General features: G+C 69.7%; 844 protein-coding genes, 10 tRNA genes, 1 other RNA gene, 8 pseudogenes and 1 riboswitch (2 of these 864 cut by a window edge). Of the genes and pseudogenes, 535 read left to right on the top strand and 328 right to left on the bottom strand.

Going from position 1 to position 915,279, the window contains the following annotated elements:
* The 5 genes in view from MUN76_RS10860 to MUN76_RS10840 are tightly spaced (at most 46 nt apart) and all read left to right on the top strand, a layout consistent with a single transcriptional unit that may run on beyond the window.
* Positions 1–840 carry the 3' portion of an amidase gene (locus tag MUN76_RS10860; protein ID WP_244684609.1) on the top strand. It extends 657 nt beyond the left edge of the window, so only the last 840 of its 1,497 coding nucleotides appear in the window; its start codon lies off the left edge, out of view; its stop codon occupies positions 838–840.
* Between the two features lie 33 nt (positions 841–873).
* On the top strand, positions 874–1,479 hold the full coding sequence (locus MUN76_RS10855) for a helix-turn-helix domain-containing protein (protein WP_244684607.1): 606 nt from the start codon (positions 874–876) through the stop codon (positions 1,477–1,479).
* Positions 1,476–2,456, top strand: coding sequence for an EamA family transporter (locus MUN76_RS10850; protein WP_244684606.1), 981 nt, complete (start codon positions 1,476–1,478; stop codon positions 2,454–2,456). The genes MUN76_RS10855 and MUN76_RS10850 overlap by 4 nt, the downstream gene beginning before the upstream one ends.
* Positions 2,457–2,461: 5 nt before the next feature.
* Positions 2,462–3,370: a dihydrodipicolinate synthase family protein gene (locus MUN76_RS10845; protein ID WP_244684604.1), complete on the top strand. Its 909-nt coding sequence runs from the start codon at positions 2,462–2,464 to the stop codon at positions 3,368–3,370.
* A 46-nt stretch (positions 3,371–3,416) separates the two neighbouring features.
* Positions 3,417–4,061, top strand: coding sequence for a dihydrofolate reductase family protein (locus MUN76_RS10840; protein WP_244684603.1), 645 nt, complete (start codon positions 3,417–3,419; stop codon positions 4,059–4,061).
* Here MUN76_RS10840 and MUN76_RS10835 read toward each other — a convergent pair.
* Positions 4,058–4,702, bottom strand: a complete 645-nt coding sequence (locus tag MUN76_RS10835) for an NAD(P)-dependent oxidoreductase (RefSeq protein ID WP_244684602.1) — start codon at positions 4,700–4,702, stop codon at positions 4,058–4,060. The genes MUN76_RS10840 and MUN76_RS10835 overlap by 4 nt on opposite strands.
* A gap of 186 nt (positions 4,703–4,888) precedes the next feature.
* Between MUN76_RS10835 and MUN76_RS10830 the strand changes: the two genes are divergently transcribed.
* Positions 4,889–5,287 (top strand): winged helix-turn-helix transcriptional regulator, encoded by a 399-nt coding sequence (locus MUN76_RS10830; RefSeq protein WP_244684601.1) that lies wholly within the window; start codon positions 4,889–4,891, stop codon positions 5,285–5,287.
* Positions 5,288–5,349: 62 nt separating this feature from the next.
* On the opposite strand, the gene MUN76_RS10825 is transcribed toward MUN76_RS10830, so the two are convergent.
* The 17 genes from MUN76_RS10825 to MUN76_RS10750 all read right to left on the bottom strand — a co-directional run bounded on the left by MUN76_RS10825 (position 5,350) and on the right by MUN76_RS10750 (position 23,980).
* Complete coding sequence (locus MUN76_RS10825) at positions 5,350–6,372, bottom strand: zinc-dependent alcohol dehydrogenase family protein (protein ID WP_244684599.1); 1,023 nt, start codon at positions 6,370–6,372, stop codon at positions 5,350–5,352.
* 270 nt (positions 6,373–6,642) lie between these two features.
* A complete protein-coding gene (locus MUN76_RS10820; protein WP_244684598.1) occupies positions 6,643–8,277 on the bottom strand; it encodes a dipeptide ABC transporter ATP-binding protein in 1,635 nt (544 codons plus the stop codon).
* Positions 8,274–9,224 carry an ABC transporter permease gene (locus tag MUN76_RS10815; protein ID WP_244684597.1) on the bottom strand — a complete coding sequence of 317 codons (951 nt, stop codon included), beginning with the start codon at positions 9,222–9,224 and terminating at the stop codon, positions 8,274–8,276. Before MUN76_RS10815 ends, MUN76_RS10820 begins: the two co-directional genes overlap by 4 nt.
* Positions 9,221–10,039: an ABC transporter permease gene (locus tag MUN76_RS10810; RefSeq protein ID WP_244684596.1), complete on the bottom strand. Its 819-nt coding sequence runs from the start codon at positions 10,037–10,039 to the stop codon at positions 9,221–9,223. The genes MUN76_RS10815 and MUN76_RS10810 overlap by 4 nt, the downstream gene beginning before the upstream one ends.
* Positions 10,040–10,193: 154 nt before the next feature.
* Complete coding sequence (locus MUN76_RS10805; protein ID WP_244684595.1) at positions 10,194–10,916, bottom strand: maleate cis-trans isomerase family protein; 723 nt, start codon at positions 10,914–10,916, stop codon at positions 10,194–10,196.
* 74 nt (positions 10,917–10,990) lie between these two features.
* On the bottom strand, positions 10,991–12,439 hold the full coding sequence (locus tag MUN76_RS10800) for an ABC transporter substrate-binding protein (protein WP_244684594.1): 1,449 nt from the start codon (positions 12,437–12,439) through the stop codon (positions 10,991–10,993).
* 211 nt (positions 12,440–12,650) lie between these two features.
* A complete protein-coding gene (locus tag MUN76_RS10795; RefSeq protein ID WP_256451788.1) occupies positions 12,651–13,712 on the bottom strand; it encodes a LacI family DNA-binding transcriptional regulator in 1,062 nt (353 codons plus the stop codon).
* 21 nt (positions 13,713–13,733) lie between these two features.
* Positions 13,734–14,036: a muconolactone Delta-isomerase gene (locus MUN76_RS10790; protein WP_244684592.1), complete on the bottom strand. Its 303-nt coding sequence runs from the start codon at positions 14,034–14,036 to the stop codon at positions 13,734–13,736.
* Between the two features lie 8 nt (positions 14,037–14,044).
* Positions 14,045–15,634, bottom strand: a complete 1,590-nt coding sequence (locus tag MUN76_RS10785) for a phytoene desaturase family protein (protein WP_244684590.1) — start codon at positions 15,632–15,634, stop codon at positions 14,045–14,047.
* 9 nt (positions 15,635–15,643) lie between these two features.
* The gene (locus tag MUN76_RS10780) at positions 15,644–16,648 is read right to left on the bottom strand and encodes a membrane dipeptidase (protein ID WP_244684588.1); all 1,005 of its coding nucleotides are present in this window, start codon (positions 16,646–16,648) and stop codon (positions 15,644–15,646) included.
* A 12-nt stretch (positions 16,649–16,660) separates the two neighbouring features.
* Positions 16,661–17,056: an aldehyde dehydrogenase family protein gene (locus tag MUN76_RS15520; protein WP_256451787.1), complete on the bottom strand. Its 396-nt coding sequence runs from the start codon at positions 17,054–17,056 to the stop codon at positions 16,661–16,663.
* Entirely contained in the window at positions 17,014–18,177 is a 1,164-nt protein-coding gene (locus tag MUN76_RS10775; protein ID WP_256451786.1) for an aldehyde dehydrogenase family protein, read from the bottom strand. Before MUN76_RS10775 ends, MUN76_RS15520 begins: the two co-directional genes overlap by 43 nt.
* Positions 18,178–18,456: 279 nt before the next feature.
* On the bottom strand, positions 18,457–18,975 hold the full coding sequence (locus tag MUN76_RS10770) for a hypothetical protein (RefSeq protein ID WP_244684586.1): 519 nt from the start codon (positions 18,973–18,975) through the stop codon (positions 18,457–18,459).
* A 281-nt stretch (positions 18,976–19,256) separates the two neighbouring features.
* Positions 19,257–20,288, bottom strand: a complete 1,032-nt coding sequence (locus MUN76_RS10765) for an ABC transporter permease (protein WP_244684585.1) — start codon at positions 20,286–20,288, stop codon at positions 19,257–19,259.
* Positions 20,285–21,301, bottom strand: coding sequence for an ABC transporter permease (locus tag MUN76_RS10760; RefSeq protein ID WP_244684584.1), 1,017 nt, complete (start codon positions 21,299–21,301; stop codon positions 20,285–20,287). The genes MUN76_RS10765 and MUN76_RS10760 overlap by 4 nt, the downstream gene beginning before the upstream one ends.
* Positions 21,298–22,851, bottom strand: coding sequence for a sugar ABC transporter ATP-binding protein (locus tag MUN76_RS10755; protein ID WP_244684583.1), 1,554 nt, complete (start codon positions 22,849–22,851; stop codon positions 21,298–21,300). Before MUN76_RS10755 ends, MUN76_RS10760 begins: the two co-directional genes overlap by 4 nt.
* Before the next feature lie 43 nt (positions 22,852–22,894).
* Positions 22,895–23,980, bottom strand: a complete 1,086-nt coding sequence (locus MUN76_RS10750; protein ID WP_244684582.1) for a substrate-binding domain-containing protein — start codon at positions 23,978–23,980, stop codon at positions 22,895–22,897.
* A gap of 414 nt (positions 23,981–24,394) precedes the next feature.
* On the opposite strand from MUN76_RS10750, the gene MUN76_RS10745 reads away from it, so the two are divergent.
* The 10 genes from MUN76_RS10745 (at position 24,395) to MUN76_RS10700 (ending at position 35,610) form a co-directional block, all read left to right on the top strand.
* Positions 24,395–25,489 (top strand): Gfo/Idh/MocA family protein, encoded by a 1,095-nt coding sequence (locus MUN76_RS10745; protein WP_244684581.1) that lies wholly within the window; start codon positions 24,395–24,397, stop codon positions 25,487–25,489.
* Between the two features lie 100 nt (positions 25,490–25,589).
* Positions 25,590–26,504, top strand: a complete 915-nt coding sequence (locus MUN76_RS10740; protein WP_244684580.1) for a sugar phosphate isomerase/epimerase family protein — start codon at positions 25,590–25,592, stop codon at positions 26,502–26,504.
* A 5-nt stretch (positions 26,505–26,509) separates the two neighbouring features.
* Positions 26,510–27,301: an SDR family NAD(P)-dependent oxidoreductase gene (locus tag MUN76_RS10735; protein ID WP_244684579.1), complete on the top strand. Its 792-nt coding sequence runs from the start codon at positions 26,510–26,512 to the stop codon at positions 27,299–27,301.
* 2 nt (positions 27,302–27,303) lie between these two features.
* Positions 27,304–28,416: an aldose 1-epimerase family protein gene (locus MUN76_RS10730; protein ID WP_244684577.1), complete on the top strand. Its 1,113-nt coding sequence runs from the start codon at positions 27,304–27,306 to the stop codon at positions 28,414–28,416.
* 10 nt (positions 28,417–28,426) lie between these two features.
* On the top strand, positions 28,427–29,641 hold the full coding sequence (locus tag MUN76_RS10725) for a CaiB/BaiF CoA transferase family protein (protein WP_244684576.1): 1,215 nt from the start codon (positions 28,427–28,429) through the stop codon (positions 29,639–29,641).
* A 1-nt stretch (position 29,642) separates the two neighbouring features.
* Positions 29,643–30,896, top strand: a complete 1,254-nt coding sequence (locus MUN76_RS10720; protein WP_244684575.1) for an extracellular solute-binding protein — start codon at positions 29,643–29,645, stop codon at positions 30,894–30,896.
* A complete protein-coding gene (locus MUN76_RS10715) occupies positions 30,893–31,675 on the top strand; it encodes an enoyl-CoA hydratase/isomerase family protein (RefSeq protein WP_244684574.1) in 783 nt (260 codons plus the stop codon). Before MUN76_RS10720 ends, MUN76_RS10715 begins: the two co-directional genes overlap by 4 nt.
* A 94-nt stretch (positions 31,676–31,769) precedes the next feature.
* On the top strand, positions 31,770–32,975 hold the full coding sequence (locus MUN76_RS10710) for a fumarylacetoacetate hydrolase family protein (protein WP_244684573.1): 1,206 nt from the start codon (positions 31,770–31,772) through the stop codon (positions 32,973–32,975).
* Positions 32,976–33,008: 33 nt separating this feature from the next.
* Entirely contained in the window at positions 33,009–34,028 is a 1,020-nt protein-coding gene (locus tag MUN76_RS10705; RefSeq protein ID WP_244684572.1) for a LacI family DNA-binding transcriptional regulator, read from the top strand.
* Between the two features lie 76 nt (positions 34,029–34,104).
* Positions 34,105–35,610, top strand: a complete 1,506-nt coding sequence (locus MUN76_RS10700; RefSeq protein WP_244684571.1) for an aldehyde dehydrogenase (NADP(+)) — start codon at positions 34,105–34,107, stop codon at positions 35,608–35,610.
* A 179-nt stretch (positions 35,611–35,789) separates the two neighbouring features.
* Here the strand turns inward: MUN76_RS10700 and MUN76_RS10695 are convergent, their stop codons facing one another.
* From MUN76_RS10695 to MUN76_RS10680, 4 genes are all read right to left on the bottom strand, one after another.
* The gene (locus MUN76_RS10695; RefSeq protein WP_244684570.1) at positions 35,790–36,698 is read right to left on the bottom strand and encodes an SDR family NAD(P)-dependent oxidoreductase; all 909 of its coding nucleotides are present in this window, start codon (positions 36,696–36,698) and stop codon (positions 35,790–35,792) included.
* A 38-nt stretch (positions 36,699–36,736) separates the two neighbouring features.
* Entirely contained in the window at positions 36,737–37,390 is a 654-nt protein-coding gene (locus tag MUN76_RS10690) for an SOS response-associated peptidase family protein (protein ID WP_244684568.1), read from the bottom strand.
* Positions 37,391–37,654: 264 nt separating this feature from the next.
* The gene (locus tag MUN76_RS10685) at positions 37,655–38,341 is read right to left on the bottom strand and encodes a flavin reductase family protein (protein ID WP_244684566.1); all 687 of its coding nucleotides are present in this window, start codon (positions 38,339–38,341) and stop codon (positions 37,655–37,657) included.
* Positions 38,338–38,895, bottom strand: coding sequence for an NADPH-dependent FMN reductase (locus MUN76_RS10680; protein ID WP_244684564.1), 558 nt, complete (start codon positions 38,893–38,895; stop codon positions 38,338–38,340). Before MUN76_RS10680 ends, MUN76_RS10685 begins: the two co-directional genes overlap by 4 nt.
* A gap of 287 nt (positions 38,896–39,182) precedes the next feature.
* Here MUN76_RS10680 and MUN76_RS10675 point away from each other — a divergent pair, with 287 nt between their 5' ends.
* The 7 genes from MUN76_RS10675 to MUN76_RS15640 all read left to right on the top strand — a co-directional run bounded on the left by MUN76_RS10675 (position 39,183) and on the right by MUN76_RS15640 (position 47,812).
* Positions 39,183–40,547 (top strand): LLM class flavin-dependent oxidoreductase, encoded by a 1,365-nt coding sequence (locus MUN76_RS10675; RefSeq protein ID WP_244684562.1) that lies wholly within the window; start codon positions 39,183–39,185, stop codon positions 40,545–40,547.
* Positions 40,544–41,971 (top strand): NtaA/DmoA family FMN-dependent monooxygenase, encoded by a 1,428-nt coding sequence (locus MUN76_RS10670; protein ID WP_244684560.1) that lies wholly within the window; start codon positions 40,544–40,546, stop codon positions 41,969–41,971. Before MUN76_RS10675 ends, MUN76_RS10670 begins: the two co-directional genes overlap by 4 nt.
* On the top strand, positions 41,968–42,585 hold the full coding sequence (locus MUN76_RS10665) for a GNAT family N-acetyltransferase (RefSeq protein WP_244684558.1): 618 nt from the start codon (positions 41,968–41,970) through the stop codon (positions 42,583–42,585). Before MUN76_RS10670 ends, MUN76_RS10665 begins: the two co-directional genes overlap by 4 nt.
* Entirely contained in the window at positions 42,582–43,622 is a 1,041-nt protein-coding gene (locus MUN76_RS10660; protein ID WP_244684556.1) for an amino acid ABC transporter permease, read from the top strand. Before MUN76_RS10665 ends, MUN76_RS10660 begins: the two co-directional genes overlap by 4 nt.
* Before the next feature lie 10 nt (positions 43,623–43,632).
* Positions 43,633–44,589, top strand: coding sequence for an amino acid ABC transporter ATP-binding protein (locus tag MUN76_RS10655; RefSeq protein WP_283248096.1), 957 nt, complete (start codon positions 43,633–43,635; stop codon positions 44,587–44,589).
* 83 nt (positions 44,590–44,672) lie between these two features.
* Positions 44,673–45,698 (top strand): ABC transporter substrate-binding protein, encoded by a 1,026-nt coding sequence (locus tag MUN76_RS10650; RefSeq protein WP_244684554.1) that lies wholly within the window; start codon positions 44,673–44,675, stop codon positions 45,696–45,698.
* Between the two features lie 71 nt (positions 45,699–45,769).
* Positions 45,770–47,812, top strand: coding sequence for an FAD/NAD(P)-binding protein (locus MUN76_RS15640; protein WP_429953370.1), 2,043 nt, complete (start codon positions 45,770–45,772; stop codon positions 47,810–47,812).
* On the opposite strand, the gene MUN76_RS10645 is transcribed toward MUN76_RS15640, so the two are convergent.
* Positions 47,772–47,843: transfer RNA gene (locus MUN76_RS10645), tRNA-Met, on the bottom strand. The two genes, MUN76_RS15640 and MUN76_RS10645, sit on opposite strands and share 41 nt — an antisense overlap.
* A 220-nt stretch (positions 47,844–48,063) precedes the next feature.
* Here MUN76_RS10645 and phnD point away from each other — a divergent pair.
* From phnD to MUN76_RS10620, 5 genes are read left to right on the top strand one after another with little or no spacing between them, the layout of a single operon-like run.
* Positions 48,064–48,978 (top strand): phosphate/phosphite/phosphonate ABC transporter substrate-binding protein, encoded by a 915-nt coding sequence (phnD, locus tag MUN76_RS10640; RefSeq protein WP_244684553.1) that lies wholly within the window; start codon positions 48,064–48,066, stop codon positions 48,976–48,978.
* Positions 48,975–49,883, top strand: coding sequence for a phosphonate ABC transporter ATP-binding protein (locus MUN76_RS10635; protein ID WP_244684552.1), 909 nt, complete (start codon positions 48,975–48,977; stop codon positions 49,881–49,883). The genes phnD and MUN76_RS10635 overlap by 4 nt, the downstream gene beginning before the upstream one ends.
* Positions 49,880–50,722, top strand: coding sequence for a phosphonate ABC transporter, permease protein PhnE (phnE, locus tag MUN76_RS10630; RefSeq protein ID WP_244684551.1), 843 nt, complete (start codon positions 49,880–49,882; stop codon positions 50,720–50,722). The genes MUN76_RS10635 and phnE overlap by 4 nt, the downstream gene beginning before the upstream one ends.
* The gene (locus MUN76_RS10625; RefSeq protein WP_244684550.1) at positions 50,719–51,495 is read left to right on the top strand and encodes a tyrosine-protein phosphatase; all 777 of its coding nucleotides are present in this window, start codon (positions 50,719–50,721) and stop codon (positions 51,493–51,495) included. The genes phnE and MUN76_RS10625 overlap by 4 nt, the downstream gene beginning before the upstream one ends.
* Positions 51,492–52,256 carry a TetR/AcrR family transcriptional regulator gene (locus MUN76_RS10620; protein ID WP_244684549.1) on the top strand — a complete coding sequence of 255 codons (765 nt, stop codon included), beginning with the start codon at positions 51,492–51,494 and terminating at the stop codon, positions 52,254–52,256. Before MUN76_RS10625 ends, MUN76_RS10620 begins: the two co-directional genes overlap by 4 nt.
* A gap of 98 nt (positions 52,257–52,354) precedes the next feature.
* Here the strand turns inward: MUN76_RS10620 and MUN76_RS10615 are convergent, their stop codons facing one another.
* Together MUN76_RS10615 and MUN76_RS10610 are read right to left on the bottom strand one after the other, a co-directional pair.
* Positions 52,355–53,383: an NADP-dependent oxidoreductase gene (locus tag MUN76_RS10615; RefSeq protein WP_244684548.1), complete on the bottom strand. Its 1,029-nt coding sequence runs from the start codon at positions 53,381–53,383 to the stop codon at positions 52,355–52,357.
* 67 nt (positions 53,384–53,450) lie between these two features.
* Positions 53,451–53,843 carry a DUF1304 domain-containing protein gene (locus tag MUN76_RS10610; RefSeq protein ID WP_244684547.1) on the bottom strand — a complete coding sequence of 131 codons (393 nt, stop codon included), beginning with the start codon at positions 53,841–53,843 and terminating at the stop codon, positions 53,451–53,453.
* 96 nt (positions 53,844–53,939) lie between these two features.
* Here MUN76_RS10610 and MUN76_RS10605 point away from each other — a divergent pair, with 96 nt between their 5' ends.
* On the top strand, positions 53,940–54,512 hold the full coding sequence (locus tag MUN76_RS10605) for a TetR/AcrR family transcriptional regulator (RefSeq protein WP_244684546.1): 573 nt from the start codon (positions 53,940–53,942) through the stop codon (positions 54,510–54,512).
* Between the two features lie 147 nt (positions 54,513–54,659).
* On the opposite strand, the gene aztD is transcribed toward MUN76_RS10605, so the two are convergent.
* The 4 genes from aztD to aztB form a co-directional block, all read right to left on the bottom strand.
* Positions 54,660–55,874, bottom strand: a complete 1,215-nt coding sequence (gene aztD / locus MUN76_RS10600) for a zinc metallochaperone AztD (protein WP_244684545.1) — start codon at positions 55,872–55,874, stop codon at positions 54,660–54,662.
* Positions 55,875–55,965: 91 nt separating this feature from the next.
* The gene (aztC, locus tag MUN76_RS10595; protein ID WP_244688751.1) at positions 55,966–56,919 is read right to left on the bottom strand and encodes a zinc ABC transporter substrate-binding protein AztC; all 954 of its coding nucleotides are present in this window, start codon (positions 56,917–56,919) and stop codon (positions 55,966–55,968) included.
* A 41-nt stretch (positions 56,920–56,960) separates the two neighbouring features.
* Complete coding sequence (locus MUN76_RS10590) at positions 56,961–58,253, bottom strand: ABC transporter (protein ID WP_244684543.1); 1,293 nt, start codon at positions 58,251–58,253, stop codon at positions 56,961–56,963.
* Positions 58,253–59,311 (bottom strand): zinc ABC transporter permease AztB, encoded by a 1,059-nt coding sequence (gene aztB / locus MUN76_RS10585; protein WP_244684541.1) that lies wholly within the window; start codon positions 59,309–59,311, stop codon positions 58,253–58,255. Before aztB ends, MUN76_RS10590 begins: the two co-directional genes overlap by 1 nt.
* A 57-nt stretch (positions 59,312–59,368) precedes the next feature.
* On the opposite strand from aztB, the gene MUN76_RS10580 reads away from it, so the two are divergent.
* Complete coding sequence (locus MUN76_RS10580; RefSeq protein WP_244684540.1) at positions 59,369–60,067, top strand: metal ABC transporter ATP-binding protein; 699 nt, start codon at positions 59,369–59,371, stop codon at positions 60,065–60,067.
* Positions 60,068–60,112: 45 nt separating this feature from the next.
* Here MUN76_RS10580 and MUN76_RS10575 read toward each other — a convergent pair whose 3' ends face one another.
* Complete coding sequence (locus MUN76_RS10575; protein WP_244684539.1) at positions 60,113–60,733, bottom strand: TetR/AcrR family transcriptional regulator; 621 nt, start codon at positions 60,731–60,733, stop codon at positions 60,113–60,115.
* 282 nt (positions 60,734–61,015) lie between these two features.
* Here MUN76_RS10575 and MUN76_RS10570 point away from each other — a divergent pair, with 282 nt between their 5' ends.
* The 3 genes from MUN76_RS10570 (at position 61,016) to MUN76_RS10560 (ending at position 63,150) form a co-directional block, all read left to right on the top strand.
* Entirely contained in the window at positions 61,016–61,597 is a 582-nt protein-coding gene (locus tag MUN76_RS10570) for an ASCH domain-containing protein (protein ID WP_244684538.1), read from the top strand.
* Between the two features lies 1 nt (position 61,598).
* Positions 61,599–62,102 carry a ClbS/DfsB family four-helix bundle protein gene (locus MUN76_RS10565; protein WP_244684537.1) on the top strand — a complete coding sequence of 168 codons (504 nt, stop codon included), beginning with the start codon at positions 61,599–61,601 and terminating at the stop codon, positions 62,100–62,102.
* Between the two features lie 244 nt (positions 62,103–62,346).
* Complete coding sequence (locus tag MUN76_RS10560; protein ID WP_244684536.1) at positions 62,347–63,150, top strand: siderophore-interacting protein; 804 nt, start codon at positions 62,347–62,349, stop codon at positions 63,148–63,150.
* 23 nt (positions 63,151–63,173) lie between these two features.
* Here the strand turns inward: MUN76_RS10560 and MUN76_RS10555 are convergent, their stop codons facing one another.
* Entirely contained in the window at positions 63,174–63,572 is a 399-nt protein-coding gene (locus tag MUN76_RS10555) for a hypothetical protein (protein ID WP_244684535.1), read from the bottom strand.
* A gap of 142 nt (positions 63,573–63,714) precedes the next feature.
* Here MUN76_RS10555 and MUN76_RS10550 point away from each other — a divergent pair, with 142 nt between their 5' ends.
* Entirely contained in the window at positions 63,715–64,926 is a 1,212-nt protein-coding gene (locus MUN76_RS10550; protein ID WP_244684534.1) for an ATP-grasp domain-containing protein, read from the top strand.
* Positions 64,927–65,010: 84 nt separating this feature from the next.
* Here MUN76_RS10550 and MUN76_RS10545 read toward each other — a convergent pair whose 3' ends face one another.
* Both MUN76_RS10545 and MUN76_RS10540 read right to left on the bottom strand, forming a co-directional pair.
* The gene (locus MUN76_RS10545) at positions 65,011–66,201 is read right to left on the bottom strand and encodes an alpha/beta fold hydrolase (protein ID WP_244684533.1); all 1,191 of its coding nucleotides are present in this window, start codon (positions 66,199–66,201) and stop codon (positions 65,011–65,013) included.
* A 117-nt stretch (positions 66,202–66,318) separates the two neighbouring features.
* Positions 66,319–67,023, bottom strand: coding sequence for a hypothetical protein (locus MUN76_RS10540; protein WP_244684532.1), 705 nt, complete (start codon positions 67,021–67,023; stop codon positions 66,319–66,321).
* 140 nt (positions 67,024–67,163) lie between these two features.
* Between MUN76_RS10540 and MUN76_RS10535 the strand changes: the two genes are divergently transcribed.
* Entirely contained in the window at positions 67,164–68,309 is a 1,146-nt protein-coding gene (locus tag MUN76_RS10535; RefSeq protein WP_244684531.1) for an AAA family ATPase, read from the top strand.
* A gap of 77 nt (positions 68,310–68,386) precedes the next feature.
* Here MUN76_RS10535 and MUN76_RS10530 read toward each other — a convergent pair whose 3' ends face one another.
* The 11 genes from MUN76_RS10530 to MUN76_RS10480 form a co-directional block, all read right to left on the bottom strand.
* Entirely contained in the window at positions 68,387–69,319 is a 933-nt protein-coding gene (locus MUN76_RS10530) for a sugar ABC transporter substrate-binding protein (protein WP_244684530.1), read from the bottom strand.
* On the bottom strand, positions 69,316–70,845 hold the full coding sequence (locus tag MUN76_RS10525) for an FGGY family carbohydrate kinase (RefSeq protein WP_244684529.1): 1,530 nt from the start codon (positions 70,843–70,845) through the stop codon (positions 69,316–69,318). The genes MUN76_RS10530 and MUN76_RS10525 overlap by 4 nt, the downstream gene beginning before the upstream one ends.
* 1 nt (position 70,846) lies before the next feature.
* The gene (locus tag MUN76_RS10520; protein ID WP_244684528.1) at positions 70,847–71,830 is read right to left on the bottom strand and encodes an ABC transporter permease; all 984 of its coding nucleotides are present in this window, start codon (positions 71,828–71,830) and stop codon (positions 70,847–70,849) included.
* Positions 71,830–73,335, bottom strand: coding sequence for a sugar ABC transporter ATP-binding protein (locus MUN76_RS10515; RefSeq protein ID WP_244684527.1), 1,506 nt, complete (start codon positions 73,333–73,335; stop codon positions 71,830–71,832). The genes MUN76_RS10520 and MUN76_RS10515 overlap by 1 nt, the downstream gene beginning before the upstream one ends.
* Positions 73,336–73,351: 16 nt before the next feature.
* Entirely contained in the window at positions 73,352–74,194 is an 843-nt protein-coding gene (locus MUN76_RS10510) for a GntR family transcriptional regulator (RefSeq protein ID WP_244684526.1), read from the bottom strand.
* Positions 74,191–75,027 carry a tryptophan synthase subunit alpha gene (locus tag MUN76_RS10505; protein WP_244684524.1) on the bottom strand — a complete coding sequence of 279 codons (837 nt, stop codon included), beginning with the start codon at positions 75,025–75,027 and terminating at the stop codon, positions 74,191–74,193. Before MUN76_RS10505 ends, MUN76_RS10510 begins: the two co-directional genes overlap by 4 nt.
* Positions 75,028–75,134: 107 nt before the next feature.
* Complete coding sequence (locus tag MUN76_RS10500; RefSeq protein WP_244684522.1) at positions 75,135–76,376, bottom strand: flavin monoamine oxidase family protein; 1,242 nt, start codon at positions 76,374–76,376, stop codon at positions 75,135–75,137.
* A gap of 62 nt (positions 76,377–76,438) precedes the next feature.
* On the bottom strand, positions 76,439–77,815 hold the full coding sequence (locus MUN76_RS10495; RefSeq protein WP_244684520.1) for an NAD-dependent succinate-semialdehyde dehydrogenase: 1,377 nt from the start codon (positions 77,813–77,815) through the stop codon (positions 76,439–76,441).
* A gap of 182 nt (positions 77,816–77,997) precedes the next feature.
* Entirely contained in the window at positions 77,998–78,531 is a 534-nt protein-coding gene (locus MUN76_RS10490; protein WP_244684518.1) for a YbhB/YbcL family Raf kinase inhibitor-like protein, read from the bottom strand.
* Between the two features lie 45 nt (positions 78,532–78,576).
* The gene (locus MUN76_RS10485; protein WP_244684517.1) at positions 78,577–79,260 is read right to left on the bottom strand and encodes an SDR family NAD(P)-dependent oxidoreductase; all 684 of its coding nucleotides are present in this window, start codon (positions 79,258–79,260) and stop codon (positions 78,577–78,579) included.
* Positions 79,253–80,680: a sodium:solute symporter family protein gene (locus MUN76_RS10480; protein ID WP_244684515.1), complete on the bottom strand. Its 1,428-nt coding sequence runs from the start codon at positions 80,678–80,680 to the stop codon at positions 79,253–79,255. Before MUN76_RS10480 ends, MUN76_RS10485 begins: the two co-directional genes overlap by 8 nt.
* A gap of 189 nt (positions 80,681–80,869) precedes the next feature.
* Here MUN76_RS10480 and MUN76_RS10475 point away from each other — a divergent pair, with 189 nt between their 5' ends.
* Positions 80,870–81,352 carry an Lrp/AsnC family transcriptional regulator gene (locus MUN76_RS10475; protein WP_244684513.1) on the top strand — a complete coding sequence of 161 codons (483 nt, stop codon included), beginning with the start codon at positions 80,870–80,872 and terminating at the stop codon, positions 81,350–81,352.
* Positions 81,353–81,477: 125 nt separating this feature from the next.
* Positions 81,478–82,548: a histidinol-phosphate transaminase gene (gene hisC, locus MUN76_RS10470; protein ID WP_244684511.1), complete on the top strand. Its 1,071-nt coding sequence runs from the start codon at positions 81,478–81,480 to the stop codon at positions 82,546–82,548.
* Here the strand turns inward: hisC and MUN76_RS10465 are convergent.
* On the bottom strand, positions 82,545–83,015 hold the full coding sequence (locus MUN76_RS10465) for a DoxX family protein (RefSeq protein ID WP_244684509.1): 471 nt from the start codon (positions 83,013–83,015) through the stop codon (positions 82,545–82,547). The two genes, hisC and MUN76_RS10465, sit on opposite strands and share 4 nt — an antisense overlap.
* 141 nt (positions 83,016–83,156) lie before the next feature.
* On the opposite strand from MUN76_RS10465, the gene MUN76_RS10460 reads away from it, so the two are divergent.
* Both MUN76_RS10460 and MUN76_RS10455 read left to right on the top strand, forming a co-directional pair.
* Positions 83,157–84,758 carry an SDR family NAD(P)-dependent oxidoreductase gene (locus MUN76_RS10460; protein WP_244684507.1) on the top strand — a complete coding sequence of 534 codons (1,602 nt, stop codon included), beginning with the start codon at positions 83,157–83,159 and terminating at the stop codon, positions 84,756–84,758.
* 162 nt (positions 84,759–84,920) lie between these two features.
* The gene (locus tag MUN76_RS10455; RefSeq protein WP_244684505.1) at positions 84,921–86,201 is read left to right on the top strand and encodes a glycerate kinase; all 1,281 of its coding nucleotides are present in this window, start codon (positions 84,921–84,923) and stop codon (positions 86,199–86,201) included.
* Between the two features lie 64 nt (positions 86,202–86,265).
* Here the strand turns inward: MUN76_RS10455 and MUN76_RS10450 are convergent, their stop codons facing one another.
* The 6 genes from MUN76_RS10450 to MUN76_RS10425 all read right to left on the bottom strand — a co-directional run bounded on the left by MUN76_RS10450 (position 86,266) and on the right by MUN76_RS10425 (position 93,064).
* Positions 86,266–87,354, bottom strand: coding sequence for a tartrate dehydrogenase (locus MUN76_RS10450; protein ID WP_244684503.1), 1,089 nt, complete (start codon positions 87,352–87,354; stop codon positions 86,266–86,268).
* A 102-nt stretch (positions 87,355–87,456) separates the two neighbouring features.
* Positions 87,457–88,440 carry an ABC transporter ATP-binding protein gene (locus tag MUN76_RS10445; protein ID WP_244684501.1) on the bottom strand — a complete coding sequence of 328 codons (984 nt, stop codon included), beginning with the start codon at positions 88,438–88,440 and terminating at the stop codon, positions 87,457–87,459.
* Positions 88,437–89,453, bottom strand: a complete 1,017-nt coding sequence (locus MUN76_RS10440; RefSeq protein ID WP_244684499.1) for an ABC transporter ATP-binding protein — start codon at positions 89,451–89,453, stop codon at positions 88,437–88,439. The genes MUN76_RS10445 and MUN76_RS10440 overlap by 4 nt, the downstream gene beginning before the upstream one ends.
* Positions 89,454–89,466: 13 nt before the next feature.
* Complete coding sequence (locus tag MUN76_RS10435) at positions 89,467–90,351, bottom strand: ABC transporter permease (protein ID WP_244684497.1); 885 nt, start codon at positions 90,349–90,351, stop codon at positions 89,467–89,469.
* Entirely contained in the window at positions 90,351–91,319 is a 969-nt protein-coding gene (locus tag MUN76_RS10430) for an ABC transporter permease (protein WP_244684495.1), read from the bottom strand. The genes MUN76_RS10435 and MUN76_RS10430 overlap by 1 nt, the downstream gene beginning before the upstream one ends.
* Before the next feature lie 44 nt (positions 91,320–91,363).
* Complete coding sequence (locus tag MUN76_RS10425) at positions 91,364–93,064, bottom strand: peptide ABC transporter substrate-binding protein (RefSeq protein ID WP_244684493.1); 1,701 nt, start codon at positions 93,062–93,064, stop codon at positions 91,364–91,366.
* 208 nt (positions 93,065–93,272) lie between these two features.
* Between MUN76_RS10425 and MUN76_RS10420 the strand changes: the two genes are divergently transcribed.
* Positions 93,273–94,013 (top strand): TetR/AcrR family transcriptional regulator, encoded by a 741-nt coding sequence (locus MUN76_RS10420; protein WP_244684491.1) that lies wholly within the window; start codon positions 93,273–93,275, stop codon positions 94,011–94,013.
* A gap of 77 nt (positions 94,014–94,090) precedes the next feature.
* On the opposite strand, the gene MUN76_RS10415 is transcribed toward MUN76_RS10420, so the two are convergent.
* From MUN76_RS10415 to MUN76_RS10405, 3 genes are read right to left on the bottom strand one after another with little or no spacing between them, the layout of a single operon-like run.
* On the bottom strand, positions 94,091–95,977 hold the full coding sequence (locus tag MUN76_RS10415) for a S9 family peptidase (protein WP_244684489.1): 1,887 nt from the start codon (positions 95,975–95,977) through the stop codon (positions 94,091–94,093).
* Positions 95,974–97,170, bottom strand: coding sequence for a M20 family metallopeptidase (locus MUN76_RS10410; protein WP_244684488.1), 1,197 nt, complete (start codon positions 97,168–97,170; stop codon positions 95,974–95,976). Before MUN76_RS10410 ends, MUN76_RS10415 begins: the two co-directional genes overlap by 4 nt.
* Positions 97,167–98,096, bottom strand: coding sequence for an alpha/beta fold hydrolase (locus MUN76_RS10405; RefSeq protein WP_244684487.1), 930 nt, complete (start codon positions 98,094–98,096; stop codon positions 97,167–97,169). The genes MUN76_RS10410 and MUN76_RS10405 overlap by 4 nt, the downstream gene beginning before the upstream one ends.
* A 235-nt stretch (positions 98,097–98,331) precedes the next feature.
* Here MUN76_RS10405 and MUN76_RS10400 point away from each other — a divergent pair, with 235 nt between their 5' ends.
* Positions 98,332–98,946: a TetR/AcrR family transcriptional regulator gene (locus MUN76_RS10400; protein WP_244684486.1), complete on the top strand. Its 615-nt coding sequence runs from the start codon at positions 98,332–98,334 to the stop codon at positions 98,944–98,946.
* Positions 98,947–98,977: 31 nt separating this feature from the next.
* Here MUN76_RS10400 and MUN76_RS10395 read toward each other — a convergent pair whose 3' ends face one another.
* Both MUN76_RS10395 and MUN76_RS10390 read right to left on the bottom strand, forming a co-directional pair.
* Positions 98,978–99,247 (bottom strand): hypothetical protein, encoded by a 270-nt coding sequence (locus tag MUN76_RS10395; protein ID WP_244684485.1) that lies wholly within the window; start codon positions 99,245–99,247, stop codon positions 98,978–98,980.
* 138 nt (positions 99,248–99,385) lie between these two features.
* Positions 99,386–100,486, bottom strand: a complete 1,101-nt coding sequence (locus MUN76_RS10390) for an ATP-binding protein (protein WP_244684484.1) — start codon at positions 100,484–100,486, stop codon at positions 99,386–99,388.
* A gap of 91 nt (positions 100,487–100,577) precedes the next feature.
* On the opposite strand from MUN76_RS10390, the gene MUN76_RS10385 reads away from it, so the two are divergent.
* The 6 genes from MUN76_RS10385 to MUN76_RS10360 all read left to right on the top strand — a co-directional run bounded on the left by MUN76_RS10385 (position 100,578) and on the right by MUN76_RS10360 (position 106,252).
* A complete protein-coding gene (locus MUN76_RS10385) occupies positions 100,578–101,273 on the top strand; it encodes an IclR family transcriptional regulator (RefSeq protein ID WP_244684483.1) in 696 nt (231 codons plus the stop codon).
* 191 nt (positions 101,274–101,464) lie between these two features.
* On the top strand, positions 101,465–102,694 hold the full coding sequence (locus MUN76_RS10380) for a styrene monooxygenase/indole monooxygenase family protein (RefSeq protein ID WP_244684482.1): 1,230 nt from the start codon (positions 101,465–101,467) through the stop codon (positions 102,692–102,694).
* A gap of 12 nt (positions 102,695–102,706) precedes the next feature.
* Positions 102,707–103,051, top strand: coding sequence for an EthD family reductase (locus tag MUN76_RS10375; protein ID WP_244684480.1), 345 nt, complete (start codon positions 102,707–102,709; stop codon positions 103,049–103,051).
* Positions 103,048–103,548: a flavin reductase gene (locus MUN76_RS10370; RefSeq protein WP_244684479.1), complete on the top strand. Its 501-nt coding sequence runs from the start codon at positions 103,048–103,050 to the stop codon at positions 103,546–103,548. The genes MUN76_RS10375 and MUN76_RS10370 overlap by 4 nt, the downstream gene beginning before the upstream one ends.
* 2 nt (positions 103,549–103,550) lie before the next feature.
* Positions 103,551–104,534 carry an AraC family transcriptional regulator gene (locus MUN76_RS10365; protein WP_244684477.1) on the top strand — a complete coding sequence of 328 codons (984 nt, stop codon included), beginning with the start codon at positions 103,551–103,553 and terminating at the stop codon, positions 104,532–104,534.
* Between the two features lie 92 nt (positions 104,535–104,626).
* Positions 104,627–106,252 (top strand): FAD-binding oxidoreductase, encoded by a 1,626-nt coding sequence (locus tag MUN76_RS10360; RefSeq protein WP_244684475.1) that lies wholly within the window; start codon positions 104,627–104,629, stop codon positions 106,250–106,252.
* A 119-nt stretch (positions 106,253–106,371) separates the two neighbouring features.
* Here MUN76_RS10360 and MUN76_RS10355 read toward each other — a convergent pair whose 3' ends face one another.
* From MUN76_RS10355 to MUN76_RS10335, 5 genes are all read right to left on the bottom strand, one after another.
* Complete coding sequence (locus MUN76_RS10355; RefSeq protein WP_244684474.1) at positions 106,372–107,799, bottom strand: PepSY-associated TM helix domain-containing protein; 1,428 nt, start codon at positions 107,797–107,799, stop codon at positions 106,372–106,374.
* 38 nt (positions 107,800–107,837) lie between these two features.
* Positions 107,838–108,344: a copper chaperone PCu(A)C gene (locus tag MUN76_RS10350; protein WP_244688749.1), complete on the bottom strand. Its 507-nt coding sequence runs from the start codon at positions 108,342–108,344 to the stop codon at positions 107,838–107,840.
* A gap of 135 nt (positions 108,345–108,479) precedes the next feature.
* Positions 108,480–109,136 carry a hypothetical protein gene (locus MUN76_RS10345; protein ID WP_244684472.1) on the bottom strand — a complete coding sequence of 219 codons (657 nt, stop codon included), beginning with the start codon at positions 109,134–109,136 and terminating at the stop codon, positions 108,480–108,482.
* Between the two features lie 101 nt (positions 109,137–109,237).
* Positions 109,238–111,112 carry a VaFE repeat-containing surface-anchored protein gene (locus tag MUN76_RS10340; RefSeq protein ID WP_244684470.1) on the bottom strand — a complete coding sequence of 625 codons (1,875 nt, stop codon included), beginning with the start codon at positions 111,110–111,112 and terminating at the stop codon, positions 109,238–109,240.
* Between the two features lie 148 nt (positions 111,113–111,260).
* The gene (locus MUN76_RS10335) at positions 111,261–113,540 is read right to left on the bottom strand and encodes a sensor histidine kinase (RefSeq protein WP_244684468.1); all 2,280 of its coding nucleotides are present in this window, start codon (positions 113,538–113,540) and stop codon (positions 111,261–111,263) included.
* Between the two features lie 331 nt (positions 113,541–113,871).
* Between MUN76_RS10335 and MUN76_RS10330 the strand changes: the two genes are divergently transcribed.
* On the top strand, positions 113,872–114,585 hold the full coding sequence (locus tag MUN76_RS10330) for a DNA-binding response regulator (RefSeq protein ID WP_244684466.1): 714 nt from the start codon (positions 113,872–113,874) through the stop codon (positions 114,583–114,585).
* 76 nt (positions 114,586–114,661) lie between these two features.
* Here the strand turns inward: MUN76_RS10330 and MUN76_RS10325 are convergent, their stop codons facing one another.
* From MUN76_RS10325 to MUN76_RS10315, 3 genes are all read right to left on the bottom strand, one after another.
* On the bottom strand, positions 114,662–115,825 hold the full coding sequence (locus MUN76_RS10325; protein WP_244684464.1) for a low temperature requirement protein A: 1,164 nt from the start codon (positions 115,823–115,825) through the stop codon (positions 114,662–114,664).
* On the bottom strand, positions 115,822–116,154 hold the full coding sequence (locus tag MUN76_RS10320) for a nuclear transport factor 2 family protein (protein ID WP_244684462.1): 333 nt from the start codon (positions 116,152–116,154) through the stop codon (positions 115,822–115,824). Before MUN76_RS10320 ends, MUN76_RS10325 begins: the two co-directional genes overlap by 4 nt.
* Before the next feature lie 101 nt (positions 116,155–116,255).
* Complete coding sequence (locus tag MUN76_RS10315) at positions 116,256–117,452, bottom strand: metallopeptidase domain-containing protein (protein WP_244684460.1); 1,197 nt, start codon at positions 117,450–117,452, stop codon at positions 116,256–116,258.
* A gap of 257 nt (positions 117,453–117,709) precedes the next feature.
* On the opposite strand from MUN76_RS10315, the gene MUN76_RS10310 reads away from it, so the two are divergent.
* The 4 genes from MUN76_RS10310 (at position 117,710) to MUN76_RS10295 (ending at position 121,955) form a co-directional block, all read left to right on the top strand.
* A complete protein-coding gene (locus tag MUN76_RS10310; RefSeq protein WP_244684458.1) occupies positions 117,710–119,020 on the top strand; it encodes a collagen-like protein in 1,311 nt (436 codons plus the stop codon).
* A gap of 275 nt (positions 119,021–119,295) precedes the next feature.
* Entirely contained in the window at positions 119,296–120,453 is a 1,158-nt protein-coding gene (locus MUN76_RS10305) for an AAA family ATPase (protein ID WP_244684456.1), read from the top strand.
* Positions 120,453–121,028, top strand: coding sequence for a hypothetical protein (locus MUN76_RS10300; RefSeq protein ID WP_244684455.1), 576 nt, complete (start codon positions 120,453–120,455; stop codon positions 121,026–121,028). The genes MUN76_RS10305 and MUN76_RS10300 overlap by 1 nt, the downstream gene beginning before the upstream one ends.
* Before the next feature lie 288 nt (positions 121,029–121,316).
* Complete coding sequence (locus MUN76_RS10295; protein ID WP_244684454.1) at positions 121,317–121,955, top strand: maleylpyruvate isomerase family mycothiol-dependent enzyme; 639 nt, start codon at positions 121,317–121,319, stop codon at positions 121,953–121,955.
* A gap of 22 nt (positions 121,956–121,977) precedes the next feature.
* Here MUN76_RS10295 and MUN76_RS10290 read toward each other — a convergent pair whose 3' ends face one another.
* The 4 genes from MUN76_RS10290 to MUN76_RS10275 all read right to left on the bottom strand — a co-directional run bounded on the left by MUN76_RS10290 (position 121,978) and on the right by MUN76_RS10275 (position 124,953).
* The gene (locus MUN76_RS10290) at positions 121,978–122,976 is read right to left on the bottom strand and encodes a VOC family protein (RefSeq protein ID WP_244684453.1); all 999 of its coding nucleotides are present in this window, start codon (positions 122,974–122,976) and stop codon (positions 121,978–121,980) included.
* 75 nt (positions 122,977–123,051) lie between these two features.
* Positions 123,052–123,717, bottom strand: a complete 666-nt coding sequence (locus MUN76_RS10285; protein WP_244684452.1) for a DUF305 domain-containing protein — start codon at positions 123,715–123,717, stop codon at positions 123,052–123,054.
* Complete coding sequence (locus tag MUN76_RS10280; RefSeq protein WP_244684451.1) at positions 123,707–124,381, bottom strand: thioredoxin-like domain-containing protein; 675 nt, start codon at positions 124,379–124,381, stop codon at positions 123,707–123,709. The genes MUN76_RS10285 and MUN76_RS10280 overlap by 11 nt, the downstream gene beginning before the upstream one ends.
* A gap of 104 nt (positions 124,382–124,485) precedes the next feature.
* Positions 124,486–124,953, bottom strand: a complete 468-nt coding sequence (locus MUN76_RS10275) for a MarR family winged helix-turn-helix transcriptional regulator (protein ID WP_244684450.1) — start codon at positions 124,951–124,953, stop codon at positions 124,486–124,488.
* Between the two features lie 68 nt (positions 124,954–125,021).
* Here MUN76_RS10275 and MUN76_RS10270 point away from each other — a divergent pair, with 68 nt between their 5' ends.
* Positions 125,022–125,198: a hypothetical protein gene (locus tag MUN76_RS10270; RefSeq protein ID WP_244684449.1), complete on the top strand. Its 177-nt coding sequence runs from the start codon at positions 125,022–125,024 to the stop codon at positions 125,196–125,198.
* A 180-nt stretch (positions 125,199–125,378) separates the two neighbouring features.
* On the opposite strand, the gene MUN76_RS10265 is transcribed toward MUN76_RS10270, so the two are convergent.
* The 7 genes from MUN76_RS10265 to MUN76_RS10235 form a co-directional block, all read right to left on the bottom strand.
* Positions 125,379–126,323, bottom strand: coding sequence for an FUSC family protein (locus tag MUN76_RS10265; RefSeq protein WP_244684447.1), 945 nt, complete (start codon positions 126,321–126,323; stop codon positions 125,379–125,381).
* Positions 126,324–126,337: 14 nt separating this feature from the next.
* Entirely contained in the window at positions 126,338–127,306 is a 969-nt protein-coding gene (locus MUN76_RS10260; protein WP_244684445.1) for a multidrug DMT transporter permease, read from the bottom strand.
* Between the two features lie 6 nt (positions 127,307–127,312).
* Positions 127,313–128,392, bottom strand: coding sequence for a linear amide C-N hydrolase (locus tag MUN76_RS10255; protein WP_283248095.1), 1,080 nt, complete (start codon positions 128,390–128,392; stop codon positions 127,313–127,315).
* Positions 128,393–128,409: 17 nt separating this feature from the next.
* The gene (locus tag MUN76_RS10250) at positions 128,410–129,204 is read right to left on the bottom strand and encodes a hypothetical protein (protein WP_244684442.1); all 795 of its coding nucleotides are present in this window, start codon (positions 129,202–129,204) and stop codon (positions 128,410–128,412) included.
* A 110-nt stretch (positions 129,205–129,314) separates the two neighbouring features.
* Complete coding sequence (gad, locus tag MUN76_RS10245) at positions 129,315–130,715, bottom strand: glutamate decarboxylase (protein ID WP_244684441.1); 1,401 nt, start codon at positions 130,713–130,715, stop codon at positions 129,315–129,317.
* A 58-nt stretch (positions 130,716–130,773) separates the two neighbouring features.
* Positions 130,774–132,720, bottom strand: a complete 1,947-nt coding sequence (locus MUN76_RS10240; RefSeq protein ID WP_244684440.1) for a YhgE/Pip domain-containing protein — start codon at positions 132,718–132,720, stop codon at positions 130,774–130,776.
* Positions 132,717–133,658, bottom strand: coding sequence for an ATP-binding cassette domain-containing protein (locus MUN76_RS10235; protein ID WP_244684439.1), 942 nt, complete (start codon positions 133,656–133,658; stop codon positions 132,717–132,719). The genes MUN76_RS10240 and MUN76_RS10235 overlap by 4 nt, the downstream gene beginning before the upstream one ends.
* Before the next feature lie 349 nt (positions 133,659–134,007).
* Here MUN76_RS10235 and MUN76_RS10230 point away from each other — a divergent pair, with 349 nt between their 5' ends.
* A complete protein-coding gene (locus MUN76_RS10230) occupies positions 134,008–135,369 on the top strand; it encodes a threonine/serine exporter family protein (protein WP_244684438.1) in 1,362 nt (453 codons plus the stop codon).
* Here the strand turns inward: MUN76_RS10230 and MUN76_RS10225 are convergent.
* Positions 135,323–135,577, bottom strand: coding sequence for a LapA family protein (locus MUN76_RS10225; RefSeq protein ID WP_244684437.1), 255 nt, complete (start codon positions 135,575–135,577; stop codon positions 135,323–135,325). The genes MUN76_RS10230 and MUN76_RS10225 overlap by 47 nt on opposite strands.
* A gap of 271 nt (positions 135,578–135,848) precedes the next feature.
* Between MUN76_RS10225 and MUN76_RS10220 the strand changes: the two genes are divergently transcribed.
* Positions 135,849–136,061: a hypothetical protein gene (locus tag MUN76_RS10220; protein ID WP_244684436.1), complete on the top strand. Its 213-nt coding sequence runs from the start codon at positions 135,849–135,851 to the stop codon at positions 136,059–136,061.
* A complete protein-coding gene (locus tag MUN76_RS10215; RefSeq protein ID WP_244684435.1) occupies positions 136,058–136,294 on the top strand; it encodes a hypothetical protein in 237 nt (78 codons plus the stop codon). The genes MUN76_RS10220 and MUN76_RS10215 overlap by 4 nt, the downstream gene beginning before the upstream one ends.
* 44 nt (positions 136,295–136,338) lie before the next feature.
* On the opposite strand, the gene MUN76_RS10210 is transcribed toward MUN76_RS10215, so the two are convergent.
* Positions 136,339–136,689: a DUF7882 family protein gene (locus MUN76_RS10210; RefSeq protein WP_244684434.1), complete on the bottom strand. Its 351-nt coding sequence runs from the start codon at positions 136,687–136,689 to the stop codon at positions 136,339–136,341.
* Between the two features lie 349 nt (positions 136,690–137,038).
* Here MUN76_RS10210 and MUN76_RS10205 point away from each other — a divergent pair, with 349 nt between their 5' ends.
* Together MUN76_RS10205 and MUN76_RS10200 are read left to right on the top strand one after the other, a co-directional pair.
* The gene (locus tag MUN76_RS10205; RefSeq protein ID WP_244684433.1) at positions 137,039–137,521 is read left to right on the top strand and encodes a CinA family protein; all 483 of its coding nucleotides are present in this window, start codon (positions 137,039–137,041) and stop codon (positions 137,519–137,521) included.
* Between the two features lie 2 nt (positions 137,522–137,523).
* Positions 137,524–139,020, top strand: coding sequence for an FAD-dependent oxidoreductase (locus tag MUN76_RS10200; protein ID WP_244684432.1), 1,497 nt, complete (start codon positions 137,524–137,526; stop codon positions 139,018–139,020).
* A gap of 45 nt (positions 139,021–139,065) precedes the next feature.
* On the opposite strand, the gene MUN76_RS10195 is transcribed toward MUN76_RS10200, so the two are convergent.
* The 4 genes from MUN76_RS10195 to MUN76_RS10180 are packed head-to-tail and all read right to left on the bottom strand — an operon-like array spanning position 139,066 to position 142,107.
* Positions 139,066–139,884, bottom strand: coding sequence for a nitroreductase family protein (locus MUN76_RS10195; protein WP_244684431.1), 819 nt, complete (start codon positions 139,882–139,884; stop codon positions 139,066–139,068).
* On the bottom strand, positions 139,884–140,219 hold the full coding sequence (locus MUN76_RS10190; RefSeq protein WP_244684430.1) for a hypothetical protein: 336 nt from the start codon (positions 140,217–140,219) through the stop codon (positions 139,884–139,886). Before MUN76_RS10190 ends, MUN76_RS10195 begins: the two co-directional genes overlap by 1 nt.
* Positions 140,216–140,917: a class I SAM-dependent methyltransferase gene (locus MUN76_RS10185; protein ID WP_244684429.1), complete on the bottom strand. Its 702-nt coding sequence runs from the start codon at positions 140,915–140,917 to the stop codon at positions 140,216–140,218. Before MUN76_RS10185 ends, MUN76_RS10190 begins: the two co-directional genes overlap by 4 nt.
* Positions 140,914–142,107 (bottom strand): type III polyketide synthase, encoded by a 1,194-nt coding sequence (locus MUN76_RS10180; RefSeq protein ID WP_256451822.1) that lies wholly within the window; start codon positions 142,105–142,107, stop codon positions 140,914–140,916. Before MUN76_RS10180 ends, MUN76_RS10185 begins: the two co-directional genes overlap by 4 nt.
* A 232-nt stretch (positions 142,108–142,339) precedes the next feature.
* Here MUN76_RS10180 and MUN76_RS10175 point away from each other — a divergent pair, with 232 nt between their 5' ends.
* Complete coding sequence (locus tag MUN76_RS10175) at positions 142,340–143,221, top strand: CPBP family glutamic-type intramembrane protease (RefSeq protein WP_244684426.1); 882 nt, start codon at positions 142,340–142,342, stop codon at positions 143,219–143,221.
* 118 nt (positions 143,222–143,339) lie between these two features.
* On the opposite strand, the gene MUN76_RS10170 is transcribed toward MUN76_RS10175, so the two are convergent.
* On the bottom strand, positions 143,340–143,933 hold the full coding sequence (locus MUN76_RS10170) for a MarR family winged helix-turn-helix transcriptional regulator (RefSeq protein ID WP_244684424.1): 594 nt from the start codon (positions 143,931–143,933) through the stop codon (positions 143,340–143,342).
* Positions 143,934–144,010: 77 nt separating this feature from the next.
* Between MUN76_RS10170 and idi the strand changes: the two genes are divergently transcribed.
* From idi to MUN76_RS10135, 6 genes are read left to right on the top strand one after another with little or no spacing between them, the layout of a single operon-like run.
* Entirely contained in the window at positions 144,011–144,643 is a 633-nt protein-coding gene (gene idi / locus MUN76_RS10165; protein WP_244684422.1) for an isopentenyl-diphosphate Delta-isomerase, read from the top strand.
* Positions 144,640–145,725, top strand: coding sequence for a polyprenyl synthetase family protein (locus MUN76_RS10160; RefSeq protein ID WP_244684420.1), 1,086 nt, complete (start codon positions 144,640–144,642; stop codon positions 145,723–145,725). The genes idi and MUN76_RS10160 overlap by 4 nt, the downstream gene beginning before the upstream one ends.
* Positions 145,722–146,630 (top strand): phytoene/squalene synthase family protein, encoded by a 909-nt coding sequence (locus MUN76_RS10155; protein WP_244684418.1) that lies wholly within the window; start codon positions 145,722–145,724, stop codon positions 146,628–146,630. Before MUN76_RS10160 ends, MUN76_RS10155 begins: the two co-directional genes overlap by 4 nt.
* Positions 146,627–148,267: a phytoene desaturase family protein gene (crtI, locus tag MUN76_RS10150; RefSeq protein WP_244684416.1), complete on the top strand. Its 1,641-nt coding sequence runs from the start codon at positions 146,627–146,629 to the stop codon at positions 148,265–148,267. The genes MUN76_RS10155 and crtI overlap by 4 nt, the downstream gene beginning before the upstream one ends.
* A gap of 16 nt (positions 148,268–148,283) precedes the next feature.
* A complete protein-coding gene (locus tag MUN76_RS10145; RefSeq protein ID WP_244684414.1) occupies positions 148,284–148,676 on the top strand; it encodes a lycopene cyclase domain-containing protein in 393 nt (130 codons plus the stop codon).
* Positions 148,673–149,863 carry a prenyltransferase gene (locus MUN76_RS10135; protein ID WP_283248094.1) on the top strand — a complete coding sequence of 397 codons (1,191 nt, stop codon included), beginning with the start codon at positions 148,673–148,675 and terminating at the stop codon, positions 149,861–149,863. The genes MUN76_RS10145 and MUN76_RS10135 overlap by 4 nt, the downstream gene beginning before the upstream one ends.
* Here the strand turns inward: MUN76_RS10135 and MUN76_RS10130 are convergent.
* From MUN76_RS10130 to MUN76_RS10090, 9 genes are all read right to left on the bottom strand, one after another.
* Complete coding sequence (locus MUN76_RS10130; RefSeq protein WP_244684413.1) at positions 149,823–150,419, bottom strand: DUF2238 domain-containing protein; 597 nt, start codon at positions 150,417–150,419, stop codon at positions 149,823–149,825. The two genes, MUN76_RS10135 and MUN76_RS10130, sit on opposite strands and share 41 nt — an antisense overlap.
* Entirely contained in the window at positions 150,379–151,197 is an 819-nt protein-coding gene (locus tag MUN76_RS10125) for an endonuclease/exonuclease/phosphatase family protein (RefSeq protein ID WP_244684412.1), read from the bottom strand. Before MUN76_RS10125 ends, MUN76_RS10130 begins: the two co-directional genes overlap by 41 nt.
* 41 nt (positions 151,198–151,238) lie before the next feature.
* Complete coding sequence (locus tag MUN76_RS10120) at positions 151,239–152,033, bottom strand: glycosyltransferase family 2 protein (protein WP_244684411.1); 795 nt, start codon at positions 152,031–152,033, stop codon at positions 151,239–151,241.
* A 161-nt stretch (positions 152,034–152,194) separates the two neighbouring features.
* The gene (locus MUN76_RS10115; protein ID WP_244684410.1) at positions 152,195–152,368 is read right to left on the bottom strand and encodes a CsbD family protein; all 174 of its coding nucleotides are present in this window, start codon (positions 152,366–152,368) and stop codon (positions 152,195–152,197) included.
* 117 nt (positions 152,369–152,485) lie between these two features.
* Positions 152,486–153,100: an alkaline shock response membrane anchor protein AmaP gene (locus MUN76_RS10110; RefSeq protein WP_244684409.1), complete on the bottom strand. Its 615-nt coding sequence runs from the start codon at positions 153,098–153,100 to the stop codon at positions 152,486–152,488.
* Positions 153,097–153,681, bottom strand: a complete 585-nt coding sequence (locus tag MUN76_RS10105) for a DNA/RNA endonuclease G (RefSeq protein ID WP_244684408.1) — start codon at positions 153,679–153,681, stop codon at positions 153,097–153,099. The genes MUN76_RS10110 and MUN76_RS10105 overlap by 4 nt, the downstream gene beginning before the upstream one ends.
* Positions 153,678–154,073 carry a hypothetical protein gene (locus tag MUN76_RS10100; protein ID WP_244684407.1) on the bottom strand — a complete coding sequence of 132 codons (396 nt, stop codon included), beginning with the start codon at positions 154,071–154,073 and terminating at the stop codon, positions 153,678–153,680. The genes MUN76_RS10105 and MUN76_RS10100 overlap by 4 nt, the downstream gene beginning before the upstream one ends.
* Entirely contained in the window at positions 154,073–154,261 is a 189-nt protein-coding gene (locus tag MUN76_RS10095; RefSeq protein WP_244684405.1) for a DUF2273 domain-containing protein, read from the bottom strand. The genes MUN76_RS10100 and MUN76_RS10095 overlap by 1 nt, the downstream gene beginning before the upstream one ends.
* Positions 154,258–154,782 (bottom strand): Asp23/Gls24 family envelope stress response protein, encoded by a 525-nt coding sequence (locus tag MUN76_RS10090; RefSeq protein WP_244684403.1) that lies wholly within the window; start codon positions 154,780–154,782, stop codon positions 154,258–154,260. Before MUN76_RS10090 ends, MUN76_RS10095 begins: the two co-directional genes overlap by 4 nt.
* A 142-nt stretch (positions 154,783–154,924) precedes the next feature.
* Here MUN76_RS10090 and MUN76_RS10085 point away from each other — a divergent pair, with 142 nt between their 5' ends.
* Genes MUN76_RS10085 through MUN76_RS10075 form a run of 3 tightly spaced genes read left to right on the top strand, consistent with a single transcriptional unit; the run spans position 154,925 to position 156,403 of the window.
* Complete coding sequence (locus tag MUN76_RS10085) at positions 154,925–155,497, top strand: RNA polymerase sigma factor (protein WP_244684401.1); 573 nt, start codon at positions 154,925–154,927, stop codon at positions 155,495–155,497.
* On the top strand, positions 155,494–156,075 hold the full coding sequence (locus tag MUN76_RS10080) for an Asp23/Gls24 family envelope stress response protein (protein WP_244684399.1): 582 nt from the start codon (positions 155,494–155,496) through the stop codon (positions 156,073–156,075). Before MUN76_RS10085 ends, MUN76_RS10080 begins: the two co-directional genes overlap by 4 nt.
* Positions 156,076–156,085: 10 nt before the next feature.
* Positions 156,086–156,403 (top strand): hypothetical protein, encoded by a 318-nt coding sequence (locus MUN76_RS10075; protein WP_244684398.1) that lies wholly within the window; start codon positions 156,086–156,088, stop codon positions 156,401–156,403.
* Here MUN76_RS10075 and MUN76_RS10070 read toward each other — a convergent pair.
* A complete protein-coding gene (locus tag MUN76_RS10070) occupies positions 156,397–156,909 on the bottom strand; it encodes a DUF3817 domain-containing protein (RefSeq protein ID WP_429952599.1) in 513 nt (170 codons plus the stop codon). The two genes, MUN76_RS10075 and MUN76_RS10070, sit on opposite strands and share 7 nt — an antisense overlap.
* A 13-nt stretch (positions 156,910–156,922) precedes the next feature.
* Positions 156,923–157,390: a MarR family winged helix-turn-helix transcriptional regulator gene (locus MUN76_RS10065; protein WP_244684396.1), complete on the bottom strand. Its 468-nt coding sequence runs from the start codon at positions 157,388–157,390 to the stop codon at positions 156,923–156,925.
* Between the two features lie 69 nt (positions 157,391–157,459).
* On the opposite strand from MUN76_RS10065, the gene MUN76_RS10060 reads away from it, so the two are divergent.
* Complete coding sequence (locus tag MUN76_RS10060; protein ID WP_244684394.1) at positions 157,460–158,281, top strand: alpha/beta hydrolase; 822 nt, start codon at positions 157,460–157,462, stop codon at positions 158,279–158,281.
* Positions 158,282–158,710: 429 nt separating this feature from the next.
* Here the strand turns inward: MUN76_RS10060 and MUN76_RS10055 are convergent, their stop codons facing one another.
* Genes MUN76_RS10055 through MUN76_RS10045 form a run of 3 tightly spaced genes read right to left on the bottom strand, consistent with a single transcriptional unit; the run spans position 158,711 to position 161,342 of the window.
* Positions 158,711–158,959, bottom strand: a complete 249-nt coding sequence (locus MUN76_RS10055; RefSeq protein ID WP_244684383.1) for a hypothetical protein — start codon at positions 158,957–158,959, stop codon at positions 158,711–158,713.
* 35 nt (positions 158,960–158,994) lie between these two features.
* Positions 158,995–160,317, bottom strand: a complete 1,323-nt coding sequence (locus MUN76_RS10050; protein ID WP_244684382.1) for a hypothetical protein — start codon at positions 160,315–160,317, stop codon at positions 158,995–158,997.
* Positions 160,314–161,342 (bottom strand): hypothetical protein, encoded by a 1,029-nt coding sequence (locus MUN76_RS10045; RefSeq protein WP_244684381.1) that lies wholly within the window; start codon positions 161,340–161,342, stop codon positions 160,314–160,316. The genes MUN76_RS10050 and MUN76_RS10045 overlap by 4 nt, the downstream gene beginning before the upstream one ends.
* A 142-nt stretch (positions 161,343–161,484) precedes the next feature.
* Here MUN76_RS10045 and MUN76_RS10040 point away from each other — a divergent pair, with 142 nt between their 5' ends.
* A complete protein-coding gene (locus MUN76_RS10040) occupies positions 161,485–161,946 on the top strand; it encodes a hypothetical protein (RefSeq protein ID WP_244684380.1) in 462 nt (153 codons plus the stop codon).
* Positions 161,947–162,192: 246 nt separating this feature from the next.
* Here MUN76_RS10040 and MUN76_RS10035 read toward each other — a convergent pair.
* A tRNA-Leu gene (locus MUN76_RS10035) sits at positions 162,193–162,275 on the bottom strand.
* A 170-nt stretch (positions 162,276–162,445) separates the two neighbouring features.
* Here MUN76_RS10035 and MUN76_RS10030 point away from each other — a divergent pair.
* The 7 genes from MUN76_RS10030 to pknB are packed head-to-tail and all read left to right on the top strand — an operon-like array spanning position 162,446 to position 171,595.
* Positions 162,446–163,372, top strand: coding sequence for an FHA domain-containing protein (locus MUN76_RS10030; protein ID WP_244684379.1), 927 nt, complete (start codon positions 162,446–162,448; stop codon positions 163,370–163,372).
* A complete protein-coding gene (locus MUN76_RS10025; protein WP_244684378.1) occupies positions 163,369–163,932 on the top strand; it encodes an FHA domain-containing protein FhaB/FipA in 564 nt (187 codons plus the stop codon). Before MUN76_RS10030 ends, MUN76_RS10025 begins: the two co-directional genes overlap by 4 nt.
* A 2-nt stretch (positions 163,933–163,934) precedes the next feature.
* Positions 163,935–165,185: a PP2C family protein-serine/threonine phosphatase gene (locus MUN76_RS10020; protein WP_244684377.1), complete on the top strand. Its 1,251-nt coding sequence runs from the start codon at positions 163,935–163,937 to the stop codon at positions 165,183–165,185.
* Positions 165,178–166,596: an FtsW/RodA/SpoVE family cell cycle protein gene (locus MUN76_RS10015; RefSeq protein ID WP_244684375.1), complete on the top strand. Its 1,419-nt coding sequence runs from the start codon at positions 165,178–165,180 to the stop codon at positions 166,594–166,596. The genes MUN76_RS10020 and MUN76_RS10015 overlap by 8 nt, the downstream gene beginning before the upstream one ends.
* Positions 166,593–168,080, top strand: a complete 1,488-nt coding sequence (locus MUN76_RS10010; RefSeq protein ID WP_244684373.1) for a peptidoglycan D,D-transpeptidase FtsI family protein — start codon at positions 166,593–166,595, stop codon at positions 168,078–168,080. Before MUN76_RS10015 ends, MUN76_RS10010 begins: the two co-directional genes overlap by 4 nt.
* The gene (locus tag MUN76_RS10005) at positions 168,077–169,804 is read left to right on the top strand and encodes a protein kinase domain-containing protein (protein ID WP_244684371.1); all 1,728 of its coding nucleotides are present in this window, start codon (positions 168,077–168,079) and stop codon (positions 169,802–169,804) included. Before MUN76_RS10010 ends, MUN76_RS10005 begins: the two co-directional genes overlap by 4 nt.
* A 60-nt stretch (positions 169,805–169,864) precedes the next feature.
* Positions 169,865–171,595 (top strand): Stk1 family PASTA domain-containing Ser/Thr kinase, encoded by a 1,731-nt coding sequence (gene pknB / locus MUN76_RS10000; RefSeq protein ID WP_244684369.1) that lies wholly within the window; start codon positions 169,865–169,867, stop codon positions 171,593–171,595.
* Here the strand turns inward: pknB and MUN76_RS09995 are convergent.
* Positions 171,580–172,146, bottom strand: coding sequence for a hypothetical protein (locus MUN76_RS09995; RefSeq protein ID WP_244684367.1), 567 nt, complete (start codon positions 172,144–172,146; stop codon positions 171,580–171,582). The genes pknB and MUN76_RS09995 overlap by 16 nt on opposite strands.
* Before the next feature lie 91 nt (positions 172,147–172,237).
* Here MUN76_RS09995 and MUN76_RS09990 point away from each other — a divergent pair, with 91 nt between their 5' ends.
* On the top strand, positions 172,238–173,605 hold the full coding sequence (locus MUN76_RS09990) for a cryptochrome/photolyase family protein (protein ID WP_244684365.1): 1,368 nt from the start codon (positions 172,238–172,240) through the stop codon (positions 173,603–173,605).
* 53 nt (positions 173,606–173,658) lie between these two features.
* On the opposite strand, the gene MUN76_RS09985 is transcribed toward MUN76_RS09990, so the two are convergent.
* The 3 genes from MUN76_RS09985 to MUN76_RS09975 are packed head-to-tail and all read right to left on the bottom strand — an operon-like array spanning position 173,659 to position 175,240.
* Entirely contained in the window at positions 173,659–174,303 is a 645-nt protein-coding gene (locus tag MUN76_RS09985; RefSeq protein ID WP_244684363.1) for an anthranilate synthase component II, read from the bottom strand.
* Positions 174,300–174,458 carry a hypothetical protein gene (locus tag MUN76_RS09980; RefSeq protein ID WP_244684362.1) on the bottom strand — a complete coding sequence of 53 codons (159 nt, stop codon included), beginning with the start codon at positions 174,456–174,458 and terminating at the stop codon, positions 174,300–174,302. The genes MUN76_RS09985 and MUN76_RS09980 overlap by 4 nt, the downstream gene beginning before the upstream one ends.
* Positions 174,458–175,240, bottom strand: coding sequence for a class E sortase (locus tag MUN76_RS09975; protein WP_244684361.1), 783 nt, complete (start codon positions 175,238–175,240; stop codon positions 174,458–174,460). The genes MUN76_RS09980 and MUN76_RS09975 overlap by 1 nt, the downstream gene beginning before the upstream one ends.
* Positions 175,241–175,299: 59 nt before the next feature.
* Here MUN76_RS09975 and MUN76_RS09970 point away from each other — a divergent pair, with 59 nt between their 5' ends.
* Positions 175,300–175,575, top strand: a complete 276-nt coding sequence (locus MUN76_RS09970) for a cell division protein CrgA (RefSeq protein WP_244684360.1) — start codon at positions 175,300–175,302, stop codon at positions 175,573–175,575.
* 98 nt (positions 175,576–175,673) lie between these two features.
* Here MUN76_RS09970 and MUN76_RS09965 read toward each other — a convergent pair whose 3' ends face one another.
* Positions 175,674–176,537 carry a rhomboid family intramembrane serine protease gene (locus tag MUN76_RS09965; RefSeq protein WP_244684359.1) on the bottom strand — a complete coding sequence of 288 codons (864 nt, stop codon included), beginning with the start codon at positions 176,535–176,537 and terminating at the stop codon, positions 175,674–175,676.
* 86 nt (positions 176,538–176,623) lie between these two features.
* A complete protein-coding gene (locus MUN76_RS09960; protein ID WP_244684358.1) occupies positions 176,624–177,133 on the bottom strand; it encodes a peptidylprolyl isomerase in 510 nt (169 codons plus the stop codon).
* A 155-nt stretch (positions 177,134–177,288) separates the two neighbouring features.
* On the opposite strand from MUN76_RS09960, the gene MUN76_RS09955 reads away from it, so the two are divergent.
* Positions 177,289–177,792, top strand: coding sequence for a DUF5324 family protein (locus MUN76_RS09955; RefSeq protein WP_244684357.1), 504 nt, complete (start codon positions 177,289–177,291; stop codon positions 177,790–177,792).
* 47 nt (positions 177,793–177,839) lie between these two features.
* Here the strand turns inward: MUN76_RS09955 and MUN76_RS09950 are convergent, their stop codons facing one another.
* The 6 genes from MUN76_RS09950 to MUN76_RS09925 form a co-directional block, all read right to left on the bottom strand.
* Positions 177,840–178,310, bottom strand: coding sequence for an NUDIX hydrolase (locus MUN76_RS09950; RefSeq protein WP_244684356.1), 471 nt, complete (start codon positions 178,308–178,310; stop codon positions 177,840–177,842).
* A gap of 54 nt (positions 178,311–178,364) precedes the next feature.
* Positions 178,365–179,420 carry an alpha/beta hydrolase gene (locus MUN76_RS09945; RefSeq protein WP_244684354.1) on the bottom strand — a complete coding sequence of 352 codons (1,056 nt, stop codon included), beginning with the start codon at positions 179,418–179,420 and terminating at the stop codon, positions 178,365–178,367.
* 34 nt (positions 179,421–179,454) lie between these two features.
* Positions 179,455–180,297 carry a DUF4097 family beta strand repeat-containing protein gene (locus MUN76_RS09940; RefSeq protein ID WP_244684353.1) on the bottom strand — a complete coding sequence of 281 codons (843 nt, stop codon included), beginning with the start codon at positions 180,295–180,297 and terminating at the stop codon, positions 179,455–179,457.
* A complete protein-coding gene (locus tag MUN76_RS09935; RefSeq protein WP_244684352.1) occupies positions 180,294–180,980 on the bottom strand; it encodes a response regulator in 687 nt (228 codons plus the stop codon). The genes MUN76_RS09940 and MUN76_RS09935 overlap by 4 nt, the downstream gene beginning before the upstream one ends.
* A complete protein-coding gene (locus MUN76_RS09930; RefSeq protein WP_244684351.1) occupies positions 180,968–182,410 on the bottom strand; it encodes a sensor histidine kinase in 1,443 nt (480 codons plus the stop codon). The genes MUN76_RS09935 and MUN76_RS09930 overlap by 13 nt, the downstream gene beginning before the upstream one ends.
* Positions 182,411–182,523: 113 nt before the next feature.
* A complete protein-coding gene (locus tag MUN76_RS09925; protein WP_244684350.1) occupies positions 182,524–183,249 on the bottom strand; it encodes a MarR family winged helix-turn-helix transcriptional regulator in 726 nt (241 codons plus the stop codon).
* 314 nt (positions 183,250–183,563) lie between these two features.
* Here MUN76_RS09925 and MUN76_RS09920 point away from each other — a divergent pair, with 314 nt between their 5' ends.
* Complete coding sequence (locus MUN76_RS09920) at positions 183,564–183,956, top strand: MarR family winged helix-turn-helix transcriptional regulator (protein WP_244684349.1); 393 nt, start codon at positions 183,564–183,566, stop codon at positions 183,954–183,956.
* Positions 183,957–184,072: 116 nt separating this feature from the next.
* On the opposite strand, the gene MUN76_RS09915 is transcribed toward MUN76_RS09920, so the two are convergent.
* From MUN76_RS09915 to dnaA, 11 genes are all read right to left on the bottom strand, one after another.
* Entirely contained in the window at positions 184,073–185,023 is a 951-nt protein-coding gene (locus tag MUN76_RS09915; RefSeq protein ID WP_244684348.1) for an LCP family protein, read from the bottom strand.
* Positions 185,024–185,104: 81 nt separating this feature from the next.
* Positions 185,105–186,076, bottom strand: a complete 972-nt coding sequence (locus MUN76_RS09910; RefSeq protein ID WP_244684347.1) for an LPXTG cell wall anchor domain-containing protein — start codon at positions 186,074–186,076, stop codon at positions 185,105–185,107.
* Between the two features lie 299 nt (positions 186,077–186,375).
* Positions 186,376–186,451, bottom strand: a tRNA-Ala gene (locus tag MUN76_RS09905).
* Positions 186,452–186,507: 56 nt separating this feature from the next.
* Positions 186,508–186,584: transfer RNA gene (locus tag MUN76_RS09900), tRNA-Ile, on the bottom strand.
* Positions 186,585–186,658: 74 nt separating this feature from the next.
* A complete protein-coding gene (locus MUN76_RS09895) occupies positions 186,659–187,066 on the bottom strand; it encodes a DUF3566 domain-containing protein (RefSeq protein WP_244684346.1) in 408 nt (135 codons plus the stop codon).
* On the bottom strand, positions 187,059–189,635 hold the full coding sequence (gene gyrA, locus MUN76_RS09890) for a DNA gyrase subunit A (protein ID WP_244684345.1): 2,577 nt from the start codon (positions 189,633–189,635) through the stop codon (positions 187,059–187,061). Before gyrA ends, MUN76_RS09895 begins: the two co-directional genes overlap by 8 nt.
* On the bottom strand, positions 189,625–191,616 hold the full coding sequence (gyrB, locus tag MUN76_RS09885; protein WP_244684344.1) for a DNA topoisomerase (ATP-hydrolyzing) subunit B: 1,992 nt from the start codon (positions 191,614–191,616) through the stop codon (positions 189,625–189,627). The genes gyrA and gyrB overlap by 11 nt, the downstream gene beginning before the upstream one ends.
* Positions 191,617–191,853: 237 nt before the next feature.
* The gene (locus MUN76_RS15515) at positions 191,854–192,345 is read right to left on the bottom strand and encodes a DciA family protein (RefSeq protein ID WP_256451785.1); all 492 of its coding nucleotides are present in this window, start codon (positions 192,343–192,345) and stop codon (positions 191,854–191,856) included.
* Positions 192,345–193,514: a DNA replication/repair protein RecF gene (recF, locus tag MUN76_RS09875; protein WP_244684342.1), complete on the bottom strand. Its 1,170-nt coding sequence runs from the start codon at positions 193,512–193,514 to the stop codon at positions 192,345–192,347. Before recF ends, MUN76_RS15515 begins: the two co-directional genes overlap by 1 nt.
* Positions 193,515–193,523: 9 nt before the next feature.
* The gene (gene dnaN / locus MUN76_RS09870) at positions 193,524–194,666 is read right to left on the bottom strand and encodes a DNA polymerase III subunit beta (RefSeq protein WP_244684340.1); all 1,143 of its coding nucleotides are present in this window, start codon (positions 194,664–194,666) and stop codon (positions 193,524–193,526) included.
* 389 nt (positions 194,667–195,055) lie between these two features.
* Entirely contained in the window at positions 195,056–196,435 is a 1,380-nt protein-coding gene (dnaA, locus tag MUN76_RS09865; protein WP_244688742.1) for a chromosomal replication initiator protein DnaA, read from the bottom strand.
* A gap of 442 nt (positions 196,436–196,877) precedes the next feature.
* On the opposite strand from dnaA, the gene rpmH reads away from it, so the two are divergent.
* From rpmH to MUN76_RS09820, 9 genes are all read left to right on the top strand, one after another.
* On the top strand, positions 196,878–197,015 hold the full coding sequence (rpmH, locus tag MUN76_RS09860; RefSeq protein ID WP_010155609.1) for a 50S ribosomal protein L34: 138 nt from the start codon (positions 196,878–196,880) through the stop codon (positions 197,013–197,015).
* Between the two features lie 18 nt (positions 197,016–197,033).
* Positions 197,034–197,384, top strand: coding sequence for a ribonuclease P protein component (rnpA, locus tag MUN76_RS09855; RefSeq protein ID WP_244684338.1), 351 nt, complete (start codon positions 197,034–197,036; stop codon positions 197,382–197,384).
* Positions 197,381–197,689, top strand: a complete 309-nt coding sequence (gene yidD / locus MUN76_RS09850; protein WP_256451784.1) for a membrane protein insertion efficiency factor YidD — start codon at positions 197,381–197,383, stop codon at positions 197,687–197,689. The genes rnpA and yidD overlap by 4 nt, the downstream gene beginning before the upstream one ends.
* A 4-nt stretch (positions 197,690–197,693) precedes the next feature.
* Positions 197,694–198,635 (top strand): membrane protein insertase YidC, encoded by a 942-nt coding sequence (yidC, locus tag MUN76_RS09845; protein WP_244684336.1) that lies wholly within the window; start codon positions 197,694–197,696, stop codon positions 198,633–198,635.
* Positions 198,636–198,642: 7 nt separating this feature from the next.
* A complete protein-coding gene (locus MUN76_RS09840) occupies positions 198,643–199,146 on the top strand; it encodes a Jag family protein (protein ID WP_244684334.1) in 504 nt (167 codons plus the stop codon).
* A gap of 95 nt (positions 199,147–199,241) precedes the next feature.
* Complete coding sequence (gene rsmG, locus MUN76_RS09835) at positions 199,242–199,889, top strand: 16S rRNA (guanine(527)-N(7))-methyltransferase RsmG (RefSeq protein ID WP_244684332.1); 648 nt, start codon at positions 199,242–199,244, stop codon at positions 199,887–199,889.
* On the top strand, positions 199,882–200,796 hold the full coding sequence (locus tag MUN76_RS09830) for a ParA family protein (RefSeq protein WP_244684330.1): 915 nt from the start codon (positions 199,882–199,884) through the stop codon (positions 200,794–200,796). The genes rsmG and MUN76_RS09830 overlap by 8 nt, the downstream gene beginning before the upstream one ends.
* Before the next feature lie 3 nt (positions 200,797–200,799).
* Positions 200,800–201,801, top strand: a complete 1,002-nt coding sequence (locus MUN76_RS09825) for a ParB/RepB/Spo0J family partition protein (protein ID WP_244684328.1) — start codon at positions 200,800–200,802, stop codon at positions 201,799–201,801.
* A gap of 39 nt (positions 201,802–201,840) precedes the next feature.
* Positions 201,841–202,299: an SRPBCC family protein gene (locus tag MUN76_RS09820; protein ID WP_244684326.1), complete on the top strand. Its 459-nt coding sequence runs from the start codon at positions 201,841–201,843 to the stop codon at positions 202,297–202,299.
* 157 nt (positions 202,300–202,456) lie between these two features.
* Here the strand turns inward: MUN76_RS09820 and trxA are convergent, their stop codons facing one another.
* The 3 genes from trxA to MUN76_RS09805 form a co-directional block, all read right to left on the bottom strand.
* Positions 202,457–202,780 (bottom strand): thioredoxin, encoded by a 324-nt coding sequence (trxA, locus tag MUN76_RS09815; protein WP_244684324.1) that lies wholly within the window; start codon positions 202,778–202,780, stop codon positions 202,457–202,459.
* Positions 202,781–202,809: 29 nt separating this feature from the next.
* On the bottom strand, positions 202,810–203,766 hold the full coding sequence (gene trxB, locus MUN76_RS09810) for a thioredoxin-disulfide reductase (RefSeq protein WP_244684322.1): 957 nt from the start codon (positions 203,764–203,766) through the stop codon (positions 202,810–202,812).
* Between the two features lie 117 nt (positions 203,767–203,883).
* Positions 203,884–206,055, bottom strand: coding sequence for a DUF6049 family protein (locus tag MUN76_RS09805; RefSeq protein WP_244684320.1), 2,172 nt, complete (start codon positions 206,053–206,055; stop codon positions 203,884–203,886).
* 53 nt (positions 206,056–206,108) lie between these two features.
* Here MUN76_RS09805 and MUN76_RS09800 point away from each other — a divergent pair, with 53 nt between their 5' ends.
* The 9 genes from MUN76_RS09800 to MUN76_RS09760 all read left to right on the top strand — a co-directional run bounded on the left by MUN76_RS09800 (position 206,109) and on the right by MUN76_RS09760 (position 213,108).
* Entirely contained in the window at positions 206,109–207,557 is a 1,449-nt protein-coding gene (locus MUN76_RS09800) for a CCA tRNA nucleotidyltransferase (protein ID WP_244684319.1), read from the top strand.
* Entirely contained in the window at positions 207,550–208,353 is an 804-nt protein-coding gene (locus MUN76_RS09795) for a PIG-L family deacetylase (RefSeq protein ID WP_244684317.1), read from the top strand. Before MUN76_RS09800 ends, MUN76_RS09795 begins: the two co-directional genes overlap by 8 nt.
* 153 nt (positions 208,354–208,506) lie before the next feature.
* The gene (gene rpsF, locus MUN76_RS09790) at positions 208,507–208,869 is read left to right on the top strand and encodes a 30S ribosomal protein S6 (protein ID WP_244684315.1); all 363 of its coding nucleotides are present in this window, start codon (positions 208,507–208,509) and stop codon (positions 208,867–208,869) included.
* Between the two features lie 3 nt (positions 208,870–208,872).
* Positions 208,873–209,415: a single-stranded DNA-binding protein gene (gene ssb / locus MUN76_RS09785; RefSeq protein ID WP_244684313.1), complete on the top strand. Its 543-nt coding sequence runs from the start codon at positions 208,873–208,875 to the stop codon at positions 209,413–209,415.
* A 50-nt stretch (positions 209,416–209,465) separates the two neighbouring features.
* Positions 209,466–209,726 carry a 30S ribosomal protein S18 gene (rpsR, locus tag MUN76_RS09780; protein WP_087015192.1) on the top strand — a complete coding sequence of 87 codons (261 nt, stop codon included), beginning with the start codon at positions 209,466–209,468 and terminating at the stop codon, positions 209,724–209,726.
* Positions 209,727–209,739: 13 nt separating this feature from the next.
* On the top strand, positions 209,740–210,189 hold the full coding sequence (gene rplI / locus MUN76_RS09775; RefSeq protein WP_244684311.1) for a 50S ribosomal protein L9: 450 nt from the start codon (positions 209,740–209,742) through the stop codon (positions 210,187–210,189).
* 463 nt (positions 210,190–210,652) lie between these two features.
* On the top strand, positions 210,653–212,029 hold the full coding sequence (gene dnaB, locus MUN76_RS09770; RefSeq protein ID WP_244684309.1) for a replicative DNA helicase: 1,377 nt from the start codon (positions 210,653–210,655) through the stop codon (positions 212,027–212,029).
* Positions 212,030–212,178: 149 nt separating this feature from the next.
* A complete protein-coding gene (locus MUN76_RS09765; protein WP_244684307.1) occupies positions 212,179–212,763 on the top strand; it encodes a hypothetical protein in 585 nt (194 codons plus the stop codon).
* A gap of 57 nt (positions 212,764–212,820) precedes the next feature.
* Positions 212,821–213,108 carry an ABC transporter ATP-binding protein gene (locus tag MUN76_RS09760; RefSeq protein WP_244684305.1) on the top strand — a complete coding sequence of 96 codons (288 nt, stop codon included), beginning with the start codon at positions 212,821–212,823 and terminating at the stop codon, positions 213,106–213,108.
* A gap of 39 nt (positions 213,109–213,147) precedes the next feature.
* Here MUN76_RS09760 and MUN76_RS09755 read toward each other — a convergent pair whose 3' ends face one another.
* The 5 genes from MUN76_RS09755 to MUN76_RS09735 form a co-directional block, all read right to left on the bottom strand.
* Positions 213,148–213,669 (bottom strand): hypothetical protein, encoded by a 522-nt coding sequence (locus tag MUN76_RS09755; RefSeq protein WP_244684303.1) that lies wholly within the window; start codon positions 213,667–213,669, stop codon positions 213,148–213,150.
* The gene (locus tag MUN76_RS09750; protein ID WP_244684301.1) at positions 213,662–214,585 is read right to left on the bottom strand and encodes an LssY C-terminal domain-containing protein; all 924 of its coding nucleotides are present in this window, start codon (positions 214,583–214,585) and stop codon (positions 213,662–213,664) included. Before MUN76_RS09750 ends, MUN76_RS09755 begins: the two co-directional genes overlap by 8 nt.
* 54 nt (positions 214,586–214,639) lie before the next feature.
* Positions 214,640–220,624, bottom strand: coding sequence for a DUF7927 domain-containing protein (locus tag MUN76_RS09745; protein ID WP_244684300.1), 5,985 nt, complete (start codon positions 220,622–220,624; stop codon positions 214,640–214,642).
* Between the two features lie 255 nt (positions 220,625–220,879).
* Positions 220,880–222,265 carry an adenylosuccinate lyase gene (gene purB, locus MUN76_RS09740; RefSeq protein WP_244684298.1) on the bottom strand — a complete coding sequence of 462 codons (1,386 nt, stop codon included), beginning with the start codon at positions 222,263–222,265 and terminating at the stop codon, positions 220,880–220,882.
* Between the two features lie 120 nt (positions 222,266–222,385).
* A complete protein-coding gene (locus MUN76_RS09735; protein ID WP_244684296.1) occupies positions 222,386–222,799 on the bottom strand; it encodes a phage holin family protein in 414 nt (137 codons plus the stop codon).
* 67 nt (positions 222,800–222,866) lie between these two features.
* On the opposite strand from MUN76_RS09735, the gene MUN76_RS09730 reads away from it, so the two are divergent.
* The 11 genes from MUN76_RS09730 (at position 222,867) to MUN76_RS09680 (ending at position 233,983) form a co-directional block, all read left to right on the top strand.
* Positions 222,867–223,205, top strand: a complete 339-nt coding sequence (locus tag MUN76_RS09730) for a YciI family protein (protein ID WP_244684295.1) — start codon at positions 222,867–222,869, stop codon at positions 223,203–223,205.
* 36 nt (positions 223,206–223,241) lie between these two features.
* Positions 223,242–224,372: a histidinol-phosphate transaminase gene (locus MUN76_RS09725; RefSeq protein ID WP_244684293.1), complete on the top strand. Its 1,131-nt coding sequence runs from the start codon at positions 223,242–223,244 to the stop codon at positions 224,370–224,372.
* Complete coding sequence (locus MUN76_RS09720; protein WP_244684291.1) at positions 224,369–225,553, top strand: thiamine pyrophosphate-dependent enzyme; 1,185 nt, start codon at positions 224,369–224,371, stop codon at positions 225,551–225,553. Before MUN76_RS09725 ends, MUN76_RS09720 begins: the two co-directional genes overlap by 4 nt.
* Positions 225,550–226,551 carry an alpha-ketoacid dehydrogenase subunit beta gene (locus MUN76_RS09715; protein WP_244684289.1) on the top strand — a complete coding sequence of 334 codons (1,002 nt, stop codon included), beginning with the start codon at positions 225,550–225,552 and terminating at the stop codon, positions 226,549–226,551. Before MUN76_RS09720 ends, MUN76_RS09715 begins: the two co-directional genes overlap by 4 nt.
* A 58-nt stretch (positions 226,552–226,609) precedes the next feature.
* The gene (locus MUN76_RS09710) at positions 226,610–227,950 is read left to right on the top strand and encodes a dihydrolipoamide acetyltransferase family protein (RefSeq protein WP_244684287.1); all 1,341 of its coding nucleotides are present in this window, start codon (positions 226,610–226,612) and stop codon (positions 227,948–227,950) included.
* Positions 227,951–227,969: 19 nt separating this feature from the next.
* Entirely contained in the window at positions 227,970–228,359 is a 390-nt protein-coding gene (locus tag MUN76_RS09705; RefSeq protein ID WP_244684285.1) for a hypothetical protein, read from the top strand.
* A gap of 184 nt (positions 228,360–228,543) precedes the next feature.
* Positions 228,544–229,872: a GntP family permease gene (locus tag MUN76_RS09700; RefSeq protein WP_244684283.1), complete on the top strand. Its 1,329-nt coding sequence runs from the start codon at positions 228,544–228,546 to the stop codon at positions 229,870–229,872.
* A gap of 8 nt (positions 229,873–229,880) precedes the next feature.
* Complete coding sequence (locus tag MUN76_RS09695) at positions 229,881–231,194, top strand: four-carbon acid sugar kinase family protein (protein WP_244684281.1); 1,314 nt, start codon at positions 229,881–229,883, stop codon at positions 231,192–231,194.
* Between the two features lie 85 nt (positions 231,195–231,279).
* Positions 231,280–232,323: a 4-hydroxythreonine-4-phosphate dehydrogenase PdxA gene (gene pdxA, locus MUN76_RS09690; protein ID WP_244684279.1), complete on the top strand. Its 1,044-nt coding sequence runs from the start codon at positions 231,280–231,282 to the stop codon at positions 232,321–232,323.
* Between the two features lie 64 nt (positions 232,324–232,387).
* Positions 232,388–233,176, top strand: coding sequence for a DeoR/GlpR family DNA-binding transcription regulator (locus MUN76_RS09685; RefSeq protein WP_244684277.1), 789 nt, complete (start codon positions 232,388–232,390; stop codon positions 233,174–233,176).
* A gap of 48 nt (positions 233,177–233,224) precedes the next feature.
* Complete coding sequence (locus MUN76_RS09680; protein WP_244684275.1) at positions 233,225–233,983, top strand: SDR family NAD(P)-dependent oxidoreductase; 759 nt, start codon at positions 233,225–233,227, stop codon at positions 233,981–233,983.
* 3 nt (positions 233,984–233,986) lie between these two features.
* Here the strand turns inward: MUN76_RS09680 and MUN76_RS09675 are convergent, their stop codons facing one another.
* Both MUN76_RS09675 and MUN76_RS09670 read right to left on the bottom strand, forming a co-directional pair.
* Positions 233,987–234,352, bottom strand: a complete 366-nt coding sequence (locus MUN76_RS09675; RefSeq protein WP_244684274.1) for an ArsR/SmtB family transcription factor — start codon at positions 234,350–234,352, stop codon at positions 233,987–233,989.
* Complete coding sequence (locus tag MUN76_RS09670) at positions 234,336–235,652, bottom strand: MFS transporter (protein WP_244684272.1); 1,317 nt, start codon at positions 235,650–235,652, stop codon at positions 234,336–234,338. The genes MUN76_RS09675 and MUN76_RS09670 overlap by 17 nt, the downstream gene beginning before the upstream one ends.
* Positions 235,653–235,772: 120 nt before the next feature.
* On the opposite strand from MUN76_RS09670, the gene MUN76_RS09665 reads away from it, so the two are divergent.
* Positions 235,773–236,528, top strand: coding sequence for a GntR family transcriptional regulator (locus MUN76_RS09665; protein ID WP_244684271.1), 756 nt, complete (start codon positions 235,773–235,775; stop codon positions 236,526–236,528).
* Between the two features lie 110 nt (positions 236,529–236,638).
* Here MUN76_RS09665 and MUN76_RS09660 read toward each other — a convergent pair whose 3' ends face one another.
* Both MUN76_RS09660 and MUN76_RS09655 read right to left on the bottom strand, forming a co-directional pair.
* Positions 236,639–238,117, bottom strand: a complete 1,479-nt coding sequence (locus tag MUN76_RS09660) for an NAD-dependent succinate-semialdehyde dehydrogenase (RefSeq protein WP_244684269.1) — start codon at positions 238,115–238,117, stop codon at positions 236,639–236,641.
* On the bottom strand, positions 238,114–239,403 hold the full coding sequence (locus MUN76_RS09655; RefSeq protein ID WP_244684267.1) for an aminotransferase family protein: 1,290 nt from the start codon (positions 239,401–239,403) through the stop codon (positions 238,114–238,116). The genes MUN76_RS09660 and MUN76_RS09655 overlap by 4 nt, the downstream gene beginning before the upstream one ends.
* Positions 239,404–239,556: 153 nt before the next feature.
* On the opposite strand from MUN76_RS09655, the gene MUN76_RS09650 reads away from it, so the two are divergent.
* The 10 genes from MUN76_RS09650 to MUN76_RS09605 all read left to right on the top strand — a co-directional run bounded on the left by MUN76_RS09650 (position 239,557) and on the right by MUN76_RS09605 (position 252,179).
* On the top strand, positions 239,557–240,633 hold the full coding sequence (locus MUN76_RS09650; protein ID WP_244684265.1) for an isocitrate/isopropylmalate dehydrogenase family protein: 1,077 nt from the start codon (positions 239,557–239,559) through the stop codon (positions 240,631–240,633).
* Between the two features lie 131 nt (positions 240,634–240,764).
* Positions 240,765–242,402: an ATP-binding cassette domain-containing protein gene (locus tag MUN76_RS09645; protein WP_244684263.1), complete on the top strand. Its 1,638-nt coding sequence runs from the start codon at positions 240,765–240,767 to the stop codon at positions 242,400–242,402.
* Positions 242,403–242,477: 75 nt separating this feature from the next.
* The gene (locus tag MUN76_RS09640) at positions 242,478–244,370 is read left to right on the top strand and encodes an ABC transporter permease subunit (protein WP_244684261.1); all 1,893 of its coding nucleotides are present in this window, start codon (positions 242,478–242,480) and stop codon (positions 244,368–244,370) included.
* 78 nt (positions 244,371–244,448) lie between these two features.
* Entirely contained in the window at positions 244,449–245,963 is a 1,515-nt protein-coding gene (locus tag MUN76_RS09635) for an ABC transporter substrate-binding protein (RefSeq protein ID WP_244684260.1), read from the top strand.
* Positions 245,964–246,064: 101 nt separating this feature from the next.
* Complete coding sequence (locus tag MUN76_RS09630; protein WP_244688738.1) at positions 246,065–247,342, top strand: NAD(P)/FAD-dependent oxidoreductase; 1,278 nt, start codon at positions 246,065–246,067, stop codon at positions 247,340–247,342.
* 19 nt (positions 247,343–247,361) lie between these two features.
* Positions 247,362–248,879 carry an aldehyde dehydrogenase family protein gene (locus tag MUN76_RS09625; RefSeq protein ID WP_244684258.1) on the top strand — a complete coding sequence of 506 codons (1,518 nt, stop codon included), beginning with the start codon at positions 247,362–247,364 and terminating at the stop codon, positions 248,877–248,879.
* A 197-nt stretch (positions 248,880–249,076) separates the two neighbouring features.
* The gene (locus tag MUN76_RS09620; protein ID WP_244684256.1) at positions 249,077–250,180 is read left to right on the top strand and encodes an alanine racemase; all 1,104 of its coding nucleotides are present in this window, start codon (positions 249,077–249,079) and stop codon (positions 250,178–250,180) included.
* Positions 250,181–250,229: 49 nt separating this feature from the next.
* Positions 250,230–250,697 carry a RidA family protein gene (locus tag MUN76_RS09615; RefSeq protein ID WP_244684254.1) on the top strand — a complete coding sequence of 156 codons (468 nt, stop codon included), beginning with the start codon at positions 250,230–250,232 and terminating at the stop codon, positions 250,695–250,697.
* Positions 250,694–251,446, top strand: coding sequence for an SDR family NAD(P)-dependent oxidoreductase (locus tag MUN76_RS09610; protein WP_244684252.1), 753 nt, complete (start codon positions 250,694–250,696; stop codon positions 251,444–251,446). The genes MUN76_RS09615 and MUN76_RS09610 overlap by 4 nt, the downstream gene beginning before the upstream one ends.
* A 55-nt stretch (positions 251,447–251,501) precedes the next feature.
* On the top strand, positions 251,502–252,179 hold the full coding sequence (locus tag MUN76_RS09605) for a haloacid dehalogenase type II (RefSeq protein ID WP_244684250.1): 678 nt from the start codon (positions 251,502–251,504) through the stop codon (positions 252,177–252,179).
* Between the two features lie 67 nt (positions 252,180–252,246).
* Here MUN76_RS09605 and MUN76_RS09600 read toward each other — a convergent pair whose 3' ends face one another.
* Positions 252,247–253,248 (bottom strand): Ldh family oxidoreductase, encoded by a 1,002-nt coding sequence (locus MUN76_RS09600; RefSeq protein ID WP_244684248.1) that lies wholly within the window; start codon positions 253,246–253,248, stop codon positions 252,247–252,249.
* Complete coding sequence (locus MUN76_RS09595; RefSeq protein ID WP_244684246.1) at positions 253,245–254,279, bottom strand: threonine ammonia-lyase; 1,035 nt, start codon at positions 254,277–254,279, stop codon at positions 253,245–253,247. The genes MUN76_RS09600 and MUN76_RS09595 overlap by 4 nt, the downstream gene beginning before the upstream one ends.
* A gap of 173 nt (positions 254,280–254,452) precedes the next feature.
* Between MUN76_RS09595 and solA (MUN76_RS09590) the strand changes: the two genes are divergently transcribed.
* On the top strand, positions 254,453–255,637 hold the full coding sequence (gene solA / locus MUN76_RS09590) for an N-methyl-L-tryptophan oxidase (RefSeq protein WP_244684245.1): 1,185 nt from the start codon (positions 254,453–254,455) through the stop codon (positions 255,635–255,637).
* Positions 255,638–255,791: 154 nt separating this feature from the next.
* On the opposite strand, the gene MUN76_RS09585 is transcribed toward solA (MUN76_RS09590), so the two are convergent.
* The 4 genes from MUN76_RS09585 to MUN76_RS09570 form a co-directional block, all read right to left on the bottom strand.
* A complete protein-coding gene (locus MUN76_RS09585) occupies positions 255,792–256,469 on the bottom strand; it encodes an HAD family hydrolase (RefSeq protein WP_244684243.1) in 678 nt (225 codons plus the stop codon).
* A 120-nt stretch (positions 256,470–256,589) separates the two neighbouring features.
* On the bottom strand, positions 256,590–257,762 hold the full coding sequence (locus MUN76_RS09580; protein WP_244684241.1) for an ROK family transcriptional regulator: 1,173 nt from the start codon (positions 257,760–257,762) through the stop codon (positions 256,590–256,592).
* Positions 257,763–257,830: 68 nt separating this feature from the next.
* Complete coding sequence (locus tag MUN76_RS09575; protein ID WP_244684239.1) at positions 257,831–258,556, bottom strand: GntR family transcriptional regulator; 726 nt, start codon at positions 258,554–258,556, stop codon at positions 257,831–257,833.
* A gap of 143 nt (positions 258,557–258,699) precedes the next feature.
* Entirely contained in the window at positions 258,700–259,749 is a 1,050-nt protein-coding gene (locus MUN76_RS09570) for a cation diffusion facilitator family transporter (RefSeq protein WP_244684237.1), read from the bottom strand.
* Between the two features lie 119 nt (positions 259,750–259,868).
* On the opposite strand from MUN76_RS09570, the gene MUN76_RS09565 reads away from it, so the two are divergent.
* Positions 259,869–260,252 (top strand): cupin domain-containing protein, encoded by a 384-nt coding sequence (locus tag MUN76_RS09565; RefSeq protein ID WP_244684235.1) that lies wholly within the window; start codon positions 259,869–259,871, stop codon positions 260,250–260,252.
* Positions 260,253–260,328: 76 nt separating this feature from the next.
* Here MUN76_RS09565 and MUN76_RS09560 read toward each other — a convergent pair whose 3' ends face one another.
* From MUN76_RS09560 to MUN76_RS09545, 4 genes are all read right to left on the bottom strand, one after another.
* Positions 260,329–260,538, bottom strand: a complete 210-nt coding sequence (locus MUN76_RS09560; RefSeq protein WP_244684233.1) for a YHS domain-containing protein — start codon at positions 260,536–260,538, stop codon at positions 260,329–260,331.
* Positions 260,539–260,614: 76 nt separating this feature from the next.
* A complete protein-coding gene (locus MUN76_RS09555) occupies positions 260,615–262,939 on the bottom strand; it encodes a heavy metal translocating P-type ATPase (protein ID WP_244684231.1) in 2,325 nt (774 codons plus the stop codon).
* A 41-nt stretch (positions 262,940–262,980) separates the two neighbouring features.
* A complete protein-coding gene (locus MUN76_RS09550) occupies positions 262,981–263,994 on the bottom strand; it encodes a heavy-metal-associated domain-containing protein (RefSeq protein WP_244684230.1) in 1,014 nt (337 codons plus the stop codon).
* Between the two features lie 68 nt (positions 263,995–264,062).
* A complete protein-coding gene (locus tag MUN76_RS09545; RefSeq protein ID WP_244684228.1) occupies positions 264,063–264,278 on the bottom strand; it encodes a heavy-metal-associated domain-containing protein in 216 nt (71 codons plus the stop codon).
* A 132-nt stretch (positions 264,279–264,410) separates the two neighbouring features.
* Here MUN76_RS09545 and MUN76_RS09540 point away from each other — a divergent pair, with 132 nt between their 5' ends.
* Positions 264,411–265,640, top strand: a complete 1,230-nt coding sequence (locus MUN76_RS09540; protein WP_244684226.1) for a glycosyltransferase — start codon at positions 264,411–264,413, stop codon at positions 265,638–265,640.
* A gap of 24 nt (positions 265,641–265,664) precedes the next feature.
* Here the strand turns inward: MUN76_RS09540 and MUN76_RS09535 are convergent, their stop codons facing one another.
* Complete coding sequence (locus MUN76_RS09535; protein ID WP_244684225.1) at positions 265,665–266,423, bottom strand: GntR family transcriptional regulator; 759 nt, start codon at positions 266,421–266,423, stop codon at positions 265,665–265,667.
* 163 nt (positions 266,424–266,586) lie between these two features.
* Here MUN76_RS09535 and iolC point away from each other — a divergent pair, with 163 nt between their 5' ends.
* The 8 genes from iolC (at position 266,587) to MUN76_RS09495 (ending at position 276,138) form a co-directional block, all read left to right on the top strand.
* Positions 266,587–267,540 (top strand): 5-dehydro-2-deoxygluconokinase, encoded by a 954-nt coding sequence (gene iolC / locus MUN76_RS09530; protein WP_244684224.1) that lies wholly within the window; start codon positions 266,587–266,589, stop codon positions 267,538–267,540.
* A 1-nt stretch (position 267,541) separates the two neighbouring features.
* Positions 267,542–268,444: a Cgl0159 family (beta/alpha)8-fold protein gene (locus MUN76_RS09525; RefSeq protein ID WP_244684223.1), complete on the top strand. Its 903-nt coding sequence runs from the start codon at positions 267,542–267,544 to the stop codon at positions 268,442–268,444.
* Positions 268,445–268,490: 46 nt separating this feature from the next.
* A complete protein-coding gene (locus tag MUN76_RS09520) occupies positions 268,491–270,005 on the top strand; it encodes a CoA-acylating methylmalonate-semialdehyde dehydrogenase (protein ID WP_244684222.1) in 1,515 nt (504 codons plus the stop codon).
* A 28-nt stretch (positions 270,006–270,033) separates the two neighbouring features.
* Positions 270,034–270,972, top strand: coding sequence for a 5-deoxy-glucuronate isomerase (gene iolB / locus MUN76_RS09515; protein WP_244684221.1), 939 nt, complete (start codon positions 270,034–270,036; stop codon positions 270,970–270,972).
* A complete protein-coding gene (gene iolD / locus MUN76_RS09510; protein ID WP_244684220.1) occupies positions 270,969–272,909 on the top strand; it encodes a 3D-(3,5/4)-trihydroxycyclohexane-1,2-dione acylhydrolase (decyclizing) in 1,941 nt (646 codons plus the stop codon). The genes iolB and iolD (MUN76_RS09510) overlap by 4 nt, the downstream gene beginning before the upstream one ends.
* A 347-nt stretch (positions 272,910–273,256) precedes the next feature.
* Positions 273,257–274,183: a sugar phosphate isomerase/epimerase family protein gene (locus MUN76_RS09505; protein ID WP_244684219.1), complete on the top strand. Its 927-nt coding sequence runs from the start codon at positions 273,257–273,259 to the stop codon at positions 274,181–274,183.
* A 17-nt stretch (positions 274,184–274,200) separates the two neighbouring features.
* Entirely contained in the window at positions 274,201–275,217 is a 1,017-nt protein-coding gene (locus tag MUN76_RS09500) for a Gfo/Idh/MocA family protein (RefSeq protein ID WP_244684218.1), read from the top strand.
* Positions 275,218–275,265: 48 nt separating this feature from the next.
* Positions 275,266–276,138 carry a sugar phosphate isomerase/epimerase family protein gene (locus MUN76_RS09495; protein WP_244684216.1) on the top strand — a complete coding sequence of 291 codons (873 nt, stop codon included), beginning with the start codon at positions 275,266–275,268 and terminating at the stop codon, positions 276,136–276,138.
* Between the two features lie 62 nt (positions 276,139–276,200).
* Here MUN76_RS09495 and MUN76_RS09490 read toward each other — a convergent pair whose 3' ends face one another.
* Positions 276,201–276,965: a sulfite exporter TauE/SafE family protein gene (locus MUN76_RS09490; protein ID WP_244684214.1), complete on the bottom strand. Its 765-nt coding sequence runs from the start codon at positions 276,963–276,965 to the stop codon at positions 276,201–276,203.
* Positions 276,966–277,070: 105 nt separating this feature from the next.
* Between MUN76_RS09490 and MUN76_RS09485 the strand changes: the two genes are divergently transcribed.
* The 4 genes from MUN76_RS09485 (at position 277,071) to dacB (ending at position 282,625) form a co-directional block, all read left to right on the top strand.
* Positions 277,071–278,504 (top strand): sugar porter family MFS transporter, encoded by a 1,434-nt coding sequence (locus tag MUN76_RS09485; protein ID WP_244684213.1) that lies wholly within the window; start codon positions 277,071–277,073, stop codon positions 278,502–278,504.
* 71 nt (positions 278,505–278,575) lie between these two features.
* Positions 278,576–279,619 (top strand): Gfo/Idh/MocA family protein, encoded by a 1,044-nt coding sequence (locus tag MUN76_RS09480; protein WP_244684211.1) that lies wholly within the window; start codon positions 278,576–278,578, stop codon positions 279,617–279,619.
* A 145-nt stretch (positions 279,620–279,764) separates the two neighbouring features.
* Positions 279,765–280,970, top strand: coding sequence for a serine hydrolase domain-containing protein (locus MUN76_RS09475; protein ID WP_244684209.1), 1,206 nt, complete (start codon positions 279,765–279,767; stop codon positions 280,968–280,970).
* Positions 280,967–282,625 (top strand): D-alanyl-D-alanine carboxypeptidase/D-alanyl-D-alanine endopeptidase, encoded by a 1,659-nt coding sequence (gene dacB, locus MUN76_RS09470; protein ID WP_244684207.1) that lies wholly within the window; start codon positions 280,967–280,969, stop codon positions 282,623–282,625. Before MUN76_RS09475 ends, dacB begins: the two co-directional genes overlap by 4 nt.
* On the opposite strand, the gene MUN76_RS09465 is transcribed toward dacB, so the two are convergent.
* From MUN76_RS09465 to MUN76_RS09450, 4 genes are all read right to left on the bottom strand, one after another.
* The gene (locus MUN76_RS09465; protein ID WP_244684206.1) at positions 282,622–283,296 is read right to left on the bottom strand and encodes a response regulator; all 675 of its coding nucleotides are present in this window, start codon (positions 283,294–283,296) and stop codon (positions 282,622–282,624) included. The two genes, dacB and MUN76_RS09465, sit on opposite strands and share 4 nt — an antisense overlap.
* A complete protein-coding gene (locus MUN76_RS09460) occupies positions 283,284–285,143 on the bottom strand; it encodes a histidine kinase (protein WP_244684204.1) in 1,860 nt (619 codons plus the stop codon). The genes MUN76_RS09465 and MUN76_RS09460 overlap by 13 nt, the downstream gene beginning before the upstream one ends.
* A gap of 337 nt (positions 285,144–285,480) precedes the next feature.
* Positions 285,481–286,482 (bottom strand): sugar phosphate isomerase/epimerase family protein, encoded by a 1,002-nt coding sequence (locus tag MUN76_RS09455; RefSeq protein ID WP_244684202.1) that lies wholly within the window; start codon positions 286,480–286,482, stop codon positions 285,481–285,483.
* Positions 286,479–287,732, bottom strand: coding sequence for a Gfo/Idh/MocA family protein (locus MUN76_RS09450; RefSeq protein WP_244684201.1), 1,254 nt, complete (start codon positions 287,730–287,732; stop codon positions 286,479–286,481). The genes MUN76_RS09455 and MUN76_RS09450 overlap by 4 nt, the downstream gene beginning before the upstream one ends.
* A 210-nt stretch (positions 287,733–287,942) precedes the next feature.
* Here MUN76_RS09450 and MUN76_RS09445 point away from each other — a divergent pair, with 210 nt between their 5' ends.
* The 18 genes from MUN76_RS09445 (at position 287,943) to MUN76_RS09360 (ending at position 308,537) form a co-directional block, all read left to right on the top strand.
* Positions 287,943–289,001: a LacI family DNA-binding transcriptional regulator gene (locus MUN76_RS09445; protein ID WP_244684199.1), complete on the top strand. Its 1,059-nt coding sequence runs from the start codon at positions 287,943–287,945 to the stop codon at positions 288,999–289,001.
* Between the two features lie 299 nt (positions 289,002–289,300).
* Positions 289,301–290,362 carry an inositol 2-dehydrogenase gene (gene iolG / locus MUN76_RS09440; RefSeq protein WP_244684197.1) on the top strand — a complete coding sequence of 354 codons (1,062 nt, stop codon included), beginning with the start codon at positions 289,301–289,303 and terminating at the stop codon, positions 290,360–290,362.
* A gap of 2 nt (positions 290,363–290,364) precedes the next feature.
* On the top strand, positions 290,365–291,153 hold the full coding sequence (locus tag MUN76_RS09435) for a TIM barrel protein (protein WP_244684195.1): 789 nt from the start codon (positions 290,365–290,367) through the stop codon (positions 291,151–291,153).
* 97 nt (positions 291,154–291,250) lie between these two features.
* A complete protein-coding gene (locus MUN76_RS09430; RefSeq protein ID WP_244684193.1) occupies positions 291,251–292,309 on the top strand; it encodes a LacI family DNA-binding transcriptional regulator in 1,059 nt (352 codons plus the stop codon).
* 172 nt (positions 292,310–292,481) lie between these two features.
* Positions 292,482–293,960, top strand: coding sequence for an aldehyde dehydrogenase family protein (locus tag MUN76_RS09425; protein WP_244684191.1), 1,479 nt, complete (start codon positions 292,482–292,484; stop codon positions 293,958–293,960).
* Positions 293,961–294,063: 103 nt separating this feature from the next.
* Positions 294,064–296,013, top strand: coding sequence for a 3D-(3,5/4)-trihydroxycyclohexane-1,2-dione acylhydrolase (decyclizing) (gene iolD / locus MUN76_RS09420; RefSeq protein WP_244684189.1), 1,950 nt, complete (start codon positions 294,064–294,066; stop codon positions 296,011–296,013).
* A complete protein-coding gene (locus tag MUN76_RS09415; RefSeq protein WP_244684187.1) occupies positions 296,010–296,840 on the top strand; it encodes an HpcH/HpaI aldolase family protein in 831 nt (276 codons plus the stop codon). The genes iolD (MUN76_RS09420) and MUN76_RS09415 overlap by 4 nt, the downstream gene beginning before the upstream one ends.
* Positions 296,837–297,748, top strand: a complete 912-nt coding sequence (locus MUN76_RS09410; protein WP_244684186.1) for an NAD(P)-dependent oxidoreductase — start codon at positions 296,837–296,839, stop codon at positions 297,746–297,748. Before MUN76_RS09415 ends, MUN76_RS09410 begins: the two co-directional genes overlap by 4 nt.
* Before the next feature lie 79 nt (positions 297,749–297,827).
* Positions 297,828–298,838 carry a substrate-binding domain-containing protein gene (locus MUN76_RS09405; RefSeq protein WP_244684185.1) on the top strand — a complete coding sequence of 337 codons (1,011 nt, stop codon included), beginning with the start codon at positions 297,828–297,830 and terminating at the stop codon, positions 298,836–298,838.
* A 39-nt stretch (positions 298,839–298,877) separates the two neighbouring features.
* Positions 298,878–299,924 (top strand): ABC transporter permease, encoded by a 1,047-nt coding sequence (locus MUN76_RS09400; RefSeq protein WP_244684184.1) that lies wholly within the window; start codon positions 298,878–298,880, stop codon positions 299,922–299,924.
* On the top strand, positions 299,921–300,844 hold the full coding sequence (locus MUN76_RS09395) for an ATP-binding cassette domain-containing protein (RefSeq protein WP_244684183.1): 924 nt from the start codon (positions 299,921–299,923) through the stop codon (positions 300,842–300,844). Before MUN76_RS09400 ends, MUN76_RS09395 begins: the two co-directional genes overlap by 4 nt.
* A 102-nt stretch (positions 300,845–300,946) precedes the next feature.
* On the top strand, positions 300,947–302,146 hold the full coding sequence (locus tag MUN76_RS09390; protein WP_244684182.1) for an MFS transporter: 1,200 nt from the start codon (positions 300,947–300,949) through the stop codon (positions 302,144–302,146).
* Positions 302,147–302,401: 255 nt separating this feature from the next.
* Complete coding sequence (locus MUN76_RS09385; RefSeq protein ID WP_244684181.1) at positions 302,402–303,625, top strand: Gfo/Idh/MocA family protein; 1,224 nt, start codon at positions 302,402–302,404, stop codon at positions 303,623–303,625.
* 71 nt (positions 303,626–303,696) lie between these two features.
* The gene (locus MUN76_RS09380; protein WP_244684180.1) at positions 303,697–304,563 is read left to right on the top strand and encodes a sugar phosphate isomerase/epimerase family protein; all 867 of its coding nucleotides are present in this window, start codon (positions 303,697–303,699) and stop codon (positions 304,561–304,563) included.
* On the top strand, positions 304,563–305,576 hold the full coding sequence (locus tag MUN76_RS09375) for a Gfo/Idh/MocA family protein (protein ID WP_244684178.1): 1,014 nt from the start codon (positions 304,563–304,565) through the stop codon (positions 305,574–305,576). Before MUN76_RS09380 ends, MUN76_RS09375 begins: the two co-directional genes overlap by 1 nt.
* 47 nt (positions 305,577–305,623) lie before the next feature.
* A complete protein-coding gene (locus MUN76_RS09370) occupies positions 305,624–306,412 on the top strand; it encodes an SDR family oxidoreductase (RefSeq protein ID WP_346730381.1) in 789 nt (262 codons plus the stop codon).
* A 50-nt stretch (positions 306,413–306,462) separates the two neighbouring features.
* Positions 306,463–307,461, top strand: coding sequence for a Gfo/Idh/MocA family protein (locus MUN76_RS09365; protein WP_244684174.1), 999 nt, complete (start codon positions 306,463–306,465; stop codon positions 307,459–307,461).
* A complete protein-coding gene (locus MUN76_RS09360) occupies positions 307,458–308,537 on the top strand; it encodes a Gfo/Idh/MocA family protein (protein ID WP_244684172.1) in 1,080 nt (359 codons plus the stop codon). Before MUN76_RS09365 ends, MUN76_RS09360 begins: the two co-directional genes overlap by 4 nt.
* A gap of 35 nt (positions 308,538–308,572) precedes the next feature.
* Here MUN76_RS09360 and MUN76_RS09355 read toward each other — a convergent pair whose 3' ends face one another.
* On the bottom strand, positions 308,573–309,976 hold the full coding sequence (locus MUN76_RS09355; protein ID WP_244684170.1) for an amidase: 1,404 nt from the start codon (positions 309,974–309,976) through the stop codon (positions 308,573–308,575).
* A 170-nt stretch (positions 309,977–310,146) separates the two neighbouring features.
* Between MUN76_RS09355 and MUN76_RS09350 the strand changes: the two genes are divergently transcribed.
* Genes MUN76_RS09350 through MUN76_RS09330 form a run of 5 tightly spaced genes read left to right on the top strand, consistent with a single transcriptional unit; the run spans position 310,147 to position 314,245 of the window.
* Complete coding sequence (locus MUN76_RS09350; RefSeq protein ID WP_244684168.1) at positions 310,147–311,307, top strand: metal ABC transporter substrate-binding protein; 1,161 nt, start codon at positions 310,147–310,149, stop codon at positions 311,305–311,307.
* Positions 311,304–312,086: a metal ABC transporter ATP-binding protein gene (locus MUN76_RS09345; RefSeq protein ID WP_244684167.1), complete on the top strand. Its 783-nt coding sequence runs from the start codon at positions 311,304–311,306 to the stop codon at positions 312,084–312,086. The genes MUN76_RS09350 and MUN76_RS09345 overlap by 4 nt, the downstream gene beginning before the upstream one ends.
* Complete coding sequence (locus MUN76_RS09340) at positions 312,083–312,958, top strand: metal ABC transporter permease (RefSeq protein ID WP_244684165.1); 876 nt, start codon at positions 312,083–312,085, stop codon at positions 312,956–312,958. The genes MUN76_RS09345 and MUN76_RS09340 overlap by 4 nt, the downstream gene beginning before the upstream one ends.
* Positions 312,955–313,842 carry a metal ABC transporter permease gene (locus MUN76_RS09335; RefSeq protein WP_244684164.1) on the top strand — a complete coding sequence of 296 codons (888 nt, stop codon included), beginning with the start codon at positions 312,955–312,957 and terminating at the stop codon, positions 313,840–313,842. The genes MUN76_RS09340 and MUN76_RS09335 overlap by 4 nt, the downstream gene beginning before the upstream one ends.
* The gene (locus tag MUN76_RS09330) at positions 313,823–314,245 is read left to right on the top strand and encodes a Fur family transcriptional regulator (RefSeq protein WP_244684163.1); all 423 of its coding nucleotides are present in this window, start codon (positions 313,823–313,825) and stop codon (positions 314,243–314,245) included. The genes MUN76_RS09335 and MUN76_RS09330 overlap by 20 nt, the downstream gene beginning before the upstream one ends.
* 11 nt (positions 314,246–314,256) lie before the next feature.
* On the opposite strand, the gene MUN76_RS09325 is transcribed toward MUN76_RS09330, so the two are convergent.
* The 3 genes from MUN76_RS09325 to MUN76_RS09315 form a co-directional block, all read right to left on the bottom strand.
* Positions 314,257–314,745 (bottom strand): hypothetical protein, encoded by a 489-nt coding sequence (locus MUN76_RS09325; protein ID WP_244684162.1) that lies wholly within the window; start codon positions 314,743–314,745, stop codon positions 314,257–314,259.
* Between the two features lie 85 nt (positions 314,746–314,830).
* On the bottom strand, positions 314,831–318,487 hold the full coding sequence (locus MUN76_RS09320; RefSeq protein WP_244684161.1) for an efflux RND transporter permease subunit: 3,657 nt from the start codon (positions 318,485–318,487) through the stop codon (positions 314,831–314,833).
* Between the two features lie 134 nt (positions 318,488–318,621).
* On the bottom strand, positions 318,622–319,416 hold the full coding sequence (locus MUN76_RS09315) for an SGNH/GDSL hydrolase family protein (protein ID WP_244684160.1): 795 nt from the start codon (positions 319,414–319,416) through the stop codon (positions 318,622–318,624).
* A gap of 218 nt (positions 319,417–319,634) precedes the next feature.
* On the opposite strand from MUN76_RS09315, the gene rpmB reads away from it, so the two are divergent.
* The 5 genes from rpmB (at position 319,635) to MUN76_RS09290 (ending at position 323,189) form a co-directional block, all read left to right on the top strand.
* The gene (gene rpmB / locus MUN76_RS09310) at positions 319,635–319,871 is read left to right on the top strand and encodes a 50S ribosomal protein L28 (RefSeq protein WP_024356209.1); all 237 of its coding nucleotides are present in this window, start codon (positions 319,635–319,637) and stop codon (positions 319,869–319,871) included.
* Positions 319,871–320,038, top strand: a complete 168-nt coding sequence (rpmG, locus tag MUN76_RS09305; RefSeq protein WP_017884003.1) for a 50S ribosomal protein L33 — start codon at positions 319,871–319,873, stop codon at positions 320,036–320,038. The genes rpmB and rpmG overlap by 1 nt, the downstream gene beginning before the upstream one ends.
* Positions 320,039–320,040: 2 nt before the next feature.
* The gene (gene rpsN / locus MUN76_RS09300) at positions 320,041–320,346 is read left to right on the top strand and encodes a 30S ribosomal protein S14 (protein ID WP_024356208.1); all 306 of its coding nucleotides are present in this window, start codon (positions 320,041–320,043) and stop codon (positions 320,344–320,346) included.
* Between the two features lie 253 nt (positions 320,347–320,599).
* Complete coding sequence (locus MUN76_RS09295) at positions 320,600–320,878, top strand: HU family DNA-binding protein (RefSeq protein WP_244684159.1); 279 nt, start codon at positions 320,600–320,602, stop codon at positions 320,876–320,878.
* Between the two features lie 310 nt (positions 320,879–321,188).
* Positions 321,189–323,189: a bifunctional copper resistance protein CopD/cytochrome c oxidase assembly protein gene (locus tag MUN76_RS09290; RefSeq protein WP_244684158.1), complete on the top strand. Its 2,001-nt coding sequence runs from the start codon at positions 321,189–321,191 to the stop codon at positions 323,187–323,189.
* Between the two features lie 3 nt (positions 323,190–323,192).
* On the opposite strand, the gene dcd is transcribed toward MUN76_RS09290, so the two are convergent.
* The 5 genes from dcd to MUN76_RS09265 are packed head-to-tail and all read right to left on the bottom strand — an operon-like array spanning position 323,193 to position 327,065.
* Positions 323,193–323,795 (bottom strand): dCTP deaminase, encoded by a 603-nt coding sequence (gene dcd, locus MUN76_RS09285; RefSeq protein WP_244684157.1) that lies wholly within the window; start codon positions 323,793–323,795, stop codon positions 323,193–323,195.
* Between the two features lie 51 nt (positions 323,796–323,846).
* Positions 323,847–324,557, bottom strand: coding sequence for a helix-turn-helix domain-containing protein (locus MUN76_RS09280; RefSeq protein ID WP_244684156.1), 711 nt, complete (start codon positions 324,555–324,557; stop codon positions 323,847–323,849).
* A 59-nt stretch (positions 324,558–324,616) separates the two neighbouring features.
* Complete coding sequence (locus MUN76_RS09275) at positions 324,617–325,654, bottom strand: ketopantoate reductase family protein (RefSeq protein ID WP_244684155.1); 1,038 nt, start codon at positions 325,652–325,654, stop codon at positions 324,617–324,619.
* Positions 325,651–325,977, bottom strand: coding sequence for a Dabb family protein (locus MUN76_RS09270; RefSeq protein WP_244684154.1), 327 nt, complete (start codon positions 325,975–325,977; stop codon positions 325,651–325,653). Before MUN76_RS09270 ends, MUN76_RS09275 begins: the two co-directional genes overlap by 4 nt.
* Positions 325,974–327,065 (bottom strand): ketopantoate reductase family protein, encoded by a 1,092-nt coding sequence (locus MUN76_RS09265; protein WP_244684153.1) that lies wholly within the window; start codon positions 327,063–327,065, stop codon positions 325,974–325,976. The genes MUN76_RS09270 and MUN76_RS09265 overlap by 4 nt, the downstream gene beginning before the upstream one ends.
* A gap of 78 nt (positions 327,066–327,143) precedes the next feature.
* On the opposite strand from MUN76_RS09265, the gene MUN76_RS09260 reads away from it, so the two are divergent.
* Positions 327,144–328,253 carry a ketopantoate reductase family protein gene (locus MUN76_RS09260; protein ID WP_244684152.1) on the top strand — a complete coding sequence of 370 codons (1,110 nt, stop codon included), beginning with the start codon at positions 327,144–327,146 and terminating at the stop codon, positions 328,251–328,253.
* A gap of 55 nt (positions 328,254–328,308) precedes the next feature.
* Here the strand turns inward: MUN76_RS09260 and MUN76_RS09255 are convergent, their stop codons facing one another.
* Positions 328,309–329,271 (bottom strand): NAD(P)-dependent oxidoreductase, encoded by a 963-nt coding sequence (locus tag MUN76_RS09255; RefSeq protein WP_256451783.1) that lies wholly within the window; start codon positions 329,269–329,271, stop codon positions 328,309–328,311.
* 47 nt (positions 329,272–329,318) lie between these two features.
* On the opposite strand from MUN76_RS09255, the gene MUN76_RS09250 reads away from it, so the two are divergent.
* From MUN76_RS09250 to MUN76_RS09200, 11 genes are all read left to right on the top strand, one after another.
* Positions 329,319–330,698: a M24 family metallopeptidase gene (locus MUN76_RS09250; protein WP_244684150.1), complete on the top strand. Its 1,380-nt coding sequence runs from the start codon at positions 329,319–329,321 to the stop codon at positions 330,696–330,698.
* Between the two features lie 11 nt (positions 330,699–330,709).
* Positions 330,710–331,765 carry a zinc-dependent alcohol dehydrogenase gene (locus MUN76_RS09245; protein WP_244684149.1) on the top strand — a complete coding sequence of 352 codons (1,056 nt, stop codon included), beginning with the start codon at positions 330,710–330,712 and terminating at the stop codon, positions 331,763–331,765.
* Positions 331,766–332,061: 296 nt separating this feature from the next.
* Complete coding sequence (locus tag MUN76_RS09240) at positions 332,062–332,850, top strand: SDR family NAD(P)-dependent oxidoreductase (RefSeq protein ID WP_244684148.1); 789 nt, start codon at positions 332,062–332,064, stop codon at positions 332,848–332,850.
* Positions 332,851–332,922: 72 nt separating this feature from the next.
* Positions 332,923–333,729 carry an SDR family NAD(P)-dependent oxidoreductase gene (locus tag MUN76_RS09235; RefSeq protein ID WP_244684146.1) on the top strand — a complete coding sequence of 269 codons (807 nt, stop codon included), beginning with the start codon at positions 332,923–332,925 and terminating at the stop codon, positions 333,727–333,729.
* A gap of 20 nt (positions 333,730–333,749) precedes the next feature.
* Positions 333,750–334,175: a cupin domain-containing protein gene (locus MUN76_RS09230; RefSeq protein WP_244684144.1), complete on the top strand. Its 426-nt coding sequence runs from the start codon at positions 333,750–333,752 to the stop codon at positions 334,173–334,175.
* Positions 334,176–334,186: 11 nt separating this feature from the next.
* Positions 334,187–335,077: a sugar phosphate isomerase/epimerase family protein gene (locus MUN76_RS09225; RefSeq protein WP_244684142.1), complete on the top strand. Its 891-nt coding sequence runs from the start codon at positions 334,187–334,189 to the stop codon at positions 335,075–335,077.
* A 147-nt stretch (positions 335,078–335,224) separates the two neighbouring features.
* Positions 335,225–336,472, top strand: a complete 1,248-nt coding sequence (locus tag MUN76_RS09220; protein WP_244684140.1) for a sugar ABC transporter substrate-binding protein — start codon at positions 335,225–335,227, stop codon at positions 336,470–336,472.
* 112 nt (positions 336,473–336,584) lie between these two features.
* On the top strand, positions 336,585–337,562 hold the full coding sequence (locus tag MUN76_RS09215; protein WP_244684138.1) for an ABC transporter permease: 978 nt from the start codon (positions 336,585–336,587) through the stop codon (positions 337,560–337,562).
* A gap of 24 nt (positions 337,563–337,586) precedes the next feature.
* Positions 337,587–339,116: a sugar ABC transporter ATP-binding protein gene (locus MUN76_RS09210; protein WP_244684137.1), complete on the top strand. Its 1,530-nt coding sequence runs from the start codon at positions 337,587–337,589 to the stop codon at positions 339,114–339,116.
* A 23-nt stretch (positions 339,117–339,139) separates the two neighbouring features.
* Positions 339,140–340,099 (top strand): aldo/keto reductase, encoded by a 960-nt coding sequence (locus MUN76_RS09205; RefSeq protein WP_244684135.1) that lies wholly within the window; start codon positions 339,140–339,142, stop codon positions 340,097–340,099.
* Positions 340,100–340,103: 4 nt separating this feature from the next.
* Positions 340,104–341,345: an MFS transporter gene (locus MUN76_RS09200; RefSeq protein WP_256451821.1), complete on the top strand. Its 1,242-nt coding sequence runs from the start codon at positions 340,104–340,106 to the stop codon at positions 341,343–341,345.
* Here MUN76_RS09200 and MUN76_RS09195 read toward each other — a convergent pair.
* On the bottom strand, positions 341,338–341,979 hold the full coding sequence (locus MUN76_RS09195; protein WP_244684132.1) for a TetR/AcrR family transcriptional regulator: 642 nt from the start codon (positions 341,977–341,979) through the stop codon (positions 341,338–341,340). The two genes, MUN76_RS09200 and MUN76_RS09195, sit on opposite strands and share 8 nt — an antisense overlap.
* 365 nt (positions 341,980–342,344) lie before the next feature.
* Between MUN76_RS09195 and MUN76_RS09190 the strand changes: the two genes are divergently transcribed.
* From MUN76_RS09190 to MUN76_RS09145, 10 genes are all read left to right on the top strand, one after another.
* On the top strand, positions 342,345–343,124 hold the full coding sequence (locus MUN76_RS09190; protein ID WP_244684130.1) for an SDR family NAD(P)-dependent oxidoreductase: 780 nt from the start codon (positions 342,345–342,347) through the stop codon (positions 343,122–343,124).
* Complete coding sequence (locus MUN76_RS09185) at positions 343,121–343,903, top strand: SDR family NAD(P)-dependent oxidoreductase (protein ID WP_244684128.1); 783 nt, start codon at positions 343,121–343,123, stop codon at positions 343,901–343,903. The genes MUN76_RS09190 and MUN76_RS09185 overlap by 4 nt, the downstream gene beginning before the upstream one ends.
* A 123-nt stretch (positions 343,904–344,026) precedes the next feature.
* Positions 344,027–346,027 (top strand): alpha-ketoacid dehydrogenase subunit alpha/beta, encoded by a 2,001-nt coding sequence (locus MUN76_RS09180; protein WP_244684126.1) that lies wholly within the window; start codon positions 344,027–344,029, stop codon positions 346,025–346,027.
* 31 nt (positions 346,028–346,058) lie between these two features.
* On the top strand, positions 346,059–347,723 hold the full coding sequence (locus MUN76_RS09175) for an AMP-binding protein (protein WP_244684124.1): 1,665 nt from the start codon (positions 346,059–346,061) through the stop codon (positions 347,721–347,723).
* 49 nt (positions 347,724–347,772) lie between these two features.
* Positions 347,773–348,699 carry an alpha/beta hydrolase gene (locus MUN76_RS09170; RefSeq protein WP_244684123.1) on the top strand — a complete coding sequence of 309 codons (927 nt, stop codon included), beginning with the start codon at positions 347,773–347,775 and terminating at the stop codon, positions 348,697–348,699.
* Between the two features lie 29 nt (positions 348,700–348,728).
* Positions 348,729–349,526, top strand: coding sequence for an SDR family oxidoreductase (locus MUN76_RS09165; RefSeq protein ID WP_244684121.1), 798 nt, complete (start codon positions 348,729–348,731; stop codon positions 349,524–349,526).
* A gap of 16 nt (positions 349,527–349,542) precedes the next feature.
* Positions 349,543–350,790, top strand: coding sequence for an acyl-CoA dehydrogenase family protein (locus MUN76_RS09160; RefSeq protein WP_244684119.1), 1,248 nt, complete (start codon positions 349,543–349,545; stop codon positions 350,788–350,790).
* Positions 350,783–351,826 carry a phosphotransferase family protein gene (locus tag MUN76_RS09155; RefSeq protein ID WP_244684117.1) on the top strand — a complete coding sequence of 348 codons (1,044 nt, stop codon included), beginning with the start codon at positions 350,783–350,785 and terminating at the stop codon, positions 351,824–351,826. Before MUN76_RS09160 ends, MUN76_RS09155 begins: the two co-directional genes overlap by 8 nt.
* A 97-nt stretch (positions 351,827–351,923) precedes the next feature.
* Entirely contained in the window at positions 351,924–352,934 is a 1,011-nt protein-coding gene (locus tag MUN76_RS09150; protein ID WP_244684116.1) for a Gfo/Idh/MocA family protein, read from the top strand.
* 67 nt (positions 352,935–353,001) lie between these two features.
* Positions 353,002–353,775, top strand: a complete 774-nt coding sequence (locus MUN76_RS09145; protein ID WP_244684114.1) for an SDR family NAD(P)-dependent oxidoreductase — start codon at positions 353,002–353,004, stop codon at positions 353,773–353,775.
* 17 nt (positions 353,776–353,792) lie between these two features.
* Here the strand turns inward: MUN76_RS09145 and MUN76_RS09140 are convergent, their stop codons facing one another.
* On the bottom strand, positions 353,793–354,242 hold the full coding sequence (locus tag MUN76_RS09140; RefSeq protein ID WP_244684112.1) for a VOC family protein: 450 nt from the start codon (positions 354,240–354,242) through the stop codon (positions 353,793–353,795).
* Positions 354,243–354,465: 223 nt separating this feature from the next.
* Here MUN76_RS09140 and MUN76_RS09135 point away from each other — a divergent pair, with 223 nt between their 5' ends.
* From MUN76_RS09135 to MUN76_RS09120, 4 genes are all read left to right on the top strand, one after another.
* The gene (locus tag MUN76_RS09135; RefSeq protein WP_244684111.1) at positions 354,466–355,530 is read left to right on the top strand and encodes a 2,3-butanediol dehydrogenase; all 1,065 of its coding nucleotides are present in this window, start codon (positions 354,466–354,468) and stop codon (positions 355,528–355,530) included.
* A gap of 203 nt (positions 355,531–355,733) precedes the next feature.
* Entirely contained in the window at positions 355,734–356,753 is a 1,020-nt protein-coding gene (locus tag MUN76_RS09130) for an ABC transporter permease (protein WP_244684109.1), read from the top strand.
* 51 nt (positions 356,754–356,804) lie between these two features.
* Positions 356,805–357,914: a substrate-binding domain-containing protein gene (locus MUN76_RS09125; RefSeq protein ID WP_244684107.1), complete on the top strand. Its 1,110-nt coding sequence runs from the start codon at positions 356,805–356,807 to the stop codon at positions 357,912–357,914.
* Between the two features lie 77 nt (positions 357,915–357,991).
* Positions 357,992–360,496: an ATP-binding cassette domain-containing protein gene (locus MUN76_RS09120; protein WP_244684105.1), complete on the top strand. Its 2,505-nt coding sequence runs from the start codon at positions 357,992–357,994 to the stop codon at positions 360,494–360,496.
* Between the two features lie 97 nt (positions 360,497–360,593).
* Here the strand turns inward: MUN76_RS09120 and MUN76_RS09115 are convergent, their stop codons facing one another.
* Entirely contained in the window at positions 360,594–361,673 is a 1,080-nt protein-coding gene (locus tag MUN76_RS09115) for an SDR family oxidoreductase (RefSeq protein ID WP_244684103.1), read from the bottom strand.
* A gap of 148 nt (positions 361,674–361,821) precedes the next feature.
* Here MUN76_RS09115 and MUN76_RS09110 point away from each other — a divergent pair, with 148 nt between their 5' ends.
* The 3 genes from MUN76_RS09110 (at position 361,822) to MUN76_RS09100 (ending at position 364,944) form a co-directional block, all read left to right on the top strand.
* Positions 361,822–362,796, top strand: a complete 975-nt coding sequence (locus MUN76_RS09110; protein WP_244684101.1) for a zinc-dependent alcohol dehydrogenase — start codon at positions 361,822–361,824, stop codon at positions 362,794–362,796.
* Between the two features lie 36 nt (positions 362,797–362,832).
* On the top strand, positions 362,833–363,555 hold the full coding sequence (locus MUN76_RS09105) for an SDR family NAD(P)-dependent oxidoreductase (RefSeq protein WP_244684099.1): 723 nt from the start codon (positions 362,833–362,835) through the stop codon (positions 363,553–363,555).
* A gap of 90 nt (positions 363,556–363,645) precedes the next feature.
* Positions 363,646–364,944 carry a M24 family metallopeptidase gene (locus MUN76_RS09100; protein ID WP_244684097.1) on the top strand — a complete coding sequence of 433 codons (1,299 nt, stop codon included), beginning with the start codon at positions 363,646–363,648 and terminating at the stop codon, positions 364,942–364,944.
* Here MUN76_RS09100 and MUN76_RS09095 read toward each other — a convergent pair.
* A complete protein-coding gene (locus MUN76_RS09095; protein WP_244684095.1) occupies positions 364,941–365,627 on the bottom strand; it encodes a GntR family transcriptional regulator in 687 nt (228 codons plus the stop codon). The genes MUN76_RS09100 and MUN76_RS09095 overlap by 4 nt on opposite strands.
* Positions 365,628–365,665: 38 nt before the next feature.
* On the bottom strand, positions 365,666–366,190 hold the full coding sequence (locus tag MUN76_RS09090) for a VOC family protein (protein WP_244684093.1): 525 nt from the start codon (positions 366,188–366,190) through the stop codon (positions 365,666–365,668).
* Positions 366,191–366,342: 152 nt separating this feature from the next.
* Here MUN76_RS09090 and MUN76_RS09085 point away from each other — a divergent pair, with 152 nt between their 5' ends.
* Genes MUN76_RS09085 through MUN76_RS09075 form a run of 3 tightly spaced genes read left to right on the top strand, consistent with a single transcriptional unit; the run spans position 366,343 to position 370,548 of the window.
* Entirely contained in the window at positions 366,343–368,532 is a 2,190-nt protein-coding gene (locus tag MUN76_RS09085) for an alpha-ketoacid dehydrogenase subunit alpha/beta (RefSeq protein WP_244684091.1), read from the top strand.
* Entirely contained in the window at positions 368,532–369,899 is a 1,368-nt protein-coding gene (locus tag MUN76_RS09080) for a 2-oxo acid dehydrogenase subunit E2 (protein ID WP_244684090.1), read from the top strand. The genes MUN76_RS09085 and MUN76_RS09080 overlap by 1 nt, the downstream gene beginning before the upstream one ends.
* A gap of 13 nt (positions 369,900–369,912) precedes the next feature.
* Entirely contained in the window at positions 369,913–370,548 is a 636-nt protein-coding gene (locus MUN76_RS09075; protein ID WP_244684088.1) for an FMN-dependent NADH-azoreductase, read from the top strand.
* 39 nt (positions 370,549–370,587) lie between these two features.
* Here the strand turns inward: MUN76_RS09075 and MUN76_RS09070 are convergent, their stop codons facing one another.
* Positions 370,588–371,319, bottom strand: a complete 732-nt coding sequence (locus MUN76_RS09070) for an alpha/beta fold hydrolase (RefSeq protein ID WP_244684086.1) — start codon at positions 371,317–371,319, stop codon at positions 370,588–370,590.
* Positions 371,320–371,391: 72 nt separating this feature from the next.
* Between MUN76_RS09070 and MUN76_RS09065 the strand changes: the two genes are divergently transcribed.
* Genes MUN76_RS09065 through MUN76_RS09055 form a run of 3 tightly spaced genes read left to right on the top strand, consistent with a single transcriptional unit; the run spans position 371,392 to position 373,173 of the window.
* Positions 371,392–372,081 carry a helix-turn-helix transcriptional regulator gene (locus tag MUN76_RS09065; RefSeq protein WP_244684084.1) on the top strand — a complete coding sequence of 230 codons (690 nt, stop codon included), beginning with the start codon at positions 371,392–371,394 and terminating at the stop codon, positions 372,079–372,081.
* Positions 372,082–372,136: 55 nt separating this feature from the next.
* Positions 372,137–372,496 carry a Cd(II)/Pb(II)-sensing metalloregulatory transcriptional regulator CmtR gene (gene cmtR / locus MUN76_RS09060; protein WP_244684082.1) on the top strand — a complete coding sequence of 120 codons (360 nt, stop codon included), beginning with the start codon at positions 372,137–372,139 and terminating at the stop codon, positions 372,494–372,496.
* Complete coding sequence (locus MUN76_RS09055; RefSeq protein ID WP_244684080.1) at positions 372,493–373,173, top strand: cation efflux transmembrane domain-containing protein; 681 nt, start codon at positions 372,493–372,495, stop codon at positions 373,171–373,173. The genes cmtR and MUN76_RS09055 overlap by 4 nt, the downstream gene beginning before the upstream one ends.
* A gap of 36 nt (positions 373,174–373,209) precedes the next feature.
* On the opposite strand, the gene MUN76_RS09050 is transcribed toward MUN76_RS09055, so the two are convergent.
* Positions 373,210–373,917 carry a TetR/AcrR family transcriptional regulator gene (locus MUN76_RS09050; RefSeq protein ID WP_244684078.1) on the bottom strand — a complete coding sequence of 236 codons (708 nt, stop codon included), beginning with the start codon at positions 373,915–373,917 and terminating at the stop codon, positions 373,210–373,212.
* Positions 373,918–374,179: 262 nt separating this feature from the next.
* Here MUN76_RS09050 and MUN76_RS09045 point away from each other — a divergent pair, with 262 nt between their 5' ends.
* The 12 genes from MUN76_RS09045 (at position 374,180) to MUN76_RS08990 (ending at position 390,294) form a co-directional block, all read left to right on the top strand.
* Positions 374,180–377,038: an MMPL family transporter gene (locus MUN76_RS09045; protein ID WP_244684076.1), complete on the top strand. Its 2,859-nt coding sequence runs from the start codon at positions 374,180–374,182 to the stop codon at positions 377,036–377,038.
* The gene (locus MUN76_RS09040) at positions 377,035–379,086 is read left to right on the top strand and encodes a YhgE/Pip domain-containing protein (protein ID WP_244684075.1); all 2,052 of its coding nucleotides are present in this window, start codon (positions 377,035–377,037) and stop codon (positions 379,084–379,086) included. The genes MUN76_RS09045 and MUN76_RS09040 overlap by 4 nt, the downstream gene beginning before the upstream one ends.
* 648 nt (positions 379,087–379,734) lie before the next feature.
* Entirely contained in the window at positions 379,735–381,327 is a 1,593-nt protein-coding gene (locus MUN76_RS09035; protein ID WP_244684073.1) for an ABC transporter substrate-binding protein, read from the top strand.
* A 6-nt stretch (positions 381,328–381,333) separates the two neighbouring features.
* Positions 381,334–382,416 carry an ABC transporter permease gene (locus tag MUN76_RS09030; protein WP_244684071.1) on the top strand — a complete coding sequence of 361 codons (1,083 nt, stop codon included), beginning with the start codon at positions 381,334–381,336 and terminating at the stop codon, positions 382,414–382,416.
* A complete protein-coding gene (locus MUN76_RS09025) occupies positions 382,413–383,351 on the top strand; it encodes an ABC transporter permease (protein WP_244684069.1) in 939 nt (312 codons plus the stop codon). The genes MUN76_RS09030 and MUN76_RS09025 overlap by 4 nt, the downstream gene beginning before the upstream one ends.
* Positions 383,348–384,316 carry an ABC transporter ATP-binding protein gene (locus MUN76_RS09020; protein ID WP_244684068.1) on the top strand — a complete coding sequence of 323 codons (969 nt, stop codon included), beginning with the start codon at positions 383,348–383,350 and terminating at the stop codon, positions 384,314–384,316. The genes MUN76_RS09025 and MUN76_RS09020 overlap by 4 nt, the downstream gene beginning before the upstream one ends.
* Positions 384,313–385,302, top strand: coding sequence for an ABC transporter ATP-binding protein (locus MUN76_RS09015; RefSeq protein WP_244684066.1), 990 nt, complete (start codon positions 384,313–384,315; stop codon positions 385,300–385,302). Before MUN76_RS09020 ends, MUN76_RS09015 begins: the two co-directional genes overlap by 4 nt.
* Positions 385,303–385,411: 109 nt before the next feature.
* On the top strand, positions 385,412–386,824 hold the full coding sequence (locus MUN76_RS09010) for an aromatic ring-hydroxylating oxygenase subunit alpha (protein WP_244684064.1): 1,413 nt from the start codon (positions 385,412–385,414) through the stop codon (positions 386,822–386,824).
* Positions 386,821–387,348, top strand: coding sequence for an aromatic-ring-hydroxylating dioxygenase subunit beta (locus MUN76_RS09005; protein ID WP_244684062.1), 528 nt, complete (start codon positions 386,821–386,823; stop codon positions 387,346–387,348). Before MUN76_RS09010 ends, MUN76_RS09005 begins: the two co-directional genes overlap by 4 nt.
* Positions 387,349–387,359: 11 nt before the next feature.
* Positions 387,360–387,677, top strand: coding sequence for a 2Fe-2S iron-sulfur cluster-binding protein (locus tag MUN76_RS09000; RefSeq protein ID WP_244684061.1), 318 nt, complete (start codon positions 387,360–387,362; stop codon positions 387,675–387,677).
* Between the two features lie 62 nt (positions 387,678–387,739).
* A complete protein-coding gene (locus MUN76_RS08995; protein WP_244684059.1) occupies positions 387,740–388,699 on the top strand; it encodes a 2-hydroxyacid dehydrogenase in 960 nt (319 codons plus the stop codon).
* A 59-nt stretch (positions 388,700–388,758) separates the two neighbouring features.
* Complete coding sequence (locus MUN76_RS08990; protein WP_244684057.1) at positions 388,759–390,294, top strand: PucR family transcriptional regulator; 1,536 nt, start codon at positions 388,759–388,761, stop codon at positions 390,292–390,294.
* Between the two features lie 10 nt (positions 390,295–390,304).
* On the opposite strand, the gene MUN76_RS08985 is transcribed toward MUN76_RS08990, so the two are convergent.
* A complete protein-coding gene (locus MUN76_RS08985) occupies positions 390,305–391,645 on the bottom strand; it encodes an MFS transporter (RefSeq protein ID WP_346730377.1) in 1,341 nt (446 codons plus the stop codon).
* 165 nt (positions 391,646–391,810) lie between these two features.
* Here MUN76_RS08985 and MUN76_RS08980 point away from each other — a divergent pair, with 165 nt between their 5' ends.
* The 5 genes from MUN76_RS08980 to MUN76_RS08960 all read left to right on the top strand — a co-directional run bounded on the left by MUN76_RS08980 (position 391,811) and on the right by MUN76_RS08960 (position 399,655).
* Positions 391,811–393,271, top strand: a complete 1,461-nt coding sequence (locus MUN76_RS08980; RefSeq protein ID WP_244684053.1) for an NAD-dependent succinate-semialdehyde dehydrogenase — start codon at positions 391,811–391,813, stop codon at positions 393,269–393,271.
* On the top strand, positions 393,268–394,458 hold the full coding sequence (locus MUN76_RS08975; RefSeq protein WP_244684051.1) for an NAD(P)/FAD-dependent oxidoreductase: 1,191 nt from the start codon (positions 393,268–393,270) through the stop codon (positions 394,456–394,458). The genes MUN76_RS08980 and MUN76_RS08975 overlap by 4 nt, the downstream gene beginning before the upstream one ends.
* 2 nt (positions 394,459–394,460) lie before the next feature.
* A complete protein-coding gene (locus MUN76_RS08970; RefSeq protein WP_244684049.1) occupies positions 394,461–396,221 on the top strand; it encodes a dihydroxy-acid dehydratase in 1,761 nt (586 codons plus the stop codon).
* Positions 396,218–398,164, top strand: coding sequence for a UbiX family flavin prenyltransferase/UbiD family decarboxylase (locus tag MUN76_RS08965; RefSeq protein ID WP_244684048.1), 1,947 nt, complete (start codon positions 396,218–396,220; stop codon positions 398,162–398,164). The genes MUN76_RS08970 and MUN76_RS08965 overlap by 4 nt, the downstream gene beginning before the upstream one ends.
* 84 nt (positions 398,165–398,248) lie before the next feature.
* Positions 398,249–399,655: an aldehyde dehydrogenase family protein gene (locus MUN76_RS08960; RefSeq protein ID WP_244684046.1), complete on the top strand. Its 1,407-nt coding sequence runs from the start codon at positions 398,249–398,251 to the stop codon at positions 399,653–399,655.
* Positions 399,656–399,980: 325 nt separating this feature from the next.
* Here MUN76_RS08960 and kduI read toward each other — a convergent pair whose 3' ends face one another.
* The 6 genes from kduI to MUN76_RS08930 all read right to left on the bottom strand — a co-directional run bounded on the left by kduI (position 399,981) and on the right by MUN76_RS08930 (position 406,342).
* Positions 399,981–400,805: a 5-dehydro-4-deoxy-D-glucuronate isomerase gene (kduI, locus tag MUN76_RS08955; RefSeq protein WP_244684044.1), complete on the bottom strand. Its 825-nt coding sequence runs from the start codon at positions 400,803–400,805 to the stop codon at positions 399,981–399,983.
* Positions 400,806–400,840: 35 nt separating this feature from the next.
* Positions 400,841–401,812: a 2-hydroxyacid dehydrogenase gene (locus MUN76_RS08950; protein ID WP_244684042.1), complete on the bottom strand. Its 972-nt coding sequence runs from the start codon at positions 401,810–401,812 to the stop codon at positions 400,841–400,843.
* Between the two features lie 118 nt (positions 401,813–401,930).
* A complete protein-coding gene (locus MUN76_RS08945) occupies positions 401,931–403,034 on the bottom strand; it encodes an extracellular solute-binding protein (RefSeq protein WP_244684040.1) in 1,104 nt (367 codons plus the stop codon).
* 49 nt (positions 403,035–403,083) lie between these two features.
* Entirely contained in the window at positions 403,084–404,193 is a 1,110-nt protein-coding gene (locus tag MUN76_RS08940) for an ABC transporter ATP-binding protein (protein WP_244684038.1), read from the bottom strand.
* Positions 404,194–404,201: 8 nt separating this feature from the next.
* Positions 404,202–405,944, bottom strand: a complete 1,743-nt coding sequence (locus MUN76_RS08935; protein WP_244684037.1) for an ABC transporter permease subunit — start codon at positions 405,942–405,944, stop codon at positions 404,202–404,204.
* A gap of 32 nt (positions 405,945–405,976) precedes the next feature.
* Entirely contained in the window at positions 405,977–406,342 is a 366-nt protein-coding gene (locus MUN76_RS08930) for a cupin domain-containing protein (RefSeq protein WP_244684035.1), read from the bottom strand.
* A 197-nt stretch (positions 406,343–406,539) separates the two neighbouring features.
* Between MUN76_RS08930 and MUN76_RS08925 the strand changes: the two genes are divergently transcribed.
* The 9 genes from MUN76_RS08925 to MUN76_RS08885 all read left to right on the top strand — a co-directional run bounded on the left by MUN76_RS08925 (position 406,540) and on the right by MUN76_RS08885 (position 415,135).
* The gene (locus MUN76_RS08925; protein ID WP_244684034.1) at positions 406,540–407,361 is read left to right on the top strand and encodes an IclR family transcriptional regulator; all 822 of its coding nucleotides are present in this window, start codon (positions 406,540–406,542) and stop codon (positions 407,359–407,361) included.
* A gap of 67 nt (positions 407,362–407,428) precedes the next feature.
* Positions 407,429–408,436 carry a C-terminal binding protein gene (locus MUN76_RS08920; protein WP_244684033.1) on the top strand — a complete coding sequence of 336 codons (1,008 nt, stop codon included), beginning with the start codon at positions 407,429–407,431 and terminating at the stop codon, positions 408,434–408,436.
* Positions 408,426–409,169, top strand: a complete 744-nt coding sequence (locus MUN76_RS08915) for an SDR family oxidoreductase (RefSeq protein ID WP_244684032.1) — start codon at positions 408,426–408,428, stop codon at positions 409,167–409,169. The genes MUN76_RS08920 and MUN76_RS08915 overlap by 11 nt, the downstream gene beginning before the upstream one ends.
* Positions 409,166–409,828, top strand: a complete 663-nt coding sequence (locus MUN76_RS08910; RefSeq protein ID WP_244684031.1) for a bifunctional 4-hydroxy-2-oxoglutarate aldolase/2-dehydro-3-deoxy-phosphogluconate aldolase — start codon at positions 409,166–409,168, stop codon at positions 409,826–409,828. Before MUN76_RS08915 ends, MUN76_RS08910 begins: the two co-directional genes overlap by 4 nt.
* Entirely contained in the window at positions 409,825–410,784 is a 960-nt protein-coding gene (locus tag MUN76_RS08905) for a sugar kinase (protein ID WP_244684030.1), read from the top strand. Before MUN76_RS08910 ends, MUN76_RS08905 begins: the two co-directional genes overlap by 4 nt.
* Before the next feature lie 311 nt (positions 410,785–411,095).
* Positions 411,096–412,412, top strand: a complete 1,317-nt coding sequence (locus tag MUN76_RS08900; protein ID WP_244684029.1) for an ATP-binding protein — start codon at positions 411,096–411,098, stop codon at positions 412,410–412,412.
* Positions 412,409–413,308 carry a tetratricopeptide repeat protein gene (locus MUN76_RS08895; RefSeq protein WP_244684028.1) on the top strand — a complete coding sequence of 300 codons (900 nt, stop codon included), beginning with the start codon at positions 412,409–412,411 and terminating at the stop codon, positions 413,306–413,308. Before MUN76_RS08900 ends, MUN76_RS08895 begins: the two co-directional genes overlap by 4 nt.
* Positions 413,293–413,781: a hypothetical protein gene (locus tag MUN76_RS08890; RefSeq protein ID WP_244684027.1), complete on the top strand. Its 489-nt coding sequence runs from the start codon at positions 413,293–413,295 to the stop codon at positions 413,779–413,781. The genes MUN76_RS08895 and MUN76_RS08890 overlap by 16 nt, the downstream gene beginning before the upstream one ends.
* 16 nt (positions 413,782–413,797) lie before the next feature.
* Positions 413,798–415,135 (top strand): tetratricopeptide repeat protein, encoded by a 1,338-nt coding sequence (locus MUN76_RS08885; protein ID WP_244684025.1) that lies wholly within the window; start codon positions 413,798–413,800, stop codon positions 415,133–415,135.
* 265 nt (positions 415,136–415,400) lie between these two features.
* On the opposite strand, the gene MUN76_RS08880 is transcribed toward MUN76_RS08885, so the two are convergent.
* From MUN76_RS08880 to paaA, 7 genes are all read right to left on the bottom strand, one after another.
* The gene (locus MUN76_RS08880; protein WP_429953366.1) at positions 415,401–415,754 is read right to left on the bottom strand and encodes a hotdog fold thioesterase; all 354 of its coding nucleotides are present in this window, start codon (positions 415,752–415,754) and stop codon (positions 415,401–415,403) included.
* 106 nt (positions 415,755–415,860) lie between these two features.
* Positions 415,861–416,658 (bottom strand): enoyl-CoA hydratase/isomerase family protein, encoded by a 798-nt coding sequence (locus tag MUN76_RS08875; protein WP_244684023.1) that lies wholly within the window; start codon positions 416,656–416,658, stop codon positions 415,861–415,863.
* Between the two features lie 29 nt (positions 416,659–416,687).
* Complete coding sequence (gene paaE, locus MUN76_RS08870) at positions 416,688–417,797, bottom strand: 1,2-phenylacetyl-CoA epoxidase subunit PaaE (protein ID WP_244684022.1); 1,110 nt, start codon at positions 417,795–417,797, stop codon at positions 416,688–416,690.
* A gap of 117 nt (positions 417,798–417,914) precedes the next feature.
* Positions 417,915–418,421 carry a 1,2-phenylacetyl-CoA epoxidase subunit PaaD gene (gene paaD / locus MUN76_RS08865; RefSeq protein WP_429953365.1) on the bottom strand — a complete coding sequence of 169 codons (507 nt, stop codon included), beginning with the start codon at positions 418,419–418,421 and terminating at the stop codon, positions 417,915–417,917.
* The gene (gene paaC / locus MUN76_RS08860; protein ID WP_244684020.1) at positions 418,418–419,278 is read right to left on the bottom strand and encodes a 1,2-phenylacetyl-CoA epoxidase subunit PaaC; all 861 of its coding nucleotides are present in this window, start codon (positions 419,276–419,278) and stop codon (positions 418,418–418,420) included. The genes paaD and paaC overlap by 4 nt, the downstream gene beginning before the upstream one ends.
* Positions 419,275–419,580 (bottom strand): 1,2-phenylacetyl-CoA epoxidase subunit PaaB, encoded by a 306-nt coding sequence (paaB, locus tag MUN76_RS08855; protein ID WP_244684019.1) that lies wholly within the window; start codon positions 419,578–419,580, stop codon positions 419,275–419,277. The genes paaC and paaB overlap by 4 nt, the downstream gene beginning before the upstream one ends.
* A 64-nt stretch (positions 419,581–419,644) precedes the next feature.
* Positions 419,645–420,604 (bottom strand): 1,2-phenylacetyl-CoA epoxidase subunit PaaA, encoded by a 960-nt coding sequence (gene paaA, locus MUN76_RS08850; RefSeq protein ID WP_244684018.1) that lies wholly within the window; start codon positions 420,602–420,604, stop codon positions 419,645–419,647.
* Between the two features lie 193 nt (positions 420,605–420,797).
* On the opposite strand from paaA, the gene paaI reads away from it, so the two are divergent.
* From paaI to MUN76_RS08830, 4 genes are all read left to right on the top strand, one after another.
* Positions 420,798–421,268, top strand: a complete 471-nt coding sequence (gene paaI, locus MUN76_RS08845; protein WP_244684017.1) for a hydroxyphenylacetyl-CoA thioesterase PaaI — start codon at positions 420,798–420,800, stop codon at positions 421,266–421,268.
* 63 nt (positions 421,269–421,331) lie between these two features.
* The gene (paaK, locus tag MUN76_RS08840) at positions 421,332–422,636 is read left to right on the top strand and encodes a phenylacetate--CoA ligase PaaK (protein WP_244684016.1); all 1,305 of its coding nucleotides are present in this window, start codon (positions 421,332–421,334) and stop codon (positions 422,634–422,636) included.
* A gap of 112 nt (positions 422,637–422,748) precedes the next feature.
* Positions 422,749–423,369 (top strand): TetR/AcrR family transcriptional regulator, encoded by a 621-nt coding sequence (locus MUN76_RS08835; RefSeq protein WP_244684014.1) that lies wholly within the window; start codon positions 422,749–422,751, stop codon positions 423,367–423,369.
* A gap of 224 nt (positions 423,370–423,593) precedes the next feature.
* Positions 423,594–423,986: a VOC family protein gene (locus MUN76_RS08830; RefSeq protein WP_244684013.1), complete on the top strand. Its 393-nt coding sequence runs from the start codon at positions 423,594–423,596 to the stop codon at positions 423,984–423,986.
* A gap of 176 nt (positions 423,987–424,162) precedes the next feature.
* On the opposite strand, the gene paaZ is transcribed toward MUN76_RS08830, so the two are convergent.
* From paaZ to MUN76_RS08810, 4 genes are read right to left on the bottom strand one after another with little or no spacing between them, the layout of a single operon-like run.
* A complete protein-coding gene (gene paaZ / locus MUN76_RS08825) occupies positions 424,163–426,205 on the bottom strand; it encodes a phenylacetic acid degradation bifunctional protein PaaZ (RefSeq protein WP_244684012.1) in 2,043 nt (680 codons plus the stop codon).
* Between the two features lie 50 nt (positions 426,206–426,255).
* Positions 426,256–427,134, bottom strand: coding sequence for a 3-hydroxyacyl-CoA dehydrogenase family protein (locus MUN76_RS08820; protein ID WP_244684011.1), 879 nt, complete (start codon positions 427,132–427,134; stop codon positions 426,256–426,258).
* Positions 427,131–427,895: an enoyl-CoA hydratase/isomerase family protein gene (locus MUN76_RS08815; RefSeq protein WP_244684010.1), complete on the bottom strand. Its 765-nt coding sequence runs from the start codon at positions 427,893–427,895 to the stop codon at positions 427,131–427,133. Before MUN76_RS08815 ends, MUN76_RS08820 begins: the two co-directional genes overlap by 4 nt.
* A complete protein-coding gene (locus tag MUN76_RS08810) occupies positions 427,892–429,097 on the bottom strand; it encodes a thiolase family protein (protein ID WP_244684009.1) in 1,206 nt (401 codons plus the stop codon). The genes MUN76_RS08815 and MUN76_RS08810 overlap by 4 nt, the downstream gene beginning before the upstream one ends.
* 271 nt (positions 429,098–429,368) lie before the next feature.
* On the opposite strand from MUN76_RS08810, the gene MUN76_RS08805 reads away from it, so the two are divergent.
* Positions 429,369–430,706 (top strand): MFS transporter, encoded by a 1,338-nt coding sequence (locus MUN76_RS08805; protein ID WP_244684008.1) that lies wholly within the window; start codon positions 429,369–429,371, stop codon positions 430,704–430,706.
* 299 nt (positions 430,707–431,005) lie between these two features.
* On the opposite strand, the gene MUN76_RS08800 is transcribed toward MUN76_RS08805, so the two are convergent.
* Genes MUN76_RS08800 through pdhA form a run of 3 tightly spaced genes read right to left on the bottom strand, consistent with a single transcriptional unit; the run spans position 431,006 to position 434,671 of the window.
* Positions 431,006–432,490, bottom strand: coding sequence for a dihydrolipoamide acetyltransferase family protein (locus tag MUN76_RS08800; RefSeq protein ID WP_244684007.1), 1,485 nt, complete (start codon positions 432,488–432,490; stop codon positions 431,006–431,008).
* A 4-nt stretch (positions 432,491–432,494) separates the two neighbouring features.
* On the bottom strand, positions 432,495–433,565 hold the full coding sequence (locus tag MUN76_RS08795; RefSeq protein ID WP_429953363.1) for an alpha-ketoacid dehydrogenase subunit beta: 1,071 nt from the start codon (positions 433,563–433,565) through the stop codon (positions 432,495–432,497).
* An 11-nt stretch (positions 433,566–433,576) separates the two neighbouring features.
* Positions 433,577–434,671 (bottom strand): pyruvate dehydrogenase (acetyl-transferring) E1 component subunit alpha, encoded by a 1,095-nt coding sequence (gene pdhA / locus MUN76_RS08790; protein ID WP_244684006.1) that lies wholly within the window; start codon positions 434,669–434,671, stop codon positions 433,577–433,579.
* A 176-nt stretch (positions 434,672–434,847) separates the two neighbouring features.
* Here pdhA and MUN76_RS08785 point away from each other — a divergent pair, with 176 nt between their 5' ends.
* Both MUN76_RS08785 and MUN76_RS08780 read left to right on the top strand, forming a co-directional pair.
* A complete protein-coding gene (locus tag MUN76_RS08785; protein WP_244684004.1) occupies positions 434,848–435,303 on the top strand; it encodes an Lrp/AsnC family transcriptional regulator in 456 nt (151 codons plus the stop codon).
* Positions 435,304–435,462: 159 nt separating this feature from the next.
* On the top strand, positions 435,463–436,428 hold the full coding sequence (locus MUN76_RS08780; RefSeq protein WP_244688735.1) for a quinone oxidoreductase family protein: 966 nt from the start codon (positions 435,463–435,465) through the stop codon (positions 436,426–436,428).
* Positions 436,429–436,520: 92 nt separating this feature from the next.
* Here the strand turns inward: MUN76_RS08780 and lplAB are convergent, their stop codons facing one another.
* Both lplAB and MUN76_RS08770 read right to left on the bottom strand, forming a co-directional pair.
* A complete protein-coding gene (lplAB, locus tag MUN76_RS08775; RefSeq protein WP_244688733.1) occupies positions 436,521–437,570 on the bottom strand; it encodes a lipoate-protein ligase LplAB in 1,050 nt (349 codons plus the stop codon).
* Between the two features lie 44 nt (positions 437,571–437,614).
* Complete coding sequence (locus tag MUN76_RS08770; protein ID WP_244684003.1) at positions 437,615–438,247, bottom strand: TetR/AcrR family transcriptional regulator; 633 nt, start codon at positions 438,245–438,247, stop codon at positions 437,615–437,617.
* A gap of 218 nt (positions 438,248–438,465) precedes the next feature.
* Here MUN76_RS08770 and MUN76_RS08765 point away from each other — a divergent pair, with 218 nt between their 5' ends.
* The 3 genes from MUN76_RS08765 to MUN76_RS08755 are packed head-to-tail and all read left to right on the top strand — an operon-like array spanning position 438,466 to position 442,798.
* A complete protein-coding gene (locus MUN76_RS08765) occupies positions 438,466–440,121 on the top strand; it encodes an amidohydrolase (RefSeq protein WP_244684001.1) in 1,656 nt (551 codons plus the stop codon).
* The gene (locus MUN76_RS08760) at positions 440,118–441,617 is read left to right on the top strand and encodes an APC family permease (protein WP_244683999.1); all 1,500 of its coding nucleotides are present in this window, start codon (positions 440,118–440,120) and stop codon (positions 441,615–441,617) included. The genes MUN76_RS08765 and MUN76_RS08760 overlap by 4 nt, the downstream gene beginning before the upstream one ends.
* Positions 441,614–442,798: a M24 family metallopeptidase gene (locus tag MUN76_RS08755; protein WP_244683997.1), complete on the top strand. Its 1,185-nt coding sequence runs from the start codon at positions 441,614–441,616 to the stop codon at positions 442,796–442,798. Before MUN76_RS08760 ends, MUN76_RS08755 begins: the two co-directional genes overlap by 4 nt.
* 50 nt (positions 442,799–442,848) lie before the next feature.
* Here MUN76_RS08755 and MUN76_RS08750 read toward each other — a convergent pair whose 3' ends face one another.
* Genes MUN76_RS08750 through MUN76_RS08740 form a run of 3 tightly spaced genes read right to left on the bottom strand, consistent with a single transcriptional unit; the run spans position 442,849 to position 446,688 of the window.
* Entirely contained in the window at positions 442,849–443,730 is an 882-nt protein-coding gene (locus tag MUN76_RS08750) for an alpha/beta fold hydrolase (RefSeq protein WP_244683995.1), read from the bottom strand.
* Complete coding sequence (locus tag MUN76_RS08745) at positions 443,727–445,388, bottom strand: amidohydrolase (protein WP_244683993.1); 1,662 nt, start codon at positions 445,386–445,388, stop codon at positions 443,727–443,729. Before MUN76_RS08745 ends, MUN76_RS08750 begins: the two co-directional genes overlap by 4 nt.
* Before the next feature lie 37 nt (positions 445,389–445,425).
* On the bottom strand, positions 445,426–446,688 hold the full coding sequence (locus MUN76_RS08740) for an MFS transporter (protein ID WP_244683991.1): 1,263 nt from the start codon (positions 446,686–446,688) through the stop codon (positions 445,426–445,428).
* Between the two features lie 113 nt (positions 446,689–446,801).
* On the opposite strand from MUN76_RS08740, the gene MUN76_RS08735 reads away from it, so the two are divergent.
* The 11 genes from MUN76_RS08735 to MUN76_RS08685 all read left to right on the top strand — a co-directional run bounded on the left by MUN76_RS08735 (position 446,802) and on the right by MUN76_RS08685 (position 456,468).
* Complete coding sequence (locus MUN76_RS08735; RefSeq protein ID WP_244683989.1) at positions 446,802–447,416, top strand: TetR/AcrR family transcriptional regulator; 615 nt, start codon at positions 446,802–446,804, stop codon at positions 447,414–447,416.
* Between the two features lie 179 nt (positions 447,417–447,595).
* Entirely contained in the window at positions 447,596–448,531 is a 936-nt protein-coding gene (locus MUN76_RS08730) for an alpha/beta hydrolase (protein WP_244683988.1), read from the top strand.
* 61 nt (positions 448,532–448,592) lie between these two features.
* A complete protein-coding gene (locus MUN76_RS08725; RefSeq protein ID WP_244683987.1) occupies positions 448,593–449,540 on the top strand; it encodes a 2-hydroxyacid dehydrogenase in 948 nt (315 codons plus the stop codon).
* 97 nt (positions 449,541–449,637) lie between these two features.
* Positions 449,638–451,023: a glycine--tRNA ligase gene (locus MUN76_RS08720; RefSeq protein WP_244683986.1), complete on the top strand. Its 1,386-nt coding sequence runs from the start codon at positions 449,638–449,640 to the stop codon at positions 451,021–451,023.
* A 192-nt stretch (positions 451,024–451,215) separates the two neighbouring features.
* Positions 451,216–452,424 carry a CPBP family intramembrane glutamic endopeptidase gene (locus MUN76_RS08715; RefSeq protein ID WP_244683985.1) on the top strand — a complete coding sequence of 403 codons (1,209 nt, stop codon included), beginning with the start codon at positions 451,216–451,218 and terminating at the stop codon, positions 452,422–452,424.
* Positions 452,421–453,788 carry a hypothetical protein gene (locus MUN76_RS08710; RefSeq protein WP_244683984.1) on the top strand — a complete coding sequence of 456 codons (1,368 nt, stop codon included), beginning with the start codon at positions 452,421–452,423 and terminating at the stop codon, positions 453,786–453,788. Before MUN76_RS08715 ends, MUN76_RS08710 begins: the two co-directional genes overlap by 4 nt.
* A 104-nt stretch (positions 453,789–453,892) precedes the next feature.
* Positions 453,893–454,366, top strand: coding sequence for a YtxH domain-containing protein (locus MUN76_RS08705; RefSeq protein WP_244683983.1), 474 nt, complete (start codon positions 453,893–453,895; stop codon positions 454,364–454,366).
* Positions 454,363–454,827 (top strand): phage holin family protein, encoded by a 465-nt coding sequence (locus MUN76_RS08700; protein WP_244683982.1) that lies wholly within the window; start codon positions 454,363–454,365, stop codon positions 454,825–454,827. Before MUN76_RS08705 ends, MUN76_RS08700 begins: the two co-directional genes overlap by 4 nt.
* A complete protein-coding gene (locus MUN76_RS08695; RefSeq protein WP_244683981.1) occupies positions 454,824–455,084 on the top strand; it encodes a DUF3618 domain-containing protein in 261 nt (86 codons plus the stop codon). Before MUN76_RS08700 ends, MUN76_RS08695 begins: the two co-directional genes overlap by 4 nt.
* Positions 455,085–455,268: 184 nt before the next feature.
* Complete coding sequence (locus tag MUN76_RS08690; protein ID WP_244683980.1) at positions 455,269–456,042, top strand: uroporphyrinogen-III synthase; 774 nt, start codon at positions 455,269–455,271, stop codon at positions 456,040–456,042.
* A gap of 3 nt (positions 456,043–456,045) precedes the next feature.
* Positions 456,046–456,468: a hypothetical protein gene (locus tag MUN76_RS08685; protein WP_244683979.1), complete on the top strand. Its 423-nt coding sequence runs from the start codon at positions 456,046–456,048 to the stop codon at positions 456,466–456,468.
* Positions 456,469–456,636: 168 nt separating this feature from the next.
* Here the strand turns inward: MUN76_RS08685 and MUN76_RS08680 are convergent, their stop codons facing one another.
* From MUN76_RS08680 to MUN76_RS08670, 3 genes are all read right to left on the bottom strand, one after another.
* On the bottom strand, positions 456,637–457,212 hold the full coding sequence (locus MUN76_RS08680) for a nitroreductase family protein (RefSeq protein WP_244683977.1): 576 nt from the start codon (positions 457,210–457,212) through the stop codon (positions 456,637–456,639).
* An 89-nt stretch (positions 457,213–457,301) separates the two neighbouring features.
* Complete coding sequence (locus MUN76_RS08675; RefSeq protein ID WP_244683975.1) at positions 457,302–458,261, bottom strand: AEC family transporter; 960 nt, start codon at positions 458,259–458,261, stop codon at positions 457,302–457,304.
* Entirely contained in the window at positions 458,258–458,986 is a 729-nt protein-coding gene (locus MUN76_RS08670; protein WP_244683974.1) for a TetR/AcrR family transcriptional regulator, read from the bottom strand. The genes MUN76_RS08675 and MUN76_RS08670 overlap by 4 nt, the downstream gene beginning before the upstream one ends.
* A gap of 95 nt (positions 458,987–459,081) precedes the next feature.
* Here MUN76_RS08670 and MUN76_RS08665 point away from each other — a divergent pair, with 95 nt between their 5' ends.
* Positions 459,082–460,713 carry an amidohydrolase gene (locus MUN76_RS08665; protein ID WP_244683972.1) on the top strand — a complete coding sequence of 544 codons (1,632 nt, stop codon included), beginning with the start codon at positions 459,082–459,084 and terminating at the stop codon, positions 460,711–460,713.
* An 87-nt stretch (positions 460,714–460,800) separates the two neighbouring features.
* Positions 460,801–462,177, top strand: coding sequence for a Na+/H+ antiporter NhaC family protein (locus MUN76_RS08660; RefSeq protein WP_244683970.1), 1,377 nt, complete (start codon positions 460,801–460,803; stop codon positions 462,175–462,177).
* A 16-nt stretch (positions 462,178–462,193) separates the two neighbouring features.
* Here the strand turns inward: MUN76_RS08660 and MUN76_RS08655 are convergent, their stop codons facing one another.
* Entirely contained in the window at positions 462,194–463,102 is a 909-nt protein-coding gene (locus MUN76_RS08655; RefSeq protein ID WP_244683968.1) for a LysR family transcriptional regulator ArgP, read from the bottom strand.
* A 91-nt stretch (positions 463,103–463,193) separates the two neighbouring features.
* On the opposite strand from MUN76_RS08655, the gene MUN76_RS08650 reads away from it, so the two are divergent.
* On the top strand, positions 463,194–463,808 hold the full coding sequence (locus MUN76_RS08650; protein WP_244683966.1) for a LysE/ArgO family amino acid transporter: 615 nt from the start codon (positions 463,194–463,196) through the stop codon (positions 463,806–463,808).
* Positions 463,809–463,825: 17 nt separating this feature from the next.
* Here the strand turns inward: MUN76_RS08650 and MUN76_RS08645 are convergent, their stop codons facing one another.
* Positions 463,826–464,779 (bottom strand): NAD(P)-dependent alcohol dehydrogenase, encoded by a 954-nt coding sequence (locus MUN76_RS08645; protein WP_244683964.1) that lies wholly within the window; start codon positions 464,777–464,779, stop codon positions 463,826–463,828.
* A 120-nt stretch (positions 464,780–464,899) separates the two neighbouring features.
* On the opposite strand from MUN76_RS08645, the gene MUN76_RS08640 reads away from it, so the two are divergent.
* Positions 464,900–465,592 carry a TetR/AcrR family transcriptional regulator C-terminal domain-containing protein gene (locus MUN76_RS08640; protein ID WP_244683962.1) on the top strand — a complete coding sequence of 231 codons (693 nt, stop codon included), beginning with the start codon at positions 464,900–464,902 and terminating at the stop codon, positions 465,590–465,592.
* Here the strand turns inward: MUN76_RS08640 and MUN76_RS08635 are convergent.
* Complete coding sequence (locus MUN76_RS08635; protein ID WP_244683961.1) at positions 465,589–466,338, bottom strand: response regulator; 750 nt, start codon at positions 466,336–466,338, stop codon at positions 465,589–465,591. The genes MUN76_RS08640 and MUN76_RS08635 overlap by 4 nt on opposite strands.
* Entirely contained in the window at positions 466,335–467,624 is a 1,290-nt protein-coding gene (locus MUN76_RS08630) for an ATP-binding protein (protein ID WP_244683959.1), read from the bottom strand. Before MUN76_RS08630 ends, MUN76_RS08635 begins: the two co-directional genes overlap by 4 nt.
* A gap of 156 nt (positions 467,625–467,780) precedes the next feature.
* Here MUN76_RS08630 and MUN76_RS08625 point away from each other — a divergent pair, with 156 nt between their 5' ends.
* Genes MUN76_RS08625 through MUN76_RS08615 form a run of 3 tightly spaced genes read left to right on the top strand, consistent with a single transcriptional unit; the run spans position 467,781 to position 471,045 of the window.
* Positions 467,781–468,761 (top strand): Bug family tripartite tricarboxylate transporter substrate binding protein, encoded by a 981-nt coding sequence (locus MUN76_RS08625; protein WP_244683958.1) that lies wholly within the window; start codon positions 467,781–467,783, stop codon positions 468,759–468,761.
* Complete coding sequence (locus MUN76_RS08620; RefSeq protein WP_244683957.1) at positions 468,758–469,501, top strand: tripartite tricarboxylate transporter TctB family protein; 744 nt, start codon at positions 468,758–468,760, stop codon at positions 469,499–469,501. The genes MUN76_RS08625 and MUN76_RS08620 overlap by 4 nt, the downstream gene beginning before the upstream one ends.
* Positions 469,489–471,045, top strand: coding sequence for a tripartite tricarboxylate transporter permease (locus MUN76_RS08615; RefSeq protein WP_244683956.1), 1,557 nt, complete (start codon positions 469,489–469,491; stop codon positions 471,043–471,045). Before MUN76_RS08620 ends, MUN76_RS08615 begins: the two co-directional genes overlap by 13 nt.
* Positions 471,046–471,074: 29 nt before the next feature.
* Here MUN76_RS08615 and MUN76_RS08610 read toward each other — a convergent pair whose 3' ends face one another.
* Together MUN76_RS08610 and MUN76_RS08605 are read right to left on the bottom strand one after the other, a co-directional pair.
* Positions 471,075–472,139 carry a threonine aldolase family protein gene (locus MUN76_RS08610; protein WP_244683955.1) on the bottom strand — a complete coding sequence of 355 codons (1,065 nt, stop codon included), beginning with the start codon at positions 472,137–472,139 and terminating at the stop codon, positions 471,075–471,077.
* The gene (locus tag MUN76_RS08605) at positions 472,136–473,095 is read right to left on the bottom strand and encodes a CPBP family intramembrane glutamic endopeptidase (RefSeq protein WP_244683954.1); all 960 of its coding nucleotides are present in this window, start codon (positions 473,093–473,095) and stop codon (positions 472,136–472,138) included. Before MUN76_RS08605 ends, MUN76_RS08610 begins: the two co-directional genes overlap by 4 nt.
* 162 nt (positions 473,096–473,257) lie before the next feature.
* Here MUN76_RS08605 and MUN76_RS08600 point away from each other — a divergent pair, with 162 nt between their 5' ends.
* The 4 genes from MUN76_RS08600 to MUN76_RS08585 are packed head-to-tail and all read left to right on the top strand — an operon-like array spanning position 473,258 to position 477,170.
* Positions 473,258–474,229, top strand: a complete 972-nt coding sequence (locus MUN76_RS08600) for an ABC transporter ATP-binding protein (RefSeq protein ID WP_244683953.1) — start codon at positions 473,258–473,260, stop codon at positions 474,227–474,229.
* Positions 474,226–475,146 (top strand): ABC transporter permease, encoded by a 921-nt coding sequence (locus tag MUN76_RS08595; RefSeq protein ID WP_244683952.1) that lies wholly within the window; start codon positions 474,226–474,228, stop codon positions 475,144–475,146. Before MUN76_RS08600 ends, MUN76_RS08595 begins: the two co-directional genes overlap by 4 nt.
* A gap of 12 nt (positions 475,147–475,158) precedes the next feature.
* The gene (locus MUN76_RS08590) at positions 475,159–476,496 is read left to right on the top strand and encodes a sensor histidine kinase (protein ID WP_244683951.1); all 1,338 of its coding nucleotides are present in this window, start codon (positions 475,159–475,161) and stop codon (positions 476,494–476,496) included.
* Positions 476,493–477,170 (top strand): response regulator, encoded by a 678-nt coding sequence (locus tag MUN76_RS08585; protein WP_244683950.1) that lies wholly within the window; start codon positions 476,493–476,495, stop codon positions 477,168–477,170. The genes MUN76_RS08590 and MUN76_RS08585 overlap by 4 nt, the downstream gene beginning before the upstream one ends.
* A gap of 43 nt (positions 477,171–477,213) precedes the next feature.
* Here MUN76_RS08585 and MUN76_RS08580 read toward each other — a convergent pair whose 3' ends face one another.
* Complete coding sequence (locus MUN76_RS08580; protein ID WP_244683948.1) at positions 477,214–478,071, bottom strand: siderophore-interacting protein; 858 nt, start codon at positions 478,069–478,071, stop codon at positions 477,214–477,216.
* A gap of 302 nt (positions 478,072–478,373) precedes the next feature.
* Here MUN76_RS08580 and MUN76_RS08575 point away from each other — a divergent pair, with 302 nt between their 5' ends.
* From MUN76_RS08575 to MUN76_RS08565, 3 genes are read left to right on the top strand one after another with little or no spacing between them, the layout of a single operon-like run.
* Positions 478,374–478,613 (top strand): GntR family transcriptional regulator, encoded by a 240-nt coding sequence (locus MUN76_RS08575; RefSeq protein WP_346730374.1) that lies wholly within the window; start codon positions 478,374–478,376, stop codon positions 478,611–478,613.
* Entirely contained in the window at positions 478,610–479,557 is a 948-nt protein-coding gene (locus MUN76_RS08570) for an ABC transporter ATP-binding protein (RefSeq protein WP_244683946.1), read from the top strand. Before MUN76_RS08575 ends, MUN76_RS08570 begins: the two co-directional genes overlap by 4 nt.
* The gene (locus MUN76_RS08565; protein WP_244683945.1) at positions 479,554–480,264 is read left to right on the top strand and encodes a hypothetical protein; all 711 of its coding nucleotides are present in this window, start codon (positions 479,554–479,556) and stop codon (positions 480,262–480,264) included. Before MUN76_RS08570 ends, MUN76_RS08565 begins: the two co-directional genes overlap by 4 nt.
* Before the next feature lie 130 nt (positions 480,265–480,394).
* On the opposite strand, the gene MUN76_RS08560 is transcribed toward MUN76_RS08565, so the two are convergent.
* Together MUN76_RS08560 and MUN76_RS08555 are read right to left on the bottom strand one after the other, a co-directional pair.
* On the bottom strand, positions 480,395–481,744 hold the full coding sequence (locus tag MUN76_RS08560; protein ID WP_244688731.1) for a dicarboxylate/amino acid:cation symporter: 1,350 nt from the start codon (positions 481,742–481,744) through the stop codon (positions 480,395–480,397).
* A gap of 186 nt (positions 481,745–481,930) precedes the next feature.
* Positions 481,931–482,539 (bottom strand): TetR/AcrR family transcriptional regulator, encoded by a 609-nt coding sequence (locus MUN76_RS08555; protein ID WP_244683943.1) that lies wholly within the window; start codon positions 482,537–482,539, stop codon positions 481,931–481,933.
* A gap of 56 nt (positions 482,540–482,595) precedes the next feature.
* Here MUN76_RS08555 and MUN76_RS08550 point away from each other — a divergent pair, with 56 nt between their 5' ends.
* The 7 genes from MUN76_RS08550 to MUN76_RS08520 all read left to right on the top strand — a co-directional run bounded on the left by MUN76_RS08550 (position 482,596) and on the right by MUN76_RS08520 (position 487,908).
* Positions 482,596–483,312 (top strand): CPBP family intramembrane glutamic endopeptidase, encoded by a 717-nt coding sequence (locus MUN76_RS08550; protein WP_244683941.1) that lies wholly within the window; start codon positions 482,596–482,598, stop codon positions 483,310–483,312.
* A gap of 71 nt (positions 483,313–483,383) precedes the next feature.
* Positions 483,384–483,872: a YajQ family cyclic di-GMP-binding protein gene (locus MUN76_RS08545; RefSeq protein ID WP_244683940.1), complete on the top strand. Its 489-nt coding sequence runs from the start codon at positions 483,384–483,386 to the stop codon at positions 483,870–483,872.
* A gap of 64 nt (positions 483,873–483,936) precedes the next feature.
* Positions 483,937–484,641, top strand: coding sequence for a hypothetical protein (locus MUN76_RS08540; RefSeq protein WP_244683938.1), 705 nt, complete (start codon positions 483,937–483,939; stop codon positions 484,639–484,641).
* Between the two features lie 52 nt (positions 484,642–484,693).
* Positions 484,694–485,107: a DUF3151 domain-containing protein gene (locus MUN76_RS08535; RefSeq protein ID WP_244683936.1), complete on the top strand. Its 414-nt coding sequence runs from the start codon at positions 484,694–484,696 to the stop codon at positions 485,105–485,107.
* A gap of 112 nt (positions 485,108–485,219) precedes the next feature.
* Positions 485,220–486,506: an adenylosuccinate synthase gene (locus tag MUN76_RS08530; RefSeq protein ID WP_244683934.1), complete on the top strand. Its 1,287-nt coding sequence runs from the start codon at positions 485,220–485,222 to the stop codon at positions 486,504–486,506.
* 13 nt (positions 486,507–486,519) lie between these two features.
* Entirely contained in the window at positions 486,520–486,822 is a 303-nt protein-coding gene (locus MUN76_RS08525) for a chorismate mutase (protein ID WP_244683933.1), read from the top strand.
* A 45-nt stretch (positions 486,823–486,867) separates the two neighbouring features.
* Complete coding sequence (locus MUN76_RS08520) at positions 486,868–487,908, top strand: Rv2578c family radical SAM protein (RefSeq protein ID WP_244683932.1); 1,041 nt, start codon at positions 486,868–486,870, stop codon at positions 487,906–487,908.
* On the opposite strand, the gene MUN76_RS08515 is transcribed toward MUN76_RS08520, so the two are convergent.
* Positions 487,905–488,819 (bottom strand): 3-methyladenine DNA glycosylase, encoded by a 915-nt coding sequence (locus tag MUN76_RS08515; RefSeq protein ID WP_429952526.1) that lies wholly within the window; start codon positions 488,817–488,819, stop codon positions 487,905–487,907. The two genes, MUN76_RS08520 and MUN76_RS08515, sit on opposite strands and share 4 nt — an antisense overlap.
* 308 nt (positions 488,820–489,127) lie before the next feature.
* On the opposite strand from MUN76_RS08515, the gene MUN76_RS08510 reads away from it, so the two are divergent.
* Positions 489,128–498,202 carry a DUF11 domain-containing protein gene (locus MUN76_RS08510; RefSeq protein ID WP_244688729.1) on the top strand — a complete coding sequence of 3,025 codons (9,075 nt, stop codon included), beginning with the start codon at positions 489,128–489,130 and terminating at the stop codon, positions 498,200–498,202.
* A gap of 69 nt (positions 498,203–498,271) precedes the next feature.
* On the opposite strand, the gene MUN76_RS08505 is transcribed toward MUN76_RS08510, so the two are convergent.
* Complete coding sequence (locus MUN76_RS08505) at positions 498,272–498,658, bottom strand: RNA-binding S4 domain-containing protein (RefSeq protein WP_244683930.1); 387 nt, start codon at positions 498,656–498,658, stop codon at positions 498,272–498,274.
* 50 nt (positions 498,659–498,708) lie between these two features.
* Between MUN76_RS08505 and MUN76_RS08500 the strand changes: the two genes are divergently transcribed.
* The 5 genes from MUN76_RS08500 to MUN76_RS08480 all read left to right on the top strand — a co-directional run bounded on the left by MUN76_RS08500 (position 498,709) and on the right by MUN76_RS08480 (position 503,667).
* Positions 498,709–499,341 (top strand): YigZ family protein, encoded by a 633-nt coding sequence (locus tag MUN76_RS08500; protein ID WP_244683929.1) that lies wholly within the window; start codon positions 498,709–498,711, stop codon positions 499,339–499,341.
* Positions 499,342–499,384: 43 nt separating this feature from the next.
* On the top strand, positions 499,385–500,536 hold the full coding sequence (locus MUN76_RS08495) for a DNA polymerase III subunit delta' (protein ID WP_244683928.1): 1,152 nt from the start codon (positions 499,385–499,387) through the stop codon (positions 500,534–500,536).
* Positions 500,533–502,110: an alpha/beta hydrolase gene (locus MUN76_RS08490; RefSeq protein WP_244683927.1), complete on the top strand. Its 1,578-nt coding sequence runs from the start codon at positions 500,533–500,535 to the stop codon at positions 502,108–502,110. The genes MUN76_RS08495 and MUN76_RS08490 overlap by 4 nt, the downstream gene beginning before the upstream one ends.
* A gap of 121 nt (positions 502,111–502,231) precedes the next feature.
* Positions 502,232–502,303: transfer RNA gene (locus MUN76_RS08485), tRNA-Thr, on the top strand.
* 194 nt (positions 502,304–502,497) lie between these two features.
* Positions 502,498–503,667, top strand: a complete 1,170-nt coding sequence (locus MUN76_RS08480) for an acetyl-CoA C-acyltransferase (protein ID WP_244683926.1) — start codon at positions 502,498–502,500, stop codon at positions 503,665–503,667.
* 70 nt (positions 503,668–503,737) lie between these two features.
* On the opposite strand, the gene MUN76_RS08475 is transcribed toward MUN76_RS08480, so the two are convergent.
* The 4 genes from MUN76_RS08475 to MUN76_RS08460 all read right to left on the bottom strand — a co-directional run bounded on the left by MUN76_RS08475 (position 503,738) and on the right by MUN76_RS08460 (position 507,934).
* Positions 503,738–504,874: an NAD(P)-dependent malic enzyme gene (locus MUN76_RS08475; RefSeq protein WP_429953361.1), complete on the bottom strand. Its 1,137-nt coding sequence runs from the start codon at positions 504,872–504,874 to the stop codon at positions 503,738–503,740.
* A gap of 257 nt (positions 504,875–505,131) precedes the next feature.
* A complete protein-coding gene (hemQ, locus tag MUN76_RS08470) occupies positions 505,132–505,866 on the bottom strand; it encodes a hydrogen peroxide-dependent heme synthase (RefSeq protein ID WP_244683924.1) in 735 nt (244 codons plus the stop codon).
* 48 nt (positions 505,867–505,914) lie between these two features.
* Positions 505,915–507,102, bottom strand: a complete 1,188-nt coding sequence (locus tag MUN76_RS08465) for a 4-hydroxybenzoate 3-monooxygenase (RefSeq protein WP_244683923.1) — start codon at positions 507,100–507,102, stop codon at positions 505,915–505,917.
* A 73-nt stretch (positions 507,103–507,175) separates the two neighbouring features.
* Complete coding sequence (locus MUN76_RS08460; RefSeq protein ID WP_244683921.1) at positions 507,176–507,934, bottom strand: IclR family transcriptional regulator; 759 nt, start codon at positions 507,932–507,934, stop codon at positions 507,176–507,178.
* Positions 507,935–508,029: 95 nt separating this feature from the next.
* Here MUN76_RS08460 and MUN76_RS08455 point away from each other — a divergent pair, with 95 nt between their 5' ends.
* The 7 genes from MUN76_RS08455 to MUN76_RS08425 all read left to right on the top strand — a co-directional run bounded on the left by MUN76_RS08455 (position 508,030) and on the right by MUN76_RS08425 (position 514,071).
* Complete coding sequence (locus MUN76_RS08455; protein ID WP_244688727.1) at positions 508,030–508,782, top strand: IclR family transcriptional regulator; 753 nt, start codon at positions 508,030–508,032, stop codon at positions 508,780–508,782.
* 150 nt (positions 508,783–508,932) lie between these two features.
* Complete coding sequence (gene pcaH, locus MUN76_RS08450) at positions 508,933–509,757, top strand: protocatechuate 3,4-dioxygenase subunit beta (protein ID WP_244683920.1); 825 nt, start codon at positions 508,933–508,935, stop codon at positions 509,755–509,757.
* Positions 509,757–510,335: a protocatechuate 3,4-dioxygenase subunit alpha gene (pcaG, locus tag MUN76_RS08445; protein WP_244683918.1), complete on the top strand. Its 579-nt coding sequence runs from the start codon at positions 509,757–509,759 to the stop codon at positions 510,333–510,335. Before pcaH ends, pcaG begins: the two co-directional genes overlap by 1 nt.
* Positions 510,325–511,779 carry a lyase family protein gene (locus MUN76_RS08440; RefSeq protein WP_244683916.1) on the top strand — a complete coding sequence of 485 codons (1,455 nt, stop codon included), beginning with the start codon at positions 510,325–510,327 and terminating at the stop codon, positions 511,777–511,779. The genes pcaG and MUN76_RS08440 overlap by 11 nt, the downstream gene beginning before the upstream one ends.
* Entirely contained in the window at positions 511,776–512,555 is a 780-nt protein-coding gene (locus MUN76_RS08435; RefSeq protein WP_244683915.1) for an alpha/beta fold hydrolase, read from the top strand. The genes MUN76_RS08440 and MUN76_RS08435 overlap by 4 nt, the downstream gene beginning before the upstream one ends.
* 98 nt (positions 512,556–512,653) lie before the next feature.
* Complete coding sequence (pcaC, locus tag MUN76_RS08430) at positions 512,654–513,010, top strand: 4-carboxymuconolactone decarboxylase (RefSeq protein ID WP_244688725.1); 357 nt, start codon at positions 512,654–512,656, stop codon at positions 513,008–513,010.
* Complete coding sequence (locus tag MUN76_RS08425; protein WP_244683914.1) at positions 513,007–514,071, top strand: FUSC family protein; 1,065 nt, start codon at positions 513,007–513,009, stop codon at positions 514,069–514,071. Before pcaC ends, MUN76_RS08425 begins: the two co-directional genes overlap by 4 nt.
* A 96-nt stretch (positions 514,072–514,167) precedes the next feature.
* Here the strand turns inward: MUN76_RS08425 and MUN76_RS08420 are convergent, their stop codons facing one another.
* Positions 514,168–514,749 (bottom strand): PadR family transcriptional regulator, encoded by a 582-nt coding sequence (locus MUN76_RS08420; RefSeq protein ID WP_244683912.1) that lies wholly within the window; start codon positions 514,747–514,749, stop codon positions 514,168–514,170.
* Positions 514,750–514,971: 222 nt separating this feature from the next.
* Here MUN76_RS08420 and MUN76_RS08415 point away from each other — a divergent pair, with 222 nt between their 5' ends.
* The 11 genes from MUN76_RS08415 (at position 514,972) to MUN76_RS08365 (ending at position 527,836) form a co-directional block, all read left to right on the top strand.
* Entirely contained in the window at positions 514,972–516,213 is a 1,242-nt protein-coding gene (locus MUN76_RS08415) for an aromatic ring-hydroxylating oxygenase subunit alpha (RefSeq protein ID WP_244683911.1), read from the top strand.
* A 4-nt stretch (positions 516,214–516,217) separates the two neighbouring features.
* On the top strand, positions 516,218–517,285 hold the full coding sequence (locus MUN76_RS08410) for a PDR/VanB family oxidoreductase (RefSeq protein ID WP_244683910.1): 1,068 nt from the start codon (positions 516,218–516,220) through the stop codon (positions 517,283–517,285).
* 445 nt (positions 517,286–517,730) lie between these two features.
* Positions 517,731–519,131 carry an MmgE/PrpD family protein gene (locus MUN76_RS08405; protein WP_244683909.1) on the top strand — a complete coding sequence of 467 codons (1,401 nt, stop codon included), beginning with the start codon at positions 517,731–517,733 and terminating at the stop codon, positions 519,129–519,131.
* Positions 519,132–519,176: 45 nt separating this feature from the next.
* Positions 519,177–520,319 (top strand): flavin reductase, encoded by a 1,143-nt coding sequence (locus MUN76_RS08400; protein WP_244683908.1) that lies wholly within the window; start codon positions 519,177–519,179, stop codon positions 520,317–520,319.
* Complete coding sequence (locus MUN76_RS08395) at positions 520,316–521,803, top strand: aldehyde dehydrogenase family protein (RefSeq protein WP_244683907.1); 1,488 nt, start codon at positions 520,316–520,318, stop codon at positions 521,801–521,803. Before MUN76_RS08400 ends, MUN76_RS08395 begins: the two co-directional genes overlap by 4 nt.
* Before the next feature lie 135 nt (positions 521,804–521,938).
* Entirely contained in the window at positions 521,939–522,943 is a 1,005-nt protein-coding gene (locus MUN76_RS08390) for an ABC transporter substrate-binding protein (protein WP_244683906.1), read from the top strand.
* Positions 522,944–522,982: 39 nt separating this feature from the next.
* Positions 522,983–523,795: an ABC transporter permease gene (locus MUN76_RS08385; protein WP_244683905.1), complete on the top strand. Its 813-nt coding sequence runs from the start codon at positions 522,983–522,985 to the stop codon at positions 523,793–523,795.
* A 1-nt stretch (position 523,796) separates the two neighbouring features.
* Positions 523,797–524,564, top strand: coding sequence for an ABC transporter permease (locus tag MUN76_RS08380; protein WP_244683904.1), 768 nt, complete (start codon positions 523,797–523,799; stop codon positions 524,562–524,564).
* Between the two features lie 14 nt (positions 524,565–524,578).
* Positions 524,579–525,373: an ABC transporter ATP-binding protein gene (locus MUN76_RS08375; RefSeq protein ID WP_244683903.1), complete on the top strand. Its 795-nt coding sequence runs from the start codon at positions 524,579–524,581 to the stop codon at positions 525,371–525,373.
* Between the two features lie 33 nt (positions 525,374–525,406).
* Complete coding sequence (locus MUN76_RS08370; RefSeq protein WP_244683902.1) at positions 525,407–526,729, top strand: NtaA/DmoA family FMN-dependent monooxygenase; 1,323 nt, start codon at positions 525,407–525,409, stop codon at positions 526,727–526,729.
* A 12-nt stretch (positions 526,730–526,741) separates the two neighbouring features.
* Positions 526,742–527,836 (top strand): zinc-binding dehydrogenase, encoded by a 1,095-nt coding sequence (locus MUN76_RS08365; RefSeq protein WP_244683900.1) that lies wholly within the window; start codon positions 526,742–526,744, stop codon positions 527,834–527,836.
* Between the two features lie 28 nt (positions 527,837–527,864).
* On the opposite strand, the gene MUN76_RS08360 is transcribed toward MUN76_RS08365, so the two are convergent.
* Positions 527,865–528,830 carry a LysR family transcriptional regulator gene (locus MUN76_RS08360; RefSeq protein ID WP_244683898.1) on the bottom strand — a complete coding sequence of 322 codons (966 nt, stop codon included), beginning with the start codon at positions 528,828–528,830 and terminating at the stop codon, positions 527,865–527,867.
* A 107-nt stretch (positions 528,831–528,937) separates the two neighbouring features.
* On the opposite strand from MUN76_RS08360, the gene MUN76_RS08355 reads away from it, so the two are divergent.
* The 8 genes from MUN76_RS08355 to MUN76_RS08320 all read left to right on the top strand — a co-directional run bounded on the left by MUN76_RS08355 (position 528,938) and on the right by MUN76_RS08320 (position 539,111).
* On the top strand, positions 528,938–530,050 hold the full coding sequence (locus MUN76_RS08355; protein WP_244683897.1) for a zinc-binding dehydrogenase: 1,113 nt from the start codon (positions 528,938–528,940) through the stop codon (positions 530,048–530,050).
* 118 nt (positions 530,051–530,168) lie between these two features.
* A complete protein-coding gene (locus MUN76_RS08350) occupies positions 530,169–531,320 on the top strand; it encodes a M24 family metallopeptidase (RefSeq protein ID WP_244683895.1) in 1,152 nt (383 codons plus the stop codon).
* Positions 531,321–531,755: 435 nt separating this feature from the next.
* A complete protein-coding gene (locus MUN76_RS08345) occupies positions 531,756–532,196 on the top strand; it encodes a DUF3237 family protein (protein WP_244683894.1) in 441 nt (146 codons plus the stop codon).
* Between the two features lie 222 nt (positions 532,197–532,418).
* Entirely contained in the window at positions 532,419–533,978 is a 1,560-nt protein-coding gene (locus tag MUN76_RS08340; RefSeq protein WP_244683892.1) for an ABC transporter substrate-binding protein, read from the top strand.
* Between the two features lie 64 nt (positions 533,979–534,042).
* Positions 534,043–535,467 (top strand): amidase, encoded by a 1,425-nt coding sequence (locus MUN76_RS08335; protein WP_244683891.1) that lies wholly within the window; start codon positions 534,043–534,045, stop codon positions 535,465–535,467.
* Positions 535,464–536,501 carry an ABC transporter permease gene (locus tag MUN76_RS08330; protein WP_244683889.1) on the top strand — a complete coding sequence of 346 codons (1,038 nt, stop codon included), beginning with the start codon at positions 535,464–535,466 and terminating at the stop codon, positions 536,499–536,501. The genes MUN76_RS08335 and MUN76_RS08330 overlap by 4 nt, the downstream gene beginning before the upstream one ends.
* On the top strand, positions 536,494–538,275 hold the full coding sequence (locus MUN76_RS08325) for a dipeptide/oligopeptide/nickel ABC transporter permease/ATP-binding protein (protein ID WP_244683888.1): 1,782 nt from the start codon (positions 536,494–536,496) through the stop codon (positions 538,273–538,275). Before MUN76_RS08330 ends, MUN76_RS08325 begins: the two co-directional genes overlap by 8 nt.
* Positions 538,272–539,111, top strand: a complete 840-nt coding sequence (locus MUN76_RS08320) for an ABC transporter ATP-binding protein (RefSeq protein ID WP_244683886.1) — start codon at positions 538,272–538,274, stop codon at positions 539,109–539,111. The genes MUN76_RS08325 and MUN76_RS08320 overlap by 4 nt, the downstream gene beginning before the upstream one ends.
* A 9-nt stretch (positions 539,112–539,120) precedes the next feature.
* Here MUN76_RS08320 and MUN76_RS08315 read toward each other — a convergent pair whose 3' ends face one another.
* From MUN76_RS08315 to MUN76_RS08290, 6 genes are all read right to left on the bottom strand, one after another.
* Entirely contained in the window at positions 539,121–539,741 is a 621-nt protein-coding gene (locus tag MUN76_RS08315) for a TetR/AcrR family transcriptional regulator C-terminal domain-containing protein (protein ID WP_244683884.1), read from the bottom strand.
* Between the two features lie 103 nt (positions 539,742–539,844).
* Positions 539,845–541,419 carry an acyl-CoA synthetase gene (locus MUN76_RS08310; protein ID WP_244683883.1) on the bottom strand — a complete coding sequence of 525 codons (1,575 nt, stop codon included), beginning with the start codon at positions 541,417–541,419 and terminating at the stop codon, positions 539,845–539,847.
* 140 nt (positions 541,420–541,559) lie between these two features.
* Positions 541,560–542,012 (bottom strand): MaoC family dehydratase, encoded by a 453-nt coding sequence (locus tag MUN76_RS08305; RefSeq protein ID WP_244683882.1) that lies wholly within the window; start codon positions 542,010–542,012, stop codon positions 541,560–541,562.
* Between the two features lie 50 nt (positions 542,013–542,062).
* Entirely contained in the window at positions 542,063–543,277 is a 1,215-nt protein-coding gene (locus tag MUN76_RS08300) for an acyl-CoA dehydrogenase family protein (protein ID WP_244683881.1), read from the bottom strand.
* Entirely contained in the window at positions 543,274–544,164 is an 891-nt protein-coding gene (locus MUN76_RS08295; protein ID WP_244683880.1) for an amidohydrolase family protein, read from the bottom strand. Before MUN76_RS08295 ends, MUN76_RS08300 begins: the two co-directional genes overlap by 4 nt.
* Positions 544,165–544,179: 15 nt before the next feature.
* Complete coding sequence (locus MUN76_RS08290; RefSeq protein WP_244683879.1) at positions 544,180–545,106, bottom strand: SDR family oxidoreductase; 927 nt, start codon at positions 545,104–545,106, stop codon at positions 544,180–544,182.
* A 90-nt stretch (positions 545,107–545,196) separates the two neighbouring features.
* Here MUN76_RS08290 and MUN76_RS08285 point away from each other — a divergent pair, with 90 nt between their 5' ends.
* Positions 545,197–545,676: a MarR family winged helix-turn-helix transcriptional regulator gene (locus MUN76_RS08285; protein WP_244683878.1), complete on the top strand. Its 480-nt coding sequence runs from the start codon at positions 545,197–545,199 to the stop codon at positions 545,674–545,676.
* A gap of 16 nt (positions 545,677–545,692) precedes the next feature.
* Here the strand turns inward: MUN76_RS08285 and MUN76_RS08280 are convergent, their stop codons facing one another.
* Both MUN76_RS08280 and MUN76_RS08275 read right to left on the bottom strand, forming a co-directional pair.
* Positions 545,693–546,478 carry an SDR family NAD(P)-dependent oxidoreductase gene (locus MUN76_RS08280; RefSeq protein ID WP_244683877.1) on the bottom strand — a complete coding sequence of 262 codons (786 nt, stop codon included), beginning with the start codon at positions 546,476–546,478 and terminating at the stop codon, positions 545,693–545,695.
* A 50-nt stretch (positions 546,479–546,528) separates the two neighbouring features.
* Positions 546,529–546,981 (bottom strand): MarR family winged helix-turn-helix transcriptional regulator, encoded by a 453-nt coding sequence (locus MUN76_RS08275; RefSeq protein ID WP_244683876.1) that lies wholly within the window; start codon positions 546,979–546,981, stop codon positions 546,529–546,531.
* 61 nt (positions 546,982–547,042) lie between these two features.
* On the opposite strand from MUN76_RS08275, the gene MUN76_RS08270 reads away from it, so the two are divergent.
* The gene (locus MUN76_RS08270) at positions 547,043–547,411 is read left to right on the top strand and encodes a VOC family protein (RefSeq protein WP_244683875.1); all 369 of its coding nucleotides are present in this window, start codon (positions 547,043–547,045) and stop codon (positions 547,409–547,411) included.
* Between the two features lie 30 nt (positions 547,412–547,441).
* Here MUN76_RS08270 and MUN76_RS08265 read toward each other — a convergent pair whose 3' ends face one another.
* The gene (locus MUN76_RS08265; protein WP_244683873.1) at positions 547,442–548,758 is read right to left on the bottom strand and encodes an MFS transporter; all 1,317 of its coding nucleotides are present in this window, start codon (positions 548,756–548,758) and stop codon (positions 547,442–547,444) included.
* Positions 548,759–548,934: 176 nt separating this feature from the next.
* Between MUN76_RS08265 and MUN76_RS08260 the strand changes: the two genes are divergently transcribed.
* The 12 genes and pseudogenes from MUN76_RS08260 (at position 548,935) to MUN76_RS08210 (ending at position 559,599) form a co-directional block, all read left to right on the top strand.
* Entirely contained in the window at positions 548,935–549,687 is a 753-nt protein-coding gene (locus MUN76_RS08260; protein ID WP_244683872.1) for a 3-oxoacid CoA-transferase subunit A, read from the top strand.
* Entirely contained in the window at positions 549,684–550,328 is a 645-nt protein-coding gene (locus MUN76_RS08255) for a 3-oxoacid CoA-transferase subunit B (protein ID WP_244683871.1), read from the top strand. The genes MUN76_RS08260 and MUN76_RS08255 overlap by 4 nt, the downstream gene beginning before the upstream one ends.
* Before the next feature lie 50 nt (positions 550,329–550,378).
* Positions 550,379–551,547, top strand: a pseudogene (locus MUN76_RS08250) (thiolase family protein).
* A gap of 137 nt (positions 551,548–551,684) precedes the next feature.
* Positions 551,685–552,461, top strand: a complete 777-nt coding sequence (locus MUN76_RS08245) for an IclR family transcriptional regulator domain-containing protein (protein WP_244683870.1) — start codon at positions 551,685–551,687, stop codon at positions 552,459–552,461.
* Between the two features lie 189 nt (positions 552,462–552,650).
* A pseudogene (locus MUN76_RS15635) lies at positions 552,651–553,783 on the top strand (AMP-binding protein); the annotation flags it as partial.
* Between the two features lie 138 nt (positions 553,784–553,921).
* Positions 553,922–554,326 (top strand): AMP-binding enzyme, encoded by a 405-nt coding sequence (locus tag MUN76_RS15630; RefSeq protein ID WP_429953358.1) that lies wholly within the window; start codon positions 553,922–553,924, stop codon positions 554,324–554,326.
* Positions 554,327–554,386: 60 nt separating this feature from the next.
* Complete coding sequence (gene kynA, locus MUN76_RS08235) at positions 554,387–555,253, top strand: tryptophan 2,3-dioxygenase (RefSeq protein ID WP_244683869.1); 867 nt, start codon at positions 554,387–554,389, stop codon at positions 555,251–555,253.
* Entirely contained in the window at positions 555,243–556,145 is a 903-nt protein-coding gene (locus MUN76_RS08230; RefSeq protein WP_244683868.1) for an amidohydrolase family protein, read from the top strand. The genes kynA and MUN76_RS08230 overlap by 11 nt, the downstream gene beginning before the upstream one ends.
* Positions 556,142–557,392 (top strand): kynureninase, encoded by a 1,251-nt coding sequence (locus MUN76_RS08225; protein WP_244683867.1) that lies wholly within the window; start codon positions 556,142–556,144, stop codon positions 557,390–557,392. The genes MUN76_RS08230 and MUN76_RS08225 overlap by 4 nt, the downstream gene beginning before the upstream one ends.
* Before the next feature lie 112 nt (positions 557,393–557,504).
* On the top strand, positions 557,505–557,981 hold the full coding sequence (locus MUN76_RS08220) for a cupin domain-containing protein (protein ID WP_244683866.1): 477 nt from the start codon (positions 557,505–557,507) through the stop codon (positions 557,979–557,981).
* Complete coding sequence (locus MUN76_RS08215; RefSeq protein ID WP_244683865.1) at positions 557,978–558,727, top strand: alpha/beta hydrolase family protein; 750 nt, start codon at positions 557,978–557,980, stop codon at positions 558,725–558,727. The genes MUN76_RS08220 and MUN76_RS08215 overlap by 4 nt, the downstream gene beginning before the upstream one ends.
* 23 nt (positions 558,728–558,750) lie before the next feature.
* Entirely contained in the window at positions 558,751–559,599 is an 849-nt protein-coding gene (locus MUN76_RS08210; RefSeq protein WP_244683863.1) for a PaaX family transcriptional regulator, read from the top strand.
* A gap of 1 nt (position 559,600) precedes the next feature.
* Here the strand turns inward: MUN76_RS08210 and ddaH are convergent, their stop codons facing one another.
* Positions 559,601–560,368, bottom strand: a complete 768-nt coding sequence (gene ddaH, locus MUN76_RS08205; protein ID WP_244683861.1) for a dimethylargininase — start codon at positions 560,366–560,368, stop codon at positions 559,601–559,603.
* Between the two features lie 176 nt (positions 560,369–560,544).
* Between ddaH and MUN76_RS08200 the strand changes: the two genes are divergently transcribed.
* The gene (locus MUN76_RS08200) at positions 560,545–565,323 is read left to right on the top strand and encodes an NAD-glutamate dehydrogenase (protein WP_244683859.1); all 4,779 of its coding nucleotides are present in this window, start codon (positions 560,545–560,547) and stop codon (positions 565,321–565,323) included.
* 67 nt (positions 565,324–565,390) lie between these two features.
* On the opposite strand, the gene MUN76_RS08195 is transcribed toward MUN76_RS08200, so the two are convergent.
* Positions 565,391–566,224 (bottom strand): aldo/keto reductase, encoded by an 834-nt coding sequence (locus MUN76_RS08195; protein WP_244683857.1) that lies wholly within the window; start codon positions 566,222–566,224, stop codon positions 565,391–565,393.
* An 80-nt stretch (positions 566,225–566,304) separates the two neighbouring features.
* Here MUN76_RS08195 and MUN76_RS08190 point away from each other — a divergent pair, with 80 nt between their 5' ends.
* The 5 genes from MUN76_RS08190 (at position 566,305) to MUN76_RS08170 (ending at position 572,305) form a co-directional block, all read left to right on the top strand.
* On the top strand, positions 566,305–566,994 hold the full coding sequence (locus MUN76_RS08190; RefSeq protein ID WP_244683855.1) for a TMEM175 family protein: 690 nt from the start codon (positions 566,305–566,307) through the stop codon (positions 566,992–566,994).
* Positions 566,995–567,146: 152 nt separating this feature from the next.
* A complete protein-coding gene (locus tag MUN76_RS08185) occupies positions 567,147–569,372 on the top strand; it encodes an ATP-dependent Clp protease ATP-binding subunit (RefSeq protein ID WP_244683854.1) in 2,226 nt (741 codons plus the stop codon).
* A 206-nt stretch (positions 569,373–569,578) separates the two neighbouring features.
* A complete protein-coding gene (locus MUN76_RS08180; protein ID WP_244683853.1) occupies positions 569,579–570,457 on the top strand; it encodes a glycerophosphodiester phosphodiesterase in 879 nt (292 codons plus the stop codon).
* 109 nt (positions 570,458–570,566) lie between these two features.
* A complete protein-coding gene (locus MUN76_RS08175) occupies positions 570,567–571,526 on the top strand; it encodes an aldo/keto reductase (protein WP_244683852.1) in 960 nt (319 codons plus the stop codon).
* A gap of 107 nt (positions 571,527–571,633) precedes the next feature.
* Complete coding sequence (locus MUN76_RS08170) at positions 571,634–572,305, top strand: TrmH family RNA methyltransferase (protein ID WP_244688723.1); 672 nt, start codon at positions 571,634–571,636, stop codon at positions 572,303–572,305.
* Positions 572,306–572,316: 11 nt separating this feature from the next.
* On the opposite strand, the gene MUN76_RS08165 is transcribed toward MUN76_RS08170, so the two are convergent.
* Positions 572,317–573,504 (bottom strand): ROK family transcriptional regulator, encoded by a 1,188-nt coding sequence (locus MUN76_RS08165; RefSeq protein WP_244683851.1) that lies wholly within the window; start codon positions 573,502–573,504, stop codon positions 572,317–572,319.
* Positions 573,505–573,644: 140 nt separating this feature from the next.
* Here MUN76_RS08165 and MUN76_RS08160 point away from each other — a divergent pair, with 140 nt between their 5' ends.
* From MUN76_RS08160 to MUN76_RS08130, 7 genes and pseudogenes are all read left to right on the top strand, one after another.
* Positions 573,645–574,700, top strand: a complete 1,056-nt coding sequence (locus MUN76_RS08160) for a Gfo/Idh/MocA family protein (protein WP_256451819.1) — start codon at positions 573,645–573,647, stop codon at positions 574,698–574,700.
* A complete protein-coding gene (locus MUN76_RS08155; protein WP_244683849.1) occupies positions 574,697–576,319 on the top strand; it encodes a sugar ABC transporter ATP-binding protein in 1,623 nt (540 codons plus the stop codon). The genes MUN76_RS08160 and MUN76_RS08155 overlap by 4 nt, the downstream gene beginning before the upstream one ends.
* A complete protein-coding gene (locus MUN76_RS08150; protein ID WP_244683848.1) occupies positions 576,316–577,371 on the top strand; it encodes an ABC transporter permease in 1,056 nt (351 codons plus the stop codon). The genes MUN76_RS08155 and MUN76_RS08150 overlap by 4 nt, the downstream gene beginning before the upstream one ends.
* Positions 577,368–578,561 (top strand): ABC transporter permease, encoded by a 1,194-nt coding sequence (locus tag MUN76_RS08145; protein ID WP_244683847.1) that lies wholly within the window; start codon positions 577,368–577,370, stop codon positions 578,559–578,561. The genes MUN76_RS08150 and MUN76_RS08145 overlap by 4 nt, the downstream gene beginning before the upstream one ends.
* Positions 578,558–579,768 (top strand): annotated as a pseudogene (locus MUN76_RS08140) (substrate-binding domain-containing protein). Before MUN76_RS08145 ends, MUN76_RS08140 begins: the two are co-directional and overlap by 4 nt.
* A gap of 155 nt (positions 579,769–579,923) precedes the next feature.
* Positions 579,924–580,784 carry a sugar phosphate isomerase/epimerase family protein gene (locus MUN76_RS08135; RefSeq protein ID WP_244683845.1) on the top strand — a complete coding sequence of 287 codons (861 nt, stop codon included), beginning with the start codon at positions 579,924–579,926 and terminating at the stop codon, positions 580,782–580,784.
* A 1-nt stretch (position 580,785) separates the two neighbouring features.
* Positions 580,786–581,805 (top strand): sugar phosphate isomerase/epimerase family protein, encoded by a 1,020-nt coding sequence (locus tag MUN76_RS08130; protein ID WP_244683844.1) that lies wholly within the window; start codon positions 580,786–580,788, stop codon positions 581,803–581,805.
* A 60-nt stretch (positions 581,806–581,865) separates the two neighbouring features.
* Here MUN76_RS08130 and MUN76_RS08125 read toward each other — a convergent pair whose 3' ends face one another.
* The 5 genes from MUN76_RS08125 to MUN76_RS08105 form a co-directional block, all read right to left on the bottom strand.
* Positions 581,866–582,699 (bottom strand): ABC transporter permease, encoded by an 834-nt coding sequence (locus tag MUN76_RS08125; RefSeq protein ID WP_244683842.1) that lies wholly within the window; start codon positions 582,697–582,699, stop codon positions 581,866–581,868.
* Complete coding sequence (locus tag MUN76_RS08120) at positions 582,696–583,604, bottom strand: ATP-binding cassette domain-containing protein (RefSeq protein ID WP_244683840.1); 909 nt, start codon at positions 583,602–583,604, stop codon at positions 582,696–582,698. Before MUN76_RS08120 ends, MUN76_RS08125 begins: the two co-directional genes overlap by 4 nt.
* 126 nt (positions 583,605–583,730) lie before the next feature.
* Positions 583,731–584,903 (bottom strand): N-methyl-L-tryptophan oxidase, encoded by a 1,173-nt coding sequence (gene solA, locus MUN76_RS08115; protein ID WP_244683839.1) that lies wholly within the window; start codon positions 584,901–584,903, stop codon positions 583,731–583,733.
* 52 nt (positions 584,904–584,955) lie between these two features.
* Positions 584,956–586,086: an ornithine cyclodeaminase family protein gene (locus tag MUN76_RS08110; protein ID WP_244683837.1), complete on the bottom strand. Its 1,131-nt coding sequence runs from the start codon at positions 586,084–586,086 to the stop codon at positions 584,956–584,958.
* Between the two features lie 93 nt (positions 586,087–586,179).
* On the bottom strand, positions 586,180–586,725 hold the full coding sequence (locus tag MUN76_RS08105) for a TetR/AcrR family transcriptional regulator (RefSeq protein ID WP_244683835.1): 546 nt from the start codon (positions 586,723–586,725) through the stop codon (positions 586,180–586,182).
* A gap of 135 nt (positions 586,726–586,860) precedes the next feature.
* Between MUN76_RS08105 and MUN76_RS08100 the strand changes: the two genes are divergently transcribed.
* A complete protein-coding gene (locus tag MUN76_RS08100; RefSeq protein WP_244683834.1) occupies positions 586,861–588,453 on the top strand; it encodes a DNA-3-methyladenine glycosylase 2 family protein in 1,593 nt (530 codons plus the stop codon).
* The gene (locus tag MUN76_RS08095; RefSeq protein ID WP_244683833.1) at positions 588,450–588,986 is read left to right on the top strand and encodes a methylated-DNA--[protein]-cysteine S-methyltransferase; all 537 of its coding nucleotides are present in this window, start codon (positions 588,450–588,452) and stop codon (positions 588,984–588,986) included. Before MUN76_RS08100 ends, MUN76_RS08095 begins: the two co-directional genes overlap by 4 nt.
* Positions 588,987–589,090: 104 nt before the next feature.
* Here the strand turns inward: MUN76_RS08095 and MUN76_RS08090 are convergent.
* A tRNA-Gly gene (locus tag MUN76_RS08090) sits at positions 589,091–589,161 on the bottom strand.
* Positions 589,162–589,260: 99 nt separating this feature from the next.
* On the bottom strand, positions 589,261–590,463 hold the full coding sequence (locus tag MUN76_RS08085) for a serine hydrolase domain-containing protein (protein ID WP_244683832.1): 1,203 nt from the start codon (positions 590,461–590,463) through the stop codon (positions 589,261–589,263).
* Positions 590,464–590,627: 164 nt separating this feature from the next.
* Here MUN76_RS08085 and MUN76_RS15560 point away from each other — a divergent pair, with 164 nt between their 5' ends.
* Positions 590,628–591,728, top strand: coding sequence for a biliverdin-producing heme oxygenase (locus tag MUN76_RS15560; RefSeq protein ID WP_346730369.1), 1,101 nt, complete (start codon positions 590,628–590,630; stop codon positions 591,726–591,728).
* Here MUN76_RS15560 and MUN76_RS08070 read toward each other — a convergent pair.
* From MUN76_RS08070 to MUN76_RS08060, 3 genes are read right to left on the bottom strand one after another with little or no spacing between them, the layout of a single operon-like run.
* Positions 591,725–593,011 carry an ATP-dependent DNA helicase gene (locus MUN76_RS08070; protein ID WP_244683831.1) on the bottom strand — a complete coding sequence of 429 codons (1,287 nt, stop codon included), beginning with the start codon at positions 593,009–593,011 and terminating at the stop codon, positions 591,725–591,727. The genes MUN76_RS15560 and MUN76_RS08070 overlap by 4 nt on opposite strands.
* A 4-nt stretch (positions 593,012–593,015) precedes the next feature.
* A complete protein-coding gene (locus MUN76_RS08065; protein WP_244683830.1) occupies positions 593,016–594,218 on the bottom strand; it encodes a PQQ-binding-like beta-propeller repeat protein in 1,203 nt (400 codons plus the stop codon).
* Positions 594,219–594,223: 5 nt separating this feature from the next.
* Positions 594,224–595,567, bottom strand: a complete 1,344-nt coding sequence (locus tag MUN76_RS08060) for an MFS transporter (protein ID WP_244683829.1) — start codon at positions 595,565–595,567, stop codon at positions 594,224–594,226.
* Between the two features lie 227 nt (positions 595,568–595,794).
* Between MUN76_RS08060 and dnaK the strand changes: the two genes are divergently transcribed.
* From dnaK to MUN76_RS08035, 5 genes are read left to right on the top strand one after another with little or no spacing between them, the layout of a single operon-like run.
* Complete coding sequence (gene dnaK / locus MUN76_RS08055; protein ID WP_244683828.1) at positions 595,795–597,660, top strand: molecular chaperone DnaK; 1,866 nt, start codon at positions 595,795–595,797, stop codon at positions 597,658–597,660.
* 2 nt (positions 597,661–597,662) lie between these two features.
* Positions 597,663–598,319, top strand: a complete 657-nt coding sequence (locus MUN76_RS08050; protein WP_244683827.1) for a nucleotide exchange factor GrpE — start codon at positions 597,663–597,665, stop codon at positions 598,317–598,319.
* Positions 598,312–599,280 (top strand): DnaJ C-terminal domain-containing protein, encoded by a 969-nt coding sequence (locus MUN76_RS08045; protein ID WP_244683825.1) that lies wholly within the window; start codon positions 598,312–598,314, stop codon positions 599,278–599,280. Before MUN76_RS08050 ends, MUN76_RS08045 begins: the two co-directional genes overlap by 8 nt.
* Before the next feature lie 39 nt (positions 599,281–599,319).
* Entirely contained in the window at positions 599,320–599,727 is a 408-nt protein-coding gene (locus MUN76_RS08040; RefSeq protein WP_244688720.1) for a heat shock protein transcriptional repressor HspR, read from the top strand.
* Positions 599,715–600,929: a class I SAM-dependent methyltransferase gene (locus tag MUN76_RS08035; RefSeq protein ID WP_244683823.1), complete on the top strand. Its 1,215-nt coding sequence runs from the start codon at positions 599,715–599,717 to the stop codon at positions 600,927–600,929. The genes MUN76_RS08040 and MUN76_RS08035 overlap by 13 nt, the downstream gene beginning before the upstream one ends.
* Positions 600,930–601,460: 531 nt before the next feature.
* Here MUN76_RS08035 and MUN76_RS08030 read toward each other — a convergent pair.
* Positions 601,461–601,772, bottom strand: a complete 312-nt coding sequence (locus MUN76_RS08030) for a helix-turn-helix domain-containing protein (RefSeq protein ID WP_244683821.1) — start codon at positions 601,770–601,772, stop codon at positions 601,461–601,463.
* 133 nt (positions 601,773–601,905) lie between these two features.
* Between MUN76_RS08030 and MUN76_RS08025 the strand changes: the two genes are divergently transcribed.
* The 3 genes from MUN76_RS08025 (at position 601,906) to MUN76_RS08015 (ending at position 605,738) form a co-directional block, all read left to right on the top strand.
* The gene (locus MUN76_RS08025; RefSeq protein ID WP_244683820.1) at positions 601,906–603,219 is read left to right on the top strand and encodes an MFS transporter; all 1,314 of its coding nucleotides are present in this window, start codon (positions 601,906–601,908) and stop codon (positions 603,217–603,219) included.
* Positions 603,220–603,336: 117 nt separating this feature from the next.
* Positions 603,337–604,524 (top strand): glycosyltransferase, encoded by a 1,188-nt coding sequence (locus MUN76_RS08020; RefSeq protein WP_244683819.1) that lies wholly within the window; start codon positions 603,337–603,339, stop codon positions 604,522–604,524.
* Between the two features lie 2 nt (positions 604,525–604,526).
* Positions 604,527–605,738: a glycosyltransferase gene (locus MUN76_RS08015; RefSeq protein WP_244683818.1), complete on the top strand. Its 1,212-nt coding sequence runs from the start codon at positions 604,527–604,529 to the stop codon at positions 605,736–605,738.
* 157 nt (positions 605,739–605,895) lie between these two features.
* On the opposite strand, the gene MUN76_RS08010 is transcribed toward MUN76_RS08015, so the two are convergent.
* The 4 genes from MUN76_RS08010 to MUN76_RS07995 form a co-directional block, all read right to left on the bottom strand.
* Complete coding sequence (locus tag MUN76_RS08010) at positions 605,896–606,534, bottom strand: lipase (protein WP_244683817.1); 639 nt, start codon at positions 606,532–606,534, stop codon at positions 605,896–605,898.
* A gap of 174 nt (positions 606,535–606,708) precedes the next feature.
* Positions 606,709–606,796 (bottom strand) — tRNA-Ser (locus tag MUN76_RS08005).
* Between the two features lie 10 nt (positions 606,797–606,806).
* Positions 606,807–608,045 (bottom strand): cation:proton antiporter domain-containing protein, encoded by a 1,239-nt coding sequence (locus MUN76_RS08000; RefSeq protein ID WP_244683816.1) that lies wholly within the window; start codon positions 608,043–608,045, stop codon positions 606,807–606,809.
* A gap of 13 nt (positions 608,046–608,058) precedes the next feature.
* Positions 608,059–609,282 carry a pyridoxal phosphate-dependent aminotransferase gene (locus MUN76_RS07995; protein ID WP_244683815.1) on the bottom strand — a complete coding sequence of 408 codons (1,224 nt, stop codon included), beginning with the start codon at positions 609,280–609,282 and terminating at the stop codon, positions 608,059–608,061.
* Positions 609,283–609,486: 204 nt separating this feature from the next.
* On the opposite strand from MUN76_RS07995, the gene mtnC reads away from it, so the two are divergent.
* The 4 genes from mtnC to MUN76_RS07975 all read left to right on the top strand — a co-directional run bounded on the left by mtnC (position 609,487) and on the right by MUN76_RS07975 (position 611,928).
* Positions 609,487–610,197 (top strand): acireductone synthase, encoded by a 711-nt coding sequence (mtnC, locus tag MUN76_RS07990; RefSeq protein ID WP_244683814.1) that lies wholly within the window; start codon positions 609,487–609,489, stop codon positions 610,195–610,197.
* Positions 610,194–610,853, top strand: a complete 660-nt coding sequence (mtnB, locus tag MUN76_RS07985) for a methylthioribulose 1-phosphate dehydratase (protein WP_244683813.1) — start codon at positions 610,194–610,196, stop codon at positions 610,851–610,853. The genes mtnC and mtnB overlap by 4 nt, the downstream gene beginning before the upstream one ends.
* Positions 610,854–610,931: 78 nt before the next feature.
* Complete coding sequence (locus MUN76_RS07980) at positions 610,932–611,519, top strand: 1,2-dihydroxy-3-keto-5-methylthiopentene dioxygenase (RefSeq protein WP_244683811.1); 588 nt, start codon at positions 610,932–610,934, stop codon at positions 611,517–611,519.
* 43 nt (positions 611,520–611,562) lie between these two features.
* A complete protein-coding gene (locus MUN76_RS07975) occupies positions 611,563–611,928 on the top strand; it encodes a TIGR02611 family protein (protein ID WP_244683809.1) in 366 nt (121 codons plus the stop codon).
* A 61-nt stretch (positions 611,929–611,989) separates the two neighbouring features.
* Here the strand turns inward: MUN76_RS07975 and MUN76_RS07970 are convergent, their stop codons facing one another.
* The 3 genes from MUN76_RS07970 to upp all read right to left on the bottom strand — a co-directional run bounded on the left by MUN76_RS07970 (position 611,990) and on the right by upp (position 614,612).
* The gene (locus tag MUN76_RS07970) at positions 611,990–612,646 is read right to left on the bottom strand and encodes a DUF4870 domain-containing protein (RefSeq protein WP_244683807.1); all 657 of its coding nucleotides are present in this window, start codon (positions 612,644–612,646) and stop codon (positions 611,990–611,992) included.
* Positions 612,647–612,735: 89 nt separating this feature from the next.
* Positions 612,736–613,470, bottom strand: coding sequence for a winged helix-turn-helix domain-containing protein (locus MUN76_RS07965; RefSeq protein WP_244683805.1), 735 nt, complete (start codon positions 613,468–613,470; stop codon positions 612,736–612,738).
* Between the two features lie 506 nt (positions 613,471–613,976).
* On the bottom strand, positions 613,977–614,612 hold the full coding sequence (upp, locus tag MUN76_RS07960) for a uracil phosphoribosyltransferase (RefSeq protein WP_244683803.1): 636 nt from the start codon (positions 614,610–614,612) through the stop codon (positions 613,977–613,979).
* Positions 614,613–614,668: 56 nt separating this feature from the next.
* Between upp and MUN76_RS07955 the strand changes: the two genes are divergently transcribed.
* Positions 614,669–615,103: a nucleoside deaminase gene (locus MUN76_RS07955; RefSeq protein ID WP_244688718.1), complete on the top strand. Its 435-nt coding sequence runs from the start codon at positions 614,669–614,671 to the stop codon at positions 615,101–615,103.
* 43 nt (positions 615,104–615,146) lie between these two features.
* Here MUN76_RS07955 and MUN76_RS07950 read toward each other — a convergent pair whose 3' ends face one another.
* The 5 genes from MUN76_RS07950 to MUN76_RS07930 all read right to left on the bottom strand — a co-directional run bounded on the left by MUN76_RS07950 (position 615,147) and on the right by MUN76_RS07930 (position 620,387).
* Positions 615,147–616,259: an ABC transporter ATP-binding protein gene (locus tag MUN76_RS07950; RefSeq protein ID WP_244683802.1), complete on the bottom strand. Its 1,113-nt coding sequence runs from the start codon at positions 616,257–616,259 to the stop codon at positions 615,147–615,149.
* Entirely contained in the window at positions 616,260–617,096 is an 837-nt protein-coding gene (locus MUN76_RS07945; RefSeq protein WP_244683800.1) for an ABC transporter permease, read from the bottom strand.
* Positions 617,093–617,962 carry an ABC transporter permease gene (locus tag MUN76_RS07940; protein WP_244683798.1) on the bottom strand — a complete coding sequence of 290 codons (870 nt, stop codon included), beginning with the start codon at positions 617,960–617,962 and terminating at the stop codon, positions 617,093–617,095. The genes MUN76_RS07945 and MUN76_RS07940 overlap by 4 nt, the downstream gene beginning before the upstream one ends.
* 69 nt (positions 617,963–618,031) lie before the next feature.
* Complete coding sequence (locus tag MUN76_RS07935; RefSeq protein WP_244683797.1) at positions 618,032–619,171, bottom strand: ABC transporter substrate-binding protein; 1,140 nt, start codon at positions 619,169–619,171, stop codon at positions 618,032–618,034.
* A gap of 253 nt (positions 619,172–619,424) precedes the next feature.
* Entirely contained in the window at positions 619,425–620,387 is a 963-nt protein-coding gene (locus MUN76_RS07930) for a cation diffusion facilitator family transporter (RefSeq protein ID WP_244683795.1), read from the bottom strand.
* 378 nt (positions 620,388–620,765) lie between these two features.
* Here MUN76_RS07930 and proC point away from each other — a divergent pair, with 378 nt between their 5' ends.
* Positions 620,766–621,575 carry a pyrroline-5-carboxylate reductase gene (gene proC / locus MUN76_RS07925; protein WP_244688716.1) on the top strand — a complete coding sequence of 270 codons (810 nt, stop codon included), beginning with the start codon at positions 620,766–620,768 and terminating at the stop codon, positions 621,573–621,575.
* A gap of 76 nt (positions 621,576–621,651) precedes the next feature.
* Here proC and MUN76_RS07920 read toward each other — a convergent pair whose 3' ends face one another.
* Positions 621,652–622,317, bottom strand: coding sequence for a potassium channel family protein (locus tag MUN76_RS07920; protein WP_244683793.1), 666 nt, complete (start codon positions 622,315–622,317; stop codon positions 621,652–621,654).
* A complete protein-coding gene (locus tag MUN76_RS07915) occupies positions 622,310–623,683 on the bottom strand; it encodes a TrkH family potassium uptake protein (RefSeq protein ID WP_244688714.1) in 1,374 nt (457 codons plus the stop codon). The genes MUN76_RS07920 and MUN76_RS07915 overlap by 8 nt, the downstream gene beginning before the upstream one ends.
* Before the next feature lie 148 nt (positions 623,684–623,831).
* On the opposite strand from MUN76_RS07915, the gene MUN76_RS07910 reads away from it, so the two are divergent.
* The 7 genes from MUN76_RS07910 (at position 623,832) to MUN76_RS07880 (ending at position 629,422) form a co-directional block, all read left to right on the top strand.
* Positions 623,832–624,314 (top strand): ArsR/SmtB family transcription factor, encoded by a 483-nt coding sequence (locus MUN76_RS07910; protein WP_244683791.1) that lies wholly within the window; start codon positions 623,832–623,834, stop codon positions 624,312–624,314.
* Between the two features lie 116 nt (positions 624,315–624,430).
* The gene (locus MUN76_RS07905; RefSeq protein WP_005504750.1) at positions 624,431–624,529 is read left to right on the top strand and encodes a 30S ribosomal protein bS22; all 99 of its coding nucleotides are present in this window, start codon (positions 624,431–624,433) and stop codon (positions 624,527–624,529) included.
* A gap of 289 nt (positions 624,530–624,818) precedes the next feature.
* A complete protein-coding gene (locus tag MUN76_RS07900) occupies positions 624,819–625,769 on the top strand; it encodes a DUF2971 domain-containing protein (protein WP_244683790.1) in 951 nt (316 codons plus the stop codon).
* Positions 625,770–625,967: 198 nt separating this feature from the next.
* The gene (locus MUN76_RS07895) at positions 625,968–627,377 is read left to right on the top strand and encodes an SNIPE associated domain-containing protein (protein WP_244683788.1); all 1,410 of its coding nucleotides are present in this window, start codon (positions 625,968–625,970) and stop codon (positions 627,375–627,377) included.
* Positions 627,378–628,222: 845 nt separating this feature from the next.
* A complete protein-coding gene (locus tag MUN76_RS07890) occupies positions 628,223–628,591 on the top strand; it encodes a tyrosine-type recombinase/integrase (protein ID WP_346730368.1) in 369 nt (122 codons plus the stop codon).
* Between the two features lie 232 nt (positions 628,592–628,823).
* On the top strand, positions 628,824–629,120 hold the full coding sequence (locus MUN76_RS07885; protein ID WP_244683786.1) for a glutaredoxin family protein: 297 nt from the start codon (positions 628,824–628,826) through the stop codon (positions 629,118–629,120).
* Complete coding sequence (locus MUN76_RS07880; RefSeq protein WP_244683785.1) at positions 629,117–629,422, top strand: Dabb family protein; 306 nt, start codon at positions 629,117–629,119, stop codon at positions 629,420–629,422. Before MUN76_RS07885 ends, MUN76_RS07880 begins: the two co-directional genes overlap by 4 nt.
* A 34-nt stretch (positions 629,423–629,456) precedes the next feature.
* Here MUN76_RS07880 and MUN76_RS07875 read toward each other — a convergent pair whose 3' ends face one another.
* The gene (locus MUN76_RS07875; RefSeq protein WP_244683783.1) at positions 629,457–630,764 is read right to left on the bottom strand and encodes a flavin-containing monooxygenase; all 1,308 of its coding nucleotides are present in this window, start codon (positions 630,762–630,764) and stop codon (positions 629,457–629,459) included.
* Between the two features lie 162 nt (positions 630,765–630,926).
* Positions 630,927–631,865: a LysR substrate-binding domain-containing protein gene (locus MUN76_RS07870; RefSeq protein ID WP_244683781.1), complete on the bottom strand. Its 939-nt coding sequence runs from the start codon at positions 631,863–631,865 to the stop codon at positions 630,927–630,929.
* A gap of 155 nt (positions 631,866–632,020) precedes the next feature.
* On the opposite strand from MUN76_RS07870, the gene MUN76_RS07865 reads away from it, so the two are divergent.
* The 6 genes from MUN76_RS07865 to MUN76_RS07840 all read left to right on the top strand — a co-directional run bounded on the left by MUN76_RS07865 (position 632,021) and on the right by MUN76_RS07840 (position 638,920).
* On the top strand, positions 632,021–632,452 hold the full coding sequence (locus MUN76_RS07865) for a RidA family protein (RefSeq protein ID WP_244683779.1): 432 nt from the start codon (positions 632,021–632,023) through the stop codon (positions 632,450–632,452).
* Complete coding sequence (locus MUN76_RS07860; RefSeq protein ID WP_244683777.1) at positions 632,449–633,129, top strand: DUF1028 domain-containing protein; 681 nt, start codon at positions 632,449–632,451, stop codon at positions 633,127–633,129. Before MUN76_RS07865 ends, MUN76_RS07860 begins: the two co-directional genes overlap by 4 nt.
* On the top strand, positions 633,122–634,324 hold the full coding sequence (locus MUN76_RS07855) for a M20 family metallopeptidase (RefSeq protein ID WP_244683776.1): 1,203 nt from the start codon (positions 633,122–633,124) through the stop codon (positions 634,322–634,324). Before MUN76_RS07860 ends, MUN76_RS07855 begins: the two co-directional genes overlap by 8 nt.
* Entirely contained in the window at positions 634,321–635,811 is a 1,491-nt protein-coding gene (locus MUN76_RS07850; RefSeq protein WP_244683774.1) for an aldehyde dehydrogenase family protein, read from the top strand. The genes MUN76_RS07855 and MUN76_RS07850 overlap by 4 nt, the downstream gene beginning before the upstream one ends.
* A gap of 141 nt (positions 635,812–635,952) precedes the next feature.
* Positions 635,953–637,389, top strand: coding sequence for an aspartate aminotransferase family protein (locus MUN76_RS07845; protein ID WP_244683772.1), 1,437 nt, complete (start codon positions 635,953–635,955; stop codon positions 637,387–637,389).
* A 106-nt stretch (positions 637,390–637,495) separates the two neighbouring features.
* A complete protein-coding gene (locus tag MUN76_RS07840) occupies positions 637,496–638,920 on the top strand; it encodes a purine-cytosine permease family protein (protein WP_244683770.1) in 1,425 nt (474 codons plus the stop codon).
* A 105-nt stretch (positions 638,921–639,025) separates the two neighbouring features.
* Here MUN76_RS07840 and MUN76_RS07835 read toward each other — a convergent pair whose 3' ends face one another.
* The 3 genes and pseudogenes from MUN76_RS07835 to MUN76_RS15510 form a co-directional block, all read right to left on the bottom strand.
* Positions 639,026–639,721, bottom strand: a complete 696-nt coding sequence (locus MUN76_RS07835) for an SDR family oxidoreductase (RefSeq protein ID WP_244683769.1) — start codon at positions 639,719–639,721, stop codon at positions 639,026–639,028.
* Positions 639,714–641,564: an FAD/NAD(P)-binding protein gene (locus MUN76_RS07830; protein WP_256451782.1), complete on the bottom strand. Its 1,851-nt coding sequence runs from the start codon at positions 641,562–641,564 to the stop codon at positions 639,714–639,716. The genes MUN76_RS07835 and MUN76_RS07830 overlap by 8 nt, the downstream gene beginning before the upstream one ends.
* A gap of 56 nt (positions 641,565–641,620) precedes the next feature.
* Positions 641,621–641,854: pseudogene (locus MUN76_RS15510) on the bottom strand (FAD/NAD(P)-binding protein); the annotation flags it as partial.
* Between the two features lie 203 nt (positions 641,855–642,057).
* On the opposite strand from MUN76_RS15510, the gene MUN76_RS07825 reads away from it, so the two are divergent.
* Genes MUN76_RS07825 through MUN76_RS15555 form a run of 5 tightly spaced genes read left to right on the top strand, consistent with a single transcriptional unit; the run spans position 642,058 to position 648,808 of the window.
* Positions 642,058–643,695 (top strand): TIGR04028 family ABC transporter substrate-binding protein, encoded by a 1,638-nt coding sequence (locus MUN76_RS07825; RefSeq protein WP_244683767.1) that lies wholly within the window; start codon positions 642,058–642,060, stop codon positions 643,693–643,695.
* Between the two features lie 10 nt (positions 643,696–643,705).
* Entirely contained in the window at positions 643,706–644,788 is a 1,083-nt protein-coding gene (locus MUN76_RS07820) for an ABC transporter permease (protein ID WP_244683765.1), read from the top strand.
* Positions 644,785–645,675 (top strand): ABC transporter permease, encoded by an 891-nt coding sequence (locus MUN76_RS07815; protein WP_244683763.1) that lies wholly within the window; start codon positions 644,785–644,787, stop codon positions 645,673–645,675. The genes MUN76_RS07820 and MUN76_RS07815 overlap by 4 nt, the downstream gene beginning before the upstream one ends.
* Positions 645,672–647,432: a dipeptide ABC transporter ATP-binding protein gene (locus MUN76_RS07810; RefSeq protein WP_244683761.1), complete on the top strand. Its 1,761-nt coding sequence runs from the start codon at positions 645,672–645,674 to the stop codon at positions 647,430–647,432. The genes MUN76_RS07815 and MUN76_RS07810 overlap by 4 nt, the downstream gene beginning before the upstream one ends.
* A 50-nt stretch (positions 647,433–647,482) precedes the next feature.
* Entirely contained in the window at positions 647,483–648,808 is a 1,326-nt protein-coding gene (locus MUN76_RS15555; protein ID WP_346730367.1) for an alkylhydroperoxidase domain protein, read from the top strand.
* A 195-nt stretch (positions 648,809–649,003) separates the two neighbouring features.
* On the opposite strand, the gene MUN76_RS07795 is transcribed toward MUN76_RS15555, so the two are convergent.
* Positions 649,004–649,810, bottom strand: coding sequence for a helix-turn-helix domain-containing protein (locus tag MUN76_RS07795; RefSeq protein ID WP_244683759.1), 807 nt, complete (start codon positions 649,808–649,810; stop codon positions 649,004–649,006).
* Between the two features lie 92 nt (positions 649,811–649,902).
* Between MUN76_RS07795 and MUN76_RS07790 the strand changes: the two genes are divergently transcribed.
* A complete protein-coding gene (locus MUN76_RS07790) occupies positions 649,903–650,466 on the top strand; it encodes a VOC family protein (protein ID WP_244683757.1) in 564 nt (187 codons plus the stop codon).
* Between the two features lie 126 nt (positions 650,467–650,592).
* Here MUN76_RS07790 and MUN76_RS07785 read toward each other — a convergent pair whose 3' ends face one another.
* Positions 650,593–651,153, bottom strand: coding sequence for a helix-turn-helix domain-containing protein (locus MUN76_RS07785; RefSeq protein WP_244683755.1), 561 nt, complete (start codon positions 651,151–651,153; stop codon positions 650,593–650,595).
* A gap of 70 nt (positions 651,154–651,223) precedes the next feature.
* On the opposite strand from MUN76_RS07785, the gene MUN76_RS07780 reads away from it, so the two are divergent.
* Positions 651,224–652,828, top strand: coding sequence for an FAD-dependent oxidoreductase (locus tag MUN76_RS07780; protein ID WP_244683753.1), 1,605 nt, complete (start codon positions 651,224–651,226; stop codon positions 652,826–652,828).
* A gap of 75 nt (positions 652,829–652,903) precedes the next feature.
* On the opposite strand, the gene MUN76_RS07775 is transcribed toward MUN76_RS07780, so the two are convergent.
* The 5 genes from MUN76_RS07775 to aspS form a co-directional block, all read right to left on the bottom strand.
* Positions 652,904–654,685: a choice-of-anchor G family protein gene (locus tag MUN76_RS07775; protein WP_244683751.1), complete on the bottom strand. Its 1,782-nt coding sequence runs from the start codon at positions 654,683–654,685 to the stop codon at positions 652,904–652,906.
* 23 nt (positions 654,686–654,708) lie between these two features.
* Positions 654,709–655,422, bottom strand: a complete 714-nt coding sequence (locus tag MUN76_RS07770; protein ID WP_244683750.1) for a hypothetical protein — start codon at positions 655,420–655,422, stop codon at positions 654,709–654,711.
* On the bottom strand, positions 655,422–656,054 hold the full coding sequence (locus MUN76_RS07765) for a signal peptidase I (RefSeq protein WP_244683748.1): 633 nt from the start codon (positions 656,052–656,054) through the stop codon (positions 655,422–655,424). Before MUN76_RS07765 ends, MUN76_RS07770 begins: the two co-directional genes overlap by 1 nt.
* Before the next feature lie 24 nt (positions 656,055–656,078).
* A complete protein-coding gene (locus MUN76_RS07760; protein ID WP_244683746.1) occupies positions 656,079–656,774 on the bottom strand; it encodes a SipW-dependent-type signal peptide-containing protein in 696 nt (231 codons plus the stop codon).
* Positions 656,775–657,028: 254 nt separating this feature from the next.
* Positions 657,029–658,372: an aspartate--tRNA(Asn) ligase gene (gene aspS, locus MUN76_RS07755; RefSeq protein ID WP_244683744.1), complete on the bottom strand. Its 1,344-nt coding sequence runs from the start codon at positions 658,370–658,372 to the stop codon at positions 657,029–657,031.
* Positions 658,373–658,506: 134 nt separating this feature from the next.
* Here aspS and MUN76_RS07750 point away from each other — a divergent pair, with 134 nt between their 5' ends.
* From MUN76_RS07750 to MUN76_RS07715, 8 genes are all read left to right on the top strand, one after another.
* Positions 658,507–659,538: an LLM class flavin-dependent oxidoreductase gene (locus MUN76_RS07750; protein WP_244683742.1), complete on the top strand. Its 1,032-nt coding sequence runs from the start codon at positions 658,507–658,509 to the stop codon at positions 659,536–659,538.
* Positions 659,539–659,591: 53 nt separating this feature from the next.
* Positions 659,592–660,236, top strand: coding sequence for a histidine phosphatase family protein (locus MUN76_RS07745; RefSeq protein WP_244683741.1), 645 nt, complete (start codon positions 659,592–659,594; stop codon positions 660,234–660,236).
* Positions 660,233–660,841 (top strand): TlpA family protein disulfide reductase, encoded by a 609-nt coding sequence (locus tag MUN76_RS07740; RefSeq protein ID WP_244683740.1) that lies wholly within the window; start codon positions 660,233–660,235, stop codon positions 660,839–660,841. Before MUN76_RS07745 ends, MUN76_RS07740 begins: the two co-directional genes overlap by 4 nt.
* A 6-nt stretch (positions 660,842–660,847) precedes the next feature.
* Positions 660,848–661,600, top strand: a complete 753-nt coding sequence (locus MUN76_RS07735) for a cytochrome c biogenesis CcdA family protein (protein WP_244683739.1) — start codon at positions 660,848–660,850, stop codon at positions 661,598–661,600.
* The gene (gene resB / locus MUN76_RS07730) at positions 661,584–663,239 is read left to right on the top strand and encodes a cytochrome c biogenesis protein ResB (RefSeq protein WP_244683738.1); all 1,656 of its coding nucleotides are present in this window, start codon (positions 661,584–661,586) and stop codon (positions 663,237–663,239) included. The genes MUN76_RS07735 and resB overlap by 17 nt, the downstream gene beginning before the upstream one ends.
* 167 nt (positions 663,240–663,406) lie before the next feature.
* Positions 663,407–664,564: a class I SAM-dependent methyltransferase gene (locus MUN76_RS07725; protein WP_244683737.1), complete on the top strand. Its 1,158-nt coding sequence runs from the start codon at positions 663,407–663,409 to the stop codon at positions 664,562–664,564.
* A 41-nt stretch (positions 664,565–664,605) separates the two neighbouring features.
* Entirely contained in the window at positions 664,606–665,619 is a 1,014-nt protein-coding gene (locus MUN76_RS07720; RefSeq protein ID WP_244688709.1) for a polyprenyl synthetase family protein, read from the top strand.
* Between the two features lie 97 nt (positions 665,620–665,716).
* Positions 665,717–667,090 (top strand): FAD-dependent oxidoreductase, encoded by a 1,374-nt coding sequence (locus tag MUN76_RS07715; RefSeq protein ID WP_244683736.1) that lies wholly within the window; start codon positions 665,717–665,719, stop codon positions 667,088–667,090.
* A 24-nt stretch (positions 667,091–667,114) separates the two neighbouring features.
* On the opposite strand, the gene MUN76_RS07710 is transcribed toward MUN76_RS07715, so the two are convergent.
* Entirely contained in the window at positions 667,115–667,990 is an 876-nt protein-coding gene (locus MUN76_RS07710; protein WP_244683735.1) for a Sir2 family NAD-dependent protein deacetylase, read from the bottom strand.
* Positions 667,991–668,428: 438 nt separating this feature from the next.
* On the opposite strand from MUN76_RS07710, the gene MUN76_RS07705 reads away from it, so the two are divergent.
* The 17 genes from MUN76_RS07705 (at position 668,429) to MUN76_RS07625 (ending at position 685,995) form a co-directional block, all read left to right on the top strand.
* Complete coding sequence (locus MUN76_RS07705) at positions 668,429–669,658, top strand: M24 family metallopeptidase (RefSeq protein WP_244683734.1); 1,230 nt, start codon at positions 668,429–668,431, stop codon at positions 669,656–669,658.
* A gap of 29 nt (positions 669,659–669,687) precedes the next feature.
* The gene (locus MUN76_RS07700; protein WP_244683733.1) at positions 669,688–670,767 is read left to right on the top strand and encodes an extracellular solute-binding protein; all 1,080 of its coding nucleotides are present in this window, start codon (positions 669,688–669,690) and stop codon (positions 670,765–670,767) included.
* Between the two features lie 107 nt (positions 670,768–670,874).
* The gene (locus tag MUN76_RS07695; protein ID WP_244683732.1) at positions 670,875–671,672 is read left to right on the top strand and encodes an ABC transporter permease; all 798 of its coding nucleotides are present in this window, start codon (positions 670,875–670,877) and stop codon (positions 671,670–671,672) included.
* Positions 671,669–672,475, top strand: a complete 807-nt coding sequence (locus tag MUN76_RS07690; protein WP_244683731.1) for an ABC transporter permease — start codon at positions 671,669–671,671, stop codon at positions 672,473–672,475. The genes MUN76_RS07695 and MUN76_RS07690 overlap by 4 nt, the downstream gene beginning before the upstream one ends.
* Positions 672,472–673,548 (top strand): ABC transporter ATP-binding protein, encoded by a 1,077-nt coding sequence (locus MUN76_RS07685; RefSeq protein ID WP_244688581.1) that lies wholly within the window; start codon positions 672,472–672,474, stop codon positions 673,546–673,548. Before MUN76_RS07690 ends, MUN76_RS07685 begins: the two co-directional genes overlap by 4 nt.
* Positions 673,549–673,564: 16 nt before the next feature.
* A complete protein-coding gene (locus tag MUN76_RS07680; RefSeq protein WP_244688579.1) occupies positions 673,565–674,797 on the top strand; it encodes a metal-dependent hydrolase family protein in 1,233 nt (410 codons plus the stop codon).
* Positions 674,798–674,882: 85 nt separating this feature from the next.
* Complete coding sequence (locus MUN76_RS07675; protein ID WP_244688577.1) at positions 674,883–675,629, top strand: FadR/GntR family transcriptional regulator; 747 nt, start codon at positions 674,883–674,885, stop codon at positions 675,627–675,629.
* Positions 675,630–675,639: 10 nt separating this feature from the next.
* The gene (pyrE, locus tag MUN76_RS07670; protein ID WP_244688576.1) at positions 675,640–676,194 is read left to right on the top strand and encodes an orotate phosphoribosyltransferase; all 555 of its coding nucleotides are present in this window, start codon (positions 675,640–675,642) and stop codon (positions 676,192–676,194) included.
* Positions 676,195–676,397: 203 nt separating this feature from the next.
* Positions 676,398–677,618: a M24 family metallopeptidase gene (locus MUN76_RS07665; protein ID WP_244688574.1), complete on the top strand. Its 1,221-nt coding sequence runs from the start codon at positions 676,398–676,400 to the stop codon at positions 677,616–677,618.
* Positions 677,618–679,270: an ABC transporter substrate-binding protein gene (locus MUN76_RS07660; protein ID WP_244688572.1), complete on the top strand. Its 1,653-nt coding sequence runs from the start codon at positions 677,618–677,620 to the stop codon at positions 679,268–679,270. The genes MUN76_RS07665 and MUN76_RS07660 overlap by 1 nt, the downstream gene beginning before the upstream one ends.
* A gap of 64 nt (positions 679,271–679,334) precedes the next feature.
* Complete coding sequence (locus MUN76_RS07655; RefSeq protein ID WP_244688571.1) at positions 679,335–680,282, top strand: ABC transporter permease; 948 nt, start codon at positions 679,335–679,337, stop codon at positions 680,280–680,282.
* A 26-nt stretch (positions 680,283–680,308) separates the two neighbouring features.
* Positions 680,309–681,151, top strand: coding sequence for an ABC transporter permease (locus tag MUN76_RS07650; protein WP_244688569.1), 843 nt, complete (start codon positions 680,309–680,311; stop codon positions 681,149–681,151).
* Positions 681,148–681,999, top strand: coding sequence for an ABC transporter ATP-binding protein (locus MUN76_RS07645; protein ID WP_244688567.1), 852 nt, complete (start codon positions 681,148–681,150; stop codon positions 681,997–681,999). The genes MUN76_RS07650 and MUN76_RS07645 overlap by 4 nt, the downstream gene beginning before the upstream one ends.
* Positions 681,986–682,816 (top strand): ABC transporter ATP-binding protein, encoded by an 831-nt coding sequence (locus tag MUN76_RS07640; RefSeq protein ID WP_244688565.1) that lies wholly within the window; start codon positions 681,986–681,988, stop codon positions 682,814–682,816. Before MUN76_RS07645 ends, MUN76_RS07640 begins: the two co-directional genes overlap by 14 nt.
* Before the next feature lie 80 nt (positions 682,817–682,896).
* A complete protein-coding gene (locus tag MUN76_RS07635; RefSeq protein WP_244688564.1) occupies positions 682,897–683,625 on the top strand; it encodes a FadR/GntR family transcriptional regulator in 729 nt (242 codons plus the stop codon).
* Entirely contained in the window at positions 683,622–685,160 is a 1,539-nt protein-coding gene (locus MUN76_RS07630; RefSeq protein ID WP_244688562.1) for a gamma-glutamyltransferase family protein, read from the top strand. Before MUN76_RS07635 ends, MUN76_RS07630 begins: the two co-directional genes overlap by 4 nt.
* A gap of 52 nt (positions 685,161–685,212) precedes the next feature.
* Positions 685,213–685,995, top strand: coding sequence for a sulfite exporter TauE/SafE family protein (locus MUN76_RS07625; RefSeq protein WP_244688560.1), 783 nt, complete (start codon positions 685,213–685,215; stop codon positions 685,993–685,995).
* Positions 685,996–686,043: 48 nt separating this feature from the next.
* Here the strand turns inward: MUN76_RS07625 and MUN76_RS07620 are convergent, their stop codons facing one another.
* Positions 686,044–686,832 carry an HAD-IIA family hydrolase gene (locus MUN76_RS07620; protein ID WP_244688559.1) on the bottom strand — a complete coding sequence of 263 codons (789 nt, stop codon included), beginning with the start codon at positions 686,830–686,832 and terminating at the stop codon, positions 686,044–686,046.
* A gap of 249 nt (positions 686,833–687,081) precedes the next feature.
* Here MUN76_RS07620 and MUN76_RS07615 point away from each other — a divergent pair, with 249 nt between their 5' ends.
* From MUN76_RS07615 to pheA, 10 genes and pseudogenes are all read left to right on the top strand, one after another.
* A complete protein-coding gene (locus MUN76_RS07615; RefSeq protein WP_244688557.1) occupies positions 687,082–689,595 on the top strand; it encodes a hypothetical protein in 2,514 nt (837 codons plus the stop codon).
* Between the two features lie 59 nt (positions 689,596–689,654).
* Positions 689,655–690,641, top strand: coding sequence for a dipeptidase (locus MUN76_RS07610; RefSeq protein WP_244688555.1), 987 nt, complete (start codon positions 689,655–689,657; stop codon positions 690,639–690,641).
* A gap of 5 nt (positions 690,642–690,646) precedes the next feature.
* Positions 690,647–691,450: an amino acid ABC transporter ATP-binding protein gene (locus MUN76_RS07605; RefSeq protein ID WP_429953325.1), complete on the top strand. Its 804-nt coding sequence runs from the start codon at positions 690,647–690,649 to the stop codon at positions 691,448–691,450.
* A gap of 1 nt (position 691,451) precedes the next feature.
* Positions 691,452–692,096 (top strand): amino acid ABC transporter permease, encoded by a 645-nt coding sequence (locus MUN76_RS07600; RefSeq protein WP_244688552.1) that lies wholly within the window; start codon positions 691,452–691,454, stop codon positions 692,094–692,096.
* Positions 692,093–692,830, top strand: a complete 738-nt coding sequence (locus MUN76_RS07595) for an amino acid ABC transporter permease (RefSeq protein ID WP_244688550.1) — start codon at positions 692,093–692,095, stop codon at positions 692,828–692,830. The genes MUN76_RS07600 and MUN76_RS07595 overlap by 4 nt, the downstream gene beginning before the upstream one ends.
* A 42-nt stretch (positions 692,831–692,872) precedes the next feature.
* Positions 692,873–693,739 (top strand): substrate-binding periplasmic protein, encoded by an 867-nt coding sequence (locus tag MUN76_RS07590; protein ID WP_244688548.1) that lies wholly within the window; start codon positions 692,873–692,875, stop codon positions 693,737–693,739.
* 75 nt (positions 693,740–693,814) lie between these two features.
* A complete protein-coding gene (locus MUN76_RS07585; protein ID WP_244688546.1) occupies positions 693,815–694,546 on the top strand; it encodes an IclR family transcriptional regulator in 732 nt (243 codons plus the stop codon).
* Positions 694,547–694,558: 12 nt separating this feature from the next.
* Positions 694,559–694,939 carry a RidA family protein gene (locus MUN76_RS07580; protein WP_244688544.1) on the top strand — a complete coding sequence of 127 codons (381 nt, stop codon included), beginning with the start codon at positions 694,559–694,561 and terminating at the stop codon, positions 694,937–694,939.
* A gap of 54 nt (positions 694,940–694,993) precedes the next feature.
* Positions 694,994–696,645: pseudogene (gene pgm, locus MUN76_RS07575) on the top strand (phosphoglucomutase (alpha-D-glucose-1,6-bisphosphate-dependent)).
* 43 nt (positions 696,646–696,688) lie between these two features.
* Positions 696,689–697,645, top strand: a complete 957-nt coding sequence (pheA, locus tag MUN76_RS07570) for a prephenate dehydratase (RefSeq protein WP_244688543.1) — start codon at positions 696,689–696,691, stop codon at positions 697,643–697,645.
* Between the two features lie 60 nt (positions 697,646–697,705).
* Here pheA and MUN76_RS07565 read toward each other — a convergent pair whose 3' ends face one another.
* Entirely contained in the window at positions 697,706–698,698 is a 993-nt protein-coding gene (locus tag MUN76_RS07565) for a diacylglycerol/lipid kinase family protein (RefSeq protein ID WP_244688541.1), read from the bottom strand.
* A gap of 79 nt (positions 698,699–698,777) precedes the next feature.
* Here MUN76_RS07565 and serS point away from each other — a divergent pair, with 79 nt between their 5' ends.
* The 3 genes from serS (at position 698,778) to MUN76_RS07550 (ending at position 701,099) form a co-directional block, all read left to right on the top strand.
* Positions 698,778–700,052, top strand: coding sequence for a serine--tRNA ligase (gene serS / locus MUN76_RS07560; RefSeq protein ID WP_244688539.1), 1,275 nt, complete (start codon positions 698,778–698,780; stop codon positions 700,050–700,052).
* 3 nt (positions 700,053–700,055) lie between these two features.
* Positions 700,056–700,922: an HAD family hydrolase gene (locus tag MUN76_RS07555; RefSeq protein WP_244688537.1), complete on the top strand. Its 867-nt coding sequence runs from the start codon at positions 700,056–700,058 to the stop codon at positions 700,920–700,922.
* An 89-nt stretch (positions 700,923–701,011) separates the two neighbouring features.
* Positions 701,012–701,099 (top strand) — tRNA-Ser (locus tag MUN76_RS07550).
* A gap of 194 nt (positions 701,100–701,293) precedes the next feature.
* Here MUN76_RS07550 and MUN76_RS07545 read toward each other — a convergent pair.
* Positions 701,294–701,857, bottom strand: a complete 564-nt coding sequence (locus MUN76_RS07545) for a helix-turn-helix domain-containing protein (RefSeq protein WP_429953355.1) — start codon at positions 701,855–701,857, stop codon at positions 701,294–701,296.
* A 308-nt stretch (positions 701,858–702,165) separates the two neighbouring features.
* Between MUN76_RS07545 and MUN76_RS07540 the strand changes: the two genes are divergently transcribed.
* From MUN76_RS07540 to MUN76_RS07485, 12 genes are all read left to right on the top strand, one after another.
* On the top strand, positions 702,166–703,641 hold the full coding sequence (locus tag MUN76_RS07540) for an ABC transporter substrate-binding protein (protein ID WP_244688534.1): 1,476 nt from the start codon (positions 702,166–702,168) through the stop codon (positions 703,639–703,641).
* A gap of 89 nt (positions 703,642–703,730) precedes the next feature.
* Complete coding sequence (locus MUN76_RS07535) at positions 703,731–704,735, top strand: ABC transporter permease (RefSeq protein ID WP_244688532.1); 1,005 nt, start codon at positions 703,731–703,733, stop codon at positions 704,733–704,735.
* A 29-nt stretch (positions 704,736–704,764) separates the two neighbouring features.
* Positions 704,765–705,625 (top strand): ABC transporter permease, encoded by an 861-nt coding sequence (locus MUN76_RS07530; protein ID WP_244688530.1) that lies wholly within the window; start codon positions 704,765–704,767, stop codon positions 705,623–705,625.
* Entirely contained in the window at positions 705,625–706,479 is an 855-nt protein-coding gene (locus MUN76_RS07525; RefSeq protein ID WP_244688528.1) for an ABC transporter ATP-binding protein, read from the top strand. Before MUN76_RS07530 ends, MUN76_RS07525 begins: the two co-directional genes overlap by 1 nt.
* Complete coding sequence (locus MUN76_RS07520) at positions 706,476–707,285, top strand: ABC transporter ATP-binding protein (protein WP_244688527.1); 810 nt, start codon at positions 706,476–706,478, stop codon at positions 707,283–707,285. The genes MUN76_RS07525 and MUN76_RS07520 overlap by 4 nt, the downstream gene beginning before the upstream one ends.
* A gap of 101 nt (positions 707,286–707,386) precedes the next feature.
* Positions 707,387–708,541, top strand: coding sequence for a metal-dependent hydrolase family protein (locus MUN76_RS07515; RefSeq protein WP_244688525.1), 1,155 nt, complete (start codon positions 707,387–707,389; stop codon positions 708,539–708,541).
* Positions 708,538–710,292 (top strand): DUF885 domain-containing protein, encoded by a 1,755-nt coding sequence (locus tag MUN76_RS07510; protein WP_244688523.1) that lies wholly within the window; start codon positions 708,538–708,540, stop codon positions 710,290–710,292. Before MUN76_RS07515 ends, MUN76_RS07510 begins: the two co-directional genes overlap by 4 nt.
* Positions 710,289–710,693 (top strand): YybH family protein, encoded by a 405-nt coding sequence (locus MUN76_RS07505; protein ID WP_244688521.1) that lies wholly within the window; start codon positions 710,289–710,291, stop codon positions 710,691–710,693. The genes MUN76_RS07510 and MUN76_RS07505 overlap by 4 nt, the downstream gene beginning before the upstream one ends.
* 40 nt (positions 710,694–710,733) lie before the next feature.
* Complete coding sequence (locus tag MUN76_RS07500) at positions 710,734–711,666, top strand: dihydrodipicolinate synthase family protein (RefSeq protein WP_244688520.1); 933 nt, start codon at positions 710,734–710,736, stop codon at positions 711,664–711,666.
* Entirely contained in the window at positions 711,663–712,859 is a 1,197-nt protein-coding gene (locus MUN76_RS07495) for an NAD(P)/FAD-dependent oxidoreductase (RefSeq protein WP_244688518.1), read from the top strand. The genes MUN76_RS07500 and MUN76_RS07495 overlap by 4 nt, the downstream gene beginning before the upstream one ends.
* On the top strand, positions 712,856–713,137 hold the full coding sequence (locus MUN76_RS07490; RefSeq protein ID WP_244688516.1) for a (2Fe-2S)-binding protein: 282 nt from the start codon (positions 712,856–712,858) through the stop codon (positions 713,135–713,137). The genes MUN76_RS07495 and MUN76_RS07490 overlap by 4 nt, the downstream gene beginning before the upstream one ends.
* Positions 713,137–714,567 (top strand): FAD-dependent oxidoreductase, encoded by a 1,431-nt coding sequence (locus MUN76_RS07485; RefSeq protein ID WP_244688515.1) that lies wholly within the window; start codon positions 713,137–713,139, stop codon positions 714,565–714,567. The genes MUN76_RS07490 and MUN76_RS07485 overlap by 1 nt, the downstream gene beginning before the upstream one ends.
* A gap of 243 nt (positions 714,568–714,810) precedes the next feature.
* On the opposite strand, the gene MUN76_RS07480 is transcribed toward MUN76_RS07485, so the two are convergent.
* Entirely contained in the window at positions 714,811–715,287 is a 477-nt protein-coding gene (locus MUN76_RS07480) for a hypothetical protein (RefSeq protein ID WP_244688513.1), read from the bottom strand.
* Positions 715,288–715,419: 132 nt separating this feature from the next.
* On the opposite strand from MUN76_RS07480, the gene MUN76_RS07475 reads away from it, so the two are divergent.
* Both MUN76_RS07475 and MUN76_RS07470 read left to right on the top strand, forming a co-directional pair.
* Positions 715,420–715,491, top strand: a tRNA-Thr gene (locus MUN76_RS07475).
* A 33-nt stretch (positions 715,492–715,524) separates the two neighbouring features.
* Positions 715,525–715,598 (top strand) — tRNA-Met (locus tag MUN76_RS07470).
* 66 nt (positions 715,599–715,664) lie between these two features.
* Here MUN76_RS07470 and MUN76_RS07465 read toward each other — a convergent pair.
* Positions 715,665–716,069 (bottom strand): hypothetical protein, encoded by a 405-nt coding sequence (locus tag MUN76_RS07465; RefSeq protein ID WP_244688511.1) that lies wholly within the window; start codon positions 716,067–716,069, stop codon positions 715,665–715,667.
* 47 nt (positions 716,070–716,116) lie between these two features.
* The gene (locus MUN76_RS07460) at positions 716,117–716,695 is read right to left on the bottom strand and encodes an AAA family ATPase (RefSeq protein ID WP_244688509.1); all 579 of its coding nucleotides are present in this window, start codon (positions 716,693–716,695) and stop codon (positions 716,117–716,119) included.
* Positions 716,696–716,899: 204 nt separating this feature from the next.
* On the opposite strand from MUN76_RS07460, the gene MUN76_RS15540 reads away from it, so the two are divergent.
* A complete protein-coding gene (locus MUN76_RS15540) occupies positions 716,900–718,804 on the top strand; it encodes an Ig-like domain-containing protein (RefSeq protein ID WP_283248150.1) in 1,905 nt (634 codons plus the stop codon).
* Here the strand turns inward: MUN76_RS15540 and MUN76_RS07445 are convergent.
* The gene (locus tag MUN76_RS07445; protein ID WP_244688508.1) at positions 718,801–719,202 is read right to left on the bottom strand and encodes a hypothetical protein; all 402 of its coding nucleotides are present in this window, start codon (positions 719,200–719,202) and stop codon (positions 718,801–718,803) included. The two genes, MUN76_RS15540 and MUN76_RS07445, sit on opposite strands and share 4 nt — an antisense overlap.
* A 197-nt stretch (positions 719,203–719,399) precedes the next feature.
* Between MUN76_RS07445 and MUN76_RS07440 the strand changes: the two genes are divergently transcribed.
* The 4 genes and pseudogenes from MUN76_RS07440 to MUN76_RS15620 all read left to right on the top strand — a co-directional run bounded on the left by MUN76_RS07440 (position 719,400) and on the right by MUN76_RS15620 (position 721,861).
* Positions 719,400–720,038 carry a GNAT family N-acetyltransferase gene (locus MUN76_RS07440; RefSeq protein WP_244688506.1) on the top strand — a complete coding sequence of 213 codons (639 nt, stop codon included), beginning with the start codon at positions 719,400–719,402 and terminating at the stop codon, positions 720,036–720,038.
* A gap of 130 nt (positions 720,039–720,168) precedes the next feature.
* On the top strand, positions 720,169–720,621 hold the full coding sequence (locus MUN76_RS07435) for a YciI family protein (RefSeq protein ID WP_244688504.1): 453 nt from the start codon (positions 720,169–720,171) through the stop codon (positions 720,619–720,621).
* 2 nt (positions 720,622–720,623) lie between these two features.
* A pseudogene (locus tag MUN76_RS15625) lies at positions 720,624–721,393 on the top strand (RNA polymerase sigma factor); the annotation flags it as partial.
* Between the two features lie 162 nt (positions 721,394–721,555).
* Positions 721,556–721,861 carry an RNA polymerase sigma factor gene (locus MUN76_RS15620; RefSeq protein ID WP_429953388.1) on the top strand — a complete coding sequence of 102 codons (306 nt, stop codon included), beginning with the start codon at positions 721,556–721,558 and terminating at the stop codon, positions 721,859–721,861.
* A 50-nt stretch (positions 721,862–721,911) separates the two neighbouring features.
* Here MUN76_RS15620 and MUN76_RS07425 read toward each other — a convergent pair whose 3' ends face one another.
* Positions 721,912–722,472: a TetR/AcrR family transcriptional regulator gene (locus tag MUN76_RS07425; RefSeq protein WP_244688502.1), complete on the bottom strand. Its 561-nt coding sequence runs from the start codon at positions 722,470–722,472 to the stop codon at positions 721,912–721,914.
* A 164-nt stretch (positions 722,473–722,636) separates the two neighbouring features.
* On the opposite strand from MUN76_RS07425, the gene MUN76_RS07420 reads away from it, so the two are divergent.
* The gene (locus tag MUN76_RS07420) at positions 722,637–723,641 is read left to right on the top strand and encodes an SDR family NAD(P)-dependent oxidoreductase (protein ID WP_244688500.1); all 1,005 of its coding nucleotides are present in this window, start codon (positions 722,637–722,639) and stop codon (positions 723,639–723,641) included.
* Between the two features lie 69 nt (positions 723,642–723,710).
* Here MUN76_RS07420 and MUN76_RS07415 read toward each other — a convergent pair whose 3' ends face one another.
* Positions 723,711–724,697, bottom strand: coding sequence for an LLM class flavin-dependent oxidoreductase (locus MUN76_RS07415; protein WP_244688498.1), 987 nt, complete (start codon positions 724,695–724,697; stop codon positions 723,711–723,713).
* Positions 724,698–725,019: 322 nt separating this feature from the next.
* On the bottom strand, positions 725,020–726,786 hold the full coding sequence (locus tag MUN76_RS07410; RefSeq protein WP_244688496.1) for an acetyl/propionyl/methylcrotonyl-CoA carboxylase subunit alpha: 1,767 nt from the start codon (positions 726,784–726,786) through the stop codon (positions 725,020–725,022).
* 229 nt (positions 726,787–727,015) lie between these two features.
* Here MUN76_RS07410 and MUN76_RS07405 point away from each other — a divergent pair, with 229 nt between their 5' ends.
* The 7 genes from MUN76_RS07405 to panB are packed head-to-tail and all read left to right on the top strand — an operon-like array spanning position 727,016 to position 732,349.
* Positions 727,016–727,678: a DUF937 domain-containing protein gene (locus MUN76_RS07405; RefSeq protein ID WP_244688495.1), complete on the top strand. Its 663-nt coding sequence runs from the start codon at positions 727,016–727,018 to the stop codon at positions 727,676–727,678.
* A 42-nt stretch (positions 727,679–727,720) separates the two neighbouring features.
* A complete protein-coding gene (locus MUN76_RS07400; protein WP_244688493.1) occupies positions 727,721–728,170 on the top strand; it encodes an FAS1-like dehydratase domain-containing protein in 450 nt (149 codons plus the stop codon).
* Positions 728,167–728,616 (top strand): MaoC/PaaZ C-terminal domain-containing protein, encoded by a 450-nt coding sequence (locus MUN76_RS07395; protein WP_244688491.1) that lies wholly within the window; start codon positions 728,167–728,169, stop codon positions 728,614–728,616. Before MUN76_RS07400 ends, MUN76_RS07395 begins: the two co-directional genes overlap by 4 nt.
* A complete protein-coding gene (locus tag MUN76_RS07390) occupies positions 728,613–729,812 on the top strand; it encodes a UDP-N-acetylmuramate dehydrogenase (protein WP_256451814.1) in 1,200 nt (399 codons plus the stop codon). Before MUN76_RS07395 ends, MUN76_RS07390 begins: the two co-directional genes overlap by 4 nt.
* A 2-nt stretch (positions 729,813–729,814) precedes the next feature.
* A complete protein-coding gene (locus MUN76_RS07385; RefSeq protein ID WP_244688489.1) occupies positions 729,815–730,600 on the top strand; it encodes a Rossmann-like and DUF2520 domain-containing protein in 786 nt (261 codons plus the stop codon).
* Entirely contained in the window at positions 730,597–731,490 is an 894-nt protein-coding gene (gene panC / locus MUN76_RS07380) for a pantoate--beta-alanine ligase (protein ID WP_244688487.1), read from the top strand. Before MUN76_RS07385 ends, panC begins: the two co-directional genes overlap by 4 nt.
* Before the next feature lies 1 nt (position 731,491).
* A complete protein-coding gene (panB, locus tag MUN76_RS07375; RefSeq protein WP_244688485.1) occupies positions 731,492–732,349 on the top strand; it encodes a 3-methyl-2-oxobutanoate hydroxymethyltransferase in 858 nt (285 codons plus the stop codon).
* 226 nt (positions 732,350–732,575) lie between these two features.
* Here the strand turns inward: panB and MUN76_RS07370 are convergent, their stop codons facing one another.
* From MUN76_RS07370 to MUN76_RS07360, 3 genes are all read right to left on the bottom strand, one after another.
* Complete coding sequence (locus MUN76_RS07370) at positions 732,576–733,925, bottom strand: O-acetylhomoserine aminocarboxypropyltransferase/cysteine synthase family protein (protein WP_244688483.1); 1,350 nt, start codon at positions 733,923–733,925, stop codon at positions 732,576–732,578.
* On the bottom strand, positions 733,922–735,190 hold the full coding sequence (locus tag MUN76_RS07365; protein ID WP_244688481.1) for a MalY/PatB family protein: 1,269 nt from the start codon (positions 735,188–735,190) through the stop codon (positions 733,922–733,924). The genes MUN76_RS07370 and MUN76_RS07365 overlap by 4 nt, the downstream gene beginning before the upstream one ends.
* A 150-nt stretch (positions 735,191–735,340) precedes the next feature.
* Positions 735,341–737,494 carry a S1 family peptidase gene (locus MUN76_RS07360; protein WP_244688479.1) on the bottom strand — a complete coding sequence of 718 codons (2,154 nt, stop codon included), beginning with the start codon at positions 737,492–737,494 and terminating at the stop codon, positions 735,341–735,343.
* A 418-nt stretch (positions 737,495–737,912) separates the two neighbouring features.
* Here MUN76_RS07360 and MUN76_RS07355 point away from each other — a divergent pair, with 418 nt between their 5' ends.
* Positions 737,913–738,209, top strand: a complete 297-nt coding sequence (locus MUN76_RS07355) for an META domain-containing protein (protein ID WP_244688478.1) — start codon at positions 737,913–737,915, stop codon at positions 738,207–738,209.
* Between the two features lie 164 nt (positions 738,210–738,373).
* Complete coding sequence (locus MUN76_RS07350; RefSeq protein ID WP_244688476.1) at positions 738,374–739,717, top strand: anaerobic C4-dicarboxylate transporter; 1,344 nt, start codon at positions 738,374–738,376, stop codon at positions 739,715–739,717.
* A 38-nt stretch (positions 739,718–739,755) separates the two neighbouring features.
* Here MUN76_RS07350 and MUN76_RS07345 read toward each other — a convergent pair whose 3' ends face one another.
* Both MUN76_RS07345 and MUN76_RS07340 read right to left on the bottom strand, forming a co-directional pair.
* Positions 739,756–740,853: an N-formylglutamate amidohydrolase gene (locus MUN76_RS07345; RefSeq protein ID WP_244688474.1), complete on the bottom strand. Its 1,098-nt coding sequence runs from the start codon at positions 740,851–740,853 to the stop codon at positions 739,756–739,758.
* 32 nt (positions 740,854–740,885) lie between these two features.
* Entirely contained in the window at positions 740,886–741,368 is a 483-nt protein-coding gene (locus tag MUN76_RS07340) for an ATP-dependent zinc protease family protein (protein ID WP_429953310.1), read from the bottom strand.
* A 25-nt stretch (positions 741,369–741,393) separates the two neighbouring features.
* On the opposite strand from MUN76_RS07340, the gene MUN76_RS07335 reads away from it, so the two are divergent.
* Entirely contained in the window at positions 741,394–742,590 is a 1,197-nt protein-coding gene (locus MUN76_RS07335) for a RimK family alpha-L-glutamate ligase (RefSeq protein ID WP_244688470.1), read from the top strand.
* A 25-nt stretch (positions 742,591–742,615) separates the two neighbouring features.
* Here the strand turns inward: MUN76_RS07335 and MUN76_RS07330 are convergent, their stop codons facing one another.
* The 3 genes from MUN76_RS07330 to MUN76_RS07320 all read right to left on the bottom strand — a co-directional run bounded on the left by MUN76_RS07330 (position 742,616) and on the right by MUN76_RS07320 (position 745,120).
* Entirely contained in the window at positions 742,616–743,326 is a 711-nt protein-coding gene (locus tag MUN76_RS07330) for a YceI family protein (RefSeq protein ID WP_244688468.1), read from the bottom strand.
* A 182-nt stretch (positions 743,327–743,508) separates the two neighbouring features.
* Positions 743,509–744,480: a diacylglycerol/lipid kinase family protein gene (locus MUN76_RS07325; protein ID WP_244688466.1), complete on the bottom strand. Its 972-nt coding sequence runs from the start codon at positions 744,478–744,480 to the stop codon at positions 743,509–743,511.
* Positions 744,481–744,547: 67 nt separating this feature from the next.
* Positions 744,548–745,120, bottom strand: coding sequence for a hypothetical protein (locus MUN76_RS07320; protein WP_244688464.1), 573 nt, complete (start codon positions 745,118–745,120; stop codon positions 744,548–744,550).
* Between the two features lie 107 nt (positions 745,121–745,227).
* Between MUN76_RS07320 and MUN76_RS07315 the strand changes: the two genes are divergently transcribed.
* Positions 745,228–746,832 carry a deoxyguanosinetriphosphate triphosphohydrolase family protein gene (locus MUN76_RS07315; protein ID WP_244688463.1) on the top strand — a complete coding sequence of 535 codons (1,605 nt, stop codon included), beginning with the start codon at positions 745,228–745,230 and terminating at the stop codon, positions 746,830–746,832.
* A complete protein-coding gene (locus MUN76_RS07310) occupies positions 746,832–747,488 on the top strand; it encodes a class II aldolase/adducin family protein (RefSeq protein ID WP_244688461.1) in 657 nt (218 codons plus the stop codon). Before MUN76_RS07315 ends, MUN76_RS07310 begins: the two co-directional genes overlap by 1 nt.
* 123 nt (positions 747,489–747,611) lie before the next feature.
* Here the strand turns inward: MUN76_RS07310 and MUN76_RS07305 are convergent, their stop codons facing one another.
* The 4 genes from MUN76_RS07305 to MUN76_RS07290 form a co-directional block, all read right to left on the bottom strand.
* The gene (locus tag MUN76_RS07305) at positions 747,612–748,604 is read right to left on the bottom strand and encodes a hypothetical protein (RefSeq protein ID WP_244688459.1); all 993 of its coding nucleotides are present in this window, start codon (positions 748,602–748,604) and stop codon (positions 747,612–747,614) included.
* Positions 748,605–748,897: 293 nt separating this feature from the next.
* Complete coding sequence (locus MUN76_RS07300; RefSeq protein ID WP_244688458.1) at positions 748,898–749,590, bottom strand: NUDIX hydrolase; 693 nt, start codon at positions 749,588–749,590, stop codon at positions 748,898–748,900.
* A 98-nt stretch (positions 749,591–749,688) separates the two neighbouring features.
* Entirely contained in the window at positions 749,689–749,985 is a 297-nt protein-coding gene (locus tag MUN76_RS07295) for a hypothetical protein (RefSeq protein WP_244688456.1), read from the bottom strand.
* On the bottom strand, positions 749,982–751,583 hold the full coding sequence (locus MUN76_RS07290) for an acyl-CoA carboxylase subunit beta (RefSeq protein ID WP_244688454.1): 1,602 nt from the start codon (positions 751,581–751,583) through the stop codon (positions 749,982–749,984). The genes MUN76_RS07295 and MUN76_RS07290 overlap by 4 nt, the downstream gene beginning before the upstream one ends.
* A 129-nt stretch (positions 751,584–751,712) precedes the next feature.
* On the opposite strand from MUN76_RS07290, the gene MUN76_RS07285 reads away from it, so the two are divergent.
* Positions 751,713–752,549, top strand: coding sequence for a biotin--[acetyl-CoA-carboxylase] ligase (locus tag MUN76_RS07285; protein WP_244688452.1), 837 nt, complete (start codon positions 751,713–751,715; stop codon positions 752,547–752,549).
* Between the two features lie 144 nt (positions 752,550–752,693).
* Here MUN76_RS07285 and MUN76_RS07280 read toward each other — a convergent pair whose 3' ends face one another.
* The gene (locus MUN76_RS07280) at positions 752,694–754,112 is read right to left on the bottom strand and encodes an APC family permease (RefSeq protein ID WP_244688450.1); all 1,419 of its coding nucleotides are present in this window, start codon (positions 754,110–754,112) and stop codon (positions 752,694–752,696) included.
* Between the two features lie 44 nt (positions 754,113–754,156).
* Complete coding sequence (locus tag MUN76_RS07275; protein WP_244688448.1) at positions 754,157–755,791, bottom strand: amidohydrolase; 1,635 nt, start codon at positions 755,789–755,791, stop codon at positions 754,157–754,159.
* A 174-nt stretch (positions 755,792–755,965) separates the two neighbouring features.
* On the opposite strand from MUN76_RS07275, the gene MUN76_RS07270 reads away from it, so the two are divergent.
* On the top strand, positions 755,966–756,631 hold the full coding sequence (locus tag MUN76_RS07270; RefSeq protein ID WP_244688446.1) for a TetR/AcrR family transcriptional regulator: 666 nt from the start codon (positions 755,966–755,968) through the stop codon (positions 756,629–756,631).
* On the opposite strand, the gene purU is transcribed toward MUN76_RS07270, so the two are convergent.
* On the bottom strand, positions 756,618–757,517 hold the full coding sequence (gene purU / locus MUN76_RS07265; protein WP_429953306.1) for a formyltetrahydrofolate deformylase: 900 nt from the start codon (positions 757,515–757,517) through the stop codon (positions 756,618–756,620). The two genes, MUN76_RS07270 and purU, sit on opposite strands and share 14 nt — an antisense overlap.
* A 49-nt stretch (positions 757,518–757,566) precedes the next feature.
* Positions 757,567–757,649: riboswitch (ZMP/ZTP riboswitch) on the top strand.
* 17 nt (positions 757,650–757,666) lie between these two features.
* On the opposite strand from purU, the gene glyA reads away from it, so the two are divergent.
* From glyA to MUN76_RS07240, 5 genes are all read left to right on the top strand, one after another.
* Entirely contained in the window at positions 757,667–758,950 is a 1,284-nt protein-coding gene (gene glyA, locus MUN76_RS07260) for a serine hydroxymethyltransferase (RefSeq protein WP_283248148.1), read from the top strand.
* Positions 758,947–759,858: a bifunctional methylenetetrahydrofolate dehydrogenase/methenyltetrahydrofolate cyclohydrolase gene (locus tag MUN76_RS07255; protein WP_244688443.1), complete on the top strand. Its 912-nt coding sequence runs from the start codon at positions 758,947–758,949 to the stop codon at positions 759,856–759,858. Before glyA ends, MUN76_RS07255 begins: the two co-directional genes overlap by 4 nt.
* 166 nt (positions 759,859–760,024) lie before the next feature.
* Positions 760,025–760,768: a DedA family protein gene (locus MUN76_RS07250; RefSeq protein ID WP_244688441.1), complete on the top strand. Its 744-nt coding sequence runs from the start codon at positions 760,025–760,027 to the stop codon at positions 760,766–760,768.
* Positions 760,769–760,831: 63 nt separating this feature from the next.
* Positions 760,832–761,182 carry an ArsR/SmtB family transcription factor gene (locus MUN76_RS07245; RefSeq protein WP_244688439.1) on the top strand — a complete coding sequence of 117 codons (351 nt, stop codon included), beginning with the start codon at positions 760,832–760,834 and terminating at the stop codon, positions 761,180–761,182.
* 25 nt (positions 761,183–761,207) lie between these two features.
* The gene (locus tag MUN76_RS07240) at positions 761,208–762,200 is read left to right on the top strand and encodes an SRPBCC family protein (protein WP_244688437.1); all 993 of its coding nucleotides are present in this window, start codon (positions 761,208–761,210) and stop codon (positions 762,198–762,200) included.
* Between the two features lie 144 nt (positions 762,201–762,344).
* Here MUN76_RS07240 and MUN76_RS07235 read toward each other — a convergent pair whose 3' ends face one another.
* Positions 762,345–764,195 (bottom strand): glycerophosphoryl diester phosphodiesterase membrane domain-containing protein, encoded by a 1,851-nt coding sequence (locus MUN76_RS07235; RefSeq protein ID WP_244688435.1) that lies wholly within the window; start codon positions 764,193–764,195, stop codon positions 762,345–762,347.
* 24 nt (positions 764,196–764,219) lie between these two features.
* Positions 764,220–765,158 carry an oxygenase MpaB family protein gene (locus MUN76_RS07230; RefSeq protein ID WP_244688433.1) on the bottom strand — a complete coding sequence of 313 codons (939 nt, stop codon included), beginning with the start codon at positions 765,156–765,158 and terminating at the stop codon, positions 764,220–764,222.
* A 162-nt stretch (positions 765,159–765,320) separates the two neighbouring features.
* On the opposite strand from MUN76_RS07230, the gene MUN76_RS07225 reads away from it, so the two are divergent.
* Together MUN76_RS07225 and ccsB are read left to right on the top strand one after the other, a co-directional pair.
* Positions 765,321–765,710, top strand: a complete 390-nt coding sequence (locus tag MUN76_RS07225; protein WP_244688432.1) for a hypothetical protein — start codon at positions 765,321–765,323, stop codon at positions 765,708–765,710.
* A gap of 127 nt (positions 765,711–765,837) precedes the next feature.
* Positions 765,838–766,701, top strand: a complete 864-nt coding sequence (gene ccsB, locus MUN76_RS07220; protein WP_244688430.1) for a c-type cytochrome biogenesis protein CcsB — start codon at positions 765,838–765,840, stop codon at positions 766,699–766,701.
* A 72-nt stretch (positions 766,702–766,773) separates the two neighbouring features.
* On the opposite strand, the gene ppk2 is transcribed toward ccsB, so the two are convergent.
* The 5 genes from ppk2 to MUN76_RS07195 all read right to left on the bottom strand — a co-directional run bounded on the left by ppk2 (position 766,774) and on the right by MUN76_RS07195 (position 770,591).
* On the bottom strand, positions 766,774–767,733 hold the full coding sequence (ppk2, locus tag MUN76_RS07215) for a polyphosphate kinase 2 (RefSeq protein ID WP_244688428.1): 960 nt from the start codon (positions 767,731–767,733) through the stop codon (positions 766,774–766,776).
* Between the two features lie 117 nt (positions 767,734–767,850).
* A complete protein-coding gene (locus tag MUN76_RS07210) occupies positions 767,851–768,183 on the bottom strand; it encodes a metal-sensitive transcriptional regulator (RefSeq protein WP_244688426.1) in 333 nt (110 codons plus the stop codon).
* Positions 768,184–768,253: 70 nt separating this feature from the next.
* On the bottom strand, positions 768,254–769,177 hold the full coding sequence (gene rarD, locus MUN76_RS07205; RefSeq protein ID WP_244688424.1) for an EamA family transporter RarD: 924 nt from the start codon (positions 769,175–769,177) through the stop codon (positions 768,254–768,256).
* Complete coding sequence (locus tag MUN76_RS07200; protein WP_244688422.1) at positions 769,174–769,632, bottom strand: GNAT family N-acetyltransferase; 459 nt, start codon at positions 769,630–769,632, stop codon at positions 769,174–769,176. The genes rarD and MUN76_RS07200 overlap by 4 nt, the downstream gene beginning before the upstream one ends.
* Before the next feature lie 50 nt (positions 769,633–769,682).
* Positions 769,683–770,591 (bottom strand): ROK family protein, encoded by a 909-nt coding sequence (locus tag MUN76_RS07195; RefSeq protein ID WP_244688420.1) that lies wholly within the window; start codon positions 770,589–770,591, stop codon positions 769,683–769,685.
* Between the two features lie 185 nt (positions 770,592–770,776).
* Here MUN76_RS07195 and MUN76_RS07190 point away from each other — a divergent pair, with 185 nt between their 5' ends.
* Positions 770,777–771,991 carry an NADP-dependent isocitrate dehydrogenase gene (locus MUN76_RS07190; protein WP_244688702.1) on the top strand — a complete coding sequence of 405 codons (1,215 nt, stop codon included), beginning with the start codon at positions 770,777–770,779 and terminating at the stop codon, positions 771,989–771,991.
* A gap of 32 nt (positions 771,992–772,023) precedes the next feature.
* Here MUN76_RS07190 and MUN76_RS07185 read toward each other — a convergent pair whose 3' ends face one another.
* Entirely contained in the window at positions 772,024–772,983 is a 960-nt protein-coding gene (locus tag MUN76_RS07185) for a LysR family transcriptional regulator (RefSeq protein ID WP_244688418.1), read from the bottom strand.
* Positions 772,984–773,064: 81 nt separating this feature from the next.
* On the opposite strand from MUN76_RS07185, the gene MUN76_RS07180 reads away from it, so the two are divergent.
* Positions 773,065–773,991, top strand: coding sequence for a DMT family transporter (locus MUN76_RS07180; RefSeq protein WP_244688416.1), 927 nt, complete (start codon positions 773,065–773,067; stop codon positions 773,989–773,991).
* Between the two features lie 109 nt (positions 773,992–774,100).
* A complete protein-coding gene (locus MUN76_RS07175) occupies positions 774,101–775,348 on the top strand; it encodes an MFS transporter (RefSeq protein WP_244688414.1) in 1,248 nt (415 codons plus the stop codon).
* Between the two features lie 93 nt (positions 775,349–775,441).
* Here MUN76_RS07175 and MUN76_RS07170 read toward each other — a convergent pair whose 3' ends face one another.
* Both MUN76_RS07170 and MUN76_RS07165 read right to left on the bottom strand, forming a co-directional pair.
* Complete coding sequence (locus MUN76_RS07170) at positions 775,442–776,395, bottom strand: helix-turn-helix domain-containing protein (protein WP_244688412.1); 954 nt, start codon at positions 776,393–776,395, stop codon at positions 775,442–775,444.
* A gap of 74 nt (positions 776,396–776,469) precedes the next feature.
* Positions 776,470–777,558, bottom strand: coding sequence for a C45 family autoproteolytic acyltransferase/hydrolase (locus MUN76_RS07165; RefSeq protein WP_244688410.1), 1,089 nt, complete (start codon positions 777,556–777,558; stop codon positions 776,470–776,472).
* A 143-nt stretch (positions 777,559–777,701) separates the two neighbouring features.
* On the opposite strand from MUN76_RS07165, the gene MUN76_RS07160 reads away from it, so the two are divergent.
* The gene (locus tag MUN76_RS07160; RefSeq protein ID WP_244688408.1) at positions 777,702–778,358 is read left to right on the top strand and encodes an FMN-binding negative transcriptional regulator; all 657 of its coding nucleotides are present in this window, start codon (positions 777,702–777,704) and stop codon (positions 778,356–778,358) included.
* A 208-nt stretch (positions 778,359–778,566) separates the two neighbouring features.
* On the opposite strand, the gene MUN76_RS07155 is transcribed toward MUN76_RS07160, so the two are convergent.
* On the bottom strand, positions 778,567–779,589 hold the full coding sequence (locus tag MUN76_RS07155) for a LacI family DNA-binding transcriptional regulator (RefSeq protein WP_244688406.1): 1,023 nt from the start codon (positions 779,587–779,589) through the stop codon (positions 778,567–778,569).
* A gap of 198 nt (positions 779,590–779,787) precedes the next feature.
* Here MUN76_RS07155 and MUN76_RS07150 point away from each other — a divergent pair, with 198 nt between their 5' ends.
* The 7 genes from MUN76_RS07150 (at position 779,788) to MUN76_RS07120 (ending at position 787,182) form a co-directional block, all read left to right on the top strand.
* Positions 779,788–781,428, top strand: a complete 1,641-nt coding sequence (locus MUN76_RS07150) for an ABC transporter substrate-binding protein (RefSeq protein WP_244688404.1) — start codon at positions 779,788–779,790, stop codon at positions 781,426–781,428.
* A 31-nt stretch (positions 781,429–781,459) separates the two neighbouring features.
* Positions 781,460–782,431: an ABC transporter permease gene (locus MUN76_RS07145; protein ID WP_244688402.1), complete on the top strand. Its 972-nt coding sequence runs from the start codon at positions 781,460–781,462 to the stop codon at positions 782,429–782,431.
* Positions 782,428–783,300: an ABC transporter permease gene (locus tag MUN76_RS07140; RefSeq protein WP_244688400.1), complete on the top strand. Its 873-nt coding sequence runs from the start codon at positions 782,428–782,430 to the stop codon at positions 783,298–783,300. Before MUN76_RS07145 ends, MUN76_RS07140 begins: the two co-directional genes overlap by 4 nt.
* Positions 783,297–784,163, top strand: coding sequence for an ABC transporter ATP-binding protein (locus MUN76_RS07135; RefSeq protein WP_244688398.1), 867 nt, complete (start codon positions 783,297–783,299; stop codon positions 784,161–784,163). Before MUN76_RS07140 ends, MUN76_RS07135 begins: the two co-directional genes overlap by 4 nt.
* Positions 784,160–784,933, top strand: a complete 774-nt coding sequence (locus MUN76_RS07130; RefSeq protein WP_244688396.1) for an ABC transporter ATP-binding protein — start codon at positions 784,160–784,162, stop codon at positions 784,931–784,933. Before MUN76_RS07135 ends, MUN76_RS07130 begins: the two co-directional genes overlap by 4 nt.
* Entirely contained in the window at positions 784,930–786,009 is a 1,080-nt protein-coding gene (locus tag MUN76_RS07125) for an endo-type 6-aminohexanoate oligomer hydrolase (protein WP_244688394.1), read from the top strand. The genes MUN76_RS07130 and MUN76_RS07125 overlap by 4 nt, the downstream gene beginning before the upstream one ends.
* Before the next feature lie 72 nt (positions 786,010–786,081).
* Positions 786,082–787,182, top strand: a complete 1,101-nt coding sequence (locus MUN76_RS07120; RefSeq protein WP_244688393.1) for a C45 family autoproteolytic acyltransferase/hydrolase — start codon at positions 786,082–786,084, stop codon at positions 787,180–787,182.
* A gap of 154 nt (positions 787,183–787,336) precedes the next feature.
* Here the strand turns inward: MUN76_RS07120 and MUN76_RS07115 are convergent, their stop codons facing one another.
* Together MUN76_RS07115 and MUN76_RS07110 are read right to left on the bottom strand one after the other, a co-directional pair.
* Entirely contained in the window at positions 787,337–788,434 is a 1,098-nt protein-coding gene (locus MUN76_RS07115; RefSeq protein ID WP_244688391.1) for an LLM class flavin-dependent oxidoreductase, read from the bottom strand.
* Between the two features lie 28 nt (positions 788,435–788,462).
* Entirely contained in the window at positions 788,463–788,840 is a 378-nt protein-coding gene (locus MUN76_RS07110; RefSeq protein ID WP_244688389.1) for a DUF2568 domain-containing protein, read from the bottom strand.
* A 192-nt stretch (positions 788,841–789,032) separates the two neighbouring features.
* Between MUN76_RS07110 and MUN76_RS07105 the strand changes: the two genes are divergently transcribed.
* From MUN76_RS07105 to MUN76_RS07075, 7 genes are all read left to right on the top strand, one after another.
* On the top strand, positions 789,033–790,301 hold the full coding sequence (locus MUN76_RS07105; RefSeq protein ID WP_244688700.1) for an amidohydrolase family protein: 1,269 nt from the start codon (positions 789,033–789,035) through the stop codon (positions 790,299–790,301).
* Complete coding sequence (locus MUN76_RS07100) at positions 790,298–791,887, top strand: ABC transporter substrate-binding protein (protein ID WP_244688387.1); 1,590 nt, start codon at positions 790,298–790,300, stop codon at positions 791,885–791,887. Before MUN76_RS07105 ends, MUN76_RS07100 begins: the two co-directional genes overlap by 4 nt.
* A 136-nt stretch (positions 791,888–792,023) precedes the next feature.
* Positions 792,024–793,067: an ABC transporter permease gene (locus MUN76_RS07095; protein ID WP_244688699.1), complete on the top strand. Its 1,044-nt coding sequence runs from the start codon at positions 792,024–792,026 to the stop codon at positions 793,065–793,067.
* Entirely contained in the window at positions 793,064–795,526 is a 2,463-nt protein-coding gene (locus MUN76_RS07090) for an ABC transporter ATP-binding protein/permease (protein WP_244688385.1), read from the top strand. Before MUN76_RS07095 ends, MUN76_RS07090 begins: the two co-directional genes overlap by 4 nt.
* A 188-nt stretch (positions 795,527–795,714) precedes the next feature.
* A complete protein-coding gene (locus MUN76_RS07085) occupies positions 795,715–796,281 on the top strand; it encodes a hypothetical protein (RefSeq protein WP_244688383.1) in 567 nt (188 codons plus the stop codon).
* Between the two features lie 37 nt (positions 796,282–796,318).
* On the top strand, positions 796,319–797,938 hold the full coding sequence (locus MUN76_RS07080; protein WP_244688381.1) for an SPFH domain-containing protein: 1,620 nt from the start codon (positions 796,319–796,321) through the stop codon (positions 797,936–797,938).
* Positions 797,939–797,942: 4 nt separating this feature from the next.
* A complete protein-coding gene (locus MUN76_RS07075; protein WP_244688379.1) occupies positions 797,943–798,662 on the top strand; it encodes a PH domain-containing protein in 720 nt (239 codons plus the stop codon).
* A 100-nt stretch (positions 798,663–798,762) separates the two neighbouring features.
* Here the strand turns inward: MUN76_RS07075 and MUN76_RS07070 are convergent, their stop codons facing one another.
* Entirely contained in the window at positions 798,763–799,284 is a 522-nt protein-coding gene (locus MUN76_RS07070; RefSeq protein ID WP_244688697.1) for a YqaJ viral recombinase family protein, read from the bottom strand.
* 356 nt (positions 799,285–799,640) lie between these two features.
* Between MUN76_RS07070 and MUN76_RS07065 the strand changes: the two genes are divergently transcribed.
* The 15 genes from MUN76_RS07065 to MUN76_RS06995 all read left to right on the top strand — a co-directional run bounded on the left by MUN76_RS07065 (position 799,641) and on the right by MUN76_RS06995 (position 822,359).
* The gene (locus tag MUN76_RS07065; RefSeq protein WP_244688377.1) at positions 799,641–800,363 is read left to right on the top strand and encodes a response regulator transcription factor; all 723 of its coding nucleotides are present in this window, start codon (positions 799,641–799,643) and stop codon (positions 800,361–800,363) included.
* 2 nt (positions 800,364–800,365) lie between these two features.
* A complete protein-coding gene (locus tag MUN76_RS07060; RefSeq protein ID WP_346730411.1) occupies positions 800,366–802,852 on the top strand; it encodes an HAD-IC family P-type ATPase in 2,487 nt (828 codons plus the stop codon).
* A gap of 225 nt (positions 802,853–803,077) precedes the next feature.
* Positions 803,078–803,587 (top strand): 50S ribosomal protein L10, encoded by a 510-nt coding sequence (gene rplJ / locus MUN76_RS07055; protein WP_244688375.1) that lies wholly within the window; start codon positions 803,078–803,080, stop codon positions 803,585–803,587.
* A gap of 80 nt (positions 803,588–803,667) precedes the next feature.
* On the top strand, positions 803,668–804,048 hold the full coding sequence (rplL, locus tag MUN76_RS07050; protein ID WP_244688373.1) for a 50S ribosomal protein L7/L12: 381 nt from the start codon (positions 803,668–803,670) through the stop codon (positions 804,046–804,048).
* A gap of 268 nt (positions 804,049–804,316) precedes the next feature.
* Positions 804,317–806,053: an ABC transporter ATP-binding protein gene (locus MUN76_RS07045; protein ID WP_244688371.1), complete on the top strand. Its 1,737-nt coding sequence runs from the start codon at positions 804,317–804,319 to the stop codon at positions 806,051–806,053.
* Entirely contained in the window at positions 806,053–808,107 is a 2,055-nt protein-coding gene (locus MUN76_RS07040; RefSeq protein WP_244688370.1) for an ABC transporter ATP-binding protein, read from the top strand. The genes MUN76_RS07045 and MUN76_RS07040 overlap by 1 nt, the downstream gene beginning before the upstream one ends.
* A 187-nt stretch (positions 808,108–808,294) precedes the next feature.
* Positions 808,295–811,075, top strand: a complete 2,781-nt coding sequence (locus MUN76_RS07035; RefSeq protein WP_244688369.1) for a fibronectin type III domain-containing protein — start codon at positions 808,295–808,297, stop codon at positions 811,073–811,075.
* Positions 811,076–811,091: 16 nt separating this feature from the next.
* An RNA gene (gene ffs / locus MUN76_RS07030) (signal recognition particle sRNA small type) lies at positions 811,092–811,182 on the top strand.
* 49 nt (positions 811,183–811,231) lie between these two features.
* Positions 811,232–812,683 (top strand): phytoene desaturase family protein, encoded by a 1,452-nt coding sequence (locus MUN76_RS07025; protein WP_244688368.1) that lies wholly within the window; start codon positions 811,232–811,234, stop codon positions 812,681–812,683.
* Between the two features lie 74 nt (positions 812,684–812,757).
* Positions 812,758–814,920, top strand: coding sequence for a phosphate acetyltransferase (gene pta / locus MUN76_RS07020; protein WP_244688367.1), 2,163 nt, complete (start codon positions 812,758–812,760; stop codon positions 814,918–814,920).
* Positions 814,917–816,104 carry an acetate/propionate family kinase gene (locus MUN76_RS07015; protein ID WP_244688366.1) on the top strand — a complete coding sequence of 396 codons (1,188 nt, stop codon included), beginning with the start codon at positions 814,917–814,919 and terminating at the stop codon, positions 816,102–816,104. The genes pta and MUN76_RS07015 overlap by 4 nt, the downstream gene beginning before the upstream one ends.
* 55 nt (positions 816,105–816,159) lie before the next feature.
* Positions 816,160–819,153: a DNA polymerase III subunit gamma and tau gene (locus MUN76_RS15535; RefSeq protein WP_283248144.1), complete on the top strand. Its 2,994-nt coding sequence runs from the start codon at positions 816,160–816,162 to the stop codon at positions 819,151–819,153.
* A 3-nt stretch (positions 819,154–819,156) separates the two neighbouring features.
* On the top strand, positions 819,157–819,750 hold the full coding sequence (gene recR / locus MUN76_RS07005; protein ID WP_244688365.1) for a recombination mediator RecR: 594 nt from the start codon (positions 819,157–819,159) through the stop codon (positions 819,748–819,750).
* Positions 819,751–820,007: 257 nt separating this feature from the next.
* Complete coding sequence (locus tag MUN76_RS07000) at positions 820,008–821,285, top strand: aspartate kinase (RefSeq protein ID WP_244688364.1); 1,278 nt, start codon at positions 820,008–820,010, stop codon at positions 821,283–821,285.
* Positions 821,286–821,294: 9 nt separating this feature from the next.
* A complete protein-coding gene (locus MUN76_RS06995) occupies positions 821,295–822,359 on the top strand; it encodes an aspartate-semialdehyde dehydrogenase (protein WP_244688363.1) in 1,065 nt (354 codons plus the stop codon).
* Between the two features lie 100 nt (positions 822,360–822,459).
* Here MUN76_RS06995 and MUN76_RS06990 read toward each other — a convergent pair whose 3' ends face one another.
* Positions 822,460–823,419: a metallophosphoesterase gene (locus MUN76_RS06990; RefSeq protein ID WP_244688362.1), complete on the bottom strand. Its 960-nt coding sequence runs from the start codon at positions 823,417–823,419 to the stop codon at positions 822,460–822,462.
* Between the two features lie 8 nt (positions 823,420–823,427).
* Positions 823,428–826,049: a transglycosylase domain-containing protein gene (locus tag MUN76_RS06985; protein ID WP_244688361.1), complete on the bottom strand. Its 2,622-nt coding sequence runs from the start codon at positions 826,047–826,049 to the stop codon at positions 823,428–823,430.
* A 112-nt stretch (positions 826,050–826,161) separates the two neighbouring features.
* On the opposite strand from MUN76_RS06985, the gene sp36 reads away from it, so the two are divergent.
* Both sp36 and MUN76_RS06975 read left to right on the top strand, forming a co-directional pair.
* Positions 826,162–826,329 carry a Sp36 family protein gene (sp36, locus tag MUN76_RS06980; RefSeq protein WP_244688360.1) on the top strand — a complete coding sequence of 56 codons (168 nt, stop codon included), beginning with the start codon at positions 826,162–826,164 and terminating at the stop codon, positions 826,327–826,329.
* A 2-nt stretch (positions 826,330–826,331) separates the two neighbouring features.
* Complete coding sequence (locus MUN76_RS06975; protein ID WP_244688359.1) at positions 826,332–826,805, top strand: RidA family protein; 474 nt, start codon at positions 826,332–826,334, stop codon at positions 826,803–826,805.
* An 84-nt stretch (positions 826,806–826,889) separates the two neighbouring features.
* Here the strand turns inward: MUN76_RS06975 and acs are convergent, their stop codons facing one another.
* Positions 826,890–828,878, bottom strand: a complete 1,989-nt coding sequence (acs, locus tag MUN76_RS06970; RefSeq protein ID WP_244688358.1) for an acetate--CoA ligase — start codon at positions 828,876–828,878, stop codon at positions 826,890–826,892.
* Between the two features lie 211 nt (positions 828,879–829,089).
* Here acs and MUN76_RS06965 point away from each other — a divergent pair, with 211 nt between their 5' ends.
* The 7 genes from MUN76_RS06965 (at position 829,090) to tmk (ending at position 836,365) form a co-directional block, all read left to right on the top strand.
* Entirely contained in the window at positions 829,090–830,190 is a 1,101-nt protein-coding gene (locus MUN76_RS06965) for an ATPase, T2SS/T4P/T4SS family (protein WP_244688357.1), read from the top strand.
* Between the two features lie 101 nt (positions 830,191–830,291).
* Positions 830,292–831,119, top strand: a complete 828-nt coding sequence (locus tag MUN76_RS06960; protein ID WP_244688356.1) for a type II secretion system F family protein — start codon at positions 830,292–830,294, stop codon at positions 831,117–831,119.
* A 144-nt stretch (positions 831,120–831,263) separates the two neighbouring features.
* On the top strand, positions 831,264–831,536 hold the full coding sequence (locus MUN76_RS15505; RefSeq protein WP_346730410.1) for a DUF4244 domain-containing protein: 273 nt from the start codon (positions 831,264–831,266) through the stop codon (positions 831,534–831,536).
* A gap of 2 nt (positions 831,537–831,538) precedes the next feature.
* A complete protein-coding gene (locus MUN76_RS06950; RefSeq protein WP_244688354.1) occupies positions 831,539–831,919 on the top strand; it encodes a pilus assembly protein in 381 nt (126 codons plus the stop codon).
* Positions 831,920–831,953: 34 nt separating this feature from the next.
* The gene (locus MUN76_RS06945; RefSeq protein WP_244688353.1) at positions 831,954–832,748 is read left to right on the top strand and encodes a M23 family metallopeptidase; all 795 of its coding nucleotides are present in this window, start codon (positions 831,954–831,956) and stop codon (positions 832,746–832,748) included.
* Positions 832,749–832,912: 164 nt separating this feature from the next.
* Positions 832,913–835,738: a type I DNA topoisomerase gene (gene topA / locus MUN76_RS06940; RefSeq protein WP_244688352.1), complete on the top strand. Its 2,826-nt coding sequence runs from the start codon at positions 832,913–832,915 to the stop codon at positions 835,736–835,738.
* Positions 835,739–835,744: 6 nt separating this feature from the next.
* Positions 835,745–836,365 (top strand): dTMP kinase, encoded by a 621-nt coding sequence (tmk, locus tag MUN76_RS06935; protein ID WP_244688351.1) that lies wholly within the window; start codon positions 835,745–835,747, stop codon positions 836,363–836,365.
* Between the two features lie 154 nt (positions 836,366–836,519).
* Here tmk and purL read toward each other — a convergent pair whose 3' ends face one another.
* Positions 836,520–838,853 (bottom strand): phosphoribosylformylglycinamidine synthase subunit PurL, encoded by a 2,334-nt coding sequence (purL, locus tag MUN76_RS06930; protein ID WP_244688350.1) that lies wholly within the window; start codon positions 838,851–838,853, stop codon positions 836,520–836,522.
* Positions 838,854–839,080: 227 nt separating this feature from the next.
* On the opposite strand from purL, the gene MUN76_RS06925 reads away from it, so the two are divergent.
* Positions 839,081–840,103 (top strand): hypothetical protein, encoded by a 1,023-nt coding sequence (locus tag MUN76_RS06925; RefSeq protein WP_244688349.1) that lies wholly within the window; start codon positions 839,081–839,083, stop codon positions 840,101–840,103.
* Positions 840,104–840,191: 88 nt separating this feature from the next.
* Positions 840,192–840,701: a GNAT family N-acetyltransferase gene (locus MUN76_RS06920; RefSeq protein WP_244688348.1), complete on the top strand. Its 510-nt coding sequence runs from the start codon at positions 840,192–840,194 to the stop codon at positions 840,699–840,701.
* Here the strand turns inward: MUN76_RS06920 and purQ are convergent.
* From purQ to MUN76_RS06905, 3 genes are all read right to left on the bottom strand, one after another.
* A complete protein-coding gene (gene purQ, locus MUN76_RS06915; RefSeq protein WP_244688347.1) occupies positions 840,698–841,402 on the bottom strand; it encodes a phosphoribosylformylglycinamidine synthase subunit PurQ in 705 nt (234 codons plus the stop codon). The genes MUN76_RS06920 and purQ overlap by 4 nt on opposite strands.
* A complete protein-coding gene (gene purS / locus MUN76_RS06910; protein ID WP_244688346.1) occupies positions 841,402–841,659 on the bottom strand; it encodes a phosphoribosylformylglycinamidine synthase subunit PurS in 258 nt (85 codons plus the stop codon). Before purS ends, purQ begins: the two co-directional genes overlap by 1 nt.
* A gap of 188 nt (positions 841,660–841,847) precedes the next feature.
* Positions 841,848–842,738, bottom strand: a complete 891-nt coding sequence (locus MUN76_RS06905; protein ID WP_244688345.1) for a phosphoribosylaminoimidazolesuccinocarboxamide synthase — start codon at positions 842,736–842,738, stop codon at positions 841,848–841,850.
* Positions 842,739–842,971: 233 nt separating this feature from the next.
* Between MUN76_RS06905 and MUN76_RS06900 the strand changes: the two genes are divergently transcribed.
* The gene (locus MUN76_RS06900; RefSeq protein ID WP_244688343.1) at positions 842,972–843,898 is read left to right on the top strand and encodes an SRPBCC family protein; all 927 of its coding nucleotides are present in this window, start codon (positions 842,972–842,974) and stop codon (positions 843,896–843,898) included.
* A 37-nt stretch (positions 843,899–843,935) separates the two neighbouring features.
* Here MUN76_RS06900 and MUN76_RS06895 read toward each other — a convergent pair whose 3' ends face one another.
* Together MUN76_RS06895 and purD are read right to left on the bottom strand one after the other, a co-directional pair.
* Positions 843,936–845,120: a benzoate/H(+) symporter BenE family transporter gene (locus MUN76_RS06895; RefSeq protein ID WP_244688341.1), complete on the bottom strand. Its 1,185-nt coding sequence runs from the start codon at positions 845,118–845,120 to the stop codon at positions 843,936–843,938.
* 16 nt (positions 845,121–845,136) lie between these two features.
* Positions 845,137–846,390 (bottom strand): phosphoribosylamine--glycine ligase, encoded by a 1,254-nt coding sequence (purD, locus tag MUN76_RS06890; RefSeq protein WP_244688339.1) that lies wholly within the window; start codon positions 846,388–846,390, stop codon positions 845,137–845,139.
* Between the two features lie 69 nt (positions 846,391–846,459).
* Between purD and MUN76_RS06885 the strand changes: the two genes are divergently transcribed.
* The 5 genes from MUN76_RS06885 to MUN76_RS06865 all read left to right on the top strand — a co-directional run bounded on the left by MUN76_RS06885 (position 846,460) and on the right by MUN76_RS06865 (position 848,445).
* Positions 846,460–846,915: a VOC family protein gene (locus MUN76_RS06885; protein ID WP_244688337.1), complete on the top strand. Its 456-nt coding sequence runs from the start codon at positions 846,460–846,462 to the stop codon at positions 846,913–846,915.
* A 105-nt stretch (positions 846,916–847,020) separates the two neighbouring features.
* Entirely contained in the window at positions 847,021–847,386 is a 366-nt protein-coding gene (locus MUN76_RS06880) for a sterol carrier family protein (protein WP_244688335.1), read from the top strand.
* A gap of 43 nt (positions 847,387–847,429) precedes the next feature.
* Positions 847,430–847,789 carry a hypothetical protein gene (locus MUN76_RS06875; RefSeq protein WP_244688333.1) on the top strand — a complete coding sequence of 120 codons (360 nt, stop codon included), beginning with the start codon at positions 847,430–847,432 and terminating at the stop codon, positions 847,787–847,789.
* 32 nt (positions 847,790–847,821) lie between these two features.
* On the top strand, positions 847,822–848,103 hold the full coding sequence (locus MUN76_RS06870; RefSeq protein WP_244688331.1) for a Sec-independent protein translocase subunit TatA/TatB: 282 nt from the start codon (positions 847,822–847,824) through the stop codon (positions 848,101–848,103).
* A gap of 33 nt (positions 848,104–848,136) precedes the next feature.
* Positions 848,137–848,445: a twin-arginine translocase TatA/TatE family subunit gene (locus tag MUN76_RS06865; protein WP_244688329.1), complete on the top strand. Its 309-nt coding sequence runs from the start codon at positions 848,137–848,139 to the stop codon at positions 848,443–848,445.
* Between the two features lie 102 nt (positions 848,446–848,547).
* Here MUN76_RS06865 and purF read toward each other — a convergent pair whose 3' ends face one another.
* The gene (gene purF / locus MUN76_RS06860) at positions 848,548–850,008 is read right to left on the bottom strand and encodes an amidophosphoribosyltransferase (protein WP_244688327.1); all 1,461 of its coding nucleotides are present in this window, start codon (positions 850,006–850,008) and stop codon (positions 848,548–848,550) included.
* 131 nt (positions 850,009–850,139) lie between these two features.
* Between purF and purM the strand changes: the two genes are divergently transcribed.
* Positions 850,140–851,249: a phosphoribosylformylglycinamidine cyclo-ligase gene (gene purM / locus MUN76_RS06855; protein WP_244688325.1), complete on the top strand. Its 1,110-nt coding sequence runs from the start codon at positions 850,140–850,142 to the stop codon at positions 851,247–851,249.
* 212 nt (positions 851,250–851,461) lie between these two features.
* On the opposite strand, the pseudogene ispD reads toward purM, so the two are convergent.
* Together ispD and MUN76_RS06840 are read right to left on the bottom strand one after the other, a co-directional pair.
* A pseudogene (gene ispD / locus MUN76_RS15615) lies at positions 851,462–852,750 on the bottom strand (2-C-methyl-D-erythritol 4-phosphate cytidylyltransferase).
* An 87-nt stretch (positions 852,751–852,837) separates the two neighbouring features.
* Positions 852,838–853,326 carry a CarD family transcriptional regulator gene (locus tag MUN76_RS06840; protein WP_244688320.1) on the bottom strand — a complete coding sequence of 163 codons (489 nt, stop codon included), beginning with the start codon at positions 853,324–853,326 and terminating at the stop codon, positions 852,838–852,840.
* 166 nt (positions 853,327–853,492) lie between these two features.
* Here MUN76_RS06840 and MUN76_RS06835 point away from each other — a divergent pair, with 166 nt between their 5' ends.
* A complete protein-coding gene (locus MUN76_RS06835; protein WP_244688318.1) occupies positions 853,493–854,074 on the top strand; it encodes a DNA modification methylase in 582 nt (193 codons plus the stop codon).
* Between the two features lie 109 nt (positions 854,075–854,183).
* Here MUN76_RS06835 and MUN76_RS06830 read toward each other — a convergent pair whose 3' ends face one another.
* Entirely contained in the window at positions 854,184–854,879 is a 696-nt protein-coding gene (locus MUN76_RS06830; RefSeq protein WP_244688316.1) for a response regulator transcription factor, read from the bottom strand.
* Positions 854,880–854,892: 13 nt separating this feature from the next.
* Positions 854,893–856,122 carry a sensor histidine kinase gene (locus MUN76_RS06825; protein ID WP_244688314.1) on the bottom strand — a complete coding sequence of 410 codons (1,230 nt, stop codon included), beginning with the start codon at positions 856,120–856,122 and terminating at the stop codon, positions 854,893–854,895.
* A gap of 140 nt (positions 856,123–856,262) precedes the next feature.
* Between MUN76_RS06825 and phoU the strand changes: the two genes are divergently transcribed.
* From phoU to rlmB, 3 genes are all read left to right on the top strand, one after another.
* Complete coding sequence (gene phoU, locus MUN76_RS06820) at positions 856,263–856,904, top strand: phosphate signaling complex protein PhoU (RefSeq protein WP_244688313.1); 642 nt, start codon at positions 856,263–856,265, stop codon at positions 856,902–856,904.
* Between the two features lie 84 nt (positions 856,905–856,988).
* Positions 856,989–858,479: a cysteine--tRNA ligase gene (cysS, locus tag MUN76_RS06815; protein ID WP_244688311.1), complete on the top strand. Its 1,491-nt coding sequence runs from the start codon at positions 856,989–856,991 to the stop codon at positions 858,477–858,479.
* The gene (rlmB, locus tag MUN76_RS06810) at positions 858,476–859,474 is read left to right on the top strand and encodes a 23S rRNA (guanosine(2251)-2'-O)-methyltransferase RlmB (protein ID WP_244688309.1); all 999 of its coding nucleotides are present in this window, start codon (positions 858,476–858,478) and stop codon (positions 859,472–859,474) included. Before cysS ends, rlmB begins: the two co-directional genes overlap by 4 nt.
* A 20-nt stretch (positions 859,475–859,494) precedes the next feature.
* On the opposite strand, the gene MUN76_RS06805 is transcribed toward rlmB, so the two are convergent.
* The gene (locus MUN76_RS06805) at positions 859,495–860,118 is read right to left on the bottom strand and encodes an Rv3235 family protein (protein WP_244688307.1); all 624 of its coding nucleotides are present in this window, start codon (positions 860,116–860,118) and stop codon (positions 859,495–859,497) included.
* Positions 860,119–860,461: 343 nt separating this feature from the next.
* On the opposite strand from MUN76_RS06805, the gene MUN76_RS06800 reads away from it, so the two are divergent.
* Positions 860,462–861,973, top strand: a complete 1,512-nt coding sequence (locus MUN76_RS06800) for a sensor histidine kinase (RefSeq protein WP_244688305.1) — start codon at positions 860,462–860,464, stop codon at positions 861,971–861,973.
* 57 nt (positions 861,974–862,030) lie between these two features.
* Here MUN76_RS06800 and MUN76_RS06795 read toward each other — a convergent pair whose 3' ends face one another.
* Together MUN76_RS06795 and MUN76_RS06790 are read right to left on the bottom strand one after the other, a co-directional pair.
* A complete protein-coding gene (locus MUN76_RS06795; protein ID WP_244688303.1) occupies positions 862,031–862,477 on the bottom strand; it encodes a hypothetical protein in 447 nt (148 codons plus the stop codon).
* Positions 862,474–864,276, bottom strand: a complete 1,803-nt coding sequence (locus MUN76_RS06790; RefSeq protein WP_244688301.1) for a PspC domain-containing protein — start codon at positions 864,274–864,276, stop codon at positions 862,474–862,476. The genes MUN76_RS06795 and MUN76_RS06790 overlap by 4 nt, the downstream gene beginning before the upstream one ends.
* Positions 864,277–864,390: 114 nt before the next feature.
* Between MUN76_RS06790 and MUN76_RS06785 the strand changes: the two genes are divergently transcribed.
* Both MUN76_RS06785 and MUN76_RS06780 read left to right on the top strand, forming a co-directional pair.
* Positions 864,391–865,911 carry an ATP-binding protein gene (locus MUN76_RS06785; RefSeq protein ID WP_244688299.1) on the top strand — a complete coding sequence of 507 codons (1,521 nt, stop codon included), beginning with the start codon at positions 864,391–864,393 and terminating at the stop codon, positions 865,909–865,911.
* Positions 865,908–866,621 (top strand): response regulator, encoded by a 714-nt coding sequence (locus MUN76_RS06780; RefSeq protein ID WP_244688298.1) that lies wholly within the window; start codon positions 865,908–865,910, stop codon positions 866,619–866,621. Before MUN76_RS06785 ends, MUN76_RS06780 begins: the two co-directional genes overlap by 4 nt.
* A 27-nt stretch (positions 866,622–866,648) precedes the next feature.
* On the opposite strand, the gene MUN76_RS06775 is transcribed toward MUN76_RS06780, so the two are convergent.
* A complete protein-coding gene (locus tag MUN76_RS06775; RefSeq protein WP_244688297.1) occupies positions 866,649–868,160 on the bottom strand; it encodes a phospholipid carrier-dependent glycosyltransferase in 1,512 nt (503 codons plus the stop codon).
* A 51-nt stretch (positions 868,161–868,211) separates the two neighbouring features.
* Between MUN76_RS06775 and MUN76_RS06770 the strand changes: the two genes are divergently transcribed.
* From MUN76_RS06770 to infB, 10 genes and pseudogenes are all read left to right on the top strand, one after another.
* Positions 868,212–869,978 (top strand): proline--tRNA ligase, encoded by a 1,767-nt coding sequence (locus MUN76_RS06770; protein ID WP_244688295.1) that lies wholly within the window; start codon positions 868,212–868,214, stop codon positions 869,976–869,978.
* Positions 869,979–870,285: 307 nt separating this feature from the next.
* Positions 870,286–870,579, top strand: a complete 294-nt coding sequence (locus MUN76_RS06765) for a WXG100 family type VII secretion target (RefSeq protein WP_244688293.1) — start codon at positions 870,286–870,288, stop codon at positions 870,577–870,579.
* 62 nt (positions 870,580–870,641) lie between these two features.
* On the top strand, positions 870,642–870,941 hold the full coding sequence (locus MUN76_RS06760; protein WP_244688291.1) for a hypothetical protein: 300 nt from the start codon (positions 870,642–870,644) through the stop codon (positions 870,939–870,941).
* 37 nt (positions 870,942–870,978) lie between these two features.
* Positions 870,979–872,937, top strand: a complete 1,959-nt coding sequence (locus tag MUN76_RS06755) for an alpha/beta hydrolase (protein WP_244688289.1) — start codon at positions 870,979–870,981, stop codon at positions 872,935–872,937.
* On the top strand, positions 872,934–873,470 hold the full coding sequence (locus tag MUN76_RS06750) for a hypothetical protein (protein WP_244688287.1): 537 nt from the start codon (positions 872,934–872,936) through the stop codon (positions 873,468–873,470). The genes MUN76_RS06755 and MUN76_RS06750 overlap by 4 nt, the downstream gene beginning before the upstream one ends.
* A 32-nt stretch (positions 873,471–873,502) precedes the next feature.
* Positions 873,503–877,963 (top strand): type VII secretion EssC family protein, encoded by a 4,461-nt coding sequence (locus MUN76_RS06745; protein ID WP_244688285.1) that lies wholly within the window; start codon positions 873,503–873,505, stop codon positions 877,961–877,963.
* 193 nt (positions 877,964–878,156) lie between these two features.
* Positions 878,157–878,648 carry an inner membrane protein YiaA gene (gene yiaA / locus MUN76_RS06740; protein WP_244688283.1) on the top strand — a complete coding sequence of 164 codons (492 nt, stop codon included), beginning with the start codon at positions 878,157–878,159 and terminating at the stop codon, positions 878,646–878,648.
* A 115-nt stretch (positions 878,649–878,763) separates the two neighbouring features.
* Positions 878,764–879,758: pseudogene (gene nusA, locus MUN76_RS06735) on the top strand (transcription termination factor NusA).
* Between the two features lie 101 nt (positions 879,759–879,859).
* Positions 879,860–880,117, top strand: a complete 258-nt coding sequence (locus tag MUN76_RS06730) for a YlxR family protein (protein WP_244688281.1) — start codon at positions 879,860–879,862, stop codon at positions 880,115–880,117.
* Between the two features lie 74 nt (positions 880,118–880,191).
* Positions 880,192–882,936 carry a translation initiation factor IF-2 gene (infB, locus tag MUN76_RS06725; protein ID WP_244688279.1) on the top strand — a complete coding sequence of 915 codons (2,745 nt, stop codon included), beginning with the start codon at positions 880,192–880,194 and terminating at the stop codon, positions 882,934–882,936.
* A 75-nt stretch (positions 882,937–883,011) separates the two neighbouring features.
* On the opposite strand, the gene MUN76_RS06720 is transcribed toward infB, so the two are convergent.
* From MUN76_RS06720 to MUN76_RS06705, 4 genes are all read right to left on the bottom strand, one after another.
* Positions 883,012–883,905: a DUF805 domain-containing protein gene (locus MUN76_RS06720; RefSeq protein WP_244688277.1), complete on the bottom strand. Its 894-nt coding sequence runs from the start codon at positions 883,903–883,905 to the stop codon at positions 883,012–883,014.
* Positions 883,906–884,029: 124 nt separating this feature from the next.
* Positions 884,030–884,440, bottom strand: a complete 411-nt coding sequence (locus MUN76_RS06715) for a VOC family protein (RefSeq protein ID WP_244688275.1) — start codon at positions 884,438–884,440, stop codon at positions 884,030–884,032.
* Between the two features lie 10 nt (positions 884,441–884,450).
* On the bottom strand, positions 884,451–884,894 hold the full coding sequence (locus MUN76_RS06710; RefSeq protein WP_244688273.1) for a helix-turn-helix transcriptional regulator: 444 nt from the start codon (positions 884,892–884,894) through the stop codon (positions 884,451–884,453).
* Positions 884,881–885,522, bottom strand: a complete 642-nt coding sequence (locus MUN76_RS06705) for a DUF805 domain-containing protein (RefSeq protein WP_244688271.1) — start codon at positions 885,520–885,522, stop codon at positions 884,881–884,883. Before MUN76_RS06705 ends, MUN76_RS06710 begins: the two co-directional genes overlap by 14 nt.
* Positions 885,523–885,646: 124 nt before the next feature.
* Between MUN76_RS06705 and rbfA the strand changes: the two genes are divergently transcribed.
* Complete coding sequence (rbfA, locus tag MUN76_RS06700) at positions 885,647–886,129, top strand: 30S ribosome-binding factor RbfA (protein WP_244688269.1); 483 nt, start codon at positions 885,647–885,649, stop codon at positions 886,127–886,129.
* Here the strand turns inward: rbfA and MUN76_RS06695 are convergent.
* The gene (locus MUN76_RS06695; RefSeq protein WP_244688267.1) at positions 886,104–887,054 is read right to left on the bottom strand and encodes an HhH-GPD family protein; all 951 of its coding nucleotides are present in this window, start codon (positions 887,052–887,054) and stop codon (positions 886,104–886,106) included. The two genes, rbfA and MUN76_RS06695, sit on opposite strands and share 26 nt — an antisense overlap.
* 4 nt (positions 887,055–887,058) lie before the next feature.
* Positions 887,059–887,574: a DUF2871 domain-containing protein gene (locus tag MUN76_RS06690; protein ID WP_244688266.1), complete on the bottom strand. Its 516-nt coding sequence runs from the start codon at positions 887,572–887,574 to the stop codon at positions 887,059–887,061.
* 101 nt (positions 887,575–887,675) lie between these two features.
* Here MUN76_RS06690 and MUN76_RS06685 point away from each other — a divergent pair, with 101 nt between their 5' ends.
* The 8 genes from MUN76_RS06685 to MUN76_RS06650 all read left to right on the top strand — a co-directional run bounded on the left by MUN76_RS06685 (position 887,676) and on the right by MUN76_RS06650 (position 895,850).
* Positions 887,676–888,935, top strand: coding sequence for a sensor histidine kinase (locus MUN76_RS06685; protein WP_244688264.1), 1,260 nt, complete (start codon positions 887,676–887,678; stop codon positions 888,933–888,935).
* Complete coding sequence (locus MUN76_RS06680) at positions 888,929–889,555, top strand: response regulator (RefSeq protein ID WP_346730409.1); 627 nt, start codon at positions 888,929–888,931, stop codon at positions 889,553–889,555. The genes MUN76_RS06685 and MUN76_RS06680 overlap by 7 nt, the downstream gene beginning before the upstream one ends.
* Positions 889,556–889,575: 20 nt before the next feature.
* A complete protein-coding gene (gene truB, locus MUN76_RS06675) occupies positions 889,576–890,532 on the top strand; it encodes a tRNA pseudouridine(55) synthase TruB (RefSeq protein ID WP_244688262.1) in 957 nt (318 codons plus the stop codon).
* Entirely contained in the window at positions 890,529–890,885 is a 357-nt protein-coding gene (locus tag MUN76_RS06670; RefSeq protein WP_244688260.1) for a hypothetical protein, read from the top strand. Before truB ends, MUN76_RS06670 begins: the two co-directional genes overlap by 4 nt.
* Positions 890,886–890,922: 37 nt before the next feature.
* Positions 890,923–891,381 (top strand): hypothetical protein, encoded by a 459-nt coding sequence (locus MUN76_RS06665; RefSeq protein WP_244688258.1) that lies wholly within the window; start codon positions 890,923–890,925, stop codon positions 891,379–891,381.
* Positions 891,381–892,334 carry a bifunctional riboflavin kinase/FAD synthetase gene (locus tag MUN76_RS06660; protein WP_244688257.1) on the top strand — a complete coding sequence of 318 codons (954 nt, stop codon included), beginning with the start codon at positions 891,381–891,383 and terminating at the stop codon, positions 892,332–892,334. The genes MUN76_RS06665 and MUN76_RS06660 overlap by 1 nt, the downstream gene beginning before the upstream one ends.
* Before the next feature lie 291 nt (positions 892,335–892,625).
* On the top strand, positions 892,626–894,779 hold the full coding sequence (locus MUN76_RS06655) for a DEAD/DEAH box helicase (RefSeq protein WP_244688255.1): 2,154 nt from the start codon (positions 892,626–892,628) through the stop codon (positions 894,777–894,779).
* A gap of 33 nt (positions 894,780–894,812) precedes the next feature.
* Positions 894,813–895,850 carry a 6-phosphofructokinase gene (locus tag MUN76_RS06650; protein WP_244688253.1) on the top strand — a complete coding sequence of 346 codons (1,038 nt, stop codon included), beginning with the start codon at positions 894,813–894,815 and terminating at the stop codon, positions 895,848–895,850.
* Here MUN76_RS06650 and MUN76_RS06645 read toward each other — a convergent pair.
* Positions 895,847–896,122, bottom strand: a complete 276-nt coding sequence (locus MUN76_RS06645) for a mycoredoxin (protein WP_244688251.1) — start codon at positions 896,120–896,122, stop codon at positions 895,847–895,849. The two genes, MUN76_RS06650 and MUN76_RS06645, sit on opposite strands and share 4 nt — an antisense overlap.
* A 246-nt stretch (positions 896,123–896,368) precedes the next feature.
* Here MUN76_RS06645 and MUN76_RS06640 point away from each other — a divergent pair, with 246 nt between their 5' ends.
* From MUN76_RS06640 to ilvA, 5 genes are all read left to right on the top strand, one after another.
* Positions 896,369–897,733, top strand: a complete 1,365-nt coding sequence (locus MUN76_RS06640) for an inorganic phosphate transporter (protein ID WP_244688249.1) — start codon at positions 896,369–896,371, stop codon at positions 897,731–897,733.
* Positions 897,730–898,032 (top strand): hypothetical protein, encoded by a 303-nt coding sequence (locus MUN76_RS06635; protein WP_244688248.1) that lies wholly within the window; start codon positions 897,730–897,732, stop codon positions 898,030–898,032. The genes MUN76_RS06640 and MUN76_RS06635 overlap by 4 nt, the downstream gene beginning before the upstream one ends.
* Before the next feature lie 199 nt (positions 898,033–898,231).
* The gene (locus MUN76_RS06630) at positions 898,232–899,638 is read left to right on the top strand and encodes an aldehyde dehydrogenase family protein (RefSeq protein WP_244688246.1); all 1,407 of its coding nucleotides are present in this window, start codon (positions 898,232–898,234) and stop codon (positions 899,636–899,638) included.
* A 44-nt stretch (positions 899,639–899,682) separates the two neighbouring features.
* Positions 899,683–900,897, top strand: coding sequence for an AI-2E family transporter (locus tag MUN76_RS06625; RefSeq protein WP_244688244.1), 1,215 nt, complete (start codon positions 899,683–899,685; stop codon positions 900,895–900,897).
* Positions 900,894–902,138 carry a threonine ammonia-lyase gene (gene ilvA, locus MUN76_RS06620; protein WP_244688242.1) on the top strand — a complete coding sequence of 415 codons (1,245 nt, stop codon included), beginning with the start codon at positions 900,894–900,896 and terminating at the stop codon, positions 902,136–902,138. The genes MUN76_RS06625 and ilvA overlap by 4 nt, the downstream gene beginning before the upstream one ends.
* 3 nt (positions 902,139–902,141) lie before the next feature.
* Here ilvA and MUN76_RS06615 read toward each other — a convergent pair whose 3' ends face one another.
* On the bottom strand, positions 902,142–902,759 hold the full coding sequence (locus MUN76_RS06615; RefSeq protein ID WP_244688240.1) for a TetR/AcrR family transcriptional regulator: 618 nt from the start codon (positions 902,757–902,759) through the stop codon (positions 902,142–902,144).
* A gap of 119 nt (positions 902,760–902,878) precedes the next feature.
* Between MUN76_RS06615 and MUN76_RS06610 the strand changes: the two genes are divergently transcribed.
* The 10 genes from MUN76_RS06610 to MUN76_RS06565 all read left to right on the top strand — a co-directional run bounded on the left by MUN76_RS06610 (position 902,879) and on the right by MUN76_RS06565 (position 913,894).
* A complete protein-coding gene (locus MUN76_RS06610; protein WP_244688239.1) occupies positions 902,879–904,597 on the top strand; it encodes an amidohydrolase in 1,719 nt (572 codons plus the stop codon).
* Positions 904,598–904,656: 59 nt separating this feature from the next.
* Positions 904,657–906,069 (top strand): APC family permease, encoded by a 1,413-nt coding sequence (locus MUN76_RS06605; RefSeq protein ID WP_244688237.1) that lies wholly within the window; start codon positions 904,657–904,659, stop codon positions 906,067–906,069.
* A gap of 301 nt (positions 906,070–906,370) precedes the next feature.
* Positions 906,371–907,042 (top strand): response regulator transcription factor, encoded by a 672-nt coding sequence (locus tag MUN76_RS06600; RefSeq protein ID WP_244688235.1) that lies wholly within the window; start codon positions 906,371–906,373, stop codon positions 907,040–907,042.
* A 3-nt stretch (positions 907,043–907,045) separates the two neighbouring features.
* Positions 907,046–908,419, top strand: a complete 1,374-nt coding sequence (locus MUN76_RS06595; RefSeq protein ID WP_244688233.1) for a sensor histidine kinase — start codon at positions 907,046–907,048, stop codon at positions 908,417–908,419.
* Positions 908,416–909,405: a TAXI family TRAP transporter solute-binding subunit gene (locus tag MUN76_RS06590; RefSeq protein WP_244688232.1), complete on the top strand. Its 990-nt coding sequence runs from the start codon at positions 908,416–908,418 to the stop codon at positions 909,403–909,405. The genes MUN76_RS06595 and MUN76_RS06590 overlap by 4 nt, the downstream gene beginning before the upstream one ends.
* Positions 909,406–909,600: 195 nt before the next feature.
* Positions 909,601–910,347, top strand: coding sequence for an amino acid ABC transporter ATP-binding protein (locus tag MUN76_RS06585; RefSeq protein ID WP_244688230.1), 747 nt, complete (start codon positions 909,601–909,603; stop codon positions 910,345–910,347).
* Between the two features lie 68 nt (positions 910,348–910,415).
* Entirely contained in the window at positions 910,416–911,309 is an 894-nt protein-coding gene (locus MUN76_RS06580) for a glutamate ABC transporter substrate-binding protein (RefSeq protein ID WP_244688228.1), read from the top strand.
* Positions 911,310–911,382: 73 nt separating this feature from the next.
* Complete coding sequence (locus MUN76_RS06575) at positions 911,383–912,039, top strand: amino acid ABC transporter permease (protein WP_244688226.1); 657 nt, start codon at positions 911,383–911,385, stop codon at positions 912,037–912,039.
* On the top strand, positions 912,036–912,974 hold the full coding sequence (locus MUN76_RS06570) for an amino acid ABC transporter permease (protein WP_244688225.1): 939 nt from the start codon (positions 912,036–912,038) through the stop codon (positions 912,972–912,974). Before MUN76_RS06575 ends, MUN76_RS06570 begins: the two co-directional genes overlap by 4 nt.
* A gap of 125 nt (positions 912,975–913,099) precedes the next feature.
* Positions 913,100–913,894, top strand: coding sequence for a TSUP family transporter (locus tag MUN76_RS06565; protein ID WP_244688223.1), 795 nt, complete (start codon positions 913,100–913,102; stop codon positions 913,892–913,894).
* A 9-nt stretch (positions 913,895–913,903) separates the two neighbouring features.
* Here the strand turns inward: MUN76_RS06565 and greA are convergent, their stop codons facing one another.
* Together greA and MUN76_RS06555 are read right to left on the bottom strand one after the other, a co-directional pair.
* A complete protein-coding gene (gene greA, locus MUN76_RS06560; protein WP_244688221.1) occupies positions 913,904–914,389 on the bottom strand; it encodes a transcription elongation factor GreA in 486 nt (161 codons plus the stop codon).
* A 157-nt stretch (positions 914,390–914,546) separates the two neighbouring features.
* A complete protein-coding gene (locus MUN76_RS06555; protein ID WP_244688219.1) occupies positions 914,547–915,002 on the bottom strand; it encodes a DUF4307 domain-containing protein in 456 nt (151 codons plus the stop codon).
* Between the two features lie 85 nt (positions 915,003–915,087).
* Here MUN76_RS06555 and mca point away from each other — a divergent pair, with 85 nt between their 5' ends.
* Positions 915,088–915,279 carry the 5' portion of a mycothiol conjugate amidase Mca gene (mca, locus tag MUN76_RS06550; protein ID WP_244688217.1) on the top strand. Its footprint extends 681 nt past the window's final position, so 192 of the gene's 873 nt are visible here — the first part of the coding sequence; its start codon is at positions 915,088–915,090; its stop codon lies beyond the right edge, outside the window.

The raw sequence follows: 915,279 nt of genomic DNA, 5'->3' as shown, positions 1-915,279 counted from the left end.
CCCCCGCTGGCGGCTGACTGGTACCGCGGCGATGGCCCGATGGGTCGCACGGTCGCCGACACCGCTCTCCTCGCGGCCGTCATGAGCGGACGGCACCCGATCGACCACGGCTCCTGGGGCGCGCACGGCGTGCGGCCCGACGCGATCGCGACCTCCGGCCCGGACGCCGTCAGAGGTCTGCGCATCGGACTCGACCTCACCCTCGGCGACTATCCCGTGGCACCGAGCATCCGAGCCAATACCGAGCGGCTCGCCCGTGCACTCGAGGGTGCCGGGGCGGAGATCGTGCCGGTATCGCTGCCGTGGACCACGGAATTGATCACCCGAACGATCTTCGCGCACTTCGGCCACATCCTGGGCCCCGCCATGGCGGCGCTCACGGCTGGAACCGAGGATCGGCTGGCGGCCTACACCCGGCGATTCATCGCGGATGCCGCGGCGGCGGCGCAGACGACGACGCCGCCCGAGTCCCTGGCACTCGACGCCCGGATCCAGCACGATCTCGCTGCAGCGATGTCGGGTCTCGACGCACTGCTGACGCCGACGCAGGCCGTCGAGATGCTCGCGGCGAGCGCCGACTACCTCGACGGTATCGACGTCTTCGACGCGGACGGAGCTCCCCGGCACCTCGGTCACTACTGGGAAGCGCACATGACGAGCCCGTTCAACGTCGCGAATCGATGCCCCGTGCTCTCCGTGCCCAGTGGGATGTCGAGTGTCGGTGTGCCCACCGGGATCCAGGTCGTCGGCCACCCCTTCGACGAGGCGATGGTCTTCCGCGTCGGGTCGGCCATCGAGTCGCTCGTCGAGATGCCGGAGTTCCCCGCACTGCTGACCTAGAAAAGTGCACCACCCGTGCACTATGCTGCACTGATGGACGGAGAAATGGAAGCGCTCGCCCGCAGCATCGGCGAGCGCGTGCGGCAGGAGCGCCAGGATCGGCGCTGGACGCTCGATCAGCTCGCGGAGGCCGCAGGGGTGAGCCGGCGCATGGTCGTGAACGTCGAGCAAGGATCGGTGAACCCGAGCGTCGGCACCCTGCTGCGCCTGAGCGACGCCCTCGGGGTAGGCCTTCCGGCGCTCGTCGAGCCGCCCGTGTCAGCGCAGCCGCGCGTCACGCGGCAGGGCGACGGCGCGGTGCTGTGGTCCGGTGCGCACGGAGGGCGGGGAGTGCTCGTCGCGGGCACCGAATCCCCCGACGTGCTCGAGCTGTGGGACTGGACGCTGCAGCCCGGAGAATCCCACACGAGCGACGCCCACGCCGACGGCACCCGCGAGCTGCTCCAGGTGTCGGCCGGCACCCTGGTCATGACGGTCGACGGGGAATCCGTGACCCTCGGCCCCGGCGACGCCCTCAGCTTCCCGGGGGACGTCGACCACGTCCACACGAATCCGGGCGACGTTCCGACCCGGTTCACGCTCGCGGTGTTCGAGCCCGGGGTCGGCCTCGGCGCGCAGCGATCAGCGACCCACGCATGATCCGCCAGCGCTTCTCAGCGGCCCCGCCCTGGTCCCTCGCCGTCACGGCGATGCTGCTCATCCAGCTCAGCAGCGCGCTGTCCGTCGGCCTGATCGCGGAGCTCGGCGCCCCCGGCACCGCGTGGCTCCGGCTCAGCCTCGGCGCGCTGATCTTCCTCCTCATCGCCCGTCCGCCGCTCCACCTCATCCGCCGCCGCGACATCCCGGCGATCATCGGGCTCGGTGCGGCCACGGGTCTCATGATGATCGCGTTCCTCTCTGCGATCGATCGGATCCCGCTCGGCACCGCCGTCGCCATCGAGTTCCTCGGGCCGCTCACCGTCGCGGCGATCCGGAGCGGCAGTCGCCGCATGCTGATCTGGCCTGCGCTCGCGTTCGTGGGCGTGGTGCTCATGACGGAACCCTGGCACGGCGCCATCGATCTGCTCGGGGTGGGGTTCGCACTGCTCGCCGGGGTCGGTTGGGGCACGTACATGCTGCTGACGCAGCGGGTCGGGGACCGGTTCTCCGGCGTGAGCGCGCTGTCGCTCACGCTGCCGATCGCCGCGATCATCTACGCGTTCGTCGGGGTGCCGCAGCTCGTCGGGCACCTCGACTGGCGGATGCTGCTGGTCGCCGCCGGACTCGCGCTGCTCGCGCCGGTGCTGCCGTTCGGCCTCGAGATGCTCGCGCTCCGGCGCATGACGCACACGGCGTTCGGCACCCTCATGGCGCTCGAACCCGCGTTCGGGGTGCTGCTCGGCCTCGTCGTGCTGCAGCAGGTTCCGACGGCGTTCCAGATCGCGGGGATCGTGTGCGTCGTGCTCGCCGGTGCCGGGGCGCAGCTCGGCGGTCGGCGGGAGCCGCTGCCCGACCCGATCGGCGGCACGGGGTCGGAGCCGGATCCCGGCACGGATCCTGACCCTGGCCTTCCCCCGGATCCTGCTCGCGCACCCGAACCGGATCCCGATCCCCGACGCGACCGACCTCAGGAGTAACTCGCATGTTCACCGGCCTCAGCGCATTCCCCCTGACTCCGCTGCCGCACGACGCACTCGACGAACGCGCGTTCGTGGGGCTCATCGAGCGGCTGGCGGCCTCGGACGTCGACTCCATCACCGCCCTGGGGTCCACCGGGAGCTACGCGTACCTGAGCACGGCGGAGCGCGCCCGCGTCGCGACGCTCGCCGTGGACTACGCGGGCGGCACCCCGGTGTTCGTCGGCGTCGGCGCGCTGCGCACCTCCGACGTCCTGGCCAATGTGCGGAGCGCGGAGGCGGCCGGTGCGCACGGGATCCTGCTTGCGCCGGTCTCCTACCAGCCGCTCACGGGCGACGACGTCTTCGAGCTGTTCCGCTCGGTGACGGAGTCGACCGAACTGCCGGTGATCGTCTACGACAACCCCGCCACGACCCACTTCACCTTCACCGCGGACCTCACCGCCCGCATCGCCGAGCTGCCCGGCATCGCCTCCATCAAGATTCCCGGCGTTCCCGTGGATCCCGATGAGGCGCGGGCGCGGGTGCAGTCGATTCGGGATCGGATCCCACCCCACGTCACCATCGGGGTTGCCGGTGACGGCTTCGCGGCCGCCGGGCTCGCCGCGGGCTGCGACATCTGGTACTCGGTGCTCGGCGGTGCGCTGCCGGATCCGGCGCTCCGGATCACCCGCGCCGCGCTCGCCGGCCGGATCGATGCGGCGCTCGCCGAGTCGGACCGACTCGCCCCGCTCTGGGGGCTGTACGCGGAGTTCGGGGGCAGCCTGCGGGTGGTGGCGGCGCTCGCCGAGCACCTCGGTCTGGTGCCGGAGCGCTCGCTACCGCTGCCGATCCAGGGGCTCACGGTCGAGCAGCGGGCCCGTGTCGCGTCCGTCGCTGACGAACTGGAGCTGGAGGCCGCACTCGGGCACTGACTAGTCTGGAGGCACACCGATCGGCTCGCGCAGGCTGGAGGCCACCATGGGCAAGGTCACCTGGGGATTCACCTCGTCGATCGACGGGTTCATCGCCGGCCCGAACCACGACATGAGCTGGATGTCGGTCGGTGAGCCGCTCGCGGAGGGTCTCACCGAGCAGATGGCGAGTCGAGTCGCCGTCATCATCTCCGGTCGCGCCGGGTACGACGCGGCGCTCGCGCAGCGCGACGAGCGCGACGCGCAGACGAGCGAGGCCTACGGCGGTGCGTGGTCGGGCACGGAGTTCATCCTCACGCACCGCCCGGAGGAGCTCGCCGGTGATCCCGCCGTCATCGCCCTGAACTGCGACGTCGTCGAGGCGATCGAGCGCGCGCGGGCGATCGCCGGTGACCGGGACGTGCAGATCATCAGTGCGGACATCGCCCGCCAGGCGCTGGAGCACGACCTCATCGACGAGCTGCAGGTGTTCACGGCCCCGGTGTTCCTCGGCGACGGGACGAGGATCTTCGACGTCCCCGGGGGCCGCCGCGTCGACTGGGAGCTCGGGGAGACGATCGCGGGAGCGGAGCGGTCCTTCGGGCGGGTGTACCGCCCGAAGGACCGCGGGGTCGTGCGGGGCTCGGCCTCGGACTCGGCCCCGGGCTCGGGCTCGGACTCGGACTCGGCCCCGGGCTCGCCCGTCGCCTAGTACGCGACGGTGAACCGCGCCCGGCGGTGCGCGGGCTGCTCGATCTCGTCCACGAACGCCTGCGCGAAGTCGGCGCCTGAGATCGCGGACTTGCCGTCCTCGTCGGTCAGGATCACGTCGCCGCCCAGGCGGAACGTGCCCGTGTGCTCGCCCTCGACCCACGGGCCGAAGTCGCCGGCCGGGCTCACCATGAACCAGTCGAGCGACTCGTCCGAGGCGCGAAGCTCCCCGAGAATCGTCACCATCGTGCGCGCCTCCGGCTTGTAGTCGTCCGAGAACTCGGGGGTGTCGACGAAGGCCGGTCCCTCGGGTGCGACGAGCAGCGATCCCGCACCGCCCACGATCCCGAACCGCGCACCCGCGACCCGCGCCGCCTCGGCGAGGTCGGCGACGATGGCCTCGAACTTGCCCTCAAGGGGGCCGCGCGGTGCGAGCGCGCCGATGACCACGTCGGCGCCCTCGACGACCCCGGAGAGGGCGGCCGGATCCTGCACGTCGGCGGCGACGTAGGTGACGCCATCGACCTGCTCGGCCGGGACGCTCCGGGAGACGGCGGTCACCTCGTGCCCGCGCGATGCGGCTTCGCGGACGATGTGGCCTCCGGCGTATCCGGTGCCTCCGAAGACGGTGATGCGTGCCATGGGTGTGATCCTCTCAGTCGGGGTTCCGCACTGTGCGGTTGACACTTACTATAGGTAACTAACACCCGGATGGGGAGTAGGCACTTTCGAGTAAGTGACTCCCGGCGCGGTGCCTGACCAGCATTGATGAGCACCCTGGAGGATCGATGAGTACCGAGGACGGTCGATGAGCACGGAGGACGTTCGATGAGCACCGAGGACTGGGATGTCTACGACCGCAATTGCCCGACCCGGCGGCTGCTCGACCGCATCGGCGACCGCTGGACCGTGCTCATCGTCGGCACGCTCGACCGCGGTCCGCTTCGCTTCGGGGAGATCGCGCGCCGGATCGACGGCATCTCCCAGAAGATGCTCACGCAGACGCTCCGCGGCCTCGAGCGCGACGGACTCGTGATCCGGACCCTCTACCCGCAGGTGCCGCCCCGGGTCGAGTACGAGCTCTCCCCCGCCGGTCGCACCCTTCAGGAACCGCTGCGGGCACTGGAGGCCTGGGCCGAGAGCCACATGTCGGATGTGCTCGAGTCACGTGAACTCTACGACCGGTCGGCCTCGGGGGCTTGCGGGCCGGTTCGATCCCGGGCCTGACACCGCGCCTGATCCCGGGTTCGACCCCCGGCCCGATCCGTCGCCGGATCCCGCACCGCCGACTACGGCGTGAGCAGCACCTTCGTCGCGCGGCGCTCGTCCATCGCGCGGTAGCCCTCGGCGGCCTCGTCGAGCGGCAGCGTGAGGTCGAACACGGCGCCGGGATCGATCTGATCGGTCATGATGAGGTCGATGAGCTCCGGCAGGAAGCGCCGCACGGGCGCCGGCCCGCCGTGCAGGTGCACGGAGGAGATGAAGAGCCCGAGGCCGTCGATCGTCACCCCGTGCGAGACGCCCACGAAGCCGACGTGCCCGCCGGGACGGGTGGAGTGGATCGCCTGCATCATCGACTCCTGGGTGCCGACCGCCTCGATGGTCGAGTGCGCGCCGAGTCCGTCCGTGAGCTCCTTGACCTTCGCGACCCCGTCGTCCCCGCGCTCCTCGACGATGTCGGTCGCGCCGAACCGGCGTGCGAGCGCCTGGCGGTCCTCATGGCGCGACATCGCGATGATCCGCTCGGCGCCGAGGTGCTTCGCGGCGAGGATCCCCAGCAGTCCGACCGCCCCGTCGCCGACCACGGCCACGGTCTTGCCCGGTCCGGCCTCGGCGGCCACCGCGGCGAACCAGCCGGTGCCGAGCACGTCGGAGGCGGCGAGCAGGCTCCGGGCCTGCTCGGGGGTCGGGGTGCCGGGCACGCGCACGAGCGTGCCGTCGGCGAGCGGGACCCGGGCGTACTCGGACTGGGTGCCGATCCCACCCATCGAGACCTGGTGCACGCAGCGCGACTGGTACCCGGCTTCACAGATCTCGCAGGTGTTGTCGGAGGCGATGAACGAGCCCACGACCAGGTCGCCGACGGCGATGCTCCGCACGTCAGCCCCGATCTGCTCGACGACACCGACGTACTCGTGGCCCATCGGGGACGGCCCGTTGACCGGTGAAATGCCCCGATACGGCCACAGATCGGACCCGCAGATGCAGCTCGCGGTGACGCGGATGACGGCGTCGGTCGCCTCGACGATGGTCGACGTGGCGACCTCTTCCACGCGGATGTCGCCGGGGGCGTGCAGGATGACGGCTCGCATGTGTGCTCCTTCGGTGCGGTGCGCTCGGGGCATGGCGGTGCCCCGGTGCGGCGGTGGGCTTGGGGTGCCCTGGTGCGGTGGTGCGGTGGTGCGGGATCCGGGTCGGGTCCGCACCTGCACTGTACTCCGCGAGCCTGGTGCTGCCCACACCTGACGCTGCCCACTCCTGACGGAGATCTCACGTATGCAGGACCGATTCGCCGGGAATGCTCCGCTTTTCGTGAGATCTCCGCTGGGAGTGGCGCCGTGGGGGTGTCCTCCGCGCGACCGCTAGCCGACCCCCGCTGCGGTCAGCAACTGCCGGGTGTACTCCTCCTGCGGTGCCTCGAACAGCCGCGCGGTCTCTGCGGCCTCGACGATGGATCCGTCGCGCATCACGTAGACGTAGTCGGCGAACTCACGGACAACGGCCAAGTCATGCGTGATGACCACATAGGTCAACCCTTTCTGCTCCTGCATGTCGCGCAACAGATCGAGCACCTGCTGCTGCACCAGCACATCGAGCGCCGACACGGGCTCGTCGCACACGAGCAGTTCCGGATCCATCGACACGGCGCGCGCGATTGCCACGCGCTGCCGTTGGCCGCCGGAGAGCTGCGCCGGATGCCGTCGACCCATCTCAGCAGACAGCCCGACCTGCTCCAGCAGCTCGTCGGTCTTCCGCTCGCGTTCGTCGCGGGTGCCGATCCGATAGTGGTCCAATCCCTCTCGCACGATCGCCCGGACGGTCATCATCGGATTGAGCGACGAATACGGATCCTGGAAGACCGGCTGCACGCGCTTGCGGAACTCGGCCGTCTTCTGCCGGTCCAGTGTCGCGATCTCGTTCCCCTCGAACAGCATCGAACCGCTGCTCGGAGTCTCGAGTTTCAACATCATGCGGGAGATGGTGGTCTTGCCCGAACCCGACTCACCGACGATCGCGACCGTGCTGCCTCGAGGAACCTTCAGGCTCACCTCACGGTTCGCATGGACCGGCGTGTCCCTCCGCTTGCGTTGATACGTCTTACTCACTCCGCGAACCTCGACGATGCAGTCGGTGGCATCGACGTCCCGATGCCGTATCCGCGACGTCCCGCTCCGCGCCCGAACTCCGGGATCCGCGGCCACGAGTTGCCGAGAATACGGGTGCTCCGGGTGCTCAAGAATCTGCGCCGCCGGTCCCGCCTCCACCACCCGACCGTGCTGCATCACCACCACGCGGTCGGCACGCTCCGCCGCCAGACCGAGATCATGGGTGATCAGCAGTACCGCCATACCTGTCTTCGAGGAGATCTCAGCGATCTGGTCGAGGATGCGCGCGGCAACAGTCACATCCAGCGCACTCGTGGGTTCATCGGCAATGAGGAGCTCGGGGTCGCAGGCGGTGCCGATGGCGATGAGCACACGCTGCCGCAACCCGCCGGAGAGCTGATGCGGGAACTGGCGGAGCCGCGACTCGGGATCCGGAATACCGGCACGCTCCAGCACTCGGCAGCATTCCCGCACCACATTCTGCCGCGTCGCTCGACCATGGCGGAGCAGGACCTCGCCGAGTTGATCCCCGATGCGCATCATGGGGTTCAGGTTCGACATCGGATCTTGGGGCACCAGTCCCACGCGGCTGCCCCGGATCGCCGCACGCTGCTTCGGGGACTGCGTGAGGAGATCAGCGCCGCCGAACCCGATGGAACCCGTCGTTATCCGTGCGTTCCCCGCGAGCAGCCCGAGCACCGACATGGCGAGCGTCGTCTTCCCTGATCCGGATTCCCCCACGATCGCGACGACTTCTCCCCGTCGCACCTCGAGGTCGGCGCCGAGCACCGCGGGCGCAGCATTCGGATCACTCGAGAAACTGATGGTGAGGTTCTCCACGCGCAGCAGCGCTTCCTCAGACGACGCCGGCACCGGTGTGGCTCGCATCATGACACCTTTACTTTCGGGTTGAACCAGGCATACAGCACATCGACCAGGAAGTTGATGAAGACGAAGATCACAGCAATCAGCAGAATGCCGCCTTGCAGCAGCGCCATGTCCCGGTTCGTAATGGCTTGCGCCATGGCGTAGCCGATTCCCGGCCAGGAGAACACCGTCTCGGTCAGCACCGCACCACTGAGCTGGAATCCCGCCTGCAGGCCGATCACCGTGATCACCGCAGGCAGCGCGTTGGGAAGCGCGTGACCGTAGACGACCTGTCGCTTCGAGAGCCCCCGTGCTTCGGCAGAACGGACGTAGTCGCTGGACAGCACCCCGAGCATCGATGTCCGAGTCATCCGAGTGATGATCGCGAGCGACCATGCCGAGAGCGTGAGGATCGGAAGGATTGCGTGGGACAGCACGTCCATCGGCCCGCCGCCACCCACGATCGACTGCATCCCGCTCACCGGAAGCCACCTGAGTGTCAGGCCGAACAAGATGATGAGGAGCATGCCCAACCAGAACGAGGGCATGCTCGTGAGCAGCAACACCCCCACGGTGACCGAACGATCTCGGAGGCTGTTCGGCTTCAGCGACGCCCACACACCGGCGACCACCCCGACCACCGCAGCGAGCCCGACCGCGGGCAATGCGATGATCGCCGTGTTCCCGAGCCGCTCCAGAAGAATCCCCAGGACCGGCGCATTGTAGGTCGCCGATCTTCCGAGGTCACCCTGCAGGAGGCCCCATAGATACGAGAAGTACTGCAGGAAGACGTTCTGCTCGAGGCCGAGCTGTTCCCGCAGTGCTTGACGGTCCTCCTCCGACGCCATGCCGCCGAGCTGCGCGTCGACGGCGTCGCCGGGGATGATCTGGCCGAGCAGGAACACGGCAAGGGTCACTCCCAGGATCACTGGAACGAGCTGCCCGAGTCGTTTGAGGATGAAGTTGATCATTTGAGACCTCCCAGGGTCCGGACGGCGCGAACCCGGGAACGCGGATCCAGCCGGTCGCGGATCGCGTCTCCCGCAAGGTTGAAACCCACCGCCAGGATCACGATCGCGATTCCCGAGAGCGTCGCCACGTGGGGCGCCGTGAGCATGACCGCCTTCCCGCCGCTGAGCATGCCGCCCCAGTCGGCCGTGGGCGGTTTCGCGCCCAGCCCGAGAAAACTCAGGCTGGCGGCAAGGATCACGTTGTTGCCCGTTTGCAACGACGCCATGACGATCAACGGGTTGAGTACGTTCGGTGCGACGTGCCGGGTGATGATCGCACCTCGCCCCAGCCCGAGCGTCTGTGCGGATTCGACGTAGGGCTCCTCCCGGACGGCGATCACGGCGCCTCTCACGACACGACCCATCTCGGGGATCGTGACCACCACCATCGCCGTGATCATCGACCCGGTTCCCGCGCCGAGGGCGGCTCCGATGCCGAGGGCCAGCAGGATTCCGGGGAACGAGAACATCACATCGAAGATGCGCATGACGAGCGCGTCGAACCAACCGCCGATGTACCCGGCGAGAATCCCGATCACACTTCCGAGGACGGCGGAGATCAGCGTCGGAACCACCGCGACGAAGAGCGCAAACCGCGCCCCGTAGATCAGCCGACTCAGCATGTCCCGACCGAGTTCGTCGGTGCCGAGCAGGTGTCCGTCGGTCAGCGGCGGGAGGAGTTTCTCGAGCGGGTCCGTCGCGGCGGGATCGTAGGGCGCGAGCCACTGCGCTCCCGCCGCGAGCACCGCCACGACGATGAGAATGATGAACCCCAACCAGTTTCCCCAGTTGATCCCCCGACCACGCGGGCGGGGAGTGGCGCTCGATCGACGAGCGAGGGCGCGGAACGGCCCCGTTGGGGGTGCAGCTGCAGGTGCCGGGTTCATGCGTGACTCCTCAATGCGTTATGTGTCGTCAGGCTCAGGGTGCTTACGCAGCGGACCAGAGCGCTCCGAGCTCCGGAATGACGTCAGGCATCCCGAGCGTCCGGAATGCGTGCCACAGTGTGGATTGATTGCTGCTGATCACGGGTGCGCCCGTATCCATCTCGAGGTACTTCAACATCCCGAAGGTCCGGTAGGTACCGCAGGAGATGAGTGTGACATCGGCGTTGCCCGACTTCCGGTAGACGGAACGTCCCAGGCGGTAGGCGCTGTCGATGTCGTGCAAGCTCGCCTCGTACGGGTCGTCAAGGCCGAGCCCCTCCATCGCGGTTACCCGGAAGCCCTGAGCCTCGAGGCTCGTCGCGAGCGCCTCGTTGACGTCATCGGTGTAGATCGAGCCCAGGGCAATCGTGGTGACGTCAAGCGCCTTGAGCGCTTTCACTGCGGCCTCCTGCATGGTGATCGCCGGGATCCCGACAGCGTCGAAGATCTCGCGCTTGATGCGCTCATCAGCAGCCGGTCCTTCGAGGAAGGTGCCGGGGGCACCGCACTGCACGATCAGGTCAACCTTCGACGTGGCGAGCTGTCGCGACGCCTCCAGGACCTGGGACATCATCACCTGCAGGCCGTCGCGGTCCACCTTCGGGACGATCGTCCGAGCGTCCGCGAAGGCGACACCGGGGAGTGTGAGTTGGCGCCACTCCTCTGCGCCCTCGATCGCGGTCGCGGGTCGAATCTGTCCAATCTTTGCGCGCCATCCGAGCATCATGCGTGTTTCTCCTTCGTGTGGGCCCCGGGTCGAGGCGATGAGCCGGCGGGGGTGGCGAGCACCCCCGCCTCTGGTCAAGCGGACTTCTGCAGCGTGGTGTAGTCGAAGAACACACTGGGGGCTTCGACCGGACCGGAAACGCTGCTTGAGAACGCGCGCGGCAGCCGATCCTGATAGAGGAAGACCCACGGGGCGCCGTCGTCGATGATCGCTCCAGCCTGGCGGTAGATGTCAGCACGCGCCTCGGGATCCTGCTCCGCGCGACCCGCGGCGAAGATGTCCGTGAGTGCGGGATCGTCGTACCATCCACGGTTCACACCGGTCGGCGGAACGAGGGCGGGGCTGAACATATTCTCGAGCCAGTACGCCAGGTCCGTTCCCGTGGTCCAGCCGTTGAAGGAGCCGGCGATATCGGGGGTGTACCCGGGCGCCTCGAGCGCCACCATCGACGTGAACTCCATGAACTGCACGTCGAGGTCGACCCCGACATCAGCGAAGTCCTCCTGCACGAGCGACATCACCTCCCGAGACTGCGAGAAGCCGGGGCCCTCGCTCGGCGCCATGAGTGAGATCGAGAACGGCGTCTCCACGCCCGCCTCCGCGAGAAGTTCTCTGGCACGCTCAGGGTCGTAGTCGTACTCCGAGCTGACGCCGTCCTCCCACGCAGCATTCCCCTGGGGAATCGCGCCGGTAAGAGGCAACGCCTGTCCATTCGTGACCGCTGCGATGCCCTCACGGTCGACCGCGAAGTTGAGGGCCTGGCGCACTCGCGGATCACTGATGCCCTCCGCCTGGGTGTTCAGTCGGATGAAGTAGGAGTTGGCCGGCTCGGGGTATTGGATCGTCACAGTGTCGGATCCCTCGAGCTGCGAGATCTGGCCGGCTCCAGCGCTCAGGATCACATCGATCTGCCCGGTCTGCAGGGCGGACACCATCGTGTTCGCGTCTGAGATGGTCGTGAACAGCAGCTGTGGGGTTTCGGGGACGCCCCGCCAGTAGTCCTCGTTTCGCGTCAGGGTGATGTCCTTCCCCTGGGCGATGCCCTCACTCGTGTACGGGCCGGTGCCGCTCGGGCTCGCGGCGATCGTGTCGTCATCAGCGGACTCCAGGAGGGTCGGGCTGATGATGCCCATGCGCCGATCGATCAACAGATTCTCGAACTCCGGGAACGGCTGCAACAGCGTCACTCGGAAGGTTCCCTCGGGAGTGACTTCGGTCGCGGCGATCCAGCGCGTCAAGTACTTCATGTTCGCCGCAGCGGCCTCGGAGAAGACCGGTGAGGATTCATCCAGGATCCGGTCGAAGTTGAGTTTGACCGCCGCGGCATCGAGGACCGCACCGTCGTGGAACTCGACCCCCTCGCGGATGACGAAGTCGTACTGGAGACCGTCCTCCGAGATCACCCACGACTCGGCGAGCGCCGGCTGCAGCTCGGCCGCCCCCGCTGTGGTGGCCGCGAGATCCTCTCGGACCAGCGTGTCATACAGTGCGTCGGAGACGCGGAGTCCGATGGTGCCGGTCATCCGATGCGGATCCATCGGGGGGACCTCGCCCTGCGCCGCAAGGACGATCGTTTCCGCCGCCCCGGCGGAACCTGAACCGGCTCCGCTGTGTGCCGCGCACCCGGATAGGGCGAGTGGGACGAGGATGAGGCAGCCGAGGAGACCCCTCATCGCTCGTTTCCGTGTATTCATGTGCTTCACTCCTTTGTGCCGTGCATATCTACGTGGTGGATCAGGCGGGCTCTGAGTTCCGAGTCGATTCCCGGTGCACGAGCGTGCGCTCCAGAACGGTGAGTTCGGGGAACGGCTGTTCCTCGAACTGAGCCCAGAGCGCGTCGATGGCGACCCGGGCGGCCTCGGTCGCCGAACCATCAACCGAGGACAGGGTGGGGGTGACGTAGTCGAGGAAGTCGGTATTTCCGAAACCCATGACCGCGACGTCCTCGGGGATCCGGAGGCCTCGAGTCAACAGGGCCCGCGATCCGCCGAGCGCGAGCTCATCGTTGATGGCGAGGATCGCGCCGGGGATCTCGCCCGCATCGATACGGCGATGCACCGCCTCGAGTCCGGCTTCGTATCCCCTCGTCGCGATCGGCCACACCCAGCGCTCCTCGTCGAGTCCGACCTCACGAACCGCGCGAAGATACCCCGCCAGTCGCTCCGTCGCGAGATAGGAGCCCTCGAGCTGACCGAGGAACGCGACGGAGTCGGCGTGCTGCAGCATCTCGCGCGTCGCCCGATACGCCCACTCCTCATCGGTGAATTGGACCGTCGGCCATTCCGCATCAGGCACGTGCTGGCCGATGACCACCATGGGTCGAGTGGCGTGTGCGGCACGAATCGCCTCGAACGTCTCCGTGTCAGCCAGGAGATCGCCGGTCGCGAGCACCATGCCGGTCGGGAGGTGCTGACTGTTCGGCAGGAGCGCCTGACGAAGCACCTCTGGGTCGTGCTGCAGGTCGACGAGCATCACCGTGAACCCGCGCGCTTCGATCTCCACTTTGAGCGCACGCATCAGCTTGGTGTACCAGGGCTGAGCCAGGCTCGCCGCGAGCACGGTGATCACGTTGCCGTGACCGCGCCGCAGTGCTGAGGCCGCGGGGTTCAGGTGGAAGTTCAATTCCTTCATCGCAGCCTGCACGCGTTCGCGCGTCTTCGCGCTCACGACCTGGGGTTGATTCAACACCCGTGACACCGTGGCGATGGATACTCCGGCGGCCTGCGCAACTTCAGTGATGCTCGGCTCAGAATTCCGTTTCACTCGCGGCTTGGGTGATGCCTTCAGCTCGTCCATTCTTCACTCCTCGTGTTCGGGTCAGTCAGGGATCTCACCAGAAGCAGCAGCTGGGTCGACCGGATGCACCGCGAGGGGGATGATCTGGACTTCCATGTACGGCCAAACGGGGAGCGCCGAGATGACGTCATGCATCTCCGTCGGTGTGGCGGCACGCCACAGCCCCCAGTTCTCTCGACGTCCCGGCACCCGCCACATGCGCACGAGCGTCCCGCGCGCACCGAGCTCCGCGGCCATCGCGCGCTCGGCGGCTGAGATCTCGGCGATCCGTTCCTCGCTCAGTGATTCCGGCCAGGTGATGTTGATATTGATGAGAAATTCCATCGTATTCCTTACGCTGCGGTGCTTGACGAAAGAGCCAGGTCATGGACGATTGAGTGCGCTGCATTTCGGCCGGGAGCGCCGGTGACGTAGCCGCCAGGCCAGCTTCCCGAGCCCCCGAGGTACAGGCCGGAAAGCGATGCCTTTCCCTGGGAGAGTCCCGCAAGTGGCCGGCGATCGAAGAATCGATCGACCGTCATCTCGCCATGCGTGATATTGCTCCCGGTCAAGGAGAACTCCTGTTCCAGATCGAACGGGGAGAGCGCCCGAACATCGGTGATCCGGTCGCGCAGGCCGGGGAGCTGCTCGTCGAGTTGCGCAATGCACCGTTGCGCGAACGCATCCCGGTGCGTCGTCCAGTAGCTTTCCCCCAGTGAGTACGGGGCATGCCAGACGTTGACGCTGAAGAGATGCGTACCGGATGGAGCGAGTTCCGGCGAGGCCAACGAGGGGACCATCCCCCACATGATCGGACGATCGGAGACGTCGCCGGCGATGCCCGCCTCGATCGCGGACTCGATGTGCTCCGGGCTGGACCCGATGCGGATCTGCGACTCGAGCACCTGTGCGGCGGAGACGTCCTCGGGCAGCCCCGGAACGGTCGGCAGGCCATCGAGTGCGAGTGCGAGTTTGAATGCGCCACCTTGCGGGGGCTCCACAGACCGACCCGGAACGAGGTCGTCGGGATCCTCCAGCAGATCGTGCTGGAGGAGACTCGGCTCGATCGTCGAGAGCACCGCATCCGCCGGGATCTCCTCGCCGTCGCCGAGACGCACGCCGGAGACACGACCGTCCTCGGTGAGAATACGTTCGACCGAGCGGTCTCGGAGGATCCTGGCACCCGCTGCCACCGCAGACCGCTCAAGCGCGTCGATGATCGCGGACATGGATCCGATCGGGGTTCCCACTGATCCCCGAAGTGGGAGATTCACCGCGGTACTGTCCTCGTCCGGGCGCAACGAGGCCATGGATATCGGCCGCAGCAGCAGTCCCAGCGCCGAACCAGGATCCCGAGGCGACTGCCGCGTGCCCGGCAGCGCCAGCATCATCAGTAGCGCCTTGGCCTGCGGGGAGCGCAGCCGGTCGTCGAGGAGGTCCATCAGGGACCCAGAGATCACCCGGTCGAACAGCTCCCGCTTCGCACCTGCTCCCAGGCGCTCGCGGATCCGATCGACGGAGTCGGGCGCGCGCCAGACCGAGAGCCCGGACGCTGCCCCGACGCTGTTCAGATCATCGATGAGCTGCCGGTAGCGCTGGTACTCCCCCTCTGCGAACGCCTCGATCTGAGCGGCGATGCGATCCCGGTCACGGAATCCGAGAAAGGTACGATCCCCGAAGCGCTGAGCCACCGTGATCGACGGGCGATGGAATCGAAGACCATGACGTTCCAGCTCGAGCTCGACCATCACCCGACTCTCGAATGATCCGGGCGAATTCGTGATAGCGGCTCGGTACCCGGGGAAGTAGTCGAAGGAACCGACGACTCCCCCGAGACGCGATCGGCGTTCGACAAGGACCGTGTCTACGCCGGCGCGCGCGAGGTAGGCGGAGGCCACCAGACCGTTGTGGCCACCCCCGACCACCACGACTCGACGTGACACCGGCATCGCCTACGCTCCTGCCCGGGGCGCGAAGGTCTGGTCGAAGAGACGGAGCCAATTGCCACCGAGCAGCTTTCCGAGGCTCTCGTCGTCCACACCGGAGCCCGCCAGGGCGTCGATCACTCCCGGGAACGCCTCCGGGGATTCGAACCACACCGGCCACTCGACGACGGGGGCATGCTCGTCGATCGGTACCGGACTCTCGCGGCCCCACCGACCGGCGCGCCACCACTTCACCATGGAGACGTCGTAGCCGGTGTAGAAGTCGGTGCCGAAGGCGACATGATCGATGCCGATCTGATCGATCGTCCACAGGGTCATGTCGACGAAGCTCTGCAGGGTGGCGTGCTTCCCGCCCTTGAGCATCCGGACGTACGGACTCAGGCCGACGACACCGCCTGCACTCGCGAGTTCCTTCAGCACGGTCGTCGACTTCGGTCGGCGATTCAGCTCGACATCCGACCCCACGAACTCCAGAGGATTCGCGTGGGTGACGGCGACCGGCCGCTCGCTGTATTCGATGGTGTCGAGGCAGGTCTTCTCCGAGCAGTGCGAGAGGTCGATGAGCACACCCGTCTGATTCATCTCGCGCACGAAGCCACGACCGACGTGAGTGCTGAGGCCCGAGTCCTCGTTCTCCCAGCAGCCTGCGGCGATGCTGTTCTGGGTGTTGTACGTCAACTGCATGATCCGCACTCCGAGGTCGTGGAAGACCTGTACGAGACGAATGTCGTCCTCGAGTGCGGCCGTGTTCTGGAATCCGAAGACCACCGCCGTGCGCCCGCTGCCGCTGATGCGGCGGATGTCATCGACCGTGCGTGCCAATTCGATGAGGTCCGCGTGCTCAGCGAACAGGTCGTTCCACTGGCCGATCACCGACAGCGTCTCCCGCGTGTTCTCCCAGACCGACAGGGTGACGTGGACGCATCCGACCCTGCCGCGCTGCCACTCGAGGAACCGGTCTCGATTCGGTGCACTGTATTCCAGGCAATCAACGACGAGATGATCTGACATGCTTCGTACTCCTCAATTCTCTACGGTGGGTGCGGCCAGGCCGAAGGGATCGACAGCTGGTGCCACGTCTTGCACCACGGTCTTGACGTGGCGGAACTCTTGCAGGGATTCGAGGCCGTTTTCCCGGCCGATCCCCGACATCTTGACCCCGCCGAAGGGGGTTCTCCAATCCATCCCCCGGTAGGTGTTGACCCAGACCGTGCCGGCGGCAAGACGCTGCGAGGCCTCATGCGCTCGCGCCTGTGATCCCGTCCAAATCCCTGCGGCGAGACCGTAGTCACTGGCGTTCGCGACCTCGAGGGCCTCTTCGAACGATTCGACACGCAGCACGGTGACGACGGGTCCGAACACCTCCGTTCGGCAGATCATGGAGTCGGCCGCCGCACCGGTGAGGATCGTGGGCCCCACCCAGTAGCCGCCCTCGCCCCCGACCGCCGCTCCGGGTGCCTCCCGTCGAGTTCGGCGCGAGCACCGTCGCGCACGGCCTCGTCAATCAACGACACGACCCGGTCGTACTGCTGCGCAGTCGCGATCGGCCCCAGGTGCACGTCGTCACGCATCGGATCCCCCACCACGAGCTGGTTGGCGTGCGCGATGAACCGGCCCAGGAATTCTTCGTACACATCCGCGTGGACGATGAGTCTGGATCCCGCGACACAAGTTTGACCGGTGCCGCTGAAGACGCCCTGCGTCGCGGCGATCACAGCGCTGTCGAGGTCAGCGTCGTCCATCACGATGTGCGCCGACTTTCCACCCGCCTCGCACACGAATCGGCCCATGCGGCCAGCAACCTGGGAACCGATGGCACGGCCTGCAGCGGTGCTGCCAGTGAACGTCACCATCGCAACACGCGAGTCCTCCACTAGGAGCTCACCGACCTCCCGATCCCCGAGCACGACGTTGAATGCTCCGGTCGGCACCCCTGCCTCTGCCATGAGTTCGGCAAGAAACAGGGTGCTGACACTCGACGCGACCGGAGGCTTCGCCACGATGGTGTTACCCGCCGCGAGGGCGGGGGCGAACTTCCAGGTACCGAGTGAGAATGCTCCGTTGAACGGGGTGATGGCTCCAACCACTCCCACCGGTTCGTGGCGGATCTGCGCCGACTTCGTGCGGGTCAGCGCGACCAGCTGCTCACGCTCAGTCTCCAGAGCGGAAGCGTAGTAGCGGTACCAGGTGGCGGCATAATGGATCTCCGCCCGAGTTGCCGCGATCGGCTTGCCGGTGGCGATGGTCTCGAGTTCGGCGAGCTCCTGGGCATTGCCGTCCACGAGGTCCGCAATGCTGCGCAACACCCCTGCTCGTCGCAGGGGATCCCCGGTCCACGCCGGATCGGTCTGTGCGAACGCCGCCGCCGACACCGCTCGAGACACCACACTGGGGTCGACCGCCAGCTCGGCCCACTGCTCTCCGTCCGCGGGATCGATCACCTGCACGGAGTCACCGGAAGCGTCTACGAACACCCCACCGACATACGAGGTGAATCGATTCTCGAATCGTTCCGAGAAGCTTCCTGCAGTGGTGTTCATCGTGCCGCCCTTCATCGTCGCGAGGTAATGAATACGTTTACTGTATACGTTTACATTTGTGAGCGCAAGCCCCTCTGTGGCGCTGGGACCGTGTGGCGCGCAATTGCGACGGAGATCTCACGCGCGCAGGAGCGATTCGCCGGGAATGCCCCGTTGTTGGTGAGATCTCCGTCGGAAGTGACGCGGGGCATGGCGGGGCGGGGCATGCGGAGCAGGGCATGGCAGGGCAGGGCAGGGCAGGCACCGGCGCAGCAACGTGCAGCGCGGCAGGCACGGGGCTTACCCGTGGGCGAGCAGCTCGAGGCCGATAACCGCGATCCCGAGCAGCGCCGCCGCGCTCAGCACGAGGAGGTTCATCCACCACGACATCTTGACGCGCTTGATGGCGATCCGGGTCACGACGACCAGGCCCACCACCAGTGCGATCGCGGCGGCGCGCAGGCCGACCTGCAGGCTCCAGCCGCCGAACACCGACACGGACAGCAGAGCGATCGGGGTGATGATCGCGCCGATCGCGCCGAAGCTCACCCGCATCTTGTGCCGCAGCTCGGGCCCGGTCGGCAGACGCCCGTGGATCGCGATGCCCGAGATCACGTCGGCCAGGAACACCGCGAGCAGCGTGCCGGCGTTCGTGATGAGCAGGGTGGTGAGTGCTTCTGCAGGCCCGAGCTCCGCGCTGTGCGAGCTCATCGCGAGGAGCACAGCGAGTGACGTGAAGGAGAGGTAGATGCGCTCCTTCAGGAGCTCGGCGCGCGCCTCTGCCGGCTCATCTCCGTGGACGATGTCGCGGGTATTCACGCGACCAGCATATGTTCGCGAGGGTGAGGTCGACTCGTCGCGCTCGCTCGATCAGCTTGGGTGCGCTCGATCAGAGGGCGATCTGAGCCGCCGCGCCGAACCCCGGCGCAATAACGGCGGAGATCTCACGTATGGAGGAGCGATTCGCCGGGAATGGTCCGTTATACGTGAGATCTCCGCCGGAAGTGGGGGTGGGAAGGGGAAGAGGGGAAGAAGGAAGTGGCGCGGCGCCGGGGCAGTGGCGGCGCCGGGGCGGGCGCAGCGCCAGGCGCCGCGCCCCTCTACTCCTTCTCGCGCCCGTAGGCCGCGACCACCGCCAGGATGATCACGCCGTAGATGAGGTTCTGCACCGTCGCGCCCAGGTTGAACACGGCGACCAGCGTGGCCACCTGTCCGAGCACGAGCGCCCCGACGAACGTGCCGATCATCGATCCGCGGCCGCCGAAGATCGACGCACCGCCGACCACCACCGCGGCGACGGACCCCAGCAAGTACTGCGCGCCCATGTTCGCCTCGGCCTGCGAGTAGTAGCCGACGATGATGATGCCGGCGGAGGCCGACAGCAGGCCGCTCAGCGCGTAGCCGGCGATCCGGATCCGTGCCACCGGCTGCCCCGCGAGCCGGGCCGTGTGCTCCGAGGTGCCGACGAGGAAGAGCGAGCGACCCCATCCGGTGTAGCTCAGCAGCATCTGCAGCAGCACCATCAGCAGCAGTGCGATGGGCAGCACCCACGCGATCTGGTACCCCAGCAGCTCGAACTTCGCGGAGGTGATCGCCTTCAGCCCGGCCGGCACCACGGTCAGCTCGGAGAGGCTGAAGTTCAGCAGCACGACGCCGAAGAGCAGTCCGTTCATCGCGATCGTCGTCACGATGGGGGTGAGCCCCAGTTTCGCCACGATGAGACCGTTCACCATGCCGATGATCGCGCCGAACGCGAGCGCCAAGAGCAGCGCCGGGATCGTGCCGAGCGACCCCGCCCAGGTAAGGAATCCGAGGGCGGAGAACGCGATCGTGTTCGGCACCGAGAGGTCGATGCCGCCCTGGATCACGGCGATGGTCTGGCCGTACGAGGCGATCGCGAGGATCGCCGCGAACGTCGCGGTGCTGATGAGCCCCTCGACCGTGAAGAGGTTGGGCTTGATGATCCCGCCCACGACGAACAGCAGCACGAAGATGAGCATCGACCAGCCGGCGCGGGGCACCCGCGACAGCACGTTCTTCGAGAGACGCGAGGGGGTCGGCGACTCGCCGCCGAGGCCCTCACCGGAGCCGGGGGCGGAGCTCCCCGGTGCGGATTCGATGGTTGCGGTCATTTCCGTGCTCCTCTCAGCGCGGTGAAGCTGCGGTTCGCGATCACGGGGATCGCCACCACCGCGAGGATGATCAGGGCGTTGATGACGTACTGCCAGTACGAGTTGATGCCGGCGAAGAAGAGCAGATTGCCCACCATGCCGAGGGTGATCGCAGCGAGCACCGTGCCGAGCACACTGCCGCGACCACCGGAGAAGAGTGCGCCCGAGAGCGCGACGGCGGCGATCGAGGTGAGCAGGTAGGAGTCGCCGCTGCGCGGGTCGCCCGTCATGGTCGATCCGGCGAGCAGGATCGATGCGTAGCCGACGAGCGTGCCCGCCACCGTGAAGGCGATGAGCGTCGTGAGCCGCGAGTTGAGGCCCGCGGCCTGCACGGCCTGGCGGTTCGATCCGACGCCGTACACCTGCCGCCCGAGCGGGGTGCGCTGCAGGTAGAGCCAGACGAGCACCGCGGCGATGATCAGCCACATGAGTGCGATCGGGAAGAACGGGAAGAGCTCACCGCTCGTGGCGAAGTAGACGGCCTCGCCGAGCGTGCCGCCCGGTCGGTCGAGGATCTGCCGGGCGAGCGCGGCGAAGATGAACGAGCTGGCCAGCGTCACGGCGATCGCGGGCAGCCTGAGATACGAGACCAGCACCCCGTTGAAGAGTCCGCACAGCGCTCCCGTGGCCAGGGCGAGCAGGATCGCGACGGGCGGTGACAGCTGCGCGTATTGCGTCGCGAACACGACGTTGCAGAGGCTCATCATCGCGCCGATCGAGATGTCGATGCCGCCGGTGATGACGATGATGAGCTGCGCCAGCGCGACGATCGCGAGCGGCACGACGAGGTTCGCGGCCGACTGCAGCTGGAAGCGCGACAGCAGCCCGGGATTGACCGCGATGTAGATCGCGAAGAACGCGACGAACGCGAGGATCGGGGCCAGCGCCCCCTCGCGCCGGATCCGCTGGATTCCGAGTGCAATGGGGCCCGCCGAGATGGTGTTCTCGAGCCGGACCGTGGTGGTCTGGGTCATGATTCGCTCCTCGTGCCGACGGCGGCGCCGACCACGTTGTCTGGGGTGATGAGCTCGCCCTCGAGCTCGGCGGCGACGGTGCCCCGGTAGAGCACCGCGACGCGGTGGCACATGTGCACGAGCTCCTCGACCTCGGTCGAGAACCACACGATGGCGACCCCCTCCGCGGAGAGGCGCATCATCGCGGCGTACAGCTCCTGCTTCGCGCGCACGTCGATGCCGCGCGTGGGATCGTGCAGCAGCAGAACCTTGCGATCCCGCTCCAGCCAGCGCCCGAACACGAGCTTCTGCTGGTTGCCGCCCGAGAGCGCGGCGGCCTCCTCGCGCGGCCCGCGGGTGCGGACGCTGAGCGACTCGAGCACGCCGGTCATCCACCCGGACTCGCGGCGCTCGAGCGGGGGTCCGCCCGCACCGAACGGCTTCAGCCACGGCGCGAGCAGATTCTCGCCCACGCCGAGGGTCAGTGCGAGCCCCTCGGTCTTTCGATCCTCGGGCACAAATCCGAGCCCCGCGGCGACCGCGCGCACCGGGTTCAGGTGCCGCACCGGCTTGCCGGCGACCTGCCAGCTCGTGGCCGACGCGGGCGAGGCGCCGTAGAGCGCGCGCAGCAGTTCGGTCTGCCCGTGCCCCTGCAGTCCGCCGATGCCGAGGATCTCGCCCGGCGCGAGGCGGACGTCGATGCCGTGAATACCGGCGGAGGTGAGCCCGGTGATGTCCAGGACGGGTGCGGCCGTGGGATCGATCGGCCCCGGGCTCGGGAAGATCTTCTGCGTGTCGCGGCCCGCCATCATCGAGACGAGCTCGTCCTCGGTCCAGGATCCACGAGTGAAGGTGCCCACGGCATCGCCGTCGCGCAGCACCACGCCGTGGTCGGCGACGGTCGCGAGCTCGGAGAGCCGGTGGGAGACGTAGATGATGGCGACCCCGCGCGCGGTGAGATCCTCGATGCGTTCGAACAGCCAGCGCACCCCGAGCGGGTTCAGCGCCGACGAGGCCTCATCGAGGATGAGCACCTGCGGTTCCGCCGCGATCGCGCGGGCGATCTCGACGAGCTGCTGGTCGGCCAGGATGAGCGAGCTGAGCGGCGCCCCCGGGTCGATGTGGGTGAGTTCCAGGCCCTCCAGGATCGCGGCGGCCTCCCGCAGCGCGGTGCGCTGGGAGAAGCCGCCGCGCCCGTGGCGGCTCGGCAGGATCAGGTTCTCCGCGACGGTCCACTCGGGCACGAGCGCGAGCTCCTGGAACGCGCACACCACCCCGTGCTCCCGCGCCTCGGCGATGCTCCCCGGCGTGAACGGCTGACCGTTCACGAGGATCGTGCCCGAGGTGGGCCGGACGGCCCCCGCGAGGATCTTCGACACCGTGCTCTTGCCGGCGCCGTTCTCGCCCACGAGGGCGAGCACTTCGCCCCGGCGGCACGTGAACGTGGCCTTGTCGAGCGCTCGCACGGCACCGTAGTGCTTCACGAGGTCCGTGACATCGAGGATGATGTCGTGGGCGGTGCTGGGCTCACCGCCCAGCGGGGTGATGGTGTCCTGCGCGGTGCGCGTCACGATGCTCTCCTGCTTTCCCTGATCCGTGGTCCGACTGCGGCGACTAGCTCTGGTAGAACTCGAGCACTTCGTCGAGCGTCAGGTCGAGGCCCGGGAAGTCGAAGCCGAGCTGGAAGTTGTCGGGCATGTCCGGGTAGCAGAAGTCCTCGGCGTTCTCCTCGGTGATCTCGAGCGGAGCGAACAGCTGCTCCTTTTCGATGTCCTCGCCCTCGAGCAGCAGCACGGCCTGCTCCAGGCCCTTCGCGTAGATCGCCGGCTGACCGAAGACCATGTTGCCCTTCAGGCCCTGATCCTTGTACTCGACGAGCGTGCACGCCTCGCCGTTGTAGCCCGAGCCGCCCACGACCGGCACGAACGGGATGCCGGCATCGGCGAACGCCGCGGGCACTCCCTGGCCGCCGGTGAGGAAGGAGTACACGCCGCCCACGTCGGGGTTCGACTGCAGGATCTTGGCCATCGCCTCCTGGGCGTCGGCCTCGTTCCAGCCATTCGTGCCCTGCGCGACGATCGTGGCGCCCTCGGAGGTGAGGAGCTCCTCGACGCCGGGCATCGTGCCGTCATTGAGCGGCACACCTGCGAGGCCTTCGAGCACGGCGACGTTCTTGTCGTCGCCCAGGTTCTCGAGCAGCCACTCGGCACCGACGGTGCCCGCACTGCCCCAGTCGGTGGAGACCGTGTAGACGTAGTCGTTGTCGTACGGGCCGCCGTTCGCGATGACGGGGATCCCCGCGGCCTTCGCCTGCGTGATGGCGGCGTCGGCGCCCGTCGAGGAGGCGGGATCGAAGAGGATCGCATCGACACCATCGGCGATGAGATTCTGGATCGCCGCGTTCTGCTGCGCGGCGTCGTTGTCGTTGGTGCGCACGATCTTGAGCTCGACGGTGTCGGCGTAGTCGCGGGCGACGAGCGCCTGCATCGCAGCGAGACCGGTCTCGCGCCACGCCTGCCCGCCGAGGGGCTGCTGGAAGCCGATGACGAACTTCTCGCCCTCGCCCGATGCGCCCTCGGAGGATCCGCCGGCGTCCGCCGGTGCGGAGCTGCACGCGGCGGTGAACAGGAGCGCTGCTCCTGCGAGGACCGCCCCCGCCTGCTTCAGGCGTCGACGGCTGGTGGTGGCATGAGCATGCATTGATTTCTCCCTTGAAATCTTCGATTCGGTGAACGGTGACAACCGGGTGTGGCTCGTTCCGAACGGTGAGGCTCGGCGTTGAGCGCGGCGCACACGGGTGCTGAAATGCACAGTAGCGCAAAAATGTTAGCGGTGCCAGGAGCGCTATCATAACAATTCGATGTCACGCCCGCCACGATGGGCTTCGATCCCATTCGACGACTGGATCGATAGGGTGGGAGGCGGGGACAAGAATTCTTTTTCTCGCCGGCATCCGCGGAAGTTCAACGAAGTAGCGCATCACCGGAGACCGTCGGCGAGAGGACTTGACGAACTCCCGCCTCCGCGGGTAACGTGCTTGATAGCGCTACTGCTAGCGCTAACAGCACGTCACATCGGCCGGCAGGATCGGCCGCACAACGAACAGGATCCCGCATGGATTTCAACGGCGAAATCGGGCTCGAGCCGGATGTCACCATCCGCACCCGTGAGTTCCGCATCGGAGCCATCGGCGCCGGCATGATCATGGCCGACGTCCACCTCGAGGCTTACCGGCAGGCCGGTTTCACGGTCGCGGCCATCGCCTCGCGCACGACGTCGAAGGCCGCGGCACTCGCGGAGCGCTACGGCATCCCGGTCGTGCACGACACCCCGACCGAGCTCATCGAGGACCCGAGCATCGACATCATCGACATCGCGTACCCGCCGGATCAGCAGCCCGCTCTGATCCGCCACGCGCTCGCGCAGCCGCACGTCAAGGGGATCCTCGCCCAGAAGCCGCTCGCCCTCACGCTCGACGAGGCCCGCGCCCTGCGCGACGAGGCCGCCGCCGCCGGCAAGGTGCTCTCCGTCAACCAGAACATGCGCTACGACCAATCGATCCGGGTGCTGTCGCAGCTGCTCGACCAGGGCGCACTCGGCACCCCCGTGATCGCCACGATCGAGATGCGGGCCGTGCCGCACTGGCAGACCTTCCTCGAGGAGTACGACCGGCTCACGCTCGCGAACATGAGCGTGCACCACCTCGACGCGCTCCGCTTCCTCTTCGGCGAGCCTGAGCAGATATACACCGCCGTGCGCACCGATCCCCGTACCGCATTCGAGCACACCGACGGGGTGGTCGCCTCGACGCTGACGTTCCCGAGCGGACTGCTCGCGATCTCGCTCGAAGACGTCTGGGGCAGCCCGCGCGACGACACCTTCGAGTCCGACTTCTTCATCAAGTGGCGGGTCGAGGGCACGGAAGGGGTCGCGAAGGGCACGATCGGCTGGCCCGACGGCTCCCCCTCGACGCTCACCTACGCCTCGAACCTGACGACCGGCGGCAAGTGGGAGACCCCCACCTGGACCACCGAGTGGTTCCCGCACGCCTTCATCGGCGTGATGGAGCAGCTCCAGTACGCCCTCGCCACCGGCACGGCGCCGGCCCTGTCGGTCGCTGACAACGTGCAGACCATGGCGCTCGTCGAAGCGGGCTACCGCTCGATCGCCGAGAACCGCCCGGTGCGGCTCGACGAGTTCGCCGAGTAGCGCGACGGCCGAGGTGCGCGATCGCCGATCCCGCACCCGCCGATCCGCACCCCACGATTCACCACCCACCCAGAAATAGCAGCAAAGGAGCTCAACGCACATGATCCAGGTAGGAATCTTCTCGGGGTACTTCCCCTACGACCTCGAGACCACGGCGACCAAGATCCGCGATCTCGGATTCAACACCGTGCAGCTCGACCTCCACTTCACGGACATCGACCTCTCTGCGGGGCAGATCACCGACGCCAAGGCGAAGCGCGTGCGCGACACCTTCCGCGATCACGACCTGCCGATCTGCGCCATCTCGGCGTACACCAACATCGTGCACCCGGACGTCGACGAGCGTCGCCGTCGCGTGGACTACCTCAAGGAGATCCTGCGCAACGCACGCCAGTTCGGCACCCCGTACGTGATCTCCGAGTCGGGCACGTTCAACACCGAGAGCGACTGGGTACACCACGAGAAGAACAAGACCGAGGAGGGGTACCAGACCGCCCTCGAGGTGCTCACCGATCTCGCGCAGACGGCCTACGACCACGGCTCGGTCTTCCTGCTCGAGACCTACGTCAACAACGTCATCGGCTCGCTCGAGGAGACCGAGCGCGTATTCAAGGATCTCCAGCACCCCGGCATCGAGCTGCTGATGGACCCGACGAACTACTTCGAGACCCACAACATCGACCAGCAGCAGGACGTGCTCGGCGCGGTCTTCGACAGCCTCGGCGATCGCGTGAAGATCGCGCACGCCAAGGACGTGAAGCGCTCGGGCGACGACAAGAGCGAGAAGCACGCCGACATCGGCGACAGCTCCGCCGCCGAGTCGCACACCTTCCGCGGCGTCGGTGAGATCGAGCTGCCCGCCGCGGGCCTCGGCGAGCTGGACTACGACTACTACGTGCAGCGCCTGTCCGAGAAGTCGCCGAACGTCCCGCTCATCATCGAGCACCTCGACGAGTCCGATGTGCCGCGCGCCAAGCGCTTCATCGACGACGTGCTGAAGCGGAACGGGGTCTGATCCACATGGCAACGACGAATCCGTCGGCGTCCTCCACCGGGGCGTCGCACGACGCCCCTCGGGGGGCGGCACTCATCACCGGAGCGGGCGGGGCGCTCGGTCGCGCCACCGCGCTGCGGTTGGCGGCCGACGGGTTCGCCGTCGCCGTGCTCGGCCGCGAGAGCGAGGAGCTGCGCGAGACCGCGACGCTCCTCGCCGATGCCGGGCATCGCGGGCACACCGTGGTGTGCGACCTCCGCGAACCGGCGAGCATCGCCGCGGCCGTGGACGAGGTCGAGCGCGAGCTCGGTCCCCTCACCGCGGTGATCAACAACGCGGCGATCTACCCGCCCACCCCGTTCCTCGAGATCCCGCTCGCGGAGTACGAGGACGTGGTGCGCGTCAACCAGACCGGCTACTTCCTGGTCGCCCAGGAGTCGGCGAAGCGCATGGTGCCCCGCGGCGCCGGTGCGATCGTCAACGTGAGCTCCATCACGTTCCACGGCGGCTGGGCGAACCTCGCGAGCTACGTCTCCACCAAGGGTGCGTCCGTCGGCCTGACCCGCGCCCTCGCGCGTGAACTCGGCGGGTCCGGGATCCGCGTGAACGCGGTCTCCCCCGGCGCCTTCCCGACGAAGGCCGAGGAGATCCACGAGAACCCCGAGCAGTACACGCAGTGGGTGCTCGACCGCCAGTCGCTCAAGCGACGCGGCGGCAACGAGGAGCTCGCCTCCGTGATCTCGTTCCTCGTCGGCCCCGATTCGAGCTTCCTGACCGGCCAGACGTTGAACGTCGACGGCGGATGGGTGATGGAGTAACCATGACGACCTTCTTCGACACCCCGATCCCGACGGCGGAGCTCCGGCGCCGCACCGGCGACCTCTCCGCGATCGCCGGGATCCGCGAGACTGTGCTCGACAACGGCAGCGAGCGCGGCGTGCGCTCGCTCGTGCTCCGCAACGCCTCGGGCCTCGAGGTCGAGGTGCTGATCGACCGCGGCTTCGATCTCGGCGGCGCGCGCTGGCGCGGCCTCCCCTTCGGGTGGCGCTCCGGCAACGGCTTCCGCCACCCCGGGCTGCACGAGGCCGACGCCGAGGGCGGGCTGTCGTGGCTCCGCGCGCTCGACGGGCTGCTCGTCACCGGCGGGCTGGACCACGCGCTCTTCGGCGGCGAGTACGACGCGAGCCACTACGCCTACCCGCCCAAGCAGACCGTCACCCACGGCCTGCACGGCCGGCTCACGGCGATCCCGGGCCGCCTGCTCTCCATCGAGGAGGACTGGCACGACGTCGGCGGTGTGCTGCGCGTGCGCGGCGAGGTGATCCAGGCGACCTCGTTCGGCGAGCACCTCCGCCTCACCCGCACGGTCGAGATCGACATCTTCGGCGACGAGGTGCGCGTGCACGACACGGTCGACAACCTCGGCTTCGAGCGCACCCCGCACATGTTCCTGTACCACCTGAACCTCGGCTGGCCGTTCGTCGACGAGGGCAGCGAGCTCGTCGCCCCGATCCGGCGCCAGCTCTGGGCCTCCGACTCGACGACGGAGCAGGGGGTGCCGCACACCCCGATGCCGGCACCGATCACCGGGTTCGTCGAGCAGGTCTGGGAGCACGAGCTCCAGGCCGGCGCCGACGGCGACCACCGCGTCGCGCTGATCCGCCCGGATCGCGAGCTCGGCATCGAGGTGAGCTGGGACGCGCGCACCATGCCGAACTTCTTCGAGTGGCAGAACATGCGCGCCGGCCAGTACGGCCTCGGCCTCGAGCCCTCCTCGAACCACGTCGAGGGCGAGCAGCACGCCCGCGACACCGGCGAACTGACCTGGCTGGAGCACGGCGAGCGCCGCGACTACCGCCTCGCCGTCAAGATCCTGCACACTCCCGACGCGATCACGGGCTCCGTGGACGCCATCACCAACATCCCGCTGTAAAGGAACCCCCATGAACGCGACAGCCACTCCCGGAATCCTCTCCGGATACCGGGTGATCGACTGCTCCATCGCGATGGCCGGCCCGTTCGCCGCCCAGCGGCTCGGCGACCTCGGCGCCGATGTGATCAAGGTCGAGCCGACGAGCGGCGAGTGGCAGCGCCACGCCCCCGCGGGCGGTGCCACCGGCAAGGAGATCAACGTCTCCTTCCTGTCGCTGAACCGCAACAAGCGGTCGCTCGCGGTGAATCTCAAAGACGACGAGGGGCGCCAGCTGCTCTTCGACCTGGTGCGCTCCGCCGACGTCTTCCTCCAGAACTACCGGCCCGGTGTGGCCGAGCGGCTGGGCGTGGACTACGAGTCGCTGCGGAAGATCAACCCGAAGCTCGTCTACGTCTCGATCTCGGGCTACGGCGAGGACGGTCCGTACCGGGATCGCCCGGGGCAGGATCTGCTGCTGCAGGCCATGAGCGGGGCGATGCTGTCGGCGGGGGCGCACGGCACGCCGCCCCAGGCGGCGGGGCAGTACCTGGTCGACGCCATCACCGCGTCGACGGCGTTCGAGGGGGCGCTCGCCGCGCTGCTGCACCGCGAGCGCACGGGCGAGGGGCAGAAGGTGTCGGTGAACATGCTCGACGCCATCACCACGCTGCAGATGCAGGAGCTCTCGGTGTACCTGATGGGTAGCCTGCCGCAGCAGCGCAGCGAGCAGCCGCACGCCCACGTCTACATCCGCTCGCCCTACGGCACCTTCGCGACCACCGATGGGTACCTCGCGCTCGCGATGCCGGACCTCAAGACGCTCGGCCGCCTCATCGGTGAGCCGTCGTTCGAGGATCTGAACGACGAGGTCGACGGCTGGACCCGGCGCGACGAGATCTTCGCGAAGACCGCGGCCGGCCTCGCGAAGCAGAGCACGGCGCACTGGGTGCAGGTGCTCGGGGAGGCCGGGATCTGGGTCGGTCCGGTGTACGGCTACGCCGATCTCGTGGCGGATCCCCAGATCGCGCACAACGGCACGTTCGTCGAGTACGAGCACCCGATCGAGGGGCCGGTCAAGACGCCCGGGTTCCCCTACGCGTTCTCGGCCACCCCCGCGCGCATCGATCGCGGAGCGCCGCGCGTCGGCGAGCACAGCAGCGAGATCGCGCACGAGCTCGGGGTCACTGACGCGCAGTTCGCGGCGCTGGTCGAGCGCGGCGTCGTCGTCGAGACCGTCGGGAGCTGAGATGCGCACGGGGGACGATGCCGACGCTGCAGCCGCAACCGCGGGATTCCGGGGCCTCACCTGGGATCACCCGCGCGGGGTGCACGCCCTGCGGGCCGCGGCTGAGCAGGCCGAGACCCTCGGCGCACCGGTGTCGCTGCGCTGGGACGCGCAGCCGCTGGAGGGCTTCGAGTCGGCCCCGATCGGCGAGCTCGCCTCGCGCTACGACCTGCTGGTGATCGACCACCCGCACCTCGGCGACGCCATCGCGCAGGGTGCGCTGCAGCCGCTCGACGCGGTGCTCCCCGCGGAGCTGCTCGCGGACCTCGCCGCCCACTCCGTCGGCCCCTCCTACACGTCGTACTCGGCCGAGGGCCACCTCTGGGCGCTGCCGCTCGACGCAGCGACCCAGGTCGCCGCCGTGCGCGAGGATCTGGTGGATCACACGCCCTCGACCTGGGACGAGGTGCGGGAGCTCGCGCGCGGCGGTTCGGGATCCCGTGCTTCCGTCGCCCTCTCGCTCGCGGGGCCCCACGCCTTCCTCAGCCTCTGCTCGATCGCGGTGTCGCTCGGAGCGGAACCGCGCTCACTGGCGCCCCGCCCAGAGTTCGAGGCGGATCCGGCACCGCTCTTCGACCGCGACGCCGCGGTCACCGCGCTCGCCCTGCTGCACGAGCTCGCGGAGCGGGCTCCGGCCGGCACCGCGGCGCTGAACCCGATCGGGCTCCTCGACCGCATGCGCGCGAGCGACGACATCGCGTACATCCCGCTCGTCTACGGCTACGTGAACTACTCGGCGGCGAGCACCGCGTCGACTCCGGGATCGCGCGTCCGCTTCGTCGACGCCCCGGCGGCCGTGCGCGGCGGACGACCGGGCAGCACCATCGGCGGCACCGGGATCGCGATCAGCGCGGGCACCCGGGTCACCCCGGAGCTCGTGGCCCACCTCGGCTGGTTGCTCTCGGCGGAGGCGCAGGAGGGGTTCATTCCGCAGCACGACGGCCAGCCGTCCCGCATCTCCGCCTGGGAGGCGGAGGCGGTTAACGCCCCGAGCGCCGACTTCTACCGCGGTACCCGTCGCACCCTCGACGACTCGTGGGTGCGGCCGCGCTTCGCCGGGTACACCGCGTTCCAGACCGAGGCCTCCGCCATCGTCCGCGACGGGCTCGGGTTCCCGGGGTTCGATCCCGCCGCGACCCTCGCACGCCTCGAGGCCGCGTATCTCACCGCGCTCACGAGCGCCGCCCACCTCACGCAGACAGGAGCGACCCCATGATCCTCAGCGAGTGCGAGCAGATCCTCGCCGAGCAGGACGGTCACGTCGTGACGATCACGATCAACCGCCCCGAGAAGCTCAACGCCGTGACCCAGGAGATGTCGGCGGAGCTCACGCGTCTCGCCCACGTCATCAACGACGACGGCTCCGTGCGCGCCGTCGTGCTCACCGGGGCGGGCGACCGCGCCTTCTCCGCCGGGAGCGACATCCGCTCGCTCGACAAGTACACGACCCCGTGGGAGTTCCGGAACCGGGTCGACTACTGCGATGCGCTGCGGGAGCTCCGCAAGCCCATCGTCGCCGCGGTCAACGGCTTCGCCTTCGGCGGCGGCCTCGAGACCGCGATGATCTGCGACATCCGGCTGGCGAGCACCGCGGCCCGGCTCGCGGCGCCCGAGGTCAAGCTCGGCTGGATCGGCGGCGGCGGCATGAGCGCCTTCCTCGCCCACTCCGCCGGTGCGAGCAATGCCGCGCTCATGCTGCTGACCGGAGACCCCATCGACGCCGAGACGGCGCTGCGGTTCGGCCTGGTCAGCGAGGTGCTCGAACCGGAGGCACTGCTCCCCCGCGCCCAGGAGCTCGCGGCGATCATCGCGAGCCGCCCGCCCATCGCCATCGAGACCGCGAAGGCGAACCTGCGGGCGGCGCACACGATGCCGTTCGACCAGGCGATGGCGTACGAGCGCGACCTGCAGACGATCTGCTTCGCCACCGAGGACGCGGCCGAGGGCCGGGCGGCCTTCGCCGAGAAGCGCGCGGCCTCGTTCACCGGACGCTGATCCCGCGCGGCGCTCCCCGGCCCACTCCACTCCCTCACCCACTGACACCCTCACCGACTGACACCCTCACCCCTCGCACCCCACAGGAGCCACGATGACGGCACACGCCCCCGCACCCGACCAGCCCGCCGACTGGATCGGCGCCGCGTCCGCGGGTCTGCCCGCCGCCGGCGCCGGCACCCTCGTGGGCCGCGTGTTCGAGCCGGCTGCGGACGGCCCCACCCCGGTGCTCGTCGAGGCGGGCGAGGTCTACGCGCTCACCCCGCGCTTCGCGACGGTGAGCGACCTGACCGAGCAGCCCGATCCCGCGACGGCGGCGCGCGCGGCGAAGGGTGCCCACCTCGGCTCGTTCGCCGAGATCCACGCGAACAGCCAGCACGGCCGGCGCGATCCGGCGACCCCCTGGCTGCTGGCCCCGCACGATCTCCACGCCGTGAAGGCCGCCGGGGTGACGTTCGCCGTGTCGATGGTCGAGCGGGTCATCGAGGAGCGCGCGGGCGGCGACCAGGAGCAGGCGGCCGCGCTCCGCGAGCAGATCACCGAGCAGATCGGCGGGGATCTCCGCTCGCTCCGACCCGGTTCCCTGCGCGCGGCAGAGCTGAAGAGCTATCTCGTCGAGCGCGGCATGTGGTCCCAGTACCTGGAGGTCGGCATCGGCCCCGACGCCGAGATCTTCAGCAAGGCGCTGCCGCTCGCGTCGGTCGGGGTCGGCGCCGAGATCGGCGTGCTCGCGGCCTCGAACTGGAACAACCCGGAGCCCGAGGCCGTGCTCGTCGTGAGCTCGGACGGCCGGATCGTCGGCGCGACCCTCGGCAACGACGTCAACCTCCGCGACATCGAAGGGCGCAGCGCGCTGCTGCTGCCGAAGGCGAAGGACAACAACGCGTCGAGCGCGACCGGGCCGCTGATCCGGCTCTTCGACGCGGGCTTCACGCTCGACGACGTCCACGCCATGGAGGTGCGTCTCACCGTGCGCGGGGAGGACGGCTACGTGCTCGAGGCCGCCTCGGACATGTCGCAGATCAGCCGGGATCCCGAGTCGCTCGTCGCCCAGCTGATCGGCCCGCACCACCAGTACCCCGACGGGGCCCTGCTGTTCCTCGGCACCCTGTTCGCGCCGGTGGACGACCGGGGCGAGGCCGGCAAGGGCTTCACCCACCAGGTGGGCGACGTCGTGGAGATCCACTCCCCCCTGATCGGCACCCTGGTCAACCGGGTGCAGCTCAGCGAGGAGTGCGCACCGTGGACGTTCGGGCTGACCGACCTCATGAGAAACCTGGCCGGCCGTGGACTACTATGATCCGAGGATCGAGCGCTCAGAAGGGCGGACAGCGTGACACGCAGAAGCACGAACTCTGTGACGCTGCACGACGTCGCGGCGCACGCGGGGGTCTCCCCGCAGACGGTGTCACGCGCGATCCGGATGCCCAATCTCGTGTCGGAATCGACCCTCGCCGTCGTGCGCACCTCGATCGCCGAGACCGGCTACGTGCCGAACCTGGCCGCGAGCAACCTCGCCTCGAATCGCAGCATGACGGTCGCGGCGCTCGTGCCGGCCGTGTCGTACTCGGTGTTCGCGGAGACGATCCACGGTCTCGACGCCGTGCTGGCTTCGAAGGGGTACCACCTCTTCATCGGGTCGACCGACTACGACGCCGATCGCGAGGAGGAGCTGATCCGCGCGTTCCTGGGGCGGCGCCCCGACGGGATCATCGTCGTCGGCACGGAGCACACCCCGGCGGCGCGGGCCATGCTCGCGGGCGCCAAGGTGCCGGTCGTCGAGACCTGGAGCTGGACCGATGAGCCCATCGACTCGCTCGTCGGATTCTCGAACCGCGAGGCCATCACGGCCGTCGTCGACTACGTGCACTCCCGCGGCTACCGGCACCCGACGTTCGCGGGCTGGCTCACCGGCTCCGACTCGCGCGCGCTCGACCGGCGCCTCGCGTTCGAGCAGCGCACGCGCGAGCTCTACCCGGGCGAACCGATCCGGGTCGTCGACTCGGGTGCCGACGGCATCAGCATCGCGGCGGGCCGGGCACTCCTCGATCGCGCGCTGCGGGAGCACCCCGAGACCGATGTGCTGCTCTGCGCGAGCGACATCTTCGCGACCGGTGCGCTGCTCGAGGCCCAGTCGCGCGGCATCGCGGTGCCGGATCGCCTCGCGATCTGCGGCTTCGGCGACTTCGAGCTCAGTCGGCACCTCAGCCCCGCGCTCACCACCGTGAGCACCCCGAACCTCGAGATCGGCCGCCGCGCCGGCGAACTGCTGCTGAGCCGCATGCACGGCGAGACCGCCGAGCCGACGTCGCTCGACCTCGGCTTTTCGCTCGCGGCGCGCGACTCGGCGTAGTTCGCGCTTCTGCGGTTCCGCACTGCCGTACTCGCGCGCTCGCTCGTTCCCTCCACCCCCACCCGACAGGAGCACCATGCTGTCCACCACCAACCCGACCACCGGCGTCACGACCGACGCCGGCATCGTCCTCACCACCGATGCCGAGCTCGACGCGATCACCGCGGCCGCCGCGGCCGCCGCCCCGGAGCTCGCCCGCCGCGACCGCGACTGGCGCGCCTCCCTGCTCGAATCGATGGCCGACGCGCTCGAGGAGCGCCGAGCCGACCTCGTCGACGTCGCGCGGCAGGAGACCGGGCTCGGCGATCCGCGCCTGAACGGCGAACTCAGCCGCACCGCGTTCCAACTGCGCCTCTTCGCCGAGGCCGTGCGCGAGGGCGGGTTCCTCGAGGCCATGATCGACCACGCGGGCGACACGCCCCTCGGGCCCGGACCCGACGTGCGCCGCCTGCTGATCCCGCTCGGGCCGGTCGCGGTCTTCGGTTCGAGCAACTTCCCCTTCGCGTTCTCCGTACCGGGCGGCGACACCGCCTCAGCGCTGGCCGCGGGGAACCCCGTCGTCGTCAAGGCGCACAGCGCGCACCTGCTCACCTCGCGGCTCGCGTTCGAGGCGCTGCGGGCCGGCGCCGAGCGCGTCGGAGCGCCCGCCGGCACCGTCGGCATCGTGTACGGCCAGTCCGCGGGTGCGGCGCTCGTCGCGCACCCGGCGATCCGCGCCGTCGGCTTCACCGGCTCGCTCGGGGCCGCCCAGCGGCTGCAGCAGATCATCGACGGGCGCGAGATCCCGATCCCGCTCTACGGCGAACTGCAGAGTGTGAACCCCGTGATCGTGACCGCCGGGGCGCTCACCGCGAACGGCGAGGCGCTCTCTGCCGGTCTCGCTGGGTCCGTCACGGGATCGGGCGGGCAACTCTGCACGAAGCCCGGTCTGGTCTTCCTGCCGGAGGGCGAGGCGGGCGATCGATTCGCGGAGACGCTCGCCGCGGCGATCGGCGCTCAGCCGCCGCACGTGCTGCTCGGCGAGCGGGTGCACGAGAACTTCGAGCGCGTGCGCGGCGAGCTGCAGTCGGCGGCCGGGGTCACGGAGCTGGCCCGCGGCGAGTCCGGCGGGCACGGGTACTCGAGCGCCGCGGCGGTGCTGAGCGTCGGCATCGACGACTTCTCCGTCGACCACACCGAGGAGGCGTTCGGGCCGCTCGTGGTGCTGGTGCGCTACACCGACGTCAGCCAGGTCGAGGCCGGGCTGCGTGTGGTTCCGGGATCCCTCACCGCGACGATCCACGCGGCCGCCGATGAGGCCGAGCTCACCGCGCGGATCGCGGAGCTCGTGGCGCCGATCGCCGGGCGGCTGCTGTTTGGGGGGTTCCCGACCGGGGTGCGCGTCTCCTGGGCGCAGCACCACGGCGGACCGTGGCCCGCGACGAACTCGCTCCACACCTCGGTGGGGGTGACGGCGATCCGGCGGTTCCTGCGGCCCATGGTGTGGCAGGACGCGCCCGAAGCAGTGCTGCCGGCCGAGCTGCGCGAGGGCGACCGCTCCGTGCCGCGGCGGGTCGACGGGGTGCTGCAGCTGGCGGGGTAGGGGTGTGGGGTGGTGAGTGCTGAGTGCGGCTCGCTCCAGCACGCTTCCAGCCCCATTCCATTGGCCCGCAGGGTCACACACTGCGGAGATCTCACTCCCGCAGGAGCATTTCCCCCTTTTCGCTCCTGCAGGAGTGAGATCTCCGCAGTTGTTGACGGGGTGTGTTCACTCGGATGGGTTCAGGCGGGTGCGTCAGGGGCAGCAGGGGCGTCAGGGGCGTCAGGGGCGTCAGGGGTGTCAGGGGCGTCAGGGGCGTCAGGGGTGTCAGTGGTGGAAGGGGCGTCAGAGACGACAGTGCTTGCGACGCGCGCAAAAATCACCACACCGCGGCGAGACACCTCCCGCTTCAGCCCGGCGCGCTCCAGCCGCTCCACCACCTCCGCCGGCAGCTTCGGCAACGGCGGCACTTGCGGCACTTGCGGCACTTGCGGCACTTGCGACGATTGCGACCGCACGCCTTTCGGTACACGGGCGAGCCCGGCGATCAGCGACACCGTGCGCCCGGGCGCCACGAGCACGACCCGCGCGTACTCGCTGTCACTCCGACAGCGCAGTGCGGCAATGTCGGCCAGTCGCACCTGCATCGCCTGCTCTCCCCACTGCAGTTCCAGCCGATCCCGCGATACTCGAATGGTGCCCGGCACCGTGCGTCGCCTCAGCAGCAGGATCGCGATCCCGGCCCTATCGATCCCGGCCCCCTCGGTGAACACCGCGACCCCCGCCTTCGCCGCGGCGTCGTGCACATACGTGCCCGGACTGCCGCTCGACACCGCGCCGGATCCGATCGTGACGATCGCCCCGCGGGTCTCGGCGAGCGCCGGGATCGCCGCCTGGCAGGTGAGGATCGTGCCGAGTAGATCGACCCGCAGGTCGGCCTCGATATCGGCCGGGTCGATATCGGCCGGGTCGAGATCGACGAGGCGGCCGGTCGCCCGGATCGCGCCGGCGTTGGCGACGATCCCCGTGATCGGCGCGTCGGCCGCCGCGAGCACGAGGTCGTGGCCCTCGGAGGCGAGCCGGAGAGCGATGGCGCGGCCGATCCCGCGCGATCCGCCGGTGACGACCGTGGTCGGCTGCAGGCTGCTCATAGCGATTCACCCGAGCAAGGCGCGACGGGCGCACCCGCTCACTCGGAGCCCGGCACCGACCCCAGATTCTTCGCCGCGCGGCAGATCTCCTCGGAGGCCGCGACCGCATCCGCGATCAGCGCCGCATCGCCGGCACGCTCGGGATCCAGCCAGGTGTCGTGGAACTCGCGCGGCAGAATGAGCGGCATGCGCGCCTCCCCGCGATCCGAGAGCACGTGCTCGGCGTCGCCGACCCCGTGCCGCGTCACCATGGAGTAGCTGGTCAGCGGGCTGCCATCGGCGTCGTCGGCCTCCGTGGTGATGGCGGCGATCCCGAACAGCGCGCCGTCCTCGAGGGCGAAGTGCTGCTTCTTCTCGATGTACCAGGTCGCGGGCAGGAGCGCGCGGGTCTGGAAGGCGCCCCGCCACCGCCGGGTGAGCGCGTCGTCGCGCGAGTTGAACGCGCTGAACTTCGCCGGAGCCCCGCCGACCCACAGCCACCACCAGCCGTAATGCAGCTCGCGGCCCGATCCGGTGTCGCGGATCAGGGGGTTGACGTTGCGGGCGCGTTTACCCGTGATGCGGGCGGTGTTGCGGTGCTCGGCCGCCCACCGCGCAAGATCCTCCGCGACCTCGCGCTCGTCGAGGGGCGGGAGATCCGCTGGGATTCCACCGCCATACGGGCCACCGCCGAGGCCATAACTCGCGCACATGCTGCCAGCGTAGGCCGCGCCGACCCGGAGCGCCAGCGGTGCTCGCGCGGTCCGGGCCGAGCCCCTTGCTGCCGCGCGTTCCGCCGACCTGCCGCGCGTTCCGCCGACCTGGCACCGTGTCGCCGACCTGCCACCGTGTCGCCGACCTGCCACCTCACAGAGCCCGAGCACATGGCAGGTCGGCGAGAGGATGGCAGGTCACCGATGTGAACTCGCTCAGCGCAGCCCATCGCAGCCCAACCCAACCCAACCCAGCCCAGCAGGCTAGATCTGGTACTCGATGTCGTGGTACTTGCCGCGGTAGAAGACGAGCGGCGCGTGCTGGGGGTCGGTCGAGAGCCCCGCGACCCGCACCAGGAAGATGAGGTGGTCACCCGCCTCGATCTCCTGCTCGATCTCGCCGGCCACCCAGCCGATGACGCCGTCGAGCGTCGGGGCGCCGTTGAGCGCGGACGGGTGCCAGGCCACCCCCTGCCACTTGTCGGTGCCGGATCGGGCGAACTGCCCGCTCAGCTGCTGCTGCGCCGCGCCGAGGAAGTTCACGACGACCTGGCGGTGCGCGCGCACGGCCTCGAGACTCTTCGACGTGCGGGCGATCGAGAACGACACGAGGGGCGGATCGATCGAGACGCTGTAGAAGGACTGGCACGTGAAGCCGACCGGACCGTCCGCGCCGTGCGTGGTGATGACGGTGACGCCGGAGGCGAAGGCGCCGACGGCGTCGCGGTATTCGCGCTCGTCGAAGGGCACGGGGGTGAGGGCGTCCGGCGACTCGGCACTTGGCGACTCAGCAGACGGCGACTCGGCAATGGGCGATTCCGCAGCCGGCGACTCCGCAGCCGGCGACTCGGCGCCAGCAGGTTCGGGTGCGTCCGACGCGGGACCGGCTGCCGGCGCAGCGGTGTCCGAATCGGGATCGATCACCAGGGTGAGGTGCGAGGGGCTGGTCATGCGGAGGCCTCCGAGGACTGATCGGTGAGCGGGGAACGTGCGGGGGCGGGGGCGGATCCGACGGCCGCGAGCAGGTGGCCCTGGCTCGCGATCCACTCATCGAGGATGAGCTCCCGGCGGTCGAACTTCGGCGTGACGAACGCGAGCCCCTGCGTGGGGACACTCGCGCCGAGTTCGACGAGGAGCGGACGCAGGGTGACGTCGACCGCGAGCGTGTGCTCCTCCGATGCAATGGTGAACACCGGCACGGCGGTGACCCCCGAGAGCCCCTGCGCCGGATACCGGTCGAGGAACGCCTTGAGCAGACCCGTGTAGCTCGCCTTGTAGGTGGGGGTGGCGATCACCGCGAAGGTGGCGGCGCGCAGTTGCTCGCTGACGGCATCGATCTCGGGGGCGGGCCAGCTGAAGAGCTGGGACGCGTGGTCGATGAGGTCGACGGTGGGCAGGATCTCGGCCCCCGTGACCGCGGCGATGCGCGCCGCGAGCTCCTCGGCGATCTGACGCGTGCGGGAGTGCGGTTTCGGGTTTCCGACGATGACGGCGATGGTGGACAATGCGGTCCCTTCAGAGATGGCGACGCCGCGGTGGTCGACGCGAACGCGGGCGCAGCGTCGGCGGGTCCGGGCGCAGTCGTCGCAGACTGACGAGGTCATGATCCACGGTGTGGTGTCGCGGAGTCGCCCCCGGATCTCATCCGGCGGACTGCTGTCAGCCTACGGGCGAACTTCTCGGGTCCGAGGCCCCGCCGACACAGTGCGTAATGGACCGGGGTCGGGATCAGCGCAGTCATTTTCCGTCACACACCTTTCACCTTTGATTATGGCAAACATAAGCTCCAGGCATGTCTCATCATCACACCGCTCCGACCGGGGGCATCGATCCCCGGTTCACCGTCGGCGTCGCCCTCGACGGCGCCGGGTGGCATCCGGCCGCCTGGCGCGAGCCGAGCGCCGATCCCGCCGCCCTCTTCACGGCCGCGTATTGGACGGCACTCGCGGTGTCCGCGGACACCGCGGGCGTCGACTACCTCACGCTCGAGGATTCCCTCCACGTGCAGGGCGCGGACCTCACCGGGCCCCTCGGCGTCGCCGACCCGGAGCTCCCGCCGCGCGTGCGGCCCGGCATCGTCGAGGGTCGCCTCGACGCCCTGCTCGTGGCCAGCTGGATCGCCCCCCGCACCCGCGGCATCGGGGTGATCCCGACCGTCACCACCACGCACACCGAGCCCTTCCACCTCGCCACGGCCCTGCAGACCCTCGACTTCGTCTCGGAGGGTCGCGCCGGCTGGCAGCTCCGGTTCTCGCCTGGCGCGGTCGACGCCGCCGCCTTCGGCCGGAAGCCGGCACCGGAGATCGACCTCGCCGCGGTGCTCGCGGGACGCCCGGATCCGGGTCTCGCCGAGCTCATCGGAGAGGCCGCCGAGGTCGGCGAGGTCGCCCGGGCGCTGTGGGACAGCTGGGAGGACGACGCGATCATCCGCGACGTCGCCACCGGCCGCTTCCTCGATCGCGATCGCGTGCACCGCATCGACTTCGCGGGCGAGCGCTTCTCGGTCGCGGGCCCGTCCATCGTGCCGCGCGCACCGCAGGGGCAGCTGCCGATCACGCTGCTCGCGCACGCCGCTCCCATCTACGCCCTCGCCGCAGACATCGCGGACGTCATGTTCATCACGCCCGACAGCGTGTCGCAGCGCGCCGGCGCCTCGCGCGGCCGCGGCGTCGCGGAGCTCGTGGCGGCGGTGCGGGCGGCCGAAGCGGCCTCGGATCGCGCGGCACGCGGGTTCGCCCCGCTGCGCATCGTCGCCGACCTCGTCATCGGGCTCGACACCGCGGCGGAATCGGCCGCCGACCGGCTCGATCGACTCAACACCCTCGCGGGATCCCCGTACGAGAGCGACACCCGGGTGTTCGTCGGCGGCGCATCCGACGCCGCCGACCTGATCGGCGCGTGGCATCGGGCGGGGGTCGACGGCGTGCGGCTCCGACCGCTCTCGCTGCCGAACGATCTCACGGCCATCGGCGAGACGCTCCTCCCCCTGCTGCGGGAGCGCGGGATCCTCCCCGCGGCCGACCCCCAGCCCGAGGGGAGCCGCGACCTCCGCGGCCGCTTCGGACTCGGCGTCGCCGTGAACCGCCACGCCGCAGCCCGCGCGGGATCCGCGACGACGCCCGCACCATCCACCACCACGACGGAGGCCCCCGCATGAGCACCCCCGAGCCGAAGCGGCAGATCCACCTCGTCGCCCACTTCCCCGGCGTGAACAGCACGACCGTATGGACCGACCCATCGGCCGGCAGCCAGATCGACTTCGATTCGTTCCGCCGCTTCGCGGAGACCGCCGAGCGCGGCCTGTTCGACTACATCTTCCTCGCCGAGGGCCTGCGGGTGCGCGAGCACGGCGGGCGGATCCACGACCTCGACGTCGCGGGGCGCCCCGCGACCCTCGCCGTGCTTACCGCGATCGCCTCGATCACCCGCCACATCGGGGTCGTCGGCACGCTGTCGAGCACGTTCAACGAGCCCGTCGAGCTCGCGCGGCAGCTCGCCTCGCTCGACCACCTCTCGGGCGGCCGCGCCGGGTGGAACGTTGTTACCTCCCCCGACGCGTTCCACGGCGGCAACTTCCGCCGTGGCGGGTTCTTGCCGTATGCGGACCGGTACCTGCGCGCGGAGGAGTTCGTGCGGCTCGCCAAGCAGCTCTGGGACTCCTGGGGCGCGGACGCCGTGCTGGCGGATCGGTCGAGCGGACGCTTCGTCGATCCCGAGGCCGTCCGCGGCGTCACCCACGACGGCCCGCAGTTCGATGTCGCCGCGACGAGCACCGTGCCGCGCAGCCCGCAGCGGTACCCCGTCATTGTGCAGGCCGGCGACTCCCCTGCGGGGCGCGGGTTCGCGGCCGCGAACGCCGAGATCATCTTCTCCCGGCACACCGGCTTCGCCGACGGGCAGCAGTTCTACCGCGACGTGAAGGGCCGCCTACCCGCGGCCGGCCGCAGCGAGGACTCCCTCCTGATCCTGCCGGGCGCCTCGGTCGTGCTCGGCGACTCCGCGGCCGACGCCCACGAGCGCTCGCGCGAGATCGGCTTCGCCCAGACCAGCCCGCAGACCGCGATCGCGTGGGTCGAGGCCATTTGGGGTCGCGAGCTTCCGGGGCTGGATCCCGATGGGCCATTGCCCACGACGCAGCCCGGCGACACCGAGCAGCGCCAGGGGCAGGTGTCGACCCGGGTCGACGACCGCATCGCCCGCGCCGAGCAGCTGCGGGCGCGCGCGGCGGCCGAGCACCTGAGCGTGCGGGAGCTGGTCGTCGCGGAGACCGCCGCGCACTCGTTCGTCGGCACACCGGAGCACGTCGCCGCGGAGCTCGACCGCCACGTGCAGGGGCGGGCCTCCGACGGGTTTGTGCTCGTTCCGCACCTCACGCCCCACGGCCTCGACGAGTTCGTCGACCGGGTCGTGCCGCTGCTCCAGGAGCGAGGGGTGTTCCGCACGGCCTACGGATCCGCCGGGATCCCGAATCCGACCCTGCGGCAGACGCTCGGGTTGCCGGATCCCCCCGGGCTCGGTGCGATCAGCGGGGTGGAGCTCGTCGACGCGGTCGTCTCGAGCAGCGAGGGGGCATCCGCATGAGCACCCTCGAGACTCACTCGCCGCGCGCCGCCGACGCGACCGCTGCCACTGCCGCTGCCACTGCCGCAAACGCGACCACCCCGCGCATCGACCACACGGAGCTCGAGGTGGTGCACCTGCTCGCGAGCGATCCGCTCGCCGCGCCGCTCCTGCAGGATCTCGAGCGCGAGTACGACGCCCGCTACGGGGTGGCGGTCTTCGGCGAACCGGCGATCGTCGAGATCACCCGCTACCCGGTCGAGGCCTTCGCGGCGCCGAGCGGTGCGTTCCTGGTGCTCCTCCACCACGGCGTTCCGATCTCGGGCGGGGCGTTCATGCGCTACGACGAGCGCACGGCCGAGTTCAAGCGCATCTGGACCCGCAGCGACCACCGCGGCCAGGGGCTCGCGAAGGTCGTGCTGCGGGAGCTCGAGGCGCGGGCCCGAGTGCTCGGCTACGAGCGGGTGTACCTCACCACCGGGCCGCGCCAACCCGAGGCCGTCGCGCTGTACCTCGGCTCCGGCTACACCGCGCTCTACGACCCCGCGATCCCCGCCGAGGAGATCGGCGCGCACCCGTTCGAGAAGGACCTGCACCCCGCGAGTCCGCCCACCCTCTCAGGAGCATCGTCATGACCACCACCGCACCCGCGCCGTCCACCGATGCCCCGACGACGCCCGCGGCCGGCGGGCCGGGATCCGGTGACGCCGAGCGCCCCACCGCCCCCGAGGTCGTCCCCCTGCGCCACTGGCTCCGCTGGGGACTCAGCGCCGTCGCCGTCTTCCTGCTCGCCCAACTGGTGTGGACCTTCTTCACCAACCCGCAGTGGCGCTGGGGAGTGTTCGCCGAGTACTTCTTCAACGACGCGATCATCCGCGGCCTCTGGCTGACGCTGTGGCTCACCGTGTCGTCGGCCGTCATCGGCTTTGTGCTCGGCGGGCTCCTGGCGCTCGCGCGGATGTCCGGATCCCCGCTCCTCAACTCGTTCGCCTGGACGTTCATCTGGTTCTTCCGCTCCGTGCCGCTCGTCGTGCAACTGGTCATCTGGTACAACCTCGGATACCTCTTCCCGACGCTCGGGATCGGCTGGCCGTTCACCTACGACTTCTGGTTCGTCGAGTTCGACACCGTGCGCCTCATCTCGTCCACGGTCGCCGCGATCCTCGGACTGTCGCTGCACCAGGCGGCGTACTCGGCCGAGATCATCCGCGGCGGGCTGCTGTCGGTCGACCAGGGACAGATCGAGGCGGCGAAGGCGCTCGGGATCCCGCGCAGCCGCCGCTTCTTCCGGATCACCCTGCCGCAGGCCGCCCGCGCGATCCTGCCGAACGCCTTCAACGAGGTCATCGGCCTCCTGAAGGGCACCTCGGTCGTGTTCATCGTCGCCCTGCCGGAACTCTTCTACACGGCGCAGGTGATCTACAACCGCAACCAGCAGGTCGTCCCGCTGCTGCTCGTCGCGGCGGCCTGGTACACGATCTTCACCACGATCCTCAGCGTCGCGCAGTACTACATCGAGCGCCACTTCGCGCGTGGTGCGGAGCGGGAACTGCCGCCCACCCCGATCCAGCGCGCCCGCGCCTGGGTGAGCCGCACCTGGGTGGCCGCGCAACGGCCTCTCCCCCCGTCGAGCGTCGCCGCACTCACGTCCACCTCTGATCACGAGCAGTAGGGAATCCACCATGAGAACCACTATCACCGCCCCCGTGCGCATCGCCGACGCCCCGGCCGAGACCGTGGAATCGCTCGCGACTCCCGTGACCGAGGCGGCAGCCGCCTCCGTCGACTCCGTCGCTCCGCATCTCGCATCGGACCCGGATCCGGCGGCGAGCGCAGCATCCGCGTCAACACCGAGCCACGCTCCCTCCTCCACGGACGTCACCGGCCTCGTCGATATCAGCGGCGTGCACAAGTCGTACGGCCCCCACGAGGTGCTGCACGACATCTCCCTCACCGTCGCTCCCGGCCAGGTGCTCACACTGCTCGGGCCATCGGGATCCGGCAAGTCGACGCTGCTGCGCACCATCAACCACCTCGAGACGATCGACGCGGGGGCGATCACAATCGACGGCGAGTACATCGGCTACGAGTGGCGCGGCAGCAAACTGCACGAGCTCCCGGAGAAGCGCGTGCTGCAGCGCCGGACCCGCGTCGGCATGGTGTTCCAGAACTTCAATCTGTTCCCGCACCTCACCGCGCTCGAGAACATCATCGAGGCACCGCTCAGCCTGAAGCGCGCGAAGAAGGCCGCGGCGATTGCTCAAGCCCGCGAACTCCTCGCGAAGGTCGGGCTGTCGGATCGCGCCGACCACTACCCGCGCCAGCTCTCCGGCGGGCAGCAGCAGCGCGTGGCGATCGCCCGCGCGCTGGCACTCGAGCCCGACGTGCTGCTCTTCGACGAACCGACGAGCGCCCTCGATCCCGAGCTGGTCGGCGAGGTGCTCGGGGTGATCCGCGAGCTCGCCCACTCGGGCACGACCCTCATCATCGTCACCCACGAGATCGGGTTCGCGAGCGAGATCGCGGACCACGTCGTGTTCGTCGATCACGGCCGCATCGTCGAGCAGGGTCCCCCGGAGCAGGTGCTCAGGGCACCCCGGCACCAGCGCACCCGGGACTTCCTCGACAAGGTGCTGTGACCGGATCCCGCTCCGCCCGCACCTGCTCCTCTCTCCCACCGACCACCGAATCATCCGCACCCACACACACAAAGGAACCCACCATGTCCGCACCACCCTCCCTCCGCCGGTCGCTCCCGCTCACGGGCCGGATCGCCACCGCCTCCGCAGTGCTGCTCGCCCTCGGCGGTCTCGTCGCCTGCAGCAGCGGACCCGATACGGGCGCCGCGGCCGAGGTCCCCGGCGGCCAGGCCGAGACGACCGAGTCGCCGTTCGACCTGACCTCCGCGAACGCCGACGACCGGATCCGGATCGACCCGGTGCCCGAGGCCGTCGCGCTGCTCGAGGAGAGCGGCTTCGAACCGATCCAGGCCGGCAAGTTCACGGTCGCGAGCTCGGCGTACGAGCCGCCGCTCAGCTTCCTCGCCGAGGACGACAACCAGACGCTGCTCGGGGTCGAGCCCGACATCGCGCAGCTCGTCGCCGACGGCCTGGGTCTCGAACTGGACGCCGAGAACGTCGCCTGGGCCGACTGGCCTCTCGGCGTCGAGTCGGGCAAGTACGACTCCGTGATCTCCAACGTCACCGTGACCGAGGAGCGGAAGGACCTGTTCGACTTCGCGATCCACCGCAACGACGTGCTGGCCTTCTCGGTCGCCGCCGACAGCGACATCACCTCGATCACCGAGGCCGCGGACGTCGCCGGCCTGAAGGTGGTCGTGGGCAGCGGCACGAACCAGGAGAAGATCCTGCTCGACTGGTTCGCCGAGAACGAGAAGGCCGGTCTGGAGCCGGGCGAGCCGATCTACTTCGACGACCAGGCCGCGGCCAACCTCGCGCTCGCGTCGGGTCGCGTCGACGTGAACTTCGGGCCGAACCCGACCGCGGCCTTCCGCGCTGCGGTGAGCGGCGAGTCGAAGATCGTCGGCACGCTGAACGGCGGGTTCCCCGCGAACGCGCAGATCGGCGTCACGACCGCGAAGGACAACGGCCTGATCGAGGCCGTGGCCGCCGTGCTGAACCACACCATCGAGAGCGGCGAGTACGCCGAGGTGCTGGAGCGCTGGGGCCTGAGCGACGAGGCCGTTGAAGAGTCGCTCATCAACCCGCCCGGACTGCCGAGGCCGTGACCTCGGTGCTCTCCGAATCGCATCACCGCCCGGCCCGCATCGTCATCATCGGTGCGGGCCCGGCGGGCGTCATGCTGCTCGAGCGCCTTGTCGCGAACCACCGGCGGGACAGCCCCGGTGCACCGCTGCGGATCGACCTCGTGGATCCCCACGAACCCGGCGGCGGCCGGATCTGGCGGCGCGCGCAGTCGCCGCTCTTGAAGCTGAACTCGATGCTGCGCGACGTGACGGCGTTCACCGACGACTCCTGCACCATTGATGGCCCCGTCGCCCCGGGCCCCTCGCTCGCGGAGTGGGTCGAGCTGGTGCGCGACGGCGCGATCCCGCGACCCGATTGGCACGACGCGCTCCTCGATGCGGAGATCGACCGCATCGGCCCCTCCGACTTTCCGACGCGGCGCCTGAACAACGGGTACCTCGCGTGGGTGTATTCGGAGATCGTGCGTCGCGCCGACGACGCCGTCACCGTCGCGTGGCACGAGGATCGTGCACTGCGGGTCGATGACGCCGAGCCCGGGCATCTCGTCCGCCTGGCCGCCGGGGCGAGCCTCGCCGCCGACGTCGTACTGCACACCATCGGGCACACGGGATCCGCGCCCACCGCCGAGTCGATCCGCCTGCAGGATGTCGCGAGCCGCCACAATCTCACCTATATCGCCCCCGCCTTCACCGCAGACGTCGACCTCAGCGGGGTCGCCCCCGGCGAACCCGTCATCGTGCGCGGCATGGGTCTCGCCGCGACCGACCTCGTGGTGCTCCTGACCGAGGGGCGGGGCGGCCGCTTCGTGCCCCGTGCCACGGGCGGCCTGACGTACGTGCCGAGCGGGCGCGAGCCGATCCTGCACCTCGGCTCCGGCCGCGGGGTGCCGTACCGCTCCAAGATCACGAGCCACCCGGTGGGCGAACCGCAGACGCTCGAGTACCTCGGTGAGCCCTTCCACCGCGGCCTCTCCGCGCGCACCGCGCCGCTCGACTTCGACGCCGACGTGTGGCCGCTGCTTTCGGCGGAGCTGCTCACGGGGTATTACCGCGAGCTCTTCACCGGGCACCCCGAGCAGGTGCGTGGCACCTGGGCATCGTTCGCCTCCGCGCTGCGCGGGATTCTGGCCGCGCCGGGCGGGGCCGACTCGGACGAGCTCCTGGCACTGATCGAGGCCCACGTGCCGCACGCCGACGACCGCTTCGACCTCGCGTCGTTCCTGCGCCCGCTCGGGGTTGCGGAACCGGTGGCTGAACCGGGCGCGGTGGATTCGGATCCTGACGCCGCCGATCCGGGCGCCGCCGATCCGGACGCCACCGATCCGGGCGCGACCGATCCGGTGCACGATCGAGTGCGCGCCCACGTGGCGCAAGATCTCCGCCAGCGCACCTCGCAGGAGCACAGCGCAACGCAGGCGTTATTCATGACCGCGCTGTTCAGCTATCTGTCGATCACCGAGGTCCCCCTCGCGCGGTGGAACGCGCGCAGCCGCACCGAGTCGCTGCCCGGGCGCTGGCACCGCACCTTCAGCTACCTGGCGAGCGGCCCTCCCGGGCACCGTCTCGAGGAACTGCTCGCCCTGGCCGACGCGGGGGTCGTGCGTTTCCTCGGCGGCGAGCTGACGGTCGAGGCGGACGAGCACCGACGCCGGTTCGTCGCCACCGGTCGGGCGCGGGTCGGGGGTGCGGGTTCGGGTTCGGGTTCGACCGTCGCCGAGAGTTCCGTGGCGGCCACGACGCTGATCGACGCCTGGTTGCCCGAGGCGCAGGCTCGCGAGAGCGACAACCCCTTCCTCCGGGGTCTCGTCGCGCGCGGGATCGCGCGCGAACTGCGGGCGTCCGACACGGAGTTCGCCGGGAGCACCGGTCAGATCGAGGTCGCCCTCGACGGGCGGCTCGCGGGAGCTTCGACGCAGTTCGCGATCGGGCCGTTCACCTCGCTGCCGACGGGTGGCGCGTTCACGCGGCCGCAGCTCAACTCGCTGCCGTTCCGCGTGCACGATCGCTGCGCGCGAGCGGTGCTCGCCGAGGTGTGGCGGGCGCGATCCCGTGTCGATCTCGCGCAGGAGTCCGACGCGTTCGGGGCCCTCATCGACGCGACGGCGGGATTCGAACCCGCTGCTTCCCGGTCATGACCCGAGCACCGGAACCATCCGGATCGTCGCGATAGTTTTATGGTAGCCATTCAGTGAGCTTATGATTCGAAGATGACGCCGGGTGTCGGCTGCGGCGCCCGGATCCGGCACCCGAACCCCGGACACCCGGTGTTCACCGAGCGTTCCATTCGCAGTACGGCAGTCTCGTAATTCCCGGCCACCTTGCCGAGTTTGAATACAACTGATCTCGAAATCGGGATCGCCCGCAGCTCAACTCGAAAGGTCTCCCCATGCGCCGCACCTCCCTCACCGCACTGGGCACGATCGGGATCGCCGCCCTCGCCCTCACCGGGTGCCAGGCCTCCGCGCAGGATGCGTCGGGCGCGAACGTCGCCCCGGCATCGGACGCCCCGATCACCATCGCCACCCTGCCCGTCTCCGACGACCCGACCCAGGTCAACCCGATCGATGCGCTCGTCGAGCTCCTCGAGGCCGAGACCGGTCGCGAGGTCGAGGTCACCGACGTGCCCGACTACCTGAGCGTCGTCGAGGCGATCCGCGCCGATCATGTCGACATCGGCATCATGAGCGGCTTCCCCTCGGCGCTCGCCGTCAACACCGGGGAGGTCGACGCCCTGCTCGCGTGGAAGGGCAGCGAGGAGCCGGTCTCCACCTGCGTCGTGCTGGACGACTCCCCCGTGCAGAGCGTCGAGGACCTGCGGGGCAAGACCGTCGCCTTCGCCGACCAGGCTTCGAGCTCGGGCTACTTCATGCCGGTCTACATGCTGCAAGAGGCGGGACTCACCCAGGGCGAGGACTACGAGGCGATCTTCGCCGGCGGCCACGAGGGCAGCTTCGCGGCGCTCGCGCAGGGCCAGGTCGACGCGGCCTGCACCGCGTTCATGCTCACCGAGATGGGCGAGCCGATGTTCCCGTTCGCCGACGGCGAGTGGCGTGCGATCGGCGAGAGCCCGGCGATGGACGTGATGGGCACGGTGCTCGCGCGGCAGTCGCTCGACGATGAGACCCGCAGCCAGCTCGAGGAGGCCCTGCCGAAGGTGTTCTCCGAGGAGAACGCCGAGGCGCTCGCAGCCTACAGCTCGTTCATCGGCCTCGAGGTGGAGATCGCCCCGGAGCCGAGCATCTTCGCCTCCTTCGCCGACATCGCGGCGGTCGCGGGCGTGCAGCTCGAGGATCTCGAGTGAGCGCCGCGCTCCGCATGCCGAGCGTGCCCGCACCGCTCGTCGCCGCGGACCCAGCACCCGCGGACCCAGCACCCGCGACCCCGGCCCCCATGACCTCAGAACCCTCGACCGGCGAACTGCGCCAGGCCCTCCCGTTGATCACCGTCCGCGACCTCCGCGTCGCCTACGACACGAAGCCCGTGCTCGACCACGTGGATCTCGACCTCTTCCCCGGCGAGATGGTGGCGCTGCTCGGCGCCTCGGGATCCGGCAAGTCGACGCTCATGCGGAGCCTCACCGGCTTCGCCCCGATCTCGGGCGGCTCGGTGCGGGTCGCGGGGCACGACGTCACGAACCTCCGCCGCGGCGAGCTGCGCACCCTGCGCTCGGAGGTCGGGCAGGTGTTCCAGCAGTTCAACCTCGTGCCGCGCATGAGTGTGCTCACCAATGTGCTCGCCGGCGCCCTGCACCACGCCGGGCCGATCAACTGGGTCGGCGGCTTCTCGGGCGCCGACCGGCGTCGCGCCCTCGCCCTGCTCGATCGGGTCGGGATCGCGCACAAGGCCTCCGAGCCGGCGCGCTCGCTGAGCGGCGGGCAGCAGCAGCGCGTCGCCATCGCGCGGGCGCTGATGCAGCGGCCGCGGGCGATCCTCGCCGACGAACCGGTCGCGTCGCTCGATCCGAAGCTCGCCGATGCCGTCCTCGCACTCCTGCGGCAGATCGCCGCGGAGGACGGGATCCCCGTGCTCGTCAGTCTGCACGTGCTGCCACTCGCCCTCGCCCACAGCGACCGCATCGTCGGCCTGCGGCACGGGGAGATGCTCGTGTCGGCCCGCACCTCGGAGCTCGACGCGGCGGATCTCGCCGTGCTCTACGCCGACGACGCGCACGACGGCCACGGCCACGCGACGGGGGCAGCAGCGTGAGCACCATCACCCCCGAGCCGCGCACGCAGCGGCCGACCCCCGAACTCGCCCCCGCCGACCGCGCCCGCATGGAGCGCGCGTTCTCGATCCCGCGCACGCGATTCCTGATCGGGATCCCGGTCGCGATCATCCTCCTGCTGTGGTCGGCCGGCGGCGTCGGCTTCGACTTCCTGAAGCTCGGCGAGGGCGCGGTGAACATGGGCGAGTTCGTGTCGCGCCTGTTCCCGCCCGACTTCTCCAAGCTCGGCACGATCCTTGCCCTGCTGCTCGAGACGCTGCAGATGGCGATCGTCGGCACCGCGCTCGGGGCGGTGCTCTCGCTCTTCGTCGCGTTCGCCGCGGCCTCGAACATCGCACCGAAGTGGCTGTACTACCCGGCGCGCTGGGTCATGAACGTGATCCGGTCCGTGCCCGACCTCGTGTTCGCGCTCATGTTCGTCTCGGCGGTAGGGCTCGGGCCGTTCGCCGGCATCCTCGCCATGACGCTCGGCTCGCTGGGCTCGATCGGCAAGGTGTTCGCCGAGGCGATGGAGTCGGTGGATCGCGGTCCCATCGTGGCGATGGAGGCCGTCGGGGCCTCGCGCCGCCAGGTGATCCAATACGGCGTACTGCCCCAGGCCGCACCCCTGCTCGTCTCCTACACACTGCTGCTCTTCGAGGGCAACGTGCGCGGTGCGACGATCCTCGGCCTCGTCGGCGCCGGCGGCATCGGCCTCGAGCTCACCACCGCCATGCGCATGTACGACTACGGCCACTTGAGCGCCATCATCATCTGCATCATCGTGCTCGTCACGCTGATCGACCAGGGCAGCGCCCTCATCCGAAGGAGAATCACATGACCCCCACCGTGCTCGATCTGGAGCTCAGCGCCCCCGTCAACCTGCGCGATCTCGGCGGCATCCCGGTCGCCGGGGGCCACCTGCGGACCGGTCTCGCGATCCGCACCGACGACCTCGCGTATGTGACCGAGGAGGTCGCGGCCGCCCTTGTCGCCGAGAACCTGACCGCCATCATCGATCTCCGCTCCCCGCTCGAGGTCACCGCCACAGGCCGGGGGCCGCTCGCGCAGTTCCCGGTGGCGTACCACCACCTCCCGCTCATCGCGAACGTCGGCGCCACGATGTCGGAGGGCGATCGCGTGCCGAGCGGCGGCTTCGGGCACGAGGCGATGGGCGCGATGTACGTGCGGATGGTCGAGACCGCCGCGCCGCAGCTCGTGTCCGCGCTCAACATCATCGCCCACACGCCCGGCGCGACCGCGTTCCACTGCGCGGCGGGTCGGGATCGCACCGGGGTGCTCGCCGCCATGCTGCTGCTCGTGCTGGGAGCGGAGGATGACGACATCGTCACCGACTACGCCCGCACCGGAGCCAACATGCCCGCGATCATGGCGCGCACGCAGCCGGTGATGGGGGCGATGTGGCGGGCGCTCGGCGTGGATCCCGGGGAGTACGACACCTCGGCGCTGCTCGACGGCGCCATGGACCGCTCGATGCGCCTGCTCCTCTCTGAGCTGCGGGAGCGCCACGGCGACGCGCTGGCACCACTGCGTGCCGCCGGGCTCAGCGACGACACGGTGGCTCGGCTGCGGTGGCGGGCGGTCGCGGCGTGAGCTCGACGGTGCTCGCGGCTCCCGCGGCTCCGGCGGCTCACGCGGATCCCGCGGCGCACACGGACGTGGCCGCTCACGCGGACGTGGCCGCTCACGCGGGTCCGGACGCAGGAGCAGCGGCCGCTCCTGCTGCCACGACCGCACGACGGCCCGGGCGGCCGCGCGACGAAGACCTCGACCGCCAGATCATCGACGCGACCCTCGCCGTGATCGACACGGAAGAAGAGATCACGGTGTCGCGGATCATCGCGCGCAGCGGGGTCAGCCGTGCCGCGCTCTACCGCCGCTGGCCGTCGCTCACCACGCTGATCGCCGCGGCGCTCGACGTCGGCCGCACGGTGCCGCCGGAGATCCCGACCGACGGCGATCTCCGCGCGGCGATCTTCGCCGGGATCCTGGGGGATCCCGCCTCGCTCGCGCCGTCGGTGACGGCCGCGGGCTACTCCGAGGCGCGGTTCCGGCAGCGGATCCGGCTCGTGATGGGCGACCGCGAACTGCAGCGGGCCTACTGGAACTCGCATGTGGCTCGGCGGCGGGTGCCGATCGAGGACGCGTTCCGGGCCGGGATCGCCCGCGGGCTGCTACGGTCGGACCTCGACGTGGCCGCCTGCTTCGACGCCCTCGCCGGGGCGGCGTACTACCAGATCGTGGTGCGCGGCGACCGGCTCACGGACGCCTCGACGCGGGATCGACTGCACGCCGCCTTCGAGGTGGTGTGGCGGGGCATGCTCGCGGATCCCGCGCAGGAGACCGCGCACTAGCCAGCGCCTCCTGCGGAGGTCCGGGCAAATGAGGCGCGACTCCCCCGGGATGGCCCTCATGTCCCGAGAGCTCCGCGGCTGCCGGGATCCGGCGGCAGCTACGACCCGACGCGCACCAGCATCTTGCCGGTGTTCGCTCCGCGCATCATGTCGAGGAAGGCGTCGACGGTGTGCTCGATGCCGTCGACGATCGTCTCGTCGTAGGCGATCTCACCGGCGGCGAACCACTCGGTCATCCGCGCGCCGAACTCGGGCGACAGATCGAGGTGCGCGGCGAGGGTGAAGCCGCGGAGCGTGAGCGCCCGGGTGATGATGTTCGCGAGGTTGTCGGGCCCCGGGACCGGGCCGTCGGTGTTGTACGCGGCGATCGCCCCGCAGAGCGCGACGCGACCGCCGTCGTTCATGACGTCGAGCGCCGCCTCGAGGTGGTCCCCGCCGACGTTGTCGAAATACACGTCGACACCCTCGGGCGCGGCCGCCGCCAGCTGCTCGCGAATCGGGGCGTCCTTGTAGTTCAGCGCGACGTCGAAGCCGTACTTCTCGGTCAGCAGGCGCACCTTTTCGGGGCTGCCAGCCGATCCGATGACCCGCTTGGCGCCCAGCAGCCGCGCGATCTGCCCGGCCGCCGTCCCCACGGCACCGGCCGCCCCAGAGATGAACACGGTGTCGCCCTCGCGCAGCTGCGCGATGCGTGTGAGCCCGACGTAGGCCGTGAGCCCGGTCATGCCGAGGATGTGGAGGGAGAGCGACAGCGGCACCCCCTCGCGCTCCGGCACGGAGCGGAAAGTCGAGGCATCCGCCTGCACCACGTCCGACCAGCCGTGCTGGTGCAGCACCACGGTGCCGACAGGGAGCGACTCGGCAGTCGACGCCACGACCCGGCCGATCGCGCCGCCCGTGATCTGCGCGCCGAGCGCGTAGGGGGCGACATAACTGCGGACGTCGTTCATGCGTCCGCGCACGTAGGGGTCGACGGAGATGAAGGCGTTGGCGACCCGCACCTCACCCGGCTGCAGCGGTGCGAGCTCGACGGTGGCGACGCGGAAGTCATCGTGCGTCGGCCAGCCGGACGGCCGGGAGGCGAGGTGGATCTGCGTGCTGGTGGCGGTGCTGGTGGCGGTGGTCATTGAACTCAATATCTCCTTGATTGCGTGTCGGTTGCAGATGCGTGCCGGGCCGAGATCGGTGCCGGACTCAGATCAGCGCCGAGATAGCGAGCAGGATCAGCGCGAGCGCGGGGATCGTGCCCTGCTTGAGCGCGGCACCCCGTTTGCCGGGTGACGACACGAAGAGCACGAGCGCGGCGGCGAACATGGATCCGACCCCCGCGATCACCAGGGCGAGCCCGGCCCCCAGGAGTGCTGGGCCCGACAGCACCAGCGCGATGCCCACGACGGAGACGATCGCGAGGAAGAGGTTGTAGAAGCCCTGGTTGAACGCCATCTCCCGCGTCGACTCGGCCTCCTCCGCGCTCAGCCCGAAGGTGGCGCGGGTCTTCCGACTCGTCCACGTCACCGACTCCATCACGAAGATGTACACGTGCAGCAGCGCGGCGAGCGCCGCGAGAATCAGTGCCGCGATCAACATGTCGCCCGTCCTTACCGGTGTCTGCACACCCTGTTCTGGAATACTCAGTTCACTATAGCGCATACTAGAATGATTGGTACAGAAAGGGGGTGGCGCATGGGTCGCCCGCAGGCATTCGACACGGCTGCCGCCGTCCGCGCCGCGCGCAGCGTGTTCTGGGCGCAGGGATACGAGGGCGCCTCCGTCCCCGAGCTCGAGGCGGCGACGGGGCTCAGCCGGTCGAGCATCTACCACGCGTTCGGCAATAAACGCGGCCTCTTCGACGCGAGCGTCGAGAGCTATCTCTCCGAGGTCGTGCGCCCCCGGCTGCGCCCACTGCTGGCCGATGACGTCGCGCCCACCGCACTCGTCGGCTACCTGACGGGACTGCGAGAGGCGCTGGAGGCGCACTCCGCGCTCGCGGCGGACGGCTGCTTGCTCATCAACGCCGCCGGATCCCGCATCGGACAGGACGACGCCGTGCGCGCGGCGATCTCGGACTACCAGCGCGAGCTGCGCGAAGCGTTCAGGCGCGGGATCACGGCCACCCACCCGGATCTCGACGGCGCGAGCGCGGACCGCGGATCCCGCACCATCACGGCGCTCGTCGTCACGGCCCTCGCGCTCACCCGCGTCGATGCCGCCGCGGCCCTCGAGAATCTCGACGCCGCGATCGACTTCGCCCGGTAGCCCTGCGCGGTCGCCCCGCGCGACACGGAACAGCACCGAGCAGCACTGAGCAGCACGCCTACGGGGGCCACTGCTGCACGAGAATCGCTGATTCCGGTACAGAAGTGGCCCCCGAAGCCCGGCCTCACACGGCCGGAAGGAGCGTCCCTAGTGCGCGCCGAGCGTCACCGCGATCTCGTTGGGCGCCTGATCGAGCGCCACGGAGGCCGTGACCTTGCCCGTGGTGAGGTCCACGGCGTGCACGGTGTTGGCCGCGGGCTCCGTCACGTAGGCGATGTCGCCGTTCGCCACGATCGCGGGGTGCGCGTCCTGCCACTCGGCCGGACCTTCCCACGCGTCGATCACCGGGAACTCGTCGACGAGCTCACCCGTCGCCGGATCGAGCACGTGGATGGCACCGTCGGTCGACAGGATGTAGGCCAGATCCTCCGGGCCGCGCACGACGTCGCGGAAGGTGTACCGCACGTTCTCGGGCAGATCGACGACCTCGAAGGTCTTCGCCGCGGTGTCGATAAGCGCGACGGCGCCCAGCAGGTAGCCCTCGGCGTCGGGGTCGGTCTTGTAGTCGCCGACCACGATCGGGCTCGTCTCGGAGACGAACGCGTTCCCCATGCGGCCGAACTCATCGGGCGCCTCGAACTTCTCGAACGCGCCGTCCTGGTAGAGCAGCGCGCCGTTCTCGCAGCCGAAGATGACGGCCTCGTCTGCCGCGGTGCCCTCGCCGTGGATCCCAGGGCACGCGTCGCTCGAGGTGATTTCGTGCCAGTGGTCGTCGTGGGGCTCGAGCGCGATCGCGCCGCTCCTGGAGCTGTCGTCGCCGACCGTCGTCACGAGCGTGCCGTCTTCGAGCACGATCGAGACGCCGTGGTGCGGAGCATCGGCGGTGTAGGTGGTCGCCTCGGGCAGCGCGCCGTCGGCCTCCGCCAGCTCGGCGGTGTTCAGCACCGTCGTCTCCCCCGTGCCGTCGTCGAAGAGCACGGTGTTGCCGGCGTGGCGCACCACGTGGCCCGCGGCGGTCGCGGGCACCACGAGCTCGGTGAGCTCGGGCGCGACGGTGTCGAGCAACTGGAAGCCCTCGGACGTCGTCACCACCACGTGGCGGCCGTCGCCCGCGGGGTTGAGCCGGGTGAACTCCTCGGTGGAGAACTCGTCGACCACCTCGAGGGTCGTCGCGTCGAGTACGGCGATGCCGCCCTCGACCGACACGGCGACCCGTCCCTCGGCCTGGTGGGTGTCGCCCGCGGAGCCCTCGGACGTCACCGACCCCGCGGAGTCGGCGGTGCTGGCGGAGCATCCCGCAGCGAGCAGCGCGATTCCCGCGACTGCGGCGATCGCACCCAGGTGGGCGCTTCGTCGTTTCATGTGCATGTTGCTTCTTTCTTCTGGTGTGGGTGTGGACAACGTGGGTGGGTGGATGCCGGGCTGTCCCAGCCGGGCCGTTCGGGCTGCGGGATCAGCCCGCGGGAGTGAGACCCGTCGAGATCCGCTCGGTGTTCGCGCGCATCATCTCGAGGTAGGTCTCAGCGCCCTCGCCGGGCTCGGTGAGCGACTCCGTGAAGAGCTCGACGACCTGCACGTCGAGATCGGCCTCGCTCGCGAGCACCTGCATGAGCCGGTCGGGCTGCGACGACTCGGCGAAGATCGTCTCGACCCCCGCCTCTCGAATCGCGGCGCTGAGGTCGCGCAGGTCCGCGGCGCTCGGAGCCGCCAGGGTCGTGCCGCCCGGGATCACGGCGCCGATGAGTCGGAAGTCGAAGCGCTCCGCGAGGTAGCCGAAGACGTGGTGGTTGGTGACGAGCGCGCGTCGGTCGTCCGGGATCGCCGCGAACGACTCCCCCATGTCGGCGTCGAGGGCGAGCAGCTCGTCTCGATAGGCGTCGGCGCTCGCGGCGAGCGCCGCGGGATCGATCCCGGGAAGCCCCGCGGCGGACTCCTCCAGCGCGTCGACGACGTCGATCATGCGCGCGGGATCGGTCCAGAAGTGCGGATCCGGCGCCCCCGCGGCGTCGCCCTCGGCGTAGGGCAGCACGTCGATGACGTCCCCCGCGACGAGCATCGGTGCATCGGCTGCCGCCGCGCGATCGAGGTGCTGCTGCAGCCCCTCCTCGAGTCCCAGCCCGTTCGACACCACGAGATCGGCGCCGTCGAGCAGCGCCGCCTCGCGCGCCGAGAGCTCGAAGGAGTGGGGGTCCGCGTTCGGACGCATGAGGGTGGTGACGTCCGCCTGGTCGCCGAGCACCTCCGCGACCACGTCGCCGAGGATGTTCGTGGTGACCACGACCTGAGGCTGTGCGGTGGCGTTGTCCGCACCGGAGCCGGGGGCCGGGGAGCAGCCCGCGAGCCCGAGCAGCACGGCCGCGAACGCGACTCCGATGGCGGCGCGAGCGCCGATCGGTCGCCGGCGCATCGTTTGGCCGGCCATCGGTCGGCGGGTCATCGTTCGGCGGCTCATCGGCCGACCTCCACCACGTGGTCGGGGCGGGTGCCGGGTTCGAGCACGCGGGCGATCCTGGCGCCGTCGGCGTAGTCGATCTCGTACACGACCCCTGCCGCGGGATCGTTCACGTACGCACGATTGGCGTCGACGGTCAGGGCGACGCGGGCTGCGGGATCGGCGTCCGCCGCGGCTGCGAGCGACGCCGCGAGCAGCGGCTCCGTCGCGGCGAGCACCTCGCCCGAGCCCGCGGAGAGCACCCGGACGATCCCATCGGTGCCGACCGTCACGACGTGTCCGGTCTCGTCGTCGACGGCGGCCGCTGCGACCAGCGCCGTCTCGGTCGGGATCCACGTCCACTCGCGGGCGCGGGTGTCGAGCAGCCAGACCCCCGCGTCGGCACCGATCCCGGCGACCGTCGGTCGCCCCTTGCGCGCGCTGAACGTCGTGGCGGGCGCCGCGGCGTCCGCAGGGTACGCGATTCGCTCGAGGATCGGCGCACCGTCGGCGTCGACCGAGGCGAGCACGGCCCCGTCCGCGCAACCGACCACCGCGCCCACCCGCGTGGTGATGCTGCCGGCCGGCTCCGTGCACGGCACGGCCTCGACCCCGGCGCGATCCTCGCCGGACGCGCTGACGACCCGCAGTGCGTCGGCGCGGGATCCCGCCCCCGCCGTCGCGACGAGCGCGCCGTCGTCGAGCGGCACGACGAGGCCGTTCGGCGCCCCGGTGTCGAGGCGCAGCGTCTCGACGATGTCGCCGGAGGCGAGCGCGGCGTTGTCGAGCAGCACGGCGTCGCCGGAGCCGGGGAAGAAGAGCCCGGTCGATCCCGCGGTGGAGAGCAACCCGGTCGAGATCGCGGCCGCGCCGTCACCCTTGACGGTGCCGACGGTGCGGGCTTCCGCGCGGTAGTAGTGGAAGTGGTCGACGTGATCCCAGGTCCAGACGCCGCTGTCGACGATCTCGACGCCGGAGTCGGTCGCCGCGAAGACGTACCGGCCGTCCGTGTCGACACGGGTCGGCGGCTCGACCGCGTCGAGTTCGGCGAGGGTTCCGTCGAGCAGATCCAGAGTAGAGACCGCCCCGGAGGCGTCGATCGCGACGAGGCCGAGGGGCGGTTCGGCCACCTCTGCGGCACCGGCGATCGCCCCGTGACCGGCAGCGTCGGAGACGGCATCGGACGCGGCGCCCGAGCTGGCTGAATCCGAATCAGAGTGGGTGGGTGCGGTCGGCGCGCAGGCGGCGAGCGACAGCACGAGCAGGGCGCCGAGCGGAGTGAGGAGCGCGGCGGAGGAGCGGTGGAGCATCAACGGCTTTCAGGGTGGAGGGCGGTCGGTGTTGCGAGGTCGTGGGGTGCAGGGAGGTCGCGCCCGTGAACGTTCTCGCGGGCTGGAGTGTGAGCGAATTCTGGGGTGTGAGCGAATTCTGGGGTGTGAGCGATTTCAGGGCTTGAGGATCGGAGAGGATCCGGATCCCGGACCGACTCCGGATCCGGCGCCTGCCGCGATCCCCGTGCCGACTCCTGCGCGATCCCGGACCCGCGCGACCCGACGGCGGCTCCCGCGGCCGCCACCCCCGAGGACAGCACCGCGAGGAGGATCGCCACCCCGGCGATCGAGGCGCCGGCGGCGGTTCCGAGGAACCACGAGCCGACGAGCCCCAGTGCGACCGCCAGGATGCCGAACGCGCTCGCGAGGAGCATGCGCGCAGGGATGCGGCGCGTCCACGGGCCCGCCGCGACCGCCGGGGCGAGCAGCAGCCCGACCACGAGCAGCGACCCGACCGCCTGGTACGAGGACACCACCGCGAGGGTGACGAGCCCGACGAGGGCGAGCTGCGCGAGGCGGGGACGCAGGCCGAGGGTCTGCGCGATCCGGGTGTCGAACGCGGCGGCGACGAAACTGCGGTGCAGCGTCGCAGCGACGAGCACCGTGACGATCGCAGCGATCGCGAGCGCTGCGAGATCCGCGGGGGAGAGCGCGAGGATGTCGCCGAAGAGCATCGCGGTGGCGTCCGTGGCGAAGGTGCGCGAGTGCGACACGATGATCACGCCGAGGGCCAGCATCGCGACGAAGAGGAGCCCGATGCTGGTGTCGGCGGAGAGCCGGCCCCGGCGCTGCAGCAATCCGATGAGGGCGCTCATGACGATGGCGCTCACCGCTCCGCCGAGCATGACGGGCGCGCCCGCGACGGTTGCGAGGGCGACACCGGGCAGCATGCCGTGGCCGATCGCTTCGCCGAGGAACGCCATGCCGCGCACGACGACCCACGTGCCGACGACACCGCAGATGATCGCGGCGAGCGCACCGCCGAGCAGCGCGCGCAGCACGAAGTCGGAGGCGAAGGGTTCGAGGAGGAGTGGCACTCGACCACCATACATACAAATGGTAATCATTCTCAACAAGAGCTAAGCTGGGTCGTGATGACCCAGACAACAGCCCTCCGCGCCGAGCATCTCGCTTACTCGTACGGCAGCTCACCCGTGCTGCGCGACGTGAACCTCGTGCTGCCCCGCGGCACCGTGACCGCGATCGTCGGACCCAACGGCGCCGGGAAATCGACGCTGCTCGAGATCCTGGCGGGGGTGCGCCGGCCCGCCTCGGGACGGGTCCTCGGCACGGCACCGGTGGCGCTCGTGGTACAGCGCGTCACCGCTCCGGACACGTTGCCGCTCACCGTGGCGGACGTGGTGCGCATGGGCACGTGGCGAGGCCGGGCGGTGGGCGCGGCGGGAGTCGCGTCGGGATCCGGCTCCGCGGTCGGGTCGGGATCCGGGTCGGGATCCGGCGCCCGACCATCGCGCGCCGAGCGACGACGGGTCGTCGCGGACGCCCTGACCCGCGTCGACCTCGCCAACCTCGCGGATCGCTCGTTCACCGCACTCTCCGGCGGCCAGCGGCAGCGGGCCCTGGTCGCGCAGGCGATCGCACGCCGGGCCCCGATCCTGCTGCTCGACGAACCGTCGACCGGCCTCGACGCCGAGAGTCGCGACCGCACTCGGCGGATCCTCTCAGAGGAGGCCGCGCGCGGTGCGACGGTGGCGGTCGTCACCCACGATCAGGAGGCCATCGACTTCGCGGACGCGGTCGTGCGTCTCGTCGACGGAGTGCGGGTGGCGTGATCCCGGGCCCGTGACTCAGGCCGGGCAGGCCTCCGCCATCGGGGGCTACTTCGCGGCGGAGGGCACCAGGAACGACAGGATCAGCGGCTGCGCGAGCAGGATGCGATCCGGGAGCGAGGACCAGCGATCCTTCATCCCGGCGAGCACCTGCGCGCCGACGAAGATCTCGTTGAGCAGCTCGGCGAGGTCCGCCGGATCCTGCCCCGAGGTGACGGAGCCGTCGGCGATCCCCTCGCGGATCAGGGTCTCGGTGACCTTCTGCCACTCCTCGTAGAAGCCGCGGCCCGTGTCCTGGAGGTCTTCGGGGAGCGAATCCGACATCGCCATGCCCGCCTGCACCAGCGGGTCGTCGGCCATGAGGCGCGCCACGCCGTGGATGAGCGCGAGCAGCCGATCGAGCGAGTGCGCGTCGGACTCCATCACGCGGGAGAGCACCTCGGTCATGCGCTCCTGCTGCACGTCGAGCACACTCGCGGCGATGTCATCCATCGTGCAGAAGTGCTCCTCGAGCAGCTCGAGGTCGACGCCGGCACCGTCCGCGACGTCCGCGAGGGACGCCCGATCGTAGGGGGTGCTCGACAGAATGCGGCCGGCGGCTTCCAGGACGGCGCACTGCTCGTCGAAGTCGCGTCGCTCGGTCCTGCCCGCCTGCATCGTTCTGTTCACTGTTCCCCTTCCGCCCCCGGATCCCACGTGGCACGTGAGTGCTTGGCATTCTTGCACAGCCCGGCGCGGAACTCATGCTCGGTTGTGCGCATGCTCATATTCCCGGTCCAGACTTCTGTGGCCTTCCGGGCTTCCATTTCTGCCCGGACCTCCGGGCTCTCTCGGCGGCGTGAGCGAGGAGGGGCACCGGATCACGCACGACCCCCGCGCTCCAGCCGCTTAGCCGCCGGGAGCCCTTCGCACCACCACAGCCCAACCCCGCATTCCGCGAGAATAGGGTCCATGAGTGAATCGCAGCCCGCACCTGCACTGCCCGCACCCGACACCGCGGCCGCCGCCGAGCTGTGGCAGGCCTACATGGCCGCGCATCCCCACGCCGCAGCCGCGGCCCCCGAGTACACCGTCGAGTACTTCGGTGATTCCCCGGCACTGGCCGAGGAGCTCCTGGCGCTCGTCATCAGCGGACGGAAGCGCGCCACCGCGGAGCTCGTCTCCGAGTTCCTGCACCGCGACGACCGCCTCCCGCGCATCGGCTCGCACTGGATCGCCTGCGACAGCATCGGGGCTCCGCGGATCGTGATCCGAAGCACCGAGTTCAGGGTCGGCCCGTCGACGAGCGTCGACGCCGCGTTCGCGTTCGATGAGGGCGAGGACGACCGCACGCTCGAGAGCTGGGTGCGCGAGCACCGCGCCTACTGGTCCCGCGTGTGCGCAGCACGAGGCGCGGTCTGGGATCCGGCGGAGGACGTGGTCTTCGAGCGCTTCTCCGTGGTCTGGCCGCCGGAGGTCGCCGATGATATTGGATCGGCGCCGGGATCGGCCCTGAATCACGCCTCCGTCGCCGCAACCGCCCCCGGAACCTAGCGTGGCCGTCCCGGCGTCACGCGCGGAGCTCATCACCGCCATCGAAACCACCTACGCCGCACTGGCACGGGATCTCCACCGCGTGCCCGCCGAACGCGCCCGCGAGCGGACCCTCCCCGGCCACGTCGCGAACACCCTGATGAGCCCCGCGGACCTCGTCGCCTACCTCATCGGCTGGAACCAGCAGGTGCTGACCTGGCACGAGCGACGCGACGCGCGCCTCCCCGACGAGTTCCCGGCTGAGGGCGCGCGCTGGAACGACCTCGGCGCACTCGCGCAGCGCTACTACGCCCGCTTCTCGTCCGAGACCTGGGATGAGCTGCGGGATCAGCTCGACGCGGTGCACACCGAGATCCTGGATCTCGTGCGGGCGCGATCCGATGCCGAGCTCTACGGCGAGACCTGGTACGGGAAGTGGACGATGGGGCGCATGATCTCGTTCAACACCTCCTCCCCCTACGCGAACGCGCGCCGTAGGATCCGGGCCTGGTTGCGGACGATCTGAGCGACGGGCTTCCTGCCTCGACACCCCGAGACCTGACCCACACCCCGGGCGTGAGCGACTTCCGTGCAGAATCTCGCGCAGAACAACAGAAATCGCTCACGCACCCGGGCGCACCCGACACCCCAGCACTCCCAGCACGTCGGAACCCCCAGCACGCCGGAACCCCCGCACACGGCACACCCGTCCAAGCGTCGTGCGCGCCCATCCCTGGCATCGCGCTGAGAGAAGCCGATAGCGTGGAGGCATGACCCCGGCTGCCCCGTCCTCTCCCCGCCCGCCCCGTCCGCCGCGCCCCACGGTCGAGCTCGAGGTTGTCCATACGGAGCGACTCAGCCCGCACCTCGTGCGGGTGCGGCTCGGCGGCGCGGGCTTCGCGCAGTTCCAGGATCGCCCCGAGACCGACAAGTACGTGAAGCTGAAGTTCACCACCCCGGCGCCCGAGTCGCTCGAGGTCACCCGCACCTACACCGTGCGCGCGGTGGATCCCGAGCAGGGCACCCTCGACGTCGACTTCGTCGTGCACGGGGACGAGGGACTGGCGGGACCCTGGGCCGCGTCCGCGCAGCCCGGCGACCGGCTCGGCCTCATGGGCCCCGGCGGCGGATACCGCCCGGATCCCGACGCCGACTGGCACCTCCTCGCCGGTGATCTCTCCGCCGTCCCCGCCATCGCCGCCGCACTCGAGGAACTGCGCGCGGTCGCACCGGGCGCCGCGGGAGTCGCGTTCATCGAGGTCGATGCGGAGGACGCGATCCTGCCGCTCGAGGCCCCGGAGGGAATCGCAGTGATGTGGATCGTGGATCCCGCGCACGATCCCGAGGCGCTCGCCGACCACGTGCGCTCGCACGAGTGGGCCGAGGGCCGCGTGCAGGTCTTCGCGCACGGGGAGCGCGAGTCGATGAAGGCGCTGCGCCGGCTGCTGAGCGGCGAACGCGGCGTGCCGCGTGCCGATCTGTCGCTCTCGGGTTACTGGGCTCGCGGTCGCACGGAGGATCGCTTCCAGGTGGAGAAGCGCGAGCCGATCGGTCAGATCTTCCCGGAGGCCTGAGCTCGCGTCTGTACGACGCTCCGTTACCCCACGATCATCGGTAGGAACGACAGCAGCAGGCTGAGCACCCCGATGATCGTGAGCGTGAACCCGATCACGAAGCACTCGTGCACCACCGGGCGCCGGGCCTCGAACCGCAGCCGTGAGGGCCGCTTCTCGCTCACGAACCCGGTGCGCGGCTCCATCGAGCGGTCGGCGCCGTGGAACTCGCGTGCGGTGAGCGGACGCTCGTGGGTCTCTCCCGCCGCGAACCAGCGGGCGAGGATCCGGTCGCCCTCGGGCACGACGACGACATCGACCGGCAGCCACCGTCCGTCACCCGCACGCACGAGCAGCGCGACGATCCAGAGTGGGAGGCCGATCCCGAGGCCGATCCAGGAGAGGATCTCCCCGACCATGCCGAGTGTGTCCACGACGCTCATGCGCACCTCCCGCCGATTCAGTGTACCGGGGAGGAACGCGCGGGATCCGGCGCCGCGATCCCACCCGGCCCTCGCGCGTCGCACGGCCGCTTCACTAGGCTGAGAGCGCAACCATCATCAACGGGGAGAAACAGGGGTCACGATGCGAGTGCTGGTCACGAGTTCACGAAACACGTTCGCGCTGGACATCGTCCGCAAGCTGGGGAGCACGGGGCACACCGTGGTCGCGAGCGACACCTACGCGGGCGCGATCGGCAACCACTCCCGGTTCGTGAGCGCGCACGAGGTGACGGCCTCACCGCGCTTCGAGACCGACCAGTTCATCGCCGACGTCAACGACATCGTGGCCCGCCACAAGATCGACACGATCATCCCGACGTTCGAGGAGGCGTTCTACCTCGCCGCCCGCGCGCACGACCTGCCCGACGGCGTCACCCTGTTCACGGGTGCCTTCGAGCAGCTCGCCCGGCTCCACGACAAGGCCAGCTTCCAGCGCCTCGCCGAGCAAGCCGGCGTGCCCATCCCCGAAACCGTCGTCGCGAACGATGCCGAGGAGCTGCAGGCCGCGATCGACCGCTTCCCCCGCTACTTCGCCCGCGCGGCGTTCTCCCGCGGCGGCGTGGGCCTGCTGACCAACACCGGCCCGCTCGCCGGCAAGATGGAGGTCTCCGACGCGCAGCCGACGCCCGACCAGCCGTGGCTCGTGCAGCCCTTCGTCGACGGACCGATGGTCTGCACCTACAGCACGGTCGTCAACGGGCGCGTCACCTCGCACTGCACGTACCGTGCCCCCGAGCAGTGGGCCCACAGCACGGGCATCGACTTCCTGGCGGTCGACAGCACCGACACCCTCGCCTACACCCAGCGCCTCGTGGACCAGCTCGGCGGCGACTACACCGGGCAGCTCTCCTTCGACTTCGTCGACAACGAGGGGCAGCTCTACGCCATCGAGTGCAACCCGCGGCCGACCAACGGCGTGATCCTGCTCGAGGCCGACGCCTTCGTCACGGCGCTCGAGGGCACGAACGACACCGTGTCCGTGGTCGAGCCGGGGGTCGAGCGCCAGGTCAGCCTCGCCGTGCTCGCGGACGCCTTCACGGACAAGCTGCGGCACCTCCCCAAGTCGCTGCACGACCTCATCCACGTCCGCGACGTCGGTGCCGGGTGGCACGACAGCCTCGCCATGATGTGGAGCCCCGCGACCCTCGTGCACGGCACGAAGATGAGCCACGGCTCCCGCAAGGAGATCCTCGCGGCGCTCGGTGACGACATCGTGTGGAACGGCGAGGAGATCCAGGGCATGTCGGCGCGCGACGCCGAGGCGCTCGAGGCCGTGCACGCGCAGCGGGTGTAGGTCTCGGTCGGTCTACGTGCAGAGATCTGCACAATTACAGAGACATTCAGCTTGAATGCTCAGTAGTTGCGCAGATCTCTGTCGTTAGCGAGGCGACCCGTCGGCGCGCGACCCGCGCGACCCGAGCAGCCGTCGAGACCCCCGCGGACCCGCGATCCGCTCGATCCGCAGCAGCGCGGCCAGGAGCACGGGAAGCCGCGCCGAGAGGCCGCGGTGCGGCAGCCGATCGAGCGCAGACGCGAGGCGCGGCAACTCGTCCTGCCGACCCGTGACGAGGCACCGGATCGCGTTGAGCAGCGCCATCGGGTGCGTATCGAGCGCGCTGTGCCCGTTGTCGAGGTGCACGTGGACCGCGCGCTGCGCCGTGGCGACGAGGCGCTCCGCGATCTCCGGAGGGGTACGGAGGTCGCGTGTGCCGGTCAGCACCACGAGCGGCCAGGTGAACGCGGGCGTCTGCGCGGGCAGGTCGAAGGGCTCGCCCGCGTAGGCGGGGAACCGCGGCGCGAGCGGGGCGTACGTCAGCGCGGGATCGAAGGGCCGCCCGTCCGGCGGCGCACCGTAGTCGAGCTCGCGGAACCCGATCACCCCGGCCAGGTCGAACTCGTAGATTCCCGGGAACCCGGCGATCGAGTCGTCGCGGGTCGCGTACGTGTCAAGCGCGGCCCAGGCGAGCCCACCGCGACGCCCACACCCACGCCCACGCCCCATCCCGCGACGCCGCCGCGAGAGGTGCCCCCGGAGCAACGGTTCGAGGAGCGCGTCCCCGCCGAGCTCGTACGCCGCGCGCACGATGTCGAGCAGGGGACGGGGGTTCTCCCCCGCCGCGACGAGCGCGCGCACCAAGGTCGGGATCGGATCCGCACCCTCCCAGAACCGCTCGCGCAGCACCCGTCGCTCGAGCTCCAGCTCCGACGCCGTCTGCAGCGCCGAATCCAGCAGCATGCCGGCCACCCGCTCCGGGTGCCGCACGCCGAAGCCGGACGCGAGATAACTGCCGTACGACGAACCCACGATGTGCGCCTGCCCCACACCCTCGTGGTCCAGCACCGCCACCAGGTCGTCGAGCACGGCGTCGATCCGCATGGCCGACACGGGCAGATCGGCACCCGACACGCCGAGCCGCGACCGCCCGACGCCGCGATGCTCCACCATGATGACGTCGAGACCGCCGCGCGCGGCCCGCCTGCGGAGCCCGCGATACGCCAGGATCGAGCCCAGGCCGGGCCCGCCCGGAATGATGACGACGGGCGACTCGCTCGGCGGTCCGGTACGCACATAATGCAGGTCGAACGCGGGTGAATCGGGTGTCGCGGGTCGACGGATGCGCCGGAGCCCCGGGGTGCCCGCGGTCAGGAGCGGGAGCACCCACCGCGACGCGCTCCGACCCACGGCTCAGACCCCCCGGTGGGCGAACAGGGCGAGACCGAGGAAGAGCAGACCCACGAGCACGAGCAGCACGGCCACCGGCCAGCGGTAGTCCCAGACGAGCGCCCTGGCGTAGAACTCCGTGATGCGACCGGTCAGCTTCGGCACGCGCGCCCACACCCACGCGAGCGCGAAGAACGGTGCGGCGAGCGCCGCGAGAAACACGACGTAGGCGAGCACCCACACCACGAGGTTCGTGCTGATGCCGGAGATCACCCGTCCGGTGAGGTACATGATCGGGAGCGTCGTGAATCCGATGCACGCCCCGAGCCCGAGAAAGAAGTAGCTGAACGCGCCCGAGTTCGGCTTCGGCTGCTTCCGGGGTTTCGTCGGCAGGTTCGGGATCCGGATCCGCCACCACACCACCACCCCCGCAGCCGCGAGGAAGACCGCCCCACTGAGCAGGTCGATGGTGCGGTTGACGATCGCTTGGTCGAGCGCGCCCTGCGACGCGGCGACGATGCGCGATGGGTCGAAGCTGTGGAAGATCAGCACCAGGACCGTGGCCCCGACCGCGAGACCGCCCACCATCCAGCGCAGCCGCGGCGCGGCGTCGACGTCGCGCGCGAGCATGTCGGCGGTGGCGCCGTAGAGCGCGGGATTCACGCCGATCGCCAGTCCGAAGCCGATGAGCGACAGCAGCGCTGCGCCCCACGCGACGACCTCGTGCACGAACGCTCCTCCGATTGCGGCCCCAGCGGCCCGCGTCGGCACCGCTGCGCCCAGGGTACACGCGATCGGGGCACCTGCTGGTGCGTCCCATGCACGAACCCTGCCGGTCCACTGTCGGCCGTCGATGCCACACTGATCCCATGCTCACCACCTTCGCCGTCTCCGGGTACCGCTCGCTCGTCGACGTGGTGCTTCCACTCGAGGAGCTCACCGTCATCTCGGGCGCGAACGGCACCGGCAAGTCCAATGTCTACCGGGCCCTGCGCCTGCTCGCTGCGGCGGGCGAGGGCCGCACCGTCGGGGCGATCGCTCGCGAGGGCGGCCTCGCGAGTGTGCTGTGGGCGGGCCCGGAAACGCCGCGTAAGACGAACGCGCAGGGCACGAGGCGCACGAAACCCGTCTCGCTCCGGCTCGGCTACGGCTCCGACGAGTTCGGCTACCTCACCGACCTCGGCCTGCCCCAGGTCGACCCGGGCCGCAGCTTCTTCGTGCTCGACCCCGAGATCAAACGCGAACAGGTCTTCACCGGCCCGTTCGCACGACCCGCGTCGGTCATCATCGACCGAACCCGGGCGGCGGTGCGGGTCCGGGGCGACGGCGGCGGGTGGCGCACCGTGCCGCAGACGCTCGATCCGTCGCAGAGCCTCCTGCGCGACCTCGACGACGGCGACTCGCTCCCCGAGGTCCTGCGTCTCCGGCACCGCATGGCGCAGTGGCGGTTCTACGACCACTTCCGCACCGACCCCGACGCGCCCTCCCGCCGCGCGCAGGTCGGCACGCGCACCCGCTGGTTGAGCGATGACGGCGCGGATCTCGCCGCGGTGTGGGCCACCGCGCGGGAGAGCGGCGACGACCGCGGCTTGACGCGCGCCGTGGATCACGCGTTTCCCGGCTCATCGGTCGAGATCGAGGCGAACAACGGCGTGTTCCAGCTCCTCCTGCACCAACCGGGCCTCCTGCGGCCGCTCCGCACCGGCGAGCTCTCCGACGGCACCCTCCGCTACCTGCTGCTGTGCGCCGCACTGCTCCCGGCGAACCCACCGCCGCTCATCGTCATCAACGAGCCCGAGTCCTCGCTCCACATGAGCCTCCTCGAACCGCTCGCCGCGCTCATCGCCGACGCGGCCGCGCGCACCCAGGTGATCGTCGTCACCCACTCGCCGGAGCTGCGGCGCCGGTTGGAACCCAGCGGGGCCTCGATCGAGCTGCTCTCCGAGGGCGAGGGGACCCACATCGCGGGCCAGGGGCTGCTCGATGTCCCCCGGTGGCACTGGCCGTCGCGGTAGTCGACGCGCCGCCGAACGACAACCAGGGCCGCGGAATCGTCTCCGCGGCCCTCGCCGACATCTGCAGTGCCGCGGGTCTACTGCTCGATGAGGGTACCCGGCAGTTCGAACTGCGTCTGCTCCGGCTGCGTGCCGTCGACGACGGTCGCCTCGATCAGATCCGCAACCTTCGCGGCGATCGCGGGCCAGTCCTGCTTGATCGTGGCGACGAACGGGCCGCCCTTCTCGATCTCGGCGACCGCGAAGTCCTGGCCATCGACGCCGACCACCGGCACATCGTCGATACCCGCCGCGTCGAGCGCCTGCGTCGCGCCCAGCGCCGGCTCGTCCCAGCCGCCCCAGATGCCGGTGACGTCCGCGCCACGCGACGACATGATGTCCTGCACCGAGGTGCGGGCATCGTCGACGGGGCCGGGAACGTTCACGTGCTTCTCCTCGATGATCTCGATTCCGGCCTCCTCAAAGACCGCTCGCGCACCCGCCGCGCGAGCCTTCACACCCGGGTGCGGATCGTGGGTCAGCATGACCACTTGCCCCGTGCCGCCCATCGCGTCGATCAGCGCGTTCGCGCTCTGCTCGCCCAGGTCGGTATTGTCGCTCGTCACGTTGGCGGTGATGCCCTCGGCTTCGCCGGCATCGATCGCGAAGACCGGCACCCCGGCGTCCGCGGCAGACTTCAGTCCAAGGGAGATCTGCGTGGGGTCGCCGGTGCCGAGGACGATGGCGTCGGGCTGCTGCGCGGCCGCGTCCTGGAAGGCGCTGTTGAGCTTGTTCATGTCGCCCGCGGTGTCCACGACGCTGACGTTCCACCCGCGGGCTTCGCCGTCGGCCGTGAACAGTTCGATGACCTCTTTGGTCGCCGCATTTGCGAGGTAGGGCGTCACCACGGTGACGTTCAACGATCCCTCGGTCTCCCCGCCGCCGGAAGATCCGGTGTCGGAGCATCCCGCGAGCGCCACTGCGGCGCTCGCGGCGAGAGTCAGGGTGAGCAGAGATTTGACGAACTTCATTGTTGTCCCTTTCGATGGGGTGCGGATTCTGTGACAGACGTGGTGTGATCGACGGTCGGCGCTTCGTGGGCGGAGAGCCGATGGAAGGTGGGTGCGAGCGCGGCGTACAGCTCGCGGTGGGTGGAGAGCTGCTCGGCGTAGTCGGCCTGGGCCGAGGTCGGCCTGGTCTCCGTGAGGGCACCGGCCGCCGAGAAGAGCGGCGCAGGGACGGGGCCTGCGTCACCGGCGCGGGCAACGGCTCGCAGGGCCGCGTGGCAGCCCGGATCCTCGGCTTCGCCGGTGACGACGGTGCTGCCGCACACGTTCGCGAGGATCCGCCGCCAGGCCGGACTCGACGCGGCGCCTCCGACGAGCGGGAGACGATCCTGCAGGATTCCCATCTCCCCCGCCGCATGGCGCAATCCCATCGCGACTCCGGTCAGGATACCGAGGTACATGTCGACGGAGTCAGTCTGCTCCTGCACGCCCACGAACGCCCCGCGGAAAGCACTGTCGCGCACTGGCGTCCGCTCCCCGGACAGACCGGGGAGGCACAGCGGGCGGTGCGCAACCACATCCACGCGGGACTCGATCAGGCGCTCGACCTCGTCGAAGTCGAGACCGGGGAAGAAGGTGCGGCGTCCCCAGTCGGCGGCCGCCCCCGCGGACTGCACGGCGCCGATCTGCAACCGTCGCCGCCACCCCGGCATGACCAGCGAGTGGAAGACCGACGGCCCGGATGCAGGCTCATCGGACACCCCCGCGACCCACCCCGTCGTGCCCAGGTACAGGTAGGCGTCCCCGGGGCTGGATCCGACGAGCCCGTCGGTGGTCGATCCGGCGTCCCCGGTGACCATCACGATCGGCACTCCGGGTGTGATGCCGAGCTCAGCGGCGGCCCGTGCGCTCACCGCGCCCACCCGGTCATCACCCGACACGGACCCGACGAGTTCGGGCATCTGATCGAGGCGCGCACCGGTCGCCTGCACGACGCCCTCGAACCAGCCCTGGGCGTGCACGTCGAGCAATCCCGTGGTCGACGCCGTCAGCACGTCGCACACTGCGCGACCGCCGGCTCGCCACGCGATGTACCCCGGCGCACCGAGGAGGAGCGTGTCCGCACTCGCCAGGAGATCGGGTTCGTGCTCGGACATCCAGCGAATCTTGGACGCGACCGAGGTCACGTCCTGGATGTTGCCGGTCCGCAGCTCCCAGTCGGGCACGGCCGCGTGCAGCTGCCGATGAGCGGCTTCCGCGCGCGTATCGGAATACAGCATCGCCGGGCGCAGGGCTCCCGCGCTTGAAACGGGAACGAGGTCCTGCATCTGACCGGTCACCCCGATGGCGTCGATGCGATCCGCCACGCCGCTGTCGGCGAGCACGGTCTCCGCAGCTCGCCACCACTCCTCCGGATCCTGTTCGATCTCACCCGCGGGGCCGAAACGCGTCGCGTACGCGGCCTGAGCCCGAACCCGCCGCCCATCCGGAAAAGCCACGACAAGCTTGACACTCGAGGTGCCGAAGTCCAGTCCGGCGATGACCGTCATGTCAGCGCCGCTTCCGACTCAGCCGACTCAGGCTCACGGCGAGCACGATGATCACACCCGTGAGCACCTGCTGCACGTAGCTGTTCACCTGCAGAATGTTCAGGCCGTTGTTCAGCACGCCGACGATGCCGAGACCCACGATCGTGCCACCCACGGTCGGCTGCCCGGCCCGCGAGAGGGTGATGCCGAGGAAGACCGCGGCAATGGAGGACAGCATGAGCGGATCGGCGGCGGACGGATGCCCGGAGGCGAGGCGGGCTGTCAGGACGATTCCGGCGAGGGCCGCGCCGAATCCCGAGACGAGGAAGGCCGAGAAGCGGATCAGGCGCGTATTCACACCGGAGAGGCGAGCAGCCTCGGCGTTGCCTCCCACGGCGTACCAGCTGCGTCCCAGCACGGTCCGCGACAGCAGGAACCAGATCACGAGGATCAGCAGCACCGCGACGATCACCGGCACGGGGATCGGGCCGACCCGGCCCTGACCCAGCCAGATGAACGTCTCGGGGAGCCCGAAGACCGTCGTGCCGTTCGAGAGCAGGAGCGCCAGTCCAGTGAACGACGTCATCGTGGCGAGCGTGGCGATGAACGCCGAGAGCCCCAGGTACGCGACGAGGAAGCCGTTGATGGCACCGGCCGCCGTGCCGATCAGCAGGCCGAGTCCGATCGCGAGCGCCGGGTGCATGCCACCCACGAGCAGCTGCGCCGTCACGACGCCCACGAGGCTCGCGAGCGAGCCCACGGAGAGGTCGAAGTCTCCGACGACCATCACCACGGTCTGCACGGTTGCGACCATCGCGAGGATCGCGACCTGCTCGAGGATGTTGGTGAAGTTCAGAGGGGTGAGAAACACCTGAGGCCTCATGATCGCGAAGAAGGCGATCAGCGCGAGGAGGCCGAGAAGCGTGCCATAGGCGGCGAGACGGGTGGAGAACGCGGCGCTGCGTGCGACCGGAGCGCCGGTCGAACCCGAAGGAGCTGTGGACATCATTCTGACTTCCTGTAGCAGAGATGGAGGATGGATTCGTTGGTGGCGTCCGCCGCGGCGGCGGTGCCGGTGAGGAGACCCTCGTGCAGCACGGCGATCTCGTCGGCGATGCCGATGAGCTCCGGGATCTCACTGGAGACGATGATGACGGCGACGCCGTCCGCGGTGAGTCGGCGGATCAACTGGTAGATCTCCGCCTTCGTACCGATGTCGATGCCCCTCGTCGGCTCGTCCAAGAGGAGCACCCGCGGCGAGCGCTCGAGGAACTTCGCCAGCACGACCTTCTGCTGGTTGCCGCCCGAGAGCTCCTCGACTGGCTGACGCACGGAGGCGGCCTTGATCCGGAGCTCGGTCGCCCGACGGGTCGCGGTGTCGCGTTCCCGGGACCGCAGTGCTACCCCGAAGCGGCTGATGGATGCGAGGTTCGGCAGCGCGATGTTCGTCTGAATCGACTCCGACATCACGAGCCCTTGGCTCCTCCGTTCCTCGGGCACGAGCGCGATGCCGGCGTGCATCGCACGCGCGAGGGACCTGCCGGTCACGTCGACACCGTCGAGCAGCACCCGCCCGGACTGCGGCCGTTCGGCTCCGGCGATGATCTTCAGGAGTTCGCTCCGCCCAGCGCCCGCGAGACCTGCGATCCCGAGCACGTTTCCGCTTCGGGCGGTCAGGGTGACATCGGAGATCGTGTGCCCGCTCAGGCGGTCGACCTCGAGCACCACCGGACCGATCTCTTCGGCGCGCGGCGGGTACACCTGGCCGTGATCCCGTCCGATCATCGCCGACACGACGTCGTCCGTGTTCGTGTCCGAAATCGGCTTCGTCCAGATGTGGGCCCCGTTGCGCATGACCGTCGCGGTGTCGGCGAGCGCGAAGACCTCTTCGAGACGATGCGAAACGTAGAGGATCGCGACACCGTCGTCGCGGAGCGCGCGCAGCACGGTGAACAGCTGCTCCGTTTCGGTGTCGGTCAGCGCGGCGGTCGGCTCATCGAGGATCAGGACCCGCGCCTCTCGGGCGAGCGCCCGAGCGAGCGCGACCATCGTCTGCTGCACCGCCGACAGCTCGCTCACCGGCACATCCATGGGGAGTGTCTGCCCGAGGCGAGCAAGCTGTGCGGTCGCGTCGCTCGTGATCGCCCGGCGATCCGCGAGCACGCGGGAGCGGCGGACGCCCAGGTAGATGTTCTCGCCTGCCGCCAGCGTCGGGACCAGGGTGAGCTCCTGCGGGAGCGCAACGATCCCAGCCGCCTGCCCGTCGCGCACGGAACGGAAGTGCTGCGGGGTGGCATCGACGAAGACGGTACCGGCGCTCGGTGCGATGACACCGGCAAGCATCTTGATCAGCGTCGACTTGCCCGCGCCGTTCTCGCCGAGAAGCGCGTGGATGCTGCCCGCTTGAAGCTGGAGGGTCATCTCCGACACCACGCGGATCGGGCCGTAGTCCTTGCTGAGGTGCTCGGTGGAGAGCACCGGGTGCGTTCCGGAGGCGGGTGACTGGATCATCGAGTGCTCCATCCTCTCAGCGCCCGCCGCGCATGAAGGGCACGGAATCATCGGCGAGCGCAGGCGAGTCGCTCGACAGCATCAGCACCATGCCGGGCTCTTCCGGATGCCGTTCGGCAGAAACGACCACGCTGTCGCCGGCGGTGAGCGCGCGGTCATCGACCACGGCGAGCCCATCGGCACTGAACGTGAGGCGGGCCGAGAGAAGGGCGGCATCACCCTCGTGCCGTCCGAGGAGGCCGGCCGACTCGCCGTCGAGGTGGGTCGCTTGCACGGTCTCCGTCGCCCGACCGATGCGGATCCCGAGATCGGTGTGGAGCATCTCGTAGAGCGAGCGCGACGCGAGGGCGCTCACATCGATGTGCTCGGCGATCTCCGGAGGCAGCAGTGAGGTCTGGAGCACCAGGGGCTGACCATCGACGTACCGCAGGCGAACAAGCTCGAAGGCGCGTGGAGAGGACAGTGCCATGCGCTTCTGCTCGATCGGCGACACCTCGATGTCGGAGTATCCGAGCACCTCGGTGCGCAGCGTGCGCCCCGAGGCCTCGATCTGCGCGGCGAAACTCGCCAACGGCCCCATCGGCAACCGGTACGGCTGACTGCGCACATAGGTGCCCTTGCCCTGTTCGGTGCTGAGGAGCTGTTGATCCGTGAGTGTCTGGATGGCCTGGCGCACCGTCATCACCGTCACGCCGAAACTCTCCGCGAGCTCCTTCTGGGACGGGAGCGTCTCCCCCGCGCGCAGCTCCTGCTCCGTGATCGCGAGGGCCAGTGCCCGCGCGATGGCGATGTACTTCGGAAGACCGTCGTTCTTGCTGAATGAGATCCGCTGCGGGGTCCAAGGTGACTCGGTACTCATGCCTGCCGCGCCTCCTGCTCCACCGGGTGCGGATCCCCGCTGTGCCGACGAACCAGGGCAGGGGCGACGTCGTCGACGACACGGGCAACGGCCTCCGGCCCCTCTCCGGCGGCAGCGACCAGACGGGTCCCGATGATTGCGCCGTCCGCACCGGCGGCCATGAGAAGCCGGACCTCGTCGAGCCCGCGGACTCCGAATCCCACGCACACGTCGTACGGCTTGCCCTCGAGCGCAGCACCCAGTTCTTCCAACCGCTCCCGAGCCTTCTCGGGGTTGAAGGCACCACCGGTGCGGAGGTCGGCCGACTGCAGATAGATGACCGGCTCCACGATCGCACTCGCCGCGATCAGTTTCAGGTCCTCCTGGAGGTGCAGGAAGAGCACGGGCTCGATCCCCCGGGCCTGGGCCTCCAGCCCCACGGCCAGTTGCTCCGCCATCGGGTGCTGGGGAAGGAGCACACCGTCGACGTCCGCCGCGACGATCTCATCGAGGAAATCCGTGATCGAGATGCCCTCGAACGTGCTCAGGTAGGCGAGCGCGACAATGCTGTCGTCCGGGTGCAGGCGGCTCGACGCGGCGAGTCGCAGCGCATCGGCGATCCCCGACATCTGCGGTGCGGCCTGCAGCGCCGCGGCCTGAATCAGCGGCCCGTCCAGCTCCGGGGCAGGCCCGGGCATGCTCACCTCGAGCGCGTCGAGCCCGGCTTCGAAGGCCGCGTGCGCCGCTGCGCGGAAGCCCTCCGGACTGGGGTAGCCCGCCGGGAGAAACCCCATCAGGATCCCGCGGCGTTCGACCGCCGCTTGATCGAGCCGTCGTCGCAATCGTGTGGTCACGCTCTGCTCCTCGTTGAACACGCCAGAATTCTTCTAGATGACTAGATCACTATACGTCTAGAATTCGATGGCCCGCAAGCCTGGATTCAGCCAGCGAGTCGTAGACCCTACGCGCGCGAAGCCGCATGCGCGAGCTCCGCGATCACGCGGCTCGCGCGCATGCCGGAGAGCACGGCCCCGTTGAGCGTCTGCAGCATGCCGGTGTGCTCCCCGGCGATCGCCACGCGACCCGTGGCCACGTCGAAGGCGTGCACATCGGCCTCCTGCCAGTCCACCCCCGCCGCGGAGTAGCTGCCGCCGGCCCAGGGGTCGCTCGTCCAGTCGGTGAGCAGGGTCTCCCCGCCGAGGTCGAGCTCCGGGCGCATCTGCCGCAGCTCGGCGAGCCAGGCCTCCGGGCCCTCGGCGGTGCGCAGACGTTCCAGCGCGGCGTGGCTCCCGGCGAACTGCGCGAGCGCGTCGATGCGCCGCTCGCCGTCGGTCGCGAGCGTGCGCCACGACCACATCGGGATCTCGGGGTGCTGCACCCCGGTCTCCCCGTCATCGCCGGTGACGGCGATCCCGAGTTTCGCCGCCGTTCCCATCGTGCGGTGCGCGAGCGCCTGCTGCTGGGAGTCCGTGAGGTCGAAGCCGAGCTCCAGGCGTCGCAGCACGGGCAGCGGCACGCTCACGACGGCGTAGTCCGCGTGCAGGCGGCTCCCGTCCTGGGTCGTGACTTCAACACCGCTCGCCGACTGGTCGATCGCGTGCACCGGGGTCTCGAGCGACACGGCCGCGCCGAGCCGGCGCGCGATCTCCAGGCAGACGGACTGATTGCCGTGCACGAACCGGCCGCCGTCCTCGATGTAGGCACCGGTCTCCGCGGGGCGCAGGATCGAGGCCGCTGCGGAGACGAGCGCGGGATCGATGGCGAGCGACGTGATGATCCGGTGGTAGCCGGCGTCGTCGCCAAAGCCCGCCCCCAACGCTGCACGGCCGACCTCCTCGACCGACACCGCGGTCTGACCGTCGGCGATCATGCTCGCGGCCGTCGCCCGGAGGCGTCGGGTCGTCTCCGCGATCTCCGCGGCCGACGGCACCACGCCGTCGCGGGTGCGCCGCAAGTACAGCACGCCGTGGCTCATGATGGGCAGCTCGAGCTCGGCGCCGATCCAGCGGATGGCGGAGTCGGTCGGGAACACCCACTCGCCGCCGCGCTCCGTGACCGCGCCGTTCGCGAGGGTGGTGCTCCAGGTGCGGCCGCCGACACGATCGCGCGCCTCGAGCACTCGGACGTTGTGCCCGGCCTGGTGCAGCCTCCAGGCCGCGGTGAGACCCGACAGTCCTGCCCCGACGACGATGACCGTGCTCATGCGTTTCCTCTCTGCGGCCGGAGCCGGGCCCGCCGCGAGCGTTCACTCGCGGCGGGCGCGCACTACTCCGAGACGAACAGGAGTCGCTTGTTCGCGAACTCCCCGATCCCGACCGGACCCATCTCACGGCCGAAGCCGGACTGCTTCACGCCACCGAACGGCAGCTCGGCCGCCTCCGCGGCGATGATGTTGACGTGAGACATACCCACCTCGAGCTTCGATGCGATCCGCTTCGCCCGCGCCTCGTCGGTCGAGAACACCGACCCGCCGAGCCCCAGCGCGCAATCGTTCGCGAGCTCCAGCGCCTCCTCGTCGCTCGACACCCGGTACACGGTCGCGACCGGCCCGAAGATCTCCACACCGTACGACTCCGAATCGCGCGGCACACCCGTCAGCACCGCCGGCGAGTAGTACGCGGACGGTCCCTCCGACAGCACGCCACCCGCAACGAGCGTCGCACCCTCCGACACGGCCTTCTGCACCTGCGCGTCGACCGTCTCCGCCGCGGCACGCGACGACAGCGGCACGTACTCGCCGTCGCCGAGGTTCAGCTGGTCGCCGGGCACGAGGCCCTCGGCCAGCTTCGTGAGCTCCGCGACGAACTCGTCGTAGATGTCGTCCATCACGATGAGGCGCTTGTTCGAGTTGCACACCTGGCCCACGTTGTACACGCGGAAATCCCAGGCCTGCTTCGCGACCGCAGCGACATCGTCGGCATCGAGCACGACCATCGGATCGATGCCGCCGAGCTCGAGCACGCACTTCTTCAGGTGCGAGCCGGCCTGCGCGCCGATGATGGCACCCGCACGCTCCGAGCCCGTCAGCGACACTCCCTGCACCCGCGGATCCGCAATGATCGTCGCGATCTGATCGTGCGACGCGAACACGTTCTGGTACCCACCGACCGGAACCCCGGCCTCCTCCATGATCTCCTGGATCGTGAGCGCCGAACGCGCGCAGATATCCGCGTGCTTCAGCAGGATCGTGTTCCCGAGCACCAGGTTCGGCGCCGCGAACCGGGCCACCTGGTAGTACGGGAAGTTCCACGGCATGACCCCGAGCAGCGCACCCACGGGGAGGTGCTCGATGACGGCCTTCCCGGGAATCGTCGACGGGATCTCGTAATCGGTGATCAGGCTCGGCCCGTGCACGGCGTAATACTCGATGATGGACGCCGCGAACTCGACCTCGTCGAGCGACTCCGCAATGGACTTGCCCATCTCCAACGCGATCAACCGCGCAAGCTCATCCTTGCGCTCGGTAAACAGCTCAGACACGCGCTTGACGACCGCGGCGCGCTCCTGCACGCTCCGCTCCCGCCACTCTCGGTACACGGCATCGGCACTCGACAGCGCCTCTTCGATCTGCGCATCGGTCGCGGCCTCGAACGTCTCGAGAACCTCTCCCGTCGCAGGATTCTGCACCCGGTACTTGGACATGCTCTATCGTTCCTCCAGTTAGGGAATGGCGGCCCAGTCAACGCGCATGACACGCACCGGACCACTTGCAAACTACCATTCCCGGGGCTGCCGCACATGGAGAATCGAGCGTCGGCCCCCGGGTAGGGGTCAGACGACGATGGGCCGGGACCGCAGTGATGCAGCCCCGGCCCTGCCGTGCTCTAGTGGCCGAAGATCCCGGTGATCCGCGCCCGCCCGATCGTGTGACCGAACATCTGGAAGCCGAGCAGCCCCGGCGACGCGAGCGCATCCAGCTCGAGCGCATCGACGTCGAGCGCGTGCACGACGAACATGTAGCGGTGGTCGCCGTGTCCGGGCGGCGGCGCGGATCCGACGAATCCGGCGATGCCGCCGTCGTTGCGCAGCAGCGAGGCCTCTGCCGGGAAGGACTCGGCCGCCTGGTCCAGCGTGACGGCGCCCTCATCGAGCGACGTGGTGTCGGCGGGCAGGTTGTAGGCGGCGAAGTGCCAGAACCCGCTCGCGGTGGGAGCGTCGGGATCGTAGCAGGTGACGGCGAAGCTCCGCGTCCCCTCCGGGGCGCCGGACCAGCTGAGCTGCGGGAGGCGGTCGCCCCCGCCGGTCCCGATCATCCCAGCGATCTGGGGCAGCGCGAGCCGGCCGCCGTCCGTGAACGAGGTCGAGGTGAGGGTGAACGACGGGACCTCGGGGAGGGCGGCGTACGGGTCGTAGGTCAAGGTGTTCCTTTCGTGGGGTGGGGGTGGGTTGGAGCGGGAGGCGGGTTAGAGGGTCCAGCCGCCGTCGACGGTGAGGACGGAGCCGGTCATGTAGGAGCTGGCCTCGCTCAGCAGGAAAGCCGCAGCCGAAGCAACCTCCTCCGGCGTGCCCGGTCGCGCGACGGGGATCTCCGAGCGCATGCGGGCCGCGTGCGCGTCATCGGCCCAGCCGTCTTCCGTCATCGCGGTGAGGATCGAACCCGGGGCGATCGCGTTGACGCGGATCCCGCGCGGGGCGAGCTCCCGCGCGGCACCGCGCGTGAGCACGTTGATCGCGGCCTTCGACGCGTTGTAGGGCAGCTGACCCTCGGGGAGTCGATCCACGACGGCGGACGAGAGGGTGACGACGGACAGCGGCGGCGCTCCGTGCGGGCGACGCGCGGCCCAGCGCAGCGCCAGGAACGTGCCGCGCACGTTCGTGTCGATGACCGCGTCGAAGGACTCGATGCTCGTCTCGGCGAGCGGGCTGCGCTGCCGGATGCCCGCGGCGTGCACGAGGCCCACGACGCCCTCGTGCGAGAGCGCGTCCCACGCGGACTCGTCGCGCACGTCGAAGGCGCGTACGCCCTCCCGCGCATCGCGGTCGAGCCGGATCACCTCGGTGCCGAGTGCGGTGAGGTGATCGGCGACGGCGCGGCCGATCCCGGCACCCGCGCCGGTCACGACCACCGCGGAGCCGGCCTCACGCATGCTGCACCTCGCGCTCCGTCGGCGCCTCGAGCGCCACGGAGGTCTCTCGGGTGGCGAGCGCGACGATCACGTAGGCGACGAAGGACACCCCGACCGCGATCACGATCGGCGGGACGCCGGGCACGGTGACGACGTTCGTCAGGCCGAGCAGGCCGGTGACGGCGCCGGCGATCATGGAGACGAGCGCGGCTTTGCCGGCGCCGAATCGCGTGAACAGGCCGAACATGAAGCACACGAACACACCGGAACCATACATGGTGAACGCCATGGTGAGCACCTGGATGATGCCGGGCACGATCAGCGACAGTCCCAGCGCGAGCACGCCCAGCCCGACCGTCAGGATCCGGGACCACCGCAGCTGCGCGCGCGGATTGTCGCGGAGGCTCCGCAGTCGGAGCAGGAAGTCGTTCGAGATATTGCTCACCGCGGCGAGCAGCAGGGCGTCCGCCGTCGAGATCACCGCCGAGATGATCGCGGCGACGAGGATCCCCGCGGCCCAGATCGGCAGTACGTTGCTGATGAGGGCGGGCATCACGCCGACCGACGGGTCGAGGTCGGGGTAGAGCGTGCGGGCCGCCATGCCGGCGATCGCGGGCACCACCGCGAAGAGCGCGGTGAGCACACCCGCGAGTCCTGCACCCATCGCGGCGGACTTCACCGAGCGTGCGGAGAAGACGCGCTGCATCACGTCCTGGCCCACGAGCTTGTGCACGACGACCGGCAGGGCAGCACCGAGCAGGAACGACCAGCCCTGGTTCAGCGGGTTGAACGGCTGGTCGATCCCGTCGGTGACGAAGGTCTCGGAGATGACGCCCAGGCCCCCGGCCGCACCGACGGCGATCACCGCGACGATGATGAGGCCGACGACGATCACCACGAACTGGATCGCATCGGTGATCGCGACGCCCCACATTCCCGACAGCACGGTGAAGGCGATGATCAGCGCGGTGCCCACGATGGCGCCCCAGGTGGGGGTGAGCCCGAGCACGGTCAGCGACGACGCTGCGGCTCCGACCTGTCCGGCAAGAATGCCGGTCAATGCCAGCACGGAGAGCGTGGAGGCGAGCAGCCGGACCGACTGGCTCTTGAACCGGTACTGGAGGAAGTCGGGCACCGTGACGAAGGACCCCGCGCGGACCCGCTTCGCGACGAAGAGCGCGAGGAAGACCAACCCGACGAAGATCCCGATGGCGAAGGAGATCGCCGCGAACCCGACCGAGTACGCATCCTGGCTCGTGCCCAGCACGAAGGCGCCGCCGAAGTTCGTGGCGAGCAGCATGATGGCGATGAGCCCGGCGCCCATCTTGCGACCGGCGAGCAGATAGTCCGTGTCGTTCTTGACCCGTTTGCGCAGCCAGGCCGCGATGAGGAACATCACCAGCAAGTAGGCGACGATCATGAGCGTAATTCCGAGGTTCACATTTCTCCAAAATGTTAAGTCGAACGCATCCTTGCCTTCGATTCAGAAACCAAGCTAGCCATCAATTCTTCATTTCGCAACCTAACTTTCACCTTCTCCGTCATTATTGCGCCTTTCGTGGCCGTTTTCCGATAGGCTGGCCACGCACGCCCCGATCCGGTCGGCGGTGGCGACTGGAAAGGAAGACCCGTGGCGCGTGACACGCAGCAGGCCATCGATGACCTCGATCGGCGCGTCCTCCGAGCGCTGCGCGATGAGCCGCGAGCGACCCTCGGAGAGATGGCCGAGCTCGTCGGGGTCTCGCGCACGACCTTCAAAGCGCGCCTCGATCGGCTCTGGGACAGCGGTGTCATCATCGGGCACGAGACGCAGCTCGATCTGGCCTCGATGGGCTTCGAGGTGCAGGCCTGGGTGCAGCTGAATGTCGTGCAGGGCGAGCTCGCGGTCATCCAGCAGCACCTCGACGGCATGCCCCACGTGATCGAGGCCTTCGCGACGACGGGCGGTGCCGACGTGCAGTGCCGCGTGGTCGCGCGCAGCACGGCGCACCTCCAGGAGGTCCTGCTCACCCTGGGTTCCTGCCCCGCGGTGACCCGGACGAAGAGCTCCGTCATCCTCTCCAGCCTGGTCAGCCACCGGAAGGTGCAATCGCTCGACCTACTCGAGCTGTAACACCCGGCGCGGCTCCGACGAGCCGGCCGCACCGCAGCGTCGCCCTCCAGCGCGCGGCGCCCCCGAAACCCGCGATCGTGCGGGCCCCACCTACGTGCGCGTTGCCCGCGCCAGAAAGCGATCACATGCCGCACACCTTCCGACCCGGACTCGAGCACGTCATGGCGTACCGCGCGGGGAAGCCCGCGCCCCGCACGGCCGATGGCCGCAGCGTGAAGCTGTCGTCGAACGAGAACCCGTACCTGCCGCTGCCGTCGGTGGCGCACCGGCTGACCGAGATCCTCTCCGCGTCGATCTCGCGCTATCCCAGCATCGCCGCGCCCGAACTCACCGAGGCCCTGGCCTCGCGCTTCGGGGTGACCGCCGACAACATCGCGCTCGGTTCGGGATCGGTGGAGGTGGCCGCGCAGTTGATCCACGCGCTCACCGCCCCGGGTGACGAGGTGCTGTTCGCGTGGCGCTCGTTCGAGGCGTATCCGATCCTGACCCGCGTCGCCGGGGCCGTTCCCGTGGAGGTGCCGCTCGACGGGGCGGCCCGTCACGACCTCGACGCCATGGGCTCGCGGATCACCGATCGCACGCGCCTGATCTTCGTCTGCAACCCCAACAACCCGACGGGCACCGTGGTGAGCACGGCGGAACTCGATCGATTCATGGCCGTGGTACCGGAAGACGTGCTCGTGGTCATCGACGAGGCGTACGTGCAGTTCGATCGGGATCCCGACTCCCCGAACGGCATCGAGGCATTTCGCCGGTATCCGAACATCGCGGTGCTGCACACGTTCTCGAAGGCGTACGGGCTCGCCGGTTTGCGGATCGGGTACGCGATCGCGTCGCAGCAGGTCACCGAGGCGCTGAGGAAGGTCGCCGTGCCGTTCGCCGTCTCACAGCTGGCGCAGGAGGCGGCCTTGATATCGCTCGCCTCCGAGGCCGAACTCGAAGCGCGGATCGACGAGCTCGTGAGCGAGCGCGATCGGGTGACGGCCGGCCTGCAGGCCGCCGGGCTCGAGGTCGTTCCCTCGCAGGCGAACTTCGTCTGGCTCCCGCTCGAGGAGGCCAGCGCCGCGGTCTCCGCGGAGTTCGAGCGCCACGGGATCTCCGTGCGGTGCTTCCCGGGCGAGGGGCTTCGGATCTCGATCGGCACTCCGGCGGAGAACGACGCGGTGCTCGAGGCCGCCCGAGCGGTGCGGGCCTAGTCCCGCACGCGCCCGCGACGCCGCGTCAGCGCGCCGCACGACCACAGCGCCCACAGCACGAGCAGGGGCTGGAAGATCAGGCGGATCCCGCGGGCGGCGTCGCTCGTCAGCCCGAACGCGTCGGTGCGCGTGACGAACTGCGAGATGTTGCCCGGGAAGATCGCGATGAAAAACGCCGCGACGATCCAGCCGACCGGGATCCGGAACCGCCCGAGCGTGACGAGCGCGCCCCCGAGCGTGATCTCCACGATGCCGGAGGCGATCACCACGAAGTCCTTGTCGGCCGGCACCCAGTCGGGCACCTGCGCCTGGAACTGGCCGCGCGCGAACGTGAGGTGCGAGATGCCCGCGAACAACAGGAACACCCCGAGCACGATGCGAGCGACGTGCTGTAGCGGCGTCGCCCGAGGCGGCGGGGCGGTGGCGGCGCGCAGCACGCGGCGGGTCAGGGGTGCGGGATCCGGCATGGTCAACCTCCTGGGTGCGCATCGACGCGCGCGTCGCCTCCGACGCTAGCGCAGCCACCTGCGTACGCGGCCACGACGGTCGGAGATCGGGTCGACGGGCCGTGATCTGCGCGTGCGCGCCCCTGCGGTAAAATTGGCCCAATGACCGCTCCCTCGCCCGACGCCCAGCAGACCGTCGAGGGAACCCCTGGCACCGAGGGCGTCGATCCCGCCGATCTCGAGCTCGCCCTCCGCGTCATCGCGTCCGTGCACGATCTCCCGGCGGATCACCCCGACTTCCTGGCGGTCCGCCGCGCCACCTCGTCGATGTTCAAGGCCGTCAAGCTGAACCGGCGGCGGGAGAACCGCGAGGCCATCGCCTCCGCCGACCGCGCCGTGATCGCGGCGACGGCGACGGGCGCCCCCGACCGCATCGATGACGAGACGCGCGGGATCCCGCTCGCCGCAAGCGCTAGCGCCCCGATCGCCGGCGAGCTCATCAAACCCCGCAACTGCTACATCTGCAAGCAGCCGTACACGGTGGTCGACGCGTTCTACCACCAGCTCTGCCCGAGCTGCGCGGCCTTCAGCCACGGCAAGCGCACTGCCCGCACCGACCTGAGCGGCAAGCGCGCGCTGCTCACGGGCGGCCGCGCCAAGATCGGCATGCACATCGCGCTCCGTCTGCTGCGCGACGGCGCGCACACCACCATCACCACCCGCTTCCCGCGCGACGCCGCCCGCCGCTTCGCGTCCCTCCCGGACGCAGATGAGTGGCTCCACCGGCTGCGCATCGTCGGCATCGACCTGCGGGATCCCGCGCAGGTGATCCGCCTCGCCGACTCGGTCGCGAGCCGGGGCCCGCTCGACATCCTCATCAACAACGCGGCGCAGACCGTGCGGCGCTCCCCCGGCTCCTACTCCTACCTCGCGGACGCGGAGCACGAGCCGCTGCCGGACGGCCCGATGCCCGAGATCGAGGTGCTCGGCAGCACGGCGCAGGTGCACCCGCAGGCGCTCGAGGCGTCGGTGGGCGAGGCGGCTCCGGATGCGTCGGCGCCGAGTGACTTGGCGCCGAGCGATTCGGCGCAGGGCAGATCCGTGCTTCCGGGCACCCATGCCGGCACCACCCTCGCCGGCACCATCGCCGAGGGTCTGGCCCAGAGCCTGAGCGCCGACGAGCTCAGCTCGCTCGCGATGACGGCGGGATCCTCGTCCCTCACCAAACACGCCGACGGCACGGCCATCGACGCCGGGGGCCTCGTGCCCGACATCGCGCACGTCAACAGCTGGGTGCAGCACGTGCAGGAGGTCGATCCGCTCGAGATGCTCGAGGTGCAGCTCTGCAACACCACCGCGCCGTTCCTGCTGATCAGCCGGCTCCGCGCGTCGATGGTCGCGTCGGGTGCGCGGCGCACGTACGTCGTGAACGTGTCGGCGATGGAGGGGCAGTTCTCCCGCCGCTACAAGGGTCCGGGGCACCCTCACACGAACATGGCCAAGGCGGCCCTCAACATGCTCACGCGCACGAGCGCCGAGGAGATGCTGACGACCGACGGGATCCTGATGACCGCCGTCGACACCGGGTGGATCACCGACGAGCGTCCGCACTTCACCAAGGTGCGGTTGGCCGAGGAGGGCTTCCACGCGCCGCTCGATCTCGTCGACGGCGCCGCGCGGGTGTACGACCCGATCGTCCGCGGCGAGGCGGGCGAGGATCTCTTCGGGTGCTTCCTCAAGGACTACCGGCCCAGCCCCTGGTAGGGGTGGGCTGCGCTGATCGGGCGGCGTGGACGCCGCCACTCGCGACGGAGATGTCACCCCTGACGGAGCCTCCGCGCCCCGTGCGTCCTGAATGTCTGAAATCCCCTGGATGATTGGCATCTGGCCCCCGAACGAACCCCCGGCGATCGGTAGGCTGGAGGCATGAGCAACGCCGCGCCGGTGATCGTGATCGCACCCGATTCGCTGAAGGGCAGTTGCACCTCCCCGGAGGCCGCGCAGGCGCTTGCTGCCGGGGTTCGCTCGGCGCTCGGCGACCGGGTCGAGATCCGCACGATCCCGCTCGCGGACGGCGGCGAGGGCACACTCGACGCGCTGGTCTCCGCGTGGGGCGGGCGGATCGCCGAGGTGCCGACGACCGACGCGCTCGGCCGCCCGCAGACGGGTCGCGTGGGATTCGCGTCGCGGGGCGGACAGGCGAGCTCGGCGATCATCGAGACCGCGGACGCCAACGGTCTGCCGCTCGTCTCCGATGAGCCGCTGCACGCGCTCGACGCGGACTCCGCGGGGGTCGGCACGCTGATCCTCGCGGCACTCGACGCCGGGGCGACCGAACTGCTCCTCTGCCTGGGCGGCTCGGCCACGAGCGACGGCGGCGCCGGCATGCTGCGCGCCCTCGGCGCCCGCCTCCTCGATGTCGCGGGTCAGCCGGTGGCGCCCGGGGCGCGGGGGCTCGCGGATCTCGCGCGGGTCGACCTGAGCGAGCTGGATCCGCGCGCGCGCGCCGCGACCTGGCGCATCGCCTGCGACGTCGACAACCCGCTCGTCGGCGAGCGCGGCGCGGCCGCCGTCTTCGGACCGCAGAAGGGGGCGACCCCCGCCGATGTCGCGGACATCGACGCCGGGCTCGCGAACCTCGCGGGGGTGCTGGTCGCGGCGCTCGCGACGCTCGCGACGGACGATGCGCACGACGCCGAGGACGCAACCTCCGCGCAGGAGCACGCGGCGCAGTCAGTGCACTCGGAGCACTCGGAGCACGCGGCGCACTCGGAGCACGCGGCGCTGACCTCGCGCGCGGGACTCGGCGCCGCGGGCGGCCTCGCGCTCGGCCCCGTCGCGCTGTTCGGCGCCGAGCTGCTGCCCGGTGCCGACCTCGTGAGCGACGCCGTGGGGCTCGCCGAGGCACTCCACGGGGCGGCGCTCGTCATCACCGGCGAGGGCCGCTTCGACACGCAATCGCTCGACGGCAAAGTGGTGTCCCAGGTACTGGCTGAGGCCGGGGACACGACGCCCGTCGTGGTGATCGCCGGTTCCGTGGGCCTCTCGGCCGAGGCGACCCGCGCCGCGGGGGTGACTGCGGCAATCTCGATCGCCTCCGGGCCCGCCTCGCTCGAGGAGCTCCAGGCCGACTGCCTCGAACTGCTCGCCGAGGCCGCGGCTCACGTGAGCGCGCTGCTCACCGCGCTTCCGCGGCCCCTGCGGTAGGGCGCGACCTTGCCAGTTGCGGTGAGCCGCCGCGAGGCCAGCAAGCAACACCCCGCAGCACCAGTCAGGCGCCGCGCACGATCCGGTCGGCGATCGCCGCTCCCAACTCCACCGTCGTCGCTCGGCCGCCGAGATCCGGAGTGAGCACCCCCTGCTCGGCCCCGGTCAGGAGCACCTCCTCGATCGCCGCGAGCACCGCGGCGCCCGCCTCCGCCTCGCCGAAGTGGTCGAGCATCATCGACGCCGACCAGATCTGTCCGATCGGGTTCGCGATCCCGCGACCGGCGATGTCGGGGGCCGACCCGTGCACGGGCTCGAACAGGCTGGGGAAGTCACCCGCGGGATTGATGTTGGCGCTGGGCGCGATCCCGATGGTGCCCGTGCACGCCGGACCGAGGTCGGAGAGAATGTCGCCGAAGAGGTTGCTCGCGACGACCACGTCGAAGCGGTCGGGATGGAGCACGAAGTTCGCGGTGAGGATGTCGATGTGCGACTGGTCCCAGGCGACCCCGGGATGGCGCTCCGCCGCGGCCCGCACCCGCTCGTCCCAGTAGGGCATCGAGATCGAGATGCCGTTGCTCTTCGTCGCAGAGGTCAGATGCTGCCGGGGTCGACGCTGGGCGAGGTCGAACGCGTACTCCAGCACGCGGTCGACGCCGATCCGGGTCATGATCGTCTCCTGCAGCACCAGTTCGCGCTCCGTGCCCTCGAACATGCGGCCGCCGATCGACGAGTACTCGCCCTCGGTGTTCTCGCGCACGACGACGAAGTCGACGTCGCCGGGTCCGCGGCCCACGAGTGGACTCGCGACGCCGGGCATGAGGCGGCAGGGACGCAGGTTGATGTACTGATCGAAGGAGCGGCGGAACTGCAGCAGACTCCCCCACAGCGAGACGTGGTCGGGCACAACATCGGGCCACCCCACGGCGCCGAAGAAGATCGCGTCGAACCCGCGCAGCTGCTCGAACCAGTCGTCGGGCAGCATCTGCCCGTGCTCGAGGTAGTAATCGGCACTCGCGAAGTCGAAGTGCGTGAACGCGAAGTCGAGTCCGAAGCGCTCGCGCACGGCCTCGAGCGCCCGGAGGCCCTCGGGGACGACCTCGCGTCCGATGCCGTCGCCGGCGATCACTGCAATGCGGTGGGGGGAAGTCATGGGGCCCTCTCTGGTCGGGGGATGGTGCGGGTGGAGGTCGGGGATGGTGTTGGCGATGGCAAGCGGCAGTTCGGGCGAGGGTCGGCGCGGGATCACCCCGCGCTAGACGACCTGTCGGATCTCGGGGTAGTGGCACGCCACCAGGCTGCCGTCCGCCGCGGGCGCCGGGTCCGGCACCTCGGTCGCGCACCGCTCCGTCGCCTTCCAGCAGCGGGTGCGGAATCGGCAGCCGCTCGGCGGGTTCACCGGGCTCGGCACGTCGCCGCGCAGCACGATGCGTTCCCGGGCCCGCTCAATCCGTGGGTCCGGGATCGGCACGGCCGAGAGCAGCGCCTGCGTGTACGGGTGCTGCGGCCGGGTGAACAGCTCATCCACCGGCGCCGATTCGACGATCTTGCCGAGGTACATCACCGCGACGTGGTCGCTCAGGTGCCGTACGACGGAGAGATCGTGCGCGATGAAGACGTAGGTGAGCCCGAGCTCCCGCTGCAGATCGCTCAGCGTGTTGAGCACTCCCGCCTGCACGCTCACGTCGAGCGCGCTGACCGGCTCGTCGAGCACGATCACCTCGGGCTCGACTGCGAGCGCTCGCGCGATGCCGATGCGCTGGCGCTGGCCTCCGGAGAACTCGTGGGGGTACCGATTGGCGAAGGCCGGGTTCAGACCGACCATCTCGAGCAGCTCCTGCGCCCGGGCGCTGCGCGATCCGCTGTGGAGCCCGTGGATCTCCAGCGGCTCGGTCAGAATCGAGCGCACCGTCATACGCGGGTCGAGGGAGGCATAGGGATCCTGGAACACCATCTGGATCCGACGGCGCGTGCGGCGCAGTTCGGCACCGCGGGCCCGTTCAATCGGCACACCGTCGAGCTGAATGGTGCCCTCGTCGACGTCGTGCAGCCGCACGATGGATCGGCCCAGCGTGCTCTTGCCGCACCCCGACTCTCCGACGATGCCGAGTGTGGTGCCGCGCTGCACGGTGAAGCTGACGCCCGAGAGCGCGTGGACGGTCCCGGTGCGCCGGCGCAGCGCGCCCCCGCGGACGGGGAACTCCTTCACCAGGTCGCGGACTTCGAGCGCAGTGCTCATCGTGCACCCTCCATTCGTTCGGCCCGCACGTCGTCGAGTCGGAGGCAGGCCGCCAGGTGGTCGTCGGCGATCCGATGCAGCGGCACCTCATGGGTGTCGCAGAGCCCAGAGACGGCGAACGCGCAGCGCGGCGCGAACCGGCAGCCGGGGGGCTGCCGAGTGGCCTCGGGCGGTGTGCCCGGGATCGAGTAGAGCGGCTCGGAGCCCGCGTCGATATCGAGTCGGGGCATGGATCGCAGGAGACCCAGCGTGTAGGGGTGCGCGGTCTCGTAGAAGATCGGTTCGACCGGCGCCTCCTCGGCCTTCCGACCCGCGTACATCACGAGCACTCGGTCGGCGAGGCCCGCAACCACACCGAGGTCGTGGGTGATGAGGAGCATCGCGGAACCGGTGCGCTCCTGGATCCGGCGCAGCACATCGAGCACCTGCGCCTGCACGGTGACGTCGAGCGCCGTCGTCGGCTCGTCCGCGATCAGCACATCGGGATCGTTCGCGATGCTCATCGCGATCATGATGCGCTGCCGCATGCCCCCGGAGAACTCATGCGGGAACTGGTCCACCCGCTGCTCGGGCGATGGGATGCCGACGGTGTCGAGCAGCTCGATCGCCCGTGCGCGGAGCTCGGCACGCGGAAGCTTCGGGTCGTGCACCCGCACCGCCTCGGCGAGCTGGTCCCCCACGGAGTGCACGGGGTTGAGCGCCGCGAGCGCGTCCTGGAAGATCATCGCGATCCGCTTGCCCCGGATCTCGCGGAGCTGCCCCTCGCTCCGACCGAGCAACTCCTCACCGCCGAGCCGGATCGAACCGGTCACGGTGGCCGCTTTCGGCAGCAGACCGAGGACCGCCATCGAGGTCACGCTCTTGCCCGACCCCGACTCGCCCACCACCCCCAGCGTCTCGCCGGGGAACAACTGGAAGCTCAGTCCGTCGACCGACGTGGCCGTGCCGGCGTCGGTCGAGAAGGTGATGGACAGATCGGTGACCTCGAGGATCGGCTCTGCATCGTGCGTCATGCGGGCTCCCAGCTCAGTGTTTCGCGTGCGGGTCGAAGGCATCCCGGAGCCCGTCGCCGATGAAGTTCACGGCCAGCACGGTGACCAGGATGAACAGGCCGGGATAGATCAGCAGGTGCATCTGCGGGGTGCCGAGCAGCCCGGCGGCTTGGCTGAGCATGTTGCCCCAGCTCGAATCGGGTGGCTGCACCCCGAAGCCGAGGAAGCTCAGCGTCGACTCGGTGATGATTGCGGCGGCGACGGAGAGCGAGACGTTGACCGCGATCACCCCGGCGAGGTTCGGCAGCATGTGCCGCACCAGCACGCGGACGGGGGATGCGCCGAGCACCACGGCCGCGTCGACGAACTCCTTCTCGCGCAGCGAGAGCACCTGGGAGCGCGCCACGCGGGCGATCACGGTCCAGCCGAGGCCGCTCAGCACCAGCACGATCGTGATCGGCGAGGTGCCGAGCCCCTGCAACGCGAGCGCGAGCACCGCGATGGCCGGCACGATGAGGAAGAGATCGACGATCCGCATGAGGAGTTCGTCCACCCAGCCGCCGAAGTAGCCGGCGACCGAGCCGACCGCGACGCCGAGCGCCGTGGACAGCAGCCCCACGCCGAGACCGACCGAGAGCGATATCCGACCGGCGTACAGGAGCTGGCTGAAGAAGTCGCGGCCCAGGTCGTCCGTGCCGAGCCAGTGCTCGGCGCTCGGGCCGGTCGAACCGAGGAGGAGGTCCTGGAAGTTCTCGGGGTACGGTGCGAGGAACGGCGAGCCGTAGCAGGCGATCGCGAGCAGCAGCAGGACGATCAGGCCCGTGACCGCCAGGCGATGGCGGAAGAAGCGACGGCGGATCTGCGTCCACTGTGAGGTCGATTCGGTGGCCACCGGAATCACGGTGGTGCGGGGTCTCATCATCGCAGCTTCACTCTCGGGTCGAGGAACGCGTAGCTCAGGTCGGCCAGCAGGTTGAAGACGACGATCGCGAGGGCGACCAGGAGCATCCACGGCAGCAGCACGAAGGCGTCTCCGGCCAGGAGCGAGTCGAGCAGAAGCTTGCCCATGCCCGGGATCGAGAAGATCTGCTCCGTCACGACGAGGCCGCCGAACAGCACTCCCGCGTCGAGCAGCACCACCGTGATGAACGGCGCGAGGGAGTTGCGGAGGGCGTGCCGCACCACGACCTGGCGACGCGGCACCCCCTTGGCCCGCGCCGTGCGCACGTACTCGCTCGAGAGCGCGTCGAGCATCGACGCGCGGCCGAATCGGCTCCAGCTCGCGACGAGGGTGATGGTGAGGGTGGCGACCGGGAGCACGAGATGTCGCAGGTAGTCCCAGTTCAACCCGGAGCTGCCCACCGAGTGGAGCCCCACGAAGAAGAGCGGCGGCTCGGAGGCTCCGAGCGACTGCACCGGCCACACTCCGAAGACCTGGATGAGGAGCAGCCCGAACCAGAAGGCGGGGAGCGCGATACCGAGGTACGACGCCGCGGTGAACACGTAGTCGGCGACGCTGTACTGCTTCACCGCCGAGTACGCCCCGACGGCGAGCGCGATGAGCGAGCCGATCAGCACCCCCCAGAAGATCAGCTGCAGGGTGGGCCACGCGGCCGCCCCGATCATCGGGAGAACCTCACCGCCCGTCCGCGAGCTGATCCCCCAGTTGCCCGAGAACAGTCCGCCCAGCCAGAGGAAGTACTGCTCCGGAATCGACCGGTCCAGGCCGAGTCGGGTGATCTCCCGTTCGACCACCGTCGGGTCCGGGGATTGACGGAGCTTGCCGAGCGGATCGAACGCGACGCGGACCGCCCAGAAGAGCAGGAATGATCCGACGAGCACGACGGGGATGGAGTACGCGAGTCGTCGCAGCGCGTAGCTAAACATGCGTCCTCCATCCCCTCAGCTCAGCGCGCACCGCTGGTGGGTGGTCAGCCAATGGTCCACTCTTCGAGGTTCCAGAAGGGGCCCTCGGAGGGATTGATCGCCACGGGCCCGCCGATGCGCTCGCTCGTCATGAGGATGTTCGGCACCGTGGCCACCGGGATGCCCGGGATCCCCTCGGCGATGAGCTTCTCGGCCTCGAGCGAGGCCTCGCGGCGCACCTCGGGGTCGACGCTCCGCTCGACGGTGGTGAGGAGCTCATCGAGGCCCTCGATTCGCGTCCGAACGAAGTTGATGCCGGAGTAGCCGTTCTCCGCGCTCGGGATCGCGCTCTGCGTGAACGATGCGGCGAGCGCCGGCTGCGGCGTCGTATCGATGATCGTCCAGAGACCGAGGTCGAAGTCCCCCTCGGGCGCGAGCTTCGAGAAGATGTCGGCGCCGGTGGCATTCGCGATCGTCAGCGAGAATCCCGCGTCCTTGAGCTGCGCCTGCAGCACCTGCTCGGTGAGCTCGCGTCGTTTGTTCCCGGCGTGCGACGTGACGCGGAACTCGGCGACCTGGTCGCCCTTCGCCCACACCCCGTCGGCGTTCTTCGCCCAGCCGTCGCCCGTCATGAGCTCGTCGACCTTGTCGAGGTCGAGCGTGTACTGGGAGAACTCATCCGAGGCGAAGTCACCGTTCAGCGGGGTGAGGAAGCTCTGCTGGGCCTCGCTCACACCGAGCTTGCCGTACAGCCGCTCCACGATGGCCGGGCGGTCGATCGCGAAGGCGAGCGCCTGGCGCACGGCGACGCTGTCGAAGGGCGCGGCCTCGTTATTGACCCAGAGCGCCTCGAGATTGCCCGATGCCGGATCGACCTCGATGTTCGTGTTCGGCACGCCGGCCTCGATCTGGCTCAGTGCGTCGAGCTGCGGGGTCGGGTAGAGCGCCTGCACCTGCCCGCTCTTGAGCGCTTGGAAGGCCGCCGCGGTGTCGGTGATGAACTGGAAGGTGACCTGACTGAGCTTGGGCTGTTCGCCCCAGTAGTTCTCGTTCGGGACGAGGGTGACCGACTCGCCCTTGGTCCAGGCGTCGATCTTCCACGGGCCGCCTGAGAAGTCGTAGCCGTCCTTCATGATCGCGGCGCGATCCTGCCCCTCGAGGAGGTGCTGCGGGAGGAGCGAGTAGTCACCGCTGAAGAGCACGCGCCAGTTGCCGTACTCCTCGCTCATCGTGACGACCGCGGTCTTCTCGTCGGGGGCCTCGATGGATTCGATGAGCGCGTAGCCCGTCTTGTCGAAGATGTCGTCGCCGTCCCGGATCTCGAGTCCGGTGTAGACGAAGTCGGCTCCGGTGATCGGCTCGCCGTCGGACCAGACCGCTTCGGGATTGATCTGGTACGTGATGACCTGCTTGCCGTCCCCCCGCACCTCCACGGTCGGTTCGCCGGCGAGCAGATTCGAGGCGACGAGCTGCCAGCTGCCGTCGACCTCGCGGGTGTCGAACGCGCTCGGCAGCGTCGGGGTGCGCATCGTGTACGAGCCCCAGATGTTGCCCGCGCAGGTGGCGATCCAGTCGGCGCAGTCCGGCTCCTGCTCCGCGCCGATGACGAGCGTTCCGCCCGCGGCACCGGTGCCGGAGGCGGATTCCGTCGCCGTACCGGAGCTCGCGCACCCGCTCAGGCCGATGGCGAGTGCCGCGACGGCTGGCAGGAGCAGACGCCGGAGCCGTGGAGTGGTTGCCCGGGTCGGTGGGGCGAAACTCGTCATTGCAGTTCCTTCCTTGGTGAAGCCTCGTTGCGTTCTCGGTCGCGAATTCCGCGGAATCCGATGCCGTGCTCATCACCGTAGTTGCGAATGCGTGAGATAGCAAGTCTTATCGTCAATCTCATTGACTATGTAATCGACTTGAAACTTTCCCTTCATCTCCAAGCGGACTATCCTGGGGTGCACGACGCCAGTTCAGGCAAGGAGTTCCGTGACCGATCCCAGTAGCTCGACCCCCGGGGACAGCACCCCGCAGGCCCCGAAGGTCGTGAAGACCCGGCGCAAACGGGACTCCCTCAACCGCGAGAACATCATCGCTGCCGCCGAGAGCATCGCCGTTCGCGACGGGCTCGACGGGCTGACCTTCCAGTCGCTCGGCGACGAGCTCGGCGCGCACCCGACCTCGATGTACCGGCACTTCAAGGACAAGGACGAGCTGGTGCTCGCCCTGATCGACTCGCTGCGGGATCGGTCCTACCTCGGGGCGCTCGTCCCGACCGGATCCTGGCGCGAGGACCTCCGCCTGGCTGCGCGGGTGGTGCACGACCACTACCTGCGCTATCCGCAGCTCGCGCAGCAGATGGCCGCCCGCACCACACGCCTCCATCGCGAGTTCGTCAATATGGAGTTCATTCTCCGCTCACTGCTCGACGCGGGCTTCGGCCCCGATGACGCCCTCCGCTACGAACGGGTCTTCGGCAACTACGTGCGGTCGCTCTCCAGCATCGAGGCGGCATCGCGCTCGCTCCCGGAGGACGTGCAGCGCGAGGACGAGCTCGCCTGGCGGCTGCAGTTCGAGCAGCTCGAGCCCGGGGACTTCCCCGCCATCAGCAGCATCGGGCGACCGCCGCTCCGCATCGGGGATCCCGACACCTTCGACATCGGGCTCGAGCTCCTGCTCGACGGGCTGCAGCACCGCGCCGACGCGCTCGCCGCGGAACGCGAGGCGTAGCCGCCCACGCCGATCGAGCGTGGCGCCGCCGAGTCGGACTCACCACACGGGTTCCGGCTCCGGCGTCCGGCCTCCGCTCACCCCGCAGTCGACCAGCGCTCTCCCCGCCGCGTACGCTCCGCGAGCTCCACCATGCGGTGCTGCCAGATCTCCTCGCCGGCCAGCCCGTCGGGCTCGTGCCCGGCGTCGAACCACTCGAGGAGCACGTCCCCGCCGTCGGCGCGCAGACGATCGGCGTAGTTCTGCGCCTGCGTCGGAGGAGTGCGTGTGTCGCGAGCGCCCTGGCAGAGCCAAGCGGATCCGGTGACCTCGCTCGTGTAGGTGATCGCGGAGAGCTTCGCGCAGGCCTCCTCGAAGCTCAGTCCGCGGTTGCTGAGCACCCGCTCCCACACGGGTCGCAGCGCCGCGTTCATCTCGGCGAACGCGGCAGCCCAGTCCGCCATCGCCACGATCGCGAACCCGCCGGCGAACAGCTCCGGCAGGCGGCCCAGGGAGAGCAGCGTGAGATGCCCGCCGTACGAGGGACCGGTGATGAAGGTCGATGCGGGATCGGCGGCACCGAGCTCCCGCAGCCGTTCGATGGCCGCGCGGATGTCCGCGATCTCCCGATCGCCGTGCTCCTCCCAGAAGCCCTCGCGGAAGTCCCGGCCGAACAGCACGGATCCGCGGAAGTTCACCGCGGCGACCGCGTAGCCCTCGGCGAGCCAGGCCTGCGCCTCCGGCGAGTAGGCGTCCGAAGTTACGAGATTCGGCCCGCCGTGGACGATGAGGATCGTGCCCCTCGGCTGCCCTTCCGGGAATGCCGACCAGAGCTGCACGCGTGTGCCGTCGGCGCTCGTCACCATCTCGGACGAGAAGCCGCGACCCGCGGGAACATCGGCGGGAGCGATCACCGTCCGCACGGCACCGTCGAGGGCCACCTCCACCAGTCCCGGCGGACGATCCCACGCCTGCTCCACCGACAGCACCCGACCGTCGCCTCCCAGGTACGACTGTGTGTAGTAGGCGTGCTCCGCCGCGACGTCGGGGGTCGCGTAGCTTCCGTCTCCCTCGCGAACGACCTCGACCGAGCCGCTCGCGGTGTCGAGCAGCAGGAGTCGCTGCACGCCGTCCTCGACGTGGAGGAGGAGCACCCGATCCTGCGCCGGCGACCAGTCGAGGGGCAGCACATCGCCCGTGAACTGCGGCAGGTCGAAGTCGATCCGCTCACCGGTGAGGGGCGACCAGATCGCCGGCCGCGCGAAGCCGCTGCGCTCGGTGTTCAGCAGAACGCGCTGATCCCCCGGCACCGGGGAGAACCTGACGGCGCGGATCGGCCCAGCGGGGAGGTCGTTCGCCACGGCCACGATCTCGCCGCTCGCCACGTCGATCACCGTCACGGCGGTGCGGCGCCAGCCGGGATTGTGGTCCGTGGAGTCGATCGAGGCGAGGGTGCCGTCCGCGGATGCGCGCCCGTACCACCCCTCGTGCTCGGACTGCCAGATCTCCCGCGCCGGCCCCCACGGGGCGGCCGGCACCGCGAGCAGGTGGAACCCGTCGTCATCGACCGCGGTGATGAGGAACTGACTGCCGTCGGCGGAGAATTCCATGCCGCGCACGACGTAGGGGGCGCGCCCGGGGGTGAGTTCGATGCGCTCCGTGCCGTCGATCGATCGGACGACGAGCCCGCCTACCTCGGAGCCGCCGTCGTCCTCGAGCACCACGACCCCGTCGCCGTCCCGCGTCGGCAGCGTGCTGTAGCCCACGGGGAACGGGAGCTCCTCAGACCACTCGGCGTGACCGGGCTGCGCGCGCGACCGCCAGATCCGCCCCCGCGCATCCTCGTGCTGCACCTCGACGACGAGGGCGGTGTCGGGGTCCCCCGCCACCGGTTTGATCGTCATGAGATGCGGGGTCCGGAAGTGCGCGGTCCACTCGGGGGCGTCCGCACTCCGGACACCCTGCGGCGTGAGATCGTCGGTCATTTCGTGTCCTCTTCTTCCTCACTGAGTATCGATGAAAGGTCGCGCGATGGCGAGGCCTGCAGCCGAGTGATCAGCCCCGCGAGCACCTGGGATCGCTCGACGACGGAGCCGAGGTGCACCCACTCGTGCGGCGCGTGCGCCCCGTCTCCGAGGGGTCCGAGCCCATCGAGTGTCGGGATCCCGAGCGCGGCCGTGAAGTTGCCGTCGGAGCCGCCCCCGACCTCCGTCCCCTCGAGCGGCGCATGACCCAGATCATCCGCGACCTCCCTCGCGAGATCGTAGAGGCCCTGGGCGAGCTCGCGCTGGAGCGGAGGGCGGTTGATGCCGCCGGAGATCGTGAGGCGCGCGCCGGGATCCACCGGGACCAGCCCACGGATCCGCGCGTCGATGCGCTCGAGCTCCGCCATGGACCACGCCCGCACGTCGACGTGCACCTCCGCGTGCTCCGGCACGGTGTTGACGGTGGTGCCCGCGCGGGACACGGTCGGCGTGACGGTGGTGCCCAGGGCGGGTTCGGTGAGTGCGGCGAGCGCGAGCACCTGGTGCGAGAGCTCCGCGATCGCGCTCACCCCCTTCTCCGGGTCGAGCCCCGCGTGCGCCGCGCGACCTGTCACATCGAGGCGGTAGATGCTCGCTCCCCGACGCGCGACTTTTACGGCACCGCGCAGGCTCGGTTCGCCGATCAGCACGGCGTTCGAGCGCAGAGCCGCCGCCTCGATGAGCGGCCTCGACGTGAGCGAACCGGTCTCCTCGTCGCCAGTGAGGAGCACGGAGACCGAGTCCAGGACCGCCGATCCCCGCAGCAGCTCGAGCGCCCCGATCGCCGCGACGATCCCGGCCTTCATGTCGAAGGTGCCGGGCCCGCTCACCCGCTCTCCGTCGCGCGTGTAGGGCATCCGGGTGAGCGTGCCGACGGGCCACACGGTGTCCATGTGCCCGAGCAGCAGCACTCCCGCGTCGTCCGGGGCGCGCCACGACAGGTGCTCGACTCCGTCGACGACGTCTCGGGTGCCGGGGCGCCCGAGGAGCGGCGCAACCCAGGAATCGACGAGGTCGAAGCACGCACCGATCCCGGCTCGATGCCCGGTCGGGGACTCGATCTCGACCAGTTGGCGCAAGCGGGCCTCGGCGGCGAGCCCGGCGTCGGTGCCGGCGTCGGATTCGCCGGAGGTCACGGCACTGCCGGCGCTCACGCTGCGTCCTCACGCTCTGCCAGGAACGCCAGCAGTTCTTCGGCGACCCGCTCCGGCGCCTCCTCGGCGAGGTAGTGGTCGGCCGAGATCTCCGTGCCTCGCGCATGTTCGGCGTACGTGCGCCACACGTCCACCACGTCGAAGTTCGCGCCGACGTAGCCGTGCGCGCCCCAGAGCGCGAGCAGCGGCATCGCGAGTCGGCGGTCGGCGAGGTGATCTGCGCGATCGTGCTCGAGGTCGACCGTGGCGGCCGACTGGTAGTCGGCGGTCGAGGCCTCGATGGCGCCCGGGCTCAGGAAGCACCGCTCGTACTCGGCGTAGGCCTCGGGGTCGATGGGCCTGCCTCCGGCGTTGCGCCCGGTGAAACGGCTGCGGAGCCAGGTGCGGGGGTCCGCAGAGATGAGGGACTCCGGGAGCCCGTTCCTGAGCGCGAGGAAGAACCAGTGGAAATACGTCGAGGCCATCGCACGGTCGACGTGATCGAACATGTGGAGGGTGGGGACGATGTCGAGCACCGCGAGGCGGTCGACGGCTTCGGGTGCATCCAGGGCGAGCCGATGCGCGACCCGGGCGCCGCGGTCGTGACCGACGACCGCGAAGCGGTCGAAGCCGAGGGAGTGCATGAGCGCGTGCTGATCCCGCGCCATCGCGCGTTTGGCGTAGGTGGAGCCATCCGGAGCCGGAGCCGGCTTGTCGGAATCACCGTACCCGCGCAGATCCGCGAGCACCACGGTGTGATGCTCCGCGAGCCGCTCCGCGACCGGGTGCCACATGCGGCTCGTCTGGGGATAGCCGTGCAGCAGCAGCACGGGTGCGCCGCTGCCGCCCACGCAACCCGAGATCCGCACCCCGGCGTGCTCGCTTCGGACGGGAGTGAGCTGGAGAACCACGGTGCGACCGCCCTTCGATGCAAATTCAGTAGTCAATACCTTAGACTATCGGAATTGCATTCTCGCGCAAGAGGCCCGGCGACGCCTGCGGAGCACCGGCCGAGTGCGGACGAGCCTTCGGCCGAGGGACGGCCCTGCGTTCGCACCGCTCCGATCGCCAGGATCCTCGGCAGGCGCTCAAAGCTCGCGCTGAATCCCGTGTGCGACAATGCATGCGAGCGGATCCTCTGGCGATCCGTTGAACGATGGATGACCGGCCGGGGGCGGCAGCATGACAGAACGACGCGGCAAGCAGCAGCGAGGGATCGCCACCCAGACCGCTCTCATCGAGGCATCGGCGCGCGTGTTCGCGCGTATGGAGTACGACACGGCCAAACTCAAGGACATCTCGGAGGAGGCGGGGATCAGCCTCGGCTCCCTGTACTTCCACTTCGGCAACAAGGACGACATCGCGAGCGCCGTGCTCGACGAGCAGCAGACCCGCATGAAGACCGTGCTGTCAGCCGTCGCCGAGGCGCCGCACGAGCACGCACTGGCCCAGCTCCTGTCGCTCATCGACGAGATGGCGGCGCTCATCGCACGCGACGCGATGGTCCAGGCCGGGATCCGGCTCCTGAACTCGCTGCCCGACGAGCTCCAGGCGCGGGGGTACGGCGACTACGTCAGCTGGCAGGAGATCACGCAGGAGATCATCGTCGCCGGGATCGCCGACGGTTCCGTCACGTCGCCGCGTCCGGCCGAGGAACTCGCGGAGATCCTGAACGAGGTGTTCGTCGGCGCGCAGGTGATGTCGGGCATGCGCGACGCTTGGGCGTCACTGCCCGATCGCATCACGCGGGTCCGGCCGCTCCTGCTCGAGCTGTTCGCGCCCACCGGCACCCGGTAGGCGCGAGCCGCCTCTCCTCGACTCAGTCGAATCAATCCGGCGGGTCGAGGGTGATCTGCGGGCCGACGACCTCGTCGGGGTGCAGGAGCCGTGCACCGTCCTGCTCGCCGTCATCGGCTTCGTCATCGGCTTCACTGCCATCGGACCGGGTCGACGTCGCCGGCCCATCCGGTGCCGCGCCGCCCTCGTCGCTCCAGTCGGAGCCGACGCGATCGTCTCGCGCCGGGTCGCTCTCGACGTCCGGAGCCGCATCCGGCGAGGTGCCCCGCTCGGGATCCGCTTCGGTGTTGCGATCGGTCATGGTCGCTCCCTTCGTCGGTCTGTGCAGACGCGTTCGCGTCGGTGCTGCTCGCATCAGTGCTGTTCGCATCAGTGCTGGCGAACACTCCTCACGCTACGGGAGCGGCACCCGAGCTGCAGGGGGTTGCGCCCGCGACCGTCAGTCGGGTAGCCCCCGCGCGACGTGATCCCGCAGCTCGATCGCGACATCCGAGCCACCCTCGAGCGTGAGGCGATCCCGCATCTGCACCACCTGCGGCTCGGCCACGAAGCCGCCCGCGAACAGCGCCTGCCCCTGCGAGAACCCGGTGACGCGGCTCAGCAGTTCGGCGGGCGCGTACCCGAACACGCGCGCGAGCTCGGCGAGATCACCCGGAGAGCTGAGCTTCATGAGCCCGAGGTTGTCGCACTGCGAGAGCGCGTTCGGGTGCACCTTCGACGGCCGCTGGGTCGACATGAGCAGCCAGAGGCCGTACTTCCGCCCCTCCGCCGCGATCTGCACGATCCTCTCGGTGAGCAGCGTGTCGACCGCCGTCACCGGATCGGGCGAGCACAGGTTGTGGGCCTCGTCGATGACGATGAGGCGGCCGATCCGGTCAGCGCGGCGCTCCCACAGGTGGTCGAGCACCGCCAGCGCCGTCGCCTTCGGCTCGAGCGGCGTCGAGAATCCGCCGAGGTCGACGACCGTCGCGTCGGCCCGGTCGTCGATGAACTCGATGACGGAGCGGTGGCGGCCCGCCCACAGATCGAGGTCGGCGAGGCCGAGATTCTCGAGCCGGATCGCGATCTTGCGGTGCACCGGATTGCCGCTCGCGCGCAGCCAGTCCGCGAGCGGCTCCTGCAGACCCGCCAGCACCTCGGGCTCCATCTTGATCATCGCGTTGAACTCGTCGGCGTCGCGCAGCGGATCGATCTGGAGGAGCGCGGCGCGGGAGATCAGCGGCATGCTCAGAAAGCGCACCTTGAGCGGATCCTCCGCGGTGTGCGGCCGCAGCACGCGCACGCTGCGGGATCGGAGCTCCGCGGCGTCGGCCTCGGAGGCATCGGCGCGCAGCTCGGAGAACCGCACGAAGTCGGAGTTGGGGTCGAGGATCACGAGCGGCAGACGGGTGTGCAGCAGCACCTGCTCGAGCAGCACGCCGAGCGCGTACGTCTTGCCCGATCCGCTCTGCCCGCACCAGAACGTGTGCCGGTTCATCTTGGACGCGGTCACGAGACCGGGCCCCTCCGCATCGATGCGCGTCCCCACCCTGAGCTGCATGGCTCCATGCTAGGGGCGAGGCGGGTCACGATCTAGTGCTGGTGTGCGTGGGGAGCGGGGCCGCCAGGGCTTCGCTAGCATGGCAATCACCATGACCGAAGCCAAGAACCGCGCGGTTCGCTCCCAGACGCTCGAGCGCGGGCTCGACGCGCTGCAGACGCTCGCGGACGGGCAGCGTCGCACGAGCCAGGAACTCGCCGACGCCCTCGGCCTGCACCGCTCGGTGGTCTACCGGATCCTCCGCACGCTCGAGGACTACACGTTCGTGACGCGGGCGTCCGACGGCCGATACACCCTCGGCACCGGAGTCGCGGCGCTGGCGGAGGCCAGCATCAGCAATTCCGAGGTGCGCATCGAGGAGGTGCTCGAGGAACTGGCGGCAGCGACCTCGGCGACCGCGATCTTCAGCGTGCCGCAGAAGGACCACGCGGTCGTGTTGGCGTCGATCCGACCCGCGCACCGATCCGCCGCCGTCGCGATCCGCCGGAGCACGCGCTTCCTGCTCTCGGACGGTGCGCCCGGCATGGCGATCCTGGCCTGCGGCCCGGCCACGGAGTACGAGGCGGACGAGATCGCCCTCGCCCGCAGCATCGGCCACGTGCACACGAAGGGCACCCCGTTCCCGGGCTTCGAGGCCGTCGCGCGGCCGATCCGTCTGGGCGATGGTCAGGCAGCGAGCCTCGCCGTCATCTTCCCGACCGGCGCCCACACGCTCGGCGAGGTGACCCCGGCGCTCCAGCACGCCGCGCTGCGCGTGGAGCGCCCCGGAGACGTCTGGTCGGAGTAGCCGCGCTCCCCTCGACGCTGCGAGGGAGCGGTGCTCGGCGTATCCACTTTGCGAAGTGGTGGATCGGTTTCGAGACACGCGCGTAACATTGAGCTCACATATCGAACTCCTCACTCTTGAGAGTTCGAATATCGAGCACAACGCACGCAATGACGCGGACGACTCGCGTCCTGATCGGAAAGAGCACGGACATGACCAGCATTGGCATCATCGGAGCGGGGGTCGCGGGGCTGCACCTCGGGCTGCACCTGCTGCAGCAGGATCTCGACGTCACCATCATCACGAACCGCACCGCGGAGCAGGTCCGCGACGGCAAGATCATGAACAGCGTCGCCCACATGAGCGCGACCATCGACATCGAGCGCACGCTCGGGATCGCCGACTGGCCGGGTACCGACGCGGAGTATTCGTACCACTACCACTACAACGGGTGGGGCGAGGATCGCCGCTTCGAAGGCACGTTCGCCGAGCCCGCGCGGATCCTCGACTACCGGATCTACCTGCCGCACCTGATGTCGGAGTTCGTGCAGCGCGGCGGCACCCTGGAGTACCGCGATCTCTCGGTCGCCGAGATCGAGCGGCTCACCGACGTCCACGACCTCGTCGTCGTCTCGACCGGCAAGGGCGAGATCGGCGCGCTGTTCCCGCGCCGCGAGGACAAGTCGCCCTACACGAGCCCGCAGCGGAAGTTGGCGGTCGGATTCTGGAAGGGCGTCGCGCCTCGCGATCCCCGCGGCGTCGAGATCAGCGTGGCGCCCCCCGCGGGCGAGCTCCTCGCACTCCCGATGTGGTCGTTCTCCGGCCCGGTCCACGCCCTGCTCTTCGAGAGCGTCCCCGGCGGCCCCCAGGAGGCGCTGACGGATCGCCGCTATGAAGACGATCCCGAGGCCTACCGCGAGCTGACCCTGCAGATGCTCCGCGAGTTCCACCCGTCGATCTTCGAGCGGGTCGATCCGGCCGCGTTCGAGCTCCAGGACGGCCCGCGGGACATCCTGCAGGGCGCCGTGACCCCGGTGCTCCGCGAGGACTACGTCCTCCTCCCCAACGGCAAGTACCTGCTCGCGCTCGGCGACGTGCACATGACCGTCGATCCGGTGCAGGCGCAAGGGGCGAATTCCGCAACCTATTCCGCACAGGTCATCGCCGACACGATCCGCGAGGATCACGTCTTCGATGAGCGCTTCATGCGCAAGGTCGCACGCCGCCGAGCGGAGCGGCTCGAAGCCTCCTCGGACTGGGTGAACACGATGATCCAGAACCCGCCGGCACCGCAGATCCCGCGCCTCTTCAGCGAGATGGTGCACGATCAGGCGCTCGCGAACCGCTTCACCGAGAACTTCAACTTCCCCATTCGGCAGATCGATCTGCTCGGCTCCCCCGACCGGGTGGCGGCCGCGGTCGCTCAGCCTGCGAGCGCCTAGGAGGGCCGTCACATGCACAAGCTCGTCGTTCTCTACCCCGCTCCCGTCGACCCCGCCGCCTTCGTCGACTACTACGAATCGCAGCATCTTCCGCTCGCCGCACAACTGCCCGGACTCCTCGACTGGCGCCACTCCACCGAGATCCAGCCGGGCCCCGACGGCTCAGCTGCACCGTACTTCGCGATCTTCGAGGCGGAGTTCGCGGATGCCGCGGCCTTCCGCGCCGCCATGGCCTCGGAGATCGGCCAGGCCGTGGCGGCCGACGTCCCCCGCTACGCCACCGGCGGTGCGACGGTCATCGACTACCCGGTGCTCGATCACCCTGACCACCCCGTGCTCGAAGGGAGCGCATCATGACCACCCTCGATCCTCGTCAGCTCGAATTCCGTCAGGCGATGTCGAACCTCGCCGCGGCTGTGCACGTGGTGACCACCGACGGTGCGCACGGCAGACTCGGCATCACGGTCAGCGCAGCCTGCTCGGTGACCGACTCCCCGCCCACGATCCTGGTCTGCATCAACCGCGGGAGCACCGCGCACGACGTCTTCACGGGTAACGGACGCCTCGCCCTGAACGTGCTGGCCGGCGATCAGGAAGACCTCGCACGGCACTTCTCGGGCCAGACGCACGTGCCCATGGCGGATCGATTCGCGTGGGACGTCTGGGAGGATCTCGACGGGATCCCGACTTTGCGCGATGCCCGCGTGGCACTCACCGGCCACATCACCTCGACGCTCGAGCAGGGCACGCACAGCGTCTTTTTCGTCGAGATCGACGCGATCAGACACCGGTCCGACGCGCAGGCGCTCGTCTACGACAGCCGCGCCTTCCACGCCGTCGGAGCCGCTGCGTAGCCATGTCCGGCGACACCCTCGAGCGAGTGGGCCTCTCCACGCAGGTCCACTCGCTCGGCGCCGCGCACGACCTCGGGGTGCAGCTCTACTATCCCCATCGTCTGACCCCGCTCGGGGCGGAGGCCACCCTCGAGCGCTTCACCCTGACCGCCGTCGCCGCGGCTCTTGGGCCGGTCACCGCCGGCCTGCTGACCTACTCGACCGGGATTCGGATCGACACGGCGCCGTACGAGACCGCGTACCAGTGCAATGTTCCCCTGCGAGGTTCGCTCCGCACCTCGGTCGGCGAGCAGCGCGTGCAAGCCACGAGATCCCGCGCCGCGGTCTACACCCCCGACGTCGACACGGCCATCAGCGGGTGGGAGCACCCCTGCGTGATGCTCGCGGTCAAGCTGGACCGCGGGATGGTCGAGCGCCGTCTCGCACAGGAGGCAGGACCGGACTGGGAGCTCCGGTTCGATCCCGCGCTCGACGTGGCATCGGGCGCCGCGAAGGCCTGGATCACGTCCGTCCGCGAGCTCATCGCGCGCGTGCAGCGCCTCTCCCGGATCGACCCGGGGCTCGCCACCTTCCTCGCCGAACGCTGCGTCGACGGGTTCGTCGCGAGCACCCTGCGTCTCGACGCCCCGGCCGTGCACTCGCGCTCGGCGAATGCCCGCATCGTCGCCCAGGCGCTCGAGGCGATCACCTACTCGAGCGGTGCCCCGCTCTCACTCGGATCCATCGCCGAGTACGTCGGGGTGAGCGGGCGCAGCGTGCAAGCGGCCTTCCGGGAGATCGAAGGCCGGAGCCCGATGCAGGCGCAGCGGAGCGACCGGCTGCAGCGAGTGCATCAGGATCTCCTGCGGGCAGCCGACGGCACACGTGTGCACACGATTGCCCAGCGCCACGGGTTCAGCCACATGGGGCGCTTTTCCGCCATGTACCAGCGCACGTTCGGTGAGTTGCCGTCGCAGACCCTCGACGCAGTCGCGCTATCCGGATAACGAACGTACCGTACCAGCGCTCCGGCCGCTCCCTACGCTGGCAAGCACCGTCCGGGACCGGGCGGCACCGCACCGGAACAAGGGAGTTCTCCATGACACAGCCCGCTGCCCGCACTGTCGAAGCACCGTGCACCACGACCTACCTGCCGGAGGGCGTCGATCCCGCGCGGTTCGCGGATGCCATCGATCGGATGCGCGAGGCGATCGGCATCGCGAACGTGCACACCGACCCGGCGGTCGTCCGTGCCTACGACGACCAGTTCCCGGTGACCGACGGCGACGAGTTCCGGGGCGGCGCCGTCGTCTGGCCTGCGTCGACCGAGGAGGTGCAGGCCATCGTCAGGATCGCCAACGAGTACCTGATCCCGCTGCACGCGTTCTCGACCGGCCGCAACCTCGGCTACGGTGGCTCGTCGCCGATGGTGACCGGCTCAGTGCTGCTCCACCTCGGCAAGCGGATGCATCGGGTGCTCGAGATCAACGAGAAACTCGCCTACGCGGTCGTCGAACCCGGCGTGGACTACGCGACGCTCTACCGCGCCGTGCAGGAGTCGGGCGCGAACCTCATGATCGATCCGGCCGAGCTCGACTGGGGCAGTGTCGTCGGCAACACCATGGACCACGGCGTCGGGTACACCCCCTACGGCGATCACGCGATGTGGCGCTGCGGCATGGAGATCGTGCTGGGCGACGGAGAGGTGCTCCGCACCGGCATGGGCGGCCTGCCGGCCTCCGAGGCGTGGCACCTGTACGCCGGGGGCATCGGGCCCTCGATCGAGGGTCTCTTCGAACAGTCGAACTTCGGGATCTGCACCCGCATGGGCATTCAACTCATGCCCCGGCCCGAAACGGCCGTCACGTTCGCGATCACGTTCCCGCGGGAGGAGGACCTCGCCGCCGTCATGGAGATCACGCTCCCGCTCCGGATCGGCATGGCGCCCATCCAGTCCGTGCCCATCGTGCGGAACATCGTGTTCGACGCCGCCTGCGTCTCGACGCGCGCGGAGTGGCAGGACGATCCCGGCCCGCTGACCGCGGAGGCGAAGCAGCGCATGATCGACGGACTGGAGTCGGGCTACTGGATCCTCTACGGCACCTGCTACGGACCGCGCTGGCAGGTCGACCGCTACCTCGAGATCATCCGGGAGGCGTACGGCACGATCGACGGGTCGCGCTTCGAGACCAATGAGACGCTGCCGCTGAGCGAGGGCAGCCGACGCGCCGAGCTGCTCAACGCTCGCCACCTCCTCAACACCGGCGTGCCCAACCGTCACTCGGCGGCGGTGTTCGACTGGTTCCCGAACGCGGGTCACTTCTTCTACGCGCCGGTGTCGGCGCCGAGCGGCCCGGACGCGGCGACTCAGTTCGCCGACACGCAGCGCATCTCGGACGCCTACGGCACCGACTACCTCGCCCAGTTCATCATCGGGCTTCGGGAGATGCACCACATCTGCCTGCCGCTCTACGACACGAGCGATGCGCAGAGCCAGACAGAGATCCTGCAGATGACCCGCGAACTCATCGAGACCGGGGCGCAGGAGGGGTACGGGATCTACCGCGCACACAACGTGCTGGCCGAGCAGGTGGTGGAGACGTACAGCTTTAACGACCACATTCAGCGCACCGTCAACGAGCGGATCAAGGACGCGCTGGATCCGAACGGGATCCTGAACCCCGGGAAGTCGGGGATCTGGCCGCGCCGCCTGCGAGATCGCTGATCCCGATCCCGCCGGCGCCCTTCGGGGCGCAGTTCTGCACCTGTTTCACGTGGAACCGGTGCAGAACTGCACCCCGAAGGGCCGGGAACGGGCGCGAACGGGGTGCGGGATCCGGGCCGCTAGACGGCCCGAGCCGCCCGCCCCGCCCGCCGGCGCTGCACGAGGCCCTCGACCGTGTCGATCACGAGGAACCCGAGGAGCGTCCACCCCACGTACGGCAGGAACCACCCGATCGCCACGGCTCCGACGGCCACGAGTCCGATCCCCCACCAGGGCGCGCCCCGCAGCACCCCGCGCCGCGGCGGCTTCGCGAGCGCGAGCCGGTCACCGCGCGTCGGCCTCCGACGCCACCACATCGTGTACCCGAGCACCACAAGACTCGCGATTCCGGCGGCCAACAGGAGCAGCACCACCTGATTCGCGATCCCGAACATGCTGCCCATGTGCAGATCGATGCCCCACCGCGTGAGCTTCGCCGGCAGCGGGAACTCGGCGAAGTCCGAGCGGTCGACTACCTCCATCGTCGCGCCGTTGATCGCCACCGAGTCCACCTCGGTCGGGTAGCTCCGCTGGATCTCCTGCACCACCCAGGCCTGGCCCGCTTCGGCCGGGGGCCTGATCTCGACGAGCCCGGTGTTCACGTTGATGCGCTGGGCGATCGCGAGCATCGCGTCGAACGTGTCGGGGTTCGCCTCCCCCGTCGGCGCCGCGACCGGCCCGTGGTGGTGCGCGTGCTCATCCGCCTCCGAAGCGGCGGCGGGATCGAGCGCCGTCGCCAGGCTGGGCGTGCCCCAGCCGAGCGCCGCGCGCAGGTTCCCGACGTTGCCGCCGGCGTTCTGCGACCAGGTGATCCCGGTGGCCGAGAGGAACAGCGCCCCCACGAGCACCCAGATCCCGAGCGAGCTGTGCCAGGAGACCGACGAGCGGTACCCCCTGAACGCACGGTTGGGCCGGATCAGATCCTTCTTCGCGCGCGACTTCCGGATCCGCGCGATCCATAGCCCGGCGCCCGCCACCGCGACGATCCCGAGCCACGAGGCGGCGAGCTCGCTGTACATGCGGCCCGGCTCCCCGAGGTTCAGATTGCGGTGGAGGTTCGAGATCCAGGTGCGCAGCGGGAGCGACCCGCTCGTGCCGTAGGCGGTGAGGTCGCCGCGGATCTCCCCCGTTCCCGGATCGACGAAGATCGCGCGGGTCTCACTCGCGCCGAGCCCCGCCTCCGCGAACATCACCCGGGTTGTGTCGCCCGGATTCGGCGCCGGGCGCACCGCGTTCAGCGCCGCATCCGGGCCGACGACGGTCTCGGCGGCACGGATCTGGTCGCCGAGCGTGAGGTTCGTCTCGTCCGTGGTGGCCGTGAGCTCGTCGTGGTACACCGCCTGCTCGATCGACGGCGCGAGCGCGTAGAGCCCACCGGAGACCGCGGCCACCAGGATGAACGGGCCGACCAGCACCCCGGCGGAGAAGTGGAGCCGGAGCAGCAGCTGCGGGAACCAGCCCCGTCGCACTCGAGTCGGTCGCGGCGTGCTCGCCGCATCAGATCTCATAGACGTCGCCGAAGGATCGGCCTGCAGCGTGCTCGCCATCACGCGCCACCCTCGTAGCTCTCGTTCGCTCCCGCGTAGTCCTTGACCATCGCGTCGAACTCCAGGATCGAGCCGTCGGAGAACGTGAGCGTGAACGTGACTTCGTCACCGGCGAGGATCGGCGCGGGGAGATCCATCATCATGATGTGGTTACCGGCCGGCTCCAGCAGCAGGTCGGAGTTCGCGGGGATCACGAACCCGCCCTCCACCTCGCGCATCACGGACTCGCCCGACTCGTTCGCGACGGTCTCGTGGAGCTCCATCATCGGCGACGACTCCGACGCCACCGACACGATCGTCACGTCGTGGTCAGCGGCGTTCTCGAGCGTGCCGAACCCGGCCGTCATGCCGGAGTCCGCCGCCTTCACCCACGCGTCCTCGACCGTCACGGCCGACGCTGCCGGCGTGGCCTCGGGCGCGGGATCCGCGCCCGTGCAGGCCGTCAGCCCGAGCAGGGCGAGCCCCACGAGTCCAACGGCCGTCTTCTTCTTCGTTCCATGCTTCATCACTGTTCGTGACACCTTTCACGCGTGCACCAGACCGGGCGCCCGCGGGCACCCGGAATCGCCGCCCGTTCACGGGGGCGGTGCAGAAATCAGGGAGACGTGTGCACCCCGATGCTGCGCGCGCTCGAACGCACGCTACCGGGCTGCGAAGAGGTGTACGGGCGGACCCCGGCGGCACTGCACCGTGGTCTGGATGAGCGAGAGGAGCGTGCGGTGGCGGAACTCGGCCGGGAGCACCCGCGGCCGATGCAGGGCGACCGGCTGGGCCCACGGGGCATCGAAGCCGATCCGCACCCACGCGGCGATGCGCGTGGCGATCGCACGCAACCGCTCGAGCGTCCGCTCCCCGCGCACGAGGAAGATCACCGTCACGGCGGCGCCGAGGGCGTGCGCGAGCCACATGGTCGGATCGGCCTGGACCAGTTCGGCGGTGCCGGGCGAGAGTGCGGGCGGCGGGATCATCATCATGGCGGCATGGTCGTGGTGCTGCGGCATTGCGGCACCCGCGCCTGCACTCGCACCCCCCTGCAGCGCAGCGCTCGGGGTACCGAGCATAAAAAGGGTGTGGAACAGCACCTGGCTGGCGACGACCGAGACCGAGAGCCGGATCACCGACAGGTTGCGGCCCGCGAGCGCGACGCAGATGAGCAACGACAGAATCAGCGGTGTCGCCCAGCCGGCGATCCCGGGCACGGCACCGCCGCCGGCCACGTGCGACACCAGCGCCACGAACGTCGCGATGGTCGCCGCGAACGACCCCCGAACCAGGTTCGGGAGGCGCGACGCGTGCATGCCTTCAGTATCCCAGACGCACGTGGCCGGGCGTCCCCCACACGCACGGAGGCCGTGCGGGACATCACCCGCACGGCCTCCGGCTCAGCAGCGCTGCGTCGTCATGACCGCTCGGCGCCGCTCCGCGACCGAGCCACCATCAGCGCGGCACCGGCGACGAGGACCGCACCCGCGAGGGCCGCGAGGCCCAGCGGTCCGGCGGAACCGGTGGTCGAGAGCATCGCGGCGGGCTTCACCGGCGTGGCGGGCACGGGCTTCGCCTCGACGAAGACGGTCTGCGCCGCATCGTTGATGTCCGTGTGCTCGGCGATCGGCTCCCCCAGGAGCTCCGATCCCTCGTACAGCCACTCGAACGCCACGAGCGACTCACCCGCGTGCCCCTCGGGCACGGTGAACGTCACGTCCACCGACCCCGACGCCGCGCGCGGCGTGAACGTCACGGACCCCGTGATCCCGGTCGCCGAACCATCCGACTTCCGCATCAGCTCACCGGTCAGCGTGACCTCCACGCCGGGCACCAGGTGCTCGTAGGTCACCGTGTCGACCACCGTGCCGCCGTTCCACGGCAGCACGCGATCCTGATCCGCGGCATCGACGAGCGACGTGCCGATCGTCGGCACGGGCACCACCGGCGCCTCCTCGACGACGATCGTCTGCGCCGCATCGTCGATGTCCGTGTGCTCCGCGACCGGCTCGCCCGACGTGTCAGTCCCTTCGAACAGCCACTCGAACGCCACGAGCGTCTCACCCGCGTACCCCTCGGGCACGACCATGTTCACGGCGACGGTCCCTGACGCCTCGGTCGGGGTGAACGTGGCCGACCCGGTGATGCCGGTCGCCGAACCATCCGACTTCCGCATCAGCTCACCGGTCAGGGTGTACTCGACACCCGGCTCGAGGTTCTCGTACGACACGGTGTCGACGACCGGTCCGCCGTCCCACGCCAGCACGCGATCCTGATCCGCAGCATCGACGAGCGACGTACCGATCGTCGGGACTGCCACAGCCGCCCACTCGACCGTCGCGTCGGCCTCGGTCGTCGCCGTGCTCGGCGCCACGAGGATCAGGGACTGCGCGTGGTCACCGGAGGTCGGCACCTCACCGTCCTGATTCGGCACCGAGACGACCATGCCGGTCGATCCCGCTCCGGCAGCCGCGACGGTCACCGTGGCGGCGCCCGCCGCGGTCGAGCCGCGCAGGTCGAGGTAGAGCTCGTCGCCGTCGTGCACGTCGGTCGCATCGATCGGGTCGCCGGCGGCGTCCGTCAGCAGGACCGACGGATCAACGGTCGCGCTGACGACGGCCTGGTTGGTGCTCACGACGAACGGACCGACGAGCGTGCCGCTCGTCTGCGGCGCCGAAGGTGCCGTGATGCCGGCGGTGACCGCGAAGTCGGCGGGGGTCATGCCCGCACTCGCGTTCGCCCCGTTGACCAGGTACCAGTACGCAGTCTCGGAATCCGGAGTCTCGAACGACCACGATGCATCGAAGTCCAGGTCGGTGTAGCGCCAGATCGCGTATTGCATCGCCTCGAAGGCGTCGTTCTGCGAGATGCCCGGCACCCCCGCGGCCACGCCGAACTCCTCGAGGCCGAGGGCCGGGTAGCCGTGGCCGAGCACCCAGAGCACCTTGCCCTGAGCCACGGGATCGGTGAAGTAGTTGCTGCCCAGGAAGGTCGCGAGGTCGCCCACCGTGCCGTCCGTGTCGGTGCGTGCCGACACCTGGTTCTCCAGGCAGTAGGCCCACACGTCAGGCTCGCCGGGGTTGGCCGGATCCGCCGGGGTCTCCTCCCAGATCGGGAAGCCTCCCGTGCCGCCGTACCCGACCTTGTGGCCGATGTACACCGAATCTCCGAGCTCGATCGCGGCCATGGCCGGCGACTGTGCCAGCGGCATGATGAGGGCCACGAGGGCCGCGACACCCGCGGTGATCCACCTCCTGGTGGACCGTCGTTCTTGTTGGACTGATGTGGTCATTGCACGCCCTGCCATCTCGTTGTGATGTCACTACCCTGTTGCGACCGCTGCACTCCCCCCAGAGCCCGTACGAACGCAGGTCGACATGAATCTAGCAAGGGTCGGCGGCGGCGGGAAGATCACGGCGCACATGACCCACGCATGGGGGTCACACGTCGACGTACGGGCGTGCCTGGAACATCCGCTGCACCATCACCGGCCCGCCCGCGCCGGGCAGGTCACCGGCAGCGGTGAGCACGCGCTCCGGCTTGCGGACGAGCGTGAGCTGAAGACCTTCGCTGACCGGGAAGAGTGTGGCGGTCACCCGGTCGTCAGCCGATGAGTCGTCGATCACCGCGATCATCTCCTGCGCGATGGCCTGCCCGGTCTCCCGATCGGCCGCGTCCTGATCGCCCAGCCGCAGGGTCAACGCGATCCCGCGATCGTGCGCCCGTCGCATCGCCGGGAACACACTCGGGCCGAGGTGCGTGAGCTGCGGGTCGATCTGGATCACCTGCCGCAGATAGAGCTCCTCGGTCGCGCAGTCGGCCCGGGTCTCCCCCTGCTGCGCCGATCGCCGCGCCTCCACGATGTCGCGCAGCACGCGCATGGCGGGTTCGAGGCCCGTATCGATCCACCGGAGGTACGTGCGCTGGGCGGCCCGCGCGGCGCGGGTCTCGAGGTTCGCGCGGAACGTGCGCTGCTCCGAGGCCGCGGTATCGGTGCAGAGCCGATCGACCGCCGCCTGGAACCGATCCCAGACCAGCCCGAACCCCAGCCCCACGACGGCGGCGAGCACGACGATCGCCATCGCGTCCGCGGAGAGCGGGAGGCCGAGCAGCAGGATCGCGGCGACCGTCACCACCCAGAGTGTCGTCGCGGGCCAGATGGTTCGCCGCAGATCCCGACGCGAGAGCAGCAGCACAAACGGGGCCGTGGGGGCGAGCGCCTGCCAGTGCACCGCCTGGGCGCTGCCGAACTCGGAGTTCAGGGCTGCGCAGACGAAGATGGCACTCGGCGCGAGCGCGAGGAGCACCCCGGTCCAGCGGGGGTGGGATGCCTCGGGGACCAGGCGTCCCCAGACGCAGCACCCCGCCATCACCGCCACGAGGATCACGGCGAAGATCGTGTGGTTCACCGGGTTCGACACGCTCAGGATCACGCTCACCATCGTCACCCCGACGGCCCACAGCAGTGCGGCCCGGCGGAGCATGCCGCGGATCGTGCGCTCGACCCGCACTGCGGACTCCGCGTCCGTCTCCGGGGTGTCGGCCGGGCGACCGAAGGGCAGCACGAGCACCACTCGCGCGCCTCGCCGTGGGGTCGACTCGACCCGGGCCGAGAAGCCGTGCTCGTCGGCCCGCTCCTGCACGGAGTGGGCGAGGCCGCGCATCTGCACGGATCCGGGGTCGAACCCCACCCCCCGGTCGCGCACCTCGACGGTGAGCGCACGCGCGTCGACCGCGATCGCGACCTCGAGCTCGGGTGCCCCGGAGTGCTTGGCCGCGTTGGTGAGCGCCTCGCGCACCGCACCCGCGAACCCGGCCACGGCGCGCGGATCCTCGGCGGCCACGGCCGCGGCGAGTTCCGCATCGCTCGGCCCGGTCCGCCGCACGGGGATCCACGATGCGGCCAGTGCCTCCCCGAGCGGCCCGCCGTCCCGCGCGGGTGCCGCGCGATCGCTCCGCAGCTCCTCCAGGACCGCGAGATCCCGGGCGCACTGGATGCGCACCCGCTCGGGATCGGCGGTGCCCGCGCCTCCGTTGGCGATGGCGCCCAGGGTGTTGACCGCGGTGTCGTGCAGCACGCGCGCCTCCTCCGCGATCTGCCGGTTCGCGCGCTGCGCGATCTCGGCGCGCTCGACGGCGAGCGCCGAGCGTCGCTCCTCGAGGTCGGTGCGGCGCGCGAGGGCGAAGAGCGGCGGCAGGCCGTACCGCAGCGCGAGAATGATCGACGTCTGCGTGACGATGATGGAGACCGGGAGATCCGCGCCCCACTGCGGCAGCGCGACCAGGATCGAGATGCTGACGGACGCCGCCACCGCGAGCACGACCGGCACGACGAACGGCCGCAGGAGCGTCAGCCCGAAGGCGCACCCCGCGAAGTTGATCTGCCAGCAGGCGGCGAAGACCAGCACCGAGTCGAGGTCGCCGCTGCTGAGGTAGGCGTGGAGTGCGAGGTACACCATGGCGATCGGCATCGGCCACACCGGGATCGCGGGCACCGCCGAGATCGCGAGCACCGCGACGATCCCGAGGCCGGCGCACGCGGCTATGAGCGGCCAGGCGGCTGCCCCCTCCGACACCCACGCGGCGAGGACCATCAGACCCTGCCACACCGCGACCATGCCGAGCACGACCTGTCGAATCGACTCGACGAGCGACGCGGACGCCCAGCCGCCCTCCCGGGGGCGCAGGTCCGCCACCAGCGGGGCGAGCAGTGCGTGCATGAGGGTCCATCTCTGGGTCGTGATCGCGGGTGCACCGGCAGTGGCGACGGGCCGACCGGGATCCCGCGCTCATCGTCTCACATGACCCTCGCGCAGGGGTCACCACCCCGCGAAACGCGAACGTACAATCAGGTGTCCTTGCACGCACGGCGCGCAGGGATCGGCGGCCCGGCAACGGACCACCGGATCTGCGAGTCCCTCAACAGGCGCGCAGATGCCCACCTGCTCGTGCGGCTTCGAATCCCCACCCCACGTTCCCGAGGTCGCGCGAGTCACGGTGGCATCGCCCCGTCCACCCGCCGAATGCCATACGATCCTGAGAGGGACACGGATGTTCGAGTTCGAGGGTGGGGATCTGATGGATCGGAGTGGAGCGCAGCGCTGCCGCGTTGCCATCGTCGAGGATCACATGCTCCAGCGGGTCCGCACCGAAGAGCTGCTGCTCAGCGACGGCTCCTTCGAGATCGTCTTCAGCGGCGAGTCCGCACCCGAGTTCGTCGGTTGGGTGCGCGAGACGGCGATCGAGGATCGGCCGCACCTCCTGGTGCTCGATCTCATGGTGGATCGCCGCCCGAGCGTCGACGTCGAGCTCGTCGAACGGCTGCTCACCGCCGGCCTGCGCATCCTTGTGTTCTCCGCGCTCGCGTCGCCCGTGCTCGTGCGCCGGATCGTGCGCGCAGGGGTCACCGGGGTCGTCGGCAAGCGCGACTCGGAGGCCGACATCCTCGCGGCGGCGCGAGCCACCGCTCGGGGGGAGGGGTGGATGTCCACCGAGCTCGCCGCGATCATCGCGGGCGACTCGGGTCGGCCGGAGCTCAGCATCCAGGAGGAGCGGTCGCTCGTGCTCTACGCGTCCGGCCTCACGCTCGACCAGGTGGGCGCGGCGATGAACATCAGTCGCGAGACCGCGAAGCAGTACCTCGACCGGGTCAAGAAGAAATACTCGTCGGCCGGGGTCGAGGTGCGCACGAAGCTGGACTTCGGGCGCATCGCCTGGACTGACGGCTATCTGGACCCCTCGGCCCCGACGGCCTCCGGCGACTGACGGAGCGCTCCGGCTCTCGAAGCGCTCCGTCCCTCGGGGCTGTCGATCTGGCGGATCCGTCACACACGCAGATCCGTCAGACCCGCGACCGCCGCGCCTCCACCACGATCACGGCGACCACCACGCAGATCGCAGCGACCACCACGGTCGAGACCGGCACCGCGACCGAGAGCAGCACGAGGGCGGCCGCGGCGAGGAACACCGCACTCCCGAGCCTCGACAGCTTGCCGCGCAGCAGCATCGCCCACACCGCGAGCATGAAGATGCCGACCGGCAGCGCGAGCGCCGCCGAGGCCGTGGCGAGCGAGAGATGCTCCCCCGCGCCGGTCGTGAGGTCGAGCTCGACCTCGATGCCCGCGGAGACCGCACCGGCCGCGGCGAACAGGAAGTAGTGCCCGTAGCCGAACAGGAAGCCGGTGCGCGAGGAGGACATGCGGTCGCCCTGCTCGAAGCCGAAGTACATCCACCACATGCCGGCGGCGATGAGCAGACCGGTGATTGCGAGGAGCACCAGCCCCGAGAAGCTGCTCGCGGAGGCGCCCGCGTCGATGATCGCGTTCGCCGAGGCGAGCAGGCTCTCGCCGAGCAGGATCAGAGTGAAGAGGCCGAAGCGCTCAGCGACGTGGTGCGGGTGCCAGGGGGTGGGGTGCGTACGCTCGGCCCACAGGGGCACCAGGATCTCGAGCAGCATCGCCAGCCAGAAGGTCCAGAACTGCACCTCCGGCGGGAACGCGAGCCGCACGACCCAGAACACCTGCACCAGCGAGATGCCCGTGGCGAAGCGCAGGGCCACCGCGCGGTGCCCGGGATCCGACGCCGCGAGCCGCAGCCACTGCCCGACCATGGCGATGCGCATCACCACGTAACCCAGGGTGACGAGGCCCCAGGCGCCGTTCGCCATCGCGTCGTGCACCCCGGCGGCGAGCATGAGCACACCGCCCATCTGCAGGATGGTCGTGACCCGGTAGAGCCAGTCATCGGTGTCGAACGCGGAGGCGAACCACGTGAAGTTCATCCACGCCCACCAGATCGCGAAGAACACCATCGCGTACGACAGCGTCGACGATCCCGCGTGACCTTCGACGATGCCGTGGTGCAGATTCTGCGAGGCCTGCGACACGGCGACGACGAAGACCAGGTCGAAGAGCAGCTCCAGCGGGCTGGCGACCCGGTGCGGTTCGTGCGGGCTGCGGCCCGTCATGCGGCTGAGGCCGAGGCGGAGCGGTGAGGTCGAGCTCATGCGTGCGGCGGGATGCGGAAGAGGGACACGTGGTCGCCATCGACGGTCACGACGGCGGACGACTCGCCGTTGAACACCCGGCTCTCCCAGGTGAAGCGGATCTCGGTGACGTCACCGACGGTGTCGGCCTCAAGCACTGTGATCCGGGCCCCAGCCCCGATCGCGTCGGTGTCGGCCCAGCTGCGCTGCCCGGAGCGGCCTCGGAGCACGCGGCCCCAGTCGTCGACGGCGCCATCCTCGGTGAACGCGGCGACGAAGGCGTCCGTGTCGGCGGCGTTGATCGCGTCGACGACGGCCTGCACGGGTGTCGGAAGTGTGATGTGCGGCATGGGAGTCCCTTTCAGTGGTTGCGAAACGAAGCCCCACCCCTGGCGCAGAGACAGCATACCTCGATCGCGGCGGCCGGGGGGCCGCGGGGAATCGCCGCTTCCTAGGGGCTCGGCGCGATCCGCAACTCCACGGTGTCGGTGACCAGGGCCGTCACCTCGACCGACCACCCGTCGCCCCGCCACGACTCCCCCTCGGCGAGCAGGTCGACGAACGGCGCCTCCCCCACCAGTGTCTCCTGCACGCGGCACGATCGCTCCGTCTCGCTGCTGGCGCAGGAGCTCTCCGCCGTGCTCACGAGCGTCACGGTGACGCCGGATGCGGGCAGGTGCCCGTGCACACCCTCGGCTCGCAGGTACTCGACCGTGAGGAACCGGGTCGCGTCCAGCGGCACGATGGCGAGGCGCGCACCCGTGTCGCTCTGTGAGGGACGCAGGGTGACCTCGGACCCCTCCGCGGGCACGACGACGGCGTCATCGAGCGGGATCCAGCCCGCGGCCAGCAGGTTCACCGCGAGGGTGCCCTGTCCGTTCCGCTCCGCCGCATCGACATCGCGGGGCCCGGCGCTGTTGCTCATCACGTCGATGCTGCTGGCGTACGGCGACGCGAGGTCACCCGAGTGGGGCCACCCGAGCACGTGGCCGATCTCGTGCTCCAGCAGGTCGAGGGCGGGCACCGCGCCCCAGTCGGGGTGAAAGTCGCTCGCCCCGAGGTACACCCCGCGGCCCGTCACGCTCGAGGCGCACGGCCAGGGCTCGGCCGCGTCGCAGCTCGCGCCGTCGTCGCCGAACCCGCCCGAGGTGCCCTGGCGATGCTCTGCCGTGGCGATCGCGATGACACCCGGGGCGTCATCGGTGAGCTCGGTCGCCCGGGCGATGCACTCGGTGGGACCCTCAGTATCAGTCAACTCGATCCGGCCGCCCGCCTCGAACTGGGGCGTGTATGCGCCATGGGAGAGCTCGAGGAAATAGTCGGTCACCGTGATGTTGAACGCATCGGTCAGTTCCGCAGGATCAAGGTCGAGTCGGATCCCGGCGGGCTGATACGCGCTCGACGTGGTGTCGGTGGGCACCTCGCACACCCAGACGGCGAAACGATCGGGACCGGTCGTGAGGTGCCCCGCTTCCGCCTCGAGCAGTGCCGCGACGGCGTCCGGTGCACCCGTGAGGTCTGGACGCTCCGGGCGCTCGCTCGGAATCTCGATGAGGGCTCGAGGCTCTGCGGATGCACCGGCCTCGACCCCGGGGTCCGACGGGACGACCGCGCAGCCGGCGAGTGAGGTGATCGCTGCGAGTGCCACACTGCCGGCAAAGCGGACGCTCTGCCGGCACCGCCTTCCTCGTCGACGTGCCATGGTTTGCCTCCACCCGGTGAACCGCTCGATTCACGGTATCGGCATTCGCCGAAGAAGTGGTGTCCCACCGTCGCGGGCCTCTTCCGTTCGCGGGAACCTGAGCATAACCTGTACGCAGTGTACGTAGTCGTAGCGCGTCGGGCTGCGGGTGAGTCCACTGCCAAATCCGTACCGTTCCCTTCGCACCGTCAGGAGATCGTCCTATGGCTCGTCGAATCACCCCCATCCGGGTCCTCGTGATCGGAGCGCTGCTCGCGGCACCGCTCACGATCGCCGGCTCAGCCACCGTTGCCATCGCGGCGGAACCGGCGCTCACCTGCGTCGCCCCGGTCGCTCCGGTCGGAGACACCGGCGCGACCGGCGCGACCGGTGCCGTCGGCGCCGCGGGTGCGCCCGGCGCAGACGGGGCCGACGGCGCTGACGGTCTGCCGGGTGAGACCGGCCCGCAGGGCGAACCGGGTGCGCCCGGTGTGCAGGGACTTCCCGGAGAGACGGGCCCGGCTGGGCCCGAAGGTCCTGCCGGGCCCGTCGGACCCGAAGGGCCCGCCGGACCCGAGGGCCCCGAGGGGCCCGAAGGTCCTCCGCCGATTGGCGGACCGGAACGCGCGGTGCACGCCGCCGTGGTGGCCTGCGCAGATATCCCCACGGTGTGCGTGACGGTCACCAAGGGCGCCACCGGTCAGCAAGGGGCGACCGGCGCGACCGGCGCGACGGGTGAGCCCGGCGCGGCCGGCGCCGACGGAGCCGATGGCGAGCCCGGCGCCGACGGCGCCACCGGAGAACCCGGCGTGCAAGGACCGCAGGGTGATCAGGGAGCGCCGGGCGCAGAGGGGCCCTCAGGGCCCTCCGGTCCTGTCGGTCCTGTCGGACCCGAAGGTCCTGCGGGACCCGCCGGACCTGAGGGCCCGACGTTCCCGCCGGCCGGTGCGGAGAGAACCGTGCACCTTGCAGTGGTCCAAGCGGATTGCGCCGGATTCGCCGAGGCGTGCGTCGCCGAGGTGGTCGGAGACACGGGCGCGGTGGGCGTCACCGGGGCCACCGGGGCCCAGGGGCCGCAGGGACCCGCTGGTGAGGACGGGGCCGACGGAGCCGACGGTGTGCCCGGCGAGCAGGGACCGCAGGGTGAACCGGGTGCGGCCGGTCCGGTCGGCGACGACGGTGATGCCGGACCTGAGGGACCGGCCGGACCTGAGGGCCCCGTGGGACCGGCCGGACCCGCAGGTCCCCAGGGCCCGCAAGGCCCCCCGTGGACCCCGCCGCCCGGTCCCGAGCGCGCCGTGCACCTCGCCGCGGTGACCGTCGCCTCCGGTGCAAGCATTCACTTCCCGGCCTCGTGTGCCCCGGTGACCACGCCGACCGGCACCACGGGAACGGCCGCCGCCGCGGGCACCGGCCTCGCCACCACCGGCGGCCCCGCCTCGGTGCTGCCACTCGCGGCCGGCATCCTGCTCGTCGGAGCCGGCGGCGCGGGCATCCTCTGGGCGGCTGAGCGCCGGAAGCGCATGAGCGCCTAGCCTGTCACGAGTGACCACGCGGGGGATGCGGCTTCGGCCGTGTCCCCCCTGTTCCTTTTTCGTAAATACATTGCATCGAAGCTATTCGTTTCGGGCGAGACAATTTCATGATCGGTTCACTTCAGCTATTTTGCAATCATCTGGTGGGCGTTGGGGTTTCCGACTTTGACCATTAGCAGTTGATCGATTTCGAGCCGTTCGCGAAGCAAAGTCAGCCCTAAGCTTGAGATGAGTCGACGACCAAGCTCTCAGATGGTTCAGATTGGATCGAACAAATGCGCATTACTCGGGTTCGAGCAAGCAACTGGCGGAACTTCAAGAGTCTGGACTTTTCCTTCGACACACGAGTATTCGTCGTTGGCCCAAATGCGGCCGGTAAGTCCAATCTGCTCGACATTTTCAGATTCCTCGGCGACATTGCTGCATCTGGAGGTGGTCTGTCTTCTGCCGTTGACTCCCGAGGTGGCATTAGCAAAGTTCGTAGTCTCTTTGCACGCACACATCGACGCGGGAGATTGATTCTTGAGATTGATCTCGAGGAAGAGGGGACGGTATGGAAGTACTTGCTCTCCATTAGGGGAGAAGCAGGGGGCCGAAATCGTCCAATCGTAGACGAGGAGCGGGTCGAAAGGGATGGCGAAGTACTCCTGTCGCGGCCCGACAAACATGACCTAGAGGACCCTGAGCTTCTAACACAGACCCATCTGGAGCAAATATCCGCCAATCAGAAGTTTCGTCCACTAGCTGAGTACTTCTCAAAGGTCCAGTACTTTCATCTGGTTCCTCAACTGATTCGCGAACCGTCATGGTCAAGCAACAGTAGTGAAGATCCCCACGGTGGCGACTTTATTGCGCGAATTAACAGTACGCCCATCCGCACCCAAAAGGCATGGCTGAGGCGCATCGAAAAGGCACTTAGAGCGGCAGTGCCCGAGTTTGAATCGCTTGAAGTCGAGGTGGACACTGCTGGGCGTCCCCATCTCACCGCGGGTTACAAGAACTGGCGGGCAACCCCGACTCGACATAGTGAAGCCGAGTTTTCTGATGGAACTCTCCGCCTCATTGGACTTCTTTGGACCGTGGTAAGTGCGCCTGCAAATGGAGGCGTTCTTCTGTTAGAAGAACCGGAACTCTCTCTCAATTCAGCGATTGTTCGAATGCTACCTACTGTATTGGCAACGGCCCAACGAGATCGTTCACTTCAAATACTTCTGTCCACGCATGCGCCTGAGCTTCTCGATGACGAGGGTGTGCGGCCGTCTGAGGTTTTGGCACTTCTAGTGACTAAGGACGGCACCGAAGCTCATCTACTAGACGAAATTGAAGAGATCGAGGACGAAATAGGCGCCGGCCTGCCCCTCTCAGATGTCGTACATGGGCTCGTAGCTCCTCAAGACCTGGACGGCCTCATTGCCGTTGGGCGGAGCAAGTAGTGCGGGTAAATGTTGTGGTCGAAGGGGCCTCAGACAAGGGTGCGGCCGAAGCCATCGTCCGGGAGGCCGGACATGAAATTCAGAAGATCATCGACAAGGGTGGAAAAACAAGACTCGACCCTCTGCTTGCGAACTACAATCAGGCAGCGCGGCGCACCCCGTGGATTGTCTTTCGAGACACCGACTCTCAATGCCCTGTGGAGCTTCGAAAGTCGCTGCTTCTTCCTGTCGGTGAATTGTCTCCATACTTCCACCTACGCCTGGCTCACTCGATGACCGAGGCATGGTTGATGGCGGACACCGAGGGTTTTGCGCAGCACTTCCAGGTATCGAAAGGAAAAGTCACCGTCGATCCGGAGTCACTCCCCCATGCGAAACACGAAATTCTTCGTCTTTGCATGCAGTCAAAATCACGAGCGATCAGAGAGGGAATGACTGCGGGAAATCAGGAAACTGGCCCTCTCTATGTCTCGATGTTGAATGATTTTGCTCGCAATCATTGGAGCGTTGCGAGCGCATCGAAGCAAAGCGGAAGTCTACGGCGAGCGGTTGCAAGAATCACAGCAATTGCTTAGCGCCGGAAATCGCACTTGATCCAGACAGGGAATTCGGGAATGCGCTTCCCGAGATAGCCGGATTCAATAATGAGCTGGGCCGCCCGCGTTGAACTTTGTGAGCAGCGAATCTGCTGGTGTCGTAGTGGCGCCATTTCCTTTTGCCTGTTCAGATGTCCCGCTCTCCAACGCTTGGCCTACAAGCCCCAGGCATTTTGGTGACAGAAGCGACGGGGCTACATTCAGTCTGAACGCAAGCGTATGATGACAAAGCTTGCGACCCGGGATCCTGCGTGGTTGTGTGGTGCCATGTCAGCGCGGGAGTGGTCGACGGTCTGGGCGGCCGTGCACGAGGAACGGCGCGCGCTCAGCGCCGATCTCGCCGAGCTGCCCCCGGAGCGGTGGGCTGAGTCGTCGCTGTGCCCCGGTTGGGACGTGCACGACGTCGTCGCCCACCTCATCGACTCGGCCAAGACCACCCGGATCGGGTTCGTCCGGCGCCTGATCGCGGCGCGCTTCGACTTCGACCGCGACAACGCGATCGGTGTGGCACGAGAGCGCCGTGCCACACCCGCCGAGACGATGGCCGCGTTCGACCGGATCATCCCGGAGACGAAGACCCCGCCGGCCGCGCCGGCCACACGCCTCGTGGAGGCGGTCGTGCACGGTGAGGACATCCGTCGCCCGCTCGGGATCGGGCGCAGCACTCCCCTCGAGCACGTGCTGCCGGCGCTGCGGTATCAGCTCCGCACGTCGACGGCGATGGGCGGCGGACGCGAGCGGGCTCAGGGACTGTGCCTGATCGCGAGCGACGCCGACGTCGCCCTCGGATCCGGATCCGACCCCGAGGTGCGCGGCACCGCGCTCGCCCTGCTGCTCGCGGTCTCCGGGCGCCGCCTGCGGCCCGGAGAACTCGCCGGTCCGGGCGTCCCGGCCCTCACGGCGTAGCCCGCAGGTCGCGCGGCGGCCCCTACTGAGCGAGGGCGACGATCCGGATCCGATTGCCCCAGGGATCCTCGACGATCACCCCGCCGGGGGTGGTCTCGGACGCGAATCCGCCCGCGGCCGCGCGCTCCGCCACGGCCTCGACGTCCGCGGTCGTCGGCAGGCTGATCGTGACCGATCCGAGGCCGACCTCCGTGCTGCGCGGCCCGGCTCCCGCGCTCACCCAGGTGTTGGTGGCGAGGTGGTGGTGGTAGCCGCCCGCCGAGTAGAAGAGCGCGCCGTCGGCCTCCGACACGACGTCGAACCCGAGGGTGTCGGCGTAGAAGGCACGCGCCTCGTCGAGGTCGCCGACCTTCAGGTGCATGTGCCCGACCACCGCGGTGCCGGCGGCCGCGTCGCCCAGGTGCTCGTCGATGAACTGGTTGGGGTCGAGCGGATCGCTCCCCATCTCCACCATGCCGTCGTTCCAGGTCCACTCCTCTCGCGGCCGGTCAACGTACAACTCCACCCCGTTGCCCTCGGGGTCGCCGAAGTAGAACGCCTGGCTCACCGTGTGATCTGCGGCACCCTGGTAGCTCTCGGGTGCGTTCTGGGCGACCTGCATGAGCGTCTCCGCGAGGGTGGCCTCGTCGGGGTAGAGGATCGCCGTGTGGTACAGCCCGGCATCGTCGGGCTGCGGCAGCGGCTCGTCGGAGCGGACCAGCCGGATCAGCGGCTCCTCCCCGCGCCCGAGCAGCACCTCGTCGCTCTCGGAGCTGAGCACCTCCAGGCCGACCCCCGACTCGTAGAACTCGGCGACCTCCTCGAGCCCCCGAACCTTGAGCTCGGTGACGCCCATCGTCGTCTCGGCGGGCAGTCCGTCTGCTCGCGGGGCCGGCGCACCGGTGGCGGTCTCCGCCGACGCCTCGGCCGGGCCGAAGATCCAGAGTGCGGTGCCGATGATCGCCCCGAGCGCGACGATCCCGGCAATGATCGCGACGAGCAGCCGGGATTTCCCGCGAGCAGGATGGGCAAAGGGGTGCATGGTGGTGGTCCTTCAGTGTGGTGATGGCGCGGCGGCGATCCCGAGCCGCGCAGTCTGAGTGATGTGGAGTCGGGGTTACGGCGTGACCCCGGAGCGCGCCGCGAGCAGATCCTGCATGAGGCCGATCTCGCTGCGCTGCGCCCGCACGATGCTGCCGGCCAGATCGACGACCACCGGGGTGCTGCTGCGATCCAGCACGGCCTCGGCCATCTCCACCCCGCCCTCGTGGTGCGCGATCATGAGTTCGAGGAACCGCCGCTCGGCGTCCCGGCCCGAGAGCTCCCGCAGCACGTCGAGATCCTCCCGCGAGGCCATACCCGGCATGGTCGCGGGCACCTCCGCAGGATCCACCGCCACATGCGCATCGTGCCCGCCCGCGCCGCCGGGCGAGCGGTGCATCCAGGTCATCGGCGCCTCGGGCGAGGCCTGCGACAGCCCCCAGGAGGCGAGCCACCCGAACATCTGCCCGGACTGCTGCGACTGGGAGGTCGCGATATCGTACGCGAGCAGTCGCACCTCGGGATCGTCGGTGCGATCCCGCACGATCATCGACATCTGCACGGCCTGGTCGTGGTGCACCTGCATATCCCGTGCGAACCCGGCGTCCGCGCTGAGCGTGCCGGGCAGCGGCTCCGCCGAGGCGGTCGCCCGGCCGATGATCACCGACGCGGCGACGAGCACACACGCCAGCATGGTCGCGACGAAGACGGTGAGACCGATCGCCCTCGGCCTAGGCGACACGACCCGGGCCCTCGACCGCGCCGGCGCACGAGGCTCCCGGCTCGGGGGCGTCCGCGGACTTCCAGAACTTGTCGATGAACTGACCGAGCCGAGCGTCGTCCGCCGATTCGAGCTCGATCTGCGCACCCCAGGCCGAGGCGACGATCGGGGCCGGCAGCCCGGGGAACGGCGAGATGATCGTGTGGAGCTGCGGGATCGCGGCGCGCAACTCGCCGACCGTCGCGTCGGTCACGCGCTCGGGATCGTACGTCACCCAGACCGCCCCGTGCTCGAGGGAGTGCACAGCGTTCTCGTTCTGCTGCGGCTGGTTGTAGACGCCGCAGTTGAGCCAGGCCTGCGAGTGGTCGCCCCCGGCCGGCGGGAGCATGTCGTACTCGGCCTGGTAGTCCACGGGCCGCGGGTCGATGTGGGTGGCGGGGAGGTCGGTGAACTCGCGCATGTCGGCGATCGCGATGTCCTGCGGACGCTGGCGCGGGGTCGTCGAGGTCGCGATGAACGTGACCAGCAGTGCGAGCACCGCGACGCCGCCGGCGATGCCGCTGGCCCAGGCGATGCGGCGCCGTCGCGCCTGCGCCGCGCGTTCCTGTTGGAAGACCCGCACCTTCTCGGCGCGCGCATCCGCGCGCCGCTGCTTGACCGTCCTCCGGTCCGAAGATTCCGCCACGACCACTCCCCACTGCGTCATTAGTTGTCGCGACAATCATTTAGGATCAGGCTGGGAAACCCCTCCGCCGCGGGTGTAAGGTTCGTGGGCGTTCTGCCCCATCCTTAGCCCTGGTGCGCGACCAGGCGCTCGCCGATCACCGCGCAGGCGTCGCCGAGCGCCTCGAGCCCCGCCGGATCCAGCGCGTCGAGCACCAGGCTGCGCACCAGCTCGAGGTGCTTCGGCAGCGCCCGGATGAACTGGCGCCGCCCGAGCGAGGTGAGGTGCACGTCGGTGGCGCGCCCGTCGTCGGGGCAGGATCGCCGCTCGACGAGGCCGCGCGTCTCCATGCGCGTGCAGACGTGGGAGAGGCGCGGCAGGGTCGCGGCCGTGCTCCGGGCGAGCGCCGACATCCGCACCGTCGCATCGGGGGCTACATACAGGTTCGACAGCACGGTGAACTCGAAGTGGGTGATCCCGGCGTCCCGCTGCAACTGGGCGTCGAGCAGGTGCGGCAGCAGCTGGGCGACGTTGATGAGCCCGAGCCAGGCGCGCGACTCCTCCGGGCTCATGCGGGGGGCGATGTCTGTCATCCCTCCATCACATCACCTTTTGCCCGCCCGCGGGTGCGGCGGTGCCAAGGGTGGGTACGATCGAGGGCATGAGCCAGCCGCCGGCCGTCGCTGCACCGCGCGAACCCGTGACCCCCGCGGCGGTCACCCTCGGTCTCGGCGTCGTCCGGCTTGTGAAGCGGCGATCGGCGTGGTGGGTGCCCGCGGTCGGGATCGCGCTCATCGGGGTCAACTTCAGCGTGGTCGCGCGGCTGCTCTCGCCCTGAGCACGGTCCACACCAAGTTCCGGGGTCACTTTCGAGGAGTATTGGGGCGTCGCAACTCCCCCAAAGTGACCCCGCAAGTTCCGAACCGCCGAGTGCGCGCCCGCCGACCAGGCGGCGCCGATCAGGCGGCGCCGAGCAGACGGCGGGGCCCAGGCAGCGCCGATCCCGCACGACACGTGACTATCGCTGCCGCAATGCCCGGAGCACCGCTCCGCAGGCGAACGCCAGCGCTGTCGCGACGAGCACCGCTTCGATCCGATACACGCCCAGCGCCACCGGCGAGTACTCGGACGCCGTCGTCACGAGTATCGCCGGGGTGAGGAACAGCATGAAGAGCGCGTAGTTGCCGGCGTTGATGTACGCGACGCAGGCGATGCCGCAGATCACCGCGACCACGATCGGAATCGGCTCCGGGAGCGCGGTGATACCGACCGCCAGCACCGCCCCGACGGCGGTGCCCAGCAACCGCCAAAACCCGCGTTCCGCTTGCATGTCCGTCTCGAACGACAGCATGATGCAGAAGGAGAGGAGCGCCCAGCCGACATAGGGGAAACCGACGGCCTCTCCCCCCAGCACGATGAGCACCGCACCCACGGCGGTGGCGATCCCGTACCCCAGTCGATCGCGCACCGACCGCGCCGCCCGAGGTTCCCCGGCACGGCCTCGCGCGAGCGCTCCGAAGACCACGATGGCGGCCGCGCCGATCGCCGAGCCGAGCAGCACCTGCCACACCTCGGCCCCGCCCTGCGACATGGAGGCGAACGCCAGCAGATTCACGGGGGACCGGGTCAGGAGGGCCACCTCCCCGAGGGTGACCATGCCCTGGATCAGCGACACCACCACCAGCGCCACGAGCGTGGCCACGATCCCGGCCCCACCGACGGCGAATCCGAGCAGGGCGACGGCGAGCGCCCACACCGCGGCGCCCGCGCGGACGCGCCAGTTGCCCGCGCGCACCACGGCCAGTAGGAACAGCATCGTCAAATACCCGGACATCGCCGTGTGCGGGCCGATCAGCACCCGGCTCGCGCCGAGCACCAGCGCCACCACGGCAACGAGCGCCGTGGCGACGAGCACCTGCCGGAGCGAGAGACGCCACTCGCCGAGCGCTGCGGCGGCGCTCACCCGGCCACCACCCGTCACCTCGTCGTCGGGGCGGTATCCGCCGGCGCGCCGGCGCCGGCCGCCTCGCGATCCGCACCATCCGCCCCGTCCGCGTCATCTCCCGGGTCCTCCGCCCGCGCGAGCCGGATCACCCCCGAGACCGCGACCACGCCGGCCACGACGAACGCCACGGTCGACCACATCGGCGCGCCCGCGGCCTCCTGCAGGATCGTGATCCCGAGGATCACTGCCAGCGCCGGATCGATGACCGTGAGGCCCGCGATCACGACGTCGGGCGGGTTGCACGTGTGGGAGTACTGCACGAAGAAGATGGAGAGCACTGAGGCGACCCCGATCCCGAGCACGCACAGCAGGGTGAGCAGGCTCTCGGACCCGAACTGGAAGTGCCCGCCCGTGAACATCGACTCGACCCGCAGGATCACGGTCTTGCCGAGCGTCGCCACGAAACCCGAGAACACCCCGCCGAGCACGACGTAGACCAGCGGAGGCAGCTTGCCGCCCTTGCCGAAGACGACCACCACACCCGCCGCGATGAGCACCGCGACGAGCGTCATCATCATCTCGATGAGCTGCTGATCGCCGATCGGCTTCTGGTGGCTGACGAGCGCCGCCACCACGACGAACCCGGTCACCCCGATGAGCGAGATGACGATCGCGCGCACCACCGCACGGCTCGGGCGCTGTCCCGTCGCCCGAGCCGTGAGCAGTGCGGTGAAGACCAGTGCGGCCACGCCGATCGGCTGCACGACGATCAGCGGCGCGAGTGCAAGGCTCCCCATCTGCAGCAGGATCGCGATCCCGAACAGCACCGTGCCGCCGACCCAGACCGGCGTCTTGAGGAGTTGCATGAACGACGCGGCGCCCGAGGCCCGCTCGGCCGCCGCATTCACGCCCCGGCTCTGCCAGAGGTTGCCGACGGACAGCACCGCCGCGGAGAGCAGCGCGAGCAGCACTCCGACGACGGGCATGGATCCGACGAGCATGGACGCCTACTTCTTGGCGCCGACGAGCTTCTGCACGGCCTGCGCGATCTCCGCGAACTCGTCCTGCTTCTGCGCCACGAACTCGAGGGCCTGCCGACCGGTGGTGAGCACGTCGGTCGCCACCTCACCCACGTCGCGGAAGTTGTGGCTCACGTTGCCGGCGAGCCCGCCCTCGAGCATGAGCTTGCTCACGAGGTCGAGCCGCAGCACCTTGGAGCCCTCGGCGAAGCTGACCTCGTCGAAGTTGACCCAGACGATGCCCGGGCGGGTGGTGGACTCGAACACGTACCGCTTGTTCGTCAGGTCGAGCACGACCTGCCAGATGGTCTGCGACGCGTCGGGCTTGCCGGGCTCGGGCGTGCGGAACGGCTGCGCGGCGTTGCGGATGATGGAGAACATCGCGGCGATCGCGTCGACCTGGGTCTTCGGCTGCACCTGGTGCTCGACGTAGAAGGAGGCACGCGCGAATCGGTCGCTCGCGAGCGTGGAGCCGGGGAGCGGCTTGTCGCCGCCCAGCCCCTCGACCTCCTTCACCAGCTCCAGTTGCTTGTCGAAGGTCGGCGAGTTCGTCATGACCTTGTAGTCGCGGCTGTGGTAGACCGTCGGCTTCCCGTCGGTGTACTCGATGATCGCCGAGTCGCCCGTCGCGTCGTTGATGGCGAGGTGCAGGGTCGGCACCAGGTGCCCCGTGGGGTCGAAGAGCTGAGAGATCTCGACCTGGGTCTCGTTCGTCCACGCGACGGCCTCCTCGACCGTCGCGAAGTTGTCGAGGTAGTACTGCAGCCACACCGCCTGGCTCAGCTGCGTCGCCGTGTCCTCCGGCTTGCCGTAGTCGGACTCTGCGAGCCAGAGGATGTGCCCCGCGAACCCCTCCTCGTTCATGCCGTCGGTCGCGATGAGATCGAACGCCGTGGCGACGATGCTCCCGTACTTCGCCTTCCAGGTGAGGGTGCCGTGCACCCCGTCGGTGCGCTCGATCCCGCGCGGGTACTTCCAGAGGTTCGACAGCAGATCCATGTGGAAATCCATGTTTCGGCCGACGATGACGGATCCGTTGGCGTCAGGCCAGACAACTCGTGTGCACATCGTGGTCACGCGTCCTTTCAGGGGGTGTGTTCTCCGTCGGAGCGCACGACGTGGCGCTCCGTGGTCGAGTGTTCGTCATGCGGGGTCGATGCCGGGGAGGTGGGTGTCGGCGGGGTCGGCCCGGCGGCCGACTGGTTCCAGCCGAGTTGGGGAAGGGCGATCATCGAGGCCACGAAGAAGCAGATCGCCCCGATGAAGGTGCCCCAGTTCGCGAGCGCCGCGTCCGCCGGTGATCCGTCCGTCAGCACGAACGCGCCGACGGCCGAGGCGGCGAACGCGACGCAGCCGATCATGTTGATGTGCGCCGACCACCAGCCCGACTGCTGGGGCTCCCAGAGGGTGCTCCGCTCGCGGTAGTAGGCGAGGTACACGAAGACCGCGCTCACCAGGAACGCGACCGATCCGCCGGCATCCGGGTTCCACACCAGCCGCTCCTCCGCGCGCACCGTCTTCGCGGTGAGCGCGGCACTGGTGCTGATGTTGAACATGATGGTGCCGAAGCTCTGGATCGCCGCCGCGAGCCACACCGCGCGGAACATCTTGCCGGCGCCGTAGCTCACGGGCACGATCGCGTTGCCGCTCAGGATCACCTGCATGAGCCCCGCGGCCGTGAAGAACCAGGCCCCGACGAAGCACAGCACGTTGGTGAGGTTGGCGGTGCCGAGCTCCCAGATGCCGACGGCGGTGCCGACCGCGAACAGCGCGGAGCCGATCATGAACGACCAGCTCTGCTTGGTCACGGTGGGCGCGAGGAACGGGATGCGCTCCCGCCCCGATGCGCCAGGGGCGGACGGAGCGTGCACCTGGCTCATCGGGCGTCCACCGTTCGGGGGTCACTGGTCACTGGGCGGCCTTTCTCGGCGGCGATCCGGAGTGGGCGGGCGGGGTGGGCGGTACGGGGTAGGCGTCAGTCGGCCGGACCCTAGTGCGCGAAGCTCTTGCGCGGCTTCTCGCGCGGGATCGGGGCCGCGAGATTCTCGAGGAACGCGACCTCCTCCTTGATCGCGGCGAGCAGCAGCCCGGCGAGATCGCGGCTGAGTCCGAGGCGGACGACGATGCGCTGCACGACGAGGTCCGCCAGGTTGTCCGGCATCGGGTACGCCGGCACGAGCCAGCCCCGCATGCGGAGGCGGTCGGCGAGGTCATAGAGATCCCAGTTGCGCGGGCCGCCCGCCAGCTTCCAGGCAAAGACGGGAATCGTGTCGCCCTTGCTGACGAGCTCGAACTGATCCATCGCGCCGATCTCGGAGGAGAGGTAGGTCGCGACGTCGATCGAGCCCTGCTGCACCTCGCGGTAGCCCTCCCGGCCGAGGCGGAGGAACTGGTAGTACTGCAGCAGCACCTGCGCGCCCGGGCGCGAGAAGTTCAGGGCCAGGGTCGGCATGTCGCCACCGAGGTAGCTGACGTGGAAGATCAGGCTCTCCGGGCAGACGGCCTGGTTGCGCCACACGACCCAGCCGACGCCCGGGTACACCAGGCCGTACTTGTGGCCGGAGGTGCTGATGGAGTTCACGCGCTCCACCGTGAAGTCCCACTCGAGCTCGGGCTGGCAGAACGGCGCCACCATGGCGCCGGATGCGCCGTCGACGTGGATCTTCACGTCGAGTCCGGTGTCGGCCTGGATCTCGTCGAGCTTCGCGGCGATCTCCTTCACCGGCTCGTAGAGGCCCGTGTAGGTCTGGCCGAGGATCGCGACCACGCCGATCGTGTTCTCGTCGACGTACTTCTCGAGCTCGAAGCCGTCGAGCACCAGGTGCTCCTCGGTGACGGGCACATAGCGCGCCTCGACATCCCAGTAGTTGCAGAACTTCTCCCACACGACCTGCACGCCGGCCGACAGCACCAGGTTCGGGCTCTCGGTGGACTTGCCCTCGGCCTTGCGCCGCTCCTGCCACAGGCGCTTCAGCGCGAGACCGCCGAGCATGCAGGCCTCCGAGGAGCCGATCGTCGAGGTGCCGATCGTGTCGCTCGTGTCGGGCACGTTCCAGAGGTCGGCGAGCATGCGCCAACAGCGGTCCTCGATCGCCGCGGTCGCCGGGTACTCGTCCTTGTCGATCATGTTCTTGTCGGCGGCTTCGAGGTACAGCTTCTGCGCGTTGTCGTCCATCCAGGTGGAAACGAAGGTCGCGAGGTTGAGGCGCGAGTTGCCGTCGAGCATCGCCTCGTCGTGGATGATCTGGTACGCCGTGTCGCCCGACATCATGTCGTCCGGCATCTTGAACTTCGGCAGGGTCGTCGCCTCGCCCGGTCGGGCGAAGACGGGGTTGATCTGCAGCTCGGCAGCGTCGGACTGTTCGGTCGCGTTTCGGTACAGCTCAGACACGTGGTCCTCGTTTCTCTCTGTTCTGAATCGTGCGGGTTGGGGGCCGGTGAGGCGCGGGTTATACCTCGACCGGCGGGTACAGGCGGTCCATGTTGTATTGGCGGTTGCGTCTCGCAGCCCAGGTGGAGACCGCGAGGAACACCGCCGTGAGGCCGGCGATCACGGCGACGGCGATCCCGAACCGATAGTCGATGCCGCCCATGATGAGCTGCCGGAGCCCGGTGACCGTGTAGGTCATGGGGTCGTAGGGGTGGATCCACTGGAAGAGCGGGCTCGTGGTCTGCACCGGGTAGATCCCGCCCGCGGAGGTCAGCATGACCATCAGGAAGGCGAGGGTCAGCACGCGGCCGACCGCCGACCCGAAGAGCACGTTGAACATCTGGATCATCGCGAGGAACATCGCCACCATGAGCCACATGAAGAGCAGGGTCGGGATCGGGTACACCGGGTGCAGCCCGAGGCCGAAGTAGATGACCAGGTAGAGGATCGTGCCCTGCGTCATCCCGACCAGCAGCGTCGGCGCGAAGGAGGCCAGTACCGAGCGGAACGAGCCGAGCCCCTGCGCGAGCGGGCGGGCCTGCAGCGGCGTGAAGAGCATCCAAGCGATGATGCTGCCGACGAAGAGCGCGAGACCGAGGAAGAACGGGGCGAAGCCGTAGGCGAAGGTCTTCGCCTCGTGCTCGGTGTTCTCGACCAGCTTGACCGGCTGGGCGAGCGTCTTGATGAAGCTCTCCTTCTGGTCGTTGTCCCAGTGCGGCAGCAGTTTCATGCCCTGCGTGACGCCATCCTCGAGCTGCGCGGTGCCCGCGGCGAGCTTCGGAGTGCCGGCGGCGAGCTGGTTCGCCCCGTCGCTGAGCTGGATCAGACCCGAGTTCAGCTGGTCCGCACCGCTGCGCAGCTGATCCGCCGCCGAGTGGGCCGCCGCGAGATCCCGCACCACGACACCGTTCTCGACCGCGCGCATGACCACGTTGATCTGGCTGCTCGGGTCGTCGAGCTGCCCGGCCAGCAGCACCGTGTCCTGGGTGATGGTGGCGAACACGGCGTTGGCCTGCTCGATCGCGGGGGCGGTGGCGATGTCGTCGCGGATCGTCTGCAGGCGGTCGGCGAAGTCGCCCTGACCTGCGTCGCGCAGATCCCGGATCACCGCGTCGAGATCCGCGGCCGAGGCGGCCTGCGCCGCGGAGATGTCGGTGAGCAGCGCGGCTGCGCCGTCGACGTTGACCTGGATGCGCTGCGTGGCATCGCGGATCTCGGCACCCGTGAGTCCTGACCCCTGCACGATCGCCTCGGCGTCGCCGATCACGCCGTCGAGCCGATCCACGATCTCGTCGATCGCGCCCGAGAGCGTGCCCGCGCCGTCCTTGGCCGTAACCAGGTTGGTCGCGAGCAGCTGCGCACCCTCGTCGGCCTGCTGCATGCCGGTGTTGAGCTCCTCGACGCCCTCGGCCGCGGCCTTCAACTTCGGGATCGTGCCCTCCACGCCGGTGATCACGGCCTGGAAGACCTGCTCCCCGACCTGCGCGCTGACCTGGTTGATGACCTCCTCCGCGGCATCCTGACCGATCACCGTCGAGAGGTAGTTGTTCGACTCGTCGTAGGTGAAGATGAGCTCCGCCGAGTGCGGGTTGCCGCCCGCCGCGGAGACGATCGAGTCGGAGAAGTCGGCAGGGATCGTGATCGTGAAGTCGTAGGCGCCGTGGGAGAGTCCCGTCGCCGCTTCCTCCTCGCTCACCTCGAAGAGGTTGAGCTGCTTCGAGTCGACGAGCCCGGTCACCACCTGCGATCCGGCGTCCACCTGCTCGCCGAGCATCTCGGCACCGGTGTCGAGATTCACGATCGCGACCGGCACCTTGTTGACGTGGCCGAACGGGTTCCAGAACGCCCACAGGTACAGCGCGCCGTACATGAGGGGCATGAGGAGGATCACGGCGAACGCCAGTCGGGGCATCCGGCCCCGGTAGTAGCGCTTGAAGTCGCTGCCGGGCGAGAACGCGGCGATCACGCGTGCACCTGCGTCGCGCCCGGGGCTTCGTCGCGCGTCTCTTCGCGCTCCAGCTCGGCGAACTGGTGATTCGTCAGATTCGGCACGTCGATGTACTCCTTCACTGCGGCGTCGGTGCGCCGGCCGTTCACATCGGCCGTGATGATCGTCTGCGTCTCGCCCAGCGCGACCAAGCGCTCGAGCAGCTGGGCGGAGGCGGTGTCGCTCGCGAGCAGATCCACCCCGCCGACGACGAGCAGCTCGGGCTTGCGGGCGTTCGCCGCGGCGATCCGGAACAGGGCGGCCGTGAGCTCGGGCAGCTCCTCGACCATGGCGTCGATGTCGGGGAGCTCGAGGTCGCCGAAGACCGGGCGGCACATGCGCTCGAGGTCTTTTTGCTGCGCGGGGGCGACCCACTTGAACCACTTCTCGTTCCACCGGAGCTGCTCGGTCACGATGTCGCGCACCCGGATCGCCTGGACGATCTCGTCGACCTCGGTGATGAAGCCGACACCGGCGCGCCGGAAGAGGGCGTGCGGATCGTCGGTGTTGCCGAAGGAGGTGAGGGAGCCCGAGGACGGCTTCATTCGGCCCGCGAGCGTGAGGAGCAGCGCGGTCCTGCCGCGGCCGCCGTGGCCGACGAGCACGGTGACGCCGCCGCGCGGCACGGTGAAGCTGACCGGGCCGAAGATGTGACCCCACGACGCCTCGACCGAGACCTGGTCGAGGACGAGGAGGTCGGTGCCGTCGACCGTGTCCGCGGCTCCGTCTGACGTGGACGGCGTCGCCGGGACGAGGGGCACGGTCGGCGCGGTCGGCGCGTGATCCTGAACCTGCTGCGCGTGGTCCTGAACCTGCTGCGCGCGATCCGGCTCCACCTGCGCGTGATGCGGCTCCGTCGTGGCGTGGGGTTCGCGGCGCTCAGCCGGCAGTCCCCCGTGTGCTCCGTGCGTGATCACTGCAAGCAACTCCTTGGCTCGACGCGGCCGATGGGTGATACCTGACTTCGAGATCGAGCGCGGCAAGATCAAGAAGAAAAACTTACATCTCGTGCATGCTCACCGTATGGCGAACAATGAACGCAGTGCAAGGATCTGTGAGAAAACAGTGGAAGATAGATGTTTTGATGTGCAGCAGCTATGCAGTGACCGCCCACTCGCCACTCTGGATGCTTCGAGATCTCAGTCCGCCCGTCGAGTGAAACGGCGCGCCCGACTCGATATGGTGAGTGCACGGGACGTGGATCCGCGTCCCAGCAGCCGTTCGCTCACGAGCTCGTCGGCGGGAGCGCACCTCCGGAGGTGGGACATGTCCGAACTCATCGGCCGGTTCCGACGGGCCGTTCGGGCGCTCGGCAGCGACCAGGACACTCCCACGGCACCGCCCACGGCCGATGGCGTGGTCGGCATGCTCGGAGCGATCGGACCCGCACTCCTCGCGGCGTCGCAGGCGACGAGCGATATCCAGCTGACGCTGCAGGGCGTGGCCGCGCGCTACGGGCGGCCCGATCTTCGAGTGTTCGTGCTCCCGACACTCGTGATCGTGGAGGACCAGAGCAGCACACCGGCGCAGACCGCGATCTTCCCCGCCGACACCGACGCGCTTCGCCTGGATCAGGCGGGGGCCGTCTCCCACCTCGTGCGCCGCACCTCGCCGGATCGGACCGCCCCGGACGCGGTGATCGCGGAGATCGCGCGCATCCGGGCGTCACCGCCGCGGTTCGGCGCCGTGCTCACGGTGCTGGGGCACACGCTGCTGAGCCTCGGCTTCGGCCTGATGATCAATCCCACCCTCACGGCCCTCCCCGTCTACGCGATCCTCGGCGCGATCGTCGGGGTGATCCTGCTGCTCGCTGCGCGGGCTCCGACGCTCTCGCTGATCCTCCCGGTGTTCACCGCCTTCGCCGCCACCGTCGTCATCGCCTGGCTCGTGCGCCCGCTCGTGCACGACGACGTGGTGCGTCTCGTCGCGCCCTCGCTCGTGTCGTTCCTGCCCGGGCTCACCCTGGCGATCGCGGCCGTCGAGCTGACCTCCGGCCAGATCATGGCCGGTGCGAGCCGGCTCGTCTACGGCATCGCGCGTCTCGGGCTCCTCGCCTTCGGCGTCTACGCCGGGATCTCGGTGGCCGGCTCCCCCGCCGTCACGACCGCACCCGAGCAACTCGGCAGCTGGGCGCCGTGGGTCGGGATCGCGCTCGTCAGCCTGGGGTACTACTTCTTCTCGTCGGCGCCGCGCCGATCCCTCCCGTGGATCCTCTACGCCCTCGTGGTCGCGTACGCCGCGCAGCTGCTCGGCAACCTCCTCCTCGGGGCCGAGTTGTCGGGGCTGATCGGCGCCGCGGTCGCCGTTCCCGCGGCCTACCTCGCCGCGCGCTTCCGGGCGGCACCACCCGCCTCGATCATGCTGACGTGCGCCTACTGGCTGCTCGTTCCGGGCGCCATGGGCTTCATCGGGGTCAGCGAGGCCGCGGCCGGCACGAGCGGGGCGAGCGACACGATCCTGCGCACCTTCGGCTCACTCATCGCGATCGCGATCGGCATGGTGCTCGGCGCGGGCTTCAGTCGCGACGTGACCGCCGTCTCCCGGGGATGGCGCGGCTCGAGTGCGCCGACTGATCCGGCAGCTAGCGCTTCTTCTTCGGGCGGAACCACGGGAACAGCGACCCGATGACCACCCCCGCGAGCAGCACGGCGAGGAACCACGCCCAGGCCGGCATGGTGAACTCCATGAACAGGAACCGCAGCGTCGCGGGTGCCACGTTCGAGAAGACGAACGCGAGCGCCGCGATCGCGATGATGATCGCGATGATCGCGCGCGTGGCACGTCGCTTGTCCGCTGCGGAAGTGTCGCCGGCCGAGGTCTGATCGGGATGCGTCATGCTGCGAAACCTAGCACAGGGGCTGAGTGCGCCGATAGATCCGGGATCCTGCCCGCGCCCCTGGGTGCGCGGGCACTGCGTGGTGCCGCAGCACCCCTCGAGTGAACGCAACTGCACCACCTGGCCCGCCGTAGCGTGTCATTGCGCTCACGCGGGAGACGGGCACCGTAGCCACTGAGCACCGTCACATCAACCCCGGTGAGGGATCGTCGCCAGCTGCCTACACTCGGGAGTCCGCACAGCCACTCCGAGCACGAAAAGGAGACGACACATGTCAGACACCGGAGTACCGAACGAAGAGATCGATGAGGACCACGAGCTCGTGGAGACCGCACATCGCGACCAGGAGCACGCCGTCGATCCGGAGCACGAACCAGATACCGAGACCGCAGGCCTCTCCCCCGCCGAAGCCCTCGAGGAGCTGGGCGAGGATGTCTCGTCGTCACCCGCGCAGCGCGGGCGACCCGAGGTGAGCGGATCATGACCGACGCGCCGCTCGACCGGGATCAGGCGAAGGAGCTCCGCGACCTCGACGCGCACGGTGCCGCCGACGTCGACACGGTGGCGACCATCGTCGTCGAAGTGCGGGATACCGCGAGCGGCGTCGATCCGACCGAGGTCGACGCCATGCTCCGCCGTCGCCTCACGGAGGCCCGCATCGAACTGCCCGATGACGAGGTGCGAGAGCTCGTGCGGCAGATCCTCGAGGGCGACTGAGGGAGGAGGGAGGAGGGAGGAGGGAGTAGCGAGAAAGAGCTGAGCTAGACCGACGCCGCCTGCGACGCATGCAACGCCCGCTGCTCCTCCGCGTACGCCGCCGCGTCCTTCTCGGAGACGGCGATGAGTCCGCGGTGCGTGCCCGCGAGCTCGACGAGCACCTGCAACCACTCCTTGTTCAGCTTCGGCGGTTTGCTCCCCGAAAACCGGAAGCCGATCGGCTGGCTCGGATCCATCCACAGCGAGATGCGCCCGCTGCCGTCGACCGGATCCACCTTCCAGCTCATGAAGAAGCTCTCGTGCCGTCGGAATTTCGTCCCCACCGCCGCCTTCAGGTGGGCGAGCCATCGATCCTCGAACTCGTATTCACGACCGCCGTACAGCAAGTACCCCATGGCGCTAGGGTCGCACGGAAGTATACAAATAGATAGGACGAGCGCTGTTGCTGTGAAACACACCTGCCCGCCACCTCCACGCCCAGTCCATCTCCTATGCGCCCCAGATGCGTGAGGGAGAGATCCGAGCCGATCACGGTAACGCCCCCGCCCCCGCACGTCAATGGTCCTGTGCTCGACGCCCGGCCCGGCTACGCTCGCGCTGAGGCGTCTCTCATCCCAGTACCCCATACGCACTCGGTGGTGAGGGGCGTCTCGTCAACCACAGTCGGCATCGCGGCTCACCGACGAGGGCCGCGCGGACGACACGACGGAGGTCGCAATGGCGGGATCGGCACTCACTCCGCGAGTGGACGAATGGGTCGAGCAGCTGAGCGAGCTCGCCGACCACGTCGGGTGCCGGATCGCCGTCGCGGAATCGCTGACGGGCGGTCAACTGGCCGCAGCCCTCGCCTCAGCGCCGAGCGCCGGGGACTGGTTCCGCGGCGGGATCGTGGCCTACCACCCGGAGGTGAAATACGGACTCCTCGAGTCACCCCGAGGCCCCGTCGTCACCCCGGAGACGGCGGAGGCAATGGCGCGCACGGTCGCCGAGCGGCTCGGGGCCGACTGCACCGCGGCGCTCACCGGTGTCGGGGGCCCGGGCCCCGACGAGCACCAGCCGCCCGGCACGGTCTTCCTCGCGACGTACACGGCCCGGGGCGGGGTCGTGGTCGAGGGGCACCGGTTCGCCGGAGAACCGATCGAGGTCATGACCCAGTCGATCGAGGCCGCCCTGAGCGCGCTCGTGACCAGGATCCGAATCGACGGTCCGAACGCGGGAGGCGAGTGACGATGGGGTCGCTGTGGATCGACACCGCAGGAGCCGAACCGACCGGACCCTCGGATCTGCTGGAACCCGGTGCGCAGGTCGACGCCGTCGTCGTGGGCGCCGGTCTCACGGGGCTCACGACCGCGCTGCTGCTCGCCCGCGCGGGGCGCTCCGTCACGGTGCTCGAGTCCCGCACCGTGGGCGCCGTCGCCACCGGCAACACGACGGGCAAACTCAGTCTGCTGCAGGGGCAGGTCGCCTCCGAGATCCTGTCGCACCACTCGAGCACCATGCTGCAGGCGTACGTCGAGGGGAATCGCGAGGGTCAGAGCTGGCTGCTGCGCTACCTGGAGTCGCACGGCGTGCCGGTGCAGCAGCGCGACGCGTTCACCTACGCCGCGACATCCGACGGGATCGCGTCGATCGACGACGAGTTCGAGGCGTGCCGCATCGCGGGCCTCGACGTCGAGCGCCTGGACGACGTGGGGCTCCCGTTCCGCACCCGCGCCGGCATCCGCCTCGCCGACCAGGCGCAGTTCGACCCGATGGACGTGCTCCGCACGCTCGCCGACGACGTGCGGCGACACGGCGGGACCATCGTGGAGCGCACCCGGGTGACCGGCGTGCGGTCCGGATCTCCCGCCACCGTCGAGACCTCGGGGGGCGAGCTCTTCGCCTCGATCGTGGTGCTCGCCACCGGCACGCCGATCCTCGACCGCGGTCTCGCCTTCGCGAAGCTCCGTCCGCTCCGCTCGTACGCGCAGGCCTTCCGTGTGCCCGCCGAGTCTCAGCCGATCCCGCGCGGCATGTACCTGTCGATCGACGAGCCGAGCCGATCACTGCGCACCGCGCCCCTGGCAGACGGCGAGGCGCTCGTGGTCGGCGGCAACGGCCACCCGGTGGGGCGCGAGCGCGACACCGCCGCGAAGGTCGCGGACCTGGAGGCGTGGACCCAGCGGCATTTTCCCGGAGCGGTGCGCACGCACGCCTGGTCTGCGCAGGACTACGAGCCGATCCATCGGGTGCCGTACGTGGGCTGGCTCCCGCGCAGCGGCCGCACGGTCGCCTACGCCACCGGCTACAACAAGTGGGGCATGACCAACGCGGTCGCCGCCGCCCTGAGCCTCGCGGCGGAGGTGCTCGAGGGCCAGATGCCCTGGGCCGAGACACTCCGCGACCGCGCCACGACGGTTCGGGATCTCGCCTCCGGCGCGGCACTCTCGGCCGAGGTCGGCGGTGAACTCGCGCAGGGCTGGGTGTCGGCCGAGCTCCACCCGCTGCCGGAGGACCCCCCGGCCGAGGGCGAGGGCGTCGTCGGAAATCGGCACCTCACGCCCGCCGCGGTATCGACCGTCGACGGCCGGGTGTGCACCGTGTCTGCCACGTGCCCGCACCTCGGCGGCATCGTGACGTGGAACTCCGCGGAGCGCAGCTGGGATTGCCCGCTGCACGGGTCTCGGTTCGACGCCGCAGGCCGGCTGCTCGAGGGCCCCGCGACCTCGGATCTTGAGGTGCTCTGACGGCCCACCGTCCTCCGAAAGCCAGCCCCGCCCCGAAAGCCCCGTCTACTCCGGCCCCTCCGATCCCGAATCCACGTCGTCCCAGCCCTGCTGCGGCGTCGCGCACGTGCCGCGGAACACGTACTGCGACGGGAGCCGCCGCTGACTGCTGGTCCAGTCGATCGGCGGGCGCCGCTGCTCCGGCGGGAGGTAGCCCAGGCGATACACCGCCATGAGTTCGAGGTCGTCTGGCACGTCGAGCAGGGTGACGATCTCGTCCCACCGGCCCGGCACCTCCATCGGGAACGAGATGAACTGGATCCCCATGCCGAGTTCGACCGTCGCGAGCCACACGTTCTCCATCGCCGCGCCCATGCTGAACACCGAGTAGAACGACGAGAGCTGCCCGGGCCGGTACTCCGAGCGATCGAGCATCACACCGAGGAGCAACGGGGATCCCGCCACGAGCTTACGATTCTCCGCTCCCAGGGTCTGCGGCACTCGCAGTGTGTTCATCAGCTTCTGGCCGCGGCTCGTGAACACCTGATTGGTGAAGGGGCGAAGCGGCGCCGGCAACCGGTCGAACAGCATGCCGTCGCGGCGGCGCTCCATCTCTTCCCGGCTGAACCGGAAGTACGGCTTGTACCGCTCGAAGAAGGTGCCGTTCGACATCGCCTCCGTCATGGACTCGCCGCTGATGCGCGCGATCTGCTCGATCGTGTCGCGCTCCTCAATGAGCACGAACCGCCACGGCTGGCTGTTCAGCTGGGACGGCGCCCGTCCGGCGAGCTCCATCAGCAGGCGCTGATGCTCCTCGGAGACCCGATCCGGCAGAAACGCACCGTTCGTCGTCTTGCGGCGTCGCACCGCATCCAAAAACTCCATCAGTTCCTCCTCCACACCCGCACGAGCGCGATGACGAATGGGCCTGCCGCGCTTGCGGCGAGCGCGATGTGCCGTCGACCGCCGCCGCCCCGCGGCAGCGCGGCGAGCGGGAGCACCGCCGGGGCCAGGAGCACTGCCGCGCGCTCGCGCTGCACGGCTCCAGCGACGATCGCGGATCCCGACGCGGTGCACGTCGCGATGTACAGGGCGTGGTGCACCCATCGGATGCGCCGGTTGTCGATCAGCCCCGTCGCGACCGCGGACCCGAAGAGCACATTCGCGGTGTAGCACGCGGCGGCCGCGGTGACGAGCCCCCGGGTCAGGCGGCGGCTCACGGCGAGCCCGCCTCGAAGGTCGCGAGCACCCGCTGCGGGAACATCCGCGACACCCGCCACCCCGGGGGCACGGCCCGCTGCAGCTCGGGCGCGCGGTAGCTGCGCCGGATGGAGCGCAGCCCGTCGACGCGGACGAACGAGTCCCCGGCGATCGGGAGCGCCGCGACGGCGTACAGCATGTACCCGAGCCGGTTCCTCGACAGGTCGTTGTGGATCGCGATCCCGTCGCACACCGCGGTGCTGTCGTCGAGCACCCCGCGCAGCTCGTCGTCGCCGAGGTGGTGGAGGAGATGGTTCGACGTCACGACATCGAACCGATCGCCGCGGGCGACGATGTCGGCGCTGGACGCGCGCTCGAAGCGGACCCCGGGCGCCGGGCGCGAGCGGGCGAACGCGAGCGCGCGCTCGTCCGGGTCGATCGCAGTGACGTGCAACTGCAGGCCGTCGCGGACCGCCCAGGCGGCGAGCGCACGGGGAATGTCGCCCCCGCCGAACCCGATATCGAGGAGTGTGGACGGCCGATCCGGCGCGAGTCGGGGTCGGATCCTCGTCCGGTAGATCCTGCGCCACCCCGACACGAGGCGGTTCACCGTGGTGAAGCGCTGGTACGTGCGCGCGAGGAGCTCGGGATCGCAGTCGGGCTCGTCCATCAGCTCGCGGACGCGCACGTCGCGAGTGCTCCAGCTCGAGCTGCTCACGAGACCACCCGTCGGGTGAAGAGGCCCGATTCGACCGTCAGCCCGGGGCCGAATGCCACGGCGAGCACCCGGTCCGACGCGTCGGGCGCTGGATCGAGCTCCGGCTCGGGATCGTTCTCCGACCCCGTCAGGATGCGCTGGAGGATGAACAGCACGGTGGCGCTCGACATGTTGCCGTACGACCGCAAGATCTCGCGGGAAGGAGCGAGCTGCCGGTCGGTCAGGTCGAGCGCGCGCTGCACCCGATCCAGGATCGCGCGGCCCCCGGGGTGGATCGCCCAGTGCCGGATCGCGGCCCAGCCCTCCTCGGGTGGCGAGCTCGATCCGGCTTCCAGCAGCGGCCGGAGCGCCTCGTCGATCTGCTCCTCGAGGATCCGGGGCACGGCGTTCGAGAGCACCATCTCGAATCCCAGGTCGCCGATCGTCCAGGCCATCTCCGCCTCGCCGGTCGCGGTCAGGGTGGTGTCCAGGCGGTCGACGTCGAGCACCGTCTCCCCCGCCGGCGCCGGCCGCGCCGATACGATCGCGGCCGCCGCCCCGTCGGCGAACACGGACGACGCGACGATGGTGTCGGGATCCTCCGAGGTCCGCAGATGCAGGCTGCAGAGCTCGACGCAGACGATCAGGACCACCGCGTCGGGCTCCGCGACGCAGGTCGAGACGGCGGCTCGCAGCGCCGGGAAGGCCCCGTAGCACCCCATGAATCCGACGTGGAGCCGTCGCGTCGAGGGCGCCAGCCCGAGATCTCGCACCAGCAGGTACTCGGGTCCCGGAGCCATGAATCCGGTGCAGGAGACCGTGATGACGTGGGTGATGTCGCCGCGCTCGAGACCCGAGGCGGCGGCGATCGCCGCCTCGGCGGCCTCCCGGAGCAGCGGGCGCACCTCGCGGACGTACACTTCGTTCCGCGTCCCGGTCGAGGGCGAGAGGATCGAGCCCGCCGCCACATCGACGAAGACGGGATCGGGGCGTGCCTCACCGTCCAGCTCAGGGATCACGGTGTGCCGGCGATCGATGGCGGAGGCACCGAACGCCGAGGCGATGAGCCGCTGGGCGAGCCGGGAGGTGCCCGGCTGCTGGGAGAACAGCTCCGCAACACGTGGCTGCTCCAGAACGGTCGGCGGCACGGCCGTGCCGATCGATCGGATACTCACCGCGCCGCGCTCCTCGGAACTGCGATCGGGTGGCATCGGCATGGCGGGGGCTCCCGTGGTCGTGAGGAGGACGTCGCAACGATGCGACGCCGTGATGTATCCAGTGTCCGCTCTCACGCCCCGAATTGCCAGGGGCTTGCCCCGCACCGCCGCGGCCCACTATGCGGGGCGGCCTGCCGAGCATGCACCCTGTCGTGGTGCGGGTGCGTACCGATTCCAGCCGCAGACCTGCGCCATGGGCGCACGACTCGGCGTGATTGGATGGAGCATGCCGATTCACCACCCCCGCCGCGCGGCTCTGCTCCGCGCGCTGGCCGCGGCCGCGATCATGGGCCTCGCACTCGCGCTCGCGACCTGGCTCGGCGGACTGGTCGGGATGTCCGCGACCCCGGACCAGCCCCTCGGCGCTCGAGTGGCCGTCGCGGGCGCCGGGTGCGTCGCCGTGGTCGCCGCGATCGTGCTGCTCCGCCGCGGCGTCGACCGCGCGCCCCTCACCGGCATCGGGCTCACCGGCCCACGGAGTGACGCGGGCGGGTTCCTGCTCGGTGTGGGGGTCGTGGGCGCGAGCGGTGCCCTGGTGATCGCGACGCTCACCCTGCTCGGCTGGGCGGAGTGGACAGGGGTCGACGGACTCGCCGTGGTCTCGTTCCTCGTCACGAACACGCTCGTGGCGCTGCTGCTCGAGGCGATCCCCGAGGAGATCGCCATCCGCGGCTACGCGCTCTCGTCCCTGCGCACGGCCTTCCCCCGCGCCGCGGCAACGGCCCTCGGCATCGCCGCGTTCCTCCTCGTACCCCCGATCGCCCTGGCCGCAGGCTGGGCGCTCGGCCTCATCTCGGGCGGGGAGGCGTTCACCCTCGCACCGGGCGGCCAGGATCCCGTCGTCTACTACACGATGCTCGCCGCCTTCGGTTTGCTGCTCACCTTCGCGCGGGACGCGACCCTCGCCGCGACGGTGTGGACCTGCATCGGCGCTCACCTCACCTGGCTCACCATCAACCGGATCGTGCTCGGGAGCGCTCCCGGGGTCGATCTCGCGTTCGCACCCGACGCGGAGCTCCTCTGCTTCGCGGTCTACACCTCCGTGGCCGTCATCGTGTTCTCACTCCTCGCCGGCCGGGTCCGAGGGCGCTCCAGCGTCACCGCCTGATCCCGCACTCGACGCGACGCGATGACATGGTCGAGTGAACGCAACAGCACCGAATGTCGCGTCACACGGGTCACTTGCGTTCACTCCAGGATGCGATCCCGCATCCACGGCGACCGCGCTACCGAGCCCCCGCGCTCCGGCCGTGGTCGACCGCGGCCCACATCTCGTCCCGCAGGGTGATCTCGTCGGTCATCTCGGTCAGGAAGCGGATCACCACGTCGCGCTCCTCGGGGGTCAGCCGCGCGGCCGCGTGGTAGCGCTGCGCCTGGAGCCGTCCGACGGTCTGCATCGCGGCCTCTCGCGACGACTCCGTGACCGTGATCGCCAATGCGCGACGGTCCGTCGGGTGCGGTGAGCGACGAATGTGCCCACCCGTTTCGAGGCGATCGAGCAGCTTCGTGGTCGACGCGCTCGAGATCCCGAGGTGCGCGGCGATCGCGCTCGGAGTGGTCACCGTCGCGCTGTGCGAGGCGATGATCAGGAAGTGCAGCGCTCGCATGTCCGTGCGCCCGAGCTGCATGTAGCGCTGCGACGCCTCGGAGATCTGCTGCTCGGCGTCACGCAGGCGCCCCAGGGCGGCCATCAGGTGACTGATGTGCGCGACCACGTCCGGATCCACGTCGGAGCGGTCGATGAGTTCCGACATGGGATCGTTCACGTCGAGGCTGTAGAGCGACGAGGACAGCGAGGAGCGCTCGGGCGCTTCGGTCATGGCTGGATCCACCCCGCTCCTCGAACAACACCGGTCACTTTTCGTAGATAAGCTAGTTACTACATTAGACTAACAACATGCGAGAGCACGCGATGGGGCAACGCCAGACACTCGAAGAGATCGACCGTGAACTCGTGATCCTGCTGGACGAGTCCGCTCGACCCATCGGCACCGCCGAGAAGTCCGAGGTGCACACGGACCGCACGCCGCTGCACCAGGCGTTCTCCTGCTACCTCCTCAACGAGGCCGGTGAGGTGCTGATGACGCGCCGGGCGCTCTCGAAGACGACGTGGCCAGGGGTGTGGACGAACAGCTTCTGCGGGCACCCCGCACCCGGCGAGCTCCACGAAGACGCCGTGATGCGCCGCGCCGCGTACGAGCTCGGGGCCACGGTCGCGGAGATCCGGCTCGCGGCCCCCGACTTCCGCTACCGCGCCGTCGACGCGAGCGGGATCGTCGAGAACGAGATCTGCCCCGTCTACACGGCGACGATCGCGAGTGCACTGCGACCGAACCCGGACGAGGTGGCGGAGTGGGCGTGGATAGGGATGGACGCGCTGGTGGCAACGGTCCGCCAGGCGCCGTTCGCGTTCAGCCCGTGGCTGGCGATGCAGCTCGCGCTCCCGGGGGTCGCCGGGGCCGCGCACTCCGTCGTGACATCGGACGGCCGAGCGGGAGTCGACACCCGAGCGGGAGTCGACACCCGATGAGTACCGCGGTGCGCACCGAATCCGACCGGGTCCGACTGCGACTCGAGGTCGAGGGGGAGATCGACGCGCTGCTCGCGCGCACGAGTCGCCAGGCGCAGACCTACGGCACGGAGTTCCTGCGGCTGTGGTCGCACACGGCGCAGCACGTCCGAGGCGGCAAGCTCCTGCGGCCGATCCTGCTGCTCGAGACGTACGACGCGCTGAGACCCGACGGGGACCGCCGGGAGGCGCTGCGCCTCGCCACGGCCGTCGAGGCCCTGCACTTCGCCTTCCTCCTCCACGACGACGTCATCGACCAGGATCTGCGGCGCCGGGGCGAGCTCAATCTCGTCGGCGAACTCGTCGAATCGGCCACCGCGGCGGGCCGCGGCAGTGCCGCTCGGCACTGGGCCGAAACGGGGGCGATCCTCGCGGGCGACCTCCTCCTCTCGTCCGCGCACCAGATCGTTGCGCGCGTCCGGGCCCCGGAAGCCACGCGCGAACGGTTGCTCGATCTGCTCGAGCACACGATCCTGGAGACGACCGCCGGAGAATTCTCCGACGTGGGGCTCAGCGACGGCATGGTGGCGCCGGACCTTGATGCGGTGCTGGTCATGACGAAGCAGAAGACCGCGAGCTACACCTTCGAGCTTCCCCTGCGCGCGGCGGCGATCCTCGCGGGTGGATCCCCGGAGCTCGAGCACGCGCTCAGCATCGCCGGGGCGCACCTCGGGCTCGCGTACCAGCTGCAGGACGACCTGCTCTCCGTGTTCGGCGACGCCGACGAGCACGGCAAGGATCCGTACTCGGACCTCCGCGAGGGCAAGCACACCGCGGTCATCTGCTTCGCGCAGCGGACGAGCGCGTGGCCGGTCATCGCACGCCACTTCGGCGATCCGCAGCTGCAGCCCGAGGATGCGGTGCGCGTGCGACGGCTGCTCACCGACTGCGGGGCCGAGGATCACGTGCGAGCGCTCATCGACGACCAGCTGGCGGCACTGACCGAGCTCGTCGCCGACGAGGAACGGGGCGGGGCCATTCCCGCTCGGGTGCGTGCCATGTTGCTGGATCTCGCCGCGCGAATCGATGGGCGTCGCTCATGATCCGCGGCTCCGTCGGTGATGCGGGATCACCCCTGGCTCGGTTCACCCGCACCTCCGAGCTGGTCGCGGGTCAGGTCATCGGGGCGTATTCGACGTCGTTCGGTCTCGCCACGTCGCTGCTCGGCAAGCGGCACCGATCCCACGTGCGCAACATCTACGCGCTGGTGCGCGTCGCCGACGAGATCGTCGACGGCGTGGCGAGTGAAGCGGGTCTGAGCCGTGCGGAGCAGCGGGCTGCGCTCGAGCGCTATGCGGAGGACACGCATCTCGCGATGCGCACCGGCTTCAGCACCGACCTCGTCATCCACGCCTTCGCGCGAACGGCCCGCGAGGCGGGGATCGACGAGTCGCTCACCGGTCCGTTCTTCGATTCGATGGGCACCGATGTGCAGGAGACGCCGGACGCCCTCGCGGTGCACACCGAGGATTCCCACGCCAGCTACGTGTACGGCTCGGCCGAGGTGGTCGGGCTGATGTGCCTGCGCGTGTTCATGCGCGACAGCGAGGTCACGGACGCGGATCGCGCACGCCTCGAAGCCGGCGCGAAGCAGCTCGGGGCGGCCTTTCAGAACATCAACTTCCTGCGGGACCTCGCCGACGACACCGACCGTCTCGGTCGCGGGTACCTCGGGGTCGACGGCAGGCTCACCGACGCCGACCGCGATCGCTGGGTGCGCACGGTACGCGCGCAGCTCGCCGACGCGCGCCAGGTGCTCCCCCTGCTGCCCGTCGATGCCCGTGCGGCCGTGCGCAGCGCGCTCGCGCTGTTCCAGGACCTCACCTCACGGATCGACCGACTGCCGGCCGAGGAGCTCTACCGCACGCGCGTGCGCGTGCCCGATGCCGTGAAGCTGCAGCTCGCGTCCCGAGCGGTGGTCACCACACTCCGGGAAGGACGGCGATGACCGGGCGCACCACCGTGATTATCGGGGCCGGCATCGCGGGGCTCGCCACCGCGGCGCTCCTCGCACGCGAGGGCCACGACGTGCTCGTGCTGGAGAAGAACGCCCGAGTGGGCGGTCGTGCGGGGCTCATCGAGCGCGACGGGTTCCGCTTCGACACCGGTCCGTCGTGGTACCTGATGCCGCGCGTCTTCGACCACTTCTTCGAGATGCTCGGCACCACCACGGAGGAGCAGCTCGACCTCGTCCACCTGCGACCCGGGTACCGGGTGTTCAGCGAGCCGGCGCCCGACGGGTCGCGGATCGAACCCCTCACCATTCCACTCGGACGATCCCGGGTGTCCGACACGTTCAATCGAGTCGAGCCCGGCAGCGCCCCGAGGCTGCGCCAGTACCTCAGCTCGGCGCGCCGCACCACCGAGCTCGCCGAGCGATACTTCCTGTACAACCCGTTCACGCGGCCCGGTTCGCTCGCCCACGGCGAAGTGCTCTCGGGGCTGCCGAAGCTCACGGGCCTCTTGACGACCTCGCTCGAGCAGTACGCGGCCCGGCAGTTCAGCGACCCCGTGCTGCGGCAGGTGCTCGGCTATCCCGCCGTGTTCCTCGGCACGAATCCCGCGGACGCGCCGGCGATGTACCACCTCATGAGTGCGCTCGATCTCGACACCGGCGTGCAGTACCCCATGGGCGGATTCTGGAGCATCGTCGAGCGACTGGAGGAGCTCGCGCGGGCCGCCGGGGCCCGCATCGTCACGAACGCGGAGGTCGTGCGCATCGAGACCCGCAGCACGCGGCACACGACCCGGCGAACCGCGCTGCCCCGGCGCCGCGGGCGCGAGGTCTCGGGTGTGGTGTGGCGCGACGCGGAGGGCCGAGAGCACACCGCATCGGCGGATATCGTGGTCTCCGGTGCCGACCTGCACCACACGGAGACCCGGCTCCTGCCGCCCGAGCAGCAGAGCTACCCCGAGCGCTGGTGGCGTCGCCGCACGAGCGGCCCCGGGGCCGTGATCGCCATGCTGGGCGTCCGCGGATCGCTCGAGGCGCTCCCCCACCATTCCCTGCTGTTCACGCGCGACTGGCACGAGAACTTCGACGCGATCTTCGGCGACGACGCCCGCATCCCCGACCCGGCGTCGATCTACGTCTGCAAGCCCAGCGCGACGGACCCGACCGTCGCACCGGCCGATCACGAGAACCTCTTCGTCCTCATCCCGGTGCCCGCAGATACGGAGATCGGCAGCGGCGGCCCGGACGGCACGGGTGCGGATCGCGTCGAGCGCGCCGTCGACGCTGCGATCGACCAGATCGCCGACTGGGCGGGGATCCCGGATCTGCGCGAACGCATCGTGGTGCGTGAGTCGCTCGGGCCAGCGGATTTTGCGACCGACTACTTCTCGTGGCGCGGCGGCATGCTCGGCCCCGCCCACATTCTGAGTCAGAGCGCGATGTTCCGCGCCCAGAACGCGTCGAAGAAGATCGACGGGCTCTACTACGCGGGCGCGACGACCGCGCCGGGTGTCGGCGTGCCGATGTGTCTCATCAGTGCTGAAATCGTCTTGAAGCGTATTCGCGGGGACCACAGTGCGGGTCCGCTCCCGACGCCCGCCGCGGCGGCGAGCGCGTCGGCGGATCGATGACGGAGGTGGAGGGGTGATGGGGATGCTCTATCTCGGACTCCTGCTCGGCGGGATCGCCTGCATGCTGCTGCTCGATCGTCGCTTCTCGCTGTTCTTCTGGCACGATCCGGCGGTCGCGCTGCTCGTCACCGCGGTCGGCACGGCGCTCTTCCTGGTGTGGGATCTCGCGGGGATCGCCGCCGGGGTGTTCTTCCGCGGCGAGGGCGTGGTCGCGTCAGGGATCGTCCTCGCTCCCGAGCTCCCGCTCGAGGAGCCGGTGTTCCTGATCTTTCTCGTGCTCTGCACCATGGTCGTGTTCACGGGGTCCGCGCGCATCTTCGGAGCCATGCGCGACCGGCGGAGCGCAGATGGGGACGCCGCGATCCGGCGCGACGCGAACCGGCGCGACCCGAGACGGGGTGACGCATGACCTACGCCGTGCTGGCCGTGTCCGGCGTCGCGCTCGCCCTGCTCGGCGGGGCCGTGCTGACCGGCCTCGCGTTCCGCCGCGACCGGTCGATCGTACGCGGGCGCCACCTCCTCGCGGTTGCGGTCACGGCGCTCGTGCTCATCGCGCTCACCGCGATCTTCGACAACCTCATGATCGGCGCGGGGCTCTTCCACTACGCGTCGGAGCACCTGCTCGGGTTCAGCATCGGACTCGCCCCGATCGAGGACTTCTCCTACCCGCTCGCCGGTGCGCTCCTGCTCCCCGCGCTGTGGGCAGCGCTCCAGCGCGGCAGTGCGCAGCGTCGCCGCGACTGTGCGCAGCTCGTGCTCTCGTCGCGCCCGATCAGCTGGGTGAACACGGCCTTTCCCTTCGGGGCGGCCTACCTGCTCGTCACCCGCGAGATCGACTGGGTGTTCGTCGTCGGCGTGCTGTACTTCCTGATCCCGTACAACTTCGCGATGTACGGGATCAATGACGTCTTCGACTACGCCTCCGATCTCGCGAACCCGAGAAAGGGCGGCATCGAGGGAGCGCTGCTCGCCCCGCGCCTGCACCGCCCCACCCTGTGGATCGCCGCCCTCACGAACGTCCCCTTCCTGATCCTGCTGGGTACCGCGGGCGGCCCCGCGGCCTGGCTGGCGCTCGCCCTCAGTGCCTTCGCGGTCGTCGCGTACTCCGCCCCCAGACTCCGCTTCAAGGAGCGCCCGTTCCTCGACTCGGTGACCTCGAGCTTCCACTTCGTGAGCCCGGCGATCGTGGGGCTGCTGCTCGCGGGCGGGCACATCAACGGCGCCCTCGTGCTACTGCTCTCCGCCTTCTTCCTGTGGGGCATGGCGGCGCACGCGTTCGGCGCCGTGCAAGATATCGGGCCGGATCGCGAGGCGGGGATCCACTCGATCGCCACGGCGATCGGCGCACGCGCGACCACCCGGCTCGCGCTCCTGCTGTGGATCGCGGCCGGTGCGCTCATGCTGTTCACCCCGTGGCCCGGGCCGCTCGCCGCGATCATCGTGGTGCCCTACGTTGTGAACTGCGCCCCGTTCTGGTTCGTGACCGATGCGAATTCGGCGCGCACGAACCGCGCATGGCGGCGCTTCATCGCGCTCAACTTCTTCGCCGGCTTCCTCACGACACTTCTGCTGATCCTCGAGTGGAACCGCGTGTGAGCGCGACGGCGACGACGATCCCGGCGATGAGGGATCCGAGTCCGCCGACCGCCATGTCGCCGATGGTGTCGTGGTACTCCACGAAGATGTCGTCGGTGATTCCGACGAACCCGACCCACTCGACCATCTCCCACAGCGCGCTGATCGCCAGCCCGATGCCGGTGAACGCGACGATCACGGTGCGGCGCCTCAGTGCCGGCGCTCCGAGGCCCGGCACCACGTCGAGGCGCGCCAGAAATTCGTAGAGCATCGCCGTCAGCACGGCCGTGCAGACGAGGTGCATGACCACGTCCCACCCCTCGACGGTGCGGTAGAGGTCGATCACGTTGCTCCAGGCCGCGATCTGCACGGTGACGGAGAAGGCGATGTCGAAGGCGGGAGGAACACCGATGAAGCGGGCCCCCACCAGTGCGGGCAGCGTGAACGCGAGGATGCCCGCGTCCGTCGGGGTGAACCAGATCGCGGCCACCACGACCCCGAGCACCCCGAGCACGCGCAGCCCGTCGGCGATCCACTCAGCGAGGGTGCGCGGTGGGCGAAGGAAGTTCTCGATCATCGGCATTCCTGTTCGTCGTGAGGGTGAGCTCCGCCTGCACCGGCAGGTGGTCCGACGGCCATCCGCCGTCGATGGGTCGCGCCACGATCCCGATCGTCTCGACCGACGCCTGCGGGCTGGTCACGATCCAGTCGATGCGGGCCCCGGGTCGGGGGCGGCGATAGTTGGCGTAGGTGGCGAGCTCCGGGGTGGATCGGCGACGGGCGTGCACCCAGGCGTCCTGCAGCGCACCGCCCGTGAGCAGCGCGTCGAGGGTGCGGGATCCGGGGCCGGCGTTGAAGTCCCCGGTGAGGATCACGGGAGCGGCACCGGTGAGCGCATGCGCGCGAATCAGGTCCATCGATCGCACCCGCGCGCGGGCGCTGACGGGGTCGAGGTGCGTGTTGATGACCCGGAACTCCGTGGCGGTGCGCCGATCCCGAAACCGGGCAGACACGAGCGCCCGCGGAAACACGGTGCCCCACGACCGGGAGCCCGCCACCTCGGGGGTGCGGGAGAGCGCGAGCTGCTCCCACTCCAGCAGCTCGAGCCGCTCGGTGTCGAAGAACACCGGGCACCCCTCACCGGCACCGCGGGCATCGCGTCCGCGGCCGACGAACGTGTACCGCTCGCCCAGCGAGCGCTGCACCCAGCGGGCCTGATCCGGCAGCACCTCCTGCGCCGCGAGGATCGTGGGACGCTCGCGCTGCAGGAGCGCCCGCACCCGCTGCCGCCGCACCGACCATCGATCCGCGGGTCTGAGCGAGAACGGGAGGCGCCGCCGCACATTGAAGGTCATGACGCGCAGGGGAGGCGCCGCACTCCGGCCGGCCGGCTCCATCATCGAACCGTCCGTCGACGCGGGAGGATCCCGGCGCGGCGCAGCAGCTTCCGCAGCACGATGCGATTCCACCGCACCGGGGGGAAGTCCGCGGGCCAGTGCCCCACCACGGTTCGCACGCCCCGCTCGATGCGCAGCGCGAACCCTCGCGCGGACGCGAGCGGGCGCATCGACATGCCCATCGCCGCGCGCGGGGCGAACCGGATGCGATGCTGATCGCCGAGGTGGAAGGCGAGGTCGAGGTCGTCGTGAATATTCGCGTGGCGGTGGATCCGGTGGCGCATCCGCAGCCACACCTCGCGCCGGAAGGCCAGGTTCGAGCCGAAGAGCGGCAGATGACCCAGCGTGGGCACCGCGACCGCGAAGTAGGCCCCCAAATACGCCGCGGCGGCCCAGGAGCGCAGGGATCGCGGTCCGTCCACGAAGCGGGCGCCACCGGTGACTGCCGCGACGTCGCCGCGGCGCGTCAGTGCCGCCACGATCTCCTCGACCCAGGTGCGGGCGGGAATGCAGTCGGCGTCGAGCCGCAGGATCAGGTCGCCGAGCGCCGCGTCGTAGCCGGTGGCGCTGGCGGCGGGGATCCCGGGGTCCGCGCACACCACCACGCGCGCGCCGTGGCGCCGTGCGATCTCCGCGGAATCGTCCACCGAACCGTTGTCGACGACGACGATCTCGTCGGGGCGTCGCGTCTGCAGCGACAGGGCGCGCAGGCACCGGCGCAGGAGTGCGCCGTCGTCTTTGACGGGAATGACGACCGACACGCGGTACGGCCCTCGTGCGTACCGTGCGCTCATTCGCCGTCGACCCCCTCCGAACCACCGTATCGTGCCGGCTCTGCGCGGAGCCGAACCGCACGGCTCAGTCGCGAATCACCCGCACCTGACGGGCGGTCGCGAGGTGGTCTCCCCGCGACGGCGGGGTGTGCAGTCAGTGACCGCACACCCCACCCCACCGGTCACTTCTTGAACGCGTCCTTCACGTTCTCCCCGGCCTGCTTAAGATCCGCTTTCGCCTGATCCGCGCGGCCCTCTGCGGCGAGCTTCTCGTTGTCGGTCACGTTGCCGACGGCTTCCTTCGCCTTTCCGGCCAGATCCTGTGCCGTGTTCTTGATCTTGTCGTCGAGTCCCATGGTGGGGTCCTTTCGTGGGTGTGGGGTGACGGCGGTCCGGGTGGACGCCGCCGTATCGTCTCGTGCGAGGCGCCGAACGATACGTTGCGGGGTCAGGGTGGGCCAGGGCGCACGCCGCTACGTGAGCCTGGCCTGATCGTGGGCGAGGCGGACGCGAAGCCCGCTGTGGATCGAGATGTAGGTGTCGATCTCCTGACCCGTGAGGGCGGTGAGGTTGCGGAGGAGCAGGTCGATCCGGTCGACGAGCTCCCGGGGGTCGGTGTTCTGCCTCGGGGTGACCGACACGTGCAGCACCGGAGTGCTGCGGATCTCGTTCGCCGTGACCTGGACAGTGAGGATCTCGTCGCGATCCGCCAGCGCATTCCGCACGGCGTCCGAGACGAAGCCCTCGGTGATCGTCACGCGCCCGAGGGGGGTCTGCGCATCGTTGGAGAGCACGACCGTCCGGCTCCGACGGCGGATCAGGCGCGTCAGCGCGAGCACGAGGAGCACGAGGGCGACGAGGATGATCACGATCGCCCCGATCCCGATCCAGGTCGCCGCGGTTCCGGCGATCCGGGTCACCTCGAGCACCTGGGCCAGCCACGCATCCGCGCCGCCCCCGACGTCGCCCCAGGCGGTCGCAGCGGTCGGCCAGACCGCGAGGCCCACCCCGACGAGTCCGGCACCGAGGAGCACGAGACCGAAGATCAGCAGGAGTGCGCGATTCAGTGCGCGATTGGTGTGGTTCATGAGTCGCTGTCCCTTTCCGGGCGGCGCGCCACCCGCACCGTCGTTCGCATCGGGCGGCTGAGTCGGTAGCTCGAGAGCTCGGCATCGGCGATCGAGCGGACCTCTGCCGTCTCCAGGTCGACGTCGGGATCAGGGCGCAGGGTGACGTCGACGGTCCGGCGCGCGACCCCGACGAGCACGGCGTCTCGCGGGAGGCCGAGCGTCTCGCTCAGGTGCTGCGCGAGCGAGGCGGCGATGACGCCGTTGTCGACGACCACGGCCCGGCCGTCGCCCTCGAGCGTGTGCTTCGAGAGGCGTCCGGGCGCGATGGCGAGCCAGATGCAGAGCACCCCGGCCACTGCCAGGATCACGCCGCCGGTCACGAGAAGCCCCACGGGTGGGCCGGAGGGGAGCCCGAGGATCCAGCTCCAGCCCGCAGAGGGGTCGATGAGCAGCGCCGGCTGGGCGAGCAGTCCGAGCACGAGCTCGATGCCCAGGTACCCGAGGCCCAGGAGGCACAGGACGACCGCGACGATCATCGCCACGGTGCGCGGCGAGTGCGTTTCGCGCCGGATCACCCGGCGCAGTGCAGGACTGGTCATCGGACACGCCTCCGTTTCGGCGTCGTGGCGCCCGTGATCGCCAGGTGGACACGGGTGATGTCGCGACCGAGCATCGTCGCCAGTCGGACCTGCAGGTCTTCCTGGAGCTGACGGGCCCGGTCGAGGATGGACGCGCCCCCTGCGATCGCCTCCGTGTCGGCGAGGTGGGGCACGGGGATCGGCGTGGCGATCCGCACGGTCAGACCGCTGCGATGCTGGAGGACTTCGACCTGCACGTCGCCGTGGGGCACTCCGATGAGTGCCGCCGATGCGCGTGCGGTGACCGTGCGGTACACCCGCTCCTTCACCTCGGTGCGACCGGGAACCGCGACGGTCCCGGTGGCGGCCTCCGCAAGGCCGCCACCTCGGGTGCGGTGCAGGTCGGCACGCATCAGGACGTACGCCGTCCGGTGAACGCGCTCGCGAGACCGCGGACGTCGACCTTACCCGCGGCGATCCGTCCGAGGAACGCACCGATGCCCATGAAGAGCGCCAGGAGCAAGAAGCCCCAGAACCCGAAGATGAGCGCCGTGAGCGCGAGGACGGCGCCGATCAGAGCACCGGTGAGGGTGGCACTCATGCGACGCGCGATTCGGTGTCGGCGTCGGAGTCGTCACCGGGAACGTGCACGTCGTTGACCTCGACGTTGACCTCGACGACCTCCAAGCCGACGAGGCGCCGGATCGCTCCCGCGACGGCGGCGCGGACCTGGTCGGCGACCTCCTGGATGGGAGCCGGGTACTCCACCACGATGATCAGATCCGCGGCGGCCTGCGTTTCACCGACCTCGACCTTGACGCCCTGGGCAAGATCGGTCGCGTTCATCACGTCGCGGATCGCTCCGAACGCACGGGCTCCGGTGGCTCCGAGCGCGTAGACACCCGGAATATCTCGCGCGGCGATGCCGGCGATCTTCGCGACGACACCCTCGGCGATGACCGTGGAACCAGCCGCCTCCGTGTCGACGGGAGGTCGGGCCGCCGTGAACGAGGACCGATCGACCCGCGGGGCCGGAGTCTCGTCCAGAGCAGGTGCTTCGGGCTTGGCCTGTGCGGGCTGCGCCGATCCGGTGGTCGGAGTCTTGGGGTTCTGAGTGGCCATGACACATCCTTCTCTCTGGATTACGGTGCCGAATGCAAGCCCTCGCGGGGTCGCATTCGGGAGCGATATGTTTGCTCATAAATAAGAGAGCGATTCGGGCGGATTCGTCACAAATCCGTCCGAGAAAGTTTTCGGAGGCGCAATGTCAGCAGGCACGAACCCCGCTCGGGAGGATCTCGGGCAGGTCGCCGACGCCGCGCTGGCATCGGGCGCACAGGACGGCGACGTCGATGCGTTTCACGAGCTGATCCGGAGGCATGCCGGGCTCATGCGTGCGTATGCCGCGCGCATCGTGGGGTCGGCGAGCGAAGCCGACGACGTTGTGCAGAACGCGTTCGTCATCGCTTGGCGGCAGCTCTCCACGCTTCGGGATCCCGGCGCCGTGCGGCCCTGGCTCATGCGCATCACGAGCCGGGAGGCCTACGCGTGGGTGAAGAAGCGGCCCGCCGAGGTGCCGCTCGAAGGATTCGATGCCGCTCCTCAGGAGCGTCATCAGCCGGAGTCCACCGCGATCCGCAACGCCCAGCTCGCTGCCCTGTCCCGAGCATTGGATACGCTGTCGGAGGACCAACGGAGGTGCTGGCTGCTCCGCGAGGTCGCTGAACTCAGCTACGCCGAGATCGCCGCGGAGATGGACACCGCACCCAGCACCGTGAGAGGCCTTCTCTCACGGGCACGCGCAAGCCTCACGATCCAGATGGAGGGGTGGCGATGACGACTGACGAAACGCCCACCGCATTGGACTGCGGGACCACGATCGAACGTCTGACCGAGTACCTCGAGTCGGGGCGCACTCCCGTCGACCGGCATATCGAGAGCTGCCCGGAATGCCTCAACGCACTGGAGGCGCTCGAGCGCGTCGGCCGCCTCTCGCGGGACCTCATCGCGGATGACGCCGCCCGATTGCCCGCGACGTCGGACGGGTGGTTCGAACGGATCCTGACCACGATCCACTCCGAGCTCCGCGCGGGACGCAGCTTTCCGATCAGCCACCCTGATCCCCGCGTGCACATCACGGTGACCGAGGGCGCCGTGAAGGCGCTGCTGCGCACCACCGGTGACTCGCTCGACGGGGTCTACATCAGCCGCACCCAGATCGAGGGCGACGCCGAGACACCTGGAGCGCCCGTGGAGATCAACCTCACCGCGTCCGTGCGATTCGGGATCCCGCTCCCGGAGCTCGCGGACGAGCTGCGGGCCCTGGCGCACGACACCCTGCTGAGGCACACGGAGCTCAACGTCACCGCCGTGAACATCGCCGTCGAAGACCTGCACGGAACCCCACCCGGTTAAGGAGCCCGACATGACCTCTGAATTGCCCGCACCGCACGAGCTCGTCACCCGAGTCCTCGCCGTCGACGGCGTCACCGACATCTACGCGCCTGCCCCCACCGCGGCACGACTGCCCGAACTCATCGCGGCGGCCACGGGGATCTCCCCCGACGGGCCGGCCTCGGAGATCGTCGTGACGTCGACGGGCGGTGACACCACCGTCGCCGCCCGGATCGCGACGTCAAGCCAGGACAACACCGTCGAGACTGCACGACGAGTGGCGGACACGATCCTCGCGCGGACGCCGCTCGACGCGCATGTGACGGTCCAGGTCGCGCGGATTCACTGAGGCGTCAGTTGCCGCCGCACGCGGGACGTGGCCCACGACTCCGCGATGAACGAGAGGAACGGCACGACGCCCGCGAGTGCGAGGACGACGAACGTGCGGAAGGGCCAGCGCATCAGGCTCCAGAGGCGGAAGCTCAGCGCGAGATACACGACGTAGAACCACCCGTGCGCGACGAGGATCCCGGTGGACAGGTTGAACCCGTCTCCAGTCGACTCGATGCTGCACGCGCTGTTCGGCAGCAGCAGCGAGAACCATTCGCAGGCGGGACCCGGCAGCGCGGGCGCCGTCCACGCGAGTCCGCCCGATCCCCCGAGGAAGACCTCGACGTGCAGCGGCGAGTACTTGAGGATCATCTCGGCCACCAGCAGCAGGAGCCCGACCCCCGTGATCACCGAGGCAACCTGGTAGACCCGCAGCGCTTTTCTGATCGCGAGAAACGTCTCCGGCCTCGGTTTCAGCTGTGGCGTTGGATTTGGGATTGCTGTACTTTCCTGAGTCGCACTCACAAAAGTAGTTTGGCTACCGTACCTGTGCGTCTCCTCGGAGCGCGAAGCGCCGGTGATCCCGCTCGAGTGACCTGAGGAACTGCACCACCGTCGCGGCCTCGCGGTCGCTCAGGTCGGCGGCGGTGGCCTGGATCGCCTGCATCAGCGGGTCGATCTCTCGAGAGACCGCATCGCGTGCGAACGGCGTGGGAACCAGCCGGAATCGACGCCGGTCGCTCTCCTCGCGAACTCGTTCGAGGTGGCCCGCGGCGACGAGTCGATCGACGATCTCGGTCGCCGAGGACTTGGTTACGCCCAGCCGCTCGCCGAGTTCGGCGGGCCCGATTGCCGTCGGCGACATCGCGATGTGCTCGATCGCGGCCGCGTCGGTGGTGTTCATGCCCAGCCGCCTGGCGACGGCGGCGTTGCCCGCGTGCATGGCGTCGTGCAGATCTCGCAGCACTCGGGGAAGCTCGAGTCGAGGGTCGCTGGTGGCTGCCATGTGGCAAATATACAGCTTCAGGGATAGTACGGTAGTCGTACCTTCACTCGTGAGAAAGCAGGCAGGCTCGTGGATCAGGACACCCCGGACACCGCATCCGTGCCCCCGGCGACCGGCGCGCACCCGAAGCGCCGTGGCCGACGCCTTCGCCGCATCCTCACAGTCACGGCGCTCGTGGTTGCCGGCTGCCTCGTGATCACGATCGGCATGTTCGCCATCTGGGCGAACGTCACCTACCCCGCGAAGGGGCCGGCGATCGAGCGCGCGCAGTCGGATCCGGCCGTTAGCATCGAGGTCTCGCACGACTTCGTCACCATGACCCCGACCCAGGGCGCCAGCGATCGCGGGCTGGTCTTTCTCGCCGGGGCGAAGGTCGAACCCGAGGCGTACATCGGCACGTTCGAGTCCCTCGTCGCGTCTGGCACATCGGTCGTGATCGTTCGCCCGTTCATCAATCTTGCGATCTTCGAGACGCGACCGTTCGAGGACTTCACGAACCAGCTTCCCGACGTCGAGCGGTGGGCCGTGGGTGGTCACAGCCAGGGCGGGGTCAAGGCGTGCTCGTACGCGGAAGACCCCGAGGTCTCGGCGCTGGTGCTCCTCGCCTCGTACTGCTCGCTCGGCGACCTCAGCACTCGCACGGATCTCGCCGCACTGTCGGTGTCGGGCGGCGAGGATCGCCTCGTCACGCCCGACAAGATCGCCGATGCCGCGCCCCTCATGCCCGCCGACAGCACGTACGTGGAGCTCGAGGGAGTGTCGCACGCGCAGTTCGGCTCGTACGGGGAGCAGCCGGGCGACGGCACACCAACGGTCGAGGACGCGGAGGCGCAGCGCCTGATCGGTGAGGCGCTGGTGGACTTTGGCGCCGAGGCGGAAACTACGTGGTAAAGAGCACGTAAGTGACACCGATGCCAAACCAACTGAACACACGGCCTGCACGATTCCCACCCCAGCGCTATCGTTCGACCGCACCGCACCGACGATTGCACAGACAGTCGCGGCGAGAATGCTGATCGGCCCGACCAAGAACCACATGAACACCAGGAGGGTTCCACCGATGGCGGCGAAGCCGAATCCGTCATCGAACGGCAACTCGGCGCTGAGCGAGAGCCAGAATCCGAGGGACATGAGCGCCGAGTATTGGACGAACACGACCATGCACACGAGGGAGACGGTGAGGAACACGGAACGCCTCGGCCGGGGAGCCGCCGTGGGAGGTCCGACGCCCGAAACCTAATGGGACGAGGCCATCGTTCCCGAGCGTAGCACCGCCGATGCACCACGGCGCCGACAGCTCTGAACCTCGGTCACTCGCCCTCACCCGTCCCGTTGGCCCCGACGAAACACCGCCGCCGCCCGCAGCTGCGCGATCCCGAACGCGCCCACTCCGAGGGCCACCACGCCGATCCAGAGGGACGCGAGCCAGAGCGGCTGACCACCGCGCCTCCCACTCACGAAGTACTGCGGATCCCAGCCGGCGGTGATCCAGCCCGCGAGGATCGCCAGACCAAGGAACCCGGCGATGCACAGGCTCACGAGTCCGCGCCGCCGGTGACGACGACGCATGCTCGCGTCAGTGAGGCGATCCGGCATCGACGCGACTACTGGGACTGCACCCAGGCGATCCAGTTCTCCGCGGAGAACGCCGGATCCATCTTCTCGCCGACCATCGGCAGCGACCCCAGCACCGCGAGCCCCGCGTCTTCTCGTTTCGCGGCGACGGCGAGCGCCCAGGGGTCGCCCCCGCTCTCGGCGACGAACTGGTAGTAGGAGCCGGCCGCGTCATACGCCGCGGCAGCATCCGTCGAATCGAATCTCGCGTCGGCGAGCGCGTCTGCGCCCGCCGACGCGACGAGCTGCTGCACCGCGGGAGTGACGAGGCTGCGATCCTCGACCCCTGACGCCGTCTCCATGTACCGCGCAAAGCCTTCCAGCACCGCGTGCGACCGGAACAGTCCCGAGTCGGGGACGGCGGTGAAGTGCAAGATGTGCGCGAACTCGTGGACGAACGTCGGCATGAGCTGGTCGGCCGCGCCCGGCCCGACGACCACGTAGCCACCGGAGTTCTCGCTGCCGGTCGCGACGGACGGCTCGAGCAAGTCGCTCGGCATGTACGGCCGCAGCGTGGGGCGCGCGACCGCAGCGGCCTTGATGACGGCCGGCTCACTTGCACCGAAGGCCCACTCGGTGAAGCGGTCGGGGTCGTCCGTGATCGCGGAGAGGAAGCCGTCCTGCGGGATCTCGGCGCCGAGCTGGCTGGCGGTGTCGAGGGCGAGCGCGGCCGCTTCTTCCGCCGCGTCGATGTTCGCGTCGACGAGCGCCTGCTCGGATTCGAGGCCGAACAGCACGACGTGGTCCCGCTCCTGGACGTAGAGCGGCCCGACATCCCAGGGGTTCGGCGCCCCGATCGGCGCGAACGACGTGATCTTCAGGTCCGCACCCTCCCCCGTGGTCTCGATCGTGTAGGCCGTCCCGTGCAGCAGCTTCTGGCCGGCGTCGGATCGACCACTGCTGCGCACCGGGGCCGCGGTGAAGGGGAGCTCGAGCCCCACGAGGGCCTGTTGCGAGCCGTCATCCGCGGTGCTCGGCCGAATGTAGCCGTTCTCCCAGCCGAGCTGCTTCGACCGGTCCCACCAGTTCGCGAGTTGCGTCTCGGCTTCCCCCGATGCGAAGGAGAGGAACGCATCGCGGTCGCCCGAGCGCATCGCGGCGTTCAGGTCGTTCCACGCGGCGCCGTACAGCGTGAATTCATCGAATCCGCTGTCGGTGCCCCACGGTTCGAGCTCGACGGGGGTCGCGAAGTCGGCGGAGGCGCCGGCCTCCGCCGACTTGGGGATCGCGATCACGAGGGCGACGCTGACGAGGACAGCCGCAACGACCACGCTGATGGCGATGATGAGCAGGCGGAGCGCTTTGGTCGTCATCGTGCTCGCTCCTTCTGGATGCTCAGGATCCGCAGGTAGTAGTCGTCGAAGGTGACCATCGCGCCGCCCAGACTCGCCGCACCGAGTGTGATGATGTACTCGCCGTCGGACGTGCTGATGGGGTACTGCGCGAGGAGCGGGCTCCCCTCCATGGGAGTGCGCAGCTTGAAGGCCGACTCGGGCACGTGCGAGGGGTCGAACAACGGGAACTCGGCCGCGAGCAAGGCGAGATCGACGTCCTCGCCGATCACCGAGGAGCCGTCGTCGCGCAGCCAGCAACCCGTGCGCAACTCGCCGCCGGTTCGTGCCGAATCGGACAGCTGCGTGAAGACGCCGCCGACGCTCTTGCACCCGCTGCCGCCGTCACGCTCCGTGGTCTTGAGGTCGGTGCGCGCGGGCGTCTGGCCCATCGCAGGACTCGCCGCGGTGTGCTGCGGGGACGACAGGGCCGTCACACGCCACGGGCCGATTGCCGTCGGCTCGCGATCCTCATCCGCCCGATCCGCGACGTCGTCGCCGTAGTAGAAGGGGCGGGTGAGCCAGAGCTGCTGCGGGATCGCGAACGTGAAGTCGTGGTCGAAGGTCGTGTACGCATACTTCAGATCGACCGTCAGCACAGCGGTGTCGGCCTGCGGCTCGTCGACGACGACGGTGGTGTCGGTGCTGCGCAAGAACTGCAGGTCTCCGCGCTCCGCGGTCATCTCGACCTCGAGCGCCTCCATCGTCGCCTCGTCGAGGCGGAGCGGGGAGCGATCCAGACTCGTGTTCCGGAGTCGGTTGCTCGAGACCTCGCGCCAGGCATCGTCGTCGGCGGCTGTCGCAGACGTGATGAAGGCCTCCGCGACCTCGGCGGCCTCCCCCGTGCCACGTGCGTGCGCCTGGACCGATGCGACGACGATCCCGGCTCCGGCGAGCAGCACCACGACGATCCCCGCGGCAAGGATGGCCCATGTGCCGCCGTTCCACCTCCGGGGCTTCTGGGGTTCGCTCGATTCGGGATGCATCTCAACGTGCGGCGTCGCCAACCCCAACTCCTTTTCGCGAACGCGGGGCATCGATTCGACCGGTCCCCTGCCCTCGCAAGGCTAGTCGATGCGCGGGATCGGCGCAGAGGTCGATCGCAGACGATAGCCTGAATGGACCGCGCAGACTCACCGGAGGAGAACCATGAAGTCCCGCCTCGTCGCCGGAGTGCTCGCGCTCTCGGTGCTCGCCGTCCCGCTGTCCGGCTGCGCGCACCGGATGTCCGACGAGGACGTGGATACGGTGCGCGAGATGGCCTGCTCGCTGCAGAACTCCTACGCGACATCGGCAAGCTTTGCGATCGACGAGCTGAACCCTGGCAAGTTCTGGGCGCTCGGACCCAAGATCATCGACTTCTCCGAAACGCTCGCGGTGTCGGGCCGCATGGGCGACGTCGCCACCGCGTACGCCGACTTCGCCGGGATGTTTCCCGAGCAGCTCGACCCCAGCCTGGGCGTGACCGAGGCGGATGTCGAGACGTTCAACGGTCACATCGAGGCGATCGCCACCGCGTGCGAGGGCAACGCCGACTACGAGGCGCCGCTCCAGCTGGAGTACCCGACGGACCCCGAGGATCAGGGGTACCTGCAGCGGCTGGAGCCGTGAGTTGACGCAGCTTGCGTGAGTGCTGGCCGTTGCGGCGCTCCTGAGTCAATCACTGAGGAGATCCCACGCACGAAGGACCAGTCGGGCGCAAAATGTCCGGAATTCGTGACATCTCCGAAGGAAGTGACCACCCGACGAGAGTGACGAGCAGAGGCCCGAAGAAACAGAAAGAGCCCGGATCAGCAACCTGATCCGGGCTCAATCCCACTGCGACAAGCTGAAAAGCCTGGAGACACAGTACTCTCGTGCGCGAGGGGGGACTTGAACCCCCACGCCCTTGCGGGCACTGGCACCTGAAGCCAGCGCGTCTGCCATTCCGCCACTCGCGCGAGTCGTTCCCGTGAGCGTGACCGCTCAGACAACTCCCCAAGCTTAGCAGCACCGACGTGCTCTCACCAAAGCGGGCTAAACTAAGGCACCTCCGCAGGTTTTTCACGGCAGAATAGCCAAGGACCGACCGAGACACCGACACCGGAGCAGAGGAAGGCGAGTACCCACCGTGGGCATTCTGGACAGCGTTGAGCGCGGGCTCGAGCGCGCCGTCAACGGCGCCTTCGCCCGGACGTTCCGCTCCGGCGTGCAAGCGGTGGAGATCGCCTCGGCGCTCAAGCGCGAGCTCGACATCGGAGCCGTCATCGTCGACCGCGACCGCGTCCTCGCCCCCAACCGCTTCGTCGCGCGCGTCTCTCCCAAAGACGCGGCACGACTCCAATCCCTCGGCGAGACCCTCGAGAACGAGCTGCGCAGCGTCGTCACGAAGCACGCCTCGCGTCAGAACTACCAGCTGCTCGGCCAGCCGGACGTCGAGATCCGCGCCGACGAGTCGATCACCACGGGTGTGCTCGAGATCGACGCCACCCGGGTCGAGGGTGCCGTCGACTGGGTCGCGGTCATCGAGGTCGACGGCCAGCGCCACGAGCTGCCGCGCGGCACCACGACCGTCGGTCGGGGCAGCGACTGCGGGATCCGGATCACCGACAACGCCGCCTCGCGCAAGCACCTCGAGCTGATCTGGGACGGCGCCGCCGGCCTCGCTCGGGATCTCGGCTCGACGAACGGCTCCAAGATCAACGGCCAGCGCTTCCGCGAGGCCGCACTCGCGCCCGGCATCGTGATCACGATCGGGCAGACGGCCCTCCGCTTCCAACTGGTGCCGGGCCGCTCGGCACGCGCCGCGCAGTCCGCTGCGCAGCCCTCGGCGCGGTCCGCTGCGGCGAGCGCAGCACCCGCCCCGGTCGCCCGCGCCACCTCCCGTGCCGCGCACCCGCTCCCGGCAGCCCCGCTCCCGGCCGCACCGAAGCAGTCCCCGGCGTCACCCCCCAAGCCGGCCACACAGCGCCCCCGCACCTCCCCCGCCCCGTCGCGGGATTCCGCCACACCGGACGACACCCCCGGTATCGATCAGGACTTCTGGAGGGGGCTATGAGTGAACTCACCCTTCTGATCCTGCGCATCGGATTCCTTCTGCTGCTCTGGTTCTTCATCTTCGCCATCGTCTACGCGCTCCGCAGCGATCTCTTCGGCGCCCCGGTCCGACGCATGCGCACAGACGGTGCGAAGGCCGCCGACGGCCCGGGCGCGGTCCCGGCCCCCATGGTCGCCGCGTCGCCTGCCGTGCAGGCCGCCTCACCGGCTCCGGTCGCCGCGCCCCCGATCACCCCGAGCGGCGGGGCCCTGCCCTCCGCGGGCGGCGGCGTCGCACGGCAGCTCGTCATCACCTCGGGTGTCGCAGCGGGCACCGCGATCCCACTCGACGACGAGTTCCTCACCATCGGGCGCAGCAGCGAGTCCACCCTCGTGATCGTCGACGAGTACACCTCGACGTACCACGCACGGCTCGGCCGCCAGGGCGACCAGTGGATCCTGACCGACCTCGACTCCACGAACGGCACCCGCCTCGACGGCACCCGCGTCTCCAAACCCGTCCCCGTCCCCCTCTTCACGCCGGTCACCATCGGCACGACCACCTTCGAGCTGAGGCCCTGAGCGTGACGGTCGGCTTCGAGAGCGCCATCGGCTCACACGTGGGCATGGTGCGCTCCAACAACCAGGACTCGGCGTTCGCCGGCACGTACCTGTATCTCGTCGCCGACGGCATGGGCGGACACGCGGGCGGCGACGTGGCCTCCGCGCTCGCCACCAAAACCCTGGCCTCCCTCGACCTCGAGCCGGTCGACTCCGCACCCGCCACCGCCGAGGTGCTCCGCAAGGCAGTGCTCGGCGCGAACCGCAGGCTCCGCGAGACCGTCGGCGACCGCCCCGAGCTCGCCGGCATGGGCACGACCTTCACCGGGTTCCTCACGGTCGGCGACCAGCTGGCCCTCGCGCACATCGGCGACTCCCGCCTCTACCTGCTGCGTGACGACACCCTCAGCCAGGTCACGCGCGACCACACCTTCGTGCAGCGCCTCGTCGACAGCGGCAAGATCACCGAGGAGGAGGCGAAGACGCACCCTCGCAGGTCCGTGCTCATGCGCGTGCTCGGCGACGTCGACTCCTCCCCCGACATCGACACCGAGGTGCTCGACACCCGCCCCGGCGACGTCTGGCTGCTCTGCTCCGACGGCCTGTGCGGCTACGTCGAAGACGTCGACATCGAGCGGATCCTCCGCCGCCGCACGACGCTCCAGGGCGCCGTCGACGACCTCATCGACAAGAGCCTCGCCCACGGCGCCCCCGACAACGTCACCGTGGTGCTCGTCGAGACGACCCCCGAGGCCGCGCCGGTGCTGGAGCCGAACCCGCGCTTCGTCGGTTCGGCCGCGAACGCCCCGAGCCCGCGCGACGGATCGGTCAGCACCGCCCGCACACGTCTGCTCAACCGTCGTCGCCCGGTCCGCAAGCCCCCGCAGGTGGAGGAGAGCCACTTCGAGCCGCGGGTCGACGAGTACCTGGCCGAGCTCATCGCGGAGACGAAGCGCCGCAACCGTCGCCGCCGCTTCCTCTGGCTCTTCGGCGCCGTCGCCGTGCTGATCGCCATCGGCGGCGCGCTGTTCTTCGGCTACCAGTGGACCCAGAGCCGCTACTTCGTGGGCACCGACGGCGAGACCGTCATCATCTACCGCGGCATCCAGCAAGACTTGGGCTCCATCTCGATGCACTCCGTCGCGGAGGACACCGGGATCACCCTCGACACGCTCGACGGCCTCGAGCGCCGTCAGGTCGAGCGCACGCTCGGCGCCGGCTCCCTCGAGGAGGCGCGCGAGATCGTGCTCCGGATCGGGGGTGACGATGGCTGAGCCCCGCGTGAACGAGCCCGGCTCGGCCGAACCCCGCACCTTCGAGAAGACCCGCACGAGCGAGACGGTGCTGCAGCGCATCACCGCACTCCGCGCTCCCCGCAAGCTGCTCGGCCTGGAGCTCTCGCTCCTGCTCTTCGCCATCGCGGTGGGCGTCGCGGCGATCATCATCATCGACCTCACCGTGCTCGGCGAGGTCACCATGAACCTGGTGCCGGCGGGCATCCTCTTCATCGTCGCCCTGCTCGCGCTGCACCTCACGGTGCGCCGGATCGCGCCCGACGCCGACCCGCTCATCATGCCGATCGCGGCACTCTTGAACGTCATCGGCGTCGCCATGATCTACCGGATCGATCTCGCCCGCGAGGTCTCCGGCTGGGAGTCCACCTCGATCCGGCAGCTCGTCTGGTCGACCGTGGCGGTCGTCGCGGCGATGCTGGTGCTGCTCCTGATCCGGAACCACATGGTGCTGTTCCGCTACACCTACCTCACGGGCCTGGCAGCCGTGATCCTCCTCCTGCTCCCGATGCTCCCGATCGTCGGCCAGGAGATCAACGGTGCGCGCGTCTGGATCCACATCGGCTCGTTCTCCTTCCAGCCCGGTGAGATCGCCAAGATCCTGCTCGCGATCTTCTTCGCGGGCTATCTGGTGCGCAATCGCGACTCGCTCGCCATGGTGGGCAAGAAGGTGCTCGGGATCCGGTTCCCGCGGGGTCGGGATCTCGGTCCGATCCTCGTCTTCTGGCTCGCCGCGATGTCGGTGCTCGTGTTCCAGCGCGACCTCGGCACCTCGCTCCTCTACTTCGGCCTGTTCCTCACGATGCTGTACCTCGCGACGGGGCGCATCGGCTGGATCATCATCGGCGTCGGCCTGTTCCTCGCCGGCGGCCTGATCGCGAGTCAGACCCTCGACTACGTGAACCGCCGTTTCGCGAACTGGCTCGACCCGTTCGCCGATCCGTACAACGCGAGTCACCAGATGGTGCAGGGCCTCTTCGGCATGGCCAACGGCGGCATGACCGGCACGGGCCTCGGCCAGGGGTACCCCAATCTGACCCCGCTCGCGCAGAGCGACTACATCATCCCGAGCCTGGGCGAGGAGCTCGGCCTCATCGGCCTGTTCGTGATCCTCGCGGCCTACCTGCTGCTGGTCGGCCGCGGCCTCCGCATCGGGTTCGCCGGGCAGGACGACTTCGGCAAGCTGCTCGCGTCGGGCCTCGCGTTCACCATCGCGTTCCAGGTGTTCATCGTCGTCGGCGGCGTCACGCGGGTGATCCCGCTCACGGGCCTCACGGCGCCGTTTCTCGCGGCCGGTGGCTCCTCGCTCGTCTCGAACTGGATCATCATCGCGCTCCTCCTCCTGCTCTCCAACTCGGTCCGCAACCGCCCGAAGCTGGTGATCCGCGCATGAACAAGCAGCTGAAGTTCCTCTCCCGCGTCGTGTTCGTCATGTTCCTGGCGCTGTTCTTCTCCGTCACGATGATCCAGTTCGTCTCGGCGGACGAGCTGCGCGCGAACGAGATGAACACGCGCACCGTGATGAACGGCTACAAGGTCGAGCGCGGCTCGATCCTCGTGAACGGCGAGCCGGTCGCGTTCTCCACCCCCACGGGCGACGAGTTCCGGTACGTCCGGCAGTACTCCAACGGCCCGCTCTACGCGCCCATCACCGGCTACTTCTCGCACACCCAGGGCATGACCGGACTGGAGTCGGCGATGAACCAGGATCTCGCCGGCATCGGCAACGCCCAGTTCTTCACGCGGATCCAGAACACCCTGAACGGCGTCGCGCCGCAGGGCAGCTCGGTCGAAACCACGATCGACCCCGCCGCGCAGGCCGCCGCCTCGGCCGCGATGACCGACAACGGCTTCGAGGGCGCCGTCGTGGCGATCGAGCCGTCGACCGGCAAGATCCTGGCGATGGTGTCGACGCCGAGCTTCGATCCCACCCTGCTCTCCTCGAACGACGACGCCGAGATCATCGCGAACTACCGCCAGCTCTCGGAGGATCCGACGAAGCCCCTCGACAACCGGGCGATCGCGGGCGATCTCTATCACCCGGGCTCGGTGTACAAACTGCTCGTCGCGGCCGCCGCGATCGAGAACGGCGACGCGACCCCGAAGACCGAGTTCGCGAACCCCGCGCAGCTCACGCTGCCGCAGTCGAGCGCCGTGATGCAGAACGCGTCGCGCACGACCTGCGGCCCGGGCGCCCAGGTCACCCTCGAACGCGCCATCGCGCTCTCCTGCAACATCCCCGTCGCCGAACTCGCGATGGACATGGACCGCGACGCCGTGCCGAAGATGGCCCACGCGTTCGGCTTCGACCAGGAGATCTCGATCCCGCTCACCGTCACCCCGAGCACGGCGCCGCTGCCCGAGGATCAGGCGCAGGTCGCGCTCTCCTCGATCGGCCAGCTCGACGTCCGCACCACCCCGCTGCAAATGGCCATGGTCTCGGCCGGCATCGCGAACGGCGGTTCGGTGATGAAGCCGCAGCTCGTCGAGCAGGTCATCACCCCGGATCTGCGGGTCGAGAAGGAGGTCGCGCCTGAGGAGTTCAGCAAGCCCATCTCCCAGAAGACCGCGGACGCGGTGGCGGGGATCATGGAGCTCGGCGTGACGGATCCGGAGGGGCTCGCGCAGAATGCGGGGATCCCCGGCGTGCGCGTTGCCGGAAAGACCGGGACCGCCGAGAATGGCACTGGGGACGACGGGTCAGACCTCCCGTTCACCCTGTGGTTCACAGGGTTCGCGCCGGTCGACGACCCGAAGGTCGCGGTCGCCGTGGTGATCGCGGACGGCGGCGGAGCAGCGTACGGAAATCAGGGAGGGTCGTTCGACCTCCCCACAGCAGTCGGAAAACAAGTTATGGAAGCGGTGTTGAGCGAATGAGACCATCTGCAGGGATCACATTCGGCGGACGCTACGAGCTCAGCTCGCGGATCGCCGTGGGTGGCATGGGCGAGGTGTGGAAGGCGACCGACAGCATCATCGGTCGAACCGTCGCCATCAAGATCCTCAAGGACGAGTACATGGGCGACCCCGGCTTCCTGGAGCGCTTCCGCGCCGAGGCGCGCCACGCCGCTCTGGTCAACCACGAGGGCATCGCCAACGTGTTCGACTACGGCGAGGAGCAGGGCTCCGCGTACATCGTCATGGAGCTCGTGCCCGGCGAGCCGCTCTCCTCGATCATCGAGCGCGAGGGGCGTCTCCCCGCGAACCGCGTGCTCGGCATCGTCGCGCAGACCGCCACGTCCCTGCAGGCGGCGCACGACGCGGGACTCGTGCACCGCGACATCAAGCCCGGCAACCTGCTGATCACCCCCGAGGGCCGCGTCAAGATCACGGACTTCGGGATCGCGCGCATCGCCGACCAGGTGCCGCTGACCGCGACCGGCCAGGTCATGGGCACGGTGCAGTACCTCGCCCCCGAGCAGGCGAGTGGCCACACCGCGACCGCGACGACCGACATCTACTCGCTCGGGATCGTCGCCTACGAGTGCCTCGCGGGCAAGCGCCCGTTCACCGGTGAGTCGCAGGTCGCGATCGCCATGGCGCAGATCAACGACACCCCGCCGGATCTGCCGGACGATGTGCCCGAGCCCGTGCGCAACCTCGTCTACGCCTGCCTCGCGAAGGACTCGGCCGGCCGGCCGCAGACCGCGGCGAAGCTGGCGCAGGCGGCCGCCGCGCTGCACCGCGGCAACGTGCAGCTCGCCGCGAGCTACGTGCCCCAGGTGCTCGGCGCCGAGGAGCCCGCGACCACCGCGATGCCGCAGGCCACGCAGGTGATGGACGCGGCGACCACGGCGCTGCCGCAGACCACGGCACTCGCCGGGCAGACGGCTCCGGCGGCGTTCATCGACGGCGACGAGCCCGAAGAGGAACCGCAGAAGAAAAAGAAGAGCCCGTGGACCTGGCCGCTCATCACGCTGGTGGCCCTGCTCCTCATCATCGGTGGCGGCACGGCCTTCGCGCTCTGGGGCAACTCGGGCGGCGACACCCCGAAGCCCACGACGTCGACCACCAAAACGACCACGAGCAAAACCCCCACGACCACCACGCCGCCCGCGCCCACCACCGGGGTCGTGGACGCCAACCAGCTCGTCGGCATGAACATCGACGAGGCCGTGGGCTTCCTGCAGGGCCAGGGCTTCACCGACGTGCGCGCCGCAGCCGGTGATCCGAGCGATACGCCGGGTGTCGTCACCGCCGTGAACCCGACGGGCGAGAAGGTGCCGTTCGACCAGACCATCACCCTCACCCACACCGTGGCCTTCGGCGACATCCCCGCGCCGAACGCGCCGAACGGGCCGGCGAACGCCACCGTCGGCGACACCGTCACACTGCAGGGCATCTCGGGCACCTGCCCGGCCGGTCTCGGCTCCCCGACGAACTTCCAGGTGCTGCTGAGCAGCGTCGACGGTGCCGCGGGCACCGTCACGAGCCCGGCCTCCGGCGGTTCGGCGCAGGTCAAGGTCACGGCGGCCGGGGTCCTCTCCGTCACCTACACCTTCGACTGCACGAACGGCAGCTTCAGCGCGACGTCGCCGGCCTCGGGTGCGCTGAACATCACGGTCGCCGCCGCGCAGAACGACGACGACGACACCCCGTAGCACGCGCCCGGCGCGCGGTACAGTCCACGTCTGATCAACCCCTAAACTGGGAGACAACCTATGAGCACGGAAGAGGTGACCATGCCCGAGACGGCTGACGGCGGCGAGCAGCGTATCCTCGCCGGACGCTACGCAATCGGGGAGTTCATCGGGCAGGGCGGCATGGCCACCGTGTACCGTGGCACCGACACCAAGCTCGGGCGCCAGGTCGCCATCAAGGTGATGAAGGCCGACCTCGCCGGTGACGACCAGTTCCGTTCCCGGTTCCGGCAGGAGGCGCAGTCCGCCTCGCGCATGGCGCACCCGACCGTGGTGCGGGTGTTCGACGCGGGCGACGACCTGATCCAGACCGCCGAGGGCCCGAAGCGGCTGCCGTTCATCGTGATGGAGTACGTCGAGGGGCACAACCTGCGACAGCTGCTCACGGAGAGTCAGCTCTCGCTCGCCGAGGCCTGCCGCGTCGTCGACTCCGTGCTCACCGCGCTCGAGTACTCGCACCGCGCCGGCATCGTGCACCGCGACATCAAACCCGCGAACATCATGGTCACGCAGAACGGCCAGGTGAAGGTGATGGACTTCGGGATCGCGCGTGCGGTCTCCGAGACCTCGTCGACCCTGCAGCAGACGACCGCGATCCTCGGCACCGCCGCGTACTTCTCGCCGGAGCAGGCGAAGGGCGAGGCGATCGACGCCCGCACCGACCTCTATTCGACGGGTGTGCTGCTCTACGAACTCCTCACGGGCGACGTGCCGTTCCGCGGTGACACCGCCGTGGCCGTGGCCTACCAGCACGTCAGCGAGCGCCCGAAGCCGCCGAGCGAGCGGAAGTCCGATGTGCCTCCCGAGCTCGACCGGGTGGTGCTCTACGCGTTGGCCAAGGACCGCGCGAAGCGGTTCCAGTCGGCCTCCGAGTTCCGCGAGGCCCTGCGCACCGCCGCGAGCGGCAAGATGCCGAAGCTCGCGGTGCCCACCCAGCAGGACACCGTGCTCTTCTCCGGCGGCGAAGAGGTCTCCGAGTCCGATCTCGCACTGCGGCAACTCGCCGAGGGCGGCGGCGGATCCCGCACGCAGAGCCGGCCCCCGGTGATGTGGACCTGGGCCGCGATCCTGACGATCGGCGCGGTGATCATCGCCGTCGTGTTCTGGCTCGTGACGCTCGCGCCGAAGCAGTTCCTCCCCGATGCGGCGCGCGAGGTGCCCTCGCTGGTCGACATGGATCGGGCGGACGCCATCAAGGCGCTGCAGGATCTCGACCTCATCGCGCTCACGGTCGAGCAGACCGACGAGAAGGTCGCGGCAGACAAGATCGTCTCGACCGATCCCGCCGCGGGCTCCGTGCTGGAGCCTGGCGACAGCGTCACCCTCTACATCTCGACCGGCCCGGAGTCTGCGAAGATTCCCGCGATCGATCGGATGTCTGTGGAGGAGTACACCGAGGCGATCCAAGCGCTCGGGCTGAGCGTCAGCCTCGTCACTGAGGTCGATGACCCGGTCGAGGCCAAGGGTCGGGTGCTCTCCGTCTCCCCCGAGCCTGGAACGGAGCAGCGCTCAGGGACGAGCGTGGCGATCACCGTCTCGAGCGGCAACGTCACCGTTCCCGACGTCATGAACACCCCGCAGGAGGTCGCGCGGTCGCTGCTCAGCGGTCTCGGCCTCAAGCTGAACATGATCGGCAGCACGACCGCTGAGTCGGGCTGCATCGTGCAGGCCGGGTACCCCATCATCGCGCAGTCCGCCGTCGGTACGCAGCCGCAGGGCACCGAGGTCAACATCTCCTACTGCGCGGGCTGATCCCCCGGATCACCGCTCCCGGGCGAACGCTCCCGGAGCGCTGCGTCCCAGGAACGCGCGAGCCGGCGGATCTTCCAGCGCCGGATCCGCCACATCGCCCACAGCACCGGGCCGAACAGGGCCGCGGCCGCACCGCCGACGGACAGCTCGTCGCGCCACACGGCGCGGGATCCGGGTGCCGGCAGGATCGTGATCCGGTGCTGCCACCGCGCGAGTGCGGCGAGCGGGCCGCTGAGCGGGCGACCACGATCCCGCATGGCGCGCGCGCTCGCATCGAGGTCATCGGCGATCGGATCGGCGCCCTCGCTCGCATCGGGATCCGCGGGCACCCGATCCTCGATCTCGATGAGCTGGGTACCGAGTCGCCAGTGTCCGAAGAGGCGGAGTTCGACGGTGCGGCGGTCGCCCGTCGTAAAGCGGGCCGGAAACGCCTCGGACGGCCGCATCTGCAGCGCGGGCGCGTAGAGCTGCGCGGCGACCTCGGGGCGATGGAGCGCATCCCAGGCCGCATCGGGGGAGCAGTCGAGGGCGCACTCGGTCCGGATCAGCATGCTCCCCAGTCTGCCGGGTTCGGTCGATCCGGGCCAGGGCCACGCGCCGCCCCCAGGGGTCGACCGCACCACGCACGACTACGCTGGAGGCATGTCGACACTCGTGTGGTTCCGTGACGACCTCCGCCTCGCAGACCACGCGGCGCTCTCCGCTGCGGCCGAGGACCCGGACGGGATCGTGGCGCTCTACGTGCTCGACGAGGTCTCACCCGAGGCGCGGCCACTGGGCGGCGCCGCGCGCTGGTGGCTGCACCACTCGCTCAGCCGTCTGCGGGAGTCGCTCGCCGCGCTGGGGGTCCCGCTCATCCTGCGCCGCGGCGCGGCCGCCGAGGTCGTCCCGGCCGCGATCGCGGAGTGCGGTGCCTCGCGCGTCACCTGGAATCGGCGGTACGGCGCGGAGCGGGAAATCGACGCCGGGCTCAAGGCGCAACTGCGCGCCGAGGGAACGGGCGCCGATTCCTTCCACGGCGGGCTGCTCTTCGACCCGACGCAGATCCGTACCCAGACCGGCGGGCCGTACCGCGTCTACTCGGCGTTCTGGCGCGCCTGTCTCGCCGCGCCGGCGCCCGCTGCACCGCTGCCGACCCCCGAGTCGCTCCGGTGCGCGGGCGTACAGCCGGCGAGCGACGACCTCGACGACTGGCGGCTCCTCCCGACCCGCCCCGACTGGGCCGGCGAGATCGCAGAGCGCTGGACGCCGGGCGAGGCGGACGCGCTCGTGCGGCTCGAGCGCTTCCTCGAGGACCGTGCGCAGGGCTACGCGCGCGGTCGCGACTTCCCGTCCGAGGAAGTGACCTCCGAACTGTCGCCGTCGCTCCGCTGGGGTGAGATCAGCCCGCGCACCATCTGGCACCGGGCCGTCGCCTCGGGCGCCGACGTCGGCGGCTTTCTCTCCGAACTCGGCTGGCGGGAGTTCGCGTGGCACACGCTCTTCCGGCACACGGACCTGCACACCCGCCCCCTCGACGAGCGCTACGCCGCGTTCCCGTGGCAGGACGCGGACGACCCCACCGCCGCCGACGCCCTCCGGGCCTGGCGGACCGGGCGCACGGGATTCCCGCTCATCGACGCGGGGATGCGGGAGCTCTGGCGATCCGGCACCATGCACAATCGGGTGCGCATGGTCGTCGCCTCGTTCCTCACCAAGAATCTGCTGATCGACTGGCGAATCGGCGAGGCCTGGTTCTGGGACACACTGGTCGACGCGGACGCGGCGAGCAATCCGTTCAACTGGCAGTGGGTCGCCGGGTGCGGTGCCGATGCGGCGCCGTACTTCCGCGTCTTCAACCCGCGCACGCAGCAGGAGAAGTTCGACCGCGGGGGCTCCTACGTCGACCGCTGGGCCCCCGAGAGTCTGCTGCACCCGGAGATCGTCGACCTGCGAGAGACCCGGATCCGGGCGCTCGCGGCGTACGACACGGTGAAGAACGCGCCGAGGGGCGGCGACGAGTCGGACTGAGCGCAGCCGGAGATCGCACGTGACCGCGCCGACTCACCGGCGCGCGGGCGAACCTAGGACTGCTCGCGCACCAGGAGCGGCGACAGCGACGCCGCGACCTCGGCGGCGTTCGCGAGGCCGGCCACGGCCAGCCAGTTGCCGAGCTGCTGGTACCCGCCCTCGGTGAGCACCGACTCCGGGTGGTACTGCACACCGTAGATGGGCAGCTCCCGGTGACGCACCGCCATGACGATGCCGCTCTCCGTCTCGGCGGTGATCGTGAGCGACTCCGGCACCGTGTCGCGCACCACCGCGAGCGAGTGGTACCGCGTCGCGTTGAACTCCGGCGAGACGCCGCGGAAGAACCCGTCGCCCGAGTGCCGCACGCGCGACACCTTGCCGTGCATGAGCTCGTCGGCGTGGGTGACCACACCACCGAGCGCCTCGGCGATCGCCTGGTGCCCGAGGCAGACGCCGAGGAGCGGCACCCCGGTGCGCAGGGCGATCCCGACCATGGCGATCGACACCCCGGCGTCAGTGGGGGTGCCGGGTCCCGGGGAGATGAGCACGCCATCGACCTCCGCGACGAGCTGCTCGAGCTCTCCGGTGGAGACCTCGTCGTTCCGGATCACCCGGGTGGTGGCGCCGAGCTGCTGCAGGTAGCCGTTGAGGGTGTAGACGAAACTGTCGTAGTTGTCGATCACCAGGATGTTCGTCATGAGTTGACCGTCACTTCCTCTGCCGGGAACTGGAGTGCGACCCACGGGTAGACGTAGGTGATCAGTGCGTACACGATCGCCACGGCGACGAGCAGCAGTACGATCACCCGCAGCCAGGCGGGTCCTGGGAAGAATCGCCACAGGAGTGAAAACATCAGCTCGCGTCCCCTCTCGCTGCCTGGGTGTTCTCCATCGTCGGGTTCAGCTCCACGAGCTCGGCCGGGGGGCCGGCGCTGCGCGGCTGGAAGTTCTCGAAGACGGAGTAGGCGATCGCGCGCTCGTCGCTGCCCGCCATCTTGGGGTGGCAGGTGGTGAGCGTCAGGATCCGATCCTGCCCGGGCTCACCCTCGAGCCGCGGGAACGGATTCAGCACGTCCGTCTCATTCGGCAGCACGTACTCGATGGACCGGAAGCGGTAGGTGTACCAGCCGTCCGCGGTCTCGACGAACATGGGATCGCCCACCCGCAGGTTCATCACCTCGCGGAACGAGTTGATGAGCGGCCCCGAGCGGTGCCCCGCGAGCGCCATGTTGCCGACCTCGCCGGGGAGCTGGGTCATCTCGTACCGGCCGATCCCCTTCTCGTCGAGGTTCAGCACACTCCACCAGTCGGTCGTCTCGGCGACGCGGTTGGCGTAGGTGGTGCCGAACGCCGGGGCGTGGAGCACGGCGAAGACCTCGGCGGGCTGGGGCTGGGCGGTCACGGGGATCGTGCCGTCCCAGGGAACGGTCTCGGTCTCGGCTGCTTCCCAGCGCGCCGAATCCGACGCCGACAGCTCGACCTGCTTCGCGGTCACCGTCACCCCGGTGTGCCAGGGCTGCCAGACGATGTAGCCGAGCACCCCGACGCCGCCGATGAGCAGGAGCTCTCCGATGACGGTGAGCGGACTCAGCCGGGCTCGGCGGCGCCTCCGAGGTGCCTCGCGAGTATCGACCATTCCCATATTCTAAGCCGCACTCGCTGAGTTCACCCTTTGATCCAGGTAGACTCGATGCCATGGCAGCAGCAGGTAAAGACGTGAGCAAGCGCAAGTCGGCGGAGGTGTCGCTGAACCGCGAGGAAGCGGCGGCGGCGCGCAAGAACGCCCCGAACCCCGTGTGGTTCAAGCCCGTGATGTTCGGCTTCATGCTGCTCGGACTGATCTGGATCGTGCTCTACTACGTCACCAGCGCCGGGTTGCAGCTGCCCGTCCCGGCACTCGGCCAGGCCAACATCTTCGTCGGCTTCGGGCTCGTGCTCGTGGGGTTCCTCATGACCCCGTGGTGGAAGTAGCCTCCACCCGCACCCCCGGCCCGGGGCGAATAACACGGGTGTAATTCGTCCCCAGGTGGGGATAAGCCTGTGGATAACTTCCTCGGCGGGATGACTTCCTAGGCGAAGATGCCTGGGAGCACGATCAGGTACGCGCACGCGAGCACGGCGAGGATCACGCCGAACGCCACGAGCGTGAGGATCCGCCGCCCGCGCTTGCGCGGACCGCGGGCGCCGAGCATCAGCCACATGGTGATCGCACCGACGATCATGCCGCCGAGGTGCGCCTGCCACGAGATCGCCGCCCCGGGGATCAGCCCGATCGCGAAGTTGATGCCGATCAGCACGGCGAGGGACGTGATGTTCGCCTGCGCCGCCTTGAACGCGACGAGTGTGGCGGCCAGCACCCCGAAGATCGCCCCCGAGGCCCCGACGGTCGGCACGTTGATGGTGCTCGGGTCGATGTAGGCGTAGAACATGACGCCGAGGGAGCCGCCGACCCCGGCGAACAGGTAGAGCACGAGGAACTGCACACGGCCGATGAGCTGCTCGAGGTTGCGGCCGAACAACCACAGCGCGAGCATGTTGAAGAGGATGTGGAAGATGAACCCCGTGGAGTGGGTGAACATCACCGTGACCATGCGCCACGGCTCGAAGCCGGCGCCCTCGGGCAGCACGGAGCCGGGGAGCGAGTAGAGCGGCGCGTACCAGAGCGCCCGCGTCACCTCGTCCGCTCCGAAGTAGTGACTGAGCGACTGCAGGATAAAGGTGAGCACGCTCACCGCCATGATCCCGTAGGTCACCGGGGTGTCGAGCGCCGAGATCCGGCGCCCCGCGACCCGCATCGAGCGCGAGGTGCGCTGTGCTGCGCCCGGCTGCGTCTGACGGACGCACTCCGGGCACAGCACACCCACGGGCGATGCGACCTGGCATGCCGCGCAGATCGTGCGCCCGCAGCGCTGGCACAGCGTGAAGCTGTGCACGTCGGGGTGACGGAAACAGACGTCGTTGGGTCCGTATTCAGCCCGCTCGCCGAATGCCGGCCCCGGTCCGCTCGTCACCGGCGGGCCTAGGCCGCGACGACGTCGACGCCGGTGATCACGACGTCCTCGACGGGACGATCGGCACCGGCGGTGCGCACCGCGGAGATGGCGTCGACGACGGCCTTCGAGTCGTCATCTGCGACCTCGCCGAAGATCGAGTGCTTGCCGTTCAGCCAGTCGGGCGCGATCGTCGTGATGAAGAACTGCGAGCCGTTGGTGCCCGCGAGGCGGCCCGTGAGGTCGGGGCGCTTGCCCGCGTTGGCCATGGCGAGCTGGTACGGCTTGTCGAAGACGAGCTCGGGGTGGATCTCGTCGTCGAAGGTGTAGCCGGGGCCGCCCGTGCCCGTGCCCGTCGGGTCGCCGCCCTGGATCATGAAGTTCGGGATGATCCGGTGGAAGATCACACCGTCGTAGAACCCCTTCTCCGCCAGGTCGACGAAGTTCTTGACCGTCTTGGGGGCCTGATCGCCGAAGAGGTTGATGACGATGTCGCCGTGGTTGGTGTGAATAGTGGCTACCGAGCTGTGAAGAGTCATGCCGTCCATTGTAGGTGGGGCGCCTGACACTCGACCTGCTGGGAATCTCGGGGGTGTATCCGCGCTTCGGGCGCTCAGAGGGTGCAACGGTGTAGCGTGGAAGCGGGCAAGTGACATCAGCCGAGTCAATGTCTCGCCGAGGTAGGAGGACCCCTATGAAACTCTCACGTAAGCGCCGCCGCGAACTCCGTCACCTGCGCGGCAATGCTCAGGAGCTGCTCGATCACCAGCGGCTCGTGCTGGCCCACGCCGGAGACGTGCTGCACGAAGCCAGCCGTCAGGCGCGCAAGCTGAGCGACGAGCACGTCGCCCCTCGGGTCGACGAGACCCTCGAGGCCGTGCGGCCCGCCGTGGACCGCGGTGTCGCGTCCGCTCGCCGGGCAGCGAACTCGGTGCGTCGCGCGACGACGCCGTTCGTCGCGGGTGCGCTCGCGAGCACGATCCACAAGCTCGACGAGCTCGAGCAGCGCGATGCAGCGAAGCAGGTGCGCGGGTTCGGTGAACGCATCGGGTACCTGCAACCCGCGAAGAAGACCCGCAGCGCCGGTGGAGTGATCGCGCTCACGCTCGGGATCGCCGCGGCGGTCGGCGTCGGCTACGCACTGTGGCAGGCGTTCCGCACCGACGACGAGCTCTGGGTCGCACCCGAGAGCGAGTAGTCAGCGCAGATGACGGTGGTGTCCGGGCTTCGGCTCGGGCACCACTGCTATTTCCGGGGTTTGCCGTTCTGCTTCGCGCCCGGCTTGCCCGGTTGGCGACGGTTGATGCCCGCCATGCGCAATCCGGTCTGCACGAGCGACAGCGTGCGGAGCGAGCGGATGTCCCGGATCGGAACCCAGCGGGCCTCGTCGGAGGAGCCGCCGATCTCGTGCTGCAGCGGGCCGTCCTTCACCGTCGCACGGTAGATGATCCGGATCGTGTGCAGCTCGGGATCCCGATCCTCCGGCACCTCCTCGCGCACCATGACCCGGGAGTCGACGCCAATGAGCTTGCCGACCCGGGCCTCGAGCCCGGTCTCCTCGAGCACCTCGCGCACGACGGTGTCGCGGGGATCCTCACCGCTCTCGATCCCGCCGCCCGGAAGCGTCCATCCGTGCAGGTGGCCACGGCGCCAGTGGGTGAGCAGGACCTTGCCCCGCCGTTCCACTACCGCGTAGGCGGCCACTCGAAGATCCATGCTCAGAGCCTATCCTGTCGTACTCGGAGCACCTCTCAGTCAGGCGGCGGGCCCTCAGGCCGGAGCGGTCTCGGCGGTCGGCTGCGTCGCCATCGCGCCGCGATCGGCCGCGCGCCAACCGACCAGCCAGCGCTCGAGTCGGGCGTACGCCTCCCGCCGTGGCGCCTCGGCCGACAGGAAGACGTCGTGCAGCGCCCCGTCGATCCGGTCGACGCTCACCGACGAGCCGAGCTTCAACGCGGCCTTGGCGACCTCGTCGACGTCAAGCACGCTGTCGCCGCCCAGCAGGTCATCGCTCCAGCGCACCGGCACGACGAATCGTTCCGAGAGCAGCACCCCGACGGGCGCTTCGATGTGCAGCCCCTGGCTGACTCGGGCATGACCGGCGAGCACCGCCCGCATCCACCCGGTCACGACGGCGTGGGAGCGCTCGGGGCGCCAGGCCGGGTTGATGTCATCGAGGTCGCCCGGAAGGGACACCTCGCGCTGGGCCCGGGTGTAGTAGCCGTAGTCGAGCTGCGGCGCGACCTCGCGCGGATTGAACCGTGCGCCGAGGCTGACGAGCGGCAGGATCACCTGCCGACCGGCGGCGGCGAGCTGGAACTCGAGCCACGGGCTGTTCAGCACCAGTGCGTCCGCGACGCCGGGGTGCTTCGCCGCCCACAGGCTCAGCACGAGCCCGCCCGTGGAGTGCCCCATCAGCACAAGCCGGCGGGCCGGGGCCGTGCGATCCTGCGAGTCCCGGATCTCGGCGACCGCGAGATCGATCTCGGCCCGGTAGTCATCGAGGTCGTCGATGTACCCGGGGGTCTGCCCGTCGCGGAGGCTCCTCCCATACTTGCGCAGATCCAGCGCGAAGAAGCGCGCACCTCGTGAGGTCCAGAACCTCGCGAGCGGCCGCTGGAAGAAGTAGTCGGACCAGCCGTGCACGTAGAGCACATCGACGCCCTCGAGCAGCGGGTCGGGCCGGAAGAGCCGGTCGAAGAAGCCGCGGTGCGGCGGCAGGGAGCGGACGAGCGTGGCGACGAGCAGCCCCTCCTCGTCCTCGCCGAGGTCCAGGTCGGTGCACTCGAAGCCCGCCCCCAGCACGTCCGCACGCCACTCCGTCATGCCGCCAGTCTAAGCGGGTGCTCGCCGAGTGCCGCTAGCGGCCGGGCCGGAGGACGATCTTGCCCGCGGACACCTCGGCCTCGATGACGTTGCGCGCGCCCGAGTCGGTGCGGAGCTGGTTGTCGACGTTGCCGGCGGACACCTCGGTGCGCACCTGGTAGGGCTCGTCAGGGAGCGTCAGGTCCAGCGATCCGGCACTGACCTCGAGGTCGACCTCGCGCGGGGCCGATCCCGTCAGTCGTGTGTCGGCGGAACCGGCGGACACGGTGATGCTCGCCTCGGTCACGTCGCTCAGGTCACCGGTGAAGTTCCCGGCGCTCATCTCCAGGTCCAGCGACCGCGCGGATCCCTCGACCGTCATGCGCCCGGCGGAGAGCTCGAGATCGAGATCGCCGAACGCCCCGTCGGCGCGGAGCGCTCCGGCCCCGAGACGCGCTTCGAGGTCGACCGGCCGATCCTCCAGCGACAGTGGCAAGGTCAGCACGACGACCTGCTCCGACGGCGGGCACCAGCCGAAGCAGAAGCCGAAGATCCCGCGGGGGGCCTCGACCACGAGATCGGTGTCGTCGCGCCTGAGGGTCCACTGGTCGCTGCGAGGCCCGCTCACCTCGAGAGTGGCCTCCGAGACATCACCGAAAGCGACGGAGAAGTCGGCGGCGCTCGCGTCGACCTCGACGCCGGTGATCCCGGTCGTATCGAGGCTCGTGGCGGCGGCCACGGAGCCGGAGGAGGATGCCTGGGCGCCGACCGCGGCCACGGCGGCGGAGGTGCCGGTCGCCAGCAGCGCACATCCGCCGATGATGGCCGTGGTGATCAGGATCGGGCGGGCGGCCGCGGACCGTTCGGGGGCTGCCGGCTGATCGGGAGTGTTCGTCATGAGACGGGTCCATTCTGTGCGGGGCCGGTGCTGCCACTGGCGCTTTCGATGTGAGCGATGGCGGCGAGCACCCGGCGGTTGCCGGATTCGTCGGGCTCGAAACCCAGCTTCTGGAAGATCGAGGTGATGTGCTTCTCGACGCTCGCCTCGGAGAGGAAGAGCAGCGCGGCGATGGCCTGATTCGATCGGCCCTCCGCGATCGCGGCGAGCACCGTGCGCTCGCGGGAGGTCAGCGACTGCATCCGGTCGTCACGACTGCGCCGCGTGAGCAGCTGGGCGACGACTTCGGGATCGAGCACGGTCGCCCCGGCCGCGATGCGTTCGAGGGACTCCACGAACTCGCTCACGTCGGCCACCCGATCCTTCAGCAGGTACCCGAAGGCGCCGCCCTGAGCAGCGATGAGGTCGCTCGCGTACCGCTCCTCCACGTACTGGGAGAGGACGAGCAGGGGGAGCTCGGGTCGGCGGGTGCGGAGGTCGAGGGCGGTGCGGATGCCCTCGTCCGTGAAGGTCGGCGGAAGTCGGACGTCGAGAATGCAGAGGTCGGGGTGCTGGGCGAGCGCCGTGTCGATCACGTCTGTCGTGTCGGGCAGGGCAGCGATCACCTCGTGGCCGCTGTGTTCGAGGAGGCGCACCAACCCCTCGCGGAGCAGGACCGAGTCCTCGCAGATCAGGATGCGCACGGGACACTCACCTCCAGCGACGTCGGGCCGCTCTGCGGGCTGTCGAGTCGGACGGTGCCGCCGACCGCGAGCACGCGGTTCGAGATGCCGTCGAGGCCCCCGCCCGGGAGCACCCGGGCGCCGCCGATGCCGTTGTCCTCAACTCGGGCCCAGAGCGTGCCCTCCTCGCGGAGCCGCACGACGACCCGGCACTCGCTGGCACGGGAGTGCTTCGCCGCATTGGTGAGGGACTCCGCGATGGCGAAGTAGACGGCCGTCTCGGCCTCCCGGCTGCACCGGCCCTGGAGCCGGACGTCGAGGAGCACCGGGATATGCGAGCGGCTGGCCAGCGCGGAGAGCGCAGCGTCCAGGCCGCGGTCGTCGAGCACCGAGGCGTGGATCCCGCGGGCCAACTGCCGCAGTTCGGTGATCGCGGCCTTCGTCGAGGTGTGCGCCTCGGCGATGAGCTGCTTCGCGCCTTCGGGATCCTCGGCGATCTTCTGCTGGGCGAGCCCGAGGGTCATACCGACCGAGACGAGCCGGGGCTGCACGCCATCGTGCAGGTCGCGCTCGATGCGCGTCCGCTCGAGATCCGCGGCGCGCACGGCTCCCTCGCGCTGGCGCGCCGAGACCTGCACCTGGCGCGTCAGCTGCGCCGTCTGCGCTCCCGCTCGGACGATGCCGACGCTGACGGAGCGGTGCAGCAGGGCGATACCGATGATCCCGGCCACGCAGAGGATTCCGACGATCACCGCGGAGATCGGGCCCCAGAGGCCGATCGTTGCGGAGCCGCCGTCACCCGATCCGATGCCGAGCGACCCGCTGAGCGCGTCGAAGGCCGGGCTGGCGCCGGCCGCGCTGAGGATCGCCCAGACCAGACCCTGGAAGAGGAGGAGCATGACGGTGCCGGCCACGGAGGCGAGGACGAAGCTCGCGATCCCGCGCCACATGGCGCCGTCGATCGACTGCCTCCCGATCGTGCGGAGGTACCCCGCGAAGCCCGGTTCGACGCGGGGCCGGAGCCGCAGGGGCGGTACCGCGAGTCGATAGAGCGCCGAGACGCGCTCGACCTCGAACCAGGCGACCCCGTAGAGGGCGTAGACGAGGCCGATCAGGATCACGAGGCCGACGCCCAGCACGAGGACCAGGCCGAGGCCGGTGCCGAGCAGTGAGAAGAGCACGCTCAGCACGCCCCAGCCCACGATGCCGAGCGCCGCCAGCTGGAGGATCGTCAGCCCGAGGCGGAGCGGCGGGCGGGCGGCCGTGGGGGCCGGTGCCGGAGTCGGGGCCGGAGTGACTGCGGCGGGTGCAGGTGCCGGCCCGGCGGCGGCCGGCACGGCGGGTGCCTGTGCGGCCGGCTCGGCGGTGGGTACCAGCTCCGGGACGCTGCCGGGCTCCGGGTGGGCCGCGGTGTCGCCGTGAGCCGCGGCAGGATCAACTGAAGTGGTCATACTTCTACGGTAGGTGCGCGCCGACCCTCCGAACACCCTGGCACCCGGAGACGCGGTTTCGGGTTTTCCCGAATCCTCGTCTCCGGGTGCCGAAGGGGGTGTGCGTGCGGGGACTACTGCTCCCCGCGGCCACGGCTGAACCCGGCGTCGAATCCCCGCTCGAACGCGCGGTGCATCATGCGACCGCGATGCGGATGATCCTGCCCCCACCGCTCGCCCCATCGGCCACCACGCGGCTCGTGCGGGTGGACGTCGGCCGGGTGGCGGCGTTCACGGCCGCCGGCGAAGGGATAGGGTGCCTCCCCGCGCCATTCGGGGTGACCGCCGCGCCAGTCGGGGCGTCCGTCACGCGACTCGGGGTGTCCCCCGCATCCGCCGCGCGCGGCTCGTCGGTGGGTACGATGCGGTCGGCGCGGCAGAGGTGTCTCCTCATCCCAGCCGAGGGCGACGGTGATCTTGCGCAACGCAGCGACGGTGGTGTCGAGCTCGTCGGGGCTGAGAGCCTCCGTGATGGCAGCGGTCAAGCCGTCCATCGCGGCGCGGAGTCGATCGTGCGCGGCGCGACCGGCATCGGTGAGACGCCACGAGCCGTCGTGACGCTCGATCCAGCGACGCTCCTGCAGTCGGCGCAGCTTCGGTCCGCGGGCACGCGGGTGGGACGGATCATCGGCGAGACGGCTCAACAGTCGCCAATCCCGGCCGGAGACGCCTTCGCGGTCGAGCACAGCTGCGCGTTCGGCCGCGAGCAGGCGCTCGGTGGCTCGAAGCCAGGTGGCCAGTGTGCGAGTGGGGTTGGGCGTGGTGGTGGTGGTGTCGGAGTGTGTGGGTTGCGAAGTCATGGAGTTCCTTACTTGTCATGTTGCATGTATATGTAGTGTGACATGTACATGAGTGCATGTCAAGTGGCATGTAAACTGACACTGTGAACATCGACGCTTCGGATCAGGGCTCTGACCTCCCTGCGGATCCCTCCGCAGACGCCATCGCCGAGGCGCTCTCGAGGCTCCGAGGCCGGGGGGGCAGCCCTCGCGGACCGCGGGGTCTCCGGGGACGCACGGACTCCGGCGCCGGCGACCGCGGCCCGTGGGGCGCGCACAGCGACGGGGGTCATTGGCGCGCTGGCCCGCACGGTGCCCCGGATCGCGGGCGAGGCATGGGATCCGGGTTCCCCGATCCCCGCGCGTGGGCGGAAGCGGCGGCCGGACGCGGGGGTCCCCCGGCGCTCGTTCGGATGCTGGAGGCGCTCGCGAACGCCGACGCGCCCCTCAGTGTGAGCGCAATCGGGGAGGCCATCGGTGTGGATCAGCCCCGAGCGTCGCGCCTCGTGCAGCAGGGCGTGGCTCGGGAACTCGTGCACCGCGAGGCCGATCCCGAAGATGCGCGCCGCACCCGGATCGCGCTCACGGAGCACGGCCGGCGATTCGCCAGTGGGCTGCGGAGCAATCGACGGGCGTCCCTGGCGCGCGCGCTCGAGTCGTTCTCCCCCGACGAGCGGACCGAACTCGCCCGCCTGCTCGGCAAGCTCGCCGCCCACTGGCCGAACTGAGTGTTGCCCCGAGGACGCGCTGGTGTCATAGTCCTCGGAGCCTGGGCCTCATCCCTGCCTGAGCGCCCGCGTCCGAATCCGCATCACTCGCGTCCGCGGACGCATCGTGTCACGAGTCAGGACCCTTCCGCACTGCGCCGCGGCTCAGCGAGGGCCATCGGCCTGCACGAGGTGTCGAAGCCGAGTTCCTGGAGTGCCTGGGTGCCTGCATCGCCGGGGACTCTCGCCAATTCACCATTCACGAGGCGCGTGGGGAGCACTGAGGCTGAGATATCTGCATGCACCAGATCCCAGAGCTCCAACGGGTGCAAGCCCCCCGACACAGTGAGCCCGCCCGATGCGGCCCAGGTCGCCCGCGCGAGTTGCGTGGGCGAGGCGTGCGCGAGCGCGGTTCCTGTCGCCTCCATGACATGAGCGGACCAAGTAGCGCGATCTTCTGATCCTGCGTCATCACTCTGCTCGACCCAGGTGCCATCGACGAGCACCTGCGCGTGTCGAGAACGCACCAAGGCAAGTGCCGTCTCACCATCAATGCTCCGCTCGCCGGACTGCGCGACGTCAAGGTTGGCTCCAGGGTCGCGTCTGGCCTCGGGTATGCGCAGCTCGAGGCCGCCCAGCGCATCGACGACCTTCGGAAACGCGGAGGCATCGATCCCTACGAAGCGATCGACTTCAACTCCGACACCCCCGCATATCCCGTCGATCAGGGCCTGCTCCCCATCGAGATATGTCAGGGCGAGACGCGAGGGTCTCCCCACTCCGACAGCGACAATGTCTCGTGGCAACGAGACGGCATGCACGTCGCCGTCACCGCCCAGACGCACGAGGATCAAGACGTCGGCCCGACCTGGGGAATCGGGGCTGGCGGCGTACTGACTATCGCCCTTCGGTCGCTCGATGCCTGAATCAACTCCTGCGAACAGGTACACGACCTCCGGATCACCATTTCGGGCGACGAGGTCATTCCAGTCGACTCGCGCGCACACCGCGATCACGAAGAGCGCAGCACCAACCCCGAGTGCGAGCAGCGCCGCGACGGCCCCTCGGGCGAAGCGTTTCCAGAACACGGCTCGGGCCGATGGGAGCGAACGCGCTGTGCCCGCTCTCCCCTCGGCCCGAACCGTCCTGCTCAACGCGCCCGGTGCAGCTTACTTCGCAACCGAAAAGCGGCGGCGTGCGATCAGTGAAGCACCGACGATCGCCGCTGCCCCACCAGCGATCAGCAGACCAATCGAGCCATCCGTGCTGCCGGTTTTCGCGAGCTGCCCGTCACTATCGTTTCGGGTGTTGGCGGTGGTCTTCGAGTTCGGGGTGATGATGGTGCCGCCGCCGTTGGTGCTCGCCACGGTGACATCGAACTGACCGATAGCTTCCGCCGTGGCGGAGAATGCGCCGATCGCGTACCTGCCAGCCTCGGTGTCAGCGGGAATGCGCACGGTGAGCGCGAGCACGCCCTCGTCGTCAGCGTTGAAGTCGCCGAAGACCTGGTTGCCCGTGATCGGATCGAACTCGCCCTCGACAGCGGCCGCAGTCGCCGGTGCGAATTCGCTCTCCTCATCGGGGGGAAGCCCCATCCGAACGTTCACCGAATCGTTCGGAGCAAACCCCTCGACGAAGATCGTCAGTTCGTCACCGGCCTTCACCGAGGTCTTCGACAGTGTCATCTCCAGCTCCGCGATGGGCTCGACAATGACCGGGTTGCTGACTTCGAGGTCCGTGGTGTCGTAGATGACCGGAGATCCGTAGTAGGCATCACAGCTGGCCACAACCGCGTACGACCCCGGAAGCAGCGGAGCCGTCAGCCAAGCGGTCCAGCTCCCGTCCGGTGCAACCTCGACTGAATCAGCGAGCCGACCATCAACCTCGACGAGCACTTCACCCGGATTTCCGTCGCCATCGACGCAAGAGTCTCCCGAGATCTCGACCGACGAGCCGGGGGCCGTCGGGCTCGGTGAGACCGTGATCTCGGTGCCCGCGGCTGAGGCGGCGCTGGCGCCGAATGCCAACGCGAGCACAACCGTAGCGCAGCTCGCCGTCAGAATCTTCGTTGTCTTCATAAGTTGTTCGCCTATCGATATATGGAGTCCTAGGGACAGCTGTCGAGATGATGCGCTACACATGACACGCATCCGATCACCGAAGCTAATGCTGTGAAACCAGCAATGTTCAGGGAGCTCACATATCGAGGTAGCGTCGCGCGGATGTATCAGTAGCGCGTCGTCACTGGTGCGTACCCGAGCGACTCCACCAACGGTGGGCATGCGATGGAGATCTGAGATTCCTGCACCGCGAGGAGTCGTGGCCTCAGGACATCGAACCGTCCCCATACCGAGAGCCCTGGGAGGAGGAGGAGAAGGAGGAGAAACGTCAAACGGGAGGACGCAGCATCTTCGATGTCGCGTCCTCCCGTGAGACAGGGTGGTGGATCCTGGGAGAATCGAACTCCCGACATCCTGCTTGCAAAGCAGGCACTCTACCAACTGAGTTAAGGACCCGTATTGAATTGTGACCGGATCAACGTTACCAGAGTGACTCCGGGTGATGACCGCGGTGGTGGGGCTACCAGGACTTGAACCTGGGACCTCTTCATTATCAGTGAAGCGCTCTAACCGCCTGAGCTATAGCCCCGTGACCAAGAAATGACTCTACCCGATCGGCTTCGAAAATCGAAATCCGCGACTCCGATCGGGCGAGTCAATGGTCTAGTTGCTCGTGAAACCGAGCTGGAATCCGCCGAGCACCCGCACGAGCAGGTTGTAGACGAGTGCGCCGACCGCGCCGAGCGCCGTGCCCACAATGGTGTTGAGGATCGCCACGACCACCGAGAAGCCGAGCACCTGGGGGAAGCCGATGATCTTCATGAGGCTGTTCTCTTCTCCGACGATGTCCATGAAGACCGCGTCGACCGAGCTGAAGACGCCGGTCTGCATGAGCACGGTGTAGATGAGGATCGTCGCCACGACGCCGACGATCGCGAGGCAGATGGAGACGAGGAAGGAGAACTTCACCGCGGACCAGAAGTCGATGTAGACGAGCTTCAGGCGTACCTGCTTCGAGGGGGCCTTCTTGCGGGTCTTCTTTGCCAGCTTGTCGGCGACAGTGTTACTCATTCACGGGTTCCTTGTTCTCTGCGGTCTCGGGCTCAGGGGCCTCGGACTCATCGTCATCGAGCCCACGCTCCGAATTGCGCGCGATGCCAATAATACGGTCCGCCTCTGGGAATCTCGCAAAGACGACACCCATGGTGTTGCGCCCCTTCGCGGGAACCTCAGCGACGTTCGATCGCACCACCTTACCGCCCGCCAGCACCGCAAGCACCTCGTCGCTCTCGTCGACGATGATGCCGCCGACCAGATCTCCGCGGTTCTCGTCGAGCTTCGCGACCTTGATGCCGTACCCGCCGCGCTGCTGCACACGGTACTCGTCGACCGCGGTGCGTTTCGCGTATCCGCCCTCGGTGACGACGAACACGTACCCGCTCCCCTCGCTCAACCGGGAGGCCGACAGCAGCGCGTCGCCGTCGCGGAAGTTCATGCCCCGCACGCCGCTCGTGGAGCGACCCATCGGACGGAGTGCCTGATCAGAGGCAGTAAATCGCACCGACATGCCGTGCCGCGAAATGAGGAGGACATCGTCGCTCGACTCTGCGATGAGCGCCGAGACGAGCTCGTCGCCGTCGCGGAGCTTGATGGCGATGATGCCGCCCGTCCGGTTCGTGTCGTAGTCGGTCAACGCGGTCTTCTTGACCAGGCCGTCGCGCGTCGCGAGCAGCAGATAGCCGGCGGCATCGAAGTCGCGGACGTCCAGGATCTGGGTGACGGTCTCTTCAGGTGCTAGCGCCAGGAGGTTTGCCAGGTGCTGACCCTTCGAGTCGCGTCCGGCCTCGGGGATTTCGTACGTCTTGGCGCGGTACACGCGGCCCGTGTTCGTGAAGAACAGCAGCCAGTGGTGCGTCGTCGTGACGAAGAAGTGCTCGACGATGTCGTCTGCCCGGAGCTGGGCCCCCTTGACACCCTTGCCGCCGCGGTGCTGCGACCGGTAGTTGTCGATGCGCGTTCGCTTGACGTACCCGCCGCGCGTCACGGTGACGACCATCTCCTCTTCAGGGATCAGGTCCTCCATCGACATATCGCCGTCGAAGCCGTGCATGATCGTCGTGCGTCGCTCATCGCCGTACTTGGCGACCAGCTCGTCGAGCTCCTCGACGATGAGCTCGCGCTGCTCGGCAGGCGAAGCGAGGATGCTCTCGTACTCCTTGATCTGGGCCTCGAGCTTCGCTGCGAGGTCGAGGATCTTCTGATGCTCGAGCGCAGCGAGACGGCGCAGCTGCAGGCCGAGGATTGCGTCGGCCTGGATCTGATCCACGTCGAGCAGGCTCATGAGGCCGGTGCGGGCCTCCTCCACGGTCGGCGAGCGCCGGATCAGGGCGATGACCTCGTCCAGCGCATCCAGCGCCTTGAGGTAACCGCGCTGGATGTGGGCCTCGGCCTCCGCCTTCTGCAAGCGGTAGCGCGTGCGCCGGACGATGACCTCAATCTGGTGCTTCACCCAGTAGGTGATGAACCCGTCGAGCGACAGCGTGCGCGGCACCCCGTCCACGATCGCGAGCATGTTGGCGCCGAAGTTGTCCTGCAGTGGCGTGTGCTTGTACAGGTTGTTCAGCACGACCTTCGCGATCGCGTCGCGCTTCAGGACCACGACGAGTCGCTGACCGGTCCGGCCGCTCGACTCGTCGCGGATGTCGGCGATGCCCTGGACCTTGCCGTCCTTCACCAGCTCGGCGATCTTCACCGCGAGGTTGTCGGGGTTGACCTGGTAGGGCAGCTCGGTGACGACGAGGCAGGTGCGACCCTGCAGCTCCTCGATGTTGACCACGGCGCGCATCTTGATGGATCCGCGACCCGTGGTGTACGCCTCGCGGATCCCGCGCGTACCCAGAATCTGCGCGCCGGTCGGGAAGTCCGGGCCGGTGATCCGTTGCAGGAGCGCCTCGAGCAGCTCCTCACGGGTCGCCTCCGGGTGCTCCAAGTGCCACTTGGCCCCCGCAGCGACCTCGCGGAGGTTGTGCGGGGGGATGTTCGTCGCCATGCCGACGGCGATGCCGACGGAGCCGTTGACCAGGAGGTTCGGGAAGCGCGAGGTGAGCACCGTCGGCTCTTGCGTGCGACCGTCGTAGTTGTCCTGGAAATCAACGGTGTCCTCGTCGATATCGCGGACCATTTCCATGGCCAGTGGAGACATCTTGGTCTCGGTGTATCGGTGAGCGGCGGCGCCATCGTTTCCCGGGGAGCCGAAGTTGCCCTGCCCGAGCGCGAGCGGGTAGCGCATGGACCAGGGCTGCACGAGACGGACGAGCGAGTCGTAGACCGCGGTGTCACCGTGCGGGTGGAACTGACCCATCACGTCGCCGATGACGCGCGTGCACTTGGAGAACGCCTTGTCGGGGCGGTATCCCCCGTCGTACATCGTGTAGATCACACGACGGTGGACCGGCTTCAGTCCATCGCGCACGTCGGGCAACGCGCGCCCGACGATCACACTCATCGCGTAGTCGAGATACGACCGCTGCATCTCCAGCTGGAGATCCACTTGGTTGATGTTGCCGTGATTGGCAACCTCCGCGGTCTCGTCGAAGCGCTGCTCCGACTCGGTTTCTGGCGTCTGATTCTCAGATGTCAAGGAAGCGCACGTCCTTTGCGTTCTGCTGAATAAATCCGCGGCGTGCTTCGACGTCCTCGCCCATCAGGGTGGCGAAGATCTCATCGGCGGCGGCCGCGTCGTCCATGGTGACCTGCAACAGGGTGCGCGAGTCCGGGTTCATCGTGGTGTCCCACAGCTCGGAGTAGTTCATCTCGCCAAGACCCTTGTAGCGCTGGACTCCGCTCTCCTTCTGGAGACGGTGACCGGCTGCGCTCCCGGCGGTCAGGCTCTGATCACGCTCGGCATCGCTGTACACGTACTCGTGCTCGGCGTTCACCCACTTGATGCGGTACAGCGGCGGCTGCGCGAGGTAAACGTAGCCGAGATCGATCAGTGGGCGCATGTACCGGAAGAGCAGCGTCAGCAGCAGCGTCGTGATGTGCTGGCCGTCGACGTCAGCGTCGGCCATCAGCACGATCTTGTGGTACCGAACCTTCTCTGGATCGAAGTCCTCGCCGATCCCCGCGCCGAACGCGGTGATCATCGCCTGCACCTCGGCGTTGTTGAGGGCCCGATCGAGTCGCGCCTTCTCCACGTTCAGGATCTTGCCGCGCAGCGGAAGGATGGCCTGCGTCTGCGGGTTTCGGCCCGTCTTCGCGGAGCCACCGGCGGAGTCGCCCTCGACGATGAAGATCTCCGAGACCGTCGGATCCTTGCTCGTGCAGTCCGAGAGCTTGCCGGGCATGCCCCCCGACTCGAGCAGACCCTTGCGGCGGGCCGTCTCGCGCGCTTTGCGTGCCGCCAATCGGGCGGTCGCGGCCTGAATGGACTTCCGAATGATGTCCTTCGCCGGCCCGGGGTTCCGCTCGAACCAGTCGCCGAGCTGCTGGCCGACGACCTTCTGCACGAATGCCTTCGCCTCGGTGTTGCCGAGCTTGGTCTTGGTCTGGCCTTCGAACTGCGGCTCCCCCAGCTTCACAGAGACGACCGCGGTCAATCCTTCGCGCACATCGTCGCCTGAGAGATTCTCGTCCTTCTCACGGAGGATGTTCTTCTCGCGAGCATACCGATTTACCAAGGTCGTCAGTGCCGCGCGGAATCCCTCCTCGTGCGTGCCACCCTCGTGCGTGTTGATCGTGTTCGCGTAGGTGTGGACACTCTCCGAGTAGGAGGTCGTCCACTGCATGGCGACCTCTACCGCGATCTTCTTCTCGGTGTCCTCCGCCTCGAAGGAGATGATCTCTTCGTTCACGAGCTCCGCGCGCTTCGCGGCGTTGATGTGCTCGACGTAGTCCTCGATGCCCTTTTCGTACATGAACTCGTCATGCGGAGCGGGCGGGGCGACGAGTTCTCCCTCGTCGTTCTCGATCGGTTCCTGCGGCCGGAGATCGATGAGCTCGATGCGGAGCCCCTTGTTCAAGAAGGCCATCTGCTGGAAGCGTGTCCGCAGCGTCTGGTAGTCGAACTCGATCGTTTCGAAAATCTCGGCACTGGGCCAGAAGGAGATCGTCGTGCCCGACTCCTCGGTCGGCTCCCCCTCCGCCAGCGGTGCATCGGGAACGCTATCCGTGAACGACATGTTCCACGTGAAACCTTGACGCTTCACCGACACCTCGAAACGGCGCGAGAGTGCGTTCACCACCGACGAGCCGACGCCGTGCAGGCCACCGGAGACGGCATAGCCGCCACCGCCGAATTTGCCGCCCGCGTGCAGCACCGTGAGCACAACCTCAACGGTCGACCGACCCTCGGTCGGGTGCATATCGACCGGGATGCCGCGACCGTTGTCGACGACCCGGACGCCACCGTCTTCAAGAATGGTCACCTGGATCGTGTCGCAGTATCCCGCGAGCGCCTCGTCCACCGAGTTGTCGACGATCTCATAGACCAGGTGATGCAGGCCACGAGGCCCGGTCGATCCGATGTACATTCCGGGGCGTTTCCGCACCGCTTCAAGTCCTTCGAGCACTTGAATGTCACTGGCGCCGTACTCCGCTGCCGCGGACTGTTCTGAACTCATGCCTTGAATGATCCTTCTCTGGGCGTCTCAGAGCGTGTTTTCACCCCGGATACTTCCGCACACCAGCCTATCAATAATCCGCCTCAGGAGGCGCCTCAGAGGCCCCGTGCCGGGGATATTTCGTCGGGGATCGTCCCCACCTCTGATCGGTGAGCGAAGAATGGGTGCCGGAGCGCAGCATTTCGAGAGCCCGATACGTGAGCGGGTTGAGGCCATGCGAGGCGGGTCACCTCTGTCTCAAGCGTAGGTGTCGCGCGGTCCTCGTCCGGGCACCGAGCGCGGTCCGTGGCGCCAACTGGGTGCCCCGGGGGCGAGGAACCGGAGATCCCGAATCTCGGCATCCGGGTACTCCCGCAATAGTCGAGTGAGCATCTCAGCGCGCAGACGACGCAGCTCCGTCGCCCACGTCGTCGAATCGCATTGCACCTGCAGCACACCGTGACTGATACCCACTACAGTGGTGTGCTCCGCGGTGAGCTCTCCAGCGAACTCCGGCCACTCAGTGATCAGTCGGGCTTGATCCAGCTCGCTACTCCACCCCATGTCTGTGGTGATGGTGGTCAGGATTTCCCCGAGACCGCGTGGATCACGGCCGTAGCCGAAGGGCGAGCCCTCCCCCTCGCTCACCGTTGACCCCACACGGCGTCGCCGCACGGGCTTGCCCCGCCACACCGACTTTGCTCGCAAGTAAGCCGAACTGGTGAACTCGGAATGTGACAACTCGTTCATCACTCGGGCTCCTCCACAATGGCCCCCGCCTCGATGCGAACCCGATGCCACGGCACGTCATCGGGAACATCGCCCTCTACCGCGGCCGTGACGATGACCTGCTCGAACCCCTGCACTGCTGTCATGAGACTGCGTCGCCGACGGGCGTCGAGTTCGGCGAAGACGTCATCGAGAATGATGACCGGATCGCCGGCGGGAGACTCTTCCCGAAGAATCAGCGCGAGCGCCATTTTCAAGGAGAGTGCGAACGACCACGACTCCCCGTGGCTCGCGTATCCCTTGACCGGGAGCCCATTGAGTGACAGTACGAGATCATCCCGATGCGGACCCACGAGAGTGACACCACGATCGAGCTCGCGGCCACGCACCCGCTCCAGCGCGTCCCGAAACTCCGCCGCAAGAGTTTCACGTGAAACGTCAGCGAGAGCCCTCGGATCAGTCGTTTCACGTGAAACATTGCCGTCGAGTGCGCCGCTGACGGATTCGTTCAGTGACACACTGGGTGCGTGATCCTGGTCGACGAGGGCCGCGTACCCAGTGCACAGCGGACCCGCCAAGTCTCGCACGAGCTCTCGTCGAGCGAGCATGATCTGCGTCCCGAACTCGATCAGTTGGTCGTCCCAGATATCGAGAGTCGACGGAGCACCCCCCCGCGCGCCGCTTCCGCGGACCGATTTCAGCAACGACGTGCGTTGCCGAACGACTCGTTCGTAGTCAGCGAGGGCGCCTGCAGCCACTGGATGGCGAGCAACCAGGGCATCATCGAGAAAGCGGCGGCGTCCTGAGGGCTCTCCACGAACGATTGTGAGGTCTTCGGGGACGAACGCAACCGCGGCGAACCATCTGGTCACCTCCCGAGAGCGCACGACATTGCGGTTGACCTGCGCCCGGTTCGGTCCATCGCGATTCAACTGCATCTCCAGCAGCACGTCACGCTCAGCGGCTTCCACCTTCATCCGCATGATCGCGGCCTCCGAGCCTGCGCGGATCAGGGGGGCATCGCCGCTCGTGCGGTGGGAACGCAACGTTGCGAAATATCCGATCGCCTCGACCAGATTCGTTTTCCCCTGCCCGTTGCGACCGAGCAGCAAATTCGGGCCTGGGCGCAGCGACAGTTCCGCCGTCTGATAATTCCGGAAGTCGGCGAGGGACAGATGCGAAACCCGCATCCCCGACCCCTAGCGCAGCAGGAGGTTCGGCTGCAGCAGGTACCGGAAGCTCTCCTCGTCGGCGTCTTCCTTGCTGCGCTGGCTGGTGATCAGCACCGGGCCCGGCTTTCCGGGATTGTCGGTGCGAGTGAAGGCAATCCGTGCGAACTCAGAGTGAGTGGAGCGGAGACCGTCGAGCAGGAACTGCGGCTTCAATGAGACCACCATCTCTTCCCCGACGAGGTGCGCGTCGACGGTCTCCACGGCCTGGGCGGCTTCCGTGCCCGCTGCCTCCAGCGTCACGGTGCCCTCAACGAAGGAGAAACGGAGTGCGGCCTCACGCTCGAGTACCAGACCCACACGGCCCACGGCCTCGACCAACTCGGCCGTGTTGATGACCGCGTAGTTGTCCACCGTAGTCGGGAACAATCGACCGACCGGCGGATAGTTGCCCTTGATCAGCAGCGAGGTCACCGTCTTCGATCCCCCGGTGAATGCGATGAGTTCGCGCTCGCCATCCTTGACGATCGCGACCTTCACCTGCCCGTCATGGGCGAACGTCTTACCCACCTCGGTGACGATCTTCGACGGGACCAGGGCCGACAGGTCGTTCTGGCCGCCCTGGTTCTCCCAGTCGATGCCGCGCGTTGCGACACGATACCGGTCCGTCGCGGTGAGCGTGAGCGAGTTCTCGGTGATCTCGAACTGCACGCCGGTGATCACGGGCGTGACGTCATCCTTGGATGCCGCCAGCGACACCTGCGCGATCGCGTCCGCGAACACGTCGGCCGGCACCGATCCCGACACGGTATCGACCTTCGGGACCTGCGGATACTCCTCCACCGGCATCGCCGGCAGGCTGAAGGTGGCGGATCCGCATCGGACCTCGACACGGCTCTCGAGCAGGGTCACCTCAACGTCGGCGTTGGGGAGTCGCTGCGCGATCTCGCTGACGAGCCGGCCTGACACGAGCGCGCGACCAGGATCCGAGACCTCTGCGGTCACGGTGGTTCGCGCCGAGACCTCGTAGTCGAACGAGGAAATCGTCAGCTGGTCACCCTCGGCCTCGATCAGAGCTCCGCTCAACAACGGCTGCGTCGGGCGCTGAGGAAGCAGCTTCACCGCAAATGAAACCGACTCGCTAAACACGTCACGATTGACGGTGAATCGCATTTGGCTTCCTTTCCGTGTGAGACGCATGAGGGTCGTGCTTCACAATCTTTGCATACTCACGGCTCCACCGGCATCCGTGTCATTCAGATGCGCGTTTCGCACGGGAGGAGCCGGAGCGGAGTGCGTGATCGAGTTCCCGTTTTACAAGAAGAAAAGTGTTAACAGTGTTAACGTCTGTGGAAACTGTGGATAAGTCACCAGTGATCAATTGTTTGTAGGGAACTACATCTTTGTGAGTTGTCAGCGACCGGTGGATGGATCCCGATCCGCGGAACGATGCGGATCTCGAGACGCTCACCTCATTCCACAGGCGCTCTGCTTCCATCCACAGATGTCGGTGACTTGTCCACAGTTATCCACAGGACCCCTGTGGGGTGTGGAGAAAGCCCCTAGCGAGTGCCCTGTTTGATGTGGGTCGTGAGCTCCGTCACCTGGTTGTAGATCGAGCGACGCTCAGCGATCAGCTGGGTGATCTTTTTGTGGGCGTACATCACCGTGGTGTGATCCCGGCCGCCGAAGAGCTGTCCGATCTTCGGCAGGGACAGCGGCGTGAGTTCTCGGCAGAGGTACATGGCGATCTGCCGGGCCGTGGCGATCTGCTGCGCGCGGGAGGGACCGTAGAGCTCGTCGATCGACAGGTCGAAGTACTCGGCGGTCCGATTGATGATGTCCGTGGGCTGCACCTCATTGTCCGCGTCGAGCGTGATGAGATCCTTCAGCACGGTCTGTACGAGCGGCATGTCGATGCGCTGCTGGTTGAGGCTCGCGTACGCCGTCACACGGATGAGGGTGCCCTCGAGCTCACGGATGTTCGATGAGAACTTCGACGCGATGAACTCGAGGATGCTGTAGTCGACCTCGAGGTTCTCTCGTTTCGCCTTCTTGCGCAGGATCGCGATGCGCGTCTCGAGGTCGGGCACCTGGATGTCGGTGAGCAGACCCCACTCGAAGCGCGACAGCATGCGGTCCTCGAAGCCCCGGAGCTGCTTCGGCTGCACGTCGCTCGTGATCACCACCTGCTTGTTGTGATCGTGGAGGGTGTTGAAGGTGTGGAAGAAGGCCTCCTGCGTCTCCACCTTGTCCTCGAGGAACTGAATATCATCCACCAACAGGATGTCGACACTGCGGTACCGCGCGTGGAAGGCTGCGCCCTGATTGTTCGCGATGGAGTTGATGAAGTCGTTCGTGAAGTCCTCGGAACTCACATAGCGGACGCGCACCTCGGGGAAGAGTTCGCGAGCGTAATGGCCGATGGCGTGCAGGAGGTGTGTCTTGCCGAGTCCAGAATCGCCGTAGATGAAGAGCGGGTTGTAGGCGCGGGCGGGTGCCTCGGCCACGGCGACCGCAGCGGCGTGCGCAAACCGGTTGGACTGGCCGATCACAAAGCTGTCGAACCGGTACTTCTCGTTCAGCCGGCTGTCGACCGGGGGCTCGTCGGCACCGTGCCGCCGACGGGGCTCTGCGACAGGGCGCGGCGTGTCCACCTTGCTGGGCGCAGCGAAGGGAGAGTCCTCGAGATCCTCCACCTCGGGTTCCGGATCGAGAGTCGGGTGGGCGTCTTCGTCGACGATGACGACGAAGTTCTCAATCTCTTCGGCCTCAGGGATCTGCGCCACCGCCGCCATGATGGCCGGCCGCAGGCGCGTCTCGAGGAGCTTGAGCGTGAACTCGAGTTGGACCGCCAGATAGAGCGTGCCGGCAGCGATGCCCCGGGGGACGGCCAGCGCGAGCTGCGCACCGACGGCCGGGCCGATCGCCGGATCACCCATGACCGCCTGCGTCACTCGCGCCCACACATCTTGTAAATCGTGCTCAGTCACACTGCACCCTGGGTCATGTCCGCGGTCAAAGAAGAGTTTGATGTTATACCCAGTGTTATCCACAGGAAGACGGTGAGAAATCAGCGTAATCACGCAGATTCATCCGGACCAACAACATCTGCGTTCACGCTAGTCACAGATTTGTCCACAGGCAAGTCCTGTGGATAAATACCACAGTTGTGGGCCTGGAACACGCGAGACTTTGACGCGACGGGGCTTTGGGCGTAGACTAAACACCTTGTATGGCGACATGCCTGGAGACGGGTATGCCAACGCGGCGGATCTGATGATCGCACTTCGATCATCATCATGCACTGCGACTCGCCCACATCCGACTTCCTTGCGGCCGACGAGCCTCAGGGATCTATTCCATAAGTCACGGAGTCTTCACATGAGCAAGCGCACGTTCCAGCCCAACAACCGCCGCCGCGCCAAGGTGCACGGCTTCCGCGCTCGGATGCGCACCCGTGCGGGTCGCGCCATCGTTGCAGCTCGTCGCGGCAAGGGCCGCTCGAAGCTCACCGCATAATTCCGTCCCCGGCCGGTCATGCCTGCTCGGCAGCATCGCATCACCCGGGGTGAGGACTACCGGCGCGTCGTGCGCACCGGTCGCCGCGTGGGAGGTGCCCTGTGCATCACCCACGCGGTTTTGCATGTCCCGGAGGCACCGGCGCGATTCGGCTTCATCGTGTCCAAGACCGTCGGCAACGCGGTCACCCGGAACCGCGTGCGACGCCGACTCACCACGATCGTGGAACGCCGGCTGCAGAGGGGGCTGACGGGGGTCGACATCGTCTTCCGGGCGCTTCCCGCAAGTGCGACGGCGAGCTTCACTCTGCTGGAGCACGAGGTCAACCGCTCGCTCGACCGGCTCCCCCTCCCGAGCCCCCGATCATGACGGGCCTTGCGGCGGAGATCTGGTTCTTCCCCCGAAATCTCGCGATCGCCATCATGCACAGCTACCGCCGAGTGATTTCCCCGCTCTACGGGCAGGTGTGCAGGTATTATCCATCATGTTCCCGGTACGCTCTGGAGGCGTACCAACAGCGCGGTTTCCTCGTCGGACTGGCTCTCACCATCTGGCGGCTCCTCCGCTGCAACCCCTTCAGTCCCGGCGGCATCGATGACGTTCCATCGAAACGCCACCCGAACTTCGTGATCAACTCACGCGGCTTCGTGCGTCCGATCCAGCGAAAGGCCTAACCCCGTGGATTTCTTCGAGACCATACTCTGGCCGCTGCGCTGGCTCGTCGAGGTCGTGCTCGCCGTCTGGCATCAGCTCTTCACCTGGATCGGCATGGACGCCGCGTCGGGTGTCACGTGGGTGCTCTCGATCATCGGCCTGGTGCTCGTCGTCCGCTCCGCCCTGATTCCGGTGACCGTGCGTCAGATCCGTTCGCAGCGCCGCATGATGGACCTGGCGCCGCAGATGAAGAAGGTCCAGGACAAGTACAAGGGCAAGAAGGATCAGTTCTCGCGCGAGGCCATGAGCCGCGAGACGATGGCACTGTACAAGAAGCACGGCACCAACCCGTTCGCCTCGTGCCTGCCCATCCTGATCCAGATGCCGATCTTCTTCTCCCTTTTCTACGTGCTGCGCCACGCCGCGGAGAACAAGCCCGGTATCGGGTTCATGGACGAGTCGCTCACCAACAGCTTCAACCAGGCCGAGATCTTCGGCGCACCGTTGAAGATGACCTTCACGCAGGGCTGGGAGTCGGGTCAGTGGGTCGTCGTGGCGATGCTCGGCATCATCATGGTCCTCATGATCGCCTCGCAGTTCTTCACGCAGCTGCAGATCATGTCGAAGAACGTCTCCGATGAGACGAAGAACTCCTCGATGTACCGTCAGCAGCGCATCCTGCTCTACATCATCCCGTTCGCATTCCTCTTCTCGGGTGTTGCCTTCCCGCTCGCCCTGAACATCTACTGGTTCACGTCGAACCTCTGGACCATGGGGCAGCAGTTCATCGTGATCCGGAACATGCCGACCCCCGGCAGCGAGGCGTGGCGAGCGCGCCAGGCCCGTCTGAAGGCGAAGGGTAAGCTGACCGAGGAAGAGCTCGCGGTCGAAGAGAAGCGGACCACCGACCCGGGCCAGCGACAGCAGCCGATGAGCGCGAAGCGCGCGAAGAAGAAGGGCAAGTGACCGCGTCGTGAGCACTGATCAGACAGCACCCGAGCACACCACCGACGAACTCAGCCTGGCCGAGCTCGAGGCCGACGGCGACCTCGCGGCGGACTACATCGAGGGGCTCCTCGACATCGCCGATCTCGATGGGGACATCGACATCGATGTCGCGAATGGACGCGCCTATGTCTCCGTGACGGGCGGGGATGCCGAACTGGATCGTCTCGCCGGCGCCGACGCGGTGCAGGCGCTGCAGGATCTCACCCGGCTCGCCGTGCAGGCGAAGACCGGACGCTTCTCGCGACTCATCATCGACATCGGCGGATCGCGCAGCGCGCGCGAGACGGAGCTCAAGCGCATGGTGGACGCCGCCGTTGCGCAGATCGCCGCCGGCCGCATCGAGGTCGAGCTTGAGCCGATGTCGTCCTACGAGCGCAAGCTGGTGCACGACGACGTCGCACAGCGCGGCTACTTCTCGGAGTCGCGCGGTGAGGGTCGGGATCGACGCCTCGTCATTCGCAACGCGTAGTCCGTTTCACGTGAAACCCCGGCTCGACACCGTCACCCGTCCGGCGAGGTGAGCAACCCGCCGGCCCAGTCCGCCGAAGTGAAGTGAGAGACCCCGTGGAACCGAGCACGACGATCGAGCCCGAACCAGCCGCTGCGGCAGAACTGGCGGGTGACCGTCTCGACCTACTGCGTAACTTCACCGCTGATCTTGGCGCACGCGGCGAGGAGCTGGGGCTCATCGGCCCACTCGAACTCCCCCGGCTGTGGACCCGGCACATCCTCAACAGTGCACTGCTCGCACCGCTGGTCCAGCCGGGTGCGCGCGTCGCCGACATCGGTACGGGCGGCGGGATGCCCGGCCTGGTGCTGGCCATCATCCGACCCGACGCCGAGTTCTTGCTGATCGAACCCATGGAGCGCCGCTGCGCCTGGTTGACCGAGCAGATCACACGCCTCGAGCTCGGGAACGTCGAGGTCCGACGGGGCCGCGCCGAGGAGTTCCACGGTGCGTTCGAGGTCGATCAGATCACCGCCCGTGCCGTCACCGCGCTGCGCAAGCTCATCCCGCTCACGGCACCGCTGCTCCGCGACGGTGGGGAGATGCTGTTCCTCAAGGGGGCCGCCGTCGACGGTGAGATCACCGCTGCCGAGAAGGTGCTCCGCAAGTACCGGGTGCGCGACGTCGCGGTGGAGGAGCTCGGGGTCGGGCAGTTGGCGGAGTCCACGCGCGTATTTCGGGCTAGGCTTGGGACTCATGGCTGAAACAGAGAAGTCGCTCGTCGGCGACCATCTCGTCGACAAGATCCGGCGACGGCGGCGCCTCGCCGAGACGGTGTCGCCCCTTCCCGAGCGCACGCGCGTGATCACGGTGTCGAATCAGAAGGGCGGCGTCGGAAAGACGACAACGACCGTCAACCTCGCCTCTGCGCTCGCACGACGCGGTGCGAACGTGCTGGTCATCGATCTGGACCCGCAGGGCAACGCCTCCACGGCCCTCGGAGTTCCGCACCGGCCCGAGGTCACGAGTGTGTACGACGTGCTCCTCGGCGACAGCAGTCTCGATGAGGCGCTCCAGACCTCGAGCGATCACGAGAACCTGCACTGCGTGCCCTCGACCATCAACCTCGCGGGCGCGGAGATCGAACTCGTCTCCCTCGTCGCGCGCGAGCAGCGCCTTCGGACCGCCCTCCAGGCCTTCCTCGCCGACTCCGACGAGCAGTACCACTATGTGTTCATCGACTGCCCGCCGTCACTCGGCCTGCTCACTGTGAACGCGTTCGTCGCAGCCGACGAGGTCTTGATCCCGATCCAGTGCGAGTACTACGCGCTCGAGGGCCTGAGCCAGCTCCTGAGCAATATCCAGCTGATCCAGAAGCACTTGAACCCGAGCCTCCGCGTCTCGACCATTCTGCTCACCATGTACGACGCACGGACGAACCTGGCGCAGGAGGTGGCGAGCGAGGTGCGCTCGCACTTCCCCGCCGAAGTGCTGAATGCCGTGGTCCCGCGGTCGGTGCGGATCTCGGAGGCGCCGAGCTACGGCCAGACGGTGCACGCGTACGACGGCGCGTCGATCGGCGCTCTGGCGTATCTCGAAGCTGCGGCGGAAATGGCAGAACGCGGTCCGGGCCGGTCCCAGGCCGATGGTGCGAACGATGAAGGAGCGTAAGGCATGGCGACGAAAAAGCGAGGCGGTCTCGGCCGCGGGATCGGCGCACTGATCCCCCAGGCCCCGTCGAGCGGTGAGCGTCCGGTCGACGTCTTCTTCCCGTCGAACACCGCCACGGCGACCGACACTGCGGCCCCGTCGGCTCCCGAGGCGCCCGAGGCGGAGGCCGAAGCGGTCGAGCTGCGCGATGTCCCGGGCGCTCAGCTCACACGCCTCGATGTCGCGGACATCGTGCCCAACCGCCTGCAGCCGCGCACCGAGTTCGACGAGGAAGCCCTCGCCGAACTGACCCACAGCGTGCGCGAGTTCGGCGTCTTCCAGCCCATCGTGGTCCGGGCGATCGACGACGCCCCGGCCGAGGGGCCGCACTACGAGCTCATCATGGGCGAGCGGCGACTGCGCGCGTCGAAGCGCGCGGGCCTCGAGACCATCCCGGCGATCGTCCGCAGCACGGCGGACGAGCACATGCTGCGCGACGCGCTGCTCGAGAATTTGCACCGCGCGCAGCTCAACCCGCTGGAGGAGGCGTCCGCCTACCAGCAGTTGCTGGCGGACTTCGGGATCACCCAGGAGCAGCTCGCCACGCGGATCGGCCGGTCACGGCCGCAGATCTCGAACACGATCCGCCTGCTGAAGCTCCCGGAAACCGTGCAGAGCCGCGTCGCCGCCGGCGTGCTGTCCGCGGGACACGCCCGCGCGATCCTGTCGCTCGACGGCGACGCGGAATCGATGCAGCGCCTCGCCGACAAGATCGTGAACGAAGGGCTCTCGGTGCGCGCCGCCGAGGCCGCCGCGGGTGACGAGCCGAAGCGCAAGCTCCCCAAAGCTCGCGCCGGCGGGGTGCAGGCGCAGCTCGGGGAGATCGCCGAGCGCCTCGGCGATCGTTTCGACACCCGGGTAAGCGTCAAGCTCGGTGCGAAGAAGGGCCAGATCATCATCGATTTCGCCACGATCGCCGACCTGAAGCGCATCCTGAGCGAGCTGGACGACCCCGGTTTCGGCTGATCGCACCCGCGCCCAGCCCGATCGTGCTTGACTGGGCGCATGGAAGACACCACGCGCATCGTCAGCGCCGAACGACTGGTCGCCGCGCCGGCTGAGGTGCTGTTCGAACTCATCGCGGACCCCGCGCGTCAGCCCGAGTGGGACGGCAACGACAATCTCGCGGAGGCCGCTCCCGGACAGCGGGTTCACGCGGTCGGCGAGGTGTTCTCGATGCGCACCACCAGCGACAAGGTGCGCGAAAACCACGTCGTCGAATTCGAGGAGGGTCGGCGGATCGCGTGGTGCCCGGCCTCTCCCGGTGCCGCCCCCGCGGGGCACCTCTGGCGCTGGGAACTGCTGCCGCAGCGGGACGGGCAGACGCTCGTCCGGCACACCTACGACTGGACGCACCTCGCAGACCCGGCGCGGATCGAGCGGGCGCGGGCGAACACGAGTGCGGGGCTGCGGGCCTCCATCGATCGGCTGGCGGAACTCGCCGAGACGATCGCGGACGGCTGACGGCTGACGGGTGTCGGCTGGCAGCTGACGGGGACGAGCCGACGGGCGGCGCCGGGCACCCGGGAGTCCGCCCCACCCGCACACACAGCAGCGGCGGACCACCGAGGTGATCCGCCGCTGCTGTGGCCTGCCGTCCGAGCGCCTGCTCGGACTCCGGTTAGATGATGCCGTTGAGGTGCTGCTCGATCATGGGCTTCGGCATGGCGCCGATGATCTCGCGCACCTCATCGCCGCCCTTGAAGACCTTCATCGCGGGGATGGAGGTGATGCGGTACTGGGCCGCGAGGTTCGGGTTCTCATCGACGTTCAGCTTCGCGATGATGATCTTGCCGTCGTGCTCCGCGGCGATCTGATCGAGGATCGGGGCGACCGCACGGCAGGGACCGCACCACTCCGCCCAGAAGTCCACGAGGACGGGAACGTCGCTCTGCAGCACGACCTGGTCAAACGACTGCTCGTCGACGATGATGGCTTCACTCATGATTGCTGTCTCCTTCGTTCGAAATCGGACTAGACCGCGGTGAGCGCGGCTGCCTGCTCCTGCTGTTCCAGCGCGGCGAGGTAGTGCTCCGCGTCCAGCGCCGCAACGGTGCCGGATCCCGCGGCCGTGATGGCCTGGCGGTAGCTCGGGTCGATGACGTCGCCTGCGGCGAAGACGCCGGGTGCCGAGGTGCGCGAGCTCCGCCCCTCGACGGCGATCGTGCCCTCGCTCGTGAGGTCCAGTTTGCCGTGCACGAGGTGCGTGCGGGGATCGTTGCCGATGGCGATGAAGAGCCCCTCGATGGCGAGCTCGCGCTCGGTGCCGTCGACCGTGCTCTGCAGGGTCACCCCCGTCACCTCGGTGTCGCCGTGGATCGCACTGATGCCCGAGTCCCAGATGAACTCGATCTTCGGGTTGTCGAAGGCGCGCTGCTGCATGATCTTCGAGGCCTTGAGCTCGTTGCGACGGTGGATCACGTAGACCTTGTCGGCGAAGCGGGTCAGGAAGGTGGCCTCCTCCATCGCGGAGTCGCCGCCGCCGACGACGGCGATCGTCTTCTCGCGGAAGAAGAACCCGTCGCAGGTCGCGCACCACGAGACGCCGTGGCCCGACAGTCGATCCTCGTCGGGGAGGCCCAGTTTGCGGTACGCGGACCCGGTCGCGTAGATCACGGTATGGGCCTCGTGCGTGGTGCCGTCGCCGGCGACGACACGCTTGACATCGCCGCTGAAGTCGACCTCGGTGATGTCGTCGTAGACGACCTCGGTGCCGAAGCGCTCGGCCTGCTCCTGCATCTTCTGCATGAGATCCGGGCCCTGGATCCCCTCGGGAAAGCCCGGGAAGTTCTCGACGTCGGTCGTGTTCATCAGTTCGCCGCCGACGGCAACGGAGCTCGCGAAGAGCACCGGCTGCAGGCCCGCGCGGGCGGCGTAGATGGCAGCGGTGAAGCCGGCAGGGCCGGACCCGATGATGATGATCTGGTGCATGGGACTCCTCGCACGCCTTGCGGTGACTGCGGCTCTGGCCGCTCTGGGGACTACAACCCATCCTAGGGTTGCGCTATTCCCCGCGCCTCCCCCACGCACAGGCGATGCGGAGCCGACTCAGGCCGCGGTCAGCTCGGGCGCGCGCCGGCGGTGGCGACGGCGGCGCACGCTGCGCCAGATCCCGAATCCGAGGAGCAGCGCCGCCAGCCCGCCGAGGGTCCAGATCGCGATCGTCTCGACGCCGCTGCGGATGGTGATCGAGAGGGTCCCCGTGAAGATCGTCCAGTCGCCGGAGACGTCGGCGATGCTCACCACGAGCCCGGATTCGCCTGACGACACCCGGCTCTGCACCGGGACCAGCAGCTGCTCGGTGCCCTCGGGGCGCACGCGGACGTCGGCGAAGGACCGCTCGGGGACGGTGAGGGCGGCCGACGCGGGGTCGACCCGCACCGACACCAGCGCCTCGAAGGGCAGGGAGTTGCGGAGCTGCACGGGCACACGGGTCGACGCGCCGACGAGCTGCGTGTGCTCCGTGCTGACCGCCCGCACGCCCTCCATCAGTTCCGCGTCGCGCATGCGGAACGTCGTGGCGACCGCGGGGAAATCGGCGTCTGACGCCGCGTACCGGGTGGCGAACAGATCGAGCAAGCGGGTGCGCTGGTAGCCGCTGAGGTATTCGGGGTGGATGAGGATCGCCCCGACTTCATCGACGGCGCCCTCGCGGTTTACTGCCGTGCGCAGCAGCTCCCGCCGCTCCTCGAGCGTGTCCGCGGACTTCAGCGACGCGGTGCCGGTGGCCTGCTCCGTGTGCGGTGTGGCCGCGACCCAGTCGAGGTCGCCGATGTCCTCGAGGAGCTGCTCCGGGTTCTCCGCGTCGGCGATCGCACCGCGGTCGAGACCGAGGATCACGCCCGGTACGTCGGTCTCGGCGGCGAGGGCGAGGCGGGCGGCGATCTCGGACACCGCCGCGGCACGCTCGGTGTCGTTGGGTGCCGCGAGGGCACGGCGAGCAGCTGCACCGAGTCGTGCATCCGTGACGAGGGCGTCGCTGCGGCCCAGCGTCACCCGCGGGCCCCCTTCCTGCGTCACGTTGTCCGAGGTGAGCACGACGTCGGAGATGCCGTTCGCCTCGAGCAGCTGCAGGGTCCCCTCGTCGACCGCACCCTCCGCGGGCCAGGCCGTGGGCGCCTCCTCGGACCAGGCGAGCAGCTCGCTGAGGGTGGGGAGCACGGTCGGGACGGTGTCGTCCTCGGCAGGGTCGTCAGCGGGTTCGTCGGGCAATTCGTCCGCGGGCTCCTGGGCGGGCTCGACGCCGAACCGCGAGACGAAGTCGAGATTCGTGGGCTCGAGCAGCGTCGTGAAGCCCAGCGCCGCTTGCGCCGCGGGATCCGCATCGGCGAACTGCAGCAGGAACCCCGGCAGCGAGCTCGACTCGAGCCGAGAGAGGAACCGTTGGGCGAGGAGCGGGGCCTCATCACCGTACGCGCGGATGCCGGCGATGATCCGCGGGTCGATCGCGAGTGTGGCGCGCTGCGCCGTCGCGGCGGTGAGGAGCCGATCGAGCCGAGGGACCAGATCGCTCAGCTGATCCCGGGTCGGCAGTGTGCGGATGTCGGTCGGCAGCACGAGGGGCACGATCACGCTGACCTCGACGTCGGACCCGCCGCTCTCGCGCCAGACGAACGGGACGGCGGCGGAGCGCAGCGCATCGGTCTCGGCGGTCGCGGAATCCCCCGCCTCCGCCGCCTCAGGGTCCGATCCGGGATCCCCCGTGACCTCCGGGATGACCGGCGCCGTGCCGGACTCCGGCGTGAGGGTGGCCCGCAGCTGATAGACCCCGGGGGCGATGAGCGCGGTCAGCGGAAGATCCTCGCGGGCGATCGTCACGGTGACCGACTGCTCGCTCTCGGCGGCCGTCGAGCCGATCGCGGATTCCGCGAGGAGCTCCCCCGAGACGGGGAACTCCTCGTCGAGGCCGGCGATGGTCTCGACGCGCTGCGGGTTGAGCTCCACTCGGAGCTCTCCCGCCGGGATCGGCTCGTCCCCCGGGTTCCGCACCACCACGCCGACGGAGACATCGTCGGCGGAGTCGCCGAGCACCGGCTCCAGTGGCGACATGATGAGGGTCGGCAGCGAGGTCCCGGTCGGTGGGTCCCCCACCTCCGCGGGTCGTCCCGCGGGCGCCTCGGCGGTCGCGGCCGTCGCGCCGCCCACGACGAGCGCCAGCGCCGCGAGGCCCGCGGCGGCACCGCGCCACGCGGAGCGGCGCGGAAGGGACGGGAATGCCATGGCCACAGTCTATGGAGTGCCCCCTGGTGCGCAGGTTTGAGTACGCTTGAGGGATGCCTTCCCTGAGCGACTCCCTGGATGCCCTGCGCGGGATCGCGGAATCCCCGGCGGTCGCCGAGCTCGCCGCAGCCTTCGGAGAGCGCGGTCACGAGTTCGCGCTGGTCGGCGGCCCCGTGCGCGACGCGCTGCTCGGCCGGCCTGTGGTGGATCTCGATTTCACCACGTCGGCACGTCCTGATGAGACGCGAGCGGTCCTCGACGTCGTCTCGACCAACGTGTGGGACGTGGGGCGCGACTTCGGCACGATCGCGGCGAAGGTCCACGGCGAGACCGTCGAGGTCACGACCTACCGCGCGGAGATCTACCGCGACGACTCGCGGAAGCCCGAGGTCAGCTACGGCGACACGATCGAGGGCGACCTCGTGCGCCGGGATTTTACGATCAACGCCCTCGCGCTGATGCTGCCGGATCTGCGGCTCGTTGACGTCTCCGGCGGAATCGAGGATCTCCTCGCCGGGCGGATCCGGACCCCCGGCTCCCCCGAGTCGTCCTTCACCGATGATCCGCTCCGAATGCTGCGGGCCGCGCGATTCGCGTCCCAGCTCGGGTTCGAGATCGACGTTGACACCCGCGCGGCGATGGCCGAGTTCGCCGAGCGACTCGACATCATCTCCGCGGAACGCATCCGCGACGAGTTCGTGAAGCTGATGGGATCGGCGGATCCCGTGCCCGGGATCCGGCACCTCGTCGACACGGGGCTCGCGGAGCGCTTCCTGCCGGAGCTCACGGCACTCGTGGCGACGCAGGACGATCACGGGCGCCACAAGGACGTCTACGAGCACAGCCTGACGGTGCTGCGGCAGGCGATCGATCTCGAGATCTCGCGTCGCGACTCCCCCACCGCCGCACCGGACATCGTGCTGCGGATCGCCGCGCTGCTGCACGACATCGGCAAACCCGCCACGCGCCGCTTCGAGCGCGGCACGGTGACCTTCCACCACCACGACGTGGTCGGTGCGAAGCTGGCGAAGAAGCGCCTGCGCGAGCTCCGCTTCGACAACGACACAGTGAAGCGCATCGCGCGACTCGTGGAACTCCACCTCCGCTTCTTCGGCTACAGCGATCAGCAGTGGACCGATTCAGCCGTGAGACGCTACGTGCGCGACGCGGGTGAGGAACTCGATCGCCTCCACATCCTGACCCGTGCAGACGTGACCACCCGGAACCGGCGCAAGGCCGAGCGGCTCGAGCACGCCTACGACGACATCGAGCAGCGGATCGAGGTGCTCTCGGAAGCCGAGGAGCTGGCGGCGGTCCGACCCGAGCTCGACGGCGAGCAGATCATGGCGCTGCTCGGGATCGCGCCGGGACCGATCGTGGGGCGGGCCTACAAGTACCTGCTCGAGGTGCGCCTCGACGAGGGGCTCATCGGCGCGGACGCGGCGGAAGCCCGGTTGCGCGCCTGGCACGTGGAGCAGGGAGCTGAGGGACGGGATGACTGAGACACTGCATGCGAACCCCGCCGAGTGGTTCCACGGCGTGCCGCGCGTGATGTTCGTGCACGCGCACCCGGATGACGAGACCATCACGACCGGGGGGACGCTCGCGGGTCTTGCCGAGGCCGGGCTCGAGCCCCTGCTCGTGACCCTCACCCGCGGCGAGCAGGGCGAGGTGGTGTCCGGGCCGCTGGAGGCGCTCGTCGCCGCGCACGGTCTCGCCGTGGCCCGGCAGAACGAACTGCGCACCGCGCTCGGCATGCTCGGGATCGAGCGGCACGCGTTCCTCGGTGCGCCGCCCGCGCGCGCGGAGGGACTCCCCCCGGCCATCTACGAGGATTCCGGGATGACGTGGGGGGACGACGGTCGGGCGACGGCTGCCACCGAGGCGAGTGACGACGCTCTGACGCGGGTGCCCGCCGTCGAGGCGCTCAACGATCTGCTGGCGGCTGCCGACGCGGCCGGTGCCGGCGCGATCGTGAGCTACGACGATGCGGGAGGGTACGGCCACCCCGATCACGTCTTCGCGCACCGATTGGCGCGCGCGGTCGCCCAGGGTCTGGGGATCCCCTTCTGGGCCATCGCACCGGCGACGGACGACGAGGCCGGTGCCGAGGTCGACGCCATCGAGCGTCACGACGTGGCGCCGTGGCTCGACCGCAAGGTCGCTGCGCTTCGTGCGCACGGCACGCAGCTCGCGGTCGACGGGGCCGAGATCGTCCACGTCGGCGGGCAGCGGCAGCCGATCGATCGGATCGAGGCGTTCCGCCACGTCGCTCCCCCGGCCGACCTCGCGGGATAGCAGGACTGCGGGGCGCGATCCCCGCGGCGAAGTGCTAGTATGGACAGGTTGTCTGCCCGCAGTGCGTTCTGCGTTGCGAGCCGGCACGTTGCACAAACACCCTCCTGCCACAGAAATCCTGTGGCCGTGAAGTCCGAAGGAGGTGGGTCAGTAATGCATCCGTACGAACTTATGGTGATCCTCGATCCCGGTATCGACGAGCGCACCGTGGCCCCCAGCATCGAGAAGTTCCTCGGCGTCATCCGCACTGCGGGTGGCCAGGTCGAGAGCACCGATATCTGGGGCAAGCGCCGTCTCGCCTACGAGATCAACAAGCAGACCGAGGGCATCTACGTCGTGGTGAACTTCACCGCGTCCCACGAGGCCACCGTCGAGCTCGACCGCCAGCTGGGCCTGTCCGAGGCCGTGCTGCGCACGAAGGTGCTCCGCGCCGACGAGCTGCTCGCACAGCGCGCCGCCCAGGCGAAGCGCGACCAGGCCAAGGCCGCACGCGCTGCCGCGAAGCAGGGCGCGTAGCTCATGGCCGGCGAGCCGCTGATCACGGTGGTCGGCAACCTGGTTGCCGACCCCGAGCCTCGCGTCAGCCAGGCGGGAAAGTCCTGGGTGACCTTCCGCATCGCCTCGACGCCGCGCGTGCGCGACCGTCAGTCGGGCGACTGGTCTGACGGTGAAGCTCTGTGGCTCGGGTGCCGCGCCTACGGCGAGTACGCCGACAACATCGCCGCGAGCCTCACCAAGGGCACGCGCGTGATCGTTCAGGGCCGGCTCACCCAGCGCAGCTACACCGACAATCAGGGACAGCAGCGCACCTCCCTCGACCTCGAGGTCGAGGAGATCGGTCCGTCTCTTCGTTTCGCCACCGCGCAGATCACTCGTGGTCAGTCCCGCGGCCAGGTCGGCGGCTTCGGCAACGCCGGCGCTTCCGGCGGCGGACAGCCCGCAGGCCAGAGCAGCTGGGGCAAGCCCGCAGCGCAGCAGCAGGACAGCCCCTGGGCCAATTCAGGCCAGGGTGACTCCGGCGGCGGCTTCGGCGGCGGCTTCGACGACGAGCAACCCTTCTAACGCAGTTTCCTCGGTCACACCGAGCATCATTCACGAAAAGAGTCCAGAAAATGGCAGGCAAGTCCAGCGGCGCAGCCCGCAAGCCGGGCCGCGGCAAGAACGCAAAGGTTGTCGCACCCGCGAAGAAGCAGACCGTCGGCGTCATCGATTACAAAGATGTCGCGACGCTGCGCAAGTTCATCTCTGAGCGCGGAAAGATCCGCGCCCGCCGTATCACCGGTGTGTCCGTCCAGGAGCAGCGTCTGATCGCGAAGGCCGTGAAGAACGCCCGCGAGATGGCTCTCCTCCCCTACGCCGGCTCCGGCCGCTGAGGAGTAGAGAAACATGTCTAAGGTCATTCTTACTCATGAGGTCCAGGGCCTCGGTTCCGCTGGTGACGTCGTCGACGTCAAGACCGGCTACGCACGCAACTACCTCGTGCCCCAGGGCTTCGGGGTGCACTGGACCCGCGGTGGCGAGGCCCAGGTCGCGCAGCTGCGTGCGGCTCGCGACGCCCGTGCGCTGGCGTCCGTCGAGGACGCGCAGGCGCTGAAGGCGAAGCTCCAGGAGAACAAGGTCCGCTTGCAGGCGAAGACCGGCACCGGCGGGCGCCTCTTCGGCTCGATCAAGCCCGCGGCCGTGGCCGACGCGGTTGCCGAGGCCGGCCTCGGCGAGATCGACAAGCGCAAGATCACGCTGCCGTCGATCAAGACCACCGGCGAGTACCAGGCGACCGTGCACCTGCACGAGGGCGTCGATGCAGTGGTGACGCTGCAGGTCATCTCGCAGCGCTAACCACGCGCGTTCGAGCGCCCAGCGGGGCGACGATTCCGATGGAGTCGTCGCCCCGCTGGCGTTTTTCCGGGGGTGGGCGGCCCGGAAAACGTCGGGTGAACGAACGGGGTCGGATTCGTCCGCCGTGTCGCTTGACACGGCCTCTGGGAGACGGTAGTTGTCCACATGTCGCCGAGTGGCAAAAGACTCAAGCTTTACCTGAGACTTGAATAACTTTGCAGGTGTTGAAACTCTAAATGCCTGATCAGAGAGCCTAAATAGGCTGCGATTCGACATCTCTCCACAGGCTGTCCCCAGGGGTGTGGAAAACATGTGGCGAAAACGGCGAAGTTATACACGTAGTTATCCACAGGGTGCGAATGCGGACATTTGCCGGTCGCCGCGGGTGCCCATACCGTGAATGTCCGGGGTCTGGTATCTGATCGATGCGTAACCGCCTGCCCCAATCAGAAGGAGTGACCGAGTGTCCATTGCACACCTGGGAATCCCGGATCCGTTCCTCGAGGAGAATCCTCGCGGGCATGAGCGGACGCCGCCCTACGACCTGCTCGCGGAGCAGAGCGCGCTCGGTGGCATGCTGCTCTCCAAGGATGCGGTGGCCGACGTCACGGGTCTCGTCAAAGGCATCGACTTCTACGTGCCGAAGCACGAGGTCATCTACGAGGCGGTGCTCGCGCTCTATTCGCGCGGGGAACCCACCGACGTCATCACGGTCACCGATGAGCTGACGAAGACCGGCGACCTGCAGCGCGCAGGCGGCGCCGAGTATCTGCACACCGTCACGAGCATCGTGCCGACGGCCGCCAACGCGAGCTTCTACGCCGAGATCGTCGCCGAGAAGGCGCTGCTCCGGCGCCTCGTCGAGGCGGGCACCCGGATCGTGCAGATGGGCTACGCCGGGGAAGGCGAAGCCATCGACCTCGTCAACGTCGCGCAGTCCGAGATCTACGGCGTGACGGGGGAGAGCCAGGGGGAGGACTACGTCCCGCTCTCGCTCGCCGTCGACGCGGCACTCGAGGAGATCAACAAGGCGAACGGCGCGACGGGCGGCATGCTCGGCGTGCCGACCGGATTCAGCGAGCTCGACGCGATGACCAACGGCTTCGCCGGCGGGCAGATGATCATCATCGCCGCCCGACCCGCCATGGGTAAGTCGACCCTCGCGCTCGACGTCGCGCGCAACGCCTCCGTGCACGCCGGCGCCACGACGGTCTTCTTCTCCCTCGAGATGGGTCGCGCCGAGATCGCCATGCGACTGCTCGCGGCCGAGGCGACGATCCCGATGCAGACCCTGCGCAAGGGCGCGCTCGATAACCGCGACTTCCAGAAGCTCGCAGCCACGCAGGCCCGGATCGCCGAGGCGCCGCTCTTCATCGACGACAGCCCAAACCTCACGCTCGTCGAGATCCGCGCGAAGTGCCGTCGGCTGAAGCAGCAGCACGGCCTGAAGATGGTGGTCATCGACTACCTGCAGCTGCTGTCGAGCGGCAAGAAGTCCGAGAGCCGTCAGCAGGAGGTCAGCGAGTTCTCGCGTGCCCTGAAGCTGCTCTCTAAGGAGATCGACGTGCCGGTCATCGCGCTGTCGCAGCTGAACCGTGCCTCCGAGCAGCGCGCCGACAAGATGCCCGCCATCAGCGACCTCCGCGAGTCCGGCTCGCTCGAGCAGGACGCGGACATGGTGATCCTGCTCCACCGCGAGGCCGTCGGCGACCGCGACAGCCCGCGCGCGGGGGAGGCGGACTTCATTCTCGCCAAGCAGCGCAACGGTCCGACCGGTACGGTCACCGTGGCGTTCCAGGGCCACTACTCCCGCTTCCAGGACATGCCGCAGGGCGTCTGAACCTATTCGCATCCCGCGAGCGTAGATGCGCCTATTCGCATCCGCGAGCGGTGAGGCGACCATTCGCATCCCGCGAGCGATGATACGCCTCCCGGACGGTTCACGGACACGGGCACGGTAGACTGGTGTGAGTTCACGAAAGGGGCGTCATGGCAGCAGAGGATACGACTGCGTCGCGTCCCGTGAACGCACTGCCGTCGCGCCCCGTCCGGCTCATCCGGGTCGGCGTACTCTTCATCGCCGGCATTGTGATCGCGTTCTCCGCGACCATGCACGAGCAACTCGGCTTCGACACCGCGGTGGCCGCCGGAGCACTCGGAGCCCTGGGCATCGCGCACCTCATCGAGTGGGTGTCGCTGCGGGCCGTGGGCGGCAACCCCGTCCCGCTCCTCCTCGGGATCGCCGCGGTCGTCGCCGCGGTCGTGGTCCCGCTGACCGGCTCGGTCATCGGCTTCGCCGTCGTCATCGCCGCGTGGGCGCTCGTCAGCGCTCTCCTCGAGTTCCTCGGCATGACCATGCGTCCCGGCACACGTCAGGACGCCACGCTGCTCGGCGCCCTCGGGGTGCTGCTCGCGCTCCTCGTCCTCCTCGTCCGCGAAGACCAGGTCGCGATCCTGGGCTTCTTCGGCGCCTACGCCGTCGTCGCCGCGGTCTTCCTCGGCATCTCCGCCTTCGACTCCGCGCGGGGATCCTCCGACATCGCGCGCGCCGAAGCCGCCCCCTCGCAGGCCTAAGCCAGGCCCACCGCCGGTGCTGACGCACCTCCACCACAGTCCCGTAGAAAGCACACGATGACCCAGTCGCCCGAGCCCGCACGCCAGGAACCCGTGACCCCGTCACGCCGGGACCGTCTGCGACCGCTCGAACTGGTCGGCTTCGCCGCGGTCCTCGCGATCTTCTCCGGGCTCGTGGTGCTCATGGCCACCCGCGACCTCGTGCTTGCGGCCGTGGCCCTCGGGATCGCCTTCATCGTCTCGATCATGATGGTCGCCCTCGTCGGCCTCGGCGGCAAGCCGAGCCAGGAGGATCTCGAGGCGCGCAAGGACCTGCAGCAGCCCGACGACACCACCTGGCACTAGCCACGGGGGAGCGGTCGACGCCTCGACCGGCTCAGCGACCTACCCGCGTCGCGACCTGCGGCCCAGCCGCGGTCGTCGCGCCCAGATCCGCGCGTCCCGGCTCGACAGCGCGAGCAGCACCAGGATATCGAGCGCGAGCGTCAGCAGTGTCGTGCGGAACGTGATCTCCTCGCCCAGCGTGAAGTAGCCGATCGCCGCCGCGGTGATGCTGAGCGTGGTCCACACCATCACCAGCAGTCGCGCGAGGTTGCTGCCGCGCCAGAGCAGCAGCGCGAGGACGAGCAGGAGCAGGGTCCACACCCCGAGGAACCCGAGCAGGATCCACAGCACGATGTGCAGGTCGCCCGTCCCGGACGGAAGATCCAGGCTCTCGATCGTGCTGTCCCACTCCGCTGCGAGTGCGACGGACCACAGCACGGCGGCCACCGCGCGGAGCAGGACGAGCACGGTGCCGCCGATGATCGGCCCGGGTCGTGGGGCGTCCGCGGCGACCACGGGATCGCGCCCGAAGAGCGCCTCCGCGGGTTCGATGGCGGCGCGTTTGCCGTCGGCGTCAGTCACGATCGACCTCCCGGAGGCGCGGCTCGACGCCGTCCACATCGACACCGTGCCCCTCGACCTCGCCCACATCTGCTCCGGTGACCTCGACCCGGTTCACGTCGAGGATCGGCAGCGCACCGTCCGTGCGGATCGAGTCGCCGCCGCCGTTGCGGGAGTGGTAGCCGGTCGAAAAGTCCACGAGCGTCTGCACCGCCACATTCGGGTCGCCTTCCACGACCGTGCGCACCACGTGATCGCGCTCGACGTCGGTGTCGGCGTCGATCTTGTGCGTGATCTGGAGCGTGAACAGCGACAGCCCGACGGCTCGGTCGAACGTGCCGGCGGCGAGCCAGTCGACGCGCGCGCCTCCGGGCAGCAGCCAGCCGTCGGGGGTGCGCCAGAACCGCACGTGGTGGCGCTTCGCGGGGTTGCCCTCGACCTCCTGCTGGTACGCGAAGTCCTGCATGGTCCCGAACAGGAACAGTGGACTCACCGGCGCCTCATCGTAGCTTCGCCGCGTGAGCGTGGAGACGATGATGCCCCAGGAGGAGCGCAGGTTCACGTCGTCCGCCCGCGTCCAGCCCGCCCGCTGCATCGCCGCGTGCAGCTGCGCTTCGGGGCCGAGCACCGCGAGGTTGATGGGGTCGCCGAGCAGGCCGTCGCTGGTGCGCGCACGGCCGATGAAGTAGTCGGGCACGTAGATGGTCGTGAGGATCCGGTGCAGCCGGGGGAGCACCAGGTACGCGAGGATCACCCAGAACACCACGAAGAACAGGATCCCGAACCAGCCGAATTGGAAGCTCTGCGTGAACACGAGCCAGGAGAGCCAGATGGCGGCGACACCGGCGTAGATGAAGAAGAACTCGTCGAACACGGCCGTGAGCGAGATGTGACGCCGCGGGGGAGCGGCGACGGTGACCGGGGGCTCGGGGCTCATGGGGACATCGTAGCGCTGGGGGCCGTCTCCGACCCCCAGCGCACCGATCCCGAGCTATACGCCGCGGCTGCGACGGTGCCGGCGGCGCAGCGCCACGATCCCGAGCGCCGCACCGAGGGCGAGGAGGCCGATGCCCGTGGCCACGAGCGGTGCCAGCTCCGACCCGGTCGTCACGAGTCCGCGCGGGGTCGGCGCCGGGGTCGGGTGGGGCGGGTTCTCGGGCGGCGCCGGGTTGCAGTTCGGCGTGGCCGGCGGGTAGACCAGCTGGGAGTCGCTCGACGGGTTGATCCGGATCTCCATCACGGCCTCGGCGCGGAGGTCGTAGAACGGAGCGTCGGGATCCAGCACCCAGGTGCCGTCGGCCCGCTGCGTCCACCCGGGCCAGGCGATCGGATTGCCGGCCGCGTCCACCTCGGCTCCCGGCCAGAGGATCTGTCCCTCGATCGGGGTGCCGCTCGTCCAGCCGACCGGCATCTCGATCCGATCGACCTGGGAGGCGCCATCGGCGAGGAGCGCCGCGGTGTCATCGGCGCTGATCGAGGGGTCCCGATCGGCGTAGGCCGCGGGTGTCCACCAGATCAAGGCGATCCAGGGGTCAGCGGAGACATTGAACGGGGTCACCGTGTAGGACGCGTAGGGCGTATCCGCGATGCAGACGGCGTCGGCGGTGACCGCGATCGACTTCACCGGGGTGGTGTCCGTTGCGCAGTTGTCGCTCGGGTCCGTGTCGGGTTCGCCCTCGCTCACGCAGGCCGTGTTCTCGATGGCCGGGAACGGCTCGGCGTCACTCGGTCGGGAGAGCGTGCCGACGAGCGCGTCGAAGGTGAACTCGGCGGTGTCTCCCGCGGCGAAGGGGCCGGGGAAGGTGGCCGTGAACACCCCGTCCACGAACTCCGCGGTCCAGCCCGCCGGGGCCACCAGAGTGCCCTCGACGTAGCTCAGGCCCGCGGGGAGCGTGTCGGTCACCGTCACCTCGGTCGCCGCGTCGACACCGATGTTCGAGACGAGGAGGGTGTAGTCGATGACCTCGTCCTTCCCGGAGTCGACGGCTCCCTCGGGGATCGGTGCATGCGACTTCGCGATCGCCAGGTTGACGTCGCGGACGCGGACCGTCGTGTCGCAGTCGTCATCGATCTCGATCGCGCTCCGCGTGGGCTCGAGCAGGTCCGGTGTGGTCACCGGGCACTCGCCGCCCGGTGTGCCGGGAGTCACCACGTTGGCGATCACCTTGCCGTACGCGTCGGCGTTCACGATGACGCTGTAGCTGATCGTCGCCTCGGGGTCGCCCGGCGCCAGGGTGGGGATGTCCCACCGCAGCTCCTGCGCCTCGGGGTCGTAGGTCAGCCCGGCCGGGAGGGGTTGCAGCAGGACCGCGTCGTCGAGCACGTCGCTCAGGTCGTCGATCGCCGTTGCTCCGCTCACGGTCGCCCCGCTCGTGTTGAGCGCGTGCAGGGTGTACTCGACCGTGCTCGAGGGATCGACCACACTGCCCGAGACGGGATCGCTGCTCTTCGTGAGCCGCCAGCCCGGGGTGGAGTGGGTCGTCTCGCAGTCGCCCTCGCAGGTGGAACCCTTCGGGGGAGTGACCACGTTGTGCAGGGTCGCGTTGTACGCATCCTCGTCGACCCGGACCGTGTAGGTCGCGGTGGCCGTGCCCGAGAACGTGTCCATCGTCCACTCGAGGGTGGTGCCGGTGAGTGCGGCGGTCCCGACGGTCGCGCTCGGGGTGCCCTCGAGCTCCGCGTCGTCGAGCACGTCCGACAGGTCGTCGGTGATGACGACGTCGACCGGCTGCACGCCGCCCGTGTGGGTGGCGGTGAGCGTGTACTCGATCAGTTCGCCGGGGAGTACCGTCGAGCCGCTCGCCGGGGTGCTGTGCTTCGAGATCGTCCAGGACGACTCGACCGCGGTGTTCGTGATCGTGCAGGTCACGTCATCGCCCTCGGCGAGGGTGATGAACTCGTTCATCTGCACGCCGCCGACGCACACCCACGGTCCCTCGGTGTATCCGACGTCGGTGCCGACCTCGGACAGGTCGTAGGTGCCGACCTGCACGGGAGCGTCCGTGATGCTCGGGTCGCCCGTGTACCCGGTGATGGGCGTCGGGCCCTCACCGGTCAGCGCCCAATCAGCGGGCGTGGAGTCACCCCCGGTCGTGCCGTTGTCGACGACCTTGATCAGCGTGAGCCGGGGCGACACCGCGGTATTGGTGATCGTGCAGATCACGTTGCCGCCGTTCGGTACGGTGACCCGGTCGTCATCGACGACTCCGCCCTCGCACACCCAGTCCCCGGCGTCGAACCCGGCGGGGCCCTCTTCGGAGAGGGTGTAGTCGCCCGCGAACACGGTGACTGCTTCGACGCCGCCCTCGCTCTCGACGCCGGTGCCGTTGCCCGACACGGGATCCTGTCCCTCGATGCCGTCGGGATCGGCGGTCAGCGTCCAGTCCGCGGGTTCCCGGGTGCTCCCGCTCTCACCCGCGTCGACGTCCTTGATCAGCGTCAGCGTGGCCGGCCGATCGACGTTGGTGTAGGTGCAGACCACGGCGTCTCCGAGCGTCAGGGTGGCGGTCGGGTCCTCGAGGTCGGTGCCGAGGGGGGTGCCGCGGTTCGTGCATGTGAGCTCGTCGAACGCGTACCCCAGGGGATCCGGGTTCGTCTCACTCAGCGTGTACGCGCCGATCGGCACCGCCACCGTCGTCACCTCTGGTGTCCCGCTGATACCGCTCACGGTGGTGGGGCCCGAAGCGGTCAGCGGGAACTCTGTCGCACTGCGGGATCCGCCGTGCGCGTTCTCCACGTCCTTCTGCAGCGTGAGCGTCGGCTTCACGGCAGTGTTCGTGATGGTGCAGGTGGCGTTGCTCCCGGGAACCAGCGTGACGGACGCGCCGTCCGATTCCGAGGCTCCGGTGCAGCTCCAGTCGGAGGCGGTGTAGCCGCCGGGTGTTGCGCTCTCGGAGAGCGCGTAGGTGCCCGCGTCGACGGACTGGTTCGTGACCTCGGGCGAGTTGCCCGCGCCCGTGACCGTGTCGTTCGGCCCGCTCGCGGTGAGGGTCCACGCGGACGCCGGGGTGGTCGCGCCGCTCGAGCCCTGCTCGACGACCTTCACCAGGGTCAGGGTGGCACCCTGATCCTCGTTCACGAACACGCAGGTCGTGTGACCGAGCGCGGGAACCGTCACGGTCGTCGCATCGACGAGGCTGCCGCCCGGACCCGTGTCGCACTTGAGCGAGCCGAGCGTGTAGCCCGCGAGGGCGGTTTCGGTGAGCGCGTAGGGCGTCCCGGGTCGCACCGAGAAGCTGCGGCCATCGGCGTCTCCGGTGACCGTCTCCGGTTCGAGACCGGCCGGGAACTCGCCGGTCGGAGTCGCGGTCAGGTCCCAATCACTCGGCACCCGGGTGCCGCCGTGGTCGTTCACGACCTCCTTGGCGAGGGTGAGTGTGGCGGTGCGGTTGACCGCGGTGCAGCGCACCTTGAAGCCGAGCGGCACGATGACCGCGCCGTTCAGGCCGTCGGAGAACCCGGGCACGACCTGGCCCTGGGCGTCGAGCTGCACGCAGGCCCAGCTGCCGGTGGATGGCGACTGCGGATTGCCGTTCAGGCCGATCGACTGCAGGTAGCGCGGATCGCCGCCGGACTCGGCGAGCGGGTAGGAGACACCCGGCGTGACCGGCGCGGTGGCGCTCGGGGTCCCGGTCGTGCCGTTCGGGCCGGGCAGTGCGCCGCCCGGGGCGACCGCGTCGAGCGTCCAGCTCGTCGGATCCGCGTCGCCGTTCTGCACCTGCTTCACGAGCGTGAGCTCGGCGGTGCACGTCACCACGTTCGTGACGGTGTAGGTGTGCGTGGCGTCGATGGGCGCCGTGAAGGGGAGTGCGGCCTCGAACGGCTGGCCGTCCTTCGCGGTGATGCCCTGGCTCGTCAGCGTGCAGAGATCACGGCCGACGAACCGCATCTGCTCCGAGACCTGGAGGGAGCTGCCGACGGTGAGTCCGTCGCGGGGCGTGCCCCACGCCTGGTCCGTGCCGCCGAGCTGGAGCTGCGCCCCGATGCCGATCGGCTGGTCGCCGTCGGTATAGGTGGTGCCGTTCACGACCCAGGTCTTGTTCACGGTGATGCTGGCCTGCGGCAGCGGCGGCCGGTTGTACACGGTGCAGGTCACCGGAGCAGCGGCCGGCGCGTCGACCGAGAACCCGTTGGGGTTCCCGGGATCATTGGTCACGGTGACGGCCGCCCCGCTGCCGACGATCTTGCACACGGCGCGCTTGCCGGCCTGCGTCACGATGCTGTACCCGGGCTGCTGCGCCTCCGCGATGTTCACGGCCGCCGAGCTCGTACCCGCGGTGTAGGTGAGGGGGAAGTTCACGGCGCCGGTGCCGTCAGTCGAACCGCTCTGCGTCGCCGGGGTCACGCCGGGTGTGGCCGTGGCGGCGGTGAAGCCCCAGCCGGAGGCGGGTACGGCACCGGAGATGTTCTCGCCGGTGTTGGTGGAGGGAACGACCTGCTTGACGACCGAGACGGAACCGGCGCAGTTGCCGAGCGCGAGCTGCCGGAGGGTGGCGCCCGCCGCCGCGTAGTCGGCGGACTGGTAGTAATCGACCCCAGCGGTGGTGCCGGAGATGGCCCGGAGGTTGGCGGGTGAGCCGCTCACCCCGTCACCGACGCCGAACGCGATGACCTTGGTGTTCTTGGCCTTCAGCGCGTTTGCCGAGAAGATCCCGTTCTCCACCTCGCGGAATCGCGTGCGGTCTCCCGGGCCCTCGCCACCGGCGTACAGGGTGGGATTGCCGTCGGTGAGCACGATCGCGACGTCGAACTGCGCAGCGCTCGCCGCCGCCTGGAAGATGCCGCGGTCCCAGTTCGTGCCGCCGCTCGCGGTGTAGGTGTCGATGCGGTTCTTCACGGTGGTGGCACCCGCCGGGGTGGCGATGCCGGTGACGTCGAGGTTCGACCCGCCGCCCGCGGGGGCGCCGCTTGCGAAGGTGAACAGCGCCATCGAGCTGGGCGTGCCGGTGAGTGCGTCGACGAAGCCCTTCGCTGCGGTGCGCAACTGGGAGATGTACGGCGACACCGAGCCCGAGAGGTCGACGATCATCGCGACCCGGATCCCGCACCTGTCGGTGAAGACGGGGTTCGTGCGCGACTGCTGCCAGATCCCGCCCGACGCGTTGTTGCTCGAGTTGCCGGTGGCGTACATGAAGTCGGCCTGCGAGGAGTAGGTGTTGCCGGCCTGCAGATCCTCTCCGGTGCGGAACTGATAGGTCGCGCTCGAGGGGTTCTCCCCGGTCGCCAGGGTGGCGTTCATGAAGTAGCCGTTCGGCACCCCGGCCTGCTTGATCCAGAACCGCGCATCGCGGTTCACGCCCGCGGGGGTGCTCCCGGAGCGCCTCTGGGTGTCCGGGATCGTGAAGCTGCAGTCGCCGTCCGCGTCGGAGACGCAGGTCGCCCAGGGCTCGGGCCGCGGGCTCGGGTCGGGCCCGCCGGAGCCGCCGTTGTAGAGCTGCAGGGTGACCCCGGCGAGGTTCGAGACCTGGGTGACGGTGGTGCGGATGCCGCCCACCTTCACGGTGATCACCGCGGTCGTGTCGGTCGGCGCCGGAATGGACAGCGGCGTCACCAGTTCCTCCGTCGCGTCCTTCGCGTCCGGTGCGGGTTTCGCGGTGGGATCGGTCGCCGGCTCCTCCGGCTCCACCGGCGGCTCCGCGGGGGTCTCCGTCGGCGGCTCGGTCGGCTCCTCGGCCGGCGTCGGCTCTTCGACCGGTGGCGCGGGCGTCGGCGTCACCTCGGTGGGCTCTTCGGCCGGGGGAGTCTCGGTGGGAGGTGCGGGGGTCTCCTGGGCGACCTGGACGTCGCTCGGCGGCGTCGGTGCGATCGTCGCCGGCTCGTCCACCGCCTGCGCGGCGACGATCGTGCCGAGGTCGGTGAACGTCATGCCGAACGCGAGCGCCGGTGTGAGTACCAGCGCGGCGAGGCCGAAGGCCCGCCTGCCGGTGCGGCGTCGACGCCCGCTCCGTGCTCCGAAGTGCTCCCCTGCAGATCCCACTGTGTTTCCACGCATGATGCGCCCCCACCCCGTTGTGGCCGGCCCGCGACTCGCGAACGGCCGTCGTGTGGTGGCAACGGTAGGGTTTGCGTGTACAAAGCGGGACCGTGAAAACTACGTACTTCTGGGGTGCAAAATAGGGGTGCATTGGGTGTCCAATACGTGTTGCAGGGACACCAAACGAGACCGTTGCGGCGGTCTCAGTGGAGATTACGTAGAGCGGGAACGGAGCGCCGGGTCACTCCGCTGACGAGATCAGCGCTTGAGCACGTCGAGCAGCCGCACTGCATCGCCGATGTAGGTCGCCGGAGTGAGGGCGAGCAGCCGCGCCTTCGCCTCCGCGCCGATCTCGAGGCCCTCGACGAACTCGATGAGGTCGGCCTGGCCGATGCGGCGGCCCCGAGTGAGCTCCTTGAGCGCGGCGTAGGGATCGCTGATGGTCGAGCGGCCGGAGGCGACCTCGGCGCGGATCACGGTCTGGATCGCTTCGCCGAGCACCTCCCAGTTCGCGTCGAGATCCGCCGCGAGCACCTCGGGCGCCGCGTCGATCTGGCCGAGCCCCTTCAGGATGTTGTCGAGTGCGAGCACCGAGTGCCCGAAGCCGACGCCGATGTTGCGCTGCGCCGAGGAGTCGGTGAGATCGCGCTGCCAGCGGCTCGTGACGAGCGTGGCCGCGAGGGAGTCGAGGATCGCGTTCGAGAGCTCGAGGTTCGCCTCGGCGTTCTCGAAGCGGATCGGGTTGACCTTGTGCGGCATGGTGGAGGAGCCGGTGGCGCCCGCGACCGGGATCTGCCGGAAGTACCCGATGGAGATGTAGCTCCAGATGTCGGTGGCGAGGTTGTGCAGGATCCGGTTCGCGTGCGCGATGCGCGTGTAGAGCTCCGCCTGCCAGTCGTGCGATTCGATCTGGGTGGTGAGCGGGTTCCAGTCGAGTCCGAGCCCCTCGACGAACTCCTGGGACACCTGCAGCCAGTCGGTGTCGGGATCGGCGGCCAGGTGCGCGGCGAACGTGCCGGTCGCCCCCGAGAACTTGCCGAGGTACTCGATGTCGGCGATCTGGTTGAGCTGGCGCTCCAGGCGGTGCACGAACACCGCGAGCTCCTTGCCGAGTGTGGTCGGCGTCGCCGGCTGCCCGTGCGTGCGGCTCATCATCGGGAGCTCGCGGTATTCCTCGGCCTGGCGGGCGATCTCGGCGATGACCCGCTCGAAGCGCGGTCGCCAGACGTCGGCGACGGCCTGCTGCACAGTGAGTGCGTAGGAGAGGTTGTTGATGTCCTCGCTCGTGCAGCACACGTGCGTGAGCTCGGCGATCGCGTCGAGCCCCTGCGCGCTGAGCTGCGCCCGCACCAGGTACTCGACGGCCTTCACGTCGTGCTGCGTCGTCGCCTCGATCTCGGCGAGCGTGTCGATCTCGGCCTGTCCGAAGCCGGCCGCCCACGCGCGCAGGGTCGTGATCTGCTCCTCGCTCAGGGGGGTGCCGCCGAGCAGGGAGTGCGACGTCAGATAGATGAGCCACTCGACCTCGACGTGCACGCGCGCCTTGTTGAGCCCCGCCTCCGAGAGGGTGTCGCCGAGTCCCGCGACCGCCGCGCGGTAGCGTCCGTCGAGCGGGCTGATGGGCTGCGGGGGCAGGGGGGTCATGGCATCTCCGTGCAGGTCGGGGCGAGGGCCTTGCGCGCGAGCGTGCGCGAACCGCTCTCTATTCTTCCATGCGGTGCGACGAGGCGGGATCCCGCGCCGCACGGGGCGACATCTGAGGGGTCAGCGGTCGCGATCGCGGGTGCGATTGGTGCCGAGCAGGCCGTTCATGATCCCGGAGAGGATCGACATCACGAGCGCCGCGAGCACGCCCCACCAGAAGCCGTCGATCTGCAAACCGAAGCCCGCGAGATCGGAGAGCCAGGCCACGACCGCGAACATGATGCCGTTCACGATGAGGCCGAACAGCCCGAGGGTGAGGATGTAGAGCGGGATCGACACGAACCGCACCACCCGGCCGAGCGTGCCGTTGACGAGACCGAAGATGAGCGCCACGATCAGCAGGGTCACGAGGTGCCCGTACTGGTCGTCGTTGATGGGCCGGATCCAGACGCCGTGGTCGCCGCTGCCCCCCACGATGAGCGTGGTGAGCCAGAGGGCGAAGGCGCTGACGAGAACGCGGATGACTGAGCGCATGGCCCTATTCTCTCATTCCGGGCCGACCGCGCTGGATTCCCGCGTGCCCGAGTGGCACCATCGGAGCATGACCAAGTTCCTCATCTCCTTTCCGAGCGAGGCGCTCGTGCTCGCGCCGGAGGAGTTCGAGCGCGCCTCCCGTGAGTCGCGCGCGGTGATCGAGGCGGCGAAGGTCGCCGGGGTCTACGTCTTCGGCGGCGGGATCAATGAGGCCGTCGCACCGGTACGGATCCTCGCCGACGGCACGTCCGACCCGGAGCCGTACCCGGGCAGCCGGCTCACCGGCGGGTTCACGGTGCTGGAGGTGCCCACGCGCGAGGAGGCGGCCGAGTGGGCTCGGAGACTGGCGGAGGCGTGCGGCTGCGCGCAGGAGCTGCGCGAGTTCATGTTCGACCCCGCGAGCTGAGGGGCCGGCGGGATCGGGCGTCATAGACTCTGCACCATGAGTGACTCCGCCCGGCCACCCGTCCGTCTTCGCGCCGATGTGCTCGCGGTGCCCGCCTACCGGCAGGGGGCCACCCCCACGAAGCCGGGCTTCAAACTCTCGAGCAACGAGAACCCGTTCCCTCCGCTGCCCGGGGTGCTCGACGCGATCGCCGGGCGCACTGACATCCACCGCTACGCGGCCGCGGCCATGCCGGATCTGCGCGCGGCGATCGCCGCCGAGTTCGAGACGTCAATCGACCACGTGCACCTCGGTGCCGGATCGGTTGCGATCCTCTTCCATCTGGTGCAGGCGGCGGCGGGCTCGGGGGACGAGGTGGTGTTCGCGTGGCCGAGCTTCGAGGCGTACCCGTCGCTCGGGCTCGCGTCCGGCGCGATCAACGTGCCCGTGCCGCTCACCGATCGCGCCGAGCACGACCTCGATGCAATGGCCGACGCGATCACCGAGCGCACCCGGGTGATCCTGCTCTGCACCCCGAACAACCCGACGGGTCCGACGATCCGGCGCGACGCGTTCGAGCGGTTCATGCAGCGCGTGCCCGCCGACACCCTCGTCGTGCTCGACGAGGCCTATCGCGAGTTCGTCACCGACCCCGACGCGGTGCGCGGGGAGGAGGCGCTCGGCCGTTACTCGAACCTGGTGGTGCTGCGCACCTTCTCCAAGGCCTACGGTCTCGCAGCGCTGCGAGTGGGGTACGGCGTCGGCGACCCCGCGATCCTCGCCGCCGCCGCGAGCGTCGGGATCCCGCTCTCCGTGACGGGGCTCGCGGAGACCGCCGCGCGCGCCTCCCTCGAGCCCGCGGCTCGCGCTGCGCACGCGGAGCGCATCGCCGTGCTCGTCGAGCGGCGGGACGCGCTCGCCGCAGCGCTCCGCAGCCTGGGCCTCGCGATTCCCGAGGCCCAGGGCAACTTCGTCTGGATCCCGCGGAGCGAGCACGTCGATCCGGTCGCCCTCGCGACGGCCTTCGCTGAGGCCGGAACCCTGGTGCGTCCGTTCGCCGGAGCGGGGGTGCGGATCTCGGTCGGGGAGGCCGAGAGTGTGCCCGTCGTGCTCGACATCGTGCGCGGTTTCCTGGCCGAACATATCCGCTCCGACGCACCCGGGGCTGATTACACTGGGTCGAGATGAGTACGCACAGCATGATCGACCCGCTTCACGGAGGCGCTGATCCCGAGCCGATCCGCTTTCTCGATGACGACGGGGCCTACGCGCCCTCGGCCACGGCCGCGGCGTTCGCCGACGAGCTCGCGAACGTCGGCGTCGACGACTTCTCGCAGTGGTACCGCGACATGGTCGGCACCCGTGCGTTCGACACCGAGTGCACCCACCTGCAGCGTCAGGGTCAGCTCGCCCTCTGGGTGCCGAGCGTCGGCCAGGAGGGCTGCCAGGTCGGCCTCGTTCGGGCCACCGAGCCGCAGGACCACGTCTTCCCCGCGTACCGCGAGCACCTCGTCGCGAACGTGCGCGGCGTCGACCGGCTGGCGATCGCGGCGCAGTTCCGCGGCATGACGCACGGCGGCTGGGACATCACCGATCCGGCCAACGGCAACGTGCACCTCTACACGCTCGTGCTCGGCTCGCAGACGCAGCACGCCACCGGTCACGCGCTCGGCCAGGTGCTCGACGCCAAGCGGCGCGCGGGCGACACGGCCCTCGACGCCGGTGAGGCCGGCATCGAGACGGGCGAGGCCACGATGGTCTTCTACGGCGACGGCACATCGAGCCAGGGCGACCCCAACGAGGCGATGGTGTTCGCGGCCAGCTACCAGACCCCCGAGGTCTTCGTCGTGCAGAACAACGGCTGGGCGATCTCGGTGCCGGTGACCCGGCAGTCGCGCACCCCGCTCTACCGGCGCGCGCTCGGCTTCGGGATCCGCGCCGTGCAGATCGACGGCAACGACCCGCTCGCGGCCTATGCCGTCGGCCGCCGCTACCTGCGCCTCGCGCGCGAGGGCGCCGGCCCCGGGTACATCGAAGCGCTCACCTACCGCATCGGCGCGCACACCACCGCCGACGACCCCACCCGCTACCGGCCCGACGGAGAGCTCGAGGCCTGGCAGCTGCGGGATCCGATCCGCCGCCTCGAGGGGCACCTGCGGAGCCTCGGCGTCGACGACGCCTTCTTCGCGGAGGTCGCCGAGACGGCCGACCGTGAGGCCAAGGTCGTGCGCGACCAGATCCTGACCCTGCCGGCGCCGGATCCCGACTCGATGTTCGCCCATGTCTACGCCGAACCGCACCCGCGGATCGACGAGCAGCGCGCCTGGTTCGCACGGTACGAGTCGTCGTTCGAGGAGAGCACCGCATGACCGAGATCGCGACGCTCGCGGAGCGCACCACCCTGCCGGTCGCGCGGGCCATCAACGAGGGGCTGCGCACCGCGATGGCCGCCGACGACCGCGTGCTGCTCATGGGTGAGGACATCGGGCCGCTCGGCGGCGTCTTCCGCGTCACCGACAAGCTGCAGGCCGAGTTCGGTTCCGCCCGGGTGCTCGACACCCCGCTCGCCGAGGCCGGCATCGTCGGGAGTGCGATCGGCCTCGCGCTGCGCGGCTACCGGCCCGTCGTCGAGATCCAGTTCGACGGCTTCATCTTCCCCGCGTTCAACCAGATCACCACGCAGCTCGCGAAGATCCGCGCGCGGCACGACGGCATGGTCGACATGCCGATCGTGATCCGCGTGCCCTACGGGGGGCACATCAACTCGATCGAGCACCACGAGGAGAGCCCGGAGGCGTACTTCGCGCACACCCCGGGGCTGCGCGTCGTCGCGCCCTCGACGGCGAACGACGCCTACTGGATGATCCAGCAGTCGATCGCCTCGAACGACCCGGTGCTCTTCTTCGAGCCGAAGGCGAAGTACTGGCACAAGGGCGAGGTCGATCCCGCGGCGCCGGCCGTCGAGCTGCACCAGAGCCGAGTCGCGCGCGTCGGCACCGACTGCACCGTGGTGGGATTCGGGGCGATGGTGACCACGCTGCTCCAGGCCGCGGAGATCGCGCAGGCGGAGGGCACGAGCATCGAGGTCATCGACCTGCGCACCGTGTCGCCGATCGACTACGAGCCGCTGCTCGCCTCGGTGCGGAAGACGGGACGCCTCGTCGTCGCGCAGGAGGCCTCGGGTAATGCGAGTGTGGGGAGTGAGATCGCGGCGACCGTCGCGGAACGCGCCTTCTACTCGCTGCAGGCGCCGGTGCTGCGGGTGTCGGGGTACGACGTGCCGTTCCCCGCCGCCGCCATCGAACCGCTCTTCCTCCCCGACGCCGACCGCGTGCTCGAAGCGGTCGACCGAACGATGCACTACTGACCCGCCGCGCCCGCCGCACCCGCATAGCGAATCACCGCCGAGACCACTGGAGTCACCCATGAGCGAGATGACCTTCCCCCTCCCCGATGTCGGCGAGGGACTGACCGAGGCCGAGATCGTCACCTGGCACGTCGCCGCGGGAGACACCGTCGCGCTGAACCAGGTGATCTGCGAGATCGAGACGGCGAAGTCGCTCGTCGAGCTGCCGTCGCCCTTCACGGGTGTCGTAGCCGAGGTGCTCGTCGAGGTGGGGCAGACCGTTCCCGTCGGCGACCCGATCCTGCGGGTGACCGTCGAGGGTGGTGACGATGTCGCCGCCGCGACCGCTCCCGAGCCCGCGAGCGATCCGGTGGCCGACGAGACGCGCGACGCCGTGGCCGATGCGGCTGCCAGCGTTGAGCACGAGGAGTCGGGTGGAGCGGTGCTCGTCGGGTACGGCACCGCGGGCTCGGCGCAGTCGCGCCGCCGGCGCGGCGGGGAGCCGCTGCTGGCGGGCGGGGCGGGATCCGGCGCCGCCGCGATCCCCGTCGCCGAGGCGTCCCCGATCATCGCGAAGCCCCCGATCCGGAAGCTCGCGAAGGATCTCGGCGTCGACCTCTCCACGGTGTCCGGGAGCGGGATCGCGGGAGAGATCCTCCGCGACGACGTCGTGCGGCAGGCGTCGCAGGCGAGCGTGTTCCGCAACATCGTCACCCCGGAGGCGTCGGAGGCCCGCGAGGAGCGGATCCCGCTGAAGGGCGTGCGCAAGATGACCGCCCAGGCGATGGTCACGAGCTCCAACGAGGCGCCGCACGTCAGCGTCTTCACCGACGTCGATGCGACCCGCACGATGGAGTTCGTGAAGCGGCTGAAGAGCTCCACCGACTTCGCGGGCACGAAGGTGTCGCCCCTGCTGATCTTCGCGAAGGCGATGCTGTGGGCGATCCGGCGCAACCCCGAGATCAACTCCACGTTCACCGAGACCGAGATCATCCGGCGCAACTTCGTGAACCTCGGGATCGCCGCGGCGACCCCGCGCGGCCTCATCGTGCCGAACATCAAGGACGCTCAGGAGCTCAGCCTGCTCGATCTTGCGAAGGCGATCGAGCAGCTCACGATCACGGCGCGGGACGGCCGTACGCAGCCCGCGCAGATGCAGAACGGCACCATCACGATCACGAACATCGGCGTCTTCGGCATGGACTTCGGCACCCCGATCCTGAACCCGGGCGAGTGCGCGATCATGGCGATGGGCACGATCAAGGAGAAGCCGTGGGTCGTCGACGGTGAGGTGCGACCGCGCATGGTGACCACCGTGGGCGGGTCGTTCGATCACCGGATCGTGGACGGCGACGTGATCTCGCGCTTCGTCGCCGACGTCGCGTCGGTGCTCGAAGAGCCGGCGCTCCTGCTCGACTGACCTCCGGGCGGAGCGACGCATGAGCGACGGCAGCACGCCGGGTACCCCCGGACCTCCCGGAGATTCCGGCACCCCCGGACACCCGGGGGAGTGGCAGGTGACCCGGCAGGCGGAGTGGAAGAGCCGGGCCTCGACCTCGCTGGTGTCGATCCCGTACGTCGCCCTCGTGGTGTTCTGGATCGGGTTCCTGATCTTCTCGAACAGCTGGGCCGGGTTGACCTGGCTCACCGTGATGTGGATCGCCTGTCTGCTGCTGGTGCCGATGAGCATCGTCGGCGGGGTGTGGGGGCTCCGCGCGGGATCCCGGGCCACGCTGGTCTGGGGGCTCATCGCCGCGGTGCTGTGCCTGCCGGGGTTCGTGCTGGCCTTCCCGGTGCTGGGGAGCATCCTCAGCCTGTGGTGGCGGTAGGGCCCCACTACCTCCGTCAAAGTGACAGAAACGTTCACTTTCGCGTCGCCTGGATGAGGTTGACTCGGCCGAATAGAGTGGATGCTTCAGTTTTGACACGCCCGCACGCGGTGGTTAAAGTGATGTAATCGCTCAGAAACACTCTCGTAACTGCGCGCTTTAATCTGATTCGGAGGCGGTCGACGTGGACCTTCAATTGCTCGTAGCCCTGCTCGGCGGGGTGGCGACGGTCATTCTCATCATTCTGCTCACCCGCCTCGACGCCTTCCCGGCACTGCTGCTCGGCGCGATCGTCACGGGTGTCATCGCGGGCGTTGCGCCGCTCGAACTCGTCGACATGATGACCGCGGGTTTCGGCAACACCCTCGCGAGCATCGGCATCGTGATCGGTCTCGGGGTGTCGCTCGGCAAACTGCTGGAGGTGACGGGCGGCGCCGACGCGCTCGCCAGATCCTTCATCAAGCTCTTCGGCAAGGGGCGCGAGCGTGTTGCGATGACCGCCACCGGAGCCGTCGTCTCGATCCCGGTGTTCTGCGACAGCGGCTACGTCATGCTGCACCCCCTCGCCCGTTCGCTCGCCCGCAAGGCGCAGCAGCCGGTCGTCGGGCTCTCGCTCGCCCTCGCCGGTGGTCTCGTGCTGAGCCACACGCTCGTGCCGCCGACCCCCGGCCCGCTGGCCGTCGCGGGCCTCCTCGGCGTGGACCTCGGCGTCATGTTCCTCGTGGGCATCCCGTTCATCCTCGTGCTGATCCCCGTCGTGCTGACCTACGCCCGCATCATGGGCAAGCGCCTCGAGCCGTTCCGCGATCACACCATGTTCGCCGATGAGGAGGCGGAGGCCGACACGCGCCCCGTCATCAGCGCCGGTCGCGCGGCGATCCCGCTGCTCGTGCCGATCCTGCTCATCATCGGCAACACTGTGACGAAGGCGCTCATCCCGGACTCCCCGGTGCAGGCCATCGCCGGCTTCCTCGGCGCACCCGCCATCGCGCTCCTCATCGGCCTCATCATCGGCGCCTACCTGTTGCCGCAGCGCCGCACCGACCGCAAGACCGTGGTCGGCTGGCTCGGACAGGCGGCGGCCTCGGGCGGCCTCATCATCTTCATCACCGGTGCCGGTGGCGCCTTTGCGAACGTGCTCACGCAGTCCGGGGTCGGCAAGAACCTGGCCGACGGCGTCGGGATGCTCCCGCTGCCGCTCTTCCTCATCCCCTTCGTGATCGCGAGTGTGCTCCGCATCGCCCAGGGCTCCGGCACCGTCGCGATGATCACCGCGGCAACGCTCGCCGTGCCGCTCGTGCAGGACGGCGGCCTGAACCCAGTGCTCGCTGCCATGGCAGCGGCCTGCGGCGCCTTCGTGCTCTCGCAGTTCAACGACTCGTTCTTCTGGGTGGTCACGAAGTTCGCGGGCCTCTCCGGCGTGAACGCCATGAAAGCATGGAGCGGTATGACCACCACCATCTGGGCGGCGACGATCCCGCTCCTCTTCATCCTCTGGGCGATCGTCGGGTAGTGGCGCACATGACCTCCTTCTCCAATCCGGTACTGGTGATCGCCGATGACCTGACCGGCGCGAACGCCGCGGGCGCCCGGTTCGCGCGAGCGGGCCTCCGCTCCGCGACCGTGACCTGGAGCGGTCTCACCGGTGGCCTGCCGGGGTTCGACGCGCTCATCGTGACGACGGACAGCCGGCACCTGCCGCACGAGGAAGCCGCGGAACGGGTCGCCACGGCGATCCGGCGGAGCCCGGGCAGCGCGCTCGTGGTCAAGCGCATCGACACGACCCTCCGGGGCAACATCGGCGCCGAGCTCGAGGCGGCGCTGACCGCCGTACGTGCGGCGCACCCCGGGGATCGGGTCCGCGCGCTGCTCGTCCCGGCGTTCCCCACTTCGGGGCGGACGACCGTCGACGGCGTGCAACTCCTCAACGGCAAGCCGCTCGAGCGCACGGAGTTGCGCGACGACGTGCACAACCCGATGACCACCTCGGTGGTCGCGGAGATCGTCGGGCAGCAGTCGGCGCTCACGACGCGTCACCTCTCGTTGCGCCACGTCGTCGGTGAGCAACTGGCCGACCAGCTCGCGGCGGGCGACGAGGATCTGCTCATCTGCGATGCCACCGACGATCACCACATCGAGGCGATCGCGGCCGCCGCTGCGGCGGTGTCGGAGCAGACCGGCATCCGCTGGGTGACCGTCGATCCGGGCCCCTTCGGTGCGCTGCTCGCGCAGGCAGCCGGACTCGGCAGCGCGCGCGCCGAGGAGCCGCCGCTCGTCGCGCTGCTCGGGAGCGTGACGGAGCTGTCGATCGCGCAGGCCGACTACCTCGCGCGGAGCGAGCTCGTCACCGTCGTCGAGGTCGATGCGCTGGAACTCGCGGGGGAACGTGCGGGCTCGGAAGCACCCGCGGATCCCGTCGCGGCGCTGAGCGAGCGGATCGAAGGCGCGCTGACGTCGGTCGCGTTCCCTCAGCAGGTGCTGGTGCGCGTGCAGCCGCCCGCGACGGGCGGGTACCTCTCCGCAGCGGGCCGGGAGCGGCTCCCGGAGCTGCTCGCCGAGGTGCTGCTGCGCGCTGTCGAGCGCGTGCCCGTCTCCGGCCTGTACAGCAGCGGGGGCGACATCACCGCCGCGATCCTCGACATCGCACAGATCCAGGCCTTCGAGGTCGTCGGCGAGGTGATCCCGCTCGCCGTCTACGGCCGGGTGATCGGCGGCGCGCTCGACGGACTCCCCGTGGTCACGAAGGGCGGGCTCATCGGGACCGAGGTCACCGCCGAGGCCTGCATGAACCAGCTGCGCGCGCTGGCGGAGAGCCGCTTCGAGACCCCTGCCTGACGTCCGCCGGACGCCACGCCCCCACCAGACGACGCAGCCCGACGCCAACCGGGCCCCACGAACACCCGCACGAATGGAGCACACCTTGACCCGACACATCCTCGCCCTCACCGTGGGAGACCCCGCGGGCATCGGACCCGAGATCACCGTGCAGACGGTGCTGCAGGAGGCGGGACCCGACGGGCCGGCACGTGCCGTCGTCGTGGGCGACGCGGTCGCGATCCGCGCGGCGCTCGACGTGCTCGGGCGCGAGGCCGAGGTGCGGATCGTCGACACCTGGGAGGATCTCCCCGCCGAGGCTGCCGGCGTCATCGACGTCTTCGACACGGGCGTGCTGGGTGACGAGCCGGTCGAGTGGGGCGTCGTCTCCGCGCGTGCCGGTGCCGCCGCGGTGCGCGCCATCGAGGTCGCCACGGCCGCGGCGCTCGCCGGGCAGGTCGCGGGGATCGTCACGGCGCCGATCCACAAGGAGGCGGTGTGGGCGACGGGCAGCACGCACCTCGGCCACACCGAGATGCTCGCCGAGCTCGCGAACGCCGAGCGCTCCAACACGATGTTCGTGGCGCGTGGCAAGAAGATCTTCTTCGCGACGCGGCACGTGTCGCTGCGCGGCGCGCTCGAGAAGATCAGTGTCGACCTCGAGGTGACCGCCATCGACGAGGCGATCCGCGCGCTCCGCGTCTACGGCACCGACGAGCCGCGTCTCGCGGTCGCCGCGATCAACCCGCACGGCGGCGAGAACGGCAAGTTCGGCACCGAGGAGATCGACTTCATCCGGCCCGCCGTCGAGATCATGCGGGAGCGCGGGCACAACGTCGTCGGCCCGATCCCCGCCGACTCGGTCTTCCACCAGCTCTTCACCGATCGCTACGACGGCGTGCTCTCCCAGTTCCACGATCAGGGCCACATTCCGGCGAAGACGATCGACTTCAACGGCACCATCTCGGTGACGGTGGGGCTGCCGATCCTGCGCACCTCGGTCGATCACGGCACGGCCTTCGACATCGCGGGTCAGGCGATCGCCGATCCCGGGACGATGCGCTCGGCGTACCTCGCCGGAGCGGAGTTCGCGCCGTTCGCGGACCGGATCCGGGCCGACTTCGAGCGCGAGGCCGCCGCCGGGAGCTGACCGACCCGGGGTCCGATACGCTGGGGGCGTTGCGGGGTGGCCCGCTCCGGGAAGGCGGAACGCGATGGCCGGCGAATCTGCGCGCCGAGGCGAGTACCAGCACACGGTCCAGCGCCGCGAGCGGCTCCTCGGGCTGCTCGATGAGCGTGGCGGCGTGAGCGTGCAGGATCTGGCGCGCGAACTCGACGTCTCGGTCGCCACCGTCCGCCGCGATCTCGCGCACCTCGAAGGCACTCACCGGGTCGCGCGCACGTACGGCGGCGCGATCGATACCGGCCGCCTGGACCGTTCCTGGCGGGAGAAGTCGACGGAGCATCTCGGCGAGAAGCGGGACCTCGCGCGCTGGGCGGCGGACCGGGTGCAGCCCGGGTCGACGGTGATGCTGGACTCGGGCACCACGGTCGCGGAGCTCGCGGCGCTGCTCGGCGAGCGGGAGGACCTGCTGCTCGTGACCAACGGGCTGAGCTCGATCCTCGAGCTCGCGGATGCGCGGGCCGAGGTGCTCGTGCTCGGCGGGCGGCTCCGGCGTCCGAGCGAGTCCATCGTGGGGCTGCTGACCCTCCAGGCGCTCGAGCGGGTGACCGCGGACATCGGGTACCTGGGCGCCGAGGCGGTGGATCCGGTGCGCGGCATCAACTGCCCCGAGATCGATCAGGCCGCGGTCAAGGAGCTCATGTCGCGGAACGCGCGGGAGACCTGGCTGCTCGTGCACTCGAGCAAGTTCGACCGCGAACCGCCCTTCTCGCACTGGGCGCCCATGGGGCCGGGGTGCGGACTCGTGACGGATCGCGGTGCGAGCGAGGAGCGCATCTCGGCGTTCCGCGACGCGGGGTGGCGGGTCGAGACCGTCTGAGGCGATCCCGGATCGCGGGGAACGGGAACAGCGAGCAAGGAGGCTCTCATGGAACTGCACGGGACCGCGGCGGTCGTGACGGGCGCCGCCTCCGGACTCGGGGCCGCCGTCGTGGCGGCGCTGGTGGATCGCGGCGCGCACGTGCTCGGGATCGACCTCTCGGACGCCGTGGACGCGGTGCGGGATCCGCGGGCCGGGGTGACCACCGTCGCCGCGGATGTGACCTCTGCCGACGACGTCGCCGACGCACTCGCCGCGCTCGACCCCGAACGGCCGCTCCGCACGGTGGTGAACTGCGCCGGCATCGCTCCGGCTCGGCGCATCCTGTCGTCGCGCGGTGTCCACGACCTCGAGCTCTTCCGGAGGGTCGTCGACGTCAATCTCACGGGCACCTTCAACGTGCTGCGGCTCGTGAGCGAGGTCATGGCAGAGACCGCGCCCGTCGACCACGACGGGCAGCGCGGGGTGATCGTCAACACCGCCTCGATCGCGGCGTTCGAGGGCCAGATCGGTCAGGCGGCCTACGCCGCGTCGAAGGGCGGCATCGTGGCGCTGACGCTCGCCGCGGCCCGCGATCTCGCGCGCGCGGGGATCCGGGTGAACACGATCGCGCCGGGGATCGTGAACACCCCGCTGCTCGCGTCACTCGGCCCCGAGGTCGCCGGCACGCTCGGGGCCGAGGTGCCGTTCCCCGCGCGCGCGGCGACCCCCGAGGAGTTCGCCCGTCTCGTGCTCATGATCGCGGAGCACGACTATCTGAACGGTGAGACGATCCGCATGGACGGCGCCCTGCGGCTCGGGCCGTGACCGCTACGCGCTGCGCGCGCCGCTGTGGTGCGGGGGTTCGCTGAAGAGCTCGTGCTCGGTGTGCTGGAGCAGGTTCTCGACGAGCAGCGAGACGTGCTCCCCGCACAGGCGGTACTTGATCGAGGTGCCCTCGCGCCGGGCGACGACCAGGCGACCGCCCTTCAGCTTCGCGAGGTGCTGCGAGATCGCCGGTACCGGGCGGTCGAGGGCCTGCGCGATCTCCCCGACGGAGAGCTCGTGGCCGGGCAGCAGGACCGAGATGATCCCGAGCCGCGACCGGTCGGAGAGGAGCTGCAGCACCGTCGCCGCGTGGTCGAGCTCCGCCTCGGTGGGTTGGCGAACCGCCGGGGTTTCACTGGGGCGTCCCATGGATCCGCTCCTTGTCTGCGCTTGAGAGATCGGTGGTCGAGAGATCGGTGGTCGAGAGGTCGGTGGTCGTGGGGTCGGTGGTCGGGTCGGGTGCGATCGGCGCGGGATCGCGCCACAGGCGGGCCGCCACGATGAGCGCCAGCGCGGCGAAGCCGGAGAGCATCAGGGTCATGGGACCGAAGCCCCAGATCGTGGCTCCCCAACCAGCCACAGGATAGCTGATCAACCACCAGCCGTGGGCGAGGGAGAACTGGGCGGCGAACACGTGCGGCAGATCCGCGTCCTCCACGGAGTCGCGGACCACCCGTCCCATGGGGGCGAGCACCGCGGAGTTTCCGAGACCCGCGACGAACCAGATCGTCGAGAGCCACACGTAGATCTGCGACTCCGGAGCCCAGGCCAGCGCGGGCCAGACGCCCGACATCGCCGCGGACATGACCAGCAGGCCGCTGAGCATGTAGGGCCGCGGACCGATGCGGGTGACGATCGGTGTCATGATGGCCGCGGACACGATGGATCCGAGCCCGAACGCGACCAGCACCCCGGCGGCCTGCGCCTCGCTGCCCCCGAGCCCGCCGCGGACCAGCGGCACCGTGAGCACCATGGCGATCGCCCCGACGGCCGCGAGGGCGAGGTGCAGCGTCAGCGTCCCGCGGAGGGCGGGCACCGTCAGCATCAGCCGCGTGCCGCGAAGGATCTCGGTGCGGGTTCTGGCGCGCACCGGTTCCGAGGGCTTCGGCAGTACGACCGAGAGGATCAGCATCGCCGAACCGAGGAATCCGACACCGGTGCCGAAGAACAGCGCCGACGAGGGCGCGATGACCAGGATGAACCCGGCGATCGAGGGAGAGGCCAGCGCCTCGAGATCGTAGGCGAGTCGACTCAGGGCCAATGCGCCCGTGTATTGCTTTCGATCGGTGACGACGGTCGGGATCGCGGCCTGGAATGTCGGGGTGAAGAGTGCCGACGCCGACTGCAGGACGAAGATCAGCGCATATGCCGCTGCGATGCTGTCGATGAACGGGAGGGTGACCGCGACCGCAGCGCGTGCGATGTCCGTGGTGACGAGCAAGCGTTTCGCACCGAACTTTTGCGCGATCACTGGGGCGAACGGCCCGAGGAGCAGATACGTGAGCATCTTGATCGCGAGCAGGGTGCCCATGGTCGCCGCGGCGTTGTCGCCGGAGATGTCGAACACGAGGAAGCCGATGGCGAGGGTGGAGAGGCCCGTTCCGAGCAGCGCCACCACGTGCGCGGCGAAGAGGCGGCGGAAGATGCGGTGGCGGAGTGCGATGAACATACTTGATTATTTGCGCAATTGCGCAAATAATCAAGTATGAGTCTTCACGACGTCTCGGGTTCCCTCTCTGGGCCCGGTCCCCTCGGATCCGCCGCGCGCCGCAGTGATAGCCTGCACCCGATGAGTACTGACACGGTGGGGTCGTCCGACGGGGCGACAGCGGATGACGCGCGCGTCGCTGCGGGCCGCCCGCTTCCGGTGCTCGCGCTCACCCGCACCAGTGCCGCCGAGCAGGTGGCCGACCGACTGACCACGCTCATTCTCGAGGGCCAACTGCGAGCGGGGGATCGGCTGCGCGAGAGCGCGCTCTCCCAGCGCCTCGGGATCTCGCGGAACTCCGTGCGCGAGGGCATCCGGCTGCTCGAGCAGGGCCGCCTCGTGCGCTACGAGATGCACCGCGGCGCGGTGGTCGCGACCCCCACGGTGGAGGAGCTGGACGACCTGTACCGCACCCGGATCCACCTCGAGACCCTGGCGGCGGCCACACCCGCGACGCCGGAGCACATCGAGGCGCTCGAGCGCGCGTTCGAGCGCCTCGCCGCGGCCGCGCGCACGCGGCAGGCGCGGGAGATCGTCGCGGCCGACATGGCATTCCACGCCGAGCTCGTCGCCCGCCTGGGGAGCGCCCGGATCTCGCGGTTCTTCGAGTCGATCGCCACGGAGATGGGGTACTACCTGCTGATCCTCTCGCACGTGGACGAGGAGCCGGAGCACGTGGACGAGGCGGTCCTCGATCACCATCGCGCGCTCACGGACCTGCTGCGGTCCGGGGACACCGCCCGTGCGCAGGAGGCGGTCCGGGCGCACCTGACGCAGAACCACGCGCGGATCCGCGACATCCTCGAGCGGGATCTCGCCGGGCCGTCGGCGCCGTGAGAGCCGTGCCGCACATGCGCCGCGGTGACCGTGTCGCCGTGCTGGCGCGGACGTGACGGGGGCGGTGCGGATCCCACGATCCGCACCGCCCCCGTCATCACTCCGCGTGGCTACCGCGCGCGCCGCGCCAGGTTGTAGAAGCGGATCTCCTGGTACTCCTCGAGTCCCTCGCCGCTGCCCTCGCGCCCGAGGCCCGAGGCCTTGGTGCCGCCGAACGGGGCGGCGACGTTCGACACGAGGCCCTGGTTGATGCCGACCATGCCGGCGTCGAGCTGATCCGCGACGTCGAACGCGCGATCGACGTTCTCCGAGAAGACGTAGCTGGCGAGTCCGAACGGCGTGCTGTTCGCGCGCTCGATCGCCTCGGCCTCGTCGTCGAACCGCGCGATCGAGGCGATGGGACCGAAGATCTCGGTCTGCGCGATCTCGGACGACTCCGGCACCCGATCGAGCACGGTCGCCTCGAAGAAGTGGCCCGCACCGTCGGCCGCGCTGCCCCCGAGCCGCAGCTCGGCTCCGTGGGCGACCGCGTCCTCGACGAGGCGCGTGAAGCAGTTGACCGCACGATCGTCGATGACCGGCCCGAGGGTGACCCCCTCGGCGAGCCCGTTGCCGAGCACGGCGGCCCGCATCCGCTCGGTGAAGCCCTCGACGAACGCGTCCGCGATGCCGCTCTGCACGAGGATCCGGTTGGCGGCCACGCAGGACTGCCCGCCGTTGCGGAGCTTCGCGATGACCGCGCCCTCGACCGCGCGCTCGAGATCGGCGTCGTCGAAGACCAGCAGAGGGGCGTTGCCGCCGAGCTCCATCGAGCTCTTCACGACGTGTTCAGCGGCCTGCGCGAGCAGCACGCTGCCGACGCCGGTGGAGCCGGTGAAGGAGACCTTGCGAATGCGCTCGTCCGACATCAGCGCGCGGCTGAAGCCCGAGGCGTCCTTCGTGGTGACGACCTGGATCAGTTCCTCGGGCACGCCGGCCTCGACGAAGATCTCCGCGACGACCAGGGTCGTGAGCGGGGTGAGCGCCGCCGGCTTCACCACGGCACCGCAGCCGACCGCGATCGCGGGGGCGATCTTGCGGGTCGCCATCGCCATCGGGAAGTTCCAAGGGGTGATGAGCAGGGTGGTGCCGATCGGGGCACGGGTCGTGAGGATCGTCGATCCGCCGACCGGGTTCTCGCGGTAGTTGCCCGACGGGCGCAGCGCCTCCTCGGCGTACCAGCGCACGTAGTCCGCGGCGTACTGCACCTCCCCGTACGCCTCGGCGAGCGGCTTGCCCATCTCGCGGGTGATGACGAGCGCCAGCCGATCCTTCTGCTCGATCAGTAGGCCGTAGGCGCGGTGCAGCACATCGGAGCGGTGTCGTGCGGTGGTCCGTGCCCAGGCCTTGCCCGCCCGGTCCGCGCGATCGAGCGCGGTGAGCGCGTCGGCGATCGAGTGGTTCGGCGGACTCGCGATGAGCTGCTCCGTCGCCGGGTCGTTCACGGGGAAGGTGTCGGTTGTGTCCAGGCCGAGGCGGTCCAGCACCACACTCGCGAGTGCGGCGTCGGAGCGCTCGAGGAGGGACGGGTCAATGGTTCGGAGGGTCATCGGGCTACCGCCAATTCGGGGGTCGAGGAGGATGCTGCAACGGTGTCGAGCGACGAGACCGCGGCGGCGACGAAGCCGCGCAGTTCGTCATCGGTGGTGGTGAACGGGGGGCTGAGCTGGATCACGTTGCCGCGCAGCGGTCGGGCGATCCACCCCTGCGCGACCATGTCGTCGGTGACGGCCTCGGCCGAGAACTCGGGGCGCAGCTGAATGCCGCCGAGCAGACCGGCGACGCGGGTCTCCGCGATGCGGTCGTCCGAGGACAGCGCGGCGAGCTCGGCGGTGAGCACGGTCTCAAGCTCCTGCACCCGACCCAGCAGACCCTCGCGCTCGATGATCTCGAGGTTCTTCAGGGCGAGGGCGGCCGACGTCGCGTGGCCCGAGTACGTCGTGCCGTGCCGGTACATCGGTGCGCCCGTCTCGTAGAACGGCGCCCACACCTCGGGGGCGACGATGATGCCGCCGACCGCGGAGTAGCCCGAGGAGATGCCCTTGGCCATCGTCACGATGTGCGGGTGGAGCTGATAGCGATCCGCCGCGAACCAGTGGCCGGTGCGGCCGAAGCCGGTGATGACCTCGTCGAGGATGAGCAGGATGTCGTGCTCGTCGGCGATCTGCTGCAGCCCCTCCAGGTAGCCCGGTGCTGGCGGAATGACACCCCCGGTGCCCTGGATCGGCTCCGCGATGAGTGCGGCGATCCGATGCGGACCGATCTCGGCGACGGTCTGGCGCACCTTCTCGATGTCGTACGTGTCGAAGCGCGCCGTCTCGGGCACGAGGGAGTCGGTGCCGTAGCCCTCGCGGTTGAAGTCGAGGCCGGCGACGCTCGTGCCGTAGGCGTGCAGGCCGTGGTAGGCGAGATCCCGGCTCAGGATCATGGTCTTCTCCGAGCGGCCGCGCAGCTGCCAGTATCGGCGAGCGAGCTTCAGGGCCACGTCGATGGAGTCGGACCCACCGCTGTTGAGAATGATCTTGGGCTCCGCGATGGGGGAGATGCTCGCGATCTTCTCGGCCAGTTCGACCGCACGGTCGTTCAGGAAGCGACCGAAGACGTGGTAAGTCTCCAGGGTCCGCATCTGCTCGGCGGCGACCTCGGCCATCTCCGCGCGCCCGTGCCCGATGTTCGTGTGCCACAGGCCGGCGGTGCCGTCGAAGAGGCGGCGCCCGTCGTCCGTGAAGATGTAGTTGCCCTCGCCCCGGGTGATCACGAGCTGATTCCCGATGACGGAGGGCATATGGGCCTGCGCGCTCCAAAGCGCGGGGCCGGGTGTTGCGAAAGCGTTCACGGTGCATACTCAGATCGGTTCAACGTCGTGCGTGAATGGGTTCGGAATAAATGTAGGGCAATCCTACGATCTTTGCAAAGGTCTGGCGTGGCGCATGGAGCTTATTGTAGATTGTTGACAACCCAGCAGTCACGGCGCACGGAGGAGCTCAGCATGACGACCCACACCATTTCAGTTCTGGCGGGAGACGGCATCGGGCTCGAGGTGATGCCGGTGGCGATCGAGGTGCTGGACGCCGCCACGCGCGATGCGGGCGTGCGACTCGACTGGCGGGTGCAGGACTGGGGCAGCGACTACTACCGGGCGCACGGGACCATGATGCCGGCCGACGCGATCGAGACCATGGCGGCGACCGACGCGATCTTCCTGGGGGCCGTCGGACACCCCGACGTGTCCGACGTCGAGACGCTCTGGGGCATGCTGATCCCGATCCGCCGCGCATTCGACCAGTACGTCAATCTGCGGCCCGTGCGGTCCTTCGCGGGTGTCCGCTCCTCGCTCGCGGGGGATCCCGAGATCGATGTTGTCATCGTTCGGGAGAACGTCGAGGGCGAGTACTCGGCCGTCGGCGGGCGGAGCTACCAGGGTACGCCGCACGAGGCCGCGTACCAGCAGTCCCTCTTCACCCGGCACGGGATCGAGCGGATCGCGACCTACGCCGTCGAGGTGGCGAGCGGCCGCCGCAAGCACCTCGTCTCCGCCACGAAGTCGAACGGGATCATCCACACCATGCCGTTCTGGGACGAGGTGGTGGCGGAGGTCGTCGATCGCGCCGGGGACATCGAGCTCGAGTCGGTGCTCATCGACGCGCTCGCCGCGCGTGCCGTGCGCTCGCCGCAGAGCCTCGACGTCATCGTCGCGTCCAACCTGTTCGGCGACATCCTCTCCGATCTCGTCGCCGGTGCGGTGGGCTCGATCGGGATCGCGCCGAGCGCCAATCTGAATCCGGCCGGGGAGCACCCCTCCATGTTCGAGCCGGTGCACGGATCCGCCCCCGACATCGCGGGGCGCGGGATCGCCAACCCCGTCGGCCAGATCTGGGCCGGGGCGATGATGCTGCGCCACCTCGGGCACCCGCAGATCGCCGATCAGATCGAGGCTGCGTTCACCGCCGTGGTCGAGCGCGGCGAGGTCACCCCCGACCTCGGCGGCACGCTCTCCACGCGTGAGGTGGGCGCGGCGGTCATCGCCGAACTCGCGGCGCAGCGGTCGCGCGCGACCGGAGCGTGACGGTCGGATTTCAGAACGGTAACGTGATTGTTGGATTGTTGACAATCTACGTTCCGTGAGGTTACTCTCAGTTTAGGCCCGCGAGGTGGCGGGTCCCGACATTCCACGGGGTGAGCATGCACAGTCTCGAAGTGACAGACCTGAAGATCTCCATTGGTGGTCGTACGATCGTCAACGGGACGACCTTCTCGGTGGGTCAGGGCCAGCGAATCTGCCTGCTCGGCGAGTCGGGCTCCGGCAAGTCGCTCACCGCGAGCGCGGTCCTCGGGCGACTGCCCGCGAACGCGGTCACCGAGGGCAGCATCAAGATCAACGGCGTCGACGTGCTCGGCGTGCCGATGTCGAAGCGGCCCGACGAAGCGCGCGTGGCCATGGTGTTCCAGGACTCGGCGGTCGCGCTGAACCCGCTCGTCCGCATTCGCGAGCAGATCATCGAGCCGCTGCGGCGGCATCGCGGGCTGTCGCGCCAGCAGGCCGAGAGCGCGGCGGTGGAGCTCGCCGAGTCGGTGGGTCTGCCGGATCCGGCCAACATCATCGATCGGTTCTCGGCCGAGCTCTCCGGCGGCCAGCGGCAGCGCGTCTGCATCGCGCTGGCCCTCGCCTGCAACACGCGCCTGATGGTGGCCGACGAGCCGACCACCGCGCTCGACGTAGTCACGCAGAAGCGCGTGCTCGACGTGCTGAAGAAGTACACGGCGGGCCAGCACACCCCGGCGCTCCTGTTCATCACGCACGATTTCGCGGTGGCGTCGGAACTCTGCAGCGACGCGGTGGTCATGAAGGACGGCGACGTCGTCGAGCACGGGCAGGTGCACTCCATCTTCGCCGCACCCGAGAACGAGTACACCCGCGAGCTCATTCGCGCGGCGCGCGCGGCGACGGTGGATCCCTACGTGCAGAAGTTCCGTCGGGAGCTCGCCGAATTGCGCGCCTCCGATGTCCGGGACAAGCCCCACGCCAAGATCTTCTACGACATCGGCGAGGTCAGCCGCGAGTACCCGATGCCCCGCAAGGGCCTCTTCGCCAAACGCGAGATGAAGACGGCGCTCCACCCCACGAGCCTGGTGATCGGCGAGGGCGAACGCGTGGGCATCGTCGGGGTCTCGGGATCGGGCAAGACCACGCTCCTGCGCCTGATGCTCGCCCTCGAGGGCACGGACACGGGAGCCGTCACGTGCCAGGGCAGGGAGGTGTACCCCGCCGAAGTCAGGCAGCTGAAGTGGTACCGCCGCAAGGTGCAGTACGTGCCGCAGGATCCGGCGAGCACCCTCGACCCGCTCATGACCGTCAAGAAGCTGGTGCGCGAGCCGCTCGTGCGACTCGGCGTCCCGGGAGACCACGACGAGATGGTGCACGACGCGCTCACCTCGGTGGGCCTCGACGAGAAGTTCATGAACCGGCGCGCGAACGAGCTCTCCGGTGGCCAGGCGCAGCGCCTGGCCATCGCTCGGGCGATCGCCACCCGCCCCGACTTCCTGCTTGCGGACGAGCCGGTGAGCGGACTCGATCTGCCGATGCGCGAGGCCGTCGTCGCGCTCATGCGTCGCGTGTCGGAAGAGCACGGCACGGGTATCGCGGTCGTCTCCCACGACCTGTCGATGGTCGCGAGCCTCTGCGAGCGCACGATCGTGATGCACGCGGGGGAGGTGGTCGAGGATCGGCCGACCGCGGAGCTGCTCGCGGAGCCGCGGCACGACCGCACCAAGGAACTCCTCAACGCGATCCCGGTCCTGCAGGTCCTGCCCGAGGGCATCGACGTCCCGGTCTGACACGCGCGACGACTCGAAGACGCCGCGTCGATGGTGAAGCGGCACGCACGAATCAGTTTTTAGGAAGGAAAGCGAATGGCACTCTCAACGCAGGCCGTTCCCGCGCTGCGACGGGCGCAGCGGAAGAGCGCGCTCTCGGGCACCTCGAAGGCGGCACTCATCTCGACGCTCTCGCGGATCGTCACGATCCTCGCCGTCATCTTCCTGCTGGGGATCCTGCCGCTGCTCACCGGGCGCGATATCGCCGAGTCGGTCTATCGCTCCCGGTACTCCGAGGGTGAGATGTCCCCGGAGGCGCTCGCGGGCATCCGCGAAGAGCTCGGGCTCGACGGCGGGGTGCTCGGGGCCTTCTTCACCTGGATCGGCAACGCACTCCAGGGCGACTTCGGCGTCTCCTGGACCACCCGCCAGCCCGTGCTGCCCGAGATGATCCAGGCGCTCGGCGCCTCGCTGACGCTCATGGTCGCAGCACTCGCCATCGCCATTGTGCTCGGCGGACTGCTCACGATCCCGACCTTCCGTCGCGGTCTGGCCGGTCGCTCCGACCGCACGGGCGGCGGCCTCGCGGCGGCCTTCACCGCGCTGCCGGAGTTCCTCCTGGCCTCCGTGCTGCTCGTGGTGTTCGCCGTGTGGCTCGGGTGGTTCCCGCCCTTCGGGTGGCGCGGACTCAACTACCTCGTGCTGCCCGCGCTTTCCATGGGCCTGCCCGCCGGCGGCTTCCTGGGGCGCCTCCTCTCCGATGCGCTCGCGAGCACCTTCAGCGAGCGCTGGGTCGCGACCTGGCAGGTCGCCGGGTTCTCGAACACTCGGATCGTGCTGGCCGCGATCCGCCGCACGCTCCCCGGCGTGACCGCACCGATGTCGCTGATCCTCGTCGGCATCACGGCCGGTGCGGTGGTGGTCGAGCAGGTGTACGCGATCCCCGGCATCGGTCGCGCGACGCTCGAGGCCGCGCAGTCGCAGGATCTGCCGACGCTGCAGGCCGGCGTGATCCTGCTCATGCTCTTAGCGGTCGTGCTCGGTGTCGGAGCGACGCTGCTGCGGCGTCTCCTGCTCGGTCCGGCCCTGCGCTCGAACTCGCTCCCTGCAGCGGTGCCGAAGACGCCGAGCTCGAAGTGGGCGCTCGTGCTGCCGGCGACCGTGCTGGTGCTGCTGCTCGCGCTCATCCTGGCCGGGTTGCCCCGCGATCCCTTCGCCCTCGACTACACCCGACTGCAGGCGCCGAGCTGGGAGCTGCCGCTCGGTGCGGATTCGAGCGGGCGCGATGTGCTCGCCCGCATCTCGCACGGTGCGCTGTCGACCATCGGCATCGGAGCGATCGTCGCCGTGATCTGCCTGGTGATCGGGCTCATCGTGGGCATGTTCCCGAACCTCGGCTCGGGCCCGATCGAGGTCACGAACGCCGCGCCGCCGATCCTCGCCGGCCTGATCATCGCAGCCGTCATGGGCCCGTCGTCGTTCGGCGCCGCGATCGCCGTCACCGCCGTCAGCTGGGCACCGCTCGCGGCGCACACCGCGGCGCTCGTGGCCGAGGTGAAGGCGCAACCGCACGTGAAGATCGCCCCCGTGCTCGGCGTCGGCAAGGCGCGCATGATGCTCCGCTACGTGCTGCCGAGTGTGATCGGTCCCGTATTCCGGCACGCGTGCCTGCGCCTCCCCGGCATCGCGCTGGCCCTGGCGGCGCTCGGCTTCCTGGGCCTCGGCCCGCAGCCGCCCGCCTCGGACTGGGGCCTCGTGCTCGCCGAGGGCATGCCGTACGTCGAGCGCGCGCCGCTCGTGGTGCTCGTGCCGGCCGGTGCGCTCGTGCTCCTCTCGATCTTCGCGGTGTCGCTCTCGAGCCTGAGCATCGACTTCCGCAGCGGCCGGTCCCGGTCTCGCAGGCGAGGCCGACCCCTGAGCAATGTGCAGAGCACGCGAACCGAGGCGATCACCATCGGTCGCACCGAGCTTCCCGCGAGCGCTCCCTAGATCTCCACATCCCCCCGCTCGTCGATCACCCCGTCGACGAGTCCTCACCCGATCCACACAACGAAAGGTACGACGATGATGAGCAAGAACACTGGCCGCAGAGCCGCGGCCGCGATCGCTCTGACCGGAGCGGCAGCGCTGCTGCTCAGCGGGTGCTTCAGCGGTGGCGGCAGCGGCGGTGCGAGCGGCGACGGTGACGCCCGCATCCAGGTCGCCTTCATGCAGCCGCCGAAGGCCAACATGAACCCCTTCAGCGACGACGCGTTCAAGCTGTCCCGCTGGAGCACGGGCGAAACGCTCGTGCAGCTCAACGACGACATCGAGATCGATCCGATGCTCGCCACCGAGTGGGAGCAGGTCGACGATGTGACCTGGACCTTCACGCTCCGCGACGACGTGACGTTCCACGACGGCACACCGTTCAACGCCGAGGCCGTGAAGAACACGCTCGATCAGGCCATGGCCTCCACCACTCCGCCGCGCGCGATGGCCGGCGTCGCTCTGACGACCGAGGCCACCGGTGAGTACGAGGTCACGATCACGACCGATGTGCCCGACCCGCTGCTCCCGAACCGACTCGCGAGCCCGCAGCTGTCGATCCTCTCGGCCGCCGCCTACAAGGACGACGGAACCATCACCCCGATCGGCACCGGTACCGGACCGTTCGTACTCACCGACGTCAACGGCAGCACCACCGCCACGCTCGACCGCTTCGACGACTACTGGGGCGAGCCCGCGAAGATCGCCGGCATCGACGCGTCGTTCGTGCCCGACGGCACGGCGCGCGCCGGATCCCTGCGCTCGGGTGAGACGGACGTCGCCGAGACGATTCCGGTGTCCCAGATCGACCTGCTCGACGCGGACACGGCCCACGAGGTGCTGCAGACCCGCACGACCTACCTCGCGCTCAACTCCGAATCCGGACCGTTCGCGGATCCTGCGGTGCGTGCGGCCGCCCGTGCCGCGATCGACCCCTCGGGGATCGTCGACAGCGTCTACGAGGGCCACGCGGATCCCGCCGTCGGCCTGCTCGGCCCGGCCATCCCGTGGGCCGAGGACCTGCGCGGTGATGTCGAGTCCGCGACCGCGCCGGGAACCGTCGCGGGAGTGGAGATCACACTCGCGACCTACACGGATCGCGCCGAGCTCCCGGAGATCGCCGTGCAGCTCGAGAAGCAGCTGGAGGACGCGGGCTTCGTCGTGACCCAGGACGTGCGCGAGTACGCGAACATGGAGACCGAGCTGCTCAGCGGCGGCTTCGACGCGGTGGTCTTCTCGCGCAACACGCTGCTCGACACGGGCGACCCGCTCTCGTTCTTCGCGCAGGACTTCACGTGCGAGGGCGGCAACAACGTGTCGCGGTTGTGCGACCCCGCGGTCGACGCCCTCGTCGCGGAGGGTCAGACCCTGCCGCTCGGTGAGGACCGCCAGAAGGCGACCCTCGCCGCGGAGGAGGCGATCCTGCAGCTCGATGCGGCGATCCCGCTCGTGCACGACCGTGTCGTGCAGGGTGAGGCCGGCACCTTCGCCGACGTGAAGCGCGACCCGCTCGAGCGTCGACTGATCACCGAGCTCACCGCACCCGTCCAGTAAGCCGTCGACGCGGCCGGACGGCTCGCCTCCCCGTGAGCCGTCCGGCCGCGCGACCGATCCACCCCGCACCCCGAGAGAACCCGGAGCACCCCACCGTGAAGATGCATTCCTACTGGCTCGACACCTCGACGCCGAGTGGAGACTACAGCCAGACCGAGATTCCGAAGGAGGTCGACATCGCCGTCGTGGGCGGCGGCTTCACGGGCCTCTCGGCGGCGTATCACGCGGCCAAGCGGGGGCTGTCGGTCGCCGTGCTCGAGGCCCACACCGTGAACTGGGGGGCGTCGGGGCGCAACGGCGGCATGGCCACCACCGGCCTCGCGGTCGGATTCGGGAGTGCGGTGAAGCGGTACGGGGAGCCGCGAGCCATCGCGTACTTCAAGGAATACAACGCAGCCATCGACCTCATTGAGAACCTGGTGCAGGAGCACCAGCTCGACGTCGACTACGCGCGCACCGGCAAGATGAACCTCGCGGTGAAGCCACAGCACTTCGACGGCATGCAGCGAACCGCGGAGCAGCTGCAGCGGCTCGTCGGTCAGCCGGTCAGCGTGGTCGACCGCGCGAACATCCGCAGCGAGATCGGATCCGACGCCTACTACGGCGCCATGGTGGATCAGCTCGGCGCGGGCATGCACGTCGGCAAGTTCGGCCACGAGCTCGCTCGCCTCGCGATCGAGGCCGGGGCGACGATCCACGAGCAGGCCGAGGTCGTCGACGTCGAGCGCATCGGCAGCGGCGCGATGCACATCCTCAAGACCTCGCGGGGCAACGTGAAGGCCGGTTCGGTGATCCTCGGCACGAGCGGCTACACCGGCAAGCCGTTCGGCTGGAACCAGCGGCGGATCATTCCGGTCGGCAGTTTCATCGTGGTGACCGAGCCGCTGCCGCAGGAGGTCGTCGACGAGCTGCTGCCGAACCGTCGCATGACATCGACGATGGTGAACTTCACCCACTACTTCCGCATCACCCCCGACAACCGCCTGCTCTTCGGCGGTCGCGCTCGATTCGCGCTGAGCGACCCCTCGCAGGACCGCGAGAGCGGCGAGATCCTCACTAAGGCGATGCGGGAGGTCTTCCCGCAGCTGCGCGACGCGCGCATCGACTACATGTGGGGCGGTCTGGTCGATATCTCGATGGACATGATGACGCATGCGGGGCAGCACGAGGGCATCTTCTACAGCCACAGCTACAACGGCCACGGCGTGCAGATGGCGAACTACATGGGCAAGGTGATGGTCGACGTGGCGCAGGGCCACCCCGAGGCCAACATCTGGCGGGACCTGAAGAACCCGTGGATCCCCGGCTACTTCGGCAACCCGTGGGCGCACCTGCGCGCGGGCGGCGCGTTCTTCGCGCTGCAGGACAAGCTGAGTTAACGCGAGCGAGGAGCGAGCAATGGACACGATGACCCTGACCTCCTGCACGCCGGAGTGCGCCTGCTGCGCCCATTCGGCTCCGGCCGAGGCCACCGACGAGCTGCTGCGCGGGCTCGGGATCCCGGGTGGCGGCTACGTCGCCGGCGAGTGGCTGCAGGGCCCGCTGACCCTCGAGGTGACGGACCCCGAGGACGGCTCGCTCGTCGCCCGGGTCTACGAGGCGCAGGCGGCCGACATGGATCGCGCCGTCGGCGGGGTCCAGCGCAGTCTGCGCGAGGACACCTGGGAGCTCTGGGAGCGCCGGGAGGTGCTCGAGCGAGCCTCCGACCTCGTGCGCGCCGAGAGTGCCCGGCTCGCCCGGATCATCTCGTCCGAGGGCAGCAAGACGATCACCGAGGCGACCCGCGAGGTCGCGCGCACGGCCGAAACGCTCAAGATCTCGGCGCACTCGGCGGCGCTCCTCGAGGGGGAGACCCTGCCGTTCGAGGACACCGCACGCGGCGCGGGCAAGTTCGGCTATTACCGGCGCGTGCCGCTCGGCGTCGTCGCCGCCATCACGCCGTTCAACGATCCCATGAACCTCGTCGCGCACAAGGTCGGGCCGGGGCTGCTGGCCGGCAACGCGATCGTGCTGAAGCCCGCGGCGGTCACGCCGCTGTCGGCGCTCGCGCTGCACGACATCCTGCTGCGGGCGGGCATGCCGGCGCAGCGCATGGCAGTGCTCGCGTCGGGTCGCGAAGCGGGCTCGGCCCTCGTGGGCGACCCGCGGATCGCCGCCGTGAGCTTCACGGGCGGCCCGTCGACCGGCGACACGATCGCCCGCATCGCCGGTGCCCGGAAGCTGCTCATGGAGCTCGGCGGGAACAACGCGGTGCTCGTGTGCGAGGACGGCGACGTCGAGTCCGCGGCCGAGGGGATCGTCGATGGCGCCTTCGGCGTCGCCGGGCAGAACTGCCTCTCGGTGCAGCGCGTCTTCGTGCACGCGTCGCACTACGAGCGGCTCGTCTCGCTGGTCGCCGCGGGCGCCGAGCGCCTCGTCGTGGGCTCGAAGCGCGACGCCTCGACAGACGTCGGCCCGCTCATCGCGGAACGCGAGTCGCGCCGCGTGGAGGAGTGGGTCGAGGAGGCGATCGCCGGCGGCGCCCGGGCTGTCGCCGGCCGCCGCCGCGAGGGGGCCTTCTACTGGCCAACTGTGCTCGTCGACGTGCCGAGCGACGCTCGCGTCTCCCGCGAGGAGGTCTTCGGGCCGGTGGTGCTCATCGAGCCGTTCACCGAGGTCGATGCGGCGCTCGAGGCCATGGACGACACCGAGTACGGTCTGCAGGCGGGAGTGTTCACGGCCTCGCTGCGGACCGCGATGCACGCCGTCGACCGCCTGCACATGGGCAGTGTGCTCGTGAACGACACGAGCGACTTCCGGATCGACGCCATGCCGTTCGGCGGCTCGAAGCGCTCCGGCGTCGGTCGAGAGGGCGTGGCCGAGGCCGTGCGCGAGCTCAGCGAGCCGAAGAACGTGATCCTGAACCGCGCCTTCTAGGCCCTTCCTCGACACCCACCGAAGCCGCGATCCGGCGTCCACCTCTGCGGTGGCGGCGGGACCGCGGCTTCGTGCTGCCCGGGGTGCTTCCGGCGGAAGTTGCGAGTCCGGCAGTTCGCGATCCTCTATTGATTCAATGTGAAACTAAATGCTACAGTGGGCCGCAGTCGTTCGAATCGCGCCGCCGGAGGTCCACCATGCATCAGTTCCAGTTCATCGCCGACCAGCTCGGGGAACGGCTCAGCACACCCGCCCCCGTGCTCCTGCTCGACGTGATGGAGGAGAACATCCTGCGCATGCAGGCGTTCGCCGATGCGCACGGCAAGGCGCTGCGGCCCCACGTGAAGACGCACAAGAGCATCGAGATCGGCCGGCGGCAGCTCGCCGCGGGCGCCACCGGCATCACGGCCGGGACCCTCGGCGAGGTCGAGGTCTACGCGGCCGCGGGCTTCGGCGACATCTTCCTGGCGTACCCGCTCATCGCCACCGGCACGAAGGGCGACCGGCTGCGGGCCGTCGCCGACCTCGCGGAGGTCCGGCTCGGCATCGAGAACTCCGCAGCGGCCGACGCGGTCGCGCACGCCTTCGCCGACGCGCCGCAGCGCATCGGACTCGTCATCGAGGTCGACAGCGGTGCCGGGCGATCCGGGGTGCAGCCCGCGGCGGCCGGCGAGCTCGCGCGGTACGCCCGCGACCTCGGGCTGCGCGTCGACGGCGTCTTCACGTATCCCGGGCACGGCAGCAAGCCGGGGATGCGCGAGGCGGCGGCGGAGGATCAGGCCCGCGCGCTCGGCGAGGCCGTCGAGTCGCTCGCGGCGGTCGGCGTGCGCGCCGAGGTGGTGAGCGCCGGTTCGAGCCCCACCGTTGCGTTCAGCACGCACGACGTCATCACCGAGGTGCGACCCGGCGAGTACGTGCTCAACGACCACGACAACTTCGCGCTCGGCAACTGCGCGGCCGAGGAGATCGGGTTCTTCGTGGCCACGACGGTGGTCAGTGACCAGGGGCACGCCCACGTCATCGTCGACGCGGGCACCAAGGCCCTCGCGCGCGAGGGCAACTACGACCGCGGCTACGGACAGGTGCCCGAGGTGGACGGGGTGCTCACGGTGCTCAACGAGTACCACGGCTTCCTCACCCTGCCCGAGGGCGGTACGCGACCCGCGCCCGGGCAGGTGCTGCCGATCGTGCCGCACCACGTCTGCCCGGTGATGAACAGCTTCGACGAGGTGATCCTCAGCGACCGCCGGGGGCGGTACCTCGGCACCTGGAGCATCGAGGCCCGGGGGCAGCTCAACTGAACGCCGCGCCGCTGCCCGGCGGCGGGCACCATCATGAAAGGACACGACCATGACACACTCCCCCGCAGCGGTGCTCGCGGAGCTCGGCATCGAGTTGCCCGAGGTGATCGACGACCCGAAGTACCTGAACTGGCGCGCCTCGGTGTCGAGCGGACTCATCCACCTCTCGGGCCACATGCCCTACATCGACGGGAAGCTGCTCGCGGCAGGCACCGTCGGCGCGAACATCGACGAGGCGACCGCACGTGAATCCATGCGGATCGCGACCATCAACGCGCTCGCGACCGCGACGCACGCCGTGGGCGGGCTCGACAATCTTCGCATCGTGCAGATGCTCGCCTTCATCGCGAGTACCCCGGACTTCGGAGGACACTCGAATGTTGCCGATGCGGGGAGCGAGTTGCTCGTTGCGGTGCTGGGCGAGCACGGTCGTCACGCTCGGACCGCCTTCGGAGTCGCGGCGCTTCCGCGGACCAGTCCGGTCGAGGTGCAGTTGATCGTCGAGGCGCGCGCGTGAGCGGGCCCGCACGTCCGGACGCTCCCCTCCGGGTGGTGATCACCGGGGCGTCGAGCGGCATCGGTGAGGCCATCGCCGAGCGCTTCCGCGATGCCGGTGATCGCGTGCTGCTGACCGGGCGCCGACCCGAGGCGCCCGACTCGCTGCGTCCGGGAGAGCGCTACCTCGCGGGAGACCTCGGCGACGAGGGCTTCGTGCGGCAGCTCGTCGCGGAGGCTGCCGGGACGTTCGGGGAGATCGACGCCCTGGTGCTCTGCCACGGCCTGCAGAAGGACGGGGCGCTCACGGAGATGCCCGTCGCCGATGCGGCGCAGGTGCTCGACGCGAATCTGCTGAGCGTCTTCACGGTCGTGAAGCACGCGACCCCGGTCATGAGCCGTGAGCGCGGCTCGATCGTGTGCGTGAGCTCCCGGCTCGGCATGGTCGGGATCCCGGGGCAGGTGCTCTACTCCGCCGCGAAGGGCGGGCTCATCATGTTCGCCCGGGCCGCCGCGGTCGAACTCGCGCCGCAGGGGATCCGGGTGAACGTCGCAGCGCCCGGGCTGACGCTCACGCCCAAGATCACCGATTCGTTCTCGCGCCGCCCTGATCCCGAGGCCTACACAGCGCAGCGGGCCGCGACGATCCCGCTCGGGCGCCTCGCCACGCCCGGCGAGATCGCAGAGCCCGTCTACTTCCTGGCCTCGCCCGCGGCGTCCTACATCACGGGCGCCGTGCTGCCGATCGACGGCGGCTACACCGCGGCCTGAGCGACCTCCGACCCCCGCCCACCCTCCGAGTGACGCCCAACCGAAAGGAACCCGAATGCCCGACTCCCTCGCCCCGCTGAGCCCGAAGTACATCAGCTTCGACATGCTCGGCACCCTGATCAAACTCGAGTGGCGCGAGACCTCGCAGCGCCTCGTCCGCGACGTCGTCGGCGAGGAGGCCGCGCCGCGCTTCGCGCACGACTTCAGCATCTTCCGCGACGCCGAGGTGATGGGGGACTACAAGATCTACCCGCAGCTCGTCCGCGACTCGTGGCAGCGCACCTGCAACACATGGAAGATCCAGTTCAAGCAGAGCGACGTCGACACCCTGATGGACGCGCTCGGCACCTGGGGCCCGCACGCGGACGTCGTCGAGCCGCTGCAGCGCCTGGCGGCGAAGTACCCGCTCGTCATCTACACGAACCACTGCGACGCGCTGGTGATGCGCAACGTCGAGAAGCTCGGCGTCGATTTCCATCGAGTCTTCACCGCGGAGCAGGGGCAGGCCTATAAGCCGAACTACGCCGCGTTCCACTACATGTTCGACCAGCTGGACGCGCAGCCGCAGGACCTGCTGCACGTCTCGGCCCACCTGTGGTTCGACTGGCTCCCGGGGCAACAGCTCGGGATCACGAACCAGGCCTACATCGACCGCGGCTTCGATCCCGACATCGTCGGGGTGAACGCCTGGGTGGACACGCTGGCTGGGGTCGCGGACCGCGTCGGGGCCTGATCCCGGGCCTCCACGAACCCCGAGGGGCCCGCCGATCATCGATCGACGGGCCCCTCGTTCGTGTCGCCTAGGAGACGAACCTCACCAGCTCGTTCCAGATCGCATCGGCGATCTCGATCTCGCCGGTCCGCTCGGCCTCGGCCGCGATCGCGTCGCCGCGCTCGCCCGGGAGCGACACGCGCTGCCCGGCGATCGGCTTCGCGGAGCGGATACTGTCGATCAGTTCGCGGCTCCGGGTCAGGTACTCGTCGGTACCGGCGAGAAGACCGGGGTCGATCGCGAGCACGAACGTTCCCGCACCGTCCTCCTCGTGCCCGCCCGGGAAGCCCGCGAGCGCGAACGCCGAGCCGAGGAGCTGGACGAGGAGCGACAGGCCGAAGCCCTTGTGGCCCGCGAACGTCGTCAGGGCGCCGCCGACGGCTTCCCCGTCGCCCGTGCCGAGCACCTCTGCCGCGTTGGTCGTCGGCTCGCCGAGCGCGTTGAGGCCGACCCCCTCGGGCAGCGGCTCGCCCTTCAGCATGGCCTCGACCACCCCGTAGTACGCCGCCGCAGCGGTCGCGGTGTCGAACACGACCGCGCCGCCGTCGTAGGGGAACGCGTAGGCCAGGGGGTTGGTGCCGAGCTTGGGCTCCGCCGATCCGAACGGCGCGACCGCGGCCCAGCCGCCGTTCGCGACCGTGACGAGCGCGATGTACCCGGCGTCCGCGATCCTGCGGGCGAAGTAGCCGATGGAGCCCGACGAGGTGCGGGTGTTGTTCGAGGCGACGACGCCGACGCCGTGCGTGCGGGCGAGGTCCACCGCCTTGTCGGCGGCCCGGACGCTCGCGACCATCGAGTGGCCCCCCGAGAGGAGCGCCCCGCACTTGGTCTCCGTCACGACGCGGAAGGGTGCGACGGCATCGGCCTTCGGCACGCCGCCCGTCGCGATCTTCGAGATACCCTGATTGTTGCCGCGCAGCTGCGCGTAGAGCAGCACGTCGGCGATGATGCGCGCCTCCTCGCCGGTGTACCCGAGCTTCTCGACGCCCGCGACGACCGTCGCCTCGAGCTCGCTGACCTGGATCTTCATGATCGACCTTCCTCTGGACGGCTGGATGTGGGGGTGGACTGGGTTGGTGCGGGGGAGCCGAGGAGTTTGGCGAAGCTCGCGTCATCGACGTTGCCCCCGGTCAGCAGGGACACGACCCGCGCGCCGCGGAACGTGTCGCCGTGGTGGAGCAGTGCGGCCGTGGCCACGGCGGCACTCGGCTCGATCACCGTGTCGGTCTGCACCGCGAGCAGCCGCAGTGCGTCGAGGATCCCCTCCTCCGGCACGGTCAGCACGTCGTCGACGAGTGCGGAGATGTGCGCCCAGGGGAGTGCGCCGACCTGGGGGCTGCGGAGTCCGTCGGCGATCGTGCGCCGGGTCTGCTCCCGACCCCAAGCGACGCGTGTTCCGGTGCGAAAGCCCTCAGCGAGGTCACCGGCGAACTCGGGTTCGACCCCGATGATGCGCGTGTCGGGAAGCCGATCCGACAGTATCCGAGCGATCCCGGCGAGCAGCCCGCCGCCGCCCACGGGCACCAGGATCGCATCGATCTCGCCGCCGCCGAGCTGGTCGAGGATCTCCAGTGCCACGGTGCCCTGGCCGGCGATCACGTCGCGGTCGTCGAACGGGTGGATGAAGCCGAGTCCGCGTTCGTCCTCGATCGCATGCGCGCGTGTGACGATGTCGTCGGGGTCGACGACGACGACCTCGGCGCCGGCGAGGCGGGTCCACTCGACCTTCGCCTCGGTCGCCGTCGCCGGCATCACCACGGTCGACGGCACCCCGGCGATCTGCGCGGCGTGCGCAAGTGCACGACCGTGGTTGCCGGCCGAGTAGGTGATGAACCCGCGACGCGGCCCGCGTTCGAGCGCGACGAGCAGCGCGTTCAGAGCGCCGCGGAGCTTGAACGAGCCCGTGGGCTGCAGATTCTCGCACTTGACGAGCACGTCGGTGGTCGGGTCGTGGGGAAGCTGCACGGCGCGGAGCGGGGTCTCCCGGATCAGGCCCGAGAGCCTCCTGCGTGCGGCGACGATGTCATCCACTGAGATGAGGTCGAGGAGGTGATCGGTCATGCGGTCCTCACGGAAATGCGGCACGGACGGGCGGTTTCCTCTATTTTGACTCAATGTGAAACATAAAGCAACGACGATGTGTTCGCGCGCTCCGGCCGGCGGCGAATTATTGATTCAATTTGAAACAAAATGGTACGATGGACGCCTATCCCACAGGAGGAGAAGGTAGGAGCATGACTGCACTCGAAGCGGATGTCGTCGTCGTCGGAGTCGGCTCGGTCGGCAGCATGGCCAGTTGGCAGCTCGCCTCCCGAGGCCTGCGGGTGATCGGCGTCGATCGATTCTCGATCCCCGGCCCCTTCTCGGCCTACGCCGGGGAGTCCCGGATCTACCGGAAGGTCTACGCGGAGGGCGGGCACTACACGCCGCTGCTGCAGCGGGCGCAGGACCTGTGGCGCGAGCTCGAGGACATCAGCGGCATGCAGCTGCTCTCTCAGGCCGGCGCCCTCACCATCTACGACGCCCACAATCCGCGCCTCGCGACGCTACTCGCGGCCGGTGAGGACAACGGGCTCGAATACGAGATCCTCCGAGGCGACGAGGCTCGGAGCCGGTATCCCGAGCACGTGCTCCGGGACGACGACGTGACGATTCTCGATCCCGAGGGCGGCTACCTGAGCTCGGAGAAGGCGGTCGTCGCCGCGATCGCCGAGGCGAGCCGGTTGGGCGCGCAGTTCTTGGGCAACCGGAAGGCGCACCGGGTCGAAGCGCACGGCGACCGGTACCTCGTGACCACCGATCAGGAAGAGATCCTCGCCTCACGGGTCATCATCGCGCAGGGCAACGGCGCGGGTGCGGTGTGCGCGGATCTCGGGGTGCACCTCTCCGTGCTGCCGCAGGTGCTCACCTGGTTCCCCGTGGAGGATCCCGCGGCCTTCTGCCGTGAGGGCATGCCGGTCTTCATGCGTCGTGCCGAGGAGGAGGGTCGGCAGGACTCCGCTCAGTTCTACGGCTTCCCCAGCTCGGATGGCTGGACGATGAAGGTCGTCGGCAGTGTGTACATGGACGAGGTCGACTCCGTGGAGCGGCCGCCGACCTGGGACCCGGCCTACCTCGACCCCATTCGGGCGTGGGTGCGCGAGTTCATGCCGGGCCTCGTGCCGGAGCCCGTGCGGGTCGCCACGTGCGCGGATGGTTACCTGCCCGACGAGACCGGGATGCTCGGCACCGTTCCCGGGATGGATGGCGTCGTCGTCGCGGTCGGGTTCTCCGGACACGGCTTCAAGATGGCGTCCTCGCTGGGTGCGGTCGCCGCGGACCTCGCGGCGGACGGGCGCACCGAGACCGACGTCTCGTTCATGTCGCCGGCCCGGTTCCACGGTGCCGACGCGCGCTTCACGTCCCTGTCGCTGAGCTGACGGCGGCGCTGAGCTGACGGCGGCGCTGAGCTGACCTGAGCTCGCTGGCGTGGCGATGAGCCGAGCCGGCGCCGAGCCCGACACGAAAGCGGGGGTCCCGTGCATCGCTGCACAGGACCCCCGCTTTCTGTCGTTGGTGACGGTCGAGACCGGGTCAGTTGATCCCGAGGGCCGTGTTGATGTCGTCGAGCGAGGTGAACCGTACCGAGCCGTACTCGGGCACGTGCACCAGGTCGTAGCCGCGGTCGAGGAACGCCAGGTTGCGGAACCCGAGGTGGTACATCGGGAAGTGATCGTAGAACTGGTGCGATGAGATGTGGAGGAAGTCCTCCGGCTTCGCGTCGAGCTGGCCGAGCATGTAGTCGAAGGCCTGTACGCGCGGCTTGTAGGCCTGCGCCTGCTCGGCGGTGTAGACCGCGTGGAACGGGGCCTCAAGGCGGGGGATGAACGCGTTCAGGTACTTGTCATCGGCGTTCGAGAGCGCGACGAGCGGGAAGTGCTCCGCCATCTTCTTGAGGGGCTCGATGACGTCGGAGTGAGCCCCCCACTCGAGAGTGTCGCGCTGGATCGCCGCAATGGCCTCGGGGGTCGCCTCGATCCCGTACCGCGCGCAGATGCGCTGGTACGAACGCTCGAGCACCTCGCCGTACGGGCGGTACTCGAGGATCTCGTCGTAGCGGATGAAGCTGAAGTCCTTGAAGAACGCCTCGAGCGTCTCGGGGTCGAACTGATCCTTCACGAACGGCTCGACGGTCTTGCGCATCTCGAAGTAGATGAGCGTGCCGATGATGTCGAACGAGATGTACTTCGGCCGGGGGAGTTCGATGGGCATGGGGTCCTCTCGGGGTCGGATCGGGCGGACGCCGAAGCATCCTTCGTTCCATTTTGACTTAATGTGAAACAAAAAGCCAGAGAGAAATTCCCCGGTCGAGCCGTGCGTGCTCAGATCACGTCAGCGCAGGCCGTCGAGGCCCGAGCCCGTGACCCGATCGAGTAGGTCGACGACGGCTCCGTCGCGGGCCTCCTGCGCGGCCCCGACCGCGGCCGGATAGTCGTTCGCCGCGTGCCCGACCACGCGCAGCTCGGGTGGCTCGGCGAGCTCGCGGGCGAGTGCGGCCTCGACACGGGGCAGCGACAGGCGCACGAGCGGCGAGAGGCGGCCGGTGAAGATGATGAGTCGCGGGTCCGTCGTCACCGCGATGATCCGGATCGCCTGGAGCAGGGCGGCCTGGAAGACGTCGCGCAGGCGGTCGATCGCCTCGCCCTCGGTCTCCCAGAGGTCCTCCATCGCCTCCAGCGGGTGCCCGAGGCGCTCGGAGAGGTCGAATAGCCCGCGCGCACCGAGTGATGCGCCGATCGTGCTGTGGCCGAACGGGGTCTCGATCGGGATGAGGTCGAAGTCGCCGAACGAGCGGGTGAGGCCCTCGACGATCGAGCCGTCACGACGCCGCAGCGACATGGTGAGCACCGAGCTGGCATTCAGCAGCACCGGTGAGATCGCCCGGTCGATGAACCCCAGGTGCTCGAGGCCCACGAGCACCATCGCGGCATCGAGCTCGATCCGGATCCGGCAGTCCAGTCGATCGGCCAGCGCTCGCGCGAAGGCGTCGCCTTCGAGCACGCTCATGAAGAGGGGCGCGCGCATGATCGTGACGCCGTCGAGCGTGCGGCTCGGCACCGCGACCACCACGCGCCGGAGCGGCGCTGAGAGGGGCTCCACCGCCTGCTGCGCGAACTCGGCCGTCCAGGCGACCGCCTCGTCGAGGCTCGTCCACTTCGGTGTGCGGACCTGCTGCCACGCCAGCTCACGGCCGGTGAGGTCGGTGACGAAGATGCTCGTCGTGCGGGTACCGAGGCTGAGTCCTGCGACGATCCCGAGGGTGGTGGCGGGTCTCAGGGTCTCGGCGCGCCGCCCCCGTGCTGAGGGATCGGCCGGTGCGTCGGTCCGGGAGACGATCGTGCCCGCCTGGAGCAGCTCCTCGGTGAGGCGCGACACCGTCGCCTTGCTGAGGCCCGACTCCTGCTCGATCTGCTTGCGCGTCGCCTCCTCGTGCCGCAGGAGCGTGCCGAGCAGCAGCGCGAGATTCCGGCGGCGGAGATCGGGGTGGGACAGTGGCTGTGACATTGTGATGAATCGTATCCCGAACGCCCGGGGCCGTGTGCGTAAGGTGCATCCGGGGCAGGTTGAGCGAGCTACACGCCCGCGTGCACGTCCTCTTCGTTGCGGCCGTGGCGGAGGCTGCCGTCGTCGTCGTGGGTGTGCAGTTCGTAGCTGTCCAGGGTGAGGTGCTGGTGCAGCGTGAGGTGCACCGCGGTCATGTCGCCCGACCGGAGGTTCGCAATGATCTCCTCGTGTCCCGGAATCACCCGGTCGGGCTGGGGGTAGGAGTCGCTCAGGTGGTTCATGCAGATCAGGGCCTCGGTTGCGAGCGTCTGGTAGGCGCGGAGGAGGCGGGTGTTGCCCCCGGCCTCGACGAGCTTCGTGTGGAAGTCGAGGTCGATGCGACTGAGGCCCGTCCAGTCGTTGGCGGCGATCGCGTGCTGCATGCCGCCGAGATAGGTCTCCAGTTCGTCGGCGACGGTTGCGCGAGCGTCATCGGCCCGCTTCGTGATGATCTCGGCCGCGGCGCACTCGATGACCTCGCGTGCCTCGTACACCTCGGCGATGTCGTGCTCGGTGATCTCGCGGACGAAGACGCCGCGGTTCGGCCGGCTGATGAGCAGGCCTTCCTGCACGAGGCGGTGCAGGGCCTCGCGGACCGGCCCCCGGGAGACGTTCAACTGCGTCGCGACCCGGGCCTCATTGATCTGGTCGCCGGAGGTGAATGCCCCGTTGATGATGCTCTCGCGCAGCTGATCGGCGATGACCACTGCGGTCGGGCGGTTGTTGATGGCCGAGAGCGCCTGGACGCCGTTCATGGAATCTCCTCGTGTCACGCATTGGGGCCCGCGAGGGAGTTCTGGGCGTCCGCGATTGTTAACAATCTACCTTATCGGCGCGTCGCCAGTCGCAACGGGCGGGGGCCAAGATCCCGGCCCCCGCCTCGCGCTCCGCACGCCGCTCAGGCGTGCGTGCTCGCCTCGTGGTTCGCGTGGTGCGACGGTTCGAGTTGGATCGTGCAGTGGTTCGTGTCGAAGTGCTCGCCGAGGCAGGCGTGGAGTTCGTCGAGGATCTGGTCGTAGCGTTCCCAATCGAGCGTGTCCTCATCGACGACGACGTGGGCCGACATCGCGTTGACGCCCGAGGTGATGGTCCAGGCGTGCAGATCGTGCACCAGCTCGACACCCGGCACCGAGAGCATGTGCTCGCGGGTCTGATCGAGATCGACGTCCTTCGGGGTGCTCTCGAGCAGGATCCGCACGACGTCCTTGAGCAGGCTGTACGCACGCGGGGCGATGAGCAGCGCGATGGCGAAGGCCGCGACCTGGTCGACCCAGTTCCAGCCGGTGAAGAGGATGATGAAGCCCGCGACGATGACCGCGGCCGAGCCGATCAGGTCGCCGAGCACCTCGAGGTAGGCGCCGCGGACGTTGATGCTTTCCTTCTGGCCCGACTGCAGGATGAGCAGCGAGATGAGGTTCGCGACCGCACCCGCGATGGCGGCGATGAGCATCGGACCGGTCTCGATCTCGACCTCGCTGCCGATGCGCTGGATCGCGGAGTAGACGATCACGATGCAGATGACGCTGAGCACGATGCCGTTGATCATGGCCGAGAGCACCTCGACGCGCATGAGGCCGAACGTGCGCTTCGAGGTGGCGGGGCGCGCGGCGATGAACGTCGCGATCAGGGCGATGAGCACCCCGGTCGCGTCCGTGAGCATGTGGCCGGCGTCGGCGAGCAGCGCGAGGGAGCCCGAGATGATGGCGCCGATGACCTGGACGAAGAAGACGCTGAAGGTGATGCACAGCACGATGATGAGCTTCTTGCGGTGCTTGCCGCCGGCCGTGGCGTGGCCCTCGAGGCCATGGTCGTGGTTGTGGCCGCCGCCGGCTTCGACCGCCTCGGGGCGCGTGGGGTGACCGTCGCTGAAGGCGTGGCCGTGGTCGTCATGGCCGTGGCCATCATGGGCATGGTCGTGGCCGTGATCGTGGCCGTGTGAGGAAGTCATGGTCCCACTGTAACAGGATTGTAAATTGTTGACAATCTTTCGATCGCACCCAATACTCGAAGAGGCCGACGCGAGTCCGCGCCGCCGACCATCAGCGTTCAGAGGAGCATGCGACACCCATGACACAGGCAATCGTCATCACCGACGTCACCACCACCGAGGTCGGCGTGCACGCCGCCAAGGCGACCGCCGAGGAGGCCGGGCAGACCGAGGCCTCGCGCACCGTGTGGGAGTCCCCCGAGGGCATTCGTTCGGGGGTCTGGGAGGTCACGCCGGGTGCCTTCAGCAGCACGCGGCCCGAGTACCACGAGATGTGCCAGATCGTCTCGGGCCGGGCCACCATCATCGAGGAGGACGGCACGTCCTTCGAGGTCGCCCCCGGCTCGCTGTTCATCACGCCCGAGGGCTGGACGGGGCGCTGGATCGTGCACGAGACGCTCCGGAAGGCCTGGGTCGTGATCCCGTTCGCGGCCCTGCAGGATCCGGTGCGCAGCGGCGCGTAACCCGCCGCCGACGCACGAGAGAGGCGCTGCCCCCGAATCCGGGGGCAGCGCCTCTCTCGTGCGCGGTGCGGGTCGGCTACAGCGCCGACACGTACTTCTCGGGGTCCGCGTCGAAGAGCGGGCCGCAGGCGGCGCAGCAGAGGTAGTACTTCGTCCCCTCGTACTCGCGCACGAGGCCCTTCGCCTCGGCGTCGGCCTTGTTCACGAAGTTGCCGCGCATGACCGGGCACTCGGCGGTGTCGGCCTCGATGTCGACGGCGGGGGTGTGGGCGTGTGCTTCGCACATGGTGGATTCCTTTCGGGGAGTGATGATGCGGGGTACTGCAGAGTGGAGGTCGTGCGGAGCCGGGGCGCGACCCGGGCTACGGCGTGAAGACGGGTGCCGGGGTCGCAGTGGGCGCCGGGGTCGGAGTGCTGGCACCGGCCCGGCTCTTGAACGAGCGCAGCCGGAGGCTGTTGCCGACGACGAACACACTCGAGAACGCCATCGCCGCACCCGCGAGCATGGGATTGAGGAGGCCCAGAGCCGCGAGGGGAATCGCGAGCACGTTGTAGGCGAAGGCCCAGAACAGGTTGCCCTTGATCGTGCCGAGCGTGCGGCGGGAGAGGCGGATCGCGTCCGCGGCGCTCCGGAGGTCGCCGCGCACGAGCGTGATGTCGGAGGCCTCGATCGCCGCGTCCGTGCCCGTGCCCATCGCGAGGCCGAGATCCGCCTGGGCGAGTGCCGCCGCGTCGTTCACGCCGTCGCCGACCATGGCCACGACCTTGCCCTCCGACTGCAGCCGCGTGATGACGTCGGCCTTGTCGGCGGGCAGCACCTCGGCGAACACCTCGGTGATCCCGACCTCGGCGGCGATCCGGCTCGCGACCGTGTGATTGTCCCCGGTCAGCAGGATCGGCGTGAGCCCGAGCTCCCGGAACTGCGCGATCGCCTCGGCGCTCGTCGGCTTCACCGTGTCGGCGACCACGAGCAGGCCGCGGATCTCGCCGTCCCACGCCACGAGCACGGAGGTCTTCCCCTCCTGCTCGGCGGCCTCCTTGCGGCGCTGCAGCTCCGCATCGGGGGCGATGGCCCAGTCGTCGAGCAACGCCTGCCGTCCGACGAGCACCGCGCGCCCGTCGACGACGCCGCTGATCCCCGAACCGGCGAAGTTCTGGAAGCCCTCGACCTCGGGCAGCATCTCCTCGAGCTCCTCGGAGGCGCCCTTGGCGATCGCCTGCGCGATGGGGTGCTCGGAGGCGTCCTCGACCGCGCCGGCGAGGCGCAGCAGGTCACGGCGATCCGTGCTCGGCGTGGTGACGACGTCGACGAGCGTCATGCGACCGGAGGTCACCGTGCCGGTCTTGTCGAGCACGATGGTGTTCACCCGGCGGGTGGATTCGAGGATCTCCGGTCCCTTGATCAGGATGCCGAGCTGTGCGCCGCGCCCCGTGCCCACGAGCAGGGCCGTCGGGGTGGCGAGGCCCAGCGCGCACGGGCAGGCGATGATGAGCACGGCGACCGCCGCGGTGAACGCGCTCGCCGCCGGGAATCCGGCACCCAGCCAGGCGCCGAGCGATCCGATGGCGATGGCGATGGCGATCGGCACGAAGATGCCGGAGACCCGATCCGCGAGCCGCTGCACCTCGGCCTTGCCGGACTGCGCGTCCTCGACGAGTTTCGCCATCTGCGCGAGCTGGGTGTCGCTGCCGACCCGCGTCGCCCGGATGACCAGGCGACCGCTGGCGTTGACGGTCGCACCGGTCACGGCGTCGCCCGGCCCGGCCTCGACCGGCACCGACTCGCCCGTGAGCATCGAGGCGTCGATCGCCGATACCCCCGAGACGATGACCCCGTCGGTCGCGATCTTCTCCCCGGGCCGCACGATGAACTCGTCGCCCACGGAGAGGTCCTCGATCGGGATCCGCACCTCTGCGCCGTCGCGGAGCACGGCCACGTCCTTCGCACCGAGCTCCAGCAGGGTGCGCAGCGCGGCCCCGGCCTGGCGCTTCGAGCGCTTCTCGAAGTACCGCCCGGCGAGGATGAACATCGTGACCCCGGCTGCGACCTCGAGGTAGATGTTCGCGGCGCCATCGGTGGGGGCGATCGAGAGCTCGAACGGGTGGGTCATGCCGGGCACGCCCGCCGTGCCGAAGAAGAGGGCGAACAGCGACCAGATGAACGCGGCCGTGGTGCCGAGGGACACCAGGGTGTCCATCGTCGCGGCACCGTGGCGGAGGTTCATCCAGGCGGCGCGGTGGAACGGCCAGGCGCCCCAGACGATGACGGGGGAGGCGAGGGCGAGCGACGCCCACTGCCAGTAGGTGAACTGCAGTGCCGGGATCATGGCCATGAGGATCACCGGCACGGAGAGCACGATCGACCCGATGAGCCGCTGGCGCAGGGCCACGAGCTCGTGGTCCACCGGCTCGCCGTCGTCCTGGCGATCGGCCGCGGCGACCTTCGGCTTCGGGAGCTCCGCCGAGTAGCCGGTCTTCTCGACCTCGGCGATGAGCAGCTGGGGGTCGAACGTCGCGGGGGCGACCACCTTGGCCTTCTCCGTCGCGTAGTTGACGGTCGCGACGACACCGTCGAGCTTGTTGAGCTTCTTCTCGATGCGCATCGCGCAGGAGGAGCAGGTCATGCCCCCGATGCTGAGTTCGTAGCTGCTCTCCGACGCGTCCTGCGTCAGTGCTGATGTCGACATGTGCGGGCCTCTCTGGGGCTGGGGACGGGTGGACGCCCGGCTCAGTGGCCGGACTCCCCGTCGTCGTGGCCGTCGTCGGTGGTGGTCGTGGCGGGGGCCTCGGCCGGGGCCTCGTCAGTGGTGGTGTGGGTGCTGGACGTGTCGGCGGAATCTTCCGCGGTGCCCGCGGTGCTCAGCACGAACTCGGCGGTGTGCACCTTGCCGTCGACCTTGAAGTCGAAGTACAGGAGGTAGCGGCCGGCGGTCGGCGCCTCCGTGGCGAAGTCGACCGCGGGGCCGGAGAGCTGACCCGGCTCGGGCTCGGCGCCCTCGGGGTGCACGTGGAGGTAGGCGAGGTCGCCGTCGCGGAGGGCGACGAGGTGGCCGAAGGCGCCGAGGTACGGCTCGAGGGTGGTGACCTCTTCACCGTCCTTCGTGACCTCGAGAGCGAGCGTGGAGCTCCCGCCGACGGGGAGGTCCCCGGTGAGGGTGACCACGTAGTCGCCGGTCGTGGCCTCACGGACGTCGTCGCTCGCCGGAACCGGGGTGAACTCGCCGCCGACGTTGATCGTGCTCGTCAGGGTGATGCCGCTCTCGGAGTCGCCGGGGGTGAAGTCCGCGAAGATCCGATAGGTGCCGGCCTCGGCCCAGGTCCAGGGGAGCGACCAGGTGCCCGCGTCGTCGATCTCGGGGTGGACGTGACGGAACTCGCTGCCGTCGGCGCGCACGACGATGAGGTGCAGATCCTTCTCGTGCTCCTCCGTGTACTCCGTGAGCGCGACCCCGTCCGCGTCGCGAACGCTGAAGCTCAGCGTGCCGTCCTCGTCCAGCGCCTCCGGGGCGGAGACCTCGCTGAGCTGGTACCCGCCCTGCGACATCGAGAGCCCGGGCAGCGCGGTCTCGGCCGCGCCCTCCTCCGCGCTCGCGGTGCTGTGCGCGTCGTGCGCATCCTCCGTGGCGGCCGCGCGCTCGGCGACCACCGATTGCGGCACCAGCACCCCCGCGGCCACGAAGGCGAGGCCGAAGACGGCGACGAGGCCCGCACCGTAGAGGCTGAGGCGCAGTGAGGTCTTCATGGGGATCAACTCATTTCGAGGGGGTCGATGGTGCCGAGAGGGTCGACGTGCGGGCGGGGGTCAGCGGGTCAGACGCGCTGGGCCGAGTACCCGGCCTCTTCCACGGCCTCGAGCACGGCGGCATCCGCGGCCGGTGCGTCGGAGCCGGTCGTCACGACGAGCCGACCGGTGGAGGCGCTGACCTCGATGCCGGAGACGTCGGCGATCTGCCCGACCTCGCTGCGGATCGCGCCCTCGCAGTGTCCGCAGGTCATTCCGGTGACCTGGTACTCAGTGGTTGCCATGGTGTGCTCCTTAGGGTGGATGGGAGAAACAACGAGTGCTTCCGATGCCCCAACTATACCCCTGGGGGGTATCGAGCACAAGGGGTTCTCGAGTTGACCCGTGATCCCCCGGCGACGCGATACGCTCGACGTATGGAACGAGCAGCGCTGTCGGTCGGGTTCGTCATGCTGCACACGTCGCCGCTCGACGTGCCGGGCACGAAGGACGCGGGCGGCATGAACGTGGTCGTGCGGGCGCAGGCCGATGCCCTCGCTCTCGCGGGTCACCGCGTGGTCATCTTCACGCGTCGGGCCGACGGAGCCGCCCCGGCCGTCGTCGAGCTCGCCTCGGGGGTCACGGTCGTGCACCTCGACGCCGGCCCGGCCCGCGTGATCTCGAAGGGCGAGCACGAGGAGGTGATCGAGGACTTCGGCCGCGCCCTCGCGGCGGCCCTCGAGCGCGATCCGGTCGACCTCCTGCACGCCGAGCACTGGTTCTCCGGCATCGCCGCGCTCGGGACCGCACGCGCCGCCGGGATCCCGCTCGTGCAGAGCTACCACTCGATCGCCGCGGCGCCCGACACCCCGCTCACCGAGGGCGAGCGGCCCGAGTCGCCCGGGCGTCTGGCGGGGGAGCTGCTGCTGGCGCACGAGGCGGATCTCGTCATCTCGGTGAGCGAGGCCGAGCGTCGCACCGTGCTCGAGCGCTTCGACGCCGATCCCGCGCGCGTCCGGGTCGTGCCCCTCGGCGTCGACACCGAGCTCTTCCACCCCTGCGAGGGGCGGGAGTGCGAGGAGCGCCGCGACTGGCTGGATCGCGGTGGGCGCCCGGAGGTGCTGGTCGTCGGCCGGTTGCACCCGCTCAAGGGCTTCGACCTCGCGATCGACGCCGTGGCCGCGATTCCCGCGGAGGATCGGCCCGCACTCCGGATCGTCGGCGCGCCGCCGCCCGACGGCGACGACTACGTGCGCGGCCTGCACGAGGCGGTGCTGCAGCACGGCATGATCTCGACGACCTCGTTCGACGGTGCGCTCCGGCGCAGCGAGCTCGCGGAGCGGATCCGTCGCGCGGCCGTCGTGCTCGTGCCCTCGCACTCGGAGACGTTCGGGCTCGTCGCGCTCGAGGCCGCCGCCTCGGGGGTGCCCGTGATCGCCCGGAACACGGGCGGTCTGCGCGAAGCCGTGGTCGACGGGGTGACGGGGGAGCTCGTGACCGGTGACGAGCCGGCCGACTGGGCGCGCGCGATCACGAGGCTGCTCGACGACACCGCGCGCGCGGAGCGCATGGGTGCGGAGGCGCGACGCCACGCGCTCAGCCGCAGCTGGGATGCGTCGGCCGAGCGCCTGCTCGAGGTCTATCGCGAGTTCCTCGCGACGCGATAGCGCGTCGCGCTCGCCGCAGGGCGACTACTTCGCGACGAGTGTCGTCTCGAAACGGTAGAGATCGGGCCGGTAGCAGTGGTGCCCGAACTCGACGGCCTTGCCCGAGTCGTCGAACGCGACGCGCTCCATGGTGAGCAGGGGGCCGCCCCGAGCCGTGTCGAGCAGATCCGCCTCATCGGCGTGCGCGCGCCGCGCACTGATCGACTGGTTCGCGATCCGGATCGTCACCCCGCGTGCGCGCAGCAGCTGGTAGAGACCCTTCGCGTTGAGGTCCTCCTCGGTGAGGTCCGTGTACTCGAGCGGCAGGTAGTTCTCCAGGATCGCGACCGGCGATCCATCGGTGCCGCGCAGACGGCGGATCCGGAGCACATCGCTGCCCACCGCGACGCTCAGCTTCTCCGCGATCGTCTCGTCGGCGGGGATCACCTCGTGGCTCAGCACGCGGGTGCTCGGCTCGTGGTGCGTGCGCTCGAGATCCTCGAAGAGGCTCGTGAGCTCGACCGGGCGGCTCACCTGCCCCTGCACCACCTGCGTGCCGATGCCGCGGCGGCGGACGAGCAGGCCCTTGTCGACGAGCTCCTGGATGGCGCGCCGCACCGTGGGGCGCGAGAGGCCGAGCTTCTCGCCGATCGAGATCTCGTTCTCGAGACGGGCGCCGGTCGGGATGCGACCCGAGCGGATCGCCTGCTCCAGGCGGCTCGAGACCTGGTAGTACAGCGGGACCGGGCCCGTGCGATCGAGATCGGTGAAGAGTTCCTCCGGCCAGACTGGCGTCGCGCTCACGGCATCCTCTTCCCGTCCGCCTCGTCGATGCGGCTATGTATCGACAATAATACGTGTTATCCCGCGGTCGCACGGTTCTCGCTCCTTGTGATATTGTTAGGACATATTGGCCTCAGGGTGCGCCGCCGATGTCACCCCTGACCTGAAGGGCGACGAGTGAACCATGACTGACCGCACAGAATTCGATGTACTGGCCTTCGGCCGCCTCGGCGTCGACGTGTATCCGCTGCAGGACGGGGTCGGCCTCGAAGACGTCGAGACGTTCGGCAAGTACCTCGGCGGCAGCGCCGCGAACGTGTCCGTCGCGGCCGCGCGCTACGGCCGATCGAGCGCCCTGATCTCCCGTGTCGGCGACGATCCGTTCGGCCGCTACCTCGTGCGCGAGCTCGGCCGCCTCGGCGTCGATCCGCGCTACGTCGCCACGGACGGCGACTTCCCCACGCCGGTCACGTTCTGCGAGATCTTCCCGCCCGACGACTTCCCCCTGTACTTCTACCGGAAGCCCAAGGCTCCGGATCTGCAGGTCACCGCCGCTGAGCTCGACCTGCAGGCCGTGCGCGACGCGCGGATCTTCTGGTTCACGCTCACGGGCCTGAGCGAGGAGCCGAGCCGGGCGGCCCACCACGCGGCCCTCGAGGCCCGCGCCGGTGCGACGCACACGATCTTCGACCTCGACTACCGCCCGATGTTCTGGGAGGATCCCGCCGAGGCCACCGCTCAGGTCGCCCGGGCCATCGAGCACGTCACGGTCGCCGTCGGCAACCGCGAGGAGTGCGAGGTCGCCGTCGGCGAGACCGAGCCCCTGCGCGCCGCCGACGCGCTGCTCGAGCGCGGTGTGGAACTCGCCATCGTGAAGCAGGGCCCGAAGGGGGTGCTCGCGAAGACCCGCGACGAGGCGATCGAGGTGCCGCCGCACTTCGTCGACGTGATCAACGGACTCGGCTCCGGCGACGCGTTCGGCGGCGCCCTCTGCCACGGCCTGCTCGAGGGCTGGGACCTCGAACGGATCCTCCGCTTCGCGAACGTCGCCGGCGCCATCGTCGCGACCCGCCGCGAGTGCTCGACCGCCATGCCCGACGCTTCGGAAGTCGAAGCGATCCTACAGAAGGGCGCGTGACATGACCGCTGCTCCCGTACCGACCGCCGAGGACTTCGCGAACCTCCGCCGTCTCCGTGCCGAGGATCCCGCCGCGATCGGGGAGGCGCTGGCGTCGCGCCGCCGCCGCTCGGTCACGCAGGGCGACGGCCGCCTGTTCATCGTCGCCGCGGACCACCCCGCGCGCGGCGCCATCGCCGTCGGCGCCAACCCGACCGCGATGGCGAACCGCTACGACCTGCTCGAGCGGATGGCGATCGCGCTCTCCCGCCCCGGAGTGGACGGGGTGCTGGGCACGCCGGACATCATCGACGACCTCGCGGCGCTCGGCCTGCTCGACGACAAGATCGTGGTCGGCTCGATGAACCGCGGGGGATTGCGCGGCGCCTCGTTCGAGCTCGACGACCGGTACACCGCCTACGACGTCGACGCGATGGTGCGCCAGGGCCTCGATTTCGCGAAGACGCTGATCCGGGTCGATCTCGACGACGCCGGCACCGCCGCGACGCTGGAGGCGACCGCACGCGCGGTGAACGCCGCCGCCGCAGCCCAGCTGCCGATCATGCTCGAGCCGTTTATGAGCCGCCGGATCGACGGCAAGGTGGTGAACGACCTCACGGCAGAGGCCGTGATCCTCTCCACCGCCATCGCGTCGGGTCTCGGCAACTCGAGCGCCTACACCTGGATGAAGCTCCCGGTCGTCGACCAGATGGAGCGGGTGCTCGAGGCCACCACCATGCCGACCCTGCTCCTCGGGGGTGACAACGGGGGCGACCTCGACGACATCTTCGCGACCTGGCAGGCGGCGCTCGCGCTCCCCGGCGTGCGCGGCCTCACCGTGGGGCGCACGCTCCTTTACCCCGCTGACGGCGACGTCGCGGCAGCGGTCGACACGGCCGCGCGCCTCGTCCACACCGGGCTCTGATCCGGGTCCCCACTTTCCACTCGCCGCACCACACGAAGGACACCTCATGAGCACCGAATCCACCACCGTGATCCCCCACTGGATCGACGGCGCCCGTCGCGTTTCGACCCACGGCCGCACCGCCCCCGTCTTCAACCCCGCCACCGGTGAGGTGCAGGCGCAGGTGGCCCTCGCCGACGAGGCCGAGATCGCCGAGGCCATCGCCTCCGCGCACGCCGGCTACCTCGTGTGGAGCGAGTACTCGATCGCGAAGCGCCAGACCGTCATCTTCGCGTTCCGCGAGCTGCTGAACGCCCGCAAGGGAGAGCTCGCCGAGATCATCACCCGCGAGCACGGCAAGGTCCTGTCCGACGCGATGGGCGAGATCCTCCGCGGCCAGGAGGTCGTGGAGCTCGCCACCGGGTTCCCCCACCTCATCAAGGGCGCCTTCTCGGAGAACGCCTCGACCGGCATCGACGTCTACTCGATCAAGCAGCCCATCGGCGTCGCCGCGATCGTGTCGCCCTTCAACTTCCCCGCCATGGTGCCCATGTGGTTCTTCCCCGTCGCGATCGCGGCCGGCAACGCGGTCATCCTGAAGCCGAGCGAGAAGGATCCCTCCGCGGCGCTCTGGATGGCCGAGCTGTGGAAGGAGGCCGGGCTGCCCGACGGCGTCTTCACCGTGCTGAACGGCGACAAGCTCGCCGTCGACGGCCTGCTCACCGCACCCGAGGTCGCCTCGATCTCGTTCGTGGGCTCCACCCCGATCGCGCAGTACATCTACGAGACCGCCTCGAAGCACGGCAAGCGCGTGCAGGCCCTCGGCGGCGCGAAGAACCACATGCTGGTGCTGCCCGACGCCGATCTCGACCTTGTCGCCGACCAGGCGATCAACGCCGGCTACGGTGCCGCGGGCGAGCGCTGCATGGCGATCTCGGTGGTGCTCGCGGTCGAGCCCGTCGCGGACGAGCTCATCGTGAAGATCCAGGAGCGGATCGCGAAGCTCCGGATCGGCAACGGCGCCTCGACCCCCGAGCCCGACATGGGGCCGCTCATCACGGACGTGCACCGCGACAAGGTCACGGGCTACATCGACATCGCGGAGCAGGACGGCGCGACCATCGTGGTCGACGGCCGCGGTCTCCAGGTGGAGGGCCACGAGAACGGCTTCTTCGTCGGCCCCACGCTCATCGACAACATCCCCACCACCTCCCGCGCCTACACCGAGGAGATCTTCGGCCCGGTGCTCGAGGTCGTGCGCGTGCAGTCCTTCGACGAGGGCGTCGCGCTCATCAACTCGGGCGCCTTCGGCAACGGCACCGCGATCTTCACGAACGACGGCGGCGCCGCGCGCCGGTTCCAGCACGAGATCCAGGTCGGCATGATCGGCATCAACGTGCCGATCCCCGTGCCCGTCGCGTACCACTCCTTCGGCGGCTGGAAGGCCTCGCTGTTCGGCGACGCGAAGGCGTACGGCGTGCAGGGCTTCGAGTTCTTCACCCGCGAGAAGGCGATCACGAGCCGCTGGCTCGATCCCGCGCTGCACGGCGGCATCAACCTCGGCTTCCCGCAGAACGACTGAGCACCGCCGCATCCCAGGAGGGCACGACATGACAGAGCAGCGCTGGTTCCATCGCCGCGGCGACCTCGCCGAGGGCGGCTGGGAGACGGTCGTCGACGAGCGCACCGCCGGGTGGGAGCACACCGGGGTGCGCGTGGCGCGACTGTCGGAGGGGCAGTCGATCGAGCTCTCCGGGACCGGGGTCGAGCGGCTGATCGTGCCGCTCGCCGGCTCGTTCTCGGTGGCGCACGCCGCAGCGGGTGACGCTTCCGCCGCCACCACGACCCTCGCCGGCCGCGCCTCGGTGTTCGCCGGCCCGACCGACGTGCTCTACCTGTCCTCCGATTCCACGGGCACCGTCACCGCGACGTCGCCCGGTGAGAGCCGGTTCCTCGTGGCGACCTCGCCCACCGGCATCGTGCGCCCCACGCACTACATGCCGGTGGACGAGGTGCCCGTGGAGCTCCGCGGTGCGGGGGCCTCGAGCCGTCAGGTGCACAACTTCGGTCGCAAGGAGTCGCTCGACGCCGCGCGTTTCATCGTCGTCGAGGTGATCACGCCGGCCGAGAACTGGTCGTCGTACCCGCCGCACAAGCACGACGTGCACACCCCGGGCCATGAGTCCGAGCTCGAGGAGATCTACTACTTCGAGGTGGCCCCGACACGGGAGGCTCCCGCGGAGGTCGGCGAGGAGCACGCCTTCGGCATGTTCAGCACGTATTCCTCGCCCGCGGGTGACATCGACATCGACGCGCGGGTCTTCACCGGCGACGTCGCGCTCGTGCCCTTCGGCTACCACGGACCGGCGGTCGCGGCACCCGGCTACGACATGTACTACCTCAACGTCATGGCGGGCCCGGATCCCGAGCGGACCTGGCTCATCAGCGACGATCCCGCGCACGGCTGGGTGCGCGACACCTGGGAGGGGCAGGAGCTCGACTCCCGACTCCCGTTCACCGCAGATCCCGCAACGGAGGGCGCAGCATGACCGCACGACGGATGACCGTGAGCCAGGCGCTCGTGGAGTTCCTGGCGAACCAGTGGACCGTGGACCGCGACGGCTCCGGCGAGAACGGCGTCGGTCGAGAGATCCGGGAACGCACGATCCCGGGCATGTTCGGGATCTTCGGCCACGGCAACGTGGCCGGCATCGGCCAGGCGCTGAAGCAGGCGAACGTGGACGACCCCGAGCTCATGCCCTACTTCCAGGCGCGCAACGAGCAGGCCATGGTGCACCAATCGGTCGGCTACGCCCGCATGCACCGTCGCCGGGGCACGTACGCCTCCGCCGCCTCGGTCGGCCCGGGCGCGACGAACCTGCTCACCGGCGCGGCACTCGCCACGACGAACCGGTTGCCCGCGCTGCTGCTGCCGAGCGACACCTTCGCGACCCGCGTCGCGGATCCCGTGCTGCAGCAGCTCGAGCAGCCCCACGATATCGGGCTCACCGTGAACGATGCGTTCCGCCCCGTGTCCAAGTTCTTCGACCGCGTGCAGCGCCCCGAGCAGCTGTTCTCGGTCGCGCTCGCCGCGATGCGCGTGCTGACCGACCCCGCCGAAACCGGTGCGGTCACGATCGCGCTGCCGGAGGACGTGCAGGCGGAGGCGCTCGACGTGCCCGCCGAGTTCTTGCAGCCGCGCGAGTGGCGGATCCGGCGTCCGTTGCCCGAGCGCGACGCGCTCGCCGCAGCGATCCGCGCGATCCGCGCCGCGAAGCGCCCCGTGATCATCGCGGGCGGCGGGGTGCTCTACTCCGACGCCGAGCGTCAGCTGCAGGCCTTCGTCGAGGCGACGGGGATTCCGGTCGGGTCCTCGCAGGCGGGCGGCGGTGTGCTGGCCTGGAATCACCCCCAGTACCTCGGCGGCGTCGGGGCGACGGGCACCCTCGCTGCGAACCGCATCGCCGTGGAGGCCGACCTCGTGATCGGCATCGGCACGCGCTACAGCGACTTCACCACCGCGTCGCGCACCGCGTTCCAGCACCCCGGCGTGCAGTTCGTGAACATCAATGTGGCGTCGTTCGACGCCTACAAGCACGGCACGCAGATCCCCGTGATCGCCGATGCCCGCGAGACGCTGCTCGCGCTCAGTGAGGCGCTCGCCGACTACCGGATCGACGCCGAGTACGCCGCCGTCATCGCGCGGGAGAACGCGGCATGGCACGCCTCCGTCGACGTGGCCTTCGAGCCGTCCGGGCTCGCACTGCCCGGCCAGCCCGAGATCATCGGCGCCGTGCAGGCCGCGAGTGCTCCCGAGGATGTCATCGTGCAGGCGGCGGGATCGCTGCCGGGCGATCTCCACAAGCTGTGGCGCGTGCGGGATCCGCTCGGGTACCACGTCGAGTACGCCTACTCCTGCATGGGGTACGAGATCGCGGGTGGTCTCGGCGCGAAGCGCGGGCTCGTCGCGGCGGGTGACGACCGCGACGTCATCGTGATGGTCGGCGACGGCTCCTACCTGATGCTCAACACCGAGCTGGTGACCGCGGTCGCCGAGGGCATCAAGATCATCGTGGTGCTGATCCAGAACCACGGTTACGCGTCCATCGGGCACCTCTCGGAGACCGTGGGCTCGGAGCGCTTCGGCACCTGGTACCGCGAGTACGACGAGTCGGCGAAGAACTTCCAGGGCGAGCAGGTGCTCCCCGTCGATCTCGCGATGAACGCCCGCAGCTACGGCATCGACGTCATCGAGGTCGAGCCGGGCCCGGACGCGATCGCGGAGCTCAGCGCCGCGGTGGCGACGGCGAAGGCGTCGGATCGCGCCACGTTCATCCACATCAACAGCGACCCGCTCATCTACGCGCCCGACGGCGACGGCTGGTGGGACGTACCCGTGCCCCAGACGTCGACCCTGCCGGCGACGCAGCGCGCCCGCGCGGAGTACGAGGCGCAGGTCGCCGCCCAGAAGCCGCTGCTCGGGTAGGCGCGCGGGGCGATGCGTGGACGGCTCCCGCGCGCCCTCGGCATTCGTGCAGAGATCTGCGTTCCTGCTGAGGGTGTATGGCCATCCGATCAGCAGGAGCGCAGATCTCTGCGTGGGGGCGCGTTGCTGCAAGCCCGTGAGCCCCGCCTGCACGCCGTGCGCCAAGTGCCAGGTGCCAGGTGCCAGGTGCCAGGTGCCAGGTGCCAGGTGTCGAGTGCCGGGTGCCGCTGAACCCCCGCCAGATCTGCTTGCCTCCCAGAAATCATCGGCTAGACTATGGCCTATTGTCATATCAAAGTTCCACCGTCACCGGATGGGCATGACCTTCGAACAACGGAGTTTGTAGAGTGAACACCAGTCAGCCCGAGAACCCCGGCCTCCGCATCGGCACCGCCCCCGACTCGTGGGGCGTCTGGTTCCCCGACGACCCGAAGCAGGTGCCCTGGCAGCGCTTCCTCGACGAGGTCGTGCAGTCGGGTTACGAGTGGATCGAGCTGGGCCCGTACGGCTACCTGCCGACGGATCCGCACCAGCTGGAGGACGAGCTCGGATCCCGCGGCCTGAAGCTCTCCGCCGGCACCGTCTTCACCGGCTTCCACAAGGGCGAGGACGAGTGGCAGCGCGCCTGGGATCAGGCGCTCGACGTCGCGGGGCTCGCCTCGAAGCTCGGAGCCGAGCACCTCGTGGTGATCCCGGACCTCTGGCGGAGCGACGCGACGAGCGAGGTGCTCGAGTCCCGCACGCTCGACGACGCGCAGTGGCAGAAGCTCGCCGCCGGGCACGACCGGCTCGGCAAGGCGCTGCTCGAGGAGTTCGGCATGCAGCAGCAGTTCCACTCGCACGCCGACAGTCACATCGGCACGACTCGCGAGGTGCTGCGGTTCCTCGACGAGACCGACCCGCGCTACACGAATCTGTGCCTCGACACGGGGCACTTCGCCTACTACGGCGGCGACAACGTCCAGCTGATCGAGGATCGCCCCGAGCGCATCGGGTACCTGCACCTCAAGCAGGTGGATCCGTCGCTCCTCTTCGACGTGCTGAAGAACGACGTGCCGTTCGCTCAGGCCGTCGCCGAGGGGATCATGATCGAGCCGCCGCACGGGATTCCGGATCTCGGCCCCGTGATCGAGGCCGTCGCGAAGATCGACCCCGAGATCTTCGCGATCGTCGAGCAGGATATGTACGGCTGCGACGTCGACCGCCCGTTCCCCATCGCGCAGCGCACGCGCGAGCACATCTTCGGGTGCACGCATTTGGCCAGAGTTTCATGAGCACGAAGGATCCAACCATGACTGCAGACCTCCGCATCGCCGTCGTCGGCGCCGGCATGATGGGCGCCGATCACATCAAGCGCATCACCCACCGCATCTCGGGCGCCCGGGTCTCGGCGATCGTCGAGCCCGACGCCGGCCGTGCCGCGGCCGCGGCCGCGAACGCGCCGGGATCCGCCGCCTTCACGAGCATCGAGGAGGCGATCGCGGCCGGCGCCATGGACGCGGTGCTCATCGCAACTCCGGGCCAGTTCCACGCGCCCGTGCTGAAGCCCGCCCTCGACGCCGGGCTCCCGATCCTGTGCGAGAAGCCCCTCACGCAGGATTCCGTCTCGTCACTCGAGATCCTCGAGCTCGAGCAGCGCCTCGACCGGCCGCACATCCAGCTCGGCTTCATGCGCCGCTTCGACACGGAGTACCAGGCGCTCCGCGAGCTCGTCACCTCGGGCGAGAGCGGCGACCTGCTCATGGTGCGCGCGCTGCACCGCAATCCCACCGTGCCCGACACCTACACCGAGGACATGCTCATCACCGACTCGGTGGTGCACGAGTTCGACGTGGTGCCGTGGCTCGCGGGATCGCCGATCGTGAGCGTCGAGGTGAAGCACCCGCGCCGCAACTCGCTCGCCCCCGAGCGCCTCCGCGAGCCGATCCTCGTGATCATGGAGCTCGAGAACGGTGTGCTCGTCGACGTCGAGATGAACGTGAGCGTGCAGTTCGGCTACCAGGTCGCGACCGAGGCCGTGTTCGAGCGCGGGATCGCCCGCATCGGGCAGCCGTCGGGACTGCAGCGCTGGGACGCGGGGTTCTTCCGCGTGAAGGATCACGAGAGCTTCACCACCCGCTTCGCGACCGCGTACGACGCGCAGATCCAGCGCTGGGTCGATGCAGTGCGCCGCGGCGACCTCATCGACGGCCCGAACGCCTGGGACGGCTACCTCGTCGCCCTCTCCTGCGAGGCGGGGGTGCGCGCGCTGCACGACGGCGGCATCGTGCCCGTCCTGGCCCCCGAGCGGCCCGCCTTCTACGCGTAAGCACGAGCCTCAGCCCCCACGATCCTCACCCCGCGAAGGAGTGCCCGCATGGTCCGCATCGCCCTCGACCCCACGCCCTACAACGACTCGATCCGGCTGCTCGATATCCCGGATCACGTCGCGCGACTCGGCTACGAGTACCTGCAGCTGACGCCGAACCCCGACTTCGGGCGGCACTTCCACTATCCGAAGCTCGACAGCGAGCTCATCGCGCAGCTGAAGAAACGTGCGAAGGACGCTGGGGTGACGATCACCTCGGTGCTGCCGGTGCAGCGCTTCGGCGGGCCGGAGCCGCACCAGGTGGAGGCCGCGATCTTCAACACGACGCGGTACATCCAGATCGCGGCCGAGCTCGAGGCGCCGATCGTGAATACCGAGTTCTCCGGGCGCCCCGAGCGCGAGGAGGAGTCGGAATACGCCTTCTACCGCTCGATGGAAGCGCTCATCCCGGTGCTCGAGCGCGAGGGCGTGACGCTGAACTTCGATCCGCACCCCGACGACTTCGTCGAGGACGGGCTCGAGGCCTGGCGGATCATCCGCGGCCTCAACTCGCGGCAGGTCGGCTTCGTGTACGTGGGCTCGCACACGTTCCACTACGGCGATCGCGCGGCGACACTGCTCCCCGAGATCGGGGATCGGCTCGGCGCCGTCTACGCCGCCGACACCTTCGACCACACGCGATCGAACGGGCTGCGCTACATCACGAACCCGCCCGGCAACGCGGTGCGGGTGCACCAGCACTTGCGCATCGGCGACGGCGACGTGGACTGGGCGGAGCTCTTCGGGACGCTCCGGGCGACCGGGTACCTGGATCGCCCCGACGCGCTCATCGTGTCGAACGTGTTCGCGGAGGACGAGTACGCCGACGAGGTGTCGAAGTTCCAGCTGCAGCGACTTCGGGAGCTGGTGGCCGGGGGCTGATCCCGCACCCAATAGGCCGGCGCTGACCCGGACGCCGGGTCGGGGCGCCTGATCGGCTACCGCTAGAACAGCAGCAGGTAGAGCGCGCCGAGCACCGTGACCACGAGCACGGCGGACTCGAACACCCGCTGCGGCACGCGCCCGGCGACCCAGCGACCCGCGAAGGCTCCGGCGATGACCCCCGGGATCAGCAGGGCGTCGAGCAGCAGGCTGCCGCCGTCGATGAGGCCGAGGCCGACCGAGAACGGCAGCTTCGCGACGTTGATGATCGCGAAGAACCAGGCCGCGGTGCCGAGGAACTCCTTGACCGGGAACCTCGCGGCGAGGAAGTACATCGACATCACCGGGCCGCCCGCGTTGGCGACCATGGTCGTGAAGCCGCTGAGGGATCCGTAGCCGATGCTCGCCGCCCGGCTGCCCCGGGCGCTCGCTCCGGCCCCGCGGCCCTGCGAGATCCAGCGGCGCCAGACCGTGAAGAGCACCACCATCAGCAGGATACCGCCGATCACACGGCGCACCCACCCGTCGTCGGCGAGTGCGAGGAACACGGTGCCGAGCACCATGCCGCCCACGACCGCGGGTGCGAGACGCAGGATCGTGGGCCAGCTCGCGTGGGCGCGGTACGACCAGACGGCGAAGATGTCGCCGACGATGAGCAGCACGAGCAGCGCGCCGGTGGACTCGCGCGCCGGCATGAGCGCGGCGAAGATCGCGATCGAGACGGTGTTGATGCCGGGGAGCGCCGTCTTCGAGAACCCGACGATCACCGCGGCGAGCCCGAGCAGCGCCCACGCGAACGCGGGAAGCTCGGGCAGCAGGGAGGTCACCCGACCACCCTACGCCCTCGGCACCGGAGTTTGTCCTTTTGATAGGACATTGTTAGGCTCGCGGGAGCGCGTGGCCGATCCGGTGCGCGGGACGAGGGAGTCAGGATGACCGCACAGACCACGGGACGCGCGCCGTCGCTGCCCCCGCTCACTGATGGCCCGCATCGGCGACGGCTGGGTGTGGTCGCGCTCATCGCGACGTTCGGCGGCCTGCTCTTCGGCTACGACACCGGGGTCATCAACGGGGCGCTGCGGCCCATGGCCGCGGAGCTCGGCCTCAACGCCTTCACCGAGGGGGTGGCGACGAGCTCGCTCATCTTCGCCGCCGCGCTCGGAGCCATGGCGGGCGGCCGTCTCTCCGACGGTTGGGGGCGCCGTACATCGATCATCCTGCTCGCCGTGCTGTTCTTCGCGGGCACCGTCCTGGTGGTCGCCGCACCGGGACTCGGCGTGCTGGTCGCCGGGCGCGTGCTGCTCGGTCTGGCGGTCGGCGGTGCCTCGACCGTGGTGCCGGTGTTCCTCGCCGAACTCGCGCCGTACGAGATCCGCGGATCGCTCGCGGGGCGCAACGAGCTCATGATCGTCGTCGGGCAGCTCGCCGCGTTTGTGATCAACGCGATCATCGGCAACACCCTGGGACACCTCGACGGTGTGTGGCGCATCATGTTCGCGATCTGCGCGATCCCCGCGATCGTGCTGTTCTTCGGCATGCTGCGAATGCCCGAGTCGCCCCGGTGGCTCGTGGATCGCGGCCGCGAGACCGAGGCCCTCGCCGTGCTGCGCTCGGTCCGCTCCGAGGCCCGCGCCGATGCCGAACTCGCCGAGCTCACCGCGAACGCGCGCGCCGAGCAGCAGCGGCACGCATCGGGCTGGCGCGCGATCGTCCGCAACCGCAACCTGCGCAAGATCCTGCTCATCGGCATGGGGGTCGGCATCGCCCAGCAGCTCACCGGCATCAACTCGATCATGTACTTCGGCCAGACCGTGCTCGTCGAGTCGGGCTTCGACGAGAGCGCGGCGCTCATCGCCAACATCGCGCCCGGGGTCATTGCCGTTGTCGGTGCGATCATCGCCCTCGCCATGATGGATCGCTTCGATCGGCGGAAGACCTTTATCACGGGCTTCACCCTCACCACCGTCAGCCACCTTCTCATCGGGGTGTCGTCGATGCTGCTTCCCGTCGGCAACCCGATCCGCCCGTACGTGATCCTCGTGCTCGTCGTGGTCTTCGTCGGATCGATGCAGACCTTCCTGAACGTCGCGGTGTGGGTGTACCTCTCGGAGATCTTCCCGCTGCACATGCGCGGGCTGGGCATGGGGGTCTCCGTGTTCATGCTCTGGATCAGCAACGGGTTCCTGTCGCTGTACTTCCTGTCGCTCGTCGAGGCGGTCGGGATCACCGGGACCTTCTTCCTCTTCGCCGCGGTCGGGGTGATCGCGCTGCTCTTCGTGTGGCGCTGGGTGCCGGAGACGCGCGGGCGCACGCTGGAGGCGCTCGAGGAGGATGTCACCACCGGCGTCATCTACGCTCAGCGGTAGGGCCGAGCGGGGCGTCGCGAAGGGCGTCGCGGCTCGGTGGTGCTGGGCCGGGCGAGCGAGAAGGGGCAGGGATGCGGATCGGATTGGTGGGATTTGGTGTGGGCGGGCGGGTGTTCCACCTGCCCTACATCCAGGCGGCGACGGAGTGGGAGCTCGTCGGGGTGGTGGCGCGCTCGCCGCAGCGGATCGCCGAGGTCGCGGCGGCGCTGCCGGACACCCCGGTCTTCGCTTCCCTCGACACGCTGATCGATGCGGGCGTCGACGCGGTCGTGATCACGACCCCGCCGGAGACGCGGCGCGAGCTCGTGCTCTGCGCGCTCGAGCGCGGCGTGCACGTGGTGGCCGACAAGCCGTTCGCGCCCGACGCCGACACGGCGCGCGAGCTGATCGCCGCGGCGCAGCGCGCCGACCGCACGTTGACGGTGTTCCAGAATCGGCGCTGGGACACCGACCTCGTCACGCTGCGAGGCGTGCTCGCCTCGGGCCGGCTGGGCGAGGTGTGGCGCGCGGACTTCGCCCTGGAGCAGGACGACCGCTCGGTGCTCGAGCAGGGGCCCGAGGGCGGGCTGCTGCGGGATCTCGGCGCGCACGTGGTGGATCAGCTCACCCAGCTCTTCGGGCCGGTGGAGCAGGTCGACGCGCACCTGGACTGGGTGGGCGCGGGCGATGCTCGGGTCGACGTCGGGTTTGTGCTCGGGTTGCACCACGTGGGCGGCGTGTTCTCCACGGTGTCGGCGAGCAAGGCGGCCCGGCGCGAGGACCGCCGAATGATCGTGATCGGACGCGAGGGGTCGTACGAGTCGCACATGCGCGACGTGCAGGTCGAGCAGCTCGCTGCCGGCCTGCACCCGGCGACGGCCCCCGAGTGGGGCGTCGAGCGCGAGGATCGCTGGGGTGTGCTGGCGGTCGGGGACGGCCGGGAGCCCGTGCCCTCGGCGCGCGGCGACTACACCGAGTTCTATCGGGACCTGCACGCCGCGATCGCCGACGGACGCGAGCCCTCGGTGCGGCTCGCCGAGGCGCTGCACACGGTGGCCGTGCTCGACGCGGCGCGCGAGAGCGCGGTGCGCGGCGAGGGCACGGGGCTCGGTGAGGGGGTTCTGCCCCGGGCGTAACCGAATCGTGACCCCGCGGAACCGGCGCGAGCACTGGGATCCCGCGCGAGCTGGACCCAGGTCTATTGCGTCGCCCACGCCGGCCCGGGATTCTGAACGGTGAGCCGCGACTCTGCGTGTCTCTGTTCGTTCGGGGGGATGAACCATGCTGCACCACACCGACACCGTGCGACCGATCCGGCTGGCGGGCGTCGCACTGCTCGCCGCCGCGGGTCTGCTCCTCACGGGGTGCACGTCACCCGCGAGCGGCGACACCGACACGAGCGGCGGCGACGCGAGCGCGGAGACCGCGACGGTCACCCGGCCGGCCGCGCCCGAGGGCGAGCTGCCCGAGGACCTGCAGGGCGAACTGCAGGCCGCGCTCGACGAGGTCATGGCCGAGTACGGGGTGCCCGGCGCGGCCGCGGGCGTCTGGATCCCGGGCGAGGGATCGTGGACCACCGCTGCCGGCCTCGCGAGCATCGAGAACGACCTCGAGGTGACGACCGACATGCAGTGGCCCATTCGCAGCATCACGAAGTCGTACACCGTGACCATGCTCCTCCAGCTCGCCGACGAGGGCGAGCTCAGCCTCGACGACACCATCGACCAGTACGTCGACGGGGTGACGAACGGCGACCAGATCACGCTGCTGCAGCTCGCGAACATGTCGAGCGGCAACGGCGACTACGTCAACGAGGCGTTCCTCGAGGAGTTCCAGAAGGATCCCGACAAGGTGTACACGCTCGAGGAGCTCAACAGCTTCGCGGTCGGCCTCGAGCCGCAGTTCGCGCCCGGCGCGGAGTACCGCTACACCAACGCCAACACGAACCTCATCGGCGCCGTCATCGAGGAGGTCACCGGGAAGCCCTACGCGGAGGTGCTGAACGAGCGCATCCTCGAGCCCCTCGGCCAGACGGGCACGGCGTACATCACCGACGTCTCCGACTGGGCCGAACCGCACCCCGTCGGATACTTCGTGGAGAACGGCGAGGCCACGCCGCAGCCCGAGAACCCCTCGATCCTGGGCGCTGCCGGATCGATGTTCTCCACGCTCGACGACGGCCGGGTGTGGGCGGAGACGCTCGGCACCGGCGCGCTGCTGCTGCCCGAGACCCAGGAGCTGCGGGCGCTCGGCAACCCGATCCCGACGCCGCCCTACGATCGCTACGCGGTCGGCATGGGCGAGACGGGGGACTGGTTCGGGCACAACGGCGAGGGACTCGGCTTCACCGCCGCCACGTTCCACAACACCGAGACCGGTGCGAACATCGTCGTGTACATGAACGAGTCGAACAACCCGGCCGCCCACCCCGCGGACCAGGCCTTCCGCGCGCTCGCCGCAGTCCTCGAGACCGGCTCGGGCCAGTGATCCTCCGATCCCGCGCCGCGTCGACTCGCCGCGCGCGCGGGCGCGGCCCGGGCGCCGCCGCGGTGGTGAGCGCGGGCGCCGTCATCGCGGTCGCCGCGCTCGTCGCGGGCTGCAGCCCGGGGGCTCCGGGGCTCGGACCCACCAGCGCCGCGGGCGATGCGGGATCCCGGATCACCGACGTACCGGGCCTGCCGGACGCGGCACTGGACGTGATGAACCAGCCGGAGTTCGCGAGCGGCCGCTGGCTGATCTCGGTGCAGGACCTCGACACCGGCGAGACGCTGATCGACCTCGACGGCGACAAGCTCGCCGAGCCGGGCTCGTTCGTGAAGACCTACAGCGCCGGTGCGGCCTGGGTGCAGTGGGGGCCGGATCACACCGTCACGACCCCCGTGAAGCAGTCGGGCGCGGTCTCCGGCGGCACGCTCGCGGGCGATCTCGTGCTCGTGGCGCAGGGCGATCTCACCATGGGCGGCCGTACGAAGGCGGACGGCACCGTCGACTTCACGAACCTCGATCACAACGATGCGAACCCGCTTCCGGGCGCGACGCTGACGACCGGGGATCCGCTCGCCGGGCTCGACGAGCTGGCGGAGCAGGTGAGGGCCGCCGGGATCACCGCGGTCTCCGGCGACGTCGTGATCGACGATCGGCTGTTCACCGGGAGCCTCGACGGCAAACCCGTCACCCCGATCGTGATCAACCAGAACATCCTCGACATCCTGATCACGCCGGGTGCCGAGGGGGAGCCCGCAACCGGAGCACTCACGCCGGTCGTTTCCCCGTGGAAGCTCGATCTCCAGGTGGAAACGGTGGCGCCGGGAGCGGAGACCCACATCAGCGATCCGGCGGTGTCCGACGATGACCCGACGACCATCGTCGTCGAGGGCACGATCAACGCCGACAGCGATCCATCGCTGAAGATCTACGAGCTTCCGGATCCCGCGACATTCGCGCGCACGGCGTTCATCGAGGCGCTGGAGCGCGCGGGGGTCGCGGTGTCGGTCGACCCCGTGCGGCCGAACTCCGACGCGGGGCTCGGCGATGCCGCCGCGGTGGAGGCCCTGCCGACCGTGGCGGAGCTGGAGTCGCTGCCGCTCTCCGAAGAAGCGACCTACGTGATGAAGGTGAGCTACAACCGCGGGGCGCAGACGCTGATCTGTCGGCTCGCCGCCGACGCGGGGGAGACGGAGTGCGGCAAGGGCCTGGCGGTCGCGCAGCAGATCTGGGCGGATGCCGGTCTCGACACGCTCGGGGCCTCGCTCGTCGACGGCTCGGGGCTCGCCGGCAACTTCATCACCCCGGAGAACGCTGTTGAGATCCAGACGATCATGTCGAAACGGCCGGATGCCGAGGCCTGGCGCGACACGATGCCGATCCTGGGCGTCGACGGATCGCTCGCCGACGTGCAGAAAGACAGCCCCGCCGCGGGGAAGGTGTTCGCCAAGACCGGCACACTGCTCGGTAGTGACCCCTTCAACGATCGGTTCCGGTTGGTGACCAAGACCCTGGGAGGAGTGATGGACACCGAGGGCGGCCGCCATCTCGCTTTCACTATCATCGTGAACCAGGGCTTCGCCGATGATATCCAGGGCGTCTTCCAGGCGAATGACGACGTGGGCAAGGTCGCGGCGCTGATCCAGCAGGCGTACTAGAGCGCGGGGCTGTCGATGCCGCCCGCGGCGGAGAGGTAGCGGATCACCGCGAGCACCCGGCGGTGGTCGTCGGCGGCGACGGGCAGGCCGAAGGCGCCGTAGATGTTCGAGGTGTGCTGCACGACGGCCTTCTCGGAGGTGCCGAGCCGGGCGGCGATGTGGGCGTTGCTGCGCCCCTCCGCCATCAGCCCGAGCACCTCGCGTTGCCGCGGGGTGAGATCACCCACCGGGCCGAGCGCTTTGCGGGCCCGGGAGACCATCACGGCCACGACCTCGGGGTCGAGCGCCGTGCCGCCCGCCTGCACGCGGTGCAGGTCGGCGACGAAGGTCGGCACGTCCGCGATCCGCTGTTTGAGCAGGTAGCCCACGCCGCCCTCGCGCTGCGCGAGCAGATCGGTGGCGTAGCGGCGCTGCACGTACTGCGAGAGCACCACGACCGCCACCTCGGGGTGAGCCTGGCGGATCCGGAGCGCCGCGACGAGCCCCTCGTCGGTGTGCGTGGGCGGCATCCGGATGTCGGTGATGACGAGGTCGGGTGCGAGCCGCGCGACCTCGACCTCGAGCTCGCTCGCCGTGCCGACGGCGCCCACGACCGCCACGCCGTTGTTCTCCAGTACGTGAGTGAGGCCCTCCCGCAGCAGCACCTCATCCTCCCCGATCACGACCCGCACGGCAGCTCCACTCTCAGTTCCGTCCCCGCTCCCCGCGGGGACACCAGCTCGAACGATCCGCCGAGCGCGTCGACGCGGTCGGCGAGACCCTTCAGCCCCGTGCTCCCCCGCACCGTCGCCCCGCCGCAGCCATCATCCCGCACCCGCAGCTGGAGGGTGCCGTCGCGTCGGGTGAGTTCCACGCCCACCGCACTCGCCCCCGAGTGCTTGACGGTGTTGGTGAGCGCCTCGGCGACGATGAGGTAGGCCGACTGGGCCGTGACCGGGGCGAGGGGGAGATCGCCGATGTCGCTCGTGAGGGTCGCCGGGATGTCGAGTCGGTCGACCAGGTCCTCGGCCGCGACGGTGAGGCCGCGCTCGACGAGGGCCGGGGGCAGCACGGCGTGCACGAGCCGACGCAGGTCGGCGGCGGCGTCATCGAGGCGGTGCCGCAGGGCGGTGGCGGCGGCTGCGGTGGTGGGGGCGGTGGTCGCGGCTGCGGTTGGGGCGGATCCGGATGGGGCGGATCCGGATCCGGACCCCGCATCGGGCCCGTCAGCCTCCGCGGCCGCCGCGATCTGCTGGGCCTCGAGCGCGAGCAGCACCAGTTGCACCTGCAGGCCGTCGTGCAGATCGCGGGCGATCCGGGTGCGCTCGAGGTCGGCGGCCTCGACGATCCGGAGCCGCGAGAGCAGCAGTTCCTCGTGACTCGCCATCAGCGCGGCGGTGAGCCGTTCGCGGTCGACCGCGAGGGCGAAGACCCGTCCCGCGCGTCGCACCGTCTCGGGGTCGGCGATCATGCGCTCGTCGTAGCTGATCGCGCCGACGAGCCGCGCCTCCACCCGGACCTCCTCCCAGCGCCGCGGCGGCACCTGCGCCCGGACGTCGACCTCGACCCCGTCTTCATCGAGGAACACGCGACGCTCGTCCGACCAGTAGGCGAGCCGCAGCGAGTCGTCGCCGAGAGAGCTCGCGAGCACCTGCCCGGCGGCGGTCTGGGCGGCGCCCGGGCTGCCGAGCCAGGCGCTCAGCGCGTCGGCCTCGGCCGTCTGCGTGAAGCGGCCGAACAGCACACCGAGCAGGAAGGCGATCGGGATCGCGGCCAGCACGATCAGCTGCACCACGCCGGTGGCCTCGGGGTCGACGGGGAGCAGGTGCATGAAGTTCGCCGACAGCGGGAGCATGATCACGGCGAGGATCCCGGTCGCGTACACCGGCAGGAGCACCCCGCGGTTGCTCGGGTCCGCCGAGCGGAGTCGCCCGAGCAGGATCACCGCCGTGAGCAGCATCACGGCGAATCCGACGACGCTCTGCACCCACGACGCCACCGTGTGCAGCGTCGTCTGCTCGGGCGGCAGCAGGTAGAGCGGCATCTGCAGCACCAGGGTCACGGCGTAGCCGACGGCCACGGTGAGCTTCGACAGGCGCCCCTGCAGGCGGCCCGAGGGGAAGGCGTGCAGCAGGTGCAGGGTGACCGCGAGCACGGTCGTCGCGAACACAGTGCTGAGCCCCGTGAGCACCGGCAGCCCCAGATTGCCCGCTCCGGCGAAGAACATGGCCACCGCGCCGACGAGCAGGAGCCCGCCGGTGCCGCTCTGCGGACGGCGCCACCACGCGATGATCCCGGCTGCGGCCCAGATCCCGTACACGAGAGTGAACGCCACCGGGATCCAGAACGGTGTCGGCGACTCCGGGGCCGCGCCGGCCGCGAGCTGCAGGCCGCCGAGGGTGAGCGCGAAGAGGCCGATGAGCAGGAGCGCGGCTCGGAACGATGCGCCGCCGCCCGTGCGCAGGCGCGTCGGCATGCGGGGCGGTGCGGGGGTGGGCGTCGGCCCGGGGCTTCGGGTCGGTCCTGGGGCTGGAGTCATGGCGATGGGGTCACCTCAGGGAGAGCCTAGGGCCGGGGGCGCCGCGCGCTCAAGGGACCTGGTGCAATTGTGACCCCGGTGCGGTGTTGCTGGGGCTCTCTTCCGTGAGCGATTTCTGCTGAAACCTGCGGGAGTTCGCCCGGAATTCGCTCACACCCCCGGGATGGGTGGGGTGGCGTGAGCGAATTCTGGTCAAGGACGAGATTTTCGCAACCGGAATCGCTCACACACCCGGGGCGGCGCAGTCGTGTGAGCGATATCCGGCCAAGAAAGAGACATTCACCACAGTAATCGCTCACACCCCATCGAAGGGAGGTGCTGGCCGCAGCGGCCCCCGTCAGCCTCCGAGCTCGGCGTCGGCGTCGCGCAGCACGCGCGCTGCCACCTCCAGCCCCTCGATCCGGCCGAGCGAGACGTCCTCGTGCTCGATGTTCACCCACATCTCCGGATCCACCTCGCGCAGCGCCCGCAGGAACTCGGTCCAGAACGCCGTACCGTGCCCCTTGCCCAGTGCGACGAAGTCCCAGGCCGACGGCGTCGGCCACTCGTTCGCCCACTCGTCGCCGCCCAGGTTCGTGCGCGGCTCGTCGGGCCCGAGCCGGCGGAAGCTGTTGTCGAGCACGCCGTTGAGCGCGGCGGTCTCGGGGTTCACCCGCACGTCCTTCGCGGCGGCGTGGAAGACGAGCTCGCCGAGGTGGCGCACCACCGCCACCGGATCCATCTGCTGCCAGAACAGGTGCGAGGCGTCGAGCTCGACGCCGACGTGGGTGGCGCCCGTGAGCTCGATGAGCTTGTGCACGTCCGCCGAGTTGAACACGAGGTTCTGCGGGTGCAGTTCGAGCGCCACCTTCACCCCGTGGTCGGCCGCGAAACGGTCGATCTCCCGCCAGAAGTCCGCGGCGATGCCCCACTGGTAGTCGAGCACGTCGAGCGCCGCCGAGTTCCAAGCGTTCACGACCCAGTTCACGGTGGTCGCACCCGGTTCGCCGCCGGGCAGCCCTGACATCGTGACCACCCGATCCTGCCCGAGACGCTCGGCGAGCCGGATCGAACGCCGGACGTCACTCGCGTGCGCGTCGCCGATGGCGGGCTTCGGGTGCAGCGGGTTGCCGTTGCAGTTGAGGCCCGCGATCTCCACGCCGGTGCCCGCGAACTGGCCGAGGTACTCATCGCGCGCGGTATCGGATTCGAGGATCTCGTCGTACGTCGGGATGTGCAGCGACGGCAGGAAGCCGCCGGAGTTGAGCTCGATCCCGGTGAGGCCGAGACCGGCGACGACCTCGATCGCCTCGGGCAGGGTGCGGTCGTGCAGGATCGCGTTGTAGACGCCGAGCTTCATCGGGTGGCCTCCTGGTCGGGTGCGGTAGTGGGGGCAGGCGCGGCGCTGGATCCGGGCGCGGCGCTCGGCACGGCGACGGAGGATCCGCTCGCCGCCGACTCGGCGACCGCGGAGAGGAACTCCATGTTGTGCACGCCGTCGTCGAAGGTCTTGCAGCGCGGCAGCGACTCGGCGGCGGGGATTCCCGCGACCTCCTCGAGGAACGCCCGAGCCTGGTGCACGAAGAGGTCGTTCTGGCCGATGCCGACGCCGGGTGCGTCCATGGCCCAGCCGCCCGTGTAGTGGGGGTGCGCGGGCCCGAGGGGGATCGTGCGGTAGCCCGCGAGATCGGCCTGCCCGTCGTGCAGCATCACCTCGACCGCGGACGGGTTCGTCTGCGACCAGCGCGCGGCGCCCTGGGAGCCGAAGACCTCCAGGTACAGGTCGTTCGGATGCCCCGCGGCGACGCGCGACACCTCGATCGTGCCGACGCAGCGCTCGAAGGCGGCGTTGAAGGTGGCGTAGTCGTCGTTGGTGACGGGGGCGGTCTCGTCGCTGACCGCGCCACCGCCGTGCCCGACGACCTGACCCACGGGCTTCGGGCGCTCGGTGATCGACGTGTGGAAGCGGCCGCCGGAGACCTCGCGGACCGGCCCGCACAGGTACTCCGCGATGTAGCTGAGGTGGCTGCCGACGTCGCCGAGCGCGCCGGATCCCGCGGGACCCTGGTAGCGCCAGCTGATCGGGGTGTCGGGGCGGCACGCGTAGTCGGTCCAGTAGCGTCCGGAGAAGTGGAGCACGTCGCCGAGGCGGCCGTCATCGATGAGGCGGCGGATGAACGCGATCCCGGGCGCGCGCAAATAGCTGAAGCCGATGCGCGCGAGGGTGCCGGACTCGGCGGCGATCCGTGCGGACTCCGCCATGGCGCGGGCGTCCTCGATGGTGTCGCTCAGCGGCTTCTCGCAGAGCACGTGCTTGCCGGCGGCGAGCAGGCCCTCGACGATCTCGCGGTGCAGTGCGTTCGCGACGACCACACTGACGACGTCGATGTCGTCGGCCGCGGCGATGTCGCGCCAGTCGGCGACGTGGCGCTCGAAGCCGAAGCGCTGCGCGGTTTCCTCGCCGAGCGGGGCGTAGACATCGCCGATCGCGACGAGGCGGATCTCGGGAAGGACGGGAGCGTAGAGGGTGCGTGCGGCGCGGTAGGCGGCGGCGTGGGCCTTACCGGCCATGCCGGCGCCGATCACGGCGACACCGAGTGATGCGGTCACGGGAATCCTTTCGGGGCGTCATTACGGGGAGGGTCGGGGCGCGCTGCGCGACGGTGCGTGCGTTGGAGCGCTCCAATACGGATCACGGTAGTCCGCGAACTTTGTCCTGTCAATATGAATCCGTGGTCCTCCTCGGAGCGCGACGGCAGTGTAGATTCGGGTCGGGATCGCCGCGCTGTCGCTGCGGCGAACGATCGAGCGGAGGTGCGCGTGAAACGACCCACGATCTACGACGTGGCGGAGCGCGCCGGGGTCTCGAAGTCGCTCGTCTCGCTGGTGCTGCGCGACTCGCCCCGCGTGAGCGCCGAGCGGCGAGAGGCGGTGCTCGCCGCCATGCGCGAGCTCGACTACACCCCGAGCAGACTGGCCGCCGGGCTCGCCGGAACCCGCACGCGCAGCGTCGGGGTCGTCATCGACGACTTCGCGAACTTGTGGTTCGTTGAGGCGCTCGCCGGGCTGCGGGAGTCGCTCGCCTCCGGCGGGTACTCGCTCAGCGTGGCCGACACCCGGCTCAACGCGCACCTCAGCCTCGACCCGATCGCGGTGTTCCGCGCGCTCCGCGTCGACGGGGTCGTGCTGGCCGGGGAGGCGTCGCCGGAGGCGGTGCGTCGACTCGGTGTGCCCGCGGTGGTGCTCGGGACGCGCGCGCTCGGTGGAGACGATGTCGCGGGGCGTGGTGCCGGGTCCGGGACCGACCCCGCCGTCCCCGTCATCGCGAGCGACGAGGCCGAGGGCGGCAGGCTCGCGGTGCGGCACCTGGCGGGGCTCGGGCATCGCCGCATCGCCTGCGTCTCCGGGCCGGGCGCCAGTGCAGGGGAACGGGAGCGGGGGTACTCGGACGAGATGCGGACGCTCGGGTTCGAGCCGAACGTCGTGCGCGCTGCCGAGACGAGCGAGGCCGCGGCGCGGGCGGTGGCGGGGGAGCTGTGGGCGGGATCCCGAACCGCGGAGCGACCTACCGCCGGCGCGATCGACGCCCCCACCGCGGTCTTCGCCGTGAACGACCCCATGGCCGTGGGGGTCATCGGGGCGGCGCGGGCGGCCGGGCGGGCGTTTCCCGAGGAGCTCTCGGTGGTCGGGTACGACGACTCGCCGCTCGCGGCCTACGCGCTCCTGTCGCTGACGACGGTGAGCGGGGATTCGCGGCACGTGGGTGAGCAGGCGGGGCGCACGCTCGTCTCGATGATCGAGGGGGCCGAGCGGCCCGTGTCGATGCGCTTCGTGCCGAGGCTGGTGGAGCGCGCCTCGACGGTGCCGCCCGCGCGCTGAGCCCGCGGGCGGGCGGGCCGGGCCGACGGGCAGCCCGGGGAGTGTGAGCGATTTCTGGTGGGGAAACCCGCACCTCCAACAGAAATCGCTCACGCGGGGAGGTCGCCGGGAGGACGGCGCGGGGAGGTGCGGGAAGGTGCGGGAAGGTGCGGGACGGCCGCAGATCGGGGGTGCGCGGGGAGCCCGAAGCGTCGTACAATAGACCTATTGTCTTATCAATTGAATCGGCGCTGGCGGGTCACAGAACACGATCCTCACGATCACCCCGCCCGCGCCCAACACCACGCAAGGGAACCGCAATGACGCAGCAACCCGTCCGCTTCGGACTCATCGGCACCGGACGCATCGGCCAGGTGCACGCCGCCAGCATCGCCGCGGCGCCCGACGCCACCCTCTCCTGGGTTGCCGACCCCTTCATCGACGGAGCGCGCTCCGTCGCAGAGCGCTTCGGCGGCACCGCCACCGCGTCCGCCGAGGAGCTCATCGCCTCGGGCGAGATCGACGCCGTGCTCGTCGCCTCGCCCACCCCCACCCACGTCGACCTCATCGAGGCCTCGGTGCGCGCGGGCCTTCCCGTGCTCTGCGAGAAGCCCATCGACCTCGACATCCAGCGGGTCGACGCCCTCCGCCCGCTCATCGCCGAGCTCGGGATCCCGGTCGCTCTCGGCTTCAACCGCCGCTTCGACCCCGACTTCGCGAGTGCCCGCGCCCGCGTCGCCGCCGGCGAGATCGGCGCGCTGGAGCAGCTCATCATCATCAGCCGCGACCCCGCCGCGCCCCCGGCCGACTATGTGAAGATTTCGGGCGGGATCTTCCGCGACATGACCATCCACGACTTCGACATGGCCCGCTTCTTCGTCGACGACATCGTCGAGGTGCACGCCACGGGCACCCGCGCGTTCGATCCCGGCGCCCGCGAGCACGGCGACTTCGACACCGCGGTCACGACGCTCCGGGCGGCCTCGGGGGCGGTCGTCACGATCGTGAACTCCCGCCACAGCGCCATCGGCTACGACCAGCGCATCGAGGCGTTCGGCGGCCAGGGCATGCTCCAGGTCGCGAACGCACCCACCAGCCTCGTGAGCCTGTCGACCGCCCAGGCGGTCGAGGCGAAGCCGGCGTACGGCGAGTTCTTCCTCGAGCGCTACGCCGAGGCCTACTCGGCCGAGCTGCGCGAGTTCGTGAAGCTCGTGCGCGGCGAGGCGTCGACGAGCCCGACTTTCGAGGACGGCCGCGCCGCACTCGTGCTCGCCGATGCCGCGCAGCGCTCCGCGACCGAGGGTGTCGCCGTCGCGGTGGATCTGGGCTCGTCGGATCTCGCCGCACCGGATCTCGCCGCGAACCGCACCGCGGGAGCCTAGGCATGGGAATCCGACTCGCCGCCTGCGCCGAGATGCTCTACGTCGACCGCCCGTTCGTGGAGCGCGTCGCACGCCTCCACGAGCGCGGCTTCGAAGTGGAGATCTGGGACTGGAGCACCAAGGACCTCCCCGCGCTCGCGGCCACCCGTGCGACGTTCTCCTCGATGACCGGCTACCTGCGCGGGGATCTCACGAGCGACGAGGGGCGCGCAGAGATCCTCGCCACTGCCCGCGAATCGCTCCGCGCCGCGGAGATGATCGACGCGCCGCGGCTCAATCTGCACGGCACGGGCCTCGACTCCGATGGGCTCCCCGTGGTGCCGCGCACGGACGTCACCGGTGAGGACTGGGTGCGCGCCGCCGACACGCTGCGCAGCCTGGCCGAGCTCGCCGAGGAGGCCGGGCGGGTGTTCACGCTCGAGAATCTGAACCTCGCGGTCGACCACCCCGGCACCCCGTTCGCGCGGGCCGCCGACACCCTCGCGCTCGTGCGCGGGGTGGATCGCGCGGGGCTGCGGCTCAATCTCGACCTCTACCACGCGCAGATCGGGGAGGGGAACCTCGTCGAGCTCGTGCGCGAGGCGCTGCCCTGGATCGGCGAGATCCAGGTGGCGGACGTGCCGGGCCGATGCGAGCCGGGCACGGGTGAGATCCGGTACGAGGCCGTCGCGGCGGCGCTGCGGGATCTGGGCTACGACGGCGTCGTGGGGCTCGAGGGCTGGGCGAGCGGGGATCCGGACGCCGCACTCGACGCGTTCGCGTCGGCGTTCTCGGCGGCGGTCGACGCGTAGGCGATACAGTCCGAGCCACCCGATCCACCCACCGCCCCGCCACGACACGCGCGCGTGACACCCGCGTCATAGGATGATCCTGATGCGAGGAGGGGCGATGACGGAGCGGGCAGAGGTGTCGGAGACCGCTCCGACCCGACCCCCTACGATCCGCGATGTCGCCCGCGAGGCCGGGGTCTCGAAGTCCCTCGTCTCGCTCGTCTTCAACGGCGGCGAGAATGTGAGCGAAGAACGCCGAAGGCGCGTGCTGCACGCGGCCGAGCGCCTCGGCTACCGCCCGAACCTCGTCGCCCAGTCGCTCTCGGCGGGTCGGCGCGACTTCGTCGCGATCCTCGTCTCGAACCTCCACAACCCGCTCTTCGCAGAGATCGTGGGCGCGGCGAAGGCCCGTCTCGCGGAGGCGGGGCAGCGCACCATGATCGTGAGCGCGCAGGTCGACGACGGCGGGGGGTCGTCGGTGCTGGATCGCGACAACATCGCCGTGCTGCGGGATCTGCGCCCGTCGGGCCTCATCACCGTCGGCACGATCCCGGGCTTCGCCGAGCTCGCGGACCTCACCGCGACGATCCCGACGGTCGTGGCGAGTGCGATCGACGCCACCGACGACGTCGTCGCCACCGTGCGGAGCGACGACCACGCCGGTCTCGATCTGGTGGTCGCGCACCTGGCCGAGCAGGGGGTCGAGCGCCTCGTGTTCGTGGGCGGCGACGGCGGCACCGTGTCCGCGTCGCGGGAGGCGGCGTTCCGGGCCTCGGTCGCGGCGCGCGGTTTCGGCGAGCAGGCCTGGGTCGAGCGCGCCGACTTCACGGAGGCGGGGGCGCGGCGGGCCGTCGGGCGGCTGCTCGCGAGCGACCGGCTGCCGCAGGCGATCATCGCGGTGAACGACCTGACCGCGATCGGGGTCATCACCGCGCTCGAGGCGGCCGGGGTGTCGGTGCCCGAGGGCTGCCGCGTTGCGGGGTACGACGACACGACGCTGTCGGCGATCCCGCGCATCTCACTGACGAGCGTGGATCCCGACAACCGCCGCATCGGGCGGGTCGCGGCGGAGGCGATGCTCGACGCGTCGGCGGATCGCACGGGCGTCGCGGGCCGGATCGGCGAGGTGCTGATCCCGCCGAGCCTCGTGGTGCGCGGCTCCTCGCTCGCGCGCTGAGCGCAGCCGGATCGCCGCGGTGCCCGCGGCCGTCGCGACCGCTGCTGCCCCCACCATCACCGTCACCCACACCGTCGTCGCCGCAACCTCTGTCGCACAGGCATGGTTGACGCGCGCGACGAAACATGCGTACAATTTGGACCGGTCCAAATCAACGGCGAAGGGCGGACGCATGAGCGCGGCAACGGCAGACGGCACGGGCACGAGCAGCACCGGCGAACACGGCAGCTACGGCCTGCTGATCGGCGGGGAGTGGCAGGAGTCCGCCTCGGGTGCGCGGCGCGAGATCCGTTCGCCCTATGATGGCCGCACCGTCGGCGAGGTCGCCGCGGCCGACACGGCGGATGTCGAGGCCGCGATCAGGGCAGCCGAGCGGGGCGCCGCCGTCTGGCGCCGCACCCCGGCCCACGAGCGCGCCGCGATCCTGCTCCGCGCGGCTGCGCTGGCGGACGAGCGCGCCGAACAGCTCGCCGCCACGATCTCCGCGGAGAACGGCAAGCCCCTCGCCGAAGCGCTGGGGGAGGCCCGGCGCTCGGGCGCGATCATCCGCCTCTCGGTGCAGGAGGGCACGCAGCTCTACGGCGACAGCCTGCCGCTCGACGCGAACCCGGGCACCGGGCAGGACAAGGTGGGCTTCACGCTGCGTCAGCCGGTCGGCATCGTCGCGGCGATCACCCCGTTCAACTACCCCGCGCTGCTGGTGCTGCACAAGGTTGGCCCGGCCCTGGCCTCCGGCAACGCGGTCATTCTCAAGCCCGCGGGCGCGACACCGCTGACGGCGCTCGCACTCGCGCAGGTCTTCGTCGAGGCGGGCCTGCCCGAGGGGGTGCTCTCGGTGCTCACGGGCTCCGGCGCCGCGATCGGTGACGCGCTGGTGCGGGATCCGCGGGTGCGGAAGATCTCGTTCACCGGCTCGACGGCCGTCGGCGAGCGCATCTCGTCGCTCGCGGGCGTGAAGAAGCTGTCGCTCGAACTCGGCGCCTCGTCGCCGACGCTCGTGCTGCCGGGCGCCGACATCGCGCAGGCCGCCGCTGCCGTGGCGCTCGGCGGCTACGTCAACGGGGGGCAGGTGTGCATCTCGGTGCAGCGCGTCGTCGTGCACCGCGCGGTCGAGGGGGACTTCCTCGACGCCCTCACGCCCCTCGTGGAGGCGATCCGGATGGGGGATCCCTCGGCCGAGGGCACGACCCTCGGTCCCCTCATCACCGCGGGCGAGGCGGAGCGCGTCGAGCGCAGCGTTGCGCAGGCCGTCGCCGAGGGCGGGCGGCTCCTCACGGGTGGGGAGCGCGACGGCGCGTTTGTGGCGCCCGCGATCGTGACCGGGATCGACACGTCCCAGGCGATCGCGCAGGAGGAGCTCTTCGGTCCCGCCATCGCCGTCACCACGGTCGACTCGTTCGACGCGGCGATCGACGCCGCCAACGGCACCCCGTACGGGTTGGCCGCCGGAGTGTTCGGCGGCACCCTCGCCGAGGGGATCCGGGCGATGCGGGAGATCGACGCGGGCAGTGTGCACCTCGGCTGGACCCCGCTGTGGCGGGCAGACCTCATGCCCTACGGCGGGTTCAAGGCAAGCGGGTACGGGAAGGAAGGGGTGCGGTCGGCGGTGGAGGAGATGACCGAGGTGAAGACGGTGGTGTTGCACAGTTAGGGGCCGGAGGCTCATCTGACCCATCGCTCCGCAGACCGCGAAGTAGGCGAAACACCGCATTCGAGTGAGTGAAGAACGCAGAACAACGAAGGAGCTGACCGACATGGTTCAGGGAACATCAGGCGAGACCGTGCGACTCACGGTCGCACAAGCGATCGTGCGGTACCTCGCCGCACAGCACACCGTGGCCGACGGGGAGCGGCGGCGCTTCGTGCCGGCCGCGCTCGGCATCTTCGGGCACGGCAATGTCGCCGGCCTCGGGCAGGCGTTCGCGGAGCACGCCGACGCGCTGCCGTTCGTGCAGGGTCGCAACGAGCAGGCACTCGGGCACCTGGCGACCGGCTTCGCGAAGGCCACAAAACGTCGCCAGACGCTCGCGGTCACCGCCTCGGTGGGTCCGGGCGCGACGAACCTCGTCACCGCGGCCGCGCTCGCCACGGTGAACCGACTCCCGCTGCTCCTCCTGCCCGGCGACACCTACGCGACGCGGCGGCAGGGCCCCGTGCTGCAGCAGCTGGATCTGCCGGGCACCCCCGACGTCACGGTGAACGACGCGTTCCGCCCCGTGTCGCGCTTCTTCGACCGCATCACGCGACCCGAGCAGCTCCTCACGGCCCTGCCCCAGGCGTTCCGGGTGCTCGCGAACCCCGAGGAGACCGGTGCCGTGGTGCTCGCGCTTCCGCAGGACGTGCAGTCCCACGCCTTCGACTACCCGGTCGAGCTCTTCGCCGAGCGGGACTGGGTGATCCGGCGCCGCGTGCCCGATGCCAGCGAGATCTCGGAGGTCGCCGCGCTGATCCGTCAGGCCGAGCGGCCCCTCGTGATCGCGGGCGGCGGGGTCCTCTACGCCGACGCGCAGCAGACGCTCACGGACCTCGGCCGGCGCACGGGCCTCCCGATCAGCGAGACCTTCGCGGGCAAGGGTGCGGTCACCGCGGACGGGCCGTGGAGCGTGTTCGGGATCGGGCTCGAGGGATCCCCGACGACGAACCGCCTGGCCGAGCGCGCCGATCTCATCGTGCACGTGGGAACCCGGCTCACCGACTTCGCCACGGCGTCGCAGTCGCTCTTCCAGCACCCCGGCGTGCGCTTCGCGTCGATCAACCTCGTCGAGCACGACGCCGTGAAGCAGGGGGCGACGGCCGTGATCGCCGACGCCCGCCTGGCGCTCGAGGCGCTCGCCGCTGAGCTCGGCGAGTACCGGGTGCCCGAGGCCTGGGCGGCAGACGTCGTGGCGGCGCGCGAGGCGTGGCTGCCGGTGCGCGCCGCGGCGCTGGATCCCGACACTCCGTTCCCCCGCGCCGATCACCCGGAGCTGCCGGTGACCGACGCGATCCTGACCCAGGGCCAGCTCATCGGACTCATGCAGGAGCACGCTCGCGCGGGCGACACGATCGTGGCCGCGGCGGGAGGCCCGCCCGGCGACCTGCAGAAAGTGTGGGACGCCACCGACGCGCGCCACGCGCACCTCGAGTTCGGGTTCTCGTGCATGGGGTACGAGCTGCCGGCCGCGATGGGGGTGCGCCTCGCGGATCCCGATCCCGAACACCGCATCACCGCGTTCATCGGCGACGGCACGTTCGTCATGATGCCCACCGAGATCGTGACGGCGGCCCAGGAGCGGATCCCGTTCACCGTCGTCGTCTCCGAGAACCACGGCTACCAGGTCATCCGCCGTCTCCAGATGTGGCGCACGGGCGAGCACTTCGGCAACGAGTTCCGGTACCGCGACGGCGAGGGATCCCTCGCGGGCTCCGACGCCGGGCGCCTCGAGGGCGACTACCTGCGGATCGACCTCGGGCAGATCGCCGCGGGGCTCGGTGCCGAGGTGCGCACGCCCACCACGGCCGAGGAGGTGCGCGCGGCGCTCGCCGAGACCCGCGACATCCGCGGCCCGGTCGTGATCGTGGTGCCCACGATCCCACACGCAGATCTGCCGTCGTCGGAGGTGTGGTGGGACGTCTCGCCGGCCGAGGTCTGGGATCGGGTCGACACCTCCGCGAAGCTCGCCGAGTACGGCGAGGGCCTTGCCCAGCAGCGGTGGCACGCGTGAGCGGCTCGGGTGTCGGCCCGGCTGCTGGCCAGAGTGCCGCCGCGCTTCCCGGCCCGCTCGCACCGGGCCGCGCGCTTCGCGAGCGCTTCCGGCGGGGCGAGGCGACCGTCGGCACGTTTCTCGGCCTCGGCTCGGTGACCGCAGCGGAGGTCTGCGCCTCCGCCGGGCTCGACTGGGTGCTCGTCGACCTCGAGCACGGCGGCGGTGACGAGTCGCAGGTCGGCGCGATCTGCGCGGCCGCGGGGGCGTACGGCACCGCGACGCTCGTGCGCGTGGAGCAGCCGGAGCGGATCCGCGTCGGGCGGGTGCTCGACGCCGGGGCCGCCGGCGTCATGCTGCCGCGCATCTCGAGCGCCGCGGAGGCTGCTGCGGCCCTGCGGCACCGGCTCTACCCGCCGGAGGGCGACCGCGGTGTCGCGACCTACAACCGGGCGGCGCGGTGGGGCGGTGAGGTCGCCGCGCTCGACGCGGCGAACGACCGCGCCGTCGGCATCGTGCAGATCGAGACCGTCGGAGCGTTGGCGGAGCTCGACGCGATCGCCGCGACCCCCGGGGCCGACGTGCTCTTCGTGGGGCCGCAGGACCTGAGCTACGCGCTGGGCGTGCCGCGCCGCTTCGACGAGCCCGTGTTCCAGGACGCGCTCGACCGGGTGGTCGCCGCGTGCCGGGCGCACGGCACGGTCGCCGGGATCCTCACCAACGACCGCGCCGGAGCCGAGGCGTACCGGGAGCGCGGCTTCGGGTTCATCGCGATCGGCTCCGACGCGACGCTGCTCGCGGCCACCGTGCGGGCCGCGATCCCGCGCCCCGACGAGCGCACCCCGTGACCGCGCTCGTTGTGGGGCTCGGCCCGGTCGATCCCGCGCTCGTCCTCCCGTTCCTCGGCGCGGATGCCCGGTTCGAGCCGCACCCCACCGTCGCCGATCTTGCCGAGGCCGAGGGGGCGATCGTGCGCGCGGCGTTCGACGTCGACCGGGCGCTCCTCGACCGGATGCCGCGTCTCCGGATCATCGCGCGCACCGGCGTCGGGGTCGAGCGGGTCGACCTCGAGGCCGCCGCGGAGCGCGGGATCCCGGTCGCCACCACGCCGGGCAGCAACGCCCGGGCCGTCGCCGAGGGGGCGTTCGCCATGCTCCTCGCGCTCGTCAAGCGGGTGCCCCAATCGCACGCGTTCGTGGCCGGGGGGCACTGGGGGCGTGATCCCGTTCCGGTGCCGGGCGACGTCTTCGGAACGACGCTCGCCGTCATCGGCTACGGCCGCATAGGTCGCATCGTGGCGGACTTCGGGGCGGCGTTCGGCATGGAGGTGCTCGTGCACGATCCTTTCGTGCAGTCCGACGTGTTCGAGAACGTGACGCTCGCGGAGGCGGTGCGTCGGGCGGACGCACTCACACTGCACCTGCCCGGCGGCGATGGCGAACTCATCGGACGCGAGGTGCTCGCTTCGGCACGACCGGGGCTGGTGCTCGTGAACTGCGCCCGTGCCGAGCTCGTGTCGACCGATACGCTCGAGTGGGGGCTCGCAGAGGGGCTGCTCGAAGGGGTCGGTCTCGACGTCTTCTCCGAGGAGCCGATCCGCACGCACCCGCTCGCCGAAGACCCGCGGGTGCTCCTCAGCCCGCACACCTCCGGCTTGTCCGAGGCCGCCATGGCGGCCACCTTCCAGATGGCGGCGGAAGCCGTCGCGAACGTGTTGCAGGGTCGTTATCCAACTTTTACCGGAAATTTCGCTTGACCGTGAAAGTTACGGTACTGTAAAAAGTAAGCGCAAGCTTTGTAACGACATTAGTTCAATAACACGACGGAGTGAAACTATGTTGAAGTCAGGTAAGGGACGTTGGATCAAGGCCGGGATCGCCGGTCTGGCAGCGACGGGAGCGCTGCTCCTCGCGGCCTGCGGCAGCCCCGCGGGCGCCGGCGGCGGCGCTGCGGGTGGCGGTGGAAGTGAGGCCGCGGCGGATCTCGATCCCATCAAGGTCGCACTCGTCACGCACGCGGCCCCCGGCGATACGTTCTGGGACACGATCCGCGCCGGTGCCGAGACGGCGGCCGAGCGCAACAACGTCGAACTGCTCTACAGCTCGGATCCGGACGGCGCGCGCCAGGCGCAGCTCGTGCAGCAGGCGGTCGACCAGGACGTCGACGGCATCGTCGTGACGCTCGCGAAGTCGGACGCCATGGCCGGCGAGGTGCAGAAGGCGGTCGACGCCGGGATCCCGGTGTTCAGCATCAACGCCGGTGAGGATGCGTTCAAGGATCTCGGAGTGCTCGCGCACTTCGGGCAGAACGAGTTCATCGCCGGTCAGGCCGCCGGTGAGCAGTTCAACGAGGCCGGTCTGACCCGCGCGATCTGCGTGATCCAGGAGCAGGGCCACGTCGGCCTGGAGGCTCGCTGCGAGGGTCTCGCCGACACCTTCGAGGGCACCTCCGAGGTGCTGTACGTGCAGGGCACGGACATGACCAACGTCGCCTCGACCATCACCTCGAAGCTGCAGACCAACGCGGACATCGACGCGGTGCTGACGCTCGGCGCCCCGTTCGCCATGACGGCCCTCGACTCGATCAAGGACGCCGGCAGCAGCGCGACGCTCGCCACCACCGACCTGAACGCCGACGTCTACGCGGCGATCAAGGACGGCACGATGCTCTTCGGCATCGACCAGCAGCCGTTCCTGCAGGGCTACTCCAGCGTCGAGGCCGTGCGTCTCTTCACCGAGGGCGGCTACGTGCTCGGCGGCGGCCAGGCAGTGCTCACCGGTCCCGCGGTCGTGAACGCCGACAACGCCGAGAGCGTTGCCGCACAGTTCAAGGATTCGGCAGAGTAAGCGTCCCGGCACGCTGACTCGACCAGAGAGTTAGATTCAATGTCTACAACCACAGCTCCGAAGTTCGACGAGCGCGTCGCCACGGGGAACCTCTTCACGAAGTTCTTCACCAAACCAGAGGCGGGGGCCACGGCCGCCGCCCTGGTGCTGGCGATCATGTTCGCGGTCGTCGCGCCGCAGTTCACCCGACCCGAGTCGATCGCGACGATCCTGTACGGTGCCTCCACCGTCGGGATCATGGCGGTGGGCGTCTCCCTGCTCATGATCGGCGGTGAGGTCGACCTGTCGGCCGGCGTCGGTGTGATCTCCGCAGCACTCTCCTCGTCGCTCTTCATGTACTGGTTCGGCGGCAACGTCTGGGTCGGTGCGCTCATCGGTCTGGTGTTCTCGCTGCTCGTCGGGCTGCTCAACGGGTGGTTGTTGACGAAAACGAAACTCTCGAGCTTCATCATCACCCTGGCCACGTTCTTCATGCTGACGGGCTTGAACCTGGGTGTCACGCGACTGATCACGGGCGGGGTCGCGGCTCCGTCGATCGCGAACTGGCCGGGCTTCGAATCCGCGGCGGCGGTCTTCGCCTCGGATATCCCGGTGTTCGGGGTGAACGTGAAGATCACGGTCTTCTACTGGATCCTGCTCGTGATCGTCGCCACCTGGATCCTCCAGCGGACCAAGGTCGGCAACTGGATCTTCTCGAGCGGCGGCGCTCCGGATGCCGCCCGCGCGGTCGGCGTTCCCGTCGTCCGCACCAAGATCGGTCTGTACATGGGCGTCAGCTTCTGCGCGTGGCTCCTGGGTATGCACCAGCTCTTCGCATTCAAGACGGTGCAGTCGGGTGAGGGCATCGGCAACGAGTTCCTCTACATCATCGCGGCCGTCGTCGGCGGCTGCCTCATGACCGGCGGCTACGGCAGTGCGATCGGCGGTGCCATCGGTGCCCTCATCTACGGCATGGCGCTCAAGGGTGTCGTGTACGCGGAGTGGAACCCGGACTGGCTGAAGTTCTTCCTCGGTGCGATGCTCTTGGGCGCGACCGTGCTGAACTTCACTCTGCAGCGCCGCGCAGCACGGGGAGGCAAAAAGTGAACGCCACAGTGACCGCCGAGACCGTTCCGGTCGACACGCCGCTCGTCGAGCTCCGCGACGCGGAGAAGCGCTACGGCAACATCATCGCGCTCCGCGATGTGAGCCTGAAGGTGGCCGCGGGTGAGGTGATGTGCGTCCTCGGCGACAACGGCGCCGGCAAGTCGACGCTCATCAAGATCATCGCGGGGCTGCATCAGCACACCGGCGGCGAGTACCTCGTCGAGGGCGAGTCGGTGAAGTTCAACTCGCCTCGTGAGGCGCTGAACCGCGGGATCGCAACCGTCTACCAGGATCTGGCCGTGGCACCGCTCATGCCGGTGTGGCGCAACTTCTTCCTGGGCTCGGAGGCGACGAAGGGCTGGGGGCCGTTCCAGCGGCTCGACGTCGACTTCATGCGCAAGACCGCGAAGCACGAGCTGCTCGAGATGGGCATCGATCTGCGCGACGTGGATCAGCCGATCGGCACCCTCTCGGGTGGTGAGCGGCAGTGCGTGGCCATCGCCCGCGCGGTCTACTTCGGAGCGAAGGTGCTGATCCTCGACGAGCCGACCGCCGCCCTCGGCGTGAAGCAGTCGGGTGTCGTGCTGCGCTACATCATTCAGGCGCGGGATCGCGGGCTCGGTGTGATCTTCATCACGCACAACCCGCACCACGCGTACCCGGTGGGCGATCGGTTCCTGCTGCTGAAGCGCGGCCAGAGCATCGGCTACCACGAGAAGTCCGACATCACCCTCGAGGAGCTGACGGGCCTCATGGCCGGCGGTGCGGAGCTCGAGCAGCTCGTGCACGAGCTGCGCCAGGTCGGCACGAGCACCGACACCGTGCGGACGATCCGCGACGAGATCGAAGAGGACCCGGCAGCGGGCGTCGGTCGCGTCACAGTCACCGAAGCGGTGAAGGTCGTGCCGCCGGAGGACTGACCCGCATCACGAGTGATTCGAGCGCACCCCCGGCTGGTTCCGGGGGTGCGCTCGTTCGGTCGTGGGGCGGTGCTGTGAGGAACTGACCAACGGAGGTGCGGGATGCGAACAGAGGACGTGGGGTCGGCTGGGCTGGCTGCCCGTCGGCTGGTCATCGCCGCGCTCGCCTGCGGCGGGTTCGGGATCGGCGTGAGCGAATTCCTCGTCATGGGGCTTCTGCCGCAGATCTCCGCCGACCTGCTGCCCGCACTGAGCCGAGCGGACCCCGACGCCGCACACGCGGCAACGGGCGGGCTCGCCTCGGCCTACGCGCTGGGGGTGGTGGTCGGCATTATCACGACGCCGATCCTGGTGCGCCGTCTCTCGGAACGGTGGGCGCTCATCGTCTGCGCGGGCAGCATGCTGCTCGGGACGATCGCCACCGCGTTCGCGCCGACCCTCGCCATCGCCATCGTGCTGCGCTTCCTGTCGGCGCTGACGCACGCGAGCTACATCGGCGTCGCCGCGATGCTGATCGCGCACCTGCTGGTGTCCGGCAAGTACGGGCGCGGCTCGGCCATCGTGCACGGCGGGCTGACCGGCGCGAACCTGCTGGGGGTGCCGGTCCTCACCGCGCTCGGTGCAGCGGGGGATTGGCGGGTGATCCTCGGATCGACCGCGGTGTTCTTCGCCGTGCCGCTCGCGGCGCTGCTCGCGGTGCGCGTGCCGGCCACGGCCGTCGCGACCCTCGAGCACACGAGCGGCGGTATCCGACCACGGAGTCTCCTCACCCTCATCGCGGCCGCGGTCCTCGCGACGGCCGGCGGGTTCGCGATCATCACCTACGTGGCGCCGGTCATCGCGGTCGCGCGGGGCGGGGACGACTGGGTGACGGGGGGCTGGGCGATGCTCGCGTTCGGCGTGGGCATGAACCTCGGCAACTTCGGGTCCGGCTGGATCGCGGACCGCCGCCCCGGTGCGGCGTTCGCCGGGTCCGCGGTCGCCGGCGCGCTCGGCGCCGCGCTGCTGCTCGTGCCCGGCATTGGCGGCGCCGGCGCGGTCGCGGCGATCCTGCTCGTCGGCATCTGCCTCGGCGGCGGCAGCCCGCCCGGGCAGGTGCTCTACATGCGGGAGCTGCTTCGGTACCCGCGGCTCGCGTCTGCACTGCCCTCCGGCGCCGGCAACCTCGGGAGTTTCGTCGGTGCGCTCGCGGGCGGGGCGATCCTGGCGGGGGGCGGCGTGGGCTGGATCCCGATCGGCGCGCTCGCGCTGGTCGGACTGGGGTTGCTGAGCTTCGCCGCGTATCGGGTCGCGCGGCGCTGAGGGGTGCAGGGTGTCGTCACTTGCGGCGGAGATCTCACGAATAACGGAGCCATTCCCCGAAAACGCTCCGTTCTGAGTGAGATCTCCGCCGGGATTGACAGGGGGCGATGACAGTGGGCAGCGCGAACTCTCGCGACGCGCCCCCGGTGCGTCGCTTGACATCGCAGCCGCGACGTACTTACAATTTGGACCGGTCCATTTTCAGGATCCCGCAACGACGCACGGTGCACGGCACCTCGACCGAGAGCTACGGATATGCAGACGAACGAAGACGGCACCATCACGGTCGGGATCGGCCTCATCAGTGTGGGCTGGATGGGCCAGCTGCACAGCCGCGCATACTCGAACCTGCGCTACGCCTACCCGGATCTCGGGATCCGCCCGCGCCTCGTGCACGCCGCCGACACCGCGCCCGCCCGCGCGCAGGAGGCCGTTGACGTGCTCGGCTACGAGCGCGCCTCCGCCGACTACCACGAGGTCTTGAACGATCCCGAGGTCGACGTCGTATCGATCTGCGCCCCGAACTTCCTGCACGCCGAGATCGCCATCGCCGCGGCTGCGGCGGGCAAGCACTTCTGGATCGAGAAGCCCGTCGGCCGCGGTGAGGAGGAGACGCGCGCCGTGTCGACCGCCGCCGCCGAGGCCGGCGTCGTCAGCTCCATCGGCTTCAACTACCGCCACGCCCCCGCGATCGAGCACCTCCGCACCCTCATCGCCACCGGCGAACTGGGCCGGATCACCAACGTGCGCGGCCACATGTTCGCCGATTACTCGGCGGATCCGCGCGGTGCGCTGTCGTGGCGCTTCATCCGCAACCTCGCCGGATCGGGGGTGCTCGGTGACCTCATGGGGCACCTCGTCGACCTGGTGCAGTACACCCTCGGCCCGATCGCCGAGGTCAGCGCGCTCACCTCGACCGTCTACGCGGAGCGCGCCGAACTGCCCATGGGCAGCGGCACGCACTTCGCCGTCGTCGAGGACGGCGAGATGAAGCCCGTGGAGAACGAGGACTACGCGGGCATGCTGATCCGGCTCTCCGACGACGCGATCGCCGCGGACGCTGTCGGCACGCTCGAGGCCTCCCGGGTCGCCGTCGGACCGCGCGCGAGCTACGGGATCGAGATCTACGGCACGAACGGCTCCGCGCACTGGGACTTCGAGCGCCTCAACGAGCTGCACGTCTCAAGCGGTCTCGGGGCCGCGCACCAGGGATACACCCGCGTGATGGCGAGCCCCGGCATGGGCGACTTCGGCCGGTTCCAGCCCGGTGCCGGAACGTCGATGGGGTACGACGACCTCAAGGTGATCGAGGCGAAGAAGTTCCTGGAGGCCGTCGTCGGCCGCGCCGCGCTGAACTCCAACATCCAGGACGCGCTGTCGGCCGCCCAGGTGGTCTCCGCGGCCGAGCGCTCCGCCGAGGATCGCCAGTGGGCCGTCAGCCAGCCCGTCGCCGGCACCACCGCCGCCGTTCAGGCCTGACGCGCACCCGACCCGCCCGCCCGCCCGCCCGCCCGCACCCGACCCGCCCGCCCGACCCCCAGGAGCCAACCATGACCGCTCGCATCGCATCCGCCCCCATCAGCTGGGGAGTCATCGAGGTCCCGGGATGGGGCCTGCAGCTCGACCGTGAGCGCGTGCTCGGGGAGATGGTCTCGCTCGGGATCACCGCGACCGAGTTCGGCCCCGAGGGGTTCCTCCCCGACGCCCCCGCCGACCGCGCTCGGGTGCTGGCCGAGGCCGGGCTCAGCGCCGTCGGCGGGTTCTTCCCGATCGTGCTGCACCGCGCCGACGCGGATCCGATCCCCGCGATCGAGCGCGAGCTCGAGGCCTACGTCGCCGCGGGCGCGAGCACCCTCGTGCTCTCCGCCGTGACCGGCACCGAGGGCTACGACGGCGCCGCGGAGCTGACCGATGCCGAGTGGCAGACTCTCGTCGAGAACCTCGACCGCGCCCAGCGCGCCGCCGCGGCCGTCGGCGTCACGGCGACCCTGCACCCCCACCTGGGCACGGTCGTCGAAGCCCCCGAGGCGGTGGCGCGGGTCCTCGCGGGATCCTCGATCGGCATCTGCCTCGACACGGGGCACTTCACCCTCGCCGGCGGTGATCCCGTCGCGCTCGTGCGCGAGCACTCCGACCGCATCGTGCACGCCCACCTCAAAGACGTGAGCCTGGCGGTCGCCGCCCGGGTGCGCGCCGGGGGGATCGACTACCGCGAGGGGGTGCGGCAGGGCATGTACCAGGCCCTCGGCCGGGGCGACGCGCGCATCGACGTGATCGTGGCGGCGCTCGCGGACGCGGGGTACGACGGCTGGTACGTCCTCGAACAGGACACGGTCGTGGAGTCCGAGGAGGACGCGGCCCGGGCGCTCGAGAACGCCCGGGCGAGCGTCGCGTTCATCCGCGGCGCGGTGGCGTGATGACGGCCCCGCTCCGGATCGGCATGCTGGGGGCGTCCCGGATCGCCGAGCTCGCGATCATCGACGCGAGCCGGGAGACCGGCGATGTCCTCGCCACGGTCGCCGCGCGGGATCCCGGGCGGGCTCGTACCTACGCCGCACGCCACGGCTTCGAGGGATCCACCGACGACTACGCAGAGCTCCTCGCCGACGACAGCCTCGACCTCATCTACATCGGGCTCCCGAACGGACTGCACGCGGAGTGGACGGCCCGGGCGCTGGAGGCCGGCCGGTCGGTGCTCGTCGAGAAGCCGTTCGCCGCGAACCTCGCGGAGTTCGACCGGGTCGCCGCGCGGCTCGATGCCGCTCCGGGCTGGGCCTGGGAGGCGTTCCACTACGCCGATCACCCGCTGCTCGCGCGGGTGCTCGAGATCGTGCGGTCGGGTGAGCTCGGCGCGCTGCGCGAGGTGCGGCTGCACATGCTGATGCCGGATCCCGGCACCGCAGACCCGCGGTGGAGCTTCGATCTCGCCGGGGGCGCCGTCATGGACCTCGGCTGCTACTCGATCCACGCCCTGCTCACCCTCGCCGACGAGCTCGGCGCAGAACCGGTGCTGCGCGCGGCCCGCGCGACCGGCGCCGCGGCGGACGTCCGGGTCGATGCGACCCTCGACGCCGAGCTGGAGCTGCCGGGGGAGACCCCGATCGACGTGTCGCTGCGGACGAGCATGGTGTTCGACGGCTGGGACTTCGGGCTCGAGATCGTCGGCTCGGCCGGTGCCCTGCACGCTCCCAACTTCGTGAAGCCGCAGGAGGACGACCGACTCATCGTGCGGGTCGGCGACGACTCCCGGGAGGAGCGCACCGGCACGGGATCGTCCTACGCCTATCAGCTGCGGCGCATTCGCTCGGAGCTGCGCGAGGGGGTGCGGGATCGCGACCGGCTCCGCCGATCCCGGCGCACCATGGCGCTGATCGATGAGCTGTACGCGGCGAGCGGGCTGCCGCTGCGACCGGGACGCCTGGAAGACTGACCGCACCCCACCACAGACGAACCGGAGGTAGACGCATGCGCGCACTGATGCAGGACAGGGTGGTGCTCGTCACGGGCGGCACGCAGGGGCTCGGCCTCGCGATCGCGCAGGCCGCGGCGCGCGAGGGCGCGAGCGGCGTGGCGATCGTCGGCCGAAACGCCGAGAAGGCCGAGCGCGCCGCCGAGGGGATCCGCGCGAGCGGACGCGATGCCGACGTCACGACCGAGGTGCTCCCGATCGTCGCCGACCTCGGTGTCGACGGGGAGGCGGAGCGCGCGGTCGCGGAGACGATCGCCCGCTTCGGCCGGGTCGACAGCCTCGTCAACGCGGCCGGCGCGACGAGCCGCGGCACCCTGCTCGACACGACGCGCGAGCTCCTCACCGAGCACCTCACCCTGAACATCACGGTGCCGTTCATGACCATGCAGGGCGCGGTCGCGGACATGCGCCGACGGGGTGCCCCCGGCACGATCCTGAACATCATCACGATGTCGATGCACGGCGGTCAGCCCTACCTCGCCCCGTACGTCGCGTCGAAGGCCGGCCTCGCGGGGCTCACGAAGAACGCCGCCTTCGCGCACCGCTTCGATCGGATCCGGATCAACGGGCTCAATATCGGCTGGACGGCCACCCCCGGGGAAGCCGTGACGCAGCAGACCTTCCACGGCGCCGACGACGGCTGGCTCGCGGAGGCGTCCGCCGCGCAGCCGATGGGCAAACTCGGGCAGCCGGACGAGATCGCGGACGCCGTCGTGTTCCTACTCAGCGAGCGCAGCGGCGTGGTGACGGGATCCATCATCGACTGGGACCAGAACGTGCCCGGCGCCTACGAGTAGACCTTCGCGCTCCCCGGGCGCACCACCACTTCACACATCGAGGAGCGCATATGCGTATCGGCATCATCGGCACCGGCGTCATGGGCGCGTTTCACGTGCAACTTCTGCACGAGCAGGTCTCCGGGGCAACCGTCACGGCGGTGGCGGATCCCGATCTGGAGCGTGCGAACACGGTCGTCGCGGCGATTCCGGGCGCCACGGCGTTCAGCGACCCGCTCGACCTCATCGCGCACCCCGAGGTGGATGCGGTGCTGATCGCGTCGCCCGACGTGCTCCACGCCGAGCAGACTCTCGCCTGCATCGCCGCCGGCAAGCCCGCGCTCTGCGAGAAGCCGCTGTCGACCTCCGTCGAGGACGCGGAGCGGGTCGTCGCGGCCCACCGCGCCGCCGTCGGCGACGGGGTGCCGCTCGTCCACCAGGGGTTCATGCGCCGCTTCGACCCGGGCTATGTGGCGCAGAAACGCGCCATCGATTCCGGCGCGCACGGCCGCCCGGTCATGGTGCACTCGGTCGGGCGCGGGGTCTCCACCGGCCCCGGCGCCACCGACGAGACGGTGATCTACAACTCCGCGATCCACGACCTCGACATCGTGCCGTGGCTGCTCGGCGCACCCGTCACGGCCGTGAGCTGGCACGCCCCCGAGACGCCGAGTTCGACCAGCGGCGGGCTGCGGGAGCCGTTCATCCTGCTCCTGCGCACGGCCGACGGCGCGCTCTCGACCGTGGAGAACTCCCTCAACGCCCGCTACGGCTACGACATGCGCTCCGAGGTCGTGTGCGAAACGGGGGTGGTGGCGATCACCGAGCCGCACCGCATCGTGGTGTCGACCGAGCTCACCTCCCGCACCGACGTGCCGGTCGACTTCCGACCGCGCTACGAGGACGCCTACCGGCTCGAGCTGCAGGAGTGGGTCACGGCCATGACCGAGGGTCGGGCACCGACGCTCGCCACGGTGGAGGACGGCGCGCAGGCGACGCGCGTGGCGGCCGCGGCCGTCGCGTCGATGCACTCCGGTGGCGGATTCGTCGCGGTGGAGGCCGCCCGATGAGCACGCGCGAGGGAGCCGACGGGCCGAGCGCGCCAAGCGCGCACGACGCCCACCGAGCGCCCGGCGCCCTGCCCGAGCCGCTGGTGCCCGATCCGCTCACCGGCCCCTCGCTGCGGTGGGGGATCCTCGGCAGCGGCTGGATCGCGGCACGCTTCGTCGAGGCGCTGCAGGCGTCGACGAATCAGCGGGTCGTGGCCGTGGGCTCCCGCACGCTCGCGCGCGCCGAGGAGTTCGCGCGCGATCACGGGATCGCGGAGGCGCACGGGTCGTACGAGGCGCTCGTCGCGGCCGACATCGACGTCGTGTACGTTGCGACCGGGCACCTCGACCACCTCGCGCACGCGACCCTGGCGCTCGAGGCGGGCAGGCCGGTGCTCGTCGAGAAACCGATGACCCCGCGCCTCGCGGACACGCAGCGCCTCGTCGAGCTCGCCCGAGCGCGCGGGCTCTTCGCCATGGAGGCCGTCTGGACGCTCGCGCTGCCCCGCACCTGCGTGGTGCGTCAGGTGCTGGCGTCGGGCATGCTCGGCGAGATCGTGGAGGTGCAGGCGACCATCGGCGAGCGCCTCGTCGACCACCACCGCGCGATGGACCCCGCGCAGGGCGGCGGCGCGATGAACGATCTCGGCACCTACCCCCTCATGTTCGTCTCCGAGGTGCTCCCCGACCTGCGGGTCGAGGCGGTCGTCGGCCATCGGCACCCCGAGCACGGCGCGATCGGGCAGTTCCACGCGCTGCTCGGAGACGGCGCGGGGCGGCAGGCGACGGTGAGCGCGTCGATGCTCGCGGACACCCCGACGACCGCGTTCATCGCCGGCACGGAGGCCACGCTGACGCTCGACGCACCGTTCTACCACCCGGGCCCCGTGACCGTGCGCTTCCACGACGGGCGCGAACTGCGGTACACCGAGCCCGCGCTGGGGCACACGCAGCTCTTCTGGGAGGCGCTCGAGGTCGCGCGCTGCATCGATGCGGGCCTCACAGAGTCGCCGCTCAGGCCGCTCGATCGCACCCTCGAGACCATTGCGCTGATGGAGCGCAGCCGTGAGCTGATGAGGGATCCGCTCGCCGGGTGAGGGCGCTGCGCAGTGCTGAGTTCTACGGACGGGGTTCAGCGCGTCGTGAGCTGCGTGGCGAGCTGCAGCAGCTGCGTCTCGCTCCCCGGGCGGCCGATGAGCTGGACTCCGGTCCAGTACTCCGGCCCGATCGGCACCGCGATCGCCGGCAGGCCCGAGACGTTCACTATCGAGGTGAGCGGGGCCCACTCGCACTGCAGGCGGTAGTCGTCGTCGGGGGAGCGCGAGGTGAAGGCGCCGATGCGGGGCGGCGCGAAGGCGAGGCCCGGAGTGAGCACCGCGTCGTACCGCCCCCACTGCGTGCGCGCCTCGGCGGCGAACGCGCGGAGCCGGGCGGCGGCTCGGTGGTGGGTGGTGTCGGATCGGCTGAGGGCGCGCTCGCGGAACGCGCGGGTGAGCGGCGTCAGGCGCTCGACCTCCGCGGCGGAGAACTGCAGCAGGGACAGCCCGGCGGTCCAGGCCGTGGTGAACGCGTCGGCGTACCCCGGGTCGGACGTGAACTCCGCCTCCTCGACGCGATGGCGGCGGTCCTCCAGCAGGCGCGCGGCGCGCGCGAGGGCGGCGAGCGCCTCGGCCGAGTACGGCACCGGGTGCGCCGCCTCGAACGGCGACGCCGTGCTGATCCCGATGCGCAACCGGCTCAGGCCATCGGCCGCGCGTACCGCGCTGAGGCTGGGTTCGCCCGGGATCCCGCGCATCGCGTCGAAGAGCACGGCGGCGTCGGCGGTGTCGCGCGCGAGCGGGCCGCTCACCGTCAGTCGCGGGGTGCCGAAGCCGTCATGCGTGCCGTGGGTGAGGTCCGTCGGGAGCGCGCCGAGCCCCGGCTTCAGTCCGATGAGGCCGCAGGCGAGGGCCGGGATCCGGATCGATCCCCCGCCGTCGCTCCCCGGCGCGAGGGGGAGCAGCCCCGCCGCGACGGCCGCCGCGGAGCCGCCGGAGGATCCGCCCGCCGTGCGGGCGGGATCGTGGGGGTTGCGCGCGGGGTCGGCGATGAGGTTCTCGGAGTATCCCGTCAGCCCGAACTCGGGCACCTGGGTCTTGCCGAGCGAGATCGCGCCCGCGCGACGCAGCACCGCGACGCCCGGGCCGTCAGCGGTCGCGGGTGCGTGCGGCACGGCGGCGCTGCCGTGGGTCGTCACCGATCCGGCGACGTCCACGAGGTCCTTGTGCGCGGTCGGCATGCCGTGCAGCGGGGGCGGCGGTGCGCCGGATCGGCGGGCGCGCAGGCCGCGTCGGTCGGCGACTGCGGCCTCGCGCAGGGCGGCGTCGGCAGAGACCGAGACGAACGCCCCGAGCTCGCTCCCCGCCTCGAGCGCGGAGAGGTGGTGCGCGACGACCTCGGTGACCGAGAGCGACCCGTCGCGCAGCGCCTCGCGGAGGGCGAGTGCAGTGTGGGGCAGCGCCGTGCCTGCAGGCGTCGTGCCGGCGATGGCGCTCATGCGGCCCCGCCCGTGCGCAGCGTCCGCGCCGTCGCGCGGGTTCGTCCTGTCTGCTGCGTGGTCACCGGCACCCCCTCCGCTCGAGTCTATGACGGTCCCCCGAACCGACTTTGCGAACGATTATCAGTTGCCGCTATAGTGATACTCGTTCTCATCTAGAAAGTGCTGCCATGCCCCACTCGCTGTCCTCCCGTTCGCCCCGCTCGCTCACGCTCGCGGGCCTTGCGCTCGCCGCAGGTGCGGCACTCACCCTGACCGCCTGCGGCGGTGCGTCCAGCGCGGCCGACGGCGGGTCCGGCGACACGCTCAAGGTGGTGGCGACCACCACGCAGCTGACCGACTTCGCGGCGCAGGTCGGCGGCGACGACATCGAACTGACGGGGCTGCTCCCCGCGGGCGCCTCCGCGCACCACTTCGACCCGACTCCCGCGGACCTCCTGGCGCTCGGCCAGGCCGACGTGCTCGTCGTCAACGGTGCCGGGCTCGAGACCTTCGTCGACAGCGCCGTGGAGGCCTCCGGCTTCACCGGCACCGTGATCACGGCGGCGGACGGCATCGACGAGGCGCTCGCGAAGGAGATCACGGCGGAGAGCGGCGAGGAGGCGGGGCACGACCACGACCACGCCACCGAGGAGTCGGCCACCGACGAGCACGCGGCCGAGGATCATACGGCCGACGAGCACGCCGACCATGATCACGCGGCTGAGGATCACGCGACCGACGAGCACGCCGAGGAGGAGCACGATCACGATCACGGCGATCTGAACCCGCACATCTGGACCTCCCCGCGCTTCGCCGAGGGTATGGTGACCGAGATCGCGGCGGGCTTCGCCGCCGCCGATCCCGACCACGCGGACGCGTTCACGGAGCGTGCCGACGCCTACGTCGCGCAGCTGCAGGATCTCGACACCTGGATCGCGGCGCAGTTCGAGCGGGTGCCCGAGGCCGACCGCGTGATCGTCAGCGGGCACGACTCGCTCGGCTACTACCTGCACGACTACGGCATCGCGTTCGCCGGGTCGATCCTGCCGAGCTTCGAGGACAACGCCGAGCCGAGCGCCGCCGACATCGATGCGCTCGTCGCCAGCATCCGCGAGCGCGGGGTGCGCGCGATCTTCGTCGAGTCGTCGATGAGCCCGAAGCTCGCCCAGACGATCGCGCAGGAGGCCGGAGTCGAGGTCGTCGACGCCGAGTCCCTCTACGCCGACTCCCTCGGGGTGGCCGACAGCGGCGCCGACACTTACCTCGACGCGACGATCCACAACACCCGATTGATTCTCGAGAGCTGGGGCGCGGAGGCGGAGGAGCTTCCCGATACGCTGCAGTCATGACCTCCGCGCTCTCCTTCCACGACGCGGCGTTCGGCTACGCCGGAGTCACGCGCGTCGAGCGACTGAGCCTGGAGATCCCGAGCGGCGCCGCGGTCGCGCTCATCGGCCCCAACGGTTCGGGTAAATCGACGCTGCTGCGGGGAGTGCTCGGTCTCGCCGACCTCACCGCCGGCCGCGTCGAGGTGCTCGGTGACACCCCGGCGCGGGCGCGCCGCCACATCGGGTCGCTGCCGCAAGCAGACAGCCGCGACACCACCCTGCCCGTGTCGCTCCGGCAAGTGGTCACGATGGGCCTGTACCGCAGCGTCGGTCCGCTCGGCCGCATCGGGCGCGCGGGCCGCGCCGCGGTGACGGAGGCGCTCGAGCGCGTCGGGCTCGGGGCGTTCGCGGGGCGCCGCTTCGGCGAGCTCTCGGGTGGCCAGCAGCAGCGCGGGATCCTCGCGCGGGCGCTGGTCTCGAACCCGAAGCTGCTGCTGCTCGACGAACCGTTCAACGGACTCGATCGCGAGAACCGCGAGGTGCTGCTCGAGCTCGTCCGCGGACTTCGCGAGGAGGGCCGCACCGTGCTCGTGTCGACCCACGACCTGGAGATCGCGCAGGCGGCGTGCTCCCATGTGCTCCTGCTCGCGAGCGGGCACACCCCCGGGCAGCCGGGGCACCCCGCCGGGTTCGGCACGGTGGAGGACGCGCTGACGCTCGACGCGGTGCAGCACGCGTTCCAGGACGCGACGGTGGAGCTGGACCACCACACGGTGACCACCACCCGGGAGACCGAGTGATCCCCGTGCTCCTCGGCACGGACTTCACGCCGTTCGACGTCTTCGCGCTGCCCTTCATGTGGCGCGCGCTCGTCACCGTCGCCGTGCTCGCGCTCGCCGCGGGCATCATCGGCCTCTTCATCAGCTTCCGCGAGCTCGAGTTCGTGAGCGACGGCCTGGTCCACGCGGTCTTCCCGGGCCTCGTGGTGGGCGCCGCCCTCGGGGGTTCGGCCGGGCTGCTCCCCGGCGCCGTCGTCGCGGCGATCCTCGCCGCCGTGCTCTTCACCGTCATCGACCACCGGGGCGGCACCGGCACGGACGCCGCCATCGCCGTGGTGCTCACCGGACTCTTCAGCCTCGGCGTGGTGCTCGTGTCGCGGCAGGAAGGGTATGTCTCCCAGCTGCAGGAGCTGCTCTTCGGGCGCCTGCTCACCGTGACCGACGGCCAGCTGTGGCAGATCGTCGTGGTCGCGGTGGTCGCGGTCGGGATCGTGCTCGTGAACTGGCGCGCGCAGCTCTTCCGCGCGTTCGACCCGGCCGGGTTCGCGGCCGCCGGCTTCCGTCCGCTCGCCACCGACCTCACGCTCAGCGTGGCCGTGGCGCTCCTCGTGGTCGCCGGGGTGCAGGCGCTCGGCGTGCTCATGGTGATCGCGCTGCTCACCGTGCCGATGGCGACCGCGCGCCTCCTCACCCGCGGCTTCTCGCTGCTGATCCCGCTCGCGATCCTCACCCCGCTGCTCGCCGGGGTCGCCGGGCTGTGGCTCTCCTTCGAGTGGTCGGTCGGCGCGGGTGCGACGGTGTCGCCGGGCGCGGTCGTCGTGCTGCTGCTCGTCGCGGGGTACGGGATCGCGGCGCTCGCGCGCGTGCTGCTGCGGAGCCGGGGGGCGCGATGAGCTACTTCGCCCTCGCGATCACCGAGATCGTGCTGCTCGGCCTCCTCTCCGGCGTCGCCGGCACCCTCATCGTGTTCCGGCGCCGATCGTTCTTCGCGGTCGCGCTGAGTCACGCCACCTTCCCGGGCGGGGTGGCCTTCGCCATCGTCGGCTGGAACCTGCTGCTCGGGCAGGCCCTCTTCGCGATCGTCCTCGTGCTGCTGATGACCCTTCTCGGCCGGATCCCGGGGCAGGGCCGTCAGGTCACGAGCGGTGTGGTGCTGTCGTTCGGCTTCGCGCTCGGCACGCTGCTCGCGAGCCTCAACCCGGGGCTCGGAGTGCCGGTCGAGGCGCTGCTCGTGGGCTCGCCCCTCGGAGTGAATACGGGCGACGTCGCGGCGACGGGCGGGGTGCTGCTCGTGTCGCTGGCGCTCGTGGCGCTGACCGGTCGGCGGATCCTCTTCCACACCTTCGACCCCGTCGGCTTCCGCGCCGCGGGCTTCCGCGCGTGGCCGGTCGAGCTGGTCGTGACCGGGATCATCGCCGCGTCGATCGTCGTCGCGATGCCCGCCGTCGGCGCGATCCTGGGGGTCGCGATCCTCATCGGCCCCGCCGCGACGGCCCGCCTCATCGCCCCCCGCCTGGCCTGGGTGCCGCCCATCTCCGCGGCGATCGGCGTCGGCAGCGGGGTGCTCGGGCTCTGGATCTCGCGCGAGTTCGGCGTCGCCGCCGGCGGGTCGATCGGGCTCGTGGTCGCGGGGGTGTTCGTCGTGGTGCTCGCGGGCCGATCGCTCGTCGGGCGCCGGGGCACCGGGACCTCGGGCGCGCCGAGATCGGGGAACTTCGCTACGGTGGGGGGAACACGTTCGACGCGGGAGGTGCGGGATGCAGCAACCCAGGCGTAATACCTGGCAGCGCGAGGCGGTGCGCGCGGCGCTCGCCGAGAAGCGCGGCTTCGTCAGCGCGCAGCAGCTGCACCAGGTGCTCCGCGACGGCGGCTCCACGATCGGTCTCGCGACGGTGTACCGCGCGCTCGCCGGCCTCGCCGAGACCGGTGAAGCGGATTCCCTGCAGTCGCCCGAGGGGGAGAACCTGTTCCGGTCGTGCGCCACGCAGGGGCACCATCATCACCTCATCTGCCGCAACTGCGGGGACACCCGCGAGCTGTCGGCGACCCTCGTCGAGGACTGGACGCAGCGCGTCGCCGCCGAGCACGGCTTCACCGATATCGAGCACGTCGTCGACATCTTCGGCCTGTGCGAGAACTGCCGCGCCCGAGCGGCGGCCGGATCCGGCGCCGCGGCCTGATCCCGGGCGGGCTAGCGCAGCACCTCGACGAGCACGATCCACGAGATCAGCACCGCCGCAACGATCGCGATGAGGCACCCGGCCGCGGCCAGCACCAGGCCGCTCTCGTGCCCGGCGGTGAGTGCGATGCCCGCCGCAAGATACGCGAGGATCGGCAGGAAGCCGGCGACGGACTTCGCCGCGCGAGCGTGCTGCGCCGGTTCGGGATCCAGGAAGATGACTCGGGTGGCGTGCACCTGGAACCAGGCCGCCGCGAGCGTGCAGACGAGGATCACGATGCCGTAGATCGTCGGGTCGACGCCCGGGACCAGCCCGGTGCCCGAGGCGACGAGCGCGAGCAGCAGTGCGGCGATCGCGGCGGCGAGACGCGAGGTCAGGGTGGCGGTGCGCACGATCCGCTCGATGTTCACGCTGGCCGCGACGATCACGAGGCCCGCGAGCGCCGCCGTGGCGCCGGCCATGGCGACATTGAACTCGCTCCAAGCCCCGACATCATCCATGCGTCGATCGTAGCCCGGAGGCGACGACCGGGACAGGGTGTTTCCGCGGGTCCGGCGGCATCGGCCGGACCCGCGCCCGGCGAGCCTACGCCTCGTCCGGTGCCGCCGCCGTCGCCTCGCCCCGCTTCAGCGCGCGCTGCGCCTCGCGGGCCTCGTCGCGCTCCGCCCGCCGTGCCGCGCGTCGCTCCTGGCGGGCGCCGCGCTTCGCGAGCTTCCGCTCCCGCCGCCGCTCCACGAGCGTGTACAGGATCGGCACCAGGATCAGCGTCAGCAGCGTTGACGAGATGAGCCCGCCGATCACGACGATCGCGAGCGGCTTCGAGATGAAGACCCCGCCGCCGGTGAGCCCGAGGGACATCGGCACGAGCGCGAAGATCGTGGCGGCGGCCGTCATGAGGATGGGTCGCAGTCGCAGACGGGTGCCGTGCTCGACGGCCTCGGTGAGCGAGGCGCCGCTCTCGCGGAGCCGGTTCACGAGGTCCATCAGCACGATCGCGTTCGTGACCACGATCCCGATCAGCATGAGCAGGCCGATGAGCGCGGGCAGTCCCAGCGGCGTGCCGGTGATGAGCAGGCCGAGGATCGCGCCGGTCGCGGCGAAGGGGATGGAGATGAGCAGCACGAGCGGTCCGCGGAAGCTGCGGAACGTGGCAACCATCACGAGCAGTACGAGCATGATGGCCGCGAGCATGGCGGCGCCGAGCTGCATGAACGCGTCGTCCTGTTCGGCGCTCACCCCGCCGAGCTCGAAGCTCACGCCCGCGGGCAGGTCGGCCGTCGAGATGGCGCGCTCCACCGCGGCGTTCGCGGCGTCGAGCTGACCCTTCTTCGGCGTCACGGTCAGCATCACCTGGCGCTCCCCGTCCGCACGGGTGATCGTGGGGGCGGTGAGCTCCTCCTCGATCACGGCGATGTCCTGCAGGGCGATCGCGGTGCCGGTGACCTCGATCGCCGCCTTCTGCTCGGCCTCTGCGGCCTGCTGCTGGGCGAGCTGGTTCGCGGCCTCCGTCTGGGACTCGCGCAGCATCGCCACCTGCTCGTCGATGCCTGTGAGTCCGCCCTGGGCGCCGGCGATGGCGCCCTCGAGGGCCGCGATCTGCTCCATCCGCTCCTGCTGCGCGCGGATCGCCGCCTCGTCCTCCGGCGTGCGCGGCTCCTCGGGCACCACGGGCATGGCCTGCAGCATCGCCAGCTGCTCGCTCAGTGCCGAGATCTGGGAGACCAGTTCCGCGCGCTCGCCGATGGCCGTGTTGATCTGATGGGTGAGCTCGGAGTTCGCCTTGAGCCGCGCGTCCTCCGCCTCGGCCTTCGCTTTCGCTTCGAGCGTCTCGCTCGCGAGCTTCTGCGCGGCGGCCGTCTGCTGCGGGGTGACGGGCAGCACGATCTCACCGAGCAGCTCCGCGGTGCGCTCGGAGCCCGGGGTGCGCACCACGATGCTGCGCTCCTGGCCCTCGAGCATCATCTTGCCGACCTGCTGGCCCTCGAGCGCGACCTGCACGGCGCGGGCGATGGTCGTCCGGTCGAAGCCGAGCTGCGCCGCCTTCACCTCGTCGACCCGCACGCGGACGACGGGCTGTTCGCCCGCGAGCTCGCTCGTGACGGACTGCACCCCGGACTCCTCGCCGAGCTGGGTCTCGAGCAGGTCGCTCGCGGCCCGGAGGGCGACGGGATCGTTGCCCCGGATCTGCAGGGCGATGCCGCTCCCCGCAGCGCCGCCGACGAACGCGTCCTGCGTGAGCATCTGCAGCTCGCCCGACTCGGTGAGCGAGCCGAGGGCGGAGTCGACCGCGGCGCTCACGACCTCCGTGTCGGAGCCGTCCTCGAGCTGCAGGTCGTAGGTGATCGTCGCGGGCCCGGCGGCCGTGGCGAGCGGGATCGAGGTGATGACGTCGCGGATCCCCGGCACGTCGGCGAGCGCGGCCTCCACGGGTTCGGCCGCGGCTACGAGATCGGTGCCGGCAGCCTCGGGCACCTGCGAGACCTGCAGGCTCTCGTTGCCGGAGGACCCGAGGAAGTCGGTCGGGATCTGGGTGCTCATCACGAGGGTCGAGACGAGGATGAGGCCCGAGGTGACGAGCGTGATCACGGGGTGGCGGCGGGTCGCGTTGAGCGCCGGCATGAGCGCGCGCTGCAGGCGATCCGGTGCCGTGTGGATCTCGTCGAGGTCGGACGGGCCGTCGGCCTCGGTGGTGTCGGCGAGAGCGGCGGTGCCCGGGTGGGCTGCGGGATTGGTGCTGGCTGCGGGATCGGTGCCGGCCGCGGTTGCGCCGTGCGGCGCGCGGTTCCGCATGAACAGGAACGCGAGCACCGGCACGATCGTCATCGCGACGACGAGGGACGCGAGGAGCGCGATCGAGACGGTGACCGCGAACGGGCGGAAGAGCTGCCCGGCCATGCCCGAGACGAAGGCGATCGGGAGGAACACGGCCACGGTCGTGAGCGTCGACGCGGTGATGGCTCCCGCGACCTGGCGCACCGACGCGACGACGCCGGCGGGGGTGAGCGGCCCGGAGCCGCGGCGCCGGCTGATGTTCTCGATCACCACGATCGAGTCGTCCACCACTCGGCCGATCGCGATCGTGAGCGCGCCGAGGGTCAGGATGTTCAGGGTGTTGCCGCTCCACCACAGGCCCACGAGGGTGATGAGCAGCGACAGCGGGATCGACACCGCGGCGATGAGCGTCGAGCGCCACGAGCCGAGGAACGCGAGGATCACGAGCACCGCGAAGAGCAGTCCGAGCCCGCCCTCGACCGAGAGGTCGTGGATCGACTGCTCGATGTACGGGGCCTGGTCGAACAGCGTGACGAAGTCGGCCTGCAGCGACGGCGCGATCGCGTCGAGCTCGGCGGTGACCGCGTGCGAGATGTCGACGACGTTCGCGCCCTGCGCGGGGATGATCTGCAGGGTGAGGGCGGGCTGGCCGTTCACGCGCGAGATCGAGGCCGACGGCACGGTCTCGGTCGTGACGTCGGCGAAGTCCGAGATCCGGACCACCCCGTTCTCGACCGCGATCGGGAGGGCGGCGATCTCCTCCACAGAGGTGAGGGCACCGCCGACCGTGATCGAGAGCGGCCCCTGCGGGGACTCCGCCTCGCCCGCGGGCAGCGCGGCACTGTGGGATTCGAGCACCGGGGCGATCTGTTCGACCGAGACCTTCAGCCGAGTCATGTCCTCGGGGCGCAGATCGATGACGATCCGCTCCTCCTCGCGTCCGGAGAGCGTGACCTGCTTCACCCCGGAGACCCCCTGGAGGGTGGGCACGACGGACTGGGCGAGCGCGTCGCCGAACTCGGTCTCGTCGCCCGCGCTGCCGGCGGTCAGCACCATGGCGGGCATGTCGCTCGCACCGCCGGAGAACACCTGCACCTCGGTGCCGGTGGGGAAGGTGGGTTTCAGTGCGTCAGCCGCGGCGCGGATCGCCTGCAGCGTGTCTTCTTCGCTCTCGTCGAAGGGCCACTCGACGGTGATGTCGGCGGATCCGGTCGACGTCGTCGACGTGACGTTTGTGATGCCGGGCACCCCGGAGAGCGCCTGCTCGACCGGTTCGGTGACGGTCCGCGCCATCTCCTCGGGGGCGAGCCCCTGCGACTGCACCGAGACGAACGCCATCGGCACCTGCATCGACGGCATCAGCTCCTGCTTGAGCGCTCCCATGGAGAAGAGCCCCAGCACGGCGATGGCCAGTGTGGTGAGTCCGACGATGAGGCGATTCTTGAGGCTCGCTCGCGTGAGGAAGGTCATGGGGCCTTTCGGGCAGGATCCGGCGCCGTGCCGCGGGCACGACGAAACGTCTATCCCTTCCAGCCTGGCCGAGCGGGCCGCGCGCCGAGTCGTACCCAGGTACGACGTGCCTCATCCCGGAGGATGATTCCGGCTCAGCCGCGCGGCAGCACCCAGGTGAACTCGGCGAACTTGGCCGTGCGGCCATCGCCGCTGGAGCGGCCCGTGAGGCGCCGCTTCACCCAGGGCAGCACGTGCTCGCGCGTGTAGGCGAGCTGCTCGCGGCGCGTGGGGCGCGGGAGCGGGGCGGCGTTGATGATCCAGTCCTCGGGGTGCGCGTGGCCGAGGGTGCGCAGCACGTTGGTCGCGACGCGGTGGTGGCCCACCGCGGAGAGGTGCAGGCGATCCGGCGACCAGTACTGTCGGCCCGCCAGCTCGGGGTCGCTCCAGTTGTCGGCGAAGCGGATCCCGAGCCGCTCGGCGATCGCCCCGGCGGTCTCCACGAGCGCATCCCCCTTGGCGGCGACCCGCCCGCCGCTCGGGAGGCCCGCGGTCGGGTTGGCGCCGGAGAGCAGGATCGGCTCCGCCCCGGCCTCGCGGATCCGCTGCAGCGAGAGCGCCGTCTCCGCGGCGATCCAGGCGATGTCGGTGCGCGGGCGCAGCATGTCGTTGCCGCCGCCGTTGAACGTGACGACCGTCGGGCCGAGGTCGAGTGCGGGCTGCAGCTGCTCCGAGATGATGCGCGCGAGGAGCCGGCCGCGGATCGCGAGATTCGCGTACTGCACCGGCTCACCCGTCGCGTCGGCGATCCCCTGCGCCACGAGGTCCGCCCAGCCGCGCACCGAGCCGTCGGGCTGCTCGTCGCCCACCCCCTCGGTGAAGCTGTCGCCGATGGCGACGTAGCGGATCGCCGCCGGCTGCGTGCGTTCGTGCGCGGTGTCCTGGTCCACGGCTCCACTGTACGCGACCGGCGAGCGGGGCGACACGCCCGGGTTGTGCGATGCGCGATCCTGGTCTAAGCTCGTTCTTTGGCTGTGCAAAGTCCCATTGCGCAGACCGCAGGAACAGTTGCCCGCGCAATCGGCCCCGGTCGGTGGCAGGTGCTGGTTCCCGCAGACAAGAAATCTTGGGTGAGGCCGTCCGGTCTCACGGTATGAGAGGAAACACCATGGCAGCAGTGTGCCAGGTGACCGGCGCCGTTCCCGGCTTTGGTCACAACATTTCGCACTCGCACCGTCGCACCAAGCGTCGGTTCGATCCGAACATCCAGAAGAAGACCTACTACGTGCCCTCGCTCGGCCGCAAGGTGACCCTCACCCTGTCGGCTAAGGGCATTAAGGTCATCGACGCCCGCGGCATCGAGTCCGTGGTCGCAGATCTGCAGAAGCGTGGGGTGAAGTTCTAATGGCGAAGGACAAGGACGTACGTCCGATCATCAAGCTCCGCTCGACGGCGGGCACCGGGTTCACCTACGTGACCAAGAAGAACCGCCGGAACACTCCGGACCGCCTCGTGCTCAAGAAGTACGATCCGGTCATTCGCAAGCACGTTGAATTCCGAGAGGAGCGCTAAGCATGGCCAAGAAGAGCATGATTGCGAAGAACAAGCAGCGCCAGGCCATCGTCGATCGGTACGCCGAGAAGCGCGCCGAGCTGAAGAAGGCCCTCATCGATCCCAACGGGACCGACGAGAGCCGTGAGGCGGCACGCGTCGGCCTCCAGAAGCTGCCCCGCAACGCTTCGCCGGTGCGCGTGCGCAGCCGCGACGTCATTGACGGCCGCCCCCGTGGCGTCCTGTCGAAGTTCGGTGTCTCCCGTGTGCGCTTCCGCGACATGGCGCACCGCGGCGAGCTGCCCGGCATCACGAAGTCGAGCTGGTAGTTCGTAGGGAGTGGTCGCGCGCGACTGAGCGCGTCCGAGTGCACCTGTGGGTGCGGGTCCTTCGGGATTCGCACCCACAGGTGTTTTTCGGCTTGTGACACGCTTCGATGCAATCCCGACCACAATCCGCATAATTCCGCCGATGTAGGGTAGATTCGTACCGATCAACCGATCGGACCCTCCAACCCGGTGGGATACCTGAAACCAGATCAGGGGCTCGGACGAATGCGTCGCTGCCCTGGAAGGACACAACATGGCACTCAACAAGACTGAGCTCGTCGCAAAGATCGCCGCTGAGACCGGCCAGAGCCAGGCCGCTGTTTCCAGCGTCATCGATGGCCTGTTCGCCGCGGTTTCCGAGACCGTCGCCGGTGGCGACAAGGTTTCGATCCCGGGCTGGATCTCCTTCGAGACCGCGACCACCGCAGCTCGCACCGGCCGCAACCCGCGCACCGGCGAGAGCATCGACATCCCCGCTGGCAAGCGCGTGAAGGTGTCCGTTGGCAGCAAGCTCAAGGCTGCCGTGAAGTAACTGACTTCCCGCACAACACCCCCGGTGGCGCTCGGCGCTCCGGGGGTGTTGTCGTTTCCGGCCCGGATCCCGGTCCCGAATCTGAATTCCGGCCCGGATCCCGGTCCCGAATCCGCTCCGGGGTCACTTGTGCGGGGTGTCGAACCCGCCGCACCCCGCACAAGTGACCCCGGAACGAAGAATCGATCGAAATGGGATCCGCCCGAGGGCGGTGAGCGCCGACCGGCAGGTCGGCAGGTCGGCAGGTCGGTGAGTCGGCCGCGGACCGCCTCCGGCGTCTTGCCCAGCGCGGAGGCCGTAGGCTTGGGGGGTGCCCCGTTCTCTGCGTGTTGTCGCCCCCGCCGCCCTGATCGCGGTGACCCTCGCGGCGCTCGTGATGGGGCTCAGCATCGGCGGGGCTGCGGCAGAGCGCACCCTCCTCGACCCCGGTGCGGTGGTGCGGTACGGCATGCCCGTGGCGCGCACCCTCGTGAACCTCGCGATGGCGGGCCTCATCGGCTCGATCGTGATGACGGTCTGGGCGCTCGCGAGCGAGCAGGCCGAGGCCCGCATCGCCATGGATCTCGCCGCGGGATCCGCCGCCGTGCTCACCGTCGCCAGCGCAGCGACCCTCATTTTCACCTACGTCGACGTCTCGGGCCAGCCGTTCTCCGGCGACTCGGCATTCGGCGCGGGTCTCGCCCAGTTCGTCACCGAGATCGAGCTCGGGCAGCTCTGGCTCATCGAGCTGCTGCTCGCCGCGGTGACGACCGTGCTCGCCTTCGCGGTGCGCGAGCGACGGCTCACGCTCATCGTGCTGGTCGCCGCGATGGCGTCGACGCTGCCCCTCGCCCAGCAGGGCCACGCGGCCGGCGCCTCAGGGCACGCGCAGGCCGTGAACTCGCTGCTCGTGCATCTCATCGGTGCCGCGGTCTGGCTCGGCGGCCTCCTCACCCTGGTCTTCCTCGCGCGGGTCGTCGATCGCTCGCGGCTCGCCGTCATCACCGCCCGGTACTCGACACTCGCGCTGTTCGCCTTCGTGGGCGTCGCGGCATCGGGCGTCGTCAGCGCGTGGCTCCGCATCGGATCGATCGACGCGCTGTTCGGCACCGGCTACGGTCAGCTCGTCGTGTGGAAGACGGCGGCGCTCGTCGCCCTCGGCATCTTCGGGGCCGTGCAGCGCACCCGCCTGATCCCGCGCATCGCCGACTCGGTGCGGGGAGGGCGGATCTTCGCCTGGTTCGTGACCGCGGAGCTCGCCGTCATGGGCATCGCGAGCGGCGTCGCTGGGGCCCTCGGCCGCACGGCGACCCCGGTCGCCCTCGAGCCCGTGCGCGACCAGGGCGAGGGGATCTCCCCGGCCGAGTGGCTCACCGGCGATCCGCTGCCGCCCGAGCTGACCCCCATGAGCTATCTCACGGGGTGGAAGTTCGATCTCGCCTGGTCGCTCGTGTGCGTCTTCGGCGTCGGGCTCTACCTCGCCGCCGTGCTTCGGCTCGCGCGTCGCGGCGACCGCTGGCCCGTCGGCCGCACGATCGCCTGGTGTCTCGGCATCGCGCTGCTGTTCTACACGACGAACGGCCCCTTCAACCTCTACGAGCAGTACCTGTTCAGCGTGCACATGCTCGGGCACATGATGCTCACGATGCTGATCCCGCTCACCCTGGTGCTGGGCGCGCCGATCACCCTCGCGCTGCGGGCGGTGGAGAAGCGCACCGACGGTTCCTGGGGCGGCCGCGAGTGGATCCTCTGGATGGTGCAGACGCCGTTCTCGAAGGTCGTCACCCACCCCGCGGTCGCGGCGATCGTGTTCGCGGGATCCCTCTGGGTCTTCTACTTCACCCCGATCTTCCGCTGGGCGATGGAGGAGCACCTCGGCCACCAGTGGATGATCGTGCACTTCTTGATCGCCGGGTATCTGTTCAGCCTCTCGATGATCGGGATCGATCCCGTGCCGTACCGGTTCCCCTACCCGCTGCGTCTCGTCACCCTCTTCGCCACTATGGCGTCGCACGCGTTCTTCGGCGTCACGATCATGACGGGGAGCTCGCTCATGCTGGCCGACTGGTTCGGGGCGATGGGGCGCACGTGGGGGGCGACCCCGCTCGAGGACCAGTCGACGGGAGGCGGGATCGCGTGGGGGATCGGCGAGCTGCCGACACTCGCGCTCGCGCTCATCGTCGCGGTGCAGTGGTCGCGCAGCGACTCCAAGGAGCAGAAGCGGAAGGATCGGGCGGAGGATCGCTCGGGAGACGCCGAGCTGCGCGCCTACAACGAGATGCTGGCGTCGCAGTCGCAGCGGGATCAGCGCGCGCAGTCGCGCGGCCGCTAGGGCCTACGCTTCGGTGTTGTCGTCTGGATCACTCACGTCCGCGCGATGGAAGTTCAGGTGCGAGCGCGACGCCGTCGGTCCGCGCTGCCCGAGGTAGCGCGAGAAGGTCGCGCCGGATCCGTAGGGGCGTTCGGCGGGGGATGACAGCCGGAAGAAGCACAGCTGCCCGATCTTCATGCCCGGCCAGAGGCGGATCGGGAGGGTGGCGACGTTTGAGAGCTCGAGCGTGACGTGCCCCTCGAAGCCCGGGTCGATGAAGCCCGCCGTGGAGTGGGTCAGCAGACCCAGCCGGCCGAGCGAACTCTTCCCCTCGAGGCGTGCGGCGATGTCGTCCGGGAGGCGCACGTTCTCGTACGTCGAACCCAGCACGAACTCGCCGGGGTGCAGGATGAAGCCCTCCGTCGGGTCGACCTCGATGAGCCGGGTCAGCTCGGGCTGCTCCTCGGCCGGGTCGATGACGGGGTACTTGTGGTTGTCGAACAGGCGGAATGCGCGATCGAGCCGCACGTCCACGCTCGATGGTTGCACCATCGACGGTTCGCTGGGCGTGAGCCCGATGCGACCGGAGTCGAGTTCGGCGGTGATATCGCGGTCTGAGAGCAGCACGTCAACGATTCTAGCGGTCGGGGTTCCCGGCGCGCGGCGCGATCGGACCGGTCAATTGCGGAAGGAGCGGAGCACGTCGACGGCGGAGTTCAGCGGCTCGTCCTCGGCTCCCTGCGGCACCAATCCCTCGTCCGGGGATGAGCCCTGACGCGCCGCCGCCGCGCGACCGGTGATGTACCAGACGCCGATCGCCGGCTCGTCGGCGCTGTTCACGAAGAGGTGCGGGCGCTGCGAATCGAAGACCATGGAATCCCCCGCGCGGATCACGTGCGCGTCGAAGTCCAGTCGCAGGGTCAGCTCCCCGCTGATGAGGTAGACGTGCTCGATCCCGAAGTGACGCATGAGGCGGCCCTCGATCGAGCTGGAGGCGCCGGGCTGGTACGTGACGCGCAGTGCCTCGACGTCGGTGCCCTCGATGACCGAGAGCCGCTCCCACTTCACCCCGTTGTCCATCTCGAGCGTCGGGTTGTCGTCGGAGGCCTGGAAGTGGAAGGACGTCGCGAGCTGCTGCGGGACCGACGGCACCGCGGCAGCTGCGGGTGCCGGCACCTGCGCCGGGGTCTCCCGGCCCAGCAGCATGTCCGTTGAGATGTCGAGCTGCGACACCAGCGAATACAGAGTGCTGACCGAGGGCTTCGTCTTCCCGGTCTCGACCTGTGAGAGCAGGCTCGGGGAGACGCCGATCGACGACGCGAGTGCACGGAGGCTCATCCCCTTGCCCTCACGAGCTTCGCGAAGCCTCGCGCCGATAGAGTCTGACATTGGCTCTCCTTCAGTCAACCGACACAGTCGCGTGTGCAACGTCGGTGTTTAGTTAAAGCTTACAGCGGGCCGGAGTTTCCGGGGTGTTCCGCGAGCAGCAACCGGCTATTCATGCGGTCAGCGCTCTGCGCGCCCGACTCGATGCTCCGTGCGAGGCGGTGCACACGATGATTCAGCGGTGCCCGCGCGGCCCCGCCGGCGGCCGTCACCACGGTTCCGTTGAGTTCGTCGATCTCCGCCCGCCGCCCCTTGCGCCAGTCCTGCAGCACGGTGGTGAGCGTGCTGGGGAAGGTATAGTCGCTCAGCACGATGTCGAGGAGATGCCCCACGTACCGATCACGGGTGAGGTCCTCCTCGGCGCCGTCCGAGCCGAAGATCGGGACGATCCGCTGCCCCTGGGCGAGCGCCGTGTCGAGCGTCTCCTGCCCGCAGGCCAGCATGAACGCGTGCATCCCCGGTTCGGCGATGGCCTCGGCGAGCGGCAGGTCGAGGATCGCGGACGGTACGAGCTCGCACGCATTCGCCACGAGTTTCATCCACTTCGCCGAGCGGATGTCGTCGACGACGACGGTGCTCGCCGCGGGAGCGAGGAGCTGCGCGACGTTCCGCGCCCGGCCTTGCGCCGCATCGCTCTCACCGCCGAGCGCGAGCCACATGGGGGCCTCCTGCACGATCCTGCCCGGCTCGAACAGGTTGGCGGCGACCTCGATCACCGCACCGACGCTCCGGTCGGATCCGAAGACCTCGGCGACCGTGTCGAGCGTCACGCCGTTCTGCACCGCGACGACCGTGCCGTCGTCGGCGAGGTACGGCAGGAGCAGATGGCAGGCCCAGCGCGTGTCGTAGGCCTTGACGCCGAGCACGATGACGTCGAACGGCTCACGCGTCTCGGCCAGCTGGCACAGGTGCACGGCGGTCACTGGGCTGGTGCGCTCCGCTTCGCCGGCGACCACCGTGAGCCCACGATCCCGAATCGCTTCGACGTGCGCGGGCCACGGGTCGATCGCGACCACGTCGGCGCCGGCGTCGGCGAGCGATGCCGCGATCGCGCCGCCGTTCGCCCCCGCCCCGAAGACCGCGATGCGGGGGCTGCTCATCGAGCCGACTCGTCCGTCGCGTCACCGATCGGGTAGTCCACGACGGACTTCGCCTCGACGAGCGCCGCGACGACCCCGAGGGCAGCCAGGTGATCAGGATGCACCTGGTACGCCGCCAGAGCCTCGGCCGAGTCGTGCACGGAGACGAGCGCCGCGTCCCAGTGCCCAGGGACGCGGCCGTCGTCGAGTCCGACCTCGAGGGATCGGACCCCGGGGATGCCCGCGCCCAGCGGTTCGAGAGCAGCGCGCAGCTCCGCACCGGCGGCGGCGCGTCCCTCGGCATCGGTGGCGGAGAAGCGGAAGGTGACGATGTGGCGGATCACGGGAGGTCCATTCTCTTGAGAGCGGGTCGGGTCGCGGTGCGCGCCGGAACCCGCACCGGCTCGCGGATGATGGCGCGCATGAGCTCGGCATTCGCGAGGCTCGGCACCAGCTCGCCCCGCTCGATCCGCTCCCCGATGCGCAGGATCGCCTCGTTCACGGGGGCCTCGCCGCCCAGCCGCTTCCGCAGCTCGACGATGTACCCGTTGAACCCGTCGAGCTCGGCGCGGCGGCCCTTCTGCCAGTCCTGCAGCACGGCGACCCGGGTGTCGGGCAGGGAGAACGACTCGAGCACCGCGTCGAGCAGGTCGAGGGCGTACTGCTCGGAATCGGGGACGTCGGCCTCGGTCTTGCCGAAGATGGGCAGCATGGTCACCCCCGCCTCGATGGCGAGTTGGTAGGCCTCGCGGGAGGCCGCGTCCATCACCGCGCGCATGTCCCGTTCTTGTACGGCTGTGAGGAGCGGGACCCCGAGGATCGCGGAGGGGAGCATCTCGGGGATGTTGGCGATGAGCTTCATCCACTTGGACGACCGGATGTCGTCGGAGATCTCCGTGGTCCCCGCGTGGGCGAGGACCTCCGCGACGGCTTCGAGCTGCGGCGTGCGGGTGCCGTCGAGCGTGCCGACCGTGAACCAGGTGCCCTCCGGCGGGACCTGCCGCACGACGTGACCCGGCTCGAAGACGTTCGCGGCGATCCCGAGCACCGCACCGATGCTGCGCTCGGGGCCCACGATCTCGGCGACGGCGTCGATGGTCATGCCGTTCTGCAGGCCGACGACCACCGAACCCTCGTGCAGCAGCGGTGCGATGAGCTGGACGGACCAGCGGGTGTCGTAGGTCTTCGTCGAGAGGAACACGATGTCGAACGGCTCGCGCAGCTCCGCGACCTGGCACAGGTGCAGCGCCGCGACCTCGGTGACCTCGGTGCGATCCGGCATCTCCACGGTGAGCCCCCGGGCGCGCATCGCCTCGACGTGGGCGGGCCACTGGTCGATGAAGGTCACGTCGAGCCCGGCGCGGACGAGGTCGGCCCCGATCGACGCGCCGTTCGCTCCCGCACCGAGTACAGCGATCTTCAGCTCGGTCATCGTCGGTCGGCCCCCTTGCACGGTTGTACAGCTATGATTAACAAGACCATACACCAACACTGTTCAATGGGGAGCGAAATGAGTCGGAATGCGCACGCCGCGGGGCCGCGGGTCGCCGTGCTGGGAACCGGGGCGAACGGGTCGATCATCGGGGCCGACCTCGTCGAGGCCGGGGTGGACGTGACCTTCATCGACCAGTGGCCGGCGAACATCGAGGCGATCCGGGCGCACGGGATCCGCGTGCAGTCGGGAGAAACGGTCCGCGCCACGCGGGTCCCCGCCCACCACCTCTGCGAGGTCGCCGAGATGCGGGAGCCGTTCGACATCGTCTTCCTGCTCGTGAAGGCCTACGACACGCGGTGGGCGGCCGAGCTCATCGCGCCGCTCCTGCACCGCGACTCCGTGGTCGTGGGCGTCCAGAACGGGATGACGGGAGACGTCATCGCCGAGGCGGTCGGTGTGGACCGCACGCTCGCCGCGGTGATCGAGGTGACGTCGGCGATGTATACACCGGGGCTGTCCGAGCGGCACTCCGCCTATGACCGCTGCTGGTTCGCGGTCGGTGCGCTCGATCCCTCGGCGGAGCGGCACGTGCCGGTCGTTGCCGAGTTGCTGCGGCATGTGGGCGTGGTGGAGGAGAGCGGCGACATCCAGTCGGCGAAGTGGATGAAGCTCATCTTGAACGTGGCCGAGCTCGTCACCTCCGCCGTGCTCGACCTCTCGATCGCGGATTGCGCGCGCCACCCCGGGATGCGCGAGGTCATGCTGGCGGCGGGGAACGAGGCAGTCGCCGTCGCTCAGGCGCACGGGTATCGGATCCGGCCCATCTTCGGGATGGAGGGCGACGCGGCGGCGTCCCCCGACACCTTCGTGGCGGAGATCCTGGACAACCTGGTCGCCAACTACATTCAGCCGGACTCGCGCGCGACGGTGCTGCAGGACTGGATGAAGCACCGGCGCAGCGAGGTCTCGGAACTGCACGGCGAGGTCGTGCGGCTCGCGAGCCGGTACGGGATGGATACGCCCGTGAACGCGAAGGTGTGGGAGTTGGGCCTGAAGGTCGAGCGGGGTGAGCTCATCGCGAGCCCGGCGAACGTGGCGCTCATGCAGCAGGCGCTCCGGGAGCCGGTGCTGGTGCCGGCTCGCTCCGCAGAGCGGCCGGAGCAGCGGCGGCGACCGCTTGCCTGATCGCCGCCGCTCCCGGAAGGGGCTCTGCCGGGCCCGCTGACGCGCCCAGCTCGGGTCAGTCCGCGGCCCGGGGCCCGCGTCGAATGACCTCGGCGATGATGGACCAGTCGCCGTCGGTGAGGTCGGGATCGGCGAGGGCCTCCCCGAACATGGACCGGATGGCCGGAGCGGTCGGCAGCGCGGCGCCGAGTTCCGCCGCCGCCTGCTCGGCGAGGGAGAGGTCCTTGAGCCCGAGCGCGACGGGGAACGCCGCGGGGCGGTAGTTGCGTTGCGCGATGAGCCCGCCGTAGCCGACGTAGGCGGAGCCGGTGAACGCGGCGTCCGTGAGGATGTCGACGAACGTCTGCGAGTCGACTCCGCCGTGCTCCACGAGCGACAGCGATTCGCCGAGCGCCTGCAGTGCGTGGATGAGGTTGTAGTTCACCCCGATCTTCACGAGGTTCGCCTGCGCGGGATCCTCGCCGACGCGCCACACGCGCTTGCCCAGTTCGCCGAGCACCGGCTCGGCGAGATCGACGAGCGCTGCCTCGCCCGCGGCGACGATGTTCAGCTGCCCGGCGGCCGCGACGTTCGGGCGGCCGAGGACCGGGGCCGCGAGGTAGCCGGCGCCGGCGGCCGTGTGGCGCCGCTGGAGCTCCCGGCTCATCTCGAGGCTGATGGTCGCCATGTTGACGTGCAGTCTGCCTGAAGCCTGGGCGAGAGCGGTCTGGTCGAACGCGGCATCGGCGGCCGCGTCGTTGGCGAGCATGGAGAGGACGATGTCCGAGCCCTCGAAGACCTCGGCGACGGAGCCGCACTCGATCGCCCCCGCGGTGACGAGTTCTTCGGCCTTACCAGGGCTTCTGTTCCAGACGCGAAGCTCGGTCCCGGTAGCGGCGAGGCGCAGGGCCATCGCCGATCCCATGGTTCCCAGCCCGATGAATCCGATCCGTGTGGCCACGATGCTCCTCGCTCTCCAGACTTGCAGTTGTGTTCCGAATAAGTTTAGTCTACCTGTACAGAGAGTGCAGAGACGCACTCGGAAGATGCCGTCACGGTGAACAAACGCAAAGGATTCGGTGGGTCATGGCAATTCCTACATTCGGGACGAATGACGTCGACTGGGAGAAGCGCATCGACCGTGACGTGCTTCGTGAGGGTCGGCTCGCAAAGCTGCGCGCGGAACTCGAGCGATCCGACCTCGGGGCGCTGCTCGCCTTCGACTTCTCGAACATCCGCTACATGTCCGCGACGCACATCGGCACGTGGGCGATGGACAAAGCGATCCGGTTCGCGCTCGTCACCCGCCACAGCGACCCGATCGTGTGGGACTTCGGATCCGCTGCCAAGCACCACGACCTCTTCAATCCGTGGCTGCACACCACCACCACGGAGATGGACGCCGATCCGCATCAGCCGCACCACGGGGCCGTGAAGCCGCGGGCGGAGTCCGGCGCGCGCGCGGGCATCTCGACCCTGCGCGGCGCCTTCCACCCGGATGCGGGCATCGCCGATGAGGTCGCACGCAAGGTGCGGCGGGAGCTGGAGAAGGTTGGGCTGCTCGGGGAACCGCTCGGGATCGACATCGTCGAGCTCCCGATCCTGTTCGCCCTGCAGAACGCCGGGGTGTCGGTCGTCGACGGCCAGCAGGTCTTCCTGAACGCGCGCGCCGTGAAGATGAAGGAGGAGATCCAGCTCCTCACCCAGGCCGCGTCGATGGTCGACGCCGCATACGACGAGCTGTACCGCTTCCTGAAGCCGGGTGTCCGCGAGAACGAGACCGTCGGGCTCGTCTCCAAAGTGCTCTACGACCTCGGATCGGAGTACGTCGAGGGGGTCAACGCGATCTCGGGCGAACGGTGCTCCCCGCACCCGCACGTGTTCTCCGACCGGTTGATCCGGCCGGGCGATCCCGCGTTCTTCGACATCCTGCACAGCCATCAGGGGTACCGCACCTGCTACTACCGGACCTTCGCCGTCGGCTCCGCGAGCCGCGCGCAGAACGACGCCTACAAGCGCGCCCGCGAGTACATGGATCGGGCGATCGCGCTCGTGCGCCCGGGAGCGACCACCGCCGACATCGTCGCGGTCTGGCCGAAGGCGGAGGAGTTCGGGTTCCCGAACGAGGAGGCGGCCTTCGCGCTGCAGTACGGGCACGGCGTGGGCCTGTCGATCTGGGAGAAGCCCATCTTCTCGCGGCTCGTCTCGTTCGACCACCCGGAGGAGCTCAAGGAGGGCATGGTCTTCGCCCTCGAGACCTACTGGCCGTCGGCCGACGGGATCGGAGCGGCGCGCATCGAGGAGGAGGTCGTCGTGACCGCGGACGGCTGCGAGGTCATCACCAAGTTCCCGGCCGAAGAACTGCTCGTCGCGGGTCCGAAGTACCACGCGGTCGGATTCGACCTGTCGACGCTGCGCGACTCGCAGTCGCACCTCAACACGGTGTGGGGCCGGGGCGAGGAATAGGCTGCAGGATCATGGCAACGCAGATGAAGGCCGCCGTCTACTACGGCGCAGGTGATGTGCGGATCGAGCAGGTCGCTGCTCCCGCTCCCGGGCCGGGCGAGGTGCTGATCCGGGTGACCCGGAGCGGGGTCTGCGGGACCGACGCGTCGGAGTGGAAATCGGGACCCAACATCTTTCCGGTGCATCGGACCCACCCGCACAGCGGGCATCACGGCCCGCTGATCCTCGGCCACGAGTTCATCGGCGAGGTGCTCGAGAGCGACGACGCGCGGTTCGCGCCCGGCGACCGCGTGGCCTCCGGCGCCGGGGTGTCCTGCGGCACCTGCGCTCGATGCGTCGAGGGCCGCACCAACCTGTGCGAGCGGTACCGCACGCACGGTCTCAATGTCGAGGGCGGTATGGCGGAGCTCGTCGCCGTCGCCGCCGACACCCTGGTGCATATTCCGGACACGCTCGGTGACGACGCCGCGGGACTCGCGCAGCCGCTCGCCGTGGGGTTGCACGCGGCACGCCGGGCCGGCGTGCGTTCGGGGGATCGGGTCGTGCTGATCGGAGCCGGCGCGATCGGGACGTTCGTGCTGGCAGGACTCCAGCATCTGGCCGACGTGGACGTGACGGTCGTCGACTTCGCGGGGAGCCGGTTGGATCGTGCCCGCAGGCTCGGCGCGTCTCGGATCATCGCCGCGGACGGCGCTGATGTCGAGTCCGAGATCGCCGAGCTGCAGGGCGGCATCGACATCGTCATCGAGGCGAGTGGGGCGCGGGGGCAACTGAATCGCGCCATCGGGCTCGCCCGCGACGGGGGTACGGTGCTGCAGGTCGGTCTGCCGACGGGTCTGCAGGAGGTCGACATCCACCAGCTCGTCTTCCGCGAGATCACGATCCGGACCACCCTCGCGCACGTGTGCGCGGACGACATGCCCGATGCGCTCAGCATCCTGGCGTCGACCGGACTCGCCGGTGAGATGCTCGACTCCGTGCGGAGTCTGGAGGAGCTCCCCGCTCAGCTGGATCGGCTCGCCACGGGGCAGCTCGAGGGCAAAGTCCTGTTCGATCCGCGGGTGTAGTCGACGCCGCGTTCGGGCGATCCCTCGTCCGGTCGCGCCGAGAATCCCTCGCGCGCGAGCAGCCACAGTGCACAGTTCGCACGGTGACTGCAGCGCGCTCGGCGGAGCGCGCGCTGCGGTGCGCGCACTCCGCTTCGCTGCGGGATATCTCAGCGTTCGTAAAGGATCTCGGAGGCGGAGGCACAGCGAACCGCGCAGTGTCGAAATGCCCTTGACACGACCCGGATACATTGACAGAGTTAAATGCCAGTGAACGCACGTGTTCACTGGTGGAGTCGCTGATGCAAAGGAGCAACATGACCAACACCGCACCCTCGGTTCTCGTGACCGGCGCCACCGGTGGAATCGGCCGTGAGACCGTCCGCCGTTTCGTGCGCGAGGGCCATCGAGTGGCCCTCGCCGACATCCGCCAGTCGGCGGTCGACGCGTTCGCGGAGGAGCTCCGCGCGGAGTTCCCTGAGGCCGACCTGCTGCCGCTGGAGCTGGATCAGTCGTCGGTCGAGTCGGTGCAGGCCGCCGTCGCGGCTGTGACGGCGTGGAGCGGTCAGCTCACCACGCTCGCGATCGTCGCGGGGGTGCTGCAGGCCGAGGGCGTACCCGTGACCCGGCTCTCCGTCGAGGAGTTCGAGCGGGTGCACGCGGTCAACCTCAAGGGGCCGTTCATCCTCGCGAAGTTCTTCCTCCCCATCATTCCCACCGACGGCACGGGATCGATCGTCATGGTCGCCTCGTACTGGGGGCGTGAAGCGCACGGGCTGTACGCGGCGTACTGCACCTCCAAGGCCGGCGTCATCAGCCTCATCCAGGTCCTGGCGAACGAACTCGCCGAGGATCACATCCGCGTCAACGGCGTCGCTCCCGGCAACACGAACACCGAGATGCACCAGAAGCACCTGCGGGACGAGGCGGAGGAGCGCGGCATCAGCTTCGAGGAGATGCGGGACTCCCACTGGTCGACGATCCCCATGAAGTACGCCGGGGAGCCCCACGTGATCTCGGACGCGATCTACTTCCTCGCCAGCGACCAGGCGAGCTACATCACCGGCGCGACGCTCGACGTCAACGGCGGCGTGGTGATGACCTAGGCCGACTCGGCACCGGGCGCCGATCCGCCCCCCACCTCAGATGCAACCACGTGTTTCGAAGGAGAACGAACGATGGATCTCAAACTCACCGGCAAGCGCGTCCTGGTCACCGGCGGTGCCTCCGGGATCGGCGACGCGATCGTGCGCACGTTCGCCGCAGAGGGCGCACTGCCGATCTCGGTCGACATCAACGCCGCCGGCCTGGAGCGACAGCGACAGGACCTCGCCGGGCAGGGCGTCGAGTCGGCGTTCATCGTCGCAGACCTCTCGACCCAGGCCGGCGTCGACCAGGTGGTCGCGGACGGGGTCGCGATCTTCGGATCGGCTCCCGACGTCATCATCAACAACGTCGGCACCGGGACGCTGCGCACGCTCGACGAGACCAGCGATGAGCAGTTCCACCGGACCCTCGAGCTCAACCTCTTCGCGATGGTCCGGATCTGCAAGGCGTTCCTGCCGGAGATGCAGGAGGTCGGTGGCGGATCCGTCGTGTCGGTCACCTCGGACCTGTCGCGGCAACCCGAGGACTCCATCACCGATTACGCCGCCTCCAAGGCCGCCGTCGCTTCGGTGGCCAAGTCGCTCGCTCGCCTCTACGCCCCGACGATCCGCGTGAACTGCGTCGCGCCGGGGCCGATCTACACGCCCTTCTGGTCGGACGAGACGTACGGCTGGCAGAAGACGGTCGAGGACGCCTACGGCACGGAGGGGACCGCGGCGCTCGACGCGCTGATTGAGGACCGCGGGATCCCGATGGCGCGCATGGGCACCCCAGAGGAGGTCGGCGCCGCCGTCGCGTTCCTCGCGTCGGAAGTATCGGGCTTCACGACCGGCGCGACGCTCGGCGTCGACGGCGGCAGCATTCGAGCACTGTTCTAAGAGTCGGGAGGAGACGCACCATGGACATTCGACGACGCGACACCGAGCTCATCTCCGAGCACGGGGGAACGATCCAGAGCCTGTTCTTCTACAAGATGGAGGAGCTGCGCAACGACACGCAGGGTGGATATCTCGAGTTCATCGACGAGTTCACGCTCGCCGAGGGTGGATCGCTCGAACCGCACTCCCACGATTCCGACGAGTTCTACTACATCCTCGACGGCCAGGGCACCATGACCGTCGACGGGGAGAGCGACCTGCTCGGTCCGGGTGAACTCGTGCGGATCCGCCCGAATCTCATCCACTCGATCAGCGCGGACCAGGGATCGGACATCCGCGCGATCGCCTTCGCGGTGAGCTACATGCCCGAGGACAAGGTCGGATACACGGCGCATCCGACCGACGGGCGCGAGCCGCATTTCGTGTCGACCCACTACTGGGATTGAGCGCGCACCGCATGAACACTCAGAACGACCTCGACCTGCTCGCGACGTGCTGGACGAGCGCGGGCGACGCGGCGCCGCAGCGCGGCGACGAAGTGAGCCCGTTCGACATCGTGGACCGCGTCGAGGGGCTCGCCCGCGCCGGCTGGAACGGCATCGGACTGGTCCACGCCGACCTCGCGCGGGTTTCCGAGACCATCGGGCTCTCCGCGCTGCGCACGGTCATCGATGAGGCGGGCCTGCGCTATCGGGAGGTCGAGATTCTCGACCGGTGGTGGACCGAGGGCGAGGAGCGCGAACGCGCCGACCGTCTACGCGACGACCTCTTCGAGGCGGCGAGGGTGCTGGGAGCCCAGCGCATCAAGGTGATGTCGTGCCTGCAGGATCCGGCGCCGCCGAGAGCGGTGTTCGTGCGCGAACTCCGGGAGCTGAGCGAGCGCGCGGCCGATGCGGGGGTGCGGCTGGCGCTCGAGCCCATGCCGTTCTCGATCAACGTCGCGACGCTGGAGGACGGGGTGCGCCTGATGGAAGAGGTGGATCATCCCGCCGCCGGTCTGACGATCGACACCTGGCACGTCTACCGGTCGGGCACGCCCTACGCCCGCATTCCCGAGATCGTGCCCCCCGAGTTCGCGGCGGTCGTCGAGATCAACGACTGCGCCCGAGAGCCCGTCGGGTCCCTCTGGGCGGACACCGTGGACAATCGGCGGCTGCCGGGCGAGGGCGACGCGCACGTCGCGGAGTTCGTGCGCGCAGTGGCGGCCCTCGGGTTCCGCGGGCCCTGGGGCGTCGAGATCATCTCGGAGGAACTGCGGGGCATGTCGCTCGACGACGCGCTGGAGCGCTCGGCAGCCGCGTCGCGACGGGAGATCTCAGCCGGGCTGGGTGGCGTCGCAAGGCACTAGACACTCGTTAATTCCAGGCACACATTTCGCAAAGTTTACCGAGCTGTTACGAAAGAACTCTCGTCAAATACCCGAAGTGTGTATTATTACTGAACAGGCTTGCGCGATACTGAACAGGCCTCGTTACCTACACAAGGAAGTGGATACATGCGTAACAACTATTCTCGCCTGACGGCGACCGCGGGCCTCCTGGCCGCGGGCGCGCTCGTCTTGACCGCGTGCAGTGGAACGGCGTCATCGGACGGCGGCGGAGCGGCATCGGATCTACCGGAGTCCGTCGACCTCAAGGGACAGACCGTCGCCTCGCTCTTCACCAGCCTCAACAACGACTACTACTCCAGCTGGGATCAGGGCGCGCAGCGCGCGGTCGAGGCGTTCAACGGCGAGTACGTCGCGATGACGAACGAGGGCGACCCGGCGACGCAGATCTCTCAGTTCCAGCAGCAGGTCGACGCCGGGGTGAAGATCATCTTCGTCACCGCACCCGACCCGTCGAGCGTCGGCGAGATGGCGCGCATCGCGAACGAGAACGACGTGTGCTTCGCGAACACCTGGGAGTCCGTGCCGTGGGAGTCGCCCTTCGACTTCGGCGACCAGTACGTGACCTACCACTCCAACCACTCGTACCAGGCGGCGTACGATACCGTCGTCTCGCTGTTCGACGAGATGGGCGGCGAGGGCAACTTCGTGCACCTCACGGGCCACCCCGGATCCACTCCCGACACGCAGCGCACGCTCGCCGTCGATGACGCGCTGAAGGAGTACCCGGACATCACCCTCGTGGACCGGCAGCCCGGCGAGTGGAACCGCGACGACTCGCGCAACGCGATGGCCGGCATCATCTCGCGCAGCGGCAAGGACATCGACGGGGTCTTCGGGCAGAACGACGACGTCGCCATCGGCGCACTGAACGCGCTCACCGAGGCGGGCATCGAGGACGTCCCGATCACCGGCATGGACGGCAACGAGGGCACGATGGAGCTGATCCAGGCGGGCGACATCTATGGCGCGTACTCCTCGCTGCCCCAGTGGTCCGCAGGCTTCTCGTTCGTCCAGGCGCTGGACGCCTGCATGAGCGGTGAGACCCCGGCTCCGCTGAACCGCCAGCTCTGGTCGGGCGGCATCTTCGTCACGGCCGACAACGTCGACGAGTACCTGGACACCTACGTCGGCGACAACGACCCGTACGACTGGGTGAAGATGAGCCGCGTGGCCTACCCCGACGACTGGGATCCGCAGAACAAGGTCGAGGTCCTCAACATGGAGGAGATGTGGTCCTGGGAGCCGCAGCCCGCGGGATACGAGCTGCCTGAGGAGTACTCCGCAGCGCTCCCCGAGCTCGACGCGACCAACGCCGAGTGGGATGAGCACTGGAAGCTCCTCCGCCGCGACTAGTCCCGAGCGGACGAACACTCCCGCTGTGGTGGCCCATCGATCCCTCGAGATCGGTCGGCCACCACAGCCACTCCATATCGCGCACCAGCCCAGCTGAAGGGACCGCACTCCCATGACACTCACTCAATCCATCAACATCGGACGAGCGGAGCGGAAGGAAACGATCAAATCGGTCGGGCTCCCGCTGGTCGCCATCGTCTTCCTGCTCGTGCTCTTCTCCATCCTGAGCCCCAACTTCCTGCAGGCCAGCACCTTCGTGACGATCCTTCGTGAGTCGTCCGTGCTGCTGGTCGTCGCCGTCGGCATGACCCTCGTCATCATCCAGGGCAGCATCGACCTGTCGGTCGGCGCCACCGTCTCCCTGGCCGGGCTCGTCGCGGCCTCCGTGACCAAGGAGACGAACGCGTTCGTCGCGGTCATCGCCGCGCTGGCGGTGGGCCTCGTCGTCGGGTTGATCAACGGACTCATCTTCGCGTACGGCAAAGTCCCGAGCTTCCTCGTGACGCTCGGCATGTCGATGGTGGTCGGTGGCATCGGCACGTGGCTGGTGAACGGACGCCCCGTGCAGGTCTCCGATGGCGGTCTGCGCTGGATCTCCCAGTCGCAGCTGCTGCTCGGGATCCCGACGCTCGTGATCTGGGCGCTGGTGGTCTGGTTGATCTTCTCCTTCATCGGCATGAAGACCCGGTTCGGCCGTTACGCCTTCGCGATCGGTGGTGCGGAGGCCGTGAGCTCCCTCGCGGGTATCCCGAACCGTCGCGTGAAGCTCTGGGCACTGACGATCGCCGGATTGTGCGCGGCGATCGCGGGCATCCTGCTGACCTCCCGCATCGGCGCCGCGACGCCGGGCATGGGCGATCGCCTGACGCTGGACGCCATCGCCGCCGTCGTGATGGGCGGCACCGCGATCACCGGTGGTGTGGGCGGCGTGCAGCGCACCGTCCTCGGTGTGCTCGTCATCACGATCCTCAGCGTCGGCCTGAACTCCATGGGGGTGCAGCCGTACATGCAGGCGATCATCCAGGGTCTCGTCGTCGTCGCCGCGGTCGCGCTGACGCTCGACCGGGCCAAGCTCACCGTGATCAAGTAGCTCCCGAGAGGCGGAGAGGCAGTCATGAACGAGACACCCATTCTGGTGGCGCGCGGGCTCGACAAGCGATTCGGACCGGTGCACGCGAACAAGGCGGTCGATCTCGAGGTCCGGGTCGGCGAGGTGCTCGGGCTCGTCGGTGAGAACGGGGCGGGCAAGTCGACCCTGCTCTCGATGCTGAGCGGCACCCTCGCTGCGGACGAGGGCACCCTCGAGCTCAACGGCGAAGCCGTGAAGTTCTCCACGTACCACCAGGCCACGCGCCACGGGGTGTTCCGGGTCTACCAGCACCAGGCGCTCGTGCCGAACGTGACGGTGGCGGAGAACATCTATCTGGCGCAGGAGACCGAGTTCACCCGCTTCGGCGTGCTGAGCAAACGCGCGATGGAGCGTCGCACGCAGGAGATCTTCGACGACCTCGGGGTCACCCTCGAACCGAGCGCGCAGCTCAGCAGGCTGAGCTTCGCCGAGCGGCAGGTCGTGGAGATCGTGAGGTGTCTGGCGCAGGCCCGGCTCCTCGGCATCACCCACCCGGTGATCCTCCTCGACGAGCCCACGAGCGCGCTCACGCGCGGGCAGATCGACTTCTTCTTCGACTTCGTGAACCGCATCAAGGATCAGGCGGCGCAGGTCTTCGTGTCCCACCGTCTGGAGGAGATCGTCGCGCTCTGCGACCGCCTGGTCGTGCTCAAGGACGGCGAGAAGGTTGCGGAGAACGACCGGCCGCGGGAGCTCAGCGAGAGCGAGATCCACTCGATGATGGTCGGGCGGAGCATCGCCATGCACAGCCGCAAGCGCACCGTCACGGACGAACTCCGCGCGACGGTGGAGCCGGTCCTCGAGCTCGAGGGCTTCTCGAGCGACAGCTTCAGCGACGTCGACCTCCGGGTTGCGCCGGGGGAGATCGTCGGCATCGCCGGGGTGGTCGGGTCCGGCAAGTCCCATCTGGGGCGGGCGGTCTTCGAACTCGGGGAGGGGTGCCGCGGCACCATCAAGGTGCGCGGTGCGGCACCGCGGCACACGGGGCCGCGATTCGGGATCCGCGAGTCGGTGGGGTACGTGCCCACGGAGCGGCACCGCGAGGGTCTCGTGCTCGGCATGACGGTCGCGCAGAACCTGTCCCTGCCCTACGTGGGCGCGGCGATCGCGTCGTCGCCCGTCATCGACGGCAAGCGCGAGCGGCGGGAGACGGTCGCGGCGATCGAGCAGCTGAGCATCAAGACGCCCGGACCGGGCACCCTGATCCGCAATCTGAGCGGCGGCAACCAGCAGAAGGTCATCCTCGCCCGCTGGCTCACGCTCGAGTCCAAGATCCTCGTGCTCGACAACCCGACCAACGGTGTCGACGTCGGCGCGAAGGGTGAGATCTACGCGATCCTCGACGAGATCACCGCGCAAGGCATCTCCGTGATCCTGATCAGCGACGATCTCCCCGAACTCATCACCATGAGCGATCGGATCCTCGTCATGAAGGACGGCAGGATCCGGTCGGAATACGACGTCGCGTCCGAGACGCCGCCCACCGAGGTGGATCTCGTCGCCGACATGGTCTGATCCGCACCGACGAAGGAGTCGAGATGGAATATCGCCCACTGGGAACGACCGGCGTCGAGGTCTCGGCGCTCTCGTTCGGCACGGCCCCCCTCGGGCAGCTGTTCGGGCCGGTGCCCTTCGAGCAGGCGCGCGCCGCGGCCTTTGCCGCAGTCGACCTCGGCATGAACCTCATCGACACGTCGTCGTACTACGGCGACGCCGAGGACCGCCTCGGGCGCATCATCGGCGACCTGCCGGACGATGTGCTGATCGCGACCAAGGGCGGGCGCCTGGGCTGGGACGAGTTCGATTTCTCGCCCGATGGGATCCGGGCCAGCCTCGAGGCGAGCCTGGCTCGGCTCGGGCGGGATCACGTCGACCTCTTCCAGCTGCACGACATCGACTTCGTGCCGCTCGGCCCGGTGCTCGAGGACGCCTACGCCGAGCTCGTGCGACTGCGCGACGAGGGGAAGTGCCGGTTCATCGGCATGACCGGCTACGCCCTCCCGACGACCCGGCGGGTGCTGCTGGAGACCGACGTCGACGTCGTGCTGAACTACTCCCACGGCACGCTGCTCGACAACTCGCTGTCGGAGGAGCTCGCGCCCATCGCGCGGGAGCGCGGCACGGGACTGATGAACGCGGCGGCGGTCTCGCTCGGGATCCTGACCCCCGGGGTGCTGCGCATGGACGGGCACAACATCGCCTCCGACGCCTCGCTCCGCGCGGCGCAGGCGATGGCGCGGACGGCCGCGGAGCACGGTGTGGACATCGCCTTCGTCGCGAATCAGTACGCTCTGCAGCGGGTGCAGTGCGACACCACCGTGATCGGTTCCACGAACATCGAGCACCTCACGGCCGCGACGGCGGCGCTGACCACTCCGATCGACGAGGAGTTGCTCGCTGCGCTGCTCCAGTCCCGCCTGCCGACGGAGGCCCAGCAGTGGGACGTCGGTCTGCCGGAGAACAACGTGTGGGACTGGGGCGACGGAGAAACGACGTGACGCCCTGACCGGGCAGCACGATCCCGTCTGGGGCCGAGGGCGGCAGGTCCTGATCATCGCCGCACTCGTCGTCGGATCCTTCGGGATCGGCGTGAGCGAATTCGTGGTGATGGGACTGCTGCCGCAGATCGCCGCGGACCTCGAGCCCGAGCTGGTCGCGACGGCACCGGACGCGGCGCTCGCACTCACCGGAGGGCTGGTTTGGGGCTACGCGCTCGGTGTGGTGGTCGGGATGGTGGTAACCCCGCTCCTCCTGCGACGCCTCTCGGAGCGGCGGATTCTGCTCGTCTGCGGGGCGGCGATGCTGGTCGGGACCGCGCTCACCGCGATGAGCCCGAATCTGACGGTGGCGATTCTCCTGCGATTCGCGGCCGCACTGACGCACGCATCGTACGTCGGGATCGCGTCGTCGCTGGTGGGGCGACTGCTCGGGACCACGCACCAGGGCCGTGGTGCGGCCATCGTCGTCGGCGGGCTCTCGATCGCGAATCTGCTCGGCGTGCCGGTGCTCACGGCGCTGGGTTCCGGGGGGAATTGGCGCACCGTGCTGGTTGCATGCGCCGTGCTCTTCGCGGCCCCCGTCGGGGCGCTCTGGTGTCTCAGGCCGCCCGAGGCGCATCCGCGGTCCGGCTCGCCGTCGGCCGGTCGGGGTGGGCCCGGGGGTCGTCGGATCTGGGTGCTCGCGGCCGTCGTGACCGTCATCGCGAGCGGCTGCTTCGCGGTGACGACCTTCGTGGCGCCCCTGGCGGATCGCGCCCAGGGCATCGACGGGCCCGTGCCGATCTCGGTGCTCATGCTGCTGTTCGGGATCGGGATGAATCTCGGCAATGTCGGGGGCGGCTGGAGCGCTGATCGCTCCGCGGAGGCGACGGTGCTGCTGAGCGGCGCGATCGGCATCGTCGGGGCCGCGGCGGTCCTGATCCCGGCGGCGTCGGGCGCGACGATCGGGTTCGGCGTGTGCGCGATCGGGTTGAGTCTGGGCTTGCTGACCCCGGGCGCCCAGGTCCTGTACGTCCGCACGGCGGGCGGGGAGTCGCGACTCGCGGCCTCACTCGCGCCCGGAACGATCAACCTCGGCAGTTTTCTCGGCGCCGTGGTCGGCGGGGCCGGGCTCGCGCTCGCCGGCCCGGCGGCAGTCGGGGTGCTCGCCGTCGCCTGCATCGGCGGGGCGACCGCCCTGCAGATGCTGCGGGTGCTGCAAGACCGAGGCGCGCGCACGCGCGCGGTGCGCTCACCGATCAGGTGAGACCGGCGCTGCTCGGAGACGGGGACGGATCGAGCGACCCGGCACGCACCCCCGCGTAGTAGATCTCGAAGAGCTCGTCCGCGACCTCCCGATCCGTGAGTTCATGGCCGGGCCGATACCACTGGTAGCTCCAGTTGCACATCCCGAACAGTGCGAAGGCGGCGATGCGGGGATGCTGCGGGCGCAGGATCCCCGCATCGATCCCCGAGCGAATGCGCGACTCGATCATCCGCTCGTAGGTATCCCGCTTCGATGTCGCAACCGCCCGGAGGTCGTCCGGCAGCTCGTGGTAGTACTCGAAGAACACGCGCACGTGATCCGACTTCGTCTCCATGAGGTGCAGGATGTCGCGGAACACCTGGTGGAGGAACTCGGCGAGGCTCGCGTCTGCCGGGGTCGCCGACACACGGCCGAGCAGCTCCTCGATCCACTGGTCGTGGATCTCGAAGAGGATCTCCGGCTTCTTGCGGAAGTAATGGTAGACCGTCGCCTTGGCGCAGCCGACCCGATCGGCGATGAGCGCCGTCGAGGTGCTGTGGTACCCGAGCTCGGTGAACAGCTGCGCGGCCGCGTCGATGATGGCCGCGCGACGCTGCTGGCCGCCGGGCGTAAGGTCGTGGTCGCGACGTGGCATCGGAATCCTCACTCGGGTTGCCCCGATTCTACGGGGTGGCGGACACTCCCGACCGGTTGGCCGGTCATGCACCGGTAAAGCCCCTGATCACCCCGGGATTTTCGATACCGTAGAGTCGCAGTAAACGAAGATTGGCCGGGCGCGTGAGGTGCCGATCGATCGAAGAGTCTTGAGAATACCTGATGACGGGCGTATGTGCTGGGGTTTAGATCTAGACACGCGATGATTCCTGTGTAGAGTGTTACTCGAGGTGTTTAGCCTCAGTGACCTCCGAGTTGGAGGGGTCGAGGAGTGCGTTGCGATGCGGCGGGTGCTCGATCGCCACCGACCGGCAACCTTGTGGCCCACGAAGGAGCATGCGGACAATGACGTCAAGACTTTCAGGTAAAACCGTGATCGTGACGGGTGCCGCCTCGGGAATCGGCGAGGCGATCGTGCGCGGGTTCGCGGACGAGGGCGCGAACGTCGTCATCGCCGATCTGAACGCCGAGGCCGCCACCGCGGTCGCGGACTCGATCTCGGCGTCCGGTGGTTCCGCGCTCGCGGTGCAGGTCGACATCACGAGCCGCGAGCAGGTCCGAGCAGGCATCGTCGCGGCGGTCGAGCGCTTCGGGCGCCTCGACGCGTACTTCAACAACGCCGGCATGAACGTCCCCATGAAGTACCTCGACATCACCGAGGCGAACTTCTCCAAGGTGCTCGAGGTCAACGCGCTCGGCACGCTGATCGGAGCCCAGGAAGCGGCCAAGCAGTTCATCGCCCAGGGCGGCGGCGGCAAGATCGTCAATACCGCGTCGATCGCCGGTCGCACCGGGTTCCCGAGCTTCGCACCCTACTCCGCAGCGAAGGCGGCGGTCATCTCCCTCACGCAGGCCGGCGCGCGAGCGCTCGCCGAGCACGGCATCACCGTCAACGGGTTCGCGCCCGGCGTCGTGGCGACGCCGCTGTGGGAGAAGCTCGACCAGGACCTCGAGCGCATCGGCGAGGGCGATGCCGGCTTCGATTCCATGGCCGGCGACATCCTCCTCGGACGCCCGGCCCAGCCCGCCGACATCGTGCCCACCGCGATCTTCCTGGCGGCTCCGGACTCCGATTACATCACCGGCCAGATCGTTCCGATCGAGGGAGGGATGATCCTCGTATGAGCGAGTCACGGGTGGTGCTCGTCACCGGCGCCGGAGGCGGCATGGGCCGGGAGGTCGCGGCTCGCTACGCCGCGCTCGGCGATCGGCTGGTGCTCGTCGATCTGGCGCAGGAGGGACTCGACCGCGCTGCGGCCGCGCTGCGGAGCGAGTGGCCGTCGGTCGAACTGCTCCTCATCCCCGCCGACGTCTCCCAGCCGGAGTCCGTGCGGCGGGTCGCCGCGCAGGTGGAGGCGTGGGCGGGTCGGGTCGACGTGCTGGCGCTCCTCGCGGGTGTGCTGCAGCAGGCGAACAAGGTCACCGAGATCGACCTCGACGAGTGGGATCGTGTCAACAACGTGAACGTCCGCGGCGTCTTCCTGATGGCGAAGCACCTCGTGCCGCTGATGCCCAAGGGTGGGTCGTCGAGCATCGCGACGATCGCCTCCTGGTACGGCCACTCCGGTCACGGCTTCTTCGCGGCGTACTGCGCGTCGAAGGCCGGCGTCATCAGCCTGACGCAGAGCCTGGCCGACGAGCTTGCGGAGGACGGCATCCGCGCGAACACCGTCTGCCCCGGCAACATCGACACGCAGATGCACCGCGACGCGCTCGCCGCCGAGGCGAAGGAGCGCGGGATCACCTTCGAGGAGATGAAGGATATCGAGTGGTCCAAGATTCCGCTCGGGATCGCGGGCCCTCCCGGGTCCATCGCGGACGCCGTCGAGTTCTTGACGTCGGATAAGGCGAGCTACATCACCGGTGCGTCGATCGACGTCAACGGGGGCGTGCTCTTCCACTGAGGCGGGGCGGCGGCGCGCGAGTGTCGCCGCCCGGCGCTCGGTCGCAGCGGCCACCGCGGAGTTCCAGAGGCGAAAAACCGACCGGGTGGCCGGTTGATAGTGAGGATCAGAGAGGATCCGGACATGGTGCACATCGAGAGCCCCGCGCTGGTCGTGGCGGAGGCAGACCTCAGCAGCGACACGCTGCTCGACGCCTTCCGCGGAATGGTGCGTATCCGCGCGTTCGAGACGATCGTGTCCCGAGAGTACGCCGCCGGCAGGATCCCGGGATTCGTGCACGCCTCGCTCGGGCAGGAGGCGACCGCAGTGGGCGCCTGCTTCGAACTCGACCGCACGGACATGATCACCTCGAACCACCGCGGACACGGCCACTGCCTCGCCAAGGGGCTCGACCCGCTCGGCATGTTCGCCGAGCTCTACGGTCGAGCCGGCGGCACGGTGGGCGGGCGCGGCGGGTCCATGCACATCGCGGACCCCGAGCTCGGGATCCTGGGCGCGAACGGGATCGTCGCCGCCGGTCTCCCGATCGCGGCCGGCGCCGGGCTCGCGGCGCAGCAGTTCGGCGACGGCCGCGTCGTGGTCTCATTCTTCGGCGACGGCGCGGTCGCCCAGGGGCTCTTCCACGAGGCCGTGAATCTGGCCTCCCTGTGGTCGCTCCCCGTGGTGTTCTTCTGCGAGAACAACGGCTACGCGGAGTTCACCGCCGCCGAGGACGGACACCCGGCAACGCTCGAGCAGCGCGCCGCGGGATATCGGGTGCCCTATCTCGGCGTGGACGGCGGGGACGTCACCGCCGTGATCGGCGCGATGCGCACGGCGGCGGGTCACGCTCGCATCGGGGGGCCCGTGATCGTCGAAGCCCGCACCGTCCGCTGGCACGGCCACTACGAGGGCGACCAGCAGAAGTACCGGGCGCCCGATCACCTGCGCGCGGGGCTCGAGGTGGACTGCATCGAGATCACCCGGCAGCAGCTCCTGGCGCAGGGCGTCGACGGCGACACGATCTCGACGGTCGAGTCGGACGAGCAGCAGCGGATCGCCGCTGCGGCGGAGCAGGCCTTCGCGATGGAGGACCCGGATCCGGCGAGTGTCGGGGACTACGTCCTGCAGGCCCGCCCCCCGGGTGCGGTCGTCGAGGCGGAACCGACGGGCGAGCCGATGAAGTACCTGGCGGCGATCCGCCTCGCGATCCACGACGCACTCGAGGCCGACCCCCGTGCGGTGTTCGCGGGGATCGACGTCGCCGCGGGGGGCGGCGTCTTCGCGGTCTCCCGCGGTCTGGCGGAGAGCTTCCCGGATCGGATCCTCGACACCCCCATCTCGGAGTCGGCGATTCTCGGGGTCGGGGTCGGTGGGGCGATGGCGGGGTTGAACCCGCTCGTCGAGATCATGTACCTCGACTTCATCGGGGTCGCCTTCGACCAGATCCTGAACCAGGCGGCCAAGCTGCACTTCATGACCGCGGGGCGCGCGCAGATGGGACTCACGATCCGGACGCAGTTCGGTGCCGGACGCTCCGCGGGCAGTCAGCACTCGCAGAGCCTCGAGGCGCTGCTCGCGCACATCCCGGGGTTGACCGTGCTCATGCCGGCCACCTCCGCCGACGCCTACGGGCTGCTGCGCAGTGCCATGCAGGATCCGAACCCGGTGATCTTCATCGAGAATCGCATGCTCTACGGTCGACGCTCGCCCGCGCCGGAGTCCGGTGCGCTCGTCCCGATCGGGGTGGCCCGCGTCGCGCGGCCCGGGAGCCAGGTCACGGTCGTGTCGTACTCGCGCATGGTGCTGGAGTGCCTCGAGGTCGCGGAGCGGCTGGCCGAGGAGGGCATCAGCGTCGAGGTCATCGATCTGCGGACGGTGGCTCCCTGGGATCGCGACACCGTGCTCGGCTCGGTGGAGCGGACGAGCCGGTTGGTCATCGTGCACGAGGCGGTGACGGACTTCGGAGTGGGCGCGGAGATCGCGGCCACCGTGGCGAAGGACGGCTTCTGGTTCCTCGACGCGCCCATCGAGCGTGTGGGGGCCCGATTCCAGCCGGCCCCCTACACCCCGGTGCTCGAGCAGGAGTGGCTGCCCGATCAGGAGGACATCGCCGCGGCGATCCGGCGGACGGTGAGCATCTGATGGCCCGGATTCGATGCGCGGGCGGTGCGCGATGATCGCGCCCACGCGGCAGGAATCGCCATCCTTCCGCGCCGCCGACGCGCAACGTTGGACGATCCCCGAGCGCTTCCGCGACGCGGTGGCGCGAGATCCCGATCGAGCGTTTGTGATCGACGAGACACGCCGGCTCTCTCTGGCCGAGTTGGCGACGGAGGCGGCGCGGTGGCAGCAGCGGCTCTCCGACCGGGGCATCCGGGTCGGGAGCCTCGTCGCGGTCCAGCTTCCGAACTGGTGGGAGACGCTCGCAGTCGTCTACGCGGCCTGGGGTCTCGGGGCGACCGTGAATCTGCTCACGCCGATCTACCGGGACCGGGATCTGCAGGTGCTCTTCGAGATGCTGCCGCCGGACGCGGTCGTCGCACCCGACGAACACCGAGGCACCGATCACGCGACGATGATCCGCGACGTACTCCGGCGCGGCTCGATCGCGGCACCGGTGCTGGCCGTGCGGGCCGCGGGTGATCACGTGGGCGCCGGTGCGGACATCGGAGCGGAAGATCTCGAACCGGTGACGGCGGCGGACTACCGGGGCGTCGCCGCCGATCCCGATGAGGTGTGCATGCTGATGTACACCTCGGGCACGACCGGCCGCCCCAAGGGGGTGCTGCACACGCATCGATCGCTGCTCGTCGAGGCGCAGTCCATCGCCGACACCTTCTCCCTCGCGGGGGAGCGGGTCTTCATGCCGTCGCCCGTGACCCACGTGACGGGGCTGCTGTACGGCATGATCATGCCGGTGCTGACCGACGGCGGGGTGGTGCTGCTCGATCGCTGGTCGCCGGAGACGGCACTCCAGCAGATCGAGGCCGACGGCTGCACCATCACCGTGGCGGCCACCCCCTTCCTCCGGGGGCTCGCCGATGCGTACGCGCAGACCGGAACGCCGTCCGCCCTGCGGCACTTCCTCTGCGGCGGCGCCGAGATCCCGGCAGCGCTGATCGAGGAGGCGGAGCGCACCATGGGCACGGAGATCTCGAGAACCTATGGATCCACCGAGTTCCCCACGCTCTGCACCGTGCACCCCGGGGCTGCGCCGGAGATCCGGCACCGCACCGACGGCACCCCGATCGGAGAGGCGCGCGCGCGGATCGCCGGCGGGGCCGCGGTCGGCACCGGAGAGCTCGAGGTCTTAGGCCCCGAGATGTTCGCCGGGTATCTCGACCCGAGCGACAACACCGACGCGTTCACGGCCGACGGGTGGTTCCGCACGGGTGACCTCGCGACCCTGGACGCGAACGGCGCAGTGACCATCGTCGGCCGGGTCAAGGACCTGATCATCCGAGGCGGCGAGAACATCAGCGCCAAAGAGGTGGAGGATCTGCTGCTCCAGTTCGAGGAGGTGCGCGACGCGGCCGTCGTCGGGTATCCGGACGACGTGATGGGCGAACGGGTCTGCGCGGTCGTCGTGAGCGACGACGCGGAGCTCCGGCTCGAGCGGGTGCTCCGGGGCCTGACCGAGCTCGGCGTCGCGCGGCAGAAGGTGCCCGAGGCCCTGCTGCTCGTCGAGGACCTGCCGCGCACCGCCTCCGGGAAGGTGCAGAAGTTCGCGCTCCGCGCCCGGGTGCGCGCGGCGCTCGACGCAGGTGCGATCGAAACCCGGATCCCGACGCAGCGCGCGGCGGCGCGCGTCGATCCGTCGCCGCGGACGACCGAGTGACCCGCCGGCCCTCCGCGGTCGGCACACATCAGAGAGAGAGGAGTCGCGCATGCGACAGGACATCGAATTCCAAAGCAATGGGGACACCGTCCGCGGATGGCTCTACACCCCCGACACCGGCGAGGGCCCCTTCCCGACGATCATCATGGCCGGGGGCTGGTGCTACGTGAAGGAGATCGTGCAGCCGCACTACGCCGCGATGTTCGCCGAGAACGGCTTCGCCGCCGTGCTGTTCGACTACCGGAACTTCGGGGACAGCGATGGGGAGCGGCGCCAGCACATCGACCCGAACCTGCAGATCGAGGACTACCGCAATGCGATCAGCTACGCCGAGACGCTCGATCAGGTCGACGCCGATCGCATCGGCGTGTGGGGACTCTCGTACAGCGGTGGCCACTCGCTCGTGCTCGCGGCGATCGACTCCCGCGTGAAGTGCGCGGTCTCGCAGATCCCCGTCGTCGACGGATACCTGAACATGCGGCTGAACAACGGCACAGTGAACTTCCGTCGTCTCGAGAAGGCGATCCTGGAAGCGCGACGCCGCAGGTTCTCCACCGGTGAGGACACCATGGTGCCGCACTTCACGCTCGACACCGAGAACGAGATCTCCGCCTGGCCGTTCCCGGAGGGCTACGAGGTGTTCGGCACCTTCCAGAAGACCGTCGCGCCCAACTACCAGTACGACGCCACGCTCGAGTCCGTCGACCTGCTCATGTCCTACAACGTGAAGCCGTTCCTGCCCCGCATCGTGAACACCCCGACGCTCGTGATCGTCGCGGAGCAGGACGACATCACGCTGTGGGAGGAGGAGATCGGAGCGTACAACGCGATCCCGACCGCCAAGAAGAAGCTCGTGGTCATCGACAAGTCGGACCATCTCGCGCTCTACAGCAAGCAGACGCTGCTGCTCCAGTGCGCGGCCGCGGCGACCGACTGGTTCCTGGAGCGGTTGATGCCGCTCAACCAGTCGGCATGACCGTGCGCGAGGCACCGGAAGGGGATCCCATGGCATCCGCAGCAGCGCCCCGGACCGCATCGACCTGCCGACGACTCGACGGCCAGGTGGCGATCGTCACCGGGGCGAGTCGGGGCATCGGTTTGGCCACGGCGGCGCGACTGATCGACGAGGGCGCGTCCGTCTGCATCACGGCACGGAGCGCGGACGGGCTCGAGCAGGCCCTGGCGCGGCTGCCCGAGGGGAAAGCCATCGCACGGGCGGGCAAAGCCGATGATCCGGCGCACCGCGCGGAGGTGCTCGACGCCGTGCACCGGCGCTTCGGTCGGCTCGACGTGCTCGTCAACGCCGCGGGAGCGAACCCGGCCTACGGTCCGCTCGCCGATCTCGAGCACGGCGCCGCGCGCAAGACCCTCGAGGTGAACGTGCTGGCGGCGCTGGCGTGGGTGCAGGACGCGGTGCGCCACGACGGTCTCGGGTTCCGCGAGCGTCGCGGCCGCGTCGTGAACATCTCCTCGTCGACGGCGGAGACCCCCTCGCCGGGCATCGGCCTCTACGGCGTCGCAAAGGCGGCGCTCAGTCATCTCACCCGCACGATGGCAGCCGAACTCGGCCCCGAGATCCGCGTCAACGCGGTGGCGCCGGCGGTCGTGCGGACGCAGTTCGCCGCGGCGCTGTACGAGGCGAACGAGGCCGAGGTCGCGGCGCGGTATCCCCTCGGGCGTCTGGGCGAGCCGGAGGACGTCGCCGCGGCGATCGCCTACTTCGCCTCGTCCGATTCCAGTTGGGTCAGCGGCCAGGTCCTGACCCTCGACGGCGGGCTCTCGACCGTCGGCGGCACCGCATGAGCACGAAGGGCACACGATGACCACCACCGACACTCCCGCGCAGTGGACAGCAGCGCGCGTCGACGAGCTGCGGCTCGCAACCCGGGCGTTCATCCGCGAGGAGGTGATCCCGCGCGAGCTCGCTCCGGGCGCGTACATCGATGAGGAGCTGCGCGCACTGCTGCAGGCGAAGGCACGCGAGGCGGGGGTGTTCGCGCCCCAGGTCGCCCGAGCCTTCGGCGGCCTCGGCCTGCCCATCGAGCACTGGTCGACGGTGTTCCAGGAGGCCGGGTATTCGCCGCTCGGGCCGCTCGCCCTGAACTGCATGGCGCCGGACGAGGGCAACATGCATATGCTCGCCGAGATCGCCACGCCGCAGCAGCAGGAGGCGTACCTCCGCCCGCTCGCCGCCGGCGACACGCGATCGTGCTTCGGCATGTCCGAGCCGCATCCCGGCGCGGGGTCGGATCCGTCCGCCCTGCGGACCACCGCGGTGCGGGACGGGGACGGCTGGCGGATCTCCGGGGAGAAGCGCTTCAGCAGCGGCGCGATCGGAGCCGGGTTCGCGATCGTCATGGCGATGACGGTCGAGGCAGGTTCGTCGGCGGCCACCATGTTCCTCGTGCCGATGGACGCACCGGGCGTGCGCGTCGGCGATGCCCTGCACACGATGGATCGGGCGATCATCGGCGGTCACCCGCACGTGCACTTCGACGACGTGCGGGTACCCGGCGACGCGGTCCTCGGCGCGGTCGGTCAGGGGTTCCGCTACGCGCAGGTGCGCCTCGGCCCCGCGCGACTCACGCACTGCATGCGCTGGCTCGGCCTCGCGCGGCGCGCCCATGACATCGCGCTCGATCGGGCAGCCGCGCGCGAGCTCTTCGGCTCTCGGATCGACGCCCTCGGGATCGCGCAGGGCCTCTTGGCGGACTCGGTCATCGACATCGAGACCTCCGACGCGATCATCGCCCGCACTGCGGCGCTCCTGGCCACCGACTCGCGCGCCGGCACCGCGCTCTCCTCCGTCGCGAAAGTGCACTGCTCGGAGGCCATCGTCCGGATCGTCGACCGCTCGATGCAGCTCGTCGGCGGTGACGGGGTGTCCGAGCATCTGCCGCTCGCGAGCTTCTTCGCCGAGGTCCGCCCGTTCCGCATCTACGACGGGGCCAACGAGACGCAGCGGTGGGCGATCGCTCGTCGAGCGGCGAAGGCCCGTGCGCGGGAGCGCGAGGCGGGGGAACCCGCGCGTGACGAACTCCGACGGTGGGAGGGCGGCGATGCGTGATCGTGGCGCGGACGAGCTGTTTCATCCCGGGCGGGTCGGGCAATTCCTGGCCGAACACGGCATCGGCTCGGGCGAGGTCGACGCCGAGCGGATCGGGGACGGGCAGTCGAACGTCACGTTCCGCGTGACCGGCGGAGGGCGCGACCTCGTGCTGCGCCGCGGTCCGAGGCCCCCGCTCCCCAAGTCGACGCACGACATGGTGCGCGAGGCGACGCTGCTCCGAGCCCTGGCCCCCAGCGGCGTGCCCGTGCCCGAGATCCTCGCCGTCTGCGAGGACGAGCGGGTGCTCGGCGTCCCCTTCTACGTGATGCCCTACACGGAGGGGGTCATCATCACCGATGTCGAGCCTGAGCCGTGGCGTGATCCGTCGTCGCGCCGGCGAGTGAGCGAGCGTCTGGTCGATACGCTGGTGGGTCTGCACGGCGTGCCAATCGGCTCCGGACCGCTCTCCGAGCTGGGACGGCCGGAGGGGTATCTCGAGCGGCAGGTCCGGAGATTCGGCGCGCTGTGGGAGGTGAACACCGGCCGCGAGGTGCCCCTGGTGGCCGAGATCGGCTCGTGGCTCGCGGCCCGACTGCCGGAATCCCAAGGCGCGTCCGTCGTGCACGGCGACTACCGGCTCGGGAACCTGATGTTCGCACCGGCCGGCCTCGGTGCGCCCCGGGTCGCGCTCGTGCTCGACTGGGAGATGGCGACGCTCGGCGATCCGCTGGCGGACCTCGGCTACCTCATGGCGACCTCGGCCGAGCAGGGGATGCCGAGCTCCGTGATGCAGCTCAGCCCCGTCACCGCGCAATCGGGGTACTTGCGCCGACACGAACTCGCGGAGCGGTACGCGACGCGGACGGGCCTCGATCTCTCCGGGATCGACTGGTACCAGGTGCTGGCGCTCTGGAAGGCCGCGGTGTTCTGCGAGGCGATCTACTCGCGGTGGCTCGCCGGCGAGCGACCCGGGGACACGACCTTCGCGCCTCGGCTCGAATCCGGGGTGCTCGAGCTGCTGGACCAGGCGCACGCGCTGATCCTCGGGGAGTGAGAAGCTCGGGCAGGGCGCTTGTGTTTAGTGAGAGTGAATGCGTAGAGTGAGGGTTGACAACCGTGCAGTGCAGCAGGGTGGATGGGAGACGGGCGACGTGACGGAACCACTGCGGATCGGGGTACTCGGCGCGGCCAGGATCAGCGAGGAATCGCTCTTCCCGCCGGCCGCGGATATCGGGGCCCGCGTCGTGGCCGTCGCCGCGCGGGATCCTCGCGCAGCGGAGGCGTACGCACGCGCGCACGGCATCGAGCGCGTCGTCGACGACTACGAGGCGCTGGTGAACGACCCCGAGGTGGAAGCGGTCTACAACCCGCTGCCGAACGGGCTGCACACCCCATGGAACATCGCCGCGATCGACGCCGGGAAGCACCTGCTCGCCGAAAAGCCCTTCGCGAGCAATCTGCCCGAGGCGCAGCGCGTGAGCGAGGCCGCCGCCCGTCGTCCCGACCTCGTGGTGTTCAACGGGTTCCACTACCGTTACCACCCGGTATTCCTGCGGCTCCTGGAGCTGCTCCGCGACGGAGCCATCGGCGAGGTGCAGCGCGTGCGCGTGGTGATGACCGTGGACGTGCCGGATCTCAGCGACATCCGCTGGTCCTGGCCGCTCGCGGGTGGAGCGCTCATGGACGTGGGCTGCTACGGGATCAACGCGATCGACGTCGTCGCCGCGGTACTCGGGGGCACGGCGACACTGCGGTCGGCGACGACCGGGCACCTCGACGGCACCGACCCGCGGATCGACGCGTGGTCCGAGTTGCGCTTCGAGCTTCCCGGTGGCGCCGAGGGGGTCGCGGAACTCAGCCTGATCGGCCCCCGGAGCTTCACACTCACCGCCGTCGGTTCGCTCGGCTCGATCCACCAGTCGAATCTGAGCTACGTCCACACGGACGACCGACTCAGCATCACGACGGCCGCCGGCACACGGGTCGAGCGGCTCGGACTGACGCGGAGCTTCACGTACCAGCTGCGCGCGTTCCGGGACGCGATCCGTCACGGGGCCGCGTACCCGACCACGGCAGCCGAGGCCGTCGAGAATCTGCGGACGATCGACGCCGCATACGAGCTCGCGGGGCTGCCGCCGCGCACCTCGGTCGGCGTCGACTGACGCGACAGCGCATCAGCGCATCGTCGGGTACCCGAAGACCCAGAGATATGAAGGAGCAGGAGCACAGATGAGCGGACGACTCGAAGGCAAGGTGGCGCTGGTCACCGGAGCGGGCAACGGCATGGGGGAGGCGATCTCGCGGCTGTTCGCCGCGGAGGGCGCCGCGGTCGCCCTCACGGACATGTCGCCGAGAGGCGAGGAGGTGGCCGAGGAGATCCGTCGCGCCGGGGGCACGGCCGAGTTCTGGCAGATGAACGTCACGGACGAGCCCGGTGTCGAGGCCGTGTTCGCAGCGGTGTTCGAACGCTTCGGCGCGCTCAATGTGCTGATCAACAACGCAGGGATCTCGGGGCCCACCGCCGCGGTCGAGGACGTGGATCTCGAGGACTGGAAGACGGTCTTCACCGTGAACGTCGGCGGGCCGTTCCTCTGCACCAAACACGCGATCCCGTACCTGCGGCGAACGCCGGGCATGACGAGCATCGTGAATACCTCGTCGATCTACGGCCTGATCGGCAATGCGGACGTGCCGATCTACCACACGACGAAGGGGGCCGTCCGGATGATGTCGAAGACCGACGCGATCACCTACGCTCCGGAGGGGATCCGCGTGAACTCGGTGATGCCCGGGACGATCCTGACCCCGCTCAATCTCGAGAAGGGGAAGCTGCTCCCGGGGGGTGTCGACGCGTACCTCGAGAAGATGCGGGCCGAGCATCCCCTCGGCGTGATCGGCGACCCCGAGGATGTCGCCTACGCGATGCTGTACCTCGCCTCCGACGAGTCGAAGTTCGTCACCGGCACCGAGATCGTGGTCGACGGCGGGTACACGGCGCAGTGAGGTCCGGATCCGGGCGGTTACCCGCGGGGGTACTGCCAGAGCTCCAGCTGCACGCCGTCCGGATCGCGGAGGTACGCCCACTGGGACCCGGTCAGCGCGCCCTCGGTCAGCGCCACGGGCGGCGCGTTGAACGTCGCCCCGCGTTCGAGCAGCGTGCGGTAGGCGGCGTCCATGTCATCGACCTCCAGGCAGACGTGCGTCGCACCGATGTCGCAGTTCCTGAGGGTGAAGTCCTCCCCGTCGGGCCGGGTGTACTCCAGGAACTCGAGGTGCACGGACCCGATCTGCACCATCGAGTACTCGAGGACGGCGCCTGGGACCTCCACGCCGGCCTCGAGGGCGGGGCCTTCGTTGTGGTTGACCGGACCGGGTTCCAGGCCGAACATGCGGGTGTACCACTCGAACGATCGCTGCATGTCCCGCACGGTGATGCCGATGTGGTGCACGCCTGCAACGGTGAATGCCATGTGAGCTCCTGTGATCGATCAAATCGTAGACACTCATACTTAACAGGATTTCATGGCAGTGATCAAGGTGTCAGTGAGTCGAATGGATCCATGGCCGCGAAATATCAACGGAAACCGGGTCGCGGCACCCCGAGGGGGGCGGTGCGCACGGGATCGCCTTCCCACGTAGTGCAGTTATAGTGAACGGCAGTATCGACCTCATCAACTCGAAGGAGAGACCGCAATGAAAGCAGCAGTGTTCTACGCCGCCCGCGACATCAGAGTGGAGGAGGTCGCCGAGCCAGATGGCGTCGCCGCGCACGAGGTCCGGCTGAAGCCGATCTGGTGCGGAATCTGCGGCACCGACTTGCACGAGTACGCGCAGGGGCCGATCGTGATCCCGAGCCACCCGCACCCGCTGACCGGCGCGGAGGCGCCGCAAATCCTCGGGCACGAGTTCTCCGCGGAGGTGCTCGAGATCGGCGCGTCCGTCACCCACCTGCGCGTGGGCCAGAAAGTATCGGTCATGCCGCTCATCTTCTGCGGCGTCTGCTACCAGTGCCGCCGGGGTCGCGGGCACCTGTGCGCGACGATGGCCTGCGTCGGCCTGAGCTTCCGCTGGGGCGGCATCGCCGAGCAGTGCGTCGTCTCGGCGGCTCAGGTCACCCCGCTGGCCGAGAGCATGACCGACCTGCAGGGGGCGCTCGTGGAGCCGACGGCCGTGGCGGCCTACGGCGTCGATCGCGCCGGGGTTCGCCCGGGAGACGAGGTGCTGATCACCGGGGCCGGCCCGATCGGGGTCCTCGCGTCGCTCTACGCCGCGTCGCTCGGTGCGAACGTGACGATCTCCGAGGTGAACCCGAAGCGGCTCGAGCTCGCGCGCGGACTCGACGTGGGAGAGGTGCTCGACGCCTCGCAGACCGACGTCGTCGGCGAGCTCCATGATCGCACGGAGGGGATCGGCGTGGACGCCGTCATCGAGTGCTCCGGGAACGAGCGTGCGCTGCAGACCGCCCTCGCCACTGTGCGCGCGGCGGGACACATCTCGCAGACCGGACTGCACACCGGGCCGGCATCGATCGATCCGATGGTCCTGTCCGAGCGCGACATCACCCTGGGTGGCACCTGGTGCTTCCCGGTCACTGACTGGCCCCGCATCATCGACCTCATCGGGCGCGGTCGGCTGCCGGTCGAGAAGGCCGTCAGCGCGCAGATCTCGATCGACGACGTGGTCGAGCAGGGATTCGACACCCTGCTTGATCCGCGCGGCGACCAGGTGAAGGTCCTCGTGCAGGCCACCGCGTCCTGACGACGACGCCTCGCGGCTGTGCGCTCAAGACGTACAGCCGCGGGGTCACACTCCGATCCTGACACGGCACACGGCGCGCACGGGCCGATATCAAGTTGTTACTGTTTCGGGTTTGTAAACATCGGGTCACTGATTGTAAAGTCTCACTCAACATCATGTGTGCTTCCAGTCACCCGTGAGGTCATGTTTTCGAAGGAGAGAGAATGGCAGTCGAGACTCAGCGATCCGTGCTCCCCGGCTCGCGCGTGCACGTCTCACAGGGACTCGTGACCATGGTCATCGCCCTCGTGGCGATCCTGGTGCTCGGGCTGCTCGTCGCGCCCTCCAGCCTCGCCCCGGGCGTCCTGCTCGGCGTGATCCCCTTCGCGTCCGTGCTCGCGATCGTCGGACTCGGGCAGATGCTCGTGGTGCAGCAGTCGGGCATCGATCTCTCAGTTCCGGGTGCCGTGTCGATCGCGGTGGTGCTCTCGACGCACGTGCCCAATGGTGATTCGGGTCGGTTGGGCCTCGCAGTGCTCCTCTGCGTGGTGTTCGCGGTGGTCGGCGGCCTCATCAACGGCTTCCTCGTCGGGGTCATGGGCCTGAACGCCGTGATCACCACCCTGGGCAGCAACGGACTCATGTTCGGCGCGATTCTCGCGATCTCGGGCGGGGTGCCCCGCACCACGACGTCCCTGCTCGCGAGCATCACCAACGGCAACGTGCTCGGGATCCCGAACACCCTGCTGATGCTGGTCGTCGTGCTGCTCCTCGTGTCGCTCCTCCTGAAGAAGACCGTCGCAGGCCGTCGGTTCGAGGGGGTCGGCGCGAGCCCGGCCGCGACGCGCGCCATGGGCCTCCGGGTGCGCACGCACAAGGTCAGCGCGTACGTCTGGGCACAGCTGCTCTACTCGTTCGCCGGCATCATGCTCGCGGGGATCGTGGCCCAGCCGACGGCGTACCTCGGGAACAACTACCTGCTGCCCTCCGTCGCGGTCGTCGTGCTCGGTGGGACCTCGCTCCTCGGTGGGCGCGGCTTCCCCGTGGCGACCATCGTCGCGGCCTTCTTCCTCACCCAGCTCGAGCAGTTCTCGCTCGCCCTCGGCGTCCCGTACGCGGCGCGCACGCTCATGCAGGCGGGGGCGCTGGTGCTCGGCGTCGCGATCTACACCATCAACTGGGGTCGCGTGCGCAGATGGCTGCTGTCCCGGAGATCCGCCGCGGCGGAACCCGCTTCGGCCTGAGCCGAACACCTTCGATTGTTTCATCCACCGATTCACAGAAAAGGAACCAGCATGAGAATCTCCAAGAAACTGCTGTCCGGAGCTGCGGCGCTCTCGGCCGGCCTGCTTCTCCTCACCGCGTGCTCGAGCGGCGGCACCAGCGACGAAGCTGGTGGCGGATCGGGCGGCGGCACCGGCGATGCCCCGGCCTGGTGCGGACCCGACGAGGCGAGCGTCACGTTCCTCGACGGCTACATCGTCAACGGCTGGCGGAAGATCGCGGCTGAGACGGGCAAGCTGGAGGCCGAGAAGTGCCCGAGCGTCACGTCGTTCGAGATCATCGACGGCCAGGGTGACACCCAGAAGGCGATCTCCGACATCAACGGTGCGGTGGCGACCGGATCGAACGCGATCGTGGTGCACACCGCCTCCGGTGAGGCGATCCTTCCCGCACTCCGCTCCGCGCACGACGCCGGCGTCGTGACCGTGCCCTACCGCGACGGTGTCGGCGGTGCCGAGGGTGAGGACTACGACATCTGGGTCGGCTCCGACTACGTCGAGGACGGACGCACCTTCGGCAACTGGATCAAGGAGCAGTTCCCCGACGGCGCCAAGGTACTCTTCCTGAGCGGCCCGGCGGGCACCACGCAGGGACTCGACGAGAAGAGCGGCCTCGACGAGGTGCTGAGCGACGACAAGTACGAGTTCATCGGCGAGCAGCCGTTCGAGATCACCGATTGGGATCCGGCGAAGACGCAGCAGGTACTGACCGCGGCCATCGCGAAGCACCCGCAGATCGACGTGATCGTCTCCGACTACGGCCCCTCGCTCGTCGGAGCGCTCCCCGAGTTCGAAAAGGCCGGACGCTCGATCCCGGCGCTCGCGGCCTCCGACGGCAATGTGCTCGGCTGCTTCTGGACCGACAACCAGGAGGCGAACCCGGACTTCAAGATGATGACGATCAAGACCGGAACCGACAACATCGCCCTCGCCGTGCAGCACGCCATCGCGCGCGCCACCGGCGGTGAGGTGCCCGCCGACACCGCGTACGCCGGCGGCGTCTTCGAGGACTCCACCTCGACCGATGCGCCCGTGCAGTGCGAGCCGGATCTGCCGGATGACATCTACCTCTCCTCCTCCGCGCTGTCGGGCGAGGACCAGGCAGCCCTCATCGGCAACTAGTCAGATCACCGGGTGCGTTGGCGGGGGCCGTGCGGCCTCCGCCAACGCACTCGGAATCAGTAACGAAGGAAACCAACGTGCAGCAGAGCGACGCCAGTGCGCAACGGCCCGTCATGTCCCTCGACGGGATCGGCAAGAGCTTCTCGGGTGTGCCCGCGCTCACCGACGTATCCCTCACCATCCACGCGGGTGAGGTCCATGCGCTCCTCGGTGAGAACGGTGCCGGCAAGTCGACGCTGATGAACGTCGCGACGGGATCTCTGATCCCGGACAGCGGCACCATCACCGTGGGCGACGAGACCTTCAGCTCGCTCACCCCCACGCAGGCGACCGCGCTCGGCATCGCCATCGTGCACCAGCACCCCGCGGTGCTCCCGGATCTCACCGTGCTGGAGAACCTCCGGGTCGCACTGCCGTCCTCGGTCTTCGCGGGCCGGCCCGCCGCGGACGTCGCGCGCGAGCTCCTCGGGCGCGTGCGTCTCAACGTTCACCTCGCCGATCGCGTCGAGAACCTCAGTGTCGCGCAGAAGCACCTCCTCGAGATCGCCAAGGCGCTCGCCGTGCATCCGAAGGTGCTGGTGCTCGACGAGCCGACCGCGCCGCTCGGCAGCGAGGCGGTCGCCATGCTGTTCGACCTCGTCGCCGAGTGGACGGCCGAGGGAACGGCGATCGTCTACATCACCCACCGGATGGCCGAGGTCCGGCAGCTCGCGCAGCGCGTGTCCGTGCTCCGCGACGGGCACGTGGCCCGCGCGGACGCCGACATCAGCGACGTCACCGACGACGAACTGCTCTCCCTGATCGTCGGTCGCCGCCTCGCATCGGCCTTTCCCGACAAGCACCCCGCGAATGACGACGCCCCCAACCTGGTCATCGAGCACCTCAGCGCCGAGGGGGTGCACGATGTCTCGTTCTCGGCGAAGCCGGGGGAGATCATCGGCATCGCCGGCGTCGTGGGGAACGGCCAGGAGGAGCTCATGCGCGCCCTCGCAGGTCTCGCCCCGCACGAGGGGTCCGTGGTGATCGACGGACAGGAGCTGAGCGCGAAGGCGCTGCTCAGCTCGTCGGGCTACATGCCGGCAGACCGGCACCACGAGGGCCTCATCATGCGGCTCACCGTGCGCGAGAACGCCGCGATCGCGGCCCTCAAGCGGTTCCGGAAGGGTCCGGGGCTGAGCAAACGGGCCGAGCTCGACCTCGTGACGGAGCAGTTGCGCTCCCTGGCCGTGAAGGCGCCCTCGCTCGACGCCGAGGTGTCCGCCCTCTCCGGCGGCAACCAGCAGAAGGTCGTGATGGCGCGCACCGTGCTCGCCCGGCCGAAGCTCGTGCTCGCTCACGAACCGACGCAGGGCGTCGATGTCGGGGCGCGGGCCGAGCTCTACCGGATCATCCGCGAGATCTCCGCGCAGGGCACCCCCGTGATCGTGGCCTCGTCCGACGCGAAGGAGCTCGAGGGGCTGTGCGATCGCGTCATCGTGCTGTCGCGCGGCCAAGTGGTCGCCGACCTCGTCGGTGACGACATTCAGGAGGACCGCATGGTGCACACCGCGGTGAGCTCGAAGACCGAGACGCTCACGGCCGTCAACGCCCGCCCCGGTGGAACGAGTCGGCTGTCGCGGTTCCTGCAGGGGGACTACGCGCCGGTGCTGCTGCTCGGGGTCGTGATCATCGGCCTGGCCGGGTACATCCTCGGCCTGAACGACAAGTACCTCAACGCCTTCAATGTCACCTCCGTGCTGACCCTGACGACGGCGCTCGGCTTCATCGCGCTCGGGCAGACGATGGCGCTGCTGCTCGGCGGCATCGACATGTCGGTCGGACCGCTCGCGGGCATGCTCGTGGTCATCGCCTCGTTCTATTTCTCGGGCGGGGCCCAAGTCGCGTCCATGCTGCTCGGGCTCGCGGCCATGATCCTGGTGTCGATCGCGACCGGGCTCGTGAACGGACTGTTGATCAGATACCTGAAGTTCACGGCGATCGCCGCGACGCTCGCCGTGTACTTCGCGCTGCAGGGCTTCAGCTTCATCCTGCGTCCCACTCCGGGCGGCAACATCGACACCGCGGTGTCGGACGTGATCCAGTTCAAGGTGTTCGGCATGATCCCGGTCGCCTTCCTCCTGCTCCTCGTCTGCACTGCCGGGCTCGAGTTCGCGCTGAAGAAGTCGATCTGGGGGTGGAAGCTCCGCGCCACCGGCTCGGACGAGGCGAATGCGCGTCGGGTGGGCGTGAAGATCAACCGCACCGTGATCAGCGCGTACATCTTCGCGTCCCTGCTCACCTTCCTCGGAGCGCTCATGCTGATGGCCCAGCTCGGGGTCGGCGACGCGTCCCAGGGCGTCAACTACACCCTCACCAGCGTGACCGCGGTGGTGCTCGGCGGTACGAGCCTGTTCGGCGGGCGGGGCACCTTCGTCGGCAGCCTGCTCGGCGCGCTCCTGCTGACCCAGGTGCTGAACGCGATGTTCTTCCTGAAGCTCGACCAGTCGTGGCAGTACTACCTGCAGGGGCTCATGATCCTGGTCGCCGCCGTGGTCTACTCCGTCGTTCGCGCGCGGGTCAAGAACCGGGTCGCCGCGTCCTGACCCGGGGCAGCCAGCGCGTCCTGAGCGAGGGCGCCCCGCACGCAGCAGAGCCGCGGCTGATCACTCAGGCCGCGGCTCTGCTGCGTGCGGGGTGGGGTCAGCGGGCCGGCAGGACGCCCGCCGCTCGGTAGCGGTCGAACGCGTCGAGGAAGCTGCGGAGCGAGACCCGGTTGTTGTCGAAGCCGCGCTCGCGGCTGCGGCGCATATCGGCGAAGCACTCGATCGGACGGCCCAGGTCGCTGTCCGAGTGCCACCACGACGCGACGCGGGCGAGATCCGGCTCCACGAGGTGGTGCTCGGCGACGATCCGCGCCCAGATCTCTGCAGCCCCGCCCATCCGGGCCTCCAGGGGCCGGTCCTCGCCATTGTGCCCCTCCCACGGCACGCCGAAGTGCTCGGCGATCCGCGGCCACATCCAGCGCCACCGGAAAACGTCGCCGTTGGTGATGTTGAATGCCGTGTCTGCGGCGGCCGGGGTGGTCGCCGCCCAGACCATCTGCTCGGAGAGGAGGTCGACATCGGTGACGTCGGTGACGCCGTTCCACTGGGTCGCCGACCCGGGGAAGATGAAGGGCGTGCCGGTCGCGCGGCAGATCTCCGCGTAGGCGCCGAGCGTGAGCGCCATGTTCATGGTGTTGCCCGTCGCGAAACCGATCACCGTGTGCGCGCGATGCGTGCTCCACGTGAAACCGAGGCGCTCCGCCGACGCGAAGAGCTCGTCCTCCTGTGCGTAATAGAAGTTCGGGATCTCGATGCGCGGCTCCTCCTCGTGGAAGGGGGTGTCGGCCGAGGCGCCGCTCGCGTAGGCCTCGAACGGGCCGAGGTAGTGCTTGAGTCCGGTCATCAACGCGATGTGCGCGACCGATCCGGCCGGCTCGAGAGCCGCGAGGAGATTCGCCATCGCGAGGCGATTCACGCGGATGTTCTCGGCCTCGGTCTCCATGCGCATCCACGTAGTGATGAAGACGGCGTGGGGCGCGAGATCGCGGAGGGGCTCCAGGGTCTCGGGCCGCAGCAGGTCCGCCTGGAGCCCCTGCACCCCGTCGAGGCTGAGCTCCGAGCGGTTCAGGCCGGTGACCTCCCAGCCCTCGGCGATGAGCCGCCGGCAGACGGCCTGTCCGGAGATGCCGCTGGCTCCCACGACGAGTGCGCGCTGCGCGCTGTGATGCTCTGGCACGGAGATCCCCTTTGAACGTTCTGACTATGGTCTGGACTGCGAAACAGTGTACGCTAAGACTGTACGTTTTGCTTAGTGTGCCTGAATGAATCGGGTGGGGCGAGGGTGCGCCCACCGGTGATCATTCGGCCGACAAAGGAGTTATCTGATGAAAGCGCTGCAGTTCCTCGACGAGAACACCCCGGAGGTCTCCGAGCTCCCGGTTCCGGAGATCGGAGCCGACGAGGTGCTCGTCGCGGCTCGCTCTGTCGGGATCTGCCACTCGGACATCGAGCTCCTCGAGGGGCGCTACATCATCCCGTTCAGCTACCCGATCATCCCGGGGCACGAGTGGGCGGGCGAAATCGTCGCCGTGGGGGAGCGGGTCACCGACTTCTCGGTGGGAGACCGGGTCGTCGGCGAGTGCGTGATCGGGGAGGATCACTTCGGATTCTCGATCAGCGGCGCGATCGCCGACTTCTTCGTGGCGCGGCCCGAGTGGCTGCACCGCATCCCGGCGAGCATCGACTACTCGAGCGCGGCGCTCATCGAGACCTTCACGGTCGCGTACCACGCGCTCATGTCCGTGGGGAACATCAACGCGAGTGACACGGTCGCGGTCCTCGGCGCCGGCCCTGTCGGCCTGATGACCACGGCTGCGGCGCACGCGCTCGGCGCCGTGGTCGTGACCGTCGAGCCATCGGCCGCGCGTCGCGACGCCGCGCTGCAGCTCGGTGCCGATCACGCGGTCGATCCGGCAGAGGCGGAGGCGCTGCTCGCGTCGCTCACCGACGAGCGGGGTCCGAGTGTGGTCATGGAGGCGAGCGGCAATCCGAACGTGATGGCCAACGCGATCCGCATCGCCGCGCACGGCGCCAGGCTCGGCTTCATCGGCATCAACGTGGGCAGTGAGGCGTCAGCCCCGCTCGGGTTGATCCAGTCGAAGGGGCTCAGCATCGTCGGCACCATCGGCTCGCCCGGGGTATGGCCGGAGGCGATCCGCTTCCTGGAGCGCACCGGCATCGACCTCTCGCCGCTCGTCACGGAGCGATTCCCCATCGATGGCGCGATCGACGCGATCGCCGCGTCGCGGGACGCGTCGCGCAACCTGAAGGTGCACGTCGAACTGACCGCGGCGCTCTAGCCGACGCACGCACGACCGAGATCACTGGAGGACGCAATGAGGCTGAACGACAAGATCGCACTGGTCACGGGGGCGGCAGGCGGCATCGGGCGCGCCACCGCCGAGCGGTTCGCGGAGGAGGGCGCGATCGTGATCGCCGCGGATCTCCGCCCCGGCAGCGCCTACGAGTCCGATCGGATCACCGCCGTGGAGCTCGACGTCACCTCCGAGGAGGCCTGGGGTCGGGTCGTTGACGCGATCATCGCGGAGCACGGGCGCATCGACGTGCTCTTCAACAACGCCGGGATCGTGCAGTCGTACGAGCCGGTGGCGACCATCGCGCTCGACGACTGGCGGAGTGTGATCGACGTGAATCTCAATGGTGTCTTCTACGGGTGCCGGGCGGTGATTCCGCACATGCAGGCTGCCGGTGGCGGCTCGATCATCAACACCTCGTCGATCTGGGGGATCGCCGGCGCCGCCGGTGTCGCCGCGTACACCGCGTCCAAGGGGGCGGTCCGACTGCTCAGCAAGAACGTCGCACTGTCGTACATCGGCGACGGGATCCGGTGCAACTCCCTGCATCCGGGCCTGATCGACACCCCGCTCATCGAGGCGCAGGACGCGGAGATCACCGCAGGGGTGCTCGCGCAGACCCCGCTCGGGCGTCTCGGCACCTCCCGCGAGATCGCGAACGGCGCGCTGTTCCTCGCGAGTGACGAATCCAGCTACATGACCGCCGCGGAGCTCGTGCTCGACGGCGGCTACACCGCGCAGTAGCCGAGCCAGCTTGGTGCGGGCCGCGATCCCGCGCGGCCCGTGCCGGATCACCCGTCCCGAACCACCCGTCCCGAGATCGACTGGAGAGACATGTCCGCACCCGATGCTCGGCCGGGACACCGGCGTTCCGAGCTGTCACCCGAGTACGACTGGAGCCGGCCGATTCCGGCTCCCGGCCACGCCGGGGTCGACTACGAATCGCGGGTCGATTTCGACCGCCTCCGGCGATACCGCCTGGGACGTGCGCAGGAGGCGCTCGCGGCCTCGGGGTGCGGCGCCTTCCTGCTCTTCGATTTCTACAACATTCGGTACACCACGCAGACCTGGATCGGCGGGGCGCTCGGCGACAAGATGATCCGATACGCGCTGCTGCTGCCGGGCCGGGATCCGATCCTCTGGGACTTCGGGTCCGCGGTGAAGCACCATCAGCTGTACTCGCAGTGGGCCTCGGAGGAGGATTACCGTGCCGGGTTCCTGGGGTTCCGGGGAGCGGTCGCGCCCCGGGCCGGGCTGATGCGGACCGCCATCGCCGAGATCAGGTCGATCCTCGCCTCCGAGGGCCTCGCCGACGCCCCGATCGGCGTCGACATCATCGAACCGCCCTTCCTGTTCGAGATGGAGCGGCAGGGGCTGCGCATCGCCGACGCCCAGCAGCCGATGCTGGACGCCCGCGTCATCAAGTCCATCGACGAGATCACCCTGCTCAACCAGGCCGCGGCGATGGTCGACGGGGTGTACCAGGACATCGTCGACGTGCTCAAGCCCGGAATCCGAGAGAACGAGATCGTCGCGCTGGCGAATGAGCGACTGTACGCCATGGGTTCCGAGCAGGTCGAGGCGGTGAACGCGATCTCGGGCGAACGGTGCAACCCGCACCCGCACAACTTCACCGACCGGGTCATCCGGCCCGGGGACCAGGCCTTCTTCGACATCATCCACTCGTTCAACGGCTACCGGACGTGCTACTACCGGACCTTCGGCGTCGGCTCTGCCACGCAGATCCAGAAGGACGCCTACGCGCGGGCGCGGGAGTGGATGGACGCGGCCATCGATGCGGTCCGCCCGGGGGTCGGCAGCGACGACGTCGCGAAGGTGCTGCCGAAGGCGCAGGACTTCGGGTTCGACAATGAGCTCGCGGCGTTCGGACTGCAGTTCGCGCACGGCCTGGGGCTCGGGCTGCATGAACGCCCCATCATCTCCCGGCTGAACTCCTTCGAGGATCCGGTGGAGATCCGGCCGGGCATGGTGTTCGCGATGGAGACCTACTTCCCTGCCTCCGACGGGGTCTCGGCGGCTCGCATCGAGGAGGAGCTGGTCGTCACGGACACCGGGACGACGGTACTGACGAAGTTCCCGGCCCAGGAGCTCTTCATCGCCAACGAGTACTAGCTTTCCCCGCCGAAGATCTCCGGGTGCCTCGCGAGCTGCCGCCGGGTGCGCCGGATGTGTCCGGCGAGCACCCGCTCGGCCTCGTCGATGTCGCGGTCGCGCAGCGTCTCGATGAGCAGGTGGTGCTCGTCGTTGGCGAGCCGCTGGAGATCCGATGACCAGGTCGCGACGTACGCGCGCCGGTACGGTGCCGTGCTGTTCCACAGCTTCGAGATGAGGTCGCCGAGCTGCTGGGTCTCGGCGTGCGCGTAGCTCGCAAGGTGGAACTGGCGGTCGAAGCGCAGGAACCCGTCGACGTCTCCCGCGGTGGAGGCGTCCGCGACGCGCGCCGCCAGCGACTGCAGCTCCGCGAAGTCGGCGTCCGTGAGGTGCGGCGCGCTGTACCGCAGCAGCAGCGGCTCGAGCCGCTCGCGCATGAGGTACACCTCCTCGCACTCGGCGAGGGTCAGACGGGCGACCCAGGAGCCGGAGTTCGCGACCGTGGTCACGAGCCCCTCGTGCACCAGGATCCGGATCGCCTCGCGGATCGGCACCCGGCTCGCACCGAAGCGCTCCGCGAGCTCCTCCTGCAGGATCCGGTCGCCCGGGCTGAGCGCGCCGCGCAGGATCTCCTCGCGCAGGCGCTCGGCGACGCGCGCCCCGGCGTCGCCGCCGCGCTGGCCGGGGGCTTCGGTCGTCGCCATGTCGTCTCCTCGGCTGTTCGTCACCCCACCACCGTACGTCAGTTCTGCGGGTGCGCGGGATGCCACAGCACCCGCTCGGCACCCGACTCGTACGCCTTGCCGTCCGGGAAGCTCACCAGTTCGAACTGCATGCCCCAGGGGGAGCGGAAGTAGATCCAGCGCTGCCCCTTCGCCGACTGCGCGCTTGCGGTCGGCTCGCCCATCACCTCGACCCCCTGCTCCCGCAGGTAGGCGACGGCGACGTCGAGATCGTCGACGTAGAACGCGAGGTGGTGGCCGCCGATGTCGCTGTTGCGCGGCTCGGGGAGCTGCCCGTCGGCCGGCTCGTAGAGGAAGACCTCGAAATTCGTGCCGTGCCCGAGGCGGTAGAAGCGGATCTCGGAGATCACCGTGCGCGGGTGCACGCCGATGTGGGTCTGCATCCAGTCGTCGTCCGAGCGCTTGGCGCCGAGCGTATAGATCGGCTCGCAGCCCAGGATGTCGACGAGGAACCGGTGCGCCTCGTCGAGGTCGGGGACCGTGAATCCGATGTGATCGGTGCCGCGAATGCCGGGTATTGCCATGACGCCTCCTCGGGTTGATTTCTTCCTGATTGTATCCAAATATTCACTAATGCGCCGAGAAGTGCGGAACAATTGGCGAGATTGGCTTGCGATTGAATCCAATTGACCGTATCGTCGGGGGCAGTACCGACGATCGATCACTGGAGAAGCACATGCCGAGACGCCGCACACTCGAGACGGGCGTGCCCTGGGTCGAGCTGACCACCACCGCCGCCGACTGGAAGAAGGCCGACCCGGCGCTGCTCGCCACGATGCTCGGGCAGATGCAGCTCATCCGCACCTTCGAGGAGTCGGTGCTGGAGCTCGCAGGCGCCGGCCTCGTCCACGGACCCGCGCACTCGAGCATCGGCCAGGAGGGCGGCGCCGTGGGCTCGATCCTCACCCTGCGCTCGACCGACGGCGTGAATGGCTCGCACCGCGGGCACCACCAGTTCCTCGCCAAGGCGATCACGCACGTGTCGGGCGGAGCGCTCGACCTGAGCGCGCTCGTCGACGCCGATATGCAGGCCATGCTCGACCGCACGCTCTCCGAGATCCTGGGGCTCGCGAGCGGCTTCTCCGGCGGCCGAGGCGGATCGATGCACCTGCAGTGGCTCGAGGCCGGCGCGCTCGGCACGAACGCCATTGTCGGCGGCGGGGCACCGCTCGCGGCGGGCAACGCGTGGGCGCAGCAGTTCGCCGGGACCGATGACGTCTCGATCAACTACTTCGGCGACGGTTCGAGCCAGATCGGCTCCGTGCTCGAGTCGATGAACCTGGCGGCGGCGTGGAAGACCCCGATCCTGTTCTTCATCGAGAACAATCTCTACGCGGTGTCGACGCACGCGAGCGAGGCGACGGCCGATCCGCGATTCTCCGTGCGCGGACAGGGCTTCGGGGTGCCGTCGTGGCGCGTGGACGGCATGGATCCGCTCGCCGTGCATCTCGCGACCCAGGAGGCGCTCGCGCAGATGCGCGCGGGTGAGGGCCCGGCGATCATCGAGGCCGAGGTGTACCGCTTCTTCCACCAGAACGGCCCCTTCCCGGGCAGTGCCTTCGGATACCGCCCGAAGGCCGAGGAGAAGGAGTGGCGCACCCGCGATCCGCTGCTGCTCGTCGCGTCGAAGATGCAGGAACTCGGGTACCTGTCGGAGGCCGAGACCGCGGCGGTGCGGGATCAGGCCAAACAGGCCATGTCCGACGCGGTGACGAAGGTCATCGAGGACGACCCGGAGCGCGAGGGCAAACGACGGATCCGGCCCGCGCTGTGGCCCGATCCCGCGGTCGTCGACACGGGGATCCGCGGCGACGCCTCCGAGCTCGACGCGTGGGAGGCGAAGGAGCCCGCGGAGATCGGCGGCGAGTGGCGCGACATCAAGTTCGTCGATGCCGTGGCGGAGACGATGGACCGCCGCATGGCGGCCGACGATCGCATCGTCGTGCTGGGCGAGGACGTGCACCGGCTCGGCGGCGGCACGAACGGCGCGACCAAGGGGCTCGCGCAGAAATACGGCTCGAAGCGGGTCGTCGGCACCCCCATCAGCGAGAACGCGTTCTTCGGGTTCGCGGGCGGCGCAGCGCTCGACGGACGGATCCGACCCGTGGTCGAGTTCATGTACCCCGACTTCATGTGGGTCGCGGCCGACCAGGTCTTCAACCAGGTGGGCAAGGCCCGCCACATGTTCGGCGACAACAACACGGTGCCGCTCGTGCTCCGCACGAAGGTCGCCATGGGCTCGGGCTACGGCTCGCAGCACCTCATGGACCCGGCCGGCATCTTCGCGACGCAGGCCGGCTGGCGCATCGTGGCGGCTTCGAACGCCGCCGACTACGTCGGGCTCATGAACGCCGCACTCGCCCTCGAAGATCCCGTGCTCGTGATCGAGCACATGGGGCTGTACGGCAAGGCGGATCGCATTCCCGACACCGACCTCGACTACATCATCCCGCCGGGCGCGGCCGCGGTGCGGCGCGAGGGGGCGGATGTCACGGTGCTCACCTACCTGTCGATGGTGGACGACGCGCTCGCGGCCGTCGAGCAGACCGGGATCGACGCGGAGGTCATCGACCTGCGCTGGCTCGACCGCGCCTCGATCGACTGGGACACGATCGGCGAGAGCATTCGGAAGACCAACGCGGTGCTCATCGTGGAGCAGGGCGCTCGTGGCTCCTCCTACGGTGCCTGGCTGGCCGATGAGATCCAGCGCCGCTACTTCGATTGGCTCGACCAGCCGGTCGACCGAGTGACCGGCGGCGAGGCGAGCCCGAGCATCTCGAAGGTGCTCGAGCGTGCCGCCATCGCCGGCACCGAAGAGGTCGTCGAAGGCCTCGAACGCGTGCGCGCAGCAATGGGAGGCAAGTGATGGCCATCATCGTGCGGATGCCGGAGATCGCGACCGGCACGGCTGAGGCGGCGATCGCTGGCTGGATGGTCGCGGTCGGCGACGAGATCACCTCGGGCCAGCCGATCGTCGAGATCGAGACCGAGAAGGCCACGGTCGAGTACGAAGCGGAGGACGCGGGAGTGCTCGCGGGCCTCCTCCTGGATGCCGGGGTCGCGGCCGCCGTCGGCACGCCCATCGCCGTGCTCGCGACCGGCGGGCAGTCGGCGGACGAGGCGCTCGCCGAGGCGGGCGTCGACGGCGACCCGGCCGTCGTCCCGGAAGCCGGAGCAGCGGAGCCCGAGGCCGAGGGTTCGGTTGCGGCGCAGGACGCGGACCTCGCACCCGAGGAGGCGCCCGCGCTCGAGGAGGCGCCCGTGGTGGCGCAGACGGCCGATCCCGAACCCGAGCGATCCGCGGCGGCGCCCGAAGCCGACGCCGGCGACCGGCAGTTCGCGAGCCCGCTCGTGCGGAAGCTCGTGCGCGAGCGCGGGCTCGACCTGCAGGGCGTAACCGGGAGCGGCCCGAACGGTCGGATCGTGCGGCGCGATGTCGAGGCGCTCCAGCCCGCGGCGGATCGCGCGACCGCAGCTCCGACAGAGGCGCCCGCGACACCGGCCGCCGCGACGCCCGCACCCGCAGCGACCCCTCAGGCGCTGCCCGGGGCCGGGTACGTCGACACCCCGCACACCGGCATGCGGCGCGCGATCGCGCGGCGACTCACCGAGAGCAAGTCGACCGTGCCGCACTTCTACCTCGTCGCGCACTGCCGCATGGACGCCCTGCTCGGGCTCCGATCGCAGATCAATGCGATCGACGGGGTGAAGGTGTCGGTGAACGACCTGGTCGTGAAGGCCGTTGCCGGAGCGCTCACCGATGTGCCCGCGGCGAACGCGATCTGGACGGACGAAGCCACGCGCACGTTCGACGGCGTGGACATCGCGATCGCGGTCTCGGTGCCCGCCGGGCTGCTGACGCCGGTCGTGCGCGGGGTGGAGAAGCTCTCGCTGGGGCAGCTGGGGGCGCAGATCCGGGATCTCGCCGGCCGCGCCCGCGACGGCAAGCTCAAGCAGCACGAGCTCGAGGGCGGCTCGTTCTCGGTCTCGAACCTCGGGATGTACGGGACGAGCGAGTTCTCGGCGATCCTCAACCCACCGCAGTCCGGGATCCTGGCGGTCGGTGCGGCCGAGCAGCGTCCCGTGGTGCAGGCGGACGGATCGCTCGGCGTCGCCACGGTCATGACGGTGACGCTGTCGGCCGACCACCGTGTGCTCGACGGTGCGCTCGCCGCGGAGTGGCTCGCCGCCTTCCAGCAGCGCATCGAGCACCCGATGAGTATTCTGATCTGACCGAAGGAGGCCGATGATGCCCACGCTGCTGCACCTCGACTCCGCGATCGCCGATCCCGCCTCGCGGAGCCGGATCCTCACGGCCGAGTGCGCACGCGGGTGGCAGTCCCGGGGCGCGGACTTCGATGTCGTGACGCGGGATCTGCACCTCGATCCGCCGCCGCACCTGCGCGAGCGCTCGCAGCACTGGCCCGAGCGACTGCGCGAGGGCGAGCCGCTCGACGAGGCCACTGACGCGCTGCAGCGCGAACTGATCGCGGAGCTGCTCGCGGCGGACGCGGTGGTCCTCGGCGCCCCGATGTACAACTACGCGGTGCCGTCGACGCTCAAGGCGTGGATCGATCTGGTGCACGTGCCGGGCATCACGGCGGCGTTCGACACCCCGACGCAGCCGTTCGCGGGCCGTTCCGCGCTGATCGTCACCACGCAGGGCGGCGGCCCCGACCCGGTGATCGATGCGTTCGTCAGCGCGCCGCTGCGGCAGCTCTTCGGCGGGGGATTCGGCATGGAGGTGACGGTCGTCGCGGCACGGCGCACGCTGGTGGACCGGATCCCGAGCCTCGGGGTTGTGGAGGCCGAAGGCGAGTTCGAGGCCGCGCTCAGCGGTGCCTTCGAGTGGGGTGCGACGGTGCCGGTCGGCGGCGTCTGAGTCGCGGCGTCTGAGCCGTGGGGTCAGACGACCGCGGTGTCAGGAGACGGCAGACGCGATGATCGCCGCGAGGTCGCCGGGGCGGCTCCACATGGGCCAGTGCCCCGTGGGCAGGTCGACGGTCTCGAGGTGCGCGAGTCGCGCGACCTCGGCGAACATCGGATGCCCCGCGTCGGCCAGCTCGCGGACCTGCGCGCTCGAGATCGAGCAGCACACCAGGGTGGTGGGCACCGCGAGGCGCGCGTCGTTCGAGAGGTCGACCGACTGGCGGAGCACGGGCCCGGGCTCCGGGACGGCCCGAGCGCGAAAGCGCGCGAGCATGTTGGCGTCGAGGCCCGCCAGACTCGCCTGCGCGCCGAGGGCATCGAAGGGGGGCAGCGGCAACTCGGCGAGATCTTCCGGAGCGTCCGGCGCGAACGCGGTTCCGGGAGCGACGGGACCGGAATCGACCCAGATGATCCGGCGCACCAGCTCGGGGTGACGGTCGAGGGCGAGGGTCACCGGCGCGTTCGCCCCGCTGTGGGCGACCAGCGTCACCGGGTGCTCCCGCGAGCCGCCGGCGTGCCCGATCGCGTCGAGGATGCCGGCGAGCTGGTCGTCGAGCGTGGCCCGCGACCGATCCGGGTCGTCGCCGTCGAGTCCGGCCAGGGTCGGCGCGGCGACGCGGAAGCGCTCGGCGGGGAGCAGGGCGCGGACCTCGTCCCAGGCCCAGCCGCCGAGCCAGTGGCCCGCGATGAGGATGATGGATGGGGTGCCGTTGGTGGGAGTCATGGCCCCACTCTCGCAGCACCCCGGGACAGCAGAGTGTCACTATTAGTGACATGAATATGCGAGTGGGTTCCGATGAAGCGAACTGAACGCCTCCACGCCCTGACCGAGATGCTGCGTCGGGCCGGCTCGCGCGGCACCTCCGCCGAGCGCCTCGCGCGGGAGTTCGAGGTGTCGGTGCGCACCATCAAACGGGATCTGGCGGCGCTGGAGCGCAGTGGCTCGGCGGTCTGGTCCCGGCCCGGCCCGGGCGGCGGGTACGGGCTCGCCCCAGGCGTGTCTATGCCGCAGGTGTCCCTCTCCTCGGAGCAGGCGGTAGCGCTGCTGACGGCGGCCAGCGCGGCGCGCGATGCGCCGTTCTCGGACCTGGCAGCGGCGGGCGCCCGAAAGATCCTCGACGCCCTCGACCCGCGCACGCGCCGGCGCGCCCGCGAGCTGGCCGCGCGGGTCTGGGTCGATCGGGATCCCGCGCCGTCGCGCGCCGTCAGGTCGGCACTGGAAGAGGCGATGGCCGAGCAGCGAGTGGTGCGGATCCGGTACACGTCCGGGAACGGTGACACGACCACCCGCGACGTCGAGCCGGTGCTGTTCGCCTCGACGAACGGCCGCTGGTACCTGGTCGGGTGGTGCCGGCTGCGCGATGCGATGCGGTGGTTCATGGTGTCGCGGATCGAGCGGGCGTCGGTGACCCGGGAGTGTTGCAGCGGGCACACGGTTGCCGAGGTCGGGGCCCCGCCGGAGTACGCCAAGCCCGTGCACGAGTGATCCGCAGAGTTCCGCACACCTTCACATTGGTCAGTATTCGCTGTATGGTCAGTACATGCTGACCATTACCTCCCGTCTCGACGTCATGAACCGGCTCGGTCGCGCGATGGCGGACGCTACCCGCTCCCGGATCCTCCTCGCCCTGGTCGAGGGGCCGGGCTACCCGGCGCAGCTCGCGCTCGACCTCGGTCTCACGCGCACGAACGTCTCGAATCACCTCGCGTGTCTGCGAGGATGCGGCATCGTGGTCGCGGAACCCGAGGGCCGCCGCACGCGCTACGAGATCGCCGATCCGCATATCGGCGCCGCGCTCTCGGCGCTCGTCGACGTCACGCTCGCGGTCGACGCGGAGGTGCCCTGCGTGGACCCGGGATGCGCGGTCGCCGGCTGCTGCGAGCAGCGAGGCGAGGGATGACCGCGATCCTGACGCCCGCGCGACGCGACGTGCTCTCGCGCCGCGTGCGGATCGTGGTGGCGATCACGATCACCTGGAACGTGATCGAGGCGGTCATCGCCCTCATCGCGGGAGGGATCGCGTCGTCCGCGGCGCTCATCGGGTTCGGCCTCGACTCGATCGTGGAGGTGCTCTCGGCGGCGGCGGTGGCCTGGCAGTTCGCGGCGCCGGATCCGAAGCGGCGCGAGCGGGTCGCGCTCCGGGTGATCGCGGTGTCCTTCTTCGGTCTCGCCGCGTACGTCACGGTCGACGCGGTGCTGTCGCTCGCCGGTCTCCGCGAACCGGAGCACTCGACGGTCGGGATCGTGCTGGCGGCCCTCAGCCTGGCGGTCATGCCGTTCCTGAGCTGGTTCGAGCGCCGCACCGGCCGGGAGCTCGGTTCCGCCTCCGCGGTGGCGGACTCGAAGCAGACGCTCATCTGCACGTATCTCTCGGCCGCACTGCTCGTGGGCCTTGTGCTCAACAGCCTGCTCGGGTGGGCCTGGGCGGACTCCGTGGCGGCCCTCGTGATCGCCGCGTTGGCGATCCGCGAGGGTGTCGCTGCCCTCCGCGGAGACGTGTGCTGCGCCACCCCCGCGACGGCGTCCGCAGATGCCGCCGAGCGCGAGCCCTGCGCGGATGCGTGCTGCCGCATGTGAGCGTGCGGGTGAGTCCGCGTGCAAGCGCGGCCTGCGTCAGCGGGGGGCGGGTGCGTCGTCAGCGGACGCGGGTGCGCCGGTGCCGCCGGCGTTCGGCGCCTCCGACACCTCGGTGATCGCGAACAGCAGCTCCGCGAGCCGCTCGCCGAGCTGATCCAGTGCACCATCGGGCTCGTCCCCCGCGAGCACGGAGGTCCGCAGCACCTGCTCGTAGACGCCGCTGAGTACGGGCATCGCGCGCTCGACTGGCATCACGAAGCGGCGGCCTGCCGCGGCGATCACCCGGTCGACCGCGCCCGAGATATTCGCGTAGAAGCGGTCCATGAAGGTGTCGTGCCCCGGAGCGAGGGAGGGATCCCGCATCGCGAGCAGCAGGAACTCTGCCTCGAGCACGAACCAGGCGGAGGCGTTGCGCGACGGCGCGAAGAACTCCACGATGTACTGCGCCGCTTCGGGCGGCGAGATGCAGCCGCGCTCGCGCAGTGTGGGTTCGAGCTCGAGCGCTTTGGCCTCGAGGTCGGCGGCCCGGCGGGAGAACTCGCGCTCGAGGAGGGCGAGGAACAACTCCTCTTTACTGGAGAAGTTCGAGTAGAAGGCGCCGCGGGTGAATCCGGCCCGACTGCAGATCGCCTCGACGGACGCGCCCTGCAGCCCCTCTTCCGTGAATACCTCGGTTGCGGCGTCGAGCAGTCGGCCTCGGGTCTCCTGCCGTCGTGCGCTGGGCGCCGCTTCGGTGTTTGACATAGATCCGGTGCTCGCCGTCGATCCGGTGCTCGGCACCGATCCAGCGGTCGCCAGTGGCGCGGGCGACGCGTCGGATTCGGGGCACATGGCCCTCATCATCGCATACTCAGCCGCTTCGGAGGCTGGGACGGATACATTTGTGTATCGAAACCGATACACCTGTGTATCGACTGGTGGGAGCGGCCGGCACGACGGTTCGACCTCCGCTGTCGTTCGATCCACGCGGGTGCTCGATCCTTGCAGACGCCACCGGAAGGCCCGCATGTCCACGATCCTCTATGCCCTCGGCCGATGGGCGACGCGCGCGAAGACGCTCGTCCTCATCCTCTGGATCGCAGTGCTCGCGCTGCTCGGCACGGGTGCCGCGCTGTTCGGCCAGGGCGCCAACGCGCCGATCACGATCCCCGGCACGGAGTCGCAGGAGGCGATCACCCAGCTCGGCCTCACCTTCCCCGAGGTGAGCGGCACGAGCGCCACCATCATCGTGGTCGCCGCCGACGGCGAGAGCGTCGAGGACGCCCCGTACAGGACCATCATCGAGGATGCCTCGGCGGACCTCGAGGACGCCGACGGTGTGACCGCCGTGCAGACCCCGTTCAGCGAGCAGGCGAGCGGCGGACTCTCCGACGACGGGCAGGCCGCGCTCATCACGGTGCAGATCGAGGGCGAGGTCAGCAGCGTCTCGGCCGACACCATCGCCGCGATCGAGCAGACCACCGACGAGATCCGGGATCAGCTCCCGGCCGGGGCCGAGGCCTCTTACGGCGGCGAGGCGCTCTCGACCTCGGTCCCCGCCATCAGCCCGACCGAGGCGATCGGTGTGCTGATCGCGTTCGTCGTGCTGATCCTCACGCTCGGCTCGCTCATCGCGGCCGGCATGCCGCTGCTCATCGCGATCCTCGGCGTCGGCGTCTCGATCGCGGGCCTCTTCTTCGTCACCGCGTTCGTCGACCTGACATCGACCACGCCCATGCTCGCGCTGATGCTCGGGCTCGCGGTCGGCATCGACTACACCCTCTTCATCGTGAGCCGGCACCAGGAGCAGCTGCGCGCCGGGCTCAGCGTGGACGAGTCCATCGCACGGGCGACCGCGACCTCGGGCTCGGCCGTGGTGTTCGCCGGGCTCACGGTGATCATCGCGCTCGTCGGCCTCTCGGTCGCGGGCATCCCGTTCCTCACCGCACTCGGTGTGGCGGCCGCGGCCGCGGTCGCGATCGCCGTGCTCATCGCCATCACCCTGACCCCCGCCGTGATGGCGATGGCCGGCATGAAGATCCTGCCCAAGAAGCAGCGCCGCGCACTGCGCGAGAGCGCCGCGGAGGGCGCATCCGCCGACGCGACCGCGCACGCCGAGGCGCTGCGCGCGCCGTCGCGCGCCGACCGGTTCTTCGGCGGCTGGGTGGGCGTCGCCACCAAGCGCCCCCTCGTCACGATCCTCTCCATCCTCGTGCTGCTCGGCGTCGCTGCGGTGCCGGCACTGGACCTCCGCCTGGCGCTTCCGAACGCGACGTCGCTGAGCGCCGAGGATCCGGCGCGCGTCACCTACGAGCTCACGGGGGAGCACTTCGGTGAAGGTGCGAACGGACCGCTGCTGCTGACGGGGTCGATCATCACGAGCACCGATCCGCTCGGCCTCATGGAGGATCTCGCCGACGAGGTGCGCAAGGTGCCGGGCGTCGCGGATGTGCCGCTCTCGACCCCGAACCAGGGGGCGGACACCGGCATCATCCAGGTCGTGCCCGACGAAGGGCCGCACGCCGAGAGCACCACGGAGCTGGTGCACACCCTGCGCGAGATGCACGACGAGTGGGAAGCGGAGTACGGCGTCAGCCTCGCCGTGACCGGCTTCACCGCGGTCGCGATCGATGTGTCGGCGCTGCTCATGCAGGCGCTGCTGCCGTTCGGGATTCTCGTGGTCGGGCTGTCGCTGATCCTGCTCGCCATGGTGTTCCGCTCCGTGTGGGTGCCGATCAAGGCGACGCTCGGCTTCCTGCTGTCCGTGGGCGCGGCCTTCGGCGCCGTGGTCGCGGTGTTCCAGTGGGGCTGGTTCGGCGACCTGCTGCACGTGGCGTCCACCGGCCCGATCCTGAGCTTCATGCCGATCATTCTCATGGGCGTGCTCTTCGGGCTCGCGATGGATTACGAGGTGTTCCTGGTCTCCCGCATCCGCGAGGAGTACGTGCACGGCGCCGACGCGCAGTCGGCGATCCGGCGCGGCTTCGTGGGCAGCGCGAAGGTCGTGACGGCCGCCGCGCTGATCATGTTCGCGGTGTTCGCGGCGTTCGTGCCCGAGGGGGATCCGAGCATCAAGGTGATCGCGCTCGGCCTCGCGGTCGGCGTGTTCGTCGATGCGTTCATCGTGCGCATGACCCTCGTGCCCGCGGTGCTCGCGCTCCTCGGGGACCGCGCTTGGCGCATGCCGCGCTGGCTCGCCAAGGTGCTGCCGTCCTTCGACGTCGAGGGTGAGGGGCTCGCGCGCGAGCTCGCGCACGCCGAGTGGCCCGCGGACATGCCGCACGCGGCGATCGCGGCCGACCGCCTCCTGCTGCCGGGCGGGGTGAAGGTCGACGGGCTGCGCCTCGCGCACGGCCAGGGGCTGCTGCTGGATCCCCGGCACCCGGCCTCGCTGCCACTCGCCCGCGCGATCACCGGACGCGGACCGGTGAAGGCCGGCACGCTCAAGGTGGACGGTCTGCTGCTGCCCGAGCGGGCGTCGTCGCTGCGCTCGCGGTCGGCGTGGGCCGACACGACGTCGCTGCGCGAGGCGCTGCGGGATCACCCCGCCGTGCTGCTGCTTGATCTCCGCGCGGCCGCTGAGGCCCCGATCCCGCTCGACCGCGTCGACGCCATGCGCTCGGCGATGGCGGCGCGGATGGCCGAGCTGCGCGGCGCCGACGATGCGCGCGGTCGTACCGCGGGCTTCACGGTGGTCGTGCTCGGGGACCGGGCGCTCGCCGACCGGATCCTGCCCGACGGAATCACCCTCGTGCGACTCGACGACGCATCGGCGGTCGTGGCGGATCCCGATCCCGAGCCGGCCACGACGCCACCCGCCGCGGCGCCCGGGGCCGTGAACCCGGCCGCGGTGCTCGCTCAGATCTCGGAAGGAGAGGTGCGATGACCTCGACGCTGCCGCGCCCGGCACTCACCCGGGTCACGGGCACCAAGCCCGTGCGCTGGACCACGATCCTCGGCCTGATCCTCGTGCCGCTCACCGTCGCGGGGGTGCTGCTCTGGGGGCTCTGGAACCCGAGCGAGCGCCTCGACACCATCACCGCGGCCGTCGTGAACAACGACGTGCCGGTCGAGGTCGACGGTCAGACCGTGCCGCTCGGGCGTGTGCTCGCCGGCGAGCTCATCGGCGGGGATGCAGGGAGCTCGGCGGGGGCGAGCGACGATGAGGCGCCGTCGAACTTCACGTGGATGCTCACCGACGAGGATGACGCCGAGCAGGGATTGAAGGACGGCCGCTACGCGACCGTGATCACGATTCCGGAGAACTTCTCCGCTGCCGCGACCTCGCTCTCCGAGGGGCCCGAGAAGGCCGAGACCGCGCACATCGACATCTCCGAGAGCGACCAGGGTCGGCTGATCGACACCGCGCTCTCGGGCATCGTGACGCAGACGGCCACGTCCGTGCTGAACCAGCAGCTCGGATCGCAGTTCGTCGGCAACATCTTCGTGGGCATGACTGAGCTGGGCAACGGGATCGGCGAGGCGGCCGATGGTGCGTCGCAGCTCGCCGACGGCGGCACGCAGCTGGCCGATGGTGCGTCGCAGCTCGCCGACGGCACGGCGCAGCTGTCGGACGGCGTGCAGGAGCTGTCGTCGGGCACGACCGAGCTGTCGACGGGGGCGGGGGCGCTGTCCACGGGTGCCGGAGCCCTCGCGACGGGCACGAGCGAACTCGCGACCGGTGCCGGGGAACTCGCTGCCGGGGTGCGGTTGTTCGCGACGGGTGACGGCGCGGCCAACCCCGGAATGGCAGGGCTCGCCGCCAACCTGAACGGCTACACGGCGGGAGTGAACGAGGCACTCACGGGGCTGCAGCAGGGCGCCGGCGGTGCGATCGCTCCGTTGACCGGCATGCGCGATCTCATTGCCGCGGGCATTGTGCCGCCAGGCGACGGGCAGACAGTCGAGCAAGCCGTGGCTGGATTGAACCAGCTCATCGAGGGGTTCACTGCTGCCTCCGCCCCCGATTCGCAGCTCGAACAGCTCAAGGCCGGAGGGACGGCGCTCGCGGCCGGCACAACCGCGGCCGCGTCCGGCGCAGAGCAACTGGCGGCGGGCGCTGAGGGTCTCGCCGGTGGTGCCGCGCAGCTCTCGACCGGCGCGTCTCAGCTCGCGGCCGGGACGGCCCAGCTCTCGACGGGCGTGGCAGCACTGGCGACCGGTACGTCGGAACTCGCAGCAAACACCCCCGAGCTCGCCGATGGTGCCGCGCAGCTCGCGGACGGCGCGACGCAGTCGGCCGACGGCGCGGGTGAGCTCGCGAAGGGGCTGGGTGAGGCCGTGGCCGGGATCCCGAACTACACGCAGGCGGAGAGCGAGTCGCTCGCCGAGACCGCGGTGGCACCCGTCGAGGCGCGGGGCGCGAGCGACGAGCTCTTCAACGCCTCGGGCGTGCCGCTGTTCGCGGGGATCGCCCTCTGGGCCGGAGCCCTGGCGATGTTCCTCGTGCTGTCGCCGCTGTGGCGCCGCACGACGGATGCGGCTCGAGGGGTCGGCTCGATCACAGTGCGGAGCGCGCTGCCCGCACTCGCGCTCGGTGCTCTGCAGGGAGCGATCGCCGGGGTGGTGCTCCCCATCGCGCTCGGCTACGACCTCGGGCAGGGCCTGGGGTTCTTCGGCCTCGCGCTGCTGGCCGGGATCGCGTTCTCCCTCGTCGTGCAGGGACTGTCGGCACTGCTCGGCGGATTCGGTCGGTTCATCGCGTTCGCGCTGCTGGTCGTGGCGTTCGCGGTCGGGATCGTGTCGACCGTTCCCGGACCGCTCGCGGCCATCGGGGACGCGAGTCCTATCGGCGCGGCGTTCTCGGGCTTCCAGGCGATCGCGAGCGGTGCGGACGGCGCCGACGGTTCGGCGCTGGTGCTGGCTCTCTGGGCCTGTGCCGGCCTCGCGCTGACGGCGTTCGCCGTGGTGCGGGCGCGGAGCGCGCGGCACTAGCGGGCGGGGAGGGCTTCGGCCCTCCCCGGTCTTGCTCCTGAACCACCGGGTACCCCTGCCCGCCACTTACGGCGGAAATCTCACTCATTGCAGATGGTTTCCGGGGATCCGCTCCGCCTTTCGTGAGATCTCCGCCGGAAGTGGCGCAGGATTGCGCAGAGGTGCGGGATCCCGCACGGTGTGGTGCGCCAAGCACGTCACAGCGCCCCGGCCACCTACCCCCGCTGACCTGCCACCCTCCATACGAGATGCCACCTCCTCGGCGCTGAGACGGGGGCATCTCGCGGAAACGATGGCAGCTCGATGACGGGTCGCGTCTGAGGGGGCGACTCGGGCGCACGAGCTCCGGACGACCTCGTCCGAACCAGCGCTCCAACCTCAGCCGAACCCCCAAAATCATCAGATGATTCCGCGGAATTGCGTCGATCCGATGACGCTCCGAAGTCGCTGCGCATCGAATGTAACCGATGGGTCCGCGAACTGTTCGGGGTCACTACGCATGTCCGTCAGTCTTGTGCCGCCGCACATAGAGGGGTGTTCGGCGACCCAGGAGGCTTGTCACAACTCGCGAAGCCAACGGCGGAGTCCGCGAGTCCTGAAGATCTGTCATACGCAGCATTCGCCAGTGAGTCGCGATGGAGGACAAGAATGGCAAGCACACAACTACGCAGGGCAGCAGCGGTCGCGCTGACGCTCGGGTCGGTGACCGCCCTCGCGGCGTGTTCGAGCCCGGTGTCGGTGGGGGAGACCGGTGACGCGAACGCCACCCTGATCTACGACCTCGGCCTGGAGCTCACGACGCTCGATCCGGCTCTGACCTTCGACGTCTCGGCGTCGACCATCAACGCCCAGGTCTACGAGCAGCTGCTCGGCTACGCCCCGGGTTCGGACGAGATCGAGGGTGAGCTCGCCGAATCGTGGGAGATGAACGACGACGCGACCGAGTACCGGTTCACGCTCCGCGACGACGTGGAGTTCGAAAGCGGCGGCACGCTCACCTCGAACGACGTGGTCTTCTCGCTCGATCGCCTGAAGAACCTGCAGGGTCCGGCGTCGTACCTCATGGAGGGGCTGACCGTCTCGGCCGACGGTGACGACGTGGTGGTCATCACGAGCGATGTGCCGAAGCCCGAGCTGCCGGCCATGCTCGTCAGCGAGAGCTTCTCGGTCTACGACTCGGCCGCGGTCGCGGAGGAGGGCGCGGTCGCCGACGAGACCGCCGCGCAGGCCGACGCCGCCGGCGACGTGTTCTCCACGCGGTCCTTCGGGTCCGGGCCGTACTCGCTCGCGAGCTACGAGCCCAATGCCGAGGTCGAGCTCGTCGCCAGTGAGTCCTGGCGAGGCGATGCCCCCGACTTCTCGAAGGTGCTCGTCCGCAACTCGCGCAGCATCCAGCAGCAGATCCTGAACATCCAGAACGGCGGCTCCGACATGACCGTGTCGCTGTCGTCGCCGCAGGTCTCCGAGCTCGACGAGAGCTCGGTGAACGTGCTCAGCCAGCCGCTGCCGCAGGTCGTCTACTTCGCCCTCACCAACTCGGGCGGCCCGACCGTGAACGACGACTTCCGTAAGGCCGTGGCGCTGGGCCTCGACTACGACGGCATCGTCGCGATGGCGGGCGAGGGATCCCGGCAGGGCACGGGCGTGATCCCGACCACACTCGCCGGCTCGATCCCCGAGGGCGAAGGACTGACGCGTGACGTCGAGGGCGCCAAGGCGGCGCTCGCCGCGAGCGGCATGGCGGATCAGACCCTGTCGATCTCGTTCGGCAGCGACTACGCCGTCGGCGGCCAGGATATGGGTCTCTTTGCGCAGAAGATCCAGTCCGACCTCGAGGAGATCGGCATGAAGGTCGAGCTCGACGGCGCGCCCACCCAGGTGTCGCGCACGGCGAATCAGGAGGGCAAGGTCCAGGCGGCGCTCTGGCCCTTCCCGCCGGACTACGCCGATGCGAGCCAGTTCCTGATCCACAGCCCCGGTGGGCTCCTCGCGGAGCGCATCCACTGGACCGCCGAGGAGGCCCCCGAGATCGCGGCGCTCGCCGACCAGGCCCGCCAGGCGATCGATCCCGAGGATCGGGCCGCCGCGTACGAGGCATGGGCACGCGCCATCCGCGACACCAACCGCTTCATCTCGGTGGTGGAGGTGCCGCAGAACCTCGTCACGTCGAAGCGGGTGGGCAACCTGAACATGGAGGTCTCGGGCCAGACGTCCCTGGACACGCTGACGCTCGAGCAGTAGACCACCGTGGCATCTTCACTCGACACCGAGACCGGGACTGCCGGGGCGCGTGCGCTCCGGTGGTCCCGGCACCCGGTGCTGCACTACACGCTCCGGCGTCTCGGGCTGACGATCTTCCTGGCGTTCGGGGTTACGGTCGTGACCTTCGTGCTCACCGCCCTCGTGCCGATCGACCCGGCCGTCGCGGCGCTGGGCGAGCGCGCCGCCGCCGATCCGGAGATCGTCGCCGCGTACCGCGCGAAGTACGGGCTCGACCAGCCCCTCATCGTGCAGTACTGGGTGTACCTCACCGGCCTGCTCCGCGGCGACTGGGGCATGTCGCAGCAGACGCAGCGGCCGGTGCTGCAGGATCTCATGACGTACGCCCCCGCGACCCTGGAGCTCGTCTTCGCGACGATCATCCTCGCCGTGGTGACGGGCGTGCTCGTGGGCCTCGCCGCCGCGCTCTATCGCAACAAGTTCCCCGATCACTTCGCGCGAGTGCTCGCCCTGCTCGGGGTGAGCACGCCGATCTTCTGGTTCGGCATCGTCATGATCATGATCTTCTTCGCGCAGCTGCAGTGGCTGCCGAGCGGCGGCCGAGTGGACCCGAACCTGCCGAAGATCCAGGGCGGCACGGGGTTCCTGCTCATCGACTCGATCCTCGCGGGACAACCCGCCATCTTCGTGTCGGCGCTGCAGCACCTGATCCTGCCGTCGATCGTGCTCGGCCTCAGCACCCTCGGGCTGATCATCCGCATCACCCGCGCCTCGGTGCTCGAGGTGCTGGGCAACGACTACGTGCGCTCGGGCCGCGCCAAGGGGCTCGCGGGCGGCACCGTGGTGCGCCGCTACGTGCTGCGGGCCGCCTCCGGCTCGATCCTGACCGTGACCGGCGTCGCGTTCGGCGGTCTGCTCGCGGGTACGGTGCTCATCGAGACCGTCTTCAACTGGCCGGGGCTCGGGCTCTACGCCTATCGCTCGGCGACCACCGGTGACCTGAGCGCGATCATGGGTGTCACGCTCTTCGTGTCCACCGCGTACATCCTCGTCAACCTGATCGTCGACCTCTGCTACATGGTGCTCGATCCGAGAGTGAGACTCACATGAGTGCATCTTCCGACGCCGCGGTGCCGGACACGACGACCTCGATCCCCGCCGCGGTCGAGCGCCGCCGCATGAAGGCCGCTGCCGCGTGGGCCCGAATGAGCCGGGTGCTCCGCATGCCGCTCTTCGCCATCAGCCTCGGGATCGTGCTGATCTGGGTGATCGTCATCGTCTTCGCCGACCAGATCGCCCCCTACAGCGCCACGGCGCAGGGTGCGACCGCGCTCATGCCGCCCTCGGCGGAGCACCTCTTCGGCACCGACGAGCTCGGCCGAGATGTGTTCAGCCGCGTGATCCACGGTGCGAGGATCTCGCTGGTGTTCGCGATCATCCTCGTCGTCGGCGCGATGCTCATCGGTACGATCATCGGCCTCATCGCCGGCTTCTTCGGCGGCTGGATCGACGAGGCGCTGATGCGTCTCGTGGACCTCTTCTTCGCGTTCCCCGTGGTGATCCTCGCGATGGCGGTCGCCGCCGCGCTCGGCGCGAGCGTGCAGAACGCGGTGCTCGCGGGCATCATCGTCAGTTGGCCGATGTACGCGCGCACCGTGCGGGGTCTCGTGATGGGCTACCGGGACGCCGAGTTCGTGATCTCGAGTCGGCTCGCGGGCATGGGCTCCGGGCGATCCATCGTCGTCGACCTCATGCCGAGCATCGCCGGGCCGACGCTCGTGCTCGCAACGCAGGATGTGGGTGCCGCGATCCTGCTGCTCGCGAGCCTGTCCTTCCTCGGCGTGGGCGCGCAGCCGCCGATGCCGGAGTGGGGCGCGATGATCTCCGCCGGGGTGAACCACTTCAACGCGTGGTGGATCGCGGTGTTCCCGGGGCTCGCGATCGTCACGGTCGCCCTCGCGTTCAATCTGCTGGGGGATGGGCTGCGCGACGCCTTCGACCCTAAGCTCAAACGCTCGGTGCAGCGGAAGCGGAGGAAGTCATGAGTCTGCTTGAGGTCGAAGATCTGCGCATCGCGCTCCCGATCAACGGACGGATGGTGCCGATCGTGGAGGGGGTCGATCTCCGGGTCGACCGCGGCAACGTCCTGGGGATCGCCGGAGAGAGCGGAAGCGGCAAGACCCTCACGGCGATGGCCGTCATGGGGTTGCTGCCCGCCGACGCCGAGGTGACGGGATCCATCCGCTACGAGGGCCGCGAACTGACGTCGCTCGGCGAGCGCGAGTTCCGCAAGATCCGGGGCAACGACATCGCGATGGTGTTCCAGGATCCGCTCAGCAGCCTGCACCCCATGCTCACGATCGAGGCCCAGCTCACCGACCATCTGCGGAAGCACCAGGGCGTCCGCCGGGCCGCGGCCCGCACCCGGGCGGCGGAGCTCCTCGATCTCGTGCGCTTGCCCAATCCCGCCAAGACGCTCGGCGCCTACCCGCATCAGCTCTCCGGCGGCATGCGGCAGCGCGTCGCGATCGCCACGGCGCTCGCCTGCAATCCGTCGCTGCTGATCGCGGACGAGCCGACGACCGCGCTCGACGTCACCGTGCAGGCGGGGATCATCGAGCTGCTGCTCAACCTGACGCGCGAGTTCGACATCGGGGTCATGATCGTGACGCACGACCTGGGGGTCCTCTCGAGCATCGCGGATCGGCTCGCCGTCTTCTACGCGGGCGAGGTCGTCGAGACGGCCGCCGCCTCGGCGGTCTTCCAGCACCCGACCCACCCGTACACCGAGGCCTTGCTTGCAGCGGTGCCGCACCGCGGCGACGGCGACGAGATCGAGCTCCTCCCCATGCGCGGCACACCGCCGGCCGCCGGGGAGTGGGTCGAGGGCTGTCGCTTCAGCCCGCGGTGCGGCTACGTGGAGCCCGTGTGCCGGGATCGCCGACCGCTGCTGCTCGAGGTCGCACCGGGGCACCGGGTCGCCTGCCATGTGAAAGGAGTCCGCTCATGAGGGATGCGCTGCTCAGCGTCGACGGGGTCTCGATCGAGTACCGCCGCGGCGATCGGATGGTCATCAAGGCCGTGAACGACGTCAGCTTCGACCTCGCCCCGGGCGAGATCCTCGGTGTCGTCGGCGAGAGCGGGTGCGGCAAGTCGACGCTCGCGAAGGGGATCATGGGCCTCGCGCCGCTCTCGCAGGGCAGCATCACCTTCGACGGGGTGCCGGTGCACACGCTCGGGCGGCGGCGGCGCGACCGCGCGCAGCTCCCGGTGCAGATGATCTTCCAGGATTCCGCAGCCGCGCTGAACCCGCGCCGCACCATCGGGGCGCAGATCTCCGAGGTGGTCGCCCTGCGGATCAAGCACCGTCGGGAGACGGGCGTGAACCCGGTGAACGAGGTCGCCGACGTGCTCCGCAAGGTCGGTCTGCCGCCGTCGGCCGCAATGAAGTACAGCCACGAGTTCTCGGGCGGGCAGCGGCAGCGGATCGCGCTGGCGCGGGCCATCGCCACGAAGCCGAAGGTCATCGTCGCGGATGAGCCGATCTCGGCGCTCGACGCCTCCGCCCAGGCCTACGCGGCGAACCTGCTCGTCGACGTCTGCCGCAGCGAGGGCATCGCGCTCGTCTTCATCTCGCACGACCTCGCAGTGGTGCGCGCGATCGCCGACCGGGTCGTGGTCATGTACCTCGGTCGAGTGTTCGAGACCGGGCCCACGAAGGACGTCTGGCGCGATCCGCAGCACCCCTACGCCCAGGCCCTCATCGCCGCGATCCCCGTGCCCGACGGCACGGGACGGCGACCCGAGACGCTGGTCGGGGAGGTGCCGGATCCCGCGAACGCCCCGAGCGGGTGCGTGTTCCACCCGCGTTGCGCGTTCCGGTTCGAGGGATGCGACCGGGTGGTGCCCGAGCTGATCACCCTTTCGACCGACCGGGCGGCGGCGTGCCGGCTGCTCGAACCGGCCACGGACGATGCTTATGCGGCAGCACAGTGATGCCCGCACTTGCTGTGCGCCCAGACATGTAGTGGCGACGGAGCCATGAATAGCGTGAGCACCAACACCGTTTCGTCGCGGTGCGGCGCCGACAATCAAGGAGGATGCAATGCCGAAGCCGATCGATGAGCTGATCGTCCAGGAGACCGGGCTCGTGAGCCGGGAGATCTTCGTCGACGAGGAGGTGTTCAAGGAGGAGCTCTCGCGCGTCTTCGCGCGAGCCTGGTTGTTCGTCGCCCACGAGGATCAGATCGCGAAGAACGGCGACTACGTGGTGTCGAAGATGGGCACGGACACCGTCATCGTGACGCGCGACATGGAGGGCGAGGTGCACGTGCTGCTCAACACCTGCACCCACCGCGGCATGCGCCTCTGCCGCAACGACATGGGCAACGCGCGCACCTTCTCCTGCCCGTACCACGGCTGGTCGTACTCGATGGACGGCCGCATCGTCGAGACGCCCGGCGATCTCGCCGGCGTCCCCGGGCACGCGACCTACTACCACGGCGAACTCGACAAGAAGGACTGGGGCCTCGTGCGGGCGCCCCGGGTCAAGGTCTACAAGCGCACCGTCTGGGCGTCGTGGGATCCGGAGGCGCCGGAGTTCGAGGACTACCTCGGTGACATGCGCCAATACCTCGACTACGCGCTCGACGGCCGCGACGGCTCCCCGGGCAACAACGAGATGATCGGCGGCATCCTGAAGTGGCGCGTGCCGTCGAACTGGAAGTTCGCGCCCGAGAACTTCATCGGCGACAACTACCACGACATCTCGCACCGCTCCGTCGACCTCGTCGGCATCAACCCCTCGGGCGGCACGGGTCGCCGCGACGACGAGCCGGACGACGTCACCACCCTCGGCTTCCCGAAGCTCGGGCACGGGGTCATCGGCGAGATGCCATACTTCGCCGAGCCGGAGTTCCAGCCGCAGTGGCAGACGAACCCCGAGGTGGCAGAGTACTACCGCCAGAGCCACGAGCGGCGCGTCGAGCGCTTCGGCGACGAGCCGCGGGTGAGCATGACGGTCGGCACCATCTTCCCGAACATGTCGTTCCACGGGCGGCAGCCACGGACGATCGCGGTGTTCCACCCCATCTCGCCCACCGAGATGGAGATGTGGCGGATCTTCCTGGTCGACAAGGACGCGCCCGACGCCGTGAAGGACATGGCCCGGCACTACCACCTGAGCTACTCCGGACCCGGCGGCCTGACGGAGTCCGACGACATGGAGAACTGGTCGTACGCGACCGATTCCAGCCGCGGTGAGATCTCGCGCAGCATCTACTTCAACTACGAGATGGGCCTCGGTCACGCGCGCGAGGTGCCGCACCTCGAGGGCGCGGTCGAGAACGGCGTCTTCACCGAGGAGAACGCCCGCATCTTCTACCGCCGGTGGGCCGAGTTCATGAAGGCGGCCTCGTGGCGGGAGCTGCACCCCGGCGTCGGACCCGGGCCGAAACCCGGCCGCCTGATCCCGACGAAATCCGCACGGCAGGCCGAGGAGAAACGAGGAGAATCGTGACGAAACGCGACGACATCGAACTGCTGCACGAGGTCACGCAGTTCTTCTACCGCGAGGCCGATATTCTCGACTACCGCGAGTACGCCGAGTGGCTCACGCTGCTGCACCCCGAGGTCCGCTACTTCATCCCGCTCGTGCGGAACGTTCCGCGGATGCGCGACAACGAGTTCACGCGCGAGCAGCTGGACAACGCCTGGATGGACGAGGGCTACGAGACCCTGGAGAAGCGGGTCAAGCAGATCCTCACGAACATCCACTGGGCCGAGGAACCGCCGTCTCGGGTGTCCCACCTCATCACGAACACCGTGCTGGTCTCGGTGGAGGGCGAGCCGGGCGCGCGCGAGGTGACGGCCCGCTCGCGGGTCTTCGTCTACCAGAACCGCATCGACGACGAGGTCAACCACTTCGTCGGGAAGCGGATCGACACCCTCGTCGAGTCCGAGGGCGGCTGGCTCCTGAAGCACCGAACGGTCCACCTCGACCAGAGCGTGCTGCTGGCCAAGGCGCTCACGGTGTTCATCTGATGGTGCGCGCGGTGCTGCACTCGTCGGACGGCGAGTCGAGCGACGAGATCGATGTCCCCGACGGCTGGACCCTCATGGAGGGCGCCCGCCAGGAAGGGGTGCAGGGCATCGTCGCCGACTGCGGAGGAGGGGCGATCTGCGGAACGTGCCACGTGAAGGTGCGGCCGGAGTGGGCGACCCGTCTGCCCGAACCCGAGCCGAGCGAGGCCGCGCTGCTCACGATCGTGCCCGAGCTCGGTGAGACGAGCCGCCTCGCCTGCCAGATCCCGATGGAGCCTGAATTCGACGGCATCGAGGTCGACATTCCGACCCGCCAGCTCGATCTCTGACGGGTCACGTCCCACGACCGGCCGGCACTCGCCGGCGCACAATGGAAAGGTGCGTTCCACGCATGGAAACAGTGTTCATCTCGTCGTCCCTCCCCGACGATCTGCGGGCGAGGCTCGCGGAGACCTACCGACTGGTCGACGTCCCCGAGGGTGAGACCTCGAACCTCGCGCAGTACGGCGAACCGGCCGGCTGGTTCATGGACGGCGGCACGCCGGTGGACGCCGCGGTCATCGCGCAGCTGCCGTCGCTGCGCATGGTCTCGAACCACGGGGTCGGCTACGACAGCGTCGATGTGCCCGCGGCCACCTCGGCCAACATCGTGGTCACCAACACCCCGGGGGTGCTCGACAACGCGGTCGCCGAACTCACCCTGGGCCTGATCCTCGCGCTCGGCCGCGGTATCGTCACGTACGACCGCTACGTTCGCGACGGCTCGTGGGAGCGCGCCTGGCCGCCGCTGACGCACGATGTGCACGGCACCACCCTCGGGGTCGTCGGCATGGGCCGGATCGGTCGGCGACTCGCCGAGATCGTCGCCCCGCTCGGGATCACGGTGCTCTACCACAACCGCTCGCGCAACCCCGAGATCGATGCGTCGGGCGTGGCCGAGTGGGCGGAGTGGGAGGACATGCTGCAGCGCTCCGACTTCGTCACGCTGCACACCCCGCTCACGCAGCGCACCCGCGGATTCTTCGTGCGTGAGGACTTCGCGCTCATGAAGCCGAGCGCCTACCTCATCAATATGGCCCGCGGCGCCGTCGTCAACACCGACGACCTCGTGGCCGCGCTCCGCGAGGGCACGATCGCGGGCGCCGCGCTCGACGTCTTCGAGGAGGAGCCGCTCCCCGTGTCGAGCCCACTCGTGGAGTTCGACAACGTGATCCTGCAGCCCCACAACGGCAGCGCGACGGAGGAGACGCGACGCGCGATGGTGGAGCTCGCGATCCGCAACCTCGAGGACGGGCTTGCCGGGCGGCGCCCGGAGACGCCGCTAAACTGGGATGAGATTTTCGGGGGATGATCCGTGAGGAGCCGGGCACACGTGCCCGGCTCCTCAGCGTCGAGGGCGAGGGAGCAGCGGTGAGCCACAGGTCCGGGGATTCCACGCAGAGCCGCTTCGGCTCGTACGCGACGCTGCGGACGCTGCTCGCCGAGCGCTCCCTGAACCTCGAGGCCGTGCAGGTGCCGGAGTACCTCCTCGACCGGAGCATCCGCTGGGTCACGGTCACGGAGATGGTCGACCCGGCGCCCTACCTGCTCGGCGACGAGCTGATCCTCACCCTCGGCAGCGCGTGGGAGGATCCCGAGTCCCCGGAGATCGAGCGGTTCATCCAGCGGATCTCCTCCGTCGGGGTGACCGCCGTCGGTATCGCCGTCGGGCTCTCCCACCAGGTCGTGCCGCAGCGCATGATCGACGCCGCGAGCCAGTACGGCCTGCCGCTCATCTCGGTGCCGCTCACCACGACGTTGCGATCGATCGGCGAGTACATCGTCGACTACACGCTGGGCGACAAGTTCGCCGCCGTCCAGAGCACCCTGCAGGCGCACACCGACCTCACCGAGGCGCTCACCTCGCGTCTGGGCATGGAGGGACTGCTCACTCGGCTGCGGCGCCTCCTCACCGTGCCGGTCGCGGTCGTCGACTACTGGGGCAACCTCATCGCGAGCCAGCCGACCTCGACGCCGTGGCCGATCGAGGAGATCATCGCCCGCCGCACCACCCTCGGCGCGGGGGACACGATCGAGGGCACCTCGGTGTATCCGGTGCTCATCTCGGACCAGCGCGTGGCGTTCGTCTGCACGCTCGGGGTCGGCGCCGCGCCGGAGATCATGCGGTTCGCCCTCGGACTCGTCGCGCTGGAGCTCTCACGTCGGCAGGCCGAGCAGCACGGTCGCCGCGAGCTGCTGGGGCAGGTGATCAGCGACTACATCCAGGGAGATCTCGCGGACTTCGAGGCGCAGCGTCGTCTAGCGCGCGGGGGCATGAGCTTCGAGTCGCCGAACCGCGTCGTGCTGGCGCGGGTCGAGTGCGCGCCGCGACTGCTGGAGGACATTCCGTGGAACGTCGAGACGCTCGTGCCGGCGGGTTCGGGGAGCTACGCCGTGGCGCTCGTCGACGGCATCGTCGCGGTGATGTGCTCGGAGCAGGTGCCCGTGGACGAGCTCGAACAGGCGCTCCACCGCCACCTCGACCGCCTGGGGGAGACGCGCATCGGCGTCGGCAGTCCGTACTCCGGCGTCGCCGGGCTCCGCCTGTCGTGGCTGGAGGCTCAGGGATCGATGCGATCCGGGATCTCGTCATCCTCTCGGGGCTCGATGCACCTGCCCCGGCTCATGCTCGCAAGCCTGAAGGTGCCGCTGCGCAGTGTCGGCGAGCAGATCCTCCGCTCGCTGCTCGAGTACGACCGCGACAACGACTCCGACCTCGTGCACACGCTGCAGGTCTACCTCGACGCCGACTGCCAGAGCGCCGAGGCGGCGCAGGCGCTCTTCGTGCACCGCAACACCCTGCGCTATCGTCTGCGGCTCATCGAGAAGCTGACGGGCTGCGACCTGAACTCGTTCGAGGATCTCGTGAACTTCTACCTCGCCGTGCGCGCGATGGAGATGGGCTGACGGCGAGTCGTCAGGCGGCGCTCGGATCTGCGCTCGGATCGCCGCTCGGCTCTGCGCTCGTCTCGGCGAGGCGACGACCGATGGCGCGGGCGGTGAGGATCCGGAGCGCTACCACGCCCGCACCGAGTACGGCCACGAAGATCCAGAGGAGCTTGGGCTGGGGCAGGTGCTCGAGGGCGAAGCCGCCGACCAGCGAGGCGATCGTCATGCCGACGGGGAACGCGAGGCCGTGGCAGGCCAGGTAGAGGCCGCGGTGCTCCGAGTGCGCGATGCCGGCGGTCACACTGGCGGCGAGCGGCATGTTGATGAGCTCGCCCGCGGTCCAGAGCAGCGCGATCAGGCAGTACGCCCAGAGGGATGACGCGCCCGCGTTGAGCGCGGTGCCCGCGGTGAGGAGCGCCGCGCCGACCGCCAGCAGCGGCGCCACGGGGAAGCGTCGCAGCACTCGATCGACCGGCAGCTGCAGCAGCACGAGCAGCGTGCCGTTGAGCGCCATCAGCACCCCGTAGCCGCTCGGGCCGAGACCGTCGGTGACCATAAAGAGCGGCAGCGTCACGAACACCTGCAGGTACACCCCCATGAAGAGGCAGTTGGTGAGGACGAACACCAGGAAGAGGCGATCGCGCCGCACGACGGCGAACCCGGCGAGCCAGGGCGCGCGGCGGGCCGGCTTCGGCGCGATGCCTTCGTGGCTCGGGCGTTCAGGGGAGTCCGGGCGCTCGGCTGTGTCCGGGCGTTCCGGGCGGATCCTCCCGGAGAGCAGCGCGCCGATCAGGATCAGCGCCATCCCCGTCGCGAACATCGCGGGGAACGAGACGGAGGACAGCAAACCGCCGATCAGCGGGCCCACCGCGAGGCCCGCGTTGAGGGCGACGAACATCAGCGAGAACGCGCGACGCTGCTGCCACCGCGGCACGCGTTCGGCGACGATCGTGTTCGACGCGGGCATGATCACCTGCCCGAACGACCCGACCCCGAGCACGATCGGGGCGACGAGCCACGCGGGCGGCTGCAGCGCGAGCACGCCGGCCGCGAGCGCCGTGGCCGTGAGCGCCACGGTCAGCACGGCCCGCGGGCCGAAGCGATCGATGAGCGGGCCGCTCAGGAGCGTGGTGAGCGCACCCCCGGCTCCGTAGAGCGCCATCACGAGGCTCGCCTGGCTGGGCGAGAACCCGACGTCGCTCTTCATGAAGATGGTCAGGAAGGACTCGACGAAGAAGCCGGTGCGGGCGACGAGCGTCGCCGCGAAGAGCAACCAGAAGGCTCTGGGAAGTCTCATGGGATCCACCACCGCTGCTCCGCGCTCTCGGGCGGTTCCCGCCGTCGTCGGGCAGAAGTTCGCCCAGAACATATCGTCTCGTGCACGCGCGCGACCCGGAACGTGCCGCCGCCCAAAGGAGCCCGGCATGGTTGTGCCGGCGCACATATCAGGCGGGTTCCCGCGATTCTACGATGAGGTCATTCAGCAGTGCTGCCGGGGAGCGGCACGAGGGTGCAGTTGGTGAGGAGATGCCGCATGGAAGAGATGCTCGCGCAGTTGGACGCGCTTCCCGCACGGGCCCAGGCCTTCGTCGGCGGGGGCTGGCGGGGCGGGATCGACGCCCGCACGCAGGACGTGCTCGACCCGGCGACGGGGGCGATCGTGGGCACGGTCCCCGCGATGGGCGGAGCGGACGTGGACCGGGCCGTCGAGGCCGCCCACGCTGCGTTCGCCTCCTGGCGGCGCACGCCGGCGAAGGAGCGCTCGGTGCTGCTCCGACGCTGGCACGACCTCATCGGGGAGTTCCTCGAGCCGCTCGCGCGGATCCTCACCGCGGAGCAGGGCAAGCCGCTCCAGGAGGCGCGCAACGAACTGCGGCAGTCCCAGGCCTACCTCGAGTTCTTCTCGGAGGAGAGCCGGCGCCTGTACGGCGAGACGATCCCGGCGAACACAGCCGACCGGCGCCTCCTCGTGCAGCGCGAGCCCCTCGGGGTCGTCGGGGTCATCGCCCCCTGGAACTTCCCGGCGGCGATGATCGCCCGCAAGGCCGGTGCGGCGCTCGCCGCCGGCTGCACGGTGGTCGCGAAGCCCGCCGCCGAGACGCCCCTCAGCGCCCTCGCGCTCGCCCTGCTCGCCGACGCGGCGGGGATCCCCTCCGGGGTCTTCAACGTCGTGACGGGTCGGGGCGGCGAGATCGGCGGAGCGTTCACGGCGCACCCGCTGGTGCGCAAGATCTCGTTCACCGGATCCACGCCGACGGGCAAGCAGCTCGCGCGTGAATCCGCGGACACGCTCAAACACTTGTCGTTGGAACTCGGCGGCAGCGCGCCCCTCATCGTCTTCGACGACGCCGATCTCGAGCTCGCGGTGCGCGGCGCGATGGCGAGCAAGTTCCGCAACGCGGGACAGACCTGCGTGGCCACGAACCGCATCTTCGTGCAGCGCGGCGTCGCCGAGGAGTTCTCGCGGCGTCTGGCCGAGCAGGCCGCCGCCCTGCGCGTGGGGTCGGGCATGACGGCGGGCACGGAGATCGGGCCCCTCATCAACGCCGGCGCCGCCGACGGCGTGGTGCGCATGCTCGACGTCGCCCGTGCACAGGGCGCGCGGGTGCTGGCGGGCGGTGAGCGGCTCACGGGCGCGTTCGTGCAGCCCGCGGTGATCACGGACGTGTCCGACGACATGGACATCGTGCGCTCCGAGATCTTCGGCCCGATCGCCCCGATCTCGATCTTCGATACGACCGAGGAGGTCATCGCGCGCGCCAACGCGACGGTCTACGGACTCTCGGCGTACTTCTACACGAACGACTACCGCCGCATCATTGCGGTCAGCGAAGCGCTCGAGTTCGGCATGGTCGGGGTGAACGAGTCGCTCACCACGACCGAGGTCGCGCCCTTCGGCGGGGTGAAGGATTCCGGCTACGGCCGGGAGGGCTCGCACTTCGGCCTCGAGGAGTACACCCAGCTGAAGTACGTCTGCATCGGCGGCCTGCGGTGAGTGCCGAGCACGCCGTCACGGCGTCGCGCGAGGACGTCGTGGTCATCGGTGCCGGACAGGCCGCGGCCGAACTCGTGAAGTCGCTCCGCCGCGAGGGGTACGAGGGCAGCGTTCGGGTCTTCGGCGCAGAGCCGTACCTCCCCTACGACCGGCCCCCGCTGTCGAAGGGCGTGATGAAGTCGCGGGCCGACATCGACCGGCTGGCGTTCCTCGGCGCGGCCGGCTACGAGAAGATCGACGTCGCCGTGGAGACGGGTCGATCCGTCACGGCGATCGATCCCGAGCGGCGCACGGTCACCGTCGACGACGGTCGGGTCATCGAGTACGGCGTGTGCGTGCTCGCCACGGGCGCCCGTGCCGTGCCTGCCCCGTGGGGAGAGACGACCCGCGTGCACGCGGTGCGCAGCTACGAGGACGCCCTGCGGCTGCAGGACGCGATCGCGACGGGCGCGCGCCGCTTCCTCGTCGTCGGCGGCGGGTACCTCGGCCTCGAGACCGCGAGTGCGCTCACCGCGTCGGGGCTCGAGGTCTCGCTCGTGGAAGCGAGCCCGTCGCTGCTCACGGGTCGCGCGTCGGGCTTCACCTCTCGGTGGCTGCAGGATCGCCACGAGGAGCGGGGCCTGACGATCCACCTGGGGTGCCTCGTGGCCGAGCTCAGCGAGGACGGCGACGAGGTGCGGGTGCGGCTGGCGGACGGCACCGAGATCACCGCGGACCAGGTGGTGTTCGCGGTCGGAGCGCTCGCGAACCTCGAGCTCGCGAAGGCGATCGGTGCGGAGTGCGGGCGCGGGGTGCTCGTCGACCAGCAGTGCGAGACCACCATCCCCGGGCTCTACGCCATCGGCGACGTCGCGAGTTTCCGCACGCCGGGCGGACAGGAGGCCCGCGTCGAGTCGGTGTTCAACGCGACGTCGCAGGCCAAGACGCTCGCCGGGGTGATCGCGGGCAAGGAACTGCGGGAGACCGGCGCCCCGACCTTCTGGTCGGACCAGGTGGGCGTGTCGATCCGACTCGCCGGCTGGGTGCCGCCGAGCGTCGAGACCACGGACGTCGTGACGTCCGACGACGACAGCTGGTTCGTCGAGCGCTATCTGGGCGGCAAGCTCGTCGCGATCGAGAGCATGAACCGCATCGTGGACTACCTGAAGACCGTGCCGTCCATCGTCGACCTCAGGAGGAAGCTCTGACCATGGGAATCACCAATGGACTCACCGACTACGGCGACCCCGAGTTCGCGGCCTACCTGCGGGGGGCCTTCGCGTCCAGCATGGGATACAGCGAGGAGGCGCTCGACCGACCCATCGTCGGGATCACCTGGACCGCGAGCGACTACAACAACTGCCACCGGCTCGCTCCGGAGCTCATCGAGGCCGTGAAGCGCGGGGCGCTCATGGAGGGCGCGCTGCCCATGGTCTTCCCGACGATCTCGCTCGGCGAGGGATTCCTCAACCCGACGTCCATGTACTTCCGGAACATGCTGGCGATGGAGACCGAGGAGATGATCAAGGGCCAGCCCATGGACTCCGTGGTGATGGTCGGCGGCTGTGACAAGACGATCCCGGGCCAGACGATGGCGGCGCTGTCGGCCGACGTGCCGACCGTCGTGCTCCCGGTCGGTCCGATGATGACGGGGAGCTTCGAGGGCGAGCGATTGGGAGCGTGCACCGACTGCCGCCGGTACTGGGGGCAGTACCGCGCGGGAACGATGACGCGGGCCCGGCTCGATCTCGTGAAGCAGCGGCTCGCGTCGACCGCCGGCACCTGCCCGGTGATGGGGACGGCGAGCACGATGGCGAGCATCGTCGAGACCCTGGGGCTTGCGCTGCCGGGTTCCGCGACCATTCCGGCTGTGGCGGCGGATCGGCTGCGGATCGCCGAGGAGAGCGGCCGCCGCGCCGCGCAGCTTGCCCGCGATGGCGGACCGTCGCCCCGGACCTTCGTGACCGAGCGCTCGGTCGAGAACGCCCTGCGGATGCTGCTCGCGATCAGCGGCTCCACGAACGCGCTCATCCACCTCACCGCCATGGCCCGCCGGGCCGGGGTGCGGGTCGATCTGGAGCGCTTCAACGAGCTCAGCGATGAGACACCGGTGATCGTCTCCCTGAAGCCCACCGGCGACGGGTACATGGAGGACTTCCACCGCGCCGGCGGGGTGCGCGCGGTGCTGCGCGAGCTGCCGGACCTCTTCGACCTCGACGCGCCGACGATCGGCGGCGGCACGCTCCGCGACCACATCGACCCCGAGGACACGTACCGGGATCATGCGGTGGTGCGGCCCGCCAGTGACCCGGTGAACCCGGTCGGCGGTCTCGTCACCCTGTTCGGGTCGCTGGCCCCCACGGGAGCGATCCTGAAGCGGGCCGCCGCGACGCCCGAGCTCTTCGAGCGCACCGGCCGCGCCGTCGTCTTCACGTCGCCCGAGGACCTCGCCGAGCGGATCGATGATCCCGACCTCGACGTCACCGCGGACGACTTCCTGGTGATGCAGAACGGCGGCCCGATCGCCTCGGGCATGCCAGAGGCGGGCTACCTCCCGATCCCCAAGAAACTGCTCGCGCAGGGTGTCACCGACATGGTGCGGCTGTCTGATGCGCGCATGAGCGGCACGGCGTACGGCACGGTCGTGCTGCACATCTCGCCGGAGACGGCGCTCGGCGGGCCCCTGTCGAAGGTGCGGACCGGCGATCTGATCCGGCTCTCCGTGCGGGAGCGGCGTCTCGACCTGCTCGTCGACGAGGAGACGCTCGCGAGCCGGGAGCCCGAGATCCGGTTGCTGGCGAGGAAGAGCGCGTTCGCCAAGCTGCACCGGGCCGAGGTCATGCAGGCGCCGGACGGATGCGACTTCCGCTCCGCGGTCGAGGATGAGGCGGATGCGGACGCCGAATCGGCTGCGAATGCCGCTGCGGTTTCCGGCTCGGGGGCGCACTCGACGGAACGGCAGCCGGCGTGAGGCGGCTCGTCGTTGCGATCACGGGAGCCTCGGGCGCGGCGCTCGGTGTCGAGGCGCTGCGCTGCGCCGCGGACGTGCCCGACCTCGAGACGCACCTCATCGTGACCGGCTCGGGGCTCCAGACGCTGCACGAGGAGACCGGGCTGACGGCAGCCGAGCTGGGGGCGCTCGCGGACCATACCCACAAGAACCACGACCTCGCCGCGCCGCTCGCGAGTGGATCCTTCCGGTGCGACGCGATGATCGTCGCACCGTGCAGCGTCACCACCCTCTCCGCGATCGCGCACAGTTACGACGCGAACCTCGTGGTGCGCGCGGCGGACGTCATGCTGAAGGAGCGGCGTCCGCTCGTGCTGCTCTTCCGCGAGACCCCGTTCCACCTCGGGCACATCAAGCTCATGGAGCAGGTCACGCTCAACGGGGGCATCGTGATGCCGCCGATGCCCGCGTTCTACCTGCACCCCCAGACCGTCGACGACATCGTGCAGCAGACCGTCGGGCGCGCATTCGATCTCGCGGGGATCCCGCTGGAGCACACGCAGCGATGGCAGGGGCTGCCCGGCCGGAGAGGGGGGATCATGCGTGAATCCGGGATCGCCTCGCGCGGGCTGCGGGAGGAGCTCGAGCGGCTGGAGCGCGCGGGGCGCCTGCTGCGGATCCCGCACCGCCTGGATCGACGCTTCGAGGTCTGCGCGACCGCCGCCGAGGCCGGGACCGGCCGGGCGGTGCTGTTCGAGGACGTGGCCGGCAGCGCGCACCCCGTCGTGATGAACACGACCGCGAGCCGGGAGGTGATCGCGACGAGCCTCGGTGTGCGCGCCGAGGACCTGGCCGAGCGCTATCTCGAGGCGCTCACGCACCCGGTGGTGCCGGAGGCGTGGGATGCCGCGGCCGGTACGGCGCCGGTGCAGGAACTCATCTTCGAGGGCGATGACGTCGACCTCACCACGCAGCTGCCGATCCTCACACACCACGAGCACGACGCCGGCCCGTACATCACCTCGGGGGTCGTGATCGGGGAGCACGAGGGGGTGCGGAACCTCTCGTACCACCGCATGCAGGTGCGCGGCCCGCGCGAGACCGGCATCGTCGTGGTGCAGCGCCACCTGCACCGCATGCTCGAGGCCGCGGACCGCGCTGGGAGGCCGATGCCGGTGGCCGTGGTGCTCGGGCTGGACGCCGGGGCGTACCTGGCGGCCGCCACCTCGGGGAGCGCAGCGCCCTACGGCTTCGACGAGCTCGGGATCGTCGGTGCGCTGCGTCGCGAGCCGGTGCGCCTCGCCACGGGAGTCTCGGTGCCGATCGGGATCCCGGCGGACGCGGAGATCGTGCTCGAGGGGCACATCCTTCCCAACGTCACCGCCGAGGAGGGGCCGTTCGCCGAGTTCGACGGCACCTACGAGCACGGCCCCGAGCGCGTGTTCCGGGCGAGCGCGCTCACGATGCGCCGCGGCGCGATCTACCACGGGCTGGTCTCCGGCTCGGTGGCGCAGCTCAACATCATGGGGCTTCCGAACGAGGCCGTGCTGCTGCGGTCGACCCGCGCCGCGGTACCGGGCGTGGAAAAGGTGCACGTCACCCTCGGCGGGCTGCGCAAGTTCCACGCCGTGGTGAGCGTGCGGCGCCGGATCGCGGGGGATCCCGGCGACGTGATCGTCTCGGCGTTCGCGGGGCACCGGGACCTCAAGCAGGTCGTCGTGGTGGATCACGACGTCGACGTGTACGACCTCGACGCGGTGGAGCGCGCGATCGCCACGTCGTTCCAGCCCGACCGCGACCTGCACCTGATCGGGCGCGGGCGCGGCAACCCGGTCGATCGGAGCCTCGACCCCGACGGCACGACGTCGCGGATGGGGCTCGATGCGACCCGGCCGCTGCGCGCCGAACCGCCGGTGCCGGCGGTGATCCCGGGCCGGGATCGGGTGCGGGTGCCCGAGGGGTGACCGCGGCGCGGGGCGCGTTGTAGATCGGGCCGCCGCGGCCCGAGGCGCGCGGTAGATCGAACGACGACGAAAGGGCGAGACGCCATGACCACTGTGTATTCTCCGGCAGACGGGAGTGTGCTCGCGGAGATCGCGGACACGCCCACCGATGCGGTGCGCGCCGCGATCACGGACGCGGAGCGCGGCTTCGCGGAGTGGTCGCACATGACGCCGATGGCGCGTGGCAGGATCCTCGGCCGCGTCGCCGACCTGATGCTCGAGGAGGAGGCGGAGCTCGCGACCATCGAGGCGCGGAACCTGGGGGCGCCCATCGCGTCCAGCCTGGCGATGGTGCGCCGCGCTGCCGGATCCTTCCGGGTGTTCGCGGAGCTCGCCGCCTCGACGACCGGTGACGTGATCCCGGTCGAGGGCGACTTCCTCACCTACGCGAAGCGCGAACCGCACGGGGTCGTTGCAGCCGTGGTGCCGTGGAACGCCCCGCTGATCTTCGCGACGAAGAAGCTCGCCCCCGCCCTCGCCTTCGGCAACGCCTGCCTATTGAAGCCGTCGCCCGAGACCCCGCTGAGCGCACTGCGCCTCGAGGGGCTCTTGCGCGAGGCAGGGGTGCCCGAGGGCGTCGCGCGCGTGCTGCCGGGAGGCCGCGAGACCGGGGAGGCACTCACCGGCGACCCCCGGATCGCGCTCATCGTGTTCACCGGGCACGACGCCACGGGCGCCGCGATCGCGCGAGCCGCAGCGTCGAACCTGGTGCCGACCGCGCTCGAGCTCGGGGGAAAGTCGGCGCAGCTCGTGTTCGCCGACGCCCCGGAGCACCGGACCGTCGAGGGGCTCGTGAGCGGCGTGTTCGGCAATGCCGGGCAGGCCTGCATCGCCGGGAGCCGGATCCTCGTCGAGCGCTCTGGTGCGCCCGCGCTGCTGCAGCGGCTCGCGGAGCGCACACGCGCGGTGCGGGTGGGGGATCCGCTCGATCCTGCAACCGAGGTCGGCCCGCAGACGACGCAGACCCAGCAGCAGAAGACCGAGCGCATGGTGCGCGACGCCGTCGCGGCGGGAGCGACGGTGCTCGCGCAGGCCGAGCTGCCGAGCGCGCCCGGCGAGGGGTACTACGTGCGCCCGACGCTGCTCGCCGACGTCTCCCCGGACATGGAGATCGTGCGCGAGGAGGTCTTCGGCCCCGTCGCCGTGATCGATACCTTCCAGACGGAGCGCGAGGCCGTCGAGCGCGCGAACGACACGTCTTACGGACTGGCTGCGGGCGTGTGGACCCGTGATGTCGCGCGGGCGCACCGCGTGGCGGACCGGCTGCGCGCCGGGACGATCTGGATCAACACCTACGGCGTCATCTCGGATCGGGTCCCGTTCGGCGGCATCGGCCGGTCCGGATACGGGCGCGAGGGCGGCCGGGCGGCGGTGGAGCTCTACACGCGGCTGAAGTCGGTCTGGACGTCGCTGCACGAGGACGAGGAGACGCCAGACATCGCGCTGGGGTAGGGCAGTGGTGCCTGGGGATTGAGGGTGGTGGGCGGTCTGGCGCCTCCGCTCATCGCACCACCGCGCCAATTGCGGCGGAGATCTCACCCGTGCAGGAGCGTTTTCGGGGATTCGCTCCGTTATTCGTGAGATCTCCGCCGCAATTGGTGCGGCGTGGGCGTCGTGGGGGAGGGCGAGGTGGACCGGGATGGGCCGACAGGGCAGGGGTGGGCACGATTGGCGGAGCCGTCCCACCTGAGAACACCGAAGGGGGCGCCCCGGCGAACCGGAACACCCCCCTCCTGACGCGTCGACCGAGGTCTACGGCACTCAGATCCGCGTCGAACTAGATCTGCGGCACCGAGATCTGGTCCATGTCGCCGAACGACTGGTTCTCGCCCGCCATCACCCACAGGAACGAGTAGTTCGTCGTGCCCACGCCGAAGTGCATCGACCACGACGGCGAGATCACCACGTCGCGGTTCTTGAGCACCACGTGGCGGGTCTGCCCGGGCAGACCCATGAAGTGGAACACCCGGTCGTCCTCGGCGAGATCGAAGTAGGCGTACACTTCCGTGCGGCGGTCGTGGGTGTGGGGCGGCATGCTGTTCCACACGTTGCCGGTCTTCGGCGCCGTGATGCCCAGCACGAGCTGGCTGCTCTGCACGCCGTCCTCGTGGATGTGCTTGCGCACGACCCGGCGGTTCGCCGTCTCCTGCTCACCGGTCTCCGTGGTGAGCGCCTCGGCCTGGGGCACGAGGGTGGTCGGGTAGTCGCTGTGCGACACCGCCGACGACAGGAAGAAGTTCGTGTCCTCGGCCTCGGCCTCGAACGAGATGTCGCGCGCCCCCCGCCCGATGTAGAGCGCGTCCATGTACGACAGCGGGTAGCGCTCCCCGTCCACGACCACGGTGCCGGATCCGCTCAGCGCGGTCACGGCCAGCTCGCGCCGCTGGCAGAAGTAGTCGGCGCGCAGCTCCGGGTAGTTCTCGAGCTGCACCGGGGTGCCGGGCACCGGCTGCACCCCGCCGAGCACCATGCGGTCCTCGTGGCTGTAGACCACGGTGAGGCGGCCGGCCTCGAAGAGGTTGCTGAGGACAAACCGCGCGCGCAGTTCCTCGTCGCTCATGCGTCCGAGTTCGTCGGGGTGGGTGGCGTGGCGGATTTCCATGGATTCCTTCTACTTCGTTCGGTGGGTGTCGGGGTCTAGAGGTCGGCGCTGCGGACGACGTTCGTCGGGTTGCCCTCGGCAAAGGCGACGATGTTGCGGCCCGCGATTGCGAACACCTCGTCGGCCTCGTCGGTGTGGAAGCCGACGTGCGGCGTGAGCACGAGGTTCGGCTGGTCGACGGGGAGCTGGTCGAGCGCGGGCGGCTCGGTCTCGAAGACGTCGAGCCCGGCCCCGAAGAGGCGGTTCTCGCGCAGCAGGGCGAACAGAGCCTCGTGGTCGAGGATCTCGGCGCGCGCCGTGTTGACGAGGATCGCCGACGGCTTCAGGCTGCCGAGCAGCTCCGCCGAGACGAGGCCCTCGGTCTCGGGGGTGTGCGTCAGGTGCAGCGACACGACGTCGCTCACCCGGAAGAGCTCATCGAGTTCGACGCGACGGCCGGGGAGCTCCGCCTCGATCTCGGGACGCACGGTGCGGTTCCAGTACACGACGTCCATGCCGAGCGCGGCGCCCATCTGGATGACCTCGCGGCCGATGGCCCCGGTGCCCACGACGCCGAGCGTGCGCCCGCGGAGCTTCAGCCCCTGGTGCTTGGCCCACTCGCCGGCCCGCACGATGCGGTCGCCCTCGGTGACGCGCCGCGCCACGGCGAACACGAGCGCGATGGCGTGCTCGGCGACACTGCGGCTCGCGAAGTCGGGAACGTTGGTGACAGTGATCCCGAGGCTCTCGGCCTCAGCGACATCCACGAACCGGTGCGCGCCCGTGCCGACGAAGCTGACGAGCTTCAGGCTCGGCACCGACGACAGGAACTTCTGGGGCAGCGGACCCTGGTCCGCGATGATGTACACCGCGTCGTAGCCCTGGGCGCGGGCGATCGTCGCCTCCTCGTCGGCGAAGCGCTCCTCGAACCAGTCGAGCTGGTGGCCGGCCGCTCGGAGCGGCTCGATGACGTCGCGGCGCACGATCTCGGCGTACTGCGATTCTCCGTCGATGCAAACGATCTTCACGGGTGAGTCCTTTTCGTCGGTGGGGTGGAGCGGGTGGAACGGTGGTGCGGGAGTGCGGCGGGGCGCCGAAACGTTGGGCGTGTCGATTCGGCGCCCCGCGGTCTGTGCGGAGCGCCGCCTACTGCGCGACCCAGCGGTTGAACTGGTCCGTCAGATCGGCGTTGTTCTCCTTGTAGTAGTCGGCGTCGAGCGTGATCGCGGTCGTCACGTTGTCACCGACGGGGAGGAAGGGCTGGATGTCCTCGGGGAAGTCGCTCACGCTGACGCCCGTGCTCGACGCGGGGATCGGGGTCGGCACCTTCGAGGCGAAGGCGATCTGGCCCTCGGTGTTCTCGATGACGCTCTTCAGCAGCGCCTGCGCGGCCTCGGGGTTCGGCGCGTCAGCGGGGATCGCCCACACGCTGTTGGCGTAGCCCGCCTGATCCCAGCTGACCGAGATCGGGAAGTCGTTCTGCGCCGCGGTGAACGCGCGGTTCGCCCAGACGATGCCGAGGTCGCACGAGCCATTCTCGAAGCTCTCGATCGACTGCGCGCCGCTCGACCACCAGGTCACGTTGTCCTTGATGGTGCCGAGCTTCGCGAAGGCGCGCTCGGTGTCGAGCGGGTACAGGTCGTCGGCGGCCACGCCGTCGGCCAGCAGCGCGGACTCGAGGGTCCAGCCGTACTGCGGGTTGTTGAAGAGGCAGCGCTGGCCCGGGAACTTCTCGGTGTCGTAGAGGTCCTCCCAAGTCTGCGGGTGCTCCCCGTCGAGCGGCCAGGTGTCGGTGTTCCAAGCGAGCACCATGCCGAACGTGCCGACCTCGATGCCCGTCTCGGAGTAGGTACCCTCGGCCAGCTGGTCGACCGGCACGACGCTCGTGTCGATCTCGGCGAGGTAGCCGCTGTCGGCGGCCTGCTGCGCGTCGCTCAGCGAGGGCAGGAATACGAGGCTCCAGTCGACCGCACCGTTCTGCGCGGCGGCGAAGAACTTCGTGGACGCCTCGTTGTAGTCGTCGACGACCTTCACACCGGTCTCCTCGGTGAAGTCGGCGAAGAGGGTCTCGTTCAGGCCCTCCCAGACGTCGCCGCCGCTCGTGTCGTAGAACAGGATGTCGCCGGAGATCTCGCCGCCCCCGTTCGATGCCTCGGACGCGTCGCCGCCTCCGCTGCAGCTGGTGAGGGCGAGCGCGCCGGCGAGGGCGAGCGCGCCGAGGGATGCCCCTCGGGTCAGATTCTTTTTCATATGCGTGTCCTTCCTTGGATGCATGCTGGGGTGGGGTGCTACCTGGGGATTACGAGGAGGGGATGAGGACCGCGCTGCGAGTGCGGACGCTCATCACGGCGGGGGCGCCGGCTTCGGGGATCGGCTCGGCGCTGTCGAGGTCGACGAGGTACGTGCCGTTCGCGTCGGCGAGGCGCACACGGATCGTCTGCCCGAAGAAGCGGGCATCCGTCACGGTGACGTGCGCCACCGGCTCGTAGCCCGCGGGCACGGAGCCGAGGTCGGCGCTCAGCCGGATCTGCTCGGGGCGTGCGCTCAGCGTGCACGCGTCGCCCACCGCGAGACGCGGTCCGCCGGAGGTCGTGACGACGAACTCGCCCGCCCGCACCGCGGTGCCGGTCACGTCCTGCGCGACGACCTCGGCGGCGAAGCTGTTCGTCTCGCCGAGGAAGCTCGCGACGAAGCCGCTGTTGGGGGAGCTGTAGACCTCGCGGGGAGCCCCGACCTGACGGATGTAGCCGGCCTCCATGACACCCATGCGGTCGGAGAGGATGTACGCCTCCTCCTGGTCGTGGGTGACGTAGATCGCGGTGGTCTCCGACTCCTGCTGGATGCGCCGGATCTCGGCGCCCAGGTCCTGGCGGAGGCGGCGGTCGAGCGCCCCGAGCGGCTCGTCGAGCAGCAGCACCCGGGGCCGCTGCGCGAGCGCGCGCCCGAGAGCCACGCGCTGCTGCTGTCCGCCGGAGAGCTGGGACGGGTGGCGATCCCGCAGCGCCCCGAGTTCGGTCAGCTCGAGCATCTCATCGACGCGCTTCGCGAGCTGCGGCCCGCGGACCTTGCGGATCTTGAGGCCGAACGCGATGTTCTGCGCGACCGTCAGGTGAGGGAAGAGCGCGTAGTTCTGGAACACGAAGCCGATGTCGCGCTGCTGCGTCGGCAGGTGCGTGACATCGCTGCCGTCGATCGCGACGCTTCCCGAGGTGAAATCGATGAGCCCGGCGATGATGCGCAGCAGCGTGGTCTTGCCGGATCCCGAGGGGCCCAGCAGCGTGAAGAACTCGCCGGCCTCGACCGCGAGATCGGTCTCGTGGAGCACTCGATTGCCGCTGAAGTCGCAGCTGACCTGGTCGACGATGACCTCGCCGCGCTTGCTGGGCACGGCCGCGTGGGTGGAAGACATGCCGATCCTCATTTCGTGTTCTTGGCGGCCGCGGTTTTCCGAGACTGCATGATGCGTTGGATGATGATGACTGCGATGACCAGCAGGGTCAGGAGCGCCGCGATGGCGGGCACGGTCGGCACGATGCCGCTCTCGAGGTACTGGTAGATCGTGACGGGCAGCGTCTTGACCGGACCGGTCTGCAGGAAGAGCGCGAGCACGACCTCATCCCAGGAGGTGACGAAGGCGAGGCCGAAGGCCGACAGGATCGCGGGGATCATGCCGCGCACGGTGACCTTCCAGAACGCCGAGATGCGCGAGGCGCCCATCGTCCAGGCGGCCGTCTCGAGGTCGAGTCCCCGTGATGCCAGCGAGGTGTTCAGGATCGCGAAGGCGAGCGGGAACGAGACCAGCGTGTGCGCGAACACGAGACCCGGGATCGTGCCCGCGAGCTTCAGCCGGAGCTCGACCGCGTAGATACCGATCGCGAGCAGGATCGCCGGGGTGATGATCGGGGCGAAGGCGAGCCCGGAGATGATCAGCTTCGTCCGCTCCGACTTCGCCGTCTGCACAACGCGGGCGAGGTAGAGCGCGAGCGCCGTCGAGGCCAAGCCGGTGAGCGTCGCGACGAGCAGGCTGCGGACGATGGGGTCGAGCCAGGTGGTTGTGGTCACGACCTCGCCGTACCACTCGAGCGTGAAGCCGCGGGGCGGGAAGACGACGGTCTGGGTCTCGCCGACCGAGAGCGGGAAGACGATGAGCACCGGCACCAGCAGCACGAGCAGGGAGACGAGGGTGAGGGCGCCGGTGACGATGGTGCCGCCCGACCAGGAGAACCGCTGATCCTGGCTCACGCCCTTCGCCTGCGAGGCGCCCATGCCGGGGGCCTGGAACCCGCCGCCGATGCGCAGCACCGCAACGTAGAGGATGAGCGTCGCGAGCAGGAGGACCACGCCGAGCGCCGACGCGACGCCCCACTGGAACAGGTCGATCTGCTGCTGGATGTAGACGGCCACCGTCTGCTCCTGCGGCCCGCCGAGGATCGCCGGGACGATGAAGAAGCTGAGCGCGAGGATGAAGCACAGCAGGGTGCCGCTCAAGATCGAGGTGCGCACGAGCGGCAGGAACACCTTGAAGAAGATCTGCACGCCGGAGGCGCCGAGAGTGCGCGCGGCGAGGATCACGTTGTGGTCGATGCTCGTCATGCCCGAGTACAGGATCAGGATCATGTAGGGCAGGAGGTACATCACCGTGCCGAGCAGCGTGCCGCCCTGCGTGTACAGGAGGGAGAACTTCTCGCCGCCGAGCGCCTGGCTCGCCTCGCTCAGCAGGCCGTTCGGGCTGAGGATCGAGGTCACGGCGAAGAGCCGCACGACGATGGAGACCTGGAACGGGATCAGGATGAGGAGCAGCACGACCCCGGCCACGCGGGCGGGGAGCCGTGAGATGAAGTAGGCGGTCGGGAAGCCGAGCAGCAGTGCGAGGACCGTCGAGTTGACGGCGAGCACCACTGTGCGCCACTCGACGAGGTGGAGGTACTCGTCCTGGAGGATCGTGAGGTAGTTCTCCAGCGTGAACTGCGGGTTCGCCCAGTCCATCACCCCGTCGACGCTGATGCTGCGCAGCACCACGTCGAGGAGGGGCCAGAAGAAGAAGATGATGAAGAACCCGGCCGCGGCGAGCGCGAGGGCGATCTTCGGCAGGCGCGCTGCGTCGAACAGCGACCGCTTCGGCGGGCGGACTGTGGGAATCCCGGTGGTGCTCAGGGTCATCGTCGATCCTCGGATGGGCGCGGGGCCTGGGGTCAGGCCTGAGTCTGGGTGATGATGTACAGCTTGCGCGAGGTCTCGGTCACGTCCCAGACGACGTGCGATCCGTCGGGGAGGGAAACGAAGCTGCCGGCGGTGATCTCGACGACCTCGCCGGACTCCCGGGTGATGGTGCCGGATCCGCTGAGGAAGTACATGAACTCGGAGACGCCCACCTTGCTGGAGTGGAAGCTTCCGGGGGTGATCTCCCACACGCCGATCTCAGTCGTGGCGTCCTCGTGGAGCACGAGCTCGGACGCCTCGGGGGTGCCGGAGATGAGCCGAGCAGGGTTCGCACTCTCGCCGAGCACTGCGGTGGCGAGATCTCCCCGGCTGACCGGGTCGAACGGGAATGCAGTCATGAGATGTGAACCCTTCTGGCGACGTCGCCCGGAGTGCAGGTGACGCGATCTTTCAATTAAATTTGAAACACTGTCTCATAAATGGTGAAATGTTGTCAACACGAATCGAACCGACCCCCGTCGGTTCGTAAGATGAGAGGGTGTGCTGCCGCCTCGCGAGGATGCGAGGGTCTGCCACCGAGAAAGGCGGAGATCGAATGGCTGGACGCGTGATTTCAACGGGCGGGCTGACGTCCGGAGAACGGGTCACCGGAACCCAGAGCCTCGAGAAGGCGGTGGACATCCTCGAGTACATCGCCGCCGCGCCGCGGCCGGGCGTGACGCTCGCCGAGTGCACCGGGATCCTCGGGTTCAGCAAGGCGACGACGCAGCGGATGCTCCTCACGCTCGCCCGCCGGAACCTGCTGCACTTCGACGAGGAGCTCGGCGTGTACTCGCTCGGCATGCTCACCGCGAAGCTGGGGTCGGAGTACCTGAGCCGGCTTGACACCCGCAAGGCCGCGCTCCCCGTGCTGCGCGACCTGGTCACGGAGTCGGGCGAGACCGCGCACCTCGGGGTGCTCTCCGGTACCGACGTCGTCTATATCGAGCTCGTCGACAGCCCGCAGCCCATCCGCATCTTCAGCAAGGTCGGCGACTCGATCCCCGCCTACGCCACGGCGATCGGCAAGGCGATCCTGGCGCAGCTGCCGAGCGACGTGCGGCAGGAGCACCTGCCCGAGGTGCTCTCGGGCCGCACCTCCCGCACCATCACGACCTTCGAGGCGCTCCACCTCGACCTGGCGCAGACGCGGGAGCGCGGGTACGCCATCGACAACGGCGAGAACCGCGACGGGATCCGCGGCTTCGCCGCCCCCATCTACGACTTCACCGGCAGTGTGTGCGCGGCGTTGAGTCTCGCGGGCCCGACCGCCCGCATCGACTCCGAGGAGACCGAGCAGCGCTTCGGTGCAATGGTCGGTCGTGCCGCCCGCCGAGTCTCCCAGGTGCTCGGAGCGCCCGAGGTGCTCACGGCCTGAGGCCGCTTTGCGTTTCCATCGAAATATGAAATGATGTTTCAAAATTTCGATTCCGATGGAGGCATCAGTGCAGCAGCAAGCGCGGCGAGTGGTGATCACGGACTGTGATCACGGCAGTGTGGAGATCGAGCGGGAGGTCGCCGAGCGGTATGGCTTCGAGCTGATCCTCGCGTCCTGCGCCACTGCGGACGAGGTCATCGCCGCGGGTCGCGGGGCCACGGCGCTGCTCACGCAGTACGCCCCGGTGACGGACGCGGTGCTCGCGGCTCTTCCAGGGCTGGCCGCCGTCGGCCGCTACGGGGTGGGCGTCGATACCGTCGACGTCGATGCGGCGACCGCGCACGGCGTCGCCGTCTGCAACGTGCCCGACTACGGCACCGAGGACGTCAGCGACCACGCCATCGCCCATGCGGTGTCCCTGATGCGAGGACTCCCCGCACTCGACAAGGGGCTCCGTCGCGGGGAGGCGCAGCTCGATCCCGTGCGGCCGCTGCACCGGTTCTCGGCGTCGACGTTCGCCGTGTACGGCCTGGGCCTGATCGGTGAGGCGACGGCGCGAAAGGCGCGCGGCCTCGGCTTCCGGGTCATCGGCACCGACCCGCGATTCGCTCCGGGATCGACCACCCCCGACGGCACCGAGGTCGTGTCACCGGAGGAGCTGCTCGCACAGGCGGATCTGCTGTCGCTCCACCTCCCGCTGATCCCGCAGACCCGGCACCTGATCAACGACGAGGCCTTCGCGCGCATGCGGCGCGGCGTGAAGATCGTGAACACCTGCCGGGGCGGGGTGATGGACACCGCCGCGCTCGTGCGCGCGCTCGGGAGCGGGATCGTCGCGGGCGCCGGGCTCGACGTCTTCGAGGAGGAGCCGCTGCCGGTGACGAGCCCGCTCGTCGCGTTCGACCAGGTCATGCTCACCCCCCACGCCGCGTGGTACAGCGAGGAGTCCTTCGCCGAGCTGAAGCGCCGCGCGATGGAGAACATTCTCGACGTCTGCGAGGGCCGCGTGGTCGCCAACACCGTGAACGCCGCGGCGCTCAGCGGCCGCGCTCAGGGGGCGAGCGATGTTCGATAGCACGCTCAGCGGCCGGACCGCTGTGGTCACCGGCGCCTCGCGCGGCATCGGCGAGGCGATCGCCGGTGCGCTGCTGCGCAGCGGCGCCGACGTGACGACGCTCCAGCGCAGTGCACCGTCGCCGGACCTGCAGCAGCTCGCCGCCGACGAGGGGCGCGCGCTCGCGCACGTCGCCGTCGACTTCGCCGATGCGGCCTCGATTCGCGACGCGATCGACACGATCGGCGCGGTCGACATCCTGGTGAACAACGCGGGCACGCAGATCCGGCACGACTCGGTCGCCTTCCCGCTCGAGGACTTCAACCGGGTCATGGCGATCAACACGAGCGCGGTGTTCCAGCTCAGCCAGGGCTTCGGTGCGCACATGGTCGAGCGCGGGCAGGGCAAGATCGTCACGCTCGCCTCGCTGCTGTCGTTCCAGGGCGGCATGCGGGTGCCCGCCTACGCCGCCTCCAAAGGCGCGGTCGCGCAGCTCGTGAAGGCGCTCAGCAACGAGTGGGCCGGGCGCGGGGTGAACGTCAACGCCATCGCTCCGGGGTACGTCGAGACCGAGATGAACGAGGCGCTGCTCGCCGACGCCGAGCGGTTCCGCCAGCTCAGCGAGCGGATCCCGGCCGGACGGTGGGCGCGGCCCGAGGACATCGCGAGCGCGGTCGTATTCCTCTGCACCCCCTACGCGGACTATATCCACGGCACGGTGCTGCCCGTCGACGGCGGATGGCTCGGCCGATGAGCGCCGAGACCAGGCGGCCGATCCCGGAGTCGCTCCGCACCTCGCCGGTCGTCGCCGTGCTGCGCGCCGCCGACGCCGCGGCCTACACGCCCGTCATCGACGCGCTCCTCGCCGGGGGTGTCACGCACCTCGAGGTCACGCTCAGCACGCCCGGCACGCTCGAGGCCGTGCCTCGGCTGATCGAACGCTTCGGTGCGACCGCGCAGATCGGGATCGGCACCGTCACCGACGAGGGGCAGGCGCGGCGTGCCGTGGCCACCGGGTGCGGCTATCTCGTGACCCCCACGACCAACGCCGCGGTGATCGGCGTCGCCGTGGACGCGGGCTTGCCGGTGTTCCCGGGCGGCTTCACCCCGACGGAGCTGCAGGCCGGCTGGGCCCTCGGTGCCACCGCGGTCAAGGTGTTCCCGGCGTCGCAGCTCGGCCCGGGGTACGTGGCGGATCTCCGGGGGCCGTTCCCCGGCATCGAGGTCGTGCCCTCGGGTGGCGTGAGCATCGACGGAGCGCTCGACTGGCTCCGGGCCGGCGCGTGCGCGGTGAGCCTGGGCGGTCCGCTGCTGCAGGACGCGTTCCGGGGCGGCGATCTCGCCGCGCTGACCGCGCGCGCACGTGAGCTCACGGCGCGCATCGCGGACGCCGGGTTCGGGGGTGCGCGATGATCCGTCCCGGCACGCAGCCCTACGTCCTCACGATCGGGGAGTCGATGGGGCTGCTGCGCCAGCAGCAGCCGGGCCGCCTCGTGACGCAGCGCGCGCTGGAGTTCGGCTTCGGCGGCGCCGAGTCGAACGTCGCGATCGGGCTCAGTCGGCTCGGGATCGACGCCGTGTGGTGCGGGCGCCTGGGCGATGACAGCGTGGGCGAGTTGATCGAGCGGGAGCTCCGCGCCGAGGGGGTGCAGCCCTGGGTGATCCGGGATCCCGACGCGCCGACCGGTCTCATGCTGAAGGAGCGCCCGACGAGCGGCACCTCGAAGGTCGTGTACTACCGGAAGCACAGTGCGGGATCCCGCCTCGCTCCCACCGACGTGCCCGACGCCCTCATCGAGCAGGCGGCACTGGTGCACGTCACCGGGATCACGCCCGCGCTCTCCGAGTCGGCCTCGGAGGCCACGGAGTCGACGCTGCGCCGGGCCCGTGCCGCCGGGGTGCTCACATCGATCGACCTCAACTATCGTGCCGCCCTCTGGAACCGGGTGGATGCGGCGGCGCGGCTCACCGAGCTCGTGGCGCTCGCCGACATCGTGTTCGCGGGCGACGACGAGGCGGCGATCCTGCTGGGCCATCGCTCCGTGCCGGAGCTGGCCGCGGGGCTGCGGGCGCTCGGCCCGCAGGAGGCCGTCATCAAGCTGGGCGAGCGGGGGTGCTTCGCGTCCGCGGGCGAGCAGACCCTGGAGCGCGCCGCCGTGCCGGTCACCGCGGTCGACACGGTCGGGGCGGGAGACGCCTTCGTCGCGGGGTACCTTGCGGAGCGACTCGCGGGATCCTCGCTGCCGCTGCGCCTCGAGACCGCGGTGACGGCCGGGGCGTTCGCCTGCCTCACCGCCGGGGATTGGGAGGGGCTGCCGCGCAGGCAGGATTTCGCACTGCTCGGCGCTGTGGATCCCGTGCAGCGCTGAGCGCGGCGGGTGCGTGCACCCCGCGCCTCCGCTCGCCGCGCTTCCGCTCGCCGCGCTTCCGCTCGCCGCGCTTCCGCGCCACTTAGGGCGGAGATCTCACCAATTGCGGACGGTTTCCTGGCATCCGCTCCGATATTCCTGAGATCTCCGCCCTAAGTGGCGAGGGGCGGGGTTGACCGGCGCGGACGAGAGCGGGGTGGACGAGGTTGGATCGGCGCGGTGCGCGAAGCACGCCGCCCACCGCCGGCACCACCCCCACCGCGCGCCGATCCGCATCTGACAGAATCGGAGGCGACACGAAGGGGAGCGCGATGCAGAACGATGACTTTCTCGAGGTGATCGGGGCCGAAGTGGCGGCGGATCCGCAGAATCTCTCCCTGCGTGAGGACTTCGTAACGCTGCTGCTGCAGCACGACGTGGATCGCGCGGCCGAGGAGCTGCAGGCGTTCGAGGCGCACGGCGCGGATCCCGCGCGCGTGAAGCTGCTTCGCGCGCGCCTCATGGCGGTGCGGATGCGCGGCGGTGGGCCGAGCGAGGCCCCGCGGGACACGCGCACGCCGCCGCCCGCCGCCCCGCCCGCAGCCCCGAGTGAGCGGTTCCCGGGTCGAACGTCCGGACCGACCGGAACCACACCAGCCCCGATCCCCGCCCCCAGCGCGGACGACGCGAGTGGACCAGGCGGAGGCGTCGGGATCGGCGGCTCGGCGGGTCCCGCGGACGGACAGGCCCCATCGCAGCCGGGGCTCTGGGACGCCGAGCGCCCCGCGGTGACCCTCTCCGACGTCGCGGGCCTCGCCGAGGTCAAGCAGCACCTCGACTCGACCTTCCTCGCGCCGCTGCGCAACCCCGAGCTGGCGGCCGCCTTCGGGCAGACGGCCGGCGGCTCGCTGCTCATGTACGGCCCGCCCGGGTGCGGCAAGACCTACATCGCGCGGGCGATCGCGGGCGACCTCGGCGCGTCGTTCATCCACGTCACCCTCGCCGACCTGCTGAGCAAATGGATCGGGGACAGTGAGAAGGCGATCCGGAGTGTGTTCCACGATGCTCGTGCAGCCTCGCCGTGCGTGATCTTCTTCGACGAGTTCGACGCGCTGGGAGGTCGTCGCTCGTCGGGCGGCGGCGGTTCGCAGTCGATGCGCATGATCGTCACCCAGCTGCTCGAGGAGCTCGACGGGGTGTCGAGCCAGAACGAGGGCGTCTACTTCCTCGCCGCGACGAACCGGCCGTGGGACATCGATCCCGCGCTGCGCCGCCCCGGGCGCATCGACAAGACCGTGCTCGTGCTGCCTCCCGACACCGTCGCGCGGGCCGCGATCCTGCAGGGAGACCTCGCGGGCAAGCCCGCCGACGACGTCGATGTGGTCGCGGTCGCGGAGGCGACCGACGGCTTCTCGGGCGCCGATATCGCGCAGGTCGGGAAGATCGCGCTGCAGCAGTCGATGACGGCCTCGATGAGCGCCGGCAAGATCATCCCCGTGACGACGCAGGCGCTGCTCGATGCGGCCGCCGGGATCACGCCGTCGACGACCTCCTGGTTCGATCAGGTCGCCCCGGTGATCGAGTACGGCGTCGACGACGGCACCTTCGACCAGCTGCGGGCCTATCGGGTGCAGCGCGGCATGCGATGAACGCCTGGAACCCGTTCGGGAGGTCCGCGGCAGCCGGGCAACCGGGGCAAGCGGGCCCTGGAGCATCGGGGCAGCCGGGATCGCCGGGGGATCCCGATGCGCCCCCGGTCTGGGCCGACGGCGACCTCGAGCAGGCGGCGATCGAGCGGGATCGCGACCTCGCCTGGGAGCTGTTCGAGGTGCAGCCCACCCACGCGCGCATCCCGGAGCTCGCGCAGCGCGTCCTGCTCCGCGAACCCACGTTCACCGGCATGGTCATTCTGCTCGCGCTCCACCGGAAAGCCTGCGGCGACCTCGACGAGGCGCGGCACCTGCTTCGCGACCTCCTCGGACGGCAGGATCGCCAGTACCTGAGCGCCCTGCGGATCCTCCGTGACCTCGAAGCCTCCGACCGCAACCACGTGGAGGCCCTCCGCCTCGCCGACCTGGTGCTCCGTGAGGATCCGGAAGCCGACTGGATGGACCGCATGGTGCGCGCCAACGGCCTGATCTTCACGGGCGACCCCGAGGAGGGGTGGCGGTGCATCGACGACGCCGTCGCGCTCAGCGCGCGCACCGATCCCGAGCGGCACACCCGCGCGCTGGCCCAGCGGGCCGCGCGCTTCCTATCGACGGGGGCGCCCCCCGAGCGCTTCCTCCCCGCGGCCGAGGCGGCCATCGCCGCGAGCCCGACCGAGCCCGTGCTCTCCACCGCGCTCGCGTACGCCTATCTCTTCGACTACCGCGCGGCGGAGGCGGAGGCCCTGCTGCGCCGCGTGCTGCGGGAGGATCCGACCGACACTGTCGCGCAGAGCGGGGTGATCATCGCGCGGGGGTTCCTCGGCCCGATCGAGCGGGGCGAGGCCACGATGGAGGACCTCCGCGCGGGGGCGCCGGCGAGATGGCCTGGCGCATGATGTCGGAGCAGCTCTTCGAGATCGGACTCGACGATGCACTCGCCGCGCTGAACCGGGTGCTGCCGCGCGCGCTCGTCCGGGTGCTCCGGGGCCGACTGCGGACGGGGCTGGCGAAGGCGACCCGCGGCGATGCGACGCTGCTGTCGTGGCACGACGGGCAGGATCCCGGCACCGGTGACGCCTGGGGCGCCGAGGGGCCCGCGCGCCTGATGTCGTCGGCCGAGATCGACGCGATGGAGGACGCCATCGAGCGGGATCCCGCCGCCTGGCCCGAGTGGAGCACCGAGGGCGAGTACTTCACGATCATCGCGACGGACGACAACGGCGCGTTCCTGTTCGAAGGCACGGGCGGTCGGCTATTCGAGCGCGGTGCCGGCGTCGAGGATCGTGAGGTCGCGGCGAGCCTCGCGGACTGGATCTGGGACCGGATCGTGGCGTTCGGCGGCGAGGAGCGACGGCCGGGCCGTGCCTGACGGGAGAGGGTGAGGCATGTCTGAGACAGGTGACGCACGCGATATCGAACGCGAGTCGATCGAGCGGGACCGGGATCTCGCCTGGGAGCTCTACGACTTCCAACCGGAGCATCCGCGGATCCCGGAACTGACCCAGGGTGTGCTCGCGCGGGAGCCGTCGTTCACCGGCATGATCATCCTCCTCGCCCTGCACCGGGAGGCGTGCGGTGAGGTCGCGGAGGCCCGGCGGCTGCTGCAGGAGTTGATGGGCCGTCGGGATCGCCAGTACGTCAATGCCGTCAAGAAGCTGCGGGATCTCGAGTTCTCCGACGAGCGGTACGAGGAGGCGCTGCGGCTCGCCGAGATCGTGCTCCGGGAGAGCGGCGAGGTCGACTGGCTGGATCTCATGGACCACGCGAGCGCGCTGATCTTCACGGGGCAGCGCGAGGAGGGCTGGCGACGCATCGACGCGGCGGTCGAGCACTGCGCGCGCGTCGACACCGGGCGCTACGCCGACGCGCTCGGCCAGCGCGCCGCGCGGCTGCTCGCCTCGGGGGCTCCGCCCGAGCGGTTCCTCCCCGCGGCCCAGGAGGCGGTGGCGGCCGACCCGAGCGAGCCGCTCCTCGCGACCACACTGGGTTTCGCGTATCTCACCGATTACCGGGCGGACGACGCGGAGGAACTGTTCCTGCGAGTGCTGCGCGAGGATCCCACGGACTCGGTCGCCCACATCGGCCTCACGCTCGCGCGCGCGTTCCTCGAGCCGATCCGGAACGGCACGCACACGATGGACGATCATCGCGCCGCCGGTTCCGGGGAGATGGCCTGGCGGATCCTGCGCGATCAGCTCTTCGGGACCGGGATCCCGGAGGCGCTGTCGGCCCTCGACGAGGTGATGCCCGAGGATCTGCGGCGATCCCTCCGGGCGCCCCTCGGCCGGGACGCGGCACGGGAGAGCGGCGGCGACGACACGCTCCTCGCCTGGCACGATGGGCAGGAACCCGGCGCGGGTGCGGGTGCTGCTGCGGCTGCTGGGTCCGATGCCGGTGCGGGTGCTGGATCCGATGCCGGTGCACCGTCGCTCTGGGGCACGCGTGAGCGATTTCGGTTGATGAGCGCGGCCGAGATCAGCGCGATGGACGATGCGATCGAGGCGGATCCCGCCGCCTGGCCGCAGTGGCAGGCCGAGGTCTCCTATGACACCCAGCTCTGCACCGATGACGCCGGGGTCTACCTGATCGAGGGCTACGCCGGCCGGATCTACCGGCGCGGTCCCGAGGGCGAGGACCAGGAGGTCGCCGCGAGCCTGGCCGACTGGCTGTGGGATCGGGTGGCGGCGTTCGGCGGTGCAGATCCGCGGCCGGATCGCGGCTGAGCCCTCGGGATCGCGGCTGAGCCCTCGGGATCCCGGCTGAGCCAGGGCCCGTGCTGTGCGGGTTCGGGCGACCGTGCGGGTTCGGGCGGCCGTGCGGTTTCGGGCGACCGTGCGGTGTCGGGCGGCCGCCCTGCAATTGCGCAGGAGATGTCAATCATTGCGGCGGGATCCGCGGGAACCCGCCCGTCATGCGTGAGATCTCCTGAGTGATTGACGCCTGATCCCGAGTCAGCGCCCGATCCCGAACCAGCGACCCGCAGCGCCCCTACCGCGCGGGCATGTCCTTGATCAGGTTCGAGATGCGCATGGTGCAGCACCGCCGCCCCTGCTCATCCGTCACGACGATCTCGTGCACCGCGAGCGTGCGGCCCAGGTGGACCGGGGTGCACACACCCGTGACGTAGCCCTCGGTCGCCGAGCGCGTGTGCGTCGCGTTGATGTCGATGCCGACCGCGAGTCGGCCCGGCCCGGCGTGCAGATTCGCGGCCATGGAGCCGAGGGACTCGCCGAGCACCACGTACGCGCCGCCGTGCATGTAGCCGACCGTCTGCCGGTTGCCGTGCACGGGCATGCGCCCGACGGTGCGCTCGATCGTGTACTCGAGGAACTCGATGCCCATCGCGTCCGCGAGCTCTCCCGAGCCGTTCTCGGCGACCCAGTTGCGCGCCTCGGGCGTCGAGTCTGCGCTGGTCTCGGGTGTGGTGTGGGCGTTCATCCCGCCCACCCTACTCGCCCGCCGCATCAGATGCCGCCGTACCGCCGCCGAACACCGGCCGCCGTTTCTCCTGGAACGCGGCGAAGCCCTCGCGGTAGTCCGCGGTGTCGCACAGCGCGGCCTGGGCGCGGTTCTCGTCCGACATCGAGGCCCAGAGCCCCACGCGCCGATCCCGCAGCTCCTCGACGAGCGCCTTCGACGCGAGGAACGCCTGCGTCGCCCCGGTCGACGCCCGCGCGGCCGCCTCGCGTGTCGCCGCCAGCACCTCGTCGTCGGGGAAGGCCCGGGAGAACAGCCCAGCGGCGACGGCCTCGGCTCCCGACATCAGCCGCCCCGTGTAGATGAGGTCCAGCGTGCGGTGGGCGCCCAGGCGCTCGAAGAACAGCGCGTGCCCGCCCGAGTCCAGGGTCGCGCCGAGGTTGGCGAACGGGCTGCCGATCTTCGCGGACTCGGCGACGTAGACCACGTCGGTCGCGATGAGCAGCCCGAGCCCGACCCCGAGGCACGCGCCGTGGGCGACCGCGAAGGTCGGCGCGGGGAATCGGCTCATCTGCTCCATGAGGGGCTGGATCAGGCCCTCGAGGTACCCGATGACGTCGTCCCCGCGAGGATCCACCCCCGAGATGTCGCGCCCGGCGCAGAACGCACGGCCCTCGCCGCGCAGCACGAGCGCGCGCACGCCGGCTCGCTCTGCCTCGGTGTAGGCCGCGGAGAGCTCGCGCACCTCCTCGGGGCCGAGGGAGTTCAGGCGCTCGGGGGCGTCGAGGACGACCTCGGCGACGCCGTCGGTGATGGTCAGGGTGATCATGAGGGGTCCTTTGCTCGAAGCCGCACGGATCACGCGTCGTAGTCGACGACGACCGTGTCGGACTGCGGGTGGGACTGGCAGGTGAGCACGTAGCCGCGGTCGATCTCGTCGGCCTCGAGCGCGTAGTTCTCGGTCATCGAGACCGATCCGGTGACCACGCGCGCGCGGCAGGTGCCGCAGACGCCGCCGGCGCACGCGAACGGCACGTCGGGGCGCACGCGGAGCGCCGCGTTCAGGATCGTCTCGTTCGCGCTCACGGGGCTGTCGACCGACACCGACGTGCCGTCGAGGGTGAAGTCGATCCGGTACGTATTCTCTCCCTCGCGCACCTTCACGGGGCGGGCGCGGGTGGGCGCGGCGCCCGGCTCACCCGTCGAGAACAGCTCGAAACGCACGTGCGAGGGATCCACCGCGTGCTCGGCGAGCAGATCCCGGCACAGCTGCACCAGTTCGAACGGCCCGCACAGCACCCACTCGTCGGCCATGCCCACGGGGATCACGGAGCTCAGGATCGTGCGCAGGCGCTCCTCGTCGAGGCGTCCCGACATGATCGGCGCCGAGCGCTGCTCGCGCGAGAGCACGTGGTGGATCGCGAAGCGCCGCGGGTAGCGGTCCTTCAGGTCCGCGAGCTCCTCGACGAACATCACGTCGAGCGAGGAGCGGTTCGTGAAGAGCAGGTCGAAGCGGCTCGTCTCGCTCTGCTGCAGCACCCGGTGCGCCATCGTGATGATGGGCGTGATCCCGGATCCCGCCGCGATGCCGACGACGTGACGGCCGTCGAGCTCGCGCAGATTCGAGGTGAAGGCGCCCTGCGGGGTCATCACCTGCAGGGTGTCGCCGGCGGCGAGCTCGGTGTTCGCCCAGTTGGAGAAGAGGCCGCCGAGGTCCTGCTTGATCGCGACGGAGATCCGGCCGTCGGCCGGCGGACGGCAGATCGAGTACGAGCGCCGCACGTCCTCTCCGTCGATGGTGGTGCGCAGCGCGAGGTACTGCCCGGCGAGGTAGTTGAATTCGCCCGCGAGGTCGTCGGGCACCTCGAAGGTGACCTCGACGCTCGTGTCGGTCAGCGGGCGCACTTCGGCGACCGTGAGCTCGTGGAACGTCGCGCGCTTCTTTGCGCCGAGGTTGGTGGCGGCCATGGGATCCCTTTCGTGGCGGAGCCTGGTGGGCGATCGAGCCTGGTGGGCGATCGAGCCTGATGTGCGGTGAAGTCTGGGGTGGCCGGGCAGGTGGTACCCGGTCGTGCGGCGAGGCGCCTAGTGGACCTTGAAGTAGTCGAACGGCTCGAGGCAGGCGGTGCACTCGTAGAGCGACTTGCACGAGGTCGAGCCGAAGCGCGCGATCTCGCGGGTGCTGGTGGAGTGGCAGCGCGGGCACTTCACCGCCATCTGCACGAGCACCGGGCCCTGGCGGCCGGCGGCGCGGAAGTTCGGCGGTGCGATGCCGTACTCCTCGAGCTTGTGCTTGCCCGCCTCGCTCATCCAGTCCGTGGTCCACGCGGGCGAGAGGGTGTAGTCGACCTCGACCCGCTCGTAGCCGGCCTCGCGCAGCTTGGACGTGACGTCGTCCCGCATCTGGTCGATCGCCGGGCAGCCGGAGTAGGTCGGGGTGAGCACGACGCGCACGCCGTCGGAGCCGACGGAGGCCGAGCGCAGCACGCCCAGATCCTCGATGGTCAGCACCGGCACCTCGGGATCCGGCACCTGCGCCGCGATGTCCCAGACCCGCGCGGCGGCGGGGTCGGCGGGGCGGAGCGTCGTCACCATGATGCTCCGGGGTGGCGGCGCGGCAGCCACTGCAGCTCGGTGAGCAGGTGGCCCATGAGCGTGCTGTGGATTCCGGATCGGCCCTGCGCCCACGCGGGCTGCGCCTGCGGGATCTCGAGTGCGGCCTCCGAGAGCACCGTCGACACGGTGCGGTCGAATCCGGCCCGCAGCGAGGAGGGGCGCGGCACGGCCCCGGTCAGCCGCTCGGTGAGCTCGTCGTCGACGAAGAGCTCGTCGACGTACGGCCACACGTCGCGGAGCGAGATGATGATGCGGCGACGCGACTCGTCGGTGCCGCCCGCGAACCGCAGGATCCATTGCGCCGAGTGATCCAGGTGGTAGCGCACCTCGCGCTCGGCCTTGCCGGCGATCGCGCGGAGCGTGGGGTCGGTGCTCTGCTGCAGCTCGCGGTAGAGCTCGGCCTGGTACGCGGAGAAGAGGAACTGGCGCGCGATCGTGTCGCCGTAGTGCCCGTTGCGCTGCTCTACGAGCCAGCAGTTGCGGAATTCGTGCTCGTCGCGCCAGAACGCGAGGTCGTCCTCCGACCGCCCGGACGCGGTGCCGGCGAAGTGCAGCAGCGCGCGGGCGTGCCCGAGCAGGTCGAGAGCGATGTTGCTGAGGGCGAGATCCTCCTCGAGTTCCGGGCCCTTCGCGACCCACCAGCCGAGCTGCTGCGACAGGATCAGCGCGTCGTCGCCGAGGCGCATCGCGTACTCGGCGATGTCGGGGGTGGCGGTGGTGCCGGATCCCGGCAACTCGTCGGCGAGGCGGAGCTCGTCGACGCTCACGTCGCCGTGGCCGTGCAGATCACCGTGGGGATCCGCGTGCGGATCGAGTTCGACGTCGTGGCTCACAGGTGCTTCACCCCCTCCGCACGCGTGTAGTACACCGCGTGGCGGTAGTTCTTCCCGGCCGGCGACTCGAAGAAGACGCCCTTGGAATCGGGGTCGCTCGTGGTGATCGCCGCGGCGGGCACCACCCAGATCGAGACGCCCTCGTTGCGGCGCGTGTAGAGGTCACGCGCGTTGCGCAGCGCCATGGCCTCGTCGGGGGCGTGCAGGGATCCCGCGTGGACGTGGCTCAGGCCGCGGTTCGCGCGGATGAACACCTCCCACAGGGGCCAGGCCTCGGTGCCCGCTTCGCCGGGTGTCGACATCCTTGTCTCCTTCAGTGTCGTGCAGTGTCTCGCAGTGTGGTGTGCAGTCGGTGGATCGAGCGGGCTAGGCCGCGAAGCGGCTGCGCTCGCGCTCCTTGCGGGCGTACTCGACCGCGGCCTCGCGCACCCAGGCGCCGTTCTCGTGGGCCTCGCGACGGTTGCGCAGGCGGTCGGTGTTCGCGGGACCGCGGCCGTCGAGGATCTGCGTGAACTCGTCCCAGTCGATCTTCCCCGTGATCCACTGGCCCGTCTCCTCGTCGTAGCGCAGATCCTTGTCGGGGCACTCGAGCCCGAGCGCCTCGAACTGCGGCACGCACATGCCGACGAAGCGCTGACGCAGCTCGTCGTTGGAGAAGCGCTTGATCTTCCACTGGATCGACTGCGCGGAGTTGGGGGAGGCGTCGTCGCTCGGGCCGAACATCATGAGCGAGGGCCAGTACCAGCGGTTCACCGCGTCCTGCGCCATCTGCTTCTGCTCGGGGGTGCCGTGCGAGAGTTCGTAGAGGATCTCGAAGCCCTGCCGCTGGTGGAAGGACTCCTCCTTGCAGATCCGGACCATCGCGCGGCCGTACGGGCCGTATGAGGCGCGGCAGAGGGGCACCTGGTTGCAGATCGCGGCACCGTCGACGAGCCAGCCGATCGCGCCCATGTCGGCCCAGCTGGGGGTGTGGTAGTTGAAGATGGAGGAGTAGCGCGCCCGACCCTCGATGAGGGCGTCCGTCATCTCCTCGCGGGTGATTCCGAGCGTCTGCGCCGCGGAGTAGAGGTAGAGCCCGTGGCCCGCCTCGTCCTGCACTTTGGCGATGAGGATCGCCTTGCGCTTGAGGCTCGGGGCGCGGGTGATCCAGTTGGCCTCGGGCTGCATGCCGATGATCTCGGAGTGGGCGTGCTGCGAGATCTGCCGGATCAGCGACTTCCGGTACTTCTCCGGCATCCAGTCGCGCGGCTCGATGCGCTGGTCCGCCTCGATGAGTGCGTCGAAGTGGGCCTGCTGCTCGGCCTCGGTGGGGGTCGTCGTCGACATCTGCTGCCTCCTTGCGTCAGGGTCGGGCGGGATCGCTCTCCCGATGCGCGGGAAAGAAGTGGTAGAGTCTCGGTGGGGCAATTACTTACCGACCATTCAGTTAGTATACGCACACTCGAACCCGAAGGCAACGTACCCTCGGAGGGCATCCCTCTCGGGGTCGCCTCGATCCGGACAACGCAATGGAGCGCACATGAGTTCACCGACGAACCCGAACCCGACGATCGGCATCGAAGACCGCATCGCCCTCGATCCGACGTGGTCGGCCACGGCTATGCTCCGCACCGACACCGCGAAAACCGCGTTCGGGATCCGCATCGACGAGCTCGAACGGGGCCGATCCGTGCTCACGATGCCGATCCGCGACGACATGGTCAACGGGTTCGGGATCACGCACGGCGGCATGGTGTTCACCCTTGCCGACACCGCGTTCGCGTACGCCTGCAATGAGGGGGAGAACGCCGTGGTCGCGTCCGGTGTCGACATCACCTTCACGCGCGCGAGCCGCGCCGGCGACACGCTGACCGCCACCGCCGAGCGGCGCTGGCTCTCCGGCCGCAACGGCCTCTACGACATCACCGTGACGGATCAGGCGGGTCAGGTGATCGCCGAGTTCCGCGGGCGATCCTTCGCCACGAACCGCCCCATCCCCACCGAGGTGTAGGCCCTGCGCCCGCGCCCCTCCCACGTCACCGCCGCACACCCCGATCCCGAAACGAGGGAAGCCATGTCCCACACCACGCAACTCACTGCCGAGTCCGGTCTCCACGACGCCGAGCGTCTCAGCCGAGACGAGCTCGAGGCCCTCCAGCTCGAGCGACTGCAATGGACTGTGCGCCATGCGTATGAGAACGTGCCGTTCTACCGTCAGAAGTTCGACGCGGCGGGAGTCCACCCCGACGACATCCGCGCGCTCTCCGACATCGAGCGGCTGCCGTTCACGACCAAGGACGATCTGCGCCAGAACTACCCCTTCGGCCTCTTCGCGGTGCCGATGGACCAGGTGCGCAGGATCCACGCGTCCTCCGGCACCACCGGTCGCCTCACGGTGGTCGGCTACACGGACCAGGACCTGGAGAACTGGGCCGACCTCATCGCCCGCTCCCTCTACGCCTCCGGGGTGCGGCCGGGATGGAAGGTGCACAACGCCTACGGCTACGGCCTCTTCACGGGCGGCCTCGGGGCCCACGCCGGCATCGAGCGGCTCGGCTGCACGGTGATCCCGATGTCGGGCGGGCAGACCGAGAAGCAGGTGCAGCTCATCAACGACTTCCAGCCCGACGCCATCATGTGCACCCCGAGCTACCTGCTGACGATCGCGGACGCGTTCGAGGCGGCGGGCCTCGATCCCCGCGCGTCGAGCCTGAAGGTCGCGATCTGCGGGGCGGAGCCGTGGACCGAGGCGATGCGGCACGAGATCGAGGCGCGTCTCGACCTCAAGGCCGTCGACATCTACGGCCTGTCCGAGATGATGGGCCCGGGCGTCGGCAACGAGTGCGTCGAGACCCAGGACGGCCCCCACATCTGGGAGGATCACTTCCTCCCGGAGATCATCGACGACGAGCTGCGCCAGGTCGCGGACGGCGAGCAGGGCGAGCTCGTCTTCACGACGCTCACCAAGGAGGCGTTCCCGATGATCCGGTATCGGACGCGGGATCTCACCTCGCTGCTGCCCGGCACCGCGCGCCCGGCTCACCGCCGCATCGCGAAGATCACCGGTCGCAACGACGACATGATCATCCTGCGCGGCGTGAACCTCTTCCCGACCCAGATCGAGGAGATCGTGTGCGAGATCCCGGCCCTCTCGACCCACTTCATCCTGGAGCTCACGAAGCGGGGCACGATGGATCACCTCACCGTCAAGGTCGAGGCGCGCGAGGGGGCGAGCGATGCGGAGGCCGCGGACGGGCTGCGGCTCATGCAGAAGCGGATCAAGGATCGGGCCGGCACGACGCTCGGCGCCGAGCTGGTCGACCACGGCACGCTGCCCCGCTCCGAGGGCAAGCTCAAGCGGCTGTACGACCTGCGCTGATGCCAACCCGGGCCGGGTGCGCTCCCGAGGTCCTGCGCTACATTGGATCGAGCGGGGAACCCCGCGCGAAATCGGACGGCCCGTCGGGCGTGAAGGTGGGAGTGCACACCTGATGGAGAGCAGCATCGAGGCGCCCCGCCGCGGCCGGCCCGGGCACGATCAGAACAGCATGCTCGAGGTCATCGTGCAGGTGTTCACCGACCACGGCTACGATGCGTCCTCCCTCGGCATGATCGCGAGCCGTCTCGGCCTCTCGAAGTCGGCGGTCTACCACCACTTCGCCTCGAAGGCGGAGATGCTGGAGATCGCCCTCGAGCGCGCCCTCGGCGAGCTCGAGCGCGTGTTCGACGATGCCGAGGCGCAGGGGGGCGACGCGGTCGCCCGGATCCGCTACATCGTGCGCGAAGCGGTACTCGTCGCGTGCGCGCAGCAGCCCTACCTGATCCTGCTGCTGCGTCTGCACGGCAACTCGGAGGTCGAGCTGCGGGCGCTCGAGCGGCGGCGCGTGCTCACGGCCCGGCTGCGCGAGACGTTCCGGGCGGCGCGCGCAGAGGGCTCCCTGCGCGACGACCTCGACCCCGGCCTCGCCGCGCGCTTCACCTTCGGCCTCGTGAACTCGCTCGTCGAGTGGTACCGGCCCGACGGTCCGACGCCGCCGCAGGCGCTCGCCCAGGCCGTGCTGTCGTACGTGCGCTCGGGTCTCCGCGTGAACGAGACCACCGACTTCCGCTAGGGATGGGCTCGCGACGGGCCGTGCCCGCCGAGCTGCCCTCACCCGCCGAGCTGCCGTCACCCGCTGAGCTGCCGTCACCCGCTGAGCTGCCACCGTTCTGCTGACCTGCCACCGTTTCGGCGCCGAACCGATGGCAGGTGGGCGAGACGGTGGCAGGTCGGCGCGAGGGTCGACGAGGGACTCGAACGGTTGACCGTGTTCGAGGCCGCGAGTAGGTTCAAGGCATGTTCGATCACGTAGGGATCCAGGTCACCGATGTCTCCGCCTCGGCCGTTGCGCTCGCCGCAGCGTTGCAGCCGATCGGGCTGGTCGAAAGCCAGCGGTTCGAGACTCCGGCCGGACCGGTGGTGGCGTTTGCCGATGCCAGTCGGCCGGAGCTTCCGTACTTCTGGCTGAGCGGGGGCACGGCGACGGATCCGCGGCACGAGTCCCACCTCGCGTTTCAGGCGGGCAGTCGCGCCGAGGTCGACGCGGTCGGAGCTGCGGCCGCGGCCACCGGGCTCGAGATCCTGCACGAGCCGCGCCTCTGGCCCGAGTACCACGAGCACTACTACGGCGTCTTCTTCCGCGATCTCGACGGCAACAACCTCGAGGCCGTCTCGCACCGCCCGGAGTAGTCGCGGGTCGAGTTGCCGCGGCTTCACCGAGCGTTCGTGCTCCGCCGATCCGCCACGAACGCGCCGACCTGCCACTCTTCTGCTGACCTGCCACCGTATCGACGCCGAACCGATGGCAGCTCGGCGAGACGGTGGCAGGTCGGCGGATCCCAAGTGGAACTCGGGCCCGGCCGCCCCTACTCCGCGGCGGCGAGCTCCGGCGTCTTCGATACGAGCGTCAGCACATCGTAGGTCGCGACGATCTCGTCGTTCTGGTTCGTGAGCACCGCGTCCCAGTGCACCTCGCCGTACTCGTCGGTCTCGCGCGGGATGATCTGCTTCGCCGTGAGAGCGACTCGCACGCGGTCGCCCGGCGACACGGGGGTGATGAAGCGCAGGTTCTCGAGACCGTAGTTCGCGAGCACCGGCCCTGGCTCGGGGGAGACGAACAGACCCGCGGCGAACGACAGCAGCAGGTAACCGTGCGCCACGCGCCCCGGGAAGAACGGGTTCGCCGCGGCGGCCTCCTCGTCGGTGTGCGCGTAGAACGTGTCCCCCGTGAACTCGGCGAAGTGGCTGATGTCGTCGAGGGTGATCTCGCGCTCCTCCGACACGACGCGGTCGCCGATGCGGAGATCCTGCAGCGACTTGCGGAACGGGTGGGTGTCGTCGCGCGTCGAGGCGCCGGCGTGCCAGACGCCGGTAATCGCGGTCAGCATTTCCGGGCTGCCCTGGATTGCGGTGCGCTGCATGTAGTGGAACACGCTCCGCACGCCGCCGAGCTCCTCCCCGCCGCCCGCGCGGCCGGGGCCGCCGTGCACGAGGTTCGGCAGGGGCGAGCCGTGCCCGGTGGAGCTGCGCGCGTCGGTGCGGTCGAGCACCAGCATGCGGCCGTTCGCCGAGGCGACGGATCGGGTGAGGCCCGCGACGAACGCGGGATCCGCCGACGCGACACTCGTGACGAGCGAGCCGCCGCCGCGCACGACGAGCGCCGCGGCCTGCTCGGGCGAGGCGTAGGTGATCACGGAGGACACGGGCCCGAACGCCTCGGTGTCGTGCACCCGAGCGGCCTCGGGGTCGTCGAAGCGCAGCAGGATCGGGGAGAGGAACGCGGTGTCCTCGCCGGGGGTCTGCCCCTCGCCGAGCACGATGCGGCCGCCGCCCTCGACGAGCTTCGCGACCTGCCGCAGCACCTCGTCGCGCTGCTCCACCGAGGCGAGCGACCCCATGGTCACGCCCTCCTCGCGCGGATCACCGACGACGACCTTGGTCGCGATGCGATCCCGCACGGCCTCGACGAGCGCGTCGGCCTGCTCAGCCGGCACGATCGCGCGCCGGATCGCCGTGCACTTCTGACCCGCCTTGGTGGTCATCTCGGTGACGAGCTGGCGCACGTACGCGTCGAACTCGGGGGTGCCGGGCACCGCATCGGGGCCGAGCACCGAGGCGTTGATGGAGTCGGTCTCCGCGCCGAAGATCACCCCGCCGGTCTGCACCGCGTCGTGGCGGCGGAGCGCGTCGGCGGTCGAGGCCGATCCGGTGAACGCGACCACGTCGCCGAGGCGGGCGTGGTCGAAGACGTCGCGCACCGATCCCGCGACGAACTGCAGGGATCCCTCGGGCAGCAGGCCCGACTCGAGCATGATCCGCACCATCTGCTCGGCGAGGTACGCGCCGGGGGTCGCCGGCTTGATGATCGTCGGCATGCCCGCGAGGAACGCGGGGGCGAACTTCTCGAGCGCACCCCAGACGGGGAAGTTGAAGGCGTTGATCTGCACGACGACGCCCGGCAGCGTGGTGCGGATGTGGCGACCGAGGAACGTGCCGTCCTTCGACAGCGGCTCCACGGGGCCGTCGAGCTGCACCTTCGCGTTCGGCAGCTCGCGGCGGCCCTTGCCGGAGTAGGTGAAGAGCACACCGATGCCGCCGTCGATGTCGACCCAGGAGTCGGCCTTCGTGGCGCCGGTCCGGGTGGAGAGGGCGTAGAGCTCCTGCTTGCGCTCGGTGAGCGCGAGGGCGAGCTGCTTCAGGATCACCGCGCGCTGGTGGAAGGTGAGGGCGCCGAGGCCGCGCTGGCCGACGGTGCGGGCGTGGTCCATCGCGGCGGCGAGGTCGAGCCCGGCGCTCGAGACCGTCGCGACGGCCTCGCCGGAGACGGCATCGCGCACCTCGGTGCCCGAGGTGTCATCGGCCGGGCTCCACCAGGCATCCTGGACGTAGCTCTGCAGTGTGCGTGTCATGGTGACTCCTTTGAAACGTGTCGGTGGGGTGCTGGCGGGCCGCTGGCCGCTCAGCTCCAGTCGTAGAAGCCCTGGCCGCTCTTGCGCCCGAGCTTGCCCTCGGCCACCATGTCGCGCAGCAGCTGGGGCGGGGTGAAGTTCGGTCCGAGATCCCGCTCGAGCTGCTCGGCGATCCCGAGCCGCACGTCGAGCCCGACGATGTCGGTGGTCTTGAGGGGGCCGGAGGGATGCCGGTAGCCGAGTTCCATCGCGAGGTCGATGTCCTGCGGACTCGCGACACCCTGCTCGACCATGCGGATCGCCTCGAGCGCGAGGGCGACGCCGAGGCGGCTCGAGGCGAAGCCGGGGGCGTCGGCGACCGTGATCGGGGTCTTGCCCAGGGCGCGCACCCAGCCGGCGGCGACCTCGGGCAGCGCGGGGTCGGTGAGCTCGCACACGACGACCTCGATGAGCGCCGACGCGGGCACCGGGTTGAAGAAGTGCAGTCCGATGAAGCGCTCCGGCCGGTCGAGCGCCTCGGCGAGCTGCGAGAGCGGGATCGAGGACGTGTTCGACGCGATGACCGCGTCGCCCGGGAGCTGCTGCTCGATGGCCGTGAGCGCCTCGAGCTTGAGGTCGAGCGACTCGGGCACGGCCTCGATGACGAGCCGGCACGCGCCGAACGCGGTGACGTCGATCGCCACGGTGAGCGCCTGCTTCAGCTGGGCCGCGTCGCCGTCGAACCCCCGGGTGATCGATGCGTCGATGCTCGCCTCGATGCGCTCGCGGGCGGCATCCGCCGACGCGACGTCGCGCTCGACCACCACGACGTAGGCGCCTGCGAGCAGGAAGGCGTGCGCGATCCCGCCGCCCATGCGGCCGCCACCGAGCACCCCGACGCGGGAGGGCACGGTGTCGGATGCCGGAGCGGGGAGCGGTGTGCTCGTCATTTCGCCTGCTTTCGCTCGAGGAACTCGGTCATGCGCCGGATCTTCTCCGGGCTCTCGAAGAGGATGGCCTGTTCGGCGAGGTCGATCTGCGGGTGGGCGTCGCGCGGCGCGCGCAGCACCCGTTTCGACGCCTGCGTGGCTGCCGGATCGAGCTTCGCGATCCGCCCGGCGATCTTCTCCGCGGCCGCGAGGGCCGCGTCGCCGTCGTCGTGCAGGTGGGTGATGAGCCCGGCTGCGAGCGACTCGTCGGCGTCGAGGATCCGGCCCGCGAGCAGGATCTCGGCCGCGAGCGGCTCGCCGACGAGTTCGCGCAGGCGCCAGGTCGCCCCGGCCGCGGCGATGATGCCGAGCCCCGTCTCGGGGTTGCCGATCTTGAGGGTGCCCGTGCCGATCCGGATGTCGGCCGCATACGCCAGCTCGGCGCCGCCGCCGAGGGCGTAGCCGTCGAGCACCGCGATGACAGGCATGGGCAGTGCGCTGATCCGCATGAACGCCCGGGTGTTGATGCCCGCGCGCGCGTCGGCCGCGCGGCGATCCCGCAGCTGGGCGATGTCCGCGCCGGCCGCGAAGGTGCCGCCCTCGCCGCGGAGCACGAGGGTTTGCGGCGAGGCCTCGAGGCGCGCGCAGAGCTCGTGCAGCGCGTCGATGAGGTCCTGGTCGATGGCGTTGCGTTTCTCCGGGCGGTCGAGTGTCGCGAGCAGGTGCGTGCCGCGATCCTCGATCCGCAGCGGCGAGGTCGCGGCGGACTCTGCGGCGCTCACGCGTCGATCCGTTCAATGATCGTGGCGGTGCCCTGGCCGACGCCGACGCACATGGTGGCGAGGCCGTAGCGCGAGCCCTCGCGCTCCATGCGGCCGAGAAGGGTGACGAGGAGGCGGGATCCCGACGAGCCGAGCGGGTGGCCGAGGGCGATCGCGCCGCCGTCCGCGTTCACGATGGCGGGATCGAGGCCGAGACGGCGGATCGACGCGAGCGACTGCGAGGCGAAGGCCTCGTTGATCTCGACGGAGCCGAGGTCGCCGATCGTCAGGCCCGCGCGTGCGAGGGCCTTCTCGGTGGCGGGCACCGGGCCGAGCCCCATGATCTCGGGGGCGAGGGCGGCGGAGACACTCGTGACGATGCGGGCGCGCGGGGTGAGTCCGTGCCGCTCGACGGCCTCGGCGCTCGCGACGAGCAGCGCGCTCGCGCCGTCGTTGAGGGACGACGCATTGCCCGCGGTGACGACCGAGCCGCCCGCGACGACGGGGCGGAGGCCGGCGAGCACCTCGGGGGTGGTGCCGGGGCGGGGGCCCTCGTCGGTGTCGACGAGCTGGGTCTTGCCGCGGCCGAGCGGGGCCTCGACCGGCACGATCTCATCGGCGAAGCGGCCGGCCTCGATCGCGGCGATCGCGCGGCGGTGGCTCTCAGCGGCGAACGCGTCAGCGTCGTCCCGGGAGATGCCGTCGACTCGGGCGACCTCTTCCGCCGTCTCGGGCATGGAGAAGGTGGCCTTCTCGCGCCGCAGGAACTCGGGGTTGGTGAAGCGCCAGCCGATCGAGGTGTCGAACTGGTCACCCGGCTTGGCCCAGGCCTTGCTCGGCTTCGCCTGCACCCAGGGCGCGCGGGTCATCGACTCCACCCCGCCCGCGAGGATCACGTCGGCGTCGCCCGCGCGGATCGCCTGCGCGGCGTTCGCGACGGCCGTCATGCCCGAGGCGCAGAGTCGATTCACGGTGTAGCCGGGGAGGGCGTCCGGGAGGCCCGCGAGCAGGGTCGCCATGCGTGCGACGTTGCGGTTGTCCTCGCCCGCCTGGTTCGCGGCGCCGAGGATCACCTCGTCGATGGCGTCGGCCGCGATCCCGGTGCGCTCGACCAGGGCGCGGAGCACGATCGCCGCGAGGTCGTCGGGCCGGACGTTCGCGAGTGCGCCACCGTATCGGCCGACCGGCGTGCGCACGCCACCTACGAGAAATGCCTCTGTCACGTGTGTTGACCTCTCTGTCCACGCCGACCACTCGATTTAATGACTGATCGTTCGGTAATTATTTCAGGATAGACGGGACGCCGGGCTCGCGCAAACGGCTGCTCCTGGGAGCGGAGTATTGCGAGAGTGGAGGATCTCCGCGCTGATCGCAAGAGTGGAGCAGCGCAAGGTGGTGTGCGAAGGCGCGAGCGTCATGTAGGCTCGAATACTGGCCGAGCGGTCGGTTAGTTATTCTGGACCGCGCAACCAACGATCGAACAACGGAGTTCTCATGTCAGTCACTGCAGACCGCAGAACCGAACAACGCAAGGTGCTCGCCGGCACCGTGGTCGGGACCACCATCGAGTGGTACGACTTCTTCATCTACGCGCAGGCGGCCGGGGCGGTCTTCGCCACGCTGTACTTCGCTCCCGCGGGCGAGACCATCGGTCAGATCGTGGCGTGGGCCTCGCTCGGCATCTCGTTCCTCTTCCGCCCGCTCGGCGCGATCGTGGCCGGGCACCTCGGCGACCGCCTCGGACGCAAGCGCATGCTGGTGCTGACGCTGATCCTCATGGGCCTCGCCACGGCGCTCATCGGGATCCTGCCGACGTACGCCCAGATCGGCGTCGCGGCCCCCGTGCTGCTCGTGCTGCTGCGCGTGCTGCAGGGCTTCTCCGCGGGCGGCGAGTGGGGCGGTGCCGCGCTCATGTCCGTGGAGCACGCGCCGGTCAACAAGCGCGGCTTCTTCGGGGCGTACCCGCAGATCGGCGTGCCGCTCGGCATGATCCTCGCGACCGCCACGATGTACGTCATCACGACGACCCTCACCGAGGAGCAGTTCCTGTCCTGGGGCTGGCGCATCCCGTTCCTGTTCTCGATCGTGCTGATCTTCGTCGGGTACTTCATCCGCCGCGCGGTCGAGGAGTCGCCCGTGTTCAAGGAGCTGCAGGAACGCAAGGGCGAGTCCGCCGCACCCCTCAAGACCCTGTTCGCGAAGAACGCGAAAGAGGTCATCCTCGCCGCGCTCATCTTCATCGCGAACAACGCGGCCGGGTATCTGCTCATCGCCTTCTTCTCGGCGTACGCGTCGCGTCCGGTAGAGGAGGGCGGTCTCGGCCTCGAGCGTCCGCCGGTGCTCCTCGCGACGACCCTCGCGTCGTTCGGCTGGCTCGCGTTCACGCTCTACGGCGGGTTCATCTCGGACAAGATCGGGCGCGTGCGCACCTTCCAGATCGGCTACGTGCTGCTCGGGATCTGGGCCATCCCGATGTGGTTCCTGATCGATACCGGCGACATCGTCATGTACTTCATCGCGCTGTTCGTGATGACGATCGGTCTGGGGCTCTCCTACGGTCCGCAGGCGGCGCTGTATTCGGAGATGTTCCCCGCGGACATCCGCTACTCGGGCGTCTCGATCGGCTACGCGATCGGTGCCATCTTCGGCGGGGCGTTCGCGCCGCTGATTGCGGACCTGGTGTTTAAGTCGACCGGGGCGTCCTGGACGATCGGCCTCTACATCCTGGGCGTCACGATCGTCTCGCTGATCGCCGTCTCGGTGGTCAAGGAGACGAAGGGCGCACCCCTCAACACGCGCTCCAACGATGTGGTGGCCGCGCCCGCGGAGTAGCGCGTCGCGCGGACCGCGCGGGATCTGCGGGCGGGCACCTCCGGGTGCCCGCCCGCACGCGTGTTGCGAGGTTCTCGGTGCGCGTATCTCGCGCGGCTCCGTGCGCGTATCGCGCGCTCGGAGCGTGTGTTGCGCGCTCGGTCGCTTGCGGGGTCACTTGGGTGGGGTGCTGGTGTCGAAACACCCCCCGCAAGTGACCCCGAAACTGGAGACGTGGACCTGATGACGTGGAACTGGAGCCCCCGACCGAAGCCAGCGAGCCGCTGTGCTCCCGAAGCTCCGGCGACCCGGGATCCCGATCAGACCCGCGGGTACGCCCGCAGCGGGTGCTCGAGCAGGTCCACGATCGTGCGCAGGAACCCTGCCGCATACCCGCCGTCGCACACCCGGTGGTCGAACACCAGCGAGAGCTGCGCGATGCGGCGGGCGACGATCCGGCCGTCGACGACCCAGGGCCGCTCCAGCACACGACCGATCCCGAGCAGCGCCACCTCGGGGTGGTTGATGATCGCGGCGGAGCCGTCGACCCCGAAGCCGCCGTAGTTGTTGAGCGTGAACGTCGAATCGCGCAACTGCTCCGGGGGCGTGCGGCCCTCGCGGGCGACGCGGCTGAGTTCGCGCAGGTCGCCGTCGAGCTCGGCGACCGTGCGATGCTCGGCGCGATGGATCACCGGCACCATCAGCCCGCGCGGCGTGTCCACGGCGATGCCGAGGCTCGTGCCGTCGAACACGGTGATCTCGTCGCCGCGATCGTTGAGGCGCGAGGCGAGCAACGGGTACTCCTGCAGCGCGAGCAGCGTGAAGCGCGCGAAGAGCGCCGTGAGGGACGGCGGCCGCTCGCCGGGCACCGCCATCTGGGGGCGCAGCTCCCACAGCTCGGTCAGGTCGACATCGACCCACACCGTCGCCTCGGGGATCTCGGCGCGGCTCTGGCTGAGCTTCGCGCTCACCGCCTTTCGCAGCGGAGTGAAGGGTTCGGTGCGGAGCACGCGCAGTGGGCCGGTCGCGCGCGGCGCGGCCGACGAGGCGTTCGATTCGGGATCGGGTGCCGGCGTACGCGAGGCAGCGCCGGACGTCGACGCCTCGGCCGCGCGGAGCACGTCGGCTCGGGTCACTGCCCCGTCGTGACCGGTCGGGGTGACAGATCGAGGATCGATCCCGAGCTCGCGCGCGAGGCGCCGCACGATGGGCGAGCGCACCGCGACGGGGCCGGTCGACGGCGCGGAGTGCGAGGCTGCTGCGATCCCCGCGGCTGCATCGACCGCTGCGACCGCTGCGGATGCCGCCTCCCCGGCCTCGGGGGCGGCCTGCGCGATGCCCGAAGCATCGCCGCGCCGACGACGGCGCCCCTTCGCGGGGCCCGCACCGGTGCCGTACCCGATGAGCACGTTGCCGGATCCGGCCTGCTCCTCCTGGCGGTAGGCCTCGTGCTCGGCGGATGCAGCGGATCCCGTGGCGGCCGATCCGGAATCTGCTGACGCGTCGCGCGATCCGGAGACACCCACGGCACTCGTGTCAGCCGCCGCGGCCGCACCGGCGTCGGCACCGGATCCGACCTCGATCACGGGGGCGCCGGTCAGAATCGACGCGCCCTCCTCGCCGTGGAGCGCCAGCACGATGCCCGCGTAGGGGGACGGCAGCTCGACGATGCTCTTGGCCGTCTCGACCTCGGCGATCGCCTGGTCGACCGCGATGGTGTCGCCGACCGCGACCATCCAGCGGACGAGCGCCGCCTCAGTGAGTCCCTCGCCGAGATCGGGCAAATGGAAGACCTGTGGTGACATGGGCTCAGCCCTCCCAGTGCAGCGAGTCGACGGCATCGAGCACACGATCCACGTCGGGGAGGTACCAGTGCTCGAACTTCGGTGAGGCGAACGGAGTGTCGAACCCCGTGACGCGGCGCACGGGCGCCTCGAGGACCTCGAAGCACTGCTCGAACACGCGGGCCTGGATCTCGGACGCGACACTCGCGAACCCGGGCGCCTCGGCGATCACGACCGCCCGCCCGGTGCCGCGGACCGCGTTCGACACGGTCTCATCATCGAACGGCGTGAGGGTACGGACGTCGACGACCTGGGCGCTGCGCCCCTCGGCCGCCAGCGCCTCGGCCGCCTCCAGGGCGACCGCGACCGACGGTCCGTAGCTGATGAGCGTCACGTCACTGCCCTCGCGCACGACACTCGCACGTCGCAGATCCGCGGTGATCGAGGTGTCGACGACGCCCTTCGACCAGTAAAGCTTCTTCGGCTCCATGAAGATGACGGGATCCGGCGACGCGATCGCCGCGCGCAGCAGGGAGTAGGCGTCCTGCGGGTTCGACGGGGAGACGACCGTGAGGCCCGGGGTGTGCGCGTAGTACGCCTCGGAGGAGTCGCAGTGGTGCTCGACGCCGCCGATCCCGCCCCCGAAGGGGATCCGGATCACCATCGGCATGCGCACGTCGCCGCGCGTGCGGTTGCCGAGCTTTGCCACGTGGCTCACCACTTGCTCGAACGCGGGGAGCGCAAAGGCGTCGAACTGCATCTCGACGACCGGGATCAGCCCGTTCATCGCCATGCCGACGGCGGTGCCGACGATCCCGGACTCCGCGAGCGGGGTGTCGAAGCAGCGGCGCTCGCCGAAGCGGGCCGTCAGCCCGTCGGTGATGCGGAACACGCCGCCGAGCGCCCCCACGTCCTCGCCGAACACGAGCACCCGTTCGTCCTCGGCCAGCGCGTCGGCGAGGGCGCGGTTCAGTGCGGCGGCCATCGTCATGGTCTCGACGACGTGCTCGGCGGTGGAGGCGGTTCCGGGTGCATCGATTCCGGATCCCGCAGCGGCGTCGCCGCCCCGGGTCTCGGTGCGCGGGTGTCGGTCCATCGTCGCGGTGCTCATGCGCCCGCCTCCGTCCGTTCGATCTCGTCGTGGAGCAGCTCCCACTGCGCCTCGAGCGACGCGGGCCTCTCGGCGAACACGTGCGCGAAGAGCTCCTGCGGGTCCAGCTCGGGATCGGCGTTCATCGCCGCCCGCAGCTCCGCCGCGATCCCCTCGGCCTCCTCGGTCATCGCGGCCTCGGCTGCGTCATCGAGCAGCTCCTCCGCGCGGAGGTAGGTGCGGACGCGGCTCAGCGGATCCCGCGCCACCCACGCCTGCACCTCGTCGCGCTCGCGGTAGCGGGTGTCGTCGTCCGCGTTCGTGTGGGCGAGCATGCGGTAGGTGTGCGCCTCGACGAGGGTCGGCCCGTCACCGCGTCGGCCACGGTCGACCGCCTCCTGGAGCACCGCGAGCAGCGCCGCGACGTCGTTGCCGTCGACGCGCCGACCGGGCATGCCGTAGCCGATGGCCTTGTGCGCGAGCGACGGCGCGGCCGTCTGACGCGAGAGCGGGACGGAGATCGCGAACTCGTTGTTCTGCACGAAGAAGACGACCGGCAGCTTGAACACGGCCGCGAAGTTCATGGCCTCGTGGAAGTCGCCCTCGCTGGTCGCGCCGTCGCCGCACATCGCGAGCACCACGGTCGGCTCGCCCCGGAGCATCGCCGCGTGGGCGAAACCGACCGCGTGGAGCAGCTGGGTGGCGAGCGGAGTCGACTGCGGAGCGACGCCGAACGCGTGCGGGTTGTAGCCCGAGTGCCAGTCGCCGCGCAGCAGCACCATCGCGTCCTCGGGGGCGACCCCGCGGGCGATCACCGAGACGGAGTCGCGATAGGTCGGGAAGAGCCAGTCGCCCTCGGCCAGCGCGAGGGCGGCCGCCACCTGGCAGGCCTCCTGCCCGTTCGACGAGGGGTAGACCGCGAGACGGCCTTGGCGCACGAGCGCGTTGCACTGGTCGTTGATGCGACGGCCGTTGACGAGCGAGGCGTAGGCCTGCTGCAGTCGCTCGGCCGAGGGGAGCGCGTAGTCGGGATCGGGGGTCGCGGTGCCGTGCTCGTCGATCAGTTGCACGGGGGTGTCGCGCGGCAGCAGACTGGTGTCTGGAGTGGACACGATTCCTCCTCGAATCTTGAACCGGCCTCGACCGGGCAAAGCGATATGCCGACAATCTTGCCCCTGCAGCGGACAGTTGCCATTCAGAATCGTGGATTTCTGTATATTTGTACCGATAAGTTGAAAAAGTGTGGACGATTGCCGTGGCATCGTCCGCGAAGTGCGAGGAGGCACCCGTGACCGTCGATGAGATCGATCGCGCCATTCTCGACGTGCTGCGCGACGACGCGCGGGTGTCGATGACGGCGCTGGCCGAAGCCGTGCACATCTCCCGGGCGGGGGCGCACGCGCGGGTGAAGCGGCTCGTGGACTCCGGTGTCATCGTGAACTTCACCGTGCGCACCGATCCCGTGCGGTCCGGAGCGCACGCGTCGGCGTACGTGACCCTGCTGATCGATCAGACGGGGTGGCAGGAGGTGCGATCCCGGCTGGGAGAGATCGAGGAGGTGGAGCACGTCGCGCTCGTCGGCGGCGACTTCGACGTGCTGCTGCTCGTGCGCGCGAGCGACAACAGCCACCTGCGGCGGGTCGTGCTCGAGGACATCCAGTCGATCCCGTGGGTGCGCAATACCCGCACGATCCTCATCTTCGAGGACTTCCCGGGGGGTGCGGCGCCGGCGCTCGACGGGTGAGCTGCACGGGGTGCGGGATCGCGGGGGCCTCAGATTCCGCGGGGCTCAGACGCCGCCGGCGACGCGCTTCCATCGTCCCGGATCGTCGCTCGCACCGCCAGGGGCCGCCGACACGAACGGCAATCTTCAGCGCGTGTCCGTGGTCGGTCGTAGGCTCGAATCATGCGAGCGATCATTGCGAATGAGGCCGGTGGCCCCGAGGTCCTGACGATCCAGGAGACGGCGTCGCCGGCCCCCGGTCCCGGCGAACTGCTCATTGCGACGGCGGCCGTGGGCGTCAACTTCATCGAGACGTACCAGCGATCGGGGCTCTACCGCGTCCCGTTCCCGTTCACGCCGGGCGCCGAGGCATCGGGCACCGTGCTCGCCGTCGGCGAGGGGGTGACCGGGGTCGAGGTCGGTACGCTCGTCACCACCGCCGAGGGTCGGGCGAGCTACGCCGAGCAGTTCGTCGTGCCCGCGGCCGCCGCGGTGGCGGTGCCTGCCGGCATCACCGCCGAGGTCGCTGCCGCGCTGCCGCTCCAGGGGCTCACCGCGCACTATCTCGCCACGTCCGCCGCTCGCCCGGAAGCCGGCGACACGGTGCTGGTCCACGCGGGCGCCGGCGGCGTCGGGCTGCTCCTCACGCAGTTGCTCACCGCGCGCGGCGTGCGGGTGCTGACCACCGTGTCGACCCCCGAGAAGCGCGAGCTCAGTCTCGCGGCGGGCGCGGCCGAGGCGCTCGACTACGCGGGCTTCGCCGAGCGGGCCCGGGAGCTGACGGACGGGGCAGGGGTCGACGTCGTGTACGACGGGGTCGGCACAGACACGTTCGACGACTCGCTCCGCGCGCTCCGGGTGCGCGGCGCACTGGTGCTCTTCGGCGGTGCGAGCGGACCGGTGCCGCCGTTCGACCTGCAGCGGCTCAACGCCGGCGGCTCGCTCTCCGTCACCCGCCCGTCGCTCGGTCACTTCCTCCGCACTCCTGAGGAGCGCGCCTGGCGGTACGGCGAGCTCTTCGCGGCGATCGACGAGGGCGCGCTCGACCTGCGCATCGGCGCGCGATTCCCGCTCGCGGAAGCCGCCGACGCGCACCGCGCGCTCGAGGGGCGCGGTACCACCGGGAAGGTGATTCTCACGCTGTAGGGCGAGCACGGCAGCGAGTGGTCCGTCGGGCCCCAGCGCTGCGCGCGATCCACCGGACCCAGCCGGAGCCGTGACCCGCCCGATCCCGAACCCTACGGCACGCGCCGGATCCACTCCTCGGTGAGGAACTTCTGCTCGACGAGCCGCTCCGCCGCGTCCCACTCGCCCTCGGTGACCTCACCGGCCACCCCGCCGTGGCGCTGCTGGAACACCTCGACCATTTTCTCGATGATCGCCTCGCGCGAGAGGCCGGTCTGGCTGCGCAGCGGATCGACGCGCTTCTGCGCGCTCGCGGTGCCCTTGTCGGAGAGCTTCTCGCGTCCGATCCGCAGCACCTGCGTCATCGCCTCGGCGTCCATGTCGTAGGCCATCGTGACGTGGTGCAGCACGGCCCCGGATCCGAGCCGCTTCTGCGCCGCGCCGCCGATCTTGCCGATCGGACTCGTAATGTCGTTCAGCGGCTTGTAGACGGCGTCGATCCCGAGCGCCTTCAGGGCCTCGAGCACCCACTCATCGAGGTAGGCGTAGGAGTCCGCGAAGCTCATGCCGCGCACGAGTTCGCCCGGCACGTACAACGCGTACGTGATGCACGCCGCGGGCTCCATGAACATGGCGCCGCCGCCCGAGATCCGGCGCACGATCTGCGCGCCGTGCGCGGCCGCCTGCTCCTCGTCGACCTCGTTCCGCACCGACTGGAAGCTGCCGATGAACACCGCGGGCGCGTTCCACTCCCAGATGCGGAGCGTCGGGCCGCGCAGCCCCTCGCCGACAGCCGCCGTCAGCACTTCGTCGAGGGCCGCGTTGAGCACGGGGGAGACCGGGGGCTCGTGCAGGATCTGCCAGTCGTAGTCGCGCCAGTGCGCGGCGCCGGTGATCGCGCGCCGGATCGCCACCCCCACCGACTCCGGGGTGAATCCGAGCAGGTGCACCTCGCTCGGCAGGGCCTCGTGGATCGCCGACCCGAACTCCTCGATGGTGCCGTTCGGGTTGAGCCCCTCGACGGCTGCGTTGATGCACTCGAGGGCGTCGTCGGGTTCGAGGAAGAAGTCGCCCGAAAGCCGGAAGCTCTCGATCCGGCCATCGGCGACCTCGAAATCGACGACGACCAGCTTGCCGCCCGGGACCTTGTACTCTCCGTGCATGCTCATACCCTCAGGGTACGCCGAAGTGGGGAGTCGCGGGAGTCTCAGGCGGTCGCCGCGGCGTCGGAGCGCACGCGCGCGAGCCGCCCGCGGAGCCCCTCGATGAGCGCGTCGACCCCGAGGTCGAAAGTGTGCTGGGCGCGCAGGATATCGACTTCGCGCCCACCGAGGAGGGATCGCAGCGTGGGGTAGTCGTCGCCGTCCACGGGCTGCACCATCTGCACGGGCGCCACGAGGTCGAGCACGGATCCCATGACGAAGCTCTCGACGACGGTGAAGACCGGGATGATCTCCTCGCGCGGCCACCCGACTGCGAGCAGCGCCTCGGCGATGGTCTCGTACTGGGCGAGCAACTCGGGCGCCTGCACCGGGTTCGTCGTCAGGAGCGGGATCGTCTCGGGGTGCTTCACGAACGCGTTCGCGTAGGAGCGGGCCCACTCGGCGAGCGCCGCGTCCCACGGCGCGTCGGCGAACGCCTCGCAACTGATCTCGGCGACCACCCGCGAGCGCACGCGCTCGATGATGTACTGCTTGCTCGGCACGTGGCTGTAGAGCGAGGGGGTGCTGATGCCGAGTCGCTTCGCGAGCTTCGCGAGGGTGAACGTGCCCGACGGCTCGTCGTGGATCAGCGCGAGCGCGGCCTCGATGATCCGCTCCTCGGTGACGTGCTGGCGCACAGCCCTGGCCTTCGTCGGCTTCATCTGCTCCCTGTCGCCTCGCTGGTGTGCCTCCACGCTAGCACCGAAATCCGGGCCCTCGATCGTAATACCTAACAATATTTGGAAAAGCTAATCCTGTTAGGTAAAGTGATCCGCACATCGACACTGCGGGGCGAAGAGCACCGCAGTTCGCACGTCGTCCATGAACACCACACCGACGAGAGGGACCGCCCGCAATGGAGCAGACGAGACGATTGCTGACGGGCTCCCGCCTGTGGACGGGCGACGCGTTCGAGCGCGGCGACCTCCTGGTCGAGGGGTCCCGGATCGCCGCGATCCTGCCCCCGGGGTCTTCGCGGCCCGAGCTCCCGGCCCACGCTGTCGTCGACGTCCACGACCGCACGATCCTGCCGGGGTTCGTCGACGCCCACGCGCACCCGTTGATCGGGGGAACGGAGCTCGCGGGCGCCCCCGTCCGAGCGGCCGAGAGTGTGGCCGATGCCGTCCGGATCGTCGCCGACTACGCCGAGCAGCACCCGGAGGCGCCGTGGATCGTGGGTGAGGGCTTCGACCTCAGCATCGACCCCACGGGCACCTACCTCGCCGCCGACCTCGACCGCGTCGTGCCGGATCGCCCGGTCGTGCTGCGGTCGAGCGACATCCACACGGTCTGGGCGAACCGACTCGCCCTGCGCGCTGCTGGGCTCACCGCCGACACCCCCGATCCGGCCGACGGCATCATCGAGCGCGACGCCGACGGCACCCCCTCGGGCACGCTCCGCGAGTGGGGCGCGTTCATGCCCGTGCTGCGAACGATCCCGCCGCGCTCCGAGGCAGAGGTCACCGACGCGCTGCTCCGCGGCCTGGGGATCCTGAGCGCCGAGGGCGTCACGGCGGTGCAGGACGCGTGGGTGGAGCTCGACGATGTCGACGCCTATCTCGCCGCCGCCGAGCGCGGGCTCCCCGTCCGCCTCAACCTCGCCCTGCGCGCCGTGCCCGGGGAGTGGCGCGCGCACCTCGCCGACTACCGTGAGGCGCGCGAGCGCATCGATGCCCTCGGCTCGCCCGACCTTTCGGCCCGCACCATCAAATTCTTCGCCGACGGCATCATCGAGGGTGGAACGGCGCACGTGAGCGAGCCCTACCACGGCGGCTCCTGCTGCGGCGTCCCCGCCTGGGACGCGGCCGAGCTCGCGGAGGCCGCCGTGGCCTTCGACGCGCTGGGGTTCCAGCTGCACATCCACGCCATCGGCGACGCGGGCCTCACGAGCGCACTCGACGCCATCGAGGCCGCGACGGACGCACATGGCGCGCGGGATCGACGACCGGTGATCGCCCACGCGCAGCTGGTCGCGCCGAACGATCTCGCGAGACTCGTCGCCGCCGACGTCACGGTCGCTGTGCAGCCCTACTGGGCGAAGCTCGACGCGGTCGTCCGTCGGCTGACGAACGGCCGCCTGCAGGGGCCCCGCGAGGAACGCCAGTACCCCTTCCGCACGCTCGCGGAGGCCGGCGTGCGGCTCGCCTCGTCGAGCGACTTCCCCATCACGACGCCGAGTCCGCTGCAGGCCCTCGGCGTCGGCATGAGCCGGGAGGTGGCGGGAGACCTCGCCCGCTCCTGGCTCCCGGAGGAACGCCTGTCGCTCGCGGCCGCGATCACCGCTGCCACGACCGGGGCCGCCTACACGCAGTTCGCCGACGACCGGCTCGGCCGGCTGGTCGCCGGTGCCCCCGCCGACTTCGCGATCGTCTCCGGGCTCCCCGCGCACCCCGAGCCGGCCGACTTCCTCACCGCCCGCGTCGAGGCGACCTGGCGCAACGGCACCCCCGTGCTCCACCGTTCGACCCCGCCCACCACCGCCCCCCAGGTACTCGAAGGAGAGTCACGATGACCGCAGTCAGCAGCACCGAGCGTTCCGAATCCCCACCGACCGAGACGGGGGTGATGAAGCGCGAGTTCACCCTGTGGTCCGCGTTCTCCCTCGCGTTCGTCTTCGTCTCGCCCATCGTCGCGATGTACGGCATCTTCGGCCTCGGCCTCTCGACCGTCGGCCCCGCCTTCTGGTGGGGATGGGTCGTCACGCTCGCGGGCCAGCTCACGGTCGCGATCACCCTCGGGGTGCTGGCCTCCCGCTGGCCGCTCGCCGGCGGCGTCTACCAGTGGTCGCGGCGCCTGATCGGTCCGCGCTACGGGTGGTTCGCGGGCTGGGCGTACACCTGGGCGCTGCTCATCGCCCTGAGCTCGGTGGCCTACTCGGGCGCCGTGTTCGTCGCGATCCTCTTCGGGCTCGACGCCACCTCTCCGAGCACGCTCGTGATGCTGGCGGTCGCGCTCCTCGTTCTCACGACCGTCGTGAACATCGCCGGGCGGAAGGTCGTGAAGATCGTGGCCACCGCCTGCATCGTCGCGGAGGTCGTCGGGTCGATCGGGGTCGCCGTGTACCTGCTGATCTTCGGCCGGTACCAGGATCCGTCGATCCTCACCGAGGGGCTGCAGTCCGAGCCGGGCACCCCGCTCATGATGACTCCGTTCGTCTTCCTCGTCGCGATCGCCGGCTGGTCGTTCCTCGGCTTCGAGAGCGCGAGCAGCATCGCCGAAGAAGTGAAGAACCCGAAGCACGCCGTGCCGCGCGCGATCGTGTTCTCGCTGCTCGGTGTGGGCGCCGTGATCCTGTTCACGAGCTTCGCCATCATCCTGGCGATCCCGAATCTCGCCGACATCCTGGCCGCGTCCGAGGGCGATCCCATCATCGCCGTGCTCGCGTACCACTTCCCCCCGGTGGTCGTCGACGCGATCCTCGCGATGTTCGTCATCGCGTTCCTCGCGAGCCTCGTCGGGATCCAGGCCGCGGTGTCGCGCCTCGTGTGGGCGAACGCCCGCGAGAACGAGCTGCCGGCTGCCGGCTGGCTGAAGCGACTCCGCGGGGCCGGCGGGTTGCCCTCGAACGCGATCCTGCTCACCGGGGCCGTCTCGATCATCGCGCTGCTCCTGCTGCAGAACGAGTACGTCAACACCCTGCTCGTCGCCTTCACGACGGTCGGGTTCTACGTCGCCTTCGCGTTCCCCGTCGTCGGGCTGGCGGTCGCCAAGATCCGCGGTACCTGGCGCCCGACCGAGCGACTCTTCATGGGGCGGATCGGCACCGTGATGTCGTGGGTGGCGCTGGTGTGGCTCGCGCTGGAGATTACCAACGTGCTGTGGCCGCGCGAGGCCGCGGACCTCTGGCTGATCAATGCCGCACCGCTCATCGCGTCGGTCGCCGTCGCGGTGGTCGGTGCGTTCGTGTACCGGTGGTCTCCAGTGGGCCGTGGCAGGGTCGAATCGTCGCTCGTGCTGAACGCCCGCACCAGCGCGGCCCCCGTCGTCGAGGAAGAAGGAACCCAGTGAACGCCCTGTACCGCTGGCCCGCAACGGACGCCACCGAACTGCACCGCGCGAGGTTCGCGCGCGTCGAGGAGACGATGCGCGCGCAGCGCGTCGATGCGCTTCTGCTCGTCGGGCCCGATCACATCCGCTACGCGACCGACTTCCGCGCGCACCTGACGAACGAGTCCGAGTGGTTCGCCGCGCTCGTATGGAGGGACGGCACGGCGCAGGTCTTCCTCCCGTACATCGACGAGACGATCACCGCCCCGTACCCGGAGCTGCCCTGGGTGACCGAGGTGATCCCGGTCGCATCGTGGTCCGCCGCCACGGCGAACCCGAAGACGTGGGTGCGCGCGGTCGGCGGTGCGATCGCCGCAGGGGGCAGCCGCCTGAGGATCGGCGTCGACTCGGTCGACCACGGGCTGCTGAGCGGCCTCGCGGAGCACACGTCGGGGGTCGAGTTCGTCGCGGTCGGCACGGAGCTCCACCGGATCCGCCGCGAGAAGCACCCCATCGAGGTCACACTGCTCGACGCGGTGTCGCGGGTCAACGCGGGTGCGATGGAGGCGGCGCTCGCCGCTGCGCGGGTCGGCGGGACCGATCACGACGTGCTGGCGGCGGCAATGGCCTTCCAACAGGCGGCGGGGGTGGAGTTCGTCACCCACTCGGTGTGCAACCTGCGCAACGGCACCGGGGACTGGTTCGCCGGCGGTCGGCGCTTCGCCGAGGGCGACCCGTTCTTCTTCGACATCGGCTGCTACGGCCCGGGCGGATACGCCTCGGACGCGGGGAGGACCGGGTTCGTCGGGGAGCCGCGCGAGGAGCACCTCGAGGCCTACGAGCATCTGCGCACCGCGCACCGGATCGCGCAGGAGCTCGCGGTCCCGGGAGCCCGCGCGTCGACCCTGCTCGCCGCCTGCAACGAGTACCTGGAGGGGCACGGGCTCGGCCGCACGCCGTACGCGATCGGCCACGGGGTGGGGCTGCGCATCTGCGAGCTGCCGACGCTCTTCTCGCCCGGGCTCATGGACGAGGACGTCACGCTCATCGAGGGCGAGGTCATCGCGCTCGAGCCGGAGACCACGGTGGTGGTCGACGGGATCGAGACCGTGCTGAAGATCGAGGACAACTTCGTGGTCGAGGCGCACGGGCTGCGGCAGCTCACGGTCGTGCCGGGGGCCGATGAGTTCGTCGCACACTGAGGCGGTGACGCGGTGGCCTCCTCAGCACTGGGGGCGCCACCGCACCGCGCCTACTCCGTGCCGACGCGCTCCAGCATCCACGTGATGAGGTCGGCCTGCACTTCGTCGCGGTTCGTCTCGTTCAGGGTCTCGTGCCGCGCGCCCGGGTACAGTTTCACCGTGACGTCGCGCACCCCGCGCCGACGGTAGAGCTCTGCGAGCTGCCGCACGCCGTCGTTCTTGCTGATCGAGTCCTCGGCGCCCGAGATGAGCAGGATCGGTACGTCCGGCGCGAGACCCGCGACCGGTTTGCCGAGCAGCCTGAGGGCGTCCGCGACGCCGAACAGCCGGAGGATGTCCGCCTCGAAGCAGAGCGGGTCGGCCAAAAACGCCTCCGCGACGGCCGGATCGCGGCTCAGCCACTCGAAGCCGTTCGCCTCGTCGCCGGCCCAGGGACCGTTGAGGTCACCGCTCTCCATGTGCCGGAAGGTGCGGAGCGCGGTCGCCGACAGCACGACGGCGTCCCACGCCCGCGGGTGCTCGTTGAGGATGCGCTGCGCCATCAGCGACCCCCAGGAGTGGCCGTACATGATGACCGGCAGGCCCGGGTGGCGGTCCCGGATCAGCTCGGTGAGCTGCAGGATCGCCGCCTCGGTGGCCTGCAGTCCGCCGGGCCCGAGTTTGCCGAGCTTGCTGAGATCGCCGCCCCACTGCGCGCGGCCGGTCTCCCCGTGCCCGCGGTGGTCGTCGGCGAACACGGCGAGGCCGGCCGCCGCGAGCGCCCGCGCGAACGCGTCGTAACGGAGCGAGTGGTCGCCGATCCCGTGCGAGATCTGCACGACGCCCACCGGATCCTCGGCCGCCCAGAAGGTGCAGAAGATCTCGATGCCGTGGGCGTCGACGGTGCTGAACTTCGTCGGATCCCCGGGGGATCCCTGTGCGTCGCGGCTCATGCCCCCATTGTGTCGTGTTCGGCTGAGTACGCCACCCGTCCGTCGACGAGGGTGAGCGCCGCGGCCGAGTCGAGCAGCGCCTCCGGTGCGTCGTTGAGCGGATTCGCCGTCCACACGACGACGTTCGCGCGGAACCCGGCGGCGATGCGGCCGAGTTCGTGCTCGCGACGGGTGGCGAACGCGGTCCCGAGCGTGAGAGCCTCGACGGCCTCGGCGGGCGTGAACACGCGGTGCGGTTGGTAGGGCGCGCGATCCCGGTCGAGCACGGACTTCGCGGTGACGGCGATGAACAGGTTGTTCGGCGCCTCGTGCGGGGCCGTGGGGGCGTCGGTCCCGAGCGCGAGGGCGACCCCGGCGTCGCGGAACTTGTGCCACGGGAAGCCGGTGTGCGCGCGCTCGTCGCCGAGCACCGCCTGCCAGTTGTCGAGCACGGCGGGGTCGCAGTGCACCGGCTGCATCGACGCGGTGACGCCGAGTGCGGCCATGCGGGCGATGGTGTCGTCGGCGACGGACTCGAGGTGCTCGACGCGGGCGCGGCGATCCGCGCGGGGGCCGTTCACGCGGATGCACTCCTGCACCATGTCGAGTGCGATCGTGCTCGCCTCGTCGCCGATCGCGTGGAGGGCGAGCTGCAGCCCGGCCGCGTCGGCCGCCACGGCGACGGGCAGCGCGAACTCGCGCTCCCAGATGGGTCCCGGCATCGCGCCGTTGGCGTAGGGAGCGCGCATGGTCGCGGTGCACGCGTCGATCACGCCGTCGAGGATGAACTTCACGCCCGCGATCCGCAGCCACTCGTCGCCGTACTGCTCGGCGATCTCGTCGCGGATCCGCGCGACCTCGGCGACCTCGGCGAGATCGGTGTCGAGGTCGCCCGAGGCGGTGAGGATCCAGTGCGCGTTCACGGGGAAGGGCAAGGAGCCGTCGCGGTCCAGCCGGCGCCGGTACGCGGCCAGATCGGCGGCGCCGAACGACATCTCGGTCGCCCCCGTCACCCCGGTCTCGAGGTACGCGGTGCAGGCGTTCTCGAGGAAGCGGTCGCGGTCGGCGTCGGTCGCCATGGCCTCGAGGTACCCCCAGGCGTGCTTCATGGCGGCCGTTTCGAGCAGGAACCCGGTCGCTGCGCCCTCGGCGTCGCGCACGATCTCCCCGCCCACGGGGTCGGGGGTGTCGCGATCGATGCCCATGGCCTCGAGTGCGGCGGAGTTCACCCACACCGAGTGCAGGTCGTTGGCGTCGAGGATCACGGGCACGTCGGCCACGGCTGCGTCGAGCATCGCGGCCGTCGGGCGCTCGCCGTCGCCGAAGATGTCGAAGAGCCAGCTGGTGCCGAGGATCCGCGGCGCGTCGGGGGCAGCGGCCCGTGCCGCGGCGAGCCGCTCCTGCACCTCGGCCACGCTCGTGCAGTCGCGCAGCTGCACCTTGTCGAGCGACTCTCCGAGCATGAGCATGTGGGCGTGCCCCTCGATGATCCCGGGGCTCACGAACGCGCCGCCGAGATCCACCTCCACCGCGTCGTCACCCGCGGCGAGCCGCACCGGCGCGAGGTCCCCCGCCGCCAGGATCCGATCGCCCCGCACCGCGAAGCTCTCCTTCGGGGTCGCGTCCGCCTCCCCGGTGAAGACCGTGGCGTTGCGGTAGATGGTGGTCCGTGCAGTCATGGGTGACCCGCTTTCGTCGTGCGTGAGTGGTTCGATGCTATCGAGCGAGCGCGTCAGGGCTGGGGGACGTGCGCTCTGGGGTGACCGTGGCTGACGCTGCCGACCCGGTGGACCGGGCGAGGGCGCGCTCGGCCGCGGTCGAGACCCGCGCGATGAGGATCGTGGGTATCAGCACGAGCGCACTGACGAGCCCCATGACCCAGGTGAACGCCGGGATGCCCCACCACTCGATGAGCGCGCCACCGATGAGCGGGGCGAAGCTCGACCCGACGAGGTACGCGCCGAGGAGCGGCCCGGACCAGCGCCCGCGGGCGTCGAGGCCGGCGGCGGTGGCGATGAACAGGCTGAAGGCGAACGCGTAGAACGTGCTCACCGCGATGATGAGCACGGCGAGGACGGTGGGATCCTCGGTGAAGCCCAGGCAGACCTTCAAGACCCCGCCCGCCACGATGGCGATCGCGAGGGGGAGGGCCCGGCCGATCCGGTGCCCGAAGACCGCGACCACGAGCATGCCGAGGATCCCGCCGGCCGCGGAGAGGCTGAGGGTGAAGCCGAGCGTCTGCTCGCCCATGCCCAGGGCGCCGCCGAGCACGGGGGCCATGGTCCAGATGGCGTCCTCGCTCGTGCCCCAGAGCGGGAAGACGACGAGGATGGCGATGCCGGCGAGGGTGATGCGACGCGGGGCCGCGATCCGCAGGCTCGTCGTGACGTCGACGGGCTCGGCGTGCGCGGGCGGGTCCGGCAGCCACGACGCCAGGGCCAGACCGACCAGCGAGATCAGCGCGAGGGTGCCGAACACGCTGCCCTGGGTGATGCCGATGAGCGGGATCACCGCGAGCACGAGGGTGATCAGCACGCGGTTCACGAGCCCGCTCGCCGCCGAGATGCGGTTGGGATTGCGGAGCGCCGCAATGGCGGCACCGGAGGTGGAGATCGCAGCGCCGATCCCGGCGCCACCGACGATCAGCCCGGTGACGGCGATCGCGGGGGCGGGGGCGAGCGCGGCGGCGCCGAAGGCGACGGTCGCGAGGGCGAGACCTGCGAGCGCCAGACGCCGCCGGAGTGTCCCCGCGGCGAGGCGCGCGGTGCCGAGTCCGACCGCCGCAGAGGCGAGGAGCGCGCCGGTGAGGATGTTGCCGCTCGTCAGCACGTCGAAGCCGAGGGCGGCGAGCGCCGTCATCACGAACGGCGCGAGGTTCGCCATCATCAGGCTGGCGAGGGCGATGAGGAACGTGGCGCTCCCGGTGCGGAGGGTGAGGGGCTGGCGCGGTTCGACGCTCGGTGGGGGGAGGGTGCTCACGGGGACTCCAACTTCGATGGTGGTGGCGCACTTAACCGAAATCATTTCGGTTATCGAGATCATGGTGCCTCCTGTGAGAGGATCTGTCAAGACCGAGCGGAAAGGGACCCGACGTGGCGAGACCCCGCACGACCCTGCTCACCCGTGAGATCATCGGCCGCGCCGCCGTCGAGCTCGTGGATTCGGGGGCGGATCTCCAGGTGGTTCCGCTCGCCAAGAAGCTCGGCGTCAGCGTGTCCTCTCTCTACCACCACGTCGACGGTCGCGACGGGATCATCCGGGCCATGCGGCAGTCGCTCGTGACCGAGTACGTGCACGCACCCCTCGGCGATCCCGACTGGCAGCGCACGATCCGGAACGAGGTCGAGAACACCTGGCGCATGTACGCCGAGCACCCCCGGGTGCTGCAGCTCATGGTGACCGTGGTCATCGACGAGCCGGACGTGCTGCGGTTCTACTCCGTGCTCGCCGACGCGCTTGCCACGGCCGGGCTGCCGGAGGCCGAGATCATCACGACGATCGAGGTGATCGACGCGTTTTCGTTCGGCGCTGCGCTCGACGCGCTCTCTCCCGACACGATCCTCGACCCCGGGCAGACGGAGGGGCGCCTCTCCGGCCTGCTGGCCGATCACCCCGTCGGTCCGACGCGCAATCGAGCGGTCTTCGATCGCGGGCTCGATCTGCTGCTCGCCGGGATCGCCGCTCGGGCGCGGGATCCCCAGTCGTGACGCCGCGCGGCGAGAGAGCGGGGCGCACCGCGCGCGTCCGCCGGCCGTGGGGCGGCCTCGCGCTCGTGCTGGCCGTCGGCCTGCTGGCGGGGTGCGCGAGCCCGGCCGATGCCGCCGATGGGAGCGGCGCGGCGGCGCCCGCGCTCGCCGCCGCGGCATCGGACCGGCAGACTGAGAGGATGGCTCCCGTGCAAATCACCGACATCGTCGTCCCGGGCCCCGCGGCGGGCCGGGAGCCCGGCGTGCCGAATCGGCTCGGCTCCGCCGCTGTGCCGGTGCGCGTGTACAGCCCCGAGGCCGAACCCTGGGCGGAGCTCGTGTGGGCGCACGGCGGGTCGTTCGTGCGGGGCACGCTCGACTGGCCCGAGGCGGACTGGGTCGCCCGCAGCTTCGCCGCCGCCGGGGTCCGGGTGCACTCGGTCGACTACGTGCTCGCGAGCGACACGGTGCACGCGCCGGCACCGGGGAACGACGTGGCGGCCGTGCTGGCCGCGGTCGCGGCGCAGTCGGACCTTCCCGTGGTGATCGGGGGCGCGAGCGCCGGGGGCCACCTCGCGGTGCTCGCGGCGCTCGCGCAGGCGGATCGGGCGGCGGCGGGGGATGGCCGGGCCGCGGCCGCGCTGATCCTCGAGTACCCGACGCTGCACCGCGTGCAGCGCGCGGACCCCGCGATCGCGGCCGCGACGGCGGAACTGCCGGCGCAGCGCCGCTTCGACGCGGACCGGATCGCCGCGATGTACGCGGACTACCTGGGTGCCGCCGACCCCGCGGACGTGGCCTCGGCTGATCTTGCGGATCTCGCGGGCACCGAGGCCGTGGTCGCCGGCGAACTGCCCGTGGATCGGCTGACGCTCCTGCCGCCGACGGTGATCGTGAACGCCGATGCCGACGACCTGCGGGCATCGGGTGAGGAGTTCGCCGAGCAGCTCGCGATCGCGGGGGTGCGCGCGGTCGAATACACGCAGTCGGGCACCGTGCACGGCTACCTCAACCGGCCCGACGAGTCCGCGCAGGCGAGGGTCGACGCCGCCGACACCATCGCGCGCTTCGTGGCCGAGCTACGGGTGATCCTCACCGCGAATGCTCCAGGGCCCGCGGAGCCCGCTCAGCCGTAGCCTCGATCCTGCCCCGCGCGGATCTCGCCCGCCCCGAGGCCGCGTCGATACACTCGGAGCCATGAGCGAACTGACCGTTTCCCTGCCGACCGATCCCGGGCTGCGCGAGGCGCTCGGCGACGAACCGGGTGTGCGCTTCGTCACCTGGGACCTCGACGGGCCGGCGCCCGCCGATCGCCTCGACATCGTGGTGCCCCCGTACTGGGGCGGCAACCGGCAGCTCGCGCAGCTCGCGGGCGTCGAGACCCGCCTCGTGCAGTGGCAGTCGATCGGCTACAACGGGGTGACGAAGCACCTGCCGCAGGGGGTGCCGCTCGCCAACGCGACCACCGTGCACGAGACGTCGACCGCGGAGCTGGCCCTCGCGCTCACCCTCGCGGCACAGCGGGGGATCCCCGAGTTCGTGCGCGACGGTACCGAGCACCGCTGGGATCTGCGTTCCTTCCCGAGCCTGGCCGACCGACGCGTGCTGCTCATCGGCTACGGCGGAGTGTCGAAGGCCATCGAGGCCCGGCTCGCCGGGTTCGAGGTCGAGATCACCCGGCTCGCGCGCACGAGTCGGGAGGAGACGAACCTCGCCGGCGACCGCGTCGCGGTGCACGGTTTCGCGGAGCTGCACGAGCGGCTGGCGGAGGCGGAGATCGTGATCGCGGCCGTGCCGCTCACCGACGAGACCCGCGGGCTGCTCGACGCGGCGGCGCTCGCGGCGATGCCCGACGGCGCGCTGCTCGTGAACGTGGCGCGCGGGCCCGTGGTCGACACCGAGGCGCTCGTGGCCGAACTGCAGTCGGGTCGGCTGCGTGCGGCGCTCGACGTGACCGATCCCGAGCCCCTGCCGGCCGACCACCCGCTGTGGGACTGCCCGGGTCTCCTCATCACCGCGCACGTGGGGGGTGACTCCAGCGCGATGCTGCCCCGCATGGTCGCGTTGATCCGGCGCCAGATCGCGCACCTGCGCGCGGGCGAGGCTCCCGAGAACGTCGTCGTGGGGGAGTGGCCGTCCGCCTGAACGCCCCGATGCTGCGATCCCGGACCGGTAGACTGGGGCGTTGCGCCGCTCTTGCGCGCGTTCCCAAGATCCCCGCTTGCACCTTGGAGTGACACACATGGCCGAACAGTCCCGACTCGACAAAGTCATCGCCCTCGCCCGCCACCGCGGCTTCGTCTTCCAGGCGGGTGAGATCTACGGTGGATCGCGGTCCGCGTGGGACTACGGCCCCCTCGGCACGGCGCTCAAGGAGAACATCAAGCGCCAGTGGTGGAAGACCATGGTGCAGAAGCGCGACGACGTCGTGGGCATCGACTCGAGCGTGATCCTGCCGAAGCGCGTGTGGGAGGCCTCCGGGCACGTCGAGGTCTTCAGCGACCCGCTCGTCGAGTGCACGCAGTGCCACAAGCGCTACCGCGAGGACCACCTCATCGAGGCGTTCGAGGCGAAGAAGGGCCGCGAACCGAAGGGCGGCCTCGACGAGATCGTGTGCGCGAACTGCGGCACGCGCGGCCAGTGGACCGAGCCGCGCGCGTTCTCGGGACTGCTGAAGACCTACCTCGGCCCGGTCGACGACGAGGCCGGCATGCACTACCTCCGCCCGGAGACCGCGCAGGGCATCTTCGTGAACTTCGCCAACGTGCTGCAGGCCGCGCGCATGAAGCCGCCGTTCGGCATCGGTCAGATCGGCAAGAGCTTCCGCAACGAGATCACGCCCGGTAACTTCATCTTCCGCACCCGTGAGTTCGAGCAGATGGAGATGGAGTTCTTCGTCGAGCCCGGCACCGACGAGGAGTGGCAGGAGTACTGGATGGCCGAGCGCATGCGCTGGTACACCGATCTCGGGATCAGCCCCGACAACCTGCGCTTCTTCGAGCACCCGCAGGAGAAGCTCTCGCACTACTCGAAGCGCACCGCGGACATCGAGTACCGATTCGGCTTCGTCGGCAGCGAGTGGGGGGAGCTCGAGGGCATCGCGAACCGCACCGACTTCGACCTCTCGACGCACTCGAAGCACTCCGGCAAGGATCTCAACTTCTTCGACCAGACGAAGAACGAGCGGTACACGCCCTACGTCATCGAGCCCGCGGCGGGGCTCACCCGGTCGCTGATGGCGTTCCTCGTCGACGCGTACCGCGAGGAGGAGGTGCCGAACGCGAAGGGCGGCACCGACACCCGCACGCTGCTGGCGCTGGATCCCCGCCTCGCCCCCATCAAGGCCGCGGTGCTGCCGCTCAGCCGCAACGAGGCGCTGTCGCCGCTCGCCCGCGAGATCGCGCAGGACCTCCGCGACGACTGGAACGTGGACTTCGACGACTCCGGCGCGATCGGTCGTCGCTACCGTCGCCAGGACGAGATCGGCACGCCGTTCTGCGTCACGGTCGACTTCGACTCGCTCGACGACAACGCCGTGACCGTGCGCGAGCGCGACACGATGCAGCAGCAGCGCGTGCCGCGCGCCGAGCTGCACGCGTACCTCGCGGAGCGGCTGCGCGGCGCGTAGGTCCCGGCTGCGCGCGGGCCTCGCCGCTCGTGCGGCTCTGGCAGCTCGTGCGGTTCTGACACCTCAGGCGGTTCTGATTCCTTGAATCGGACCCCCTGAGGTGTCAGAGCCGCGTGGTGTGCCCGGGTCTCCACGTCCCTGGCCGCCCACGCGCCCAGCACGGGACGCGTCGGGGGTGAAAGAATAGAGGGCATGACGAGCAGCCCCGAGTTCCCGCCGCCCGCTCACGATCCGGTGCCCCCGCACGCTGGGCCCGGGCAGCCCGCCGTGCCCGGCCAAGCCGCCGTGCCCGGCCAGGCGCCCGCCGCACCGGGTCAAGCCCCCGCCGCGCCCGGCCAGGCCCCGGCCGCCTGGGCGTGGGCCGGTCAGCCGCAGCCCATGCAGACCGTCGAGACCGAGCCGCTCGAGTACCACCGCCTCTACCGCGGGGTGCAGGGGTACAGGTGGTGGAAGCCGCTCATCATCCTGCTGCTCGCCGGAGCCTTCTACCTCATCCTCAGCATCATCCTCGGGATCGTGTTCATCCCGATCATGATGGCCCTGGACCCGGGCTACGCGATGGGCATCACCGACGGCTCGGTGGAGCTCCTCGACACGCAGCGTCCGATCTCGCTGCTGCTGAACCTCACCTCGATCATCCTCATGATCCCCTCGGTGATCCTCGCCATGCTGGTCATGGGGTTCCGGCCGACGAGCCGCGTCTGGTCGGTCGCGCTGCGGATCCGCTGGGGGTTGCTCGGCCGAGTGACCGGGATCGCCGTGATCGCCGTGATCGTGATGAACCTGGTGGGCATCGGCGTCGAGCTGCTGCTCGATCCGGCCCTGTTGAGTGCGCCGCCGGTCGAGACGGGCGCCGGCTTCGACGCCAGCGCGGCGCTCGTGTCCCTGCTGCTCGTCCTGATCCTCGTGCCCTTCCAGGCCACCGCGGAGGAGGTCGTGTTCCGCGGCCTCTTCATGCAGGTGCTCGGATCCTGGCTCAAGAACCCGTGGTTCGCGATCCTGATCCCCTCGGTCGGCTTCGCGCTCGCGCACATCTACAACGTCTGGGGGCTCCTCGCCGTCGGGCTCATGGGTGCCGTCGCCGCCTGGCTGACCTGGCGCACGGGTGGCCTCGAGGCCGCCATCGCGATCCACGTCATCAACAACCTCATCGCGTTCGGCTTCATGGCCGCGGGCTTCGGCGGCGAGACCGCGCAGACCGAGGATGCCGGCGGACCGGGCGCTTTCGTCGGCGAGATCGTCGGCCTCGGGCTCTTCATCTGGCTCGTCCTGCGCACGTTCCGCAAGCACGGCTACGGCCGTACGCGCATCGACCTGAAGCAGGTCCCGGTGGCCCCCGCCGCTCCGGCCGGCCCGGCGCCCTCGGCGCCGGTGCCGCCGACCCCCGGGACCCTCGCATGACCGACGTCTACGTGATCGGGAGCAGCCTCCCGGCCCTCGCCGCGGCGCTGGAACTGGCCGAGGTCGGACTCCGGGTGCGCGTGGCGCTCGATCGACCAGTTCCCGACGGCGCCGCAGCGGATCCGGAGCCGGGACACGGCCCAGCGCCCGCGGGCGAGCGCGACCACGACGGCGCCCTGGAGGCCTTCCTCGTGCACGTCAGCGCCCCCCTCGCGCCCGGCGACCCCGCGCATCCCGGCACGGAGCCCGTCGCGACACCGCCGAACCCGGTGCAGTTGCGGAGCGCGAAGGGCGGCTGGACGCGGCAGCCCCTGCCCGCGGTCATCGGCATCCCCGCGGTGCCGATGGACGCCGAGTCGCTCGCGATCCTCGGCGGTGCCGGTGCCACCCGTGCCGCCCTGGATCGGATCAAACCCGTGCTCACGATCGGCAAGGCGCACGAACTCGGGGCGCTCGTGCGCTCGCGACTCGGCCGTGCCGCGCTCGATCGGCTGGTGGATCCGTTCGTTCGGGATCGCTTCGGAGCGGCACCTGACGAGGTGGAGGTCGCCGTGGCCGCCCCCGGACTGAACGAGGCCCTGACCCGCGCGGGATCGCTCTCGGGGGCGGCCCTCGCCCTGGCCGAGCGCGACGTTGCACGTGAAACCCGCGTCGCCCCACGCGACGGCTGGGCCGAGCTCCGCGCGCACCTCATAGCGCGGCTCGAGCTGTTCGGGGCAGAGCTGGTGCCGCACCTCCCCACGGACGCGCAGCCCGTCGCGGCCGGGTGGCGGATCACGGAGGCCGACGGGCATCGCCTGCAGGTGCGGGCGGTCGTCGCCGATCCCGAGACACCGGTGCCCGATGCGGTCGCCGCCGCCTGCGCGCTGGTCGCCCCTGAGGCGTGGCGGGCCGTCGCCGAAGTCGAGGTGTCGGATCCGGGCCTCGCCGATCCCGATCTCGCGACGCTCCAGACGGTGGACCTGCCGTCGGGTGCGCGGTGGTCGGTGCGCGTCGAACGGGATTCCGAGGCGCGCTGGTGGGCGCGGCTCGCCGGGCCGCGGATGGTGGATCCCGGTCGGCTCCGGGGCGAGGTCGTGGAGGGGGCTGAGCGGACCGAGCTCTCCGCGTCCGTCGACCGGGTGATCGCGGCGATCGGGGCGGCGGCCGTCGCGGGTGCGCGGATCACGCTGCGCCCGGCGCCCCACTGCTCGCTCGAACGCCGAGACGTCGAGACCGCCGCGCGCGAGGCGCTGCGAGAGGCCGAGCCATCGCTGGTGATCGTCGGCGCCGCCTTGTTCGCGGGTGATCTCGCCGACGCCATCGCGGACGCCCGGATGGTGTCAACCGGGTTGCGGCGCAGACTCACAGGCATTACGGAGTAGCCGTCACCCGCGGGATTCCCGCGGATCCGGGGCGGATCCGCGCGCGGAAGCCGGTATATAGCCCACCGAGTATGTAAGTCGCCCGGAGACGGGAGTAGGCTGGTGTGAAACGAGGAATCGCCATCGATGCGGGAGGCAACATGAAGGGCAAGATCGCATTCGTGCTCGGCGCGGCTGTCGGATACGTGCTCGGAACTCGCGCCGGGCGCGAGCGTTACGAGCAGATCAAGCGCGGCGCGCAGAACGTCTGGAACACGGAGCCCGTGCAGCGCGGTGTCGGCGCGGTTCGCGACGCGGCGCAGGGCAAGGTCGATGAGCTGAAGGCGTCGGTCGTGCGCGCGGGCAAGGACGCATTCGCCGCATTCACGAAGGTCGCAGACGACGCGGCGCCCGCGCGGCCCGCTCCGGTTCGTCAGGCCCCCACCAAGCCAGCTGCCGCGAAGTCCGCTGCCGCGAAGTCCGCTGCCGGGAAATCCTCAGCATCGACGTCGTCGTCCCCCGCCGAGTCCGGCACGCCGGTGACGGCGCGCACCGGCGGCGCGGACGACGTCACCGTCACGGAGGGCGGCACCGCATGAGCCGGAAGAAGGATCAGCCGGGCACCTTCGAGCTACTCACGCAGCTGCCGCAGCAGATCGTCACCCTCGCGAAGGTCGAGTACGACAACGCCAAGCGCGAGATCGTCTCCAAGGCCAAAAAGGCGGGGATCGGTGCGGGATCCATCGTCATCGCACTGTTCTTCCTGTTCTTCATGCTCGAGGCGCTCGTGATCGCGGCGATCGCGGCGCTCGCGCTCGTCTGGCCGTGGTGGCTCGCCGCGCTCGTCGTCGCGGCAGGCCTGCTGCTGCTCGCGGCTGCGGCGATCTTCGCGGGCATCGCGCTGATCCGCCGTGGCAACCCCGTCCCCGAGGAGACCCTCGATCGGGTCGGGCACGATCTGGCCGCGATGAGCGAGGTGCGCGTCAACGCGGAGCCGTCGGTGCCGCGTTCGTCGCCGCAGCGCATGCCGCAAGCCGGAGCAGAGGGGAACTGGCGATGAACCTGACCGAGAAGCAGCAGGGCATCGCCGATGCCGAACTCGCGCGCGCAGAACTGTACACGACGCTGTCGCAGCTCAAGGACCGGCTGAACTACGCACAGCGCGTCGACGACGCGGTGGAGGATGCGAAGGTGCGGATCGCCGAGCAGAAGCAGCGCTATCCTCTGGCATTCATCGCCGGGGTCGCCGGAGTGGCCGTCGTCACAGGCGTCGCGGTCTGGGGAGTGGCGACCGCGGTCGCGAAGCGATTCCGGTGACCCGCGCGGCGCGGGATCGCACATCACGTTTCGGTTGCGTTCCGGATCGGAGCGCCCTCGGTTTTGCTTCAGCGCGCAAGCAGAGTAAGAATGGGTGCACCAGGTCTACTGTCAGCGGCCACACCATGAGCACGAGTGCGTGCTGAAATGGGAGGCCTTTTGCATTGTCGAGTGAGTGGGGTTTATGTCGGCTGAGTCGAAACCGCTCAGTGGTCTGCGCGTGCTCGTCCCCCGCGGAGGCACCTGGGGCGATCTGGTCGCCCAGGCGCTGCGCGAACAGGGTGCCCACACCGTGATAGCCCCCCTCGTCGACTTCGCTCACACGAGCGAGGAAGACAAGCTCGTCGACGCGCTCAAAGATCTCGAGGCGGGGCGCTTCGACTGGATGACGGCGACGAGCTCGACCGTCGCCGACGTGCTCACGCACCACAACGCGGTGATCCACCCCGACACGAGCGTCGCGCTGGTGGGTGAGGCCACGGCCGTCGCGTTCCGCGACGCCGGCTTCCCGATCACTCGCACGCCGAGCGAAGACAACAGCACGCACACGCTCCTGCGCGAGTGGAGCGAGATCGACACCACGGACGTGCTCCGAGTGCTCACCCTGCGCTCCGACGTCGCGGTTCCCGTGCTCACCGAGGGCCTCATCAGCCGCGGTCACGACGTCACCCAGGTCCTGGCCTTCCGCACCGTGGGAGTCCCGGCGTCCGTGCACATCCGCGAGGACATCGCGTCCGGCCGGATCAACGCGCTGCTCGTCGCCTCCGCGAAGATCGCGGAGGAGGTCGCCGCGCAGTTCCCCGACCTGCCCGAGAGCACCATCGTCGCGTGCATCGGCCCGAACACGCTCGCCGCCGCCGAGGCCGTGGGTCTGCGCGACAACCCGGGCGGGGCGCAGAAGCAGGCCCTCCTCGACACGGTCGAATCCGTCATCGACCAGAGCGACATGCTGGACTGACCCGTGGCCAGAGTCGAGGTGCACGGAGAACGAGTGGTGATCCGCCTCACTGCTGCGGAGCGGGTGTCGGCGTTCCGCCGACGCGACATCACGCTGGATCGCTCGGCCATCACGTCCGCGGTCATCACCGATGATCCCTGGGTGTGGATCCGGGGCGTCCGCTCCCCGGGCACCCGAGTGCCCGGCACCCTCGCCGTCGGTACTTGGCGCAGCGCCGCTGGGCGCGACTTCGTGCTGGTTCGGAGCGGCCGCGACGCTGTGGTCATCGATCTCGACACGTCCGGAGCATCGGAGCGCGGTTGGGTCGGCGAGTTCGACGACTTCTCGCGGGTCGTGATCTCGACGGTGCACGCCGCGGAACTCGTGCGCGCGCTCCGGATCGACGGGCCGGACGAGGCCGTCGTCACGGTCGACACCGCGTCCTAGCGAGGTGCGGGTGCTCGTGAGCACCCCCCCTGGACTTCCGCCCACCGGACTGACCTGCCTTCGCGCAGAGATCTGCACTCCTGCTGACTGGATTGATCGAATCCATCAGCGGGAATGCAGATCTCTGGTGCTGGGGTGACGGCGGGGAAGCGGCCCCCGGAACGAGCCCTAGTCGTTGACGAGCACGAGCTCCTCGAGCGGCAACCGGACGCGCGGGGCCGCCTCGCGCTCGCGCAGCGGCTCGGTCAGCTGCTCGTGGGAGCCCAGCGCGCCGATCGCGGTCACGGAAACCGGACGGAAGCGGTCCGCGAGGTCGAAGGCCGCGCGCACGGCCTCGCGGTCGAAGCCGCCCATCTGATGCAGGTGCAGGCCCTCGCTCTGCGCCTGCACGCTGAGGTGCGCGACGGCCTGTCCGAGGTCGTACTCCGCGAACTTCCGCGGGGTCCCCTCGGCGTCCTCGACCTCGGCGACGTTGACGACCAGCGCCGCCGCGCGGCCGGCCCAGAGCTGGTTGTTCCCGGTCAGCGCGGCCTCGATCTTCGCGAAGCTCTCGCTGCCGCGACGGGTCACGATGAAGCGCCACGGCTGCGAGTTGTTCGCGCTCGGCGCCCAGCGCGCCGCCTCGAAGAGCCCGCGGAGCGCTCCCTCGGGCAGCGAGTGCGCGCTGTCGAAGGAGCGGGGGCTCCACCGCTCGGCGAGGGCATCGAGCACGGGGGCGCTGGTCTGGGCGGTGCGTGAGGTCATGTGGGGGTCTCCTGTGGTGGCGTGCGAACGTGCGGGCCGCGCGTGCGAAGCCGTGGCCCCGCAGTCTGCAACGACCGTTCCCTCGGAGCTTATTCCCCGAGCAGCCAGGCGATTGCCGCGATGACGGGAAGTGACGCGAACGTCGTGAGGAAGACCGTGTCGCGCACCATGGTCTCGGCGCGGCGGTAGGTCGCCGCGTAGTTGTACACGTTCTGCGCCGTGGGGAGCGCGGCGATCGTGGTGGCGACGAACACCTCGTGCGCATTCAGGCCCGCGACGGTGCCGATGGTCCAGGCGATCGCGGGCATGAGCAGCACCTTGATGCCGGACGCCGTGAAGACGGCGGCCCGCCCGCTGCCGGGCGCGAGCGCGCGCTGCCCGCGGAGCGAGATCCCGAAGCTCAAGAGCACCATCGGGATCGCCGCGTTGCCGAGCATGTCGATCGGCGCCATCACGATCTCCGGGATCGGCAGCTGCACGAGCGCCACCAGGAACCCGGCCACCGAAGCGAGGATCACGGGGTTCGACGCCGCTCGCCCGAGTGCGACGAGGCCGCCTCGCGCTGCGCCGCCGCGGGGCGCGGGGGCGTCCGCGCTGCGCCCCGGGGCGCGGGTGGTCTCCAGGATCGCGAGGATCCCCGGCGCGAAGATCACGAGCTGCACGAGGAGCAGCGGGGCCACGTAGGCCGCGTCGCCCAGAATGTACACGGCGACCGGCAGGCCGAGGTTGTTCGAGTTGACGTAGCCCGCGCACGTGGCGCCGAGGGTGGTGCTCGCCAGATCCCGCCGGAACCAGAGCCGCGAGGCGAGCACAAATACCGCCGCCACGAGCAGGGCCGAGGCGCTCGTGACGAGGATCACCGGCGAGACGAGCACACTCGGGTCGCTCGTGTGCAGCACCGAGAACAGCAGCGCCGGCGTCGCGACGTAGAACGCGACGTTGTTGAGCACGCGGCGCTGCTCGCCCTTCACGACGCCGAACACGGCGGTGAGGTAGCCGGCGCCGATGATCCCGAGGATCAGCGCGAACCCCTGCAGCACCCCGATCACGAGATGGCCCCGGATCCCGCGTCGGCGCCGGTGTCCGTGCCGGATCCCGCGTCGGACCCGAGCCACCGGAGCCCGGCGACGAGGGATTCCAGCCCGAACTCGAACGCGTCCTCGGCGGCCGAGCGACCGCGCTCCGCCGCCTGCGCACGGGCCGCGCGCTCGGCGGCGTCGAGGGTCGGGGCGGCCTCCGGATCGCGAGAGGGCCGCAGGTTGTCGTCGGGTGCGATGGCGTCGAGTGCCGAGCCGATGATGAAGGACTCGAGCGCGACGATCGCGGGCACGATCCGGTGCTCGGGGTATCCGTCGCGCCGGAAGGCCTCCGCGATGCGGTTGTAATCCGCGATGGACTCGGGCTCGCCGTCCACGGGCAGCGTCGCGAGCGCCGCGATGATGCCGGGATGCCGGCCGAGCGTGTCGCGGTAGGCCCGTGCCCACGGGATCGCGGCCTCGTGCCACGGGATCCGGTCGAAGCCGTGATCGCCGACCCGCAGCGTCAGCTGGCCCCGCATGCCCGCGATGAGGTCGTCCCGGTTCGCGAAGTAGTGGTGCAGCGCGGAGGGGCGCACGCCGAGCGCGCGCGCGAGTGCGGCCAGGGTGAAATCGGCGCCCCGCTCGTCGGAGTGCGCAAACGCGGCCTGGAGGATCCGCTCCCGCGAGAGCACCGCTGCCCGGGGTCGTCCGGCGGGTCGCCCGGCGGGCGGGGGCGAGGCGGTGGCAGGGGACATGGGCCTTCCGGACGGGCGTGTTGCAATGCTTATTGAATGGGCGTAAATTAATGCTGATTCCGCGGGCGAGCCCCGCTCGAGGGAGGAGCGCGCCGATGACGTCAGCCGACATCATTGTAGAGGGGGCCCGCGTCAGGAGCATGGCGCCGGCGGACGGCCGCGACGACGTGCGTTCGATCGCGGTCGCCGACGGGCGCGTGATCGGCGTCGGTGACCGTTCGGAGATCGCCGCGGCGTTCGGCGGCGCTGCGACCCGCATGGAGGACCTCGCCGGCACCGTGGTGACGCCCGGGCTCATCGACGCGCACCTGCACCCGATCCAGGGCGTCGAACTCACGCAGGGCGTCGACCTCGGCGGCATCCTCGATCTCCGGGAGATCCTGGAGATGCTCCGTGCTGAGGCCGGCCGCGTGCGCCGCGAGTCGACCGACGGCTGGGTGCGCGCGTGGAACCTCGACTACGCGGCGTTCGCTGGGGCGCCCCTGCGGGCCGAGCTCATCGACGAGGCCGTCGACGGGCTGCCCGCCCTGCTCTTCTTCTTCGACTTCCACACGGCGCTCGCGAGCACGGCGGGGCTGCGGCGCGGAGGCGTCGTCGGCCCGCGATCCTTCGACGACACCTCCGAGATCGTGGTGGACCACACGGGCCGCCCGACGGGCGAGCTCCGCGAGGACAGCGCGTACCAGCCGCTGCTCGAGACGATGCCGGATCTCAGTCGCGATGAGACGCTCGAGGCCGCTCGCGCGACGCTTGCCCGCATGCGCCGCTCCGGCCTCACCGGGGGCGCGATCATGGACGGCAACTCCGCCACCCTCGACTTGCTGGAGGCACTCGACGGCTCGGGATCGGGCCTGCCGGTGCGCATCGTGAGCGCCATGGACGTGAAGCCGTCCGCCACGGCCGACGAGCGAGCCGGGATCGCCGCGCAGCGCGACCGGGGCGGCGCGCGCTGGCGCGCGGGGCTGATCAAGCTCTACGCGGACGGGGTGATCGACACCGGAGCCGGTTGGCTGTACGAGCCGGACACGGACGGCGCCGGGCTCGCCGGGTTCTGGGGTGAGCAGGCGGCGTTCGTCGATGCCGTCCAGGAGTTCACGCGGGCAGGCTTCCAGATCGCGACCCACGCGATCGGGGACCGCGCCGTCGGTGAGACGATCACGGCCTACGAGACCGTGGGGTCGCGGGCCGCCGGCCGCGCCCCGCACCGCATCGAGCACCTGGAGTGCCTCGACCCGAGCGACATCGTGCGACTCGTCGCGAGCGGGATCACCGCGTCGATGCAGCTGCCGCACATGCAGTGGCGGATCCCGGACGGCAGCGACGAGTGGTCGCGGCGTCTCGGCCCCGAACGCGCGGCCCGCGGCTGGAACGCCGGGTCGGTGGTGCGCGCCGGTGCGCCGCTCGCGCTGGGCTCCGACTGGCCGATCGCGGATCTCGACGCGCGCCTCGGGCTTGCCTGGTCGGTGCTGCGGCGGACGCCGCGCGATCCCGGCGCCCACGTCTACGAGCCCGAGGAGCGGCTCTCGATGGCCGAGGCCCTGCACGGCTACACCCGCGGTGCCGCGCTCGCCCAAGGCGACGCCGACCTCGGGGTGATCCGTGCCGGATCCCGCGCCGACTTCGCCGTCTGGGCCGCCGATCCCGTCACCGCCACCGGCGACGAGATCCTCGATCTGCCGGTGCTCGCGACCTACCTCGACGGGGTCCGAGCGGACCACGCCGTGTAGCGCCCTGCCCCTCGGTGCGCACCGCACCGCAGAGGTCCCCCCGATCCCGGCGCAGCACGGATGCCGCGCCCCGCCCGAAAGACACCGATGATCCAAAATACTGTGCTGGCGCTCCTGCCGGTCCTCACCGTCCTGCTCGTCTCCGTGCTCACCAAACGCGCGCTGCTCGGCCTGTTCGCCGGCACCATCGTCGGCGCGGTGCTGCTCGGCGGCTGGGGCTTCTTCGACACGCTCGTCGGCACGTTCGGCGCCTCCCTCTCGAACGAGACCGTGCACTGGCTCGCGCTCGTGGTCGTGCTGTTCGGGATCCTGATCGCGTACTTCAACGCCTCGGGTGCCGTCAGCGACTTCGCGACCTGGACGGAGCGCTTCGTGAACTCGCGACGCAAGTCGCTGCTGCTGACCTGGCTGCTCACGGTCGCACTGTTCATCGACGATTATTTGAACGCGCTGACGGTCGGCACCTCGATGAAGCGGGTGACCGACCGCTACGGCGTGCCCCGCACGATGCTCGGCACGATCGTGAAGCTGACCTCCGCGCCGATCGCCGTGATCATCCCCTTCTCGACGTGGGCCGTCTTCTTCTCGGCGCTGCTCGAGCAGGACGGGGTGACCGTCAACGGCTCGGGCTTCGGCGCCTACCTCCAGGGTCTGCCGTTCGTGTTCTTCGGCTGGTTCGCGCTGATCATCGGTCTGCTGCTCGCGCTCGGACTGCTGCCCCTCGTCGGGCCGCTGCGGCGGGAGCAGCTGCGCGTCGACCGCACGGGTGACACCCTGCAGCCGGGCCTGACCGAGGAGGAGCGGGCGTTCGAACTCGCGGGCACCGAGTCCGACGGCCGCCGCGCCCTGCCGTACAACTTCCTGATCCCCATCGTCACTCTCGTGACCGTCACGATCCTCACCGAGGTCGACATCGTGAAGGGCACCGCGGCGGCCGTGCTCGTGGCGATCATCCTCTACGTGTCGCAGCGCCGCATGAAGATCCGCGAGGTCTTCGAGCAGGCGTTCGAGGGCATCATGAGCATGGGGTACGTCATGGTGCTGTTCGTGCTGGCGTTCATGATCCAGCAGATGAACATGGACCTGCAGCTCGCCGAGTGGGTCATCGGCGCGACGGAGCCGGTGATGAGCGGGGCGCTGCTGCCGGCGGTCGTGTTCCTGGTCTGCGGCGTCTACGCGTACGCGACCGGGTCGTTCTGGGATCTCGCGGCCGTCATCACCCCCGTGGTGCTGCCGCTCGCGATGGCGATGGGCGTGGACCCGGTGCTCGCCGGCACGGCCGTGTTCTCGGGTGCCGCGCTCGGTTCGACGACCTGCATGTATGGCGACGGGATCATCCTCGCCTCGAAGTCGGTCGGGGTCCGGCCGATCAACCTCATGCTGTCGATCCTGCCGTATGCGGGCGCGGCGGCGGTGCTGTCGTTCATCGCCTACCTCATCGCCGGCTTCGCGATGGCGGGATAGCGCGGGTGAGTGCGGTCTAGGGCCGTGCCTGCGGTCGCGCCGTCCCGAGCGCGGCCGCGGCCTCCTCGGCGATGATCGCCGAGAGCGCATCGAGCACGGGGGAGCGCAGGTTCCAGCGCTGCCAGTAGAGCGGCAGCTCGATCTCCGCGCGGGCGCCGAGTTCGACCAGCGATCCCGAGGCGAGTCCCGGGGCGCACTGGAGCAGCGGGATCATGCCCCACCCCATGCCGAGCTCGATCGCGCGCGCGAACTCCGCGGACGACGGCACGAAGTGGCGCGGCGGATCGATGCGCGCCCGCGTGATCCGGCGGATGAAGCGCTGCTGGAACGCGTCGTGCCGGTCGAACTCGATGACCGGCGCGGTGGCGAGCTGCTCCGCGGTGATGCCGTCGGCGAAGTACCGTTCCACGAACGCGGGGCTCGCCACGGCCCGGTAGCGGTCGGTGCCGATGCGGGTGGAGGTGCAGCCCGGCAGGGGCTCGGCCGTGGCGGTGAGCGCGGCCATCACCTCCCCGCTCCGCAGGCGCTCGGTCGACATGGACTCGTCGGCCCGCAGCACCTCGAAGCGGGCGCCGGTCTCGCGCGCCGCGCGGGCGAGCGCGGGGACGAACCAGGTGGCGAGGGAGTCGGCGTTCACCACGATCGGGATCAGTGCGCCGCCGGCCGGGCCCTGCTCGAGCTCGACCGCGACGTCGGCGACGATGCGGTGGATCTGGTGCGCGGCCCGGAGGACCGCGGCGCCTGCCGTCGTGGTGGCGACGGGCCTCGTGCGCCGCAGGAGCACGGATCCCGCGCGCTCCTCCATCGCCCGCACGCGCTGGCTCACGGCGGAGGGGGTGATGTGCAGCCGCCGGGCGGCCCCCTCGAAGCTGCCCTCCTCGACGATCGCGGCGAAGGTCTCGAGGTGCTCGACGGGGAGGTCCATGGTCTTCAGTTAAGCACAGCTCATGGAACTGAAGAATCTTGAGGCATGCTGAAGTAGGCTCGCGAGCGATCCAGGCCCTAGCGTCGGAGGCATGATGCTTCCCTTCCTCATCGGCGCCGGCAGCGGCCTCTCGCTCATCGTGGCCATCGGCGCGCAGAACGCGTTTGTGCTGCGGCAGGGGATCCGACGCGAGCACGTGCTGCCGGTCGTGCTGATCTGCGGGCTCACCGACGCGCTGCTCGAGGTGCTCGGGGTGGCCGGGATCGGGTTCGTCGTGGAGCGGGCCCCAATCGTGCTGGAGATCGTGCGCTGGGGCGGCGTCGCGTTCCTGCTCTGGTACGCGTGGACCGCGGCCCGGCGAGCGATGCGGCCCGCGGTGCTCGTGGCCGAGGGTGGATCGGCGGGGTCGTTGAAGCGCACGATCCTCGCCTGCCTCGCGATCACCTACCTGAACCCGCACGTGTATCTCGACACGATGGTGCTGATGGGGTCGATCGGCAACGCGCAAGGGGATCCGGGGCGCTGGTGGTTCGTGCTCGGCGGGGCGATCGCGAGCATCGCCTGGTTCTTCCTGCTCGGGTACGGGGCGCGGGCGCTGACCCGGTTCTTCGCGACGCCGCGGTCGTGGCAGATCCTCGACTGGATCGTCGCGGTCGTGATGGTGGTGATCGCCGCGCGGCTCGTGTTCGGCGGGATGGGGGTCTGAGGCCGAGCGACGAGACGTCAGAGGCCGGGCCGGATCACCAGGTTGCCGATCTTCCGGCCGCTGTCGATGATGCGGTAGGCGTCTGGGAGCGCTGCGAGGCCCCCGAGCGTCTCGGCGACCGGGGCGAGCGATCCCGCCGCCGCGAGGTCGAGGAGCGTCGCGAACCGGTCCGCGCGCTCCGGCGCCGGCCCGGCGTGCACCCGGCCACGCGCCAGTACGGTGTCGCGCAGGCTCGCCACCGCGAGGAGCAGCGACCCGTTCGGGGCGAGCAGCCGCGGGCCGTCGGCGCGGGTGATGTTGCCCACCGTGTCGAGGACGATGTCGGTGTCCCCGCGCAGCTCCGAGACCGGCGTTGCGGTGTAGTCGATGACCTCGTCCGCCCCGAGCGCCAGCATGAGGTCCCGATTGCGCGGGCTCACCACGGCGGTGACGTGCGCCCCGGCCCGCCGAGCGAGCTGGATCGCGCTGACGCCGACGGATCCCGAACCGCCGTTCACGAGCACTCGATCTCCCGCGCGCATCTTCGCCCGGTCGTGCAGGAAGTGCCACGCGGTGCTGCCGCCGAACAGCACGGCGGCTGCGGCATCGTGGCTGAGCGCCTCGGGCTTCGGGGTCGTGGATCGCGTTGGGGCCACCAGCAGCTCCGCGTGGGCGCCGAAGCGCGCTCCGGTCATCCCCGAGACGGCATCCCCGATCGTGAAGCCGTCGGTGTCGGGCCCGAGCCCTGCGACCACGCCCGAGAACGTGCCGCCCAGGATCGGCCGCCGCGGCCCGCGCATGCCGATGGCGAGCCGCGCGAGCGCCCCGAACCCGGCGGGGAACCGCCCGGCGCGGATGCGCGCGTCCCCGGAGGTGACCGCGGCCGACTCGACCCGGACGAGCACCTCCCCGCGTCGCGGTGCGGGATCGTCGCGCGTTGCGATGCGGACGGCCTCGGGTGGACCGTAGCGATGGACGACGGCTGCCTGCATGATGCGCTCCTTACGGGTGTAAGCTTCCGGCAGTACTGTAGCCTTACGGATGTAAGTGCGCAAGAGCGGCTCGGAATCCGGTTCGCGCCGCGGCGATTGCGGAGCTGAGGAGGTAGCGAAGTGCAGCGGGAGCCGCTCAACCGAGAGCGCATCATCGACGCCGCGGCGGCGGTCGCGGATCGCGGCGGGATGTCCGCGGTGAGCATGCGCAACGTGGGCAAGGAGCTCGGCGTCGAGGCCATGTCGCTCTACCACCACGTCGCGGGGAAAGAGGCGCTGCTCGACGCGCTCGTCGACTGGATCTTCGCGAGGGTCGAGCTGCCCGCAGCGGACGACCCCTGGCGCGGCGGCATGATCCGGCGCGCGGCCTCCGCTCGTCGGGTGCTCACCGCGCACCCCTGGGGTCTGGGGCTCATCGAGTCGCGATCCACCCCTGGCCCCGCCCTGCTCGGTCACCACAACGCCGTGATCGGCTGCCTGAGGCGCGGCGGATTCTCCATCATGCTTGCGTCGCACGCCTTCTCGGCGATCGACGCCTACGTCTACGGGTTCGCGCTCACGGAGCAGACGCTACCCTTCGATCCCGCTGCCGCCACGAGCGCGGGCGACTTCGCGGCCGAGTTCGCCGGCATGATCGAGGCCTATCCCTACCTGGCCGAGCTCGTCGGAGCGCTCACGAGCGGGCGCGACTACGTTTTCAGCGACGAGTTCGACGACGGGCTGACCATGATCCTCGACCAGCTCGAGCTGCGGCTCGCTGCGGAGGTCGCAGATGGCGGCAGCGCGGACGCCGAGGCGGCTCCCACCGCCTAGCGGCCCGCCGCGAGCCGGTAGAGCACCTCCGGGCGCCCGCGCCTGCCGTAGCGGTGCGCCACGTCGACGGCCCCCTGCGACACGAGGAACTCCAGATAGCGCCGCGCGGTGGGCCGTGACATCTCGGTGCGATCGGCGAGTTCGGCGACTGACGTGGCGGTGATCGGATCGAGGGCATCCACGACCCGCTGCAGGGTGGGGGCGGCGAGGCCTTTCGGGAGGCGCGGCGGCTGAGCCGTGGCGGAGGGCGGATCCTCCGCGCCGGATCCCGCAGCTGCAGCGGAGCCGCGACCGGGCCCGAGCATCCGATCGATCTCTCCCTGCGCCAGCGGGCGGTCGTGCGCGTCGTCCGGCGTCTCGCGGAACCCCGTGCGGAAGACCCGGAGCCGATCGTGCAGGGTTGCTCGGGTGAACGGCTTCACGAGGTAGCCGACGACTCGCGCGGACAGCGCCTGCCGCACGGTGATGTGGTCTCGGGCCGAGCTGATGACCAGCACACTCGGCGGATGCGCGAGCTCGCGGTGCATCCGGTGCAGCACCTCCACCCCGCTGATGCCGCCCAGCTGCATGTCGAGCAGGATCAGGTCGATGCCGCCGCGCCGCACCCACGCCAGCGCCGACTCGCCGGAGTCCGCCGTGCCCGCGAGGACGAACCCGGGCGCCTCCGACACGTACCGGCCGTGCAGCGCGCGGACCGCGGGTTCGTCGTCGACCACGAGCACCCGGATGCCGCGCCGCGCGCTCATCGCCGCCCCTCGGCGGAGAGTTCGACCGGGCACTCGAACAGGAACGACGCGCCACCCAGTGCGCTCCGCCCCACCTCGATGGTGCCGTTCCGCGAGCGCAGCGCACGGCGGACCAGATCGAGGCCGACGCCGCGCCCCGTGCCGGTGACATCGCGCTTCGAGGTGACCCCCCGCGAGAAGATCCGCTCCCCGAGCTGCGGCGGGATCCCCGGCCCGTCATCCTCGACGAGGCCGCGGATCCGGCCGTCCGTCTCGGTGAGCGTGAGGCGCACGTGCGACGCCCCGGACTCGCCCGCGTTGCGGCAGAGGTTCGCGATGACGAGCAGGATCTCCTCGCCGACCTCGGACTCGACGTCGACGTCGACGGTCAGCCCCGCTCCCGCAGCGCGAAGTTCGGCGCTCAGCGCGTCGACGACGGCGCGCAGGACCGGGTGGGCGTCGACGCCGGTGACCTCACGGTCGCTGTGGAGCGGTGCGATCCCGTCGATGTAGGTGAGCGCTTCGGCCGTGTCGCCCTGGGACACGAGTCCGTGGATGACGTGCATGCGGGTGTGGAACTCGTGGGTCTGCTCGCGCAGCGCCATGGCGGTGCGGCGCTGCTGGTCCAATTCTCCGCTCATCGCGTCGAGGCGGCGGAGGCGCCGCGCGAAAGCCGCGCTCACGAATGCACTGGCGACGGCGCCGACGAGCAGCGCGCCGCCTGCCCACGGCAGCAGATCGACGAGGGCGTCGTTCAGATCCTCGGCGATCCGGCTCTCGAGGATCCCGACCGAGACCGTGCCGATCACCGGATCGGCGCCGGCTGCCTCCGCATCGGTACCGATGATCACCGGAACCTTCGCACGGAGCGTGGGGCCGAGCGTTCCCGCCTCGGTCCCGAGGAACGGCGCTCCCTCGAGCACCTCGGAATGATCCGTCGACACGAGTTCACCGCGCTTGGTCGGCGTGGGGTGGGTGAGACGGACGCCGTGCTCGTTCGCGATCACCACGTAGTCGACCCCCGCCGCACGCTCAATGAGGGTCGCGAGGGGCTGCAGGGCGGCGGAGCCGGTCGGCAGCGATCCGGCACCCGCGGTCGTGTCGGACTCAAGCACCGCGATGACCTGCTCGAGCTGCGCCAGACTGCGTGCGACGTCGCTGACCCGGTCGGCGGTCGCCGCACGGATGCTCCGCTCCTGCACCGCGACGGCGATGCTGCACGTCACCCCCACACACACGAGCACGATGAGGGTCGGAAGGAAGAGCAGGCCGATCCGGGCGCCTCGGGCGGGCGTCCAGGTTCCCATCCCAGGCCTCCTCACCCGATCACTGCGCACGGCCCGGCTGCACCCGACCGTGATCATCTAAGAGCACAATGCGCCGCGACGGATTCCTCCGTGCGGGCTGCTGCCATCCTAGTAACCGTTGTGCGGCAACAAAGGCGTCCGCACGGAGGAGCACACATGCGTCGAACACTGCTGACCGCCATTTTCGCGGCGGTTTCCGTCGTCATCTTCGCGCTGGCCGCGGTGAACGCCAGCCTCTCGGGCGGGTCGGACGGGCCCCGGTCGAAGCTCACGCTGATCGCCCCCGCCGCGCCGGGCGGTGGTTGGGACGGATTCGCGCGCGAAGCGCAGCAGGGCATGCGCGCATCGGGGATCGTGGGCACGGTGCAGGTCGTGAACATCCCCGGGGCGTCCGGCACGATCGGCCTCGGCCAACTCGTGGGGATGGAGGGGCGCGAGGATCTGCTCATGGTGACGGGCGGGGTCATGATCGGTGGCATCGTCATCAACGACTCCTCCGTCACACTCGAGCGCACCGTCCCGATCGCGCGCATGGCCGACGACTACAACGTGCTCGTCGTCCCGGCGGATTCCCCGTTCGAGACGCTGGATGATTTTATGGTCGCGCTCGCGGAGGATCCGGGAGGGACCGCCATCGCGGGAGGATCCCTCGGCGGCATCGATCACCTGCTCGCGGGCATGCTCGCGTCCGAGGCGGGGATCTCGCCCAGCGCGATCAACTACCTGGCCTACCCGGGCGGAGGCGAGGTCGTGACCTCGATGCTGTCGCACACCGCGAAGGCCGGGCTCTCGGGGTACAACGAGTTCCGCGATCAGATCGAGTCGGGCAACCTCCGCGCGCTGGGAATCTCGGCGCCGGACCCCGTCGCGGAGATCCCGGTGCCCACCTTCATCGAGGAGGGCGTCGACGTCGAGATGTCGAACTGGCGCGGGTACGTTGCGCCGCCCGGCATCTCGGACGAGGTGCGCGACGATCTCATCGAGATCGTGACCGAGCTGCGCGACAGCGAGGAATGGCAGGAGACCATGCAGCGCAACAACTGGGTCGACACATTCATGACCGGGGACGCGTTCAGCGCGTTCATCGACGAGGAGATGACCCGCACCGACGCGGTCGTGCAGGAGATGGGACTATGACACCTTCGCAGCGCAACATGGCCGAGGCGCCGGGCACCGCGTCGACGCCGACCACCGAGCCGCCGAACACTGAGGCGCCGGCCACCGAGCCGCCGCCGAACACCGAGGCGATCCGCGTGCAGCGCACCCCGCGCTGGTTCACCGGTCGGAGCGAGCTGATCGTCGCGGGCGGCGTCCTGGTGCTCGCCGGGGTGCTCGCCGTCGGCACGGCGACCATGCAGGTCCCGCCGGACACGGCCTGGCCCGGCCCGCAGTTCTTCCCGACCATCGTCACCGCCTTCCTCGCGATCGCGGGCGTCGGACTCGCGGTCGACGTGCTGCGGACCTCTCGGCGGGCGCACATCGCCGGGGATCCCGCGGAGGTCTCGGACGAGATGCTGCAGGAACTCGGCGGCATCGACGCCACGAGCGAGGTGCGCGTGGTCTCGCCGGAGGAGATCGTCGAGCGCGAAGCGGCCGCGGGCCAGAGCGCCCCGGCCCAGGGGGCCGACCTCACGACCGTGCTCATCGTGGTCGGGATCCTCGCCGCGTTCATCCTGCTGCTCCCGATCCTCGGCTGGCTCATCGCCTCCGCGGCCCTGTTCTGGGCGATGGCATGGGCATTCGGGAGCAAGCGTCCGCTCTTCGACATCGCCCTCGCGGCGCTCATCGCGGGCATCGTGCAGCTCGCGTTCTCGGCGGGGCTCGGCCTGAGCCTGCCGGCCGGCCTGTTGGAAGGGGTCTTCGCATGGATCAGCTAGCCAGTCTCGCCGAGGGGTTCGCGGTCGCGTTCACCCCGGCCAACCTGCTCTTCCTCGTGATCGGCGCGGTGCTCGGCACGGCGGTGGGGGTGCTGCCCGGACTCGGATCCGCGATGGCGGTGGCGCTGCTGCTGCCGGTCACGTTCAGCCTCGACCCGACCGGCGCCTTCATCATGTTCGCCAGCATCTACTTCGGCGGGCTCTTCGGTGATTCGACCTCGGGCATCCTGCTGAACACTCCCGGCAACTCGTCCGCGATCGCCACGACCTTCGAGGGGCACCGCATGGCGAAGTCGGGCCGGGCGGCGAAAGCGCTCGGCACGTCCGCGATCGGCGCATTCATCGGCGGCATGATCGCCTGCACCGTCGTGGTGTTCTTCTCGCCGTACATCGTCGAGCTCGCGAAGGTCTTCGGGCCGGCCGAGTACTTCGCGCTCGCGGCCTTCGCGTTCGTGGCGATCTCCGCCGTGGTGGCCGACTCCATCATCCGCGGGCTCGTGGCGCTCGGGATCGGCTTCGCGCTCGCGCTCGTCGGCATCGACGGCATGAGCGGCGCCGAACGCTTCACCTTCGACTCCCCGGTGCTCTTCGACGGCGTGTCGATCATCATCATCACCGTCGGTCTGCTCGCGATCGGCGAGGTCCTGCACGTCGCCTCCCACATTCGGCGTGGAGGCGGGGTCGAAGCGCCGCTCCGCTCGAGCGGGTCGCCGTTCCTCGGAGCGAAGGATTGGCGGAAGGCGCTGCCCGCGTTCCTCCGCGGCACCGCATTCGGCATCCCCTTCGGTGCGATCCCGGTCGGCGGATCCGAGGTGCCGACGTTCCTCGCGTACGGCACGGAGAAGAAGCTCGCGAAGCGGCGCGGCGACCGCGACTTCGGCTCGCGCGGCGCGATCCAGGGCGTCGCGGCCCCCGAATCGGCGGGCAACGCCACCGCGGGCACCGCGATGGGCGCGCTTCTGGCGCTCGGGATCCCGACGTCAGCCACCGCCGCCATGATGATCGCCGCCTTCCAGCAGTACGGCATGCAGCCCGGACCGCTCCTGTTCGAGCGCAGTGGCGATCTGGTCTGGCCCCTCATGGCGAGCTTCTTCCTCGGGCTTGTGATCCTGCTGATCATCAACCTGCCCTTCGCGGCGCTGTGGGCGAAGCTCCTGCTGATCCCGAAGCACTACCTGTACGCGGGAATCACGGTCGTTGCGATGCTCGGGGTCTACGCGGTCGCGTCGCGGTATGTCGACTTGTGGATCGCCCTCATCATCGGCATCGTCGGATTCGCGATGCGGCATTTCGCGATCCCGCTCGCCCCCGTGCTGATCGCCGCGATCCTCGGGCCGGTGGCGGAGACGCAGCTGCGACGGGCACTGGCGGTGTCGGAGGGGGATCCCGCGATTCTCGTCTCGACTCCGCTGCCGGTGGTGCTCTACAGCGTGCTCGCCGTGGCGGTCGCCTTCAGCGTGTTCCAGCACCTGCGACGGGCGTCGGCGCGACGACGGGCGGCCGCGGCAACACCCGAGCCCGTGCCGCACGACACCGCGGTGTGATCTGGCCCTGACGGGTGCGGACCCCCCACCTACCCCGCGATCGCGGCGAGCAGTGCGTCGACGTCGTCGGGGGTCGTGTCGAAGGCGCACATCAGGCGTCGCACGTGCACGCCCGTCGGCCAGTCCCCGAACGCGAAGCGCGCGCGGGCCCGCTCCGCCACCTCGGGCGGCAGCACGACGAACACGGCATTCGACTCGACGGGATACGCGATCCGGATCCCGGGCACGGCATCGCTCGCGATCAGCGCCTCCAGGCCCGCCGCGAGCCGGGCGGCCATGTCGTTCGCGTGGCCGGCCGACCGCCGCCACAGATCGCCCTCGTAGAGCGCCGTGAGCTGCGCCGACACGAAGCGCATCTTCGAGCCGAGCTGCAGGTTCATCTTGCGGAGGTACGGGATCCCGGGCGCGACCCCGGGGCGCAGCACCACCACGGCCTCGGCCCCGAGCAGTCCGTTCTTCGTGCCACCGAGGCTCAGCACGTCGACCCCCGCCTCGGAGGTCAATGCGGCCAGCGACGTGCCGAGATGCGCAGCGGCGTTGCCGAGCCGTGAGCCATCGAGGTGGAGCACCATGCCGTGCTCGTGCGCGTGGTCGGCGATGGCTCGGATCTCGGCGGCCGTGTAGCAGGTGCCGACCTCGGTGGTCTGCGAGATCGAGACGGCGAGCGGCTGCGCGCGGTGCTCGTTACCCCAGCCCCAGGCCTCCTGAGCGATCAGCTCCGGGGTCAGCTTGCCGTCGGGGGTGTCGACCGTCAACAGCTTCAACCCGCCGGTCTTCTCCGGCGCGCCGGTCTCGTCGGTGGTGATGTGCGCGCTCCGAGCGCAGATCACGGCGCCCCACCGCGGCAGCGCGGCCTGCAGCGAGAGCACGTTCGCGCCCGTGCCGTTGAGCACGGGGAACGCCTCCGCGTCCGGTCCGAAGAGCTCTCGGCTGAGGGTGTGGAAGTGCGCGGTCCACGGGTCGCCGCCGTAGGCCGGCGCGTGCCCGGTGTTCGCGGCCACGATGGCCTCGAGCACCTCGGGGTGCGCACCCGCCCAGTTATCGGAGGCGAACGAGCGCGGCGCGGGATCGGGGAGAGTCTGAGACGGGTTCACCTCTCCAGCCTAGAGCGCACCTCCCGATCACTCCCGGCATCGACCTGTCGGCTCACACGAAACCGCCGCCACGCGAAGAGGATCCCGCCGACCAAGAGCGCAGAGGTGACAAGGCTGCCCTCGATCCCGAACGAGCCGCCGGTCAGGAGATCGATCGATCCCTCGTGCGGCGTGTACGCGAAGATCGAGTCCTGCACCGCGTTGCCGGAGACGGCGACGCCGAACAGGTTGCCCTGCGCCCAGTTCCACACGCTGTGCAGGGCGCAGATGCCCCACAGGCTCCCCTCGGCGAGGGTCCACGCGCTCGCGAAGAGTGCGAAGAGCAGGAGGTTCACGAACGGCAGCACACCCATCCCCTGGTTCGCCCCGTGCATCAGCGCGAAGATCACCGCCTGCACGACGACCGCCGCGATCAACCCCCACCGCCGCGCGACCGCCTGGGTGAGGTAGCCGCGGAGCAGGATCTCCTCGGTCGAGCCCTGCACGAGAAACCCGAGCAGCATGAGCAGCACGAACAGCACCCCGTCGGCCCCGATCTCGGAGGCGTGCCAGGTCAGTGACGCTTGCCCGGCGACGACCGGCACGAGCACGCACGCGGCCATGAGCCCGAGTGCCGCCGCGGCCCCGCGCAGGATGCGGCGCAGCGTCCGCCGATCGCGTTCGAGCCCGAGCGAGGAGAACGCCCGCCGCTCCTTCGCACGCAGCCAGATCCAGAGCACCCCGAGCGCGATGGCGAAGGAGAATAGGTTGACGAGCACGTTCTCACGGTTCATGAAGCCCGCGGAATTGGTCGAGCCGGTTCCGCTCACGAGCGACGGGTTCGCGATGAGGGAGGGGATCCCCATCAGCACCAGCGCGATCAGCAGCACGACCAGGGACATGGTGATGCCGGTCGGGCGCTGCGCGAGGTGCATGCCCCCGGTCGGTGCGGGCAGGGTGTGGCGGATCTTGACCATGTTTGTGGACTCCGTACAGGTTTCGGGGATGCGTCCAATATAGCGCTGCTCGAGGGGGCGCAGCGTCGACCTGCCCCAGCGACGGCATCCACCGATCGGTGGACCCGAAGATCCTCCACCCCACCGCTGCCGCAGGTCGCCTGCCCGCGCCACAATCGAGGCATGACCACACACAGAACCGGATCCGACACCGTCGTGCAGGTGCGCGGCCTCACGAAGACGTACGGCAGTCGCGATGTGCTCCGGGACGTCGATCTCGAGATCGGCGCCGGTGAGACCTACGCGCTCCTCGGCCCGAACGGCGCGGGCAAGAGCACGACCATCGAGATCCTGGAGGGGCTGCGCCGCCACGACTCCGGCGAGGTGCGGGTGCTCGGCGAGGATCCGATCAGCGCTCCGCGATCCTGGAAGTCGCGACTCGGCTTCGTGTCACAGAGCACCGGGGACTTCGGCCCGTACACCCCGCGCGAACTGCTGCGGCACTTCGCCACGATCTACCCGAACCCGCGCGACGTCGACGAGGTGCTCGACCTCGTCGGGCTGACGTCGCAGGCGGGGCTCCGCGCGAACAAGATGTCGGGCGGCCAGCAGCGCCGGCTCGACGTCGCGCTCGGGATCGTCGGCCGCCCCGAGATGCTCTTCCTCGACGAACCGACGACCGGCTTCGACCCGGAGGCGCGCCACCAGTTCTGGACCATGCTGCGCGGCCTCTCCGCCGAGGGTACGGCCATTCTCCTCACCACCCACTACCTCGACGAGGCGGCCCAGCTGGCCGACCGCGTGGGGGTGCTCACCGACGGCCGGATCGTGGCGGAGGCGCCGCCCGCGGAGCTCGGCGGTCCCGAGGCCCGCACCCCGCTGGTGCGCTGGGTCGACGACGCCGGAATCACGCAGGAGCGGCGGACGACCGAGCCCGCCCGTCTGGTCGCGGAACTCGTGGCCGCGAGCAACGGGGCCGAGGTGCCGGGTCTCGAGATCCGCCGCCCCGAGCTCGAGGACATCTACCTCGAGCTCATCGCCGAGCGCGAGGCCGCCGATGCGACCGCCACCGCAGCCACCGGCAGCAGCGACGCCGCACGCATCATCGCCGCCGCACCCCACCACCCGCAGCACTCCGAAGGAGCCCCGGCATGACCGAGCACTCGACCGCATCCGCAGCAGCGCCCGCTGCCGCGACGACCGCCGCTGCCGCGCCGGCGCGATCCGGTGCCACTGGGCCCGCCTCTGGCGCCGGCCGCACGCCGGGGATCCTGCGCTCGGGCCTCTCCTCTGTCCGTCTCGAGCTCCGCGGCTACTTCCGCACGCCCGACACGGTCTTCTTCACCTTCCTGTTCCCGGTGCTCATGCTCGGGATCTTCGGCGTCGCCTTCGAGGCATCGGGCGACGTCGGGACGAAGCCCGACGGCACCGGCGGCATCAGCATGGCGGCGTACTACCTGCCGGGCATGATCGCCGCGGGCATCATGCTCTCCGGCCTGCAGAATCTCGCCATCGACATCGCCCGCGAGAAGAGCGAGGGGTGGCTTCGCAGACTCGGGGGCACCCCGATCTCGCCGATCAGCTACTTCATCGGGAAGGCCGGCCAGATCCTCATCACCTCGGTGCTGCAGGTCGCCGTGCTCATCGCCTTCGCGGTCGTCGTGTTCCGGGTCGAACTGCCGAGCGATCCCGCGCTCTGGCTCCGCTTCGCGTGGATCTTCCTGCTCGGGATCGTGACCATGACCCTCCTCGGGATCGCGCTCTCCGCCCTGCCGCGCTCGTCGCGCAGCGCCACCGCGGTGATCATCCCCATCGTGCTCTTCCTGCAGTTCATCTCGGGGGTCTACCTGCAGTTCTCGATGCTGCCCGACTGGCTGCAGAACTTCGCGAGCGTCTTCCCGCTGAAGTGGCTCGCCCAGGGGATGCGCTCGGTGTTCCTCCCCGACCACTTCGCCGCCATGGAGAGCTCCGGCTCCTGGGACCTCGGGCTCGTGGCCGTGTTCCTCCTCGGGTGGCTCGTCGCCGGGCTCGTCATCAGCCTGTGCACGTTCCGCTGGATCCGTCGCTCGTGAGAGAGTGAGGGCATGACTCCTCCAGGCCCCGACGACGCGTTCGCGGGCACGCGGCCGCCGCCCCGCCGCCCGGTGCTGTGGTGGGACATCGGCGTGGCCGTGGTCATCGCCATCATGGCCGTGGTCGGGATCGCGGAGGCGTCGACGGGCGTCGTCGGATTCGGCGTCACGAGCACGGGCCCCGCACTGGCGCTCACCCTCGGGGTGCTGCTCCTCTTCGTCGCGGTGTACGCCGTGCTCGGCCGCCCCGCCTTGCGCCGGGCCGCGCTCGACCTGCCCGCGTTGCCCATCGACCTGTGGTACCTCGCAGGCATCGTGGCGGTCATCGCGCTCGCGACAGCCGTCAATGGCTCGTTCGCGACGCTGCAGGTGCTCGGGTATCCGATGATCTGGAACTGCGTCGCCCGCTACTGGTCGGCGGTTCAGTGGAGCGGGATCCTCGCCGTCGCCGTCGGCGTCGGCGCGCTCCTCCGCGGCGGCATCTTCGGCGGGCTCTTCGGGGTCACGATCATGACGGTGCTCTCCTTCGCCTTCTCGGTGGCGATGGGTACCTGGATCACACGCATCTTCGAGCGCGGCAACGAGTACCGGGTGCTGGCCGACCGTTTGCGCGCCTCGCAGGCCGAGGTCGCCGCGCTGTCGGGGGCCGCGGGGGCCGCTGCCGAGCGGGAGCGACTGTCGCGGGAGCTGCACGACACGCTCACGCAGTCGCTCACCGGACTCGTCATGCTCAGCGAGCAGGCGGAGCGGGCGCTCGCCGCCGGTGACGAGCCGCGCACGCGGGACCGATTGGGTCGGGTGCGCTCGGCCGCCCTCGAGTCGCTCGAGGAGGCGCGAGCGCTCGTCGCGACGACGCAGCCGCTCGGCGACGGCGGGCTCGACGCCGCGATCGAGCGCGTGGTCGCCCGGTTCCGTGCGGACACCGCGCTCGACGTGTCGTGCCGCCTCGCCGAGGTCCCCCTCGAGCGCGAGCGCCAGGTGATGCTGCTGCGCGCGACCCAGGAGGGCCTCGCGAACGCGCGGAAGCACGCGCGCGCCTCGCGGGTGTCGGTGGTGCTCGACGTGGTGCCCGGGCAGAACGCCGGGGCCACCGACGAGGCGGTGCTCCGCGTCGATGACGACGGGGTCGGCCCCAACGCCGAGCTGATGCGCAACGGGGGCTTCGGGCTCACCGGCCTCGCAGACCGGGTGAGTGCCGTGGGCGGCAGCGTGCGTTTCGTCGCGGGTGCGGCGGGCGGGGCCCGGCTCGAGGTGCGGCTGCCGATCGGGACCGCGCCGGGGACCGCGGCGGGCGCGACGGAGGAACACGCGGACCGCTCGGATCGCTCAGCATTGGAGGGATCCCGATGATTCGAGTGATGGTGGTGGACGACCACCCGATCGTGCGCGCGGGGATCGTGGGCCTGCTCGACACGGAGCCGGACTTCGCGGTGGTGGCCGAGGCGGCCTCGGGCGAGGCCGCGGTCGAGCTCGTGGCCGAGACGGCGCCCGAGGTGGTGCTGATGGACCTGCGGATGCCGGGCATGGGCGGGGTCGCGGCGACGCGCGAGATCGTGCGGATGGGGAGCGTGGGCGACGCGGCCGGCGCGCCGCCGCGGATCCTCGTCTTCACCACCTACGAGGACGACGACCAGATCCTCGCCGCGATCGAGGCGGGTGCGAGCGGCTACCTCGTGAAGGCGGCGCCGGCGGAGGAGCTCGCGGCCGGGGTGCGGGCCGTGGCCGCCGGGCAGACCGTGCTCGCGCCGTCGATCGCGGCGCAACTGGTGGCGCGTGCGTCGGGGATCGATCGCGAGCGCCCGGGTGCCGGATCGCCAGGCGGTGATCCCGGACCCGGTCTGACGCCGCGGGAGCACGAGATCCTCGGCCTGGTGGCGAGCGGACTCAGCAATCCCGCCATCGCGGCCCGGCTCACGATCGGCGAGTCGACGGTGAAGACCCACCTGCTGCACGTGTTCGAGAAGCTCGGGGTGAACGACCGCACCCGCGCGGTGACCCGCGCGATGGAGCTCGGACTGCTGTAGGGCGGGGCGGTTGCGCTGGTGCGTTGCCTGCACCGCGAGCTGTCTACTTGGTACGCCAGTACCCGCAGAAGTCGATGGCGGCCTTCTCCACGCCGCGATCTCCGATGAGGTGACGACGGCCGCCGGTCGCGAGCCTCTGCTCGCCCGCGACGAACGCGGACACCGGCCCCTGCCACACTGGCAGCGCGCGCAGCGACGAGAGCGCCGCCTCGCCGGGCCGGGTGCCGTGCGCACGGGAGATCCAGTGCACGTTCACGCCCTCGGGGGCGTCGTTGGGCTGCGAGTCCGCGGGATCCGGGATCTCGATGATCGCGTCGCCGACGGTGTCCCGGGGCAGGTCGCGCAGGATCCCGAGCACGGCCGGGAGTGCGCTCTCGTCGCCCGCGAGCACCACGCGGCGCGCCTCGGCGACCGGACGGTAACCGCATCCCTGGTCGATGAGGGCCACCCGGGCGCCGAGCGGGAGCGACACGGCCCAGGGGGCGGCGACACCCGCGAGTTCCGCCGGAGCCGCCGCCGCGCCGACCTGGGTGGACGGGGCGCCGTCGTGCTCATCGCCGCCGTGGACGACGAAGTCGATGTCCATCTCGGCGGACTCGGGACGGAACTCCCGCACGGTGTAGTTGCGGATCGCGGGGCGCGTGGCCTTCGGGAGCGTCAGGTAGCGGAGGTAGCCGCGAGTGTCGAACTTGTCCGCGAGGCGATCGAATCGTGTGGCGTCGCCGGCGACGGGAAGTGCGAGGCGGAACCACTGGTCGAAGCCGAGATGCCGCCACGTGCGCAGGTCGTCGCCCCCGATGGTGAGGCGCACGAAGCTGGGGGAGATGCGCTCTGCGCGGATGACCTCGGCGGTCACGAGGCCGGTCTCGGCGTGGGCGACGGCGATATTGCTGGAGGGCATGCGGATCCTTCGACGGTGCGGGGTAAGGCAGTCCTAAGTTAGTTCATCTGATGATTGGGCGCAAGGGACGTCGGCGGGAGCTTGACATCTGGTGGGCAGGTGCGTAGGTTCATTAGTGAAGTAATGAACCACTGAACTACTGAACCCGGGTCACGGCCCCGAACCACACCCAGGAGGTGACGAGTGTTCGATGACAGCAAGCCGATCTTCCTCCAACTGGCGGATCGGATCGCGAGCGACATCCTCCGCGGCACCTACGCGGAGGGTGAGCAGGTCCCTCGACCAACGAGCTCGCGGCCTACATGCGCATCAATCCCGCGACGGCGGGCAAAGCGCTCAATCTCCTCGTCGACGAGGAGATCCTCTACAAGAAGCGCGGCATCGGCATGTTCGTCGCCGAGGGCGCCCGGCGCCGCATCGCGCAAGACCGGCAGCGAGGCCTCGCCGAGCGCTTCGTCACCCCGCTGCTCGCCGAGGCGAAAGCCCTCGGACTGACCACCGCAGACATCGTCCGACTCATCGAGAAGGAAGCAGAACAATGACTCAGATCGCCATCGAGACCCGGGGTCTCACGCGACGGTATCGAGGCGCCACGGCGCTCGACGACGTCACCGTGCAGATCCACGCCAACACGATCACCGGGCTGCTCGGCCGGAACGGCGCGGGCAAGACGACCTTCATGTCGCTCGTCACCGCACAGGATCGCCCGAGCTCGGGCACGGTGCACGTCAACGGCCGGCAGCCGTTCGAGCGCGGGGACATCATCGACCAGATGTGCTTCCTGCGCGACAACCAGCGCTACCCCGACGACTACAAGCTCAAGCACGCGATTCGCGCGGCCAGCATCTTCTACCCGAACTGGGATCAGGCCACCGCGGACCGGCTCATCGCCGCCTTCCGCATCCCGGCGAAGCCGATCGTGAAGAAGTTCTCGCGGGGCCAGCTCTCGGCGCTCGGCATCGTACTGGGGCTCGCCTCGCGCTCGCCCATCACCTTCTTCGACGAGCCCTACCTCGGCCTCGACGCCACGGCGCGCGCGATCTTCTACGACGAGCTGCTGCGCGACTACGCCGAGCACCCCCGCACCATCATTCTCTCCACGCACCTGATCGACGAGATGGACCGGCTGCTCGAGCGAGTGATCGTGATCGACCAGGGCCGCGTCGTGCGGCACGACGACGTCGACGCGATGCGGGGGAGCGCCTTCCAGGTCGCCGGCAAAGCCGCGGAGATCGACCGGTTCGTGCAGGGTCGGAGCGTGCTCTCCCGGCGCAGCATCGGAGGCCTCGGCACCGCCGTGATCGGCGAGGCGCCGACGCCGGAGGATCGCGCGGCCGCGGAGGCCGACGGCCTCGAGATCAGCGCCGTCTCGCTGCAGGATCTGGTCGCCGCGTACGGGCTCGGCGACGCGGTGACCGAAGACACCGGCTCGGATGGCCCGTCGGGCCGCACCGCGACCACGCACACAGAACGGAGCGCAGCATGAACCGGACGCTGAAGGTGACGCGACTGCACCTCAACAAACTCAGCAGCTTTGTGGTCGCCCCGCTCGGGATCGTCGGCGTGGTGATGGTGGTCAGCATCATCATCGCGCTCGCGATCCAGCGCGGCGGCAGCCCGGTCGACAGTGCCTCCTATGTGGAGGGCGCTCGCTGGAACAGCGGCATCGTGTGGTCGCTCCCCGGCTTCCTGATCTACTACGGGGTGCAGGCCGTTGCGACGACCTACCCGTTCGGGCTCGCGCTCGGCACGACCCGCCGCAACTTCATCCTCGGCACCATGGTGGCGAATGTGCTGCAAGCGGCATATATCGCGATCGTGCTCGTGATCCTGCTCGGCATCGAGCTCGCCACCGATCACTGGTTCATGTCGGTCTACGTGCTCGACGTCTACGCCCTCGGCGCCGGCAACCCGTGGGTGCTCTTCGCCTCCGCGTTCCTGGGCGTGCTGTTCTGCCTCACCATCGGCGGCTTCTTCGGCGCGATCTGGGTGCGCTTCGGAGCGAAGGGTCCCGCCGTCGTCGGGCTGGCGCTCGGCGTGGTGCTCGCCGTCGCCCTGCTGATCCTGGCCCCGCAGCTCGCAGAGCTGATCGCCGCGGTGACGCGGGAGGGGCTGGCGCTGACGGTGCTCGGGATCATCGTGGTGGCCCTCGGGTGCACCTGGGTGGCGATGCGGCGAGCCTCGGTCAGGTAGGCACGGCGACAGGTGCACCTCAGGCGGTGCAAACACCTCAGGCGGTCGGAATCCTCGGATCCCGACCGCCTGAACGGTGAGCACCGCTTGGGGTGCTCGGCACTCCGAGCCTCGCTCGGTCGGCGAGGACCTAGGCCTTCGCGCTCAGCTCCGGAGCCTCCGCGGACGCATCGTCGCCGTTGTCGAAGGCGACACCCTCGCGGGGGGCGTTGTAGCGATCCAGGTCGAGGATCCCCTCGCGCTTCGCGACGATCGCCGGAACGAGGGCCTGGCCCGCGACGTTGACCGCCGTGCGGCCCATGTCGATGATCGGATCGACCGCGAGCAGCAGGCCGACTCCCTCGAGGGGAAGCCCCAGCGTCGACAGGGTGAGCGTGAGCATCACGGTCGCGCCGGTGGTGCCGGCGGTGGCGGCCGATCCCACCACCGAGACCAGCGCGATGAGCAGGTACTGCACGATTGTGAGCTCGATGCCGAAGAACTGCGCGATGAAGATCGCGGCGACGGCCGGGTAGACCGCGGCGCAGCCGTCCATCTTGGTGGTCGCGCCGAGCGGCACGGCGAAGGACGCGTAGCTGCGCGGCACGCCGAGGTTGCGCTCGGTCACCCGCTCGGTGAGCGGCAGCGTGCCGATGGACGAGCGGCTCACGAACCCGAGCTGCACCGCGGGCCAGACGCCCGAGAAGTACTGGCGGATCGAGAGGCCGTTGGTCTTGATGAGGATCGGGTAGACGACGAACAGCACCAGGGCGAGACCGATGTAGAGCACCGCCACGAACCAGGTGAGCGATCCCATCTTGGTCCAGCCGTACTCCGCGACCGCGTTGCCGATGAGGCCGAGGGTGCCGATGGGCGCGATCCGGATGATCCACCAGAGGACCTTCTGGATGATCGCGAGAGCCGACTCGGTGAGGCGGATGAAGGGCTCGGCCTTCTCGCCGATCTTCAGCGCGGCGATCCCGACCGCGACCGAGACGACGATCACCTGCAGTACGTTGAAGCTCGGGCTGGCGTCGAGCGCGCCCGTCTCGAGGTCGACGGAGCCGCCGACGCCGAGACCCAGGAAGTTCGAGGGCACGAGCCCGGTCAGGAAGTTCCACCAGGTGCCGACCGTGGACGGGTCCGAGGGCTCGAGCCCCGCGTCGGAGACGCCGGCGCCGGGCCGGAGCGTGACGCCGAGCACGATGCCGATCGTGACCGCGATGAGCGCGGTGATCGCGAACCACAGCAGCGTCTGGCCCGCGAGCCGGGCGGCGTTCGTGACCTGGCGCAGGCCGACGATGCTCGAGACGATCGCGGTGAAGATGAGGGGGACCACCGCGGCGCGCAGCAGCGAGACGTAGCTGCCGCCGATGGTCGCGAGGGTGGCGTGCAGGCCGTTCGGGTTGTCCTCGGCGTCGGGGCCGATCGAGATGGCGAGTGCGCCGAGGAGGAGGCCGAGGATGAGCGCGGCGAGGATCTGCCAGCCGAACGAGGTCATCCAACGGGGGAGGCGGCGCCGGGTGGGCGCTGCGGTGGGGGTCGACACGTACGGTCCTTTCGACGGGGAGTGCGGGAGCCCGGTCGGATCGCGTCCGGGCCGTCGAAGAGCCTAACAATACTTTCGCTCAAGTTATGCCAGGCATTGCTCAGTCGCCATCCGCGACGTGCTCGAGACCCGGCGTGCTCAGCGCGCCTCGAGCAGCGCGAGCAGTCCCGTCGTGAGGGCTTTACGGCTGGGCGCAGGCTCGGTCGCAGCGGACCCGGCGGCGGCCTGGGCAGCAGCCCCAGCAGCACCGTCGAGCAGCCAGGCCGCCCACCGCGCGAGCTCGGAGGCCGAGCGATCCTGGCGGATCCTCCCGGCGTGCTGGCCCGCCTCGACCTGCCGCGCGAGGAACTCCGACACGAGGCCGGCCTCGGCGCGGAGCGCTTCGGCGACCCGCGGCTCCGACTCGACCTCCGCGATGCCGGCGACGAACCCCGCATATGAGCGGTCCTCGATCTCGGACGCGAGGGCGTCCGCGTAGGCGGTGATCGCCTCGAGTCCGCTCGTTCGCCCGTCGATCTCTGCCAGGTGAGCGCCGAGAGCCTCGCATCCCGCGTCAAGCACGGCGACGAGCGCGTCGAGTTTGGTGGGGAAGTAGTGGAAGAAGGTCCCTGACGAAATCCCGGCGGTGCGACAGATCAGCGCGGTGCTCGTGCCGCGGTAGCCGTGCGCTGCGAACAGGCCCGATGCGGTGTCCACGATGGAGGCGCGTTTCGCGTCGTAACTGCGGTGGCGGAGGGCTCGGGTCACGTGCTCCAGTCTACCCCACACTAGAGTGAATGCTCTAGAGCATGTACTCTACTGACATGGAACCCACGTCTCGATCCCGGACACCATCGGCGGAGCCCCGAGCGGAGGTGCCGGTGGTGCGCGGCTCGACGCGCTTGTGGGTCATCTCCATCGTCGGGATCGCACTCGCCTACTCACCCATGTGGCTCCCGAGGGTGGTCGAAGCTGTCGGGATCGTCCCGGAGTTCGGCGGACCCGCCTCGTCGATCGTCTGGAACGTGCTCGCGGTGGTCCCGCTCCTGGCGTATGTGCTCATCGTCGAGCGCCGCCCGCTCGCGTCCCTCGGCCTGCGTCGCCCGCGGGGAAAGGACCTGGAGTGGGCGCTGATTCTCTTCGGCATCGTCATGGCCTGGCAGTGGGTCGTGCGCACGTTCTTCCCGCCGGCTAACGATCCGGGCACGGCGACGATCGCCGCGCTGCCGATCGTCGCCGTCATCGGAATGATCTTCTCGTCGGCGATCTTCGAGGAGATCCTCTACCGGGGCTACCCGATCGAGCGGCTGACCGAATTGACCGGGCGCAGGTGGCTCGCGTTCGCGCTGACGATTCCGCTCTTCGTCGCCCCGCACCTCGTCTTCTTCGGCGTGCAGTGGCTGTGGACCGCGGGCGTCGGCACGATCGCCCTCTACGTCCTCTACGCCCGGACGCGCAATCTGCCGGCCTGCATGCTGCTGCACTTCTGCCTCAACGCCCCAATCCTGATCCCGACGATCGCGACCGCCCTGGGTGGCTGACCCGCGGCGAGGCAGTGGCGATCCCGCGCTGGATCCTGCCCCCTCGCGCCGATCCGCGATAGTCTGAGCGCATGGCTGATTCTTCATTTGACGTGGTGAGCAAGATCGACAGCATGGAAGTCGAGAATGCCGTGAACCAGGCTCGGAAAGAGATCGAGCAGCGCTACGACTTCAAGGGCGTCGGCGCCGACGTGTCGCTGAGCGGCGAGGCGATCCTGATCAAGGCAAGCACCGAGGAGCGCGCGCTCGCAGTGCTCGACGTGCTGCAGTCCAAGATCATCAAGCGCGGGATGTCGCTGAAGGTGCTCGACAGCGGCGATCCGTTCCCGAGCGGCAAGGAGACGCGCATCGAGTCGAAGCTCAAGGAGGGCATCGACCAGGCGACGGCGAAGAAGCTGAACAAGCTGATCCGCGACGAGGGCCCGAAGAGTGTGAAGAGCCAGATCCAGGGCGACGAGCTGCGTGTCAGCTCGAAGAGCCGCGATGATCTGCAGGCGACGATGGCGCTCCTCAAGGGCGCCGACGTGGATGTCGCGCTGCAGTTCGTCAACTACCGCTAGGCGGTTCCTCGGCCGCGCATCGGCTGCACGGCACCCGGGTGGACGAGTGGGATCGGAGGCGTCGATGACGCGCAGGCTGGGTTCGGCGGCACTCGTGGTGCTCGCGCTGTCATTCGGGGCGATGGGGTGTGCGCCCGAACCCGAGAGCCCGTCCGTCGCGCCCACGACGAGCGCTCCGCCCGCGACGACGACACCGACGCCTGCCCCGCCGACCGAGGAGCCGTGGGTGCGCTTCGTGGACGACCGCATGGTGTATTCCTTCGAGACCCCTCCCGGGTGGACGGTCGAGGAGGTGCCGTCGGCCTACGCCCCTGAAGAGCTCCTGCAGTACGTGATCCGTGACTCCGATGGTGCCGAACAGCTGTATTTCTCGAGCGCCGTGATCGGCCTCGGCGGATCCTGCGAGTCGCTCCCGGCACTCGGGCTCGAAGAACTCGACGTCGTGCCCGCGGAGATCCCGGGGTATGTGCCGGCGGCCGACACCAGCTTCACTCCGCTCGTGCCACCGCGCGTCGTCTTCCGCGCCGCGGAGACGGAGTCGGGGGTGATCGGGAGCATCGCGCTCGACGACACGCAACCGATCGACGCCTGTTTCATTTACAACCTGCTGCATCCGGCCGCGGGTCCGATGACCTTTGCGGACTCGACCCAGGTCAGCGCGAACTTCCCGCCGCGCACCTTCGCGTCGATGGACGAGGCGCGCGCGTTCGTCGACACCGAGGAGTACGCCACGCTGCAGCGGATCCTGCGATCGCTCCGCATCGGCTAGCCCCGACTGCGCGCTTCGCCCACACGCCACCCCACCCCCGTAGACTGGCGGCATGATCGGCGCGAACCTGCTCGGACCCGAACCCACTCTGCTGGCCCCGGAGACGGACGTCGTCGCCGCCCTCGCCGAGGGGGTGTCGGCCGAGCGCCTCGTGCGCGCGCACCCGGAGTCGCCGCTCGCCTGGGCGGAGCTCGCGGACGAGGCCGACGCAGCAGGGCGTGAGATCGAAGCCTACGCCTTCGCGCGGGTGGGGTACCACCGCGGGCTCGATCGCCTCCGCAAGTCCGGTTGGCGCGGCGCGGGCCCCGTGCCGTGGTCGCACGAGCCCAACCGCGGGGTGCTGCGTGCGCTCTATGCGCTTCGTCGCGCCGCGGGCACGATCGGCGAGACCGCCGAGGTCGAGCGGCTCACCGAGTTCCTGGACGGCGCGGATCCCGAGGCGATCGCCGTCATCGAAGCCGGGTGACGCGGCGCGACACGCACGCCGCGATCCCCGGATCATGGCCCCGCTCCGTGTCCGCAGCCGGCGGCTCGGTAGACTGTCCCGGTAACTGCCGACTCCGAAGGAAGGGGCTGAAATGCCCGCAGTGCTCATCACCGGTGCCCAGTGGGGCGATGAGGGCAAGGGTCGGGCGACCGATCTGCTCGGAAGCCGCGTCGACTACGTCGTCAAGTTCAACGGCGGCAACAACGCCGGCCACACCGTCGTCGTGGGCCAGGAGAAGTATGCGCTGCACCTCCTGCCCTCCGGCATTCTGACCCCGGGGGTCACCCCCGTCATCTCGAACGGCGTCGTCGTCGACCTCGAGGTGCTGAAGGGCGAGCTCGAGGCCCTGGGCGGCCGCGGCGTCGACGTCTCGCGCCTCAAGGTGAGCGCCAACGCGCACGTCATCACGGCCTACCACCGCACGCTCGACAAGGTCACCGAGCGCTTCCTCGGCAAGCGCCAGATCGGCACCACCGGCCGCGGGATCGGGCCGGCCTATGCCGACAAGATCAACCGGGTCGGGATCCGGATCCAGGACATCTTCGACGAGGGCATCCTGCGGCAGAAGGTCGAGGCCGCGCTCGAGTTCAAGAATCAGGTGCTCGTCAAGATCTACAACCGCCGCGCGATCTCGGCCGACGAGATCGTGGAGGATCTGCTCTCCTACCGCGAGATGCTGGAGCCGATGGTCTGCGACACCGGGCTTCTGCTGCACGAGGCGATGCAGGCCGGCAAGAACGTGCTCTTCGAGGCCGGCCAGGCGACGATGCTCGACATCGACCACGGCACCTACCCGTTCGTCACCTCGTCGAACGCGACCGCGGGTGGTGCGAGCACCGGCTCGGGCCTGCCGCCGGCCCAGCTCGACCGGGTCATCTCGGTGATCAAGGCGTACACGACACGCGTCGGCGCCGGCCCGTTCCCGACCGAGCTCTTCGACGCCTCGGGCGAGTACCTCCGCAAGCAGGGCTTCGAGTTCGGCACCACGACCGGGCGCCCGCGGCGCTGCGGCTGGTACGACGCCCCGATCGCGCGGTTCGCGGCGCGGATCAACGGCGTGACGGACTTCGTGCTCACGAAGCTCGACGTGCTCTCGGGCCTCGAGACCATCCCGGTGTGCGTCGCTTACGACGTCAACGGCGTGCGGCACGACGAAATGCCGGTGAACCAGAGCGACTACCACCACGCGACCCCGATCTACGAGGAGTTCCCGGGCTGGACCGAGGACATCTCGGGCGCGCGCCGCTTCGAGGATCTGCCGAAGAACGCGCAGGACTACATCCTCGCGCTCGAGGCGATGAGCGGATCCCGGATCTCGGCCATCGGCGTCGGCCCCGAGCGGGAGCAGGTCGTGGTGCGCCACGATCTGCTCGACTGAGGAGGGCTGGATCGTGGCCGACCTCGCACCGCAGCAGCGTCTCGAGCGCCTGCGCTCCAGCATCGACAACATCGATGCGGCGCTCGTGCACATGCTGGCCGAGCGCTTCCGCTGCACCCAGGAGGTGGGTGAGTTGAAGGCGGAGAACGAGATGCCCGCGTCGGATCCCTCGCGGGAGGCGCGCCAGATCGCCCGGCTGCGAAGCCTTGCGGAGGACGCGCACCTCGACCCCGAGTTCGCCGAGAAGTGGTTCAACTTCGTGGTCGCCGAGGTGATCCAGCACCACAACCACCTCGCGGAGCAGTCGCGCGACTAGCCGCTGACGGTTGCACTTCATTCGAACATATGTTCGAATGACTCCATGAGGTGGAGTGGGCAGAAGACGAGCGGGGTCGTCGACGCAGCGCTGCCCGGGCTCGGGCTGGCGCAGGTCGCGGCGGTGCCGGGGCACCTCCGCACGGTGCGCGCGCCGGAGTTCGACGGCATCGTGTTCCACGAGGTGCTCGCGAAGAGCGCCCTCAACCGGGTGCCGGGGGAGTCCTCGATGCCCTTCTCCTGGACGATCAATCCGTATCGCGGCTGCTCGCACGCGTGCGTCTACTGCTTCGCGCGCGGATCCCACCGCTATCTCGACCTCGACACGGGGGAGGACTTCGACTCCCAGATCATCGTCAAGGTGAATGTCGCGGAGGTGCTGGCCCGAGAGCTCGCGCGGCCGTCGTGGCAGCACCACACCGTGGCGCTCGGCACCAATACGGACCCCTACCAGCGTGCCGAGGGCCGCTACCGGCTCATGCCCGGCATCATCGAGACGCTCGGTCGAGCCGCGACCCCGCTCTCGATCCTCACGAAGGGCACCTTGCTGCGCCGCGACCTGCCCCTCCTCGCCGAGGTCGCGCAACGCGTGCCGGTCGACCTCGCGATGTCGATCGCGATCGGTGATCCCGAGCTCCAGCAGTCTCTTGAGCCGGGCACACCGACCACCCGGGCGCGGCTCGACACGGTGGCGGCTGCGCGGGACGCCGGACTGCCGTGCGACGTCTTCCTCATGCCGGTGCTGCCCCACCTCACGGACTCGGTCGCCCAGCTCTCGGCGCTGCTCCGGGACGTGCGCGACGCCGGGGCGAACGCGGTCCTGTACGGCCCGCTGCACCTGCGCAGCCACGTGAAGCCGTGGTTCTTCGAGTGGCTCGAGCGCGCGCACCCGGAGCTGGTGCCGGCCTATCGGTCGCTGTACCCGGGGAGCGCGAGCCGGGCGCCGCAGGCGTACCGCATGGAGCTCGCGGGGCGGATCCGTCCGCTGATCCGGCGCTACGGACTCGAGCGTGAGGCGGGGCGATCCCGTGCCGTCGTGCCGCCGCGGGCAGAGCCGGTGAGCGCGCCGGCACCCACGCTGTTCTAAGCGGCTACGGCGGCGTGCACGCGCCGCGCCGTGGTGATCGCCTCGAGGATCCGCTCGCGCAGTCCGTTGCCGCGCTCGGTGAAGCCGCGCTGGAGCCGGGCGTACTCGCGCTTGCCCTCCGGGCGCTCGATCGGGATCGCCGGGAGTCCGAACGAGCTGACATCGTAGGGCGACGCGCGCATGTCGACCCGACGGATGTCGCTCGCGAGCACCAGGCAGTCGAGCAGCAGTGCGCCGGGCACGATGGGGCCGAGCTTCGCGGCCCACTTGTACACGTCCATGCCCGCGTGCAGGCAGCCGGCCTGCTCCATGGCGGACTGCGACTCGCGCGTCGGGCGGAGCTCGTTGAGCGGCCCCGCCGCCGGGGTGAAGAATCGATAAGCGTCGAAGTGGGTGCAGGCGATGGGGTGGGACTCGACCACGGCGTCCGTCTCACGGTGCCCGATGCGGAGCGGCAGGGAGCGGTGCCGCAGCTCCTCGGGGGTCATGCGGTAGACCATCGCCCACTCGTGCAGTCCGAAGCACCCGAAGCGCGGCGGGCGCTCGAGGGTCGCCGAGAGCAGGCGCTCGACGTAGTCGACGGTGCCGCCTCGCTTGGCGAAGTATGCGGTGAGGTCAACGCGGGCGTCGGTGCCGTCGACGGTCGTGTAGTGCCGCCAGGCGCCCCGCTCCTCGGCGGCTCCGTGCAGGACGATCCCGGCGCCGGGGTGCCACCGCCGCAGTTCGGCCGGGCTGCAGGAGTAGTAGGTGAAGAGGAAGTCCTCCACCGCGTGGGTCTCCCCGCGCTGTCGGCGCGCACGATGCCCGGCCGTGAGGGCGTCGGCACGCGCACGATGCTCGGCTGCGCGCGGCCGCCACTCCGGCTCAGACAGGTGCGTCGCCCGCCGACGGTCCTGTGCCATTGCGGTCATTCCTCGAGCGTATCCGAGTGCGCGGTGCGGCCGGCGCCGCAGGACGCGATATAACGTTTCAATCTATGCGTTGAAATATAAGAGGGAGTTCTAGTAGGTTGTAGCCGTTTGTGTGTTCTTGGGGAGCACACGATTGAACCGTGGGGTGCGGCGTCGCGATGCATCGCCCCAACGGCCGTTTTGGGGAGTCAAAAGTAGTGCGTTTCGAGAACCGTTCAGTTGTTGCAGCATCGTCACACCGTTCGCGGTGGCGTTCGTGGATCGCGGGAACCGCGGTCGGAACGCTGATCGCCGGATCCTTGGTTGCCGTGGGGATCGGGGCGCAGACGGCGCTCGCCAACCCGTTCAGCCCCGAGGTGGGCATCAGCGCGTCCGGCACCGGCGGCAAGGACTTCATCCTGGCCGGAGAGGACGCGACCTTCGAGATCTCGATCTCCAACTCCGGCGGTGGCAAGCAGTTCAACCTCGGGCTCACCGCACTGCTCCCCGACGCGGTCGACTTCGTGAGCGCCGGCTCCTTCGGCACCCCGACGGCGTACCCCGCAGGTTCGGTGCTCCCCAACGTCTCACGCACCTCCGCCACCACCTGCGTCGACGCCGGACTGATCCCCGCATCGGCCCTCACGCCTCCCGGGCCGTCCACCAAGTGCGCCGTCCCCGAGGGTCTGCAGCTGTGGGTGTGGTCGAACGTCGATGACCTGCCGGACGGGGCGACGGTCACCCAGCCGGTCACGGTCCGCCCGGACGCGTCGGTCTACCCCGTGGGTGCTGAGATCGGTTTCGACGTCACCGCCTACACGAGCGATGACCCGACGCGCCTCCCGACCTTCGACGGCTCGCCGAGCAAGGCGCGCACCTCCGGCCACACCTCCGGGGGAGGCAAGGATGCCGACTTCGCCCCGATTCCGGTGAAGGCCCTGCGCGTCACGAAGACCGAGCCGAGCCCCGAGGAGAAGCTGCTCCGCGGTGTGCACACGAGCGTGACCACGTACACGATCGAGCTCGAGAACACGGGTGAGGGCGTGACCGGCGACGTCATCGTCACCGATTACCTCCCTGCCGGTCTCGAGTATCTCGGGGTCTCCGGGGGAGATCACTCGGCCGATGAGGAATACCCCGGTTCGGGTCCGATCCCGGGCACCTGGACCCCGAGCGGTGAAATGGTCGAGACCGTGCAGCTCTCCGCGACCGAGGCCACGGCGCTCGGGCTGCAGGGCGCCGGTGTCTACACCAAGGTCACCTGGACCCTGCCCGCACCGCTCACGGGCGGCACGCCGCAGGAGCTGCCGGCCACCGTCGGCACGCCCGGGACGAGTTCGTTCACCTACGAGGCCGCGGTGCCTCTCTTCGCGAATGAGCTGTGGGCCGATGGCACCGCGCCCGATCCGGCGAGCGGGCTGCAGGCGGCGAACCTCGACAACAACACCGGGGCATCGACGCGCCACGGCAGTGAGGACCCTGCGAATCCCGCCACCGGCCAGATGATGCGGAACGCCGTGGTGGCCACCGGCACCTACGCCGGAGAGGTGCAGGACGGCGACGAGTCGCTCCGCACCACGTCCGACACCGACACCGAGGAGATCTACGCCGTCGATCTCCGAGTCCTGAAGTCGGTCGCGACCGACGACTCGGGCAACGCGTTCGCCACCGGCAAACTCGCGACCTACTCACTCGACGTCTCAGTCAGCGAGTACGTCGACGCGCGCGAGATCACGCTGACCGATGTCATGCCCAACGGCCTCTGCCCGGCCTTCCCCGCGCAGCCCGAGGCGCCGAGCCTCACGATCCGCAACGGCCAGGTCGTGCAGGACCTCACGGACAACCCCGCGCAGTGGAGCAGCCTCGTCGCCGGCGGCACCGCCTGCAACTACCCGAGCACGGAAGCCGGTGCGCGCTCCGACGGTGCCACCGTCACCGCCATCGAGTACGACGTCAACTCCGGCACCTTCACATCGGTCTTCACGGTCGAGCCGCTCGCAGCGCTCGATCGGGTGACCATCGACTACACCGCTATGCAGCGCCCGTTCTACTCGGGCGACAAGGGCAGCACGAGCTCCGGCGACCGCCTGACGAACCGGGTGGAGATCACGGGCATCACTTCGCCGATCGACGCGATCGCAGGGGATCCCGAACTCGCAGAGCGAGTGGGCGGTGATCGGTATCCGAAGGACGAGTCGCGGGCGACGATCACCTCACGATTCTCGGAGCTCACCAAGACCGTGCTCGGTCGCGGCATCGAGCTCGCCGACGCACAGGATGCGGACTGGACGACGCATGCCGAGACCCCGTTCTCACCCGGCGACCTCGTCTGGTACCGGGTGGAGGTGCCGTTCGCGAAGGGCATCGACACGCGCAACCCGATCCTCGACGATTACCTGCCGGTCGGCGTCGACTTCGAGCAGGTGCTGTACACGTACAGCGGGATCCCCGGCTTCGCCGAGGCGACCGAGCCCGCAGCCTGGTCGGGCGACGCGAGCTTCCCGGCGGAGTTCATTCCCGATGCGACGCTCACCCCGGCCGGCGCGCCGACCCATATCACCTGGGAGCTCGGTCGGGAGCTGGAAGACGGCAACGGCGACCGCTTTATGCCGCTCGACAGCCAGGTGACATTCTTCATCCAGGGTCGCATCGCCACGCAGTCCGTCTCCGCGGACGACATCGACAGCCCCGCGAACCAGGCGAAGTACCAGCAGGTCAACGTCGATGGCGAGATCTCGTTCCTCCGGCGCGAGGCGCTCATCGACCTCGACTGGGGCTCGACGCTGCAGAAGGGGATCCGCACGAACCCGCACCCCGGCGGCAGCACCGACGCACCGTTCAATGCGGGTGGCACGAACGAACTCGTCGTGCAGGGCGACGAGGTCGTCTACCGCCTCGACGTGACGGCCCCGCAGAACACCACGAGCGGGTACGTCGTCTGGGACGTGCTGCCCGAGGGGGTCACCGCGGCCGACGTCGGCACGGTCACCGCCGCGCTCGTCGACAACGGGGCGGAGTCGCCCCTTTCCGGCGGCGCCGATTTCTCCGCGGTCGTGTATGACCCGACCGACACGCTGCCGGGCGGGCTGGACCTCAATGACGCCTACGCCGACCGCTCCGTCATCGTGTGGAACGTCTCGGCCGAGGTTCCGGGCTCGGACGCCGACCCGGCGGTCGTGCGCGGTCTGACGCTCGGCTACACGCTGACCGTGCCCGAGGGTGCTGGCGGTGCTGCCGCTCGACTGACGCAGCGCTACGACAACACCGCGGGCATCATCAGCTACGAGATCCCGAGCGCCATCGGCGCCGGAACCACCACCGTCGTGCCGCAGCGCGAGGGCGGCGGGCAGGAGCTCACGAACCGCACGGTGCAGGCGGGCGAGGTCGGCTTCGATGACGCCGACACGTACGACGACGCGTCGATCTACCTCCCCAACGCCACGATGGAGAAGAACCTCGTGTCGACCGAGATCACCCCGGCGGACGACGAGTTCAACTCGTCCGTGACGACCGGCTCGCCGGCTTCGCGACCCGATGATGCGATCGTCCAGGGCGAGCACGCGACGTTCGAGTACTCCGTGACGATCCCGGCACGCACGTCGGTGTCGGGCGCGAAACTCGCCGACGACGGGCAGTTCGTCGGCGGTGGCCACACCTTCGACTACGAGTTCGTCCCCGGCAGCGCGACGTTCTCCGGTCCCACCGCGGATTACGACTTCGACGCCGAGGGCTTCACGCTCGTCGAGGACGCCTCGGGCTCCGAGACCCCGGGCACACTCGTATTCCCCTCGAGTTATACGAACACCACTGCGGATCCGCAGACCTTCTCCGTGCAGATCACGGTCTGGGTGCAGGATCGCGACGCAGCGCACCCCGCGCCGGTGCCGAATCTCGCGCACAACACCGCGCTCACGAACACCGCCCGCTTCGAGTTCAGCAACCCGAACACGCAGACCGGTGAGGTCTCGCTCTCTGACGACGCTCAGGTGCGCTACCTGGAGCCGAATCTCGACATCGTGAAGTCGGCGGACCCGTCCACCGATGTGACCGCAGAGCAGGAGATCGAGTACTCGATCCTCGTGCAGAACACGGGCAGCCGCCCGCAGATCCACGACAACGTCGTGGTGGACACGGTTCCGGCCGGCCTGTTGATCGACACGACGCAGCCGTCCCTCGACGGCGCCACCTTCGACAACGCCACGAACCTCCAGAACGGCCTCGGCGGCACGATCACCTGGACCCCCGACGCGTTCCCCGAGCTCGCGACCATCCCGACGAGCGCCACGCTCACCTACGTCGCGACGATCGACCCTGACACCGGCGGTGGACAGGACTACGTCAACGACGTCGACGTCACGGGGTACACGCTCCCGGTGTCGGCTGAGGATCCGGATCCGCGCCGCGGCGTCCGCACCGACGCGAGCTCGGCCACCGTCACCGCGGTGACCGCCGGACTCGAGAAGGGTGTGCGGATCTCTCCGTCGACCGGTGAGTACGCCGAGACCGCGAGCGCCCCCATCGGCGCGACCGCGCAGTACGAGGTCGAGGTCACCCTCTACCCGAACGTCACTTACTACGACGTGGTGATCGAGGACGTGCTGCCCGCGGGCGCCGTGCTGCAGAACGCCACGATCTCGGGGCCCACCGTGACGCCGGCGGACGCGCAGATCAACAACCCGGCGAACTGGCAGCGGACGAACCCGTCCGGCACCCTGCAGCGCTGGACCTACACCGGCACGAACGGCGACTTCCCGCGGAGCACGGAGGAGCGCACGCTCACGCTGCGATACGACGTGCTGCTCTCCAACACCGTCCCGGCCAACGTCAACGCGCTGCCGAACACCGCGACCTTCGAGTGGGCGAACACGGCCGCAGGCACGTCCCGCGAGTCGATCGACCGCTCGGCGACCGTGAGTGTGCTGAACCCCGCCCTCGCCATCACCAAGAAGGTCGACGGTCAGGACTCGGTGAACCGCAACCCCGATGCGACGCTGCCCTATCGCCTCACGGTGACGAACACCGGTGGCACTCCGGCCCACAACATCACGGTCACCGATGCGGTGCCGACGGGTGTGGTCGTGGATCCCGCGACCATCTCCAACGGCGGCACCCTCGCCGGCGCCGGAGCCAACGGCGGCGGCACGATCACGTGGACGCTCACCGGACCGCTGGATCACCAGAGCGGGACCGGCACCACGAAGTCGATCGAGCTCACCTACAGTGCGGAGTTCGCTGACTCCAGCGCCCTCACCTCGTCGGCCGCGGGCCTCGGAGCGACGCTCACGAACACCGCACGGGTGACCCGCTTCGAGTCGTTCCCGTCGGGTGGTCGGGTGTACCAGCCGGGGACCGGCGGAGCGCCCGCGGTGAGTGACACTGCCGTGGCGCGCGCGCTCTTCCCGATCGTGACCCTCGCGAAGTCCGTGAGTGATGATTCGCTCGCGCGCGTCGACGAGTCCTTCGGCTGGCGCCTCACGCTCGTGAACACCGGCCAGGGTTCGGCCCAGACCGTGCAGATCGCGGACGTGCTGCCCCAGAACTGGAGCTACGACGCGAACTCCGCGCGCATCAGCGTCGGCGGCGCGGCATCCGTGCCGCTTGCCGAGCCGGTGCTGGGTGAGGAGGACGGCAAGACCACGCTCACCTGGGACCTGGGATCCAGCGCGCCGAGCGCGCCGATCCTCCCGGGCACGGCATCCGGCGCGACGCCCGCCCAGCGCACCATCGTGGTGACGCTGACCGCGACCCCGAGTGCCGCGGCGACCACCGACTCGGGGGTCGGGATCAACGTCAACCCCCACGTGAACACCCTGCGGGGGTCGGCGACCGACACCACCGGCGCCACCGGAAACGGCTCACGTGCGTCCTACGTCGCAGATCCGACCACGGCGAACGCCTACCTCGGTTCCGCGGACCTGGCGATCGTGAAGCAGGGCGCCGAGGATCCGTTCGAGGCCGGCACATCCGGCGTCGGCTGGACGATCGACGTCTCGAACCTCGGACCGGACGCCGCCGAAGGCCCCATCACCGTGACCGACACCACCGGCGCGCTGCCCACGGGCATCACCGTCACCGGGGCGAGCGGCACCGGTTGGACCTGTGACGTGCCGAACCGGGCCGCCGACGGCGTGACGACCTTCGCGTGCGAGCGGATCAACACCAGCGAGTCGCTCGCGAGCGGCGCGTCGTTCCCGACGATCAACGTGCAGGTGGCCGTCGCGGACGACCAGGCTCCGGCCGAGGTCGGCAACACCGCGAGCGTGGCCTCCGATCGCACCTTCGATCCCGTGCTCTCGAACAACGAGGACGACGCGACGATCGGGACGACCACGAGCGCCGATCTCGCGCTGACGAAGTCGAGCAACACGACGACCCCGACCGCGGGTGCGGCCATCACCTGGCAGCTCACCCCGCGCAACGTCGGACCGTCCGTGTCGCTCAGCACCGACGGCAGCCCGATCACGATCACCGACACGGTGCCGGCCGGCGTCAACGGTGTCACCTTCACCGAGGCCAGCGGCACGTGGACGGCCACCCCGCCGGAGGCGGGCAGCTGGAACGCCGGCGACACGATCACCTGGACCTACTCAGGTGCGTCCATGCCGACGGGGGCCGCTCCGGCGATCACCCTCACCGGCACCATCGACGCAGGCTGGACCGGAGGCGACATCACGAACGCCGCGCTCATCAACCCGGGCGAGACGCCGGATCCCGACTACGTCGCCGATCCCGAGTCCGACGGCTACGACTCCCAGAACAACCTGGGCACGGTCACCGTGACGCCGGGCGATGCCGCGACGCACGTCCTCTCGAAGACCCGCGTGGTCTGGGACGCGGAGACGAGCACGTGGGTACCCGCCGCCGAGGGGAGCACCGTCGAGTGGGGCGACGACGTGAGCTACCGTCTGACGGTGGTGAACGCCGGCCCGGCGAACACCCGGAACGTCACCGTGGTCGACAAGGCACCGGCCGGTCTGACCTACGTCAGCCACGTCTCGGAACAGGGCACCTGGACCCACACGAGCGGCGGCACCGATGAGACCGGCGCCACCGATCCCGCGTGGGACACCTTCGCCCTCGACGGCGCGCAGCAGGTCGGCGCGGCGCAGGCACGCTCGTTCGTGGTCACCTACGCGACGGACTCGACGATGGATCCCGACACGGACATCCTGAACCTCGCCGTGGCACAGGCCGACAACGCCGAGCCGTCGATCGACGACGACAACACCGGGTCGACGCGCGTCGCGAACCTCTCGGTCGAGAAGTCCCACACCGGGGTCGCGACCGCGGGCAGCTCGCTCGACTACACGATCGTCGCGACGAACCACGGGCCGAGCGTGTCCGACGGACCGATCGTGCTGTCCGATGCACTCCCCGATGGCTTCAGCTACGTCGCGGGATCGGCGCAGGTCAGCGTCGCCGGTGCCGCCTCGACCCAGATCGAACCCACGATCTCGGGGCAGACGCTGAGCTGGACGCCCGTGGCCGTGCCCGACACCCTCCCGGTGGGGGCGACGATCTCGATCACGCTCACCACGGCGATCGCGCCCGACGTGGCCGCCCAGGTCGGGCTGGTCAACACGGCGACGGTGTCCGCACCGAACGATCCGGACCCGAGCGATGACACCTGGACCGATCCGACCGAGGTCGTGACCCAGTCCGATATGGTCGTCGCCAAGTCGGTCGAGGAGGGCCCGTGGATCGCCGGGACGAACGTCTCGTACACGGTCAATGTCTGGAACAACGGCCCGTCCGTGGCCGATGCCACCATCACGGATACGCTTCCCGCCGGGCTCACGCTCGTGTCGGCGAGCAGCGACGTGTGGGACTGCAGCACCGCGGTCGAGGGCGCGTCGAGCGTCGAGTGCACCTACCCGCAGCACCCGGTGAACGCGCAGCCCGACGGCGCGCCCACGGTCATCACCGTGGTCGCAGCGCTCGACGCGGCGGTGCCGAGCGACACCGTGCTCACGAACGTCGTGGACGAGGACTGGGTCGACAGCCGCGGCCCGCACTCCGTGGACGCGGACGCCGCCATCACGGTGTCGACGATCGCCGATCTCGGGCTCACCAAGACCGCGATCGACGAGACCGGTGCCGAGGTGACGACGGCAGTCGCCGGCGAGCAGGCGCGGTACCGCATCGACGCGCACAACTACGGTCCGAGCAACGCGGTCGGCCCGATCGTGGTCACGGACGTGCTGCCCGCCGGAGTGAGCTTCGTCGGCCTCGCCGCCGAGACCTCCGCGAACTGGTCGGCCGAGGTGAACCCGGAGAATCCGCAGGAGGTCGTGTTCACCCTGCAGCCGACGACGTCGGGGCTCGCCAACGCGAGTGACGCACCCGCCATCGTGTTCGACGTGCTGCTCGACGCGGCGCTGCCGATCACGGACGGCGTGGAGGTCACGCCGCTCGTGAACACCGCCACGGTGGTCTCGGGCACCCCCGAACCAGCGGAGGAGGAGCACAGCAACACCGACACGGCCGAGCTCTCGGTGGGGCACGTCGCCGACCTGTCCGTCGCGAAGCGCCACAGCGCCGACGCGGTGCGGATCGGCGATCCGCTCGACTTCACCCTCACCGTCACGAACGGCGGCCCGTCCGTCTCGTCGGGCGCCCGAGTGGTGGACACGGTGCCCGAGGGGCTCTTCGTGACGAGCGAGCCGGGCGATCTCGGCAACGGCTGGGTCATCGAGTCGGTGACGCCGGAGAACGGTGCGGCCACGGTCACCGCCGTCTACACCGGCACCATCGAGGTCGCGGCCACGACGCCCGACCTGGTCATCTCGACCACGGTGATGACGGACGCCTACCCGGGCGTGACGAACGTGGCCGTCGTGTCGCCGCTCGATGAGCGGGAGATCGATCCGAACCCGGAGAACGATCGTGCCGAGGACCCGGTCGTCGTGCCGCCGCTCGTCACTCTCGTCACCGAGAAGCGCGCGGTCGGAACGTTCCAGGTCGGCAAGACCGGAACCTTCACGATCTCGGTCTCGAACCTCGGCCCGACCGAGGACCCGGGCCCGATCACGGTGACCGACGTGCTGCCGAACGGCATGAGCTTCCGCTCGTCGCCGGACGCGGGGGTCTCGGTGCGGGATCAGACCGTGACGTGGACGCTCGAGGAGGGGCTGCAGGTCGGCGAGACCGTCGAGCTCACCCTCGAGGTGAACATCGGGCAGGCCGCCTACCCGACCGCGACGAACACCGTCTCGGTCGACTCCCAGGCGGAGAAGACGCCGGATTCGGTGCTGAGCGACGCGGTGACCGTGCCGGTCGCGGCTGCCGACCCGCTGGCGGTCACGGGCAACGACCTCGGGGCCTTCGCGGCACTCGCGGCGCTGCTCCTGCTGCTCGGCGGTGCCGGCGTCCTGCTGAGCCGGAGGCGCAAGACGGCCGCGTAAGCGTCACCGCGTCAACGGGTTCGCCCCGCCCCGCCGATCGTGCGGGGCGGGGCGAACCCGTTGACTGCCCTACTCGTCGGTGAAGGACGCCTCGGCGTCGCGCCCGCGGAGGCGCTCGAGGTCGCGGCGCTCGCGCTTCGTGGGCCGACCGGCCCCGCGATCCCGAACGATGTCGGCGGGCCGATCGACGCGCGCCGGGGGCGGCGGCGTGAGATCCTCGAAGTACTGCGCCGCCTCGGTGGCGCTGCCGCGCCGGGTGGCGAGCCCCGCGACGCGGTAGATCTTGTCGAAGCCGTGCAGGCGGACCCGCACCTCGTCCCCGACCTTCACCTGCTGCGCGGCCTTCGCGGCGTTGCCGTTGATGCGCACGTGTCCGCCCCGGCACAGCGTCGTGGCCTGGCTGCGGGTCTTCGCGAGCCGCACGGCCCAGACCCAGCTGTCGATTCGAACGCTCACGCTCGCAAGGATAGCGCGCCGCTCGACACCGGGCACGGCAGAATGGAGGGGTGAGCGCCGAGTACCGCACGATCGCCGGAGCGGTCGATACCGAGATCGAACTGTCGCGCTCCCGCTTCCTCACGCGGCTCGAGCGCGTCGACGACGAGTCCGCGGCGCGAGACGCGATCGCCGAGGCTCGCGCTCGCCATCCTCGCGCCCGGCACCACTGCACGGCGTTCGTGATCGGCCCGGACGGTCGGATCCAGCGCTCCAACGACGACGGCGAGCCGAGCGGCACCGCGGGCGCGCCGATGCTCGATGCGCTCACCTCGGCCGGGCTGAGCGATGTGGTCGCGGTGGTCACGCGGTACTTCGGCGGGGTGCTGCTCGGCGCGGGCGGGCTCACCCGCGCGTACCGGGCCGCCGTGGCCGGTGCGGTCGCTGAGGCTCGCCTGGTGCGCCGGGCGCCCCGCCGTGAGGTGGCAGTCGAGCTCGCCTACGACGTCGCGGCCGTGCTCGAATCGGAGTGCCGACGGCGCGGGTACGCTGTCGGTGCCGCGGCCTACAGCGACGCCGTCGTGCAGCGGTTCTCCGTGCCCGAGGACGAGGTCGAGTCACTGCGATCGCTGGCCGCCGAGGTGAGCGCGGGATCCGCCCGCGTGCGCTCGGGAGACGTGCGGTACGTCGACCTCGCGGAGTGACCGGCCCACCCGCACTGTCAGGGGCTCACGCTATCCTGGCCGAATGGAGTTCTGGGCAGAGATCGTCGGCCAACCCGACGCCGTGCGCACCCTGCATCTCGAGGCCGAGGCTCCCGGGGCGCACGCCTGGCTGATCACGGGTCCCCCGGGTTCGGGGCGCTCGAACCTCGCGTTCCGGTTCGCCGCCGCGCTGATCTCGCGGACCGTCGAAGACCGCGAGCGGATCTTCGAGCAGGTCCGCGCCCGCACGCATCCCGACCTCGGCGTGCTCAGCACGCAGAAGCTCCTCATTGACATCAAGGCTGCCCGAGAAATCGTCACGACGGCGCACTACTCGCCGGCCGAGGGCCGCTACCGCGTCATCGTGATCGAGGACGCGGATCGGATGCCCGAGCGCACCTCGAACGTGCTGCTCAAGGCACTGGAGGAACCGCCGGAGCGCACGATCTGGATCCTGTGCGCCCCGAGCGAGGCGGACCTGCTGCCCACGATACGCTCGCGGGCGCGCTCGCTCCGTCTCGTGACCCCGAGCACCGCGGACATCGCGCGCCTCCTGCACGAGCGCGACGGGATCGACGCCGACGCCGCGGAACGCGCCGCGCGGCTGGCCCAGAGTCACATCGGCATGGCCCGCAGATTGGCGTCCGACGCCGAGTCGCTGGAGCGCCGCGACCGCACCATCGAGATCGCGCTCGGCATCGAGACCCTGGGTGAGGCGATGCGCGCTGCGGCGTCGCTCGTGAAGGTCGCCGAGGCCGACGCGGCGGCGATCACCGAGCAACTCGACGCGCGGGAGCGGGAGGACGCGATCCGGAGCCTCGGACTGGCACCGGGGGCCGCGATCCCGCCGCAGATGCGCTCGCAGATCAAGGCGCTCGAAGAGGATCAGAAGCGCCGCGCCACCCGCAGCCTGCGCGACGGGATCGATCGGATCCTCACCGACCTGCTCTCGCTCTACCGCGACGTCCTGCTGACCGCGCTCGGCGCCGATCCGGAGCTCGTCAACCGTGAGCAGGGAGCGCGGATCCGGCAGCTCGCCGAGCGCTGGTCCGCGGTGCGCGCCCTCGGCATGGTGACGTCTCTCGAGACCGCACGCGAGCGCCTCGCGCGCGGCATCACCCCGGGGCTGGTGCTCGAAGCGCTGTTCGCCGGTGCCGTCGCCGGAACCCTGTCGCGATCGGAGCTGAGCGCGTGAGCGACGTCGAATCGGAGGGCCCCGTGACGCGCGGGCTGCGTCGACGACCCGTCGCCATCGCGGTGACGCTCGCGATCGCACTGGTCGTGAGCGCCTGCGTGCCGCTCGCCTTCCTCGGCCAAGGGGAGGACCGCGGTACCCCCGCGCCCAGCCTGCCCGCCGAGCCCGAGAACACCGTCGAGAGCTTCGCCGAGCAGGAGCCCGGGTGGCAGCCGTGCCTCGACGGCATGCAGTGCGCCGACGTCTACGCCCCCCTCGATTGGACGGACCCGGCCGGCGAGCGCATCACGCTCCACCTCGTGAAGCACCCCGCCACCGGCGGCGATCCGATCGGCACGCTGTTCGTGAACCCGGGCGGTCCCGGGGCATCGGGCGCGGATTACGTGGCGAACAGCATCGCCTCCGCGGTGCAGCCCGAGGTGGCACGCGCGTACGACGTGATCGGCTGGGACCCGCGGGGGGTGGGGCAGTCGTCGCCGGTGAGCTGCCTCGACGCCGCCGCGATGGACGAGTACCTCTTCGGCCTCGGCGAGGACGTGGGCGAGGTCGGCAGCGACACGTGGATCGCCGCCGCACAGGCGGAATCCGAGGAGTTCGGTTCGGCCTGCGCGGCGAGCACGGGCGACCTGCTGGCGCACGTGGATACCGGCTCGACGGTGCAGGATCTGGACATGCTGCGCGGCATCGTCGGCGACGAGACGCTGAACTACCTGGGCTACTCCTACGGCACCTACATCGGGGCGCGCTACGCGGACGCGTACCCCGAGAAGGTCGGCCGCCTGGTGCTCGACGGGGCGATGGATCCCGCGGCCAGTCTCAGCGAGGTGGTGCGCGAGCAGACCCGCGGGTTCGAGCTCGCCCTGCGCGCCTACGTCACCGACTGCATCGAGCGCCGCGACTGCCCGTTCACGGGCGACGTGGAGGAGTCGATGACCGCGATCGGCGTGCTCCTCGACCGGATCGATGCGGATCCGCTGCAGGGCTCCGACGGCCGGATGCTGTCGTCGAGCACGATGCTCACCGCGATCATCACGCCGCTCTACTCGCAGAGCAACTGGGGCTATCTCGACCAGCTCTTCGAGACCGCCGCCGACGGCGACGCGGACGTGGCCCTGTCGCTGGCGGACTTCTACTACGATCGCCAGGGCGGCGAGTACCTGAGCAATTCGACCGAGGCATTCTCGGCGATCAACTGCCTCGACTACCCGAATGACCCGGACGTCGATCAGATGCGCGCCGACGCCCAGGAGCTCGAGGAGATCGCGCCGACGATCGGACGGTTCCAGGGCTACGGTGATCTCGCCTGCGCCGGCTGGCCGTTCCCGGGTGTCGAGGAGCGCACCGCGGTGACGGCGGCGGGCTCCGCGCCGATCCTTGTCGTCGGCACCACGGGGGATCCCGCGACGCCGTACCGCTGGGCGGAGTCGTTGGCGGACCAGCTCGAGAACGCGACGCTGCTCACGTACCAGGGGGAGGGGCACACCGCCTACGGCGAGAACGCGTGCATCAACTCCGCGGTCGACGCCTACCTGCTCGAGGGCGTCATGCCCCGGAGCGGCGTCACCTGCTCGTAGGGGGTGTGCGTCGCCGGGTCCCGTGCCGCCGGGGCAGCTTCGCCCGGCGTCGGCGGCGTCGAGATCGGGGTGGCAATCGTGCTAGAGTGGACCCTCGTGTGCGAGAGCAATTTCGCACCACGCCGCCTTAGCTCAGGGGTAGAGCAGTTCCCTCGTAAAGAACAGGTCGTCGGTTCAAATCCGACAGGCGGCTCTCCTGGCCCTCGTCATTCGTGACGGGGGCCTTTGTGGTGTCCGGGCGCGCACGCGCACACCTGAAGCCCGGACCACTGTGCGAGGTTGCTCCGTCGCGGTGCCGTCGCATGCGTCACACTGGAGGCACGGCTCCGGACGCGCACGTTTCGCGTCCGCGCCACCATCCACCGCTTCCCGTGAGGAGTCCGCTCGATGACCGCACTGATCGCGGGATACGCCCGCACCCCGTTCACCCGCTTCACCGGACAGCTGGCCGGGCAGCCCGCCACGGTGCTCGGTGCGCACGCGGTGCGTGCGGCGCTCGAGAGCGCCGGCGTCGCCGCAGAACAGGTCGACACCGTCGTGGCCGGGCAGGTGCTGCAGGCGGGTGCCGGGCAGAACCCGGCCAGGCAGACCGCGGTGGCGGCGGGCATCCCGATGGGGGTCCCCGCGATCACCCTGAACGCCGTGTGCCTGTCGGGCACCGAGGCGGTCTCGCAGGCGGTGCGGCTCATCAACGCCGGCGAGGCCGAGATCGTCGTCGCGGTCGGCCAGGAATCGATGTCGCTGGCGCCGCACGTGATCCCGCTGCGCGCGGGCACGAAGTACGGGGCCGCCGAGCTCGTCGACACCGTGGATCGTGACGGGCTCTCCGACGCGTTCGACCAGATCGCGATGGGCGCGCTGACCGAGCAGGGCAACGCACCGCTCGCCCTGACCCGCGGGGAGCAGGACACCTTCGCCGCCGCGTCCCACCAGCGCGCCGCGGCCTCCGCGGAGTTCTTCGCCGGTGAGATCGCGCCGTTCACGGTGACGTCCCGCCGCGGTGACACGGTCGTGTCCGCCGACGATGGGATCCGCGCGGACACCACCGCCGAGACGCTCGCGGGGCTGCGTCCCGCCTTCGCCGCGAACGGCACCATCACCGCCGGCAACGCGTCGCAGATCACCGACGGCGCCGCCGCCCTCGTGATCGTGAGCGAGGCCGCCGCAGAGCGTCTCGGACTCGCCCCGCTCGCGCGTGTGGAGGCGACCGCGTTCGTGGCCGGCCCCGACACCCACCTGCACTCGCAGCCCGCGCGCGCGATCGCGGCGGCGCTCGCGAAGACCGACGCCGAGACGACGGACCTCGCTGCCGTCGAGATCAACGAGGCCTTCGCCGCGGTCGGCGTGCAGTCGACGAGAGAGCTCGGACTCGATCCCGCCATCGTCAACACGCACGGCGGCGCGATCGCGCTCGGCCACCCGATCGGGGCCTCCGGGGCTCGGATCGTCGGCACCCTGGCTCGTCAGCTCGCGGCGCTCGGCTCGGGTTCGCTCGGCGCGGTCGGGATCTGCGGCGGTGGCGGTCAGGGCAGCGCGGTGATCCTCCGCGCGGTGTAGTCGCGCAGGACCGGGCTTTCCGGACCGGACCGATCAGGCCGCGCGGTGGTGTCGCGCTCGACCGGTCCGATCACACTGCGGCGATCACCGCGGCGGCCACGGCGGGCGCCACGCGCGGGTCGAGCGGGCTCGGCACGATGCGGTCGACCGAAAGCCCCTCGAGCGCGAGCTCCGAGATCGCGTGAGCGGCTGCGATCTTCATCTGCAGGGTGATGCCCTTCGCGCCGGCGTCGAGTGCGCCGCGGAAGATCCCGGGGAACGCGAGCACGTTGTTGATCTGATTGGGGAAGTCGCTGCGCCCGGTCGCGACGACGGCCGCGTACTGGCGCGCCACGTCCGGGGTGATCTCCGGGTCGGGGTTCGAGAGGGCGAAGATGATCGCGTCCTCGGCCATCCCGGCCACGTCGGCCTCCGGCACCGTCGACGACGATACGCCGACGAAGGCGTCAGCGCCCGCGAGCGCCGCGGTCGTGCCGTGCTCGATGCGGCGCGGGTTGGTCCGCTCCGCGAGATCCCGCTTCACGCCGGAGATGTCGGTGCGGCCCGGATGCAGGGTACCCCGGGAATCGAGCACGATGACATCGGTGAGGCCCACGGCCAGGAGGATCTCGGCGACCGCAACGCCCGCCGATCCCGCACCCGAGATCACGACGCGGAGCTCGGCGAGCTCCTTGCCCACGACCTTCGCGGCGTTGGTGAGGGCCGCGAGCACCACGACCGCGGTGCCGTGCTGGTCATCGTGCATGACGGGCATGTCGAGGGCCTCGATGAGCCGGCGCTCGAGCTCGAAGCAGCGCGGGGCGGCGACATCCTCGAGATTGACGGCGCCGAAGCTCGGCGCGATGCGCACGAGCGTCTCGACGATCTCGTCGGTATCGGTCGTGTCGAGCACGATGGGGATCGAGTCGAGCCCCGCGAACGTCTTGAAGAGGGCCGATTTGCCCTCCATCACCGGGAGCGATGCGCTCGCGCCGATGTCGCCGAGCCCGAGCACCGCGGTGCCGTCGGAGACGACCGCGACGAGCCGGGAGGCCCAGGTGTGGCTCTGCGCGAGCGCGGGATCGGCGGCGATCGCCCGGCTCACCTGGGCGACGCCCGGGGTGTATGCGATCGAGAGATCCCGCTTGGAGTCGATCGGGCGGACGACCCCGACCGAGAGCTTGCCGCCCTCGTGCGCGGCGAAGATCTCCTCCTCGGAGATGGGGATCGGCGATGCTGCGTCGGCGGTGTCAGCGGGTGCGGTGGGTACGGCGGAATGCGTGGTCACGGGGTCTCGCTCTCACAATCGGGGACCGGAGTCCGGGGAGGGCCGTCGAGGGCGGGTGACCCCTCGGCACGGTCCGACTCTGGACCGTGCACGGGAGCGCTCGAAGCTTCGGCCTATCCTCCGGGGAAGTTCCGGCGCTGTCAAGAGTCGAATGCGCCGACCCGTCACGAACGGCAACACCGAGTGAGCGGCTCGCCCTACTGCAGCACCTCGATGATCTCGGCGATCTCGAGGCGTCTTCCGGTGAAGAACGGGGCCTCTTCGCGCACGTGGCGTCGGGCGTCGACCCCGCGGAGCGCGCGCATCATGTCGACGAGTTCCGTGAGGTCGTCGGCCTCCATCGGCAGCAGCCACTCGTACTCCCCGAGCCCGAATGCGGCGACCGTGTTCGCCACGACGCCGGTGTACTGCGCCCCCGCCCGGCCGTGCTCCGCCAGCATGCGGCTGCGGTCCGCGGCGTCGAGCAGATACCAGTCGGTCGAGCGGACGAAGGGGTAGACGGCGAGCCACTGCTTCGCCTCGACGCCGCGCACGAATCCGGGCACGTGCTCGCGATTGAACTCGGCCTCGCGGTGCACGCCGACCGCACCCCAGACGCGCACGAGCGGCCGCAGCAGTGCGGTGCGGCGCAGCTCGCGGAGCGCCCACTGGAGATCCTCGGCGGAGGTGCCGTGCAGCCAGAGCATGAGGTCCGCGTCGGAGCGCATGCCGCTCACGTCGTAGCAGCCGCGGAGGGTGACGTCCTCGCCGCCGATGACCTCCACCACGTCCTCGAACTCCCGCACGGCGCCGACGACGTCCCGGCCGTCGAGCACCTCCGGGTGGCTCGAACTCACGCGGAAGACCGCGAAGAGTGTGTATGCCGGGACAGCCTCCTCGGCCTCCGTGGCGTGGGCGGGAACGGCGGTGGCGGTGGGATCCGAGATGCTCATGCCTTCATCCTCTCGACCCGTGCGGCCGGGCGCAAGGGCGCCTCGGGATCAGCCGTGCGCTCCGGTCTCGAGCGGCCAGCCGGTGTACGCCTCGGCGAGATACCGCTGGCCGGCCTCCGACTCCACCACGGAGCGGAGCTCGCCGAGCTGGCGCAGCCGGTCGAAGTCGCTCGCCTCGGGACTGAGGTGCAGCAGGCTCGTCATCCACCAGGAGAAGTGCTGGGCCTTCCAGATCCTGCGGAGCGCGGTCTCGGCGTAGGCGTCGAGCGCGCGCTCGTCGGCGTGACGCAGCAGCGCGTCGAGCGCGCGATGCAGCAGCACCACGTCGGCGATCGCGAGGTTCATGCCCTTGGCGCCCGTCGGCGGCACGGTGTGGGCGGCATCGCCCACGAGCGCCGCGCGGCCGTGCCGCAGCTCGTGCGCCACGAAACTGCGGAAGCGGAGCACGTCGCGCTGGAAGATCGGGCCCTCGGCCAGGTCGGTGCCGGGGACGCGCGCCTGGAGCGTCTCCCACAGATCGGCCTCGCTCATCGCGTCGACGTCGGTATCCGGGTCGCACTGGAAGTACATGCGCTGCACGGTCTCCGAACGCTGGCTGATCAAGGCGAAGCCCTCGGGAGAATTGCTGTAGATGAGCTCCTCGGAACTCGGTGGGGCCTCGCAGAGGATCCCGAACCACGCGAACGGGTACTCGCGGAAGTACCCGCCGGTCGAGGATCCGGTGACGGTCGGGCGCACGACGCTGCGCGAGCCGTCGGCGCCCACCACGAAGTCCGAGACGATCTCGAACGCTGTGCCGTCGTCGTGGCGGCCGATGACCCGTGGCGACGTCGTGCCCGCGTCCTCGACCCGCTCGACCGTGGCGCCGAAGCGCAGGTCCTGGCCCGCTGCGAGACGGGCCGCGATGAGGTCCTTCAGCACCTCGTGCTGCGGGTAGAGCCAGACGCTGCGACCCACGAGTCCCGGGAAGTCGATCCGGTGGCCCTCGCCCGCGAAGCGGAGCTCGATGCCGTCGTGGCGGTGCCCCACCGTGCGGGCGCGGCTGCCCGGGATCCCGTCGAGGAGCTCGACGGTGCCCTGCTCCAGGATCCCGGCGCGGATCGTCTGCTCGATCTCGTCGCGGCTGCGGAGGTCGAGCACGATGGACTCGATGCCGCTCTCTGCGAGGAGGTGCGACAGCAGGAGGCCAGCCGGGCCCGCTCCGACGATGGTCACGGGGGTGCGTTCGAGGGTCATGGGTCCTTCTCCGTTGAGGGATGGCGTGTTCAGACCAGTGTGGGATCCCGTCGCGTTCGTCGTTCGAAGATTCTCATTGAATGGGAAAACTGAATTTCAGATCGGCCTCGATGCGGGTGGCCGCGGACTGGAGTGCGGAGACGGCGGGTGCGGGATCCGCGTCCCGCGGCAGCACGATCGAGAGGGCCGCGATGACCGAGCCCGCGTCGCGGATCGGCACGGCCACGCCGGTCGAAACGGCCTCGATGGACCCGGGGGCGATCACGACGCCGCTGCGCCGGATCTCGCGGAGGCGACGACCGAGCGTGGCGGCGTCGGTGACCGTGCCCGGGCCGAGGGGGCGCAGCGGTTGCGACAGGATGCGATCCCGCACCGCGGGGTCGGCGTGCGCCAGGAGGATCAGTCCGGAAGAGGACGCGTGCAGCGGCAGCCGCCCGGCCACGCGCGTGATGTTGGCGCCCGCGTCGGGATGCGACAATCGCTCCAGGAAGAGCGCCTCGCCCTGCTCGAGCACGGCGAGCTGCGTGTGCTCGCGGATCGCCGCCTGGACCGCCTCCATGTGGGGGAGCGCGGCCTGACGCAGCCGCAGCGCCGTCGACCCGCGGAGTGCCAGCTCCCACAGCCGCATGCCGAGGCGGACGCGGTGCTCGTCGTCGCGCTCGAGCACTCCCGCGGTGACCAACTCGTCGACGAGGCGGTGGGCGGTGGAGACGGGGATCCCGGCGCGGCGGCCGATGTCGCTGGCCGTCTGCACGGTGCGGTCGGCGGAGAACGTGTCGAGGATCCGCACGACGCGGCCGATCACGGAGTCGCCGCTCGGAGAGTTCGCCATGCGCCCAGCTTGCCACGCGCCCGGTTCGCGACGCGCGGTAGTCTCGGTCCGAACGGGCACACAGGAGCACAAACGAGGCGAGCGGGGTGAGGGGCATGGCCGGTGCGGGGATCCTGGATCGCGCGCTCGCCGTGCTCGGATGCTTCAGCGAGGACGAGCCCGAACTCACCGCGGCCCGCCTCGCCGAGCGCACCGGGCTCCCCGCATCGACGCTGCACCGTCTGCTGGGCACGCTGCTCGATCGCGGCCTGCTCGTGCGCACCCCGGGCCACCGCTACGCCGTCGGCTCCCGCCTCTGGGAGCTCGGCGAGCGCTCCCCGCTCGCGCTGCGCCTGCGCGAGCCCGCGATCCCGCACCTCGTGCGGCTCTACGAGGCGACGGGCGAGAACGTGCACCTCGGGGTGCTCGACGGCGAGCCCGAGTGCGCCACGGTGCTGCAGGTCGGGCGGGTCACCGGGCAGCGGGCCATTCCGACGCTGAGCCGCGCGGGGGGTCGGGATCCGCTGCACGCCACCGGGGTCGGCAGGGCGCTGCTCGCCACCCGCGACGCGGCGTGGCTGGGGCGCTACTTCACGACGACCCGCGAGCGCGAGACGGTGCACACGATCGTCGACGAGCGAGCACTGCGCGCGGACCTCGACCGCACCCGCGCCCGCGGCTACGCCCTCACGCGCGAGGAGATGACCCTCGGCAACATCTCCGTTGCGGCCGCCCTGCCGCCGATCCCGGGCCTGCCGGCCGCAGCCCTCGGGCTCGTCGTGCACATCGACCGCGCGGACGAGCGCAAGCTCGCGGCGCTGGTGCAGCAGTCGGCGCGGGAGTTGTTCGCGGCGGTGCGGGAGGGCTGACGGCGCGTGAAAGCCCGGACGGCACCCCAGAGGCCAGGTGCCGCGAGACGGCGCGGATCCCGAACTCCCACTCAGTGAGACTCGGTGCGGTGGGATCCCGCCGTCGCTGGCACCCTGGACGTCAGGATTCACCTCGAAGGAGAGCCCCCAATGTCCACTCAGACCCCGCCAACGGCGGCCGCCCCGGAATCGCTGCTCGCGGCCCCGGATCAGGCCAGCCAGGCCGAGATCACGGCCGAGACCGCCGCGCTTCACGCGTCCTATGCCGACCGCGTGCGCGCGGGCGAGCCCCTCCCGCGCACGATGCACGACTTCCCGCCGTACCGCTCGAGCCTGCTCCGCCACCCGACCAAAAACCTGAAGCTCGTCGATCCCGAGACCATCGAGCTCTGGTCGCCCGCCTACGGCCAGCGCGACGTCGCCGCGATCGAGTCCGACCTCACGCTCCAGCACAGCGGGGAGCCGCTCGGTGAGCGCATCACCGTGACGGGCCGGCTGCTCGACTCCTGGGGGAGGCCGCTTCGCAACCAGCTCATCGAGATCTGGCAGGCCAACTCCGCCGGGCGATACATCCACCAGCGCGATCAGCACCCGGCGCCGCTCGACCCGAACTTCACGGGCGCGGGGCGCGCGATCACCGACGATGACGGCGCGTACGCGTTCACCACGATCAAACCGGGCCCGTACCCCTGGAAGAACCACGTCAACGCGTGGCGACCGGCCCACATCCACTTCTCGGTCTTCGGCCCGTCGTTCACGCAGCGGATCGTCACCCAGATGTACTTCCCGGGCGACCCGCTCTTCCCGCTCGACCCGATCTACAACACGATCCGCGATCAGCGCGACCGGGATCGTCTCATCGGCGCCTACGACCACGACCTGACTGTGCCGGAATTCTCGATGGGCTACCGCTTCGACATCGTGGTCGACGGCCCCGACGCGACCTGGTTCGAGCCCGAGGAGGGAGATCACTGATGCCCGCACCGACCCCCGCGGGAGTTCCCGCCAAGACCCACGAGCCGACGCCGGGACAGACCGTCGGACCGTTCTTCGCCTACGGCACGACCTTCCCGAAGCAGCACCAGGTGGCCTTCCCGCACTCGCCGGGAGCGATCGTGCTGAGCGGCCGGGTGCTCGACGGCGCCGGCAACCCGATCCCCGACGCGATGGTCGAGATCTTCGCCGCGGACACCGACGGCAGTGTGCCCCGCGTCCGCGGCACGCTCACCCGCGACGACCACTCCTTCACCGGGTTCGGCCGTGCGTTCACGAGCGACGAGGGGCACTTCGAATTCTGGACGCGGAACCCGGGCTCCGTCGCCGGCGAGGCGCCGTTCTTCGCCGCAGTCGTCTTCGCGCGCGGGCTGCCCGACAAGCTGCACACCCGGATCTACCTGCCGGAGAACGCTGCCGCGCTCGCCGCGGATCCATTCCTCTCCTCGCTCACGTCGGAGGAGCGCGCTACGCTCGTTGCAACGCGCACACCCGAGGGGTATCTCACTCACGACATCTCCGTGCAGGGTGAGAAGGAGACCGTGTTCATTGCCTTTTGAGTCGTCCGAGTCCGGCCGCCGGGTGATCGGTGACGTCGGTCTGCTCTCGCCCGTGACCGTCGGCACCGACGCAGAGCTGAGCGACGCCGCTGTGCTCGAGGCGCTGGTGGCGGCCGAGGTGGCGCTCACGCGAGCGTGGGCCGACGTGGGGGTGGCCCCGCGACCCGCGGCCGACGAGATCTCCACGGCGCTCGGATGGCGCGGTCCGGGCGAAGGGTGCGCCTGGCCCGACGCCCCGCTCGAGCAGCTCGCGGCGGATGCCGTGGCCGGGGGCAACCCGGTGATCCCGCTCGTCGGGCTGCTCCGCGACCGGGTCGCGGCCGAGGCCCGCACGTGGGTGCACCGCGGCGCGACCAGCCAGGACGTGCTCGATTCCGCCCTCATGCTCCTCGCGCACCGCTCCGCGACCGCCACCCTCGGAGAGCTGCGCGCAGCGGCTGCGTCGCTCGAACGGTTCGCGGCCGAGCACCGCGACGAGGTCGCTGCAGCTCGTACCCTCACGCAGCACGCCGTACCGACGACCGTCGGGCTCCGCGCCGCGGGGTGGCTGCGCGGGATCCGGCGTGCGGCCGATCACCTCGACCGCACGATCGCCACGCTCCCCGCGCAGCTCGCAGGGGCGGGCGGCACCCTCGCCTCGTTCGTCCAGATCGGCGGGGTCGACGCGGCACGCGCGCTCCCGGCCGCCTTCGCCGCGCAGCTCGCGCTCGCGGTGCCGGACGGCCCCTGGCACACGCAGCGCTGGCCCGTCACGGAGCTCGGAGACGCGCTGACCCGCGCCCTCGACGCGCTCGGGGTGGTCGCGGCCGACGTGGCCACCCTCAGCCGCACCGAGGTCGGCGAGTTGGCGGAGCGCTCCGGCGGCGGGTCCTCGGCCATGCCCCAGAAACGCAACCCCGCACGATCGGTGCTGATCCGGTCGGCCGCATTGCGCGCCCCCGGGCTCGCCGCGACGCTGCACACCGCGGCGGCGCTCGCCGTCGATGAGCGCCCGGATGGCGCGTGGCACGCGGAGTGGCCGACGCTGCGCGAACTGCTCCGACTCGCACGCGGTGCCAGCGCCCACGCTGCGGTGCTCCTCGACGGGCTGTGCGTCGATCCCGACGCGGTGGCGCGCAACCTGGCGCTCACCCGTGGGCTCATCGTGTCGGAGCGGCTCGCGATCGTGCTGGGCCCGGTGCTCGGCGCGGAGCGGGTGCGGGGCCTGGTGGCGAAGGCCGGACGGAGTGCGGATCTCGCGGAATTGCTCCGAGCCGAGCCGGATCTCGCCTCCGCCGGCATCGATGTGGACGAGATCCTCGACCCCGCGCACTACCTCGGCCTCGCCGGTGACCTCGTCGACGGTGCGCTCGCCGCAGACGCCCTGACCGCCGAGCGCCCCGCGTCCCCCGAACGTCCCGAGCCCCCCGGATACCCCGCGACCCCCGAGAAGGAGCTGCCATGACCCTGCCCGAGATCGCCCTCACCGAACCGGTCGGCGCCCCGAGCCGCCCGCTCGTGGTGCTGGGCCATTCCCTCGGCACCGGTCCCCTCATCTGGGAACGGGTCGTGCCCGTGCTCGCCGCGCACTACCGGGTGACGCTGCTGTCGCTCCCGGGGCATGACGCGGCGCCGGTGCCCACGGAGCCGTTCACGATCGAGGAGCTCGCCGACGCCGTCGCGGCCGCCGTGCGGGAGCTCACCCCCGGGCCGGCGCTCTACGCCGGGGTGTCCATCGGAGGCGCGCTCGGGCTGGCGCTCGCGCTGCGCCATCCTGATCTTTTCGCCGGATCGGCGGTCATCGCCTCGGCCGCGTCGCTCGGCACCGCGGAGCACTGGATCGCGCGGGCCGCGTTCGTGCGCGAGCAGTCGACGTCGGCGCTCGTGACGGCCTCGGCGCAGGCCTGGTTCGCCCCCGACTCGATCGCGAACCAGCCGGAGATCACGGGCCGGATCCTCCGGGTGCTGCAGAGCGTCTCCGACGAGGGGTACGCGCGCTGCGCGGAGGCACTGGCGGGCTACGATCTGCGGGATCGCCTCGGCGAGATCCGGATCCCGATCCTCGCGATGGGCGGTGCGTTCGACGGGGTCGCCCCGGAGGAGCGGCAGGACGAGACCGTGGCCGGGGTCGCGAACGGTCGCAAGGTGATGATCGCCGATGCGGGGCACCAGCCGCCGGCCGAGCAGCCCGACGCCGTGAGCGCCGCGCTGCTCGAGTTCTTCGCGGAGGTGGCGGCGTGAGCGGCGCGGGCGGAGTGCGTGATGCCGGCGGATTCGGCGACGCTGACGGGTTCAGCGACGCCAGTGGGTTCAGCGACGCCGAGCGCACCGAGCGCGGCATGGCGGTGCGTCGCGAGGTGCTCTCCGACGCGCACGTCGATCGCGCGAATGCGTCGATGACCGAGTTCACCGCAGACTTCCAGGACTTCATCACCCGCACTGCCTGGGGGGACATCTGGTCGCGTCCCGGCCTGGATCGCCGATCCCGCTCCGTCGCCGTGCTCACCGCGATGATCGCGCTCGGGCACCACGACGAGTTCGAGATGCACGTGCGCGCTGCCCGCCGCAACGGCCTCACCGTTGCGGAGATCAAGGAGGTGATCCTGCAGGCGGGGCTCTACTGCGGCGTGCCAGCGGCGAACACCGCCTTCAAGCTCGCGGAGCGGGTGCTCCGCGACCTCGGCGAGGTCGAGTGACCCGTTTCTCCCCGTCGACCGGTGTCGTGCAGGCGGTGCGCAGCCTCGTGCAGCTGCCGCCCGGACCCGGTCCCCGCCTCGCGATCGCGGTGCGCGCCGCGGTCTCGATCGCGGTGCCCTTCGGCGTGCTCACCCTGCTCGGCCACGAAGGGATCGGCCTGCAGACGGCCGCCGGGGCGTTCGTCGCACTCTTCGCGGCGGGTGCGGCGGCGGGGGAGCGCGCAAAGGTGCTGCCGATCGTCGGTGCCGCGCTGCTCGCGTGCGCCGCACTCGGCACGATCCTGACCCCCTGGCCGTGGCTGCTCACGGCGGGGCTCGTTGTGGTCGCGGTCGGGAGCGCGGCGCTCGCGTTTGCCTACCGGCTCGGGCCGCCCGGGCCGGTGTTCTTCGTGCTCATCTTCGGGCTCGCGGCGAACATCACGGGGGTGGTCGATGGCGAGAGGATCACGCCGCCCAGCACTTTCCTGTGCGCGCTCGCGGGTGGCATGGTGTTCTCGTACCTCGTCGCGCTCACCCCGCTCGTGCGCCGTACGGAGCGTGCACGACCCGTGCGGCCCCTGCGCGAGGTGCTGCCGGGGCCCTGGCTCGGTCGCGGCGAGCAGCAGCTCGTGCTCCGGATCGCCCTCGTCGCCGTGCTCGGCGCCGCCATCAGCGTGTGGCTGCTCGATCCGCACCGCGCGTACTGGACCGTGTCGGCCGGCGTCGCGGTCGTCGGCTTGAGCGCCGTGCGCCTCCACTCCTTCGGGCGGGGGCTCCACCGCACCGTCGGCACGGTGCTCGGGGCCGCGGTCTACCTGGCGATCGCCCCGCTCGCGCAGGTGCCCATCGCGCTCGTGCTGCTCTTCCCGCTGCTGCAGTTCATGATCGAGATCGTGGTGGTGCGCAACTACGCGCTGGCGCTCGTGTTCATCACGCCGCTGGTGCTGCTCCTCACGAGCGCCGCGACGGGCAACGCCGATCTCTTCGGCACGGCCGGGGAGCGTGTGCTCGATACGCTGATCGGCTCGCTGATCGCGATGCTGACGGGGTTCGTGCATCGGAAGCGGAATCCCGCGCGGTAGCGCTGCCCGTCGCTCCGTGTCTGCCGCTACGCTGCCCCGTGTCTGCCGCTCCGCTGCTCCGTGTCTGCCGCTCCGCTACTCCGCTCCGTCGCTCCGCTACTCCGCCGACGCCAGCAGCGCGATTCCCCGCTCCGCCCACGCGATCTCGGCGTCGGCGCGGGCGATCTTGCCCTCGTAGGCGAAGAGCTTGAACGCGGCGATGCGATCCCAGTCCGCCGGGTCCGTCGCCGTGAACCGGCGCTGGAGTGTGGCGCTCGTGCGATCCCGAATCTCTTGCACCTGCTGCTCCGCGCTGCGCTTCGCCGCGGTGAAGAACGCGATGTGCTCGACCAGTCGGTCGCGCGCGGTGTCGGGCGTCCCCCACTCGAAGTACGCGGCGAGAAGGTGGGCCTGATCCCGCTCCGGCGCGTAGGGCAGCGAGGTGGCCTGCCAGTCCGCAAGCGCGTCGCGCCCCGCATCGGTGAGCGAGTACTGGGTCTTGGTGGCGCCCGCGGAGCCCCACGGCACCGGGGTTCCCTCGAGCAGTCCCGCCGTCTGCATCTTGCGGAGCTCGGGGTAGATCTGGGAGTCGGGGGCGTGCCAGAGGTGGCCGACGGACGAGCGGAAGTGCTTCACCACGTCATAGCCGGTGAGCGGGCCGCCCGAGATGAGGGCGAGGAGTGCGGAGCGCAGACTCATGTGACGGGGGCTTTCACGATCGGGGTGCGGGTGGGTGGTGGTGCAAGCGGGTTGCGGGTGCGAGCGCATTTGGGTGCGTGCCGGTTGCGGTGTGAGCGATTTCTGGGGTGAGCGGTTGTTGGCAAGCGTATCCCGCGGCTGTACAGTGGAACCACCGTAAATAACTATCTCGATAGCTATTTGCCCCTCGGCCGAGGGGTCCATGACACAAAGGAGTGCCTGATGACCGTCGAAGCATCCTCGACATCCACCGCGAAACTGCTCACGTATCCGCTGAACGCCTGGTACGTCGCCGCCTGGGACTACGAGATCACCGCGAAGGGGATCCTGGCCCGCACCATCGCCGGGCGCCCGCTCGCGCTCTACCGCACCCAGGACGGCAGGCCCGTGGCGCTCGCCGACGCGTGCTGGCACCGGCTCGCCCCGCTCTCGCAGGGCACGCTCGTCGGCAACGACGAGATCCAGTGCCCCTACCACGGGCTCCGCTACAACCCGGCCGGTCGCTGCACCGGCATGCCCGCGCAGGAGACGCTGAACCCGTCGGCGGTCGTGCCGTCGTTCCCCATCGTGGAGCGCTACCGCTACCTGTGGGTGTGGCTCGGAGACCCGACGCTCGCCGATCCCGCCCGAATCCCCGACATGCACCAGCTCGATTCCGCCGAGTGGGCGGGCGATGGCGAGACCATCTACGCGCCCTGCAACTACCAGCTCGTGCTCGACAACCTGATGGACCTCACGCACGAGGAGTTCGTGCACTCGTCGTCGATCGGGCAGGAGGAGCTCAGCGAATCGGAGTTCTTCGTGACGCACGACGAGCACTCGGTGACCGTGACACGGTGGATGCTCAACATCGATCCGCCGCCCTTCTGGCTCAAGAACATGCGCGACAAGTTCCCCGGGTTCTCGGGCAAGGTCGACCGCTGGCAGATCATCCACTACTCCTACCCCTCGACCATCTGCATCGACGTGGGGGTCGCCGCGGCCGGCACCGGGGCGTATGAGGGCGACCGATCCCAGGGCGTGAACGGGTACGTCATGAACACGATCAGCCCCGAGCAGGATCGCAGCTGCCACTACTTCTGGGCGTTCATGCGCAACTACCGGCTCGACAGCCAGGTCATCACGACGCAGCTCCGCAACGGGGTGCACGGGGTGTTCGGGGAGGACGAGGCGATGCTCAAGGCGCAGCAGGAGGCGATCGATGCGAACCCGGACTACGAGTTCTACAACCTGAACATCGACGCGGGCGGCATGTGGGTGCGCCGGATGCTCGAGCGGGGGCTGGCGGCCGAGGGGCGGGGAGATGCGCCGCCGCAGCGGGCGAAGGAGTACCGGCTGACCGGGTCGGGCGGGGGTGCTGCGGGTTCGGCGTCCGCTGGTGCTGCGGGTTCGGCGTCCGCTGGTGCTGCGGCCGCGGTGCCGGCCGCGGTGCCCGCCGCGGCGCCCGCTCCGGCGGCGGGGTAGCGCCGTGGCGGACAAGCACGTCGAGTGGCAGGACGCGACGGTCGTGGAGTGCGCGGACGTCGCGCTCGGGATCCGGCGCATCGTGCTCGCCCCGTCGCGGCCCGCGCCCGCGAAGCCGGGTGCGCACGTCGACGTCGTGGTGCGGCTCGAGGGGGAGCGCGAGGACGAGCGGTCATATTCCGTCGTCGATGCGAGCGCTGACGGCGACCGGATCGCCCTGAGCGTGTTCCGCGCCCCGATGTCGCGCGGAGGATCACTGTTCATGCACGGGCTGCAGCCGGGCGACGTGCTCCGGATCACCCAGCCGCTCCAGGACTTCCCGTTGCGGGTGGGGGCGCCGTCGTACGTGCTCGTCGCGGGCGGGGTCGGGATCACCGCGATCCTCGGGATGGCGTCGCTGCTGCAGCGGCTCGGCTTCGACTACGTGCTGCACTACGTCGGCAGCCGGCGCGAGCGGATGGCGTATCTCGCCGAGCTGGAGGCCGCGCACGGGGACCGGTTGGTGGCCCACGTGACCGAGGAATCGGGGCGCATGAGCGTCGACGCGCTGCTCGCGACGGTGCCTGCCGACGCCGAGCTGTACATGTGCGGGCCGATCCGGCTCATGGAGGCGATCCGGCGCAGCTGGGAGCGCAGCGACCGCGACATCACGGCGCTGCGGTACGAGACGTTCGGCAACTCGGGGTGGTTCGAGGCGGAGCCGTTCGAGGTCGAGGTGCCGCAGTACGGGGTGACGATCGAGGTGCAGCCGAGCGAGTCGATGCTCGAAGCGCTCGAGCGGGCCGGGGTCGACATGATGTACGACTGCCGGCGTGGGGAGTGCGGACTGTGCGAGATGCGGATCCTGGGGCTTGAGGGGGCCGTGGATCACCGGGACGTGTTCTACTCGGAGCGGCAGAAGGCGCCGAACTCGAAGATGTGCGGGTGTGTATCGCGGGTGGTGGCGGGTGGTGGTGATCGTGCTGGTGCTGGATCCCCGCCTCTGGACCGTGCCGCGTCTCCCTCCAGCCCGGCGTCGGCCGAGTACCGCCCCACGGGGCGCATGGCCCGGGTGGTTGTCGAGCTGACCTGATCCTCCGCGCCTGCTTTGCATTCCCACCCCTCGCTCCTCTTTTTGGGCGTGAGCGAATGCTGTGCTGACGCGCGCCGTGCGCCCCGGAAATCGCTCACGCGACGCCCGTAGCGAGGGGGCGTGAGCGCGTTCTGTTGTGAAAGTGGACGGGGCGCCCCCGAAATCGCTCACGCGGGGGGCCGGGTGCCGCGGGGGCCGCGGGGGTGAGGAGCCAGGATGGGCGGGGCGTGAGCCGGGAGGGCATTGCTTGCTCGGGAGCGGGTTGGGCCCGGGCGACCGAGACGTCGGTGCAGCTCACGCGGATAACCTCAATAATCTTGAGCTTATTGATCCAAAACATCAGTCTTTTCGAGACCGTCTGCTCCTGGAAGACTGAGGATCATCGGCCCACCAGAGGCCATGAGAGCCCGCCGGCAATGGTGCCGCCGAGGAAAGGTGCGCACACATGCAGCAGCAGATCGAGTCCACGGACCGCGACTACGCGGGCGTCATCGCATCTCATCTGGAAGAGGCGGCACTCGCCATGATTCCGCAGGCCACCATCGCACGCGCCAAGGAGCGAGTGCTCGACAGCATCGGCAACATCCTCGCAGGCGTCGACGCCACAGGGAACGCTGCTGCACGGTCGGTGTTCGCCTCGTACGGCGGCAGCGCCGAGTCGACCGTCATCGGAACGGGGACCGCTCTCCCGGCCCCGCACGCCGCGATGCTCAACGCGCTGTCCATGCGCTCCTACGACTTCGAGGCCGTCGGCGCAGAAGCCGGCGACGCGAATATGGTGGCCGCGCACATCAGTGGCACGACGGTCCCGGTCGCCCTCGCCGCGAGCGAGCGGGCAGACGCCTCCGGAGCGCAATTCCTCGAGGCGCTCGTACTCGGAGATGATCTGGCTTCAAGACTGGCCGTTGCCTCCGGCTTCCACACCGCGAGCGGCGGGGACAACACCGGAACCGTGAACGTGATGGGTGGCGCCGCCATCGTCGGCAAGCTCGCCGGCTTCGGTGCTCAGCAGTATCGCGATGCGCTCGGACACGCGCTCAACCAGATGTCCGGAACGGTGCAGAACCTCTTCGACAAGGCCTCCTCCTTCAAACTGCCGCAGGCGATGGCCGCGCGCAACGCCGTTGTGTCGGCGGATCTCGCCGCAGCGGGTTTCTCGGGAGTGCACGACGCACTGACGTCCTCGTTCGGTTTCTTCACTCTCTTCAGCCCGGACCCCCATCCGGAGCGGATGCTGGAGGATCTCGGCCGGAGCTACTTCGGCGACATGATCATCAAGCCGTGGGCGTCGTGCCGGGCCGCCCATCCCGCCCTGGACGCGGTGATTCGTCTCAAGCACGCCCATCGGCTCGAGGCGCGCGACATCGAAGCCGTGGAGATCCACGTGACGCCGACGACCAAACGCGGCTTCACCGGACAGGAGTTCGCCGCTGCACCGGGATCCGAGGTGGATGGGCTCTTCAGCATTCCCTACAACGTTGCGGTCGGGCTTCTTGAGGGAACCGTCCGTCCCGAGCATCTCAGCGCCGCGTACATGGCACGCGCCGAGGTGCGCGATCTCCTGGATCGCGTCACACTCGTCGACAGTCTGTCGCCGCACGAGTACCAGACCGCAGAAGCGGTGGTGCGGACCCGTTCGGGGGAGACGTTTCGCACAAGGGTCGAAGCTGTACTGGGGGATCTGCACCGGAACCCGCTCACACGGGATCAGGTGGCCGAGAAGTTCTTCCTCAACGTCGAGTTCGGCGGCCGGATCTCCACTGCAGACGCGCGACGAGTGCAGGACGCCGTCGACCACCTCGAGGATCTCGACAGCATGCGTGCGCTGGTCGCGCTGATCGCCTGACCCGTCGCATCCCACATCCCGCACCACAGAAAGAGAGTCACACCCGTGAGCACCCCAGCACTCGACGACGCGGAACCCCGGGTCGATGACGACGTCTTCCGCCACGTCGTCGGACACTTCGCCAGTGGCGTGGCGGTGGTCACGACGACGGTCGACGGGGTCGCGTTCGGCACCACCGTGTCCGCGGTGAGCTCGCTGTCGATGGATCCGCCCATGATGCTCGTCTGTCTGAATCGCTCGAGCCACACGCACGACCAGGTGCAGCGCGCGCAGCGGTTCGCGATCAATGTGCTGAGCGCGGAACAGACCGAACTTGCCTTCCGCTTCGCCAAGAAGTCCGACGACAAGTTTGCGGGTGTCGCGGTTGAAGAGGTGCTCGGTGTGCCCACGCTCGAGGGGGCGCTCGCACGCATCGTGTGCTCGGTCGACGAAGAAGCGACCGGAGGCACGCACACGGTATTCCTCGGACGAGTGCTCGACGCGCGCGCGTCTTCGGCCCAGCCGCTGACCTACTATCGGGGTGCGTTCGGCTCGTTCCACTCCGAGGCAGAAGAGCACGCGTACCTCACCGTCCGGCGGTGGGTGCTCGAGCATCGAGAGCTCCGCGGAGACTCGATCGACCTCGACCTTGTGGCAGGCGCCCTGGAACTCTCGAGAGAAACCCTGGGTCGAGCGATCGCGAAACTCGCTGTCGATCGGCTGGTCACAGTGGAACCGGGCAATAGGATCTTGATCCTGCCCATTACCGCGGAGCTCATGCGCGACTGCGTCGAGGGGCGCGCTGCCATCGAGTGCGGAGTGCTCACGACGCAAATGAGTGCGCTCACCGATGATGTCGCGCGCGAGATCAGGGACATCTACTCACGCATGCAGCAGCTTCGTTCGGTCCCGGGAGCGATGCGCGAGTTCCTCGATCTGAACACGATGCTGCAGGATCGTATCACCGGCCTTGCCGGTTCACTCGAGCTGACCCGTGCGTTTAACCGCATGGGGATCGGGGCCGTGTGGTCGCACACCGTTCCCGTGGAAGCCTGGGACGAGTTCTTCGACGGCACGAGTCAGGGAAACCTCGTCGCGGCGCTGGAGCGCCGGGACGTGGAAGCGGCCTGCCGCGCGGTGCAGGCGCACGCCGCAGCGACGACAACGCTGGTGCGCGAACTCCTGCAGAGCAACGGAGGCTCGGTGTGAGCGGGATCACCGCGGCAACGGCCGAGGCCGGTGCCGATGCATTCCTCGCGTCACCGCTGCGGCCGTTCATCGGAGGCGAGTTCGTCGCGGGGCGTGGGGGGCCAGCCGACCTGATCGATCCTCGCAGCGGAGAGGCGTTCGCGCAGGTCGAACTCGCTTCCGCCGAGGACGTCGACGATGCCGTCCGTGCAGCTCGCCTCGCGCGGGGACCCTGGGCTGCGCTCGCTCCGGCGACGCGCGGGCGACTGATCCACCGGCTCGGCGAGCTCCTCGAGGAGCACCTCGAGGAACTGGCGCTGATGGAGTCCCGGAACACGGGCAAACCGCTCGGAGTCGCCCGGGCCTTCGACGTCGCTCACGCCGCCGAGACCGCCATCGCGAACGCCGGATGGGCGACGCGGCTGCACGGCGAGACACGGGACATGTCGAGGCCCGGCACGTGGCACGCGATGACGCTGCGGCAGCCGCTCGGCGTCGTGGGCGCGATCGTGCCCTGGAATGCGCCACTGCCGATGGCCGTGAACAAGGTGACTGCGGCGCTCGCGGCCGGTTGCACGGTCGTGCTGAAACCCTCCGAGCTGACTCCCGTCACGGCGCTCCGGTTCGCCGAGCTGATCCACGACGCGGGTATTCCGGCCGGGGTCGTGAACGTGGTCCCAGGCTTCGGCACCGTCGCCGGAGATGCGCTGGTGCGGCACCCCGATGTCGCGAAGATCTCTTTTACGGGCTCGACCCGGGTCGGAGCCGAGATCGGACAGCTGTGCGCTGCGACGATGACCCGCTGCTCGCTTGAACTGGGTGGGAAGTCCCCCGTGTTCGTCTTCGCGGACGCGGATCTCGCGCGGGCGATCCCCGCTGCCGCCATGAGCGTCTTCGGCAACAGCGGTCAGGTGTGCGCCGCCGGATCGCGGCTCTTTCTGCACGAGCGCATCCACGACGAGTTCGTCGCAGGGCTCGTTCGGATCGCTGAATCGCTTCGCGTCGGCGGAGAGCCGGACGCGGATCTCGGCCCCCTGATCTCGGCAGTGCAGAAGGAACGAGTCTTGGCGTACGTGGCCTCGGCGGAGTCCGACGGAGCAACCCTCGAGTGCGGCGGCGGCGTCGACGGGCCGGGGTTCTTTGTGCGCCCGACGGTGTTCACGGACGTGCGACCCGAGATGCGCTTCGCCCGTGAGGAGATCTTCGGACCGGTGCTCGCCGTGCAGCGATTCGATGACTCGGCATCGATCGAGGACCTGATCGACCGCGCGAACGACACCGACTACGGCCTCTCCGCTTCCGTCTGGACGCGCGACATGACCACCGCGCTCCGCATGGCTCGCGGCATCGACGCCGGCACGATCCGCTTGAACAGCGCGGTCGGGATCGACCCCGCCATTCCCTTCGGCGGTGTGAAGCAGTCAGGCATTGGTCGCGAGAACGGCATCGAGGGCGTCGAGCAGTACACCGAGGTCAAGACCGTCGTGATCGACCTCGACGGTTGAGTCCGATGCAGCCGGCACACATCGCCGCTGCGCATTCTTCCGCACCGGGATCACCTGCTCCGGGAGCGGATCATGTTCCACCCAACACCCAATAAACCCGCACCGCTGGTGTGCGCTACAAGGAAGTAGTTACGCATGAAGAAGAGACTGATCGGAACCATTGCCGTCCTCGCCGCTGCCGGGCTCGCGCTCGCCGGCTGCAGCGCAGACCCGCTCGGCGGCGACGCTGCTGCCGAGACCGGAGGGGCGGGATCGTCGGAATTGACGCCGCTCTCCCTCGTGGTCGCCCCGATCCACTTCGAGCCCGCCTATATCGCCGACCGTGAGGGGTACTTCGAGGAGGAGGGGCTGGACGTCGAGATTATTCGCGGCGCCGACCCGACCTCGAACATCGCCAGGGCGGTCAGCGGAGAAGTCGATATCACGACGGGATCGCTGGGCACCCTGATCACCTCGGCCGCGGCCGGAGTCCCGATCGTGACCATCGCCGGCAACGGCTACACGAGCCCGGACAACCCGACCTCCGGAATCATCACGCTCGCGTCGAGTGACATCGAGACGCCCGCAGATCTTGCGGGGCGCACGGTCGGGATCCAGGGCCTGAACACCGGATCCGAGATCCCGATGTTCCTCGCAGCCGAGGACTTCGGTATCGATCCGCTGTCGATCGAGCGCGTCGAGCTCGCCTCGACCGGCATGGAGACGGCGCTCAGCGAGGGGACGATCGACGCGGTCCTGGCCTCCGCGCCGTACTACCAGCAGCTCATGGCGCGGGATGACGTGCACCTCGTCTCAAACCCGTCCACCGAGTACATGGCAGGCACCCCCGTCACGCTGTGGGCCGCGACGAAGCAGTGGGTCTCCGACAACGAGGACACGGCCGCGGCCTTCGTTCGTGCGATGGAGAAGGCGCAGGCGTTCTACGAGGATCCCGCGAACGTCGACGCCATCCTCGACATCACCGCGGAGATCTCCGAGGTCGACCGGGCCTCGCTCACGGCGCAGGCGCTCATTCCCGTTTCGGTGGCGATCGACGAGGCCCAGGCCGGGGTGCAGGCCAAGGCCTTCTCGACCTACGGCATTGTCCAGAAGCCGGTGACGATCGAAGAGATCCTGTGGAGCGGAACGCCACTGCGATGAGCCACCCGAAGCCGATCGAGCCGTCGAGGACGTACTGAGATGACGACCTTCACCATTCCGATCACAGTGCCCGGTGCGAAGAGCAGGGGGCTCTCGCGCCGGGCCCGGCTGATCCTGTCCCGTCTGCTGGTGCTCGTGGTGCTCGCGGGTACCTGGCAACTGCTCTACTGGAGCGGAGCACTCCCCGAGGTCGCGCCCGATATCGGGCAGATCGTGACCGCGCTCGCCGCAGTCCTCCTCTCCGCTGCCTTCTGGGTCGCGGTGGGGCAGACGCTCTTCGGAGCGTTCTCCGGCTGGGGCATCGCCGCCGTCGTCGGGGTGGTGCTCGGCGTCGCGATCGGCACGAACGGGTTCCTCTCCCGCTCGGTCGGGGTGGTGGTCGAGTTCGGACGATCCTTCCCGATGCTGGCGCTCATGCCGGTGATCGTGCTCGTCATCGGGGTCAACGCGCGAATGGAGATCCTCATGGTCTTCCTGTCCTGCCTGTGGCCGATCCTGATCCAAGCGATTGCCGGGAGCCGTCGACAGGACCAGGCGGTGGCCGATACGGTCGCCGTGTTCCGAATCTCGCCGCTCCGCAGATTCTGGCGAGTGACGGTACCCGGCGCGCTGCCGCTCATTTCCACGGGGCTCAGGATCGCGGCGTCGATCTCGATCCTGGTCGCCGTCGGAGTCGGGGTGCTGAGCCAGACTCCCGGACTGGGGCGCCAGATCACGATGGCCCAAGAGGCATCGCGCTGGGACGTGGCATTCGCGTACATCATCTTCGCGGGCCTCGTCGGCTGGGCGCTCAACTCTGCCATCGCCGCCGTGGAGTCGCGTGCACTCAAGTGGAACCGACAGGAGGCCTAGCGTGAGATTCATCCGTACAACAGCCGAGAAGTGCTGGCTGGTCGTCGTGCTCGTGCTGCTCTGGTGGTTCACGTCGGCGGGGAGCGAGAACGTCTTCTTTCCGCCGCTCGCCACGATCCTCGAGACGCTCTGGCGCGACCTCGCTAACGGTTTGCTCATCGGGTACCTGGGCTTCAGTCTCGGCAACCTCCTCCTCGGCCTGACGTTCGCGATCGTCATCGGGGTGGCGCTCGGGCTGCTCATCGGAGAGATCCGGTGGCTGCGCGAAGCGCTCGATCCCTTCGTGAATTTCGCTCGCTCGGTACCCCAGGCGGCGCTGGTGCCGCTGATCGTCGGAACGTTCGGGCTCGGTCCCGGTCCGAAAATCTATACGATCGCGTTCGCCTGCGTCTTCCCGATCCTGCTGAACACCATCGACGGCGTGCGGGGCATCGAACCCACGATCCGGCGCTTCGGCAAGGTCTATCGCATCCCGCCGGCTCGCTACTTCCGCAGGGTCGTGCTGCCGGGCGCCCTGCCTCAGATCTTCGCGGGCATCCGAGTGGCGCTGCCCATCGGCATCACCGTGATGGTCGTCAGCGAGCTCTTCGCCGCGAACCGCGGTGTGGGCTTCTACATTCTCAACTCCTCGAGCACCTTCCAGATGGCGCAGACCTGGGCCGGAGCGGTGCTTGTCGGGATCATCGGGTACGCGATCACCCTCATTTTCTCCCGCATCGAGCGGATCCCACTGCGGTGGTACTTCACATCAGGAGCGATGGCCAAATGAACACGGAGACTCTCATGGAACCCACGAGCTTGCGACGGGAACACGACAACCCCGCGGTACGCGTCGAGCAGGTCTCGATGCGCTTCGGCGGCGGAGAGCACGAGAACCGAGTGCTCGAGAACCTCAACCTCTCGGTGGAGGCGGGAGAGTTCGTCTCCATCGTCGGCCCGTCCGGGGTCGGCAAAACCACGCTGCTGCGGATCTTCTCCGGGCTGATTCAACCGACGGCGGGTCACGTGTATGTCGAAGAGGAGATGATCCGCCAACCCCACCCGTCCGTCGGGGTGGTGTTCCAGGACTACAGCAGGTCGCTGCTGCCGTGGATGACCACGATCGAGAACGTCGCGTTCCCGCTCGAGGGTCGCTTCGACAAGAAGAAGCGCCTCGCGCTCGCCGAGGAGGCGCTCGCGAGTGTGGGCCTGGGGGGCCAGGGGAAGAAGTACCCCTGGGAGATGTCGGGCGGGATGCAGCAGCGGGTCGCGATCGCTCGAGGGATCGCGTACGAGGCGAAGATCATGCTGATGGACGAGCCGTTCGCTTCTGTGGACGCCCAGACCCGCTTCAGCCTTGAGGATCTCGTGGCCGACCTACAGAAGCGCTTGGGTCTCACGATCATCCTCGTCACCCACGACATCGACGAGGCGCTGTATCTCTCCGACCGGGTGGTGGTCCTCGCGGGGAAGCCCGCGTCGGTCGTCACCGTGCTCGACACCGACTTCGGAGACCACCGGGATCAGGCTGCCACCAAAGCGGATCCCCGCTTCGGTCAGGCACGGACGCAAATCCTCGAGCTCCTCGGCCACCACTAAGCACCGCACCCGTACGCGAATGAAGGACGAAACATGGAACGTCGCTCTGAACAGATGAACATCACCACCTTTATGCTGCCCGCCGGGTACCACAAGGACAGCTGGCGGCTCCCCGGCAGTCGAGCCGAGGAACTGGGTTACCTGGACTTCGTCCTGGAGCTCACGCTCATGGCAGAGGCCGCGAAGCTCGACGCCGTGTTCTTCGGCGACATCGTCACCGCCGACACGATCCTGCGCAACGATGTGAAGATGAACGGCCTCTACGAGCCGGTCACGGTGCTCGCGGCACTTGCCGCTCGGACCACGAAGATCGGGCTCATCGGCACCATCTCGACGACGTTCTCCGAGCCGTACAACACGGCCCGCCAGATTCTCGGGATCGATCACATGAGCGGCGGACGGGCCGGATGGAACATCGTCACGAGCTCCCGCGGCAACTCCAACTTCGGCCTCGAGGAGATGCCGGATCCCGCCGACCGGTACCGCCGCGCCACTGAGTATCTCGATGTCGTGACGAAGCTCTGGGACAGCTGGGACGCGGATGCCGTGGTCACCGATCGGGAATCGGGGGTGTGGGCGGACACGGAAAAACTGCACCGCATCGATCATCGGGGAGAGTTCTTCACCGTGCAGGGGCCGCTGAACATGCGCCCGTCGTTGCAAGGGCGCCCGATTTTGGTGCAGGCCGGCTCCTCCGGTCCCGGGATCGACCTGGGATCGTCATTCGCGGACTGCATCTACACGGCGCAGCCCGACAAACGTCTCGCTCAGGAGTACTACGCGAACTATAAACGGATCGTCACGGAGAAAGGGCGGAACCCCGCACAGGTGAAGATCCTGCCCGGGCTCGTTCCGATCATGGGGGATACGGTTGCTGAAGCCCAGGAGCTGGCGGACCACCTCGCTGCGCAGGTGAACATGGAGTTCGGCGTGCGGCAGCTCGAGGCCTCGCATCGCATCGATCTGACGGGCGTCGATCTCGACGACCGGGTGCCGGTCGAGCGGTTCCCGGCGAAGCTCGCGACAAGTCGATCCGAGATCTTCCGGCGACGAGCGTTCGACGACGGGCTCACGTTGCGAGAACTCATCATCGAGGACGCCCGAGGCACCGGCCACGGTTTTTTCATCGGCACACCGGGGCAGGCCGCCGAGTACATGATCGATTGGTTCGACGACCGGGCGTGCGACGGGTTCAACGTGAACGCTCCGTTCATGCCCGGAGGCATGCAGATGATGTGCGAGCGGCTGATCCCGGAGCTCCAAGAGCGCGGCTATTTCCGCGAGGACTACTCGGGGGACACGCTCCGCGACCACCTGGGCCTCGACGACCCCGCACCAGTGATCGCGCGGAGTTGAGGCATGAGTCAGATGACTGCAACCGCAGCCGTGCTGCACGAGTTCGGCGGGCCGCTCCAGATCGAGGAGATCCGATTCGATGAGCTCGAGCGTCACGAGGTGCGCATCCGAGTGCGGGCGAGCGGTATCTGCCGCAGCGACCTGACCGTCGCCGCGACGAACCACGGGTTTCCCGTGCCGCTCCTGCTCGGGCATGAGGTTTCCGGCGTGGTCGAGGAGGTCGGGGCCGGGGTGCAGGGGCTGAGCGTCGGCGACCACGTCGTGGGCTGCCCCGTCAACCATTGCGGACGGTGCGACTCGTGTCGTTCGGGGCGACCGTTCCAGTGCTCGAACCACGGGGCGACGCAGCGTGCGGCGGGGCTCCCGGCTCGGGTGACGTCCGGCGGATCTCCCGCAACCCAGTTCATCGGGATCGGCGGGTTCGCGACCCACGCCGTGCTGCACGAGAACCTCGTCGTACGCGTTCCTGCGGAGGTCCCGTTCGAGATCGCCTGCCTGCTCGGGTGCGGGGTGTCGACGGGGCTGGGAGCCGTACTGAACACCGCTCGCGTGCAGCACGGCGACTCGGTGCTCGTGGTCGGATGCGGCGGGGTCGGGTTGAACGCCATCCAGGGAGCGAGGCTCGCCGGTGCTCGGCGGATCATCGGGCTCGACACGAACGATGCAGCGCTCGACCTGGCCCTGCAACTCGGAGCCACCGACGTCGTCAACGCGCGCGAGGACGATCCCGTCGCGAGGGTGCGTGCGGCGAACGGCGGCGAGGGGGTCTCGCACGCATTCGAAGTCATCGGGCTACCTCAGACGCTCGACACCGCCCTGGACGCGCTCCGCACCGGAGGTCAGGTCTATCTCGTGGGGGTGCAGAAGCCTGACGCTGTGCTCGGGATCCCGTTCCGCCACTTCTTCGCGCAGAAGTCGGTGCACGGCGTCGCGATGGGATCCTCGATCCCCCATCTGCATATCCCCGAATACGCCGATCTCTATCTGCAAGGGCGGCTGCAACTCGAGCCGCTCGTTGCCAACCGCATCGCACTGCACGAGGTGAATGATGGGTTCGAGAGACTTCGCCGAGGTGGGGTCGCCCGCTCAGTCATCGTCTTCGATTGATCGACGGCGCATGATTTCGACACGGCGCTCATACGTGAGCATCGGCGGCCTCGGCTCCGCCGCCGAACATCTCTCTCGCCGAGACGATCCACTCCCGGCTGAGCACACTCGGCTTCGAATCCCGTGGCAGTGCGATGCAGATGCTGACCGACTGCTCGGCGCCGGCAGCGAGCGGTTTGGCCACGACCTCCAGGCCGTCGACGGACATCGCGAGACCGTAGTTCTCGAACTGCAGGCCCAAATTGGTGCCGCGGCCCACGAAGGAACGCAGGGTGGCCATGCTGCGGCAGGTGTAGGCGATGTTCGGGGTGATCCCTTCGGCGGCGAAGAGCTTGAGGTAGCGCTCGTACATCGGCGTGCCGCCGAAGATCACGAAGGGTTCGTCGGCCACCATCTCGAGCGACAGCACTGCGGGTGTGTCAGGCCCGGCCAGCGGGTGATCGACCGGCAACAGGACCCGGGGAGTCATCGTCATCAGCGGAATGCGCTCCAGACGATGATCGAGGTCGATGTCGTACATGAACGCGAGATCGAGACGCCCCTGCAGCAGTTGCTCCTGGAGGACCGCGTGGTGCTCCTCGAGGAACGCGACGGTCGCGTTGGGGAACTTGAGCGCGAAGTCGCTGTGGGTCGTCGGCAGCATCTTCGGGGCGATAGGGGTGCTGCAGCCGACGATGATTCGGCCGGAATTGCTGTATCCCTCGCTTCCGAACAGGGTCTCGAAGTCGTTCAAGTCGGTGAGCAGATTGCGGGCGACCGTCAACGCGGCCTCGCCCGACGACGTGAGAACGAGCCCCTTGGCCTTGTGCCGCACGCAGAGTTGCACGCCGAGGGTGGCTTCCAACTGATCGATGGAGTGCGAGATCGCAGAGGGTGCCATGCGCAGGGTGCGGCCGGCCTCGGCGAGTTTCCCGGACTCCGCTGCGACGACGAAATGGAGCAATTGCTTTGCGGTGACGTTCGGAAGGCGGAACTTCATCGGCTGCTGGCTCATGGACACACCCTAACGCTGACGGCGGGTGGGCGCGTGGGTGGGGCCGGCGGGAGTCTCGCGGGCGAACAGGACCGCGGCGAGATCGCTGCGACGGAGAGGAATACGACATGCAGGTGACGGCTCAAGCGGCGGTCGTGGAGCGGCTGAACGGTCGCTTCGAGGTCCAGGAGGTGGCATTCGACCGACCGATCGCGCGGGAAGTGCTCGTGGAGGTGCGCGCAGCGGGGCTCTGCCACTCGGACCTCAACGTGGCCGGCATCGATCGGGGGAGATCGCTCCCGCTCATCGCCGGGCACGAACTTGCCGGGGTGGTCGTGGAGGTCGGCCCCGAGGTTCGCGGTCTGCGTGTTGGCGATCATGTGATCGGCACGGAGGTGCGCGCGTGCGGCACCTGCGCTCGCTGCGCCTCGGGGCGGCCGACGCTGTGTGAGATCCCCGACAGCCTCGAACGCGATCCGCGTGAACGACCACGGGTGACCCGAGGAGGCGACGCGGTGCACACGCTCGGAGTGTCGGCCTTCGCGGGTGTATCTCTCGCTGATGAACGCCAATTCGTCGCCGTTCCGGCCGAGCTCCCCTTCCCGCAGGCGAGCCTGCTGGCATGCGGGATCACGACCGGTCTCGGTGCCGTGGACAACGTGGCGAGAGTGCAGGAGGGCGAGACGGTCGCGGTGTTCGGGCTCGGCGGGGTCGGGTTGAGCATTGTCATCGGCGCGGTTCTCGCGGGCGCACGAACCGTCATCGCGATCGACATCGACCCGGCGAAGCTCGAACTCGCCCGGCGGTTGGGGGCAACGCACGTCGTGACGGCCGCCGACGGCGAGACCACTGAGCGCATGCGCGCGGTTGCCGGGTCCGGGGTCGACCACACCTTCGACGCCGTCGGGATCCCGGAGGTCACCATCAGCGCGATCGCGAGTACTGCCAGGGGTGGTACCTGCTATCTGATCGGGATCCCGAAGCCCGGCCCAGCGCTCGCCATCGACACGATGCGCGACCTCATCGGAGCGCAGCGCGGGATCCGCGGGGTCTACATGGGAGGAACGGTGCCCTGCCGAGACCTCCCGCGATATGCGTCTCTCGCGCTCGAAGGACGCCTCCCATTGGACCTGCTCATCTCCGAGCGCATCGGCATCGCCGAGATCAACCGCGCATACGCGGAGCCCGCTAACGGCGGCGCTCGAGCCGTCATCACTGACTTCTCGGCCCCCGAGTCCTGAGCGTCGGGATTCCCTGACGAAGACAGCGCCGACGGTCTCTGCACCTCGCTTGGACGACGGCATCAGCACACTGACCACTGCACGACCACACCGAACACGAGAAAGCGAGCACACCACCATGACCTCTGCGGTAACCGATCGAATCACCCAGATCCCCGTCTCCGAACTCAAGGACCGGATCAGCAGGATCCGTGACCAGATGCGCGCCCGGGGCATCGATGTGCTGCTCGTCGCGGGGCTGCAGGACATCTTCAACCGAGGCCACGTGCGCTACGTCTCGAATCTCGGCGGCGGCGGCATGATCGTGTTGCCGCTCGAGGGGAATCTGACGCACTTCATCCACCCGGTGCTCGCGGGCTCACCAAAGATCGACAAGGTGGGGGATATTCGGGAGTTCATCGACGTCCGCCCGTTCGGTGATGGCGCGTACGGCTTTGCGAACGACTCCGTCGGGCTCATCGAGCGGATGGCCGTGAGGGGCAAGGTCGGCTACGTCGGGGGATCGGCGATCGGAGTGAGCGTGTACAACGCGCTTCGGGCCGCGGTCGGGGAGGATCGCATCGTCGACGCGAGCGACATCTTCTGGAAGCTGCGAGCGGTGAAGAGCCCCAACGAGATCGAGCTCATGCGGAGATCCGCGGCGATCGCGGACGATTGCTACGACATGCTGACCGAGCTCGTTGCGCCCGGGGTGAGCGACTACACGGTGTACGCGGAAACGAAGAAGTTCCTCTTCGAGCACGAATCGCCGTACTCCCTCGAGGTCATCGACGCGGACGGACCGTTCCTGAACTTCGATCGGAACCCGACGGGCGACGTGCTCGAATCCGGAGGCACCCTGTTCATGGAGATCACCCCGGGCTATGGAGGCTACTACGCGCAATTGCCCGTCTCGATGCCGGTCGACGAGCTGAGCCCGGATCTGAAGCGACTCGCTGCGGCGTGGCATGAGGGGTTCACGCTCGGTGAATCGATGCTGCGACCTGGTGCAGTGGTATCGGACGTGTCGAAGGCGATGCGGGCGCGGATCGCGGAGCACGGCGCCATCAACCCGTTCTCGCACGGTCACGCCATCGGGCTGGACGTGTCTGACGGCTGGGTGCTCGGAGACCAGAGCGATGTCCCGTTGGAGGTCGGAATGACCATGGCGGTGCATCCGGCGGCGCTCACCGAAATCGGAGGAGCCGGATTCACGGCCGGATACACCTACCTCATCACCGAGGATGGCGCGGAACGGCTGAGCCGGCACAACTTCTATTACGGCTGGTAGTGGAGGCTCGTGACACGCGATGCGGGTCGTGAGCCCGCATCAATCATTCAACGCCCCGGTGCGCCGCGATCCTCTTCGCCGCGCACGGGGGCGTTGCTGCTTTCCTGTGGTGCGTGAGCGATTTCTGTCCCCAATCACCCGCGCCACCCCAGAAAACGCTCACATTGCCTCGCCTGACCCGAGGGTGTGAGCGATTTCAGTTGAGCATAGGGGTGCGCGGCACCAGAAATCGCTCACACAAGACCGGGGAGGGCGGGGGCGGTGAGGGGGAGGACGAGCACCCCGCATCGCGCCATGCGTAAACATTCTGTTTCATCGACGACTCGCGCTTGACATCAGCTTCGTTGTGGTTCACGATAATTGATAAACCAAACGGTTTGGATTTCACACGAATCCGACCGGGCGACACGACTCGACGAAGAATCAGGTGACGCAATGACTTCCACGCCCCCGCTGCCCCAACTGCAGTTCTCGTTCACGATCGTCGCCGAGGTCGATCCCGGCCTGCCGATCGACCGGCGCACCGACGAGTCGCTCGAGATCATCCCGATCACGGGCGGTCGCGTCACCGGCGCGATCTCAGGCGAGGTGCAGCCGGGCGGAGCCGACTGGTGCCTGTACCGCAACGACGGCGCCTTCAATGTCGAGGCCCGCTACTGGATTCGCACCGACGACGGCGACATCGTCGATGTCGTGAATGTTGGGCGCATCAGCCCGGGATCCAGCCCCGACGCGGTCGATGGGATCTTCATGTCGACCCCGCAGTTCCGCACCACCGCCCCCGCGCTGCAGTGGCTCACGCAGCGCGTCTTCATCGGCCGCGCCGAGGCCTTCGGCACGCACACGACCATCGACGTCTTCGAGGTCATCTCCTAGGCCTGGGAACTCCGCAGCCGGGATCTCCGCGCCATGCATCTCCGAGGCCCGGATCCCGCGGCCCCGGATCCCGTGTCCCGGGATCACCCGAACCCCTCCCCGCCCGCGTCCCATCGACGGCGACCCCGCCGTCGGGCGATGCCCCCACCCCACCACGATGTTCGACACCACGATGTTCGACGACCCGCCGGGTCGTCCGCAGTCCGATGAGAGGAACCCCCAATGAAACGATCGATCATCCGAGGCGGCGCGGTCGCGGCCGTCGCCGTGCTCGCCTTGAGCGCGTGCAGCGCGGGCGGCGGTGACACCGGCGAGGGCGCCGAGTTCACCCCGACCGACACGATCCGCACCACCCTCGACATCCCCGCCACGTTCAACCCGATGGTCGGGCTCTCGCTCCCCGACTTCGTGCTCGCACGGCAGAGCTTCGACACGCTCGTCCGCAAGGACGAGAGCGGTCTCGTGCCGGGCCTCGCGGCGAGCTGGGAGTCGACGCCTACCTCCGCGACCTTTACACTGCGCGACGGCGCCACCTGCTCCGACGGCGCCCCCATCACCGCGACCACCGTCAAGAACTCGCTCGACGCCTTCGCGAACAGCGGCGGCTCCGTCGTCGCCCAGGCCTTCGGTTCGCAGGTGCCGACGATCGTCGCCGACGACACCGCGGGCACCGTCGATATCGCGCTCGCGTCGCCCTGGCCGACGATGGTGCAGGCGCTCTCGATCTCGGCCACCGGCATCGTCTGCGCGCCCGGTCTCGCCGACCCCGAGGGGCTCGCGGCGGGTCACGTCGAGGGTGCCGAGTCCGGGCCGTACATCCAGACCGCGGCCGAGCCCGGCGTCCGCTACACCTACGAACTGCGCGATGACTACGAGCTGTGGCCCGAGTGGACCTCCGAGGTCGCGGGCGAACCGGCCAAGAACCTCGAATTCGTGATCTCCCCGGACACCTCGGCGACGACCAACCTGGTGCTCGACGGCCAGCTCGACATCGCGAAGATCATGCCCGAGTCGATGAGCCGCTTCGAGGGCCAGTCGGGCTACGAGGTGAGCCCCTTCCTCTTCAGCGACTTCTACCTGCTCTTCAACGAGCGGGAGGGTAGCCCGTTCGTCGACCAGGAGGCCCGCACCGCGGTCGCGCAGCTGATCAACCGCGCGGACTTCGACTCGACCACCTCGCAGGGCACCGGCGAGCTCGCGACCACCCTCGCCAACTCGACCGCGCTCTGCGTCACGGGTGACGACGGGGCGCTGATCCCCGAGGATCCCGCCGCCGCGGCCGAGGTGCTGCAGGGCATGAAGATCCGCTTCGTCGCCCCGCAGATCGTGGGCACGAACGGCGCCGGCAACACGTACCTCCAGGAGGTGCTGCGCGCCGCCGGAGCGGAGGTCGAGCTCGACAACGTCGACGTCGGCACCTGGATCTCCACCGTGTTCACCGAACCTGACGCGTGGGACATGACGATCTACGCCGACCTCAACTTCGTCGGCTCCCTCTCGAACCCGCTCGACAACTTCCGCGGGCCCGGGATCCTCGAGGGCGGACCGAACATCGGTGGCACGAACGCGCCCGAGGCCGCGGCCCTGTTCGAGGAGTCGCTCTCCGCAGCGGATGAGACCGAACGCTGCAACCTCGTCAACGAGGCCGCGGACTCGCTCATCGGAGACGCGCACGCGGTGCCGCTCATCACCGACTCGTTCATCTACGCGCAGCGGCCCGGGTTCCAGGTGTCGATGCTCGGTGGATCGCTCGACGATCACCTCTTCCGCATCGTCGGCTAACTCCCCGCGAGGGCGTCGGACGGAACGGTCCGGCGCCCTCACCCCCAACTGCAGAGGACTCCCCATGATCACCCCCACCAGCTCCGCGCTCGACATCGCCGCCGCCATCCGCTCCGGAGCGGTGAGCCCCGTCGAAGTCGCCGACATGTATCTCGACCGGATCGACGCCCGCAACGACGAGGTGAACGCGATCGTCTGGCTCGACCGCGAAGACGCGCTGCGGCGCGCACGGGAGTCCGAGGCCAGGCTGCGCTCCGGATCGGACGTCCGTCCGTTCGAGGGTGTGCCGATCCCGGTCAAGGACCTCAGCAGCGTCGCCGGGCAGCCCAACACCATGTCCTCGCTCTCCATCTCGGAGACCCCGGCGACCGAGACCGACATCGACGTGCGTCTGCTCGAGGAGGCGGGCTTCGTGCTCCTCGGACGGTCGAACTCCCCGGAGTTCGGTCCGCTCACCGCCTCCGAGAACGCCCGTCACGGCAAGACCCGGAACCCCTGGGACCTCGAGTTCACGTCGGGCGGTTCGAGCGGGGGCGCGAGTGCGGCGGTCGCCGCGGGCTTCGCCCCCATCGGGCACGCCTCCGACGGCGGCGGCTCGATCCGGGTCCCGTCGAGTGTCACGGGGCTCGTCGGACTGAAGCCGAGCCGCGGCCGTGTGCCCGCGGAGGTGCGCGGTTGGGAGCACTCCACCACCTCCGGGGTGATCACCCGCACCGTCGCCGACAGCGCGGCGGCGCTCGATGTGCTCTCGCCCTTCGACCCGCTCGCCTGGTACTCGGCTCCGGCCCCCGCGCGCCCGTTCGCCCGCGAGGTGGGCGCGGATCCGGGCCGACTCCGGATCGGTCTGCTCCTCCAGAGTCCCTCGGGCCTGCCCGTCGACCCCGAGAACATTGCAGCCGCGGAGGCGGCCGCCCGCGCGCTCGAGGCTCTCGGGCACGTCGTCGAGCCGGTGTCGCCGTTCCTCTTCACCCCCGAGGCGGGCAAGGGGTTCGTCGACGTGGTGATCAGCGCGAGTGTGTTCGCCTCGCCCTACGAGGACGTCGAGAAGGTCGACCCCTACATCCGCTACCGGATCGAGCAGGCGAAGTCGTACCACTCGGGCGAGTACGCGGCCCTCGCCGGCCAATTGCAGTGGGAGACCCGGCAGGTGAACGCCCAGTTCGGGCGCGATTTCGACCTGCTGCTCACCCCGACCATGGCGACCGCGACCCCGCGGGTGGGGGTCGTCTACGACGAGGCCAACGAGACCCCCGCCGCTCCCCGCCTCACGGAGGCGCGGCAGGTCACCTTCACCGCCTGGGTGAACATCGCGGGCCTGCCCGCCATCTCGCTGCCGGTGCACGTCGACGACCGCGGCCTGCCCGTCGGTGCGCAGCTCGTGGCCGGCCCGTTCGACGAGGCCACGCTCATCCGGGTCGCCGCGCAGCTCGAGCCCGTGTTCGACTGGCCGAACCGCCTCGCGCCGGGAGTCGAGGAGGGCAGGCCGTGACCTCGATCCCCGCCCCGGGCGATTCCACGCAGCACATCGCCACCATCACTCGCGCGAGCGGGCATCGGTTCGCCTGGCTCCGCTCCGACTGGGCCGCGTTCGCCATCCGGCGACTCGGCGGTCTGGTGCTCTCGCTCTCGCTGCTGGTGATCGTCACCTTCCTGATCGTGCCGCTGATCCCGGGCGATCCGGCGGTGGCGATGCTCGGCACGAACGCCACCCCCGAGGCGGTTGCGGCGCTCCGGATGCGCCTCGGCCTCGACGATCCGCTGTGGCTGCAGTTCGTGCACTTCCTGGGCAACATCGTCCAGGGGGAGTTCGGGTCATCCTTCCGGTACGGGGTGCCCGTCTCCGACATCATCGCCACCAAACTGCCCTACACCGCACTGCTCGCGCTCGGCTCGATCGTCATCGTGATCGTCGTGGCGATCCCGCTCGGCATGCTCGTCGGCGTGCTGACCCGGGGCGGCCGCCGGAGCGCACTCGGCACCGCCTTCGGCGCCACCGCCGGCTTCCTCGCGTCGTTCCCCGCGTACGTCGCCGGTACGGTGCTCGTGATCGTCTTCGCGATCGGCCTCAAGGTGCTGCCCGCGGGCGGGGTGGATGCCGCAGGGTTCTGGGTGCTCCCGATGCTCGCCCTCGCGCTCGGACCGACCTTCGCCGTCGCACGCGTGGTGCGGCAGGAGACCTACAGTGTGCTGCAGCAGGACTTCATGCGGACCGCGAAGGGGCACCGGTTGCGCGCGATCCGGCTCTATCTCGTGCACGCGCTGCCCAACCTCATGGCGAGCACGCTCACCCTCACCGGACTGATCCTGGCCGGCCTCATCGGCGGCACGATCATCATCGAGACCGTGTTCTCGTACCCCGGTCTCGGGCTCGAGGTCGTGCAGTCCATCATCTACAAGGACTACCCCACCATCCAGGGCATCATCCTGGTCATCGGCCTGCTCGCGATCCTCGTGAATCTGCTGATCGACGTGGTGCTCGGGCTGATCGATCCCCGCACGCTCGGAGGAGCCACCCATGGTTAGTCAGATCGCACGCATGCGGCCCACGGCCCGGCGATCCCGCACGCTCACCCCGTCGCTCGTGGTCGGCCTCATCCTGGGCGGGATCCTGGTGCTCGTGGCGATCATCGCCCCGATGGTGCTCGGCCAAGCGGCCGAAGCGCTCGGCGGCGGATCCCGCCAGGGGCCGAGCCCGGAGCACCTCCTCGGCACCGACGCGCTCGGTCGCGACGTGCTCGCGCGCTCCCTGGTCGCGACCCGGCTCACGCTGCTCATGGCGGCCGGGGCGACCGCGGTCTCGGTGGTCGCCGGGGTGCTGCTCGGCGGCATGATCTGGCTCGCGCCGCGCCGCCTGCGCGAGGTGGTGCTCCGGATCGTCGACGCCTCGGTCGCGTTCCCGGCACTGGTGCTCGCGCTCGTGATCGCCGCGATCCTCGGGCCGGGCTCGATGTCCGCGGTCATTGCGATCGGTGTCGCCGGGATCCCGAGCTTCGCGCGTCTCACCTCGAACATGGTGGCGGGCGTCGTGCAGCGCGACTTCGTGACCACGGCTCGGCTCCTCGGGGTGCCGGGGTTCCGGCTCTTCTCGCGGCACCTCCTGCCGAACATCTCCGGCCCGCTGCTCGTGCTCACGACGTCGAGCTTCGCGCTCGCGCTGCTCGAGATCGCGAGCCTGTCGTTCGTCGGTCTCGGTGTGCAGAGCCCGCAGTTCGATTTCGGTCAGCTGCTCAGCGACGGGCTCACGGGCATCTACACCCAGCCGTGGCAGGCGCTCGCGCCCGCGATCATGCTGGTCTACACCGGCATCACCGCGATGCTCATCGGCGACGGTCTGGCGCAGACGCTCGACCCCGGACTCCGCCTGCCGCGGAAGGCCGCGGCCGTGACGCCGACCCCGCGCGAGGCGAGCGCACCGCGCCCCGACGCGCTCGTGGAGGTCGACGACCTGCACGTCTTCGCACCGAACGGCACCGAGCTGGTGCGCGGTGTCGGATTCGCGATCGGCCGCGGCGAGGTGCTCGGCCTCGTCGGCGAGTCGGGCTCGGGCAAGTCGATGACCGCGATGGCCGTCGCGGGGCTGCTCGCCGACGGCGTGCGCTCCGAGGCCCGCACCGTGCGGCTGGACGACATGGATCTCACCGGCCGGAACGACCCGCGCCGACTCGCCACCGAGATCGGCCTGGTCTACCAGGATCCCGGCACCACGTTCAACCCCGCCCTCCGCATGGGCGGGCAGCTCGCGGAGGTCGCGCGGATCCACCTCGGACTCGGACGTCGCGCCGCGCGCACCCGCGTGCGCGAGGCGCTCGACCGGATCCACGTGCGCGACTCCGAGAACCGCATGAAGCAGCACGCGTTCCAGTGGTCGGGCGGCATGCTGCAGCGGGCGACGATCGCGGCCGCCGTTCTCACCGATCCGAAGCTCATCATCGCCGACGAGCCGACGACCGCGCTCGATGTCACGGTGCAGGCCGAGGTGCTGCGGCAGTTCCGTCGCATCAACCGGGAGCAGGGCACCGCGATGCTCTTCATCTCGCACGACATCGGCGTGGTCCAGGAGCTCTGCGACCACGTGCTGGTGATGCGCTCCGGGGAGATCATCGAGCGTCTCACCGGAGCCGACCTCAAGGCCGGCCGCGCGGAGCACTCGTACACCCGGCAGCTGCTCGCCGCCTCGCCCCGCATGGACGCCCCGATCCGCACCCGCACCGATCCCGCGTCGGCGTCTCCGCCGGCGGCCGCAGATGCACCGCAGGCCGCTCCGACACCCCAGCACTCCGAGGAGGCTCGCTCATGACCACCGCACACGACCGGGTACCGACGTCACCCGGCGCCCCGGAGCAGCCGTCTCGGCTCTCCGTCGCGAACCTCGAGGTCGTGCTGGGTCGCGGCACTCGGGCGACGCGGGTCTTGCACGGTATCTCCTTCGACATCGCGGCGGGCACCACCGTCGGGCTCGTGGGGGAGTCGGGATCCGGCAAGTCCACGATCGCGAAGACGATCGTCGGGATCCATCACCCCTCGGCCGGAGAGATCCGGTTCGACGGCGCCTCGATCGTGGGGGCGCGGGGGCGGGATCGTGCAGCGCTCCGCCGCAAGATCCAGCTCATCCCGCAGGATCCCTACTCCTCGCTCGACCCGCGCCGCACCATCGGTCAGACGCTCGCCGAGGCGCTCGACCCGAGCGGCGCATCGATCCGGAGACACCGCGACCGCATCGACGAGCTGCTGCGCCTCGTCGCGCTCGACCCGAGTGTCGCAGGCCGTTACCCGCGGGAGTTCTCGGGCGGCCAGCGCCAGCGGATCGCGATCGCCCGCGCGCTCGCGGTCGAACCGGAGCTCATCATCGCCGACGAGATCACCTCCGCGCTCGATCTGTCGACGCAGGCCGAGATCCTGGAGCTGTTCGAGCGGCTGCGCACGGAGCTCTCGCTGACCGTGCTCTTCGTGTCGCACAACCTCGCGGTCGTGCGACAGGTGAGCGACGACGTGATCGTACTGCTGCACGGCGACATCGTCGAGGCCGGTACGGCCGAGCAGGTGCTGACCGCACCCGAGGACCCCTACACGCAGCGGCTCCTGGCGTCGGTGCCGGGGGCGCCGGGCTTCGCGCTCGACGGGGCGGGGGCGTAGGGCTCTGCCTCACCCCTGCTCCGCGAGCTCCCCCTCCAGCCCGGCGAGGATGAAGCGGAGGCTCAGCTCGAACGCCTCGGAGGTCTGATCCCGATCGTCGTCCCAGGTCTCGGCTGCCTCGATGAGTGCCTGGCCTCCGGGTGATCGATCGTTCCACTTCGCGGGGCTCGATGAGGTCACCATCGCGGTGCCGAGCGCGAGGGTGTCGATCATGCGGATGGTGATCGATGCGCGCTGCGCGCTGTGGCCCGCGTCGACCATGGCCTCGGCGAGCCGCGCGTAGATCTCCACGATGCCGGGCGAGCTCACCGGGGTGTCCGCGAGGTACGGGATGAGCCGGGGGTGCGCGAGGAACGCGGTGTGGATCGTCGTGGCGACCGTCCGCACCGCGTCCTGCCAGGTCAGGCCGTCGAGCGGCGGTACCGGGTACTCCTCCGAGATCCGCACGCGGAGCAGCTCGATGAGGCCGTCCCGGTCACCCACGTGGTTGTAGAGCGAGGAGACGTGCACCGAGAGCTCGCGGGCGATGTGGCTCATGCTGAGCGGGGAGCCGCCGTCGATCGTGCGCATCGCGGTATCGACGATGATCTCGCTCGAGAGCCGCGCCGTGCGCGGACGTCCTCGTGCCACTGCTGCTCCTTTTGCCCGTCGACCTGCGTGCACCGAGGGCCGCGCGGGGTGGCCCGACTCCACCGTAGCGAAGCCCCGGTTCTTTCGTGGCGAAGCCCCGCGATCACCCGCCGAAGCGGGCGCGCAGGTCCGCCTTCCGGATCTTGCCCGACGCCGTGCGCGGGAGCTCGTCGATGACCACCACTCGCTTCGGCAGCTTGAACCGCGCCAGCGTGCCGTCGAGCGCCGCGCGGACCGCCTCGGTCGTCACCTCGTGGCCGTCGATGACGGTGAGCACCGCCCACGGTACCTCGCCCCACTGCGCATCGGGAATGCCGATCACGGCGGCGCCGGTGACGCCGTCGAGGCCGTACAGCTGGTCCTCAATCTCGGCGGGGTAAATGTTCTCGCCACCCGAGATGATCATGTCCTTCAGGCGGTCGGCGATGAAGAGGTAGCCGTCCTCGTCGAGGTATCCGAGGTCGCCGGAGCGGAACCAGCCGTCGGGGGTGAAGGCGGCCGCGGTCGGTTCGGGGAGGTTGTGGTAGCCGAGGAAGACGTTGGGCCCCCGCACCTCGATCTCACCGACGGTCCCCCGCGGAGCGACGGTGCCGTCGGCATCCGAGGCGATCCGCACCTCGGTGAAGAAGTGCGGCAGCCCGACGCTGCCCTGCTTCTCGCGGGTCATCGCCGGAGCGAGGCTCGTCGCGCCGGGAGAGGTCTCGGTCATGCCGTAGCCCTGGGAGAACGAGAGGCCGCGGGCCTCGTAGGCCTCGAGGATCCGGCTCGGCACGGCGGAGCCGCCGCAGGTGAGCTTCGCGAGCGAGGAGAGGTCGGTACCGGCCCAGCTGGGGTGATCGGCCATGAGCTGGTAGGTCGTGGGAACGCCGCTCAGCATGGTGATGCGATGGCGCTCGATCAGCTCCAGCGCTCGTCCGGCGTCGAACCCCTGCTCGAGCACCATGGTGCCGCCCTTGAGGAGGATCGGCAGCGCACCCATGCCGAGCGAAGCGGCGTGGAAGAGCGGGGAGATCATCAGCGCGACGTCGGAGGAGACGAGGTCGTAGTCGACGAGGGTGTTGAGGCTCACCCAGGTCAGATTGCCGTGGCTCAGCACGGCCCCCTTGGCCTTCCCGGTGGTGCCGGAGGTGTAGAGGATCACGGCGGGGTCGTCGGGGCCGACGCCGACGTCCACGTGGCCGCGGAGCCCGGTGCGGAGCTGCTCCCGCAAGCCGGGTGCCGCGTCCGGTTCGGGATCGTCAGTGCTTGGATGGTCGGTGCCGGGATCGTCCGTTGCTTGACCGTCCGTGCAGATCAGGTGCGGCAGGCCCGCGTCGTCCACGAGCGGTCGCACGCGCTCGCCGAAGGCGGCGTCGTGCAGCAGCACCCGCGCCCCCGAGTCCCGCAGCACATGCGCGATCTCGGGCGGTGCCAGGCGGGTGTTCACCGGCACGAAGACCGCGCCGAGCTGCGCGCACCCGAACAGGGTCATCAGGAACTCGGGGCTGTTCTCCCCGAGAAACGCGACGGTGTCGCCGCGTCGCACGCCACGGTGCCACAGCAGTCCCGACATGGCGTCCGTGAGGTCCGCGAGCTTCCGGTAGGTCATGCTCCGGCCGTCTCCGGTGATCAGTGCGACCTTCTCGGGGTTCTTCTGCCGGCGCGTGGAGAGCCAAGCGCCCAGTCCGTGATTCTGCATGGTGTCTCTTCGTTGAGGGTGAGCCAGGGGGTTCAGTGCGGGAGTGCGGGGTGCGGGTGGGTGTGCGGGGAGCGGGGTACCGCCGCGAAGCGAGAGCCGTGGGACGGCGCGCGATCCGGGATCACACGCCGCCCGGGAGGCTATGCGTAGAAACGGTACAGGCCGCGCGCGACGACGGCCGGCTTCGACCCGCCCTCGATCTCGAAGACCTGGTCGACGGTGAACTGGTAGCCGCCCGGCACCTCGGTCACCTCGGCGATCACGGCGCTCATCCGGACGCGCGCGCCGACCTTGACGGGCGACACGAACCGCACCTTGTCGAGGCCGTAGTTGACCTTCGTCGTCACGCCCTCGAGATCGAACAGGTCCGTCCAGAACTTCGTCGCGAGTGAGAGCGACAGGAAGCCGTGGGCGATCGCGCCCCCGAAGGGGCCGTCCGCGGCGCGAGCGGGATCCACGTGGATCCACTGGTGGTCGTCGACGGCGTCGGCGAAGAGGTTCACCCGATCCTGCGTGATCTCGAGCCAGTCGGTGACCCCGAGGTCGGTGCCCGCGAGGGACAGGGCGTCGGAGTAGGCGGCGGTGGTGGTCATGGGTCTCCTGAGTGGTTGAGGAAAGGGGTGGATGGAGGTGCGAAGGTCCGTTACGTGAAGGCCGAGACGCCCGTGAGTGCGCGGCCCACGATGAGCGAGGTGATCTCGTGCGTGCCCTCGTAGGAGTAGACGGCCTCTGCGTCGGCGAAGAACCGGGCGACGTCGTGCTCGAGCAGCAGGCCGTTGCCGCCCACGATCTCGCGACCGAGCGCGACGGTCTCGCGAGCGTGGAGTGCGGTCCACATCTTGGCGAGCGATGAGTTCTCGTCGGTGCGCACCCCGGCGTCCTGCCGGGCCGAGAGCTGGGTCACGAGCCCCAGCGACGCGGTCAGGTTGCCGAGCATCCGGGCGAGCTTCTCCTGCACGAGCTGGAACCCGGCGACCGGCCGGCCGAACTGCTCGCGCTCGCGCACGTAGGCGAGTGCGGCGTCGAGGGCGCCGGCCTGCAGCCCGGTCGCGATCCAGGCGACGTCGGATCGCATGGCGCCGAGGATCCGCGCCACGTCCGGCCACGCGTTCACCCGCTGCAGCCGCGCGCGCTCCGGCACCCGCACGCCATCGAGGCGGATCGTGGCGTTCTGCATCGGCCGGAGCGATACCTTGCCCGTGATGGTCTCGAGCGTGACGCCCGGCGCATCGCGCGGCACGAGGAACACCTTCACCTGGGCGTCGGCCGCGTCGCGAGCGAAAACGGCGAGCACGTCGGCGCTCACGGCGCCCCCGATCCAGTGCTTCGCTCCGTCGAGGATCCAGTCGTCGCCGTCGCCGTCGCGGCGCGCCGAGGTGCTGAGGCCGCCGGCGATGTCGGAGCCGTGCTCGGGCTCCGTGAGGGCGAAGACGCCGGTGAGATCGAAGCTCAGGATCCGGGGGTCGAGCTCCGCGACCTGCTCGGGTGATCCGCCGAGGCGCACGGTGGTGCGGAAGAGGCCGGTCTGCGCGTTGACGAGCGTCGCGACCGAGACGTCGGTGCGGGCGAGCACGTAGTTGCGAAAGCCCGAGTACAGGCTCGACTCCGCCTCTTCGACGCTCACGCCGTCGGGGCGCATCGGGTCGAGCGGCACGAGCGCGTCGAGCACGGCCGGAGGCATGGAGGCGGACTCCCACGCCTCCGCGAGCAGCGGGTGGATCTCGGCGCGCAGCACCCGCTGTAACCGGGCGAGTGCCGCCCGAGCGGGCTCGCTCAGGTGCGACTCCGCGTACCCGAGCGGGTCGATGCCGATGGCGGATCCGGCGGTGATGGCCGGTTCCCGTGCGGGGGAGGTCACGCGGACCCCAGCCCGAGCAGCCGGATCGCGTTGTCCTTCATGATCCCCGGGAGCGCCTCGGGCTTCAGCGCAGTGTCGGCGATGTCCCGGATCCACCGGTCGGGAGTGATCAGGGGGAAGTCGGACCCGAACAGCACCCGGTCCTTGAGGATCGATCCCGCGTACCGGACCAGTTCGGCCGGGAAGTACTTCGGACTCCAGCCGGAGAGGTCGATCCACGTATTGTGCTTGTGCGTCGCCACCGACAGCGCCTCCTCCTGCCACGGCACGGAGGGGTGGGCCATCACGATCTGCAGGTCGGGGAAGTCGGCCGCGACGCCGTCGAGCAGCATCGGGTTCGAGAGGCCGAGCCGGAGCCCCCGCCCACCGCGCATGCCCGCGCCGATCCCGGTCTGGCCGGTGTGGAACAGTGCGACGGCACCCGCGGACTCGATCGCCGCGTAGAGCGGGTAGTACGTCTCGTCGCTCGGATCGAAGCCCTGCACGGTGGGGTGGAACTTGAAGCCGCGCACCCCGTGCTCCTCGGCGAGTCTCCGGGCGCGGTCGACCGCCGCCGTGCCCGTGCGGGGATCGACCGAGCCGTACGGGATCAGCACGTCGCTGTGGCGCGCGGCACCCGCGGCGATCTCCTCGCTCGGGATCGCCTCCTGTCCGAGGTTTGTGCCCGCGTCGACCGTGAAGACCACCGCGGCCATCCGCCGCTCCCGGTAGTACTCCGCGATCGCGTCGAGCGCCGGGCGCGGACCGTCGGTGCGGAAGTACGCACTCGCGGCCTCGGCGAGATCGTCGGGCAGCGACGAGTGTCCGTGCTCGCCGAGTTCGATATGGACGTGGGTGTCGATCGCGACGATCGCGTCGAGGTCGATCGCCGGCTCGTAGCGGGTCATGTGCGGGGCTCCGGATCAGGCCTGCGGCGGCTGGAGCTCGTCGGGGAGCGGCGGGAACTTCTCACCGATCGACTGCGGCTGCGCGCCGACGGTCTCGGCGAACTCGGCCTCGAGCGCTGCGGCGTCCCAGCCGCCCTCGTGGTACGCGCTCAGCACGGGCTCGGGGTGAGACCACAGCTGCAGACGGTCGCCACCGACGCCGATGGCCTGGCCCGAGACATCCGCCGCGGCGTCGGACGCCAGGTAGGCGATGAGCGGGGCGACGTCGGCGGAGGTGCCAAAGCCGAGGCCGTGGCGGAAGAACGCGGGCATCGGCTCGCCCTGGGCGTCGGCCTCGACCGCGGCGTGAAAGTAGGGAACCGTGGCGGTCATCGCCGTCGCGGCAACGGGGATGACGGCGTTCGCCGTGATCCCGGCCCGCTTGAGCTCGAGGGCCCAGGTGCGCACCATGCCGACGATGCCGGCCTTCGCGGCGGCGTAGTTCGTCTGGCCGAAGTTGCCGCGCTGACCGGTCGGGGAGCCGATGCAGATGATCCGGCCGCCCTCACCCTGATCGCGCATGCGGGTGGCGGCTTCACGCACACAGGTGAAGGTGCCGCGCAGGTGCACGTTGATCACCGTGTCGAAGTCGTCGTCGCTCATCTTCCAGAGCACGGTGTCGCGCAGCACCCCGGCATTCGTGACGAGGATGTCGAGGCGGCCGTAGCGCTCGAACGCCGCGTCGACCAGTGCGGTCGCGGTGGCGGTCGGGCCGACGGGGGCCACGACGGCGGAGGCGACGCCGCCCGCCCGCTCGATCGTCGCGACGGCCTCGGCGGCGGTAGCGGCGTCCACGTCGTTCACGATCACCGAGGCGCCCTGACGGGCGAGCTCCTCGGCGTATGCGAGGCCGAGGCCCCGGCCCGATCCGGTGACGATGGCGACTTTGCCTGCGAGTGACATGGTGGAGCTCCTTCGGTTGTCGCTCCAGTACACCGAAATTCATTGAAAAAGTCAACCATTGTGAAAAGCAAGAATATATATACTGGGGAGATGAGTCAGAAGGATGCGGCGGTCGCAGAGCGGAACCGCGGGTGGACCGAGAGCGACCTGTCGCAGGATCTCAGCTTCCTGCTCGCCCGCTCTAACGCGCTGTCGCTCGCCACGGGCACCGAGGCGCTGCGCCCCTTCGGCCTGAAAGTGCGCTCCTACCCGGTGCTCTCCCTCGCGTGCGAGGCGATCCGGCCCTCGCAGCGCGAGATCGCCGACTTCCTCCGCCTGGATCCGAGTCAGGTGGTCGCGCTGGTCGACGACCTCGAGCTCCGCGAACTGGTCGAGCGTCGCACGGACACCCGGGATCGCCGATCGAAGGTGGTCGTCGCGACGGCCCAGGGGAGGCGGGTCTACGCCGAGGCCCGTGAGGCGATGGCGGCTGCCGAGGAGGCGCCCTTCTCGGTGCTCACCGATGCGGAGCAGGAGCAGCTCGCGGGTTTCCTGCGGCGGCTCGCGTTCCCCGCGGGCGAGGCCTCGTAGCGCGGTCGACGCGCGGTCAGCGCCCTCCCGTGGTCGAGATCCGCTCCAGGATCCGGTCGGGCAGCAGGCGGGTGAGCGGCGACATCAGTCGGTAGCGCCAGTCCGAGATGAGTACGGGGCGTCCACGACGGAGCGCGCGGAGTCCCTCGCGGGCGACCCGCTCCGTGCTGGCCCAGGCGAACGGCGGGAGATCGGGCAGGTGATCCTCGCCCATGCGCTCGTGGAACTCCGTCGCGAGCAGGCCGGGGCACAGTGCCGTGACGCGCACCCCGCGCGCTCGGTAGCGCGCGCTCAGCGAGCGTGAGAGCGAGACGACGGCGGCCTTCGCGGCGCCGTAGGTGCCGGTCGGGGTGAACGCGGCGACGCTCGCGACGTTGAGGATCCAGCCCCGGCGGCGGGCGAGCATGCCCGGCACCGCGGCGTGCGCCAGTCGGAGCGGGGCCCACGACAGCAGTTCGTGGAGGCGGCGCTCGTCGGCGATGTCGCTCTCCTCGAAGCCGTCGTGCACGCCGAAGCCGGCGTTGTTGATCAGGATGTCGACGGGGCGGTCCGGGTCCGCGAGGCGCGCGGCGACCCGGTCGAGCCCCTCCGGGGTGGTGAGATCCGCGGCGAGCACCTCGGGCGCCGGGCGCCGCTGCGTGGTGTTCAGATCGCCTCGTCCGGCGAGCTGCTCGGCGAACTCGGTGAGTCGCCGCTCGTCGCGTGCCACGAGGATCAGCTGGACGCCCTGGCTCGCGAGCTGCCGGGCGAATTCCTGTCCGAGGCCCGCGGAGGCGCCGGTGATGAGAGCGGTGGTGGCCATGCGCCCAGTGTGGCAGGCCCCGCTGGGCGGTGGGTCGGGGAGGGGTGTGCTCACGGCCGGTCGTTGCGCAGTCCGAGGATCATGCTCCGCAGGCTCTGGAGCGCGGCCGTCTGCTCGTCCGCCGTCATGTGCTGGAGCATCCGGAGTTCCACGGACCGCACCGCAGCGCTCGCGGATGCCAGTCGTCGACGTCCCTGCGGAGTCAGCGAGGCGGGCAGTGACTTGCCCACCGTGGGTGCCGCGGGCCTCGTGACATCGCCGTCGCGCTCGAGCTGCTGGAGGAGCACGTGCATCGACTGGCGCGTGATGAACGCGCCGCGAGCGAGCGCGGAACTCGACAGCCCCGGTCGCTGCGACAGGAGTTCCAGGCAGGAATAGTGGGTGACGGTCATGCCGAGCGGCCGGAGCACGTCCTCCATCGCGGTGCGGAGCGCGCTCGAGGCTTCCTTCAGGAGGTAGCCCAGGGAGGTGTCGAGGTGGATGCTCGCGTCGACTTGACTCATGTCAGTATTCTGACATAGATTGATGTGTGTCAGAAAACTGACATGTGCGAAAGGATCCACCATGCCCGCCATCGGCCCCGACTTCATCTCGCTCCAGGTCCGCGATCTTGCGGCTTCGCAGGCGTTCTACGAGCGGTATCTCGGCCTTGTCCGATCTCCCGCGGGGCCGCCGCACGCCGTCGTGTTCGAAACCGCGCCGATCGCCTTCGCGCTTCGCGACCCGATGCCGGGCGTCGATCTGGGCGCGGTGGCCCAGCCGGGCGTCGGCGCAGCGATCTGGCTGCGCGCGACCGGTGTGCAGGAGATTCACGACGCGCTCGTCACCGACGGTCACCCCATCGTTTCGAGTCCGATCGACGGACCCTTCGGCCGCACCTTCACCTTCGCGGACCTCGACGGGTACCACGTCACGCTGCACGATCGAGCGTGATCGAGTCGGTCGCTCCCAGCCGGAGCCGGCCTACGCCGGGTCGCTCCCCGCGAGCACACTGCGCTCGCGCCCGGCGACCCAGCCCACGAGCACCTGCACCACGCACAGCGCGAGCACCAGACCGAGGGAGAGCGACCACCCGCCGCTCATCTGGTGCAGCCAGCCGAAGGTGACGGGCCCGGCCGCGGCGATGAGATACCCGACGCCCTGCGCCATGCCGGAGAGGGAGGTCGCCGCCTCGGCGGTGCGCGCCCGAACGGCCATCAGCGTGAGCGACATCGTGAGTGATGCGCCTGCCGCGATCCCGATCGCGCAGATCCACAGGATCATGAGCGCGGGCACCGTCAGCATGCCCGCGATCGCCAGCGACCCGAGCACCGGGATCAGTGCGGGGAGTGACCGGCGCAGTCGGCCCCGGAAGCAGAGCGGCACGAGCATGGAGCTGCCGACGCCGATGATCTGGAGCAGCATGACCTCGGTGCCGGCCGCCTCCGCCGAGTACCCTCGGGAGATTTCGATGGGCGACAGCCACGTCTGCATGATGAAGAAGATCGAGGACTGCGTGCCCATGTAGAGGGCGACCCACCAGGCCACCGGGTCGCGCCAGACGCGGCGGCCGATCCCGGATCGCCGACGTTCGCTCCCGGCATCGGTGTCATCCGAATCGGCGCCGTCGGGATCGGAGCCATCGGGATCGACGCCGGCAGGCACTGCCGAAGTCGCCTCGACGACAATGCCAGCACTCGCGCGCCGCCTGGAGGCCACCGCCCACACCCAGACCCCGAGGGCCACGGGTACGGCCGCGCCGGTGGCGAGCAGCGCCACGCGCCAGCCGAGGGTGCCGTCGCCGAGCGGAATCCCGGCGATGGGCACGACGACCCCCGCGGAGATCGCACCGGCGCCGCCGAGCAGTGCGGTGTAGACCCCCATGACGAGCGGCAGTCGGCCCGGGAAGTCGCGTTTGATGAGCGCGGGCATGATCACGTTGCCGACGGCGAGCGACGCCCCGATGAGCGCGGTGCCGAGCCAGAGGTTCGCGAGGCCCCCGGGGAGCGAGCGCCATACCGTGCCGGCGATGAGTGCGAGCAGCGCGACGGTGACCGCCCGCTCCATCCCCAGCCGAGCGCTGAGGCCGTGGGCGAGGGGCGACACGATCGCCCAGCTCAGCAGCGGCACGGCGCCGAGCGCACCGAGGGTGGCGAGCTCGACCCCGAGGTCGCTCGAGATCTGGTCGAGCAGCGGGCCCACCCCGGTGATCGTCATCCGCATGTTCGCGGCGACCAGGCAGACCGCCACGAAGAGCAGCACCCAGGGGCGCGGTGTCGGGGTGGTCGGCACGGAGGTCACACCCGAACCCTAGCCGGTCGGGGTAGGCGGCGGATCGGGGAGGCCGCGGCGGGACCGGGGTTCCGCCGCGGATGATCCCGCGCTACACTGATTTCGTTCAACGAATATAATTTCGCACAGCGAATAGTTCCGGAATGTCATCAGCACCGCACCAGACCGCACCGAGGAGGTCGATCATGATCGACAAGACCGTAGGCTCCGTCGAGGAGGCCGTCGCGGGCATTCCCGACGGCGCCACCGTGATGATCGGCGGCTTCGGTCGAGCCGGGCAGCCGGTCGAACTCATCGACGCGCTCATCGCCCAGGGCGCGGGCGACCTCACGATCGTGAACAACAACGCCGGCAACGGCGACGTCGGGCTCGCCGCGCTGCTCGCGAAGCGCCGGGTGCGCAAGATCATCTGCTCGTTCCCGCGGCAGTCGGACTCCTGGGTGTTCGACGGCCTCTACCACGAGGGTGCGATCGAGCTGGAGCTCGTACCGCAGGGCAACCTCGCGGAGCGGATCCGCGCGGCGGGCGCAGGCATCGGCGCGTTCTTCAGTCCCACGGGCGTCGGCACGCAGCTGGCGGAGGGCAAGGAGACGCGCGAGATCGACGGCCGGACCTACGCCCTCGAGTACCCGATCCGCGCCGACTTCGCACTCGTCAGCGCGCGGGCGGCAGACCGTTGGGGCAACCTCGTCTACCGCGAGACCGCTCGCAACTTCGGGCCGATCATGGCGACCGCGGCCACCACCACCATCGTGCAGGTCGACCACCTCGTCGACCTGGGCACCCTCGACCCTGAGTCCGTCGTGACCCCGGGGATCTTCGTCGACCGGGTCGTCGCGGTGGGGGAGCGCGCGTGGCTCTCCGACGGCGCGTTCGTCGGCGGGGTCACGCTGGAGGGGCACCCGCGCGCCGAACACTCCGAGGAGGAGACCCGATGACCACCACCATCTCGCGCCAGGAGCTGGCGCAGCGCATCGCGGCCGACATCCCCGAGGGGGCCGTGGTCAACCTCGGCATCGGCGCCCCCACACTCGTCGCGAACTACCTCCCGAGCGAGCTCGAGATCATCCTGCACACGGAGAACGGCATGCTGGGCATGGGTCCGGCGCCGGATCCGGATCGTGTCGACCCCGACCTCATCAACGCCGGCAAGCAGGCGGTGACCGCCCTCCCCGGCGCCGCGTATTTCCATCACGCGGACTCGTTCGGCATGATGCGCGGCGGCCACCTCGACGTGTGCGTGCTGGGTGCCTTCCAAGTTGCAGAGAACGGGGATCTCGCGAACTGGTCGACGGGCGCCCCGGGGGCGATCCCGGCGGTGGGCGGCGCGATGGACCTCGCCATCGGTGCGAAGGAAGTCTACGTGATGACGGATCTGCTCACGAAGCAGGGCGCCTCGAAGCTCGTCGAGGCCTGCACCTACCCGCTGACGGGCGTCGGCTGCGTCTCCCGCGTCTACACCGACCACGCCGTGTTCGACGTGACTCCGTCCGGCTTCGTCGTGCGCGAGGCGTTCGGCGACACGACCCTCGATGATCTGCGCGCCCTGACCGGGCTCGCGCTCGCCGCCGCTGGGTGAATGGACGCAGCGATTCGACAACCACCTCACACCCCCACTGAAGGAGCCCCATGACCGCCACGTTCATCTACGATGCCGTGCGCACCCCGTTCGGGCGGGCGGGGGTGCCCTCGCGGGGGTGCGTCCCGACGACCTGGCGGCGGTGGTGATGCGCGCGACGGTCGAGCGATCGGGCGTGGATCCCGAGCGAATCGCGGATGTGATCTTCGGCGACGCGAACCAGGCCGGAGAGGACAACCGCAACGTCGCGCGTTTCGGAGCGCTGCTCGCGGGGTTCCCGACCTCGGTCACGGGGGTCACGGTGAACCGCCTGTGCGCCTCCTCCGTCGAGGCGGTGATCCAGGGGGCGCGGGCGATCGAGTCCGGCGATGCCGAGATCATCCTGGCCGGCGGGGTCGAGTCGATGAGCCGGGCTCCGTACGTCGTGGAGAAGTCGTCGAAGCCCTGGCCGGCCGTCGGCAACCAGACGATGTGGAACACCGCGATCGGCTGGCGGATGACGAACCGCGCGCTGCCGGTGCCCTGGACGATCTCGAACGGCGAGGCGGCGGAGCTGACGGCACGGGAGTGGGGGATCGACCGCGAGGCGCAGGACGCCTTCGCGGTACGGTCGCACCGCCTGGCGGCCGAGGCCTGGGGTGCGGGCGTGTACGACGCCGAGGTGGTGCAGGTACCGGGCCACGAGCTCGCTCGCGATGAGGGGATCCGCGACGGCAGCACGGTCGAGAAGCTTGCCGGGCTCGCACCGCTCTTCGCCGCGGACGGCACGGTGACCGCCGGGAATTCGTCGTCGATCAACGACGGGGCGTCGGCGGTGCTGCTCGGAGCCGAGGGTGCGCTGCCCGGGGAGCCGCTCGCGCGGATCACCGGGCGGGCGGCGCACGGGGTGGATCCCGACCGCTTCCCCACCGCGCCGATCGAGGCGGCGAATCGCGCGCTCGCCCGCGCCGGGAAGACCTGGGGCGACGTCGACCTCGTCGAGCTCAACGAGGCGTTCGCATCTCAGTCGCTCGCCTGCCTCGCGGGCTGGCCGGATCTCGATCCCGAACGGCTCAACGTGCACGGCGGCGCCCTCGCGATCGGGCATCCGCTGGGCGCCTCCGGCGGGCGGATCATCGGCCACGCGGCGCACGAGCTGCAGCGGCGCGGCGGTGGCGTGGCCGTGGTGGCGATCTGCATCGGCGTCGGCCAGGGGCTCGCGGTGGTGCTCGAGCGGTAGCCATCGGCCGTGGCTGGAGCTCGGGCGTACCGTCATTCGGAAATGTGCGCTCATTCGGATATACACGCCCCAATCCGTCCGCATGACGGCTCAGTTCCGACTGAGTGCTCGCGTCGGGCGGCCGCTAGGGTGGGATCGTGATCGAGCAGGATGAGGCGAGCGGGGACTTCGTCCAGTCGCTCGCGCGCGGACTCGCGGTGATCCGCGCGTTCGATGCCGAGCACCCCGAGCTGAGCCTCAGCGAGGTCGCCCGCCGTGCCGAGATCTCACCGGCGGCCGCGCGGCGCTTCCTGCGCACCCTGGAGGCGCTCGGCTACGTGCACACCACGGGGCGGGTGTTCGCCCTCACCCCGAAGGTCCTCGAGCTCGGCTTCAGCTACCTCTCGGCGCTCTCGCTCCCAGAGGTCATGCAACCGCACCTCGAGCGGCTCTCGCGCGAGGTGGGCGAGTCCGTGTCGGCCGCCGTGCTGGCCGGCACCGACATCGTCTACGTCGCCCGCGTCCCCACCCGTCGCATCATGATGGTCGGGATCACCATCGGCACGCACTTCCCGGCGTTTGCCACGAGCATGGGCCGGGTGCTGCTCGCGGCGCTTCCCAAGGCGGAGCGCGCGGCAATCCTCGCGGACACCGACCTCACGCCGCTCACCCCGCTCACCCTCGACGCCCCCGACGCGCTCGCCGCCGAGCTCTCGCGGGTGCGGGATCAGGGCTGGGCCATCGTCGACGGCGAGCTCGAGGCCGGGCTGCGATCGGCCGCCGCGCCGGTGCGCGGACGCGGCGGTGAGGTGGTCGCCGCCGTGAACGTGTCGACGAGCGCGAGCCGCGACAGTGTCGAGCGGCTGCGCACGTTCCATCTGCCGCTGCTGCTCGAGACGACGGCCGCGATCGAGGCGGATCTGCGACTCCTGTAACTGGCCCAGCCCCAGCGCAGCGCCACGTCACCCGACGTTCGTCCAGTGTTTCCGGCAGGTATCTCAAACCTGTGGCGACCGTCGCGTGTTTGTTATACAGTGCCTGATACGCGAACCCGCTGAACGCCTCACGCCGACGTGAGCCGTGCCCGTGATCGAGCGCGCAGACGGGATCCTCGCGGAGCAGAAATGGCAGGACCCGCAATGGAGCTCTCTCCCACCGGACACGTCGATCACTTCGCCCGCCAGTCGCTGCCGCCCCGCGAGCAGTGGCCGATTCTCGAGTTCACCCTGCCGGAGCTGCAGTATCCCGAGCGACTGAACGCGGCGGCCGAGCTGATCGACGGCGGGGTGCGCCGCTTCGGCGCCGAGCGGGTGGCGCTGCGCGTGCCGGGCGGGGAGACCTGGACCTACGGGGAGCTGCAGCATCGCGCGAATCAGGTCGCGCAGGTGCTCACCGAGGACTACGGCCTCCGCCCCGGGAACCGCGTGCTGCTGCGCTCTCCGAACCACGCCTGGACCGTCGCGTGCTGGCTGGGCGTGCTCAAGGCCGGCGGCATCGTCGTCACCACGATGGTCGCCTGGCAGGAGCGCGAGGTCCGCGCGGTCGTCGAGCAGGTGCGCCCGAGCGTGGCGCTGATCGACCATCGTGCGGTCGACGGGATCGCGCACGTGCTCGACGGGGTGCCGATCGGGGTGATCGGCGGTGACCGCGACTCCCTGCTGACCGCGTGCGCCGCGAAGAGCGGCCAGTTCACCGCCGTCGACACAGCCGCCGACGACGTCGCCCTCCTCGGGGCGACCTCGGGCACGACGGGGTGCCGAAGGTCACGATGCACTTCCACCGCGACATCCTCGCCAACGCCGACACGTTCGCCGCCCACACGCTGCAGCTCGCGCCCGACGATGTGAGTGCCGGCACCGCGCCGCTCGCCTTCACGTTCGGCTTGGGTGGCCTCGTCGTGTTCCCGCTGCGCTCCGGGGGCAGCGCGGTGCTCGTGGAGAAGGCGAGCCCGGTGCAGCTCGCCGAGCTGATCGCGGAGCACGGGATCACCGTGTTCTACACGGCCCCGACCGGCTATCGCGCGATCCTCAAGGAGGGGCACGGGCCGGCGCTGTCGCGGCTCCGCGTCGCGGTCTCGGCCGGTGAGCACCTGCCCGCCGAGACCTTCGCCGCGGTGGAGGAGGCCACCGGGATCCGGCTCGTGAACGGTATCGGATCGACCGAGATGCTGCACGTCTTCATCTCGGCGGCCGGCGACGACATCCGGCCCGGAGCGACGGGGCGCCCCGTGCCCGGGTACCGGGCGACGATCCTGGACGACGACGGGAACGAGCTGCCGCCCGGAGAGGTCGGCCGCCTCGCGGTCATCGGCCCGACCGGCTGCCGCTACCTGAACGACGAGCGGCAGGCGAACTACGTGGTCGATGGCTGGAACGTCACCGGAGACGCCTACGTCATGGATGCCGACGGCTACTTCACCTTCCAGTCCCGCACCGACAACCTCATCGTCGCCTCCGGCTACAACATCGCCGCCACGGAGGTCGAGGAGGTTGTTGTGACCCATCCGGACGTGCTCGAGTGCGCCGTGATCGGACGGCCCGATCCGGAGAAGGGCACGATCGTGAACGCGTTCGTGGTGCTCCGCGACGGCGTCGATCCCGGGCCCGAGACGGCCGACGCGATCCGCGCGCACGTGCGATCCCGGCTCGCGATCTACAAGTGCCCGCGGCGCATCGACGTCGTCACCGCCTTGCCGCGCAACCCGAGCGGCAAGGTGCAGCACTTCGTGCTCCGCGAGCGCGCGGCCACGGAGGTCGCGGCCGCGGAGGTCGAGGCTGCGGGGGTCGACACCTCCGTGTGACACGGATATAGAACGACCGTCACATTCTTGATACACTCCTCGGGAGCGCAGGAGGGTGCAATGTCGATCGAGCACGGTGAACGGCCGCTGGAAGCGGGGGTCCGCACGGACTTCAGCACCACCATGGACTACGCGGGGTACCTGAACCTCGACCAGGTGCTCACGGCCCAGGCGCCGGTGAGCGATCCTGCGCACCACGACGAGATGCTGTTCATCATCCAGCACCAGACCTCTGAGCTGTGGTTGAAGCTGATGCTGCACGAGCTGCGTGCGACGCGGGATCACTTCGACGCCGACCAGCCCACGCGCGCGCTGAAGACCCTCGCCCGGGTCAAGCACATCCTGCGCACGCTCACCGAGCAGTGGTCGGTGCTCGCGACGCTCACTCCCGCGGAGTACGCGGAGTTCCGGAGCGTGCTGGGATCCTCCTCGGGGTTCCAGTCGTACCAGTACCGCGAGATCGAGTTCCTCCTCGGCAACAAGAACGCCGCGATGCTGCGGGTGTTCGAGTCGAAGCCGGAGATCCACGCCCGTCTCGAGGCCACCCTGCACGAACCGACCATCTACGACAGCTTCCTGCGGATGCTCGCGCGGCTCGGCTACGGGATCCCGGAGCGGATCCTCACCCGCGACGTCGCCGAGGCGTGGGTCGAGCACCCGGACCTCGTGCCCGTGTACACGACGATCTACGAGGACGTCGACCGCCACTGGAGCGTGTACGAGGCCTGCGAGTCGCTCGTCGACATCGAGGACGCGTTCCAGCTCTGGCGCTTCCGGCACATGAGCACGGTGCAGCGCGTCATCGGCTTCAAGGCGGGCACGGGCGGGTCGTCGGGTGTCGCCTTCCTGCGGCGTGCGCTGGAGCTCAGCTTCTTCCCGGAGCTCACCGCGGTGCGCACCGAGATCCGGGACCTCCGTGTCGAGTGACCTCCGCGCGTCCGCGTCGGGCCGCGTGACGGCGCCCGCGGTCGTGGATCATCATGTGCACCTCGGGCTCGTCGACTGGCGGGCTCTCGGCGAGGGACCCGTCGGCGAGGTGCACGACCTGGGGTGGGACCCCGCGGAGATCGACCGGATCGCCCGGGAGCTGGTCCCGAGCGTGCGGGTGCGCAGCGCCGGGCCGTTCCACACGGCGCCGGGCGGCTACCCGTCGGGGCGGGCCTGGGCTCCCGATGCCGCGATCGTGTCGGTCGATGCGCCGGAGAGCGCGGTGACGGCCGTCGCGGCGGTGTCGGCGCGCGGCGGCCTGGGGGTCAAGATCGCCCTGCACGCCGGGATGCCACTGCTGCCGGATCCGCAGCTGCGCGCGCTGATCGACGCGGCGCACGCTGCCGGGCTGCGCGCCTTCGTGCACGCCGAGGGCGCGGGTCAGGCGGCGCGCGCCATCGACCTCGGGGCGGACGTGCTCGTGCACGTGCCCTGGACGGAGCGGCTCGGCGACGACACGATCCGCCGCGCGGCCGAGGCCGGTATGGAGTGGATCTCGACACTCTCGATCCACGCGGGCGTCGCGCTCGAGCGCGCGCTCGACAACGCCCGCCGATTCCGCGCGGCGGGCGGCACGCTCCGCTACGGCACGGACCTCGGCAACGGGGATCTGCCGGTGGGCCTCAATGCGCGCGAGATCCGCCTGCTCGGCGAGGCGGGACTCGCGGGCGACGCCCTGCACGCGGCGGTCTTCAGTCGGGATCCGCGCGATTCCGCGGCGCTCAGTCACACCGATCCGCTGCCCACGACCGCCGACGCCTTGGCCGACTGGCTGGCCACGGCGATCCGGCGCTCACCCATCGACCGCAACCCGAACGGAGCTTCCGCATGACGCTCGCACCCGACGCATCGACGCTCGACCCCACCGCAGCGGCGACCGCACTCGACGCGCAGGATCCGCTCGCGCACTTCCGCGACCGCTTCGTGCTGCACGACGAGGTGCGCTCGTATCTCGACGGCAACTCGCTCGGCCGGCCGCTGCGGGCCACGCGCGACCGGCTGCCCGCGTTCGTGGACGAGGTGTGGGGCGGCCGGCTCATCCGCGCCTGGGACGAGCAGTGGATCGACGCACCCGTCGCGCTCGGGGACCGACTGGGCGCCGCGGCGCTCGGGGCCGCACCGGGCCAGACGGTGGTCGCGGACTCGACGACCGTGCTGCTCTACAAGCTGATGCGCGCCGCGGCTGCCGCGCGGAGCGATCGTCGCGAGGTGATCGCCGACACCGAGAACTTCCCGACCGACCGCTTCGTGCTCGAGGGGGTCGCGGCCGAGCACGGGCTCACGGTGCGCTGGATCGAACCGGACCCGAGCGCCGGGGTGACCGAGGCGCAGGTGCGCGCGGAGCTCAGCGAGCGGACCGCGTTTGTGCTGCTCAGCCACGTCGCGTTCAAATCGGGGTTCATCGCGGACGTCCCGGCCATCACGGCAGCTGCCCACGAGGCCGGAGCGCTCGTGCTCTGGGATCTCTGCCACTCCGTCGGTCTCGTGCCGACGGAGCTCGACGCCTGGGGGGTCGATCTCGCGGTCGGCTGCTCCTACAAGTACCTCAACGGAGGCCCGGGTGCCCCCGCGTTCGCGTACGTCGCCGCGGGCGTCCAGGGCGCGCTCCGGCAGCCGGTCCAGGGCTGGTTCGGCGCCGCGGATCCCTTCGGCATGACCGAGACGTACGTGCCGTCGCGCGGGATCCGCCAGATCATCTCGGGCACCCCGCCGATCCTCGGCATGCAGCCGATCGCCGACATGGTGACCCTGATCGAGGAGGCCGGGATCGCGGCGATCCGGGCGAAGTCGATCGCACTCACCGAGTTCGTCGTGGACGTTGTGGACTCGCGTCTCGCGCGGTTCGGGGTGCGGGTCATCAGCCCGCGCGATCCGTCGATCCGGGGCGGGCACGTCACGCTCGACCACCCGGCGTTCCGCGAGATCGTCGCGGAACTGTGGCAGCGCGGGATCATCCCCGACTTCCGCCCGCCGCAGGGGATCCGGATCGGGCTCTCGCCGCTCAGCACGTCGTTCGCCGAGGTCGCGGCGGGACTCAGCGCGATCGAGGAGCGGCTGGCCGCGCGGCAGGTCGAGTGATGCGCGCGAAACGGAGTATGTCGAATTCGTGACGATCAAAAAACTTCGTGCATATGTTCGGCGCCTCTGACACACTGACACCACCCCTTCCCCAACGCAGAGGAGCACGACGGTGAGTTCTGAAGAGATTATCCTGGGCGACCTGCCCGCCGGTATCGTCCGAGCGAGCGAGGCGGTCAACGGCCGCGTCTGGAACGTGCTGGGTCACACGTACATCACCAAGGTCGAGAGCGCCTCGACCTACGGGTGGCTGTCGCTCGATCCCGCCGGCACTGGTGTCCCGCCGCACGTGCACCCCACGCAGGACGAGTTCATCTACGTCTTCGAGGGGGAGTACACGCTGTATCTCGACGGCCAGTGGACCACGGCCGGCCCCGGCGACCTCGTGCAGATGCCCCGCAACCTGCCGCACGCCTACTACAACAAGCGAGACGAGGACGCGAAGTCGCTGTTCTGGGTCAGCCCGGGCGGCAAGCTCGCGAACCTGTTCAGCCTGCTGCACAACGTCACCGACCCCGAAGAGGTGGTGCGCCTGTCGGCCGCCAACGGCGTCGACTTCCTGCCGCAGGGCGCGGTCGAGGGGGCGTGACGACGAGCGCGGCATCCGTCGTGGGGCCCCCGCGGATCCTCCGCACGGGGCCCCACGACGATCAGGTCGTCGAGTGCTGGGATCCCGCGACGCCGCCGCGCGGCACCGCGGTGCTGATCCACGGCGGGTACTGGCGATCGCGGTTCACCGCCGCCCTCATGCACCCGCTCGTGCCGGAGTTCACGGCGCGCGGGTGGTCGGTCGCGAACCTCGAGTACCGGCGCGGTGCCGACGGCTGGGCCGCGCTGCACCACGATCTCGGCGCGGCGCTCGACGCGGTCCGAGCCGCCGAGCCGAGCGGGCGTCTCGCGATCGTCGGCCACTCGGTCGGGGGTCAGCTCGCGCTGCTCGGCGCCCGCCCGGGTGACGCGGTCGTCGCCCTCGCGCCCGTCACCGACCTCGCCCGCGGGCTCGACGAGGGCATCGGCGACGGTGCGGTCGCCGAGTTCTTCGGCTCCGGATCCGGCGCGGATCCCGACCCGCACCGCGAGGTCTTCGCGGCGGCCTCGCCCCGTGAGCGGGTGCCGCCCGCCGGCGACGTGCTCGTGGTGCACGGCGCGGACGACGCCCGGGTGCCGATTGCGCACACGCGTGCGTACGTCGAGGCGGCACGCGCCGCGGGCGGTGCGGTCGAGCTGCTCGAACTGCCGCGGCTCTCGCACCTCGACGCGATCGACCCGGCGGCGCCGCACTGGCCCCGGATGCACACCTGGCTCGACCGACGGATGCCCCCGCTCCCGGCATGACCGCTGCGCCTACAATGGGCCGCGTGCATGTGCTCGACGACCTCGCCTCCCGGCCCGGCAGCGCGAACTCGCTGATCCGCACGGTCGTCGGCGTCGCGATCCGCGCCTGCGGGGGCTGGCTCTCGACCGCAACCTGCGTCGAGCTGATGGAGGCCGCGGGAGTGCCCGCGAATCGCACGCGCACGGCCCTCACGCGCGTGAAGGGCAAGGGGCTGCTCGTGGCCGAGCGCCGCGACGGCCGAGCGGGGTACGCGCTGACGCCGGATGGCGCGTGGCTCCTCGCCCGCGGCGATCGGCGCATCTACGGGCAGCGTTCGATGCGGAACGGCGATCCCTGGTGCCTGATCTCCTTCAGCATCCCCGAGGAGCAGCGCAGCCTCCGCCACCAGTTCCGCCAGCGCCTGTCGTGGATCGGCGCGGGCAACGTGTCGCCGGCACTCTGGATCGTGCCCGACTACCTGCGCGCCGAGCTCGAGGAGATCGTGCAGGATTTGGCGCTGACCGCGCAGGTGACCCTCTTCACGGTGCAGGGCATCCAGAACGCCGGGGTGTCGGGGAGCGCCCTGGCGCGCGAGTGGTGGGATCTCGACGCGTTGCGGGCCCTGCACGACGACTTCCTCGAGGCGCACTCAGCGACCCTCGCGCACTGCGCCGCGGAACCGGATTCGGCGGTGCGGTTCGGGCTCTGGATCCGGGCGCTCGACGCCTGGCGACCGATCCCCTACCTCGATCCCGGCCTGCCCGACGCCCTGCTGCCGCCGGACTGGCCGGGCGCGCGCAGCGGCGAGCTGTTCCGCGCGCTGCACGCGGCGACCCGGGACGCGGTGGCGGCGATCCTCGACCGGCACGGGGCCGAAGTCGCCAGCGCCTGAACTACAGCGCGCGCACCCGCACCGAGAGGCAGGTGGGGCAGCCCTCGAGCTTCTCGTACTCGGAGATCTCGACCTCGGTCACCCCGTAGCCGAGGTCGCGGAGGAGCGCCGCGGTCTTCGGGGCCGATGCGGAGATGAGCAGCTCCGAGTCGCTCAGGCACACCACGGCCGTACCGTGGGGCTCGGGCACCGGCAGGAAGCGGCCGAAGAGGCTGGGCTGGTCGACGAACTCGGGGTACCCGATCACGGTGCCATCGGGCAGCGCGGTCACGGCCGTCTTCAGGTGCAGCACCTTGGTCACGGGCACGGCGACGACGGTGCCGCCGAGCGGGGCGAGGATCCGGCGCAGCTGCGCGACGCCCTCCGCGTTCGTGCGGCCGCCGCGGCCGACGTACACGGTGTCGCCGACCTTCAGCACGTCACCGCCGTCGAGCGTGCCGGGCGCCTGGATCTCGGCGATGGGGCAGCCGAGCGCCTGGAGTGCGCGGCGGGTGCCGTCGACCTCGGGCTTCCGGCTGTCGGCGCCGGGGCGGCTGATCACGGCGACGTTGCGGAACATCACGACCGTGTCCTCGACGAACACGGAGTCGGGGCAGTCGTCGGCGGGGTCGACCTCGATCGTCTTCCAGCCGTGGGCCTGCAGCGCGTCCACGTACCCGCGCCACTGCTCCTGCGCCCGGGGCAGGTCGACGGCGACCTTCTCGATGTGGTCGACGATCCCGTCGTCGAGCAGTGAGCTGGGCTGGCGGACAAGAGCGATCTGAGACATGCGGTGCTTTCTTTCGGCGGTCGGAAATGATCCGAATCCAGCGTATCGCTCGATCGGATGGAGGGGTCCAGACATCCCCTCGGACTGCGGGGTGAACCGCGTGTGAATGCGGCCTAGGATGGACGCGTATCGGAGCGAACGCTCGCACAGACGCCAGAATGAGGACGTACAGGTTCATGACCAGTGCCATCGTAATCACAGCCCTGCAGGATGCGCTCCAGGCGGTGGATCCCGAGCTCCGGCCGGGCCTCGAGCGGCTCATCGCTCAGGTCGACGCGGAGGATCTGGCGGAGCGCGAGCCCCGCGACATCATCGGCGCCGCGCTCTCCATGCGCACGCTCGCGTCGCGTCGCGCGGCGGACGAGACGCTGGTATCGGTGTTCACCCCGACGCTCCGCGAGGACGGCTGGACCTCCCGGCGCACGATCCTGAACATCTGCACCGCCGACACGCCCTTCCTGGTCGACTCCGTTGCGGCTGCGGTGGCCCGCGCGGGCCTGACCGTGCACCTGCTCATGCACCCCGTGGTGTCCGTCAGCCGCGAGGAGGACGGGACCCTGCTCCAGGTGAACGCGCCCGGCGGTGAGCTGGAGTCCTGGATCCATCTCGAGATCGACCGGGTGCCGACCGAGGAGGCGCGATCCGAGCTCGAGCAGCGCCTGCAGAAGGTGCTCGGGGACGTGCACGCCTCGGTGGACGACTGGCGCGCGATGCGCCGCGCCTGCCTCGACATCGTGACCGACCTGCGCACCTCGGCGCCGCCGACGGTCGACGCGGAGGAGGTCACGCGGACGATCGAGTTCCTGAACTGGCTCGCCGAGGACAACTTCACGTTCCTCGGCTACCGCGATCACGCTCTCGAGACGGACGAACACGGTGAGGACGTGCTCCGACCCCTGCCGCGCACCGGGCTCGGGATCCTGCGGAAGTCCTCCTCCGCCGTCGCCCACCTGCGCCCCGAGGCGCAGCGGAGCGCCCGCGACCCGCGGCTGCTGACGGTCACGAAGGCGAACTCGCGCGCCACGGTGCACCGCGACGTCTACCTCGACTACATCGGGCTCCGCACCTTCGACGAGGCCGGCAATGTGGTGGGCGAGCGGCGCTTCCTCGGCATGTTCACCTCGGTCGCCTACGCAGCCTCGGTGCTCACCCTCCCGATCGTCGCCGCGAAGGTGCGTGCTGTGCTCGACGCCTCCGGTCACGCGCCAACGTCGCACTCGGGCAAGGACCTGCTCCAGATCCTCGAGCAGTACCCGCGCGACGAGCTCTTCCAGGACTCGCCGGAGCACCTGCTCGAGGTCGCCGTCGAGGTGAGCCGGCTGCGCGAGCGCCGTCGGGCGCGCATCTTCCTCCGCCGCGACGAGTTCGGCCGCTTCGTGTCGGCGCTCGTGTTCCTGCCGAAGGATCGGTACAACACCACCGTGCGGCTCCGGATCGAGGGCCTGCTGCGCACCGTCTTCGGCGCGGAGCAGGTCGACCACACGACCCGGGTCGGGGATTCCCCGCTCGCCCAGCTGCACTTCGTGGTGCGCGTGCCGAAGGGCACCTCCGTGCCGGAGGTCGACGAGGCCGAGCTGCAGCCGCAGCTCGAGGAGGCCATCCGCAGCTGGCAGGAGGGGCTCGTCGACGCCCTCCACACGGCCTTCGGCGAGGAGGAGGCGGCGCACGTGCTCGGGCAGTACGGCGACGGCTTCCCCGAGGCCTACAAGGAGGACGTGACGCCGGAGGAGGCGATCGGCGACATCTCGCTGCTCGAGAGCGTCACCGACGAGAACGACTTCGCGGTCCACCTGTACACCCCGGAGGCCTCCGACGCGGCCAAGCGGGTGCTCACGGTGGTCTCGCGCGAGCAGTATCCGCTGACCGAGATCCTGCCGATCCTCACGGACCTCGGCGTCGACGTGGTCGACGAGCGCCCGTACACCGTGCAGCTCGCGGACGGCGGCACCATGCACATCTCCGACTTCGGACTCATCGCGCCCGACGTCTCGGTGTGGGGCGACCCGGAGTGGGGCCGCACGTTCGAGGACGCCTTCCGGGCGGTCTGGACCGGCGCCGCCGAGAGCGACCGGCTGAACGCCCTCGTGCTGCTCGGCGACCTCGACTGGCGCCGGATCGTGATCCTCCGCGCCATCAGCATGTACCTGCGGCAGACCGGTTCCTCGTTCTCGGTCGAGTACATCGACCAGGCGCTGATCGCGAACGCCGGCATCGCCGCCGACCTCGTGCGGCTGTTCGAGGCGAGCTTCGATCCCGACCTCAGCGGTGACCGCGACTCCCAGGTCGCCGACCTCCGCGCCTCGCTGCTCCAGGACCTCGACACGGTGTCGAGCCTCGACCACGATCGGATCCTGCGCTCGATCGTCGGAGTCATCGACGCGACCTGGCGCACGAACTTCTACCAGCGCCGCGAGGACGGCTCGGTGAAGCCCTGGGTCTCGATGAAGCTCGACTGCGCACGGGTGCCCGGGTTGCCGAAGCCGCACCCGATGGCCGAGATCTGGGTCTACTCGCCCGAGGTCGAGGGGGTGCACCTGCGCTTCGGCAAGGTCGCCCGTGGTGGACTCCGCTGGAGCGACCGCCGGGAGGACTTCCGCACCGAGGTGCTCGGCCTGGTCAAGGCGCAGATGGTGAAGAACGCCGTGATCGTGCCGACGGGGTCGAAGGGCGGGTTCTTCGCGAAGCAGCTGCCGCCGGCGAGCGATCGTGCGGCCTGGCTCGAGGGCGGCAAGTCGGCGTACCGCACGTTCATCCGCGGCCTGCTCGACGTCACCGACAATCGCGAGGGCACCGACATCGTTCCGCCGGAGCGCGTCGTGCGCCGAGACGGCGACGACTCCTACCTCGTCGTCGCGGCCGACAAGGGCACGGCCTCGTTCTCCGACATCGCGAACGGGATCTCGGAGGAGTTCGGCTTCTGGCTCGACGACGCCTTCGCCTCGGGCGGCTCGGCGGGCTACGACCACAAGGGCATGGGCATCACGGCCCGCGGTGCGTGGGAGTCGGTGAAGCGGCACTTCCGCGAGCTCGGGCACGACACCCAGACCGAGGACTTCACCGTCGTCGGCGTCGGCGACATGTCCGGCGACGTCTTCGGCAACGGCATGCTGCGCTCGGAGCACATCCGGCTCGTCGCGGCATTCGACCACCGCCACGTCTTCGTCGATCCGCAGCCGGAGGCGGCCGTCTCGTTCGCGGAGCGGACCCGGCTGTTCGAGCTCCCGGGCTCGTCGTGGGACGACTACGATCGCGCGCTCATCTCCGCGGGCGGCGGGGTCTTCCCGCTGAGCGCGAAGTCGATCCCGGTGAGCCCCGAGATGGCGGAGGCGCTCGGGCTCGGCGCGGGAGTGTCCTCGCTCACCCCCGCGGAGCTCAAGAAGGCCGTGCTGCTCGCCCCCGTCGACCTGGTCTGGAACGGCGGTATCGGCACATACATCAAGGCGAGCACGGAGACGAACGCCGAGATCGGCGACCGCGGCAACGATGCGATCCGCGTGAACGGCAATGAGTTGCGCGTGCGGGTCGTCGGCGAGGGCGGCAACCTCGGCGTCAGCCAGCGGGGCCGCATCGAGGCCGCGCTGTCGGGTGTCAGCATCAACACCGACGCGATCGACAACTCGGCGGGCGTCGGCACCTCCGACCGCGAGGTGAACATCAAGATCCTGCTCGGCGGGGTGGCCCGCGACGGCCGGCTCGACCGCGAAGCGCGGAATCTGCTGCTCAGCTCCATGACCGACGAGGTCGGCACGCAGGTGCTGCGCGACAACTACGAGCAGAACGTGCTGCTCGGCAACTCGCGGGCGAACGCCGTCGCGATGCTGCCGTCCCACGCCCGGCTCATCACCTGGTTGGAGGAACGGGGCGAGCTCGATCGTGAGCTCGAGTTCCTGCCGAGCGTCACGGAGATCCAGACCCGCATCGCCGAGCGCCGAGGCCTCACCCGCCCCGAGTTCGCGGTGCTCGTGGCGTACGCGAAGCTCGCGCTGAAGGCGGACCTCGCGGTCACCGACCTCGCCGACGATCCGTGGTTCGCCCGCACCCTCGCCGACTACTTCCCGGCGCCGATCCGCGAGACCTACGGCGCGGACCTCGCGTCCCACCCGCTGCGCGCCGAGATCATCGTGAACTCGGTCGTGAACTCGATGGTCAACCGCGGCGGCATCACGTTCGCCTACCGCGCCGCCGACGAGACGGGGGCGCCGGGCGAGCAGATCGCACGGGCCTACGTGGCGGTGCGCGAGATCTTCGACCTCCGCGGCTTCGTCGTGGACGTCGAGGCGACCGACAACGTCGTGACGACCGAGGTGCAGACGGATCTGTACCTGAGCTTCCGACGGCTCCTCGATCGCGCGACCCGCTGGTTCGTGCAGCACCGCGCGGACGGCGTCGACATCGGAGCCGAGATCGAGATCTTCGGGGAATCCGTCGGCCGCCTCGCGCCCCGCATGGGCGAGCTCTTGAGCGGCAGCGACCTCGAGCGCTTCGAGGCCCGCGTGCGGGAGCTCGAGGCCGCGGGGGTGCCCACGGCGCTCGCGCACCGCGGTGCGGGTCTGCTGGCCTCCCTCGCACTGCTCGACATCATCGAGCAGTCGCGGCAGAGCGAGTGGGATCTCGACGAGGTCGCGGCCGTGCACTTCGGGCTGTCGTCGCGGATCGGGTTCGACGACCTGCTCACGCGCGTGACCGAGCTGCCGCAGGACGACCGCTGGGGGTCGATGGCTCGCGCGGCCATGCGCGACGACCTGTACGCGGTGATGATCGGGCTCACGGCCTCGGTCATCGCGCACACCGACGCGGGTGCGCCGGGGGAGCGGATCGACGCGTGGCTCGAGCAGGGCGGCGTCGCGGGGCGGCGCGCGCTCGGCGAGGCCATGGACGCGGCGTCGGCGGGCGACGAGAGCGGACTCGCAACGCTCTCGGTCGCGCTGCGTCGACTGCGCTCGCTCGTGCGGTAGGGCGCGAGGGCACTGAGAGTCATCAGGGTCTTGAGGTGCGCGCCGTCCGGGTGCGACCTCAGCGGCCTCAGTGCCCGAACTCGTCGGGGTGATGCTGCACGGGCGCGCCGACGTCGAGCGCGCTGATCGACGCCATCTCCGCGTCGGTCAGGGCGAAGTCGAAGAGCGCGAGGTTCTCCCGCTGCCGCTCGGGCGACGCGGACTTCGGGGCGACCGCGTGGCCCTGCTGGATCTGCCAGCGGAGTGCCACCTGCGCGGGGGTGCGGCCGTGCGCGGCAGCGGCGTTCTCGATCACCGGATCCTGCAGGAACGCGCCGCCGCGCCCGAGCGGGCTGTAGGCCTCGGTGACGATGCCGAGCTTTCGGTGGCATCGGATCGCGTCGCGCTGCGAGTGCTCGGGATCGAGCTGGATCTGGTTCACCTCGGGCACGAGCCCCGCCTCGGTGAGCCGCTGCACGTGCGCGGGGGTGAAGTTCGACACGCCCAGCGCGCGGATCAGGCCCTCCTCCCGCAGCGCGAGGAGACCCCGGACCGCGTCGACGTAGGTGCCCTGGTCGGGGTTCGGCCAGTGCACGAGCAGCAGGTCGAGATATGCGACGCCGAGCCGCTCCGTGCTCGCCTGCCACGCGCGGCGCACACCCTCGACGCTGTGCCACGCGCGGTTGAACTTCGTCGTGATGAAGATCTCGGAGCGGTCGACCCCGCTCCGGCGGATCCCCTCGCCGACCCCGCGCTCGTTCCCGTAGTTCTCTGCGGTGTCGATGTGGCGGTACCCCAGGCCGATGGCGCTCTCCACCGCCGCGGCCGCTTCAGTGTCGTCCATCGGCCAGGTGCCGAGGGCGACGGACGGCATGGCCGCCCCGCCGATGAGCGGAATGGTGGGGGCTAGACTACTGCTCACTGCGGGCCTTTCTCGGGGGAGCGGCCTCGGGCGAGGGCCGATGCCTCGCACGGTAGCACGGGCGACGAAGGGGGCCAGCGGTGCGGCGAGTGTTCGAGCGGGAGGGCATCGAGTTCGGTCGCGGGCTGAGCTTCTTCGACGCGATCTTCGGGTTCGCGATCACGGTGCTGGTCGTGTCGCTCGATCCGCCGCCGGCCAAGTCCTGGACCTCGCTCACCGCGCTGCTGGATTCGGGGCTCGGCAACCAGCTCACCTGCTTCGCCATCAGCTTCGTGGTGATCGCGGTGTTCTGGCGCAGCAACACCCAGCTCCTCGGCCGCTTCCGCGCCATGGACTCCACGCTCATCATCTCCAACCTCGTGACGGTGGCGTTCGTCGTGCTCCTGCCGTTCTCGACCCAGGGGATCAGCGATCCCGAGCTCTACGGCATGCCGTTGCCGACGGCGCTCTACGCCGTGAACGTCGCGCTCGCGATCCTGTCCCAGTCCGTGACGGCGGAGATCGCCCGGGCCCGCGGACTGCTCATCGACGACGTGCCGCGGTCGGCCTGGTGGGCCGCGCGGATCGACGTGTTCGCGAAGATCGCGGTGTTCCTCGCGTCGGTGCCGGTCGCGTTTGTCTTCGGATCGCACTGGGCGCAGCTCAGCTGGCTGTCGCTGATCGTGATCGGACAGCTCACGGGGCGGTGGAGCGAGCGGGTGGCGCAGGACGCGGAGGCGGCGTCGGACCCCGGCAGCGCCGCGCCCCCCGACAATCGGCCCCCTGGTTGACGAGTGGCCCTCGGATTCTCTCGTGAATCCGAGGGCCACTGGGTATTTCGGGGGCCGCTCTGGACCTTTCGCACGCGGTTCGATAAACTTGAGTCATATTCACTCAAGTTTGTGATCCTGCATGCTTGAGGAGACGCAACAGAGAGGGCACTATGCAGGCAAATTGGCAGCCCGCCCCCGAGGGCGGCGAGCAGAGCGCGCTCGAGCAGTTCGGCATCAACCTCACGGAGGTGGCCCGCTCGGGCAAGCTCGATCCGGTGATCGGACGAGACTCCGAGATCCGACGGGTGAGCCAGGTGCTCACCCGGCGCACGAAGAACAACCCGGTCCTGATCGGCGAGCCCGGCGTGGGCAAGACCGCCGTCGTCGAGGGACTCGCGCAGCGCATCGTCGCGGGTGACGTCGCCGAGTCGCTGAAGGATAAAGAACTCATCTCGCTCGATATCTCCGCGCTGATCGCCGGGGCGAAGTACCGCGGCGAGTTCGAGGAGCGCATGAAGGCCGTGCTTCAAGAGATCAAGGACTCCGACGGCAAGGTCATCACCTTCATCGACGAGCTGCACACCCTGATGGGGGCCGGCGGCGGAGAGTCCTCGGTCGCGGCATCGCAGATGCTGAAGCCGATGCTCGCGCGCGGCGAGCTGCGCCTCATCGGCGCGACCACGCTCGACGAGTACCGCGAGTACATCGAGAAGGACGCGGCGCTCGAGCGCCGGTTCCAGCAGGTCTACGTGGGCGAGCCGTCGGTGGAAGACACCGTCGCGATCCTGCGCGGGCTGAAGGAGCGGTACGAGGCGCACCACAAGGTCACCATCGCGGACTCGGCGCTCGTCGCCGCGGCCTCGCTGTCGGATCGCTACATCACCGCGCGCCAGCTCCCCGACAAGGCCATCGACCTGATCGACGAGGCCGCGTCTCGGTTGCGCATGGAGATCGATTCGGCACCGGTCGAGATCGACGAGTTGCGCCGGTCGGTCGACCGCCTGCGGCTCGAGGAACTCGCGCTGAAGAAGGAGAAGGACGACGCCTCGAAGCAGCGCCTCGCGAAGCTCCGTGAAGACCTGGTCGCGCGACAGAGCGAACTCGACGTGCTCGAGGCGCGCTGGGAGCGCGAGCGGTCATCGCTGAACCGGGTCGGCGAGCTGCGAGAGCAGCTCGATCGCATGCGGATCGACGCCGAGCGGGCGCAGCGCGAGGGCAACCTCGAGCGCGCCTCGAAGCTGCTCTACGGCGAGATCCCGGTGATCGAGAAGCAGCTCGCGGAGGCCGAGCAGGCCGAGCTCTTCGTCGAGGCGGACGGCGAACCCCGGATGGTCAACGACCAGGTCACCGATGAGGAGATCGCCGGTGTCGTGGCGGCCTGGACCGGCATTCCGGTCGGGCGGCTGCTCCAGGGCGAGACGGAGAAGCTGCTCGCGCTCGAGACCGAGCTTGGCAAGCGGCTCATCGGCCAGGGCGACGCGACCCGCGCGGTCGCGGACGCCGTGCGGCGCACGCGCGCCGGGATCGCGGATCCGAACCGGCCGACGGGCTCGTTCCTCTTCCTCGGCCCCACGGGCGTGGGCAAGACCGAGCTCGCGAAAGCGCTCGCGGAGTTCCTCTTCGACGACGAGCACGCCATGGTCCGGATCGACATGTCGGAGTACGGCGAGAAGCACTCGGTCTCCCGGCTCGTCGGCGCGCCTCCGGGGTACGTCGGCTACGAGCAGGGCGGTCAGCTGACCGAGGCCGTGCGACGGCGGCCGTACTCGGTCGTGCTGCTCGACGAGGTCGAGAAGGCGCACCCCGAGGTGTTCGACATCCTGCTCCAGGTGCTCGACGACGGGCGGTTGACCGACGGCCAGGGGCGCACGGTCGACTTCCGCAACGTGATCCTGATCCTGACCTCGAACCTCGGGAGCCAGTATCTGATCGACCCCGAGATGGCCTGGCCGGAGAAGGAAGACGCGGTGCGGGAGACCGTGCGGCGCGCCTTCAAGCCCGAGTTCATCAACCGACTCGACGAGATGGTGATCTTCCACCCGCTCTCCGAGGAGGATCTGGCGCAGATCGTGGAGCTGTCGATCGATCGTCTGCACGCCCGTCTCGCCGACCGCCGGCTCACCGTGGCGGTCACCCCGGACGCACGGAGCTGGTTGGCGTCGCGCGGGTACGATCCGATCTACGGCGCTCGGCCGCTGCGTCGGCTCATGCAGCACGAGATCGACGACCGGCTGGCCCGGGCGATCTTGTCGGGCGAGGCGCGCGACGGAGACGCCGTGCGTGTTGACGTCGCGGCCGACGGCACGGCGCTGAGCCTGTCGGTGGAGCGGGCCCCGCGCCCGGCCTCCGACCCTGGTGATGACGAGGTGATCGAGGCCGAGCTGCTCGACGACTAGCCCTGGCGCGTCATTCGCCGACGCCGAGCGATCAGAACGCCCGCGCGACCCTGCCCCGAGCAGCGGACGCGCGGGCGTTCGTCGTGCGCCGCGCACCTGCGATGGAACAGCGATCTGAAATGTCACAAAACGGTAACGGAATCCGCTAGGCTGTGGGGCACCACGCAGGGTCGCGAGGCGCGATCCGGCGACGAAGGGGGTGTCGGATGGGAGCGAGACGGGTGCATCGCGAGAGCATCGCGCTCCGCTCGGCCCTGCTCGCCTGGATCCTCGTCACCCTGCTGTTCGTCATCGTCGCGACGAATCCGCACGCCGCCGCGGCGAGTGTGATGCAGCTCCACGGCGCCCTGCATCGCGAGGGGGTCGTGGGAATCGTCTCGCATCGCGGTGCCGCCGCGATCGCCCCGGAGAACACGCTGACCGCCATGCGCGTCGCGTTCGAGCAGGACGTCGAGTTCGTCGAGACCGACGTGCAGGTCACCGCCGACGGCGTGCCGATCCTCATGCACGATCCCACGCTCGACCGCACGACGAGCGGGAGCGGCCCGGTCGCCGCGCACACCCTCGCCGAGATCCAGGCGCTGGACGCCGGAAGCTGGTTCGGGCCGGAGTTCGCGGGCGAGCGCGTGCCCACGCTCGAGGAGTTCGTCGCGGTGCTCGAACCCACGACCACCCGGGCCCTCGTGGAGCTGAAGGGCGTCTGGCAGCCCGAGCAGGTTGCGTCGCTCGTCGAGTTCCTGCGCTCGCACTACCTGGTGAACCGGGTGGCGCTGCAGTCCTTCGAGCTCCCGACCCTGGAGATGCTCCGCGAGACCGCACCCGAGTTCGCCCGGGTCATGCTCACCCGGGAGTGGGATCAGGCCGCGGTGGATCAGGCCGTCGCGCTGCAGGTGTCCGCGGTCGGGGCGCGCACGAAGCTCTTCGACCGCCGCCCCGAGCTCGTCGAGCAGATGCGGCCGCTCGGCATCGGCACCCTCGTTTACACGCTCAACAAGGAGCGTCGCTGGCAGCAGGCCGCCGAGGCGGGCATGGACCTCGTCGTGACCGACGACCCGGTGAGCCTCGCGGACTGGCAGGGGCGGTAGGGGGTCGACGCCCGCGAGCTCGGCGTGCGTCACATTCGACATCTCCGACCGGGCGCCCACCCGCACCTGTTAGCGTCGCAGACGACCCGATCAACAGAGGAGCCTCCACATGACCCAGCCCGCACGCGTTCAGATCGGCGCCTCCGATCTCCGTATCGCCCCGCTCGCCCTCGGGGGCAATGTCTTCGGCTGGACCGCTGATCGAGACGCCTCCTTCGACGTGCTCGACGCCTTCCTTGCCGGCGGCGGGGACTTCGTCGACACCGCCGACGGGTACTCGCACTGGGCGCCCGGGCACACGGGCGGCGAGTCCGAGACGCTGATCGGCGAGTGGCTGACCGCCCGAGGCAATCGTGACGACGTCGTGATCGCAACGAAGGTCTCCACACACCCCGCCTTTGCGGGCCTGGCCCCCGACAACGTGCGCGCTGCGGCAGCGGCGTCGCTCGCGCGATTGCAGACCGATCGCATCGACCTCTACTACGCGCACTTCGACGACGAGGAGACGCCGCTCGAGGAAACGGTCGCGGCATTCTCCGGGCTCGTCGACGACGGCACGGTGCGCGCGATCGGCGTCTCGAACTACTCGGCGGAACGGGTGGCGGAGTGGTTCCGGATCGCCCGGGACGGCGGCTACCATCTGCCTGTAGCGCTGCAGCCGCACTACAACCTCGTCGAGCGGGACTTCGAGACGAACGGTCTGCGTGCCGAGGCCGAGCGCGAAGGGCTCGCGGTCTTCCCGTACTTCTCGCTCGCCAAGGGGTTCCTCTCCGGCAAGTACCGTGCCGCCGACGATGCGACGGCGGCCGGAGCCAGCCCGCGCGCAGGGGAGGCCGTCGGCTACCTCGACGATCGCGGCCGCGCCGTGCTCGACGCACTCGACGCGGTCGCGTCCGCGCATCAGGTTCCGGTCGCCGCGGTGGCCCTCGCCTGGCTCCGACTGCAGCCGACCGTCGCCGCGCCGATCGCGAGCGCACGCTCGACCGCCCAGCTCCCGGCCCTGCTCGACTCGATCACCCTCGAGCTGAGCGCCGAGGAGCTCACAAGCCTCACCGCCGCTTCGGCCTGATCGGCGAGGTCCGCCGGAGGTGGGAGAATCGGGGGGTGACTGAGCCCCGCGATCCCGCATCGACCACCCCGGCGGACCCGAACGAGACGACCGCACCTGCCGACCCGATCGGCGCACCCGCCTCGGCCGGGGCTCACCCGGAACGGACGACGTTCGGCGTCGGACCGTGGCCGGGGGGCCGGGGCGCCTGGCCCACCGAGGCGCACTTCGATCCTGAGCTGCTGGAGCACGGCGACAGCCGCAACGTCGTCGACCGCTACCGCTACTGGCGCATGGATGCGATCGTGGCCGACCTCGACGAGCACCGCCACCCGTTCCACGTCGCCATCGAGAACTGGCAGCACGACATGAACATCGGGTCGATCGTGCGGAGTGCCAACGCGTTCGCCGCCGACACCGTGCACATCGTCGGCCGCCGGCGCTGGAACAAGCGCGGCGCGATGGTGACGGATCGCTACCAGCACGTCGAGCACCGCGAGGACGTCGCGACGCTCGTGGCGTGGGCCGCGGAGGCGGGGATCCCGATCATCGCGATCGACAACGTGCCGGGCTGCGTGCCGATGGAGACCTTCGACTGGCCGGAGCGCTGCGTGATGCTCTTCGGCCAGGAGGGGCCCGGGCTCACCGCGGAGGCGATTGCGGCGGCGGAGGCCGTGGTCGAGATCACGCAGTACGGTTCGACGCGGTCCATCAACGCCTCAGCGGCCGCCGCGGTCGCGATGTTCAGCTGGGTGCAGCAGCACTCGCCGCTCGTGCCGCGCGCCGAGACCCTGCGCTGAGTCCCTGGCGCTCACCCCCCGAGCGCGGCGGTGATCCGGGCGGGCGACAGCGCGGCGTCGATCGCGAGCTGCGCGGCACCGAGGATCGCGGCGTCCCCGCGTGCGCGTGACGGCGCGATCGTGAGGTGCTCGGTCGACAGCGGGATCGAGCGCGCGTAGACGACCTCTCGCACGCCGGCCACCAGGTGCTCGGCGGCCTGCGCCATGGTGCCGCCGATCACGATCGTGGACGGGTTCATGAGGCTCACGCAGACGGTGAGCACCTCGCCGAGGTCGCGCCCGGCCTGGCGGATCGCCTGGATCGCCGTCACGTCGCCGGTCTTGGCCAGCGCGACGACCTCGCTCGGCCGGGTCAGCGCGGCATCCGCGGTGCTCAGCGCGTGCGCGAGGGCGCGGCCCGAGGCCACGGCCTCCAGGCAGCCGCGATTGCCGCAGGGGCACGGGGTGTCCGCCGCCCGGGCGAGCGCGACGTGACCGATGTCGCCCGCGGCCCCGTGGGCACCGCGCTGCAGCCGCCCGCCCGAGATCACGCCGGCCCCGATGCCGCTCGCCACCTTGATGAAGATGAGGTCGGAGATACCGGGCCACGACGAGGTCTGCTCGCCGAGCGCCATGATGTTGACGTCGTTGTCCACGAACACGGGCGCGTCGATCTCGGCGCCGAGCGCCCCGGGAATGTCGTAGCGGTCCCACCCGGGCATGATGGGCGGATTGATCGGGCGGCCCGACGAGAACTCGACGGGGCCGGGCACCCCGACGCCGATGCCCGCCACCTGCGCGGCGGTGACGCCGGTCTGCTGCAGCAGGCGGCGTCCGGCGCCGAGGATCCAAGCGATGGCCGCGTCCGGACCCTCGGCGATGTCGCGCGACTCCGAGAACTCGGCGAGGAGACGTCCGTCGAGATCGGTCAGGGCGATGCGCGCGTGCAGAGCACCGAGATCCGCGGCCAGCACGACGCGGGCGCGCGGATTGAACGCGATCTGCGACGAGGGTCGCCCGCCCGTCGACACCGCGGCCTCCACGGGGGCGATGAGCCCGAGTTCGAGCAGCTGATCGATGCGCTGCGCCACGGTCGGCCGGGAGAGGCCCGTGAGGGCGGCGAGTTCGGCGCGCGTCCGCGGGTGACCGTCCCGGAGGAGTTGCAGGAGGCCGCCGGCCGTCGAGAAGGCGGGGCTGCCGAGATCGAGTGACCGCGTCATGGATTTAGTAAAGCACATACCCGAAGTCGGTAACGGTTCGGTTACTTATGAAAGAAGGCTTGCAAAAGTCGGACAGCGGGGTTCACAATGTGGGCATGGCCTTGGCGACGACGCAGTCCACTTCACCTCCCCGCATCGGCATGCTGGGAGCGGGGTTCATGGCGGCTGTCCACAGCCGCGCGGCCCGCTCGGCCGGGGCGGCGCTCGACGCCCTCGCCTCCGCCCGCCCCGAGAGCGCCGCTCGAGCCGCCGCCGAGCTGGGCTACTCGCGCCGGCTCGACCCGAACGCCCTCGCCGAGGAGCGCTTCGACGTCGTGCACGTCTGCACGCCGAACGACAGTCACGCCGAGTATGCCGCGCGCGCCCTCCGAGCCGGCTCGCACGTGATCTGCGAGAAACCGCTCGCGACGAGCGCGGAGGCGGCGCGGACCCTGACCGAGGCGGCCGCAGACGCCGGCCGGCTCGGCGCGGTGCCCTTCGTCTACCGCTACCACCCGATGGTGCGCGAGGCGCGCGCCCGTGTCGCCGGTGGCGCGACGGGCCGTCTGCTGACGGTGTCCGGGCAGTACCTGCAGGACTGGCTGCTCGGCGCCGACGACGAGAACTGGCGGGTCGGATCCCAGGCCGGGGGGCCCTCGCGGGCCTTCGCCGACATCGGCTCGCACCTCGTGGACCTCATCGAGTTCGTGTGCGGTGAACGCATCGTGCGGCTCGCCGCCACTGCGCGCACGGTGCACGAGCAGCGCGGCGGGCACCCGGTCGACACCGAGGACGCGGTTGCGCTGGTCGTCGAGTTCTCGAGCGGGGCGATCGGCACGCTGCTCGTGTCGCAGGTCGCACCCGGACGCAAGAACGGCCTCGTGTTCGAACTCGCGGGCACCGAGGAGAGCCTTCGCTTCGAGCAAGAGGATCCGGAACGGCTCTGGGTCGGCGGCCGGAGCGCGTCGCAGTTACTGCGGCGCGATCCCGATCAGCTCTCACCCGAGGCGGCACGCCTGTGCGTCGTGCCCGCCGGGCACCCGCAGGGCTACCAGGACGCGTTCAATGCGTTCGTCGCCGACGCCTACGCCGTCACCCGCGGGCAAACCCGCGAGGCGCTGCCGACCTTCGCCGACGGGCTGCGCGCCGCGATCGTCACGGAGGCCGTGCTCGAGTCGGTGCGGACCCGGGCCTGGGTGGAGGTGAGTGCACGATGAGCACTGCGATCCTCACGGCGACCGATGTGCGGAAGCAGTTCTTCGGGGTCGAGGTGCTACACGGCGTCTCCCTGCAGCTGCACCCGGGATCGGTGCACGGCCTCGTCGGCGAGAACGGCGCCGGCAAGTCGACGCTCATGAAGATCATCGCGGGGGTGTACCGCCGCGACGGCGGTGACGTCACCCTCGACGGTCGGAGCGTGGACTTCGGGCACCCGGTCGAGGCGGGCCGAGCCGGAGTCGCCACGGTCTTCCAGGAGTTCAACCTGCTCCCCGACCGCACCGTCGCGCAAAACGTCTACCTGGGCCGGGAGCCGATTCGGCGCGGTCTGGTCGACACCCGCGCGATGGCTCGCTCCACCCGCGAGCTGCTCGACGACCTCGGGGTCGAGGGCATCGATCCCGGCGCCAAGGTGGGCGGCCTGACCGTCGCCGAGCAGCAGATCGTCGAGATCGTGAAGGCGCTCTCGGTGAATGCCCGGGTGATCTGCATGGACGAGCCGACCGCGGCCCTCGCCGACCACGAGGTCGGGATCCTCTACCGGATCATCCGGCGGCTGCAGGAGCGCGACGTCGCGGTGCTCTACGTTTCGCACCGCCTGCGCGAGATCTTCGACCTCTGCGACACGATCACCGTGCTGAAGGACGGGGCGCTCGTGTCCTCCGGTCCCGCGGCCGACCTCGATCAGACCACCCTCGTGCGGCGCATGGTCGGGCGCCCGCTCAGTGCGTTCTTCCCCGACCCGGCACCCGGCACGATGATCGGTGAGACGATCGTGTCGGTGCGCGGGGGCGGCAACGACCAGCTCGACGGCATCGATCTCGACCTCCGCGCGGGCGAGGTCGTGGGCGTCTCGGGGCTCCAAGGATCCGGTCGCACTGAGCTCTCCGAGGCGCTTTTCGGCACGGCACCCTTCGTCCGAGGCGAACTGCGCATCGACGGTACCGAGGCGCGGGTCCGGAGCGCACGGGCGGCCGTGCGGCGCGGGATCGCACTCGTGACAGAGGACCGCAAGCGCACCGGCCTCGCGCTGAACCAGTCGCTGCTCGACAACGCGCTGCTCGCGATCCGGAGCGTCTTCCCCGGCCGCACGCGCACGACGCGGGGGGCGATGCCCGGCATCTTCACCTCCCTCGAGGTCGTCAGCCAGGGCATGCAGCAGGAGGTGCAGGTGCTCTCCGGCGGCAACCAGCAGAAGGTGGTGCTCGCGAAGTGGCTCGCGACGGAGCCGCGGGTCGTGCTGCTCGACGAGCCCACCCGCGGCATCGACGTCGGCGCGAAGGTGGCGGTGTACCAGTTGATCCGGGATCTCGCGCAGCGCGGCGTCGCGATCCTGCTGATCTCGAGTGAACTGCCCGAGGTGATCGGCATGGCCGATCGACTGATCGTGATGCGCGACGGCCGGATCGCCGGCGAGCTGCCGGGCGGCGCCTCCGAAGAGGCGGTGCTCGCGCTCGCCGCGGGGGCGGCCGGGCTCATCGCGACCGAGGAAGCCGCGGCCGAGGCGGCGGCCGAACGCGCCGGGGAGCACCTCGCCACTGAGCGCTCCGGCGCGCTCACCGACACCGACACCGAGCGCTCCGGCGCGCACACCGACACCGAGGGAGGCGACCGATGAGCGCGCTGCGTACGACCCTGCGACGGCTCGACACCACCGTGATCGTGTACGTCGCCCTGCTCGCGGTGCTGCTGCTCAGCGCGATTCTCGTTTCGACCGTCGGCCGCAACCTCTTCAGCGCGGGCAGTATTCGCGACATCCTGACGGGCATGAGCGTGCTGGGGTTCGTGGCGATCGGCCAGACGCTCGTGATCCTCGGGGGCTCCCTCGACCTGTCGGTGCCCTACGTCGTGAGTCTGACCAGCCTCATCGCCGCGCAGACCATGAGCGACCGTGAGGGCATGATCGTGCCCGGGGTGCTGCTGGCGCTCGCGGTCGCCGCGGTCATCGGGCTCGTGAACGGGCTCATCGTCACGGTGCTCCGGGTGCACGGCTTCGTCGCGACGCTCGGTGTCGGGCTGATCCTGAAGGGGTACCTCGACACCAACTACAAGGGCACGGCGGGGTCGGTGCCGTGGGGCTTCCAGCTCTTCGGCGCGACCGGCATCGGGCCGGTCCCGGTCTCGACGATCCTCATGCTCGCGCTCGCCGCGGCGGTGGCCTTCCTGCTCGCCCGGTCCCGCTTCGGTCACCACCTCTACGCGGTCGGCGGCGGGCCCGATGTCGCGCGGCTCTCGGGGGTGCGCACGCAACTGCCGCTCATCACGGCGCACATTGTCTGTTCCGTCTTCGCCGGTATCGCCGGCCTGCTTCTCGCAAGCCGGCTGGGCGTCGGCAGTCCGACCGTGGGCACGCAGGGCGGCTACGACCTGCTGTCGATCGCCGCGGTGGTGCTCGGCGGCACGCTGCTGGCCGGCGGGCGCGGCACGATCTGGGGCACGATCGGCGGCGTGGCGATCTTCGCGGTGCTCGACAACCTCATGAGCGTGCTGCAGGTGAACCCGTTCCTCAAGGACGTGGTGCGCGGTGTGGTGATCGTCGCCGCCGTCGCCGTCTACTCCCGGCGCCGACTGGTGGCGCGCCGAAGCCGCTTCGCGTCGGACGGATCGGCGGTGGCGCCACCCGACGCGCCGGTGCTGGTGTCCGAGGGATCCGAGGGAGGTGCCCGATGAGCGCCGACGTGCACGCCGCACCCTCGCCCGCGGCCCGATTCCTCCGCACGCTCATCAGCCCCCGCGGAGCGGTCTTCCTGCTCCTCGCCGTGCTGCTGATCGCGATCATCGCGCTGAACCCGAGCTTCGCGGAGCCGAGCCAACTCGTCCGCTTCATCCAGCGCGTCGCACCGATCGCCATCGTGGCCATCGGCCAGTACTTCGTGATCGTGAGCGGTGAGTTCGACCTGTCGATGGGATCGCTCGTCACGACGCAGGTCGTGCTCGCGGGCACCCTCATCGGCCAGGACGACAGCAAGGTGCTGCCGGTGCTGCTGCTCCTCATCGTGATCGGGGTGGTGGTCGGCCTCGTGAACGGGCTCGTGACGACACTGCTCCGCGTCCCCTCGTTCATCGTCACCCTCGGCATGATGCTCGCGCTCTACGGCGGCGTGATGTGGTGGACCGGGGGTGCGGCCTCGGGCAATCCCGCCGATTCCTTCCGTCAGGTCGGGCGGGGCGGGATCGCGGACCTGCCGATCGTCGGCATGCTGCCCTGGGCCGTCATCGTGCTCGCCGTGGTCGTGGCCCTCGCGATCTGGCTGTCGCGTCGCCCCTTCGGTCGGGTGCTCGTGGCGATCGGCGACAATCCGCAGGCGAGCGCGTTCGCCGGGGCGACGGTGTGGCGCACGAAGACCGCTGCGTTTGTCATCTCCTCGCTGTCCGCCACCCTCGCGGGCATCCTGCTCGTGGGGTACGCGGGGGTCCACCCGTCGGTCGGCCGCGGGTACGAGTTCATCGCGATCACGGCCGTGGTGCTGGGCGGCGTGGTGCTCGGCGGAGGTCGCGGCCACGTCGTCGGCGCCCTCGCTGGCGCGTTCGCGCTCGAGTCCCTCTTCACCCTGCTCAACTTCACCTCGGTGCCCTCGACGGCTCGCGACGCGATCCAGGGTGTGATCATCATCGCCGCGGTCGCCTACTCTGGCGTGGTGTTCACGGCCCGACGTCGCGCGGCCCCGGTGACGGGCACCGAGACGCGGCCGGTCCCGACGCCCGGCCCCTCAGACTCCTGGGATCCCGCAGCCGCGGGGGCACCCAGTGCTGCACCACCCGGATCCCCCGGGTCAGCAACGACGGGGAGCATCCCGTCACCCGATCCCGCCGGCGACGATGCTGCGCGGGGGACCAACACGAAGGAGAACCGATCATGAAACGATCGCTACGCATGGCGACGGGTCTCGTCGCGGCGGGTTCGCTCATCCTGCTCGCGGGGTGCACGACCGATCCGTCAGTGGAAGCGCCCGAGACGAGCGAGGAGGTGACCGAGGAGGCATCGAGCGAGGAGTGGTTCGACCAGGCCCTGTTCGACAAGCAGGACGCCGAACGGTCCGTCACCCCCGAGGGCCGGAGGATCAGCCCTACCTGCAGACCATCAACGCGGAGATGGGCGACACCTCGGAGTTCGCGACGGAGGGACCGATGAAGGTCTGCTTCGCCAACGCGTCCATCTCGAACCCGTGGCGCCAGACCGGCTGGATCACGATGAACGAGCAGCTGAAGGTGCTGCAGGAGTCGGGCGTGATCTCCGAGATGGAGACCCGCGACGCGCAGGACAGCGATGACACGCAGATCGCCGACATCGACTACTTCATCGCCGAGGGCAACTGCGACGGCTTCATCATCTCGCCCAACAGCACCGCGGCAATGACCCCCGCGGTCGAGCGCGCGTGCGCGACCGGCAAGCCCGTCGTGGTCTTCGACCGCGGCGTGCAGACCGACTGCGCCGTCTCCTTCATCCACCCGATCGGCGGCTTCGCCTGGGGGATCGACACCGCCGAGTTCCTGATCGACGAGCTCGAGCCGGGTGACAAGGTCGTGGCACTCCGGATCCTGCCGGGTGTGGATGTGCTCGAGCAGCGCTGGGCGGCGGCGGAGAAACTGTTCTCCGAGAACGACATCGAGGCCGTGGACTACTTCACGGGCGCCGATCCGGCCGAGATCAAGAAGATCATCTCGGACGAGCTCGCCAAGGGCGACGTGCAAGGCATCTGGATGGACGCCGGTGACGGCGCCGTCGCCGCGATCGAGGCCTTCGAGGACGCGGGCAAGGAGTACCCCGTGATGACGGGGGAGGACGAGCTGAGCTTCCTGCGCAAGTGGAAGGAGACCGGGTTGACCGGCCTCGCACCCGTCTACTCGAACTTCCAGTGGCGCACACCGCTCCTCGCCCTCGAGAAGATCTTCAAGGGTGAAGAGGTGCCGACCGAGTGGGTGCTGCCGCAGAGCCCGATCACCGCGGCCGAGCTCGACGAGTACCTCGACCGCAACGAGGGGATGCCCGACGGGCACTACGCCAAGTTCGGTGGAGAGGATCTTCCGGGGTACCCGAAGGTCTGGCAGGATCGGGTCATCCCGTAAGTCAGCGGAGCGTTCGCCGGGGCAATCCCTGCGAGGACTGAGACAGGGGACCCCGGCGCGTCGCTCGCGACGCGCCAACCCTGAGGCGTCCTCGCAGGGATTGCCCCGGCGAACTCGACCATCGAGAAACCCGTGAAGGTGTAAAAGGGGGAGCAGTGCAGCGAGAGCTCGGGGTGAACACGTGGGTGTGGACGTCCCCACTCGATGACGACGGACTTGAGGCGATCGCGCGGAAGGCCCAGGGGTTCGGGTACCAGCTGCTCGAACTGCCGGTCGAGCGCCCGGGCGACTGGGACCCCGCGCTCGCGCGGGAGCGGCTCGACGCACGGGGCATGGGTGCGCGGGTCGTCGGGGCGATGGGCGAGGGGCGGGATCTGCTCGACTCCGCCACGGTCGCCGCCACACAGGACTATCTGCGGCACTGCGTGGACGTGGCCGAGACGGTCGGGTCGCCGACCGTCGCCGGTCCGTTCACCGCCCGCACCGGCCGCGTCTGGCGTATGGACCCGGCGGAGCGGGCGCGGGCGATCGCTGCCCTGCGGGAGGCGCTCGCGCCGGTGGCCGGCTACGCCGCGGAGCGGGGCATCCTCCTCGCGATCGAGCCGCTCAACCGGTACGAGACGAGCCTCATCAACACGGTCGCGCAGGCGCTCGACGCCCTCGAGCCGCTGCTGGGACAGGGGGTCGGCCTCGCGCTCGACAGCTACCACCTGAACATCGAGGAGCGCTCGCCCGCCGAGGCGATCCGGCTGGCGGGGCCTCACTGCCGCGTCGTGCAGGTCTGCGGCAACGATCGCGGCCCGGTCGGCGTGGATCACACCGACTGGGAGTCGTTCTTCGACGCGCTCGACGACATCTGCTACGCGGGCGCACTGACGCTCGAGAGTTTCACGGGAAACAACGACACCATCGCCACGGCCGCCTCCATCTGGCGTCCGCTGGCCGACTCGCAGGACGATCTCGCCCGGATCTCCGCCGAGTTCCTCATCGACCTGCAGGACCGAAGGAGCAGCTGACATGACCGCGCACGAGACCTCGCACCCCGTCACCCTCTTCACCGGGCAGTGGGCGGACCTGCCATTCGAGGAGGTCGCGCGATTGGCCGCGGAGTGGGGGTACGACGGCCTGGAGATCGCCTGCTCCGGAGATCACCTCGACCTGCAGCGCGCCGACGAGGACGACGCCTACCTCCGGTCGCGTCTCGAGATCCTCGACCGTCACGGGCTCGGGGTCTGGGCCATCTCCAACCACCTCGCGGGGCAGGCGGTGTGCGACGATCCGATCGACTTCCGGCACCAGGCCATCGTGCGGCCGTACGTGTGGGGCGACGGCGAGGCCGAGGGCGTGCGCCAGCGGGCAGCCGTCGACATGCAGCGCGCCGCTCGAGTGGCACGGAAGCTCGGGGTCGACACCGTGGTCGGGTTCACCGGATCCCGGATCTGGCCGTACGTCGCGATGTTCCCGCCGGTGCCGGCGGACGTGATCGAGGCGGGGTACGAGGACTTCGCCGCGCGCTGGAACCCGATCCTCGACGTGTTCGACGCCGAGGGCGTGCGGTTCGCGCACGAGGTGCACCCGTCGGAGATCGCCTACGACTACTGGACCACCGTGCGCGCGCTGGAGGCGATCGGGCACCGGAGCGCGTTCGGGCTCAACTGGGATCCGAGCCACCTGCTCTGGCAGGGCGTCGACCCCATCGGCTTCATCACCGACTTCGCCGACCGTGTGTACCACGTCGACTGCAAGGACACCCGGCTGCGCCCGCCGAGCGGACGCAGCGGGATCCTCGGGTCCCACCTGCCGTGGGGTGATCCGCGGCGGGGCTGGGACTTCGTCTCCACCGGGCACGGCGACATGCACTGGGAAGACGCGTTCCGCGCCCTGGGCTCCATCGGGTACACCGGCCCGATCTCGATCGAGTGGGAGGACGCGGGCATGGACCGCCTGCACGGCGCGGCCGAGGCCGTTGGCGCGATCCGGAAGCTGCTCTGGAAGCGGCCGGATGCCTCGTTCGACGCCGCGTTCTCGAACCAGTAGTCGCAACCGGCCGCTCACGACCCGCGCTCGAGACGGTCGGCTGCGGAGGATCCGCGCCCGCTACACCACGTCGCGGCGCCAGCGCAGCAGCCAGCCCGCGAGCAGCGCGACGACCGCGTAGGCGAGCAGCACGAGCAGACCGGTCCAGATCCCGAGGCCGTCGGAGGCCGCGGGGGCGGTGGGATCGAGGGCCGACAGGCTGCTCATCACACTCGCGCCGACGAACGCGTCGGTCGCGGCACCCGGCAGGAACTTCGCGACCTGCGCGCTCCAGTCCCAGAACTGCGCCCCGGTGCGGAGCACGGGTTCGAGGAACTGGGTGAAGACGAGTGCGAGCACGATCGCGAACGCCTGATTGCGCACGAGCACGCCGATCCCGAACCCGATGATCGCCCAGATGGCGATCGCCGCGAGCACCCGTACGATCAGCAGCCAGGTCTCGCCCGAGCCGAGCATGGGGTCCCCGACGGTGGCGGCGAGCACCGGGGCCCCCGCGCCCACCGCGCCGACGAGCCCGGCGATGCCGATCACCACGCCAACCACGAGCAGGACGATCGTTTTACTCGCGAGCACGATGCCGCGCTGGGGCTCCAGCGTGAACGCGAGCCCCAGCGTGCCGTGCCGGAGCTCGCCCGTCGCCATGAGCGCGCCGAACAGCAGCGGGATCACGTAGCCGAACGTCGACACGGAGGAATAGACCATGTTCGCGCTCTCCTGCGCGGGCAGACTCACCCCGGTGCCGTCCATCGCGTCGCCGAGCGCGCCGAACATGAACGCGAAGAGTCCGCCCATGAAGGCGGAGTAGGCCGCGAGCACGATCGCGAGGATCCACCACAGCTTCGTCGAGCGGACCTTGCGGAACTCGGAGGACAGGCTCCGACTCAGGCGGCTCATGCGGCGCCCCCTTCCACGAGCTCGAGGAAGCTCTGTTCGAGTTCGCTCTCCTCCACGCTGAGGTGGGAGAGCGGGATCGCGGCCGCGAGTGCGACACGACCGACGGCGTCGGGATCCAGACCCGCGACGCGCATCACCTGGCCGCGCACGCCGTGCACCTCGGCGCCGGCCTCCTGCAGCGCTCGCGCGAGCCCGGGCTGGTCGCTCGCCGAGACGAGCACCGCGCGCTCACCCGACGTGTCCTGGAGCTCCTGGAGCGTGCCGGCGTAGGCGAGTTCGCCGCGTCGGATCACGACCACGTCGTCGACGGTCTGCTGCACCTCGCTGAGCAGGTGCGAGGAGAGGAGCACGGTCTTGCCCTCTCGGGCGAGGTGCTGGAGGAACAGTCGGATCCAGCGGATGCCCTCGGGGTCGAGGCCGTTGATCGGTTCGTCGAGCAGGATCACCTGCGGATCGCCGAGGAGCGCAGCGGCCAGTGCGAGGCGCTGGCGCATGCCGAGCGAGTATCCACCGGTCTTGCGGTCGGCCGCGTCGGTCATGCCGACGAGCTCGAGGGTGTCGGCGACGACGGACTCGGGGACCCCGATCCCGCGCCGCACGATGTCGAGGTGCGCGCGGCCGGTGTGCGCTGGGTGGAAGTGGGCGGAGAGCGAGGCGCCGACGGTGCGGGCGGGGCGATCGAGCTCGGCGTAGGACGTGCCGCCGATCGTCGCGGTGCCGGCGTCGGGGCGGACGAGGCCGAGCACCATCGCGAGGGTCGTGGTCTTGCCCGAGCCGTTAGGGCCGAGGAAGCCGGTGACCCGGCCCGGAACCGCCGTGAAGCTGAGCTCGTGCACCGCCTGCACGCCGCCGAAGCGCTTCGAGAGGCCGGTCACTTCGACCAGGCCATTCGCCGGTTCTGCCATGTTCGCTCCCTCGCTCGGTCCCTCCAGTCTGTCAGACGGGCCGGTTCGGTGCCGGGGCGGGGCGAACGATCCGGACGGGCGGAGCGGGTGACGGGAGCGGGTGCTCGGAGCGGGTGCCCGAAGCAGCTAGTGCCCGCCGCCCGTGTAGGGGCCCGTGACCGCGAGGCGCTCGAGGTGCGCGGCGAGCGCGAAGCGCGGATCCACCGTGGTGTCCTCGCCCGCCACCAGCTGCGCGGCCCACTCGCCGACCTGCGGGGAGAACTTGAAACCATGCCCCGACATGCCCGTCAGGGTGACGACCCGCCCGCTCGCGCTGCGGTCGATCACGGGCAGACGATCCGGCGTGTAGGCGCAGTGGTGCACACTCTGCCGCACCGGCTCCGGGTTGATGCCGTTGAAGAGCTCCGCGGCGCGCTGCCCGATCTTGATGAGTTCTTCGCGGGTGTGCGAGGTCGGCACCTCGGCGACGTCGCGGAACACGGGCCACTCGGGGTTGGTGCAGGCCTTGAAGGCGTAGCCGTCGAAGCTCGGGGCGCCGAAGAAGTGCACGGGGCCAGAGTCGCGGAGGAACACCGGGAAGCGCTCGGGCACAAACAGCTCGGGTTGCTTCGGCATGAACCACGTGAGGCCGAGCACCTGCAGGCGGAGCAGGTCGTTGAGCTCCGGGAATAGGCGGGTCGACCAGGATCCCGAAGCGACCACAACGGTATCGGCCAGCCAGGATCCCTGCGTCGTTCGCACCACCACCCCGTCGGCGCGCTCCTCGATGCCGAGCACGGGGGTGTTGAAGTACAGCTTCGCGCCGTTCGATTCGGCCACGTCGAGCGCGCTCATCACCGCGACCTCGGGGCGGAGGCCACCGCCGTGGGCGTCGAGCAGGCCGATGTCGCCATCTTGAATGCGGTGCTGCGGGTACTCGGCGCGCAACTCGCTGTCGCTGAGTACACGGTGCGGAAGATCGAACTCCGCGACGGTGCCGAGCGCGGTGACGAGATCCGGGAAGCCCTCGGGGGCGATGCTGAGCGCACCGACCTCGGTGTAAATGTCGCGGCCAGACTCACGCTCGAGTTCACGCCACAGATCGCGCGAGCGCTGGATCATGCGCACGTACGTGCCGCCCTCGTGCACTGCGGTGCGAAACACACGGGACTCCCCGGCGTACGAGCCGTGGGAGTGTACCCGTCCGAACTGCTCAATGCCGACGACCTCCAGGCCCTCGCGCTTGCTGAGCTGCCAGAGCGCCATCGCCCCGACCGTACCCGCGCCGATGACGACGACGTTCGTTTTTTGCATGTCCATGTTGTGCTCTTCTCTGTGGATTGTGGGGTCTGCTGCCGGAGGGGATTCGCCCTTACGCCAGCGCCGGCGTCTCCCACAGGTTCAGCTTCGTGCCGATCCCGTCGCGCACCGCGTTGCGGTACACCTTCGTCGCCCAGGCGACGTCCTCCACCGGCATCCCGCCCACCGAATAGATGAAGATCTCATCATCGTTCTGGCGCCCCGGGGTGATGCCGCGGATGATCTCGCCCACGTCTTCGAACTGCTCGGGGGTCATGCGTCCGTCGCGCACGCGGTCGACGAGGTGGATCCCCCAGATGCCGACCGTCTCGTGCGCGGGCACCGGGAGCTCCTCAGCCCACGCCTCGTAGATCTTGCGCGCGTCGGCGACATGCCGGGAGCGGAGGGTGAGGCTCTCGTCGAGCGCGAGGTGCGCGGAGCAGCAGATGAACGCGCCCGGCTTCACCCACTCGTCCTTGACGTGGGGGTAGTGCTCGGATCCCATCGGGCTCGGCACGGCGATGCTCACGATGTCGGAGTCGCGCACGGCGGCCTCCATGTCGGCGACCTGCTCGATCGTCTCGATCTGCGGGAACTTCTCGCGGGCCCACGCGATGAACGTGTCGATGCCCGCCTGGCCGCGGCCGGAGACCTTCACGGTCGTGATCCCGGGTCGCACGGCCACGAACGACTCGAGCGACGTGCGGTTCATGGGGCCGGGGCCGACGATGCCGACGACCGTCGCGTCCTCGCGTGCGAGGTAGCGCGCGCCGACACCCGGGATCGCCCCGGTGCGGTACGCGCTGAGCAGGTTCGCCGACATGATCGCGAGGGGCGCGCCCGTGTCCTTGTCGTTGAGGGTGAACATCAGGATCGATCGGGGGAGTCCGCGCTGCTTGTTCTCGACGTTCGAGCCGTACCACTTGCAGCCGGCCATCTGGTACTCACCGCCGAGGTAGGCGGGCATCGCCATGAAGCGGCGGTCGGGGCCGTCGACGGGCATGCCGGGGAACTCCTCGGTCTCCGGGAAGAACACCTGGGCGCCGTGCGAGTTGTTCTCGGTGCCGGCCATCCGGTAGTCGCCCTGCGCGAAGAGCCCGAGCATATCGCTCATGGTGTCCACGCACTCGGCCATGTTCGTGACCCCGGCGCGGATCATGTCCGGCTCGCTCAGGTAGAGGAAATCGATCGAGGTGTCTGGCACGGCGGTGTGTCCCTTCTGTCCGGCCCGGGGACGGGCGCGATGCCAGAATAAGACTATCCAAGTGGATAGTCAACTGCGGGGTGCCAGTGCCGCTCAGCTCGCGGCGGGCGCCGCTTCGTGGATGATCCGCCGGATCCGGCGGACCACGGGCGACACGTCGCCGGGGAGCACGAGCTGCTTGAAGACGATCGCGTCGAGCGCGAACCAGATGAGCTCCGTCAGCTCGGGATCCTCGACACCGAGGCGGGCGAGCTGCGTGCCGATCGCCTCGCGGTACGCCTCATAATGGCGCTCCGCATTGTGCCGCAGCTCGGGGCGCCGCCGGGCCTCGAGCAGCAGTTCGTACTGGAACGACTGGATCCCGCTCTCGCGCTCGGCGAGCGACTCGATGCCGTCCGCGAACTCCTCGACGGTGAGCCCGCCGTTCAGCATGTTGGATCCCTTGAGGCTCTCGTCGATGGCGAAGTCCATGGCCTCGGCGATGAGCTGGTCGCGGGTGCCGAAGTGGTGTCGCACGAGGCCGTGCGACACCCCCGCCTCGGCGGCAACGGCGCGGTAGGTGAGCGCCCGGAGCCCGCCGTTCGCGACGACGACGATGGTGGCGCGGAGCAGCGCGGTGCGGCCGGATACGTCTTTCATGTCATTGAGCGTAGCGACGGATCCGGGTCGGTGCGCGGCCTTGACGGCGGGGCGCGTGTCGGACGTTCCTCCCGCGCCGCTGCGATGTCCGATTTCCGCGCGCGTGCCGGCCCCGTGCGCGGCAGAATGGAGACCATGCAGACTCCGACCGGCCCCGCGACGCTCGACTTCGACGCGTGCTATCGCGCGGCGTCGGGGCGCGACGCGCGCTGGGACGGCCGGGTGTACCTGGGTGTGACGAGCACGGGAATCTACTGCCGACCGTCGTGCCCGGCGCGCAAGCCCCGCCGCGAGAACTGCCGGTTCTACGCGAGCGCGGCGGCGTGCGTGGCTGCGGGATTTCGCGCGTGCAAACGATGCCGCCCGGAAGCGGTGCCCGGCACGCGGGACTGGGACGCGCGAGGCGATCTCGTCGCACGGGCGGTCCGGCGCATCCGGGACGGGGCCGTCGACACGGTCGGCGTGGCGGGGCTCGCAGCGGAACTCGCGGTGAGCGAGCGGCACCTGCGCCGAATGCTCCTCGAAGAGGTCGGGGTCGGTCCGCTCCAGCTCGCGCGCAACCGTCGCGCACACGCGGCGCGCGCGCTCATCGAGGAGACGGATCTGCCGCTCGCGGACGTCGCATTCGCCGCCGGCTTCGGCAGCGTGCGGCAGTTCGGTGACACGATGCGCGAGGAGTTCGGGATCGCGCCCTCCGCGCTGCCTCGGCGTTCGCAGCCGGAGAGGCCCTCCGACCCGGCCGGCCCGGTGTCCGACGAGCGCCCGAAGCTCGCGCTCCGCCTCCGCACCCGCGCCCCGTTCGCCGCCGCGGGTGTGCGCGCGTTCCTCGCCGCGCACGCGATCCCGGGTCGTGACCTGATCGACCCCGCCGGCCCCACGTCGCACGCGATCGACCTGCCGGGCGGCACGGCGGTCGTGCGGATCGACTGGGGCGACGTGCCGTCCGTCGCCGAGCAGCTGGCCGGGGACCCGGGGGTGCGCGGTGCGGGCGCGGCGGGTGCGCGGGTGGTCGGCGTCCCGATCGTGCTGAGCCTGCCGGGGCTTGCAGACACGATGCCAGCGATCCAGGTCGTGCGACGGCTGCTCGACCTCGACGCGGATCCCGCGCAGATCGCGTCCGCGCTCGGCGACGACCCCGTGCTGGCGCCGATCATGCTGCGTCGCCCCGGGCTGCGGCTGCCCGGCGCCCGGCACGCGGCGGAGTTCGCACTCGGTACGGTGCTCGGGCAGCAGATCTCACTCGCCGCGGCGCGCACGATCCAGGGTCGGATGGCCGCGGCGTTCGAAGTGACACCGAGTTCGGGCAGCGGCGCGGCACCCGGGTTCGTCGCGCACCCGGATCCGCGATCCATCGCCGACACCTCGGCCGACGAACTGCGCGCGCGGCTCGGCCTCACCCGGGCCCGGGCCGACACGCTGCGGGCGCTCGCGACGGCCCTCGCCGAGGGCCTCGAACTCGGTCCCGGGGCGGATCGCGACGCGGTGCGGGCGACGTTGCTCGCCATTCGCGGGATCGGACCCTGGACCGTCGAACTCGTGGCGATGCGGGCGCTCGGCGATCCCGACGCCTTCCCGGCGGGCGACCTGATTCTCAAACGCGCACTCGGAACGGAACGTGAGTCCGTCGCGCGTGAGCTCTCCCAGCGCTGGCGGCCGTTCCGCGGCTACGCCACGCAATACCTGTGGTCGGACTTCCTCGAAGCGGCCTCCGGAAAGGACACCCCATGAGCACGGCACCCCTGGAATGCACCATCGTCGACGTGGCGGGTCATCCCTTCCACGCGATCTGGACCCCCGAGGACGGCGCCGTCCGCGCCGCCGGGTTCGCGACGGGGGCGGATCCCGACGCGGAAAGCCTGATGATGCGCTTGGCCGCGCTGGATCCGGATCTCGCGGCCCGCGAGCTCGCGGCGCCCCGGGACACGGGCGCGATCCCCGATGCGCTGCGCGCGTACGCGGCCGGGGAGCTCACGGCGATCGACGATCTCGCGGTCGCCCAGCCGGAGACGCCGTTCCGCGGAGAGGTGTGGCGCGCGCTGCGCGGAGTGCCCGCCGGGGCGGCCGTCACGTACACGGAGCTCGCCGGGCTGGCGGGCCGGCCCTCCGCGGTACGGGCGGCGGCATCGGGGTGCGCGAACAACCTCGTGGCGCTGATCGTGCCGTGCCACCGGATCGTGCGCACCGACGGTGGGCTGGGCGGGTACCTGTTCGGCACCGACATCAAGGAGGCGCTGCTGCGGCTCGAGGGGGCGATCCTCTAGCGAGATGCCTCGGTTGCAGGCTGTTGCGCAGGAGCCGAGTCCTCGGCAGGTTGCCTGATCAACACAAAGATCGGGCCTTCTCGTGGAGGAAAAGACCCGATCAGAGGGGATGACGGGAATCGAACCCGCGCTATCAGCTTGGGAAGCTGAAGTTCTACCATTGAACTACATCCCCGCGGCGGAATCGTTTCGATTCCGACTCATCCACACTAGCAGAAACGGGGCGAGCACTCCGCGACCCGGCACCCAGGGTCGCGCGGGTGATCCGGCCCGACTACTGGCAGATCGCGGTCTCGGCGATCTTCGCCGCCTGGTCGGCCGCGGTCCAGCCCAGCTCCGCACCGCTGCCGGCCTCGGTCGAGATCGCGGCCAGCTGGAAGGCGAGCGACTTCACGAAGGCGGCCCCGGCGGAGGAGTTGTTGAGCGCGACGACCACGGTGTACCCGGACTCCGGGTCGTGGTACGCGGCGGTCAGGGTGCCGGTGATCGCACCGCTCTGACCGTAGAGGGGACCCTGCTTCTCCATGCCGAACGCCCACTGCGCACCGGCGGGGTCCGGCTCGGTGGTCGGGTTGCCGTCGGCGTCCCGCTCCGGGTTCGCCAGCGGGTTCGTCTCCGTGACGACCCCCGCCTGCTCGCCGCCGAACGTGCCGCCGAGGTAGGCGGTGTAGAAGTTCTTCAGGTCGGTCACGGTCGTCACCGTGCCTCCGGCGCCGGCCAGCATCGACGAGGACACGGCGGGCACCTCGACCACGCCGGCGTCGCAGACGGGCGCGCCGCCGCTGGACGGGTAGGTGAGCCCCGAGAGCGTGGATCCCGACAGCTCCGTGGTCTCGGGGCTGGGGTAGAAGCTCGCGTTCATGTTCGCGGCCGAGAAGACGCGTTCCTTGAGGAGCGCGGGCATCTCTCCGGCGGTCTTGACGCGCAGGGCGCGCGACAGCACGACGGGGTTCGTGTCCGACTGGTGCACGTCACGTCCGGGCCACGACAGCGGCGAGTGGACGAGCCCCTGCGCGAGGAGCTCCTGATCCGGCCACACGCGCGTGGGATTGTTCGCGAAGATATCGAGGTAGCCGCTCTTGAAGTCCGCGAGGCCGGAGCGCATGTCGCAGAGCTGGCGGTACGTGACGCCCTCGATGCCGACCTGTCGCGTGAGGTCCTTGGAAATCTCGCGATCGAGGTCGAGGGTGCCCTCGTCGACGAGGTCGAGGAGGAGGGCGCACATCACGGGCTGCGTCGCCTGGGCCCCGCGGATCAGGCTGCCGCCGCTGAGCTCCTCGTTGCCGTAGGCGCGGACGTACTCCCCGCCGTCGGTGCCCCAGACACCCACGATGGCCTCGGTCGAGCCGCTGCTCTGCATCGCGGTGGCGATCGCGTCGTCGAAGGCGGTCGCGAGCGCATCATCCACGGTGTTGACGTCGCCGCTCACGGCGCCGCCCCCGCCGCCGGTGCAGGCAGTCAGGCCGAGCGCAGCCACGGCAAGGGCGCTTATCGTAACGACGCGGGCGCGACGTGCAAGCCTCGGGAACACTCAACCACCAATCTCCGTGAAGACACAGACCTCGCCGAAGTCTACTGCGTGTGACTGGGAGGAACGCGTCCGGCGGGCGAAGTGAGGCAATCCTTAGATAGACTCGCACGGTGACGAATTTTCCGGATGCCGTAATCTCTGCCGTTGTCGGCCACATGAACGGCGATCACCCCGAAGACAACCTCCTCATCGCGCGCGCGTTCGGGCGGCCGCAGGCGACGGCGAGCACCATGGTCGGACTCCGCGACGACGCGGGGCTCTGGCGGGTCGAGGACGCCGACGGGGCGCACGACCTCGAGGTGGCGTGGCCGAACGGGCCGATCGCCGAGCGCCCGGACATCCGTCGCGAGATCGTCGCGCTCTACCACGCGGCCTGCGAGACGCTCGGCGTGCCTGCCCGCGAGGAGCACCAGCCCGCCGCGGACGCGGCGCAGGGCGAGGCGTCCCATGCCCACGGTGATGCCGCTGCCCACGGTCATGGCGGTGGCCACGGCCACGGCGCTGCGCACGGCCACGGCGGCGCTCACGGTCACACGAGCTCCGACAGCGCTGACGACGGCGCCGAGGCGCCCTTCTCCCGCGTGATCCGCGAGTCCTCCTGGTCCGATCACTCCGACAGCGAGGGTGCGACCTTCATGGAGGACATCATGCGCGGCCGCGGTACGAAGCAGGACTACATCGACCTCGTCGCGCAGCACTTCTTCATGTACGAGGCACTCGAGGCCGCAGCGGAGCGCGTCGCCGAGGATCCGGCGTTCGCCGGGTTCCACGTGCCGGCGCTCACCCGCATGCCCGCGCTCGAGGCCGATCTCGTCGCGCTCGTCGGTGCCGATTGGCGCGACCGGATCGTTGCCACTCCGGCGACCGCGGCTTACGCGGCCAGGATCCGCGAGGTGGCCGACGACGCCTGGGTGCCCGGCATCGTCGCGCACCACTACACGCGCTACCTCGGGGACCTCTCGGGTGGGCAGATGATCGCGAAGCTCGTCGCGAAGCAGCACGACCTCGCGGACGGTGGCGTGGAGTTCTACGACTTCAGCGCGCTCGGCTCGATCGCGGGCTTCAAGAACGAGTACCGAGCCGCGCTCGACCGTCTCGGCGCCGAGCTGGACGATGCCGAGCGCACCCGCATGCTCGACGAGGTGCGCGCCGCGTACGCCTTCAACACCGCGGTGTTCGCCGACCTCGGCCGGCAGAAGGCCGCAGCCTAACCCCCGAGCCCTCCGGCGACGCCGCCCTCGCTCATGAAGCGCACGACGTTCGGATCCACGATCACGTCGCGCGGCTGCAGCGGGCGGCGGAGAAAGAGGCCGTCGAGCGACCGCACCCGGCTGAGCGCCACATAGGTCTGCCCCGCGCTGAACGCGCGCGGACCGAGGTCGATGATGGCGGAGTCGTAGGTGTGCCCCTGCGACTTGTGCACGGTGACCGCCCAGGCCAGCCGCAGCGGGAACTGCTCGAACTCCGCGACGACCTCCTTCTCGAGCTTCTTCGTCTCGGCGTCGTAGCGGTACCGGTACCGCTCCCAGGTCGTCGGCTCGACCTCGAACTCCTCGCGATCCACCTCGACCCACACCGTGCCGTCGACGCGCGACACCGTGCCGATCGTGCCGTTCACCCAGCGCCCGTCGGGGTCGTTGCGCAGGAACATCACCTGCGCGCCGGGCTTCAACTCGAGCACCTCGTCGGCGGGGTAGGTGTTCTCGCGGAACTCCCCGTTGATCTCTGCGACGGCCCGCAGCGGCGCCCCGGTGATCTCCGCCAGCCGCTCCGCGTTGATGCGGTTCACCACGGCGTTCGTGGTTGCGAGCGTGATGACGTCGCGCGGTGCGGTGCGGGATCCCGCCGCGTTGAGCTCGTTGGCCTGATCCTCGGCGACGACACCGTGCCGCACCGCACCCAGGATCTGCTTGAAGCGGTCGTCGCGCTGCCGATGCACCTCGGTGAGCTCGACCGCGGAGAGCGGCGCGCTCTTCCAGACGTTCGCGTCGAAGAACCACAGCGAGCGGTACGTGTCGTCGAAGTAGGCGCGCTCGTGCGGATCGCGCGGCGGCACGGGCGGCAGCTGGAACGGGTCGCCGAACATGATGATCTGCGCGCCGCCGAACGGATCGTGCTTCTTGCCGCGGGCGAGCCGCAGTGACCGGTCGATCGCGTCCATGAGGTCGGCCGACACCATCGAGACCTCGTCGATGACCAGAGTGTCGATCGACGCGAGCATCTTCTTGAGCTCGGCCGGCTGGTCGAGCTCCTGGTCCGCGATCACGCCGGTGGGGAGGCGCAGCAGCGAGTGGATCGTCTGCCCGCCGACGTTCAGTGCGGCGACCCCGGTCGGAGCGCAGACCGCGATGATCTTGCTGGTCTTCCAGGCGAGATGGTTCAGGATCGTGGACTTGCCGGTGCCGGCGCGACCCGTCACGAAGATGTGCTCGCGGGTGTGCTCGATGCGCTCGTAGACGGCGAGCTGCTCGGCGGAAAGGTCTGGTCGTGCCACCCGACTAGGCTACTGGGGAAATCCCGGCGGGCAGGAGCACCTGTGTGGTGGGTCCCGACTCCACCACGAGGAGCCCGGCTTCGATCCTGAGCTCGCCCGACGCGATGGGCCAGGTGAACACCTCCGCGCCGGTGCCGTCGACGAAGATGAGGCCATCGGCGTCGGTGCGGAACAGGAGCAGCGCGCCGTCGGCGCTGATCCCGCGTAGCGCAATGATGCTGTCGGGCAGCTCGATGCTCCCCTCGGGAGTGAAGTCGCGCTGACGCTGGTCCTGGTAGAGGCTCGGGATCCCGTCGGCGCTCACGCCGACGACTCCGCCGGCGGCGACGTGGTCCGCGACGGGGAAGGTGATGCCGCTCTCCGGGGAGGGGACGAATCGATACTGCGAGGATCCGACCGTACGGTCGACCTCGGTGCCCGAGACGTCGAAGAAGGCGTACTCGGGATCCGACTGGTTGATCCGCTCCACGTAGCCGTCGCTCGCCCAGGTGATCCCGTCGGCGCGCTCGACGTCCTGCTCGAGGACCGTGTCGCCGGAACTCCCGTCGACGATCACGAGGCGATCGTCCAGCCCGTCGAGCACCCCGAGGTGGCCGTCGTCCAGCGGAGTGATCGTGGCGTTCGCGGGCACCATCGTCGTCCACACGGGCGCCCCGCCCCGGAACCCGGAGAGTGCGCCCTCGGCGTTCGAGAGGACGAGCAGATCCTCGATCTGCGCAACGAGCTTCACGCTGCTCCGCTCGTTCTCCAGCGCGAGGTCGCTGGTCGTTTCGCCCGTCGCCGCATCGACGATCTGCCAATCCGGCTCGCTGGTCCACGATCGTGCGATCAGTGCGGACCCGTCCAGGATCGCGCCGGGAGTGCACCGCGCATCGTCAGCCTCCCAGCGCACGTCGCCGCCCGCGAGCGGTCGCGCGAGTACCCGGGAACCGTTATTCGGCCCGGCCTGCATCTCGATCACGAGGTCGTCGGCGATCCCGCAGACCGTGTTCGCCGTCGCGTACGTGGCCACCACGCCGTCGGCGTACCCGTTGTCGAACCATCGACCCGGATCGCCCACCGGGTGCAGCTCGAGCTGTGTGAGGTCGGACGGCGGAGCCTCCGAGGCGCCCGACGTGCACCCGGCGAGCATGAGCGCACCCCCGATCAGCGCGAGGGCGCGGAGTGCAACGGGTCGACGGGCCGCGGGAGTCGCCTGGAAATGCATGCCTCTCAGACTGCCACACGGGTCGCGGGTGTGTCGCGCACCATCAGGAGGAGCACCATGCCGATGAGCAGCACGAGGGCGATGCCGAGGATCCCGAACAGCGAGCTGCCGCCGAGCGCGACAGCGGCGGTGAAGGCTGCGGGCGCGAGGAACGAGACCGCGCGTCCGGTCGTCGCGTAGAGCCCGAAAATCTCGCCCTCGCGCCCCGGCGGAATGAGCTTCGCGAGGTAGCTGCGGCTCGCCGACTGCACCGGTCCGACGAAGACCGCCGACATCAGACCGAAGGTCCAGAACACCCAGGGACCGAGCGGGGCGAGCACGAAGACGAGGATGAGGCCGATCACCATGGCGACAAGTGAGGCGGCCATCACTCCCTTCGCGCTGAAGCGATCCTCGAACATGCCACCCAGAATGGTCGCGACACCCGAGATGACGTTGGCCGCGATCGCGAAGATGATCACGGTCGTGGCGTCGAACCCGAAGGATCGCGCCGCAATCACCCCGGCGAACGTGAAGACGCCGGCGAGCCCGTCGCGGAAGACCGCGCTCGCGAGCAGGAAGAAGAGAGTCTGCTTCGACTCGCGCCAGAGACCTCGCAGGCTGCGGAACAGCTCCCGGTACCCGGAGAAGAGGCCGTGCACCGGGCTCGCGGTGTCGGCGGGCACCTCCGGGATCGCGAAGAATACCGGCAGCGCGAAGACCGCGAACCACGCGGCCGAGAGCACCATGGCGATCCGAATGTTCCAGGCACCCTCGCTCGTCACGCCGAACCAGCCCGGATCGGGGAAGATGAAGCCGACGAGCAGGATCGTGAGCAGCACGATCCCGCCGAGATACCCCATGCCCCAGCCGACGCCCGAGACCCGACCCATGGTCGCGGGAGTCGCCAGCTGCGTGAGCATCGAGTTGTAGCTCACGCTCGCGAACTCGAAGGCGACGTTGCCCACCGCGAGGAGCACGAGGCCGAGGATCAGGTACTGCTCCTCCGGGGCGACGAGCACGAGCAGTGCCGTGCAGGCGACGACGATGGCGGTGTTGATGCCGAGCCACTGCTTCCTGCGCCCGGTCGCGTCGGTGAGGCGGCCGAGCACCGGGGCCAGCAGTGCGATCGCGACGCCGGCGATCGCGAGGGTCGTGCCGAGCTTCACCGAGACCTCCGCCTCCTCGCCGAAGGAGCCCGAGGTGAGGTAGACGGTGAAGACGAAGGTCGTGACGACGGCGTTGAAGGAAGCGGAGCCCCAGTCCCACAGGGACCAGGCGAAGACGGTGCGTTTGCGAACGACCTCGGGCCGGGTTCCGCGGCCCGCGTCGGACGAGTCGGCTGCGGGCTGCGGCGAGTGCTGGCTCATGCCGCTCAGCGTAGCGTGGAGGGGCCCGCGAGCGGGAGAAAAGTTGATCCTGAGAGTTGAGTGGAAGCGACTCAACTTTGCGGGATCCGACTTGACTGTATCCACGCGTTCGATAAACTTGAGTGCATACGGCTCAACCTGTATGCGCGACACAAGCCGCGGGGTGGGCCCGAGACCTGGGGTGCGCGAACGCGCGATCCCGAACCTAGCACTACGAAGGAGAACACATGTCCCGTGCAGTTGGCATCGACCTCGGTACCACGAACTCGGTCGTCGCAGTCCTGGAGGGCGGCGAGCCCACCGTCATCGCAAACGCGGAGGGGTTCCGCACGACCCCGTCGATCGTTGCATTCACCAAGGACGGGGAGGTGCTCGTCGGCGAGACCGCGAAGCGCCAGGCCGTCACGAACGTCGATCGGACGCTCGCTTCCGTCAAGCGCCACATGGGTACCGACTGGAAGACCGACGAGATCGACGGCAAGCGCTACACCGCGCAGGAGATCAGCGCCCGTACGCTCATGAAGCTGAAGCGCGATGCCGAGACCTACCTCGGCGACAAGGTGACCGACGCGGTCATCACCGTCCCCGCCTACTTCAACGACGCCGAGCGCCAGGCCACCAAGGAGGCCGGTGAGATCGCGGGCCTCAACGTGCTCCGCATCATCAACGAGCCCACCGCGGCCGCACTCGCCTACGGCCTCGACAAGGGCAAGGAGGACGAGCTCATCCTCGTCTTCGACCTCGGCGGCGGCACGTTCGACGTCTCCCTCCTCGAGGTGGGCAAGGACGACGACTTCTCGACGATCCAGGTCCGCGCGACCTCCGGGGACAACCGCCTCGGCGGCGACGACTGGGATCAGCGCGTCGTGGACTGGCTGATCACGCAGTTCAAGAACTCGACCGGCGTCGACGTAGCGAAAGATAAGATCGCGCTGCAGCGCCTCAAGGAGGCCGCTGAGCAGGCGAAGAAGGAGCTCTCGAACTCGATGAGCACCCAGATCCAGCTGCCGTACCTCTCGCTCACCGAGAACGGTCCGGCGAACCTCGATGAGACGCTCACCCGCGCCAAGTTCGAGGAGCTCACCAAGGATCTGCTCGAGCGCACGCGCAAGCCGTTCCAGGACGTCATCGCCGAGGCCGGCGTCAAGGTCTCCGAGATCGCGCACGTCGTGCTCGTCGGCGGCTCGACCCGCATGCCCGCGGTCACCGAGCTCGTCAAGCAGCTCACGGGCGGCAAGGAGCCGAACAAGAGCGTCAACCCGGACGAGGTCGTCGCCGTCGGCGCCGCGCTGCAGGCCGGTGTGCTGAAGGGTGAGCGCAAGGACGTGCTGCTCATCGACGTCACCCCGCTGTCCCTCGGCATCGAGACCAAGGGTGGCATCATGACGAAGCTGATCGAGCGCAACACCGCGATCCCGACCAAGCGTTCCGAGACCTTCACCACGGCCGAGGACAACCAGCCCTCCGTCGCGATCCAGGTCTTCCAGGGCGAGCGCGAGTTCACCCGTGACAATAAGAACCTCGGCACGTTCGAGTTGACCGGCATCGCACCGGCTCCGCGCGGGATCCCGCAGGTCGAGGTCACCTTCGACATCGACGCCAACGGCATCGTCCAGGTGTCCGCGAAGGACAAGGGCACCGGCAAGGAGCAGACGATCACCATTTCCGGTGGATCGACGCTCTCGAAGGACGATATCGAGCGCATGGTGCGCGAGGCCGAGGAGCACGCTGCGGAGGACAAGCAGCGCCGCGAGGCCGCCGAGACCCGCAACAACGCCGAGCAGCTCGCCTACTCGGTGGAGAAGCTCATCAGCGAGAACGAGGACAAGCTGCCCGAGGACGTCAAGACCGAGGTGCAGGGCGACCTGGACGCGCTGAAGCAGGCGCTCGCCGGTGATGACGACGAGGCGGTGAAGACCGCCGCCGACAAGCTGGGCGAGAGCCAGGGCAAGCTCGGCGAGGCGATCTACGCCGCCGCGCAGGCCGAGGCACCCGCTGAGGGCGCCGCCGGTGAGAGCGCGAACGATGATGACGTGGTGGACGCCGAGGTCGTTGAGGACGACGAGGCAGACAACTCCGAGGAGAAGAAGTAACGATGTCGAACGAGGAACAGCGCCAGCACGGGGAACACCCGAACGGTGACGAGGTTCCTGCAGCGGGATCGGCGGCCCCGGGCCAGGATGCAGCGCAGGGCGCTGCATCCACCGGGCCGCTCGGCTCAGACGCCGAGGACACCTCCGGTTCCGCCGATGCGGGACTCACCGTCGACGACATCCTGGGTGCGGAGCAGACCGACGACGCCGTGCAGGCCGAGTCGGCCGGCTCCGGCGCCCCCGAGGACTTCTACCTGGAAGATCTGCGACGGATCACCGCGGAGTACGCGAACTACCGGAAGCGCACGGAGGCGAACGCCGTGATCGAGAAGCAGCGCGCGATCGCCTCGGCGGTCACGCCGCTGCTCTCGGTGCTCGACGATCTCGATCGTGCCGAGAAGCACGGCGACCTCGTCGAGGGCACGGCCTTCGCGACGATCGCTCAGAAGATCCGTGGCACCATGGAGCGCTACGGTCTGGAGACCTTCGGCGCGGTGGGCGACGCGTTCGACCCGCAGGTGCACGAGGCCATCGCGCAGGTGCCGGTCCCCGGCACGGAGCAGCAGACCGTGCTCGATGTGATCGAGCGGGGGTACCGCCTCGGTGAGGTCGAGTTGCGCCCCGCAAAAGTAGCGGTGGCGGTGGGGGCAGATGGCTAGTCAGGATTGGCTCGAAAAGGACTTCTACCAGATCCTCGGCGTGTCCAAGGACGTGTCCGACGCTGAGCTGAAGAAGACCTACCGCAAGCTCGCGCGGAAGTATCACCCGGACTCCAATCCGGGCGATGCGGCGGCAGAGGCCCAGTTCAAGGAGATGAGCGAGGCCTACTCCGTGCTCTCCGACAAGGAGCAGCGCGCGGAGTACGACCAGATCCGTGCCATGGGTGCGGGCGGAGCCCGATTCACCTCGGGCGGCGGCGGCGCGCAGGGTTTCGAGGACGTCTTCGGCGGCATGTTCGGCGGCGGCGCCCCCGGGGGTCGCGGCGGGCAGTACAGCTACCAGCAGGGTGGCGCGCAGGGGTTCGAGGATCTCTTCGGCGGCATGTTCGGCGGGGGCGCCCCCCGGGGCCCCCAGCCCGGGCGCGACATCCAGGCGTCGACGACGCTCGACTTCGAGACCGCGGTGAACGGCAAGACCGTCACACTGCAGGCCCAGAGCGGGTCGGTCAAGGTCAAGATTCCCGCGGGCGTCGCCGACGGCCAGAAGATCAAGGTCCGCGGCAAGGGCGAACCCAGCCCGAACGGCGGCCCGGCCGGCGATATCATCCTGACGGTGAGCGTGCGCAAGCACCCGGTGTTCGAGCGCGATGGGCAGAATCTCCGCCTGAAGCTGCCGGTCACGTTCTCGGAGGCCGCGCTCGGCGCGACCGTCGAGGTGCCGACGCTCGGCGGGGCGCCGGTGCGTCTCAAGGTGCAGCCGGGGACCCCGAGCGGTCGGGTGCTCCGCGTCAAGGGGCGCGGGGTGAAGAGCGCGAAGGGCACCGGTGACCTCCTCGCGGAGGTGCAGGTCGTTGTGCCGTCGCACCTCTCGGACGAGGCGCGCGAGGCCCTCGAGGCATTCCGCGCGGTCGAGCCCGACGAGAACCCCCGCGAGGATCTGCTCGCCCGCGCACGCGGATAACCGGCCGAGATCGGAGAGGACAGCATCATGGCCACATCGATGGATCGGTTCACCCCCGTCTTCGCGATCGCGGCGGCGGCGGAACTCGCCGAGATGCATCCTCAGACGCTGCGGCAGTACGACCGGATCGGGCTCGTATCGCCGCAGCGCACCCGCGGGAACACCCGTCGCTACTCGCTCCACGACGTCGCGCAGCTGCGCGAGGTCGCTCGGCTCTCGGCCGAGGGTCTGAGCCTCGAGGGCATCCGGCGCGTGCTGCAGCTCGAGGATCGCGTGCGCGAGCTCGAGGGCCGCGTGCGGGAGCTCGAGCGCGCGCTCTCCGACGAGATGCTGAAGCGCCCGGAGCGCCGGGTGTTCGCGGCGGGCTCGAGCGGCGGTGAGGTCGTCACGTTGCGACGCGGCACCCGGGTTCGGCGGAACGCCGAGGTCGTGGTGTGGCAGCCGTAGGCGCCGCGTCTCCCGACGAACGTGCGGGTGAGATCAGGGCGCTGTGTGCCCGGCTCTCCCGCGAACCGGACCTGGACGCCCCCGAGCTCCAGGCCTACGACACGGCGGACCTCCTGCTGCTCGAGACGGCCGAGCCCGCGATCCGCGGGCTCGCGCCGGGTGAGCTCGTGGTGATCGGGGATCGGCACGGGGCGCTCGCGCTCGGTGCCGCCGCGCTGTTCGGCGCGCTCGGCATCCGCTCCCATCAGGACGCGCTGCTCGGCGAGCGCGCGATGGCGCGGAACGCCGAGGCGCTCGGGCTGGGGTCTGGTCCTGATCTCGCGGGTTCGGCCGTGGTCGTCTCTCACGACGACCTCGGTGAGTCTCTGCTGCACGGTGCGCGCGTCGTGCTGCTGCAGCTGCCCCGAGGACTCGACGCGCTCGACGAGATCGCCGCGGCGATCGCCCGCTGGGCGGAACCCTCCGTGGTCGTGTTCGCGGGCGGGCGCGTGAAGCACATGACCCGTTCGATGAACGAGGTGCTCGCGCGCTCCTTCGGCGAGGTCACGGCCGGGCTCGGGCGGCAGAAGGCGCGGGTGCTCACCGCGCGGGATCCGCTCCCGGTTCCCGCCGATGCGTACCCGCGCTGGGGCACGGATCCCGAGCTGCCGTTCCGGATCGCCGCGCACGGCGCGACCTTCGGTGGGCCGACGCTGGATCACGGCAGCCGACTGCTGCTCGCGGGACTCGCGGCGTCGGCCGCGCATCCACTCGGTGGCGACCGAGATCCCCACCGCATCGTCGACCTCGGCTGCGGCAACGGGGTGCTGGCCGTCTCCGCGGCCCTGCGATGGCCCGATGCCGAGGTCATCGCGACCGACCAGTCGTCGGCCGCCGTTGCGGCGACGCGGACGACTGCAACCGCCGCGGGAGTGGCGGATCGCATCACCGTGTACCGCGCAGACGGAGCGGAGGCCGTGCCCGACGGCTGGGCGGATCTGATCCTGCTCAACCCGCCGTTCCACACGGGTGCGACCGTGCACGCGGGGGTCGCGCATCGGCTCATCCGCTCGTGCGCGCGGGCGCTCGCCCCGGGCGGGGAGCTCCGCCTGGTCTTCAACTCGCACCTGGGGTACCGGTCGCTGGTGGAGCAGGTGATCGGCCCGGTGCGGCAGGTCGCCCGGGATCGTACCTTCACGGTGCTCGCCGCGACCCGTCGGTAGGCGAGCGGTTCCGCCCGGCGCCCTTCTGCCCGGACTGCCCGGGATCCTCTTGCCGGCACTCGTATGCCCGGGACTCGTATGCCCGGGATCTTTCTGTCCCTGGCCCGACTGTACCTGAGCCGCGCGGCCCGGCCCGTCACGCGGGTCGGCCCGTCACGCGGCTCCCACCTCTCGTGCGGTCGAATTCCCACCAATCCGACCGCCTGGCGTGCGTGCACCGCGTGAGGTGCACGATCCGAGGATTCCTCGCGCGCCCGCTCCGACGTCGAGCGGCTGGTCTGCTCGAGTGAGCGCAACAACACCGTGCGCGCCGCCCCGCGGTGTCCGTGCGTTCACGCGGAAGTGGGGCGGGGGCGGTCGGAAGTGGGGCGGACCGGGAACTCCCCCGCGCCCGTTGGAGTGCAGATGTGCACCTTTCGGAGCTGATTCGCGTGCCGTACTGCACACCGAAGCGGCGCGGGAGTGCGGCGACGCAGGGTGGCGGACGCCACGTCACGCCACGACAGCGGCGCGGCCAGCGGCGCCCGGCTCCTAGGCCTGGCGGTGGTTCTGCTGCTCGCGGGCCCGGATCAGGTCCCTGACCGTGACCTGGCGCGGCCGGATCCCGTAATCCTCGGGTGTGACTCCGGAGAGAAATCGCCCCGGCTCGACCTCGAGCGCCGCCGAGATTCGAATGATCGTCTCGACCGACGGGCTCGATACACCGCGTTCGATCCGTCCGATGCTCGTCGCGCCCATCTCCGAGAGCTCACCGAGATCCTCGAGGGAGATGCCCAGCCGCTGACGCTCCGCGCGCACGCGTCGGCCGATTTCCACGGCTGCGGCGGAGTGAGTCTTGGGCACCAAACCAGCGTGCTCGACCTGTGCGCGAAGATCCAGAGGGTGTGCGCCCCACTCATTCATGTGTAGGGCGTTCATGGCTTTTTCAGTCCCAGTCCCCAGGCCCCTCCGTGCCCCGCGCTACTGTGGAGACACCATGTCGAACGCGAACTCCGCGCTGCTGCTGAAGCTCGCGCCCAGCATCTACGGACCCACGATCCTGTTCACGCTGGGCGAGTACGCGGTCCTGCCGCTCATCCCGGTGATCGCGGTCCAGATGGGCGCCAGCCTCGGGCTGTCGGGGTTCATCGCGTCCGCGGTGGTCGTGGGTCAGCTCGCGGGCAACCTGCCGGCGAGCTGGGTGGTGTCACGGGCGGGCGAGCGGATCGCCATGCTCATCGCTGCCGCGGTCGCCCTGGTGGCGACGATCGGGATCGCCCTCGCGCCGACCCCCGCGCTGCTCGGCCTCGCCGTGTTCGTCGTCGGTTTCGCCGCCGCGACCTTCGGCCTGGCCCGTCACTCCTTCATGACGACGCGGGTGCCCGTCGCCTTCCGCGCCCGTGCGCTCTCCCTCATCGGCGGTTCGCATCGTCTCGGCCGCTTCGCCGGGCCGTTTCTCGCCGCCGCCCTCGTCGCGCTGACGGGCAACCCCGGCGCCACGATCTGGGCGTTCATGGGGTGTCTCGTGCTCGCGGCCCTGCTCGTGGGCCTTGCGCCGGATCCCGAACGGCTGGTGCCACTCGCGGCGTCGGGCGGAACCGAGTCGGGCGGTGCCGGACCGAGCGGCGCCGCGACAGGCGGATCCGCGACGGGAGGCACCGGGATCCCGAACACGGCGATCCCGAACCCGGACCAGCGGCCCGGCGGCATCCTGGCCGCGATCCGCGCGGGCCACGCACCCCTGCTGCGAGTGGGCGGGTGCGCGGCGATCCTCTCGGGCCTACGATCGGTGAAGGACGTCTTCCTGCCGCTGTGGGGCCTCTCGATCGGCATGGACGCCCCCGGGATCGCCCTCGTCGTCGGCATCTCCGGCACGATCGACTTCGCGCTGTTCTACACGAGCGGGCAGGTCATGGACCGGTTCGGGCGCCTGTGGGCGGCGCTCCCGGCGACCGCCGCGATGGCCCTGAGCTTCCTCGTGCTCTCCCTCACCCACGACGTGCCGGGGGCGGTCGGGTGGCTGATCGCGTGTGCCGTGGTGATCGGGATCGGCAACGGGCTGTCGAGTGGGATCGTCCTGACGCTCGGCGCGGACCTCGCTCCGATGAACAACCCGGCTCCATTCCTCGCCGCGTGGCGCACGCTCGTGGACTTCGGGGGCGCTGCGGCACCGCTCGCGGTCTCGGCGATCTCGGTCGCCTCCCTGCCGATCGCGAGCGCCGCAACCGGCGTGCTCGCGATCCTGGGCGTCGCCGGGTTCGCGCGGTGGGTGCCGCGCTACATCCCGCGGGCCCGGGGAATGCGTCGGTAGCCGACCGCTGTTGCGCGAGCGCGGCGGGGTTCGGGGGATTCTCCGGTGGCGCTGCCTACACTGGGAACCGTTCTCCCACCGGCGAACGACGACCCGACCGAAGGACTCCCGCACACCGTGAGCACCACCGATCGCCCAGCGCCGCTCCGCATCCTCATCGGCTGCGACACCTTCCTCCCCGACGTGAACGGCGCCGCCCGCTTCGCCGAGCGCCTCGCCGCCGGCCTCGTGCAGCGCGGCGAGGACGTGCACGTCGTCGCCCCCTCGATCACCCACCGAAAGGCCGGCACCTTCGTCGAGACGATCGAGGGCGAGCGCATGACCGTGCACCGCTGGGCCAGCTGGCGGTGGTACCCGCACGACTGGCTGCGCTTCGTGCTGCCGTGGCGGGCGCGCGGCTACGCGCGGAAGCTCCTCGACCGCGTCCGGCCCGACGTGATCCACATCCAGTCCCACATCGTGATCGGGCGCGCGCTCGCCATCGAGGGCGCGAAGCGCGGGATCCGGATCATCGCCACGAACCACGTGATGCCGGAGAACGTGCTCGACTTCACCCTCCTCCCGGAGCGTGCGAAGCGCGCCTTCGTGCGGTGGGGGTGGCGGGGTGCCGACCGGATCCTGAAGCACGCCGCCGCGGTGACCACCCCGACCCAGCGCGCGGCCGACTTCCTCGAGCGCAACACGCACCGGCGTGGTGTGCGCCCGGTGAGCTGCGGACTCCGCGCCTCGAACTACACGCCCGATCTCACCGAGCGGACGTCGCACCGCCTCGTGTTCGTCGGACGGGTCACGCTCGAGAAGGAGATCGACGTGATCCTGCGCGCGATCCCGCGGCTCGATCCGTCGCTCGACGTCACGTTCACCGTCGTCGGCGACGGTGATCAGCGCAAGCAGCTCGAGAAGCTCGCGACGGAGCTCGGGATCGCCTCGCGTGTGACCTTCACCGGCCGCGTCACCGACGAGGAGCTCCGGGCGTCCCTCACCAATGCCAGCATCTTCGTGATCGCCTCGGTCGCCGAGCTCCAGTCCATCGCCACCATGGAGGCCATGGCCTCGGGCCTCCCGATCGTCGCCGCCGACGCGATGGCGCTGCCGCACCTCGTGCGCGACGGCGAGAACGGGTACCTGTTCCAGCCCGGCAACGACCGCGAACTGGCCGACCGCCTCGAGCGGATCCTCACGATGCCGCGCGAGGAGTACCTGCGCATGCAGCAGGCGTCCCTCGACGCCGTGCAGGTCCACGACATCGATCGCACCCTGGACACCTTCGAGGCGCTCTACCGCGGCGAGCCCGTCGCGAGCTGACCGTGCACATCCTCATCGTCACCGATCAGCATGCCGACTCGCTCGGCGGGGTGCAGGTGGCCATCCGGCTGCAGCGGCGGTTCCTGGAGCGCGCGGGGCACCGCGTCACGATCGCGGCGCCGGCTCTGCACCGGCCCGGGTACACCGTCGACCCGGCTGACGCAGATGCGTACGTCGACCTGCCGTCGTGGCCGATCACGCGGGATCGCGAGTACGGCATCAGCTGGCCCGGCGCCAGCACCGATCGGGCGCTGGCCGCGGCGCTGGCCGCGCGGCCAAGGATCGATCTGGTGCATATCCAGGGGGACTTCTGGGGCGCGCTCATCGGGATCCGCGCCGCCCGCGGGTTGCGGGTGCCGATCCTGCACACGATGCACAACCACGTCGATGAGGGCACCCGCGCCGTCACCCCGCTCGCGCCGGTGGTCTTCCAGGGGCTCCGCGCGTGGCGGGCGCTGGCGCTGGGCCGGACTCGGGGCCGAGTCGACCGCGCGTCACGCGGTGCCTGGCGCTACCTGGCGGAACTCGCGGCAGAAGCCAGCATGGTCATGGCGCCCTCGCGCCACTTCGCCGAAGAGCTCCGGGCCGCCGGGGTCGCGGATCGCATCGAGGTCACGCCCAACGGTGTGGATGACGCGGCGATCACCTCCGTCCGTGCCGTCGCGCGCAGCGAGCGGTCACGACCGAAGCTCATCTGGCTCGGGCGGATGAGCCAGGAGAAGCGCGTGCTCGAGTTCATCGAGGCGATCGGGGAGTCGGGGATCGACGCCGACGTCGCGTTGCACGGGGCGGGGCTGCTGCTGCCGAAGGTGACGAAGCGGATCGCCGAGCTGGGGCTCGCGGATCGGGTGACCGTGCCCGGCCCGGTGCCGTACGCGGAGGCGCTTGCGGCGATGCGGGACGCGGATGCGCTCGTGCAGACATCGATCGGGTTCGAGACGCAGGGGCTCACCCCGTTCGAGGCGGCCGCGCTCGGGACGCCCACGATCTTCTGCGATCCGCAGATCGCGGACGACGTCGCGGTGCGCCCGGAGTGGCGGGTCGAGGACGCGAGTGTGTCGGCGCTCGCGGACACGCTGCGCTCCGCCGTGGCGGCGCTGTCGGCGGATCCCGGTGCGCTCCGGGTGCCCGATGCGGAGTCGGAGCGGTTCCTGCAGTCGTCGCAGACGGCGCGCATGATCGCGCTGTACGAGCGGGTGCTCGCGCGGGCCTGACGTCTGGGGGTGTGAGCGATTTCCGGGAAGATTTCCCTCACCCAGCCCAGCTATCGCTCACCCCCAAGAGAGTGTGAGGAGCGCAGGCCGCAAACAGACAGGGGCGGGACGGGCTCAACGCCCATCCCGCCCCTCCGCAGTCCCAGACTGCGCAGTGCTAGAAGCGCCAGACGACGGCCTCGAAGCCGGCCGGCGGCGCGGGGGTCCAGCTGTCGTTCTCGCCGACGAGGCCGGATCCACCGGGGTTGTTCGACTCGACGATCGAGAAGGTGCCATCAGGGTTCACGCCGGTGATCAGCACCGTGTGGACACCGGTGACCCACGACGAGGGCGACTCGATGTACTCGTACTGGATGATGTCGCCGGGAGCGGCGGTCGCGAGGGTCATGCGCGTCGCGGTGTTGTAGTTCGAGACGGGATCGCCGCCACCGGTCCAGTTGCCGCCGCCCGCGCGGATCCAGCGCTGCGCCGACATGATGCACTCGCCCGGCTGGCTCCAGCCGGTGGGGCGGCTCGTGCCGACCTCGCTCTTCGCGAGGGCGATGGTCGCCTCGACATCGAAGTTGTGGGGGACCTTCGCGATCTCCTCCATCTCGAGAACGGACTTGATCGCCTCGCCCGCGAGCGCATCGCTCGTGGTGTCGAGAGTCTGAGAGACAACGGTCGTCGGCTGCACGGCGGCAGCGGAGGAGGAGAAGTCTTCGATCGGCTCCGCGGCCACCGAGGGGGCCGCTCCAAAGGCGAAGGTCACAGAAGCGATCAAGCTGACCACAAACGCCTTGACAGGTACTCGCACGCGTAAAACTCCGGGGGTTGTCCAACAAAAAACGCCGGGCCGTGGCCCGTGCGCCTCACCTAGTATGCGTTACCGTTCCGTTACTTTTCAAGTCGAGCCGTGATTTTTCTCGAACGCACCGCAACCACTCAGGAATGACTGAGGCCCCCGGACATGGTCCGGGGGCCTCAGTTCTGGCGGAAGTAACAGGATTCGAACCTGCGAGGGCTTGCACCCTACACGCTTTCCAAGCGTGCTCCTTAGGCCACTCGGACATACTTCCGTCAACCATCTTACATGGATCCGGAACCCCGTTCGCGCGCGCCTGGGCCGACCAGCCGCCGAGCCGCCCGCGCCCCGAAGACGCCGTAGAGGATCACGCTCCCCAGCACGGTCATCACCATCACGTACATCGCGGCATACGCGTCGTCATCCCGCATCGCGTTGAACGCCAGGAGCCCGAACACCACGCTGGAGGTGCCGCGCGGGCCCAGCACACCGAGCGCGGTCTGCTCGCGCAGGCTCAAGCCGCTGCCCAGGAACGCCGCGTAGACGGGGATCGCGCGGAACACCGTGAGCGCGAGGAGTGCGAAGACCACCCAGGCCCACTCGAACGGGGTGAAGAACACCAGCGCGGTGACCACGCCAAACATGCTCCACATCACAAGCGCCGACATCTGGCCGATCTCGTCGACGAGCGAGAGCTCGGAGTGGGCGACGTCGTCGTGGCTGTGCGCTCTGCCCAGCCGGGTCATCTTGTAGGCGATCCCTGCGAGGAACGCCGCGACGAAGCCGTTGCCGCCGATCGCGGTCGCGGCGGCGTAGGTCACGAGGGGGATCAGCACCATCGCGATCCGCAACCCGTGGCTCGTCACCCACTCCCGGCGCGAGGCGGCGCGGGCGAGCAGCCCGGTGAGGCCACCGATCCCGACCCCGACGAGCACCGCGAAGCCGAAGGCCGGCACGGCGTCCTCGAGCGCCTCGAGCGGCGACGTCGTGTGCCCGGGCAGGCCCAGGAGGAGCAGCGCGAACGCGAACAGCGGGGAGAAGATGCCGTCGTTGTAGCCGCTCTCGACCGCGAGGCCGTGCCGCAGTCGGCGCGGAATGCCCGGGTCGCGCAGGATCTCGGCCGCGGGCGCGAAGTCGATCGGCAGCACGATGCACGCGATCGCGAGCACCACTCCGATGGACGTCACCCCGAGCATCGGGATCCCGACCGCCACCGTCACGAGGAGGGAGAGCGGCAGGGCGATCCCGAGCAGCCGGCCCACGATCTTCCGCTCACCGCCGAGGAATCCGCCGCGGACCTCCGTCGCGTCGACGAAGAGGAGGAGCGCCAGGATGATCTCGACGGTGCGCTCGGCGAGGTCGGTGTTCAGGTGCTCGGCGACGTCTTCGCGAAGGATGAACCCGATGACGAGTCCGGTCGCGACCATCGCGAGTGGGCCGGAGACGTGCCAGCGCCGGAGACGTTCGCTGACGAGCGACCAGAGCAGCATCGACACCATGCTGCAGACCAGGAGGATGACCATGCCGTCCCTCCGCCTAGTGCTCGACGGCGGTGAGCGTCCGCAGCCCCGCGATCGCGTCCTCGATCGTCGCCTGATCCTTGACGAACGTGAACCGCACCCACGGCGCGAGCGCGGCGGCGGTGGACGACCCGTCGCGGCAGAACGCCGAGATCGGCACGCAGGCGACGCCCGCGAGCTCCGGCAGCGCTCGGGCGAAGGCCGCACCGTCCGGCACCGTGTCGCTCAGGAACGGGGTCGCGTCGGCGCAGACGAAGTAGGTGCCGCCCGGGACGACGACGTCGAAGCCGCTCGACCGCAGGCCCGTGATCAGCAGGTCCCGCCGGGCGCTGAGCGAGTCGCGCAGCTCGGCGATGTCGGCGTCCCCCTCGGAGAGAGCCCGCGCGATCGCCGGCTGGAAGGGTGCGCCGCCCGAGTAGGTGAGGTACTGCTTCACAGCGAGGAGCGCCTCGATGAGCTCGGCGGGGCCGCACGCCCAGCCGACCTTCCACCCGGTCAACGAGAAGGTCTTGCCGGCCGAGGAGATCGTGAGGGTGCGCTCCGCCATCCCCGGCAGGGTCGCGAGCGGGGTGTGGACCTGTCCGTCGTACGTGAGGTGCTCGTAGACCTCGTCCGTGATCACCACGGCGTCGACCCGGGTCGCGGCGGCCGCGATCTGATCGAGCTCGGCGTGGCTGAGCACGGTGCCGGTCGGGTTGTGCGGCGTATTCACGAGGATCAGCCGGGTGCGCTCGGTCACGCGCGCGGCCAGTGCGTCGGTGTCCAGGCGGAACCCGGTCGCATCGGGCACGAGCGGCACCGTGACGTGCGTCGCCCCGGCCATCGCGATCCCGGCGGCGTATGAGTCGTAGAAGGGCTCGATGGTGAGCACCTCGTCGCCCGGTCCCGCGAGGGCCAGGATCGCGGAGGCGATCGCCTCCGTGGCTCCAGCGGTCACCAGGATCTCCCGAGCCGGGTCGAACGTCAGCCCGTAGTGGCGCTGCTGGTGCGCCGCGATCGCCTCGCGCAGCGGCGCGATCCCGCGACCGGGCGGGTACTGGTTCGCGCCGTCCCGAATCGCGGTGACGGCCGCCTCGCGGATCCACTCCGGCCCGTCGGCGTCGGGGAACCCCTGCCCGAGGTTCGCGGCGCCGGTGGCGGCGGCGAGGGCCGTCATCTCCGCGAAGATGGTGGGTCGGGTGGTTCCATCGGGGGAGGCCAGACCGGCTGCCTCTGCGACTGCGCGCCATCGGGGATTCACGTCGCCCAGTCTACGGGCGCGGGCGTTCCGCGGACCACGCCGCGGGCGTCCGCACGAGCCACGCCGCCGGTGACCCGGCGGGCCACGCCGCGGGTGACCCGGCGGGCCACGCCGCGGCGTTGCAACGCGGCGTAACGCGGGCGACGCCCCGCTGATCCGCTGGTAGCGTGATCCGGGCCCCTGCCCCCGCACTCTGGAGAACGCATGACCACCACCCCGCACCTCTCCGCCGACGTGGTGGTCGTCGACCTCGAGGGCACCACGAGTGCCGCGGGGTTCATCCTCGGTGATCTGTACGACTACGCCAGGCCGCGGCTCGAAGCGACCCTCGCGCGTCACGATGCCCCGATCCCCGAGGCGCGTGCGCACGCTATCGCCGAGACCGGGCTCGCGACGAACGCGAGCGACGCCGAGGTCGCTGAGGCGCTCCGCGAGCTCATGGCCTCCGATGTGAAGTCGACGCCGCTGAAGACGATCCAGGGGGTCATCTGGGCCGAGGGGTTCGCCGCGGGCGAGATCCACTCGCACTTCTTCGAGGACGTCGCCCCGAAGCTCCACGCGTGGCACGAGCGCGGGATCCGGCTCGCCGTCTACTCGTCGGGGTCCATCGCCTCGCAGCAGCCCTGGTTCCGTCACGCCCCGCAGGGAGATCTGGCGCCGCTCGTCGAGGCGTGGTTCGACACCGTGAACGCGGGCCCGAAGAAGGAGCCCGCCTCGTACACGCGCATCGCGGAGGCCCTCGGCGTCGATCCCGCGCGCGCACTGTTCCTCACCGACCACCCCGAGGAGGTCACCGCTGCGCTCGCCGCCGGGTGGCAGGTCGTGGCCCTCGACCGCCCGGGTGAGCCGTGGGCGGGATCCGACTTCGCCGCTCCCTCCGCCGCCAGCTTCGCAGAGATCGAGGTCACCCCGTGACGACACTGACCACCCCTCGGATCTCCGAACTGCAGCTGCGCGAGGCCGGCGCCGCACTCGCCTTCGAGGCCGCCCGGTTCGCGGGCAACGGCTGGATGCGCGGCACCGCCGGCAACCTCTCGCTCGTGCTCGACCGCGACCCGCTGCGACTCGCGGTCACGGCCTCGGGCCTCGACAAGTCCGAGCTCACCGAGCGCGACGTCGTGCTGGTCGACGCGGACGGGAAGAGCGCCGACGTCGAGGATCCGAGACGCCCCTCCGCCGAGTCGGGGCTGCACGCGCACATCGCCGCACGCACGGGCGCGCAGGCGATCTTCCACGTGCACGCCCTCGACGCCGTCATCGCGGGCCAGCTCTGGCCGGAGGGCGTGGAGATCCGCGACCTCGAGATGCTGAAGGGCATCGGCCACCCGGCGCACGACACGACGGTGCGGATTCCGGTCATCGCGAACGACCAGGACATGACCGTCGAGGCGGCCCGGTTCGACGCCGTGTACGTCGAGGCGACTCCCGAGGTGCCCGAGGTGCCGGCGATCATCGTCGCCGGGCACGGGATGTACGCCTGGGGTGCGACCGTCGAGGCCGCGCGGCATCACCTCGAGATCACCGAGTGGCTGCTGCGCTACGAAGTCGGGATCCGGGCCGCGACCCGCTGACGGCGTGCGCGGCGTCGGCCGCGCGTGCACAATTGAATTCTGCAACCTGACCCACCCGGACGACCCAGAGGACCTGCCATGACACTGCTCACCGTTTGGAACGAGACCGATCCCGCGACCCCCGTCATCGAGACGACGGAGGAGCAGGAGATCCGAGAGGTGCTGAACGGCCTCGGGGCGCGCTTCTCGCGCTGGGAGGTCAAGGAGTTCGCGGACGACGCGAGCCTGGACGAGATCCTTGCGCTGTACGCCGACGAGGTCGACCAGGTGAAGGTGAGCGAGGGGTACACCCTCGTCGACATCGTCGGGCTCAGCCCGGCCCAGGAGAACTACGACGAGGTGAAGACCCCGTCGCGCGAGAAGTTCCTCTCCGAGCACCGCCACGATGACGACGAGGATCGCTTCTTCGCCAAGGGCGCCGGTGTCTTCTACCTCCACGTCAACGGCAAGGTGCACGCGCTCTATTGCGAGCCCGGGGACCTCGTCTCCGTGCCGGCGAACACGACGCACTGGTTCGACATGGGCACCGCCCCCGAGTTCACCTCGATCCGCTTCTTCCACGACGACGACGGCTGGATCGGGCACTTCACGGGCAGCCCGATCGCGGAGACCTTCGCGACCTTCGATCAGCTCCACGCGCGCCGCAAGGAGCTCGCGGCCGCGTAGCCGTCGGGCGATCTTCCAGTTCGACGCTCTACGCTCGGGGCGTATGGGGGATCCGTACGCAGACGACGCCGCACGCGCGCGACGCCTGGGCCGCCCGGTGGGGCGGTTCATGGCGCGATGGCGCGGCGCGATCCGTCGGCGCCCCTGGTTGAACACCGCCTACAAGGTCGTCGTCACGGTGCTCGGTGCGCTGATCGTGGTCGTCGGGTTGATTCTCGTGCCGCTGCCGGGCCCCGGCTGGCTGATCGTGTTCGTCGGGCTCACGCTGCTCGGGAGCGAGTACCACTGGGCGCGTCGGCTGCTCGGCTGGCTGCGCGCGATGCTCGCGAGATTCTGGGAGCGCTGGAACGCCTGGCGGGCCGCGCGGCGGGAGCGCAAGACGCGCCTCGCGGATCCGCAGGCGGGCTGAGACACCCCGCACACGCAGGAAGGCCCGGGCCAAAGCCCGGGCCTTCCTGCGTTCATCCGCGTTACTTGATCAGCGGGATGTTGAAGATGAACGGCGCCTTCTCGCCGCGGCGGTAGGCGTCGGGAGCCTTCACCGCTGCGATGATGTGGAACACGAACAGCACGATCGAGCCGATCCAGAGCACGACGGCGACGAGCCAGCCGATGTACGGGATCAGCGCGATGATGTAGGTCGCGATGACCACACCGACGCGCAGAAGCGAGAAGTTCAGGTTGTCGCGGTGGTATGCGTACGCCTGCGGGTTGCCCTTGTCCTTCTCGATGAGGAAGAAGATCAGGGCGGGGATCCAGTTGAAGAACACCGACAGCCAGTAGTTCAGCGTGATGTTGCTCACCGGATCGGCGACCGGCTGCTGCGCGTAGCTGGCACCGGGCGGGGGAGCCTGGTAGCCGCCCTGCGGGGGCTGCTGGTAGTGCGGGGCGCCCTGCGGCGGAGCCTGGTAGCCGGGCTGCTGCGGGGCTTGGGGTGCCTGCGGTGCCTGGTACTGCGGCGCAGCGGGCGGAACCGGAGCCGCGGGAGGAGCCGTCGGCGGTGTCGTGGGCGCGGCGGGCGGAGCCGGGGGCGTCACCGGCGCTGCGGGCACTTCGCCCGGCGCATTGCTCGTGGGCTGGCCGCCAGTCTCCTGGCCGTCAGCACCCTCGGGGGGTAACGTAGTCATGTCAGTCTCCTTCAGGAAATTGCGGCGTGACTACGACGTTACCCCACCCGCGGGTGACGTGAAAGAGCGTGACGCCGTGTGGCGATTCCCTAGAAGACGTCCGGGCTCGGCGCGGAGGTGTGCAGGATCGAGACGTCGGCGTGCCGGTCGAAGCGGTAGCCTGTGCCGCGCACCGTGCGCACGATGTCCTGGTACTGCGCCAGCTTCACGCGGAGGCGTCGCACGTGCACGTCGATGGTGCGCTCGTTCGGCACCTCTTCGTCCTGCGCATCGGACCAGAGCGCCGTGATGAGCTCGTCGCGGCTGATCGTGCGTCCCTCGCGCAGCACGAGGTACTGCAGCAGCTCGAACTCGCGGAAGGTGAGGGCGGCGGCGACGTTGTCGAGCAGTACGCGCTTGCGCGAGAGGTCGAGGATCACGCCGCTCGGAGCGCGATCCTGCGCCTCGGCGGTGTCCTGCTTCTGGCGGGCGATCGCGGCCGGGTCGCCGAGCGCGAGGCGCACGACGTCGACGTCGCGTCCTCCGGTGCCGACGGGCGCGAGGGCGACCGCCGCGTAGGTGTCGGCGGCGGGTGCGAGCTGCGCGACGAGCTGCTTGATCTGGGTGACGATGGCGCCCAGCTTCGGATCGCCGTCCTCGATCTTGTCGTCGGCGAGACCGACGTAGAGCGCGAACCCGCGCACCTCGGTGCCCTCGGGGACGTGGCGCTCCGGGGGAGCGGACGGGCCGAGGTCGGCGGTGAGATCCGGGCGCGCGGCGCGGAGTGCGGCGCGGGTGGTGGTGGCGGTGGGAGCTGCGGTGGCGGAGGTGGTGATGGTGCTCATGATGATGACTGTCCTTGTGCTGTGTCCGCCCGAGGGACGCGGAGCCCTGGGCGGGGATGCGGCGATGCCGCTCGAGGTAACGCAGACCGGCGTGAATCGCGGGTCGAGGGGAATCGTGGAGCGAAGCTCACACGAGACGCAGGTCTCGGAATCGAGGCCGTGCGCGGGCGAACGTTCCCGTTACTTGCACATTCGACAGCGCATGCCACTCTGACCGGCCATCATCATGCCGGTATTCCCAATGTTCACCTCGAAGGCGGACAGGGGGCGAGTGGATTCATGCATAAGGCATAGTTAAGCAAACCATTGCCTCGGGTGTCAAGCGCCTGTTGCGAGACGGGAGGCCTTCCGCTTCGCCGAACGCCTCCCGTCTCGCCGAACGCCTCCGAAGTGAGCGCGCAGATCAGAGGCGCTCGGCGAGAACGCGGGGTCTCGGCGCGGTTGAGCGGCCGCGAGTGGGCATGGCGGCCGCGCCCGTGGCCGCGAGTGGGCAGGGCCGCTCGGGGCTAGTCGGCCGTGCCGTAGAGGCGATCGCCCGCGTCGCCGAGCCCGGGCACGATGTAGGCGTGCTCGTTCAGGCCCTCGTCGAGCGCCCCGAGCACCAGCGTCACCTTGCGGTCGCCGGCGGCTTCGCGCAGCACCTCGACCCCCTCGGGGGTACCGAGCACGCAGATCGCGGTCACGTCGTCGGCGCCGCGATCGAAGAGGAACTTGATCGCCGCCGCGAGGGATCCTCCGGTCGCGAGCATCGGGTCGAGTACGAAGCACTGGCGGCCCGACAGGTCGTCGGGGAGGCGCTCGGCGTACGTGGTCGGCTGGAGCGTCTCTTCATCGCGCACCATGCCGAGGAAGCCCACCTCGGCGGTCGGTACGAGCTTCACCATGCCCTCGAGCATGCCGAGCCCCGCGCGCAGAATCGGGACGATGAGCGGGAGCGGCTGGCTCAGCCGAACGCCGGTCGTGGGGGCTACCGGGGTCTGGATCTCGTGCGGCTCGACACGAACCTCGCGCGTCGCCTCGTAGGCCAGGAGCGTCATGAGCTCCTCGATGAGGAGCCGGAACGTGGGTTGCGGAGTTTTGGCGTCGCGCAGCACGGTGAGCTTGTGGGTGATGAGGGGGTGATCCGCAACGAAGACTCGCATGCGCCTATCCTATTCTCGTGACGACCATCCCTCCATCCGGCTTCGAGCGCAGCGCGATGGAGCGGGCGCTCGATGAGGCCCGGCGAGCCGCTGCGTCCGGCGAGATCCCGGTCGGCGCCGTGCTGCTCGGGCCCAGCGGGGAGGTGCTGGGGGTCGGGCACAACACGCGCGAGGCGGTGCCGGATCCCACGGCGCACGCCGAGATCCTCGCGCTGCGTGCCGCGGCGCGAGCGCTCGGCGATCGGATCCTGTCGGGGTGCACCCTGGTCGTGACCCTCGAGCCCTGCGTCATGTGCGCCGGAGCGATTCTCGCGGCGCGGGTGCCGCGAGTGGTGTTCGGCGCGTGGGACGAAAAGGCCGGGGCGGCGGGCAGCGTCTACGACCTGCTGCGCGACGGCCGGCTCCCGCACCCGGTGACCGAGGTGGTCGCCGGGGTGCGGGCCGAGGAGTGCGCGGCGCTGCTCGAGGCGTTCTTCGCCGAGCGCCGCTGAGGGCAACGGCACCTCCTGGCACCCCCCAGCGCCCTCCCGCCCGCTACACCCGCGGCTCGACCGTCACGGCCTCGGCCGCGAACGCCACCGTCACCCGGTCGCCGGCACGGTACGCCTCACCGGCGCCGTGCTGCGACGCCACGGTGGATCCGTCGGAGAACTGCACGACCGTGCGCCGGATCGAACCCAGGAATCCGCTGGACAGCACCGTGCCGGTGAGGTCGCTCGCGGCCTCGCCCGATCCGCCCCGGAGCAGCGTGTGCTCCGGCCGCACGTACGCCGTGACCCGGGCTCCCGCGACGCCCGTGCTCGTGGGCACCGACGCGGGGATCACGGGGATCGGGAGCCCGCGCAGGATCACCCGGTCGCCCCGCAGCTCGCCGTCGACCCGGTTGGAGAGGCCGACGAAGTCGGCGACGAACGGGGACGCCGGCCGCCGGTAGAGGTCCTCGGGGGTGCCGAGCTGCGCGATCCTGCCGGCCTCCATCACCGCCACGCGATCGGAGACCGCGAGGGCCTCCTCCTGGTCGTGGGTCACGAAGATCGTGGTGATCCCGAGCTCCGTCTGAATCGCGCGGATCTGCTCGCGCAGCCGCACCCGCACCTTGGCGTCGAGCGCCGAGAGCGGCTCGTCGAGCAGCAGCGCGCGCGGGCGGGTGACCAGCGCACGAGCGAGGGCGACGCGCTGCTGCTGGCCGCCCGAGAGCTCGTGCGGGTAGCGCTCCGCGAGGTGGTCGAGCCCGACGATCTCGAGCAGCTCTCCGATCCGCCGGGCGCGCTCGGCACGGGACACCCGTCGCATCGCGAGCCCGAACTCGACATTGCGAGCGACGGTGAGGTGCGGGAACAGGGAGTACTGCTGGAACACCATGCCGATGTCGCGTCGGCTCACCGGCACCTCGGTGACGTCGGCGTCGCCGATGCGCACGCGTCCGGCGGTGACCTGCTCGAGCCCGGCGATGCAGCGGAGCGCGGTGGTCTTGCCGCAGCCCGACGGACCGAGCAGGCAGACCAGCTCGCCCGGGGCGAGCGAGAGATCGATGCCGTGGAGGACCGTGGTGGCGCCATAGGACTTGGTGACGCCCTCGAGGTGGACGGCGGAGCCGGTCGCGGCTGCGGGCCGGGTGGTGGGGGCGGTCGACGGGTGGGCGGGCATCTAGGCCCCCTTCTGTGCGTGGGGTCGGGTGCGGGATCGCCGCCGGCGCCGGGGAGCGCCGCCCGTGCTGCTCACGATCAGGAGCACGATGAAAGCCCCGACCAGGGAGAGCAGCGAGACCGCGACCGCGACGAACGGGTCAGACTTCGAGATCTGGAGGAGGGCGACCTGGAGGGTCGTCCGGTTGAGCAGTGAGGAGACGGTGAACTCGCCGAGCACGATGGCGATCGTGAGCAGCGACGCGGCGAGCAGGCCCGTCCGCACCCCGGGCGCGATGACCCGGAGGAGCACGGTGCCCCAGCCGGCGCCGAGGGAGCGCGCGGCCTCGGCGCGAACTCGAGCATCCATCCCCTGGAGATCGGCCGTGATGGCGCGATAGGCGAACGGCAGCACGAGCACGCCGTAGGCGAGGCTCAGGCTCCAGATCCCGGAGCCCACGAGGGAGCCGATGATGCGGTAGATCGGCGCGAAGCCGACGACCAGCACGATCGCCGGGATCGCGATCGGCAGCACCGTGAGGAGGTCGAGCGCCCGCTCCAGCTTCGGGAACCGCAGGTGCACGAGCACAACGGTCGGGAAGAACAGCAGCAGCACGAGGGCGAGCGTCAGGAGCGCGAGCAGCAGCGAGTTGCCGATGCCCTGCACGAGCACCCGGTTGCTCCGCGCGTTCTCCGGGTCGAAGAGCGCGACCCAATGCCCCAGGCCGTAGCCGCCGGAGGTCTGGCGGAGCGTGAACTCGAGCATCGCGACGAGTGGGATCACGAACACCGCGCCGATGATCGCAATGACGAGGATCGCGACGCCGCGGGACGGTCGGCCCGGCACCCGGGCGCTCATCGCTGCCACCTCGCCGCTCGCGCCATGAGGCGTCCGTACGCGAGCATGACGATCGTCATCACGACGATCATGCCGAGCGCGAGGATCCCTGCGGAGCCGGCGACACTGCTGCCCGTCTCACCGATGAGGGCCGCGCGGATCTGCAGCGGCACGATCTGAGAGCCCTGGCTGATGAGGGCGGCCGCCGTCGCGTACGAGGAGAACGCATTGGCGAAGAGCAGGAGCAGCGACCCCAGGAAGCTCGGAGCGAGGAGCGGGAGGCCGACGCGCGACCAGTAGGCCCAGCTCGACCCGCCGAGGGTGGCGACGGCCTCGGCCCAGCGCGGGCGCAGGGCGCTCACGGCGGGGAGGAAGGTGATGACCATGAGCGGCACCTGGAAGTAGAGGTAGGGGAGGATCAGCCCGGGCAATTCGTAGAGCCAGACGCCGTCGGCGTAGAGGTCCACCCCGAACTCCTCGCGGAGCAGGACGGTGATGATGCCCTGGATGCCGATGGTCGCGATGAACGCGAAGGCGAGCATGACCCCGCCGAACTGCGCGAGCACGGAGCTCGCCGAGTCGATGATGCGGCGGAGCAGACTGCGCTCGGGGAGCGCGGCGAGCGCCCAGCAGAGCACGGCACCGATGACCGCGCCCACGACGGCGGTGAGGGCGCTGATCCACATGCTCGCGCCGAACGCGGCGAGGGATTCGGGGCTCGCGAGCACCGCGAGATTCGCGAGGGTGAAGCCGTCCTCACTGCCGAAGCCGCTCGCGATGGCCAGCAGGGTGGGGACGGCGAGGAAGAGGAGGACGTAGGCGGTGAAGGGGGCGAGGCCGAGCGCCGGGAGCGCGCGGGTCAGCCGGGAGCGGGATGCGGAGGTCATGGTGAGGAGAGCACGTGTGGCACGCACAGAGTGGGGGTGCCGGGCGCGGCCCGGCACCCCCATTCGGGCCTACTGGATCGTGGCGGCCCAGCGCTCGGTGAGCACCGCGTTCGCGGCCTCGGTCTGGGCCTCGTCCGGCGAGATCCAGTCGGAGCTGTCGGTGCCGAAGGTCGCCTCCTCGATGAGCGTCTCGTCGGCGCTTCCGGCGGCCGCCAGCGCGTCGACGCGAACCGGAACGGCGTTGGCCTCGAGGAAGAGGGCCTGGGCCTCGTCCGAGAAGATCCACTCCTGCCACAGGCGGGCTGCGGCCGGGTGCGGAGCGTCCGTGTTGATCGCCTCGTTGTAGAAGGAGACGTAGGCGGCACCGGGGAGCACCGTGGTCTTCCAGCTGGGCTTGTCCGCCGCCGCGGCGACGTTGTTGAAGGACCAGTCGAAGACCGCGGGGGTCTCTCCCGAGGCGATGGTCGCGGGCGTCGGATCGAGCGTCAGCAGGTTGCCCGCCTGGCGCAGATCGCCGACGAAGTCGATGCCGGGACCGAAGTCGTCGACCCCGCCGCCGTTCAGCGCCGAGATCCAGCCGACGGCGGCGAACGCGGCACCGGCCTGCGTGGGATCGCCGTTCAGCGCGACGGCGCCGCGGTACTCCGCGCCGGCCAGGTCCTCGAGGGAGGTCGGCTCCGGCAGAGTGTCGGAGTCGTAGCCGATCGACATGATGCCCGAGTAGTTGTTGACCCAGAGGCCGTCGGGGTGCTTGTTCTCGTCGGGAATGTCGTCCCAGGTCTCAACCTTGTAGGCGGCGAACATGTCGGTGTTCTCGAGCGCGACGGCTGTGCCGAGATCGAACACGTCAGGTGCCGTGTCCTGCCCGGCGAGGTTCTCGGCGGCCTGGATCTCCTCGGCGCTCGATGCGTCAGGGGAGGCAGAGTTGACGGTGATGCCGTACTCGTCCTCGAAGCCGGCGATGATCTCGCCGTAGTTCGCCCAGGTCTCCGGCAGGGCGATGACGTTGAGCTCGCCCTCGGCCTGTGCGGCGGCGATGAGTCCCTCGAGGCCGCCGAAGTCCTCGGCGCTCGTGGCGGTGGCGGCGTCGACCTCGGAGCCCGAGGCGTCGGTGGCGTCGGCTCCGGACGGGGCGCACGCGGTGAGCGTGCCTCCGATCACGAGGAGGCTGGCGAGGGCCGCAGAGCGCAGGAGTGCGCGTGAAGTCACTTCAGATCCTTCCGATACTGGTGTCGGATCGCCGTGGTGGCGCAAGCGGCGGCTGCGTTTCGCAGCGCCGATCCGAAACACCACGGTAGGAGCCGCAAGTGTTGCGTTGGCAACGCCCCGGGAAACGCGCGGTGTCCATCCGGAGATGGGCGCCGATCGTTATCGGGGCGTGACCGGGGTCGGTCGGACGCGGTCGATTCGGATCGCGTCAGAACCGGTCAGAACCGGTCGGGGTCGGTCGGGATCGGTCGCGTCAGTCGCTCGAGAGCATCACGATGGAGCTCGTCGTCGGCTGCGACACGTTGGGGTCGAGGTAGACGTCCGGCTCCAGGTAGATCACGCGCGCGGCCGGCACGGCCTCGCGGATCCGGCGCTCGGCGAGGTTCACGATGGCGGAGACCTCCTGCATCGTGCAGGTCGACGGCAGGCTGATCTTCGCGCCGACCATGAACTCATCGGGACCGAGGTAGAGGGTCTTCATGTGGATGATGCGGTCGATGTCCTTGCCGGCCAGGATCGCGGCTTCGATCTTGGCCACGTCCTCGTCGCCCGCGCCCTCGCCCACGAGGAGGCTCTTCACCTCGACGCCGATGATGACGGCCACGCCCACGAGCAGCACGCCGATGGCGATGGTCGAGATGCCGTCGAAGAGGCTGTTGCCGGTGAGGACCGTGAGTCCGACACCGAAGAACGCGATGACGAGGCCGAGGAGCGCCGCGATGTCCTCCAGGAGCACGACCGGCAGCTCCGGGGCCTTCGAGCGGCGGATGAACTGGAACCAGCTGGAGTCGCCCTTGTGGGGGCGGCTCTCGCGGACCGCGGTGCGCAGGGAGAAGCTCTCGAGCACGATCGCGATGGCGAGCACCAGGAGCGGGAGCCACCACATCTCGAGCGGGTGCGGGTGCTGGATCTTCGAGATGCCCTCGTAGATCGAGAACACGCCACCGATGGAGAAGAGCACGATCGCGACGACGAACGCGTAGACGTAGCGCACGCGGCCGTGGCCGAAGGGGTGCTCCTTGTCGGCCTCCTTGCGCGCCCGCTTGCCGCCGAGCAGCAGGAGGAGCTGGTTGCCCGAGTCGGCGAGCGAGTGCACACCCTCCGCCAGCATCGAGGACGAGCCCGAGAACGCCCACGCGATGAACTTGGTGATCGCGATGCCCATGTTCGCGAGAAATGCCGCGATGATCGCCTTGCTGCCGCCTGTAGCGCTCATGCCCAGTTGCCTCCCGAGTGCGCGGGTCGCCGTGATCCGCTCGATGCCGACATTCTACGCGGCACCGTCCGGGCGGGCGGAATGCGACGTGACTCGTCTGACAGGCTCGGGAGTGGCCGCGTGTGGCTCGCAGTGGGCGGCAAGGCGGGGCCCGCGCGTTGCGTTCCGAGCGCTGGGACCCGCGCGTCGCGTCAATTACGGAGGAGATCTCACGTATGGCGGACGTCTTTCGGCACTTCACTCCTGCGCACGTGAGATCTCCGTCATGATTGCTGGGCGGCACAGAGGTGCGGGCCGGGTGTCCGGGGTCGGCCGTAGACTGCACGGGTGAGTGAAACGACCGCGACCCCCGCCCCCGCAGCCCTGCCCCGCACCGCCATGATCGGCGTCGGTTCGATGGGCGGTGCGATCCTCGCCGGGCTCCGCGCGCCCGGCGTGCAGATCGAGACGCCGATCGCCATCACCACACGATCGGCTGAGAGCGCCGCCGCGTTCGACGGCGCCGACGACGTCGTCGCGCGGTCGTCCGAGACCGATGCCGACGCGAACCGCGAGGCCGTGCGCGGGGCGGGGCTCGTGATCCTCGCGGTCAAGCCGTGGATGATCCTCGACGTCGCCCGCGAGATCTCGGACGCGCTCGAGCCGGGTGCGATCGTCGTGAGCGTGGCGGCCGGCGTGCCGACCGCACCCATCGAAGCGGCCCTGCCCGCCGGGGTGGCGGTCGTGCGCGCGATGCCGAACACCCCCTCCCTGATCGGACGGGGCGTGACCGGGATCGCGCCGGGAGCGACCGCCGACGCGGCCGCCGTGGACACGGTGCGTCGCCTGTTCGAGACGGTGGGGACGGCGCTGGTGGTGCGGGAGGACCAGATCGATGCGGTCGCCGCGGTCTCCGGATCGGGGCCCGCCTACCTCTTCCTCTTCGCCGAGGAGATGACGGCGGCGGCGCGGCGCCTCGGCTTCGACGACGCGCAGGCGGAGGTGCTCGCGCAGGGCACGATCGCCGGGTCGGCCGAGCTCATGGCGCGCGACGACGACGACCCCGCGGAGCTCCGACGGCGCGTGACGAGCCCGAAGGGCACGACCGAGCAGGCCATCCTCGTGCTGCAGGCCGCGGGCTGGGCCGACCTCTTCGACCGCGCGCTCGCCGCCAACATCCGCCGCTCCGAGGAGCTGGCGGGAGAGTAGGCGCCGGGTCGCGGTCGCCCGATCGCCGCGTGAGACCGATCCTGGCGCGAGCCGGCCGCACTCCTGGGTCGCCTCGCTACCCGATCGCGGCGAAGCGCTCCACGTCCGACGCCGTCCCCGACACGATGATGAGGTCGTGCGGCGAGATCACGGTGTCCTGGGTCGCGTGCGAGAACGGCTGGCCCGGTGTCTTCACGCCGACGACGGTCACCCGGTAGCGCGTGCGCACCCCGCTCTCCGTGAGCGACCGGCCTCGGATCGACCGCGGCGGGTACATCTTCACGATGACGTAGTTGTCGTCGAACTGGATGAAGTCGAGCATGCTGCCGCTGAGCAGGTGGGCGACGCGCTCACCGGCCTCGCGCTCCGGATAGATGACGTGGTTCACGCCGATCCGCTCGAGGATCTTGCCGTGCGACGCGGAGATGGCCTTCGCCCAGATCTGCGGGATCCCGAGATCCACGAGGTTCGCGGCGATCAGCACACTCGCCTCGATCGAGGCGCCGGTGGCGACGACGGCGATCTGGAACTCGTCCGCGCCGATCTGCCGGAGCGCCTCCATGGAGCGGGCATCGGCCTGCACCGCATGCGTCACCCGATCCGACCACTTCTGCACGAGCAGCGGGTCGGTGTCGACGACGAGGACCTCGCGGTCCTGCCGGTCCAGCTGTCCAGCGGTCGAGGCGCCGAAGCGCCCGAGACCGATCACGATGACCGGGGCATCACTGCGAATATCAACCAACGATCGGCCTTTCTTCGGGGAGGCGGAAGAGGCGGGAACGGCTGGTCGCCGCGACGGCGGCCGCCAGCGTCACCGTCCCCACACGACCCGCCCACATGGTGGCGGCGAGGACGTATTTGCCGGGGTCCGAGACCTCGGCCGAGAGCCCGGTCGTCAGCCCGCAGGTGCCGAACGCGGAGATGACTTCGAACAGTACGACGTCGAGCGATCGGCCCGTCATGTGCATGAGGGTCACGGTCGAGACGAGCACGATGGTCGCGCCCCAGATGAGCACCGAGATCGCGACCCGCAGCACCTCGTTCGGGATCCGGCGGTCGAACGCCTGCATGTCCTGGTACCCGCGCGCCTCGGCGTAGGCCGCGAGGAAGAGCACGGCGATGGTCGTGACCTTGATGCCACCCGCGGTGGATGCGGATCCTCCGCCCACGAACATGAGCATGTCCATCACCAGCAGCGTCGAACCGTTCATGTCCGCGGGATCCACGATCCCGAGTCCACCCGACCGGGTCATGATGGACATGTATCCCGCGTTGAAGAGGGTCTGCCCGACGTCCTGCGCGCCGAGGGTCCGTGCGTTGTTCCACTCGAGCGCCGTGATCGCGAGCCAGCCGAAGACCACGAAGATGAGGGTGGTCGTGAGCGTCAGCTTGGTGTGGAGGCCGAGCCGCTTGTGCGCACGCCAGCCGCCGCCGATGACGTAGCGGTAGAGGGCGAAGATGACGGGAAAACCGATGGCGCCGAGGAAGACGCCGACGGCGATGACCGAGAGCAGGTAGAAGTCGTTGGCGAACGGCTCGAGGCCGCCCACCAGCGGCACGAAGCCGGTGTTCGTGAACGCGGAGGCCGCCAGGTAAAAGCTGTTCCACAGGGCGTGCCAGAAGTCGTAGCCGGCCGCCATGAGGCTCGGCATGATGAGCGCGGTGAGCACGACCTCGATGACGAGCAGGCTCGTCGCGACCGCGGCGAGCAGCCCGCCGATCTCACCGAGGCCGACGGCCTGGCTCTCGGAGACGCCCCGTCCCATGCGCATGGGGTTCGTGTCGCTCGCGGCCAGGAGGCGCTGCCGCAGGCCCAGGCGCCGCGTCACCGTGAGTCCGAGGATGCTCGCGAGGGTGAGCACGCCGATGCCGCCGATCTGGAGCCCGACGAGAATGACGATCTCGCCGAAGAACGACCAGTGCACCGCCATGTCCACCGTCGAGAGGCCGGTGACGCAGATCGCGGAGACGGCGGTGAAGAGCGCATCGGCGAATGGCGTCATCTCGCCGCTGCGGCTGGAGAACGGGAGCGCCAGCAGGGCGGTCCAGACCATGATGAGCGCGGTGAAGACCAGGAGTGCGAACCGCGGCGGCGACGACTGGATCATCGCGTTGATCCAGGACTTCTGTGCGAGCGGGGCGGAGGCCCGATTGCTCGCGGTGAGTGCCCGCACGACTGCTTCTTTCCTGGGTGAGATCGATCCCGATTCGGTCGACGTTGTCATGCTACACACCAATGCGGGCTAACCTGGGGCTATGCCAGATATTTTCGGGGTCATCGCTGACGCGACACGACGCGACATCCTGCAGGTGTTGCTCGAGCGACACCTGCGTGACGAGGAAATCAGCGTGTCCGAGATCGTGAGCCGGCTGGAGATCAGCCAGCCCACCGTCTCGAAGCACCTCAAGGTGCTGCGCGAGGCCGAGTTGGTGACCGTGCGCGAGGAGGGGCAGCACCGCTTCTACTCGCTCGATCCCGAGCCCCTCGAGATGGTCGAGGACTTCGTGATCCCGTTCCTCTCCGCCGGGTTCGACACCGAGGTCACGGTCGAGTATCTCTCCGAGGACGGTGAGCGGGTGCCGGGACCGGGGTCGACGGATTCCTTCGGCGATGCCGCGGACGGCGACGAGGTGCTCTCGGAGGAGGCCACCGCGGCGGCCGAGCGCATCGGTCGGGCCGCGGCGCTCGCCGAGAACCGGGTGAAGGAACTCGTCGCCCGCTTCCGCCTGCGAGGGTGACCCCCGTCCCATGATCAGGGATATTGCGGTGTGATTTCTTCTGAGCGGGACTCGATAGTAAGATATGTGTTTTGTGGGCCACGCTCCGGCGGCCCTGGAGACGTTGTGAGGTAACCGTGGGTTCAGTAATCAAGAAGCGCCGTAAGCGTATGTCGAAGAAGAAGCACCGCAAGCTGCTTCGGAAGACGCGTCACCAGCGCCGCAACAAGAAGTAGATTTCGATAGCGGTTGGCAGCGGTTGTGTATCTCTGCCAGCCGCTATTTCATGCCCTTTTCGCCGTTGTGGGGCATAGTGAAGAATGGTCCGCATTTGGCATACCTGCGGACAAATTGAGGACAGTCTGCGGACCGTTCCGCCTGATGGCAAATCAGGCAAGGCGACGTCACGAACGTCGCTATTAGACGTTCGTGACGGCTGATTAGATTCCCGGGTCCTGGGATGGCCTGACTAGGTTCCCACGCACAGTTGGCGACCGCGCGTCTACTCGCTGATACCTTGTCGTCATGGATGAGAGCCTTCCGGTGAAGCCAGACGAAGTGTGGCACTACACCACAGCTGCGGGACTGAGGGGAATAGTCGAGAACGACTACCTCTTTGCCTGTCCTGCCACTCAAATGAACGACGCGAAAGAACTACTTGAGGGTAGGGAAGTCGTCGAGAAGGCGCTCGCTGAAGAAGCGATGTCAGAGAATCCTGGTTTTCTCGCGAATGCCTTGGCTTTGCTAGGCACATTTGCGGAGACAGTAGATGAATCAGAAGGCCTCTATCTCGTTAGCGCCTCAACGAATGGAGACAATCTTTCGTTGTGGAGGAACTATGGCGAAAGTGCGAGTTACGCCATTCGATTCGACCCCGATAAGAGACTTCGCCCGATCGTGGATCTCGGGTCACTTGATCGAGAATTGGGCCCCGACGAATTACCCGGGATCAAGCTGGACGCTCCGTATCCTCACGCGGCAGCTACTATCTCGAATGACTGGGTTGCAGTTGATTACGAGCAGGAGACAGCCGAGCAACTCGCCCGTCAGATAGCTCATGCCGCGCGAAGAGCCGGAGGGCCGGATGATCTCCATCGGAGCTTCATTACTGACTATCGTTCGAGAATCCTGGGGAGGACGAAACACTCTTCCTTTTCAGCGGAGTCGGAAGTCCGCAAGATTATTCGAGTGTCGCCAGAGCAGGCGTTCCTCGGATTTCGAGACTCTCCCCGAGGATTGGCCCGCCACGTCCGGGTCGGCTATTCCACACTCGAGCCTCTTGGTGACTCGCTCACAGTGGGAGGGAAAAGAATCCATGCCTGCATAGAAACGGTCGAGAAGCTGCCCATCCTCGAAGTTAAACTCAGCCCGACAGGTCATAGGAGCTCGGCATTGAGGACGCTCGAGAACTTTTTGGCTGTTAACGGATATAGGGACGTGGAACTCTCAAGAAGTGCGTCCCCGTTCATTGGCTAGCTGAGCTTTCGGTACATGTTCCTCAGATTGAGCCCGTGCGGGGGCGAAGCGAAGTATCCATTGGGTTTCGAGACTTCGTGCTCGTGGGAGCCATTCCGAAGCGTGCGACAATGCACGCCCTAATGGCTTCGGATAACTAAATGGGCACGGTTCAAGATTACAGCTGGTCGCGCGTGATCCCTATGCCAGGATCTGGATATGACTCAGACTCCCGCGGGCTGGTACCCGAACCCTGACGCTAATAGGCCTGGCACAGTCCGATGGTGGGACGGAAACACCTGGACCGAGCACGAGCACACAGACTTCTCGACCATCGAAGCTTCGAAGCTCTCGAAGCGAGAAGCCCGCGACATGATCGCCCATGCCCAGCAGAGCATCCACGGTCTTGAGAGCATCGTAAACAAGCACGGCCTACGCAAGTACGAAGACTTCACGTTGTGGCGTCAGGAACGAATCGACGCGCTCAACAAGTTCCAAGCAGACATCGACCAAGACGTTGCCCGGCTGACGCAGGAACGCGATGGTGTGCAGGCGGAGCTCGATGCCCTTCGTGAAGAGGTGGTCACGCTAACGGCCACCCGGGACTTCCAGGACGTGGGACTGTTCGATTACGAGCACCCCGCCGACGCGTCTACGAAGTTGGCCACCGAGCTTGAGGCCGTTCGCATGAAAATCAAGAGCGCAATTCGGAACGACTACGCAGCCTCGATGGCAGATGGGTTCCTCTTCAACAACTCTGCAGCGCAGGGCAAGCGTCTCAGTAATGCGCTCAAGAAGCTGCTCCTGCGTGCTTACAACGCTGAAGCCGAGAACGCGATCAAAACCACCAAGGCCGGAAACCTCGCAACTGCGCAGGCTCGACTTAGCAAGGCAGCTGAACAGATCGCCCGGAACGGCAAGATGATCGATCTTCAGATCACGGATCACTTCCACCATCTGCGACTCAAAGAGATTGAGCTCGCCAACCGGCACCTGAAAGCGCTTCAGCAAGAGAAGGAGCTAGAACGGGAGCACCGCGCGGAGCTTCGGGAACAGCGGAAAGCGGAACTCGAGCTCAAGAAGGAGCAAGAGCGGCTCGAGAAGGAGAAGACTCATTATCAGTCGACGCTCGACGCGCTTAGGGCTAAAGGCGACGATGAGGGTGTTGAACGGATGCTCGCCAAGCTCGCTGATGTTGAAAGAGCAATCGAGGACGTGGATTACCGCGCTGCCAACATTCGTGCCGGGTACGTGTACGTGATTTCAAATGTGGGATCGTTCGGGCCCGATGTCGTAAAGATCGGAATGACACGGCGACTCGAGCCCATGGATCGAGTCCGGGAGCTTGGCGACGCGTCGGTCCCGTTCCGCTTTGACGTGCACGCACTGTTTTTCGCGGATGATGCCGTGTCGATCGAGAACATGCTGCATAAGGAGTTCTCGCAGGATCGCATCAATCAGGTGAACCTCCGTAGGGAGTACTTCAAGACCACTCCTGAACAGGTGCTTGAAGCGCTGAAGCAGCACAATGTCGAGGTGCTCGAGTTCACCATCGATCCCGCGGCCGAGGAATTCAGGGAAAGTCAGAGCATCAGAGCAGTGCTGACCAGCGAGCCCGCGGCCGTCTAGAAACACGAAAAGTGCCCCTCCGCAGCCGTAGCTGAAGAGGGGCACCTGTGTGTTAATGGCCGGCCTGGCGATCTGTCGGGGCTACTGTTCTCGTCTGCGCCAAAGACCGTCTCTGAATGAGGTCCGAACGTATCGAGGGTCATACCAAGACCAGACGATTACCCCCACGAGTAGCCCGAAGCTCACATATATCGGGAGCGAACCCGACAATCCGAGCGGAATCATTGCGATCCCCATCACCATGAACACTGCGAGCCCTGTGAAGTACACCCCCAGGGACATGCGTGGTTTGCGTGACTCGTTTCCCATGATCCCTTCTCGCGGCTATGGCAGATGAACTTCCATCGTCACAGAGATCGAGGAGATTCGCAGCCTCAGACCCTTGAACAACGACCAGAGAAACACAAAGAGTGCCCCTCCACAGCCGAAGCCATGAAGGGGCACCTTGTTTGTTAGTGGCCGGCCTTGCGTCCGGCCTGGGCCTGTTGCTGGAGTGACGCGTCGATCTTCTGATCAGCCTTCTCTCAACGCACGAGAAACGGCGTCCTCGAGATCCCGCAACTGGTCACGTGGGGCAGCCGCAGCGAGCGTCACACCGCCCATATTCACGGTCTTGCCGTTGCCGCCTGACTCCCGAACCAGAACAATCTGAGGCTGCGGAGCAGACCTGAAGTCGCTTGCGCGCATTCCAGCGAACTGAGACTGCACCGCGCTCACGCCCCCGCTGTTGCCGGCAGCGTTCAGACGATGGACGAACCCGGCACCCAGAGCGCGAACCACCTCGGGAACAAGAACACCCTCACCCCTCCGCATCGGAGTCAGGACCGTGTCGCGCTTCACCGAACGTGTACGTGCCGCAAGGGCTGCTGGATTTGGTTCAGGAGCATGTAGATCAGTGGGGCGTGAGGGGTCCGTCTAAGTGGCTGTTCGCGGTATCGCCAGACGGTCCCGGAAGGGCCTATCTGGATCCGCAGTGGCGGCGGCTGCGAGATCAACTCGAGCTCAAAGATCTCCGGCTTCACGATCTCCGCCACTTCTACGCGAGCGGCCTTATCGACTCAGGGTGTGACGTCGTGACCGTTCAGCGGGCCATGGGACACTCCAAGGCGCAGATCACTCTTGATGTTTATGGGCATCTCTGGAAGACCGCGGAGGATCGGACTCGGAAGGCGGCGCAGGGTCTGTTTGCCGAGGCGAACATTCGATCTGCGTAATTCTTGCGGACTGTGTGCGGACAGATGTTCCTACATCCTTTTCTTCCATTAGTGGATGACACAACAAGAAGTAGTCGACGCGCGCCCTCCGGGCGTCGTCGATGAGGCACTGAACGATTCGTTCGGTGCCTTTCTTGCGTGCGCAGACGGGCGCGTGCGCGCCCGGGTGGGTGCGCTCCCTGCTGCTCCGCCCTGCGCGCTCGTGGGAGTTCGCCCGGCTAGGCTGGGGATCATGCCCACCGTGCACCTCACCCTGCTCTCGAAGCCGGGATGCCACCTCTGCGATGACGCGCGCGAGGTCGTCTCGAGCGTGCGCGAGACGCTGGCGCTGCGCGGCATCGACACCGAGCTCCGCGAGCTCAACATCCTCGAGGATCCCGCGCTGGCGCGCCGGCACTCCGAGGAGATCCCGGTCGTGCAGATCAACGGCAGGCGGCACGCCATCTGGCGCGTCGACGCCGGCAAACTCGAGCGCGCGATCGAGCGCGCTGCCACGAGACCGACATTCGGAGTGAGGAAGCGCCCATGACCGTTCGACACATCGTCACCTGGAAGCTCAGCGGAGAGGCCGTCGCCGACCGCGACGCCCAGGCGTCCGAGATCATCGCGGCGCTGCAGCCGCTCGTCGGCCGGATCCCGGGTCTCCGCTCCCTCGAGGTGCGCCGCAACACCCTGAACCACGACGACAACTGGGATCTGACCCTCGTCAGCGAGCACGACGACGCGGCCGCGCTCGCGGGGTACGCGGTCCACCCCGAGCACGTCGCGGCCGGCGCCGTGGTGAAGCAGCACGCGGTGTCGCGCGCCTGCGTCGACTTCGAGATCGAGTAGCGAGCCCGAGCTCCGTTCGGTGAGCGAGCCCCTGTTACGCGGCGGCTGTGGCGCCGACGGGATCCGCGGCAGCGGCCGTCACCGGCTCCGGCTGGTACCGCAGATAGCCGCGCTGGATCTCGATCTGATCGGCGAGGTACTGGGCGTCGTGCCAGACGCCCCAGATGAACGAGGATCCGCGCCGCGACTGCCAGGGCAGCCCGAGGAAGTAGATCCCCGGCTCCGGTGAGACCCCGCGCTGCTGCACCGGTCGGCCCTGCGCATCGAGTGCGTCGACCTGGAGCCAGCCGTAGTCGACGGTGAACCCGGTCGCCCACACGATCGAGGTGATGCCCGCGGCCGCGAGGTCCAGCTCGAGGGTCGGCGACGTGACACTCGCCGGGTCCGGTCCGAGGCGGTGCGCCTCCGGTTCGGCCGGGAAGTCGAGGCCGTTGCGCTCGATGTAGGCGTCGGCCGCGCGCAGGAGCGAAAGGTAGTTCTCGTCGCCGAGGCGGATGTTGCGGGCGAGGTCGTCGCCGAAGTGGAGCACTCCGTCGCTGTACGAGTTCGCGCGCCCGACCAGACGGATCCCACTCGCGTCGAGGTCGCGGAAGTCGATGGTCCGCCCGCCGTTCGCTCCGCTCACGGCGATCGTGACGTGCTCGGCGCCCTCCGGCGGCGCGGACGCCTCCCAGAGGCCCAGCACGCCGAGCCACCAGACGAAGTTGCGGCCTCGATACCGCTGCGGCGGGCGGTCGTGCGGGCCCACGGCGAGGGTGACGTCGCGCCCGGAGCGACGGAGCTCGTCGGCGATCTGCACGCCCGAGGAACCGGCCCCGACCACGAGCACGCCGCCCGCGGGCAACTGCCCGGGATTGCGGTAGGCGCTCGAGTGGATCTGGTGGAGCCCGGCGTCGGCCGGCACCACCGGCGGGATCGCGGGCACCTGGAAGGCCCCCGTCGCCGCTACGACGTATCGCGCCCGAATTGGGCCGGCGCTGGTGTCGACGTCGAAGCCCGGCGCCCCCTCCGCCTTCCGCACCCGCTCGACCGCGACCCCGCAGCGCACGGGGGCGTCGAACCGCTCCGCGTAGCGCTGGAAGTACTCCGCCACGCGGTCCTTCGGGGCGAAAGCGTCCTGATCGAGGCCGTCGAACTCCATGCCGGGGAAGCGGTCGTGCCACACCGGCCCATTCGCGACGAGCGAGTCCCAGCGCTCCGAGCGCCAGCGCTCGGCGATCCGGTCCCGTTCCAGCACGATGTGCGGGATCCCGCGACCGGTGAGATGCTCGCTCATCGCGACCCCGGCCTGACCCGCACCGACGACGAGGACCTCGGTGACCTCTGCCTCTTGGCTCGACATACTTCCACTCCGCTCGAATCGATCTGCGATCTGATCCGACCTCGAGACGCACGCTGCGATCGGGGCCGGTTCGGGGCGCAGACGTTCCGTCCGCCCCGACTGGTCCCCAGCAAAGCGCACCGCAGGTGCATCTGGCCAATAGAGGTAAGTGGCTTTTTGAATCTATTTTGTAGATGATGCGCGGGTACCGCGCGGCTCCCGGACGAGGTCCCGTACTACCTCGGCCACCGCCCGCGCCCTGGCGGAGGGGTGGATCTGGGTGAGCGAGGAGACGGCGATCTCGAGGCTCGGCACGTCGTCGGAGATCTCGACGATCGCGGTGCTCGCCCCGGTATAGGTTTCGGAGATCCGCGGCCGCTGGTTGAGGATCGAGAATCCGAGGCCCGTCGCGACCATCGAGCGCACGGTTTCATAGCTCGAGCTCCGGTACTTGAGCCGGGGGGTCACTCCCGCGCCCACGAGCATGCTGAGGAAGTAGTCGCTGCTGCTCGGCATGTCGAGCAGCACGAAGGGGTCGTCGGCGAGCTCGGCGAGCGCCAGCTTCTGACGGCGTGCGAGCGGGTGGTCGGTGTGCAGGATCACGTGAGGCCTGGCCTCTCGGACGATCTCGCGGGAGATGCCGTCCACCTCGGTGAGGTTGTAGCTCACCGCCAGGTCGGCTCGACCCCCGCGCAGCGCCGCCAGATTCTCGTCGTAGTCGCCCTCCAGCACCTCGACGGTGAGCGCGGGGTGCGCGCGTCGGAGACGACCGAGCAGTTCGGGGATCAGGAACGGCGCGAGGGTGCTGAAGCACGCCACGGTGATGGTTCCGCTGACCTCGTGCTGGTCGGCGCGCATCCCCTCGATGGTGGAGGTGAGCGAGCCGAAGAGCCGCTGCGTGTCCCCGAGCAGCCGTTCGCCGGACGGAGTGAGGACGAGTCCCTTGGAGTGCTGACGGATGAAGAGCGCCGCGCCGAGCGACCGCTCCAGCTGGGTGATGGCCGTGGAGACGGCCGACTGGGCGACGTGCAGCTCCTGGCTAGCGGCGGTCATGTTGAGCGTCTTGGCGCACTCGCTGAAGTAGACGAGCTGGGTGAGGGTGATGGGGAAGCGCTGCACCACGTCGGGACTCCTCGCGTCGGCCGATCCCGGTTCGATCCGGAATCTGTTTTGCAGATTGTACCGCTAACTTTTGCCTATTTTACAGATGCTGCAGGCCCTCTCAACAATGGAGGCATGGGTGGCAGCGGCTGTCACCGCTCGACGAGGAGGACACCGTGGCGGAAACGACGCACGTGCGGCTGAGGAAGTTCAACACCCGGGAGACGTATCCCGAGCAGAACCTGGACAACGACCTCTGCCAGGCGGTCGTCGCGGGTGGTGTCGTGTATCTCCGCGGCCAGATCGGGCAGGATCTCGAGACTCGGGAGTCCGTCGGCATCGGCGACGTCGTGGCGCAGACGGAGCAGGCGATGTCGAACATCCGCATGCTGCTCGAGGAGGCCGGCAGTCGTCTCGAGGACATCGTCAAGGTGACGATCTACATCATCGATCCGCGGTACCGCGAGGACGTCTACCGGGTCGTGGGGCGCTGGCTGCGCGGGGTGTACCCCGTCTCGACGGGCATCGTGGTGCAGGCGCTCGCCCGGCCCGAGTGGCTCGTGGAGATCGATGCGACGGCCGTGCTGAGCGAGGCGGCGGGCGCATGACCTTCTCGCTGCTGCTCCGGGATCCCGGCACCGGGGAGTTCGGCTCCGCAATCGCGTCGTCGTCTCCGGCCGTCGCTGCGCGCTGCGTGAACCTCGCGGACGGCGCGGGTGGCGCGCACTCCCAGAACGTCACGGATCCCCGGCTCGGGGTGCAGCTCCTCGATGCGCTGCGACGCGGGGCGTCGGCGGACGAGGCGCTGCGTGGCGTCGTGGGATCCGCGGACGCCGCGGACCTGGCGTACCGGCAGCTTCTGGTGCTCGACGGCTCAGGGGCCTCGGCGGTGCACTCCGGCGACCACGCGCTCGGCATCTTCGGCGCCACCGCGCGACCGAACGCGGTGGCCGGCGGCAACATGCTCGTGAGCCTCGAGGTGCTCGACGCGCTCGTGGACACGGCGCTCACGGCCGAGGGCGGGATCGAGCAGCGCCTCATCGCGGCCCTGCGCGCGGCCGTCGCGGCGGGTGGCGAGGCCGGCCCCGTGCACTCCGCCGGGATCGCCGTGGTCGGCAGCGCCGGCTGGCGGGTCACGGACCTGCGGGTCGACTGGGCGGAGTCCGAGCCGATCGAGGAGCTGGCCGCCCTCCTCGACGTGTGGCTGCCGCAGCGCGCGGACTACGTGGGTCGGGGGCTGCACCCCGCCGGGGCGCCATCGTACGGGGTGCCGGGCGATGAGTGACCCCGTCAAGCTCGCGGTCGGCGACGCGGTGTCGGCCGCCGCGCCCGAGCTCATCGCCCTCTCGAATCGCCTCCACGGCGATCCCGAGACCGGCTGGAACGAGCACCGCTCGTCGGCCGCCGTCGCCGCGGCGCTCGCCGACCACGGGTTCGCGCTGGAGCAGCCGTACCTGGGGCTCAAGACCGCGTTCCGCGCCACGCTCGGCCCACCCGACCGGTTCACCGTGGGGCTGCTCGCGGAGTACGACGCGCTGCCCGGGCTCGGCCACGCGTGCGGCCACAACCTCATCTCGGCGATGTCCGTGGGGGCCGCGATCGGGCTCGCGCGGGTGGCCGGTGACCTCGGGATCGCGGTCGAGGTGATCGGCACGCCCGCCGAGGAGGGCGGCGGCGGGAAGATCGAGCTCCTGAACCGCGGGGCGTTTCAGAACCTCGACCTCGCCCTCATGGCGCACCCCGCTCCCGTCGACGTGGCGGAGGCCCGCCCGTTCGCGGTCGCGCACTGGCACGTGCAGTACGAGGGCCGCGCCGCGCACGCCGCCGCCTACCCGGAGCGCGGGGTGAACGCGAACGACGCGTTCGTCATCGCCCAGGTGGCGCTCGGGCTCCTGCGGCAGCAGCTCCCGGCGGGCGTGCGCGTGCACGGCGTGCAGACGCGCGGCGGTGAAGCGCCCAACGCGATCCCGGAGCGCACTGAAGGCCGCTGGTACGTGCGCGCCGAGACCACGGAGCAGCTGCTCGCACTCGAGGAGCGGGTGCGCCGGTGCTTCGAGGCCGGTGCGCTCGCGACCGGGGCCACGCTCACCATCGAGCCCGAGAGCGAGCGCTACGCCGAGATGCGCACCGACGAGGACGCGCTGGAGTGGTACCGGCAGAACGCGCGCGCCCTCGGCCGAAACTTCGACGTCGACCCCGCCGCCGCGACCATGAATCGTGCGTCGACCGACATGGGCAACGTGTCGCAGCTCGTGCCCGCGATCCACCCGTACATCGGGGTCGGTGGCGACGCGAGCAACCATCAGCCGGCGTTCGCCGACGCCTGCGTCGGACCGGTCGCGGAACAGGCGCTGCGCGATGGCGCGACCGCGCTCGCGTGGACGGCGATCGATGCCGCCCGGGCGCGGGGCCGCACGATCCCGGATCCGCAGACGACCCCTCACCCCTATCCGACTTCAGAGCAGAGGATCACCACATGACTCGCAGTCACGCAGACTGGATCGCGGCCGCAGGCGCGCTGGCATTCGACGGCAGGCCCGTCATCGGCGGCGAGCGCGTGGCCGCCCGCTCGGGCGAGACCATCGCGAAGGTGAACCCGGCGACGGGAGCCGTCATCTCGCACATCCACAGCTGCGACGAGGGCGACGTGGATCGCGCCGTCGCAGCGGCGCGGGCGGCCTACGAGTCGGGCGCCTGGTCGCGGGCGGGCGCCGGGTTCCGCCGCGAGCGGCTGATCGAGCTCGCGCGGCTCATCGAGGCCCGCTCCGATGAGTTCGCCCTCTACGACTCGCTCGACATGGGCAAGCCGGTGCGGGAGTCCTCGACGATCGACGCCCCGGGATCCGCCGCCCTATATCGCTTCTACGGCGAGGCGATCGAGAAGCAGGAGGATCTGATCCCGGTGACCCCGCCCGGGTCGACGGCGCTCGTGACCCGCGAGCCGCTCGGGGTGGTCGGGGTGATCGTCGCGTGGAACTATCCGCTCGAGATCGCGACCTGGAAGCTCGCCCCGGCGCTCGCCGCCGGCAACGCCGTGGTCGTGAAGCCGCCGGTCGAGGCGTCGCACTCGACGCTGCTGCTCGCGGAGCTGGCGGTCGAGGCCGGGATCCCGGCCGGGATCGTGAACGTCGTGACCGGCCGCGGATCCGTCGTGGGCAAGGCGCTCGCGTCGCACCCCGACGTCGACATGCTGGCCTTCACGGGTTCGACGGAGGTGGCGAAGCAGCTCCAGCAGTACGCCGGGCAGTCGAACATGAAGCGGCTCGCGCTCGAGGCCGGGGGCAAGAGCTCGAACCTCATCTTCGCCGACTGCGACGACCTCGCGGTGGCGGCGGAGAAGGCCGCGTTCGGCAGCTTCTACAACCAGGGCGAGGTGTGCTCGGCGAACTCCCGCATCTTCGTCGAGCGATCGGTCTACGACGAGTTCGTGCGACTGTACCGGGAGGCCGCGCGGGCCTACGCGCCCGGCGACCCGCTCGACCCGGGATCCGGGATCGGGGCGCTCGTCTCGGAGGCGCACGCCGACACCGTGTGGGCGACGATCGAGAACGCGCGGCGCGACGGCACGATCGTCGCGGGCGGCACCCGCCCGAGCATCAACGGATCGCGGGCGTTCATCGAGCCGACGATCGTGACGGACGTGCCGATCGACCACGAGGTGCACACCCGCGAGATCTTCGGGCCCGTGGCCGTCGTCACACCCTTCGATACCGAGGAAGAGGCGATCGGGTACGCGAACGGCACCCCGTACGGGCTCGCCGCGTCGCTCTGGACGGGCAGCCTGGCCCGGGCGCACCGCGTGTCCGAGCGCCTCGTCGCGGGCACGGTGTCGGTGAACACCGTCGACGCGCTCGGCTTCACGACGCCGTTCGGGGGCTTCAAGCAGTCGGGCTTCGGCCGCGACCTGTCCGTGCACGCGCTGGAGAACTACAGCGACTACAAGACCACGTGGATGCAGTGGGGGTAGGGCGCGCGGGCCTGTGACCATCTGATCAACAGATAACCACCACACATTCTCACTATTTTACTGATCAATTCGTCGATGTGACGATGGTGACGACGGCAGGATCTCCCGCCGGGTCAGCGTCGACTGAGAGGACACGACACCATGACACTGCACCAGGACACGCTCGTTCCGGAGGCCCTCGCCACAGCGGCGCCCAGCGGGCTCGCCGAGATCGCGAAGCGGCACCTCGTGATGAACTTCACCCCGGCGAGCAAGTACCGCGAGGACGAGCTGCCGGTGTTCGTCCGCGGAGAGCACTGCTCGGTCTTCGATGAGAACGGGCGCCGCTTCTTCGACGGACTGGCGGGACTCTTCTGCGTGCAGCTCGGCTACACCCACGGCGCCGAGGTCGGCGATGCGGTGCGGGATCAGCTCGCGCAGTTGCCATTCCAGACCACGTGGAGCGTGACCCACCCGCCCGCCGCGCTGCTCGCGCAGAAGATCGCGCAGCTCGCCCCGGGAGACCTCAACCGCGTGTTCTTCGCGTCCGGTGGCGGAGAGTCGAACGAGGCGGCGATCAAACTCGCCCGGCAGTTCCACATCACGCGCGGCGAGGGCACCCGATCGAAGTTCATCGCGCGCCGAGTGGCCTACCACGGCACCAGCTTCGGCGCGATGTCGTTGAACGGCATGACGGACGTGCGGAAGATGTTCGAGCCGCTCATGCACGGCGTGCGCCACACGCACAACACCAAGCGCTACCGCCGCCCCGAGGGGGAGACCCCGGAGGAGACCACCGCGTTCCTCCTCGCCGAGCTCGAGTCGCTCATCGTGCAGGAGGGCGCCGACACGATCGCCGCGATCATCATGGAGCCGCTGCAGAACGCGGGTGGCAGCCTGACGCCGCCGACCCCCGAGTACTTCGCCGGGGTCCGTGCGCTCTGCGACACCCACGGGATCCTGCTCATCGCCGATGAGGTCATCACGGGCTACGGCCGACTCGGTTCCTGGTTCGGGTCGACGCACTACGGCTTTCAGCCCGACATGATCACCTTCGCGAAGGGGATCGCCTCGGCCTACATGCCCCTCGGCGGTGTCATCGCGAGCGACCGCATCATCGAGACCGTGCTCGACGGGCCCGTCGGCATGTTCAACCACGCGCTCACTTACGGGGGCCACCCGGTCGCCTGTGCGGCGGCGCTGAAGAACCTCGAGATCATGGAGCGGGAAGGCGTCGTCGAGAACGTCGCCGCCCTGAGCCCCTATCTCGGAGCGAAGCTCTCGGAGGTGGCCGAGTGCCACACCGGGATCATCGGCGACTTCCGCGGCGACGGGTTCCACCGCAGCTTCGAGCTCGTGACGAACCAGCGCACCCGCCGGTGGGAGGCGGACGGCCTGAGCGCGGGTGACTTCGTCGGTGCGCACCTCAACCCCGCCCTCGCCGAGGCGGGGTTGCTGTGCCGCGTCGCGATCGATGCCGAGGGCAATCCGCTCGTGCAGGTGTCGCCGCCGCTCGTGATGACGACGGACGACATCGATGAACTCGCCGACCTCCTCGACCGCGCGTTCTCCGCGGCGACCGCGAGCGCCGGCCTGTAGTTCGCCCCCGGGTGGCGGCTCGGAACCGCGCCGCCACCCCGCAGGACCGCCTCGAGCACCGTGCTCGGGGCGTGCACGGCAATGGAGCCTGAAGGAGCACACGACCATGACCCAAGAGCCGCCCGTCGTCACGAAGACCTTCGTGCGATTCGAACAGCAGCACATCCTCCCGATTCCCGAGACCGAGCGCACCGGCACGAACTGGTCGCTCTTCGCGATCTGGTTCGGACTGAACCTCATGCCCCTGACCGTCGTCACCGGCGCCGTCGCCAGCGGGTCCTACGGCCTGCCGATCGGCTGGAGCATCGTGGCGATCCTCGCGGGCAACGTGATCGGCGCCTTCGGCTCCGCGCTCCACGCCTCGCAGGGTCCGCACCTCGGGATCCCGCAGATGCTGCAGGCCCGCGCCCAGTTCGGGTACCTCGGTGCGAGCCTGTTCGCACTTATCGCGTTCGTCATGTTCATGGGCTTCTTCGCCAGCATCCTGCTGGTCGCGAAGGACTCCCTGCTGGCGGTCTTCCCGGATCTCAACGCGTCGCTGGCGATCATCGTGTTTGCAGCGGTCGGCACGATCCTGTGCGTGTTCGGGTACGACATGCTGCGCAAGATGATGGTGCACATCTCGATCCTGATCGCGATCGCCGTGCTCCTGAGCATGGTCATGCTGTGGACCCGGCCCGAGGTCACCTCGCAGCGCGCCGAAGCCGCCTTCACGTTCGAGGGGTTCTTCGCCATGCTCGCCATCGGGATCGTGTGGCAGCTCGCCTACGCCCCGTACGTCTCGGACTACTCCCGGTACCTGCCGAAGGACACCGGTCCGAAGGCGGCGTTCTGGACGACTTACCTGGGGCTGGTCGTCAGCTCGGTCTTCGTCATGACCCTCGGCGTGCTGCTGGGTGCCGCGAACCCGGAGAACCCGCTCGCCGCGCTCGGCGAGCACCTGGGCACCGTCGGCCTGCTGGTGCTGATCGTCTTCGCGGTGACGTCCGCGCTCATCAACGGCGTGGAGCTCTACTCCGCGGTGATGAATGCGCTGACCGCGATGCAGTCGGGAGTGCGCGGCATGGTGATCACGAGCCGCACCCGGGTGTGGACGACCATCGTCTGCGGTGCGGCGGCCACGCTGATCGCGCTGCTCGGCCAGGGCGATTTCATGACCATGTTCGAGAGCTTCTTGACGCTGCTCCTGTACGTGCTGATCCCGTGGTCGGCGATCAATCTCGCGGACTACTTCATCGTGCGGAAGGGCGACTACGACATCGAGGCGCTGTTCGCGCCGAACGGGAAGTACGGGCGCTGGAATGCGGTCGGGCTCGGCAGCTACGCGATCGGACTCGCGGCCCAGGTGCCGTTCATGGTGACCCCGCTGTTCACCGGCCCGCTCGCCGCGCCCCTGCAGTACATCGACATCGCGTGGCTCGTCGGATTCGTCGTGACCGCGATCGCGTACCTGCTCCTGCTGCGCACGCGCCGCGCCGAACCCGCCGTGGATCGTGCGTCGTCGGAGCGCAGTCGGACCGCCGCGCACTGATCCCGGTCGCGATCCCGTGTCCGATCCCACGGCGGATCCGGGATCGGCCTCGACCGCTGACCCGGCGCCGGGGAGCGAGCACCGCGCCCGAGGCGCGCGCACCCGCTAGATGCGCGCGATCTCCTGGCGCGGCCGCACCGCGACGTCCGTGATCTGCACATCGGCCGGCGCATCCACCACGAACCGCACCGCGTCGGCGACCGACTCGGGGCGGATGTACCGCTCCGGCTGGTAGGCCTCGGCCGGGATCGACGACCGCAGCATGGCGGTGTCGGTCTGCCCGGGGGCGACCGTCACCACGCGCACACGATGCGGCTCCTCGTCGATGCGCAGCACGTCCGCGAGGCCGCGCAGGGCGTGCTTGCTCGCCGAGTACACCGCGCTTCCGGGCGCCGGGCGCGTGCCCGCCCCGGAGCCGATGAACACGACGGTTCCCTCTGCCGCGCGCAGCAGGGGGAGCACCAGCCGGGTGAGTGTCGCGGGCGCCGTGACGTTGACGGCGAAGTGGCGGTCCCAGTCCTCGCGAGTTGCGGCGTCGACCCGCAGCGGATCGGCGATCGCGGCGGCGTGGATCACGACGTCGAGCCGCGGCAGGTCGGAGACCCGCGCGGCGAGTGCCGCCTCGTCGGTGACGTCGAGCGCCCAGCTCTCGCTGCCGGTCTCGCGGGCCAGGGTGTCGAGCGCCTCGGTGGTGCGGCCGACGGCGATGACCCGGTGCGTCTCGGCGAGGTCGCGCACGATCGCGCCGCCCATCCCGCCGCTCGCTCCGGTGACGATAGCGATGGGGCGGGGTTCAGGCACGGTGGGCTCCTTGCGGTTCAGAGTGGGGCTGCGCCGCGTGCGCGGCGGCTTGGGTCAGGGCACTGAGCGCGACCCGGTCGGTCTCGCGCAGCATCGGCGGATCGGTTCCCGGCATCGGGCTGATCACCGTGTCGTGCAGGGTGTCGTCGACCGGGATCCCGGCGAGGTGCACCGAGTCGTCGAGGGATCCGTCGGCCCGCACCGCGCGGCCGGTTGCCGCGTCCACGTCGAAGCCGGCCGTGGCGACACGGCGACCATCGCGCGCGTCGATGTGGAACGCGCGGCCGCGGCCGGCCGCCAGCAGCGACTGCGCGAGCGGATCCGCGGTCACGGCCACATCGTGGAAGTGCATCCACGCGTCGATGAGCACGTGGGTCGTGACCCGCGAGCCGTCGACGGTCGGCGACTCCGCGGTGAAGCCCTCCGAGGTGATCGACACCCGGGCGGCCGGCCCGATGAAGTGCACGAGACCGGCCTCGACGAGCGCGAGCAGCTGCCGGTTGCGGAACGCGGGCGGGCCGGATCCGACCATCCCCCCGACGGCGAGCAGCATCGCGAACCCGGAGGCGCGCGACTCGGCGTCGAAGCCGCCGAAGGTGCCGACGCGATTCGCCACGGCGCGCGCCGTGCTGACGGACCACAGCCCCGCCTTCAGCGCGCTCTCGCGTCCCTGCTCCGCCTCGCTGAGATCCTCGGCGACCCAGTCGCGCACCCACGCGTCGTAGCGCTCGGGGGAGTCGAATCGTTCGGCGGCGGGATGCATGTCGCGGAGCAGGTCGAATCGGTCCGCCGGATCCGGAATCGACGGCGCGATCAGCGCATTCAGCGCGACCGCCATGGTGTCGAGCGGGGCCGTACCCGAGGGCACCGACACCGGAGTCGCACCGGCCGCATCCGCCGCCACCGCCCCCTCGATGCCGCTGATCACGGTCTCGAACGGGGCCGAGAAGGCCTCGGGCCGCACCCGGTGCAGGGTCGTGTAGTAGCTCAGGTAGGCGTCGGCGACGATGCGCGGCCAGAACGCCCGATCGAAGTCGATGGGTCGCGGCGCCCGATCCCAGTCCACGCCGAGGAGCATGCGCTGCTCCGTGCGCGGGGGCAGCGACCCGTACAGCGTCTTCGAGCGGAACGGCACACCCCGGCGCGAGGTGACGTGCAGGATCGGCTCCCGCCCCGACGCCTCGTATCGGAGGCCCCCGACCGCTTCGGGATCCTCGACGAACCGCCCGCCGCGCCCGATGGTGAGGAGCGCCATCGTGTCGAAGAACCCCATGCCGAGGCCGCGGACGATGGCGTGGGCGCCGTCCGGAACCGGGGTGAGATCCTGCTCGACGGGGCTTCCGGGTGCGACCCACACGAGCGCGGGATCGGCGGCGACCTGCGCCGCGAACGACTGCTCGGCCGCACTCAGCCCGCGCGGCAGCCACCCCGCGGCGATGACCACGGCGTCGGCCGTGACCGTCGTGCCGTCGGCGAGGTCGACCCGGTCGACGGCCGCCGCATCGGCTCCAGCACCGGCAACGGCGCCGTCATCAGCACCGGCACCGGCGCGTTCGATCCCGATCGCGCGGCTCCGGTGGCGGATGACCCGGGTGCCGGCGGGCAGCGCGGCGACAGCCCGGTCGTAGCACCAGGCGAGGTACTCGCCGTAGAGCGCCCGCGAGGGGTGCGCCTCGGGTCGGGTGACGAGCAGTTCATCCCGGTAGTCCGCCGCGAGCCCGTTGCGCGCCGGAAAGGTCTCGAACAGGGCGCGATGCGCATCCGGGATCGCCGCGAGGTCGGCCCGCAGCCGGTCGTCGAGCGGCAGCGGCGGCTGCGCACCCCGAGCACCAGCAGCGACCACTCGTAGAGGGTCGGCCCCTCGACCACCGGCCCGCGCACGGTGCTCGAGGGCTCCGTGAAGAGGGTGACGGCGTCGGCCAGCGTGTTCATGCAGAGCTCGCGGGTCTGGTCGGTGCGCCAGATGCGCCCGGCGCCCGATTCCGCCTCGTCGATGACGTGCAGATCGAACGCGGTGCCGTGGAACGGCGATGCGGGATCCGCGAGGTGCGCGCCGAGCCGCTCGACGAGCGAGGCGCCGCGGGGGCCCGCGCCGATCAGGGCGATCGAGGGGCGAGGAGCGGAGGAGGCCATCACTCCGTTATACGCCGGGTCGACGGTCCGCCCGGGTGGAGATGACCGATTGTGACGCGGCTGCCGCGCGGATGCGTTCATGAACCTCTGTTACAACCTGACTTTGTTTTCCGTTATGTCTTGCATAACAATAGTGAAGTTGCCTGAAGAACGGCCGACGTGGTTCGAGGACCACCCGATGCACCCCGACGAGGAGTCACCCCATGAACAAGCGCAGAGTCGCTGTGATCGCAGGACTGGCCGCTGCCGCCATCGCTCTGACCGGCTGCGCCTCGGGCGCGGGCGACAACGGGGGTGGCGAGGCCGGGGGCGGCACGCTCACCTACCTCGAGCCGCAGACCTGGATCACCCTGTACCCGCCGGCCGGCGGTTTCTACCCGAACGGCGGCGTGGTCAACCAGATCACCGATCGCCTGCTGTACCAGAACCCCGAGACTCTCGAGCTCGAGCCGTGGATCGCGGAGGAGCTGCCCGAGGTGAACGCCGACGCCACGGAGTACACCTTCACGCTGCGCGAGGGTGTGACCTACTCCGACGGCACGCCGCTCGACGCGGAGAACGTGGTCAAGAACATTGACCTCTTCGCGAAGGGCGACCCGGATCGGGCGCTCTCCGTCTCCGAGGCGATCAACAACTACGACCGCGGCGAGGTCGTCGACGAGCGCACCGTGAAGTTCTATTTCTCCGCGCCGTCCCCGGGCTTCGCCCAGGCCGTGTCGACCATCAACTCCGGTCTGCTGTCGAGCGACACCCTCGACCGCACCGGCGAGGAGTTCGGCCCCGGCAACGCCACCGAGATCATCGGCAGCGGTCCGTTCGTGATCGCGGACGAGAAGATCGGCAGCGAGCTCGACCTCACGACCCGCGAGGACTACGACTGGGCTCCGCCGTCCCGCGATCACCAGGGCGCTGCGCAGATCGACGGCGTGAACTTCATCGTCGCGGGTGAGGCGAGCGTGCGCGTCGGCACCGTCGTCTCCGGTCAGGCCGACATCGCGCGCACGATCCCCGCACCCGACGAGGGCCAGTTCGTGGGCGACACCCTGTCGCTCGTCGCCGCCCCCACGAACGGTGTGAACAACGGGCTGAACCTCCGCTTCGGTCACCCGCTGCTCGAAGACATCAAGGTGCGCCAGGCGATCATCGCGGGCATCGACCGCCAGACGATCGTCGACACCCTCTTCACCGACAGCTACCCGCTGGCGACCGGTGTGCTCGCCAAGAGCGCGCGCGGCTACGTCGACACCTCCGAGTTCTACGAGTTCGATCAGGATCGCGCGAAGCAGCTGCTCGACGAGGCCGGCTGGGTCGAGGGATCCGACGGCATCCGCGAGAAGGACGGCCAGAAGCTGACCCTCACCTTCAACGAGGCGCTGCCGCAGCCCCGCTCCAAGGAGGTCGTGACGCTCATCCAGGAGCAGCTGGCCGAGATCGGGATCGGCGTCGAGATCTTCGCCGGCGACCAGGTCGCGCAGGACGAGGCTCAGAAGGACATCGACACCATCCAGGTCTACCACTCCATGGTCGGCCGCGCCGACTTCGACGTGCTGAAGTCGCAGCTCTACTCCGCGAACCGCAACGCGGCGCTGAACCTCAACAACACGACCGGCGAGGTCACCGATCCCGAGCTCGACACGCTGCTCGCGCAGATCGCGTCCGTGCCCACCGTGGACGAGCGCCAGGCGGCCTCGGCCGCGGCCCAGCAGCGCATCGCCGAGCAGGCCTACGTGCTGCCGCTCTTCGAGGAGCCGCAGGTGTTCGGCCTCCAGTCGCGGGTGCAGGGCTTCTCGACCGAGTCGATCGGACGGCCGTCGTTCTACGAAGTGACGCTCGAGAAGTGAGCGGAGCTCGATGAGCCTTCGGGTGCTGCTGCGACGCGTGGGCCAGGCCTTCCTGGTCCTCGCGCTCGCGTATACGGGCGCGTACGTGCTGCTCTCGGCGCTGCCGGGTGACGCCGTCATGGCGCGCTACGGCAGCCCCGACCTCGGGCTCAGCACCGAGCAGATCGCGGAGATCCGGGAGTCGTACGGCATCGACCGACCGGTGATCCTGCGCTACTTCGAGTCGATCGGCGCGTTCCTGCGCGGCGACTTCGGCTACTCCGTGCAGAGCGGGGCGAAGGTCTCCGACCTGATCGCCGAGGCGCTGCCGTCGACGCTCGCGCTCGCCGGCATCGCCCTCGTCGGCGCCGTGTTCCTCGCCGTGGTCATCGCGTTCACCGCGAGCTACGGCAAGGGCACCTGGCTCCGCCGCTTGTTCCGGAACCTCCCGCCGCTCTTCATCTCGCTGCCGGTGTTCTGGATCGGCATCATCTTGATCCAGGTGTTCTCGTTCCGGCTCGGGCTGATCCCCGTCATCGGCGCGAGCCCGGCCCAGGCCATCATCCTGCCCGCGATCACCCTCATGATCCCGATCGCCGCCCCGCTCGCGCAGGTGTTCCTCCGCAGCATCGACGAGGTCCGCGAGCAGCCGTTCGTGAGCGTCGTCCGCGCCCGCGGCGCCAGCACCTCGTGGCTGCTGTGGCGTAACGTCGCCCCCAACGCGCTGCTCCCCGCGCTCACCATGGCCGGGCTGCTCTTCGGCGAGCTCGTCGGCGGTGCGATCGTCACGGAGGCCGTCTTCGGGCGCGTCGGCATCGGCAACCTCACCGCCCAGGCCGTCGCGAACCGCGACACCCCGGTGCTGCTCGCGGTCGTCGTGATCGCGACCGTCGTGTTCGTCACGATCAACCTCGCCGTCGATCTGCTGTACCCGGTGCTCGACGCCCGGCTGCGGCGCCGCGGATCGGGCGGTCGTGCCGCCCGCCGCGATCCCGCGTTCGTCGACGCCCCGATGGAGACCGCGGCGATCGACGGCTCGGCGCTCGACGCCGTCGCACCGGGATCCGGACCCGGATCCGCCCCCGAGACCGACCGGCCCGGAGGCACCCGATGACCGCGCACACCCCCGCCGACGCGACCGGCCAGACCGACCGCGCGCAGACCGACAGCGCCCGCATCGACCCGACGCGCCCCCGCATCGCATGGCGCGCGCTGCTGCGCCCCGGCGTGCTCGTGCCGACGCTGATCCTGCTCATCGCGCTCGCCTGGGCGATCGCCCCGGGGCTCTTCACCTCGGTGAGCCCGACCGCGCAGGTCGGCACCGCGCTGCAGGGCCCGAGCGCCGAGCACTGGTTCGGCACCGACGCGACGGGCCGCGACATGTACGCGCGTGTCGTCTACGGCGCCTCGCAGTCGATCACCGCGGCGATCCTCGCGGTGCTCGTGGGCCTTGTCTTCGGGTCGATCATCGGCGTGACGGCTGGGGCTACGGGCGGCCGCTTCGACGAGGCGCTGATGCGGCTGGTCGACGTGCTGCTCGCGATCCCGACCCTGCTGCTGTCGCTCAGCATCGTGATCCTCCTCGGCTTCGGTACCGCGAACGCGGCGATCGCCGTGGGGGTCACGTCCGTCGCCGTGTTCGCGCGGCTATCTCGCTCACAGGTCGTGAGCGTGCGCGCGAGCGAGTTCGTCGAGGCCGCCTACGGCTCGGGCGGCACGTTCTTCAGCGTGCTGTGGCGGCACGTGCTGCCGAACTCGCTGACGCCGGTGATCGCCCTCGCCGCGCTGCAGCTCGGCTCCGCGATCCTCCAGATCTCGACCCTCGGGTTCCTCGGCTACGGCGCCCCGCCGCCCACGCCGGAGTGGGGCCTCCTCATCGCCGAGGGACGCAACTACGTGGCCACCGCCTGGTGGCTGACGACCCTCCCCGGCGTGGTCGTGGCCGTCGTGGTGATCGCGACGAACCGCCTCAGCCAGTCCATCAACGGAGGAGCCCGATGAGCGCGCCCCTGCTCAGCATCCGCGACCTCGCGGTGCAGTACCGCACGCCGCGCGGGCTCGTCGACGCCGTGCGCAGCGTGAGCTTCGACGTCGAGCCCGGGCAGGTCACAGCCATCGTCGGCGAGTCGGGATCGGGCAAGACCACAGTCGCGCAGTCCGTCATCGGCCTGCTGGCGTCGAACGGCCAGATCGCGGGCGGCAGCGTTGTGCTCAACGAGCGTCGCGTCGGTCCGACTGAGCTCGTGGGGCTGTCCGAGCGGCGCTGGCGCGGTCTCCGCGGGCGCTGCATCGGTCTCATCCCGCAGGATCCCGGCAACTCCCTGAACCCCGTCGGCACAATCGGCGGGAGCATCGGCGAGTCGCTCCGGATCCACGGCATGCGCGATCGCACCCAGCGCCGCGCGCGGGTGCTCGAGTTGCTCGAGCAGGTCGGAATCGACCAGCCCGAGGCCCGGGCGAAGCAGTACCCGCACGAGTTCTCCGGCGGCATGCGGCAGCGGGTGCTCATCGCGGCGGCGATCGCGAACAATCCCGAGCTCATCATCGCGGACGAGCCGACGAGCGCCCTCGACGTCACCGTGCAGCGCACCGTGCTCGATCTGCTCGACCGTCTGCGCCAGGAGACCGGCACCGGCGTGCTCTTCATCACCCACGATCTGGCGGTGGCTGCCGAGCGGGCCGAGAACGTCGTCGTGATGCGCGGTGGCGAGGTCCAGGAATCCGGGCCCAGCGAGCGGGTGCTGAGCCGCCCGGAGTCGGAGTACACGCGGCAGCTGATGCGCGACGCCCCCGCGTTCGGCGACGGACCGAAGCGTGAGCGGATCGCGGTCGGCTCTGGGACCGGCATCGGCACCGCCACCGGCACCGAGGACTTCGCCGAGTTCTCCGAGCCCGTGGCAGACGCTGCCGTGGATGCGGCCGGTGGGGCCGCGCCCGCAGGGGGCGCGCTCGCCGCGGAACCGGCGACCACCGCACCCCTCGTGACGGTCGCCCACCTCCGCCAGGAGTTCCGCACCGGGCGCTCGTCGGAGCCCTTCGTCGCGGTCGATGACGTGTCGTTCGTTGTGCCCCGCGGCAGCACCCACGCGCTCGTGGGCGAGTCGGGATCCGGCAAGACGACCACCGGTCGCGCCATCGCCGGGTTCGCGACGCCGACCTCCGGCAGCATCCGCGTCGACGGCACCGAGGTCACCGAGCTCCGGGGTGCCGCACTGCGGGAATTCCGCAAGACGACCCAGCTCGTCTACCAGAACCCGTACGGCTCGCTCGATCCGCGGCAGACCATCGCCCAGGCGCTCGCCGAGCCGCTGCGGAACTTCGGGATCGGATCCCGCGGCGACCGGGCGGATCGTGTCCATCGCGCCCTCGAGCTCGTGGCGCTCCCCGCGGAGTTCGCGCACCGTCGCCCCCGCGAACTGTCGGGCGGGCAGCGGCAGCGCGTCGCCATCGCGCGCGCTCTGATCGTCGAACCGGAGCTCGTGGTGCTCGACGAGGCGGTGTCGGCACTCGACGTGACGGTGCAGGCCCAGATCCTGCGGCTGCTCGTGAGTCTGCAGCAGGAGCTCGGGCTCAGCTACGTGTTCATCTCGCACGACCTCGCCGTCGTGCGGCAGATCGCCGACACGGTCTCGGTGCTGCAGCGCGGTCGCCAGGTCGAGCACGGTCCGACCGAGCAGGTCTTCAGCGACGCGCAGCACCCGTACACCCGCCAGCTCATCGAGGCGATCCCCGGCCGCACACCCGACTGGGTGATCTGAGCCGCACGCGGCCGCGATTCCGTTCCCCCTCCCCACCAGACAGGACTCTCATGACCACCACCCCTGCGTCCTCACCCGACATCATCGACACGCTCACCGGGATCACCCGCGGCGACGTGCTCGACGCGGCTCGCGCTCGGCGCCCCGAGGCGCGCACGCACGCGCAGGGGAGCTTTGCCGCCCTGTTCCAGCCGGTGAGCGACGCGGAGGTGTCGCTGCCGGAGCGCGCGGCCGTGGCGCTCTTCGTGGCCCGGCTGCACGGCCAAACCGCGGCGGTCGCCTTCTACGGCGCGCTGCTGCGCGAGACCGGTGGTGGCGCGGGCCTCGAGCCCCTCATCGTCGCCGAGGCGGAGCGTGCGGCGGGATCCGGTCCCTACGGCGCCTTCCGCGCCGAGAACGTCGGGGAGAGCGTGCCCGGCCCCGAGTACTCGGTCGACTCGGTCGAGGCCGCCTACGCGCTGGGCGATCGGCTCGCCGCGGCGCTCGAGCACGCGCACATGCTCGTCCTGCACCCGCGCGACGCCGACCGCGACCGGCTGCAGCACCTCCTCGATGCCGGGTGGAGCACCACCGGAATCGTGACGCTGTCCCAGCTCGTCGCATTCCTCGCGTTCCAGCTCCGGGTGATCCACGGGCTCACGGCACTGCGGGCCGCCGAGGGGGCCGAGGTGCCGGAGGCCGACAGCGACGGCATCGCCGCGCTCGCGGCGACGGTTGCTCGGGATGCGGAGTCGCGCCTCGCGGCCGAGTCCGGAGCCGGGGCCGCACCCGCCTCCTTGGCGACGGAGCAGCTGCCCCCGGCGCCCCGCGTGACGGAGCCGCCGCGCTTCACCCAGGAGTCCCTCGGCTGGAAGCCGTGGCTCGAGCCGCTCCCCGTCTCCGAGTTCACCGAGCGGCACTACACCGCGCTCGTCGAGCGCGAGCGGGTGCACATGCCCTACTTCCGCGTGCTCGCGCGGGATCCCGAGGCGCTGCTCGAGCGCACGCTCACCGACCTCGACATCTTCTTCAACACCGACGCCGGGCTGCCCCGTTCCGATCGTGAGATCGCCGCCGCCGCTGCGTCGCGCTACAACGGCTGCGTGTTCTGCGCGTCCGTGCACACGCGGTTCGCCACCGAGCAGGGCGCCGACCGTGCCGAGGTGCAGCGCCTCCTCGACGAGGGCGTGACCGCGCGCATCAGCCCGCGCTGGAACGCGATCTTCGACGCGACGGTGGCGCTCACGTCGACCCCCGCGGTCTTCGACGCGGAGCATGTTGCTGCGCTGCGCGGGATCGGCCTCGATGAGCTGGAGCTCCTCGACGTGATCCAGGCCGGATCGTTCTTCAACTGGGCGAACCGCCTCATGCTCTCGCTGGGCGAGCCGACGGTCTAGTCGACTCCGGCTCTGGCTCCGGCTCCGGCTCCGGCTCCGGTTTCTCGAGTAGTAGTCTCCACGCCGGTTTCAGTGCGCGCGTGCGCACGTCACGCCGTGACGTGTATCGCAGAGATCTGCATTCCCGCTGATTCATGCGGTCCATGCCGTCAGCAGGAATGCAGATCTCTGCATGATTGCATGATTGCGTGGTCGTCACCGAAGCTCGGAACGGAGCGCCCGCTCGCGGTACCGACTGGGGGTGACGCCGAGCTGCGCGGTGAAGTCGCGGGTGAAGTGGGCGTGATCCGCATACCCGAGATCCGCCGCAAGTGCGGCCAGGGTGAGGGCGGGATCCTCTCGGAGTCGTTCCGCCCCCTCCTGGAGCCGACGGCGCCGGATCATCGCGTGCAACGAGAGCCCGAACGAGCGATCGGCGATCCGCTGCAGCGTCCGAATCGAGACGTGGAGCAGGTCCGGGAGCTGATCGACCCGAGTCAGCGCGGGATCGGCCAGCAGCTCCGCGAGGCGGTTCGCGAGCGCGGCCTCAGATCCGGGATCCGGCACCGCCACGAGCTCGCGCAGCCAGTCCGCGAGTGCACCGACCGCGATCGCGCGACGAGTGGCTCCGGGCCGACGGAGATCCCCCATCGCGCTCCGGATCACGCCGTGTAGCGTCGGTTCGGCGAGGGGCCGAGCGGCGTCGCGCAGCGACGCCGGATCCGGAACCACCGCCCCGACCGCCGCGGGCAGCAGCAGCGCGCCGACCGCCCAGCCGCGCCCGACCAGCACCCGCTCGGAGCTCCGGGTCGTGGGGCCGACCGCGGAGATACCGTCGGGCTCGACCACCACGTTGCACGCGGGGAAGGGCAGCACCTCCTGCCGCGACTCGGCACCCTCCGGCAGGTCCCACTCGGGGATCCAGAACCAGCGCACCGCGTGCGCGAGCGCGGGCGGGGGCGGCACCCGATGGAACTCGGGGAGCCGCTCGGGGTACAGGATGCCCCGCCGTTCCTGCTCCATGGGTCTCCGCTCGGGTCGATCCGCGCGGAGACTCGCGACGTGTTGGCGCAAATCTGCAAGCGGACGGCTGGATCAGATCCTACGCTGGTGCCATGAACGCACACGAGTCACGCGCCGCGACCGGCGCGCACACCACCGACGGCCTGCCGCACGGCTCCACCAGCCTCACCCCGTTCCTCGCGATCGCCGGTGCGAAGGAGGCGATCGCGTTCTACCGCGACGTCTTCGGTGCCCGAGTGGTCGACGTGACGGAGATGGCGGTGCCGACTGCGGAATCGAATGCACCGCATTCGTCGTCGGTGCCGCCGAGCCCACCGGCTCGGGTGGTCGTGCACGCCGAGCTCGACTTCGGCAGCGGACACCTGCAGCTGGGCGAGCCGATGCCCGACTACCACCTCGTGCCCGCACCCGCCGGCGACGACGACTGCTACTCGATGGGGCTCTACCGGCCCGACGTCGACGCGGTGGTCGAGCGCGCCGTCGCGGCCGGGGCGACCGTGCGCGAGGCGCCCGCAGATTTTGTGTCGGGGGATCGCTTCGCGAGCATCCGGGACCCGTTCGGGGTGCGTTGGTCGGTGATGACCCGCGTCGAGGATCTCTCCGAGGAGGAGAGCGCCGCCCGCGTGGCGGAATGGGCACGATCTTTTGACGGGTGACGCGCAGCGTCACCTGAAGATCGTGCCGGCCTCACCAGGCCGGTCTTTTGACGGGTGACGCGCAGCGTCACCTGAAGGTCGTGCCGGCCTCACCAGGCCGGTCTGTTGACGGGTGACGCGCAGCTCTCACTCCTCGGCGAGCGAGTGCAGGTGCAGCCGCTCTCCCACGGAGTTGAAGATGCTGATCACCTCCGCGGGTGTACCGCCCTCGGCGCTCATGAGGTGCGGGATCCGGGTGTCGAACTCCGCCGCCTCGCCCCGGGTCAGGATCATCTCCTGCTCCCCGAGCCGCAGCTTCAGTCGCCCGGAGAGCACGTAGAGCCACTCGTGCCCGTCGTGGGTGCGGCCCTCCGCGCAAGTCGGCGCGTCCGGGTGGTAGGTGATCTTGAACGCGCGCACCTCCGATTCCTCGCGCGTGAGCGGCGCGATCGTCATACCCGCGCGTCGCACCGCGGGGCGTCGCACGCGCGGATCCCGATCCTCGTCGGCGAGCAGGTCGTCGATGCGGATCCCGAGCTGCCGGGTGAGGGGGAGCAGCAACTCGAGGCTCGCCTGGCGCTTCCCCGATTCGAGGCGGGAGAGCGTGCTCACCGACATGCCCGCGCGTCCCGCGAGGTCGTCGAGGGTCCACCCGCGTTCCTGCCGCTCGGCGCGCAGCCGCGGTCCCACCTGCTGCAGGGCATCCATGTCGCACTCCATTCTTGCCATTTGCGCAAATCTGTTTGCAAGTATCGCACAGGTTGCGCATGCTGGGAACATGATGACGCAGAAGTGGGATGCAGTGGTGATCGGCAGCGGACCGGCGGGGCTCAGCGCCGCACAGGCCCTCGGGCGCTCGCAGCGGCGGGTGCTCGTGCTCGATTCGGGCATGCCCCGCAACCGGTTCGCCGCGCACATGCACAACGTGGTCGGCTTCGACGGCGCGGCGCCGAGTGAGATCATCGCCCGGGGTCGCGCCGAGGCGGAGCACTACGGTGTGGAGTTCCGCGAGGGGTACGTGATGCAGGTGACCGAGATCGGGGACGGGCTGCGGATCGGCACGACGGAGGGTGAGCTCGACACTCGTTCGCTCGTGGTCGCGACCGGCATCACCGACGACCTCGCCCCGATCCCGGGTCTCGCCGAGCACTGGGGATCCTCGGTGCTGCACTGCCCCTACTGCCACGGCTGGGAGGTGCGCGGCACGCGGATCGCGGTGATCCCGACGTCGCCCATGGCTCTGCACCAGGTCAAACTGGTGCGGCAGCTGAGCGATCGTGTCGTCGCGTTCACTCACGCGCTCGGCGAGCTCGACGAGGACACGGCGCACCCGCTCCGCGCGCGCGGCATTCGTCTCGTGCCCGACGCGGTCACCGAGATCCTCGGCACCGGTGGTCAGGTCACCGGTGTGCGGACGGCCGCCGGCGACGAGATCCCCGTCGACGCGATCTTCACCGCCGGTGCGATGGTGCCCCACGACGGCTTCCTCGATGCACTTCGCCTCGACCGTGCCGATGGGCCGATGGGCAGCTTCCTTGCCGTCGACATGACGGGGCGCACGAGTCACCCGCGCATCTGGGCGGCCGGCAACGTGGTGAACCCGGCCGCGAGCGTGCCGATCTCGATGGGTGCCGGCAACATGGCGGGCGCGGCCGCGAACGGCGCGCTCGTGCAGGAGGACTTCGACATCGCCGCGCGGCACGAGCCCCGGCACGACGAGACTCCGGCTCAGTTCTGGGAGCGCCGGTACGGCGACTCGGGTGCGGTGTGGTCGGGGCACGTGAACCGCGCGCTCGCCGACATCGTCGCGGACCTGCCGCCGGGGCGCTCGCTGGATCTCGGCTGCGGCGAGGGCGGCGACGTGCTCTGGCTCGCCGAGCGCGGTTGGCGCGCCACCGGATTCGACCTCTCGGCGACGGCGATCGAGCGGGCCCGGTCCGCCGCCGCGGTGCGAGAGCTGGAGGGCGGCGAGGAGGGAGCCGGCGCGCACTTCGAGGTGCGGGATCTCGCCCAGTGGGCGCGCGAGATCGGCGCCGGCGGAGATCCCGAGCGGGGCGATCGGTTCGATCTGGTGACCGCGAGCTTCTTCCAGTCGCCCGTCGAGCTGCCCCGGGCCGAGATCCTGCGGGCAGCGGCCAGCCGGGTCGCCCCCGGAGGGCACCTCGTGCTCGTCGCCCACGCGGCAGCGCCCTCCTGGGCGCACGAGGGGCACCGGGCGCACGCGGACTTCCCGTCGCCGGAGGGCGAGCTCGCGGATCTCGCGCTGGATCCCGCAGCGTGGAGCACCGTCGTCGCCGAGGTGCGGAGCCGCGCGATCACCGGTCCCGACGGTGAGCCGGCGACCCTCGACGACTCAGTTGTGGTGGTGCAGCGGATCGGGTGATGTCGGCGCTCACCGCGCGGTCGTGCCGCCGATGATGCCGCAGGATCGGTCCGCTTGCCGGACCGATCCTCGCGCTCAGTAGCCCGCGCACCCGCCCGCGGCGACCTCCGCCTGCGAGCATCCCGGGCCGACGGAGCCGCGGCCCAGGTAGAGCCGCGCGCCCCCCGCGACCGCCTCGAGCACCCCGATCCGGATCGCCGACACCTCGTACCGCCCCGCCGGCAGCGAGGCGAGATCCGCGGGCTCCGCATGCCCGGTCACCGGGTCGTTCTGCGCGTTCGCCGTCACCGCCACGACGCCGGTCAGGTAGAGCTGGGTGTAGACGTTCGACACCACGGCGAGGATCGGGTTGGTGAGCGCGACCGTCGCAGTGGGGAGCGCGCGCAGGGTCGACAGCACGGCGTTGACCGTATTCGCGACGATCCCCGCGAGGCCCCCGATGACGGTGCTGAGCAGGAGCGCGAGCACCGGGCTGAGGATTCCCGAGATGAGCCCCGACACCACGGGCCCCAGGCCGGGCAGCAGCACGGTCTGAGCCGAGGTCGTGAGTGCGGTCAATGTCCCGCTCGTCGTCGCAGCGATGTGCCCGATGTCGACCCACAGCCCGAGTGCCTGCACCTGCAGATTGATCCGCACGCTGACGTTGAGCTGCACCGCATCGATCGCCGCGGTGAGCGCTGCGTTGACCTGCCCGATCCAGCTGCTCAGCGTGGCGGCGAGTGCGGAGTTGAGTGCGGTCAGCACGTTCGGGTCCGCGAGGAGGTTGGTGTTCGGTGGCAGCCCGTTCAGGCCGGCTCCGTACGACCCGGGATACGCGGCCTGGAGAAGCGCCGCGGTATCGATCCGGATCACGCCGGCCGCGGGATCGATCGTGAGGACTCCGCCCGGGTCGCCGAACGGGTTCTGGAGCAGCGCGCGGACCGAGCTCAGGTTGATGGTGGCGGAGACGACGCTCGATTGCACACTGCCGAGCCGCAGGAGGGAGGATCCATTCGGACCCGCGAGGATCCCGTTCAGCAGTGTGGTCAGTCCGCTCGTGATCCCGGAGGCGACGCTCGTGTTCCCGACGAGGCCGTTGACGGTGTTCTCGAGTGTGGTGACCTGTGCTGCGACGCCGGTGATCAAGCCACCCACCGTCGGCGAGCTGATCTCGGTGCGGAGCGAGGAGGCGAGGTATTCGCGGGTGACTCCGTCAGCGGCGTTGCTCGCCCACGCCGAGGCGCAGCCGTTCATGGCGGCGCGCCCCGTGACGGCCCCGACCGTGAGCGAGACGTCACTCACGTTGCCGAGCAGTGCCGCGGTGCCGGGGCTGATGGAGCCCACGAGTTGCGACAGACTCAGGGTGGCGAGCTCCGGATACCCGGTCGTCGGGGCGAGGCCGATGCCGCCGGTCTGGGTGACGTACCCTGCCGCTCCCGCCGCGTTGCCCCCGGTCTGCGCTTGGCCGAACTGGCCGAGCACCCCCGTACTTGAGTTGAGCGGCAGCTTGAGGATGCCGTTGCCAAGGTTCGCGTTCACGGCGCTCAGCGCGGTGACGTTGAGCGGGTCGGCCCACGCCTCGGTGGCGGGTGCTGCGGCCGGCGTGGCGCCACTCGGCGTGTGGAGGGCGCGGGCGCCGTTGTTCGTGACGCGTACTCCGGACGCCGCGGCGAGCGAGTCGAGGTCGATCCCGAGCAGCGAACCGCTGAGTGCCCGGCCTTCGCCACGGCTCGCGAATGACCCGACCGGGGCACTGCAGCTCACGGTCCCGGCGCGGGCCCGATCCCACTCTCGGTCGTTCCACGCCGCCTCGCTCGTCACACTCGTCTGCGCCACGAGTGCGATGGACACGAGGACCGCGGCGGCCCCGACGCTCATGCCGCGCCTCCAGCGCCGACCGATCATGTCCGCTCCCGCGCCCGCTCTGGCGCCCGTAGCGCGCGCACGCAGATCGCCGTCCCGATGAGCCCGGCCGCGAGGAGCACCAGCGGCACAGCGTCACCGCCGGTCATGGCGAGGTGCGGCGTGACGGGCGGGGCAGGGGAGACGCCCGGCGAGTCTCCGGCGGCGTGCACCCCGAGTCCGACGTGCGTCACCTTTCCATCGACCGCCTCTGCGGACGCCGTGGGCGGCAGCGAGAGCGTGACGAGGAGCTCTCGCGGTTCGCCCCGCACGATCCCACGGAGGTCGATGAGGCGATCGTCGGCCATCACGCTCGCGAGCGGGGTCTCGGCGATGATCGTCTCGCCGCCCCCGGGGCAGACGGGCGTCGAGCCCTGCTGCGTGAATCCGGCTGGGCAGCCGCGCATGCTGAACGATGGATCGCCGGCCGCGACCAGTTCGCCGCTCACACTCACTTCGAGCTGCAGGGTCCCCTCGGGGGCGGTGTGCAGCACCGCCGCGATGAGCCAGTGCGTGCTCTCACCGGGGGAGAGCGTTGTCCACATCGGGGTGGAGGAGGCCGTGTTGAGCGTGAGTAGCCCGGGGCGGCCGGTCTCCGCGACCTCCTCCCACACGGCGGCGGCCCGGGTGACCGTGCCGACCGCACCCGCGACGACCGCACCCGCGCAGAGCACCGCGCAGATCTTCGTCCAGGCGTCTGCGCGGGCCGGCATCAGCGATGCTCCAGTGCCGCGTGCCTGCCGGTGCCGGGGGTCGCGATGCGCGGATCCGGCGCATCCTGCCGATCCGGCGCGCCGTGCACGGGCTCGAGATCGGTGCCGTGATCGGATGCAGGCTCGACGGACCGCGGCCAGAACGCCCAGGTGGCGAGCGCCCCCGCGACGATCGTCATCGCTCCCATCCCGATCGGAGATTGCAGCATCATCAGCGCGTTCCCAAGGCCCGGGATCGCGAGCACGACGCGCTTCGCGTCGGTGACGACGTAGGGCAGGAGGTCTGCATTGGCATTGTCGTCGCCTCGCATCACGAGCTCGCGCGCCCCCTCGGGCAACGGCGCATCCGAGGTGGCGTTCGCGGCGGTGCGCACCTCGGTGACCCGGTGCGTCACGGGAAGCGGCTCGCCGGCGCGCTGCACGGTCACGACGTCTCCCGCCTGGATCTCCGCAGCGGCGACGGGCATCGTCACGGCCACCGATCCCTGCGGCATCGTCGGGGCCATGGACCCCGTGCGGAAGGTGATCAGCGTCGCCCCCGAGATCGTGGCGAATGCGAACCAGGCGGCGAGGGTGACCGCGGCCACGATGATGCACACCGTGACCGCGGACCCCAGCGCCTTGATCAACACGGCACTCCGCGACTCAGTTGCGAACTACGGGGCGACGGAGGTGGAGTCGAACTTCCACGCCGGTGCGACCGTGCGTCCCTGAAGCGTATCCGGGCTCCCGGCCGGCAGTTCGAGCACGAAGCAGTAGTGCTGCGTGGATCCCCCGCCGGCGTCGAGGCTCTGCGTGCCCGTGGCGGCGGTCGCGGTGGCGAGCGGCTGGTTCGTGACGATCTGGGTCCAACCCGTGGCGGTGAACCCGGCCGGGGTGCAGGCGCTCGGTGCCGCGGTGCCGGTCGCGGTGTACACGTCGGCCAGCACCGCGCCCCAGAGCAGATCGCCGGGGTCGACGGTGGCGGGTGTCGTCGTCGTGACCTTCTCCGCCGCCGAGAGCTGCACCGTCGCGGCGAGCGAGTCGTCGTCCGACCGGAGCGCGACGGGAGCGAAGATCTGATCGCCGGGCGTGAGCGAGAGCGCTCCCAGGGAGAACTGCAGAGGGTCGCCCGGCTTCGTCTCACGATTCACCCAGTTCGCGGGTGCATCCACGTACGCGTTGGTCGTGTTCTGCAGCACCTCGAAGGTGTCGGTGCCGACGCCGGGCGCGTTGCCCGCTGCGCCGCCCCAGACCCACTCCGAGTCGTTCCACGAAGCGAGCGTGTAGGTGGCGCCGAGCCCCACGACCAGGGCGCCGGCGGCGATCGCCGCGATCTTCCGAGTATTTCGTTGACGTGAAGGTGATGACATCGTTGACTCCCCCTGCATAAGGGTGAAGAGCCGATTTTTGCGCGCAGAATTCCCCACTGGCCTGCAGTCACTCCCCACCGAGTACTGCCGCTCTGATCAGCGAAAACACCCTCGGAGCGCCATTGGACTGAGGGTAACATTGGAACCAGCACAAGGCAATACATGCCATCCCACAGGTATCCGTTCGTGACGTGCGGAACCCGACGAGGCCCGTGATCCGGATCGGATCACGGGCCTCGTCGGGATGTGCGGCGCTACGGCAGCAGGCGCGTCGGACCGCGGAAGAGGTAGGTCACCTCGCGGATGCTCGACTGCTGCAGCATGAGCATCAGCACGCGGTTCAGGCCCATGCCGAAGCCGCCGTGGGGCGGCACGCCGTAGCGGAAGAAGTCGAGGTAGAACCCGAGCTCCTCGGGGTCCATCCCCTTGTCGCGCGCCTGCGCCTCGAGCACGTCGATGCGGTGCTCGCGCTGGGCGCCGGTCGAGATCTCGGTGCCGTTGAAGATGAGGTCGTAGCTCTTCGTGAGCTCCGCGTCGTCCTCGTGGCGCATGTGGTAGAACGGCCGGATCGAGGAGGCGTAGTCGGTGAGGAAGACGAACTCGTGCCCGTACTTCTCCTTGACGTACGCCGCGATCTGGCGCTCGCCCTCCGGGTCCATGTCGGCGTCGGTGCGGGGCACCTCGTAGCCGCGCTCCTTCACGATCTCCTTGGCCTCGGCCAGGGGGATGCGGGGGAACGGGCGCTCGGGCACCTGGACCTCGACGCCGAAGAGCTGCTGGATCGCGTCGCCGTGCTTCTCCTTGACCGCGGACAGCCCCGCGACGATGAGCTCCTCGTGCAACTCCATGACGTCCTCGTGGGAATCGATCCAGCTGATCTCGGTGTCAATCGAGGTGAACTCGGTCGCGTGGCGCGAGGTGAAGGAGTGGTCTGCCCGGAAGGCGGGGCCGACCTCGAAGATGCCGCCGAAGCCGGCGGCCTGCGCCATCTGCTTGAAGAACTGGGGGCTCTGCGCCAGGAACGCCTTGCCCTCGAAGTACTCGACTTCGAAGAGCTCGGCGCGCGACTCGGACGCGCTCGCCATCAGCTTCGGGGTCTGGATCTCGATGAAGTCGCGCTCGATCCACACCTGACGCAGCGCGTTCAGGAAGGTGGTCTGCACCCGGAACACGAGGTTCTGCTCGGGGCGACGGAGATCGAGGAAGCGCCAGTCGAGGCGCACGTCGAGACCGGAGTCGGCCGCGACGGGGTTGTCGGGCAGCGACGCTGCGACCACATCGATCGTGTCGATCTGGATCTCCACACCGCCGAGCTTCACGCGCTCGTTGTGCTGGAGCTCGCCGGTCACCGTGACGAACGTGCCCTGCGTGAGCTCGGCGATCGTCGTGGTGCGGGCGAGCAGGATGTCGGATCGCGGGTTCTCGGGATCCGCCTCGCGCAGCACCCCTCCGTTCACGAGCTGCACCGCGCCGGACTCATCGCGAAGCACGACGAACTGCACGTAGCGCTGGTCGCGCACCTTCTCGACCCAGCCGGAAACTCGTACGGGGCCGTCTTCGCGGGCGGCCAGATCCTTGATCAACACACGTTCAGTCACCCGCACAGTCTAGTCGCACCGTCTCGCCGCGCCGTGCGAGTCGCATCCCAGTGTCCTGGGCGGTCCGCGCGCACCTCGGTAACACGGAGACACCGCATTGTGATCCCGACCCGCACGTTCCTACGCTGGAGCACATGACGACATCGCGTCCGCTCCGCCACCTCGGCTTCATCCACCTCGTGCCCTTCTCCCGCGAGGACCCCGCCCAGGGGCTCGCCGACGCCATCGAGCTCTTCCGGTACGCCGAAGCACTCGGGCTCGACAGCGGATGGGTGCGGACCCGGCACCTCCAGTACGGACTGTCGTCACCCGCGACCTTCTTCTCGGCGGTGTCGCAGCACACCGAGCGCATCGGGCTCGGCAGCGCGGTGATCCCGGTCGGCTTCGAGAATCCATTCCGGCTGGCCGAAGACCTCGCCACCGCCGACGTGCTCTCGGGCGGGCGGGTGCTCCCGGGGCTCAGTGTGCACGGGCCCGGGTACGCCGACGACGTCAACGACCTCGTGCACGATGCGGGATGGCGCGAGGAGGACTACGGCTACGGGCGGATCGAACGGCTGCGGGCGCTCCTCGCCGGTGAGACGGTGCGCGAGATCCCGGAGTACAACGGGATCGGCGGCGACTTCGACTCGGAGCGCGTGGAGCCGCACAGTCCCGGGCTCTCGGATCGGCTCTGGTACGGCGGCGGGTCCCTCCGGTCGGCGGAGTGGGCCGGTCAGGCGGGGTTCAACTGGCTGGTGAGCAACATCAGCTCGGCCGAGAACGGGCTCACCGAGTTCTCCGCGGTGCAGCGCGCGCAGATCGATGCCTTCCGGGCCGCTCATCCCGCGAGGGACGCGGCGCGCGCCAGTGTGGCCCGAGTGATCGTGCCGACCGACGGCGCGACGCCGGAGCAGGTGCGGAAGTACCGGGCGTACGCCGAGGCGCGAACGCCGCGCACCCGGCAGGTGCACGGGAAGAACACGATCATCGCGCTCGACGTGCTGGGGTCGCTCGACGAGATCGTCGAGTTCATCACGCACGACATCGCCTTCCGGGCCGCAGATGACTACCTCTTCGAGCTGCCGTTCGAGTTCGAGCTCGCCGACTGGAAGCAGATCCTGCACCAGCTCGCGACCCGCATCGGTCCCGCGCTCGGCTGGCAGCCCGCGTCCGGGCGGGCATGAGGGGGCGCCCCAACTCCCAGAGTCGGCCCCGACGTCGCCCGTAGACTAGACGCGTGACCGATAAACTCCTGCATCTGGTGCGCCACGGCGAGGTCCACAACCCGGACCGCGTGCTGTACGGTCGGCTTCCCGGGTTCCGTCTCTCCGAGCGCGGCCACCGTATGGCCGAAGCTGCGGCACTCGAGCTCGCCGGCAGCGACCGCATCGTCGCGAGGCTCCTCGCGTCGCCCCTCGAGCGCGCCCAGCAGTCGGCGCGGCCCATCGCGAGCGCCCTCGGTCTCGAGATCGGCACCGAGGAACGGATTATCGAGCCCACGAACGCCTTCGAGGGCATGGTGAACTCCGGCCCCGACGCCGCGTTCTCGAAGCCGCGCAACTGGTACCGCTTCTGGAACCCGTTCCGGCCGAGCTGGGGAGAGCCGTACCGGCAGATCGCCGACCGCGTGCGGGAGGCGATGGATGACGCCTGGGATTCGACCCGCGATGGCGACATCGTGATGGTGGCGCACCAGTCCCCGATCTGGATCGCGCACCTCGACGTCACGGGCAGCCGACTCTTCCACAATCCGGCGAAGCGCCGCTGCGAGCTCTCGAGCATCACCAGCTTCGAGCGCCGCGGTGAGCGCTGGTTCGAGGTGGACTACCGGACGCCTGCGCACGACCTGCTCGACAACGCGGTGGATGTGGGTGCCGTATGAAGCGCCGGACCCTCGCGGCGCTCGCCGCACCGCTCATCGCCGCGCTCGCCCTGACTGGCTGCAGCGGCGGAGGCGAGGACCTCGCGAAGCAGTGGCAGGAATCGAGCGACAAGGGGTACGTCTCGGGAGATGGATCCTCGCTGAGCATCGCACCCGCCGACCGCACCGAGCCGGTCGAGTTCTCGGGCGAGACCGACTTCGGCACGACCTTCGGCTCCGACGACACCCTCGGCAGCGTGACGGTCGTCAACTTCTGGTACGCAGGCTGCGCGCCGTGCCGCGCCGAGGCCGGCGATCTCATGGAGGCCTACGACGAGTTCTCGCCCGAGGGGGTGCAGTTCGTCGGCGTCAACACCCGCGATCAGGTCGCGCAGGCGGAGCAGTTCGCCGAGCAGTTCGGCGTGGAGTACCCCTCGATCATGGACAACGCGAACGGCCGCGCCACGCAGCGCGCCTTCGCCGGGCAGGTGCCGCTGAACGCCGTGCCGACGACCCTCGTGCTCGACACGGAGGGGCGCGTGGCGCACCGGGTGCTGGGGCAGCTCGCCGACGCCTCGCAGTTGCGCACGCTCATCGAGGAGACCCTCGCCGAGAGCGACGCGTAGCCGAGCGTGAACCTGCAGGAGATCGTTGCGGACGGGCAGCTGCTCGTCGCTTCGCTGATCGCACTCGCGGCAGGGCTCGTCTCCTTCCTCTCCCCGTGCGTGCTGCCGCTGGTGCCGGGCTACCTCGCCTACGTCGGTGCGAACGCGGAGTCCTCCGACGGTGCGGGGGCGGGGAAGCCCGCCCGTCGCCGCCTCGTGCTCGGCTCGCTGCTCTTCGTGGCCGGGTTCACGGCCGTGCTCGTCGCGCTGATGGCCGCCGCGGGCACGATCGGCATCTGGCTCATCGAGTGGGAGTGGATCATTACCCGCGTCATGGGCGTCGTCGTGATCCTGATGGGCATCGTGTTCATCGGGTTCTTCGGCCGGATGCAGATGACCAAGAAGCTTCGCGTCAAGCCGCGCGTCGGGCTGCTCGGCGCGCCGCTCTTGGGTGTCGTCTTCGCGATCGGGTGGACCCCGTGCCTCGGCCCCACGCTCGCAACGATCATGTCGCTGAGCCTGCAGCAGGGCTCGGTGTCGCGTTCGATCGTCCTCGCCCTGGCGTATAGCCTGGGGCTCGGGATCCCCTTCGTGCTGGCCGCCATCGGCTTCGGCTGGATGACCAGGACGATGACATTCTTCAAGCGGCATATACGCGTCGTGAACCTGATCGGCGGCGGGCTGCTGATCCTCATCGGTCTCCTCATGGTGACCGGACTCTGGAGCCAGATGATGTTCGGATTGCAGGCGGTGATCGGCGGCTATGTCACGCCCATCTGATTTTGATGACGGCAGCGGCGGTGGCGGCCGCGTCGAGGCGCCGGAGCTCGGGTTCCGCGGGTGGCTGCGCTGGTTCTGGCGGCAGCTCACCAGCATGCGAGTCGCGCTGATCCTCCTTCTGCTGCTCGCGGTGGCCGCGATCCCAGGCTCCCTCGTGCCGCAGCGCGGCGCGGATCCCAATGGCGTCGTGCAGTACGAGCAGGATCACCCCGAGCTCTTCCCGATCCTCGACGCCTTCCCGATCCAGGCGTTCGACGTCTACGGCTCGGTCTGGTTCTCCGCGATCTATCTCCTCCTCTTCATCTCGCTCATCGGCTGCGTCCTGCCGCGCCTCGTGCACCACTGGCGGGCGTGGCGCGGGCAGCCGCCGAAGACGCCGGCGCGACTGCAGCGCATGGCCGGCTACGCCGAGGTGAAGGTCTCGAACCCCGACGCGAGCGATGCGGAGCGGACGGCCTTCGCGGAGCAGGCGATCGCCGAGGCGGCCGCCATCCTGAAGAAGCAGCGCTATCGGGTCCAGGTGCAGCGCGCGGAGCGGCGCGGAGTGCCCGAGGTGTCGGTGTCGGCCGAGCGCGGCTACCTGCGCGAGACGGGCAACCTCATCTTCCACGCCGCGCTCGTCGGGGTGCTGGTGAGTGTCGGGCTGGGCGGCGTGCTCACCTTCAACGGCCAGAAGGTGCTGATCGAGGGGGAGACCCTGGTGAACCAGCTCATCGACTACGACACCGTGAACTCGGGGCGCTCCTTCGACACGAGCAGCCTCGAGCCGTTCGGGCTGCGCATGAACTCGCTCGAGGTCACCTACATGACCCCCGACGACGGCAACGTCTCGGCGATCGGGCAGGTGCGGGACTACACCGCGAACATGACCCTGCTCGAGACCGACGGCTCGGAGTCGGAGGAGGTCATCCGGGTGAATCACCCGCTGCGCGTGCACGGCTCCCCGGTGTATCTCATCGCGAACGGCTACGCCCCGACGCTAACGGTCCGGAACGCCGAGGGCACGATCGTGTACAGCGAGTCGATGCCCTTCATCCCGCAGGACACGAACATGACCTCGCTCGGCGTCGTCAAGGTGCCGCACGGCCTCGAGACCGACGCCGGTGAGGAGACGCAGCTCGGGCTCCGCGGCTTCTTCTACCCGACGAAGGCCGACCTCGACACCGGCGCGTACACGTCGAACTACCCGGACCTCGAGAACCCCGTGCTGACGCTCGACGTGTTCGTCGGGGATCTCGGGATCGATGACGGGGTGCCGCAGTCGGTCTACGCGCTCGACACCACGAACATGGAGCAGCTCACGGGGCGGGCGGTCGACGTCGACTCCCTCGAGCTGACGCCGGGGGACGAGGTCGAGCTGCCCGACGGGATGGGGACCATCAGCTTCGACGCCGTACCCCGCTACGCCTCCTTCGACGTCATGCGGAATCCGGCGCAGGAGTGGGTGCTCATCTTCGCGCTCGTGTCGCTCGGCGGGCTGATGTGGTCGCTGTTCGTGCCGCGTCGCCGCATGTGGGTCAAGGCCGTGCCCGATACGGACGGGGTGGTGCTGCAGTATGCCGCGCTCGCGCGCGGCGACGATCCCGTGCTGGAGCGCGCGGTCGCGGAACTGCGCGACCGCCACCGCGACCGCCTCTAACCCCCCTCCCTGGTGTGAGCGATTTCCGGGGCTGGCGCGTGATTCTTGCCCAGAAATCGCTCACACCTGCGGGGGCGCGCGGGGAGGTGAGGGCCGCGCGCGGCGGGCGGGCCGCGAGGAGTTCCGGGCTCCAGCTTGCGTGCGGAGCGACGGGCTAGCATAGAGGGGTGACCCGCCCAGACACCGCGACCAAACACGCCACCGACGTTTCGGCCATGTTCGACGAGGTATCGCCTCGCTACGACCTGATCAACGACGTGCTGACCGTGGGCAACGACCGACTGTGGCGCATCGCCACGACCAAGGCGGTGGCGCCGCGCAAGGGCATGCGGATCCTGGATCTCGCGGCCGGCACCGGGACGTCGTCGGCCGCACTTGCGGCGCACGGCGCCGAGGTGGTCGCTGCGGATTTCTCCGAGGGCATGCTCGCGGAGGGCCGGAAGCGCTACGCCGATCATCCGCTGATCGAGTTCGTGTGGGCGGATGCGATGGAGCTGCCGTTCGAGGACGACAGCTTCGACGCCGCGACGATCTCCTACGGACTCCGCAACATCAGCGATCCGAAGCGAGCGATCGCCGAGATGCGCCGCGTCGTGAAGCCCGGCGGGCGCGTGGTCATCGCGGAGTTCTCGACGCCCCCGTCCCCGATCATCCGAGCGCCCTACGGCTTCTACGGCCGCCACGTGCTGCCCCGGATCGCGGGCGCGATCAACCGGGATGCCGCCGAGGCGTACAAGTACCTCAACGAGTCCATCGAGGCGTGGCCGGCGCAGGAGGAGCTCGCGTCGTGGCTGCGCGAGGCCGGGCTCGAACGTGTGGCGTACCGGAATCTGACCTTCGGCGTCGTCGCCCTGCATCGCGGGTTCGTGCCGCGCGAGCGCCCCGCTGCGCCGAGGAAGCCTGCGGCCGCAGAGTCGACTCCCGCGAAGGATTCTGCCGCGGATGCACAGCCTGCCGCGGCTGCTGCGAAGAAGCCCGCTGCGAAGAAGCCCGCCGCGAAGAAGCCCGCTGCGAAGAAGCCCGCCGCTGCTGCGAAGAAACCCGCGACCGCGACCAAGGCCGCGAGCACGGCCTCGAAGCCCGCCGCAGCGAAGAAGCCTGCTGCCGCGACGACATCTGCTGCCGCGACGAAGTCCGCGAGCACCGCAGCCAAGCCTGCCGCGAAGAAGCCTGCCGCCGCGAAGAAACCCGCAGCCACGACGTCTGCGGCTGCCAAGTCTGCCGCACCCAAGCCCGCGGCACCCCAGCCCGCGGCACCCAAGCCCGCCGCCCCCAAGCCGGCCGCGAAGAAGCCCGCCGCCGCGAAAGCCGAGGATTCGAAGTGAGTCGTCCCATCGCTGAAGACACCGCGACGCAGGCGCTCCCCATGCGCCTGTTCCGCGGTGCGCAGGATCGTCGGCACGCGAAGGCGCTGCAGGATCAGCTCGAGCTCATCGAGGCCGGTCTGCTCGAGAACCTCGGCTTCGCCTCCGCCGTCGCCGACGCACCCGCGCGCTACCTGCTCGACGCGGGCGGCAAGCGGATCCGGCCCATGCTCACGCTCCTCGCGAGCGAGCTCGGCGAGGGTCCCAACGACCTCGTGCGGCAGGCCGCCCAGGCGGTCGAGATCACGCACCTCGCCTCGCTGTACCACGATGACGTCATGGACGACGCGAAGCTCCGACGCGGTGTGCCCGCAGCGCAGACCGTGTGGTCGAACTCCATCGCGATCCTCGCGGGCGACCTCCTCTTCGCGCGCGCCTCGACGCTCGTCTCCGGCATGGGAGAAGAGGCGATCCTGCTGCAGGCCCGCACATTCGAGCGGCTCTGCCTCGGGCAGCTGCACGAGACGGTCGGCCCGCAGCCCGGCGACGAACCCATCGCCCACTACCTCCAGGTGCTCGCGGACAAGACGGGCGCGCTCATCGCCTGCGCCGCGCGCATGGGCGTGATGTTCGGGCGCGGCCCGATCGAGTTCGCCGACCCGGTCATGGAGTACGGCGAGCGGATCGGCGTCGCCTTCCAGCTCATCGACGACGTGATCGACCTCTCGCCCAAGAAGGAGCAGACGGGCAAGCGCGCCGGCACGGATCTCCGCGCGGGCGTCGCCACCCTGCCGCTCCTCCTGCTGCGCGAGCGCGCGGCCGCGGGCAACACCGACGACGCCGCGCTGCTCGAGAGCATCGACCTCGGGGTACGGGCGATCGCCGACGGCGCGGATCCCGCGCTGCTCGATCCCGAGGTGGAAGCCCTGCGCGCCCACGACGTTACGCGCGAGACCGAGGCCACGGCCCGGCGCTGGGCGGAAGACGCGGTGCGCTCGCTCGACGTGCTGCCGAAGTCGTCGGTGAAGCGCGCGCTCGAGCGGATGGCCGAGTCCATCGTCAGCCGCGAGGGCTAGCGCTCCGAAGACTTCGCGCCGCCGGCGCACCGACGACACACCCGATGACACACCCCACGGAGAATACCGCTCGGGGGACGGAAGGAATCGAAGAGCAATGAGCAAGATGCGACTGGCGATCGTGGGCGCCGGCCCGGCCGGGATCTACGCGGCGGACCTGCTGCTGAAGGCAGAGCGTGACTTCGAGGTCGAGATCGACCTCTTCGAGCAGCTGCCCGCGCCGTACGGACTCGTACGCTACGGAGTCTCGCCGGATCACCCCCGCATCAAGGGCATCATCAACGCGCTCCGCGATGTGCTCGATAGTGGCGACATCCGGTACTTCGGCAATGTGCGCTACGGCCAGGACCTCACGCTCGAAGACCTCAAGGCGCACTACCACGCCGTGATCTTCTCCACGGGCGCGATCCGCGACGCCGACCTCACCATCCCCGGGATCGAGGCCGAGGGATCCTACGGCGCCGCAGACTTCGTGAGCTGGTTCGACGGCCATCCGGACGTGCCGCGCACCTGGCCGCTCGAGGCCGCCGAGGTGGGCGTGATCGGCAACGGCAACGTCGCCCTCGATATCTCGCGCATGCTCATCAAGCACGCCGATGACCTGCTGCCCACCGAGATCCCGGACAACGTGTACCGCGGACTCAAGGAGAACCCGATCCAAGACCTGCACCTCTTCGGCCGACGCGGCCCGAAGTACGTGAAGTTCACGCCGCTCGAGCTCCGCGAGCTCGGCGAGGTGCGCGACGTCGACATGGTGATCGACGAGCGCGATTTCGATCTCGATGACGCCTACGCCGACGAGACACTCGCGAAGAACAAGCAGGTGCTGGTGATGACGCGCGTCATGGACAAGTGGCGTCAGGAGCAGCGCGAGCGCGAGGAGGCGGGCACGCACGCGTCGCGGCGGCTCCACATGCACTTCTGGTCGAAGCCGGTCGAGGTGGTCGTGGAAGACGGCCGTGTCGCCGGGCTGAAGATCGAGCGCACCGCCCCTGACGGTCAGGGCGGAGTCGTTGACACCGGGGAGTTCGAAGTCATCCCGATGCAGGCGCTCTACCGCGCGATCGGATACTTCGGTTCGCCGCTCGACGAGATCCCCTTCGACGAGACCAAGGGTGTGATCCCGAACGTGCAGGGTCGCGTGCAGGATCTCGAGGGGCAGCAGATCCCGGGCGTCTACGCGACGGGGTGGATCAAGCGCGGACCAATCGGCCTCATCGGGCACACGAAGTCCGACGCGATGGAGACGCTCGAGTGCCTGCTCGAGGATCGCGACGCGCTCTGGGAGCCGGAGTCCACGGACGTCGACGCGATTCCGGCGCTGCTGCGCGAGCGGGAGGTGCCCTACACGACGATCGACGGCTGGCGGCGACTCGACGAGCACGAGCTGGGGCTGGGTGAAGCCGAGGGGCGCACGCGCATCAAGGTCGTGTCGCGCGAGGACATGACCCACATCTCCCGCGGCGAGTAATCCCGAGAACGGATCCCGCCGTCCTCACCCCCACCGGGAGGCGAGGGCGTGCAGCACCTCGGTGGTGCCGCCCTCGATCCGCACGGTCGCGCGTGCGTCGACGGCCGTCGGTCCGCGGTTGATGATCGCGATCGGGATCCCGCGCCGCTCCGCACGGTGCACGAGGCGCACCCCGGTGTTCACGGCCAGCGAGGTGCCGGCGAGCAGCAGCGCCCCGGCGCCGTTCAGCAGCGATTCCGCGGCGGCGAAGACCGGCGGCGGCACGACCTCGCCGAAGTAGACCACGTCGGGTCGGAGGATCCCTCCGCAGACGGGGCAGGGCGGCACGAGCACGTCGCCGACCCCACCCACGACCGCGTCGCCGTCGGGTGCGATCTCCGCACCTGCGTGCGCCTCGGCGAAGCCGGGGTTGAGCGCGTCGAAGCTCGCGAGTACCTCGTCCCGGCTCGTACGGTGGCCGCAGACCGTGCAGCGGACGACCGCGCCGCTGCCGTGCAACTCGACCACGGTGCGGGATCCCGCCCGGCGGTGCAGCCCGTCGACGTTCTGCGTGATCACCCCGTCGATGCGCCCCGCGGCCTCGAGGTGCGCGATCGCGAGGTGCCCCGCGTTCGGCTGCACCCCGCCCATCCGTGCGGAGCCGACCCGGGCGCCCGCCCAGAACCGGCGGCGGTACTGCGGGTCCTCCATGAACTGGTCGATGCGCATGGGGGTGCGCGGGGGCGATCCGGCGCCGCGGTAGTCGGGGATCCCGGAGTCGGTGCTGATCCCGGCGCCGGTGAGGACCGCCACGGGCGCGTCCTCGAACAGCGGTGCGAGGGCGTCGACCGCCGCGCGGGTGTCGGGGGCGTCAGGGGTGTGTGGTGTGTCGGGCGTGCTTGGCGCATCGGGCGGTGTCACGGGGTGCTCCGATCCTGGGCGTCGGCGGGACCGGTGGTGGTGTCGCGGTCGTACCGCGCGTGGCTCGCAGGTGCACCCATGTCACAGACAGGGTATCGCCGACGTCGCGGGCGAAGCTGGGGTCGCGGTTCCGTTGTGCTCCTCGCGCGCTCTTCTTGTTCCATCGAGTGAACGCGTCCGCACCGTGTGCGTGCTCGGGAGGTGCAGTCGCGTTCACTCGAGGGGTGTGGTGAGTCGGGGTGGCGTGGTGGATCACGGGCGGGGTGGGGGCGCCCACACTGATGCGCCGAGACATGCCGCGGAGTCTCATGTCAGGTGTGTTTCATCTCGATGAAAATCCTGCTCTCCTCTTGCGCTCCCGAAACTTTCAACCAATACTGGTTGAGGAATGAAGGTCTGACCAATATTCCTTAACGCATTTGGTTCAAAGGAGTGCCGATGATTGCCAGCGACTTTTCGCGAAAGATTGCATCGCTCGATATCCCAGAGGTTGTTGTCCCGTTCGCCCCCGAGGAGTACGCGCAACGCATCGGCCGACTTCGGAGCGAGATGGACGTTGCGGGGATCGATCTGCTGCTGCTCACCGCCCCCGATGCCATGTGCTGGGTGAGTGGCTACGAGCTGCGCTGGTACAAGGCGCATGGCGCGTCGGCATGGCGTCCTCTCGCAATGATCGCGATCCACCGTCAGTCCTCGACGCCGGTGCTTTTCGATGGTGCCGAGCACGCGGAAGTCATCCGCCGGACAACCACTCCCAACACCGACGTGCGGCTTCTCCCGCGCGATGCCCGGGGAGAAACGCTCTCGTTCATTCTCGACTCGCTGGCCGGCGTCCTGCGGCCCGGCGCGGTCGTGGGCATGGAATGGGACTCTCACGTGCCAAGCCCTGCGGTGTTTCTCGAGGTCGACGCTGCTCTTCGCGCCCGCGGTGCGCATACCCGAGACGCGACGAGCATGATCCGAGGCGTTCGCCGTCAGAAGTCACCGGCTGAGCTCGAGTGCATTGAAACTGCGGCGCGCATTTGCGACGACGGGATCACGCACCTCGCCTCTGTGCTCCGTCCCGGCATGACCGAACTGCAGGTGTGGGCTGAGTTGGAGCGCGGATTGATCAACGCAGGAGGAGAACCCGCTGCGATTCACGAGTGGGCGCAACGGATCGAGCGGCACGCCTCACGGCACTCCATTTCCTCCCGCAGGGAGTTGGGTGAGGGTGACCACGTCGCAGTCGACCCGTGTGGAGTCTTCCATCGCTACCACGCCAATCGCACCGCCGTCCTGAGCCTCGGCGAGCCTGCAGATGAGTTCGTCGAGCGAATGGAGTTGCTCGCTGGCGCATTCCCGGTCCTCCGGAGATCAGCCCATGCGGGCGCCCGTGTGAGCGACGTCGCGGCCCAGCTCCGCGAGTACTACGCCGGTGTCGGTCTGTGGGCCGAACGCGGCGAGACCTGGGTGGGTGGCTACGAACTCGGCCTCAGTTTTCCGCCCGACTGGGTGGGCGAGTGGACCTTCACGGTGGCGGAGGAAGACTCCGAGGACATCTTCCTCGAACGCTCAGTGACGAACTTCGAGAGTCACTTCACCCTCGCGCTCTATGACACCGTCGTGTACGAGCGCGAGGGAGCCCGCACTCTCTCTTCCCTGCCCTACGAAATCATCGCCGTTTGACCATGCAGTACTTCACGCTCAGGAGATCAATGATGAACCAACGCAGCACCGCCCCACGGACCGCCATTCTCGTCGGTATCGCCGTCTCGACCTTGCTCATCTCAGGCTGTGCGGGCACAGCTCCGGAGCAATCGAATGACGGCGAATCGAATTCGCTGGTCATCGCTACATGGGGTGGAGCCTTCACCGAAGCCACGCAGGACAATCTCGTCGCCGCGTTCACGGAAGAAACGGGTATCGACGTACAGATCGTCGATGCCCCGGGGACGCAGGCTGCTCAAATGCAGCAGATGGTGGATGCCGGCGACGTCCAATGGGATGTCCTCGACAGCCTGAGCGCGGCGGACGCCTACTTCATGGCGGACGCTGGGTTGCTCGAGCCCCTTCCCGAGGATCTCTCGACTCGGATCGCAGCCGAGGTCGAGCCGGAACGTGTCACAGACTTTGGTTTCACGTTCGCAAACCTCGGCTATGTGATCGCCTGCAACATGGATACCGTCGACGCGTGCCCCGAAACGGTCGCTGACTTCTTCGACGCGGAGGCGTACCCCGGCAAGCGCATGTACCCCGGAGAATCCTACGGACCGTCATCGGCCGTCCTGCTCGAAGCGACCGGCGACGCGCCTGCCGACGCTGATATTGCGAGAATCGCGGATCCGCTCGCCGCGATCAAGGATGATGTCACTGTCTGGTGGACCTCGGGAGATCAGCAGGACCAAGCGTTCAGACAGGGTGAGGCCGACATCGCCATCGCCCGGAGCGGGCGCGTATACACGCTCATCGACGAGGGTATGAACATGCAGGTGAACTGGGCCGGCGTGTACGATCCTGGCTTCACCTCGATCGCGGTTGACGCTCCGAACCGCGCGAATGCTGAGCGTTATCTGGAGTGGCTCGCCGCAAACACCGAAGCGCAGGCGGGGTTCGCGGAGCAATTGCAGTACTCGGTGCCGAATCCCGGAGCGATTGACCTGCTCGACGAAACCGTCGCCTCACGACTGGCGGACTACCCGGAGAACTTCGAACAGCTCGGAACGCAGGACTTCGAGTGGTATCTCGAGCACAAGTCCGAGGTTGACGCCGCAATCCGGTCGGTTGTTCAGGGCTAACCATGGCGACCGCCCAAACCCTGCCGATCGACCTCAGCGGAACAGGCGCGAGACGGGGGTGGCAGCCCCGTCTCGGCCCATTCGCCGGGTTCCTACTGGCTGCACCGATGATCGCGATCATCTTGTGCTTCGTGTGCTATCCGCTTGTCCGACTGTTCATCGATGCCGTGAGCGGGGACGCGGGCTGGTCCAGACTCAGCCTCGTGTTCAGCGACCCGATCAGTCGCCGTGCGTTGATCACGACGGTCATCTGCAGCCTCATCGTGGCCTGCATTACGATCCTCTTGGCCACGATCATTGCGTGGACGCTCCACGCAACCCCGCGTCGCTGGCTGCGCACCTTGCTCTGGGTCACGGTCCTCGTCCCGTTTGCGATGGGCACGATCATCAAGAACTACGCGATTCTCCTGCTCCTCGTCGCAAACGGTCCGTTCAATGCGGCACTGCAGGCTCTCGGTTTCATTGACGAGCCCGTCCAACTTCTCTACACACCATTCGCCGTGGTCTACGGCATCAGCTATTCCTTGCTGCCGTACGCGGTGTTCACCCTGTATTCGGTCTTCTCAACGGTCGATCTGAATCTCCTCTCGTCATCATCGGTGCTGGGCGCTTCGCGATGGCGGAGTCTCGCTGGGGTCGTTCTTCCGCAAGTGCGCGGGGGTATCGCCGTGAGTTTCGCGCTCGTATTCGTCCTCTCCATTGGCTTCTACGTCGCTCCACTCGTGCTCGGGGGTTTGCAGACCCCCTTCATGGCGGTCCAGATCAACCAGCAGATTTTCGCAATGTATGACTACCCGGGAGCCTCGGCGAGCGCATTCGTCTTGCTCCTCATCGCGGTCGTCGCGTTGGCTGCAGCCCTGCTCGCCGGAGGCAAGTCCGCATTCGAGGGGGTGATGACCCGATGAGCGGTGCGCTGCGGCGCAACGAACGGGTGCTCCGTGTCGCGAGCGGTTTCGTCATCGGCTTCACGATCGTGCTCGTCATCGCGCCCGCATTGCTGACCATTCTGCTGTCCTTCTCTGACGATGCTGCGATCGGATTTCCGCCGAAATCCTGGGGCGTGCAGAACTATGTCGACCTCTTCTCCAGCACCAAATGGCTCGACCCCTTGATGCTCTCCTTGCAGCTCTCAGTGGGCGGAGCAGTGATCGCATTGGTCCTGGGGGTGCCCACACTGCTTGCTCTCCACCGATCTCGAGTACCGTTCCGTGGCGCCATCGAAGGCTGGAGCCTCGTCAGTATGATCCTCCCGGGCGCGGTGTATGCGGTGGCCATGTACGGTGTTTTCCAGCAGTTCGGACTGAACGGAACTCACGTCGGGCTGATGCTCATGTACGGCATACTTGCGGTTCCCATGGTCGTGATCCTCGGCAGCGCGGCATTGCGGCAGATTTCGCAAGAGCTCGAACTCGTGGCCTACACACTCGGCGCTCGGCGTTTTCGCGCACTGTTCGGTGTGACGTTGCGCTTGGTGCTTCCCGCCATGCTCGCCTCCGCGCTCATGGCATTCATCACGGGCTTCGAGGAAGCAGTCTTTATCAACTTCCTCGGTGGGCCCGGTCTGAAGACGCTGCCGAAAGCCATCTCAGATTCTGTGATGTACGGCAGTGATCCGACCATCACCGCGATCTCGGCAATCCTAGTCGTCGCAACCAGCATCGCGATCGCCCTACCCATGGCGCTCTCACGTGAGGAGAAACGAACATGACGCAAAATATCCCTACCCGCGCCTCTGACGGAGCATCGCATCCGGCGCTGGTCTTCGACCGGGTCACCAAGTCATATGGAGAGGTCGACGCCGTCGCCGATGTCGACCTGGAGGTGGAAGCCGGAGAGCTCATCTGCTTACTCGGATCGAGCGGGTCGGGTAAGACGACGCTCCTGCGTCTCGTCGCCGGCTTCGAACAGCCCACGCGAGGACGCATCAGGATCGATGGCTCGGACGTGTCGAGGTTGTCTCCTGCCGACCGGGGACTCGGCATGGTGTTCCAGAACTACGCGTTGTTCCCGCACCTCACGACCCAGAAGAACATCGAATACGGGCTCAAGATGCGAGGATGGGATCGCGCTGCTCGCGCAGATCGGGCGCGGGAGATGCTCGAGCGCATGCGACTGGGCGGTTTTGGGGGGCGTCTGCCGAGCGAACTCTCCGGCGGTCAGCAGCAGCGCGTCGCCATCGCCCGGGCGCTCGCCTACGAGCCGAAGATTCTGCTGATGGACGAGCCGATGGGTGCGCTCGACAAAGCACTCAAGCAAGACCTGCTCCAGGAGGTCCGGCGAGTGCACCGCGAGTTCGGCACGACCATGCTCTACGTCACTCACGATCGTGAGGAGGCGCTGACGCTCGCCGATCGAGTCGCTGTGATGCGGAACTCCCAATTAATTGCTTGCGATACCGTGCGCGACCTCTATGAACGTCCACGTTCCGGATACCTCGCCGGTTTCTTCTCGGGGGCCAATCTGTTCACTGGTGAGAGCCGACTGGGATTCGCCTTGGGCGCCGAGAGAACGGAAGGCGGCACGGTGGCTTGCGTGCGGCCCGGGGATCTCCGCATCGGCATACCCGACCTCGATGCAATGGACTCAGGGACCGTTGTCGATGCCCTGTATCTCGGTGAGTCGATGCAGTTGTCCGTTGCGGTCCCCTTGCGAGACGGTAGCGCGGAAACCGTGAAGGTCCATCTGCCGACCCCCGCGGCGGCAGGCATCGGCATCGGGGACACCGTGTCGATCGGCGTCGATCGCCGCGATGCCATGCTGCTGCCGTCCGGCGACAGCTAACCAGAGGAAGGAAAACATGAGTACACGCATCACGCAGGTCAATGTCTGGCACGCGACCGGCGAGGTTTCCCGAGGGGCGACGATCATCATTCGCGACGGAGTTTTCGTGCTTGGGGGAGCAGAGCCGGACGAGGCTTTTGAGCATGACATCGACGGTGATGGCCGTTGGCTGATCCCGGGGCTCATCGACTCCCATATGCACATCTGGGGAGTCCGGTCGTCCAACCCGGCAAACTGGGTCGTCGATCCGCTGGGGATTCGCCCGTTCCGAGCCGTTGCAGATCTCGAGAAGGTCCTGCGAGCGGGATTTACGACCGTGCGTGAAGCAGGAGGCGTGATGGGCCCCTCCATACGAGATGCGATCGAGGAGGGAGCGATCCTCGGTCCTCGTGTGGTCCCGGCCTATCTGGGGCTCTCGAGTACCGGAGGGCATGGAGACTGCCATAGCCTCCCGATTGAGTGGGTGCGGGATCGTCCATATATGGCCACCGTGTGTGATGGGACCACCGAGATTCGCAAAGCTGTGCGCACCGTGTTGCGAGAGGGCGGAGAGTGGGTGAAGGTGTGGGCTAGCGGAGCCATCGCCCTGTCCGACAACGATGCCCCCGATCAATTACATTTTTCGGTCGACGAGTTGCGGGTGCTCTGCGAGGAGGCGCATGCGCTCGGCCTGAGGGTCGGTGCGCACGTTGAGTTCCCGAGCGCGATCGAGGCGTGCCTTGAGGCGGGGATCGACGTCATTGAGCACGGTTTCATCCTCGATGAGACAACGATCAGCAGCATCCTCGAGCACGACGTGCCGATCGTCACGACGATGGCGCTGCTGCGTCGGTATCTGCGTTGGGTCGGTCCCGAGATCACGGAGGCGCAGCGGGAGATGGCGCGCGAGCTGTTGCCACGCATCATGGACAGCGCCCGACGTGCGCATGAGGCCGGGGTGATGCTCGCGATGGGGTCCGACAGCTTTGCTGAGCCCCTCACGCCCTTCGGAGCCAATGCGGAAGAGATGCTCGCGCTCTCCGAAGCGGGAATCCCCGTTGAGGATTGCCTCCGCGCAGCAACGATCAATGGCGCCAAAGTGATGGGGCGCGAGCAGCAGCTCGGTTCGATCGAGGAGGGAAAGCTGGGCGACTGCGTCCTGCTCGGTCGGATCTCTCCGCTGGATGATCTCATGCAGGTGGCTGATCCCGAGAACATTGCACTGGTCATCAAGGGTGGCGTGCCCGTGGCGGGGCACTCGATGGCCTAGCCTTACCAGCAGTACGGAGTGTGTCTCAAGCATCCACTCCAGCGCGCTGGGAGTGAAGGAGAGACCGATGGACTGGGCACGGGCATTGAGCGCCGACTACTTTTCCGTGCCCGACCGTCTGGCGCTCGACCTCGAGCGCTTGATCCTCGATGGTGCGATCGTCAGCGGCGAAAAACTGCCACCCGAGCGAGAGCTCGCGCAGCAACTCGGGGTCTCGCGCGCTTCGGTGCGCGAGGCCCTGCACGTGCTTGCGGAGAAAGGGTTGGTGTCTCGGAAGCAGGGACGCGGCACAACCGTGATCGCTCCGGGTGAGTCGCAATCTCCTGAGGGCGACGCGCTCATGGGCGCGATGCGGAGCATTGAAGGTCGGGAAGCGACGAACGAACGAATCATGGAACTGAGGGAGATCCTCGAACCCCCAATCGCGGGCATCGCAGCTGCGCGCGCGAGCAAGCGCGACGTCGAGCAATTGCGTCGACTCGCGAGTGAGATGGAGCGTACCGATGACGTCGAAGCGTACGCGGCTCTCGACCGGAAGTTCCACCAGGCTATCGCCCAGTACTCGCATAACCCATTGCTCGCGCTCCTCAACGAACAGATCGCGCTGCTCATCGAGCCGATCCGCGATGTGTCGCTCTTCACGGTCGAACGGCAACGAACGTCATCGATCGCCCACCGGCGCATCTTCGAAGCCATCGCGGCCCAGGACAGCGCCGCTGCCGAGCGTGAGGCACGTGACCATGTTTCAGCGGTGCGGGATGAGATTATCGGGGGTGCCGCCTCACTTCCCCCGGGCGGGGAACGCCGATCCGCGCGGTCGCGACGCGAGTAGAATCGAGACCATGACCAGCGCACGCGAACAGCTCATCGACCTGATCAAGGAAGAGGCCGTGTTCCACGGCGACTTCACCCTCACCAGCGGGAAGAAGGCGAGCTACTACATCGACATGCGCAAGCTCAGCCTCGATCACCGCGCGGCTCCTCTCATCGGTCAGGTCATGCTCGACCTCATCGACGACATCGACGGGGTCGTCGCGGTCGGTGGGCTCACCATGGGCGCGGATCCGATCGCGTCGGCGATCCTGCACCAGGGTGTCGCGCGAGGCCTCACCTACGATGCGTTCGTGGTGCGCAAGGAACCGAAGGACCACGGTCGCGGTCGTCAGGTCGAGGGTCCGGATCTGAACGGGAAGCGCGTGATCGTCGTCGAGGATACCTCGACCACGGGCGGATCGCCGCTGCAGGCGATCGAGGCGCTCAAGAAGGTTGGCGCGGAGATCGCGGGCGTCGCGGTGGTCGTGGATCGCCAGGCGCCGGCGAAGGCCCGAATTGAGGGCGAGGGGTACGAGTACCGCTTCGCGATCGGGCTCGAAGATCTCGGGCTCAGCCCGCAGTAGCAAGTACGTCTTTCTCCACACAGCGCCCCCTGCGTATCCACGCAGGGGGCGCTGTGTGCTGTCGCGAGGTTGTTCCCAAGTTGTAACGCGGCGCGCTTGCAGTCGCCGATGCCCTCCCTTATGCTGATGAACTGATGGCCAGTTGGTTAGTCCAAGAGTCCGCGGCACAATCGCGGCGCACCGAAGCGAAGGAGACACCGTCGATGGCGACGACATCCCGTACCCTCATCACCGCGGATGAGTACCGCGACCGGATCGCAAGCCTTCGCGCAGTCCTTGCCGATCGCGGCTTCCATGCAGCGCTGGTCTGGGGGCGCGGCGGCGGCACGGCCGATCGCGGCGCAGACGTGCGATACCTGACGGGCTTCTACCCGGTGTTTCCGACCATCCGCGATGTCTCGGGACTCTGGAGCGATCGGGGTCTTTCCGCCCTGCTCGTCAGCAGTGATGAGGTCCTGCTCTTCTCCGACGACTCGGATGCATCGGAGTCGACTTCGGGGGTCACTGGTTTCATCTCGAGGAGCGGGGTGAGTGACCGCACACTGGTGGGAGATGTCATCGCCGCGCTCCGTGACCGTCCGCAGCTGACCGATGTTGCGATCCTCTCCGGAGACGCGATGTCGGGTCAACAGGCACGGCGACTCCTCGCAGACGCTCACGCGGCGCAGCTTTCCCTGACCTGGGATGAAGAACTGATCGAAGAGCTTCGGCTGCGGAAGTCGCCCGATGAGGTCGCCCTGATGCGGCAGGCAGCGCGCGTCGCCGAGGCCGCACTTGAAGCGGGGTTCGCGGCCACGGCTCCCGGCGTCGCCGAATCCGAGGTTGTTGCAGCAATGGTCCACGAGGTGGCCGCGCACGAGGCCGCCTTCGCAAACGCGTTCGTCTACACCACGCCACTCGACGGCACGGCCGCGGACAACCGCCAGCCCACTCATGGCAGCCGTGCACTCGAGGCCGGGGACCTGTTCACCATCGACATCACTGGGACCTACGGCGGATACTTCTTCGACCTCGCGCGGAGTTGGGTCGTCGGAGGTTCCCCGACTGCTGCGCAGAACCGCGCCTACGATGTGGCGCGGCGGAGCGTCGATGAGATCGTCTCCGACATGCGCCCGGGTGTTCGGCTCGGAGAGGCCTCAGCTCGGGGGTCCGCGGTGCTGCGCGACGCGGGCATCGATCCGGATTCGGGCGAGTTCCCTGCGCGGGGTCACGGGCTCGGTCTCGCGTTCGAAGCCCCGTGGGTGCGCGATGACAGCGACCTGGTACTCGAACCGGGAATGGTGATCTCGATTGAACAATTCGTCTCGCTCGACGGGGCGAGCGCAACCTTCGAACGCAATATCCTCATCGGGTCCTCGGGCCCGGAAGACCTCGTGGCGGTCCGGGACTTCTGGGCCGCATCGACTGAACTGGAGGCACACTGATGGCTCTCTCACGACCCTCGACCCTGATGATGCTCGGGGCGATCACGGTTGCGGCACTCGCCCTGACCGGGTGCTCGGGCTCATCCGACGAGCCCGCAACCTCGGCGATCACCGATGTTCCACGCGAGCAGACGACGACGCCTGCTGGCACCGGTCCGATCGACCTGGTGACGTGGAACCTGTACTCGGGGGAGCCCGCTTCACTGGATTGGATCTACGCGTACGCCGACTCTGAGAACACCGCGTTGGCGAATATGTGCGAGGGCCTCATGCGCCAGAACGAGGACATGTCGCTGTCGCCTGCACTGGCCGCCGACGTCCAGCATCCCGACGACGTGACCACGGTCTTCACCCTGCGGGACGGAGTGACGTTCTGGGACGGCAGCCCGCTCACGGCTGAGGATGTGGTCTACAGCCTGAGCCGGCACCTCGATCCCGCCGCCGGGTCGTACTGGTCGACTCCGTTCTACGATCGCGTCAGCTCGATTGAGGCGACGGGGCCAAGTGAGGTCACGGTGCGATTCTCGCAGCCCGACTCGCTGTTCGAACGTATGCTGGCGACCGCAGCCGGCGTGATCGGGAAGCAGAGCTTCGTCGAGTCCGCGGGCGAGGCCTACGGCACTTCAAGCGGTGGCATCATGTGCACCGGACCGTTTGCGTTCGACTCCTGGAATTCGGGATCAAAGATCAGCATGGTCGCCAATCCGAACTATTGGGACGAGGAGATGCGACCGATGGTCGAGAAGCTCGATCTGACGTTCGTGACCGACGAATCCACCGTGGCCAACAGCCTCCTTTCGGGGGATATCGACGGCACATTCATGCCGCCGCTCGCCGCGACCGAGCAGCTCGCGTCGAGCGCAGAGGGTTCGTTCGTACTCGGACTCGGGACCGATTGGATGGCAATCCGGCCCACTGAGAAAGCCGGCCCATTGGAACAACTCGAACTGCGACAGGCACTCAGCCTGATCCTTGATCGCGAGGCCGTGGCGCAAGCGGTGTACCGAGGGACTGCGACCCCAGCGGTCACTCCGATCCAGCCTGGCGCCTGGGGATACTCGCGCGAGCTGTGGCAAACAGCCTATGACGAGCTGCCCGCACCGGTCTTCGATGTCGAGCAGGCGGCCGAGTTGGTGCAGAACGCCGGACTCGACGGCACTGAGCTCACGATCGCCATTCCTGCAGACAGTGAAGCCGAGCAGAAGATCGGGGAGATCTTGTCGGCCGGAGGCGAGCAGATCGGCGTCTCGATCACGATCGAGTCGATTCCGCAGACATCGTTCACGGAGCTCTACTTCGATGAACAGGCACGTGCTCCCTACGACGCCTTCATCGTGCAGGAGTACGGTGCGGGGGTGGCGGATCCTGTGGTGAGCATGAGCGAGTTCACTCCGTTGAGCGCCTACAACTACGGCAACAACGATGATCCGGTTCTCACCCAGAGCGTTGACGACGCGCTGAGCGCGATGGATGACGATGCGCGCGCTGAACTGCTCATCACCGGCCAGCAGAGCATGGTCGACAATCTGCCGTTGATCCCCGTCGTCAATCTCGAGCAGCGCGTGTACCAGAACTCCCGCATCACGGGAGCCACGGCATCGCTCGCCCGCCTCTACTACCCCTGGGCCGCGCGAATCGGCGCGGGCGAGTAGCTCCGTTCTGATGTGACTCGGTGCGGTGGCCGGGCGACCGGCCACCGCATCACTGGAGAGAATGATGATCCGTTTCGTCCTGGTGCGCTGCATCGAGGGCATCGTGACGCTCCTGGCGTCATCGCTGCTCGTCTTCGCCGCGCTCTTCCTGTCGCCGGGTGACCCGATCGCAATCCTGATCGGCAATCGCTCGGTCAGCGAGGAGACCATCGCGTCACTGCGTGAGCAGTACCTGCTGGATGAGCCGTTCCTCGTCCGCTGGGTGTCCTGGCTCGGTCATGTCCTGACCGGCGATTTCGGACGCTCACTCACTCGTCGAGACGACGTGTGGAATCTCATCGAGCCTCGACTCGGCACCACCGGACTGCTGCTCGGAATGGGGCTCGTCGCCATCATCGTGGTTGGTGTCGGGCTCGGAGTCGTTGCGGCGATGTCGGGCCGACGCATCAGCGACGTCATGCTCGGACTGACCTCGGTGGGTGTTGCGGTGCCCGCGTTCGTCGCCGCGACACTGCTGATCACCGTGTTCGCGGTCGGTCTCGGTTGGTTCCCGACCTTCGGATCCGGGGAAGGGTTGGGTGATCGCTTGCACCACATGGTGCTGCCGGTGATCGCCCTGACGCTGTCCTCGGGCGCATATGTGATTCGAGTGACTCGGGCTGCGCTTCGGGAGGAGGCGCAGCGGGATCCCGTGCAAACGGCGATCGGTCGAGGGCTGCCGCGAACCCAGATCGTTCGCCACCACATCGTCCGCAATGCACTCACACCGATTGCAACAGTGGTCGCTGTGACGCTCACCAGCATGGTCGTCGGCTCCATTGTCATCGAGAAGGCGTTCGCGCTCGATGGGATCGGTCTGCTGCTGACGGACGCGGTTCTGCGCAAGGACTTCGCGGTGGTGCAGGCGATTTGCCTGATCCTCATCGCCTTCGTGGTGGTGGTGGCACTCATCGTCGACCTCATTCAGGTGATGGTCGATCCTCGAGTACGCGCGAAGGCGGTGGGTCGATGACGACGACGATCCTCCGCTGGCGACCGGTGGCGCGCAGCGCGACCGTGCGCCCGAAGCGCGACCTCGCGATGACGATTTCGATCGTGATCCTCATACTGCTCGCGCTCGGTGCAGCGCTCGCCCCGTGGGTGTCCCCCCAGGGTCCGACGGAGTCTGACTTCATGAACACGTACGGGTCCATGGGGTCAGGATCGGTGCTCGGCACCGACGGCTCCGGGCGAGACATCCTGAGCCGCCTCCTCCACGGCGGCCGTATCAGTCTGGTCGCCCCGGCGATCATCGTTCTGCTTGCGGGCGTCCTCGGCACGGCACTCGGCATCGCTTCTGCCGTCACCGGTGGCATTGTCGATCGTGTGATTTCGCGCGTGCTGGACATTGGATTCGCGTTTCCCGGCATGCTCCTCGCCATTCTTGCCGTGACGATGTTCGGCGCCGGTGTCACCCCGGTGGTCATCGCCCTCGCTATGGCATACATTCCTTTCATCGGGCGCATGGTGCGCAATATCGCCGTCAACGAGATGGCGTTGCCCTACGTCGATGCGCTGCTCAACGTCGGCCAATCGCGATGGCTGCTCGCGCTGCGACATGTGCTGCCCGCCGTGCTGCCGACAGCAATGGCTCAGATCACCGTGTCGTACGGCTACGCGATGGTGGACCTCGCCGCGATGTCGTTCCTCGGCATGGGGGTGCAGCCCCCCACCGCGGACTGGGGACTGATGGTCTCGGAAGGCCAGAAAGGCATCATTCAGGGGCACTGGGAGGAATCGATCACCGCTGGAATTCTCATCGTGATCTCAGTGGCGGCGGTCTCGCTCATTGGCGACCGACTCGCCGATCGCGTCGGCGGAGTCAGGGAGACGAAGATATGAGCCTCATCGACATCTCGAACCTCAATGTGACGGCTTCGGACGGTACTGAGATCGTCACGAACGGGGGGATGCGGATCGACCACGGTGAAATCGTCGGGGTGATCGGAGAATCCGGTTCAGGCAAGTCAATGACCCTCAAAGCGATCGCCGGGCTGCTCCCCGGTGGCGTGCGAGCCAGGGGCTCGATCCGATACGAGGGGGAAGAGCTCACCACGCTCTCCCGCGCGAAGTACCGTGCATTTCGCGATCGTGAGCTGGGGATCGTCTACCAGGATCCCCGGGCGAGCGTGAACCCGGTGCATACCCTCGGCGACTTCTTGACCGAGAGCCTGCGTGTGAATCGGCGCATGAGTCGTGCCGAGGCGCGAGAGCGCGCCTTCGCCGCTTGCCGAGAGGTTGGACTCTCCGACCCAGAGCAGCAACTCCGCGCCTACCCGTATCAGTTCTCCGGGGGAATGCTGCAGCGCGTCGTCATTGCGGCGGCGCTGATCACGGAGCCGAGGCTCATCCTCGCCGACGAACCAACGACGGCGCTCGATGTCACCCGTCAGGCCGAGGTCGTCGCACTCCTGAGGGATCAAGTGCGCTCACGCGGGATCGGCATGATGTTCATCACGCATGATCTTGAGCTCGCGGCCGCGCTCTGCGACCGGGTGTACGTGATGTACCGCGGGCGCATCGTCGACGAGTCGCCGGCAGAACGACTCGACGAGTCGACGCATCTGTATACGCGGGCACTTCTCAAGGCTCGGCCGACGCTGGAGCGCTCGGGGAACCGGCTCACGACGATCACCGAGGACCTGCGAATGCGGATCGATGAGGAGGTGCTGGGCAATGGTGCACGATGACACGGTGATCTCGGCGAACGGGCTGCGCAAGGTCTTCGGGCGAGGTCGATCGGAACATGTCGCCGTGCACGGGGCGAGCTTCACGATGACCCGCGGACGGAATCTCGGGATCGTGGGTGAATCCGGATCGGGGAAGTCGACGCTCGCCCGGATGATCATGGGCCTCGAACGACCTACCGCGGGAGACGTGGTCGTGTGTGGCTCCGACATGACGCGACCCGCCCATTCGCGATCGGCGAGACGAGAGCGAGCCAAGCTCACCCAGATGGTGTATCAGGACCCCTTCGGTTCACTGGACCCACGCCAACCCGTCGAGTCGGTGCTCAGGGAGGTGCTCAGCATCCATGACAGCGGCGACCGATCAGCGCGGGAGCTGCGGATCGCAGAGCTCTGCGATCTGGTCGGTCTCACCGTCGCGCAGCGGTCACGCAGCCCGAGGGACCTCTCCGGAGGGCAGCGGCAGCGTGTCGCGATCGCGCGCGCCCTTGCTGTCGAACCGAGACTCATTGTGCTGGACGAGGCCGTCGCCGCACTGGACATCTCGATTCAGGCGCAGATCCTGAACCTGTTGACCGATGTCCAGGACGCTACGGGGACTGACTACCTCTTGATCTCGCATGACCTCGCTGTCGTGTCGCATCTGACCCAGGACGTCATCGTGCTGCGTCAGGGTGAGATCGTGGAACAGGGCGAGACTCGCGTGGTCCTTGAGGAACCGCAGCACCGCTACACGCGCGTGCTGCGCGATAGTATTCCCTCGCAACGCTGGCGAGAGCCAGGAGTGCTGGAGCGGATTGCGTTGGGAAGCGACGGGTAACCGGCCGCCGGGTGTGACCGGCTCGGGAGAATTCCCGCTTCCGAAGAACGGCGGCGGAGCACGATGCAGAGGAGAGTGACATGGACTGGGCGCAGGTGGAACGGGGCGAAACGTTATCGCTGCCGGACCGGCTATCGGTCGATATCGAACGGCTGATCCTCGATGGAAAGCTCGGAGCCGGCGAGCGGCTCCCGCCGGAGCGGGAATTGGCCGAGCACTTCGGCGTTTCCCGAGTGTCGATCCGCGAGGCACTGCGAGAACTCGAGAACCGCGGGCTGATCGATCGTCGGCCGGGTCGAGGCACGATTGTGCTGAGTCCAGGTGAACGCGCCGATATTTCGGACGGGGCACTCGGTGCCCTTGCCGCACTGCGCCCTGAGCTGCACGACATCATGGAGCTGCGCGCGATCATCGAGCCGCCCATCGCGCGCATCACGGCAACTCGCGCGACCGCCCGTGACGTTGCGCAACTTCGGGAACTCGTCGAGGCGATGGAAGTCGACGTGACGAAAGAGCGGTACGCTGAGCTCGACCGAGCGTTCCACCAAGCGATCGCTCAGTATGCGCACAATCCACTGCTCGCTCTCATCAACGAGCAGATCGCGCAGCAGATCGCCCCGAGCAGGGCGAGTCGGTATCAGACGAGGTCACGCCGTCAGGCCTCGAGCGTTGCCCATCGCAGAATTTTCGAGGCGATCGCCGCAGGAAACGCGTCCCTCGCGGAGGACGAGGCGCGCGCGCACGTGCTCGACATCAGCGGTCAGATCGCGCGCACCGCGGGCGCAGATGGATCGGAGTCTGACGCGTGAGCGCCCAGCCCAACTCCCGCGGCGCCATCGCCACCTCGCACCACCTCGCGACCGAGGCGGGAGCAGCGGTGCTCGAGGCGGGCGGCAACGCCGTCGACGCGGCCCTCGCCGCCGCCGCGACACTCTGCGTCGTCTATCCCAACAACGTGGCGCTCGGCGGAGACCTGGTCGCCCTGGTGCGCAGCCCCGACGGCGAGGTCCGGTTCCTCAACGCGACCGGCACGGCACCGTCGGGTCAGTCGCTCGACGTACTGCGCGAGCGGCACGGCGACACCCTTCCGCTGCGGGGCATCGACACGGTCACGGTTCCCGGTGGCGTGCGCGGCTGGCAGGCGCTCCACGAGTTCGCGGCGACCCGCAGCTGGGCCGAGCATCTCGCACCCGCGATCCGACTGGCCGAGGAGGGATTCCCGAACTCGCGCTCCGTGGCCGCCGCACTCGTCGAGGCCGAGCCGTCGCTGGCGCAGGATCCCGGCGCGCGCGACGTCTTCTACCCCGGAGGCACCCCGCTCGCCGAGGGGGCCGAACTGCGCCAGCCCGCCCTCGCCCGGTCGCTCCGGCTGCTCGCGGAGCGCGGCGCCGACGAGTTCTACGCGGGTGAGTTGGCGGACCGGTGGATTGCTGGACTCGCCGCCCTCGGGTCGAGGATCACCCGCGACGACACCGTCGCCTACCGGCCGGTCTGGGGTGCGCCGCTGGTCGGCGAGTTCGCCGGCCTCCGGATCCTCACCGGGCCCCCGAACACCTCCGGATTCATGCTGCTGCGCGCGCTCAACGCCGTCGCGGCGGGCATCGACGACCCGCTGGGCGCGGGCGCCGGCGCGCTCGCCGCGGCCTTCCGCGCCAGCAACGCCGTGCGCGCCGCGGAGCTGGCGGATCCCGCCTTCGGCGGCCTGAGCGGTGAGGAGCTCGTGGCGCTGCCCGACCCGATCGACCCGCGCGCGGGAGCTCCGAAGGCCAGCGGCGACACCGTGGGGTTCAGCGCCATCAGTGCCGACGGCTGGGCCGTCTCCTTCGTGAACTCGGTCTACTGGGACTTCGGATCGCACATCCTGGAGCCCGAGTCGGGCATCATCTTCCAGAACCGCGGCACCTCGTTCTCGCTCGATCCGGCCTCGCCCAACGCATTCGCACCGGGCAAACGACCGAGGCACACGCTCATGCCCGTGCTGATCCTGGACGGCCATGACGTCGCCTGGGTGCCGGCAACGATGGGCGGCGCGGCGCAGCCGCAGATCCACACCCAGCTGCTGCTCCGCTCGCTCGCGGGAGCCACGCCGCACGACGCCACGCACGCGCCGCGGTGGATCGTGAACGAGGACACGGGGAGCGGACCGGTCACGGTGACCGCCGAGGCGGACGTGCCCCAGATTGCCCGGGACGCGATCGAGGCCGCGGGGTTCTCGGTCGAGATCGTGCCGCGGTACACCGAAGACCTCGGGCACTCGAACCTGATCCGCGTCGTGCTCGACGGCTACACGGCGGCGAGCGATCCCCGCTCCGACGGATCCGCGCTGGTGGTGGGCTCCGGCTAGCGCACCGAGCCCCGCCACCATTTCCCACCCTCTGCAAGGACACACGATCTCGATGAACCAGACCTCCCGCCCGGGCATTCTCCCGCTCGCACTGCTCGGCGCTCTCACCGGCATGCTCTCCGGCCTCTTCGGCATCGGCGGCGGGGTGATCCTCGTGCCGATGCTGGTGCTCCTGCTGGGGTTCCAGCAGCGGCTCGCCGCGGGCACCTCGGTTGCGGCGATCCTGCCGGCCGCGATCGTCGGCGGCGTCACCTACGCGATCCAGGGGCACATCGACTGGATCGCCGTCGCGGCGCTCGCGGTCGGCATCGTGATCGGTGCGCAGATCGGCAGCTACCTGCTCTCGCGCGTGCCGACCCTCTTCCTGCGCTGGATGTTCATGGCGTTCCTCGTGGGTGTGATCATCAGCCTCTGGTTCGTGGTCGCGCAGCGCGACGACGTCATCGAGATGAACGTGCTCGTCGGCGCGCTGCTCGTGGTCACGGGGCTCGTCACGGGCATTCTCTCCGGCCTGCTCGGCGTCGGCGGCGGGGTGGTCGTGGTGCCGATCCTGATGTTCTTCTTCGGCGCGAGCGACCTGGTCGCGAAGGGTACGTCGCTGTTCGTGATGATCCCGGGATCCATCTCGGGCACGATCGGCAACTCGCGCCGGCGCAACGTCGATCTGCGGGCCGCTGCGATCCTCGGTATCGCGGCCAGCCTGCTGTCGCCGGTCGGCGCGATCATCGCCACGCACATCCCGCCGTTCTGGTCGAACGTCGCGTTCTCGATCCTGCTCGCCATCATCCTGGTGCAGATGCTGGTGCGCACCCTGCGCAGCGGCGGGAAGAAGTAGTCCGCGGCGGCGGCGGCCAAAAGCAGCCGGCGGTAGCCCGACTCCCGCTTACAGCAGCTCGGCGACCGAGCCCAGCACCTCGTCGGGGCGGAACGGGAACCGTTCGATCTCGGCCTGGTCGGCGATGCCGGTCATCACGAGCACGGTGTGCAGGCCCGCCTCCATGCCGGCGATGATGTCGGTGTCCATGCGGTCCCCGATCATGCCGGTGTTGTGCGAGTGCGCCCCGATCTTGTTGAGCGCCGATCGGAACATCATCGGGTTCGGCTTGCCCACGATGTAGGGCTTCTTGCCGGTCGCGTTGGTGATCAGCGCGTTGATCGATCCCGTCGCCGGCAGCGGCCCCTCGGGGCTCGGGCCGGTCGCATCGGGGTTGGTCGAGATGAAGCGCGCACCGCCGATGATGAGCCGGATCGCCTTCGTGATCGCGTCGAAGGAGTAGTGCCGCGTCTCGCCGACGACCACGAAGTCGGGGTCCGTCTCCGTCATCACGTACCCCGCGTCGTGCAGGGCGGTCAGGATCCCGGCTTCGCCCAGCACGAACGCGCTGCCGCCGGGCTTCTGCTGCTTGAGGAACGCCGCGGTCGCCAGGGCGCTCGTCCAGATCCGGTCCTCGGGCACGTCGATGCCGGAGGCGCTGAGGCGCGCGCTGAGATCACGCGCGGTGAAGATCGAGTTGTTCGTGAGCACGAGGTAGGGGATCTCCTCGTCGCGCCAGTGCTGCAGCAGCTCCGCGGCGCCCGGGATCGCCCGATTCTCGTGCACGAGCACACCGTCCATGTCGGTCAGCCAGCATTCGATCTCGGCCCGTCGGCCCTGTGCCTGCGTCGTTTCCATGCGTCCAGCGTAGTGCGGGCGTGTGAACGTGAGGTATCGGGTTTCGACTCGACCCTGGCACCCGCCGAACTTCTGCGCTATGCTCATGCGTCAAGCAGGTATTGTTTGTTGTCAAATAATGATTGACGAAAGGCGCAACGTAGCGTGGTAGAGAACAAGTTCGGTTTCAGCGCAGATCCTGACGTCGTCATGGATCCGCGGAATCTCAGTGCGATGCAGCCGAATCGGCTCTCCGCATCTCGGAGCTTCATGGCGAAGATGATCCGGGAGCAGTGGAAGATCGATCGTGAGGTCTTCGAACTCGATGCCCGCGGAGTCGGACAGGCGCGCTACGTCGTGACCACCCCCGGTGGAGTGATCACCTTCCTGGCGTTCCTGAGGGAACCCTCCGGCAAGAACCGCACCGGCCGGATCATCGGCACGAGCTGGGATATGGTCGGCACGCTGCTCGACGGCGTCGCGACGCCCGAGCAGATCCGCTCCACCGAGGAGGAGCTTCCGCGCCTGTACGAAGGTCGCGCGACCGAGAACACCCTCGTCTGGTTCCGCTCGAATCAGAGCCTGCGACTGTTCCGTTCGGTGCGCGAGGCGCTCTCCCGTGGAGAGCAGCCCGACGCGAAGGAACTGCGCCGCGTCGGATACGTCATGCGCAACACCGGGCTCGACGGCAACGGCACCTTCGGTAGCATCCCGTTCGCCGCGATCCGGCCCGGCCACCCGCTCAAAACGTCGTACCACGCGCAGATGCTGGCCGCGTACCTCATGCGCGAGCTGTCGGTGGACGTCGTCGAGGAGCTGGCGCGCATCGATGCACCGGAGACCGCGGTGCGCCTGGACCCCTCGGTGAAGCGGCTCATCGGCGTGGGCAACGGCTCCGCACTCGGGCTCGTGATGCTCTTCTTCAACCGTCCCGTGCTCGTCAACGCCTACATCTCCGCCTACCTCGACGTCCTCGGGCAGGTGCTCGCCGATCCCGAACTCGGATCGGCGTCGGATCTCGAGCAGCTGGAACGGCACCTGGACCGGACGATCCGGTATCGGGCGTTCCTCCCGACGAGCTACCGCTTCTTCACGAGCAACATGGAGATGGCCGCGGATCTCCGCCGCATCCGCGCCAAGGTGCGCGCCGCGAGGCGCGGTGAGATCGTACCGCGCGACGGTGAGACGGTGCTGGCCACGATCCACCGGCTCGCCGCGGAGCAGGTGAGCAAGGACGCCCTGCACTCCTTCAACGCCCTGCTGCTCGAGCTCGCCCCCGAGCTCTGCGACCGAGCGGTCGAGCAGTGCCTCGACTTCGATGAGCGGCTCGACCTCGATCCCGCAACGCCGCTGGCCGAGGTCGCGCAGATCATCACGACCCGGTTCCGCTGGGCGCTCGAGCTGCCGCTCAACGGCGACGAGTTCCGCGACCGCGTGTGGTACCAGTCGCGCGCGGCCGAGGAGCCCCGCTCCGGCCCGCGGGAAGAGGTCCCGGTCGCGCACGAACTCGTGCAGAATTACCCGGTGCAGGTGCGCGCGTTGCTCGCGGCGGTCGAGGCCGGGGATCAGGACTCCGCGATCGGCTCGCTGCTCGCAGAGCGGCCCGAGCTCGAGTACATCACCCGGCTCGTGCTCGCGCTCCAGGAGCGGCCCTACGCGCTGGTCCACGCAGACCCGCACGACACCGATTTTGTGCCGGTCTGGGTGATCCGATTCGTCAATGCGTTCGTGCACGGGCTCGACCGGACCGAGGACCATCTCGGGCGCGACGTGCGCGGGCTCATCTTCGAGGGCGCACCGTATCGCGACGAACTCGCGGACGCGGACGCCTCGGAGTGGTGGTGGTCGTACGAGGCCCCCGTCGCGTCGGCCCGGCGGGCTCCCTCCGCCGGCTCCTCGGCTCCCTCCGCGGTCTCGTCGGCTTCGTCCGCATCGGAGGATCCGGTGTCTGCACCGGCCGCTGCCTCGGCGCCGAAGGTGCCCCTGCTCACCCCCATCGACTCTCCGATCACGCCGCCCTGCGAGCACGCGACCGAGACGATCGACATGAAGTACCGCGAGATCCGCCTCATGGCCGGTCGTGCGTACCAGGCGCTCAACCTGCCCGAGGGCTCCTGGCACGGGGCGCGGGAATTCGTCGTCACCGCGTTGGTCGCAGACCCCCGGGTCGTCACGAGTTTCGGCGAGCTGCTCATCTCCTCGATCCACCCGGATACCGCGCTCGCCGCGCCGTGGGAGGCGCCGGCAGACCAGATCGACGGCACTTCGCTCGTCGTGGACAACCGCGGGCAGAGCCTGCTCCTCACCGGGCACGTGCTCGTCAACCTTCTCGGCGCCCACGCCGACGACGGGGAGCGGCGGTTCGTCGTGCGGAACGTTCGAGAGGATCACGCGATGGCGGGGGTGCAGCTCGAGCTGCAGCGCTACGGCATCGACCTCGCGCTCGAGCCCCAGGACGCCGCCTCCGAGACGATCACCGGCACGGTCCGTCGGGCGCGGGATCCCGAAGCGGCGCGGGCGCTGTACCGAGCTGCGACCGACGCCTTCATGGCCGACGGGCTCACGGTATCGTCGAGCGACTTCTGGAACATCTACTACCGGGGCAATGCCGGCCTCGATGCCGACAGCCCGATCTCGCGGCAGCACACCGGGGGCACGGTCCTCGACGTGATCAAGCCGGGCGAACGCATCACGAAGCAGTTCACGAGTGAGGAGCTGTCGCTCCTCACCGATCCGGACGAGCTCGACAACCACCGCCTCTCCGAATTCATCGACACCCACTGAGACCCCTTCGATCCCCTCGGATCAGACACCCCACCACGCTCCACCGGAGGAAACGCACAATGTTGTACGTAGATAGCCTGCTTTGCACACCCCTCGAGCGAGAGACGCCGTCGCATCGCCCCGCACTCGAAGCGCTCGCCGCGGGAGGTGTGGGCTGCGTGACGGTGACGGTCGGCTTCTGGGAGGACGCCACCGAGTCGATGGATCAACTCGTCAAGTGGCGGTACATGGCCGAGGACAACGCCGATCTCGTCGAGATCGCCTTCACGGCTGCCGACATCCGTCGCATCGCCGACTCGGGTCGATGCGCGATCGTGCTGGGATTCCAGAACGTGTCGTTCCTGCAGGGGCGCCTCGGCTACGTCGAGCTCTTCGCCCGCATGGGCACGCGCGTCGGACAGCTCACCTACAACATCCAGTCCGACATCGGAGGGTCCTGCTACGAACCGTCCGATTCCGGGCTGACCCGCTACGGCAAATACGTGGTGCGGGAGATGAACCGCTGCGGCATGGTCATCGATCTTTCGCACGTGGGCAACACGACGACGCTCGACGCCATCGAGCACTCGCTCGATCCCGTCGCGATCACCCACTCGAACCCCTCGACTCTCGCCGCGCACCCGCGGAACAAGCCGGACGAGGTGCTCGATGCGCTGCGGGATCGCGGCGGCATGATCGGTCTGTCCGTGTACCGCAACCTCGTCGGGGAGTACACGACGGCGCAGAAGTGGTCGGAGCTCGTGGCGTGGACGGTCGACCGCATGGGGATCGAGCACGTCGGGATCGGCACCGACTTCGACCAGACCGGTGGCATGCCGTATCTCGAGTGGATGCGCCAGGGCCGTTGGGCTCGCGAGATCCAGTACGGCGCCGGATCGAAGACGAACTCGGGGCCGCAGGAGGGATCCGGATGGTTCGACGACCCGACGCAGTTCCCGAACGCCGAGGCGTGCCTGCGGGATCGCGGGTTCGACGAGCGTGAGGTCGCGCTGATCATGGGCGAGAACTGGCTCGACTTCTACGGCAGAACGTTCAAGGAACTGTGAGGGGAATGATCATGACCGAACCGATCGGCCCCGTGTCCGACGCCGCCGTGCGGGCGGACCCTGCGTTCGTCTCCGCCGCCGGCCTCACCAAGGCGTTCGGCGCCCACGTCGCGGTCGACGACGTCTCCCTGGAGGTCGCCAAGGGAGAGGTCATCTCGATCATCGGGCCGTCGGGGGCGGGCAAGTCGAGCCTGATCCGCTGCCTCAATCTGCTCGAGGTACCGGATCACGGCAGCCTCCGCATCGGCGATGCCCGTGTCGACTTCACCGGCGGATCCCTCGCGAAGCCCCAGGTGCGGGCGCTGCGCGCGCAGACCGGAATGGTGTTCCAGGCGTTCAACCTCTTCCCTCACTTCTCCGCGCTGAAGAACGTGGCGCTCCCGCAGATGCGCGTGCACAAGCGCTCCCGGGCCGAGGCGGAGGAGCGGGCGATGGCGGAACTCACCCGCGTGGGGCTCGCGAGTAAGGCGAACGCCTACCCGGCCGAGTGCTCCGGCGGGCAGCAGCAGCGCATCGCGATCGCGCGGGCGCTCGCGATGGACCCGGAGCTGATGCTCTTCGACGAACCGACCTCGGGGCTGGACCCGGAGATCGGCGCGGAGATCCTGCAGGTGATGCGCGGCCTCGCCGCGGACGACATGACCATGCTGATCGTGACCCACGAGATGGAGTTCGCGCGGCACGTGTCGAACCGGGTCGTCGTCATGGTCGACGGGGCCGTCATCGAGGAGGGCCCTCCGGAGCAGATCATGACCCAGCCGGAGCACGAGCGCACCCAGCAGTTCCTCTCAGCGGTGCTGGGGCGTTGAGATGTGGGAGATCATGGGCTACATCGCCCTCGGGACCCTGTGGACCGTAGGGATCACGGCGGGTTCCGCCGCGATCGGGATCGTGCTCGGCGCCCCGCTCCTGCTCGCGGCACGGAGCCGGTTCCGTGTGATCCGAGGGGCGTACGACCTGTTCGTGCACGTCGTGCGCGGGATCCCGACGCTCGTCTGGCTCTTCATCGCGTACTTCGGAGTCGGGCAGCTCGGCATCACCCTCTCGCCGGTGACCGCTGCGATGCTCACGCTCTCGGTGCTGGCCGCGGCGTACATGGCGGAGATCTACCGAGGAGGGCTGCAGGCGATCCGCGCGGGCCAGTGGGAGGCCTCGGGCGCGCTCAACCTGAGCCGGTTCGACACGCTCAAGGACATCATCGCCCCGCAGCTCTTCCGCTCGGTGAGTCCGTCCGTCGCCACGCAGGTCATCGGCTTGCTCAAGGACTCCTCACTCGTTTCGACGATCGGGGTCACTGACCTGGTCTTCCGCGCGGGGGTCATGACGCAGTACCACGCCAACGGGCTGGTGATGTTCGGCTTCGCCGGCCTGATCTACCTGGCGCTCAGTCTCCTGATTGCGGCGTGCTCGCGTCGCGTCCAAGCCCGCATCACGAGAAAGTACGCCGTCGCATGAACGATTTCTCCTGGCTCTATGACTGGCCCCGGTTCATTCCTGAACTCCTTCCGGGTCTGTGGGTCGCCCTCGGCCTGACCGTCGTGTCCTGCGGAATGGGGTACGTCCTCGGCTTTTTCTTCGCGCTCATGGCCGACTCGAAGTCGCGGGTGCTGCGGATCGTCTCGCTGGTGCTCGTCGAGCTCGGTCGCGGGATCCCGATCCTTGTACTGCTCCTGATCGTCTACCAGGGCCTGCCGCAGTTCGGGGTCATGCTCTCCGCCGCTCCCTCGGCCATCGCGGCGCTCACGTTCTCGTCCGCCGGATACTCGTCTGAGATGATCCGCGCGGGGTTGGGCGCCGTGCCCAAGGGGCAGTTCGAGGCGGCGAGCTCGGTGTCGATGTCGGCCGGGGACACGTATCGGTTCATCATCATCCCGCAGGCGGCCAGGATCTCGATCCCGCCCCTGGTGAATCTCACCATCACGATCTTCCAGGCCACGTCGCTCGCGACGGTCATCACCGTGCCGGAGATCATGCAGCGGGCCGGGATCATCGGCTCGGCCACCTTCGAGTACATGTCGGTGTACACCGCCGCGGCCGTGCTCTACCTCTGCATCACGATCCCCGGCGCGTACCTCAGCAGCACCTTCGAGCGCAGGCTCGGCGGGGGCACGCGGCCGGCGCGCGCGCGACGCGGACCGCTGAGCCTCCGGCGCTTCGAACCTCCCCAGCCCGCTTCCGTCTCCCCGTAACCACCGCTTTCCACCACACCCATCATGATGAAGGAGTCACCGATGAACCTGAAGAAGAACAGACTGCTCGCCGCCTCCGCGGCCGTGTCCGCCCTGCTGATCCTGGTCGGCTGCAGCACCGCGCCTCCCGGGGGCGACGCGCAGCCCGCGGAGGACTGCACGCCGCGCGATGCCGATCTGACGACGATGACCGACGGCACGCTCACGGTGGCGCAGTACGAGTACCCGCCCTTCTCGATGTCCGATGGCCCGTCGACGCTGACGGGGCTGGAGGGCGACATCCTCACGAAGTTCGCCGAAGCCCAGTGCCTGACCCTCACGGTCAACAAGGGGGACTCCGCGGCGATGATCACCTCGGTCGCCACCGGACGCGCGGACACGACCCTCGGATCCTGGTATCGGACCAAGGAGCGGGACGAGATGGTGCGGCTCTCCGCACCGGTGATCATCTCGCCCTTCTCCTCGGTGACGAAGGACGGAGCGAGCACGGTCGATGAGCTCGCCGCGCTCAAGATCGGTGTCGGGCAGGGGCTCGTCGGCGTCGACAAGCTGAAGGAGGTGCTGGGCGACAGCCTCAGCATCTACCAGAACGACGACGCGACGTACGACGACATCAAGGCGGGCCGCGTCGACGGCACGGTGCAGGGCTTCATCGCCGCGCACACCTACCTCGACAAGCACGGCATCACCGACTTCCAGGTGACCGTCCTGGACGCGGACGACCGTCTGCCCGCCACGCTCGATCCGGGGCAGACCAACTTCCCCGTGAACAAGGAGAACGAGGCGCTCGGCGAGGCGATCGACAGTTTCATCGCCGAGCTGCGCGAATCGGGCGAGCTCGACGCGATCGCAGAGGAGTACGGCCTTGATCCCCAGGTCATGCACCCGGGTGACCCGAATCTGCTGTAATCCCACGCGGGAGGTCCGACGGACGCGCTCCGCCGGACCTCCCCGCCCGCACCCAGCCGTTAAGGTGGTGGAACCATGAGCCTCCAATCCGTGAGCAAGACGATCCAGGTGCTTGAGGCCTTCCTCGAGTTCGATGGGGGACGGTCGAGCGTGTCCGAGCTCGCCAGGCTGCTCGGGTGGTCCCGCGCGGCCACGCACCAGTACGTGTCGACGCTCGCCGAGTCCGGCTGGCTCATGCAGAACGACAAGCGCGAGTACCTCCTCTCGCCCCGAGCCGCGGTCTTCGGTCGATTCGCCATCGAGTACTCGGCGGTGCCCGCGGAGATCTCGCGGGCGATGGTGACGCTCGTGGAGCAGCTCAACGAGCCGATCTCGTACGCCGTGCTGAACGGGAACGAAGCCATCATCATCGAGCGGCACGAGCCGAGGCGGCCGTTCGCGATCACCCAGGCGCTGGAGCCCCACCTCGACCCCCGGACCTCGGCGTCGGGCCTGGCGCTCCTCGCGTTCGACGCCCATTTGGATCGTGCCCGCTGGGCCGGACTTGAAGGGAAGCTCGAGGAAGCGCGGGCGCTCGGGTACACGGAGTCCCACTCGGATTGGCTCGGCGATGCCATCGATGCCGTCGCCGTCCCCATCATGCTCCGCGGAGAGTGCCTCGGCGCGCTCAGCGTGATCGCCCCGGCCGGGCGCATGGACCTCCCGATCGCCCGGAGCACGCTCTGCGCGGCGCGTCAGTCCATCGAGCGCGAGCTCGCGGAGGCGGCGCTCGGCTCGCCGACCCCGCAATCTGATTCAGAAGAGTAAGGAGAACGTCACGTGAGTGCAGTCGCACGCATCCCGGAACCGGAAGCCGGAGCCCTCTCCGCCGATGTCACCGTCATCGGTGAGACGGCGTACGTCACGGTGATCCCGCTCGACGAGCAGGGTGAGCTGCCCGACGGCATCGAGGCGCAGTCGGAGGTGGTGATCGACGCGCTCGCCGCCGAGCTCTCGCGGGTCGGCGCGGGCCTCGGCGACGTCGCCCACCTCACCATCTATCTCCGTGATCTCGGGCAGAATCGGCCCGTCTTCAACGAGGTGTACGCGCGCCGATTCGGGGCGACCGTGCCGGTGCGCTGCGCCGTCGGTGTCGCGGAGCTCGCGCGGCCCGCGATGCTGGTCGAGCTCACGGCGATCGCCGCGGTGCCGTTGTCCTGAGCCGCGCAGGTGCACCAGGGTGCGCGCCCGGACCACGCCTGGCACACTGGAGAGATGACTGAGAGAGCCGGACTTCCCGCACGCGAGAGCGACCTGATCGACGTCCCGGCCCTGCTCGCGGCCTACACCGAGGTGGTGCCGGATCCCGCCATCGCCGCGCAGCGCGTCGTCTTCGGCACCTCCGGCCACCGCGGCACGTCGCTCAACGGCTCGTTCAACGAGGCGCACATCGTGGCGATCAGCATCGCGATCGCCGAGTACCGCGCCGCTCAGGGGATCGCGGGTCCGCTCTTCATCGGCGCCGATACCCACGCGCTGTCCGCGCCGGCCGAGCAGACCGCGCGGGAGGTGCTGCTCGCGCAGGGCGTGCACGTCCTCGCGGCCGCGGGCTCGGGGGACGAGACGTTCGTGCCCACCCCGGCCCTGAGCCACGCGATCCTCACCCACAACCGCGAGCGCGCGAGCGACGATCCGCAGCGCGCCGACGGCATCATCGTGACCCCGAGTCACAACCCGCCCACCGACGGCGGCTTCAAATACAACCCGCCCCACGGCGGCCCCGCGGACACGGCCGCCACCACCTGGATCGCCGACCGGGCGAACGAACTGCTCGAGAGCGGGCGTGATCTCACGTCGACCGCGGCGGTCGACGGCGTGGAGCCCGGTGAGCTCGGCCACTACGACTTCCTGGGCGGCTACGTCGAGGCGCTCGAGCAGGTCATCGACGTCGCGGCGATCCGCGAGGCCGGGGTCCGCTTCGCCGCGCATCCCCTCGGCGGGGCGAGCGTCGCGTACTGGGCGGCGATCCGGGATCGCTACGACCTCGATCTCACGGTGCTCGGTCCGGGGGTGGATCCGCGCTGGGCGTTCATGCACCTCGACTGGGACGGCAAGATCCGCATGGATCCATCGTCGGCGTCGGTCATGTCGACGCTCGACGTCTACCGCGACAGCACCGACCTGCTCACCGGCAACGACGCGGACGCCGACCGTCACGGCATCGTCACCGCCGACGGCGGGCTCATGAACCCGAACCACTACCTCGCGGTCGCGATCGACTACCTGCTCTCGCATCGCCCCGACTGGCCGACGAGCGCCGCGGTCGGCAAGACACTGGTGTCGTCCGGGATCATCGACCGCGTCGTGGCGGATCACGGCCGCGAGCTGCTCGAGGTGCCGGTCGGCTTCAAGTGGTTCGTGCCGGGTCTCGCGGACGGGACCGTCGTGTTCGGCGGTGAGGAGAGCGCGGGGGCGTCTTTCCAGCGCTTCGACGGCACCGCGTGGAGCACCGATAAGGACGGCATCCTGCTCGCGCTCCTCGCCGCGGAGATCCAGGCGGTCACCGGCCAGGCCCCGGATGAGCGGTACCGCGAGCTCGTCGCGCGCTTCGGCGCACCCGCCTACGCCCGCATCGACGCCGCGGCGACCCCCGAGCAGAAAGCTCGCCTCGGCGCGCTCGCCCCGGAGGACGTCACGGACACGGAACTCGCGGGGATCCCGTGACCGCGATCCTCACGGCCGCACCGGGCAATGGGGCGAGGATCGGGGGCCTCAAAGTCGAGACCGCGCACGCCTGGTTCGCCGCCCGCCCGTCGGGCACCGAGGACGTCATGAAGATCTATGCCGAGTCGTTCCGCGGACCCGAGCACCTCGCCGAAGTGCAGGCCGCGGCGCAGGCGCTCGTGCAGCGGGTGCTCGCGGGGTAGTCGTCGCGCACGCACGGCGTCGTGGAGCGATACTCTTGTTCCCATGTCTGAGCCGAGCCCCGCATCCCGCCGCTACTCCTACCTGGGGCCGGCTGGAACGTTTACCGAGGCCGCGCTCAAGCAGGTGCCCGAGGCGGCGGGCCAGGAGTGGGCGCCCGTCACCAACCTCGGCGAGGCGCTCGGGGACGTGCTCTCGGGCGACAGCGACGCCGCGGTCATCGCGATCGAGAACTCGATCGACGGCGGGGTGACCGTCGCGCTCGACGCGCTCGCCACGATCCCGGGCCTGCGCATCGTCGGCGAGTACCTCGTGCCCGTGCGCTTCGTGCTCGTCGCCCGCCCCGGCGTGCGCCGCGAGGACATCACCGTGGTCGCGGCCCACCCGGTCGCCTACGGGCAGTGCCGTGCGTGGCTGGATGACCAGATCCCGCGCCACCGCCACCTCCCCGCGACCTCGAACGTGCAGGCCGCCGTCGATCTCTTCGCCCCCGGCACGGGCATCGACGCGGCGATCGCGCCTCCGGGCATCGAGGAGCACTACGACGTCGAGGTGCTGGCCGAGGGGCTCGCGGAGAACCCCGACGCCGTGACCCGCTTCGTGCTCGTGAGCCGCACGGTACCGGTGGGCGAGCCCACGGGGGCCGACAAGACCTCGCTCGTCGTGGAGCTGCCGGAGGATCGTGCGGGTGCGCTGCTCGAACTCCTCGAGCAGTTCGCCACCCGCGGAGTCAACCTCACGCTGCTCCAGTCGCGCCCGATCGGCGACCGGATGGGTCGGTACCGCTTCGTGATCGACGCCGAGGGGCACATCAAGGACGAGCGCGTGGCCGACGCGCTGCTCGGCGTGAAGCGGTTCAGCCCGAACGTCGTCTTCCTCGGGTCGTATCCGCGGGCGGATCGCATCGCCGCGACGACCAAGCCCGTGCACGACGACGACACGTTCCGCGACGCGCGCGATTGGTTGCGCGGGGTCATCGAGGGGACGCCGGACGGCGCGTAGGCGGTCTGCTGGGCAGCGCACTGCTGGCCTGAGTTCTGCCGGCCCGCGTATCCGAGCCGGTTACGGCTTCCATTCGGGCAGCACCCGCACGATCAGCGCGCCGGGATCGACGCGGCCGCTCGCCGCGAGCGCAAGACCGAAGTCGTCGCCGTCGAGCTGGATCGGCTCCGGCGTCGGCACCGACACGGCGTAGCTCGTCGCGCGGTCGTACACCACATTGCGCGTGTCGTTCACGAGGTCGATGAGCTTGCGGCCCGTCTTCGTTTTCCGCAGCACCCCGTTCTCCCAGCCGATCTTGTTCCAGATCCGGAGCCACGAGAAGGCGCCGAGCGGCTTCAGCGCGACGACGTCGAGGAGGCCGTCGTCGAGCTGTGCGTCCGGGATCAGGAGGACCCCGCCGGGCATCAGCCCGCAGTTGCCGATCATGACGGTGTAGACGGAGATCGACTTCACCTCGGAGCCGTCGACCGAGTAGTGGATCGGGAGCGGCTTATCGCGCAGCATGGTGCGCACGCCGGCGTCGACGTAGGCGAGCCATCCCAAGCGTTTCTTCAGCGTCGCGCGGGTCGCCGAGATCGCTCGCGCGTCGAGGCCCATGCCCGCGAGTACGAGGAAGACATGGCGGCTCTCCGACTCGTCTTCGCGCACGATGGTGAGGATCCCGAGGTCGATGGGGCGGTTCACTCCGGAGAAGACCGCGCGCACCGCCTCGTCGAGTCGGTTCAGGGGGACCCCCAGGTTGCGGGCAAGCAGGTTGCCAGTTCCCTGCGGCACGATCGTGAGCGGAACCCCGGTGCCGCGCAGCGCCTCGGCCGCGGCCCGGATCGTGCCGTCGCCGCCGCTCGCGAGCACCGCGTTGGCGCCGTCGCGGAGCGCCTGCTCGGTGGCGCCGACGCCCGCGTCGCTCTCGAGCGTCTCGTACCACCGGGTCGGTCCCCAGCCGGCGATTCGCTCCTGGGTGGCGACCGCCGCCCGGAGCGCCGCCAGGTCAGTTTTCACCGGGTGGTAGACCACTGCCGCGCTCGGTTGGGGGCGCGAGGTGGGGGAGGGCATGGAACCAGCGTAGCGGCGGACGGTGTCACCGGAGTGCTCGCCCGCCGGGTTGTCAGTGGCCCCGGGGTAAGCTGGGCACGTGATCGATCCAGTACTCCTCCGCAACGATCCTGAGACCGTCAAGCGCTCGCAACGAGCGCGAGGAAACGACGAGGCGGTGGTGGATCAGGCGCTGGCCGCAGACGCCTCCCGTCGCGCCGCGCTCACCGAGTTCGAATCGCTGCGCGCTGAGCAGAACGAGTTCGGCAAGCAGGTGAAGTCCGCCTCCAAGGAGGAGAAGCCCGCGCTCATCGCGCAGGCCCAGCAGCTCGCCGCGGCGGTCAAGGCAGCGGACGCGCGCGCGAAGGACGCAGACGCGGCGTTCGATGCAGTCTCCGCGCGCATCGAGAACATCGTGCTCGATGGTGTTCCGAGCGGCGGCGAGGAGAACTTCGTCACGCTGCGCGAGGTCGGCGCCGTCCCCGAGTTCGACTTCGAGCCGCGCGACCACCTCGAGATCGGTGAGATGCTCGGCGCGATCGACATGGCGCGCGGCGCCAAGGTGTCGGGAGCACGCTTCTACTTCCTCCGCGGCGTGGGCGCCCGGCTCGAGCTCGCGCTCATGAACATGGCGCTCGACCGCGCGCTCTCGCACGGCTTCACCCCGCTCATCACCCCCACGCTGGTGAAGCCCGAGATCATGCACGGCACCGGATTCCTCGGTGAGCACGCCTCCGAGGTCTACCACCTGCCCGAGCAGGACCTGTTCCTCACGGGCACCAGCGAGGTCGCGCTCGCCGGCTATCACTCCGATGAGATCGTGGACCTCGAACAGGGGCCGATCCGCTACGCCGGGTGGTCGACGTGCTACCGGAGCGAGGCGGGCAGTCACGGCAAGGACACCCGCGGGATCCTCCGGGTGCACCAGTTCAACAAGCTCGAGATGTTCGTCTACACCGATCCCGCCGAGGCGGAGGCCGAGCACGATCGCCTCGTCGCCTGGCAGGAGGAGATGCTGCAGGCGCTCGGCCTGCACTACCGGGTCATCGACGTGGCCGCGGGCGACCTGGGATCCAGCGCCGCGCGCAAGTTCGACATCGAGGCCTGGGTGCCGACCCAGGACGCGTACCGCGAGCTCACGTCGACGAGCAACTGCACGACCTACCAGTCGCGGCGCCTCGCGACGCGCTACCGCACGGAGTCGGGCAAGGCCGCGCCCGTCGCGACGCTGAACGGCACGCTCGCCACGACCCGCTGGCTGGTGGCGATCCTCGAGACGCATCAGCAGGCCGACGGCAGTGTGGTGGTACCCGAGGCGCTGCGGCCGTACCTCGGCGGGCTCGAGATCCTCACCCCGATCGAGCAGAAGGCGTAGGGCATGCTGGCACGAGTTACCGACGGAGAGCGGCACCTCATCGCGCTCGATCTCGACGGCACCGTCCTGAATCACGGCGCGCTGGGTGCGGGCGACGATCCCGCGGGCGGGCTCATCGACCCGGATCTGGCGCACGCGATCCGAGCGCTGCACGAGTCGGGGCACGAGGTCGTCGTTGCGACCGGCCGCTCCGTCGACGCGACGCTGCCGATCGTCGAGCTGCTCGGGATCAGGCCGCAGTGGGTCGTCGCCTGCAACGGCGCCGTCACGCTGAAGCGCGATGCGCTGGCACCGCGGGCGTATCGGCGTGAGGTCGTCGAGGCCTTCGATCCGAGCGATGCGCTCGTGAAGATCCGCACGCAGTTGATGACCGCCCGGTTCGCGGTCGAGCTCGCGGACGGCGGGTTCTTGTACACGGAATCGATCCCGACCGGCACCCTGCCGTCGACGCAGCGCAAGGTGCCGTTCGAGGAGCTGCTCGGGGTGCAGGCCTCGCGTGTGGTGGTCGTATCGCCGGATCACCGCCTCGAAGAGTTTCTGAGCGCGGTCGAGTCGCTCGGACTCACCCACGTCTCGTACGCGGTCGGGCAGACGTCGTGGCTCGACATCGCGCCCGACGGCGTGACGAAGGCGAGCGCACTCGAGGTCGTGGCCGAGAAGCTCGGGATCGCGCCCTCGCGCGTCTTCGCCGCGGGCGACGGCCGCAACGACATCGACATGCTCCGCTGGGCGGCGCGCCACGGCGATGCCGTCGCGATGGGTCAGGCGGTGCCCGAGGTGCAGGCGGTCGCGAGTCGGGTCACCGGGACGGTCGACGAGGTCGGATTGCTCACGGCACTGCGGGAGCGGTTCCCGGAGCTCGCGCGGTAGTCGCGCTCCGGGCTGTCCGGGCCGATCGCGATCTGCTGCGGAGGCGGCCGGGCGCGGGTGCGATGCCTCGCTTTGCTAAGCTCGTCTGCGGAGGGTTGTCCGAGCGGCCGAAGGAGCTTGTCTTGAAAACAAGTGGGCGGAAACGTCTCAGGAGTTCGAATCTCCTACCCTCCGCCAGTTAGCAGAACCCCTCGCCAGAACCCCGGTGAGGGGTTCCGCTGTTTCTCGCGCTGCACTGCACGAGACAGGGCGCTGCTCCCCGCGCGCACGTGTCCTGGTGTGAGCGATTTCCGGGAAGAAGTCCTGGTTCTGCACCAGAAATCGCTCACGCACGAAGTGTGAGGAGGGCTCAGCGCATCCTCGTTGGGTGCTTACGGTGTCGGCGGCGTGACCGCGAGCACGATGGTGGTGTCCTGCTGCGTCGCATTGCGATATCGATGAGGAAGACGGGAATCGAAGGTGATCGACTCGTTCTCCTGAATCGTGTAGCTCGTGCCTCCGACCTCGACGTCGAGTGTGCCGGAGATCACGTAGACGCACTCCGTAGACGGGTGGCTCCACGATTGGGGGGACGTCGCCTCTCCCGGCGGAATGACGGCGCGGAGCATTTCGAGGTCGCCGCGTCCCGGCGTGAGTCGCTCGTAGGAGAACTCGCCTCCGGGCGTCATGAGTCGCATCCGTGTCGAAGGGCCGCTGATGTGGACTGCCTCGACCTCCGGGTCACTGAACAGTGACGAAATGTCGGCGTCGAACACTGCTGCGAGCTTGCGGAGCGACCCCAGACTCGGGTCTGCGGAGCCGTTCTCGATCTGGCTCAGCATGCCGACCGAGAGTCCGGACTTCTCGGCGAGTTCCCGCAGTGTCATTCCTGCGTCTCGCCGGAGTCGGCGGAGCTGATCTCCGAGCATGGGCGTCCCTTTCGTTACTGCAAGTATGCCGGTGTCGCCGCCTCCCGGGCAGGCCCGTGCGCACCATTTGATCGACTACGTTAAAAAAGTTTGATGAGAATAAACTATAGTGGGCGTCAGCCCTCGTTTCTGATGGAGTCAGTGTCGCGTTGAGGGCTAGATCCAACTGGGTCACCGAGGAACAGATTACAAGGAAGTAGTTGCGTACGATGAAACTGCGGAGTCCGCGGCTTGCAGCCGTGACCACAGGGGTCGCCATCGCGGCCCTGGCCCTGACCGGATGTGCTGGCGGTAGCCAGGGAGGATCCGGCGGGGGAGGAAACCAAACCCTGACGGTGAGCACCTCGTTTGTGCTGAAATCACTCGATCCGAGCACGGTCTACGAAGCAACCGGTGCGATGGCGGTGCACGCGGTGTACGACACGCTCGTGACCTTCGACGGCGCGGACGTCACCGAGGCTCAGCCCTGGCTCGCGGAGAGCTTCGAGTCCTCCGCCGACGCCAAGACGTTCACCTTCACGCTCCGCGACGATGCGGTCTTCGCCGATGGCAGCACGCTCGACTCCGAGGATGTGGTCTTCAGTCTGGACCGACTGAAGAACCTGAAGGGCAGCCCGTCTCAAACGGTCGAGGGCCTCAGTTTCACCGCACCGGACGCTTCGACCGTTGTGGTGACGTCGGAGATCCCCAACCCGGATATTCCGACCATCCTGGCGATGCCGAGTGCCGGCATCATGAACGCGGATGCAGCAACGAAGCTGGGCGCGAGTGCTGCCGAGGACGCGGCAACCGCAGACACCGTCGGCAACGCCCTCGACACGGAATCCATCGGTTCGGGCGCCTACACCATTTCGAGCTTCGATCCGAGTTCCAAGATCGTGCTGAAAGCCAACCCCGACTTCTGGGGCGAGGCACCCGAGTTCGACCGTGTGGTAATTCAGAACGTGGACGTGCAGAATCAGGAACTCGCCATTCAGAAGGCCAAGAACGCGGAGATCGCTCTCGACCTTTCCGGCCCGATGGTCGAGGGGCTGCCCGACACGCTCACGGTATCGGGATCGCTCGACACCTCGTACCAGCTCAGTGCGAACCGCGACCCCGCGGTTTCCGAGATCACCGCGAACCCCGCTTTCTCGCAGGCACTGAGCCTCGCAGTGGATCGCACAGCGATCGCCGAGCTGTTCGGTGCAGATGCGGTGCCGGCGGCTGGCCTTGTTCCCCCCGCATTCGCGGGCGCACTGCCCGAGAGCGACGTGCAGGCGCGCGATATTGACGGCGCGAAGCAGCTGCTTGCCGACGCCGGTATTGCGAATCCCGAGGTTGAACTCGTGTACCCGGCGATTACGTACCGCGGCGTCGACCTCGGCACCATCGTCACGCGCGTGCAACAAGACGCCGCCGAAGCGGGCATCACCATCACGCTGACGCCGCAGCCGATCAACGCCTTCCTCGACTCGCAGGGTGCGGGCAAGCTCGCACTCGGGTTCACCCCGAGCAGCCTGAACTACCCGGTCGCCGCCTCGCTCGTGAACAATATGGCTCCGGGAGCCGGTACGGCACTCCGCACCGGCTGGACCGTCGAGCGGGCCGATCCTGCCGTCATCGCGGCCGGCGACGCCGTGCTCGCGGCGACGACCATCGAGGAACGCAGCGGCGCTATGGAGGAGTGGCAGGTGCAGATGAACGCGCACTCGCCGTTCATCCCACTCGCCAACAACTCGGGTATCGCCGTGGCGACGGCCGATCTCACGAACACCGAGTACTCACCGGCCGGATGGATCGTCGATCTGCCGCGGGTCGGGACCAAGTAACTCCGTGCTGCGCCGGATCCGGACTGCACGCCAGTCCGGATCCGGAACCACGATCAGAAGGGAACCGTCAGGTGCCACCGCTTCTCACCATGATTGCCAAGCGTTTGGGCAGTGCGCTCATCCTGCTGTGGGGGATCACAGTGATCACCTTCCTGCTGGTGAGTGTTGTTCCCGGCGACCCAGCCGCCGCGAACCTTTCCCCGCAGGCGTACGACGACCCGGAGATCCGTGAGGCGTTCGAGCGGAAGTGGGGGCTCGATCAGCCGCTCATCGTCCAGTACGGAACCTACCTCGCGAACATCCTGCGCGGAGATCTCGGGATCTCTCAGCAGACGAACCGACCGGTGCTGCAGGATCTCCAGCAGTACATCCCAGCAACGTTCGAGATCGCGATTCCGGCAATGATCATCGCCGTCGTGATCGCGATCGGACTCGGAGTGTACTCGGCTCTGCGCAAGGGCACGGCAGCCGATAACGGCATTCGCGTGTTCTCCCTCGCCGGACTGTCCACACCCCCGTTCTGGCTCGCGCTTCTCGCGCTCTACCTGTTCTTCTACGTGCTCGGCTGGCTGCCGAGTGGCGGCAGGCTGTCCAACGACTTCGATCCGCCCCCGTCCGTCACCGGGATGTACACCATCGATGCGCTGCTTGCCGGGCAGTTCAACGTGTTCGCCGACGCGGTGTGGCACCTGGTCCTGCCCGTGGGAATCCTGGCGCTGCTCACCGTCTCAGCCCTCCTGCGCTTTGTCCGCTCGGCGATGCTGGAGGTGATGGACTCGGACTTCGTGCGGTCGGCGGTCGCAAAGGGCCTTCCGAGACGAACCATCGTGTGGAGGCACCTGTTCAAGGCAGGACTGCTCCCGATCCTCACGGTCACCGGGCTGATGTTCGCGTCGCTTCTCGGCGGTGCCGTGCTCGTCGAGCAGGTCATCAGCTGGCCGGGTCTCGGCAACTACGCCTATCGGAGCGCACTGTCACTCGACCTTCAGTCGATTCTCGGCGTCACGCTCTTCATCGCGATCGTGTACACGGTGATCAATCTCATCGTCGACGTGCTCGCCGGAATCATCGATCCCAGGATTGGACACGCATGAGCACCGGACTGATTGGTACCGTTCGCCCGATGAGCGCGGCACGCGCCGAGCGTGTGCTCCGACGACAGTTCTCCTCACCCTGGCGTCGGCCGTGGACGATCATCGCGATCGCCGTGATCCTCGTGTGGGCGCTGATCGCAGCTCTCGCCCCGGTGATCGCACCGTTCGACCCGCTGAAATCGGTCGGGCCCCTGTTCCAGGCCCCCGGAGGAGAGTTCGTCCTCGGTACCGACGAACTCGGTCGTGACGTGCTCAGCCGACTGCTCTACGGTTCGCGACTGTCGTTGCCGCTCGCCGTCATCATCGTCAGCATCTCGCTGCTCGTCGGGGGCACGGTCGGACTGCTCGCCGGGTACCTGGGCCGCGCCGTCGACAACGTGCTCATGCGCATCGCGGATCTGGTGCTGGCCTTTCCGAGCATCATCCTGGCGATGGCGGTCAGTGCAGCCTTCGGACCGAGCACCGGAAATGCGGTTCTGGCTCTCGTCATCGTGTCCTGGCCGCTGTACGCCCGAATCATCCGGAGCTCTGTGCTGAGCGTGCGGAGCCAGGAGTATGTCGTATCGGGGCGTCTCCTCGGTTCCGGGCTGTGGAAGAGCCTGATCAAGGATGTCATCCCGAACAGCGCTGGTCCCGCGCTCGTCATGGCGACGATCGAGCTGGGAAACGCCATTCTGATGCTCGCTGCGCTGTCATTCCTCGGCCTCGGTCCGCGGCCTCCGGTGCCCGAGTGGGGAGCCATGATCGCGCTCGGGTCGCAGAATCTCGGGAACTGGTGGACCAGCCTGTTCCCCGGACTGGCTATCTTCACGATCGTGCTCGCATTCAACATGTTGGGTGACGGGTTGCAGGATGTCCTGGACCCGCGTTCACGGAACGGACGCCGCTGATGGCTGAGACGCTGCTTGAAATCCGGGGGCTGCGCATCAGCCTGCCCACGCCGAATGGAGCGGTCGAGGTGGTGCGCGACGCCAGTATCGAGGTGAAGCAGGGCGAGATCGTGGGTCTCGCGGGTGAGTCTGGTTCTGGGAAGACGATGACCTCGTCCGCCGTGCTCGGCTTGCTCCCGCCGAGTGCACAGACCGGCGGGGAGATCATGTTCGGTGGACGGGATCTGCTGCAACTGTCGGCCGAGGAGATGAACCGCGTGCGAGGTCGTGAGATCTCAATGGTGTTCCAGGATCCGGGATCCTCGTTGCACCCGCTGCTCCGGATCGGGACCCAGATCACCGAACACCTGCGCTACCACCTCGGTCTCAGTAGAGCCGCCGCGAACGCACGTGCGGTCGAGTTGCTGCACCAGGTGCGCATCCCGAACCCGAAGACGGCACTGAGTGCGTACCCGCACCAGTTCTCGGGCGGGCAGCGACAGCGTGCCGCGATTGCGATCGCACTCGCGTGCGATCCGAAGCTCATCATTGCGGACGAGCCGACGACCGCGCTCGACGTGACGGTGCAGGCTGGGGTGCTGCGATTGTTCGACCGACTGAGTCGCGAGATGGGGCTCTCGATCCTGTTCATCACTCACGATCTCGGAGTGCTGTCATCGGTCACGGACCGCAGCTACATCTTCCGCAACGGAGCCGTCGTCGAGTCCGGGGTGACGGCCGATGTGCTCAATAGACCGCAACAGGAGTACACGCGGTCTCTCATCGAGGCCAGATTTCAGTCCCTGGCCGAACGTGTCGACCGCGCCGAACCCGCTGACGTGGGCGACCTCTCAGAGAACGGAGCGGCGCAATGAGTGTGCTCGAATTGCAGGACGTGCGCGTCGTGCACAAACGCGCCGGAGCTCCGCCAGTGATCGCGGTCGACGGGGTCAGCCTGCAGCTCGAAGCGGGTGAGGTGCTCGGCCTTGTCGGGGAATCCGGGTGCGGAAAGTCGTCGCTGGCCCGCGTCGCCATGGGGATCGATGCTCCGACCGAGGGTCGTGCGCTCTTCGAGGGACAGGAGGTCCCCACGCTCGGCATGCGGCGGAGACGTGGATCTGCACTCGGCCTGCAGATGGTGTTCCAGAATCCCTACGCCTCCCTCAGCCCGCGTCGCACGGTAGCGAGCCAGCTCCTCGACGGCGTTCCGCGGTCAGCGCGCGAGCGAGCGCCGCGTCACGAGGCTGAACGGTTGCTCGATCTCGTCGGCCTCGATGCAACGGCACTCGGCAAGTACCCGCATCAGTTCTCGGGCGGTCAACGTCAGCGATTGGCGATCGCTCGTGCACTGGCCTCGCGGCCCCGGGTGATCGTCGCGGATGAGCCGGTCACCGCCCTGGACGCGTTCTCGGCCGCTCAGATCGTCACTCTGCTCACTGAACTCGTGCGTGAACTCGGCATGGGGATGCTCTTCATCTCCCACGATCTCTCCCTCGTTCGCGCGATTGCCGACCGGACCGCCGTGATGTACGCGGGCAAGATCGTTGAGGAAGGGGCCTCAGAGGCGCTCTGGGAACACCCCGCTCACGAATACACCCGCACATTGATCTCGGCGATCCCAGAGATCACCCCCGAAAAGCAGCTCCCAGGACAGCCCGAACCGATTGGAGAACTCGCGTGAATCGTTCGACCCTCGACAGCTCACTCGCAGAGCGTCAGCCGACCATTGTGCGAGGAGCGAAGTTCTTCGACGGGATCGAGGTCCGCGATGACCTCGAAGCGGTGGGCATCGGCCCCGACGGCGTCATCAGCGCGGTCGGCGGACTGGCAGAGGTGCGCGCCTCTTTCGCGTCTGGATTGGCCGTGCGCGAGATCGATTTGGAAGGCGGCTTCGTCTCGCCCGGACTGGTGAATGCTCACGTCCACCTGGGACTCGCACTCCCCGGAGCAGCGGGCGATCTCATCCGCTCAGGTGAGGATTCGGACCTGCTGCTCGTGATGGCGGATTCGGCGCGGCGCACGCTGCACGCGGGTGTCACGACGACCCGGCTGGTGGGGGAGAGCCGCGGCCTGGACTTCTCTCTGCGCCGCGCGATCCGAGCGGGCCTGGTCGACGGCCCCAACATCATCACCGCCGGACAGGCCCTGTGCTGCACCGGCGGGCACGGCTGGGACTCCGATGCCGTGGAGGGTGACGGCGCCGACGACTTTCGCCGGCTCACCCGACTGCAGATTCGCGGAGGGGCAGACCTGATCAAGGTCTGCATCTCCGGTGGCATCGCCGGCGAGCACGAGGAGATCCATACCCCCCAACTCTTCGATGACGAAATGGCGGCGGTGATTGCCGTGGCTCATGACTGGGGCCGCAAAGTGACGGCGCATGTCGGTCCGTCTGCGACGCTCTTGCGGGCAATTGAACTCGGTCTGGACTGCGTCGAGCACGGGTATGAGCTGACTCGAGAGGTCACCGACCTGATGGCCGAGCGCGGCGTCTGGTACGTCCCCACCATCACTGTGAGCCGCTGCGACGAGTTCTTCGACGCGATGGGCGCGCCCCACTGGATGAAAGAACGCGCGCTGTCAGCCGGTCCCCGCCACTGGGAGAGCCTGCAGCACGCCATCGCGAGCGGAGTTCGCATTGCGATGGGAACCGATATGCCGCCCGCTGCAGCGTATGACGGTACGACCGCGACGGTGCGAGAAATGGAGTTCATGGAGGAGGCAGGGATGACCGCACGTGAAGTCCTGGTCTCGGCGACGAGCGCCGCCGCTGAGCTCATCGGAGATCAGCGCCTCGGTCGTGTGTCCGTCGGCGCCCGCGGCGACCTGATCGCGATGCGCGAGGATCCGACGCAGAGCGTATCCGCTCTGCGCACCCTTGACTGGGTGATGCAGGGCGGTCGTGTCGTTCGCGCCGCCTCGGAGGCGTCATCGTGAACCGGACGGAGACGCCGTGGGACATCGCCGATGACTTCGTCGGAGAGCTCGCTCCGCATGAGCCGACGGCAGCGCAGGCCATTGGCGCCCCCATCGGCCATGGTCTGCCCGACCTCAGCCCGGAATGGTGCGTTGCACGCTATGAGCTCGAGGGGCGAACACTCGATCGCCTCGCCAGGGTGGAGACTGCGGGTCTGAGCCCGGCCGAGCGATCGCTGGTTGCGGCCATGTCGGAGCGGCTCGCCAGCGATCGACGTCTCTTCGAAACAGGGTTCACGCCGCGGCTCGTCGCCCCGCTTGCAAGCCCCGCGCATACGGTGCGGGAGTCATTCGACGGTGTCATCATCGATGCTGCGCACGGGCGGGCGGTTGTCGAGCGTCTCGAAGCGGTTCCGGAAACGCTGCAACAGCTCCAGCGACGACTGATCTGGGCGGCGGAAGAAGGTGCACGAGGGACGTTCGCAGGAGGGGGTGTGGTCGCCGAACGCCAGCTTGAGGTGTTGGCGGGGCAGATTGACGGCTGGCTCGACCCGGACGGCATGGATTTCTTCCGCTCGATGCCGATCGCCGCGGACGCACCTGCCGACCTCGTCGTGCGTGCCCGGACCGCTCAGGATCGCGCAAGCCACGCCTACACCGCGTTCGCGGAGTTCTTGCGAGGGCCGCTACGCCTCGAGGCCCCGACGAACGACGCGGTCGGTGCGTCGGTCTACCTTGCAACGGCTCGGAGTTTTCTCGGCGCTGATGTCGATCTCGATGAGTTGAGTGCCTACGGGTGGAGCGAGCTCGACCGTCTCGTCGCACGTGCGACTCAGGTCGCAGCCCGCGTGCTCGGCGTCGCAGAGCGCGACGAGACTTCTGAGCCCGCGAGTGCGCTGCTGCGACGTGCGGCGGCTCGACTCGACGAGGATCAGGCGGGCGCCCTGTCCGACGAGTCGGCGATTCGGGCGTGGCTCGAATCACGGATCGGTGACACGATCAGCGCGCTCGACGGTGCGGCGTTCGACATTCCGCCAGCGATTCACGATGTCGTGTGCGACGTCACCCGCGCCGCGGCAGGAGTCGTCTACTACACACCCGGGGCGCCCGATGGCTCCCACCCGGCGCGGGTGGTCTGGACGATTCCGCGCGACGAGACCTCGATTTCCACCTGGAAAGAAGTGACGTCGATGCACCACGAGGGTGTACCGGGTCACCACCTCGAACACACCATCAACCGGGCCAATGTTGCCCTGCACCCGTGGCAGCGCGCGCTCTGCGAGGTGCACGGGTACGCGGAAGGGTGGGCGCATTATTCCGAGCAGTTGTCCGAGGAGCTAGGGCTTCTGCGGTCCGACGGTGAACTCCTGGGGATGCTGCTCGGCCAGATCTGGCGGGCGGTACGGGTCATCGCGGATATCGGTCTCCACACCGGTCGCCCGGTGCCCGAGAACAGATTCACGACGGAGCTCGAGTGGACCCCCGAACTGGCTCGACGCATGCTGGTCGAGCTTGCGCTCACCTCTGAGCAGACAGCGCAGTTCGAGGTGGATCGGTATCTCGCCTGGCCCGGCCAGGCACTTGCCTTCAAAGCTGGTCAGCGGCTATGGAATGGGCTTCGGGAGGACGCAGAAGCCCGCGGAGACTTCGACCTCAAGACATTTCATCACGATGCGCTTTCCTGGGGCCCGATGGGGCTCGCGCCGTTGGCTGAGCTACTCGCGAACTCAGGACGCACCTCCACCACTGACACCGCGAAGGACTCAATATGACCGCCATCACAGGAGCTCAGGAGCTCGTCGACACCATCGAGGCGCTCTACCAGGGGCTGGGGGATCGGGAGGCGTTTGATCGTCGGCTTCACCCCACTGTGACGGTGTGGGAGACGGCCGACCCGCGACTCCTTCGGGGGATCGCGGAGCTCGATGAGTTGCGCGGTCCCGCGATTCCGGCTGCGGCTCGCACGGCTCCGGTGCCGATCGTCACACCCACCCACATCGTCAGCGATGCATGGGGAGATACCGGCGTGGTGCGCTACGTGCTGGAGGTGCGCGCAGATGAACGCTCGCCCGTCACGGAAACAGTTCGCGTCACTGATGTGCTGAGACGGGACGATCACGGGTGGAGGATCGTGCACCATCACGCTCAGGATCTGGATCCCGGTACCTCGTAACCGCGCACCGCCCCTCTCCTCCACTTCAGAAAGGCCACTCATGGATCGCAGTTCGGTGAACTGGACCGGGTACATCCCGGCGATCACCACCCCCTTCTCCCAAACGGGTGCGCTCGATCTCGATGCATTCGCCGAGCAAATGAGCTGGCTCGTCGCGGAGCGCATGCACGGCGTCATTCTCGCGGGAACCAGCGGGGAGTGGTTCAGTCTGTCCTCGGAGGAACGCGCGTCGCTCTTCGCCGCCGGTGCGGCCTTCCGATCCGACGATCTGGTGGTGATCGGCGCATGCAACGCGTTCACCGCGGCCGAAGCCATCGCCCACGCGCATGCCGCAGAGCGCGCCGGTCTCGATGGGATCCTGCTGACGCCACCGCCCTATGTTGTGCCGAATCGGCGGGAGATCGTCGCGTTCTATCGTGCCGTGTCCGACGCGACGGACATTCCGATCACCGTCTACAACTGGCCGCGTGGCTGTGTGGTCGACATGGGTGTCGAGCTTCTCGATGAGTTGGCCGACCTCGAACACGTCGTGGCCGTCAAGAACTCGACGGGTGACTTCTCCGCCTTCCTGGACGGCATGTATCGGTTGGAATCGAGAGTTCGTTACTTCGGACTGCCCAGCAGCGAGCTCGGTGCAGATCTCGCTCTGCTCGGTCACGGAGATGGGCTCATGGGCTCCGGAGGGGTCCTCGGTGCTGACCAACCCGACTTCTGGCGGGCGATTGCAGCCGGGGATCGTGCGCGTGCGATCGCCTTGGGAGAGCGCGATCGGGTGCTGATGCTCTCGTGGTTTCACCCCGACTACGGGGCGCAGTTCGGCAATCAGCAGGCCATCATGAAGACGGCACTGAAACTCCGGGGAGTTCCAGCGGGTTACGTGCGGGATCCGCTCCTCGAGCTCACCGCCGAGGAGGTGGACCGCGTCGCTCGCACACTCCAGGGGCTGGGTATCGAGACCCAGCCGGTGCCATGAGCTCGCGGGTCGATGCGCTCGTCATCGGCGGCGGTTTGCTCGGGTGCGCCACCGCGTGGATGATCGCGCGCGACGGTGGCACCGTGATGCTCGCCGAGCGGGATCAGATCAATCAGCACGCCTCGGGACAGAACGCGGGAAGCCTGCACTACCAGCTCGAGTACCGCATGATGGAGCACGGCATCGAGGCGGCGCGGAAGGCTGCGGAAGCAATGCCGTTGCATCTCGATGCGGCTCGCCTGTGGAGCCGGCTCGCCGAAGAGACCGGTGAGGCGATTGATGTGCGTCGAACCGGAGGGTTCATGCTCGCCGAAACCACGGCACAGGCCCGACTGCTCGAGCAGAAGGCCGAGATCGAGCGCGCGTGGGGGTTGGACGTCCAGATGCTCGACGGGAGCGAAGCGCGTGAGATCGCTCCGTATCTTTCCGAATCGATCGTCGCGGCGGCGTTCTGCCCGCTCGAGGGGAAGGCGGACACCCGCACCGCGGCCCCGGCGCTCGCGCGTGCGGCGATCCGAGCGGGTGCTGACATCAGAAGTCGGTGCGAGGTGACCTCGCTGCGTCGGGACGGGTCGGGTTGGCGAGCCACGCTCGCCGAGGGCGTCGCCGAGCATCGGACCACCCGAGAAGTGCACGCGAAGGCCGTGGTCATCGCCGCGGGAGTGTGGACGACGGCTCTCGGGGATATGGTCGATGCGGTGCTTCCGACGATCCCGCTCGCACTCACCATGACGGCGAGTGTGCGGACGCCCTCGTTCATCGCCCATCTGGTGCAGCACGCCGGCACCCGACTCTCCTTGAAGCAGGTGCCCGATGGCAATGTGCTGATCGGCGGGGGCTGGGCAGCAAGGCTCCTTCGCGCAGCCGATGGGCAACCTGACTTCGCCACACGGCCGGAGTTCATGCGGGAATCACTCGCCGGCAACATCGACGCCGCCATCGCCGTCGTTCCTCAACTGGGACGCATCCCCGCACTCCGCAGTTGGGTCGGGACGACCACCGTCACGCCCGATCAGCTCCCGCTCGTCGGACCGGTGCCCGGTGCACCCGGTGTGTTCGTTGCGACCGGTGGATCGGCCTTCACCCTCGGCCCGAGTTTCGCGGAAGTGCTCACGGACCTCGTCGCGGGCCGTCTCCCAGCAACCGACCTCTCCAGCTTCCGTCCCCAGAGATATCAGGAGGAACACGCATGAGCGCATCGCGGATCCCGGCTCAGCGGGGACCGACCGTCGAGTTCGAATTCGACGGCGATCCGGTCGTCGCCCACGAGGGAGAAACCGTCGCCGCGGCGCTGCTGGCAGCGAACGTCGCGGCATTCGGCATAGCCCGGAACGGGGAGCCACGACTACCGCTCTGCAACATGGGAACGTGCTTCGACTGCGTGGTGACCGTCGATGGAGAACCTCTCGTGCGGTCCTGCCTTCGCGACGTGTGCGACGGCATGCGCGTCACGCGGAACGAGGCCAGCTGATGGTCGACCTGGTGGTGATCGGAGCCGGCCCCGCCGGCATGGCCGGTGCGCTCGCGGCCGCGGAGTGCGGCCTCGAGGTTGTCGTGGTCGACGAGCAAGCCGCGGCGGGCGGCCAGATCTTCCGGCGCACTCCCGAGAGCTTCGGCGGGTCGCGCGCCACTCGCCCCTATCGTTGGGCACCCGATCTCATTGCGCGCTTCGATGCACATCCGAATATCCGAGTCCTCTACCGCAGTACAGCCTTCGGCATCATGCGCGATCGCGAGGGAAGCGCGGTACGGCTCAACGTGGGCGTCAGTGCGGCGACCGGTGGAGAGCTCATCCCCGCGAAACGCATCTTGATCGCGACTGGGTCGTACGACCTGCCCGTGGCGTTCCCGGGATGGACGAAACCCGGAGTGATGACGGTGGGCGCTGCGCAGACACTGTTGAAGAGTCAGAAGGTGCTCGCCGGACGGCGGGTGATTCTCGCAGGATCCCATCCGCTGCTGTTGATCGCGGCGGATCAGTTGCTGCAAGCAGGGGCTGAGATCACTGAGATTGCGTTCGCGCGCGGGTTGCCTCGTGCGAGTGAAATGGGTGCCGCGCTTTCCGCCGCACCCGGGCACTTCGAGATCTTCGCCGAGGCGGGCCGCGCCGCAGCGCGCGTCGTGTCGCGGGGTGTGAAGGTGACGACCCGCACCATTGTGACGGCCGCCACAGGTGGGGCGGCAGTGACCGGCGCGCGGCTGACTCAGGTCGATCCCGCGTGGCATCGGGTGGGCCCCGAGCGCGAGGTATCCGGCGACCTGCTGCTGCTGGGATACGGATTCTCTCCGGCGACTGATCTTGCTCGCCAGGCCGGCTGTGAGATGCGCTGGAACTCCCGCCTGGGAGGGTGGACTGTCGTCACTGACGAACGGTTCGCGTCGACCGCAGCTGACATCTTCGTGGCAGGTGAACCGACCGGGGTGGCGGGGGCTGAACAATCACGTGCCGAGGGTCGAATCGCCGGGTTGCACATCGCGGAATCTCTCGGCAGCTCAGCCAGCGATCACCCCCGGTTGCTTCGTCGTGCACACCGGGCGCTGAGTTCGAGCGGCCGATTCTCCGCTGTAGTGCAGGCCATGTTCGAGCCGAACCGAGAGGCCCTAGGGCATCTGTCCGATCCCGAAGGCACCACCGTGTGCCGCTGCGAACTGGTCGATTCCGGCAGCCTCGATACGGCGCTGCGGGCCAACCCGTTTATCTCAACGGCAAATGCGGCCAAGCTCGAGTGTCGAAGTGGAATGGGCCCCTGTCAGGGTCGGTACTGCGAGGGCACGGTCGCGACTCGCGTCGCCGCCGCACGAGGGATCGCGGTGGCGGACGCCGGATACTTCACGGCTCATGTGCCGGTCAAACCGGTGCCCCTCAGCACCTATCGCATGCTCGGATCGACGTCGGACTGAGACGCGACCGTGCGGTGAGAGGAGCGCATCCGGGGGTGCCCCTCCTGAGTGGTGACCACTCGAGCTCGTGAGAGCGGTATCTGTTCTGCGCTCGCGGCCCACTCACCAGAAATCGCACACGCGAGAAGGGGGTGCCCGATGTTGGAGCGGACGCGGGGGCTGAAGAGCTGGTGTGAGCGATTTCCGGGAAGAAGTCCTGGTTCTGCACCAGAAATCGCTCACGCACCGAGTTGGGCGACAGACCTAGGCAAGCGGGTGCGGCACCATCGGGGTCTCCCCGAAATCCTCGTCCTCCTCGGGCTTCGGATCGCGCGCGTCAGCGAAGGCGAACGCGAGCGACACGATCGCGAGTGCAAACGCGAGGATCCCGAACGGGTTGCAGAGGGCGATCGACATCTCCGCGGAGAACCCGGACCCCGCCGCGAGGCTCAGGATCGAGACCAGCTGCCCGTCGACGCTGTTGGGCACCGTGAGCCCGAACCCGACCGCGCAGACCCAGGCGAGGATCAGGCTGACGACCGTGCTCCGGCTCGTGCGGCGGCCGCGATCCCGCGTCACCCGCAATCGGCGCGCCAGCCACAGCTGCAGCGCCGCGAACGCGACCCCGATGGTCGGCACGTACCACCAGGTCAGCGGCCCGCCGATGCCGAAGATCCAGTGACCGGCGGCCATCCACAGCGCCAGGATCGGTCCGGTGATGGCCACTACGCGGCTGTTCAATCGTGCTCCTCTATCGGGGGTTCGCGGCGCCCGAAAGCGGGCGACACGCGGCAGCATCTCCTAGCCAAGCAGATTTCGCATTGAGATGCGAAAAGTGCTATTCTCGAACGGTTGTCATCGCACGGTGGCCACGCCCCGATAGCTCAGTGGTAGAGCACTTCCATGGTAAGGAAGGGGTCCCGGGTTCAAATCCCGGTCGGGGCTCTGACTCTCTACGATTCTCTGGAATCGCAGTGTGGCTGAGTAGCTCAGCTGGTTAGAGCGCACGACTCATAATCGTGAGGTCGCGGGATCGAGCCCCGCCTCAGCTACGGAGAGTCACGCAGAAACCCCTGGTCCGCCGGGGGTTTTCGCGTATTCGGGGAGTCGTGCCGGGTCTACGCGACGGCAACGGTCGCGGCCTGCGCAGCGATCCTGCGGATCGCCACCACCTGGCTCACCGCGAAGAGCGCGACGTCGAGTGCGACCGCCAGCACCGCGATCACGATGAGCGTGCCCGACGCCGTGAGCGCCGCGGCCGCGATCAGCGAAGCGGCGACGACGTTGACGCCGAGCACCAGTCCGAGCGCGAGCCGGAGCCGCATTCGGAACACCATCCAGAGCACCAGCCCGGACCACACGACGACGATGAGTCCGGTCGTCAGGAGAAGGGGCACCGGGAGCGCAACGACGGTCGCGATCTGCGGCGCGCTGGCCGCGACGAGGATCCCGAGGATCAGGCAGTAGGCGGCATCGAGCCGCAGGCTCCACACGCCAAGGGATCGACCACTGATGCGAGACACGGCATCAGTATCCCACGCGGGTGCTGGGGCACTGAGTGGATCGACCCTCAGGTCCGCCCCACCCGCTTCGCCCGCCACCCGGCGACGAGCCGCTCCAGCTCCGCGCACCGCGCTGCCGGGTCGCCCAAGATCTCGACGACCGTCGTGCCCGGGCCGCAGAGCTCCGGATCCTCGACCAGCTCGAGCAGCACCTCGTTCATAGCGGCTCGCAGCTCGAGGTCCTCCTCGGCGCCCGGCGCGAGCGCGTCGTCGTGCGTGAGCGGCAGCACGACCAGCAGATCGACGTGACGCATGGCATCTGCGGCCAGGTGCCGGGCGCGCTTGAGGAAGTCTGCGGCGAGGTCGACCCCCGCCAGGTCCTCGAGCGCGAGCAGGTACGCCAGGAAGTCGAGCGGCCCGCGCTCCGCGATCCGGTCGGCGGTGGGAAGTCTCGCGGAATCCGGCGCGAGTCGAGATGCCGCGAGTGTAAGCTGCGCGAGGAACATGCCGACGCTCGGCCGATCCCAGGCCTCGTCGATGAGCTCGAACGGGTCCGGCAGCACCTCGAACCCTGGGTGCCGCATCGTGACGTCAGAGACCAGCGTGCTCTTGCCGCTCGAGTGGGTCCCTGAGATCACGATCTGCACGAGGTGAGTGTACGTCACCCGTGCGCGCCGCCCGGCAGCTCCCTCGCGCCGCGCAGGAAATCGTTGACTGGGTCCACCTTGGGCCCTACTGTGGGGGCAGACCATGTGGGGTTCGTCGGAGGGGCGACAGTGAGTGCAGCGCGCGCATTTCAGCAGGAACACCGAGACGGATCCCGGCGTCGCCGGCTCGTGACCGCACGGCGGGTGATCGCATCCACGGGTGCGGTGGCGCTCGCGGTGATGGGGAGCGTCTTCGGCACGGCGTCGATCGCGCAGGCCGCATCCCCCGTCACCGTGGTGACCTACGCGTACGACGGCAACGTCGCCCAGATCTTCGAGGTGCCGTCGGGGGTGGAGACCCTCGACTACGTCGTCGTCGGCGCCGCCGGCGGCAAGGGCGGTGGCCTGAACGGCGGTGCGGGTGGCCTCGCACATGAGGTCACCGGATCCATCGACGTCACCGCCGGGCAGACGCTCGACATCTACGTCGCCGAACCGGGCGGCGTGGGCCTGAACGAGGACGACACCGAGAACGGCACCCCGACCATCGGGTTGCCCGGTGACGGCGGCTGGGGGTACACCTCCGGCGGCGACGGCGGCTTCGGCTCGCTGCTCTCGCGGCCCGGCGGTGGCGGTGGCGGATCCTCCGCCATCGTCGTCCAGGGCGACACCTCACCGGTGGCCCTCGGCGCGGGCGGTGGCGGCGGCGGCGGTCGCGGCATCTTCGGCTTCTGCTTCGGCGGCACTGGCGGCGCGGGTGACGTCAACGGTGCACCCGGCGTCGCGGCACCCGACTGCTTGATCCCCGGCGTGGGCGGGCTGGTCGACCAGGGGCTCGACGGCAACGGCACCGACGGCGGCGACGTCATTCTCTTCGGCGGCGGCGGTGGCGGCGGTGGCGCCGGAGCACTCGGCCAGGGCGGTGGCGGCGGATTCGCCGGCGCGCACCCCGGCGTCCCGGTGAACCTGGGCGCGGGTGGTGGCGGCGGTGCCGGCGGCGGATCGATCCTCACGGACCTCGAGGGATCGATCGGCACGGCGGATCCTGAAACCGAACCGATGGTGCAGATCAGCTACGTGCAGTCCTATGACACCGCGCTGAGCGCCAGCACGGTCGGGTCGCCGGTCTTCGGTGAAGACGCGACGGTCGAGGTCACGGTGACGAACACCACCGATCCGACCGTCACGGTCGCAAGTGGCACGGTGACGGTCACCGCCGACGGCACCGGTTTCTCGGGCGACGTCGTCAACGGTGTGGCGACGGTGGTGCTCTCCGACCTGCCGCCGGGCGACACCGCGCTGGCGCTGGCCTACACCCCTGTGGTCGACGCCCCGTTCGAGGCGTCGACGGGCACAGGATCGATCACGGTCGACCGCGCCCCGACGACGGTCGGGTTGCTGGTCGACGGGGAGCCCGAGTTCGGGGACACCCGACTCACCGCGGCGGTGCAGCCGGTCGGCCCGGTGATCGGGCTCGCCACCGGAACGGTCGAACTGTGGTCGGGGAGCGCGCTGATCGCGACCGCGACGCTCCAGGACGGGATCGCGACGTTCGCCCTCGATGACGACCTCGTTCCCGGCGACTACGAGCTCACCGCCACCTACAGCGGTGACACCTTCTTCGCTCCGTCCGCGTCGGACGAGGTGCCGGTCGACATCGCGAAGGGGCAGACGTCCGTCTCCGTCGCGACCGCACCGAACCCGAACGCGTCGAACGTCGCGATCGCACCGGTGGTCACCCTCAGCGGCAGCAGCAGCCTGCTGAGCCCGGCCGGCACGCTGTCGCTGCGGGTCGACGGAACGGTCGTCGAGACGATCGAGGTGTCCGCTCGGAATGCGCCGTCCGTGTCGGTCGCGTTCGGTGCGGTGACGCTGGATCCCGGCTCGCACACCATCGACGCGGTCTACGCGGGCAACGAGCTGTTCCTCCCGTCGACGAGCGCGCCGGTCACGCAGACGACCGCAGCGGTGGCTCCGAAGCCGACGCCGCTGCCGACCACGGGTGGGGACCTCGGTGCCGGGCTCCTCGCAGCGGGGGTGCTGCTGGCCGGCGGACTGAGCCTCGTGGCGGCGCGGTGGTCGCAGCGCCTCGTGCGGTCGGGTCGCTAGGCCCGCTGCGCGCCGCGACCGGGGTCGTCGGTCTGCTCCACGGAGTCGACGACCCCGGTGAAGCGGGATCCGATGCCGTAGACGAACGTGCGCCTCGCGGCGGGATCGGCGGGTGACGGCAACTGCGAGGCCTCGTGGTCGTCGCAGAAAAGGAACGTGAACTCCGGCCACCACTTCTTCGGACGCTCGCGTTCGACGGTGTCGCACAGGGCGCACGCGAGCGTGGCCCACACGGGGCGCTTGCCGGTGCGGTTCGCCCGTGACTGCGCCAGCCAGGCCGGCGGGTGCGCGTCGATCTCGTCGAGCTCCGCCTGACTGATCTGAGCCGGGATCCCGTGCCGCCTGGCCATCTCGAGCGGGATGTCGAGGTGGAGGGCGGCGTCGTATCGGGAGGGCATCACTCCAGGGTACGCGGTCATGGTGCGATCGCGCGTGCGCGGGGCGCGCGCGATCGGTCCACTCGTGTGCGGGTGGCACTTCCGGCGAGCGGTGCCGGCATCGTACGCTGCAAGGGGCCCTGAGGGGCCGGTCGATTCGTGTGGAACACGTCTTCGCGCGACCCGTGTCCCTCCCACTCGCACCCCTGGAGCATGCCGTGACCGAACGATCCACCCCTGCCCCTGCACCACTCGGTCGGGATCCGCGCCCCGCGACCTCGGCCGACGCCGACGCGATGGCCGAGGTGCTCGCGGACGCCTTCTTCGACGATCCGGTGTGGGGACCCGCGTTCCCCGACGTCGCGCGTCGTCGCGAGCAGGCGCGCGCGTACTGGCGCTTCGTCGTCGCCGAGGCCTTGCGGTTCCCGGACTCGCTGGTCGCCGAGGACTCCGACGCGCGGATCGGCGCGGTCGCGGTATGGTTTCCGCCCGGCGCCGCGGAGATCCGCGAGGAGTCGGCGGAGAGGTATGACGCACTCGTGCGCGATCTGCTCGGTGAGGACGCCGCCGCCGCGCTCGCCGAGGGCAGCGGTCGATTCGCCGAGGCCCGACCCGACGTCCCCCACGCATACCTCACGCTGCTCGCGGTCGCCCCGACCGTTCGCGGGCGCGGGGCCGGCATGGCCCTCCTCGCCTCCGCACTCCGTCACTTCGACGCCGCGGGGATCCCGACCTACCTCGAGTCATCGAATCCCGCGAACGATCTCCGGTACGAAGCGCTCGGATATCGGCCGCACGGGCTCGTGCGGCTTGCGGGAGGCCAGGTCGTGCAGACCTACTGGCGGGATCCTGCCTGACACGTGCGCGTGACTGCATCACGATTTCATCGGTCCCAAAAAAATTCCCTGGCCGGTGTCGATTTCCTTTTGCCCCGTTCGACGTAATAGTAGAGGGGCAGGGTGCCCCGTCGATTGAGGAGAAGAGACCATGGCAAAGTACATGCTGATCATGCGCAACAGCGGATCCGTCGAGAGCTTCGAAGACATGGACTTCGAGGCCGTGATCAACGCGATGGGCGCCTACAACGAGGCCATGACCAACGCGGGGATCCTGATCGGGGGCGACGGTCTTACCGACGCCACGAAGGGCGCCGTGGTTGAGTTCACCGCCGACGCCCCGATCGTCACCGACGGTCCCTACGGTGAGGTCCACGAGCTCTTCAACGGCTTCTGGACGATCCAGGTCGCCACGCAGGAGGAAGCCGTTGAGTGGGCGTCGCGGGCGCCGCTCGGGCCGGGCAACAAAATCGAGGTGCGCCGGATCACCGACGAGACCGACTTCGCCGACTACGCCGACAACGATTACATCAAAAACGAGCCGGAACTCCGCCGCCGGGGCGAGGAGCTCCGCGAGCAGTCGGCCGGCACCGAGTCCTCCTGACGATGACCGACAGTGCGCGGGCGATCGAGGCGGTCTGGCGCATCGAGAGCTCGCGCATCGTCGCAACCCTCGCTCGGGTGACGGGCGACTTCGGGTTCGCCGAGGATCTCGCCCAGGACGCGCTGATCGAGGCGCTCGAGCAATGGCCGAACGCTGGTACCCCGCGAAACCCGGGGGCGTGGCTCACCATGGTCGCCAAACGGCGTGCGATCGACGCTTGGCGGCGCTCGGCGCTCGCGGATCGCACCGACGCGATCGCGCACGACCTCGAGGAGGTGAGGGAGGTGGCCTGGGAACCGATCGGCGACGACGTGCTCCGGCTGATCTTCACCGCGTGCCACCCCGTGCTGAGCCGCGAGGCCCAGATCCCGCTCACGCTCAAGGTCGTGAGCGGGCTCACGACGCAGGAGATCGCGCGGGTGCTGCTCGTCTCGGTGCCGACGGTCCAGGCCCGGATCACCCGCGCGAAGAAGACGCTTGCGGCGGCTCGGGTGCCGTTCGAGGCTCCGGATCCCGCGGAGTGGCCCGAGCGCCTCTCCGCGGTGCTCGGGGTGGTCTACCTGCTGTTCACCGAGGGGTACGCCGCGACGACCGGATCCTCATGGCTGCGCACCGACCTGACGCAGGAGGCCCTGCGCCTGGGCCGTATGCTCTCGGCCATGGCCCCCAGGAGCCCGACGCCCACGCACTCGTGGCGCTCATGGAGTTCCAGGCCTCCCGCTTCGCGGCGCGAGTCGACTCCGACGGCACCCCGGTGCTGCTCGCCGACCAGGTGCGCGCACGGTGGGATCGTGCCCAGATCGCGCGCGGGTCGGCGGCGCTTGCTCGGGCCGACGCGCTCGGACGCACACGCGGCAGTTACGCGCTGCAGGCGGCGGTGGCGCAGTGCCACGCCGAGGCGCGCACGTTCGCGGACACGGACTGGGAGCGGATCGTGATCCTGTACGAGGCGCTGTGCCGGATCGCGCCGAACCCGGTGGCGGAGCTCAACCGGGCCGTCGCCGTGTCGATGGCGAGCGGCCCGGCTGAGGCGCTCGAGCTCGTCGATGCGCTTCGGGATCACCCGTCGCTGCGGGACACGCACCTGCTGCCGAGTGTGCGGGGCGAGCTCCTCGCGCGGCTGGGGCGCTCCGACGAGGCGCGGGACGAGCTGTTGCGGGCCGCGCGTCGGACGGGGAATGAGCGCCAGGCGACGGTGCTCCGGTCCAAGGCCGCGGCGCTCGGCGCGCCTCAGGGCTGAGTGCGTCGTCAGTCGCCAGTGCGCGGGTCCGCTGCGGGATCCGGTGCCCCTCAGTGGCTCGGCGATCTCGCAGCGCGCAAATAGCCCCAGAGCCAGGCCGTCGCCGTGTCGGTGCTCGGCATGGGGTCGCGGCGGATCCACTCCTCGATGATCCCGAGCAGCGCCCCCGCGGTGCCGGCGGCCTCGACCTCGATCGGCAGCGCGCCCCCGGACCCCGGCGCGGAGAGCATGATGCCCTCGTGCACGACGGCGGTGATGCGGGCGCGGACGCGCGTCGCGACCCGTGCGGACCCGTGCGGGCCGAGTGCGGTCCGGTACACCGCGGCGTACTCCGCGAAGTGCGCGACGAAGCGCTGCAGCTCGGGTGGCGGCTCCGCCCCTCCGGAGAGCGTGACGGGGTGGTCGATGCGGGTGTGGGCGACCTCGATGGATTCGAGCGCGCTCGCGAGGAGTTCTTCGCGATCCTCGAAGTGCTGATAGAGGCTGCTGCGGTTCACCCCGGCCCGCGCGACGATCTCGGTGGCCGGGATCTCGCCGATCGGCCGCTCGGCGGCGAGGTCCAGGATCGCCCGCTGCAGTGACGCGCGGGTGCGGGCGGCTCGGGGATCCATACCCTGGATTGTGCCAGGCGTGCGGGGTGCGGCGCCATTCCGGGTGTGCTCGCAGCGAATTCGAGGGTCACGACCTGTTTCTCCGACAAGTGTCGGAGTATGCTGGCGCGGAAGACACTCGGTCGGCGGCCGGATCTCGGCTGCCCTGCACAGTTGGAGGCACCATGACCACGCTTACGGCTCACTCTTCGATCGGCGACTGGCTCGATCATCCCGAGGGCGGTGCCGCGATCAGCGGCCTGCTCGCGCAGACGGGCGCCGATGCCGCGTCACTCGATCCGGTGCGAGCGCTCCCGCTGCAGCAGCTCGTGGCGCTGAGCCAGGGCACGATGCCGCAGTCGGTCATCGACGATCTCGTCCGCTCCGTCAACGGCGGGGAGATCCCGGAGGAGACGGCCCCCACCGGGTGGCAGGAGCGCGTCAGCACGGGGCGGTTCGACGGGCGCACGGTCATCGTCACCGGTGCCGCGAGCGGGATCGGGCGTGCGACGGCGTCGCGGATCGTCCGCGAGGGCGGCCGCGTCGTCGCCGTCGACGTCTCGGCCGAGAAGCTGGACGAGCTCGCCGGATCGTTCCCGGAGGGCGCCGTGGTCGCGGTGCGCGCCGACGTCACCGATCAGGGCGACATCGACCGGGTGGTCGCGGCTGCCGGGGATCGCATCGACGGGCTCGCGAATGTCGCCGGCATCAACGATGACTTCTCGCCGATCCACGAGACGAGCGACGCGATCTGGGACCGGGTCATCGGGATCAACCTGACGGGGGTGTTCAAGCTCACCCGCGCGGTCGTGCCGCTGATGCTCGCGGCCGGGCAGGGGTCCGTGGTGAACGTGTCGTCGGAGGCCGGTCTCCGCGGCAGCGCGTCGGGCAATGCCTACACGGTGTCGAAGCACGGGGTGATCGGGCTGACGAAGAGCGCCGCGTTCATGTACGCCACGCAGGGGCTCCGCATCAACGCGATCGCGCCGGGCGGCGTCGCGACCGGGATCCCCTTCCCCCCGAACGTCTCTGAGGCGGGCAGCGCGCGGCTGCAGCCGTTCCAGTCCTCGATCCCGTCGCTCGCGACGCCGGAGCAGCTCGCGGCGTCGATCACCTTCCTGCTCAGCGATGACGGCGTGAACATCAACGGCGCCATCCTGCCGTCGGACGGCGGCTGGTCGGTGCAGTAGGCGGGGGATCGGACGCGGGATCCGGGGCGGGGAAGTGATCCTGCGCCGGATCCCGCGCCCGTTTCCGGCCTAGGACGCTTCGGGCGCCGCGATCTGCACCGACGCGAGCTGCTCCGCCCGCGTCGGTGCGGCGTGCACCGTGACGAGTTCGTCGGCGTCCGCGAAAGCTGCGAAGGCCTCGAGCTCGCTCCGCACCCGATCCCGACCGCCGATCGCGGTGTACTTCAGCATGCCCCGGATCTCGGTCGCCGCGGGGGTGTCGAAGAGCTGGGAGGCCTCGTCGGTCGTGAGCTCCTGCTCGCGACCGCGGGAGAGGAACCGGCGGATCCGATCCACCTCGGTGCGCGCGAACAGCGCCTCCGCGGCCTCGTCCGTCTCGGCCGCGACGACGTTGACGCCGGCGCTCACGTACGGCTCGGGGTGGGCCGCGCTCGGCACGTAGTTCGCGCGGTAGTGCTGCACCGCGGCGGTGAGCGACTGCGGGGCGAAGTGCGACGCGAAGGAGTAGGGGAGGCCGAGCTGCGCTGCGAGGCTCGCGCCGAAGAGACTCGAACCGAGGATCGTGAGCGGAACCTTCGTGCCGCGCCCCGGGTAGGCATTCACCGCGGTGCGGGGCTGGTCGTCGGAGAGGTAGCGCTGGAGTTCGAGCACGTCGTTCGGGAAGCTCTCGGCGGCCTCGTACGTGCGTCGCAGGGCGCGGAAGGTGGCGCCATCGGTGCCGGGGGCGCGGCCGAGACCGAGGCCGATCCGGCCCGGGTGCAGCTCGGCGAGCATGCCGAACTGCTCGGCGATCACGAGCGGTGAGTGGTTCGGCAGCATCACGCCGCCGGCGCCGAGGCCGATCGACTCGGTGTGCGCGGCGATGTGCGCGATGAGCACCGAGGTGGCGCTCGAGGCGATCGAGGGCATGTTGTGATGCTCGGCATAGAGCACCCGCGTGTACCCGCTGCGTTCGGCGAGCTGCGCGATGTCGACGGAGTGGCGGAACGCGTCGGCGATGCTGCCGTCCGCTTCGACTGTGGCGAGATCGAGGATCGAGAGCGGGGTTGCGGTCATAGGGGGAAGAACGCGGGATCCCCGCACGCTATTCCCCGGCGGCTGTGCGTGAGATGCACACGCCAGCCCCGTGGATTCCACGCACCCACATCCCGAGTGAGCGCAGTGCAACCCGGCGATCCGGCGGAGGGTCTTCTCCGTTCACTCGAGGCGGGATCCTTGCGGGGTCAGTTGTGAGGGGTCGCGAGGCCGAAGGACCCCACCAAAGTGACCCCGCAAGGATCCCCGTGCGAGTGAGCCCGAGGTCCGGGGTCCGTCGATTCGGGATCCCCGGGCGAGCGGCCCCGGGACCCGGGGCCGCTCAGCCCCGAGGCGCCCGCCCCTAGGCCGGATCGACGATCGCGAGCAGCTGATGCCCGTTCGGCACCGTCTGCCCGACCGGAGCGTCCACGCCCTGCACGACACCGTCGCGGTGCGCGTAGATCGACTGCTCCATCTTCATCGCCTCGAGCACCACGACCAGGTCGCCCTCGGTGACCGACTGGCCCTCGTCGACCGCGACCTTCACGACGGTCGCCTGCATCGGAGCCGCGACCGAGTCGCCGGTTGTCGTGGAGATCCCGGCCCCCTTCGCGCGCTTCGGCGCCGGTCCGCGTGTGACGTCCTGATCCACGAGCGGCAGCAGCGTGGCGGGCATGGTGACCTCGACGCGACGCCCCGCGACCTCGACGACCACCGTCTGGCGCTTCGGATCGGTCGCGAGCGCCTGCAGCTCGCCCTCCCAGGGCTCGAGGTCGTTCACGAACTCGTTCTCGATCCACAGCGTGTACACGCCGAATTCCCCGTCGGGCGCGGTGAACGCGGGATCGCGCACGATCTTCCGGTGGAACGGCAGCACGGTGGGCAGGCCGAGCACCTCGAACTCGTCGAGGGCGCGGCGCGCGCGCTCGAGCGCCTGCTCGCGGGTGGCACCGGTCACGATCAGCTTGCCGAGCATCGAGTCGAAGGATCCCGACACGACGTCGCCGGAAGCGACACCGGTATCGACGCGCACGCCGGGGCCGGAGGCCGCCTTGAACAGCGTGACGGGGCCGGGCGCGGGGAGGAAGCCGTTCCCGGGATCCTCGCCGTTGAGGCGGAACTCGAAGGAGTGCCCGTGCGCCACCGGATCGGCGTAGTCGATGACGCCGCCCTCGGCGATGCGGAACTGCTCGCGCACGAGGTCGATCCCGGTCACCTCCTCGGAGACGGGGTGCTCGACCTGCAGACGGGTGTTGACCTCGAGGAACGAGACCGTGCCGTCGCGGGCGACGAGGAACTCGCAGGTGCCGGCGCCGACGTAGCCGACCTCGCGCAGGATCTCCTTCGACGCCCGGTACAGCTCGGCGTTCTGGGCCTCGGTGAGGAACGGCGCGGGCGCCTCCTCGACGAGCTTCTGGTGGCGGCGCTGCAGCGAGCAGTCGCGCGTCGACACGACCACGACGTTGCCGTGCTGGTCGGCGAGGCACTGGGTCTCGACGTGGCGCGGCTTCTCGAGGTACTTCTCGACGAAGCACTCGCCACGACCGAATGCCGAGATGGCTTCGCGGGTGGCGGAATCGAAGAGCTCCGCGATCTCGTCACGCTCGTAGGCGACCTTCAGGCCGCGGCCGCCGCCGCCGAACGCCGCCTTGATGGCGACGGGCAGTCCGAACTCGTCGGCGAAGGCGATGACCTCGGACGCGTCCTGCACCGGATCGCTGGTGCCCGGGGCGAGGGGAGCGTTCACGGCCTCCGCGACGTGGCGAGCGGAGACCTTGTCGCCGAGCCGCTCGATCGCGTCGGGGCCCGGGCCGATCCAGGTCAGACCCGCGGCGATGACGGCGCGCGCGAAGTCCGCGTTCTCCGCGAGGAAGCCGTATCCGGGGTGCACGGCGTCGGCTCCGGATCGGCGGGCCACGGCGAGGATCTTGTCGATCACGAGGTACGTCTCGGCGCTCGTCGTGCCGCCGAGGCCGTACGCCTCGTCCGCCAGCTGGGCGTGCATCGCATCACGATCCTGGTCGGCGTAGACGGCGACGGAGGCGATCCCGCTGTCGGCGGCGGCTCGGATGATGCGGACGGCGATCTCACCGCGGTTGGCGATGAGCACTTTACGAATACGCGACATGCGCTCCAGCCTATTGGAGGCCGGGGACCGAGCCTTGGATATATCGCACAAACATTTCCGGGATTCGCGTTGTGTCCTCACAGCGGGGGGCGTGGCGCACGCTCCAGAATTCGCCTCCCGCGCGGACGGGCGGCGGAGTACGCTGGGAGCGGCACCACAGGGAGGTGTGCCCGGGCGCTGAGCTCGACGACGGTCGCTTGCGACCCCCATCACTGGAGCACGATCACACATGGCATCATCCTCTGACCTCGACGCCCTCCTGCAGCAGATCCCCATGGGAGAACTCGCCCAGCGATTCGGGGTCGACGAGTCGACCATCGACGCCGCGGTCCGCCAGGCGCTCCCCGGTCTCGTCGGCGGCATGGCCGTGAACGCGAGCGACCGCGACGGCGCCGAGAAGCTCGAGCGGGCCCTGCAGCGCCACGAACCCGCCGCGGGTTCACTCGATCTCAACGCCATCGACACCGAGGACGGCGGAAAGATCGTCTCGCACGTGCTCGGCGACAAGCAGGAGAGCGTGACGAAGGCGCTCGGCGCGCAGTCGGGCAGCTCCGTGATCTCGGATCTCCTGCCGCAGCTGCTCCCGATCCTCGCGCCGCTCGTCATGCAGTTCCTCGCGGGCAAGCTCGGCGGTGCGGGATCCGCGGGCTCTGGCACCACGCCCGCGTCGGGCGACGCGGGCGGCTTGGGCGGCGTACTCGGGGACTTGCTCGGCGGGCTGCTCGGCGGCGGATCGGCGCCGTCAGGATCCGCGAAGTCCGGATCCGCTCAGGGGAGCGACGGCGGCCTGGGGGACGTGCTCGGCGGGCTCCTGGGCGGCGGATCGTCGCAGCAGTCCTCCGGCGGCGGCCTCGGAGATCTGCTCGGCGGCCTCCTCGGCGGGCGCAAGTAGCCGATCCCGAGCGGGGCACCCGGCCCTCTGTAGACTGAGCGTGTGGTCAATCCAGACATTCAAGGCCGGGTCTACCCGCCAACCGCCCCGTACCTCGTCGGCCGTGAGAAGGTGCGCGAGTTCGCGCGCGCCGTTCTGAGTGATTCCCCGGTGCACCTCGATCCCGAGGCTGCCCGCGTCGCGGGCTTCGCCGATGTCGTGGCGCCGCCGACCTTCGCCGTGACGGTGCAGGAGGCGACGCTGGCCCAGCTGCTCGGTGACGCCGAGGCCGGCGTCGATTTCTCCCGAGTGGTGCACGGCGACCAGCGGTTCACCTACTCCCGACCGATCGTCGCCGGCGATGAGCTCACCGCCACACTCACCATCGCCGCGGTGAAGCAGCTGGGCGGTCACTCGATGGTGACCGCGTCGAGCGACATCGTCGACGCCGATGGCGCGCACGTCGTGACCGCCATCTCCACGCTCGTCGTGCGAGGGGAGGAGGCCGCATGAGCGCCGCCACTGCCGGTTCCGTCGCTGCTCCGACGTTCGAGCAGCTGAGCGTGGGCGACGTCGTCGCCGAGCGCGATGTGCACCTGACCCGCGACACCCTCGTGCGCTACGCCGGGGCGTCGGGCGACTTCAACCCCATCCACTACCGCGACGACGTCGCCGCGTCCGTCGGCCTGCCCGGCGTGCTCGCGCACGGCATGCTCACGATGGGGGTCGCCGGCTCCGTCGCGACCGACTGGCTCGGTGCCGCGGGGCACGTCGCCGACTTCCAGTCGCGCTTCACCCGCCCCGTGCCGGTCGACGCCGAGGCCGGAGCCACGCTGACCGTGACCGCGACGGTGGGCGCGCTCGACGCCGAGGCCCGCACCGCGCGGATCGACCTCAAGGTGGTCTTCGACGGCGCGACCGTGCTCGGCAAGTCGCAGTTGGTCGCGGCGTTCGCGTGAACTACCCCGACATCGTCCCCGAGCCCATCGGAGACGGCACGCCGCTCTCGGAGCTGACCACGATGCGCGTGGGCGGCCCGGCCGAGCGGCTGATCGTCGCGCGCTCGCGGGAGGATCTCGTCGCCCACGCCCTGGAGCTCTGGCGGAGCGACGAGCCCTGGATGCTGCTCGGCGGCGGCTCGAATACGGTCGTCTCGGACGAGGGATTCCCGGGCGCGGTGCTGCTCGTGCGGAACACGGGAGCAGCGCGCATCACCGATGAGGCGGACGGATCCGCGCCGGGCGAGGTGCGGCTGCGCGTGCAGGCGGGTCACGACTGGGATCTGCTCGTCGCCGCGTGCGTCGATCGCGGCTGGGCCGGGATCGAGGCGCTCTCCGGGATCCCGGGGTCCGCGGGCGCGGCCCCGATCCAGAACATCGGAGCGTACGGCCAGGAGCTCGCGCAAGTGCTGCACTCCATCGAGTTCCTCGATCTGGAGCGCGGCGAGGTGCGCCGGATCCCGGCGGCGGAGCTGGAGCTCGGATACCGCGACTCGATCATCAAACAGGGACTCGAGGGCGTGGTCGTCTCGATCGACCTGATGCTGTCCGAGGAGTTCGACGAGGCGACCCGCGGCGCGCACGCCGAAGCCCCCGCACCGACGGCCGAGGTGTCCTACGCCCAGCTCGCGCAGGCACTCGGAGTCGAACTCGGGGATCGTGTGCCGATCCGGCAGCTGCGCGACTCCGTGCTCCGGCTGCGCGCCTCAAAGGGCATGGTGCTCGACCCGAGCGATCACGACACGTGGAGCTCGGGGTCGTTCTTCACCAACCCGATCGTCACGGAGGCGTTCGCGCGCACCCTGCCGGCCGACGCCCCGCGGTTCCCGATCGCCGCGGAGGAGCCCGCACCCGCCGTCACGACTCTGGAGGAGCTCGCCGCGGGTGCGCCGCTGCGGTTGCCCGAGCCGGTCGCCGACCCCATGGTGAAGCTCTCCGCGGCCTGGTTGATCGAGCACGCCGGCATCGAGCGGGGCTATCGACTGCCGGGCTCCGGAGCCGCGATCTCTTCGAAGCACACCCTCGCGATCACCAACCGCGGTGGCGCGTCGGCGTCGGATGTCGCTGAGCTGGCCCGCCTCGTCGTGCAGCGGGTGCAGCAGGAGTTCGGCGTGATCCTCGCCCCCGAACCGAACCTGTACGGATTGGAACTGTAATCGTGTCGGACGGGATCCCGGCTCCCGTGCGGGTGCAGGTGGTCGGACGAGGACGCATGGGGCTCGCGCTCGACGCGGCGCTCCGCGATGCCGGCGTGCCGCTGCTGCCCCCGGGACGGCGCGGTGACGACGGCGTCGGCGCCGATCTCGTATTGCTCGCCGTCCCCGACGCCGAGATCACCGCGGCGGCCCAGGCGATCGCCCCGGGGCCGCTCGTGGCGCACGTGTCCGGGATCACGCCCCTCGCCGCTCTCGGGGCGCACGAGGGGTTCAGCCTCCACCCGCTGCTGACCGTGACGGGGGCCGGCACGGTCTTCGAAGGCGCACACGCGGCAGTCGCGGGGACGACGCCGCGCGGGCTCGCCGCGGCAGAGGACCTCGCCCGGCTGCTGGGGCTGCGAGCCTTCCGTGTCGCCGACGAGGATCGCGCGGCGTATCACGCAGCCGCCTCCGTCGCCTCGAACTTCCTCGTCACCCTGGGGGCCTTCGCGGAGGAGCTCGCCGCGACGGCCGGGGTGCCGCGCGAGGCGCTCCGACCGCTCGCCGAGGCCGCACTGCGGAACTGGGCCGATCGGGGCGCCGAAGCCGCGCTGACGGGGCCGATCGTGCGGGGTGACGAGGCGACCGTCGCTCGGCAGCGCGAGGCCGTCGCTGGGCGAACCCCGGAGCAGCTGGAACTCTTCGACGCGCTGGTGGCGCAGACGCGGCGGCTCGCCGCGGGGTCGCATACGGGGTCGGTGCCCGCCGCGGGATCCGGTTCGGGATCCGGAACCGGGGTGCCCGCATGAGAATCGTCCGCTCGATTCGAGACCTGCAGCACGCGCTCCGTGATGCCCGCGCGGCCGGCGCCGCGAGTGTCGGCATGGTCCCCACGATGGGGGCGCTGCACGAGGGCCACCTGTCGCTCGTCCGCGCCGCGCGCGCCGAGAACGACTGCGTGGTGCTGTCGATCTTCGTGAATCCCACGCAGTTCGACGAGTCGGCGGATCTCGAGGCGTACCCGCGCCAGGAGGCCCAGGACGCCGAGCTCGCGGAGCGCGGCGGTGCCGATCTCATCTTCGCCCCGACGGTCGACGAGATGTATCCGAGCGGGCACGCCACGACCGTGCACGTCGAGAGTCCGCTGACGACGCTCTTCGAGGGGGCGCGCCGCGGCAGCGCGCACTTCGACGGGGTGGCCACGGTCGTGGCGAAGCTGCTGCTCGCCGCGCTGCCGGAGCGCGCCTACTTCGGCCAGAAGGATGCCCAGCAGTTGCGCGTCGTGCAGCGAATGGTCCGCGACCTCGGTATCCCGACCCGCATCGTCGCCTGCCCCACCTCCCGCGACCGCGATGGACTCGCGCGCTCGAGCCGCAACGTCCGGCTCAGCGTCGATCAGCGTCGCCGCGCCCTCGCGATCCCGCGCGCCCTCACCGCGGTCGAGGCGGCCGTCGCTGCGGGCGAGACCGATGCGGCGCTCCTGCGTGCCCTCGCCGTGGAGACGCTCGCCGGCACGTCGAGCCCCGAGGTCGGCGTCGGCATCGATCCCGAGTACGTCGCGATCGTCGACCCAGACCGCTTCGAGCCGCTCGACACGCTCGCGGGGGAGGCGCTCTGCGCCATCGCCGCCCGGGTGGGTGGCGTCCGGCTCATCGACAATGTCCTGCTGCACCCACCGACCACCCCGAAGGAGGGCTGAGATGCCTCAGATCACGATCCCGAACCTGCGCGAGAAGCGTGCCAACGGAGAGCCGATCGTCATGGTCACCGCCTACGATTACCCCGCGGCGCGCGCCGCCGAGCGCGCGGGCGTCGACCTGGTGCTCGTCGGTGATTCCGGTGCGCAGGTCGTGCTCGGCTACCCGTCGACCGTGCCCGTCTCCACCGACGAGATGCTCATGATGGCGAAGGCCGTGCGGCGCGGCACCGAGTCGGCGCTGCTGGTCTCCGATGTGCCCTTCGGGTCGACGGAGGAGTCCGACGCGCAGGCAGTTGCGACGGCGGTGCGCTTCGCCAAAGAGGCCGGGGTCGATGCCGTCAAGCTCGAGGGCGGCAACGCGTCGCGTCTGAGCCGGATCCGGGCGATCGTCGACGCCGGGATCCCGGTCGTCGCCCACATCGGGCTCACCCCCCAGACCGCCACCGCACTGGGTGGTCTCCGCGCGCAGGGTCGCACGACCGAGACGGCGGAGCGGTTGGTGCGCGAGGCCTTCGCCGTCGCCGAGGCCGGCGCGTTCCTGGTCGTAATCGAGGCGGTGCCGACCGGGGTCGCGGACGTGCTGCGGGACGGGCTCCCGATTCCGATCATCGGGATCGGCGCCGGACCGGCGCACGGCCAGGTGCTCGTGCTGCACGACCTGCTCGGCGTCACCGAGGGCAACACCGCGAAGTTCGTGAAGCGCTTCGGGTCCATCGGGGACGACACGGTCGCGGCGCTCTCGAGTTACGCGGCGGAGGTGCGCAGCGGTGCGTTCCCCGGTGCCGAGCACCAGTACAGCGCGAGTGATGAGGCCGTGGCGGCCGCGCGCGCGGCGCTGGCCGCGGCGCAGGCGCGGTAGCCGTCCGCTGAGTTCGCACTGCGGCGGGGCGTCGCGCTTCTGCTGAGCTCGCGCTCCGGCGGGGCGCTGGGCTCCCCGCTGCGCCTGCGCTCAGACAGAGATCCGCGTTTCTGCTGACCGAATCGCCCCAGAAGCTCAGCAGGAGTGCAGATCTCTGCAGGAGCGGCGGGAGCGCCCTGCGGTGTGGCTCCTGAGCGGCGAGCCCCAGAGCGGCGAACCGCGGAAGCTACCGCACCCGATCCAGACCTGCGCGCAGGTCCGTGATGAGATCCCGTGCCGACTCCAGCCCGACCGACAGCCGCAGCAGCCCGGGGGTGATCCCGAGCCGCTCGTTGATCTCCGGTGCGAACGTCGCGTGCGTCGACGACAGCGGGTGGATGATCATCGAGCGGGTGTCACCGATACCGGTCATGCGCGAGAACACCCGCAGACCGTTCACGAACTCGCGGGCCCCGTCGATGCCGCCGCGCACGGTGACACCGAAGACCGATCCGGTGCGCCCGGCGTAGTCGCGCTGCGCGAGGTCGTAGAGCGGGTTCGAGGGCAGGCCGGTGTAGTCCACCGACGTTACCTCCGGCTGCTCCTCGAGCCAGGCCGCGATGGCGAGCGAGGAGTCGACGTGCCGCTCCATCCGCAGCGACAGCGTCTCCATGCCCTGATGCAGCAGGAATCCGTTGAAGGGGGAGAGCGAGGGCCCGATGTCGTTCACTACGGCCTCGCGCACGGCACGTGCGTAGGCGCCCGTACCGAAGCGGTCGAGCATGGAGCCGAGGCCGGGGCGCGGTGCGGCGGTGATGAGCGGGAAGGATCGGCCCGCGCGCTCCGCGGCCTCCCAGTCGAAGGTGCCGCCGTCGACGATCGCCCCGCCCACCGCGGCGCCGTGCCCGGTGAGGAACTTCGTGGTCGAGTGCACCACGATGTTCGCGCCGTGCTCGAACGGCCGGATGATCGCGGGTGTGCCGACGGTGTTGTCGACCACGAGCGGCAGGTGGTACTTCGCCGCCACGGCCGCGATGCGCCGCAGATCGGTCACATCGTTGCGCGGGTTCGGGATCGTCTCCGTGTAGATCGCCTTGGTGTTCGGGCGGATCGCTCGCTCCCACTCGGCGTCGTCGTCCGCGTCCCAGACGTAGTCGACCTCGATCCCGAACCGCTTGAAGCTGCGGCCGAAGAGGATGCGGGTGCCGCCGTAGATCGACGCCGTAGAGACGATGTGATCGCCGCCCTGGGCGAGGGTGAAGAGCGCCGACGAGATGGCGGCCTGGCCGCTCGAGACGGCGACCGAGACCGTGCCCCCCTCGAGGGACGCGAGCCGCTCCTCGGCGACCGAGTTCGTGGGGTTGCCCTGCCGCGAGTAGATCGGGTCGATCGACCGGCCGGCGAAGCGGTCGACCTGGTCGTCGAAGCTGTCGAAGACGTACCCCGCGGAGAGGGCGATCGGCGGCACGCGCAGCCCGGTGTTCAGATCGGGGTACTCGCCGGCGTGCACCTGGCGGGTGTCGAAGTCGAAGTCGAGCCAGTCGACGATCGGTTCGGCGGGCGAGAGATCCCGCGCAATCAGCTGCTCGACGCTCATCGTGAGACCTCCTGGGGTGTCGGGAGGATCGCCGCGATGCGTCGCACGGCCTCCCGGATCGTGTCGGGGGCGCACGCGAGATTGAGGCGCACGTGCCCCGCTCCGCCCGCGCCGAAGTGCTTGCCGTTGTTGAGGGCGACCCTGGCGCGGTGCAGGATCTCGGAACCCGGATCGTCGCCGAGGCCCGCGTCGCGGAAGTCGAGCCAGGCGAGGTAGCCGGCCCGGGGCCGCGTGTAGTGCACGCCCGGGAGCTCGCGCGCCACGAGGTCGGCGAGCAGGTCGCCGTTCGCCTCGATCTGCGCGATTGCGCGCTCGAGCCAGTCGCGGCCCTCGGTGAACGCCGCGACGCTGGCGTGCAGGCCGAGAATGCTGGTGCGGGTCACGGTCTCGGGCGGAAGTCGGTGCAGCACGGCGTTGGCCCGCTCGTCGGCGGCCACCACGACGGAGCACTTCGCCCCGGCGAGATTCCAGCCCTTGCTCGCGGAGGTCGTGATCACGGCGAGGGCGCCGGCCGCGGCGGCGAGGGGCGCGAACGGGGTGAAGACCTCGCCCTCGTGGGTGAGGGGCGCGTGGATCTCGTCGGAGACGACGAACACGTCGTGCGCCGCGGCGAGGCGGGCGAGCTCGGCGAGATCCTCTGCGGAGTGCAGGAGGCCGTGGGGGTTGTGCGGGTTGCAGAGCAAGAAGACATCGATGCCCTCGGCGAAGGCGCGCTCGATCGCCGCGAGGTCGAGGCGCACGGTGGGGCCCGGCGTCGGGATTCTTGCGGCGTCGGTGGCCGGGAGGGTCGTGGTGCCGGATCCGGCTCTGGCTCCGTGCTCGACGATCAGCGGCAGCTCGACCACCTCGACGGGGAGTTCCTGGAACATCTCGAAGAAGCTCGGGTAGGTGGGGGTGGCGAGGGCCACCCGTCCGCCGTTCGGGCGGGCGGCGCGGATGGCTTCGACGATCCCGGTCGCCACGTCGGTCGCGAGGTGCACGTGGGAGGGCGAGACCTCCCAGCCCCAGCGGGTGCGTGCGAAATCGGCGAAGGCGTGCGCGAGCGGGCCGGGGCCGTCGAGGTATCCGATGTCCGAGGCCTGGACACGCTCGATGAGCGTGCGCTGGATCACGGGGGCGAGGGTGAAGTCCATCTCGGCGACGAAGAGCGGCAGGACGTCCTCAGGAAACCGGGTCCACTTCAGGCTCGTCCGCTGCGAGCGCAAGATCTCGGGATCGAGTTCCGCGAACGGGACACCGCTCGGGTCGGTACAGTCAGCAGCCATGGAGCCATCGTCGCGCGGTCGGAGCCGCAATGCGAGCCGGGAGGTAAAGCGCCGTCATGTTCGGCGACACATATGGTCATAGAGCCGGGAACACGAACGCGGGGCCCCGACCTTTCGGTCGGAGCCCCGCGTCTCGTCAGGCGTTGAGACTTAGATCTCGGTTGCCTTCTTGCGACGTGCCATGGCGATCGTCACGGCGCCGCCCACGAGGAGCATGGCGAACGCGGCGATGCCGAGCGGCATCAGCGGTGCACCACCGGTGTTGGCGAGGTCACCGTTGCCCGGGTTGGCGGGCGGGACGGTGCCATCGGCCAGCACGCTGAACGAGACGGTCGTTGCGTCGGAGCTGACCGCGTTCACGTTCTGCGTGGCGGCAAGCGCGTAGTCGCCGGCTGCGAGCGGAGCGCCGAAGTCGACGGTCCATGCGCCGTCGACGACGGTGGTCTCGACGGCCTGGTCGCCCCATGCGAGGACGATGGTCGCACCCTCGCTGCCGGTGCCCGAGACGGAGCTCGGAGCCTTGGCGGCGGCGAAGCTGGAGCCCTCGGCGATCGAGGTGATCACCGGAGCGACCGGGCGCACGATCACGTCGGCCGTGGCAGCGGCGGATTCCTCGCCGTCGACGGTCTGCGTAGCGGTGGCCTGGTACGCGCCGATGGCGAGCTCCAGGTCGACGCTCCACGTGCCGTCGGCCTCAACGGTGGCGGTGAAGTCAGCCGTGGTCGGACCGTCGGCCAGGACGCCCACGGGCGGGTTCACGGAACCGTTGATCTCCGCGCCGACAACGCCGGTGCCCGAGAGAGCGAACGTCGAGCTGTCGGTGTCGACCGGGTTGATGCCGGGGGCAGCGAGCACGACCTCAGCCGTGTACTCGACGGTCGCAGAGGAGCTCTGGCCGTTCGTCGCGGTGAACGAGTAGGTGAACTCGCCGATCTCGTTCGGTGCGTTGACGATGACGGTCTCGCCACCGGTGACGGGGCGGACGTCGCCAGCCTGACCGAAGCCTACGACGAGCTCGGTCGCGTTGCTCGGCACGGTCACCGAGATCGCGCTGCCGGCGGGAACCTGCGAGCCCGCAGCGGGCGCCACGGTGGGCTCGTCGATGTCGAGGGCGACCTCAACGTCGGTGAAGGTGAGCGCGTGCACCAGCGAGGTGGACCAGGTCCACTGCACGCCGTTGTTCTGCTCGGGGGTCAGACCGCCCGAGATCAGGCCGACAGCGGTCGTGCCCTGGAGCACCGATCCGCCTGAGTCGCCGGGACCGGCCTGGACGTTGCTCGAGAAGCCGCGAACCCAGCGGTCCTCGATCTGGCTCCAGCCGTCGAGGATGTCCGTGGCGGAAACGTTGCCGTTGGTGAAGCCGGTCGTGCGGCCGCTCTTCGAGACGGTGCCGGTTGCCGGGGAGCCGACGGTCTTCACGGGGATGGTGCCGTTCGACAGCGAATCCAGCGCTGCGCCAGCGGTTGACCAGTTGGTGACCTCGGGGAGGAGGTTCCAGCCGTTGGGAGCCACATCGATGACCGAGACGTCGGTGGAGTTCACGTCGCCGTTCGAGCCGGTGGTGCCGTTCGGGCCGCCGAACTGAGCGAAGCTGAACGCGCCGAACTGCACGGGCGGGTCAGTGAACTCGTAGCCCTCGCCACCGACCGCGGGCTCCTCGCCCGGGATGGTGAGGAAGTTGGCCGTCATCGCGTTCCCGAGCGCGTCGTAGCCGCAGTGGCCGGCGCTCAGGATGGCGGGGTCGCCCTCAGCGGTGAACGCGTTGAAGCCGATCGAGCAAGCGAAGAGGCCGTTCACGGTCTCTCCGCCGCTGATGAACTGGCCGGGGGAGGCATAGCCGGAACCGGCGACGACGTCACCCTCGGCCCAGGCCTCGGGGACGGCGGGAACGGAGACGATCTCCGGAGCAACGTCGGTGCCCAGGATCTCCTTGACCTCGGTGAAGGCGGAGGGATTGGCCTCGGCCTCGGCGATGGTCGCGGCGTCGGTCGACTCGATCACGACGACGGGGTTGCCCGCCGCGTTCGTGCCGAAGGCGACGATGCTGTCCTCGGCGAGTGCCTCGCGCTGGTCGGCGGGGAGCTCCTCGGGGACCGTGGCCTCAGGGGCTTCCTCGGTCTTGGGCGCATCCTCGGCGGGAGCGGTGGTCTCCTCGGCAGGAGCGGTGGTCTCCTCCGTCGGAGCGGTGGTCTCTTCGGTGACCGGAGCCTGGATCTCTTCAGCGATCGCCGGCGAGGCGATGAAGAGGCTCCCGAACCCGATCGCAGCTGCCGCGCCGAGCGCGAGTGGACGACGTTTCGTCACGTGTATTCCCCTAAGCGATTGTTGGTGAGCGAAGTGGTGTCGAAGGACGTGGATCAGGCTCGGACGCTTGCGCATCTCCCCGCGAGCAAGGCCCAACTGGGACTCGACACCGAGATCCAACCTAACCTGCGATTTGGCTGAAGACAAGGCGAGTGCCGGGTGTGAAGGAGCTCATCAGACGAAGAATCCCCGATGCCGCGTGAGAAAGAAATTCCTGAACTCGCCCTCATACTTCGACGTTACGATTCGTCATATGGGATTGCTCGAGGGGAAGGTCGCACCGATGCGGAACGTCAAATCGCTGGTCCTGGTGGGAGCCGCGTGCGCTGCCCTAGCCGTGACGCTGAGCGCGTGCGCGGGATTCGGAAGCAGCCCGACAGGCACCGACGGCACCACACCCAATGGAGGAGACGCGAGCGTGAACACCGAAGACATTCTCGGAACCTGGTCGATCGACGCGAAGGGCACACCCACCTTGGAGTTCGCGGAAGACGGTGCGGTCAGCGGGACTGACGGTTGCAACGGCATCTCCACGACCTACACCGTTGAGGGGGATCGAGTCGTACTCGAGCAGTTCGCCTCCACGATGATGGCCTGCCAGGGCGTTGACGATTGGCTTCGCGGGGTGCGCGAGGTGACCGTCGACGGCGACACCCTCGTCGTGAAGAACGCCTCCGGCACCGAGATCGGACAGCTCGAGCGCCAGTCCTCATAGGTCCGTTCTCCACTGTCCTGCTGGGGTGCGTCGCACCACTACCCAGCGAGGTCCTCGACATCGTCCGTGCCTGATCCCGAACTGAGACTGTTGCCCTGATTCGAGTCTCAGTACGCTAGCGCTCATGGGGCGTGCGTCGGCGCACGCGGGATCAGGGGACTGCGATGGAAACCGTACTGTTTGTCACCCAGTTGCTGGTGGTGCTCGGCTGCATCGTGATGGGCACCCGCTCCAGCGGCGTCGGCCTGGGCCTCTGGGGAGGCACCGGAGTCGCGATCCTGGTCTTCGTGTTCCAGCTGGCACCGGGCAACCCGCCGGTCGACGCGCTGCTCATCGTGCTCGTGGTCGTGCTCGCGTCGTCGATGATGCAGTCCGCGGGCGGCATCGACTGGATGGTGTCGATCGCGGCGAAGCTGATCGAGAAGAGCCCGAAGCAGATCACGCTGGTCGCCCCGCTCGTCGCCTTCCTCTTCTCCGTCGGGGCCGGCACGTCGAACATCCTGTACCCCCTGCTCCCCGTGATTCAGGATCTCGCGTACCGCAACGGGATCCGGCCCTCCCGCCCGCTGTCGCTGTCGGTCGTCGCGACGGGTGTGGCGCTCGCGTGCAGCCCGGTCTCCGCGGCGATGGCGGCCATGGTCACGCTCACCGACACGGCGCCGTGGAACTTCGAGCTCGTCGACATCCTGAAGGTGACGATCCCGGCCGCGGTCGTCGGGATCGTGCTCTCGAGCATCGTTGTGAATCGGCTCGGCAAGGACATCGCGGAGGATCCCGAGATCCAGGCCAAGATCGCCGCCGGCGATATCCCCGCGCCGCACGCGAATGCGCAGGCGGTGCGCGCCGAGGTCACGGTCACGAAGGCCGGGCGCAACGCGGCCACGATCTTCCTGCTGGGGGTCGCGGCGATCGTCGTCTTCGGTCTCTTCAAGGGGCTCCGACCGCTCGACGCGGAGGGGGATCCCGTCGCGATGACCCCGATCATCGAGATCGTGATGTTCGTCGCCGGCACGCTCATCCTGCTGGTGTCGCGGCCCAAGGTCGCCGAGATCCCAACGATGACGGTCTTCAAAGCCGGTATGGTCTCGGCGATCGCCCTCTTCGGCCTCGCGTGGCTCACCGATACATTCCTCGGGGCGCATACGGAGCTGATCGCGGGCGGCGTCGGCGGCCTCGTGACCGCGGTGCCGTGGATCTTCGCGCTCGGCGTGTTCCTCGTGTGCGTGCTCACCACGAGCCAGTCGACCGCCACCCGGACGATCGTGCCGATCGGTCTTGCAGCTGGGATCCCCCTCGGGCTGCTCTCGGGCATGTGGGCGGGTGCCTTCGCAGGCATCTACCTGCTGCCGACGAACGGCTCGCAGATCGCGGCCGCGAACTTCGACACCTCCGGCAGCACGAAGCTCGGCACCAAACTCGTCGACCACTCGTTCTTCGTGCCGACCCTCGTGCTCGCCGCGACGACCATCGCCGCGGGTGCCGCGTTCGGCGCCCTCTGGGGCGGGTAGCGGTATCAGGTCACCTCAGGTTCCCCCGGGCCCCCGACTCAGCGCAGGTCGCGGAACGTGTCCCAGGAGCGCTTGCACGCGTACGCGAGCGCGTCGATGTGCTCGCGATCCTCGGTGATCCAGTCCGTGCCGGGTTCGTGGAGCTCCGCGGTCGCCGCGGCCCCGAGCAGGAACTCCCGCAGGAACTCGGCCTGCACCGCGCCGAGTTGCAGCCCGGCCTCGTGCGCGTCCTCGGCGAGCAACCGGAACTTGGCGCCGTCGGCGCGGATCTCCTGGCTGCCGAGGTACGGCTGGTTGAGGAGCACCGCGGCGGGATCCGTGACCTCGAAGCCCTCGCGGTGCGCGGCAGCGAGATCCCGCACCGCCTCAGGCCGCATGGTGGGCGGATCCTCGGGGTCGCGCTCGTTGCCGTGGTGATCTCCGCGATTCGAGAGGGCGACGACGGCCGGCAGGCGATCCTGCTCCGCCCGCGCCACCGACACCGCACCGTCGCGCGTCGTGGTGGTGTTCATCGTGTCGTGGAACGAGAGCCGCGTGAACGAGCCGCCGTGCGCGAGTCCGTGCGCCAGGAAGAGATCGGTCAGCTCGTCCCGCGTGCGCTCGTAGACCCCGAGGCCCTGCTCGGCGGCCGCGGCGAAGGCCTCGACGAGGCGCGTCAGCTCGGCATCGGTCTCGGGGATCTCGAGGATCGGAAAGAACGAGAACGTGACAGGTCGAATGGCGTCGACCCCGCTCAGGTCGACGGGCTGCCAGGCGCCCGCGTCGCGGACACGCCTGACCGCGGCGGTGAGATCGGCACGGACGTCGGCCGGCTTCGGCCGGTTTGGATCCCGCACAAGCCGGGGGTGCGGGTTCACGACCGCGACGATGCGCGGATCGATCTCGGCCCAGCGGCGCACCACGGCAGCCGTCGAGACGTCGCTGAAGTCGTACTGCAGCCGCCGCGTGAGCTCCGGGGAGAGGAACTCGGCAACTTCCTCAGGAATCGCGGCCCCGGCGTGCGGCGCGCTCACGAGCACATCGGCGTCGATGATCGCCTGCTCGAGGCTCCGGGTGTCGGGATCGGCGTAGTGGGTGATCTGCTCGGCGGTGAAGACCGTCCCGGCGGGGATGAGATCGAGGTCGCTGGCGCTCATGTGCCCAGCGTATCCCCGGTGGCCGATCTCACCTAGGCCGCGAGCCCGCGGTTCTTCCGGCGGATCTCCTTCGGGGGCTTTCCGCCCAGGAACGACGCGCTCGAGTCCACGATGAACCCCTGCCGCAGCGCCTCGCGGCCGATGAGCATGCGGAACACCATCTCGTCGCGGTCCGTGAGCGTCACTTCGGCCGGGATCCGCCGCCCCGCGAGCTCGATGTCCATCATCACCACGAGCCTCGCCTGCGCGTGGCCGGAGGAGCTGCGCACGGTGCGCCGATCGTGGATCGGCAGCTCGACGGTCACGGTGTCGGATTCCGAGAGCTGCCACGGCTGCACCGTGAATCGCACCCACGGCGTTCCGTCGCGCTCGAACTCCGCGATGCCGTCGGCGTGCAGGGCGGAGGTCTGCGCGCCGGTGTCGATCTTGGCCTTCACCCAGGAGACTCCCACGCCCGGCAGACGCACCCATTCACGCCAACCCGTGAGAGTGCTTGAATGGTGGTGTCCGATCACCCCTCTATCTTGGCAGGTGCACACGTTGAAACTCGCGATCTTGTCGCGCGCCCCCCAGGCGTACTCGACGCAGCGGCTCCACGCCGCCGCGCTCGACCGCGGTCACTCCGCCCGTGTGCTCAACACGCTGCGCTTCTCGATCGACCTCGCGGGTGAGGATCCGGACCTCCTCTACCGCGGCAAGCAGCTGAGCGATTACGACGCGATCCTGCCCCGGATCGGCAGCTCGATCACCTACTTCGGCACGGCCGTGGTGCGGCAGTTCGAGCAGATGGACGTCTACACACCCAACACGGCGAACGGGATCTCGAACGCCCGCGACAAGCTGCGCGCGACCCAGATCCTCTCGCGCCACAACATCGAGATGCCGGCGACCGCGTTCGTGCGCAACCGCGCGGACGTGCGGCCCGCCATCGAGAGCGTCGGCGGTGCGCCGGTCGTGATCAAGCTGCTCGAGGGCACGCAGGGCATCGGAGTGATCCTCGCCCCGCAGGTCAAGGTCGCCGAGGCGATCATCGAGACGCTGCACTCGACCCGCCAGAACGTGCTGATCCAGCGCTTCGTGTCGGAGAGCCGGGGCCGCGACGTGCGTGCGCTCGTGGTCGGCGACCGTGTGGTCGCGGCGATGCGCCGGATCGCGAGCGGTGACGAGTTCCGCTCGAACGTGCATCGAGGTGGCACCGTCGAGGCCGTGCAGCTCGATGCGGCGTACGAGGAGGCCGCCGTGCGCGCGGCGCAGATCATGGGGCTGCGGGTCGCCGGCGTGGACATGCTGGAGGGCGACGAAGGGCCGCTCGTGATGGAGGTGAACTCCTCTCCCGGGCTGCAGGGCATCGAGAGCGCGACGGGGCTCGACGTCGCCGGCGCGATCATCGACTACATCGCGAACCAGGTGAACTTCCCCGAGATCGACGTGCGGCAGCGCCTCAGCGTCTCCACCGGCTACGGGGTGGCGGAGCTGTCGATGCACGCGGGCGCCGAGCACGTCGGCAAGACGCTCGGCGAGCTCGGGCTGTGGGATCGTGACATCACAGTACTGACCCTGCACCGCGGAGTGCAGGTGATCCCGAACCCGAGAAAGCACGTCGTGCTGGAAGCGGAGGATCGTCTCCTCTGCTTCGGCAAGCTGGAGGAGATGCGGTCGATGATCCCGGAGCGCAAGCGGCGCCGCGCGCGGGTGCGGAAGCTCTCCAAGGAGGCCCGGGAGCTCGCGGACGGCTGAGTGGCCGTCCGCGAGCCCCGGCGCGCTACGCCCGGTCGGCCGTGAGCTGGAACTCCACGAATCCGGTCGGCTCCACGGAGACGAATCCGAGACTCGGCGCCTCGACGCCGAAGTCGGCGAAGGTGATCGGGATCGACCCGGCGATCGCGGCGGTCGTGCCGTCGCTCTGCACCTCGACGGTCGCGGTGACGGTCTGCGTGACGCCGGCGATGGTGAGGTCGCCCGTCGCCTCGGCCTGCACGACGTCGCCGGAATCGGGGGCGGACTCGAGTGTCACCGGGCTCGTGAGCGTGAAGGTCGCGGTGGGGTTCTCGGAAGCCCGCAGTGCCTGATCGCGGAAGTACGCGTCGCGCTGGTCGCTGTCGGTGGTGATGGAGGCCACGTCGACGGTGAGCTCCGCGGCCTCGAGGGTGAGCCCGGTGGCATCGATCGTGAAGCGGCCCTCGACCTGGTCCGTGCGTCCGGTGACGGTGACGTCCGTGCCGTTGAGCACCTCGTCGACGCGGTAGCCGGCCTCTGAGGCGTCGGCGACCTCCCAGGTGCCGGCGAGCGCCGTGGGGTCCAGCGCGCCCGCGGACGGGTTCATGACGTCCTCATCGGCGCTCAGCGAGGGCGCCTCCGCAGCCGGGGGCGCGATGAAGTCGCGGTAGATGATGGGGCCCGCGATCGCGGCGGCGCCACCGACGATGAGGACGCCGACTCCGACGCCGATGAGGACCTTCTGGGATTTCTTCACGCGTGCTCCTGACGTCGACTGGAGTTCCAGGCTCGCAGCCGCGGCAATGAATCCCCTCAGAGCCGATCGAGAGGAACCTGGCAATCCGGCCGTCGCTCGCGGGCCCGCGCGAGTCGCACGCGCACGCGGGTGCCCGACGGCACCGCAGCGCGAGGCACCCGCGAGCAATGCGCCCGCCGCGCCTACCGCACGCGGAGTGCCGGCGCCACGCTCACGGTGAAGTCGGAGACCTCGCCAATCTCGTCGCCGTCGACTTCGATCACGAGCGGGCGCGGGAGGGAGACCCGCACGCGCGTGGCGCGCAGGTGGGTCGTCGTGTCCGAGCTCTCGGCCGATGCGGCGCGAGTGATGAGCCGCTTCAGTCCGTTGTCCCACATCATGTTGCGCATGGTGTCGAGCCAGGCCGCGACACCGTCCGCGCGCAGCACGAGCAGATCGAGCTCGCCGTCGTCGGGTGCGGCATCCGGCAGCAGGGTGATCCCGCCCTGAATGCTGCCGCAGTTCGCGATGAGCAGGGTGTGCGCCTGCTCCAGCACCGGTTCGCCGTCGTCGAGCGTCAGCGAGAACTCCACCACCTCGGTCGACGACGCGGCGCGACCGAGCGACTCGACGTACGCGAGCCAGCCCGCCTTCGCCTTCAGCTCGTCGTCCGTCTCGACGATCATCTGCGCGTCGATCCCGAACCCGACCATCACCACGAAGCCGGCGCTGGCGGTCGAACCGTCGGCGAGGGTCGTCTCGATCGTGCCGAGGTCGAGTGGCACGGCAGCGCGTGTGAACGCACGTTCGAGCGCGGCGCGCGGGGTGCTGAGCGGCACTCCCAGATTGCGCGCCAGCAGGTTGCCGGTGCCGAGCGGCACGATCCCGAGGTCCGCGGCGGGCGAGCCGGAGGCGCCGAGGCGCTCGGCCACCGCTCGCACGGTGCCGTCCCCACCCGCGGCGATCACGACGGTGCATCCCGCGTCGAGCGCCTCGCCCGTCGCGCCCTGGCCGGGATCCTCCGGGGTCGTCTCGAACCACAGCACCTCGGGCGCGGGATCCTCGGGCCCGAGCGTCGCGCGCAGCGCGGCGTCGAGCGCGTCCTGCAGCTCGCCGCCGTCGGCCTTCGACGGATTCCAGACGATGCCGTACGTCTCGGTCTGCGTGTCGCCCATGGCGGTGTCCCCTCGGTTGTGGGCGGCGGGCACTCGCCGCCGCGGGTCGTGCGATCCGAAGATCGCCCTACAGCTCGGCGAGCAGCGCCTTCCAGTGCGCTCGCCACTCCTCGATCCGGTTCCCGTCGGGCAGGCCGTCCTGGCTCACCGCGACGATCACCTTGTCGTCGGTCTTCGGGCTCGCGGCGACCTCGACCCGGCCGGCGCCGTCGAGGTCCAGACGCCAGAAGGTGCGCTTGTCGGTGCGGGATCGCCGCGGCTCCCCGGGCGCGTGCCCCAGGTGCTCGGTGCGCGTCTCGGCGAGCGCGGCCCAGGCGTCGATGATCGCGTCGCGATCGGCCGACAGCGTGCGGCTTGCGCTCACCCGGAACGTCCCGGTCGACGACTGGCCCGGCACCCGCAGGCCCGCGTGCTGCTCGTAGGCGATGGCGATGCCCTGCGCCCACCAGTCGGGGTTCGCGAGGGTCTCGGGTACCGCGGCGCGCGCGACGATCGCGATCTTCGGGTGGGGGAGGGTGCGGGCGCCCTGGGACTCGAAGATCTCGACCCACTCCGCCCAGCTGCGGCCGGTCGCGCGCTCGATGCCGGGGATGCTCTCCGCACGGGTCTTGTTGGTCTCGGACTGCGCGGCGTCGCTCATGATCACCCTCCCGTCGGTCTGGCGTCAGTCTATCCACCCGGCGTGCTTGAATGGAGGCATGAGTGATGCGGGGACGAGTGCGGTGCGGCGTGGGGAGTGAGACGCGGGTGACCCGGGAGTCCCGGCGCTATGCGGAGCGAGAGGTCTCCCAGCACCGCTCGGCGGCCGCGGGCGACCCGGATCTCGACCTCGAGTCGTCGGGCACGGTGCCGCCGCGGGATCCGCAGGCGTTTCGCATCGACCTCGAGCGCCTCCGCTTCTCCTCGTACTTCGCGCGACTCTCGGATGTCACCCAGGTGGTGCCGCGCTCCGGCGTGGGGCCCGTCATGCACAACCGGCTCACGCACTCCCTGAAGGTCAGTGCGGTCGCCCGCGTAATCGCGTCGCAGCTCGCGGGGCACGCGACGCGGCACGCCGAGTTCGCGCGGGGCGAGCGGAGCGAGGACGACGCCGTGGGAGCCATCGTCACTCGGCTCGGCGGCTGCGACACCATCGTCGTCCAGGCCGCCGCGCACGCCCACGACCTCGGTCACCCGCCGTTCGGGCACCTCGGCGAGCGGGTGCTCGACCGAGTCGCGCGCGAGCGGTTGGGGCTCGCGGAGGGGTTCGAGGGCAACGCGCAGACGTTCCGGATCGTGACGCAGCTGGATACGCTCGGACGCGATTTCCCGGGCCTGAACCTCACCGCCGCGGTGCGCGCGGCGACGCTGAAGTACCCGTGGACCCGGGCCGAGTGGATCGGCACGAGCCTCGACGAGATCTCCGTGACCGAGCGGCCGCGCGGGGTGGGCGACGATGTTGTGGGCGGCGCCGAGAAGTTCTCCGCCTACGCGCTCGACGCCCCGGAGATGGCGGAGGCGCTCGCCGCGTTCCCGAACATCGGCCGCGGTGTGCAGACGGTGGAGTGCGCCGTGATGGACCTCGCCGACGACATCGCGTACGCGGTGCACGACCTCGACGACTTCACCCGCGCGGGGGTGCTGCAGCAGGCGGCCGTCTCCGGGGAGTTCCGGGCCTGGCTCGACGGTGCCGCGGAGTTCGCCGAGATGTCCCTGCCGGATCCGGCGACCCGGTGGCTCGCTCCCGGCTGCGCGCTCGAGCTGCTGTGGCGTCGCCTCCGGCTCAAGGACGGCTGGATCGCGGACCGCGACGCCTTCGCGGCGGCGGTGCAGCGGGTGAGCGACGAGATCGGCGATGCGCTGCTCGCGGTGCCCTACGACGGCGGGATCGAGAGCGAGCGCGCCGTGTCGGGGTTCACGCGGCGATGGATCGAGCACCTCCGCACCTCGATCGTGGTCGAGGCGCACCCGCACGTACGGAGCGGGCACGTGCGACTGAACCAGCAGGCCTGGCACGAGGTGATGGTGCTGAAGTTCGTGCACGCACATTTCGTGCTGGAGCGTCCCGAGCTCGGGCAGCCGCAGCGGGGTCGCGCCCGCATCGTGGCCGGGCTCGCGCTCGGGTTCGAGGAGTGGCTCGATGATCCCGCCGACGCGGTGCGCGCGCCGCGCCGCCTGGTCGAGTGGATCGACGAGGCGACCGAGGCGACCTTTGAACTGCGCCGCGACCGTCCGGAGCTGCTGAGCGGCGATGTCAGCGACGCGGGTCTCGTGCGGCAGGGGCGCACGCGGGCGATCCTCGACTACGTCTCCTCGTTCAGCGATCAGCAGGCCATCACGACGTATCGAGCGCTCAGCGGGGGAGATCATTGATGAGTGGCACACGGATTCGGGATCGCGGGACGCGGGATCGCGGACGCCTCGTCGACGAGCTCATCGCCGTCGGGCGCGACGCGGTGGGCCGCGGGCTCGTGCTCGCGAGCGCCGGCAACCTGTCGGTCCGGGTCTCCGAGCGCGAGTTCCTGGTGACGGCAAAGGGCAGCTGGCTGGATCGTCTCACCCCCGAGAGCTTTGCGCTCCTGACCCTGGACGACGACGAGACCGGTGCGCCGGTCGATGTCGGGCCGGAACCATCGAGCGAATGGAAGCTGCACCACCGCGCCTACCGCGCGCGTCCCGACGCCGAGTGCGTGCTGCACCTGCACCCGCGCACCGCCGTGGTGCTGGCGAGTCTCGGGCGGCCGATCCGGCGCCTCACGCTCGATCACGCCTATTACCTGGGCGAGATCGCGGTGACCCCGTTCTTCCACAACGGCACCGATGAACTCGCCGACACCGCCGCAGAGGCGCTTCGCGATCACGACTGCGTCGTGATGCAGCACCACGGATGCTCGGTCGTGGCCGGTGATGTGCAGATGGCGTACCGCCGTGCGCTCAACCTCGAGGACGCGGCGCAGGCGACGGCGCTCGCGCTGCAGCTGGGCGACTTGGACACGGTCTTCCCGGACGACACCGCGACCCACGCGTAGGCGAGGCGCCGTGAGTGCCGCCGCGCCGCTGGCCCGCAACCCCTCCACCGAACGCCCCTGATCTGCGCGCACACTTCGGAGGCGCTCGGCGAGAAAGGAGACGTTCGACGCACGTATCGTCCATCACCAGAGTCGGCGCCCCGGCGGATCGAGTGGGATACGAAAGGCGTGCAGCATCTCGCCGAAGCGTTTTGGCGTCGAGACTTCTGGGACGCCCCACCTGATGAATCGGTTGCCGGTGGTCGCGGTGATCCAGTCCTCGCGACGCTTCTCCTCGAGCATGGCTTCGCCGGGGCTCAGACCTCCTCGAAGGTTCGGGTCCAGATACTTGCTCCGCCCATCGCACTCGCCGAAGATTGCACGTCCAGAGAGATGGAAATCGACGAAGTAGCACACGCCGCGAGGCGACGGCACGGCATATTGGGGTTCCACGGCAATACCGAACTCGTGGAACCGCCAACGGCTGGTGCTTTCGAGTGGCGAATCGGATCGCGCGTCCGCGAAGCTGACGACGCTTCGAAGGAGTCTCACGCCTCGTTGCCCGCGGGCGGCGCGGAGGCGCTTCTCCATTGCCAAGCGCCACAGTTCCGTCGCCTCACGATCGACCCGTCGTTCGCGTCGTGCGTGTCGGGCGAGAATCGAATCCGCGAACGTGAGGAGTTGTTCGGGGCGGGTGTGCGTCGTTGAGAGGTCGACCAGGGTCCTCTCCGGCGCCGTGCACCGAAACCCGTGGATCTCCGTGACATCGCATTCGTCCACTGCGAACTGGTGCCTTACCAGCGTCGGGGTGCGGCCGTGCGCGGAGGAGGAAATGATGTGTGGAGCAGCATCTTCGAACTGCCAGATCGGACTCCCGAGCAGTGCCGCTGCCGACTGATGGGAGAACACGGGTCGACTTCGAGTTTCTCGCGAAGCGACGATCACCCGTGCAAGATGACGCTGGTGGGGGAACCACTGATCCCAGACGGAGGTCGGCACGACTCCTCCTTTCCCGACCCGACGCCACGTCTTCGCGCGGAGTCGCCGAGCGATGTCACGGCGGGAAACGCCCTCGCGCAGATACGCATCGATCGTTCTGATGTGCTGCGCGACGGTGTCGATGTGATCGGGGGTCATCGTTCGAGTGAAGCCCAAACGCGTGCGGAACGGAGCCCGAACCGGTTCCATGTGGATCGATGGGCCCTGACACGCCGCTGTGAGCGGATGCCTCTGCAGATGCGACCCGCGCGGCCAGGTACCTCGAGCCCCTCTCACCTCGCCGAGACCCTGCGAAGTGCGCGCGCATGTGGGTAGCGCTCGGCGTGAAAGGAGGCGTTCGGCGAAACGGGGGGGGGAGGGGGAGCCGCGGCGTGGGCGGGGAAGGGTGGCGAGGCGAGGCGAGCGGCGGCGAGGGAATCGGGGTGGCCCGACTACGGCCGCACGGGGAACTCCCGCGACGCGTCCCAGGGCACGGCCCACCCCAGCTCGTCGAAGAGTGTCGCGAGCAGGATCCCGGTGAAGCCCCAGACGACCTGACCGCCGAAGCGGGGTCCGAGCCGGAACGCCGGGCCGCGGAAGTGCATCCCGCCCCGATCCAGCACCGACGTGCCGCGCGCGGACGGATCCAGCAGCTCCGCGACCGGCGCCCGGAACACCTCGACCGACTCGACGGAGTCTGCGGCGATCTCGCTCGGAAGGGTCCACCAGCCGACGACCGGGGTGACGAGGTTGTTGCTCACCGGGATGTGCACCTCCGGCAATGCGCCGAGCACCTCGACCCCGCTCGCATCGAGCCCGGTCTCCTCGGTCGCCTCGCGAAGCGCGGTCGCGGCGACATCGGCGTCCTCCGGCTCCGCGCCCCCACCAGGGAAGGCGATCTGGCCGGCGTGATGCCGCATTCCTGCCGCGCGCATGGTGAGGAGCACGTCGAGCTCGGGCGGGATCGTCTGGACCGAGCGGGCATCGACCGCGGGGGTGCGATCGAGCGCCCCGAAGAGGATGAGCACGGAGGATCGGCGCACCGGGGTGTCGCCGAGGCCGCCCTGGGCGGCGATGTCGAGGGTGATGCCCCGCTGCAGGAGCGCGCGAAGCTGCTCCTGCGCCTGAGTGACCGAGCCTGACATGGCAGCCAGCCTATCGGGGCCGGCAGCCGAGCGTCATGCGGGCGAGCCGCAGTGCGCGGCAGACGAACCGGGCCCAGCCGGGCCCAGCCGAGCCGAACTCAGCCGAGCAGCTCGCCGATCCCCTCGGGCACCCGCTGCGATCGGGCCCATGGCTCGCGGTCCCGACGGGCGACCCGCTTCACCTGCTGCGTCTCCTCGGCCCGCACGCGGGTCAGCACCGCGATCACCGCGGCGCGCTCCTCGTCCGAGACCTGCGCCGTCACGAAGTGGATGTCGTCGCCGACGATCGCCTGGTCCGCTTCGGACGCACCGCCGCGCCGCGCCGCGTCGCGCTCGGCGGCGTCCGGCGGGAGCGACGATGCAGAGAGGGCGTCCATGGGAGTCGACTCGCTCACAGCGGGATGTTGCCGTGCTTCTTGGCCGGCTGCTCGGTGCGCTTGCCGCGGAGACCGCGGAGCGCCTTGATCACGGCGAGGCGGCTGCCGGCGGGCTCGAGCACGTTGTCGAGCTCGCCGCGCTCGGCGGCGAGGAACGGGCTCGTGACGTCTGCGGTGTACTTCGCGGTGAGCTCCGCGCGCAGCGCCTCGACGTCCTCCCCGGCGGCCGCAGCCGCGGCGAGCTCCTTGCGGTACAGGATGTTCACGGCGCCGGCGCCGCCCATCACGGCGATCTCGGCCGTGGGCCACGCGATGTTGAAGTCGGCGCCCATCTGCTTCGACCCCATCACGATGTACGCGCCGCCGTAGGCCTTGCGGGTGATGATCGTAACGAGGGGCACGGTCGCCTCGGCGTACGCGTACAGCAGCTTCGCGCCGCGACGGATGACGCCTTGGAACTCCTGGTCGGTGCCGGGCAGGTAGCCGGGCACGTCGACGAGCGTCAGGATCGGGATCGAGAACGCGTCGCAGAACCGCACGAAGCGCGCGGCCTTTTCGCTCGCGTCGATGTTCAGCGTGCCGGCCATCTGGTTCGGCTGGTTCGCGATGATGCCGACGGTGCGGCCCTCGACCCGGCCGAAGCCGATGAGCATGTTCGGCGCGAAGAGCGGCTGCACCTCGAGGAAGTCGCCGCCGTCGAGGATCGCCTCGATGACGACCTTCATGTCGTACGGCTGATTCGGGCTGTCCGGGATCAGCGTGTTCAGACGCCGGTCGCCCGCGGTGATCTCGAGCGCCGTGTCGCTGTCGTAGACGGGCAGCTCGGCGAGGTTGTTGTCGGGGAGGAAGCTGATGAGCGCACGGGCGTAATCGAGCGCGTCGAGCTCGTCGCTCGCGAGGTAGTGCGAGACGCCGCTGGTCTTGTTGTGGGTGAGCGCGCCGCCGAGCTCCTCGAAGCCGACCTCCTCGCCGGTGACCGTCTTGATGACGTCGGGGCCGGTGACGAACATGTGGCTCGTCTGGTCGACCATGATCACGAAGTCGGTGAGCGCCGGGGAGTACACCGCGCCGCCCGCGGACGGCCCCATGACCAGCGAGATCTGCGGGATCACGCCGGAGCACATCGTGTTCAGACGGAAGATCTTGGCGTAGTTCGAGAGCGCGACCACACCCTCCTGGATCCGCGCCCCGCCCGAGTCCAGAATGCCGAGGATCGGCGCGCCGGTCTTCAGCGCGAACTCCATCGCCTTGACGATCTTCTCGCCGGCGACCTCGCCGAGCGACCCGCCGAAGGTGGTGAAGTCCTGAGCGTACACGACGACCTGGCGGCCATGGATCGTGCCGGCACCGGTGACGACCGCGTCGCCGAACGGGCGGCTGTGCTCCATACCGAAGCCCTGCGTGCGGTGCTTGACGTACTTGTCGAACTCGACGAAGGATCCCGGATCCAGCAGCGCGGTGATCCGCTCGCGCGCCGTCATCTTGCCGCGCGGGTGCTGCTTCGCGGCGGCTGCGGCGTCACGATCACCCACGGCCTCCTGGTACTTCCGGCGGTGGTCGGCGATGCGGCCGGCCGTCGTCGTGAGGTCGGGCTCAGAGGTGTTGTCTGCAGTCACGGAAGCCAGCCTAGCGCGGGGCCCATGCCATTCGCCGGAGTTCTCCTCCAACGGATTCCGAAATCCTTGTGCGAATCCCTACAGCGTCGAGGCATCGGGGCACAGGGAGCGAGCGGTACGCTCGGAAGCATGGAACTGACCCGGACCCGCGCGATCCTCCCCCGGGTGATCTGGCGGGAGAGCTCTCCATCGACCAACCTCGAACTGCGGGAGCTCGCCGTGCAGGGAGTGGAGGCCGCACCGCACGGCACGCTCCTCGCCACGGCAGACCAGCCGGCGGGGCGCGGCCGACTGGGGCGGGGGTGGGTGATGCCGCCCGACACGGCAGTGGCGGCGTCGTTCCTGATCCGGGGATTCGGGGCGGGGGATCCGGCATCGCTGCCGGCGAGCTGGCTGCCGCTGATCGCGGGGTCGGCCGTCGTGCGCGCGCTGCAGCCGCTCTTCGGAGAGGGGCGGCGCGTCGGCGTCAAGTGGCCGAACGACGTGCACGTGCGTACGGAGGCCGACGCCGAGGAGGGGAACCCGGGCAAGAAGCTCTGCGGGATCCTGTGCGAGATGCTGCCCGGTGGATCGATCGTGGTGGGGATGGGGCTCAACCTGCTCATCCCCGAGTGGGAGCTGCCGACGGACCGGGCGACGTCGCTCCTGGCCGCGGGCGCCGACGTGGGGCGCGCCGAGTCGCTCGCCGACGCCGAGGGTCAGGATCTGGCGGACCGGGTGCTGCACGACATCGCCGCTGAGCTGCTGCGGCTCGTGGCGCTCGCCGCGGACGACCCGGCCGCGGTGCGGATCCGGGTCGCGCGGCACTCGCTGACCCTCGGCAGCGAGGTGCGGGTGCACCTGCCCGACGAGCGCATCGTCGACGGTCGGGCTCGCGAGCTCGGGTCGGACGGAGCGCTCGTCGTCGATCTGCCGACGGGCGGGGAGCTGACGGTGTCGGCGGGAGACGTCCAGCACCTGCGGTGATCCCGCGCGTGGCCGCCCGGCTCCTGACCTCCCCACGCACTCGACCTCGAACCAACAGTTGCGGGGTCACTTTCGCGGGGTGTCGCCTGCGCAACACTCCTCCAAAGTGACCCCGCAACTGGGGTGGTGCCCGGAGCGGCCGAGCTAGCGGCGGGTGCCCTCGAACGGGAAGTCCTCGCCGAGCTGGTCGATCTGCTCCGTGGTGGGATCCTGCTCCGAAAAGTCCATCTTCGGCACGGGGCGCTTGAATCCGCCCGTGACGATCGCGATGATCACCACGCCGACCGCCAGCCAGATGGCGCCGACGATCCAGGTCGTGGGCTGCAGCGACGTCCAGAGCCAGATCGTCAGCGCGAAGCCGATGAGCGGGAAGATGAGGTGGACGATGATGCTGCGCGCGCCCAGCGGCTCGCGCCGGCCGCCCTTCGGGAAGATGTACGTGCGGATCACCGACAGGTTGACCATCGCGAACGCGGCGAGCGCGCCGAAGCTGATCATGAAGGCGACCGTGTCGAGCGACAGGAACAGCGCGGAGAGCGCGAACACCGACACCGTGATGGCGGCGACGATGGGCGTGCCGAAGCGCTGGTGCAGACGCGACAGCGGCTTCGGCAGCATGCCGTCGCGGCCCATCGCGTACAGGATGCGCGACACGGAGACCTGGCCGGTCATGCCCGAGCCGAACGCGCCGACAACGTACACCGCGACGAAGAACGAGGTCATCCACGGCACACCGAAGCTGTCCATGACCGTCGTACCGGCGGCGTCGACCTCGGCCTGGCTGAGGCTCGCCCAGTCCGGCTGGAACGCGAGCGACCCGGCCCACGACACGATGATGAAGAGCAGACCGCCGACGAGGGTCGAGAGCACGATGGCGCGGGGGATGTCCTTGCGCGGGTTCTTCGCCTCCTCGGAGAGCGTGGACACGGCGTCGAAGCCGAGGAACGACAGCGCGAGGATCGCGGCGCCCGACGCGATGGCGCCGATGCCGCCCTCACCGAAGGTGAAGGGCTCGATGAGGCTGACGGAGGCGTCGCCGCCGAACGCGGTCTTGAAGGAGAGCGCCACGAAGACGACGACGAGGATCACCGAGAGGCCGATGATCGCCATGTTCAGCTTGCTGACCAGCGTGATGCCGAGGATGTTGAACAGCAGCACGAGGAGCAGCGCGGCGAGTGTGAACGCCCACACGGGGATGTCCGGGAACTGCGTGTTCAAGTAGATCCCGATCAGCATGAAGTTGATCATCGGGATGAAGAGGTAGTCGAGCAGCATGACCCAGCCGGTCAGGAAGCCCGCGGCGCCGCCGAAGGACTGCTGCGAGTAGGTATAGGCAGACCCCGCAACCGGGTACCGCCGCACCATGGCGCCGTAGCTGGCCGCGGTGAAGAGCATCGCGACGACCGCGACGATGTAGGCGGCGGGCAGGTGCCCGTCGGTGACCTGGTTCACGATGCCGTACGTCGTGAAGACCGTGATGACGGTCATGTAGGTGACGCCGAAGAGGGTCAGGCCGGTCAGGCCGAGAGTCCTCTTCAATCGGGGTTGAGACGAATCGCTCACGATTTCTCCTTTGAACGGGGTGAGGGGTGATCGCTGGTCGGGGGTTACGAAGCAGCGCGGTGGTCGAAGGTGCGGATGCCGGCGAGCCAGGTCCCGTGCACGCTGACGTCGGCGATCGCCTCGGGTGCGATGTCGAGCGGGTTCGCCGACAGCCAGACGGCGTCGGCGACCATGCCGACCGCGAGCGTGCCGCGGTCGGTGACGAGCGCCTGGCGGGCGATGCCCTGGGTGTACGCGGCGAACGCGGTCGCGGGATCGACGCGCTCCTCGGGCAGCCAGGCCTCGGCGTCGGCGTCCGTGTGGCTGTGCCGGGTGATGCCGGTCGCAAGCGCCGGCCGCCAGTCGATGGTGGTCACCGGCCAGTCGCTGCCGAACGACACGGTGGCGCCGCTGCGCTGCACGGATCCGATGAGGTACTGCCACGTGTCGCGCGGCTCGCCGAGGTGCGGGATCGTGAGGTCGCGCATCACGGCGTCGCACTGGGCCCAGTACGGCTCGAAGTTGGCGATGACGTCGAGCTCGGCGAAGCGCGCGACGTCGGCGGGATCGAGCACGGCGACGTGGGCGATGACGTGGTGCCGGTCGCGGGGCGCCCCCGAGCGGGTCGCGGCCTCGATGGCGTCGAGCGCGCTGCGGTTCGCCGCGTCTCCGATCGCGTGGAGGTGGAGCTGGAAGCCCTCGGCGTCGAACGCGATGGCGGCCTCGGTGAGCTCCTCGGCGGTCCAGTTCGGCAGCCCGCGCTCGTCGGGGCGATCCGCGTACGGGTCGATCATGGCCGCGGTGTGGCTCTCGATCACCCCGTCGACGAAGAACTTCACCGTCTCGGCGCTGAGCCGCTCCGCACCGAGCTCGCGCACCGCGGCACGCGTGGCGACGAACGACGCGACCTGCTCGCGCCAGCGCGCGGGATCGGCCCGCTGGGCCAGGTTGACGCGCGTGTGCAGGCGATCCTGCGCGACGGCGGCGACGTAGACCTCGATGTCGCTCGGCTCGACCCAGGCGTCCTGCACCCACGTGGTGCCCTGCGCGGCGTAGGCGCGGGTCGCGCGATCGAGCGCGTCGATCCGCTGCTCGAGGGTGAAGGGCGGCACGACCTCGGCGAGGAAGTCGTTCGCCGCGGCTTCCTGGAGCGTGCCGAGCGGGGAGCCGTCCGCACGACGGACGATGCGCCCGAGCGCGGGGTCCTCGGTGTCGGCCGTGATGCCGCCGGCGGCCAGCGCTGCGCTGTTGACCCAGGCGGTATGGTAGTCCCACGCGCGCAGGATCGTGGGGGTGTCGCCCGTGACCTCGTCGAGCCAGCGGGCATCGAACAGACCCTCGTCCGTGAACGTGGCGTCATAGCTGCCGCCGACGATCCAGGGCGCGTCAGGGTGCGCCTCGCGCCAGGCGGCGACGGCCGCGAGGATCCCGGGGAGATCCTCGGCCTGCCGGATCGCGGGGCCGAGAGCCTCGACCCCGCCGAGCATCGGATGCGCGTGCCCGTCGCCAACCGCGGGCGCCAGGGTGCCGCCGGCGAGGTCGACGACCTCGGCGGTCGGATCCGCGGCGAGCGACGCGGCCTCGGTGCCGAGCGCAACCACCGCACCGTCGCGCACCGCGAGGGCGTCACTCGTGATCGGGGTGGCTCCGGGGGCGGGATCGACGAGGATCGTGCCGCCGGTGAATACCGTGATGCCCATGCAAAGCCTCCATGCTCGTGCGGACGAACTAGTAAATGAACAGGGTTCGTTTTACACCCGATAGACGAGGATAATACGAAATCGTCGCGAGTGGCCCGTTTTGCTCGGAGAAAGTGGTCTGGGCCCGCGGCCCCGCCCGACGCGGGCCAGCGCGACACGGTACAGTCAGTGCTCATGGAGGAGCAGGGGCGACGGCGTGCGGGACGACCGCGCACGCCGCTGCTTTCTCGCGAGCTGATTCTCGACACCGCGCTGCGACTCCTCGATGAGCGCGGCGAGGCCGGTGCGGGCATGCGCGAGGTCGCCCGCGAACTGGGGGTGCGTCCGTCGGCGCTCTACAACCACGTCGCGGGGCGCGAGGATCTGATTGGCGGCATCCGCGAGCTCATCAGCGATCGGATCGACGTCGACTGCTTCGAGGAGCTGCCGTGGGACGAGGCGCTCATCCGCTGGGCCGACTCGTATCGCGCGGCGTTCGCCGCGCACCCGCCGACGATCGCGCTCCTCGCGACGACACCGCTCACCCCCGACTCGCGGACGAGCCTCATGTACGACGCCGTGGTGCGCGCACTCGTACGCGCCGGCTGGCCGGAGGAACGCGCCCTCGCCGTGATCGTGGCGATCGAGGCGTTCCTGCTCGGGGCCGCGCTCGACGCGGCCGCGGATCCCGACATGCTCGATCCCGGACCGCGCGACGACGTGCGCGAGTTCTCCGGCGCGTTCGCGGCCCGCAAGCGCGCGCTCGCCGCGGCGGGCGGCGGGCCCGCCGACGAGGCCTACCGGATCGGGATCGACGCGATCGTGGCGGGCCTCCGCGCCGAACTGATCAGCGGAAGATGATGGTGCGGTCGCCGTCGGCCAGGATCCGGTTCTCCGCGAACCAGTTCACGGCCCGGCGCAGCACCCGCGCCTCCTCGTCCTGTCCGAGCTGCACGAGCTCGCGCGGTGAGTAGGAGTGGTCGACTCGAGTGACGTCCTGCTCGATGATCGGGCCCTCGTCGAGGTCGGTGGTGACGAAGTGTGCGGTCGCACCGATGAGCTTCACGCCGCGCTGGTGCGCCTGCTTGTAGGGGTTCGCCCCCTTGAACCCGGGCAGGAAAGAGTGGTGGATGTTGATCGCCTTGCCCGCGAGCGCCTCGCACAGTTCGGGGGAGAGGATCTGCATGTAGCGGGCGAGCACCACGAGCTCGATGTCGAGCTCCTCGACAGCCTCGAGCACGCGCGCCTCGAAGGCAGCCTTGTCTTCCGGGCCGGCGATCGCGCGGTGCTCGAAGGGGACATCGTAGAACTCGGCGATGTCGCGCATGGTGTCGTGGTTCGACAGCACAAGCGGGACCTCGATGGGGAGCTGGCCGCCGCGGCGGCGGTAGAGCAGGTCGTTCACGCAATGCGTTGCGGTCGAGCCGAGGATCAGCGTGCGCACCGGGCGGCCGACCGTGTCGAGGCGCCAGGTCATGTGATAGCGCTCGGTGACGGGGGCGAGAGAACCGGTGAAGCGCTCCTGGAACGACTCGGGCTGCGCGATGGCCTCGACCTGGAGCCGCATGAAGAACCGGCCGGTGTCGGCGCTCGCGAACTGCTGGCTCTCGGCGATGTTGCCACCCGCCGCGACCACCGCGCCGCTGATGGCGTGCACGATCCCGGGACCGTCGATGCAGGAGAGCGTCAGGACCCACTGGGTGTCGTCGGTGGCGGGGAGCGCGGCAATCGTGTTCACGAGGTACAAGGGTAGTGGATGGCGACGGGTGACCCGGGGGCCCGGCGCTTGCTAGGATGGTGGGCGTCGTGACTGGCGTGCAGATGGGACACCATCGGGGAACGACACTCGTGTTTTAGGCCGCTCGCCTGGGTCGCAAAGTTCATGGAGGAATGTCTATGTCAACCCAGTCCGAATTCTTCAACGAGCCGCTCGAGGTCGTCGATCCCGAGATCGCCGCGGTGCTCCAGAACGAGCTCAATCGCCAGCGTTCGACGCTCGAGATGATCGCGAGCGAGAACTTCGTGCCGCGCGCCGTGCTCGAGTCTCAGGGCTCCGTGCTCACGAACAAGTACGCCGAGGGCTACCCCGGGCGCCGCTACTACGGCGGCTGCGAGTTCGTCGACGTGGCCGAGGACCTGGCCCGCGAGCGCGCGAAGAGCCTGTTCGGCGCCAAGTACGCCAACGTCCAGCCGCACTCCGGCGCGTCCGCGAACGCCGCCGTGCTCTCCGCGATCGCCGAGCCCGGCGACACGATCCTCGGCCTCGAGCTCTCGCACGGTGGGCACCTCACCCACGGCATGAAGCTCAACTTCTCCGGCAAGCTCTACAACGTCGTGCACTACGGCGTCGATCCCGAGACCTTCCTGATCGACATGGAGGTCGTGCGTCAGAAGGCCCTCGAGCACAAGCCCAAGGTCATCATCGCCGGCTGGTCGGCGTACCCCCGCACGCTCGACTTCGCCGCGTTCCGCGCGATCGCGGACGAGGTCGGTGCGACGCTCTGGGTCGACATGGCGCACTTCGCGGGTCTCGTCGCCGCGGGCCTGTACCCGAGCCCCGTGCCGCACGCGCACGTCACCTCCTCGACCGTCCACAAGACGATCGGCGGCCCCCGCTCCGGCTTCATCCTCACCGATGATCTGGACCTCTACAAGAAGCTCAACTCGAACGTCTTCCCGGGGCAGCAGGGCGGCCCGCTCATGCACGTGATCGCCGCGAAGGCCACCGCCTTCAAGCTCGCTGCGACGGACGAGTTCAAGGATCGCCAGCAGCGCACGCTGTCGGGTGCACGCCTGGTCGCCGACGCGCTCACCACCGAGGCCTCGAAGGCGGCTGGTGTCGACGTGCTCACCGGAGGCACCGATGTGCACCTGGTGCTCGCCGATCTGCGCCACTCGCCGCTCGACGGCCAGCAGGCCGAGGACGCGCTGCACGCCGTGGGCATCACGGTGAACCGCAACGCGGTGCCGTTCGATCCCCGCCCGCCGATGGTGACGAGCGGTCTCCGCATCGGCACCCCGGCGCTCGCGACCCGTGGCTTCGGCGACGTCGAGTTCGCCGAGGTGGCCGACATCATCGCGCTGACGCTCCAGCAGGCCGGCGATCTCGAGGCCCTCTCCGCGCGCGTGACGGCGCTGGCGGATGCGTTCCCGCTCTACCCCGGCCTCGAAGAGTGGTGAGCCCCGTGTCGGAGGCCGCTGACGCGTCGTCCGCACGGATCCTCGACGGCACCGCCGCCGCGGCGGCGATCAAACTCGAGCTGTCGGAGCGCGTCGCCGCGCTGGCGGCCCGCGGTGTGGTCCCGGGCCTCGCGACCGTGCTGGTCGGTACCGATCCGGGATCGCAGTGGTACGTCGCGGGCAAGCACCGCGACTGCGCCCAGGTCGGCATCACGTCGATCAAGCGCGAGCTGCCGGAGACAGTGACGCAGGAGGAGCTGGAGGCCGTCCTCGACGAGCTGAACGCGGACCCCGCCTGCACGGGCTACATCGTGCAGCTGCCGCTGCCGAAGCACATCGACACCGACCGGATCCTCGAGCGGATCGACCCGTCCAAGGACGCGGACGGGCTGCACCCGACGAACCTCGGGCGCCTCGTGCTGAACGCGACGACCGAGATCCTCTCGCCCCTGCCGTGCACACCGCGCGGCGTGATCGAGCTCGTGGAGCGCAATGGGCTCTCGTGGTCGGGCAAGCACGTGGTGGTGATCGGCCGCGGGGTGACCGTCGGTCGTCCGATCGGACCGCTGCTCACGCGCCGAGACGTCAACGCGACGGTCACGCTGACCCACACGGGCACGCAGGATCTCGGCGCCGAGCTGCGCCGGGCCGACGTGATTGTGGCTGCGGCCGGCGTCGAGGGCATCGTGCGCCCGGAAGACGTGAAGCCGGGGGCGATCGTGCTCGACGTGGGGGTCTCGCGCCGCGAGGATCCCGAGACCGGGAAGAGCCGTGTCGTCGGCGACGTCGATCCCGGAGTCGCCGCGGTCGCCGGCTGGGTGTCGCCGAACCCGGGCGGCATCGGCCCGATGACGCGGGCGCTGCTCCTGAAGAACGTCGTGGAGATGGCGGAGCGCGCCGCCGCGTAGTCTCCGTTCTTGATGACCCCGGGGTGGCCGCACCCCGGGGTCATCGTCGTCATTCGGGGTCCGTTTCTGCGGGCGCGCTCGGTGTCGGAGAGTGCCTTTCAGGCAAGCCGGGCATACTGGAAGGCGTCGTGCCCGCGAACCATCCCGACGAAAGCCGAGCCCAGACGTGACCCTGACCACCACCGCCCTCTCCACGATCGCGACGGTCCCGGCCCTCTTCGGCATCGATTGGCTCGACCCCGAGACGCTGTTGAGCGCCGGCGGATGGATCGCTCTCGTGCTCGCCTGCGCGTTCGTGTTCCTGGAGACCGGCGTGCTCGTGCTCGGCTTCCTTCCGGGCGACTCGCTGCTCTTCACCGTGGGGCTCTTCTCGGCGACCGGCATCATCGACGTGCCGATCTGGATCACCTGCCTCCTGCTCTTCGTCTGCGCGTTCGCGGGCGATCAGATGGGGTTCATGATCGGTCGCCGACTCGGGCCCGCCATCTTCAAGCGCGAGAAGAGTCGGCTCTTCAACCCCGAGAACGTCGAGCGCACCCACGCCTTCTTCGAGAAGCACGGGCCCAAGGCCATCATCATCGCGAGGTTCCTCCCGATCTTCCGCGCGTTCGTGCCCGCCGCCGCCGGCGTCGGGCGCATGCGGTACCGCCAGTTCATCGTGTACAACGCGGTCGGGGCGTTCCTGTGGGGTGTGGGCGTGACGCTCATCGGGTACTTCCTGGGCCGTATCCCGTTCGTGCAGCAGTACAGCGAGGTTTTCATCATCGTGCTCGTGCTGATCCCGGGCATCCCGATCCTCTTCGAGCTGTGGCGCGCGTTCAGGTCCTGGCGCGCCAAGCGCGCGGGTGTCGCGCCCGCGGCCGGAGCATCCGCGGTCGAGACGCCGACGATCGTCGACGCCACCGAGTAACCAGCGCCGGATCGTTGACGTCGGGGTTGACCCCAGCGACTGCGCGGCGTAATGTGCAACCAAATGGTTGCACAACAGGAACTCGACGAGCAGGCGAACCGGATCTTCCGGGCGCTTGCCGACACCACGCGGCGCGACATCGTGCGTCGCACACTCACCGCGGACGCCTCGATCTCGGAGCTCGCCCGCGACTACGACATGTCGTTCGCGGCCGTCCAGAAGCACGTCGCCGTGCTCGAGGCCGCCGACCTGGTCGCGCGGATCCCGCGCGGGAGGGAGCGCATCATCCACGGCAACCCCGAGACCATTCGACGCGCCCAGGACCTGCTCGGGCACTTCGAGCAGATCTGGCGCGGTCGCATCGACCGGCTCGACGCGCTGTTCGCCGAGACGCCGGACGATCCCCACACCTGATCCACCCCCTTCGAGAGGACCTCTCATGCCCATCACCGCCGTCCACACCGATCCCGAGGCACTGACGCTCACCGTGATCGCCGACTTCACCGTGCCGCTCGCGCGCCTCTGGGACGCCTACGCGGACCCGCGCCAGATCGAGCGCTTCTGGGGCCCGCCCGGGTACCCCGCGACGTTCCTCCGCCACGACGTGGCGCCCGGCGGGCGGTCGCAGTACCGGATGACCGGCCCCGACGGCGACGCGCACGGCGGGTACTGGGAGTGGACGGCAGTGGATGCGCCCCATTCGTTCGAGGTGCGCGACGGCTTCGCCGGCGAGGACGGCACGCCGAACACCGAGCTGCCGTCGATGCGCATGGTGTTCAGCTTCGTGGAGACCGCACTCGGCTCCAGGGTCACGACCGTCACGCACTTCGGTTCGCTCGCCGAGCTCGAGCAGCTGCAGCAGATGGGCATGGAGGACGGCATGCGCGCCGCGATGGCGCAGATCGACGACGTGGTCGCAGATCTGACGTCGTTCGCTGCCGGGCAGGGCACCGAACTGCAGCGCCTCGGCGACACGCGGGCCCGCGTCTCCCGGATCGTCCGGGGCAGCGTGGAGCAGGTGTGGCAGGCGCACACCGATCCGGCACTGCTGCGGCGCTGGCAGCTCGGGCCCGACGGGTGGAGCATGCCGGTCTGCGAGGTGAGCACCGAGGTCGGTGCCCGACTCCGGTCGGAGTGGCAGAGCGACGACTCGGGTGAGCGGTTCGGGTTCGCCGGCGAGGTCGTCGAGGCGGTGCGGCCGACGCGCTTCGTCACCACCGAGCGCATGATCTCGCCGCAGGATCCCGAGGGTCTCGAGAGCCCGCAGACCCTGAACGAGCTGACCTTGACCCCGGTCGAGGGCGGGACACTCGTCGCGTACGTGATCACGTACCCGGACGCCGAGATCCGGGAGCAGATCCTCGCCACCGGCATGGTCGACGGCATGGAGTCGGGCTTCGCGCGGCTCGAGGCCGAGGTGCTCGCCGGGTAGGACCAGCGCGATCCTCGCTGAGATGCCACCGTCTCACCGAGATGCCACGGTATCGCCGCCGCTGCGATGGCATCTCGGTGAGACGGTGGCATCTCGGTGAGACGGTGGCATCTCGCAGAACCGCGCCGCTGCGGAACGGCCCCGCTACGGAATCTTGACGAAGCGCGTCAGCGCGTCGCCGAGCACGTCGACGAGGCCCGATTCCTGCTGCATCTCCGCGCGGGCGGCGAGCGCCAGGTCGGGCCGGTCGCTGATGATCCCGTCGGTGCTGCGTCGCAGGTGCTCGCGCATGCTCGGGACCTCGTTCACCGTCCACACCATGAACCCGAGCCCCGCGCGGGCCGCGGCCGCCTGCATGTCCTCCGTGGCCGTCCACTCCTCGACCACGATGAAGTCCGCCGGGGTATCCGGGATGTCGCCACCCGCGAACGCCATGGTGTACCCGACCGTGAGGTCCGGGCGCAGCCGCTTCAGGGTCGCGACACTTGCAGGGTCGAGCGAGTGATAGATGTGCTGGTCGAGCGAGCCGAGCTCTTCGAGCTCCGCGATCAGCCGCTCGACGTGGTCCTCGGTGTCGGCGCCGCCGAGCTTGATCTCGATGAGCAGCGGCATGCCGATCTCCTCGGCGTGCCGCACATAGTCGCGAAAGGCCGGGATCGTGTCGCTGTGCCCCTGCAGGTCGCGCACGGTGATTCGCGTGAGCTCGTCGAGCGTGAGATCCTTCACGGCGTCGGGGCGATCGGCGAGGCGGCCGAGCGTCGCGTCGTGCATCGCGATGAACTCTCCGTCCTTCGTCTGCATCACGTCCATCTCGACGAGGTCCGCTCCGGCCGCGTGCGCCGCGTCGAGACCGCTGAGGGTGTTCTCGACGCCGCCCTCGGTGAACCCGCGGTGCGCGAGCACGAGGGTCTTCGGTGCTCGGGAGAGCGTGTCGAAGGTGGCGATGCTGGCCGTGCCGACGCCGAGTGCCACGACGAGCGCGGCGGCGCCGACGCCGAGCCAGGCGCGTCGAGTCTGGCGGCCGACGGCCGTCTCGTCGGCACGCGGGCGTTCGGGCGGCACCGCATCCCCGCCCGACTGCGCGGTCCGCACCCGGGTGATGAGGATGCCGGCGATGGCGGCGGTCATGCCGCCGGTGATGAGAAAGCCCGCGACCTGCGCGACGCCGAGCGAATACGCTGCGACCACAACAGAGGCGTCGGGGGCGAGCGCGTCGGTGAGCGCCGTGGGCACGATCGCGACCACGGTGAGGGCGAACGAGACGAGAGCGCCGCAGACGAATACGACGAACCCCGCGAAGATCAGCGACATGAACCGCCGGATCCCGCGGGTCATCCGCCAGCTCGCGCGCATCGACTGATGCCCGGTCGCGTCCGTCAGCACGAAGACGGGCACGGTGGCGGCGAGGCGTACGTTCACGAACGCGAGCACCAGGAGGAAGACGATGTAGATGATGCCGCCGGTGACGGTCTTCAGGAGCTCGCCCGAAATGAACTGCGGGATCGCGACGCCGCGCACGAGCGCGGAGGTGAAGCCGAACCCGGTGAGCGGCACCAGCACGAACAGGTATCCGACGAGGGGGAGCGATGACGGCCGCAGGAGCTTCCGCGCGACCCGCCCGAGCTCGCGCGCGAACTGCCGGCCCGTGATCCCGTCCTCGGACCATCGGAGCAGCACCACGAGTGCCGTGAACTGCACGGCGATGAGCCAGAAGGCGAGAACGACGATGAGCGCGATGAGCGCCAGGGTGAGCGGGATCCCCGAGCCGAGCCGCAGATTGCCGAGATCCAACCCGTGCATGCCGTTCGCCCGGAGCGCCTCGCGGAAGAGCCACCCGAAGACGGGCAGTGCGACCACCAGGATGATGAGCTGGGTGCCGAGGATCAGCCCCGCAAGTCGAGCCCCGCCGTGGCGCACGAGGGTCCACGAACCCCGCACGAGCGCGCCGGTCTCAGCCCACACGCTTCGCGCTGCGGTGCCGGTCGTTGCGGCCATGGGCACTCACCCCCGAGATCATCCCTAGCGAGAGCGTACCCTGCGGTACGGGTGGGTCTGCACCCGCTCGGTGATCTCGGTCACCATCTCCTCAGCCGAGGTGCGCGAGCGCGCGGACTGGATGAAGCGGCGCGTCGTCCGGGCGGCGGCACGCAGGTTCATGGGGCGGCCGTCGATGCCGAAGAGCAGGAGCGCCCAGTCCGGCAAGAGTGACAGGATCCCGTCCTGAATGTTGAGGGTGGCCCACACCTTCACGGGGTTGCCGGCAAGGCTCGGTTTGCGGAGGCTGCGGGAGAGCTCCGCCGCCGGGAGCGTGAGCGCCATCCAGTCCTTGTTCTCGTCGATGTACGCGTCGAGGGCCGCGCGGCTCGTCGGCAGCAGCGAGGCGTCCGTGATCCCGACGATGCGGGCGGCCTCCAGCTGCTCCGTGACGAACCGGTCCTGCTCGGCCACGGTGAGCAACGGACCGAAGGCGTCGGCGGCCCGGAGTACGCCGTAGACGATCGCGTTGTGGGTCCAGGCCAGCCACTCCTCGGTGTCGGCGCGCAGCTCCTCGCCCGTGCGGGGATCCGTCCACACGCTGTGGGCGTGGAGGCGCTGCACGGCCTCTCCGGCCGCGTCGGCGTGCGCGCGGTCGCCGAAGATCGTGGTGTCGACGTAGCGCCCGGTGCGTTCGCCGCGCCCCTCCACGTCGGTCGCGTAGCCGCTCGTGCCCGCGAAGACGCGCATCATCATCGGGTTGAGCGACTGCAGCAGGATCGCGGCGACGCCGCCGAGCTTGGAGGACGGGTCCGAGAAGAGCCGCCAACTGATGCTGTCGGGGCCGAAGTAGCCGTCGTCGGTGCGCCCATCGGTGCGCCCGTCGCTCGAACCGGGAATGTGGACGGATCGCTGAGCGCCGCCGTGCGCGACCGGGCAACCGACTGGGGCCTCAGCGGACGGGGTGTCGAGGTGCTGGGTCATGGGGCGCTCCTTCAGTGGCGGCGATGCGACGGGGATTCGGATCCATAAGGTGGATGACGTCCAACATTATCCTATGTGCGGTCCACTCCGCCTCACCCGCGCATCGCTGTGTATTCGCCCGAGATCGGGTCGCACGCGGCGGTGCGATGCCATGATGAGGGCATGCGCCTGACATCTGTGTTCGCCATCGCCGCCGCCGGAGTACTCGCGGCCTCGCTTGCCGGCTGCGGCGGCACCGCGTCCGAGCCGATCGGCGGCGACGTGATCGCACCCGTCACGATGAGCGTCAACGAACTGCAGGGGGAGACCGTCGACCTCGTCGTGGGACAGGTGCTCAACATCTCGACCGACAGCCTCGCGGTCGACAGCTATACGGGTGAGGTGTCCGACACCGCGGTCGCGGAGTTCACCGAGGGCCGGATCGACGACTCCGCGGAGTTCAACCCCGGGGTGACGGCGCTCGCCGCAGGGAGCACCGAGGTCACGATGACCAACGAGCAGGGCGGGATCCAGCCTCTCACGTTCACCGTGGTCGTCACCGACGCGACGTGACGCCCCCGGCGCGGCGAGCGCCCCGGGATTCCGCGGCTCACAGTCATCTTCCGACCGCGAAGCGGTAGTGTAAAAGACTGTGCTGAGCGAGCTGGAACACTACTCAACGATCTCCCTGTATTCGGCGATGATCGTGTACTCGATCGCCTTCGTCTTCTACGCTGTGGACCTCGCGAACCGGAGCGGCGATCCGGTCGCCGCGAGTGCCGCCGGCACCCCCGTGAAGCAGCCGCGATCCCGCAGCCTCCGCATCGGATTCTCCCTCACCGTGCTCGGTTTCGTCCTGCACCTGGCGGCGACGATCCTGCGCGGGATCGGTGCCGAGCGCGTGCCGTGGGCCAACATGTACGAGTTCGCGCTCACCGCGACCTGCGCGATCGTGCTGATCTTCCTGCTCGTGCAGTTCTTCGTGGACCTGCGCTTCCTGGGCACACTCGTCACCGGCCTCACCGTGCTGTTCCTCGGGATCAGCAAGATCAATTTCTACGTGCCGATCGTGCCGCTGCCGCCGGCGCTCGACTCCTACTGGCTCGTCATCCACATCCTCGTGGCGGTGCTCGCCGTCGCATTCCTCACGCTGTCATTCGGGCTCTCGCTCCTGCAGCTGCTGCAGACGCGTCGCGAGGGCCGGATCGCCGCCGGGGAGCCCGGCGGCCTCCGCTTCCTGAACAGCCTGCCGGGCGCCGTGCGGCTCGAGGACCTGTCGTACCGGATGGCGATCATCGGCTTCGTCTTCTGGACGTTCACGCTCATCGCCGGGTCGATCTGGGCCGAGGCGGCCTGGAGCCGGTACTGGGGCTGGGACACCAAGGAGGTCTGGACCTTCGTGATCTGGGTGCTCTACGCCGGCTTCATCCACGCGCGCGCGACCCGTGGGTGGCGCGGCACCCGCTCGGCCTGGCTGTCGATCATCGCGTACACCGCGGTCATCTTCAACTTCACGATCGTCAACGTGTTCTTCAAGGGCCTGCACGCCTACTCGGGGCTCTAACACGGTCAAGGGGCGGTCGGCATCCGAGCGAGGATGCCGACCGCCCCTTGTGCCGCCCGCAGGCGGCCTCGCTCAGTTCGTGCTGACGACCGGGAAGGTGCCGGTGGGCGTTTCACCCTCGTCGTAGACCGCCGACGGTGCGCCGATCAGCTTCGGGTCGGGGGTACCGACCACCGCGTGATCCTTGTCGGGGTAGTTGAAGCGCGACAGGACCCAGCGCATGGCCTCGAGCCGCGCCCGCTTCTTGTCGTTCGACTTCACGACGGTCCACGGCGCGTGAGGCGTGTCGGTGTAGAAGAACATGGCCTCCTTCGCGGCCGAGTAGTCCTCCCACTTGTCGAGGCTGGCGAGGTCTGTCGGGGAGAGCTTCCACTGCTTGACCCGATCCTGCGATCGCGCCACGAACCGCTCGCGCTGCTCGGCCTTGCCGACCGAGAACCAGAACTTGATGAGGTGCGTGCCGGAGTTCACGAGCATGCGCTCGAACTCGGGGGCGGATCGGGTGAACTCGAGGTACTGCTGCGGGGTGCAGTACCCCATGACGCGCTCGACCCCGGCCCGGTTGTACCAGGAGCGGTCGAAGAGCACGATCTCACCGGCCGAGGGCAGATGCTGCACATAACGCTGGAAGTACCACTGGGTGCGCTCGCGCTCGGTGGGGATCTCGAGCGCGACGACGCGGGCGCCACGGGGGTTCATGTGCTCGGTGAAGCGTTTGATCGCGCCGCCCTTTCCGGCGGCGTCGCGACCCTCGAAGAGGATGACGATGCGCTCCCCGGACTCCTTGACCCACGCCTGCAGCTTCAGCAGCTCGATCTGCAGCTTCCGCTTCTGCTTCTCGTAGTCCTTGCGCGAGATCTTCTCGGAGTAGGGGTACCCCTGACGCCACGCCGCGTCCGGTCCATTGTCGTCCTCGCGCTCATGGCTCAGGAGCTCGCTGATCTCATCGATCTCGGGGGTGACGTCGACCTGACCCGGCTCCGCCAGGTCGAAGGACTCGTGTGCGGAGTCGGGGGTGGAATCGTGTGCCATGCGCGTTCCTTCACTGTGCGGATCGACGGACGCTCGACTGCCCCCGTCATTCCCAGTCTATGGATTCGCCGGAGCATGCCGAGCGTCTTCTGGGTGAATCCTCCAAGCCCCGCGGGGCTATCGGACGAGGCGCGCGATCGCGGCCGACGCCTCCTGGAGCTTCTCGGAGGCGACCTCGCCGCCCTCGGCAGCTGCGGCGGCGACGCAGTGACCGAGGTGGTCGTCGAGGAGGCTCAGAGCGACCCGCTCGAGCGCCTTCGTCGCGGCGGACACCTGCGTGAGGATGTCGATGCAGTAGACATCCTCCTCGACCATCCGGTGCACACCCCGGACCTGGCCCTCCGCGCGGCGCAGCCGCTTGAGGAGTTCGTCCTTGTGGCCGATGTATCCGTGATCGCCGTGATCGGCGTGATCGGTAGTGACGGCGGGGGAGTCCGGGGAGTCGCTCATGTCAGCACTGTACACGCGCGCGGGCTCTGATTCGAGCCGCTGTGCGCGAACACCCGGCGGGGCGACGCGGTCAGGTGGCCGGCGCCGGTGGGCGGCCTCTCCGGGATCGCAGCACGAGCACCGTGCCGCCCGCGATGAGCACGAGCACAGAGGTCCAGATCGCGCCGTAGATGAACCACTCGCCTTCCGTGATCCGTTCGCCGTTGAGCACCGATGCGACGACGAGCAGGGCCGGTTCGAGATAGCTCAGCAACCCGAAGATGCTCATCGTCAGCAGGCGAGACGCCGCGACGTAGAGCACGATCCCGACCCCGGACCAGACGGCGAACAGCGGCGCCGACCACCACAGGCTGGGGTTCTCGGCGGTGGCGGTGCCCCGCACGATCTCGACCATCACGAGGGTGACGGCGAGCGGGACGAGCACGAGGAACTCCCAGAACATCCCACCCATGTGCCCGGTCCCCATCGCGCGCCGGAGCACGAAGTAGAGGGGGTAGCCGAGGGCGACGAGCAGCGTCTCCCAGGACACCCCGCCCACGCGCACGAGCTCCACCGCGACGCCCAGGGCGGCGATGCCGGCGGCGAGCCACTGCCACCAGCTCAACCGGTCGCCGTAGAGGAAGCGGCCCAGCACGATGAGCACCAGTGGGAGGAGGAAGTAGCCGAGCGCGACCTGCAGCCCGCGGCCGTGGAGCGGGGCCCACGTGAACACCCAGAGCTGCGCCGCGATCAGCAGTCCGCAGACCAGGATCCCGAGGAGCAGGAGCGGGCGGCGCCGGATCCGGCGTGCGATCTCGGTGATGAGGTGCCCCTGCCGCACGGCGATGATCGCCAGCAGGATGACGGGGAGCGTGATGAGATTGCGCAGCGCCCAGATGGATTCGGCTGCGGCGGGAGCGAGCAGCGGTGTGACGAAGTAGACGCCCGCGAAGGCGAGGGACGAGCCGACCGACGCGAGTGCGCCGCGGGATCCCTGGGAGAGCTGCCGCGTCACTCCGAGAGCTGGATCGCGCCGATGACTTCCCCGTACGGCGTCTCGCCGATCGGCACGAAGCCGATGAACAGGAAGAACGCCTCGGGGCCGTCCTCGCCGCGCTCCCAGAGCACGGTCAGTCGCTCGACCTCACGGCGACGCGCCTCCTCGATGAGTGCGCGAACCGCGAAGGTACCGACACCCATGCCCTGCGCATCGGCGTCGACGTTGATGCGCCAGAGCGCCGCGCGGAACTCCTCCTGTGGGGCATCCGGATCGAAGTTGCCGTGGATGAAGCCGACGACCCGATCGTTGTCGAGCACCACGCGCTGCCAGGCGGTGTGCGCAGGGGTCACCGCGGCGGCGGCGGCATAGGAGACCGGCGTGACGAACTGCTCCTGGCCCGGCTTCAGGCCGAGCGTGTTGACGGCGACGATGGTGCCGGCGGACAGTTCTTCCAGTCTCAGTGCGCTCATGGGTCCAGGCTAGCGTGTGCCCGCCGATGCGCAAGCACGGGATCCGCCCGCTACGAGCGGTAGGAGAGCGCCGCGCCGACCGCGGCTGCCGGAGACCCGTCGGGGAGGATCCGGATGCGGTCGCTCATGCCGAGGCTCGCGAGGAACGGCGATGCGTCGGCCCATCCGTCCAGGGTGTCGCGGATCCCGTCCAGGAGCGGAGCGCCGAGCATCCTCAGCCCGCCGCCGATCACGAGGGTGTGCGGATCGAACGTCATGACGAGGAGCCGGATCCCGGCCGCGGCCCCCGTCACGAGCAGCGAGAGCGCCTCGACGGCCGCCGGATCCCCGGCCGCCGCGTCGGCGAGCAGCACACGGCCGTCGCCGTCCGGGTGCCAGAACGATTTCAGCGCCGACCCGCTCGCAACGGTCTCGAGGCACCCCGTCTGACCGCACGGGCACGGGCGGCCGAGCGGATCGATCGCGAGGTGACCGATCTCGCCGGTGATTCCGTGGGCCCCCCGCAGCGGCTGATCGTCGATGACGAAGCCCGCGGCGATCCCGGTGCCCAGATTGAGGTACGCGGTGGTGCCGGGGAGCTCCATGAGGTGAGCGGCGCCGATCGCGGCAGCCGTGACGTCGTTGTCGAGTGAGACGGGGAGGCCGATGCGCTCCTGCAGGCGCGCGGCCAGATCCAGCTCGTCGATGCCGATGTTGTAGGCGTGCCGCACGGTACCGAGCTCGTGATCGACCTGACCCGGGATCCCGATTCCGACCGATGACACATCGACGAGCGTGCGTCCGCTGCGCTCGCAGAGCGCGGCGATGGCGCGCTCCGCGGTGCCCAGCACCCCCTCGTCGCCCTGCTCCGTGGGAAACGAGATCCGGGCTTCGACCTGACCGTCGGCGTCGAGCACGAGCGCCTCGGTCTTGGTGCCGCCGATGTCCATGCCGATGTGCGCGGGGCGTGGTGTGGTCATGGGGGCTCCGTCTCTCTCGCGTCGCGCGGCCGGGTCCGGGGCCCGACGGTGGGCGAGCGGGATCAGCACCCGCTCCACCAGCGTAACCGGCAATCAGCGGTTCGCGGATTATCTCGACGTCAAGACAAACTCGCAACCTCGGGTAAGATGGAATGCGGCTCACACATCAAGACATGGGAGAAGCGTTGGCGAAGATCAAGGTTGAAGGTACGGTCGTCGAGCTCGACGGCGACGAGATGACTCGCATCATCTGGCAGTTCATCAAGGACCGCCTGATCCACCCCTATCTCGACCTCACGCTCGAGTACTACGACCTCGGGATCCAGTACCGCGACGAGACCAACGACCAGGTCACGATCGATGCGGCGCACGCCATCCAGAAGCACGGCGTCGGCGTCAAGTGCGCGACGATCACCCCCGACGAGGCGCGCGTCGAGGAGTTCGGCCTGAAGAAGATGTGGCGGAGCCCGAACGGCACGATCCGCAACATCCTCGGCGGCGTGATCTTCCGCGAGCCCATCATCATCTCGAACATCCCGCGTCTGGTGCCGGGCTGGAACAAGCCGATCATCATCGGCCGCCACGCCTTCGGCGACCAGTACCGCGCGACCGATTTCCGCTTCCAGGGCGAGGGCACCCTCACGGTCGAGTTCACCCCGAACGATGGCTCCGAGCCGCAGAAGTTCGAGGTCTTCCAGTCGCCCGGCGACGGCATCGCTCAGGTGCAGTACAACCTCGACGCCTCGATCCGCGACTTCGCGCGCGCCTCACTGAACTACGGTCTGAACCGCAAGTACCCGGTCTACCTCTCCACGAAGAACACGATCCTGAAGGCCTACGACGGCCGCTTCAAGGACATCTTCCAGGAGATTTACGACACCGAGTTCAAGGAGCAGTTCGAGGCCGCGGGCCTCACCTACGAGCACCGCCTCATCGACGACATGGTCGCCTCGGCCATGAAGTGGGAGGGCGGCTACGTCTGGGCCTGCAAGAACTACGACGGCGACGTGCAGTCGGACACCGTTGCGCAGGGCTTCGGCTCGCTCGGCCTCATGACCTCCGTGCTCGCGACGCCGGACGGCAAGGTCGTCGAGGCGGAGGCCGCGCACGGCACCGTGACGCGTCACTACCGGCAGCACCAGCAGGGCAAGCCCACCTCCACGAACCCGATCGCCTCGATCTTCGCGTGGACCCGTGGGCTGCAGCACCGCGGCAAGCTCGACGGCAACGACGCGCTCATCGAGTTCGCGCTGACGCTCGAGGACGTGGTCATCAAGACCGTCGAGTCCGGCAAGATGACCAAGGACCTCGCGCTCCTCGTCGGCCCGGATCAGGCGTTCCTCACGACCGAGGACTTCCTCGCAGCGATCGACGAGAACCTGCAAACGCGCCTGGCGTAGTCAGTTCGGATCTTCCGCGTTTCGCCGCGGGATCACGGGGTCGGTACGTCGGTACCGGCCCCGTTTCGCGTTGCTGCGGGCGTGTCGTGCGATGCCTCCGTGCGGTTGCGTCTCGCCTCGGCCCTGAGCAGGTCGAGCGCCGCGCGGGCCGTCGGAGTGACCGCGACGGCATCGCGCACCACGGCGTGAATGGAGCGTACCGGCGTGGGGTTCACGAGCGGACGGAGCTCGACTCCTGCCGGCGGCTCGACCGCGCCGAGCGCCGGCAGGACCGTGATCCCGATCCCGGCGGACACGAACGCCATCGCGGCGCGGTAGTCGTGCGTCTCGACGTGGAAGGTCGGGCGGAACCCCGCGGCGGCGCACGCGTCGAGCAGCACCTGGCGGCACCAGCCGCGGGTGAAGTCGTTGTCGATCCAGCGTTCAGCGGGGAGGGCGCTCAGCTCCACGCTCGAGGCGGTCGCGAGTGGGTGGCCCGCAGGCAGCGCGACGACGTAGGGCTCGTCGAGCAGGTGGTGCGCGGTGAAGCCGCGCCCCGCCGCGAAGTCGTGCCGTGCGACGACGAGGTGAAGATCCGCGAGTTCGTCCGTGTTCTCCGGGGTGTTGTCGCTGAGCCGCAGATCGAGCCGGACCCCCGGGAAGTCCTCTGAGAGACGCCGCACGACGGGCGGCAGCCAGGCACTGCCGACCGATGCGAAGTAGGCGATCGAGAGTCTGCCCGTGCGGCCTGTGCGCAGGTCGGAGACCAGGGTCTCCGCCTCACCGATCCGGGCGAGCACACCGTCGGCCTCCGCGGCGAGCGTGAGGCCCGCAGCGGTGGGGCGCACGCCTCGCCCGGCGCGTTCGAGCAGCGTGAGTCCGAGCTCCCGCTGCAGCGCGGTGAGGTGCTGACTCACCGCCGACGAGGTGTACCCGAGGTGCGCGGCCGCGGCCTGCACCGAACCGCTGGCAACGACCGAGCGGAAGATGCGGAGACGATGCAGGTCGATCATGCTGCGATACTACAGCTCCACTGAAGTGTCGGATAGGGATATGAACTGGTGCTAATGCGTGACTGGGAGCACCATGAAGTCATGGTCACTTCCACCCCCGTCGCGTCACGGTCCAGTGCGTCACCGAATCGCACGCTGCCGCTGCTGATGGTCGGGGTCACCGTGCTGCTCTGGGCGTCCGCGTTCGTCGTGATCCGTGCCGTGGGTGCCGAGTTCTCGCCCGGTGCACTCGCGCTCGGGCGTCTCGGTGTCGGGGTCATCGCCCTCACCGTGTTCGTCGGCGTTCGGGCGGTGCGATCCGGCACCCTCCCGGTGCTCCCGCGCGGCCGGGTCCTCGCCGTCGCGATCGCCTGGGGCGCCGCGTGGTTCGGAGGCTACAACCTCGCGCTGAACGCAGCCGAGTTGCGGCTCGATGCGGGCACCACCGCACTGCTGGTCAATGTCTCGCCCCTGCTCGTCGCCGTGTTCGCGGGACTTCTGCTCGGCGAGGGGTTCCCGGCGCGACTGATGATCGGCATGTCGGTCGCGCTGCTCGGCGTCGTGGCCATCGCATCGACGACCTGGACGGGGCAGGGTGATGCGACGGGGATGCTGCTCGCCCTGGTGGCGGCGGTCCTGTACGCCGCGAGTGTCATCGTGCAGAAGCGGGTGCTGATTCGCATCGACCCGCTGACGATCACGTGGCTCGGCTGCCTCGTCGGTGCCCTTGTCTGCCTGCCGTTCGCCCCCGAACTCGTCGCAGCGGTCGGGCGTGCACCGCTTCCGTCGATCCTCGGCGTCGTCTACCTCGGGGTGTTCCCGACCGCCATCGCCTTCGCGACCTGGGGCGTCGCGCTGTCGCGGATGAGCGCCGGCCGGCTCGCCGCCTCGACCTATGTCGTGCCACCGATTGTCGTGCTGCTGTCCTGGATGCTCCTCGCCGAGGTTCCGGCGGTTGCGGCGCTCATCGGGGGTGCCGTGTGCCTCGCGGGGGTCGCAGTGGCAACACTGTCCCGGCCACGGGCCTGAATCGCGCGACGCGCAACCGCGATCCCGCACGCGCAGCCCGCGGACGATCGGTCGGATGCCCGGGACTCGGCGTCGGGCGCTCGATCCGCCGTCGGAGCATGATGGAGTCATGACCGTCACCGCACCCGTCCCCACGATCCCGACCGGCCCCGAGCAGGGCCCGGAGCGCCCGCCGCGACTCGCCTACGGGGCGCTCATCACCATGATGCTCACGAGCTTCTTCCTGGTGACCGCCGAGTTCCTGCCGAGCGGCATGCTGACCCGGATCGCCGATGGACTCGACGTCACGACCGGGCAGGCCGGGCAGATGGTCTCGATCACCGCGCTCGCGGGGCTGCTCGCGGCGCCGACCGTCGGAATCCTGCTGCCGCGGCTCGATCGCCGGTCGCTGCTCATGTGGATGTCGATCGCCGCCGCGGTCTCGAACGCGCTGGTCGCGGTCGCGCCGAGCCTCGTGCTGGTGCTCCTCGCCCGCTTCCTCCTGGGGGTGGCGATCTCGGGGTTCTGGGCGATGTCGGTGACCGTGGCCGCGCGCATCGCGGGCCCGGAGCGACTCGGTCGCGCGGTGATGTTCAACTCCGCCGGCGTCTCCCTCGCCACCGTCGCGGGCGTGCCGCTCGGGGTCATGCTGAGCGAGCTCATCGACTGGCGCGGGGTGTTCGGGATCGCCGCGATCCTGAGCGCCGCACTCGCGGTGCAGCTGCGGTTCGTGCTGCCCTCCGTGCCGGCCGCGGGTTCCGCCCGGCTCTCCACCCTCGTTGCAGCGCTCCGCCGACCCGGGATCGGGATCGGCGTGATCGCGAACATCCTCGTGGTGTCGGGACACTTCCTGGCCTACACCTACGTGCGCGTCGCCCTGGAGCGGGTGAGCGACGGCGGTGTGCCCATCGGTGCCGACACGATCGTCGTGCTGCTCGCGCTCTTCGGGCTCGGGGGCCTCATCGGCAACCTGGTGATCGGCATGGTCGTGGATCGCCGCTATCGGGTGCTCGCCGTGCTCACCCCGGTGGTGATCGCGGGGCTGCTGCTGCTCGTGGTCGCCGTGTCCGGCTCGATGTGGGCCACGGGCGCTGCCGTGTTCGTGTGGGGCTTCTTCTTCGCCTCGTGGCTGCTGATCGCGAACACCTGGGTCGGGCACCGGATGCCCGACCAGCTCGAGGCCGGCGGCAGCCTGATCGTGGTCGGCTTCCAGGCCGGCATCATGATCGCCGCAGCCGTGGGCGGCGCGTTGATCGACCTGCTCGGGATCGCGCCGGTGTACGCGGCCGGTGCGGCGCTCCTGCTGATCGGGGCGGTGCTGTTCGGGTGCTCGGATCGGATGTCGGCGCGGCGCGGCCCCTCGGTGTCGCGGGACTGAGCCGCCGGCGGTGGTCGCGGCGGCCGTGCTGCAGGCGGCCGCGCTGCCGATCCGGCGACTCTCGGCCGCGGCCGCGCTGCCGATCCGGCGCGTCTAGGCCGCGGCGGCGCGCAGCGCGGTCGAGCGCCAGGTCGAGGGGCTCAGCCCCACGTGACGCCGGAAGGCTCGGCTGAACCCCTCGTCGGAGCCGTAGCCGATGGCGCGCGACACCTCGGACACGCCGAGTCCGCGGGCCAGCAGGTCCTGCGCCGAGCGGATGCGCACCTCTGCGAGATAGCTCGCGGGCGACGTGCCGGTCGCCGAGCGGAAGCGTGCCGCGAAGACGGAGCGGGACATCGCCCCCGTGCGGGCGAGATCCTCGATGGTCCAGGCGCGAGCCGGATCCGCGTGGATCGCCTCGACCACCCGGTCGAGGAACGGGTCGTTCGTGCGCGACGGCCAGCCGTCGGGCGCACAGCCGTGCAGCACCCAGGCTCGGACCACCGACACGAGCACGGTGTTCGCCATCATGCCGCAGACCACCGGGCTGCCCGCCTGCGTCTCGCACGGCGTCTGGTCGCTGCCGAGCTCGGGCCCGAGGAGCGACGCGAGGGCGGCGACCGCCGGCTCGCTGCCCGCGAGATCCCGAACCGAGAGGAGGTCCGGGAGCAGGCCCAGTACGTGGTGCGACTCCGGCGCGAAGTCGAGCGCGGAGAGGAGCACGAAGGCGTGCTCGGCCACGCGCAGGCTGTGGGGCGCGCCGCCCGTGAACATCAGCGCGTCACCCGCTCTGAAGTCCGAGGTCGCCCCGGCAGGAACGGGGGGCGCGCCCGCCGATGCGTGCGACGCGCCGGATCCCGGTGCCCCGACCGTGACACCTCCCTCGATGATGTAAACGAGCGTGACGCGCGAGCTCGGGATCTCGGTGACCTCACCCGCACGGAGGGTGATCCGATGCTGATGCCGGAGCCGGACGTCGATGTCGGCGAGCACGCGGTCGATCGCGGCGTCCCGGGCATACGGGTCGAGGCGGGGTCCACGCGCGGGTGCGGAGGTCGTCGATTCCATGAGGGGTGGAACGCCGCGATCCGTCGAGCTATTCCGGTACGTCCTCGTGGAGCGGCGGGCTCAGATCCGATCCCTCAGACCCGGCCCGCGAAGCGAATCTGCTCCGCCGTCGCCAGATCGAGGGGCGAGCCTGCCGAGATCGTCATCTCGTCGGTGGTCATCCACACGGTCGCCTGCGTCTCCCACGCGCGCCCCAGGGGCTGCTCCGGAGTCGGTACGCAGCAGATGTTCCCGATGTCGTCGGGGCCGGAGTGCAGCATCGGGGCCAGTTGCGCGGCCGAGGTGATCTCGGGCTCGGCGGCGATCCGCTCGCGGAGCATCTGCAGGCGCTCCTGGGAGTCGGGATCGTTGCGGAAGGTACGCGATCCCGACGCCAGCTCGGGAGAGATGAAGTGGTTCGAGTGGATGAACCAGCGCCCGAGCGGCTCGAGCTCGGCCGCGCCGACCGGGGAGAGTTCGAAGGAGCCGATGCCGTCGGGGCCCACGACCGTGAAGACGGTCGAGGCGCCGACGGGGGCCGTGAGCAGCAGCTCGCGGGCCTCAGCGAGACTGCGGGCCTCGGCGAGCACGCGGTGGCTGACGACGTGGATGGGCACGCGCCCGGCGGCGTCGTCCGAGTGGGACAGGATCGAGATGATGATCCCGACCCCCGCATCGTTGCGACCGATCTTCGCGAGGATCCCGTGCTCCGTGAGCCCGGCGTAGGGGACGGGCGTGCCCGTGACCCGCTGCGCGTGCCAGGCCCGGTTGAGTTCGCGGTGCCAGTCCCAGGTCTGCACCTGCGCCGCGAACGGCTCGGCGATGGCGACGGAGGTGCACTCGTGGCCGAGGGGGTGCGGGGTGGCGGGGCTGGGGGCGGATCCGGGGGCGGATCCGGGGGCGACGAGGAGTTCGGTGCGGGCATTGAGTGCAGCGACGATCGAGAGGTCGAGTTCGGCGCCCTCGGCGATCCCGGCGATCTCCTCCCGCGCCTCTGGCCACCACTCCGCCGTGGCGTCGAGCGACGCGAGGCCGAGTGCGAGCGTATCGGCCTCGGAGCGACCGACTGCGGCGAAGAGCGTGCGGTGGGTGTCCCAGTGATCCCGCACCACGCGGGCGACCTGGCGGCCGCGGTCGATGCCGCGTTCGCGGGGAGTGCTGCCGTGAATGTCGATGCGGATCATGTCGGGGTCCTCTCGAAGTGTTCTCTGCATCGTAGCTCATAAAACGTTTTAGTTTGCTAGGGTGGCCCGTGACAAATCGTTTTATGGCTCAGGGGCGAGCGAGAGCTCCCCCGATCCCGACTCGCCTCAGGGGGCTCCAGCGCATGCACACCTATCCCAGCTACGTCGCACCGTCCGGGCGCGCGATCACCGAGTTCGTGCACCGCAACCCGTTCGCGGTGGTCATCTCGTCGACCGAGGGTGCGCCGCTCGCGACGCACACCCCGATCGTGTTCCCGCCCGGCACCGAGCCGGGGGAGACGCTCGTCGGTACGCGGCTGTGGGGGCACGTCGGTCGGGCGAACGAGCACTGGAAGCTGTTCGCCGAGCGGCCGGAGGTGCTGCTCGTCTTCTCGTCGTCGCACGCCTACGTGTCGCCGAGCAGCTACGAGTTCACGCCGGCCGTGCCGACGCTCGACTACGCCACCGTGCACCTCACGGGGCGGGTCACGGTGCTCGAGGATCCCGAGGCGAACCTCGCGGTCGTGGAGCAGACGGTGCAGCAGTTCGAGGGTCACCGCCGAGAGCCGTGGGATCCGACCGATTCGAAGGACGTCTTCCGGAAGATCCTGAACGGCGTGGTCTCCTTCACGATCGACATCGAGACCGAATCGGCGATGTTCAAGCTCAGTCAGGACATGCCGAGCGACGTGCACGCGCGGGTTCAGCAGGACTTGCGCACGGGCGACCACCGGCACCCCGATGTCGCCGACCTCATGGACGAGGTCGGCGTGACCGCCCTGGAGGATTCCCGGGAGTAGGCGCGCCGGCAGCGGGGCTGCGCGCCAATTACGGCGGAGATCTCAGCAATGGCGGATCCACATGGGGGATGTGGTCCGTTGCGAGTGAGATCTCCGACGTGAGTGGCGGTGGCGGTGGGATGGCGGCGCCAGTGGGGTGTTGGCGCCCAGCGAGGTGGCGGCGCCCGGCGAGGAGCGTGGCGGAGGGACTGGAGGCGCAGCGCGCCGCTCAGCCCGCGTCGCGCTGCGACGAGCGCCGGACGATCAGCTCCGACCGCACGAGCCCGCGACCCGCCGGGTTCTCGCCGCGCGTGATCGCCGCCAGCAGCCCCACCGTGTCGTGCGCCAGCACCTCGGGGCGCAGATTGATCGCGGTGATGGGCGGCTCGGCGGTCCGGGTCTGGTCCGCGTCGGTGCCGCAGGCGAGCAGGTAGTCGTCGGGGGCGGTGAGCCCGCGCTCGCGCATCGCCTCCTGGATGCCGGCGGCGTGGCGCCCGGTGAGGGAGTAGATCGCGTCGGGCGCGCCGTCGGCGAGGAGGTCCGGGACCAGCTCCCGGCCGCCGGCCTCGCCGCGCCCCTCCGGGAGGCGGAACAGGCGCTCGGCCTGCCCGTTGCGCGCGCACCAGTCCCGGTAGGCCGACTCGGCGTCCGCGTTCCAGGAGTTGTCGTCCTGACCGCCCACGAACGCGATCGTGCGCGCGCCCTGGTCCGCGAGGTGGGTGAGGGCCTGCAGGGTCGCGTCGACATCGTCGGAGGCGACCCAGTTGCTCGCGTCGGGTTTGCCCGGGTCGCGGCCGAGGGTGACGTAGGGGATCGACCGGGATTCGAGGAGCGCGACCACCGGATCGTTGCGGACCGGATCCGTCACGATGTAGCCGTCGAGAGAGAAGGCGAGCGGGGTGACCGGACCCTTCACGAGGTCGGCGACCTGCATGAGGCTGAGGCCGTGGTCGAGCGCGCTCACGGCGGCGGCTCCCGCGAAGCGGAGGAAGTAGTCGACGCCGGGCGGGCTGTAGTTCTCGAGGGCATCGAGGGGGCGCAGCACGATGCCGATGACCCCGATCTGGGATCGCCGGAGCCCGCGCGCGAGGGCGTCGGCTCGGTAGCCCATCGATGCGGCGATCTCGCGGATCCGGATCCGCGTCTCCTCCGAGAGTGTGCCCTTGTCGTTGAGCGCGTGCGACACCGCCGTGATGGAGACTCCGGCGCGTGCGGCAACGTCTTTGATGGTGACGTTGCGATGTCCGGCCATGGTGCCTCCTCGGGGCTCTCACACGAGACTAGCGGGATTCCGCCAAGTAAATCGATGTATATCCCATCACTGCAGCTTGCATAAAACGATTTATGTCTGTACGTTGATCATCCAAGGCGCCCCACAGGCGGGTGACGCCTCGGCGGAGCGCATCGCAGCACCCGCCCCACCACATGTGTCGAAGGAGTCAGTACGGTGATGAAACAGAATCGAACCCGCGCCCGAGCGGCCACCGGTACCGCGCTTGCACTGGGTCTCGCGTGCGTGCTGAGCTCGTGCGCCGCACCCGCGTCGGAGTCGGGATCCGCGACGCAGACCGAGGCGGCCCCCGGCTTCCTCGCGGTCGCCGACGACGCGCTCACGGGCAGCGGCGCGCTCACCGTGCAGCTCGACTACGACACGAGCGAGGCGGACGGCCTCGACCCGCAGACCGCGCAGACGGCGCGCTCCTGGATGATCATGGGCCTCGTCTACGAAACGCTCGTCACCACCGATGAGAACTTCGAGATCCAGCCGGGGCTTGCCACCGCCTGGGAGCAGCCGGATGACACCACCTACGTCTTCACCATCGACACCGCGGCCACGTTCTCGAATGGCCGCGCGCTGACCCCGGAGGACGTCGTCGGCAGCCTGCAGCGCCAGATGGAGAGCCTGAGCGTCTGGTCGGGCCAGATGGGCCCCGTCGAGTCGATCGAGGCGACCGGCGCCGACCAGGTCACCGTGAAGCTGAGCGAGCCCTACGCGCCGTTCCTCGCCGCCCTCGCCAACACGCCCGCCGCGATCCTGCCCATGCAAGAGGTGAACGACGGCAGCGTCGACCTCACCACGACCATGCTCGGCACCGGCCCCTACCTGGTCGACGCGCACCGCCAGGACGAGTCCTGGACCTTCACGGCGAACCCCGAGTGGCGCGGCGGCGACGACCTCGCCGTGCAGACGCTCGAACTGCAGATCGTCGACCAGGAGTCGACCCGTCAGGCCGCCCTGCGCGAGGGCAGCGCGGGTCTCGCGAACTTCGTGAGCATCGACGCGCTGACCCAGCTCGCCGACGCGCCCGACGCCCGCGTGCTCAACCAGTCGCAGAGCGATTTCTACTACGTGAACGTCAACTCGCAGACGCCCGGCTCGCCGCTCGAGGATCAGGACGTGCGCTTCGCGATCAACACCGCGATCGACCGCCAGGCGATCGCCGACATCGTGTTCGCGGGTGAGACCGCGCCCACCGGCGTCACCCCCTCGAACCTGCCGGGCGCGTGCTCGGTCGACGCACTGCCGTCGGAGCAGGCGACGATCGAGGACGCGAAGAAGATCATCGAGGAGTCGGGTGCCGGCGACACGACGCTGAACATGGTCGTCTACACCTCGGAGCCCGTGATGGGCCAGATCGCCCAGCTCATCCAGCAGCAGCTCGACGAGATCGGCGTCACCGTCGAGATCGAGCAGTTCGACACCGCCACCTACAACGCGCGCGTCTTCGGCGCCCCGGCCGACTTCGACCTCTCGGTCGGCTGGTTCGCGGGCTACGTCGATCCGTCGATGGTGACCAAGTGGTGGAACCCCGAGCAGGCGCTCTTCAACGCCGGCTACACCGGGGTCCACGAGGATCTGAACGAGCTCATCACCGCGGGGGCGAGCGAGACCGACCCCGAGGCGCGCGCCGAGGTCTTCACCGAGCTCTGCGCCACGGCCGATGAGTACTCGGAGATCGTGCCGCTTGTGCACCGTCCCTCGATCGTCGGCTTCGACACCGCAGCGCTGAGCCCGACCATCCAGAGCAACGAGGGCTACGGTAACATCCTGCGCGACATCACCGAGTACCGCCTCCCGGCCGCAGAGTAACCACCGAGAGCCAGAACGCAGAGACCCACGTATGTTGCAGACACTTCGCTGGTCCGCCGGGCGGGTGGTGAGCGCGCTCATCACCCTGCTCGGGGTGTCCATCCTGATCTTCGCCGCAGTTCGGCTGATGCCGGGCGGGTACGAGGACATCATCCTCGGACCCCTCGCCTCGCCCGAGGAGCGTGCCGCCCTCGCGGCCGCGTACGGGCTCGACCAGCCCATCATCATCCAGTACTTCGCGTGGATCGGGCAGATCCTGACGGGCGACCTCGGGGTCTCGTTCGTCACGCAGAGTCCGGTGGTCGAGGAGCTCGCGAAGCGGATCCCCGTCACCGCGCTGCTGACGGTGATGGCGCTCTTCGTGACGCTGGTGATCGGCATCCCGCTCGGGATCTGGACCGGCGTGCGATCCGGCGCGAAGCAGGGCGGCGCGATGGGCCGGATCGCGTCGGGCTTCGGGATCAGCGTGCCGGAGTTCGTGCTCGGCAGCATCGTGATCTTCGTGTTCTCCCGGCTCTCGCTCGGGATCCAGGTCGGCGGCTTCTCGAACATCGGCAGCGGGTTCGGGCCGACGTTCCAGGCGCTTCTGCTGCCGGCGCTCGTGCTCTCCGTCTTCTGCGTCGCCGCGGCCGCTCGCACCACCCGCGACGCGGTGATGAGCGTGCTCGTCGAGCCGCACATCACCGCGGCCGTGGCGCGGGGCGAGACGCCCTGGCACATCGTGCGCCACCATGTGATCCGCAACGCGGGGATCCCGATCCTCACGCTGCTCGCGACGGTCACCGCCTACCTGCTCGGCGGCGCTGTGATCGTCGAGACCATCTTCAACATTCCGGGTCTCGGCTCCTTCATGGTGACCGGGCTCGATCGCCGCGACTTCGCGGTCGTGCAGGCAGCGGTCCTCTTCGCCGCGACGGTGTTCATCGTGGTCAGCCTCGTGCTCGACCTCATCACGAGCGCGCTCGATCCGCGGGTCGCCGTGACCGGGAAGGCAGGATCATGACCACGTATTCGCTCCCGCTCGTCCGACGCAAGCGCGCGGGCCGGGCGCGCCCGCAGCGCGACGGCCTGTTCGCCTCCGCGGTCGGTGCGCTGGGTCTCATCGTCGGCATCGCCGTCGTCGCCGCGATCGTCCCGTTCGCCGGAGATCCCGCGAAGATCGTCGGCCCGCGCCTCAGCCCGCCGTCGTCGGCGTACCTGCTCGGCACCGACGCGCTCGGCCGCTCCGTCCTCGCCCGGCTGCTCGAGGGGATCGGCACCACCCTGGTGCTCTCGACCGTCGCCGTCGTGTGCACCGCGGTGATCAGCGTGATCCTGGGCCTCATCGCCGGCTACCTTGGCGGCTGGACCCGCGAGGGGGTCATGCGCTTCGTCGACGTGCTCTACTCGTTCCCGTCGATCGTGCTCGCGATCCTCATCGCCGCGGTCGTCGGCCCGGGGCAGGTGGCCGCGCTCGCCAGCATCGTGCTCGTCACCGTGCCGCTCATGACCCGCATGGTGAGCGCCGCGGCGATGGCCGTGGCGAAGCGCGACTTCGTCACGACCGCCAAGATCAGCGGGGTCTCCGCGCCGGTCATCCTGTTCCGCCACCTGCTGCCGAACGTGAGCGGCACCATCGCGGTGCAGGGCACGTATGCGCTCTCGGTCGGGATCCTCGTCGAGGGCGGCCTGAGCTTCCTGGGATACGGCGTGCAGCTGCCGCAGTCCTCGCTCGGACTCCTGATCCAGGAAGGCGGCAGCTACATGGTGCAGGCGCCGTGGCTGCTCTTCGCACCCGCGGTGGTGCTCGTGGTCGCGATCCTCGCGATCAACCTCATCGGCGACACGCTCCGCGATCGCCTCGACCCCCGAGAGACGAGGAGCCTCGTATGAGCGCCGCACTGCTGCAGCCGCGAGTGCCCGCGGGCACCGCAACCGCGACGGTCCGCATCGATGGACTCACCGCCGAGTACCGGACGCGCCTCGGCACGACCCGTGCGCTCGACGGCATCGACCTCAGCGTCGCGCCCGGCGAGCTGCTCGCGATCGTGGGCGAGTCGGGATCCGGCAAGTCCACGGTGTCGCAGGCGATCGGGCGCATGCTGCCCCGCGCCTGCCACATCACGGCCGGGTCGGTGCACGTGCTCGGCCGGGACCTCGCCGGGCTCGACCCCGATGCCATCCGAGCGCTGCGCCGCGACTCCCTGGGGTTCATCCCGCAGGATCCGATCGCGTCGCTGAACCCGACGATGCGCATCCAGCGGCAGCTCGAGCTCGCGCTCCGGCCGCTCGGCCGGGCCACCGACCGCGCCTCGCTCGAAGCGCTGCTCGAGAGCGTGCGGATCCTCGAGCCCGCTCGGGTGCTCCGCCTCTTCCCCCACGAGGTGTCGGGCGGCATGGCGCAGCGCATCGCGATCGCCCTCACCATGGCGCGCGAGCCGCAGATCCTGATCGCCGATGAGCCGACAGCATCGCTCGATGCGCAGGTGCGCGACGAGATCCTGAGCCTCATCGTCGGTCTCGTGCGGAGCTCGGGTGCGAGTCTGATCTGGATCAGCCACGACCTGGGTGCCGTGCGGAAGTGGTGCGACCGCGTCGTCGTGATGCACCAGGGTCGGATCGTCGAGGAGGGGCCGACCGCGCAGGTGCTCGATCACCCCGAGGCGGATTACACCCGGACGCTCGTCGCTGCGATGCCCGGCAATGTGCCGGTCGCGGAACGCGCGGAGAACGTCGGACCGGAGGAGGAGCGATGACCCCGTCGACCGAAGCCCCCGTGCTGGAGCTGCGAGACGTCAGCGTCTCGTTCACCAGCGGGGCCGGTGCGAAGCGCCGCACGAACCGGGCCATGAACGGCGTCAGCCTCGAGGTGGCCCCGGGCGAAACGCTCGGACTCGTGGGCGAATCCGGTTCGGGCAAAACGACGACCGCGGCGGTGGCGCTCGGTCTCCGCAAGCCCGACAGCGGCGAGGTCGAGTTGCTCGGTCGCCCGTTCACTCGTTCGCGCCGGGCGATCGCCGGCAAGATCCAGGCCGTGCTGCAGCACCCGCACTGGTCGCTCAACCCGCGGCGCCGGGTCGGAGAGTCGGTGCGCGAGCCGCTCACCGTCGCGCGCCGGGACCTCGGTCGCGCCGAGCAGCGGATGCGCGTGCGCGACATGCTCGAACAGGTCGGCCTCAATCCCGAGTTCGCGGATCGCTACCCGCACGAGCTCTCGGGCGGGCAGCGGCAGCGCGTCTCGGTCGCGCGCGCACTCGTCACCGAACCGCGCTTCATCGTCTTCGATGAAGCCGTCAGCGCGCTCGACGTCGCGGTGCAGATGCAGATCCTGACGCTCATCCGCGAGCTGCAGGCGGAGCACCGCTTCGGTGCGCTCTTCATCTCGCACGACCTCGGCGCCGTGCGCCGGGTCGCCGATCGGGTCGCCGTGCTCTTCCGCGGCGACCTCGTCGAGACGGCCGACACGGCAGACTTCTTCCAGACCCCCCAACACCCCTACTCGCAGACACTCTTGGAGTCACTATGAGCACCTCCCCGGCATCGATCCCGACCCACGCCCTCGCCGATCTCGATCCCGGCCTCACCATCGATCCCGCGCCGCGACTGGCGGGCGCGCCCGTGTTCGGCGGCCCCGGCAACACCGACTTCGACCTCACGCCGGTCCGGAGCGAGGGGCGCGAGGCGCTGGAGTTCGACTTCCCCGGGGTGCGGATCGGCTCAGCGCACTACGCCGAGGGGCCGACGGGCGCCACGGTGATCCACCTCCCCGCGGGTGCGCGCACGGCGGTCGACGCCCGCGGCGGTGCGGTCGGACTCTCGGGCGGCTACGACTTCAACCACGCGATCTGCCTCGCCGGAGGATCCGTCTACGGACTGGAGGCGGGAGCGGGCGTCAGCGACCTGCTCCTCGAGCGCCACCAGAACATGACGGGTTTCGCCGAGCTGCAGCTCGTGTCGTCCGCGATCATCTACGACTTCTCGGCTCGCTCGACCGCGGTCTACCCAGACAAGGCACTGGGGCGCGCCGCGCTCGAGTACGCCGTCGAGGGCTCGTTCCCGCAGGGTCGCGCCGGCGCCGGCATGAGCGCGTCGTCGGGCAAAGTGGACTGGGAGCGCACGGAGATCACCGGTCAGGGCGCCGCGTTCCGCCAGCTGGGCGACGTGAAGGTGCTCGCCGTGGTGGTGCCGAACCCGGTCGGCGTGATCCTCGATCGCAGCGGTCGTGTCGTGCGCGGCAACTACGACGCCGCGACCGGCACCCGCCGCCACCCGGTCTACGACTATCAGGAGGCCTTCGCCGAGCAGCTTCCCGCGGCCACCGAGTCGGGCAACACGACGATCAGCGCGCTCATCACCAACGTGCGACTGTCGCCCGTCGAGCTGAATCAGTTCGCGAAGCAGGTGCACAGCTCGATGCACCGCGGCATCCAGCCCTTCCACACCGATATGGACGGTGACACGCTCTTCGCCGTGACCACCGACGAGATCGACCTGCCGACGACGCCGGGATCGTCGCGCGGCCGCCTGTCGGTGAACGCGACGGCGCTCGGTGCCATCGCGTCCGAGGTGATGTGGGACGCGCTGCTCGAAGCCGCCAAGTAAGGACCATCCGCGCACGCGCGCACCGACCGGGCCGGCGCACTCCGGAGCACCCCCGAAAGAGAAAGACAGACGTTGGACATCATCACAGCCACGATCAGCGGGACCGATCCGCGCAGCCGCGGGACCGAGATCGGGATCGCGCACGCCGCCGACATCCGGGAGGCCGTCAGGCGATACCTCGAATTCTTCGAGATCCGCGGCGTCGCAGGATCCCGGGTGCGGGAGATCGCGGAGAGCTGCTTTGCGGCACTCGCCGAATGGGCCCCGAATCTCGCGGACGAACTCACGGCCACCGCCGAGGCGGCGGAGGTGGAGCGCTGGCAGCTCGCCGCGCTGAACGCCCGCACCGAGGTGCTCGCGATCGTGCCGCCAGACACCGAGGGAGAGTGCTCGACCGCCGTATTCGCGCCGGCGGGTTCGGACGCGCCGCAGTCGATCCAGACCTGGGACTGGCACGAGCACCTGTGCCCGCGCGGGTTCGTCTTCTCGTACACGCCGGACGCGCCCGCGGAGGGAAGCCGCCGTGTCGGCCGGGTGGCGATGTTCACCGAGTTCGGCGTGCTCGGCAAGATCGGTGTGAACGACGCCGGGGTCGGCGTGCACTTCAACATCCTGCACCACGCAAGCGACCGCGGCACGGGCGGTGTCCCGGTGCACGCCATCGCGCGGCGGGTGCTCGACGAGGCGACGAGCGTGGACGAGGCCGAGGCGATCATCCGCTCGGCGCCCGCGAGCGCGTCGACGGTGCTCACGGTGCTCGCCCGCGACGAGGCGCCGCACCGCGCCGCGTGCTTCGAGATCTCGCCGGAGCGGGTGGCCGTCGTGCGGCCGGATGAGGCCGGAGTGCTGCTCCATACGAACAACTTCATCGCGTCGGAGCAGCTGCCGGGTGAGGCGACACGCGACAAGTCGACGTCCTACGTGCGGCTCGCGCACCTCGGTGCGCACCAGGCGTCGATGGCCGGGCGCGGGATCGAGGAGCGCGCAGCGCAGATGTGCGGCGAGGCCGGGGCCCTTGCGCCGGTGTGCTTCCGCCCGGATCCCGCCGAGCCCCTGCACGAGCAGTGGACGACCCTGCTCACGGTGGGGCTCAACGTGGCTGACGGCGAGCTCGAGTACTTCCCGGGGTCACCCGCGGCGCTCGCGGAGCACGGAGCGCGCCGCTTCCGATAGGCGGGTGTCCGGCGAAACGCCGAGCGCCTCCTTTGTTGCCGAGACCCTCAGTTCTGCACGCTCAGAATGCGGGCGCTCGGCGAGGAAGGAGGCGCTCGGCGTCCGAGCCTTCCGGTCGACCCTCGCGGCCGACGGGGGCCGTTCGGGCGGGGTGTTACGCCCCCGCCAGCAGCTCGCGCACGCGCGGGATCACCACCGTGCCGTACAGCTCGATGCTCGACAGCAGCTGCTCGTGCGGCATCGTGCCGTTCGCGTACTTCAGGTCGAAGCGATCCGCGCCGAGCGTTCGGATCGTCGACGCGATCCGCTGCGCCACCGTCTCGGGTGACCCGACGTACAGCGATCCCGCGTCCGCCTCCTGCTCGAATTCGGCGCGTGTGGTGCTCGGCCAGCCCCGCTCGGCACCGATGCGATTGCGGTTCGCCTGGAAGTGCGGCCACAGCTGCTCCCGGGCCTCGGCATCCGTCGCGGCGATGTGTCCGGGCGAGTGCACGCCGAGCGGCATCGCCTCGCGTCCGAGTTCGTCCTGGGTCTGACGGTAGAGGTTCGCGAACGGAAGGAACCGAGCCGGGTCGCCGCCGATGATCGCGAGCATCATCGGGATCCCGACCTGCACGGCACGCAGCACCGAGTGCGGGCTGCCACCGACGCCGATCCAGGCCTGTACGCCGTCGGAGTGCTCGGTCTTGGGGTAGACCTCCTGCCCGGTGAGGGGGCTGCGGTGTCGGCCCGACCAGGTGACCGGGCCTTCCGCGCGCAGACGCGAGAAGAGCTCGAGCTTTTCGGTGAAGAGGGTTTCGTAGTCGCTGAGCTCGTAGCCGAACAGCGGGAACGACTCGGTGAATGAGCCGCGGCCGAGGATCACCTCGGCCCGGCCGTTCGAGACGGCGTCGAGCGTCGCGAAGCGCTCGTAGACGCGCACGGGGTCGTCGCTCGAGAGCACCGTGACGCCGGTGCCGAGCAGGATCCGCTCGGTGCGTCCGGCGATCGCGGCGAGGGCGATCTCGGGTGAGCTCAGCGCGAAGTCGTCGCGGTGGTGCTCGCCGAGGGTGATCGCGTCGACGCCGAGACCGTCGGCGAGGACGGCCTGCTCGACGACATCCCGGAGCACCTGCGCGTGCGAGACGCGGGCGCCGTCGAGCGTGGTGGTGACGTCCCCGAACGTGTCGAGGCCGAGGATCACTTCGCTCGGCGCCGCACCTGCGACGGTGCGGACGGGGGAGAGCGCCGGAGTGGCGGGAGTATCGGTCATGCCCACAGCAACAGCGGGCGGGGCGCGGCTATTCCGCGGTGCGCGTGGAGACGATGTAGCCGACGACGGCGGCGACCACGCCGAACAGCGCGGCCCACACCCAGAACACGCCGAAATCGAGCAGCGCGGCGACGGCGGCGGCGAGCAGCAGCAGCTCGACGAGCGCCTGCCCGAAGCGGTCCGTGCGGAGCACCGGCCGCGGCGACAGGAAGAGTGCCCAGATGAGCACCGACAGCACGAGGAATCCGATGCCGGTGAGGACGCCCGGGAACGGCAGCGGCCACGCCAGGAAGCCCCAGACGGTCACCGACACGATGGCGACGAAGTGGAAGATGCCGCGCGCGAGCTGGAGCAGGATCGTGGATCGCGCGGGCTGGACGTGCGGGCGTTCGGTGGTGCTGGTCACCCCAGCAGTCTACCCGGGGTCCGCCTGGGCGATTCGCCGGTGGTTTAGTGAGCGACGCGGCAAGTGGTCCATTGATGTACCTTGGAGTAGCGTCGATGAATAGACCAAAGTGAGGACCCGGCGACGTGATCCCCGCACCCCCGACCGCCGAACCATCCGAACCCTCTGAACCCGAAGGAGCGCTCCGTGACGATGACCCTGCACTCGGTGCGCGCGATGCGGGACGACGGCGACTTCGCCGCTCCCGCGCGCGTGGGCTGGGCGGAGGGGCGCTTCGTGCTGGGCGGAGCTCCCCGGCCCGGCGATCTCGACGGCGCGGGCCTGTGGTTGATCCCAGGGCTCGTCGACACGCACCTGCACGCCGCCTGGCACGCCTTTGACACGGCCGACCGCGACCGAGTCAGTCCCCGCATGACGCTCCAGCTGACGGCGGAGGCCCTCGCGCGGACGTTGGCAGCGGGGGTGACGAGCGCGCGCGACGCCGGAGGGCTCACCCTGGCGATGGCGACTGAACTTCCCGAGGACGCGAGGCCCCGGCTCCAGCTCTCCGTCGCGCTCATCGATCGGGCGGCGGCCGCGGCGGCCGGAGGACTCGTCGCCGCGGTGGAGTCGGTGCTCGAGGGCGGTGCGCGGTGGGTCAAGCTCGTCGCCACCGCCGGTGTTGCCGCGCCCGCCGGCGCAGATCTCGCGCCCGTCTTCAGCCGGGCGGAGATCGGCGATGCGGCCACGCGTGCGGCGCTGTCCGGCGCCGGGGTGATGGTCCACGCGTGGGGCGGCCCCGCGATCGACGACGCGATCGAGGCCGGAGCCATGAGCATCGAGCACGGCATGTACCTGACGGACGGCCAGGCGCGGCGGGCCGCCGAGCGCGGCATGACCCTGGTACCGACCCTGCGGATCTACCGTCTGGTGCAGCGCATGATCGCGGACGGATCGCTGCCCGCCGCGTTCCGGGCCCGGGTGGACGAGGCGGTCGACGTGCACGCGCTCGCCGTGCGGCGGGCCCGCGACGCCGGGCTCGCCATTGCGCTCGGCACGGACTACGGCACGACGGCTCAGCACGGGACCAACCGGCTCGAGGTCGACGCCCTCGTGGCGGCGGGGCTCAGTCCCCAGGAGGCGCTCGTCGCGGCCACGCGCTCCGGGGCCGCGCTGCTCGCCCGGGTAGCGGCCGACCCCGCCGCGGCTCCGGACGGCCGGATCGCCGACGGCTCGGTCGCCGACGCCGTGCTGCTGCGCGCCGACCCGCGGATCCCGGGGGCGCTCAGCGATCCCGCCGCGGTGGTCGCCGTCATCCGCGGCGGCGCCGTGGTGCACGGCGAGATCCCGGACCCGCCGGTGCTCCCGGACCCGCCGGTGCTCCCGAACCCGCCGACGCTCCCGATCCCGCCGACGCTCCCGAACCCCATCACCCCCGCCACCCCGTCGACCCCGTCGACCACCCGAGAGGATGCTCCGTGACCCGCACCACCTCCCCGCGATCCCGTACCCGTCGGCGCGGGATCTCCGCGGCTGCCGCCGCGCTCGCCGCAGCGATGCTGCTGAGCGCCTGCGCCGCGGGATCCGGCCCCGCCCCGTCCGAGGCCGGCGCCGATCCCGTGAGCGGAGGCACCCTCACGTTCGGCCGCGTCGCCGCCGTGAACGACCTCGATCTGAACCAGCAGATCACGGCGAACAACGCCTTTGCGATCGACAAGATCTTCGAGCCCCTCGTCAGCTTTGATGAGAGCGGCGAGATCATTCCCTGGCTCGCCGACTACGAGGTCGACGAGGCCGGTCTGGTCTACACGTTCACGCTGCGCGACGGGGTGTCGTTCTCGAATGGGGATCCCGTCACCCCCGACGACGTCGTCTTCTCCCTCAATCGCCACCTCGAGGTCGGCGGGCCGCTGCCGCTCACGGCCCCCATCGAGTCCATCGAGGCGACGGGGGAGCGGGATGTCACGATCACGCTCAGCGGCCCCTACACGCCGTTCCTCTCCGAGCTCTCGGGCTTTGCGAACGGCATCTTCCCGGCCGACTTCGGCGGGCAGACCGAGGAGGAGTTCTTCGCGGATCCCATCGGCACGGGGCCGTTCGTCGTGGACGAGTGGGATCCGAACGGCGACATCAGCTTCGTGAAGAACGAGCACTACTGGCAGGAGGGCAAGCCCTACCTCGACGGGCTCGTCTACCGCTTCATCGCGGATGACACGCAGCTCCGGCAGCAGCTCGCGGCCGGGCAGATCGACGCGATCGACACGGTGCCCGCGGCGAACGCGGCCGAGGTCGATGCAGCGGCCGACACGGTGCTGAGCCAGACCGAGTCGTGGGCCACCGAGCAGGTCTTCTTCAACACCGAGCGCGAGCAGTTCGCCGACGAGCACGTGCGGCGCGCGATCGCCCATGCCCTCGACCGCGAGGGGATCACGGCCGCCACCACGTTCGACACCGCCGAGGTCGCGAACGTGCTCCTGCCGCCGAGCATTCTGTATTCCGCCAATGCTGAGCCGGGCATTGCGCTCGAGCACGATCTCGCGGCGGCGAAGGCCGAACTGGCGAAGTCGGCCTACCCCGACGGCTTCTCCACGACGCTGCTGATCGCGAGCGGCAACTCGCAGCGCGCGCAGATCGCGCAGATCGTGCAGGAGTCGCTCGCCGAGATCGGCATCACGGTCGAGATCGAGCAGCTCGACATCGCGGTCTTCCGGGAGCGGTTCTTCGCGTACGACTTCGACTTCATGCTCAACAGCGGGCAGTCGGACGCGCCGGATCCGAACGGGTTCATCACGTTCCAGGCCGATCCCGAGGGCTTCAGCAAGTCCTACTGGACGCACTTCACCGATGAGCGGGTGACCGAGCTCATGCACGAAGGGCGCGAGACCCCGAACGGCGACGCCCGCGAGGCCATCTACCTCGAGATCCAGGAGATCCTCGCGGAGCAGGTGCCCTACATCCCGCTCTTCTTCCCGTCGAACCTGAAGGCGACCACCGCCGAGGTGCAGGGCTTCGCGGTGCTGCCGAACGGCAGCGTGCGGTTCCAGGACGTCTGGCTCGCGGGCTCCTGAGGCTGGCATCCCCGGCCTCTCCTTGCGTGAGCGATTTCTGTTGAGATTTCCGCGAAATCCAACAGAAATCGCTCACACGAGGGAGAGACCGGCGTCGGGGATCGTGCACGCCGAGAGATACGCTGAGGCGGTGAAGATGCGGACCGGTCGAGTGGTGCGAGTCGTGGGGCGCTCCCTGGCGCGCCTCGTGCCCGTCGTCCTCGGCGTGGTGGTCGCGGTGTTCTTCCTGCTCCGGATCGTGCCCGGCGATCCCGCCGCCATGATCCTCGGCGAGCGCGCCACCCCCGAGTCCCTCGCCGCCCTGCGCGCGGAGCTGGGCCTCGATCTCCCGCTCTGGCAGCAGTTCCTCGCCTTCGTCACGCAGGTCGTCACCCAGTTCGACACCGGCGACTCCCTCGTCTCGGGCGTCTCCACACGCGAGCTCGTCTTCGAACGTGCGCCCGTCAGCCTCGGGATCGTGGCCCTCGCGGTGCTGCTCGCAATCCTCATCGCGGTGCCGCTCGCGGTCGCGGCAGCGCGCGGCAAGGACGGCTGGGTCGACCACGTGGTCCGGATCCTGCCCACGGTCGGCATGGGCATGCCGCTCTTCTGGATCGGTCTGCTGCTCATCATCCTCTTCGCCGTGCACCTGCGCTGGTTCCCGGTCGGGGGCGTGGGATCCGGGCCCGGTGAACCGCTGCGCAGCCTCTTCCTGCCGGCGCTCGCCGTCGCGCTCGGCCTGGCGCCACCGCTGATCCGGTCGCTCCGGGCGCAGCTGCTCGAGGTGCTTGACGCCGACTTCGTCACGACGCTGCGTGCCGCGCGCGTGCCCGAGCGCAGCATCCTGACACGTCACGTCCTCCGCAACGCGGCGCTCCCCACACTCACCCTGCTGAGCGTCAACACGGCCTACCTCGTCGGAGGCACCCTCGTGGTCGAGAAGGTGTTCGGGATCAACGGCCTCGGCACCCTCCTCTTCCAGTCGATCGGCAGCCGGGACTTCCCCGTGGTGCAGGGGGTCGCGCTGTACTGCGCGATCGTCGTGGTGCTCGTCACGACGGTCGCCGGGCTGCTCGCCGCACTGCTGGATCCGCGGCTCAGGATCGCGCCCGCGCTCGATGCCGCGGCGGCTCTCGATGCCGCGCCCGCGATCCAGCCCGCCGCGCCCGACGCCGATCCGACCCCGGAGGATCGCTCATGAGGGCCGGGCAGCGCGCCCTCGCGTCGCGCACCCTCCGGGCCGGGGGCGTGCTCTTCGGGCTGATCCTGCTGGCCGCGATCCTCGCCCCCGTCATCGCCCCGTACGCACCGAGCGCCCAGAACCTCACGGGCGGCCTGCAGCCGCCCTCGCCCGCGCACTGGTTCGGCACCGATCAGCTCGGTCGCGACGTGCTCTCGCGCATGCTGTTCGCGGCGCAGACCGATCTCCGCATCGCCCTCACAGCGGCGGCCGCCCCGTTTGTCATCGGTGTGGTCGTCGGCCTCGTGGCCGGGTACTTCGGCGGGGCGACCGACTGGATCGCGTCCCGCGTGACCGACACGGTGATCGCTTTTCCGTTCTACGTGATCGTGATCGCCATCGTCTTCGCCGTGGGGGCCGGCGAGGGGGGCATCATCGTCGCCTTCGCGCTCGTCGGCTGGGTGGGGTACGCGCGCGTGCTGGGGGCGATGACGGCGTCGCTGCGGGACTCGGGTTGGGTGCAGGCCGCTCGCGGCGGCGGACTCTCGCACGCGCGCTTGCTGCTCCGCCACGTCCTCCCGAACGTGCTGCCGCAGGCGCTCGTGCTGCTCGCCACCGAGATCGTGCTCATCATGGTGGCCGTGGTCACGCTCGGGTATCTCGGGCTCGGGATCCAGCCGCCGACCCCCGACTGGGGCACCATGATCGCGGACGGGCAGCAGTTCATCACCACGCAGTGGTGGCTGAGCGCGATCCCGGGACTCGCGGTCGTGCTGACCGGGATCGCGCTGTCCCTGCTCGGCGACGGGCTCGGCGATGTGCTGCGCGTGTCCGCCCTGGGCAGGTCGCGGGGGCGTGGCGGTCGCGCCGCCGGGATCCCGAGCGCTGAGGCGGGCGGCGTGGAGGCCGGTCGCGTGCGGGTCCGCGGGCTCAGGATCGCGTCGGCAGGGTCGGGACCCGGTTCGGGATCGGGCGCGAGCACATCGCGGGAGCTCGTGCACGGGATCGATCTCGACGTCGCCCCGGGTGGCACGCTCGGAGTCGTGGGGGAATCGGGGTCCGGGAAGAGCCTCACGCTGCGGGCGATGCTCGGCCTGCTGCCCACCGGCGTGCGGCGGACCGACGGTGAGATCGAGGTCGGTGGCGCGATCGGCATGGTGTTCCAGGATCCCCTCACCGCGCTCGACCCGCTCGCACGGGTGGGGTCGCAGGTGCGCGAGGCGCTGCGCGCCGGCCGTGGCGCCGGCCGTGGCGCCGGCCAGGGTGTCGCGACGCCGGAGGTGCTCGAACTCCTCCGTCTCGTGCAGCTCCCCGACCCCGAGCGGATCGCGCGGTCGTACCCGCATCAGCTCTCCGGCGGGCAGCGTCAGCGTGTGGTCATCGCGATGGCGCTCGCGGGGGATCCCGCGGTGCTGCTCTGCGACGAGCCCACCACCGCGCTCGACGTCACGGTGCAGCGTCGGGTGCTCGCGCTGCTCGACGATCTGCGCCGGGAGCGCGGGCTGACGCTCGTGTTCGTGAGCCACGACCTCGCCGTGGTGGCATCGATGTGCGACCGGGTCGCCGTGATGCGCGACGGCCGGATCATCGAGGTCGGGGAGACGGAGCGCGTGCTCTCGGCCCCGCGCGATCCCGGGACGCGTGCGCTGCTCGACGCCGTGCCCGCACTGCCGCCCCTCGCGACGGATGCGCCGTCATCGACCGCAGCGTCCGAGGCGCGCGTCGCTGCAACGACCGGGGAAGGCACTGCCGGGGTGCTCCCGGCGCTCGGCGTGCGAGGCCTCGAGGTCCGCTACGGCGGGTTCATCGCCGCACGCGACGTGAGCTTCGCGGTGCCGTCGGGCGGCGCGCTCGGCATCGTCGGCGAGTCCGGATCGGGCAAGACCTCCGTGGCCCGGGCGATCGCGGGGCAGCTGCCGCTCGCCGGCGGCACGATCCACCTCGACGGCGCGCCGCTCCGGCGGCGGCGCGATCCGCGCATCCAATTGGTGCCGCAGGATCCGACGTCCTCCTTGAACCCGCGGATGACCGTCGGCCAGACCCTCCGCGAGCTCATCCGACTCCATTGCACGCGGCGGTCCGTCGGTGACCTGCTCGCGCTCGTGCGCCTCGATCCCGGGACCGCCCGCGCTTACCCGCACGAACTCTCCGGGGGGCAGCGGCAGCGGGTGGCGCTGGCGCGTGCGCTCGCCGTCGAGCCCCGCGTGCTGATCGCCGACGAGGTGACGAGCGCGCTCGACGTTTCGGTGCAGGCGGTCGTGATCGAGCTGCTCGGCGAACTCCGACGGGAGCTCGGGCTGACGCTCGTGTTCATCTCCCACGATCTCGCGGTGGTGCACGAGCTGTGCGAGCGGGTCGTGGTGATGCGTGCGGGGGCCGTGGTCGAGCATGGTGACGGCGACTTCTTCGCGCACCCGGCCACGGCGTACGGGCGCGCGCTGCTCGAGGCGGTGCCGCGGATCCCGCCCCGTCCCGAGTGAACGCAGATGCACGCTGCGGGCGCCCGCACGGTGGAGGTGCGTTCACATGAGGACACCGGCAGGCGACGGAACGACGCGCGTCTGTAGACTTGGAGGACCAGCGCGGGACGTGACCTGCGCAGGACGTCACCAATGCAGGACGTGACCGGCGCAAGACTTCTGGGACGAGCGCAACAGGGAGGTGCGATGTGGACGGCATCATGAACTGGATCGAGCGGCTCCTCGACGGCTCCCTCTTCGCCGGCGGTATCTTCCTGGTGATCGGGATCGTCGGCGGCGTGCTGCTCCTCATCTCGCTCCTGCTCGACGGCATCTTCGACGCCTTCGACTTCGGCGACGGACCCCTGAGTCTCACGACGATCGCCGCGTTCACCTCCATCTTCGGCTTCACCGCGTTTGCGGGGGTCGGCGCCGGGATGGACACCCCCGTGGCCTCCATCATGGGTGCCGCCGCGGGCCTCCTCGGCGGTGCCGCCGCGTGGTGGCTGACCCGGCTGATCCGGGGCGCCGAATCGAGTACGGCGTTGAGCGGTGAGGACCTGATCGGCTCCGTCGGCTCGGTCGTGCTCGCGATCCCGGCGGGCGGCCTCGGCGAGGTGGCCATCACGCGCCACGGCGAGCGCGTCTCCCTCTCCGCCACCGCCGACGCACCGATCGCGCGTGGCACCGCGATCCGCGTCGTGCAGACCGTGACCTCGACGTCCGTGCGCGTCGAGCCCGTGCTCCCCGAGTCCGCGCTCCCCGAGACCCCGTAGACCGACTGACCGACCGACCTGATTGATCGGAGAACACATGTTCCTTGCTAGTCCCGCCATCGTGGGTGTCTTCGGCGCCATCATCGCGCTGGTGCTCATCGCACTCGTCATCATCAAGCGCTATCGCATCGCGAAGCCGGACGAGGCGATCATCGTGACGGGAGGCAAGGGCAAGGAGGTCGTCGACGCGGCCGGCCACAAGAGCCGCGACCTCTCCGGGCAGAAGGTCGTCACGGGCGGCGGCGTGTTCGTCGTGCCGTTCGTGCAGAAGTCGTTCACGATCTCGCTGCGGTCCCGCCGCCTCACCATCACGACCGAGGCTCAGACCACCGACGGCATCACCATCCAGGCGCAGGCTGTCGCGGTCGTCAAGGTCGGCGGTGCGCAGGAGATGATCCGCGCGGCCGCCCAGCGATTCCTCTCGAACTCCGACGAGATCGACGAGTCGACGCAGGAGGTGCTCTCGGGCTCGCTCCGCTCGATCATCGGTGGTCTGACGGTGCTGCAGATCATTCGGGATCGCGCGGTCGTCGCGCAGAGTGTGCTCGAAGCGGCGGAGGAGGCGCTCACCAAGCAGGGCCTCGTGGTCGACACCCTGCAGATCCAGGAGATCCGCGACGGAGCCGACTACATCACGAACATCGGTCGTCCCGAGGCCGCGAAGGTGCGCCAGCAGGCGGACATCGCCGAGACGAACGCCTACCAGGCGTCGCAGGAGGCGAAGATCGCCGCCGAGCGGGTGCTGCTCGATCGCAACCGCGAGCTGAAGCTGCGCCAGGCCGAGATCCAGGTCGAGACGGACAAGGCCACCGCGCAGGCCTCCGCCGCGGAACCGCTCGAGGAAGCGATCCAGCAGCAGGCCATCGTGCAGCAGAAGCAGATCACCGCGCAGAAGGAGGTCGCGCTCCGCACCGAGCAGCTGAACGCCGACGTGCGCGCGGTCGCCGAGGCCGAGGCCTACCGGGTCGAGGCGCTGGCGAAGGCTGACGCGGCCGCGGCGGTCTCCGCCGCCGACGGACGTGCGCAGGCCGTCGAGCGCGAGGGCCTCGCGAACCGCGCCGCGCGTATCGCCGCGTCTGAGGCGCTCGAGCGCGAGGGGCGCGCCGAGGCGGCTGCACTCGAGGCGAAGGGTACGGCCGAGGCCATCGCGATCGACGCGCGGGCCCGCGCGCTCGAGACGCAGTCGCAGGCCGTGCTGGCGCAGGAACTCATCCACCTGCTGCCGGAGATCGCGAGCAAGTACGCCGAGGCGATCGGTGCGATCGACAACATGACCGTCGTCTCCGCCGATGGCACCTCCAGGGTTGCGGGCGACGCGATGGGCAACATCAAGGGGCTGCTCGAGATGGCCAAGGACACCGTGGGCATCGACCTGGTCGGCATGCTCAACGGCGTCGTCGCCGGAGGCGCCGCGGGTGCCGCCGCGGGCCGCGCCTCGCAGTCGGAGCCGCGCCGCGCCGCGGGCCTGATCAGCGAGGAGAGTGCCGCGCACCTCGGTCGATCCGCGGATTCGCTCGCCGACGCGGCCGACACCCTTTCGGATTCGGCGGCGTCCGTCGCTGCCGAGGCCGCCGACACCGCGCAGCACGCGGCCGACACGGCCTCCGGGCTCGGCGACCGGGGAGCACCGGGGTCGCAGCCCGAGCGTGCAGAATAGGGGCATGCCCTCCCGCGATCCCCGAGCGATGACCCAGGACGTCGACGCCGTCCTGGGTCCCGCTCCCGCGAGCTACACACGACCCGAGGTGGTGGTGCTGCGGTTCCGGCGCCACGGCCGACGACTGGTGCTCCCCGTGGTCGTGCTGCTCGTCGTCGCGGCCGCCTCCGGGTACTGGATCGGAGCGCTCCCGGAGGCCTGGATGAACCTCGCCGCCGCCGCGGCGGCGGTACTGATCGCGCTACTGCTCGGGGTGTTCCCGATCCTCGCGTGGCTCGCGCACCGCACGACGGTGACCACGCGCCGGGTGATCGTGCGCGGCGGGTTCTTCGTGCGGCACCGCTCGGAGGTCGCGCTCTCCCGGGTCCGCGAGGTGCGCTCCCGGCGCAGCATCGGCCAGCGGATGCGCGGGGCCGGTGACATCGACCTGCTGTTCGGCACGGAGCGGGCGACGCTCGTCGACGTACCGGGGGTCGAGGAGGTCGTCGACGCGCTGCAGGAGCTGAGCGAGCGCAACTACGAGCACTCGACGCAGTCGTTCCACCGCCTCGCGGGGGAGCCCGGCTTGGGCGGCACCGGCGGCTTCGGCGGTGGCGGGACAGGCGGCTTCGGCGGTGGCAGTGGCAGCACTGGTGGCTTCGGCGGCGGCGGATTCGGAGGCACCCCTGCCGCCGGCGGACACGCCGGGGGCTTCGGCGGCGGCGCGCCGGGCCCGACTCACTGACCCAGCCGCAGAGATCTGCATTCCCGCTGAGACTTTCGGACCATTCCGTCAGCAGGAATGCGGATCTCTGCGTCAGCGCGCAGCAGTCTCGCGCTTACGGCTAGCTCGTGCGCGCGATGAGCACGTCGATCAGCTGCCCCGCGAGCTTCACGAGCCGCTCGATCTCCGACTCGTCGCGATCGATCCAGCGGCACTCGGGGTCGCCCACGGGAACGAAGTTCTCGTGCCGCTCCCACACCATGAGCGTGCGCTCGGCGCCGAGCACGTACTGCTGCCACCAGATCTGCCGCAGATACGGGCGCGGGATCGAGCGCCACTCCTTGTTCGTCGTTTTGATCTCCGCGAGCTCCAGCGCGCCGTGCGCCCGCAGGGTGACCCCGTCGGGGGTCGCGAGGTGACGCACGTCGCCCTCGGCGTGGAAGAGCGCCTGGCTCGGGGTGATCCCGTGCTCGCGCAGCACCCACGCGGCGATCTCCGGCTCCCGCGCCCGACCGTGGTCGGTGTACGCGTTGCCGCTGAACCGGCTGCCGTGCAGCTTCTCGAACGCCGTCGACTCGATGGACCGCGGGGTCGACAGCTTCGCGACGTCCGTCGCAGTGATCCCTCTGGCACGCGCCCGCATCCACGCCGCGTGATCCGTGCCGTCGGTGACGACTCTGCGGAGGTGGGCGGGGGGTGATTCGAGCACCCGACAAGTCTGCCACGCCGAGGCGGATCGAGGGGGTGCCGCGCTGAGGAGGGACCCAGCTTTTGACCGACGAGCCAGACCACCGACGGCCGACCCGTGAGCGCGAATCGGCGCCGTGTCTTCCCGTGCGGCCGTGGTGCGGATTCAGTAAGCTGAGGGCGTTGGGTTCCACGATGGGGGCATCGTGAGGGGACGTGGAATGAACTCGGCAGACGAGGTGCTCACTGCACGTGCGATGCGAGTCGTACGCGCAGCCGAAGTCTGCAACAGCTTAGGAGCAGGTCGGCAGCATGGCAGTACAGACCCCGCAGCGGGCGGACGGCGAGAAGATCCGGGCGCTGGTCGTCGACGATGAAGCGTCGATCACGCAGTTGATCGCGATGGCGCTCCGCTACGAGGGCTGGGACGTCGAGACTGCCGAGACCGGCCAGGAGGCGCTCGACAAGATCCGCTCGTTCGCTCCCGACGTCGCGGTCTTCGACATCATGCTGCCCGATTTCGACGGCATGCAGCTCCTCTCGCGCGTGCGTGGCTCCGGCGAGATGTTCCCCGTGCTCTTCCTGACCGCCCTCGATTCGGTCGAGGATCGCGTCAACGGGCTCACCGCGGGCGGCGACGACTACGTGGTCAAGCCGTTCAGCCTCGAGGAGCTGATCGCCCGGCTCCGCGGCCTCGTGCGCCGCTCGCAGCTCGCACTCGCGCAGCAGCCGGACCCGGTGCTCCGGGTCGGGGACCTGACGCTCAACGAGGACAGCTACGAGGTGGCGCGGGCGAACCGGCCCATCACCGTCACGAACACGGAGTTCGAGCTGCTGCGCTACCTCATGCGCAACCCGAACCGCGTGCTGTCGAAGGCGCAGATCCTGGATCGGGTGTGGGCCTACGACTTCACCGGCAAGTCGACCGTCGTCGAGCTCTACGTGTCGTACCTGCGCAAGAAGATCGACAGCGGCTTCGAGCCGATGCTTCACACGGTGCGCGGTGCCGGCTACATGCTGAAGCCGGCGGGCTGAGCGTGGAGGTTTCGGCCGGCGACCTGCGCGAGGAGGACGCCGAGCGCACCTCCGAGGTCCTGGACGGGCTGCTGGAAGCCGAGGCCGAGCGGCGGCACCTCGCGGGTCTCGGCAACGTGCTGCCGGGCGGTTCGAGCCGCTCCCTCTGGGAGATTCTGGTCGCGAACGTCTTCACCCTGTTCAACGCGATCGTGTTCGCGGGCTTCGGGATCCTGCTCGCCCTCGGTCGCTGGCAGGACGCGCTCTTCGGCCTCCCCGCCCTCATGAACACCGTGATCGGGGTGGTGCAGGAGTTCAGTGCGAAGCGCACGCTGGACCGGCTCGCCGTGCTCAACGCGCCGACGGCCCGGGTGCTCCGCGAGGGGCGGATCCGCGAGATCGCGCTCGATCGTGTCGTGATGGGCGACCTCCTCGTGCTCCGAACGGGCGACCAGGTGACGGCCGACTCGCGGGTGGTGCAGACCGACGCGACGGGGCCGGGCGGGCTCGAGGTCGACGAATCGCTGCTGACGGGCGAGTCGGATCCGGTGCGCAAACGCGTCGACGACGAGGTGCTCTCCGGCTCCAGCGTGGTGGCCGGGTCCGGGATCGCCGAGGTGATCCGCGTGGGGGCGGATTCCTACGCGGCGAAACTCACGGCGGAGGCCCGCAAGTTCTCGCTCGTCCGTTCCGAGCTGCGCAGCAGCATCGACCGTCTGCTGAAGTGGATCACCTGGGCGCTCGGTCCGATGATCCTCATCGTCGCGAACGGGCAGATGCAGGCGCAGGGTGGCTGGGCCGTGGCGATCGGCAACGGCCAGTGGCGCGAGGCCGTGGTCGGGGCCGTCGCCGCCGTCATCGCGATGGTGCCGCTCGGACTGGTGCTCGTCACGAGCATCGCGTTCGCGGTGAGCGGGGTCACACTCGCGAGCCGGAAGGTGCTGATCCAAGAGCTCCCGGCGGTCGAGGGCCTGGCCCGGGTCGACGCGCTGTGCCTCGACAAGACCGGCACGCTGACGACCGGCGAGATGGTCTTCGACGCTGCGCACGTGCTGCACCCGGTCGCCGGGTGGGAGCGGGTGCTCGGGGCGATCGGCGACGCGCCCGATGCGAACGGCACCGCGCGCTGCCTCGCGGAGCCCTACGGCGGTGCGGAGTCGCCGCTCCCCGTCGCGACCGCCGTGCCGTTCGACTCGGTGCGCAAGTGGAGCGCGTTCGTGCTGGCGGAGAACGGCGCCGGGGTGGATCCCGGGACCTGGGTGCTCGGCGCCCCTGATTTTGTGCTCGGTCCGGATGCCGGTCTCGCTGAGGATCGGGAGGGCGCGAGCGCCGATCCCGTACCCCTCGCGCTCGCGGGAGACCTCGCCGCCGCGGGGCTGCGCACGCTGGTGCTCGCCCACAGCCCCGCCGCGCTCGACACCGACGCCGAGCACGGTCTCGCGCTGCCCGCGGAGCTGCAGCCGGTCGCGCTCCTCACGTTCCGGGAGCGTGTGCGCGAGGACGCCGCGCAGACCCTCGGGTTCTTCGCCGATCAAGGCGTCGAGGTGCGCGTCATCTCCGGCGACGACCCGCGGACCGTCGCCGCGGTCGCCCGCGAGATCGGCCTCGACTGCGAGGCCGGCTTCGACGCGAGGCGGCTCCCGGAGGATCAGGCCGCGCTCGGCGAAGTGCTCGAGCGGGAGCGGGTCTTCGGTCGCGTCACCCCGGCGCAGAAGCTCGCGATGGTGCACGCGCTGCAAGCCCGCGGCCACGTCGTCGCGATGACGGGAGACGGGGTCAACGACGCGCTCGCGATCAAGGAGGCGGACCTCGGGATCGCCATGGACACGGCCGCGCAGGCGACGAAAGCCGTCGCGCGCATCGTGCTGCTCGACGGCCGCTTCGACCGCATGCCCGGGGTGGTGGCCGAGGGCCGCCGCGTGATCGCGAACATCGAGCGCGTCTCGATGCTGTTCCTCACGAAGACCACCTACGCGTTCGCGATCGCGGTCGTCTTCGGGCTGCTCGCCTGGAGCTTCCCGTTCCTGCCGCGCCAACTCTCGATCACGGACGGCCTCACGATCGGGATCCCGGCGTTCTTCCTCGCGCTCATGCCGAACGCGGATCGGTACCGCTCGGGATTCCTGAAGCGCTCGCTCGCGTTCGCCATCCCGTCCGGCCTCATCGTCACCGCCGCACTCATCGTGCTGCACGTGGTGGGCGATGGCCTCGGCGACTTCTCGGTGACCGACATGCAGGCGGCCTCCACGCTGACCCTCGCGGGCATCGCGCTCTGGGTGCTCGCGGTGCTGGCACGACCCGTGAGCCCGTTCCGGATCCTGATCGTACTGGCGATGTACGCGGGGCTCGCGCTCGTGTGGGTGATCCCGCTCACCCGCGATTTCTTCGAGGTGACCTGGCTGCCGCAGCCGCTCGCGCTGCTCGTGCTCGGGATCGTGGCCACCGGGATCGTGCTCGTCGAGCTGCTCCGGGCGTGGCACCTGCGCTTCACCCGCGCCCCGAAGCTGTGATAGTCTGTTCCCTGGCCCAAGACCGCCGGTAGGATCCGCAAGGATCCCGGAACGTTCGCTCACGCGAAGACCAGCGCAGGTACGAACTCCTTGAGTGCGGGATCTGATCCCGAACGACATGAAGCTCCGTGCGTGCGCGCCGGAGCTTTTTCCATGTGTGAAGCTCCGAGCGGCACGGCCCCCGGTCGGCATCCGCTACCCGGGCACGACAAACTAGGGAGCGCCATGGCTACGAAGGATGCTACGGTTGCCGATCTTCAGCAGAAGTTTGAAGAGTCGTCTGCCGTTCTGCTGACTGAGTACCGCGGTCTCACGGTCGCCGAGCTGCGGGAACTCCGCAACTCGATCCGTGAGCACGCGACGTACGCTGTGGCGAAGAACACGCTGACGAAGATTGCGGCGAACAACGCCGGGATCACCGTTTTCGACGACGAGCTGACCGGTCCTTCGGCACTCGCCTTCGTGCACGGTGACACCGTTGCTGTCGCCAAGTCGCTGCGTGACTTCGCCAAGGCACACCCGCTTCTGGTGGTGAAGGCGGGCTACTTCGATGGCAAGCCTCTGACCGCTGCTGAGGTAGGCAAGCTTGCCGATCTCGAGAGCCGTGAGGTTCTGCTGGCCAAGGCCGCAGGCGTCATGCAGGCCTCGCTGGTCGGTGCTGCACAGCTGTTCAACGCTCTGCCCGCAAAGGTCGCTCGCGGCCTCGGCGCGCTGCAGGAGAAGCAGGACGCATAGTTCCGGTTCACGCCGGTTCGAGATTTATCAGATCCGCTCCTCGCGCAGTCGCGTGAGGGCACACATCAAGGAGAAATACCATGGCAAAGCTTTCGACTGAAGAGCTGCTCGAGCAGTTCAAGGGCCTCACCCTCATCGAGCTCTCCGAGTTCGTGAAGGCGTTCGAGGAGACCTTCGACGTCTCCGCTGCCGCTCCGGTCGCCGTTGCTGCGGCACCGGCGGCTGGTGCTGCTGAGGCCGTCGAGGAGAAGGACGAGTTCGACGTCGTCCTCGAGTCCGCTGGTGACAAGAAGATCCAGGTCATCAAGGTCGTCCGCGAGATCACCGGCCTGGGCCTGGGCGAGGCGAAGGCCCTCGTCGAGGAGGCACCCAAGAACGTGCTCGAGGGCGCGAAGAAGGATGCCGCCGAAGAGGCGAAGGCCAAGCTCGAAGAGGCAGGCGCGGGCGTCAAGCTCGTCTAAGTCTCATCGACGGTCTGCCACGGCAGACGTTCGCTGAAGCGAATCGAGGCGGTCCACCTTCGGGTGGGCCGCCTTTGTCGTGCACGGTGCATGCCGCCGGAGCGCGCGCCCGCCGCGTCCGACCGTGCGTCGGGCGACACCTGTCGGTCTTCGGGGCTCGGTGTGGCGGTTGTCGGAGGCCCCTGCTAAGGTAATCCGGCTGCTGATGGTCTCGGGTGGGTTGGGGAACCGCCCGGATGATCGGCACGAGACTAGAGAAAGGACCCTCGTGGCCCTCATTTCATTGACCCTTCGACACGCGAAAAAGTACTGGCTCTTCATCGCATTCGTGCTGGTGCTCCAGCTCCTCTCCACCATCGCCGCGCTCTGGCTGCCCAGTCTGAACGCGCAGATCATCGACCAGGGCATCGCCCAGGGCGACACCGAATTCATCTGGAACACGGGTGGGCAGATGCTCATCGTGTCCCTCGGCCAGGTCATCACCGCCGTGGTCGCCGTCTACTTCGGCGCTCGCAGCTCCATGGGCATCGGGCGCGACCTGCGCCGCGAGGTCTACCGCAAGGTGGACTCGCTCTCCATGCTCGAAGCGACGAAGTTCGGCGCCGGCACGCTCATCACCCGCGGCACGAACGACGTGCAGCAGATCCAGATGCTCGTGCTCATGACCCTCAACTTCATGGTCTCCGCCCCCATCATGGCGATCGGCGGCATCATCATGGCGCTGCGCGAGGACGCGGGCATGGCCTGGCTCGTGTGGGCCTCGGTCGCGCTGCTCGCGGTCATCGTGAGCTTCCTCGTCTGGCTGCTGCTGCCAATGTTCCGCATCATGCAGGAGCGCGTCGACTCGATCAACGGCGTGCTGCGCGAGCAGATCATGGGCATCCGCGTCGTGCGCGCCTTCGTGCGCGAGAACTTCGAGGCCGACCGATACGGGGTGGCCAACCGCAACATCACCGACGTCTCGGTGAAGGTCGGCAACATCTTCGTGCTCATGTTCCCGGTGATCATGATGGTGCTCCACTTCGCCACGGCGGCGGTGCTGTGGTTCGGCGGGCACCGCGTCGATCAGGGCCTCGTCGAGGTCGGATCGCTGACGGCGTTCCTGCAGTACCTGCTGCAGATCCTCATGGCCGTCATGATGGGCGTCTTCATGACCATGATGATCCCGCGCGCCGTCGTGTGCGCGGAGCGCGTGCGGGAGCTGCTCGAGACCGAGTCGACCCTGACCTTCCCGGCGACCGCGACCGCGGAGACCCCCGCGCAGGGCCGTCTCGAGTTCACGGACGTGACCTTCGGCTTCCCCGGTGCGGAGAAGCCCGTGGTGAGCGGCGCCTCCTTCGTCGCCGAGCCCGGTCAGACCACCGCGATCATCGGATCGACGGGTGCCGGCAAGACGGTGCTGCTGAACCTCATGCTGCGTCTCTACGATCCGCAGTCCGGCAGCATCACCGTCGACGGTGTGCCCGTCTCGGAGCTCACGCGCGAGCAGCTCGCCGCGACGTTGAGCCTCGTGCCACAGCGACCGTACCTGTTCTCGGGCACCATCGCCTCGAACCTCCGCTTCGGCCGTGCCGATGCGACGGACGCCGAGCTGTGGGAGGCGCTGCGCGTCGCCCAGGGCGAGGACTTCGTGCGCGACAAGGACAAGGGGCTCGACGAGCCCATCTCGCAGGGCGGTACGAGCGTCTCGGGCGGGCAGCGGCAACGCCTGTCGATCGCGCGGGCGCTCGTCGCGAAACCGCGGATCTACCTGTTCGACGATTCGTTCTCGGCGCTCGACGTCGCGACCGACGCGCGACTCCGCGCCGCGCTCCCCGACGCGACGGCGGGGGCGACGACCATCATCGTCGCCCAGCGCGTGTCGACCATCACCGAAGCCGATCAGATCCTCGTGGTCGAGGGCGGCGAGATCGTGGGTCGTGGCACCCACGAGCAGCTGCTCGATACCAATGAGGTCTATCAGGAGATCGTGCGATCGCAGCTCGAAGAGGCGGAGGTGGCCTGATGGCTCGTAAGAAGAATGACACCGCTGCGGCGGACACCGCGACGGCGACGGACGAGTTCGAACTGCCGGACGACTATCAGCCCGACGGCGACGACTGGTTCGGCGGACAGCCGACCAAAAAGGCGAAGCACTTCTGGCCCGCCGCGAAGCGACTCATCGGTCTGCTGGCGCCGGAGAAGTGGCTGTTCTCGTTCGTCGTGCTGCTCGTGGTGGGATCCGTGGTGCTCACGGTGATCGCCCCGAAGATCCTCGGCCAGGCGATGGACGTCATCTTCGACGGGGTGCTCGGCAACGAGCTGCCCGCGGGGGTGCCGCTCGACACGATCGTCGCCGAGGCGCGCGCGGCCGGTCACACTCAGTACGCGGACATGCTCGCCGGCTCGAACGCCGTGCCCGGCGAGGGCATCGACTTCGGGCTGCTCGGCCGCCTGATCCTCGTGGTGCTCGGGCTGTACCTGATCGCCTCGTTCCTGATGTGGCTGCAGGGGTTCATCCTCAACGGCCTCGTCATGCGCATCGTCTACCAGCTCCGCCAGGACATCGAGCTCAAGCTCAATCGACTGCCGCTCAGCTACTTCGACAGCCGTCAGCGCGGCGACGTGCTGTCGCGAGTGACGAATGACGTCGACAACATTCAGCAGGCGCTGCAGCAGGCGTTCTCGCAGCTCGTCCAGTCGCTGCTCACCGTGATCGGCATCACGGCCATGATGTTCGTGGTGTCGTGGCAGCTCGCCCTGATCGCCCTCGTGGCGCTGCCCCTTTCGGGCATCATCGCGGGTGTGGTGGGCGTGCGCGCGCAGAAGCTCTTCGTCGCCCAGTGGAAGCACACGGGCGATCTGAACGGGCACATTGAGGAGTCGTTCACCGGCCACGAGCTCGTGCGGATCTTCAACCGCGACACCGAGATGGTGGAGGAGTTCGACCGCCGCAACGACGGTCTCTTCGAGTCGGCGTACAAGGCGCAGGCGCTCTCGGGCACCATCATGCCCGCGATGCAGTTCGTGCAGTACCTCACCTACGTGCTGATCGCCGTGGCGGGTGCGCTCCGCGTGACCTCCGGGCAGATGACGCTGGGTGACGTCACCGCGTTCATCCAGTACTCCCGCGAGTTCTCGCAGCCGATCGGCGAGATGGCCGGCATGGCCAACATGCTGCAGTCGGGTGTGGCCTCGGCCGAGCGCACCTTCGAACTGCTGGACGCGGAGGAGCAGGATCCCGACACCGCGACCGAGCAGCTCCCGGAGCGGAGCGACGGCCACGTCGTGTTCGAGGACGTCAGCTTCAGCTACGACCCCGAGCAGCCGCTCATCACGGATCTCTCGCTCGAGGCGAGCCCGGGTCACACCGTGGCGATCGTCGGACCCACGGGCGCCGGCAAGACGACCCTGGTGAATCTCGTGATGCGGTTCTACGAGCTCGACGGCGGCCGGATCCTGCTCGACGGCGTCGACATCACGCAGCTGTCGCGCGCCGAGCTGCGAGGCCAGGTCGGCATGGTGCTGCAGGACGCCTGGCTGTTCAACGGCACGATCCGGGAGAACATCCGGTATGGGCGTCTCGATGCCACGGACGACGAGGTGATTGAGGCCGCGCAGGCGACCATGGTCGACCGCTTCGTCCGTCAGTTGCCGGAGGGCTACGACACCGTCATCGAGGAGAACGCCTCCTCGCTCTCGGCGGGCGAGCGGCAGCTGCTCACGATCGCTCGCGCGTTCATCGCGAACCCGTCGCTGCTCATCCTCGACGAGGCGACGTCGTCGGTGGACACCCGCACCGAGGTGCTGGTGCAGAAGGCGATGCAGGCGCTGCGGACCGACCGCACCTCGTTCGTCATCGCGCACCGGTTGTCGACGATCCGCGACGCCGACACCATTCTCATGATGGAGAGCGGGCGCATCGTGGAGCAGGGGTCGCACGTCGAACTGCTCGAGCGGAAGGGCGCCTATTACACGCTGCACCAGGCGCAGTTCGCCGGCGAGATCGACGAGGAGCAGGCGGAGGAGATCCTGACCGGATCGATCCCTACGGCGACCGGACCGATCGACACCGCGTAACCCCGGTTCGATCCGCTTCGAGGGCCCCGTTCGCGCGATGCGAGCGGGGCCCTCGTGCGTGATCCGAACTCGTGCGCGAGCCGCCACAGCTCGGATCGAAAAGAATGGACCTTGTCCACAAAAACCGATACGATCGCGAGGTACCCGAGTCGCGCGCGTCCGTCGCCACCGGGGGACAGGAGAGAAGATGCGCGCGTCGTTGCGTCGCGGGATCGCCGTGTGTGCGGCCGTCCCGCTGCTGTGCCTGCTGGCCGTTCCCGCAGCTCAGGCGGAGGAGCCCGAGGGGTCCTCCGCAGAGGGGTCCACTTCGGAGAGCACGGGATCCCCGCTCGCCGATCGGCTCGTCGAGACTGTCGAAAGCGGTGTGACCGCTCCGGATCAGATCGCCGAGGCGCTCTCGCTGCCCGCCGACGGCGGCGGCAGCCTGACGATCGACACCACGGGGATGGTCACCGCGACGCTGTTCTTCGCTTCGGCACCGAGTGAGGCGCTGCTCGCTCAGGTGGCGGAGCTCGCCGAAGTGGACCAGGCCTTCTCGCCCGTCCCGGCTGCGACCATTCGGGTGCTCCCGGAGCGGATTCCCGATCTGCAGGCGCTCGACGGCGTCGCGAGTGTTACCCCAGCACTGGACCCGTTCACCGGCGCGGATCGCGCCGGTGTGCTCGACGCCGTGCGGCAGGCGCTGCCCGCGGCGCCGATCCCCGCAGTCGACCGCTGCGGCCCGATCCCGATCGAGGCCGATGCGCCGCTGCGTGCCGATACCGCGCGCGCCCAGTTGGGGGTCGACGGCACCGGCGTCACGATCGGCGTGATCTCCGACTCGTTCGCACACGTCACGTCACCGACGTCGTGGGCCGACGACGTCGCGTCCGGCGCGCTGCCTGGGGCGGGCAACCCGTGCGGATACACCACACCGGTGGAGGTGATCTCCGATGCGCGTCCGGGAGGCGATGAGGGCCGGGCGATGGCGCAGCTCGTGCACGGGATCGCGCCGGGGGCGAAGATCCTGTTCGCGGATGCCGGGAGCAACGACCTCGAGATGGCGCAGAACATCGAGCGCCTCGCGGAGGCGGGCGCCAGTATCATCGTGGACGACATCACCTGGCCCCAAGAAGCGTACTTCCAGCAGAGCTTCATCTCCGCCGCCATCGAGCATGTGAAGTCCGCCTACGGAGTGGCGTACTTCACGTCCGCCGGCAACTCGAACAGCGTTGCGCAGAGCGGACCGGCGGCAGGGCTGCCGCAGTCGTCGTGGCAGACGAACGCCTATCGGGCGATGGAGTGCCCGGTTTGGGTCGACCACGAGCCGGGCGCGGACTGCCTCGACTTCGACCCGGATCCCTCGGTCGACGCGGCCTACGACCTGCTGCAGATCGGGGCGTACGACGGCAGTCTCAGTCCGATCGCGTCGATCGCCGAGCCCCTGTTCGGAGTGACGACCGCCTACGAACTGCGCTTCTACGTCGAGGGCGCGGGAACGGCGACGCTGATTGCCAGCGTGCCCTCCTTCGGCGGGCCGTACCCCGGCCTCACCGGCTCGGTGCCGGTGACGGCGGAGTCGAGCGTCCGCATGGTGCTCGTCCGCACCGGGCACGATCCCGCAGAGGTCGTGCCGCCCGCGATCTTCCTGGGATTCATCCGCGGCGGCGATCTCATCGATGAACGTGCCTACGCGACGGCTCGCACCTCGGGTGACGCAGTCGACGCGGTCGGGGCGATGACCTTCGGTCACTCGGGCGACGGGTCCGGCCTCGGCACGGCCTCACTCGACTGGCAGGACCCGACGCTGCTGCGGGGCTACAGCTCGCTCGGCCCCAATACGCTCCTCTTCGAGCCGCTCGTGTTTCCCCTGACCGAAGCGGTGACCGTGCCGAAACCGAGGCTCGCCGACCCGGTGGTCGTCGATGCACCGCGTCTTGCCGCGGTGGACGGCACGCAGACGACCTTCTTCGGGGAGGACGAGGGTGCACCCGGTGCGCCGGAATACCGGTTCTTCGGGACCTCTGCCGCGGCGCCGAACGCGGCGGCCGTCGCGGCGCTCGGCAAGTCGTACGCGCCCGGAGTGTCCGGGGCAGACCTCACCTCGGCGATGCTCGGGTCCGCCCGGGGCACCTCAGCCGGTGGACCGGTGAACCCGTATGCCGGCGTCCCCGATGCCCGGGTGTTCGGTGCCGGGATTGTCGACGCGGTCGGCCTCATCGACGCACTGCCGGCACTGGCTCCTGCCCCGACCGATCTCGCGCTTGTCGCGGCCGACCCCACGTCGCTCCGCGCGACCTGGAGCGAGCCCGCGGCGCCGGATCGCACGCGGGTCGAGCTCTTCGCCGGCGAGGCGGCGGCAGGGGCCGCGGTGCAGAGCGCCGAGCTCGCCGCGGGCACCCTCGCCGTTGACTTCGCGGATCTCGCACCGAACGAGACCTACACGGTGCGAGTCTCCACGGTGAACGCCGTGGGATCCGCGAACCCGACCTCCGCGACCGCCATGACCACCCCGCTCGCGCCGGTCGGTCTCGCCGTGAACTCCGCGACCGCGGAGGCGCTCTCGGTCTCCTGGTCGGCCGGGGGTGCGCTCGATCACTACCGCGTCTCACTGCAACCGCGCGACGGTGCGGGATCCGACGCGGTCGATCTGCCGGCCGATGCGACGAGCCACACGTTCACGGGGCTCGCCGCGGCGCAGGAGTACACGCTGGTAGTGGAGGCCCTGAACGCGGCGGGTGCGGGCACCCCGGCCACGCTCGACGTGGCGACCGCGGCACGCCCGGGCCCGCCCGCACCGCCCGCGGAACCGGCGGACGGCCGGGGCGCGCTGTCGCAGACCGGCGGGGACTCGATGCTGCCCCTGATGCTCGGCGCTGCTGGCGTGCTGCTGCTCGGAGCGATCGTGATCACTGTCGCGCTCGTGCGCGCGCGGGCACGCCGCACCGAGGACGCCCCCGAGCAGGACGTGCAGGAGCCGCTCGAATAGTCCGCTAGACTGGTCGTGCCCCCCATGTGGCGGTATCTCGGCGAACTCCCCCAGGACGGAAACGGAGCAAGGGTAGTCGGGCTCTATCGGGTGCATGGGGGGTCTTTCGCGCCCGAAACTCCGAGGGCGCGCAGGAGCCGCGGGTAGTCTCGACCCATGACCTCTTCGCGCAGTGCCGCAGTCGTCGGCGCCGGGCCCAACGGGCTCGCCGCCGCGGTCACCCTCGCGCGAGCCGGTGTTCCCGTCACGGTGTACGAGGCCGCGGAGACGATCGGCGGGGGCACGCGGACCGCCGAGGTCGTCGAGCCCGGCGTGCTGCACGACGTCTGCTCCGCGATCCACCCCATGGCGCTGGCGAGCCCGTTCTTCCAGCAGTTCGACCTCACCAGGCGGGTCGACTTCGCGGTCCCCGAGGCGTCGTACGCGAGTCCGCTCGACGGCGGCTCGGCAGCCATCGCCTACCGGGATCTCGAGCGCACCGCCGCCGGGCTCGGTCGCGACGGCGCGGCCTACGCGCGGTTCTACCGACCGCTCCTGCGCAGGCTCGAGGGCGTCGTCGACTTCACCCTCGGCGGGTCGATGCTCCGGTGGCCCCGGGATCCGGTCGCCGCATTCGCCACGGCGCTGCGCACCCTCGAGCAGGGGTCGCCGCTCGATGCGCTGCGCTTCCGCGGCGACGCGGCTCCCGCGCTCATCACCGGGGTGGCCGCCCACAGCACCGGACGCCTGCCCGGGCTCGCGACGGCCGGCGTCGGCACGGTGCTCGGTGCCCTCGGGCACGCGGGAGGCTGGCCCGTGCCCATCGGCGGCTCGCGCGCGATCACGGACGCGCTCGCGGCCGACCTGCTGGTGCACGGCGGGCGGATCGAGACCGGCCGCGCGATCTCCGACGTCCGCGAACTCGGGCCCTCGACCGTGGTGCTCTTCGACACCTCGGCGCGCGGACTGCTGCACATCGCCCGGTCGCGATTGCCGCGGCGCTACCGGGGGCGGCTCGCCCGGTTCCGCTACGGGAGCGGCGCGGCGAAGGTCGACTTCGTGCTCGACGGTCCGATCCCGTGGCGGGATCCCCGGATCGCCGAGACGGCGACCGTGCACGTCGGCGGCACCCGTGCCGAGATGGTCGCGGCCGAGCGCATCGTCGCACGGGGCGGGTATCCGGAGCGGCCCTACGTGCTCCTCGCCCAGCCCACGGCCTGGGACCCGTGGCGCAACGCAGCGGGCACCCACGCGATCTGGAGCTACACGCACGTGCCGAGCGGTTCGTCCCGCGACGTCTCCGAGGCCGTCACCGCGCAGATCGAGCGATTCGCGCCGGGGTTCCGGGATCGGATCCGCGCGCTCCACGTCACGACCGCGGAGGACTACGCCGGCTACAACCGCAACTACCACGGCGGTGACTTCTCCGCCGGTGCGATCTCCTTCCGCCAGCTGTTCGTGCGTCCGGTCTTCGCGCGCGACCCCTGGCGCACCCCGGCCGAAGGGATCTACCTCTGCTCGTCCTCGGCGTCTCCCGGTCCCGGGGTGCACGGCCTGACGGGGTGGTACGCCGCGCGCTCGGCACTGCGGCACGAGTTCGGCCTCGCGGCTCCCGATCTCGGGCTCTGACGCCGTTTCCCGCCCCCCCCGCGTTCTCACCCCGGGCCCGGCGTGCCGGACACCCCCGTCAGTACACTGGTGGCGTGGCAGCTAGCATCTACCTGACCTCGGCCGAAGGCAGAACCGGGAAGAGCGCCGTGGCGCTCGGGGTGCTCGACGCCCTGCTCGCCGACGCTCCGCGCGTCGGGGTGTTCCGGCCGCTCATCCGCTCCGCGCACGCGCGCGATCGGGTGCTGGATCTCCTGCTCGCGCGCGCGACGGCGGACGTGCCCTACGCGGGCTGCGTCGGGGTCACCTACGAGGAGGCGCACGCCGATCCCGACGCGGCGATGACTCGGATCGTCGAGGCCTACCAGGCGCTGAAGTCGCGCTGCGACGCCGTGGTGGTCGTGGGCTCCGACTTCACCGACGTGGCCGTGCCGACGGAGCTGTCGTTCAACGCGAGCATCGCGGCGAACCTCGACGTACCGGTGCTGCTCGTCCTGAGCGGTCGCTCGGGCGACGGGGTCGAGCAGCTCGGGAAGCTCCCGGCGCGCTCGCCCGAGGAGATCGCGCAGCTCGCAGAGATCGGGGTGCAGGAGCTCACCCACAGCCACGCCACCGTGCTGGCGGCGCTCGTGAACCGTGCCGATCCCGAGCGTCTCCCCGACATCGAGCGCGCTGTCGCCGCGCGGCTCCCGGGCGGAGTGCCCGTGTGGGCGGTCCCGGAGGAGATGCTGCTCGTCGCGCCCCCGGTCTCGGCGCTCGTCGAGGCCGTCGAGGGGGTGGTCGTGCGCGGCAGCGATGAACTCCTCGCCCGCGAGGTGCGCGACATCGTCGTGGCGGGCATGTCCATGGAGCACGTGCTGCCGCGGCTGCTCGAGGGATCCGCGGTGGTCATCGCGGCGGATCGGGCCGAGACCCTGCTGGCCGTCACCGTCGCGCACGAGGCGCCGACCTTCCCCACGATCGCGGCGGTGGTGCTCAACGGCGACTTCCCGCTCAGCCCCGATGTGGAGCGGCTGCTCGACGGCATCGACTCGTCGCTCCCCATCGTGCGCACCTCCTGCGGCACCTTCGACACGGCGCGGCGCATCATGCAGACGCGCGGGCTGCTGACCGAGGAGTCGCCGGCCAAGTTCGACACCGCACTCGCGCTGTTCGCCGCGCACGTCGACACCTCCGTCTTGCGGGAGCGGCTCCGCCTGCACCGCGGCGGGATCCGGACCCCGGTGATGTTCGCGTACGAGCTCTTCGCGCGGGCACGTGCTGCGAACGCCCACATCGTGCTGCCCGAGGGCGGTGACGACCGGATCCTGCGCGCCGCGAGCACGCTCCTCGCCCGCGGCGTGGTGCGGCTCACGATTCTCGGCGACGAGGCGGAGGTGCGGCAGCGCGGGGGCGAACTCGGGCTCACCATCGATGCCGCCGAGATCATCGACCCCGCGACGTCACCGCTCCGCGAGGAGTTCGCCGCGGAGTACGCGCGGCTGCGCGCCCACAAGGGCGTCACGCTGGAGCACGCCCGCGACGTGATGGCCGACGGCAGTTACTTCGGAACGATGATGGTGCAGCTCGGGATCGCCGACGGCATGGTCTCCGGCGCCGCGAACACCACGGCGCACACGATCCGCCCGAGCCTGGAGTTCATCAAGACCCAGCCGGGCGTCTCCGTGGTGTCGAGCGTCTTCTTCATGGCGCTCGCCGATCGTGTGCTCGTCTACGGAGACTGCGCGGTGAACCCGGATCCCACGGCCGCGCAGCTCGCGGACATCGCGATCTCCTCGGCGGAGACGGCCGCGCAGTTCGGTGTCGAGCCCCGGATCGCCATGCTCTCCTACTCGACGGGGGAATCGGGATCGGGCGCCGACGTCGACAAGGTGCGCGAGGCGACCGCTCTGGCGCGCGCGGCGCGCCCCGACCTGCTGATCGAGGGGCCACTGCAGTACGACGCCGCGAGCGACCCGTCGACGGGCGCCTCGAAGCTTCCAGGCTCGGAGGTCGCCGGCCGCGCGACCGTGTTCATATTCCCCGACCTGAATACGGGCAACAACACCTACAAGGCGGTGCAGCGCTCCGCGGGCGCGGTGGCGGTGGGGCCCGTGCTGCAGGGGCTGAAGAAGCCGGTCAACGACCTCTCGCGCGGAGCGACCGTGGACGACATCCTCAACACCGTGGCGATCACGGCGGTGCAGGCGGGCGCGCAGCGGGGAGGCGAGTCGGTGCCGGGATCCGGGTCACCAGTGGCGGGGGAGGGCGCACAGTGAGCGCGATCCTCGTCGTGAACAGCGGCTCCTCGTCCATCAAGTACCAGCTCATCGACGCCGAATCGGAGGAGCGCCTCGCGTCGGGCCTCGTCGAGCGTATCGGCGAGCAGGTGGGGCGGATCGAGCACCACCAGGGCGAGGAGCGCATCGAGCTGGAGGTTCGCGTGCCGGATCACACCGCCGCCTTCGCGGCGGTGCTCGACGCCTTCGCGCAGGCGGGGACGGCGATCGCGGAGCTCGAGGTCGCTGCGGTCGGGCACCGCGTGGTGCAGGGCGGGAGCGAGTTCGTCGCCCCGACCCTGATCACCGATGCGGTCGCCGAGCGGATCCTCGCTCTGCGGGAGCTGGCGCCGCTGCACAACCCCGCCCACCACCAGGCGATCGTCGCGGCCCGCGCCGCGCTGCCCGATGTGCCGCACGTCGCCGTCTTCGACACCGCCTTCCACCAGAGCATGCCGCCCCATGCATACACCTACGCGATCGACACCCAGGTCGCGGCGCAGCACGGAGTGCGGCGGTACGGGTTCCACGGCATCTCCCACCTCGTGGTGTCGCGACGTGCGGCGGCGTTGCTCGAACGACCGGTGTCGACGCTCCGTCAGATCGTGCTGCACCTCGGCAACGGCGCCTCGGCGTGCGCCATCGACGGCGGACGTTCGATCGACACCTCGATGGGGCTGACGCCGCTCGAGGGGCTGGTCATGGGGACCCGCAGCGGCGACCTCGATCCCGGCGCGCTGCTGCATCTGCTGCGCTCTGGGATGGACGTGGACGAACTGGACCGGCTGCTGAATCAGCGCTCGGGCCTGCTTGGGCTCACCGGGTCGAACGATTTCCGCGATGTCCGAGCGGCCGCGGCGTCCGGAGACGCGGCGGCTCGCCTCGCGATCGAGGTCACCGTGCACGCGATCCGGCGCTATCTCGGCGCGTACCTCGTCGCGCTCGGTGGCGCCGACACTATCGTCTTCACCGCGGGAGTCGGCGAGAACGCGGCGGACCTCCGCGCGGCCGTATGCGCGGATCTGGAGTGGTTCGGGGTGCGCCTCGATCCGGCTCGCAACGAGGCGAGGATCCGAGAGGCGCGACGGATCAGCACCGACGACTCGCGCGTCGCGGTGCTCGTGGTGCCGACGGACGAGGAGGCCGAGATCGCGCGCCAGACCTGGGAGTTGATCACGGCGTAGTCCACAACCCCGCAGAACTCCGGTGAATGTCGGAGGCCCCCGGTAGCATGGGTCCGTGGTTGCCGCACTGTATCGCCGTTATCGGCCAGAAGCCTTCGCCGAGATGATCGGCCAGTCCCAGGTGACGGAGCCGCTGATGACGGCGCTCCGCACGGGCCGGATCGGCCACGCCTACCTGTTCAGCGGGCCGCGCGGCTGCGGCAAGACCACGTCCGCGCGCATCCTGGCGCGCTGCCTGAACTGCGCGGAGGGCCCCACCGACACCCCCTGCGGCACCTGCCCGAGCTGCGTCGAGCTCAGCCGCGACGGCGGCGGCTCACTCGACGTCGTCGAGATCGACGCGGCCAGCCACGGCGGCGTCGACGACGCGCGCGATCTCCGCGAGCGCGCGGTGTTCGCCCCCGCACGCGACCGGTTCAAGATCTTCATCATCGACGAGGCGCACATGGTGACGCCCGGCGGGTTCAACGCACTGCTGAAGATCGTGGAGGAGCCGCCGCCGCACGTGAAGTTCATCTTCGCCACGACGGAGCCCGACAAGGTGATCGGCACGATTCGATCGCGCACGCACCACTACCCGTTCCGGCTGATCGCACCCGGCACACTGATCGACTACGTGCAGGCGCTCTGCGACAGCGAGAGCGTGCAGGTCGAGCCGGGTGTGCTCCCGCTCGTCGTGCGCTCGGGCGGCGGGTCGGTGCGTGACACGCTGTCGATCCTCGACCAGCTGATCGCGGGGTCCGTAGGCAGCCTCGTCACCGCCGAGCGCGCCGCGGGACTCCTGGGATTCACGCACGCCGAGCTGCTCGACGACGTGGTGGTCGCGCTCGGCGCCCACGATGCGGCGGGAGCGTTCCGCGCCACGGATCGGGTCGTGCAGACCGGACAGGATCCGCGGCGGTTCGTCGAGGACCTGCTGGAGCGTCTCCGCGACCTGATCGTGGTCAGCGCCACGACCGTCGACGGGGCCGCCGCGGTCTTCCGCGGGGTGCCGCAGGATCAGCTCACCCGCATGTTCGCCCAGTCGCAGTCGTTCGCGCGCGGCGAGCTGTCGCGGATCGCCGACACGGTGAGTGCCGGCCTCGACAAGATGGCGGGCGCCACGGCCCCGCGTCTGCAGCTCGAACTCATGATTGCGAGGGCACTGGTCGCGTCGGAGGAGCACGCTTCGCGTGTTCCCGCGACCAGTGGGGGCGCCGCTGGGCACGTCGCTCAGGAGCAGAACGCATCGGGTTCTGCCGCGACCAGTGCGGGCGCCGCTGCGCCGACCGCAGGCGCACCCCGGCCCCCCGCTCGTCCTGCCCAGGCACCCGCTGCTGCACCCGAGCGCCCGGCGCACGATCCACTGGCGGCACTCGCGGCGGCACGCAGTGCGGTGACCGACCCGGAGCCGGCCGCTTCGCCGAGCGCGCCGCAGCAGGGCACTCCGAACGCGGGCACTCCGCAACCGAGCGCTCCGAACGCGGCCCAGACCGCGGCGTCGATCCGCGAATTCCTGCGCGACGAGCCGGCGGCAACGGGGTCCGAGCCCACGGCCGCCGCACCTGCGTCCGACCCCGGCTCCGCACAGCGATCCGCCCCTGCGCCGGGCTCGGGCGCGGCACCGCATCCGAACGAGGGCGCGGCCGGGTTCGGCCGACCCATCTCAGACATCCTGAGCTCGTCGCAGATCGCCAGCATCGGCACGGAGTCGGCGGCGTCCGCGACTCCGGCACCCGCAGCGCCGGCCCCCGCAGACGCGGCCTCCGCAGCGTCGCCCGCAGCGTCGCCGTCCCCGGCTCCCGCTGCTCCGAACTCCGACGGCCCGGGCGCCGCTGCGCCGAGTGCGGGTTCCCCGGATCCGCGCGAGCAGGGCGCCCCGGGCTCTCCGGAGCAGTCCGACGCTTCCGGCTCCGAAGAACCGGCGGCCGAGTCCGGCCTCGAGGACCTCCTCGAGCTCTGGCCCGACCTGCTCGAGGAGATCCTCGAGCGCGATCGGGAGGCATGGAACGCGGTGCGGCCGATCACCCCGATGGGGCTCGACGGCGATGTGCTCACGATCGGCCTCGCCTCGCAGTCCGACCTCGCGGCATTCAAGGCCGCGGGCGCCGGGCCGCTGCGGGAGACGATCCTCTCCGCGGTCGGCATCAGCGTGAAGTACGTGCCGAAGCGCTTGCCCGAGGCCGGCTCGGACGGGCCGCCCCAGGCTGGGGCGCGAGAAGCGCAGCCCGGTGCCGCCGACGCAGAGGAGCCCCATCCAGCGGGTTCATCCTCGCACGACGACCCCGTCCAGCGCGCAGCCGCCCGGCTGAGCGCACTCGGCCCGGCGCTCGCGGCTCCCGCCTGGGCGGATCCACCGCCGGCCCCGCCGGAGGGCGTCGCGGCGGAGGCTGGAGCGGCGGAGGACACTGCTGCGTCGGAGGATGCTGCTGACCCGGAGGCCGCCCCGGAATCTCCGCACTCCTCGTCGGCACCCGAGTCAGGTGATGAGCCGGAGCCCGCGTTGCAGTCCGCGTCGCAGCCCGCACCGGTGTCCGCGCAGCAAGCCGCGGGCCCCGAATCCGGGACCTCGAACGATGCTGTGCCGAACGACGCGGCGTCGAACGGCAACGATCCGGCTGACGAAGCCCCTGGCCCGCTCGAGACGACCCGACCCGACCCGAGCGTCGGGGACTACGTCGAGCCTGCCGACGACCCGTACGGTGAAGGCGATCCCTATGCCGGGGGAGACCCGTACGACAGCGGAGCCTCGGTGACTCCTGCATCAGCTCGGATGTCGGCACCAGCGCCAGCGCCAGCGTCTGTACCGACGTCTTCGCCTGAGATCGCACCGGCACGCGGACCGGCTCCGGCGCACGTACCAGCGCCCGAGCCCGCTTCCGCTTCTGAGCCCGCTCCTGCGGCCCCCTCCGCATCCCGGCTCGCCCGCGACGGCGATGCAGCGGAACGCGACACTCCCTCACCCCGCATTGCGCCCGCCTTCACCCGGTACGGGGAGGCGGTCGTGCGCGAGGTCCTGGGCGCACGATTCATCGAGGAGCGCCCGCTCCCCCCTCGGCTGGAAGGCTAGCCCATGTACGACGGCATCATCCAAGATCTCATCGACGAGTTCGGTCGCCTGCCCGGGATCGGCCCGAAGTCGGCGCAGCGCATCGCCTTCCACATCCTGCAGACGCAGAACTTCGATGTCACCCGCCTGGCCGAGCTGCTCACGGACGTGCGCGAGCGCGTGCGGTTCTGCGAGGTCTGCGGCAACATCACGGAGCAGGAGCGGTGCGCGATCTGCCGCGATCCGCGGCGCGACGACACCCTCATCTGCGTCGTCGAAGAACCGAAGGACGTGGTCGCCATCGAGCGGACCAGGCAGTTCCGCGGGCTCTACCACGTGCTCGGCGGCGCCATCAGTCCCATCGACGGCATCGGACCCGACGACCTCAGCATCCCGCAGCTCATGCAGCGCCTCGCGTCCGGAGAGGTGCAGGAAGTGATCCTCGCCACCGACCCGAACCTCGAGGGGGAGGCCACCGCCGCCTACCTGTCGCGGCTCCTCACGAGCATCGAGGTGCCGGTCTCGCGGCTCGCGTCCGGGCTTCCCGTCGGCGGAGACCTCGAATTCGCCGACGAGGTCACCCTCGGCCGGGCCTTCGAAGGTCGTCGCCAGGTCTAGCGGGTCTCCCCGGGCTCGCTCCGGACATCGGTGCGGCCCGCGGTCGCTCCGGACATCGGTGCGGCCCTGCGCCATTCACGGCGGAGATCTCACGAATGCAGGATCGAACCGCGGGATCGGCTCCTGCATGTGTGAGATCTCCACCGGGAGTGTCGACCACCGGAGCGGCGAGCGTCGCACACTCCCTGACCGACGCCGTCACACGCATGCGCGTTCCGATAGACTGGCCCTTGGCATAAAACTGAGGAGGAACCCGCGTGGCGTTGATCGTGCAGAAATTCGGGGGTTCATCAGTCGCCGACGCGGAGAGCGTCAAGCGCGTCGCGAAGCGGATCGTCGAGACCCGTCGTGCCGGAAACGACGTGGTCGTCGCCGTCAGCGCCATGGGCGACACCACCGACGAACTCCTCGACCTCGCAGCCGAGTGCACGCCGATCCCGGCGCCGCGCGAGCTCGACATGCTCCTCACCGCGGGCGAGCGCATCTCCATGGCGCTCCTCGCCATGACCATCAAGGGCATGGGGATCGAGGCGCTCTCCTTCACCGGCAGCCAGGCCGGCATGATCACGACCGCCGAGCACGGCTCCGCGAAGATCGTCGACGTCACGCCGGGCCGGGTCCGCGAGGCACTTGATCAGGGCGCGATCGCCATCGTCGCCGGGTTCCAGGGCTTCAGTCGGGATTCCCGCGACATCACGACGCTCGGTCGCGGCGGATCCGACACCACGGCTGTCGCCCTCGCCGCAGCCCTCGGGGCCGACGTCTGCGAGATCTACACCGACGTCGACGGCATCTTCACGACCGACCCGCGCATCGTGCCGCTCGCCCGCAAGATCGACTCGATCACGGCCGAGGAGATGCTCGAGCTCGCGGCGTCCGGGGCCAAGGTGCTGCACCTGCGCGCCGTCGAGTACGCCCGCCGCCACGGAGTGGTGCTGCACGTCCGTTCCTCGTTCTCGAACGAGCAGGGCACGATCGTCTACGACCCCGCCAAGGGGCATCCGAAGGGAGAACAGGTGGAAGAGCCAGTCATCACGGGTATCGCCGCGGAGAAGAGCGAGGCGAAGATCACCGTCGGCGGCGTGCCGGACGTTCCCGGCAAGGCCGCCGAGATCTTCGAGATCGTCGCGAAGACGCACGCGAACATCGACATGATCGTGCAGAACGTCTCGGCCGCGAACACCAACCGCACCGACATCTCGTTCACCGTGCCGCTCGGCGAGGGCCGACGCGTGATCGAGGCGCTCGAGGCCGAACGCGAGTCGCTCGAGTTCGAGAGCCTGCAGTACGACGACCAGATCGCCAAGGTCGCCGTCGTCGGCGCCGGCATGCGCACGAGCACCGGGGTATCGGCGAAGCTCTTCCGCACGCTCTTCGAGGCCGACATCAACATCGAGATGATCTCGACCTCCGAGATCCGGATCTCCGTCGTCACCCGCGCGGACCTCATGGACAAGGCCGTGCGCGTGCTGCACACCGCATTCGGCCTCGACGCCGACACCGAAGCAACGATCTACGCCGGCACCGGCCGATAGGGAACACACATGACTGAACAGCAGGGACTCTCCGTCGCCGTCGTCGGCGCCACCGGTCAGGTCGGCGCCGTGATGCGCCGCCTCCTCGACGAGCGCGACTTCCCGATCTCGACGCTGCGCCTCTTCTCGAGCGCACGCTCGGCGGGCACGACCATCGACTTCCGCGGACAGGCGATCGTCGTCGAAGACGTCGAGACCGCCGATCCCGCGGGCATCGATATCGCGCTCTTCTCCGCGGGTGGAGCGGCCTCGAAGGCCTACGCCGAGAAGTTCGCCGGTGCGGGCGCGATCGTCATCGACAACTCCAGCGCGTGGCGCCTCGATCCCGAGGTGCCCCTCGTCGTGAGCGAGGTCAACCCGCACGCGATCGACGAGGCCGTCAAGGGCATCATCGCGAACCCCAACTGCACCACGATGGCCGCCATGCCCGCGATGAAGGTGCTCGACACCGAGGCGGGTCTCGAGCGGCTCGTCGTCACCACCTTCCAGGCGGTGTCGGGATCCGGTCTCGTCGGTGCCACGGAGCTCGCCGGGCAGGCGATCGCGGCCGTGGAGAGCGGCGACCTGGAGCGGCTCGTCCACGATGGCTCCGCGATCGACTTCCCCGCACCGCAGGTCTACACGAAGACCATCGCGTTCGACGTGCTGCCGCTCGCCGGATCCATCGTCGACGACGGCCAGGGCGAGACCGACGAGGAGAAGAAGCTCCGCAACGAGAGCCGCAAGATCCTCGAGCTGCCGGAGCTGCGGGTCGCAGGCACCTGCGTGCGCGTCCCGGTCTTCACCGGCCACTCGCTGTCGATCAACGCCGAGTTCGCACGCCCCATCAGCGCCGACCGCGCGCGCGAGGTGCTCGCAGACGCGCCTGGCGTCCAGCTGAGCGACGTTCCGACGCCGCTCGAGGCCGCTGGCCAGGATCCGAGTTTCGTCGGCCGCATCCGCGAGGACCAGTCCGCGCCCGAGGGCCGCGGGCTCGTGCTGTTCATCTCGAACGACAACCTCCGCAAGGGTGCCGCGCTGAACGCCGTGCAGATCGCGGAGCTCGTTGCGGCACGCAAGCTCGTCGCCGCCTAGCGCCCAGCACGATCGACGTGAGGCCCGGGATCCCGAACGGATCCCGGGCCTCACGTGCGTTCAGGACCCGTCACGGGACCTGTGCGGCCTGCCGGGCGCCTCAGGACTGTGCGGACTCGAGGGTCAGGAGCGACGCCTCGGGGCGGCAGCAGAAGCGCACGGGTGCGTAGATCGAATTGCCGAGGCCCGCGCTCACGTTCAAGAACGCCGCCCGGTGCGCGTCGTACCAGACGCTCAGACCGCGAGCCTGCGACGTGGGGAGATCGCAGTTGGAGGTGAGCGCCCCGACGCCCGGAACGCGCACCTGGCCACCGTGCGTGTGTCCCGCGAGCAGGAGGTCGGTTCCCTCGCTCAGCAGGGCGCCGAGCGGCTCCTGGTACGGGGCGTGCACCACACCGATGCGCAGGGGTGCGGGTGCGCCCCCCGTCGATCCGTCGCCGGCAGCGCCGGTCGAATCCGAGGGCAGCGCGGCCAGCGCCTCCCGCATCGCGTCCGCATCGTCGTAGCGGATGTGCGGATCGTTGAGCCCGAGCAGTTCCAGCTTCGTGCCGCGCACGGTGAGCGCGATCGCGGAGTTGTTGAGGTCGATGGCGCCGAGCTGCTCGAGGCCGCGGGTGAGTGCGACATTGTCGATGTCCGGCTCGCGCGTGCTGGACCGGCTCGGCTCGAGCACGTACTTCACCGGGTTCTTCCAGATCGGTCCGTAGTAGTCGTTCGAACCGTGCACGAACACGGCCGGGGTCTCGGACAGGAGCGGCTGCAGCGCCTGCAAGAGCGCGTGGCGCGCCTGCAGGTGTCCCATGAGATCCCCGGTCAGCACCACCAGGTCCGGCCGGAGATCGGCGAGCGAACGCACCCAGTTGATCTTGTTCGTCTGCCAGGGCGCGAGGTGCAGGTCTGAGAGCTGCAGAACGCGGATCGGCGCGGCATCGGCGGGCAGGACCGGCAGCGTGTGCCGGCGGACCGTGAAGAGCCGCCGCTCGATCAACGTGGACCAGACCGCGACGCCCGCTGCGGCCGCCCCGAGGGCGACCGCAGCGCGGCGTGAGGAGTTCCCCATCGGCGCGATCAGTCCTTGCTGCAATCGAGGGAGAGCGTGATCTGACTGCTCACCCGAGCCTCGGCCCCGCTCGCCGGATTGACCGACACCACGGTGTGCTTCTTCGGGTCGGGTTTGTCGCCCGTCGCGCACGTGAAGTCGACAGCGGAGAATCCGGCACCGTTCAACGTGGCCTTCGCTTCGTTTCCGGTGGCTCCGACGAGACCGTCGGGAACCGCTGCGGCTTCGCCGTTGCTGCGGTAGATGGTGATGCCGGATCCGAGGCCGGCCTGAGACCCGCCCGCAGGGTCGGTGCTCGCGACGCGACCCTTGGCCACGGACGAGTCGACCTCGCCGCCGTCGGTGACGGCGAACCCGAGTCCGGTGAGCGCCGCGGACGCCTCTTCGAACGACTGGCCCTTCACATCGGGCACGTCGACCATGGTCATCTGGACGGCCGCCGCAGACGGCTCGGGGAAGGCCGTTCCGCCGTACTTCTGATCCGCCACGTTCATCATGGCCGGCCAGATCCGGGTGTCCGCGCTCTGAATGCCGCCGAAGCCCATGGTGGACACGCGGCCCCACGAGCCGTCCCACAGCTGGATCGGACCGGCGTTGCCGACCCAGGTCGCCGTGGACACGGTGGAGCTGGCGCCGACGGTCCAGTTGTCGACGACGTCATCGGTGGTACCGGTCTTCGCGAGGTGCGGTACTCCGTACGGGGATCGTGCGTGCGTCGCGAGACCGCTGTTCACGGTGTACTCGAGCGCGTACGCCACACCGGCGGCGACCTCCGGTGCGATGCCCTGCGAACAGGAGCTCTTCGTGAACGGGACCGGCTCGTCGTTCGTGTCGAGGATCGAGTCGATCGGGACCGGCGTGCACACCGTGCCGTCGCCGGCGAACGCAGCGTAGGCGGCCGACATGGTGATCGGTGCGATCTCGTCGATGCCGCCGTAGACGTTCGACGGCACCATCGACAGGTCGGTCGTGCCGTACGTCGGGAGATCCTGGTTCGTCTGCGGGGACGCGCGGTGGATGCCGAGCTTCTTTGCCGTGTCGAAGGTCTCGCAGAGGTCCATCTTTTGCTGCATCGACACGAGGCCACCATTGACCGACTGCGCGATCGCCGTCAGTACGGACTGGTTGCCCTTCGTGCCGAGGTTGTCGTTCGAGAACGTGAAGTTGCCGAAGCCGTAGACGCCGTCGGCCATGCAGCCCGCGCGGAAGGTGTTCTCCTGCACGTTGCGTCCGTTGACGTTGACGATGTCGCGGACGGAGTGGCCCGTGCGGATCCACTCCGCGAGCGTGATGGGCTTGAACGTCGAGCCGACCTGGAAGCCGTTCGAGCCGCCGTACTCGTAGTCCGTGTTGTAGTTGATGGTGGTGTAGCCCGGGTTCGACGCGAGGAAATCCTCCGCGTTGTTGAACGGCCGGTTCTGCACCATCGCCAGCACTCGACCGGTGCCGACCTGGGTGCTCACACTCGCGGCGCCGATGTCGATGCCGTCCATGAGCGCGGGCACGTTCTCCTGCATCGACAGGATGCCGGCTGCCTGCATGTCGAGGTCGATCGTCGTGAAGATCTTGTAGCCGCCGCGGCTGAACTTGAACTCGCGCTCGGCCGGCGTCTCACCGAAGTTCGGATCCTGTTTGATGTAGCGGAGCACGTAGTCGCAGAAGTGGCCGAGGCCGAGATTCTGCTCGGCGATGTTGCAGCCGGCGACCCGGGGGGTGATGACGGGCTCGATCGGCGTGGCGACGGCCTCGTCGAACTGCGCCTGGGTGATCTTGCCGTGCGTCAGCATGCTGTTCAGGATCTTGTCGCGGCGCTCCTGGTTCGCCGGGATGTTCTCCGGCACGTCGACCTGGAGCTTGCCGGGGTTGTTCACCGTCGCGATGAGGCTCGCGGCCTCCGCGAGCGTCAGATCCTTGGCGGACTTACCCCAGTAGTACTGCGCGGCGGATTCGATGCCGTAGATCTGGCGACCGAAGAGCGCGATGTTCAGGTACCCGAGCAGGATCTCGTCCTTCGAGAAGCGCTTCTCGATGCTGATCGCGTACTTCATCTCCTTGAGCTTGCGATCGATGTCCTGTCGCATCGCGTTCTCGTACGCGACCTTGCGCTCCTCCTCATCGGGGATCGCCATGGCCTCCTGCACGAGCACGTTGCGGACGTACTGCATCGTCACGGTCGAGGCGCCCGAGAATCCGGTGCCGGCCGCGTTCTGCAGTGCCGCACGGCCCGTTGCGAGCACGTCCACACCACCGTGGGTGTAGAAGCGCGGATCCTCCTCCGCGACCGTGGCGTCCTTCGCGAACTGGGAGATGTCGTCCCAGCCGACCATCTCACGGTCCTGGTCGTAGAACGTCGCGACCTCGTACACCGTCGAGTCCGCGGCCGTCGCGTAGATCGTCGACGGCTCGGCCAGCTGGCCCGGGTCGAGGTGATCCGGGAGGTTCTCGAAGATATCGACCGCGGAGTTCGCCGCGACGCCGCTCAGCGCGACGACCGGGGTGACTGCGGCGGTGATGAGCACACCGGCCACGGCGCACATGGCCACGGCTCCGACGATGCCACCGAGGGCTCCACCTGCGCTGCGCGGCTTCACCGTGCGAACGCGCGAAGACTTGGATGTCTGTGGGGTCATAGGATCTAGGGTAAGCGAATGTTGCTGACAATTCAGCATGGCGGCCCCCGGACACGCTCCGGTCGGCGCTGCCGGTTCGTCGCTACGCCATCAACCCGAGGGAGATCCGCACGTGAGTGAATCCACCGAAGTCCCGCGCTGGGAGTACTTCGTGACCCCGCTGCTGCTGCACAACGAGGCTCAGATCCTGAACAACTGGGGTGCGCAGGGATGGGAACTCGTGCAGATCATCGAGGGACCGGCCGGCGGCAATGTCGCATATCTGAAGAGGAAGGCTTGACCATGTCCGTCATCGAAGATCGTCTGCGGGAGCTCGGCTACGAGATCCCCGAGGTGGCCGCCGCGGTCGCCGCCTACGTCCCGGCGCTGCGCGACGGCAACTACGTCTACACGGCGGGGCAGCTCCCCTTCGTCGATGGCGCGCTCCCGTCGACCGGCAAGGTCGGTGAGGGCGAGGGGCTCGTGTCGCCCGAATACGCTCAGGAGCTCGCGATGCTGTGCGCGCTCAACGGGCTCGCGGCCGCGCGGGGTGTGCTCGGCTCGCTCGACAAGATCACGCAGGTCGTCAAGGTGACGGCGTTCATCGCCTCCGATCCGTCGTTCACCGGCCAGCCCGCGGTCGCGAACGGTGCGTCGGTATTCCTCGGCCGGGTGTTCGGGGATCTCGGCATCCACGTGCGGTCCGCGGTCGGCGTCACGGTGCTGCCGCTCGACGCTCCGGTCGAGGTCGAGTTCGTGTTCAAGGTCGAGGACTAACCACGTCCCAACGCTGAAGGGCGGGTCAGGATCCTGGGATCCCGACCCGCCCTTCAGCGTTGCACGGCTGTCTCGCGACGGGCGCTACAGGCCCTTCTCGCTGCGGACACGGTCCGAGATGGTCTGCATGACCGAGGTGTCGGCGAGGGTCGTGGTGTCGCCGATCTCGCGGCCCTCGGCGGCGTCCTTCAGGAGGCGGCGCATGATCTTGCCCGAGCGGGTCTTGGGGAGCTCGGTGACGACGAAGACCTGGCGGGGGCGCGCGATGGCCCCGATCTGGGCGGCGACGTGCTTCTTGAGTTCCTGCTCGGCCTCCTCAGGAGTGAGGAGCTGCTGCTGCGACTTCAGGATCACGAACGCCACGACGGCCTGGCCGGTGGTCTCGTCGTCAGCGCCGACGACCGCGGACTCGGCGACGGCGTGGTGCTCGACGAGGGCGGACTCGATCTCGGCGGTCGAGAGGCGGTGCCCGGAGACGTTCATGACGTCGTCGACTCGGCCGAGGAGCCAGATGTCGCCGTCGTCGTCGACACGCGCTCCGTCGCCCGCGAAGTACTGGTCGCCGAATTTCGACCAGTAGGTGTCGACGAAGCGATCCGGATCTCCCCAGATCCCGCGCACCATGCTCGGCCACGGCCGCCGCACCGTGAGGAGGCCGCCCTGGCCGCGATCCACGCGCTCGCCGGCGTCGTTCACGATGCTCACGTCGATCCCGGGCTGCGGCACCTGCGCGCTGCCGGGCTTCAGGCTCGTGAGGCCCGGCAGCGGGGAGATCATGATCGCCCCGGTCTCGGTCTGCCACCAGGTATCGACGATCGGGGCGGTGCCGGCGCCGATGACTTCGCGGTACCAGCGCCACGCCTCGGGATTGATCGGCTCGCCGACGCTGCCGAGCACCCGAATGCTCGAGAGGTCGTACTGCTCGGGCACCTGGCGACCGACCTTCATGCACGCCCGGATCGCGGTCGGTGCGGTGTAGAAGATCGAGACGCCGTACTTCTGGATGATGCTCCACCAGCGGCCCCAGTCCGGGGTCTCCGGGGTGCCCTCGTAGATGACCTGCGTGGCGCCGTTGGCGAGCGGTCCGTACACGACGTAGCTGTGGCCGGTGATCCAGCCGACGTCGGCGGTGCACCAGTAGACATCCGTCTCGGGCTTCAGGTCGAACACGTCGCGGTGCGTGGCGCTCACCTGCGTCAGGTACCCGCCCGAGGTGTGCAGGATCCCCTTGGGCTTTCCCGTGGTGCCGGAGGTGTAGAGGATGAACAGCGGGTTCTCAGCGGGGAACCCGCGCGCCTCGTGCTGATCGTCGTACGCCGTGATCTCCTCGTGCCACCACAGGTCGCGGCCCGACTGCATCTCGACGCCCTGGTCGGTGCGCTGCACCACGAGTACGTTCTGCACCGTGCTGCCGCCGCCGTGGAGGGCGAGGGCGTCGTCGACGGTGGGCTTCAGTGCCGACACGCGGCCCTTGCGGTAGCCGCCGTCGGCCGTGATGACGAGCTCGGCTTCGGCGTCGTCGATCCGGGCGCGCAGGCTCTCCGCGCTGAACCCGCCGAACACGACCGAGTGCGCCGCCCCGAGCCGCACGACTGCGAGCATCGCGATCACGGCCTCCGGAATCATCGGCATGTAGATCGCGACCCGATCCCCGGCCGTCACCCCGAGACTCGTCAGCATGTTCGCGGCTCGCTTCACCTCGTGCGTGAGCTCCGCGTACGTCAGTGACCGGGTGTCGCCCGGCTCGCCCTCGAAGTGGATCGCGACCCGGTCCCCGAGCCCCGCGGCGACGTGCCGATCGAGGCAGTTGGCGGCGACGTTCAACTCACCGTCGGCGAACCACTTCGCGAACGGCGGGTTCGACCAGTCGAGCACCTCGGTGAACGGCTTCGTCCAGCGCAGGTCCCGCGCCCGCTCCGCCCAGTACGCTTCCGGATCCTGCGCCGCACGCCAGTACACCGACGAATCCTGCAGATTCGCCGCAGCCCGGAACTCCGGTGTCGGGGGGAACGTTTCAGCCGCTTCGCCCTGGTGCAGGGGGTGACTCTCAATCGTGCCGTGCTGCTCAGTCATGGACGTCATTATCCGATCAGTCGAGGGGTGTGCGCGTCGGCCTCGCGCCGCTGCTGCAGGGGCAGGATCACGGGGCTTCCGCCTTTCTGTCAGCGTATAGCGTCGCCGTGATCCCCGTCCACACGACGTGCGCCTCGTCGCAGAGTCTGCGGTTCTCCACAGTTCGCCGATCCTCTCTCCGGTGCGACGAGCCTCTGATTGGCTCGGTTTCATGATCGACTCCTCCCGCCTCCGGGCTCCGCCCCGTCGCCGCGCGATGCTGCCCGCGTTTCTCGATCCCGATGATCGAGCGCCCGATGATCGTGAGGCCGAAGTCCGGGCACCCGATGACCGTGAAGAGTCGCCTCCGACCCGGACCGCCGCGCTCAGCATCGCCGCTCGCCGCGCCTTCGGAGGCCTCCTCCCGCTGCTCGACGACCCGGAACTCCGGGACCTGCTCGTGCAGGTGCGGGGCGGCGTCGCACGACTGTGGGTCGACCGCGGCGGTGCACTCCGTGCCGTACCCGGGTGGGAGGCGGCCCCGGAGGCGCTCCGGCGGATGGCGACGGAGCTGATCGCCGCCGGCGGCCGGCACCTCGACGAGCTGCACCCCTGCGCGGATGTGCGATTGGGGAGCGGGATCCGCGTCCACGCCGTGCTGCCGCCGGTGGCGGTCGAGGGGGCGGCGGTGTCCGTGCGGGTGCCACGATCCGCCCCGACGGACTTCGCGACGCTCGTGCGCGGCGGGCTCTGCGGTGCCGCGGTCGCGGATCGCTTGCGGCTCCTCGTGGCGACTCGCCGGAACCTGCTGATCACCGGCGGAACGGGCAGCGGGAAAACGACCCTCCTCGCGGCCCTCCTCGACCTGGTGAGCCCCGAGGAGCGCATTGTGACCATCGAGGATGTGGCGGAGCTCCGTCTCAGTCATCCGCACACGGTGGCGTTGGAGGCCCGCGTGGCGAGCGCCGAGGGCGTGGGCGCCGTGTCCCTCGACCGTCTGCTGCGCGAGGCACTGCGTATGCGCCCGGATCGCATTGTGCTCGGCGAGTGCCGAGGCCCGGAGATCGTGACCCTCATGTCGGCACTCAACACCGGCCACGACGGCGGGGCCGGCACCCTCCACGCCAGCCGGCTGGAGGACGTACCCGCGAGACTCGAAGCGCTGGGGTCCCTCGCCGGGCTCGATCGCACCGCGCTGGCCCGGCAGGCAGTGTCGGCGCTGCATGTGGTCGTGCACCTGGTCGCAGGGCCGGGAGGTTACCGAGTGTCGTCGCTCGGGAGTCTGCGCCTGGCCTCAACCGGCGCACTGGCGATCGATCGACTGCGTCTCTGATGCGGACACGGATCCGGCGATGGCTGCGCGCGCTCCCGATATGGCGCGTGGCGTCACCCGGGTCGGAGGACACTGCTGCCGTACTCTCTCGGTGCGCGGCGATGCTCCGAGGGGGTGTTCCGCCCGCGGCGGTGTTCGGCCCGGGCTTGGCGGTCGACGGTATCGGCGAACAGGTCGCCGCCGGTGCGCCGATCGCCGAGGCGATCGCCGGGGCCGCGCGACCGGAGTGGCGGTTCGTAGCGGCCGCATGGTCGCTCGCGGAGGAGACGGGCGCACCATTGGCCTCGGCGCTCGACCGGATCGCCGCCGCGCTGCGGGCCCGGACTGCCGTGCAGGAGCGGCAGAGTGTGCTGCTGGCGGGGCCGCGCGCGACGGTCCGGCTCGTGCTCGGGCTGCCGCTGCTCGTGCTCGGACTCGGCTGGCTGCTCGGGTTCGATCCGACCCCGGTCCTGCTCAGCCCGCTCGGCGCGGTGCTGCTGACGGCGGGCGGCTCGCTCCTCGCGGCCGGGGCGGTGTGGGCGCGTTGGTTGCTTCGCAGCGCGGTCGGGGAGGACCGCGTCGTCGGCGGCGCCTACGACCTGCTCTGGATCGCGCTCGGGTCCGGGCGCCGGCCGGACGAGGCCGTTCGCGGCGTCGTCTGCGCCGTGGATCGCTTCGAGGTGCGCTGGGTTCCCTTCGACGACTTCCTCCGGGACGCGGACATCCAGGTAACGCTCCGCCGCGTCGAGCGCCTGGGCGTCGCGGTGCGCCCCGCGCTGCTCGAGGCGGCGCGTGCGGAGCGCACGCGAAGCCTGGCGGAGCTGGAGCGGTCTGCCGAGCGACTCGGTGTGCGGGTTCTCGGACCGCTCGGGGCGTGCGTGCTGCCGTCTTTCATGGTGACGGGTGTGGTGCCGGTGGTCATCAGCATGCTCGGCGGGGGAGCCACGTGACGACCTTCGCTCACACCGCTCCGCGTGAGCGGTCCCGCACGCAGACCATCCACACTTCACTGTTCCGGCGTCGAGGGATGGCCCCATCAGCCAGCATGGTTCCACCGGCAGCAGCCGGGTCCGTGCGTGAAGAAAGGAGATCAGATGAACACGGGTCGAACCCAGGTCGGAGGTCGGCGCACCGGGATGCAGAGAATGCTGCCGGAACTGCGGCAGGCTGGCCATGTCCTCCTCCGCGGCGCGCGGAGCGTGCGGCGGGTTGTGCAAGATGAACGCGGTGCCGTGACGGCGGAGTATGCGATCATCATCATGGCTGCCGTCGCGTTCGCCGGGGTGCTCGTGGCGATCGTTCGGTCGGAGCAGATCCGCGAGATGCTCGTCACGCTCGTCGAAAACGCGCTGGGGAGCGGCGGGTAGTCGTGGAGCCCTCGCGATGGCTGCCGGTGCGGCGCTGGTCCGAGGTGTTCACCAGCGACCGCGGCACGGTCACTGCTGAGTTCGCAGTGGTGCTTCCGGCCGTGCTCATCGTGCTCGGGGTTGTGATCAGCGGGATCATGCTCGCCGCGCACCGACTGACCCTGGTGTCGCTGAGCGGGGAGATCGCCCGCCTGGAAGCGCGGGCCGACGAGGGGGCATCCGCGCAGCTCCTCGAGCGGGTCGGATCGGACATCGACGTCGCACGCGAGGCCCTGGGTCCGCTGCACTGCGTCACGCTCACGTCGCACCCCGCACGCGGCATCCTCTCGGGTGTCGGCGTCTCCGCCCGGAGCTGCGCGGTTCGAACCGGAGGCGCCGAGTGACCGCGCAGTGCCGGCGAACCGGTTGGGGTGCACGGTGAGCGGCGTACCTCTCGTTGCGTGCGCGGCGGTAGCGATCTGCCTCGGGGTACCCGTCATCGCCGCGGCGCAGCACCTGGAGGCCCGACATCGCGCCGGAGCGGTGGCCGATGCCGCGGCGCTCGCCGCAGCCGACGCGGTCGGCGGGTGGAACGACCTGGATCCCTGCGATGCAGCCGCAGCGGTCGCCGCGTCCATGCGCGCGCAGATTCTGGAATGCTCGGTGAATGCCCTCGCCGTGGACGCGCGCATCACGGCGAGCGTGGGCGCCCCGATGGTCTCGGCTCGCGCGACCGCTCACGCAGCGGGAATGCCGGCACGGTCGGCGGGCACTGCGGCGCCGGTCGACGCACACGGCTGGGCCTGGCCGTCCGAGGTGCGCCGCGTCTCACAGGGGTTTCATGACGGCTTCGCGATCGATCTCGCGTCGTCCGACGGCGGTGCGCTGTTCGCGCCCTTTGCCGGCGTGGTCGTGGCGGTCGGACCTGACGGCGGCGGGATCCCACCCGTGTGCCAGCTCCAAGCGTCCTGGTGGCACGGGCCGAACACCACCGTGGTGATCCGGCACGAGCTCCCGGGAGCGATCGTCTTCAGTTCGCACAACCACGTCGCTCCCGACTCGCCGTCGCGCCTCGGCATCACCGTGGGCACCCCGGTCGTCGCGGGGCAGCAGGTCGCCTCGTCGGGAATGAGCGGGTGCACCTCGGGCCCCCACACGCACTTCACGCTGGCGACGCATCCCGGGAACGCGCACCCGGACCTGGACCCGTTCGAGTACATCGGGCCGCCGTGAGAGAGCAGGCGCCGGATCCTGGCGTGGAGGAGCGAGTGACTTTTACATGTCAGACTGTGTATCGTGACGGTGCGGACCGCGGTGCGGCAAGGCACCTCAGGATCCGTGGCCGCAGGAGCCGGAGAGCTACACGCGCAGCAGCGCGTAGACCGTGAAGGAGACCCGTGAAGGGTACGAAGAAACTCGTCATCGTCGAGTCGCCGACCAAGGCGAAGACGATTGGTGCGTACCTCGGCAACGACTACGAGGTCATCGCCTCCGTCGGCCACGTGCGCGATCTCGCAGAGCCCTCGGAGCTCCCGGCAGACCTGAAGAAGGGGCCGTTCGGCAAGTTCGCAGTGGACGTCGAGAACGACTTCGCCCCCTACTACGTGGTCAACGACAACAAGAAGAAGACGGTCGCCGAACTCAAGCGCGCGCTGAAGAACGCCGACGAACTCTGGCTCGCAACTGATGAGGACCGCGAGGGCGAGGCCATCGCGTGGCACCTGCTGGAGGTCCTGAAGCCCAAGGTCCCCGTGCGCCGGATGGTCTTCCACGAGATCACGCAGGAGGCGATCGAGCAGGCGAAGCAGAACACGCGTGACCTCGACACCGCGCTCGTCGACGCCCAGGAGACCCGCCGGATCCTCGATCGGCTCTACGGCTACGACATCTCTCCGGTTCTGTGGCGAAAGGTCGCGCCCAAGTTGTCCGCCGGTCGCGTGCAGTCGGCGGCGACCCGCCTGGTCGTGGATCGGGAGCGCGAGCGCCTCGCCTTCCGGTCGGCGGAGTACTGGGACCTCATCGCCTCGTTTGTGCCCGAGGGCGACACGGCGTTCCAGGCCAAACTCGTGCGGCTGGGCGACCAGAGACTCGCCACCGGAGGCGATTTCGGCGACGACGGCGCCTTGAAGGAGAAGTCGGCGAAGGCCGGCGTGATCCTGCTCGGCAAGGATCGCGCCCAGCACCTCGCCGGGCTGCTCGCCAGCAAGATCCCGGGTACGGTGCGCTCGGTCGAGACGAAGCCGCACACCCGGCGACCCGCGGCACCGTTCACCACGTCGACGCTCCAGCAGGAGGCGTCGCGCAAGCTCCGCTACAGCTCGCGCCAGACGATGTCGTACGCGCAGTCGCTGTACGAGAACGGCTACATCACCTATATGCGTACCGATTCGCCGACGCTGTCGCAGCAGGCGATCTCTGCGGCGCGCTCGCAGGCGGCGGAGCTGTACGGGGCGAATACCCTGCCCGACAAGCCGCGCATCTACACCGGCAAGTCGAAGGGCGCGCAGGAGGCGCACGAGGCCATCCGTCCGGCCGGTGACACGTTCCAGCGGCCGAGCGCGCTCAAGGGCAAGCTCGCCGGAGGCGAGTTCCTGCTCTACGAGCTGATCTGGAAGCGCACGGTCGCGAGCCAGATGGCCGACGCCAAGGGGTCGACGGACACCGTCACGGTGGGCGTCGAACTCCAGGAGGACGGCCAGGCCGCCCCGACCGCCGCGGAGTTCACCGCGAGCGGCACCGTCATCACGTTCCCCGGCTTCCTGCTCGCCTACGAGGAGGGACGCGACGAGAAGCGCGGCGACTCCGAGCAGAACGTCACGTTGCCCCAGCTCACCGCGGGGCAGCGTCTCGACGTCGCCGAGCCGGAGGCGAAGGGGCACGAGACCAGCCCGCCGCCGCGCTACACCGAGGCGAGCCTCACGAAGCGGCTGGAGGAGCTCGGCATCGGCCGCCCCTCGACCTACGCCGCCATCATCAGCACCATCATGGATCGCGGCTATGTCACGAAAAAGGGGCAGGCCCTCGTCCCCAGCTGGATCGCCTTCTCGGTCGTCCGCCTGCTCGAGGAGCACTTCAGCGCACTCGTGAACTACGACTTCACTGCCGAGATGGAGAACGACCTGGACCGCATCGCGGCCGGTGAGGCCGATCGCGGAGCCTGGCTCGGATCGTTCTACTTCGGCAGCGACTCGCACCCCGGTCTCCGCGGCGTCGTCGACAACCTGGGTGAGATCGACGCCCGCGCGATCAACACCATCAAGATCGACGACGAGATCTCGCTGCGGAACGGCAAGTACGGCCCGTATCTCGAGGTCTTCGACGAAAAGAGCGAGGTCGACGAGGACGGCGTGTTGAAGCCGCGCAGCGTGAACATCCCCGATGGGATGGCGCCGGACGAGCTCACCCCTGAAAAGGCCCACGAGCTCGCGGACGCCGAGCCGGCCGAGGACCGCGTGGTCGGCCTGCACCCGACGACGGGCAAGCGCATCGTCGCGAAGAACGGCCGCTTCGGACCGTACGTCACCGAGCTGCCGGACGAGGGCGAGGAACTGCCGAAGGGTCAGAAGCCCCGTACGGCGTCACTGTTCAAGAGCATGGACCCGGCGACGATCGAGCTGGACTCCGCCGTCGCGCTCCTGGATCTGCCGCGCGTGGTCGGCGTGGATCCGGAATCGGGCACGGAGATCACCGCGCAGAACGGCCGGTACGGCCCGTATCTCAAGAAGGGCGCGGAGACCCGCACGCTGCCGAGTGAGGACACGATCTTCTCGATCGACCTCCCGGGTGCGCTCGAGGTCCTCGCGCAGCCGAAGTACGGGGCGCGGAAGGCGTCCTCTGCGCTGAAGGAGTTCGACGCGGACCCGGTGAGCGGCAAGCCGGTCAAGGTGCGCGACGGTCGCTTCGGCCCCTACGTCACGGACGGCGAGACGAACGCCACGATCCCGCGCGGCGACAGCGTCGAGGACATCACCTTCGAGCGGGCCACCGAGCTGCTCGCGATCAAGCGCGCGAAGGGACCGGCCAAGAAGAAGGCTCCCGCGCGCAAGGCCGCGACGAAGAAGCCGGCAGCGAAGAAGCCCGCAGCGAAGAAGCCCGCAGCGAAGAGCGCTGCTGCTGCGAAGCCGCGTGCGGAGCGCACGCCGGAGCAGAAAGCCGCCACCGCCGCCAAGCGCGCCGCGACCATCGCCGCGAAGAAGGCGGCCGCCGAAGCCGCCGGCGAGTAGGCGCGCATGGCGGGACTCTTCATCACCCTCGAGGGTGGCGACGGCGCGGGGAAGACCACCCAGTCCGAGATGCTCGCGGGCTGGCTCGAGGAACGCGGCCATGAGGTCGTGCGCACTCGAGAGCCCGGAGGCACGACGCTCGGCGTCGAACTGCGCAAGCTGCTGCTGCACGGCGGCTCGGTCGACCCGCGGGCCGAAGCGCTCCTCTACGCCGCGGACCGCGCGCAGCACGTGGCCACCATCGTGCGGCCGGCGCTCGAGCGCGACGCCGTGGTCGTGCAGGATCGCTACATCGACTCGTCCCTGGCGTATCAGGGTGCGGGGCGAGTGCTCAACGTCGAGGACGTTCGGCGCATCAGCGCGTGGGCGACCGAGGAGTTGCAGCCCGAGCTGACCGTGCTCCTGGACATTGCGCCCGAGGCCGCCGCTGCGCGCCGGGTCGCTCGCGGCGGCACCGCGGATCGTCTCGAGTCCGAGGCGACCGAGTTCCACCAGAGTGTGCGCGACGGATTCCGGGCGCTCGCGAAGGCGGATCCGCACCGGTTCCTGGTCCTCGACGCCACTCTGCCCCCGGAGGAGCTGCACCTGCAGATCGTTGGACGGGTCTCGGCACTGCTGTCGCGCTGACGATCTTTGGCCGACCCCGCACGTGCGGTGCACGCCGTGCGAGCGGCAGAGGTCGCGCGCACCTCATGCAGCGCGCCGCGAACCGCCGCGCGCACCGCACACCGCGGGGGCCGCGCCGGCAGTCCCACTGCCGCACGACCCCCGCAGCCGGGCGCTACTCCGCGATGACCGCGCCGAAGCGCGCGGGGAGTGTCGCCTGTGCGGCCGACCGTAGCTCGGAGAGGGGAAGCGTGAAGCGATCCTGCAGCTCGATGGCGGCCGACTCGCCGCGGCCGTCGGTGACGCCGATCCGCAGCACCGGGAAATCGCGGCCGGAGCACAGCCCGCGGAACTTGACCTCCTCCTCGTGCGGCACGGCCACGAGCACACGGGCCTGAGACTCGGAGAAGAGTGCGGCCGTCGCGTCGACGCCGTCGCGCGAGAGGATCTCCTCGATCCACACGCGCGCACCCACACCGAAGCGGAGCGCACCGTCGGTGAGCGCCTGCGCCAGGCCGCCCTCAGAGAGGTCCACAGCGCCCGACAGCAGCCCGCCCTGCGAGGCGGCGTGCAGCAGCTCGGCGAGCGCGCGCTCCGCGTCGAGGTCGGCGACCGGCGGGCGACCGCCGAGATGATCGTGGACCGTGCCGGCCCAGGCCGAGCCGTCGAGCTCGTCGCGGGTGACGCCGAGCAGGTAGAGGTGCTCGCCCTCGTCCTGCCAACCGCTCGGCACCCGGCGCGCGACGTCATCGATGATGCCGAGCACACCGACCACGGGGGTCGGGTGGATGGGCACGTCGCCCGTCTGGTTGTAGAGCGAGACGTTGCCGCCGGTGACCGGCACCTCGAGCGCGAGGCACGCGTCGGAGAGCCCCTCGACCGAGCGGGAGAACTGCCACATCACCTCGGGGTTCTCCGGGCTGCCGAAGTTGAGGCAGTCCGTGACGGCCGTCGGCACGGCGCCCGAGGTGGCGACGTTGCGGTACGCCTCGGCGAGCGCGAGCTGCGATCCCACGTAGGGGTCGAGCTGGCAGTAGCGGCCATTGGCGTCCGTGGCGATGGCGACGCCGAGCCCGCTCTCCTCGTCGACGCGGATCATGCCGGCACCGTCGGGGAAGGAGAGTGCGGTGTTGCCGAGCACGTATTTGTCGTACTGGTTCGTGATCCACGAAACATCGGCCTGATTCGGGGAGGCCGCGACCGCGACGAGCTGCGCCCGCAGGTCCTCGCCGGCCGCCGAACGGGCGAGTCCAGCTGCCCGCACGGTGTCAGCCTGGAGCGCGTCGATCCACGTCGGGTAGGCGACGGGGCGCTCGTAGACCGGGCCGTCCACGGCGACGGTCGAGGGATCGACGTTCACGATCTCCTCGCCGCGCCAGTTGATGACGAGCCGGTTCGTGTCGGTGACCTCGCCGAGCACACTCGTCTCGACGTCCCACTTCGCGGTCACCGCGAGGAACGCGTCGAGCTTCTCCGGCGCCACGACCGCCATCATGCGCTCCTGGCTCTCCGACATGAGGATCTCCTCGGCGGTGAGCGACGGATCCCGCAGCAGCACACTGTCGAGCTCGATGAACATGCCGCCGTCGCCGTTCGCGGCCAGCTCGGAGGTCGCGCAGGAGATACCGGCCGCGCCGAGATCCTGAATGCCCTCGACGAGATCGCCGTGGAACAGCTCGAGGCAGCACTCGATGAGCACCTTCTCGGCGAACGGATCGCCGACCTGGACCGCGGGCCGCTTCGTCGGGCCGCCCTCGCTGAAGCTGTCGGAGGCGAGGATCGAGGCGCCGCCGATCCCGTCGCCGCCCGTGCGCGCGCCGAAGAGTACGACCTTGTTGCCGAGGCCGGAGGCGTTCGCGGTGTGGAGGTCCTCGTGGCGCAGCACGCCCACGCCGAGGGCGTTCACGAGCGGGTTCGCCTGGTAGACGCCGTCGAAGACGGTCTCGCCGCCGAGGTTCGGCAGGCCGAGGCAGTTCGCGTAGGAGGAGATACCGGAGACGACTCCGTGCACCACGCGCGCGGTGTCGGGATCGTCGATCGCGCCGAAGCGGAGCTGATCCATGACGGCGACGGGGCGCGCACCCATGGAGATGATGTCGCGGATGATGCCGCCGACGCCGGTCGCGGCGCCCTGGAACGGCTCGATGTAGGAGGGGTGATTGTGGCTCTCGACCTTGAAGGTCACCGCCCAGCCCTCGCCGACATCGATCACACCGGCGTTCTCACCCATGCCGACGAGGAGACGCTCCTGCATCTTCTCGGTGACCTTCTTGCCGAACTGGCGCAGGTAGATCTTCGAGGACTTGTAGGAGCAGTGCTCCGACCACATCACGGAGTACATGGCGAGCTCGCCGGAGGTCGGGCGGCGGCCCAGGATCTCGCGGATCTGGAGGTACTCGTCCTCCTTCAGGCCCAGCGCGCCGTACGGCTGCTCCCGCTCGGGCGTCGCCGCCGCATCGGCGACGGTGTCGGGGCGGGGACCGGTGGTGGTTGCGTCGGTGTCAGTCACGCTTGATGTGCTCCGTTGGTGTAGGCCGGGATCAAGTGGCGCGCGCCGGATAGTGCCGGTGGAGGCGAGCCGAAAGGTCGCTCCCAGTCTACGTGGGATTCTGAGGTCCGCGGTGCCGCCGCGGGCTTCGCCGCACGGGGATCGGATCCGGGGCGCTGCGGCGATCCCGCGCGCGTTTCGCGTCACGAGAGTGGCGAATCTCAGGCGAACACGCAAGACTGACAGGTATGAGCGATTCGAACACGCAGACCCCCGGCTCGAACGCGCCCCAGGCGACCTCGGCGGCGCCCGCAGCGCAGACCCCGCCGAGCGCCCCGGTCGCGCAGGCCCCGGCCCAGCACCCGCAGGCGCCGCAGGCGCCGAAGCCCCGGAAGATGTCGACCTTCCTGAAGGTGAGCATCATCCTGCTCGCCGGACTCACGATCGCGTCGATCTCCCTGCTCTTCATCGGCCAGTTCGAGGGCAAGTTCGAGCGGGTCTTCTCGACCTTCGCGCTGTTCGCCGTCTTCGTGCTGTTCACGGCGCTCGACACCCGGCGCGAGCAGAAGTCCGACTGGTACGCACCGGTCGCGCTCATCGCCAACGCCTACATCCTCTCGCTCCTGCTCATCGTGATCTGGATGACGCGGTACGACTCCTTCACCCTGATCTGGGAGATCTTCTGGAAGTCGCTGTTCGTGATCCTCGTCACACGGCTCGTGATTCTGGGCTGCCAGCTGCTCCTCGGCATGGGATCGCGCACGAGCGAGGTCGTCAGCCGGTTCGCCTTCATCACCAGCGTGTTCGCCGTGCTCTCCGGGATCCTCTTCACGGCTCCGGTCGGCATCGAGGCGTTCGACCTGCACATCCCCGATCTGTACTGGAAGATCGCCACGGCGCTGCTGATCCTGACCGCACTCGGTCTCTCGATCACCCTGCTGCTGCGCTGGTCGAGCGGGTCCGAGGCTCGCGACGCGGCCCGGGCCGCAGCGGCGCAGCGGGCGGCCGCGCAGCCGTTCCTGACCGGATCGGCGCAGCCCTTCCCGGGCGCCCAGCAGGTGTCGGCGCAGGGGTACCCGGCGCAGCAGCCCTACCCGGGGCAGCAGCTCCCGGCGCAGCCGTACCCCGGCCAGCAGCAGCCGGTGGCCCAGCAGGGCCAGGGCCAGGCAGAGCCCGCACCGCAGCTCCTGCCGTGGCCGACCTTCGCCGACGGCCGCCCGCTCCCGGCCGGCCCCGATGGTCAGCCCGACTTCTCCGCGCTCCAGCGCTGAGGGGACGGCGCTGCAGGGTTCCGGGGCGCACGCGAGTGGGATCGAGATCCGCCGCGTCCGCCCTGACGAGTACGCCTCCGTGGGGAGGATGGTGCGCGCGGCCTACGAGACGGCGTACCGCCTCGACGGTGGGTACCTCGCGGAGATCGAGGACGTCGCCGGGCGCGATGTCGGTGCCGAGGTGCTGGTGGCGGAGCAGGCGGGGCGCATCCTCGGCTCGGTGACCATTCCGCGCCCCGGCGAACGGCAGCTCTCCGACAGTCGCGAGGACGAGCTGGATGTGCGGCTGCTCGGCGTCGCACCCGAAGCCCGCGGCTTGGGGGTCGGCGCGATCCTCATGTCGCACTGCGCCCGTGTGGCCCGCGAGCGCGGACTGCGCAGCGTCGTCCTGCACACGGGCGAGCAGATGCTGGCCGCGCAACGGCTCTACGAGCGGCTCGGCTTCGTGCGGGTGCCCGAGCGCGAGTTCGTGATCACCGTCAGTGATGGCACCCGACGGATCTTCGCCTACCGGCTCGATCTCGCGGGAGGCCCCGGCGAGGACGCCGATTCCGGCCAGGACGCAGAGGCCGCACCCCGGCCGGCGGAGGTCGCCTAGACCTTCGCGGCGAGCGACCGGACGGCGCTCGTGAAGAACCGGAGTCCGTCAAGGCCTGAGCGCATCGCCTCGGAGGTGTCGGGGCCGAAGCCCGGCTCCACTGCGTGCTCGGGGTGCGGCATGAGGCCGACGACGTTGCCGCGCGCGTTCGAGAGGCCCGCGATCTCGTTAAGCGAGCCGTTCGGGTTGACCCCGGCATAGCGGAAGGCGATGAGGCCCTCGCCCTCGAGGCGGCGGAGGGTCTCGTCGTTCGCGATGTAGCCGCCGTCGCCGTTCTTGAGCGGGATGATGATCTCCTCGCCCACTTCGAAGTCCGAGGTCCACGCGGTGGACGCGTTCTCGACGATGAGGCGCTGGTCGCGGCGGATGAACTGCTGGTGCGCGTTGCGGATCAGCCCGCCGGGGAGCAGGTGCGCCTCGACGAGCACCTGGAACCCGTTGCAGATGCCGAGGACGGGGGTGCCGGCGTTCGCCGCCGCGACGACCTCGGTCATGATGGGCGAGATCGCGGCGATGGCTCCGGGGCGGAGGTAGTCGCCGTAGCTGAAGCCGCCGGGGAGCACGATCGCGTCGACGCCCTGGAGGTCATGGTCGGCGTGCCAGAGGGCGACCGGCTCGGCGTCGGCGAGACGGATCGCGCGCTGCGCGTCGCGGTCGTCGAGGGATCCGGGGAAGGTGACGACCCCGATCCGGGGTGCCACTACGCGGCCTCGCCGTCGACGGTGATCGCGACGACGTCCTCGATGACACCGTTGGACAGGATCTCATCGGCGACCTGGCGCACCTCGGCCAGGATCTCGGGCGTCACCTCGCCGTCGACGGAGAACTCGAAGCGCTTGCCGATCCGGACGTTCTCGAACTTGCCGTGACCCAGGCGGGCCAGCGCGCCGGTGGTCGCCTTGCCTTGCGGATCGAGCAACTCGGCCTTGGGCATGACATCAACAACAATCGTGGGCACCGGGTCTCCAAATTCGTAGAAGCGAGCGTGCTCATTCTATCCCGTGCGCGCGGTCGCTCCGGACGGCGCGGGGGCTCGCGCCTCACGTGCCGGAGATGTCACTCACGCAGGAGGGTTTCCTCGGAAATCACCCTGCAGGAGTGGCATCTCCTGTGGGAGTGACGGTCGCTCGGGGCTCAGTCCGGGGGTCAGCCCTGGGTGAGGCGTGCGTACAGCTCGCGGTACCGCGCATAGGTCTGCGCCACGATCTCGTCGGGCAGCACGGGCGGCTCCCCGGTCTGATCCCAGTTGACGCGCAGCCAGTTGCGCACGATCTGCTTGTCGAACGAGGCGAGCCGCTCCGCGCGGCCGAGCGACGCATCGAAGTAGACGCTCGCGTCCCAGTAGCGGGACGAGTCGCTCGTCAGGACCTCGTCGGCGAGCACCAGCTCTCCGGTTTCGGGATCCCGACCGAACTCGAACTTCGTGTCGGCGAGGATCACGCCGCGTTCGGCGGCGAGATCCCGCGCCTCGGTGAAGATTCGGAGCGATGCGTCCCGCAGCGCCGTCGCGATCTCGAGGCCCACGAGCTCGGCGCTGCGCTCGAAGCTGATGTTCTCGTCGTGCTCGCCGAGCGGCGCCTTGTACGCAGGAGTGTAGATCGGGGTGTCGAGCAGATCGCCGTCCTCGATCCCGGCCGGGAGGTCGATGCCGCAGACCGCACCGGTGCGCTGGTACTCGAGGAATCCGGAGCCGGTGAGGGCGCCGCGCACCACGCACTCGATCGGGTACATTTCGAGCCGGCGTGACAGCATCGCGCGATCCGCGACTTCCGCAGGCATCGGGGGCGCGTCGGCGGGGGAGGCGAGGTGGTTCGGCATGTCGATGCGCGAGAACCACCAGTTCGAGAGCGCGGTGAGCAGCGCACCCTTGCCCGGGATCGGGGGCTCGAGCACGTGGTCGAACGCGCTCACCCGGTTGCTCGCGACTACGAGCAGGGTGGAATCCGGGCCGTGCTCGGGGACGTAGAGATCGCGGACCTTGCCGGAGTACCGGTGCTGCCAGCCGTCGAGTGCGGGGGCGGTGTTGGAGAGGGTCACCCGACCATTCTCCCACCCCGGCGCGGGTGCCGGGCACGAGTCCGTCGAGGCCGTGCAGCGCCGGCCTGCGACGCGGGTCCCGCGACATTCCATCGTCGCTCAGGCTGGTTGTCAGCGGGTGGGATTAAGGTCATCACTGAGGGCCGATTCGCGTATCCGATCACCGCATCAGAGGTGGCCGGAGCGCGGCCGGGTCGTGATGGAGGAGAGCTATGATCCCGCTGGGACCGGTGGTGGCACGGAACCGAGTGCGTGCGCCGCGAGCCGCGGTGTGGGCGACAGTGATCGACCCCGAACTGCGGAAGTCGTGGTGGCCCGAGCTGGAGCTCGAGCCCAGGGTCGGCGGTGCCGTGACCGAGCGCTGGACCGAGACCTCCGGGGAGACCGCGGTGTCTCGCGACGCCTCCGGAGACGTCGACGTCTGGGTGGAGGGGCACGCCATCGGCTTCCGCTGGAGCGAGGCCGGGGACGCGCACTCGACCGCAGTGCTGGTGACGCTCCGCTCGCAGGGCCCCGAAACCGGGATCACCGTCACCGAGACCGGGTTCGACGTGCTGCCGTCGCCCGCGGAGCGCGCCGCGGCGTCGCAGGACGGCTGGCAGGTGCTGCTCGCGGACCTCGTCGCCTCGGTGGAGGCCGCCATCGCGTCGGGATCCCTCGCGGGGGCGACCGAGACCGTGCCGGCCGGTGAGACGGCGGATGCTGTCGACGTCGACGTCGAGGACGATGTTGAGGTCGAGGATGAGCTCGAGTCCGATGCGGAGGTCGAGGCGGAGCTGGTAGCGGAGGCCGAGGCCGAGGCCGAGGGTGAGACCGCGACGGAGACCGGCTCCGACACCGCGTCGGAGACAGCAGCCGAGGCTTCACCTGGGCCCCAGGCTGAGCCGGAGCTCGAGGCTGAGGCAGACACCGCTACTGATGCTGACACCGAAGTCGAAACTGGCACCTCGGCGGACGCAGCGGTCGACGACTCGGAGCTGGAGCGCGAGGCCGGGGAGGAGCCCGCGTCGGCCTCCGAGTCCGCGCAAGAGGACGAGCCCGCGGCGACATCCGAGCCAGTGCAGGAAGTCGAGCCCGAGCCCGCACCCGCCGAGGACTCCGCGGCCGACCCGGACGAGCCCGATTTCGACACGCTGATCCGGGGCTCCCGCCCCAGCTGAGTCGGCGTCCGGGCCGCCTCGCAGCGGGGCGAGCCCGCTAGGACCCGCCGCGCCCGATCCGGAGCACCCAGCGCACGGCGAGTCCGAAGATCAGCGCCCAGAACGCGGCGCTGATCCCGCCGATCGCGATCCCGGACGCCGCCGTGATGAAGCACACGGCCGCGGGCACCAGGTCCGCGGGCTCGGCGAGCGTCGCCTGCAGTGACGTGATGAGCGTCCCGATCAGCGCGAGCCCGGCCACGGCGGCGATGACCCCGACGGGGGCCAGCGACACGAGCACGCCGAACGCGGCGGAGGCGATCCCGAGCGTCACGTAGACGGCGCCGGTGGTGACACTCGCGATCCACCGCCGTGAGCGATCCTCCCCGGCGTCCGGCCCCGCGGCCAGGGCCGCACTGATCGCCGCGAGATTGATCGCGTGGCCGCCGGCGGGTGCCCCGATCATGGTGCCGACGCCGGTCACGAGCATCGAGCGCCGCCAGGGCACCTCATACCCTAGCCCGCGCATCACCGCGACCCCCGGCACGTTCTGGGACGCCATCGTCACCAGGTACAGCGGCAGCGCGATGCTGACCAGCCCGCTGAGCGTGAAGGCGGGGGCCGTGAACTCGAGGCGCGGCGCGAGCGCCTGAGCGTCGATCGGAGCGCCGGAGACCGCGACGTGGATCGCGATGACCACGGCGGCCGCCACGAAGGCGAGCGGCGACGCCCAGCGCGGCAGGAACCGGAGCGCCGCGAGCCAGACGAGCACGACGGGCGCGACCTCGAACGGGTTCGCGGCCAGCCCGGTGATCGGGCCGAGGCACAGTTGGAGCAGGATGCCCGCGAGCATCGCCTGCGCGAGCGGCGTCGGGATCCGCGAGATGAGCGCCCCGAGCTGCGGCACGAGGCCGGTGAGCACGATGAGCGCGCCTGTGATCAGGAACGCCCCGACGGCAGCCGGCCAGCCGCCCTCCGCCGGCCCGGTGGCGACGAGCAGCGCCGCGCCGGGCGTCGACCACGCGATGGAGATCGGGAGGCGCGTCCAGAGCGACAGCAGTACACACGACAGCCCCATGAGCACGCTGACGGCGAGCAGCCCGCTCGAGGCCTGTTCGGGATTCGCGCCGACGGCGGCGAGTCCGGCGAGCACGACGACGAACGGTCCGGTGAAGCCGACCAGCCCCGAGACGACTCCTGCAGAGATGGGTCGGAGAACGCTGGGCGATCCCGCCGCTGGCATGAGGCGCGGTGCTCGGCTAGGCGACGCGCGCCGCGATGTCGCTCCGGCGCTGGGCGCCCTCGAGCTCGATCAGGTCCGCGGCCGTGTAGGCGCGCTCACGCGCCTCGGCGAAGGTCTCACCCCGGGCCACCACACCGAGCACACGCCCGCCGGTCGCGACCCACTCGCCCTCGGGGCCGCGCGCGGTCGCCGCGTGCACGATGTGCACCCCGGGGACCTCACCCGCGGCACGGAGCCCGCTGATCATGCGGCCGGTCGTCACGTCGCCGGGGTAGCCCTCGCTCGCGACCACCACGATCACGGCGGGATCCGCGGAGAACTCGGGCGCCGGCTGCTCGGCGAGCGTGCCGTTCGCGGCTGCGAGGAGGTAGCGGCTGAGCGGCGAGTCGAGGCGCGCGAGCACCACCTGGGTCTCGGGATCGCCGAACCGGGCGTTGAACTCGATGACACGCACGCCGCGCTCCGTCACGATGAGGCCGCAGTAGAGGAGACCGATGAACGGCGTGCCCTCGGCCTCGAGCTGCCGCACGGTGGGGAGTGCGACGGTGCGCGTGATCTCCTCGACGAAGTCCGACGGCACCCAGGGGAGCGGGGAGTACGCGCCCATGCCGCCCGTATTGGGGCCCTCATCGCCGTCGAAGATCCGCTTGTAGTCCTGCGCCGGGCTGAGTGCCACGACGTCGTGCCCGTCCGCGAAGAAGAAGAGGGAGACCTCCTGGCCGTCGAGGAACTCCTCGATGAGCACGTCACCGTGCGGTGCCCAGGTGGCGACGTGGGCAAGCGCGGCATCGCGGTCGGACGTGACGAGCACCCCCTTGCCGGCGGCCAGGCCGTCGGCCTTCACGACGTAGGGCGCGCCGAACTCATCGAGCACGGCGGCCGCTGCGTCGACGGTATCGACGCGCACCGCGCGGCCCGTCGGTACCTCGGCGGCGTCCATGACCCGCTTGGCGAAGGCCTTGGAGCCCTCGAGCTGCGCGGCATCCTGGTTCGGCCCGAACACGGGCACGCCGGCGGCGCGGAGCGGATCCGCCACCCCGGCGACGAGCGGTGCCTCGGGGCCGATGACCACGAGGTCGAAGCCGCGCTCCTGCACGAATGCCGCGACTGCGTCGGGGTCGGTGTAGTCGAGCTCGGGGGTCTCAACGCCGCTCGCCGAGATGCCCGCGTTGCCGGGGGCGCAGACCACGTCGTGGCCGGCCTCCTCGGAGATCAGCGACAGGACGAGAGCGTGTTCGCGGGCGCCCGGGCCCAGCACGAGGATCTTCACCGCTCCAGGATAGTGGGTCGGATCGGGCGTCGCATCGGGCGTCGTTTCGGCGCGGCGTAGGATGTGGCTATGGCACTGCACTGGAAGCTCGTCATCGACTGCCGGGACGCGAACACCCTCGCCGACTTCTGGGCGGCGGCGCTGGGCTACGCGGTGGAGGATCCGAGCGCGCTCATCCAGCGGCTCCTCGCCGACGGCCAGCTCCCTCCGGCCGCCGTCGTCGCGTACGGGGGTGGACAGCGGTTCGGGGGCCTCGCCGCGATCCGGCACCCCGACGATCCGTTCGACGGCTTCACGGGTGTCGGGCAGGGGCGACGGATCCTGTTCCAGGCCGTGCCCGAGGCGAAGACGGTGAAGAACCGGCTCCACCTGGACCTGCACGACGACGGCGGCGACATCGAGGGCCTGGTCGCGCGCCTGGAGCAGATCGGGGCGACCCGGGTGGAGCTCGTCGACCAGGGGCCCGCGGGCCGCTGGTGGGTGATGCGCGACCCCGAGGGCAACGAGTTCTGCGCCGCCGGGTAGCAACTTCGACCGGCAGCCGGGCCGACATCGGGAGCACCGGCGCGCACGATCCACCCCGACCACCCCGATGCCCCGTGGCATCACTCCCGAGCCTGGAGGCACACCGTGGCGAAACGACGCATCCCGATCGAGGACGGCCGAGCAGCGATCCTGGCCGTCGAGGGCGGCAGCAGCGCGCGCCCGGAGCTCGCGACCGCCGTCCGGTACCTGCTCGAGGAACTGGCGGAGCGCGCGCCCGGCAACTCGGTCGAGGTGCGGGTCCCGCCGTTCGGGGCGACGCAGTGCGTTCCGGGGCCCCGGCACACTCGCGGTACCCCGCCGAACGTCATCGAAACCGATCCGGCGACCTGGATCGCGCTGGCGACCGGCGACCTCGCGTGGGAGGAGGCGCTTGCGGCCGCACGCGTGTCGGCGTCGGGGTCACGGGCGAACCTGGACGGCCTGCTGCCCCTGCTCCGCCGACGGGACTGAGCGGCCGGTCGGATACCCAGCCGCAAGCTGAGACAATGGACGTATGAGTACGCCCGATCCCGCAGCCGCACCGGCCGACGAACCCGCCGAGGCCTCCGAACCCGTCGAGGCCCCCAGCGTCGTCGAGGAAGCCGAGCGCGAGGTCACGCTGCAGCGCTCCGTCCGCGTCGGTCGTGTGGTCATCGGCGCCGCCATTGCGGGTGCCCTGATCGCGGCGCTCGTGTCGCTGCTCTTCCCGGTCGAGGAGGGTGCCGAGTACACCCTCGGCCAGGTCACGGGCTTCGCCATGCTCATCGGTGCGGCCATCGGGCTCGGGATCGGCGGACTGCTGGTGCTGGTGCTCAGCGCCGTGGCGAAACGGCAGCGCGGGACCGGCGTCGCCATCCAGTCTGACGTGCGATAATCGCGTCATCCGAAGGAACGGGAGCGGGAATCATGCTGCAGAATCTTGGGGGAGCGCACCTCCTCGTCATCGTCTTTATCGTGCTCTTGATCTTCGGTGCCCCGAAGCTGCCGGGCCTCGCGAAGAGCCTCGGTCAGTCGATGCGCATCCTGCGCAAGGAGGTCCGCTCGGACGCCGGTGACGACGCCGCTCCCGCGCCGGGTCCGGCGGCTGCTCCCGTCGCTGCCGAGGCGGCGACTGCGCCTGCTGCGACCCCGGTCACGACGCAGGCGCCGGCCGCGGCTCCCGTGCCCGGTCAGCCCGACGTGCGATAATGAGCTGACCTCAACGATCGGAGCGAACCCGCTATGTTTGGAAACCTCTCAGGCCCCACGCTGCTGGTGATCCTCTTCATCGTGCTGCTGTTGTTCGGCGCACCGAAGCTTCCCGGCCTGGCGAAGAGCCTGGGACAGTCGATGCGGATCCTCAAGAAGGAGGTCCGGACCGACGCCGCGGAGAACGTCAACGCCGAGGAGGGTGCGACACCCCCCAGCCCGGCCGCACCGGCGAGCCCTGCGTCGACCACCACGCAGCCGCCCGCACCGCCCGCGGTCCCCTCGCCGGAGACCCCGCGCTCGCCGTCCGACCGCACCGGGACGCCCGACAACCGGCCGTAGTCCGCTACAGCCCGAGACGGCCGCTCGCGCTCTCCTGCGCGGCGGCCGTTCGCGTTTCCGGGTATCGGTCTCGCCCGCTCGCCCGCGAGCGCGCGTCGGCAGTCAGCTCTGCTGCGTGGCCTCGACCCAGGAGAGGTACTCCGGGGTGATCTGCCCGGCGATGTACTCGCCGGTGAAGCAGCTCTGCTCGAGCTCGGTGACCTCGGACTGGCCCGCCAGGATCGCGCGATTCATGCCCTCGACGGTCTGGTAGATGAGGTGATCCGCACCGAGTTCCGCCGCGATCTCCGCCGCTGATCGGTTGTGAGCGATGAGCTCTTCGCGCGACGGCATGTTGATGCCGTAGACGTGCGGGTGGGTCACGGGCGGGGCCGCCGAGGCGAAGATCACGGACTTCGCGCCCGCCGCACGCGCCATCTCGACGATCTCGCGCGAGGTCGTGCCGCGCACGATCGAGTCGTCGACGATGAGCACGTCCTTGCCTTTGAACTCGACGCTCATCGCGTTCAGCTTCTGGCGTACGCTCTTCTTGCGCACGGCCTGGCCGGGCATGATGAAGGTGCGGCCCACGTAGCGGTTCTTGAAGAACCCCTCGCGATACGGGATGTCGAGCTTCTGCGCGACCTGCATCGCGCTCGGGCGCGCGGAGTCGGGGATCGGCATGACGACGTCGATGTTGACGTCGGGGAGTTCGGTGCGGATCTGCTCGGCCAGCACGTCGCCGAGGCGGAGTCGCGCATCGTAGACCGAGATACCGCTCAGCACGGAGTCGGGGCGCGCGAGGTAGATGTACTCGAACGCGCACGGTACGAGACGGGCGCTCGTGGCGCACTGCCGCGACTGCATCGTGCCGTCGGGGGAGATGAGGATCGCTTCGCCGGGCTCCACGTCGCGGACGGTTTCATAGCCGCCCGACTCGAGCACGAGCGACTCGGAGGCGACGACCCACTCGTCCGAGCCAGTCGGTCCCGTGCGGCGACCGAGCACCAGGGGGCGGATGCCGTGCGGGTCGCGGAACGCGAGCAGCCCGTACCCAGCGATGAGCGCGATCGAGGCGTACGATCCCTCGACGCGGTCGTGGAGACGCGAGACGGCGCCGAAGACCTGCTCCTCGTCGAGCTGGAGCCCGGCGATCCCGGCCTGCAGTTCGTTGGCGAGCACGTTGAGGAGGAGCTCGGTGTCCGAGTGGGTGTTGAGGTGGCGGCGATCGACGTTGTAGAGGTCCGCCGTCAGCTCGCGGGTGTTCGTGAGGTTGCCGTTGTGGACGAGGATGATGCCGTAGGGCGCGCCCACGTAGAACGGCTGCGCCTCCTCCTCGTGCGCCGCGGAGCCGCGGGTGGCGTAGCGCACGTGGCCGAGCCCCACGTTGCCGGTGAGCAGTCGCATGTCGCGGGTGCGGTACGCCTCGCGCACCTGGCCCTTGGCCTTCACGACGTGGAAGAAGTCGCCGTCGAGCGTCGCGATGCCGGTCGAATCCTGACCGCGGTGCTGGAGCAGCAGCAGGCTGTCGTAGACCTGCTGGTTGACGGGCTCGGACGAGACAATACCGACGATGCCGCACATACTCTTGCGTGATCTCCCTGCGAAGTGGGTGGGGCGCCGAGCAGGCGCACCTGAACAGTTTCCCACACTCCTGCTGCGTCCCGGCCCCGGATCGCAATATCCGGGGGTGCGGGGCAGGGTACGCTGGGTGGGTGAGCGAAAACGCGTCGATCTATGCCCAATCCGGAGTGGACACCGCGGCCGGTGACCGCGCCGTCGAGCTGATGAAATCTGCGGTCTCCCGCACGCAGGGCCCCGAGGTGCTCGGCGGCGTCGGCGGCTTCGCCGGACTCTTCGACGCCTCGGCACTGCTCGGATACCGGCGACCGCTGCTCGCCTCGTCCACCGACGGGGTCGGCACGAAGGTCGCGATCGCGCAGGCGATCGACAAGCACGACACCATCGGCCAGGACCTGGTGGCGATGGTCGTCGACGACATCGTGGTCGTGGGGGCGAAGCCGCTCTTCATGACCGACTACATCGCCTGCGGCAAGCTCGTGCCCGAGCGCATCGCCGACATCGTGCGCGGGATCGCCCAGGCGTGCGAGGCGACCGGCACCGCGCTCGTGGGCGGCGAGACCGCAGAGCATCCGGGGCTGCTCGGTGAGGACGAGTACGACGTCGCGGGCGCCGCGACGGGTGTGGTCGAGGCCGACCGCATGCTGTCGCCCGAGCGGGTGCAGGACGGCGACGTGGTGCTCGCGATGGCCGCGTCGGGGCTGCACTCCAACGGCTTCTCGCTGGTCCGCCACATCCTCGCGGAGCGCGGCATCGGCTACCACGACCACAGCGCCGACCTCGGGGCGAGCTACGGCGAGGCCCTCCTCACCCCCACCGCGCTCTACACCTCGCCGCTCCTGCGCGTCCTCGAGGATCCGTCGCTCGACGGTGCCATCCACGCGCTCAGCCACGTCACGGGCGGCGGGATCGCCGCGAACCTGGCGCGGGTGCTCCCGGTGGGGTCGTGGGTCGAGCTGGATCGCGGCGCCTGGTCGCCGCTGCCGGTCTTCCGCCACCTCGCGGATCTCGGCGGGCACTCGCTCGAGTCGCTCGAGGGCGCCTGGAACCTCGGGATCGGCATGTTCGCGGTCGTGTCGGCCGCGCAGTCGGCGCAGGTCGCCGCGGCGCTGACCGCCGAGGGGCTCGACACCTGGGTCGCGGGCACGATCTCGACCGCGTCTCGAGACTTCGCGGGCTTCGAGCAGGGTGCGAAGGGTGTCGACGGCGGCGCGGTGCGCCTCGTCGGAGCTTACGGGGCTTAGCTCGGGGCGTCGCGCGCGCGACTCGCTCGCCTCGCGCGCGTGTGCTGAGCTCGACCGAACCTCTCCGCGCTCGCCGAACGCCTCCTAGCTTGCCGAAAGCCTCTGATCTGCGCGCTCACTTCGAGGGGGTTCGGCGAGCAAGGAGGCGTTCGGTAAACAAGGAGGCGTTCGAGCCAGGTGCCGTCGAGCCTCGGGATCGGCGCAGGTCCGGGTCAGCGTACGTCGGGATCGAGCGGGGCCGAGCGCGGGCCGTCTCCCGCGTCGCGCTCGATGAGCGCGGTCGCGACGGCCGCGATCCCTTCACCACGTCCCGTGAAGCCGAGGTGATCGGTCGTCGTGGCGCCGAGACTCACCGGTGCGCCCACCACGCGGGTCAGCAGGTCCTGCGCCTCGTCGCGGCGGGGCGAGAGCTTCGGGCGCTGCCCGACGATCTGCACCGACACGTTCACGGGGCGCCAGCCGTGCTCGGCCAGGCGCGCGAGCGCCGTGGTCACGAACCCGGTGCTCGCAGCACCCGCCGCGCCGGGCTCGTCGACGCCGACCATGGAACCGATGTCGCCGAGGCCCGCGGCCGAGAGCAGCGCATCGACGATGGCGTGGCAGACGGCATCGCCGTCGCTGTGCCCCGACAGCCCCGGTTCGCCGGGCCACTCGAGTCCGGCGAGCCACAGGGGCGCACCGTGATCGAACGCGTGCACGTCGACCCCCGTGCCGACGCGGATCACAGCGCCTCCGTCAGGCCGACGGCGTTGCCGGTCATGATGCTGTCGAGGATGCGCAGGTCGTCGGGCGTCGTGAGCTTGTGCGCGTTCATCTCACCGCGCACCGTGCGGACCCGCCCGCCCGCCCGCTGCACGACCTCGGCGTCGTCGGTCGGGGGATCGGTGTGTAGCTGAGCGGTCGCGTGCGCCGCCGCCAGGGTCTCCCGCGGGAAGCCCTGCGGTGTCTGCACCGCAACGAGCGGGGCGCGATCCACCGTCTCGTGCACGATCCCGTCGGCATCGATCCGCTTCAGCGTGTCGACCACGGGCAGGGCCGGCACCACCGAGTCGCCGGTGCCGCGCACCTCGGCGATGACCCGCTCGAAGAGGTTTGCGCTCGCGAACGGACGCGCCGCATCGTGCACGAGCACGGTGTCGATCGACTCGGGCAGGGCGTCGAGCCCGAAGCGCACCGACTCGTGCCGCTCGCGTCCGCCGGGGACCACCGTGACGGTCCACGGGGCCTCCGCGGGCACGATCCGATCCACCAGATCGAGGGTCTGCGCGGCACGGTCTTCGGGAACGACAACCACGAGGCAGCCCGCGTGCGGGAGCGAGGTAGCGACGGCGATCCCGAACTCGACGAGTGCGCGGCCGTGGAGCTCGACGAACGCCTTGGGGGCGTCGGCGCCGAGTCGTTCTCCGCGTCCGGCCGCGACGAGCACCACGCCGAGCGTGGGGAGGGGATGCGGTGTCGCGCCGCCGAGCGCCTGGTCGTTCGCGAGGCCCGAGTTCGTCATGCCCCCAGCGTACTCGGGTGGCGCACGCGTGGCCCAGAAACACGAAACGCCCCGCACGGGGCGGGGCGTTGCACGTGCAGCAGAGCGCTACGGGGTGGCGAGCACGTTGTCGAGCACCGCCCCGGCCTTCTCCTCGTCAGTCTTCTCGGCGAGCGCGAGCTCGGACACGAGAATCTGCCGCGCCTTCGCGAGCATGCGCTTCTCACCAGCGGAGAGCGAACGCACCTCCTGATCGCGGCGCCACAGATCACGAACAACCTCCGACACCTTGATCACGTCGCCCGAGGCCAGCTTCTCCAGATTGGCCTTGTAGCGTCGCGACCAGTTGGTCGGCTCTTCGGTGAAGGGGGCGCGCAGGACCTCGAACACACGCTCGAGCCCCTCCTGGTCGATGACGTCACGGACGCCGACCAGATCACAGTTCTCCGCAGGGACCTCGATCGTCAGATCGCCCTGGTTCACCTGCAGCTTCAGGAAGAGTTTTTCTTCTCCTCCGAGCTTCCGCTTCTTCACCTCGATGATCTTGGCTGCGCCATGGTGGGGGTAGACAACGGTCTCTCCGACCTCAAATTGCATCGAGTGGCTCCTTTACAGTCCAGCCACTAGAATACCACAGCTGGGGACCGAAGAGTTAGGGTCGCCTAAGCTGCGCCTCCCGCACGGTCCCGGATAAGATGATTTCAAACTGTGGTCGCTCTCCGCGGCGCGCAGGACGCATCACACTACGGCTCGGAGGATCACCTTGAAGATTCGGATCGCCTCGTCCATCGCTCTCGCGGCGGGCATCGCACTCGGGGCAACCGGCTGCAGCCTGATCGCGCCCATCGGCACGACCGTGCCGTACGCGCCGAGCGACGGCATCGACGTGAACGTCGAGGGTGTGAGCGTGCGCAACCTCATGCTCATCGCCGATGAGAGCGGCGAGAACTTCAACGTCGTCTTCAGCTCCGTGAACCTGACCGGCGAGGAGCTCGAGCTCGTCATCACTTTCACCGGCGAGGGCACGCAGCAGGCGCGCGCCGAGTTCGCGATCCCGACCGGCAACACCCGCTTCGGCAACCCGAACGGCGTCGAGACCCCCGTGCTCGTGTCGATCCCGAACCTCAAGCCCGGCGCGACCGTGGACGCCTACCTGCAGACCCCCGGCGCCTCCGAGGAGCAGCGCTTCGTGCCCGTGCTCACCGGTGAGCACGCGGAGTACCAGGAATACGTACTGCCGGTCGGCTTCGGTGCGGGTGACGACACCGACGCCGCAGACGAGCAGCTCGCAGACGAGGACGCGGCCGCGGCCGAGCCGAAGGTCGGCGACGACACCGCCGAGTAGCCGCCCTGACGACGAACGCCCACCAGCCTCTGCGGCGGTGGGCGTTCGTCGTTTCGGGGTCCGGATCCCGTGAGCGAGTGTCAGCGGGATCCGGAGTCACGGGCCGAACTCAGCCGAACCGGTATCCGACGCCGCGGATGGTCGAGATGAGCTCCGGCTTCGACGGCTCCTCCTCAATCCGCGCTCGGATCCGCTTCACGTGCACGTCGAGGGTCTTCGTGTCGCCGTAATAATTGCTGCCCCAGACCCGGTCGATGAGCTGGCCGCGCGTGAGCACCCGGCCCGAGTGCCGCATGAGCATCTCGAGCAGCTCGAACTCGCGGAGCGGCATCGTGATCTCTTCGCCGCGCACGGTGACCGTGTGCCGCTCCGAGTCGAGTCGCACCCCGAGCTCGTCGATGACGAGGGAGTCGAACCCCTCCTCGGCGTCGTCGACGGGCGAGGCCGAGCGGCGGAGCGCCGCGCGCAGGCGGGCGAGCAGCTCGCGCGTCGAGTACGGCTTGGTGATGTAGTCGTCCGCGCCGAGCTCGAGACCCACCACGATGTCGATCTCGCTGTCCTTCGCGGTGAGCATGATGATGGGGACCTGCGAGGTCTGGCGGATCGCCCGGCAGACCTCCGTGCCGGGCAGACTCGGCAGCATGAGATCCAGCAGCACGAGGTCGACGGAGATCTCGGAGAAGGTGCGGACCGCCTCGGCCCCGTCGTCGACGATCGTGACGCGGTAGCCCTCGCGTTCGAGCAGGAACGCGAGGGGCTTCGAGATGGAGTCCTCGTCCTCGACGAGCAGGATGTGCTGGGCCACTAGGGGGATCCCTTCAGGGGTTCGGTGTGTCGGACGTGTCGGGGGTGCGCGCCGCGGGTTTCGTCGCCTCGCGCACGATCCGCCGCGCCTTCTTCATGCGCTTGTTCGGTTTGCCGTCGGTGCTCGTGTCGGGCAGCGGGAAGGTCAGGGTGAAGCTCGAACCGACCCCGGGCTGCGACCAGACGTCGACGTCGCCGCCGTGGGCGCGCATGGTGTGCCGGGCGATGCTGAGCCCGAGCCCGGTGCCGCCCTCGCCGCGCGTGCGGGCACCGTCGACGCGGTAGAACCGCTCGAAGATGCGCGACAGGTGCTCGGGGGCCATGCCCTCGCCCTGGTCGGTGACGGTGACGAGGAAGCGACCCCGTTCAACGGTCATGCCGACCCCGACCCGGCCGCCCTCGGGGGAGTGCCGGATGGCGTTGCTGAGCAGGTTCGCGACCGCCGAGCCGAGCGAGGTGGGGCGCCCGAGGATCACGGCCTCGCGCGATCCGCCGGCGTCGTCGGTCACGATGAGCTCCACGCGGTGCTGCGTCGCGAACTCGCGATGCGATTCGACCTCGCCGCGCACCAGGTCGCGCAGGGATACCTCCTCGCGATCCTCCGGGCGCAGCGTCGACTGCGCCTCCGAGAGCTGGATCACGTCGCGCGACAGCTCGCCGAGCCGTCGGGACTCCTTCACCAGGCTCTTCGCGAACCCGCGCACGAGCTCGGGCTCGTCCGCCGCCTGCTGCACGGCCTCGGAGAGCAGGCCGATCGCCGCGATCGGCGTCTTCAGCTCGTGGCTCACGTTCGCGATGAAGTCGCGACGCATGGCGTTCACCCGCTGTTCCTCGCCGAGGTCCTCCGCGAGCACCACGACGAAGCGCCGCTGCAGGCGAACGAGGTGGATACGGACGGTGTCCGACGGGTTGCTCGGGTCGGGATCGTGGGTGTCCGGGATCCCCGTCGTCATCACCCGTCGCACGCGCTGCAAGAACTCCGGCTCCCGGATCTGCTCGCCGCTCACGTGCTGCTCGTGGCGGGCCGTGGGGTTGGCGTAGACGGCCGTCAGCGACGCGTCCAGGATCACCGCGAAGATCTCGATCTCGTCGAGGATCGAGGTGGCGATCTCCGGCAGTTCGGGGCGCATCTCGGCGGACCGGCGGCGGCCGGCCGCTCGTGCGCTGACGATGGCGAGTGTGAGCCCGGCGCCGAGGACGATGCCGAGCGCGACGGAGGAGAGCACGAGCGCGGTCGGATCCATGCCTTCATCGTATGCGTAGGCTGGGAGCCGAACGCCAGAGTTCAACTGTTGTTCACCTGTCGGTGTGGCGTGGTTCACGACGGCCGCTCAGACTTGGACCAGTGCGCATTGGCGCAGAGAAACACGAGAGAGGGAACCGCATGCGTGAGGTTTTTCAGCAGTCGCTCCGCGAGGTGCAAGATCGCCTGGTCGAAATCGCTGGGTTGGTCGAGGGAGCGATTTCTGACGCGACAACCGCGTTCGGAGACTCAGACGTGTCGCTGGCGGAGAAGGTGATCGACGAGGCCGAGGCCATCGAGGAGATGGTCGCGACGCTCGACGAGCTCGCCATCGATATTCTCGCACGCCAGCAGCCGGTTGCATCGGACCTCCGGCTGGTCGTGGGGGCGCTCCGGATGAGCGCGTCGCTCGAGCGGATGGCGGACCTCTCGCAGCACATCGCGCAGTTGGCCCGGTACCGCTACCCCGAAAGCGCGATCCCGCGCGGGCTCAAGAAGACGTTCGCGCGCATGGGTGCGCTGGACGTGGAGATGGCCGGCAAGATCGTCGAGCTGCTCCGCACGCAGGAGGCGACCGTCATCGACGAGGTGCGCAACCTCGACGACGATCTCGACGAGCTGCACGCGAAGGTGTTCGAGAAGGTGCTCAGTGACAAGCTGGCGAACGACCCGACCGGGGTGGTCGATGCAACACTCGCGAGCCGCTACCACGAGCGCTTCGGCGATCACGCGGTGAGCGTCGCCAAGCAGATGCAGTTCTTCCTCAGCGGCTCGACCGACTAGCTCGCCTCGTCCGGGCGGTCCCGCCCCTCCGTCGCCCTGGGCGATCCGAGGGCTCCGGGTCCGCTCGGACGGTAGGCTGTCAGCGTGACTCAACGCATCTACGACTCCCGCGCGCAGGAGGTCGTCGACTTCTCTCCCCGAGCGGCCGGAGAGGTCGGACTCTACGTCTGCGGGCCCACGGTGCAGTCGTCCCCGCACATCGGACATCTGCGGAGCGCGCTGGTGTACGACCAGATGCGCCGCTGGCTGACGGCCACCGGGCACCGTGTGACCCTGATCCGCAACGTCACGGACATCGACGACAAGATCCTCGACAACGCGCGCATCGCGCAGGAGGCGGGGGGCGCCGAGGAGTGGTGGGCCCTCGCGTACCGGATCGAGCGGGAGTTCACGGCCGCGTACGACGCGATCGGGGTGCTGCCCCCGAGCTACGAGCCCCGTGCGACCGCGAGCATTCGCGACATGGTCGACCTCATCGAGCTCCTGATCGAGCGCGGCCACGCGTACCCGGCGGCGGACGGCTCCGCGAGCGTGTACTTCGATACGGCCAGCTGGCCCGAGTACGGCTCGCTCACGCGCCAGCAGCGCGACCAGATGGAGGACGCCGCGGACTCGGAGCCGGTGGGCAAGCGGGATCCGCGGGACTTCGCCCTCTGGAAGGCGCACCGCGCCGGGGAACCTGAGACGGCCTCGTGGCCTTCGCCCTGGGGTCCGGGCCGTCCGGGATGGCACATCGAGTGCTCCGCCATGGCGACGCGGTACCTCGGCGAGGAGTTCGACATCCACGGCGGCGGCCTGGATCTCCGCTTCCCGCACCACGAGAACGAGATGGCGCAATCCCGCGCCGCCGGTCACGGGTTCGCGCGGTACTGGATCCACAACGGCCTCGTCAACACCGGCGGGCAGAAGATGTCGAAGTCGCTCGGCAACTCGCTCTTCGCGGGTGAGCTGCTCGCCGCCGCGCGCCCGATCGTGCTGCGCTACTTCCTCGGCTCCGCCCACTACCGCTCGGTGCTCGAGTACTCGAGCGAGTCGCTCGTCGAGGCGGGCGCCGCCTTTGCGCGCATCGAGAGCTTCCTCGAGCGCGCCTGGCGGGTTGTCGCGGCCGCCGAGCCGGATCCCGCCGCCGGCGAGGCCCGGGCGGAGCGTGTCATGGGGCCACGTCGCGGCGCCGCCACCGCGGACGCGTTGCCAGATGAGTTCGTCGCGGCTATGCTTGACGACTTCGGCGTACCGCAAGCGCTCGCAGCGCTCCACGGCGCCGTGCGCGCCGGCAATACGGCGATCGACGAGGGCCGCACCGATGAGGTGCAGGCCCGAGCGGGTGAGGTCGTCGCCATGCTCGACGTGCTGGGGCTCGATCCCCGGGACGCGGTGTGGAGCGCCGAGGCCCACGCGGGCACCTCGGCCGAGACCGCCGCACTGGGCGACCTCGTGGAGGCGCTGATCGCACAGCGCGCCCAGGCCCGCGTCGACCGAGACTTCGCCACGAGCGACGCGATCCGGGACCGTCTGCTGGCGGCCGGGATCTCCCTGGAAGACCACACCGACGGAACACGCTGGAGCCTGACATGAGTAACAAGAGCAATCGCACGGGAGCCGTGCGCAAGAAGGGCCTCGGCAAGGGCGTCGGATCGGGCGGACAGGGCCGGCAGGCGCTCGAGGGCCGCAAGCCCACGCCGAAGGCGGAGGACCGTCCGTACCACCCCGCGGGCAAGGCGAAGGCCGCGAAGGAGCGCTACGAGGCGGCGAAGAAGCGTCACATGGCGGGCGGATCCGACCGTGGCGGGCAGCGCGGCGGCGGGAAGAAGAGCGACGAGTCCGAGCTCGTGACCGGCCGCAACGCGGTCGTCGAGGCGCTGCGCACTAAGATTCCCGCAACCACCCTCTATGTCGCCGCGCGCGTCGAGATGGACGACCGGATGCGCGAGATCCTGCGCCTCGCCACCCAGCGCGGGGTGCCGGTGCTCGAGATCATGCGGCCCGAGATGGACCGGATGACGGACCGGGACACCGTGCACCAGGGCGTGGTGCTCAAGGTGCCGCCGATGGAGTACGCGCACCCGATGGACGTGCTCGACGACGTGCTGGATCGTGACGGCCTGCCGCTGCTGGTGGCGCTCGACGGCGTCACCGACCCGCGCAACCTCGGCGCGATCATCCGCTCGGTCGCCGCGTTCGGCGGCCAAGGGGTCATCGTGCCCCAGCGCCGGTCGGCGGGGCTGAACTCCGCCGCCTGGAAGACGTCGGCGGGTGCTGCTGCGCGGATCCCAGTCGCGATGGCCTCCAACCTCACGCAGACGCTCAAGGAGCTGAAGAAGCGCGGCGTCTTCATCGTCGGCCTCGACGGCGACGGCGACGTCTCGCTGCCCGGGCTCGAGCTCGCGGACCGCCCGCTCGTAGTGGTCATCGGGAGCGAGGGCAAGGGGCTCTCGCGCCTCGTCACGGAGACCTGCGACGCGATCGTGTCGATTCCGATCTCCTCGGCGACGGAGTCACTGAACGCGGGCATCGCGGCGAGTGTCGCGCTGTACGAGATCTCGAAGCTCCGCGACTCGACCGGTGACTGACGCCGCTCCACGCTGCGGCGTCACAGCACGGTGAGCGTCGTCGCCCGCCAGCGCTGACGCAGGTATTCGAGTCGCATTGCGACGGCGGTCGACCGTGCCGGAGTCGTGAGGATGATCGTCACCTCGGTCACGAGTGGCGACGGCCGGCTCAGGTGCACGGGGCCCGGCACCGGGACCGATCGTCGCGTATCCCGGGTGAGCGTGCGCCGCTCGGTGCGCGCCGCGCGACGGGCCGTGAGGTGCTCGGCGACCTCGCGGGTGATCCACCCGCCGAGCTGTCCGACCGCGCGCGATCCGTCGAGGATCTCGTAGCTGTAGACCGCGAGGAGTCGGACCACCGAGAGGTCCGGCGGCGGGATGTCCAGCGCCGCGGCGGGGAGCGGCGCGGGGACTGGTGCGAGGGGGACCGGTGCGGCGGGACGCGGCACGGTGGAGATTCGCGCGGGACCCGGGGGTGGGACCGCGTGCAGGTGACGGCGCGGGACAGCGCGCACGGCGGGGGACGTGTCGGGCTGCGAATCCGCGGGCTGTGCCTCCGCGGTCAGCGATTCCGCGGGCGCGGACTTGGCGACCATGGACGGTGCGCGCGCGGACGTTGCGAGCACCGTCGGGACCGGTGCGAGGCGGGCGGGGAGAGAAGCCATGGGGGATCCTTTGTTCTGGTGTCTTCACAGAGGTCCCGATTGCTCCCCGCAATCCGTATGAAGTGTGTCGGACGGTGCTGTGCCCCCACCATAAAGTCACCGCTGTGAGCGGGGTCAACATCCCGAACGCACGGGGCGTTTGTGGCGTGCCCGGGGACGCTCCTGGGGACGACGCCAATCGAACGCCTGCGTTCTCGCCGAACGCCTCTGAAGTGAGCGTGCAGATGAGAGGCATTCGGCAAGAACGGAGGGGGTCGGTGGCGATATGCGGCGCCTAGCACCTCCGGTCGCCAACCCCGCACGACCACCAAATCATCAGGGGCCGATCATCTAGGGTGGAGAGGTGGCCACATTGCGCAATCTCGCGACCAAGTATTCGACCCTCAGCGAAGCGGAGATCGAGTGGCTCGAGCTGCTCACGCTCGACTGGCAACTGCTCGCGGACCTCGCCCTGAGCGACGTCGTGCTGTGGGTGCCGACCACCGATGACGGCTATCTCGCCGTCGCACACAGCCGCCCGGCCGGCTCGGTCACGCTCTTCTACCGCGACGTCATCGGTGACCTCCTGCGTTCGGACTGGCGGGGGCTCGTCGATGAGGCGATGGAGACGGGGCTCCCCGTGGTCTCGACCTCGCCCGCGTGGTACGAGGAGAATCCCATGCGGCTCGCGGCATACTCCGTGAATCGCTGCGACGGCGAGGGCAATCGTCTTGGACCGTTCGCGGTCATCACCGTCCACACGAGCGTGGCCGACACGCAGCAGGCGTCTCGTATCGCCGCGGCCTTCCGAGAGGTCTCGGAGGATCTCTTCGGCATGATCCAGAGCGGCCTCTTCCCGGCGCCCGGCAACACCCGCGGAGGCGAGCAGGGCGCGCCCCGCGCCTCGGACGGCCTCGTGCGCATCAACCTCGACGGGGTCGCCACGTTCGCGAGTCCGAACACGCAGACCACCTTCAACTCGCTCGGATTCCGCGACGAGATCGAGGGCGAGAACTTCGCCGAGGTCATCGCCGACGTGGTCAAGGGCCAGTTCGACACGAACGAGTCGCTGCCGCTCATCGCGCAGGCCAAGATCGCGAAGCGCGCCGAGATCGAAGCGCGCGGGCGCACCGTCACGCTCCGTTCGATCCCCGTGATCCGCGACGGAGTGCGGGTCGGCGGAGTGGTGCTCACCCGGGAGATCACCGAGTTGCGCGAGCAGGCGCAGGAGCTCGTGACCAAGGACGCGACGATCCGCGAGATCCATCACCGGGTGAAGAACAACCTGCAGACCGTGGCGTCGCTCCTCCGCGTCCAAGCGCGTCGCGCGCGGAGCGAGGAGGCGAAGGAAGTGCTCGGCCAGGCCATGCGCCGGGTCGCCGCCATCGCGGTCGTCCACGACACCCTGTCGAGCGGACTGTCGCAGATCGTGGACTTCGACGTCGTCTTCGACCGGGTGCTCGGGCTCGCGGCAGAGGTGGCGAGCCTGCACAACACCACGGTGCATCCCCACAAGGAGGGCGAGTTCGGCGAGCTCCCCTCGGAGTACGCGACGCCGCTCGCGCTCGCACTCACGGAGATCGTGACGAACGCGGTCGAGCACGGTCTCGCCGGTCGCGAGGGCGAGGTCATCATCCGCGCCGACCGGAGTGATGAGCGTCTGGCGGTCGAGGTGATCGACACCGGCACCGGCCTCCCGGGCGGCACCGTGGGTGACGGCCTCGGCACGCAGATCGTGCGCACGCTGATCGAGGGAGAGCTCGGCGGTTCCATCACGTGGGGGCCGGACGAGCGGGGAGGCACCCGCGTCGCGATCCAGATCCCGCTGCACTGGATCTCGACGCAGACCCGAGAGATGCCCCGCGTCTCGAACTGACGACTGAGGGCGGCTCCGGGCTCCGCCGATCCCGTGCGGGACCGGCGGAGCCCGGACTTACCGTGTGGTCCGGCGATTTGCGAGGCGGTTGGCGCGTCGGTGGTTCCGGATCAGCACGGCCGCTCCGACCCCGAGGAGCAGCAGGCCGAGACCGATCGTCACGGCGGTGATCCAGGTCGTCGTGTCGAGGTCGCCGGGGGCGAGGGTTCGCTGCAAGACGTAGCCGCAGAACCCGAGGATCAGCGCGCCCCAGACGATCGGGCCCGTGCGGGGTCCGCTCGGCTCTGTTGGTGCCGGTGCCGGTGCGGGGGTGTAGACCGGACCTGGAGCCGCTGCTGCGGCCTGCGGCGCCGCGGGCCGCGAGGGGGCTGACTGCGTTGCGGCAGGCTGCGAGATCGTTTGCGGTGCGGTCGGTTCCGGAGCGGTCGACTGCGGTGCGGTCGACTCCGAGGCGGTCGACTCGGGCCCCGTGCTCGGGGAGTCCGTGTTCGGTTCGGGGATCATCGCGACACCTCCAGTTCCAGTCGTTCGAGGTCGCGTTCGAGGCGTGTGCGATCCGCCTCGAGGTCTTCGCGTTCCGAGGAGGTCAGGCCGGGTTCGTCGAGCTGCCACTCGAGGCGATCGAGTTCATCCTCGAGCTCCCGCTGCTCGCGCAGCGTGTCCGCGTCCGCCGTGCGGGAACTCCTCGTATCGGCCTCGATGTTCCGCTGCGCCTCCTCGGAGAGCGCCGAGTCGGACGTGCTGCCGACCACCCGAACGTTGCCGGCGAGCATGTACACCTCGACGTGCGCGACCTCGGGGTCGTCGGCAGCGACACCGTCGAGGTTGGCGGTGATGCGCTTGCTGAGGAACGGTCCGGCGGTGTTGCGGGCGTCCTCTCCCCACTGCTCTCCGACATTGCCGGCGAGCAGGTACACCGACACGACGGTCGGATGCTCGGCGGGCAGGGTGACGGTCGCGTTGCCGGTGAGTTGCCAGACCACGAGGTCGGCTCCGGTGCCGGACTCGGCCGGGATCCCGGTGTCGTCGAGGTCCTCGAGGTCGACCCGGGCGTTGCCGGCCAGGAGCACGGCTCCGGGCTCGTGCAGCCCATCCACCTGCAGGGTGCCGAAGGGCTGGAAGCGGGTGCCCCAGGGCAGCACCGCCGTGAAGAGCAGGGCCACCACCGCGCACGCGGCCAGGAAGCCGACGAAGCCGGTGTGGCGACCGCGGATCCCGGCAACGATCAGCGACACGGCGAGTACACCGAGCGCAGCGACCAGCGCCGCGATGACCGCGATCGGCGTCGCCGACTCCGCGGTCGCCGTGACGTCGGCGAAGGCTCCCGTCGAGGGTACCCAGAGCGCGGTCAGCCCGCCCGCCAGCAAGGCGAGCGCGATGGTGATGATCGTGTGCGCGGCGCCGAGTTTATGCGCGTCGTGGTGCTCCGCGTAGCGCGCACTCCACTCGTCGGCCTGCCGGCCGACGTTCTCGCCCCAGCGGCCCGCGGCCGCACCCGCCTGCTCGCCCCACTGGCCGGCGCGAGCACCCCAGTCGTCGGCGGTCTCGGCGAACTTCCGGCTCCACTCGTCGGAGGGTGCATCGTGCGCCGATGCACCGGGTGCGGCCGCACCGGGAGTCGCCCCGGGCGCCGACCCCGGCGCCCCGTCGTACGCCGCACTCGCCGCGGGCGGGGCGGAGCCGTCTGCCTCGGTGGATCCCGTCGCGGCAGTCCCCGCCGCGGTGGACCCCGTCCCGGTGGACCCCGTCGCCGCGGAGGCCGTGTCCGACGTTGCGTCGGCCTGTGCGCGGCCGCGGTTGAGCAAGGCGCGCCGCAGCCAGATCCCCGCGAACACGAGGATCGCGATCCAGCACACCCAGGCGATGGTCGCCGACAACCAGTCGGGCATGCCGATCGCGCTCCACGCGTCCCAGCCCCAGAGGGTGAACGGCGGGGCGAAGAACATGCCGATGAGTACCGGGATGCAGACGATCGCGGCAATCGCGATCGCGGTGATTAGCACCCCGGTCTGCGCTCGCCCCCGGATGATCTCCTCCACGTGGATGCGTCCCAGGGTGTCGGGTAGGAGGAGCCAGCCGACGAGGTAGAGCAGGATGCCGGGTCCGCCGAGCAGTGCGAGTACGACGAACACGCCCCGCACGATGAGGGGATCGATGTTCGCTTTGGCCGCGATGCCGGACGCGACGCCGGTGAACCATCGGTCATCGCTCCGCACGATGCCGAGGTTGCGGATCCAGGCGAAGAACCCGCCGGCCGGGGGCGGCGGCGGGACGGTGGTGTCTGAGTCGGGAGTCGTGTTCATGTCTTCGAGTCTGGCCGGGGTCGCGATCCGGTGCCATCGGGGTTCACCCTGATTCGCCCCTGAGACTCGCCCCGGAGACCCCGGGTGACGGCCGGAAGCTGCTTGGATAGGGGCATGGCCGCAGTTCCCCTCTCCCGCTCGCGCGATGACCGCGTCGTCGCCGGCGTGTGCGCGGGCCTGGGAGCGCACCTCGGTCTGTCGGTCGGTGCCGTGCGTATCGCGATGCTGATCCTCACCGCGTTCGGCGGTGCCGGAGCACTCCTGTACCTGTGGCTGTGGGCGACCGTGCCGCTCGACGGGGAGACCGACGGTCTCGTGCCGCTTCGTCGTGCACTCACCCGCCCGGCATCAGCGGAATCGAGCGCACGGACCGATGCCGCGGCCCCCGGCGGTCCGAGTTCGCCGCCGAGCCCGGCATCGAGCACGCAGGCCAGCACGGCCCCGAGCGCGCCGGTGCACCATGCCTCGAGCCCGTCGGTCAACACGGCCTCGAAAGCCCAGTCACGCACGGCCTCGAGCCCCCCGACCTCGCCCGCTCCGGGACCGAACGCCGACCCGGGCCAGCCGGACCGCCCGCCCGTCTCTCGCACGCGCTGGCCGATCGCCGAGTTCCTGCTGGGGGCGTGCCTGCTCGTCGCCGGAACCGGCCTCGTGCTCGAGCGCCTCGGGGTGCACCTCAACCTCGAACTGATCCTGCCCGCGATGGCCGTGCTCGTCGGTGTCGGACTCACCTGGTGGCAGATCGCGGATCGGGATCGACCGGACCGCAATCAGGTGCCGCGCGTGCTCGGCGCGCTCGCGCTCGTCGCCGTCGGGGTGCTCATGTTCTTCGTCACGTCGCGCGAGCCCAGCGCCTGGACCGTGATCGCGGCGGCGGTCGCGGTGCTCGCGGGCGTGGCGCTCGCCATCGCCCCGTGGTTGCTCCGGCTCAATCGCGAGCTCATGGCGGAGCGGGCCGGGCGCGCGCGGGAGTCCGAGCGGGCCGAGATCGCGGCGCACCTGCACGACTCGGTGCTGCAGACGCTTGCGCTGATCCAGCAGCGCTCGGAGCCGAGCAGCGAGGTGGCGCGGATCGCCCGGCGTCAGGAGCGGGAGCTGCGGGACTGGCTCTTCCGCACCGGCGATGGCGCACCGGCCGCGTCCCTCGAGGCGGTCGATGCGGAGTTGCGGGCCCACGCCGCCGCGCTCGAGGCGGATCACCCCGTGCGCTTCGAGATCGTGGTGGTCGGCGCCAACGACGGTGTGGTGGCGCCCGCGCCCCTCGTCGCGGCCGCACGCGAGGCAATGCTGAACGCCGCCCGCCACGCGGGGGGCGACGTCACGGTGTACGTCGAGGTGACGGCTGAGCGCATCTCGATCGACGTCACGGACCGCGGGCCGGGTCTCGATCCCGAGGACCTGCCCGAGGGGCGCATGGGCGTCCGCGAGTCGATCCTCGGTCGTATGGAACGCGCGGGCGGGAGCGCGCGGATCCTGGCCGGCCCGGGCGGCGGCGGCACGGCCGTCCGCCTCTCGATCCCGCGTGAAACGCCCGCTGATCCCGCGCCCGCACCGTCGACCGCGCCCGTTGATCCCGCCACCGCAGCGCCCGGCGCACCAGCCCCGGCTCCCGAGCCCCGAACGGAGACCCCATGACCGAGTCGCCCACCCCGCCCGCCTCACTCGACCCCGGCTCGTCGAACGAGGCGGCCCCCGTGCGCGTCGTCATCGTCGACGACCACCAGATCTTCCGCACCGGTCTGCGTGCCGAACTCGGCTCGGTGCTCGACGTCGTCGGCGAGGCCGCGACCGTGGACGAGGCCGTCGCGCTGATCCCGGCACTGCGCCCGGACGTGGTGCTGCTCGACGTCCACCTGCCCGGCGGCGCGGGCGGCGGCGGCGCCGAGGTGCTCCGTCAGCTGGCCACCCGGCCGGAGGTGCGCGACACGCGCTTCCTGGCACTCAGCGTGTCCGACGCCGCCGACGACGTGGTGAGTGTGATCCGAGCCGGTGCGCGCGGTTACCTCACGAAGACCGCGTCGGGGAGCGAGGTCACCGCCGCCGTCGAGCGGGTGCGCGACGGCGACGCGGTCTTCTCGCCGCGGCTCGCGGGCTTTGTGCTCGACGCGTTCGGCACTGGGTCGGGGGAGACGGCGGCGGCGGACGATGAGCTCGATCGGCTGTCGGCCCGCGAGCAGGAGGTCATGCGGATGATCGCCCGCGGGTACGCCTACAAGGAGGTGGCCGCCGAGCTCTTCCTGTCGGTGAAGACGGTGGAGACCCACGTCTCGAACGTGCTCCGCAAGCTGCAGCTCTCGAACCGGCACGAGCTCACTGCCTGGGCGCTCACCCGCCGCCTGCTGTAGGGCTCGGCCCGCGGCTGCGGGAGCACGTCAGTCCCAGCCCGGGAGCCACATGTGGGCGTTCCAGAACCACTCCGCGACCGGGCCTCCCGTCCAGAGCGGTGCGAAGAGGATCGAGACGGCCACTGCGGCGATGAGGAACACGGCGACGGCGAGCCGCCGGCCCTGCAGTGCGGCGGGATCGGGATCGAGCCGCAGCCCCGGGGCACTCGCCCGCGCGGTGGCGAGGGGGATCCCGCACAGCATGCCGAGCACCAGTGCGAGCGCGAGCGCCGAGAACGGCGTGAGTACCACCGCGTAGAACTGGAAGACGGCCGAGCGCGAGACCGTGAGCAGCCAGGGCAGCCAACCCGACAGGTAGCCGGTCAGCACAAACGCGCTCACTGTCAGCACCGGCCCGCGGGAGAGCGCATCGGGGCGCACGAGCGCTCGGACCACGAGCCACGCGAGCACGAGCAGCGCGGCCGCGCCGCCCCAGGTGATCAGCAGATTCGGGATCGGCGAGATGCCCGCGACGCACTCTCCGCCGCAGCCGTCCCAGCGCACCTCGTACATCGCGGTCGGCCGCAGCCCGAGCGGCCACGTGATCGGGTGCGCCTGATAGGGGTGCGGAGCGGTCAGCGTGCTGTGCCACCCGAGCATCTCGGCGTGATACCGGGCGAGGCTCGAGAGCCAGGGGGTGGCGGGATCGCGGCCCCAGCCGTCCGGCGTCACGATCCAGCCGACCCAGGTCGTGAGATACGCGAGCACAGCCGCGGGCAGCGCGATGATCGCGGTCGCCCCGGCCTGAAGGAGCGAACGAAGGGAGGCTGCGCCCCACGGTGCGCCGGCGTTCCGGCGGCGCAGCAGATCCCGAATCGCAAGAAAGACGAGGAACGCCGCCAGCGGATACAGGCCCGACCACTTGATCCCCGCGGCCGCACCGAAGACCAGCCCCGCGGCGAGCAGCCAGGGGCGCCACCAGCGCACAGCGGTCCGCCCGGACGGCCCCGGCTCGGCTCGCGCGTCGCGATCCTCGAGCCACTGCACATCCCGCCACATGAGCAGCGCTCCGAGCGCCACCGCGAGGGCGAGGAACCCGTCGAGCAGCGCGACCCGGGTGAGCACCACGTGCACTCCGTCGAGCGCGAGCAGCAGGCCCGCCGTGCAGGCGATGACCAGACTGCGCGAGAGCAGCCAGCCGAGGCGCATCGTGATCCCGACCGTTGCGACCCCCGCGAGGGCCACGGCGCTGCGCCAGCCCCAGCCGGTGTCAGGGCCGAAGACGAGCACCCCGAGCCCGATGAGCCACTTCCCGAGCGGCGGGTGCACGGCGTAGGAGGCCTCGTCGGTGAAGGCTGCGGGATCACCGAAGGCCGCGTCGTCGTCGGACCACACGGTGGGGGCGCCGTGGGCGAGCTGGCTGATCGCGTCGCGCACGTAGTAGAGCTCGTCGAACACCAGACTGCCGGGGCTGCTGAGCGCCCAGAACCGCACGACCGCGGCGACCGCGAGCACGAGCAGCGGAGCGAGCCAGCGCAGGTGGTGGCGGACGGCGAGCATGGCTCCAGCCTATGTGGAGCACGCGGGGCGGCACGCGGCTACGATGGTGGGGTGATTACGCGCCTCAGCAACTACTTCTTGAAGACTCTCCGCGAGGACCCCTCAGACGCCGAGGTGGCGAGCCACCGGCTGCTCGTGCGCGCGGGTTACATCCGCCGCCAGGCGCCGGGAGTGTTCGGGTGGATGCCGCTGGGCCTCCGGGTGAAGGGCAAGCTCGAGCAGATCATCCGCGAGGAAATGCAGGCGGCGGGCGCGCACGAGGTGCACTTCCCGGCCCTGCTGCCCCGCGAGCCGTACGAGGCCACCGGGCGCTGGGAGGAGTACGGCGACGCGCTGTTCCGGTTGCAGGATCGGCACGGCGCCGACTACCTGCTCGCGCCGACCCACGAGGAGGCCTTCACCCTCATGGTGAAGGACATCGTGACCTCGTACAAGGACCTGCCGCTCGCGCTCTACCAGATCCAGGACAAGTACCGCGACGAGGCGCGGCCGCGCGCCGGTCTGCTGCGCGGACGCGAGTTCACGATGAAGGACGCCTACTCCTTCGACATCAGCGATGAGGCCCTGGCCGAGAGCTACGAGCGCCAGCGCGCCGCCTACGAGCGGATCTTCTCCCGCCTCGGGCTCGAGTACGTGATCGTGTCGGCCGACGCGGGTGCGATGGGCGGATCGCGCAGCGAGGAGTTCCTGCTCCCGACGCCGATCGGCGAGGACACGTTCGTGCGCTCGGCCGGCGGCTACGCCGCGAACGTCGAGGCGTACGCGACCCCCGCCCCCGAGGCTCGGTCGATCGACGGGCTGCCCGCGGCCGTCGTCTACGACTCGCCCGACACCCCGACGATCGACACCCTGGTCGCCCACACCAACGCCGTGCTGCCGCGGGAGGACGGTCGGGCGTGGAACGCTGCCGACACCCTGAAGAACATCGTGCTCGCCGTGACCGCCGTCGACGGGACTCGCGAGATCGTCGTCGTGGGGATCCCCGGCGACCGCGACGCCGACATGAAGCGGGCCGAGGTCGCGTTCCCGGGCTGCGAGGTCGAACCCGCGACGGCGGCGGACTTCGCGAAGCACCCGGGACTCGTGCGCGGCTACATCGGACCCGGTGCCGCCGGCGCCCCGGTGCTCGGGCTCGAGGGCACCACCGGCATCCGCTACCTCCTGGATCCCCGGATCGTGACCGGCACCGCGTGGGTGACCGGCGCGAACGAGGACGAGAAGCACGTCGCCCACCTCGTGGCGGGTCGCGACTTCACGGCTGACGGCATCGCCGACATCGCTTCGGTGCGCGACGGGGACCCCGCCCCCGACGGTTCGGGTCCGATCGAGACCGCACGCGGCATGGAGATCGGGCACATCTTCCAGCTCGGACGCAAGTACGCCGAGGCGTTGGGGCTCAAGGTGCTCGACGAGAACGGCAAGCTCGTCACGGTCACGATGGGCTCGTACGGCATCGGGGTGACCCGGATCATGGCGATCCTCGCGGAGCTGCACCACGATGATCGTGGACTGATCTGGCCCGCCGCCGTCGCGCCGTTCGACGTGCACGTCGTGGCGACGGGGAAGGATCCGGCGGTCGCGGCGATCGCGGACACCCTGGCGACCGAACTCGACGCCGCCGGCGTCGAGGTGCTGTTCGACGACCGTCCGAAGGTGTCGCCCGGGGTGAAGTTCGGCGACGCCGAGCTGCTCGGGGTGCCGCGTGTGGTGGTCGTCGGGCGCGATGCCGCCGACGGCTTCGCCGAGGTCTGGGACCGCTCGACCGGTGCCAAGGAGAAGGTCGCGCTCTCGGAGGTGCCCGCGCTGTTCGGCGTGTAGCACCCGCACTGCCCTGACACCCGGGGGATCGCCTGTCGGCGGTCTCCCGGGTGTCGTGCGTTCGGGGGTCGTGCCGATCTCCGCTTCTGGTGTGCCGGTCTTCGCTCACCGGGTGTCGATCTGCGCTCACCCGAGCCGGACTTCGCTCACCCGGGCGGCCGGTGGTGCGTCGGCGACCCGGTTATCCACAGATTCGTTCCGCACCTCCTGGTGCGTGTTCTGCATCCCTACAGTGGGCTCCATCGCTGCGGATCTGCGGCGAACTCCTCGCTCGGGGGCCCGGGTGATCGATTGAAAGGAACGCACCGTGGCGAACATCACTGTCTCATACGGAGAAATGGAATCGGCGGCGTCAGACATCGGATCCGGGCGGGAGGAGATCACCCACATCCTGCTGCGGATGAAAGCCCTGATCGGGCGGCTCGTCACGTCCGGCTTCGTGACCGATCAGGCCTCCGGCAAGTTCGACGAGGCCTTCGGCAGCTACACAGCGCACGCGAACGGGGTGATCGATCAACTGACCGAGATCCAACGCTTCATCACGAGCACTGCCGCTCTGCTGCGAGACACCGACAGCCAGATCGCCGCGAGGATCTCCTAGCGGACCTGCAACGGGCGCGAGGCAGCACACTCACGATCGCATACGGCGACGGAAGGAACACGATGCCGCACCATCTCGACCTCCGGGATTCGACGTTGGCAGACGTCGGAACCGAACTCATCAGCGCCGCCGAGGGGGTCTCGGAACTGACTGCGGCGCCCGCGGTCGACCTCTCGGCACTGGCCGTCGTCGGTGCCGATCTCAGCACGTTCATCGACGATCTGGTGACCGGGTGCGCCGCCCTGGCCGATGCCGCGGTGACGGGAGCGATCACCGCCGTGGACCTGGTCGAGCGGACGCTGGAGCTCGACGCTCGCATCACTGCGGCAGTGCGAGTCGGGTTCGCCCTGCCGGAGTCCTGACGATGACTGCGGGTCGATACCGAATGGAGTCGCGGTGATGCTCGGAGCAGCGGGCGCGGAAGACGTGCTTCTCAGTGCGGCGCCCAGGTGCGTCGAGGTGCCGGCGATCGAGGAGGTTGCAGCGTTCGTTCGTGATGCGGTCACGGAATCGGAGGCGTACGTCGCAGCGGTACAGCGCGCGCAGCAGGAGCTGCTCACGCTCGAGAGCGATGGGACTCGGAGTCTCACCGAGAAGCTCTCGGACCGACTCGTCCCGGGAGCGCTCACGGTGCACCGGAGCGCTTTCGAAACCGACTCGGCCCTGCGCGTCTTCGGCGCTGAGCTGGAGGTGCTCGTGCGCGAGGCCGACCGCACGGTGCACCGCGTCGAGGACGCACTGCACACCATTCGGCTTCAGAGCGGGATCATCGCGGACATCGCGGCGCGGGCCGGGGTGCCGGGCGAGTACCGCTGGGATGAGGGAGCTCCCGGTGTGATGCCTGAGCCGCAACTCGGCCCGGCGGGCGCCGGCCTGACGGCGGTCGAGACGGAGGCGGCGGTGCAGGCGGTGCGGTCCCGGTTCGACACCGAGTGGCTCGTGGCGGCGAGCCTGTGGCACGGGGCGCTCCGCGAGATCGACAGCGCTCGATCCACCTGGGTCGCCGTGCACCGTGACCGCGTGCAGGCTGAGACCCGACTGCAGCAGGCGCTCGGGCGCACCTCCCTCGGACACCTCCTCACCGTCGTGGGCGGCGCGGAGGGATCGAGGCCGGACGCACTCGCCGCCGCACTCGTCGGAGAGGTGCGGGGACAGCGCGTCGACACTCCGCAGCTCGCCGAGCAGCACCCGCTGCTGCGATCGCTGCTCGGATCGGAGCAGGGCTCGCACGCGTGGAGCAGCCCGCCGGACCCCACCCGCGTTGCGGAGGCGTGGCAGCGGCTCAGCGCGGACGAGCGCGAGCGGCTCATCACCGAGGTCCCGGCGGTGATCGGGAACCTGCCGGGGGTGCCGTACGAGGCCCGCGACGAGGCCAACCGGCGGCTATTGGAGTACTGGATCGTGCATCGCCAGGAACTGAGTCCTCGGTCTCGCAGCGCGCTCGACGCGGCGTTCGCGGTCATCGCCGAGGGGCACGCGGGAGAGCCGGTGCGCGTCGTCGCGCTGCGCCTCTCCGACGCGACGCCACTGTTGGCGCTCGGGTACGGGGAGCCCGACCGCGCCGACCATCTGACGTGGGAAGTCCCGGGGATGCGCAACGACGCGCACCAGGGGCTTTCCGGCTGGGACACTGCGAGCCGGAATCTCATGGCCGAGCAGCAGCGCGTGCTGTCGCAGTCGGGTCGGTCGAGTGAGACCTCCGCCGTCATCGTCTTCATGGAGGCCGACACCCCTGATGTCGACCGTGTGCTGCTCCCGCACGCGGCGAGAACGGGGGCGGCCCGGCTCGCCGCGGAACTCGACGGCGCGCACGCGGTGCGAATAGTCGAGGCCCCGAGCGGGTCGGTCGCGGTCGTCGCGCACTCGTACGGCACGACCACCGCGGCGAACGCGCTCCTGCGCACCGAGCATCCCGTGCGATCGTTCACGATGCTCGGCTCCGCTGGTCTCGATGCCGGGACGGTCTCCGACCTCGGCGAGCTCGGCGTCGATCGTGACGCGCGCGGCGCACCCCGGATCTACACGACCATGGCCTCCGCTGACGCGCTTGCACCCTTCGGATCGAACGCCGCACAGCGGATGCAGCCGAACGCCGATGCCGCGACGCTCCCCGGCCTCACCATCGCGGGGGCGCAGAGCTTCTCCTCGGAGGGTGTGGGCGATCTGCGCGGCACCGGAGGGCACTCGATCATCCGGGACGACGGGCTCGGGTACCTCGATCGGGAGACGCAGTCGCTCAGGAGTGCTGCAGCGATATCTTCCGAACTGTGGGATCGCGTCCCCGGTGGATTCGTGGATCATGCGGATCCACCCGATTCACGCAAGAATCGCGTCCCCGCAGCGTTGGAGGTGCGATGATGCGAGGCACCGAGCTGACCGCCGCGGCACTCATCGTCGTTTCATTCATTGCCGGGTGCTCCTCCGACCCGATCGTGTCGGACGAGTGGCGCTCCGGATCCGCCACGCGGGAGGAGCAGCTCGCCTGGATCGAGACGGAGGTCGACGCGGTGGTCCAGGCGACGGGAGAACCCGACGGCTGGAGGAGCGGCGAGGAGCGGCTCTACTGGACCGAGGATCGGGCCGTGCTCCTCGAGCAGATCGAGACCGAATCGTGCCGCCCCAATCGTGCTGACCCGCAGCCCGGACGCCGAGTGTTCACGGTCGAGCACACGGAGATCGGCGCACCGTTCGCCGCCTCGGCTCGTGTGCGTGCGTTGTGGACCCACGAGGGGTGGGACGTCTCGGATGTCCTGGATCCCGAAAGCACCGGCACGCAAGAGGACTACTTCCGAGCTGACCGATCCGACGGAGCAATCCTTGCGCTCGACGCCACGGAGCACTCCGTCATACTCTCCGTCTCCACCGCTTGCTCTCAGCTCACCGAGGGGTAGGCACCGATGCGCACGCGCCGAGAGGAGGACCCGTGCGGTTCCGTGTGACGCTGGAGCTCCCGGGCATGGAGCCTCGGGACATCACGCTCGAGGGTGACGCCACCGTCACGGTTGCTGATACTGCATGCGCTCTGGTGCGTGCCGGTGCGGCGGCCGGCGTGCGGTGGGACCCCGAGATGACCGAGGCTCGCGTCTCCGTCACCCTCGCCGCGCGTGATTCTCTCACCGCGCAGCGAAGGCTGCTCGATCCCTCCACCCCACTCCTCGGCTCTGGGTTGCAGTCCGGGTGGACGATCGAACCGGTGCTCGAGTTCGGGGCGCACGGCGCCACTCGGCTCATCCCGCTCGCGGGCCACCTCGAGGTGCTGTCTGGAGCGCACCGCGGCGCCGTGCACAGCCTTGTCCAGGGTGAGCAGCTGATCGGTCGCGACCCGCGGCACCGCGTGCCGCTCACCGACCCGAGTGTGTCCCGGCGGCACGCCGTCGTCTCCGTCGGTCGCGAGGTCACGCTGCACGATCTCGGATCCGCGAACGGAGTGATCGTCGACGGATCGCCGACGTCACGCGCCCTCCTCACTGGCGTGCACACCGTTGAACTGGGCGAGGTCGTGCTCCGGGTCACGCTGGGACCTCCCGTCGTGCCGGCACGGGAGCTCCGGCACACAACGCTGCACACGCGCTCGCCGCGGGTCGTGGAGGCGTTCTCCGCGCGCACCCGCGCGCTGCCGTCGCCGCCCGTGATCCCCTCGGTGCAGCACTTGCCGGTGATCGCGATGCTGTCTCCGATGCTCATGGGCGGGGCGGTGTTCGCACTCACCCGGGCCCCCATGAGTCTGCTCATGGTGGCGATGGCCCCCGTGATGCTGCTGGGATCCTGGGCCGATGGGGCATTCGGAGGGCGACGACGGCACCGGAGGCTGCGGGAGCAGTTCGCGACGCGACTCGTCGAGGAGCGCACCGAGCTCGCGCGGCTGCACGCCGAGGAGATCGCGGTGCGCGAGAGAGAGGCGCCGGAGCTTCGAGAGATCCTGCATGCCGTGCGCGACCGCTCGGAGCTGCTGTGGACCCGGCGCCCGGAGCACGCGTCGTTCCTCGAGGTGCGGATCGGAACCGGGGAGCTCGTGAGCCGCACCGCACTCGAGGGGCCTCCCGACAGCGACGCGACGCCCGAGGATCGTGCCGCGCTCGTCGCGCTTGCAGACGAGTGGCGGAGCATCGCACCCGTGCCCGTCGTCGAGGCACTGGACCGCTGCGGGGCCCTCGGGATCGCCGGAGACGCGCGCACGGCCGCTGCGCTCGCCCGATCGATCGTGCTGCAGCTCGTGGCCCTCCGCGCGCCGGCGGACCTGGTGATGGCGTGCGTGGGCGGCCCGCGCCGAACCGGCCCGTGGGACTGGATGAAGTGGCTTCCCCACGTGGACCATCCCCGCAGCCCGGTCGCCGTCCCGCATCTCGCCGCTGACGACGCGAGTGCTGGCGCGCTCATCTCCGCGCTGGAGGATCTGCAGCGACAGCGTGCGGCGGCGCGCGACGGCCTCGCCCATCCCGTGGTCGTGGTGCTCGTGCTCGCGGAATCGGCGGAGCGGCCGAGGTTCATCGCACTGGCGGAGCACGGCCCCGAGGCGGGGATCCACTGCATCTGGGTGGCCGAGCATCGGAGAGAGCTGCCCGCCGCTTGCCGCACGTTTGCCGAGGTGCATACGCGGCAGGGGACGGTGGGGTTCGTGCAGCAGGGGTCAGTCGTGGCGCTGCGTTCGATCGAGGGCGCGGAGTCAGTTATGGCGTCGCGGGTCGCCCGCAGTCTGGCCGCGGTCGAAGACGCCGGCGAGGTCGTCGCCGCCGCGAGCGACCTGCCCCGCACCGTGCAGCTCCGGGACCTCCACAGCGCGGACGTGCTCGGGGGCGGGGCGGCGATCCTGGACGCGTGGGCGGCCTCGGATACCCTCACGTCCCGCTGGCGCTCGGGGGTGGAGCGAACCGAGGACCGGCTCGTCGCCGTGGTGGGACAGAGCGCCGATGGCCCCGTCTCGATCGATCTGCGCACGCACGGACCGCACGCGCTGGTGGCAGGGACAACCGGATCCGGAAAGTCGGAGTTCCTGCAGACCTGGATCCTGAGTCTCGCGGCGTCGATCAGCCCGGACCGCCTGACGTTGCTGCTGGTCGACTACAAGGGCGGCGCCGCGTTCGCGGAGTGTGTCGCCCTGCCGCACACGGTAGGGCTCTTGACGGACCTCACTCCGCGCCTCGTGCGACGGGCACTGCGGTCACTGCGCGCAGAGCTGCGGCACCGCGAAGAGCTCTTCGCCCACCACCGGGCGAAGGACCTCGCCGCGCTGGCGCGCGACGTCCCCGAGTTCGTCACGGGGGTCGTCGACATCGCGCAGCGCGGTCGGTCGCTGGGATTGCATCTCGTCCTCGCCACGCAGCGGCCGGCCGGGGTGATCACCGAGCAACTGCGGGCCAACACGAATCTCCGGATCGCTCTGCGGATGGCAGACGACGCGGACAGCTCGGATGTCCTGGGGGTGCCAGACGCCGCGCACTTCGCCGCGGAGACTCCGGGGCGCGCGGCCATCAAGATCGGGCCCGGGCGGATCCGCACCGTGCAGACCTGCTACGTCGGTGGTCGCGCCTCGGGTGCGTCCGACCTCGGCGCGGTGCGCATCGCATCCCTCGGGTGGGGCGCACGCGTCCCGTGGGACGTCCCAAGGTCACCCCGTGCCGTGACGGACGACGCGCGAACCGGCGGCGACCGCGACATCGAGGTGCTGGCGCGCGGCATTTCCGATGCGGCGCGCACGGCCGCTCTTGCCGCCCCCCGACGGCCATGGCTCGACGAACTCCCTCCGCTCATCGACTCGGCGGCACTGTCGTACAACGCCGGTCTCCGTGCGGACATCGACACCACCACGATCGGGCTGCTGGATCTGCCCGACTCCCAGGCGCAGCGGCCGGAGTCGATCGACTTCGACGCGGTCGGGCACGTCGCCTTCCTGGGGGCGAGCGGCACGGGAAAATCCACGGCGCTGCTCTCCGTCGCCGCAGCCCTCAGCGCTGCAGCGGAGCGGTTTCCCGTGCATCTCTACGCGATCGACGGCGGCAACGGGGGACTCGGCGCACTCGTCCAGCTGCCAACCGTGGGGGCCGTGGTGCCCCTCTCGGACCTGGGCCGGGTCACCCGCGTACTGCGCCATCTGCAGCGCACGATCTCCGATCGCGGTCCGCGATTCTCAGCAGCCCGAGCGGGCACGCTCTCGGAGACGCGAGTGACAGCAGCCGGGAACGGCGAAGCCCGCGTGGTCCTGCTCCTCGACGGCTTCAGTGCGTTTCGCCAGGCGTCGGATGACGCCGGTGCGGTGACCACCTTGCTGCCCGCACTCACTGAGATCATGGCCGCCGGGCGCGCACTCGGGGTCCACGTGGTCATGACGGCAGATCGCGCCTCGGCGATTCCGACGGGCCTCACGGCCCACCTCCCCAGGCAGTACGCGTTCCGGATGTCTGATGCTCGGGACGGTGCCGTCTTCGGGTTCCCAGCTGACCTGCTCGCCGATGCGCCGCCGGGGCGAGCCGTGCGCGTGGGAGAGGGGGCCGAGGTGCAGATCGCGGTTCCCGGCGGATCGCCGGACCGGGCCGGTTTGGACCGCAGCCTCGCCGAGCTGGCCGCGGACCTGTTGCGGTGCCGGATCGCACCAGCGCCCGTGATCCAGACCGAGCCGGTACTGCAGACGCTGCAGGAGCTGCCTCCCTCGGGGCGCGGCGAACACGGCGGGTCGAAGCCTGATCGACGCACTCGGGCGGACCAGCCGGACCGTATCGCCATCGGTCTCCGGAGGGACACACTCGAGGCGCTGACCATGCCGACTCGCGGGCTCGGTGTCGTCTTCGGTCCCGCCGGGTCGGGGGTGACGACGGCACTGGAGACGTGCGCGGTGGCGTGGGAGGAGCACGGCGCTCGTCACGGAGTGGTCGTGGAATCGATCCTCCTCACACTCCAGGCCCATGTGTCTCAGGAGGCAGGCATTGAACAAGCGCGGTCGTGGAGTCGCGTCGCCTCGGGGGAGGACGCGGTCGCGCGCGAAGCCGCTCGACTGGTCGACGCACTCCAGGGCGCGCAGCGGATGCTCGTGGTCGTTGAGCGCGCGGCCGACGCCGCTGACCCCGGCGCCCAGCGGGCGCTCGCGGCACTCGCCCGCGCGGCGCGTCGCTCCGCGGCACTGGTGCTCTTCGACCTCGAACCCGGCGCTGCCGCGCAGTACTGGGAACTGCTCGGCGCCCTCAAGCAACCCACGTGGGGTCTCACGCTGCAGCCGGACGCCGGCGAGCCGCACTCCCCGTTCCGGGAGCCGCTGGGCCGTGCCCGTCGCGCCGATTTCGCGCCGGGTCGGGGCTTCGCGATTGAGGCCGGTCGGGTGACACCCGCGTTGATCGCGGTGCACCGCCTGACGGCGGCAACCGGCGAACCCATCGACGGCGCGCTCGCTGCGTGACAGGGGCGTCGCATGCACGGACTGCCATACGACAGGGACGCCGCGGCGACCGCAGGGGGTGCATATGCGGATCCCGACATGCGGTCCCGACAAGATGGTGGTTGGGGGAGGCGCTCGGCGGGAGCAACGAACACCGATGCCCGAGCCGGAATACGAATTCACAACCGCAGTACCACGAACGAAGGAGTTCATCATGACCGAACATCAGGACACCGCATCGAAGCCCACCGCTGCGTTCATCGGCGCTTCTTGGGTCGCCCTGCTCCTCGGAATGGGCACCTACCTCATCGGACTCTACAACGCCACGATGGAGCTCAACGAGAAGGGTTACTACTTCACGCTGCTCATGTTCGGTCTGTTCGCGGCAGTGTCACTCCAGAAGACGGTGCGCGACCGGGCGGACGGGATCCCCGTCACGAACCTCTACACCGGCATCGCCTGGTTCGCCCTGCTCATCTCGCTCACCCTCCTCGCCGTCGGGCTCTGGAACGCGGGCAGCCTGACACTGAGCGAAAAGGGCTTCTACGGCATCGCGTTCGCGATGAGCCTCTTCGCTTCGGTCGCCGTGCAGAAGAACGTCCGGGACCTCGCGAAGTTCCGGGGCACCGAGGACGCCGAAGAGACTGCGAGCGCCGGATCGCCCGCCGTGTACCCCTTCACGCAACCGCAGGAAGCGCAGCACTAGCGCGGCCGCGGGGCCCTGCCGCGGTGGCAGAGCCCCGCTCCGTGGAGTACTCTGGGCTCTTCACCCCGCGCGTGCGGGGACAGCTGAATAGACATTTCAATACGAGGAGGCCATCGTGAAGATCGATCTCGCAATGCTGCGTGGGCTTGAGCGCGAGAAGGAGATTCCCTTCGAGGAGCTCGCCGAAATCATCGAGCAGGCGATCCAATCGGCATATCTGCGTCACGCCGAGAACCAGAACATTCCTGTGCCCGACGAGCACCAGGTCCGGGTCACCCTCGACCGCAAGACCGGCCAGATCGATGTCCGCGTGCCGGAGCTCGACGACGACGGCCAGGTCGTGGGCGAGGCCTTCGTGACCACCGACGAGTTCGGGCGGGTCGCATCGAGCGCGGCAAAGCAGGTCATCAATCAGCGCCTGCGCGATCTCACCGATGACGCGGTCCTCGGCGCCTTCAAGGACAAGGAAGGCCAGATCGTCTCCGGTGTCGTGCAGCAGGGACCGAACCCGCGCATGGTGCACGTCGACCTCGGAGAGCTCGAGGCGATCCTGCCCCCGAGGAGCAGATCGCGGGGGAGAAGTACCCCCACGGCACCCGAATCCGCGTGTACGTGACCAGTGTCTCCAAGGGGCTGAAGGGTCCGCAGGTCGTGGTGTCGCGCACGCACCCGGGCCTCGTGCGGAAGCTGTTCGAGCGGGAAGTGCCCGAGCTCGCCGAGGGGCTCGTCGAGATCGTGTCGCTCGCCCGCGAGGCGGGGCATCGCACGAAGGTCGCCGTGCGCGCGAAGCAGCCCGGGATCAACGCGAAGGGCACCTGCATCGGCGAGATGGGGAGCCGTGTACGGGCGGTCATGAGCGAGCTCGGCGAGGAGAAGATCGACATCGTTGACTACTCGCCCGAGCTGCCGAAGTTCGTGGCGAACGCCCTGTCGCCCGCGAAGGTCACCGACGTGTTCATGCTCAATGAGTCGCTGAAGCAGGTCCGGGCGCTGGTTCCCGACTTCCAGCTCTCGCTCGCCATCGGCAAGGAGGGCCAGAACGCTCGACTCGCCGCGAAGCTGACGGGCGCGAAGATCGATATCCAGCCGGATTCAATCATGAATGATTGAATCGGCCGCCCGACCCGCGGCTGCACCGATCGATCGCGCATCGGTGCAGTTGCCTCCCGTCCCTGTGAACGGGACGGATTGGAACTGAGGAAGCTGGTAAGATGGTTGCGGTTCGGACCTGTGTGGCGTGTCGAAAACGCGCGCCGCGCACGGCACTGCTCAGGGTTGTGGCGCACGAGGGTCAGCTGTTGGCTGATGATCGCGCGGTGCGTCCTGGGCGAGGGGCGTGGGTGCATCCCACGGCTCACTGTCTGAACCAAGCAGTGGCGCGCGGAGTCTTTTCGCGTGCGCTGCGAGTATCGGGGAAGCTCGATGCTGGCCCTTTAGAGAACAGGCTGAAAACACGTATGGACAACTAATGAGCGGCTCACGATGAGACCCGTCCGTTAATTCCGGTTCCCGCCTGTCTGGCGTGAACCCAGACAGGAGAAAAGTGGCTAACCCACGCGTACACGAGATCGCTGCGGAGATCGGTGTCGATAGCAAGGTCGTCCTGGCCAAGCTGAAAGATATGGGCGAGTTCGTTAAGGCGTCCTCGTCCAGCGTTGCCCCCCCGGTGGCGCGCAAAGTCAAGGCTGCCCTCGAGGCAGACGGAGTGACCCAGGCGAAGGGCGATCAGCCCGCTGGCGCTCCCGCCGCCGAGGCTGCGAAGCCCGCGGCGAAGCGGACCACCGGTCCGCGCCCCGGCCCGAAGCCCGCGGCCAAGGCCGAGACTCCGGCACCCGCCGAGGCTCCGACCCCGGCACCGGCCGCGCCCGCGACACCGGCGCCGGCACCCGCTGCTGACGCGCCGCGTGCTGACGCACCCGCTGCCGACAGCGCCAAGCCGGGTGCTCCGAAGGCATCCCCGGCGAAGCCCGGCGCTGCGAAGCCCGGTGCCAAGCCGGGCGGTCCCCGTCCCGGCAACAACCCGTTCGCCTCGAGCCAGGGCATGGGCATCCCTCGCCCGCCGCGTCCCGGCAACAACCCCTTCGCCCCCAACCAGGGCATGGGCCGTTCCGCCGGCGGTCGTCCGACCCCCGGCAACATCCCGCGTCCGACGCCCCGTCCTCAGGGCGGCGCAGCCGGTGGCGCAGGCCGTCCCGGCGGTCCCGGTCGTCCGGGAGGTCGTCCTGGCGGTGGCGGCGGCTTCAACCGTCCCGGCGGCGCTCCCGGCGCCGGTGGTGCTCCCGGCGCGGGCGGCTTCGGTGCGCCACGTCCGGGCGGTGGGTTCGCCGGCCGTGGCCGTGGTGGCCGTGGTGCTGGTACCGCCGGTGCGTTCGGTCGCGGAGGCTCCAAGAGCAAGGCGCGCAAGTCGAAGCGGGCGAAGCGGGCCGAATTCGAGATGCGGGAGGCGCCGTCGCTCGGCGGCGTGAGCGTTCCCCGCGGCGACGGATCGACCCCGGTCCGTCTGCGGCGCGGCGCGTCGCTCTCGGACTTCGCCGATAAGATCAACACGAGTGCATCGAACCTCGTGACGGTGCTGTTCCACCTCGGTGAGATGGCAACGGCGACGGAGTCGCTCGACGAGGCCACGTTCGAGGTGCTCGGCGAGGAGCTCGGCTACCGGATCCAGATCGTGTCCCCCGAGGACGAGGATCGTGAGCTGCTCGAGGGCTTCGACATCGATATCGAGGGCGAGCTCGAGGACGAGGGCGACGACGTGCTGCAGGCGCGTCCGCCGGTCGTCACCGTGATGGGCCACGTCGATCACGGTAAGACCCGACTGCTCGACGCGATCCGCAAGGCGAACGTGGGCGGCGGCGAGGCCGGCGGCATCACGCAGCACATCGGTGCCTACCAGGTGCACACCGAGCACGAGGGCATCGACCGCGCACTGACCTTCATCGATACCCCGGGTCACGAGGCGTTCACCGCCATGCGTGCGCGTGGTGCGCAGGTCACCGACATCGCGATCCTCGTGGTCGCGGCCGACGACGGCATCATGCCCCAGACGATCGAGGCGTTGAACCACGCCCAGTCAGCCGGTGTGCCGATCGTGGTCGCGGTCAACAAGATCGATAAGGAGGGGGCGAACCCCGCCAAGGTGCGCCAGCAGCTCACCGAGTTCGGTCTCGTCTCCGAGGAGTACGGCGGCGACGTCATGTTCGTCGACGTCTCGGCGAAGAACAACGTCGGCATCACCGAGCTGCTCGACGCGGTCCTGCTGACCGCCGACGCCGGGCTCGATCTGCGCGCCAACCCCGACAAGGACGCGCGAGGCGTCGCCATCGAGGCGCGTCTCGACAAGGGGCGCGGCGCCGTGGCGACTGTCCTCATCCAGTCGGGTACGCTGCGGGTCGGCGACGCGATCGTGGCGGGTACCGCCTACGGCCGCGTGCGCGCCATGAGCGACGAGAACGGCGATCCGGTCGTCGAGGCACTGCCGTCGCGTCCGGTGCAGGTGCAGGGTCTGTCGACCGTGCCCCGCGCAGGCGACACCTTCATCGTCACCTCAGAGGATCGCACCGCCCGCCAGATCGCTGAGAAGCGTGAGGCCGCGGAGCGCAACGCAATGCTGGCGAAGGCCCGCAAGCGCATCAGCCTCGAGGAGTTCACGAAGGCGCTGGAAGAGGGCAAGGTCGAGTCGCTCAACCTCATCATCAAGGGAGACGTGTCGGGTGCCGTGGAGGCGCTCGAGGAGTCGCTCATGAAGATCGAGGTCGACGATTCCGTGCAGCTGCGCATCCTGCACCGCGGGGTGGGCGCGATCACGGAGAGCGACGTGGACCTGGCGACGATCGACAACGCGATCGTCATCGGCTTCAACGTGCGTCCCGACGTCAAGGCTCGCGAGCGCGCCGCGCGCGAGGGCATCGACATCCGCTTCTACAACGTCATCTACAACGCACTCGACGACATCGAGAGCTCGCTCAAGGGCATGCTCAAGCCGGAGTACGAGGAGAAGCAGTCGGGTGTTGCCGAGATCCGCGAGGTGTTCCGCTCCTCGAAGTTCGGCAACATCGCCGGTGTGGTCGTGCGCAGCGGTACGATCACGCGCAACGCCAAGGCGCGCGTCATCCGTGAGGGTGTGGTGATCGCCGACGGCCTGGCCATCGACTCGCTGCGCCGCTTCAAGGACGACGTCACCGAGGTCAAGACCGACTTCGAGGCCGGTATCGGACTGGGCAAGTACAACGACATCCAGATCGGCGACGAGATCGAGACGACCGAGATGGTGGAGAAGGTCCGCGACTAGCGGAGACCGACCACCCCAACACGAAGGGCCCGGACAGTTCGACTGTCCGGGCCCTTCGTGTGTGCGGTGCGGCGACTAGCGATCGAAGCGCCGCCCTGCGGGGTTGGAGGAGATGATCATGAACACGAGCACGACCAGTCCGCCGACGTAGGGGATGAACGTCAGGAAGTAGAGCGGACCCGCGAAGTTCGCGTCGTGCAGACGACGCCAGGAGATCGCCAGCGACGGAACGATGGTGCCGAGGCCGATGGCGAGGAAGATGATGCCCGCGATGATCAGCATCACCGCGCCCACACCCGTGCCGGCCTGCGACCCGCTCGAGTAGCCCGAGTACGAGTCGTAGGAGGAGGCGCTCACGCCGAGGGTTACGAGGCCGAAGATGTAGAGGAACATCGGCACGATCGAGACCACGGCGAAGAAGAGCGCGACCCACCAGTACTCACTGCGCGAGGCGCGGCCCGAGAAGTTCGCGTAGTTCTTGAAGAACCGCTTGACGGCCTGCGTCGGGGACGCACCGTAGAGGGGGCGGGTGAGGTCATCCGGGTGGGCGGCGCCGTTGAACGGCTCACCGGGGCCGGGAACGCCGACGGCCGGCGGGTAGTACGGCTGCTGCGGCGCGGCGCCGCCGTAGGGAGCACCCTGCTGCGGTGCGCCGTAGGGCGCCTGCTGCGCGTACTGCGGCTGGCCGTAGGGTTGCTGCGGCTGGCCGTAGGGCTGCTGCGGCTGCTGGCCGTACTGCGGCGCGGGCGGCTGCTGGCCGGTGGCCTGCGGGGGCTGCTGCTGACCGTAGGGCTGCTGCGGCTGCTGGGGCTGCTGCACCGGCGGCGCGTACTGCGGCGCGGAGGGAGTCGAGGGCTCGGACGGCTGCGGCGGCACCGGCTGGGCGTTCTCGGACGCCTGGGGTGCCTGCGGCGGCACGGGCGGGGTGCCGCCCGGGTTGGAGTCCTCGGGGTTTGGCGGGTTCGTCACAATCGCTGCTTTCTGCTGTCGGTGGACACGTCACGCCATTCTGCGTGTGCGCCCAGTCTAAAACAGCGCAACGCCGCACGGCCGGGTGTGACGCGCCGTGCGGCGAAGGCGGGGGATCGGGGATCTACGCGAGCTGCTGCACCCGGACCGTGTTGCCGGCCGGGTCGCGGAAGGCGAAGTCGCGGGATCCCCAGTCCTGCTCCATCGGCTCCTGGAGCACGTCGGCGCCCGACCCCTCGACCCGCTCGAAGAGCTCGTCGAGCGCGTCCGTCGCGAACACCACCGAGGCGTACGACCCCTTCGCGATGAGCTCTCCGATCACCCGCCGCTCCTCGTCCGTGAGTCCGGGATCGACGGCCGGTGGGGTAAGCACGATCGAGGTGTCGGGCTGGTTCGCGGGACCGACGGTGATCCACCGCATGTCTTCGTAGCCGACGTCGTTGCGCACGTCGAAGCCGAGGACATCGCGGTAGAAGGCCAGTGAGGCCTCGGGATCGGTGTGGGGCAGAAAGGTGACGTGAATGTTGATCTTCATGCCAGCCAAGCTACTCCGGCGTGGCGGGTGGAACTTCTCGATTCCTGACTGGTTTGGTCGCGCGCGCCACGACGCAGCTCGGCAGCGCATCGATCCCTGCCTCGGCGGCCTGCCGGTACGCGCGCGGCGACATGCCGACGAGCTCGCTGAATCGGGTGCTGAAGGTGCCGAGCGAGCCGTACCCGACGGCGAAGCACACCTCGGTCACACTGAGGTCGCCGCGCCGGAGCAGCGTCATGGCCCGTTCGATCCGTCGCGTCATCAGATAGCTGTAGGGCGATTCGCCGTAGGCCGCGCGGAATTCCCGGCTGAGATGCCCGGCGGATACGTGGGCGCCCTGTGCGAGTGAGGACACGTCGAGCGGGCTCGCGTACTCCCGGTCGATCCGATCCCGGACCCGGCGGAGCGCCGCGAGATCGCGGAGCCGCTGCGGGTCGGCCTCAGCGGCGGGCATCGGAGGCTGCTCCGTTCCATCCCCCGGGCTGGCCCAAGGGCGGCGACCACACGGTCCCGGGTGCGGGCATCGGATCCCGGTCGAATCGGCGACCGGACGGCTTCGGCTCGAGCAGCATGAACACGCCGATGATGATCACGCCGATCCACGGGATGAGGAGGAGCAGGAGCAGCAGCGCCGAGAAGTCGCCGTCGTGGAGTCGGCGCGCTGCGACCGCGAGCTGCGGAAGCAGGAGGCCGAGGTGCACCGCGAGAACCACGAGTCCGCCCGCGAGCGCGAGGGATCGTTCCGCGCTCGCGTTGACCGACGACGTCGGGAGCGACTCCGAGACGATGGCGAACACGCCCAGCAGCAGAAACGGGATCACCCGGAGGAGTCCGCAGAGGAGGAACGACCACCAGAACTCGCTGCGCGAGGCGCGGCCGCTGAAGCGGGCGTAGGAGACGAAGAATCGCCGGATCGACTGGACGAACGTCGCACCATAGAGGGGCCGAATCGTATCGAACGGGTGCGCCGCGCCGTTGAAGGGTTCCCCCGGCCCGGGCGCCGGGAAGCCGACGAAGGGAGGCGGGATCGATGGCGGCGCGTACGGGTACGGCGGGGGTCCTGGGGTACCGAGGTGGCTCACGGGTGCCTCCTGTGCGTCGCGATCGGGGTCCGGTATTCATCGTAGGCGCTCGGCACGAGCGGCACTCGGTGCGATGGCCGCCGAGCGGCACCGGGTGTCGGAGCGCGACGCTACACTGAATCGCATGAGCAATCCACGCGCTGGCAAGGTATCCGAACGAATCCAGCAGATCATCGCGAGGCGGTTGGAGAAGGGGCTGCGGGATCCGCGACTCGGCTTCGTGACCATCACCGATGTGCGCGTCACGGGCGATCTGCAGCACGCGAGCGTCTTCTACACGGTGTACGGCAGCGAGGAGGAGCAGGCCGACTCGGCGGCGGCGCTGAAGGCCGCGACCGGCATGCTGCGCAGCGAGGTCGGCAAGCAGCTCGGCACGCGCCTCACCCCGACGCTCGAGTTCATCCATGACGAGCTGCCCGAGAGCGCGCAGCACCTCAACGACCTGCTCGCCGAGGCGAAGCAGCGCGACGAGGCCGCGCAGGCGCTCGCCGCCTCCGCGAGCTACGCGGGCGAGGCGGACCCGTACGTGAAGCCTCGCGATCTCGGTGACGAGGACGAGGACGGCCTCACCGAGAGCGAGCTCAGTCGCGACGAGGATCGCGACTGACGTCCGACACCGGCAGCCGCACCAGCCCGTCGATCTCGACCACGAGGCCGTCGGCGAGCAGCGAGTCGAAGGCGCGCTGCGGCTGCGCGGGATCCCGCGGCGTGGTCGACGGCTCCGCCGCCGCGGCGACCGCCTCCGCACGGGGCAGCGCCTCGGTCGACCGGCGCAGCAGCGCCATGATCCGGCCCCGGGCCTGACGGTCGGACCCCTCGAACTTCGCCTGCTTCGGCCGCTTCACCGGCGCATTGTCCGGGTACCCCGCTCCTCGCCACTCGCACCAGGCCGCGATGGGGCAGGCGTCGCAGCGCGGCGCGCGCGCCGTGCAGACGACGGCGCCGAGCTCCATGGCCGCGGCGTTGAAGACGGCCGCCTCGGGGAGCACATCGGGCAGCAGCGCGCCCATGTCGGTGAGGTCCGCGGGTGACGGCATCCCGGCTGCCGCGCGACCGTGCACCGCTCGGGCGATGACCCGCCGGGTGTTCGTGTCCACGACGGGGTGGCGCTCGCCGAACGCGAACGTCGAGATCGCCCGCGCCGTGTACGGCCCGACGCCGGTGAGGGCGAGGAGCTGGTCGACGTCGGAGGGGACCTCGTCCCCGTGCCGCGTCGCGATCTCGACGGCAGCACGGTGCAGCCAGAGCGCCCGTCGCGGGTAGCCGAGGCGATCCCACGCCCGCACGGCCTCGCCCGGCTCGTCGGCGGCGAGCGCCGACGGCGTCGGCCAGCGCTCGAGCCACGCGGTCCAGCGCGGGATCACCCGCTCGACCTGCGTCTGCTGGAGCATGAACTCCGAGACCAGCACCGCCCACGGGGAGATCGCGGGGTCGCGCCAGGGCAGGTCCCGCGCCGCTTCGACGAACCAGGCGTTGAGCGCCGAGGTCAGTTCGTCCCGGTGGGGGTGCGGGGGGACGGGATCGGCGGGCACAGACTCAGTGTATTGCCGGCCGAGCGGTGCGATCGGTCGCCGCGGGCTGCTCGGTCGTGGGGACCTGCGCCGGGAGGGCCGTGCCAGTCGACGGATCGATGCGTCGCAGACTCGCACGCAACGCGAAGAACAGCAGCACGATGGCGGCGGTGATGCTCATGTGTCCGAGCCCCGCGAGTCCGGCGATCATCTTCGAAGACTCGAGTCCGAGTACGGTCAATGAGCCGTGCACGATGAGCATGGCGGAGGTGAGGATGACGCCCGCGTGGTAGAGCCAGAGGAACCACCCGAATCGTTTTCGGGCGAGCGAGAACTGGAACACGCGCTCGAGACCGAGCAGGATGAGAAACGGGAGGAACCCCAGCGCGAGCAGGTGGGTGTGGGCGAGACCGAGCTGAGTGAAGGCCCCTTCGGGGAAACCGTTGAGCTTGGTGAACTCTCGGTAGAAGAGCCCCGAGGCCACTCCGAGAGCGGCATAGGCGAACGCGGATACGAGGAGATAGGTAAGCGGTTTCTGCATGCTTCCAGACTGAACGGCGACGGAGCGGCGGGCATCGCCCGAAATGATGAGATCCGAGTCACGAGATCGCAGATCCGTGCCGGGTGGAGCAGAATCGAGGCATGAGCGGACCCGACGAGCAGACGCGTGCGCTCCGCGCTGCCCGCGCGGGGGTGCACCTGGTGTTCATCCTGCTCGTGGGCGTCTCGGCACTGCGGGCCTGGGATCGGGGCCTCGATCTCCGTCTTGCGCTCGCGGCGGGTGTCGCGCTCACCGGCGTCTATCTCGCGGGTCGATGGGCGGCGGCCGGCGGACCGCGGGCCGCGTCGCTGTGGTTCGTGCTGCTCGGGGGCGTGTGGCTCGCGGCACTGTGGGCGTCCCCGGAGTTCGTCTGGGTGTCGTTCCCGCTCCTGCTGGTCGGCGGGCATCTCTTCGGCGGCGTGCGCGGGGTGCTGGTCGGTGTCGGGATCGTGGCTGTCGCGATCGGCGTTCCCTGGCTGACGAGAGGATCGGTGACCCTCGCCGAGGTGCTGGGGCCGGTGATCGGTGGCGCCGTTGCGGTGGGGATGGCTCGGGGCTATACGTCGGTGCTCGCGGACGCTGCGGAGCACCGCCGCCTCAACGCCTCACTGCTCGCGGCGCAGCGGGAAGCCGAAGATCTGCAGGCCGCACTGGCCCGCGCGCAGCGCGCTGAGGGGGCGCTGGCTGAGCGCACGCGCCTTGCCCGAGATATCCACGACACGATCGCGCAGGAGTTCGCATCGATCGCGCTGCTGGCACGCGCGGGCGAATCTCGCGCCGGCGCGGCACGGGACCCCGCGGTCCTCGGCGCAGACGATGATCCCGCCCTCGACCGGATCGCCTCGATCGCCCGCCGAGGTGCCGAGGACGCTCGACGCATCGTCGCGGCGCTCCTCCCCGCGGAACTCGAATCGACGGAGCTGCCGGACGCGCTCGCCCGAGTGGTCGCCGGCTTCTCCGAGGAGAGCGGGATCGCCGCGACCTGGCAGGCGGAGCCGACGCGCCCGATCGGCACTGCGGCGGAGGTCGCGCTGCTCCGCACCCTGCAGACGGCGCTCGCAAATGTGCGCGCGCACGCCCACGCGACCCGGGTGGGGGTCGAGCTGCGGGAGATCGGTGCGATGGTGCGTCTCGACATCGTGGACGACGGGATCGGCTTCGACGTCGCATCGTGGGGGTCGGGGCGTGCGCCTCGATCGGGTGCGCAGTCGGTGGGGCTCCGCGAGGCGCGGGAACGGTTGCGGGAGTGCGGCGGCGGGCTCGACATCGAAGGGGCACCGGGGGACGGCACAGCGCTCTCGGCCTGGCTGCCGGCAGGGAGCGACGAGACCGGGCAGCGCGGAGGGAGTGATCCGTGGTGACCCGGACCGTGCTGCTCGTGGACGATCATCCGATCGTGCGCGCGGGGCTTCGCTCGGTCTTGGAGAGCCGGGCGGGAATCCGTGTGGTCGGCGAGGCCGGCAGCGGCGAGGAAGCCGTTCCCGCAGCCGCTGTGCTTCAGCCGGACGTCGTGCTGTGCGACCTGCGTCTCGGGGACGGCATCGACGGGATCGCGACGACCCTCGCGCTCCGACGGCTCGATCCCGCGCCCGCCGTGCTCATGCTCACGACCTTCGACCGCGACGGCGATATCCTCCGGGCGGTCGAAGCGGGCGCCACCGGGTACCTCCTGAAGGACGCCCCGACCGAGGCGATCCTCGCCGGGATCCAGAATGCCGCGGAGGGGCGCACGGTGTTCGACGCCGAGGTGGCCCTACGGGTTCAGGCGCAGCGCGAGAACGCGGTTCCTCGCCTCACGGAGCGCGAACGCGCGGTGCTCCTGCTCGTCGCCGAGGGGCGGTCGAACCGCGAGATCGCCCGGCATCTCTTCGTCTCGGAGGCCACCGTCAAAACGCACGTGGCCCACGTGCTGGCGAAACTGCGGGTGGACTCCCGCTCGCGGGCCGCTGCCGTCGCGCGGGACCGCGGGATGCTCAGCTGACCCGCCGGTAGAGTGAAGGGGTGACGAACGAGCCGACGACACTGCCCCCGCAGGGCGGGATCCTCCTGATCGACAAGGCCGGCGACTGGACGAGTCACGATGTCGTCGCGAAGTCCCGGCGGGCCCTCGGCACCCGCAAGGTGGGCCACGCCGGTACGCTCGATCCGATGGCCACCGGGCTCCTGGTGCTCGGTGCGGGGCCGGCCACGCGCCTGCTCACCCACCTCGTCGGCCTCGACAAGACCTACCTCACGACGATCCGGCTCGGGATCACCACGGTGACGGACGACCGCGAGGGCGATCGTGTGGCCGTCGCGGATCCCGCCGCGCTCGCCGCAGTGCTGGCCGACCCTGCGCGCATCGCCGCCGCGGTCGCCGAGCTCACGGGCGACATCGACCAGGCGCCGAGCGCTGTGAGCGCGATCAAGGTCGACGGCCGACGCGCGTACGACCGGGTGCGGGCGGGGGAGCAGGTCGAGCTGAAACGCCGCCCCGTGACGATCCACGCCTTCGAGATCGGCGAGCCGCGATCCGCGACGGCGGAGGACGGCACCCCGGTGATCGACCTCGACGCCACCGTGCGCTGCTCGACCGGCACGTACGTCCGAGCGCTCGCGCGGGATCTCGGCGAGCTCCTCGGCGTCGGCGGGCACCTCACCGCGCTCCGTCGCACCACGGTCGGCCCGTTCGACGTGGCGGACGCGACCAGCATGGACGACCTCGTCGCGGGGTCGCCCGGCCCGCTCCTGACGCCGACCGCCGTGGCCGAGCGCCTGTTCCCGGTGCTCGCGCTGACCGAGCAGCAGACCATCGATCTCGGGCACGGCAAGCGGGTCGACGTCGGTGCCGCCGCCGATGCGGACCTCGTGGCCGCGGTCGCCCCCGACGGCCGCCTGGTGGGCCTCGTGAAGATTACGGGCGGCCGCACCCGCATCGTCACGAACTTCCCGACCCCTGACGGAGGAGCCGGCGCATGATCCTGTGGTTCGGGATCGCGATCATCGCGGTCGCCCTGGTGTCGGCGGTGGTGTGCCTCGTCGTGGGCGCGCGCAAGCTCCCCCCAAACGATTACACCATGGGTGCGACGCTGCTCGTGGCCCTCTTGCTGCTCGCGCAGATCATCGTGTCGATCGTGGCGCCGCTCGCGGGCAATCCGGCCACCGGCGACCCGCTCGAGTTCTGGATGTACCTGATCGTCGCGTTCGCGCTCCCGCCGGGCGCGGGGTTTTGGGCGCTCGTCGATCGCACGCGCTGGGCCAACATCGTGCTCGCGGTGGTGCACTTCGCGGTCGCGGTGATGGTGTACCGCATGCTCGTCATCTGGGGCTGAGCCGAACCGGCAGCCGGGGAGCGGTAAGCTGGAGGGCGTGGCACAGGGCGAACTTCGAGATGCGGGATCCGCGCACATCGCAACCCGGGGCGACCGCCTCGGCGGACTCGGCCGGGTCCTCATCGCCGTGTATCTCGTCCTCGCGATCGCGGCGACGTTCCGCTCGGTGTACCAGATCATCACGAAGTTCGATGAGGCGCCGCTCGCGTACGCGCTCTCGGCCCTCGCGGGGGTCGTCTACATCGTCGCGTCCGTCGCCCTCATCAAGCGCCGCGGGGTGTGGCGCACGATCGCTTGGGCAGCGCTGATCTTCGAGCTGTGCGGGGTCGTGATCGTCGGCGTGCTCAGCATCACCGTGCCGCAGCTCTTCGGACACCCCTCCGTGTGGTCGTTCTTCGGCAGCGGGTACCTGTTCATTCCGCTCGTGCTCCCGATCCTGGGGCTGCTGTGGCTGTCGCGGACCGGTGCGCCGGTCGCGTCCGGCGAGGCCGCCTGATGCGCGTGCTCGAATCGCTCGCGGCGATCGACCCGGCGGACTTCGCCTCGGGCAGCACCGTCGCCATCGGCAAGTTCGACGGCGTGCACCTCGGCCACCAGGCGATCATCGGCCGACTGCTCGACTCCGCCCGCGCGAGCGAAACGCACGCGGTCGTCTTCACGTTCGCGAGCAACCCGCTCGGGTACCTGCGACCCGACATCTGCCCGCTGCCGCTCATGAGCCGGGACCAGCGGCTCGAGACCATCGCAGACACGGGCGTCGACGCCTGCGTGATGGTCGAGTTCGACGCCGAGTTCTCCCGGATCTCCGCCGAGGACTTCGTCGAGCAGGTGCTCGTGGGGCGGTTGCACGCGCGCCACGTGATCATGGGCTCCGACTTCCGCTTCGGGCACCGCGGGCTGGGCGACGCGACGCTGCTGCGCGCGCTCGGCGAGCGACTGGGGTTCACGGTCGAGGTCGTCGCCGGGGTGGTCGATGCCCGGCGGGGGCGGGTCTCCTCCACGCAGATCCGCGACGCCATCGTGTCGGGGGATGTCGAATCGGCGTCGCGCATGATCGGACGGGCCGTCGCCGTGCGGGGCGAGATCGTGCACGGCGACGCGCGCGGCCGCGAGCTCGGCTTCCCGACGGCGAATCTCGGCGGCCGCATCGAGGGCCTCGTGCCGGCCGACGGCGTCTACGCTGGATACGCCGTGATCGACGGCGTGCGCCGCCCCGCCGCGATCTCCGTCGGCAACAACCCCACCTTCACGCCGAACGAGCAGTCCCGGGTCGAGGCGTTCCTCCTGGATTTCGAAGGCGACCTCTACGGCCGGCCGATGGAGGTCCGGTTCACCCATCGCCTCCGCGCGACCGAGCGCTTCGACTCGCTCGACGCGCTGATCGTGCAGATGCAGGCCGATGTGGTGCGCGCCCGTGAGCTCACGGCCGGTCCGGCACCGCGGGCCTAGCGTCGCGTTCCGGACGTTCGTTCCACGCCGTCACCCAGCTGCAGAGATCTGCACTCCCGCTGAGTGATTCGGCCGATGGGGTCAGCGGGAACGCAGATCTCTGCAATATGTGCTCGCACGGGCTGCGAGCCCACCGCGCTTGCAGCCCGAGGTGCTAGCATTGACCGCAAGGTCGTGATTCGGGAGCAACTCTGGAGTCCCATGCTGCGCATGGTGTCAGACTCCGAACCGGGGAACGACCTGCGCCCCGGTACTCGATCCGGGAACGCACCACGCTGATCAGGAGATCCATTGGCAATCACCACTGCCACCCGTCAGACCGCACCATCCAACGGCGCGTCGTCGCGCGCGAACGGTCGACGCAAGCACACGCACAACGAAGGCATCATCCCGCTGCTTGCACGCGCCGTGCGTGAGGTGGAGGCCTCCGCTCAGCGCGGCAAGGCCACCCCCGCGAATCGCACCAAGTTCCACGTCATCGCGCTGCTGATGCGCGAAGAGCGCGCACGGGTGAAGACCGCAGAGGGCGTGAGCGACGCGGAGCGGGCCGAGACCCTGAAGCGGCTCGACGGTGTGGCCTCGATCCTCGCGAAGACCGCGGCGCGCGACACCAGCCTGATCACCCTGCTCGAGCCCGCCGCTCCGATCACGGACGCGACGCGCCAGCTGAAGCGCAAGATGCTCATGCAGGCCGGCATCGAGGTGCCGGAGGAGGAGAAGGCAGCCCCGGCTCCCGTGCAGACCTATGTGCCGCCGGAGCTCGCCGAGCGCCAGGTGGAGCCCGCGGGCATCGAGGCGCGCCGGCTCGCGAACCCGTTCCTCGCCCCCGACCTCACCGCGCCGAAGTCGCCGACCCCCGTCGTGCGCCTCGCGAACTGGGAGCTGCTCGGGCCGCTCCTGAAGTCGTTCGAGCAGGGCGGCGGCGGCTCCGCGTGCATGGAGCTCCCCGAGGCTCCGGTGCCGGATCGGCTCGCGCCCGCCGGGCTCGAGCTGATGCACCACCAGGCCCGATTCCTCGCCAGTGTGCGCGACGGCCACCGCAGCTTCCTGCTCGCCGACGAGCCGGGCCTCGGCAAGACCGCGCAGTCGGTGCTCGCCGCGAGCGTCTCGGGCGACTACCCGCTGCTCGTGGTGGTGCCGAACGTCGTCAAGATGAACTGGGCGCGCGAGGCAGAGCGCTGGACTCCGCAGCGTCGGGTCACCGTGATCCACGGCGACGGTGCCGACATCGATCCCTTCGCCGACGTCTTCGTCGTCAACTACGAGATCCTCGATCGCCACCTGAGCTGGATCTCGCGCTTCGGCTTCAAGGGCATGGTCGTCGACGAGGCGCACATGATCAAGAACGTGCAGTCGCAGCGCTCGCGCAACGTGCTCGCGATCGCGGAGAGCATCCGCAAGCGCACGCCCGGCGTCTCGCCGCTGCTCATCGCGCTCACGGGCACCCCGCTCATCAACGACATCGATGACTTCCGCGCGATCTGGCGGTTCCTCGGCTGGACGGACGCCGAGAAGCCCGGTCCCGAGCTGATGGCCCGGCTCGAGAACAACGGCTGGACCCCGGCCGACCCGGCGTTCTACCCCGAAGCGCGCCAGAGTGTGATCGACATGGGTATCGTACGGCGTCGGAAGATCGACGTCGCGGCGGATCTCCCCGCCAAGCGTGTCGTGGATCTGCCGGTGGAACTGGACGACGAGCTCGGCCGCGGGATCCGCGAGGCGGAGGCGCAGCTCGCCCGCAAGCTCCTCGACCGCTTCACGGCCGTCAAGCACGGCAAGCTCGGGGAGAAGCTCAGCGACGACGCGATCGTGCGCATGGTGTGCATGCAGGAGCTCGAGGAGTCCCACGCCTCCGCCGATGGCCTCAACGTATTCACGATGGTGCGCCAGATCGGCCAGGCGAAGGCCGGGCTCGCGGCGGACTACACCGCCCAGCTCGCGCACTCCGTGGGCAAGGTCGTGTTCTTCGCGAAGCACATTGACGTCATGGACCGGGCCGAGGCGCTCTTCGCCGAGCGCGGCCTGAAGACGGTGTCGGTGCGCGGCGATCAGACCTCGACGTTCCGCCAGGAGCAGATCGACGCGTTCAACCAGGACCCCGAGGTCGCCGTCGCCGTGTGCTCGCTGACCGCGGCGGGCGTCGGCGTGAACCTCCAGGCCTCCTCCAACGTGGTGCTCGCCGAGCTCAGCTGGACCGACGCCGAGCAGACCCAGGCCATCGACCGGGTGCACCGGATCGGCCAGGACGAGCCGGTCACCGCGTGGCGCATCATCGCCGCGCAGACCATCGACGCGAAGATCGCGGAGCTGATCGACGGCAAGGCCGGCCTCGCCGCCCGTGCGCTCGACGGCGCCGAGGCGAGGACCGAGGACGCCGACTCCGTGCAGCTCGAGTCGCTCATGCACGTGCTGCGCAGGGCTGTGCAGGAGCACGGGGGACGATAGTCTGGGCATCCTGACGCCGTGTGAGGGGGATGGATGAAGCTCGGAGTGCTGTGCTCGGGTGGTGACAGCCCGGGGATGAACGCCGCGATCAGGGGTGCCGTGCTGCGGGCGGTCGACGTGCACGGGTTCGAGATGATCGGTTTCATGGACGGCTGGCGCGGCTTCCACGAGGGGGACTGGATCCCGCTCGACCGTTCCGCCGTGCGCGGACTGTCGCCGCTCGGCGGCGTGATCCTCGGCACCAGCCGCGTGCCTCCGTTCGCGGGCGGTCGCGGCGAGGACATCGATCTCACCGCGTTCCGCGCTCGCTTCGCCGAGTACGGCCTCGACGGGTTCCTGCTCATCGGCGGCAACGGCACGCAGACGGTGTCGAGCCTGCTCACCGACGCCGGGATCCCGGCCATCGGGCTCCCGAAGACCATCGACAACGACCTCGGCGGCACCGACTACACGTTCGGCTTCGACACCGCGGTCTCCATCGCCGCCGAGGCGATCGACCGCCTGCGCACGACGGGCGAGTCGCACCGGCGCTGCATGGTGCTCGAGGTCATGGGGCGCGATGCCGGCTGGATCGCGCTGCACGCGGGCATGGCGGGCGGCGCGCAGGTGATGCTGCTGCCGGAGTACCCGGAGTCGCTGGCGCAGGTGTGCGACTGGGTGACGAGCGTGCGGGATCGCGGCCGCTCCTCACTCGTGGTGGTCGCCGAGGGGTTCCGGCTCGATGGAGCCGAGCAGGCGGTGACCCGCGACGGGCTCGACGGCTTCGGCCGGCCGCGGCTCGGGGGAGTCGCCGAGGTGCTCGCGCCGCTCATCGAGGCCGGGACCGGGATCGAGACCCGGGCGACGGTGCTCGGCCACGTGCAGCGGGGCGGTTCGCCGACCGCGTTCGATCGGGTGCTCGCCACCCGCACGGGAATGGCGGCGGCGGATGCGGCGCTCGCGGGAACCTGGGGCACGATGGCGGCGCTCCGCGGCGATCAGGTCGAGATGGTGCCCTTCGGGGACGCGGTGGATCGTTTGAAGACAGTGCCCGCCGACCGCTACGCCGCGGTGCGCCTGAACTTCGGCTAGCGCGCCAGGCTCGCCTGCACGTCGCGGAGCGACGGGTTGGTGGCGACGCTGCCGTCGGGGTAGACCACGGTGGGCACGGTCTGATTGCCGCCGTTGATCTGCTCGACGAGCTCGGGGGTGCCCGGCGTCGTCTCGATGTTGACCTCGGTGTACCCGATCCCGGACGTGTCGAGCATCAGCTTGAGCCGCTTGCAGTAGCCGCACCACTCGGTCGAGAACATCGTGATGCTGCCCTCGGCGGGGATGAAATCGGTGAGCGGTGCGGTCGTCATGGTCCCTCCCGGGGGTCGGTGCTCCGCCAGCATACGCCCTTCGTCTGGGCCTGCGATCCGGAGGACCGGACCCGGGTTTTAGGTGAACGGGAGGTGAACACCGGATCTCAGCTTGACCTGCTCACAGCGAGGTGGAACCATGAGTGTGACGCGCGATTGTCAACGAAATCCAGCCGAACATTCGGTGAAGTTCTGATGACCAAAGAGTGCGTTCCCAGACCTCTGTCTCCGAACGAAAGACGTCGGGTGGAACTCACCATCATCGTGCTGCTGGTCATCGTGCTGGCTCTCTTCTTCGATTTCACGAACGGCTTCCACGACACGGCCAACGCGATGGCGACCCCCATCGCGACGGGCGCGCTGAAGCCCAAGACCGCGGTGCTGCTCGCGGCGATCCTGAACCTCATCGGAGCGTTCCTCTCCACGGAGGTCGCCAAGACCATCTCGGGTGGCCTCATCAACGAGGGCGATGGCGGTGTGCTCATCACCCCGGAGATGATCTTCGCCGGGCTCATCGGCGCCATCGTCTGGAACCTCCTGACCTGGCTCTACGGGCTGCCGTCGAGCTCCTCCCACGCGCTGTTCGGCGGGCTCATCGGGGCCGCGATCGTGGGTGCCGGGTTCTCGGCGATCAACGGCGGCGTCTTCCTCTCCAAGATCATCATCCCGGCACTGGCCGCGCCGCTCACCGCCGGTCTCGTCGCATTCACCGCGACGAAGGTCGCCTACGCGATCACCCGGCGGCACGACGGCAAGAAGGACGGCCGGGGTCGCTTCCGCTACGCCCAGATCGCCTCCTCCTCGCTCATCGCCCTCGCGCACGGCACCAACGACGCGCAGAAGACGATGGGGGTGATCACGCTCACGCTCGTCGCCGCGAACCTACAGGATCCGGGTACCGGTCCTCACCTCTGGGTGATCGTCAGCTGCGCGCTCGCGATCGCGATCGGCACGTACTCCGGCGGCTGGCGCATCATCCGGACCCTCGGCGCCGGCCTCACGCAGGTCAAGCCCGCGCAGGGCTTCGCCGCGGAGACGAGCACTGCGGCGACCATCCTCGCCTCGAGTCACCTCGGCTTCGCCCTGTCCACGACGCAGGTCGCGTCGGGCTCCGTCATCGGGTCGGGCCTCGGACGCCGGGGTTCGAGCGTGCGCTGGCGCACCGTCGGACGGATCGCGTCGGGTTGGCTCTTCACGTTGCCCGCCGCCGGAGCCGTGGGTGCGGTCGCCGCGCTCATCGCCCACCTGGGCATGGTCGGCGTCATCATCGACGCCGTACTCGGGTTCGGGTTCATCCTCTTCATCTTCTGGCGCTCCCGCCGCAACAAGGTCGACGCGTCGAACGCGATCGCCGTGCCCGATGTCGCCGAGTCCGGGTACGCCGTGCGGATCCGGAAGCGCAAGATCAAGCCCGTGAAGACCGAGACCGGTACGCTGCCGCCGCTCACCGCGGTGGCGCAGAGCGCCGTGCGCGACGACGTCGCGGCCCGGGAGGCCGAGCGCGAGGCCGAGCGGATCGCGCGCGAGGAGCGCCGGGCAGAGAGCCGGGATGCGAAAGCGAGCGCTGACGATGCCGACGTGGACGGCGACACGACGGGAGGTCGGCGATGAACGTGGAATGGGTGGCGTTTCTGATCGTGTTCGCCTCGGCGCTCACGGCGTCGGTGTTCGTCGTGGCGCTCTATTCGCTCGGGATCCGGTTCCTCGCGACCCCGGCGCCGCCGGTGCGCCGCGCCGACGGCAGCCTCGAGCCGAACGGGCCGTCGCGCGACGATGAGGATGACGACGTCGAGCACCTCGGCCGTCCGCGCTGGGCGACCGTGGCGGCGAACGTGTGCTTCGGGCTCTCGATCATCGCGGTGCTGGTCGGGATCTACTTGATTGTGCCTGCGCTTCACGGCCTCGGCTGAGGCCGCGAAACGCAGACTCCGCTGGTACGCCGTCGTGGACGGCGTGTTCACCCGGCGAGCGAAGCGCGATGCCCTTCTCCGGCCGGGTGCTGCGCTTCACGGCCTCGGCTGAGGCCGCGAAACGCAGACCATTCTGATGGCGCTCCATCTGGAGCCTCATCACGCACCGGTACGCAGCCGGGCGGAGTAGCCTGGGCGCATGAGTGCGACCTCGATCTCCCGTATCCCCGGCCTCGTCTCCGGCCTGCGGCACACCTTCGACACCGGGATCACCCGGCCGGAGGCCTGGCGTCGCGCTCAGCTCGGGCGTCTCCGAGCACTCCTGACCGAGCGCGGCTCCGAGTTCGAAGCCGCCCTCCACGCCGATCTCGGCAAGTCCGGCACCGAGTCGCAGCTCGCGGAGATCGGGTTCCTGGTCTCGGAGATCGACCACACCCTGGCGCATCTCTCGAGGTGGATGCGGACCCGCCGAGTGGCCGTTCCGCTCGCGGCCCTTCCGGCCTCCGCGCGGGTGATCCCGGAGCCGCTGGGCGTCGTCCTCATCATCGCGCCCTGGAACTACCCGCTCATGCTCGCGCTGTCGCCGCTGATCGGCGCCATCGCGGCGGGCAACGCGGTGGTCGTGAAACCGAGTGAGCTCGCGCCGGCGACGTCTGCCCTGCTCGCCCGGACACTCGCCGAATCGCTGGATCCCCGCGCGGTGACCGTGGTCGAGGGCGCGGTGCCCGAGACGACGGCACTGCTCGACGAACGCTTCGATCACATCTTCTACACCGGCAGCGGTCGGGTCGGGCGTGTGGTCGCCCGTGCGGCGGCCGAGCACCTCACCCCGATCACCCTTGAGCTCGGGGGCAAGTCGCCCGTGTACGTGGACGACAGCGTGCCGCTCGCCGAGACCGCGCGGCGCATCGCCTGGGGCAAGTTCATGAACGCCGGGCAGACCTGCGTCGCCCCCGACTACGTGCTCGGCTCCGCCGAGCTGCTCCGCGAGCTCGCTCCGCTCCTGCGCGAGGCGATCCACGAGCTCTACGGCACCGCGACGCATCGCAACCCCGATTACGGTCGGATCGTGAACGACGCGCAGTTCTCCAGGCTCGTCGGCTATCTCGACGACGGTGAGCTGGTCACCGGCGGTGGGCACGTTGCCGCGGACCGCTTCATCGAACCGACGGTGCTGGCGGGGGTCTCTCGCGATGCCGCGATCATGCGCGATGAGATCTTCGGCCCGATCCTGCCGCTCGTCGAGGTGGCGGACCTCGACGACGCGCTCGGGTTCGTCACCTCGCGGGACAAGCCCCTGGCAGCCTACGTCTTCTCCGATCGACCGGCCGTGCGTCGACGGTGGGAGCGGGAGACGAGCTCCGGCGCGCTGACCTTTGGGGCGCCGGTGCTGCACCTCATCGTCCCGGATCTGCCGTTCGGCGGCGTCGGTCCGAGCGGCATGGGCGCCTACCACGGCGAGCGATCCTTCACCGTCTTCAGCCACGAGAAGGCCGTGCTCTCGAAGCCGCTCGTGCCCGACACCCTCGCCGCGACCATCATGCCGCCCTACACGGCCGCCAAGGACGCGCTCGTGCGCCGGTGGCTGCGCAAGCTGCTGTCGTGAGGTCCGTACCAGCTCCGGCATCGGCTGATCGGTAGGATTGTGCCGTGGAAGAGCACCAGAGCGAATCCGACGCGGTCGAGACCCCGCCCGTGACCGTCGACAACGCCGCGCACGAGCTGCCGCTCGGCGTGCGCGTCGCCGCGGCGTGGTCGTGGCGGCTGACGATGATCGGGCTCGCGTTCGCGGGCTTCCTGTGGCTGATCGTGCAGGTGCGGATCATCGTGATCCCGCTCCTCATCGCGATCCTGCTGACCGCGCTGCTCGCCCCGATCGTGCAGTGGTTCGAGCGGCAGGGCGCCCCGCGCTGGCTCGGGGTCATCACGGCGCTCGCGGTGTTCGCGGCGTCGGTCTGGATCCTCGTCACCCTGATCATCACCCAGCTGCGCAGCGGATTCGAGGATCTCGCGAAGCGCTCCGAGGACGTGTGGTGGGATCTGCTGCACTGGATCGAGGACAACCAGCTCGGGCTCACCGCGGACCAGGTTGACAGCTTCGTCGCGCAGATCATGAAGACGATCGAGGGGCACCAGGGCGAGATCTGGAACGGCGCGCTCGGCGTCGCGACGACGGCCGGCCAGGTGGTCGCCGGGCTGCTGCTGACCCTGTTCTCCCTGATCTTCATGCTGATCGACGGCAAGCGCATCTGGTTCTGGGTCGTCGGCTTCCTGCCCGCGAAGGCGCACGCGCCCGTCGATGCTGCGGGCCGTGCGGGGTGGGTGTCGGTCGGGCAGTACGTCCGGGTCCAGATCTTCGTCGCGTTCGTGGACGCGGTGGGCATCGGCGTCGGTGCGGCCCTGCTCGGGGTGCCGCTCCCGATCCCGATCGCCGTGCTCGTGTTCCTCGGATCGTTCATCCCGTTCCTCGGCGCGATCACCACCGGCACGCTCGCGGCGTTCATCGCGCTCGTCTACAACGGACCGATCAACGCCCTGATGATGCTGGGTGTCGTGATCCTCGTCAACCAGATCGAGGGGCACGTGCTCCAGCCGCTCGTCATGGGCAGCGCCGTGCGGGTCCACCCGCTGGGCGTGGTGCTCGCCGTATCGACCGGCGCGCTCGTCGCCGGGATCCCGGGGGCCCTGTTCGCGGTACCGCTCGCCGCCTCGGCCAACTCGATCGTCAACACGATCGTCCGGAAGGAATGGGACGCGAGTACGAACCCCGTCGCGGTGTATCACCGCCGCGAGAAGATCTCCAATGAAGCGCGACACCGAGCTCGGAACGTGTCGCGCCTGCGACGCAAGGAAGGCCACTCATGACTCAGACCGCATGCGCCCCCACGCTGGACGCCTTCGAGACCGCGCTCGCCAACGTCCACAAGATCACGCAGCACACGCCGCTCGAATCGTCGCGGTTCCTGGCCGACGTGCTCGGCGTGCCGCAGGTGTACCTGAAGTGCGAGAACCTGCAGCGCACCGGCGCGTACAAGCTGCGCGGCGCCTACAACCACCTGTCGCGCCTGAGCGATGAGCAGAAGGCGCGCGGGGTCGTGGCGGCCTCGGCCGGCAACCACGCGCAGGGCGTGGCGTTCGCCGCGCGGGAGCTCGGGATCAAGGCGACGATCTTCACGCCGCTCGGCGTGGCCCTGCCGAAGCTCCAGGCCACCCGCAACTACGGGGCCGAGGTGGTGCTCGTGGGCGACACGTTCAACGAGACGAACGTCGCCGCGCAGGAGTTCGTGCGGGAGACGGGGGCGCACTTCGTGCCGCCGTTCGACGACATGGCCGTGATCGAGGGACAGGGGACCGTGGCACTGGAGATGCTCGACGTCGCGCCCGACATCGAGACGATCGTCGTGCCCATCGGCGGGGGCGGGTTGGTCGCCGGTGTCGCGGCGGCGGCCAAGCAGATCGCCGCGCGCGAAGGGCGGCCCATGCGGATCATCGGCGTGCAGGCGGAGAACGCGTCGGCGTACCCCGAGTCGCTCGCGATGGGGGAGCCCGTCACGATCACGACGCGGCCGACGATCGCCGACGGCATCGCGGTCGCGCGCCCCGGAAGCCTGAACTTCGACATCATCCGCGAGTACGTCGACGAGGTCGTGACCGTGAGCGACGACGATCTTGCGCGGGCGATCGTGCTGCTCCTCGAGCGCGCGAAGCTCGTGGTCGAGCCGGCGGGTGCGGCGGGGGTCGCGGCGATGCTGGCGGGCAAGATCCAGGCGTCGGGCACGACGGCCACGATCCTGTCGGGCGGCAACATCGACCCGCTGCTGCTCCAGCGTGTGATCGGCCACGGCCTCGCCGCGTCGGCGCGATACTTGAAGCTCCGGATCCTGCTCCCCGACATGCCCGGGCAGCTGGTGCGCACGGCGAGCATCGTGGCCGAGCACAACGCGAACGTGGTCGAGGTGATCCACACCCGCCACGCCACCGAGCTGCCGATCAGCGAGGTCGAGCTGGAGCTGCACATCGAGACCCGCGGGCACGACCACGGGGAGGCCGTGACGCAGGCGCTGCGCGATGCGGGCTACTCGGTGCGCGTGGGCGAGAAGTACTGACGCTCACGCTCCGGGGGAGGCAGCCGCGGGGAGCGGGGCGCCGGACTGCGCCGCGTAGAGTCGGATCGCACGCAGCGCATCCGCGACCGTGATGCTGCCGCCCGCGACGATGTGCAGCCCGTACGCGTCCTCGAGGGCGACGAAGTTCATCGCGATGTCGTCGAGCGGCCCCGTGAGTGCGAACTCCCCGCTCGCGACACCCTCGGTGAGGATGCGGCGATACAGCCCCAGCTGCTCGCCGTAGAGCTGCTGCACCAGCTCGTCGTGCAGCGGCGACTTGCCCGCGAGCACGTCGAACTCGTAGAGCAGCCGCATGAGCGCGTCGTCGGGCCCGCTCGGCAGCCCGGCTGCGATCGCGGTGGCGAGCTGCTCCGCCGATCCGCGGTGCCGCTCCACGAGCGCGGCGCGTTCGGCCCCGACCCGCGCCATGCCCGCCGCGTGCGCTTCGACGAGGATCGCCTCGAGATCCTCGTAGTAGTACAGCAGTGCGCCGCGGGTGACCCCCGCCTGGTTCGCGACGTCGGTGAGGGAGAGGTTCCGCAGTCCGTGCTCGGCCGCGGCCGCGAGGGCCGCGTCGATCACCTCGGAGCGGCGTTGCTTCTGCGTGCTGGGGCGTGCCATGCCTGCCAGTATGCCAGGCGCCCGCGGCCCACTGGCCCCCCTCGACGGGTTTCTTGACAAATGAGTAAATTAATTTACTCTTGAGTAAAAGAACTCGCCTCACGACCCCAGGAGCTGACATGGCCGTCGACACCCTCTTCACCGGCGGCAGGATCCGCACCTTCGATCCCGAGCAGCCCTGGGCCGAGGCCCTCGGCGTCACCGGTGACCGCATCAGCTACGTGGGATCGGCCGCCGACGCCCCGGCGGCCCGGCGCACCGTGCAGCTCGAGGGCCGCCTGCTCACCCCCGGCGTCGCCGACACGCACAACCACCTGCTGCTCGGCTTCGACGACCTCGCGGTGAGCCTCGACCAGGTGCAGAGCCTCGACGTGGTGCGCGCGCGCATCGCGGCGTTCGCCGAATCGCACCCCGAGCTCGACTGGATCTGCGCCGAGAACGCGCTGTATTCCGTGGTCGAGGGCCGCCGCCCGCGCGCCGAGGATCTCGTCGGTGTCACCGACAAGCCCGTCTTCATCACGACCTACGACCAGCACTCGGTGTGGCTCAACCGCCCCGCTCTCGCGAAGCTCGGGATCCTGCACGGCGGCGACATCGCGTGGGGCAACCCCGAGATCGATGCCACGACCGGGGAGCCGACCGGCTGGGTCACCGATTTCTACACGAGCGCTATGACGATCGCGGGTCTCGCCGAGCTGCAGCGCGACATTCCGATGTACTCGCCGGATCGCCGCTATCGCAAGATCACCAACAGCCTGGAGATGGCCGCGAGCGTCGGCATCACCACCGTCGTGGAACCGCAGGTGCCGCTCGCCGAGCTCGACCTGTTCGCCCGCGCCGAGCGCGAGGGCAAGCTCACCTCCCGCACGATCGCGGCGATCTACCACGCGGTGGGCGCCGACGGCGATTTCCGCGCGCGGATCACGGAGGCGATCCGCGAGACGCCGCAGCACGAGCGCTTCTCGCTCGGGCCCGTGAAGCTCTACGCCGACGACGTCATCGAACCGCACACCGCCGCCATGCTCGAGGACTATGCGAACCGCCCCGGGCACCGCGGCCACACGAGCCTCGAGCCCACCGAGTTCACGAAGCTGTTCGTCGAGCTCGACCGCCTGGGCTACCAGGTGCACACGCACGCCACGGGCGACTGGGGGATCCGCCTCACGCTCGACTCGATCGAGGCGGCGCAGCGGGCAAACGGTGCGCGCGATGCGCGGCACGGGATCGTGCACGTCGAGTGCCTCGCCCCGGAGGATCTGCCCCGCTTCCGAGAGCTCGGGGTGGTCGCGGCGATGCAGCCGCGGCACGCCTCGCCCGACCTCGTAGCGGGCACGTGGATGGAGAACGTGGGGGAGGCCCGCTGGGACCGCGCATGGCGCTTCCGCTCCATGATCGACTCGGGTGCCCGGGTGACGTTCTCGAGCGACTGGCAGGTCGGCGAGATGGACCCGCTCGTCGGCGTCTACAGCGCCATGACGCGGGCCCGCCTCGACGAGCAGGACGCCTGGACGCTCGGCGAGCGACTCGGCCTCGACCGAACCCTCGAGGCCTACACGAAGGGCGGCGCCGAGGCCTTCCACCGCGAGGGCGACCTCGGCATGCTCAAGGTCGGCTACCTGGCGGACGCCGTGCTCTGGTCGGGCGACCTGTACGCCATGGAGCCCGCCGAGATCCTGGAGCAGCGCGCCGACCTCACCCTCGTGGGCGGCAGCCCGATCCACGATGCTCGCGGGGAGCTCGGTGGCGCGGCCGCCGCGGTCGCCGTGCAGGATCCCGCGGGCGACGGCCAGACCTGCGCCGAGCCGGCCGCCGACCACCACTGCCACAGCCACGGATAGCCCCGATCCCGCCTCGACCTCGAACCCATCGACCGCCACGACGACGTGAAGGACCTCCCATGACCACCCTCCCCTCCCACTCCGCGGTCGCCGCGGGCGACGACCAGCTCGCCCACGCGATCACCCACGAGCCCGGCCGCCTGAAGCGCACGCTCAAGCTCCGGCACCTCGTCTTCATCGGTCTCGCCTACATGGCGCCGCTCGCGGTGTTCGACATGTTCGGGATCGTGGCCGAGGAGACCGACGGCCACGTGCCGCTCGCCTACCTCGTCGTGATGGTCGCGGTGCTCTTCACGGCGTTCAGCTACTCGCGCATGGTGCGGTTCTTCCCGATCGCAGGATCGGCCTACACCTACGCCAAGGAGGCGATCAACGCGCACCTCGGGTTCCTCGTCGGGTGGGTCGCGACACTCGACTACCTGCTGCTCCCGATGATCAACGCGATCCTGTCCGCGATCTACATGGGGGCGGTGTTCCCCGACGTGCCCTTCTGGGTGTGGGTGCTCCTGACGATCGGGATCTGCACGGCGCTGAACCTCGTCGGGGTCAAGCTCGCGGCGAGCATGAACGTGCTGCTCGTGTCGATCCAGCTGGTCGTCGCCGTGATCTTCGTGGTGCTCACGATCGTCAACATCGCGAACGGTGCGAACGGCGCGACGTTCACGGCGACGCCGTTCTTCTCGAGCGACGTGCAGGTCGCGTCGATCGCCGCCGGCGCCGCGATCCTCGCGCTCTCGTTCCTGGGCTTCGACGCCGTCTCGACGCTGGCCGAAGAGGCCGAGAAGCCCGAGCGCGATATCCCGCGTGCGATCTTCATCATCATCGGCGTCGCGGGGGCGTTCTTCATCACCGTCACGTACGTCATGCAGACGCTCTTCCCGGACGTGACGCTGCTCGCCGACATCGTCGGGGCCTCGCCCGAGATCGCGAAGTACATCGGCGGGGCCGCGTTCCAGGCGATCTTCGTCGGCGGCTACATGATGGCGGTGCTCGGTTGCGGGATCACGCAGCAGATGAGCGCGGCCCGACTGCTCTACGCGATGGGACGTGACGGCGCGTTGCCGAAGCGGCTGTTCGGCGGGGTGAATCCGCGCACCGGCGTGCCGGTGGCGAATGTGCTGATCGTCGCGGCGATCGCGCTCACCGCGCTCTTCGTCGATCTGGATCAGGCCGCCTCGATGATCAACTTCGGCGCGTTCATCGCCTTCACCTTCGTGAACCTCTCGGTGATCTTCGTCTTCTTCCGGTTCCTGAAGCGTCGGACTGCGGGCGCCTGGATCGGCTTCGTGGTGGTGCCCGCCATCGGTGTGCTGATCAACCTCTGGTTGTGGTCGAGCCTCGACACGATCTCCATGATCATCGGCGGGATCTGGCTCGCGGCCGGGATCGTGTACCTCCTCGTGAAGACGCGCGGCTTCCGCGCCCCGGCACCGGACCTCACCGGGCCGATCAACGTCTCGATGTACGAGTAGCGTGGGGCGGCCGCGCGGCGGCGGCATGACGGCCATCGATCCTGGAGATCGACGATCCTGGAGATCGACGGTACCTGAGCCGAACGCCTGCGTTCTCGCCGAACGCCTCTGAAGTGAGCGCGCAGATCAGAGGCATTCGGCGAGAACGGAGGGTTTCGCGGGAGATGACCGTGGGCGACGGAGCCGGGGGTGAGGGAGCCGTGGGCGCGCGTGGCCGTGGTTGCGCGGGGTGGCCACCGTGCGGCGCAGCCGCGCGATGGCCTAGTCTGGGGGTGCCCGCAGATCGGGCGGAAGAGCCGAGATGAAGATCCTCATTGTTGAAGACGACGAGCGGGTGTCCGACGTGCTCAGCGCCTACGTGCGCCAGGCCGGGTACACCACCGTGTGCGTGGCCTCCGGCGCCGCCGCGCTCGAGGCGCTGGGATCCGACACCGAGGCCGTGCTCCTCGACCTCGGCCTCCCCGACATGGACGGCATCGACGTCTGCCGGCGCATCCGCGGGATCTCCGGAGTGCCCATCATCATCGCGACGGCGCGCAGCCAGGTCGAGGAGCGCATCCGCGGCCTGCACGCCGGCGCCGACGACTTCGTGGTGAAACCGTACGATCTGCGCGAGCTGCTCGCCCGCATCGAGGCGGTGACCCGGCGAACGCGCGCGCTGCCGGTCGATCCGCAGACGGCGGTCGGCATCACCCTCGACGGCATCGTCATCGACGTCGCGAGCCGCCGGGTGCTGGTCGAGGATCAGCCCGCCGACCTCACGCCGAAGGAGTACGACATCCTCGCGGTCCTGGCGCGCTACCCCGGTGTGGTGGTGCCGCGCGACCGCATCATCCGGGAGGTGTGGGGCACGGACTGGAACGGCTTCAGCCGCTCCCTCGAGGTGCACGTCGGGTCGATCCGGCGCAAGCTCGCGCGTCCGGAGCTCATCGAGACGCTGCGCGGAGTCGGGTACCGATTGACGGGATCCTGACCCGTGCGCACCCGGCTCATCATCGTCTTTCTGGTGCCGATGACCGTGATCCTGCTCGCACTCGGCGGGGCGTACGCCTGGAGCGTCGCCCGCAGCATCCAGCAGGAGGTGGCGACGCAGCAGCTCGGGGATCTCGGCTACTTCCTCACCGGCGCGCGCCAGGCGCTGCGGGTCGGAAGCCCGGAGGTGGTGGAGGACGAGATGCGCCGCTATAGCGAGCTCTACGGCACCCGCATCTCGGTGTTCGACCGCTCGGGTGCGCTCTGGGCCTCGGGCGAGTCGAATCCCGAGGCCGCGGATGAGGAGATGGCCGAGCTGGTCGGCCTCGCGCTGTCGGGGCGCCGGAGCGATCCCGTGTCACCGGTGCTGCCCTGGTCGTACGGGAAAACGCTGACGGTGGAGCCGGTCTTCGACGACGGCAACGTGATCGGTGCGGTCTCGATCTCCGCGAGCGCCGATACCCCGCGTGGCGAGATCTTCGCGCACTGGTCGTCGCTCGTCGCGGTGTTCGCGCTCATCATCGGGCTGCTCTTCGTCGCGGTGACGCGACTCGCGAACTGGGTGCTCCGGCCCATGCTGCGAGTCGACCGCGCGATGGAGGCGATCGAGCACGGGGAGATGGACGCGCGGATCGCCGACGACACCGGTCCGCCCGAGATGCAGCGCATGATCCGCGTCTTCAACCAGATGGCCGAGGAGATCGAGCGGACCATGTCCCGCCAGCAGGAGTTCGCGATGAACGCGTCGCACGAGCTGCGCAACCCGCTCGGGGCGCTGCTCATGCGCGTGGAGTACCTGTCGACCGGGCTCGACCCCACGTGGGACGACGAGGTCGAGAAGACGCGCGAGGAGGGGCGGCGGATGTCGCGGATCCTCGAGACGCTCCTCAACGTGGCACGGACCGGGCAGACGGACTCCGCATTTGCGGTGGTCGACCTCGGAGAGCTCGCCGCGGATCGGGTGGGCGCGTGGGAAGACGTCGCCGCCCGGGCCGGCATCGAGCTCGCGGTGCATCGCGACGCGGGCGTGCACTCGCTCACCGACCGCACCTCCGTCGAGAGCGCGCTCGACGCGGTGATCGACAACGCCGTGAAGTTCGCCCCGGCCGGCACGACGGTCGAGGTGACGGTGCGACACGACGGCGAGGAACGGGTGATCGCGGTTCGGGATCGCGGCCCCGGACTCGACCCCGAGGAGTTCGAGCGGGTGACGAGCAGATTCTGGCGCAGCACGCGGGATCAGAACGTGCCGGGGTCGGGGCTCGGTCTCGCCATCGCGCACGATCTCCTCGAAACCCTGAACGGGGCGCTGCGCATCTCCGATCCGGGCGACGGCGGTCTCCGCGTCGCGCTCCACCTGCCGGGGGGCACGCCGTGAGCGCCGCGTGCCGCGAACGCCGACGCGTGCGCGGCCGATCGCGTGCCGTGGCCGCCGCAGCGCTCCTCCTGGCCGCGGCGGTGGGCCTCGGCGCCTGCGCCGGGCCGTCCGCCCCGGGGGACGCACGGCGCCAGATCGCGGGCGGCGGCACGACGGGCGTCTACTACAGCTACGGCGGCGAGCTCGCGTCGGTGCTGCACGCGCAGCTGGGTCTCGACATCTCCGTCGCCGAGACCCACGGCTCGGTCGACAACCTGAACCGCGTCGGCGACGGTCGGGCACTCGTCGGCTTCGCCCAGGGCGACACGGCGGCAGATGCGGTGGCCGGCCGGGGCGAGTTCGCCGATCCGCTCCCGGTGGAGGCGATCGCGCGGGTGTACGACGAGTACGTCCACATCGTGGTGCCGGCGGACTCCGACATCCGCGACATCTCCGACCTGGCGGACCATCGCGTCTCGCTCGGGGCCCCGGACTCGGGCGTCCAGGTCATCGCGACCCGCGTGCTCGCCTCGTCGGACGTCCCGCTGGATCGGCTGGACAATCCGGAGCTCGGGCTCGGCGACTCGATCGAGGCGCTGCAGAGCGGCGAGATCGACGGCTTCTTCTGGGTCGGCGGCCTCCCGACGCCGGGCATCGTCGAGCTGGGGGAGGAGATGCCGATCCGCCTCCTCCCCATCGGCGTGGACACGGTCGAGCGCGTCAATGCGGGGCACGCCGGGGTGTACCGGATCGCCGACTTCCCCGTCGGCACCTACGGGGTCGAGATCCCGACGGCCACCATGACCGTGCCGAACTACCTGATCGTGGCGCGGGACACCCCGAAGGATCTCGTCACCGACATCACGCGGACGCTCTTCGAGCAGCGCCCGACGATCGCGCGGCAGGTCGCCGCCGCGGAGCTGCTCGATCGACGGCAGGCGATCTTCACCGGGCCGATGGATCTGCACGACGGAGCGGTGCAGTACTACCGCGACGCCCGCCGCTGAGTGCCCGATCCGAGTCTCAAGAAACGCTCAAGACGCGCGACAGGGTGGCACTCCCGTTCCTACCATGGGGCAGATCGATTCAGCGTTGAACGTCGCCTCGCAGGTGGCTCCGCGCAGCGTGGATCGTTGCAGACAGCCCCAGATCCCGTGATGCACCGTTCGCATTCCGGGCCATGACCCAGAGGTGGAGAGATCATGAGTGCGAGCGAACCGCTTGTCGTCCTGGAGAACGTGCAGAAGCACTACGGCGAGTTCCAGGCGCTGACGGACATCGATCTGACCATCGACCGCGGTGAGGTGGTGGTCATCATCGGCCCGTCCGGATCGGGCAAGTCGACGCTGTGCCGGTCGATCAACCGGCTCGAGACGATCACGAGCGGGTCCATCCGGGTCGACGGCCAGGAGCTCCCGGCCGAGGGCAAGAAGCTCGCGACGCTGCGGGCCGAGGTCGGTATGGTCTTCCAATCCTTCAACCTCTTCGCCCACCTGACCATTCTCGAGAACGTCACGCTCGGGCCGATCAAGGTCCGCGGGCTCAGCAAGGCGGAGGCCGAGGAGGAGGCGATGCAGCTCCTCACCCGCGTGGGCGTCGAGAAGCAGGCGTCGAAGCTCCCCGCGCAGCTCTCCGGCGGTCAGCAGCAGCGCGTCGCGATCGCCCGCTCGCTCGCGATGCGGCCGAAGGTCATGCTCTTCGACGAGCCGACCAGCGCCCTCGATCCCGAGATGATCAACGAGGTGCTCGACGTCATGATCGGCCTCGCCAAGGAGGGCATGACGATGATCGTCGTCACCCACGAGATGGGCTTCGCACGCAAGGCGGCGGATCGAGTCGTGTTCATGGCCGACGGCCGGATCGTCGAGGAGGCGACCCCGGAGGAGTTCTTCACCCACCCGAAGAGCGACCGGGCCAAGGACTTCCTCTCCAAGCTCATCACCCACTGATCCAGTTCCACCACCGTTCGGCCGGTGCCCCCACCGTCCGAGCTTCCGAACACCGAAAGGGACACATCATGCGTTTCACGAAATCCCTCGCCGCGGTCGGCTTCCTCGCCGCCGCCGCGCTGACACTGACGGGGTGCAACAGCGGCAGCCCCTCCGACCCCGAGGGCGGCGGCGAGCCCGTCACCGCTGAGGTCGCCGAGGGTGTGGCGCTCGAGGGCAGCCCCACGTTCGACAAGATGCAGGAGCGCGGCAAGGTCGTCATCGGCGTCAAGGAAGATCAGCCCGGCCTCGGCTACCTCGACAACGTCACCAACGAGCGCAGCGGCTTCGACGTCGACGTCGCCCGCTGGATCGCCGGCTCCCTCGGCTTCGACGAGGAGAACATCGAGTACAAGGCGATCGCCTCCGCGAACCGCGAGCAGGCGATCGTGAACGGCGACATCGACTACTACGTCGGCACCTACTCCATCAACGACAAGCGGAAGGCGGACATCGACTTCGCAGGGCCGTACTTCGTGACCGGCCAGGGTCTGCTCGTGAAGAACGGCGGCGAGGACTACCAGTCGCTCGAGGAGCTCGAGGGCAAGACCGTGTGCTCGGCGACCGGCTCGACGCCGATCCAGAACATCAAGGAGAACTTCCCGGGCATCAAGACCCAGGAGTTCGATCTCTACTCGGCATGCGTCGAGAGCCTCGTCAACGGCCAGGTGGACGCGGTCACGACCGACCAGGCGATCCTCATCGGCTACGCCGCGCAGGATCCGGACAACCTGATGGTCACCACGGGCCCGCTGCTCACCGAGGAGCTCTACGGCGTCGGTCTGCCGAAGGGCGATGACGTGCTCCGCACCCACATCAACGATCTGTTCACCGATGGTGGTGACGAGTGGCAGGCGATCTTCGATGAGAACCTCGGCAACTCCGGCATCACGATCGAGCAGCCCGAGGTGGATGCTTACTAATCGCTGACGATCTCCGGGGCGGCGCCGCCCACGCGGCCCGCCCCGGAGCTCTCACACAGGAGAGGAATGACGTATGGACGTCATCTTCGGGAACCTCGATCTCTGGGGAACCGCTATCAAGAACACCCTGCTGGTGTTCTTCGGGGGCGGCGCGATCGCGCTGGTGCTCGGCATCATCGTGGGCGCCATGCGCGTCTCGCCGGTGCCGATCGCACGCGGTGTCGGCACCGTCTACGTGAACATCATCCGGAACACCCCGCTGACGCTCGTCTTCTTCTTCTTCGTGCTGGGGTACCCCGCGCTCGGGCTGCCGAAGGTGAGCACACTCCTCCTCGGCATTCTCGCGATCGGGATCTACACGGCGACCTACGTCGCCGAGGTGCTCCGTGCGGGCATCAACACCGTGCCGGTGGGGCAGGCCGAGGCCGCGCGCGCCATCGGGCTGCCGTTCGGCCAGGTCATGGGGCTCGTGGTGCTGCCGCAGGCCTTCCGCTCGGTCGTGCCGCCGATGATGAGCGTGTTCATCGCACTGCTCAAGAACACGACGGTGGCCGCGGGCTTCTCGGTCGCCGAACTGGCCGCTCTGCGTGCGACGATCAACGATGCGGCGGGCCGCCCGGGCAGCCCGATGGAGGTCCTGCTCTGGGTCGCCGCGGTGTTCGTGGTGCTCGTCCTGATCCTGAGTTTCATCCAGAACCGCCTTGAGAAGAAGTGGAGGATCGTCCGATGACTTCCGTGCTGTACGACGTTCCCGGACCGAGAGCGATCGCCCGCAACCGCATCATCGCGGTGCTCACCGTCGCGGTGGTGGCTGCAGTCGTGGGGTTCCTGGTCTACCGACTCTCCCTCTCCGGCCAGTTCTCCGCGCAGAAGTGGGGACTGTTCACCTACTCCACGATCTGGGTGCAGATCCTTCAGGCGCTCGGCAAGACGCTCGCCGCGTTCGCCGTCGCGGGTGTGCTCAGCATCGTGCTCGGGTTCGTGCTCGCGATCGGGCGGCTCTCCGACCATCGGGCGGTCCGCGTCCCGTTCATGGGGGTCACCGAGATCTTCCGCGCGGTCCCCGTGCTCGTCATGATGATGCTCCTGTACTACGGTCTGCCGTCGATCGGCGTGAAGATGGAGCCCTACTGGGCCGTCGTCATCGCGCTCGTCGTGTACAACGGATCGGTGCTCGCCGAGGCGCTCCGCGCCGGCATCGAGTCCCTGCCACGCGGCCAGAAGGAAGCCGGGTACGCGATCGGCCTCCGCAAGAGCGGCGTGATGCGGCTCATCCTGCTGCCGCAGGCGATTCGGGCGATGCTCCCCGTGATCGTGGCCCAGCTCGTGGTCACGATGAAGGACACCGCGCTCGGCTTCATCATCACCTACCCCGAGCTGCTGTACTTGGCGAAGCAGCTCAGCAGCAACGTCGAGTTCGGGCGGCCGCTCCTGCAGTCGGCGTTTGTCATCGGCGGCATCTACATCGTCATGTGCCTGATCCTCTCGGGGATCGCGAAGTGGCTCGACATCCGCATGCGGAAGAACCCGCGCGCCAAGGGCGGCGGCGCCGTGACCACCACCACGACGGTTCCCGTGCAGCCGGGCGACCCCCGCCTGCACGAGCAGGGCACCGTCACGGAGGTCATCGCGACGCAGGGCGACGGGCCGCGAGCCGACCGCTAGATGCTCGATCGTCTGCACCCGGACCCCCTCCTCGACACGTCGTCGGCGAGGGGGTTTCGGTGCTGATGGGCGCCGGCTCGGCCGCCGTGTTGCACGCAGTCGCGCCGATGGATACCGTCGGAGCGATGGAACTGCTGCCGCACGACATGGACTGGGGAGTGCTCGGGCTCCTGTTGCTCGCGGCCTTCGCCGCGGGGTGGATCGACGCGGTGGTCGGCGGCGGCGGCCTGCTGCAGCTCCCGTCCCTCCTGCTCGTGCCCGGGATGACCCCGCTGCAGGCCCTTGCGACCAACAAACTCGCCTCCGTGTTCGGCACCGCCACGAGCAGCGTCACGTTCGCCCGCCGGGTGCGGCCGAGTCTGCGCACGGTCATACCCATGGCCGCGATCGCGCTGCTCGGCTCGTTCGGCGGCGCGTCGCTCGCGGCGTTCCTCCCGGCCGCGGTCTTCAAACCGATCATCGTGGTGGCGCTGCTCACCGTCGCGATCATCACGCTGGTGCGGCCGTCGCTCGGCGCCGTGACGAGCCTGCGGTTCCGGGGCAGACGTCACCTCGTGATCGCCGCGGCCATCGGCGCCGTGATCGGGTTCTACGACGGGCTGCTCGGCCCCGGCACCGGCACGTTCCTCGTGATCTCGCTCGTGGGGCTGCTCGGCTACGATTTTCTGCGCGCCAGCGCGAAGGCGAAGATCGTGAACTTCGCCACGAACGTCGGCGCGCTGCTGTTCTTCATTCCGATCGGCGCCGTGATCTGGCCGCTCGGGCTCGTGATGGGCGCGGCGAACATCCTCGGCAGCCTGCTCGGCTCGCGCATGGCGATCGCGCGAGGATCCCGGTTCGTCCGCGTGCTCTTCCTCTGCGTGGTGGGCGTGCTGATCGTCAAGCTCGGCGTCGACATCTGGGTCGAGGCGACGGCCTGACGCCGTGCCTCAGCGCGCGTAGGTGTCGACGGCGAGAATCTTGACGGCGATCTCGTTGCCGTTGGGCGCGAGGTAGCTGGCCTCGTCACCGACGTTGAGGCCGAGGATCGCGGCGCCGAGCGGGCTCTCCGCGCTGTAGACGTCGAGGTCGGAGCCGTCGGCCAGCTCGCGGCTCCCGAGCAGGAAGCGCTCCTCGTCGCCGAAGAGCTCCGCCGTGATGACCGTGCCGATCTCGACCACACCGTGAGCCTCGGGCACCTCGCCGATGACCGCGTGCTTGAGCAGCGACTCCAGGTCGCGGATGCGCGCCTCCATCTTGCCCTGCTCGTCCTTGGCCGCGTGATAGCCGCCGTTCTCCTTGAGGTCGCCCTCTTCGCGGGCGGCCTCGATGCGCGCGGCGATGTCCTTGCGTCCGGCCCCGGTGAGCTCGTCGAGCTCGCCCTTGAGGCGGTCGTAAGCGTCCTGCGTCAGCCAGGTCTGTGTCGGCTCGGCCATGGTCGATCCTCGTTTCGGCGTGTGCGCGACGGGTCGCGCGGGGGATAAGCGCAACGCCCCAACCAAGTCAGGGCGCTGAGTTTCAGGATACCAGCGACACGCTGAGACGCCCGCATTCGGGCGCGCATGTCGGGGCCCGGGCCGGATCCCGACCCGCTCACTCCAGGATCCAGCACTCCTTCGCCGTGACGGCGGTCGCCGGGGTGGTCGTGTGCAGCGGGGTCGTCACGACGGTCGTGCGCTCGTCGGTCACCGGCAGCTCGACGATCGTCCAGCCGACGGTCGCCTTCGACGTGTTGAGCGCTTCGATGGCGCACGCGACCGGGGTCTGCGCCGGGGCGGTCACCTCGAACTTCATGTCGAGGGTGAGCTCGCCCGTCTTCGTGTAGCCGATGTCCTGCGCCGACACCTGATTGGTGGTCTGCCACCCGCTGAACACCAGGAACCCGATGCCCGCCAGCACGAGCACTCCGACGGCGCTCCACGCGAACGTGCGGTCGAAGCGGCGCTTGCTCCCGGTGCGGTACCGATCCTCGAGGGTCTGCGCCGGCGGGGCCGCCGCGCGGTCCGCGGGCGCCGCGACCGGCGATGCCGAGGGGGTGTCCTCCGACACGGGAACCTCCGATGTGAACTGGCTAAACTAGTGGCCTGTGCCAGCGTATCGGGATCTTCCGGGAGGCACTTGTGAAAGGACGCGGATGACGCTCAGGCTGATCGCGGTGCATGCCCACCCCGACGACGAGTCCAGCAAGGGTGCTGCGACGTACGCCCACTACCTCGACCGGGGTGCGGAGGTCATGATCGTGAGCTGCACCGGCGGCGAGCGCGGCGACGTGCTCAACGAGCTGGTCGCGCGGAATCCGAAGAGCCGGCGGGATCTCGCCGGGCTG

The organism is Leucobacter rhizosphaerae, assembly GCF_022919175.1.
Classification (GTDB): Bacteria; Actinomycetota; Actinomycetes; order Actinomycetales; family Microbacteriaceae; genus Leucobacter; species Leucobacter rhizosphaerae.
The sequence above is the reverse complement of the archived record's forward strand: the minus strand, read 5'-3'. Positions and strand labels throughout refer to the sequence as shown.

Excerpts from the sequence above, each read along its gene's own strand:
- MUN76_RS10855 (WP_244684607.1), top strand. The coding sequence starts at position 874 with ATGGACGGAGAAATGGAAGCGCTCGCCCGCAGCATCGGCGAGCGCGTG.
- MUN76_RS10850 (WP_244684606.1), top strand. The coding sequence starts at position 1,476 with ATGATCCGCCAGCGCTTCTCAGCGGCCCCGCCCTGGTCCCTCGCCGTC.
- MUN76_RS10845 (WP_244684604.1), top strand. The coding sequence starts at position 2,462 with ATGTTCACCGGCCTCAGCGCATTCCCCCTGACTCCGCTGCCGCACGAC.
- MUN76_RS10840 (WP_244684603.1), top strand. The coding sequence starts at position 3,417 with ATGGGCAAGGTCACCTGGGGATTCACCTCGTCGATCGACGGGTTCATC.
- MUN76_RS10835 (WP_244684602.1), bottom strand. The coding sequence starts at position 4,702 with ATGGCACGCATCACCGTCTTCGGAGGCACCGGATACGCCGGAGGCCAC.
- MUN76_RS10830 (WP_244684601.1), top strand. The coding sequence starts at position 4,889 with ATGAGCACCGAGGACTGGGATGTCTACGACCGCAATTGCCCGACCCGG.
- MUN76_RS10825 (WP_244684599.1), bottom strand. The coding sequence starts at position 6,372 with ATGCGAGCCGTCATCCTGCACGCCCCCGGCGACATCCGCGTGGAAGAG.
- MUN76_RS10820 (WP_244684598.1), bottom strand. The coding sequence starts at position 8,277 with ATGATGCGAGCCACACCGGTGCCGGCGTCGTCTGAGGAAGCGCTGCTG.
- MUN76_RS10815 (WP_244684597.1), bottom strand. The coding sequence starts at position 9,224 with ATGATCAACTTCATCCTCAAACGACTCGGGCAGCTCGTTCCAGTGATC.
- MUN76_RS10805 (WP_244684595.1), bottom strand. The coding sequence starts at position 10,916 with ATGATGCTCGGATGGCGCGCAAAGATTGGACAGATTCGACCCGCGACC.
- MUN76_RS10800 (WP_244684594.1), bottom strand. The coding sequence starts at position 12,439 with ATGACCGGCACCATCGGACTCCGCGTCTCCGACGCACTGTATGACACG.
- MUN76_RS10795 (WP_256451788.1), bottom strand. The coding sequence starts at position 13,712 with ATGGACGAGCTGAAGGCATCACCCAAGCCGCGAGTGAAACGGAATTCT.
- MUN76_RS10790 (WP_244684592.1), bottom strand. The coding sequence starts at position 14,036 with ATGGAATTTCTCATCAATATCAACATCACCTGGCCGGAATCACTGAGC.
- MUN76_RS10780 (WP_244684588.1), bottom strand. The coding sequence starts at position 16,648 with ATGTCAGATCATCTCGTCGTTGATTGCCTGGAATACAGTGCACCGAAT.
- MUN76_RS10775 (WP_256451786.1), bottom strand. The coding sequence starts at position 18,177 with ATGAACACCACTGCAGGAAGCTTCTCGGAACGATTCGAGAATCGATTC.
- MUN76_RS10765 (WP_244684585.1), bottom strand. The coding sequence starts at position 20,288 with ATGACCGCAACCATCGAATCCGCACCGGGGAGCTCCGCCCCCGGCTCC.
- MUN76_RS10760 (WP_244684584.1), bottom strand. The coding sequence starts at position 21,301 with ATGACCCAGACCACCACGGTCCGGCTCGAGAACACCATCTCGGCGGGC.
- MUN76_RS10750 (WP_244684582.1), bottom strand. The coding sequence starts at position 23,980 with ATGCATGCTCATGCCACCACCAGCCGTCGACGCCTGAAGCAGGCGGGG.
- MUN76_RS10745 (WP_244684581.1), top strand. The coding sequence starts at position 24,395 with ATGGATTTCAACGGCGAAATCGGGCTCGAGCCGGATGTCACCATCCGC.
- MUN76_RS10740 (WP_244684580.1), top strand. The coding sequence starts at position 25,590 with ATGATCCAGGTAGGAATCTTCTCGGGGTACTTCCCCTACGACCTCGAG.
- MUN76_RS10735 (WP_244684579.1), top strand. The coding sequence starts at position 26,510 with ATGGCAACGACGAATCCGTCGGCGTCCTCCACCGGGGCGTCGCACGAC.
- MUN76_RS10730 (WP_244684577.1), top strand. The coding sequence starts at position 27,304 with ATGACGACCTTCTTCGACACCCCGATCCCGACGGCGGAGCTCCGGCGC.
- MUN76_RS10725 (WP_244684576.1), top strand. The coding sequence starts at position 28,427 with ATGAACGCGACAGCCACTCCCGGAATCCTCTCCGGATACCGGGTGATC.
- MUN76_RS10720 (WP_244684575.1), top strand. The coding sequence starts at position 29,643 with ATGCGCACGGGGGACGATGCCGACGCTGCAGCCGCAACCGCGGGATTC.
- MUN76_RS10715 (WP_244684574.1), top strand. The coding sequence starts at position 30,893 with ATGATCCTCAGCGAGTGCGAGCAGATCCTCGCCGAGCAGGACGGTCAC.
- MUN76_RS10710 (WP_244684573.1), top strand. The coding sequence starts at position 31,770 with ATGACGGCACACGCCCCCGCACCCGACCAGCCCGCCGACTGGATCGGC.
- MUN76_RS10700 (WP_244684571.1), top strand. The coding sequence starts at position 34,105 with ATGCTGTCCACCACCAACCCGACCACCGGCGTCACGACCGACGCCGGC.
- MUN76_RS10695 (WP_244684570.1), bottom strand. The coding sequence starts at position 36,698 with ATGAGCAGCCTGCAGCCGACCACGGTCGTCACCGGCGGATCGCGCGGG.
- MUN76_RS10690 (WP_244684568.1), bottom strand. The coding sequence starts at position 37,390 with ATGTGCGCGAGTTATGGCCTCGGCGGTGGCCCGTATGGCGGTGGAATC.
- MUN76_RS10685 (WP_244684566.1), bottom strand. The coding sequence starts at position 38,341 with ATGACCAGCCCCTCGCACCTCACCCTGGTGATCGATCCCGATTCGGAC.
- MUN76_RS10675 (WP_244684562.1), top strand. The coding sequence starts at position 39,183 with ATGTCTCATCATCACACCGCTCCGACCGGGGGCATCGATCCCCGGTTC.
- MUN76_RS10670 (WP_244684560.1), top strand. The coding sequence starts at position 40,544 with ATGAGCACCCCCGAGCCGAAGCGGCAGATCCACCTCGTCGCCCACTTC.
- MUN76_RS10665 (WP_244684558.1), top strand. The coding sequence starts at position 41,968 with ATGAGCACCCTCGAGACTCACTCGCCGCGCGCCGCCGACGCGACCGCT.
- MUN76_RS10660 (WP_244684556.1), top strand. The coding sequence starts at position 42,582 with ATGACCACCACCGCACCCGCGCCGTCCACCGATGCCCCGACGACGCCC.
- MUN76_RS10655 (WP_283248096.1), top strand. The coding sequence starts at position 43,633 with ATGAGAACCACTATCACCGCCCCCGTGCGCATCGCCGACGCCCCGGCC.
- MUN76_RS10650 (WP_244684554.1), top strand. The coding sequence starts at position 44,673 with ATGTCCGCACCACCCTCCCTCCGCCGGTCGCTCCCGCTCACGGGCCGG.
- MUN76_RS15640 (WP_429953370.1), top strand. The coding sequence starts at position 45,770 with ATGCTGCTCGAGCGCCTTGTCGCGAACCACCGGCGGGACAGCCCCGGT.
- phnD (WP_244684553.1), top strand. The coding sequence starts at position 48,064 with ATGCGCCGCACCTCCCTCACCGCACTGGGCACGATCGGGATCGCCGCC.
- MUN76_RS10625 (WP_244684550.1), top strand. The coding sequence starts at position 50,719 with ATGACCCCCACCGTGCTCGATCTGGAGCTCAGCGCCCCCGTCAACCTG.
- MUN76_RS10615 (WP_244684548.1), bottom strand. The coding sequence starts at position 53,383 with ATGACCACCGCCACCAGCACCGCCACCAGCACGCAGATCCACCTCGCC.
- MUN76_RS10610 (WP_244684547.1), bottom strand. The coding sequence starts at position 53,843 with ATGTTGATCGCGGCACTGATTCTCGCGGCGCTCGCCGCGCTGCTGCAC.
- MUN76_RS10605 (WP_244684546.1), top strand. The coding sequence starts at position 53,940 with ATGGGTCGCCCGCAGGCATTCGACACGGCTGCCGCCGTCCGCGCCGCG.
- aztD (WP_244684545.1), bottom strand. The coding sequence starts at position 55,874 with ATGAAACGACGAAGCGCCCACCTGGGTGCGATCGCCGCAGTCGCGGGA.
- aztC (WP_244688751.1), bottom strand. The coding sequence starts at position 56,919 with ATGCGCCGGCGACCGATCGGCGCTCGCGCCGCCATCGGAGTCGCGTTC.
- MUN76_RS10590 (WP_244684543.1), bottom strand. The coding sequence starts at position 58,253 with ATGCTCCACCGCTCCTCCGCCGCGCTCCTCACTCCGCTCGGCGCCCTG.
- MUN76_RS10580 (WP_244684540.1), top strand. The coding sequence starts at position 59,369 with ATGACCCAGACAACAGCCCTCCGCGCCGAGCATCTCGCTTACTCGTAC.
- MUN76_RS10570 (WP_244684538.1), top strand. The coding sequence starts at position 61,016 with ATGAGTGAATCGCAGCCCGCACCTGCACTGCCCGCACCCGACACCGCG.
- MUN76_RS10560 (WP_244684536.1), top strand. The coding sequence starts at position 62,347 with ATGACCCCGGCTGCCCCGTCCTCTCCCCGCCCGCCCCGTCCGCCGCGC.
- MUN76_RS10555 (WP_244684535.1), bottom strand. The coding sequence starts at position 63,572 with ATGAGCGTCGTGGACACACTCGGCATGGTCGGGGAGATCCTCTCCTGG.
- MUN76_RS10550 (WP_244684534.1), top strand. The coding sequence starts at position 63,715 with ATGCGAGTGCTGGTCACGAGTTCACGAAACACGTTCGCGCTGGACATC.
- MUN76_RS10535 (WP_244684531.1), top strand. The coding sequence starts at position 67,164 with ATGCTCACCACCTTCGCCGTCTCCGGGTACCGCTCGCTCGTCGACGTG.
- MUN76_RS10530 (WP_244684530.1), bottom strand. The coding sequence starts at position 69,319 with ATGAAGTTCGTCAAATCTCTGCTCACCCTGACTCTCGCCGCGAGCGCC.
- MUN76_RS10525 (WP_244684529.1), bottom strand. The coding sequence starts at position 70,845 with ATGACGGTCATCGCCGGACTGGACTTCGGCACCTCGAGTGTCAAGCTT.
- MUN76_RS10520 (WP_244684528.1), bottom strand. The coding sequence starts at position 71,830 with ATGTCCACAGCTCCTTCGGGTTCGACCGGCGCTCCGGTCGCACGCAGC.
- MUN76_RS10515 (WP_244684527.1), bottom strand. The coding sequence starts at position 73,335 with ATGATCCAGTCACCCGCCTCCGGAACGCACCCGGTGCTCTCCACCGAG.
- MUN76_RS10510 (WP_244684526.1), bottom strand. The coding sequence starts at position 74,194 with ATGAGTACCGAGTCACCTTGGACCCCGCAGCGGATCTCATTCAGCAAG.
- MUN76_RS10500 (WP_244684522.1), bottom strand. The coding sequence starts at position 76,376 with ATGAGCACGGTCATCGTCGTCGGGGCAGGACTGTCGGGTCTCACCGCG.
- MUN76_RS10495 (WP_244684520.1), bottom strand. The coding sequence starts at position 77,815 with ATGTCCAAGTACCGGGTGCAGAATCCTGCGACGGGAGAGGTTCTCGAG.
- MUN76_RS10485 (WP_244684517.1), bottom strand. The coding sequence starts at position 79,260 with ATGCGTGAGGCCGGCTCCGCGGTGGTCGTGACCGGCGCGGGTGCCGGG.
- hisC (WP_244684511.1), top strand. The coding sequence starts at position 81,478 with ATGCCGCACACCTTCCGACCCGGACTCGAGCACGTCATGGCGTACCGC.
- MUN76_RS10465 (WP_244684509.1), bottom strand. The coding sequence starts at position 83,015 with ATGCCGGATCCCGCACCCCTGACCCGCCGCGTGCTGCGCGCCGCCACC.
- MUN76_RS10460 (WP_244684507.1), top strand. The coding sequence starts at position 83,157 with ATGACCGCTCCCTCGCCCGACGCCCAGCAGACCGTCGAGGGAACCCCT.
- MUN76_RS10455 (WP_244684505.1), top strand. The coding sequence starts at position 84,921 with ATGAGCAACGCCGCGCCGGTGATCGTGATCGCACCCGATTCGCTGAAG.
- MUN76_RS10450 (WP_244684503.1), bottom strand. The coding sequence starts at position 87,354 with ATGACTTCCCCCCACCGCATTGCAGTGATCGCCGGCGACGGCATCGGA.
- MUN76_RS10445 (WP_244684501.1), bottom strand. The coding sequence starts at position 88,440 with ATGAGCACTGCGCTCGAAGTCCGCGACCTGGTGAAGGAGTTCCCCGTC.
- MUN76_RS10440 (WP_244684499.1), bottom strand. The coding sequence starts at position 89,453 with ATGACGCACGATGCAGAGCCGATCCTCGAGGTCACCGATCTGTCCATC.
- MUN76_RS10435 (WP_244684497.1), bottom strand. The coding sequence starts at position 90,351 with ATGAGACCCCGCACCACCGTGATTCCGGTGGCCACCGAATCGACCTCA.
- MUN76_RS10430 (WP_244684495.1), bottom strand. The coding sequence starts at position 91,319 with ATGTTTAGCTACGCGCTGCGACGACTCGCGTACTCCATCCCCGTCGTG.
- MUN76_RS10425 (WP_244684493.1), bottom strand. The coding sequence starts at position 93,064 with ATGACGAGTTTCGCCCCACCGACCCGGGCAACCACTCCACGGCTCCGG.
- MUN76_RS10415 (WP_244684489.1), bottom strand. The coding sequence starts at position 95,977 with ATGACCGACGATCTCACGCCGCAGGGTGTCCGGAGTGCGGACGCCCCC.
- MUN76_RS10400 (WP_244684486.1), top strand. The coding sequence starts at position 98,332 with ATGACAGAACGACGCGGCAAGCAGCAGCGAGGGATCGCCACCCAGACC.
- MUN76_RS10395 (WP_244684485.1), bottom strand. The coding sequence starts at position 99,247 with ATGACCGATCGCAACACCGAAGCGGATCCCGAGCGGGGCACCTCGCCG.
- MUN76_RS10390 (WP_244684484.1), bottom strand. The coding sequence starts at position 100,486 with ATGCAGCTCAGGGTGGGGACGCGCATCGATGCGGAGGGGCCCGGTCTC.
- MUN76_RS10385 (WP_244684483.1), top strand. The coding sequence starts at position 100,578 with ATGACCGAAGCCAAGAACCGCGCGGTTCGCTCCCAGACGCTCGAGCGC.
- MUN76_RS10380 (WP_244684482.1), top strand. The coding sequence starts at position 101,465 with ATGACCAGCATTGGCATCATCGGAGCGGGGGTCGCGGGGCTGCACCTC.
- MUN76_RS10375 (WP_244684480.1), top strand. The coding sequence starts at position 102,707 with ATGCACAAGCTCGTCGTTCTCTACCCCGCTCCCGTCGACCCCGCCGCC.
- MUN76_RS10370 (WP_244684479.1), top strand. The coding sequence starts at position 103,048 with ATGACCACCCTCGATCCTCGTCAGCTCGAATTCCGTCAGGCGATGTCG.
- MUN76_RS10365 (WP_244684477.1), top strand. The coding sequence starts at position 103,551 with ATGTCCGGCGACACCCTCGAGCGAGTGGGCCTCTCCACGCAGGTCCAC.
- MUN76_RS10360 (WP_244684475.1), top strand. The coding sequence starts at position 104,627 with ATGACACAGCCCGCTGCCCGCACTGTCGAAGCACCGTGCACCACGACC.
- MUN76_RS10355 (WP_244684474.1), bottom strand. The coding sequence starts at position 107,799 with ATGAGATCTGATGCGGCGAGCACGCCGCGACCGACTCGAGTGCGACGG.
- MUN76_RS10350 (WP_244688749.1), bottom strand. The coding sequence starts at position 108,344 with ATGAAGCATGGAACGAAGAAGAAGACGGCCGTTGGACTCGTGGGGCTC.
- MUN76_RS10345 (WP_244684472.1), bottom strand. The coding sequence starts at position 109,136 with ATGCACGCGTCGCGCCTCCCGAACCTGGTTCGGGGGTCGTTCGCGGCG.
- MUN76_RS10340 (WP_244684470.1), bottom strand. The coding sequence starts at position 111,112 with ATGACCACATCAGTCCAACAAGAACGACGGTCCACCAGGAGGTGGATC.
- MUN76_RS10335 (WP_244684468.1), bottom strand. The coding sequence starts at position 113,540 with ATGCACGCACTGCTCGCCCCGCTGGTGGCGGACCTGCGCCCCCGGGAG.
- MUN76_RS10330 (WP_244684466.1), top strand. The coding sequence starts at position 113,872 with ATGTTCGAGTTCGAGGGTGGGGATCTGATGGATCGGAGTGGAGCGCAG.
- MUN76_RS10325 (WP_244684464.1), bottom strand. The coding sequence starts at position 115,825 with ATGAGCTCGACCTCACCGCTCCGCCTCGGCCTCAGCCGCATGACGGGC.
- MUN76_RS10320 (WP_244684462.1), bottom strand. The coding sequence starts at position 116,154 with ATGCCGCACATCACACTTCCGACACCCGTGCAGGCCGTCGTCGACGCG.
- MUN76_RS10310 (WP_244684458.1), top strand. The coding sequence starts at position 117,710 with ATGGCTCGTCGAATCACCCCCATCCGGGTCCTCGTGATCGGAGCGCTG.
- MUN76_RS10305 (WP_244684456.1), top strand. The coding sequence starts at position 119,296 with ATGCGCATTACTCGGGTTCGAGCAAGCAACTGGCGGAACTTCAAGAGT.
- MUN76_RS10295 (WP_244684454.1), top strand. The coding sequence starts at position 121,317 with ATGTCAGCGCGGGAGTGGTCGACGGTCTGGGCGGCCGTGCACGAGGAA.
- MUN76_RS10290 (WP_244684453.1), bottom strand. The coding sequence starts at position 122,976 with ATGCACCCCTTTGCCCATCCTGCTCGCGGGAAATCCCGGCTGCTCGTC.
- MUN76_RS10275 (WP_244684450.1), bottom strand. The coding sequence starts at position 124,953 with ATGACAGACATCGCCCCCCGCATGAGCCCGGAGGAGTCGCGCGCCTGG.
- MUN76_RS10270 (WP_244684449.1), top strand. The coding sequence starts at position 125,022 with ATGAGCCAGCCGCCGGCCGTCGCTGCACCGCGCGAACCCGTGACCCCC.
- MUN76_RS10260 (WP_244684445.1), bottom strand. The coding sequence starts at position 127,306 with ATGCTCGTCGGATCCATGCCCGTCGTCGGAGTGCTGCTCGCGCTGCTC.
- MUN76_RS10255 (WP_283248095.1), bottom strand. The coding sequence starts at position 128,392 with ATGTGCACACGAGTTGTCTGGCCTGACGCCAACGGATCCGTCATCGTC.
- MUN76_RS10250 (WP_244684442.1), bottom strand. The coding sequence starts at position 129,204 with ATGAGCCAGGTGCACGCTCCGTCCGCCCCTGGCGCATCGGGGCGGGAG.
- MUN76_RS10230 (WP_244684438.1), top strand. The coding sequence starts at position 134,008 with ATGTCCGAACTCATCGGCCGGTTCCGACGGGCCGTTCGGGCGCTCGGC.
- MUN76_RS10225 (WP_244684437.1), bottom strand. The coding sequence starts at position 135,577 with ATGACGCATCCCGATCAGACCTCGGCCGGCGACACTTCCGCAGCGGAC.
- MUN76_RS10220 (WP_244684436.1), top strand. The coding sequence starts at position 135,849 with ATGTCAGACACCGGAGTACCGAACGAAGAGATCGATGAGGACCACGAG.
- MUN76_RS10215 (WP_244684435.1), top strand. The coding sequence starts at position 136,058 with ATGACCGACGCGCCGCTCGACCGGGATCAGGCGAAGGAGCTCCGCGAC.
- MUN76_RS10210 (WP_244684434.1), bottom strand. The coding sequence starts at position 136,689 with ATGGGGTACTTGCTGTACGGCGGTCGTGAATACGAGTTCGAGGATCGA.
- MUN76_RS10200 (WP_244684432.1), top strand. The coding sequence starts at position 137,524 with ATGGGGTCGCTGTGGATCGACACCGCAGGAGCCGAACCGACCGGACCC.
- MUN76_RS10195 (WP_244684431.1), bottom strand. The coding sequence starts at position 139,884 with ATGGAGTTTTTGGATGCGGTGCGACGCCGCAAGACGACGAACGGTGCG.
- MUN76_RS10180 (WP_256451822.1), bottom strand. The coding sequence starts at position 142,107 with ATGCCACCCGATCGCAGTTCCGAGGAGCGCGGCGCGGTGAGTATCCGA.
- MUN76_RS10175 (WP_244684426.1), top strand. The coding sequence starts at position 142,340 with ATGCCGATTCACCACCCCCGCCGCGCGGCTCTGCTCCGCGCGCTGGCC.
- MUN76_RS10170 (WP_244684424.1), bottom strand. The coding sequence starts at position 143,933 with ATGACCGAAGCGCCCGAGCGCTCCTCGCTGTCCTCGTCGCTCTACAGC.
- idi (WP_244684422.1), top strand. The coding sequence starts at position 144,011 with ATGCGAGAGCACGCGATGGGGCAACGCCAGACACTCGAAGAGATCGAC.
- MUN76_RS10160 (WP_244684420.1), top strand. The coding sequence starts at position 144,640 with ATGAGTACCGCGGTGCGCACCGAATCCGACCGGGTCCGACTGCGACTC.
- MUN76_RS10155 (WP_244684418.1), top strand. The coding sequence starts at position 145,722 with ATGATCCGCGGCTCCGTCGGTGATGCGGGATCACCCCTGGCTCGGTTC.
- crtI (WP_244684416.1), top strand. The coding sequence starts at position 146,627 with ATGACCGGGCGCACCACCGTGATTATCGGGGCCGGCATCGCGGGGCTC.
- MUN76_RS10145 (WP_244684414.1), top strand. The coding sequence starts at position 148,284 with ATGGGGATGCTCTATCTCGGACTCCTGCTCGGCGGGATCGCCTGCATG.
- MUN76_RS10135 (WP_283248094.1), top strand. The coding sequence starts at position 148,673 with ATGACCTACGCCGTGCTGGCCGTGTCCGGCGTCGCGCTCGCCCTGCTC.
- MUN76_RS10130 (WP_244684413.1), bottom strand. The coding sequence starts at position 150,419 with ATGATCGAGAACTTCCTTCGCCCACCGCGCACCCTCGCTGAGTGGATC.
- MUN76_RS10125 (WP_244684412.1), bottom strand. The coding sequence starts at position 151,197 with ATGACCTTCAATGTGCGGCGGCGCCTCCCGTTCTCGCTCAGACCCGCG.
- MUN76_RS10120 (WP_244684411.1), bottom strand. The coding sequence starts at position 152,033 with ATGAGCGCACGGTACGCACGAGGGCCGTACCGCGTGTCGGTCGTCATT.
- MUN76_RS10115 (WP_244684410.1), bottom strand. The coding sequence starts at position 152,368 with ATGGGACTCGACGACAAGATCAAGAACACGGCACAGGATCTGGCCGGA.
- MUN76_RS10110 (WP_244684409.1), bottom strand. The coding sequence starts at position 153,100 with ATGAACCACACCAATCGCGCACTGAATCGCGCACTCCTGCTGATCTTC.
- MUN76_RS10105 (WP_244684408.1), bottom strand. The coding sequence starts at position 153,681 with ATGACCAGTCCTGCACTGCGCCGGGTGATCCGGCGCGAAACGCACTCG.
- MUN76_RS10100 (WP_244684407.1), bottom strand. The coding sequence starts at position 154,073 with ATGCGTGCCGACCTGCACCGCACCCGAGGTGGCGGCCTTGCGGAGGCC.
- MUN76_RS10095 (WP_244684405.1), bottom strand. The coding sequence starts at position 154,261 with ATGAGTGCCACCCTCACCGGTGCTCTGATCGGCGCCGTCCTCGCGCTC.
- MUN76_RS10090 (WP_244684403.1), bottom strand. The coding sequence starts at position 154,782 with ATGGCCACTCAGAACCCCAAGACTCCGACCACCGGATCGGCGCAGCCC.
- MUN76_RS10085 (WP_244684401.1), top strand. The coding sequence starts at position 154,925 with ATGTCAGCAGGCACGAACCCCGCTCGGGAGGATCTCGGGCAGGTCGCC.
- MUN76_RS10080 (WP_244684399.1), top strand. The coding sequence starts at position 155,494 with ATGACGACTGACGAAACGCCCACCGCATTGGACTGCGGGACCACGATC.
- MUN76_RS10075 (WP_244684398.1), top strand. The coding sequence starts at position 156,086 with ATGACCTCTGAATTGCCCGCACCGCACGAGCTCGTCACCCGAGTCCTC.
- MUN76_RS10065 (WP_244684396.1), bottom strand. The coding sequence starts at position 157,390 with ATGGCAGCCACCAGCGACCCTCGACTCGAGCTTCCCCGAGTGCTGCGA.
- MUN76_RS10055 (WP_244684383.1), bottom strand. The coding sequence starts at position 158,959 with ATGCGTCGTCGTCACCGGCGGCGCGGACTCGTGAGCCTGTGCATCGCC.
- MUN76_RS10050 (WP_244684382.1), bottom strand. The coding sequence starts at position 160,317 with ATGACGACCAAAGCGCTCCGCCTGCTCATCATCGCCATCAGCGTGGTC.
- MUN76_RS10040 (WP_244684380.1), top strand. The coding sequence starts at position 161,485 with ATGAAGTCCCGCCTCGTCGCCGGAGTGCTCGCGCTCTCGGTGCTCGCC.
- MUN76_RS10025 (WP_244684378.1), top strand. The coding sequence starts at position 163,369 with ATGAGTGAACTCACCCTTCTGATCCTGCGCATCGGATTCCTTCTGCTG.
- MUN76_RS10015 (WP_244684375.1), top strand. The coding sequence starts at position 165,178 with ATGGCTGAGCCCCGCGTGAACGAGCCCGGCTCGGCCGAACCCCGCACC.
- MUN76_RS10010 (WP_244684373.1), top strand. The coding sequence starts at position 166,593 with ATGAACAAGCAGCTGAAGTTCCTCTCCCGCGTCGTGTTCGTCATGTTC.
- MUN76_RS10005 (WP_244684371.1), top strand. The coding sequence starts at position 168,077 with ATGAGACCATCTGCAGGGATCACATTCGGCGGACGCTACGAGCTCAGC.
- pknB (WP_244684369.1), top strand. The coding sequence starts at position 169,865 with ATGAGCACGGAAGAGGTGACCATGCCCGAGACGGCTGACGGCGGCGAG.
- MUN76_RS09995 (WP_244684367.1), bottom strand. The coding sequence starts at position 172,146 with ATGCTGATCCGGACCGAGTGCGCCCTCGACTGCTCCCCCGATGCGGCC.
- MUN76_RS09990 (WP_244684365.1), top strand. The coding sequence starts at position 172,238 with ATGTCGACACTCGTGTGGTTCCGTGACGACCTCCGCCTCGCAGACCAC.
- MUN76_RS09985 (WP_244684363.1), bottom strand. The coding sequence starts at position 174,303 with ATGACGAACATCCTGGTGATCGACAACTACGACAGTTTCGTCTACACC.
- MUN76_RS09980 (WP_244684362.1), bottom strand. The coding sequence starts at position 174,458 with ATGTTTTCACTCCTGTGGCGATTCTTCCCAGGACCCGCCTGGCTGCGG.
- MUN76_RS09975 (WP_244684361.1), bottom strand. The coding sequence starts at position 175,240 with ATGGTCGATACTCGCGAGGCACCTCGGAGGCGCCGCCGAGCCCGGCTG.
- MUN76_RS09970 (WP_244684360.1), top strand. The coding sequence starts at position 175,300 with ATGGCAGCAGCAGGTAAAGACGTGAGCAAGCGCAAGTCGGCGGAGGTG.
- MUN76_RS09960 (WP_244684358.1), bottom strand. The coding sequence starts at position 177,133 with ATGACTCTTCACAGCTCGGTAGCCACTATTCACACCAACCACGGCGAC.
- MUN76_RS09955 (WP_244684357.1), top strand. The coding sequence starts at position 177,289 with ATGAAACTCTCACGTAAGCGCCGCCGCGAACTCCGTCACCTGCGCGGC.
- MUN76_RS09950 (WP_244684356.1), bottom strand. The coding sequence starts at position 178,310 with ATGGATCTTCGAGTGGCCGCCTACGCGGTAGTGGAACGGCGGGGCAAG.
- MUN76_RS09945 (WP_244684354.1), bottom strand. The coding sequence starts at position 179,420 with ATGACGGAGTGGCGTGCGGACGTGCTGGGGGCGGGCTTCGAGTGCACC.
- MUN76_RS09940 (WP_244684353.1), bottom strand. The coding sequence starts at position 180,297 with ATGACGAACACTCCCGATCAGCCGGCAGCCCCCGAACGGTCCGCGGCC.
- MUN76_RS09930 (WP_244684351.1), bottom strand. The coding sequence starts at position 182,410 with ATGACCACTTCAGTTGATCCTGCCGCGGCTCACGGCGACACCGCGGCC.
- MUN76_RS09925 (WP_244684350.1), bottom strand. The coding sequence starts at position 183,249 with ATGACTTCGCAACCCACACACTCCGACACCACCACCACCACGCCCAAC.
- MUN76_RS09920 (WP_244684349.1), top strand. The coding sequence starts at position 183,564 with ATGGGATCCGGGTTCCCCGATCCCCGCGCGTGGGCGGAAGCGGCGGCC.
- MUN76_RS09910 (WP_244684347.1), bottom strand. The coding sequence starts at position 186,076 with ATGTGTAGCGCATCATCTCGACAGCTGTCCCTAGGACTCCATATATCG.
- MUN76_RS09895 (WP_244684346.1), bottom strand. The coding sequence starts at position 187,066 with ATGAGTAACACTGTCGCCGACAAGCTGGCAAAGAAGACCCGCAAGAAG.
- gyrB (WP_244684344.1), bottom strand. The coding sequence starts at position 191,616 with ATGAGTTCAGAACAGTCCGCGGCAGCGGAGTACGGCGCCAGTGACATT.
- MUN76_RS15515 (WP_256451785.1), bottom strand. The coding sequence starts at position 192,345 with ATGAACGAGTTGTCACATTCCGAGTTCACCAGTTCGGCTTACTTGCGA.
- recF (WP_244684342.1), bottom strand. The coding sequence starts at position 193,514 with ATGCGGGTTTCGCATCTGTCCCTCGCCGACTTCCGGAATTATCAGACG.
- dnaN (WP_244684340.1), bottom strand. The coding sequence starts at position 194,666 with ATGCGATTCACCGTCAATCGTGACGTGTTTAGCGAGTCGGTTTCATTT.
- dnaA (WP_244688742.1), bottom strand. The coding sequence starts at position 196,435 with ATGGGTGATCCGGCGATCGGCCCGGCCGTCGGTGCGCAGCTCGCGCTG.
- rpmH (WP_010155609.1), top strand. The coding sequence starts at position 196,878 with ATGAGCAAGCGCACGTTCCAGCCCAACAACCGCCGCCGCGCCAAGGTG.
- rnpA (WP_244684338.1), top strand. The coding sequence starts at position 197,034 with ATGCCTGCTCGGCAGCATCGCATCACCCGGGGTGAGGACTACCGGCGC.
- yidD (WP_256451784.1), top strand. The coding sequence starts at position 197,381 with ATGACGGGCCTTGCGGCGGAGATCTGGTTCTTCCCCCGAAATCTCGCG.
- MUN76_RS09830 (WP_244684330.1), top strand. The coding sequence starts at position 199,882 with ATGGCTGAAACAGAGAAGTCGCTCGTCGGCGACCATCTCGTCGACAAG.
- MUN76_RS09825 (WP_244684328.1), top strand. The coding sequence starts at position 200,800 with ATGGCGACGAAAAAGCGAGGCGGTCTCGGCCGCGGGATCGGCGCACTG.
- MUN76_RS09820 (WP_244684326.1), top strand. The coding sequence starts at position 201,841 with ATGGAAGACACCACGCGCATCGTCAGCGCCGAACGACTGGTCGCCGCG.
- trxA (WP_244684324.1), bottom strand. The coding sequence starts at position 202,780 with ATGAGTGAAGCCATCATCGTCGACGAGCAGTCGTTTGACCAGGTCGTG.
- trxB (WP_244684322.1), bottom strand. The coding sequence starts at position 203,766 with ATGCACCAGATCATCATCATCGGGTCCGGCCCTGCCGGCTTCACCGCT.
- MUN76_RS09805 (WP_244684320.1), bottom strand. The coding sequence starts at position 206,055 with ATGGCATTCCCGTCCCTTCCGCGCCGCTCCGCGTGGCGCGGTGCCGCC.
- MUN76_RS09800 (WP_244684319.1), top strand. The coding sequence starts at position 206,109 with ATGCCTTCCCTGAGCGACTCCCTGGATGCCCTGCGCGGGATCGCGGAA.
- MUN76_RS09795 (WP_244684317.1), top strand. The coding sequence starts at position 207,550 with ATGACTGAGACACTGCATGCGAACCCCGCCGAGTGGTTCCACGGCGTG.
- rpsF (WP_244684315.1), top strand. The coding sequence starts at position 208,507 with ATGCATCCGTACGAACTTATGGTGATCCTCGATCCCGGTATCGACGAG.
- ssb (WP_244684313.1), top strand. The coding sequence starts at position 208,873 with ATGGCCGGCGAGCCGCTGATCACGGTGGTCGGCAACCTGGTTGCCGAC.
- rpsR (WP_087015192.1), top strand. The coding sequence starts at position 209,466 with ATGGCAGGCAAGTCCAGCGGCGCAGCCCGCAAGCCGGGCCGCGGCAAG.
- rplI (WP_244684311.1), top strand. The coding sequence starts at position 209,740 with ATGTCTAAGGTCATTCTTACTCATGAGGTCCAGGGCCTCGGTTCCGCT.
- MUN76_RS09765 (WP_244684307.1), top strand. The coding sequence starts at position 212,179 with ATGGCAGCAGAGGATACGACTGCGTCGCGTCCCGTGAACGCACTGCCG.
- MUN76_RS09760 (WP_244684305.1), top strand. The coding sequence starts at position 212,821 with ATGACCCAGTCGCCCGAGCCCGCACGCCAGGAACCCGTGACCCCGTCA.
- MUN76_RS09750 (WP_244684301.1), bottom strand. The coding sequence starts at position 214,585 with ATGAGCCCCGAGCCCCCGGTCACCGTCGCCGCTCCCCCGCGGCGTCAC.
- purB (WP_244684298.1), bottom strand. The coding sequence starts at position 222,265 with ATGACCCCCCTGCCCCCGCAGCCCATCAGCCCGCTCGACGGACGCTAC.
- MUN76_RS09735 (WP_244684296.1), bottom strand. The coding sequence starts at position 222,799 with ATGCGCTCAGTCATCCGCGTTCTCGTCAGCGCCTTCGCCCTCTGGCTC.
- MUN76_RS09730 (WP_244684295.1), top strand. The coding sequence starts at position 222,867 with ATGACCAAGTTCCTCATCTCCTTTCCGAGCGAGGCGCTCGTGCTCGCG.
- MUN76_RS09725 (WP_244684293.1), top strand. The coding sequence starts at position 223,242 with ATGAGTGACTCCGCCCGGCCACCCGTCCGTCTTCGCGCCGATGTGCTC.
- MUN76_RS09720 (WP_244684291.1), top strand. The coding sequence starts at position 224,369 with ATGAGTACGCACAGCATGATCGACCCGCTTCACGGAGGCGCTGATCCC.
- MUN76_RS09715 (WP_244684289.1), top strand. The coding sequence starts at position 225,550 with ATGACCGAGATCGCGACGCTCGCGGAGCGCACCACCCTGCCGGTCGCG.
- MUN76_RS09710 (WP_244684287.1), top strand. The coding sequence starts at position 226,610 with ATGAGCGAGATGACCTTCCCCCTCCCCGATGTCGGCGAGGGACTGACC.
- MUN76_RS09705 (WP_244684285.1), top strand. The coding sequence starts at position 227,970 with ATGAGCGACGGCAGCACGCCGGGTACCCCCGGACCTCCCGGAGATTCC.
- MUN76_RS09695 (WP_244684281.1), top strand. The coding sequence starts at position 229,881 with ATGACCTCCTTCTCCAATCCGGTACTGGTGATCGCCGATGACCTGACC.
- MUN76_RS09685 (WP_244684277.1), top strand. The coding sequence starts at position 232,388 with ATGGCCGGCGAATCTGCGCGCCGAGGCGAGTACCAGCACACGGTCCAG.
- MUN76_RS09680 (WP_244684275.1), top strand. The coding sequence starts at position 233,225 with ATGGAACTGCACGGGACCGCGGCGGTCGTGACGGGCGCCGCCTCCGGA.
- MUN76_RS09675 (WP_244684274.1), bottom strand. The coding sequence starts at position 234,352 with ATGGGACGCCCCAGTGAAACCCCGGCGGTTCGCCAACCCACCGAGGCG.
- MUN76_RS09670 (WP_244684272.1), bottom strand. The coding sequence starts at position 235,652 with ATGTTCATCGCACTCCGCCACCGCATCTTCCGCCGCCTCTTCGCCGCG.
- MUN76_RS09665 (WP_244684271.1), top strand. The coding sequence starts at position 235,773 with ATGAGTACTGACACGGTGGGGTCGTCCGACGGGGCGACAGCGGATGAC.
- MUN76_RS09660 (WP_244684269.1), bottom strand. The coding sequence starts at position 238,117 with ATGACCCTCCGAACCATTGACCCGTCCCTCCTCGAGCGCTCCGACGCC.
- MUN76_RS09650 (WP_244684265.1), top strand. The coding sequence starts at position 239,557 with ATGACGACCCACACCATTTCAGTTCTGGCGGGAGACGGCATCGGGCTC.
- MUN76_RS09640 (WP_244684261.1), top strand. The coding sequence starts at position 242,478 with ATGGCACTCTCAACGCAGGCCGTTCCCGCGCTGCGACGGGCGCAGCGG.
- MUN76_RS09635 (WP_244684260.1), top strand. The coding sequence starts at position 244,449 with ATGAGCAAGAACACTGGCCGCAGAGCCGCGGCCGCGATCGCTCTGACC.
- MUN76_RS09630 (WP_244688738.1), top strand. The coding sequence starts at position 246,065 with ATGCATTCCTACTGGCTCGACACCTCGACGCCGAGTGGAGACTACAGC.
- MUN76_RS09625 (WP_244684258.1), top strand. The coding sequence starts at position 247,362 with ATGGACACGATGACCCTGACCTCCTGCACGCCGGAGTGCGCCTGCTGC.
- MUN76_RS09620 (WP_244684256.1), top strand. The coding sequence starts at position 249,077 with ATGCATCAGTTCCAGTTCATCGCCGACCAGCTCGGGGAACGGCTCAGC.
- MUN76_RS09615 (WP_244684254.1), top strand. The coding sequence starts at position 250,230 with ATGACACACTCCCCCGCAGCGGTGCTCGCGGAGCTCGGCATCGAGTTG.
- MUN76_RS09605 (WP_244684250.1), top strand. The coding sequence starts at position 251,502 with ATGCCCGACTCCCTCGCCCCGCTGAGCCCGAAGTACATCAGCTTCGAC.
- MUN76_RS09600 (WP_244684248.1), bottom strand. The coding sequence starts at position 253,248 with ATGAAGATCCAGGTCAGCGAGCTCGAGGCGACGGTCGTCGCGGGCGTC.
- MUN76_RS09595 (WP_244684246.1), bottom strand. The coding sequence starts at position 254,279 with ATGACCGATCACCTCCTCGACCTCATCTCAGTGGATGACATCGTCGCC.
- solA (WP_244684245.1), top strand. The coding sequence starts at position 254,453 with ATGACTGCACTCGAAGCGGATGTCGTCGTCGTCGGAGTCGGCTCGGTC.
- MUN76_RS09585 (WP_244684243.1), bottom strand. The coding sequence starts at position 256,469 with ATGCCCATCGAACTCCCCCGGCCGAAGTACATCTCGTTCGACATCATC.
- MUN76_RS09580 (WP_244684241.1), bottom strand. The coding sequence starts at position 257,762 with ATGTCACAGCCACTGTCCCACCCCGATCTCCGCCGCCGGAATCTCGCG.
- MUN76_RS09575 (WP_244684239.1), bottom strand. The coding sequence starts at position 258,556 with ATGAACGGCGTCCAGGCGCTCTCGGCCATCAACAACCGCCCGACCGCA.
- MUN76_RS09570 (WP_244684237.1), bottom strand. The coding sequence starts at position 259,749 with ATGACTTCCTCACACGGCCACGATCACGGCCACGACCATGCCCATGAT.
- MUN76_RS09565 (WP_244684235.1), top strand. The coding sequence starts at position 259,869 with ATGACACAGGCAATCGTCATCACCGACGTCACCACCACCGAGGTCGGC.
- MUN76_RS09560 (WP_244684233.1), bottom strand. The coding sequence starts at position 260,538 with ATGTGCGAAGCACACGCCCACACCCCCGCCGTCGACATCGAGGCCGAC.
- MUN76_RS09555 (WP_244684231.1), bottom strand. The coding sequence starts at position 262,939 with ATGTCGACATCAGCACTGACGCAGGACGCGTCGGAGAGCAGCTACGAA.
- MUN76_RS09550 (WP_244684230.1), bottom strand. The coding sequence starts at position 263,994 with ATGAAGACCTCACTGCGCCTCAGCCTCTACGGTGCGGGCCTCGTCGCC.
- MUN76_RS09545 (WP_244684228.1), bottom strand. The coding sequence starts at position 264,278 with ATGGCAACCACTGAGTACCAGGTCACCGGAATGACCTGCGGACACTGC.
- MUN76_RS09540 (WP_244684226.1), top strand. The coding sequence starts at position 264,411 with ATGGAACGAGCAGCGCTGTCGGTCGGGTTCGTCATGCTGCACACGTCG.
- iolC (WP_244684224.1), top strand. The coding sequence starts at position 266,587 with ATGACTGACCGCACAGAATTCGATGTACTGGCCTTCGGCCGCCTCGGC.
- MUN76_RS09525 (WP_244684223.1), top strand. The coding sequence starts at position 267,542 with ATGACCGCTGCTCCCGTACCGACCGCCGAGGACTTCGCGAACCTCCGC.
- MUN76_RS09520 (WP_244684222.1), top strand. The coding sequence starts at position 268,491 with ATGAGCACCGAATCCACCACCGTGATCCCCCACTGGATCGACGGCGCC.
- iolB (WP_244684221.1), top strand. The coding sequence starts at position 270,034 with ATGACAGAGCAGCGCTGGTTCCATCGCCGCGGCGACCTCGCCGAGGGC.
- iolD (WP_244684220.1), top strand. The coding sequence starts at position 270,969 with ATGACCGCACGACGGATGACCGTGAGCCAGGCGCTCGTGGAGTTCCTG.
- MUN76_RS09500 (WP_244684218.1), top strand. The coding sequence starts at position 274,201 with ATGACTGCAGACCTCCGCATCGCCGTCGTCGGCGCCGGCATGATGGGC.
- MUN76_RS09495 (WP_244684216.1), top strand. The coding sequence starts at position 275,266 with ATGGTCCGCATCGCCCTCGACCCCACGCCCTACAACGACTCGATCCGG.
- MUN76_RS09485 (WP_244684213.1), top strand. The coding sequence starts at position 277,071 with ATGACCGCACAGACCACGGGACGCGCGCCGTCGCTGCCCCCGCTCACT.
- MUN76_RS09480 (WP_244684211.1), top strand. The coding sequence starts at position 278,576 with ATGCGGATCGGATTGGTGGGATTTGGTGTGGGCGGGCGGGTGTTCCAC.
- MUN76_RS09475 (WP_244684209.1), top strand. The coding sequence starts at position 279,765 with ATGCTGCACCACACCGACACCGTGCGACCGATCCGGCTGGCGGGCGTC.
- MUN76_RS09460 (WP_244684204.1), bottom strand. The coding sequence starts at position 285,143 with ATGACTCCAGCCCCAGGACCGACCCGAAGCCCCGGGCCGACGCCCACC.
- MUN76_RS09455 (WP_244684202.1), bottom strand. The coding sequence starts at position 286,482 with ATGAAGCTCGGCGTCTACAACGCGATCCTGCACGACCGCACCCTGCCC.
- iolG (WP_244684197.1), top strand. The coding sequence starts at position 289,301 with ATGACGCAGCAACCCGTCCGCTTCGGACTCATCGGCACCGGACGCATC.
- MUN76_RS09435 (WP_244684195.1), top strand. The coding sequence starts at position 290,365 with ATGGGAATCCGACTCGCCGCCTGCGCCGAGATGCTCTACGTCGACCGC.
- MUN76_RS09430 (WP_244684193.1), top strand. The coding sequence starts at position 291,251 with ATGACGGAGCGGGCAGAGGTGTCGGAGACCGCTCCGACCCGACCCCCT.
- MUN76_RS09425 (WP_244684191.1), top strand. The coding sequence starts at position 292,482 with ATGAGCGCGGCAACGGCAGACGGCACGGGCACGAGCAGCACCGGCGAA.
- iolD (WP_244684189.1), top strand. The coding sequence starts at position 294,064 with ATGGTTCAGGGAACATCAGGCGAGACCGTGCGACTCACGGTCGCACAA.
- MUN76_RS09405 (WP_244684185.1), top strand. The coding sequence starts at position 297,828 with ATGTTGAAGTCAGGTAAGGGACGTTGGATCAAGGCCGGGATCGCCGGT.
- MUN76_RS09400 (WP_244684184.1), top strand. The coding sequence starts at position 298,878 with ATGTCTACAACCACAGCTCCGAAGTTCGACGAGCGCGTCGCCACGGGG.
- MUN76_RS09390 (WP_244684182.1), top strand. The coding sequence starts at position 300,947 with ATGCGAACAGAGGACGTGGGGTCGGCTGGGCTGGCTGCCCGTCGGCTG.
- MUN76_RS09385 (WP_244684181.1), top strand. The coding sequence starts at position 302,402 with ATGCAGACGAACGAAGACGGCACCATCACGGTCGGGATCGGCCTCATC.
- MUN76_RS09380 (WP_244684180.1), top strand. The coding sequence starts at position 303,697 with ATGACCGCTCGCATCGCATCCGCCCCCATCAGCTGGGGAGTCATCGAG.
- MUN76_RS09375 (WP_244684178.1), top strand. The coding sequence starts at position 304,563 with ATGACGGCCCCGCTCCGGATCGGCATGCTGGGGGCGTCCCGGATCGCC.
- MUN76_RS09370 (WP_346730381.1), top strand. The coding sequence starts at position 305,624 with ATGCAGGACAGGGTGGTGCTCGTCACGGGCGGCACGCAGGGGCTCGGC.
- MUN76_RS09365 (WP_244684174.1), top strand. The coding sequence starts at position 306,463 with ATGCGTATCGGCATCATCGGCACCGGCGTCATGGGCGCGTTTCACGTG.
- MUN76_RS09360 (WP_244684172.1), top strand. The coding sequence starts at position 307,458 with ATGAGCACGCGCGAGGGAGCCGACGGGCCGAGCGCGCCAAGCGCGCAC.
- MUN76_RS09355 (WP_244684170.1), bottom strand. The coding sequence starts at position 309,976 with ATGAGCGCCATCGCCGGCACGACGCCTGCAGGCACGGCGCTGCCCCAC.
- MUN76_RS09350 (WP_244684168.1), top strand. The coding sequence starts at position 310,147 with ATGCCCCACTCGCTGTCCTCCCGTTCGCCCCGCTCGCTCACGCTCGCG.
- MUN76_RS09345 (WP_244684167.1), top strand. The coding sequence starts at position 311,304 with ATGACCTCCGCGCTCTCCTTCCACGACGCGGCGTTCGGCTACGCCGGA.
- MUN76_RS09335 (WP_244684164.1), top strand. The coding sequence starts at position 312,955 with ATGAGCTACTTCGCCCTCGCGATCACCGAGATCGTGCTGCTCGGCCTC.
- MUN76_RS09330 (WP_244684163.1), top strand. The coding sequence starts at position 313,823 with ATGCAGCAACCCAGGCGTAATACCTGGCAGCGCGAGGCGGTGCGCGCG.
- MUN76_RS09325 (WP_244684162.1), bottom strand. The coding sequence starts at position 314,745 with ATGGATGATGTCGGGGCTTGGAGCGAGTTCAATGTCGCCATGGCCGGC.
- MUN76_RS09320 (WP_244684161.1), bottom strand. The coding sequence starts at position 318,487 with ATGACCTTCCTCACGCGAGCGAGCCTCAAGAATCGCCTCATCGTCGGA.
- rpmB (WP_024356209.1), top strand. The coding sequence starts at position 319,635 with ATGGCAGCAGTGTGCCAGGTGACCGGCGCCGTTCCCGGCTTTGGTCAC.
- rpmG (WP_017884003.1), top strand. The coding sequence starts at position 319,871 with ATGGCGAAGGACAAGGACGTACGTCCGATCATCAAGCTCCGCTCGACG.
- rpsN (WP_024356208.1), top strand. The coding sequence starts at position 320,041 with ATGGCCAAGAAGAGCATGATTGCGAAGAACAAGCAGCGCCAGGCCATC.
- MUN76_RS09295 (WP_244684159.1), top strand. The coding sequence starts at position 320,600 with ATGGCACTCAACAAGACTGAGCTCGTCGCAAAGATCGCCGCTGAGACC.
- MUN76_RS09280 (WP_244684156.1), bottom strand. The coding sequence starts at position 324,557 with ATGTCAGACTCTATCGGCGCGAGGCTTCGCGAAGCTCGTGAGGGCAAG.
- MUN76_RS09275 (WP_244684155.1), bottom strand. The coding sequence starts at position 325,654 with ATGAGCAGCCCCCGCATCGCGGTCTTCGGGGCGGGGGCGAACGGCGGC.
- MUN76_RS09265 (WP_244684153.1), bottom strand. The coding sequence starts at position 327,065 with ATGACCGAGCTGAAGATCGCTGTACTCGGTGCGGGAGCGAACGGCGCG.
- MUN76_RS09260 (WP_244684152.1), top strand. The coding sequence starts at position 327,144 with ATGAGTCGGAATGCGCACGCCGCGGGGCCGCGGGTCGCCGTGCTGGGA.
- MUN76_RS09250 (WP_244684150.1), top strand. The coding sequence starts at position 329,319 with ATGGCAATTCCTACATTCGGGACGAATGACGTCGACTGGGAGAAGCGC.
- MUN76_RS09245 (WP_244684149.1), top strand. The coding sequence starts at position 330,710 with ATGGCAACGCAGATGAAGGCCGCCGTCTACTACGGCGCAGGTGATGTG.
- MUN76_RS09240 (WP_244684148.1), top strand. The coding sequence starts at position 332,062 with ATGACCAACACCGCACCCTCGGTTCTCGTGACCGGCGCCACCGGTGGA.
- MUN76_RS09235 (WP_244684146.1), top strand. The coding sequence starts at position 332,923 with ATGGATCTCAAACTCACCGGCAAGCGCGTCCTGGTCACCGGCGGTGCC.
- MUN76_RS09230 (WP_244684144.1), top strand. The coding sequence starts at position 333,750 with ATGGACATTCGACGACGCGACACCGAGCTCATCTCCGAGCACGGGGGA.
- MUN76_RS09225 (WP_244684142.1), top strand. The coding sequence starts at position 334,187 with ATGAACACTCAGAACGACCTCGACCTGCTCGCGACGTGCTGGACGAGC.
- MUN76_RS09220 (WP_244684140.1), top strand. The coding sequence starts at position 335,225 with ATGCGTAACAACTATTCTCGCCTGACGGCGACCGCGGGCCTCCTGGCC.
- MUN76_RS09215 (WP_244684138.1), top strand. The coding sequence starts at position 336,585 with ATGACACTCACTCAATCCATCAACATCGGACGAGCGGAGCGGAAGGAA.
- MUN76_RS09210 (WP_244684137.1), top strand. The coding sequence starts at position 337,587 with ATGAACGAGACACCCATTCTGGTGGCGCGCGGGCTCGACAAGCGATTC.
- MUN76_RS09205 (WP_244684135.1), top strand. The coding sequence starts at position 339,140 with ATGGAATATCGCCCACTGGGAACGACCGGCGTCGAGGTCTCGGCGCTC.
- MUN76_RS09195 (WP_244684132.1), bottom strand. The coding sequence starts at position 341,979 with ATGCCACGTCGCGACCACGACCTTACGCCCGGCGGCCAGCAGCGTCGC.
- MUN76_RS09190 (WP_244684130.1), top strand. The coding sequence starts at position 342,345 with ATGACGTCAAGACTTTCAGGTAAAACCGTGATCGTGACGGGTGCCGCC.
- MUN76_RS09185 (WP_244684128.1), top strand. The coding sequence starts at position 343,121 with ATGAGCGAGTCACGGGTGGTGCTCGTCACCGGCGCCGGAGGCGGCATG.
- MUN76_RS09180 (WP_244684126.1), top strand. The coding sequence starts at position 344,027 with ATGGTGCACATCGAGAGCCCCGCGCTGGTCGTGGCGGAGGCAGACCTC.
- MUN76_RS09175 (WP_244684124.1), top strand. The coding sequence starts at position 346,059 with ATGATCGCGCCCACGCGGCAGGAATCGCCATCCTTCCGCGCCGCCGAC.
- MUN76_RS09170 (WP_244684123.1), top strand. The coding sequence starts at position 347,773 with ATGCGACAGGACATCGAATTCCAAAGCAATGGGGACACCGTCCGCGGA.
- MUN76_RS09165 (WP_244684121.1), top strand. The coding sequence starts at position 348,729 with ATGGCATCCGCAGCAGCGCCCCGGACCGCATCGACCTGCCGACGACTC.
- MUN76_RS09160 (WP_244684119.1), top strand. The coding sequence starts at position 349,543 with ATGACCACCACCGACACTCCCGCGCAGTGGACAGCAGCGCGCGTCGAC.
- MUN76_RS09155 (WP_244684117.1), top strand. The coding sequence starts at position 350,783 with ATGCGTGATCGTGGCGCGGACGAGCTGTTTCATCCCGGGCGGGTCGGG.
- MUN76_RS09145 (WP_244684114.1), top strand. The coding sequence starts at position 353,002 with ATGAGCGGACGACTCGAAGGCAAGGTGGCGCTGGTCACCGGAGCGGGC.
- MUN76_RS09140 (WP_244684112.1), bottom strand. The coding sequence starts at position 354,242 with ATGGCATTCACCGTTGCAGGCGTGCACCACATCGGCATCACCGTGCGG.
- MUN76_RS09135 (WP_244684111.1), top strand. The coding sequence starts at position 354,466 with ATGAAAGCAGCAGTGTTCTACGCCGCCCGCGACATCAGAGTGGAGGAG.
- MUN76_RS09130 (WP_244684109.1), top strand. The coding sequence starts at position 355,734 with ATGGCAGTCGAGACTCAGCGATCCGTGCTCCCCGGCTCGCGCGTGCAC.
- MUN76_RS09125 (WP_244684107.1), top strand. The coding sequence starts at position 356,805 with ATGAGAATCTCCAAGAAACTGCTGTCCGGAGCTGCGGCGCTCTCGGCC.
- MUN76_RS09110 (WP_244684101.1), top strand. The coding sequence starts at position 361,822 with ATGAAAGCGCTGCAGTTCCTCGACGAGAACACCCCGGAGGTCTCCGAG.
- MUN76_RS09105 (WP_244684099.1), top strand. The coding sequence starts at position 362,833 with ATGAGGCTGAACGACAAGATCGCACTGGTCACGGGGGCGGCAGGCGGC.
- MUN76_RS09100 (WP_244684097.1), top strand. The coding sequence starts at position 363,646 with ATGTCCGCACCCGATGCTCGGCCGGGACACCGGCGTTCCGAGCTGTCA.
- MUN76_RS09095 (WP_244684095.1), bottom strand. The coding sequence starts at position 365,627 with ATGGCGACGACCGAAGCCCCCGGCCAGCGCGGCGGCGACGCCGGGGCG.
- MUN76_RS09090 (WP_244684093.1), bottom strand. The coding sequence starts at position 366,190 with ATGGCAATACCCGGCATTCGCGGCACCGATCACATCGGATTCACGGTC.
- MUN76_RS09085 (WP_244684091.1), top strand. The coding sequence starts at position 366,343 with ATGCCGAGACGCCGCACACTCGAGACGGGCGTGCCCTGGGTCGAGCTG.
- MUN76_RS09080 (WP_244684090.1), top strand. The coding sequence starts at position 368,532 with ATGGCCATCATCGTGCGGATGCCGGAGATCGCGACCGGCACGGCTGAG.
- MUN76_RS09075 (WP_244684088.1), top strand. The coding sequence starts at position 369,913 with ATGATGCCCACGCTGCTGCACCTCGACTCCGCGATCGCCGATCCCGCC.
- MUN76_RS09070 (WP_244684086.1), bottom strand. The coding sequence starts at position 371,319 with ATGACTCCCACCAACGGCACCCCATCCATCATCCTCATCGCGGGCCAC.
- MUN76_RS09065 (WP_244684084.1), top strand. The coding sequence starts at position 371,392 with ATGAAGCGAACTGAACGCCTCCACGCCCTGACCGAGATGCTGCGTCGG.
- cmtR (WP_244684082.1), top strand. The coding sequence starts at position 372,137 with ATGCTGACCATTACCTCCCGTCTCGACGTCATGAACCGGCTCGGTCGC.
- MUN76_RS09055 (WP_244684080.1), top strand. The coding sequence starts at position 372,493 with ATGACCGCGATCCTGACGCCCGCGCGACGCGACGTGCTCTCGCGCCGC.
- MUN76_RS09050 (WP_244684078.1), bottom strand. The coding sequence starts at position 373,917 with ATGTCAAACACCGAAGCGGCGCCCAGCGCACGACGGCAGGAGACCCGA.
- MUN76_RS09045 (WP_244684076.1), top strand. The coding sequence starts at position 374,180 with ATGTCCACGATCCTCTATGCCCTCGGCCGATGGGCGACGCGCGCGAAG.
- MUN76_RS09040 (WP_244684075.1), top strand. The coding sequence starts at position 377,035 with ATGACCTCGACGCTGCCGCGCCCGGCACTCACCCGGGTCACGGGCACC.
- MUN76_RS09035 (WP_244684073.1), top strand. The coding sequence starts at position 379,735 with ATGGCAAGCACACAACTACGCAGGGCAGCAGCGGTCGCGCTGACGCTC.
- MUN76_RS09025 (WP_244684069.1), top strand. The coding sequence starts at position 382,413 with ATGAGTGCATCTTCCGACGCCGCGGTGCCGGACACGACGACCTCGATC.
- MUN76_RS09020 (WP_244684068.1), top strand. The coding sequence starts at position 383,348 with ATGAGTCTGCTTGAGGTCGAAGATCTGCGCATCGCGCTCCCGATCAAC.
- MUN76_RS09015 (WP_244684066.1), top strand. The coding sequence starts at position 384,313 with ATGAGGGATGCGCTGCTCAGCGTCGACGGGGTCTCGATCGAGTACCGC.
- MUN76_RS09010 (WP_244684064.1), top strand. The coding sequence starts at position 385,412 with ATGCCGAAGCCGATCGATGAGCTGATCGTCCAGGAGACCGGGCTCGTG.
- MUN76_RS08995 (WP_244684059.1), top strand. The coding sequence starts at position 387,740 with ATGGAAACAGTGTTCATCTCGTCGTCCCTCCCCGACGATCTGCGGGCG.
- MUN76_RS08985 (WP_346730377.1), bottom strand. The coding sequence starts at position 391,645 with ATGTTCTGGGCGAACTTCTGCCCGACGACGGCGGGAACCGCCCGAGAG.
- MUN76_RS08980 (WP_244684053.1), top strand. The coding sequence starts at position 391,811 with ATGGAAGAGATGCTCGCGCAGTTGGACGCGCTTCCCGCACGGGCCCAG.
- MUN76_RS08970 (WP_244684049.1), top strand. The coding sequence starts at position 394,461 with ATGGGAATCACCAATGGACTCACCGACTACGGCGACCCCGAGTTCGCG.
- MUN76_RS08960 (WP_244684046.1), top strand. The coding sequence starts at position 398,249 with ATGACCACTGTGTATTCTCCGGCAGACGGGAGTGTGCTCGCGGAGATC.
- kduI (WP_244684044.1), bottom strand. The coding sequence starts at position 400,805 with ATGGAAATCCGCCACGCCACCCACCCCGACGAACTCGGACGCATGAGC.
- MUN76_RS08945 (WP_244684040.1), bottom strand. The coding sequence starts at position 403,034 with ATGAAAAAGAATCTGACCCGAGGGGCATCCCTCGGCGCGCTCGCCCTC.
- MUN76_RS08940 (WP_244684038.1), bottom strand. The coding sequence starts at position 404,193 with ATGTCTTCCACCCACGCGGCCGTGCCCAGCAAGCGCGGCGAGGTCATC.
- MUN76_RS08935 (WP_244684037.1), bottom strand. The coding sequence starts at position 405,944 with ATGACCCTGAGCACCACCGGGATTCCCACAGTCCGCCCGCCGAAGCGG.
- MUN76_RS08930 (WP_244684035.1), bottom strand. The coding sequence starts at position 406,342 with ATGACTGCATTCCCGTTCGACCCGGTCAGCCGGGGAGATCTCGCCACC.
- MUN76_RS08925 (WP_244684034.1), top strand. The coding sequence starts at position 406,540 with ATGGCTGGACGCGTGATTTCAACGGGCGGGCTGACGTCCGGAGAACGG.
- MUN76_RS08915 (WP_244684032.1), top strand. The coding sequence starts at position 408,426 with ATGTTCGATAGCACGCTCAGCGGCCGGACCGCTGTGGTCACCGGCGCC.
- MUN76_RS08910 (WP_244684031.1), top strand. The coding sequence starts at position 409,166 with ATGAGCGCCGAGACCAGGCGGCCGATCCCGGAGTCGCTCCGCACCTCG.
- MUN76_RS08905 (WP_244684030.1), top strand. The coding sequence starts at position 409,825 with ATGATCCGTCCCGGCACGCAGCCCTACGTCCTCACGATCGGGGAGTCG.
- MUN76_RS08900 (WP_244684029.1), top strand. The coding sequence starts at position 411,096 with ATGCAGAACGATGACTTTCTCGAGGTGATCGGGGCCGAAGTGGCGGCG.
- MUN76_RS08895 (WP_244684028.1), top strand. The coding sequence starts at position 412,409 with ATGAACGCCTGGAACCCGTTCGGGAGGTCCGCGGCAGCCGGGCAACCG.
- MUN76_RS08890 (WP_244684027.1), top strand. The coding sequence starts at position 413,293 with ATGGCCTGGCGCATGATGTCGGAGCAGCTCTTCGAGATCGGACTCGAC.
- MUN76_RS08885 (WP_244684025.1), top strand. The coding sequence starts at position 413,798 with ATGTCTGAGACAGGTGACGCACGCGATATCGAACGCGAGTCGATCGAG.
- MUN76_RS08880 (WP_429953366.1), bottom strand. The coding sequence starts at position 415,754 with ATGGGCATCGAGTTCCTCGAGTACACGATCGAGCGCACCGTCGGGCGC.
- MUN76_RS08875 (WP_244684023.1), bottom strand. The coding sequence starts at position 416,658 with ATGATCACCCTGACCATCACCGACGGCGTCGCCGAGGTCGTCCTCGAC.
- paaE (WP_244684022.1), bottom strand. The coding sequence starts at position 417,797 with ATGGCCGCCACCAACCTCGGCGCAAAGAAGCGCGCGACGTTCCACGAG.
- paaB (WP_244684019.1), bottom strand. The coding sequence starts at position 419,580 with ATGTCGACACCCGGCGAAGCGGGCACCGAGGCCTGGCCCCTGTGGGAG.
- paaA (WP_244684018.1), bottom strand. The coding sequence starts at position 420,604 with ATGTCGACGACGACCCCCACCGAGGCCGAGCAGCAGGCCCACTTCGAC.
- paaI (WP_244684017.1), top strand. The coding sequence starts at position 420,798 with ATGAGTTCACCGACGAACCCGAACCCGACGATCGGCATCGAAGACCGC.
- paaK (WP_244684016.1), top strand. The coding sequence starts at position 421,332 with ATGTCCCACACCACGCAACTCACTGCCGAGTCCGGTCTCCACGACGCC.
- MUN76_RS08835 (WP_244684014.1), top strand. The coding sequence starts at position 422,749 with ATGGAGAGCAGCATCGAGGCGCCCCGCCGCGGCCGGCCCGGGCACGAT.
- MUN76_RS08830 (WP_244684013.1), top strand. The coding sequence starts at position 423,594 with ATGTTCGATCACGTAGGGATCCAGGTCACCGATGTCTCCGCCTCGGCC.
- paaZ (WP_244684012.1), bottom strand. The coding sequence starts at position 426,205 with ATGACACGCACACTGCAGAGCTACGTCCAGGATGCCTGGTGGAGCCCG.
- MUN76_RS08820 (WP_244684011.1), bottom strand. The coding sequence starts at position 427,134 with ATGACGAGCACACCGCTCCCCGCTCCGGCATCCGACACCGTGCCCTCC.
- MUN76_RS08805 (WP_244684008.1), top strand. The coding sequence starts at position 429,369 with ATGTCAGTCACTGCAGACCGCAGAACCGAACAACGCAAGGTGCTCGCC.
- MUN76_RS08800 (WP_244684007.1), bottom strand. The coding sequence starts at position 432,490 with ATGTCACCACAGGTCTTCCATTTGCCCGATCTCGGCGAGGGACTCACT.
- MUN76_RS08795 (WP_429953363.1), bottom strand. The coding sequence starts at position 433,565 with ATGGACCGACACCCGCGCACCGAGACCCGGGGCGGCGACGCCGCTGCG.
- lplAB (WP_244688733.1), bottom strand. The coding sequence starts at position 437,570 with ATGCACGGAGAGTACAAGGTCCCGGGCGGCAAGCTGGTCGTCGTCGAT.
- MUN76_RS08765 (WP_244684001.1), top strand. The coding sequence starts at position 438,466 with ATGGAGCAGACGAGACGATTGCTGACGGGCTCCCGCCTGTGGACGGGC.
- MUN76_RS08760 (WP_244683999.1), top strand. The coding sequence starts at position 440,118 with ATGACCGCAGTCAGCAGCACCGAGCGTTCCGAATCCCCACCGACCGAG.
- MUN76_RS08750 (WP_244683995.1), bottom strand. The coding sequence starts at position 443,730 with ATGAGCCGCGACGCACAGGGATCCCCCGGGGATCCGACGAAGTTCAGC.
- MUN76_RS08745 (WP_244683993.1), bottom strand. The coding sequence starts at position 445,388 with ATGACTGCACGGACCACCATCTACCGCAACGCCACGGTCTTCACCGGG.
- MUN76_RS08730 (WP_244683988.1), top strand. The coding sequence starts at position 447,596 with ATGGCTCCCGTGCAAATCACCGACATCGTCGTCCCGGGCCCCGCGGCG.
- MUN76_RS08725 (WP_244683987.1), top strand. The coding sequence starts at position 448,593 with ATGAGCGAACTGACCGTTTCCCTGCCGACCGATCCCGGGCTGCGCGAG.
- MUN76_RS08720 (WP_244683986.1), top strand. The coding sequence starts at position 449,638 with ATGGCCGAACAGTCCCGACTCGACAAAGTCATCGCCCTCGCCCGCCAC.
- MUN76_RS08715 (WP_244683985.1), top strand. The coding sequence starts at position 451,216 with ATGACGAGCAGCCCCGAGTTCCCGCCGCCCGCTCACGATCCGGTGCCC.
- MUN76_RS08710 (WP_244683984.1), top strand. The coding sequence starts at position 452,421 with ATGACCGACGTCTACGTGATCGGGAGCAGCCTCCCGGCCCTCGCCGCG.
- MUN76_RS08700 (WP_244683982.1), top strand. The coding sequence starts at position 454,363 with ATGAGCCGGAAGAAGGATCAGCCGGGCACCTTCGAGCTACTCACGCAG.
- MUN76_RS08695 (WP_244683981.1), top strand. The coding sequence starts at position 454,824 with ATGAACCTGACCGAGAAGCAGCAGGGCATCGCCGATGCCGAACTCGCG.
- MUN76_RS08690 (WP_244683980.1), top strand. The coding sequence starts at position 455,269 with ATGTCGGCTGAGTCGAAACCGCTCAGTGGTCTGCGCGTGCTCGTCCCC.
- MUN76_RS08680 (WP_244683977.1), bottom strand. The coding sequence starts at position 457,212 with ATGACCTCACGCACCGCCCAGACCAGCGCCCCCGTGCTCGATGCCCTC.
- MUN76_RS08670 (WP_244683974.1), bottom strand. The coding sequence starts at position 458,986 with ATGTCCCCTGCCACCGCCTCGCCCCCGCCCGCCGGGCGACCCGCCGGA.
- MUN76_RS08665 (WP_244683972.1), top strand. The coding sequence starts at position 459,082 with ATGACGTCAGCCGACATCATTGTAGAGGGGGCCCGCGTCAGGAGCATG.
- MUN76_RS08660 (WP_244683970.1), top strand. The coding sequence starts at position 460,801 with ATGATCCAAAATACTGTGCTGGCGCTCCTGCCGGTCCTCACCGTCCTG.
- MUN76_RS08655 (WP_244683968.1), bottom strand. The coding sequence starts at position 463,102 with ATGGACCTCCCCGTCGAGCACCTCGAGACCTTCGCCGCGATCGTCGAG.
- MUN76_RS08650 (WP_244683966.1), top strand. The coding sequence starts at position 463,194 with ATGATGCTTCCCTTCCTCATCGGCGCCGGCAGCGGCCTCTCGCTCATC.
- MUN76_RS08645 (WP_244683964.1), bottom strand. The coding sequence starts at position 464,779 with ATGCAGGCAGCCGTCGTCCATCGCTACGGTCCACCCGAGGCCGTCCGC.
- MUN76_RS08635 (WP_244683961.1), bottom strand. The coding sequence starts at position 466,338 with ATGAGCGCGCGGCGCGGCATCCGGGTGCTCGTGGTCGACGACGAACCC.
- MUN76_RS08630 (WP_244683959.1), bottom strand. The coding sequence starts at position 467,624 with ATGGGAACCTGGACGCCCGCCCGAGGCGCCCGGATCGGCCTGCTCTTC.
- MUN76_RS08625 (WP_244683958.1), top strand. The coding sequence starts at position 467,781 with ATGCGTCGAACACTGCTGACCGCCATTTTCGCGGCGGTTTCCGTCGTC.
- MUN76_RS08620 (WP_244683957.1), top strand. The coding sequence starts at position 468,758 with ATGACACCTTCGCAGCGCAACATGGCCGAGGCGCCGGGCACCGCGTCG.
- MUN76_RS08615 (WP_244683956.1), top strand. The coding sequence starts at position 469,489 with ATGGATCAGCTAGCCAGTCTCGCCGAGGGGTTCGCGGTCGCGTTCACC.
- MUN76_RS08605 (WP_244683954.1), bottom strand. The coding sequence starts at position 473,095 with ATGGTCAAGATCCGCCACACCCTGCCCGCACCGACCGGGGGCATGCAC.
- MUN76_RS08600 (WP_244683953.1), top strand. The coding sequence starts at position 473,258 with ATGACCACACACAGAACCGGATCCGACACCGTCGTGCAGGTGCGCGGC.
- MUN76_RS08595 (WP_244683952.1), top strand. The coding sequence starts at position 474,226 with ATGACCGAGCACTCGACCGCATCCGCAGCAGCGCCCGCTGCCGCGACG.
- MUN76_RS08590 (WP_244683951.1), top strand. The coding sequence starts at position 475,159 with ATGACTCCTCCAGGCCCCGACGACGCGTTCGCGGGCACGCGGCCGCCG.
- MUN76_RS08585 (WP_244683950.1), top strand. The coding sequence starts at position 476,493 with ATGATTCGAGTGATGGTGGTGGACGACCACCCGATCGTGCGCGCGGGG.
- MUN76_RS08580 (WP_244683948.1), bottom strand. The coding sequence starts at position 478,071 with ATGCCCTCCAGCAATATCGCCGTCGCCCACGCCGAGACCGGCCTCGTG.
- MUN76_RS08575 (WP_346730374.1), top strand. The coding sequence starts at position 478,374 with ATGCGCATCAATCCCGCGACGGCGGGCAAAGCGCTCAATCTCCTCGTC.
- MUN76_RS08570 (WP_244683946.1), top strand. The coding sequence starts at position 478,610 with ATGACTCAGATCGCCATCGAGACCCGGGGTCTCACGCGACGGTATCGA.
- MUN76_RS08565 (WP_244683945.1), top strand. The coding sequence starts at position 479,554 with ATGAACCGGACGCTGAAGGTGACGCGACTGCACCTCAACAAACTCAGC.
- MUN76_RS08560 (WP_244688731.1), bottom strand. The coding sequence starts at position 481,744 with ATGACCTCGTTCGGCTGGCAGATCCTCGCCGCGCTCATCCTCGGCCTC.
- MUN76_RS08550 (WP_244683941.1), top strand. The coding sequence starts at position 482,596 with ATGGAACCCACGTCTCGATCCCGGACACCATCGGCGGAGCCCCGAGCG.
- MUN76_RS08545 (WP_244683940.1), top strand. The coding sequence starts at position 483,384 with ATGGCTGATTCTTCATTTGACGTGGTGAGCAAGATCGACAGCATGGAA.
- MUN76_RS08540 (WP_244683938.1), top strand. The coding sequence starts at position 483,937 with ATGACGCGCAGGCTGGGTTCGGCGGCACTCGTGGTGCTCGCGCTGTCA.
- MUN76_RS08535 (WP_244683936.1), top strand. The coding sequence starts at position 484,694 with ATGATCGGCGCGAACCTGCTCGGACCCGAACCCACTCTGCTGGCCCCG.
- MUN76_RS08530 (WP_244683934.1), top strand. The coding sequence starts at position 485,220 with ATGCCCGCAGTGCTCATCACCGGTGCCCAGTGGGGCGATGAGGGCAAG.
- MUN76_RS08520 (WP_244683932.1), top strand. The coding sequence starts at position 486,868 with ATGAGGTGGAGTGGGCAGAAGACGAGCGGGGTCGTCGACGCAGCGCTG.
- MUN76_RS08515 (WP_429952526.1), bottom strand. The coding sequence starts at position 488,819 with ATGACCGCAATGGCACAGGACCGTCGGCGGGCGACGCACCTGTCTGAG.
- MUN76_RS08495 (WP_244683928.1), top strand. The coding sequence starts at position 499,385 with ATGGAGTTCTGGGCAGAGATCGTCGGCCAACCCGACGCCGTGCGCACC.
- MUN76_RS08480 (WP_244683926.1), top strand. The coding sequence starts at position 502,498 with ATGACCGCACTGATCGCGGGATACGCCCGCACCCCGTTCACCCGCTTC.
- hemQ (WP_244683924.1), bottom strand. The coding sequence starts at position 505,866 with ATGAGCATCTCGGATCCCACCGCCACCGCCGTTCCCGCCCACGCCACG.
- MUN76_RS08465 (WP_244683923.1), bottom strand. The coding sequence starts at position 507,102 with ATGACCCTCGAACGCACCCCCGTGACCATCGTCGGAGCGGGCCCGGCT.
- MUN76_RS08460 (WP_244683921.1), bottom strand. The coding sequence starts at position 507,934 with ATGGCGAACTCTCCGAGCGGCGACTCCGTGATCGGCCGCGTCGTGCGG.
- MUN76_RS08455 (WP_244688727.1), top strand. The coding sequence starts at position 508,030 with ATGGCCGGTGCGGGGATCCTGGATCGCGCGCTCGCCGTGCTCGGATGC.
- pcaH (WP_244683920.1), top strand. The coding sequence starts at position 508,933 with ATGTCCACTCAGACCCCGCCAACGGCGGCCGCCCCGGAATCGCTGCTC.
- pcaG (WP_244683918.1), top strand. The coding sequence starts at position 509,757 with ATGCCCGCACCGACCCCCGCGGGAGTTCCCGCCAAGACCCACGAGCCG.
- MUN76_RS08435 (WP_244683915.1), top strand. The coding sequence starts at position 511,776 with ATGACCCTGCCCGAGATCGCCCTCACCGAACCGGTCGGCGCCCCGAGC.
- pcaC (WP_244688725.1), top strand. The coding sequence starts at position 512,654 with ATGGCGGTGCGTCGCGAGGTGCTCTCCGACGCGCACGTCGATCGCGCG.
- MUN76_RS08420 (WP_244683912.1), bottom strand. The coding sequence starts at position 514,749 with ATGAGTCTGCGCTCCGCACTCCTCGCCCTCATCTCGGGCGGCCCGCTC.
- MUN76_RS08415 (WP_244683911.1), top strand. The coding sequence starts at position 514,972 with ATGACCGTCGAAGCATCCTCGACATCCACCGCGAAACTGCTCACGTAT.
- MUN76_RS08405 (WP_244683909.1), top strand. The coding sequence starts at position 517,731 with ATGCAGCAGCAGATCGAGTCCACGGACCGCGACTACGCGGGCGTCATC.
- MUN76_RS08390 (WP_244683906.1), top strand. The coding sequence starts at position 521,939 with ATGAAGAAGAGACTGATCGGAACCATTGCCGTCCTCGCCGCTGCCGGG.
- MUN76_RS08385 (WP_244683905.1), top strand. The coding sequence starts at position 522,983 with ATGACGACCTTCACCATTCCGATCACAGTGCCCGGTGCGAAGAGCAGG.
- MUN76_RS08375 (WP_244683903.1), top strand. The coding sequence starts at position 524,579 with ATGGAACCCACGAGCTTGCGACGGGAACACGACAACCCCGCGGTACGC.
- MUN76_RS08370 (WP_244683902.1), top strand. The coding sequence starts at position 525,407 with ATGGAACGTCGCTCTGAACAGATGAACATCACCACCTTTATGCTGCCC.
- MUN76_RS08365 (WP_244683900.1), top strand. The coding sequence starts at position 526,742 with ATGACTGCAACCGCAGCCGTGCTGCACGAGTTCGGCGGGCCGCTCCAG.
- MUN76_RS08360 (WP_244683898.1), bottom strand. The coding sequence starts at position 528,830 with ATGAGCCAGCAGCCGATGAAGTTCCGCCTTCCGAACGTCACCGCAAAG.
- MUN76_RS08355 (WP_244683897.1), top strand. The coding sequence starts at position 528,938 with ATGCAGGTGACGGCTCAAGCGGCGGTCGTGGAGCGGCTGAACGGTCGC.
- MUN76_RS08350 (WP_244683895.1), top strand. The coding sequence starts at position 530,169 with ATGACCTCTGCGGTAACCGATCGAATCACCCAGATCCCCGTCTCCGAA.
- MUN76_RS08345 (WP_244683894.1), top strand. The coding sequence starts at position 531,756 with ATGACTTCCACGCCCCCGCTGCCCCAACTGCAGTTCTCGTTCACGATC.
- MUN76_RS08340 (WP_244683892.1), top strand. The coding sequence starts at position 532,419 with ATGAAACGATCGATCATCCGAGGCGGCGCGGTCGCGGCCGTCGCCGTG.
- MUN76_RS08335 (WP_244683891.1), top strand. The coding sequence starts at position 534,043 with ATGATCACCCCCACCAGCTCCGCGCTCGACATCGCCGCCGCCATCCGC.
- MUN76_RS08325 (WP_244683888.1), top strand. The coding sequence starts at position 536,494 with ATGGTTAGTCAGATCGCACGCATGCGGCCCACGGCCCGGCGATCCCGC.
- MUN76_RS08320 (WP_244683886.1), top strand. The coding sequence starts at position 538,272 with ATGACCACCGCACACGACCGGGTACCGACGTCACCCGGCGCCCCGGAG.
- MUN76_RS08310 (WP_244683883.1), bottom strand. The coding sequence starts at position 541,419 with ATGCAGAATCACGGACTGGGCGCTTGGCTCTCCACGCGCCGGCAGAAG.
- MUN76_RS08305 (WP_244683882.1), bottom strand. The coding sequence starts at position 542,012 with ATGACCACCACCGCCGCCTACTCCGACGCCCTGTCCCTCGCGGGCACC.
- MUN76_RS08295 (WP_244683880.1), bottom strand. The coding sequence starts at position 544,164 with ATGACCCGCTACGAGCCGGCGATCGACCTCGACGCGATCGTCGCGATC.
- MUN76_RS08290 (WP_244683879.1), bottom strand. The coding sequence starts at position 545,106 with ATGTCACTCGCAGGCAAAGTCGCCATCGTCACCGGATCGGGCCGGGGC.
- MUN76_RS08285 (WP_244683878.1), top strand. The coding sequence starts at position 545,197 with ATGAGTCAGAAGGATGCGGCGGTCGCAGAGCGGAACCGCGGGTGGACC.
- MUN76_RS08280 (WP_244683877.1), bottom strand. The coding sequence starts at position 546,478 with ATGGCCACCACCGCTCTCATCACCGGCGCCTCCGCGGGCCTCGGACAG.
- MUN76_RS08275 (WP_244683876.1), bottom strand. The coding sequence starts at position 546,981 with ATGAGTCAAGTCGACGCGAGCATCCACCTCGACACCTCCCTGGGCTAC.
- MUN76_RS08270 (WP_244683875.1), top strand. The coding sequence starts at position 547,043 with ATGCCCGCCATCGGCCCCGACTTCATCTCGCTCCAGGTCCGCGATCTT.
- MUN76_RS08260 (WP_244683872.1), top strand. The coding sequence starts at position 548,935 with ATGATCGACAAGACCGTAGGCTCCGTCGAGGAGGCCGTCGCGGGCATT.
- MUN76_RS08255 (WP_244683871.1), top strand. The coding sequence starts at position 549,684 with ATGACCACCACCATCTCGCGCCAGGAGCTGGCGCAGCGCATCGCGGCC.
- MUN76_RS15630 (WP_429953358.1), top strand. The coding sequence starts at position 553,922 with ATGGATGCCGACGGCTACTTCACCTTCCAGTCCCGCACCGACAACCTC.
- kynA (WP_244683869.1), top strand. The coding sequence starts at position 554,387 with ATGTCGATCGAGCACGGTGAACGGCCGCTGGAAGCGGGGGTCCGCACG.
- MUN76_RS08225 (WP_244683867.1), top strand. The coding sequence starts at position 556,142 with ATGACGCTCGCACCCGACGCATCGACGCTCGACCCCACCGCAGCGGCG.
- ddaH (WP_244683861.1), bottom strand. The coding sequence starts at position 560,368 with ATGTCTCAGATCGCTCTTGTCCGCCAGCCCAGCTCACTGCTCGACGAC.
- MUN76_RS08200 (WP_244683859.1), top strand. The coding sequence starts at position 560,545 with ATGACCAGTGCCATCGTAATCACAGCCCTGCAGGATGCGCTCCAGGCG.
- MUN76_RS08185 (WP_244683854.1), top strand. The coding sequence starts at position 567,147 with ATGCAGGCAAATTGGCAGCCCGCCCCCGAGGGCGGCGAGCAGAGCGCG.
- MUN76_RS08180 (WP_244683853.1), top strand. The coding sequence starts at position 569,579 with ATGGGAGCGAGACGGGTGCATCGCGAGAGCATCGCGCTCCGCTCGGCC.
- MUN76_RS08175 (WP_244683852.1), top strand. The coding sequence starts at position 570,567 with ATGACCCAGCCCGCACGCGTTCAGATCGGCGCCTCCGATCTCCGTATC.
- MUN76_RS08165 (WP_244683851.1), bottom strand. The coding sequence starts at position 573,504 with ATGACGCGGTCACTCGATCTCGGCAGCCCCGCCTTCTCGACGGCCGGC.
- MUN76_RS08160 (WP_256451819.1), top strand. The coding sequence starts at position 573,645 with ATGCTGGGAGCGGGGTTCATGGCGGCTGTCCACAGCCGCGCGGCCCGC.
- MUN76_RS08155 (WP_244683849.1), top strand. The coding sequence starts at position 574,697 with ATGAGCACTGCGATCCTCACGGCGACCGATGTGCGGAAGCAGTTCTTC.
- MUN76_RS08150 (WP_244683848.1), top strand. The coding sequence starts at position 576,316 with ATGAGCGCGCTGCGTACGACCCTGCGACGGCTCGACACCACCGTGATC.
- MUN76_RS08145 (WP_244683847.1), top strand. The coding sequence starts at position 577,368 with ATGAGCGCCGACGTGCACGCCGCACCCTCGCCCGCGGCCCGATTCCTC.
- MUN76_RS08130 (WP_244683844.1), top strand. The coding sequence starts at position 580,786 with ATGACCGCGCACGAGACCTCGCACCCCGTCACCCTCTTCACCGGGCAG.
- MUN76_RS08125 (WP_244683842.1), bottom strand. The coding sequence starts at position 582,699 with ATGAGCCGCCTGAGTCGGAGCCTGTCCTCCGAGTTCCGCAAGGTCCGC.
- MUN76_RS08120 (WP_244683840.1), bottom strand. The coding sequence starts at position 583,604 with ATGGCAGAACCGGCGAATGGCCTGGTCGAAGTGACCGGCCTCTCGAAG.
- solA (WP_244683839.1), bottom strand. The coding sequence starts at position 584,903 with ATGGACATGCAAAAAACGAACGTCGTCGTCATCGGCGCGGGTACGGTC.
- MUN76_RS08105 (WP_244683835.1), bottom strand. The coding sequence starts at position 586,725 with ATGAAAGACGTATCCGGCCGCACCGCGCTGCTCCGCGCCACCATCGTC.
- MUN76_RS08100 (WP_244683834.1), top strand. The coding sequence starts at position 586,861 with ATGCAGACTCCGACCGGCCCCGCGACGCTCGACTTCGACGCGTGCTAT.
- MUN76_RS08095 (WP_244683833.1), top strand. The coding sequence starts at position 588,450 with ATGAGCACGGCACCCCTGGAATGCACCATCGTCGACGTGGCGGGTCAT.
- MUN76_RS08065 (WP_244683830.1), bottom strand. The coding sequence starts at position 594,218 with ATGCATTTCCAGGCGACTCCCGCGGCCCGTCGACCCGTTGCACTCCGC.
- MUN76_RS08060 (WP_244683829.1), bottom strand. The coding sequence starts at position 595,567 with ATGAGCCAGCACTCGCCGCAGCCCGCAGCCGACTCGTCCGACGCGGGC.
- dnaK (WP_244683828.1), top strand. The coding sequence starts at position 595,795 with ATGTCCCGTGCAGTTGGCATCGACCTCGGTACCACGAACTCGGTCGTC.
- MUN76_RS08050 (WP_244683827.1), top strand. The coding sequence starts at position 597,663 with ATGTCGAACGAGGAACAGCGCCAGCACGGGGAACACCCGAACGGTGAC.
- MUN76_RS08045 (WP_244683825.1), top strand. The coding sequence starts at position 598,312 with ATGGCTAGTCAGGATTGGCTCGAAAAGGACTTCTACCAGATCCTCGGC.
- MUN76_RS08040 (WP_244688720.1), top strand. The coding sequence starts at position 599,320 with ATGGATCGGTTCACCCCCGTCTTCGCGATCGCGGCGGCGGCGGAACTC.
- MUN76_RS08025 (WP_244683820.1), top strand. The coding sequence starts at position 601,906 with ATGTCGAACGCGAACTCCGCGCTGCTGCTGAAGCTCGCGCCCAGCATC.
- MUN76_RS08000 (WP_244683816.1), bottom strand. The coding sequence starts at position 608,045 with ATGGTCATCCTCCTGGTCTGCAGCATGGTGTCGATGCTGCTCTGGTCG.
- mtnC (WP_244683814.1), top strand. The coding sequence starts at position 609,487 with ATGACCACCACCCCGCACCTCTCCGCCGACGTGGTGGTCGTCGACCTC.
- MUN76_RS07980 (WP_244683811.1), top strand. The coding sequence starts at position 610,932 with ATGACACTGCTCACCGTTTGGAACGAGACCGATCCCGCGACCCCCGTC.
- MUN76_RS07975 (WP_244683809.1), top strand. The coding sequence starts at position 611,563 with ATGGGGGATCCGTACGCAGACGACGCCGCACGCGCGCGACGCCTGGGC.
- MUN76_RS07970 (WP_244683807.1), bottom strand. The coding sequence starts at position 612,646 with ATGACTACGTTACCCCCCGAGGGTGCTGACGGCCAGGAGACTGGCGGC.
- MUN76_RS07965 (WP_244683805.1), bottom strand. The coding sequence starts at position 613,470 with ATGAGCACCATCACCACCTCCGCCACCGCAGCTCCCACCGCCACCACC.
- upp (WP_244683803.1), bottom strand. The coding sequence starts at position 614,612 with ATGCGAGTCTTCGTTGCGGATCACCCCCTCATCACCCACAAGCTCACC.
- MUN76_RS07955 (WP_244688718.1), top strand. The coding sequence starts at position 614,669 with ATGGAGCGGGCGCTCGATGAGGCCCGGCGAGCCGCTGCGTCCGGCGAG.
- MUN76_RS07950 (WP_244683802.1), bottom strand. The coding sequence starts at position 616,259 with ATGCCCGCCCACCCGTCGACCGCCCCCACCACCCGGCCCGCAGCCGCG.
- MUN76_RS07945 (WP_244683800.1), bottom strand. The coding sequence starts at position 617,096 with ATGAGCGCCCGGGTGCCGGGCCGACCGTCCCGCGGCGTCGCGATCCTC.
- MUN76_RS07940 (WP_244683798.1), bottom strand. The coding sequence starts at position 617,962 with ATGACCTCCGCATCCCGCTCCCGGCTGACCCGCGCGCTCCCGGCGCTC.
- MUN76_RS07930 (WP_244683795.1), bottom strand. The coding sequence starts at position 620,387 with ATGAGCGCTACAGGCGGCAGCAAGGCGATCATCGCGGCATTTCTCGCG.
- proC (WP_244688716.1), top strand. The coding sequence starts at position 620,766 with ATGATCGGCGTCGGTTCGATGGGCGGTGCGATCCTCGCCGGGCTCCGC.
- MUN76_RS07915 (WP_244688714.1), bottom strand. The coding sequence starts at position 623,683 with ATGATCCAGTCGTCGCCGCCGCGGTTCGCACTCCTGGTCTTCACCGCG.
- MUN76_RS07910 (WP_244683791.1), top strand. The coding sequence starts at position 623,832 with ATGCCAGATATTTTCGGGGTCATCGCTGACGCGACACGACGCGACATC.
- MUN76_RS07900 (WP_244683790.1), top strand. The coding sequence starts at position 624,819 with ATGGATGAGAGCCTTCCGGTGAAGCCAGACGAAGTGTGGCACTACACC.
- MUN76_RS07895 (WP_244683788.1), top strand. The coding sequence starts at position 625,968 with ATGACTCAGACTCCCGCGGGCTGGTACCCGAACCCTGACGCTAATAGG.
- MUN76_RS07885 (WP_244683786.1), top strand. The coding sequence starts at position 628,824 with ATGCCCACCGTGCACCTCACCCTGCTCTCGAAGCCGGGATGCCACCTC.
- MUN76_RS07880 (WP_244683785.1), top strand. The coding sequence starts at position 629,117 with ATGACCGTTCGACACATCGTCACCTGGAAGCTCAGCGGAGAGGCCGTC.
- MUN76_RS07875 (WP_244683783.1), bottom strand. The coding sequence starts at position 630,764 with ATGTCGAGCCAAGAGGCAGAGGTCACCGAGGTCCTCGTCGTCGGTGCG.
- MUN76_RS07860 (WP_244683777.1), top strand. The coding sequence starts at position 632,449 with ATGACCTTCTCGCTGCTGCTCCGGGATCCCGGCACCGGGGAGTTCGGC.
- MUN76_RS07855 (WP_244683776.1), top strand. The coding sequence starts at position 633,122 with ATGAGTGACCCCGTCAAGCTCGCGGTCGGCGACGCGGTGTCGGCCGCC.
- MUN76_RS07850 (WP_244683774.1), top strand. The coding sequence starts at position 634,321 with ATGACTCGCAGTCACGCAGACTGGATCGCGGCCGCAGGCGCGCTGGCA.
- MUN76_RS07845 (WP_244683772.1), top strand. The coding sequence starts at position 635,953 with ATGACACTGCACCAGGACACGCTCGTTCCGGAGGCCCTCGCCACAGCG.
- MUN76_RS07840 (WP_244683770.1), top strand. The coding sequence starts at position 637,496 with ATGACCCAAGAGCCGCCCGTCGTCACGAAGACCTTCGTGCGATTCGAA.
- MUN76_RS07825 (WP_244683767.1), top strand. The coding sequence starts at position 642,058 with ATGAACAAGCGCAGAGTCGCTGTGATCGCAGGACTGGCCGCTGCCGCC.
- MUN76_RS07820 (WP_244683765.1), top strand. The coding sequence starts at position 643,706 with ATGAGCCTTCGGGTGCTGCTGCGACGCGTGGGCCAGGCCTTCCTGGTC.
- MUN76_RS07815 (WP_244683763.1), top strand. The coding sequence starts at position 644,785 with ATGACCGCGCACACCCCCGCCGACGCGACCGGCCAGACCGACCGCGCG.
- MUN76_RS07810 (WP_244683761.1), top strand. The coding sequence starts at position 645,672 with ATGAGCGCGCCCCTGCTCAGCATCCGCGACCTCGCGGTGCAGTACCGC.
- MUN76_RS15555 (WP_346730367.1), top strand. The coding sequence starts at position 647,483 with ATGACCACCACCCCTGCGTCCTCACCCGACATCATCGACACGCTCACC.
- MUN76_RS07795 (WP_244683759.1), bottom strand. The coding sequence starts at position 649,810 with ATGGAGCAGGAACGGCGGGGCATCCTGTACCCCGAGCGGCTCCCCGAG.
- MUN76_RS07790 (WP_244683757.1), top strand. The coding sequence starts at position 649,903 with ATGAACGCACACGAGTCACGCGCCGCGACCGGCGCGCACACCACCGAC.
- MUN76_RS07785 (WP_244683755.1), bottom strand. The coding sequence starts at position 651,153 with ATGGATGCCCTGCAGCAGGTGGGACCGCGGCTGCGCGCCGAGCGGCAG.
- MUN76_RS07780 (WP_244683753.1), top strand. The coding sequence starts at position 651,224 with ATGATGACGCAGAAGTGGGATGCAGTGGTGATCGGCAGCGGACCGGCG.
- MUN76_RS07775 (WP_244683751.1), bottom strand. The coding sequence starts at position 654,685 with ATGAGCGTCGGGGCCGCCGCGGTCCTCGTGTCCATCGCACTCGTGGCG.
- MUN76_RS07770 (WP_244683750.1), bottom strand. The coding sequence starts at position 655,422 with ATGCCGGCCCGCGCAGACGCCTGGACGAAGATCTGCGCGGTGCTCTGC.
- MUN76_RS07760 (WP_244683746.1), bottom strand. The coding sequence starts at position 656,774 with ATGTCATCACCTTCACGTCAACGAAATACTCGGAAGATCGCGGCGATC.
- MUN76_RS07750 (WP_244683742.1), top strand. The coding sequence starts at position 658,507 with ATGACGACATCGCGTCCGCTCCGCCACCTCGGCTTCATCCACCTCGTG.
- MUN76_RS07740 (WP_244683740.1), top strand. The coding sequence starts at position 660,233 with ATGAAGCGCCGGACCCTCGCGGCGCTCGCCGCACCGCTCATCGCCGCG.
- resB (WP_244683738.1), top strand. The coding sequence starts at position 661,584 with ATGTCACGCCCATCTGATTTTGATGACGGCAGCGGCGGTGGCGGCCGC.
- MUN76_RS07720 (WP_244688709.1), top strand. The coding sequence starts at position 664,606 with ATGCGCCTGTTCCGCGGTGCGCAGGATCGTCGGCACGCGAAGGCGCTG.
- MUN76_RS07715 (WP_244683736.1), top strand. The coding sequence starts at position 665,717 with ATGAGCAAGATGCGACTGGCGATCGTGGGCGCCGGCCCGGCCGGGATC.
- MUN76_RS07705 (WP_244683734.1), top strand. The coding sequence starts at position 668,429 with ATGATTGCCAGCGACTTTTCGCGAAAGATTGCATCGCTCGATATCCCA.
- MUN76_RS07700 (WP_244683733.1), top strand. The coding sequence starts at position 669,688 with ATGATGAACCAACGCAGCACCGCCCCACGGACCGCCATTCTCGTCGGT.
- MUN76_RS07695 (WP_244683732.1), top strand. The coding sequence starts at position 670,875 with ATGATCGCGATCATCTTGTGCTTCGTGTGCTATCCGCTTGTCCGACTG.
- MUN76_RS07690 (WP_244683731.1), top strand. The coding sequence starts at position 671,669 with ATGAGCGGTGCGCTGCGGCGCAACGAACGGGTGCTCCGTGTCGCGAGC.
- MUN76_RS07685 (WP_244688581.1), top strand. The coding sequence starts at position 672,472 with ATGACGCAAAATATCCCTACCCGCGCCTCTGACGGAGCATCGCATCCG.
- MUN76_RS07680 (WP_244688579.1), top strand. The coding sequence starts at position 673,565 with ATGAGTACACGCATCACGCAGGTCAATGTCTGGCACGCGACCGGCGAG.
- pyrE (WP_244688576.1), top strand. The coding sequence starts at position 675,640 with ATGACCAGCGCACGCGAACAGCTCATCGACCTGATCAAGGAAGAGGCC.
- MUN76_RS07665 (WP_244688574.1), top strand. The coding sequence starts at position 676,398 with ATGGCGACGACATCCCGTACCCTCATCACCGCGGATGAGTACCGCGAC.
- MUN76_RS07660 (WP_244688572.1), top strand. The coding sequence starts at position 677,618 with ATGGCTCTCTCACGACCCTCGACCCTGATGATGCTCGGGGCGATCACG.
- MUN76_RS07655 (WP_244688571.1), top strand. The coding sequence starts at position 679,335 with ATGATCCGTTTCGTCCTGGTGCGCTGCATCGAGGGCATCGTGACGCTC.
- MUN76_RS07645 (WP_244688567.1), top strand. The coding sequence starts at position 681,148 with ATGAGCCTCATCGACATCTCGAACCTCAATGTGACGGCTTCGGACGGT.
- MUN76_RS07640 (WP_244688565.1), top strand. The coding sequence starts at position 681,986 with ATGGTGCACGATGACACGGTGATCTCGGCGAACGGGCTGCGCAAGGTC.
- MUN76_RS07635 (WP_244688564.1), top strand. The coding sequence starts at position 682,897 with ATGGACTGGGCGCAGGTGGAACGGGGCGAAACGTTATCGCTGCCGGAC.
- MUN76_RS07625 (WP_244688560.1), top strand. The coding sequence starts at position 685,213 with ATGAACCAGACCTCCCGCCCGGGCATTCTCCCGCTCGCACTGCTCGGC.
- MUN76_RS07620 (WP_244688559.1), bottom strand. The coding sequence starts at position 686,832 with ATGGAAACGACGCAGGCACAGGGCCGACGGGCCGAGATCGAATGCTGG.
- MUN76_RS07615 (WP_244688557.1), top strand. The coding sequence starts at position 687,082 with ATGGCGAAGATGATCCGGGAGCAGTGGAAGATCGATCGTGAGGTCTTC.
- MUN76_RS07610 (WP_244688555.1), top strand. The coding sequence starts at position 689,655 with ATGTTGTACGTAGATAGCCTGCTTTGCACACCCCTCGAGCGAGAGACG.
- MUN76_RS07605 (WP_429953325.1), top strand. The coding sequence starts at position 690,647 with ATGATCATGACCGAACCGATCGGCCCCGTGTCCGACGCCGCCGTGCGG.
- MUN76_RS07600 (WP_244688552.1), top strand. The coding sequence starts at position 691,452 with ATGTGGGAGATCATGGGCTACATCGCCCTCGGGACCCTGTGGACCGTA.
- MUN76_RS07595 (WP_244688550.1), top strand. The coding sequence starts at position 692,093 with ATGAACGATTTCTCCTGGCTCTATGACTGGCCCCGGTTCATTCCTGAA.
- MUN76_RS07590 (WP_244688548.1), top strand. The coding sequence starts at position 692,873 with ATGAACCTGAAGAAGAACAGACTGCTCGCCGCCTCCGCGGCCGTGTCC.
- MUN76_RS07585 (WP_244688546.1), top strand. The coding sequence starts at position 693,815 with ATGAGCCTCCAATCCGTGAGCAAGACGATCCAGGTGCTTGAGGCCTTC.
- pheA (WP_244688543.1), top strand. The coding sequence starts at position 696,689 with ATGTCTGAGCCGAGCCCCGCATCCCGCCGCTACTCCTACCTGGGGCCG.
- MUN76_RS07565 (WP_244688541.1), bottom strand. The coding sequence starts at position 698,698 with ATGCCCTCCCCCACCTCGCGCCCCCAACCGAGCGCGGCAGTGGTCTAC.
- MUN76_RS07555 (WP_244688537.1), top strand. The coding sequence starts at position 700,056 with ATGCTGGCACGAGTTACCGACGGAGAGCGGCACCTCATCGCGCTCGAT.
- MUN76_RS07535 (WP_244688532.1), top strand. The coding sequence starts at position 703,731 with ATGATTGCCAAGCGTTTGGGCAGTGCGCTCATCCTGCTGTGGGGGATC.
- MUN76_RS07530 (WP_244688530.1), top strand. The coding sequence starts at position 704,765 with ATGAGCGCGGCACGCGCCGAGCGTGTGCTCCGACGACAGTTCTCCTCA.
- MUN76_RS07525 (WP_244688528.1), top strand. The coding sequence starts at position 705,625 with ATGGCTGAGACGCTGCTTGAAATCCGGGGGCTGCGCATCAGCCTGCCC.
- MUN76_RS07520 (WP_244688527.1), top strand. The coding sequence starts at position 706,476 with ATGAGTGTGCTCGAATTGCAGGACGTGCGCGTCGTGCACAAACGCGCC.
- MUN76_RS07505 (WP_244688521.1), top strand. The coding sequence starts at position 710,289 with ATGACCGCCATCACAGGAGCTCAGGAGCTCGTCGACACCATCGAGGCG.
- MUN76_RS07500 (WP_244688520.1), top strand. The coding sequence starts at position 710,734 with ATGGATCGCAGTTCGGTGAACTGGACCGGGTACATCCCGGCGATCACC.
- MUN76_RS07495 (WP_244688518.1), top strand. The coding sequence starts at position 711,663 with ATGAGCTCGCGGGTCGATGCGCTCGTCATCGGCGGCGGTTTGCTCGGG.
- MUN76_RS07490 (WP_244688516.1), top strand. The coding sequence starts at position 712,856 with ATGAGCGCATCGCGGATCCCGGCTCAGCGGGGACCGACCGTCGAGTTC.
- MUN76_RS07485 (WP_244688515.1), top strand. The coding sequence starts at position 713,137 with ATGGTCGACCTGGTGGTGATCGGAGCCGGCCCCGCCGGCATGGCCGGT.
- MUN76_RS07445 (WP_244688508.1), bottom strand. The coding sequence starts at position 719,202 with ATGCCCTCCCGATACGACGCCGCCCTCCACCTCGACATCCCGCTCGAG.
- MUN76_RS07435 (WP_244688504.1), top strand. The coding sequence starts at position 720,169 with ATGGCAAAGTACATGCTGATCATGCGCAACAGCGGATCCGTCGAGAGC.
- MUN76_RS07425 (WP_244688502.1), bottom strand. The coding sequence starts at position 722,472 with ATGGATCCCCGAGCCGCCCGCACCCGCGCGTCACTGCAGCGGGCGATC.
- MUN76_RS07420 (WP_244688500.1), top strand. The coding sequence starts at position 722,637 with ATGACCACGCTTACGGCTCACTCTTCGATCGGCGACTGGCTCGATCAT.
- MUN76_RS07415 (WP_244688498.1), bottom strand. The coding sequence starts at position 724,697 with ATGACCGCAACCCCGCTCTCGATCCTCGATCTCGCCACAGTCGAAGCG.
- MUN76_RS07410 (WP_244688496.1), bottom strand. The coding sequence starts at position 726,786 with ATGTCGCGTATTCGTAAAGTGCTCATCGCCAACCGCGGTGAGATCGCC.
- MUN76_RS07405 (WP_244688495.1), top strand. The coding sequence starts at position 727,016 with ATGGCATCATCCTCTGACCTCGACGCCCTCCTGCAGCAGATCCCCATG.
- MUN76_RS07395 (WP_244688491.1), top strand. The coding sequence starts at position 728,167 with ATGAGCGCCGCCACTGCCGGTTCCGTCGCTGCTCCGACGTTCGAGCAG.
- panC (WP_244688487.1), top strand. The coding sequence starts at position 730,597 with ATGAGAATCGTCCGCTCGATTCGAGACCTGCAGCACGCGCTCCGTGAT.
- panB (WP_244688485.1), top strand. The coding sequence starts at position 731,492 with ATGCCTCAGATCACGATCCCGAACCTGCGCGAGAAGCGTGCCAACGGA.
- MUN76_RS07370 (WP_244688483.1), bottom strand. The coding sequence starts at position 733,925 with ATGAGCGTCGAGCAGCTGATTGCGCGGGATCTCTCGCCCGCCGAACCG.
- MUN76_RS07365 (WP_244688481.1), bottom strand. The coding sequence starts at position 735,190 with ATGGCTGCTGACTGTACCGACCCGAGCGGTGTCCCGTTCGCGGAACTC.
- MUN76_RS07350 (WP_244688476.1), top strand. The coding sequence starts at position 738,374 with ATGGAAACCGTACTGTTTGTCACCCAGTTGCTGGTGGTGCTCGGCTGC.
- MUN76_RS07345 (WP_244688474.1), bottom strand. The coding sequence starts at position 740,853 with ATGAGCGCCAGCGACCTCGATCTCATCCCCGCCGGGACGGTCTTCACC.
- MUN76_RS07325 (WP_244688466.1), bottom strand. The coding sequence starts at position 744,480 with ATGGGCGACACGCAGACCGAGACGTACGGCATCGTCTGGAATCCGTCG.
- MUN76_RS07320 (WP_244688464.1), bottom strand. The coding sequence starts at position 745,120 with ATGAGCGACGCCGCGCAGTCCGAGACCAACAAGACCCGTGCGGAGAGC.
- MUN76_RS07310 (WP_244688461.1), top strand. The coding sequence starts at position 746,832 with ATGAGTGGCACACGGATTCGGGATCGCGGGACGCGGGATCGCGGACGC.
- MUN76_RS07305 (WP_244688459.1), bottom strand. The coding sequence starts at position 748,604 with ATGACCCCCGATCACATCGACACCGTCGCGCAGCACATCAGAACGATC.
- MUN76_RS07300 (WP_244688458.1), bottom strand. The coding sequence starts at position 749,590 with ATGTCAGGCTCGGTCACTCAGGCGCAGGAGCAGCTTCGCGCGCTCCTG.
- MUN76_RS07285 (WP_244688452.1), top strand. The coding sequence starts at position 751,713 with ATGGAACTGACCCGGACCCGCGCGATCCTCCCCCGGGTGATCTGGCGG.
- MUN76_RS07275 (WP_244688448.1), bottom strand. The coding sequence starts at position 755,791 with ATGGGCATCACGGTATTCACCGGCGGCACGATCCTCGTCGATCCCGCC.
- MUN76_RS07270 (WP_244688446.1), top strand. The coding sequence starts at position 755,966 with ATGGAGGAGCAGGGGCGACGGCGTGCGGGACGACCGCGCACGCCGCTG.
- glyA (WP_283248148.1), top strand. The coding sequence starts at position 757,667 with ATGTCAACCCAGTCCGAATTCTTCAACGAGCCGCTCGAGGTCGTCGAT.
- MUN76_RS07245 (WP_244688439.1), top strand. The coding sequence starts at position 760,832 with ATGGTTGCACAACAGGAACTCGACGAGCAGGCGAACCGGATCTTCCGG.
- MUN76_RS07240 (WP_244688437.1), top strand. The coding sequence starts at position 761,208 with ATGCCCATCACCGCCGTCCACACCGATCCCGAGGCACTGACGCTCACC.
- MUN76_RS07235 (WP_244688435.1), bottom strand. The coding sequence starts at position 764,195 with ATGGCCGCAACGACCGGCACCGCAGCGCGAAGCGTGTGGGCTGAGACC.
- MUN76_RS07230 (WP_244688433.1), bottom strand. The coding sequence starts at position 765,158 with ATGACCCAGCACCTCGACACCCCGTCCGCTGAGGCCCCAGTCGGTTGC.
- MUN76_RS07225 (WP_244688432.1), top strand. The coding sequence starts at position 765,321 with ATGCGCCTGACATCTGTGTTCGCCATCGCCGCCGCCGGAGTACTCGCG.
- ccsB (WP_244688430.1), top strand. The coding sequence starts at position 765,838 with ATGATCGTGTACTCGATCGCCTTCGTCTTCTACGCTGTGGACCTCGCG.
- ppk2 (WP_244688428.1), bottom strand. The coding sequence starts at position 767,733 with ATGGCACACGATTCCACCCCCGACTCCGCACACGAGTCCTTCGACCTG.
- MUN76_RS07210 (WP_244688426.1), bottom strand. The coding sequence starts at position 768,183 with ATGAGCGACTCCCCGGACTCCCCCGCCGTCACTACCGATCACGCCGAT.
- MUN76_RS07200 (WP_244688422.1), bottom strand. The coding sequence starts at position 769,632 with ATGAGCGCACTGAGACTGGAAGAACTGTCCGCCGGCACCATCGTCGCC.
- MUN76_RS07195 (WP_244688420.1), bottom strand. The coding sequence starts at position 770,591 with ATGACCACACCACGCCCCGCGCACATCGGCATGGACATCGGCGGCACC.
- MUN76_RS07185 (WP_244688418.1), bottom strand. The coding sequence starts at position 772,983 with ATGATCGACCTGCATCGTCTCCGCATCTTCCGCTCGGTCGTTGCCAGC.
- MUN76_RS07180 (WP_244688416.1), top strand. The coding sequence starts at position 773,065 with ATGGTCACTTCCACCCCCGTCGCGTCACGGTCCAGTGCGTCACCGAAT.
- MUN76_RS07175 (WP_244688414.1), top strand. The coding sequence starts at position 774,101 with ATGACCGTCACCGCACCCGTCCCCACGATCCCGACCGGCCCCGAGCAG.
- MUN76_RS07170 (WP_244688412.1), bottom strand. The coding sequence starts at position 776,395 with ATGGAATCGACGACCTCCGCACCCGCGCGTGGACCCCGCCTCGACCCG.
- MUN76_RS07165 (WP_244688410.1), bottom strand. The coding sequence starts at position 777,558 with ATGATCCGCATCGACATTCACGGCAGCACTCCCCGCGAACGCGGCATC.
- MUN76_RS07160 (WP_244688408.1), top strand. The coding sequence starts at position 777,702 with ATGCACACCTATCCCAGCTACGTCGCACCGTCCGGGCGCGCGATCACC.
- MUN76_RS07155 (WP_244688406.1), bottom strand. The coding sequence starts at position 779,589 with ATGGCCGGACATCGCAACGTCACCATCAAAGACGTTGCCGCACGCGCC.
- MUN76_RS07150 (WP_244688404.1), top strand. The coding sequence starts at position 779,788 with ATGAAACAGAATCGAACCCGCGCCCGAGCGGCCACCGGTACCGCGCTT.
- MUN76_RS07145 (WP_244688402.1), top strand. The coding sequence starts at position 781,460 with ATGTTGCAGACACTTCGCTGGTCCGCCGGGCGGGTGGTGAGCGCGCTC.
- MUN76_RS07140 (WP_244688400.1), top strand. The coding sequence starts at position 782,428 with ATGACCACGTATTCGCTCCCGCTCGTCCGACGCAAGCGCGCGGGCCGG.
- MUN76_RS07135 (WP_244688398.1), top strand. The coding sequence starts at position 783,297 with ATGAGCGCCGCACTGCTGCAGCCGCGAGTGCCCGCGGGCACCGCAACC.
- MUN76_RS07130 (WP_244688396.1), top strand. The coding sequence starts at position 784,160 with ATGACCCCGTCGACCGAAGCCCCCGTGCTGGAGCTGCGAGACGTCAGC.
- MUN76_RS07125 (WP_244688394.1), top strand. The coding sequence starts at position 784,930 with ATGAGCACCTCCCCGGCATCGATCCCGACCCACGCCCTCGCCGATCTC.
- MUN76_RS07115 (WP_244688391.1), bottom strand. The coding sequence starts at position 788,434 with ATGACCGATACTCCCGCCACTCCGGCGCTCTCCCCCGTCCGCACCGTC.
- MUN76_RS07105 (WP_244688700.1), top strand. The coding sequence starts at position 789,033 with ATGACCCTGCACTCGGTGCGCGCGATGCGGGACGACGGCGACTTCGCC.
- MUN76_RS07095 (WP_244688699.1), top strand. The coding sequence starts at position 792,024 with ATGCGGACCGGTCGAGTGGTGCGAGTCGTGGGGCGCTCCCTGGCGCGC.
- MUN76_RS07090 (WP_244688385.1), top strand. The coding sequence starts at position 793,064 with ATGAGGGCCGGGCAGCGCGCCCTCGCGTCGCGCACCCTCCGGGCCGGG.
- MUN76_RS07080 (WP_244688381.1), top strand. The coding sequence starts at position 796,319 with ATGTTCCTTGCTAGTCCCGCCATCGTGGGTGTCTTCGGCGCCATCATC.
- MUN76_RS07075 (WP_244688379.1), top strand. The coding sequence starts at position 797,943 with ATGCCCTCCCGCGATCCCCGAGCGATGACCCAGGACGTCGACGCCGTC.
- MUN76_RS07070 (WP_244688697.1), bottom strand. The coding sequence starts at position 799,284 with ATGCGGGCGCGTGCCAGAGGGATCACTGCGACGGACGTCGCGAAGCTG.
- MUN76_RS07065 (WP_244688377.1), top strand. The coding sequence starts at position 799,641 with ATGGCAGTACAGACCCCGCAGCGGGCGGACGGCGAGAAGATCCGGGCG.
- rplJ (WP_244688375.1), top strand. The coding sequence starts at position 803,078 with ATGGCTACGAAGGATGCTACGGTTGCCGATCTTCAGCAGAAGTTTGAA.
- rplL (WP_244688373.1), top strand. The coding sequence starts at position 803,668 with ATGGCAAAGCTTTCGACTGAAGAGCTGCTCGAGCAGTTCAAGGGCCTC.
- MUN76_RS07040 (WP_244688370.1), top strand. The coding sequence starts at position 806,053 with ATGGCTCGTAAGAAGAATGACACCGCTGCGGCGGACACCGCGACGGCG.
- MUN76_RS07035 (WP_244688369.1), top strand. The coding sequence starts at position 808,295 with ATGCGCGCGTCGTTGCGTCGCGGGATCGCCGTGTGTGCGGCCGTCCCG.
- MUN76_RS07025 (WP_244688368.1), top strand. The coding sequence starts at position 811,232 with ATGACCTCTTCGCGCAGTGCCGCAGTCGTCGGCGCCGGGCCCAACGGG.
- recR (WP_244688365.1), top strand. The coding sequence starts at position 819,157 with ATGTACGACGGCATCATCCAAGATCTCATCGACGAGTTCGGTCGCCTG.
- MUN76_RS06995 (WP_244688363.1), top strand. The coding sequence starts at position 821,295 with ATGACTGAACAGCAGGGACTCTCCGTCGCCGTCGTCGGCGCCACCGGT.
- MUN76_RS06990 (WP_244688362.1), bottom strand. The coding sequence starts at position 823,419 with ATGGGGAACTCCTCACGCCGCGCTGCGGTCGCCCTCGGGGCGGCCGCA.
- MUN76_RS06985 (WP_244688361.1), bottom strand. The coding sequence starts at position 826,049 with ATGACCCCACAGACATCCAAGTCTTCGCGCGTTCGCACGGTGAAGCCG.
- MUN76_RS06975 (WP_244688359.1), top strand. The coding sequence starts at position 826,332 with ATGTCCGTCATCGAAGATCGTCTGCGGGAGCTCGGCTACGAGATCCCC.
- acs (WP_244688358.1), bottom strand. The coding sequence starts at position 828,878 with ATGACTGAGCAGCACGGCACGATTGAGAGTCACCCCCTGCACCAGGGC.
- MUN76_RS06965 (WP_244688357.1), top strand. The coding sequence starts at position 829,090 with ATGATCGACTCCTCCCGCCTCCGGGCTCCGCCCCGTCGCCGCGCGATG.
- MUN76_RS06960 (WP_244688356.1), top strand. The coding sequence starts at position 830,292 with ATGCTCCGAGGGGGTGTTCCGCCCGCGGCGGTGTTCGGCCCGGGCTTG.
- MUN76_RS15505 (WP_346730410.1), top strand. The coding sequence starts at position 831,264 with ATGAACACGGGTCGAACCCAGGTCGGAGGTCGGCGCACCGGGATGCAG.
- tmk (WP_244688351.1), top strand. The coding sequence starts at position 835,745 with ATGGCGGGACTCTTCATCACCCTCGAGGGTGGCGACGGCGCGGGGAAG.
- MUN76_RS06925 (WP_244688349.1), top strand. The coding sequence starts at position 839,081 with ATGAGCGATTCGAACACGCAGACCCCCGGCTCGAACGCGCCCCAGGCG.
- MUN76_RS06920 (WP_244688348.1), top strand. The coding sequence starts at position 840,192 with ATGGTGCGCGCGGCCTACGAGACGGCGTACCGCCTCGACGGTGGGTAC.
- MUN76_RS06895 (WP_244688341.1), bottom strand. The coding sequence starts at position 845,120 with ATGCCAGCGGCGGGATCGCCCAGCGTTCTCCGACCCATCTCTGCAGGA.
- MUN76_RS06885 (WP_244688337.1), top strand. The coding sequence starts at position 846,460 with ATGGCACTGCACTGGAAGCTCGTCATCGACTGCCGGGACGCGAACACC.
- MUN76_RS06875 (WP_244688333.1), top strand. The coding sequence starts at position 847,430 with ATGAGTACGCCCGATCCCGCAGCCGCACCGGCCGACGAACCCGCCGAG.
- MUN76_RS06870 (WP_244688331.1), top strand. The coding sequence starts at position 847,822 with ATGCTGCAGAATCTTGGGGGAGCGCACCTCCTCGTCATCGTCTTTATC.
- MUN76_RS06865 (WP_244688329.1), top strand. The coding sequence starts at position 848,137 with ATGTTTGGAAACCTCTCAGGCCCCACGCTGCTGGTGATCCTCTTCATC.
- purF (WP_244688327.1), bottom strand. The coding sequence starts at position 850,008 with ATGTGCGGCATCGTCGGTATTGTCTCGTCCGAGCCCGTCAACCAGCAG.
- MUN76_RS06840 (WP_244688320.1), bottom strand. The coding sequence starts at position 853,326 with ATGCAATTTGAGGTCGGAGAGACCGTTGTCTACCCCCACCATGGCGCA.
- MUN76_RS06825 (WP_244688314.1), bottom strand. The coding sequence starts at position 856,122 with ATGGATCCGACCGCGCTCGTGCTCTCCTCCGTCGCGCTCGGCATCGTC.
- phoU (WP_244688313.1), top strand. The coding sequence starts at position 856,263 with ATGCGTGAGGTTTTTCAGCAGTCGCTCCGCGAGGTGCAAGATCGCCTG.
- rlmB (WP_244688309.1), top strand. The coding sequence starts at position 858,476 with ATGAGTAACAAGAGCAATCGCACGGGAGCCGTGCGCAAGAAGGGCCTC.
- MUN76_RS06805 (WP_244688307.1), bottom strand. The coding sequence starts at position 860,118 with ATGGCTTCTCTCCCCGCCCGCCTCGCACCGGTCCCGACGGTGCTCGCA.
- MUN76_RS06795 (WP_244688303.1), bottom strand. The coding sequence starts at position 862,477 with ATGATCCCCGAACCGAACACGGACTCCCCGAGCACGGGGCCCGAGTCG.
- MUN76_RS06790 (WP_244688301.1), bottom strand. The coding sequence starts at position 864,276 with ATGAACACGACTCCCGACTCAGACACCACCGTCCCGCCGCCGCCCCCG.
- MUN76_RS06785 (WP_244688299.1), top strand. The coding sequence starts at position 864,391 with ATGGCCGCAGTTCCCCTCTCCCGCTCGCGCGATGACCGCGTCGTCGCC.
- MUN76_RS06780 (WP_244688298.1), top strand. The coding sequence starts at position 865,908 with ATGACCGAGTCGCCCACCCCGCCCGCCTCACTCGACCCCGGCTCGTCG.
- MUN76_RS06775 (WP_244688297.1), bottom strand. The coding sequence starts at position 868,160 with ATGCTCGCCGTCCGCCACCACCTGCGCTGGCTCGCTCCGCTGCTCGTG.
- MUN76_RS06760 (WP_244688291.1), top strand. The coding sequence starts at position 870,642 with ATGCCGCACCATCTCGACCTCCGGGATTCGACGTTGGCAGACGTCGGA.
- MUN76_RS06755 (WP_244688289.1), top strand. The coding sequence starts at position 870,979 with ATGCTCGGAGCAGCGGGCGCGGAAGACGTGCTTCTCAGTGCGGCGCCC.
- MUN76_RS06750 (WP_244688287.1), top strand. The coding sequence starts at position 872,934 with ATGATGCGAGGCACCGAGCTGACCGCCGCGGCACTCATCGTCGTTTCA.
- yiaA (WP_244688283.1), top strand. The coding sequence starts at position 878,157 with ATGACCGAACATCAGGACACCGCATCGAAGCCCACCGCTGCGTTCATC.
- MUN76_RS06730 (WP_244688281.1), top strand. The coding sequence starts at position 879,860 with ATGGTTGCGGTTCGGACCTGTGTGGCGTGTCGAAAACGCGCGCCGCGC.
- MUN76_RS06715 (WP_244688275.1), bottom strand. The coding sequence starts at position 884,440 with ATGAAGATCAACATTCACGTCACCTTTCTGCCCCACACCGATCCCGAG.
- MUN76_RS06710 (WP_244688273.1), bottom strand. The coding sequence starts at position 884,894 with ATGCCCGCCGCTGAGGCCGACCCGCAGCGGCTCCGCGATCTCGCGGCG.
- rbfA (WP_244688269.1), top strand. The coding sequence starts at position 885,647 with ATGAGCAATCCACGCGCTGGCAAGGTATCCGAACGAATCCAGCAGATC.
- MUN76_RS06690 (WP_244688266.1), bottom strand. The coding sequence starts at position 887,574 with ATGCAGAAACCGCTTACCTATCTCCTCGTATCCGCGTTCGCCTATGCC.
- MUN76_RS06685 (WP_244688264.1), top strand. The coding sequence starts at position 887,676 with ATGAGCGGACCCGACGAGCAGACGCGTGCGCTCCGCGCTGCCCGCGCG.
- MUN76_RS06670 (WP_244688260.1), top strand. The coding sequence starts at position 890,529 with ATGATCCTGTGGTTCGGGATCGCGATCATCGCGGTCGCCCTGGTGTCG.
- MUN76_RS06660 (WP_244688257.1), top strand. The coding sequence starts at position 891,381 with ATGCGCGTGCTCGAATCGCTCGCGGCGATCGACCCGGCGGACTTCGCC.
- MUN76_RS06650 (WP_244688253.1), top strand. The coding sequence starts at position 894,813 with ATGAAGCTCGGAGTGCTGTGCTCGGGTGGTGACAGCCCGGGGATGAAC.
- MUN76_RS06645 (WP_244688251.1), bottom strand. The coding sequence starts at position 896,122 with ATGACGACCGCACCGCTCACCGATTTCATCCCCGCCGAGGGCAGCATC.
- MUN76_RS06635 (WP_244688248.1), top strand. The coding sequence starts at position 897,730 with ATGAACGTGGAATGGGTGGCGTTTCTGATCGTGTTCGCCTCGGCGCTC.
- MUN76_RS06630 (WP_244688246.1), top strand. The coding sequence starts at position 898,232 with ATGAGTGCGACCTCGATCTCCCGTATCCCCGGCCTCGTCTCCGGCCTG.
- ilvA (WP_244688242.1), top strand. The coding sequence starts at position 900,894 with ATGACTCAGACCGCATGCGCCCCCACGCTGGACGCCTTCGAGACCGCG.
- MUN76_RS06615 (WP_244688240.1), bottom strand. The coding sequence starts at position 902,759 with ATGGCACGCCCCAGCACGCAGAAGCAACGCCGCTCCGAGGTGATCGAC.
- MUN76_RS06610 (WP_244688239.1), top strand. The coding sequence starts at position 902,879 with ATGGCCGTCGACACCCTCTTCACCGGCGGCAGGATCCGCACCTTCGAT.
- MUN76_RS06605 (WP_244688237.1), top strand. The coding sequence starts at position 904,657 with ATGACCACCCTCCCCTCCCACTCCGCGGTCGCCGCGGGCGACGACCAG.
- MUN76_RS06600 (WP_244688235.1), top strand. The coding sequence starts at position 906,371 with ATGAAGATCCTCATTGTTGAAGACGACGAGCGGGTGTCCGACGTGCTC.
- MUN76_RS06585 (WP_244688230.1), top strand. The coding sequence starts at position 909,601 with ATGAGTGCGAGCGAACCGCTTGTCGTCCTGGAGAACGTGCAGAAGCAC.
- MUN76_RS06580 (WP_244688228.1), top strand. The coding sequence starts at position 910,416 with ATGCGTTTCACGAAATCCCTCGCCGCGGTCGGCTTCCTCGCCGCCGCC.
- MUN76_RS06575 (WP_244688226.1), top strand. The coding sequence starts at position 911,383 with ATGGACGTCATCTTCGGGAACCTCGATCTCTGGGGAACCGCTATCAAG.
- MUN76_RS06570 (WP_244688225.1), top strand. The coding sequence starts at position 912,036 with ATGACTTCCGTGCTGTACGACGTTCCCGGACCGAGAGCGATCGCCCGC.
- MUN76_RS06565 (WP_244688223.1), top strand. The coding sequence starts at position 913,100 with ATGGAACTGCTGCCGCACGACATGGACTGGGGAGTGCTCGGGCTCCTG.
- greA (WP_244688221.1), bottom strand. The coding sequence starts at position 914,389 with ATGGCCGAGCCGACACAGACCTGGCTGACGCAGGACGCTTACGACCGC.